Origin of the sequence: Nocardia sp. NPDC056064, from assembly GCF_042266925.1 — a bacterium.
Classification (GTDB): Bacteria; Actinomycetota; Actinomycetes; order Mycobacteriales; family Mycobacteriaceae; genus Nocardia.
The window spans coordinates 725,706-1,639,357 of record NZ_JBHJWO010000001.1 but is presented as its reverse complement, the minus strand read 5'-3'; the positions used below and the strand labels follow the sequence as shown (position 1 = coordinate 1,639,357).

Below are 913,652 nucleotides of genomic sequence, written 5' to 3'. Positions count from 1 at the left end.
CCACCGCCAAGCTCTACATCCGGCCGGTGCTGGCCGCCACCCAGCCGCAGGCGGGCGGTGCCGCGCCGCAGACCCCGGTCCCGGGCGACACCCCGCAGACCCCGGCCACCGAGACGCCCGGGCAGACGCCCGCCGAGACCACGGCGCCCGCGGACCCGAACGCCCCGGCCGCCGGTGAGCCGACCACCCCGGCCCCGCAGTCGCGCGTGTTCCCTGCCCAGGCGCCCACGCCGACCCCCGCGCCCGCACCCGGCAGCAGTGCCGCCCAGCAGCAGGCCAAGGAGATCGCCGACGCCAAGGCGCTGCGCCAGAGCACCGACCAGGCCGTGCAGCAGGTCGCCGTGGCGAGCATGGACTGCACCAAGCCCGACCCGCTGGCGGGCAACGACGACCCGGCCCTGCCGCTGGTCACCTGCTCGCAGGACGGCACCGAGGTGTTCCTGCTCGGCCCCAGCCGCATCGACGGCCAGGAGATCGCCGACGCCACCTCCGGCCTGAACTCCCAGCAGGCCCGCCACGAGGTGAACCTGGAGTTCAAGTCCGCCGGTTCCGACGCGTGGGCCGACCTCACCGGCGAGTACGTCTACAAGCGGGTCGCCTTCGTGCTCGACTCGAAGGTCGTCAGCGCGCCGCAGGTGCAGCAGGGCCCGCAGCTGGGTGGACGCACCTCGATCTCGGGCAGCTTCACCGCCGACAGCGCGGCCGAGCTGGCCAACACCCTCAAGTACGGCTCGCTGCCGCTGTCGTTCCAGACCTCCGAGGCCGAGACGGTCTCGGCGACGCTGGGCCTGTCCTCGCTCAAGGCCGGTCTGCTGGCCGGTGCGGTGGGCCTGATCGCGGTGCTGCTGTACTGCCTGCTGGTCTACCGGATGCTCGGCCTGCTCGCCGGGTTCTCGCTGATCGCCGCCGGTGTCGCCGTCTACGGCATCATCGTGCTGCTCGGGCGCTGGATCGGGTTCACCCTGGACCTGGCCGGTATCGCGGGTCTGATCATCGGTATCGGTCTGACCGCCGACTCGTTCGTGGTGTTCTTCGAACGCATCAAGGACGAGATGCGCGAGGGCCGCAGCTTCCGCTCGGCCGTGCCGCGCGGCTGGGCGCGCGCGCAGCGCACCAACCTCTCCGGTAAGACCGTCAGCCTGATCGCCTCGGTCGTGCTGTACCTGCTCGCCGCCGGTCAGGTGAAGGGCTTCGCCTTCACCCTCGGTGTCACCACCGTCCTCGACGTGATCGTGCTCTACCTGGTCACCGCCCCGCTGATGATGCTCGCCGCGCGCTCGCCGTTCTGGGCCAAGCCGTCGGTGAACGGTCTGGGTTCGGTGCAGCAGATCGCCAGGGAGCGCGGCGCCGGGCAGTCCCGGCCGAAGGAGATGTCTCGATGAGCAACGACAAGCCCACCGACGAGTCGGTGTTCCTGGACAAGGCAGAGCCCGTTCAGGGCCCGAAGCACGGCTTCTTCGAGCGTCTCTACACCGGCACCGGTGGTTTCCCCATCGTCAGCAGGCGCAAGTTCTTCTACGGCGTCGCGGCGGTGCTGCTGCTGATCTCGGTGCTCAGCATCGGGGTGCGCGGGTTCACCCTCGGTATCGACTTCGCCGGTGGTTCGCGCATCCAGGTGCCCGCCGCCGACGTGACCACCCAGCAGGTGGAGGACACCTACGCCACCACCCTGGGCCACGGACCGGTCTCGGTGCAGAAGGTCGGCTCCGGTGACTCGGCCACCATCCAGGTGCGCTCGGAGACCCTGGACAAGGACCAGAGCGCGCAGGTGCAGGAAGCGCTGCGCGCGATGCTGTCGCAGGAATCCGGCACCGAGGTGAGCATCGACGCGATCAGCATCGCCGAGATCAGCGAGACCTGGGGTGGCCAGATCACCCAGAAGGCGCTGATCGCGCTGGTGGTGTTCGTGCTGCTGACGATGATCTACATCGCCATCCGCTTCGAACGCGACATGTCGGTCGCGGCGATCGTGTCGCTGTTCTTCAACCTCATCGTCACCGCGGGTATCTACTCGCTGGTCGGCTTCGAGGTGACCCCGGCCGCGGTGATCGGTCTGCTCACGATCCTCGGTTACGTGCTCTACGACAACGTGGTGGTCTTCGACAAGGTCGAGGAGAACACCCGCGGCGTGCTGCACCTGAACAAACGCACCTACGCCGAACAGGCCAACCTGGCCGCCAACCAGACGCTCATGCGCTCGATCAGCACCACCGTGATCGGCATCCTGCCGATCATCGGCATGCTGGTGATCGCGGTGTGGCTGCTCGGTGTCGGCACGCTCAAGGACCTCGCGCTGGTGCAGCTGGTCGGCATGATCGTCGGCGCGTACTCGTCGATCTTCCTGGCCGTGCCCGTGCTGGTATCGATCAAGGAACGCTGGGGCCCGGTGGCCGCGCACACCAAGAAGGTGCTCGCCAAGCGGGCCGCCGGGGACACCCGGGTGCCCGTGAGCGCGGGTGCCGGTGCACCCGCGCCGCGTGGCGCGCGACCGGCGAACACGGGCGCGCCGCGGCCGGGTTCGCGGCCCAGCGGAAAGCGGCAGAGAAGGCACTGACGGCGACGGGCGGGAGTATCGGCATGCGAGGCAGCACGATTCGACTGATCGCCGGGCTGGCCGCGGCGGTGGTGACCACCGGGGTGGCGACCGGCTGCGCGTCCAAGAACCAGGTGCCCTCCATCGGGTACGCGGTGGACGCGGCGGTCGCCAGCTACAACGGTGGCAGCACGCTCGGCGCGACCGGCGGTGCGCAGGCGGTGTTCGGCAGGGTGCTGACCGGGTTCTTCTACACCGGACCCAACGGTCAGCAGGTCGCCGACACCGACGCGGGCACCGCCAAGGAGGTGCCCGGTGACACCCAGACCGTGCAGTACCGGCTCAATCCCGACGGGGTGTACTCCGACGGGGTGAAGACCTCCTGCGACGATCTCGTGCTGGCCTGGTCGGCGCGCTCGGGCCGGTTCACCCGGCCCGGCGACCGCGGCCCGGTGCCGCTGTTCGACGCGGCGTCCACGCTCGGCTACGAGGACATCGAGCGGGTCGACTGCCAGCCGGGTTCCAAGGACGCCACCGTGGTGTTCCGCCCCGGCAAGCACTACCTGCCGTGGCGCACCCTGTTCACCGCGGCCGAGCTCATGCCCGCGCACGTGGTGGCACAGGCCGCCGGGGTGCCAAATGTGGTCGACGCGCTGCAGGCCGGTGACGGTGCGGTGGTCGGCCGGATCGCCGACTTCTGGAACACCGGCTGGACGATGAAGCCCGGCACGCTCGATCTCACGAAGTTCCCGTCCTCGGGGCCCTACCGGGTCGAATCCTTCACCGCCGACGACGGTCTGGTGCTGGTCGCGAACGAGAAGTGGTGGGGTTCGGCGCCGGAGACCAGCCGGATCGTGGTGTGGCCGCGCGGCACCGACTACGCCGCCAAGGCGAAGGACAACGCGCTGGGCGTCGTCGACCTGGGGGCGGGCTCGGTGGACGGGCTCGCACTCGGCGGCTTCGACGAGCAGACGATCGCCGGTCGTGGCGCCGAACAGCTCGTGCTGGCCAGTGCCGGCGTCTTCGGCCGGGTCGAGGTGCGCCGGGCCTTCGCCCAGTGCGTGCCGCGCCAGGCCCTGTTCGACACGCTCGGCAAGGCGGGCGAGGTGCCCGAACACGGCCTGGGCGCCGGGCCCCTGAATTCCCGTGTCGTGCAGCAGGACTCGCTGTACTACCCGGCGGTGGCCGGGACCGCCGACCGGTACAAGGGCGCCGACATCCCGGCCGCCACCGCGACCCTGGCCTCGGCCGGAACCGCGCAGCCGACCGTGCGGATCGGCTACCTGGCGCCGGACGCGCGCCGCGCGAAGACGGTGGCGATGATCGCCGAGTCGTGCCGCGGCGCCGGCATCACCGTGGTCGACGCGGGCGCCCCGGACTTCACGCCGGCCAGGCTCGCCGAGGGCGCGGTCGACGCGGTGCTTGGCAGCACCGGGGCGGTACCGGGCCCGGCGGGCTCGACCGCGAACGTGGTCGCCTTCGCGGCGTTGCGGGCCGGTAGCGGGCTCGATGTCGGAGGTTTCGCGAACGGTCGCTACGATGCCATCACCGATCAGCTTGCGGGCGAGACCAACTCGGTCGTGACGCTGGATCTGCTCACCGAGGCCGAGAACCTGCTGTGGGCGCAGGTGCCCAGCATCCCGCTGTTCGCGACCCCGCGCACCATCGCCTTCGGCCACGGCATGCAGAACGGGATCGCCGGGCCGACGCAGGCCGGTACCGGGTGGAATATGGATCGCTGGGTGTTGCAGCGGTGAGTGGACGTGGAGAGGTGCCGATGAGCAAGCACGCGGTGGTCGAGTCCGACGACGTGGTGGTCGCCCGGAGCGAGAAGGCCGCCGACGCGGTGGCGCGACTGACCCGCTGGCACGACGACTTCCCCACGCCCGGAGTGCGTTTCGCCGATCTGACGCCGGTCTTCGCCGACGCCGAGGGTTTCCGCGCGGTGATCGACTGCTTCGCCGCCGTCGCCCCCGAGGCCGACCTCATCGCCGGTGTCGACGCGCGGGGCTTCCTGCTCGGCGCGGGTGTGGCCGCCACGCTGGGCACCGGTGTGCTCGCCATCCGCAAGGGCGGCAAGCTGCCGCCGCCGGTGGTCTCGCGCGAATACCAGCTCGAATACGGTTCCGCCGCACTGGAAATCCCCGCCGACGGTGTCGACCTCGCGGGCAAGCGGATTCTGCTGCTCGACGACGTGCTGGCCACCGGTGGCACCCTGGCCGCCGCGGCGGCGCTGTTCCACGAGGTGGGCGCCGAGGTGGTCGCGGCCGCCGTGGTGATGGAACTGGAGTTCCTGAAGGGCCGCGAGCACCAGGGCGACTACCCCGTCACCTCGATCGTCAAGCTGTAGCGGGCCGCCACATCGGCCACAGCGGCGGGCCACCCGGCACCCGCAGCTCGCCGGTGACGGCGAAACCGAAGCGCTCGTAGTAGCCGATGTTGTCGGGGTTGCTGGATTCGAGATAGGCGGCGGCGCCCTCGGCGTCGACCCGGTCGAGCCGCGAGCGCAGCAGCGCCTGCCCGAATCCGGCGCCCCGCGCCTCGGGCGTGGTGCCGATCATCGACAGGTACCAGTGCGGTTCTCGGGGATGATGCTCGGCGAGCAGGTCACCGAGCTGTTTACCGGCCATCGTGCGCCTGCCGAACGCGCGGAGGATGCCGGGCAGCGTCCGCAGATCGGCGGCCGGGGTGCCGTGCCACTGGCCCGGCGGGCCCCACAGGGTCGCGCCCGCACCCGCTGACTCGGGGTCGGTGGCCAGCTCGCAGGCGCCGAACGGGGTGTACACGTGGCGGGCCATGGCGGTGAAGAAGTGGGGCAGGCCCGCCGCCCGGCGCCGGGGATCGGGCACGATCCAGGACATCACCGGGTCGTCCTGGAAGGCCGCCGCCAAGGTGGTACCCAGCTCGCGCGCATCGGCGCGTCCGGCCTGGCGCACAGTGATCATTCGTCCCGCTCCTGTCGTCGTCGCTGCCCGGTCAACGTGGCCGGTGGCGTCGGGAGTTGCCGTGAGCGCGCTCACGCCGCCGGGGAAAAGGGGTTGGCGTGCGCGGGTGGCGCGTGTTATCAATGAGTGGTCCTGTTCCCGGCGATCGGAGCTGCGTTGATTTCTTGAGGTTGCGCTATCGGGCGGTCCGCATTCTGCGCACCGCGTTTTCCGCCGCACCTCGAGGGGATCCGCATGGGCACTCTTTCTTTTTCCGATCTCACTTTTCACTGGCCGGACGGCACCGTCGTGTTCGACGGGCTCGACGCCACCCTCGGCCCCGGCCAGATCGGTCTCGTCGGCGCCAACGGTGTCGGGAAGTCCACGCTGCTGCGGCTGATCAGCGGTGAACTGAAGCCCCTTCGCGGGTCGGTCACCGTCCCTGGTGACCTCGGCTATCTGCGGCAGGACCTGGGCATGCAGACCGGGCACCGGGTGGACGCGGTACTCGGCATCGCCGAGGTGCGGGCCGCGCTGCACCGCATCGAGAGCGGCGAGGGCACCCCCGAGGACTTCGACACCGTCGGCACCGGCTGGCAGGTCGAGGACGAGGCCGTGGCGCTGCTCGGCAAGCTCGGCTTGGACTATGTCGCGGGGTCGGTCGCCGACCTGGACCGCACCGTCGAGACACTCTCGGGTGGCGAGACCGTGCTGCTCGGGCTGGTCGCCGAACTGCTGCGCGAACCCGATGTGCTGCTGCTCGACGAACCCACCAACAATCTCGACACCGCCGCGCGCGGCAGGCTCTACGAGGTGATCCGCCAGTTCGCCGGCACGGTGATCGTGGTCAGCCACGACCGCGAACTCCTGGACCGGATGGACGGCATCGCCGAACTCCGCGCCGGGGAGATCCGTTCCTTCGGAGGCAATTTCAGCGAATACGAACGAATCGTCGAGCAGGAGCAGGAGGCCGCCAGGGCCGCGGTGCGCGACGCCCGCAGCGATGTGCGCAAACAGGCGCGCGAACTGGTCGAGGCGCGCACCAAGCTGGATCGCCGTGCCCGGTTCGCGCAGAAACAGCAGGACAACAAGCGGGTGCCGAAGATCGTCGCGGGGCTGCGCAAGAACGCCGCCGAGGTCTCGGCGGGCAAACTGCGCACCTCGCACATCGAGAAGCTGGACTCCGCGCGTGAAACCCTCGATCACGCCGAGGAATTGGTGCGGGCGGATCGCGAGATCCGGGTGCGGTTGCCCGGGACCCGGCTGTATCCGGGGCAGGAGGTGATCACGCTGGAGCAGGCCGAGCTGGCCAATGGACCGGTGGTGGACCTGCGGGTGAGTGGGCCGGAGCGGATCGCGCTGACCGGCCGCAACGGGGCGGGCAAGACCACCCTGCTGCGCCGGATCGTCGAGGAGGAGCCGAAGGTGGCGTGGCGGCTGCTGCCGCAGCGTCTGGACGTGTTCGACGAGGACCGCACGGTCTTCGACAATGTCGCCGCGGCGGCCCCGCACGCCGGTGCCGAACAGATCCGGGCTCAGCTGGCGCGCTTCCTGTTCCGTGGCGCCGATGCCGACCGGGCCGCGTCGGCCCTGTCCGGTGGTGAGCGGTTGCGGGCCGCGCTGGCGACCCTGCTGCTGGCCGAACCCGCGCCGAAGCTGCTCATGCTCGACGAGCCGACCAACAATCTCGACCTGCCCAGCCTGGCCCACCTGACCCAGGCGCTGGCCGGATTCGAGGGCGCGCTGATCGTGGTCAGCCACGACGCGCGGTTCCTCGACGACATCGGGGTGACCCGCACCCTCGAACTGACACCCGACGGACTGGTCGAATAGCGGGCGGGCCCGGCATCGGCAACGATGCCGGGCTCACCGCTACCTCTTGACGCCCGAAGTTATGGTCGATTAGACTAAAACAAGCGAACGAGAGGGAGAGTGGTTCACATGGGGTACGGACACTGGGACGACACGGCGTACCGGGCGGGGAAGACCTATCGCGCACGGCGGGGCATGGACGACTTCGGCTACACCGCCGAGATGCGGGCCAAGTCCTACGAGACCTGGTGCGCGCACCCGCTTCTCGACCCGTTCGGGGTGGACGTGCGCGAATGCCGGGACTCGGCCGAGCACGGGAACTCGCTGCCGGTGGCGGTGCTGTTCGACGTCACCGGCTCGATGGGCACGGTGCCGCGGATCATGCAGGACAAACTCGGCAAGCTGCACGGGCTGCTGAAGAATAGGGGCTATGCCGAGGACCCGCAGATCCTGTTCGGCGCGATCGGCGACGCCGACACCGATCGGGTGCCGCTGCAGGTGGGGCAGTTCGAATCCGACAACCGGATGGACGAACAGCTGCGCGCCATCCTGCTCGAAGGCGGAGGCGGCGGGCAGAAGTCCGAAAGCTACGAACTGGCCGCCTATTTCCTCGCCCAGCACGTGGCCACCGACGCCTGGGACAAGCGCGGCAAGCGCGGGTACCTGTTCCTGATCGGCGACGAGCTGAACAAGCCGCGGCTGGCCGCCCGGCACATCCGCGCGGTGGTCGGCGATCACGTGCGTCGCGATGTGTCGGTGGAGTCGATCTATCGCGAGCTGGCCGAGCGCTGGAATGTGTACTACATCCTGCCGAATCAGTCCTCGTACTACCGGGATCCGGAGATCGCCGAGCACTGGCGCGCACTGCTCGGGCAGAACTTCCTGAAGCTCGACGATCCGGCCGCGGTGTGCGAACTGATCGCGCTGACCATCGGGCTGGGAGAGGACCGGATCGACCTCGATACGGGGCTGGCCGATCTGCGCGATGTCGGGTCGGCGGGAGAGGCCGACGCGGTGGGTCGCGCGCTCGGTACCCGGCCGGGCCGGGGGCTGCGGGCGCTGCCGCCCGGAGGCCGCGATGAGCGGTGAACCGCACCTGGTCGTCGTCGATCTGGGCTTCGGTGACGCGGGCAAGGGCGCGACCGTCGACTGGCTCTGCTCGCCCGCCGCCGCGCTGGGGGTGGCGGCGGTCGTGCGGTTCAACGGCGGTGCGCAGGCCGCGCACAATGTGGTCGCCGAGGGACGCCATCACACCTTCGCCCAGTTCGGCTCGGGCACCTTCGCCGGGGTGCCGACGGTGCTGTCCGAGCACGTGCTGGTCGAACCGATCGCGCTGGCCGCCGAATCCGAGCAGCTGGCCGCGCTGGGCGTGCGCGACCCGCTGGGCCTGCTCGCCATCGACGGCCGGGCGTTGCTCACCACACCGATCCACATCGCCGCCAACCGTGCCCGCGAGGACGCGAGGGGTTCCTCGCGGCACGGTTCCTGCGGTCGTGGGATCGGCGAAACGGCTTGGTACGCCCTGGAACACGACGCGCCGACCGTGGCCGACTGCCGCACTCCGGCAGTGCTGCGGGCCAAGCTGGACCGGCTCGCGGCCCACTACGAGCAACTGATCGGGCCCAGCGCGCACGGGCACGAGCCGATCGACGCGCTGGTGGCGATGTACCGCGATTTCGCGGCGGCGGTGCGGATCTCGGGTCCCGATGAGCTCGCCCGGGCCGCGCGCCGGGGCCGGCTGGTCTTCGAGGGTGCGCAAGGGGTGCTGCTGGACGAGTGGCGCGGATTCCATCCGCACACCACCTGGTCGACGGTGGAACCCCGCAATGCCCGCGCGATGATCGCCGGACTCGGTGGGAGCGCGCGGATCCTGGGCGTCACCCGCACCTATATGACACGTCACGGCGCCGGTCCGTTGCCGACGGAGGCCGCGCTGGGGTACCCGGAACCGCACAACGGGACCGGGCCGTACCAGGGCGCGTTCCGGCAGGGGCACCTCGACCCGATCCTGCTGCGCTACGCCGTCGCGGTGTGCGGGGGGATCGACGGGTTGGTGGTCAATCACCTCGACATGCCCGGAACACTCCGTGTGGCAACGGGTTACGAGACCCTCGTGGGGCTGATCACCGAGGTCGCGCCCGGTCGGTGGCGTGACCTGGACCATCAACAGCGGCTCACCGACCAGCTCGGGACCGCGCGGCCGATTCTCACCCCGATCGACGGCGATCCGGCCACCTGGCTCGGCGAGCGGTTGGGGGTGCCGGTGGTGCTGACCGGCCACGGACCCGATCGCCGCGACCGGATCGCCCACCGCGGTGTCGCGGGCGTGTTCCCGGACGCGTCGTCCTCGGCTGTGCCCGGCGGGCGTGATCCCGCGACCGGGCCACGGAGCACCGAATCGCGGCCTGCCGCCGTGCGGTGAGGACGCGGGTTCGGGAGCCACGTGAGCGAAGTGGTTGGGGGGAGGTAAGAATCGAGCGGGGATCGCCGACCGCGCGGTTCCGGCCGCCGACCCGAGAAGGAGCGACGTGGAGCAATCCGTGGTGTCGATCGATGTGGTGACGCTGCGCTGCTGGGAGGCCGACAGCACCGTGCGCATCGGCGTCGCCCCCCGCGAGTTCGAGCCGTTCACCGGCGAACTCGCGCTGCCCGGCGTGCTGCTCGGCCGCGGTGAACGCCTCGCCGACGCCGCCCGCCGGGCCGTGCACACCAAACTGGGCGTCCCGGAATCCGCGATCGGCGCGGTCGGCCAGCTCGTCACCTTCGACGAACCGCACCGCGACCCGCGCGGCCCGACCCTGTCGATCGCCATGTGGGCCGTCGTCGCCGAGCACGCGGGCCCGGCCGAATGGGTCGGTTTCGACGAGGTGCCCCCGCTGGCCTTCGACCACAACCGCATCGTCGAGACCAGCCGCGACCTGCTGGCGGGCATGCTGTGGAAGGACCAGCGCCTCACCCGCGCCCTCACCGGTGCCGAATTCCCGGCCACCCGCGCGGTCGAATTGGCCACCGCGCTGCACGGCGCCCGCCCCGATCCGGCCAACCTCAACCGCACCCTCGCGGCCATCCCCGGCCTCGAACGCACGGGGGAGCGGCGACGGGTGAAGGCGACGGGGCGTCCGGCCGTTGTCTGGGCGTTCGCCCAGGACTGAGCGCGGTTCGCTCGATGTCCGGCATCATCGCAGGTGGAAAGCTGTTTCCGCGCCGATGCCGGGAGGCGGTGCGGGGTGAAGGTGTGCGGCATCGTCGCCGACGCACTACCGTCGCAGGCCTGTGACCCCGGGGATTCGAACACCAGGTCGGTCCGGGGACTAAAGTTGGTGGTCCGGGCGGTTGCAGCACTCGGCCGACAGGTCCGAATGCAGCGTGAGAGGCGGTGGCATGACTCGACAACTCGGCGAGGCGAAGGTTGGGCAGGAGTCCACCGGCGCCCCGCGGAACGACGGCGCCCCGGCGACCCCCGCCAAGCAATCCCCGACCGCCGCGGTCCCCAGCTCGGCCTCGCGCCGGGTCCGCGCCCGGCTGGCCCGCCGGATGACCGGTCAGCGCGGCATCGCCGCGGTCAAGCCGGTGCTCGAGCCGCTGGCGACGGTGCACCGCGAGCTGTACCCGAAGGCCAACCTGGCCCTGCTGCAGCGCGCCTTCGACGTGGCCGACGAGCGCCACGCCAAACAGTTCCGCAAGTCCGGCGACCCGTACATCACCCACCCCCTGGCGGTGGCCAACATCCTCGCCGAACTCGGCATGGACACCACCACGCTGGTCGCGGCGCTGCTGCACGACACCGTCGAGGACACCGGCTACTCCCTGGACCAGCTCAAGGAGGAGTTCGGCCAGGAGGTCGCCCACCTCGTCGACGGCGTCACCAAGCTGGACAAGGTCAACCTGGGCGCGGCCGCCGAGGCCGAGACCATCCGCAAGATGATCATCGCCATGGCCCGCGACCCGCGCGTGCTGGTGATCAAGGTCGCCGACCGGTTGCACAACATGCGCACCATGCGCTTCCTGCCGCCGGAGAAGCAGGCCAAGAAGGCCAAGGAGACCCTCGAGGTGATCGCGCCGCTGGCGCACCGCCTGGGTATGGCCACGGTCAAATGGGAGCTCGAGGACCTCGCCTTCGCGATCCTGCACCCCAAGAAGTACGACGAGATCGTGCGCCTGGTCGCCGACCGCGCGCCCTCGCGCGACACCTACCTGGCCAAGGTGCGCGCCGAGATCGTCAACACGCTGGCGGCCTCGCGGATCAACGCCATCGTCGAGGGCCGTCCCAAGCACTACTGGTCGATCTATCAGAAGATGATCGTCAAGGGCAAGGACTTCGACGACATCCACGACCTGGTCGGCATGCGCATCCTGTGCGACGAGGTCCGCGACTGCTACGCGGCGGTCGGCGTGGTGCACTCGCTGTGGCAGCCGATGGCCGGGCGGTTCAAGGACTACATCGCCCAGCCGCGCTACGGCGTCTACCAGTCGCTGCACACGACCGTCGTCGGTCCCGACGGTAAGCCACTCGAGGTGCAGATCCGCACCCAGGACATGCACCGCACCGCCGAGTTCGGCATCGCCGCGCACTGGCGCTACAAGGAGACCAAGGGCAAGCACTCCGGTGACGCCGCCGAGGTCGACGACATGGCCTGGATGCGTCAGCTGCTCGACTGGCAGCGGGAAGCCGCCGACCCGGCGGAGTTCCTGGAGTCGCTGCGCTTCGACCTGAAGTCGCCGGAGATCTTCGTGTTCACGCCCAAGGGTGATGTGATCACGCTGCCGCAGAAGTCCACCCCGGTCGACTTCGCCTACGCGGTGCACACCGAGGTCGGGCACAAGTGCATCGGCGCCAGGGTCAACGGCAGGCTGGTCGCGCTGGAACGGCAGCTGGAGAACGGCGAGGTCGTCGAGGTGTTCACCTCGAAGGCGCAGAACGCCGGGCCCAGCCGTGACTGGCAGAACTTCGTCGTCTCGCCGCGGGCCAAGGCCAAGATTCGCCAGTGGTTTGCCAAGGAGCGGCGCGAGGAAGCCCTCGAGAGCGGCAAGGAGCAGATCTCCAAGGAGGTCCGCCGGGTCGGCCTGCCGTTGCAGCGGCTGATGAGCGTCGACGCGATGACCGCCGTCGCCCACGAACTGCACTACACCGACATCTCCACCCTCTACACCGCCGTCGGCGAGCACCAGGTCTCGGCGCATCACGTCGTGCAGCGGCTGATGGCCCAGCTCGGCGGCATCGGTGACGTGGAGAACGAGCTCGCCGAACGGTCGACACCGTCGACGACGCCCGCGCGTCAGCGGGTCACCGGCGACGCGGGCGTGCTCATTCCCGGGGCGCCCGGCACGGTCGCCAAGCTGGCCAAGTGCTGCACGCCGGTGCCCGGCGACGAGATCATGGGTTTCGTCACCCGGGGCGGTGCGGTGAGCGTGCACCGCACCGACTGCACCAATGCCGGATCGTTGCAGGAGCAGTCCGAGCGGATCATCGACGTGGAATGGGCGCCCTCGCCGTCGTCGGTGTTCCTGGTGGCCATCCAGATCGAGGCCCTCGATCGCACCCGCCTGCTCTCCGACGTCACCAAGGTGCTCGCCGACGAGAAGGTCAACATCCTGTCCGCGTCGGTGGCCACCCACGGCGACCGGGTCGCGATCAGCAAGTTCACCTTCGAGATGGGCGATCCCAAGCACCTCGGGCACCTGCTCAACGTGGTGCGCAATGTCGAAGGCGTGTACGACGTCTACCGCGTGACCTCCGCGGCCTGACCCCCGATCCCGGCCCGGGCATTCGCGAGAATGCCCCGGCCGCCTCGTGTCCGGGGCACGACGGTGTTTCGCCAGAGATTTGCTGGCGTCGAAGGGGTTTGCCGAGGCAGTGAAAGGGCCCGTTTGGGCAGCAGTTGGGTTGACCGGAATCTGTTACGGTTTACTGCGTTTCAACGTTCCACTGGTCAGCCGAAACGGACTGTGATGCGGATCGATATGGCTCGGTGCACGACACGACTCACGGTGGCGATGATCGCGTTCACCGTCGCTTCGGTGACGGTGTCGACAGCTACCGCGCACGCGCAGGACATTACTCCCGCCGCGCCGTCGACGCAGGTCTCGATCTCCGCGTGTCCGGCACTGTACGCCTTGGGAATCCAGGGCACCGGCGAATCGTCACCGGATGCGGCCCCCAGTACCGACACCGGAATGCTGTCCACGGTCTTCCGCCCGCTGCTGGCCGAGGCGGGTGAGGCCGGCCTCGTCGACCGGGCCTACGTCCCCTACGAGGCGGGTTTCGGCGGTGCCGTCCCCGGCGGTGCGGTGCCGTACACAGAATCCGTGGACGGCGGTCTGCAGCGACTGCGCGCGATGGCCACCCAGGTCGTGCAGCGCTGCCCGGACACCCGCCTCGCGGTGGTCGGGTATTCCCAAGGCGCCCATGTGGCCTCGCTGTTCGCCCAGGAGATCGGCTCCGGCACCGGCGTGCTGCCCGCCGGGAAACTCGCCGCCGTCGCGCTGTTCGCCGACCCCACCCGCGCCGCGAACGCCCCGCTGTTCCCCGGCGCCCCGGGGCGCAAGGTGCCCGCCGCGGCGCCGGACACCTCGGGCGCGGCACTGGCCACGCTCGGCGAGGTCCGCCAGGCCGCGGCACCCGGTGGCGGCCTCGGCCCGAGCAGTGATCAGGCTTCCGATTTCGGTCAGCTCACCGGGCGTGTCGCGAGCTTCTGCGCCACCGGCGATCTCGCCTGCGACGCGCCCCAGGGCACGCCGCTGGTGCGCGCGGTCACCAACCTGATCAGCCAGGTGAAACTCTCCGGCGGCGACCCGATCGGCTCGCTGGTCTCCATCGCCGACGCGCTGGCCTACACCTCGATCAAAACCGCGACGACCGTGGTGAACTCCGACATCACCGGCAGCAGCCTCGCCGATGTGTCGCTGTCGCCGGGCACCTCGATCGCGCAGCGCATCGCCGACGCCGCCGACCCGCGCAGCACCCTCGACGTCGACGCGTCGTATCAGGCGCTGCTGAAACTCGGGACGCTCGGCATCCAGGCGGTGGCCACCGCGGTGAAATCGGTGCTGACCCCGGCGAATATCGCCGAGCTGGCGACCGCCACCCTGTCGAACCCGCTGGCCGGGCTCACCCTGCTCGGCACGAAACTGGCGGGCGCGGTGCCGGAACTGGTGGCGCCGACCACCGGCGCGCGGCTGGTGAGCGAGGCGTTCGGCGAGGTGCAGCGCACCATCACCGATCATCGGGAACTGCTCGACGTCACCACGCTGGTGCGGTACTGGAATACGTTGCAGCGCCACGACGGATACTCGCGGATGGCCGTCGGCGCCGACGGTGCGCCACCCACCCGGTACGTGGCAAGCTGGTTCGCGGCGGTGGCCCGCGACGCGGCGGACACCTCGGGTGCCGGTGCGGTGCCGGTCGGCGGCTCCGATCGCGGCGCGCCGGGAATATTCACCAGTCCGACCGGCGCGTCTACGAGACCCGCGGCGCCGGGTGGGGGACAATTTCCGTTCGGGACAGGAGCCGATGGCGCCTCATCCGGCGGCGCGTCGACTCCGCCTGCCGCGACACCCACTGCACCCACGACTACCCGTCCGTTCTCTGTGAACTGATCACCGAGAGGTTCTTCGATGCGAATCCATGTGCCCGGCGACGCGGAAAGGGGGGAATGTTGAAGTCGTACAACGAACTGTCGCGCTGGTATTCGGCGCTGGAGCCGGAATCCGACCCGGCCGGCCCCGCGCGTGGGGGCACCGCCGAACCGGCGGCCGACGCCGACGAAGGCCCCGCGCGATATTCGCAGCGCCCCGCGCGCGTCCCGTCCGATGATCCCTCCGCCGAGCTCGACGAGCCCACGGCCGACGCTGATTCCGGCCGCGACGCCCCCCGGAAACCCACGCTCGACACCGTGCGGGCCGCGGACCACGACCCGGCAGACGACGGAACCGACGCTGCCGCGTCGGACCACCACACCGTGGAACCCGCTGCCACAGGGCACGCCGTCGCGGCGGAACCGGCGCCGACCGAGCGCGCCGAAAACGTTCCGGCACGGGATCGACCCGCGGGCTTCCCGGAGAACGCCGACGATCTGGCCCGCCGCGCCGTCGGCTACCCGGAGCGCGACTTCCGCGACCAGGACGTGCCGCCGTACCGCCCCGCGCCGGAACCCGCGCCGCAACCGCCCACCGAACTGGGCGCGCGCCGCAGCGAATTCACCGGCGGCTGGTCGGACTGGGTCGCTCCCGGTCCCGAGGACGACTACGACGCCGAACTCGTCCAGTTCCCGTGGCCAGAGGCCGCGGCCGACGACTACGACGAGGCCCATGTCCTGGCCCCGTCGGGGTCGCTGCGCGCCACCCGTGCCCGCAACCGGACCTGGCTGGTGCTGGCGCTGTCGGTGCTGATCCTCGTGCTCGCCGCCACCGGCGTGCTGTTCCTGCTGTTCGGGCGCGGCGACGGCGACGCGGCCCAGCACGCCGCGCCGCTGCACTTCACCGCGGGCAGCCTCACCGCCGACGATCCGCTCGGTGCGTGCCCGACCGAACGCACCGGCAGCGTGGTGCGCAGCGCCGAGGCCGGTGGCACCGACTCGGGCCCCGATGTCGTGCTCGCCTTCCAGTACGCCTACTACGTGACCCGATCGGGCACCGAGGCCAGGGCCGTGGTCACCCCCGACGCCGAGGTCGCGCCCGCCGCCGTCATCCAGCGCGGGATCGACACCATCCCGGTCGGGACCACGCACTGCGTGCGGATCACCACGGTCGCCGACGACCGGTTCACCGTGGAGGTCACCGAGTTCCGTCCGGCGGGCGCCCCGGCCACCTACACCAAGCAATCGGTGCGGACCGCGCTGGTCGGCGAGCGCACGCTCATCACGGGCATCGCGGCAGGGTAAGGAGAAGCGATGACAGACGACTGGAGCCGTTGGCTCGACGAGGCCCCCGAGGGGGAACCGTCGGGCGACGCGGCGCGTGATCCGGCTCCGGTGGTGCGGTTGCGGCGCAGGACCGGAGATCGTTCCGAGGGTGCCCGCAGGCCGATCCTGGTGGTCGGCGGCTGCGGCGGCGCGGGCACGACCACGACGACGCTGGGCCTGGCAGGCGAACTGGCCGGCACCGGCGCGGCGACGGTGGCCGTCGACGCCACCGCGGCGGGCAGCGATCTGGCGCTGCGCGGGGCCGACAAGCACCTGCATCCGGTGAACCTGCAGTCCTGGGTCTACGGCCGTGGCGGTGACGAACCGGCCCCGCTCGAGGACTGCCTGTCGCGCTCGACCTCCGGCTTCGGGCTGCTCTGGCGCGATGCCACCCCGCTGCGCCGGCGCGCGACATATCTCACTGTCGCGCGTGCGCTCGACACCGGCGGGTACACGGCGGTGTACGACGGCGGCAATCCGATTGCCGGTCGGCAACTGCGTCCGCTGCTCGACGACGCCGATATCGCGCTCGTGCTGGCGATTCCGGCCCGCGTGGACGCGGCCAACCGGCTGCGGGTCACCCTGGAATGGCTCGACGACCACTACGGCGACGACGGCGCCGGTGTCGTGGCCGACACCACCATCGTTGTCTCGCACCAGTATTCACACGACGACTCGCGCGTTGCCGAGCATTTGCGCGAACATCTGTCCGGTTGGGTGCGCGAGGTCGTCGAGATTCCCTACGACCCGCATCTGGCGCGCGGCGAGCTGGTCCGGCACGGCGAACTCGCCGAGGCGACCCGCGCAGCGTATGGGAGCTTGCTCGCCGGGATGGCATCATGACGGCCGCTATGAATCTTCGTCGTCGTCGTGAACCGGCTGCCCCCGGAATCGGTGTCGTCGCGCCGCCCGAATCGCTGCGCGCGCCGATCTGGGAGCGACCGGTGCCCGGGGTGGGCCGGGCGCCGCTGGTGTGGCTGCTGGGGGTGCACGGCGGCGCCGGTGCCACCACCCTCGCCCACGTGCTGGCCCCCGCCGCCGACGCCAAGGGGCGGTGGCCCGGCGTGTTCGACCGCGAGTCGCCCTACGTCGTCCTCGTTGCGCGCGAGACGATCTCGGGCCTGACCCGCGCTCACGACCTGCTGCGCCAGCACCACGCGAACCTGGCCGGGCCCTCACTGATGCTCGGCCTGATCACGGTGGCCGCGCGGCCGGGACGGGTGCCGCCGGAGATCCGGCGTTACCGCGACGTGGTCGGTTCGCTGGCCGGGCGCGTGTGGCAGGTGCCGTGGTTCGAGGAATGGACCCTGGTCGAGTCCGAGGCGCTGCCGGTCTGGTCACCGGGCGACAGCGTGTCGGTCAAGAAACGGCGGGTGGACCCGCTCGACGAAGTACCGCTCGAGATCGGTGAACTCGGTGTCGATCTGGTGGCCGCGATCCGCGCCAGCATCGGCACTCCCGAGCCGGGGGAGGAGCGATCGTGAACGCCGGGCGATCGGGCCGCCGGTGGTGTACAAACGTGTGTCGGCGTCGAAGTGTTTGTGGCACAACACCTTTACAGTGGGAGAAAGGCACCCGATGAGCATGATCCTCCTCGCCGTGCAGGACACGTACGGCACCGTCCTGGCCCAGGTGGGTAATCCGACGCCGGAAGCTCCTCCCGGGTCGGAGAAGATCCTGCAGCTGGTCCGGTACCTGACCTGGTTCGTGCTGCTGTCGGGCATCTGCGGGATCACCTACGCGGGCGGCAAGTTCGCCTGGGAGCGCTGGACCGGCGGCGGCCTCGAGTCGCCGAAGATGGTGGCGGGCGCCATGATCGGCGGTGTCGTCGCGACCAGCGCGGGCACCATCATGAACGCGGTCATCGGTACGTGATCACTGTGCTCGCCTACAAGCAACTCCCGGCCGAGGTGCTGGCGCCGATGACGCAGCTGCTCAACTGGCTGCTCTGGTTCGTCCTGCTGTCCTGCCTGGCCTGGATGATCCTGTCGGCGGGTCGGTTGTGGATCGCGTTCCGCAGCGACCTGGCCGTCAACGACGCCTCCCACGGCGTGCTGATGAGTCTGATCGGAGCCGCGGTCGCCAGTACCGCCTCCGCGATCGCGCTGGCGTTCCTGCCGGCGTGAGGGGGAGAGTTATGACACGGCCGGTCGCGGTCGGTATCGCGCTGCTCGCCGCGACCGTGGGTTGCGGCGGTGGCGAGGCGGGCAGCGAGCTGTCCGCGGCGCCGACCGGTGTGCGCTGGGAGGGATACCAGGGTGTGTCCCTGCCGCACACCGACCAGGGCCCCGCATCGGTGAGCGACGGCGCCGCCACGGGTTTCGAGCACTCCCCACGCGGGGCGGGCCTGGCCGCACTGACCCACACACTGCGGCTGGGCCTCGCGCCGGACACCCAGTGGGCCACCGTGGTGAACCGCGAACTGATGCCGGGACCGGCGCGCGACGAGTGGGCGATCAACCGGGTCCGGCTCTCGATCACCGGGCCCGCCGCGCCCGGATACGCACCGAGATTGTTGGGTTACAAAATCACCGAATACCGCGACGAGCAGTCCAGCGTCGAGGTCTACACCGAGTACGCCGACCGCTCCCGCGTCGTCAGCCACACCACGGTCGGCTGGTACGGGGGAGACTGGCGGTTGCGGTTACCCGACCCGCAGGCAGGCGAACGACCGGTCGATGTGATCGACGAATTACCCCCCGACATCGTGAGATTGGAGGCACCACAGTGAGCGTGAAGGAGCCGGGCACGCGCGACCGCGCGTCCTTCGGCATGATCGCTTCCGGTGCCCTGCTCGCGTTGATCCTCGTCGTCGGTGCGCTGGTGTACTTCACCAGCGGCGGTGACGACGAGACCAGCAGCGCCCCGCCGCCCGCCCAGGCCGCCGGTGGCACCGGTTTCGCCGATCCGGATGTCGACGTGCTGGGCAGGCGTGTGGATGTCCCGAACAACCCGGCGGGCCAGCCGCTGGCCCAGGTGCCGGGAACGCAACGTACACCGGCGGACCCGGATTGGCTGACCGCCGCGCCGGAAGGCACCAAGAAGCCGCACGGCTGGCAGCGTGTCTACGGCGCGTCGGTGCCGTTCTCCACCTCCGACGGGCCGACCCGGATCGAGAACGGGCTCGCCGTCGGCTACGCGCGCACCCCGCAGGGCGCCGCGCTGGCCGCCGCGCAGATCACCTACCGGCTCAACGCCCGGCCCGCGGACCGGGATCTGTATGTGAAGCAGGTGCGGGTGAGCACGGCGCAGCTGGCGGCCTACGACAGCGCGCTGGCCGCCGACCGGCTGCCCGAACAGCAGCCCGAGACGGTGACCCGCTACTTCGTGGCCACGGACGCGTTCAAGATCGACGACTACGCCGACGACATGGCGATCGTGCGGCTGGCCTCGCGCGGTCCGGTCCTCGACGGGAAACAGTTCTACGCGGCCATGCGGATGATCGTGGTGTGGGACCAGGGGGACTGGCGGCTCAAGCCGTCGGCCACGACCAACACCCAGACCGAATATGTGGAATCGCTGGCGGGGTGGACGACATGGTGAGCATCGATGTGCAGCACAGCCCGGATCGATTCCCTGCGGACCATCGAGGGGTGCCAACAATGCTGAAGCCAATGCTGAGGCGGATCTTCACGATTCTCGCGGTGGTCTTCACCGTGATGATCGCGACGCCGACGGTCGCTATGGGCGAGGACTACGGATTCGACCAGGCGTGCAACGAATTGCACGACACCCTCGACAGCGTCGCCATCCCGGGGATCTCCCTCGGTGACGCGGCCTCGGCGGTCTGCAAGGCGGGCAACGCCGCCTCGCATCCGGGTGAGGCCGCCAACGCGGTCAAGGACAAGGCGTGGGACTCCACCTTCGGCAAGGTGGTCGATTCGCTGATGAAGGGCCTCGGTGAGGCACTGATCCTGGCGCTGACCTTCTGGATGAAGGTGCCCAACGAGGCGGTGAGTGATTCCGGCGCCCTGTTCACCAAGATCAACGACTACACCTATCAGATCCAGATATTGCTCTTGATCGCCTCGGTGATCATCACCGGTGGCCGCCTGGCCGAGGCCAGACGCGGGGCGGCGGTCAGCGAGGCCGCCGAATCCTTCCGGCTCTTCGCCAGGGTGGTGTTCAGTTCGTGGATGCTGGGCGCGGTGATCGTGGCGGGCACCAGGGCCTCGGACAAGTTCTCCGAGTGGATCATCCAGGACGCCACCGGCGGCAACGCCAAGAACATGGCCGAGCTGATGGTGAAAACCAGCAAGCTGCAGGCGTTCTCGCCCGGTCTGGTGCTGATCATCGCGATCGTCGGCCTGCTGGGCGCGCTCGCGCAGATCGTGCTGGCCATCGTGCGGCAGGGTCTGCTGGTGGTGGCCGCGGGCGTGCTGCCGCTGGCGGCGGCGGCGTCGGCGACCGGGACCGGTAAGCAGTCGTATCAGAAACTGGTCGGCTGGATCATCGCGTTCATGCTGTTCAAGCCGGTCGCGGCGATCGTCTACATGATCGCGTTCACCACCGCGGGTCACACCGACGAGACCACCTCCTCCGGTGGGCTGCCCAGCGGTGAGGACGCCCAGCGGATGCTGGTGGCCCTGGTGCTGCTGTGCAGCGTGGCCTTCGTGCTGCCCGCGCTGATGCGGTTGGTGGCCCCCGCGGTCGCCACGGTCGGCACGGGCGGTTCCGGTCTGATGGTGGCCGGTGGTACCGCGGTGGGCGCCATGGCGCTCGGCGCGATCGGCACCAAGGCGGTCGCCTCCCGGCCCGCCGCGGCGCCGGGCTCGGCCGGGTACTTCGCCGGTTCCGGCGGTGGACCGCGCCCGGGTGGCGCCGGCGGCACCGGCGGTGGCGCGCCACGGCCGACACCACCACCGCGCGGTGGCGGCGGCGGGACGGCGGCCGCGTCACCGAGTTCGGGGTCGGTGCCCTCGGGGGCGGCCCGCAACATGGCCGCCGCGCGCGCGGCGGCGGGCGGTACCACCCGGGCCGATCAGGCGATGGGCGACGTCGCCGGTGACCGCTGGGCCAACCGCGCACCCGACCTCGGCAGGAGCACGATTCCGCGATGACGACCTCGGTGACCGACACCTACGAGCGCCGCTCGTACGGGTTGTGGCAGAAACCGCGCAGCGCGGGCCTTTTCGGCCTGCGCTGGGAAGAGACCGTGATCGGTTTCGTCGTGGTGATCACGGCGCTGATCTGCGCGATGGTCGGCGGATTCAAATGGGGTTTCATCGTCGGCGGCCTCGGCGCGCTGGTGATGGTGCCGCTGGTGTGGCGGACGGGGGGCCGCTCGGGCTACGAGACGGGACTGATGATGTTCAACTGGATGCGCTCGCGCAAGAACGGCGAGCACGTGTACCGCGGCGGCCGGTTCTCCCGGATCCCCGGCGGTGTCACGAAACTGCCAGGGCTGCTCGCTCCGTCGAAGCTCTACGAAGGCATCGACGCCGGCGGCTACCACTTCGGGATGATCCACCTGCCCGCCTTCGCCCAGTACACGGTGGTGCTGCGCGCCTGGCCGCAGGGCCACGAGGCGGTCGACCAGCCGGTGATCGATCGCTGGGTCGCGGCCTGGGGCACCTTCCTCGCCTCGGTCGGGCAGACCAGCGACATCGTCGCGGTGGTGCCGGTGATCGATACCGTGCCCGAGACCGGTAACCGGCTGCTCAACGAGGTCTCCACGATCACCCGCCCGGAGGCACCGGATCTGGCCCAGCAGGTGATGTACGAGCTGGCCACCGAACTGCCGCAGGAGCGGGTGCAGTTGCTGCCGCGGGTGGCGATCACGTTCAAGGCCACCACCGCCGAGCGCCGCAAGAACCCGGCCGAGGAGGCCGTGGAGATCGGGCGCAGGCTGCCCGGCATCTGCGCGGCGCTGGCCGAGGCAGGCGTGCGCGCCCAGCCGATGTCGGCCGAGGAGGTCATCTCCTTCATCCGGCGCAGCTACGACCCGGCCGCCCAGGCCGATCTCGAGGTCGCCGCGGCGGACCCGGGCGGGCACGGGCTGGGCTGGGACGACGCGGGCCCGGTCTCGCACGACGAGAAGTGGGATCACCTGATCCACGACGGTGGCCGCTCGGTGACCTGGGAGATGGATGCGGCGCCCGAGGGCGCGGTCGACGAGCGGGTGCTGCAGCGGCTGCTCGCGCCCAATCCCGAAGTGCCGCGCAAGCGCATCGCAATCGTCTACCGGCCGCACTCGGCCGCCGACGCCGCCGAGATCGTCGACGACGACTTCAAGAACGCGCTCGTGGCGCAGCAGAGTGAGCGCGGCGTCGTCTCGGCGGCCGCGACACTGCGGGTCGGCGCGACCCAGCAGGCTCGTGAGGAACAGGCCCGCGGGCACGGTGTGACCCGCTTCGGCGCGCTGGTGACGATCACCGAGCCGCTGCGGGGCGATCTGCCGCGCATCGAGGCCATCACCCGCGACCTCTCCACGCAGGCCCGGCTCAAGATCCGGCGCTGCTACCGATACCAGGCCGCGGCATTCGCGGCCTCCCTGGGATGCGGCGTGATCCTGCCCGAGCACGCGACCATTCCGAAGGCATTGGCGGGGTGAGGCGGACATGGGACGCGACTACGAACCCCCGGTGCGCGACCGCGACGACATCGCGTTGCGCCCGGTGCACCGGCCGCCGCGCATCCGCGGCGAACGCGAGCCGCGGCCCGCGGGCAGCCCGTCGCGCGTGAGCGAGGACGTGCTCGGTCTCGACGAGCGCACCGACCGTGCCGAGGGCGAGCCCGCGGCCCGGGGCTCGCGCACCGACGCGGAGCGCAGGCAGGGCGAACGCCGTGCGCGCGAGGAGGATCGGTCGCGTACCGCCCGCCCTCGCGGTGAGGACGCGCGCCCGTCCCGGCCACATCCCGAGGAACCCCGCGGCACACGCGAGGGTGAGTCCCGGCGCGCTCGCGAACACGAGTCCCGCCGTGCCCGCGAGGCCGAGGGCCGTGATTCGCGTGGCGAGGGCCGTGATTCGCGTGGCGAGGGCCGTGAGTCGAGCGATCGCCGTGACCCGAGTGGCGAGGCAGGTCGTTCCCGTGGCGACCGTGCTCGCGGACCGCGACCGGCGGGTGGTCAGGGTGAGCGGCGCACCCGGGGCCCGCGCCCCGAGCAGGCCCGCCGTGGACTGCGTGAACAGGACCACGGCCCCCGGCTCGAACACGATCGCGGCCAGGACGATCCGCGCCGTCAGCCGCGCCCGGCCAAGCCCCGGCTGAGCAAGCCGACGCGCCCGGTCAAGGCCGCGCGACCCGACCGCCCGGATGACGCCGCCGATCGCGCGATGGGCACCGGCCGGGCGGCCAAGTCCAAGGCGCGGCCGGACCGCAGGCAGGGTCCCTCGCTGCTCGACGACGCCACCCGCGCCCGCTACGAGATGATCCAGCGCGAGCAGTCCGGACTGCGCGCGGCCTGGGCCACCTTCCGCCTGCACACCGACGACCTGCGCCGCAACAACGCCCAGGCCCGCTCGGAGGCCGTGGTCGGCGACGGATTCGACCGCACCACCGCCGAACTCACCGACCGCGGCTACTCCGGTCCCGGCGGCGGCAAGATGAACGTGGTCGGCCGCCCGGTCGAATACCGGGCCACCACCGCCCAGGTCGCGGGCCTGTGGCCGTGGTCGGTCGGCGCGGGCGCGCCACTGATCGGCACCCCGCTCGGCTCGCATCTGCACACCGGCGCGCCGGTCTGCTTCGACCCGATGAACTGGTTCATGCGCGGCAGCTTCATCACCGCGCCGAGCCTGTTCGTGCTGGGCCTCAACGGCTTCGGCAAGTCCTCGCTGGTGCGCCGGATCGTGCTGGGCGGCATCGCCCAGGGCATCACCCCGCTGATCCTGGCCGACGTCAAGCCCGACTACCGCAAGATGGTGGAACTCGTCGGCGGGCAGGTCATCGACCTCGGTTACGGCCACGGCAAACTCAACCCGCTGGCCGCCGGTGTGCTGGGCGCGGTGGTGCCGCGGCTCACCGATTTCCCCGCGCTGCAACAGCAGGTGCTGCAGGATCTGCGCGCCCGGCAGGTGACGTTGATCGCGGGCCTGGTGGAACTCGTGCGTGGCGCGCGGGTGGCCGATTTCGAGGAAACCCTCATCGCCACCGCGCTGCGCATTCTCTACCAGCCGGGCCGCGGCTTCACCCCGGACAAACCGCCGATCATGGAGAACCTGCTCGAGGTGATCATCGGCGGCGGCCCGGAACTGATGCTGGACGCGGGCGCCGACGACGACGACGAATACCAGCACGCCATCAAGAACCTGCGCCGCTCGCTGCGCGCGCTCACCCAGGGCCCGTTCGGCGCGATCTTCAACGGCCAGACCTCCGTGCCGATCGACACCGGCGCCGTGGCGGTGTGCATCGACGTCTCGCACATCCCCACCGGCGACAAGAAGCTCAAGGCCGCGGTCATGCTGGCCTGCTGGGCCGACGGCTTCGCCTCCGTCGAGGCCGCGCACGTGCTGGCCGACGCGAAACTCGGCCCGCAGCGCTACTTCCAGGTCGTCATGGACGAGCTGTGGCAGGTGCTCGGCCTGGGCGACTTCATGGTCGACCGCGTCGACGAGTTGACGCGTCTGCAGCGCGGCCTGGCCACCGCGCTGATCATGATCAGCCACACCATCAAGGACCTGCAGGCCCTGGGTTCCGACGCCGCCATAGCCAAGGCGATCGGCTTCCTGGAACGCGCGCGCGCCAAGATCTTCGGCGCGCTGCCCGCCGAGGAACTGTCCCGGCTCGATTCGACGGTGCCGTTCACCTCCGCCGAACAGGAGATGGTCACCGGCTGGTCGGCGCCGCAGGCGCTCACCGGTGAGGCGTTGCGGCCGGGCCAGCAGCGGCCCTCCCCGCCGGGTACCGGCAAATTCCTGCTCAAGATCGGTGAGGATCGCCGGCCGGGCATCCCCTTCCATATGGAGTTCACGGTGTCGGAGAAGGAAAGCGGAATCCACGACACGAATCAGCGGTTCAGCGAGTTCGGGGACAACCCGCGTGGTGCACCGGACCCGTCGGCGAACGGGGGACAGCCATGATGCCGCATCGGTCCTACCGGCGGGTCTCGCCGGAGGTGCGCAAGGCCGCCGTCGAGCAGGTCGTCGCGTTGACCGACAAGCTGCGCAGCGAGTCCGAGGCGTGCCGGGTGGTGGCCGAACAGATCGGCGTGCACGCCAATTCGGTGCGCAACTGGGTGCGCGCGGCCGAGGGCCCGAGCCTGGACCGGATGGACGCGACCGCCCTGCGGCGCAAGGTGGTGCTGCTCCAGCAGCAACTGGCCGCCGCCGCGGAGATGAACCGCACCCTCGCCGACACGCTCAACGAAACCCGGCGCCGGACGTGAACACCGCCGCGGCGGACCCGGATCCCGGCGCCCGGCGCGGCACGGCAGGGGGCGCCCGATGAGCCCGCGCACGATCGTGATGTCGGCCCTCGGCGCGGTTCTCGGACTGGTCACCCTGGTGCTGGTGATCGTGCTGCCCTCCTCCGACGAGACCTGCGAGACCGGCGACATCCTGGTGGGGTCCTCGGCCGCGACCCTGCCCCAGCTCGGCGGTGACTACCCCGGCGACCCCCGAGCCGCCGCGACGAGCACCGTGCCACCGAGCTCGAATCCGGCGGTGACCGGCACGCCCTCACTGGCCGCCGGAGTCGGCCCGCTGCGCCGGACCCTGCCGCTCGAGGTGGGCACCTTCACCATCTCCGACGTGTTCGGTTCGCGCGGCGGCGATCACAAGGGCATCGACATGGCCGCCGCCGACGGCACCACGATCTACTCGGTCTCCGACGGCAAGGTCGTCGCCGCCGGTCCCGCGTCGGGATTCGGCAACTGGATCGTGGTGGACTCCGTGGACACCAACGGCCGCGCCTACTCCGCGGTCTACGGCCACATGTGGGATCGCGGCGTGCGGGTGCGCACCGGCGACACCGTCACCGCGGGCCAGCCGATCGGGATGGTCGGCTCGGCAGGCGAATCCAGTGGCCCGCACCTGCATTTCGAGATCGTGCCCGGTGGCCGCTTCACCGGTGGCCGCCAGATCGACCCGATGCCGTGGCTCGACGGCGCGCCCACCCCGGATGTCGGTGGCGCGCGGGCCTTCTCCAGCGACCCGAACTGTGTGCGCGGCTTCGGCAGCGCCGGTGGCCTGCTGGCCGACGGCAAGGTGCCCGCCGACCTGGAGATCTGGTACCGCCGCGCGGGCACCGTCTGCCCGGAGATCTCCTCCTCGCTGCTGGCCGCGCAGGCCAAGCAGGAGTCCGGATTCCGGCGCGGGCTCACCTCGCCGGCCGGCGCGCAGGGCCTGGCCCAGTTCCTGCCCGGGACGGCGGTGAGCATCAATCCCGACGACGGCAAACCGTATGTCATCGACGCCGACGGCAACGGCCGCGCCAGCGTGTGGGACGACGGCGACGCGATCATCGGCCAGGCCCGCTACATGTGCGCCATCGCGCACAAGATCGCGGGCTGGATGGCCGCCGGCAAGGTCTCCGGTGACCTCGCCGCGCTCACCCTGGCCGGCTACAACGCCGGTGAGGGCGCGGTGCTGGCCTCCGGCGGCATGCCCAATCAGGTGGCGGCGCACTATGCGGAGACCCGGCCGTATGTCACCAACATCCTGTCGATGGAACCGCAGTACCGCGCGCCCGGCGCGCAGGGCCGGTTCACCCCGGAGCAGGGCGGTGGCGGCGCGCAGATCGTCGAGGCCGCCCACGACTGGCTCGGCACGCCGTATGTGTGGGGTGGTGGCGGCGCGCAGGGTCCCAGCGGCGGCGGGTTCGACGGGCCCGGCCTGACGGCGGCGGCGGTGTTCGCGGCGTCCTCGGGCGCGGTCACCTTGCCGCGCACCGCCGAACAGCAGTGGGAGGCCGGCTACGAGGTGCCGATCGCCAAGATCGCCGCGGGCGATCTCGTGTTCAGCGACTTCGGGCGGCAGGGTCCAGCGCAGGTGGGAATCTACGCGGGTAACGGCCGGATGATCCAGGCGCGGCCCGCGGCGAGCACCCGGGGCGGCGGTGGCGTCGTCGAGGTGGCGGTGCCGGGCGACGCGCGGGCGAGGAGGGTGTTGTGACCACATCGTGTCGGACACCGGGGATAACCTGGTGGGAGAGAACACGAATCCGCACGATCCCGGCGGTGATGCTCGTGGCGGTCCTCACGACGGTCGCCGCCTGCGGCGGTGACTCCGGCTCCGCGCGCCCGGACCAGGTCACCCCGACCACCCGGTTGCTGGAGGCGGGCGCGGCGACCGATCCGACCACCGCCGACGGGGTCGCGGTGGTGGCGTTGCGCGAGATCTACACCTGGTACCCGACCACCGAACAGCCGGGTTCCTCGGTGCAGCGCGCGCGAAAATGGCTGGGGCCCAGCATGATCCGTATGCTGGACAGTTCGACCGGAGTGGCCGACACGCCGAAACCGTCGCTGCAGTGGGCGGAGTGGGCGAAGGCGAAAGCGCACGTGGAGGCGTTCACCTTCGCCTCGGGGGAGAAACCACCGGCGAGCGCGGATCCGGCGGTGGCGCAGTACAAGATCGGCGTCGAGCAGACGGTCGTCTACCCGGACGGGCGCACCGAGGCACTGCCGCCGAGCACGGTCATCGCGACCGTCGTGCAGACGCCGCAGGGCTGGCGCCTGGACGCGTTCCGCTAGCCGGCACAACCGAGCATCCGACAAGGTCCACAAGGAGGCACACGTGGCGAAGAAGAAGGTGACGGATCCGGCCGCGGTCGGACCCGATACGACGCTGATCCTGATCGTGGTCGGCTTTGCGACACTGATCACCCTCGCTGTCGCGCTGCACCTGGGCAACGCGATGGCGGTGGTGCCGCAGAACATCCCGATCAACCCGATCGCCGTGGTGGCCGATCTGGCCCGCGGCAAACTGCACTGGCCACGCGCCTCGACGGTGATCGTGCTACTGGTGATCGCCACGATCGTGGCGTACTACGTGATCCGCAACCGGCTCAGGAAGCGGGCCGTCGTCGGCAGGCTGGCGATCGACGACAAGGCCGACTACATGGGCACCGGCAGCGCGATCGCCTCGATCACCGAGGCGGGCGTGCGGGAGAAGGCGGCCCAGCTCGGTGTGCGGTTGCGTCCCGGTGACGCGCCCGGCGTGCCGATCGGGGTGGCGGTGGCCGACGGCTCGCCGCTCTATGGCTCCTACGAAGACCTGCACCTCGACATCTGGGGTCCACGTCAGGGCAAGTCCACCTCGCGGGTGATCCCGGCGATCCTGTCCGCGATCGGCCCGGTGATCACCACCTCGAACAAGCGCGACGTTGTCGACGCCACCCGCAATGTGCGCGAGGACCGCGACAGCCGCACCTTCGTCTTCGATCCGCAGGGCGTCGCGGGCGAACGCGCCAAGTGGTACTGGGACCCGCTGGCCTGGGTCGACCACCGGCAGGAGGGCTGCGAGATGCGCGCGGCCCGGCTGGCGGGGCACTTCGCCGACGCCGAACGCGGCGAGGGCGACAAGTCCGACAGCTTCTTCGACCCGGAGGCCGAGGACCTGCTGGCCGGGCTGTTCCTGGCCGCCGCCATCGCGGGCAAGCCGATCACCCAGGTCTGGGAGTGGGTCACCGACTCGCAGAACTCCGAACCGATCGAGCTGCTGCGCGGCGCCGGGCACGACTTCACCGCCGCGGGCCTGGCCATGCAGTACAACGCCGAACAGCGCACCAAGAGCGGCATCTTCGGCACCGCCAAGAAGATGATCCGCTGCCTGCAGCTGTCGAACGTGCATCCCTGGATCAGCCGGGGCAACAGCGACCGCTACCAGTTCGACGAGCTCGAGTTCATCGAGCGCAACGGGACCCTGTACTGCCTGTCGCTCGAGGGGCGTGGATCGGCGGCGCCGCTGGTCAGCGCGCTGACCGAGGCGGTCATCGACGTGGCCATGCGCAAGGCCTCGCGTTCCTCCGGCGGCCGGTTGCCGGTGCCGCTGCTCGCGGTGCTCGACGAGGCCGCCAACGTGGTGCGCTGGAAGGATCTGCCCAAGCAGTACAGCCACTTCGGGTCGCGCGGCATCGTGGTGATGACGGTGCTGCAGTCGTGGGCCCAGGGCGCGCGCTGCTGGGGTGAGGCGGGCATGAGCGCGCTGTGGTCGGCCGCCAACATCAAGGTCCTCGGCAGCGGCATCGACGACATGGCGTTCCTGCGTGACCGTTCCGAGGCGATCGGCGAATACGACTCGATCTCGCAGTCGATGTCGCAGTCGGGCAACAGCAAGAGCTACTCGCGCTCGCTGAGTTCCTCGGTGACCTTCACCGCCCAGGGCCTGGCGACCCTGCCCCGCGGCCGCGCGGTGGTGTTCACCTCGGGTCAGCCCGCGGTGCTGGTGCGCACGGTGCCGTGGTGGGAATCGGAGTACGACGCCGCGGTCCGCCGCTCGATCGAGGACAACGATCCCACCCGCAAGACCCGCATCGAGGACGTGATCGGCCAGCCGTCGGGGATGCTGGCGAAACCCATTCCGCCGGACGAGATCGGTGACATCGAGGAGGTCAAACCGCTGTGAGCAACGAGATTACGGGTGCGGCGAAGAAGCGGGTCTACGCCGACGTGTCCGAGTTCGTGGAGCAGTACCTCAGCGAGCTCTACCAGCGGCAGGTGACCGACATCAGCGACACCGTGTGGTGCCCGGAGTGGTGGCGTCATCCCGAGGCCGCGGTGCGGCTCGACGCGCTGTGGCAGGCGTGGGAGCACTACCGGATGCAGGGCGGTCCGGGGATCAGTGTGTGGTTCCTCGACCACGCCGACCCGCACATGACCAAGCTGTTCGACCCGCGCGGGCCGTTCAAGTACTGCAGTGTGCGCAACGGGCACAAGGAGATGCTCAAGCGGCTGCCGCTGGAGAACCCCGACGCGGCCCTGTGGACGGCGCCGGAGAACGGCCTGTGGGACAAGAGCCATCCGCACGGTGCCTGAGCGGTCGTGAACGCTCCCCGGTGGTGAATCGGGGAGCGGAGGGATCAGCGCTCGCGTTCGATGCCGCGGGCTTCGATGCCGCGTGCTCGCATGGGGGTGTGGCGGGTGGCCGCGTCGTGCAGGCGGATCGCGTCGTCGGGGGAGATGCCCTGGCCCATCTCGACCAGCATGCGCACCTGGCTCAGCTCCGGGGCCACGCCCGCGCGCTCCAGGTGCGCGGCGATCGCGGCGCGGCGCTCGACGGTGTCGTAACCGAGCTGCGGCGGGTTGGCCGCGACGACACTGGTGGCGGCGAACGGTGAGGACGGGTCCTTCTCCAGGCTGAGCCCGCGCTGCTGGGTCGCCTTGTTGCCCACCGACATCATGTGCTCGAGTTCCATGTTGCGCGGGTCCTTGGCCTTGAGATCGCGCGCCTCGCGCAGCTGGAGTTCCTTGGCTTCCTTGATCTTGGCCTCGACCGCCTTGGCGCGGGACTCGGCCTCTTTCTGGCCGTGTTCGCGCGACTTCAGGGCGACCAGGGTGGCCATCTGCAGCATCGTGCGCATCATGGACGCTGTTTCGCTGCCGATGTCGTCGAGTTCCGCCATGACTGCTCCCCGATGCTGCTGTGGAAGTGGACATCTGAGACTACCCCGGTGAGGACACGAGCGGAGGTGTGGCGTCCGTGTCGAGGTCGGCGAATCGGCAACGGGCCGGTCACCGCGAGGGTGACCGGCCCGTTGCCGGACTCCGGTGGGTCTCAGCCGACCTTCACGGAGTTGAACGAGATCGGGATGGCGGGCGCGCCGTCCTCGGCGCCACCTTCCACGCCACCCCCGGCGACCTTGTCCAGCGTCGCCAGACCGGGCTCGTCGATGGTGCCGAAGATGGTGTAGTTCGGCGGTAGCTGGGTGTCGCCGAAGACCAGGAAGAACTGGCTGCCGTTGGTGCCCTTGCCCTCCGGCGAGGTGCCCGCGTTGGCCATGGCGACCAGGCCGCGCTGGTAGTTCACCGGCTGGCTCAGCGCCGGGTCGGTGGGCCCGAACAGGTCGGTCGGGTACTCGTTGTCGAAGCTGTAGCCGGGCCCGCCGCGGCCGGTGGCCGTCGGGTCACCGCACTGCAGGATGCCGAAGCCGGGGGTGGCCACGATGCGGTGGCAGCTGGTCTTGTCGAAATAGCCCTGCTGGGCCAGGCTCACCAGGGAGTTGACCGTGCACGGGGCCTGCGCGCTGTTGAGCGACAGGCCGATCGGACCCTGGGTGGAGTCGATCGAGACCTTCACCTCGGGACCGTCGGTGGCCACCGAGGTGACCGCGGGCGCGGTGACCGGCTTGGCGGGCGGCTCGGTGTCGGCCGGGTAGGAGCAGTCCACCGTGGCGGGCTTGGCCGCGGCGGGCGGCGGGCCGGGGATGTCGAGCGGGGTGTTGACGAACTGCGTGGTCGGCACCGCCGACGACGACTCGGCGGCCGTGGCGTCCTCGTCGCCGCCCTTGGTGAGGAAGTACACGCCCACCGCCGCGGCGGCGACCACGACGACACCCAGGGCCGAGCCCGCGATCATCAGGCGCTTGCGCTTCTTCTCCTGCTCGGCCCGCCGGGCCAGCTGGCGCTCCAGCTTGCGCTTGGCCGCCGCCCGTCGCTGTTCGTTACTCGGCACTACCGCGTTCCTCCCGTGTCGTCGATTTCGTCTAGAGGGTAACCGGTTGGACGCGAGGGGCGCCCGTGGGGAAAACTGGATGATCGTGACCAAGACCAGCAGCTTCACCGCCCCGAAGGGGGTCCCGGACTACCTGCCGCCCACCTCGGCCGAGTTCGTCGCCGTGCGCGACGGCTTGATCCACGCCGCCCGGCTCGCCGGGTACGGCCACATCGAGCTGCCGGTTTTCGAACAGACCGCCCTGTTCGCGCGGGGTGTCGGTGAGTCGACCGACGTGGTCAGCAAGGAGATGTGGACCTTCGCCGACCGCAACGGTGAGAGCTTCACGCTGCGTCCCGAGGGCACCGCGGGTGTCATGCGCGCGGTCATCCAGCACGGCCTGGACAAGAGCGGCCAGCTGCCACTGAAACTGTGTTACGCCGGTCCGTTCTTCCGCTACGAGAATCCGCAGGCCGGTCGCTATCGCCAGCTCCAGCAGGTCGGCATCGAGGCCATCGGCGTGGACGACCCCGCCCTGGACGCCGAGGTCATCGCGATCGCCGACGCCGGGTTCCGCGGCCTCGGCCTGGACGGGTTCCGGCTGGAGATCACCTCCCTCGGTGACGAGACCTGCCGCCCGCAGTACCGCGAGCTGCTCCAGGAGTTCCTGCTCGGCCTGCCGCTGGACGAGGAGACCCAGCGGCGCGCGCGGATCAACCCGCTGCGCGTGCTCGACGACAAGCGCCCCGAGGTGCGGGAACTGACCGCGAACGCGCCGCTGATGATCGACAACCTCTCGGAATCGGCCAAGACGCACTTCGAGCAGGTCCTCGCCCACCTCGACGCGCTCGGCGTGCCGTACGTGGTGAACCCGCGCATGGTGCGCGGCCTGGACTACTACACCAAGACCACCTTCGAGTTCGTCCACGACCAGCTGGGCGCGCAGTCCGGCATCGGCGGCGGCGGCCGCTACGACGGGCTGATGGCCGAGCTCGGCGGGCAGCCGCTCTCGGGCATCGGCTTCGGGATCGGCGTGGACCGGACGGTGCTGGCGCTGGCGGCCGAGGGCAAGTCGGCGGCCGACCCGGCCCGCTGCCAGGTCTACGGCGTGGCCCTCGGGGACGCCGCCAAGGCCCGGATGGTGGCCCTGGCCGGCGAGCTGCGCGGCGCGGGCGTGAGCGTGGATCTCGCCTACGGCGGGCGCGGGATGAAGGGCGCGATGAAGGGCGCCGACCGCTCCGGCGCGAAATACACACTGGTCCTGGGTGATCGGGACCTCGCCGAGGGCACGGTGGGCGTCAAGGAGATGGCCACCGGTGAGCAGCGGCCGGTGCCGCTGGACGAGGTCGTCGCGGTGCTGCGCGCCGCGCTCGGGGACTGATCCGGCGCGGGACGGCGCGGTAGGCTGACCGCGCCGTCACCGGACCCGCCGCTGACCGGTGGAGAGGGATACAGGGTGAACGGGGATTCCGGCCGCGCGGAACCGGTCGGCATCGACCTGGTGGCGCCCGAGGTGTTCGCGCCGATGCTGCGCAGGCTCGCACTGGGCGCGCTCGGGTTCGGTGCCGTGGTGGCGCTGGTCTCGGCGATCTGGCTGGACTGGCCGTACGCGATCGTGCTGGGACTGGTCGTCTCGGTGCCTACCCTCGGCTACGTGGTGGCCTTCGGCCGCAGGCGGATGTGGTTGAGTGGCACCGAGATCCGGGCGCGCCGCCTGCTAGGCGAGCACCGTATCGATGTGGCCGACGCGACCGGCGTGCACCTGCTGGTGTTCCCCGGGCGGCTGAGCCGCATCGTGCTGAAGGTGACCGTCGGCGCCGAGACGCAGCTGGTTCCGCTGGCGATGTACACCGACGCGGGCAGCGGACGCGAACTGCACCTGCTGGGCCTGCGCAAGCTCGCCGACGCGCTGTCGGCCAGCGAGCTGGCCGCCGCGGTCGCGGTATCGGCGGTGCTGGTGGAGCAGTTGCGCGCGGAGGCCAGGGACGCGGGGCTCGGCGAACGGCCGCTGTATCGCGGCGTGCAGCTGGTGCGGGCCAAGGACGCGGTCTCGCCGGTGGTGCTCACCGACACCGAGGTCGCCCAGCTGTCCTGAGCGCGGCCGGTGTTCTCGCTCAGCCGAACAGCGCGAGCTGATCGGCCGGTGCGGGCACTGGCTGGACCAGGGGAGTGGTCGGCCCCTGCAGCCGGTGCAGTCCGTACTCGGTGAGCAGCGGATCGACGCGTTCGCGCAGCCAGGTGCGGTAGGTGGGCGCGACGGTGCCGCCGCGCGCGTAGAGCTGCCGGTAGCGGCGCATGAGGGCCGGATGCTCGGTGCCCAGCCAGCTCAGGAACCAGTCGCGGGTGGGACCGCGCAGATGCATCGGGAAGGCGGTCGCGCTGGTGGCGCCCGCCTCGGCGATGGCGGCGACGAGGGCGTGCAGATGGGCGCGGCTGTCGGTGAGGCACGGGATGATCGGCGCCGCCATGACGTGCACGGTGAAGCCCGCTTCGGCCAGCGCGCGCACCAGTTCCAGGCGGGCGCGCGGTTCGGGGGTGCCGGGTTCGAGACTGTGGTGCAGGTCCGGATCGAGAATGGCGATCGAGACCGCCACGCTGACCTCCACCTGCCGGGCCGCCTCGACCAGCAGAGGCAGATCGCGGCGCAGCAGCGGGCCCTTGGTGAGGATCGAGAACGGGGTGCCGGCCTCGGTGAGCGCGCGAATGATGCCGGGCATCAGCCGATACCGGCCCTCGGCGCGCTGATACGGATCGGTGTTGGTCCCCAGCGCCACCGCCTCGCGCTGCCAGGACCGGCGGCCCAGCTCGCGCCGCAACACCGCGGCGACATTGGTCTTCACCACGATCTCGGAATCGAAATCGCGCCCGGCGTCCAGGCCGAGATATTCGTGGCTGCCGCGCGCGAAGCAGTACCGGCAGGCGTGGGAGCACCCGCGCATCGGATTGATCGTCCAGCGGAACGGCAGCGCCGAGCTCTCCGGCATCTTGTTCAGCGCGCTCTTGCAGAGCACCTCGTGGAAGGTGATGCCGTCGAACTCGGGGGTGCGGACGGTGCGGACCAGCCCGGCCCGGGTGAGCCCGGGCAGGGCGCCGTCCTCGGCGTCGAGGGTCTGACTCTGCCACCGCACCCCATGAGTCGAACATGCGTTCGAACTGCTGTCAAGCGGCGCGCGGGGCCCGCAGGAAATCGACCAGGTCGGCCACGGTCTCGCGGACCGGGCGCGGCTGGTAGCCGAGCTCGCGTTCGGCCTTGCCGTGGTCCACGCGCGGTGCGGCGATCACCGCGCCCAGGGCCGCCTTGGACAGGATGTCGGAACCCAGCCGCTTGCTGATCGGCTCCACCACCGGCAGGATCGCGCCCAGCGCCCTGGCCGGGATGGCGAAGCGCGGGCCCTTGGCGCCGGTGTGCGCCGCGGCCATCCGGCACAGGTCGATGAGCATGGTGAGCTCGCCGCCGAGCAGGTAGTTCTCGCCGGTGCGGCCCTTCTCGCCCGCCAGGATCAGGCCCTTGGCGACATCGCGCACGTCGACCAGGTCGAAACCGCCGCCGATCATCACCGGCATCCGTCCGCGCACGGCCTCGAGCACGGTGCGGTTGAGCCGGGAGAGGCGCTCGGGGTGGTCGACCGGGCCGTAGACGCCGGTCGGGTTGACGATCACCGCGTCCAGGCCGCGCTCGATCACCGGGCGCAGCGCCTGCTCGCCCGCCCACTTGGAGCGGTCGTAGACCGGCAGGTCCGGATCGGCCGAACGCACGGTGGTCTCGTCGATGTGCCCGCCCGCGCGGTACTGGTCGAAGGCGTGGATGGAGCTGGTGTGCACAAACCGGCGGGCACCGACCTCGAGCGCGGCCTCGGCGGTCACGCGCACGCCCTCGGTGTTGACCCGCCAGGCCAGGTCGTTCTTCTCGGCGAGGGTGATCAACGCGACCAGGTGGTACACCACCTCGGCGTCGGCCAGCGCCGTGCGCATCGACGCCGGGTCGAGTACATCGCCCTCGACCCAGGTGACGGCCGGATCGGTGGTGGTCGGTGCGGCGCGGTCGATGGCCACGACGTCGTGGCCGCGCTCGACGAGCTGCGGGATCAAGTTGGTACCGAGGTAGCCGGCTGCGCCGGTCACTGCGACCTTCATGCGCCCGAGGATATAGAACAGGTTCTAGTTTTACGAGGGAATCGGGCAGATCGGCGGTGGGACGGGTCGAAACGCGTCGGGGTGTTCGGCTATATTCGGTGCACTGCGCTGTCGGGGTGTCGCGTCGGGAGTTCCGTGGCCACCGACCGCGCTACCCGGAGAAGAACTTTCACGACGAGTTGGGGGGATTTCGCATGACCGATCTCTCGGTCGAAACCGATGCTGTCACGGCCTTCGCCGCGACCAATTCCGTGGTGGCCGCGAATGTCGCCTCGGCGGGCATCACCGACGCGGCGGGCAACGTCGCCGCGATGACGCCGGTGTTCGGCCTGATCGGGGCCGACTACCTGGCGATGTTCGCGGTCGCGCAGACGCTGCAGGCCAAGGACATCAACGATCTGTCCGCCAAGTTCAGCTCGCTCTCGGACGCCGCCTTCAAGACCTCGGTGACCTTCGAGACCGAGGACCTCTCGCGCGCGGCCGACCTCGCGCGCCAGACCGCCGGGATCGGCGGCGGCGCATGAAGCCGCTGAGCGCCGACGCGGGCGTCATCACTCCCGATGCCGCCCTGGCCGCCGCCGACGCGGCCACCGAGACCGCGCTGGCCGCGGCCCCGGTCGACTACGCGAGCCAGGCCATCCTCGACGTGCCGCTGATGCAGCTGCCCGAAGACGTCGACGAGCCGATCTTCACCCTGGCCCAGAAGATCACCGACGACGCCCAGACCTCGGGCACCCTGCCCACCGCGGGCCTGCCCGGCCTGTCCGGGCTCACCGACGGTTCGGTGGACGCCCAGGACATCCTCTCCGGCGTGGCCGACGACGCCGCCACCGCCTTCGGTGACGCGCAGACCTCGATCGACGCGCTCGTCGCACCGGTCCTGGCCAACGCGCAGACCGTGTTCGACCAGGCCAAGAGCGCGCTGGGCGGTACCACCGCGGGCGGCACCACCAGCGCGGGCAACACCTCGGCCGCCACCACCACGCAGAGCGACGACCCGGTCGCCGCGCTGCTGAGCGGTCTGTCGTTGCCCGAGCTGCCCGGTGTCGAGTCGCTGTTCGAGCCGTTGCTGTCGCTGCTGAGCAGCTTCGGCTCGGGGGTTTTCGGCTCGATCGACCCCACCTCGATCCTGAGTAGCTCCTCGGCGATCATCGAGCAGGCCATGAGCGTGGCGCAGGGCGGGGTGAAGACCGTCCAGCAGCTGTGGGAGGGCCAGTCCTCCGATGCCGCGACCACGGCCAGCCAGCAGGCGCAGACCGAGGGCGAGGAGACCAGCCAGCGCGGCATCGACATCGCCGCGATCACCCAGCAGGCCGCCGCGGTCGTGCAGTCGGGCAACACGCAGCTGACCTCCATCGCCACCACCTTCGCCGCGCAGGCCGCCGCGCTCGCGCCGACGATCATGCTGCCGCCCACCCAGGCCACGCTCATCGGCCTGGCCACCGAGCACCTGGGTGAAGCGGTCACCGTGGTGAACGTGACCCGCGGTCAATTGGCCGGGCACACCGCCGAACTCAGCGGTGCGGTGCAGCAGCTCGCCGCGCAGAGCGGGCTGCCCTCGCCGGAGGAAGCGCTCTCGGCGGTGTCGGAGAACATCGGCGAACCGCTGCTCACGCAGGCGCAGGAAGCCCTCACCGGCGCCGACGACTCCACCACCGCGGCGACCACCACCACGCCGGGCACCACCACGACGCCGGGCACCACCCCGTCGGGTCTCGGCACCGGTGGTTCCACCGGCAGCCCCGGCTCGTCGCTGGGCGCGCTGGGCGTGGCCCGGGGTGGCGGCGGTGGCGCGGGTGGCAGCACCGGTGGCACACCGAGCTCGGGGACGCCGAAGTCGGCCGGTGTGCCGGGTGCCGCGGTACCGGGCACGACGGGCCGGATGATGAACACCGGCCTGGGTACCGGTCTGGGCAACACCACCGCGGCGAGCACCGGCGGCTCCAACTTCATGGGCGGCGGTAGCGGTGCGGGCGCGGGTGGCCAGCGCGGCGGCAACGACGACGAGCACGGGCGCACCGTGCAGGCCTACCAGAGCCGCACCGGCAACGACGATCTCACCGGCCCGCTCGGGGAATCCACGCCCGATGTCATCGGCGCGGTGCACGAGGACGAGCGCGACGCCGACGAAGACCGGTTCTGAGCGGCGGGTGCGCCGGTGGTCCACGACCACCGGCGCACCGCGCACTCAGCTCTTGAAGGCGTCTACCAGCTTCTTGTAGAGATCGGTGAAGCGCTTGCGCGCGGCCTGCTGCTCGCCGGTGAGCCCGTCGCCGGAGGTGGGGGAGTAGACCACCAGGTGGACCTCGCCGGCCGGGTCGTCGGGCATCAGGTCGATGATCTGGCTGCCCTTGCCGTCACCGGCGGGCACCCCGAAATCGATCTCGGCCAGCGCGGCGATCTCGTCCTGCGCCGCCGCGAGCACCTCGGCGTCGACCGTGCCGGTCACCATCTTCGCCGCCGTCTCGGGCTTGCGGTCCTTGCTCACCGCGTCCGGGCTGTGCACGGCCTTGCCGTCGGCGAACACCTGCAGCACCGGGCGCAGGTCGGTGCGCTGCGACCAGCCGTCGGGAATCGTGGTCAGGCTGACCAGCGGTAGCGGCGTCGGCTCCGCGTGGGCCGCGGCACCGAGGCCGGGCAGTGCGAGTGCGCAGACGAGCAGTCCGGTCATGGTCAGGCGCATGGGTTCCCCTCGAAAGACGATGTGTCGGTGTCGCGTTCGGGGGTCAGCGTAGCCCGGGCGGGTTGTTCAGGTCACCCGCGGAATAGGTGTCGCACGAGGACACCGCCCCGGTGCGGTAACCGGCCAGGAACCACTTCTGGCGCTGCTCGGAGGAACCGTGCGTCCAGGACTCTGGATTGACCCCGCGCCCGGCCGCGCGCTGGATCCGGTCGTCACCGACGGCATTGGCGGCCGAGAGCGCGTCGCGGATGTCGTTGTCGGTCAACGGGTTCAGGAACGGCTGACTGGCGCCCGGCGCGGGCTGCTTGTCGGCGAAGTGCGCCCAGATGCCCGCGTAGCAGTCGGCCTGCAGCTCGGTGCGGACCGCACCCGACTGCGCGCCCTTCGGGTCGCGCTGGGCCCGCCCGATGTCGCCGAGCTGGTTCTGGATGTGGTGGCCCACCTCGTGCGCCACCACGTACTCCTGGGCCAGGGGGCCGCCGCTGGCACCGAAGCGATCGGTGAGCTCCTGGAAGAAGCTGGTGTCGAAGTAGGCGGTCTGGTCGGCGGGGCAGTAGAACGGGCCGACATCGCTGGTGGCGTTCCCGCACCCGGTGCTGACGGAGCCGGAGAACAGGCGCAGCTTCGGCTCCACGTAGCGGGTACCGGTCTGCTTCGGCAGTTCCTGAGTCCAGACGCTGTCGAGGCTCTGGGTGGTGGCGACGATCCGGCAGTCGACGTACCTGTTGGCGTCGGCGCCGGTCTTGCAGTGCGCGGGCGTGCCCGCGGTGGCACCCTGGCCCGCCTGCTGTTCGGTCTGCGCGCCGGTGAAGTTGCCCAGCACCGAACCGGGGTCCCCGCCGAGCAGCAGGGTGATCACCAGCAGGATCAGGCCGCCCGCGCCGCCGCCGATGGCGAGTTTGCCGCCCATTCCGGGTCCACCGCCCGAGGATGCCCGTCCCGGATCGATCTGCATACCTTCGTTGAAGGTCATCGACGTACTCGCCTTCGCTCGGTTGTCCAGCTGTCCAACAGCATGATTCACCGTCGGCGGGCGTGGCGGACGGCGGGCATGTGTCACAAGCTTGACACGGTGACCCGGATATCGGTTTTCACTCCACGAACGTGTCTCACTACGATGGCAGTGCACCTGGTCTCCTCCGCCGGTGCGACCAGTCGTCGAAAGGAATACCGTGCTGCGCACCCACTTGGCTGGTTCGCTGCGAAGCGAGCACGCCGGTCAGACCGTCACCCTCACCGGCTGGGTGGCCCGGCGTCGTGACCACGGTGGCGTGATCTTCATCGATCTGCGCGACGCCTCCGGGGTGGCGCAGGCCGTGTTCCGCGAGGGTGCGGCGGCCGAACAGGCCCACAAGCTGCGCGCGGAGTACGTCGTGCAGATCACCGGTGTGGTGGAGCAGCGTCCCGACGGCAACGAGAACCCGGAGCTGCCGACCGGCGCGATCGAGATCGACGTCAAGGAACTGGTGGTGCTCAACGAGAGCGCGCCGCTGCCGTTCCAGCTCGACGAGACCCCCGGCGACGAGGCCCGCCTCAAGTACCGCTACCTCGACCTGCGCCGCGAGGGCCCCGCGCACGCCATCCGGCTGCGCTCAAAGGTCAACGCCGCCGCCCGCGAGGTGCTCGCCCGCCACGAGTTCGTCGAGGTGGAGACCCCCACCCTCACCCGCTCCACCCCCGAGGGCGCCCGCGACTTCCTGGTCCCCGCGCGCCTGCAGCCGGGCAGCTTCTACGCGTTGCCGCAGAGCCCGCAGCTGTTCAAGCAGCTGCTCATGGTCGGTGGCATCGAGCGCTACTTCCAGATCGCGCGCTGCTACCGCGACGAGGACTTCCGCGCCGACCGTCAGCCCGAGTTCACCCAGCTCGACATCGAGATGAGCTTCGTGCGCCAGGAGGACGTGATCCTGCTGGCCGAGGACGTGCTCACCGCGCTGTGGAGCCTGGTCGGCTACGAGATCCAGACCCCGATCCCGCACATGACCTACGCCGAGGCCATGCGCCGCTTCGGCTCGGACAAGCCCGACCTGCGCTTCGGCGTCGAGATCACCGAGTGCACCGAGTTCTTCGCCCAGACCCCGTTCCGGGTGTTCCAGGCGGAGTACGTGGGCGCGGTTGTGATGCCCGGTGGCGCGAGCCAGCCGCGTCGTCAGCTCGACGCCTGGCAGGAATGGGCCAAGCAGCGCGGCGCCAAGGGCCTGGCCTACATCCTGATCAACGAGGACGGCACTCTGGGCGGCCCGGTCGCCAAGAACCTGTCCGACGCCGAGCGCGAGGGCCTGGCCAAGCACGTCGGCGCCGAGCCCGGTGACTGCGTGTTCTTCGCCGCGGGCCCGACCAAGGCCCAGCGCGCGCTGCTGGGTGCCGCGCGCGGCGAGATCGCGCGCAAGTGCGACCTCATCGACCCGAACGCCTGGGCCTTCGTCTGGATCGTCGACGCCCCCATGTTCGAGCCGACCGCCGACGCCACCGCCAGCGGTGACGTGGCCCTGGGCTACTCGGCCTGGACCGCGGTGCACCACGCCTTCACCTCGCCCAAGCCGGAGTCGATGGACACCTTCGACACCGATCCGGGCTCGGCGCTGGCCTACGCCTACGACATCGTCTGCAACGGCAACGAGATCGGTGGCGGTTCCATCCGTATCCACCGCCGCGACGTGCAGGAACGCGTGTTCAAGGTGATGGGCATCGGCCACGACGAGGCGCAGGAGAAGTTCGGCTTCCTGCTCGACGCCTTCTCCTACGGCGCCCCGCCGCACGGCGGCATCGCCTTCGGCTGGGACCGCATCACCGCGCTGCTGGCCGGTGAGGACTCGATCCGCGAGGTCATCGCCTTCCCGAAGACCGGCGGCGGCGTCGACCCGCTCACCGACGCGCCCGCGCCGATCACCGCGCAGCAGCGCAAGGAGGCCGGGATCGACGCCAAGCCCGAACCCAAGGGCGAGGCCAAGGCCGCCGACGCGCCGAAGGCCGCCGACGCGAAGTAGCGCCACCGCCGCGGTGAGCCGGTACCTTCTGGTCAGTCCGTCCGACCAGGAGGCCCGGTGCTGCACCTGCGCGTCATCAGTCCGCCCGAGTACACCGACGCGCTGGTGCGCATGCTCGAAGCCGATCCCGGCGTCACCCATCTGACGGTGGCGCCCGGGATCGCCCTCGAACCGGCCGGTGATCTGGTCCAGGCCGATGTCGCGCGCGAGGGCGCGAACAAGGTGATCGCCGACGTCAAGAGCCTGGGCATCGTCGAACACGGCGGCATCACCCTCGGACCGGTCACCACCGTGCTCTCCGACGCCGCCGACCGCGCCGAACGTGCCACGCCGGGCGACCCGACCGACACCGTGGTCTGGGAGCAGTTGCTGAAGGAGACCCACGAGGAGTCCACCCTCAACGTCACCTTCCTCGCTTTCCTGACCATCGCGTGCCTGCTGGCCGCCATCGGGGTCTCGACCAACTCCCCGGTGACCGTGGTCGGCGCCATGGTGGTCGGCCCGGAATTCGGGCCGCTGGCGGCACTGTCGGTGGCGCTGGTGCGCCGCAACTGGCGGCTGGCGCGACGTTCGGTGATCGCGCTGGCGATCGCCTTCCCCCTGGCCATGACGATCACTCTGGCCGCGACGCTGGTGTGGGAGCGGTTCGGCTGGATCACCACCGAGCGCGTCATCGACGCGCACAATGTCGACTTCATCTACCAGGTGGGACCGTTCTCCCTGGTCGTCGCGCTGCTGGCCGGAGCGGCGGGGATGCTCTCCCTGGTGACGGCGAAATCGGCGGCGCTGATCGGGGTGTTCATCTCGGTCACCACCGTGCCCGCCGCGGGGTACGCGGTGGTGGCCGCCGCCATCGGGCAGTGGCACCGGGCGTTCGAGTCGGCCGGTCAGCTCGCGGTGAACCTGCTCGGCATCGTGGTGGCCGGGGTGGTCGTGCTCGAACTGCGCCCGCGCGCGGGCGAGGAGAGCGGCCCGGTGGGCCGGTTCCAGCGCGCGATCGGGATGCGCACGCCGCTCGACCGCTGAGCCTCAGATACGGGCCACCGGGCCCGCGGTGAGCATCCGGTAGGCGTAGGTCACCGCCATGGCGCACACCGGCCCCGCGACGAAGAGCCCGAGCCCGCACAGCGCCAGGCCGACCATGGTCACCAGCGCGATCGTCAGCGCCAGCAGCAGCGCGGCCCACAGGTTGGCGATCACCAGCTGCGCGCTCGCCTTGATCGCCTCCACCGGACCGTAGTCCTGGTCGATGACGAAGTGCATCGAGAACATGCACAGGAACCCGACGACCAGGCCGGGCAGCAGGCACAGCGACGAGGCGATGAGCGTCGCCGCGAAGGCCAGCAGCGAGGTCAGCAGGACATTGCCCGCGTTGACGAATCGGAAGAACGAGCCGAATGCCGGTGGATAACCGTCGATTTCGTAGAGCGCGCCGCGCACCATCACCGCCTGCAGCAGCCACAGCCCCACCAGCACGACCAGGAACAGCAGCAGCAGGGTGAACAGCGAGGTCGGCTCGAAGATCTGGACGACGGCGAGGAACGCGAGGTAGATCAGCACCCCGACCCCGGTCACCCCCAGCCACGGGCCGGGATTGACGCGGAAGCGTTCCCATCCGTAGCTCAGCGAGCGGCCGACATCGAGGGCTTGTGCTCCCGAATGGTAGTAACCGGGCGGCTGCCCGCCCGGCACCCCCGACACGCCGGACGCGGGGGCGGTGGCGAAGGTGGCGCTGTCCGGTTTCGGCTGCGGTGCGGGGTAACCGGGACCGGTGCCCGCGGGGCCGTACTGCGGTGCGGGCGCGCCCGTGCCGGCAATCGGGGGAGCGGGCTCGACCGGTTCGTTGCCGTACTGCGCGGCGCCGGGGCCCTCGAATTGCGGATAGCCTGCGCCACCGGCCATTCCGTGCCTGCTGTGGCCCGCGCCGGTGCCGGGCGAACCGCCCGGGCCGGACGGGGAATTCGGTGGGCCGGCGAACTGTCCGCCACCGCCGGGACCGGGCGACCCACCGGGGGAATCGCTCGATGCGGCGTACGGTGTGTCGGTCACTGTGATAGACCTTTCGACTCAACCGGTTTGCGGTGTGGCGCACAGCAGTTGACGATGAGAAAACCCGACAACCGTCGAGTGTGTCAAGCGAACAGGCACACTCGCGCAACCTCGGCGCCAACACGCCGGGTGACGCGGAAAGGTTGTGCAACCGCTCGCTAGAAGTGACCAGGTACGAGTAGCTTGAGAGGCGATGACCGCACTATTGGCCGAACGCGCCGCCGACGTCGTGTCCGCAGCACAACAGTTGCTCACAAAGCGAATGGGTGCTCCGGTGAAGCTGAGCGATCCGATGGAGCTCAGTGGCAGTGGTAGGACGACAGTCCTACGCGTGCGTGTCGCGGAGAACGCATTCTCGTTGCCGCGCACGCTGATCGTGAAACAGGTGCGCGGTACCGCGACGCAGCGGCGCACCGGGGGCATGGCTCCCGGCGTCGCCAGCATCGACGCGGCCTTCCTCCGGGAGGCGGTGTCCTACCAGTTCACCACTGCCTTGAGCCGCGAGCAGCGGCCCGGCGCCTTCCTGATCGCGCACAGCGTGCCCGACCGGTTGCTGGTGCTGTCCGACCTCGGCGACAACGCGCTGCTCACCTCGGTGCTGCGGGCCAGGGTCGAGCCCGGCACCCGCAACGCGCTGATGGCCTTCGCGCAGGCGCTGGGCCGGATGCACGCCGCGACCGTCGGCCGCGAACCCGATTTCGTCGCGCTGATGCGCCGGGTCGATTCGGTGCACCGGGTCGACGGGATCGCCCAGCAGGCCCAGGCCGCCATCGCCGATGTCCCCGGGCTGCTGCGCGCCGAGCTCGGCATCGAGGTGCCCGGGGAGATCGCCGAGCGCATCGTGCACGGCAACCGCCTGTTCACCGGTGGCCGGCACCGCGCGTTCAGCCCGTCGGACCTGTGCCCGGACAACGTGATCATGAACGACGAGGGCGCGCGGTTCCTCGACTACGAGTGGGGCGGTTTCCGCGACGCCACCCTCGACATCGCCTACGCGCTGGTCTCCTTCCCCGGGTGCCTGTGCGATTTCGAGCTCTCGCGCAGCCGCGCCAAGGAGATGGTCGAGGCGTGGCGGTCGGCCGTGGTCGGAGTGTGGCCCTCGCTGGCCGACGACGCGGTGCTCGCCGAGCGGATCCTCGAGGCCCGGCTGATCTGGGTGTGGCTGTCGACCTACTGGTTCCTGCCCGCCGACCACACCCGCATCGCGACCGCCCGCGAGCACGGCCTGTCGGTGCCGCGCTCGGAAGCGCTGATCAACCGCTGGTCGGCGCTGGCCGAGGACGCGCGCGTCACCGGTGACGACGCCGTCGGCGACTTCGCCGAGCAGGTCTCGGCCATGCTCGAGGAGCGCTGGGCGGAATAGGAGCACCCCACTTTCCGGTGCGACGGGAGTAGCGTCGGAGGTCGGATCATCCGAGGAATGGGGAGCAGCCGTGCCGAAACCGGTCAGTGTCACCGTCGTCCGTAAGCAGTCGTTGACCCCGCACCTGGTCCGGGTGGTCGGCGTGGTGGAAGACGGGTTCACGCCCAACGAATTCACCGACGCCTACGTGAAATTGATCTTCCCGGTGCCGGGCGTGGTGTACCCGGAGCCGTTCGATCTGGACACCGTGCGGGCCACGCTGGGCCCGGAGAGTCAGCCGATCCTGCGCACCTACACGGTCCGGTCCTTCGACGCGGCGACCCGCGAGATCGCCATCGACTTCGTGGTGCACGGCGACGAGGGCGTCGCGGGGCCGTGGGCACGCGATGTCGAACCAGGAGAGCGGTTCCGGCTGTTCGGTCCGGGTGGGGCGTTCGCGCCCGATCCGGCGGCCGACTGGTACCTGTTCGCCGGTGACGAGTCCGCGCTGCCCGCCATCGCCGCCGGTGTCGCGGCCCTGCCCGCCGGCGCGCCCGCGGTGGTGTTCGTCGAGGTGGGCGGGCCCGAGGACGAGATCGCCCTGGACTCGCCCGCCGAGCTGCGCGTGCGGTGGGTGCACCGCGGGGTGTCCTCGGATGCGGTGCCGAACGACCTCGCGGGGGCCAACGCGCCCCTGGTCGCCGCAGTGCGCGCGGCCGAGTGGCTGCCGGGACAGGTGCACGCCTTCGTGCACGGCGAGGCCGAGGCCGTGATGCGCAATCTGCGTCCGTACCTGCGCAAGGAACGCGAGGTCGCGCCGAAGTGGCTGTCGATCTCGGGGTACTGGCGGCGCGGGCGCACCGAGGAGGGCTTCCGGGAGTGGAAGCGGGAACTGGCCGCCGAGGGCGCGTGAGGCCGGTCCTCAGCGTGTGAGCCCGGCCAGCTTGTCGGCCAGGTGCGCGCGTTCGACGGCGTTGTCGGTGAGCAGCAGCGCCGACTCGTAGGCGGCGATCGCCTCGTCGGTGCGGCCGAGTTCGGCGAGGAAGGCGGCGCGGGCGACGTCGAGGTAGCCGTAGGTCGCCAGCGCGGGTTCGGCACCGAGCGGCTCGAGCAGCGCCAGCGCCTGCCCGGGATTTCCGGACAGGCCCACCGCGACGGCGTGGTTCAGACGGGCGACCGGCGAGGGTGCCACGCGCAGCAGCAGCCGGTACAGCCCGATGATCTCGGGCCAGTCCGTCTGCGCCCAGGTGGGCGCCTCGTCGTGCACGGCGGCGATGGCCGCCTGCACGGTGTACCGATCCGTATGTGGCAGGGCCTGTTTCACCAGTGCGATGCCCTCGGTGATCGCGGCGCGATCCCAGCGGGTGCGGTCCTGGTGTTCGAGGGTGCACAGGGTGCCCGCGGCGTCCACGCGCGCGGCGCGGCGGGCGTCGGTGAGCAGGATCAGCGCCAGCAGGCCGGTGACCGACGGGTCGTCGGGGACCAGGGCACGCATCATCCTGGCCAGTTGCAGCGCCCGGTCGACCAGGTCGGCGCGGACCAGGACCTCACCGGCGGGGGCGGTGTGCCCCGTGGTGAACAGCAGGTGGATCACCGCGCAGATGGCGTCGAGCCGCTGCGGTAGCTCCCGCACCGACGGCACCCGGTACGGGATGCCCGCCACCGCGATCTTCTTCTTGGCGCGGGTGATCCGCGCGGCCATGGTCGCCTCGCTCACCAGGAACGCGCGGGCCACCTCGGCGGTGGTGACGCCGCAGACCAGCCGCAGCGTCAGCGCCACCTGCGCCTGCGGGGCCAGCGCCGGGTGACAGCAGGTGCTGATCAGGCGCAGCCGGTCGTCGGGGATCGCCGGGCCGTCCAGCTCGGCCAGGGCGAGGTCGGCGGTGTCGTCGGCGGGCTCGTCGACGACGAGTTTCGGCAGCGCGCGCCGGAAGGTGCCCTCGCGGCGCAGCAGGTCCAGGGCGCGGCGCCGGGCCACCGTGGTCAGCCAGGCGCCCGGGCGGGCGGGCACGCCGTCGGCGGCCCAAGCGGTGAGCGCGGTGGCGTAGGCGTCCTGCACGCACTCCTCGGCCAGATCCAGATCGCGGGTCAGGCGCACCGTCGCGGCGAGCACGAAGGCCCACTCGCGCCGGTGCGCCCGCTCGACGGCGGCGGCCGTATCGGTGACCATGCTCAGCGCGGGAAGACCTTGATCGGGCGCACTTCCACCCCACCGGTCGCGGGCACCTGCGCCGCCAGCGCGATGGCCGCGTCCAGATCGGGCGCCTCGAGCAGGTAGTAGCCGCCAAGGGCCTCCTTGGCCTCGGCGAACGGGCCGTCGGTGATGACGGCGGTACCGTCGGCGTCGTGGCGGATCGTGGTGGCCGTCGCGGTCGGCTGCAAGGCGTTGCCGCCCAGGTTCGCGGCGCCCGCGATCTCCTGGAAGGCCCGGTGTTCGGCGAGCATGCCGCCGAGCTCGTCCGGCGACATGGCCGCGTGCACTGCTTCGTCGCCGTAGATCAGGACCAGGTACTGGCTCATGATGACGCTCCTTCGTGGACTCGGCGGCCCGCCGATCGGGCCGCTCTACTCCACCGACGAGCAGCCACCACCGAGATCGACAGCCGGTGCCGAGAATTCTCCTCCGCGCGGGCGCGTCAGGCGATCGGCGCACCGCGCTGTTCGAGACGTCCGCCGGCCGCGACGGCGAAGGACATGCCGTGGCGCACCCCGCTGCCCGGGTCGGTGACATCGAGGACGTAGAACCAGTCCATCTGCGTCTGCCCGGCCGTCACCTCGAGCACGCCGAAACCGTGCGAGTCCAGTTCGACGTAGCGCAGGTGGTGATTGGCCGCCCGGATGGCCTGCTCGGCGGGCACCGAGGCCGTGCGCGGCGGCATCTTCAGCAGATCGCCGACGCTGGACGAGGTCACCGACGGGACGACGAACTCCGTGCCCGCGGTCGGTCCGCCCGGATAGTTCGCGGCGTCCACCGGCAGGTCGGCGGCCCAGGAGGTGTGGATGTCGCCGGTGAGGAACACGACGTCGCTCACCTGGTTGCCGGTGATCGCCGAGAACAGGGTGTTGCGGTCGGCGGTGTAGCCGTCCCACTGGTCGCCGTTGACGGTGAGTCCGCCCTGCGGCAGCCCGAGCAGGGCGGTGACGGCCGCGGTGGTGGCCGGTTCCAGCGGCGGGAAGACCAGCGGCGCGATCATCACCGAGTTGCCCACCAGCTTCCAGCGGGTCGGCGAGGACACCAGGCCCGCGGTGAGCCACTGCATCTGGGTGCGGCCGGTGAGGGTGCGCGCCGGATCGTCGGCGACGCGCCAGCCCGCGCCCGGCCCGGCCTCCTCGTCGCGGTAGGTGCGCAGATCCAGCATGGACAGCTCGGCCAGGGTGCCGAAACGCAGCCGCCGGTAGATCTGCACCTGCCCGTCGGCGCGGGTCTCGCGCACCGGCATCCACTCCAGGTAGGCGCGGGTGGAGGCGGCCTTGCGGTCGGCCCAGGGTCCGGCGACGGCGGGGTCGTGGTTGTTCGAGCCCTCGCGCCAGGAGTTGTCGGCCGACTCGTGGTCGTCCCAGGTGCAGATGAACGGCAGCCGCGCGTGCAGGGCGGTCAGGTCGGGATCGGTCTTGTACTGGCCGTGCCGGATGCGGTAGTCGGCCAGGGTGAGGATCTCGTGGACCGGGTCGTGGCCGCGCACCGCGCCGTTGCGGCCGGTGTACTCGCCGCGCGCGTACTCGTAGATGTAGTCGCCCAGGTGCACGATCGCGTCGAGGTCGGTGCGCGCGGCCAGGTGCCGGTAGGCGCCGAACCAGCCCGCCTCCCAGTTGGCGCAGGAGACCAGGCCCAGCCGCAACCGGTCGACCTCGCTGTCGGTGGCGGGCGCGGTGCGGGTGCGCCCGACCGGCGAGGTCCGGCCGAGGGCGGTGAAACGGTAGAAGTAGTCGGTGCCCGCGCTCAGGCCGGTGGCGTCGACCTTGACGGTGTGGTCGGACCCGGCCGACGCGGTGACGGTGCCCGCGGCGGCGATGCTGCCGAACTCGGCGTCGGTGGCGATCTCCCAGCGCACCCCGGTCGCCGCGCCGAGGCCGGAGCCGGGGGTCGCGTCCTCGGCGACGGTCACCCGGGTCCAGAGGACGACCGCGCCGGGCAGCGGGTCACCGGAGGCGACACCGTGGCGGAACACCGTGTCCGCCGCGTGCGCCGGGGCGGTGCCCAGGACCGCGACCGCCGCGACGGCGGTACCGCCGGTGAACAGGGTGCGCCGGGCGAAGTGCCCGTGCGGCGCGGAATCGGCGGGGAGTGTGTTGTCGGCCACGATCAGCGATCACAGCCGACCCGGCGCCCCGGCGCAAGTCGGCGGACCGAATATTGGTCAACTGTCCACTTTCGCGTCGTCCGCGCGTCGCGGCCGGGTCGGTCCGGCGGAGCTGTCCGACCCCGTCGGTACCCTGCTCGGTGTGAGCGAGAGTCTTTTCGACGTGCCCGGCGCGCACGCCGAGCCCGAGCCCGGCGCCGACGCGATGATCCGTCGCGATCCGGGCGCGCCGCTCGCCGTCCGCATGCGCCCACGCGCCCTCGACGAAGTCATCGGCCAGCAGCATCTGCTCGGCCCCGGCTCGCCGTTGCGCCGCCTGGTGGAGGGTTCGGGTGCGGCCTCGGTGCTGCTCTACGGACCGCCCGGCACCGGCAAGACCACCCTGGCCTCGCTGCTGTCGCAGGCCACCGGCCGCCGGTTCGAGGCGCTCTCGGCCCTCTCGGCGGGGGTCAAGGAGGTGCGCGGGGTGATCGACCTGGCGCGCAGGCGGCTCACCGCGGGCGAGCAGACCGTGCTGTTCATCGACGAGATCCACCGCTTCTCCAAGACCCAGCAGGACGCGCTGCTGGCCGCGGTGGAGAACCGGATCGTGCTGCTCGTCGGCGCGACCACCGAGAATCCGTCGTTCTCGGTGGTGGCCCCGCTGCTGTCGCGCTCACTGATCCTGCAGCTGCAATCGCTGACCCCCGACGACATCCGGGCCGTGCTGGAACGTGCCGTGGCCGACGAGCGGGGACTGGCGGGGTCGGTCACCGTCACCGACGAGGCCTTCGACCACCTCGTGCGGATCGCGGGCGGTGACGCCCGCCGCGCGCTGACCGCGCTGGAGGCCTCCGCCGAATCGGCCGCCGACGGCACGGTCGACCTGGAACTCGTCGAGGCCGCCGTCGACAAGGCCGCCGTGCGCTACGACCGCGCGGGCGACCAGCACTACGACGTGATCAGCGCGTTCATCAAATCCATCCGCGGCTCCGATGTCGACGCCGCCGTGCACTACCTGGCCCGCATGCTGGCGGCGGGGGAGGACCCGCGATTCATCGCGCGCCGCCTGATGATCCACGCCAGCGAGGACATCGGCATGGCCGACCCCACGGCCCTGCAGACCGCGACGGCCGCCGCCCAGGTGGTCCAGCAGGTCGGGCTGCCCGAGTGCAGGCTCGCGCTCGCCCAGGCGACCATCCATCTGGCCACCGCACCGAAGTCCGGGGCGGTGACCTCGGCGATCGGCAAGGCGATGGCCGACGTGTCGGCCGGGAAGGCGGGCGCGGTACCGCCGTATCTGCGCGACGGGCACTACTCCGGGGCCGCCCGGCTCGGCAACGCCCAGGGCTACCGGTTCCCGCACGACGCGCGCGACGGTGTCGTCACCCAGCAGTACCCACCCGACGAACTCGTCGGCACCGACTACTACGAGCCCACCGACCACGGCTACGAACGCGAGGTCGGTCCGCGGGTGGCCCGGCTGCGCCGTATCGTGCGGGGTCGCTGAGGCGGCACGCCCAGTGGGACAGACCACCCCGGGCGATGAAAAACCACGTGCGCCGCACCGGTAGGCTGGGTATTTGTGCAGACCCACGAGATTCGCCGACGCTTCCTGGACCATTTCGTCCGCGCCGGACACACCGAGGTGCCCAGCGCCTCGCTGATCCTGGCCGACCCGAACCTGCTGTTCGTCAACGCGGGCATGGTCCAGTTCAAGCCGTATTTCCTGGGACAGGAAGCGCCGCCGTACGCGCGCGCGACCAGCGTGCAGAAGTGCGTGCGCACCGGCGACATCGACGAGGTCGGCGTGACCACCCGCCACAACACCTTCTTCCAGATGGCGGGCAATTTCTCCTTCGGCGACTACTTCAAGGAAGGCGCCATCACCCTGGCCTGGGAGCTGATCTCCAAGTCCCAGGAGGAGGGCGGCTTCGGTTTCGATCCCGAGCGCATCTGGGTCACCGCCTACGAGTCCGACCCGGAGGCCGCCGAGATCTGGCATCGCGTCGCTGGGATCCCGAAGGAGCGCATCCAGTTCCGCGACGGCAAGGACAACTACTGGGACATGGGCGTCCCCGGTCCCGGTGGTCCCTGTTCGGAGATCTACTACGACCGCGGCCCGGCCTACGGCAAGGAAGGCGGCCCCGTCGCCGACGAGGACCGCTACCTCGAGATCTGGAATCTCGTGTTCATGCAGGACATCCGCGGTGATCTGAGCCCCAAGCAGGGCCATCCGCCGATCGGCTCGCTGCCGCGCAAGAACATCGACACCGGCATGGGCGTCGAACGTGTCGCCATGCTGCTGCAGGGCGTGGAGAACGTCTACGAGACCGACCTGCTGCGCCCGATCATCGACAAGGCCGAGCAGCTCACCGGCCGCTCCTACGGCGTCGAGCACGCCGACGACGTGCGCTTCCGCGTGATCGCCGACCACGTCCGCAGTTCGGCCATGCTCATCGCCGACGGCGTGAACCCCGGCAACGACGGCCGCGGCTACGTGCTGCGCCGCCTGCTGCGCCGCATCGTGCGCTCGGCCCGCCTGCTCGGTGCCGAGCAGCCGGTGATGGCCGAGCTGATGAAGGTCGTCTCCGACCTGATGTCGCCGTCCTACCCCGAGCTGGCCACCGACTTCGCCCGCATCGAGACCGTCGCGGTCGGCGAGGAAACCGCCTTCCGCAAGACCCTCAACACCGGCGAGACCCTCTTCGACAACGCCGCCACCGCGGTGAAGTCCCACGGCGGCAAGCAGATCGCGGGCTCGGACGCCTTCGCGCTGCACGACACCTACGGCTTCCCGATCGACCTCACCCTCGAAATGGCCGCCGAGGCGGGCCTTTCGGTGGACGAGGAGGGCTTCCGCTCGCTCATGGCCGAGCAGCGCAAGCGCGCCAAGGACGACGCCCAGGCCCGCAAGCACGCCCACGCCGACCTGACCGTCTACAAGGAACTGGTCGACCGCGGCGCCACCGAGTTCACCGGCTTCGACGAGCTCACCTCCGAGGCGCACGTGCTGGCCCTGATCGCCGACGGCGTGCGGGTCCCGGTCGCGCAGGCGGGTTCCGATGTCGAGGTCATCCTCGACCGCAGCCCGATGTACGCCGAGTCCGGCGGCCAGATCGCCGACCGCGGCACCATCACCGCCAACGGCCTGAAGCTGCGCGTCAACGACGTGCAGAAGATCGCCAAGAAGCTGTGGGTGCACAAGGCCACCGTCGAGCAGGGCCAGCTCACCGAGGGCGATGTCGTGCTCGCCCAGGCCGATCCGGCCTGGCGCCGCGGCGCCACCCAGGGCCACTCCGGCACGCACATGGTGCACGCCGCGCTGCGTCAGGTGCTCGGCCCCAACGCCGTGCAGGCCGGTTCGCTGAACAAGCCCGGCTACCTGCGCTTCGACTTCAACTGGCAGGGCGCGCTGAGCGAGCAGCAGAAGGCCGACATCGAGGCCGTCTCCAACGACGCCGTCGGTGCCGACTTCCCGGTGAACACCTTCGTCACCGATCTGCCCAAGGCCAAGGAAATGGGCGCCATGGCGCTGTTCGGCGAGAACTACGGCGACGAGGTGCGCGTCGTGGAGATCGGCGGCCCGTTCTCGATGGAGCTGTGCGGTGGCACCCACGTCGAGCACTCCTCGCAGATCGGCCCGATCACCGTGCTCGGTGAGTCCTCGGTCGGCTCGGGCGTGCGCCGCGTGGAGGCCTTCGTCGGCCTGGACTCCTACAAGTACCTGGCCAAGGAGCGCGCGCTGCTGGCCGGTGTCGCGTCCTCGCTGAAGGTGCCCTCCGAGGAGGTGCCCGGCCGGGTCGAGCAGCTCGTGGAGCGGCTCAAGGTGGCCGAGAAGGAACTCGAGCGCACCAAGATCGCCGCGGTGCTGTCCTCGGCGGGGACCTTCGCCGAGCAGGCCGAGCGGGTCGGCGCGGTCCGCCTGGTCGCCGCCGCCGCGCCCACCGGTGTCGCGGCGGGCGACCTGCGCACGCTGGCCACCGATATCCGCGGCCGCCTCGGCAGCGATCCGGCGGTGATCGTGCTGCTCGGTGACGTCGACGGCAAGGCGCCGTTCGTGGTGACCGTCAACAAGGCCGCCCAGGACCTGGGTTTCAAGGCGGGCGATCTGGTCGGCGCCTTCGGCCCGAGCATCGCCGGTCGCGGCGGCGGCAAGCCGGAGATGGCGCAGGGCTCCGGCTCCGATCCCGCCGGCATCCCCGCGGGTCTGACCGCGGTCCGCGCACGGGTGGCCGAACTCGCCGGCTGATGACCACCCCCGGTTCAGCCGACGACACCGCCGCTGATCGACCGGATCCGGCGACCGACCCCGGCCGCGGGCGCCGCATCGCCATCGATGTCGGCAGCGTCCGCATCGGGGTCGCCTCCAGCGATCCCGACGGCATCCTCGCCACGCCGGTGGAGACCGTCCCGCGCGCCAAGTCCGGGCGCGCGGGCGGTCCACCCGCCGACATCACGAGAATTGCCGAGATTGTGCGGGAGTACGAAGCGGTCGAGGTGATCATCGGCCTGCCACGCACGTTGCGCGGGGAGAACGGCACGGCGGCGGGGATCGCGCGCAAGTTTGCCAAGCAGTTGCGCCGGGTGATCGACCCGATTCCGATACGCCTTTCCGACGAACGTTTGACTACGGTGTCTGCTGCACGTGCGCTGCGCGACAGTGGAGTTCGCGCACGTGGCCAGCGGCAGATGATCGACCAGGCGGCAGCCGTGTCGATCCTGCAAGGATGGTTGGACGAGCGGAGTTCGGTGTTGAAGGACGCAGAGACGACGAATGCGGTCGGAGATGATGCATGACCGACCGATGGGCCAGGGCCGAGGAACGCTACCGGGCAAGGGAAGCTGATCGGCGCTACCCCCGGCGCGACGACTGGGGCCTGGACGCCCGCACCGCGCGCACGGAGGAGGAGCCGCCGTCGGGCCCGCCCGGCTGGGACGACGAGGACGGCACCGACGTCATCCCGCGCTACGAGGACGAGCCCTACGACGAGCCCGAGCCCGAGCCCGAACCGGTGGCCCCACCGCGCCGGGTGCGCGAGCGCGCCGCTCCCGCCCGCACGCCGCGCGCGGGTGGGCGCGACGGTGCGCGGCCGAAGCCGCGTGACGGTGCCCGCGACGGCGCTCGGGCGAAGTCCCGCGAGGGCGAACGCGAGGGCAAGCGCGCCCGGCCCGCCGCGGGCCGCAAGCGGTCGCGGATCGCCTCGCGCAAGGCGGCCGAACGCAAGCGCCGCCGCCGCAACATGTGGTTGATCACGGGCGTGTTCATGGTGCTCGTGGTGGCCGGGGCCGGTTTCGCCGGCTACAAGCTGATCGGCAGCCTCACGCCGGCCGCCGATTTCGCGGGCCCGCCCGGCGCGCAGGTCATCGTCCAGGTCCATCAGGGCGATACCGCGACACAGATCGCCGCGGCCATGCACGACAAGGGCGTGGTCGCCAGCCGCGAGGCCTTCTATCAAGCGGCCGTGCGCAACTCGGGCATGAACAGTGTGCAGCCCGGCTTCTATGCGATCGGGGTGAACAGCCCGGCCGCCGACGCGGTGGCCACGCTGGTGGGTGGAAAGGCCCGCGTCGGCAATGTGATCGTCTCCGAGGGCCGGTTGCTGCACGACAAGCACGATGTGAGTACCGGGGGCCGTTACGACGGCATCTATCGCAAGATCGCGCAGGCCAGCTGCTACGGCGCCGACCAGAAGTGCGTCACCTACGAGCAGCTCGACGCCGCGGGCGCGAGCCTGGACCTGGCCAAGCTCGGCGTGCCGGAATGGGCGATGCAGGGCGTGCGCGACTGCCCGGACCGGGCGCGTCAGCTGGAAGGGCTGATCGCGGCGGGCACCTGGGACTTCGACCCGAGCGGCACCCCCGAGCAGATCCTGCGTCAGCTGGTGTCCTCGAGCGTGCAGCGCTACGAGGCCACCGGGCTGCTGCAGTCGGGAGCCACCACGGGCCTGAAGCCGTACGAGACCCTGGTGGCCGCGTCGCTGGTGGAGCGGGAGGCCAAGCCGCAGGACATGAGCAAGGTCGCCCGGGTGATCGTGAACCGGTTGAAGGTCGACCAGATGCTGCAGTTCGACTCGACGGTGAACTACACCCTCGACACCACCGAGGTCGCGACCACCAATGCCGACCGCGCCACCGAGACCGCGTGGAACACCTACGCGATGCACGGCCTGCCCATGACCCCGATCGCGGCCCCCTCGCTGGGCGCGCTCGAGGCGATGGAGAACCCCGAACCGGGGAACTGGCTGTACTTCGTCACCGTCGACAAGGAGGGCACGACGCTGTTCACCGACGACTACTCCGAGCACCTGCGCCTGGTCACCCAGGCCCAGCGCAGCGGCATCCTCGACAGCTCCCGGCCCTACGGTGGCTGAGCCGCGCAAGGCGGCGGTGCTCGGTAAGCCCATCGCGCACTCGCGCTCGCCCCAGCTGCACCTGGCCGCCTACCGCGCCCTCGGGCTGGACTGGAGCTACGAGCGCGTCGAGTGCACGGCCGAGCAGCTGCCAGGACTGGTCGACGGGCTCGGCCCGGAATGGGTCGGGCTCTCGGTGACCATGCCGGGCAAGGAAGCCGCCCTGGCCCACGCCGACGTGCGCACCGACCGCGCCGTGCTGGTCGGTTCGGCCAATACCCTGGTGCGCACCGAGGCGGGCTGGCTGGCCGACTGCACCGATGTGGACGGGGTGCTCGGCGCGCTGCGCGGCGGCGGGGTCGGCACGCTGGAGGAAGCCGTGGTGCTGGGTGCCGGTGGCACCGCACGGCCCGCCCTGCTGGCGCTGTCGGAACTGGGTTCCCGGTCGGTGACCGTGATCGCCCGCGACGCCGGGCGGGCGCGTAGCGCGGTGGAACTCGCCGAGCGTCTCGGTATGACGGTGTCGACGATCGGTTTCGACGACGCCGGGCTCGCCGCGGTCTGCGCGCGGGCGGGCGCGGTCGTCAGCACGATCCCGTCGAGCGCGGCGGCCGCGGTCGCGGAGTCGGTGGCCGGGGCGCCGGTGGTTCTCGACGCGATCTACAACCCCTGGCCGACCCCCCTGGCCGAGGCCGTGGCCGCCGCCGGGCACACCGTCGTCAGTGGTTTGCAGATGCTGCTGAACCAGGCGTACGGGCAGGTCGAGCTGTTCACCGGGCAGCCCGCGCCACGCGCGGCCATGGCGGCGGCCCTCGACGAGCTCGCCGATACCCAGAATTGATACCGGTTCTAGTTTTGGCCCGCTAAGGTGTTGCCCATGAGCGCTTGGGTGTTACGAGCCGTCGGTCTCGGCGCGTTGGTCGTCGCCTTGCGGGTCCTGCTGGGATTCGCGATGGCGACGCTGCCGACCTACGGCCTGCTGTGGCGGGTGGCCTGCCTGGTCGTGCTCGTCGGCACGGCCGTGGTGTGGGGCCTGCGCGACAGGCGCTCCGGCGGGACCGACCTCACGGTGCGCTGGCTGGCCGCCGGATTCGGTGCCGGGCTGAGCAGCAGCGCGGTGTGCTGGGCGCTGGATCAGCTCCCGCGCGTGGAACTCGGCGACAGCGGTGCGCTGTTCGAGCTCACCTCGGCCGCCTCGTTCATCATGCTGCTGATCTTCCTGCCCGCGATGGTGGGCGTCGCCGTCGCGGGCGTGCGCGCGCGACGCGCCCGCGACGCCGCCGAAACCGCCGAGATCACCGGCGAACCGGAACTCGCCACCGCCTGATCGCTGCGCCACTCGCTCGCGGTGCGGCACCGCTTCCAGTCGCGGCACGGCACGGTTCGCCGTCTCGGAAGAGGCTCGGTCGTGGTCGGCGAATCCGGTGCCCACCGCCGGGTGTGGCGGTGGGCGTTCCCGGCTCAGAGCAGGATCGCGCCGCCCGGCTTGTCCTCGCGGGCGATCGCCGAGTAGGCGGCCGCCAGCAGGCTCGGGTCCGGGCCCTCGAGGCGGCCGGGCTTGGCCAGGCCGTCGAGCACCACGAACCGCAGCACACCGGAGCGGGTCTTCTTGTCGGTCTGCATCGCGTCCATCAGCTGCGGCAGCGCGTCGGCGTCGTAGCTCACCGGCAGGCCGACACTCTCCAGGATGGTGCGGTGCCGGTCGGCGGTGGCGTCGTCGAGACGTCCCGCGAGCCTGCCCAGCTCGGCCGCGAACATCAGCCCGACCGACACAGCGGCACCGTGGCGCCAGCGGTAGCGCTCGCGGCGCTCCACGGCGTGGCCCAGGGTGTGGCCGTAGTTCAGGATCTCGCGCAGGCTCGATTCCTTGAGATCGGCGGCGACCACATCGGCCTTGACCTGGATGGCGCGCCGGATCAGTTCGGGCAGCACCGTACCGGTGGGGTCGAGGGCGGCCTCCGGATCGGCTTCGATCAGGTCCAGGATCACCGGGTCGGCGATGAAACCGGCCTTGATGATCTCGGCCATGCCCGCGACGATCTCGTTGCGCGGCACCGTCTCCAGCGTCACCAGGTCGACCAGCACGGCGCCGGGCTCGTGGAAACTGCCGACGAGGTTCTTGCCCGCCTCGGTGTTGATGCCGGTCTTGCCGCCGACCGCCGCGTCGACCATCGCCAGCAGCGTGGTCGGCACGTGCACGATGCGCACGCCGCGCATCCAGGTGGCGGCCACGAAGCCGGCCAGGTCGGTGGCCGCGCCGCCGCCCAGGCTCACGATGGCGTCGTTGCGGGTCAGCCCGATCCGGCCGAGCACCTCCCAGCAGAACCCGGCCACGGCCAGGTCCTTACCGTCCTCGGCGTCGGGGATCTCGATGCGGTGCGCGTCGACACCGGTCTCGGCCAGTGCGGTGCGCACCGCCTCGGCGGTCTCGGCCAGCGGCGGCTGATGGAAGATCGCCACGGTCCGCACGGCATTGCCCGCGGTGACGGCCTCGACGAGGTCGCCGAGCAGTCCGCGACCGATGATCACCGGGTACGGGTCGGCGGTGCGGACCTGGATGGTGGTCGGCTCTGTCACGTGCGCTGCTCCGATTCTTTCTGGTCGTTGGTGGTGCGTCTGCCGCGGCGCCGCGGCGTGCCGCGCCGGGCGCGATCGGCGCGCTCGGCCGTGCCGGGCTGTCCCGACCCGGCCCGCGTGCCCGCGGATTCCGATGTGCCGGTGCGGGTTCCGGTGTCGGCCTGGGTGCCGCGTTCGCCCGCCGCGGTACGCGCGGCGGCTTCGCGGTTGGCCGCGGCCGTCCGGATGCGCGCGCCGCCGCGGCGTGATCTGGTCCGCCGGGACCGGCGGGTGCCTGCGGTGCGCTCGCCCGCGCCGGACCGGCCCGCAGTGCCGGTGTCGGATTCGGATCGTGGTGCGGCCGAACGGTTCCGGCCGGTGTCGGCGGAACCGATCGGATCGGCGGTGCCCGGCTGCTCCGCGCGCCGCGCTGCCGCGGCCCGTGCCCTGGCCCGCCGCCGCGCCCTGGACCGGTTGCTGCCGATCCCCGGCCTGCTCGTCGAACTCGCCGGGGCAGTGGTGTTGGCGGCCTTGCGCTCGGCATCGAGGTCGGTGCGCACCGATTCCAGGCCGAGCTTGGCCAGGATCATCCGCACCACCCGGCCCGGGCTGCGTCCGTCGGTGCGTACGCGCACCGTGGCCACCTCGCGGTAGATCGGCCGCCGGATGTTCATCAGCTCACGGTATTTCGCGGCCGGGTCGGCGCCGTTGAGCAGCGGCCGGGCATTGCTCGACCCGGTCCGCCGCAGCCCCTCGCCGATGCTGATCTCGAGGTACACCACGGTGGCCCCGCGCAGCACCGCGCGGGTGCGCTCGGAGAGCACCGAGCCGCCACCGAGCGAGACCACGCCCTCGTGTTCGAGCACGGCGCGGCGCACGACCTGTTCCTCGATCCGCCGGAACTCCGGTTCGCCGTCGGTGGCGAAGATCTCCGGAATGCTGCGGCCGGTGTCGGCCTCGATCCCGGCATCGGTGTCGTAGAGCTCGACACCCAGTTCCCTGGCCAGCTTGCGCCCGATCGTGGACTTCCCCGATCCGGGCGGACCGACCAGCACGACCCGCGCGCGCGGCGTACCCCCCGCCTCGGCGGGGGGAGCCGGCTCGGGCTCGACAGACGTGGGGCCCGCGTCGTTCTCCGCGGCCCCCTGCTGCCCCGGCCCGGTCACGACGTACGGCTGTCCGCGGGCACGTGCGGGCGGTTGCCGATCCGCTTGACGTAACTGGTGATGTTGTCGACGGTCTCGGCCAGCGAATCGCCACCGAACTTCTCCAGCGCGGCCTGTGCCACGACCAGCGCCACCATCGACTCCGCGACCACACCGGCCGCGGGCACCGCGCACACATCCGAGCGCTGGTGGATGGCGACGGCTTCCTCGCCGCTGGACATGTCCACGGTCGACAGCGCGCGCGGCACCGTCGAGATCGGCTTCATCGCGGCGCGCACGCGCAGCGCCTCACCGTTGGTCATGCCGCCTTCCAGACCGCCCGCGCGGTTGGTCGAGCGCAGCACGCCGTCGGGGCCGGGACGCATCTCGTCGTGGGCCTGGCTGCCGCGGCGGCGTGCGGTCTCGAAACCGTCGCCCACCTCGACACCCTTGATCGCCTGGATGCCCATGAGGGCGGCCGCCAGGCGCGAGTCCAGCCGCTGTTCGCCGCTGATGAACGAACCGAGCCCGATGGGCAGGCCGGAAACGATGACCTCCACGACGCCACCGAGGGTGTCGCCGTCCTTCTTCGCGGCCTCGATCTCGGCGATCATGGCCGCCTCGGCCTCGGCGTCGAACGCGCGCACCGGGCTGGCGTCGATGGCGTCGAGATCGCCCGCACCCGGGATGACACCGGTGGTGTCGGCGGCGGTGCCGATCGACACCACGTGCGAGATGACCTCCACACCGAAGGCCTGGCGCAGGAAGTTGCGGGCCACGGTGCCCGCGGCCACGCGCGCCGCGGTCTCGCGCGCACTGGCGCGCTCGAGCACCGGACGGGCGTCGTCGAAGCCGTACTTGAGCATGCCGGAGTAGTCGGCGTGCCCGGGACGCGGCCGGGTCAACGGCGCGTTGCGCGCCATCCCGGCGAGTTCGGCTTCGTCGACCGGGTCGGGCGACATCACCTCGGTCCACTTGGGCCACTCGGAGTTGGCGACCTCGATGGCGACCGGGCCACCCATGGTGCGGCCATGGCGCACACCACCGATCAGGGTGACCTTGTCGGCCTCGAACTTCATGCGGGCGCCGCGCCCGTAGCCGAGCCTGCGGCGCGCGAGCTGAGCGGAGACATCCTCCGATGTCACCTCGACTCCGGCGACCATCCCTTCCAGGAGGGCGACGAGAGCGGGACCATGGGATTCTCCGGCAGTTATCCAGCGCAACACGCCGACCATCTTCCCACGTCGACACGCGTAGGTGGTGACGTGGTCCGACGTGACGAGCGGCACGTCCGCGCCGGGCCGGGCCGCGCGATGCCGCCCGGTGCCACGGCTGTGCTGCGGCGGACCGGTCCCGGGCATCCTCGCAGCGACCCGATCCGCCCCCCGATCGGCGCCGTACGCCGTGGCGGCGATCACGTCAGCGCCATCGCCGACACGGTGGCCAGGCACATGGCGGGCCCGTGGGGCACCAGCTCCCGGTGGCCCACCGAGCGCGTGCGGTCGACGGCGTGTCGCACCCGCGCCCCGACCCATCGACTGCCCAGCAGCGCGGCCGCGGCGAGGCCGGTGAGCACCGGTGCGGCGACCGCGGCCCAGGTCCAGGCGGGTGGTCCGGCCAGCGCCGCGGCGCCACCCAGCGCCACCGCCAGCTTCACATCGCCCGCGCCGAGTGTGGCGGGGGAGACCAGATGGACGACCAGGTACGGCATGGTCAGCAGTGCGGCGCCGATCACCGCCGTGGTGAGCTGACCGGTGGATCCGGCATAGAGGAAGACGGCGGCGGCGCCGAGGCCGGTCAGCGCGTTGGGCAACCGGCGGGCGTGGACATCGATGACACCCAGCAGCAAGCACCAGGCGACGAGCAGGCAATACGCGGCAGTGGTCATGGATCGATCGTGCGGGCCCGACCGCGGCCGATCGAGCCCCTCTCCGGCGATTGTGGACAAAGTCGCCGGTTGTGAACAGGCAGATCTCCAGTTGTGCGGCCGCCCGCGTTGCGCCGCGACGAGTCCCGCGTTCGGTGCCGACGTGTCGGGGGCGGGGCGGTAGCGTTGTCCCATGTGTGCTGACAACCCGGGTCCCGACCACGCGGCACGGCGTGGCGCCCTGCGGAGCCTGCTGGTGGAGAACGGCGTCGACGCGCTGCTGGTGACCGATCTGGTCAACATCCGCTATCTCACCGGCTTCACCGGATCCAACGCCGTCCTGCTGGTGCACTCGTGGGACATGCGCGGCGCCGAGGACCACACCGTGATCGGCACCGACGGCCGTTATTCCGCGCAGGTGGCCGCCCAGGTGCCCGATCTGCGCGCCGAGATCGCCCGCGCGACGGCCCGGCGCATCCTCGAACTGGCCGGGGAGTGGCAGCTGGGCCGGATGGGATTCGAGAGTCACATCGTCACCGTCGACGAGCACAAGTCCTTCCAGGAACAGCGCACCGGGCTGCAACTCGTGCCGACCTCGGGCCTGGTCGAACAGCTGCGCATGGTCAAGGACGACTACGAGATCACCCAGCTGCGCGCGGCCTGCGCGGCCGCCGACGCGGCGCTGGCCACCCTGCTCGACCGGGGCCTGATCCGGCCCGGCCGCACCGAACGCCAGGTCGCCCGCGACCTCGAGTGGGCCATGTTCGACCACGGAGCCGAGGCGATCTCGTTCGAGACGATCGTCGCCGCGGGTGCCAACTCCGCTATTCCGCACCACCGGCCCACCGGTGCCGTGCTGGCCGCGGGCGATTTCGTGAAGTTCGACTTCGGCGCGGTGGTCGACGGCTACCACTCCGACATGACCAGGACCCTGGTGCTCGGCGAGCCCGCGGACTGGCAGCGTGAGATCTACGACCTGGTCGCCCGGTCCCAGCGGGCCGGTCGCGAGGCGCTGAAACCGGGGGCCGAGACCCGTGAGGTGGACGCCGCGGCCCGGGTCGTCATCCACGACGCCGGGTACGGCCCCCAGTTCGTGCACGGTCTCGGGCACGGGGTCGGGTTGCAGATCCACGAAGCGCCGGGAGTGGCCAAAACCAGTACCGGTACACTTCTTGCTGGCGTGGCGGTGACCGTCGAACCTGGTGTGTACCTTCCCGGCCGCGGCGGGGTCCGGATCGAGGACACGCTCGTGGTGCGTGAAGGGGGCCCGGAACTGCTCACCCTCACCACCAAGGACCTGACCGTCGTCGACTGACGCCGGTCGCACCCAGACCGCAGTAAACGAACGAGGAGATCCGAGGACAGTGGCGGACACCAGCGACTTCAAGAACGGCCTTGTGCTGAAGATCGACGGTCAGCTCCAGCAGATCGTCGAATTCCAGCACGTGAAGCCGGGCAAAGGCCCCGCCTTCGTGCGGACCAAGCTGAAGAACGTCGTGTCCGGCAAGGTCGTCGACAAGACCTTCAACGCCGGCGTCAAGGTCGAGACCGCGACCGTCGACCGTCGCGACATGACCTACCTGTACCACGACGGCACCGACTACATCTTCATGGACGGTGACACCTTCGACCAGATCTCCATCGCGGAGGCCACCATCGGCGACGGTGCCCGCTTCCTGCTGGAGAACATGGGCGTGCAGGTCGCCGTGCACGAGGACGCGCCGCTGTTCGTGGAGCTCCCGGTCACCATCGAGCTGGTCGTGCAGCACACCGACATCGGCCTGCAGGGTGACCGCTCCACCGGTGGCACCAAGCCCGCCACCCTGGAGACCGGCGCCGAGGTCCAGGTCCCGCTGTTCATCAACACCGGTGACAAGCTGAAGATCGACTCGCGCGACGGCAGCTACCTCGGCCGCGTCAACGCCTGATCGTGGCGGACTCCCCGGCAGACAAGAAGGGCTCGTACAAGAAGCTCGGCGCGCGCCACAAGGCACGCCGCCGGGCCGTCGACCTGCTGTTCGAGGCGGAGGCGCGTGACGTCGACGTCTCCGATCTGCTCGCCGAACGCGCCGAGCTCGCGACCAGCGATCAGAGTGTCGCCCCGGTCCACGCCTACACCGGCACCCTGGTGGAGGGCGTCGCCGACGATCTCGATCGCGTCGACGGCACCATCGAGTCGTACCTGCAGGACTGGACCCTGTCGCGGCTGCCCGCCGTCGACCGGGCGATCCTGCGCATCGCGGTCTGGGAGCTGTTCCACGCCACCGATGTGCCGCCGGTCGTGGCGGTCGACGAGGCCGTGGAGCTGGCCAAGGAACTGTCCACCGACGACTCGCCGTCGTTCGTGAACGGTGTGCTCGGTCAGGTCGTGCAGGTCGCGCCGCAGGTGCGGGCCGCCGCGGCCGCCACCCGGGCTCCGCGTCCGGAACCCGAGGACTGACCGTGGCGAACAAGTACCTGGTGATGGTCATGCGCACGCCGCGCTTCGACGCGTCCGTGATCGAACCGCACCGCGTGTTCCTGCAGGAGCTGATCACCAAGGGGCAGCTCCAGGAGAGTGGCAAGTTCACCGACGGCAGCGGCGGCGCCTACGTCATCCTGGCCGAAAGCCTCGATGCCGCAACGGCGATCGCGCACACCGATCCGGTGCACACCACCGGTGCCTCGGAGCTGACGATCTACGAATGGGAGATCACCGCCTCAGCGTGATCCTCGTTCTCCGACAGCCGCGGATCTTCCGGGATCTGCGGCTGTCGCCGTCTCGGCCTCAGATCTGGTGCAGGCAGTACGAGACCGGGGGCCGCACGTGGACGACCGCCTCGGTCACCGCGAACTTCTTCGACGATGCCGCACAGACCTGCCGATCCTCGGCCGCGACCCGGGTGTCGACCATGAACGTTCCCGCTGTGCAGGGCACTTTGCGCAGGCGATTCAGCCAGGCGTTCTTGTTCTTCGGATCGTTGACGCATTCCCCGACGGCGACATTGAGTTGCAGGCACCAGCTCTTGCGCCGACCGGACTTACCGAAGGCGGCGTCGCCGACCGCGCACTCCTGCTTGCTCGCCGCCTGCGTCACGATCAGGACTGCCTCGGGATGGTCACAGGGTCGACGTTCGAAAGTGTCGCGGTGGCCGGGCGCCCGGGTGAAGTACCCGCAGTCCCCGGTGGCGATCTTGCGGAAGTCCGATTGCGCGAAACCGACGACGGCGAACGTGCTCACGGCGACGGCAACGGTGGCGAGCACCCCGATCCACACCCATTTCCGCCGTCCGCCGAAGAAGCGAGCATTGCGGGCCTGCTGCTCGCGGTGGCCGGGTCGTTTGCGTCGACCGGCGGGTGGTCGCCATGGCTCGGCGGTCGGACTACTCCCGTGCCCCGGTGAATTCGGTGGTTCCACCCGGCCAGCTTGCCAGAGCCGCAAGGCAACTCGGCCGGGTGGGCGTGTTCCCGACGGCCTCCGCCGGTGGGTGTACGTGGCCCGGCGGAGGCGCGACCGGCGCCGGGTGGCGCGGTGTCGGGATGTGCGCGAGGCACACGGTGATCCTGCAACCTCGAGTGGGCTCGAGGTCAAGGCGGATCAGCGGTCGGGGTGGACGACCGGGGTGAGGAAACCGGTGACCTGGGCGGCCGAGGGTTGGCCGAGGCGCCGTCCGAGGAAGTCGGGGGCGTCGGCGGCGGCGCGGCAGCGGTCCGGGTCGGTGTTCGCCGGATCGGCGGAGTAGCGGTCGCCGAACATGATGGCCCTGGCCACCTCCCGGCCCGTCCGCAGCTCGTAGACCACCACCTCGTAGCTGGCCCGGAACAGGTTGACGGTGCGGCCGATCGGCTCGCCCGGCTCCGGCGCGTACTGGCAGGTCTGCACGAGTTCGCGCAGCTCGAGCTGCTTCATGCAGGCGATGAGCTGCGCCGTGCCCGGATCGGTCGGCCGCCAGGCGCGTGCGTCGTCACGGGTGACCATGCTGCCGAGATCGCCGGAGAGATAGATCGGGCTCGGCCCGTCCCGGTCGTACTCCGCCGCGTTCGGGAACGGCGTGCGGTTCTCGCCGCACATCCGGTCGTAGTCCGACATCACGAACCGGCTCGCCTGCACGGCCGTGATCGCGAAGAATCCCGCCCCGAACAGCGCGATGAACAACACCAGCGCGACCCCTGGCCCGATCCGTACCCGGCGCAGCGCCGACTGCCGCCGCTCCCGAACCGGGCGGTTACGCCACCGCTCGAGCCACGAACCACCCACCGGGCGGCGCGCCTGCGAGGCCGACTGCCGGGCCGAGTGGTCCCGCTCGACCCAGTCGCTCCAGTGCTCGGTGTTCCCTTGCGGCGCAGAGTATTCCGAGGACTCCCGCCGCCGCGCGGTACCCGCGGCCGCCGCCCCCGCCCCGGCCGCGGCGAATCCGGCCGCCGCCCCGATCCCCGCGCTCCGCGAACTCGCCGCAGCGTCGCCGGACCGTGGCGCATCGTCGCCCTGGTGCCATGAGTCGGACTGCGGCGCATCGCCGTCCGGGTGCCATGAGTCGGACCGTGGCGCATCGTGGTCCGGGTGCCATGAGCCAGATCGTGGCGCCTCATCGTCCCCGCGCCACGAGCCGGACCGCGGCCCATCATCGTCCTCGTACCCGTCCCAGTCATCACCGTCGTCCCAGCGGTCTCCGCCACGGGACTCGGAGAACTGCCCGCCCGGCCTCAACGACCTGTCCGCGAACCGGCCGTCCGCCTCGTCCTCACCGGGCGACGAGCCATCGGCATCGGAGACCTGCTCGCCGACACCCGCCGACCGGTTCTCGAACCGGTCGTCCGCCGAGTCGTCCCACCCCTCCGCGTCATCGGTATCCGGCAATTGCTCGCCGGCAGCTGCCGACACGTTCGCGGCCCGCTCGTCTCCCAGACTCGCGGATTTGACCAGCGAAACCACACCCGCCGGCGCGGCCACCGGCGAACCCACGGCCGGACGAGCGGACGAGGAACCCTCACCGCTGTCCGCCCCCAGTGTCCTCGGTGACCCCTCCGCTCCGGATGACGCGAGAGGCGTCGTCGCCGCTGACGTGGGTGGTGCCTCGGCCTCGGATGCCGTGGTTGGCTCGTCGGTCTCCGAGCGCGCGGGTGGTACCTCGGCCCCGGTTGACGTGGATGACCCCTCGGCCCCGATTGGCACCGGTACCACCTCGCCCCTGGACGGCGCGGGCAGCGCCTCGGCCCCAGCTGACGCGGGTGGTGCCTCCGCCCTCGATGACGTGGATGACTCGTCGGTCTCGGAGGGCGCGGGTGGTGCCTCGGCCTTGGATGGCGCCGGTGGTGCCTCGGCCCCAGCTGACGCGGGTGGTATCTCGGCGCCCGACGACGCGGACGCGCTGCGAATCGGAGTCGTATCGCCGGCATCGCCGGAACCCGCCACAGCAGAACTGGATTCGCCCCGCGGTCCACTGCTGCTGCCCATCGCGTTCCCGGCGGTGGACTTCTCGGCGCCCGGAGTGTGGTCCTCGACGGTCGCCTCCTCACGCGTCACGCTCACGGCGGCGTTCTCCGGGACGGCCGCCGCGGCAGCGGATTCCTCACGCCCCGGAGTTCGGTCGCGCGGATTCGCCTCGCGCGCAGGCGGCTGCCCGCCCTCCGCATGAACGTCCACATCCGCACGCTGCGGCCGGTGGGCGAGACGGTCGATCGCGGCGAGGAAGGCCGGAGTCGCCGACTGGCCGATCCGCGAGGTCATGGGTGGTGGACCGCTCGGCTCGCGAACGGGCTCGGCCGGGGGTTCGGGGAGTTCGACCGGGGGCGGGGTCACCGGGCGGCTGGTGGTCGCGGCGTCGAGATCGGCGGGGAAACCCTGGCCTGCCAGGGCGTCGGGTGCGGGCAGCAGATGGTGCAGGTTCAGCGCGGTGAACACGCGGGCGACATCGTGGACGCTGAGCCGGACCGTGCGGCCGGTCTCGGCGTGGAAGTAGTCGTGCAGGGGAGTGGGATCGTCGCGGTCGACCAGGACGGCGCGGTAGCCGTCGGCGATGCGGGTCTCCTCGAGGGTGATGGCCGAGCCGGGCTGCGGGACCAGTGCGATCACCGCGTTCACCCAGCCGAAGATGCCCGCCTGCTGCAGCAGGTTCTTGACCGCGAAGACCTGGCGGCGCACCTGGACGAACGGATTCGGGACGCGCGTGGCGTGATACAGCGCGGCCGGTTCGTCGTCGATGGTCCACGGCCCGTTCGGCGGGGTCGCCAGAATGCCCGCCTGGCGTTCGGTGAATCCCTTCACCTCCACGACGGTGACACCCTGCGGCGTGCACACCAGCGCGTCGACCTCGACGGACCCGCCCCGGCTCTCGGCCACATGGCAGCGGAAGACAGCGACCCCACCGGCCTCGGACACCCAGTCGCGGATCGCCGTGCCGACGATCTGCTCTGCGCCTTCGAGTTCGGTTTCGTCCGCGACGACGACGATCACCACGACCCCCTGTGCAACCTTGTGCGGACTCCTACCAGGATACGACCTCCGCTAGCCGTGTCGAAACCGAATCCTGTTGCTGAACAACGTGATCGACAAGAACAATTATCGGACTCACCCCATCACATCCGGCATTCGGCCGGGAGCGCCGATTCCGGCCGGGCTCGTCCACTCCCGCGGCGGCCGCGTGACCTGGCCCGCGACCAGCACGAGCCCGCTCGGCCGGTCCACCGCCAGGAATCCGAACGGGCGATCGATCTCCACCGAGGTGATGGTCGACATCTCCTGCCGCGGAACGCCGCCCGGCGCCACCGCCACCGCGCTGACGGCCGCCGCCTCGAAGCCGTCGGCGTCGAACCGCGCGACCACCTCCTGGGCGGCCGCGTCGAGTGCGACCGGCTGCACCGCGAGACCCGGGAAATGGCCCTGGGACGCGTCCTGCGCGGCCGTGAGGCCGAACAGTGCCGCCTGCTCGAACAAGTTGTGCTTCGCCCGTACCTCGAAAGGCGGGAGCGTGAGACAGACGGCGTCGCCGCCGAAGGATTCGCGTCGCTGCACGGTGAGACAGGGCGCGACGATACCCGGGACGAGTTCGGTGCGCACCGCGACCTCGCCGTCCAGCGCCGCGAGACCGGCCGCGATCGCGCGGTCCGGGCTCTCGTCGCCGATCAGCAGGTGCACATCCAGCTCGCCGCGCCCGCGGATCACCACGCGCGTGACCGTGTCGTCGAGGACCGACACCGATCCGTCCGGGCGGCTCCCGCGGAACAGCCCGGGGCCGCGATGTCCTTGCCACGGACCGGTTTCCGGCGTGAACGGCACGTCGAGAAACGGAACGACCCACCGGGTACGCGCCAGCAACGCGGTGGCCAGGGCGAACACGGTGTCTTCGGTGATGGGCACCGGGAACTTCGTGATCAACCCGTCGGTGTGCTCCCGCGCCCACGCGTCCAGCCGTGCCGGGTCACCCAGCGCGCCCACGGTGCCCGCGGGCATGCTGCGCACCCACTCCTCGCGCAGGGTCAGCCGCGGCCGCACCCACGCGCCGATCGCGGTGGTGACCTCCTGCGACGCGTCGAGCGTCTTCAGTAACTCCAGCCCGGCCGCGTGTGCGTATTCGGCCGGAACATCAGCTGCCTCAGCCAGTTCCGTGCGTGCCCGCCCCTGCGCGCACCCGGCCAGGATGGCGAGCAACGGCCAGACCCCCGCCGCCGACACCACCGTGTCGTCGCCCCCGAACCTCGCGCACCACCGCGCCGTCAACCGATTGGCCGACCGGACGTGCGGCATCAATGGACTCCCCATGCCCCGGATCCTACGGCCAGCCACCGACATCCGGCCTGTCGTGGCCCGCCCGGCCCGGCCCGCGCGGGGCCGGATCGGGTGCGGTCGTCAGGGCCGCAACAGCACCGCCCCCAGTGCGCGGCGATCTTCCAGCCTGCGGTGGGCTTCGGCGGCCTCGGCCAGCGGGAATACGGTGTCCACGACCGGAACCAGGCGGCCGTCGGCGACAGCGGCCAGCGCGGCAGGCCGCTGGGCGGCGACCTCGGCGAGCCATGCGGTCCCCGCGCAGCCGGTGAGGGTCAGGCCGCGCAGGATCAGGTCGGTCGCGGTGAGCTGGGCGGGTGCGCCGGTGAGCCAGCCGTAGCTGAGGATGCGCCCGCGCAGCGGAGTGATCACGTCGAGCAGCGGGGTCAGCGAATCGCCACCGAGGGAATCGAAGACGACATCGATCGTGGCGCCCGCGAGCGACGCGGTGAGCTGGTCGGTCCAGTCGGGAGCCGTGTGGTCGATCACCGCGTGGGCGCCGTGTTCGCGTGCGAGACGGGCCTTCTCCGGGCCGCCCGCCGTGCCGATCACCCGCGCGCCCGCGGCAGCGCAGAGCCGGGTGAGGTAGCTGCCGATGCCGGTCGCGGCCGCCTCGACGAGGACGGTCTCGCCGGGGCCCACCCGGGCCGCGTCCAGCAGCGCCAGCGTCACCGAGCCCGGCATGAGGGCGGCGGCCGCCTGCTCGGTGCTCAGGCCGTCCGGGATGACGGTGACCGAATCGGCCTCGGCGGCAACATATTCGGCGTAGGCGCCGAAACTGCTGGTCGAGGCCACCACGCGGGCCCCGCGCAGGGACGGATCGACACCGTCGCCGAGTTCGGCCACGATGCCCGCCGCCTGGAATCCGAAGACCGCGGGCAGCGGCGCGGGGAAGGGGAACTCGCCCGAACGCACCTTGGTCTCGGGGAACAGCACCGGAATCGCCTCGGCGCGCACGAGTACCTGTCCCGCGCCGGGGCGCGGCCGGTCGGCCTCCCGGGCGACCAGGACCTCGGGTCCGCCGGTCTCGGTCATTACGATTGCCTGCATCGAGAACTCCATAAGTTGACTGCCGGTCCAGATATTGTCACGACGACGATATGGACCGGCGGTCAACTTGTCAACGGATCGGCGGCTGCCGGGAAAGCGGGTGCGATGACCGGGCGACCCACCGAACGTGCCGATGCCGCGCGCAACCGGCGCGCGATCCTCGACGCCACCGCGGCACTGCTGGCCGAACACGGTGCCGCCGGGGTGACGATGGATCGCGTCGCGGCCGCCGCGGGCGTCGGCAAGGGCACGATCTTCCACCGGTTCGGCAGTCGCTCCGGCCTGCTCTACGAACTCGTCGCGGAAGGCGCCATCGCCCTGATGAGCGCGGTCACCGAGGGTCCGCCGCCGCTGGGACCCGGTGCGCCCGCGGACGAGCGGCTGCTCGCGTTCTTCGACGCGATCACCCGCTTGTTCACCGACGACGTGGAGTTGATCGCCGCCTATCAGGCCATGCCGCCCCACCCGCGCAGCGCCGAGTTCCACGCCTTCTGGGCCGAGCACATCGCCACGCTGCTGCGTGCGGTGCGCCCGGATGTCGACGCGGAGGTCGTCGGCGCGCTGCTGCTGTCGGCCGTGGGCGGGGAGGCCGGTCAGCGGCTGGCCAGGGCGGGGGAGGCCGACCGCCTGCGCGCGGGCGTGCGCGACCTGGTCGCCTCGGTACTGCGGACCGGCTGAGCTCAGCGCACGTCGCGCGGCCGGAACTGGATGCTGATGCGTGGACCCACCGGGCGCGTGGTCTTGGGGACCGCGTGCTCCCAGGTGCGCTGACACGCGCCGCCCATCACCAGCAGATCGCCGTGTCCGGCGGTGAAACGCACGCTGGCACCGCCGCCGCGCGGACGCAGCAGGAGCGAGCGCGCGGCGCCGACCGACACGATCGCCACCATGGTGTCGGTGGTGGCGCCGCGCCCGATGGTGTCGCCGTGCCAGGCCACGCTGTCGCGGCCGTCGCGGTAGAAGCACAGGCCCGCGGTGCGGAACGGCTCGCCGAGCTCCGCGGCGTAGTACGTGCTCAGCGCGCTGCGCGCGGCCACCAGGATGCGGTCGGGCAGCGGATCGTGCTCGCCGTAGAACGAGACGAGCCGGGGGACGTCGACGACCCGGTCGTACATCGGCCTGCGCTCGGCATGCCACGGCACCCGCTCGGCCAGCCGCTCGAACAGCGTGCTCGCGCCGCCGAGCCAGCCGGGCAGCACGTCGACCCAGGCGGTGGCATCGAGCGGGGTGCGCCGGATCGCCTCGATCGGACCCAGCGCCACCGCGTCACCGTCGAACAGTGAACCTTGCAGGGGCAGCGACATGGGGACAGTCTAGCGCGTGTTCGAACATATGTTCGGATGCTCAGCGGGCGACGGTGACGGCGTCGTCGAGATGGGCGAGTTTGTCCGGATTGCGCACGAGGTAGAGGCCGGTGATCGCACCGTCGTCCAGGCGCAGCGCGGCGACGATGTCGAGCACGCCGTCGACGCGGACCAGGACGGCAGGCCCGCCGTTGACCTGCACGAACTCGGTGGTGACGGTCCCCGGGATCCGCGGGATGCCCCGCGACAGCAGCCGCGCCACCCGATCCGCGCCCACCACCGGCCGCACCACCGCCTTGACCACCCCGCCGCCGTCGGCGAGCAACACGACATCCGGCGCGAGCAGATCGAGCAGCCCCTGCAGGTCACCGGTCCGCACCGCGCGTCCGAACGCCTCGACGGCCTCGCGGCTCTCGGTGGTGCTCACCGGGCCGCGCGGTCTGCGGGCGGCGACGTGTGCCCGCGCGCGATGCGCGATCTGGCGGACCGCGTCCTGGGATTTGCCGACGGCCTCGGCGATCTCGTCGTAGCCCAGATCGAACACCTCGCGCAGCACGAACACGGCGCGCTCGACCGGCGCGAGGGTCTCCAGAACCAGCAGCATGGCCATCGAGACGCTGTCGGCCAGTGCCACGTCCTCGGCGATATCGGGCGTGGTCAACAGCGGTTCCGGCAGCCACGGCCCGACGTAGGTCTCCTTGCGCCGGCCCAGGGTACGCAGCCGGGTCAGCGACTGGCGGGTGGTGATGCGGACCAGGTAGGCGCGCGCGTCCCGCACGGTCGCGTGGTCGACGTCTACCCAGCGCAGCCAGGTCTCCTGCAGCACGTCCTCGGCGTCGGCGGCGGAGCCGAGCATCTCGTAGGCGACGGTGAAGAGCAGGTTGCGGTGGGCGACGAACGCCTCGGTGGCCGGGTCCGTGCTCATGAGGTCTTCCTGTCTGTCGCGCGAGTGGTCGTCCACCAGACGCCGCCACCCGGGGTTCTGTGACAGCTGATTCCGGTGATACACGTCACGCCCACGATCTGTCACGGGCCCACCGCCGCGGGCGTCTTGTGGTCATCCCTTCCGGCACCACGAAACGAGGACATCATGACCGCCCGATTCGACATGTTCGGCAATGCCGTCGCCACCCGCTTCGCGAAGCGTTTCGCCGCGGCCGCGCAGATCCTGGACCAGTCGCCGCTGCCCGTGACCACGAAGGAACTGGTCAACCTGCGGGCCAGCCAGATCAACGGCTGTGGCTTCTGCACCGACATGCACACCAAGGACGCCACGGCGGCCGGGGAGTCGGCGCAGCGGCTGCATCTGGTCGCGGCCTGGCGCGAGACCACCGTGTTCACCGACGCCGAGCGGGCCGCCCTGGCGCTCACCGAGGAGGCGACCCGCCTCGCCGATCATCACCGCGGAGTCTCCGACGAGACCTGGGCGGCGGTGCGCGCGCACTTCACCGACGACGAGATCGCCGCGCTGATCGCGCTGATCGGCCTGATCAACGCCGCCAACCGGATGAACGTCATCGTCCGGATGCCCGCGGGCTCCTATCAGCCCGGCATGTTCGAGGCCTTCGCCGGCTGACTCCCGGCATGCGCCGTCGCCGTGACCGTGCGGCGACGGCGGCCTCGACCCGCACGCGACGTCAGGGTCGACGATGGCGGCCATGACGACACCCTCCCCGCTTTCGACAGCCGTCGGAAGTCGACCGGCCCCGGAGCCGATCGTGAATGTGGTCACCCACCGCCGCTCCCCGGAACCGGCGCCAGGCCCGTCGACGGCCGGAAATTCCAGCGCTCGCAGGGATTTCGGTCCCGGATGTGATCGCAGCCGCAGGCCGGAGCCCCGAACCGCCCCGCGTGGTGGCGCTCACAGGTGGCGCCACCTGGTCAAAGCGTCGTCGGGGCGCTGATAAGCTGACGGGCGAGTTAGGCATCCTTTAACGGACCGTCCGGTGAGGCGGGGAAGGAGGTCGGCATGGCTGTGCCCGAACGGGCGGCCAGATCCGGCGCGGGCGAAACATCGCAGCGGCACACCCCCGAGTGGGTGGCAGGCGGCCGCGAACTGCTGTCGCCGTCGGATGTTCATCGCACCATCGCGCGGATCGCGCACCAGATCATCGAGAAGACCGCCCTGGATTCCGGCGACGCCGACGCGCCACGGGTGGTTCTCATGGGGATCCCGACCCGCGGCACCACCCTGGCCAACCGGCTGGCGGACCGGATCGAGGAATTCTCCGGCGTGCGGCCCGCGCTGGGCTCGCTCGACATCACCCTCTACCGCGACGACCTGCGCAGCCGTCCGCACCGCCCGCTCGAGCGCACCTCCGTGCCCGACGGTGGCATCGAGAACGCGCTGGTCGTGCTCGTCGACGACGTGCTGTTCTCCGGCCGCACCGTCCGCTCGGCCCTCGACGGCCTGCGCGACCTCGGCCGCCCCCGCGCCGTGCAGCTGGCCGTGCTCATCGACCGCGGACACCGCGAACTACCGATCCGCGCCGACTACGTGGGCAAGAACGTGCCCACCTCGCGCGCCGAGGACATCTCGGTGCTGCTGAGCGAGCACGACGGCCACGACGGTGTGTACCTGCATCAGGAGGCTCAGGCGTGAAGCATCTGTTGACGGTCGCCGATCTCGATCGCGGCGCCGCCACCGAACTCCTCGACGAGGCCGAGCGCTTCGAACAGGCCCTGCTGGGCCGCGAGGTGAAGAAGCTGCCGACCCTGCGCGGCCGCACCGTGATGACGGTGTTCTACGAGAACTCCACCCGCACCCGCGTGTCCTTCGAGGTCGCGGGCAAGTGGATGAGCGCCGACGTGATCAATGTGAGCGCGTCGAGTTCCTCGGTCTCCAAGGGCGAATCGCTGCGCGACACCGCGCTCACCCTGCACGCCGCCGGTGCCGACGCGCTGATCGTGCGGCACCCGGCCTCCGGCGCCGCGCATCAGATCGCGCGCTGGATGGATCAGTGGGCGCGCGAGGAGAACCGCGTCGCCCCCTCGATCATCAACGCCGGTGACGGCACCCACCAGCACCCCACCCAGGCGCTGCTCGACGCGCTGACCCTGCGTCAGCGGCTCGGTGACATCGAGGGCAAGCGGATCGTGCTGGTCGGTGACATCCTGCACAGCCGGGTCGCCCGCTCGAACGTGGTGCTGCTCGACACTCTCGGCGCCGAGGTGGTGCTGGTCGCCCCGCGCACCCTGCTGCCGGTGGGCGTGGAGTCCTGGCCGTGCCGGATCGCCACCTCGCTGGACGCGGAACTGCCCGGCGCCGACGCGGTGATGATGCTGCGCGTGCAGGCCGAGCGGATGAACGGCGGCTTCTTCCCGTCGGCGCGCGAATACTCGATCAACTACGGACTGTCCGAGCGCAGGCTGGCCCTGCTCGGTGACGACGCCGTGGTGCTGCACCCCGGTCCGATGCTGCGCGGCATGGAGATCGCCTCGGCGGTCGCCGATTCGCCGAAGGCGGCGGTGCTGCAGCAGGTCTCGAACGGAGTGCACATGCGGATGGCCGTGTTGTTCCGGCTGCTCGTGGGCCAGGAGGAAACGGTATGAGTGAGCTGCTGATCAAGAACGTCCGCCCCTACGGCGAGGGCGAGCCGGTCGACGTGCTGGTGCGCGACGGCGTGATCGCCGAGATCGGCCCCGGCCTCGACGCCGCGGACGCCGAGATCGTCGAGGGTGCGGGCCAGATCCTGCTGCCCGGCTTCGTCGACCTGCACACCCACCTGCGCGAGCCCGGCCGCGAAGACACCGAGACCATCGAAACCGGTTCCGCCGCCGCGGCACTGGGCGGCTACACCGCGGTGTTCGCCATGGCCAACACCAGCCCGGTCGCCGACTCGCACGTCATCACCGATCACGTGTGGCGCCGCGGCCAGGAGGTCGGCCTGGTCGACGTGTTCCCGGTCGGCGCGGTCACCGTGGGGCTCGAGGGCAAGCAGCTCGCCGAGATGGGCACCATGGCCGCCGGTGTCGGCCAGGTGCGGATGTTCTCCGACGACGGCCACTGCGTCTACGACCCGCTGATCATGCGCCGTGCCCTCGAATACGCGAACTCCCTGGGCGTGCTCATCGCCCAGCACGCGGAGGAGCCGCGCCTGACCGAGGGCGCCGTCGCGCACGAGGGCCCCAATGCCGCCCGCCTCGGCCTGGCCGGGTGGCCGCGCGCCGCCGAGGAGTCCATCGTGGCCCGCGACGCGCTGCTGGCCCGCGACGCCGGTGCCCGCGTGCACATCTGCCACGCCTCCACCGCGGGCACCGTCGAACTGGTGAAATGGGCCAAGTCCCAGGGCATCTCGATCACCGCCGAGGTCACCCCGCACCACCTGCTGCTCGACGACTCGCGCCTGGAGACCTACGACGCGGTCAACAAGGTCAACCCGCCGCTGCGCGAGTCCGCCGACGTGGCCGCGCTGCGGCAGGCACTGGCCGAGGGCGTCATCGACTGTGTCGCCACCGACCACGCCCCGCACGCCGAACAGGACAAGTGCTGCGAGTTCGCCGCCGCCCGCCCCGGGATGCTCGGCCTGGAGACCGCGCTGTCGATCATCGTGCAGACGATGGTGACGCCGGGCCTGCTGGACTGGCGCGGGGTCGCCCGGGTGATGAGCGAGAAGCCCGCCGCCATCGTCGGTCTCGACGACCACGGCCGCCCGATCGCCGTCGGCGAACCGGCCAACCTCACGCTGATCGACCCCGACGCCGAGTGGACGGTGCGCGGCGCCGAACTCGCGAGCATCTCGAACAACACCCCGTTCGAGGACATGACGTTCCCGGCCCAGGTGTCAGCCACCGTGCTGCGCGGCCGGGTGACTGCCCGCGAGGGCAAGGCGGTCGGGATCCGAGGAGGCCAGGAACGTGGATAGAACTCTGTGGGTGGTGGGCTGCCTTGCCCTGTTCCTGCTGTGCCTGTGGCTGATGTACCGGGCCTGGAACAAGAAGGCCGCCCGGCAGCGCGACCGCATCGGCGAACTGCCCGCGGTGCCCGCCGAACTGGGCGCGCAGCTGCTCGAGCCGACCACCGGCCTCTACCTGGGCAGCACCATCGCGCCCAGCTGGCAGGACCGGATCGCGGTCGGTGACCTGGGCTTCCGGGCGACCGCCGAACTGACGCGGTTCGAGCGCGGCATCCTGCTCGAGCGCGACGGGGCCACGCCGATCTGGATTCCGCAGGAATCGGTGACGGTCGTGCGCACCGAGCGCGGCCACGCGGGCAAGGTGATGACGAACAACGGTGTGCTGGTGATTCGCTGGACACTGCCGAGCGGAACCGAGATCGATACCGGTTTCCGCGGCGACGACAAGACGGTGTACCCGGCATGGACCGCGGATGCGACCAGGGTGACGACGGGAGACGATGAATGAGCAAGACCAAAGCGGCTCTGGTGCTGGAGGACGGCCGCGTGTTCCGCGGTACCGCCTTCGGCGCCGAGGGACAGACGCTCGGTGAGGCCGTGTTCTGCACGGCGATGACCGGCTACCAGGAAACCCTGACCGACCCCAGCTACGACCGCCAGATCGTGGTGGCCACGGCCCCGCAGATCGGCAACACGGGCTGGAACGACGAGGACGACGAGTCCGCCAAGATCTGGGTCGCCGGCTACGCCGTGCGCGACCCCTCACGCGTGTCCTCCAACTGGCGTGCCAACGGCACCCTGCAGGACGAGCTCGACCGCCAGAACGTGGTCGGCATCGCCGGCATCGACACCCGCGCGGTGGTGCGTCACCTGCGCACCCGCGGTTCGATGAAGGCGGGCATCTTCTCCGGTGCCGCCCTGGCCGGTGACGAGGAACTGCTGGCCCGGGTCAACGGCCAGGCCTCGATGCTCGGCGCCGACCTGGCCGAAGAGGTCAGCACCGACGGCATGTACACGATCGAACCGGTGGGCGAGCACCGCTTCACCGTCGTCGCGGTCGACCTGGGCATCAAGACCAACACCCCGCGCATGTTCGCCGAGCGCGGCGTGCGCACCCACGTGGTGCCGTCGAACACCTCCCTCGACGACATCCTGGCGCTGAACCCCAACGGCGTGTTCCTCTCCAACGGCCCCGGTGACCCGGCCACCCAGACCGGCGCCATCGCGCTGACCCAGGGTGTCCTGGAACGCGGCATCCCCCTGTTCGGCATCTGCTTCGGCAACCAGATCCTGGGCCGCGCGCTGGGCCGTAACACCTACAAGATGAAGTTCGGCCACCGCGGCATCAACATCCCGGTGGTCGAAGAGGGCACCGGCCGCATCTCCATCACCGCCCAGAACCACGGCTTCGCCCTCGAGGGCGAGAAGGGCGAGGTGTTCGACACCCCCTTCGGCAAGGCCGAGGTCTCCCACATCTGCGCCAACGATGGCACCGTCGAGGGTGTGCGACTGATCGACGGTCGCGCCTTCTCGGTGCAGTACCACCCCGAGGCCGCCGCAGGCCCGCACGACGCCGCATACCTGTTCGACCGTTTCGCCGGTCTCATGGAAGGAGCCTGATGCCTCGCCGCGAGGATCTGAAGCACATCCTGGTGATCGGCTCTGGCCCGATCGTCATCGGCCAGGCGTGCGAATTCGACTACTCCGGCACCCAGGCGTGCCGGGTGCTGCGGTCCGAGGGACTGCGCGTATCGCTGGTGAACTCCAACCCGGCGACCATCATGACCGACCCCGAGTTCGCCGACTCCACCTACGTGGAGCCGATCACCCCGGAGTTCGTCGAGAAGGTCATCGACAAGGAGCGTCCCGACGCCATCCTGGCCACCCTCGGCGGGCAGACCGCGCTCAACACCGCGGTCGCGCTGCACGAGCGCGGGGTGCTGGAGAAGTACAACGTCGAGCTGATCGGCGCCGACTTCGACGCCATCCAGCGCGGTGAGGACCGGCAGAAGTTCAAGGACATCGTCGCCAAGGTCGGCGGCGAGTCCGCGCGCTCCAAGGTCTGTTACACCATGGCCGAGGTCCGCGAGACCGTCGCCGAGCTCGGTTTCCCCGTGGTCGTGCGCCCGTCGTTCACCATGGGTGGCCTCGGCTCCGGCATGGCCTACAACGACGAGGACCTCGACCGCATCGCCGGTGGCGGCCTGGCCGCCTCGCCGACCGCGAACGTCCTGATCGAGGAGTCCATCCTCGGCTGGAAGGAATACGAGCTCGAGCTCATGCGCGACGGCCGCGACAACGTGGTCATCGTCTGCTCCATCGAGAACGTCGACCCGATGGGCGTGCACACCGGCGACTCGATGACCGTGGCCCCGGCCATGACCCTCACCGACCGCGAATACCAGAAGATGCGCGATCTGGGCATCGCCATCCTGCGCGAGGTCGGCGTCGACACCGGCGGCTGCAACATCCAGTTCGCGGTGGACCCCGCCGACGGCCGCCTGATCGTCATCGAGATGAACCCCCGCGTCTCGCGTTCCTCGGCGCTGGCCTCCAAAGCCACCGGCTTCCCGATCGCCAAGATCGCCGCCAAGCTGGCCATCGGCTACACCCTCGACGAGATCGTCAACGACATCACCGGCGAGACCCCGGCCTGCTTCGAGCCGACCCTGGACTACGTCGTGGTCAAGGCCCCGCGCTTCGCCTTCGAGAAGTTCCCCGGCGCCGACGACACCCTCACCACCACCATGAAGTCGGTGGGCGAGGCCATGTCGATGGGCCGCAACTTCACCGAGGCCCTGGGCAAGGTGCTGCGCTCGCTCGAGACCAAGGCCACCAGCTTCTGGACCCTCGACGACGGGCAGTGGGCGCCGAAGGATCCCAGCGACCCGGCGTCGGTGCGCGAGGCCATCGAGGCCATCCTCGCCGACCTGCGCGTGCCCACCGAAGGCCGCATCTACCAGGTCGAGCGCGCGCTGCGCTACGGCGCGAGCATCGAGGAGACCGCGCTGGCCTCCGGTGTCGACCCGTGGTTCGTCGCCGAGGTCGCCGGCCTGGTCGAGCTGCGCCAGGAGATCCTGGACGCCCCGGTCCTCGACGAGGACCTGCTGCGCCGCGCCAAGCACTACGGCCTGTCCGACCGTCAGCTCGCCGCCCTGCGGCCCGAGCTGGCCGGTGAGTCCGGCGTGCGCGCCCTGCGGCACCGGCTCGGTGTGCGTCCGGTCTACAAGACCGTCGACACCTGCGCCGCCGAGTTCGAGGCCAAGACGCCGTACCACTACAGCGCCTACGAGCTCGATCCCGGCGCCGAGTCCGAGGTCGCGCCGCAGCGTGAGCGCGACAAGGTGATCATCCTGGGCTCGGGCCCCAACCGCATCGGTCAGGGCATCGAGTTCGACTACTCGTGTGTGCACGCCGCGCAGACGCTGTCGGCCGCGGGCTACGAGACCGTCATGGTCAACTGCAACCCCGAGACCGTCTCCACCGACTACGACACCGCCGATCGCCTCTACTTCGAGCCGCTCACCTTCGAGGACGTCCTCGAGGTGTACCACGCCGAAGCCGAGTCGGGCACCGTCGCCGGTGTCATCGTGCAGCTCGGCGGCCAGACCCCGCTGAGCCTGGCGCAGCGGCTCACCGACGCGGGCGTGCCCGTCGTCGGCACCTCCGCGGCCGCCATCGACCTGGCCGAGGACCGCGGCGAATTCGGTGACGTGCTCGTCGCGGCCGGACTGCCCGCGCCCAAGTACGGCACCGCCACCACGGTCGAGCAGGCCAAGAAGATCGCCGCCGAGATCGGCTACCCGGTGCTGGTGCGCCCGTCCTACGTGCTGGGCGGTCGCGGCATGGAGATCGTCTACGACGAGAAGTCCCTCGAGGGCTACATCTCCCGCGCCACCGAGCTCAACCCCGAGCACCCGGTGCTGGTCGACCGCTTCCTGGAAGACGCCATCGAGATCGACGTCGACGCCCTGTGCGACGGCGAAGAGGTCTACCTCGGCGGCGTGATGGAGCACATCGAGGAAGCCGGCATCCACTCCGGTGACTCCGCCTGCGCGCTGCCCCCGATCACCCTGGGCCGCAGCGACATCGAGGCCGTGCGCCGCTCCACCATCGCGCTGGCCAAGGGCATCGGCGTCAAGGGCCTGCTCAACGTGCAGTACGCCCTCAAGGACGACGTGCTCTACGTGCTCGAGGCCAATCCCCGGGCGAGCCGGACGGTTCCGTTCGTCTCCAAGGCCACCGCGGTGCCGCTGGCCAAGGCCTGCGCGCGCGTCATGCTCGGCGCCACCATCGCCGACCTGCGCAAGGAAGGCATGCTGCCGCCCGAGGGCGACGGCGGCCACGTGCCGCTCGACGCGCCGGTCGCGGTGAAGGAAGCCGTGCTGCCCTTCCACCGGTTCCGTCGCGCCGACGGCTCCGGCGTGGACTCGCTGCTGTCGCCGGAGATGAAGTCCACCGGTGAGGTCATGGGCATCGACGCCGATTTCGGCACCGCCTTCGCCAAGAGCCAGGCCGCCGCCTACGGTTCGCTGCCCACCGAGGGCACCGTGTTCGTCTCGATCGCCAACCGCGACAAGCGCGCCATGGTGTTCCCGATCAAGCGCCTGCACGACCTGGGCTTCCGCATCCTCGCCACCGAGGGCACCGCGGAAACCCTGCGCCGCAACGGCATTCCGTGCGAGCAGGTGCGCAAGCACTCCGACCCGGACACCGTCGACCCCGAGACCGGCACCCCGCTGGCCTCGATCGTCGAGCAGATCCGCGACGGCGAGATCGACATCGTGTTCAACACCCCCTACGGCAACTCGGGCCCCCGCGTGGACGGCTACGAGATCCGCACCGCCGCGGTGGGCGCGAACATCCCGTGCATCACCACCGTGCAGGGCGCGGCCGCGGCGGTGCAGGGCATCGAGGCGAGCATCAACGGCGGTATCGGCGTGCGCTCGCTGCAGGAACTGCACTCGGTGCTGCGTGGCTGATCAGGACAACGAAGGAGCGGGATCGATGACGACATTCGGCAGCCGATTGCAGCAGGCCATGCGGCAGTTCGGTCCGGTGTGTGTCGGCATCGATCCCCATCCCGGCCTGCTGCGGGCCTGGGGCCTGACCGAGGACGTCGACGGACTGGAGACCTTCGCCGAGATCTGCGTCGAAGCCTTCGACGGGCGCGTCGCCCTGGTCAAGCCGCAGGTCGCCTTCTTCGAGCCCTACGGTTCCGGCGGCATCGCGGTCCTGGAACGCACCATCTCGGTGCTGCGTGCCTCGGGCACCCTGGTGCTGGCCGACGCCAAGCGTGGCGACATCGGGTCCACCATGGACGCCTACGCGCAGGCCTGGCTCGGCAACGGGCCGTTGGGTTCGGACGCGGTGACGGTCTCGCCCTACCTCGGGTTCGGATCGCTGGACCCGGCGCTGAGCCTGGCCCAGGCCAACCACCGTGGCGTGTTCGTCCTCTCGGCGACCTCGAATCCCGAAGGGGCGCAACTGCAACGGATCACCGCGCCGGACGGTCGCACCATCGCGCAGACGATGGTCGACGAGGCCGCGGCCCGCAATGCCGGACCCGGCTTCGGCTCGGTCGGCGTCGTCATCGGCGCCACCCTCACCGAGGCGCCGGACCTGTCGACCCTCAACGGCCCGATCCTGATGCCGGGCGTCGGCGCGCAGGGCGGGGGAGCGGATTCCATTCGCGCCCTGGTCACCGAGGCCAACTACGCGGCCGCCATTCCCGCGGTGTCGCGCGAGCTCCTCGGCGTCGGCCCGTCGGTGACGGCGCTGTGCGACAAGATGGCTCAGCTGCAGGAGCAGTTCGCCTTCCTGCAGAACTGACACCGAGACGAGGCCGGGGGAGCGAGACGCTTCCCCGGCCTCGTTGTTCGCCGCGCCGGTGCTCGGCGAGCCAGGGCTGTCGGCACCTTTCAGGCGAGACAAAAGGTCGCGGTCGCTGTGGCGAACAGGGTGAGTGCATCCGACGAGGCCGCCGAGCCGACGACCATCGTCAGTGCACGACCGTCGGTGGACCGGAACGCGGAGGTCACGTAGCCGAGCAGCTCACCGCCGTGCCCCCACAGTTCGGCGCCGCACGGCGGGTCGAAGCGTTGCAGGCCGAGGCCGTAGTGGAATCCCATCCCCATCGGCACCGTCTGCCGCATCTGTTCCAGGGACGACGGGCTGGTCAGCCGCCCACCCAGGAGCGCGGCGAAGAAGGCGTCGAGGTCGGTGATCGTGGAGATCATCTCGCCCGCCGCCCAGTCCAGCGAGGGATTCATCTCGGTCACCTCCACCCGGCCCATGCCGTCGATGTCGCGGTGCGCGGTGAGTGCGGGCGCCGGGACCTGCGGATCGTCGCCGGGAACCGACGTCGCGGTCAGCCGGAGTGGGGTGAGGATTCTCTCGCGGATCTCGTCGCCGTATCGCTGCCCGGTCACGTGCTCGATCAGCAGGCCGAGCACGAGGTAGTTGGTGTTCGAGTAGCGGAAGCGCTCGCCCGGTGCGAAGTACGGTGCGTGACTCACCGCGGCGGCGAGCAGATCGCGGGGCTCGTGGTGGGCGAATCGGGCGGCGCCGCGCCACCGGTTCGTCGAGCGGCCGGGTTCCTTCATGTAGTCGTAGAGCCCGCTGGTGTGATTCATCAGCTGCCGCACCGTCATTCGGTCTCCGCCGGGGATCGCGTCGGGTAATTGCGCCGCGATGGGGGCGTCGAGGGTGATCTTGCCCTCGTCCACCAACTGCAGCACCACCGTGGCGACGAAGGTCTTGGTGACACTGCCGATCCGGAACCGGCTCAGCGGGCCCGGCGCGGACTGCTCGGCCGCGCCGGCGCCGTGGTACCAGTCGCGATGCCGCTCCCCGTCCGAGACCCGCAGCACGACGTCGGCGTCCGCCCATCGCGCGGAGGCCTCGACCACACCACCCACCACCCGCCATCGTGCCGTCACGAGGACGGTGGCGGCCACCAGGACGGCAACCAGCACGGTCCCCGTGACCACCACGGCGAACCGAAACATCTTCTGTCGCATACATTTCGACGCTAGGCACCCCTCCCGCCGCCCGCGAGGGTGCATGCCCCGTGACCGGGGTGCGGAAAACCCCACCCCGACACTGCGGTGACCCGGCACCGCCCGGGTGGCTGACGCTACCGATCCTCGGCGCCCGGATTCCTAGCGTCGAAACCATGGATACGACAGCGAATTCGACCGAGCTCACCGGCATCGCGGGCTGGGCGGTCGAGCTGATGGAACGACTCGGCGGCCTCGGCGCCGGCATCGCCATCGCACTGGAGAACCTCTTTCCACCACTGCCCAGCGAGGTGATCCTCCCGCTGGCCGGATTCACCGCCGGCCGCGGCCGGTTCAGCCTGGCCGAGGTCCTGCTGTGGACCACCCTGGGCTCGGTCGTCGGCGCGCTGGCGCTCTACGGCTTCGGCGTCGCGCTCGGCCGGGACCGGCTGCGCCGCATCGTCGACCGGCTGCCGCTGGTTCGCCTGTCCGACCTGGACCGCACCGAGGCCTGGTTCGCCCGTCACGGTGACAAAGCCGTGTTCTTCGGCCGGATGATCCCGATCTTCCGCAGCCTCATCTCCATTCCGGCCGGTGTCGAACGCATGCCACTGGGCCGATTCACGCTGCTCACCACTGCGGGCAGCCTGCTCTGGAACACAGTGTTCGTACTCGCCGGCTACTTCCTCGGCGAGAACTGGCACCGCGTCGAGGACTACGCGGGCGTACTGCAGAAACTCGTGATCGTCGGCGTGCTGGCCGGCGTCTCGGTGTGGCTCGTGCTGCGGCTGCGTCAGCTGCGCGGTGAGCGTCGGGCGAGAATCGGATGATGAGCCCCGGACCGTCGCTGCACCGAACCGCGCCGCGGGCCGTCGGCGGCTACCTGCTCGGGGTGCTCGCCGTGCCGCTGGACTTGCTCGGTGTCCTGCTCGCCCCGTTCGCGATCGGACTGACCGACCGGATCGCCGATCTCGAACGGCGGCGGCTCACCGGGCTGCTCGGCGTGCGCGACACCGGCGCGCCGCACGGTCCGCGCGCGGCGGGCTATCTGGCGGCCCGCGCGCTCGTCGGGGTGCTCGCGGCGCTGGTCCTGGCCCTGTCCGGGCTCGGTGTCGTGGTGGCGGTGGCCCTGGTCTACGGCGCGACGACCGGCGCGGCGGTGCCGATCGTCGACGCGACCGAACCGGGGCAGGTCAGCTGGGGGACCGTCGTGGCCCTGGCGCTGCCGGGCGCGGTGCTGTGCTTCCTGGCCGTCCACGGCTTGCTCGGGGTGGTGCGCGCCGACGCCTGGTGCCTCCGGCGGAGCACGCGACCGGGACCGGCGGAACTGGCGCAGCGGGTCGCCCAGCTCACCACCACGCGCGCGGAGGTGGTCGAGGTGATCGACGACGAACGCCGCCGCATCGAACGCGACCTGCACGACGGCGTCCAGCAGCGGGTGGTCGCCCTGTCGATCCTGCTCGGCCGGGTCGAGCGCGAAGCCGACCCGGACCGCCGCGCCGACCTGCATCGCCGCGCGATCACCGAGACCGGGCACATCCTCGACGAACTGCGCGAGGTGTCCTGGCGCATCTATCCGGCCATGCTCGCCCGCGACGGCCTGCACGCCGCGCTCGAAGCACTCGCTGACAGAACCCCGGTACCCACCCGCCTCGACTGCGCCCTCGACGGCCGCGCACCCCGTCCGGTCGAATCGGCCTGCTACTTCACCGCCAGCGAGGCGATCACCAACGCCATCAAGCACTCCGGCGCCACCGCGATCGCGGTCGACGTCGCTCGCGATGGACCACTGGTGCGCCTGCGCGTCACCGACGACGGCCGTGGCGGCGCCGACCCGGCCGGACACGGGCTGACCGGCATCGCCACCCGCGTCACCGCGCTGGACGGCACGATGGCGGTGGACAGTCCGCCGGGCGGTCCGACGATCATCACCGTGGAGGTTCCGTGCGGATAACCCTGGCCGAGGACTCGGCGCTGCTGCGCGAGAGCCTGGCCCAGCTGCTCACCGCCGAGGGGCACGAGATCGCCGACTCGGTCGGCACCGCGACCGAACTGCTCGCCGCGGTCCGGGTGCGGCCGCCCGACCTCGTCATCGCCGATGTCCGGATGCCGCCCGACCATGTCGACGAGGGGATCAGGGCCGCGCTCGAGATCCGCCGCGAACAGCCCGGCATCGCCGTGCTGGTGCTGTCGCAGTACGTCGAGCGCAGGCACGCGGCGGAGTTCCTGACCGGCACCGGCGGGATCGGCTACCTGCTCAAGGACCGTGTCGCCGCGATCGGTGCCTTTCTCGACGCGGTCGAGCGCGTCGGCACCGGCGGCACGGCCTTCGACCCGGAGGTGGTGCGCCAACTCCTGCTGCGCAATCGCGCCGATTCTCCACTGCACCGGCTGACCGAGCGTGAACGTCAAGTGCTCGAACTCATGGCGCAGGGACTGAGCAACGCCGCCATCTGCGCCCAGCTGTTCGTCACCCGCAGTGCCGTCGAGAAGCACATCAACGCCATCTTCACCAAGCTGGACCTGCCGGTCGGCGAGGCACACAACCGCCGTGTGCTCGCGATCCTGCAGCACCTGCAGGCGGGTGTGTGAGGCCGCTCAGGCCGCCGTCGCCTGCCGATTCCGCGCTCGCCACCAACCGAGCGCGCCGAAGCCCAGCGGAACCAGCAGCGTGACGAAACCGGACACCGGATCGAAGACGAGACCGAAGCCGACGGTCACGGCGAGCACGACCAGGACCGGCCCCGGCACGAACCCGCGGGCGCGTTCCAGTTCGATCATGGCCAGCCCCAGACCGATCCCGACCACTCCGAACGCGGTGAACCAGAACGACAGCTCGGTGTCCTGATCACTGGCCGCGAGCAGGACCACGCCCATGATCGTGTGCACGGTGGCGATGAACACCAGAGCGCTGCCTGCGACGGGGAATCTAGTTCTTGAATTCATATTCATAAACCCTGCCACTAGGCTGAGCCGGTGGCAAGACCCCGCCTCTTCACCGACGACCAGGTGCTCGACGCGGCCCGCGATCTGCTCGTCGATCCGACGATCACCCGCCCGTCCATCGCGGCGATCAGCGCGGCCGCCGGGGCGCACTCCGGGTCGATCTATGTGCGCTTCGCCTCCCGTGACGAACTGCTCGCCCGGCTGTGGCTGCGCTCGATCCGACGTTTCCACGAGGGCTTCGTCACCGCGCTCACCGGGCCCGCGCCGCTGCTCGCCGCCGCGGTGTTCCTGCCGCGCTACTGCCGCGAGCATCCGACCGAGGCCAGGGCGATGAAGATGTTCCATCACGACGAACTGCTCGAGGTCGGCCCCGACGAGCTGCGCGCCGCGATCGCGACGGTGAACGACGGCATGCGGGCCGCCCTGTTCACCGCGGTAGGCGTCGAATTCGGGACCGCCGACGCGCGGTCGATCGCCGTGGCCGAGGCCGCGGTGAAGGCCATTCCGTACGGCCTGGTGCGCGACTACATCGCCAGGGCCGCCCCGATTCCGGCCTGGATCGACGAGGTCACCGTCACCGCCTCGGGCGCGGTTCTGGACCGCTTTCGTTCCCGATCGTGACGACACGCGGTACGAAATCGCGCGACACGCGGGGATTTTCGGGAAACCCCCTGGTCGCGCGGTGCCGAGTTTGCCAGGGGGCCGACACCCTGGATCGCTACCCGGTGGCTAACATCGCCCAATTCGGTATCACCGCAGGTAGATGCTTGTTTTACCGATCGGTCGGTAGGATCGGGGCAGTGGAATCCGGTGTCACCGCATCTGGTCCGCGCGTCCCATACGGCATCCGTATTCCTGCCCTGACCTGGGGGTCGGGTTCGCAATCGGCGCGCACCGTGGGTACGGTCGCACAGACCGTTCGGGTAACCGGCGGTAGATCTAGCAATGAACGATGAGACGGAGGAACCCGTGGCCCTTCCCCAGCTGACTGACGAGCAGCGCGCCGCTGCTCTGGAGAAGGCGGCTGCCGCTCGCCGCGCTCGGGCAGAGCTCAAGGAGCGCCTGAAGCGTGGTGGCACCAACCTGAAGCAGGTCCTCACCGATGCCGAGTCCGATGAGATTCTCGGCAAGATGAAGGTGTCGGCGCTGCTCGAGGCTCTGCCGAAGGTGGGCAAGGTCAAGGCTGCCGAGATCATGACCGAGCTGGAGATCGCCCCCACCCGGCGTCTCCGTGGCCTGGGCGACCGTCAGCGCAAGGCGCTGCTGGCTCGCTTCGACTTCGACTCCTGATCCAGGTGGTCGAACACACGCGGAAGGGTCGACTGGTCGTACTGGTCGGCCCCTCGGCCGTGGGTAAGTCCACGGTCGTGCGGTGCGTGCGGGAACGCCTGCCCGAACTGGTCTTCAGTGTGTCGGCGACGACCCGGGCCCCCCGGCCCGGGGAAGTCGACGGCCGCGACTACCGCTTCGTGTCCCGGGCCGAGTTCGACGCCATGATCGAGGCGGACGAACTGCTCGAATGGGCAGACATCCACGGGGGGTTGCAGCGTTCGGGCACCCCCGCGGCCCCGGTGCGGGAAGCACTGGCGGCCGGACATCACGTCCTGCTCGAAGTCGATCTGGAGGGCGCCCGGTCGGTGCGTCGGGCGATGCCCGAGGCTCTGCTGGTGTTCCTCGCCCCGCCGAGCTGGGACGAACTGGTCGCGCGGCTGCGCTCGCGCGGCACCGAGACCCCCGAGGTGATCGAGCGCAGGCTCGAGACCGCCCGGGTCGAATTGGCGGCCTGTGACGAGTTCGACACGGTGATCGTGAACGCCGAGGTGACGACGGCCTGCGAGCAGTTGGTATCGTTATTCGTTAGCACAAATTCGAGTTCTTGACCCACTAACCACCCAGGAGCCTCCCCTAGTGAGCACGGACATCACCGCAGCGCCCGCGTACGACACTCCGATCGGCCTCACCAACCCGCCGATCGACGAACTGCTCGAGCGCACCTCGTCCAAGTACGCCCTGGTGATCTACGCGGCCAAGCGCGCGCGTCAGATCAACGACTACTACAACCAGCTCGGCGACGGCATCCTCGAGTACGTCGGCCCGCTGGTCGAGCCCGGCCTGCAGGAGAAGCCGCTGTCGGTCGCCATGCGCGAAATCCACTCCGACCTGCTCGAGCACACCGAGGGCGAGTGACAATCTCTTTTCCGGAGGCGTAGAGACCATGCGGATCGTCGTCGGGGTCGGCGGGGGCATCGCCGCGTACAAGGCGTGTGCCCTCGTTCGCCGGTTTACCGAGACCGGCCACCAGGTGCGGGTCATCCCCACCGAGTCGGCCCTGCAGTTCGTCGGTAAGGCGACCTTCGAGGCACTGTCCGGTCAGCCGGTGCACACCGGCGTGTTCGCCGACGTGCCCGAGGTGCCGCATGTCCGCATCGGCCAGGAGGCCGACCTCGTCGTCATCGCTCCCGCCACCGCGGATCTGATGGCCCGCGCGGCCCAGGGCCGCGCCGACGACCTACTCACCGCCACGTTGCTGACGGCCCGATGTCCGGTGTTGTTCGCGCCCGCGATGCACACCGAGATGTGGGAGCATCCGGCGACGGTGGCCAATGTCGCGACCCTGCGCGCGCACGGCGCCAATGTCATGGAACCCGCATCGGGCCGGCTCACCGGCACCGATACGGGTCCGGGACGGCTGCCGGAGCCGGAGGAGATCTTCGGCCTCGCCTCGCTGCTGCTCGAACGCGCCGACGCGCTGCCCCGCGACCTGACCGGCCGCCGGGTGGTGATCACCGCCGGAGGTACGAGGGAACCCCTCGACCCGGTGCGCTTCCTCGGCAACCGCAGCTCCGGTAAGCAGGGCTACGCCCTGGCCAGGGTGGCCGCCCAGCGCGGCGCCCAGGTGACGCTGATCGCGGGCAACACCATCGAGCTCGCGCCGCCCGCCGCGGTCGATCTGGTCCACATCACCACCGCCGACCAGCTCAAGATCGCGGTCGACAAGCACGCGCTCGGCGCCGACGCGGTCATCATGGCCGCCGCCGTCGCCGATTTCCGGCCCACCCACGTCGCCGCCGCCAAGATCAAGAAGGGCGCCGACGAACCCGACGTGATCCCGCTGACCAAGAACGAGGACATCCTCGCCGGACTGGTCGACGCGCGCACCGAGGGCAAGCTGGCCGGGACCGCGATCGTCGGTTTCGCCGCCGAGACCGGCGACGACAACGGTGACGTGCTCACCCACGCGCGCGCCAAGCTGGCCCGCAAGGGCTGCGATCTGCTCGTGGTCAACGCGGTCGGTGAGGGCAAGGCGTTCGAGGTCGACACCAACGACGGCTGGCTGCTCGGCGCCGACGGCACCGAACAGGCCCTCGATCACGGATCGAAGGCGCTGCTGGCCAGCCGGGTGCTCGACGCGCTCGTCCCGCTGCTGCGCTGACCGGGCGTATCCACCGATTTCACACGAAAACCGTTGCGCGCCAACGAGGGTCGCGCAGTGTACCGCCGGGACAGGTGATCGCGGCGTGGCTTGGTATGAACTGGCCACCGCGTCGGCGGTTTGGAATAGTCTTGAAGAGAACGAAGTAACCCGTTGAGGGAGAGGGAATAACTGTGCGTACGACAGGTAGTCGGCTATTCACCAGTGAGTCCGTGACCGAGGGGCATCCGGACAAGATCTGTGACGCGATCAGCGATTCCATCCTCGATGCGTTGCTCACCGAGGATCCGGGCAGCCGCGTGGCCGTGGAAACCCTGGTCACGACCGGTCAGGTCCATGTCGCGGGCGAGGTCACCACCTCCGCCTACGCCGACATCCCGCGGATCGTGCGCGAGAAGGTCCTCGAGATCGGATACGACTCCTCCGCAAAGGGTTTCGACGGCAACTCCTGCGGTGTCAACATCGCGATCGGTGCCCAGTCGCCCGATATCGCGCAGGGCGTCGACACCTCGCACGAGGCGCGCGTCGGCGGTTCCGACGACGCCATCGAGCGTCAGGGTGCCGGTGACCAGGGCCTGATGTTCGGCTACGCCACCACCGACACCCCCGAGCTGATGCCGCTGCCGATCGCGCTGGCGCACCGGCTCTCGCGCAAGCTCACCGAGGTCCGCAAGTCCGGCGTGCTGCCCTACCTGCGTCCCGACGGCAAGACCCAGGTCACCATCGAATACGACGGTGACCGCCCGGTCCGCCTCGACACGGTCGTCATCTCCACCCAGCACGCGGCCGATATCGACCTGGACAACCTGCTGGCCCCCGATATCCGCGAGAAGGTCGTCGACGCCGTCATCGGCGATCTGGACCTGCCCACCCTGGACACCTCCGACATCCGCCTGCTGGTGAACCCCACCGGCAAGTTCGTCCTCGGTGGCCCGATGGGTGACGCGGGCCTGACCGGCCGCAAGATCATCGTCGACACCTACGGCGGCATGGCCCGCCACGGTGGTGGCGCGTTCTCCGGCAAGGACCCGTCGAAGGTGGACCGCTCGGCCGCCTACGCCATGCGCTGGGTCGCCAAGAACGTCGTGGCCGCCGGGCTGGCGGAGCGCGTCGAGGTGCAGGTCGCCTATGCCATCGGCAAGGCGGCCCCGGTCGGCCTGTTCGTCGAGACCTTCGGCACCGAGAAGATCGACCCGAGGCGCATCTCCACCGCGATCTCGGAGGTCTTCGACCTGCGTCCGGGCGCGATCATCCGCGACCTGGACCTGCTGCGCCCGATCTACGCGCCGACCGCCGCCTACGGTCACTTCGGCCGCACCGATGTCGACCTGCCCTGGGAGCACACGGACCGCGCCGACAAGCTGCGCGCGGCCGTCGGCCTGTAGTACCCACCGCCCGCGTGGCAGCGGACGATCCATCGACAGCAGCGGGACACCCGATCGCTCGGGTGCTCCCGCTGCTGTCGCCTGCGCACCTGGATCGCGATTTCGACTACCTGGTGCCGCCGGAACTCGACGAGATCGCCCAGCCCGGCGTCCGGGTGCGCGTGCGTTTCGCGGGCCGCCTGGTCGACGGCTACCTCCTGGCCCGCCTCCCGCGCACCGACCACACCGGCAAGATGATGCCCCTCGAACGCGTCGTCTCCGCCGAACGCGTCCTCACCCCGGAAATCCTCCGCCTGGCCACCACGGTCGCCGCCCGCTACGCGGGCACCCGCGCCGATGTCCTCCGCCTGGCGATCCCACCCCGGCACGCGAGTACCGAAAACGGTGGTGCGAAGAAGAAGTCGCCCGCGAAGAAGTCCGCCGAACATCACGTGACACCACCGCCGGGTACCGAATCCCTCACCGCCTCCCGACCCGACGCCGATCCCGCCGCGTCACCGGAACCCACGCAGCGTGCCTCCTCTCCGTCGGTCGACGTGGATTCCCCTGTGTCCGGGCCACCTGTTTCGGGCTCGGGCACGGTTCCGGGCAGCGACGAGCAGGCGACGGTCGACGCCACCGCCTGGGAGCGGTACCTGCACGGTGGTGCCTTCATCGCCGCATTGGCGGACGGTCGCGGACCGCGCGCGGCGTGGCAGGCGCTGCCGGGGGAGGACTGGGCGGCGCGGCTGGCCGAGCTCGCGGCGACTGTGGTGGCGAGTGGGCGCAGTGCGGTGCTGATGGTGCCGGATCAGCGGGATCTGGATCGGCTGCTGGCGGAATGTGTTCGGCTGGTGGGGGATTCGGCGGTCGGCTTGTCGGCGGGGCTGGGTCCGGCGGCCCGGTACCGGCGGTGGCTGGCGGTGCTGCGCGGGCAGGCGCGGATCGTGGTCGGGACGCGGGCGGCGGTGTTCGCCCCGGCGCACGACCTCGGTCTGATCGCGCTGTGGGACGACGGCGACGACACCTACGCCGAACCGCGCTCGCCGTATCCGCACGCGCGCGAGGTCGCCATGCTGCGCGCCCACGAGACCGGCGCCGCCTTCGTCGCGGCCGGATTCGCCCGCACGGCCGAGATCCAGGCCGTGGTCGAATCCGGATGGGCCCACGATCTGCTCGCCGAACGACAGGTCCTGCGGGACGTGATGCCCCGGATCAGCGCCCCGGGGGACACCGACTTCGCGCTGGAACGCGACGCGCTGGCCCGCGCGGTGCGCATGCCCGGCGTGGCCTTCGCGGCCGCCCGCTCCGCGCTCAAGGAGAACGCCGCGGTGCTGGTCCAGGTCCCGCGACGCGGCTATGTCCCGTCGCTGGCCTGCGCCAAGTGCCGTACCCCGGCCCGCTGCAGGCACTGCAACGGGCCGCTGTCGCTGCCGCAGTCGGGTGACGGCGAGGCGGCCAGCCCACAGTGCCGATGGTGCGGCATCACCGAGGCCGCCTACCGCTGCCAGGCGTGCGGGGCCAGGGCACTGCGGGCGATGGTCATCGGCGCGGCCCGCACCGCCGAGGAACTCGGTCGCGCCTTCCCCGGCGTCCCGATCCGCGGTTCCGGCGGTGGGGAAGTGCTCGACACCGTCGAACCGGGGGCCCAGGTGGTCGTCGCCACGGTCGGTGCCGAACCGCTCGTACCGGGCGGCTACGGTGTGGCACTGCTGCTCGACGGCTGGGCCCTGCTCGGGCGCGCCGACCTGCGTGCCACCGAGGACACCCTGCGCCGCTGGATGGGCGCCGCCGCCCTGGTCCGTCCGCGCGGCCAGGTCATCGTGATGGCCGATCCCGGCCTGCCCACAGTGCAGGCCCTGGTCCGGTGGGACCCGGTCAACCACGCCGCCGCCGAACTCGAGGCCCGCGCCGAAGTCGGCTTCCCGCCCGCCGTCCGCCTGGCCGCCGTCGACGGCACCACCGCCTCGATCGCCGAATTGCTCGATGCCGCAGAACTTCCCGACGGCACCGAAGTCCTCGGCCCGGTGCCACTGCCGCCGACGGCACGCAAGCCGTTCTCGGGCGCCGACAGCCCCGCCGAGGTCGAACGCATGCTGTTGCGTGTCAGCCGCACCGCGGGCGCCCCCTTGGCCCGCGCCCTGACCGCTGCCCAGGCGGTGCGCAGCTCCCACCGCTCCGACGCGCCGCTGCGCGTACAGATCGACCCGGTCGACATCGGCTGAGCGCCAGCCCACCACATCGTTACGGCCGAGCAGCGTCCACCGGTCCCGTCGAGGTCCCGTGCCCTGTCGTTCCGACGCGGTCGGCCCGAGCGGCGGTGCCCGCCGATGAATCGGGCCGGCCTGCGCCGTCACCAGTACAGGCAGGGCGTGTCCGGCATGCCCTGGAACACCCTTCGGAGGCCCCATGACGAACACCCGCGCCGAACTCTGGGCACTGGCCCACACCGAGCGGGCGGCGCTGGCCGCCGATCTCGCCGGTCTCGACGACGAGCAGTGGGCCCGGCCGTCGCTGTGCGGGAACTGGACGGTCGAGGAAGTCGTCGCCCATCTCACCGCGGCGGCGAGCCTGGGCCGCATGCGCTGGTTGCGCAGCGTCCTCGGTGCCCGCTTCGACTTCGACCTGCACAATGCCCGCCGCCTGGCCGAACACCTCGGCGCGACGCCCGCCGAGACCCTCACCCGGTTCCGCGCCGTCGTGACCAGCACGACCGGCGCCTCCGGCCACACCGCCGCCTGGCTCGGCGAAGTCGTCGTCCACGGGCAGGACATCCGCCGCCCCCTGGGTTTGGCCACCGTGCCGTCGATCGAGGCGGCCACCGCCGTCGCGGGCTTCTACGCGAGCCGCGATTTCGCCGTACCGAGCAAGACCCACGTCGACGGCCTGCGCCTGGCAGCCACCGACGGACCCTTCACCACCGGAAACGGCCCCCTCGTCAGCGGGACGACACTCGCCCTGACCATGGCCATGGCGGGCAGGCCCGCCTATCTCACCGACCTCACCGGCCCCGGCGTGGCCGTCCTGCGGGACCGGCTGACCCCCGCGCGCTGAACCCGGGCGCCCGCCGTCCCGGCAGGTGCCCGAAGCGGGCCAGCGCGCTTATAGTCAGTTGCATGACTGACTCGAAATCGCAGGTCGGGGCCAAGATCGGCAAGCGAGAACGCCTGATCGACGCGGCGATGCGGGTGTTCTACGAACAGGGCATCGAGAAGACCACCATCGCCGATATCGCGGCGGCGGCCGACGTACCGGTCGGCAATGTCTACTACTACTTCAAGACCAAGGACCAATTCATCGAGGCGGTCGTCGCCGGGCACGCCGAGGTCCTGGCCCGGACCGTCGCGGAGCTGGAGCCGCTGCCCGGCCCGGCCGAGCGGCTGCGGGCGATGATCCGCGGCTGGGTCGAGCAGCGGGAGACGGCCGCCCGCTTCGGGTGCCCGTTCGGCACGCTGGCCACCGAACTCGACAAACGCGCCGACGGCTTCCGGGGGGAACCCGCCCGGGTCATGGGGCTGCTCGTGGACTGGGCCCGTGGCCAGTTCGCGGAGCTGGGCCGTCCCGACGCCGCCGAGCTCGCCATCGCCTTCGTCGCCGCGTATCAGGGGATATCCGTGCTCACCAACACCTTCCGCGATCCCGGGCTGATGGTCACCGAGGGGGCGCGGCTCGAGCGGTGGATCGACGAGCTGGCGGGGAGCTGACGCCGCCGGTCCGGACCCGAATTCGGAAAGATCCTTGCCTTCGATGCATTGCCGATATATCGTTGATACTGTCAAGAACAACGGCAATGCCTGAGGAGGCAGTTATGCGTAACCAAGAACAGCGAGAATTCGGACACTTCGGTCGCGGTCGTGGACCCGGCCACCCGGAATTCGGTCCCGACCGGCGGGAGTTCCGCCGCGGTGGACGCCACGGCCACGGTCCCGAGTTCGGGCCGGGCTTCGGTCCCGGATTCGGCCCGGGTTTCGGGCCGGGCTTCGGTCGCGGCCGCGGTCGCGGCGGGCGGGGCAGGCGCGGTGACGTGCGCGCCGCGGTCCTGCTGCTGCTCGAGGACCGGCCCATGCACGGCTACGAGCTCATCCAGCAGATCCGCGACCGCAGCGACGACGTCTGGCGCCCGAGCCCCGGCTCGATCTACCCCGCGTTGGCCCAGCTCGAGGACGAGGGCCTGGTGCTCATCGAGAAGGTGTCCGGTCGCAAGACCGCCCAGCTCACCGAAGAGGGCAAGGCCTATGTCGAGGCGCAGCGCGCCGAGCTCGGCGACCCGTGGGCCGAGGTCGCACAGGATGTCGGCGCCCAGGCGCTGGATCTGCGCGGTCTGGTCGGACAGGTGATGGGCGCGGTCGGGCAGGTCGCCCAGGTCGGTACGGCCGAGCAGGCGGCCAAGGCCGCCGAGGTGCTCACCGAGACCCGCCGGGCCCTGTACCGCATCCTCGCCGAGGACGATGTGACCCCCGGTGACGCCACAACCCCCGAGAAGTGAGGGCGTGGTGAACCCCCTGGTCGACGTGCGCTTTCCGGTCCGGAGGAGTAAATCTTTGGGATATGGAACAGCCGCGAGGTGTGTGGGGTTGGGGAGCATCACAGGCGCGCAGGGCGGTGTCGGTCACGGCACTGGCCTGTACGGCGGCGATCGGTGTCGTTTTCGCGCCGATCGCCGCCGGTGAACCCGCGGGCTACCGGCCCGCGATCGTGCCGAGCGAGCCCGGTCCGCCGCAATCGGACCACCTGGCCGCCGCACGCTATCTCGACACCCATCCGAACGCGGTTCCGGTGGGCGTCAACGACTTCGGCTGCGTTCCCGGCGCCGAACACCCCCGGCCGATCGTGCTCGTCCACGGTACCGATTCCAGCGCGTACTCCGACTGGGCGGGCATCGGCCCGCAACTCGTGTCGGCCGGCTACTGCGTCTTCGCGCTGAACTACGGCGGGGCGCCCGGCGCCGACACCTACGGCACCGAGGACATGCGGGTCAGCTTCGCTCAGCTCGCCGGCTTCGTCGACGACGTGCTCGCCGCGACCGGCGCGGCGAAGGTGGACCTGGTCGGCTTCTCGCAGGGCGCGACCGTCAGCCGGTTCTACATCAACAAGCTCGGCGGTGCGCCGAAGGTCGGCACCTGGGTCGGGCTGGCCTCGCCCAGCTACGGCGGCGTCATGTACGGCCTGGTGCCGGTGGGGCAGGCGGTGCCGGGGCTGATGGACGTCTACGCGAAGGTGACCTCGACCGCGGCGGTCCAGCAGGCCCAGGGCGAACCGCTGATGGTGGAGCTGAACGCGGGCGGTGACACGGTGCCCGGGGTCCGCTACGTCACCGTCGGCAGCCGGGTCGACGAGATGATCCAACCGTTCGACAACATCGCCCTGCACGGGCCGGGCGCGGAGAACCTCGTCGTGCAGGACCTGTGCGCCGACGATCTGACCGGGCACTTCCACATGGTCTACGACCCGTTCGTACAGCAGTTGCTCCAGCGCGTGCTCGATCCCGTCGGCGCGCCGGCGCCGGTGTGCTCGGCGGTGCCGCTGGGTACCGGGATTCCGCAGGTCATCATCGCCGGGAACTCCTGAGGGCCGCACCGGACACGGCGGGCGGGAGCGCGCCGGGGCGCTCCGTAGAATGGGACGACCGCACATCGTCGATCCGGGAGCCGCCGTGACCATTCAGCCCGTTCGCCTGTTCGGCGATCCGATTCTGCGTTCGCGTGCCGACGCGGTCACCGAGTTCGGCGCGGAACTCGCGCAGTTGATCGCCGACCTCACCGAGACCATGCACGACGACGGCGGGGTCGGGATGGCCGCGCCGCAGATCGGGGTCGGGCTGCGGGTGTTCGTCTACGACACCGGCGACGCCGCGGGGCACGTGGTGAATCCGGAATGGTCCGCGGTGGGCACCGAGGAACAGGTCGGTCCCGAGGGCTGCCTGTCGATCCCCGGTGTGCGCTACGACGTGCGCCGCGCCGAGCGCGTGCGGGTCACCGGCGTCGACAGTGCCGGTGCGCCGGTCGAATTCGAGGCCGAGGGGCTGCTCGCGCGCTGCGTGCAGCACGAGACCGACCACCTCGACGGCGTGCTGTTCGTGAGCAAGCTCGAGCCCGGTGACCGCAAGGCCGCCATGCGGACCATCCGCGAATCCGACTGGTTCCGGGCCGGTGTCACCGTGCGCGAGTCCAGCGGTGTCGGCGGTGGCCGCTGATGCGCGTCGTCTTCGCCGGCACACCCGAACCGGCCGTGCCGTCCCTGCGCGCGCTCCTGGCGAGCCCGCGCCACGAAGTGGTCGCCGTGGTCACCCGGCCCGACGCGGTCGCGGGCCGGGGCCGCAAGGTCATGCGTTCGCCGGTGGGTCAGCTCGCCGACGAGCACGGCATCCCCGTGCTCACCCCCCGCAAGCCGAGCGAGCCCGAATTCGTCGCCGCGCTCACCGAATTGGCGCCGGACTGCTGTCCCGTGGTCGCCTACGGCGCGCTGCTGCCCCAGCAGGTGCTCGACATCCCCACCCACGGCTGGATCAACCTGCACTTCTCGCTGCTGCCCGTCTGGCGCGGTGCCGCGCCGGTGCAGGCGGCCATCACCGCCGGTGACGAGATCACCGGCGCGTCGACCTTTCTCATCGAGGCGGGCCTGGACACCGGCCCGGTGTACGGCGTGATGACCGAACAGGTCGGCCACACCGACACCGCCGGTGAACTGCTGGCCCGGCTCGCCGAGGCGGGCGCGGTGCTGCTGGAGAAAACCCTCGACGGCGTGGAAGACGGGACGCTGCAGGCGATCCCGCAGTCCACCGAGGGCGTATCGTACGCGCCGAAGGTCACCGTGGAGGCGGGGCGGATCGGGTTCGACGAACCCGCGTTGTCCCTGCACCGCCGCATCCGCGCCGTCACCCCGGCGCCCGGAGCCTGGACCGAGGTGAACGGGCTGCGCCTGAAACTCGGCCCGGTGGAACTCGTGGAGGAAACCTTGCCCGAACGCGTGATCGAGGTGCGCAAGTCCGGCGTCTTCGTCGGCACATCGACCACGGCGGTCCGCCTCGGCCAGGTCCAGCCGCCCGGCAAGAAGATGATGAACGCCCTCGACTGGGCCCGCGGCGCCCGCCTCGCCGAGGGCACGGTGCTCGGATGAGCGCCTCCGATCGCCGCCGTCGCCGCGAAGCCGACCAGCGCAGCGGCGCCACCCCCCGCGAGGACCGCAAGGTCACCGGCAAGAACATCGACGGCGGCTGGGCAGCCCGCGCCGCCAAGGGCCGCGACACCAGAAACTCCGCCACCCCCCGCGACGACGACCGCCGCCCCCAACGCGACGGCGCCACCCGCGCCAACCAATGGACCCGCCCACCCCGCGACGACGACTCCCCCCAGCGCCCGCGCTGGTCGGATGACCGCGGCGGCGACCGCCTGCCCGCCCGCCAGTGGCGCCGCGACGACGACAGACGCCAAGGCGACGACCGTCGCGGGACGGCAGGCTCCGGCCGCGACGGCGACAGGCGCCAGGGCGACGACCGTCGCGGGACAACAGGCTCCGGCCGCTCGGCCCGCAACGACAACAGGCGCCAAGACGATGACCATCGCGGGACCAGCGGCTCCGGCCGTCCCGCCGCGGGCCGTCCGGCGGACGATCGCGTGCCCGCACGGGGCCGCCGCGCCGACGACCGGCGTCGTGACGATTCCGGCGGCGGCCGCACGACCGGTGACCGGCTCGGCGGTGGGTCGCGGCGAAGCGACGAGTGGTCCAGTAGTGACCGTGGGGACGCGGATCATGCTTCGCGCCAAGGAGATTCACGTCGGCACGGCGACAGCACGCCGCGCGGGCGTGCCGAGAGCGAGGTCCGGCGCGCCGCCGGGTCCGGCGATGCGCGCGGTGACCGCGGCGTCGATCGGCGTGGCGGCGCCGGATCGGGCGATGCGCGCGGTGGCGCGGGAACTGGTGGTGGCCGGGCCGGAGAATCGCGCGGTGACGCGGGAGCCGGTGGTGCCCGGACCGGCGAATCGCGCGGTGGTGCGAGGTCCGGTGGGGGACGTCGTGGCGACGATGCGCGCGGGGGCAGGACCGGCGGGCAGCGCGGGCGCGGTGAGCGGGTCGATCCGAGTGTGCCCAGTCCGCGCAAGCGTCGCGAGAGCGGCGATCCGGCGCGTGAGGTCGCGCTGGATGTGTTGCGGGCGGTGCGGGAGCGGGACGCCTACGCGAACCTGGTGCTGCCGAAGTTGTTGCGGGAGCGCAAGATCAGTGGGCGCGATGCCGCGTTCGCGACCGAGCTCACCTACGGTGCGTGCCGGTCGCAGGGGCAGCTCGACGCCGTGATCGCGGCGTGCGCGGGCAGGCCGGTGGCCGAGATCGACGGGCCGATCCTGGACATCCTGCGGCTCGGTGTCTACCAGCTGCTGCGCACCCGCACCGGCGCGCACGCCGCCGTCGACACCTCTGTCGACCTCGCGAGGGCCGAATTCGGCCAGGGCCGTGCCGGTTTCGTGAACGCCGTCCTGCGCCGGGCGGGGGAGCGCACGGCCGAGGAATGGGTGGCCGAGCTGGCACCCGCCGACCCGGTCGGCAAGCTCGCCTTCGAGTACGCGCACCCGACCTGGATCGCCCAGTCCTTCGCCGACGCGCTCGGCGCGCAGGCGGGCGAACTCGGTGACCTGCTGGCCGCCGACGACGAGCGCCCGGTGGTGCACCTGGTCGCCCGGCCCGGCGAGATCACCGCCGAGGAACTGTCCCTGGTCACCGGCGGTGAGGAGGGGCGCTGGTCCCCGTACGCGGTGTACCTCGACGGCGGCGACCCCGGGCAGCTGGAACCGGTGCGCGAAGGCATCGCCGCCGTGCAGGACGAGGGCAGCCAGCTGGTCGCCCTCGCGCTCACTCGCGCCCCGCTGACCGGCCCCGACCAGGGCCGCTGGCTGGACCTGTGCGCCGGTCCGGGCGGCAAGGCCGCGCTGCTGGGGGCGCTCGCCGCCATCGACCTGTTCACCGTCGACGCCGTCGAACCGGCCGAACACCGTGCCGACCTGGTGCGCAACTCCACCCGGGGCCTGCCCGTCACGGTGCACGTCGCCGACGGCCGCGACACCGGCCTGACCCCCGGCTACGACCGCATCCTCGTCGACGCCCCGTGCACCGGCCTGGGCGCCCTGCGCCGCCGTCCCGAATCCCGCTGGCGCCGCACTCCGGCCGACGTGCCGGAACTGGTCACCCTGCAGCGCGAACTCCTCACCGCCGCCTGGGACCTGCTGCGCCCCGGCGGGGTCGTGGTCTACTCGACCTGTTCCCCGCACCTGGCCGAGACCGTCGGCGTCGTCGGCGATTTCGCCCGCCGCTGCGGTGCCGAACAGCTCGACACCCGCGAGTACCTGCCCGGCGTCACCGACCTCGGCGACGGCCCGTCGGCCCAGCTCTGGCCGCACCGCCACGGCACCGACGCCATGTTCCTCGCGGCCCTGCGCAAACCGGCGCACTAGCGCGCGGGCTCGTGCGTGGGGCAGGTGACATCCGTCCAAGCGCCGGCCCCACGCACGGGCGCAGAATCGAGACATGGCGATGACATGGGAAGAAGTGGTGGCGGCGGCGACCGCACTGCCGGAGGTCGAAGAAGGCACCTGGTGGCGCACTCCCGGACTGAAAGTCGCGGGGAAGGGGTTCGCCCGGCTACGGGTCGAGGCGGAAGGCGGCCTGGCACTGCTGTGCGAACCGGCCGAGAAGCAGGCCCTGCTGGCCTCCGGCGACCCGGCGTTCTACACCACCGCGCACTACGACGGGCATCCGTACATCCTGATCGACCTCACCACGGTCGACCCGGTGCAGCTCGGCGAGCTGCTCGACAGCGCCTGGTGGCTGCGCGCTCCGGCGCGGCTGCGGCGCGAGCGGACCCGCGCGTAGGGACACCGTTGTCCCGGCGGCATCAGTCCCGCTCGGAGAGTTCCCGCAGGCGGGCAAGGGTTTTCGCGAGGATCCGGGAGACGTGCATCTGGGAGATGCCCAGCTGCGCGGCGATCTGGGTCTGCGTCATCGACTCGAAGAAACGCATGGTCAGGATGCGGCGTTCGCGTTCGGGTAACCCCGCCAGCAGCGGCCGCACGGCGATGTACTCCTCGACCCGGTCGAACTGGGCCTCTTCCTCGCCGAGGGTGTCCAGCAGCGAGGCGTCGTTGTCGCGGCCGACCGAGGCCGCGTCGATCGAGGTGGGCTGGTAGGCGTTGCCCGCGATGACGGCCTGGGTGACCTCGTCGGGATCGACCTCGAGCTCGGCCGCGATCTCCTTGGCCGTCGGCGCGCGGCCCAGCCGCTGCGAGAGCTGATCCACCGCCGATCCGATCCGCAGATGCGTCTCCTTGACCCGGCGCGGGACCCGCATCGCCCAGGTGTTGTCGCGGAAGTACCGCCGGACCTCACCCATGATGGTCGGCACCGCGAACGACAGGAAGTTCGAGCCGCGGCTCAGATCGAACCGGTCCACCGCGTGCACCAGACCCACCCGCGCGACCTGCGACAGATCGTCGAACGGCTCCCCGCGCCCACTGAACTTGCGGGCGATGTGGTCGGCCAGCGGAATGCAGCGGTTGATCAGCGCGTCCCGCGCGATCGCCTGCTCGACGCTGCCCGGTTCGGTCGCCGCCAGCCGCTCGAACAGCCCGCTGACGTCGTCGTAGCCCGAGACCGGTTCCACCGGCTCCTCGGCCGGGGTCTCGGCGGCCTCGTCGGTGGGTTTCGTCTCGGCGGGGTTGTCAGGTGTTTGCTGGTCGGGCTGGTCTTCGGTGTCGTTCTCGCCGTGCACTACGCCTTCCCCCGCACCCGACGGATTCGGACAGACGTCGGGAACCCGGCCACGGTCGCGTCGAATCCCTGCTGCTCGGCGGTCACTTCGTCGCTGAGCGTGCGCAGCACGTGCCAGCCGAAGCTGCGCTGATCGGGCATGCCCTCGGTGGCGGCGATCCCGTCGACGCGCACCCGCAGTTCGCTGTCGCCCACCAGGAATTCGCAGGTCAGGTGCGAATCGGGGGCGGCGATCGCGATCAGGGTCGAGCACACCTCGTCGACGGCAAGGCGCACATCGGCGACCTCGTCGAGGGTGAAATCACTGAGTAGGACCAGGGTTTCGGCCAGCCCGCGCAGGATGGGCAGCTGAGTCAGCGATGCTGCCACGCGAATCTCCACCGGGGCGCTGTGCAGCCCTTGTTCCGCCGAAATATTGGTCACCCTATGCAGGCTACCCACATCCCCACAGGGCAATCACCATTTGGTCGCTACACTTGCCCGCTGTGTCCACACCGACGTTCTCCCGTCCCGCCCAGCCGATGATCGCCCCGTCCATCCTGTCTGCGGACTTCGCGAATCTGGCCGCCGAGGCCGCCGCCGTCGAGGGGTCCGACTGGCTCCATGTCGACGTCATGGACGGCCATTTCGTGCCGAACCTCACACTGGGCCTGCCCGTGGTGCAGAGCCTGCTGAAGGCCACCGACATCCCGTTCGACTGCCACCTGATGATCGACGATCCGGGCCGCTGGGCCCCCGGCTACGCCGAGGCGGGCGCCTACAACGTCACCTTCCACGCCGAGGCCACCGACGACCCGATCGCGGTGGCCCGCGACATCCGGGCCGCGGGCGCCAAGGCCGGGCTGTCGGTGAAGCCGAACACCCCGATCGAGCCGTACCTGGAGATCCTGCGCGATTTCGACACCCTGCTGGTGATGAGCGTGGAACCCGGTTTCGGCGGGCAGTCGTTCATCGCGAGCGTGCTGGAGAAGGCGCGCATCGTGCGCAACCTCGTCGACGCGGGCGAGCTGCGCCTGGTGGTGGAGATCGACGGTGGCATCAACACCGACACCATCGAACAGGCCGCCGCCGCAGGCATCGACTGTTTCGTCGCCGGGTCGGCGGTCTACAACACCGCCGATCCCGGTGCCGCCGTGCAGACCCTGCGGAACATGGCGACGGCGGCCTGGCTGCGCTGACGCGCGAATTCGCTCACGGGGTGCGGGTTCTGGGTGTGCCCAGGGCCCGCGCCGCCTCGATCACCGCGTCCAGCGGCGGGCGCCGGTCCTCGGCCGCGGGCGCCTGGACCCAGGTGCGGTAGCCGGTGCGCTCGTCGTCGGGCGAGGGCAGCACGATCCGGCTGCCGTGGCAGGCGACGGTGGCGTAGAGGCGGAACAGTTCGGCCGACTCGGTGGGGTCGAGGTCCTCCAGGTGGCACGGGCCGGTGAGGAAGGTCCAGCGGCGGGCCCGCGGGTGCGCGACGACCGGCCCGGCGACGCCCTCGGCCGTGAGCCGGGCGTGTACCCGCTCGCCCAGATCGCCGGGCATGGTGACCGCGCCGTGGTGCGCGCCGATCGGTAGCAGAATGCGCCGGGAATCGGGATCGATGGTCGCCGGAAGGTGGAATTCGCGCCGGTATCGGACGCACCGGATTTCCAGCGTGGAATCGACGATCGTGCTCACGCGGCACCCCCACATGTTTCGGAACTGGTGTGACCCACAGTGGTGACCGACTTCCTGGAGTGATGGACTTTCTCTGGGTCGATCAGGCCGCCGACCAGTGCCTCAGTGCAAGTTGAACAGCTGGAATCGGTGACATAACAATCTTGCTTCAATGCCTCGATGGGCGCAAGCATTCGAATCACCGTGTTTCGGGTCGATGACCGGCGGGTATTTCCAGGCTAAGGCCGCCGAAGAATTACCGGACCGGTTCGCCGAAAATTGGAAAGAATGCAGACCGCCGAATTTTCAAACGGCGGAATTTCTTCATGTCGTCATGTTTTCGATGCCTGTTCGATGCGCCCGCGTTCGCTTCCGGTGACCGTGGCGTGCCCGTGGTCCGATTCGGCCCGGTCCGCTGCCGGGCCTCACCCGCCCCGCTACTAGGCTGTGCGACGAACGGGCGCCGCCGGGAATAGCGGTCGTCCGGCTGCTGTTGGGCCCGATGGGTACGAACCACGCGACACAGGGAGTCAGGCATGTTCACAGGGATCGTCGAAGAGCTGGGCGAGATCGTGGCCACCGAGCAGCTGGCCGACGCCGCCCGCTTGACGATCCGCGGCAAGCTGGTGACTTCCGATGCCGGACACGGGGATTCGATCGCCGTCAACGGTGTGTGCCTGACCGTGGTCGACGTGATCGACGGCGACAGCTTCACCGTCGACGTCATGGCCGAGACCCTGAACCGGTCCAGCATCGGCGCCCTGACCACCGGCTCCCGGGTCAACCTCGAGCGGGCCGCCGCCCTGAACAGCCGCCTCGGCGGACACCTCGTGCAGGGCCACGTCGACGGCACCGGCACCGTGCTCGCGCGCACCCCCTCGGAGAACTGGGAGGTCGTGCGGATCTCGCTGCCCGACGCCATCGCCCGCTACGTGGTGGAGAAGGGCTCGATCACCGTCGACGGCGTCTCCCTCACCGTCTCCGGTCTCGGCCGCGACGACGAACCGGCCGCCGACGGCAACCGCGACTGGTTCGAGGTCTCGCTCATCCCGACCACCCTGGCCCTGACCGTGCTGGGCACCGCCCCGGTCGGCACCACCGTGAATCTCGAGGTCGACGTGATCGCCAAGTACGTCGAACGGCTGGCCCAGCGAGGGTGAGCGAACAGACGGCGGCCGGTCCTCGGAACCACGGACCGTGAGCCGTACTGTAGAAGTCGATACCATCCCCAAGGAGTTTCTCGGCCGCCTCGATCTGGACTGACCAGAGGGTGCGACGAAGGAGTACCCGGCGGGAGGGAAGATCGAGGCCCCCAGGGCCGAGAAACCCGCGGCCCCGGCCGCCAAGAATACGGAGCAAGCAGACGTGACCAGGTTGGACAGCATCGAGCGCGCGGTCGCCGATATCGCGGCCGGCAAGGCTGTTGTCGTCGTCGACGACGAGGACCGGGAAAACGAAGGCGATCTCATCTTCGCGGCCGAGAAGGCCACCCCGGAGCTGGTCGCGTTCATGATCCGCTACACCTCGGGCTACATCTGTGTGCCGCTCACCGGTGACGATTGCGACCGCCTGGGCCTGCCGCCCGCGTACGCGATGAACCAGGACAAGCACGGCACCGCCTACACCGTCTCCGTGGACGCCCGCGAGGGCATCACCACCGGTATCTCCGGCGCGGACCGTGCGGTCACCATGCGGCTGCTGGCCAGTGCCGAGGCCAAGGCCGACGAGTTCACCCGGCCCGGGCACGTGGTGCCGCTGCGCGCCAAGGACGGCGGCGTGCTGCGTCGTCCCGGCCATACCGAGGCCGCCGTGGACCTGGCCAGGATGGCCGGGCTGCGGCCCGCCGGCGTGATCTGCGAGATCGTCAGCCAGAAGGACGACGGGCACATGGCCCGCACCGACGAGCTGCGGGTCTTCGCCGACGAGCACGATCTGGCGATGATCTCGATCGCCGACATGATCGCCTGGCGCCGCAAGCACGAGAAGCACGTCACCCGGGTGGCCGAGGCGCGTATCCCCACCGCGCACGGCGACTTCAAGGCCGTCGGGTACCAGAGCGTCTTCGAGGAGGCCGAGCATGTCGCGCTGGTGCGCGGCGACATCGGCGACGGCGAGGACGTGCTGGTGCGCGTGCACTCGGAGTGCCTGACCGGTGACGTGTTCGGTTCGCTGCGCTGCGACTGCGGCCCGCAGCTCGATGCCGCGCTGGAGATGGTGGACCGCGAGGGCCGTGGTGTGGTGCTGTACATGCGCGGTCACGAGGGCCGTGGCATCGGTCTGATGCACAAGCTGCAGGCCTACCAGTTGCAGGACACCGGCCGCGACACCGTCGACGCCAACCTCGACCTCGGTCTGCCCGCCGACGCCCGCGACTACGGCACCGGCGCCCAGATCCTGGTGGACCTCGGCATCCGGTCCATGCGCCTGCTCACCAACAACCCGGCCAAGCGCGTCGGCCTCGACGGCTACGGGCTGCGGATCACCGAGCGGGTGCCGATGCCGTTGCGCGCCAATGCCGAGAACCTGCACTACCTGCGCACCAAGCGGGACCGGATGGGCCACGACCTGGTCGGCCTGGACGATCTCGATCTCGGCGAGACCGCGCAGTGATCTGTTCCGACTCCTCCGAAAGGCAGCAACGATGAGCGGCACCGGTGTCCCGTCCTTCGCGCTGGCACAGGCCAGAGACGTCAAGCTCGGCATCGTCGCCTCGCGCTGGCACACCGAGATCTGCGACACCCTGGTCGCCAACGCCGAACGGGTGGCGAAGGAAGCCGGTGTCGAGCAGGTGACCGTGGTGCGCTGCGCCGGGGCGATGGAGCTGCCGGTGGTGGCTCAGGAGCTGGCCCGCACGCACGACGCCGTCGTCGCGCTCGGTGTCGTGATCCGCGGTGGCACACCGCATTTCGAGTACGTGTGTGACGCGGTGACCGCCGGCCTGACCCGGGTGTCGCTCGATGCGGCCACTCCTGTCACCAATGGCGTGCTCACCACCAACGACGAGCAGCAGGCCCGTGACCGGGCCGGGCTGCCGGGGTCCTCGGAGGACAAGGGCGAGCAGGCCTGCGCCGCCGCTCTCGACGCCGCGCTCACCCTGCGCGCGCTGCGATCGGCGTGACCGTGCCGGTGGTGCGGACCTGGCGCCGGGGTGCGGATGCACCGGGACCCGGGCCGGACTGGGAGTTCGAGGTGCGGCCCCGCCGGGCCGTCCGGACCGCCGTGGTCGTCGCGATCGTCATCGTCGTCGCCTTCACCGCCGGTGGCCTGCTGCTGCGCACCGGCTCGACCGGGGTGAACTTCCGGGTCGCCGATCAGGTCGCGATGATCCTGATCGGCGTGCTCGGTGCCGGTGCGGTGCTGCTGCTCACCCGGCCGCGGGTGCGCGCGGGCGCGCGGGGCGTGTCGGTGCGCAATATCCTGGGCGACCACGAATACCCGTGGGCCTATGTGCGTGGCGCGTCGTTCCCCGACCGCAAGTCCTGGGCCCGGCTCGAACTGGCCGACGACGACTACGTGCCCATGCTGGCCATCCGGTCCAACGACAAGGCGCACGCCGCCGACGCCATCGAGCGCCTGCGCGAACTGGGCGCCCACTACACCGCCGGGGACTGACCGCTAGCGGGTGTCGCCGAGGACAGCGCCCTCCCGGCGCGGGTCCGCGCCGCCGACCCAGCCGTCGGTGCCGTCCCGCTGAATGGCACTGAGCCCGCTGGACTGCGGCGCCACCGACACCTCGTGTCCCATCGCCCGCAACTGCTGGACCAGCGCGTCGTGGTCGCCGTTGTCGGAGGCGTCGACCGCGGGATGTTCGCCGCCGACTCCGGTGACCGGGGTATTGCCCGCGCCGAAGGACACCCCCGAGACCGCCTGCTGCGGGTCGAGCTTCCAGTCGAGAATGTTGACCAGCGTCTTCACCACGAACTGGATGATCACCGCGCCACCGGGCGAGCCGGTCACCAGGGCGAGCCCGCCGCGATTGCCCTGCTCGTCGCGACCGAACACCAGGGTGGGCGCCATCGAACTGCGCGGGCGTTTGCCCGGCTGCAGCCGGTTGGCGACCGGGGTGCCGTCGGCGTCGACCGGGTCGGCCGCGAAGTCGGTGAGCTGGTTGTTGAGCAGGAACCCGTCGACGAAGTGGAACGAGCCGAACGCCGACTCGACGGTGGTGGTCATCGCCGCGGCATTGCCGTATTTGTCGACCACCGAGATGTGGCTGGTGCCGTGCTCGGGCGGCTGCGGACCGTTGCCCAGCGGCACCGGGCCCAGATCACCCGGCTTCGCCGTGCCCATACTGCGCTGCGGGTCGATGAGGGTCGACCGCTGCTTCAGGTACTGCGGGTGCACCAGCGACAGCGCCGAATTGCCCGGCAGCGGAACGAAATCCGGGTCGGCGACGTACTTGTTGCGGTCGGCGTAGGCCAGCCGTTCGGCCTCGGAGATCAAGTGCACCGCCCGCGCGTCGGGCACACCGCCGTCGGCGTCGATGTCGGTGGGGCGCAGTGCGGCCAGGTCGAAGTTGGCCAGGATGCCGAGGGTCGCCGCCACCGTGGTGCCGCCGGAGGACGGTGCGGGCATGCCGCACAGCTCGTAGGCGCGGTAGCCGGTGCACAGCGCGGTGCGCTTCTTCGCCTCGTAGTTCGCCAGATCGGTGGTGGTGAGCAGGCTCGGGGTACGCCCGCCTGCCGTGCTGCCCGCCGACTCGACGATGGCCTGGGCGATCGCGCCGGTGTAGAAGGCCCCGGCGCCGTCGGTGGCGACCGCGCCCAGCGTCTTGGCCAGTGCCGGATTGGTGAGTACGGTGCCCGCTTTCTTGGGGGCGCCGTCGGTTTCGAGGAAGTAGCCGCGCGCGCCCTCGTCGGCGGCGAGGTCGCGCGCCGATTCGGCGATCTGGCCCGCCAGCCGGGGGCTGATCTCGAAACCGTTGTCGGCCAGCTGGATCGCCGGATCGAACAGTTCCTTCCAGGCGGTCGAGCCGTGTTCGCGATGGGCGAGTTCGAGCATGCGCAGCACGCCGGGGACACCGATCGAGCGGCCGCTGGCACGGGTGTTCGGTGCCGGTTCGGTGCGGTCGGTGTCGCTGACCCAGCGCAGATAGTTCTCGGTCGCGGCGGCGGGTGCCGTCTCGCGGCCGTCGTAGGCCTCGACCGTGCGGGTGGCGGCGTCGTAGTGGACCAGGAACGCGCCGCCGCCCAGCCCGGAGGCCTGCGGTTCGACCAGTCCGAGCATCGCCTGGGCGGTGACCAGCGCGTCGGTGGCCGTGCCGCCCGCGCGCAGCACCCGGCAGGCGGCCTCGGTGGCCAGCGGATTGGCTGTGGACACGGCGTAGGTGCTGGTCCGCACGGCGGTCATGCCGGAGCGGTAGCCCGAGGCGATCTCGGGCTCGAGGCTGAGGTTCTGCGAGGTCGCCGGGCCCGAGGTCGCCGGGGCCGCCGTGACCGGGGTGCCGTTCGGGGTGCTCGCGCACTCGGCGGCGGCGGTGTCGCCGGACCCGCAGCCCGTGAGCAGGCCCATCGTGAGGACTCCGGCCGCCGCGGCCCCGATCCACGTCTGTCGCCTTGGCGTCATCCTGGCAGCGTAACGCTTTCCGGGCCGCGACCGGCCGGTTCTCGCTACCCTGACCAGATGGCGGTGGACGCGGTGCTGTTCGACTTCTCCGGCACGATCTTCCGGCTGGAGGAGGACCGGACCTGGGCCGACGAACTCGTCGACGACGACGGCATCCCCTTCGACGTGGCCGCCAAAGCCGAAGTGCTGCGCCGGATGACGGCCCCGGTCGAGCAGTTCATGACCTTCGACGCCGTGGGCCAGCATGCCTGGGACCATCGCGACCTGGACCCCGCGCTGCACCGCCACGCCTACCTCGAGGTGCTGCGCGGCTCCGGCGTCCCCGAGACCCAGGCGGCCCGCCTCTACGAACGGCTCATCGACCCGCTCGCCTGGACGCCGTACCCCGACACCGGCACGGTCCTGAAAGCCCTGTCGGCCCAGGGTATTCCGGTGGGCGTCGTCAGTAATATCGCCTTCGACATCCGCCCCGCCTTCACCCGGCACGGCTGGGACGACCTGATCGGCGCGATGACCCTGTCCTACGAGATCGGCGCCGTCAAACCCGACGCGCGCATCTTCCGCGACGCCATCGACCGGCTCGGGGCCGATCCCGCGCGGGTACTCATGGTCGGGGACAGCGCCGAGGCCGACGGCGGCGCCACCGCGCTCGGCGCGCGCTTCGCCCTCGTCGACCCGCTCCCCACCGCCGACCGGCCACGCGCCCTCGTCGAGGCGCTCGCCACCCACGGCATCGTCACCACCGGCTGAGCGCGCCCGGCGGCGGGACAGCGGGGGTTCAGCGCTGCCGGGTGAACCACGCGCGTGCCGAGGGCCGCAGCAGCAGCGCGGCGATCGCGCCATCGGCGACGATCCCGACCGCGCCCGGCGGCAGCCCGGTGAGAATGCCGGTGCACGACACCAGCGCGCCGAGCGCCGCCACACCCACCGCGGCCTGCCGGACCCGGTCGCCACCGCGCCCGAACAGCAGGATCAGCGGTACCAGCGCGAAGGTCGGCAGGTATCCCGCGAGCAACGGGACGAGCGAGTCACCGGTGCCCAGGGCCAGCGTGATCGCGATCAGCACGACCCCGACGGCGGCGGAGACCCCGGCGATGACCCGGGCGCCGCGCACCGTGCCGGGCGGCAGCCAGGGCGGAGGGGTGTCGTCGTCGAAGTCGGCGGCGGGCGGCGGTACTACCGGGGAGGTCATCGGACGTCCTTTCCGTGCGGGTCCGGAGCGCACCCCGGATCGGAATCCGGACATTTACGGTACACGGGCCCGTCCGCTCGGCTCGATGGGTTCTGTCGGACGGGGTCGATAGTCTTGACGAGTGGCAGATCCCGCGACGTACCGGCCGGCGCCGGGCACCATTCCCGTCGAACCCGGTGTCTACAAGTTCCGGGACGCGCACGGGCGGGTCATCTACGTCGGCAAGGCCAAGAGCCTGCGCAGCAGGCTGAACTCCTACTTCGCCGACGTGCTGTCCCTGCACCCGCGCACCAAGCAGATGGTGACCACCGCCGCCGCCGTCGAGTGGACCGTGGTCTCCACCGAGGTGGAGGCGCTGCAGCTCGAGTACAACTGGATCAAGGAATTCGATCCGCGCTTCAACGTCCGCTACCGCGACGACAAGACCTACCCCGTCCTGGCGGTGACGCTGAACGAGGAGTATCCGCGGCTGTTCGTCTACCGCGGCGCCCGGAAGAAGGGCGTGCGCTACTTCGGCCCCTACGCCCACGCCTGGGCCATCCGCGAGACCCTCGACCTGCTGCTGCGGGTGTTCCCCGCGCGCACCTGTTCCAACGGAGTCTTCAAGCGGCACAGCCAGATCGGGCGCCCCTGCCTGCTCGGCTACATCGACAAGTGCTCGGCCCCGTGCGTCGGCCGGGTCGACGCCGCCGAGCACCGGCAGATCGTCGACGACTTCTGCGACTTCCTCTCCGGCAGGACCGACAAGATGGTGCGCGCGCTGGAACGGCGCATGCACGAGGCCGCCGACGACCTGGACTTCGAGACCGCGGCCCGCCTGCGCGACGACGTCCAGGCCCTGCGCCGGGCACTGGAGAAGCAGGCCGTTGTACTCGGCACCGGTACCGACGCCGATGTCATCGCCTTCGCCACCGACGAGCTGGAAGCCGCGGTGCAGATCTTCCATGTCCGCGACGGCCGGGTGCGTGGCCAGCGCGGCTGGGTGGTCGACAAATCCGGTGACGCGCTCGACGTCGCCGAATCCGGCACCGAACTGGCCGCGCTGGTCGAACAGTTCCTCACCCAGTTCTACGGCGAGCAGGCCGCCCTGGCCGAGCAGAACACCGAGAGCGACGCCGTCGTGGTGGTCCCGCGCGAGGTGCTCGTCCCGGAACTGCCCGCCGACGCCGCCGAGATCCAGGATTGGCTCAGCGAGCTGCGCGGTGCCGCGGTCTCGCTGCGCGTGCCCCAGCGCGGTGACAAGAAAGCCCTGGCCGAGACCGTCCAGCGCAACGCGGGCGAGGCCCTGGCCCAGCACAAGCTCAAGCGCGCGGGCGACCTCACCTCCAGATCGCAAGCGCTGCAGGACATCCAGGACGCGCTCGAACTCGACAGCGCGCCACTGCGGATCGAATGCGTCGACATCAGCCACGTCCAGGGCACCGACGTGGTCGCCTCGCTGGTGGTCTTCGAGGACGGCCTGGCCCGCAAATCCGACTACCGCCACTACGCCATCAAGGAGGCCGCGGGGGACGGTCGCTCCGACGACGTCGCCAGCATCGCCGAGGTGACCCGCCGCCGTTTCGCCAGGCTCGCCCGCGACAGGCAGCAGCCCGTCGACGTCGAACCCGACGAGACCGACGAGCCCGCCTCACGCCCCGGCATCGACCCGACCACCGGCAGACCGCGCCGCTTCGCCTATCCGCCGAACCTCTACGTCGTCGACGGCGGCGCACCCCAGGTCGCCGCGGCCGCCGAGGTACTCGACGAGCTCGGCATCACCGATGTCGCCGTGATCGGCCTGGCCAAGCGCCTGGAGGAGGTGTGGGTTCCCGGCGAGGCCGATCCGGTGATCATGCCGCGCAACAGCGAGGCCCTCTACCTGCTGCAACGCGTGCGCGACGAGGCCCACCGCTTCGCCATCACCTTCCACCGCAGCAAGCGCTCCCGGCGGATGACGGCCTCGGCGCTGGACTCGGTGCGCGGGCTCGGCGAGGCCAGGCGCACCGCGCTGGTCACCCACTTCGGCTCGGTCGCGCGGATAAAGGACGCGACTGTCGACGAGATCACATCCGTGCCCGGCATCGGGGTCTCCACCGCGAAAGCGGTGCTCGAAGCGCTCAATTCCCCGTAGCCGGGCCGGGCGCACCACCGTCACGCAATATTGCGAGTGCCGTACGTTGTGTGTCTGCGCCCGATACCCGAACCGGTGCGGGATGATCGAAAGGCACCCAGAAACGGATCCGGTAGGACATGACACGCGTCGAATCGAACAACAGCTCGGGGGCGGCACCCGGACAGAGCGGGCCGGTCACCGACACACAGCAACCAGTAGAAGTGGTCATCGTGACCGGCTTGTCCGGCGCGGGCCGCGGCACCGCCGCGCGCGTATTGGAGGATCTCGGCTGGTACGTGACCGACAACCTACCGCCCGAACTGATCGGGCGGATGATCGAGCTCGGCGCCGCGGCAGACCCGCCGATCCGGCGGCTGGCCCTGGTCATGGACGTGCGCAGCCGGTTCTTCACCGGTGAGCTGTCCGGTGTCACCGAGCAGCTGCGCGCGGCGGGCATCCGCACACGTGTGCTGTTCCTCGAGGCCTCCGACGACGTGCTGATCCGGCGCTTCGGGTTCGCCAGGCGCAGGCATCCGCTGCAGAGCGACAGCCCCGACGGCACGCTCTCGGCCGGTATCACCGCCGAGCGGGTCCGGCTGTCGTCGGTCAAGGCCGCCGCCGACCTGGTCATCGACACCACCGAGCTCTCGATCCACCAGCTGCACCGCAAGCTGGAAGAGGCCTACGGGGCTGGCGCGCCAGCGGCACTGCAACTGACGGTGCAATCGTTCGGCTTCAAGTACGGTGTTCCCCTCGACGCCGACATGGTGCTGGACGTGCGATTTCTGCCCAATCCGCATTGGATTCCCGAACTGCGGGAACACACCGGACAGGAATCGGTGGTCAGCGACTACGTGTTGTCGAGGCCGGGTGCGCAGGACTACCTGCGAACCGGCGAGCACCTGGTCGACCTGACCACGACGGGATACCGCCAAGAGGGGAAGCGATACATGACGGTGGCAGTGGGCTGCACCGGCGGTAGGCATCGCAGCGTCGCGATCGCCGAGGCGCTCGGCGAGCGTATCGGCGACGACACCGCGCACACAGCGGTCGACGTCGTGCGCGTGGTACATCGGGATCTGGGGCGCGAATGAGTGGAGACGACACCGACCCAGCCGTCGTCGCGCTGGGCGGCGGACACGGGCTGTACGCGACACTGACCGCGGTGCGCAGGCTGACCAGGCAGATCACCGCCGTGGTCACCGTCGCCGACGACGGCGGGTCGTCGGGCAGGCTGCGCGGCGAACTCGGCATGCTCCCACCCGGTGACCTGCGGATGGCGCTGGCCGCGCTGTCCGAGGACACCGACGGGGTCTGGACCACCACCGTGCAGCACCGCTTCGGCGGCACCGGGGCGCTGGCCGGGCACTCGGTGGGCAATCTGATCCTGGCCGGGCTCACCGATGTCCTCGGTGACCCGGTCGCCGCGCTGGACGCGGTGGGTTCGCTGCTGCGGATCACCGGCCGGGTGCTGCCGATGTCGCCGATTCCGCTCGACATCGAGGCCGAAGTGTCCGGGCTGGAATCGGATCCACGGATCGGCCGGCGCGTGCGCGGTCAGGTTGCGGTGGCCACCACGCCGGGTAAGGTCCGGCGGGTGCGGCTGATTCCGTCCGATCCGCCTGCCGGTCCGGAGGCCACCGCGGCCATCGAGCACGCGGATGTCGTTGTGCTGGGCCCGGGTTCGTGGTTCACCAGCGTCATCCCGCATGTCCTGGTGCCGCAGCTGCGGGACGCCCTGGTGCGCACCGCGGCGCGCAAGGTACTCGTACTGAATCTGGCCGCGGAGCCGGGGGAGACCGCCGGCTTTTCCGCGGAGCGTCATCTGCATGTATTGTCCCAGCACGCACCGGATTTCGCGGTCGATGACGTGCTTGTCGACTCGGCGTCGGTGCCCGAGGGGCGGCAACGGGAACATGTGGCAAGAGCCGCCGAACAGTTGCGCGCACGGGTAACGTTCTGCGATGTCGCCGAGCCGGGAACGGATCGGCATCATCCCGGAAAACTTGCCGCCGCACTGGATCAGGTGATCCGGTCGCCGCGGCCGCAACTGGCAGGGCTTCGAGTCGAGGGACGGCACACGGGATCGGATGTGCGTTCCGGGTCGGTGGGAAAGGAGCGCGTCTCGTGGCGATGACAGCCGAGGTGAAGGACGAGCTGAGCAGGCTCGTGGTGTCGCAGGTCAGCTCGCGCAAAGCGGAGTTGTCGGCGTTGCTGCGGTTCGCCGGTGGCCTGCACATCGTGGGGGGCCGGGTGATCGTGGAAGCCGAAGTGGACATGGGGTCCATCGCGCGGCGACTGCGCCGGGAGATCTTCGAGCTCTACGGTTACGGCTCCGATGTGCACGTGCTGGGTGCGGGCGGGCTGCGCAAGACCTCCCGTTACGTGGTGCGGGTGTCGAAGGAGGGCGAGGCGCTGGCGCGCCAGACCGGCCTGCTCGACGTGCGCGGCAGGCCGGTGCGCGGACTACCCGCCCAGGTGGTCGGCGGCAGCATCGGTGACGCCGAAGCCGCCTGGCGTGGCGCGTTTCTGGCGCACGGGTCGCTCACCGAGCCGGGACGGTCCTCGGCCCTCGAGGTGAGTTGCCCCGGTCCGGAGGCGGCGCTGGCGCTGGTCGGCGCGGCGCGGCGGCTCGGGATCACCGCCAAGGCCCGCGAGGTGCGCGGCACCGACCGGGTGGTGGTGCGCGACGGCGAGGCCATCGGCGCCCTGCTCACCCGGATGGGCGCCCAGGACACGCGTCTGACCTGGGAGGAACGGCGGATGCGCCGCGAGGTGCGCGCCACCGCCAACCGGCTGGCCAACTTCGACGACGCCAACCTGCGCCGCTCGGCGCGCGCGGCCGTCGCCGCCGCGGCCAGGGTGGAGCGGGCGCTCGAGATCCTGGCCGACGACGTGCCCGACCATCTCGCCGCGGCGGGCAAGCTGCGCGTGCAGCACCGGCAGGCCTCGCTCGAGGAACTCGGGCAGCTCGCCGACCCGCCGATGACCAAGGACGCGGTCGCGGGCCGGATCCGTCGGCTGCTGTCGATGGCTGATCGCCGGGCCAAGGACCTCGGCATCCCCGACACCGAGTCGGCGGTGACCGCGGAACTTCTCGACGACGCGTAACAGCCGGATTCGCCACTGGCTGTGGCGAATCCGACGTTTGGGGCAGAGCGGTCATGCACGATCGCTCTGCCCTTTACTCTGGGTGGTCCATAGGCAGCTGGCGGTCCTCACGCAGCTCGGTTCTGCTGACGTGAACGGCCAGGTGGCTACTAGTCTGGGAACGGTCGGAACGAATCCGCTACAGGTGAGGAGCGACAAGTGACTGTCCGGGTAGGTATCAACGGCTTCGGCCGGATCGGCCGGAATTTCTTCCGCGCCGTGGAGGCCCTGAAAACTGTCGGCGAGACCGACATCGAAATCGTCGCGGTCAACGACCTCACCGACATCAACACCCTCGCCACGCTGCTGAAATACGACTCGATCCTGGGTCGGCTGCCCCAGCAGGTCTCCGTCGACGGGGACACCATCGTCGTGGGCGAGCAGCGCATCAAGGCCCTGGCCATCAAGGAGGGCCCGTCCGCGCTGCCCTGGGCGGACCTGAACGTGGACGTCGTCGTGGAGTCCACCGGCATCTTCACCGCCGCGGAGAAGGCCAAGGGTCACCTGTCCGCGGGCGCCAAGAAGGTCATCATCTCCGCGCCGGCCACCGGCGACGACATCACCATCGTCATGGGTGTCAACGACGACAAGTACGACGGCACCCAGAACATCATCTCCAACGCCTCCTGCACCACCAACTGTCTCGGCCCGATCGCCAAGGTTCTCAACGACGCCTTCGGCATCGAGCAGGGTCTGATGACCACCGTCCACGCCTACACCCAGGACCAGAACCTGCAGGACGCGCCGCACAAGGACCTGCGCCGCGCCCGCGCCGCCGCCCTGAACATCGTGCCCACCGGCACCGGCGCCGCCAAGGCGATCGGCCTGGTACTGCCCGAACTGCAGGGCAAACTCGACGGCTACGCGCTGCGCGTTCCGGTACCGACCGGTTCGGTCACCGACCTCACCGCTACGCTGTCCAGGCCGGTTACTGTCGAGGAGGTCAACGCCGCGATGAAGGCTGCCGCCGACGGGGCGATGCAGGGAATCCTCAAGTACAACGAGGACCCGATCGTCTCCAGTGACATCGTCACCGACCCGCACTCGTCCATCTACGACGCGCCGCTGACCAAGGTCATCGGCAACGAAGTCAAGGTGGTGTCGTGGTACGACAACGAGTGGGGATACTCCAACCGCCTGGCCAACCTTGTCGATCTCGTGGGTAAGTCTCTCTGAAAATATGACTGTCAAAACACTCCAAGACCTCCTGTCCGACGGCGTCGAAGGCCGTGGCGTCCTCGTGCGCTCCGACCTCAACGTGCCGCTCGACGAGCAGGGACAGATCACCGATCCGGGCCGCATCATCGCCTCGGTGCCCACCATCCAGGCGCTGGTCGAGGCCGGCGCCAAGGTGGTCGTGATGGCCCACCTCGGCCGTCCGAAGGGCGAGCCCGACCCGAAGTTCTCGCTGGCCCCCGTGGCCGCGAAACTCGCCGAACTGCTGGGCCGCAATGTCCAGCTCGCCGGTGACGTGGTGGGCTACGACGCGCTCTCGCGCTCGGAGGGCCTCACCGACGGTGACGTGCTGCTGCTCGAGAACGTGCGCTTCGATCCGCGCGAGACCAGCAAGGACGAGGGGGAGCGGGCCAAGCTGGCCGCCGCCTTCGTCGAGCTGGTCGGCGACGACGGCGCCTTCGTCTCCGACGGCTTCGGTGTGGTGCACCGCAAGCAGGCCTCGGTCTACGACGTGGCCCAGCAGCTCCCGCACTACGCGGGCACGCTGGTCGCCGCCGAGGTCGAGGTGCTGCGCAAGCTCACCGAGGACCCGGCCCGCCCGTACGCGGTGGTGCTCGGCGGCTCCAAGGTCTCCGACAAGCTCGCCGTGATCGAGGCGCTGGCCCCCAAGGTCGACACCCTGGTCATCGGTGGCGGCATGTGCTTCACCTTCCTTGCCGCCCAGGGCCTTTCGGTGGGCACCTCGCTGCTGCAGGAGGAGATGATCGACACCTGCAAGGGCCTGCTCGAGCGCTTCGGCGACGTGCTGCACCTGCCCGTCGACATCGTCGCGGCCGACAAGTTCGCGGCCGACGCCGAGTCGAAGACCGTCGCGTCCACCGAGATCCCCGACGGCTGGATGGGTCTGGACATCGGCCCCGAGTCGGTGGCCCGGTTCTCCGCGCTGCTCACCGAGGCGAAGACCGTGTTCTGGAACGGCCCGATGGGCGTGTTCGAGTTCGAGAAGTTCGCCGACGGCACCCGCGGCGTCGCCGAGGCCATCGTGACCGCCACCGGTAAGGGCGCGTTCACGGTCGTCGGTGGTGGTGACTCGGCCGCGGCCGTGCGCACCCTGGGCCTGCCCGAGGACGGCTTCTCGCACATCTCCACCGGTGGTGGCGCGTCCCTGGAATACCTGGAAGGCAAAGAGCTGCCCGGTATTTCGGTACTGGAGGCCTGAGCCATGGCCGCACGCAAGCCGCTCATCGCGGGCAACTGGAAGATGAACCTCAACCACCTCGAGGCCATCGCGCTGGTGCAGAAGGTGGCCTTCGCGCTGCCGGACAAGTACTTCGCGAAGGTCGATGTGGCGGTCATCCCGCCGTTCACCGACATCCGCAGCGTGCAGTCGCTGATCGAGGGCGACAAGCTCCTGCTCACCTACGGTGCGCAGGACGTGTCGACCCACGAGTCCGGTGCCTACACCGGCGAGGTCAGCGCGGCCATGCTGGCCAAGCTCGGCTGCACCTTCGTGGTCGTCGGGCACTCGGAGCGCAGGCAGTACCACAGCGAGGACGACGCCACCGTGCTGGCCAAGGCCAAGCAGGCGCTGAAGCACGGGATCACCCCGATCGTGTGCATCGGTGAGGGTCTCGGCGTCCGCGAGGCGGGCACGCACGTCGAGTACAACCTCGAGCAGCTGCGCGGTTCGCTGAAGGGGCTCTCGGCCGAGGAGATCGCGAAGGTCGTCATCGCCTACGAGCCGGTGTGGGCCATCGGCACCGGCAAGGTCGCCTCGGCGGCCGACGCGCAGGAAGTGTGCGGCGCGATCCGTGGCGAGCTGGAGAAGCTGGCCTCGCCGGAGGTCGCCGCGGGCGTGCGCGTGCTCTACGGCGGGTCGGTCAACGCCAAGAACGTCGGCGAGCTGGTCGGCCAGACCGACATCGACGGCGCGCTGGTGGGCGGTGCCTCGCTCAAGGGCGACGAGTTCGCCACCCTGTCGGCGATCGCCGCGGGCGGCCCGCTGCCCTGATCGGGTATCGAACGCCGAAGGGCCGGACTCCGCGAATCGGTGTCCGGCCCTTCGTTTTCCGCGACTACTGGGCGCGCAGCACCAGGCCGTAGCCGTTGTCGTTGCGTAGCGTGAGCTGATCGGCGTCGATGGTGGCGGTGGTGCGGCCGTCGAGTGCCCGCAGGACGTTCTGCTCGACCTCCATCACGTCGGGCGCGCACATCATCCGGGTGGTGGCCACGGCGAAGTTCACCGCGTCGCCCGGGCCGACACCCGCGGTCCCGGTGATGCGGTTGCAGCCCGCCATCCCGGCGACGGTGCCGCCCTCGCCGATGGTCAGATTCGGGCTCACCTCGTCGAGCACGGTCGAGCGGATCTGACCCTCCGGGGTGAGCATGGTGGTGACGATCCAGGTGGTGCCCAGCAGCGGCCGGTCCGGGTCGACCACCTTCTTGTCGGTGAGGTGCACGGTGACGGTCTCGCCGGTCAGCGTCAGCCGGTCACCGTCGAGGCGCCAGCGCGGGCCGGATTCCAGGAACGAGTTCTGCCAGGTGTCGGCGCGTTCGCGGCCGCCCGCGCAGGCCATCAGCGTGCCCGCCAGCGGGGAGGTGCGCAGGATGTGATCGCTCAGGTCGACGGTGCCGCTGCTGGTGTTGCAGCCGGAGTTCGCCGAGATGCGCCCGTCGGCGAAGGTGAGCGTCATCGGGCCGCCGCCGGGGATGGTGTCGCCGTCGACCTCGGTGGAGACATAGGTGTGGCCCATCGGGGTCGCGGTGTCGTCGGTGGTGTCCCCGGAATCGGAGGACGAACACGCGGTGGCCGCGGTGGCGGCCAGCACACACAGCGCGGCGAAGCGGAGCAGGGTTGCCGACATGTGCGCCATCGTACGTGCCGGGTCGTCGTGATCCGGGGAGCGACGAGAGCGCGAGCAGCCGCGGCGACGGCGGTTTTCGCGCGCTGTGCGCGGAATCCATCGCCCGATCTCCCGGCGACGCCGCCGTCGCCGCAGCGGTGACGGCGTGGTCGCCGGGGATATGCTCGGCGAGTGACCAGCGCGCCCGTGAAGCCGATTTCCACCTGGGCGCCGCTGCGTTCGCCGGTGTACCGGGCGTTGTGGATCGCCCAGCTCGTGTCGAATCTGGGCACGTGGATGCAGACCGTCGGCGCGCAGTGGATCCTGGTCGACCAGCCCAACGCGGCGGCGCTGGTGTCGTTCGTGCAGACCGCGCTCGCGTTGCCGGTGATGTTGCTGTCGATCCCGTCCGGCGTGCTCGCCGATCTCGTCGACCGGCGCAGACTACTGCTCGGCGCCCAGACCGGCATGGCCCTGGCCTCGCTCACCCTCACCGTCTTCACTGCCACCGGCCACACCACCCCGGCCGTGCTGCTCACGCTGCTGTTCCTGCTCGGCTGCGGCCAGGCGCTCACCGCCCCGGCCTGGCAGGCGATCCAGCCGGAGCTGGTCCCCCGCGAGCAGATCCCGTCGGCGGCCGCGCTGGGCAGCATGAGCGTGAATATCGGCCGCGCGGTCGGGCCCGCCGTGGCCGGGGTGATCGTCGCGGTCGCCGGGCCGACGGTGGTGTTCGCCTTCAACACGCTGTCGTTCGTCGGCATCGTCGCGGTGCTGCTGGTGTCGACCTGGCAGACCAGCCCGCACACCCTGCCCAGCGAGCGCCCGCTGGCCGCCCTCCAGGCAGGCACCCGCTTCATCCGCGCCGCGCCCGCGATCCGGCGGGTGCTGTTCCGCGCGATCCTGTTCATCGCCCCCGCCAGCGCGGTGTGGTCGCTGCTGCCGGTGATCGCGCACGACCGCCTCGGCCTGGCCTCCGACGGCTACGGCCTGCTGCTGGGTGCGCTCGGCCTCGGCGCGGTCTGCGGCGCGCTGGGCCTGTCGCGGCTGCGGGTGCTGTTCACCCCGACCCAGCGGCTCGCGCTGGCCGCCGTGCTGTTCGGGATGGGCGCGGTCGCCACCGCCCTGGTGCACAACGTGGTCATCGTGGTGATCCTGCTGGTCGGCGCGGGCCTGGCCTGGCTGCTGGCCATGGCGACACTGAACTCCACCATGCAGCTGCTGCTGCCGGCCTGGGTGCGCGCCCGCGGCCTGTCGGTCTACATGCTGGTGTTCATGGGCGGCCAGGCCATCGGCTCACTGCTGTGGGGCCTGGTCGCCGGCGCCTACGGTGCCGTCACCGCCCTGCTCGTCGCGGCCGGACTGCTGGCCTGCTGCGCGGTGAGCACGATGTGGTGGCCGATCCGGCACAACGTCGAGGACATCGACCTCTCACCCGCCGCCTTCTGGCCCGAACCGCAGCTGGTGGTCGAACCCGATGCCGCCGACGGGCCCGTCCTGGTCATGCGCGGCTACGACGTGCCGCCCGCCGAGGTGCCCGGCTTCACCGCCGCCATGGCCATGGTCGGGCGCTCCCGGCAGCGGACCGGCGCCATGGAATGGCGGCTCTACCGCGACGTCGGCGTGGTCGACCGCTATGTCGAGGCGTTCGTGGTGCGGTCCTGGGCCGAGCACATGCACCAGCACCAGGTGCGCCTGACCGCCCGCGACCGGGAGATCGAGGAGACCGTCGCCCACTATTCGGCGGGCCCCGACACCGTCTCCCACCTGGTCGCGGTCGAGCCTGGTTAGACCAGTCGGCCGCAGACCACCTAGGATGAACGCCATGTCGCTGTTCCTCGATATCCTCCTTGTGATCACCAGCGTGCTGTTGGTGCTGCTGGTGCTGCTGCACCGCGCCAAGGGCGGCGGCCTGTCCAGCCTCTTCGGTGGCGGCGTCCAGTCGAGCCTGTCGGGCTCCACGGTTGTCGAGAAGAACCTCGACCGCATCACCATCTTCGTCGGCCTGGTCTGGCTCATCGCGATCCTCGGCATCGGCCTGGAGATCAAGTTCGGCTGATCACGCCGCATTCCCCCTTTTTCGCGCCCTACCGGCTGTTTTCGTGCAGTCGGTAGGGTGTCGTCATGAGTGGTGGGGGATTGTTTCCGGATGCCGTCGACGAGGACACCCAGCGGCGCCCGACGTGGTGGACGGTTGTCTCGTGGGTGATCGTCGCGCTGGTAGCGGTGTGCTGTCTCGCCTTCCTGTGGGCCGTGCTCAGCCGGGGCGACTGGCTCGATCGGGGTCTCGTTCTGGCCCTGCTCGGTCTGGTGTGGGCGGTATGGACCGTCGCGGGGTGGGTCGCCGATCGGGCCGGACGAGTCAGCCTGCTCGCACCCCTGCTCGCGGTGCTCACGCTCGGCGCGGCCTGGAGCGGACTGCCGCAGCGCCTCGGCTGGATGCTGTCGGAATCGGCATTCGAACAGGCCGCCCGCACCTGCGCGGCCGACGACGGTGACCGCCGGATCGGCGTCATCGAGGTCAGCACGATTTCCGCGGCCGACGACGGCTGCCTCCTGTGGGTGCCGCACATGGGCCTCATCGGCCCGGCAGGCTTCGCCTACATGCCGAACGGGGAACCGCCCGTGCGCACCGGCGAGTACGAGGCGAAGTACACGCACCACGAAGGGCCGTGGTACCGCTTCCGGTACTGACCTCAGCCGAGTAGCCGACGCGCCGCATCCGCGATCGCGCCTTCGCTCAGCAAGACGGTCTCGGCGGCGGGCCCGAGCGGCACGAAGCTGTCCGCGCTGGTGACCCGGGCGAGCGCGCCGGAATATCCCGCGTCGATCAGCGCCGTGAACACCGACTCGGAAACCCCACCGCTGCGGCGTGTTTCGTCGGCCACCAGCACCCGGCCCGTGGCTCCGGCATGACGGATCAGATCATCGACCGGCAGCGGATTCAGCCAGCGTAGATCGAGCACCCGCACGTGAATCCCTTCCGCGACAAGCCGATCCGCGGTGCGCAGACTCATCGGCACCCCGTTGCCGAAGGTGACGATCGTCAGATCCATACCCTCTCCGTAGACACGAGCACTCCCGATCGGCAGATGCTCCGTATTCGGCGGGGCCACCCACGATTCGTCCCCCGGATGCAGATCCCGCGTGTGATACAGCGCGATCGGCTCGACGAACAGGCACACCCGCCCATCCACCCGCGCCGCAGACACACACGTCCGCAGCATCGCCGCCGCGTCGTCGGCCCGGGCAGGCACGGCCACCACCACCCCGGGGATATCACGCAGTGCCGCGAGGGAATCGTCATTGTGGAAGTGCCCGCCGAATCCCTTCTGATACGCCAGCCCCGCGATCCGCACCACCATGGGATTACGGAACTGCCCGTCCGAGAAGAACGGCAACGTCGCCGCCTCACCCCGAATCTGATCGGCCGCATTGTGCACATACGCGAGGTACTGGATCTCCGGGACCGGCACGAATCCGGCAAGCGCGGTGCCGAGCGCTGTCCCCAGGACGGCCTGCTCATCGAGCAAGGTATCGAAGACCCGCCGCGAACCGAACCGCTTACGCAGCCCCTTCGTGACCCCGTAGACCCCGCCTTTGCGGCCGACGTCCTCGCCGAAGACGAGCACATCGGGGTCACGCTCGAGGAGATCCGCGAGGGTGTGGTTGATCGCCTGGGCGAGGGTCATCGGGTCGGATCGGTTGTCGGCTGGTGCGGGGGTATTGCCAGGGTCCACCGTCGTCCCGGCTCCGGCTCCGGCTCCGGCTCCGGCTCCGGCTCCGGCTCCGGCTCCGGCTCCGGCTCCGGCTCCGGCTCCGGCTCCGGCTCCCGCCCCGCTCACTGTGTCGGCCTTGGCCCCGGTGACGGCCCCGGCGCTGGTCGTGCCGTCAGGCCGTGGCTGCCCGGCAGTCCCTGTTCGTGCGTTGCGGCGACCTTCGCGTCGCAGGACGTCCGCGCGGACCGCGTCCGGGTGTGCCGGTGCGAGCGGCGCGATCACCGCGGCAGCGGAGTCGAGTCGCGACTCGTGAACCACCTGATCGGCGACCTCCCGGACCCGAGCACCGACCCGGTCGTACCGCGAGAGAAGCCCATCCACATCGGCGATCCCCGCCGAGATCAGATACCGCGCGGTGCCGAGCAGCGGATCACGGGCGAGATCAGCGGCGATCTCGCCCGGACGACGATAGGAGGCTTCGACATCGGACCCCGCGTGCCCACCGAGCCGCACCATCCGCAGATGCAGAAACACCGGCCTCCGCCAGGTCCGCACCAACGCGACCGCGTCCTCGGCCGCACCGAGCACATCGGGCAGATCGGTCCCGTCAGCCGCCAGATAGGTGAGTCCGGGACGCGGACCGTAAGCGCGTTCGATCCACTCCGGCGGCGTCGGCACACTGATCCCCAGCCCGTTGTCCTCACAGACGAACAGCACCGGCATCGGCACCCCCTGCTGCGAGGCGTGCACAGCGGCATTGATCGCCCCCGTGGCGGTCGAGTGATTCGCCGAGGCGTCCCCGAAACTGCACACCACCACCGCATCCGCCGGCCACCGACACGAAACACCCAGCCGCGCAGCCCGATCCAGCGCGAACGCCAACCCGACCGCCCGCGGCAGATGCGAAGCGATGGTCGAGGTCTGCGGAATGATCGACGCGGCCCGACTCCCGAACACCTTGTGCCGCCCACCGGAAATCGGATCCGCCGCGGCCGCCACCACCCCCAACAACACATCACGGACCGGATCAACCCCCGCGATCTGCCCGCACCGCTGCACGAAGAACGCCCCCGACCGGTAGTGCAACAGCGCGGGATCATCCACCCGCAACGCCGCCGCCACCGCCGCATTCCCCTCGTGCCCCGACGACCCGATGCTGTAGAACCCCTGCCGCGCCATCCCCAACCGCCGCGCCGCCAGATCCAGATGCCTACTGGTGACCTGCGAATCGAACAGCTCCAGCCCGAACGCCGCATCGATCGCGTCCGCGGCGTCGACCCGGCTCGGCGCGGGTAGTCCGGCCAGCGCGGCCCGGAACACCGCATCGAGATCGAGCCCACCCCGCACCGCTTCGCCCATCGCTCACTCCTCGCCTGCCGCCGAGTCGTCGTGCCGAGAAACCGATGCTAATGCCGGATACGCGTCGCACCCCGCAGACTCAACCGCCACCCATGACATCGAGCACTTCCGGCGCCGCGAAGAACCGCTGCCGCCCCCGGGTCACCTCGACGAGAATGTCCGCGGCGACCAGCTTCTCGATATTCGCCGTCGCCGCACGATGGGTGACCCCCAGCGCCGCCTTCGCGATATTGATGCTGATCACCGGCGACCGGAACAACTCGTCCACCAGCACCGCCAACAGCCCGGACGGAGGCGCAGACTCGCGCTGTCAACGGGGATAGCCGACCGCTGTGCGGTGGTCTCCAGGCCGACCCCGTCGGCACTCGCCCGGGAGGGCGGGTAGGGTCCGATGGTCGGGGAAGTCCGGATGGAGGAGGGGACATGACGTCAGGCGGCCCAGGGGACCAGTTCGGATATCCGCAGCAGCCGGGTCCGTACGGAACACCCCAGCCCGGCCCCTACGGTGCCCCCCAGCCGTACCCGCAGCAACCGGGCCACTACGCGCCCTCCCCGCAACCTGCCCCCCATGGCGCACCGCAGCCCTACCAGCCCGCGCCCTACGGCGCACCGCAGCCGTACACCCAGCAACCCTACGGCCAACCGAACCCCGGCCACTACGGCGCCCCGCAGCCGAATCACGCTGCCCCACAGCCTCCTTCACCCGCCGGGCCCGAAGAAAGCCCCGCGGTCCAGGCCTACCGCGCCGCAGCAGCCCAGCACATGAGCATGGGCGGCCTCCAGGTGAGCCAGAACTGGCTGGGCCCCGTCTGGTCCACGATCGGCATCGGCGCCGTCATCAAAAGCTCCCTCAACCCCATCGAACTGGCCGTCTGCGTCGGCTACGCCGGCGAAATCTCCCCCGCCACCGTCGCCGGCTTCACCCGCCAGGTAGACGAATTCGCCCGCTCCATCCGCCGCCCCAGCGCCTTCGCCGTCAAAGGCGGCGCCTGCGCAGTAGCCGCCCTCATCTCCGAACGAGTCCACCCCGCAGCCATCCCCGCCGTCACCAACAAACCCATGAGCTTCGGCACGGTAGTAGTCCCCGCCCTCATCGACCTCACCGCCCGCCACCTCCTCATCGCCCAGAACACCCCGATGATCGGCATGGCTCTCTGGGGCTCCGTCAAAAACAACGCCCGCCACTACCTCCCCGACCCCCGAGCCGTCCTGGGCTGAGCCCCGGATAGTCGGCCTGGAGCACCGTCTGCTCGGAAAGAATCAGTGATCGTCCCGCCATCAAGAGCCTGCTTCGGGAGACCGCCGAAAGTAGTGTGAGGCGTGGTCCATCGCGATCCGTCATCGCGTTCGCCACAGCCGTGACGTGTGGCCAAGGCGTGAACCGGTGACGTTCCGTCGGGAAGGTAGCCCCGAACGAGGACGGCAGCAACCGTCACGACATGGAAATCCTCTTGAATTTCCATGTCTGCACCACATGAGGTCTGAGCGCGAACACCCGCCAGATTCGTGACACCGTGGACTGGCTCAACCCGCTCGAATCGGCCGTCGACCGGGTGGTCCAGTGCGTATCTCCCTGTGGTGGAGTCGATTCGAATCTCGCGCCGATCACTTTGTCGACCTGCTGGTTCGTGGTCACGCGAGGCTTCCCCGGCCTGGGCTCATCGGCGAGTTCCTCGATGCGGTCGTGGTCGAACCGAACTCGCCACTTGCGCACGGTCGCTCGCGATACACCCACACGCAGGCCGACTTCGGTATGGGAACCACCGACAGCGCACTCGAGCAGCCATCAGCCGGTGTCGTTCGGGGCAGTCTAGAGAATCAGATGATCTTCCAGCGACATCGAGCCATAGGTGAAGATCGGCATCAGGTATTCTCGAACACCTATTCTTGAAGGTCATCTCGCCTGACTGTCAGGCGCTCCGGAGTCCCTCACATCAGCTGTCCATCACGATTATCGATTCAGGACTTCCGGGAAGGGTGATGTACACGCGTTCGATCCTTTCTGATTCATCGCCATATTGCCGGCTGTACGATTCGAATACGTGTTCTTTGGACTCGATCGGAAGTGCGGACCGCGTAAAATCTGCGGCAATGCTGAGTCCCTGGTGCATCCGAAAGTTATCCGCCACTACCGTACTATTGAAGTTCCCGATCCAGAGTCGTGGCTGAAGAAGCCACTGGGACCCATCGTTTTCCATCAGGCCGGCGCCGAACGGCTCCCGCTCCCACCAGCCGGGTATGGAAACCATGTGTAGATAGCCATCAGGCCAGGCGGCATGCCGTTGGTGGGTCAACGCTTCCTTCAGAAGTGTGAATGTGGCATATATAAGCACGCGGTTTCTGGTGGGAGTATCGTATTTATCCAAGAAAGCTACTTCGCTGTCTCGGGAATATATGGGGAGTTCGTCGAGTTGTGAGATTTTGGAATTGTCTGCGAAGTTTACAAATTCCTGTGTGTGCGCGAGCCGCTCAAACTCTGGTCGATGATCCTCAAATATCTCGGTAGTATTCACCCGTTCCACCCGTACTCTTGTAGCCAACTCGGCACCTTGTTGCCCCATCTCGGGTTACCGTCGTGGAAAGTTCCATCCATATTGCTACCTGGAGACCCTCTACCCGGCCCCTGAGCGTGCCACTGCTTTCCAGGTACTGCAGTGTTGGGGTCGTCGACTCGACCGGTCTCGCTTGGATTGTCGTCGTCGCAAATGTGAACAGCGGAGTATGTGCTGTCCGAGTACCGAAATGGGAGTCCGTCAAGGTCATCCATTGCTTTCGTGCTTTCGCAACAGCCGTGACTTGTGGCCAAGGCGTGACCGGTGATGTCCCGTCGGAACGGTAACCCCGAACGAGGACGGCAGCAACCGTCCCGACATGGGACATCCTCTCAAAGTTCGGTCCCCGGTGCTGTCCATCCGACGAATCTATCCACTATGTCCATGACTATGTCTTCGTCGAGCTCGCGATCGAGCACACGAAGCTCCATCAGGTACTCCGTCAACTCCTCGAGGACGATCTCTCGACGATTCCCTTCCGCGATTAGATCTTCTACATAGCTCGACAGTCTCTGCCGGGGATTGTCCGATGATATTGCGCTCGAGAAAACCGTCTTTGATTTCTCGAGCGTATTTCGACTCGCTCATGCCCTACTCCATTAATCCGGCTGTGAAAGTCCTTCGACGTAACTCGCCGCAGCCAGCCCCGATCTGTCGAAGGAGACGCTGTCGAACCTCGGCCACACGATCATGAACGCCGAGTCCGACACCATGTGCGGCGCCGGTTACGGCGAACACGGAGACAATCGGGTCAACCGCCGAAACGGCTACCGCCATCGCGATTCCGACACCCGTGTCGGCACCATGGACGTCGCGATACCGAAACTGTGGTCGGTTAGTTACTTTCCGGACTGGCTGCTCGAATGCCGCAAACGCGCTGAGCGGGCACTGACCTCGGTGGTGGCGACATGCTACCTACTCGGTGTCTCGACATGGCGCCGAAGTCCCACCGAGTTTCGGGTATGCCGAGCACCTACAGAATGACCTACCTAACAAAATACGTCCTAGCGAGGCTTTGAAGCATCATCTTCGTTCCACAGCGAAATAGTGTGCCCCGCGCCGTACTCGGCAATAACTCGCGCCCACGCCTCATCGGCAGATGCGGCCGATATCCGCAATCGAACTCCCGGATTATCTCCAATCCAGATGATTCCGACGTATTCACGGTTTCGAGTACTTTCTCGATCGCTGTTCATGTGACTTTCTACTTCCTTGTGGGTAGGGCCCCAGGCATGCCGCGCTATTGCAGAATTCGCCAATAATAGTCTCCTGGACGTTGGAGAACTTCGCCTATCTCGTCAGGCGACATGGAGGCAGCACCGTGAACGGTGACCCCTGTCAAATCTCCGAATCTCCCGACATCGTCGGCATACATGCTAGAGTCCGGAACTATTGTGCCATCGGGGAATCCGTGAGTGCCAGTGAAAATGTGGATGTAATCGCCCCGCATCAGTCCGTTGTTCACCAACCCCGCGAAGAGTCGTCCTTGCTGATCCTCCCGTTCGAAGTGTAGATCCGACCTCCCGCTGCGTTTGTTCCAGACTGGGAGACGACTCTGCCGAGATCGCCGATGTCACGGTTAGTTGCTGCGGCGGAATGCCTTCCAGACTCGGTGCATGGCGTCAAACCCATTGGGTCAGTTCGGGCGTTGGGATTTCGGGGTAAGAGCTCCTAACGGTTCGGTTGCTGACTCGTCGCCAACAGATCAGGGCGGCACGGAAACTCAGGAAACCGTAATGGATGTCGGCGCGGCGTTCCCACCGCACCGCCAAGCGCCGGTACTCGTGGAACAGAGAGCGAAGGTCTGCTCCACGATCGAGCGGCCAGCAGTGACTCTCGCGGGTTCCTCGGCGAGGGGTGTAGCCGGCGATCCGGCGATGTCCCAGCTCGGCACACGGCTGGGGTAGTCGTAGCCCTTGTCACCGATGAGCGGCTTGATTTTGCGGCGCGGTGGCCCCGGCCGTCCATGCAAGGGACGAACCCGATCGAGCATGAGCGGCAGCACCAGGTGGTCGTCGACGTTGGCCGCGGAGAACTCGATGGCGAGCGGGAACCAATTCCCGCAGGTCAGCACGTGATGTTGGAACCGGTCTTGGCGCGGTCTGCCGGGCTCAGTCCTGTCGCGGAGCCCCCATTTTCGCCCGCGCGTGCGAGCCGTCGATCATAACGCGGTCGAATTCGATCAACCCGGCGGCGTTGCTGCGGTTCAGGACCGCTTGGTGCATCGTCTCGAACACCCCTGCTGCCTGCCAGTCCCGTAACCTGTGCCAACACGTCGTCCCGGACCTGAACCCGAGTTCCTGGGGCAGGCCTTCCCTCCGATCCCGGTGAGCGACGCGAACAAGCCGCCTTGGATCACCAGCCTCGGGTCATGTTGGGCCGGACCCGGTGTTCCTGCGGGTTTCATCGGTAGTAGCGGTTCGATAGCCGCCCGGAACTCATCATCCACGAGCCAGGTGCTGCCACGGCGAAACATCCTGCACCGCAGTATGTCTCACCGCTGCCCGACCGAACCCGTTAGAAGCACTTACCAGGGGCTTTGCCGGTTTGCGCGAGGGTGTAGCGTCAATCATGTTGCAGGGCAACATCGTTCACCGGCAGGTTGAGAATGGCTCACTACTCATGTCAACAAACAGCATCACAAGACACTAGCTCGTTCCCTCTTCCTTCAGGGCTCGCGCGTGTTCGGCTAATTCGCTTGCGTGATCGTCCCAGTCGGGGCCAAAACTATATAGGTCTATCGCTGCCTCATTCAACAGCTCCGCGTTTTCCGGATCCTGTAGGCAAGCGAGTCGATAACTCAAATTTCGTGCCCACACCGGCAGTGCCATCCAATCCAGGCCGATTTCTCTGCGAAGCATTGCGGAAATTTCGGTTGAACTGGAGAAGGTGACGGTTTCAATAAATTCCCTCGCCGCATCCGAAACTTGCTGTTGTGAGGAGTCATTACTTTCTCGGATCAGTTCACGGGCAATCTTCGCGAGGTCGGCCATCTGCTTCATCCCATCAGTTCAGCCAATAGGTTCCAAGTCGATACACTCCATCGGGTGATTGCATAATTCGATACCCGACATTGTGACCGTTGACTACAACATTTCGTTCGAGAGGGCCGCTAAACCCGGGAGTGCCACCTTGTGGGATGGTGCCTCCGCTGTCTATATGGTCATAGACATCCGACACGATACCCTGTTCGATTTCATCTGCCGTCATACCTGTAGTTCTCAGGTCGTTCTGAACGCCGCCAGGTCCAGTATGGGCTCGATCGTATCCGTGGCCTGTGTTGAACTGCCAGCGATCGGTGCCTACTTCACCAGTGCGTTTCAGGTCCTTTCCGGTTCCTTGGCTGCCCGTGTAGTGGACCTGTCGGCATTCGCTGGGTGCCAAGCCATGCGGGTCGACCCAAGCCATCGTGTTGTGAGGGTAGGTCATGGGGTTGGCGGCGGGGGACAGTCCAAGTGGGTCCTGCGTGAGGTATCGCCCGGTCTCGGGGTCGTAATATCGATGGTAGTTGTAATGGAGGCCGGTTTCGGGGTCGTATTGCTGTCCTTGGAAACGGTGAGGCGCATCGGTGCCGACCCAAGTCGTGCGACCCCAAAGGTCGGTGGTCGTTGTCGACTCGATATCGCCTGTAGCAGGCTCGGCCAGGTGGGTCGGAGCGCCCTGAAGATTAGTGACTATCGCCCAGAACTGGTCGTCAACGGACTGGGTGAGTGGGACGTGTGTGGTGGGATGGTTCGTCCATGTGCGAGTCTGTGTCGCTGACGCAGTAGCTGTCGATTGTTCTGAAAGATGAACACCATCCCATGTGAAGGAGGTGTAAGAGCCGATATCGTGGTTGAATTTTGTTGTTCGTCGGCCCAAAGGGTCGTACGTGTAATTCCAGATCGTGCCGTCGGGTGTGCCAACTTCGATAAGTTGATCGAAGGCATCGTAGCGGTAGTGCCAGACAGCGGGCTTTCGCGATATCCGGGTCTTTTCCTTGCGGATCAAGCGGCCGGCAGCGTCGTAGTGATAGCGGGTTCGACCGGCGCGGATAAGTAGATTGTTTCGGTACTCGAATTCGGAATGGCCAGTCAGCACAGAAGCATCGGAGTGCGAGGGGATCGGCTGGCTGGGAAGCCGAGTGGTGGTGAGGTTCGAGAGAGCGTCGTAGGTGTATTGCTCAGTGACGCCGACACCCGGTGCCGTTACGTTGCCGATGCGGCCGATCACATCGAGGGTGTAGTCGCGGCGGCGGTTCGTGGTCGGCGTCGTAGTGGTGTGGGTGGTGATATATCCGTCGGGGCGCCACCCGTAGTCATCCCGTTCTATCAGGTGGGTTGGAGTGCTCGTGCGGGGGTCGAGTTGGACGAGTTCACGGCTGAGAGTGTGTCCAGCTGGGCTGTAGGTGTTGTGTTGGCCGATTCCGGTGGTGTGCCAGCTGTTCTGGCGCCCCAGCAGGTCGTGGGTGAAGTCGAAGCGGTGGCCGTGGGTGGTGAGGGCGGATACCTGGCCGGTGACGGTGCGTTCGTAGGTGGTCGTCGCTCCGCTCGGAGTCGTGTAGCCGGTGCGGCGGCCGTAGGTGTCGTGGACGTAGGAGGTGGTGGTGTGTCCGTCGACGTGTTGGGCCTGGAGCCTGCCTGCTGGTGTGCGGTCGAAGGTGACGGTGTGGATTGTGGAGTCGTGTAGGCCGTTTCGAGCGGTGATGAGGTGGCCGGTCGGGGTGTAGGTGTTGGTGATCCATTCGCCGGTGTCGGTGCTGACTCCGGTGAAACGGCCGAGGACGTCGTAGGACTGACGACGCTGTACACCGGTCGGGGTGGTGATGACGGTCGGCCGGTTGAGTAGGTCGTGGTCGGTTCGGGTGATCGAGCCGTTGTAGTCGGTTTCGGTGCAGACGTTGCCGGCGATGTCGTATTCGTAGGTCCAGGTGTCGCCGAGGGGGTTGGTGACGGTGGTGAGGCGGCGCTCGGTGTCGTGGGTATAGGTGGTGACGGTGCCGTCGGGGGCTTCTTTGGTGGCGACGAGGTCGAAGCTGCCGTAGGTGTAGCGGGTCAGCGCGCCGATCTGGTTGGTGTGGGTGAGCAGGTTGGCTTCACCGTCGTAGGTCCACGACTGGGTCGCGCCCTCGGGGTCGGTGTGGGCGAGTAGCTTTCCCTCGACCGAGTAGTGGTGGGTGTTGATGTTGCCGAGGGCGTCGGTGATTCTGGCGGGGCGGCCGAAGACGTCGCGCTCGATGAGTGTGATCGCGGTGTTGGGTTCGGTGATGCGGATCGGGAGCCCGGCGCTGTCGATTTCGATGACGGTGGTCGCCCCGGTGGAGAGGGTGATCGATGCCGGTGCGCCGCAACTGTGGTGGGTGTAGGTGGTGGTGATGCCGTCGGCGTCGGTGACGCTGGTCAGGTTGCCGTGCTCGTCGTAGGTGCGGGCGATGGTCGAGCCGTCGACGTCGGTGACCAGGGACGGGCGGTGGGGTGCGGCGTAGCCGATGGTGATCGTTTGCTGGTCCGGGCGGCGGAGCAGGACCAGGTCGCCGTCGTCGTTGTAGAGGTAGATCGTGGTGTTGGCGTAGGCGTCTACGTGGCGGACCGGTTGGCGGTATTCGTTGTAGTCGGTCAGGGTGCTCGCGCCGCGCGGGTCGATGGTGTTGCGCAGGCACAGTTCTTCGTCGAATTCGAAGATGGTGGTGGCGCCGAGGGAATTCGTGTGATGGGTGCGGGTGCGGTTGAAGCCGGGGACGTCCTCGTAAGCGAGGGTGGCCGAGAGGATTCCGTCGGTGCCGACCTGTTCGACGACGCGGCCGGAGGGGTCGTAGGTGTTGACCATCTCGGTGCCGCGGGAATCGCGCCAGGACAGCATGCGCGCGTCACTGTCGTAGCGGTACTGGGTCATGGCCCCGACACCGTTGATGACGGAGGTGAGGTTGCCTGCGGTGTAACCGAATTCGCGAACGCGAGTCGCGACGGGGGTGCCGTCGGATGCTGTTCCGGTGACGGTGAGTGCGGTGATGCGCCCGTCGGCGGTATCGATCTCGACGCGGTAGCCGCCGGTGTGGGTGATGTGGGTGGGGGTGCCGTCACCGTTGTAGTGGAAACGGATCTGGTTGTGGTGGCGGTCGGTGATCTCGGTGATGGCGTAGTTGCCGAGTTGGGTGTCGAGGCCGGCCAGGACGGGATCGGGGTGGAAGCCCCAGGTGATTTCGCGTTCGGGGTCGTGGACGTGGTAGCCGCCGGCTTCGGTGCGGGTCATCGTCGCGCGGATGCCCTTGTGCACGGGGCGGACCGGGACGTCGGGGGCGGTGTGGGGGAACTGCCAGAGTTCGCCGTCGGGGCCGACGAATTTCACGCCGACCTGATCGACGACCACGCGCATGTCCAGCGTTGCCGCCCACGACGGGCCGAACCAGCGACCGAACCGGTAGGACGAGCGGTGGCGGCGGGTCAGGACCAGCGCCAGGACACCGGGCAGGCTCACGTCGGTTTCCGGGAGGAGGAACTCGCCGGTCGCGGCGTCGACGGGGTCGCCGCAATCGATGGTTTGTTTGGTGGTCTTGTTCGCCTCCGGTGACCCGGTTTCCTTCTGGTTGGGCAGTTGGTTGTCGGTGTTGGCGGTGACGGTCGGATTGTTGGCCGGTTTGGTTTCCGGTGTTGTTGCGCTCGGGGTATCGGGGGTGGTGCCGGGGTCTTTGACCGTCGACGGAGTTGTCGGGGAATCGGTTTGTTTGACGTTCGACGGGGTCGTCGGGGAGTCGCCGTTCTTGGTGTTGGCGGGTTTGGTGGTGGTGATGTCGTCGGTGGTCTTGCCGCCCTTGGACGGGGTCTTCTTGAAGGCTTTGGCGATGTCGCCGAAGGCGTTCTTCAGCTGCTTGAGCAGTGGCTTGAGTTTGGCCATGGTTTTGGCCAGGCGGGAGAACAGTTTCGAGATCATCGCGACGGTCTTGGCGATGTAGGCGGTGGCTTGGACCGCGATCACGGGGGTGGCCAAGCCGAGGGAGAAGATGGCTTCGGCGGCCCAGACGGCGAGGCGGCCGACGGTTTGGGCGACCAGGTCGCGCACGGTTTCGCGGACCGCGGCGACGACACCGCCGGCGAGGCGGATCGCCGAGGCGGCGGTGGTGGCCGCGGTGTTGGCGGCGGTGAGCAGGTTGGTGGTGTTGGCGGCGGCGTTCTTGTAGGCGGTGGCGGTTTGGCCGGTCCAGTCGGCGACGTCGGTGGTGACCGCGGAGTTCTGGGCGGTGGCGACCTCGCTGATGCGGGCCGCGACGTTGTCCCAGGTTTTGGCGTAGGCCTCGATCTGGGCGGGGTCGCCGGCGATCCAGTCCAGGGCGTCTTGCAGGGGTTGGCAGTGTTCGATCAGCCAGCCGACGCCGTAGGCGGCCAGGGTGCCCAGGGGGTCGACGACCAGGGATACCGCTTCGGCGGCCAGGCCGACCACGCCGAGGCCGACGTCGATCCAGGAGCCGCCGGAGATGGCGTCGGACAGGTCGGTGACCGAGGAGACCAGGCTGATCCCGGTGGACCAGTCGGTGGTGTCTTCCTTGGTGGCGATCAGGGGATTGGCGGCCATCAGAGCCCGGATTCCTGCGACTTCAGGGCGGCGGCGTTGGTGGTGTCGCGGGAGGTGAACGCGTCGGCGACCGCGGTCAGGTTCGAGCTGGTGTCACCGAAGGCGGTGATCGCGGCCTGGATGGCGTCTATCCCGTCGGTTTCGACCGAGTCGACGAACAGGGGGCCGAGGAAGGCGCACAGTTTGCCGAAAGCGTCGGAGGGGGCCGAGACGGCTTGGGCGGCTTCCAATGCTTCGGTCAGCCCGGAACCAGCCGATGTGACGTTGGTGGCGTGGGTTTTGATCTGGTCGGGGGAGATGTTGATTTCCCCGGCACCGCCTGCACTTGTCATCGTTGTCCCACCCCCGGTGAAGCCCTGTGCCACCGGGTCGGAGATGCTCGCGACCTGCGGTGCCGATTCTGATCGGACCGGTCGTCGGCGCGGTGCGAGCCGGTGCGGACGATCGGTGGCACTTGGTGCCAGTCGCTCAGCGTAGCGGAATCAGGGGCGGTTTCCGGTGTGGGGAATTCGACGGAACCTCGAGGCGGAACTGTGCGTCCAAGAGTGGTGCGCGTGGCGGGATGCGGGGGTCGTCAGCATCCCGGTCGATGAAGTTGAAGGGCGACGCTCCGTGGTCGTCCAAGCGTGCATGGGGTGCGCGTCTATCCGTGCACGTCGATATCGGCCAGGCGTGCGTGGAACCTTCGGCTAAGTGTGCATACAGCGCGCTGAACTGCAATGATAGCCTGATGACCTCAGAATCGATTATCGCTCGAAATGTGCGCACCAACGTCAGCGAATCGCTGGATGACACGCGAGTGGTGGCGATTGCGGGTGCTCGGCAGGCGGGGAAGAGCACCCTGGCGCGCATCGTCGCTGCGCAGCGGGAGCCCGTCCGTGCGTTGACACTCGATGATCCGGTCACCCTGCGGGCGGCGCTCGAGGACCCGACCGGGCTCATCGAGCACGAGGGGCTGCTGGTCATCGACGAGGTGCAGCGTGCTCCGGGGTTGTTCTTGCCGATCAAAGCCGACGTGGATACCGATAGCCGGCCCGGCCGATACCTCCTCACAGGGTCCGCGCAGATACTGGCGCTGAAGGATCTGCCCGACGCACTGCCCGGTCGGATGGAGACGATCGAGCTGTGGCCGTTCTCCCAAGGCGAGCTGGAGAACGGTCCCGATCGGTTCGTCGATGCTGCGTTCGAACTCGGGCCGCGGTTGGGTCGTGACTCTGCGCTGAAACGGCGCGACTACCTCGACCGGGCAGTGGTCGGTGGTTTTCCGGAAGCGGTGCGGCGCACTGAGCGCCGGCGCGCGGCGTTCTTCGAGAACTACCTCGACACGCTCATCAAGCGTGATGTCAGCGAACTCGTCGCCGTCGAACGCCCCACTCAGGTGCGCAAGCTGCTCCAGCTGCTCGCCGCACGTGCCGGTGGTCTGCTGGTTCCTGGAACCCTGGCGGGGGACCTCGAAGTTCATCGCACCACGGTTGCCCGGTACCTGGGTTTACTCGAGGCGGTGTTTCTGATCAAGTCGATTCCCGCGTGGTCCGGCGGGCCGGCCTATCGCGCCACGGGCACGCCCAAATTGGCGTTCGTCGACACCGGAATCCTCGGTCACCTACTGGGCCAGAGCCCGAGCCGCCTCGCGGACCCCGGCGGGGCGGCCGGCACGGTCCTGGAGAACTTCGTGCTGATGGAGTTGGCACGGCAACTCACCTGGAACAGCGAGCGAGTCACACTGTGGCACTACAGGAACAAGGACAAGGTGGAGGTCGACGCCGTTCTCGAAGCGGCCGATGGACGAGTCGTTGGTATCGAGGTGAAGGCCGCTTCGACGCTGCAACGTCGGGACTTCTCTGGTCTGCATCATCTCGCCGCCCGGCTCGGTGATCGCTTCGTCGCAGGCTACGTTCTCTACACCGGCCAGCACTCGCTGCCCTTCGGTGACCGGCTCAGGGCGCTTCCGATCGATGCGCTCTGGCACTGTGCTCCTTGATGTCTTCCGCCTCGGCCGGATTGTGGAGATTCGGGAGGTTCTGTGGGTGGGGGTCGCGGTGTATTCTTGGCGCCGAACTGCGGTGCGCCGGGGGCGTAGTGGCGGGGGTTCGGCCTGTGGTGGTGGATGCCGCGCAGGCGCGGATGGGGATCTGAGGAGATTCGTGCGGAACGGTCGAGTATTGGGTGCGGCGCTTGCCGGGGTCTGCCTGCTGGGTGTCGTGGGATGTGACGAGACGGTCGACGGGACCGCTACCGCACCGACTACGACCGTGCGCGACATCGACGAGATCGAGGTCTACAACCCGTGCACCGAGCTCAGTGCTGATGTCTTGCGGGCGACGGGGGTCGATCCGGCGTCGAAGCGGACGGTGACGGATCCGCCGTCGGGGCCGGCGAGTTGGCGGGTGTGTTCGTGGTATCCGGAGGGGGATGCCTACGTCCTGACTGTTCTGTCGTCGAGTCATACGCTCGACGAGACGCGTGCCAAGGACACCGTGACCGACCTTCGTGAGGCGACGGTCAATGGTCGAACCGGGCTCGTGTTCCGTGAGAAGTCCCTTCCTACCGGATGCTATGTGGCGTTCGAAGCGGAGCAGGGAATGTTCGAAGTGTTCGTGGACTGGTTGATGAGCGATCAGCAAGATTCGGACACGTGCGCTATGGCGAACAAGCATGCCACGGACCTTGAACCACATCTTCCGAACTAGGTTCTGCTCGGTGAAGGAATCAATAGGGGGTGGGCGATAGTGGCCACTGGTATCGAGTCGGATATTGCGCAATGGAAAACACTGAAGCAGCAGGCTGTCGCTGGCGAGTTCAGCATGGAGAACGGAATAGGTGAGGCGCTCCGTGCTGCGTGCAGTACATATGCGACGAAGCTCGCCAAACTAAAAGCGGACGCCGGTCAGCTAGGCCATCTTTCCGGATACGGCGGCATTCCTTCTGCCGATGTCTTGAAACAGAAGTTCCAGAACAAGGCGATCAATGGCGAAGCCGACAACACATCCGACTCCGCGTTGAAGCGCTTGGAGCAACACATAGAAATCGCAGAACTCATGCGTGACACCTACGCCGCCGCCATCGGCAAACTCAAGGACTCCGACCAGAAGAGCGGCACCCAGCTCGGCCAGAAGGAAGGGGAGATCTGATGGTCTTCCCGTTCGCGGTGGCCCTCCCCGCCATCATCACCATCGGTGGCGCCAAGGTCTACGACAACTACTCCCAGTCCTCCGAGAACGCCGATCAGCAGAAGTCGCGGAATCAGGACGCGAACAACGAGTTCGGCAACGACAAGCAGGTCATCAGTACCGAGCGATCGATGTTGCAGGGGCGCTTCGACGGGCAGTATGCGGGGCAGAAGGTCACCAACCACGAAGACTTCGATCAGTGGTCGCATCAGGACATCTGGGATGCGTTGCAGGGCAACAACGGTAAGCCTGCCGTGAAGGCCAGTGACATCAACTCCGGTGCCAACGGGTGGCGGCGGCTCGACGAGGGGGAGGGCGGTAACGGCGGGATGCGGGAGGCCGTCAGTACCTTCCGCAAAGAAGTCGACCGTGCCATTCAGGATCACTGGCAGGGCAAGTCGGCCACGGCGGCGATGGAGAGTACGCGTGCCTACGGGACCGAGGCCGAGAAGCTCGCGCTGACCTTCGAGATGGTGGCCAACAGTATCGATCTGCTCGAAACGGCTCTGGGACACGCGAAAACGGCTGTCGGTGAACCGGAGGACGTGTCCGCCTTCGACAAGGCGGTCGCGATGATTCCGGGCACGGGGCTGCTGAAGACGGCGAAGTACCGGGCCGACGAGTCGTCGAAGGCGGCGCAGGAGGTGATGAAGACTGTGTATCAGCCTGTCGCGAAGGATGTCGACGAGCACACGCCGGTCCTCGCCCCTGCCGTGAGCACCTTCAAGTCCGACACGACCGATCCGGGCGGCGACAAGCCGAACAGCAAAGGCATCGACGATCCGTCGGACACCGACAAGCCGAAGACCACGACCACCCCGGAGACACCGACAACCCCGTCCGGGACGGACCCGGAAGACACCGATCCCGACGACACGGACGACACCGACGATCCGGAAGACACCGAGACCGAGACCCCGGAGACCACCGACCCGGACACCACCACGCCCGCGGGCACGACGCCGGACACCACGACACCGGCGGGTGTCACGCCGAGCACGCCCGGTGGCGGATCGCCACTGGGCACCGGTGGTAATCCCGGCGGCGGGTCGCCGGGTGGAACGCCGAGCGGGACACCCGCGGGCACCCCGGTCGCCGGAGTGCCCGGACAACCGGCAGGCACGGGGGCAGCGGCGCGCGGTGGCGCAGGCACGAGCAGCGGTCGCAACGGCATGCCGGGCATGGGCGGTATGGGCGCCGGTGGCGCGCGCGGCAAAGGTGACGACGACAGCGAGCACAAGATTCCCGACTACCTCATCCAGGATCGCGAGACCGAACTGCTCGGCGTGCAGCCGCGCGTGCTGCCGCCGGGTGGGGTGATCGGCGAATGACCGGGTCGACCTGGCAGATGGAAGGTCTCACCTTCACCATCGCCCTCGAAGCGCTCGGCCGCGACCGGCTGCCCTACCCGCTGAGCTGGTTCCCGCGCGATCTGGAGTTCCCCGGCGACCTCGAACGCAGTCGCGCCACCGCCGCGCAACGCCTCGCCGGACGGTTCGACGAGACGCTCTACAGCGCGCTCGCGGTGCTGCTCGAACCGGAGATGCGGATCGAAGTCTACGGGTTCTACGGGCCGGACCAGTCACAGGTGGTCCGGATCCATGCCGGAATCACCGGGCACACCGCCACTTTGGCCGTGCAGCGACCCGGCCCCACCCGCGAGTACGGCACCGACATCACGGTGAGCACCCATCAGTCGCATCGGATCGCGGCCGAGGTGATCGCCAGGGTGCCCAGGCTCTCGGCGGGGACGCACCGGCCGTTCCACGGACGGCGCAGCGATATGGAGCAGCAGACCTACGGGCGTCATCCCACCCGGCTCTCGCCCGTCGAGGAGATGCAGCGGTTCTTCCGGCGCGAACGCATCGGGATGGGGGAGATCACGGTGCTGCCCGGTTTCGCCCTCGACTCCAAGCCCACCGACGACGGTCGCGCCTTCCTCTGGCTCGACTACCCGAACGACGGCCGCTACCTGCTGCACGAGCTCAGCGCCGACGACATCTCCATCACGCCCGGCCCGCCGGACGAATTGCTGCGGCAGCTCCAGGAGCGGATCGACGCCACGATGCGCGCGCTGCGTCCGGCGCCGCGCGACACCTACTACGACGACGAGGACGATCCGGAAGCGGAGTACTTCCAGCGCAAGAGCTGGCTGGTGTGAGGGTGTCCCGCTGACAGTTGCGGTCAGCGGGGGTCGGACGACGGGAGGTTCCACCAGTCGGTCGACAGGGTGAGGTGGTCGTCCGGGGGCCAGCCCTCGTCGGTGAGGGTGGTGTCCTCCGCGGGTTCTCCCCAGGGGGTGATGTCGAGGTCCGGAGCCGGTTCAGTGGATTCGGGGGTCCGGGGTGCGGGCTGTTCGTCGGTGTTCGGGTGGGAGATCGGTGCGGTGGGTCCCGGCGGGGTGAATGTGGGCGCGGCTTCGGCGGGTGAGATTGATCGGTCGGGGCGCGGGGGTTCGCCAGGGGGTGTGGATCGGCGCGGCCGGTCGGTGGTCACCGCGGGCGTCGACAAGGGGCGTGGCCGGGTGATCGGGGCGAAGGTGACCGGGTCGAATTCGGAGAGACGGGCCGGTGCGGCAGGGCGTCGCGGGGGTCGGGCCGGGCGCGCGGCCGGTGCCGGGCGTGGGGCGGGCATCGGGGGCGCGGCCGGTGCCGGGGGCGGTTCGTGGCCGACAGCCGGTGCCCTGTCTGGCGCCGACGTGGGGCTGCGGTCCGGGTGAGCGGGTGGATTCCGTTCTTCCGGAGGGGCGGTGGTTGTCGTGGGTTCGGTCGTGGAAGGTGCTGTGGTGCCGGTGTTCTCGCCGCTCGGGCGAGGGCGGGCGAGCTTGTCGACGACGTCCTGTCTGTCCTCCTGGAGTCGCGGGTCGCTTCCCAGCGCCGCGACCGCTTCGCGCATGACCGCCGCCGCGTCCGCCACGGCTTCTCTGTGCAGGTCGACGATCATCGAAACCAGCAGCCGGGGGTCGAGATCGGCTCCGCCCTCGCCCAGTTCGACACTGTGCAGGGTGCCGTTGGCGCCCACCTCCACCCGCAGCTTGCCGTCGGCGCTGGTGGCCTTTCCTCTGGCGTCGGTGAGCGCACGCTGAAGCCGTTCGATGTGCCCGGAGACCGGATCGATATCCCCCATACCGCGCTACCTTCTCTACCCCGAATACTCCGGTGAGCCTATCGGGCCCGTGAGCAGCCGTCGACGTGCGCGTTCGATCTTGTTGCGCCGGTGCGCGGAGGCTCGCTAGCGTAGCCGTCGAACGCATGGCGAGAAACGGGGGAAAGCATGGCCGGCGCAACAGATCTGGATCTGGATCCGACACGGACACAAGAGCTCGCGACAACGTTGGGCAAGGCGCAGTCGGAACTGGCGACAGTGTTCACCGGGGAATCCGGTGACGCGGGGGTGACACTGCCGGGGACGAAGGTGCCGGACGCGGCGACGACGGCGATCGGCAAGGTGGCCAAGGCCGCGCAGACGCTGGTCGCCGAGTACGAGGCCTTGTCGAAGGCGACCTCGACGGCGGTGACGGAATTCCAGAGCAAGGACACCCAGAACGCCGGTGACCTGGGCGCGGCGCAGGCGGCGCTGGCATGACGACGCTCGGTATCGAGGAACAGAAGTCGCTGGCCGAAGCCGGGACACTGACGGTGGCACATGTCCTGAACTGGGACACCGCGACGTTGACCGCACGCGGCGACGCCTGGTCGACACAGGCTTCGTCGCTGACTTCCTTCGACGACACGCGATACCGTGTGGTGGACGCGAGCCGGGACTTCTGGACCGGTAGCGCGGCCGAGGCGATGCGGAGCAAGCACGAAGCGGTCCGCACCAGCACGAAGGCGTTCATCACGGCATTGCAGAACGGTGCCAGCGCCGCGCAAGCCGGTGCGAGCAGCTTGGAGTCGGCCAAGGGCGCGGTCGTGAACGCGGTGCGGGCCGCGCAGGCGAACGGTTACGAGGTCGGCGACGACGGCACGACCACGATCTCGGCGAGCACCCACCAGACCTTGCTGTCGCAGTTGGACGCGTCGTCGTATTCGACGGCCGCGGGAGCGTTGCAGGTGGACGCGGACGCGTCGACGACGGCAGTCAAGCAGGCGCTGGAGAACGCGCGAACGGCGGCGAGCACGGTCCAGGCGGAGATCGAGAAGGCGTTCGCGACGCTGCCGGACGGGGACCCGGCAATCGTTCTCGGCGCGCCCCAGGTGAGCACCTCCCCGAGCTTGAACACTGTGTACGCCCAGACGACCGACAATCCCTATCCCGACGCGAATGCCGAGAACGGTGCGCGGATGCCGGTCGAGTCGCCGCGGACTGTCCAGCTCGATCCAAACAAGTACACGACCGACTGGACGCCATGGGACCAGACCTGGTCGGTGCCGAGCGGAAGCATCAACGAGGGGACGAGCTATCGGGTTCGGCTCGTCGAGATGACGGAAAAGGAAATCTACAACAACGACGGCAAATCCATGATCGTGTGGGAGCCGAAGTATGAGATCCAGGAGCAGAAGATGGTCGTGCCGATCACCGGCGGCCAGGGCTACCCGGTGGCGATGCCGCCCGGAGAGTGGCGCTCCGCGTCGATCGACGAGGTCATGACCGTGCAGCGGAACAGTCCGACGACGTTGAACATCCCCGATCCCACCAAGGACATCAAGTGAGGGGCGGTCTGTTGGCGGCTGTCCTGGCCGTCGCGGCGGTGGTGTCGGCGGCGTGTGGATCCGATGACGGTGGCGGTGTCGATCCGCTGGCGGCGTTGCCGTCGTTGACGGATTTTCCGGCCGGTTACTCCATGATCGGGAATCCGGAATCCTTCGCGTCGGCGTTGCCCGGGCCGGGGGAACGATTGGCGTTCACCGATGAGCGGTGCCGGAAGCTGATCGAGCCGCCTGCGGGCGCGGGCGCGGGGGAGTCGGTGTCCTCGGGAGTGGGGTCGGCGGTGTATCTCGTGTATGTCGTCGACGCGGAACAATCGGTCGGCGACTTCGCGGACGCGGCGCGGGACTGCCGTGAGATCGGCGCGAGTTCGGAGCGGCAGACATTGGCGCTGACACAGGGGACTGCGCCGGAGGCCGGGGCGGACGCCATCGGATATCGCTACGCCGGTAGCCAGGGTGTGCGCGGGGCCGGTCAGCCGCTGGTGGAGACGCCGATGGTGCAGGAACGACTGGTGGGACAGGTCGGAGACCGGATGGTCACCGCCTCGGTGACCATATTGTCGCGGACCGGTGAGGTCGTGACCGATGCGCGGATCCAGGCCGAATCCGAGGTTCTGCGAGCGGTTTTCGATCGCACGGTGGAGCGTCTTCGCGACTGATGGTGAGGTGGTCGCTGGATCGATGCTACGGAGGGGTAGAGGCATGGAACGTGATATGGCCGCGCTGACCGGACGAGAGCGTGATTTCTTGGATGCCGCTCTCGCGAGCTGGGTGGGGATCTCGACACGGGCGCCGATTCCGGTTCGGGCGCTCGGGTATGCGGATCGGGAAGAGTTCTATCGAGATATCGGCAGGTTGCGTGGAGCCGTTGCCGATGGGGAGCGGCTGCCGGAGATCGACACGGCCAAGGTGCTTTTTCTGAGTGAGCTGGCGTTCGGGAGTGAACTGTTCGGTGCCGGTACCGAGTTCCGGATGGTGAGTACGTTTTCCGATGCGGAGGGGCTCGTGGTGCTGCGTACTCTTCAGCGCAAATTGTTCACGAGGCACGGGGCGCAAGTCTTGTTCAATGCTGAGCTCTACGCACCGCGAGTCGAGTGAGGAGAACCGCCGGGTGATCCTCGTCCTGTCAGGATGACGGGTAGGGCCGTCTCGTGTACTCGTCTTCGGTGTAGAGGGCGAAGCCGGCGAGGCAGTAGTCGCGTTCCGGGAAGCCGAAGTTCAGGGTTCCCCACGGTTGCCAGGATGTCCACACATAGCGTTCCTCCAGGGAATGGCCGCGCGGCATGTTCGTCTTCTCGATGTCGGGGTAGTGCGTTTTCACCTCGTCGAGGCTGATGCACCGGGGTTCGTCGATTTCCAGGTGGGTGAAGGCCCAGGTGCCGTCGGGGCGGCTGACACTGGTTACTTCCTCGATGGGGATGCCGCCGATGGCGACGACCGGGCCGATATCGCGGCGTCCGGTGCCTTCCAGGCGGGTGTTGTACAGCGCGTTGATCTTCTCGTTCGTCAGCGGAGCTTGGGCGGTGGTGGCACTGATCAGGCTCCAGAGATCGGTCGGCTGGATGGTGGTCGTTGCTTCGGGAGTCGCGTCGTTCCCGGAGGCGCAGCCGCTGATGGGCAGGATGAGTGAAAGTGCAGCGCATAAGACGATCTTCCTCATCGGCGGATCGCACCGCATTGATCATGGTCGTGCATATTTCCCCGTTTCCCCCGTGGAACCTTCGTGCGTCACGCTAGCGGCGCCCATATGCTGGCGCAACAGGGGAGCGATTCGGGCTCCGGGCTGCGATGAATATCGGTGGGGGTGGTCGTCTGTATTCGTAGACGATGGACAACCGAGGAGAGTGTCATGGCTGCTACGTATACGTTCGATGTGTTTTCGAGTCTCGATGGGTTCGGTGGGGTGAGTGGGGGTGATTGGGGTGGTTACTGGGGGAAGCAGGGGCCGGAGTTGTTGGAGCATCGGCTTTCGTTGTATGGCGGGGAGCAGCGGATGGTGTTCGGGGCCAATACTTATCGGGCATTTCGGGAGATTCTGGCGTCCGGGGAGGAGTCGGTGCGGGATGCGTGGGTGACGAAGATGCGGAATCTGCCTGCGACGGTGGTGTCGACGACATTGCGTGGGCCGTTGGATTGGCCGGATGCGACGGTGGTGAGTGGGGATGCGGTGGATGTCGTCGCGCGGTTGAAGGACGAATCGGGGGTGCCGTTGCGGTCGCATGGGAGTTTGTCGATGAATCGGGCGTTGCTGGCGGCGGGGTTGGTGGATCGGGTGCAGGTGACGATTTTCCCGGTGATCACGGGGAAGACGGGCGACGCTGCGATCTTCCGTGGGGCGGCGGATTTCGATCTCGAGTTGCTGGAGAGCCGGACGCTCGACGGTGATATCCAGGAGCTCGTCTATCGGCCGACCCTGCATCGCTGATCGCCGGGTGGCAGGATGGCCAGGCGTGAGAACGGCGTCATCGCCCGACTGGCTCGGCCGGTATCGAGACGGGCAGCGGGAACAGGTCTGGCATGAACTGCGGCAGCTGGGCGGCACGATCCACGACACCGCATTCGCCGGGGAAGCGCAGCTGGTCTGTGACGAGATGGCGCTGCGGGCCCGGCGCAATATCGAGGTGATCGTCGAGCGGCTGACCGAGAGCGGCTACCGATTTCACACCAACGACGACGACCAGGTGCCCGTGGTGCCGTTCATCCCGGCGACCGAGAATGCCGCCGAGCACGCGCGCTGGCTCGGGGAGCGGTTCGGTGCCGTGCCCATGACGCTGCTGTCGTGGGTGCGGCTGGTCGGGGACGTGTGGCTGGTCGGTACGCATCCGGACTGGCCGGAGTCGTCGTCGGGGGATCCGCTGGTGATCCAGGTCGAAGGGGCGCACCATCCTGAATCGTCGATCCGCGAATTCTTCGCCGAGGAGTACGAGAGGTGGAGTGAGTGGGACTCGGGAACGCGGTTCGTGCTGCCGCTCGCGCCGGATCGGCTGCACAAGGAGAACGTCAGTGGGGGAGGGCCGTATGGGATCGGGTTGCCGGACGGGTGTGTGGACGGGCTGTTCGTCGGCGAATCGACCATGCCGTTCGTGGCGTATCTGAATCGGGTGTTCGACCAGGGTGGGTTCCCCTGGCCGACGGGGTCGCCCGAGCAGTGGCGGGTGCGTCACGCGCTCCGCGCGGACATGCTGCCCTTGTGATCGTGCGTCAGGCGCGCGGGGCGACCCAGAGGGCCTCGGCCACCGCGCAGAGGTCGCCGTCGCGGGTGGAGAGGGCGACGCCGACGGTGTGTTTGCGGCCTTCGTGGTGGATCGGCCAGGCGTGGGCGATGTAGTCGGCGCCCACGGGGGCGGGGCGGAGCTGGGTGGCGGTGAGGGCGGCGGTGACGGCGCCCTTGGCCATGCCCTGGTGGACCCAGGCGGCGATGCCGCCGGGGCAGTCCAGGGCGGACCAGATGATTTCCGGGGGGAGGTGGCCGGTCTCGTCGGCAAGGCGAGGGTCGGGGGTCCAGGCGGCGGCCATGAGCTGGCTGTCGGGGACGGCCCAGGGGAACAGGCGCAGGCCGTTGCCGGGGGCGCATTCGACGCCGCAGCCGAAGCAGTCGGTGACGGGGCGTTTCGGGCTGGTGAGGGCGGCCTCGGTGGCGGCGCCGGCGACGGACCAGGAGGGGACCGGTGGCGGGGTGAGGTCGAGGGTGGCGGGGGTGGCCTGGGCGAGCAGGGTGCCCTCGGTGTCGACCAGGGCGGTGTGGCCGGGGTCGCCCGCGGTCAGGGCGAGCGGGGTGTCGACGGGGACGGCGCGGCGGAAGTCGACGCGGACGGTCTCGGCGCCGGATCGGCGGGCCAGCAGGCCGGCGACGTAACCGCCGAAGGCGACCTGCGGGTAGCCGTGCACATGGTCGGGGAAGGTCACTGCTTCGGTCTGGATCATGCTGCTGGAGTCACCCTTCCGGCCGGTCGAACGTCATCGACCATACCGAGTGGGTCGGCGGCCACCGACCGGGCGGGTGCCGAGGTGCCGCGCAGACGGAGCGATGCCGGGCTGGTGGTGCCGGGCCGTGATGGGCCCGGCACCGGAATACCTGAGGGTCAGTCGTCCTCGTGGTCGAGCAGCAGGTCGGTGGCGGCGGCCTCGTCGATGACCCAGGTGGTGGAGTCGATGCCGACAGCACCGGCGGAGGGGACGTCGTCGGGGGAGGCGCCGTTGACGGCGGCGGCGACCGCGGCGGCCTTGCCGACACCGCTGACCACGAGCATGACGTGGCGGGAACGGTGGATCGCGGGCAGGGTCAGGCTGACCCGGGTCGGCGGCGGCTTCGGGCAGTCGTGCACGGCGACGACGTAGTCGGTCTGCTCGCGGATCGCGGGGGAGTGCGGGAACAGCGAGTCGATGTGGCCCTCGGGGCCCATGCCGAGGACGGTGAGGTCGAACTCGCCGCGCTCGTCGAGCTCGGTGTGGATGAGCTGGGCGTAGGCGGCGGCGGCCGCCTCGGGGGAGCCGTAGGTGCCGTCGGAGGCGGCGATCGGGAAGACGTGGGCCGGGTCGAGCGGGACGTGGTCGAGCAGGGCCTGGCGGGCCTGCAGTTCGTTGCGGTCGGCGTCGCCGTCGGGGACGAAACGCTCGTCGCCCCAGTAGACGTAGAGCTGGGACCAGTCGATGGCCCCGGGATCGCGGCGGACACATTCGAGCAGGCGGATGCCGTCGCTGCCGCCGGTCAGCGACACCGAGGCGGTGCCGCGTTCGGCCTGCGCGGCGACGATCACGTCGACGAAACGTTCGGCGGCGGCATCGGCGAGCTGGTCGGGGTCGTCGTGGACCTCGACGGTGTTGGCGGGGAACTCGGCGCCGAGCTCGTCGTGCACGTCGATGCGCTCACTCATAGGTCACCTTCTCGATTCCGGCGAGCGCCTCGGCGTAGATCTCGTCGGCGTCGAGACGCCGCAGTTCTTCGGCGAGGCAATCGCGAGTTTCCCGGCGCGCCAGCGCAATTCGCTGATCGGGTTCGCCGGTTCGGGTCAGCGTAGCGGTCCTTCCCAACTGCGGACGAGCGATGGCGATCGAATCGGAGCCGCGGTGCAACTCCACCCGCAGCTCACCCGTCTTGCGGATGACGGGACAACTCAGCCGCGCGGCCAGCCACCCGGCGAGGGTGTCGAGCGCGGGCTCCTCGGCCAGCCCCGACACCGTCACCGCGGTGACGGGGGCGAACGGCGGTTCGTCCAGCGCGGCGGCCAGCAGCGCGCGCCAGTAGGTGATGCGGCTCCACGCCAGATCGGTGTCGCCGGGCGCGTAGGAGTAGCGGCGCTTCTTGATGGCGGCCTGCGGATCGGGGGCGAAGGTGGCGTCGGTGATCCGGCGCTTGGCCAGCCTGCCCACCGAGTCCTGCGACGGGAATTCCGGGGCGCCGCGCGGCCACCACGCCACCACCGGGGTGTCGGGCAGCAGGAACGGGGTGACGACGCTGCTCTCGTGGTTCACCAGCGGGCCCTGCAGCCGCAGCACGATGACCTCGGCCGCGCCGGCGTCCCCGCCGACGCGGATCTGGGCGTCGAGCCGGGTCTCGGCGTCGCGGTCGCCGCGGGCCAGCACGATGACGCGGCAGGGGTGTTCGCGGCTGGCGTCGTTGGCGGCGTCGATCGCGTCCTCGGCCTCGGAGGAGTCCAGGGTGCAGACCACCAGGGTGAGCACGCGGCCCTGGGTGATCACACCGTTGGTCTCGCGCAGCTGCACCATGCGTTTGGCGACGGCGATGGTGTCGGTGTCGGGCATGTCGACGATCACGGGCGCCGCCATTCCCGCCCGCTGCGCGCGAGCATCTCATCGGCCGAGACGGGACCCCAGGTGCCCGCCTCGTAGGGTTCGGGTTTGCCCTCGGCGGCCCAGTGCGCGAGCACGGGATCGAGGATGCGCCAGGACAATTCGACCTCGGCGTTGACCGGGAACAGCGACGGCACCCCGAGCAGCACGTCGAGGATGAGCCGCTCGTAGGCCTCGGGGGAGGACTCGGTGAACGCCTCGCCGTAGCTGAAGTCCATGTTCACATCGCGCACTTCCATGCTCGACCCGGGGACCTTGGAGCCGAAGCGCAGGGTGATGCCCTCGTCCGGCTGGACCCGGATGACCAGGGCGTTCTGGCCGAGTTCCTCGGTCATGGTCTGGTCGAAGGGCAGATGCGGGGCGCGCTTGAACACCACGGCGATCTCGGTGACCCGGCGGCCCAGGCGTTTGCCGGTGCGCAGATAGAACGGCACACCCGCCCAGCGGCGGTTCTCCACGTGCAGGGTGATGGCGGCGTAGGTCTCGGTGCGCGACTGGGGGTCGAAACCCTCTTCCTCGTGCAGGCCGACGACGTGTTCGCTGCCCTGCCAGCCCTCGGTGTACTGGCCGCGCGCGGTGGTCTCGTCCAGGGGTTCGACGAGTTTGGTGGCGGAGAGCGCCTTGATCTTCTCGGCGGTGAGCTGCATCGGCTCGAAGGAGGTGGGCTCCTCCATGGCGGTGAGTGCGAGCAGTTGCAGCAGGTGGTTCTGGATGACGTCGCGGGCGGCGCCGATGCCGTCGTAATAGCCCGCGCGACCGCCCAGGCCGATGTCCTCGGCCATGGTGATCTGCACGCTGTCGACGTAGTTGGCGTTCCAGATCGGTTCGTAGAGCTCGTTGGCGAAGCGCAGCGCCAGGATGTTCTGCACCGTCTCCTTGCCGAGGTAGTGGTCGATGCGGAAGACCTGCTCCTCGGGGAACACCCGGTTGACCAGGGCGTTGAGTTCCTTGGCGCTGTCGAGATCGTGGCCGAAGGGCTTCTCGATCACCACGCGGCGCCACGGCAGGTAGCCGTCGGGGGCGGTGTCGGCGGGCTTGGCCAGGCCGTGTTCGGAGAGCTGGTCGAGCACCACCGGGAACATGTTCGGCGGGATCGACAGGTAGAAGGCGTAATTGCCGCCGGTGCCGCGTTCGGCGTCGAGCGTGCGCAGGGTCTCGGCGAGGGTGGCGAAGGCGACGTCGTCGTCGAAGCTGCCCTGGACGAACCGCAGCCCTTCCATCAGGCGGTCCCAGACCTCCTGGCGGAAGGGCGTGCGGGCGTGCTGTTTGACCGCGGCCAGCACGACCGCGGCGAAGTCTTCGTCGGCGTAGTTGCGCCGGGCGAAGCCGACCAGAGCGAAACCGGGAGGCAGCAGCCCCTGGTTCGCCAGGTCGTAGATGGCCGGCATCAGCTTCTTACGGGACAGATCTCCGGTGACACCGAAGATCACCAGGCAGCACGGGCCCGCGATGAAGGGGACCCGTTTGTCGCGTTCGTCGCGCAGCGGGTTCTGCCACAGCCCCGCCTGATCCGTCGATGCTGTGCCGGCCATCGGGTCAGTTGCCCCCCGCCGCCGCGGTCAGTTCGGCGGTGGTGGCCTCGATCAGCTCGCCCCACGCGGACTCGAACTTGTCGACGCCCTCGCGCTCGAGCAGGGCGAACACATCGTCCAGGTCGATGCCGACGGCGGCCAGGTCGGCGAAGACCTGGGCGGCCTCGACCGCGTGCCCGCTGAGCGTGTCGCCGCGGACCGCACCGTGGTCGGCGAAGGCCTCGAGGGTCTTCTCCGGCAGGGTGTTGACCGTGTTCGGGCCGACCAGCTCGGTGACGTAGAGGGTGTCGGAGTAGTCCGGGTTCTTCACCCCGGTCGACGCCCACAGCGGCCGCTGCCGGTTGGCGCCCTGGGCGGCGAGGTGGTTGTAGGTGGAGGTGTGCGCGCCACCGTCGAACACGTCCTGGTACTCGGCGTAGGCCAGCCGGGCGTTGGCCACGCCCGCCTTGCCGCGCAGCGCCAGCGCCTCGGGGGTGCCGATCGCGTCGAGACGCTTGTCGATCTCGGTGTCCACGCGGGAGACGAAGAACGAGGCGACCGAGTGGATCCGGGCCAGGTCGTGGCCGCCGATCTTGGCGTTGCGCAGGCCGTCGAGGTAGGCGCCCATCACCGCGCGGTAGCGCGGGACCGAGAAGATCAGCGTGACGTTGACGCTGATGCCCTCGCCGATCACCGAGGTGATGGCGGGCAGGCCCGCCTCGGTGGCCGGGATCTTGATGAACAGGTTCTTGCGGTCGACGATCTTCCACAGCTCGATCGCCTGGGCGACGGTCTTGTCGGCGTCGAAGGCGAAGCGCGGGTCGACCTCGATGGAGACCCGGCCGTCCACGCCGCCGGTCTGCTCGAAGACCGGGGCGAGCACGTCGCAGGCGGCGCGCACGTCGTCGGTGGTCATGGTGCGGATCGCGGCGTCGGCGTCGGCGCCCTGGGCCGCGAGTTCACGCAGCTGGGTGTCGTAGCCGTGGCCCTTGCTGAGGGCGGCCTGGAAGATGCTCGGGTTGGTGGTGACCCCGACGACGCCACGGGTCGCGATCAGCTCGGCGAGATTGCCGGAGTCGATCCGATCGCGGGACAGATCGTCGAGCCACACCGAGACCCCCGCGGCCGAGAGCGCGGCGAGATTCTCGTTCTGTGCCATGGTCTTTACCCCTTCACCTTGTCGAGCGAACGCTGCGCGGCGGCGACGACGGCATCGGCGGTGACACCGAACTCGCTGTAGAGCTTCTTGAAGTTCGCCGACGCGCCGAAGTGCTCGATCGAGACGATCTCGCCCGCGTCACCGACGAACCGGTACCACGGCATCGCGATCCCGGCCTCGACGACGACCCTGGCGCGCACCGCGGGCGGGAAGACCTCGTCGCGGTAGTCCTGGTCCTGCGCGTCGAACCACTCCACACACGGCATCGAGACCACGCGGGTCGGGATGCCCTGCTCCTCCAGCGTAGTGCGCGCGGCGACGGCGAGCTGCAGCTCCGAACCGGTGCCGACGAGGATCACCTGCGGGGTGCCGGTGGACGCCTCGGCCAGCACGTAGCCGCCCTTCTTGACGCCCTCGTAGCTGGTGCCCTCGAGGGTGGGCACGTCCTGGCGGGTCAGCGCCAGCGCGGACGGGCCGTCCTGGTGCGGGGTGTCGTAGGTGTGGAAGTGCGAGGTGTGCTCGTCGGAGTCACGCTCGAGGATGGTGCGCCAGGCGTAGGTGGTCTCGTTGGCGTCACCGGGGCGGACCACGTTCAGGCCCGGGATGGCGCGCAGCGCGGCCAGGTGCTCGATCGGCTGGTGGGTGGGGCCGTCCTCGCCCAGGCCGATGGAGTCGTGGGTCCACACATAGATCGAGGGCACCCGCATGAGCGCGGCCAGACGCACGGCCGGGCGCATGTAGTCGGAGAACACCAGGAAGGTGCCACCGTAGGGGCGGGTCGGGCCGTGCAGCGCGATGCCGTTGAGGATCGAGCCCATGGCGTGCTCGCGGATGCCGAAGTGCAGGGTGCGCCCGTAGGGCTGCGCCTTCCACATGCCGGTGGAGATCGACTCCGGGCCGAAGCTCGGCTGGTTGGGCATGGTGGTGTTGTTGGACTCGGCCAGGTCGGCCGAACCGCCCCACAGCTCGGGCAGCACATCGGCGACCGCGGCCAGGAACTTGCCGGAGGCCTTGCGGGTGGCCATACCCTTCGGGTCGGGCTCGAAGGTCGGCAGTTCCTCGGTCCAGCCCGCGGGCAGCGAGCGGGTCTGCAGGCGGTCGAACAGGGCCTTGTTCGACGGGTGCGCCGCGGCCCACGCGTCGAAGTCCTGCTGCCAGGCCGCCTTGGCCTCGGTGCCGCGGATCTGGGCCTTGCGGGTGTGCTCGATGACGGCCGGGTCGACGTCGAAGGACTTCTCCGGGTCGAAGCCCAGCGCCTTCTTCACCGCGGCCACCTCGTCGGCGCCCAGCGCGGCGCCGTGCACGCCACCGGTGTTCATCTTGTTCGGGGCCGGGAAGCCGATGATGGTGCGCAGGATGATGATCGACGGCTTGTCGGTCACCGCCTTGGCGGCCTCGATGGCGGCCTCGATCGCGACGACGTCCTCGCCGCCCTCGACGGTCTGCACGTGCCAGCCGTAGGCCTCGTAGCGCGCGGCCACGTCCTCGGTGAAGGCGATGTCGGTGTCGTCCTCGATGGAGATCTCGTTGTCGTCGTAGATCACCACGAGGTTGCCCAGCTGCTGGGTGCCCGCGATCGAGGAGGCCTCGGCGGTGACGCCCTCCTGCAGGTCGCCGTCGGAGGCGATGGTGTAGATGAAGTGGTCGAACGGGCTGGTGCCCGCCGGGGCGTCCGGATCGAACAGGCCGCGCTCACGCCGGGCCGCCATCGCCATGCCGACGGCGGAGGCCAGGCCCTGACCCAGCGGGCCGGTGGTGATCTCGACGCCGTCGGTGTGGCGGAACTCGGGGTGGCCGGGGGTCAGCGAGTCCCACTGGCGCAGCTGCTCGAGGTCGGTGAGCTCGAGGCCGAAACCGGCCAGGTAGAGCTGCACGTAGAGGGTGAGGCTGGAATGCCCACAGGACAGGACGAAGCGGTCGCGGCCGACCCAGCGCGGCTCGGTCGGGTCGTGACGCATCGTGCGCTGGAAGAGCGTGTAGGCGACCGGCGCGAGACTCATCGCGGTGCCCGGGTGGCCGTTGCCCGCCTTCTGCACCGCGTCGGCGGCGAGTACACGGGCCGTGTCGACGGCCTTGGTGTCCAGGTCCGTCCAGTCGCTGGGGTAGTTCCGCTGAGTGAGGGCGCGAATGTCGTCTGTGACTGACACGACCGTGGTTCTCCTGACCTAGGTTTCGTCGACGGCGATACATGGCAGCGGCGATGGTGTCTGGATCCGGATCGCACGCGGCCGGGGTGCGTACCGATGTACAGGAATACCCTAGAGGTGCTGCTATACCGAACCGGCGCGAACCCTGGGTGTGAGTGTAGGCCCGTTCCCGGCACGCGGGGGATGGTGACCACCCGCACGGTCGCGGGGCCCTGGCGCGGAGCGGCGTCGGCGTGGGTCTACCATCGTCTGTAGTAGTGGCCGCGCCGCAGCCGCGCGCTGCTCGTTCCATTGCCGGATGAGAAGCACAGCGTGCGAGGAGAAACAGTGCGGATCGGTCACCAGCCGGGTAGTAGCGGTGCGCACGGTAGCTCGTCGACGGCGCTGGCCGATCGCCTCGCCGGCGACAGCCTGGGCGCGCGGATCGTGCGCAAGCCGCTGGCCTACATCGCGCTCACCAAACCCCGCGTCATCGAGCTGCTGCTCGTGGCCACCATCCCGACGATGCTGCTGGCCGACCGCGGCAACGTCGACATCCGGCTGATCCTGGTCACCCTGTTCGGTGGCTGGATGGGCGCGGCCAGCGCCAACACCCTCAACTGTGTCGCCGACGCCGACATCGACAAGGTGATGAAGCGGACCGCGCGCCGCCCGCTGGCCCGCGACGCGGTGCCCACCCGCAACGCCTTCGTCTTCGGCGTGACGCTGGGCGCGCTGTCGTTCGCCTGGCTGTGGTGGCAGGCCAATCTGCTCAGCGGCGTGCTCGTCGTCGCGACGATCCTGTTCTACGTCTTCGTCTACACCAAGGGCCTCAAGCGCCGGACCTCGCAGAACGTGGTGTGGGGCGGCGCGGCCGGGTGCATGCCCGCCCTGGTCGGCTGGTCGGCGGTGACCGGCACCATCGGCTGGCCCTCGCTGGTGCTGTTCGCGGTGATCTTCTTCTGGACGCCGCCGCACACCTGGGCGCTGGCCATGCGCTACAAGGAGGACTACCGCGCGGCGGGCGTGCCGATGCTGCCGGTGGTGGCGACCGAGCAGGTGGTCACCAAGCAGATCGTCATCTACACCTGGCTGACCGTGCTGGCCACGCTGGCGCTGGTGCCCGCGACGGGTGTCATCTACGCGGCGGTCGCGCTGGTGGCCGGTGCCTGGTTCCTGCTGATGGCCCACCAGCTCTACGCCGGGGTGCGCCGCGGGGAGTCGGTCAAGCCGCTGCGGCTGTTCCTGCAGTCGAACAACTACCTGGCGGTGGTGTTCTGTGGTCTGGCCGTGGACTCGGTGCTCGGGTGGGACACCGTGGGCAGCTTCTTCGGGCTCTGATTCTTCGAGACGAACCGATGGCCGGGCCGGGTGCCCGGCCATCGGTCGTTTCCGGGGTCACCAGCGCCGGGCGAGGTGGCCGTCCGGGCGGATGAGGACGTGGGCCCCGGGGTGGGCCGCGTAGGCGGTGAAGGCGTGTCCGTCGGTGTCGACGAGGGCGCCGGGAACGTTGTTGCCGGTACCCGTCCGGTGGATCTCGACGGTGCGGATCTCGCCGAAGAGCGGGCCGCTGTCGGTGGGGGAGGCCGGTGGTTCGCCGGGGTTCGCCGGTGCGAAGCGGAGCAGGGTCGCGTGGGGGCCGCGGAAGACGTCGAACAGGCGGATCGGGCGGCCTTGCACGTCGTGCAAGGGTGCGTCGGGTGCGCGGTCACCGGCGACGAGCGGGCCGTGGTCGGTGGGGGAGCGGTAGCTGATGTCGAGCTGGCGGGTCTCGGGGCCGCGGGCCATCGCGTCCTCGGCGCCGTCGACCAGCTTGTCCAGGAGTTCGGTGCTCAGGCCGAGGATGCGGGCGGCCACCGCGCGGCGCTCCGGTTCGTAGGTGTCCAGTGGCGCCGGGTCGCCGTGCAGGGCGGCGGCGAGTTTCCAGCCGAGGTTGTAGGCGTCCTGGACGCCGGTATTGAGGCCCTGGCCGCCGGTGGGCGGGTGCACGTGCGCGGCGTCGCCCGCGAGCAGTACCCGGCCTGCGCGGAACCGTTCGGCCAGCCGGATGTTGGGGCGCCACACGGTGATCCAGCGCAGATCGCTGAGCTCGGCACCGGCGCCGGGCGCGTGCCGGTCCATCAACTCCTGGAGGGCGGCCAGGTCGGGCTCGCGATCCTCGGCCAGGGGCGCGGCGAACTGGAACAGGCGGCCGCCGGGCAGCGGTGACAGGGCGATGCCGTCGGTGGGCCGGTCGGCGGACGCGGCGAACCAGTAGCCGTACTCGTGATCGAGGGCGTCGGCGCGGACGTCACCGAGCAGCATGCGCAGGGACTCGTCGGTGCTGCCCGCGAAGGCGATGCCCAGGCGCTTGCGGACCGTGCTCGCGCCGCCGTCGGCCCCGACCAGGTAGGCGGCGCGGATCGTCTCACCGTGCTGGAGAGTGACCGTGACGCCGGTGTCGTCCTGGGTGAAATCGGTGACCGCCGTACCGAATTCGACGGTGACGCCGAGTTCGGCGAGCCGGGCCCGCAGGATGGCCTCGGTGTCGGATTGGCCGAGGACCCAGGCGTTCGGGTAGGGCACGTCCGGTGTCGGGGCGACGGGTTCGGCCATCCGGCGCTCGCCCACCGGGGTGCCGCCGAAGTAGGCGCGCATGATCGGCAGATCGCGCCCGGCGGCCAGGACTGCGTCGAGCACGCCGAGGTCGTCGAACACTTCCAGGGTGCGCGGCTGGATGCCGTCGCCGCGCGAACCGGCGAACGGCACGGCGGCCCGGTCGACGATGCGTACCGCGACGCCGCGCCGGGCCAGATCGAGGGCGAGGGTGAGCCCGGTCGGGCCCGCTCCGGTGACAACTACCTGGTCGGACATGGGAAAGCCTCCGAGACTCTTGAATGAATCACAATTCAGTGAATGTGAATTCAGTTTCACTCTTGGTACCGTCTGCTGTCAAGGAGGTGGCATCGGTGGCAGGCAGCAGGCGCGAGAAATCGGCGGAGACCGAGCAGGCGCTCAAGGACGCGGCGCGCGAACTGTTCGCCGAACGCGGCTATCTGAACACCAAGATCACCGACATCACCGCGGCCGCCGGACGTGCGGCGGGCTCGTTCTACAACCACTTCGCCGGCAAGGAAGAGCTGCTCCAGGCCCTGCTGGGCGACCTGGCCGCCGCCAGTGACGAGCGGGCGGCCGACCCCGCCCACCTCGCGGACTTCACCGATCCGGCGGCGGTGCGCTACCACGTGCGCGGGTACTGGACCTTCGCGCGGGCGAACGCCGCGGTCTTGCGGGCGATGGAGGAGGCCGCGCAGGTCAGCCCGGACTTCGCCCGCGTGATCGCGGGTTTCGGCGCCGAGCAGCGCGCCGACATCGCCGACCACGTGGCGGAATTCCCCGCGCGCGGACTCGCCCTCCCCGGCACCGTGGACGCCAGCCTGGCGATGATGTTCGCCGCCGTGGACGGCATGCTGCGCATGGTGCGCGAGGGCGCGGTGACCCTCACCGACGAGGAGGCGATCGAGTCGATCACCCGCTTCGTCTACCGCGGGCTCACCGGCCGCGACTACTGAGTCGCGCCCACCGGTTCGATAGCGCGGCGCTTGACCAGCAGGATGATCGCGAGCACCGGATAGAGCAGGATCGGCAGCAGGGTGCCGGGGTAGAAGGTCTGGTCCGGCAGGATCGCCACGCCGCTGAGCAGGGCGAAGTCGAACAGGCCGTGGATGACCGAGTTGAGGGCGTTACCCCGGCTGACCCGGCGGATCAGGTAGAAGAAATAGCCCGCCAGGCTGACGATGATCGCCTGTGGCAGCGCCGAGAGACCGTGCCCGATCGCATTGGTCAGGTGTACGGCGCCGAAGACGACGCTCGACCACAGCGCCACGCGGCCCTCGGTGAGTCCGTGCGCACGCAGCACCGTCACGCCGATGCCGCGGAAGATGCCCTCCTCGCCCCAGCCGACGAACTGGGTGGCCACCAGCAGCACGAGGACATAGACCCAGCCCTTCTCGGCCAGCGCGCCGTAGTCGATCCCGGCGGCGATGGCGACCACGAACACGATCGGCACCACCCACACCCAGGGCCGGGTGGGCCGGTCGTCGTGCAGGACCGGCCGCAACCAGCCGAGGTAGGTGATGACGCCGTAGGTGAAGGCGAGTGCGGCGCCGAGCGGGAGGATCATGCCGAAGACCACGCCGCGGGTGGTGAAGAAATCGTCCTCGCCGGACAGATGTTCCAGCGCGAGTCCGCCGAGCTGGATGATCGCCAGGTAGACCACGACGATCACGGCGAACATCGGATAGCTCAGGCGCCGGACCGTGCCCGGGGCCGCTGAGGTGGGCGTGCTCATGGACCGAATGTAGAGGCGCGGTGCCGGATCGCGGACGGGACGCGCCCGCGATCCGCCCCGGTCAGTGCCGTGCCGGCCGCGGGCGGCTCACGGCAGCAGGACGATCGAGCCGGTGGTGCGGCGGGCCGCGAGCTCGGTGTGCGCCCGCGCGGCGTCGGCGAGCGGGAAGGTGGCGCCGATCCGGAAATCGAGCGTGCCCGCGGCGATGCCGTCGAAGACATCGGTGGCGCGCCAGAGGAATTCGGCCCGGTCACGGGTGTAGGCGCCCAGGGACGGACGGGTCAGCCAGACGGAACCGGCGGCATTGAGACGCTGCGGGTCGAACGGCGGGACCGCGCCGCTGGCCCCGCCGAACAGGGCCAGGGTGCCGCGCACCCGCAGCGAGGCCAGGCTCGCGTCGAAGGTGCTCGCGCCGACGCCGTCGTAGACCGCGGCGACACCCGCGCCGCCGGTCAGCGCGCGGACGCGGTCGGCCAGGTCGTCGCCGTAGCGCAGCACCTCGGCGGCGCCCGCCGCGCGGGAGAGCTTCTCCTTGTCGTCGGTGGAGACGGTGGTGATCACCCGGGCGCCCTTGGCGGCGGCCATCTGGGTGAGCAGCAGGCCCACTCCGCCCGCGCCCGCGTGGATCAGCACCGGGTCACCCGGCTCGGGACGGAACACCGATTCGACCAGGTAGTGGGCGGTCATGCCCTGTAGGAGGGCGGCGGCGGCCACGGTCGGCTCGACGCCCTCGGGCACCCGCACCGCGACGTCGGCGTCGACGGCCACCTTCTCGGCGTAGCTGCCCGGAGCCGACGCCCACGCCACCCGGTCGCCCACGGCGAACCCGGTGACCTCCGCGCCGACCGCCGCCACGATGCCGGTGCCCTCGGAGCCCGGGATGTACGGCGTCGCCTGTGGATACAGGCCGGTGCGGAAATAGGTGTCGATGAAGTTCACGCCGATGGCCTGGGTGTCGACCAGCAGCTGACCGGGCCCGATCCGCGGGTCGGGCAGCTCCACCGATCGCAGGACCTCGGGACCACCGTGCTCGGAAACCTGAATGGCGCGCATGAGTCTCCTTTGTACACCCCCGTGTTCGACACCACTCGGGGGTGGACTCGCGACTACCGGCCGGTAAACTCTCGCCCATGAGTGCTACCACCGACGCCCCGGCCGCCGTGCGGGTGCCCGCCGAGGTCGAGAAGTCCGTCGCGAAGTTCGTCGCCGAGCACGGTGGTTCGGGCACGGCCGTGCTGCAGTACATCGGTGAGCAGGGCGTGCGCATCACCCTGGTCGGGTCCGACGGCATCCTCGGCGACCGCGTGGTGGCCGATATGGCGACCGCCAAGGCGCTGGTCGAGAAGGTCGACGGGCTGGCAGAGACCGACGAGTGGAGCCGTGAGCTGGGCTCGATCGTCACCCCGCTCAAGTCGCACTGGAAGAAGATGGCCGGCTGGGTGGCCCATCAGAAGCGCTTCCCGAAGGCGCGCAACGCCGACGTCTTCGCCGGCGCGTAGGCGTCCGAGACGAGAACAGCCCGCGATCTCGCCGGAGATCGCGGGCTGTCGTCGTTGTGGGTCAGGAAGCGGCCGGTACCGCCGCCGCGGGCACGTCGATCCGTTCGCGGGTGCGCAGCGAGGCCCACAGTGCGGCGGTCGCCGCCGTGCACGCCGCGGCGCCGCCGACATGGATCGCGACCAGCGCGGCGGGCACATCGGTGAAGTACTGGACGACGCCGACCAGCGCCTGCGCGACGACGAGGCCGAGCACGACCCACAGCCGTGTGCGGATCGCGGGGGTCATCCCGACGGCGTAGAGGCCGAAAGCCAGCCCGATCAGCAGCGCGAGGTAGCCGACCAGCAGCTGCGAGTGCAGGTGCACCAGGGGGACGATCTCAACCTGCAACCGTTCGACCTGGCGCTCGATGCTCTTGTCGCCCGCGTGCGGACCGGCGCCGGTGACCAGCGTGCCCGCGGCGAGCACGCCCGCCAGCGCGACGCCGCTGAGCGCCGTCAGCCAGCGCAGGGGAGCGGGGACCTGCACGGTCTCGACACCGTCGTCGGGCTCGCCGATCTTGGCGTAGAGCACCACCGCCAGCCACACCATGACCATCGAGGCCAGCAGGTGCACCGCGACGGTCCACCACAGCAGACCGGTGCGCACGGTGATGCCGCCGATGATCGCCTGCACGACGGTGCCGCCGGGCATCAGCCACGCGTAGGCGAGCACCTCCTTGCGCCGCCGCGCGCGCACGACCGCCAGCACGATCAGCGCCGCGCACAGCGTCACCGCGAAGGTGAGCATGCGGTTGCCGAACTCGACGGTCTGATGGATGATCGGCACCTCCGACACCCCGACCGGGGTGAAGCTGCCGGGGAAGCATTGCGGCCAGGTCGGGCAGCCCAGGCCGGAGGCGGTGACGCGCACGACGGCGCCGGTCACCGAGATCCCGGCCTGGCTGAGGATCACCGCGAAGGCGATGAGCCGCTGCACCCGCAGCGAGGGGAGCGGAAGCCGGTCGACGAGTCCCAGGAAGGCGCGATACAGCACGTCATGATGGTACTGGCCGCGGATTCCGGCCCACCGGCAGGGCTACTACAGGTCGTCGTTGATCTTGTCAGCTGAAGCGGAACAGGCGGGTGGCCAGCCAGCCGCAGACCAGGCCCCAGGCCGCGAGCACCGCGACGCCGAACCAGTCGACGGTGCCGGACAGGGCCGATTCCAGGGTGAAGGCCAGCGCGCCGGAGGGCACCAGCCGTACGAGCACGGTCACCGCGGTGTGCAGCGAGTCGCCGACGAGCACCAGGCTCGCCACGCCCAGCATGATGAACCAGAGGATATTGGCCAGGGCCAGCACGACCTCGGCCTTGAGCGTGCCGCCCAGCAGCAGGCCCATGGCGGCGAAGGTCGCCGTGCCCAGGGCGATCACCAGCGCGCCCAGCGCCAGCCCGCCGAAACCGGGCCGCCAGCCCAGCGCCATCCCGATCGCGCCCAGCAGGATCGCCTGCAGCACCACCACGATCAGCACGGCCGCGCACTTGCCCGCGATCACCCCCCAGCGGGGCAGCGGAGTGGCGCCGAGGCGTTTGAGCGCGCCGTAGCGGCGGTCGAAGCCGACGGCGATGGCCTGGCCGGTGAACGCGGTCGACATCACCGCGGTCATCATCACCATGGGCACGATCTTCTCGACCCGGTGCTCACCGAGATCGCCGAACGGCAGCAGGGTGAGCCCGACCAGCAGGGTGATCGGGATGAACATGGTGAGCAGCAGCTGTTCGCCGTTGCGCAGCAGCAGCTTCAGTTCCAGCGCGGTCTGCGCGGTGAGCATGGCCGCGCGCGAGGCGGGGCGCGGGGCGGGGGCGAAGGTGCCGGGGGCGAAGCGGCTCGTGGTGTCGGTCATCCGCGCAGGTCCCGTCCGGTCAGTTCGAGGAAGACGTCTTCGAGGCGGCGCTGGTCGATGCGGATGTCGGTGGCCAGCACGTCCATCCTGGCGCACCAGGCGGTGACGGTGGCCAGCACCTGCGGGTTGATCTCGCCCTCGACCAGATAGGTGCCCGGCGTGGTCTCGCGCGGCGAGAACCCTTCCGGCAGCGCCGATTTCAGCAGCGCGAGGTCGAGCTTGGGTGGGGCGCAGAAGCGCAGCTGGCCCGCGGCGCCGTGTGCGGTCACCTCGGCCGGGGTGCCCTCGGCGACGACCTGACCGTGATCGATGATCACCAGCCGGTCGGCGAGCTGCTCGGCCTCGTCCATCATGTGCGTGGTGAGCACGACGCTCACACCGTCACGGCGCAGGGCGTCGATGAGCTCCCAGACGATCAGGCGCGCCTGGGCGTCCAGGCCCGCGGTGGGCTCGTCGAGGAAGACGATCTCAGGCCTGCCCACCAGCGCGCACGCCAGCGCGAGGCGCTGCTGCTGGCCGCCGGAGAGCCTGCGGTAGGGGGTGCGGCGATTGTCCTGCAGGCCCAGGGTGGTCAGCAGCCAGTCGGGGTCGATCGGGTCGGCCGAGTAGGCGGCGACCAGGTCGAGCATCTCGCCGGCGCGCGCACCCGGGTAGGCGCCGCCGCCCTGCAGCATCACGCCGATGCGCGGGCGCAGCTGCTCGGAGTCGGCGATCGGGTCGAGACCGAGCACCCGCACGGTGCCCGCGTCGGGACGCACGAAGCCCTCGCACATCTCGACGGTGGTGGTCTTGCCCGCGCCGTTGGGGCCGAGCAGCGCGAACACCTGGGCGCGCTCGACGTCGAAGCGCAGGCCGTCGACCGCGGTGGTCTCGCCGTAGCGCTTGACCACGCCGTCGACGCGGACGGCCGGTCCGGAGCGTGTCGTCACGAGGTGACACCGTATTCCGTGGCCCGCTGTGACGGAGCCGACACCCCCGTCTGGGCCCGCCACGGGAGGGTGTGCCGGGTGAGCGCGAAGAACAGACCGAAGCAGACCGCGGCAGCCAGTGCGGCACCGATGATCTGGAAGACCTGGAACTCGGCACCGCGCGGCATCACCAGCAGGGAGACGACCGCCGAGAAGGCGACGGCGGGGACGCGGAAGACGGGTTGGGTGGCCCAGGCGGCCAGGGGGACGATGGCCCAGAGCAGGTACCAGGGCTGGACCACGGGGAACAACAGCACGACCGCGCCGAGCGCGACACCCAGCGCGCCCACCGGATGCAGCCTGCCGGTTCCCGTGGCGACGAGCATCCGGACCACCACATACGCCGCCACCAGCGCGGCGATCGGCCGGGTGATCGACAACAGCGCCGTGGTGTGGTCGCCCAGGCCGAGCAGCACGCCACCGAAACCGGTGATGATCCCGATGACGGTCGGCAACGACATCCAGCTGCGCACGGCGCTGGCGGTGTTGAGCGTGAAGACCCAGCCGAAACCGAGTCCGCTCAGCGAGCTCACCAGCAGGGTCGTCACGCCCGCGATCACGCCGAGCAGCAGGGCCGCCTTCAGGATGGCCTTGGGGGTGCCGCCCCAGCGTCTGGCCAGAGCCATGCCGACGAAGCCGAGGGCGATGATCGAGGTGAGTTTCACCGAGGAGGACAGCGTGATCACCACGGCACCGCCGATGAGCAGGGCGTAGGCGCGACCGTCGAAGGGTGGGAGATTCGTCGCGGTGAGCCGGTCGGGTGTGCCGCCGTCACCGTAGATCGCCCGCAGCATCAGCTCCACGCCCGCCAGCATCAGCCCGAGCATCAGCGCGTCGTTGTGCACCCCACCGACCAGATGGAACAGCACCAGCGGATTGGCCGCGCCCAGCCACAGCGCGCTCACCGGCGCCACCCCGCACCGCACCGACAGCCGCGGCAGCGCCCACACGATCAGCGCTACACCGGCCAGCGCCAGCAGCCGGTGCACCCAGACTCCGGCGATGATGTTGTCGCCGGTCAGCTCCGCGATGCCGCGCCCGATCCAGAGGAACAGCGGGCCGTACGGGGCGGGGGTGTCGCGCCAGATGGTCGGCACATTGTTGGTCAGGACGTTGTCGATGCCGAGCCCGGCCACCGGGCCCTCGACGTACGGGTCGATGCCGCGCGCGGCGATCTCGCTCTGCGCCAGATAGGAGTAGACGTCGTTGCTGAACATCGGCGGGGCGACGCTGAGCGGGATGATCCACAGCAGCAGCGTGCGATCCAGCTGTGAACGCGAGAGCCGGTGCAGCGGCGAGCCCGCCAGTCCGCCGACCGCGAAGCGGCCGAGCAGCAGCCACGCGCCGATCACCAGCACGGTGCCGAACATGCACATGGCCAGCGAGCCGGTGTGCGCGCGGGCGAAGATGCCGAGCACCCGGACGCCCGAGACCGGGTTCTGGTGCACGGGCTGCGCGCCGATGCCCAGCGCGGCGATCGCCATGAGGACGGTGCCGGTCGCGCCCATCAGGCGGATCCGGTCGAGCTGGGCCCGCTCGTTCTTGTCGAGCCCGGGCACCTCGCTCTCGTCGCGGTGCAGGACCGCCACGGTGTGATCGGGTGTCGGCACGTCGAGCCCGAGAGCCCGTCTCCCGAACGCCAGTGTCTTGCGCGCCGCGCCCTCCAGTACCGCCACGAACACGGAGCCTAGTGGGCGGGGGCGGGGCGGGTCCTGCGCCGGTCGGCTACGGCAGGTCGGCCGGTGCCGCCGTCGCCGGTCAGGACTGGCTCGTGCCGGGCGGTGCGCCGACGAGCACCACCGGCGGTTCGCCGCGCTGTGTCACGGCGGCACCGGCCACGACCGCCAGGCACAGCAGCGCCACGGCGCCCAGTGCCGCCCAGCCGATGCGCTGCGCCGCCTCCGGGGTCTTGGCCGACAGCCATTCCGGGACGAACAGGATGCCCAGGGCGCTGAGGGTGCCCGCCGCGAGGCCACCGAGGTGCCCCCACAGCGAGATGCCCGGGATCGAGAAGCTGATCACCACATTGACACCGATCACCACCAGCATCGGTGTCGGGCTCTGCCGCAGGCGCAGCAGGGTCACGGTGACCGCGCCGAACAGGCCGTACACCGCGCCGGACGCGCCCGCGGTCGCGCCGATGGACTCGGTCAGCGCCATCACGGCGGCCGAACCACCCAGTAGTGACACCAGATACACCGCGGCGAACCGCGCCCGCCCGAGCACCCGCTCGAGGTCGCGCCCCACGATGTAGAGGGCGAACATGTTGACCAGCAGATGGATCGCGCCGTAGTGCAGGAAGCCCGACCCGAGTACCCGGATCCATTCCCCGTCCGCGACCAGCCGCGGCACCAGCACCCACGCCCGGAACAGCGCCGACCCGCGATAGTTGTCCATCGCGCTACCGGCCTGCGCCGCGGTGATCACATAGACCAGCACATTCACCGCGATCAACCCGTAGGTCACAGACGGCACCGCCGCCCCACCGGCCCGCGCCCCACCCACGGTCCGCACCGGCCGCACCTCACGCTGCCCCTGCCGCACACAATCCACACAGTGCTGCCCCACCGCGGCGGGCCGCAGGCACTCCGGACAGGCAGGCCGCCCACACCGCGTACACGCGAGCCCGGTGGGCCGATCAGGATGACGCACACACGTCGTTACAGGCGGGTTCGACACCCTCCCATCGTGCCAGACCCCGACCCACCCAGCTGGACGGTTGATCACCGCGGACACACCCGGGACATCCGCTCCGGCGCTCGGTGACCGCGCGATCCGTACCGGCTCAGCGATAGTGGTCCAGGACGGCGTTCATGACCCGGTGAGAGGTAGGGGTGTCGCCGCCTACGGCGACGGTGGGGACCAGGGGCCGGTTGTCTTCGTCGACGGTGAACCCGGGACCGAGTCGGCCTTTCATGAGGGCGGGTCCGTCGGGGAGGTCGTAGCGTCCGCGTTCGTCGAGGGGGCCATCGAAACTGGATTCGGGGAGGTAGTCGAACAGGATCGCCGTGTGGACGCCGTCGAGCCGGAACGCGCAGGCGCCCAGCTGTTGTTCGTTCGCGGCGATGCTCGCGCCGAGGGCGACGGGGACCGCGCACGGATCGGCACCGGTGAGGACGCTACGCGGCAGCCCAGCGGTGGTGCCGTGCTGCGGCTGCTCGATCCATTTCCCCATCGCGGCCTCGGCCAGGCGCTCGGCGGCCGGACACGGATCGCTGCCCGCGGGCAGGTGCAGAAGCGCTGTGTACCCGACCGACGCCGGATACTTCACATCTACCCGGCACCACCGCTCGCCCTCCGGAATCGAGCGATCGCGCCTGCTGTCGCGGTCCTCGATCGTCGTGAGAGTGGCACCACCGATCGTCGTGGACTCGCTCGTATCGGGGACGACGCCCCACGCGCCGTCGAAGGTGCCCGCGACAACCGTCAGGTCGAAGCTGCCCGGACCGTCGGCGGTCGTCAGCGTCGTTGCGCAGCCCTCTGTGCGGCGTAGCCGATCGGGCCCCGGCATGCCGAGCTCGGCGAGTTCGGTCCGGGGAACCAGCGCGCATGCTTCGATCCCCCTGGCTTGCCGCAACATGTCGAAGATCTGATCGTCGGTCGTCGCTTCGACGGACCAGTACGGTGGCGCTTCTTCTCCGGCGCAGGCGACGACGGTGACGAGCATTGCGGCAGCGAGCAACAGTCGTTGCACGTGATTCCCCCTGAGAGCCGATCGGATGCCCGGCTATCGTGCCACGGCCGGGTGCGCCTCCGAGGCTCGTGGAGTCTTCGATAGAGGTGCGTTGTGGGGGCTGAAAGGGTGATGGACGGCTGTGCGATGAGTCACCTCGGGGTGGGGGTTGGGGTGGGGTGGAGGGGCCGCACCTGGGGTTTTGTCGGGGTGGGGTGGGGTGTGGGGGGCTTCTGTGCAGGTCAGGGCACCCTTTGTCAGGGGACCCTTATTAGATTTAGGGAAGTAATTCCGCCACACTGGTGTTGTGAAAACCGTGGGTTTGCGGGCAGGCGAGGACGGGACCGGTCGTAAGACGACCGGCGCCCGGTCGTCGGCGCTACCCGCGGCGACGGCGCACGAAGGGCAGACCAGGGCGGCCATCGTCCAGTTGCTGCTCGAAGAGGGGCCGATCACGGCGACGGCGATCGGCACCGCGCTCGGGCTCGCGCCCGCGGGCGTGCGCAGGCACCTCGACGCGCTCATCGACGCAGGCCAGGCACGGGCGAATCGCTCGGCGCCCTGGCAGCAGAAGGGGCGGGGCCGTCCCGCCAAGCAGTACCAGCTGACCGCGGCGGGCCGGGGCAACCTGGGCCACGCCTACGACGATCTGGCCGGGGCGGCGATCCGCCAGCTCGGTGAGATCGGCGGCGACGCGGCGATCACCGAATTCGCGCGCAAGCGGGTCCGCACGATCGTCGACGGCATCGAGCCGGTCGCCGAACACACCGCTCCCCAGATCGAGGCCAAGGTGTCCGAGATCGCGGAAGCCTTCGCCGACGCCGGTTTCGCCGCCACCACCCGCCAGGTCGGTGCCGGTGTGCAGATCTGTCAGCACCACTGCCCGGTGGCCCACGTGGCCGAGGAGTTCCCGCAGTTGTGCGACGCCGAACTGGACGCTTTCCGGGACCTGCTCGGCACCCATGTGCAGCGACTTGCGACGATCGCCAACGGCGATTGCGCGTGCACCACCCATGTGCCGTTGGTCGCGGTACAGAAAACAGCTTCCACCCCATCCGCCGCACAGCCCGCGGCGGGACGAACGAACGACTCCGGAAGGAGTGCCGAATGACGACTGCCGCCGATCAGGTGCAACCGCTCACCCAAGACGAAACCATCGCCTCGCTGGGCACGTACGGTTACGGCTGGGCCGACTCGGACGAGGCCGGCGCCAGCGCGCAACGCGGTCTGTCGGAAGCTGTCGTTCGCGACATCTCGGCCAAGAAGAGCGAGCCGGAGTGGATGCTCGACATCCGCCTCAAGGCGCTGCGCATCTTCGATCGCAAGCCCATGCCGAACTGGGGTTCCAACCTCGACGGCATCGACTTCGACAACATCAAGTACTTCGTGCGCTCCTCGGAGAAGCAGGCCGAGAGCTGGGAAGACCTGCCCGAGGACATCAAGAACACCTACGACAAGCTGGGCATCCCCGAGGCGGAGAAGCAGCGGCTGGTCTCCGGTGTCGCCGCGCAGTACGAGTCCGAGGTCGTCTACCACTCCATCCGCGAGGACCTGGAGAAGCAGGGCGTCATCTTCCTCGACACCGACACCGCGCTCAAGGAGCACCCGGAGATCTTCCAGGAGTACTTCGGCTCGGTGATCCCCGCCGGCGACAACAAGTTCTCCGCGCTCAACACCGCCGTGTGGTCGGGTGGCTCGTTCATCTACGTGCCGCCGGGCGTGCACGTCGACATCCCGCTGCAGGCCTACTTCCGGATCAACACCGAGAACATGGGCCAGTTCGAGCGCACCCTGATCATCGTCGACGAGAACGCCTACGTGCACTACGTCGAGGGTTGTACAGCCCCGATCTACAAGTCGGACTCGCTGCACTCCGCGGTCGTGGAGATCATCGTGAAGAAGGGCGGCCGCTGCCGCTACACGACCATCCAGAACTGGTCCAACAACGTCTACAACCTGGTCACCAAGCGGGCCAAGGCCGAGGCGGGCGCCACCATGGAGTGGGTCGACGGCAACATCGGCTCCAAGGTCACCATGAAGTACCCGGCGGTCTGGATGACCGGCGAGCACGCCCACGGCGAGGTCCTCTCGGTGGCGTTCGCCGGTGTCGGCCAGCACCAGGACACCGGCGCGAAGATGCTGCACCTGGCCCCGCACACCTCCTCGACCATCGTGTCGAAGTCGGTGGCGCGTGGTGGCGGGCGCGCGTCCTACCGCGGTCTGGTCCAGATCAACAAGGGTGCCCACGGCTCCAAGTCGACGGTGAAGTGCGACGCGCTGCTGGTCGACACGATCAGCCGCTCCGACACCTACCCCTACGTCGACATCCGCGAGGACGACGTGACCATGGGCCACGAGGCGACGGTCTCCAAGGTCTCCGAGGATCAGCTGTTCTATCTGATGAGCCGCGGCCTCACCGAGGACGAGGCGATGGCCATGGTGGTGCGCGGCTTCGTCGAGCCCATCGCCAAGGAACTGCCGATGGAATACGCCCTCGAGCTGAACCGCCTGATCGAACTGCAGATGGAAGGAGCCGTCGGCTGATGGCCGTGGACAACGTTGCCGAGGCCGCCGAGGCTCGCATTCCCGCGATCAACAAGGGCGAGGTCTTCACCTCGTTCGACGTGAACGCGTTCGAGGTGCCTTCGGGCCGCGACGAGGAGTGGCGGTTCACCCCGATCCGCCGTCTGCGCGGTCTGCACGACGGCACCGCCGTGCGTGACGGGCAGGCCACCGTCGAGGTCACGCCGGTCGAGGGTGTCACGGTGGAGACCGTGGACCGTACCGACGCCCGGCTCGGCCAGGCCGGTACCCCCGCCGATCGGGTCGCGGCCCAGGCGTATTCGGGCTTCGAGACCGCCACTGTCGTCTCGGTGGGCGCGGAGACCGAGGTCGCCGAACCCGTCACCGTGACGATCACCGGCCCGGGTGAGGGCAAGACCGCCTACGGTCACCTGCAGGTCCGCCTGGGCAACTTCGCCGTCGCCACCGTGGTCATCGACCAGCGCGGCAGCGGAACCTACGCCGAGAACGTCGAATTCGTGCTCGGGGACAGTGCCCAGCTCACCGTCGTCGCGGTCCAGGAGTGGAACGAAGACGCCGTGCACACCACCGCGCACCACCTGAAGCTGGGGCGCGACGCCACCGTGCGGCACTTCGCGGCCACCCTGGGTGGCGAGCTGGTCCGGCTCACCGGCACCGTGCGCTACGCCGGTCCCGGCGGCGAGGCGGAGCTGTTCGGCCTGTACTTCGCCGACGCGGGCCAGCACTTCGAGCAGCGGTTGCTGGTCGATCACTCCGAGCCCAACTGCAAGTCCAATGTGCTGTACAAGGGTGCGCTGCAGGGTGATCCGGCCTCGGCCAAGGGTGACGCGCGCACCGTGTGGGTCGGCGACGTGCTCATCCGCGCCGCCGCGGAGGGCACCGACACCTACGAGGCCAACCGCAACCTGGTGCTCACCGACGGCGCGCGCGCCGACTCGGTGCCGAACCTGGAGATCGAGACCGGCGAGATCGCCGGTGCCGGACACGCCAGTGCCACCGGCCGTTTCGACGACGAGCAGCTGTTCTACCTGCGCGCTCGCGGCATTCCCGAGGACGTCGCCCGCCGCCTGGTGGTGCGCGGCTTCTTCCACGAGATCATCCAGAAGATCGCGGTCCCCGAGGTCCGGGAGCGGCTCGAGGCGGCCATCGAGGCCGAGCTCGCCACTGTCGGTATCTGACACACACTTACTCCCCACGAAGGAATCCGAATTCGATGACCACCTTGGAAATCAAGGACCTGCACGCCGAGATCACCACGCCCGAGGGTGAGGCCAAGAAGATCCTCAACGGCGTGAACCTGACCGTGCGCTCCGGCGAGACCCACGCCATCATGGGCCCCAACGGCTCGGGCAAGTCGACGCTGTCCTACGTGATCGCCGGTCACCCCAAGTACACCGTCACCCAGGGCACCATCACCCTCGACGGTGAGGACGTGCTGGAGATGTCGGTCGACGAGCGTGCCCGCGCCGGGCTGTTCCTGGCCATGCAGTACCCGGTCGAGGTCCCCGGTGTCTCGATGTCGAACTTCCTGCGCACCGCCGCCACCGCCGTGCGCGGCGAGGCCCCCAAGCTGCGTACCTGGGTCAAGGAGGTGAAGGAGTCGATGAAGGAGCTCGACATCGATTCCGCCTTCGCCGACCGCTCGGTGAACGAGGGCTTCTCCGGTGGCGAGAAGAAGCGTCACGAGGTGCTGCAGCTGGGTCTGCTCAAGCCGAAGATCGCGATCCTGGACGAGACCGACTCGGGCCTGGACGTCGACGCGCTGCGCATCGTCTCCGAGGGCGTCAACCGCTACAAGGAGCGCGAGAACGGTGGTGTCCTGCTGATCACGCACTACACCCGCATCCTGCGCTACATCCAGCCCGACTTCGTGCACGTGTTCGTCGGCGGCAAGATCGTCGCCGAGGGCGGTTCCGAGCTGGCCGAGGAACTCGACGCCAACGGCTACGTGCGCTTCACCTCCGCGACCGCTGGAGCCTGACATGACCGCCACGGTGCCCGCCCTCGACGTCGCCCGGATCCGGGCCGACTTCCCGATCCTGAACCGCACGGTCCGGGACGGGAAACCGCTGGTGTACCTGGATTCCGGCGCGACCTCGCAGCGCCCGCTGCAGGTGCTCGACGCCGAACGCGATTTCCTGCTCACCCGCAATTCGGCGGTGCACCGTGGCGCCCACCAGCTCGCGGAGGAGGCCACCGACTCCTACGAGGACGCCCGCGTGGCCATCGCGCGCTTCGTCGGCGCCGACGCCGGGGAGATCGTGTTCACCAAGAACGCGACCGAGTCGCTGAACCTGGTGGCCAACGCCTTCGGCGACGACCGGTTCCCGCACAAGGTGGGCCCCGGCGACGAGATCGTCATCACCGAGCTCGAACACCACGCGAATCTCGTTCCGTGGCAGGAACTCGCGCGCCGCACCGGCGCCACGCTCAAGTGGTACGGCATCACCGACGACGGCCGCATCGACCTGGACTCGCTCGAACTCTCGCCCGCGACCAAGGTTCTCGCGTTCACCCACCAGTCGAATGTGACCGGCGCGGTGGCCCCGGTGGCCGAATTGGTCCGCCGGGCACAGGAAGTCGGCGCGCTGGTCGTGCTCGACGCCTGCCAGTCGGTGCCGCACATGGCGGTGAACTTCCGTGAACTCGGCGTGGACTTCGCCGCGTTCTCCGGGCACAAGATGCTCGGCCCGATGGGTGTGGGCGGTCTGTGGGGCCGTCGGGCGCTGCTCGAGCAGACCCCGCCCTACATCACCGGCGGGTCGATGATCGAGACCGTCACCATGGAGAAGACCACCTACGCGCCGCCGCCGCAGCGTTTCGAGGCGGGCACGCCGATGACCTCGCAGGTCGTCGGGCTGGCCGCCGCGGTCCGCTACCTGGAGGACCTCGGCATGGACGCGATCGCCGCGCACGAGCACGCGCTCACCGGCGCCGCGCTCGAAGGTCTGCGCGGCATCGAGGGCGTCCGGATCATCGGGCCCACCGAGAACGTGGACCGTGGTGGCGCGGTGGCCTTCGTGGTCGACGGCATCCACGCCCACGACGTGGGCCAGATCCTCGACGACCAGGGCGTGGCCATCCGCGTCGGGCACCACTGCGCCTGGCCGCTGCACCGCAAGTTCGGTGTCGCCGCCACCGCGCGGGCGTCCTTCGCCGTGTACAACACCCTCGACGAGGTCGACGCGCTGGTCCAGGCCGTGCGGAAGGCTCAGAGCTTCTTCGGAGTTGCATAGACCATGCGCATGGAGCAGATGTACCAGGAAGTGATCCTGGACCACTACAAACACCCGCACCACCGCGGGCTGCGGGAGCCGTTCGGTGCCGAAGTGCACCACGTGAACCCGACCTGCGGTGACGAGGTGACCCTGCGTGTGCACCTCGACGACGCCGGCGAGGTCGCCGACGTCTCCTACGACGGTCAGGGCTGCTCGATCAGCCAGGCCGCCACCTCGATCCTCACCGATCAGGTGATCGGGCTGCCGGTGCAGCAGGCGTTGAAGGTGGTCGACTCCTACAGCGAGATGATCTCCAGCCGCGGCACCGTCGAGGGCGACGAGGACGTGATCGGTGACGGCATCGCACTCGCGGGCGTCGCCAAATACCCGGCGCGCGTGAAGTGCGCACTGCTGGGGTGGATGGCGTTCAAGGACGCCGTCGTGCAGATCGCCTCGGCCGAAGAAGCCAAGCCTGCCATGGGAAATGGGGAAGCGTGATGACTGAGACACCGGCCGCCGAGCCCACCGAAGCCGCCGCTCCCGAGGTGGAGCTGACCCCCGAGCAGGTCCAGCACCTGGAGGACCTCGAGGAGGCCATGCGCGATGTCGTCGACCCCGAACTCGGCATCAATGTCGTGGACCTCGGCCTGGTCTACGGCATGTCCGTGGACGCGGAGAACATCGCCACCCTCGACATGACGCTCACCTCGGCGGCCTGTCCGCTGACCGACGTCATCGAGGACCAGTCCCGCAACGCGCTGGTGCGCAGCGGCCTGGTCGAGGACCTGAAGATCAACTGGGTCTGGATGCCCCCGTGGGGCCCGGACAAGATCACCGAGGACGGCCGCGAACAGCTGCGCGCCCTCGGCTTCACGGTCTAGCGCCGTCTTCTCGCAGGCCCGGATCCCACGGTGGATCCGGGCCTGCGGTGCGTTGTCACCGGGGCCGACCGGCCGGTGATGTCGGGACCGAACCCACTGTGATTCATGCCATTTACTTCTGCGCCCGGGCGAAGTCGGTGGTCAAATGAGCGGTTCCGGATTCCCGGAATTGTTTCATGAGGAGAGTTTACGAATGAGTTTCATGGGTAAGGCCGGTCTCGCGGTGGCGGCGCTCGGTCTTGCGGCCGGGTCGGTTCTCGGTGCCGGGTCGGCGAACGCGGTGCCGCTCGATCAGTGGGGCGCGCTGGCCTTGGACGCGGAATGGTCGAACGTCGGTCGCGCCGTCGACTACCCCACGCGCGCCGAGGCCGAGGCCGCGGCACTGGAGCAGTGCGCCGTGGACGGCTGCGCCATCGAGGTCACCTGGGCCAACGGTTGCCTGGCTCTGGTGGAGAACGCGGACTACATCGCCTGGGGCAAGGGCGCCGACCGTGCCGAGGCCGAGCGGGAGGCCTACCTCGCGCTGACCGAGGGCACCCCGCAGAACCTGCTGGTCAACGTCGGCTCGTCGCAGCTGGCCGGCGGCTCCCTGATCGACACGGTCTGCACCAGCAACGCCGGCTGAGCACCCCAGGAATCGGGTCTGGATCCGGTGCGGGTCCGGGCCTATCGTCTCGGTGCACCATCCATTTCCAGAGGAGATCTTTCGAATGAGTTTCACGGGTAAGGCCGGCCTCGCCCTGGCGGCGCTCGGTCTTGCGGCCGGGTCGGTGCTCGGTGCCGGTTCGGCGAACGCGGCGGGCGACCTGTGGGCGTCGGTCGCGCTCAGTGACAACGAGCCGATCTACGGCCTCAGTGTCAACCTCGACAGCGCCGAGGCCGCCGAGGCGGCCGCGGTCGCCGACTGCCACCTGGGCGACTGCAATGTCGTGATGACGTGGGCCAACGGCTGCGGTGTCCTGGTCGAGAGCAACGACGCCTTCGCCTGGGCGTCGGGCCCGACCCGCGCCGAGGCCGAGCGCAAGGCCTACGAGAACCTGTCGACCTGGACGCCCACCGCGGTCCTGGCCAACACGGGTTCGGGCGGCCTCAGCGGCGCCTACGTCGTGGACGCGATCTGCACCGCGAACGCGCGCTGATCGGTCACCGATGAGCGGGCCCGGATCCTCAGGGATCCGGGCCCTTTCGCGTCAGGGGGCCTGGTTGTCCACCACCGAGGCGATCCAGACGCCGATCATGTCCGCGGTGGAATCGATGACGACCTCGCGATCGAGTCCCTCGTCCTCCATGCCGACCGACCGCAGCGCGGTGGCGAAACCCGCGTTGAGCAGGATGAATGCCATGGTGTCGATATCGATGCCGCGGGTGGGTCCGAGCATCTGGATCAGATACAGCTTGATGATCATGCGCAGGCGCGGCTCGAATTCGGGGATGCCGCTGCCGTAGAACTGCAGGTCGGCGACCAGCGCGCGCACCAGCGGACCGTTGGCGACCAGGATCTCCACCGCGATCCGGATGACCTCGGCGACGGCGTCGCGGGGAGTCTTGTCCGCCGAGTTCACCAGCAGCCGCCCGTACCGCTCCTCGACCTGCAGGAACATGCTGTCGGTGAGCTCCTTGACGATCTCCTCGCGGTCGCTGAAATACCGGTACAGCGTGCCGATGCTCAGACCCGCCTCGGCGGCGATCTTGTTGGTCGACGTGTTGGCGATACCGCGCGTGCCGAAAAGCTGAGCGGATACCTCGAGAATGTGGCTTCGTGTCTCCTTCGCCCGATCCTGTTTCGGGCGTTTGCGCTGCTTATCGACTTGCGGTGGCATCTGTGGACCTCGGTGCAAAGAGGAGTAGAAGGTGAGTAGTCACTCATCCTAGAGTCATGATCACGAACAAACCGGAGTGTATGCCATCACATCGGCACGACTCCGGAGGAGAACCACCACCGGTGGCACCGGTCCGGTGTGGAAGGAGGAGTCGACGATGACGATCCCACTGAGCGGGGCGACGCTGTGGCAGCCCCTGCGCGATGTCCGGACGATGACCCCGCGGCTGGTCGGCCATTTCGTCGACACCGTGGCGACCTGCCGGACCCTGCCCGGGGACGCCATCGCCGGTGACGTCACGGCGATCACGCGGATGTGCCTCGAGCTCGTCAGCGGTCTGCTCGACGGGCGCGACGAGGTCGAGAAGCTCAACCGGCTGGCCGTGGCCGCCGGGGGCTGGGCGCGCGAGGGGGTGCCGATCGACACCATCCTGCACGCCTTCCACGAGGGATTCCAGCTGGCGTTCGACGCGGTGTTCCAGGACGCGGCCACCTCCGACCCGGCCGGCCTGATCGACGGATTCCGCCGGGCGACGGCCATTTCCGACCAGCTGTGCACGACGGTGACCCGCGCCTACATCCGCGAGCACCGCGACATCGCCGGCGAGCACCACACCGCGGTGCACACGCTCACCTCGGCGCTGCTGGCCGGGCAGCCGACGCTGACCATGGCGCGCGAGTGCGGGATCGCGGTGGCCGAGGCGTATTCGGTGCTGGCGCTGTCGATCCGGGAGCATCCCGACGAGCACGACCCGCGGCTCAACGGCGCGGTGGTGGCGCGGCGCAAACTGCGCCGGGTGCAGGCCGAGCTGGCGCATCGCTGTGGCGAGCAGGTGCTCTCGCTGCTGTCGGTCGACGGCGGCACCCTGCTGATCCCCGCCGAGCTGGTCGCCGAGGAGCGGCTCGACGCGCTGATCGAGGCGCTGTCGCGGGCGGCCAGGGTGGACGTGATGGCGGCGCTGGTGCCCGCGACCACGGCGGAGATCCCCTCGGCCGCGCAGCGCGCGCACGAACTGCTCGACATGGTCGAGCGGCTGGACTGCCCGCCCGCGCTCTACCGCTTCGGCGATCTCGCCCTGGAATACCAGCTCACCCGGCCGGGTCCGGGCCGCGCCCGGCTCGGGGAACTGCTGGCGCCGTTGGAAAGTCATCCGGAGCTCTACGAGACGCTGCGGGTGCACATCGCCAACAACATGAACCGTCAGCGCACCGCCCGGCTGCTGCACATCCACACCAACACCGTCGACTACCGGCTGCGGCGGGTCGCGCAGCTGACCGGGCTGGATCCGACGCACGCCTCGGGGCTGTGGCAGCTGCGCTCGGCGATGATCGCGCGCAGCTTCCACACCGGCCCGTCGGTTGTGGCCGATCCCAGCGGAACGCACCGGCCTCGGTCGGATGCCCAGAGGTGTCCCGCACCGGGACTCGGCGGCGCGCGCTCGGCCTAGATTCGGCGCCACCGGAGTGTGAGGAGGTGGCCGCCGATGCGGGGCATGCTGGTGTGCTGGATCGCGGCCGTGGTGCTGGCCCTGCCCGGAGTGGCGCTCGCACAGCCGGTCCCGGAGACGGTGGCGGCGCGGGCGCTCGCGGCGGCGCGGCCCGCACCGGACGGCTCGTACGCGGTCGCCGCCACGGCCGCGGGCCCCGGCCGGGTGATCGAGCTGACCGTGTTCTCCACCGCGATGGACCGCCCGATCACCGTGGCCGTGCTGCCCGCCGCCGATCCCGCGGCGCCCGCGGGCGCGCTGTATCTGCTCAACGGTGTCGACGGCGGCGCCGAGACCGCGGACTGGCGTTCGGGCGGCAACTGGTTCACCCGCACCGATGTCCTGGACTTCCTCGACGGCGCCCAGGCGACAGTGGTGATGCCGATCGGCGGGGGCGGCACCTTCTACGCCGACTGGCAGGCCGAGGACCCGGCCCTGGGCACTCAGCGCTGGCTCACCTTCCTCACCGCCGAACTGCCCCCGGTCATCGACTCCGCCTTCCACGGCACCGGCCGCGACGCGGTGGCCGGGGTGTCGATGGCCAGTTCGGCGGTGTTCCGGATGGCACAGGAACAGCCGCGACGGTTCCGGCTCGCCGGGTCCTTCAGCGGCTGCGTGCGCACCAGTGATCCCGCCGGTCAGGCCATGGTGTCGGCGATCGTGACCGCGCGCCAGGGCAATCCGGTGAACCTGTGGGGCGCCCCCGGTGACCCCGCCTGGGCCGCCAACGACCCCTACCTGCACGCCGAACGCCTGCGCGGCGTCGGCCTCTACGTGAGCACCGGCAACGGCCTGCCCGGCCCCCTCGACACCCTCGACGGCCCCCGCATCGGCGGCGACCCCATGAAACTGGCCGACCAGCTCCTCGTCGGCGGCGTCCTCGACAGCATCACCGCCCAGTGCACCCGCCAACTCCACACCCGCCTCACCACCCTCGCCATCCCCGCCACCTTCGACTTCCGCCCCGCGGGCACCCACTCCTGGGGCTACTGGCAACAAGACCTCCACACCTTCTGGACCGGAGCCGTCGAACAGGGCGTGTTCGCAGCTCCGTGACAGCGACTCCCGGCAGCGTCTCCGTAGGCTGGGTTTCACGGAGTGGTCCGGTGGCACAGTCGCGATCGCGGGCGTGATCAGCCGCGTGACCGGGTTCGCACGCACATTCGTGGTGGCGGCTGTACTCGGGACCGCCGCGGTCGGCGACGCCTACAACGGATCGTGCGCGGATGGCGAGCAGCGGCGTCTGGCGACGTGGCTGGCATATCTGTTGCCGCAGATCTTCTTCTACGGCATCACCGTGGTGGTGGGCGCGGCGGGCACGGCCGTTGCCCTATACCTTGCGTCCGGTTCGGGCCGGTCTCCCGATGCTGGGCTGGCTGCTGGTCTATGCGGTGATCAGCCAGATCGGGGTCGCGATCACGATGCGCATCGCGTTCGACCACGGTGGGGTCTCGGTCTATACCTACGCCGAGCTGCTGTTCCAGGTTCCCTATGGCTCTGCCGCGCTCATCGGGACCGCTGTCGCGTGCTCGGCGTTCGGCCTGGCGCCGTTCGCGCTGGTGATGCTGCAGATGCGGGTGTTCTACGCCCACAACGACACCCGCACGCCGGCGGTGCTCAACCTCCTCATGGTGACGGTCAAGGTCGGCACGCTCGTGCTGGCCGCCACTGTGCTCGGGGATCGCGCCGTGATCGTCATGCTGAGTGTCGCCGGCTCGGCGGCCTATGTGGTCGGCGCGGTGGCGGGTCATGTGATGTTGCGGCGCAGGCACGGGCTGCTCGGGTTCTCCACCGTCGCGGTCACTGTCGGCCGGGTCGTCACGGCGACTGTTCTGGCCGGGGTGGCCGGGGTGGGTGCCCTCGTGGCGGCGCGCCTCACGATCGCCGTACCCGCGACCGAGCGACTCGCCGCTCCTGCGGCCGGGGCTGTGGCCGCGATACTGGTGTTCGCGGTGGCGGCCTACGTCATCGGCATTCCCGAGTTCCGCGCGGTGCGTGCGATGCTGCGTCCGGCGTGAATTCATTGGCGGCACTCCCCGTCTCGGATGTATGGTCTGTTTGACCAAAACTTGGGAGGGGTCGTGATGATCGAGTCTGTCGGGGAATTGTGCCGGGCGATCGAGGGTGGGGCTCGGCCGAAGTATCTGGCGTTCTGGGGGCATCGGGCGCAGCGGGACGGGGGGATCGGGGCGGGGTGTTTGAGTCAGTGGTGGCCTGCGGCGTTCGTGGTGGAGGGGGTGGAGTTCGCTACGGCGGAGCATTACATGATGTGGCGCAAGGCGATGTTGTTCGGGGACTCGGTGACGGCGGATCGTGTTCTGGGAGTGGGGCATCCGGCGGAGGCGAAGAATTTGGGGCGGGAGGTTTCGGGGTTCGACGAGGGGGAGTGGGAGAAGTCGCGGTTCGGGATCGTGGTGGCGGGGAGTGTGGCGAAGTTCGGTGCGGACGAGCGGTTGCGGGAGTATCTGCTCGGGACGGGGGAGCGGGTGCTGGTGGAAGCCAGTCCGCGGGACCGGATCTGGGGGATCGGGATGACGGCCGGGGATCCGCGGGTGACGGACCCGGCGTCGTGGCGGGGGCTGAATCTGCTGGGTTTCGCGTTGATGCGGGCCAGGGAGGAGCTGGCGGAGCGGCGGTGAACGCCGGTGCGGGAGCACGGTTTCGGCGGCGCGAAACCTGTCGGTGCGGATTGCTAGTCTGTGGCGGACGCACAGTTCGGGAGGAATCGGGCGTCAAAAAGTACGAAATCCGCTGGTGTCCGGGACGAGTCCGGGCGGCACGGATTTCGCCGGACGGTCGCCGGGCGATGCGGGAAAGCTATTTCCCGAGGTAGCCGGTGGCAGTTCATGATGGGTCCGGCTTCGACCGCGAAGCCGACATTTCGATGGGGAGATTCTCTGATGTCAGTTGTGGGCAAATCCGCCCTTGGTGTGGCCGCGCTGTCGGCCGCCGCCGCGTTCACCGTGGTCACCGCCGGTCCGGCCGCCGCGGCCGAGAGCGGTGTGGCCATCGCCGAGGCGCCCGGCTACACCGCGGTCTCGCGCGACGGTGGCTTCCAGGCCGCCGCCGGTGACCTCTACGGCGCGCTGGCGCTGTCGCCGCAGGAAGCCGTGGTCGCCTCGGCGGTCAACTACGGCAGCTGGGAAGCCGCGCGCGGTGCCGCCCTGGCCGAATGCGGTGTGTGGGACTGCCAGATCGTCGTCGAGTTCCGCAATGCCTGTGGCGCTGTCGCCCAGGGCGCGGACTACCGCTTTGGCTGGGCCTGGGACTACACCCTGGGCGCCGCCGAGCGTGCCGCGGTGGACGTGCTGGGCTTCAGCGCCCCGCCGTTCCCGGACCCGGGTTCGGCCTCGCCGCGCGCGGCGGGCGTCATCCTGTCGGCCTGCACGGCCAACGTCTGATCGACGCGGGGCAAGGGGCACGCACCGTCGCGGTGCGTGCCCCTTCGTGTCAGCGGCGCAGGACCCGCCGCGCCAGCCAGTTGCCGAAGAACTGCACCGCCTGCACCCCGGCGATGATGATCAGCACCGCGACCAGCGTCACCTCCCACTGGAATCGCTGATACCCGTAGACGATCGCGAAATCGCCGAGCCCGCCACCGCCGATGGTGCCCGCCATCGCGGAGATGTCCACGATCGAGATCACCACGAAGGTGTAGCCGAGGATCAGCGGCCCGAGAGCTTCCGGGATCAGCAGGGTGAGGATGATCCGCAGCGGCCCGGCCCCCACGGCCCGCGCCGCCTCGATGACGCCCGGGTCCACCGTCACCAGGTTCTGCTCCACGATCCGGGCGATGCCGAACGAGGCGGCCACGATCATCACGAACAGCGCCGCCTCCGCGCCGATGGTCGTGCCGACCACCTCGAGCGTCACCGGGCCCAGCGCGGCGAGCAGGATGATGAACGGGATCGGGCGCACCACGTTCACCAGCACATTGAGCACCAGATGGATCGGCGTGTTGGCGAGCAACCCGCCCTTGCGGGTGGTGTAGAGCGCGGTGCCCAGCACCAGGCCGATCACGCCCGCGACCACGAAGGTCACCCCGACCAGATAGATGGTGGTGCCGATCGATTCGAACAGGATCGGCCGCAGTTTGGTCCAGTCGGTGTCCATCAGCCCGCCTTCCGCTCGAGGTCGGCCACGACGCGGTCCACCGCGTCGTCCGGCCCGTGCAGCGACAGGGTGATGCTGCCGAAGGTCCTGTCCTGCAGGGTGCTCACGCCGCCGTAGACGATCTCGAACCGCACCCCGGCCGAGCTCGCGGTGGCCAGCGCCGCGCCGACACCGGAATGGTCGTCGACATCGACGGTGACCAGGCGGCCGCCGTGCAGGGCGCGCAGCCGGTCCAGCTCGGCCGCGTCGGGCCGGTTGTGCAGGACCGTGGCCACGAACGAGCGGGTCGGCGCGGCCTGCGGGGCCGCGAACACGTCGAAGGTGGACGCCAGTTCGACGATGCGGCCCTCGGCGAGCACCGCCACCCGGTCGGCGACCGCGCGCAGCACATCCATCTCGTGGGTGATCACCACGATGGTCACCCCGAGTTCGGTGTTGATCTTGCGCAGCAGCCGCAGCACCTCGCCGGTGGTCTCCGGGTCCAGCGCCGAGGTGGCCTCGTCGGCGAGCAGCAGCGAGGGCGAGGTCGCCAGCGCGCGGGCGATCCCGACCCGCTGCTTCTGCCCGCCGGAGAGCTGATCGGGATAGGCGCGCGCCTTGTCGGTGAGTCCCACGAACTCGAGCAGTTCGGCCACGCGGGCCTTGCGCTCGGCCCGCTTCCAGCCCGCGACCTTCAGCGGGTACTCGATATTGCCCGCGGCAGTGCGCGAGCGGAACAGGTTGAACTGCTGGAACACCATGCCGATGTCGCGGCGCAGCCTGCGCACCGCCGACTCCGGCACCCCGGTGATGGGGGTGCCGGAGAGGGTGATGGTGCCCGAGGTCGGCTTCTCCAGCGCGTTGATCAGGCGCACCAGGGTGGATTTGCCCGCCCCGGAATAGCCGATCACCCCGAAGATCTCGCCCGGTTCGATCCGCAGGTCGATACCGTCGAGCGCGGTGTGCCGCTGGGCGCCCGTGCCGAAGACCTTGGTGACGGCGCGGAACTCGACGGCGGCCGCGCTCACTTGTTCGCGCGGATGCCCTGCTGCACCCGGTCGAGAATCGATTCCAGCTCCGCAGGCGGACGGGTCACGTCGACCGCGGTGTTCCCGGTGACCTCGGCGTGCGCGGCGGCCACGGCCGGGTCCTTCCAGATCTCGACGAGCTTGAGATACGTCGGGTTGGTCTTGTCCTCGGCGCGGGTGACGATCACATTGATGTAGGGCTCGGCGCCCGGGCTCTTCGGATCGTCCTGGTAGAGCGCCGAATGCGGGTCGATACCGGAGCGCTCGAGGAAGGTGTTGTTGATGATCGATCCGTCGACCGAGGCCAGCGACAGCGCGGTCTGGGCGGCGTCGACCGGGGTCACCCGCACCTTGGAGGCGCCCTTGTCGATATCGGCCGGGGTCGGCTGGGCCGAGGTGCCGGTGAGCTTCAGCAACCCGGCCGCCTGCAGTACGAACAGCGCGCGGGCCTGGTTGGTCGGATCGTTGGGGATCGCGATCTCACCGCCGGCGGGGATGTCGGCCAGGGCCTTGTGCTTCTTGGAGTACAGGCCCAGCGGCACGATGTAGGTCGAACCGATCGGGGTGAGGGTGTCGGAACTGGCCACGTTGTACTGGCCGAGGAACTGCAGATGCTGGAACAGGTTGACGTCGATCTGCTTCTGCGCCAGTGCCGCGTTGGGCTGCTGGTAGTCGGAGAAGTTGGTGATCTTCAGTGTGATGCCCTGTTCGGCGGCCTTCTGCTCGAACACGTCCCAGGCCTTGTCCCGGTCGGTGGTGCCGATGCGGACCACCGTGCCCGATTCGGCGTCGTCGGAGCCGCACGCGGTGAGGGTGAGGGCCGCGGTCGCTACCAGGACCGGGATCGCCAGTGCCCGCCGGAATTTCACTTGTACTCCCGAAAACTCGCCGAAGGTGAACCCGGCTATCGAAACCGGCCGGGCTCCCCGCGGCCAGGGTTTGATTCGGGACGAACGAAACACTCACCAAAAGCTGGACGGGCGTCTAGTTTGCGGTCAGCGGCGGGGATGCTCCACGGCCAGCCGACCGCGCCGGGCCAGATCGCGCCGGGTGGTGGCGGGCATGGGCGGCACGGTGGGGTCGGCGTCCTCGCCCGCGTTGCGCGGGTTGGGGCGCACCAGCAGCGTGACGGTCGCGGCGGGCACGAAACCGCTGCTGGTCATCAGGGCGGCCGAGGCGCTGTTGCGGTCCTCGACATCGGTGACGATGTGCTTGGCGCCGCGCGCGAACAACGCCGTCGAGCACACGTCCACCAGCCTGCGGGCGATGCCGTGACCCTGCATGTCCGGCGCGACCGCGATCCACTCCAGATAGCCCCAGTCGTTGCGGTGCTCGAATTCCATCGAGCCGAGCACGAAACCGACCACCCGATCGGAGTCCAGCGCGACCCAGCAGGCGTTGTCGGGGCTGTCCAGATGCTCGGCGACGGCCGTCAGCGACCACGACGTGTACGGCTTGGTGGTGGTGTCGAAGACCTGGTGGCCCAGATCGAGGACTTGACGCAGATGTCCCAATCCCATCGCAACGACAGCGATCGCGGTGTCCATGAGCGCCAGTGTGCCCTACCTAGGCGCCCTTGCGGGTCGCCGTCGACTTGCGCGGCGTGGCTTTCGCGGCCGTGCTCTTCTTGGCGGCGGCCTTTTTCGCGGTCTTCTTCGCGGGGGATTTCTTCGGGGCCGCCGATTCGCTGTCCCGGCGCCCCCCCGCCTCCAGACTGCGCTGCAGGGCCGCGACCAGATCGACGACCTCGGCGTCGGGTTGTTCGGCCGATTCGGTGGCGGCGGAAGTGTCGACCTTGCCCGAACCGCTGGCAATGGCGTCGTCGAGGAGTTTCTGCAACTCGATCTGGTATTCGTCGGTGTATTCGCCGGGATCGAAATCCCCCGACATGGATTCGACCAGAGTCTCGGCCATCTTCAATTCCTGCGGGCGGGGCGCGGGCGCCTCGTCGAGAGCCGGGAAATCGACCGCGCGCACCTCGTCGGGCCACAGCAGCGTCTGCAGGACGAGGATGCCGTCGCGCACGCGCAGCGCCGCGAGCCGGGTCTTCTGGCGCAGGGTGAAATGCACCAGCGCGGTCTTGTCGATGCGTTCCAGCGTCGCCGCCAGCAGTTGATAGGCCTTCGGTGTCGTGGAATCCGGCTCGAGGTAGTAGCTCTTGTCGAACAGGACCGGGTCGATCTGGTCGGAGGGCACGAATTCCAGGACCGGGATCTCGTGTTTCTCGGCGGCGGGCAGTGTCGCGAAATCGGCGTCGGTGAGCACGACCTGTTCGCCGTCGGGCGCGACATAGGCCTTGTCGATATCGGCGTACTGCACGGATTTGCCGCACACCTGGCAGACACGGTCGTATTTGATCCGTCCGCCGTCCTTGGCGTGGACCTGATGGAACCGGATGTCATGGTCCTCGGTCGCGGTGTAGACCTTGACCGGGACATTGACCAGCCCGAATGCGATCGAGCCCTTCCAGATCGATCTCATGCACCCCATCATTACCGAGTTACCGGCAACGGTCGAGCACACGGCACCGAAATGGTGCCCGGCCGTGATCCGACGGTGCTGGAATTCGTGTCGTCTGATCCAATCGTCGGGTGCACGCCGACCTGATCGTCTGCGGACTCGGCCCCGCGGGCCGGGCCGTCGCCCACCGCGCGCTGGCCGCGGGCCGGTCGGTGACGGTGATCGATCCGCATCCGGACCGGGTCTGGACACCCACCTACGCCGCCTGGGCCGACGAACTCCCCGGCTGGCTCGACTCCGGTGTGATCGCGGCGACGGTCGACGCGCCGACCGCCTGGGCAGTGCGCGAGCACCGGATCCAGCGCCGGTACCAGGTGCTCGACACCCCGGCCTTGCAGCGCTCGCTGACGCTGGACGGCGCACACGTGCTCGCCGAGCCCGCCGTCGAGGTGGGGGAGGAGACCGTCACCACCGCGTCCGGCCTGCGCTTGCGGGGGCGGGTGGTCGACGCGCGCGGTCTGGCCCGCGCGCCCGGCCGGGCCGAGCAGACCGCCTACGGCGTGGTCGTGGACCGGGCCGTGCTCGATCCCGGCCAGCCGGTGCTGTTCATGGACTGGCGCCGCGACAACGGCACCGGGCCGGACGAGCCCCCGTCGTTCCTCTACGCCGTGCCGCTCGGCCCGGACACGATGCTGCTCGAGGAGACCTGCCTGGCAGGCCGCCCGGCCCTCACCCCGGAGGTCCTGCGCGTCCGGCTCGAACACCGGTTGCGCGCCCGGGGAATCGTCCGCACCGGAACCGAACCCGTGGAGCGGGTGCGTTTCCCCGTGCAGGGCGGCAGGCCCGGCGGCGGTCGCTTCGGTGCGGCGGGCGCCCTCACCCATCCCGCCACCGGGTACAGCGTCGCCGCCGCGCTGTCCGGCGCCGACACCGTCGCCGCAGGGCACCCGCTGTGGACGGCCGAGGCCCGCGCGGTGCTCGCCCTGCGCCGGGCCGGTCTGCGGGCCCTGCTCGCGCTGCCCCCGGCCGAGGTCCCGGTGTTCTTCGAGGTGTTCTTCGGCCTGCCCGCCGACCGGCAGCACGCCTACCTGTCGGGCACCGATCTGCCGGGTCTCACGGCCGCCATGCGGGGCGTGTTCGCGGCGGTGCCGCCGCGCCTGCGCCGCACCGTCGTCACCTCGGTCCTCGGGCTAACTGGGCGGTAGCCCAGGAGAGGGTCGGGCGGCTGTCCTGAGCGGCCGCGGGAACGCCCGGGAGTTGCTACCATCCTCGAGCGAACACGCCGCCCCGGCAACGGGATCGGATGCGGGCGGGTGCGTGCCGCGACAGCGGGTGACGAGTGAGGGAGACGATCCGGTGTTCGAATTCACCGAGCGGCGCAGCCGCTGGGTGCTCGGCGTATTCGCGGTGCTCGCGCTGGTGCTCGGCGCACTCAGCGCCACCCTGTTCGACCGGGTGGACGGCGGCGGCTACACCGACCCCGGCAGCGAATCCAGCCGGGCGCTCACCGTCCTGCGCGAGGAATTCGGGCAGGGCTCGCCGAACCTGGTGCTGCTGGTGCAGACCGAATCCTCCGTCGACGATCCCGAAACCGTCTCCGCGGCAACGGCATTGGTCGCCAACCTGCACGAGCGCGGCGGGGTCATCGATGTGGTGTCCTACTGGACCACCCACCAGCCCGCGCTGCGCAGTGTCGACGGCAAACAGGGCCTGATCGTCGCCAGCGTGCTCGGCACCGAACGCGAGATCGACGACACCGTCACCGGCATCACCAATGATCTCAGCAGGCTGGACGGTCCGCTGCAGGTGCGGGTCGGCGGCTTCGCCATGCTCATGCACGAGACCGTGCTGCAGAGCAAGACCGATATCGCCCGCGGCGAGGCGATCGCCTTCCCGCTCACCATGATCGCGCTGCTGTTCGTGTTCGGCGGACTGGTCGCCGCGAGTCTGCCGCTGCTGGTCGCCGTCGTCACCGTGGTGCTGACCATGGGCACGCTGTGGTTGCTGACGCTGTTCATCCCGCTCTCGGTCACCGCCACCAATGTGGCGACCCTGCTCGGGCTCGGTCTGGCCATCGACTACAGCCTGCTGATCGTCAACCGGTTCCGCGACGAGCTGGCCGCCGGTCGCGGTCCGGCCGGTGCGGTGGCCACGACCATGCGCACCGCGGGCCGCACCGTCGCCTTCTCCGCGCTCACCGTCGCGGTCGCCCTGGCCGGGCTGCTGTTCTTCCCGCTGCTGGCGATCCGGTCGATGGGTTACGCCGGCATCGCCGTCGCCGCGCTGGCCGCGCTGGTGGCGCTGACCGTGCTGCCCGCCACCCTGCTGCTGCTGGGCAGCCGCGTCGACAAGGGCCAGCTCGGCTGGTGGTTCCTGCGGGCCCCGCGCCCGGCACCCGGTGAGGGCGCCTGGCACAAGCTGGCCACCGCCGTGATGCGCAGGCCGCTGCCGATCGGCCTGGCCGTGGCCGCGTTCCTGCTGCTGCTGGGCGCCCCGTTCCTCGGGGTGAAACTCGGCTTCCCGGACGAGCGGACGCTGCCGGAGTCGATGAACTCCCGGCAGGTCACCGAGATCATCCACCGCGATTTCAGCGAGAGCGACCAGAACACCCTGGTCGCGGTGCTGCCCGAGAGCGCCTACAGCGCCGACGGCCTGGACGCGATCGCGCGCGAACTCTCCGACCTCGACGACGTGCGCCGCGTCGACACCGCCACCGGCAGCTACGCCCAGGGCGGCCTGCTGGCCGAGCCGACCGCGGCCAACGCCCGCTTCCGCGCCGAGCGCGCCGCGTACCTGTCGATCGTGCCCGCCACCACCGATTCGCACGCCCTGGCCGCGCTGGTCGAGCAGGTGCGTGCGGTGCCGGTGCCGAGCGAGCTGCTGGTCGGCGGCGTGGCCGCGGCCAATGTCGACTCCATCGCCGCCATCGAGGACGCGCTGCCGTGGGCGCTGGGCTTCGTGATCGTGCTGATGCTGATCGTGCTGTTCCTGCTCACCGGCAGCGTGGTGCTGCCCGTGCTGGCGGTGATCCTGAGCGCGCTGAGCCTCACCGCGACCTTCGGCGCGCTGGTCTGGATCTTCCAGGACGGGCACCTGTCGGGGCTGCTGGGCTTCACCGTCACCGGTGACCTGTCGGCCACGGTGCCGGTGATGCTGTTCGCGGCGGCCTTCGGTCTGGCGATGGACTACCAGGTGTTCCTGCTCTCGCGCATCCGCGAGGAATACGACCGCACCGGCAAGAACGAGACCGCGGTGGCGCTGGGGCTGGAACGGATCGGCCGCATCGTCACCGCCGCCGCCATCCTGATCTCGCTGGTGTTCCTCGGCTTCCTGGCCTCCGACATCACCTTCATGAAGGCCTTCGGCATCGGCCTGCCGCTCGCGGTCATCGTCGACGCCACCCTGGTGCGTGGCTTCCTGCTGCCCGCCGCGATGAAGCTGCTCGGCGACGCCAACTGGTACGCGCCGGAATTCCTGCGCCGCCTGCACGACCGCGTCGGCCTGGACGAGGGCGGCCGGGCGTTGCGCCAGGACATCCCGGTCCGTGACCCGCTCGGGGTGACGGGCAGGGCCGAGGAGATCGTCGTGGTCGATCCGCTGGCCCGTGCCGAGGAGGCGCGCGCCGAAGCCGCCAGGGCCGAGGCCGAACTCACTCCCGCCGCCGGTTCCCGGGAGACCGCGGACTGACCGGTCACCGGAAGGCGAGGGGCGGCAGCGACTGTGGAGTCGGTGCCGCCCCTCGTCGATCGTGGGGTCAGATGCCGCCGGTGGCGAGCAGGCCGCCGTCGACGCGCACACAGTCGCCGGTGATCCAGGCCGCCTCGTCGGAGACCAGGAAGGCGATCAGCCGGGCCACGTCCTCGGGCGCGCCCAGGCGCTTGAGCGGGTAGGCGCTCGCGGCGCGCTCCTCGTCGGCGGAGAACAGCGCGTCGGCGAACTTGGTCTTGACCACGCCCGGCGCCACCGCGTTGACGCGGATGTTCGGGCCCAGCTGCCAGGCCAGCTCCTCGGTGAGCCGGATCAGCGCCGACTTGGACGCGCCGTAGGCCGAGATCACGCCCGAGGACCGGATGCCCGCCACGCTGGCCACGTTCACCACCGCGCCGCCGTGCTCGGCCATCCACGCGCGATAGGCCTGCTGCACATAGCCCAGCGCCGCGACGACGTTCACGTCGAAGATCTTGCTGACCGCGCCCAGGTCGGCGTCCATGAGCGAGCCGTAGACCGGGTTGATGCCGGTGTTGTTGACCAGGATGTCGAGCGAGCCGAACTCGGCGACGGCGCGGGCCACCGCCTCGGCGCGCGCGTCCGCGTCACCCGCGTTGCCCGCCAGCGTGCTCACCTGGCCCTTGTGACCGAGCGCGCGCAGCTCGACGGCCGCGTCCTCGAGCGGCTCGGGTTTGCGGGCGGTGATCAGCACGTTCGCGCCGCGGCGCAGCAGTTCGGCGGCGGTGGCCAGGCCGATGCCGCGGCTGGCGCCGGTGACGAGGGCAGTGCGGCCGAGAAGATCGGTAGTCATGGCACGAGAGTAACCACGCTCACACCCGGCGGCGCCGGGTTCGGTCCTGTCGCGCCGCGGCGGTAAAATAGGTGGTTCTTGCCGCGGCCGGCGGTGCACCATGGGCCTGCGCGGCGACCATCCTGTTCCGACACGAGGAGAAGCTCTGTGATCACGGCGACCGACCTGGAGGTCCGGGCCGGAGTCCGCACCCTGCTCTCGGCCCCAGGGCCGGCGCTGCGGGTGCAGTCCGGCGACCGGATCGGACTGGTCGGCCGCAACGGCGCGGGCAAGACCACCACGCTGCGCATCCTGGCCGGTGAGGGCGAGCCCTACGCGGGCAAGATCACCCGCTCCACCGACATCGGCTACCTGCCGCAGGACCCCAAAGAGGGCGATCTCGATGTGATCGCCCGCGACCGGGTGCTGTCCGCGCGCGGCCTGGACACGCTGATCCGCGACATGGAGAAGCAGCAGGCGCTCATGGCCGAGGTGGCCGACGAGAAGGAACGCGAGAAGGCGATCCGCAAGTACGGCCGCCTCGAGGACCAGTTCTCCTCCCTCGGCGGCTACGTCGCCGAGAGCGAGGCCGCCCGCATCTGCCACAGCCTCGGCCTGCCCGACCGCGTGCTCGGCCAGCAGCTGCGCACTCTCTCCGGTGGTCAGCGCCGCCGCATCGAGCTCGCGCGCATCCTGTTCTCCGCCTCCGACGGCAGCGGTGGCCGCTCCGATCGCATCCTGCTGCTCGACGAGCCCACCAACCACCTCGATGCCGACTCCATCACCTGGCTGCGCGGCTTCCTGCAGAACCACGACGGCGGCCTGATCGTGATCAGCCACGATGTGGAACTGCTCGAGGCCGTGGTCAACAAGGTGTGGTTCCTCGACGCCGTGCGCGGTGAGCCCGACGTCTACAACATGGGCTGGAAGAAATACCTCGACGCCCGCGCCACCGACGAGCAGCGCCGGGTGCGCGAGCGCGCCAACGCCGAGAAGAAAGCGAGCGCGCTGCGTCAGCAGGCCGCCAAGCTCGGGGCCAAGGCCACCAAAGCCGCTGCGGCCCATCAGATGGTGCGTCGCGCCGAACGGCTGATGTCGGAGCTCGACGATGTGCGCGTGGCCGACAAGGTGGCCCGCATCCGTTTCCCCGAGCCCGCGCCGTGCAGCAAGACCCCGCTCATGGTCAAGAACCTGACCAAGCTCTACGGGTCGCTCGAGATCTTCACCGGCGTGAACTTCGCCGTCGACAAGGGCAGCCGCGTGGTGGTGCTCGGCCTCAACGGCGCGGGTAAGACCACCATGCTCAAGCTGCTCGCGGGTGTCGAGACACCCACCTCGGGCGGCGTCGAGCAGGGCCGCGGCCTCAAGGTCGGCTATTTCGCCCAGGAGCACGACACCCTCGACGACGCCGCCACGGTGTGGGAGAACATCCGCCACGCCTCCCCGGATGCCGGCGAGCAGGAGCTGCGCAGTCTGCTGGGCGCGTTCATGTTCTCCGGCCCGCAGCTCGAGCAGCCCGCGGGCACCCTGTCCGGTGGTGAGAAGACCCGTCTGGCGCTGGCCGGTCTGGTCTCCTCGGCGGCCAATGTGCTGCTGCTCGACGAGCCCACCAACAACCTCGACCCGATCTCGCGCGAGCAGGTGCTCGAGGCGCTGCGCACCTACGCGGGCGCGGTCGTGCTGGTGACCCACGACCCGGGCGCCGCCGAGGCCCTCAACCCCGAGCGCGTGATCCTGCTGCCCGACGGCACCGAGGACCACTGGTCCAACGAGTACGCGGAGCTGATCGACCTGGCCTGATCCGTCAGGGCCCGCAGCGGGCGGCGTTTCTTGCGTGAAACGCTGTGTCGCGACGGAACTCGCGGGCGTCGGGTGAGTTTCATCACTGTTTTCGTTGATCACCGAGAGCGGAGTGTCTAGCCTGGAATGAGCTGCTCGGCGACTCGGAGGAAGCCATGAGCGACAGTGCGAGACAGGCCGCAAGGTCGGCCAAGGGAAAGACCATCGGCAAGGCCGCGCTGGGAAAGGGCACCCGGGTGACGGGCAAGTCCCGTGACCGGTTGCAGTCCCAGCTGAAGAAGCAGTACGAGGCGGGAGCGAGCATCCGTTCCCTGGCCAGGGCCACCGGGCGCTCGTACGGCTTCATTCACAATGTGCTGGTCGAGTCACACGTCGAACTGCGCGGGCGCGGCGGCGCCAATCGCCGCAAGAATCCGGCCGACTGAGCCGCCGTCACCACCCGGGCACGGCCCCGTCGCCGCGGACCAGCAGGTTCGCGAGGCTGGCGAACAGGGGCAGCCCGGTCTTGATCTCCAGGTAGGCGAATTGTCCCTGCGGGTTGACCTCGAGGAAGTAGTACTCGCCGTCGGTGCCCAGGCGCAGATCGACCACGCCGAAGCTCAGCCCGAGCGCGCCCATCAGCGTCGCGAGGGACTTGCTGATCGCGGCGGGCAGACGCTCGTGCGCGAAGGCGACCGAGGTGTCGAGCCGGGAGTCGACCCGGCCGACACCCGCCTGCGAGTCGATGCGTACCGCCCACTCGACACCGTCGACCCACACCACGCGCAGATCCGCCTCGGCCTCCACGTAATCCTGGAAGGTGGTCGGTGTCGACCGGATCGAGGTGAGCCGTTTCAGTTCGGGGCGGGTGATGATCCTGGTCTCGGAGAACTCCCCGCGCCCGGTCCCGGTGCGCTTGTACACCACGGGGCCGCACCGGGATTCGACGAAACTGCGGGCCTCGTCGGGGTCGTTGGTGATCAGCGTCTCCGGGATGGTGAATCCGGCGCGCTGGGCGGTCTCGAGCTGCACGATCTTGCGGGCCGCCGTGCGTTCGGCCGCCGGATCGTTGACCCAGTAGGCCGGGATGGACCACAGCATGCCCTGCAGGAATCCGTCGCATTCGGCCTGGCGGAACTCGTCGTCGGCCGCGCGCACGCCGCGCGGCACCCGGCACGGATGCGGCCTGCGCCACCACACCGCGCGCACGTCGTCGAGACCGTGCACGTGCGACATCGCGCGGTTGGTGCCCGCCTTGTCGAGCCGGAAACTGCCAGTCTCGGTGGGGAAGTCGCGCAGATCCAGGCGCAGGGGATCGAGCCGGTGCTGGTCGCGCAGGGTGGCCGCGAGCGCGTCGGCATGCAGGTCGTCGGTTTCGGAGACGATGAGCACGGCATCGGTCGCGCGTTCCATGGCCCGCGCCGCTTCAGTCGAGACTGTCGCAGTTGATGCCGTCCCGGAAGGTGAACGTGGCTCCCGCGGTACCGCCCCGTTCGGCGATCCGGAGCTTGCCCGCCCAGCGGCGGGTGGCCTGGGTCAGCAGCTCGTCACCGAGGGCCTCGGACGGGTCGGTGGCCAGGGTGATCGGCCGCTCGACGAGTTCCACGCGCATCCGGCGGGTGAAGTCGGCGGTGGCGCCGGGCCGGATGTCGACGCGCACCTCCCGGGCGCCCGCCTCGGCGCGATCCTCGATGAGCCGCAGGACATCCCGGCGATCGAAGGTCCAGGTACCTCCCTCGACCCGGACGGAGATGTCGCGCTCGGACTCGGCCACCAGCACTCCGCGCAGGGCGGGGCCCCGGTCCCGGGGCGACGCGGCAGCGGGCGGGTGGACGGCGTCGGTCATGGATGGTCACTCCGATCTTGTCGTCTGCTCACAATTTGCCAGAACCCCCGAAGGTGCTTCGGATCATAGCGCGAACGTGACCGCCACCGAGCCGGTTCGCCAGATTTGCGGGGCGCCGGGCAAACCGCCGAGCGGCGCGTGATCCCCTTGCGGGGAGAGAATTTCGGACAACCGGGGCGGTCGCCCGCCTGTCGATCCGGCAATTGACCAGCTAACGAAAACGGCGACGGCGCGACGGGAGTCGCCGGGCAATTGCCCGGGAGCGATTCCCGTCGCGCCGTCGGCGCAGTTCAGAGCCCGAGCAGCTCGGGGTGCTCGGCGAGGTCGCGGAAGTGCTGTCCCGGATTCGGGACCAGCTTGCGGGTGGTGAGATCCATCGCGCCTGCCACCACGGTGATCTCGGCGGCGACGGTGCCGTCGAGCTTGACGATGCGGTGGTGGAAGCGGAAGACCTTCTCGCCCTCGCGCCACTCGGCCGCGCAGCTCACGGTGACCTCGTCGCCACCACGCAGCTCACGCTTGTACTTGATGGTCGATTCGAGGACCACCGCGCCGATGCCGCTGGCCAGGAATTTGTCCTGGGGGATGCCCGCCGCGCGCAGCAGCTCCCAGCGGGCGTGTTCGCCGTACTGGTGGTAGACGGCGTGGTTGAGGTGGCCCTGGGTGTCGAGCTCGTAGCCGCGGACGAGGACCGGTACGGAGAACGTCATACGGTGTACAACCGACGGCTTCGCCGCCGATGTTCCCGATTCCGGTGCAATCTCGGACACATCGTGGCCGGTGGTCGCATGATCAGCGGCGCTGGGCGTTGCGCTCGGCCCACCAGGCGGGCGCGTCGACGAAGTGGTTGTCGAATTCCTCCTGGGCGGCGACGAATTCGTCGTGACCCGCCTCGCCGCGCAGCAGCCGGTCGAGCAGGCGGAAGTACTCGAAGCGCTGCACGCCCGGCATCAGCGCGATGAGGATGCGCGCGCCGCTGTCGGGGGTGGCGCCGAAGGCGTGCGGCATGTGCCGGGGAACGACCAGCGAACCGCCCGCCCCGACGGTGAGGATCTGGTCGCCCGCCATGACCTGCAGTTCCCCGTCGGCGACGTAGAACAGCTCGTCGGAGCGGGTGTGGAAGTGCGGTGCGGCGCCGTCGGCGCCCTGGGTCATGGTGACCTCCAGGGTGCTCACGGCGCCGTCGCTGGCGTTGGCGTCGGTGAGCAGGCGCATCCGGACGGACTCGGTGCCGAGGGTCTCGGCGTCCTCGGGCAGGCAGAGGGCGATCTCGCGGGTGTTCGTCATGACCATTCCGTTCGTCGGTTGATAATTCGCTACCGAACTATATCCCGTCGAATAGAATCTTGTCCATGGATGAACCGAACCCGGATGTGGTGGACGCGATCGTCGCGCAGTGGCGGCGCGAGCGGCCCGAACTCGACCTGGACGCGATGGCGGTGTTCGGCAGGCTGGGCCGGTTGCTCACGGTGGCGACCGCGCGCATCGAAGCCGTGTTCGCCGACCACGGCCTGCAGCGCGGCGAGTTCGATGTGCTCGCGGCACTGCGCCGTTCGGGCGCGCCGTTCGAGCTCAACCCCTCGGTGCTCGCCGACACGCTGATGCTCTCGCGCGCCGGGATGACCGGCCGGATCGACCGGCTCGAGACCGCCGGGCTGGTGCGCCGGATCGCCGACCGGGTCGATCGCCGGGCCGTGCGCGTGGCACTCACCGAGGCGGGCCGGGACCTGGTCGACACCGTCGTGGTGGCGCACACCGAGAACGAGACGGCCATGCTGTCGGTCCTGGCCCCCGCCGACCGCGCGGCCCTGGACCGCATCGCACGAGAACTCCTGCGGGAGTGGGAAACCTGATCGCGCCGGCGGCGGATCAGTCCCAGAGCAGCTCCCAGACGGTGACCGCGGTGGGTTCCCGGGTGATCGCGGTGCGGCCGTCGGCGGACAGCTGGATCTCGGCCAGGCCGGTGAGGGAACGGTAGGTGTCGTCGGACAGTTCGCCGGTGGACAGGTCGAACAGTGTCAGTCCGCTGCGGTACACGAGCGCGAAGGTGCCATCCGCCGCGAGCGCGGCCGCGGCGACCGGACCGGGTGGCAGGGCCGCACCGGTCCGCTCCTGGTCCGGATACCAGACGCGCTGGGAGCCGTCGCGTCCGGTGAGCAAGGCGGTGCGCCCGTCCGCGCTGACCTGCACCCGGTCCACGCCTTCCACGCCGGCCGGGTGTGATCGCCCGTCCACTGTCGTCCTGATCAGCTGACCGTTCGGGTCGACCTCGAGCCGGGACCCGTCGGGCAGCAGAGTCGCCGGGACGGCAGGCGGCCCGTCGGACGGGGTCGTCTCCCGGGTGATGGTGTCGATCCACCACCAGCCCGGGGTGGTGACCCCGTCGAAGTCCCGGGGAGCGAGCACCGCGACCCGGGTGCCGTCGGCGGCGAGGTGGATCCGTTCGCACGACCGGATGCCCAGCGGCCGGGGCCACAGCGTCCGGAATTCGCCGCGCCGGTGGCCGAGGACCTCGCGCCGCAACCGGATCAGCGCGGGGTGGCGCTGCGCGGTCGGCAGCTGGTCGGCCGCGCGCAGGCAGGCGCGTGCCTCGGGCAGTTTCCCGGCGGCGAAGAGCTGCCGGGTCAGGTCGACGGCGGCGCGCACGGCGCGTTGCCGGTGCCGCCACCCCGGCGGTGGCAGCAGCAGGGGTGCCTCGACGCGCCGGGAGACGTAAAAGGTTCGCACCGTGCCGTCCTGTGTCGCGACGACGACCTTCGTGTCCCGGTCGGCCAGGACGGCGTGGGTCACCGGCGGGCCCCCGGTGACCAGGGTGCGCAGAACCCGGCCGGTGGACACCTCCGCGAGGAACACCGCGCCCGTAGCCGTGCCGACCACGGCCAGCGCGCCGTCGGCACCGGTCGCGACGATCGGCGATACCGGATCGGTTCCGGCCGAACGCGGTGGTGTCGCGGGTGCGTCCGCGAGAAGGTGGACCCCTCCGTCGGCGTCGAGGCGCCCGATGGGTGCGCCGAGCCGTTCGGTGGACGCCGTGCCGTGGACCTGGCGGTGATGGGCCGTGGTCAGCAGGCGCTGGGCCATCGGATCGTGGGGCAGCTGCCAGGGGAGCAGGTCGAGGTGCCTGCGCGACCCGCCGCCGTCACACCGTTCCAGCGCGACCGCGCCGAGGAACAGCTCGTACACCGGGTCGAGCGGGTCCGAGCGCTGCGCGTCCAGCACACCCGCCCGCATCTCGAGGTCGGTGATCGCGCCGGTCCTCCAGTCCAGCCGGAGGCGATGGTAGACCGCGTAGGGGTGGGTGGGGTCCTGCTCGACCGCGGCCCTCAGCAGCGCGCGGGCGGTACCGAGCTCACCGAGCTCCAGCCACGACAGCGCCTCGTTGACCACGGCCTCGACCGGACGCCGTGCGGGCGCGGCCGGGCGCCCGCGCGGATAGTCCGCACCGAAGAGCTTGCGGTGGGCGGCGATCAGCCGGTCGGCGACGGCGTTCATGTCGTGCGGCCGATAGGCGTAGGGCCGCAGGCACTGTGCGAGCACCTCGGCGATCTCCGGCGGCAGCGGGGGGACATCCGGTGCGGGACGCGGTGCCGGGCCGGTGCCGTCGACGAGCTGGTCCAGCAGGCGCGGCGCCTCGGTCCCGAGCATCGAGGGGCGGTGCCCGTGGAACATCGCCAGGACCGTCGCGGCCCACGACCACACATCGGTGGCCCGGTCGAGCAGCTGCCGGGTACCGGTGGACCAGGCGTGCTGCTCGGGCGAGCAGAAGGCGGGGGTGTACCCGGCGTATCCGGCGGCTACCGTCCCGGCCAGATCCACCGCCCGGCGCAGGGCCTCGACCTGCCGGGGCGCGCCCACCGTCCACGCCCTGGCCAGGCCGATATCGGTGATCTTGGCGAGCGTGCGGCCGTCGGGCTCGGGCGCGAGCAGGATATTGCCCGGCTTGACGTCCTGGTGCACGAGACCGCACCGGTGCACGTGATCGAGCCCCCACGCGCTCTGGATCGCGATGTCGAGAATCCGGGCGAGCGCGGTCGCGCTGCCCTGCGCGTAGAGCGCGCGGTCCTCGATCGCGTCGGCGAGACTGCCGCCGGGCACCCACTCGGCCAGCACCCGCGGCAACCCGCGATAGCGCGAAACATAGCGGCAGGCCACGACATTCGGGTGCTCGCCGAGTTCGAGCCAGGCGCGCGCCTCGGCCTCGAACATCGGCAGCACCGACGGGTCGGCGAAATGCTCCGCGCGCGGTGCCTTCACCGCGAGATCGACGCCCCAATCGCGGTGGTGGACCCGGTAGACCACGCCCATGCCGCCCGCGGTGATGATCGCGGTGACCTCGTAGCGCTCGTCGACCACCTCGCCCAGCGCCCACTCGTCACCCGGCACCGCCGCCGCCTCCCTGGCGGCGACGACATCGGTGCCGAGCTCGCGCAGGAACGTGCCGACGGTGCCGTCGGGATGGTCGAGCAGGCCCAGGAACAGGTGGACGGCACGGGGATCGGGCGCGCCGTCGCCGGCCGTGGCGCGGGGATCGCCCGCGGCGCGCTCGTGCATCCGGCCCAGGACCAGGGTGGCCTGCGTGTGCGGGCGCAGGCGCGGTTCGTCCTCGTGGCACGGGGTGGAGTGGTCGGCCCGCCAGGTCGCCGCGGCCGTCTCGGCGGCCCGATCGGGATCGATCCCCGCGCGCCACACCATGGCACGGAGTTCGCCGAGTTCCTCGGCCAGTGCGCCGCGGCGCGCGTCGTGGCGGTCCGCGGCGGGCAGGCTCAGCGCGTCACGGCGGCACGCCTGCACCAGGGCCAGCAGCAGAATCCAGGAGGTCCAGTAGGTGCGCATGCCCAGATCACGGGCGGCTCGACGGGTGAGATCGAGGACGAATTCGCGGCTGACCGACACCCCTCACCCTAACCGGAAGGGTTGCGGCGGTGCGGTTCTCAGTCGCGGCGGCGGACCGAGGCCTCGACCAGGTCCAGCACGGCGGAGAGATTGTCGTCGGTGTGGCCGGAGGCGATGCGCGCGATCAGGCCGTCCAGGACCAGATCCAGGTAGCCGAGCAGCACATCGGTGGGCACGTCGTCGCGCAGCGCGCCCGCGGCCTTGCGGCGTTCCAGGCGGGCCAGGGTGGCGGCGGTCAGTTCGGCCGAGCGCTGGGTCCAGCCCGCCCGGAAATCGGGGTCGGTGCGCACGCGACGGGCGATCTCGAGCCGCGTGCCGAGCCAGTTGAATTCCTCGGGGCGGGCGAGCATGTCCCGCATGACCTGCACGATGCCCTGATTGGCCGCGACCTCGGCCATGCGTTCGGCGTCGTCCTTGGCCAGGGCGAAGAACAGCGCGTCCTTGTCGCGGAAGTGGTGGAAGATGGCGCCGCGCGAGAGGCCGATGGCCTCCTCCAGACGGCGCACTGTGGCGCCGTCGTAGCCGTATTCGGCGAAGCAGCGCCGTGCGCCGTCGAGGATCTGGCTGCGGCGGGCGGCGAGGTGGTCGTCGCTGACCTTGGGCATGAGTCCTCCAACGGGAAATACACGGACCCCCGCCCCGGATGTACCGAGACGGGGGCTCTCGCAAGAAGGGCACCCGGAACGGATGCCCGTGCGGTGCAGCATCATTCGATACTGCACCACCGGGATGCGCGGTGTCAGCCGCGGATCATGTTGCGCAGCACGTACTGCAGGATGCCGCCGTTGCGGTAGTAGTCGGCCTCACCGGGGGTGTCGATGCGCACGACCGCGTCGAACTCCACCTTCGAGCCGTCTTCCTTGGTGGCGGTGACCTTCAGCGTCTTCGGGGTGACACCCTCGTTGAGCTGGGTGATGCCCACGATGTCGAAGGTCTCGGTGCCGTCGAGGCCCAGCGAGGCCGCCGACTGACCGGCCGGGAACTGCAGCGGGACGACACCCATGCCGATGAGGTTGGAGCGGTGGATGCGCTCGAACGACTCGGTGATGACGGCCTTCACGCCCAGCAGGCTGGTGCCCTTGGCGGCCCAGTCACGCGAGGAGCCCGAACCGTATTCCTTGCCACCGAGCACGACCAGCGGGATGCCCGCGGCCTGGTAGTTCTGCGAGGCGTCGTAGATGAACGCCTGCGGGCCACCGTCCTGGGTGAAGTCGCGGGTGTAACCACCCGAGACGTCGTCGAGCAGCTGGTTGCGCAGCCGGATGTTGGCGAAGGTGCCACGGATCATGACCTCGTGGTTACCGCGCCGCGAGCCCAGCGAGTTGTAGTCCTTGCGGGCCACACCGTGCGAGTCGAGGTACTGCGCGGCCGGGGTGCCCGGCTTGATCGGACCGGCCGGGGAGATGTGGTCGGTGGTGACCGAGTCGCCCAGCAGCGCCAGCACGCGGGCACCGGTGATGTCGGCGACCGGCGAGGGCTCCATCTGCATGCCGTCGAAGTACGGCGCCTTGCGCACGTAGGTCGACTTCTCGTCCCACGCGAAGGTGTCACCCTCCGGGGTGGCCAGACCCTGCCAGCGCTCGTCACCGTCGAACACGGTGGCGTAGGACTTCTTGAACATCTCCTGGTTGATCGCCGACTTGATGGTGTCGTCGATCTCCTGCGGGGACGGCCAGATGTCCTTCAGGAACACGTCGTTGCCGTCGGTGTCCTTGCCCAGGGCGTCGGCCTCGAAGTCGAAGTCCATGGTGCCCGCGAGCGCGTAGGCGATGACCAGCGGCGGGGAAGCCAGGTAGTTCATCTTCACGTCGGGGGAGATACGGCCCTCGAAGTTGCGGTTACCCGACAGCACGGCGGTGACCGAGAGGTCGTTGTCGTTGATCGCGGCCGAGATCTCCTCGGGCAGCGGGCCGGTGTTACCGATGCAGGTGGTGCAGCCGTAGCCACCGACGTAGAAGCCCAGCTTCTCCAGGTACGGCCACAGGCCGGCCTTCTCGTAGTAGTCGGAGACGACCTGCGAGCCCGGCGCCATGTTGGTCTTGACCCACGGCTTGGTGGACAGGCCCTTCTCCACCGCGTTGCGCGCCAGCAGGGCCGCGCCCAGCATGACCGACGGGTTGGAGGTGTTGGTGCAGGAGGTGATGCCCGCGACCACGACGGCGCCGTGGTCGAGCACGAAGTCACCGCGCTCGGCCGAGCGCACCTCGACCGGCTTGGACGGACGACCGGTGGCACCGTTGGCGGCCGAGTGGGCCGGGGTGTAGGTGTCGTCGGCCGCGGCGGCGGACACGGCGATCGGGTCCGACGCGGGGAAGGACTCCTCGCCCGCCTCGTCCAGCGCGGTCAGTTCGCCCTCGCCGACGTAGTTGCGGATGTCGGAGCGGAACGCGGTCTTGGACTCGCTGAGCAGGATGCGGTCCTGCGGGCGCTTCGGGCCGGCGATGGACGGCACCACGGTGCCCAGGTCCAGCTCCAGGTACTCGGAGTACTCCGGCTCGTGGTCCGCGTCGTGCCACAGGCCCTGTTCCTTGGCGTAGGCCTCGACCAGCGCGAGCTGCTCGTCGGACCGGCCGGTCAGGCGCAGGTAGTTCACGGTCTCGGCGTCGATCGGGAAGATCGCGGCGGTGGAACCGAACTCGGGGCTCATGTTGCCCAGGGTGGCGCGGTTGGCCAGCGGAACCTCGGCCACACCCTTGCCGTAGAACTCGACGAACTTGCCGACCACGCCGTGCTTGCGCAGCATGTCGGTGACGGTGAGCACCACGTCGGTGGCGGTGACGCCCGGCTTGATCTCACCGGTCAGCTTGAAGCCGACCACGCGCGGGATCAGCATGGAGACCGGCTGGCCCAGCATCGCGGCCTCGGCCTCGATGCCGCCAACGCCCCAGCCCAGCACGCCCAGGCCGTTGACCATGGTGGTGTGCGAGTCGGTGCCGACGCAGGTGTCGGGGTAGGCCTGGCCGTTGCGGACCATGACGGTGGGGGCCAGGTACTCGATGTTGACCTGGTGGACGATGCCCATGCCCGGGGGGACGACCTTGAAGTCGTCGAAGGCGCCCTGGCCCCAGCGCAGGAACTGGTAGCGCTCGCCGTTGCGCTCGTACTCGAGCTCGACGTTGCGCTCCAGCGCGTCGGCGCGGCCGAAGACGTCCAGGATGACCGAGTGGTCGATGACCATGTCGGCGGGGGAGAGCGGGTTGACCTTGCTCGGGTCGCCGCCGAGGGCGGTGACGGCCTCACGCATGGTGGCGAGGTCGACCACACAGGGCACGCCGGTGAAGTCCTGCATGATCACGCGCGCGGGGGTGAACTGGATCTCCACGTTCGGCTGCGCCGACGGGTCCCAGTTCGCGATCTCGCGGATGTGGTCGGCGGTGATGTTGGCGCCGTCCTCGGTGCGCAGCAGGTTCTCCGCCAGCACCTTCAGGGCGTAGGGCAGCTTCTCGGTGCCGGGGACGGCCGAGAGACGGAAGATCTCGTAGGAGTTGCTTCCGACCTCGAGCGTGCCCTTGGCGCCGAAGGTATCAATCTTCGTCACGTCAGCTCCACTCATGTGTGAGGGTGTGCCGCCGGCGGGGCTGTGCCGGCGGCTCGCGTCTTCGGAGGGGATCCGGCGCCGTGAGCGCCGGTTTCCTCGCGGTACGAGCCTAACAGTACGCTTGTCCTATGAAATACGCGGGGGCGGTTGTGGGTGCCGTGGCGCCGTGTTCGACCGTGGAGTCGCGTACTGTGCCTGTCGAGCGAGTCGGGGACAGACAGCAGTGACGCTCACCCTGCCATGTTGGACGCCCGTCGCACGCCAGGCGACCGAGGCTCGACAGACCGGATGGAAGATGACCTTCTACACCTTTGCGCCGATGGCCGCGGAACTGCCGCCGAACATTGTGCCGAGCAGTGTCGAATCCGATCTCGCCGACAATCACGTCGCCGCTCCCAAGGGCAAGGACCAAGAGGAACTCGCGGCGATCGTCGCTGCGGCGCGATCCGAGGGGATCCCGCTCAGTGTCGTCGTCGTTCCCGGCAATCCCGGCCACGACTCGAGCCTACGTGACCTGGCCACCCAGCTCGGCGAGAGCACCCACGGAACCGTCGCGGTCTTCAGCGACGACTGGATCGGCACCTACAGCGACAGCATCAGCCGGGTCCGGCTGGAGTGGGCCGAGGACGCGGCCAAGTACCGGGGCAATCATCCCGAGGAGGCCGTGCAGGCCTTCGTCGACCGGCTCGAGCAGCCGGAGGGCACGTCCTGGGGCGTGATCACCGCGATCCTGCTGACCCTGACCGCCCTGGTGATCGCCGGGCTCTACGTCGTGAAGGTCCGGCGCGGCCCGGACACCGAGGACCGGACGCTGTCGGCACACGCCGATGCGGGATCTGCCGGTTAACTGGTTTCCCTTCAGTCACATACCCAGACCTTCGGTCTGTTTATCGCGGGAGAAACCTGTCCTTTGACAGGCTAACTTTGGGCTATCCGCGAATTACGCCCGTGTCGTTCTGGTGCGGATGTTTCCTTTGTGAACTATGTGTCGTACGGTTGCGGTGTTCGCGAGTGGGAATGCAGTGGTACAGGGGGCATTGGTCGACTTCTGTGGTCTGTGGGTGGACTGATGCGCCGGTGACGTGTGTCGAGTCGAGTTACTCGGAGGAGCCGTGCGCGCTGCGGGCAGGCAGGACGAACCCCGTCTCTTACGGATAGCGATCGGTTTGCTGATGGCGCTGGCTGTGCTCGCCGGCGCCGGACCGGTCGCGGCGGTGCCCCCGCCACCGGCCAATCCCTCCGACGGCGAGATCGCCGGAGCGGGCGCCGATGTCGACGCGCGGGTCGGCCGGATCGGCGATCTCATCAACCAGGTCGCCGCCGCCGATCAGCAGCTGCAAGCCCTCGACGACGTGCTCGCCGCCAAGCGCGAGGCCGTCAACCAGGCGCTGGTCGACCTGCAGAGCGCGCGCGACGCCGCCGACGCCGCCGCGGCCGCGGTCGCCGACTCGCAGACCCAGCTCACCGACGCGGGCGCCAAGGTCGACGTGGCCAGGGGCGAGTTCGACCAGGTCGCCACCCAGGCGTATGTGCGGCCGTCGAGCAGTTCGGTGGTCACCTACCTGTCCTCGGCCACCCCCGACGCCGCCATGGACCGCGCGCAGGTGCTGTCGCTGGTGTCGAAGAACCAGCGCCAGGTGCTCGACGACCTGCGCCGCGCCCAGATCGCCCAGGCCAACCAGAACTCCGCCGCGCGCCAGGCCAAGGCCGATGCCGACGCCGCCGCGGGTGCCGCCGAGACCAAGAAGAACGCCGCCCAAACGGCCATGACCGTCGCCAAGACCGAATACGACACCCAGGCCGTGGCCCGCGACAACCTCCAGCGCGACCGCGCCGCCGCCCAGACCGCGCTCGACACCGCCCGCGCCACGGTGGCCGGTCTGCAGAGCCAGCGCGAGGTGTTCCTGGCCTGGGACGACCAGCGCAAGGCCGAGATCACCGCCCTGCTGGCCGCCGCCAACGCCGCCGCGGCCCGCGCCGCCGCCGACCAGGCCGCCCGCGACCGTGCCGCCCAGCTCGGGGAGGGCCAGCGCCCGCACACCCAGCTCGAATCCACCCCCGCCTCGCCCCGCAAGACCAAACCCCGGCCCACCCAGCCCCAGATCGGTGGGTCGGCGGCCGTCGAAACGGTGATCGACCGGGCGATGTCGCAGCTGGGCGTGCAGTACGCCTGGGGCGGCGGCGACGAGGACGGCCCCACCCTGGGCATCCGCGACGGCGGCACCGCCGACGCGCACGGCGACTACAACAAGGTCGGCTTCGACTGCTCGGGCCTGATGCTCTACGCCTTCGCCGGCATCGGCGTCTCGCTGCCGCACTACAGCGGCTACCAGTACAACGCGGGCACCCGCGTCGACGTCGACGAACGCGAGCGCGGCGACATGCTGTTCTGGGGCCCCGGCGGCAGCGCCCACGTGGCCCTCTACCTGGGCAACGGCAAGATGATCGAGGCCCCCGAATCCGGTGACGTCGTGAAGATCTCGCCGGTCCGCGAGGCGGGCATCATGCCCTACGCGGTGCGCGTCGTCAGCTGACGAACCGTCAGTCGGTGGTCAGATCGCGCCGCGACAGCCGCAGCGTCCCGAGCACGAAGAACGCGATGGCGACCAGCGCGAAGAACAGCAGGGCGCCGTTGGGGCTGCCGAAGGCGGGCTTGATCGTCGGATACTGCCCGGCGCCCAGTTCGCCGTTCTTGAACGGCATCCACTGCTGGACCACATTGCCGATCTTCACCGGCAGCATGGCCGTGAACTGCTCGACCCCGAACTTCCACAGCAGCACCGCGCCCACCACGACACCGGGGCGCGGGATGAGCCCGGCCAGACCGATGCCGAGGGCGCTGACGAAGAACGCGAAGACCGGCAGCGCCCACAGCAGCCGCACCCCCGCGGGGGAGGTGAGCTCGACGCGGCCCCACACGTCGGAGAACACCACCGGGAACACCGCGAGCAGCACGAGCACGGTCACCAGCGTGGTCACCGCGGCGATCAGGCCGAACACGACCAGCTTGGCGACCGGTAGCAGCCAGCGCCGGGGTTGCGCGCCGTAGACCAGTTCCGCTGTGGCGTACTTGAATTCGTTGCTGAGCGAGGACACGCCCGCCGACATGAGCACGATCGTCGAGAAGATCATCACCCAGTACCCGGCGTTGTTGGTGTCCATGCCGCCCGCGCCGTTGACCTTGTTCATCCGGGTGGCGACGGCCAGGCTCGCGTTCAGCGCCACCGGCAGCAGCACCGCGATCGGCACGATGGCCGTCCACACCGGGCTGCGCCAGGACAGCTTCGCCGCTTCGCTGCCGATCGCGCGGCCCAGATCCCTTGTCACACTCACTGTTCCGCCTCGTCGTCGCGCGCGCCGGCGCCGCGGTACTCGACGCTGCCCCTGGTCACCGTCGTGTACGCCGATTCCAGCCTGCGCGGCCCGGAACCGAGCGCCAGGGTCTCGTCCCGGTTCGCGTCGGACAACACCCGGCCACGGCCCATGATCACGATCCGGTCGGCGGTGATCTCCACCTCGGTCAGATTGTGCGAGGCCACCAGCAGGGACCGGCCCTCGGCGGCCAGGCCGGTGAGCAGCTCGCGCAGCCACAGGATGCCGTCCACGTCGAGGCCGTTGTCCGGCTCGTCGAGCACGAGCGTCCGCGGGTCGCCCAGCAGCGCGGTCGCGATGCCGAGCCGCTGCAGCATGCCCAGCGAGAACCGCCCGACCGGTCGCCGGGCGACCTCGGCCAGGCCCACCCGCTCGAGCACCGCGTCGGCGTCGGCGGCGGGGACACCGCCGAGGCGGGCCTGCCAGAGGAGATGCTGTCGGGCCGTGTGCTTCGGGTTGCGGGCGAAGGTGTCGAGATTGAATCGGATCTCGCGCATGGGCTCGGCGAGCTCACGCAGCGACCGCCCGTTGATGCGCACCGTGCCCGCGTCGGGAGTCGTCAGACCGGCGATCATGCGCATGGTCGTGGACTTGCCCGCGCCGTTGGGCCCGAGCAGATAGGTGATCGATCCGCCCGGGGCCTCGAAACCGACCTCGCTGACGACGGCTTTGCCGCCGTAGCGTTTGGACAGGCCGGACACGGTGATCATCGGGGAGTGCGTCATCGGACAGGCGTGGTTCAGTAGCCGAAGTCGGGGTTACCGGTGCAGCCGCCCATGCCCTCGCAGGTGGCCTTCCAGTCGACCTTCCACAGGCCGTCCTCGCGGACGTAGGTGTAGGTGCCGCTCGAGGCCGGGAAGCCCGCCATCACACCGGACATCGACGCGGTCATGGTGTTGCCGCTGATGTTCTTGGAGGTCGCGCGCAGCTGGATGGACAGGAAGTCGTAGACCCCGCCCTGGGACAGGATGCCCTGCAGCGCCGGGCCGACGGTCGAGCCGTGGTAGCTGACCTCCTGCTTCGGGCCCATCGGCAGGTTCGGATTCCACAGCGCGGCGAACTGCCCGGCGATGGCGTCGAGCGAGGGGTCCGCGTCGCGCAGGTAGAGGTCGGCGACCTGGGCGTCGCGCACCGAGCGGTCGGCGAGCGCGGGCGCGGCCAGACCGGTCGTCAGCAGGGCGGTGAAACCCAGGGCGGCGAGCACCGCGGCGATCTTCTTCATGACACTTCCTCCGCGAATTCGGAACGGGTGCCGCCGAGAACCTGCGGCGACAATCCGGACGCTACATTTTCAGAATAAGGATAGTCAAACCTAACTACGGTCCGCAGCGGGTTCGACCAGTGCGAACTCGCGCCGTCGAACGGGCGGGCCGCCGCGCACATGCGTAGGGTGGCGGACGAATTCGTGTCCACTCCTGGCCGGTTGCGGCGCGCCGGGCTATTACCTGGAATAGTTGGGGCGGCACGCACAGGACCAAAGCGAAAGCGGGGATGTTGGTGACTTCGACGGAAGGTGTGAGCGGGCCGAAGCTGGCGAAAGACGCCGGTACGGCTGCGACGAGCACCCTGGAGCGTGACGTCCAGACTCTCGAGAAGGCGATCTACGAGGTCAAACGGGTCATCGTCGGTCAGGACCGGCTCGTCGAGCGACTGCTCGTCGGTGTGCTGGCACGAGGCCATGTGCTGCTCGAGGGTGTGCCCGGTGTCGCCAAGACCCTGGCCGTGGAAACCTTCGCCAAGGTCGTCGGCGGGTCGTTCTCCCGGGTGCAGTTCACCCCGGACCTGGTGCCCACCGACCTGATCGGTACCCGCATCTACCGGCAGGGCCGCGAGGAATTCGACACCGAGCTCGGCCCGGTCGTCGCGAACTTCGTGCTCGCCGACGAGATCAACCGCGCGCCCGCCAAGGTGCAGTCGGCCCTGCTCGAGGTGATGGCCGAGCGCAAGCTGTCCATCGGCGGCAAGACCTACCCGATGCCCGATCCGTTCCTGGTCATGGCGACCCAGAACCCGATCGAGAGCGAGGGCGTCTACCCGCTGCCCGAGGCCCAGCGCGACCGCTTCCTGTTCAAGGTCGTCGTCGACTACCCCTCGGTCGAGGAAGAACGCGAGATCATCTACCGGATGGGTGTCACCCCGCCGGAGCCCAAGCAGATCCTGGCTCCCGAGGACATCATCCGCCTGCAGAAGCTGGCCGCCAACGTCTTCGTGCACCACGCGCTGGTCGACTACGTCGTGCGGGTCATCACCGCGACCCGCACCCCGGCCGAGTTCGGCATGACCGATGTGGCCAGCTGGATCTCCTACGGCGCCTCCCCGCGCGCGAGCCTGGGCATCATCGCCGCGGCCCGCTCGGTGGCGCTGATCCGCGGCCGCGACTACGTGGTGCCCCAGGACGTCGTCGAGGTCATCCCGGACGTGCTGCGTCATCGCCTGGTGCTGTCCTACGACGCGCTGGCCGACGAGGTCACCCCGGAAGAGGTCATCAAGCGGGTGCTGCAGACCGTCGGGCTGCCGCAGGTCGCCCCGCAGGCCGTCGGCGGTCAGGCTGCCCCGCAGCAGCCGCCGGTGCCGCAGCCGCCCGCCCAGCAACAGCCTGTGCCGCAGCCGGTGAACGGGCAGCAGTCCCAGCCCGCCGGCCACGCCGGGCCCCAGTGAGTGCTCCGGAACCCGTTGTCCGCGTGACCATGGCGCCGCACGCGCCGCCGTCGTTCCGGGCCGGTGAGCTGACCGATCCGAAGCTGGCGGCCGCGCTCAAGACCCTCGAGCTGACGGTGCGCCGCCGCCTCGACGGCGTGCTGCACGGCGATCACCAGGGCCTGATCCCCGGTCCCGGCTCGGAGCCGGGGGAGGCCCGGCTCTACCAGCCGGGTGACGATGTGCGGCAGATGGATTGGTCGGTCACCGCCCGCACCACCCATCCGCACGTGCGGCAGATGATCGCCGACCGCGAGCTCGAGACCTGGCTCGTGGTCGACCTGTCGTCGAGCCTGGACTTCGGCACCGGCCGGGTGCAGAAGCGCGACCTGGCCATCGCGGCCGCCGCGGCCGTCACCCACCTCACCTCCGGCGGCGGCAACCGCATCGGCGCCGTCGTGGCCACCGGTCAGGACCTGGTCCGCATCCCCGCGCGCAGCGGGCGCCTGCACGCGCAGACCATGCTGCGCGGCATCGCCACCACCCCGCACGCCCGCGACGGCGTGCGCGGCGATCTCAAGGCGGGCATCGAATCGCTGCGCCGCCCGCAGCGCAAACGCGGACTGGCCGTGGTGATCAGCGACTTCCTCGGTGACGTCGACTGGCAGCGGTCGCTGCGCGCCATCTCCGCGCGCCACGACCTGCTCGCCGTCGAGGTGCTCGACCCGCTCGACGTGGCCCTGCCCGACGGCGGCGACGTGGTGCTGCACGACCCGGAATCCGGGCGCACCCGCGAATTCAGCGTCACCCCCACGCTGCGTGCCGATTTCGCGGCCGCGGCCAAGGCCCAGCGTGAGCAGGTGCAGCAGGCGCTGCGCAGCTGCGGCGCGCCGGTGCTGACCCTGCAGACCGATCGGGACTGGATCGCCGATGTGGTCCGGTTCGTGTCCACCCGGCGCCACAGCCTCGGCGCCCCGAGCGGGCGGGTGCCTCGCCAGTGAGTATTTCGCATTTCACGGCCGTCGTCTGGCTGGGTTTCCTGCTCGTCGTCGCGCTGCTGGTTCTCGGCTATGTGCTGGTCCAGCGCGCCCGGCACAAGCGGATGCTGCAGTTCGGCAACATGACCGTGCTCGAGAAGGTGGCGCCCGCGCGGCCCAGCCCGATGCGGCACGCGCCGATCGCGCTGATCCTGGTCGGCCTGATCCTGCTCACCATCGCCGCCGCCGGTCCCACCGCGGTGCAGAAGGTGCCGCGCAACCGCGCGACCGTGGTGCTGGTGATGGACGTGTCGCTGTCGATGGAGGCCACCGACGTGCCGCCCAACCGGCTGCAGGTCGCCCAGAAGGCCGGTAAGGAGTTCGTCGACGGGCTCACCCCCGGCATCAACCTGGGTTTCGTGACCTTCGCGGGCACCGCCTCGGTGATGGTCTCGCCGACCACCAACCGCGAGGCCGTCAAGCACTCCATCGACAACATCAAACTGGCCGAACGCACCGCCACCGGCGAGGGCATCCTGACCGCCCTGCAATCCATCGACACCCTGGCCGCGGTACTCGGCGGCGCCGAGACACCCCCGCCCGCGCGTGTGGTGCTCATGTCCGACGGCAAGCAGACCGTGCCCGACGACAAGGACGTCGACAACCCGCGCCACGGTTTCACCGCCGCCCGGCTGGCCAAGAACAAGGGCATCCCGGTCTCGACCATCTCCTTCGGCACCGAATGGGGCACCGTCGAGATCCCGGATTCCGACGGCAAGGGCTCGCAGCGGGTGAAGGTGCCGGTCGACAACGATTCGCTGCAGGAGATCGCCAAGCTCTCCGGCGGCGACTTCTACACCGCCTCCTCGCTGGCCGAACTCACCGCCGTCTACGACACCCTCGAAGAGCAGATCGGCTACGAGACCACCCGCGGCGACGCGAGCAGGCCCTGGCTGCTGGCGGGCATGCTGTTCGTCACCGCCGGTGTCGTGGTGAGTTTGCTCTATCGTCAACGCCTGCCCTAGCACGCACCGCCCCGCGTTGTGAGTCCTCGCAGTGCCGCGACCCTGACGCGGGGCCCACGAACTGGAACAGATAGGTTGGACCCTATGTCGAACGTCACATCCCGGTCGGTCCTGGTCACCGGCGGTAATCGCGGTATCGGTCTCGCGGTGGCCCAGCGCCTGCTCGCCGACGGCCACAAGGTCGCCGTCACGCATCGCGGATCGGGGGTGCCCGAGGGTCTGTTCGGCGTGAAGTGCGATGTCACCGACAGCGATTCGGTCGATCGTGCCTTCACCGAGGTCGAGGAGCACCAGGGTCCGGTCGAGGTGCTGGTCGCCAACGCGGGTATCACCGACGACACCCTGCTCATGCGGATGACCGAGGAGCAGTTCGAGAAGGTCATCGACGCCAACCTCACCGGTGCCTTCCGCGTCGCCAAGCGCGCCAACCGCGCCATGCTGCGGGCGAAGTGGGGCCGGATGATCTTCCTCGGCTCGGTCGTCGGCATGATGGGCCAGGCAGGCCAGATCAACTACGCCTCGTCCAAGGCCGGTGTCATCGGTCTGGCCCGCTCGGTGACGCGCGAACTCGGCTCGCGCAACATCACCGCCAATGTCGTCGCGCCCGGCTTCATCGAAACCGATATGACCGCCGATCTGCCCGCGGACATGAAGGACATGGTCGAGAAGTACATTCCGCTGCGGCGGGTCGGCCAGCCCGAGGAGATCGCGGCCGTGGTCAGTTTCCTCGCCTCCGAGGACGCCCGCTACGTCTCCGGTGCCGTCATCCCGGTCGACGGCGGCATGGGAATGGGCCACTGATCCGCTAAGGATCACCCCGCGCCACCGACAAGGTGGCGGCACACCACACAGATCTCAGGGAGAACCGAAAACTCATGGGCGGACTGCTCGAAGGCAAGACCATCCTCATCACCGGCATCATCACCGACTCGTCGATCGCGTTCAGCGCGGCCGCGGTCGCGCAGGAGCAGGGCGCGAAGGTGATCATCACCGGCATCCCGGAGCGGCTGCGGCTGATCGACCGGATCGCCAAGCGCCTCCCGCAGGAGGTGCCCCCCGCGATCCCGCTGGACATCACCAACGAGGAGAACCTGGGCGCGCTGGCCGACGCGCTGCGCGAGCTGGCCCCCGAGGGCATCGACGGTGTGCTGCACTCGATCGCGTTCGCGCCCAAGACCCTGATGGGTCCGGACGCGGTGCCGTTCCTGGAGGGGCCGGGCCCCGATGTGGCCAAGTCCTTCGAGATCTCCGCGTGGAGCTACGCCTCGCTGGCCCGCGCCGTGCTGCCCGTGATGAACGAGGGCGGTTCGATCGTCGGCATGGACTTCGATCCGCGCGTGGCGATGCCGTACTACAACTGGATGGGCGTGTCCAAGGCCGCGCTCGAGTCGGTGAACCGGTACGTGGCCCGGGAAGTGGGTTACGCCAAGAAGATCCGCTCCAACCTGATCGCCGCGGGTCCGGTGAAGACCCTGGCGGCCAAGGCCATCGCCGGCACCGCCACCGACGACGCCAAGCAGCTGCGTCAGCTCGACGAGTACTGGGACGGCGCCTCGCCGATCGGCTGGGACGGTGCCGACGCGCGTGTCGTGGGCAAGTCGATCGTGGCGCTGCTCTCGGACTGGCTGCCCGGTACCACCGGCTCGATCATCTACGTCGACGGCGGCGCCAGCCACAACATGTGGTTCCCCGAGGGCTTCACCGCCAACTGATGCCGGACGCGCTGCTGCTGCTGTCCTTCGGTGGCCCCGAGGGTCCCGAGGACGTGATCCCCTTCCTGGAGAACGTCACTCGGGGCCGCGGGGTACCCCCGGAACGGCTCGCCGAGGTCGCGCAGCACTACCTGCATTTCGGCGGGGTCTCGCCGATCAACGCACTCAACCGCGAAATCATCGCCGCGCTCGAGGCCGACCTGGCCGCGGCCGGGCTGGACCTGCCGGTGTATTTCGGCAACCGCAACTGGCATCCGATGGTCGAGGAGACCGTCGCCAGGATGACCGCCGACGGCGTGCGCTCGGCGCTGGTCTTCCCCACCTCGGCGTGGGGCGGCTACTCGGGCTGTCGCCAGTACGACGAGGACATCACCCGGGCGAGGGCCGCCGTCGGCGCGCAGGCCCCCGAGCTGGTGAAACTGCGCCAGTACTTCGACCACCCGCTGCTGATCGAGTCCTTCGCCGACGCGATCACCGCCGCCCTCGCGCGGCTGCCCGCCGACCGCCGCGACGGGGCGCGCCTGGTGTTCACCGCGCACTCCATCCCGGTCTCGGCCGACATCTCGGCGGGCCCGCCCGCCGACGGTGGCCGCCTCTACAGCAGGCAGGTCGCCGAGGCAGCCCGATTGTGTGCCGCGGCAACCGGTTTCACTGACTACGACGTGGTGTGGCAGTCGCGCTCGGGCCCGCCGCAGGTGCCCTGGCTCGACCCCGACATCGTCGACCATCTCGACGTGCTGCACGGCAAGGGCGTCGACGCGGTGGTCGTGTGCCCGGTCGGTTTCGTCTCCGATCACCTGGAGGTGATCTGGGACCTCGACAACGAGGCCGCCACCCGCGCCGCCGAGCTCGGCATGGCCTTCGCGCGCGCGGCCACCCCCGGCACCGACCCGCGGTTCTCCCGGATGATCGTCGAGCTGATCCAGGAGCGCACCGACGCCGGACCGGTCCGCGAACTGGGCACCGTGCCCGGCTACGGCTGCACCGCCGACGGCGCGCTGTGCGCCCCCGGCTGCTGCGAGCTGCCCGCGCGCCCGGCCCGGCGCTGAACACAACCGGATAAACATTCGCCGGGTACCCCCAGCCGGGGGAGTAGGCTTTCCGGAGTTGTGCTCGACAGATCGGAGGACTTCCGATGCGATCGACAGCGCCCCGATACGGCCTGGTGCTCGTGCTGGCCGCCGCGGCCCTGGGCCTGACCGGCTGCGGCAAGGAATCCGGCTACGAGACCGAGCCGCCCGCGCCCACCGAACCCACCATCTCGCAGGCCTCGGTCGACGAACTGTGCGGCATCCTCGGCGGCCAGCGCGGCACCTGGCGGGCGCTGGGCCCGGAGGTCGCCCGGGTGGCCTTCACCGGTGCCATGAAGCTGTGGACGGTCCAGGACACCGTCGCCAATGCCGCGCTGTCCTACAACCGTGATGTCGTCGACACCGTCACCGACCGGACCTGCCCGGTCATCCGCGCCGACACCCTCGCCGTGCTCGCGGTCCCGACCCTGCGCACCGCCCTCGGCGGATTCTGAACCGCGGCAAACCGATTCACGGCGTGCGCCCTCGGGTGGTCAGCCCAGCGGCCCCGTCGCGGCGTGCACCGCCACCAGGCGCGCCTGGCGGATGGTGTTCCACAGCGGCCGCAGCAGCGACTCGTGCGATTCCAGCGCGCTCGCCGAGGTGGGCGAGGAGGCGGGCTCGTGCTGGGCGACGGTGAGAATCGCCGCCACGTGATCGGCGGTGTCGAGAATGCGCTTGGCGCGCAACGGGATCGAGTCGGGGTAGGCGTGCCGGGAGTAGGCGGCCAGCTGGGCTTCGATCTGTTCGCGCGGATCGGCGTCGCCTGCGCCGAGCGCGGTGGTGTGCAGTCGCATGAGCGCGTCGGCGGCGTCGCGGACCGATTCGCGCATGGTGTACTCGGCCTCGCCGAGGGACATGTCCGGGCCGCCGACCTGCGGGATGTTCGCGCTGTACACGGTCCACTGCAGGGTTTCGTCGTCGTCCCACTGCGGGATCAGCCCGGTGCCCTCCTGGCCGGGCACGCCCAGCAGCAGACCTTCCTCGGCGTCGATCGCGTCGGCGGCGAAGGCGGTGCCGACCGGTAGTCCGCGCACGTCACCGGGGGCGGGCAGGACCAGTCGCAGGGTCGCGCCCGCGGGAGCCATCGCTTCGCGGATCACCTTGAGCAGCGGCATCGCGCCGGACCCGGAGCCCGCCTCGTGCGAGGTCCACGGCAGATCGGTGCGCCCGCCGGTGACCGGGTCGCCCGCGGCGATGGTGTGCCGGGAAGCCCAGGCGTGCAACGCTTCCAGCACGTCGTCGGGCGCGCTGGTCCCGGCCAGCCAGGAGCCGGCCCACAGCGTCAGCGTGGCACTGGGAGAGCACATAATCATCGAGCATAAAGGTTCGTCGCGTGCCCTGCGCCGGGACTACTCGGGTTCGGTCACGAAGTCGATGAGCCGCTCCACCGCGCCGATCAGCGGCGATTCCAGGTCGCGGAAGGAGTCCACCGCGTCGTAGACGCGCCGCCAGCCCTGCTGCGGGGTGCCCCAGCCCAGCCGCGCGCAGACACCGGTCTTCCAGTCCTCCCCGCGCGGCACCGTCGGCCAGGCCTCGATGCCCACCGCGGCCGGGCGCACGGCCTGCCACACGTCGATGAACGGATGCCCGGTGACCAGCACGTGCGGGCCCAGACCGGTGGTCAGCTGGGTCTCCTTGGACCCGGTCACCAAGTGGTCGACCAGCACGCCGACCCGCGCGCCCGGCCCCGGCCCGAACTCGGTGAGCCGGGTGCCCAGATTGTCCAGGCCCTCCAGATGCTCGACCACCACACCCTCCACCCGCAGGTCGTGGCCCCACACCCGCTCCACCAGCGCCGCGTCGTGCACGCCCTCGACCCAGATCCGGCTGGTGCGCGCGACCCGGGCCCGCAGGCCCTCCACGCGGGTGGACCCCGAGGCCGAGCGGGCCGGCTGCTTCGGCGTGGCGGTGGGTTTCACCAGCGTCACCGGCTTGCCGTCGATGAGGAATGCCGCCTCCCGCAGCGCGAAGAGCCGGACCGTGCCGCGCCCGTCCTCGAGTTTCACGAACTCACCGTCGTAGCTGCGGTCGAATCCCACTACGGCACCGCAGAATCCGCTCGCCGCGTCCTCCACCACCAGGTCGCGCTCGGCGACCACGGTCGGTGCCGGGGTCTTCCTGGTGCGCTGATGTCCGGAAAAGATGTCGCCGTACCCGCCGCGTGCACTCACCCCCCGAAGCTACCGCGAACTGTCCACCGGCCCAACGCAGCACCGGGGGCGTTTCCTCTTGTCCGGCCGCAACGGTGTCCGAGACGGTACGGTGGTGGGGTGGCCGCAATAGTCTGGCTGATCGCGGGCATCGTGCTCGCGGCGGCGGAAATGCTCACCGGGGATCTGACGCTGCTCATGCTCGGTGCGGCCGCGCTCGGCACCGCGGGCGTCAGCGCCGCCGCGGATCTGCCGCTGTGGGGTGACGCGCTGGTCTTCGCCGCGATCGCGGGGGTGCTGTTCCTCGGGGTCCGCCCGGTCCTGCGCCGCCGATTCGGCACGCCTCCACCGATTCCGACCAATGTCGATGCCCTGACCGGCAAGTCGGCCCTGGTGCTCGAGGAGGTGGCGGCGCATTCGGGGCAGGTGAAGCTCGGCGGTGAGGTGTGGACCGCGCGTCCGCTGGATCCGAGCGAAGTGTACGAACCCGGAGTGACCGTCTACGTGATGAAGATCGACGGCGCCACCGCTGTCGTCTGGAAGGGTCCTTAAGCAATGGTTGCCTTGATCGTGGCCGCCGTCCTCGTCCTGCTGGTCGTGGTGGTGGTCTTCAAATCGATCGCGCTCGTGCCGCAGGCCGAGGCGGCGGTGATCGAACGCCTCGGGCGCTACTCGCGCACGGTGTCCGGTCAGCTGACGTTTCTCGTGCCGTTCGCCGACCGGGTGCGCGCGAAAGTCGATCTGCGCGAACGTGTCGTGTCCTTCCCGCCGCAGCCGGTGATCACCCAGGACAACCTGACCCTGCAGATCGACTCGGTGGTCTACTTCCAGGTCACCAGCCCGCAGGCCGCGGTCTACGAGATCAGCAACTACATCGCCGCGGTCGAGCAGCTCACCGTCACCACGCTGCGCAATGTGGTCGGCGGGATGACGCTGGAGGAGACACTCACCTCGCGCGACCAGATCAACAACCAGCTGCGCGGCGTTCTCGACGAGGCCACCGGCCGCTGGGGCCTGCGGGTGGCCCGGGTGGAGCTCAAGTCCATCGATCCGCCGCCGTCGATCCAGGAATCGATGGAGAAGCAGATGAAGGCCGACCGCGAGAAGCGCGCGATGATCCTCACCGCCGAAGGCACCCGCGAGTCGCAGATCAAGACCGCCGAGGGCGCCAAGCAGGCGCAGATCCTCTCCGCCGAGGGCGCCAAGCAGTCGGCGATCCTCTCGGCCGAGGGTGAGCGCCAGAGCCGCATCCTGCGTGCCCAGGGTGAACGCGCCGCCTCCTACCTGCAGGCGCAGGGCCAGGCCAAGGCCATCGAGAAGGTGTTCGCCGCGATCAAGAACGGCAAGCCCACCCCCGAGCTGCTGGCCTACCAGTACATGCAGACACTGCCCATGGTGGCGCGCGGCGACGCCAACAAGGTGTGGCTGGTGCCCAGCGATTTCGGCAAGGCGCTCGAGGGCTTCGCGCAGAACTTCGCCACCAAGGGCGAGGACGGCGTCTTCCGCTACGAGCCGTCCACCGAAGAGGTGGCGCCGGTCAAGATCGAGGACGACTCCGACGTCGCCGACTGGTTCGAGACCGCCTCCGACCCGAAGATCGAACAGGCCGTGCGCGCCGCCGAGGCCACCGCCCGCACCCCGGTCGACAGCCTCGACGCCCCCCGCCCCAAGCCGACCGCCCCCGTCGAGCCCCCGCCGCCGCTCCCGGTACCACCCCCGATCGCCCCCCAGCAACACCCGGCCCCACCCCAGCAACACCAGCCACCCCCACCACCCCAGCCCCAGCCTCCCCACCGCCCGGAGGACCCCTACGGCCGCCCCTGGCAGCCACCCCAACACGGCTGACCCAACCTCGACCGGCCCCGATGCACCTCCGCATCGGGGCCGTTCGACGTTCTACGCCATTACCTCGCCGACTCGGCCGAAGCGTTTACCGGTTCGACATGGGCCCCGCCGTGCCCATCAGGTGTCGGCGCAGCGTGATGCGGTGGTCGCGCACAGGCAGGATCACCGGTTCGGAGCCCGGCTGGAAACGCTCCGCCGCTGCACGCGCGGCGGCGATGTCGTCACCGAAGTTGACCACCAGCTCGAAAATGATTGCCATGCAAGCCTCCCCGTTTCCGAGACGGTAGCGCGGGCGAGGGCAGGGGAGGGCTCCGGGGTCCGAGGGCGGCGAAGGGCCTTGTGGCGCAGGTATCTTCGTGGGATGGGACGTGGGCGCCGGGCGGCGTGGGGCGGGCGTGGGGTTCGGTGGGTGGTCGCGGTCGTGGTTGCCGTGGTGGTGTCGGTGGCGGTGGTGAGCGCGGTGCCCCGGTGGTGGTGTGGGCGGGATGCCGACGAGTGGTTTCTGGGGGAATCGGGGCGGGTGCGGGCGTTGGCCGAGGAGATGGTGGCGTTCGAGGCCGAGGACGATCGGTGGCGGGCCGGGGGTGGGCGTGACCGGGTGGTCGGGATGTGGGGGCTGCTCGCGCATCAGATGACGGCGCTGGGTCTGGCGCAGGTGTCGCTGGCGCGTCCGGAGTGGGCGGCGCGGTACGGGCCGGTGGTCACCCGCGCGGCGACGAAGAGTCTGCTGCCGCAGTTGCGGTTCGAGTTCACCGACGCCTGGCACGGCCGGGACGGGCTGGCGGAGCTGGACAGCATGGACGGGCACGCCTACCTGTCCTATCCGGCGCTGGCGCTGGGCATGGCCCGCCTGGTGGACCCGGCCTTCCCGCCCGACCTGGCCGCTCGCCACGACGCGCTGATCGCCGCCTTCGAACGCCGCCTGCTCGCCTCGCCGACCGGGCTGCTCGACACCTTCCCCGGCGAGGCGTACCCGACCGACGTGGCCGCGGTGGCGGCGGCGATCGCGGTGCACGGCCGGGTCACCGGCACCGATCACACCGCGGTCCTCACACACTGGGCCGAACGGGTCCGTGCGGTGCAGATCGACCGGCCGACCGGGCTGGTCATCCAGCGCATGGGCACCGACGGACGCGCCCACGACGCACCCCGCGCCTCCGGAACCGGATTGGCCGCCTATTTCGCGGGCTTCGCGGACCGGTCGCTGGCCGAGGAACTGGCGAAGGGCGTGTTCGGGCAGGAACGCACCGTGCTCGGTTTCGGCGCGATCGACGAATACGGCGACGGATACAGCGGTCCGGGGGACATGGACAGTGGCACCCTGATTCTCGGAATATCGGTGTCGGCCACCGGATTCGCGCTGGCCCCGGCGCGCGCTTTCGGCCACCGTGACCTGTTCACCCGCCTGTTCCGCACCACCGACCTGTTCGGCCTGCCGCTGCAGAGCGGGGACCGCGCGCGATTCGCCACCGGCGGCGCGATCGGCAACGCTCTGCTGCTGGCCTTCCTGACCTCAGGCCCGGAGCTGGCCCGATGAACGCCACCCTGCTGCGCACCGGGTGGCGCGCGATCCGCCTGCCCGTCGTCCTCGTCGCGGCCTATCTCGTGCTGCGCGTGGTCGTGTCGGCCCTGTCCGCCCGGCACGGCTTCGGCTCACCCGACGGTCTGAGCCCGGTGTTCGTCTTCGCCGCCGCGATGCTGGTGGTGTTGCGCGTCGTGCTGCTGGTCGTCGTCCCGACGGTGCTGATCTGCCGAGTGGTGATGTGGACGGTCGACCGCTTCGTGCGGCACCCGAAGGGGCGGACGGCAACCGCCGAAGCCACGGCAGTCGATGGTTGACAGCGCCGGAATCAGGTAACGGCTCACGCCGCCGAGTACCTCTGCCGCGCAGCCTGTTTCGTGGTCCGAGAATCAGTAGGGGAGCGGCAGGAGTTCGACGAGCGAACCCCGGCCGGTGCCGGGCGGCAGCACCGCCAGCGCCTGGCAGCCGATGAGCCCCGCGAGATGGGGCGTGTGCGCGGGCCCGGTGCTGCGCCAGACACCCCCGGGATGCTGCTGGACGGGGACGATCCGGGTGGCCTCACCCGCCATGACCCCCGCGTCGGCCAGCCGGCCCCACATGGTCGGTCCGGCGGTGCGCAGGGTGAGCGCGTCGGCGACCGCGGGACCGACCGCGAGCAGAGCGGCCACGGCGGCCAGCGGATTGCCCGGCAAACCGAGCAGCACCCGGCCGTCGGGAAGCTGCGCCACCACGGTGGAACCACCCGGCCGCAGGGCGACCCGGTCCACGATGACGCGAGCACCCAGGTCGGCGAGCAGCACACGCAGGTGGTCGGCGGCGCCGCGTCCGGTCGCCCCGACCATGACCACCAGGTCCGCGTGCGATTTCAGGCCGAGCCACGAGCGCAGCAGGTCCTGGCTGTCGGCCAGATGCCACAGCCCGGTGCTCTCGATATCGCAGCAGCGCAGGAACTCCGGCAGGACCGGGCCCAGCGAATCGCGGGTCTCCCCGGGCGCGAGCGGTCCGACGGCCCGGATCTCGTCGCCGGTCATGACCACGTCGGCGCGCAGCGGTCCCCGCACGGTGACGGTCTCGGCTTCGGCGCTGAGCGCGGCGGAGGCCAGCGCGGCCGAGACCCGCGTGCCCGCGTGCGCGAGCACGGTGCCGCTGTCCCAGTGCTCGCCCTGACGGCGGGTGTCGTCCCGCAGCGGCGCCTCGGGGGCACGCATGACGACCTGTTTGCCCGAGACGGTCGTGCGCACCACGTGCTCGTCACGCAGCGTGGCCGTGGTGCCCAGCGGCGTGGCGGCCCCGGTGGCGATGCGCACCGCCTCGCCGGGGGCGAGCACCACCGAGCAGTTGCGGCCCGCGTAACGCACCTGCTGATGCAGCTGCCACCACGGTCCGGGCCCGGCGACCGCGTAGCCGTCCATGGCCGCGCTGTCCACCCGCGGCAGCGGTGTGCCCGCGGTGAGCGCCACGGCCAGCGTCGCACCGACCGCCTCGGCCACCGGCAGCTGCCGCACCGCGATCGGCGTCAGTTCCGCCGCGATCCGCGCACGCGCCTCGGCCAGACCGGCCTTCGCCACCACGCCCGCTCGTGCGCTCACCACCACGTCAGCCTCCGCCCACAGTGCACCGATAATCCGACATATCGTCCATAGATCCCGTTGCCTGTGATTTTCTGAGCAGTTGCCCTACGGTGACGTTGTCCTCACCCGGGCGCCCGACCCCCGGTGCGCACTCGGACACATCCGCGCGCCCCGGCTCAGCTGGGCCCGAACCCGCCGCTGTCGAGACTGATCATCAGCAACGCGACCGGCAGCCCGGTCGCGACGAAGGCGATACCCATGGCGACGACGAACGCCCGCGTGGCGCGCAGGCGATAGGCCTGCCAGAGCAGCACCGGGACGACGGCGAAGGACAGAATCCAGACAGCCCAGTAGCCGGGGGTATCCGTGCCGTGCCCGACCGGCGCTTGCGGACCATTGAGGCCGATCGCGTCCAGGAGTGTGAACACGACCCTCGGATAGCAGAAGAACGCGACACCCACGCCTGCCGCCGCGCCCAGTGCCACCTGGACCACGCCCAGCAGCAGCGTGCCTACCTCCCGCGCAGTCAGTGGTGGTGGCGCCCCCGCATCCCCGCTCATGACCGCATCGTAGGCGGGTATCCGGCGCGGCGCCGGTCGGGCTCAGGGCCGCACACCCCGCGCATCGAGCAGCATCCCGAGATACCCGAGTTCCTGGCTCTGCGACTGCACCATCGCCCGCGCCGACTGCTTGACGGCCCCCGACATGAGCAGCGAGTCGGCGGTGCGGGCCATGGTGATGCCTCCCGCGTGGTGGCGGTACATCAGCTGCAGGAACAGGTTTTCGGCCTCGGCACCGCGGGCCGCGGACAGGGCGTCGAGATCCGCGGTGGAGGCCATTCCGGGCATGGTCGTCGACACCGAATCATGGTGGTGGCCTGCCGTTTCCGGCATCCAGCTCATCGGCTGCGCGGACGTCGGTGCCACCCCGGCGAGCTGCGTCCAGCCCAGCAGCGTACCGATCTCGACTCGCTGGGTGTCGGAGATCTGCTCGGCCAGGCGGCGCACGGTGGGGTCGGCGCCCGGGTCCAGCCGTTCGGTCAGGATGAGCGCCTGCTGGTGATGCGCGGTCATGTCCTGCACGAATCCCAGCTCGGTCGCGGTGAGAACCGGTGCGGGCGTGGTCTTCTCGGGGATGAGCAGCGGGCGCAGCGCCGCGCCGAGCACCAGCAGGAAGACCGCCGCCGCGACACCGGCCGCCAGGCGGAGCAGCCGCGCGCTCACGACCCCACCGTCGACTGCTGGTCCGCCGGCGGGGTGTAGACGCCGTTGTCGAGCTGCAACACCATGAACCCGTTGTCCGAACAGGTGACATACAGCTGGTCCCCGCGCCACTCCGGCGGCGACAGGCACCAATCGGTGGACAGGTCACCGAAGGCGATGTCACCGGCCCTGGCCGTGAGGATCTGGGCCGGATCGATCAGGCCCTCGGCCAGCGAGCGCAGCGCCGCGGGCGCGCTCATCACCGGAATGCCGATGATCGAGGCCAGCGCGTGCGGCGAATTCCAGATCTCGAGATTGCGCCCGGTCCTGGCAGGCGGATTGAAATAGGCGATCTCGCGGACCGCGTCGGGATCGCGCACATCGAACACCCGGATGCCCGAGGCGATCCAGCCGCAGGCCAGTGCCGTCGGATTCGCGGGACGGTCGGCGGTGCAGTAGTGCGATTCGTAGGAGAACGCCGAACCACCCATGGCCGAACCGATTCCGGAGTCGATGTTCTCCGGCAGATTGATCTCGAGCTTGACCTTCGTCCGGATCCGCGGTGCCGAGTCGTCGGACACGTCGATGAGCTTCACCCCGCCGGAGCCGCCCTCGTCGACGGTGAACAGATGCGGCACACCGTCGTAGGTGACCGGCACGCTGTGCTGGGTGGCCCAGCCGTCGGTCCAGAACGTGCGACCCAGATGCGGCACCTGCGGATTCGGGTCCCGCCGCTGCACCGCGCTCACATCGAGCACCGTGAAACCGCCGAGCGCGGAGATGTAGAGGCGGTTGCCGTCAGGACTCACCCCCATTCCGTGCGCTTCGATGCCGGTGAGCCCCTGCCAGATCACCCGCGGCTGCGCGGGATCGGTGAGATCGACGGCGCTGAGGAAACCGGGCACCAGACCCGAGGCCCAATAGGTGCGCCCGTCGGGGGAGAAGCCGCCCTCGTGCGTGGTGATCGGCAGCGGCATCAGCAGATTCGAGCCGGTGCCCGGATTCAGCAGCCGCGGATGCGCGCAGTCGGAGATGTCGTAGACCGACAGGTACCCCGCCCCGAGCCCGACCGGCACACCGGTGCCGACGAGCAGTTTGCGAGTGGTGTTGACCTTCAACGTCTCCCAGGTCCTGGCCAGCATGGCGGGCTCGGCCAGCGTCGCGGTCAGCACCGGATTCGCCGGGTCCGACACATCGAGCACCTGCACTCCGGGATGCTCGCCGAGCAGCGTGCCGGGGAAGAACGACCCGACATAGGCGCAGTGCTCGAAACTGGTCGAGGTGATACCCGCCCCGCGCCCGGTGTACCCGCCGACCATCGAGATGTTGCAGCGGTAGCCCAGCGTGCTGCGCCCACTGTCCCGGTCAGTCGCGGGGACGTCGCCCTGGAGCCCGGTCTCGGGCAGTGAGCCCGGTCCGCACTCGGCGCGCGGCACCGCGGTGCGCCCCACGTCGAGGAACTCCCGCACGGTCCCGGCGAGGTCGGCAACCGGATCGGCGGCGGCGCCGGACGGCAGCCCGACGGCGGTCAACACGGCCACCGCCGCCAGTGCCGTCCAGTGACGAAGTGTCCGTACGCGCATCGTGCCTCCCCGACCGACCTGTTTCGGCACCGACTGGCTCAGACAGTTGCCGTCTTCGGATGGTAAGGCGAGTGCGGCACCCGCGCGGCCGGTTTCGGCGAATCGGCCGCTCGCCCGGCGGGTCGAATCCGCCTTCCTGTCGGTGACACGCTGTACGGTTGCTCAGGTAGCGACTGGCGCGGCGCGATCCGCCGACACCGCGACCGGAAAGGACTCGGACTCCATGTCGAACGATGTCGTAGGCACCTCGGGTGGCACGGACGGGGACGAGGACGCGGTAGCCCGGCGATCGCCGGGAAAACCCCGGCTGGACCTGTTCGTCTTCTGCGCCACCGCGATCGGCACGGTGGCCTTCGTCATCTGGGGCATCCTCGACGACGAGAGCCTGGCCTCCTTCGCCGGTTCCGCGCAGAAATGGGTCATCACCAATACCGGCTGGTTGTTCGTGCTGGTCGCCACCGCGTTCGTCTTCTTCGTCATCTGGCTGGCGATCAGCCGGTACGGGCGCATCCCGCTCGGTGACGACGACGAGAAACCCGAATTCCGCACGGTGTCCTGGATCGCCATGATGTTCAGCGCCGGCATGGGCATCGGCCTGATGTTCTGGGGCGTGGCCGAACCGCTGTCGCACTTCGTGAATCCGCCCCCGCACACCGCCGAACCGGGCAGTCCCGCCGCGGCCGAGGTCGCGATGGCCACCACGCTGTTCCACTGGACGCTGCACCCGTGGGCGATCTACGCCGTCGCCGGCCTGGCCATCGCCTACGGCACCTTCCGCAAGGGCCGCTCGCAGCTGATCTCCTCGGTGTTCCGGCCGCTGCTGGGCCGCCGCGCCGAGGGCCTCGGTGGGCGGGCGATCGACATGATGGCGATCTTCGCGACGCTGTTCGGCTCCGCGGCGTCGCTGGGCCTGGGCGCCCTGCAGATCGGCGCAGGCATGGAGTTCAACGGCTGGATCGACGGGATCGGCAAGGTCGGTCTGGTCGCGATCATCTCGGCCCTGACCGTCGCGTTCGTGATCTCCGCGGTCTCCGGCGTCGAGCGTGGCATCCAGTGGCTGTCCAACATCAACATGGTTCTCGCGCTGGCCATCGCGGCGTTCGTCTTCATCGCCGGGCCCACCCTGTTCATGCTCAACATGCTGCCCATCTCGCTCGGCGACTACGTCGAGTTCCTGCCCACCATGGCCTCGCGCACCGGCGCCGGCGACGAGGCCATGAAGGCCTGGCTGTCGAGCTGGACGATCTTCTACTGGGCCTGGTGGATCTCGTGGACCCCGTTCGTGGGCATGTTCATCGCCCGGATCAGCCGGGGCCGCACCATCCGCCAGTTCGTCACCGGCGTGCTGCTGGTGCCGAGCGCGGTGAGCCTGCTGTGGTTCGCGATCTTCGGCGGCGCGGGCATCGCCGAGCAGACCGAGCACCACAACCTCACCGAACCCGACGGCACCGTCGACTCCGACAACGCGCTGTTCCACCTGCTCGACCAATACCCGATCGTCTCGGTGACCACGGTGGTGGTGATGATCCTGGTCGGCATCTTCTTCGTCTCCGGTGCCGACGCGGCCTCCATCGTCATGGGCACCCTGTCCGAACGCGGCAGCATCGAACCGTCCCGGCTGACCGTCATCTTCTGGGGCGCCGCCACCGGCGCGGTCGCCGCGATCATGCTGGTCATCGCCGATTCGGACAATCTCGGCGGAGCACTCACCGGTCTGCAGGCGCTGACGACGGTGGTCTCGCTGCCGTTCCTGGTGGTCATGGTGGGGATGTGCGTGTCGCTCTACAAGGACCTGCGCGAGGACCCGCTGATCCTGCGCGCCGACCGCGGGATCGAACTCGTGGAGGTCGCCGTCGACAAGGGCACCGAGCTGCACGAGGGCGATTTCTCGCTGGTCACCGAGCCGACCGAGGAGCTCGACGCGATCGCGAAGGACACCGCCGCGAAGGGCGAAAGCACCGTCGAGCGGGATTAGGCGTCGAGGGGCTGCGTCGCCGCCAGTGCGACGCAGTCCCGGCGCAGCCGTTCCCGCAGCGTCGCCGCCGACTCGGCGATCGCGGCCTGGGCACGCACGTACTCGGCCCGGCCCGCCGGCGTCTCGATCCGCACCGGCTCGTACCCGAACTCGCGCAGATCGTAAGGACTGGCCCGCATGTCGAGTTCGCGTGCGGCGCAGGCCAGTTCGAAACAGTCGAGCATCAGGTCCGAACCGATCAACGGCGCGAGCTTGAAACTCCACTTGTAGATGTCCATATTGGCGTGCAGACAGCCCGGCTGCTCGCGGCGCACCTGATCGTCACGGGTGAGCGGTTCGGCATTGCGGCCGACCGCGTCCGGGGTGAAGAACCGGAACGCGTCGAAGTGCGTGCACCGCAACGACATCGACTCCACCACCGCATCCGTCCCCGCCGACCCCAACCGCAACGGCACCTGCTGATGCCGCACCTCCTCGGTCCGATACACCATCGCCCACTCGTGCAACCCGAAACACGACAGCTGCGCCGCCCGCCCCGCCGTCGCCCCCAACAACCCCGCCACGAACTCGACGGTCCCCCGCCGCTTCTCCAGATACGCCGCATCAGCGGTATGCACATCCCCACCCACCCGCCGATACCCCCGAGCCCCCTCGTACTCACCGGCCCCCCGCAACCCCACCCCGAACCCCGGATGCCACCGCCGCAACTGCGAAGGCTTGTTCCCGTAGTAGGTGAACAGGAAATCGATCACCGGATGCGAGGTCCCCGCCGCCCGCCGCTCCAGATACGGCCCCACCAGCCCATCGAGCCGCTCCCGATGCACCCGCGCCCGCTCACGCCACTCGACCTGCGGGAGTACCCGCAGGTCGGAGGCTTGCTCGAGGGTTCGGTCCGTACTCACCGGACCATTCTCCCGCACTGGTTCGTGGTGCCGGAAAGGCCCCATGATCCGGGCGGCGGCGCCCTGGTCGGTGTAGAAGGTCGATATTGGCGTCTGACACGCTTTCGGCATGCGTTCACCAATTCCGGATCGTCGTCGGCGTCAGTGGTCTCATCGGCCTCGCTCGGAGTATCGACTAGACGGTTAGCTCGCGCCGCCTGCCGACTACGGAGGAAGCTGTTCGCCTGTCCTCAATGGAAACGAACTGCCGAATTCCTGCCTTTCGGCATCGAGTCCTCTGTCGAGAGAGCACGTAAGACGATGTCGCCGTGAGATAGTTATGTGAGGCGAAGGCGTTATGAATAGCCATCTTCCGGTCGGCTGCAATTCATCGCGGGCTGAGCCTTCTCAGCCCGTCCGCGTTTCGATCGTAAAGGGAGTCCGATGTCCAAATTGGCTGAACTGCTGGTCATCTGCGGCTTCGCCGCCGTTGTTCTCGGAGGGATCATCGCTGCCCGCGTTCTTACGGCTGACCGCAACAAACGTGGGCTGAGTGCGGCGATGCTCAAAATGTACGGCTTGCTCAGTGTCGGAACGCTGGGTCTCGTACTGACCGTGCTGGACATTGACTTGGAGGCCAAGACGCCCGCGTATACGCTGCTCGGGCTGATCGCCGGCTATCTGGCAGGTGTGAAGATCGAGGCTGAGCCGACCGGCAACTCTGGCACGAAACTGTAGCAGCATGCGAAACCCCGATGCAGTTACCGCACAGGGTGATTGATCGCTCGGTGGCTCGCTTGCTGCGGCTCTTCGGATGGAATTCTGTACTTTCCAGCCCAACTCGCCGTCGATGCGGGTTTGCCGCGCCGTCAGCGCATACTGCCGGGACGGCAAGCCGGGCCGGATACGTTCATCCCGTGGAGCTACGCCTGGATGACCTCGATGCCGACGAGGGCGTTGAAGGAGTCGCAGCTGGCCCAGGATTGGTTCTGGCCGTATTGGATCGGGCCGTACTTCCAGTAGGTGAAGGGCACGGGCCAGGCTACGCAGGTGAGTTTCACCTGGTGCCAGGTCGGGAGTTCGCAGTTGGCCATGCCGCCGGTGTTGAAGATGTTGTAGACGTGACAGTTGGCCTGCCAGACGGGGACGTCGGCCTGGGCGGTGCCGCCGCCGGCGATCAGGGCGGTGGCGGTGGCGGTTGCGGCGATGGTGCCGGCAGCGAGCTTTTTCGCAGAGAACATGTCCGAACCTCCGGAAATAGATGTTGTCTGAAAGATCGCTGAGAATTCGGGAATGTTACTCGGAGTTTGCTGCTCGGTGGGGTGGGGAGCTGCGGCGGAGGGCGCGGGGGGTGGTGTTCCACCAGCGGCGGGCGGCGCGGGAGAGGGCGGATTGTTCGGCGAAGCCGAGCATGCCCGCTACCTGGCCGAGGGGGAGGTCGGTGGTGGTGAGGAGGTGGTGGGCGGTGTCGCGGCGGACGTCGTCGACGAGGTCGGCGAAGCGGAGGTTCTCCTCGGCGAGACGGCGTTGCAGGGTGCGGGGGTGCAGGGCGAGCAGGTCGGCGACCGCGGCGACTTCGATGGGGCGGGTGCCCAGGGATTCGCGGATGACGGCGCGGACGCGGGCGGCGGTGTCGGGGCGGGCGGTGGCGGGGGAGGGGAGTTGTTCGGCGAGGAAGGCCAGGGCGAGGCGGCGCAGGTTCTCGTTGACGCCGCTGAGCCGGAATTCGCGCAGTGCCCGGGGGACGCGCAGCACCGCGGCGGGGAGTTCGGAGCGGCCGAAATGGACGGGGGCGCCGAAGAATTCGCGGTAGACGTGGTCGGGGGCCGCGGGGTGGTAGGGGAGTTCGACGCTGAGCAGTCCGTAGTCGCCGCGGTGCAGGTAGGTGATCGCGCGGTGGGTGAACGCGAGGCCGAGGTCGGTGCCCTGCACGGGGCCCGCCGCGGTGGCGGGGCCGTAGAACAGGCCGGCCACGCTGGGGCGGCCGAGGGGATCGTCGGCGACGGTCAGGGTGAGGGATCGGGCGTGGACGAGCAGGTAGCGGGAGGTGTAGTCGAGCGCGTCGCCGAGGGTGGGGGAGTGCTGCACGGCCATGGCGAGTGAGCCGAGCATGGTGAGATCCTGGCGGGCCGCCACGCGCAGACCGAGATCGGGACGGTTCAGGTCGGCGGCGGCCAGTTCCAGGAGTTCGGCCATGGCGGCGCTGGGGACCAGTACGTCGTCGCTGTCGAGGACGGTGGCGGGCAGGCCGGCCTGCCGGGTGTAGCGCTCGGCGTCGCCGCCGAGTTCGGCCACGACCGCGCGCAGGCCACGGATGCCCGCCGACCGGACGTAGTCCATGTGCCCTCCCGAGGGGTGTCGCGTGAAGGTAAATAGTTGTCGTCCGAGGGCAAGACTAGCGGCGGTCGCGGCGCGAGACTGGAACCATGCCGAACACACGGATCGATGAGCACCGCGAGCCCGAGCACCTCGACGTCGTGATCGTCGGCGCGGGACTGTCCGGGGTGGGCGCGGCCTACCGGTTGCAGACCTTGCGGCCCGGGTCCACCTACGCGATTCTCGAGGCCCGCGAACAGCTGGGCGGCACCTGGGATCTGTTCCGGTATCCCGGCGTGCGTTCGGATTCGGACATGTACACCCTGGGCTACGCCTTCAAGCCGTGGCTGGGCAAGAAGCCGCTCGCCGACGGCGCCTCGATCCTGGACTACATCCGCGAGACCGCCACCGAATTCGGCATCGACCGCCACATCCGGTATTCGAGCAAGGTCGTCGCGGCGGACTTCGATACCGCGGCCGCTCGCTGGCGGCTCGAGGTCGAGGACTCCCGTGACGGCAGCCGCCGCACGATGACCTGCGGTTTCCTCTACTCGTGCGCCGGATACTACGACTACGACACCCCGCACACCCCCGCGTTCCCGGACGTGGAAATCTTCGGGGGCACGCTGGTGCACCCGCAGTTCTGGCCCGCGGAGCTGGACTACCGCGGCAAGCGGGTGATCGTCATCGGCTCCGGTGCGACGGCGGTGACGCTGGTTCCGGCCATGCTGACGGGCGAGGGCGCCGCGGCCCAGGTGACCATGCTGCAGCGCAGCCCCACCTGGATCAGCGCGGTCCCGTCGCGTGACCGCGCGGCCGAGCGGCTGCACGAGTTGCTGCCCGCCACCGTGGCGCACCGGCTGACGCGCTGGCGCAAGATCGCCTTCAGCACCGCGTTCTACCAGTTCTGCCGCCGCAGCCCGCAGCGCGCCCGCGCCCTGTTGACCAGGATGAACGAGCGGATCCTCGGCGATCCGGCGTTGGTCGCCGAGCACTTCACCCCGTCCTACGATCCGTGGGACCAGCGGTTGTGCGCGGTGCCCAGCGGTGATCTGTTCCGGGCGGTGAAGTCGGGGTCGGCCACGGTGGTGACCGACCGGATCGAGCGGTTCACCGAGGACGGCATCCGGCTCGCCTCGGGCGAGGTCCTGCGCGCCGACATCGTGGTCACCGCGACCGGTCTGCGGCTGCTGCCCTTCGGTGGCATCACCCCGCGCGTCGACGGGCGCGACGTCCCGCTGGCGGAGCAGTTCGTGTGGAACGGTGCCATGGTGACGGGGCTGCCGAACTTCGCGACCTGCGTCGGCTACACCAACGCCTCGTGGACCCTGCGCGCCGATCTGACGCACCGGCTGGTCTGCAAGGTCCTGGAGTGGATGCAGCGCACCGGTCACACCATCGTGGAGCCTCGCCCGGAGCCCGGCCTGTCCGAACAGCCGTTGCTCGACTTGTCCTCGGGGTATGTCACCCGCTCGATCGGGGAGTTCCCGCGGCAGGGTGACCGGGCGCCGTGGCGGGTGCGGCAGAACTACGTGCTGGACTCGCTGACCACCCTGCGCACCGATCTGCACCGCTCGCTGGCGGGCTCGCGCGGCGCGACCACACCCGCCGAGCCGCTGCCCCGGTAGGGGCTATTGCGATCCCGCTGCGCGCAACCGGTGAGCCCGCGGGCGGACGGCGTCATGGTGGGGGAATGACATCCGTAGAGACGAAACGCGTGGCCGATTCCGAACTGGATGACGTCTTCGGCCCGATCTTCGCCCGCATCGCCGAAGGCGCCGTCGCCCGCGAGACCAGCCGTGAACTCGCCCACGCCGAGATCGACGCCCTGCGCGCGGCCCGCTTCGGCGCGCTGCGGGTCCCGGTGGAGTTCGGCGGGTACGGCGCGAGCGTGCGGCAGCTGTTCCGGCTGCTCATCGACCTCGCCGCCGCCGAATCGAACCTCCCGCAGGCGCTGCGGGTGCACTGGTCCTTCGTGGAGGACCAGTTGCTGGCCGCCCCGGGCGCCGCGCGCGAACAGTGGCTGCGCGCGGTCGCCGAGGGCACCCTGGTGGGCAACGCGATCACCGAACCCGGGGTCGGCGCGGTCGACCGGTACCGGACCCGGCTCACCCGCGACGGTGAGCACTGGCGCCTGGACGGCACCAAGTACTACAGCACCGGCTCGCTCTACGCCGACCACATCCTGGTGGCCGCCGACCGCGACGGTGAACGGGTGGGCGTGCTGGTCGACGCGCGCGCCGAGGGTGTGCGCCAGCACGACGACTGGGATGGCTTCGGACAGCGGCTCACCGCCAGCGGCACCACCGAATTCACCGGTGTGCTCGTCGGCGAGGACCAGATCCTCGGCCCCGGCTACGGTGTGCCCGGACCCACCTACGCGACCGGGTACCTGCAACTGGTCCAGCTGGCGGTGCTCGCCGGCATCGCCCAGCGTGCCGAAGCCGATGTGCGGGAATGGGTTTCGCAGCGCACCCGCGGCTACACCCACTCCGCGGCCGATCTGCCGCGCCACGATCCGCTGGTGCAGCAGGTGATCGGCAAGTTGTCGGCGGCCGCGTTCGCCGCCCGCGCGAGCGTGCTGGCGGTGGCCGATCTGCTCGACGAGGTGCTCGCCGCGGGCGCGACCGACACCGCCGCGCTGACTGCCGTGGAACTCGCGGCCGCGCAGGCCCAGCTGGCCGTGATCGACATCGTGCTGCCCGCGACGAGTCTGCTGTTCGAGGTGGGTGGGGCCTCGATCGTGTCCGAACAGCTGCGCCTGGACCGGCACTGGCGCAACGCGCGCACCATCTCCGTGCACAATCCCGCCATCCAGAAGGCCAGGACGGTGGGCGATCACCTGCTCAACGGCACCGACCTGCCGTTCGGCTGGAGTGCGGGCGAACGGGTTCCGGCCGCCGGGGAGGACTGAGATGACCCGGCGGATCCGGTTCAACGCCTTCGACATGAACTGTGTGGCCCACCAGTCACCCGGACTGTGGCGCCATCCCGACGACCGGTCGCACCGGTACAAGGAATTGAGCTACTGGACCGAGCTGGCGCGGCTGCTCGAACGCGGGCGGTTCGACGGCATCTTCATCGCCGACGTGCTCGGGGTCTACGACGCCTACGGCGGGGACGATGTCGCCGCGCTGCGCCAGGGCGCGCAGGTGCCGGTGGCCGATCCGCTGCTGCTGGTGACGGCGATGGCGGCGGCCACCGAGCATCTGGGTTTCGGCATCACCACCGGCACCGGCTTCGAGCATCCGTTCCCGTTCGCCCGGCGGCTGTCCACCCTCGACCATCTCACCGACGGCCGGATCGGCTGGAACGTGGTCACCGGTTACCTGCCCTCGGCCGCACGCAATATGGGCGCCGACGACCAGCTCGACCACGACGACCGCTACGACCAGGCCGACGAGTATCTCGAGGTGCTCTACAAGCTGTGGGAGGGCTCCTGGGAGGACGACGCCGTGGTGCGCGACGCCGAACGCGGCGTCTACGTCGACCCGGCGAAAGTGCACCACATCGGCCACCGTGGACGGCATTTCACCGTGCCGGGCATCCATCTGTCCGAGCCGTCACCGCAGCGCACCCCGGTCATCTACCAGGCGGGCGCCTCGCCGCGCGGGGTCCGCTTCGCTGCCGAGAACGCCGAGGCGATCTTCGTCGCCGGACCGTCGAAACGGGTGCTCGCCCAGACGGTTTCGCGGATCAGGGACGCGCTCGAACAGGCCGGTCGCGACCGCTACGCCGCCCGGATCTATGCGCTGGCCACCATCGTCACCGATGCCACCGACGAGGCCGCGCACGCCAAACACGCGGACTATCTGTCCTACGCGAGCGTGGAAGGCGGGCTGGTGTTCATGTCCGGCTGGATGGGCATCGATCTGTCGCGCTACGACCTCGACGACCCCATCGGCGAGGTGCACAGCAACGCCATCCAGTCCGCGGTCGCCGCCTTCCAGGAATTCGACGACGACGGCCGGGAGTGGACGGTGCGCGACATCGGCCGCTGGGCCGGGATCGGTGGGATGGGGCCGGTGTTCGTCGGCTCGGGGGAGACCGTCGCCGATCAGTTGCAGGACTGGGCCGTCGAGACCGACCTCGACGGTTTCAACCTGGCCTACGCGATCACCCCGGGCAGCTTCGAAGACGTGGTGCGCCATGTCGTCCCGGTGCTCACCGCGCGCGGGGTCTACGCCACCGAGTACGAACCGGGGACGCTGCGGCACGCGCTGTTCGGCGCCGGTGACCGGCTGCCGGACGAGCACCGGGGCGCGAGTTACCGGGTGGGCGGCCGCAATTCGACGGCCCTGCCCGAGTCGGAGGTGCGGCTCACAGCCATTGATTCCCGCTGATCGCAACCCTGCAGCTCGCGTACGGAAAGGCGCACCATTTCGCTATGACATCGCAGAATCCCGCTTCACGTTCCACGCGTTCGGCCGCGATCGTCGGCGCCGGACAGACCGGCGTCACCGCGGCGCTAGGACTGCTCGATGCCGGCTTCGAGGTCACGCTCTACAGTGACCGCGACCAGCCGGCCCTCCGCAACGACGTTCCCGCCACCGGCACCGCCCTGGAATTCGGGGTGGCGCAACAGGCCGAGCTGGCCCTCGGCCTGGACACCTACACCGCCCGGGCACCCCGGCACACCGGGCTCAGCGTCCGCATCGCCGACCCCGAGCGCAACGAACTCATCGCCTTCGACGGCGATTTCGACGGGTATGTCGGCGTCGCCGTCGACACCCGGCTCAAGGCCGACGAGCGGCTGACCGCCTTCCGCGAGCGCGGTGGCCGGTTCGTCGTCGAACAGGTGACCCCGGAAACCCTCGACGGCATCGCGGCCGCCCACGACCTGACCCTCGTCGCCACCGGGCGCGGCGGTCTGTCGGACCTGTTCGCCGTCGGCACCACGCGCACTGTCTACGACGCGCCCCAGCGGTCGCTGCTCACCGTCACGGTGACCGGTCTCGACCACGATCCGGGCGTGTTCGCCCACCGCAGTCCGGCCGGTGGCGGGCACAGCGGGTTCTCCATCTTCGCCGATCAGGGCGAGGGCTGGTGGGGTCCGTACCTGCACAAGGACGCCGGGCCGAGCTGGGCGTTCCTGGGCTGGGCCCGGCCGGGCAGCGACTGGGAGAAGCGGTTCGGCGCCGCGGATTCGGCCGCGTCGGCGCACCGCATCGTCACCGAGCTGTACCGCGACTACATCGACTGGGATCTGCCCGAGGTGCTGGCCACCCGGGTGATCGAGGACGATCCGCACTCGTGGCTCAAAGGCGCGGTGCGGCCGGTGGTCCGGGAGGGGGTGGGTCGCACCGCGGGTGGTCATCCGGTGGCCTCGCTGGGTGACACCTCCGTCGCCTACGACCCGATCGCCGGACAGGGCGCGCAGAGCGGGCTGATCCAGGCGCAACGGCTGGTCGCGGCCGCGGCGGTGCACGACGGCGCGTTCGACGAGAACTGGATCGCCGCCCGGTACGCCGAGTTCCTCGCCGCCCGGAGCGATGCGGCGGCGAAGGTGACCCGGTTGTTCCTCAGCGACCCGGAATTCGCCGATATCGGCGGGCAGTTCTTCGCCGCCGCCGCGGTGGAGCCGCGCTTCGCGAGCGCGCTGGTCGGGCTGCTGCACCATCCGCAGCCCTTCCTCGGGGTCGACTCGGTCGAGGCCGCGGGTGCCTACATCGAAAAGGTCACCGGGGTGTCCGCCGCCGATGTCCTCGGCCGGTTCCAGCCCGCGGGCCGCTTCGAGCGGTCGGCGTTCGCGCCCGCGCTCACGCGAGCCTGAGCCGGCGACGGCCGCGGCGCCGCAGTACTACGCGTCGCGGCCGTCGGTGGGTCGCTGTGTCCTGAGGCCGTCGGCGACGGCGGTGCAGAAGGTGGCGACGAGGAGATCGAGTTCGTCGCTGTCGGCCCGCAGGCTGTCGGTGCGCCACGACAGCGACAGGATGCCGTTGAACGCGGCCCACAGGGTGGTCGCGACACGATCGGGATCGAGGTCCGCGCGAGCCGTGCCGTTGCCGACGGCGTCGCGCAGGATGGCGGCGAGTTTGCCGTTCTGCTCCCGGGTCAGCTCGGCGATACGTTCGAGCGTTTCGGGCTCGTGCGGCGGATCGGACAGGATGCGGAACTCGTCGGGGCGCTCCCGGGCGAAACGCGCGTACTCCGCCGCCGCGCGCAGCAGGCGCTCCTCGACGGAGCCCGGCGTCGCGTAGGCGGCGTCCATATAGGTGCGGTTCTCCTCCATGGCGAGTTCCGCGACCGCGGTGAGCAGCGCCGCCCGGCCACCGACCCGGTTGTAGATCGTCTGCACCGCCACATCGGCGCGCTCGGCCACCGCCTCGAGAGTGAGCGCGCCGGTGCCCTGCGCGGCGATGATCTCCCTGGCCGCCTCGATGACGGCCCGGCGATTGGCGGCCGCTCGGCGCTGGGTGCGGGTTTCGGTACTGGACACCTCGTCAGTGTAAGCGGATTCCAACAGTAGAAACCTCAACCAAGAGGACGGGTGACCTTGTGGCGACACGATCATGAACGGCTCTATGTCGCAACCCGTTTTCGCAGGCCGGCGCGGATACACTTGTCGGCACCATCTCGCTCTGGAGTTGCAGATCACCGCCCTGGACCCGGGCTCGATCGCCCGGTCGCAGTCTCGGCGCCGATATCACCGGGGAGTCGACCATTGCCCGAGCCGGAGGATTCCGCGACGCTGTACGCAGAACTGCTCGACTCGGCCCGTCGGCTGTCGTTCGACCTGCGTGACTGCCAGACCGGTACCGACGACGCCGACCGGTACGGCATGACCCCGGAGTGGTCCCCGCTCTACGGCACCCCGACCTGGATCCGGATGAGCGAACCGGAACGCAGGCGGCTCACCCGGCGCGAAGTCACCCACTTCCTCGGGGTGGCCATCTGGCTCGAGATCGCCCTGCAGATCGTGCTGCTGCGCCGCAACCACAGCGCCGACCCGACCCGGCCCGACGTGAAATTCCTGTTCAACGAATGCGCCGACGAGAACCTGCACTCGCTGATGTTCGTCGGCGCGATCGAGCAACTCGGTGAACGCCACAGCCCCCTCGATCGCGTGATGATCCTGATGGGCTGGGTGTTCCGGACCTTCGCCTGGGAGGAGGTCGCCTACGGCATCGTGCTCGCGGGCGAAGAGGTCTTCGACGTGATGCAGCGCGACTGGTCCATCGACGACCGGGTCGCGCCCGCGGTGCGCCGCAGCTCGCACGTGCACGTGGTCGAGGAGTCGCGGCACATGAGCTTCGCGCGCCAGAAGATGCGCGACCGCCTGCGCGGGGTCTCGCGGGTGCGTCGCTACGTCAGCGCCGTGCTGATCGCCTTCGGCGCGCACATCATCGCCAAGGGCCTGATCAACAAGGGCGTTTACCGCGGGCTCGGGCTGGACTGGCAGGTGGCCAGGACCGAGATCGGCCGCAACGAGCACCACCGGATGATGTTCCGCCGGGCCACCGCGCCGCTGGTGGAATTCCTCGACCGCGAAGGGCTGCTCAACGGTCTCGCCCGGAGCATCTACCGCAAGTCGAACCTCCTGTGAAAGGGACCGCCGACAGTGAGTTTCGTGATTCTCGGACACTGCTGCAAGGACGGGTCCTGTCTGCGGGTCTGTCCGCAGAACTGCATCAGCCCCACGCCCGGTGACCCGGACTTCGCGGCCGCCGAGCAGTTGTCCATCGACCCGAGCGCCTGTATCGGCTGCTCGGCGTGCGTGGACGCCTGCCCGGTGGCGGCGATCAAACCCGAAGCGGCGCTGACCGACACCGAGCGGGTGTACGCCCGGCAGACCGGTGGCTCCCGCGACGAGCTGCCGGGCGCGCGACGCACGGGCAGGCCCGAGATCCCCATCGCTCTGGATGCCGGGCGGGGCCCGCTGCGCATCGCGGTCGTCGGGGCCGGGACGGCGGCCATGTACACCGTCCGCGAACTCCTGCAGCGATCCAGCGTGGTCCGGGTGACGGTGTTCGAGCGTGGTGCGCGGGCGGGTGGACTCCTGCGGACGGCGGTGGCACCGGATCATCGGGGGATCGGGCAGCTGACCCGGTTGTTCGATGTGCCCTTCGCGGAGTCGCGGGTGGAGAGCCGCTTCGGGACCCGTGTCGGCGTCGACGTGACGATCGAGGCCCTGCGCGACCGATTCGACGCGGTGATCCTGGCTTTCGGCGCCACCACCCCGCGCACGGTCGCGGGGGCGGCGATGCCGGATGTCCACCAGGCGATCGACCTGGTGGCCGCCGCCAACGCCGTCGCGCGGGACGGTGGCATCCCGGCCGTCACGGTGACGGGACCGGTGGTGGCGATCGCCGGTGGCGGCAATGTCGCGCTGGATGTGGTGGCGAACATCGCCCAGCGGCGCATCGTCGACCGCTCGGGTGCGCCGATCGCCCGGGTGGTCGTCCTCGCCCGCTCGCCGGTCTCCCGGCCGTCGTTCACCTTCTCGGCGCTGCACGAACTGCGGCAGCTCGACGTCGACATCACCGTCGACACCGGCGGTGCTCGCCTCGGTGCCACGTCGGCTCCCCTCGACCAGTTGCTGACCGAACTCGCGCGACCCGACCGGCGGTCACGGCGGTCGGGGCTGCCGGTGGAGGTGGTCTTCGGGCGCACCGTCACCGGGGTGCGCCCGGGCGCCGGGTGCCTGTGCGTCGAGACCGAGCGCACCGGCTCGGGTGATGCGGGGGCGGGCGCGATGGTCGCGGAAGTGGATGCGACGGCCGACTCGGTTGTTCTGGCGTCGGGATTCACCTGTGAGCCGGTGCCGGGAGTGCCGCTGGGTCCCGACGGCGCCGTGAGCAATCGGGAGGGCAGGGTCGTGGACATCGCGACCGGCGTGCCGATCGCGGGACTCTACGTGGTCGGCTGGGCGAAGCGGGGTGGACGAGGTGGACTCGGCGAGAACCGGCGGTGTGCCGCCCAGACCGTCGACATGATCGCGGCGGACCTCGCCGCAGTGCCGAGTAGCCGGTAGCGGCGATGCCGAGCAGCCGGTAGCGGGGGTGCCGAGTACCCGGTGGTTGCGGCGGTGTCGTGCGGATTCTCGTCATCCGGTGTCAGGACCGGGTGACGAGCAGCGTGGCGGGAAGGCATACCTCGGCGCGGACACCGCCGTATGGGGACTCGTGGAGGCGGACCGACAGGGCGTGCTCGGCGGACAGGTGGGCCACGACGAGTAGGCCGAGGCGGCTGTCTTCGGCGAGGATGTCGACGCCGAAGCGCGGGGGGTTCGCCAGTTCGGCATTGCATTCGGTCAGACGCTCGGGTGACATGCCGATGCCCTGATCGCTGACCTCGACGACCGCGCCCGTTCCGGTGACCCGGCTGGTGACGTCGACACGGGTGGTGGCCGGGGAGAAGGCGGTGGCGTTGTCGACGAGTTCGGCCAGCAGGTGCGCGAGATCGGCCACGACCGCGCCCGGCACCGCCACCTCGGCGGTGCGGCCGATGCGCACCCGCTGGTAGTCGGCGCTCTCCCCGATCGCACTGCGGACCACCTCGCCCAGGGCGACCGGTCTGCTCCACTGCCTGCCCGGACGGACCCCACCCAGGATCAGCAGGTTCTCGGCGTTGCGCCGCTCTCTGGTCGCGAGGTGATCGAGGGCGAACAGGGTGGCCAGCACGTCGGGGTCCTGCTGGTCGCGTTCGGCCTCGTCGAGGATCCGGAGCTGGCTGTGGACGGTGTCCTGGCTGCGCCGGGCCATGTCGACGAAGACGGCCCTGGTGCCCTCGCGCAACCGCAGCTGGGCCACCGCGGCGCCCAGTGCGGCGTCGGCCGCGTGCTCGAAAGCCTTCGCCACCTCGCCGATCTCGTCGCGGCCGACCTGCGGCGCCGACACCGCGTGTGCCGGGCCCGGGTCACCCGCCCCCGCGGCGGCGAGCAGCGCGGGCAGTTCGTGGTCGGCGATGCCGAGCGACCACTCGCGCAGCCGGCCCACCCGCCGGCCGAGCCGGGCCGCCAGCAGCAACGACACCCCCGCGGCGCCGAGGGCGAGCACGGTCGTGGACGCGCCGATCAGCACACCGCGGCGGGTTTCGCGCGCCACCGACTCGTCGATCTCCGCGGCGGTACTGCGGTGCAGCGCGGCGTACGCCCGCATCAGGCCGGTGAGCACCGCGGCCGAGTCGGTGCGCCACTCGTCCACCTCGGCCGGGGCCGACCGGCGGCCGGACGGGTCGGTGGCCAGCGACGTGAGCAGGGCCGATTCCCGCTCACCGAGGGTCCGCCAGGCGTCGCCGGTGAGCACCGTGGTCAGCGCCTCCCGTTCCGCGCCGCGCAGGTCGGCGGCCAGCGCGGAGAGCGTGACGCGGTAGTGCCCCTGGTGGGCGGTGAATTCGGCGGTGCCGAAAGCGGTCCCGCCGGAACCGGCCAGCCCCACCGCGACCGTCACCGACTTGCTCAGTGAGAGCACGCCGTCGATCAGCCTGCGCGACTGCGCCACCCGGGCCGCCGTGTCGGGATCGGGCGCGCGTCGCTGGGCGTCGCGGAAACCGGAGTCGAACAGCGTCAGCGGTGCGCGGAACACCGCGAACGCCTGGGCGGGTGGCAGCGCGCCGGTGTCGATGGCCCGGCGGGCCCGGGCCAGTTTCGGCGCGTAGTCCGCCCAGAACGCCGCGATCGCGGACGAAGGCCGGTGGCGCAGCCGATCCGCGCCGATCAGGGCGGTGAATCCGGCGTCGACGCGGCCACGCGCGGCGGACAGGCCCGCCGGGCCAGGACCGGTGCCCGTGAGTTCCTGCACCGACAGCAACTGCTCGGCCGTCACCGCGACCACCAGTTCGGAGGCGGCGGGCCGGATCAGTTCCAGGTCCTCGCTCCACTGCCGGATCTGCCCGGCGGTACGCAGCTGCCCTGCGCCGACGATCAGGCCGATGACCAGCAATGTCGCGCCGGGAACCAGCGCCAGCGCCGCCAGCTGCGTTCGGACTCTGTGCTTCACCGCGAACATCTGGCCAAGATAGGAGCTCCGATCGCGGGAATCGGCCACTCTGCGCGGTCGTTGTCGAACTCGGTGCGCGATCGGCCGGGACGCTGTGAACCGACCCGAACCGCCGGGGACGCCGTGCCCGGCGGCTGGGTAGTATCGCGGCACCCTGCCGGCAGAAGTGACAGATGGTGTTCAACGACCTCGACCCGGTGACGACGAGCTTCGTCGGACGCGACGCCGATCTCGACGCGGTGCGGCGTCTGGTCGATGACGTCCGGCTCGTGTCGATCACCGGGCCCGGCGGGATGGGCAAGACACGGCTGGCCCGCAGGATCGCGGTGGCCCTCGAACCGGGCTACGACGAGGTCTGCTTCGTCGAACTGGCCGGTCTGCGGCACGCGGCCGAGGTGCCCGCGGCACTCGCGACGGCGCTCGGGCTGCACATCGGTGCCGACGATTCCGCGCTGGACCGGGTGGTGGGACAACTGGCTCCGCGCGCCGTGCTGCTCGTCCTGGACAACGGCGAACACCTGAGCGCGGCCGTCGCCGAGGTCGCGGTCGAGCTGCTGGCCCGCTGTCCACGGGTGCATCTGTTGGTCACCAGCCGGGGATCGCTGCGGGTGCCGGGGGAACAGGTCTACCGGATTCCGCCGCTGACCGTCCCGGGGCCCGACATCGCCGACCCCGCGAGACTGCGCGACTGTCCCGCGGTGGCGTTGCTGGCCGATCGGGCGCGCGCGGTCCGGGCGGACTTCCGTGTCACCGACGACAACGCCGCCGATATCGCGCGGCTGTGCCGGCTGCTCGACGGGGTCCCGCTGGCGATCGAGCTGGCCGCCGCCCAGTTGCGTTCCCTGTCGGCCCGCCAGATCCTGGACCGCTGGAGCGGCTGGCTCGCGCTGCCCGGTGCCTGGTCCCACGGTGTCCCCGACCGGCAGCGCACCGTCCGCGCGACGGTGGAATGGAGCTACCGGCTGTGTACCGCCGACGAGCGGGCAGTGTGGACGCGGCTGTCGATCTTCCGGGACTGGTTCGAGCTCGAGGCCGCCGAATACCTCTGCGCCGGAGCCGATGTCGCGACACCGATGCACGAGGTCGTCGACTCGCTGGTGGACACCTGCGTGCTGGAGCGCCGTGGTGAGGACGTCGCGCACTTCCGGCTCCCGCGGTCGATGCGGGAACTGGGCCGTGAACACCTGCGCGCGGCCGGGCTGGAGGAACAGCTCGCCCGTCGTCATCGCGACTGGTTCCGCGAGCTGGTGCTGCTGGCGGATCGCGAATTCCTCGGCCACCGCCAGCACGAGCTGGTCATCCGGCTGCGCACCGCGCAGCCGGATCTGCGGCGCGCGCTGGAGTGGTCGGTGGACACCCCGGGCGAGGCGGACGCGGCCGTGCAGATGGTGGCCTGCGTCGACGAGTTCTGGACGATGACCGGCGCCAACCGCGAGGTCCGCACGTGGCTGCATCGCGCGCTGGCCGCCGCGCCGGACAGCCCCTACGCCTCGCGCGGCCGGGTGGTGGCGGCACTGCACTCGCTGGCGATCTCGGACCGCGCGGCCGCCGAGCGCGATCTCGAACTGGCCGCCGCGGCCGCCGATCCCGGCGATCCGGTCGCCGCGGCCCGGATCACGGCCGTCCACGCGCTCGCGGCCAAAGTCGACCTGGACAACCGGCGCGCGGCCGAACTCGCCGAGCGGGCGGTGGCGGTGTTGCGCGCGCACGGCCACGAGCGCGAAGCCCTGGGCGCGTGGAACATCGCGGTGCTGGCGACCGCGGCCGACGACCCGGACGGGCGGCTGGCCGAACTGCGGGCGGCGGTCGCGCGGTGCGCCGAGCGCGGGGACTTCCACTACGCGTGTGTGCTGCGGTTCTCGATCAGCCTCATCGAGGTCATGCGCGGCAACCCCGACGCGGCCGCCGACGCCGCCGGCGCGGCCCTGCGGCACTCCCACCGGTGGGAGAGCCGCTACGGCGACGCCTATCACATCGAATCGCTGGCCTGGGTGGCCGCGGCGCGGGCGCGCCACCACCGGGCGGCGACGCTGTTCGGGATCGCCGCGGCGGCCTGGGACAAGCTCGGCGCGCACGCCGCGGTCGTCCTGGTCCGGCCGCACACGCGGTACCGGACCGCGACCGAGGACGCGCTCGGCGCGCCCGCCTTCGCTCGCGCCCATCGCGCGGGCTACACGATGCCGCTGTCCGAGGCGATCGAGTTCGCGCTCGCCGAAGCCGAACCGCCCGAACCCGTGCCGCTGACTCCCCGCGAGCTCGAGGTGGCGGCACTGGTCGCCGCGGGTCTCACCAACCGCGAGATCGCCGCCGAGCTGGTGATCGCGACGCGCACCGCCGACACCCACCTGCGCAACATCCTGGCCAAGCTCGGCATCGCCAATCGCACCCGGCTCGCGACCTGGATGCTGGCCCGCACCCCCGACCGGGCTTCGGGCGAGGCGAATACGTAGTTCTGCCGATTGCCGGTACGCACGATCGCCGGGCACGCTCGATCCCACATCCGTCCGGACGAGGGGACAACCGATGGGGTACAGCAGAACCGGTGTCGCGCAGGCGGTACCCGGCCCGTGCGCCCCTGCCGCGGAACTGCGGCAGGCTCTGGTGGCGGAGCTCCGGGAGACCGGGGCGATCGGGCCGGGTGACCGGCACCTGGCGACGATCACGCGGGTGTGCCTGGCGGTGGTCGACGGGCTGAATGCCGGTGCGGCGGTCGCGCCGACGATCGGCGAGCTCGACCGGTACGCCGCGCAGTGGGCGCGCGACCAGGTTCCCGTCGACACCGTCCTGGCCCTCGTGCACCGGGGAGTGGGCGTCGCGTTGCGCCCGCTGCCCGGCCAGACGATCGACGCGGCCGCTCTCACAACCGCGCTCGGTGCGGTGTCGGCCGCGATCTCGGGAAGCTACGCACGCTGTCTCGTGGCGACCGGTGGCACGTTCGTCGCGGCCGAGGAGGCGCTCGCGCGCAAGCTGCTCGCCGGCGCCGACGCCGCGCAGACCGCCCGGGGATACGGTGTGGAGCCTGCCGAGCAGTACTGGGTGCTCGCCCTCGGTATCGACGCCGCGGACGCGCACGCGGCGTCGGGGATCGACCGCCGGGTGCGCGAGCACCGGATGGTGGCGCGCGTCCGGGCCGAACTCGCCGCGGTGGGCAGCGGCCGCGCGCTGTCGGTGTTGTCGGCGACCGGTGGCACCGCGCTGCTGCCGTGGCCGCAGACGAGATCCGGTGACCTGGAGGCGATCACGAACGCGCTGACCCGCGCCGCGCAGACACCGGTCCTCGGCGCGGTGACCCGCGCCGGGCCCACGGAAATCGCCGAGGCCGGACGGCAGGCCCACGAGCTGCTGGCCCTGCTGCGGCGGCGCGGAGTCGGCGGCGGGGTCCACCGGTTCGAGGATCACGCGCTCGAATGCCAGATCGCCCGGCCCGGTCCCGCCCGCGACCTGCTGGCCGCGGTGCTGCGGCCGCTGGCCGATCATCCCGAGCTGTTTCACACGCTGCGCTGCTATGTCGACTGCGAGATGAGCAGGCGGCGCACGGCCGACGCGCTGCGGCTGCACATCAACACCGTCGACTACCGGCTGCGCCGGATCGCGGCGCTGACCGGTTACGACCTCACCGACAGCCACGACGTCTGGTACGTGCGTTCGGCCCTCGTCGTCACCGAACCGCCCGCGGCCACCGCCTGATCAGCGGAAACCCGACGCGCGCACCGCGGCGACGACCACCTCGGCGACACCGCGCATGCCCTCGACGGTCGGGTGATACGGCACCAGGGTCTGATCCGCGACGACCGGCTCGAACCATCGGACACCCGGCGGCGCGCACATGTCGTGCCCGCGCGCGGCCGCCACGGTGTCGACGTAGGTGGCGCCCGCGGCGCGCGCCTGCGCCGCCACCACACCGTTGAGGCGATCGAACGCGGCCTGGATCCGGGCCGCGCCCGCGGTGTCGAGCCCGAGCATCGCCGCGCAGGTGCGTCCGTCGGTGTAGCTCGGCCAGCCGTCGACGAAGATCGCGGCCCCGGGTGCCAGGGCGGTGATCTGCCGCAGTGCGGCCGCGTAGTCGCCTGCGATGGCGTCGATCTCGGCGTCCCAAGCCGGGTCGGCGCAGTCCCGCCCTGCCACGGTGCCGAGGTGACAGGCGACCACGTGCCGGGTGAAGTTCGCGTCGTTGGCGCCGATGTGCAGGGTCACCAGGCGGGTGGCCGGACCCAGCGCCTCGAACTGCGGTGCGATCCCCGCGCCCTGGGCGCTGGTCAGGTGGGTGATCCTGGCCGAACTGCAGGTGCGGTCGTCGAGCCGCAGTCCCAGTTGCTCGGCGACCGTGGCCGGGGTGTTCACCGTCGAGCGCGCGCACAGCGGCGGCGCGGTGAGGTCGAGGTGCTGCACGCCGGTGGTGGCGGCCCCCGAATCGCCGAGCGCGACATACTCCGCACCCGGGGGCGCCGCGACGGCGACCGGGTGCGCCGTCAGCGCCGTCGCCACGAGTCCGCAGCCCATCCCGGCGGCCGCCCGTGCCCACCGGGAAACCCGGCCATGATCGCGCATCACTGTCCTCGTTTCCTGCTCTGTCGTGCGTCGTGATCGTGCCGCGTCCCGACCGGCCACGCTATCGCCGGGGCGGATTGTCCGGGCCGGAATCCCACGGTTCGGCGGTCCGGGCTGTGTGGGTTCACACCTGTCTCGCCGGCTGGTCGTAGAGCCATTCCCGGGCCAGCGCATGCCAGTTGGCGGTCGGCTCGATCTGGCCGAGCGCGGTCAGGGTGAACAGTTCGGCACGGCGGGAGAAGACGTGCTCCGACGGCAGGATCAGCCGCCGGACCTCGCGGTGCTCGCCGGCCCGGGGGTCGGTCGCCAGCACCACGGCGCTGGTGGCGATCTCGGGGGTGATGGTGAGCTCGTCGTCGAACAGGTGCCAGCCGCTGGCCGCCCAGACGTACTCCAGGCAGTCCTCGGCCGTGACGGGGGAGTCCGGGCCGAGGATCCCGCGCTCGGTCCAGATCCGGTGGATCTCCTCGGGCCGGTGCTGCGCCGCGGCGCGCAGCACCTGGCGTTCGGTCTCCAGCGCCGCGGGCTCGATCGTGCGGTAGAGCCCGAAGTCGACGAAACCGACCCGGCCGTCGTCGGCGAGCAGGATGTTGCCGGGGTGCGGATCGGCGCAGTACTCCCCGTCCCGGAACATGCCGGTGATGTAGAAGCGGTACACCAATTCGCCGATCCGGGCGCGGTCGGCCTCGGGCAGCTGCCGGATGTGCTGGAAGGACACGCCTTCGACGAACTCGGTGACCAGCACGTTGTCGGTGCACAGCGACGCGATCGTGTCCGGCACCACGATCGACGGATGACCGCGGTACCTGCTCGCCACGCGCCGCTGGTTGGCGGCCTCGCGCCGGTAGTCGAGCTCGGCGGTGATGGAATCGCAGACCTCCTGCAGGACATCGCTGTCACCGGCGGAGGGCAGGAAGGTCTTCCACAGGCGGCGCAGGAACTGCAGGTTGCCCAGGTCGGCCTGGATCGCGCGGTCCACGCCCGGGTACTTGACCTTCACCGCGACCACGCGGCCGTCGTGCAGTCGCGCGCGATACACCTGCCCGATCGAGGCCGCCGCGACCGGGACGTCGTCGAACTCGGCGAACACCTCGCGGATCGGACCCAGATCGCCCTCGACGACCGCGCGCATCTCGGCGAACGGGTGTCGCGGTGCGCGGTCGCACAATTCGGCGAGCTTGGTCCGGAACATCTCGCGATGCTCTTCGGGGATCAGATCCAGATCCAGCACCGAGGCCATCTGGCCCAGCTTCATCGCCGCGCCCTTCATACTGCCGAGCACGGTCACGATCTGCTGGGCGGCCTGCAGCGAGGACCGGCGCCGCAGGGTGGCGCGGGCCTGCTCGGTGCGTCCGACCATCGCCAGCCGCGTTCCGACCCCGCGGGCGACCTGGCCCGCGGCCAGGCGGCCGATCCGGGTCCCGCGGATGATCCTGCCGCCGGGCAGGTCCTTGTCGGCCATCCCATCCTCCGTGTCCTTAGTGACTCAGTGTGCAGACACCGAATTCTTCGGCCACGGATGGTCGCCGGTCACCACTACGCCCTCGACTTCGTGTGACATCACAAATCCTCCCCGCCGATCACAACCCCGCGGCCCGGTGACGGTGATACCGCGCAGAGTCGGCCGCCGTCGCCCTGGCCACGCCCGCGTTCGCGGTACCGTCTCGACCGCCGGGGACGTCGACGGGTGAGGACGGTATGACACAGGGACTGACGCTGATCGCGATCGCGGCCGCGGCACTGGCCGTGACGACGGGATGCTCGTCCGAGCAGGCACCCGCGCCGAGCGCGTTGTTCGATCCGTGCACGACGGTGACCGACGACGCGCTCACCCGGGCCGGAGCCGACCCGGCCACGCGCAAGCCGATCGGCGGCGCGGACGGGTGGCGGGCCTGCGAATGGCAGCTGGGCACCGCGCAGCTGCGGGTGTACTCGACCTCGCGCAGGCCCGCCGAATTCGATGCCGCCGGTGCGGTGCTCACCGAGCTGACGGTGGCGGGCCGGACCGGACGCAGGCTCGCCGACCCCGGCGCGCTGACCTCGGCGTGCGATGTGCTGTTCGACGCCGACCAGGGCGTCATCCGCATGATCGTGGTGAATCGCGCGGATGTGCCCGAGGCCGGCGACGCCTGCGTGACGCTGAGTCGCGCCGGTGCGGAGATCGTCCCGCTGTTCCCGGCCTGAGCCGGGAACAGCGGGCGTCGAACGCCGGTGCCGCGGTGACTCAGTCGGCGTTGCGGTGGGTGGTGTCGCGCACCGTGCCGACGAACTCCTCGACCAGGTCCTCGAGTGCGACCACACCGACCGTGTTGCCCCGGCTGTCGACCACCCGGCCGAGGTGACTGCTGGTGCGGCGCAACCGCGCCAGCGCCTCGTAGAGGGTGGTGCCCGCGCTCACCGTGGGCAGTGGCCGGATGTCGGTGCGCGGGATGACCGTCTCGGGTCCGGCGGTGTCGTCGGCGACCTTGTCGAGCACGTCCTTGACGTGCAGGTAGCCCACCAGCGAACCGTCCGCCGCGCGCACCGGGTACCGGGAGAACCCGGTCTCGGCCACGGCCGCCTCGATGTCACCGAGGGTGGTGCCGTTGCCGCGCAACGGCACCGAACGCGCCTGGGCCAGCGGCACCATCACATCGCCGACGATCCGGTCGGAGGTGCCCAGCGCCTGGGTGAGCCTGCGGTGCTCCTCCTCGTCGAGCAGTCCCTCGGAGCGGGACTCGCCGATCATCTCGGCCAGTTCCACCGTCGACACCGTGGCGTCGAGTTCGTCCTTGGGCTCGATGCGCAGCATCCGCAGCGTCAGGTTCGCCGCCAGGTTGTACAGGGCGATGAGCGGGCGCGCGATGCGCAGCCAGACCAGGTGGATCGGCACCAGCAGCAGCGCGGTGCGTTCCGGTCCGGCCAGGGCGATGTTCTTCGGGACCATCTCGCCCAGCAGGATGTGCAGGATCACCACGATGGTCAGCGCGATCGCGAAGGCCACCGGGTGCAGCAGCTGATCGGGCAGGCCGAGCAGCTCGAACGGGCGCTCGATGAGATGCGCGATCGCGGGTTCGCCGACCCGGCCGAGCAGGATCGAGCAGATGGTGATGCCCAGCTGGGCCGCGGCGAGCATGATCGAGAGGTTCTCGCCCGCCTCGATCACGGTCTGCGCCTTCTTCTTGCCCTGGGCGACCAGGGCCTCGAGCCGGTCGCGGCGCGCGGAGATGAGGGCGAACTCGGCGGCCACGAAGAAGGCGTTGCACGCCAGCAGCACCACCGTCAGGACGATTCCGAACAGATCACCCATGATTGTGCTCCCGTGCCGCCAGGTGTGCCGCGTCGACGGGGATCAACCGCACCCGGTCGATGCGCCGTCCGTCCATCCGTTCCACCCGCGCGACCCAGCCGCCGCCGGTGCCGCGCGAGGCGGGCAGCACCACATCGTCACCGGTGGCGGGGATCCGGCCGAGCTGGGTCAGGACCAGCCCGCCGAGGGTGTCGTATTCGCCTTCGGGGGCGTCGTAGCCGGTCGCGCGCGACACCTCGTCGATGCGCAGCAGACCCGAGCAGTCCCAGCCGTCGGAGACGCGACGCACGTCGCGTTCCTCCTCGTCGTGCTCGTCGCGCACGTCGCCGAGGATCTCCTCGATGACGTCCTCCATGGTCACCATGCCCGCGGTGCCGCCGTACTCGTCGACCACGAGGGCGACCTGCATGCCGTCGGCGCGGACCCGTTCCATCACCTCGTCGCCGTCGAGGCTGGCGGGCACGATCGGCACCGCGACGGCCAGCCTGCTCAGCGGGATCTGCTTGCGCAGGTGCGCCGGGTGCAGGAACGCCTGTTTGACGTGCACCACGCCCAGGGTGTTGTCCAGATCGCCGTCGATGACGGGGAACCGGGAGTACCCGGTGCGCGCGGAGGCGGCGATGAGATCGGCGACGGTGTCGTCGCGATCCAGCGACTCCACCTTCACGCGCGGGGTCATCAGGTCCTCGGCGCTGCGCTCGCCGAACTCGAGCGAGCGGTCCATCACCTGCGCGGTGCGCTGGTCCATGGCGCCGCGCTGGGCCGAGGTACGCACCAGCGAGCCGAGTTCCTGCGGGGAGCGCGCCGAGCGCAGTTCCTCGGCGGGCTCGATGCCGAGCCTGCGCACGATCCAGTTGGCGGCGCCGTTGAGGAAGCGGATCAGCCACTTGAACAGGGCGGAGAAGCCGATCATCGGACCCGAGGTGAGCCGGGCGGTCGCCATCGGCTTGGCGATGGCGATGTTCTTGGGCACCAGCTCGCCGTAGATCATCGACAGCGAGGTGGCCAGCACCAGGGCCAGCACCAGGGCGACACCGTGCGCGGCGTTCTCGCCGAGCCCGGTCAGGGCCAGCAGCGGATCGAGCAGCCGGGCCAGTACCGGTTCGGCGATGAAGCCGGTGATCAGGGTGGTGATGGTGATGCCGAGCTGCGCGCCGGAGAGCTGGAACGACAGCGAATTGTGCGCCTGCTTCACCAGCCGGGAGCGGGTGTCACCCTCGCGGGCAGCGGCCTCGACGGTGCTGCGTTCCAGCGCGGTGAGCGAGAATTCGGCCGCGACGAACAGCGCGGTACCTACGGTGAGGGCGACGAAACCGAGGAGGCTGAGCACGGTCAGCACGATGGTCATCGGCGGCACCACCCGGGTGCCGGGAGAACGGACGAGCGAACGGACGCTGCGGAAAGGAGGACGCCGGGTTTGTCACCCGGCTCCGTAGAGGAGCCCTCCTGTGTGGCGCCCTTGGACGCGGGTGACAACTGGATCCTTTCGGGGTGGGGAAAGAGCGGTGCCGAGATCGGCACTGCCAATAGTAGTGGGTCCCCACCGATGATGTGTCAGCGGCGCGGGGCGGCGGTCACCGCCCGGCCAGCAGGGCCCGCGTCCGCGCCGCGAGCAGCCGGGCCGCGGCGGGGTCGAAATCGGGGCCGTCGACCGCGAGGCGACGCCCTTCGACCAGGGCGGTGAGCGGCTCGCGCGGTGGTGCGTCGAGGACCTCGATGATCGGCCGCGCGGCGCAGGCCACCGGTTTCGCCGTGCGGGCCATCTCGGTGACCATCGCCCGGGTGGGCGCGTCGTAGGCGCCGGTGTGCGCGGTCGCGGTGACGCCCGGATGGACCAGGACATAGCGTGTGCGTCCGGCCCGGTACTCCTCGGCGAAGGCGACGCCGAGCAGGTCGTTGAGCTTGCCGTTGTGCCCGAGCGCCGTGCCACCGTGATAGTCGCGGGTCAGCTGGAGGTCGTCGAGCCGGGCCGCCGCCAGCGGTGCGCCGGGCCCCGCGACATTGACGATCACCGGGTCGGCGGTCCGCTCGAGCGCGTCGCGCAGTCCGTGGCCGAACAGGAACCGGCTCAGGTAGAAGTGCGCGAAGGTGGCCTCGAACCCGTCGGTGGTGAGGGTGCGGTGCGACCGGTAGAAGCGCGCGCACAGGACCAGCGCGTCGATGCGCGGGTGGCTCGCCAGGAGTTCGGCGAGGACGGCGCGATTGCGCGCGATCGAGTCCAGATCGGCGCGCAGGAACGTGCCGCGCTCGCCCGCGGCCGCGCGGAACGCCGCGCCCTTGGCCGGATCGCGGCCGACGACCACCACCCGGTCGCCGCGCGCGAGGTAGTGGTCGGCGAGATGGCGGCCGATGCCGTCGGTGCCGCCGGTGATGACCAGGGTGCGCATGTCAGAGCGGTCCACGGCCGGTGGCGACCAGACCGGCGACCGGGCGCACGTCGCGGTGGGAGATCAGCCACCGGCCCTCGTGTTCGGTGAACTCGTCACGGACCAGGCCGATGGTGGTCCAGTCGGCGGGACGGCCGACGTCGACGCTGGTCGACCAGTGCCAGACCGTCGCGTAGGCCGTGAGCAGCGGGCGGCCGTCGGTCCAGTCGATCCAGTGCTGCCCGATCACGTGGGCGACCAGGCTGCGCCGCGCGCGCGGCACCCGGCACATGTGCGCGGTGAAGGCCGCGCCGCCGTGGAAGCGCTGGACCGGGCCGGGCATGATCCGGTATTCGATGAGGGCGTCGGGGGTGAAGCATTCGGTGAAGCGCTCGTGCTCGCCGGTGTCGGCGATGCGGAAGAACTCGTGGAAGGTGCGCAGGATCGCGCGCTCGGCGTCGAGGGTGGCGAGCAGGTCGGTGGAGGTGGTCATCGTTCCTCGTCGGGGGTGCGGTAGGCGGCCAGGAAGGTGTCGACCGCGGCGGTGGTGACCGCGCGCAGGTCGGCCGGGGGGACCGGGCGGGTGCCCAGCCGGGAGCGGCCTTCCAGCGGGCCGGTGATCAGGACCAGGAAGTGTTCGGCGGCGCGGGCCGGGTCGGCGATGCGCACGCGGCCCGCCAGGGCCAGCCGGGCGAAGCGGTCGGCCAGGGCGTCGCCCAGGCGGTCGGCGGTGCGGCTGAGCACCTTGTCGATCAGGTCGGGGGACTGGGCGACCTGGCTGTAGGTGAGCCAGCGCAGCGCGCGGGAACGCTCGTCGCAACAGCCCTCGGCCAGGCGGTAGGCCAGGTCGGCCAGTGCCGTGGGGAGCGGGGGATGCGGGTCGCGCAGGCGGTCGACCAGAGCCAGGTTGGTGGCCAGCACGGCATCGGCGGCGGCCGTCAGCGCGTGCCGGAACAGGGTGTCCTTGTCGGTGAAGTGGTTGTAGACCGTCGGCTTGGCGACGCCGGCCACCTCGGCGATCTCCTGCACACACGCCCGCGCGTAGCCGCGACGGGCGAAGACGGTGAAGGCCGCGTCGAGAATCGCCTGCCGCTTGTCGACGCGTCCGCGCTCGGTGATCGTTGCCGCCATGCCTGAACAGTAGGCCCGTTCCGCCCCCGGATTGAACCCGCGAGTTCAGAATTCTGAACTACTCGGTTTCGATCACGGTGATCGGACGGCGACGGCGGAGAATTTCCGGAAACGACAGCGGCCGACCGGAACCCGGGTTCCGATCGGCCGCCGCGCAGAGACGATCACCAGCCGCTGGGCAGCGGCCTCCCCTCGGCGAAACCGGCGGCGGACTGCACGCCGAGCACCGCGCGCTCGTGGAATTCCGGCAGCGAGCGGGCACCGGCATAGGTGCAGGCGCTGCGGACACCGGAGGTGATGTGGTCGATGAGGTCCTCGACGCCGGGACGCTCGGGGTCCAGACGCATACGCGAGCTGGAGATTCCCTCCTCGAACAGCGCCTTGCGGGCCCGGTCGAAGCCGCTGTCGGCGGCGGTGCGCGCGGCCACGGCCCGCTTGGAGGCCATGCCGAAGCTCTCCTTGTAGGCATTGCCGTCGCGGTCGACACGCAGGTCACCGGGCGACTCGTAGGTGCCGGCGAACCAGGACCCGATCATCACGTTCGACGCGCCCGCCGCCAGCGCCAGGGCGACGTCACGCGGGTGCCGCACACCGCCGTCGGCCCACACGTGCACGCCGAGTTCCTGTGCCGCCGCGGCACATTCGGCCACCGCGGAGAACTGCGGGCGCCCCACACCGGTCATCATCCTGGTGGTGCACATGGCACCGGGGCCGACCCCGACCTTGACGATGGTCGCGCCCGCCGCGGCCAGATCGCGGGTGCCCTCGGCGGAGACCACATTGCCCGCCGCCAGCGGCAGTCCGAGGCCCAGATCGGCCACGGCGCGCAGGGATTCGAGCATCTTGGTCTGATGGCCGTGCGCGGTGTCGATGACCAGCACGTCGGCACCCGCCTCCGCGAGGGCCTGCGCCTTGGCGGCCACGTCACCGTTGATGCCGACGGCGGCGGCCACCCGCAGCTGACCGGCGGCATCGACCGCCGGGGTGTAGATCCCGGCGCGGATGGCACCGGTGCGGGTCATCACCCCGGCCAGCGTGCCGTCGGGGTGGGTGAGCACGGCCAGCTGGGCGTGCGCCTCGGCGAGCCGGTCGAAGATCTCGCGCGGTGACAGGTCGACCGGCGCGGAGACGAAATCGGTGGCCGCGACCTCGCGCAGCCGTGCGAAGCGGTCCACATCGGCGCAGGCGGCCTCGGTGACCACCCCGACGGGCTTGCCGTCCTCGACCACCACCACCGCGCCGTGCGCGCGCTTGTGCATCAGCGCCACCGCGTCGGACACCGCGCTGTCGGGGTCCAGGGTGACGGGGGTGTCGGCGGTGAGCGAGCGGCTCTTGACGAACGCGATGGTCTCGGCGGCCGCGGGGATGGGCAGGTCCTGCGGTAGCACCACGAGGCCACCGCGGCGGGCCACGGTCTCGGCCATCCGCTTGCCCGCGACCGCGGTCATGTTCGCGACCACGAGGGGGATGGTGGTGCCGGTGCCGTCGACGGTGGCCAGGTCCACGTCGAACCGGGACGCGATGTCGGTCCGGTTCGGGACCAGGAACAGGTCGTCGTAGGTGAGGTCGTACGGCGGCTGGGGTCCCGGAAGAAATCGCACTCGTTCGATGATAGCTGTGTGCGGCGAGGTGTGGGCGGTACCGCACCCGGCGGTGTCCGGCGGCCGGAGGGGTCCGTGCCGCGCGGAGGGCGGCCGGTCGGATCTCCACGGTCGGCGACGTGTGTCCGGTTCGGTGCGGCGTTCGGCGACCTCAGGATGTGGCCGGTGGCGCGGCTTGGGCCCGGCTGAGCACAACCGTCGCCACACACATCACGAGCACGCAGACCGCGATGGCGAGATGACCTGCCCCGTCGGTGCGCAGCTGCTCGTTCAGCGCGGTGAGGCCGAGGAAAGCGGCGGCGAGCGGTTCGGCGACGGCCGCGGCGGGCAGTGAGGCGGCCAGTGGTCCGGCCTGGTAGGCGCGCTGCTGCAGGTAGAAGCCGACCAGGCCGGCGGTGACCAGCGCCCAGGTCTGCCAGCCGGTGAGCACGCTGCCGGGACCGTCACCGAAGAGGGTGACCACGCGGTCGGTGAGCGCGGCGGCCAGCCCGAACAGCACGCCGCCCGCGAGCCCGAGCGACAGCGCCCGCACCGCCCGGTCGCGGACCAGCACGCCCGCCAGCGTGGCGACGGCGACGATGCCGAGCAGGATCGCCAGCGGCACCGACCAGGCCCGCAGCGCGGCGTCGTCCTCACCCGCGGTGGGGTCACCGATGATCAGGAACAGCACCAGCGCGACGACCAGCGCCAGCGCCGCCCCGGCGGCCCGGCCGGTGATCCGCTGCCGGTTCAGCCGCGCGGCCATCGGCAGCGCGAACACCAGTGAGCACACCAGGATCGGCTGCACCACCAGCACCGCGCCGAAGGCCAGGGCGAGCACCTGCATGCCGTACCCACCCGCGTCCCCGACGATCCCCGCCCACCACCGCGGGTTGCGCAGCAGCGAGCGCACCAGCCCGGCGTTCTGCGGCACCGCGGCGGCCGCCTGATGCTGCGCCACCGAGGACACTGCGAACAGGAGCGCGGCCAGCAGCGCGCACCCGATCGTGGCGATCTCACGGTTCGTCACCTGCCCAGTGTCGCCGATCGATCTCCCGCGCGGCCCGATCGCCGTGAGCGAGTCGGGCCCGGATCTCCGGACACGACCGTGGCCGAACCGTAATCGGTTCGGCCACGGGGTGATTCAGTTCGGAGTCAGTTTGCCGTGCGGTTGCGGCGGGGTGCCGCACCGGCCGGACGCGCTGCTCGACGACGCGAATTCGTCGGCGTGTCGCCGCTGCGGGCGTGTCCGCCGGTGCCCGCGGGCTTGCGGGTCCGCGACTCGCCCGCCGGACGCTCCCGGCGCGGGGCGCCGCCGCCACGGCTGTGGCCCTGGCCCGCCTCGGAAGCCGCTGCGCCACCGGACCTTCCGCGCCGGGGGCGCCCACCGGTCGACGACTTCGGCGCCGTCGCCTGCACAGGAGCGGCCGGGGCGGCCAGCGCGACGCCCGAGGGCTTGCGCGCGCCGGTGATCTCGACCAGCTTGCGGTCGCCCGAGCGCACCTCGACACCGTCGGTCCGCACGCCCGCCTTGCGGGTCATCGCGGCGACGTCCTTGCGCTCCTCGTCGGTGACCAGGGTGACCACCACACCGTCCTCACCGGCGCGGGCGGTGCGCCCGGCACGGTGCAGGTAGGCCTTGTGCTCGGCGGGCGGGTCGAAGTGCACGACCAGCGAGACGCCGTCGATGTGGATGCCGCGCGCGGCGACATCGGTGGTGACCAGCACCGGCACCGACCCGTCGGCGAAGGCCGCCAGCGTGCGGGTGCGGTTGTTCTGCGCCTTGCCGCCGTGCAGCGAGCCCGCCGCCACCCCGGCACCGCGCAGCTGCTTGGCCAGCCGGTCGGCACCGTGCTTGGTGCGCACGAACATGATGGTCAGGCCGTCGCGGGCGGCGATCTCGGTGGCGACCGCGCGCTTGACGTTCTTGTCGCGCACGTAGAGCAGGTGGTGCGACATGGTGGTCACCGACGCCTCCGGCGGCGCGGTGGAGTGGGTGACGGGCTGGTGCATGTAGCGCTTGACCAGCTTGTCCACGTCACCGTCGAGGGTGGCCGAGAACAGCAGCCGCTGCCCGTCCTTCGGTGTGCGGTCCAGCAGGCGGGTGACCTGGGGCAGGAAGCCCATGTCGGCCATGTGGTCGGCCTCGTCGAGCGCGGTGATCGTCACGTCGGACAGGTCGGCGGCGCGCTGCTTGATCAGGTCGTCGAGACGGCCGGGGGTGGCGATGAGCAGGTCGACGCCGCGCGCGAGCCGGTCGGCCTGGCGCTTGATCGGCGCCCCGCCGACCACGGAGGCGACGCGCAGGCCCAGCGACACCGCGGCCTCGTCGAGGGCGCGCTCGATCTGGGTGGCGAGCTCGCGGGTGGGGACCAGCACCAGGCCGCGCGGGCGGCCCGGCTTGGCCGAGGCGCCGGTGAGGCGGGTGAGCATCGGCAGGCCGAAGGCGAGGGTCTTGCCCGAGCCGGTCGGGCCGCGGCCGAGCACGTCACGCCCGGCGAGCGCGTCGCCGATGGTGGCGGCCTGGATGGGGAAGGGCTTCTCGATGCCCGCGTTGCGCAGGGCCTGCACCAGGGCTACGGGCAGACCGAGGTCGGCGAACGTGGGTTCGGGACGCGTGGAAGTAGACAAAATGGCCTTTCGTTGGGCTGCGAATCGCGCTGGAAGAGGTCCGGCGCCGATTGACCCGGATACGCGGACGGCGTGCACGGGGTGCGGCCCAGCAGGAAGGACCGAACTCCCACGATAGGCGTGTTCGGCCACGGTTGGGTAAACACGCTGGTCAGCCGACCGATTGTGGCAACGGTTGTGTCTTGCGGCGCGAGCGGGTGGCCTCACCCGTGCGCGCTCGGCTCGGTCCGGCCGAGGATCGCCCGGTCAGCCCCGGAACAGGCGGTTGAGTTCCTGCAGCCAGGGCAGGGCAACGGCCAGGGTCGGCACCACCAGAATCGCGATCGAACCGAGGTAGGCGGCCGTGGCGACTCTCACGTCCCCGTTGACGCCGGCCAGGCGCTGGATGCGGATGAGCGTGGTCGGGCCACCGGCCGCGAGCGCACCCTGCGGCGCCGTCGACTTCGCGCACGCCACCAGGGCGCGGGCCAGCGGCTTGGGCCCGGTGACCTTCACCGCCGAATCGTCGGCGAGCAGTTCGATCAGCAGCTTGACCTGGCCCAGCGCGGCCTTGCTGCGCACCACCCGCGGGAACGCCTCGTGCACCGCGGTGAACGCCTCGAGCACCAGGTCGTGCCGGGCGCGCAGGTGGGAGCGCTCGTGGCTGACGATGGCGGTGACCTCGGCGTCGTCGAGATTGGTGAGCGTGCCCTCGCTGAGCACCACGCGCTGGCGCAGGCCGGGCAGACAGTAGGCGATGGGTTCGGTGGCGGCGAGCACGCGGATGTCGGCGGCGCGGCGCACCGGTCCGCTCTGGTCGAGCAGATCGACCAGCATGCGATGCCGGGAGCGGCGGCGGCGGGTGTGCACACCCACGCGCACGATCGAGAACATCAGGCGCGCGCCGACCATCAGGGTCAGCGCGAAGACGAAGACGTACACCGTCCACAGCGGCAGACCGAGCGCGTCGATCTCGCGGGTGGGGGAGGTGGTCGGCCTACCGTCGGGGCCGGGGACGAGCAGCAGGCTGGCGATGGCCAGCCCGGAGCCGAAGGCGCTGAGCACCGCGGCCAGCGCGATGGCCTGCCACAACACCAGGGCCGCGCGGGGTGTGCGATGCACCCAGCTCGCGCGACTGAGCAGTGCCGGTACCGGCCCGGCGAGAAGCAAGGCGAGTACGGCGAAGACTGCCGCGGTTGCGTTCATCGACTCTGCTCACTGCTGTAGTGGGGCCAGGGGCGCTCACGTCGTTGTGAGAGCCGCCAGGGAGTCTAACTGCTCTTGTCGTCGGATTCGAGCTTGGCGAGGGCCTCGCGCAACGCATCGGCCTCGTCCTTGCCCACCTGCTCGACGAAGTGCACCAGGGCGGCGGCGCGGCTGCCCGCGGCGTCTGCCTGCTGCAATGCGTCCACCATCAGGCTCGCGACCAGTTCGTCGCGGCTGTGTACCGGTGCGTATCGATGCGCGCGATCGTCGCGTCGCTGCACCACCAGATCCTTTTTCGCCAGACGCTGCAGCACGGTCATCACTGTCGTGTACGCGAGCTCGCGCCGCGCGGCCAGTGCTTCGTGGACCTGCCGCACCGTCTGCGGTTCGTCGGCCGACCACAACTGGTCCATGACCGCTTTTTCGAGTTCGCCGAGTCCTGCCATCCCCTGATTTTACGGACTCAACGACAAAGATGCGTACTACAGATTGTCGTAACGGGGGATTTGCTGGTGTGTCATTCGTCATACCCGGCCGCGCCGTGCACGTGCCGGGTGCCGATCGGCACGATCATCGGCCTGCCCGAGACCGGGTCGGTGAGCACGGTCGCCTCGAGCCCGAACACCTCGGCGAGCAACTCGGCGGTGATGATCTCGGCGGGCTTGCCCCGGGCGACGATCCGGCCCGCCGCCATGACGACGAGCTCGTCGCTGTAGCGGATGGCCAGGTTGAGATCGTGCAGCACCATCACCACGGTGCGGCCCAGTTCGTCGTGCAGCCGGTCGACCAGGTCCAGCACCTCGAGCGAGTGCGCGAGGTCGAGGTAGGTGGTCGGCTCGTCGAGCAGCAGGATGTCGGTGCCCTGGGCCAGTGCCATCGAGATCCAGGCGCGCTGACGCTGTCCGCCGGAGAGTTCGTCGAGGGTGCGTTCGGCCAGATCGGCGATGCCGGTCTGGGCCAGCGCGGCCGAGACCTCGGTCTCGTCGTCGGCCGACCACTGCCGCAGCCAGGACTGGTGCGGATGCCTGCCGCGCGCGACCAGATCCGCGACGGTGAGCCCCTCCGGCGCGACCGGGGTCTGCGGCAGCATGCCGACCACCTGGGCCACGTCCTTGGTCTTCATGGTCGAGATGGCTTTGCCGTCGAGCACCACCTGACCGGTGCGCGGGCGCAGCAGCCTGCCCAGCGACTTGAGCAGGGTGGACTTGCCGCAGCCGTTGGGCCCGATGACGGTGGTGACCACGCCGGGCGCGATGTCGAGACTGAGCCCGTCGACGATCAGCCGGTCGCCGTAGCCGAGGGAGACGGCCTCGGCGGCGAGACGGTGGGCGGGGGTGGTCATGCGACGGTGGCCTTCCGGTTCATGCGGACGAGCAGGTAGAGCAGGAACGGTCCGCCGAGCGCGGCCGTGACGATGCCGACCGGCAGGTCGACGGGCAGCAGCGCTCGGGCGATGATATCGGCTCCGGTGACCAGCGCGGCGCCGGTCAGCGCGGAGGCGATGAGCGGCTCGCCGGGGGTGCGCAGCAGCATCCGGGCGATCTGCGGGGCGGCCAGGGCGACGAAACCGACCGGGCCGACCACCGCGGTCGCGACCGAGGCCGACACCACCGCCGTACCGATCAGCAGCGCCTGCTGCGACTGGATCCGCACGCCGAGCACCCGGGTCGAGTCCTCGCCGAGCCGCAGCGCGGCCAGGGTCCGGGCCGAGCCGATCGCCACCACGGCGACGACGCCCAGCGCCAGCGCGGCGGGCACGAGCCGGGCCATGTCGGTCGAGTTCAGCGAACCGTTGAGCCACAGCTGCACGCGCGCGGCGTCGGTGAGGGTGGCCCGGGCGAGCTGCCAGGTGATCACCGACATGAGCACGGTGTTGACGCCGATGCCGATGAGCACCAGCCGGAATCCGGTGATCCCGCGTTCGCCCGCGCCGCCGCGGCCCCACGCCAGGAGATAGATGAGCATCGCGGTGAGCAGGCCGCCCGCCAGCGCGGCCAGTGGCCCGCCGACGGTGGCCAGCAGACCGGTGGTCGCACCGCCGGTGCCGACCATCACCGCGACCGCGCCGACGCTGGCCCCGGCCGTGATTCCCAGCACATCGGGACCGGCCAGCGGGTTGTGCAGGATCGACTGCATGATCGCGCCGGACAGGCCCAGCGCCGCTCCGATCACCACGGCGGTGAGCGCGCGCGGCAGCCGCGAGTCGAGCACGATGAACCGCTGCGAGCGGCTGCCCCCGCCGCCGAGCACGTCGAGCACCTTGCCCAGCGGGATGTTCGTGTCGCCCACGGCGATATCGGTGCAGAACAGCACGAACACCAGCGCGGCCAGCGCCAGGACGGCGCCGAGCACGACCGGCCGCAGCACGAAGGAGAAGGGTCCGACCCGCACCGCAGGACGGACTTTGCGCAGGTCGACGGACTTGTCGGTGGTGGTCGTGCTCACAGGCTCACCAGTCTCTTGCGGCGCACCAGCGCGATGAAGAAGGGCGCGCCGATCACGGCGAGCATGACCCCGACCTGGAGTTCGCCCGGCCGGGCGACCACGCGTCCGGCGACGTCGGCCACCAGCAGCAACAGGCCGCCGATCAGGCCGGAATAGGGGATCAGCCAGCGGTTGTCCGGGCCGGTGATGGTGCGCGCGATGTGCGGCACCACCAGGCCCAGGAACGCGATCGGGCCGATCGCCGCCGTGGCCGCGCCGCTGAGCAGCACCACCGCGACCATCCCGAACGCGCGGGCCCGGCCCACGTCGACGCCGAGGCCGCGCGCGACGTCGTCACCGAGGCTGAGCAGGTTCAGCGAGGGCGCCGCCGCGACGGCCATACCCAGCCCGACCACGAGGAACGGCAGCACCTGCCAGAACACGTCGGCCTCGCGTCCGGCGACGGTGCCGACCACCCAGAAGCGGTAGGTGTCGAGGGCCACATTGTCGAGCACGACGATGGCATTGGTCATCGCCTGCAGGAACGCCGTCATCGCCGCACCGGCCAGGACCAGCGACAACGGGCTGGCCTTGCCGCCGCCGATGGACGAGGCCCCGAACACGATCAGCCCCGCCACCGCCGAGCCGGCGAAGGCGAACCAGATGTACTGGTTGGGCGCGGTGAAACCGAACAGGTAGACGCTCAGCGCCGCCAGGAACGCCGCACCGGCATTGAGTCCGAGCAAACCGGCATCAGCCAGCGGATTGCGGGTATACCCCTGGATGAGCGCGCCCGCGATGCCCAGCGCCATCCCGGCGAACAGGGCCAGCGCGGTGCGCGGCAGACGCAGCTCACGCACGATTTCCTCGGCGGTGGAGCGGGCCGGGCAGCTGAACGGGCCGCCGTCGCAGCCGAGCGCGTGCGCGAGCGCGTCGAACACCGTGGCGGGCGAGAGCGAGCGCGTGCCGATGGCGATGCTCGCCACGACCGCGACGGTGAGCAGCGCGACGAGCAGTAGAAGCCCGGTCAGACGACGGCGTCTGACGGTGCCTGGGTGGATCACGGCGACGAACTTCTCCTGCCTCGAGCCGGACACGACTTGTGAAGTCTGGTAAGCCTAACCTATGTTCCCTGACATCATCGTCACGGGAACCAACCGTTCGAGGAGGTTCGATGCCCGAGCCCGTCATCATCACTACGTCCCGCACCACCGCTGCGTCGTTCGACCGCGCCTGTGCCCGGTTGCAAGCGCTGCAACCGGAGCATCCGCGGGTCTATGCGGTGGCGGCGATGGTCGGCCAGGGCAAGCGGCGCTGGTGGCATGTGCCCACCGGCCTGTCCGAGGGTCGCGTCGAGCTGATGTACCGCCGCCACGCCGCGGAGATGATCAACGACGACATCGCCGCCGAGGTGGTGGCGACCGCGCTGATCCACGCCGTGGTCGGCCGCGTCACCGCGCTGTTCGTCATGTCGGCCCAGGCATGGGACCCGGGCCGCGACAATCTGTGGATCCACCACGACAACGACGGCGGCATCGACTGGGCGGGGCTGTCCGACACCACGATTCGCGTCGTCGCCGGTGATCCGGAGGCGGCCGAGCCGGGCACCGTCGCCCTGCCGTGCGAGGCGGCGATGGCGGTGTGGCTGGCCCAGCGCTGCGCCTCGGCGCTGATCCCGCTGCAGTCGGTGCTGAGCCGCTGCTCGGGCCTGTCCGCGCGCCGGTTCTGGTCGCTGGTCGGCGAATCCGTCGTCGGCGCGGCCACCTACGTGCCCGACCTGGCCCGCGCCGACGCGAGCGCGGGTGCCCGGCGCGGCCAGCTGCTGCTCGGCGCGTTCGAGGAGCGCGGTCTGCCGGTGCGCCGGACCGGGTGCCTGCAACGCTGAACCCGTCAGCTCCTCGCGGACGCGGTGAGCGCGGTCGCGAGGGTGTGGAACGAGCGCAGGAGCAGCTCGCCGTAGTGCTCGGGATCGGGCATCATCGCCGCGCTCGTGGTGAAGGTGAGCGCGATCTCCTCGCCCTGCGCGGTGATCAGGTGCCGCAGGCCGTCGCCGTCGAGCACCGGCAGCGCGCCGACCGCGCGCACCACCGGCAGACCGCAGAAGCTCAGCGTGTCGCTCACCGGCGCCACATTGCTGATCGTCGTGTTGCACATCGGCACGGTATCGGTGCCGTCGAAGTGCCGTTGCGCGCGGGCCCAGCCCGCGGCGCGCAACAGCAGCGCGGGCGCGGTCTCCACCAGCCGGTCCGCGCGCAGCACGGCCGGGTCGGCGGCGCGCTGTTTGGCCCGGTTCGCCGACTGCCGGATCGCTGCCAGCCGCGCGGCCGGATCGGCGATGTCGGTGTGCAGGTCGACGATCATCTGGGTCAGCCGGTTGCGCGAATCCCAGTCCGCCACACCGCGCATCGACCTCGGCACCATGGCCGCGAGCGAGCCGGCGGGTGTCTCGCCGTGCCCGGCGAGGTAGTCGGCCAGGGCGCCGGCGACCGTCGTCAGCATCAGATCGTTGATCGTGACCCGCTGGGGCGCGGCGGCTTTGGTGGCGCGCACCTCGGCCATCGGGATCGGCACCAGGTGGAAGGTCGTGGCCGAACGGATGTCGCGGTTGAAGCGGGTGGCCGGGCGCAGGGCGGCGGGTTCGTGGATGTCACCCGCCGCCACCGCGGTCGCCAGCTCCGTCGCGGCGCGGCGATGACGCCGCAGCCCGGTGACGAAGCGGACGGGCTGCGTGCCCAGCGCCGTGACGGTGCGCGCCACGGTTCGCAGGGTGGACGGCTCGTCGAGCCGCAGCGCGGGTGCGGGGCCGTTCCCGAACAGGAGCTGTTCGAGCGCGCGGGTCGCGACACCGTCGCCGACGCTGTGATGGAACTTCAGCACGATGATCGTGGTCGGGCCCGGCATCGCGGGCACGTCGTCCACCCGGTCGAGCACCTGGATCTCCCAGGGTGGCCGCGTGAGATCCATGCGCGCCGAAGTGATCTCGGCGATGCGCGCCCGCGCCTCGGCCCAGGTGCGGACATCGGTGCTGCGCCGCACGTGCTCGCGCACCGTCATCGTGGGATCGGGCACCCAGTACGGCAGGTCCAGGTCCAGCGGCACGCGCCGCAGCCGCCGGTGGAACAGTGCCGCGTGCCCGAGCCGCGCTCGTGCCCAGTCCAGCAGTTCGTCGCTGGTCGGCGCCCGGCTCTCGGAGGCGTCCGCGAAGTAGACCGCGACGATATGGGACAGGTGCCGGTCGGTCTCGTCGTAGACGAACACCGCGTCGCGGGGACGCAATTGCTCGGCGCCGACCCGCAGTTCGGCGTTCACAGGCCCAGCGCCGTCGCCATCACCGGCCAGGACGCGTGCAGGTCGTCCTCCCAGTAGCCCCACGAGTGGGTGCCGGTGGGCCGGATGTTCACGGTGACATTCGTGCGGCCCAGCTCCCTGGTCCGCTGGCCCATGGCCGCGGTGCACAACGCCGAGGCGGCCTCGATGCCGCCGCCGACGAGCATCTGGTTGGTCAGGATCGAGTTCGCGTTCTTGCCGGTGATGTGCACGCGCGGATTGGCCAGGGTGTCGTGCGGGCCGGGCAGGCCGGTGCCGCTGGAGATATAGATCGGGACGTCGGGCAGCCGGTGCGCCTGCACGTACGGATCGTGCTCACGCCAGGCGGCGTCGGTGACCGGGCCCCACATGTTCGTCACATCGCCGCCGCCCATCCGCACGACCAGCGAGACGAAGGCGCGTCCGATCGGATCGCTGGTCATCGCGCAGCCGCTGTAGGAGGCGACACTGCGATACAGCTGCGGCGCCTGGATGGCCAGATCCAGCACCGAGGTCCCCGCCATGGAGATCCCGGCCAGGGCATTGGCGCCCGTGGTGGCGAAGGCCGCGTCGATCACCGGCGGCAGTTCACGGGTCAGGAAGGTGGTCCACATGTTGTGGCCGTTGTTCTCCAGGTTCTTCGCCAGCCCGGCATCGGGCGCCAGCCAGTCGGTGTAGTACGAGAACGCGCCCTCCATCGGGATCACGACATTGACGTGCTTGTCGGCGAAGAAGCCCGCCGCGTCGGTCTGGCCGGGCCAGTTGGCCGAATCCTCGCCGCCGCCCGCTCCGTTGAGCAGATACAGCGTCGGGGCCGGGGCGGCGGTGTCGAGCGGGCGCAGCACCCGCAGCGCGATGGTGCGATCCATCGACGGGGACCAGACCGCGAGATCGACGGTCTGGCCGGTGCGCGTCTGGCTCACCAGGTACGCGCCGGGCGCGGCGACGGCCCGCGGCGCGTCGGTGACAACGGGTGCCGTGGCGACGGCCACCGCGCACGCGGCGGCGGCGAGACCACGGAGGAGGGGAGTGTGCATGGTGCCTGCTGACTTCTCTGAATGACGAACGGGGCCCGCGGCATCGGCCGCCGGGCCCCGATCGCCGGCTGGCGACGGTCGGCGCGTGGCTACGGGAAGAAGGCTTCCACCGAACCCAGGAAGACGGCCAGCAGGCCGTCGCCCTCGGCGGCGGAACCGAGTCCCGCGATGGCCGCGGTCAGCAACTCACTCAGCGAACCCATGATCGAACTCCTTGCCTTGGATTACTTGCCCGGGGTGGGGGTGCCGCCGCTGGCGGTGATCAGCGCCTGCACGAAGGGCAGCGCGGCATTGCTGAGGCTGCCCGCGCCGGTCTGCAGAAGTTCGTAGAGAGAACCCATTTTTTACTCCTGATTTATCGAAAGGTGAATCGGGTGCGAGTGCACCGGATCAGGGGAAGAACGCTTCCACCGAGCCGAGGAAGACGGCGAGCAGGCCATCGCCTTCCGCCGCGGAACCGAGTCCCGCGATCGCCGCGATCATGATTTCTTCCAGTGAACCCACAGTGGATCTCCTTGCCTCGGATACTGGCCACAATCAGCTCGGCTGCTGTGACGCCGGTAACGTATCGCCGTCGCCGTTGTGTGGCAACCGAATGTTTCACTCTCGGTGATTCGTTCATATTTTTCTTTCCCGATGGAAGCAGCTCGCCGGTTGCGGTGTAACGCTGCGGAACTAGGTGTGACCTGTGGTTGCATCGACTGTCTGGCACAGTTCGGGCGGCTTTCGCGGTGAACGGCGGTGTTCTCGAGTGGGTCTGTCAATGGGGATGGATTCGGTGGGTGATGGTGCTGATCTGCGGTGGATCGGGATGTGCTGCCGGGCGGTGGGGCTCGTTCCGGGGTGGTCGGTCCCGTGCTGGCGGTGTTGGGTCCGATTGGTGGTCGTCGGTGGGCGGGGTTGTCGAATGGCTTGCTGACCCTGATTTCAGGGGCATGAGAATCGGGGTGGGTGGGCACTTCTCATCGATTCGACGATCGCTGCTCGGTGATGTCGATAAGCTATCGCTGTGGCGCGAATGTGCTTCGGGTGCGGACTGGGTGAAGTCCGCCCCCGAACCGTTCTCCGGTGCTATTTTTCGGTTGGTCGGCGTATCACCACGCACCGCGATCGATACCTGGAGAAAGGCTGATATTTCGTAGTAGCGGGAAGAATCCGCGATTTCCGCGGCGCAGGGAAATTGTCAATCCGGCTGAATCCGGCTCCGCCAGATCCGGGGTGGGATTCCCGCCACGAGATCGCGGCCGCGCAGAACCTGGATGCGCCACGGCGTGAGCCGCAATACCTGAAATGTGAGGTCTTCCGGGCCCCGCCAGAATTGTGCCGGGTCGTAACCCGCGCCAGGCGGGCTGCCGTGGCGATACAGGTCCCACACGTGTGCCCGTTCGTCCGCGTCGTCGGTCCACGCGGCAACCGTGTCGAAGGCGACGGTGTTCTGCGCCGGGCTCCAATAGGAGAACGTCACATGGCGGCGAAGGTGCGGACCCGGGTGCGGCTGTTCACGGTGTCGGTCACGACGCCACGGTGCCGGGACCGGCTTCGGATCCCCTCAGGATCGGCTCGAGGTGCCCTCGGCCGCCTGAAACACGAACGGGGAGACCGGATGTCCCGGCCTCCCCGTCGTCACGAGCGTGCGCTCAGGGCACGACTTCGACGATGTCGCCCGGCTCCAGCCAGTCGTAGTGCGCCTTCGCGCCTTCGGGCGTCAACCGGATGCAGCCGTGGGACTGCTCCTCGGTGGGGCCGATGTGATAGGCGATGTCGCCGTTGAAGAACACCGCGTACTCCATCGGCGCGTTGTGCAGGGTGCTCCAGTGGAACGGCTTCTTGAACGCCACCTTGAACACCCCGGTCGGCGTCTCGTAGCCGGGACGGCCGTGCGACATCGGGCTCGGCCCGAAGGTGACCTTCCCGTTGTCCATGAGCCAGGCATTGTTGGTCGACAGCTGCAGGCACGCGCGGGCCTGCTCGCTGCACGGCGCCACCACCGGCTCCGGTTCGGGCTCGGGAATGATGGCGGGCACACCGGGAACATCGGGCCCGCCCGGCCACAGCGGTTCGGCCTGCACCGGCGCCGCGACCGCGGCCCCGACCGCCGCCGCGCAGATCGCCGCCCGCACGGCCCACCGGGGAATACGACTACTACTCACGAAATCTTGCCTCTCTCGCCGCGCCCACCCCCGGTCGTGATGCGACCCGGAAACGAGCTCTCAACATCGACACAAGCCTCGGAAACATAGAGGTACCGATGATCATGGAGTATTGCGATCGTGTTGAGCAAGCGAACCGGCGAAAGCTAGCCCTGCCGCCTGCGCACCATCTCCGCGATCCACACCGGCGCGAACGGCGACGTGCAGCCCGGCGAGGTCGGATAATCCGCCAGCACCCGCAACCGTTCGCCGATCTCGATCGCCCGCGCGCGATACTCCGCGTGCTCGATCCCGATCTGCGCGAGAGTCTGGTTCATCGCCCACTGCAACCGCTCCGGCGCGTCCTGCATCCCCGCCTCGATGAGATCCAGCAACCCGTCCAGATCCAGCCCCTCCGCCTGCTTCACCACTCGCTCGCTGGTCAGCGCCCACCCCGCACTCGCCACCACCGGATCGGCGTCCCCGAACCACGCCACCCGCAACTCCTCCGCGTGCGGACTCTTCTTCACCACGTAATTCACCAGCCAGTCATGCACTTTCGGCGTCCGCGCCGCCCGCAACATCCGGTCCAGCTCCTCCCGCGAGAACGCCTTCGGCCGACAGATCAGCAACGCCAGCAACCGCGCCGAACTGTCCCCGGTGCCCCACAACTCCACCGCCAGCTCCTGCTGCGTCTTCAACCGCTTCGCCACAGCCCGCAGCTGGGTGAGATTCACCCCGTGCTCGTCCCCGTGCTTCTCGTTGACCGCCCGGATCTTCGGATCCTCCAGCGCCGCCAATTCGGCCATCACCTCGGCCAGGTGTGTCTCGGTCACGGAATCCTCCTGGTCGTGGGGCTGGATGCGCTTCGACGGTAGTCCGCGACGGTCGTGCCGGAAACACGCCAACCCGCACACTTGACCACTTAGGTAAGCCTGACCTATGCTCATCTCGGCGTACGGATGAGCCGGTGGTCCCGAGGGCTGCGGTCGACCCCCTCATTCATGCCGCGGCGGGCTCCGTCTTCGTGACGGGGTCCGCCGCATCGTTTTGTGGTGACAGGCGGGCGCGGCTGATAGGTCATGGTGTAGACCGGAGGCCATGAGTGAACTGTCGCTGGCCGATCTCTCGCCCGAACTGATGAACGAGGCGAGCAAAGGCACCTTCACCGATCTGATCGGATTGCGCTACACCGAGATCTCCGCCGATCGGGTGCGCGGGGAGTGGGAGGTGCGTCCGCAGCTGTTCCAGCCCGCGGGCATCCAGAACGGTGGCGTGTACTGCACCGTCATCGAGACGCTGGCCAGCGTCGGTGGCGGGGTGTGGTTCGGGGACCGCGGGTCGGTGGTCGGGGTCAACAACAACACCGACTTCCTGCGCGCGGTCAGCAAGGGCGTGCTCACCGGGGAGGCCACGCCGATCCATCGCGGCCGCACCCAGCAGCTGTGGGTGGTGGTGATCACCGACGCCGACGGGCGCACGGTCGCGCGCGGTCAGGTCCGGTTGCAGAACCTGTCGGCCTGACCGGCCCGGCGCGTCACCCCTCGGTGGTGACGCGCCAGCCGCCGCGGTCGAGCACGTGGGTGATCAGGGCGCCGATGTTCCACGCGTCGTCCTCGCCGCGGTGGTGCCTGCCCTCGAGCGGCAGCTCGGCGATGCCCAGCGCGCCCGCCATGCCCTGGCGCCTGCGCAGGCCGTAGGACTCGGCGAAGACCTGCTTGGCATTGGTGTGCCACGGGCCGAACGGATAGGGCACCCCGGTCTCGGCGCACTGGACGAAGAACTGCTTGCGGTCGTAATCGCCCCAGCTCGCCCACGGCCGTGTCCCGGCCGCGAAGTCCGTCGTCAGGATGCGGCACGCCTCGGCGAACTCGACACCGGTGTCGACCTGCTGCTGGGTCAGGCCGGTGAGTTCGGTGCAGAACTCGCCGACGGTGGAACGGGTGGGGCGCACGAGGATGCCGTGCTTGCTCACCCTCGTGTGGGTCGCGAGGTCGACCACGGTGAGGCCGATCTCGATGATCTCGCTGGTCTGGCCGGGCGGGGGAGAACCCGTCCAGCAGGTGGCCTCGATGTCGACCACGTTCAACAGTCCGGAATCCGTCCGCATGTCCGTGACGGTACGGGTGGGTTCGCCTGGGCTCCACCGGTTTTCCCGGTCGGTGCGCGACGCGGCCGCGCGGTGGGGGTCCGCTGGGCGGCGGGTTCGGGACGGGCATGCCAGAATATCTGGTCACCCGCCTAGTCCATCGCCGAGGAGAGACCCGATGCGCCTGTCGCCGCACGAGCAGGAACGGCTGCTGCTGAGTTACGCGGCCGAACTGGCGCGCCGCCGACAGGCCAGGGGGCTCAAGCTCAACCATCCCGAAGCCGTCGCGCTGATCACCGATCACGTCCTCGAAGGCGCCCGCGACGGGCGGACCGTGGCCGAGCTGATGTCCTCGGGCCGTTCGGTGCTGACCCGCGACGACGTGATGGACGGCGTCCCGGAGATGATCCACGACGTGCAGGTCGAGGCCACCTTTCCCGACGGCACCAAGCTCGTCACCGTGCACCACCCGATCGGATAGGCGAGGGCCATGATTCCCGGTGAGTATCTCTGTGCCGAGGGCATGATCGAGCTGAACGCGGGCGCGGTGCGCGTGCGGCTCGAGGTCGTCAACACCGGCGACCGGCCGGTGCAGGTGGGCAGCCACGTGCACTTCCCGCAGGCCAACGCCGCCCTGGACTTCGACCGCGCCGCCGCGTACGGCCACCGCCTCGACATCCCGGCGGGCACCGCGGTGCGCTTCGAACCCGGTCTGCCGCAACGGGTCTCGCTGGTCCCGCTGGGCGGCACCCGCGAGGTGTACGGCATCAGCGCGGACGCGCCGGGCCGCCTGGACGCGACCAGTCAGGAAGAGAACCGATGAGCGAACTCAGCCGCGCCCGCTACGCCGAGCTCTTCGGGCCGACCACCGGCGACCGGGTCCGCCTGGCCGACACCGACCTGTTCGTCGAGATCACCGAGGACCGCAGCGGCGGACCCGGGCTGGCGGGCGAGGAAGCCGTCTTCGGCGGCGGCAAGGTGCTGCGCGAGTCGATGGGCCAGTCGCGGGCCACCCGCGCCGACGGCGCGCCCGACACCGTGATCACCGGGGTGATCGTCATCGACCACTGGGGCGTCATCAAGGCCGATGTCGGCATCCGCGACGGCCGCATCTGCGCCCTCGGTAAGGCGGGCAACCCCGACACCATGTCGGGGGTGCATCCGGATCTGGTCGTCGGTCCGTCCACCGAGATCATCGCGGGCAACGGGCGCATCCTCACCGCGGGCGCCATCGACTGCCACGTGCACTTCATCTGCCCCCAGCTGCTCGACGAGGCGCTCGGCGGCGGCATCACCACCCTCATCGGCGGCGGCACCGGCCCCGCCGAGGGCTCCAAGGCCACCACCGTCACCCCCGGGTCCTGGCACCTGGCGCGGATGATGGAAGCGCTCGACCACTGGCCGATGAACATCGTGCTGCTCGGCAAGGGCAACACCGTCAGCAGCGAATCCATGTGGGAGCAGTTGCGCGGTGGCGCTTCGGGATTCAAGCTGCACGAGGACTGGGGCTCCACCCCGGCCGCGATCGACGCCTGCCTGAAGGTCGCCGACGCCTCGGGCGTGCAGGTGGCGCTGCACTCCGACACCCTCAACGAGGCCGGATTCGTCGAGGACACCCTCGCGGCCATCGCCGGACGCGGCATCCACGCCTACCACACCGAGGGCGCCGGCGGCGGGCACGCGCCCGACATCATCACCGTCGCTTCGCATCTCAATGTGCTGCCCAGCTCCACCAACCCGACCCGGCCGCACACCGTCAACACCCTCGACGAGCATCTCGACATGCTCATGGTCTGCCACCACCTGAGCCCGTCGATCCCCGAGGACCTGGCCTTCGCCGAATCCCGCATCCGTCCCTCGACCATCGCCGCCGAGGACCTGCTGCACGACCTGGGCGCCATCTCGATGATCGGCTCGGACTCCCAGGCCATGGGCCGCATCGGCGAGGTGGTGATGCGCACCTGGCAGACCGCGCACGTGATGAAACGCCGTCGCGGAGCCCTGCCCGGCGACGGCGCCGCCGACAACGCGCGCGTGCAGCGCTACATCGCGAAATACACCATCTGCCCGGCGGTCGCGCACGGCCTCGACGACGAGATCGGATCGGTGGAGGTCGGCAAGCTGGCCGATCTGGTGCTGTGGGAGCCCGCGTTCTTCGGGGTGCGTCCCCACGCGGTGCTCAAGGGCGGGATGATCGCCTGGGCGGCCATGGGCGACGCCAACGCCTCGATCCCCACCCCGCAGCCGGTGCTGCCGCGCCCGATGTTCGGGGCCGCCGCCCCCGCCGCCGCGGCCACCTCGCTGCATTTCGTCTCCGAGCACGCGATCGACGACGGGCTGGCGAACCGCCTCGACGTGCGGCGGAAACTGGTGCCGGTCAAGAACGTCCGCCGGGTCACCAAGGCCGACATGCCGCGCAACGACGCCATGCCACGCATCGAGGTGGACCCCGACACCTTCACCGTCCGCGTCGACGGTGAAGTCTGGACCGAGGCGCCGGCCACCGAACTACCCATGGCCCAGCGCTACTTCCTGTTCTGAGACATGGCGGCTGGCGCCGCGGGGCTCTCGGCCTGTTCCCTCGGCCTTCCCTCCCTCCGGGTACTCCTTCGTCGCACCCTCCGGTCAGTCGAGGCCGAGACGGCCGAGAGCCTCCTCGTTCAGTCGAACGAGCAGCCGGTGACCGGCTTGTCCGCCAGCCGGTCGAGCAGGTAGGTCACCGCGTTGTCGGGGCCGAAACCGTCGATGATCTCCGGGCCGAAGTGGTTCGGGATGGTGAATCCCGGCAGGATCGGCGGCAGTTCGTTGGTGCGGAAGGTGACCGTGGCGCCCTGGCCGCACCAGTCCTCGGCGAGGCGGCGGGCCTGGCCGTAGGGGACGGTGTCGTCGTTGCGGCCGCTGGTGACGAACACCGGCGTGGTGGGCTTGCGGCTGCCCAGGCGCAGTTCGGCCAGGACCGGCCCGGCCTCGGGGATGCCCGCGAGGTGCTCGGTGAGCGAACGGCCGTCCACCGTCAGCGAATTCGTGCGCAGGAACGGGTGGTAGACGATCAGGTCGGCCACGCAGGAATCGCTCAGCGTCGCCAGCATGGCGCGGCCCTCGGGCGAGGTCACCCGGTCGACCGCGCGCTGGAGTTCCGGGTAGCGCGCGAGCATGCCGTTGACCGCGAAACCGATGGCGCCACCGATCAGTGCGCCGTCGATCTGCTTCAGGATCTCACCGAGATCGGCCACCGGGCCACCCGCCCAGGTGCCCTTCAGATTCAGCTCCGGCGCGTACTCCGGGGCCAGCTCCGCCGCGGCCGCCGTGGCGCCGCCGCCCTGGGAGTAGCCCCACAGCACCAGCGGGGTGTCCGGGCCGACACCGCCGAGCGCGTTGGCCGCCCTGGCACCGTCGAGAATCGCGTGCCCGCTCTCGAAACGGTTGGCGTAGGTGTGGATTCCGGGGGTGCCCAGGCCGATGTAGTCGGTGATCAGCACGCGGGCGCCGAGCGCGCTCCACACCGCCGAGGACGGCAGTTCCTGATTGGCCGACAGGCCCAGCGCCGGATCGGCGGTCACCGAGACACCGGTGGAGAACGCCACCGACATCGCGCAGCGGTCACCCTGTCCGGAGGTGCCGGGGCCGATCACCACGGTCGGGCGCGGGCCGGGGCCCTGCCAGGGATTGGTGGGCTCGATGTAGGTGCCCGACACCGCGACCGGCGACCCGTCCTGCAGCCGCGAGGTGTACATGACGTGCTGGGCCTGCGTCGGCCAGCCCGTCGCCGTCGGCGGCGTCGCCAGAATGGTCATCGGCTGCGTCTTCACGATCGCGCCGGGCGCCTCGGGCAGCTGCGCGGGCGGCACGTAGAACGCGCTGACCGGCTCGGCCACCGCCGGTCCCGCGCCGACCAGGTGCCCGGCCGCCGTCGCCAGGCACACCAGTGCCGTCATCGCCACACGACTCACCGCTGAGCGTGATTGCTGCATTCCACTCTCCATCACCGTTACCCCCGCCCTGTCACGGGTGTGTCCTGGGCCGCAGAACCGGTCGGGCATGATGTACGTCACCGGAATCTGAAACCGATGCGACAGTAACACGGTTACTGTTCGGTACGAAACGGTGCCGTGCGGCCCCGGTCAGGGCGGGTGGGAATCGCGCGGCTAGGCTCGGCGCGATCCGAACGGGGCGGGTGGACAGCGCGCCCTGCCGTGTAGCGCCGGGGAGCCCCGGCAGGAGGGGACCGCAGCCATGGACGACCTGAACAACGCCGCCGACGAACTCTCGCGCTGGGCCGAGGATCTGGAACGCAAAGCACAGCGATACCAGGAACTGCACGGCAAGATGACCGAGGTCAGCGTCACCGACACCTCGGCCGACGGCCGGATCAGCGTCACCGTCGACGCCAACGGCTCCACCACCGGCATCACCCTGGCCGCGGCCGTGCGCGGCATGGACCCCACCGCCGTGGCGGCCGAGCTCATGGCCTGCACGCACCGCGCCCAGGCGCGGCTGCGCGACCAGGTCACCGGGCTGGTGCACGACATGGTCGGCACCGACGAAGCGGGCGAGGCCATCGTCGGCCAGTACGCCGAGCGCTTCCCCGACGCGGACGCCGAGCCCACCGCACCCCCCACGCCGCCGGCCCCGCCCGCGCCGCCCGCCGCCCCGGCCGCGCCGTGGCCCGCCGCCTCCGCACCGGAGACCCCCGCCGGTCGCAAGCCCGACCGGGACCGGGTCGTCGCGCCGGAGGAGCCGTCCGAGGAGGACATGTTCTTCCAGCGCAGGTCCTGGTTGCAGTAGTCGCGCGCGAATTCCCGGGCGGCGAGGGAACCGATTCGTGGTCTGCCGCGTCCAACCTTTTCGACAAGTGTTCCGGTACGGGCGAGCTCATTGTGACCAGGAGGATTCAGCGTGACGTGTGCGGTGAATGTCAGTGTCGATGCGATCAGAACGCACGCCGCGACGGTGGACGGCGTCGCTTCCGGCGTGGCCGAGGCGGTGCAGGCCGCGAGCTATCTCGCGCGCGCCGACGACGGCTACGGCGTGTTGCCGAAGCCGCTCGTGTGGATGCTGCTCGACGACCTGCACGACCAAGTCCTCAGCGCGATGGAGCAACTCGGCACACTGACCGCCGAGATGCCGGGCAAGCTGCGTACCGCCGCCGACACCTTCGAATCCTGTGACACCACACGGGCCGGTGACATCACGACCAAGACCACCGAGATCGAGAGGAACGTGTAGCCATGGGCGAAGCCAACGCCGTGGGCGCCTTCCTCAACGAGGTGACCATCCCCGGAACGGTCAACAACTTCGACGACGGTGCCGCGCCGGACAACGATCTGCTCGCCAACGGGGTCGACTATCGGGACAGCTATTACCAGGAGGACAATCCTGTCCTGAAGAATGTCGGCCGCTGGAAGATCGACGAGAGCGACGAAGGCGACAAGTCGCTCGATCCTGGTGTCATGAAGGGCACCCTCGTCGGTGACGTCATGGAGAACGGTTACGGCCTCCAGCAAGCACTGACCACCGACGGCTCGCTGATGGACAAGGCCGAAGCCATCATGAAGGCGTCTTCGACCGGCGCCGATGTCGTCGACACGGTGAAGATGTTCACCAAAGCCATCAAGGGCGCCACGACGCTGGCGAAGTTCGATCCGTTCAACTTCCTGGGATCGCAGCTGATGAGCTGGATGCTCGAACACGTCGAGCCGATGCGGAAGACCCTGGAATCGCTCACCGGCAGCCCCGATATGGTTCAGGCGTACTCCGATTCCTGGAAGAATATCGGCGCGGCGCTGACCACGACCGCCCAGCAGTATGCCGCGGCGGTCGATTCGGGAATCGGCGCGTGGGCCGGCGCGGCGGCTGATGCCTATAAGGCGAGCGCCACGGAATTGACCGGCAAGATCGCGGAGAACGCCGCGCTCGCCGGGATCCTCCAGGATGCCAACGATGGAATGAAGCGCATCGTGGAGGCGGTGCGCGGTGTCGTCGTGGAAGTCCTCAGCAATCTGGCAGGCATGCTGGCCGAGATCACCGCCCTGCTGATCGCGTCGGCCGGCACCGCGAGCCCGGCGCTCATCGCGCGCGCCCTGTTCGACATCTCGGCCTCCGCGCTGACGATCAGCGCTCTGCTCAAAGAGCTTTCTTCGGCTGTGGTGTCGTTGAAGGGAGTCGTCCAGGCGGGTGTGCAGACGGTGCGGGGAATCGTGGAGATCCAGACCGCCAAGGCATAGCGATGGCACACTGGCGTCCATGACCGACAACGACTGGGCAGGCGTCGACCGGTATCTCGTGGACGCCCTCGTCGGAACGGAGGGCGCGCCCGCGCTGGCAGCCAATGCCGACGCGGGCCTGCCGCCGATCGACGTCTCGCCACCACAGGGCAAGTTCCTGCATCTGCTGGCCAGGACGGCGAACGCCCGCCGCGTGCTCGAGATCGGCACGCTCGGCGGGTACAGCACCGAGTGGCTGGCCAGGGCGGTCGGGCCGGAGGGCACCGTGGTGACGCTGGAGTTCGAACCGCGGCACGCGAAGGTGGCGCGGGAGAATCTGGACCGGGCGGGCATCGGGGACCGGGTGGAGATCGTCGTCGGTCCGGCGCTGGACACGTTGCCCGGTGTCGCCGAAGACCTGACCCAACCGTTCGACCTGGTGTTCATCGACGCCGACAAGGTGAACAACTCGAACTATGTGCAGTGGGCGCTGCGGCTGACCCGGCCGGGTTCGGTGATCATCGTCGACAATGTGGTGCGCGGTGGCGCGGTGGCCGACGAGCGGACCGAGGACCCCAACGCGCGCGCGAGCCGCGAGCTGATCGACCTGCTCGCCGCCGAACCCAGCCTCGACGCGACCGTGATCCAGACGGTCGGATCGAAGGGGTGGGACGGTTTCGCCTACGCGGTGGTCAACGGTCCGGCCGCCTGAATCGGCCCCGGTTCAGCGCAGGCGGACCGGTAGTTCGCGCAGGCCGCGGATGAGCGTGCTGGTCTGCCAGTGCGGATTCGACGCGGGGTCGGCGAGGCGTAGTCCGGGATAGCGGCGCTGCAGGGCGGTGAAGGCGATCTCGGCTTCCAGGCGGGCCAGCGGTGCGCCGACGCAGAAGTGGATGCCGTGGCCGAAGGCGAGGTGTCCGCTCGCCGGGCCGTCGACGGTGAGCGCGTCGGGATCGCTGAACCGGGCCGGGTCGCGATTGGCGGCCGAGAGCGCGACGTAGACGAGCTCGCCCTCGGGAATCTCGGTGTCGCCCACCGTGACCGGCTCCGCGGTGAACCGCACGGTCGCCATGTCGACGGGGCCGTCGAAACGCAGGAACTCCTCCACCGCCGCGGGCACGCCCGCCGGATCGGCCACCAGCGCCCGCCACTGATCGGGGTGGCGCAGCAGCGCGTAGACGCCGTTGCCGATCAGGTTGACGGTGGTCTCGTGCCCGGCGACCAGCAGCAGGAACGCCATGGCCACCAGTTCGTGGTCGGTGAGTCGGTCGCCCTCGTCGTCGGCGAGCACCAGGTGCGAGAGCAGGTCGTCGGCGGGGTGGGACTGTTTGGCACGCACCAGTTCCGACAGATAGCGGGTCATCGCCTTGGCCGCCGCCGAGCGCTCCTCGTCGGCCTCGCCCGGCACGCCGACCAGGGAACGGGTCCAGGACTGGAAGTCGGCGCGGTCGGCGAAGGGCACGCCGAGCAGTTCGCAGATCACGGTCACCGGAAGGGGATTGGCGAAGACGTCCATCAGGTCGACCTCGGCCGCGGTGGCCATCGCGTCCAGCAGGTCCTCGGTGATCTGCTCGATGCGTGGCCGCAGGCCCGCGACCCGGCGGGTGGTGAAAGCCTTGTTCACCAGTTTGCGCAGGCGGGTGTGGCCGGGCGGATCGGTGCTGAGCATGTGGGTGAGCAGTACCAGGGACTCGGGGTCGATCGGGTCGGCGTCGCGTTTGCCGTCGAGAATGGCGGCGGCGCGGGCCATGTCCTTGCGCAGGCGCGGGTCGGCCAGGGCGGCCCGCGCCTCCGGATAGCCGACGATCACCCAGCGCACCACCTCGTCGGGGAAGCGGACCCGGTGGACGGGGCCCGCCGCGCGCCAGCGGCGGTAGTGCGCGTGCGGATCGTCGAAGAATTCGGTGCCGAGGGACTCGATGCGGCTCGGAGCGGAGAGGTCGGCCATGTATCGACGCTACCGACCGGTACCGGGCATGTCGACGTCTATCGTGCGGCTCCGGCACGGAACACCGTGGTGCGGAAGGGTATTCGCGTGTTCAGCGAGCACCGGCGCGGAGCACGACCTTGCCGTCGCGGCCGGGGGTCTCCGACAGCGCCGCGGCCTCGGCGGCCCGATCCAGCCCGAACTCGGCCTGCACGTCCAGTCGCAGGGTGCCCTCGGCGGCCAGTCCGACCAGTTCGGTGATCAGGCGCAGATAGTCGGCCGGGTCGATCTCGGCGCTGCGCTGCTGACCCCAGAACCCCTTGATCACGGCCTGTTTGAAGATCACCGCGCCGGTGTCGACGATCAGCGGCTGCCCCGAGAGCGCGCCGAAGGAGACGAGTTCGCCGCGCGGGGCCAGCAGCGACAGCAACGCGCCCGCGGCGGGCCCGCTGACCTGGTCGACACCCCGGACGATCGGCTCACCACCGGTGAGCTCGGTGGCGCGTTCGGCCCAGTCCTCGGTGTCGGTGTCGACCACCGGGCCGAAGCCGAGCCGCCCGAGCGCCTCGACCGAGGCGGGGGCACGCACCAGGCTCAGCACGTGGACGCCGCGCTGCCGGGCGAACAGGTTCAGCTGCCGTCCGACCGCGCCGTTGGCGGCGTTCACCGCGATCCACTGGCCGGGCCGCACCCGCAGGTCGTCGAGCAGCATGAGCGCGCTCAACGGCATGGCCAGCAGCTGGCAGGCGGTCTCGTCAGGCACCGAGGCGGGCAGGGGGACGGCGCGGTCGGCACGGGCGAGGAAGAAATCCGCCCAGGCGTGCTGGATTCCGGCCAGGGCGACCCGCTGCCCGACGGCGAGCCCTTCGGCGCCGGGGCCGAGCGCGTCGACGACGCCGACCGCCTCGGTGCCCGGAACGGCGGGCAGCGGCGGCCGGTAACCGTAGACGCCGCGGATGATCGCGAGGTCGTGATTGTGGATCGGCGAGAGCGTCATGGCGACGCGGACCTCGCCCGGGCCCGGCTCCGGGGTAGGCACCGTCGTGGCGGTGAGGACGTCCTTCGGATCGCCGAACCGGTCGATGACCACTGCCTGCATGTCCGCCTCCGTGGTGGTAGCGAGTTCCGCACGAGCACGATCACCGTCCATTCTGGCACCGGCGGCGGGCGCCACGCCGGGTGCCGCCGCACCGGCGCGGCGCGGAATCGGCCGCGTCGGTCCCGCGTGCCGGGCGGTCGGGCTGCTTGACTGCTGGGCGTGACATCGCAGCACGCGCGCGGCGCCGGGCGCCGGACCGTTCTGGCAACGACGACCCTGGGCCTGCTGTGCGGGCTGGCCGCCTGGCTGCTGTTCGAGTGGTGGGCCAGCGACATCGACGGTTTCGTCGTCTACGACGCGAGCTACGAACCGCTACCGGAAGCCCCGCTCGACCACCCCGCCGAGAGCGGGAGCGCCGGGGTCGCCGACCTCCCGCTGCGGGTCGGTCTGGTGGCGGTGCCCGCCGTGATCGGACTCGTCGCCGGGTGCCTCGCCGCGGCCTGCGGGGTGCGGGTGCACAGGTCTGCCGTCGCCGGGTGAGGCGGCCGAGTGTCGCGAGGCTCTAGGCCGCGGCGCGGCGGAATTCGGCACGCCAGCGGCGCAGGCCGGGGATGTCGGGGCGGGAGAGCAGATCGACCCGGACGGGCGTGATGTCGCCGTCGGCGAAGGAATCGATCTCGGCGCGGGTCAGCGGCCAGGGCGGGCCCGCGGTCGGCGCGGTGGTGCTGACATCGGCGACGACCAGCAGCGTCGCACCCGGCGCCAGCGCCGCGCGGATTCCGTCGATCGCCGTCGCGTGGACCTCCGGGGGCAAGGACTGGACGGTGATCGACTCGACCACCAGGTCGAAGGCACCCCGCCAGGCAGCGGGCGGATTCAGCAGGTCGGCGACCGTATAGGTGACCGGCGATTGCGGGAAGCGCGCCCTGGCCTCGCGGATCGCGGTGGCGGCCACGTCGAAGGCGGTGGTGCGGAATCCTTGCGCGGCCACGTGTTCGGCGTCGGTGCCGTACCCGCAGCCGACCACCAGCGCGGTACCGCCGGTCGGGCCGGTGCGCTCGGCGAACCAGTCGGCCAGCAGCGGATTGGGTTCGTCGCGATCCCACGGCACCACCGAGGTTCCCGCCGCGGCTTCGACATACAACGGTTCGAACCACCCCGTCGGATCGTCGGCGGCGAGGGCTTCGGCGGCGAGACGGCGGTCGGCGGGCAGCGGCTCGGAAGTCATCGCTCCACTGTCCCGCATACCCGCCGACCACGTGCGCACCGGGCAGGTATCGGGCGACCCGGTCGCAGAACGACGATGGGGGAGAAGTCAATACGCCGCAGGGCGGACCCGGATCTCGCCGCTCTGCGACCGGAGATCGCTCGTGTGGGCGACGACCGGGACCGCGCGACTTCCTAGGCTCGATCCATGGCAGAGGCACTCGGGACCCGGACACCCACGGCATCGTCCGGGCGGCGCATCGCCGAGATCGACATCCTACGCGGCTTCGCGCTGTTCGGCATCCTGATCACCAATGTCATCGTGGCGACCACCCTGTGGACGGCGGTCGGTCCCCGCGACAAGCCGGTGTCGCTGTTCGACGGCACCGCCGACCAGCTGGTGCGCGCCACCGTCGACGCGCTGTTCACCGGCCGGTTCTATCTGCTGTTCGCCTTCCTGTTCGGCTACTCGTTCACCTTGCAGATCGCCGCGGCCGAACGCGCCGGTGCCGCCCCGGCCCGCCGGTTGCTGCGCCGGTGCGCCGCGCTGCTGGTCATCGGGCTGCTGCACGTGTACTTCCTGTGGGTCGGCGACATCCTCACCCTCTACGCCGTGCTGTGCCTGATCCTGATCTCGCTGCGCAAACTACGGCCGCGCACCGCGGTGATCACCGGCGTGGTGCTCTATCTGCTGTCGTCGGTGTTCAGCTTCCTGCCCGGGCAGGGCAGCATTCTCGGGCTGAGCGAGTTCATGAACCTGCCCGCCATCGCGGCCGACTACACCGGCACGATCGGCCAGACCTTCGCCGTGCAGACCGGTCTCGCCCCGGCGTTCCTGCTGCTGATCTGGATCGGGCAGGGCGTGCCGAGCCTCGCGATGTTCCTGCTCGGAACGGCCGCGGGCAAACGCACGCTCTTCGAGGACACCGAGACCCTGCGTCGCTGGTCGCCGCGCGTGCTGCTGCTCGGCTTCGGCCTCGGCCTGCCCATCTCGGCCGCGACCTTCGCCGACGCCATGCACTGGTGGGACGGTCCCGACCTGGTGCACGGCCTGCAGTACCTCGTCGCACCCGCCATGACCTTCGCCTACGTGGCCCTGGTGTTGCGGTTCGCTCGCTCGGCCCGCACCGGCCGCGTCGCCGCGCTGCTCGCGCCCGCGGGACGGATGGCGGCCACCAACTACATCGGGCAGTCGGTCGTGCTCATGCTCGTCTACACCGGCTACGGGCTCGCCCTGGCCGACGACATCGCGCCGCTCGGCGTCGTCGCCGTCGCCCTGGTGACCTTCGCGGCGCAGCTCGCGCTGAGTTCCTGGTGGTTGCGCGGGCACCCGTACGGCCCGGTGGAATGGGTGCTGCGGGCGGCGACCTATCTGCGGGTCCCGCCCTGGCGCAAGCCCGCGACGACCTAGCGTGCCTGCGTGGCGGCGGCCCTGGCGGCGAAACCGTCGCACAGGGCGTCGAGGCCGAGGAACAGCAGGTCCTCGGAGGTGAGATCGCTGACCCCCGCGCCGTGCAGGTCCATCAGGGCGGGCGGCACCGGGAAGGTGGGCTTGCCGTCGAGGAGGTCGCGCAGGCCGTTGGTGTCGTCGGTGGCGGTGCGCTTGCGGGCCAGCAGCGAACCGCCGACCACCGGCAGGCTCGCGCCGGAGATGTAGTTCCACACGGTGAACGCCATGGTCGTCGCCTCGCGGGTGGACACGTCGAGCGCGCGCAGCCCCTCGACCAGCCAGGCCAGACTGGCCAGACCCTGTGGGCCGAAGCTGTAGCGGGGCACCGCGAAGGTGAGCAGCACCCACGGATGCTGCTGGTAGAGCTGCCAGTCGATCTCGGCGGCGATGCGGACCCGGTCGCGCCAGGTCCAGTCCTTGCCCGCCGGATCGGGGTAGGGGTGACGGGCGGCGATCTCGTCGGTCATCTCCGCGATGAGCTCGTCCTTGCCCGCCACGTGCCGGTACAGCGACATGGTGCCCACATCGAGCCGGTCGGCGATGCGGCGCATCGACACCGCGTCCAGGCCGTCGGCGTCGGCCAGGGCGATCGCGGTGTCGACGATCGCGGTGCGGGTGAGCTTCGCGTCAGTCATCCCATGACTCACTTTCCGTTTTCCACTTCTGTGCGTACACTGTACCCGTTCCCCGCGTACGGTGTACGCAAACCCCTGGAAGGATGTCGGAATGACGAAGCTGGAACCGGCGCTGCCCACCGCGGCCGTCGGTGGACGCCGCGCATGGCTCGGTCTGGGCGTGCTGCTGCTGCCGGTGCTGCTGGTGTCGATGGACATCTCGGTGCTGTTCCTCGCCATGCCGACGCTGACCGTCGACCTGGATCCCAGTGCCTCCCAGCAACTCTGGATCCTCGACATCTACGGCTTCATGCTGGCGGGCCTGCTCATCACCATGGGCAATCTCGGCGACCGGATCGGCAGGCGCAACATCCTGCTCGCCGGTGCCGCCGTCTTCGGCCTGGCCTCGGTACTGGCCGCCTTCGCGCCCAGCGCCGCGGTCCTCATCGCCGCGCGGGTGCTGATGGGCATCGGCGGCGCGACGCTGCTGCCGTCGAGCCTGGCGCTGATCTCCAACCTGTTCCCCGACGCCCGGCGCCGCGCCACGGCCATCGGCATCTGGACCGCGTTCTTCGCCGGTGGTTCGGCCGTCGGGCCGATCATCGGCGGGCTGCTGCTGCACCACTTCTGGTGGGGCTCGGTGTTCCTGATCAACATCCCGGTGCTGGCCGTGCTGCTGGTGTTCGGCCCGTTCCTGCTGCCCGAACACCGCTCGGCCGCGCTGGGCCCGATCGACCTGCCCAGCGTCGCGCTGTCCATCGGCGGCATCCTGCCGCTGGTGTACGGGATCAAGCACATCGCCGCGGAGGGCCTGGACCTGGTCTCGGTGCTGATCGGGGCGATCGGCCTGGCGCTGCTGGTGCTGTTCGTGCGCAGGCAGCGCAGGCTGGCCGAACCGCTGCTGGACCTGTCGCTGTTCGGCAGGCCGCTGTTCCGGGTGGCGATCGGCGCGAGCACCGTGGGCATGATGTCGCTGGCGGCGATGAGCTACCTGACCAGCATCTACCTGCAGTCGGTCACCGGGCGTGACGCGCTGCAGGCGGCGCTGCTGGGCATCCCGATGGCGGTCGCGGTGTTCGTCTTCTCGATGAGCGGCGCCAAGGTGGGCCTGCGCTGGGGTGTGCGGGCGGCGTTCACCCTGGCCCTGACGCTCTCGGCCATCGGCAACCTGATGCTGCTCGGCGTCGGGGTCGACGGCGGACTGATGTGGTACGTCGCCGGCTCGGTGATCGCCGGTGTCGGCTACGGCATCTCGTTCACGCTCGTCTCCGACGTCGCGGTGTCGGCAGTGCCCGCCGAACGGGCGGGCTCGGCCGTCGGCATCTCCGAGACCAGCTTCGAACTCGGCAACTCGCTGGGCCTGGCGCTGCTCGGTTCGCTGGCCGCGCTGGTCTTCCGCTCCGGCGGCGACTTCGGGGAGACCCTGGGGGAGACCGTCGCGCACTCCGGCGACGACGCCGGGCTGATCGCGGCCGCGCGCGAATCCTTCGTCAGCGGCATGCACGTGGCCACCACCGGCGGCGCGCTGCTGCTGCTCGGCATGGCCGTGGTGGCCTGGCGCTCGGCGCGCACCGGCCGCTGAGGCGAGGACCGGGCGTGGTGGCCCTCGCGCCCGGTCGCCCTCGGCGGGCGGATGTCCGGTCCGGTTGCCTAGGATCGACGAATGCGAAACGAGGGTGCGGCGGGCCTGGCGACATTGCTCGCCCTGGCCGACTCGCGCCTGCCCATCGGCGGGCACGTGCACTCCGGCGGGGTCGAGGAGGCGGTGTCGGCGGGGTTGCTGCGTGACGCGGCGAGTGTCGAGGTGTACCTGCGGCGCCGGATCGCGACCTCCGGTCTGGTGAGCGCCTCGCTCGCCGCCGCGGTCTGCGCGGGCACGCTCGCCCCGGAACGCGCCGAACTCGAAGCCGACGCGCGGACCCCGTCACCCGCGGCCCGCGCGGCCTCCCGCGCGCAGGGGCGCGGTCTGCTGCGGCTGGCCAAACAGCTCTGGCCGCAGCATGATTGGCTGCCCGCAGGGGTGCGGCCGCATCTGTCGACGGTGTTCGGCATGGTCGGCGCCGCCTGCGGGGCCGACCCGCGCGAGCTGGCGGGCGTGGTCGTCTACACCACCCTCACCGGCGCCGCGACCGCCGCCCAGCGGCTGCTCGCCCTCGATCCGGCCGCCGTCGCGGCGGGCACGATGCGGCTGGCGCCGCTGTGCGACCGGATCGCCGCCGAGGCCGCCGCGGAACTCGCCGCACTGTCGGATCCACTGCAGGACGCGCTGGCCGAACGTCATCTGCTGCGCGACATGCCCCTGTTCGCCTCGTAACCACCCATCCAGAACGGAGAACCACCCATGCCGCCCCATCTGATCGACGGCGAACCGCACGACCACAGCCACGACCGGCCCAAGCGCGACCGCGCCACCGGTGAGGCGCTGCGCATCGGCATCGGCGGCCCGGTCGGCTCCGGCAAGACCGCGCTGGTCGCCGCGCTGTGCAGGCAGCTGCGCGACGAACTGTCCCTCGCGGTGCTGACCAACGACATCTACACCACCGAGGACGCCGACTTCCTGCGCCGCCACGCGGTGCTGCCCGACGAGCGCATCACCGCCGTGCAGACCGGCGGCTGCCCGCACACCGCCATCCGCGACGACATCACCGCCAACCTCGACGCCATCGACGACCTGGTCGCGGCCAACCCGCCGCTGGACCTGATCCTGGTCGAATCCGGTGGCGACAACCTCACCGCCACCTTCTCCTCCGGCCTGATCGACGTACAGATCTTCGTCGTCGACGTGGCGGGCGGGGACAAGGTGCCGCGCAAGGGCGGCCCCGGCGTCACCTTCTCGGACCTGCTGGTGGTCAACAAGACCGACCTCGCCCCGCTGGTCGGCGCGGACCTGGGTGTGATGGAACGCGACGCCGCCAAGGTGCGCGAAGGCCGCCCGACCGCGCTGATCTCGCTGACCGACGACCCGGCCGCCACCCCCGTGCTGGCCTGGGTGCGCGAGCAGCTGCGCGCCGCCGCCGAGCAGGACGCGGCCGCCGGCGTTGCGCACTGAACTGAGCATCGTCGCCGCACCGGGCAGACTGCCGCGCATCGACGCGGTCGGCGGTCTGGCCGGGCGGCACACCGGCACCGACACGGTGCACCTGATCGGCACCGCCGCCACCCCACTGGGCGGGGACGAACTCGACATCCGGATCGTGGTACTGCCCGGTGCGCGCCTGGTGGTCCGCTCGGTGGCTGCCACCATCGCCCTGCCCAGCACCCGCACCCCGGAATCGGTGGCGCACTGGTACTTCGAGGTCGGGGCCGGTGCCGAACTGGATTTCGATCCGGAACCGACCATCGTGGCCGGTGGCGCCCGGCATCACGCGGTGACCACCGTGCGGCTGGCACCGGAGGCGCGCCTGCGGTTGCGCGAGCGGGTCCAGCTCGGCCGCAGCGGCGAGGACGGCGGCGCCTGGCGCGGCGACCTGTGCGCCGATCTCGGCGACATCCCGCTGCTGCGGCACCGCCTGGAACTGGGCGCGGATACGGGCACCGACGACCGGCTCAGCGCGCCGCGCGCCCTGGACAGCGAACTGCTCTACCCCGACGACCGGCCCGCCTGGGCGGGCAGCCTCGACGCGGTGCGCCTCCCACTGGCCGCCGGCGGCTCGCTGGCCACCCGCACGAGTGCCCGCCTGCACGCGGACGCACCCGGCGGCGCGGTGTCCGTCGCACGTCCGGGTGTCACCTCGGCGTGAGAATGTCGACCGGCAGTCGGCACGCGATAAGGCCACCTCGGCGTGAGAACGGCAACGGCGGTGGGAACCGGGCTCGCACATCCCTGTTCCCACCGCCGTAGCTCGTTCTAGGCGCTGACGAGCTCCGCGTCGCTGTCCACCGCGTCGGGCGCGGCGGCCCGGGGCGGAGCGAGGAACCCGTTCGCCGCGCCCACCGCGGCACCGACACCGGCACCGACCACGGTGATCGGCACCGACACCGCCATGTAGGCGGCCATGCCACCCAGGATCGGGCCCGCGACCAGGCCGATCGGCAGGAACGGGATGCCGGCGACCAGCCCGGCCACCGCGCCGCCCGTGCTCGCCATCATCGCGAAGGGGATGGCCACCGTCGAGCCGACCGCCGCACCCCGGGCCGCGGAACCGAGGGTTTCCGAGGCGATCCGGTCCGAGCGGCTGCGCTCGAGCCCGACCGAGTCGAGGAACGTCGCCAGGTTGGCCTCGGTGGTGGCGGCGGCGTCGTTGATCTGGATCGAGGTGTCGACCGGCACGAAGTCCGGCACCGGGACCAGCTGGTCACCGAAGCGGAACTGGCCGGGCGGCGGCAGGATCGGCGGCACCGGCGCGACCGCGGTCGGCGCGTGCAGCGTGCCCACCGGGGACAGGTAATCGGTCTCCGGGCCGGACCGCGACCACTGCAGCGAGCTGCGCGTGTTCTCCGGCATCTGCTGTCCCACGAAGGGGGTGGCATTGGGTGCCACCGCGTCGAACTCCGGCGCGGCCGGATGCTCGGGCTGGGTCACCGCCGCCTGCGCGGGATCGGCGTTCGCGGTGCCCGTGCCGATCAGGGCCATGACCAGGGGGACCGCTCCGGCCGCGACAACCGAACCGACTCGCTGTCGCTGCGGGCTCGGCGCCCTGTGTTTCCCCGTCGCCATAGATCACCTTTCATCCTGGGGATTGGTCACACATATGACGTCCGGCATTCGGACCGGTGCCGGACCCGGATGGGTCCGAAACACCGGCGTGCCGCAATCCTGGTGTGCTGAAAGGTAACCGGAAGGGAGTGGGAGCTAGCCGACCTCGCGCCGGCCCGGCCCCTTGCCACCGACACCCGCGGTCGGTTCACCGAGGTCGGCGGCCAATTGTCTGGCCTCCGCCCGGTCGGCATTGACCTCTTCGATCGCCAGCCGCGCGAACACCCACTGCTCGGTGGCCGCCATCTGACCGCGGTTGCGGCCCAGGAACGAGACGAACCAGCCGATCACGGTGACGATGCGGCTGCGGTAGCCGACCAGGTAGTACAGGTGCAGCGCGAGCCAGGCCAGCCACGCGAGGAACCCGCTGAACTCGAGCTTGCCGATCTGGCAGACGGCGTCGAAGCGCGAGATCGTCGCCATCGAGCCCTTGTTGAAGTACTTGAACGGCTTGCGATCCGCGGGCGCCTCGCCCTTGAGCCCGGCCTTGATGGCCTTGGCCGCGTAGGTGGACCCCTGGATGGCGCCCTGCGCCTGCCCGGGGACGCCCGGCACCGACATGAGGTCACCGACCACGAAGACGTTCGGATGCCCCTTGACCGTGAGGTCGGGCTCCACGACGACCCGGCCCGCCCGGTCCACCTCGGTGCCCTCGGAGCGCTCGGCGATCATCTTGCCCAGCGGGCTGGCCTGCACACCGGCCGACCACACCTTGCAGGTGGCCTCGATCCGGCGGGTGCTGCCGTCGGCGTCCTTGACCACCACGCCGTGCGCGTCGACATCGGTGACCATGGCGTTGAGCTGGATCTCCACGCCCATCTTCTCCAGCCGCTTGGCGGCCTTGGCACCCAGCTTGGGCCCCATCGGGCCGAGCACCGCGCCCGCGCCCTCGAGCAGGATGACGCGCGCGTCGCGGGGATCGATGGTGCGGAAGGTGCCGTCGAGCGTGCGATCGGCGAGTTCGGCGATCTGCCCGGCCAGTTCGACACCGGTCGGGCCCGCGCCGACCACGATGAAGGTGAGCAGCCGGTCGCGTTCCTCCTGCGTGGTCGCCAGTTCGGCCTGCTCGAACGAGCCGAGGATGCGCGCGCGCAGCTCGAGCGCGTCGTCGATGGTCTTCATGCCCGGCGCGTAGGTGGCGAACTGGTCGTTGCCGAAGTACGACTGCTGGGCGCCGGTGGCGACGATCAGGCTGTCGTAGGGCGTGACGGTGTCGCGGTTGAGCAGCCGCGAGGTGACCTGCTTGTTCGCCAGGTCGACATCGATGACATCGCCCAGCAGCACCTGCGCGTTCTTCTGCTTGCGCAGCACCAGCCGGGTGGCCGGGGCGATCTCGCCGGTGGACAGGATGCCGGTGGCCACCTGGTAGAGCAGCGGCTGGAACAGGTGCGTGGAGGTCTTGGAAATGAGAGTGACGTCCACGTCGGCCCGGCGCAGGTGCCTGGTGCCGAACAGGCCGCCGAACCCGGACCCGATCACCACCACGTGGTGGCGGCGCTTCCCGACAGACTGAGTGCTCATCGTCCTGCTCCTCGACAGACTGGGGCGGCGTTCACTGCGTTCGCAAGATCGACAATACGGGACCGGCCCGATCAGCGACCGGCAAGCAGGAGTTCGGCCACCTTGGTGTCGGTCTCGGCGCCCTCGGTGTACCCTCCCTCGGAGCCGAGCGAGTTCATGATGGCCAGGGTGTAGCGTTCGCCGTCGCCGGCGACGCCCACGGAGTTGACCACCCAGCCGTCGGCCTCGGCCGACCAGCCGTTCTTCAGGCCCGGCCGCATCCGCGAACCCGCGCCCCACACGCCCCAGTGCTGGTTGGAGTCCACCGAGCGCATCCGGTCCAGCAGGTAGGCCAGGTCGTCGGGGTGCATGGTGTCGAGGATGGTGTTCATCAGCCGGTCCAGGTCGGCGGCGGTGCACTTCTGGAACGACCAGTCCGGGAACAGCGCCGAATTGGTGGGCTGCGGGATCAGCGAGACCATGCCATAGGAGCGGAAGGCGTTGTTGTAGGCCATCCGGTCGAAGCCGATGTACTTGTTCCAGAGGATGTCGGCGGCCTGGTCGTTGGAGGTGGCCAGCATCGATTCCAGGTTGGTGCGGTCCTCGGGGGACAGGCCGATGGCGCCGACCCGGGCCCGGTTGAGCAGGTCGGCGGCGATGGCCAGCTTGATGGTGGACGCGGTCCACACCTGGTTCTCGGCGTGCTCGTTGGCGTAGAGGCCGCCGGTGCGCCGGTCGCGCAGCACGTAGCCGACCACGCCGGGACGACCCGCCAGGTAGGCGTCGACGCGGGCGATGCGCGCGCTCATGTCGGCGTCGAAGCCCGACACCTGGGTCAGCGCGGGTGGCGCGGCCTGGGCCGGGGCGACCAGCACGGGCACGCCCGGGGTCAGGACCGCCGCGGCGGCGAGGAGACAGGCGGTTGCTGCGACCCGGGAGACGACGCGGGTGGCGGGGGAACGGTCACGCACGAGAGACCACCCTGGCACACCCGGCGCCCGAAAGCACTACCCGCGGCGAAATCCGATGTGTGACAGTCCCGTTGCGTCGCGCGCGGGTGGCTCAGTGATGCGCGGCGTGCGGGGTGGCGATGGTGCAGCCGTTGAGCCGGTGGCAGTGTTCGAAGGCCTCGCTGTGCCGGTTCAACGGCCAGGAATGCAGCACCTGATCGGCCCCGAAGCTGCGGGAGTTGATCAGTTCCCAGCGGTCGCCTGCCCGCCGGACGACGAACCCGGCGCGGGGTACCAAGGGGATTACCTGCGCGATCATGAACCGAACCAGCCTTTCGCCCGCGGCCGAACTGTCCCACCCGAACCGCCACGATCCCACGCCCGTCCGGCGCCGCCGCGCAGGCACGACGCGAACGCGTTGCGGTGTGGCGTATTTCACTGACCCCTTGCGGTGGTGGCCCGGGCCCGCACGATTGCGCGTCGGTCGCTGGGCGTATAAACAACGGATGCCGCTGCACCTCCATCGCGCCGAACGCGCCGACGCGCTGGCCGACGGACTGGGGCAGGTGCTGGCCCACGCGCCCGCCGACCCGTTCACTCCCGAGGTGGTCGCGGTCCCGGCCAAAGGCGTGGAGCGCTGGCTCGCGCAGCGGCTGTCCGGCGTGCTCGGTGTGGCCGGCACCGGTGACGGCATCGCCGCCAATATCGCCTTCCCCGCCCCGGCCGCGCTGGTGGCCGAAGTGCTCGCGGCGGCGAGCGGGGTGGCGTCGGAGGACGATCCGTGGGCAGGCCAGCGGCTGGTGTGGACGCTGCTCGGGGTCCTGGACGAGGTCGTCGAGCAGCCGTGGGCGGCGGTACTGGCCCGTCATCTCGGCCTGCCCGGTGCCGGCTACCGGATCGGCCGTCGCTATGCCACCGCCGCGCACCTGGCCACCCTGTTCGACTCCTATGCCGCGCAACGGCCGTCGCTGCTGCTGGACTGGGCGGCCGGTCGTGACACCGACGGCGCGGGCAACCCGGTCCCCGTCGACCTGTCCTGGCAGCCGCTGCTGTGGCGGGCCCTGCGCACCGCGGTCGGGGCGCCGGGTCCCGCCGAACGGCTCGCCGACGCCTGCGCCCGGCTGCGCGCCGAACCCGGCGCGGTCGACCTGCCCGACCGCCTGTCGGTCTTCGGCCTGACCCGCCTGCCCGCCGACCAGCTCGCGGTGTTGACCGCGCTGGCCGAACACCGCGAGGTCCACCTGTGGCTGGCCCATCCCAGCCCCGCCCTGTGGACGGCACTGTCCGCGTCCGCCCGTCCGGATGCCCCGTCCGAGCTGCCCTGCGCCGTGGCGCCGCCCCGCGCGCTGGACGATTCCGCCGACGCCGTCGCCCACCCCCTGCTCGCGGGACTGGCCAGGGACGTGCGGGAACTCCAGCGGCGCTTGCATCCGGTGCTGGACAGCGATGTTCACCTGCCGGGTGCCGACTCGGCCCCGGGCCTGCTCGGCGCCGTGCAGACCGCGCTCCGGCAGGACCGGGCACCGGTGCCCGGTGCCGGGGCCGACGGCAGTGTCGAGGTGCACGCCTGTCACGGACCGGCCCGGCAGGTGGAGGTGCTGCGCGACCTGCTGCTGGCGGCCTTCGCGGCCGATCCGGCGCTGGAGCCGCGCGATGTGCTGATCATGTGCCCGGATGTCGAGGCGTTCGCGCCGCTGGTGCGGGCCGCGTTCGGCCAGCGTGGCGCCGGGGCCGTGGACGTGCCGGGCGAAGGCGAGCATCCCGCGCACCAGTTGCGGGTGCGGCTGGCCGATCGCGGCCGCGCGGTGACGAACCCGATGCTGGCCGTGGTGCTCGAGCTGCTCGACCTCGCCGACGGCCGCGTCACTGTGACGCAGGTGCTGGACCTGGCGGCGAGCGAAACCGTGCGCCGCCGCTGCGGTTTCGACGACGACGACATCGAGCGCCTGCGCGAATGGGCCGCCGAGTCGGGCGCGCGCTGGGGCGTGGGCCAGCGTCAGCGCGAGGCGTTCGGCCTGGCCGACTTCGCGCAGAACACCCTCAACGCCGCGGTGGACCGCATCCTGCTCGGCGTCACCGCCGACGAATCCGGCGACGACTGGCTGGATCTGGCGCTGCCGCTCGACGATGTCGACTCCAACGACGTCGACCTGGCCGGGCGCTTCGCCGAATTCGTCGACCGGCTCGCGGTGTGCCTGCGCGATCTGCGCGGACCCCGGCCCGCCACCGAGTGGACCGCGGTGCTGCTGCGCGCGGTCGAACTGCTCACCGATGTGCCCGACGCGCAGTCCTGGATCCGCACCGAGGCCCGCCGCGAGATCGTCGCCGCCACCGAACACGCGGGCGCCACACCGCTGCGGCTGGCCGACGTGGCGGTCCTGCTCACCGGTCGCCTGGCGGGCGGACCCGGGCGCGCCAACTTCCGCACCGGCGAACTCACCGTGTGCACGCTGGTCCCGATGCGCTCGGTCCCGCACCGCGTGGTGGTGCTGCTCGGCCTCGACGACGACGTCTTCCCGCGCCCCGGCACCGTCGACGGGGACGACCTGCTCGCCCGCGACCCGCTGCTCGGCGAACGCGACGCCCGCAGCGAGGACCGTCAGCTGCTGCTCGACGCCGTGCTGGCCGTCGGCGAGCGACTGCTGGTGCTGCACACCGGCGCCGACCCCGTCACCGGTGCGCCGCGCCCGCCCGCGGTCCCGGTCGCCGAACTCCTCGACGTGCTCGCCGCCCATGTGGGCCCGGACGCCATGTCCGCCGTCCATATCCGGCACCCGCTGCAATCCTTCGACCGGCGCAACTTCGCACCGGAGCATCCGCGCAGCTTCGACACCGTCGCCCTGGCCGGTGCCCGCGCCGCCGCCCGGCCCCCGCGGCCGCGACCCCCGCTGCTCACCGAACCCCTGCCGCCGCTGCCGCCCGCCGACGTGGCGCTCACCGAACTGATCGCCTTCGCCGAGCACCCGATCCGCGCGTTCCTGTGGCAGCGGCTGGGCCTGCGCGTCCCGGAGGAATCCGAGGACATCGCCGACCAGCTGCCGATCGAACTCGACGGCCTGGCCAAGTGGGATCTGGGCGAACGCATGCTCACCGCCCGCCTCACCGGCGCCGACCCGGCGGCCCTGCGCGCGGCCGAATGGCGCCGCGGCACCCTGCCGCCCTTCGCTTTCGGCGCGAAGGTGCTCGACGAGGTGGAGGGCACGGTCGACACTCTGGTCCGCACCGCGCTGCCCGACTACGAGGCCGCCCCGCGCGCGGTCGACATCGCCGTGGACCTCGGCAACGGCCGCACCCTGTCCGGCACCGTCCCCGAGGTGCGCGGCGAGACCCTGGTGCGCACCACCTTCTCCCGGCTCGCCCCGAAACACCGGCTGGCCGCCTGGGTCTCGCTGCTGGCCCTGGCCGCCACCGAGGACCGGTCCTGGCGGGCGATCAGCACCGGGCGCGGGCAGTTCCGCAGCAGGCCGGTCACCCGGTCGGTGCTCGTCGCTCCGGAACCGCTTGCGGCGCTGGCGATCCTGCGCGATCTGGTGCGGTTGCGCGAGGAGGGACTGTGCGAACCGCTGCCGGTGTCCCCGGCCGCCACCGCCGCCTACGCCGAACGGCGGGTGCGCGGTGACAGCATCGCCGACGCCCTGCTCGCCGCCGAACACGCCTTCGACGGCGGCCCCAACGGCCCCGACAAATTCGGCGACCACACCGACCGCTACCTGCGCTACGTCTGGGGCCGCGCACCCCGCTTCGACCGCTTCGCCGCCGACGCCGCGCGGCCCGGCGAGCCGGAGAGCACCCGGTTCGGCGCGCTGGCCCGCCGCTGGTGGGCGCCGCTGCTGACCGCCGAGACCCTGGGGCAGCCATGACCGGAACCCTGTCCGCCCCGGCCGCTTTCGACGCCACCGGCCCGCTGCCCGAGGGCACCACCGTGCTCGAGGCCAGCGCGGGCACCGGCAAGACACACGCCATCGTCGGGCTGGCCGTGCGCTACGTCGCCGAGACCGGGATCGCGATCACCGAACTGCTGCTGGTGACCTTCAGCCGCGCCGCCACCCAGGAGCTGCGCGAACGCACCAGGGAGCGGTTCGTCACCGTGGCCGCCGCGCTGGCCGACCCGGACAGCGCCCGTGCCCACCCCGACGACCTCGTCCGCGCCCTGGCCGCCACCGACCCGGCCACCCTGCGCCTGCGCAGGCACCGATTGCTCACCGCCCTGGCCGATTTCGACGCGGGCACCATCGCCACCACACACTCGTTCTGTCAGCGGATGCTCGACGAACTCGGCCTGGCGGGCGAACACGATCCCGGCGCGCGCCTGGTGGAATCGGTCGACGAACTCGTCGCCACCGTCGCCGACGACCTGTACCTGGCCCGCTACGCCCGCGACCGCGCACCCTTCACGCTGCGCGAGGCCCGCACCCTGGCGCTGGCCGCGGTGCACGACCGGCACGCCGAGCTGGCTCCGCGCACCGACGGCGCGGCGGGGGAGCGGGTCGCCTTCGCCACGGCCGTGCGCGCGGAGACCGAACGCCGCAAACGCCGGGCGGGCCTGCGCGATTTCGACGATCTGCTGGTGCTGCTGCACGAGGTGCTCGCCGATCCCGAGCACGGGCCACGGGCCAGGGCCCGCATCCGGCAGCGGTACCGGGTCGCTCTCGTCGACGAGTTCCAGGACACCGATCCGCTGCAATGGGACATCCTGCGGCTGGCCTTCCACGAACACGCCACGCTGGTCCTGGTCGGCGACCCGAAACAGGCCATCTACGCCTTCCGCGGCGCGGAGGTGCTCAGCTACCTCGATGCCGTCGCCCTGGCCGGGCATCGCAGCGAACTCACCCGCAACTGGCGCAGCGACGCGGGCCTGCTGCGCGCGCTCGACCACCTGTGCGGCGGCGCCGAACTCGGCCACCCGGAGATCAGCGTCTACCCGGTGACCCCCACCCGGCCCGCCACCCGCCTGCACGGCGAGGCCGAGGTCATCACCCCGCTGCGCCTGCGGGTGCTGCCGCGCACCGGCGCGGGCCCGCGCAACCGGTCGGGGTTCCCCTCGGTCGGCAGGCAGCGGGCGAAGGTGGCCGACGATCTGGCCGCCGACCTGGTTTCATTGCTCGAATCGGGCGCCATGATCGAGGCCAAACCCGAACGCGGCGTGGATCATCCGCTCACCGAGGTCGGCGACGGCCGGGTGCGCAGGCCGATCGGTCCCGGTGACATCGCCGTGCTGGTGCGCACCCGGACCCAGATCGACGTGGTGCGCGCCGCGCTCGACCGCGTCGGCGTGGCCTCGGTGCTCGCCGGTGGCACCAGCGTGTTCGCCACCGCGGCCGCCACCGACTGGCTGTGGGTGCTGCGCGCGCTGGAACAGCCGCATCGCGGCGACCGGGTCCGGCTGGCCGCGTGCACACCGATCCTCGGATGTACCGCCGCCGAGATCGATGCCGGGGGCGCGGATCTGGTCGGTCGGGTGTCCACCCAGCTGCGCGAGGCCGCCCGGCTGTTCGCGCGTGCCGGATTCGCGGCCGTGTTCGACAAACTGGCCACCGACACCGATCTCGCGCCCCGGCTGCTGGCCGTGCTCAACGGCGAGCGCGAGCTCACCGACCTGCGCCACCTCGCCCAACTGCTCGACGAGGTGGCCGTCGCCGAAGGGCTCGGGCTCACCGCGCTCACCCGCTGGCTGGCCGACCGCGTCCGCGACCCGGAGGCGGGCAGTGTCAGCGGACGCAGCCGCAGGCTCGATCGCGATGCCGCGGCGGTCCAGATCGCCACCGTGCACGCCAGCAAGGGACTCGAGTTCCCGATCGTCTACCTGCCGTTCGCGTGGGACAGCGCCAAGAACCCGTATCCGGCGACGCTGCTGTTCCACGACGACAACGGCACCCGCGTCCTCGACATCGGCGGCAAGGAGGCACCCGGCTACGGTGAGCGTCAATTGCGCTGCGAGGCCGAGGAATCCGGGGAGGAACTGCGGCTGCTGTATGTCGCGCTGACCCGGGCCATGTGCCAGGTCGTGGCCTGGTGGGCACCGGCGGTCACCACCGCGGCCGCCCCGCTGCACCGGATGATCCTGGGCAGGCGCCCCGGATCGGCGCAGGTACCGCGCCGCGCCGACATCCCCGCCGACACCGCCGCGATCGAGCGCCTCACCGAGTGGGCGGCCCCGGCGGGCGAGGTCATCTCGGTCACCGCCGTCGACCGGCCCGAGGATGTGGCACCGCGCCGGGTCCGCACCGAACTGCCGACCGGGGAACTGGCCGCCGCCACCTTCACCCGCACCCTCGACCAGCAGTGGCGCCGCACCTCCTACTCCGCGCTCACCGCGGGCGCGCACGACCTGGCCGGCGTGGGCGCGAGTGAACCGGAGGACGGTCCCGGCCCCGACGACGAACCCACCGACGCGCCCCTGGACACGCTCACCGACAGCACCGCCGCGCCGTCGCTGATGAACGCGCTGCCCTACGGCGCCGAATTCGGCACCCTGGTGCACGGCGTGCTCGAACTGGTCGACACCTCCGCCCCGGACCTCGCCGCCGAGGTCCACGCGCAGTGTGTGGCGGCCGTCGAGCACACGATGGCCGAACTCGATGTCGATGTGCTGGCCGCCGCCCTGCTCGAAGTCCTGCGCACCCCGGCCGATTTCGGCTCGCTGGCCGCCGTCGCCACCCGTGACCGCCTGTGCGAACTGGAATTCGAGCTCCCGCTCGGCGGCGGCGACACCCCCGGCGCGGGCGCGGCCACGATGCACGCGATCGCGGCCCTGCTGCGCGCCCACCTGCCCGAAGGCGACGACCTGCACGGCTACGCCGAGCACCTCGCCGCCCTGCCCGACACGGTGCTGCGCGGCTATCTCACCGGCAGCATCGACGCCGTCCTGCGCGTGCCCGACGACGCGGGCGAACACCGCTACCTGATCGTCGACTACAAGACCAACCGCCTCGGCACCGGCGATCTCACCGTCGAGCACTACCGCCGCGAGCACATGCTGGCCGAGATGATCCGCTCCCAGTACCCGCTGCAGGCGCTGCTCTACGCCGTGGCGCTGCACCGCTACCTGCGCTGGCGGCTGCCCGGCTACGACCCGGCCCGCCACCTCGGCGGGGCACGCTACCTGTTCGTGCGCGGCATGATCGGCGCGGCGACCCCGCCGGGACACGGTGTCTTCGACTGGTATCCGCCCGCGTCCCTGGTGGTGGCGCTGTCGGATCTGCTGGCGGGCGGGGAGGGCCGATGACCTCGATCCAGGTGGCGCAGCGCGGAACCGGGCTGCTGCGGGTGTTCAACGAGGCCGGCATCCTGTCCGCGGCGGATGTCCACGTCGCCGTGCGGCTGGGGCGGATGGGCCGCGAGGACAGCGAGGACGTGCTGTTCGCGGCGGCGCTGGCGGTGCGCGCGGTGCGGTCCGGGTCGGTGTGTCTGGAGCTGGCGCGGATGCGGGAGATCGGCGTCGACGCCGACGAAACCCGCGACACCGCACCGGGAATCGACCTGGCCACGCTGCCCTGGCCCGACGAGGACCGGGTGTTGACCGCCCTGCGCGGGAGTCCGCTGCTGACCGGCGGACAGGCCGGGCCGCTGCGTCCGCTGCGGCTGGTGGAAGCCGACGCCGAGGGTGGCGCGCTGCTCTATCTCGACCGGTACTACCAGCAGGAACAGACCCTGCGGCGGGTGCTGGTCGAACGCGGCGCCGACCATCCGGTGATCGACACCGCCCTCGTCCGCGCCGAACTCGACCGGCTCTTCGCCGACCCGCTCGGTGTTGGTCCCGACCGGCAGCGGTTGGCCGCGGCCCTGGCCGCCACCCACTGGACCACCGTGGTCGCCGGAGGGCCGGGCACCGGCAAGACCCACACCATCGCGCGCATTCTCGCCCTGCTCACCGCGCACCGGCGCGCCACGCCGAAACTGCCCGCGCTGCGCGTCGCGCTGGCCGCGCCCACCGGCAAGGCGGCGGCACGCTTGCAGGAGGCGGTCCGTGAACAGGCCGCGGAGCTGGGCCTGCCCGAGCTCACCGCGTCGACCCTGCACCGGCTGCTCGGCTGGCAGCGCGGCCGCACCACGAGATTCCGCCACCACGAACACAATCGGCTGCCCTACGACGTGGTGGTGGTCGACGAGACCTCGATGGTGTCGCTGACCATGATGAGTCACCTGTTCTCCGCGCTGCGCCCCGACACCCGGCTGGTCCTGGTCGGCGACCCCGACCAGCTCGCCTCCGTCGACGCGGGCGCGGTGCTGGCCGACCTGGTCGCCGGGCCGGTCGGCAGCACGCCGAATCCGGCGCTGGCCGAACTGCTCGGGCCGGGGGTGACCGGGTCCGGCGACGGGCGATCGTCCGCGGGCGGCTCCGCGTCCGGTGACAGGCCGGTCGATGCCGTGGAGCGAGGTGGTGCGGTGGTGGATACCGCTGGGCCACACGGTGATCCGGAGTCGCTGAGCGCGCTCGAACAGCGCCGGTTGCGGGGCGGGATCGTGCGGCTGACCAGGGGACGGCGCTTCGGTGGAGCGATCGCCGACCTGGCGGTCGCGGTGCGCGCGGGTGACGCGGACGCGGCGCTGGCCATTCTGCGCGCGGGCGGCGACGACGTGTCGTTCTGTGCCCCCGACGACACCGCGGCGGTGCGCGTCGACGTCACCGGGGCGGCCCTCGCTGTCACCGCGGCGGCGGAAGCGGGCGACGCGGTGGGCGCGCTCACCGCACTGGAATCGCACCGGCTGCTCTGCGCGCACCGGCAGGGCCCGTTCGGCGTGGAACGCTGGGACCGGCTGGCCGCCGACTGGGCCGCCGCCGGGGGCGCGGGACCCGAAGGGGCGCAGGCGGTCTGGTATCCAGGACAGCCGCTGCTGGTCACCGCCAACGATCACGAGGCCCGCATCTACAACGGTGACACCGGCGTGATCATCCGTCGTCCCGACGGTTCGCTGCGCGCCGCCCTCCAGCGCGGCAGCGAACCGTACCTGGTGCACCCCACCCAGTTCCCGGCGGTGGTCACCGTCTTCGCGATGACCATCCACCGCAGCCAGGGCAGCCAGTACGACACCGTCTCGGTGGTGCTGCCCGAATCCGAATCCACCCTGCTCACCAGGGAACTGCTCTACACCGCCATCACCAGGGCGCGCGGCCACGTGCGCATCATCGGCACCGAGGAATCCATTCGCGCCGCGATCGGGCGCCGGGTGCTCCGGGCCAGTGGCCTGTCCCGGAGCACCGGCGGCTGATCAGCGCGCCGTACTGCGCGAGAAGTTCCACGCCCACCACGGCTCGCTGTCCAGATCGGCCAGGATCGGGGTCTCGATGTCGGTGCGCAGCGGGTCGGGAAGCTCACGCAGCGCGGGCAGCACATCGGGGGAGAGCTGACGCAGGTAGACCGTGTCGAGCCGTTCGCCGTCCTGCCAGCGGGCGATATTGCGGTCGGCGACGAACCCTTCCGGGTTCACCACGGCCAGCGCGATGAGCGTGCCGAGCGCGGTCCCCACCGCCGCGCGCGAGACCCAGCTCCAGCGCAGCCGCGCGATCGCCACCAGCACGAGCACATAGACCAGACCCACCCACAGCTCGCACAACTGCACCAGCAGCCGCAGCACGGTGAACCCGTAGGCCTGCTGATAGGTCCACATCCGGCCCAGCGCCGACCCCACGATGACCAGGGTCAGCACGCTCAACGCGCTCAGCAGCACGCGCAGCCAGCGCCGATCGGCCGCGGACTCCTGGGCCGACCAGTGCAGCACGGCGAAGATCACGCCCAGGGTCAGGATGCTCACCGCCGACAGCTGCCAGAAACCGCTGCGCGCGTACTGGGCATAGGTGAGCCCGGCGGTCCGCTGCACATAGTCGTCACCGCCGAACAGCGCCACGAACTGCGCGCCGACGAACGCACCGAACAACACCGTCAGCGCACCCACCGGCAGCACCCACTCCCCGCGCGACCACAACCGCCGCGGCCGCGCCGCCGCCGTGGCCGCCTCGGGCGGACCCGCCAGCAGATACAGCGCACCCAGCGCCCCCGCGCCGACCGCCCCGAACAGCAGGATCCACTGCCACGCCGACGCGCCGTCCACCTCGGGCACCAGCCCGCTCAACAGCCCCGCGAAGGTCGCGTCGGCCCCACCGAGCAGCGGCACGAACACCACGAGCAACGCCGCCGTCGCCGCCACCGACACCCCGTAGCGCTGCCAGCCGGCCTTCGCCGGCCTGGCCTGCGCCGCACGGACCCCGGAGAACGCCCACGGCACGGCCCCGAACACGGCCAACGGCACCGCGAGCATGTCGTACACCGTTCCCCGCGCACTCCGCCGCCCCAACACGGCCAGCGACCCGGCCACCGCCGCCCCCAACACGCACAACACGAACAACCACCCGGCGGCCCGCACCGCCCCGACCCCCAGCAACACCAACGCCGCCGCGGCCCACCACACCCGATCCCGCCACCCGGGCCGAACCGCCCCACCCACCGGCCCGCCCGTCAGCGACCCGGGCGTGCCGGGCGCCGCCGCCGTCAGGGGGAGTGCCGGATCGGTCGCCGGTCGCTTCTCGTCGGGGCCGGTGCCACCGGCGGGATCGCCGTCGACGGCCGAATCCTTGTCCGGGACCGGACCAGCGGAGGCGTCGACGGCTTTCGCCGGGGGCGAGGTGTCCGTGGTGTCGGCGGCCGCGCGGTCGGGCTTCGTCGCGGCTGATGTGCCGGTCGGGGTGACCGACACGCCGGTCGGCTGGGGTGCGGTGGGTTTCGGGTCCGGCGGGGTGGGCGTCGCCGGCGCGCTGTCGGTCGCGGGGCGGCTCCTGGCCCGGTAGTCGACCGCGCACAGGGCCGCGGTGACGGCGGCGCCGGTGACGAGCCAGCCGATGCCGGGGCGGTCCATCGGGAGGACGGAGGCGCCGACGATCCCGGCGACGGCGGCGGCGGGGAGGACACCCGCGGGCCGCGCCACCCGCTGCCACCGTGCCGGAACCCGCGGTATCGGCGGCGGTGGAGGCGGCATCGGCGGCATGGACGTGCTCGATTGCCATTGTGCCGCCCGCAATTGGGCCACCCCACTGGTCCGCACCGCCGCCGCCGTCGACCAGCCCGCGGTGGAGGAGTCCGGGTCGTCGAGCACCGCGGTGGCCGTCCCCACCGAACCCGCGCCCGCAGCCTGCGCCGAGCCGCCCTCCGGCGCTGTCGGGCCGCCTGAAGTCGCAGTGCCGCTGGGCGATGTCGGGCCGCCTGGAGTCGCGGTGCCGCTGGGCGCTGTCGGGCTGCCTGGAGTCGCAGTGCCGCTGGGCGATGTCGGCACGGCTGGAGTCGCGGTGCCGGATGGCGGCGTCGGTCCGCCCGGTGTCGTGGCGCCGTCCGTCCGCGTCGGATCGGCCGCAGCCGCACTGGCCTCCGGTGGTGTCGGGCCGGCGGGAGCCGCACTGGCCTCCGGTGGTGTCGGGCCGGCGGGAGCCGCACTGTCCTCCGGCGGTGTCGGGCCAGCGGGAGTCGCACTATCGCCCAGTGGTGTCGGGTCGGCCGGAGGTGCGCTGTCGCCCAGCGGTGTCGGGTCGGCCGGAGGTGCGCTGTCGCCCAGTGGTGTCGGGTCGGCCGCAGGTGCGCTGTCGCCCGGATGTGTCGGGTCGGCCGTGGACGCGGTATTGCCCGAAGTCGCCGATACGGCAGAGGTGGCCGCGTCAGCCGATGTCGGCGCGGCGGCAGGGGGTACGGGATCGGACGGTTGTCGGTCGGTGTGGTCGGGTGTGGTGCTCATGGTCCCCTCCGGTGGATGTGCTGGATCGTCCCTGGACCGGGTGGTCAGGGAGCGTGATCGGGAAAAGGTCAGGTGGTGGGCAGGACGACGCGGATGCGGGAGCCGGGGTCGGCGACGGCGATGGTGCCGCCGTGCAGGTCGACCACCCAGCGGGCGATGGCCAGGCCGAGGCCGGTGCCGCCGCCGTCGGTGCGGCCACCGCGGGTGAAACGGTCGAAGACGGTGGCGCGGTCGGATTCCGGGATGCCGGGCCCGTCGTCCTGGATCTCGAGCACGGTCGCCCCGGCCTGTGCGGTGGCCGACACGCGCACCTCGCCGCCGGACGGGCCGTGCCGGGCCGCGTTGTCGAGCAGGTTGAACAGCACCTGGTGCAGCCGGGCCCGGTCGGCGTACACGGTGGTCGCCGCGGGCCGGATCGAGGTGGTGAAGCGCACCCCGCGACCCAGCGCCGCCGTCATCACCTCGGCCTCGGCGATCACCTCGGCCAGCAGCGGTGCCAGCGGCAGGGTTTCGCGGTCGAGGGTGAACGCGCCCGCCTCGATACTGGACAGGTCGAGCAGTTCCGAGACCAGCAGTCCGAGCCGTTCGGTCTGGGCCAGCGCGGTCCGCAGAGTCGCCGGATCGGGCTCGCTCACCCCGTCGACCAGGTTCTCCAGCACGGCGTGCAACGCGGTCACCGGCGTGCGCAGCTCGTGCGACACATTGGCGATGAGGTCGCGGCGCTGCCGGTCGGCGGCGGCCAGGTCGGCGGCCATCTGGTTGAACGCGGTCGCCAGCTGACCCACCTCGTCGCGCGAGGTCGCGCGCACCCGGAAGCTGTAGTCGCCGTGGGCCATCCGCCGCGCGGCCGCGGTCATCTCGCGCAGCGGGCGGGTGATGCCGTGGGCCAGGAACTGCGAGGTGACCAGCGCGATGATCACGGCGGTGAGCGTGGTGAAGGTGGGCAGCCAGCCGATCCGGACCCAGAAGTAGGCGAAGGCGAGCGCCCCCGAACTCACCATCAGCACCGCGAGTTTGAGCTTGATCGACCGCAACCGGTCCAGCGGGCGCGGCAGCCGCTCGGCGACCAGGTCCAGCAGCGCGGTCATCGCGCGTCCAGCGCGTAGCCGACACCGTGCACGGTGCGGATGAGATCGGCGCCGAGCTTGCGGCGCAACGCCTTCACGTGACTGTCGACCGCGCGGGTGCCCGCCGCGTCGGACCAGTCCCAGATGTCCTCGAGCAGCCGCTCGCGCGCCAGTACCGCCCGCGGCCGCTGGGCCAACCGGGCCAGCAGATCGAACTCCAGCGGCGTGAGCCGCGCCTCGGCCTCACCCCGCCAGACCCGGCGCTGATCCAGGTCGATGCGCAGGTCACCGACGACGATGCTGGTGTCGCCGCGCTCGGCGGCCCGCTCCACCCGGCGCAGCAGCGCGTGCACCCGGGCGGCCAGCACCCGCATCGAGAACGGTTTGGTCAGGTAGTCGTCGGCGCCGACGCCGAGGCCGACGAGCTGATCGGTCTCGTCGGTGCGCGCGGTGAGCATGAGCACCGGCACCGGCCGTTCGGCCTGGATCCGGCGGCACACCTCGAGCCCGTCGAAACCGGGCAGCATCACATCCAGCACGACCAGATCGGGTTCTCCCGCGGCGGCCGCGGCCACCGCACCCGGTCCGTCGTGCGCCAGATCGACGGCGAAGCCCTCGGCGCGTAGCCGCGCCGCCACCGACTCGGCGATCGTCACCTCGTCGTCCACGACCAGGACCCGGCGCACCGCCTGTCCTGTCGTGCCCCCACTGAGTTCCATGGCTGAGACCCTAGCGAGCGGGTGTGGAGAGGGCTGTCCGCAGTTGTGGAGATTCTGTGTGGACCGAGCCGCTGTCAGAGGTTCGGGAACAGCCCGGGCAGTTCCATCGCGTAGGCGAGGTCGTCGCGGGTGCCCAGGGTGACCAGCAGCAGCCGGATCATGGTGACCCTGGCCTCCGAGGCCAGCGCGGGATCGGGATCGCTGCCGGGTTCGGTGCCCACGGTGAGCCGGTAGACGATGTACTCGCACACGTGCAGGGCCGCGTCCAGGTCCAGGGGGCTGGGCGCGGGGCGGCCGAGCTCGCCGAAGGTCTTGCGCACCAGATCGCGGATGTCGTCGAGGGCGCGTTCGCGATAGGCCGAGACCGGCGAGCCCGGATCGTGCAGCTCGGCGAACAGCGGCCGCAGCATCGGCCCGTGCCCGCGCGCCCAGTCGACGTAGGCGTCGATGAGCCGGATACCCAGCTGCACCGGTTCGTCGGTGCCGGTCAGCGCCGCCCTGATCCCGCCGACCAGGCCGTCGTTGGAGGCGTCGAGCACCGCGCGCAGCGGCTCGGAGGCATTGCCGAAATAGCGGTAGAAGGTCGGCCGGGCCAGGCCCGCCTGCTCGATGATCTGGGCGACGCTGAGTCCGCGCGAACCGTTGCGGGTGAACACATCAGCGGTCGCCGAGATGATCCGGGCGCGGACCTCCTCGGCCTGCTCCTCGGTCTGCGGTGGCCGCCCACGACGCGCAGCGGTCGGATCTGCGGTCATCGCACCTCCCTCACAGCCGTCGAACCTCGACGGAAAGCTTGACACGGGACCGACCCCGGCTATTAATCTAACACTAGTGTTCAGCAAATAGCCGAACGAGCGCGACTGCTCCGCGCGACCCATCTGTTGAGGAGAAGGGCCGACAATGACGACAGCCCCCGAGCTGACCGCCGAACCCACCGCCTTGCCGACCAGTCTGGTCAAGCCCCTGTTCGATCGCGGTGTCGCCGGTGGCGCGCCCTCGGTGGCGGTCTTCGCGCCGGCCACCGGACACAAGATCGGCGACCTGCCGCAGTCCTCGATCGCCGACATCGACCGCGCCTTCGCCGTGGCCAGGCACGCGCAGCGCGACTGGGCCAAGGTGCCGGTCAAGGAGCGCGTGGAGATCGTGCGCCGCTTCCACGACATCGTGCTCGCCGAGCAGGACACCATCCTCGACATCGTGCAGACCGAGACCGGCAAGTCCCGCCCGCACGCCTTCGACGAGGTCGGCGACGTCGCGCTGAACTCGCGCTACTACGCCGCCGTCGCGCCCAAGCTGCTGGCCGACCGCAAGCCGCGCGGCGTGCTGCCGGTGCTCACCTCGGTCGAGGTGCACCACCGGCCCAAGGGTGTCGTCGCGGTCATCTCGCCGTGGAACTACCCGCTGGCGCTGTCGGCCTCCGACGCCCTGCCCGCCCTCATCGCGGGCAACGCCGTCGTGGCCCGCCCGGACAACCAGACCGCGCTCTCGGCGCTGTGGGCCATCGACGCCGCCGAGCGGGCGGGCCTGCCGCGCGGGCTGTGGCAGGCGGTCCTCGGCCGCGGCCGTGAGATCGGCGGCGAGGTGATCGCCCGCGCCGACTACGTCGACTACACCGGCTCCTCGGCCACCGGCCGCACCATCGCCCAGCAGGCGGGCGAGCGCCTGATCGGCTACTCGCTCGAGCTCGGCGGCAAGAACCCGCTGCTGGTGCTCTCCGACGCCGACGTGTCCAAGGCGGCCAAGCTGGCCGTGCGCGCCAGCTTCGCCTCGGCCGGTCAGCTGTGCGAGTCGATGGAGCGCATCTACGTCGACGCCTCGGTCTACGACCAGTTCGTCGCCGAATTCGTCGGCAACGTCAAGAACATGTCGCTGGGCGGCGAGCTCGACTACAGCCGCGACATGGGCTCGCTGACCTTCCAGCGTCAGCTCGACACCGTCTCCGCCCACGTCGACGACGCCGTCGCCAAGGGCGCCAAGGTGCTCGCCGGCGGCCGCGCCCGCCCCGACCTGGGCCCGTACTTCTACGAGCCGACCGTCCTGACCGGCGTCGAGCCCGGGATGACCGTGTACCGCGAGGAGACCTTCGGTCCGGTCGTCTCGATCTACAAGGTCGACTCCGACGAGGCCGCCGTCGAGGCCGCCAACGACACCGCCTACGGCCTCAACGCCAGCGTGTGGAGCAAGGACATCGAGCGCGGCAAGCGCGTCGCCGCGCAGATCAACGCGGGCTCGGTCAATGTCAACGAGGGCTTCATCGCCGCGTGGGGCAGCGTCGACGCACCGTCCGGTGGTCTCGGCATCTCGGGTCAGGGCCGTCGCCACGGTCCCGAGGGCCTGCTCAAGTACATCGACACCCAGACCGTCGCGGTGCAGCGGGTGCTGCCGATCGCGCCGCTGCCCGGCATGTCCGAGCAGATGTGGGCCAAGACGATGACGCTGGTCTTCGGCGTCATGAAGACGCTGCGCCAGAAGTAGCAGCGAGAACAGAAGCAGGGGTAGGTAGCCAGATGAAGTTGGAAACGGTCGCGGGCAAGCGGGTGCTGGTCACCGGTGCCGCCATGGGCCTGGGCAAGCTGTTCGCCGAGCACGCGGTGCGCGAAGGCGCCGACGCGGTGGTGCTGTGGGACGTCAACGAGATCGCCCTGCGCGAGACCGCCGCCCAGCTCACCGCCCAGGGCGGCAAGGTGCACCCGTTCGTGGTGGACGTGTCCTCGCAGGACTCCATCCGCGAGACCGCCGAAGAGGTCCGCAAGGCCGTCGGCGGCATCGACATCCTGGTGAACAACGCGGGCATCGTGCGCGGCAACACCTACTTCTGGGAAACCGAGAACCGCACCGACATCGACAAGACCATGGCGATCAACTCGCTGGCGCCGATGTACATCGCCCTGGAGTTCCTGCCCGGCATGGTCGCCGGTGCCGGTGAGGCGCGCATCCTCAACATCGCGTCCTCGGCCGGTCTGGTGGCCAACCCGCGCATGGCCGTCTACGCGGCCTCGAAATGGGCGGCGCTGGGCTGGTCGGACTCGGTGCGCCTGGAGCTCGAGCAGGCGGGCCACGCGCACGTCAAGGTGACCACGGTCTGTCCGACCTACATCAACACCGGCATGTTCGACGGCGCCAAGGGCATCCTGTTCACCCCGATGCTCGAGCAGAACGAGGTGGTCGACACCTCGTGGTCGGAGATGAAGAAGGGTGGCGCCCTGGTGGTGCTGCCGTGGACCTCGCGGATGAACCGCGCGCTGACCGGCCTGCTGCCGATCAAGATCCGCGACCTCTACCTCAATGCGGTGGGCGTGTACCACTCGATGGACCAGTTCACCGGCCGCAAGTAGACATCCGGTGCCGCTGCCCCCGCCGACCCGTGAATCGGCGGGGGCAGCGCCGTTTCCGGCATCGGGCGCCGGGTTGCATCGACTGCCCCTGCTACCGATCACGCGCGATGCGGCGAGGTGGCGCGATCACATCGGCCGGGTGCCGATCGCGACCGTCGCGTAGTACCGCTCGGACTGTTCGATCCGGGGCACCAGCCCGTGCGCGACCAGCGCGGCGTCGGCGGCATCGATCTGCCCGTTCCCGATCTCGATCAGGACCGACCCGCCCGGTCCCAGCCAGCGGGCGGCTCCCGCGACCACGCGGCGGAACACGTCGAGCCCGTCGGCCCCGCCGTCGAGGGCGACCAGCGGCTCGTGCTCGCGGGCCTCGGGCGGCAGATCCGCGACCCGGGAACTGGGGACATACGGCGTATTCGCCAGCAGCACATCGACGCGCCCGCGCAGATCGGCGGGCAGCGCGTCGAACAGGTCACCGGTGAACACCGGGGCGCTCACCGGCGCGAGATTCGCGCGGGCGCACGCGACGGCGACCGGATCGATATCGGCGGCAACGAGTTCCACACTGTGCCCGCGCGCGGCCAGCTCGCCGGTGGCACTGAGCCCGAGCGCGCCGCACCCGCAGCACAGGTCGACGACACAGACCTGCTCGGACCCGTCCGCGACCCCCTGCACGGCCTGCTCCACCAGGAACGCCGTGCGCTGCCGCGGCACGAACACCCCCGGCCGCACCCCGACCCGCAACCCGCGGAACTCGACCCAGCCCAGCAGGTACTCGAGTGGCGTCCCCGCGACCCGCTGCCCGACGAGGTCGTCCAGCCGGGCCGGGTCACCGGCGGCGGCCTCGATCAGCAAGGCCGCCTCGTCCTCGGCGAACACACAGCCCGCACCCCGCAGCGCCGCGATCACCGGACCGGTCGTGGAATCACCCATGCGGAGATTGTCCCGTGCCGGGCAAGCGAATTACCGGTGGCTCAGCGGGAGCTGTCGAGTTCGAAGGTGCGGGTGGCGTCGAGATAGATCCCGCGCTGGGCACTGCGCGCCGGCGGCGGCAGCTGCGAGACCAGCTGCTCGAGCGAGGTCATCGCGCCCACGACATTCGTGCCAGCCACGATGAAATCGGCGACCGCGCGGCGGATGTGGTTGGGCGAGGTCACCACCACGGCGCTGGTCGCGCCCAGATCGCGCAGCAGCCGGGTGCTGAACAGCGCGTTCTGCACCGTCGACCCGGCCCGGTCCTCCACGTGGATGCGATCGGCGGGCAGGCCGCGCCCGATCAGCCAGCGCCGCATCGCCTCGGCCTCGGAGATCCCGTTCTGCGGGTTGCCGCCGGTGACGACGACCGGCGAGAACGGCGCGGCGACCGCCTGGATCCAGGCCGCGGTGAGCCGGTTCTCCAGTTCGGGGCGCAGCGCGCCGTCGGGCAGCAGGCCGTAGCCCAGCACCACGATGCCGGTCTGCGGACCCACCAGCGCGGGCAGCGGATTGGGCAGCGTGGAGACCGCGGCGGTCACCGCGCGCAGCACCCGGTCGGTGCCGGCGGCCATGCCCGCGTCGACGGCGCCCAGGCGGCCCAGCGCCTCGCCCACCGCGGCCGGATCACCCGCGTAGTGCGACCAGATCGCCTGCAGTGCCAGCGCTTCGGCGTCGTGCGGGTCGGCGGCGATCAGGGCGCGCAGATCGGCGCGGCCCGCGGCGTCGTCGCCGTCGAGGAAATGCTGCTGGGCCGAGTTGTAGAGCGCGGTCGCCTCGCCCTCGGCGCCGGCCGGGCCGACCCCGGCGGTGGTGAGCGCGGCCACCACGGCGGCGGCCGCGGCCACCTGCTTCCAATGCCTGGAGATCTTCACAACAGTCGACACCCTTCCCGCGAACGGATCGGTACGTGCTGGCAGAGCTGACGGCAGAGCTGCCGACACAGTACGGGCGGTCCCGCGCGGCGCCGGGGAGGCTCGGCCGTTCCGCGCGTCGCGGCCCGGCGGTCCGGTGCCCGCCCGGCGGCGGATAAGCTGACCCACCGTGGATACCGCTTCGCTGACCGGCAAGGAACTCGCCGCCGCCATCAACGCCGACACGAAGGAGCGCGCCGCCGCGCTCACGACCGCGGGCACCGCCCCGACGCTGGCGCTGATCGTCGCCAACGACGACCCGGCCAGCGCCTGGTACGTGAACTCGCTGCGCAAGGCCGCCGAACGCCTCGGCATCGCCTGCGAGCGCATCGATCTCGGCGCCGACGCGAGCGCCGAGACGATCCGCGCCGAGCTGAGCGCGCGCAGCGCCGACCCGGCCACCGACGCGATCATGTTGCAGACCCCGCTGCCCGCCGGTGTCGCCCTCGACGACGTGAGCTCGGCCATCGCCGCGAGCAAGGACGTCGACGGCGTGAGCCCGCTGTCGCTGGGCCTGCTGGCCTCGGGCCTCGACGGCTTCGTGCCCGCCACCTCCGAGGCGGTGGTGGAGCTGCTGAAGCATCACGGCATCGCGTTGCGGGGCAGGCTGGTCACCGTGGTCGGGCGTTCCAACATCGTCGGCAAGCCGCTCGCGCAGCTGCTGCTGGCCGAGCACACGACGGTCACCGTGGCGCATTCGCGCACCGCGGATCTGGCCGCCGTCACCGCGCCCGCCGAGATCGTGGTCGCCGCGGCGGGCCGGATCGGGCTGGTCACCGGCGAGCACATCGCCGAGGGCGCCGTCGTGATCGACGTGGGCACCAACGAGGCCGCCGACGGCGGCATCGTCGGTGACGTGGACGCCGCCTCGGTCCTGGGCAAGGCCGCCGCGCTGAGCCCGGTCCCCGGTGGCGTCGGCCCGGTGACCACCGCGCTGCTCATGCGTCACGTGGTCGTCGCGGCCGAGAAGGCCCGCGCCTGAACGGCTTTCGCCCGGTCTAGCGCGCGGGCCCGATCGAGGTGATCAGGGTCTTGCCGCCGATCTCGGCGGTGCCGACCAGCTGCGGGTTGTAGCGGATCGGCACCTCGTCGGGCCGGTATTCGGTGATCGTCACCTGGTAGCGGCCGTCGGAGCCCGCGGGCGAGATCGCCAGGCAGTGCGTGGTGCCGACCGGAATGGTGTCGATGCCGGCCTGGATCTCGGAGCCGGTGGGCAGCGCGGCATTCGCGGCCACCAGGGTGCGTGCCTGGTCACCGGAGCGCGCCACGTAGTAGGCGTGCTGGAAGGCGAGGATGGCCGCGATCCCGTTCTCGGTCCCGCCGGGCCCGTTGCCCTGCACCTGGCTGCCGATCTGCTGGGGTGGGCAGGCACCCGCCGCGGGAGCGGGCACACCCTCGTCGATGGGCGTGCTCGACGCGGTGGATTCCGGTGCGGGACCGCTGAACTGGAACCAGCCCCCGCCGATCAGCACCGCGCCGGCGATCGAGGCCGCCAGCGGGGCGGCCCAGCGCGGCATGCGGCGACGGCGCGAGCGGTCGATCATCCGGGCGAAGACCTCGTCGTCGCCGAGGTAATCCGGTGCGGGACGGTCGTTTTCGGGTTCCGGCTCGTCCTGCGGCTCCCACGGTGCGCGCGCGGGCAGCGGCTCGGGAGCACCGACGGGCTCGGGGGCGCGGGTGTCGGGGGTGATGATCGGCAGTTCGTCGGTGTCGGGGCCGTTGTCGGGCTCCTCGATGGCGAACGCGGTGTCGGCGAGCGCGTGGCGCGCGACGGGATCGAAGCGTCCACCGACCACCGGGAGCCGATCGGTGGGGAAGCTGTCCTCGGTGAGCACGGCCGAGACCGGGATCACCGGAATCCCGGCGGGGGTGGTCGGCCCGCCTTCGACCCGGTGACGGGGCCGCCGAGCCCCGGTCGGTCTGTGTGCATCCGGTCGATCCATCGCCCCACCTTCATCAGGCTGTCGCCGTCAGGTCTGTCTCGCAACGATTTCGTTACGAGGCACGATACTGCGCTGACGGTGGGATCGCCGAATGCCACGAGCGATTCGCGTCACCAGTGGATGTAGACCTGATCGCCGATGCCGACGTTCTCGTAGTACCAGGCGGCGTCGTCGGGGGCGAGATTGATGCAGCCGTGGCTGACATTGGCATTGCCCTGCGAGTCCACCGACCACGGCGCCGAGTGCACGAACACCCCGCCCCAGGTGAGCCGCACGGCCCATTCGCCGTCGATGATGTAGCCCTCGGGCGAGTCCAGCGGGATGCCGATGGTGCGCGAGTCGAAGACCAGCGAGCGGAACTTCTCCAGCACCGGGAAGGTGCCGGTCGGCGTCTCGAAACCGGGCTTGCCCATCGAGGCGGGCATCGTCCGCACCACCTGGCCGCCGATGCTCACGGTGAAGGTGTGCGCCGACATGTTCGCCTCGGCGTAGACCCCGCCGTTGGTCTGGAATTCGGTGCGCTGGGTACCGAATCCGACCGAGATCGGTGAGCTCGCGGGCAGCGTGCCCGCGGCGGTCCACTGCAGGTGGGTGTCGTCGAGCCAGGCGAAGGTGCCCGGCAGTGCCTCGCCCGCGCGGACCGAGGCGGCGCGCTCGGCGCCCGCCCGATCGGTGACGGGGGCGGCGAAGGAGAACGTCACCGGGGCGGCGATGCCGACGACCTGCCCGGCGGCGGGGGATATCCCGGTGAGCCGGGCGTCCGGTGTGTCGGCGACGACGGCCGCGGACGCGGCTCCGGACCAGAACACGGCCAGTAGTGCCGCCATGATCGGGACGAACAGGAAACGAAGTGCGCTCCTCATAAACGCCACCCCTTCACTCACTCGTAGGCGGACACCAAGTCTAGGCCGCCATGATCAACTCGACCTATCGAAGTGATAACGGCCGCCCGGCCCGCCGGAGTGTCGTCTTGTGTTCGTGCTGGTGAGGCACTCGAAAAATCGTTCCCGGTTCGAGACCGGAGCTCAGTGCGCGCGACCCGGCCGGGGCAGCGGCGTGGGCTCGACGGCCAGCGCGGCGTCGAATTCGGCTCTGGCGGCGGCGATCTCGTCGTGGTGGCGCACCACCCAGGCGCCCATCTGCGCGCTGATCCCGCCCAGATCCGCGCCCAGCGGGGTGATCGAGTACTCGACCCGGGGCGGCACGGTGGGATACACCGCGCGGCGCACCAGCCCGTCGCGTTCGAGATCGCGCAGCGTCTTGGTGAGCATCTTCTGGGTGATCCCGTCCAGGCGCCTGCGCAGCTCGTTGAACCGCACCGGACCCTCGGCCGCGCGCAGGGTGCCCAGTACCAGCAGCACCCATTTGTCGGCGAGCACGCCGAGCAGTTGCCGGGCGGGGCAGTCGCGCAGGAACGCCTCGACGGAACTCGCCCGCTCGGTGGTATCCATGAGGTACCACGGTATCCGAAAGGTGCCTACTTCCCGAAGGAGACCGCACCCCGCAGACTCGATCACATGTGGCAGATGGTGCAGACGGTGTTCGGCGGTCCCGAGGTGTTCGAGCGGGAGGAGGCGCCGCGACCGGAGCCGGGTCCGGGGGAGGTGCTGCTGCGGGTGGTGGCCACGAGTGTGAACGCGGCCGACCGCAAGGTGCGCAGCGGCCGCAACGACAAGCTCGGCGCGCCACCGCTGGTCCTCGGGCTCGATGTGTCCGGGGTGGTCGTCGCACGCGGCGCGGGCGCGGCCCGGTTCGCGGTCGGGGAGACGGTGTTCGGCATGGTCTTCGGTGGCGCCAATGCCGAATACGTGGTGGCACACCAGGATCGGCTGGCCGCGGTCCCCGCCGGGCTCGACCCGGTGACGGCCGCGGCGCTGCCGGTGGCCGGGCTGACCGCGTGGCAGGCGCTGGCCGCGGTGCAGCCCGGTACGCGGGTGCTGGTGCACGCCGCCGCCGGGGGAGTGGGCCACCTGGCCGTGCAGATCGCCGTACGCCGGGGCGCGCGGGTCGTCGGTACCGCGCGACCCGAACACCACGGGTACCTGCGCGATCTCGGTGCCGAGGATGTGATCGATTACCGCGCCGTGGATTTCACCACGGCGGTGGGTGAGGTCGACCTGGTGCTGGAGACCATCGGTGACGACCACACCGAGCGGTCACTGCGGGTACTCGGCCCGGACGGCCGCGTGATCGCCCTGGAAGGGCCGGTGGCACACCGGGATTCCCGCGTCGAACGGTTCTTCGTCGAGCCGTCGACCGCCGCGCTGGACGACCTCGCCGCCGCTGTGGGCGGGGGTGAGCTGACGGTGCACCTCGCCGCGATCCTGCCGATCACCGAGCTCGCCGCGGCGCATCGGCGCGGCGAACTCGGTGGGGTTCGCGGCAAGATCGTGCTCACCGCGGAGTGAACTCAGCCGCGCACGGCACGCAGCACGTCGCCGTGCAGGGCGTCGGCGCGCGCGGCGATGGTGTCCACGCGCAGCAGAGCGGCGGCGAAGGAATCGCCGAGGGCGGCGGGCAGCGAGGCGACATTGATCTCGATATTGAGCTGCGAGCTCAGCGCGGCGGAGCGGGCGGCGTCGGCGGCGGCACCGATGTCGGTGACCACGTTCGGGTTGCCGATCGGGAGCAGTTCGGCGGCCAGCGACAGGATCTCGTCGGCCTCGTCGACGACCGCGGCGGGCACCCGGGCGGCCTCCACCAGCGCGGCCTCGATCGCGGCGGTGCGCGCGGCCTGCTCGGCCTCGGAGTCCTTGGGCAGCTTGTAGGAGGCACCGACCGCGGTGAACGCGGCGGCGTCGGCGTCGGCCAGGGCCAGCGCGCGGGCGCGGGCGGCGTCGGCGGCCTCGATGATCCGCTCCACGACCGGCTTGTGCTCGGCGTCCTTGGCCCGAGTGGTGTAGCGCGCCACCATCGCCACCAGCGCCGCGGCCTGGGCGGCGTGCAGCGCGGCCACCGCGCCACCGCCGGGGGCGGGCACCTTCGCGGCCAGATCCGACAGATACTGCTCGATGTTCACCGCACCGAAGGAGGGGGCGAGCTGCTGCGGCGAGACGGTGGGCTGCGACACGACGGGGTGGCCTTTCGATGCGGCGAGAACTGCGACGGTGATCGTTGTCAACGCTACCGGGTGCCCGCCCGGGAACCCCGCCCGACCAGCACCTGTGCCGACAGACCGACCGGTCGGGGTCCGTCGGGTGCCCGGGGCTATGTTGGGTGTCATGCGCATCGGATTGAGCATCAACTACTCGGGCGGTTTCAAGGAGGTGGCGGCCGAGGTCGCGGACCTGGAACGCGCCGGTCTCGACATCGTCTTCGTGCCCGAGGCGTACTCGTTCGACGCGGTGAGCGCCCTGGGTTACCTGGCCGCTCGCACCGAACGCGTGCAGCTGGCCTCGGGCATCCTGCAGCTCTACACCCGCACCCCGAGCCTGACCGCGATGACCGCCGCGGGCCTGGACTTCGTCTCCGACGGCCGTTTCATCCTGGGCATCGGCGCCTCCGGCCCGCAGGTGATCGAGGGCTTCCACGGTGTGCCCTACGACGCCCCGATCGGGCGCACCCGCGAGCTGGTGGAGATCTGCCGCAAGGTCTGGCGGCGCGAGAAGCTCAACTACCAGGGCAAGTACTACCAGATCCCGCTGCCCGCCGAGCGTGGCACCGGCCTGGGCAAAGAGCTCAAGCTGATCAATCGCCCGGTGCGCGAGGACATCCCGGTGCTGCTGGCCGCCCTCGGCCCGAAGAACGTGGAACTGGCCGCCGAGGTCGCCAACGGGTGGCAGCCCATCTTCTTCCTGCCGGAGAAGGCGAACGACGTCTGGGGCGACGCGCTGGCCGCGGGCAAGGCCAAGCGTGACCCGGCGCTCGGCGCGCTGGACATCTTCGCGGGCCCGCCGCTGGCGATCGGCGAGAACGTCACGCCGCTGCTGGAATTCGTCAAGCCGCACCTGGCCCTCTACATCGGCGGCATGGGCGCCAAGGGCAAGAACTTCTACCACACCCTGGCCACCAAGTACGGCTACGGCGCCGCCGCCGACCGCATCCAGGAGCTGTACCTGGCCGGCGACAAGCAGGCCGCCGCGCAGGCCGTGCCCGACGACCTGGTCCGCGACGTGTCGCTGATCGGTACCGAGAGCTTCGTCAAGGAGCGCGTCGCGGCCATGGCCGAGGCGGGCGTCACCACGCTCAACGTCGTGCCGCTGGCCGAGGACGCCCCGGGCCGGGTCAAGCTGATCGAGCAGCTGCGCGGCCTCTGCTGACCCACCGCGCGCACGACGACGCGCCGCCGTCCGGAACTCCGGACGGCGGCGCGTCGTCGTTGTTCAGGACGTGAACGAGGCCAGCGCGGCGGCCAGGGTGGTGTGCATGGCGAAGACCTGGTCCAGGCTGGTCATCTTCAGCTGACGGCTGGTGGCCGGCCCGTCGGCGACCACCGCGATCGAGGTGGTCTCACCCGCCCGCTGATGCGCGGCGACCAGGGTCGCCATCCCGGCCGAGGCCAGGAACCCGACCGCGGTCAGGTCGATCACCAGCGTCGCCGGTTTGTCCGCGAGGATGGCCTCGATGGTGGCGTCCAGCGCGGGCGCGGTGGCCAGATCGACCTCGCCGGTCACGGTGAGGACCGTGACGCCGTCGTGTACCGCCGTGGTGGTGGTCATCGTGTCCGTGAGGGGATACGCGTCTCCGGATGAGTTGGTCACAACTCCAACAACACACAAGTTCGCCCGAATACGCAAGCCCGCGCCCGCGCCGCCGCCGCGATCACGGCCGCGCGCCGACCGGATCGGGCGGGCGCGCGGGCTCGTCACGGCGGCGGGGGCGCAGGCGATCGGCGGCTGTCGCGAACAGCACCCCGGCCACCATGCCGTAGGCGAGATTGTGGGTCGAGACCGTGACGGCCACCGTCACCAGCATCGCCGCGGTCTCGGTCACCGGTACCCGCCGCACGGTCTTCGGGGCCAGCGATCCCCAGTCGACGGTGCCCGCCGCGACCACCACCATCACTGCCGCCAGTGCCGCCATCGGGATGCGGGCCACCAGCCCGCCGAGCCCGACCACCAGCGCGAGCAGGAACACCCCGGCCAGCAGCGTGGAGATCCGGGTGCGTGCCCCGGAGATCTTCACATTGACCATGGTCTGGCCGATCATGGCGCAGCCGCCCATGCCGCCGAAGAACCCGGTCACGAGATTGGCCAGGCCCTGGCCCCAGCCCTCGCGGGTCTTGTCGGAGCGGGTGCCGGTCACCTCGTCGACGAGCGTGGCCGTCATCAGCGATTCGAGCAGCCCCACCAGCGCCATGGCCAGCGCGAACGGCGCGATGATCCACAGCGTCTCGAGATTCCACGGCACCGCGGGCAGCCCGAGCGCCGGCAGGCCGGTCGGCAGCGCGCCCTCGTCGCCCACATCGGGCACCCGCAGCGAGAACACCATGGTCACCGCGGTCAGCACGATGATCACCACCAGCGGCGCGGGTACCGCGGTCGTGAGCTTGGGCAGTCCCACCAGCGCCACCAGCGCGACCGCGACCATCGGATACACCAGCCACGGCACCCCGATCAGATGCGGCAGCTGCCCCAGGAAGATGAGGATGGCCAGCGCGTTCACGAACCCGGCCATCACGCTGGGCCGGATGAAGCGCAGCAGCCGCGCCACCCCGGCCACGCTCAGCACCACCTGGATCAGCCCGGCCAGCAGCACCGTGGCGACCAGGTAGTCGATGCCGTGCTCGCGGGCCACCGGCGCGATCACCAGCGCCACCGCGCCGGTCGCCGCGGAGATCATGGCGGGCCTGCCACCGGTGAACGCGATCGTCACCGCCATGGTGAACGAGGCGAACAGACCCACCCGCGGATCCACCCCGGCGATGATCGAGAACGAGATCGCCTCGGGGATCAGGGCCAGCGCGACGACGAGCCCACCGAGCACTTCGGTGCGCAGCTGCCGTGGCGTGCGCAGCGCGGTGAGGACCGGCCCGTCCCACCGGGAAGGGGAGGCGCCCATGTCGTGCTCCGTTTCTGGTGTTGCGGCCGGCCGGTCCGGCAGCCGATAACCTTAACCATGGCTGAGGTCGCCCTTCCGACCGGTCGGAACGGGTATGCGGGGTGGGCCCCCGGCCGTCTCGGACTAGTCGTACTGTGTGGGCGTGAACATCGATGTGACGCCTTTACCGGGGATCGGCGTATGCAAGGACTTTCCGCTGGCGGAGGCTCGTCGCCGGATCGGCGTGATCGAGCACCGCGACGGGTCGGTGGACCTGGTCGTCTCGCGGCCCGGCGACTACGACACCACCACCTCGATTCCGTTGTCGGTCACCGAGATCGGGGTACTGGCCGGACTGCTCGGCGCGCCCCAGGTGGTGCAGAAGACGCCGACGCTGCCCGTGGTCGGTGAACTGTCCACCCGCCAGTTCGCCATCGACCGGGGCAGCCCGTTCGACGGTCGCCCGTTGCGCGACACCGAGATGCGCACGCGCACCAAGGCCTCGGTCGTCGCGGTGGTCCGCGCCGGTGAGGTGACCCCTTCGCCGGGAACCGATTTCACCTTCATCGCCGGTGATCTGGTGGTCGTCGTGGGCACCGAAGCGGGCCTGGAAGCGGCCGCCCGGCTGCTCGACCAGGGCTGACTGTCGGCGACGATAGTAAAGAGAAGGTAAGGTATCGCCTAGCTGAGGTTAGGTGATCGAATGAATGTAGATGTGACTTCCCTGCCGGGAATCGGTGTGCGGAAAGAATTTTCGCTGACGAAGGTGGACCGCCGCATCGGGGTGGTCGACCACCGCGACGGCGGAACCGACCTGATCTTCACCAAGGTCGGAGACGCGGACACGACAGTGCAGATCCCGCTGTCGGATACCGAAGCCCGGACGCTGGCGAGCCTGCTGGGCGCGCCGCAGCTCGTCGCGCAGCTGCGCGAGGAGCACCGTGAACTCGACGGCGTGAGCACCCGCTCGCTGCCGGTCCCGCCGAACTCGCCGTTCGCGGGCAAGCGCCTGGGTGACACCGAGATGCGGACACGGACCCGCGCCTCGATCGTCGCGGTCCTGCGCGCGGGGCAGGTCATCGCCTCGCCGGGACCGGAATTCGGGTTCGCCGGGGGCGACGTGGTCGTCGTCGTGGGAACCAATGCCGGGCTGGACGCCGCCGCTTCGATCCTCTCCGGCGGCTGAGCCCGTGCAGATGAGTGGAACAACGCTGGCATTGATCCAGCTGGGGGCAGTGTTCTTCGGATTGGGTGTGCTGGGCCGGATCGCGGCGCGTATCGGCCTCTCACCCATTCCGCTCTATCTGATCGGTGGCCTGGTCTTCGGCACCGGCGGACTCATCGAGCTGCACGAGGTGGAGGACTTCATCCACCTGGCCAGCGAGATCGGTGTGGTCCTGCTGCTGTTGCTGCTCGGCCTGGAATACACCGCCGGTGAACTCGTCACCGGGATGCGCAAATCCTGGCCCGCGGGCCTGCTCGACCTGGTGCTCAACGCGACACCCGGCGTGATCGTGGCGCTCATGCTCGGCCTCGGGCCGACCGGCGCGATCGCCATGGCCGGTGTCACCTACATCTCCTCCTCCGGCATCGTCGCCAAGGTGCTCAACGACCTGGGCCGCCTGGGCAACCGCGAGACGCCGACCATCCTGTCGATCCTGGTGTTCGAGGATCTGGCGATGGCGGTGTACCTGCCGGTGCTCACCGCCGTGCTCGCCGGTGTCGGCTTCGTGGCCGGGCTCACCACCGTGGGGATCGCGCTGGTCGCGGTGACCGTGGTGCTCGTGGTGGCGCTGCGCTACGGCAAGTACGTCTCGGCGATCGTGGCCAGCGAGGACCGCGAGATCTTCCTGCTCAAACTGCTCGGTTCGGCGCTGCTGGTGGCGGGCATCGCCTCGGCGGTGCAGGTCTCCGCGGCGGTCGGTGCCTTCCTGCTCGGTATCGCGATCTCGGATTCGACCGCGCACGACGCGACCAAGATCCTCGAACCGCTGCGCGACCTGTTCGCGGCGATGTTCTTCGTGCTGTTCGGCCTGAGCACCGATCCGGCGAGCATCCCGCCGGTGCTGGGCTGGGCGATCCTGCTGGCCGTGGTCACCACCGCGACCAAGATCGCCACCGGCTGGTGGGCGGCCAAACGCGCCGGTGCCTCGCAGCTGGGCCGGGCCAGGGCCGGTACCGCCCTGGTGGCGCGCGGTGAGTTCTCGATCGTCATCGCCGGTCTGGCGGTGGCCGCGGGCGCGGTGCCCGACGAATTCGCCGCGCTGGCCACCACCTACGTGCTGCTGATGGCGGTCATCGGCCCGATCGGCGCGCGCGTGGTGGAACCGGTCATGCGCCTGATCGTCGGCCGCAAGCAGGCCGTGCAGGTGGACCCCGTCTCCGAGTGAGACCCGTTCGTGGCCCCCGCAGCGCGTCGCTGCGGGGGCTTTCGGCGTTCTCACGGCTCGATCAATCCGGCGCGGATGGCGTAGCGGGTCAGGTCGAGCCGGTCGCGCAGGCCCAGTTTCTGCAGGATGTTGGCCCGGTGCCGGTCCACGGTCTTGACGCTGATCACCAGTTCCCCGGCGATCTCGCGCGCGGAGTAGCCCTCGGCGATCAGCTTGAGCACCTCCTCCTCGCGCGGGGTCAGGATGGTCTCGGGCAGCGTGGAGCCCTGGCGGGCCAGGTGCAGATAGTCGCGCACCAGCGCGGTGACGGCGCCGGGATAGAGGAACGACTCACCGCGCATCGTCGCCCGGCAGGCCTCGATGAGGTCGCGGTCGGCCACCGACTTGAGCACGTAGCCGGAGGCGCCCGCCTTCAGCGATTCGAAGAAGTACTGCTCGTTGTCGTACATCGACAGCATCAGGATGCGCACCGACTGGTGGGTCCTGGTGATCTCACGCGCGGCCTGGATGCCGGTCATCCTCGGCATGGCGATATCGAGGATGACCAGGTCGATCTCGTCGTCGGCCAGGGCGGTGACCGCGTCGAACCCGTTGGCGGCCTCGGCGACGACGAGCAGGTCCGGCTCGTTGTCCAGGATCATCCGCAGGCCGCTGCGCACCAGCGCGTGGTCGTCGGCCAGCAGGATGCGGGTGGGGGTGTTCACGCGGGCACCCCCTCGCGGCGCGCGGCCACCGGGATGACCAGTTCCACCGCGGTGCCGCCGGTGGCCGGGGAGGTGATGGTCAGGGTGGCGTCGATGAGCATGGCGCGCTCGCGCATGCCGCGGATGCCCGCGCCGTCCTCGACGGCGCCGCCGCGTCCGTTGTCGGTCACCTGCAGGATCACGCAGTCCTCTCGGGGTTCGATCACCAGGGTCACTTCGTCGGCGCCCGCGTGGCGCAGCACATTGGTCAGGCTCTCCTGCGCCACCCGGTAGCAGACCAGTTCGATGTCGGGGTCGAGCCTGCTCAGCGCCGGGTCCACCTCGCGGCGCACGGAAATGCCCGCCGACCGGGTGAATTCGTGGCACAGCGCGGTGATCGCGCTGGGCAGGCCGAGGTCCTCGAGCACGTCGGGGCGCAGCCGTGAGGCGATGCCGCGCACCTCGTCGAGGCAGCCGCGCACGGTCTCCTGGGCCGCCTCGACCTCCTCGCGCAGACCTGTCGGCGCCCGGTCGACGACGCGTTTGAGCCGCAGCAGCGCCACCGTCAGGCTCTGGCCGATCTCGTCGTGTAGTTCCCGGGCGATACGCCTGCGCTCGCCCTCCTGCGCGGCCAGCGCGGTGCCACCGGCCACCGAGCGCTCCGATTCGAGCCGGTCGAGCATGGCGTTGAAGGTCTCGATGAGCTGATGGAAATCGCCGCTGGCGGGCCGGTCGACGCGGGCCGCGCGGCGCGGCGGATCGACCCGGCGCATGGAGGCGACCAGCTCGTTGAGCGGGGCCAGGCTGGTGCGCAACGCGACGGCGTTGGCGGTGAGGATCACCGCCAGCCCGATGACGAGCACCGGGACCTCGGTCAGCCGCAGCCGGGCCGAGACGGTGGCGGGCGAGAACGCCAGGACCAGCGTGCCGAGAGTGAAGATGACGCCGTTGAGCAGGCAGATGCGCCAGAACAACGCCGTCACCGGCGTGCTGATTCGCTGCTCACGTCCTGCTCGCAGCGCTGCGAGACGGTTCATGCCACCAGCATGCTGGCGCCACTCCTTTCTGTCCATGGGGCGCCACACCCATCACCACCGCCGATCCGGGCTCGCGCCCCGCGCACAAATGGGTGTCAGGGCCGATGGTGGGTCCGCGCGCGCCGATCGAGACTCGATGCAGACGCAATCGACCGTGCCAGGAAGGACCGCTGGGGATGGACATCGACCGGACGACGATCCCAGGGGCTGGCGTGCTGCACAGCTTCCGCACCCGTGGTGGCGCCCGATTCGCCCTGCTCACCGAGTCGGCCGGCGCGCGTCGGCTGCTCGGCTACACGGCGGGCAGTGACGAACCCACGGTCGACATCGCCTTGGAGCCCGACGAGGCCGACCAGGTCGCCGAGCTCATGCACTCGAGCCCGCTCGGCGACCGGCTCGCCCGCCTCGAGCAGCGGCTGGACCTGCTGACCGGGAAGCGAGCCCACCCTTGAGCACTGTCGAATCCCCACGGAGCCACGCCATGCGCGCACGCGATATCGCGATGAACCTGCCGACCGTCCGCACCTCCGACCCGGTCGCGCGGGCGGTGCGGTTGATGGTGGTCAACCGGTTGCCGGGCCTGATCGTCGTCGACGAGGCGGACCGCCCGGTCGCGGTGCTGCCGGGAACCCAGGTGCTGCGCCTGGCGATCCCGGCCTCCTATCACGACGACCCGACCCTGGTACGCACTATCGACGAGGTGCACGCCGACCTGTTCTGGCAGGAACCCGGCAGCCTGACCGTCGGTGACTGCCTGCCCGACGGCGCGGTCAAACCGGCCACCGTCACCCCCGACGCGACCCTGCTCGAGATCGCGATCCTGATGGCGCGCAAGCACAGTCCGCTCATCGCCGTGGTCGACCGTTCGCGCACCCTGCGCGGCGCGATCACCCTGGAACGGCTGCTGACGAGCCTGGCCGTCGTCGGCCCCGGCGACTGAGGGGTCCGGGCCGATGGCCGCAGCCCTCGCCGTGCTGATCTTCGTGGTGGCCTTCTTCTTCATCGCCACGGAGAAAGCCGACAAGGTCAAGACCGTCCTGATCGCCGCGGGCCTGATGGCCGTGCTGGGTCTGATCCCCGGCGAAGAAGTGTTCTTCTCACCGCACGAGGGCATCGACTGGAACGTCATCTTCCTGCTGCTCGGGATGATGATCATCGTCGGCGTCATCAAACAGACCGGCCTGTTCGACTATCTGGCCATCTGGTCGGCCAAACGCTCCAGGGGCAATCCGTACCGGCTGATGGTGATGCTCATGCTCATCACCGCGATCGCCTCGCCCTTCCTCGACAATGTCACCATCATCATGCTGGTGGCCCCGGTGACGCTGGTGGTGTGCCGCAGGCTCGGCATCGCCGCGCAGCCGTTCATCATCGCCGAGGTGCTGGCCGCCAATATCGGCGGCGCCGCCACCCTGATCGGCGACCCGCCCAACATCATCATCGCCAGCCGCGCCGGCCTGACCTTCAACGACTTCCTGGTGCACATGACACCGATCGTGGTGATCACCTTCGTGCTGTTCGTCGCGCTGACCCGGGTGCTGTTCCGCTCGGCGCTGAGCACCGATCCCGGCTCGGTCGAGGCGGTGATGGCCCTGCAGGAGCGGCGCGCCATCCGCGACCCGAAGCTGCTGGTGCGCTCGCTGATCGTGCTGACCGGCGTGGTGATCGGCTTCTGCCTGCACAGCGTCGTCCATGTGGCGCCGTCGGTGATCGCGCTGGTCGGCGCGGGCGTGATGGTGCTGGTCTCGCGCCTGGATCTCGGTGACATCCTGCAGGAGGTGGAGTGGCCGACGCTGGTCTTCTTCATGGGTCTGTTCGTGATGGTCGCCGGTCTCGTGCACACCGGGGTGATCGCCGCGATCGGCAATGCCGCGACCGACCTGGTGGGCGACAACTTCTTCGCCGCCGCGACCGCGCTGGTCTTCGGCTCGGCCCTGCTGGGCGCCTTCGTCGACAACATCCCCTACACCGCGACCATGGCGCCGGTGGTGGAGGACCTGGTCGCGGGGGCTCCGGACCCGGAGACCGGGCAGTCGCTGTGGTGGGCCTTCGCCCTCGGCGCCGACTTCGGCGGCAACGGCACCGCGGTGGCGGCCAGCGCCAATGTGGTGGCCCTCGGGATCGCGGCGCGGGCGGGTCAGAAGATCACCTTCTGGCAGTTCACCAAGTACGGCGCCCTGGTCACCCTGCTCAGCAGCACGATCGCGTGGATCTACGTGTGGGTCCGCTATTTCTGAGGTACGTGCCGGGTGACCAGGCGGTGCGCCAGGCGGGCGGCGGTGCGGGCGGTGCGGGCGTCGATATCGAGGCCGGGGTTGAGCTCGGCGATGTCGGCCACCGCCAGCAGGCCGCTCGCGCTCACCTGATCGCACACCGCCTCGATGGTGGACAGCGCGACACCGAACGCGGCCGGGGCGCTCACACCCGGCGCGACGGCGGCGGGCAGGACATCGAGATCGACGGTGAGATACAGCAGGTCGATCCCGGCCAGGAACTCCGCGACGAACGAGGCGACCCGGGCGGGGTCGGTGCAGTCGTCGTCGAGGAGGTAGCGCGCGCCGAAGCGGTCGGCGGTGGTGAACAGGGCGGCGGTATTGCTCGGCTGGCTGATGCCGAGCACGGCGTAGCGCACGTCGGCATCGGTCTCGAGGATCTGCCGGAACGGGGTGCCGGAACTGGCGACCGGGTCCGGGCGCAGGTCGAAATGCGCGTCCAGGTTGAGGATTCCGGCGATCGCGCCGGGGGTGCGCCGGGCGGAACCGGCGAGGCCGAGGTAGGTACCCACGGCGACCTCGTGTCCGCCGCCCAGCACCACCGGGAACTCCCGGGCGTCCAGCAGCGCCGACACCGTGGCTCCCAGCCGTTGCTGCGCGTCCTCCAGCCCGTCGGTCACCGCGATCGTGCCCGCGTCGGCGGCGCGCAGGGGAGTGGGTAGCGCCATCGGCGCCAGGGCCCTGCGCAACGCGTCCGGTCCGTGGACCGCGCCGGGCCGGCCCTTGTTGCGGCGTACCCCTTCGTCACTGGCGAAGCCGACGAAGACACAGGCGCCGGGCTCGCCACCGGGCGTGTACGGGGTGACCACCTGGTGCCAGCGCAACTGGTCGGGGTCGGTGCCGTCGATACGGCCGGTCCAGGCGTCGTCGGGAATCACGGGACCTCAGTTCGTCACGACGAGTGCGCCGCCACGCCACACCCGGCTGATCAACGGGACACCGGGACGGTAGGCCAGGTGCAGATGTGCGGGCGCGTCCAGGGCGATCGCGTCGGCCCTGGCACCGGGGGACAGCACGCCGATATCGGTGCGCCGCAGGGCTCGCGCGCCGCCCGCGGTCGCCGACCAGACGGCCTCGTCGGGCGTCATGCCCAGCTCGCGCACCGCCAGCGCGAGACAGAACGGCAGGTTCGTCGTGTAGCTGGTGCCCGGATTGCAGTCCGCGCCCAGGGCGACGGTGACGCCCGCGTCGAGCAGGGCGCGCGCGTCGGGATAGCGGTTGCGCGTGCAGAAATCGGCGCCGGGCAGCAGGGTGGCGACGGTGCCGCTGCCGGACAGGGCGTCGATATCGGCGGCCTCGACATGCACCACGTGATCCACCGACGCCGCACCGAGCTCCACGGCCAGTCGCACTCCCGGACCGTGGTGCAGCTGATTGCCGTGCACGCGGGGTACCAGCCCGTGCGCGATCCCGGCCGTGAGGACGGCGCGGGCGTGGTCCTCGTCGAAGGCGCCCTGCTCGCAGAAGACATCGATCCAGCGGGCATACGGCGCGCACTCCGGGATCATCCGGTCGACCACCAGGGCGACGTAGTCGTCGGCGCGTCCGGCGTACTCCGGGGGTGGGACGTGCGCGGCGAGCAGCGTCACCTCGTCGGTCGCCGCGCCCGCGATCCGGACAGCGCGCAGTTCGTCGGCGACGGTCTGCCCGTAGCCGCTCTTGCATTCCACGGTGGTGCTGCCCGCGCGCAGCGACTCCGCCAGCAGTCGCCGCAGGTTCGCGGCGAGTTCATCGTCGCTCGCGGCCCGGGTCGCGGCGATGGTGGTGCGGATGCCCCCGGCGGCGTAGGGCCGCCCGGCCATGCGCGCGGCGAACTCCGCGGCCCGGTCCCCGGCGAATACCAGGTGCGCGTGCGATTCGACGAAACCCGGCAGCACCGCGCGCCCGCCCAGCGCGATCCCGGTGTCGGCGGCCGGGGCGGCGGCGCTGTCACCGACCCACACCACCCGGTCGCCGTCGAACACGATCGCGGCGTCGCGGCGCAGGCCCAGCGGCCCGTCGCCGAGCGCGGGATCATTGGTTACCAGGCTGCCGATCTCGCTCAGCACGGTGGTGGACACGGGTCCTCCTCGCTGCGGGATACGCGCCGGACGGGTTCGCCGAGCGCTACTGTGCGGCTGCACACTCAGGTTTAGCCGAAGACCGCGGGCAGCACCCTCGCGCCGCACCGGATCAGGTCCGGGCACGGTGCCCCGTGCCCGATCATGGGCTCACTCCGCAGCGGCGAGCGGAGACGTCCGAATGGTCCGGGCACGGTGCGCCGCGCCCGATCGTGGGCCCGCTGCGCAGCGGCGAGCGGAGACGTCCGAGTCGAGGGGAGAAGCGTTGTGAGCATCGATCCGAGCATCACGCCGGTCGTCGTGGGGACCGGTCCGGTGACGCCCGCCGAGGTCGTGTGGGTGGCCCGGGAGGGCGCCGGAGCGCGTTTGTCGGCCGAGGCGCTGAGCGCGATCGCGGCCAGCCGCGCCCGCATCGAGGAACTCGCCGCCGACCCGCGACCGATCTACGGCGTCTCGACCGGCTTCGGCGCCCTCGCCGTGCGCCACATCCCGCCCGAGCTGCGCAGCCGGTTACAGCGCAGCCTGGTGCGCTCGCACGCCGCGGGCTCCGGCGCCGAAGTGGAGCGGGAGGTGGTGCGCGCGATGATGCTGCTGCGCCTGTCGACCCTGGCCACCGGGCACACGGGGGTGCAGCCCGTGGTCGCCGAGACCTACGCGGCGCTGCTGTCGGCCGGGATCACCCCGGTCGTCCACGAGTACGGCAGCCTCGGCTGCTCCGGTGACCTCGCGCCGCTGGCGCACGTGGCCCTGGCGGTCATGGGGGAGGGCACCGTGCGCGACGCCGAGGGCACCGCGCGGCCCGCCGCGCACGCGCTGGCCGCCGCGGGGATCGCGCCGGTCGAGCTCGCCGAGAAGGAGGGCCTGGCGCTGATCAACGGCACCGACGGCATGCTCGGCATGCTCGTGCTCGCCTGCCACGACCTGCGCGAGCTGCTGCGGCTGGCCGATGTCACCGCGGCCATGAGCGTGGAGGGACTGCTCGGCACCGACAAGGTCTTCGCCGCCGACCTGCAGGCCCTGCGCCCACACCCCGGCCAGGCCGTCGCCGCGGCCAATATGACCCGCCTGCTGGCGGATTCGCCGATCGTCGCCAGCCACGCGACCCCGGACTGCACCGTCGTGCAGGATGCCTACTCGCTGCGCTGCGCACCCCAGGTGGCCGGCGGCGCCCGCGACACCCTCGCCCACGCCGAACGCGTCGCCGCCGCCGAACTGGCCGCCGCCGTGGACAATCCGGTGGTCACCCGCGACGGGCGGGTCGAGTCCAACGGCAACTTCCACGGCGCCCCGGTGGCCTATGTGCTCGACTTCCTCGCCATCGTCACCGCCGACCTGGCGAGCATCAGCGAGCGCCGCACCGACCGCTTCCTGGACAAGGCCCGCAATCACGGCCTGCCCCCGTTCCTGGCCGACGACCCCGGCGTCGACAGCGGCCACATGATCGCCCAGTACACCCAGGCCGCCCTCGTCGCCGAACTCAAGCGCCTGGCCGCCCCCGCCTCGGTCGACTCCATCCCGTCCTCGGCCATGCAGGAGGACCACGTCTCGCTGGGCTGGTCGGCCGCCCGCAAACTCCGCCGCGCCCTCGACGGCCTCACCCGCGTCCTCGCGATCGAGGCCCTCACCGCCGCCCGCGGCCTGGACCTGCGCACGCCGCTCACCCCTGCCCCCGCCACCGCCGCCGTCATCGCGGCCCTGCGCACCCGCGTCCCCGGCCCCGGCCCGGACCGCCACCTCGCCCCCGACATCGAAGCCGCCGTCGACCTCGCCGCCTCCGGAGCCCTGGTCGCCGCGGCCGAATCGGTGACGGGCCCGCTCGGCTGACCACCGTCTCTCTGGTCGCCGCGGCCGAGTCGGTGACGGGCCTGCTCGGCTGACCACCGTCGCTCTGGTCTCCGCGGCCGAGTCGGTGACGGGCCTGCTCGGCTGACCACCGTCGCTCTGGTCGCCGCGGCCGAGTCGGTGACAGGTCCGCTCGGCTGACCACCGGCTCGCCCTGGCCGTCGCGGCCGGGTCGGTGGCCACGGCTGACCATCGATCGGGCTGGCACACCGGGGCCGGTAGGCGCGGTCCGATGCGCGGCAGGACCGACGCCGGTTACGTGCCGACTCCGGCCGTCGACCCGATCTCGGTCAGTCCGTGCAACACCTCCGGCAACGGCCCTTCGTGCAGCACGCCGAGCCGCTGCGTGGCCCGGGTCAGCGCGACATACAGTTCTGCCGCGCCACGCGGACCGTCGAGGATGATCCGCTCCGGGTCGACCACGAGCACCGCGTCGTATTCGAGCCCCTTGGTCTCCGACGCCGGAATCGTCCCCGGCATCCCCGGCGGCCCGATCACCACGCTGGTGCCCTCGCGCTCCGCTTCGGCTCGCTCGAATTCCGCGATGGCCTCGGGCAATTCGCCGGCGGTCACCGCCCGCGACCACGGCGCCACACCGCAGGCGCGCACCGACTCCGGCGGCCGCACCTCGGGCGCGAACTCGGCCAGCACGGCGGCCGCCACCGCCATGATCTCGGCGGGTGTCCGGTAGTTCACCGACAGCGGGCGATACACCCACCGGCCCGGCACATACGGCGCGAGCGTCTCGTCCCACGAGGTCGAGCCCGCCGCGGACCGGCGCTGCGCGAGATCGCCCACGATGGTGAACGACTTGCCGGGGCAGCGGCGCATGAGCACCCGCCAGTCCATCGCCGAGAGTTCCTGGGCCTCGTCGACCACGATGTGGCGGTAGGTCCAGTCCCGGTCGGCCGCGGCCCGTTCGGCCAACTCCCTGGTGTCGCGTTCGACGAACCGTTCGGCCAGGTCCTCGCCGAAGAGCATGTCCTGGGCGAAGAGGTGGTCCTCGTCGTCCATCATGTCCTCGCGCGAGACCATGTTCTCCAGCACCGCCGCCGCGTAGGCCGCCTGCTCCTTCGCTTCCTTCTCCGCGGTCCGGTCGACCGGCTCGTGCGGGCCGAGCAGGTCGATCAGCTCGTCGAGCAGCGGCACATCCGCGACCGTCCACGCCGTGCCGTCGGCCCGCGCCAGCACCGGGTCCGCCCCGGCCGCGGCCAGCCGCTCCGCGGAGGTGTACAGCTCGGCCAGCAGGGTCTGCGGGGTCAGCACCGGCCAGAGCTCGTCGACGACGGCGGTGAACGCCGGGGTGTCGGCGAGTTCGGTCAGCAGATCGGTCCGGACCTGCTCCCACGCGTCGCGATCCGAGCGGCTCAGCCAGCCCTTGCCGATGCGCCCGATCGCCCGCTCGGTGAGCGCCCAGGTGAGCACCTCCAGGAAGACGGCGCGGGCCTGATTGTGCGGGCGCCCGCTCGCGCGCGCCTCGTCGCGGGCCCACTCGGTGATCCCGGCGTCGATGCGCAGGCGCACATCGGCCAGCTCGACCGAGATCGGCTCGGCGGGCAGCCGCTGGCGATCGGCCACCGCCGCCGCGAGCACCGGCAGGATCGCCGCCGAGCCCTTGATCCGCGTCGCCTCGGGGGAGTCCTCGGCGGTGACCTCGAGCCCCGGCAGCAGCCCACCGGTGGTCGTGAACACCACATTCGTCTCGCCCAGCGACGGCAGCACCCGCGAGATGTGCTGCAGAAACGCCGGATTCGGCCCGACCACCAGCACACCCTGGCGTTCCATCCGCTCGCGCTGGGTGTAGAGCAGATAGGCCACCCGGTGCAGTGCCACCACGGTCTTACCGGTGCCCGGCCCGCCCTCGATCACCAGCACGCCGGGATGGTCGAGCCGGATGATCTCGTCCTGCTCGGCCTGGATGGTGGCGACGATGTCGCGCATGCCCTCCCCACGCGGGGCGTTCACCGCGGCCAGCAGCGCGGCGTCACCGTGCTCCCCGGCGGCGGGCCTGCCCAGCACCTCGTCGGTGAAGCCGGCCACCCGCCTGCCCCGGGAGTGGAACTGGCGCCGCCTGCGCATGTTCTCCGGGTTCGCCGCGGTGGCCACATAGAACGGCCGCGCGGCCGGTGCCCGCCAGTCCAGCAGCAGCGGCTCGAAATCGTTCGCCTCGTCGAACAGGCCGATCCGCCCGATGTAGGAGCGCTCACCGCCCACCGCGTCCAGCCGCCCGAAGCACAACCCGTTGTCGGCGATATCGAGCCGCTTGGCCTCCTTGGCCAGCGCGCGCACCTCGAACTCGCGTTCCATCGGCGACCCCCCGTCCCCGCGCAGCGCCGTGACATACCGGCCCCGCACCCGCGCCCGCTCGCTGTCGAGCCGCGCGTAGAGCCCGTCGACATACTGCCGCTCGGACCGTAGTTCCTCGTCGTACCCGTCCCCGGACATGTGCTCCTCACCGTGCTCGTTGCGCCTGAGCCGACGATTGTGCAGCATCACCGGGGCCTTGCCGCAAGCCCCGGTATCCGCTATATATTGAAAGTGGAAAGGAGCGTGTTCCTCCTATTCCGCTCCTTCCGCTCCCGCTCCGTCCCGGGAAAAACCCGCATCCACCGCCGTCGCGTCGGCCGTGACCACCCGTTCGACCGGCTATGGTGCGCTGGCACAGGCACCCCGCGTACGAGTCGGAAGGATGCACCCGTGGAGACCACGACAGCCGCGAAACTCGAACTGCTGCACCGGAACCTGGCCGCCGCTCGCGAGCCCTCGGGGGCCGCGGGGGTGGCGAAACGGGCGGCCAAGGGGATTCCGGGGCCCCGCGAGCGGATCGACATGCTGCTCGACCCGGGCAGTTTCGTCGAAATCGGCGCGCTGGTACGGCAACCCGCCACCGCGAACGCCCTCTACGGCGACGGCGTGGTCACCGGACGCGGCACCGTCGAGGGCCGACCCGTGGTGGTGATCGCCCACGACCAAACGGTTTTCGGCGGCTCGGTCGGAGAGATGTTCGGGCGCAAGGTCTCCGCGGCCATGGACGCCGCCGCCGACATCGGCTGCCCCTTCGTGGCGATCAACGACTCCGGCGGCGCGCGCGTGCAGGACGCGGTCACCTCGCTGGCCTGGTACGCGGCGATGAGCCGCAAACAGCTGCGGCTGTCCGGCGTGGTGCCGCAGGTCTCGATCATGCTGGGCAAGTGCGCGGCGGGAGCGGTGTACTCACCGATCAACACCGACGTACTCATCGCCACCGAGTCGGCGTACATGTTCGTCACCGGGCCGGAGATCATCCGCGAGACCACCGGCGAGGAGGTCACCCTCGACGAACTCGGCGGCGCCTACCACCAGGCCGAGCGCGGCAACATCCACCACGTCGCCCCGGACGAGGCGAGCGCCTTCGCCTGGGCCAGAACCTATCTGGGCTACATGCCGACGAGCTGCTTCGAACAGCCGCCGGTGATCAACCCCGGCCTCGAACCCGGACTCACCGCCGCCGACCGCGAACTCGACACGCTCATCCCGGATTCCGACCGCGCCGGCTACGACATGTACGACGTGCTGCTGCGCGTCTTCGACGACGGCGAGTTCCACGAGATGGGCGAGAACGCCGCCCGCAACCTGATCACCGGCTTCGCCCGGGTCGACGGGCGCAGCGTCGGCGTGGTCGCCAATCAGCCGCTGGTCGCCAGCGGCGCCATCGACGCGCGCGCCTCGGACAAGGCCGCCCACTTCATCCGCCTCTGCGACGCCTTCGGCCTGCCGCTGGTCTTCGTCGTCGACACCCCCGGCGTGCTGCCCGGCGTGGAGGAGGAGAAGATCGGCGTGATCAAACGGGGCGGCCGGTTCTTCTACGCCGTCGTCGAGGCCACCGTGCCCATCGTCACCGTGGTCGTGCGCAAGGCCTACGGCGGCGGGTACGCGGTGATGGGCTGCAAACAGCTCGGCGGCGACGTGAACCTGGCCTGGCCGACCGCGCGGATCGCGGTGATGGGTGCCGAGGCGGCCGTCGGCCTGACCCAGCGCCGCACCCTCGACGCCATCCCCGAGGCCGACCGGCCCGCGCTCCGCGCGCAGATGGTGGACTTCTACAACGCCACCATCGCCACCCCGTGGACCGCCGCCGAACGCGGCTACATCGACGCCGTCATCGAGCCCTCGGCCACCCGCCGCGAGATCCGCAAGGCCCTGCACCTGCTGCGCGACAAGACCGTGCGCCACGGTCCGCGCAAACACCGCCTCATGCCGCTGTAGCGGATTCAGCTCTCCCACATCGGGATACGCACGCCGCGCGTACGGGCGACCTCGGCGGCGTGCTCGTACCCCGCGTCGACGTGCCGGATCACCCCCGAGCCCGGATCGTTGGTGAGGACCCGCTCGAGCTTGCGCGCCGCCAGTTCGGTGCCGTCGGCGATGCAGACCTGCCCGGCGTGCAGGGACCGGCCCATGCCCACCCCGCCGCCGTGGTGGATCGACACCCACGAGGCGCCGGAGGCGGTGTTGAGCAGGGCGTTGAGCAGCGGCCAGTCGGCGACCGCGTCGGACCCGTCGGCCATCGCCTCGGTCTCGCGGTAGGGCGAGGCGACCGACCCGGCGTCGAGGTGGTCGCGACCGATGGCCAGTGGCGCCGACAGTTCCCCGGCGGCGACCATCTCGTTGAAGCGCAGCCCGGCCCGGTGCCGTTCGCCGTAGCCGAGCCAGCAGATCCGGGCGGGCAGGCCCTCGAACCGCACCTTCTCCCCGGCCAGGGTGAGCCAGCGGCGCAGATGCTCGTCGCCGGGGAACAGCTCCAGGATCGCGCGGTCGGTGGCGGCGATATCGGCCGGATCGCCCGAGAGCGCCACCCACCGGAACGGGCCGCGCCCCTCCTCGAACAGCGGCCGGATATAGGCGGGCACGAACCCGGGGAAGGCGAAGGCCCGCTCGCACCCGCCCTTGCGGGCCTCGTCGCGGATCGAGTTGCCGTAGTCGAACACCTCCGCGCCCCGGTCCAGGAAGCCGGCCATCGCCGCGACCTGCGCGGCCATCGACGCCTGCGCCTCGTCGGTGAACCAGGCCGGGTCCTTCTCGGCGAGGCGGTGCCAGTCCTCGAGGGCGACGCCGAGCGGCAGATACGACAGCGGGTCGTGCGCGGAGGTCTGGTCGGTGACGATGTCGATCGGCGCGTCCATGGCCAGCAGCCGGGGGAACACCGCGGCGGCATTGCCCACCACGCCGATCGAGAGCGCACGCCGTTCGTCACGGGCCGTGATCGCCAGGGCCAGCGCCTGTTCGAGTGATTCGGCCGCCGTGTCGAGGTAGCCGTGCGCGATCCGGCGGTCGATCCGTGCGGGATCGCACTCCACACACAGCGCCACGCCCTCGTTCATGGTGATCGCCAGCGGTTGCGCGCCGCCCATGCCGCCCAGCCCCGCGGTCAGGGTGATGGTGCCGGCCAGAGTGCCGCCGAAGCGTTTGCGCGCCACCGCGCCGAAGGTCTCGTAGGTGCCCTGCAGGATGCCCTGGCTGCCGATGTAGATCCAGGAACCGGCGGTCATCTGGCCGTACATCATCAGGCCCAGCTGCTCGAGCCTGCGGAATTCCGCCCAGTTCGCCCAGTCGCCGACCAGATTCGAGTTGGCCAGCAGCACCCGCGGCGCCCATTCGCTGGTGCGGAACACCCCGACCGGCTTGCCCGACTGCACCAGCAGGGTCTCGTCGGAACCGAGGGTCTCGAGGGTGCGCACGATGGCGTCGAAGGCCGCCCAGTCGCGGGCCGCGCGGCCGGTGCCGCCGTAGACGACCAGGTCGTCGGGGCGTTCGGCGACCTCGGGATCGAGATTGTTCATCAGCATCCGCAGCGCCCCCTCCTGCTGCCAGCCGCGGGTGTGCAGCCGCGGCCCCCGGGGCGCGGCGACCGGGCGGGGACCGTGGGTCGGCGGGACGGCGTCGGTCATGAGCGTCCTCCTGGGCAGTGAGTGTGTCCGGGGTCACAATCTGCCGGATGGGGGCATGGTCCTGCGTCGGCGGTGGGCTGTCAAGCGTGCCGGGGGGCGCGCCGAAATGAGGCGCGCCGGGAGCTCTTTACAAGTGGTGTCGAAATGTCTACTGCCACAGGGGATCTCGAAAAATGTGACGCTGCCCACTGTAACGCGGGCGAATCGCCGGGCTGTTCTGGGAAATGTGCCAAACGGTCCGGCGGGCGCTTTCGGGAGATCTCCCAATGGTGTCTTCTCGGTTCGCGTCGGCGCGCACGGAGTGCTATTTGTTTGGTTACCGGCGAGTAGAGCCGTGTCGGCCACAATGTCGTGGCGCCCACACCCTTCGGTATCCACCGACCCCTGACCCAGCGAACGCGTTGTGCGCGTTCATCGTCCGTTCATCACCGGCACGACATCGCGTGTCACCCTTGCGCTGCCGCATGCGAAAAACGTTGCGCCGCAAGGTATCTCGAGGTAATCGAGTTGACATACGCACATTTGCGACTACGGTCTGTCACAACAAATACGCGAAACTCGTTGTAATACTTGACGATTGGATGCCTCGCTACGATACTTTCGGCACCTCCAGGCGACCGAGATCCTCCGGCCCGGCAGCAACGAGATGTCGATACCCGGTGACGACTCCGCCCCCTCCCTCCCTCTGCTCCGGTTCAGCGCCGGGGTGCAGCCGACTGCCGTCGTGACCACACCAAAGGAGTTCAGCGCTATGGACAATCACGCGCTACCGTCCGAACCCCGGGAGCACTCGGGCGAGCAGGTGGCGGTCATCGCGAGACCGTCACCGCAGGACCAGCTACCGCTGGTCACCGCCCGGTTGCGCGAAATCCTGCTCACCGGTGCGGATTTCGACGCCATCTACCGGCACATCCTGGCCGCGCCGGGCAAGCGCGTGCGCGCCCGCCTGGTACTGGCGTCGGCGGGACTGCTGCCCGAGGCGGGCCAGGCCGCGACCTCACCCGCCGACGCGGTCGACCTGGCCTGCGCGATGGAGATGTTCCACGAGTCCTCGCTGGTCCACGACGACATCTGTGACGGATCCCTGCTGCGGCGCGGTGCCCCGTCGGTACCCGCCGCCTTCGGGGTGCGGATCTCGGCCAGGGCCGGATTCCACCTGGCCGGCGCCGGCCTGCAGGTCGTCGCGCGGGTACTGGCCGACAACCCGGTGGTCTTCGCCGGGGTCGGGCAGGCACCCGGCATCACCTACGCCGACCGGCTCTCGGACCTGTCCTACGGCCAGCTCATCGAGACCCTGCCGCCCGCGGTCGACCAGGCCGCGCTGCGCCGCCACTACGAGACGGTGGCCGCCGCCAAGACCGGCACGCTGTTCCGCCTGTCCTGTTCCTACGGCGGCACCGCCGGTGGCGTGGAGATCGAACGGCTGCACGCGCTGATGGAGTACGCCGACCAGCTCGCGATGGCCTTCCAGATCATGGACGACGTCCGCGACATCGAAGGCGGCCCGGCCCTGGGCAAGGACGCGGGCGGCGATCTGGAACGCCGCGTGCCGACCTGGCCGGTGATCGAATGGCTCGGCCTGCGCCCGGGCGCCGAGCAGCTGTGGCTCGACCCGGCGACGCCGAGCACCACCCTGCAGGACGACCTGGTCGACAGCGGCGCCACCCAGGCCGCCCGCTCGGTGGCGATCTCCGCTGTCGAGACCGCGAGCAAGGCGCTCGAGGTGTTCCCCCCGTCCCCCGCGCGCGAGGACCTGCGCGAACTCCTGCAGGAGGTGATCTCGCGATGAGCGGGACCCGAGTGGGCACGCTGATCCGCGGGCTGCGGACACTGCGCCGTGCCCCCGACATCGCCGCGTTGCGCGCGGCCGCGACCCCCGCCGAGCTGGCCCGGCTGGCCCTGATCCCGGCCGGGCGCAACCTCGGCATCTCGGTCGGCTTCCTGCCCGCCCACCAGCGCGACGAGGCCACCGCGGCCCTGCTGGCCTGCCGCGTGCTCGACGCCTACGAAGACCTCGCCGAGCGCGACACCGCCGCCGAGGCGGTCCGCGCGGCCGCCGACTACCTGGCCGGACGCAGCGCCACCGCCCCGGCGGCACTGCCCACCGTCGCCACCGAAGCCCGCGACAGCGAGGCCGTCGACCGGGTGCTGGCCACCCGTATCGCCGACATCAAGGCGCTGATCACCGCGCTCTCGGCCGACGGGCGCGCCCGGGTGGCCAGCGTGCTGGTGGACATCGCCGACGTGATGGCCCGCAATATCGAGTCCGCGATCCCGCGCCAGGCCTACGGCGAGGGCGTGCTCGGCCGGGTGACCCACTACGCGTGCACGCTGGTCGCCGACGGGGTGCTGCCCGAGGACGACCTGCGCGAGCTCACCGGCTGCGTGGCCGTGATCGCCCAGTCGGCCAACGACCTGCGCGACAACGAGTTCGAGATCTACGGCGTGACCGACCGCGAGGAACTCACCCGCACGGTGATGCTGCAGTTGCTGACCCCCGCGCTGGGCGGCTTCGCGCTGCTCGCCCGCCTCGGTCCCGGCACGCCGAGCCGCGGTGCCCGGGCGGCCATGGCCTACATGACCATCACCACCAACGCGTTCCTGTGCAAGGTCGTCGGGGCGCCCTCGCCCTACCGGCGCCCGGTCGCCGCCGCCGCGGCCGCGGCCTGCTCGCCGGTCTACTGGACGAAGATGCTCGAGCGGCTGCGCCGCACCGCCGACGGAGCTATCCACCAGATGCTCGACGCCGCACCGGAATTCGCCGCCGGTGCCGGCCGCGGCACCGATGTGCTCGCCGCCGCCGACCCGGTGGGCGGGCAGACCTCGCTGGTGCCGCTGATCGTGGACACCACCTTCGCGCTCGTGCAGACCCTGCCGGAGGAGCCGCTCACCGGCGAACTGCCCGACGCGCAGATCCGCACCATGATGATCGCCGATCATCTGGCCTTCGGCGCGATGGAACGGGTCCCCTCCCATCAGCCCGAGGCGATGCTCGCGCTCGCCTCGCGACTCCAGCTCGCCGCCCTCGCTCCCAGTCCCACTGTCACCACTAACCAAGGAGCTCTGCTGTGAGCACCGGAACAAATGTCACCTCGTCCGAACAGATCCCGTTCTCCCGGCGGGTGTTCAAGCTCGAGTACGCCTCGAACATCGGGCCGCTGCTGCACATCGCGCTGTGGATGGGCATGACCGCGGCGGGCCTGTTCGTGCCGATCGCCGGGAACTGGTACATCGCGATCCCGCTGATCATCGTGCTCTCGCTGCTGAACCTCTCGCTGACCATCGGCGTGATGCACATGCACACCCACCGGCCGCTGTTCGTGGCGAAGTTCCCGAACCGGGTCGTCGACATCCTGTGCTGTCTGCCCGGCAACCTCACCGCCGCGGAGATGCGCGAGGTGCACGTGCTCAACCATCACCGGTTCAACGACGGCCCCGGTGACGTCACCGCGACCACCGGTATGGAGAAGGGCCTGCCCGCGATCTGGTACTGGGTCCGCTACGGCACCATCGTCAAGCTCCACACCGTCAAGACGGTGTTCGCCGCCAACCCGGCCCCGCGCCGGCGCCGCACCCGCCACCAGTTCATCTTCGACCTGATCGTCTACACCGCCGTGATCGCCGGTGTCTGGTACGTCGCGGGTACCGAGCGCTTCGTGCTGTTCTACTGGGTGCCGTTCTTCATCACCCAGGTCAACGCCGGCTACTTCGCCTGGCTCAGCCACGCCCCCGCCCGCGGCTTCTCCGACGAGCCGAGCAGCTCGCTCAACAACGCGGGCAACATCCTGAACTTCCTGATCTTCAACCAGGGCTACCACAGCGTGCACCACCGCTACCCGGGCGTGCACTGGAGCCAGATCCCGGACAAGATGGCCTACATGCGTGATGTCGATCCCGGCGTCATCGTGCCGTACTGGATGGTCGCGCAGTCCGGCTGGCGGCTGTTCTGGCCCGGCGGCTTCCTCAACGAGAAGTTCGGCACCCAGTGGAAGGCCAAGCTGGAGAAGCGGCTGGAAGAGGGCACCGTCCGGTCCAAATACCTGCCGTGGTTCGCATGGATCTGATCACTCCCGAGCAGGCGCGGGGCGTGCTGAGCACCCCCGCGCGGCTGGTCCCCTTCCTGATCTCGTTCACCGTCTACGGCATCGCGGGCATCACCGTGCCGCTGATGCTGCTCTTCGCCGGCGGCTGGTGGCTGCCCAAGACCGTCGACCGCGGGCCGCACCTGTCCACGGTGCCCGCCCTGGTCATCGACGTGGTGCTGCTGGCGCTGTTCGGTCTGCAGCACTCGGGCATGGCCCGGCCCTCGTTCAAGGCCTTCGTCACCCGCTGGGTGCCCGAGGCGCTCGAGCGCACGGTCTACATCTTCATGGTGTGCCTGGTCATGTGGACGATCATGCTGGCCTGGCAGCCGATCCCGCAGGTGCTGTGGTCGGCCGAGGGGACCCTCGGGCTCGCCCTCGACGCCGGGTTCTGGATCGGTTTCGTGCTGGTGTACGCGGCGACGCTGCTGCTGAACCATTTCCACCTGCTCGGCATCAGCCAGGCCTACCGGCAGTACGTCATCCGTGTGCCGGACGCCACTGTCGATCGCCTGCAGGTCAACGGGGTCTATAAACTGGTGCGGCACCCGCTGATGACCGGATTGCTCGTCTCTTTCTGGTTCGCCAGTGAGTTCACCGTCGGGCACCTGGTGTGGGCGCTCGGCCTGACCGGATACATCGTGCTCGGCACCTATCTCGAGGAGCGTGATCTGATCGCCCGCTTCGGCGCTTCCTACCGCGCCTACGCGGCGCATGTTCCCGCTTTCTTCCCCTCGGTGCGTAGTCTGCTGAACCGTACGCCGCGCGAGCCATAGCCACCCTGCCCGCCGGAGTTCGGAGAGGAAACGACGTGAGACACAACTCCCCAGCGACCGCCCTGGCGCAGGGCACCGGGCAGGCCGTCGCCAAGGCGATCCTGCTCGGCGAACACACCGTCGTGCACGGTACGCCGGCGATCGCTCTCCCGCTGCCCGCCCTGCCGGTGCGGGCGGTGGCCCGGCCCACCACCGGGTCCGGGATCGCCGCGTCGGGATCGTTCGGATTCCTCGCCGGAGCCGCCGCGCCCGCCACGCCGACCCCGTCCGGGCCGCGCGTCGCGGTCGAGGAGGCGTTGCGGCGCTGGGGGATCGAGGCCGAGACCGTGGAAGTCGTGGTCTACTGCGACATTCCACTGGCCCGCGGCCTCGGTTCCAGCGCGGCCTGCGCGGGGGCCGCGGTGCGCGCGGTCGCCGATCTGTACGGCCGCGAGCTGGACCCGGCGGCGCTCTACGACCTGGTGCAGTGCGGCGAGCAGGTGGCCCACGGCCGGGCCAGCGGCATCGACGCCAGCGCGGTGCTGGCCGACGGGCCGATCCGGTTCCACGCGGGCACCGCCCGGCCGATCGACGTCGGCATGGACGCGGCCCTGGTGATCGCCGACACCGGCGTCTCCGGGTCCACCCAGCAGGCGGTCGCCGATGTGCGCCGCAGGCTGGCCGCCGACCCGCGCGCCGCGCGGCGGCTGCTGGACCGCGCCGCCGAACTCATCGACGCCGGTGCCGGTGCGCTCTCGGCCGGGCAGACCCGCACCCTGGGCGCCACGATGCTCGAATTCCAGGACCTGCTGGGCGAACTCGGCGTGAGCACCCCGCACATCGACACCCTGGTCGCCGCCGCGCTGGCCGCGGGCGCCCACGGCGCCAAGCTCACCGGCGCGGGCCTGGGTGGCTGTGTGCTCGCGCTCACCGACACCGACGCCGCCCCCTCGGTGAGCACCGCGCTGCGCCGCGCCGGTGCGGTGCAGACCTGGACGGTCCGCACCGCCGGGCTGCGCGCGGGCGCCCTGTCCCTGTCCGCCTCGACCCCGGAACGCGGTATCCCCTCATGACCTCTCCCGCCACCGACGGTGCCGCCACCGCCGTCGCGTATCCCAACATCGCCCTGGTGAAGTACTGGGGCAAGCGTGACGAAGCGCTGTTCCTGCCGGTCACCGGCAGCCTGTCGATGACGCTGGACATCTTCCCCACCACCACCTCGGTGCGCCTGATCGACGGCCCCACCGACGCCGTCGAGTTCAACGGCGCCGCGGCCACCGGCACCGCGCACACCCGCATCGAGAAGTTCCTCGACCTGGTGCGCGCCAAGGCCGGGCGCGCCGAGCGCGCCGAGGTGATCACCGCCAACGCCGGACCCACCGGTGCCGGCCTGGCCTCCTCGGCGAGCGGCTTCGCGGCCCTGGCCACCGCCGCCGCGGCCGCCTACGGCCTCGACAACGACGGCCGCGCGCTGTCGCGGCTGGCCCGGCGCGGCTCCGGCTCGGCCTCGCGCTCGATCTTCGGCGGCTTCGTGGTGTGGCACGAGGGCGAGGGCGACGGCGAGGCCGGCGACCTGAGCTCCTTCGCCGAGCCGATCGGTGGCGACGACCTCGATCCCGCGCTGGTGGTGGCCGTCGTCGAGGCGGGCGCCAAGGCGGTCTCCAGCCGCGACGCCATGCGCAGCACCACCGCCACCTCGCCGCTGTACCGGCCGTGGGCGGAGTCCTCGCGCGCCGACCTGGCCGAGATGCGCGCCGCGGTGCAGCGCCGCGACCTGCCCGCCATCGGCGAGATCGCCGAGCGCAACGCCCTGGGCATGCACGCGACCATGCTCGCCGCGCGCCCCGGCATCCGCTACCTGTCCCCGCACTCGCTCACCGTGCTGGACGCGGTGCTGGCACTGCGCGCCGACGGGATCGCCGCCTACGCCACCATGGACGCGGGCCCCAACGTGAAGGTGCTGTGCAGCCGCGCGGATGCCCCGCACGTGGCCGCCACCCTGGATTTCCTCGGTGACTTCGTCACCACCCGGATCGCGCACATCGGTCCCGGCGCCACGCTCAGCGCGGGCGGCGACCGGTGATCAGCTGTCGCGCGCCGGGCAAGCTGTTCATCGCCGGGGAGTACGCCGTGGTCGAACCGGGCCACCGTGCGGTGCTCACCGCCGTGGACCGCTACGCCACCGCCACGGTGACCCCGGCCGCCGCGGCGACCCTGCGCTCGGATCTCGACGGCGGCGTCAGCCTGACCTGCCGACGTCACGGTGACGGATTGACCCCCGGCACCGACGACGGCACGGTCCCGCCCGCCTTCGCCTACGTCTTCGCCGCCGCCCGCATCCTCGACCGCCTGTGCGCCGAACGCGGCCTAGAGACCGGCCACTACGACCTCGAGGTCCGCGCCGAACTCGGTGACAGCGACGGCCGCAAGTTCGGCCTCGGCTCCAGCGCCGCGGTGACCGTGGCGACCGTCGACGCGCTGGGCCGCTTCCACGGCCTCGGCCTCAACACCATGGACCGCTACCGGCTGGCCATGCTCGCCACCCTGGCGGTCAACCCGCGGGCCTCCGGCGGCGACGTCGCGGTGAGCACGTGGGGCGGCTGGCTGGCCTACGCCTCACCCGACCGCGCCCACGTCGCCGAGCTGGCCGTCGGCGGGGTCGACACCGCCCTGCGCTCGCCCTGGCCCGGCCTGTCGGTGCGTCCGCTGCGCACCCCGACCGAGCTGGCCCTGCAGGTCGGCTGGACCGGCAGCCCGGCCTCCACCCCGGCCCTGGTCGCCGGGCTGGGCGAGCGGCAGCAGCGGCCGGGGGAGCGGGCGCACTTCCTGCTGCGCAGCAACGACTGCGTCGAGCGGCTGGTGACCGCGATCGAATCCGCCGACGCCGCCGCCGTCTGCGCGGAGATCGACTGCGCCCGCGAACTGCTGCTCGACCTGGACGCGGGCACCGGCCTGGGCATCATGACCGACCGCCTGCGTGCGCTGTGCGCGGCGGGTGCCGCCGTGGGCGCCGCGGCCAAGCCCTCCGGCGCCGGCGGCGGTGACTGCGGGATCGCGCTCATCGACCGCACCCGCGACACCGCGATCACCGCACTGACCGAGCGCTGGATCGGCGCGGGCATCCGGCCGCTGCCGCTGCGCACCCATCCGTTCGAGGGAGACAGCCAGTGATCGGTGACCGCAAAGACGACCACGTGCGCCACGCGGTGGCCCACCGCCGCGGCGTCACCGGCGGCAACGACTTCGACTCGGTGGCCTTCGTGCACCACGCGCTGGCCGGGATCGACAGCCGGGACGTGTCGCTGGGTGTCGAGTTCGCCGGAAAGCGCTGGGACACCCCGCTCTACGTCAACGCGATGACCGGCGGCAGCGCCCACACCGGCGAGATCAACCGCCAGCTGGCCATCGCCGCCCGCGAGACCGGTATCCCGATCGCCTCGGGCTCGATGAGCGCCTACTTCCGCGACGACGCGATCGCGCCGACCTACCGGGTGCTGCGCGCGGAGAACCCCGACGGGTTCGTGCTGGCCAATGTCAACGCCAACGCCACCGTCGACCAGGTGCACCGGGCGATCGAGCTGCTCGAGGCCGACGCGCTGCAGATCCACCTCAACGCCGTGCAGGAGGTGGTCATGCCCGAGGGCGACCGCGCCTTCGACGCCTGGCCCGCGCGGATCGAGGAGATCGTCGCCGCGGTGGACGTGCCGGTGGTCGTCAAGGAGGTCGGCTTCGGGCTGAGCAGGCAGACCGTGAGCTGGCTGCGCGCCGCGGGCGTGGCGGTCGCCGATGTCGGTGGACGCGGCGGCACCAACTTCGCCCGCATCGAGAACGACCGGCGCGCCGCGGCGGACTTCGCGTTCATCGAGAACTGGGGCCAGTCCACCCCGGCCTGCCTGCTGGACTGCGCCGGCCTCGACGGGATCGACATCGCCGCCTCGGGCGGCATCCGCACCCCGCTCGACGTCGCACGCGCCCTGGCGCTGGGCGCCACCGCCACCGGCGTGGCCGGGGTGTTCCTGGAGACCCTGGTCAGCAACGACACCGAGGCGCTGATCGGCACCATCGGCACCTGGCTGACCCAGCTGCGCAGCATCATGACCGTGCTCGGCGCGCACACCCCGGCCGACCTGGCCGGGTGCGACGTGCTGATCAGCGGCGAGCTGGCGGCGTTCTGCGCACTGCGCGGGATCGACGCGGCCGCCCTTGCCCACCGGAGCCCCTGGTGGCGTGAATCGAAGGATCGAGAAGGAGTCACCCATGAATGACATGTCGTATGCAGCCGTCCCGCTGCAATGGGTGGGGCCGCTGCGCATTACCGGCAACGTCGTCGACGACGCCGTGGAGGTCCCGCTGGCGACCTACGAGACGCCCCTGTGGCCCTCGGTCGGGCGCGGCGCCAAGATCTCCACGCTGGCCGAGCGCGGCATCGTGGCCACCCTGATCGACGAGCGGATGACCCGCTCGATCCTGCTCGAGGCCGACGACGCGCTCACCGCCTACACCACCGTGCAGCAGCTGCAGTCGCGCCTGCCGGAGTTACAGGAGGTGGTCTCGGGCAGCAGCCGCTTCGCCCGGCTGATCGACCTGCACCACCAGATCGCGGGCAACCTGCTGTTCCTGCGCTTCGAGTTCACCACCGGCGACGCCTCGGGCCACAACATGGCGACCCTGGCCAGCGACCACCTGATGGACCACATCCTGTCGAGCTACCCGGGCGTGCGCTACGGCTCGATCTCGGGCAACTTCTGTACCGACAAGAAGGCCACCGCCGTCAACGGCATCCTCGGGCGCGGCAAGAACGTCATCACCGAGCTGCTGATCCCGCGCGAGGTGGTGCAGAAGCGGCTGCACACCACCGCCGCGCAGGTCGTGGAGCTCAATATCCGCAAGAACCTGATCGGCACCCTGCTGGCGGGCGGAATCCGTTCCGCCAACGCGCATTACGCCAACATGCTGCTGGCCTACTACCTGGCCACCGGGCAGGACGCGGCCAATATCGTCGAGGGCTCCCAGGGCATCACCCATGCCGAGGACCGCGACGGCGACCTGTACTTCTCGTGCACCCTGCCCAACCTCATCGTCGGCACGGTCGGCAACGGCAAGCACGCCTCCTTCGTCGACGAGAACCTCGAGCGCCTCGGCTGCCGCGCCGATCGCGAGCCCGGCGCCAACGCCCGCAGGCTGGCGGTCATCGGCGCGGCGGCGGTGCTGTGCGGCGAGCTGTCGCTGATGGCGGCCCAGACCAATCGTGGCGAGCTGATGCGCGCCCACACCCAATTCGAGCGGTCCACCACGAGCAACGGAACGAAACGATGACCACACCCTCGGTCGGCATCCACGACCTCTCCTTCGCCACCACCCACTACTTCCTCGACCACGCGGTCCTCGCCGAACGGCTGGGGGTGGACCGCGACAAGTTCTACCTGGGCATCGGCCAGGAGAAGATGAGCGTCGCCGCCGCCGACGAGGACATCGTCACCCTCGCCGCGGCCGCGGCCGCGCCCATCCTGGAGCGCCACGGCACCGACAACATCCGCACCGTGCTGCTGGCCACCGAGACCGGCGTCGACCAGTCCAAGGCTGCGGCGCTGTACCTGCACTCGCTGATCGGGCTGCCCAACACCGCCCGCGTGGTCGAGCTCAAGCAGGCCTGCTACGGCGGCACGGCGGGTATCGCCTTCGCCGCGGGCCTGATCGCCCGCGACCCGTCGCAGCGGGTGCTGGTGATCGCCGCCGACATCGCCAAGTACGAGCTGGACACCCCCGGCGAGCCCACCCAGGGCGCGGCCGCGGTGGCCATGCTGATCAGCGCCGACCCGGCCATCGTGGCACTGGACCCGCAGTCGGGCCTCTACAGCGCCGACATCATGGACTTCTGGCGGCCCAACTACCGCTCCGAGGCCATCGTCGACGGCAAGACCTCGGTCAACGCCTACCAGAAGGCCGCCCAGGAAGCCTGGACCGACTACCGCCGCCAGGGCGGGCGCGAGCTCACCGAGTTCGCCGCGTTCTGCTACCACCAGCCCTTCACCAAGATGGCCTACAAGGCGCACAAGCACCTGCTCGAGAGCCAGGGCTTCACCGCCGACGGCGCCGACATCGCCGCCGCCATCGAGCTCACCACCCGCTACAACCGCACCGTCGGCAACAGCTACACCGCCTCGCTGTACCTGGGCCTGGCCGCGCTGCTCGACCACGCCGACGACCTGACCGGCAAGCCGCTGGCCTTCCTGAGCTACGGGTCCGGCGCGGTCGCCGAATTCTTCAGCGGCACGGTCGTTCCCGGCTACCGCGAGCACCTGCGCACCGCCGCCAACACCGAGGCCATCGACTCCCGCGAGCCGATCGGCTACGAGGACTACCGCGCCCTGCACGAGGCCGTGGCACCCACCGACGGCGCCTACCACGCCACGCCGGCCCAGACCGGTCGCCCGTACCGGCTGGCGGCGATCTCGGGACACAAGCGCATCTACGAAGCCAGGTAACCCATGAGCGAGCACACAGCCCCGGCGGACGCCGTCGGGGCAGTTCGGCACACCCGGATACTGATCGTCGGCAGTGGTCTGTCCGGTGTCGGCACCGCCATCCGGCTCACCCAAGAGGGCATCACCGACTTCGTCGTGCTCGAGCGCGGCGAGGACGTCGGCGGCACCTGGCGTGACAACACCTATCCCGGGGCGGGCTGCGATGTCCCGTCCCACCTGTACTCGTACTCGTTCGCGCTGAACCCGAACTGGTCGCGCTCGTTCTCCCCGCAGGCCGAGATCCACGAGTACATCCGCTCGGTCGCCGACCGCTACGGCGTGCGCGACAAGCACGTGTTCGGCTGCGAGATGACCGGCGCGCGCTGGAACGACACCGAGGGCCACTGGGAGATCACCTCGACCCGCGGTTCCTACACCGCCGAGGTCGTGGTCTCGGCCGCGGGCGTGCTCTGCGAGCCGAATCTGCCCGACATCAAGGGCATCTCGGGTTTCGAGGGGGAGATCTTCCACTCCGCGCGCTGGAACCACGACTCGGATCTGACCGGCAAGCGGGTCGCGGTGATCGGCACCGGCTCGTCCTCGGTGCAGATCGTGCCCTCGATCGCGCCCGTGGTGGAGCGCCTCGACGTCTACCAGCGCACCGCCACCTGGGTGCTGCCGCACGCCACCCGGCCCTACCTTTCGGCCGAGCGCTGGGCGTTCCGGCGGGTGCCCGGCCTGCAGCGGCTGCTGCGCGGGATGATCTACGCCAACCGGGAACTGTTCGTGCTGTTCCAGGCCAAGTACCCGAAGGCGGCGGTGCTGCTCGAGATCGTGGCCAGGGTGAAGATGTTCCTGGAGGTGCGCGATCGGGAACTGCGCCGCAAGGTCACCCCGAAGCACCGGCTGGGCTGCAAGCGCATGCTGGTGTCGAACAAGTACCTGCCCGCCCTGGGCCGCGACAATGTCGAGCTCGTCACCGACGGAATCGCCGAGGTGCGCGCGCATTCGATCGTGACCGAGGACGGCACCGAGCGCGAGATCGACGCCATCGTGCTGGCCACCGGCTTCCACGTGACCGACTCGCCCACCTACAACCTCTACGTCGGCCGCGAGGGCCGCACCCTGTCCGAGGTGGCCGACGCCGAGGGCTACCAGACCTACAAGGGCACCGCCGTCGCCGAGTTCCCCAACCTGTTCCTCATGCTCGGCGCCAACTCCGGGCTGAACTACACCTCGCTGATCTACATCATCGAATCCCAGATCGCCTACCTGGTCGACGCACTGGCGACGATGCGGGCGCGCGACCTGCGCTCGGTGGAGGTCCGCAAGGACGTGCAGGCCGACTACAACCGCGACCTCGACACCAAGATGGCGCGCAGCGTGTGGGTCTCGGGCGGCTGCGACAGCTGGTTCCTCGACTCGCGCGGCCAGAACGCCACGCTGTGGCCGGATTTCAGCTTCAAGTACCGGCGGTTGCTGCGCACCTTCGACGTGGACGCCTACGAGACCACCCCGAGGACGCGATGACCGACACCAGCACCACCAAGCGGCACTACCGGGTCGCGATCATGGGAGCCGGTTTCGCGGGCCTGGGCCTGGCGATCCAGTTGCAGCGGCAGGGACACACCGATTTCGTCGTCGCCGAGCGCGGTGACGAGATCGGCGGCACCTGGCGCGACAACACCTACCCCGGCGCGGGCTGCGATGTGCCCTCCCAGCTCTACTCGTACTCCTTCGCGCTCAACCCGGACTGGACCCGGTCGTTCTCGAACCAACCGGAGATCCACCGGTACATGTGCGAGGTCGCCGACCGCTTCGGTGTGCGCGACCGGATCATGCTCGGGTGCGCGGTGACCAGCGCGCGCTGGAACGAGCAGACCGCCCGCTGGGACGTCACCACCACCCAGGGCGAGTTCACCGCCGACTTCGCCGTGTCGGCGGCGGGCCCGCTCAGCTCGCCCAAGCTGCCGGACATCAAGGGCATCAACGACTTCCAGGGCGCGATCTTCCACTCCGCGGCCTGGGACCACGAGGCCGAGCTGGCGGGCAAGCGGGTCGCGGTGATCGGCACCGGCGCCTCCGCCATCCAGATCGTGCCCGCCATCGCCCCCGAGGTCGGCCGCCTCGACCTCTACCAGCGGTCCGCGCCCTGGGTGCTGCCGCGCGTCGGGCACCGCTACACCGCACTGGAACGCTTCGCCTACCGCCGGATTCCCGGCGCGCAGCGCGCGGTGCGCACGGCCGTCTACTGGCTGCGCGAGTCGTTCGTACTGTGGCAGGCGAAGTTCGCCTGGGCGGCCGCGATCGTCCAGCTGGCGGCCCGCGCCAAGATCCGCTGGGAGATCAGCGATCCCGTGCTGCGCGCCAAGGTCACCCCGGGATACCGGCTCGGCTGCAAGCGGATGCTGATCTCCAACGACTACTATCCGGCGCTCGCGCGCGACAATGTCGACGTGATCACCGACGGAATCGCCGAAATCCGTGCGCATTCCATCGTCACCGCCGACGGCACCGAACGCGAAGTCGACGCGATCGTGCTGGCGACCGGATTCCGGATCACCGATTCGCCGACCTACGACATGATCACCGGTCGCGACGGACGCACATTGTCGGAAACCTTCGATGCCGAACCCATTACCGCGTACAAAGGTTCGGCAGTCGCGAATTTCCCCAATGTGTTCGTCATGATGGGCCCGAATTCCGCATTGAGTTACACCTCGGCGATTTTCACCATCGAATCGCAGATCAACTACATCGTCGACGCGCTGACGACCATCGAGCAGCGGGGACTGCGCACGGTCGAGGTCCGCGCCGAGGCCCAGGCGGCCTACAACCACGACCTGCAGCGCAAGTTCGACGGCACGGTCTGGAAGGAGGGTGGCTGCACGAGCTGGTTCGTCGACGAGAACGGGCACAACGCCACCCTGTGGCCGGACTTCAGCTTCAAGTTCCACCGGATGCTGCGCCGCTTCGACATCGAGGCCTACGACACCACCACCCGCTGAGGGTGCGCGGGGCTGGTAATCGTTATCAGATCTGAATGCTTTTCAGATCTGGCAAATGCCTCGCAAATGAGAAATGTTCACCTGACCGGCGGTCCTGCGTGGTGTTACGCAGAACCGCCGTTTCGGGTTATCACCTTTTCGTGACGAACTCCGCTCGCCCCCCGATCCGGGATGTACGTTGAGGGCCGCACTAGTTCGCTGGATCCCATTCGGGTAACGGAGAGGGCGGAAATGGCTACAGTGACTCGGCAGTACTCCGCGGCGAAATCTTCGATGGCGCCCTCGACTCTGGTGACGCTCGGCTTGATCCTGCTCATTCCGGTCCTGGCCACCGCGGGCCCGATCGCGGCCTCCGCGCTGATCGCGCGCTACGCCGGCCTCGGCTGGTCGGGCTGGTCGGTGTACGCGGTGATCGCCCTGGTGGTCTGCGGTTCGGTCGCGGCCTCGATGTGGGCCTTCCGGCTGGCGTGGCGTCGCGCCGCCGCCCTCGAGTCCACCGATTCCCGCTCGCGCTAGGAGCTCCGCATGCAAACACATCGTCACGCGGCGCTACCCGCCGCGCCCCTGATCGACCCGATCGCTCCCGGCGACGGCGAATGCCTGCGCCTGCGCATCGTCGCCCGGATCGACGACGACGGCCGCTGGGCGAGCACCGCCACCCGCCTGCTCGGCAGCGGCCTGCGCCGCTGGCGCGACCGGCCCGACATCGCCGAGCATCCGGCGCTGTGCCGGTGGTCGCGGATCCAGGATGCCCAGCAGATGCTCGAACCGCCCTGTCTGCGAACGGTTTTCGCGGCGCTGGCGATCGGGGAGGAGCTGGCCTCCGGGGACGCGTGCGCCGATTTCGCCACCGCGATCATGCTGCTGTCGAGCTGCCCCGCCGAGGCCATCGTGCAGTCCGACCCGCTCGGTGCCGCGCGCACCATCCGGTTCTCGGTCTACGCCTTCCGCGACGACGACCTGCCGCTGGCCGAGGATCTGATCACCACGAGCCTGCGGACCTGTGGCGTCGTGCTGGCCCGCCGCTGCGCGGTGCTCCCGGCGGCCGCCACGCCCCGGCCCGCGCCGCCCGTGTCGGCCGCGCCGCTGCCCGAGGCGATGGTCATCGGGACCGGCACCGCCGCGAGGTGAGCGCTCAGGCGTCGCGCAGGGCGCGGTAGACCGCGGCGCCGACGAAGGCGCCCAGCGTCTCGGGGGTCCAGGTGTCCTCGTCGGCGAGCAGGCTGCGCACCGCGCTCTCACCCGCCGAGATCCACAGTTCCACCAGCACCGGCAGTTTGGTATCGGCCTCGGCGGTGCCCCAGGCGCGCAGAGTCGGTCGCAGCAGGGCGGTGCAGCGCGAGAGCACCAGGTCGCGGCCGTGGCCGAAGGAGGTGGCGACATCGGGATCGGGATTGCCGTAGGCCAGGCGCCAGGAGTCGGGATTGGCGGCGACCACCCGCAGCAGCGCCTGGAAACCGTCGACGAAGACCGCTTCGCCCGCGTCCACCGCGCGGCGCGGGGTGGCCTCGAGGACACCGTCGATGATGCGGCGCTCCTCGCGCGCGATGAGCTCGTGCAGCAGCTCGACCCGGTCGGCGAAGCAGGAGTAGACCACCGGGCGGGTGACCTTCATCCGGTCGGCCACGGCGGCCATGGTCACCGCGCCGATGCCCTGCTCGACGGCGATGGCCAGGGCGGCGTCGAGCACCTGCGGCCGTCGGCGTTCCGGCCCGAGATGGGCGGCGCGGCGGCGCGGCTGCACGGTCGGGTCGGTGGTCATCGGGTCCAACTCTAGCAGTGCCGCGCGCCGTCACCGGAACGTTTCCTACACGACTGTAGGATAATGATACGGTGGCGTAGGAATTGCTCCGGTGGCCGAGCGGCGCCGGAATCCCGCGATCAGGAGTCACCGATGACCCAAGGGCTGTTCAATCCGAAGACCTGCGACTTCGCCGAGTTCGACGCCGAGACCCGCCGGTTGCTGCGGGCGACCGTCGACTGGTTCGAGAACCGCGGCAAGGCCGCGCTCAAGCGCGACGACCGCGACCGCGTCTGGTACTCGGAATTCCTCGACTTCGTCAAGCGGGAGCGCGTGTTCGCCACCTTCCTCACCCCGGCCGCCGAGGCCGCGGGCGATCCGAACAAGCGCTGGGACACCGCGCGCATCGCCATGATGAGCAAGATCCTCGGCTTCTACGGCATGTCCTACTGGTACGTCTGGCAGGTCACCATCCTGGGTCTGGGCCCGATCTGGCAGAGCGACAACGCCACCGCGCGCCGCAGGGCCGCCGCTGGGCTGGACTCCGGGGAGATCTTCGCCTTCGGCCTGTCGGAGAAGGAGCACGGCGCCGACGTGTACTCCACCGACATGGTGCTCGACCCCGATCCCGCCGGTGGTTTCCGCGCGCACGGCGGCAAGCACTACATCGGCAACGGCAATCTGGCCAGGATGGTCTCGGTGTTCGGCCGCCGCGCCGACAAGCCGATCATCGACAGCGCGCAGGCGCTGCGCGCGGCGCCCACGGAGGACGATTACGAGGGGTATCTGTTCTTCGTCGCCGATTCCCAGCACGAGAACTACCGGCTGCGCCGCAATGTGGTCGACAGCCAGATGTATGTGGCCGCCTTCGATCTCGAGGACTACCCGGTCGCCGAGGAAGACATCCTGCACCGCGGTTCGGCCGCCTTCCACGCCGCGATGAACACCGTCAACGTCGGCAAGTTCAATCTGGGCTTCGGCGCGATCGGCGCCTGCGAGCACGCCTTCCACGAGGCGATCGACCACGCCGAGAACCGGGTGCTGTTCGGGCACCGGGTCACCGAGTTCCCGCAGGTCCGCACGCTGGTCACCGAGTCCTACGCGCGGCTGGCGGGCATGCGCCTCTACAGCGAGCGCGCCATCGACTACCTGCGCTCGGCCTCGCCCGAGGACCGGCGCTACCTGCTGTTCAACGCCATCGAGAAGATGACGGTGACCCGGCAGGGCCAGCGTGTGATCGAGGACCTCGCCGATGTGATCGCCGCGCGCGGCTTCGAGAACGACATGTACTTCCCGATGGCGATGCTCGGGCTGTTCGGCCTGCCGCGCCTCGAGGGCACGGTGCACGTGAACATGGCGCTGTCACTGAAGTTCATGGCCAACTACATGTTCCATCCCGCCGACGCCGGCCTGGCCGCGCTCGCGCTGCTGCCCGGCGCGGGCACGGTGTCGAGCGGGACCGTCCGCACGGTGGCCGGGGCGCTGAGCTGGTCGAGCAGGCGCCTGACCCCGCAGGTGGGCAAGGTGGTGCCCAAGTTGCGCGCCGAACTCGGCGGCGCCGACTACCCGGCGATCGGCACCCGCCGCGACGCCACCGACGACGAGTTCCTGTTCCGGCAGGGCCCCAGCAGCGGGCTGGGCCGGATCCGCTTCGCCGACTGGCGCCCGGTGTTCGAGCGGTTCGCGCACGTGCCGAACGTGGCGGTGTTCCTCGAGCAGGTACTGGCCCTGCAGGCCCTGCTGGCCGCCGCCACCCCGACCGCCGAACAGCAGCGCGACGTCGACTTCCTGTTCGCCCTCGGCGAGCTGTTCACCGCGGTGCCCTATGCCCAGCTCATCCTGGAACAGGCCGCGATCGAGGGCACCGACACCGATCTGCTCGACCAGCTCTTCGACGGGTTCGTCCGCGAGTTCTCCCGCAACGCGCTCACCCTGCACAGCAAGCCCAACGCCACCCGCGCCCAGCAGGTCCGCGCGATCGACCTGGTCCGCCGCCCGGTCGCCGACGCGGCCAGGGTGGAGCGGGTGCTGGCCGCGGCGCGCGCGGTGGCGGGGACCTACCGGATGAACCCGTGAGCTCAGCGCGCCGGTAGCTGATCGAGGTGGTCGCGGCGGGTGCCGCGCAGGGGATTGGCGGTGGGGAAGGTGATCGAGGGCAGCGTCACCCACATGCGTACGCGGGTGCCGGTGTCGTCCTGGTGGAACTCCAGATCCTCGGTGAGCACCCGCATCATCTCCACGCCGCGACCACGGAAACCGGGATCGGTGGGGGTCGGGATCCAGCGGCCCGAGTCGGTGATCTCGAGGACCACCCGGTCGCCCTCACAGGTGGCGGTGAGGGTCACCCGGCCGGGTTCGCTGTCGCGGTAGGCGTGTTCGACGCTGTTGCTGCACGCCTCGTTGGCCGCGGCGACCAGGTCGGCGGCCAGATCGTGCGGCACGGCGGCGGTGGCGAACCAGCGGTAGAGGGCGCGTCGCAGACCGGTGAGTTCGGCGGCGGCGGCGGGGATGTCGATGCGCAGGGGTTCCGGCGGCTGGCGGTAGACGACCATCGCGACGTCGTCGTCGTAGCCCGCGGCCGGGGCCAGGCGCGAGAGCACCGCGTCGGCGACATCGCGGGGCAGGGCCGCGCCGGTCTCGCTGAGCACGTCGGCGATCTTGACGAAGCCCTCTTCGATGTCGTACCCACGCTGCTCGACCAGGCCGTCGGTGAACAGCACCAGGGTGGCCCCCGGCGGCAGCGCGGTGGTGGCCTCCGGCCTGCGCGGGGTGTCGAAGGTGGCCAGCGGCACCGCCCGTCCACCCTCCAGGACCCGGCCGGGTCCGCCGGGCGGGGCCAGCACCGGCGGCATGTGCCCGGCATTGGAGTAGCGCACCATCCCACGGGCGGGATCGAGCACCGCCGCGCACACGGTGGTACACATCGCGCCGGGGATCCGCGCGGCCACGGTGTCGAGTTCGGCCAGCAGCTGGGCCGGGCCCGCCCCGCGCAGCAGCAGCGCCCGCGCGGCGGTGCGCAACTGGCCCATCACCACCGCGGCCGAGAGCCCACGGCCGACGCAGTCGCCGACCACGACACCGATGGTGCCGTCGCGCAGCGGCACCACGTCGTACCAGTCGCCGCCGATCTCGAGCGGCGGCAGCGCGGGTTCGTAGTGCACCGAGAACCGCGGCGGCAGCTCGATCGGGCCGAGCATGGCGCGCTGCAGGGTCAGCGAGGTAGCGCGCGCCTGATCGAAGTTGCGGGCACGCTGCAGGGCCACGCTGAGATGCCCGACCAGCAGCGAGTACAGCGCCCAGTCCGCCGCGCTCACCGCGCGCGGGGTACCGAAACGCACCCACAACGCGGCGTCGCCGGTCTCGCCCAGCGGTGCGACGACGGCCTCGACGCCCTCGTCCTCGGTGGTGACGGCCGACAGGCCGCGCGCGGTCTGCCTGCGGGCCCGGTCCAGCAGCCCGCGAACCTGCTCGTCGAGCGGCACCTCGGCGCCCATGCCCTCGCGCACCGGTGTCGCGGTGGACGACGCCGACGCGGCGGTGAGCTCCGGTCCGGCCCCGCTCGGCGGGGCGCCGCAGGAGTACACGTCGGGCCGTCCGGTCCGGCTCGGCCACACCGCGACCAGCGCGGTCTGCGCGCCCATGGTGCGGCGCAGTTCGTCGAGCCCGACGGCGAGCACCTCCACCATGCTGGTGGCGGCGCCCACGGCGGTGGCCAGCCGCGAGGCGGCCTGATCACGGGCCTGCGCGTCGTGCTCGGCGGTGACATCGCGCACGGTGCCCACGAAGATGCGCTCGTCGTTCTCCTGGTGCACCAGCGAGCTGGCGCTCACCGCCAGCCACCGCTCACGCCCGTCACGGTGGCGCACCGGCGTCACGAAACGTGAAGCCTCCGTACCGATCTGGGGATATCCGGCGCGATCCGACAGTGCCCACGGATGCGGCAGCGTGAACGGCACCTCCTCGGCGCCGTAGCCGGTGAGCCCCCCGAAGGCCGAGTTCACCTCGATGATGGTGCCGTGCTCGTCGGCGACGAAGAACCCGTCCTGGAGCGATTCCACCAGCGCGGTGCGGAACGCGTCGCGCCCGGCCAGGTCCTCGGCGCGGGAACGCTGCTGCTCGTAGCGGCGGGTGCCGTCGAGATAGCCACGGGTGGCGATGTCCAGGGCCGCCATCGTCTGCAACAGGAACTCCAGCGCCACCTCGGCACGGCGCGAATCCGCCTGCGCCTGCGTGAACTCGGCGACCGCGCGGAAGTGGTGCTCGGTGAGGTCGAGCAGGCTGATGCCCTCGACCAGGGCGCGCCTGCCCAGGTCGTAGCCCTCGGAGAGCCCTTCCTGGCCGGGCGCGGCGACATGGCGGCGTAAGGCAGCCGAATAGTCGTCGAGAAATGCGGCCAGGCCTGCGCTCATCGCCAACCTCTCATGGGCAGGCGCCGCGGAATCGGGCCGCGAGCACCAGTGCGTCGTCGGTGTCCTTGGCATCGCGGGCGAGCAGGTCGTTCGCGATGGCCGCGGCCGGGCGGGCCAGATCGATCGATTCCGGGCCGACCGCCACGATCCCGTCGGTGGCCATCAGCAACAGGTCGCCGGGGCGGATCGGCAGGGTCTGCGGTTGCAGGTGCGAGGGCAGCCGGTAGCCGACGATGCCGCCGGTGAGCAGCATGGTCGCGCGCAGTTCCGGACCCGCCGGACCCAGCGTGAGCAGCCGCGACTCGACATTGCCGACGCCGAGCCACTGCAGCGTCTCACCCGGCCCGATCAGGGCCAGCGAGACCGCGGCGCCGCGGGTCTCGACCATCGCGCGATGGCACAGCACCATCAGCACGTCCAGCGGTTCGCCGCGATTGTCGGAGAGGATGACCGCGGCCCGCTCGGCGGCGTCGGCGGCCGCGCCACCGTGCCCGAGGCCGTCCAGGACGCCGAACAGCACCCCGCCGTCACCGGTGTCCAGGACGAGTGCCCGGTCCCCGGAGACGTCCTGACCGGGCAGTGCCCGACCGGCCGTCGACCATTCCGTGCGGCCGATGATCCCGTCTTCATGCACCGTCGGGTACCCACTTCCACATCTCGATCAACGTCCCGCGTCCCGGGGCGGAATCGATGGTGAGCCGGTCCATCAGACGGCGTGCCCCCGGCAGGCCGAGACCGAGTCCACGGCCGGTGGAGAAGCCGTCCTCCAGGGCACGGGGGATGTCTCTGATGCCGGGTCCCTGGTCCTCGGCCTGGACGATCAGCGCACGACGGCCGTCGCGCTGATCGACGAGCAGCCGGATCTCGCCGCTGCCCGCGTAGCTGGTGATGTTGCGCGCGATCTCGGAGATGGCGGTGGAGATCATGGTGCGATCGGTGAGGGTGAAGCCGAGTCGGGCCGCCAGCTCGTGTCCGGCCTGGCGTGCTGTCACGATGTCCTCGGACACCTTGACTGCGATCGCAACCTGCTCAGCGGCCACTGTCACGACCGTCTCGTCGGCTGCGGGGATGCCGGTTCAGCCAGGCCAGGCCCTCCTCGAGGTCCAGTGCGGTGTGCATGTCCTCGAAGGTCAGGCCCAGCTGGACCATCGCGAAGGCGACCTCGGGCTGGAGCCCGACGATGACCGTCTCCGCGCCGCGCAGCTGGGTCATGTGCGCGATGGTGCGCAGCGAGCGCGCGGCGAAGGAGTCCATCACGTCGATCGCGGTGACGTCGACGATGATCCCGGTCGCGCGGTAGCGGCTGACCTGCTTCATCAGGTCGTCCTGCAGGCGCTCGGTGTCGGAGTCGGTCAGGGCCGACTGCACCGAGGCGATCAGGTACGTGCCCTGTTTGAGAATGGGAACCGGCATGGCGGAGGTATCAGCGCCCGTCGCGCTCGCCGAGGCGCTCGGTCACGCGCGAGACCTCGTAGCCGAGCAGCCGCTCCGCTTCCTCGATGCCGCCCTGCAGGTCGCCGACGGCGTTCATCTTGGACAGGTCCAGGCCGATGGTCACCAGGGTGAGCGCGATCTCCGAGGACAGGCCGGTGATGATGACGTTGGCGCCCATCAGGCCGGACGCGTCGACGGTCTGCACGAGGTGGTTGGCCACCACGGAGTCGATCGCGGGCACACCGGTGATGTCGATGACGACCACCTTGGCGCGATTGGCGCGGATGGCACGCAGCAGCTGCTCGGTGAGCTGACGCGCGCGCTGGGAGTCGAGCACACCGATGATCGGCAGGATGAGCAGCTGCTCGCGCACCTGCAGCACCGGGGTGGACAGCTCGCGGATGGCCTCCTGCTGGCGGCTGATCACGCGCTCGCGCTCCTGCACGAACGAGACACCCACGGTGTTGGCGATGCGGTTGGCGGCGGGCTCGTAGGCGTCGAGCACCTGGTTGAGCATCTCGAAGTTGGACATGTACTTCGAGAACAGCGAGCGGGCCAGCACGTCGCGCAGCAGCAGCACGATGCCGAGGATCTCGTCGGTCTCCACGCCTCGGGGCACGATGCGTTCGGACAGATCGCGGGCGTAGGCCTGCAGGGCTTCGACGCTACCGGTCTCGAGCACCTCGACGTAGTTGTCGAAGATCGAGGTGGCCTCGGAGAAGATCTCCTCCGGGGTCATCGCGGTGAGCAGCTGGGCCTCGGTGATGCGCCGGGCCCATTCCTCGCGCAGGGCGGTGCGATTCTGCCGGAGGTGTTCGACCAGCTGGGGGAGCAGGTTGTCGACAGGGCGCGCAGGCAGCGAATCCGCCGAAAGACTCGTGGACACCTCGGACATGGAAACTCCTGCCCCTTTCGACGACATTCTCCGTGCGCACGGCGCGCATCGACTCGAGCCTACTCATACCCCACCGGTGGTGCTGCCCAAACGTGCGGGTTGCGCGGCGGCGTCCGGCACATCGGGAGCAAACCCGCGTTCCAGGGCCCGCAGCGCGCGATCCAGGTACACGGTGAGGTCCGCGTCACCCCGCTCCACCCACGTGTCGTAGGCGGCGCGGGCGGCGGCCAGGGTGGTGCGCCCGACCGCCAGCGGCACCAGATCGTTCGCGGTGGTGCCCAGGCGGCGGGCGGCGAACTCGCCGACCGCGCGTTCCCAGGCGTCGTAGTGCGCGCCCGCGCCCGCCGAGAGCGCGGGCACCGCCGAGACCAGGCGCATGCGGGTGCGCAGCTCGGGGATGTCCTCGGCGCGGTAGCGGTTGGCGGCCACCACGATCCGGCGCACGGCCGCCATCATCGGCTCGTCGTCGGGCACGCCGGCGAAGGCTTCGCGCAGGTCCTGGACCTCGTCGTCGAACTGGTGCCACAGCACTTCGGCCTTGCTGGGGAAGTAGCGGAAGAAGGTGCGTTCGCTGACACCGGCCTCGGCCGCGATGCGTTCGACGGTGATGTCGTCGAAGCCGTGCTCGGCGAACAGGCGCATGGCGATGACTTCGAGTTCGCGGCGCGTGGTGCGCGGTGGGCGGCCGCGGTGGGCACGCGGCGTCGGGGCGGACATGGATACAGCGTAGGGACGAAACCTCGCCCCCTTGATTATGTCAGTGGCTGACGTTAATCTTCGGTCATGTTCGTGGCCCACCTCACATGGCCCGAGGCGGGTGCATGCGCCGCCGCGGGAGTGATTCTGCTCATCCCGCTCGGCGCGACCGAGCAACACGGCCCGCACCTGCCGCTGTCCACCGACAGCGACATCGCGTCCGCGCTGTGCGCCCGCGTCGCCGCCGAGCGCGCCGACGTGCTCGTCGCCCCGGCCGTGCCCTACGGCGCCAGCGGCGAACACGCCGGTTTCCCCGGCACGCTGTCGATCGGGCAGGCGGCCCTGGAACTGCTGGTGGTGGAACTGTGCCGCTCCGCCACCGACACTTTTGCCCGCATCGCCCTGGTCAACGGGCACGGCGGCAATGTCGAGGCGCTGCGCCGCGCGGTCACCCTGCTGCGCGCCGAATCCCGCGATGTGCGGCTGTCCTCGCCCGGCTACCGCGGCGACCCGCACGCCGGGCGCACCGAGACCTCGATCCAGCTCGCACTGGACCCCGAGCGGGTGCGCGCCGACCTGGCCGCGCCGGGGGACACCCGCGCGCTAGCCGAGCTGCTGCCCGAACTGCGCGCCGGTGGTGTCCGTGCCGTGAGCCCCAACGGGGTCCTCGGCGACCCCACCGGGGCCGGGCCCGAAGAGGGCGAAGCCCTGCTGAAGCTCGCCACCACCGCACTACTGGACGACCTGGGCCGCTGGTGGCCGCAGGACCACGAGGAAGGACCCCGTCGATGAATCCCTGGTTCGAGACCGTCGCCGAAGCGCAGCGCCGCGCCCGCAAGCGGCTGCCGAAATCGGTGTACGGCGCGCTGATCGCCGGCTCGGAACGCGGCCAGACCATCGAGGACAACCAGACCGCCTTCACCGAACTCGGCTTCGCCCCGCACTGCGCGGGCCCGATCGGCGAACGCGACCAGTCCACCACCGTGCTCGGGCAGCCGATCTCCATGCCGGTGCTCATCTCGCCGACCGGCGTGCAGGCCGTGCACCCCGACGGCGAGGTGGCCGTGGCCCGCGCAGCCGCCGCGCGTGGCATCGCGATGGGCCTGAGCTCGTTCGCGAGCAAGCCGGTGGAGGAGGTCGTCGCGGCCAATCCGTCGACCTTCTTCCAGCTGTACTGGTGTGGCGACAAGGACCAGATCCTCGAGCGGATGACCCGGGCGAAGACGGCGGGCGCGGTCGGGCTCATCCTCACCCTGGACTGGTCGTTCTCGCACGGCCGCGACTGGGGCAGCCCGGTGATCCCGGAGACGCTGAACCTGCGCGCCATGATGAAGTTCGCCCCGCAGACCCTCACGCGCCCGCGCTGGCTGGCCACCTACCTGCGCTCGGGCAGCATCCCCGACCTGACCGCCCCCAACATGGCCGTCGGCGGCGGCGCGGCGCCCGGCTTCTTCGGCGCCTACGGCGAGTGGATGCAGACCCCCGCCCCGGACTGGGACGACGTGGCCTGGATCTGCGACCAGTGGGACGGTCCGGTGCTGCTCAAGGGCGTCATGCGGGTCGACGACGCGCTGCGCGCGGTCGACGCGGGCGTGGCGGGCATCTCGGTGTCCAATCACGGCGGCAACAACCTCGACGGCACCCCCGCCGCCATCCGCGCGCTGCCGGTCCTCGCCGACGCGGTGGGCGACCAGATCGAGGTGCTGCTCGACGGCGGCATCCGTCGCGGCAGCGACGTGGTCAAGGCCGTGGCGCTGGGGGCGCGCGCCGTGCTGATCGGCCGCGCCTACCTGTGGGGTCTGGCGGCCAACGGCCAGGCCGGGGTGGAGAACGTCCTCGACATCCTGCGCGGCGGCATCGACTCCGCGCTGCTGGGCCTGCGCAAGACCTCGATCACCGACCTGACCCGCGACGACATCGTGGTCCCGGCCGGTTTCGCACGCGCGTTGGGGGTGCCTACGGGGGAAAAGCATTCCGGCAAGCGGGATTTCACGAACAGCACGCAGGATGTCACCGCCGCCTCCGCTGGCTAGGATCGCGTTCGGCCGCCGCGGTGGCGGCCGCGACGGGAGGGGGAAGTCGTGGACGTGGCAGCGAGCGAGCGGCGCGGCCGGATCATGAAGTCGCGCAGGGTGTCCTACACCCTGCCCGCGGTGGTGGCGATGGCGCTGGTGTCGGCCGGGTGCGCCACCACCCAGCATCCGGCCCAGCGCGCCGCGACCACCACGGTCACCACCACGACGAAACCGCCGGTGACCACGACGACACCGCGGCCCACCACGACCACCCGCACGCCGTCCTCGACGACGACCACCGCGCAGCCCACCGCCGTCGGGATCTGCCTGGACACCACCACCAACACCCGCGTGGCCGACTCCCAGTGCGACACCTCCGACATCAGGTACTCGCGGTTCTGGTACCAGCACACCGACACGTTCCTCTATCCCGCGGTCGGCGCCGCGGTGGTACTGGCCGCCGGGAGCTTCCTGCGCCCGACCGGCGGGACCGTGTACGAGCGGGGCGCGCCGGTGGACGGTGGCTCGATCACCCGCGGCGGGTTGGGTTCCAGCAGGCCGGACACCGGCGGGTCCGGCGGCTCCTGACCGGTTCAGGCCCCGGCGGGGTCCGGATTCGGCTGACGTAGCTCGGGTGCGGCCGCGCCGTTGCCGCGATGGTGGTCGACCAGGACGTCGTAGATCTCGGCCAGCGCGGTGAGCTGGCCGCGGTCCAGGACATCGATCATGTGCCTGCGCACGCTGCGCACGTGAGCGGGCGCGGCGGTGGTGAGCAGCTGCCCGCCCGCGGTGGTGAGCCGGGCGACGGTGCGGCGCGCGTCGTGCGGCATGGTCTCGCGCGAGACCAGGCCGCGCTTCTGCATCCGGGTGATCTGATGCGAGAGCCTGCTCTGCGACCACTCCAGCGCCCCCGCCAGATCGGCGAAGGTCAGCCGCTGACCCGGCGCGTCGGCCAGATAGACCAGCACCGAGTATTCGACATAGCTCAGATTGGCCGCCCGGCCCGCGTCGCGTCCGATCGCCGCGGCGATCAGGTCGCGGGTTCGCACGTAGCCGAGCCAGGCGCGCATTTCGACATCATCGAGCCACTGTGGATCCGTCACGATCGAGCTCCAGATTCTCCGGTGCAGGCTTCGGGGTGGAACGGTGCACGCCCGCCACCGCCCGGAGAATGGGTAGCACCGTTTGGGTTGAACGTGCAACCTCGACCTTGGTTCGGCTCGACCGGCGCGGGTCACAAAGGGTCGCCTTACCTGCGGCGCTGTGCCGGCGGGTGGATAGGCTGCGGACTGCTTTTGTGACCAGCCCCGGCTGGTGCTCCGCCGAAACGCGGTGCCCGCCCTGCCCGAAGGAGTGCGATCCGTGACCGCGCCGGAGTTCCGCTATTCCGATCTGCTGCCGATCGGCGCCGACGAGACGCCCTACCGTCTGCTCACCACCGAGGGGGTCAGCACCGTCGAGCACAACGGGCGCACCTTCCTGCAGGTCGAGCCCGAGGCGCTGCGCCTGCTCACCGAGACGGCGATCCACGACATCAGCCACTACCTGCGCCCCGCGCACCTGGCGCAGCTGCGCAAGATCATCGACGACCCGGAGTCCTCGGGCAACGACCGTTTCGTCGCGCTGGATCTGCTCAAGAACCTCAACATCTCCGCGGGCGGCGTGCTGCCCATGTGCCAGGACACCGGCACCGCGATCGTGATGGGCAAGAAGAGCGAGGGCGTGCTCACCGGCGTCGACGACGCCGAGTGGATCAGCCGCGGCGTGTACGACGCCTACAACCGGCTGAATCTGCGCTACTCCCAGCTGGCCCCGATCACCATGTGGGACGAGAAGAACACCGGCTCCAACCTGCCCGCGCAGATCGAGCTGTACTCGACCGAGGGCACCCCCGACAACCCGGTCTACAAGTTCCTGTTCATGGCCAAGGGCGGCGGCTCGGCCAACAAGTCGTTCCTGTACCAGGAGACCAAGGCCGTCCTGAACCCCGAGCGCATGCTCGAGTTCCTCGACGAGAAGATCCGCTCGCTGGGCACCGCGGCCTGCCCGCCGTACCACCTCGCCGTGGTCATCGGCGGCACCAGCGCCGAATTCGCCTTGAAGACCGCGAAATACGCCTCCGCGCACTACCTGGACAACCTGCCCACCGAGGGCTCGATCACCGGTCACGCCTTCCGCGATCTCGAGCTCGAGGAAGAGGTCTTCCAGCTCACCCGCGAATTCGGCATCGGCGCCCAGTTCGGCGGCAAGTACTTCTGCCACGACGTGCGCGTGGTGCGGTTGCCCCGCCACGGCGCCTCCTGCCCGGTCGCCATCGCGGTGTCCTGCTCGGCCGACCGTCAGGCCCTGGCCAAGATCACCAAGGACGGCATCTTCCTCGAGCAGCTCGAGACCGAACCGGCCCAGTACCTGCCGGAGCAGACCGAGGACATCCTCGGCGGCGACGTGGTGAAGATCGACCTCAACCGCCCGATGGACGAGATCCGCACCGAACTGTCGAAGTACCCGGTGAAGACCCGCCTGTCGCTCACCGGCCCGCTGGTGGTGGCCCGCGACATCGCGCACGCCAAGATCAAGGAACGCCTCGACGCGGGCGAACCCATGCCGCAGTACCTGCGCGACATGGCGGTCTACTACGCGGGCCCGGCCAAGACCCCCGAGGGCTACGCCTCCGGCTCCTTCGGCCCCACCACCGCCGGGCGCATGGACTCCTACGTCGACCAGTTCCAGGCCGCGGGCGGCTCGATGATCATGCTCGCCAAGGGCAACCGCTCGGCCCAGGTCACCAAGGCCTGCCACGAGCACGGCGGCTTCTACCTGGGCTCCATCGGTGGCCCCGCCGCGCGCCTGGCGCTGGACTGCATCAAGAACGTCGAGGTCCTGGAGTACCCCGAGCTCGGCATGGAAGCGGTCTGGAAGATCGACGTCGAGGATTTCCCGGCCTTCATCGTCGTCGACGACAAGGGCAACGACTTCTTCGCCGAGACCTCCAAGCCCCTCGCGCTGCGCGTGCGCACCCGCTCCAAGGAACGCGTCTAGCCGACGGCGTGTCGCGTGTAGTGTGACGCGCGACAACGCAGCCCAGGGTGACGGGGGTTCGGATGACAGCCACCGGGGTTCCTGGCGGACGGATGGCGCGCGGCGCGAAGCTGGGGCAGCTCGCCGCGGGCCAGGCGGTGCGCGGGGTCGGCAGGCGGCTGTCGATGATCGGGCGCACCGAGGAAGCCAGGCAGGTGCTGGCCGAACGCTCGGCCATGACCGCCGCCCAGCAGATCGTCGCGGTGCTCGGGAGCATGAAGGGCTCGGCGATGAAACTGGGGCAGATGGCCTCGGTGCTCGACCTGGACTTCGTCCCCGAGGCGCATCGCGACCAGTTCCGCAAGCAGCTGGCCGCGTTGCAGGATCAGGCCCCCGCGGTGCCGTTCCCCAAGATCCGCCGGGTGATCGAGGACGATCTGGGGCCGCTGGGGCGCGTGTTCGCCGAGTTCGACGAGACCGCGATCGCGGCGGCCTCCATCGGCCAGGTGCACCGCGCGCGGTTGCGTGACGGGCGCGAGGTGGCGGTCAAGGTCAAGTACCCCGGTGTCGAACGGGCCGTGCACGCCGACATCGGCAACCTGGAGTTCCTCGGCAAGATGGGCCGCTCCGTGCTGCCCAGTGTGGCCGACACCGGCGTGCTCGAGGAGATCGCCGACAACCTGCGCAGCGAACTGGACTACCTGCGCGAGGCGCGCACCCAGCACCGCGTGGCCCAGCGCTACCGCGGCCACCCGCTGGTCCAGATCCCCGACGCCATCGCCGAGTACTGCACGCACAATGTGCTGGTCACCGAGTTCGTCCACGCGCGCCCCTTCGCGCACATGCAGACCCTGCCCGACGCCGACCGCGACCGGATCGGCGAGCTGATCTACCGCTTCTACATCGGCACCCTCTTCGCCGAATACGAGTTCTGCGGCGACCCGCACCCGGGCAATGTGCTGCTCGCCGAGGACGGCAGGCTCGCCTTCGTCGACTTCGGGCTCTACAACGAGATGGACCCCGTGCACGTCGATTTCGAGCGGTCGTGCCTGCGCGCGGCCGCCGAGGGACGCCCCGAGGACCTCTACGCGGCCTGGGTCGAGCGCGGCATCATCGACCCGGAGGCGGGGGTCACCGTCGAGGAGTGCCAGTCGTATGTGTGGGCGGTGACCGGCTGGCATCTGCTCGACGAGGAGGTCACCATCACCCCCGAACTGGCCACCGGCGCGGTCCTGCTCGCCGTGGACCCGCGCTCCTCGGAGTTCCAGGGCATGCACCGCCAGTTCCTGCCGCCCGAACACATCTTCTCCCGCCGCGCCGACCTGTTCACCTTCGCCACCCTCGGCCAGTTGCGGGTCACCGCGAACTGGCACCTGCTGGCCCGGGAATGGCTCTACGGCGACGAGGCGCACACCGAGATCGGCCGCGAATTCGAGCGGTGGCGGCGTCGCGCCCGCTGACTTCCGGCCACCCGCCCGGTCGATAGACTTCCCGCTATGACGACTGTCCTCGGCCGGGTGGCCGACCGGATCCTGGTGACGACGATGGCCGCCGCCGTGGTGACCGCCCTCGGCGCGGGCCTGGCCGACGCGCAGCCGGGCGCCCGCGAGCAGTCCCAGTCCGCCGCGGGCACCGAGGGCCTCGACCCCGCCCTGGCGGCCGCCTACACCCTCGCCGAGCAGCAGGCCCACGCCGAGGGCGTCCCGCTGTCCATCACCTCCGGCTACCGCACCCCCGAACAGCAGGAACAGCTGTGGCAGGACGGCCTGGCGACCTACGGCGACCCCGCCGAGGCCCGCCGCTGGGTCCTCCCGCCGGCCGAATCCACCCACGTCTCCGGCCACGCCATCGACGTCGGCCCCCAGACCGGCGCCCACTGGCTCGAGACCAACGGCAACCGCTGGGGCCTGTGCCGGACCTTCGACAACGAGTGGTGGCACTTCGAGTTGGTCACCGTGCCGGGCACCGCGTGCCCGCCCACGGTGCCCGACGCGAGTCAGCGCTGAGGCAGGCCGGCGAAGAAGGTTCTGATGTCGGCGACGTGGGCGGTGGGTTCCTCCATGGCCACGAAGTGGTTGCCGGGGTTGCCCTCGGGCCAGTGCGTGATCTTGTTGTCGCGCTCGGCGAGCGTGCGCATCAAGGGGGAGCCGCCGCCGTAGACGCCGGTCGGGACGAGGTTCTGGCCGATCGGCCAGCCGAAGCCGCCCTCGCGCAGGCCCTCGTACATCGGCCACGACGAGCTGCCGGTGGTCTGGGTGAACCAGTACAGCGCCGCGTTGGTGAGGATGTGGTCGCGGTCGATCACGTCCTCGGCCAGCTCCGCCATCGGCGTGAACTCCTGGAACTTCTGCATCATCCAGGCCAGCAGCGCCACCGGTGAATCGTTCCAGCCCAGCGCGAAGGTCTGCGGTGCCGCCTTCAGCAGTGCGTGATGGTCGACGCCACCGGTCATCCACTGCTGCATCTCGGCCCACTGCGCCTGGTCCGCGGGCGACATCGACGGCACGTCGGCCTCGGTCGGCATGCCGATCCCGCCGTCGAGGTGCACGCCGATCACGTGCTCGGGCGCGGCCAGGGCCAGCTCCGGCGCGATGTAGGCGCCGAGGTCGCCGCCCTGGGCGCCGTAGCGGTCGTAGCCGAGGCGGTCCATGAGGGTGGCCCACATGCGGGCCACCCTCGCCGTCGTCATTCCGGTCTCCGTCGGTGCGGCGGAGAAGGTGAAGCCGGGCACCGAGGGGATCACCACGTGGAAGGCGAGTTCGGGGTCCAGGCCGTGGGCGCGGGGATCGGTGAGTGGGCCGATGACACGGGTGAACTCGACGAACGAGTTCGGCCAGCCGTGGGTGAGCACCAGCGGCATCGCGTCGGGTTCGGGCGAGCGGACGTGCAGGAAGTGCACGTCGAGTCCGTCGATCTCGGTCAGGAACTGCGGGAACGCGTTGAGCGTGGCTTCCTGTGCGCGCCAATCGAATTCGCCGGCCCAGTACCGCGCCAGCTCGCGCAGGTATGCCGCGGGTACGCCGCGCTCCCATCCGTCGCCCGGCAGTTGCGCGGCCCAGCGGGTCCGGGTGAGCCGGTCGGTCAGATCGTCGATGTCGGCCTGCGGGATGTCGATGCGGAACGGGCGAATGGTGCTCATGGGGTGGGTGCTCCTCGATCTCGTCGGTGTGATTCCGACTCTAGAAGTCATATAGGACAGTTCCGGTCCTAGTTGTGCGGAAGAATCCACACCATGACCGACACCGCCGCTCGCCTGCTCCGACTGCTGTCCCTGCTGCAGATGCCCCGCGAGTGGCCGGGCAGCGAACTGGCCGAGCGCCTGGGCGTCACCGATCGCACGGTGCGCCGCGATGTCGACCGGCTGCGCGAACTCGGGTATCCGGTGGTCGCGGCGATGGGCGCGACCGGGGGATACCGCCTCACCGCGGGCTCGGCACTACCGCCGTTGGTGCTCGACGAGGAGGAGGCCGTCGCGGTGGCCGTCGGCCTGCGGGTGGCGACCGGCCAGGCCGTCGCCGGCATCGAGGACGCGTCGGTGCGCGCGCTGACCAAACTCGAACAGGTGCTGCCCGCCCCGCTGCGCCGCCGGGTGCGCACCGTCGGCTCGGCGGTCGCGGTGCGGGTGGGCGACGGACCCACCGTCGACCCGGAGGTCCTCACCGTTCTCGCCGCGGCGGTGACCAACCGCGAACGCCTGCGCTTCGGCTACCGGGACGCGGCGGGCACCGTCTCCCGCAGGCACGCGGAGCCGCGCGGCGTCGTCGCCTCGGGCCGACGCTGGTATCTCGTGGCCTACGACCTGGACCGCGACGCGTGGCGCAGCTACCGCGCCGACCGCGTCGAGGACCCGCGGGCCACCGGCGCCCGCATCGCCACCAGGGAACTACCCGCCGCCGATCCGGCCGATTACGTCGCCGGTCGCCGCACCGATTGGGGCACCCCGGAGTATCGGGCCGAGGTGTCCATCGACGCGCCGCTCGCGCGCGTCGCGGGCCGCCTCGGTGAGGAACCGGGCACGCTCGTCGCCGACAGTGCCACCACCTGCCGCCTCACCGGCACCCGCGACGACGACCCCGCCTGGCTCGCGGCCCGCCTGGCCACCCTCGGCGTCGCCTTCCGCCTCCACGACACTCCCGAGCTCGCCGCCCACCTCCGGGACATCGCGGCTCGCCTCACCGATGCCCTCACCCCGCCGCATCGGTGATCACCGGGCTCGCCCGCCCGGGTCGCCGACGCGAGGCCCGGACCGGTGAGTACCGGACTCCCTCCGCCGGGGTACCGACCCGAGGCCCGGTCGGGACCGGTGCGGCGGTCGCGTTCGGCAGGCTCCGGCCGACAGGTGTCAGCCGACCCGCGCGGGTTCGCCCGGCATGCCCTCCAGGGTGAGCCCGCCCTCGATGGTGTTGGGGACACGGCGGCGGTTGGGCGAGCCCAAGGCCGTGGTCAGGTCGCCGCCGTCGTGTTCGGCGAGCAGTTCGCCGCTGTCCCAGACGAGCAGGGTCGCGCTGACGGTGTTCTCGGCGGTCGAGTGCGCGAGATCGTAGTGCGCGCAGCCCGGCACGTGCCCGTAGGTGATCCACAGGTCGTAGCCGGTCATGAACAGGTCGAGATCGAATTGCACGCTCAGGCCGAGCAATTCGCTGCGGCCGTTGTCGTCGACACCGGCGAACGCCTCGTCCAGCGCGAGCAGCCGGGGGGCCTGTGGGTCGGCGGAATCGAGCATGACGTGCGCGGCGGCGAACAGCGGCAGGTGCAGCGACACCGACTGCTCGCCACCGGACAGGGCGCTGTGACGGGCGACGGTGAGCTTGTCCTCGGTGCCGTCCCCGGAGATGAGCGTGAACGAGAACACCCGCCACGTGCGGTAATCGAGGGTGGCGGCGAGGATCTCGGGATAGGAACGCTCCGGATGGGCGCTGCGGGCCGCGCGGATCTCGGCGGCGAAATGCGCGCGCACCGCGCCGAGATCGTCCTGGCTCAGCGCGGCGGTGTCGCGGTCGAGCAGCTTGCACATGGCCCGCGCCGCCTCCGACAGCCCGTCGGCGAGTACCCAGTGCACGCCGATGGTGTTGCCCGAGGACATCCGCCGCTGCTTCATCTCCGCGCCCATCCGGGAGATGAGTTCGCGTGCGTCGGTGGTGCGTTCGTGGATCTGCTGGGCCAGGCCGGTCAGTAGCGCGTCCTCCAGGATGCGGCGTTCGGCGTCGGTGAGCAGCAGTTCCTGGTCACGGCGGGCAGCGTCGATGCGGGCGGCGAAATCGGCGAGGGCGGCCTGGCCGTTCTCGTCGTGCACGGCGACCACGGTGAGCCCGTCGGCGGCGTCCCAGTGCAGGCGGTAGTCGCGGCCCGAGGCGGTCAGCGCCGCGTCGAACTCCTGGAGCGCGGCGGTGACCGCGGAGCGGGTGGACTTGCGGCCCGCCTCGGTCGCGCGCACCGCGGTGGTGGCGGTGTCGAGATCGGTGAAGAGCGCGGCCACCTCCTCGGGCAGGACGACCGGATCGGTCTGCGGGCCCGCGGCGACGATGCGGTACTGCAACTGCTCCGGGGTCAGCCAGGCGGCGTCACCGGCGGGCCAGCGGTGTTCGGTTCCCGCGCCGAGCAGCCCGAGCAGGTCGGGCCGGGCGTAGGGGGCCAGCGAGCGGACCTCGGCCAGCACCTCGGTGAGCGCGGTGGTGAGGGCCTCGTTGGCGGTGCGGTAGGCGGCTTCGGCGTCGCCGACCGCCTCGATCGCGGCATTGGCGGCCTTGCGCGCGGCCCGCTGCTCGGCCTTGGCCGCCTCGATGGCGGCGCGGGCGGCCTCGAGGTCGCGGTCGATATCGGCGGCGCTCGCGCCCAACGCATCACGCAGGGTCTCGAGTTTGCGCTGCTGCTCGGTGAATCCGAGCCGGGCGGCCTCGGCCTCCTCGGCGAACGCCTCCGCCAGCGCGCGGGCCTCGTCGTGGCGGTCGGCGCCCTCGCGTTCGCGTTCGCGCTCCCGCTCGTGTTCGGCGCGCAACCGCAGCAGCCCGGTCCCGGTGTTCTCGAAATGCCGGATGGCGGCGGCCAATGCGTCCAGTTCGCGGGCCTCGCGCGGGGTGCGATGGGCCTGCGCGGCGGCACGCACCTTCTTGTCCAGGGCGGTGACCTCGGCGACGGCCTGATCGAGCTCCCGCTCGGCCTGCGCGGCCGCCTCCACCCGCGAGCGCATCAGACCGGCGGTCTCGGCGACGGCGCGCAGGGCGGCGGTCACCGCGGCCGGGCGGGGGAGTGCCTTGACGGCCGTGGACAGCGCCGTCGATTCCGCTGTGGCGGCCGCTTCTTCGGACTTCGCCGCCTCGAACTCGGCGGCCGCGGCCTCGATGGCCACCTCGATCTCGGCCAGCCGCAGCTCCCGCCTGCGCGCCCGCGCGGTGGCGCCGAGGAACTCGGCCTCGGCCTTGTGATGGCGGCCGACGAGGACCCCGGACCGGAACTCACCGGCCGTACCCAGCACCACGCCCGCCGTGCTCAGCGCGGTCAGCGCGTCCCCGCTGATCGCCGTGGCGCCAGGGGTGCAGGCAACCGCGTGATGCGATGCCTCGTCCCCGGTGCCCCTCGGTGAATCGATCCCGCCCGCGCTCGCCGGAGTGTGTGCGGCGAACACCTCGTCCGGAACCTGGGTAGCGGCCGCAGCGCCGGTCGGACCAAGGCCAGTGGCAGACGCCCCGGTGGGCGCGACGGATGCGCTCGGGGCTGGGGCGTGCAGGGCGACGGATGCGAGTACCGCCGCGACAGTTTCGGTGGGGACAGTCAGCTCGGGCGAATCCTCTTCGACCACCAGGACATCGGCGAGAGTGCGGCCGGTGGGCCGTTGCTCGACGGGCAGCGGGAGCAGGAAGTGGTCGGATTCGACGTGGCCGGGCAGGTCGGGGCCGCAGATCCAGGCGTCGAGCAGGCCGCTGGATTGCAGTGCTGCTTCGATCGCTGCGGCGTCCGTGGCGGAGACCGTGTCGGCGAAACGGACGAGCCGCCACAGGGGAGCGCCCGGAAGGTCTTCACGGACGCCGGTTCTGGCGGGGTGCGGTGGGGGCGCGTCATCGTGCTGGGCGGCGATCTGGGTGCGCTCGGCACGCAGGGCGTCGCGACGGGCCGCCGCGGCGCTCGCGCGGGCGCGGGCCTCCTGGCGCCGCGTGCGGATCTGTTCCTGGAGCGGCTCGCAGTACTCGGCCAGAATCTCCGGCGCGGAAGGGCTTTCGTCACTTCCCGCGGCGGCGACGGCAGCGGTGAGCTGGGCGAACAGCGCCGTGGGCTCCGCGGGGGCACCCTCGGCGCCCCGCCGGATATCAGGGGTAAACACCTGCGCGTTGGCCTTCCACCAGGATCGCAGCGAGGTGGCGGATTCGGTGCGGGCCAGGGCGACCGCGGCTTCGGCGTGTGCCACTTCGGCGGCCGCGGCCTCGCGTAATTCCACCGCGCGTTCGGCGAGGCGTTCGGCGCGGGTGCGTTCGGCGGCGGCGGTTTCCCACTTGCCCACGGCCTTGCGGACCGCGCGGACATCGGCGTCGCGTTCCTCGGCGTGGCCGCGGACCGCGGCGGTGAAGTGGTCGCTCCGGTCGTCGGCCGGGGGAGTCCACTCGATACCCGCTTCCTCGGCGGCGGCGCGCACGGCGTCCTCCCCGCGGGCCAGGGCGGCCGCGGCGGTGCGGACGGCCTCGGCCGCGCGCTCGGCTTCCTCGGCGCGGCGTTGCAGGGTCTGTCCGGCCTCGGCGGCCTTGTCGCGGTGCGCGGCGGCGGAGGTCTCCAGGCGGCGGACGGCGTCGGCGAGGTCGTCGAGTTGCTGTTTGCCCTCGTAGGCGCTGGAGCGCTGCAGGTTCTCCCGGTCGGCGATGGCCTGCTCGTAGGCGCGGTCGGCTTCCTCCGCGCGGGTCTCGGCCTCGGCGCGGTCACCGTCGCGGCGGGTGCGCAGGGCGGTGGCCGCGAAGACGGCGGTGGCGGCATTGGTGACCGCGTCGAGCCGGGTCCGCACCTGGTCCACATCGGTCTTGGCCTGCACCGCGAGGTACTTGCGGTAGACATCGACGAACGTGCGGGTGGCGGTGTCGGCCTGGACGAGCCCGTCGAGGGTGCGCCCGACCTCCTCCATATCGCTGAACGAGCGGGCCGCGTCGAGGATCAGCTGCTCGTCGAGCGGGCGCAGACCGTCGGTGAGCGCCTGCGAGAGGCCGCGCGGGTCGAGGTTCTTGGCCAGCTGTGGGCGGCGCAGCGTGAGGATCAGATTGATCAGCTGGTCGTAGCGCTGCACGCCGAGCCCGAACATGCGCGCGTCGATCGCGGCGCGATACTCCACCGGCCGGTCGACGATGGCGTCGCCGCCGATCTGTTCGGCGAGCTGCTTGCGGGTCAGCGGCCGATCGTCGGGACCGATCAGCGAGAAGTCCACTCCCGCACGGCCGTCGGCCACGAAGTACCAGCGGGTCACCTTGTCCGAGGAGCGGGTGGCGCGCATGCCGATGCCGACGGTGACCACCTCGGGGTCGTCCCAGCCGCCGCGCGCGAACTCCATCCACACATAGGAGTAGGCCGATTCCTGCTTGCGGTAGAGCAGATTCGACTTCATGGTGCGCTCTTCACCGGCGAACGGGTTGAGCCTGCGCGGTTCGATCCGGCCGTCCAGGACGAACGGGAACAGCACCTCGAGCGCCTTGGTCTTGCCCGAACCGTTCGGGCCGCGCAGCACCAGGCGGCCGTCGGCGAAACAGAACTCCTGGTCACGGTAGTCCCAGAGATTGACGATGCCCGCGCGGGTCGGGACGAAACGTACTCCGCCGTGGATGAGCGACATGGCTCAGTTCCCTCCCACTCCGGTGCCGCCGGTGTCGGCGGCCGTGACGAACAATTCCTCGGTCTTGCGCACCCGCACGGTGACCACCGCACCCCGGTACCGGGCCAGCGCGGGCAGCACCAGCACTCCGTCCGGCACCGGCCGCACCAGGCGCAACCGGGCGAGCAGGGCCAGCACCTCATCGGTCAGCGCGCCGGGGTCGGCCTGCCATTGCGCGGCGAAGGTGGCCCCGTAGCGGTCGGTCAGCGCGGTGACCGTGGACCGCACCCAGGTGTGCTCCAGGAACGGCAGGACGGCCGGTTCGCTGTCGTCGAGGTCTTCGTCGGTGTCGGAGTCGGGCTCTTCGGCCAGCGGGGCGAAGACGCCCGAGGCCGGGATGGCCGCGTCGAGCTGGGCGATCAGCGCGTCCTCGGCCGGATCGGGGGCGGGCAGGCGCGGCAGGGGATTGTCGAGATCCAGGACGGCGTCGGCGATCTCGCCGATCAGCAGCAATGCCACCTGGGCGAGGGTGCCGGTGCCGGGGAAACGGGTGTCGGAGAGCCTGCCGGAGGTATCGATGAGCGCGACACCCTCGGCCCGGCGCTCGGCCCGCAGACCCGTGCAGTACTCCACCTCGCCGACCACCCGGTCCTGGCCCAGCAGCGCGCGTTCGGCGGGGGAGAGGTCCTCGAGATAGACCACCGGCCGTTCCACCAGCGCGCGCCGCACCCGGCGGGCCTGGTCGGCGGCGGTCTGCTCGGCCTCGTCGGCGAGCAGACCGCGCACACTGTGCAGGTGCTGCAGCGCGCGCGGTGGCCGGAACAGCGCGAAGACGACGGGCCGGTCGATGTCGTAGAGCGCCTCACCCGCCTCCGGATCCGACGCCCAGCCGCCCGCGTCACCGTCGGCCAGGGTCAGCGCGCCGCGCGCACCGAGCCAGCCGACCGCGTCGACGAAGGCGTCCCGGTCGGCTGCCCGCTCGGTGGACAGCTCCAGCCCGTCGATCCGGCCCGCGTAGTCGGCCACCTGTTCGGCCAGTTCCGACAGCGTGATCTGGTCACCCGCGCGACCCAGCGCGGCCAGCGCCAGCGCGAGATAGGCGTACCGGCGACGGTCGAACACCCGGTCGTTGACGCTGCGCGCCGGACGCGCGTCGTCGAGCCGGTCGTGCACGGGAAAGAGCCGGGCCGTGGTCTCGGTGACCTCGAGCCGGTACCCGAACAGGTCGGCCAGGTCCTCGCGCAGCTCGGTGGCCCAGCGCCGCACCAGCGGCAAGGCGATCCGGTCCGGGTACACCCGGGTGATCAGGTGATTGGCCAGCACCACCCGCGCGGCCCGCTGATAGCTGTCCAGGGCGAGCGCGTCGATCCGTCGTGGCTGCTTCATCGGACCCCACCTCGCCGCTGGGTGGCGCCGATCCCGCGCGGGTGGCTCGTCGAACCGTTCATCGGGACCCACCGCGCTTCACCGTCGCCCGCACGTCGAGCCGGCGGTTGTTCAGGTGCAGCAGCCCGGCGGCGGTGCGGATCACCGTCGATCCATCGCACGGACGCACCGTCAACGTGACGCCGTTGTCGGAGCCGGTGGTGCCCTCGACCCGGCCGCTCACCGGCACCCACGCCGTCGACGCCGCGTCCAGCAGCCGCAACAGCACCTCGGTCTCGCGCTGATCGAGGACCCGTTCGTGCACGTTGCCCCCGGCCAGCGACGCCGCGGCCGCCGCCCGCTCCCGCTGCGCGGACAGCTGGGCCTCGCGCAGCCGCCGGATGCCCGCGTCGTTGCGCGCGATCCGGGCCGGTGCGCCCGCGGCCGGGGCCCGGCCGGTCTCGGCGAGGGTGCGCGAGATCTCCAGCGGCGGTGCGTCCCACCAGGATCGGTGTGCCGGGATCAGCTCGGCATCGGGATGCTCGAGTGCGAAGTGCCGGGGCCTGCCCAGCCCGAACACCGCGTCGTAGAGCGCGTGGGCGCCCGCGGTGGTGGGGGTGTCGACGAACCAGGCGGCCAGATGCCGCAGCGCCGACTCCCGGCTGACACCCCCGCGCCGGGTCTCGGTGACCCGCCGCAACAGCGACAGCACCGCCGCGATCGCGCTCATGGTGGCCTCGCGCAACCGGTCGGCCTCACAGGTCTCGCCCGGCTCGCCCGCGGTGACGAACCAGGTGCGCAGCCCGTCCCAGCGTGCCCGCCAGTCCGCCTCGCGCTCGGCCGCGCTCACCAGCACCCGCTCGTCACAGCCGGCCGCCCGCCGGATCAGCTCCTCGACGCCGGTCTGTTCGACCTCGCCGATCGCCGCCGCCAGCCGCGGCGCGAACCGGGCCAGATCCATGCTGAACTCGCGCATGTGCGCCAGCAGCGCGTCCTTGTGCGCCAGGAACGACTCCGAGGTGATCTCGGTGGTGCGCACCAGATCGCCCAGCGACAGATAGAAATGCGCGGCCCGCGCCGCCATGTCGGTGAGAGCGGCGTCGAGCCTGCGCAGGGTGGTGTAGACGCGTTCGGCGTCGCCGTCGCGGTTGGCGGCGGCCAGGGTGCGCAGGTCGGCGAGCAGTTCGGGCAGCACCAGCCGCGACAGCGAGGCGTCGTCCATCCGGGCCGCCAGCACCCCGGCCACCGCCCGGTAGGCCTGGAAACCGGCCTGGGCGAACTGGTAGACGTAGTGCCGGTTGCGGTACTCGGCCAGGGTGGCCGCCCTGGTGCCGTCGTAGCTGCGTTCGAGCACACCCCAGCGGTGCAGCTGCTCGAGCAGCGGGCCGATCTCGGCCGAGGGCAGCGGCACCCCCGCCGGGGCGTCGCCGCGGCCGCCCGCCTCGGTGCGGGCGATCCAGTCGGCGACGTCGTCGGCGTGCAGCAACACCACGTAGGCGGCGCGGGCGCTGTCGAAGGCGCGCAGCACCCGCAGGTAGTCGGCGCGCTTCTCGGCGGTCGCGAACGAGAACAACCGCAGACGCTCGTCCCACAGGGCGGGGACGGCGCTGGGCAGGCCGTCGGCGGAGTCGGTCACCGTAGAGAGGGTAGTGGGGTCCGATCCGTGCTCCGTCCGACCGGTCCCGGATCGGCGCGCCCCCGCCGGCGCGCTCACCCGACGTTGAGTGAACGCAGCTGTTCGAGGAACGTCTGGGTGCGCGGGTCGCCAGGGAACCGCTCGATGATCTCGCGCGCGGCTTCCCCGGCGATCCAGGCCAGCGACGGCAGCGACTTGCGCCCCGGGCTGAAGGCCGCCACGCCCTCCTCGACGGCACGCTCGAGATCGCGGTCGCGCACCGCGACCACCGCCAGGGTCAGCCGCGCCTCCGAGACCCGCATCGGGTTGCGCACACTGCCGTCGGGCCGGGTCGAATCGCGGATCACCTGGTGCGCATAGCGTTCGGCGAGCCGGTCCTGGCCGGCCACCCGGCAGCAATCCATGGCGTAGAAGTCGAATTTCGTTGCGTCGATGACGAAATGATTGTCCAGGTCGGCCGGGTGACCCATCCGCGACAGGATCGCCCTGCCCTCGTCGAGCGCGGTCTGCACCGCTCGCCGGTCGCCCAGCCGGGCCCAGCCCTTGGCGCGCTGCGCGGCCAGCTGCACGCCGACACTCATCGCGGTGGTGCCGGGCATCGCCTTCTCCGAGACCTCGATGGCGCCGCGAAAGTTGCCCTGGGTCAGCGCGAACCACGCCGACATCTCCGCCGCCCAGCCCACGATCTCGGGATTGCCCGCCTCCCGGCCCAGCGACTCCGCGGCCCGGCGGGTGGCCTCGGCACCGCCGCGGCGGCCCAGGTCGTAGTCGACGCAACCGACCAGCAACGCCACCCACCCTGCCAGAACGAGGATTTCGCGATGCTGGCCCAGGGTGAGCCTGCCGTCGAGCAGCGAGGTGATCCGGCGCAGCCAGGCGGTGCCCTCGGCGTGCAGCGCGTACGGTTCGGCGTAGGCGTATTCACAGCAGAGCCGTTCGGCGGTGATCCGCACCGCGTCCAGGGTCGCGCTGTTGACATCGGACATCCGGAGCCTGCCGATGAACTCCAGAGTGTCCATACCCGTTGCCGATAACAGCTCGTCATCACGGTTGGGCCGGGCCTTGGGGAAGAACGCCGCCGTGACGGTGTCGAACGCGGCCGCGATGATCGGCGCGTAGAACTCGTCGGGTCGTGATTCCCCGGATTCCCAGCGGCGCCAGTTGCGCAGCAGAGTACTGTCCGTTGGCAGGTTGTGGGAGGACTTGGCACGCATCGCGCGGACGGCATCGGCTTGCGACCACCCCCTCGCGTCACGTTCCGAGCGCATCCGGACAGCCCAGACGGGTCGATCATCAGTTGCGGTCACGGCGGTAGTATCCCACCAGTTAACCTTCGGCGTCCCGAATAGGGCATGTAGATGTCATCGGTTTGACATCTGCTGCCGCGGGCCACGATTGCGCATGCTGGTAGCAGGTGCTCGGCCCGAGACCGGACGCCCGCTCCGCAGGAGAGCTTGCGGGGCAACGCAGTACCCCCGCGCGGCGCACGGCGCGGCGCGGGGGGATCCGACAACAGAACAGCGATCCCTATCCAACGGAGGTTCGGGTGGAAGCGTTGATCTATGGATACTTGCGTGACGATCTGGCCGAGGGCCAGGGCGATCAATTGGAGGATGCGCTACGTAGCCTCGCGCGTACCGCGGGAATGTGTTTCGCCGCCACGTTCCACGAATCGACCGCGGGTGACGGCGCCGCGTTCGCCGAACTCACCCAGGAACTCAAGCGCGCCGACGCGCACCACGTGGTGGTGCCGTCCCTGGATCACCTTGCCGGCCAGACGATTCCCCGTGACCTGCTGATCGCCAAGCTGGCACACGAGGCGGCCGCCCAAGTGCTCACCCTGGAGGTGTGACCATGTCCGGTTCCGCAGGTTCCGAACCACCACATCGGTGAGTGGGCCGTTCCCGCCGCACGGCCGGGCGCCTCGCGCGCCCGGCGGCGGCCCGGGGACTCACAACCCGAAACTGCCCGGTCCGCGTCTGCGCAGGTACTTCTCGAACTCCGCGGCGATGGCGTCACCGTCGATCTTGGACATCGTCTCGTTGAGATCGAGCGCCGCGTCGCCGCGCTCCTCGAGCGAGCGCACGTACTCGTTGATCTCCTCGTCGCCGACGGTCATCTCGTTGACCGCGGCCTCCCACTCCTCGGCCTGGGTGGGCAGCTCACCGAGCGGCACCTCGATGTCGAGCACCTCCTCGACGCGGTGCAGCAGCGCGATCGTGGCCTTCGGGTTCGGCGGCTGCGACACGTAGTGCGGGACCGCCGCCCAGAACGACACCGCGGGCACCCCGGCCTTCACGCACTGATCCTGCAGCACCCCGGTGATGCCGGTCGGGCCCTCGTAGCGGGTCTGCTCGAGGCTGAAGCGCTCGGCGGCCTCGGGACTGTAGGCCGACCCGGTCACCGGCACGGGACGGGTGTGCGGGGTGTCGGCCAGCAGGGCGCCCAGGATGACCACCGTCTCCACACCGAGCTGCTCGATGAACTCCAGCAGGTCGTTGCAGAAACTGCGCCACCGCATATTGGGCTCGATTCCGCGCAGCAGCACGACGTCGCGCTCGCTGCCGGGCGGTGAGCACACCGACAGCATGGTCGAGGGCCACTGGATCTCCCTGGTCACCCCGTCCACCTGACGTACCGTCGGCCGGTTCACCTGGTAGTCGTAGTAGTCCTCGGAATCGAGTTCGGCCAGCGGCTCCGCGTCCCAGAGCAACTCGAGATGCTCGACCGCGCCACTGGCGGCGTCACCGGCGTCGTTCCAGCCCTCGAAGGCCGCAACCAGCACGGGATTGCGCAACGTCGGCAGTTCCGTCTCGGGGGTTTCACTGGCATCCACCCGGTCAGCCTAGTGTCTCGGGCGAATTGTTTTGCGGTGACCGGCGCTGTTGCGTGTTTCGGCGCGCGGCTGTGGCCGGGGCCACTCGATTCACCCGCAGTGGTCTCGGGCGTCGGTGCCGACCATTAGTCTTGGATACATGTCTGCGTCCTTGCCCACCGGGTTCGATACCACGCTCCTCGACACGCTGCGGCGGCGTGTCGTCATCGGCGACGGTGCGATGGGCACGATGTTGCAGGCCGCGGATCTCACGCTCGACGATTTCCGCGGCCTCGAGGGATGCAACGAGATCCTCAACGACACCCGTCCCGACGTGCTCGCCGACATCCACCGCGCCTACTTCGCGGCCGGTGCCGACGCCGTGGAGACCAACACCTTCGGCTGCAACCTACCCAACCTCGCCGACTACGACATCGCCGACCGCATCCGCGACCTGTCCGAGCGCGGCACCCGCATCGCCCGCGACGTGGCCGACGAGATGGGCCCCAGCGCCGACGGCACCCCGCGCTACGTCCTTGGCTCGATGGGCCCCGGCACCAAGCTGCCGACGTTGGGCCACGCGCCCTACGTCGCGCTGCGCGACGCCTACACCGAGGCCGCCCTCGGCATGCTCGACGGCGGCGCCGACGCGATCCTGGTGGAGACCTGCCAGGACCTGCTGCAGGTCAAGGCCGCGATCACCGGCAGCCGCCGGGCCATGATCGCGGCGGGCCGCCGCATCCCGATCATCACCCACGTCACCGTGGAGACCACCGGCACCATGCTGGTCGGCTCGGAGATCGGCGCGGCGCTGACCGCGCTCGAGCCGCTGGGTATCGACATGATCGGCCTGAACTGCGCCACCGGTCCCGACGAGATGAGCGAGCACCTGCGGCATCTGTCGCGGCACGCGCAGATCCCGGTGTCGGTGATGCCCAACGCCGGTCTGCCGGTGCTCGGCGCCAACGGCGCGGAATACCCCTTGACGCCCGAGGAGCTCGCGGTCGCCCTGAGCGGTTTCGTCTCCGAGTTCGGCCTCGGCCTCGTCGGCGGTTGCTGCGGCACCACCCCCGAGCACATCCGCCAGGTCGCCGAGGCGGTGCGCGAGGTCGAGACCACGCTGCCCGCGATCGACCAGCGCCGCGCGCCCGAGCACGAACCGGCCGTGTCCAGCATGTACACGGCGGTGCCGTTCGAGCAGGACGCCTCGATCCTGATGATCGGCGAGCGCACGAACGCCAACGGCTCCAAGGCTTTCCGCGACGCCATGCTGGCCGAGGACTGGCAGCGCTGCCTCGAGATCGCCAAGGACCAGACCCGCGACGGCGCGCACATGCTCGACCTGTGCGTGGACTACGTCGGCCGCGACGGCACCCGGGACATGAACGAGCTCGCCTCGCGCCTGGCCACCGCCTCGACCCTGCCGATCATGCTCGACTCCACCGAACCGCCCGTGCTGCTGGCAGGGCTGCAGCACCTGGGCGGCCGCTGCGCGGTGAACTCGGTGAACTACGAGGACGGCGCAGGCCCGGATTCGCGGTTCCAGCAGATCATGCGCCTGGTCTCCGAGCACGGGGCCGCGGTGGTCGCGCTCACCATCGACGAGGAGGGCCAGGCCCGCACCGCCGAGACCAAGGTGGCCATCGCCGAACGGCTCATCGAGGACATCACCGGCAACTGGGGCCTGCGCGAATCCGACATCATCGTCGACACGCTGACCTTCACCCTCGGCACCGGCCAGGAGGAGTCGCGCAAGGACGGCGAGGAGACCATCAACGCCATCCGCGAGCTCAAGCGCCGTCATCCGCAGGTGCAGACCACGCTGGGTCTGTCCAATATCTCCTTCGGCCTGAACCCGGCCGCGCGCCAGGTGCTGAACTCGGTGTTCATGCACGAATGCGTCGAGGCCGGACTGGATTCGGCGATCGTGCACGCCTCGAAGATCCTGCCGATGAGCCGGATCCCCGACGAGCAGCGCGAGACCGCGCTGGATCTGATCTACGACCGCCGCACCGAGGACTACGACCCGCTGCAGAAGCTGATGGCCCTGTTCGAGGGTGTCTCGGCGGCCTCGTCGAAGGCCTCGCGGGCCGAGGAACTGGCGGCGCTGCCGCTGTTCGAGCGGTTGGAGCGGCGCATCGTCGACGGTGAGCGCAACGGGCTGGACGTCGATCTGGACGAGGCGATGCAGTCGGTGCCGCCGTTGCAGATCATCAACGAGACGCTGCTGTCGGGCATGAAGACCGTCGGTGAGCTGTTCGGCTCGGGCCAGATGCAGTTGCCGTTCGTGCTGCAGTCGGCCGAGGTGATGAAAACCGCTGTCGCGCATCTGGAACCGCACATGGAGGCCACCGACGACTCGGGCAAGGGCCGGATCGTGCTGGCCACGGTCAAGGGCGACGTGCACGACATCGGCAAGAACCTGGTCGACATCATCCTGTCCAACAACGGCTACGAGGTGGTCAACCTCGGCATCAAGCAGCCGATCGCGACCATCCTCGACGCCGCCCAGGACAAGAAGGCCGACGTGATCGGCATGTCCGGGCTGCTGGTGAAGTCGACGGTGGTGATGAAGGAGAACCTCGAGGAGCTCAACACCAAGGGCGTGGCCGAACAGTTCCCGGTGCTGCTCGGCGGCGCCGCGCTGACCCGCTCCTATGTGGAGAACGACCTGACCGCGGTCTACGACGGCGAGGTGCACTACGCCCGCGACGCCTTCGAGGGCCTGCGGCTGATGGACGAGATCATGACCGTCAAGCGCGGCGGTGGCCTCGATCCCGACAGCCCGGAGGCCATCGAGGCCAAGCAGAAGGCCGCCGAGCGCAAGGCCCGCCACGAACGGTCCAAGCGGATCGCCGCCGAGCGCAAGGCCGCCGAGGTGCCGATCGAGGTGCCCGAGCGCTCGGATGTGGCCGCGGATCTGCCCGTGCCCACCCCGCCGTTCTGGGGCACGCGCGTGGTGAAGGGCCTTCCGCTGCAGGAGTATTCGGGCCTGCTCGACGAGCGCGCGCTGTTCCTGGGCCAGTGGGGGCTGCGCGGGCAGCGCAAGGGCGACGGGCCGACCTACGAGGAGCTGGTGGAGTCCGAGGGTCGTCCGCGGCTGCGCGCGTGGCTGGACCGTTTGGCCACCGAGGGCGTGCTCCAGCACGCGGCGGTCGTCTACGGCTACTTCCCGGCGGTCTCCGAGGGCGACGACGTGATCGTGCTCACCGAGCCGGAACCCGATGCGCCGCAACGGTATCGGTTCACCTTCCCGCGTCAGCAGCGCGACCGGTTCCTGTGCATCGCCGACTTCATCCGCTCCCGCGAGAAGGCGCGTGAGACCGGGCAGGTCGACGTGCTGCCGTTCCAGCTGGTCACCATGGGTCAGCCGATCGCCGACTTCGCCAACGCGCTGTTCGCCGGGGACAACTACCGCGACTACCTCGAGGTGCACGGCATCGGCGTGCAGCTCACCGAGGCGCTGGCCGAGTACTGGCACCGCCGGGTGCGTGAGGAACTGACCCTGGACGGGCAGTCGGTCGCCGACGACGATCCGGCCGACATCCAGGACTACTTCAAGCTGGGTTACCGCGGCGCGCGCTACTCCTTCGGCTACGGCGCCTGCCCGGAGCTCGAGGACCGCGCCAAGCTGGTCGACCTGCTCGAAGCGGGCCGGGTCGGGGTCACGCTGTCGGAGGAACTGCAGCTGCATCCGGAGCAGTCCACCGACGCGTTCGTGCTGCTGCACCCGGAGGCCAAGTACTTCAACGCCTGAGTCACCGCGCAGGCAAAGCACTTCAGCACGTAGGATTTTCACAAAGTTTCATCCCGCTGTGGCGCGGAGGGCTGGACGACTCGGCGAAATCGCATGGAGGGGCGCACATGACATCGGATCGGTTGATCGCGGGACGCTATCGACTCACCGACCCGATCGGCACCGGTGCGATGGGTGTGGTGTGGCGTGCCACCGATGTCCGGCTGCGCCGCACCGTCGCGGTGAAACAGCTCCTGCTGGCCCCGGGCCTGACCGGCTCGCAGGCGCTGGAGGCCAAGCTGCGCGCCATGCGCGAGGGCCGTATCGCCGCGCGCCTGCACCACCCCAACGCCATCACCGTCTTCGACGTCGCCGAAGAGGACGGCCAGCCGTGGCTGGTGATGGAGTACATGAACGCGCCCAGCCTCGCGGTGAAGCTGGCCGGGGGCGCGACCCTGCCGCCCATCGAGGTCGCAGGCATCGGTGCCCAGGCCGCCGCGGCGCTCTCGGCCGCCCACGACGCCGGGATCATGCACCGTGACGTGAAACCGGCCAACCTGCTCGTCGGGGACAACGGCACCGTCAAGATCACCGACTTCGGCATCTCGCACGCCACCGGTGACGTCACCGTCACCGCCACCGGCTTCCTCGCCGGCACCCCCGCCTACCTGGCCCCCGAGATCGCCCGCGGCGACAATCCCAAGGCCGCCGCCGACGTGTTCGCCCTGGGCTCCACGCTCTACGCCGCCGTCGAGGGCGCGCCGCCGTTCGGCGAGGGCGACAACCCCCTGGCCGTGCTGCACGCGGTCGCGCGCGGGGTGGTCCCGGAACCGAAGCAGGCCGGTCCGCTGGGCCCGGTGCTGATGTGGCTGCTCACCGCGTCCGCCGAGGACCGTCCGAGCATGGCGCAGGCCCGCACCGCGCTCGAAGACGTGGCGGCGGGCCGGGTTCCGGTGCTGCCCGGTGCCCCGGCGACGAAGGTGCTCCCGGTCGGCGAGGCGGCCACCACCCTGCTGCCGCGCCCCGGCGCGAGCGCCGGGGCGGCCAGGGCCGGACTGCTCGGCAGCGGCCTGGCCCTGGCCAAGTCGGCCCGCTCGGCCATCAGCGGCCGGGTCGCCGCGGTGCAGAGCCCGATCGGGCAGGCCGCCGCGGGCGATCCCGGACTGCTGCGCCCACAGGACGCCGCCCCCGGCGCCGCCGCACCCGCCTCTCCGCTCGCCACCGGGTCCGGCCGCCCACCCGCCTTCCCGGCACCGCCCGCCCGCACCGACTCGGCGAACAACAATCGCGCGGTCCTGCTGCTGGCCGCGGCGGTCGCCGCCTTCACCGTCATGCTCGTTGTCCTGGTGGTCACCCGCGACCGCGGCGGTGACCAGGGCACGCAGGCCCAGAACCCGCCCTCGCCGATCACCGTGACGACCATGGTCGACGGCCGGGTCGACACCGTGGTCATCGTCCCCGAACAGGAGACGATCACGGTCCCGGCCACCACCGCCCCGGGCGCGTCGAGCACACCGGGAGCCTCGAGCAGCGCGCCGTCCACCTCGGGCGCGCCCGGCTCCACCTCCTCGCGCCCGTCGAGCACCACCATCACCACGACTCCGTTCGGCCCGCCGACCCCGGAGCGGATCGGCCAGTTCATCGCCGGCTACTACGGCATGCTGCCGGGCAATATCGGCGGCGCCTGGGCCCAGCTGGCACCGGCCTACCAGGCCCAGACCGGCGGCTACGGCGACTACTCCTCGTTCTGGTCGACGGTGCGCTCGGTCAGTGTCGGTTCGATCACTCCCAGCGGCCAGAACAAGGCGGTCGTCTCGCTGACCTACCACCTCGCCAACGGCACGGTGACCTCGGAGAACCGGTGGATCCAGGTCACCGGCGACGCGGGTCACCTGCAGATCACCGGGTCCGGCGTCTGATCCGCACCGGCTACCCTGGACCCGGCCCGGCGATCGCCGACGGCCACCGGCGACGAGAACGAGGCGGGACCACCGAAGTGAGCGCGCGACCGGCCGCGGTGCTGTGGGACATGGACGGCACGCTGCTCGACTCGGAGAAGCTGTGGGACATCGCGGTGCGCGAACTCGCCCGCGAGCACGGCACCGAGCTGACCGACACCGTGCGCCACGCGCTGATCGGCGCCTCCGGCCCGAACGCGCTGCGCATCCTGTTCGACGGCATCGGCGTCGCGATCACCCCCGCGGTACTCGCCGCGGCGGGGGACTTCCTGGAACGACGGGTCACCGAACTGATGCTCGGCCCCATCCCGTGGCGGCCCGGCGCCAAGGACGCGCTGGCGATGGTGCGCGCGGCGGGCCTGCGCTGCGCCCTGGTGACCAACACCAAACGCTCGCTCACCGAGTACGGCCTCGACACCCTCGGCCGCGATTTCTTCGACCTGTCGGTCTGCGGTGACGAGGTCGAACACGGCAAGCCCGACCCGGCGATCTACCGCCGTGCCGCCGAACTGCTCGGTGTCGACCCGGCCGACTGCGTCGCGATCGAGGACTCGCCGACCGGTGCGCTGGCGGCCCAGGGCGCCGGCTGTGGCCTGATCGTGATTCCCTGCGAAATCGCTGTTCCCGAGCTTCCCGGGCGGGTGTTCCGGGAAACTCTGGTGGGTTTGTCGGTCGCCGATCTGGGTGCCGCACTCGCCGCGCGGGTATGAAGATCACGTTCTAAAAATGTTGTCGCACAGCACAATTCGCAATATTGTGAGCTGCCCGGAATAGGCCGGATTTGGCGAAACCGGCGGCGCGAGCCGGGAAGTTACCGCACACTGAATGCATGACAGGCACGCGGGGGCTTGACGAAATCGTCGATATCGCACGGTATCCGCTCACCGATCTCGGTGGTCCGGGCAGGCAGGCGGCCGTCGCCGCCGCGCGTGCCGAACTGGCCGAGGACGGCTGCACGGTGCTGCGCGAATTCCTCCGGCCGGAGCTGCTGGCGACGCTCCAGGCCGAGGGCGAGCGGATCGCACCGCACGCCCACTTCAAGGTCGAACGGGTCAACGCCTACAACATCCCGCTCGACGCCGACCTGCCCGCCGATCATCCGGCGCGCATCGTGCTCGACCGCGGCAACGCCTTCGTCGCCCGCGACCACATCCCCGCCGACGCGCTGATCCAGCGCCTCTACACCGACCCGGTCTTCCAGCGTTTCGTCGCCGACTGCTTCGAACTCGACGACCTGCACGAATTCGCCGATCCGCTGGCGGGTCTGTGCCTGAACGTGGTCGAGCCCGGAATGTCGCACCCCTGGCATTTCGACACCAACGAATTCACCGTCAGCATGCTCACCCGGCGCCCCGAATCCGGTGGCGTCTTCGAATACTGCCCCAACATCCGCGACCCGCACGCGGAGAATCTCGACGATGTGCGGGCCGTGCTCACCGGCACCGGCGAGCGGTTCATCCGCGCGCTCGAACTGCGCCCCGGCGACCTGCAGCTGTTCAAGGGCCGCTTCTCCCTGCACCGCGTCACCGAGGTGGCCGGTACGGGACAACGACATTCGGCGATCTTCGCCTACACGGACCGGCCCGGGGTGATCGGCACTGTCGAACGCACCAGGCAGCTGTTCGGCCGTGTTCTGCCCGACCACGTGGCCGCCGCGGCCGACGCCGTCCGAGGTGACCGACTGCTCGACTGAGAGGAACCGCCCATGTCCGTCCCGTTGGACACCAATGGCAAAGCATCCTTCGACGACATCTACGAAAGTCCTGATCCGCGGGCGTACTTCGCGCGGATGAACGAGCTCGACTACCGGATTCCGGAACTGGCCAAGCCGCACTTCCAGGACCAGTTGCGGCAGTTGCGGGCGGCCCGGCCCGACCGGATTCCGACCGTGCTCGATCTCGGGTGCTCCTACGGGGTGAACGCGGCCCTGCTGCGGACCGATACGACGGTCGACGAACTGGCCGGCCACTATCGCGACCACGCCGACACCGACCGGATCGGCCTGATCGCCGCGGACCGGGAGCGGTTGCGCACCGACCTGATGCCCGACGTACGCTTCGTCGGGATGGACGCCGCACGCCCGGCGCTGACCTACGCCCACGCCGCCGGATTCCTGCACGACTACGTGCACGCCGACCTCGAGGCCACCGAGCCCACCGAGGCACAGCGACGTGTGCTCGCCTCCGCCGATCTGGTGATCTCCACCGGATGCGTCGGCTACATCACCGAGAAGACCCTGTCCAGGGTCGTCCAAGCCGATCCGCGCAAGCGACCGTGGATGGCGCACTTCGTGTTACGGATGTTCGATTTCGGTCCCATCGCCGAGGAACTGGCCGCGCTCGGCTATCGCAGCGAGCAGCGTCCGGGTATGTTCCAGCAGCGTCGGTTCGCCTCGGCACAGGAACGCGAACAGGTGCTGGATGCGTTGGCGGCCAAGGGAATCGACACCACCGATCACGAAGCCGAGGGCTGGCTCTACGCCAACCTGTTCCTGTCCCGCCCGCATCCCATCGAGACCTGAGGACCTGGATTGAACCAACCCACGTTCGCCGCCGAAGACACCCTGCCCCGGGTTCCGCTGCCCACACTGGAAGACAGTGGCGCGCGGTTCCTGCAGTGGTGTCGGCCGCTGCTGAGCGCCGAGGAGTACGCCACCACCGAGGGCGCGGTAGCCGAGCTGCTGCGCCCCGGCGGGGCCGGGCGCACCCTGCACGCCGCACTGGCCGACTACGACGCCACCCCCGGGGTGGGCAGCTGGCTCGACGAGTTCTGGCCCTCGCGGTACCTGGGCCGTCGCGACCGGATCGCGCTCAACGCCAACTTCGTGTTCCTGTTCCGCGACGACACCCCGCTGGCCGCCTCGACGGTCGCGAGCCAGGCCGAGCAGGCCGCCGCGCTCATCGGCGCGGCCGTGGACTACAAGCTGGCCCTGGACGCCGAGCGGGTGCCGCCGGTGACCCAGCGCGGGCAGCAGCTGTCGATGTGGCAGAACGAGTACCTGTTCTCCGAGACCCGGATCCCGGGCGAGCAACAGGACACCGTACGCAAGCCCTACAGCGACGAACAGCCCGGCCCCTCCGACGCCCGGCACATCGCGGTCTTCTACCGCGGCAACATCTTCCGGATGGACGTGGTCGGGCCCGACGGCGCGCCGTACGCGTTCGCCGATCTCGTCGACGGACTGCGCGCGGTGATCAAGGGCGGCACCAAGCCCGCCGCCACCGACACCGCCGTCGGCCATCTCACCACCAAGGCCCGCGCCGAGTGGGCGCGCAGCCGCGCCGCCCTGCGCACCGAGCCCGCCAATGTCGCCGCCTTCGACACCATCGAGACCGCCCTGTTCGCGGTGTGCCTCGAGGACTTCGCCCCGCGCGACGAACTGCACGCCTGCGATCAGCTGCTGCACGGTGACAGCGCCAACCGCTACTTCGACAAGTCGGTGTCGTTCATCGTCTTCGCCGACGGGCAGGCCGGCATCAATATCGAGCACTGCGGCCTCGACGGCACCACCGTGCTGTCCTTCGTCGACGCGCTGCTCGAGCGCACCGCCCAGGACCATGCCGACACCAGCGGCGCGCGGGCCCAGGGACTGCCGCCGGTGGAGCCGGTCGAGTTCGTCCTCGACTCCGCCGCGCGCGCCGATATCGCCGCCGCCGGGGCCGACTTCGCCCGTTTCGCCGCCGACACCGCCACCTCGCTGGTGTCCTTCGACGACTTCGGCACCGCCGACGCCAAGAAGCTGGGCATCTCACCCGATGCCTTCGCCCAGCTGGCCTATCAGCTCGCCCACCGGCGCAGCAAGGGCCTGACCGGCGCCACCTACGAGTCCATCGCCACCCGCCAGTTCCGCAACGGCCGCACCGAGGCCATGCGCGTGGTGACCCCGGAGATGGTGGCCTTCGTCGACGCCATGTCCGACGACTCGGTGGACCGCGAGACCAAGCTCGCCGCCGCCCGCACCGCCGCGGGCGCGCACGTCGGCCGAGCCAAGGAATGCCAGGCCGGACAGGCTCCCGAGCAGCACCTGTGGGAGCTGCAGTGGATCCAGCGCCGCCGCGGCGCCGAACTCGGCGTCGCCGACGAGCACATCGCCCTGTTCGACAGCCCCGGCTGGACGATCATGCGCGACGACTACCTGAGCACCAGCTCGGCGCCCTCGCAGTACATCCGCTACTTCGGTTTCGGCTCAACCAGCCCCAAGTGCATCGGCATCGCCTACGTGCTGCTGCCCGACCGCTGGAACATCTACCTGGCCACCCCCAAGTCGGTGTCCGGCGAGATGTACGCCTTCGCCGACCACCTGCGCGCATCGGTGGCAGACCTGCGCGAACTGCTGGCGAGCGAGTCCTGACCGGTTCCCGCGCACCGTCACCCCCGCGGTGACGGTGCGCGGGAAAACCGCTGTGCACGGTGTGAAACAATCGACCACCGTGAAGAACTTCGAATCCCTGTTCGCCGAGCTGACCGAGCGTGCCCAGACCCGTCCCGAAGGGTCGGGCACCGTGGCCGCGCTGGACGCCGGGGTTCATTTCCAGGGTAAGAAGGTGCTCGAGGAAGCCGGGGAGATCTGGCTGGCCGCCGAGCACGAGAGCGACGAAGCCCTCGCCGAGGAGATCTCCCAGTTGCTGTACTGGCTCCAGGTGATGATGGTGGGTCGCGGGCTGAAGCTCGAGGACGTGTACCGACATCTGTGACGGCTGATCCGTCCGGTCGACACCTCCTCCACTTCTCCCCGAAAGGACCACCCCCATGTTGCGCGTCGCCGTTCCCAACAAGGGCTCGCTGTCGGAATCCGCCACCTCCATCCTCACCGAGGCCGGCTACCGCAAGCGGACCGATTCCCGCGATCTGACCGTGCTGGACCCGGCCAACCAGGTCGAATTCTTCTTCCTGCGGCCCAAGGACATCGCCATCTACGTCGGCTCCGGTGAGCTCGACCTCGGCATCACCGGTCGTGACCTGGCGCTGGATTCCGGCTCGCCGGTCAGCGAACGTCTCTCCCTCGGCTTCGGCCGCTCCACCTTCCGCTACGCCGCTCCCGCCGGCGAGCAGTGGAAGGTCGAGGACCTCGCGGGCAAGCGCATCGCCACCTCCTACCCGAACCTGGTGCGCGCCGACCTGGCCCGCTTCGGCATCGAGGCCGAGGTGATCCGCCTCGACGGCGCGGTCGAGATCTCCATCCAGCTCGGTGTGGCCGACGCCATCGCCGACGTGGTGGGTTCCGGCCGGACCCTGCGTCAGCACAACCTGGTCGCCTTCGGCGAGTCGCTGTGCGATTCCGAGGGTGTGCTGATCGAGCGCACCGGTTCCCCGCAGGACGACCGCGCCCGCAATCAGCTCATCGCCCGCATCCAGGGTGTGGTGTTCGCCCAGCAGTACCTGATGCTGGACTACGACTGCCCCAAGTCGCTGCTCGACGAGGCCGTCGCCATCACCCCGGGCCTGGAGTCGCCCACCATCTCCCCGCTGGCCGACCCCGAGTGGATCGCCGTGCGCGCCCTGGTCCCGCGCAAGCAGGGCAACGAGCTCATGGACCGCCTCGCCGACCTGGGCGCCAAGGCGATCCTGGCCACCGACATCCGCTCCTGCCGCGCCTTCTGAGCACGCCGTCGTCCGGACCTCCCCGAGTACGCTGAACGGAGAGGTCCGGACAATCGGTGATTGGAGCGGATATGTCGAACAAGAACGAACACGAAGAGAAGATCGAGAAGGAACAGGTCGAGCGCGAGGAAGAACGCCGCCGCCTGGAAGAGGAAGAAGAACGCCGCCTGCAGTAGCGGCCCACCCCTGACCCCCACTCCCGGACAGCTACGGGGAGTGGGGGTTTCGTTTGCCCCGAATCGGTGCTACGTTGGCCGGAGAAGCTAAGTTACTCACCGGTAACAAGCTGTGATGCTGTAGTGGGGAGCGGGGGAGGCATGAGTACTGCGACGATCGTGTTGGGGGTCATCGGGGCCGTCATCACGGTGTTCTGCTGGGCGACGCTGGCGGTCGGGCTGGGCCGGATGCTGCGGGTGTTGCGGGCCGGTCAGCCGGACGGGACGCGCTGGCGGCCGATCGTGCCGCGGGTGCGGACCGTGGTGGTCGAGGTCGCCGCGCACACGCGGATGAACAAGTTCCGGAGTGTGGGCTGGGCGCACTGGCTGGTGATGGTCGGATTCCTGCTCGGGATGGTGTTCTACTTCGAGTCCTACGGGCAGACCTTCGATCCGTCGTTCGGGTGGCCGGTGATCGGGCACACCGCCGGATATCACCTGCTCGAGGAACTGCTCAGCATCGGCACGATCGTGGGTATCGTGACGCTGATCGTCATCCGGCAGCGCAATCACCCGCGCAGGCCCGAGCGGCTGTCCCGGTTCGGCGGGTCGAACTTCCTGGCCGCCTATCTCATCGAAACCATCGTGCTCGTCCACGGTTTCGGCGATGTGCTGGTGAAAGCGGGCAAGATCGCGACCTACGGCGGCGGGCATCTCGCGACCGACTTCCTCACCCTGCAGGTGGCCCGGTTGCTGCCCGCGAGTCCACTGCTGGTCTCGGTCTTCGCCTTCGTCAAGATGCTGGCCGGAGCCGCGTTCCTCTATTTCATCGGCCGCCACCTGACGTGGGGTGTTGCCTGGCACCGGCTTTCGGCGTTCTTCAACATCTACTTCAAGCGTGAGGCCGACGGGGGAGTCGCGCTCGGCGCGGCCAAGCCGATGATCTCCGGCGGCAAGGTTCTCGACATGGAGACCGCCGATCCCGACGCGGACATCTTCGGCGTCGGCAGGGTGGAGGACTTCACCTGGAAGGGCCTGCTGGATTTCACCACCTGCACCGAGTGCGGGCGGTGCCAGTCGCAGTGCCCCGCCTGGAACACCGGAAAACCGTTGTCGCCCAAGCTGTTGATCATGTCGCTGCGGGACCACACCTACGCGAAGGCGCCGTATCTGCTCGCCGGTGGTGACGCGGCCAAGATCTCCGAGGCGGCGCGGGCCGAGGCGGAGCGTCCGTTGATCGGTGGCGAGGACGTCAACGGTGTCATCGACCCCGAGGTCTTGTGGTCGTGCACGAGTTGTGGTGCGTGTGTGGAGCAGTGCCCGGTCGATATCGAGCATGTCGATCACATCATCGATATGCGCCGCTATCAGGTGTTGATCGAGTCGGAGTTCCCCTCCGAGCTGGCCGGGTTGTTCAAGAACCTGGAGAACAAGGGCAACCCGTGGGGTCAGAACTCCAAGGACCGCCTGAACTGGATCAAGGAAGTCGATTTCGACATCCCGGTCTTCGGTAAGGACGCCGACAGTTTCGACGGTTACGAGTACCTGTTCTGGGTCGGTTGCGCCGGCGCCTACGAAGACCGGGCGAAGAAGACCACCAAGGCCGTGGCGGAGTTGCTGGCGACGGCGGGCACGAAGTTCATGGTGTTGGGTGCGGAGGAGACCTGCACCGGTGACTCGGCGCGTCGTGCGGGTAACGAGTTCTTGTTCCAGCAGTTGGCGATGCAGAACATCGAGGTCATCAACTCGGTGTTCGAGGGTGTCGAGCAGTCCAAGAAGAAGATCGTTGTCACGTGTGCGCATTGCTTCAACGCGTTGAACAACGAGTATCCGCAGGTCGGTGGCACCTATGAGGTGGTGCATCACACGCAGTTGCTCAACCGGTTGGTGCGGCAGAAGAAACTGGTGCCGGTGGCGTCGGTGTCGCAGAACATCACCTATCACGATCCGTGCTATCTGGGTCGGCACAACAAGATCTACAACGCCCCGCGTGAGTTGATGGAGGCGTCGGGCTCGACGTTGGTGGAGATGCCGCGTCATGGTGAGCGGTCGATGTGTTGTGGTGCCGGTGGCGCGCGGATGTGGATGGAAGAACAGCTCGGTAAGCGGATCAATGTCGATCGTGTCGATGAAGCGTTGTCGACGAATCCGACGAAGATCGCGACGGGTTGCCCGTTCTGCCGGGTGATGTTGACCGATGGTGTGACCGCGCGTCAGGAGCAGGGCCAAGGCGAGGGTGTCGAGGTCGTCGATGTCGCGCAGTTGATGCTGGACTCGATCACGCGGGTGGATGCGGCGGAGTTGTCGGCGAATCTGGTGGTCATCCAGGAGCCGAAGGCCGAACCCGAACCCGAACCGGAGCCCGAACCCGAGCCGGTCGCCGAGGTGGCGGAGGCTGCGCCGAAGGCCGCTCCGACCGGTGGTGGTTTGGGTATGAAGGGTGCCGCCAAGGCTCCCGGTGGTGGCCTCGGCATGAAGGGCGCCGCGAAGGCGCCTGGTGGTGGTCTGGGTATGAAGGGTGCTGCCAAGGCGCCGGGTGCGAGGGCGCCTGCTGCCGAAGCCGCTCCGGCCGAGGCTGCTCCGGCCAAGGGCCTGGGCATGAAGGGTGGCGCGAAGGCTCCGGGTGCGAAGGCCCCCGCGGCTGCCGCCGAGGATGCTGCTCCGGCCGCCGAGACCACGGCTTCCCCGGTCAAGGGTCTGGGCATGAAGGTCAAGGGTCTGGGCATGAAGGGTGGGGCGAAGGCCCCCGGTGCCAAGGCCCCGGCTGCGGGTGCCGCTGCGGCCGACGAAGCCCCGGCTACGGACGCCCCGGCCTCGGATGCTGCGGCTTCGGCCCCGTCGGAAACCAAGCCGACGGTCGCGGCCAAGGGCCTGGCCATGAAGTCCGGATTCAAGCGGCCTGGGGTGCGGGTGCCGGGTGGGGTGGAGGCTACTTCCGGTAACGGCTGACGTGGATACGGGCTCGGCTATCGGGGAGGGTGGTGGCCGGGCTCGGGGTCGGTGGTGGTGGGGGAGATCCGTTCAGGGTGAACGCAATCCGTGTGCTGGGAGAAACCCGTTGCTACCTTGCGTTTCTCGATGAGGAACAGCAAGGAGTCACCGTGTCCCAGACACAACCCGAGCCGCGGCCGGGCAGCACATTCACCTGGAACGAGGACTGGCTGGCGACCGTCGTCGGGCTGGCCCTGCTCGCGCTCGTCCTGACAGGGGCGATCCCGGACTGGCTGGTGCCGTGATGAGCGAGCCGAAGACCACTTCCGAAACCGCCGCGCTGCAGGCGAACCCGCGACCGACCACCGCCGATGTCGTGACCGGCCTGCTGGTCGTGCTCGCGCTCGGCGCGCTGACCAGGCTGTTCGACACCCAGGTCCCGCAGTGGGCGGTGGACACCCCCTTCCAGCGGGTCGCCAAGACGGTCGAATACCCGGTGTACGCGATCGCGATCGGCCTGGCCGGCAATGTGATCCTCACCAAACTGGGCCTGCGCGAACGTCTCTCGGCGGGCTTCCGCACCGAGTTCTTCATCAAGACCGGTGTGGTGCTGCTCGGTGCGTCGATCAACCTGAAGATCCTGGTCACCGCGGCCGCCCCGGCGATCGTCCAGGCACTGGCCCTGATCACCCTGGTGTTCGGTTTCACCTGGTGGTTCGGCGGCCTGCTCGGCCTCGACGACAAACTGCGGGCGCTGCTGTCCTCGGCGGTGTCGATCTGCGGCGTGAGCGCGGCCATCGCGGCCGCGGGCGCGGTGCAGGCCCGGCGTGAGCAGATCGCCTACGCGGCCTCGCTGGTGATCATCTTCGCCCTGCCCTCGATCTTCCTGCTGCCCTGGCTGGCCGACGTGCTGGGGCTCTCCGACGCGGTCGCGGGCGCCTGGATCGGCGGCAATATCGACACCACCGCGGCCGTCGCGGCGGCGGGCGCGCTGACCGGTGAGGACTCGCTCAAGATCGCGACCATCGTCAAGACCACCCAGAACGCGCTCATCGGCGTCGTCGCCATCGCGCTGACCGCCTGGTTCGCCTTCCGGGTGGAACGCACCCCGGGTGCGGCGCGCCCGCGCCTCGGCGAATTCTGGGCCCGGTTCCCGAAATTCGTGCTCGGCTTCCTGGCCGCCTCGGTCATCGGCACGCTCTACCTGCAATCGGTCGACAAGGCCACCGGCGCGGCGCACATCGCCGTGGTCAACGACCTGCGCACCTGGTTCCTGATCCTGGCCTTCGTCTCCATCGGCCTGGAGTTCTCGGTGCGCGGCCTGCGCGAGGCGGGCTGGCGGCCGATCGTGGTGTTCGGCTCGGCGGCGGTGGTGAATCTGGTGGTGGGCCTGGGCCTTTCGGTGCTGCTGTTCCACGACTTCACCGTCTGACCGGGTCGGCTCAGGTGTCCTCGGCGGGCCGGACCTCCGGCACGCCGAGGGCGACGGGTTCCGGATTGTGCCGGGGCCAGCCGGGATACGGCGGCGGCGTCCCGCCGTACTCCGGGCACAGCGGCTTGAAATCGCAGAACTTGCACAGCGCGTTGCGCTGGGCCGGGAAGTCGCCGGTGCGGCCCGCCTCGAGGATCGCCTGCCACAGCGCGGTGAGAATGCGCTCGAAACGGTCGAGTTCCTCGCGGTCGGGCGCGTAGGTGAGCAGGATCTTGTCGGCCAGGTAGATCAGGCGCAGCTGGGCGGGCACGATGCCCCGGGTCCGCAGGATCACCAGGGCGTAGAACTTGAGCTGGAACAGCGCGCGGGCCTCGTGCAGCGGACCGGGGGAGCGGCCGGTCTTGTAGTCGACCACCCGCAGCAGACCCGACGGCGCCACATCGATGCGGTCGACGAAACCGCGCAGCGGCACATCACCGTCGAGATCCACCTCGACCCGCTCCTCGAGCGACTCCGGCTCGAACCGCCGCGGATCCTCGAGCTCGTAATAGCCTTCGACGAGCCGCCGCACCTCCGCGAACAGCGCCTCCGGCCCGCCCTCGGCGACCAGGTCGTCGAGACCCTCACGCCCGGCCCGCACCCGCTCCCACGCGGCCGGGACCAGCGCGGCCGCCTGCTCCGGATGCCGCTGCTCGGCCGGTAATCCGAACAGATCCTCGAGCACCGCGTGCACGACCGTGCCGCGCACCGCGGCCCGTGACGGCGGCTCCGGGATCCGGTCGATCGCCCGCAGCCGGTACTTCAACGGGCACTGCTTGAAATCGCTTGCCCGCGAAGGCGACAGCGCCGGGCGCGACCGCCGCGCCGGGGCATCGGCGGGGTCGTCGGCGAGGGAAACAGGCACCGGTGCTGACATACCCCGCAGGGTATCGGCACCCACCGACACCGAGCGTGCGATCACGACCCACCCGGTCGCGGTCACCCCGTGCGGTGCGGTGATGACGCAGCCTGGCAGGCTGAAGGTTTCCTTCCGAGAGAAATGGAGATCCATGACGGCCAGACGAACCGGTCCGTTCACCATCGGGGACCGCGTGCAGCTGACCGATGCCAAGGGGCGCCTCTACACGGTGCTGCTGGAGGAGGGTAAGGAATTCCATACCCACCGGGGTGGCATCAAGCACGACGACCTCATCGGCACCGACGAGGGCACCGTCGTGAAGTCCACCAACGGCACCCCCTATCTGGCCCTGCGCCCGCTGCTCGTCGACTACGTGCTGTCGATGCCGCGCGGCGCGGCCGTGATCTACCCCAAGGACGCCGCCCAGATCGTGCACGAGGGCGATGTGTTCCCCGGTGCCCGGGTGCTCGAGGCCGGCGCCGGGTCGGGCGCGCTGACCTGCTCGCTGCTGCGCGCGGTCGGTCCCGAGGGCGAGGTGATCTCCTACGAGATCCGCGACGACCACGCCGAGCACGCCGTGCGCAATGTGGAGACCTTCTTCGGCGGGCGCCCGGACAACTGGTCGCTGACCGTCGCCGACGTCGCCCAGTACGAAGGCCCGCAGGTCGACCGGGTGGTGCTGGACATGCTGGCGCCGTGGGACGCGCTGCCCGCGGTGTCCAAGGCGCTGGTGCCCGGTGGTGTGCTGATCGTCTACGTGGCCACCGTCACCCAGCTGTCCAAGGTCGTCGAGGCGCTGCGCGAGCAGGAGTGCTGGACCGAGCCGCGCTCGTGGGAGTCGATGGTGCGCGGCTGGCATGTGGTGGGTCTGGCCGTGCGTCCGGAACACCGCATGCAGGGGCACACGGCGTTCCTGGTGAGTGCGCGCAGGCTGGCCGAGGGCACGGTCACGCCGAAGCCGCAGCGGCGTCCGTCGAAGGGCTGAGTCCGGCCGGTCGCGCGCGGGTGAGCACGCGCGCGACCAGTAGGCCCAGCGCCGCGCAGGCCAGCCAGCGCGCGCCCTCGGCGGTGATCCCGAAACGGGTGGCCTGCAGCAGCGCGCAGCCCGCCGCGATCACCGCGAGTACCGTCGCCGCCGACCAGCCGCCGCGCACCGGTCGTACCGCGTCGTCCCACCAGCGCAGCGGGGTGTTCTCCAGACCGCGCAGGGCGAGGAACAGCACGGCGGTGCCCAGGGCGGTCAGCGCGAGCTGGGCCGCGGAGAGCAGCCAGAAGCCCGGCTGATCGGGGTGGGTGCGGTGCCACCCGGCGAGATGGCCGAGCACCAGGACGGTGAGCAGCACCGGCATGTGCCACAGGTACAGCGTCATGGCGCCGGTATTGCCGATCACCGTCACCCACCACACCCGCGGGCGCGCGGCCAGGCCCCGCAGCCACGGCGCCGCGGCGACCGCCGCACAGCACAGCACCACCGCGTGCCCGGCCAACAGCAGTGACGGCGGCGCCAGATTCGACAGCCGCTGCCCCGGCACGGTGACCAGGCTCAGTTCGTACGGCCCCAGCGCCACCAGCAGCACATCGGCGACGAACACAGCCCCCGCGAGCGCCGCGGCGGTGCGCCGGGCGAGCACTCCGCGCAGATACCCGATGCCGAGCACCGCGGGGATCAGCCAGACGAGGAAGTTCACATAACCGAGCTCGGCCGGGCCGCCGGTGAACCGCACCACATCGATCACCGCGGCCGGCAGCGCCAGCGTGCCGACGGTGGCAAACATCCGGCGACCGGTCGTGACGAGCGCCGCCAGCGCCGGAGTGCAGGCCAGCACCACCAGATAGACGCCGAGAAACCAGAGCAGCTGGACGCTGGTCACCGCCAGTGGACGCTGCCAGCCGGCCGGCAGCAGCCGCTGCGCCACCGTCACCAGCACGGCCGAGGCCACCAGGAAATACCCCAGCGGACGCACCAGCCGCTGCGTGCGCCGGAACAGCCACCCGCCCCACGAGGTTCCCGCCGCGATGCCGCGCGCACCCGCGGCCACGCCCGCGAAGAAGAACAGCGGCAGCACCTGCAACACCCAGGTCAGCGCCTGCAGAGCGGGCAGATCGGCGAGCACGTTGCCGAACTCCACCCGATCGCCCGACAGCACCACCGTCAGCATCAGGCAGTGCCCGGCGACGACCACCAGCAGCGAGGACAACCGCACCAGATCCAGGAACCGGTCCCGATCGGCCGGCGTGTGCGCCGCGACAATCGCGACACCGGGAAACACGTTCATGGCCGGAACGATCGCAGAACGCGTGTCACCGGTACAGCGCAGAACTACTCAGACGGCCGTTCGGGCGTGAAAAACCCCGGGTCCGTCACAGCGGGCCCGGGGTGCGTCACACGGGCTCAGGCGGGCGCGCAGGGGGCCTGGGCGAAGCCGAGCAGCAGGCAGCCGCTGTTGTCGGAGATCTTCCAGGTGCCGTCGACCTGCTCCCAGGTGACCGGGAAGGCCGGGGCGGTACCGTGCGGGGACGTGATGGTGACATCGGCGGTCGCGGTGTTTCCGCTGGTCACGACGTTGGCGACATCGAAGGTGAGGGTGTAGCCGGCGAGCATGCCGTTCATCTGATCGATGTTGGACTTGCGCGCCTCACCGTTGACGATGAGCTTCGACTTGTCCTCGGTGGACACCGCCGGGTCGCCGAACTTCACCAGCGTCTCCTTCAGCGTTTCGGCGCTGGGGGTGCCCGCGTTCTGGCCGGACGGAGCCGGAGTTGCCGAATTGCTGGACGGAGCGGCCGCGATACTGGTACTGCTGCTGGTGGCCTTCGTCGAGGAATCATCGGAGTCGCCGCAACCGGTCAGCCCGACGGTCACGGCGAGTGCCGCGGCAGCGGCAGCGACGGTGACACGGACTGTGCGGGTAGGAAGGAGCATGCTCAGCAACCTTTCGGCTCGTTGGCGAGTGCGTTCGCCGGGTGCCCCCTCGGTGGGGTGTTAGGGGAGCCTAACACGCGGGCGGACGGGGGCGGATAGGGTCGTCACCGTACAAGATGTGATCACGACGAAACCATGTCGGAAAGCGAGAACGGACCGCGCCCGGTAGCGTTGAAAGACCGGGACTGGGAGGAGCAGCATCATGAGCCCCAACGAGAATTCGGATTCGGCGGCCTGGCGAGAGCTCGAGGCGGTACGCGCCGAGGCGGCTGCTCTTCGCAGACAACTCGCCGACTCGCCGGATCGCGCACGCGAATTGGAAGCACGGATCGATTCGCTGACCATCCGCAACGGCAAGTTGATGGACACGCTCAAGGAAGCGCGTCAGCAGCTGATCGCCCTGCGTGAGGAAGTCGATCGCCTCGGACAGCCGCCCAGCGGCTACGGCATCGTCATCCACACCTACGAGGATCAGACCGTCGACGTCTTCACCTCCGGTCGCAAGATGCGCCTGACCTGCTCGCCCAACATCGACGTCGCCACGCTCGAATACGGCCAGACGGTCCGCCTGAACGAGGCGCTCACCGTGGTCGAGGCGGGCAACTTCGACGCCATCGGTGAAATCGGCACGCTGCGTGAGATTCTCGACGACGGCCGCCGCGCGCTGGTGGTCGGTCACGCCGACGAGGAACGCGTGGTGTGGCTGTCGGGCCCGCTGTCCAAGATCGCCGAGTACGACGACATGGACGACCCCGATTCCCCCATTCGCAAACTGCGCCCGGGTGATTCGCTGCTGGTCGACACCAAGGCCGGCTTCGCCTTCGAGCGCGTGCCCAAGGCCGAGGTGGAAGACCTTGTGCTGGAAGAGGTTCCCGACGTCGACTACACCGACATCGGTGGCCTGGGCCGTCAGATCGAGCAGATCCGCGACGCGGTGGAACTGCCGTTCCTGCACAAGGATCTGTTCCGCGAGTACGCGCTGCGCCCGCCCAAGGGCGTGCTGCTCTACGGTCCGCCCGGCTGCGGTAAGACGCTGATCGCCAAGGCCGTCGCGAACTCGCTGGCCAAGAAGATCGCCGAAGCCCGTGGTGAGGACGCCAAGGAAGCCAAGTCCTTCTTCCTCAACATCAAGGGTCCCGAGCTGCTCAACAAGTTCGTCGGTGAGACCGAGCGCCACATCCGGATCATCTTCCAGCGGGCGCGCGAGAAGGCCTCCGAGGGCACCCCGGTGATCGTGTTCTTCGACGAGATGGACTCGATCTTCCGCACCCGCGGTTCGGGTGTCTCCTCCGATGTGGAGACCACCGTTGTGCCGCAGCTGCTTTCGGAGATCGACGGTGTCGAGGGCCTGGAGAACGTCATCGTCATCGGCGCCTCCAACCGCGAGGACATGATCGACCCCGCGATCCTGCGGCCCGGCCGCCTGGACGTGAAGATCAAGATCGAGCGGCCGGACGCGGAGTCGGCGCAGGACATCTTCTCGAAGTACCTCACCGAGACGCTGCCCCTGCACGTCGACGACGTGCGCGAGTTCGACGGCGACAAGGCCGCCTGCGTGGACGCGATGATCGAGAAGGTCGTCGACCGGATGTACGCCGAGAGCGACGACAACCGGTTCCTGGAAGTCACCTACGCCAACGGGGACAAGGAGGTCCTGTACTTCAAGGACTTCAACTCCGGCGCCATGATCCAGAACATCGTGGACCGAGCCAAGAAGTACGCGATCAAGTCGGTGCTCGACACGGGGAACCCGGGTCTGCGCATCCAGCACCTGTTCGACTCGATCGTCGACGAGTTCGCCGAGAACGAGGACCTGCCCAACACCACCAACCCCGACGACTGGGCGCGGATCTCGGGCAAGAAGGGCGAGCGGATCGTCTACATCCGCACGCTGGTGACCGGCAAGAACGCCTCGGCGAGCCGGGCGATCGACACGGAGTCGAATACGGGTCAGTACCTGTAACCATCACCGATCCGACCGGCCGCGTTCCGTACGGGAACGCGGCCGTTCGTCGTTTCGTTCGTTTATTTTCCGGAAAACGCTGCGCTCCCAAGTGTGGATAGGACATGCTTCACATGTTCGTCCCACCTGATGAGGACTCGTACCCGAGGAGTGTTGCCATGACCGGTTCGGCCGCCGATTTCCTGACCGAAGTGATCCTGCTGACGATCCAGAACCTGTTCAGCTCGATCAGCGCGGGCTGATCACCCGACCCACGACGAGGGCCGCGACTCCCAGCCGGGAGTCGCGGCCCTCGTCGTTTCCTCAGCCCTGGGTGGTGGTCACCGCGTCGAAGACGACATCGGCGACCGGGGTGCCGTCCGGGCCGCCGCCGACCACACCGGCGTCGGCGATGGTGGTCAGGGCGTCCAGGCCGCCGGTGACCCGGCCGAACGGCGTGTAGTTCGGCGGCAGCTGGGTGTCGCGGTAGACCAGGAAGAACTGGCTGCCGTTGGTGCCGGGGCCCGCGTTGGCCATGGCGACGGTGCCCGCGGGGTAGACCGCGCCCGCGAGGTTCTCGTCGCCGAACTGGTAGCCCGGCCCGCCCCGGCCGGTCGCGGTGGGGTCGCCGCACTGCAGCACGTAGATGCCCTCGGTGGTGAGGCGATGGCAGCGGGTGTGGTCGAAGTAGTCTTCGCCGGCGAGGAAGACGAACGAGTTCACCGTGCGCGGGGCGGCCGCGGCGTCGAGGTCGACGGTCACGGGGCCGCAGGTGGTGTTCAGGGTGGCGGTGTACGAGGACGCGGGGTCGATGGTGAGCGGGGGCTCGACCGGCCACTGCTTGCCGTTGGGCTGGCCCGCGGCGGCGGGGACGCAGCCCGGGATCACCGCCTGCCGGACGGGCGCGGTGTGGGCGGCCGGTGCCACGGCCGCCAGGGTCGCCACGGCGGCGGCGAGGCCGACGACGGCACGGCGGAAGGATCGGTCCTGCGATGGGGTGCTCACCTGGACGGTGTCTCCTCGGGCTTGGGGTGGAACCGGACGATGTACCGCGCATCCTGCCAGTAGCCGTCGTCACACGCGCGGGGACCGCCGGATCGTCACGAGGACGCAGTACAGCGGGCTACTACGCTGGGTCCCATGACGTCTGGGCACACCGAGATCTGGCACAACCCGCGCTGCTCCAAGAGCCGCAACGCCACCGCGCACCTCGACGCGACGGGTGTCGACTACACCGTGCGGCGCTACCTCGACGATCCGCCGACCGTCGCGGAACTGCGCGCCGTGCTGGCGCGGCTGGGCGCCGAACCCTGGGACATCACCCGCACCGGCGAGGACGTCGCCAAGGAACTCGGACTCGGCGGCTGGGGCCGTACCGACGCCGATCGGGAACGGTGGCTGGCCGCACTGGCCGAGCATCCGAAGCTGATCCAGCGGCCGATCGTGCTCACCGCCGACGGCGGCGCGGTGGTCGCCAGGGACGAGGAGACCCTGCGCCGCCTGGACTGACCGTCGTTCGCCCGAAGGTAGCCATCGGTCCCGCGGTGGGCGGGTGCTCACCCGAGGTCTGTGCCTCGCCCGTCTTCCTCGGCCAGCAGGCCCGGGAGCAGGAGGCGGGTGTCGGGGACGAACGGCCGGGCCGGATCCCGCAGCAGCGCGCGGAATTCGGCGATCCCGCACCACCAGCCCGCGGCGATCTCGGTGGGCTGGTGGTGGATCGGCCCGTCGTAGCGCACCTCGTAGCCGAACAGGTGGCACCGCAGCAGGCGACCCTCCCAGCTGCCGTCCCAGGAAGCCTTCGCGCGCAACGGCAGCCGGGTGCCCGCGGGCAGGGCGATGCCGAGTTCCTCGCGCAGTTCGCGGACCGCGGTGTCGGCCGGGTCCTCGCCGGCGTCCACCACACCACCCGCCAGGCAGTCGTGCAGACCCGCGAAGACGAGTTTGCTGTCGGTACGCCGGTGCACGTACACGCGGGCGCCGTCGCCGGAGCGGACGAGGACACCGGCGCTGGCGTGCCACAGTCCGTCGCGGTAGACGGTGCCGCGCTCGGCGGCACCGATCACCTGTCCGGCGGCGTCGTAGACGGCGAGCAGTTCCGATTCCGGGTGCGCTGACACCGCCCGAGGGTAGCGCCGTTCACCGGCGGCGCGGTTTCGCTCCCGGCCGAGGTGCCCTGGCGCGGGCCGCGGTGGTGGCAGCCGCTGCCGCGGTGGCGGCCTCCGCGGCGAGCACCCGCCGGATGACGTACTGCTGCGCACACGTCCACACCGCGTTCGTGGCGAAATACACCAGCACCACCACCGGCATGATCGCCCCGCCGACCAGCGCGCCCGCCGGGAACACCCACAGCGACAGCACCCGCAGCACGGCCGCCGTGCCGTCGGTGCCCACCGGGGCGAGCCGGGCGGTGAGATGGCTCGCCACCGCGGCGAGCAGCGCCAGCGGGACGGCCAGCGCCGCCACCGCGACGATCAGTTCGCCCCCGCCGAAGACGGTCGCCGAGAGGGGAGCGCCGAAGAGATGGGCGTCGAGGAAGGCGCCGACCTCGGGGGCGCCGAACAGATAGTTGGCCGTCGCGCGATTGACCTCCTCGGTCAGCGGGGTGCTCGTCGAGGCGAACGGGCCGATCGCGGACGCGCCGGTGCGGTCGAAGGAGCGCAGCACATGGAACAGCCCGAGGAACACCAGGGCCTGGCCCAGCAGCGGGACGAAGCCCGCGAACAGGCGCACACCGTGCGCACGGTGCAGATCGCGGATCGCGGCGGCCTGCGCGCGGGGGTCGTCGCGATGGGTGCGGCGCAGGCGGTCGATGCGTGGTTGCAGCGTGCGCAGGGTGGCCTGTGACCGGGCTTGGCGCAGGGCCGGGATCACCAGCAGCGCGCGCACGGTGACCACGAGTGCCGCCACGGCCAGCAGCCAGGCGAGGCCGTCGGCCGCGCCGAGGGGGAGGGCGAAGAGCCGGTGCCAGCACCACAGAAGGGCGGACACCGGGACATAGACGATATCGAGCATGACGGAACGACCTGTCCGGACGGCGTGCGGGAACGCACGACAAGGGGAGTGGGATCACGAATCCGACAGGGACGCCGACGGCGGCCTGTCAGTGGTGATCGGCTCCCGGTGCCCGCGGCCGGGGACGGCCCGGGGTGTCCGGATTGCTCTGGGGGAGGAAGGAACCGCGCAATCTGCGCTGGGCGGAGCGGGGTGGACCCGCGGTGGCGACCCGGACCGGCAGGTGCCTGCGGGTGGTGATCGCGGCGAGCGCGCAGACCATCGCCGCGGCGACGGCACCGAAGGCCAGTGCCCGGGTGGCCTCGCCGCCCGGTACGGTGAGCAGCACGATGGCGGGCAGCAGGCACGCGAGAACCGCGTACGCCATCACCATCGCCCGTGCCTGCATGGTGGCGAGCATACCCGGCCGGTCGCGGCGGCCCGGATTGCTGGAACGCGATGTCACGGGCAACGGCCGTCCGCGTATCGTGGGGGCTGTGACTGCACCTTCCGCCCATGCCGAGCAGCCCGTCGGTGACGGGCGCGCGACCCGCTGGCACGGGCACAAGGCCCGCCGCCGGGCGGAGATGATCGACGCCGCCGTCGAGGTGATCGAACAGCACGGCGTGGAGATCTCGGTGCAGCTGATCGCCGAACACCTCGCCCTGCCCCGGCCGGTCGTGTACCGGCACATCGGTGGCCGCGCCGAGCTCGACGCGCTCGCCCGCAGGCGCATCCTGGAACTGCTGCTCGCCGAACTGCTGCCCGCCCTGCAACCCAACGGCACCCTCAAGGACGCGGTACGCGGGGCCATCGGCACCTACCTGGACTGGATCGAACTGCACCCGAATCTGCACCGGTTCCTCGGCGACGCGCCCCAGGAGGGCGGTGCGAGCCTGTCCGGCGCGGGCCGGGAGGTCGGCGGTCAGCTGGCCGACATGTTCGCCGCGACGCTCGCCCGCTTCGGCATCGACCCGGCCCGGGCCCGGCCGATGGCCTTCGGCATGGTCGGGCTCGTCGACGGTGTCGTGGCCAGCTGGCGGGCCGAGCCGGAACCGGTGCTGGGCGCCGAGCAGATCCAGGGCATCCTCACCGAGTCGGTGCTGTCGCTGTTCGAGGGCAACGCGCGCAGTCTCGGCGTACCGCTGCAACGGGATTCGCTGGTCGCCGACCTGCTGGTGGCCCCGGACGCGGCGCCGCCGCCCGAGGCCCGCCTGCGCTGATCAGTTCGTCCGCGCCAGCAGGCGATAGCCGCGGTGCCACAGCCACTCCACCGGTCCACGTTCGAAGCGGCGCAGCCACAGGTGGGCGAAGGCGGTGATCGCCAGGATGACCACCAGGTAGATCGCGATCGTGAAAGGCACCCGCGCGTCGGGGGAGACGCGCGCGGCGAGCCCGAGACCCCAGCCGTAGCACAGCATTCCGGCGATCAGGTTCTGCAGGATGTAGCAGCTCAGCGCGGTGCGGCCGACCTCGCTCAGCCGGGTGCCGGTGAAGCCGAGGCGCGGCCTGCGCAGGTAGAAGGCCGCGACCGCGGCGAGGATGCCCAGCGAGACCAGCGGCGCGGTGCCGTAGCGGGTGAACAGCACCAGATCGCCGCCGAGGAAGCCGCCGGCCACGAAGTCGACCGGGGCCGCGACACCGAAGCCGACGATCATGAGCCACTTGCGGATTCGCGCGCCCTCGGGCCGGAAGACCCCGGCGCGGTAGAGCCGCGCGCCGAGCAGGAACAGGGCCACCGACATCGGGAAGATGATGATCGCCTCCACCCGGAAGGCGAGCGCGTGGTCGAGGCGGAACAGCACCAGATCCCAGAACGAACCGTCGGCGTAGGGATTCGGGTCCAGTGTGGACGGTTCGCGGTCGTCGCCCTCGGGTTCGAAGGCCAGGGCCACGGCCACGAGGGTGAGCAGGGTGAGGTGGATCGAGGTCGCGACGATCACCCAGCGGCGTTGGGCCCGTTCGCTCGTCGCCAGCAGGTAGGCCACCACCAGGCCGGTGACCGCGTACCCCATGAGCACGTCGAATTCCGCGACGAGCAGGAAGTTCAGCAGGCCGTCGAGGAACAGCAGCGCCGCGCGCCACGGGTAGCTGCCCGGCCAGCGCCTGCCCGCGCGCTGGGCCGAACTCTGCTGGATGGCCAGCCCGATGCCGAACATCACCGTGAGCAGGCCGAGGAACTTGCCCTGCACGAGCTGCTGCAACAGCCGCTGCGACCACATCCAGCCGTCCTCCGCGGCCGTACCCAGCCCGTCGATGTAACCGATGAGACCGGCCGGGTCGGTGAAGATCCAGATATTGGTGCCCAGGGTGCCCAGAATCGCGATGCCGCGCAGGACATCCAGGGCGAGCAGCCGCCCCGGCCGCGGCCGATCGGTGGGGGCGAGCTGCTGCAGGGTTTCGCTCATGGACCGAGTATCGCGACGTCGGCCGCGCCGCGGATCGCTCACGAGGACCACCCCGGGTCCTCCGACCGGCGGACCCGGGGTGCTGGCCGCCGACGGGCTGAGCTGGGCGGGGAGGGCGCTCGCGGCGAGATGCGGGTGCGGGCCGGGCGCGTCGCCTAGGCTCGACAGCATGCAGCGCATCATCGGAATCGAGGTCGAGTACGGCATCTCGACCCCCACGGAGCCGACGGCCAACCCGATCCTCACCTCCACCCAGGCCGTGCTCGCCTACGCGGCCGCCGAAGGGGTGCCGCGAGCCAAGCGGACCCGCTGGGACTACGAGGTGGAATCCCCGCTGCGTGACGCGCGTGGTTTCGACCTGAGCCGGATGAGCGGACCCGCTCCCGTGATCGACGCCGACGAGGTCGGCGCGGCCAACATGATCCTCACCAACGGCGCCCGGCTCTACGTCGACCACGCGCACCCGGAGTACTCCGCGCCCGAGGTCGTCGACCCGCTCGACGCGGTCATCTGGGACAAGGCCGGCGAGCGGGTGATGGAGGCCGCCGCCCGGCACGCCTCCAGCGTCCCCGGCGCCCCGCGCCTGCAGCTGTACAAGAACAACGTCGACGGCAAGGGCGCCTCCTACGGCACCCACGAGAACTACCTGATGAGCCGCGACACCCCGTTCAGCCACATCATCGCGGGCCTGACCCCGTTCTTCGTCTCCCGGCAGGTCATCTGCGGGTCCGGCCGGGTCGGCATCGGCCAGTCCGGCGACCACGCGGGCTTCCAGCTGTCCCAGCGCGCCGACTACATCGAGGTCGAGGTCGGCCTGGAGACCACCCTCAAGCGCGGCATCATCAACACCCGCGACGAGCCGCACGCCGACGCCGACAAGTACCGGCGCCTGCACGTGATCATCGGCGACGCCAACCTGGCCGAGATGTCGACCTACCTCAAGGTCGGCACCACCGCCCTGGTGCTGGACCTGATCGAGGCGGGCGAGGACCTCTCGGAGTTCCAGCTGGCCCGCCCGGTCACCGCGGTGCACCAGATCAGCCACGATCCGAGCCTGCGCGCCACCGTGGCGCTGGCCGACGGCCGCGAGCTGACCGGCCTTGCGCTGCAACGGCTCTACCACGAGCGGGTGGCCAAGTTCGTCGACCGCGAAGGCAACGACGACCCGCGCGTGCGCGACATCGTCGACAACTGGGCGATGGTCCTGGACCTGCTCGAGCGCGACCCGATGGAATGCGCCAACCTGCTCGACTGGCCGGCCAAGCTGCGCCTGCTCGAGGGCATGCGCAGCCGTGAGGGCCTGGGCTGGGCCGCGCCGAAACTGCACCTGATGGACCTGCAGTACTCCGATGTGCGCCTGGACAAGGGTCTCTACAACCGTCTGGTCGCCCGCGGCTCGATGAAGCGCCTGGTCAGCGAGCAGCAGGTGCTCGACGCCATGACCAAGCCGCCGACCGACACCCGCGCCTACTTCCGCGGCGAGTGTCTGCGCCGTTTCGGTGCCGATATCGCCGCCGCCAGTTGGGATTCGGTGATCTTCGATCTCGGCGGCGATTCGCTGGTGCGAATCCCCACCCTGGAGCCGCGCCGGGGCACGAAAGCCCACGTCGGCAAGCTGCTCGACGCCGCGGAATCGGCCGCCGAGCTCGTCGAACAACTCACCCACTGAGGCGATTCCCGGCACGGTAGGGCGACAATCCGATCGCTAATAGACCACCTTGTCGGATCCGCTCGGTAGGGTTGAGGGACTGGCACGAACATCGTGATGAGGAAGAGGAGGTCGGCGGCCATGGCACAAGAGCAGACCAAGCGCGCCGGGGGTGGCGACGAGGACGAGGGCCCCGAGGGCGTCGACGCGGCCGGGCAGGAACGCCGCGAGAAGCTGGCGGAGGAGACCGACGACCTGCTCGACGAGATCGATGACGTGCTCGAGGAGAACGCCGAGGACTTCGTGCGGGCATATGTGCAGAAGGGCGGCCAGTGACCTCAGGTGATCCGTTGCGCCTCCACGCGGGGCAGGCTCTCTCCTCGTTCACCGAACACCTGCGGATGCATGCACCGGACCTGTTGCCCGGCAACAGGTTCGGTGCCTCCGACCTGAGCGCCGGGGCGGACTTCGCGCCGCACGGCACCACGATCGTCGCGGTCAGCTACCGCGGCGGCGTGCTGATCGCCGGCGACCGGCGGGCCACCCAGGGCAACCTGGTGGCCTCGCGCGACATGGAGAAGGTCTACATCACCGACACCTTCTCCGCGGCGGGCATCGCCGGCACGGCCGGGCTCGCCGTGGAGATGGTGCGGTTGTTCGCGGTGGAGCTCGAGTACTACGAGAAGATCGAAGGCGTGTCACTGACCTTCGACGGCAAGGCCAACAAGCTGTCGAAGATGGTGCGCGACAATCTCCCGGCCGCCATGCAGGGGCTGGCCGTGGTGCCGCTGCTGGTCGGGTTCGACGACCAGGTCACCGACCCGGACAAGGCGGGGCGGATCGTGTCGTTCGACGTGGTGGGTTCGCGCAGTGAGGAACGGTTCGGCTACACCGCGGTCGGTTCCGGCTCGATGTTCGCCAAGTCCTCGCTGAAGAAGACCTACCGCGCCGGTCTCGACCACGAGCAGGCGCTGCGGATCGCGGTCGAGTCGCTGGTCGACGCCGCCGACGACGACACCGCCACCGGTGGGCCCGACCCGCTGCGCGGGATCTACCCGACGGTGGTGCTGATCGACGCCGACGGCGCGGTGGAGGTCTCCGAGGACGAGCTCGCCGCGGTCGCCACGGCGATCGCGGTCGACCGGGCGGCCGCACAGAACGGGGGTGCCAGCGCATGACGCTGCCTTACTACGCGTCCGCCGAGCAGATCATGCGCGACAAGACCGAGCTCGCCCGCAAGGGCATCGGCCGGGGTCGCAGCGTGGTGGTGCTGGTGTACGACAAGGGTGTGCTGTTCGTCGCGGAGAATCCGTCGGCGACGCTGCACAAGATCAGTGAGCTCTACGACCGCATCGGGTTCGCGGCCGTGGGCAAGTACAACGAGTTCGAGGCGCTGCGCCGGGGCGGCATCCTGCAGGCCGACCTCAAGGGCTACCAGTACGACCGGCGCGATGTCACCGGCCGGAGCCTGGCCAACCTGTACGCGCAGAGCCTGGGCTCGATCTTCACCGATCAGCTCAAGCCCTACGAGGTGGAGCTGTGCGTCGCCGAGGTGGGCTATCCGGAGCAGTCGCCGACCTCGGTGCTGTACCGGATCACCTTCGACGGCTCGATCGTCGACGAGCGCGAGTACGTCGTGATGGGCGGCACCACCGAGCCCATCGTGACCGCGCTCAAGGCGGCCTACAAGCCGGGATTGTCCCTGGACGCGGCGCTGAAGGTGGCGATCGGCGCCCTGCAGGCGGGCCAGCCCGAAGCCGACAAGGACAAGCGCTCGCTCGGTGGCGCCTCGCTCGAGGTGGCCACGCTCGAGCAGGCGCGGCCGCGGCGGGCCTTCCGCAGGCTGCAGGGCCCGGCCCTGGAGAAGGCACTGGGCAGTGCGCCGAAGGCGAAAGCCGTGAAAGAGGCGAAGCTGCCCGAACCCGAGGACGACGCGGGGGAATAGCCCGCCGTCATGATCACGCCGGGCCCGCGGACCACCACGGTTCGCGGGCCCGTTCGCATGCGCCCGAGGCGGCGGGTGACACTGTCCGAATCGTTGTGAACACGTATGCAGATGGGTTGTCCGGAGCGCCGCGCGGGCACTGCTCATGGCTGTAGTGTCGATGGTGTGCAGCGACGAATCATGGGGATCGAGACCGAGTTCGGTGTGACATGCACCTTCCACGGTCACCGTCGGCTGTCCCCCGACGAGGTAGCCCGGTACCTGTTCCGCCGGGTGGTGTCCTGGGGCCGTAGCTCTAATGTCTTCCTTCGCAACGGTGCCAGGTTGTACCTCGACGTCGGATCACACCCGGAGTACGCGACCGCGGAATGCGACAGCCTGGTGCAGCTGGTCACCCACGACCGGGCCGGTGAGCGGGTCCTGGAGGACCTGCTCATAGACGCCGAACAGCGTCTCGCCGAAGAAGGCATCGGCGGCGACATCTACCTGTTCAAGAACAACACCGACTCCGCGGGCAACTCCTACGGCTGCCACGAGAACTTCCTCGTGGTGCGCGCCGGCGAGTTCTCCCGGATCTCGGACGTGTTGCTCCCGTTCCTGGTCACCCGCCAGCTCATCTGCGGTGCGGGCAAGGTGTTGCAGACGCCCAAGGCGGCCACCTTCTGCCTCTCGCAGCGGGCCGAGCACATCTGGGAGGGCGTCTCCTCGGCGACCACCCGGTCGCGCCCGATCATCAACACCCGCGACGAGCCGCACGCCGACGCCGAGAAGTACCGGCGCCTGCACGTGATCGTGGGCGACTCCAACATGGCCGAGCCGACGACGATGCTCAAGGTGGGCACCGCCTCGCTGGTGCTGGAGATGATCGAGGCGGGCGTCTCGTTCCGCGACTTCGCCCTCGACAATCCGATCCGGGCGATCCGCGAGGTGAGCCACGATCTGACCGGCCGTCGTCCGGTCCGGCTGGCCGGTGGCCGGCAGGCCAGCGCGCTCGAGATCCAGCGCGAGTACTACGCCCGCGCCGTCGAGCACCTGCGCAATCGCGACCGCGATCCGCAGGTCGACGCGGTGGTGGACCTGTGGGGCCGCACCCTCGACGCGGTCGAGGCGCAGGACTTCGCCAAGGTCGACACCGAGATCGACTGGGTGATCAAGCGCAAGCTGTTCCAGCGCTACCAGGACCGCTACAGCATGGAGCTGTCCGATCCCAAGATCGCCCAGCTGGACCTGGCCTACCACGACATCAAGCGTGGTCGTGGCGTGTTCGACCTGCTGCAGCGCAAGGGCCTGGCCAAGCGGATCACCGAGGACGAGGCCGTCGACGCCGCGGTGGAGACCCCGCCGCAGACCACCCGGGCCAAGCTGCGCGGTGATTTCATCACCGCCGCCCAGGAAGCGGGCCGGGACTTCACGGTCGACTGGGTGCATCTGAAGTTGAACGATCAAGCGCAACGCACGGTGTTGTGCAAGGATCCGTTCCGGTCGGTCGACGAGCGGGTCGACCGGCTGATCGCCTCGATGTAGGCGAACCCCCGAGACGGGGGGATGTCGACGGGACCGGTGGCGCAAGGGAGCGATGCGTAGGCGCCACCGGTCCCGTCGTGTGTCCGGACCCGCCCGTCAGCCGGTGACGGCCACGCTCGCGTAGGTGCCGCGCAGTCCGGCGACGAACGAGGTGAGCGCCAGCTCGAAGCTGTCGTCGTCGATCTCGTCGGCGATCGCGCGCAGCAGGTGCGCCTGATTGAGGTGCGGGTAGCGGTCCCGGTAGACCTGCACGTCGTCGGCGAATCCGCCCGCGAACGAGCCGACCGTCGAGCCCATCACCAGGTAGCGGGTGGCCGCGCCGATCATGGTCGCGTAGCGCGGCGGCCAGCCCGCGCCGACCAGGCCGCCGTGTACCGCGTCGGCCGCGCGCAGGTTCTCCGCGCGCCTGCCGGGGCCCGCGGCGAGGTACGGCACGAAATTCGGGTGCGCGACCAGCGCCGAGCGGTAGCTGCGCGCCCAGGCGGCCAGGGCGTCGTGCCAGGGCAGGGTGTCGAAGGCCGAGGTGTCGACGTGGCTCATGATGCCCGTCGCGATGTCGTCGAACAGGTCGTCCTTGTTCGGGTAGTGGCCGTAGAGCGAGGCGGCCTGCACGCCCAGTTCGGCGGCGAGCTTGCGCATGGAGACCTCGGCGAGGCCGTCGCGGTCGATCAGGGTCAGGGCGGTGTCGCGGATGCGTTCACGGCTCAACAGCGGTACGCGCGGCCTCGCCATGCGCCACTCCTTGTCTGCTCCGGGGTCGGGTCGGAACGCTATCACCGATCGCCGACCGGGCTCTTGCATAACCGAACGGCGTTAGGTTACGGTGCCACCGTTAAAACTAACACTGTTCGGTTCAGGAGTCGTCCCCGATGGATCTCGCACTCAGCCCCGCCCACCACGATCTGCGCGAACTCGCCCGCACCTGGGTGGACAAGGAGGTCGTCCCGTACGCCACCGAGTGGGACCGGGCCGAATCGGTCGATCCGGCGATCGTCGGCAAGCTCGGCGCGCTGGGCTTCCTCGGGATCGGGATCGACGAGGAGTACGGCGGCTCCGGCGGTGACGCGCTGGCCTACTGCGTGCTGCTCGAGGAACTCGGGCGGGGTGACAGCGCGGTGCGCGGGATCGTGTCGGTGTCGCTGGGGCTGGTCGGCAAGTCGATCGCCGCCTACGGGACCGAGGAACAGAAGCGCCACTACCTGCCGCCGCTGTGCGCGGGCGAGCAGCTGGGTTGCTTCGCGCTCACCGAGCCGGGCACCGGCTCCGACGCCGCGAACCTGATCACCCGCGCCACCCGCGACGGCGACGACTGGGTCATCGACGGCACCAAGATCTTCATCACCAACGGCACCTGGGCCGATGTCGCGCTGGTGTTCGCGCGCACCGGCGGGCCGGGGCCCAAGGGCGTGACCGCCTTCCTCGTCCCGACCGACGCGCCCGGCTTCGGCCGCACCGAGATCAAGGGCAAGCTCGGCCTGCGCGGCCAGGCGACCGCCGAACTCGTCCTCGACAAGGTGCGGGTGCCGGACGCGCTGCGACTCGGTGCGCAGGGCGAGGGGTTCCGGATCGCCATGGCCGCCCTGGACAAGGGCCGGATGGGCGTCGCGGCCGGGTGTGTCGGGGTGGCGCGGGCGTGTCTCGAGGCCGCGGTGCGCTACGCGGGGGAGCGCGAGCAGTTCGGCAAGCCCATCGCCGGCTATCAGCTGGTGCAGGAGCTGCTCGCCGACATCGCGGTGGAGACCGAGGCGGCGCGGCTGCTGGCCTGGCGCGCCGCCGATCTGGTCGACCGGGGCGAGCCGTTCGGCACCGCGGCCTCGATGGCCAAGCTGTTCGCCTCCGAGACGGCGGTCAAGGCTGCCAACAACGCGATCCAGGTGTTCGGTGGCTACGGCTACATCGACGAGTACCCCGTCGCCAAGTACCTGCGCGACGCGCGCGTGCTGACCCTCTACGAGGGCACCACCCAGATCCAGAAACTGCTCATCGGCCGCGCCCTGACCGGCGTGAACGCCATCGTCTGACCCCAGGAGTACGAACAATGACCCGTAGAACCGCCTTCGTCACCGGCGCCGCCCGCGGCATCGGCGCCGCGACCGCGGCCCGGCTGGCCGCCGACGGCTGTGCCGTCGCCGTCGTCGACCTCGACGCCGACGCGGCCGTGCTCACCGCCGGGAAGATCAATGCCGCGGGCGGCACCGCGATCGGCGTCGGCTGCGATGTCGCCGACGAGACCTCGGTCGCCGACGCGGTGGCCCGCACGGTCGCCGATCTCGGCACGCTGGACGTGCTGGTGAACAACGCCGGCGTGCTGCGCGACAACCTGCTGTTCAAGATGTCGGTCGAGGACTGGGACACCGTCATGGCCGTGCACCTGCGCGGAGCGTTCCTGTGCAGCAAGGCCGCCCAGCAGCACATGGTCGAGCACGGCGGCGGCGCCATCGTCAACACCTCGAGTGTGTCGGCGCTGGGCAATCGCGGACAGGCCAACTACGCCGCCGCCAAGGCGGGCATCCAGGGCATGACCCGCACGCTGGCCATGGAACTGGGCCCGTTCGGCATCCGCGTGAACGCGGTCGCGCCCGGGTTCATCGCCACCGAGATGACCGCGGCCACCGCCGCCCGGATCGGCGTGAGTGCCGAGGAACTCCAGTCCAAGACCGCCGCGATCACCCCGCTGCGGCGGGTCGGTACGCCCGAGGACATCGCGAACGTGGTCGCGTTCCTGGCCTCGGACGACGCGGGGTTCGTCACCGGCCAGACCGTGTACGTCGACGGCGGACGCCGTCTCTAGATCGCAGGAGATCAGCATGCAGCGCACAGTTTTCACCGATGAGCACGAGGCGTTCCGCAAGACCGTGCGGGCCTTCGTCGAATCGCAGGTCGTGCCGGTGTACGACCAGTGGTACGAGGCGGGCATCGTCCCGCGCACCTTCTACCGCTCGCTGGCCGAGCTGGGGGTGTTCGGTATCGAGGTGCCCGAGGAGTACGGCGGCGCCGGGGTCGACTCGTTCAAGTTCCAGGCGATCCTCATCGAGGAGACCGCCAGGGCCGGAGTGTCTTTCGGTGGGTCGAGCGTGCACGTGGGGCTGTGCCTGCCCTACCTGAAGAACCTCGCGAGCGAGGAACAGAAGCAGCGCTGGCTGCCGGGCTTCGTCACCGGCGAGATCATGTTCGCCATCGCCATGACCGAACCGGGCACCGGCTCGGATCTGGCCGGGATGCGCACCACCGCGCAGCTGTCCGAGGACGGTACTCACTACGTGCTCAACGGCGCCAAGACGTTCATCACCGGCGGCGTGCACGCCGACCGGGTGATCGTCTGCGCGCGCACCGCCCCGCCGACCGAGACCGACCGCCGCCACGGGATCTCCCTGTTCGTGGTCGACACCAGCTCCCCGGGCTACACCGTCGGCCGCAAGCTCGACAAGCTGGGCCTGAAGGTCTCCGACACCGCCGAACTCTCGTTCACCGAGGTGCGGGTGCCGGTGGCCGATCTGCTCGGCGAGGCCGACCAGGGCTTCCGCTACCTGGGCCAGAACCTGCCGCAGGAACGGCTCTCCATCGCCGTCGGCGCCTACGCCCAGGCGAGGGCCGCGATCCGGTTCGCCCTCGAATACACCCGGGGCCGCACCGTTTTCGGTCAGCCGGTGGCGCAGTTCCAGAACACCAAGTTCGAACTGGCCGCCTGCCGGGCCGAGGTCGACGCCGCCGAGGCCGTGGTCGACCGCGCGCTCGAGGCCCTCGACCGCGGCGAACTCACCCCCGCCGACGCCGCGTCGGCGAAACTGTTCTGCACCGAGGTGGCCTCGCGCGTGATCGACCGCTGCCTGCAACTGCACGGCGGCTACGGCTACATCACCGAGTACCCGGTCGCCCGGCTCTACGCCGACAACCGCGTCAACCGCATCTACGGCGGCACCAGCGAGGTGATGAAGATGATCATCGCCAAGGACATGGGCCTGTGACCGGCGTGGCGTACCTGGTCGACGGCCTCCGCACGCCGTTCGGCCGCTACGGCGGCGCGCTGGCCGAGGTGCGCCCCGACGACCTGGCCGCGCACACGATCCGCGCGCTCGTCGAGCGGCTGCCCGCGGTGGACTTCGGCGCCGTGGACGATGTGGTGCTGGGCTGTGCCAATCAGGCCGGGGAGGACAACCGCAATGTCGCCCGGATGGCGGCGCTGCTGGCCGGGCTGCCGGTGACGGTGCCGGGGGTGACCGTCAACCGGCTGTGCGCGTCGGGCCTGGACGCCGTGGCCTCCGCGGCGCGTGCGATCCGGGCCGGGGACGCCGATCTGGTGATCGCCGGTGGCGTCGAGTCGATGACGCGAGCGCCGTATGTCATGGCGAAAACCGGTGCGCCGTGGGACCGTTCGGCCCAGCTGGCCGACACCACCATCGGGTGGCGGCTGGTGAACCCGCGGATGCGGGAGCGCTACGGCACGGACTCGATGCCCGAGACGGCTCAGCACGTCGCCGACGACCACGGCATCGCGCGCGCCGACCAGGACGCGTTCGCGCTGCGCTCCCAGCAGCGCGCGGCGGCGGCGGTGGCCCGTGGCCGCCTGGCCGGGGAGATCACGCCGGTGCCGGTGCCGCGGCGCCGGGCCGAACCGGTGCTGGTCGACCGGGACGAACATCCCCGCGAGACCAGCCTCGACGCGCTCGCCGCCCTGCGCCCGGTGGTGGCGGGCGGGTCGATCACCGCGGGGAACTCCTCGGGCGTCAACGACGGCGCCGCCGCACTGCTGCTGGCTTCCGAGGACGCGGTGCGCCGCTACGGGCTGACCCCCTTGGCGCGGGTCGGCGCGGTGGCCGCCGCGGGTGTGCCGCCGCGGACCATGGGGATCGGCCCGGTGCCCGCCGTCGAAAAACTGCTCGCGCGAACCGGTCTGGCGATCGGTGACATCGACGTCATCGAACTCAACGAGGCCTTCGCCGCCCAGTCCCTGGCCGTGCTGCGCGGGCTGGGACTGCCCGACGACGCCGAGCACGTCAACCCCAACGGCGGCGCGATCGCCCTGGGCCACCCCCTCGGGGCCAGCGGTGCACGCCTGGCCCTCACCGCCGCCCGCGAACTCGCCGAGCGCGACGCGCGGCACGCCGTGGTCACCCTGTGCGTGGGCGTCGGCCAGGGCTCGGCCGTGCACCTCGAGCGCCCCTGACACAAGGAATGCCTGTGAACGCCACCCTCTCCCTGGCGAGCATCCTCGCCGAACCCGCCCGCCGTCGCCCCGACCACCTCGCGCTGATCGAAGGCGAGCAGCGGATCACCTTCGCCGACCTGTGGCGGCAGGCGCGCGAACAGGCCGGTGCCCTCATCGCGCGCGGGGTCCGCCCCGGTGACCGGGTGGCGCTGCTGTGCCCGAACACCGCCGACTTCCCCCGCGCCTACTTCGCCGTCCTCGCCGCGGGCGCGACCGTGGTCCCGGTGCACCTGCTGCTCACCGCGCCCGAGATGGAGTACGTGCTGCGCGACAGCGGGGCGACGCTGCTGATCTGTCATCCGATGGTGGCCGAGACCGGCGCCGCCGCGGCCGAGGCGGCGGGCATCGACCTCGTGGCTCCCACGGAGCTCACCGGCGAGGCCATCGCGGCGTTCGTCTCGCGCAGCCCGCTCGACACCGCGGTCGTGTTCTACACCAGCGGGACCACCGGCACCCCCAAGGGCGCCGAACTCAGCCACCTCAACATGGTGATGTGCGCGACGGTGAACACCTTCGACGCCAACGAGATCCACCGCGACGACATCGCCCTCGGCGCGCTGCCGCTGTTCCACGTCTTCGGGCAGACCGTCTCGATGAACTCGCACTGGCGCATCGGCGCCACCCTCGTCTTGCAGCCGAGATTCGACGCCGCCGCGGCCATCACGCTGATGGCCGCTGAGCGGGTCACCCTGTTCCACGGCGTGCCGACCATGTACTCGGCGCTGCTGGGCGCGGCGGGAGACATGCCGGAGCTGCCACCGCTGCGGTTGTGTATCAGCGGTGGCGCCGCCCTGCCCGTCAGCGTGCTGACCGACTTCGAGCGGGTCTTCGGCGCGCAGGTGCTCGAGGGCTACGGCCTGTCGGAGACCTCGCCGACCGCGGCGGTCAACCAGCCGATCCACGGCACCGAACCCGGCACCGTCGGGCACCCGGTGTGGGGCGTCGACGTGGAGATCGCCGATCCCGCGATCGCCGACCGGATCGTGCTGCTGCCGGTGGGGGAGACCGGTGAGGTGGTGGTGCGCGGGCACAACGTGTTCAGCGGCTACACCGGCAGGCCGGAGGCGACCGCCGCGGCCGTCGTGGACGGCTGGTTCCGCACCGGCGACCTGGGCACCCGCGACGCGACCGGCCGCATCCGGATCGTCGACCGGATCAAGGAGATGATCCTGCGCGGCGGCTTCAACGTCTATCCGACCGAGGTGGAGGCCGCGCTGCTGCGGCATCCCCGGATCGCGCAGGTCGCGGTGATCGGGGTGCCCGACGAACACTACGGTGAGGAGATCGTGGCGGTCGTCGTGCCCGACGGTGACCTCACCGGGCAGGAGGTGATCGAGTTCGGCAGGCGGCAGGTCGCCCGGTACAAGTACCCGCGCCGCGTCGAATTCGTCACCGAGCTGCCGCTCGGCCCCACCCACAAAGTTCTCAAGCGCGCTCTGCGCCGACGTTTCGGAGGAACGGAATGACCACGGACTTCGCCGATTTCGACGCCCTGCGCGCCGCCGCGGGCACCGAACTCGGGCCCAGCGACTGGATCACGATCGACCAGGACCGGATCGACCGCTTCGCCGAGGCCACCGGCGACCACCAGTGGATCCACGTCGACCCCGAGCGGGCCGCCGCGGGCCCGTACGGCACCACCATCGCGCACGGATTCCTCACGCTGTCGCTGATCGTGCCGATCACCCAGCAGATCATGACCGTCAGCGCGGCGAGCGCGGCGATCAACTACGGCCTGGACCGGGTGCGGTTCCTCACCCCGGTCCCGGTCGGCTCGCGGATCCGCGGGCGGCTCACCCTGACCGAGGTCACCGACGTGCCCGGCGGCGTCCAGGCGCACCGGCGGGTGACCGTCGAACTCGACGGCGCCGAGCGCCCGGCCTGCGTGGCCGACGCGATCGCGCGCTTTCTGCGCTGAGCCGCGGCGGCGCCGGTGCACAACTGTGCGCCGACGCGCCGCCGCGCGGGCCCGACCATTACCCTCTATCGCGTGGCGATATCCAAGGTCGAGCGGCTGATGAATCTGGTCATCGCGCTGCTGTCGACCCGGCAGTTCCTGAGCGCGGAGCGCATCCGCGCCAGCGTGGCCGGTTACGAGGACTCCGCGACCGACGAGGCGTTCAGCCGGATGTTCGAGCGCGACAAGAACGAACTGCGCGACCTGGGCATTCCGCTGGAAGTCGGTCCGGTCGGGCGGTTCTCGACGCTCGAGGGGTACCGGATCAACCGGGACGCCTACGAGCTGCCCGACATCGACCTGTCCAGCGAGGAGGCCGCCGCGGTCGCCGTCGCCGTGCAGATGTGGGCCTCGCCCGAGCTGGCAGGCGCGGCCGAGGGCGCGCTGCTCAAGCTGCGCGCGGCCGGGGTCACCGTGGAGACCGACAATGTCGGCGTCTCGGTGCCCGCGGTGCCCGCGCGCACCCGCGGCTCGGAACCGGTGCTGCGCGCACTGCTCGCCGCGATCGACGCCGGGCGGGCCGTGCGCTTCGGGCACCACAGCGCCGTCACCGATCCGTTCGTCACCCGCGATGTCGAGCCGTGGGGCGTGGTGACCCGGCACGGGCGCTGGTACCTGGTCGGCCACGACCGCGAACGCGACGCGGTGCGCACCTTCCGGCTCTCCCGCATCGGCGGCGAGGTGACGCCCTACGGTCCGGACAATGTCGTGCGCAAACCCGAACACACCGATCTGCGCGCGATCGTCGACCGGGTCACCGGGGACGCGCCCGTCACCGGGACCGCGACCGTGTGGGTCGCCAAGGGGCGCGGCCGCGAACTGCGCCGCATCGGCACCGAACGCGAGACCCGCGACCTGGGCGGCCGCCCAGGCACGGTGCTCGAGGTTCCGGTGCGCTCGCGCGACTGGGTCGCCCGGCTGATCACCGGCCTCGGCCCCGACGTTCTGGTACTGGAACCGCCGGAACTGCGCGCCGACGTGATGAACCGGCTACGGTCGGTACTCGACCACACGGAGGTGACGTCGTGAGTTCGCGCCTGTCCCTACGCCTTTCACGCCTGCTGAACATGGTGCCCTACCTGCTGGCGCACCCGGGGATCAGCGCGGCCGAGGCCGCCGCCGAACTCGGCGTGACCACCAAACAGCTGATGAGCGACCTCAACCAGCTGTGGATGTGCGGGCTGCCCGGCTACGGGCCCGGCGACCTGATCGACCTGTCGTTCTCCGAGGAGAGCATCGAGGTCACCTTCTCCGCGGGCATCGAACGCCCGCTGCGGCTCACCTCCACCGAGGCCACCGCGCTGCTGGTCGCGCTGCGCTCGATCGTGGAGATGCCGGGCATGGTCGACCCGACCGCCGCGCACGCCGCCATCGCCAAGATCGAATCGGCCATCGCCAGCAGCGACGCCGCGGTGGCGGGCAAACCGGCCGCCGCCCCGATCGAAGAGCCGGTGGTGGCGACCGTGCGCTCCGCCCTCGCCGACGGACACGCACTGCGGCTGGTCTACTACTCGGCCAGCCGCGACGAGGTCTCCGAACGCCTCGTCGACCCGATCCGGGTGGTGCTCGTCGACAACAACAGCTATCTGCAGGCCTGGTGCAGGCAGGCCGAGGGCGTGCGGCTGTTCCGCTTCGACCGCATCGAGGACGCCACCGAACTCGACGAACCCGCCCGCCCGCCCAGCCACGCCGCCGCCGACGCGGCCGCCCTTGACCTGTTCCAGGACGACCCCGACGTGCCGCTGGCCCGCCTGCGCATCCGCGCCGACTACGCCTGGGTCCTCGACCAGTACCCGATGCACCGCATCGAGTCGCGCCCCGACGGCAGCATCGAGGCGGGCATGCGCTTCGCCTCGGCCGACTGGATGGCGCGATTACTCCTGGGCTTCGGGACCGGCGTGCGGGTACTCGGTCCACCGGAGCTGGTCGCGGCGGTGCGCGAGCGCGCCGACGCCGCCCTGGCCGCCTACGCGGCCGCGGGATTGTCCGGGGAGACCGAACCGGCGTGAACCAGCGAGTACTCGTCCTCGGCGCGGGCAGCGTCGGGGTCTACATCGGCGGTCACCTGGCCGCCGCGGGCATGGAAGTGATCTTCGTCGGCCGTCAGCGCGTGCTCGACGACATCGCCGAACACGGGCTGCGCCTGACCGACCTCGACGGCGGCAGCACCGAGGTCGCTCCGGACCGCTTCGGGCTGGCGCTGGCCCCCGACGAGCCGGAGAAGGCCGACCTGGTGCTGGTCACCGTGAAATCCGCGGCCACCGCCGCCGCGGTGCGCACGGTCGCCGGGCGGCTGCGCCCCGGCACCCCGGTGGTGAGCCTGCAGAACGGCATCGGCAACGACACCCTCATCCGCGAGATCCTGCCCACCAGCCTGGTGATGGCGGGCATGGTCATGTTCAACGTGGTCCACCGCGACCAGGGCCGGTTCCACCGCGCCAGCGACGGCATCGTCGCCATCCAGGACGACCCGGTGGTCGACCGGTTCGCCGACCAGTTCCGTGCCGCGGGCGTGCCGCTGCGCCGCTACCGCGACCTGCGCCCGGTGCAGTGGGCCAAGCTGCTGCTCAATCTCAACAACCCGATCAACGCGCTGTCGGGCAAGCCACTGCGCGAGGAACTCGGCGAGCGCGACTACCGGCGCTGCCTGGCGCTGGCCCAGTCCGAAGCGCTCGCGGTGATGAACACCGCGCGAATTCGGCCCGCCCGGCTGACCCCGGTGCCGCCAGAGGTGATGGTGCATCTGCTGCGCGTGCCCGACCCGATCTTCCGCCGGGTCTTCGGCCGTGTGCTGGCCATCGACCCCCTGGCCCGCTCGTCCATGGCCGACGACCTCGCCCTGGGCAGGCGTACCGAAATCGCATGGCTGTGTGGGGAAATCGTGCGGCTCGGCGAGATGGTCGGCAGGCCGACCCCGGTGAACCGGCGGCTCACCGAGCTGATCCGGGTGGCCGAATCCGGCGACGCCCGGCGCTTCGGTGGGACCCGTCTGCTGGCCGAGCTGACCGGGGCCGTCGCGGACGCCCGCGGTTGAACTCGTGGCGAACATCGCTGCGGCCAGGCGGCCGCCCCTCACGCGACGCGGGTAGCATCGGTACTCACCACAGTCTTTGGAGGTAACTGATAATGGGAACGTTCAGCTGGACGCACCTGCTGATCATCGCGTTGCTGTTCGTCCTGCTCTTCGGCGCGAAGCGGCTTCCGGACGCGGCGCGGGGCCTGGGCCGCTCGCTGCGCATCTTCAAGAGCGAGGTCGGGCAGATGCAGTCGGAGTCGACCACCCCGGCCCCGCAGGCCGCCACCCCGGCCGCGCCGCAGCAGCTGCCCGCGTCGGCGCCGCAGGCACAGGCACCGATCGTCGACCAGCAGCAGGGCCACAAGACGCTCTGACCTCGGCGTTCTCCCCGGGGTGGCACCGACCGCTCCGGGGTTGAGTGCTGTTTCGCGAGCATCCCGACGTCGAGGGTTAGAGGCCACCACCCACCATGCGCATTCCGTTCGATCCCCGGCGCAGCAAGCGCAGGACGAATCCCGACGGCACCATGTCGTTGGTCGAGCACCTGCAGGAACTGCGCACCCGGCTGTTGCTGGCCCTGGCCGCCATCGCGGTCACCACCCTGATCGGGTTCTTCTGGTACGCGCACTCCTTCCTCGGCATCGAGAGCCTGGGCGAGATCCTGCGCGGCCCGTACTGCGCGCTGCCGGAATCGGCGCGCGCGAGCCTGAGCCCCGACGGCGCCTGCCGCCTGCTGGCCACCGCGCCGTTCGAGCAGTTCATGCTGCGGTTGAAGGTGGGCTTCACCGCCGGTGTGGTGCTCGCGGCACCGTTCTGGCTGTATCAGCTGTGGGCGTTCATCACCCCGGGCCTGCACGCCAAGGAACGCAAGTACGCGGTGGGCTTCGTGCTCTCGGGCACGGTGCTGTTCGCCGCCGGCGCGGTGCTGGCCTACCTGGTCGTCTCGCACGCCCTGTCGTTCCTGCTGACCATCGGTGACAACGTCCAGATCACCGCCCTGAGCGGTAGCGAGTACTTCGGGCTGATCATCCAGCTGCTGATCATCTTCGGCGTCAGCTTCGAGACACCGCTGGTGGTCATCGGGCTCAACCTGGTCGGCGTGCTGCCCTACACCAAGCTCAAGGCGTGGCGGCGCGGCATCATCTTCGGCATGTTCGTCTTCGCGGCGATCGTCACCCCCCAGGACCCGTTCTCCATGCTGGCGCTGGCGATCGCGCTGACCGTGCTGTTCGAGTTCGCGGTGCAGTTCGCCCGGATCAACGACGCGCGCCGGGCCCGCCGGGCGGGCAGCGAGGAGTGGGGCACCCTCTCCGACGAGGAGGCCTCGCCGCTGGGCACCCCCGACCCCGTGGCGCCCGCGCAGTCGGTGGACGACCCGCAGAAAACCCCGCGCCCGGTGTCGGACTACTCCGATACGCTCTGACGGGTGACCGATTCTCCCGCGCGGGCCAACGAGTTGGCGCTGTTCGCCAGCGAAATCTCCTTCGAACTGGACCCGTTCCAGCGGACCGCGTGCGCGGCGCTGGAAGACGGGCACAGTGTGCTCGTCTGCGCCCCGACCGGTGCGGGCAAGACCATCGTCGGCGAGTTCGCGGTGCACATGGCGCTGGCCACCGGCGGCAAATGCTTCTACACCACCCCGATCAAGGCGCTGTCGAACCAGAAGTTCGCCGATCTGACCGCCCGCCACGGCCGCGACAGCGTCGGCCTGCTCACCGGCGACCAGTCGATCAACCCCGACGCCCCGGTGGTCGTGATGACCACCGAGGTGCTGCGCAACATGCTCTACGCGTCCTCCGACGCGCTGCACGGGCTGTCCTATGTCGTCATGGACGAGGTGCACTACCTGGCCGACCGGTTCCGCGGCGCGGTGTGGGAGGAAGTGATCCTGCACCTGCCGCCGGACGTGCGGCTGGTCAGCCTGTCGGCGACGGTGTCCAATGCCGAGGAGTTCGGCGCCTGGATGGAGACCGTGCGCGGTGACACCGCCGTGGTGGTCGACGAGACCCGGCCGGTGCCGCTGTGGCAGCACGTCATGGTCGGGCGGCGCATGTTCGACCTGTTCGACACCAAGTCCAGCGATCAGAAGGTCCTCGTCGACGAGGACCTGGTGCGCTTCATCAAGCAGCGCGAGGCCGCCGACCGGATGCAGGGCTACGGTGGGCCGCGCGGGCGTGGGGGCCGGGGTGGTTTCCGGCCGCTGCCGCGCCCGGAGGTGCTGGCCCGGCTCGACGAGGAAGGGCTGCTGCCCGCGATCACCTTCATCTTCAGCCGCGCGGGCTGCGACGGCGCGCTGGCCCAGTGCCTGCGCGCCCGGCTGGACCTGAGCAGGCCCGGCGACGCCGAGCGCGTCGACGCGATCATCGAGAAGCACACCGGCGACCTGCCCAAGGGCGACCTCGAGGTGCTCGGTTACTGGGAGTGGCGCGAGGCGCTGCACCGCGGACTGGCCGCCCACCACGCCGGCATGCTGCCCGCCTTCCGGCACACCGTCGAGGAACTGTTCGTGCAGGGTCTGGTGCGCGCGGTGTTCGCCACCGAGACGCTCGCGCTGGGCATCAACATGCCCGCGCGCACCGTGGTGCTCGAGCGGCTGGTGAAGTTCAACGGGGAATCGCACGCCGAGCTCACCCCGGGCGAGTACACCCAGCTCACCGGGCGCGCGGGCAGGCGCGGCATCGATGTCGAGGGGCACGCGGTGGTGCTGTGGCAGCCCGAGGTCGACACCAGCGCGGTCGCCGGTCTGGCCTCCACCCGCACCTATCCGCTGCGCAGCTCGTTCCGGCCCGGCTACAACATGTCGATCAACCTCATCGACCGGATGGGCGCCCAGGAGGCCCGCGCCCTGCTGGAGCGGTCCTTCGCCCAGTTCCAGGCCGACCGGTCCGTCGTCGGCCTGGTCCGCGGCATCGAGCGCAATCAGGGCGCGCTGCGCAAACTGGAGAGCCAGCTCGGCGGGGTCGACGGCGGGTTCATGGAGTACCTGTCGCTGCGCGAGCGGATCAAGCAGCGCGAACGCGAGATCCAGCAGCAGGGCCGGGCCGACCGGCGCGGCGCCGCGGTGAAGGCACTCATCGAGCTGCGCCGCGGTGACGTGGTGGCCATCCCCTCCGGCAAGCGGGCCGGGCTGGCGGTGATCCTGGAACCGGATCAGACCCCCGGCGACCCGCGGCCGCTGGTGCTCACCGAGGACCACTGGGCCGGGCGGGTGTCGGCCGCGGACTTCCCCGTCCCGGCCGAAGCGCTCGGGCACATGCGCCTGCCGCGCCGGGTCGACCACCGCACCGCGCGCATCCGCCGCGATCTGGCCTCGGCGCTGCGCAGCACCGGCATCTCCGCACCGGGCAGGCGCAGGCGCAACGACCACACCCGCGGCGGCGAGGACCGCGAACTGTCCACCCTGCGGCGCAGCCTGCGCTCGCATCCCGCGCACAGCAAGCCCGACCGCGAGCAGCTCAGCCGCATCGGCGAGCGCTACAGCAGGCTCGCCAGGGAGACCGAGACGATGCGCCAGAAGGTTGCCGCGACGACGAATTCGCTCGCGCGCACCTTCGACCGGATCGTCGGCCTGCTCGAGGAACGCGGATTCGTGGCGCACGGCGAGGTGACCACCGAGGGCAGGCGCCTGGCCCGGATCTACGCCGAGAGCGATCTCGTGGTCGCCGAGAGCCTGCGCCAGGGCCTGTGGCGGGGACTCGGCCCGGCCGAACTGGCCGCGGTGGTGTCGGCACTGGTCTACGAGTCCCGTTCGGAGAACGGCTACCTGACCGCCGCCGGACCCACCGAGCCGATCCGGCGGGCGGTCGGCGCCACCATCGCGGTGTGGACCCAGCTGCGCGCCGACGAGGCCCGCCACAAGCTCCCGCCGACGCGCGAGCCGGATCTGGGCTTCGTCACCGGCGTCTACAAGTGGGCGCACGGAGACGCATTGGCCGAGGCGTTGCTGGCCAGCGGCGACCAGGGCAATCCACTCTCGGCCGGCGATTTCGTGCGCTGGTGCAGGCAGGTGATCGACCTGCTCGACCAGATCCACAACACCGCCGACGACCCGGAGATCGCGGCCACCGCGGCCAAGGCGGTGCGCGCGGTCCGGCGGGGTGTCGTCGCGGTGGACGCCGCGTGATCCGGACGGCTGTGATTTGATTTCCTGACGTACCGACCGTGATGGCGGAGTCGTGCGAATGCGGCTGGCCTGGCGCGGGGGGCTACCGTATGTACAACGATGCGAGTGGAGGCGAGTGGATGAGCGGCCCGTACGGACCGAACGGCCCAGGGGAGGGAAGCAACGATCCCACCCAGCACTGGGGGGGTCAGCAGGGGGCCGGTGGCGCCGGTCCCACGCAGCATTGGGGTGGTGCGGCCCAGCCGCCGCAGCAGCCACAGCAGGCGCAGCCCACCCAGCACTGGGGTGACCCGAACGCCCAGCAGCCCCAGCAGCAGTGGGGCCAGCAGCCGCAGCAGCCCGCGCCGCAGCAGCAGTGGGGTCAGCCGCAGCAGCCGCAGCAGCCGACCGGCCCGCAGCAGCAGTGGGGGCAGACCCAGCCGCCGCCGCAGGACTGGAACGCCCAGGCCGCCAACGCCCAGCAGCAGTGGGGGCAGCAGCCCCAGCAGCAGTGGGGTCAGCAGGGCGCGCCGCAGCAGCAGTGGGGTCAGCAGCCGGCGCCGTCCGGTGGCAAGAGCAAGGGCCTGCTGATCGGCCTGATCGTGGCCGGTGTCCTCGTGGTCGCCGCCGTCATCGGTCTGCTGCTGGTGCTGCTGTCCTCCGACGAGCTCGACAACGCGGCCGTCGAGGACGGTGTCGCGCGCGTGCTCAAGGAGTCCTACGACATCGCCGACGTCACCGATGTGTCGTGCCCGTCGGGTCAGGCCGTCGAGGTCGACGCGACCTTCACCTGCGACCTGAAGGTCAGCGGGGAGGCCAAGCAGGTCACCGTGAAGATCACCAAGGACGACGGTACCTACGAGGTCGGCCGCCCGAACTAGGCTGTCGCACCGCGCTTTCCGGGCCGTCCACGCACGCGTGGGCGGCCCGGTCCCGTTCAGAGCTCGAGCGCGGTGATCAGCCGGGCCACCGGGCTCTCGGCGTTGTAGGCGCCGGCCAGGGCCAGCAGCGCGTCACGGTCGACGGGTCCGGCGGGCAGGGTGTCGGGGCGCGACAGGATCACCTCCGCGTCGCGCACCACCTGGACCACCGGGGCGGCGACCTTCAGATAGTCCTGGGCGGCGACCAGTTTCGCGCGCACGCCCTTGGCCAGGTCCGAGCCGGGGTCGTCGACGGCGGTGAGCAGCGCGTCGAGGGAACCGAACTTCGAGATCAGCTGCGCGGCGGACTTGTCGCCGATCCCGCTCACCCCGGGCAGGCCGTCGGAGGCGTCGCCGCGCAGGGTGGCCATGTCGGCGTAGGCCGGGCCCGCGTTCTGTTCGGGCACACCGTATTTCGCCGACACCTCCGCGGGCCCGAACAGTTCGGCCTTGGCCAGGCCGCGGCCCGCGTAGAGCACGCGCACCGGCGGGGCCGGGTCGTCGCGTACCAGCTGGAGCAGATCGCGGTCACCGCTGACCACGATCACCGGATCGGTGCGCTCGCGGCTGGCCAGCGTGCCCAGCACGTCGTCGGCCTCGAGACCTTCGGCGCCGCCGGTCGCGATGCCCGCGGCCGCGAGGACCTCCAGGATCATCTCGACCTGCGGGGTGAGCGTGTCGGGCACTTCCTCGGCGCCGGGCGCCGCGGCTGCGCTGGTGTCGAGGCGGTGCGCCTTGTAGGAGGGCACCAGTTCCACCCGGAACGGCGGGCGCCAGTCCAGGTCCAGCCCGACGACGAGTCTGCCGGGCCGGTGCTTGGTGATCAGCGAGGCGACCATGTCGGTGAAGCCGCGCAGCGCGTTCACCGAGCGGCCGTCGGCGGCACGCAGTTTGTCGGGGATCGCGTAGTAGGCGCGGAACCAGAGGCTGGCGCCGTCGAGGATCAGCAGGGGTCCGCGGGAGGTCTCGTCAACGGTCACACCGGTGATTGTGCCCCGTCGACGGGCGCGGGTGCGGTCGCGACCCGGACCGGACCGCGTGGCACGATCCGGTCACCGATTCTGCGAGCGGTGCCCTCGCGCGGGTAACGTCGCGTCCTATGAGCGCGCACACGGAGGCAAGGTTCGCGGCGGAGGTCTACGGCAGGCGGCTGGAGCAGGCGGTCGAATCGATGCGCGCGGCGCATCTGGACGCCCTGCTCATCACGCCGGGCCCCGACCTGCAGTATCTGATCGGTTCCCGGGCCCAGTCCTTCGAACGGCTGACCTGCCTGGTCATCACCTCCGACGGGGCCACGCCGTCGGTGGTCATCCCGAAACTCGAACTGGCCTCGCTGGAGGGCTCCGCCGCCGGGGAACTGGGCCTGCGGGTGCTGGACTGGGTCGACGGTGTCGATCCGTATCAGCTGGTGCACTCGACCCTGCACGCCGGATCGCGCATCGCCGTGGCCGACGCCATGCCCGCGCTGCACCTGATCCCGCTCGCCGAGTCCACCACCGGGCTGCCCGCCTCGGCCACCCCGGTGCTGCGCCGGTCGCGGATGATCAAGGACGAGGCCGAGATCGAGGCCCTGCGCCGGGCGGGCGCCGCCATCGACCGGGTGCACGCGCGGATGGGCGAATTCCTGCGGCCCGGCCGCACCGAGGCCGAGGTCGCCGCCGACATCACCGCCGCGATCATCGAGGAGGGGCACACCGAGGCCGCCTTCGTCATCGTGGGCAGCGGCCCGCACGGCGCCGACCCGCACCACGAGGTCTCCGATCGCACGATCGAGAAAGACGATGTGGTCGTCATCGATATCGGCGGCCCCGTCGAGCCCGGCTACTACTCCGACTCGACGCGCACCTACGTGCTCGGCACCCCGGGCAAGCAGGTCGCCGACCAGGTGGCGCTGCTCGAGCAGGCCCAGGCGGCCGCGGTGGCCGCGGTCCGGCCGGGCGTGACCGCGGAATCCATCGACGCCGCCGCCCGCACCGTGCTCGCCGAAGCGGGCCTGGGTGACGCCTTCGTGCACCGCACCGGCCACGGCATCGGCCTGTCGGTGCACGAGGAGCCCTACATCGTCGCGGGCAACGACCTGGTGCTCGAGCCGGGCATGGCCTTCAGCATCGAACCGGGCATCTACTTCCGGGGCCGCTGGGGCGCGCGCATCGAGGACATCGTGGTCGTCACCGAGGACGGCGTGGAGCCGATGAACCAGCGCCCGCACGGCCTCACCGCACTGTGAACCGTTCGGCCGCGGCCTATTTCAGCGTGCTCGACGAGAGTACCCGGCGCACCTGGATCGCCACGACCACGCGCGTCGGGTTCTCCCGCGGCACCCGGTAGCGCGCGGTGTAGCGGCGCACGGCCTCGGCGACGTCCTCCGGGGCGTCCAGCACCGTCGCGGGCCCTTCCAGCGTCAGCCATCGCGCGCCCTCGACCTGGCTGACCGCCGCGTACCCGCCGCGCGCGGCATTGCGTGCCTTCACCGAGGCGCCGTCGGTGATGACCCGCGCGATCCCGCTCTCGGGGTCCCAGGTGAAGCCCACCGCCACCACGTGCGGAGTGCCGTCGGCGCGCAGGGTGGTCAGGGTGGCCAGGTGACGCTCGGTGACGAAGTCGAGCGCGGCGGGGGAGAGCTGGGCGGTGGTCGTCGGCATGGAACGACGGTAGTACCGGGTGATCGTGCGGCGCCGCGCGGGAGCACGCAACGCGCGGCGGGGCGTAGCGCGCCGGGCGGTCTCGGGATGACAGGTAGCGGACCCCGGCGCACCGGGTGACAGACTGGGCGCATGGGAAAGCAGACGGACGGTCCGGTCCTGATTCTGGGCGGGCGCAGTGAGATCGGTGTCGAGATCGCGCGCAGGCTCGCGCCCGGGCGCGTGGTGATCCTCGCGGCCCGCCGCGCCGACGCGCTGACCGAGGAGATCGAGCAGGTGCGCGCCGCGGGCGCGAGCGCCGTACACACCGTCGAATTCGACGCCGACGACACCGCCGCCCACGCCCCGCTGCTGGAGAAGATCGCCGCCGAGCACGACGGCATCGCCACCGCGGTCCTGGCCTTCGGCGTGCTGGGCGATCAGGCCCGCGCCGAACAGGACCCGGCCCACGCCGTCGCGGTCGTGCACACGGACTACGTCGCCCAGGTCAGCGTGCTCACCACCCTGGCGAACCTGCTGCGCGCCCAGGGCAGCGGGCAGATCGTGGTGTTCGGGTCGATCGCCGGGGTGCGTGTGCGCCGGGCGAACTACGTCTACGGATCGGCCAAGGCGGGCCTGGACGGCTTCGCCAGTGGTCTCGGTGACGCCCTGCACGGTACCGGTGTGCAGCTGCTGCTCGCCCGGCCCGGTTTCGTCATCGGCCGGATGACCACCGGTATGGACCCCGCGCCCCTGGCGAGCACCCCGGGTCAGGTCGCCGACGCGGTGGTGCGCGCGCTGGGCAAGGGCGCCACCCAGGTGGCCGTTCCCGGCAGCCTGGCCGTGGTGTTCTTCGTGATCAAGTGGGTGCCGCGGTTCCTCTGGCGCCGGGCGCCGCGGTGACCGAGCCCTGGACCGGCCACCCGATCGTGGTGACCGGGATCGGCGCCGACGGCTGGACCGGGCTGGGCGAACCGGCCAGGGCCGCGATCACCGGCTGTGAGGTCGTTGTCGGCTCACCGCGTCAATTGGGGTTGCTCCCGCCGGGCCCGGCCGAACGGGTGCCGTGGCCCTCGCCGCTGCTGCCCGCGCTGCCGGACCTGTTCGCCCGCCACCGCGACCGCCGGATCGGCGTGCTGGCCAGCGGCGATCCCATGTTCTACGGCATCGGGGTGACCCTGGCCCGCCACTTCGGCGCGGCTGCCCTGCGGGTCTTCCCGCAGCCGTCCTCGGCGTCGCTGGCCTGCGCCCGGCTCGGCTGGCCGCTGGCCGAGATCCCGGTGGTGAGCGTGGTTGCCCGTCCGTTGCCCACGGTCGTGCCCGAACTGGCCGACGGCCGTCGCGTGCTGGTGCTCAGCGAGGACGCCGACACCCCCGCCCGGCTCGCCGAGTTGCTGCGCGACAACGGGTTCGGCGGCTCGACACTGACCGTGCTCGACCAGCTCGGCGGCCCGGGCGAGGCCCTGCGCGCCGGTACCGCCGCCACCTGGGCCCATCCGCCGGGCGACCCGCTCAATATCGTCGCGGTCGAAACCGTCCTCGATCCGGGCCACCGCCGTGACACCCGCCTGCCCGGCCTGGCCGACGCCGCCTACACCGGCGACGGTCAGCTCACCAAAGCCGAGGTCCGCGCCCTGACCGTCACCGCCCTGGCCCCCGTGCCGGGGGAACTGCTCTGGGATGTCGGCGGCGGTTCCGGCAGTATCGCCATCGAATGGTGCCGGACGAATCCGCGCTGTCGCGCGATCACCTTCGAACAGCTCCCCGCGCGCCGCGAACAGATCACGCGCAATGCGCACGCGCTCGGTGTGCCGGGCATCATGGTGCGCGGCGAAGTGCGCTCGGAGATAGCCGACACCGATTTCCCGGCGCCGGACGCGATCTTTCTCGGCGGCGGGCTCACCCAGGACGGCCTGTTCACCCGGTGCTGGCAGCACCTGCGCCCCGGCGGCCGGCTGGTCGCCAACGCGGTCACCGCGGAATCGGAAGCGCTGCTGCTGGACTGGGCCGGCGTCCACGGCGGCGCGCTGCGCAAATTCCAGGTCTACCGTGGTGAACCGCTCGGCGGGTTCACCGCCTGGCGCCCGCACCTGCCGGTCGCCCAGTGGATTGTCACAAAAACCGCTGGTTGATCGCGCGGCGACGATCACGGGCAGATCACACGCAGATCACGGCGGGTCCGTTCGCGCAGGGTCTCGCGGCCGTGAAAGTTACGAACCGAAGGTGTGAGTTGCGTGCCTCGGGGGTAGGGTCGTGGCCGTTCCGGGGAAATCCTCCCGGTTCGATTTCCGTGATGGGGAGAGACATGAAGTATTCGAAGCTCGCCGCCCCCGCGTTGCTGGCCGTCGCCGCGACCGGCATCGCCGCCGCTCCCGTGGCCGCCGAACCCGCCGCCCCGGCCCCCGCCGTACAGGAGCAGGCCGCCCCCGCCGTGCAGGGCACCGACCGCGGCATCGGCTACCGCGCCGAGATCGTCGACGCGGGCGCCTCGATCGTGACCACCGTCACCGGTGGCACCTTCGCGCTGGCCGCCGACGCCACCGCCGTCACCCTGACCGACGCCGCGGGCGCGGTCGTCGCGACGGTGCCGCTGTCGGGCACCGTCGAGGGCGCGGCCACCGAGATCGCCGCCACCGTCGACGCCGACGGCACCCGGCTGACGCTGACCCCGAAGACGGTCGCCGCCAAGGACATCAGCTCGCAGCAGTGGTTCATGGCCGAACTGCAGCGCGCGTCCACCGGCGCCCTGGTCGGCGCGATCATCGGTGCGCTGCTCGGCGCGATCGGCGTCGTCACCATCATCCCGGGCGCCATCATCGGCGGCGTGATCGGTCTGCTCGTCGCCGGTGGCCCGTCGCTGGTCGACGCGGGCTCGGCCTACTTCGGCGGGCAGCCCTGAGGGTCCTGATCCTCGGCGGCACGGGCGAAGCCCGGGAGCTGGCCCGGATCGCGTCCGGCGAGCAGGGACTCGACATCGTGTCCTCGCTCGCCGGGCGGGTCGCCAACCCTCGGTTGCCCGTCGGTCCGGTCCGTGTGGGTGGGTTCGGTGGTGTCGAGGGCCTCCGAACCTGGCTGCGCGAGAACGCGATCGATGCCGTCGTGGACGCGACCCATCCCTTCGCCGCCCGGGTGAGCGCGCACGCGGCCACCGCCGCGCGTGAACTCGGCATCCCGGCCCTGCACCTGCGCAGGCCCGAATGGACCCGGCGCCCCGGCGATCTGTGGACGCGGGTGCCCGATCTGGCCGCCGCGGCCGCCGCGCTCACCGCCTACGACGCCAACGTGCTGCTGACCATCGGCCGCCAGGGCGTCGGCGCGTTCGCCGCCTGCGCCGGGCACCGGTTCGTCATCCGCTCCATCGACGCGCCCGAGGCACCGTTGCCCGCGCACTACGAATTGCTGCTGGCGCGTGGACCGTTCACCTTCGACGAGGAGCTGGTGCTGATGTCGCGGCACCGCATCGACGTACTGGTCACCAAGAACAGCGGCGGCGAGCAGACCGCGGCCAAGATCGACGCGGCCCGCACGGCCGGGCTGCCGGTGATCATGATCGACCGGCCCGCCCTGCCCGCGGGAGCGGTCGTGGTGGACGAGGTCGCCGAGGCGGTCGACTGGCTGCGCGTCACCGCCTCGCACGCGGTGTCCTGAGGTCAGTGCGGTTTCGTGCCGGCGAAGATCGTGGGCAGCCCGTCGAACCATTCCAGCACCGCGCGCTCGTAGGCGATGCCGAAGGCGAGGGTGGCGCGCTGGTTCGGGGCCAGCCCGGCGGGGTCCTCGTCGAGGTAGCGGTCCAGGCGATCCTGGTGGATGTCCTTGTTGGCGGCGATGATCCGGTCCCGGTGCGCCGGATCGAGATGTTCGCCGAACGACAGTGTGAGCAGCAGCGGCACCCGGATGGTCTCGGCGCCGGGGTCGCGGGCGATCCACTCGGCGAAGGCCTCGCGACCCACCTCGGTGATCCGGTACGGCGTGCGTTCGCGCGCGCCGCGTTCGCCCTTCGTCACCAGGCCCGCGGTGTCCATGCTGGACAGCTCGCGATACACCTGGCTCTGGGTGATGGTCCAGAAGTCGCCGATGCGTTGCTGGGCCTGGGTCGCCAGGTCCCAGCCCGACATCGGACCCTCGTGCAGAAAGCCCAGTAGCGAGGCCGCGGTGGAGTTCAGCGGGCGGCGTCGAGTCGCGGTGCCGGTCAACGGTCGTCTCCCTTCGAACTACATTCCTAAGTGGAACGTTACGCCTGGTACCTCCGGGAAGTGAACACCCGGGTGCCCTCGGGGGTGTCGAACGCGGTGGTCGTGGACGCACCGATGATCAGCAGGGTACGCATGTCGACCTCGTCGGGGTCGAGTTCGCCCAGGGTGAGCACCCGCACCGACTCCGTCGGCCCGCCCACGTCGCGGCCCAGCACCACCGGGGTCTCCGGCGCCCGATGCGCGAGCAGGATGTCGCGCATGGCGCCGACCTGCCACCGTCGCTGCGAGGATGCCGGGTTGTAGATCGCGATCGCCATGTCCGCCGCGGCCACCGCCGCGAGGCGCTGCGTGACGACGTCCCACGGCTTGAGCCGGTCCGACAGCGAGATCATCGCGTAGTCGTGGCCCAGCGGCGCGCCGACCCGGCTGGCGACCGCATTGGCCGCGGTGAGTCCGGGCAGCACCCGCACCGGCACATCCTTGAACTGCGGCTCGGCCGAGACCTCCAGCACCGCCGCGGCCATGGCGAACACCCCGGGATCGCCCGAGGACACCACCGCGACCCTGGCACCGCGCTTGGCCAGATCCAATGCCATGGCGGCGCGCTCGGATTCGACCTTGTTGTCGCTGGCGTGCCTGCGCTGACCGGGTCGCTCGGGGACGCGATCGATGTAGGTGGTGTAGCCGACCAGATCGGTGGCGGCGGCGAGCGCTTCGGTGACCTGCGGTGTGGTCCACGCGGTGTCGCCGGGGCCGAGCCCCACGACGACGACCTCGCCGACCCCGGCCCGCGCAGGCGCGGTATCGGGACGAGCGGTGGTCGGATCAGCCTGCGCGGGAGCAGCATCGGTGTGGTCGGACGACGTAGGCGCGGCGTCGGTGTGGGTGGGTGCCGTGGCGGACGATGTCGTCACGGCGCCGATGGAGTGCGCGTGTGGGGCCGACCGGGTGGCGATGGGTAGCGTCGGGGCCGGGCCCGGCACCACCGTGATCGCGAAGTACGGCACCTCGGACTCGTCCACCTCGGCCGCGGCGAGCACGCGTTCGCGCGTGCTGCTGGCGCGTTCCACGTAGTAGGCGTCGGCGAGCCGCCCGGAGTCCGAGAGTGCCTGGCGCACACCGGGAAAGGTGCGCCCGAGTTTCATGATCGCGGCCGCGTCGGTGTGGCGCAGGCGCTCGGTGAGCTCGTCGACGGGCATCGTGCCGGGCAGCACGGTGAGCACCTGCTCACCCTCCACCAGCGGCGTGCCCAGGGCGGCCGAGGCGGCGCTGACCGAGGTGATGCCGGGGACGATCTCGGCCTCGAACCGGTCGGCCAGGCGGCGGTGCATATGCATGTAGGAGCTGTAGAACAGCGGGTCACCGGCGGCCAGCAGCGCGACGCTGCGGCCCGCGGCCAGGTGGACGGCCAGGCGGGCGGCGGCCTGCTCGTAGAACTCGTCGATGGCGCCCTGGTAGCCGCCGGGGTGGTCGGTGGTCTCGGTGGTCACCGGGTAGACCAGGTGTTCCTCGAGCTGACCGGGCCGCAGATACGGCGCGGCGATGGCGCGGGAGATGCTGCGGCCGTGGCGCGCGGAGTGGAAGGCGACCACGTCGGCTTCGCCGATGACGCGGGCGGCCTTGACCGTCACCAGTTCCGGGTCGCCGGGACCCAGGCCGATACCCCAGAGTTTGCCGGTGCTGATCTCGCTCATTCCTGTTCGCTCGCGATCGCGTTGAGTGCCGAGGCGGTGATGGCGCTGCCCCCGCGCCTGCCGCGCACGGTCAGGAACTCCACCCCGCCGAAGTCGATGAGCGCCTGCTTGGATTCGGCGGCGCCGATGAAACCGACCGGGATGCCGATGATCGCCGCCGGTTTCGGCGCGCCGTCGTCGAGCATGTCGAGCAGGTGGAACAGCGCGGTGGGGGCGTTGCCGATGGCCACGACGGCCCCGTCGAGCCGGTCGCGCAGCAGGTCGAGCGCGGCCACCGAGCGGGTGTTGCCCAGCTTCGCGGCGCGCTCGGGGACACGCGGGTCGGCGAGATTGCACAGCACCGGGTTGTCGGCGGGCAGCCGCTTGCGGGTGACGCCGGAGGCCACCATGTTCGCGTCGCACAGGATCGGCTTGCCCGCGCGCAAGGCGGCGCGGGCGGCGGCGACCACACCGGGGGAGTAGGCGATGTCGCAGGCCAGGTCGACCTGCCCGCAGCCGTGGATCATCCGGACCACCACGCGTTCGACGTCGGCGGGGAACCCGGCGAGATCGGCTTCGGCGCGGATCGTCGCGAACGAGCGCCGATAGATCTCGGCCCCGTCGGTGAGGTAGCTGGCACGCACGTCGGACATGCCGACAACCCTAGAACCTGGGTGGGACGCGCCGGATCTCAGGTGCGCGGCCGCTCCAGGATGCGCGACATCACCAGCGAACTGCGGGTGCGCCCGACCCGCGCGTTCTCCCTGATCCGTTCGACGGTCACCTCGATCTCGGCCATGTCGGTGGCCATCACGTGCACCAGCGCGTCGGCCTCGCCCGCGATGGTCCACACCCCGACGACCTGCGGGATCGGTTCCAGGGTGCGGCGCAGTTCGGCCGGGGAGATGTTGTCGCGGTAGTACACCTCGACGTAGGCCTCGGTGGTCCAGCCCAGCGCCGCCGGGTTGACCTGGGCGGTGAATCCGGTGATCTGCCCGCTGGCCACCATCTTGTCCACGCGCCGTTTCACCGCGGGCGCGGACAGCCCGACGACCGCGCCGATCTCCTGGAAGGAGGCCCTGGCATGGGTGAGCAGCCGGGCCAGGATGCGTCGATCGATGTCGTCCACGGCACTCCTCGCGGGTCGGGCGCAATATTTCCCCATTTTCGCATCGATATCCGCAACGAATCGGTGTTCCTGGCGCAACGAGACGACATTTATCGTCGAAGTCATCGATCCGCGCAGCCACCGGGAGCCCTGATGACCGCCGCAGCCCCTCTCCGCCGACCGGTAGCCGCGCGGGTGGCCACGCCCCGCCGCTACGTCATGTGCCGTCCCGACCACTTCGCTGTCACCTACGCGATCAATCCGTGGATGAACCCGGCCGAACCGGTGGACCGGCCGCGGGCGCTGGCGCAGTGGGAGATCCTGCGCGCGGTGCTCGAGGAACACGGGCACAGCGTGGAGACGGTGCCCGGCGAGCCGGGGCTGCCCGACATGGTGTTCGCCGCCAACAGCGGCATCGTCATCGGCGGGCACGCGCTCTCGGCCCGCTTCGCCCATCCCGAGCGCGCCGCGGAAGGGCCCGCGTTCCACCGCTGGTTCGCCGCCAGGGAACTGCGCGAGCTGGCCGCCGCGATCGAAACCAACGAGGGCGAGGGCGATTTCACGTTCGCGGGCACCCGCATCCTGGCCGGGTCCGGGTTCCGCTGCTCGGTGGCCGCGCACACCGAGGTCGAGCGGTTCTTCGGCGTACCGGTGGTCTCGCTGGAATTGGTCGATCCGCGCTTCTACCACCTCGACACCGCGCTGATGGTCCTCGACGACACCACCATCGCCTACTACCCGGCCGCGTTCTCCCCGGCGTCGCGTCAGGTGCTGGCCACGCTGTATCCGGACGCGATCCGCGCGGCGGAGGCCGACGCGTTGTCGTTCGGCCTCAACGGGGTCAGCGACGGGCACCACGTCTTCCTCGACCCCGGCGCGACCGGCCTCGCCGCCGCCCTGCGCGACCGCGGCTACGCCCCGGTCCCGGTGGACATGTCCGAATTGCGCAAGGGCGGCGGCGGGGTGAAGTGCTGCGTGCTCGAACTGCACAGCCGCCGCGACACGACCGCGAGCTAGCCGGGACCCGCCGCCGCCCGGCCACATACTGGGCGGGTGGCACACCCGGAGCCGACCACCGCCGAGCGGCGCGCGAGCTGGACCGAGCTGTTCTTCGACCTGGTCGCCGTCGCGGGCATCGGCCAGCTCACCCACCTGCTGCACCGCGGCCCGTCCTGGGGTGAGTTCGGGCTGTATGTGCTGCTCTACCTGGCGTTCTGGGTGGTGTGGGCGTGCGTCACCGTCTACAGCAATGTGGCCGGTGACCAGGCGCGCACCGCGCTGGTGTTCGGCTGCATGTTCGGCCTCGGCGTGATGATGGCCGCCGTCGCGGGCGTGCCCGACGAGCACGCGAACGCCTTCGCGGCGATGTATGTCGTGGTACGGATCGCGTCGTCGTCGGCGTGGGGGCGCGGGCAGCTCGTCGTCGACTGGCCGATCGCGCAGATGGGGCCGGGCATCCTGCCGTGGATCGTGTCGCTGTGGGTGCCCGCGCCGTGGAAATTCGTGCTGTGGGGTGTCGGCCTGGCGATCGATCTGTGGATCATGTTCGCCGTCGACGCCGAGTCCTACCTGACCGAGGCCCAGCGCCGGATGACCGCGCGGCTGCGTCGCGATCGGCGGGGCCGCGATCGGCGGGGCCGGGCGGCGCGCGGACCCGCGACGCGGCTCACGGCCCTGCGCGCCGATCCGGCGCACCTGGGCGAGCGGCTCGGGCAGTACCTGATCATCGTGCTCGGCGAGGGCGTCATCTCGGTGATCGCGGCGGTCTCGGCGGAGGAGTGGACCGTCGCGGTCGGCGTGATCGGGGCCGGTGCCTTCCTGAGCCTGATCGCGCTGTGGGCGCTGACCCTGAACTACGGATTCGTGCCGCGGATGATGTCGGCGGCGCCCTCGACGACCGACCTGTCCCGGCACCGGGTGATGGCCGACCACTGCGCGCTCAGCGGTGCGGTGGCCACCGTCGCGGCCGGGCTCGGGCTCGTCGCCGCGCACCCCTCCGGGCATCTGCCCGCCGGGGTGGGCTGGGTGCTCGGCGGCGGCGCGGCCGCGTTCTTCCTGGTGTGCGGGATGGGTGGGGTGCCCAGTGCCGGGGCGCGCTGGCTGTTGCGCTGGCCCCTGCCGTGCCTGGTGCTCGCCCTCGTCCTGGGCTGGGCGGCACCGCATCTGGGCGCGGTGTGGCTGGTGCTCGGGGTGATGGTGCTGCTCGGCGCGGCGGTGCTGTCGGAGGTCGTGCGTGTTCGGGGAACCGGGGAGCGCACGGCGGCCCCGTAGGCGTCCGCGTGCGCCGGTCGATGCCGGCGCACGCGGAGCGGCTCACTCGAACTCGGTGCCGCCGTCGCGCAGCAGGTACGCGTCGGAGACGATCTTGCCGATGGCGCGCCCACCCAGCTCCGGCGCGTGCCGCTCGGTGGCCGGGCGCACGACCAGACCCTCCCGGATATTGGCACCGTCACCGCTGACGGTCTCGGTGCCCTCCGCCAGTTTCAGCAGCAGTTCGGCGTCGTAGGGCCCCTCGTAGAGGACCGGAACGCGGGCGACCGCCAGGTCGAGATCGTCGAGCAGCGTGCCGATCTCGTGATGGTCGAGCCAGCGCACCGGCCCGCCGTCGCGGTCCACGGCGATATCGAACAGCCCGAAGCCCAGCGACTCGTCGTGCGCGGCCGAGGCACCGTAGTGCAGGTCCTGCACCCCGGCGCCGTACACCTCACCGAAGAACCCGACCCGGTCGGCACCGAGCGCGTCGGCGACCGCGCGGGCGGCGGCGTCGAGCCGGTGCGCGCGCACGGCCCGCCAGTACAGGTTGCCGTCGGTGGCGGTCAGCGACAGCGACCGGCCACCGACACCCTTGGACGACACCAGGATCCGGTCCCCGTCGCGGACATGGGTGAGCAGGCAGGCCGTGCCGTGGATCTTCTCGGTGGCCACCACCGGCTCCCCGGCGGCGAAGATGCCGGGAAAGCGTTTGATGTTCTCGACGTCCACCCAGCGCAGCAGATCGGGCGCGGACTCGACCTGTCCCGACATCGAGACCGGTACCGGCGGTACCCATTTCACGACGCCGAGCCGCTCCGCGAAATCGGTGCGCTCGGTCGCCGCCGCGGCCAGGTCCACCCCGGCCAGCGCGGCGGGCGTGCAGACGATGCCCTGCGAGACCTCCCCGCGCAGCCGCACCGCCTTGACCCGGTCCTTGCGCGAGCCCGCGAGCTTTCCGGTGAGCCCGAGTTCGGCGATCAGCGCCTCGGGCAGCACCGACTGTTCCGGGATGTAGACCGCGTGATCGCCGGTCGTGAACTGCCCCTTGGCGACCACGGCCCGGTACAGGCCGACCTGGGCGAGCTCGAGCCGGTCGGCGTTCGGATGCGGATGGACGGTGAGCCGTTCGGCGGTGACTTGCAGTGTGGACATGGGTACCCCCTCGTTGCGAGGAAGCCAGCATAGGAATCCACGGTGTTTCACGTCGACCGGATTTCGGTGCGGGTGTGCTTGTCGCGCAGTCGATATCGCGGGGTCGGTGTCGTGGAGGAGGGCTCCTGGGCCCGCGCCGCCGGTTTCCGGGCAGGTCAGGCGGTTGTCGGGTCCACCCGCTCCAGTCGGTAGTGGTCACCGTCGGTGGCGATCACATCGGTGACCGGCCCCGTCGGCCTGCCGCAGCGGCGCTCACAGCCGGACCAGTGCTGGCGGCCCGCCACGGTGACCTCCGTGGCCGGGACCAGCAGGTCCACCGGAGTGACCGCGTCGTCCGCGCGCACCCGGCCCGCGTCCACGGCCGCGGTCAGATCCGCGCGGACATCGGTGTGCGACTTGGCGCAGCCGGGCCTGCCCGCGCAGGCGCTGGCCTGCAACCACGGCGAACTCGCGTCGAAGATCAACCCCATCGGCGCCAGCACCCGCACCACGGTCTCGGCCGGTCCCTCCGCGAGATCGGTGAGGACCACGCTGCGCCACGGCGTGATGTACAGCGGATGTTCCACGGCGGCCAGGAATTCGGCGGTGCGCGCCGAGAGCGTGCCCAGCGGGACACCGGCGCCGAGGGTGACCAGGCCGTCGTCCTGGTCGAGCCAGCCGATCGGGATGGCGTGTGCCGCACCGAGTTCCAGGGGTTCACCGGCGGGGGAGAGGTCGAGCACCTCGGTGACCTTCTCGACGCCGCCGGGGATCTCGTGCAGGCGCCACTGCCCGGATTCGCCGCTGCCGCGCAGGTCGAGGAAGCCGCGGGCCGCGTCGAGCATCACCTCGACGGCCGCGTTCGCGTCCACCCGCACGCCGGTGTCGGTGCCCGCGAGCAGCAGCGCGAACCGGTCGGCGGCGACCGCCTGGACGCCGATGTCGCCACGCAGCGTGCTCACGTCGCCGCGGCCGTCGTCGAGGGTGAACAGCACCCGGCCCGGCAGCTCGGCCAGCCGCGGGTCACCCAGCAGGCCGGTGTCGAGGTCGGCGGCGAGCCCGTGCACCTCGGCGAACCCACCCACCCGGCCCGACAGCGGCGAGGCGACGATATTGCGCACCCGCTCGTGGGTGGCGCTGGGCAGCAGCCCGGCGGCGTCGAGCCGTGACGCGAGCTCGCCGGGGTCGCGGACCTGGCGCAGCTGGATGTTGCCGCGCGAGGTGAGTTCGAGATTGCCGTTCCCGAGATCGCGGGCGGCATCGGCCAGCGTCTGCACCTGCTCCGGCGTCAGCCGGCCGCCGGGCACCCGGATGCGCGCGAGCGGCCCGTCGGCGGCCTGATGCAGGCGCAGCACGCCGGGGCACGAGTCGGGAGTACTCCTGGTCATGATCCGTCCAGCCTACGACCCGGCCGATTGGGGGAGACGCGAGCGGGTAGGTCCCGGGTAGGCCGGTCCGCGTGGCCGGTTCACCTAAGGTGGACAGCGGTCCGTCGCCCGGGTTGATCACTCCAGGAGAGGTCGTCGCATGCTGCGTGAGTTCGTGGACAAGCGGGTCGTGCCCGCGCTCGACCGGGTCGCCCACGCGCAGGCACCGGTGGTGGGCCGGTATGTCGACTGGCTGGCGAAACGGCATCCCGACGACGCGCCGGTGGATCTGCTGCAGCGGCTCTCCCGGCAGTACCTGGTGGTGGTGACGGCCAGCGGTGTCACCGTGGGGCTCACCGCCGCCGTGCCGGGGGTCGGCACGCTGTTGAGCCTGGCCGCCACCGGCGTGGACACGGCCGTGTTCCTGGAGGCGTCGTCGGTGCTGTCGGTCGGCGCGGCCGCGGCCTATCAGCTCGACCCCGACGACCCGCGCCAGGCGCAGCTGGTCTCGAAGGTGGTCCTGGGCGAGGCGGGGACCAAGCTGCTCGACGAGACCGCGGGCCACAAGACCGGGCAGTGGCTCGGTGTGGTCACCGATCACATCCCCGGCCTGGCGAGCATGCCCGATTCGCCCGCCAAGCGGTTCATCGTGAACTACCTGGTCAAACGCACGCTGCTGCTGTTCGGCACGATCATCCCGGCCGGGATCGGCGCGGTCATCGGCGGCGTCGGCAACAACGCGCTCGGTCAGATGGTGGTGGCCAACGTCTACCGCAACCTCGGGACGGGCTCGCCGGAGATGGTCGGGCGCGGTACCACCACGGACTCCGGCGTTTGACCTTCGAGTCGCTCGAACCCCGATGATCAGCCGGTGCCCGAATCCGAGCTGATCACCATCGGCGCCTTCGCCCGCCTGTGCGGCCTGAGCGCCAGTGCCCTGCGCTTCTACGCCGATGCCGGGGTCCTCGTCCCCGCCGTCGTCGACGAGGCCACCGGCTACCGCTACTACGCTCCCGACCAGACCGGCACCGCGCGCCTGATCCGCCGCCTCCGTGCCCTGGACATGCCGCTACCCGCCGTCGCCGCCGTCGTCACCGAGCCCGACGCCGACCGCGCCACCGCTCTCGTCGCCGCCCACCTCACCGCCCTCGACGACCACCTGGCCTCCTTGCGCACCGCGGCCGACGCCGCCCGCGCGTCCCTGGACCGCAGTGCGTTCGTCACGCCGACGCCCCCCGCCGACGCCCCCGGCGCGGTGCGGTCGCCGGGTTCACAGATCGGGACGAGCCGGTCGGTCGAGGCCGCGAGTGGAACAGCACCCGGTCGTGCGAAACCCCGCGACACGGCGTCGGCCGAGCCGGATGCCGTCCGCGTGCGTGGGCCCGTGCTCGCCGCCGCGCTCGACCAGGTCGCCACCGCCACCGTCGTGGACCCACGGCACCCGGTGCTCGACAGCGTCCATATCGAAGCGGGCCCGGCGGAACTGGTCCTCACCGCCACCGACCGCTACCGTCTGGCGACCCGCGGCGTGCGCGTCGACAAGGCCCCCACCGCGCCCTGGGCGATCACCGTCGACGCCGCGGACCTGCGGGACACGGTGTCCTGGCTGCGCCGCCGGCCCACCGTCGTCCTGCGCCCCGACGCCGCCGGTCTGCTCTGCACCACGGGCGACGCACCTGTCACGGCCGACACCGGCGGACCGGAACACGGCGGCGCAGGGGATCGGAACATCGCGCGGGCGAACCGGATCGGTCCCGAATCCGAGCGCCGGTGCCGGTCCTCGGCCGAGGAATTCCCCGACTACCGGGCGATGCTGGCGGCGCTACCCCCGGTCCGGGTGCGCGTGGTGGTGCGGCGATCCGCGCTGCTGGGCGTGCTCGAATCGGTACAGGCCGCCACGGTGACGCTCGAAGCGATCCCGGGCAACCTCCGGCTCACCGACGGGGAGTTCGCCCACACCCTCACCGCCACCGTCACCGGCCCGACCATGACCATCCACTTCGCCGTGACCACCCTCTATCCGGCGGTGGCGGGCGCGGTCGGCCCCGACCTCATGCTCGACCTCATCGCCCCCGACCAGCCGGTCCGCGTCCGCTCCGCCGACGACGGCACCCTGCTCACCCTGGCGATGCCCCGCCGCCCCGAATCCGCCGACCCGGCAACCCACTAGCCGACGTCGCACAGTCCTGCCGAAAGGAACTCCATGACCACCCCCACCACCGACCCCGTGATGACCCGGATCACCGCCGCGGTGACCGAATCCCGTTCGGGCGACACCGATTCCGCCCGCGCCACCCTGGTCGCCCTGTGGTCCGAGATCGGCGCGGCGGGCGACCCCCTGCACCGCTGCACCCTCGCCCACTACCTCGCCGACCTCCACGACCATCCGGCCGAGGCCCTCGCCTGGGACATCCGCGCCCTCGACGCCGCCGACACCCTGACCGACGCCCGGCTCACCGAACACCACGCGGGTCTGCGGGTCGCGGGGTTCTACCCGTCGCTGCACCTCAACCTGGCCGACAACTTCCGCCGCCTCGGTGCCTTCCCCGCCGCCGGCCACCATCTCGACGCCGCGCGCGCCCACGTCGACGTCCTCGCCGACGACGACTACGCGACGATGATCCGCCGGGCCCTGGACGAGGTCGCCGCCGCCGTGGCCGCCGGGGACACCGCCGCACGCCCCACCCCCTGATCGGTCGTCCGGGGACCGGACGCGGGCTGGAAAGTTGTGGCGGCGGTGGGGCCGTTACCATCGTCATGCTCGGCGGGCGTCGAGGAAACCGGTGGAAATCCGGTGCGGTCGCGCCACTGTGAACAGCCAGACCCTCTCCGGCGAGCACACGACAACCACCCCGTTGGGCGCGTCACCCGAGGAAGGTCTCACCCTGTGATCCTGCTGCTGTCCACCTCCGACACCGACCTGCTGAGCGCGCGCGCGAGCGGCGCCGAGTACCGGTGGGGCAACCCCGCCCGGCTGCTCGTGGCGGACCTGCCGGAGCTGCTCGACGGCGCCGACCTGGTGATCGTGCGCATCCTCGGCGGCAAACGCGCCTGGGAGGAGGGTCTGGACGCGATCCGGGCCAGCGGGGTGCCGATGGTGGCCCTCGGCGGCGAGATCGCCCCCGACGCCGAACTGATGGAATGCTCCACCGTGCCGGTGGGCGTGGCCGCGGACGCGCACAACTACCTCGCCGCCGGTGGCGCGGAGAACCTGCGTCAGCTGCACCACTTCCTGTCCGACACGGTGCTGCTCACCGGCCACGGCTTCGAACCGCCGGTGCAGCTGCCCAGCTGGGGCGAGCTCGAGCGCTCGGCCCGCATCCTGGAACCGCACGCCCCGACCGTCGCGGTGGTCTACTACCGCGCCCAGCACCTGGCGGGCAACACCGGCTACATCGACGCGCTGTGCACGGCCATCGAGGCCAAGGGCGCCCGCGCGCTGCCGGTCTACTGCGCCTCGCTGCGCACCGCCGAACCGGAACTGCTCGAACTGCTCGGCCGCGCCGACGCGCTGGTGGTCACCGTGCTCGCCGCGGGCGGCAGCAAGCCCGCCACCGCCTCGGCCGGTGGCGACGACGAAGCCTGGGACGTGGCCGCGCTGGCCGCCCTGGACGTGCCGATCCTGCAGGGCCTGTGCCTGACCAGCGGCCGCGCCCAGTGGGAGGACAACGACGACGGCCTCTCGCCCCTCGACGTGGCCACCCAGGTGGCGGTGCCGGAGTTCGACGGCCGCATCATCACGGTCCCGTTCTCGTTCAAGGAATTCGACGCCGACGGCCTGTCCACCTACGTGCCCGACGCCGAACGCGCGGCCCGGGTGGCCGGTATCGCGGTGCGCCACGCGCGCCTGCGCCACATCCCGGCCGCCGACAAGCGGATCGCGATCATGCTCTCCGCGTACCCGACCAAGCACGCCCGCATCGGCAACGCCGTCGGCCTCGACACCCCCGCCTCGGCCATCCGCCTGCTCACCGAACTGCGCGCCGCGGGCTACGACCTCGGCGAACCCGGCGAGATCCCCGGCCTGGAGCAGGCCGACGGTGACGCGCTCATCCACGCCCTGATCGCCGCGGGCGGCCAGGACCCCGACTGGCTCTCGGCCGAACAGCTCGAGGGCAACCCGATCCGCATCGGCGCCGCCACCTACACCCGCTGGTTCGACTCGCTGCCCGAGGATCTGCGTGAGGCCGTGGTCGAAGCCTGGGGCCCGCCGCCCGGCGAACTCTACGTCGACCGCTCGGCCGACAAGGACGGCGAGATCGTCATCGCCGCCCTGCGTTTCGGCAATGTGGTGCTCATGGTGCAGCCGCCCCGCGGCTTCGGCGAGAACCCGGTCGCCATCTACCACGACCCCGACCTGCCGCCCAGCCACCACTACCTGGCCGCCTACCGCTGGCTGTCCGCGCCCGACGGTTTCGCCGCCGACGCGATGGTCCACCTCGGCAAGCACGGCAACCTGGAATGGCTGCCCGGCAAGACCCTGGGCATGTCCGCCTCCTGCGGCACCGACGCCGCCCTGGGCGACCTGCCGCTGATCTACCCGTTCCTGGTCAACGACCCGGGCGAGGGCACCCAGGCCAAGCGCCGCGCCCACGCCACCCTGGTCGACCACCTGATCCCGCCGATGGCGCGCGCCGAGAGCTACGGCGACATCTCCCGCCTCGAGCAACTGCTCGACGAGCACGCCAACATCTCCGCCCTGGACCCGGCCAAACTGCCCGCCATCCGCCAGCAGATCTGGACGCTCATGCGCGCGGCCAAGATGGACCACGACCTCGGCCTGGCCGAACGCCCCGAAGAGGACGTCTTCGACGACATGCTGCTGCACGTCGACGGCTGGCTCTGCGAGATCAAGGACGTGCAGATCCGCGACGGCCTGCACATCCTGGGCCAGGCCCCCGAGGCCGAGATGGAACTCGACCTGGTGCTGGCCATGCTGCGCGCCCGTCAGCTGTGGGGCGGCGAGCAGAACGTGCCCGGTCTGCGGGAAGCTCTCGGCCTCAGCGAAGCCGGTGACGAGGCCCGCGAGCGGGTCGACGTGGTGGAGGCCCGCGCCCGCGAACTCCTCGCCGCCCTCCAGGCCACCGACTGGTCGGCCGACGCCGTCGACACCCTCGTCGGCGACTACGCCACCGCGATCCTGGCCGGAGCCGACGCCACGGCGGCCGACGACACCACCCGCCTCGACGCGGTGAAGACGGTCCTGCGTTTCGCCGCCACCGAAGTCGTGCCCCGCCTGCGCGAGACCAGCGTCGAGATCGCCCGCGTCCTGCACGCCCTCGACGGCGGCTTCATTCCCGCGGGTCCCAGCGGTTCGCCCCTGCGCGGCCTGATCAATGTGCTGCCGACCGGCCGCAACTTCTACTCCGTCGACCCCAAGGCCGTCCCCTCGCGGCTGGCCTGGGAGACCGGTCAGGCCATGGCCGAATCGCTGCTGGCCCGCTATCGCAGCGACCACGGCGAGTACCCGAAGTCGGTCGGGCTGTCGGTGTGGGGCACCTCGGCCATGCGCACCTCCGGCGACGACATCGCCGAAGTGCTCGCCCTGCTGGGTGTGCGCCCGATCTGGGACGAGGCCAGCCGCCGCGTCACCTCCCTCGAGATCATCTCCCTCGAGGAACTCGGTCGTCCCCGCATCGACGTCACCGTGCGCATCTCCGGCTTCTTCCGCGACGCCTTCCCGCACGTGCTGGCCCTGCTCGACGACGCCGTCCGCCTCGTCGCCGACCTCGACGAGCCCGCCGAGTCGAATTACGTGCGCGCGCACTCCCAGTCGGATCTGGCCGAGCACGGCGACACCCGCCGCGCCACCACCCGCATCTTCGGCTCCAAGCCGGGCACCTACGGCGCGGGCCTGCTCCAGCTCATCGACTCCAAGAGCTGGCGCACCGACGACGACCTCGCGCAGGTCTACACCACCTGGGGCGGCTACGCCTACGGTCGCGACCTCGACGGTGCCCCCGCCGCCGACGACATGCGCACCGCCTACCGGCGGATCGCGGTGGCCGCCAAGAACACCGACACCCGCGAACACGACATCGCCGACTCCGACGACTACTTCCAGTACCACGGCGGCATGGTCGCCACCGTGCGCGCGCTCACCGGCAAGAACCCCGAGGCCTACATCGGCGACTCCACCCGCCCGGATGCCGTGCGCACCCGCACACTCTCGGAGGAGACCGCCCGCGTCTTCCGCGCCCGCGTGGTGAACCCGCGCTGGCTCGAGGCCATGCGCCGTCACGGCTACAAGGGCGCCTTCGAGATGGCCGCCACCGTCGATTACCTGTTCGGCTACGACGCCACCACCAATGTGGTCGCCGACTGGATGTACGAGAAGCTCACCGAGAGCTACGTCTTCGACGAGGTCAACCGCAAGTTCATGGAGCAGTCGAATCCGTGGGCGCTGCACGGCATCGCCGAGCGGCTGCTCGAGGCCGCCGAGCGCAAGCTCTGGGAACACCCCGAACAGGAGACCCTGGACCGGCTGCGCCAGATCTACCTGGAGACCGAGGGCGAACTCGAGTAGTTGCCGCCGGACTGTAATGCGTTCTAGTCTGAGGCGTATTACGGCGTAAGAAAGGGTGGCGATGAGTAGCTCTCCGGCGTACTTCACGCACACGGACGGAGTCTTCCGGCCGACTCCGTTCTCGATGAGCCTGTGGGCACCGAGCACCCTGTCCGGTCCGCCGGTCTGTGGGCTGATGGCGCGCGAGGTCGAAGGGCGGTACTGCACCGACGGCTTCGTCCCCGCGCGCCTGACCGTCGACCTGCACCGGCCGGTGCCCGCGGTGCCGCTCACCGTCGCCAGCGAGGTCATCCGCGACGGGAAGCGGGTGCGCGCGGTCTCGCTCGAGCTGCGCGCCGAGGACGCGGTGGTGGCGCGGGGCAGCGCGCTGCTGCTCAAGCGCTCCACCCAGCCGCCGGGGGAGGTGTGGCGGCCCGAACGTGATCGTCCGCTGCCCCCGCCCAGCGCACTCGCGATGATCGACGAGGCCATGCACCTGTTCGGCAGCGACGGGCACGCCGAGGGCTGGTCACCGAAGATGACCGAGCATCAGAACGACACCCGCAAACGCAAATGGGTGCGCAACATCCCGGTGGTCGACGGCGAGCCGGCCTCGCCGTTCTGCTTCGCCGCCATGACCGGCGAGCAGACCAGCCTGGTCACCAACTGGGGCACCGAGGGCATCGGCTTCATCAACACCGATGTCTCGATCACGTTCTCGCGCATGCCGATCGGGGTCGACATGGGGATCGAGGCGGAGAGCCACCTCAGCGACGAGGGGATCGCCGCGGGCGCGGCGGTGCTCTACGACGAGCAGGGTGCCTTCGGTATCTGCACCACCACCGCGCTGGCCAACGAGCGCCGCCAGATCCGCGGCGCGGTGATCGACGAACTGGCCGACACGATCCTGGCCGCCGGGCAGCCGGTCACACCGGATCGAGGCCGCTGAAAGCCAGCCCCACCGTGGTCGCGCACAGCACGGTGCCGACCGCGGTGGTGGCGAGCAGGTAGCCCAGCGCCAGCAGCCGGGCAGGCGGTAGCAGTGCCAGCACCACCGCCGGGATCAGCAGCACCGCCAGGGTGGCCGCCCAGCTGAGCCAGAACGCGGTCGCGATCGGCTCGAGCTCGGCGAAGGCGACCGGGCGCGGCACCGGGACCTGCCAGGCGTCCTGCACCGCGAATGTCGCCGGGACCAGCACGAACACCGCCACGAACACACCGAGCCCGACACCCCAGCCCGCCCGCCACCGCACCTGCTCCACCCGCGTCACCTTCCCGTCCCACACCGGCCCTGCCGCTGCCATGCTGCCTCGAGTGGGCCCACCGCGCGCAGATCCACCCGTCCGGTGGCGATTCCCGGCGCTGCTCAGGCGACGGTGACCAGGAGTTCGTCGGCGAGCGTCTCCACCTTCACCACGCCCTCGTCCAGATACAGCGTCGCCGCCCGGGGCCTGCCGTCGGCGAGCGCGACCACCGACACCGCCTCCACCCGGGCACCGGCGAGCCCGGCATAGGGTTGCTCGCCGGTGACATCGAAGGCGGTGTACTTGCCCGAGGCGGCCACGTACTCGATATTGACCGGATCGACCAGCGGCTCGAACGGATCGCGCCACCGCGCCGCCCGGATCCGCAGCTCCTCGCCGTCGTGTCCGGCGTCGAGCAGCAGCGTCGACCCGTCGTGGAAGGTGAACTCGATCGGCCCCTCGGTGCGGTCGACGTCCGTGCCGAGGACATAGAACATCCGGCGCACGGCGACGATCGTCGCGTCGACGGCGGCCGTGAGCGCGTCGCGGCCGTGTTCGTCGTTGTCGGACATGGGTTTTCCCCTGACAGTCGATCACCGGGCGGATGAGTCATCATGTCGCCGCAGCTCACCGGCACGCAACTCCGCCCCGGCGTGTTCGCCGTCGGCACCGCGCGCTCGTAGAGTGGATCCATGGCGGACTCCCCTCCGGACGGCACCGCGGTGCGTCGCGCGGCCGGGTTGCTGGCCGGGCGCGGGGTCGTGGTGGTCACCGGCGCCGGGCTGTCCACCGACAGCGGCATCCCCGACTATCGCGGCCCGCAGTCCCCGCCGCGCACCCCGATGACCTATCAGCAGTTCGTCGGCGACGCCGCCTTCCGGCAGCGGTACTGGGCCCGCAACCACCTGGGCTGGCGCCGGATGGACGCCGCCCGCCCCAATCCCGGGCACCGCGCGCTGGCCCGCCTCGAACGCGCCGGGATCGTCGCGGGCGTCATCACCCAGAACGTCGACCTGCTGCACACCAAGGCGGGCACCCGGCGGGTGATCGACCTGCACGGCACCTACGCCGGAGTGTGCTGCCTGCGCTGCGGAGCCAGGATCTCCCGGCTCGGCCTCGCCGACCGCCTGGAAGCGGCCAATCCCGGCTTCGCCGAGGACGTCTCGGCGACCGGCATCGAGGTCGCGCCCGACGCCGACGCGGTGGTCGCCGACACCGGCCGCTTCCGCATGCTCGACTGCGCGGCCTGCGGCGGCATGCTCAAACCCGACATCGTGTACTTCGGCGAGAACGTGCCCGCCGCCAGGGCCGCCGCCGCGCTCGCGCTCGTCGACAGCGCGCGGGCGCTGCTGGTGGCGGGCTCGTCGCTGACGGTGCTGTCGGGCCTGCGGTTCGTGCGCCGCGCGGCGAACAACGGTGTGCCGGTGGTGATCGTGAACCGCGGCGACACCCGCGGCGACGACCTGGCCACCCTGCGGATCGAGGCGGGTTGCTCGGAGACCCTGTGCGCGTTGGCCGACCACCTGACCGCGCCGGGGCAGCCCGAACGCGGCGTCGGTGAAGGGTGCGGTCCGCTCGGCGGAATCGGGCGATCCGGGGTGAAATCGGCGGTCACTTGATCCCTCCCTGTCGCGGCCGGACGCGGCGTGGGTAAGCTCGGCGCACCAGTGCATGAAGAGTTCCACCCGCGGCGCGATGCTTTCCTCGCAGCGGGGTTGTCGGCCCTCGTGTGGGCCGAATGATCGACCCCCACTTGCCAGCCGATCAGAACCAGGGCTTTTCCATGACCGATACCGTCGTTGCCGAACCACGCCTCACGCACCGCCAGACACTCACCATCCTGTCGGGCCTGCTATTGGGGGTGTTCCTCGCCGCGCTCGACCAGAACATCGTCAGTGTCGCGATCGTGCGGATCGCGAACAGTCTCGACGGGTTCGACGAACAGGCGTGGGCGACAACGGCGTACCTGATCACCGCCACCGTCACCACCCCGCTCTACGGCAAGCTCGCCGACATCTACGGCCGCAAACCGTTCTACCTGATCGCCATCGCGGTGTTCGTGATCGGTTCGGCGGCCTGCTGCTTCGCCACCACCATGTACCAGCTGGCCGGGTGCCGGGCGCTGCAGGGAATCGGCGCCGGCGGGCTGATGTCGCTGGCGTTCACCATCGTCGGCGATATCGTGCCCGCGCGCGAAAGAGTCCGCTACCAGGGCTATTTCCTCATGGTGTTCGGGATCGCGACGGTGCTCGGGCCGGTGGTGGGTGGATTCCTGTCCGGCTACGAGAGTCTCGGCGGGATCGAGGGCTGGCGCTGGGTGTTCCTGGTGAACGTGCCGGTGGGCGTGATCGCGTTCCTCGTGGTCGCGAAGGTGCTGAATGTCGCGCATGTGCGCAGGCCGAGCCGGATCGACTGGTTCGGCGCCATGACCCTGGTGATCGGTGTGGTGCCGCTGCTCATCGTGGCCGAACAGGGCCGGATGTGGGGCTGGACCTCGCAGAAATCGCTGCTCTGCTACGGGATCTGCGTGGCCGGTCTGCTGCTGTTCCTGGTGGTGGAGTACCTGATGAAGGACGCGGCGCTGATCCCGCTGCGCCTGTTCCGCAGCTCGACGTTCAGCATCGCCATCCTGGGTGGGTTCCTGGTGGGTGTGGCGATGTTCGGCGCGATCACCATGGTGCCGCAGTATCTCCAGGTCGTGCGCGGGTTCTCACCGACCGAGGCCGGTCTGCTCATGCTGCCGCTGGTGCTGGGCATCATGGTGGGCTCGCAGTTGTCGGGCCTGATCACCAAGGCGAGCGGGCGCTACAAGGTGCTGCCGGTGCTGGGCGCGCTCATCCTGGCGATCGGGTGCGCGCTGTTCGCCCGGGTGGACTTCGACGGCCCGCTGTGGCAGCCGCTGGCCTACAGCGCGATCATGGGTTTCGGGCTCGGCGGCTGCATGCAGACGCTGGTGATCGCCGCGCAGAACGCGGTGGGGCGCACCGAGATGGGCGTGTCGACCGCGGCGGCCACCTTCTTCCGTCAGCTCGGCGGCACCCTCGGCGTCGCGGTGTTCCTGACCGTCCTGTTCGACCGGCTGCCCGGCTCGATCCTGAGCGCCTTCGGCGGGCAGCTGCCCGCCGGTTTCGACGCCGAGCAGCTCGCGGCCCTGCAGAGCAACACCAGTGGCATCGCGGCCCTGCCCGACGAGCTGCGCATCCCGATTCTCACCGGCTTCACCGATTCGATGCACAGCGTGTTCTTCCTGGCCGCCGACCTGGCTGTGGTGGCGTGCCTGGTGCTGGTGTTCATGAAAGAGATTCCGCTGCGCGAGGATCCGGTGCCCGGCGAGGCCGCCGAGGCCACCCTGCTGCGCGATGTGAGCCTGCACGACGCCCAGGAGATGGCGGGCCAGCTGCGGCCCGCCGCCACCGGGCGGGTGATCGCGGGGCTGCTGCGGCGCGACGACGCGCGCCCGGTGTCGGCGGCGATCCTCACCCTCATCGACCAGCACGGACGCCAGGTGGCGCGCGGCAGCGGCGACGCCGACGGCGCCTATGTCATCGAGGCGCCGGAGCCCGGCAACTATGTGCTCATCGCGGCGGCGCCGGGACATCAGCCCGAGGCGGTGAGCGTGTCGATGGGCGAGCGCGCCCAGCACGTGGACCTCATGCTCATCGGGGCAGGCGAGCTCACCGGTGTGGTGCGGTCCGCGCGCCGGGGCGAGCCCCTGTTCGGGGCGACCATCACGCTCACCGACGCCGAGGGCGATGTCGTCGGGGCGGCCATCACCGGCGAGGACGGGGTGTACGTGTGCCGCGATGTCGTCAGCGGGACCTACACGCTGGTCGCGGTGGCCGACCACATGCGCCCGGCCGCGGTCGCGCTGACCGTGCCCGACACCGGCTCCCTGCACCACGACATCGATCTGGAGCCGATGGCCATCCTGGTCGGCTCGGCCTGGGTCGACGGTGACCGTCCCGTCGCCGACGTGCAGATCACCGTGCTCGACGCCGGGGGTGACCCGGCAGCCACCACCCGCACCGACGAGAAGGGCCGCTACCTGGTGCCGGACCTGCCCGAAGGGGAGTACACGGTCGTGGCCCGCGGCTACCCGCCGACCGCCAGCCAGGTCTCGGTCACCCGCGGTGAGATCACCCACGACGTCACCCTCGGCTACGACAGCGAGGAGTCGCTCCACCGTCGCTGACCGCTCACACGGCCGCGGGCTCGAGGCCGCGCAGCAGACGGGCACGATAGGTGCGCACCGCCGCGACGACGGCGAACACCGCCGTGAGCGCGCCGAGCACGATGCGGACCGAGTGCGCGACCTCGATCTCCCGCACGGTCCGGCGCAACTCCTCGACGGTGTGCTGGTCGCGCTCGTCGAACAGGATCGTCCAGCGTTCCCACAGGTACAGCGCCGACAGCAGGAACAGGCCCGACACCAGCGTCACCAGTGAGGCCACCGTCCAGGCCCGCGCGGTGCGCGACCACAGGCTGGCCGCTGTCGCCACGATCGCGGTCAGCGTCAGCACAGCACCCAGCGGGCGCATGACGCTGCCGACGGAGACCGCCGCGGTGAACTCCTCGCCCACGACCAATGAGTGCGGAATGTCGTGGAAGTAGTTGGGATACAGGAACACCGTCTCGGCGAGCATGGTGCAGAACACCAGTGTCGCCAGCACGGCGTAGAGGGTGAGGACGGTCAACGAGACGGTGAGGTTACGCATCCCTCCAGCCAAGCCCGAATCCGTCCACGACACATCCGGTCCCACCCCTGATCCCACCTCAGGGTGTCCCTAGGGTGCCGGATGCGAGGCCGGCCGCCACGGGATGCGCCCGTTCCCGTCCCCGGTACTCGTGCGCTGCTCGGACCAGTCCCACAGCGGCTGCAGCGCCTCGGCCAGCAGCGCCCCCTCGGTGGTGAGTTCGTAGGCACCGCGCGGCCCGTCCTTGCGGGTGAGTCCGGCGGACTGGAGTTGCTGCAACCGGTCCGACAGCATGCTCGACGAACAGTTGCCCATCCGCCTGCGCAGGTCGAGGAAACCGAGCGGCCCGGGCTCCAGTTCCCAGACGACACGCAGCATCCAGCGCTGCCCGAGCAGATCGATGGCGGCCAGGATCTTCGCCGACGGCTCGGCCGGGGCACCGTCGTCCGCTGTTGCGCTTCTCATTCAGAAGCACGATAGTTGCTTCTGAATCAGAAGCATGCGACGCCGTGCGGGTCGGCGGGAGGAGACGATCGATGGAACGGGTGCAGCGGCGGGTCGTGTTGGTGACCGGGGCCTCGCGCGGAATCGGCGCGGAAGCCGCGGCGCAGTTCGGGGCGACCGGAGCGCATGTCGTGGTCAACTACCGTGAGAAGCGCAAGCGGGCCCAGGCCGTGGTGGACGGGATCGTCGCGGCAGGCGGCAGTGCGTCGGTGCTCGGTGCGGACGTGTCGGACCCGGCGGCGGTCGAGGGCATGGCCGCCGAGCTGGGGGAGAGGTTCGGGCGCCTGGATACCCTGGTGCTCAACGCTTCCGGGGGACTCGAACGCGACACCGATCCCGGGTACGCGCTGCGCTTGAACCGGGATGCCCAGGTGCGCTTGGCGGTGTCGGTGTTGCCGCTCATGCCCGAGGGTGGACGGATCGTGTTCGTCACCAGCCATCAGGCGCATTTCGTGCACGAGCAGGGTGAGGTGCCCGTCGGGTACGCCCCGATCGCGCTGAGCAAGCGGGCGGGCGAGGACGCGCTGCGGTCCCGGATCCCCGAATTCCGGGATCGCGGAGTGGGGTTCACGGTGGTGTCCGGCGACATGATCGACGGCACGATCATCGTCCGCCTGCTGGAACGCCGCGACCCCGGCAGCGTCGCCGCGCGCCGCGCCGCGGGCCCGCTCCCGACCGTCGAGGAATTCGCCCGCGTCATCGTGCGCGCCGGCACAGCACCCGCCATCCACGGCCAGACCTTCTACGTCGGCGGTGACGACTTCCTCACCGCCACGGCCCGGTGACCTCATCGGGCAGTTGATCACCAGGCCCTGGTGACGGTCTCGCCCGGGAGCGGACCGCCACCAGAGCGTGGTGATCGCATGTCCAGGCTCAGGCGGGGGTGGTGGCTTCGCGCTGGAGTTCGAGGGCGATGTCGATGAGCTGGTCTTCCTGGCCGCCGATGAGTTTGCGGCGGCCCGCTCGGACGAGCATCTCGGCGGCGGAGACGTCGTAGCGCTCGGCCTGGCGTTCGGCGTGGCGCAGGAAGCTCGAGTAGACACCCGCGTAGCCCATCATCAGGGCCTGGCGGTCCAGCAGGCATTCGGCGGGCATGGCGGGCCGGACGACATCCTCGGCGGCGTCGGTGACGGCGAAGAAGTCGACGCCGGTGGTGATGCCGAGTTTGTCGCAGACACCGATGAACGCTTCGACGGGCAGATTGCCGGCGCCCGCGCCGAAGCGGCGGGCGGACCCGTCGATCTGGGTCGCGCCCGCGCGCACCGCGTACACCGAATTCGCCACGGCCAGACCGAGGTTCTCGTGGCCGTGGAAGCCGACCTGGGCGTCGGTGCCGAGTTCGGCGACGAGCGCGCCGACACGATCCGAGACCTGGTCCAGCACCAGCGCTCCGGCGGAATCGACGACATACACGCACTGGCAGCCCGCGTCGGCCATGAGGCGGGCCTGCTTCGCCAGCGCCTCCGGCGGCTGGGTGTGGGACATCATCAGGAAGCCGACGGTCTCCAGGCCGAGTTCGCGGGCGTACCCGAAGTGCTGGAGGGAGACATCGGCCTCGGTGCAGTGGGTGGCGACCCGGCAGATCGTGGCGCCGTTGTCCCGCGCGAGGGCGATATCTTCCTTGATGCCGACACCGGGCAGCGTGAGGAAGGCGATGGCGGCGTTGTTCGCGGCCTCGGCGGCGGTCCGGATGAGTTCCTGTTCCGGGGTCTTGGAGAACCCGTAGTTGAACGAGGACCCACCCAGCCCGTCACCGTGGGTCACCTCGATGACCGGCACTCCGGCCCCGTCGAGCGCGGTGACGATGTCGCGCACCTCGTCCACGGTGAACTGATGACGCTTGTGGTGCGACCCGTCGCGCAGGGACGTGTCGGTGACCCGGATGTCGAGATCGGCGGAAAATACCATGGTTTCGCTCCTTACACCCGGGCCGAGAGGATCTGTCCGGCGACGACTTCACCGACGCGGGTCGCGGCGGCGGTCATGATGTCGAGATTGCCCGCGTACGGCGGCAGGAAGTCACCCGCGCCCTCGACCTCGACGAAGACCGAGACCTTCGCCAGCCCACCGGACACCACCGAGGGTTCGTCGAACTGGGGTTCGTTGAGCAGTCGGTAGCCGGGCACATAGGTCTGGATATCGGCGACCATCCGGTGGATCGAGGCGCGGATCGCGTCCTGGTCGGCGTCCTCGGGGATGGCGCAGAAGATGGTGTCGCGCATGATCATCGGCGGCTCGGCCGGGTTCAGGATGATGATCGCCTTGCCCCGCTGCGCGCCGCCGATGGTCTCGACGCCCTGGGAAGTGGTCTTGGTGAACTCGTCGATGTTCGCGCGGGTGCCCGGCCCGGCCGACACCGACGACACCGAGGCCACGATCTCGGCATACGCCACCGGCACCACCCGCGAGACGGCGGCCACGATCGGGATGGTGGCCTGCCCGCCGCAGGTGATCATATTGACGTTCGGGGCGTCCAGCAGCGAGGCCAGATTCACCGGCGGCACCACCGCCGGGCCGACGGCGGCGGGCGTGAGATCGACCGCGCGGATACCGAGTTCGGCGTAGCGGGGCGCGGCGGCCCGGTGGACGTAGGCCGAGGTGGCCTCGAAGATCAGCTCGGGTTTCTCGTCTCGGGCGAGCAACCAGTCCACGCCCTCGGCCGAGGTCTCCAGCCCCAGCCCGCCGGCCCGCTTCAGCCCCTCGCTCTCGGGGTCGATCCCGATCATCCAGCGCGGCGTGATGGATGCCGACCGGAGCAGTTTGTAGAGCAGGTCGGTGCTGATATTGCCGGATCCCACGATCGCGGCATCGACGGTCCCGTGGGACACGGTCGCCTCCTGAAGAGTTGGGAGCGCACGGCGCTCGGGATGAATCAGACGAAGCGCAGGTCCACGGCACCGAGCCCGGTGAACTCCGCGCGGAAGGCGTCACCGGCCCGGACATCGATGGCCCTGGTACAGGAGCCGGGCAGCACCACATCGCCCGCCTTCAGCCGCACCCCGAAGGTCGCGACCTTGCGGGCGAGCCAGGCCACCGCGATGAGCGGATCACCGAGCACGGCGTCGGAGCGCCCCTCGGCGATGACCTCGCCGTTGCGGGTGAGCACGGCGTCGACGGCGGTGACGTCGATGTCACCGGGTGCCACGCGGCCCCGGCCGAGCACGAACCCGGCCGAGGACGCGTTGTCGGAGATGGTGTCGCACAACCCGATCCGCCAGTCGGTGATGCGGGAATCGATCAGTTCGATGGCGGGGGCGTAGGCGACGGTGGCCGCGCGGACATCGTCCTCGGTGCAGTCCGCCCCGGGCAGGTCGGCGCCGAGCACGAAGCCCACCTCGACCTCGACGCGGGGCGCCAGGAAGGTCGCGGTGTCGACGGGGACGTCCTCGAACAGTTCCATCTCCGCCAGCAGATGCCCGTAATCGGGTTCGTCGACGCCCATCATCTGCTGCATGGCCGCAGACGACAGGCCGACCTTGTGCCCGACGATCCGGCCACCGTCGTCCAGCTTGCGCCGGATATTGAGCAGCTGGATCTCGTAGGCGTCGACCACGTCGATCCCCGGGTACCGGTCGGCCAGGGGCGCCACCGCCACCCGGTCCCGTTCGGCGCGCGCCAGTTCGGCGGCGAGCTCGCCCCGCACGCTCGTTGTCAGCATCCTGGCTCCCTCTTGTCGTCCGGTGATGCGCACTCATCCTCGGGGCCGCGCAGCCCGTCGGCGCCGGGCGTTCCCGCTGGATGGGCGGGAATCGCGGTGAGTCCGCCGGGAACCAGCGCGCACGCTGCCACCAGCACGACGGTCATGGCCGTGATGGTGGCGAACACCAGGTGGATCGCCGCCGAGAGGGCCTGCGGCGTGGCCGCTTCCGTGTCGCCGAGCCGCGCGTTGACGATCGCGCCGAACACCGCCACCCCCACCGCGCTGCCCAGCGACCGCGCGAACATGGTCGCCGAGGTGACCACCCCACGCTCGGACCAGCGCGCACTGGTCTGCGCCGCGATCAGCGTGGGCGTGGCGACCAGTCCCATGCCCGCGCCGACCACGAAGCACGAGACGGCCACCTGCCACAGCGGCGAATGCGCGCCGAGCAGCAGCGTCGACGCCGCGCCGAGCGCCGCGACGGCACTGCCCAGCACCGCGCACGCCCGGAAACCGAAGCGCAGATACACCTTTCCGGCCTGCGCGGCCGACAGCGGCCAGCCCAGCGTGAGCGCGCCGGTGACCAGTCCCGCCACCAGCGCACTCGACCCGAGCACGCCCTGATTGAACAGCGGCACATAGGTCGTGAACCCGAACAGCAGCGCACTGCCCAGCACCGCCGCCACGCCACCGGCGACCACGACCCGCCGGGTGAACACCCACAGCGGCAGAACCGGCTGTGCTGCCCGCGATTCCACGATCACGAACAGCAGCAGCGCCAGCGCGGCACCGCCGAAGACGGCCGCCGAGGTGGGCGACCGCCAGGCCCAGGCGTGGCCGCCTTCGAGCAGGCCGAGCACGAGCGCGCCGGCACCGGCGGTCAGCAGGGCCGCGCCGGGGTAGTCGATGCGGCGCGGCTGCCGGGGGACCGATTCGTGCAGGTGCCGCATCAGCATCCAGCCCGCCGTCGCGGCCAGCGGCAGGTTGACCAGGAAGATCCAGCGCCAGCCCAGATAGTCGGCGCAGATCCCGCCCAGCAGTGGGCCGGTCACCGAGGCCACCGCCCACACCCCGGCCAGATAACCCTGCACGGTGGCGCGTTCGGCGAGGGAGTAGAGATCGCTCGCGATGACCATGGTGGTCGGCTGGATCGCGCCCGCGCCGATGCCCTGGACCGCGCGGAACACGATGAGCGCGAGCATGCTGCCCGCCAGCCCGCACAGCAGCGAGCCCAGCGCGAACACCACGACACCGCCGAGCATCACCGGTTTGCGGCCGTACGCGTCGGCCAGCGCACCGTAGATCGGCACGGTGACCGCCTGGGCGAGCAGGTAACTGGTGAACAGCCACGGGAACAGCGCGAAATCGCCGAGGTCGTCGGTGATCGCCAGGACGGCGGTCGCGAGGATGGTGGAGTCCAGCGCGACCAGGCCGGTGGCGAGCATGAGCGCTACGAGCACGGGGCCGCGGTCCGAGCCGAAACCGACCTCGGAGCGCAGGGTATCGGTGGCCAACGGGCACCTCTCAGAAGCGGATGCGGACCTGATCGGTGCTCGGCCGGGCCTGACACGCGAGGGTGTAGCCGGCGTCGATGTCGTCCTGGTCGAGAACCGCCGACGGGGGCGTGTCCACCGCGCCGTCGAGGACGGTGCACGCGCACGAACCGCATTCCCCTTCCCGGCAGGAGTAGGGCACGTCCAGGCCGTCGGCGAGCATGACGTCGACCAGGGTGCGCGAGCGCGGCCAGCGCAGGGCGTGCACGGTGCCGTCGAGTTCCACCTCGACATGGGCGGCGTCGGCCTCGTCGGCGGGGTCGAGTGGTGCGGGCGCGGCGAACGGGTCGCCCGAGAGCGAGACGAACACCTCGGTGGTGATCCGTTCGCGGGGCCAGCCCGCACCCGACAGCGCCTCGGTGACCGCCGCCATGAACGGCCCCGGCCCGCACACGAACGACTCGTAGCCCGGGTACGGTGCCGCGAAACGCGCCAGCTGGGCCGCGCTGGGCAGTCCCTGCAGCGATTCGAGCCAGTGCACGACGGTGCAGCGGTCCGGATGACGGCCTGCCAGCTCGCGCAGGGTCTCGGCGAAGATCACCGATTCCGGGCCACGGTTGGCGTAGAACAGCACCACCCGGCCGGTGCCCTCGACCAGGGCCGAGCGCAGGATCGACAGCACCGGGGTGATGCCGCTGCCCGCCGCCCACAGCAGCAGATCGGTGTCCAGGGAGGCCGGGGTGAAGCTGCCCTGCGGTGGCAGCACATCGAGGGTGTCGCCCACGGAGACGTTGTCGCACAACCAGTTCGAGCCGTAGCCGTCGGCGGTGCGCTTGACCGTCACCTGCGGCGGGTCTCCGGTGAAGGGGGAACTGGCCAGCGAATAGCAGCGGGCCACCGGTTCGGGGCGCTCGCTGGGGATGCGCAGGGTGAGGAACTGGCCGGGGCGGTAGGCGAACCGGCCGGCCGCCTCGGCGGGCACGTCGAAGACGAGTGAGCGCGCGTCGGCGGTCTCCTCGATCACCGCGGCCACCCGCAGCGTCACCACCCGTGGAACCTCGGCCGTCGTCACTGGTGCCCTCCTCGATCACAGAACCGGTGTGCGCACCCACCGTCGCAGCGCGGCACCCGGGTGGAACGGGCTGTTCCCGGTGGCCGGGAGATCGCCGCGCGGGTGCCCGCTGACCGGGAAGACCAGGGCGGACGCGAGGCCCGGCGACCCTAGCGTCGCGGTCGTGGACACTCGATCTTCCGGGGGCGCCCGATGAACCGCATGCAGCACACCGTCGCGCTGGTGACCGGCGCGGCAGGGGGAATGGGCCGCGCCCATTGCCGTCGGCTGGCCGAAGAGGGCGCCGACATCATCGCCGTCGACATCGACTCCGCCGCCGACGGATTGGCGGCGACGGCGGCCGACGTGGCGGCGGCAGGCCGGGTCTGCGTGACCGCGGGCGCCGACGTGCGCGACCAGGCCGCCCTGGATGTGGCCGTCGCCGACGGCGTGGCCTCGCTGGGCAGGCTCGACGTCATCGTCGCCAATGCCGGGATCTACGCCGATCTGGCCCCGTCCTGGGAACTGACCGACCAGGCCTGGCAGCGCACGCTCGACATCAACCTCACCGGCGTCTGGCACACCGTGCGCGCCGCGGTGCCCGCGCTGACCGACGGCGGCTCGATCGTGGTGGTCAGCTCCACCAACGGCCTGGTCGGGGCCGCCGGTGCCGCGCACTACGCGGCGAGCAAACACGCCGTGGTCGGCCTGGCCCGCACCCTGGCCAACGAGCTGGGCCCGCGCAATATCCGGGTCAACACCGTGCATCCCGGGTCGGTGGCCACGCCGATGATCCTCAACGACACGGTCTACGCCAAACTCTGCCCCGACCTGCCGCACCCCACGCGGGCCGACGCGGCCGCGGTGCTGGCGCGCCGCACCCTGCTGCCGGTGCCCTGGGTCGACCCGGTCGACGTCAGCAATGCCGTGCTCTTCCTCGCCTCCGCCGAGTCCCGTTACGTGACGGGAACCCAGCTCGTGGTGGACGCCGGACTGACTCAGAAGGTGTGACATGGGACGAGTTCCGAACAAGATCGCGCTGGTCACCGGCGCCGCCCGCGGCATCGGCCGCGCCCAGGCCATCCGGCTCGCCGAGGAGGGCGCCGACATCGTCGCCGTGGACCTCTGCGGCCCGGTCGACTCGGTCCTGACCCCGCCGGCGAGCGCCGCGGACCTCGCCGAGACCGCCGCCGCCGTCACCGCCACGGGCAGACGCGTCGTCACCGCCACCGTCGACGTGCGCGACGGCACCGCGTTGCGCGACGCGGTGGACGCGGCCGTGGCGGAGCTGGGTGGGCTCGACATCGTCTGCGCCACCGCCGGAATCAGTTCCAGCGGCAGCGCGCTCGAGCTGACCGAACAGCAGTGGCAGACCATGATCGATGTCAACCTGACCGGGGTGTGGCAGACCTGCAAGGCGGCCACCCCGCACCTGATCGCCCGCGGCGGCGGCGCGATGATCCTGACCAGTTCGATCGCCGGACTGCGCGGCCTGGTCGGGGTCGCCCACTACACCGCGGCCAAGCACGGTGTGGTCGGGCTGATGCGGTCGCTGGCCAAAGAGCTGGCCCCGCACCATGTCCGGGTGACCTCGGTGCATCCCACCAATGTCGACACGCTCATGATCCAGAACGACTCGGTGCGCCGCGCGTTCCGCCCCGACCTCACCGCCCCCACCCGGGAGGAGTTCGCCGAGGCCGCGGTGACCATGAACATGCTGCCGATCCCGTGGGTCGACCCGGTCGACATCGCGAACGCCACCCTGTTCCTGGCCTCCGACGAGGCCCGCTACATCACCGCCGTGACCCTGCCGGTCGACGCGGGCAGCACCCAGCGCTGAAACACACGACAGCGGGGGCCTGGTCACCAGGCCCCCGCTGTCGTGTGTGTTCAGACGCCGCTGTCCTTGCGGGTGAGGAAGGCCAGCACCGCCGACTCGAATTCGTTCTTGCGCTCGATCATCGCCCAGTGCCCACAGTTCGGGAACACGTGCAGTTCGGCGCGCGGGATGGTCCGCATCGGGATGAGCGCCATGTCCAGGGGGCTCACCCGGTCGTCACGGCCCCAGGTGATCAGCGTCGGAGCCTGCACCTTGTGCAGCATCGCCCACGGCGGGGGCGCGTCGGAGGCCTCCATGGCGCGCACCATCATGGCGAAGGCGGCCTTGCTGTACATGCGGCGGGCACTGTCGAGGGTGGCCGGATCGGTGGCCTGGGTCCAGCGTTCCTCGACGAGTTCCTCGGTGACCATGGCCGGATCGTGGACCATCGAGTGCAGCCACTGGATCAGCCGTTCCCGGGTGGGTTCCTCGGTGAACTCCTGGAGCAGCTTGATGCCCTCGCCCGGGCCGGGGCTGAACAGGTTGCGGCCGATCCCGCCGATGGTCACCAGCTTGCCGACCCGGTCCGGGTGCGCGATGGCGTAGTTCAGCGCCACGCCGCCACCCATCGAATTGCCGATGATGTCGACACTGTCCAGGCCCAGCGCGTCGACGAAGCGGACCACCGCGTCCAGCGCGGTGACCATCGGGTGCCCGCCGAAGTCGTCGCTCACCCCGAAGCCGGGGAATTCCAGGATCAGGCAGCGGAACTTCTCGGCGAAGGCCGCGAGATTGCCGCGGAAATTGCGCCAGCCGGTCACGCCGGGGCCCGAGCCGTGCAGCAGCAGCAGCGGGGGACCGTCGCCGATCTCGTGATAGCGCAGGACACCCGCGTCGGTGCGGAGTTCCTTCAGGGTGTCGGTGTAGCTCGGGTCCGTCATCGCGGGTCCTCCGGGGAGTGGTTCGGGTGCGGGCTCACGCGTGGGTGCCGCCGTCGATGCGGATCTCGGTGCCGGTGATGAAGGCGCCGTCCTCGGAGACCAGCATGGCGATCACCCCGGCCACCGCGGTCGGGTCGCCCATGCCCGCACCGCCGGACTCCCGGTCGGTCGGCAACACCGGCGACAGCTTCGAGAACAGCGCCCAATCCGCGTCGGCGGGAACGTATCCCGGGGTCGCGTCGGTGATCCCGGACTTGATGCTGCCCGGCGCGACACACACCGCGCGCAGGCCCTTGCCGCCGAATTCCAGCGCCAGGGCGTGGGTGAAGGACTGGATACCGCCCTTGCTCGCCGCGTAGGCGGCCATGTACGGATGCGCGAAGGCGGCCGAGGTGGAGCTGAAATTCACCACGCTCGCCCGGGAGTTCGCGAGCAGGGCGGGCAGTGCCTCGCGGACCACCAGGAAGGTGCCGGTGAGATTGACCCGGATGATCAGGTCCCACAGGTCCAGGGAGGTCTGTTCGGTGTGCGAGGCGCGCAGGATGCCCGCGGCGTTGACCAGGGAATCCAGGCCGCCGAGGGTGTCGACCGCGCTGCGCACGCCCGCGATCACCGACTGTTCGTCGCCGATGTCGAGGGTCAGGGTGGCGAGCCGGTCGGCGGTGCCGCGCTCGGTGGCCTGGGCGTGGGTGGCGGCCAGGCCGTCGGCGGAGACGTCGGCGCCGACCACGCGGGCGCCTTCGTCGAGCAGCCGCAGCACGGTGGCCTGGCCGATACCGGAAGCGGCGCCGGTGACGAGGGTGCGATGGTCGTCGAGTCTGTGCATGAGAGGGCCTTTCGGGTCGGTGGCTCAGCCGAGCCGGCCGGGCACGGGTTCGTGCCGCAGCTGGTCGGTGGCCAGAGTGCCTGCGCGAACGGCGTTCTCGATCGAGTCGCGCAGGGCGGGGCAGGTGGGGATCGAGCCGCTCGGTTCACCGAGGGCGGCCCGGCGGGCGAACTCCGGGCACGCGGACTCGGCGTCGTCGAGCCATTGGACGCTGGTGTGGCTGGGACTGAACTTCTCGGCCAGCACCTTGTTGCCGCAGGTGGCGCACTGCACGGGTTGCATGATCGCCCCCTCAGCGTTGTCCGGCGGCGCGACGCGCGGCGATGTAGCCGAACACCATCGCCGGGCCGATGGTGGCGCCCGCACCGGCGTAGTCGTTGCCCATGACCGCGGCCGAGGTGTTGCCCGCGGCGTAGAGGCCCGGGATGGCGGTGCCGTCGGCGCGCAGCACCCGGGCGTCGGCGTCGTAGACCAGGCCGCCCTTGGTACCCAGGTCGCCGATGCGCACCCGCAGCGCGTAATACGGCCCCTTGTCCAGGACGTCCAGGGCGGGGGTCGGCAGGGTGGGGTCGCCGTAGTAGTTGTCGTAGGCGCTCACGCCGCGGCCGAAGTCGGCGTCGTGACCGGCGCGGGCGAATCCGTTGAAACGCTCGACGGTCTCGTCCAGGGTCGCGGTGGGAACACCGATCGCGGCGGCGAGCCCGGCCAGATCGGGCGCGCTGTGGACCAGCCCGGTCGAGGTCCACGAAGCGGGGAACTTCTGGCCGGGCACGATCCCACCGATCGGATAGCGGCTCTTGGCCTTCGCGTCGAAGATCAGCCAGGCCGGATCGTGGCGCCCGGCCAGTTGCGCGTGCACGAAGGTGACATACGGGGCGGCCTCGTTGGTGAAGCGCGCGCCGGTGCTGTCGACGATGATCGAGCGCGGAATCGACCGCTCCGACACCAGCACCTGATTGATGCCCTCCGGCCGCTGGAACGACGGCATCCACCAGGCGTCGTCCATCAGGTCCACGGCCGCGCCGACCTGCTCCCCGGCGACGATCCCGTCCCCGGTGTTGTCGGTGGAGGCCGCGCTGAAATTGTCGCGTCCGCCTTCGGGCAGGTAGCGCTTGCGCAGCGCCTGGTTGTGCTCGAAACCGCCGGTGGCCAGCAGCACACCGTCGCGGGCCCGGATGCGGATCTCGCGCCCGTCGCGTTCGGCCAGAACGCCCAGGACCGCGCCGGTGTCGTCGGTGATCAGCGAGCGCAACGGGGTGTCGAGCCACAGCGGGACCCCGGCGTCACGCAGGGCCAGCCGCAGCCGGGCGATCAGTGCCCGGCCGAGGGTGTCCATGTGCCTGCGCAGCACGATCGCCTTGATCGCGCGCAGCCCGGTGAGCAGCGCGGTCCAGCGGGCCTTCCAGGTGCGGGTCACCATATTGAGCTGGACGAAGTCCTTGGAGGTGATGAACAGGCCCGGCGGGGTGGCCAGGGCGGCCGCGCGAAGCAGGTCCTCGTCGGCGCCGAGCTGCTTCAGGTCCACCGGCAACGGCTCGATCGAGCGGCCCGCCGGACGACCACCGGGCGCCTCGGGGTGATAGTCGGAATATCCGGTGCACCACTGGAACCGCAGGTGCGGGCTGGTCTCCAGGAATTCCAGCATGCGCGGGCCCTCGTCGATGAAGGCGTCGAGATTGGCCGAGGGCACCCGGTCACCGACGACCGCGTCGAGATAGGCGCGCACGTCGGCGCGGGCGTCACCCAGGCCCTCCCGCCGCAGCACCGGGTTGTTGGGCACCCAGATGCCACCGCCGGAGAGCGCGGTACTGCCGCCGTACACCCCGGCCTTCTCGATGACCAGGGTGTCCAGGCCGCGGTCGGCGGCGGCGAGCGCGCCGGTGAGCCCACCCGCGCCACTGCCGACGACGAGGAAATCGACTTCGTGATCCCACTGCTGTTCGGTCATGGCGGCCTCAGCTCGCGACCATGTCGTCCTGCGACCAGAACGCGCGCATACTCGCGATGCGCGCGTCCTCGTCGAAGGTCATGACATCGATCGGCTCGAGGGTGAAGCTCTGGTCGCCGAAGCGGGTGACCACCCGGAAGCTGAACGCGGCGCTGTCGCCCGCGACCCGCACGGCGAACAGTTCGCTGGATCGTTCCAGCTGCTCGAAGGATTCGTAGAACGTGCGGATCGCCGCGTGGCCGACGTGCGGTTCGCTGCCGACCGGGTCCTCCACCGTCGCGTCCGCGCGGTAGAGGGCGACGATGTCGGCAGCGGATCCGCTGCCGACGGCCTCCACGTAGGCGCGCACGGTCGCGCGGATGTCGTCGGCTGAAGCCATCGTCTCGCTCCTGAGATATCGAAAGGGGTTGGTGGTGTGAACGGAACCACACCCGGTGGCCGGTCGGCGGTGGTCCGTCCCGGCCAGCGGGAAGGGATCAGTCGCCGAGGATGTGCCGGACGGCGAGGTGGCTGAACAGCATGGACGCGCCGATCGGATTGCCGCCGCCGGGATAGACCTCCCCGCTCACGGCGGCCATGGTGTTGCCCGCGGCGTAGAGACCCGGAATCGGCGCGCCGGTGCGGTCGAGCACCCTGGCCGCGGAGTCGGTGCGCAGGCCGCCCTTGGTGCCCAGATCGGACAGACCGAACGCGGCCGCGTGAAACGGGCCCTTGTCGATGCTCACCAGTGGCGGTTCGCCGTTCGAGAACGCCCGGTCGTAGGCCTCGTCGCCGCGCCCGAAATCGGGGTCGACGCCGGAGGCGACCATGTCGTTGAACCGGGCGACAGTGGCCTCGAGATCCGCCGCGGGCACGCCGATCTTTTCGGCCAGGCCGGCGAGGGTGTCGGCGGTGTGCCACAGCCCGGCCGCGACGTACTCCGCGGTCTCGACCATGGACACATTGGTGGCCTTGATCGGCGGGACCTCGCCTTCCTTGTCGTCGTAGATCATCCAGAACGGCAGCCTCAGGCCGCGTTCGCTCATCTGCCGGATCACCTCGCGTCCGAGCCGGTCGTAGGGCGCCGACTCGTTGACGAACCGGTGCCCGTCCTGGTCGACGAAGATGCCGCCGGTGAACCACAGCGCGAAGGCCGACCGCCCGTCCGGATGGGTCAGCCCCGGCGACCACCACGCCTGATCCATCAGATCGGTGTCGGCGCCCGCCGCGATGCCCGCCTGATGGGCCAGCCCCTGATTTCCCCAGGGCCCCATCGTGTCCCGCGCCTCGCCGGGCACGCCGTACTGCGCGCGCAGGGCCTGGTTCTGCTCGAAGCCGCCCGCGGCGAGCACCACCCCGCGCCGGGCCCGGATGGCGTGCCGGGCGCCGTCGCGTTCCACGATCGCGCCGGTGACCGCACCGTCCTCGACGACGAGCTCCACCAGCGGTGATCGCAGGTGCAGGTGGGCATGGGGGTAGGCCGACAGGGCGCGCAGGAAACGCCCGATCAGCGCCTGCCCGCCGATCAGCAGCTCCGGTAGCGGGGCGCCGAGCCGGTCGGTGTCGAGCGGGCCGCGCAGCGATTCCCGCAGCAGGCCGAGCTCGGCGGCGGGCAGCGGGGTCGGCATGATGTGGCGCTGCCCGTCGAGGCGGGCCTTCGGGGCCTTGCCGAAGTAGTCGGGCCACGGCAGCATCTGGAAGGCGAAATGGTCGTCGGCTTCCAGATATTCGATGAGGTCACGGCCGCGGCGGACGTAGGTCTGCTGGAGTTCGTCGGGGGTGCGATCGCCGACGACGGCACGGTAGTAGGTGAGCGCGTCGTCGAGGGTGTCGTCGGTGCCCGCCCGCTCGAGCACCGGATTGCACGGGAACCACACCCCGCCGCCACCCGAATAGGCGGTCGTGCCGCCGAACTTGTCGGTCGCCTCGACCACCGCCACGCTCAGTCCCTCGCGGGCGGCGGTGTACGCACCGGCCAAGCCACCGCCCGAGCCCGCGACCAGCACATCCACCTCGTCGTTCCAGTCCACCACTGTCTCCTCCTGGTACCACCTCGAATTGCCGACGACGGTAGGGCCGGTGCCGGGGTGGGCGGAGCGGATCGTCCCGATGACCGGGAGGCGATCGATCCGGCCAGGTGTGCCGGTCAGCGGGAAGACCACCTGCTCGGGGCGGGCGCGCGGACCTAGCGTCGCCGCGGAGAACCGGTCTCCATCGAAAGGTAGGCACTGTGAACCCCGAGACCCCATCGGCCTCCGCTCCCGGCCCCGCCGACGTCGACGTGGTCGTCGTCGGCGCGGGCATCGCCGGTCTGTACGCCCTGCACCGATTCCGCGGCAGCGGGCTGTCGGTGCGGGTGTTCGAGGCGGGCGAGGGCGTGGGCGGCGTCTGGTACTGGAACCGCTACCCGGGCGCGCGCTGCGATGTGGAGAGCGTCGACTACTCGTACTCCTTCGACGAGGCGCTGCAACAGGACTGGGAGTGGAGCGAGAAATACGCCACCCAGCCCGAGATCCTGGCCTACCTCGAGCACGTCGCCGACCGGTTCGACCTGCGTCGCGACATCGAATTCGCCACGCGCGTCACCGATATCGTGCTCGACGAGCAGACCCTGCGCTGGCAGGTCGCCACCGACACCGGGCGCCCGGTCACGGCGCGGTTCGTGGTGCTGGCCACCGGCCCGCTGTCCAATGCCAACACCCCCGCCATCGACGGCCTGGACACCTTCGCCGGGCAGGTGCTGCACACCTCGCACTGGCCGCACGAGGGGGTCGATCTCACCGGGCAGCGTGTCGGTGTCATCGGTACCGGGTCCTCGGGCATCCAGACGATTCCGTGCCTGGCCGAGCAGGCCGCGCGCTTGCACGTCTTCCAGCGCACCGCGAATTACAGTGTGCCCGCGGGCAATACGCCGCTCAGTGCGGCCGATCGCGCGGCGCAGCAGGCGGACTACCCCGAACGCAGGCGGTTGTCGAGGGCCAGCGGCGGCGGGTCACCGCATCAGGCGCACCCGCGGTCCGCGCTGGCGGTGAGCGAACGGGAACTGCGCGACGCCTACGAGAAGCGGTGGGCGCTGGGTGGTGTGCTGTTCAGCAAGACCTTCCCCGACCAGCTGGTGGACCTCGCCGCCAACGACACCGCCCGGCTGTTCTGGGAGCAGAAGGTGCGCGCCGTCATCGACGACCCCCGGGTCGCCGAGCTGCTCATCCCGCGTGATCACCCGATCGGCACCAAACGCATCTGCACCGACACGAACTACTACCAGACCTACAACCGCGACAATGTGGAGCTGGTCGATCTGAAGTCGACGCCCATCACCCGCATCGACGCCGACGGTGTGCACACCACCGACGCCCACTACCCCCTGGACACCCTGGTGCTGGCCACCGGATTCGACGCCATGACCGGATCGGTCGCGCGGATGAACATCGTCGGACGCGGCGGCGAATCGCTCAACGCGGCCTGGCGCGAGGGGCCGAAAACCTATCTGGGACTGGGGATGACGGGCTTCCCCAACCTGTTCAACCTGACCGGACCCGGCAGTCCCTCGGTATTGGCCAATATGGTGCTGCACTCGGAACTCCACGTCGACTGGGTGGCCGAGGCCATCGCCTTCCTCGACCGCAGGGGAGCGGTGGCGCTGGAGGCCCGGCCCGACGCGGTGGCCGACTGGGTGCGCGAATGCGCGGCGCGGGCGGCGGGAACGCTGATGACCCAGGCGAATTCGTGGTATCTGGGCGCGAACATCCCGGGCAGGCCACGGGTGTTCATGCCGTTCGTCGGCGGGTTCGGCGTCTACGGCGAGATCATCGCCGAGGTCGCGGCCGCCGGCTACAAGGGCTTCGACGTCATCGAGGGGTGAGACACAGCGACGGGGTGGTCCGATCAGAGCGGACCACCCCGTCACCGTTCAGGCCGCGAAGCCGCCGAACCCGCCGCGATAGAACAGCAGCGGCTTTCGGTCCTCGGCCGCGCGCAGGGCACCGATCCGGGCCAGCACCACCGTGTGATCACCGGCGTCGTGCTCGAGCTCCACACTCACCTCGATGTGCGCCAGCGCCCCGGCCAGCGCGGGCGCGCCGTTGCCCGCCCGCTCCCACTCGACCCCGGCGAACTTGTCCGCGCCGCTCACCGCGAACCGACGGCACAGCGCGCTCTGCTCCTCGGCCAGCACATTGACGCACAGGGCGCCCTGCGCGCGCAGCAGCGGCCAGTTGGTGGAGGTCTTGGCGGGGCAGAACGACACATACGGCGGATCCAGCGACACCGACACCACCGACTGACAGGTGAACCCGAGCGGGCGGGTCCCGTCGTGGGCGGCGATCACCGCGACGCCGGTGGCGAAATGGCCGAGCACCCGGCGCAGCTCGGCGGCCGGGATCCCGGCCTCGACGATGACGTTGTCTGCATTCATACCCCCACCCTCGATGCCGCGGGGTGGCCTGCTCAAGAGGTTCTCCCGGTCAGCGGTTGTCGACGGGCCGAGCGTGTCAAGCATGGTTGCTACCATGCACCGATGGCGACTCCCGACCCCGATCCCGGCGTGCCCAACCTGCCGCCGACCAGCTGGGCGGTGCTCGCCATGCTCTCCTACGAAGAGGAGATCTCCGGCTACGACCTGAAGAAATGGGCCGACTGGAGCCTGCGCTACGTCTACTGGACGCCCTCCTACAGCCAGATCTACGCCGAGCTGAAGAAGCTCGAACAGCACGGCTTCGCCAGCTCCCGCCTCGACCACGACAACGCCATGCGCGGCAGGCGCCTCTACCGCATCACCGACGCGGGCCGCGCCGCCGTCACCACCTGGTGGAACAAGGCCCCCGTCGACCCGTCGGTCCTCAAACACCATGTGCTGCTGCGGGTCATGTTCGGCCATCTCGGCTCCCCGGAACGCCTCAAACAGATCCTGCGCGATCACATCGCCGACGTCGACCAGCTCGAACAGCGCGCCGCCATCGACGCCGAGGCCGCCAAATCCGAACCCGGCTGGGCCTATTCGCAGATCGTGCTGCAATGGGCCCAACGCCACTACGCCGCCGAACGCGAACTCGCCGAACAACTCATCGCCGACATCGACGCCGCCGCCACGGTCCTGGCCGGCGCCGAACACGACGACCGCACCGACTACCCCCACCCCACCCCCGGCCGCTGGCGCGAAATCGAACAGCGCGTCCGCGAGGAACACCAGGACGCCGACCCCGCCGACCAGTGACTGCCGGCTACGCGCGCGATCGCTGCGAACAGCCCTGTTTCCCGCCGATGACATCGCGCACCATCGCCCACACCGTCCGGCGTGCGGTGACGGTGGCGCTCAGGGAGGGGATGGTGAGGAAGCCGTGGAACAGGCCGTCGAAGCGGCGGTGGCGGACCGGCACGCCGTCGCTCGCGAGGCGTCGAGCGTAGGCGTCGCCCGCCGAGCAGGGTGGGTCGAGTTCGGCGGTGACCACGACCGCGGGCGGCAGTCCGGCGAGGGAGGACGCCCGGGTGGGGACCAAGCGGATGTCGTCGGTGCCGTGGGGGGCGTACTGCTGCCAGTACCAGCGCATGGCGCGGGTGGTGTTGTAGTGGCCGGTGCCGAAACGGCGGTAGGAGTCGGTGTCGAAGTCGTCGTCGATGACGGGGTAGAGCAGGATCTGGGCGGTCAGTGGGGGGCCGCCGTGGTCGCGCACGGCGAGGGCGACGGTGGCGGCGAGATTGCCGCCCGCGCTGTCCCCGGCCAGTGCGATCCGGGCCGGATCGCCGCCGTATTCGCCCGCGTGCTCGGCGGCCCAGCGCAGGGCGGCGAGGAGGTCGTCGTGGGCGGCGGGGCCGGGATGTTCGGGGGCGAGGCGGTAGTCGACCGCGATCACCAGCGCTCCGACACCGGCGGCCATGGCGCGGCAGAACTCGTCGTGACTGTCGAGATCGCAGAAGACGAAACCGCCACCGTGCGCGAAGACGATCACCGGCAGGGCGGTGTCCGCGGTCGGCCGATAGACCCGGAGCGGCAAGAGTTCGCCGGGGCCGTCGATGGTGATGTCGCGGGCGGTGTGCATGTCGGGAAGGCGTTGCAGCGCAGGGCGTCTGGCCCGGATCGCGGCGCGGACCTCGGCGGCGTCCATGGCGGCCACATCGGGGAACCCGGCATCGAGCGCGGCCAGCACGGCGGCCACCTCGGGATCGGGGACCGCCCCCGGTCCGGTGGTCGGGAATTCGCGGACGGTCACGGGTCCTCCTGGAGATCGGCGACGGGATCGGTGCTGGTCCACCGGGGTCCCGGTCACCGTAGGGGCGGTGACGACCGGCGCGAACCTCGTTCTCCCACTGGGCGGAAACCCGCGCCGCCGCGGCATCGAGCCCTGTCTACCGTCGGCGGATGAGCACCGTCTATGTGATCGACACCGTGGTGACGAAACCGGGCCGCGCCAGGGAATTCGTCGACGCCTACCTGCGCGACTACGCCCCCGGCGCACGGGATCGCGGGATGCGCCTGGAACGGATCGTGGTGAGCCCGCCGGTCTGGTTTCCCGACGCGTCGAACACCGTCATCGCGACCTGGACACTCGACGGCGCGCACGGCTGGTGGGAGATGACCTGGCGTGGCCGTCCCGACGAATCCGTGCGCCGATGGTGGACACGGGCTCAGGAGTGGATCCTGGAACGCTCCCGCGCCACCGCCGCGGCCGCGGACGATGTGGACGGGCTGAACCATGTATGAGGTGATCCGGCTGGTGCACCTGGCTCCCGATGCCGATCGGGACGCGCTGATCGCCGACCTGCGTGCCGGTGTCGGCACCGCCCGGCACGCCCTCGTCCAGCCGACCCTCCCCGGTGTCCGCAACGGCGGTGACGTCCTCGTGCACGTGCGTTTCGACGACGCCGCGGGCTGGTCGGCGTGCGCCACAGAGCTCGATGACGTCCTGAGCCGCGGCACCGTGACCCATGTCGACGGCGCCGAATACATCGGCGGCACAGCGGGTTCCGCCGCACCCGGTACCCCTGCCACGGTCCACCGGGTCCTGCTGTTGCGCGTCGCGCCGAACACCCCGCCCGCGACCGTGCGCGCCTTCGAAGCCGACCTGCTCCGCATGCCCGGCTACCTCACCACCATCCGTTCCTGGCAGCTCAGCACCGTGCGCCGTGCCGTCGGATCGGTGCCGTGGACCCATGTCTGGGAACAGGAATTCACCGATCTCGACGGCCTGCGCGGCCCCTACCTGATGCACCCGATCCACTGGGCCCACGTCGACCGCTGGTTCGATCCGGAATGCCCGGAGGCGATCGTGCGCGACCGCGTCTGCCACAGCTTCTGTGCGAACGAACCGCGCTGACCGCTGCGGACTCAGGCCGTGCGCGTCACCTGCGGATAGGCGTGCGGCCGGGGTGCGGGACCGCCGGTGAGCGGGCGCGGATGCTGTTGCAGCGTCGGGCGCACCCGCACCCGGCCGTCGTCGACATGCCGCCAGATATTGAGCGCCGTGGTCCGCACCGGTGCGGCGAGACGGTGGTCGAGCAGCAGCCGGTCGACCGGCCCGCACACCGACACCGCCGCGACGGCCGGCTCGCCGAGCTCGCCGATGGGTGCCGCGAGACAGCCGAACCCGGGCAGCGATTCCTCGCGCTCGACAGCGACACCGTGCGCGCGCACCTTCGTCAGCTCCGCGTCGAGATGCGCCCTGCTGACGACCGGACCGCGCGTGCGGGCACCGGACTGCCCGGCCAGCGCCTCGGCCACCCGCCGTTCGTCGGAGTGCGCCAGGATCGCCCGGCCCACCGCCGTGCCCGCCGCGGGCCGCCTGCCGCCGACCCGGGTGGGCACGGCCGCCGCCAGATCGCCACCGACCTTGTCCAGGTACACCACATCCGGGCCGTCGAGCACGGCCAGATGCACGACGAACCCGGTGACCCGGTGCAGTTCGTGCAGGAACGGCATGGCCGCGCGGTGCAGCCGGTCCTGGTGCACGGCCAGCGAACCCAGCTCCATCAGCCGCAGGCCCAGCTCGTAGTCACGCCCCTCGCGGCGCAGCCAGCGTAGTTGCACGAGCCGTTCCAGCATGCGGTGCGCCGAGGACCTGGGTAGGCCGGTCCGGCGCACGATCTGGGCGAGGGTGAGCCTGCCCGGCCCGTCGAAGGCGTCGAGCAGCAGGGACGCGCGATCGAGGATCGCACTGGGGGTGGTGGCCTCGGCCTGGATGACCATGGAGCGCTCCATTCGGATCTACGAGCGGATGCCGAGTCGCATATTTCGATTAGGCATATACCTATTGATACCATCTGTTGTGTGCGTTGTCACACGAATCGGCGAGGTGAATCGACGACGAAGGCCCCCGATCCGGCGCGGGTGCGCGGATCGGGGGCCTTCGGGGCTGGGCGGGTTACATGGCCGCCAGCGGTTCGCTGCCGGACCAGTCGTGGCCCCAGTAGCTGTCGGCGGTGATCTCCTCGGCGGTGTAATACCGTTCGTCGACGCGCATGCCCTCGGTGCCGAACTCGATGTCCCAGCCGCCGGGGGCGCGCACGTAGAACGACACCATCTTGTCGTTGGTGTGCCTGCCCAGCGTCGAGGACACCGAGAAACCGTCCTTGGTCACCCGGTCCAGGGCCTGCCCGACGGCGTCGAGACTGTCGACTTCGACCATGATGTGCACCAGGCCGGGCGCGCCACCGTGCGGTGCCGGGCACAGCGCCAGGCTGTGATGCCGCTCGTTGACGCCCAGGAACCGCACCCGCATCGGCCCGAACTCCGGCGGCGCCGGAATCCGGAACGCGCCGCGCGGCAGGAAACCGAGCACCTCGGTGTAGAAGCCGAACGCCCCGTTCGGGTCCATGGTCGGCAGCACCACGTGACCCAGGCCCTGCGCCCCGGTGACGAACTTCGCGCCGAACGGAGTCACGACCGGGCTGTGGTCGAGCACCGCGCCGTGGAACACCTCGAGGGTGGCGCCGGTCGGGTCCTCGAAGGTGATGACCTCCTCGACCCGGCGCGCGTCGGCCTCCTCCACCGAGAGCGGTTTCACCGCGATCCCCGCGGCCGTCACCGCCTCCTGCACCCGGACCAGCGCCGCGTGATCGCGGACCTCCCAGCCGATGGTCACCACGGCGTCGGTCTCGCCCGGCACCACGGTGAGCCGGGCCGATCGCTCGTCCATCCGCAGATACAGCGCGTCCTCGTCCGGTCCGCTGCCCTGCGCGAAGCCGAGCACGTCGAAGGCGAAACTGCGCCAGCGGTCCATGTCGGCGGTCTGGATCTTGACGTAGCCGAGGCCCTTGATGTCTGTCATGTCGTGTGTCCTTCGTGGTGGTTCGGTCAGATCATCGAGCGCAGGTGATCGGCGGGCTCGAGGCCGAGGGAGCTCAGTGCCGAGGCGTGGTAGACCGTGCTCGGCACGTGGATGGCGTGGGCCAGGCCGACGTGCGCGTCGCGCCAGTAGCGCTGCAACGGTTTGTCGGTGCGCATGGCGTTGCCGCCGGAACGGGCGAAGATCTGGTCCACCGCCGTCACCGCGCGCCAGGCCGCGCGCACCTGGGTGCGCCGCACCGCCGCGCGTTCGGCGAAGCCGATCTCCTGGCCCGCGTCGACCAGGTCGAAGATCCGGTCGGCGTTGGCGAGCAGTTCCTGACGGGCGGCGTTGATGTCGGCGGCGGCCTCGCCGATGGCGAACAGCACGTACGGGTCGTCCTTGACGGCGGTGCCCTGGGCGCCGACCCGGTCGCGCTGATAGTCCAGGTGCGCGGCCAGCGCGCCCTCGGCGATACCGACCACCGCCGAGCTGATGCCCAGCGGGAACATCGTCGACCACGGCATCTTGTAGAGCGTCTCGGTGACGCCGTACTCCTTCTGCGCGGTGCCGTCGATGACGTGATCGCCGTTCATCACCCGGTAGTCGGGCACGAACGCGTCCTTGACGATGATGTCCTTGGACCCGGTGCCGCTGAGCCCCACCACATTCCAGGAATCCTCGACGATGGTGTAGTCCTGGCGCGGCAGGATCATGTGCAGCATGGTCGGCGGCAACGCCATCGACCCGTCGGGGTTGCCGAGCATGGCGCCCAGGAAGATCCAGTCGCAGTGGTCGGTGCCGGAGCTGAACTGCCAGCGGCCGTTGAAGACATAGCCGCCGTCGACCGGGCGGGCGATGCCGGTGGGCGCGTAGGGCGAGGCCATCCAGGTGTCGTGGTCGTCGGACCACACCTCGTCCTGGACCTTCGGGTCGGCGAAGGCCAGCTGCCAGGGATGCACGCCGACGATGCCGGTGATCCAGCCGCTGGCCGGGTCCAGTGCGGCGGTGGCCATCACCGTCTCGGCGAACTCGCGCGGGTGCGCCTCGAATCCGCTGTACTTCTTCGGTTGCAGCAGCCGGATCGGGCCCGCCTGCTTGAGCAGCTGGGCGGTGGCGTCGGGCAGTTGCCCGAGCCGCTCGGCCTCGGGTGCCTGTGCGCGCAGCTGATCGGCGATCGCGGCGATGTTGTCGAGAACCTTGGTCATCGGAGGTGGTGCTTTCTGTCGGTGGGGTGGCGGGTCAGGACAGGGTGTTGATGACGGCGCCGCGGGCGATGTTGTCGGCGACCTCGGCCTCCCAGCTGGTCACCGCGCGCTCGGTGTCGATCTCGAACTCGAAGCGCTTGGTCATGTCGTCGGTGACGTCCTCGACGTCGACATAGAACTGCTTGTACCAGCGGCGCAGCTGGTAGACCGGCCCGTCCTCCTCCGACAGCAGCGGATTGTCGATGGGGGCCTTGTTCTTCCAGATCGCCACGTCCTGCTCGAAGCCGTACTCGACGCCCTGGGCGAACTGGGCGGCCATCGCATTCGCGTCCGCGTCGGACATGCCCTGCGGCTTCTTGACCATCGCGCCGTACTGGAGCACGAAGGAGTTCTCGCTGACCGGGTAGTGGCAGTTGATGAGCACCGTCTCGATGGTCATGCCGTTGGCCTCGCTCCAGAGCCAGTCGATCATGTAGGACGGGCCGAAATACGAAGCGTCCGAACGCAGTGTCGAGTTCGGATCGTCGTAGCTGGTGCCGACCTCGATGTCGTGACGCGGGGTCGAGCGCATGTACTGGGTGGCGACCGGACCCTCGAAGACGTTCTTGAAATAGCGCGGGAACGCGTAGTGCACGTAGAAGAAATGCGCCATGTCGACGACGTTGTCGACGATCTCGCGACAGTGCGAGCCTTCGATGAGCATCGAGTTCCAGGTCCAGTCGGTCCACTCCGGGGTGCCGTAGCCCTCGATCTCGGGGATGGTCACCGCGTCGGTGGGCGAGCTGGCCTGCGGGTCGTGCCAGATGTAGAGCTGGCCGTTGCGTTCGAGTGTCGGCCACGAGCGGGTCTTGGCCAGCGGCGGCACCCGGCGCGCGTAGGGAATCGCGGTGCACTTGCCGTTGCCGCCCCAGCGCCAGTCGTGGAACGGGCAGGCGATCGAGTCGCCCTTGACGGTGCCGTGCGCGAGATTGCCGCCCATGTGACGGCAGAAGCCGTCGAGCACGTGCAGCGCGCCGTCGGTCTCGGACCGGAACACCACCAGCGTGGTGCCGAAAGCCTTGACCTCGTGCGGCTTTCCGTCGCGGAATGTCGAGAGCAGGCCGAGGCAGTGCCAGCCGCGGGCGAAGCGGGTGGGCGCCGCGGCGGCCTCGATCCGGCGGTATTCGGCGGTGGCGTCCAGCGGGCGGCCGTTCGGCGGGTTCTCCGGCATCGAAACCTCCATGGTCTGACGGAGCGGGATGAGCTGCGCCGATGGTCGCGCCGCGAGCGGGTACCCGTGCCGCCGTGTTCCCGGTCAGCGGACATGTTTTCGGCGCGGCCGAGCGGTGTCCCGATCAGCGGGAGAGGAACGGGTCACAGCCCGCCCGTGGTTCTAGCGTGACGGCACCTGCCGAAGAGAGGACTGCTCATGGGTGACGTCGCGATGGTGCTCGAGACCGAGGCGATCCGGGTGTTCGCCGCGGCGGCGCGCTCGGACAATCCGGCCTACCGGCTCGCCGACCGGCCGGTGGTCCCACCGACCTTCCTGCCCGCCGACGGCGCCGCCGGCGACCGCACCGAGACCGACCACCGGTTCTTCGGCCCACCCCCGCGCGCGGGGGACCGGCTCACGGCCATCCTGGCGGCGGCACCGACCGAATCGCTGACCCGCTACTTCGACCGCACCGGCGGACTCGTCGCCGAATCCTGGGCGGCCGCCGAAGCGCTGGTGGGCGACCCGGCGACCGCCAGGGCCGGCGCGCAACTGGCCACCTACGCCACCGACTGGCTCGGCGCGGAGAACATCCGCCGCTTCCGCACCAGGGCCACCCGGGCCCTGTCCTCGGGCGAAGTGCTGACCTGCGCCGGGCACATCACGCAGAGTTACCTGCAGGACGGCGAACCCCGCGTCGACGTCACCCTGTCCGGGGCCGACGCGGCGGGCACCGTCGTCGTCCGCGCGTGGGCCAGCTTCGCCCACGCCCGACCCTGAGCAGGAGCGTCATGCCCGACACCACCCCCGACCTCGCCGCCCGCATCGCCCGGCTCGAGGCCGTCGCCGCCGTCACCGCGCTCAAGCACCGCTACTTCCGCGCGTGTGACGCCAAGGACCCGGACGGCTTCCTCGGCTGTTTCGTGCCCGGCGCCGAACTCGACTACGGCTCCCTGGGCAAGCACGACGCCGAGGGCATGGCCGCGCTGTTCGCCTCGATCGCCCTGCGTCAGGTCGACGGCGGACCCGCGGTGCTCGACATGCACCACGGCGTGCACCCCGACATCACCGTGCACGACGACACCACCGCCGAGGGTCGCTGGACCTTGAAGTTCCGGCAGGTCAACCTGCTCACCGGCACCGAATCGGTGGCCACCGGCGAGTACGCCGACGAGTACCGGCTCGTCGAGGGCCAGTGGAAGATCGCGCGCAGCACCTTCACCCAGCTGTGGTCGATCACCCGCCCGCTCGGCCCGGACGTTCGCGTGAAAAACGGCTGAATCGCCTCCGGACAGGCGTCTGGAATGGTGGAGTGTTCATAATGCACATCAACGTTCGGAGGTAGTTCGACATGACGCGACGCTACGAAGGCAAAGTCGCCTTCATCACCGGCGCGGCCCGCGGCCAGGGCCGCGCCGAGGCGGTCCGCTTCGCGCAGGAGGGCGCGAACATCATCGCGATCGACGCGTGCGCGGAATTCGCGAGCACCCCGTATCCGGGCGCCACCGAGGCCGACCTGGCCGAGACCGCGCGCCTGGTCGAGGCCGCCGGTGGCAAGATCGTCGCGACCAAGGCCGACGTCCGGGATTTCGACGCGCTCTCCGCGGCCCTGGCCGAGGGCATCGAGCAGCTCGGCCGCCTCGATGTCGTCGTCGCCAATGCCGGGATCTGTTCGGCGGCGCTGTCCTGGGAGATCACCGCCGAGCAGTGGCAGGAGACGGTCGACGTCAATCTGACCGGCGTCTTCCACACCGCCAAAGCCGCGGTGCCGCACCTGATCGCGCAGGGCGAGGGCGGCGCGATGGTGTTCATCAGCTCGGTGTCGGGCCTCAAGGGCACGCCGTTCACCGGGCACTACGTGGCCACCAAGCACGCCATCACCGGCCTGGCCAAGACCATGGCCAACGAGCTCGGCGAGCACCGCATCCGGGTCAACACCGTGCACCCGGCCGGGGTGGCGACCGGCATGCAGCTCCTCGACATGGGCCCGCTGCTGGAGAAGTACGCGCACACGCTGGCGCCCATCTTCATGAACGCGCTGCCCACCTACATCACCGAACCGTCCGATATCGCCGCGGCCGTGGCCTGGCTGTGCTCGGACGAGGCCGCCCAGGTCACCGGCGCGCAGATCCCCGTCGACATGGGCAACCTGAACCGCTGACCGCACCGGATTGGTATTTTTATACCGCTCGCTCTAGGGTGGTATAAAAATACCGACTGGAGGCGTGATGGTGGAGTTGAAGTCGCCCGCGGAGATCGAGCGGATGCGGGTGACCGGCCGGTTCGTCGCCGACGTGCTGGCCGGGGTGCGCGCCGCGGCGGCTGTCGGGGTGAATCTCCTGGAGCTGGAAGCGTATGTGCGGGAACGCATTCGCGAGCGCGGCGCGGTGTCGTGCTACTGGGACTACGCGCCCTCGTTCGGGCGCGGGCCCTTCCGCAACACCGTGTGCCTGTCGGTCAACGACGCGGTGCTGCACGGGCTTCCGCACGACTACGCGCTGCGCGACGGGGACGTGCTCACCGCCGACCTGGCCGTCTCGATCGACGGCTGGGTCGCCGACGCCGCGGTGACCACCATCGTCGGCACGCCCTCGCCCGCCGACCAGCGCCTGATCCGCGCGACCGAGGACGCCCTGGCCGCCGGAATCGCGGCGGCGCGACCCGGCGGACGCCTCGGTGACGTCTCCGCGGCCATCGCCGGGGTCGCGCGCGACTACGGCTTCCCGGTGAACACCGAGTTCGGCGGCCACGGCCTGGGCCGCACCATGCACGAGGACCCGCACGTCGCCAACAGCGGCCGGGCGGGCCGGGGCTTCCCGTTGCGGCCCGGCCTCACCATCGCCATCGAACCGTGGTTCGCCGCGGGCACGGCGAAGGTCGTCACCGACCCCGACGGCTGGACCATTCGCTCGGCCGACGGTTCCCGCTGCGCGCACAGCGAGCACACGATCGCCATCACCGGCGACGGCCCGCGCATCCTGACCATGCTCGACTGAGATGCCCGGCGCGTTCGGCCGGGGATGCGGTCAGGCGGATTCGGCGACCGGCTCGGCGCGGTAGATCCCGGCCAGCTCGGTCAGTGGGATGTCGAGGGCCTCGGCCAGTCCGACGACCGTGCCGAAGGCGGGGGAGGGCAGGCGACCGGACTCGATCTTGCGCAGCGTCTCGGGGGAGATACCCGCCGCGAGGGCCACCTCGGCGAGCTCGCGGTCACCTCGCGCGGACCGCAGACGACGGCCGAGGCGACGGCCCGCTTCGACCTGGGCGGGGCTGAGGGGGAGACGCACCATGGGTTCGAGGGTAGGGGCGGTATTTAAATACCGCAAGCTGTCGCTGGTCCTACCGGCGGGTGGCGTCGACGAAGGCGCCGTCGGTGAGCAGCGGGACGGTGTGATCGGCGTCGAGGTCGACGGCCAGGGCGACATCCTCGGCGAAGCCGATCGCGGCGAGTTCGCGTCCGGAGGCGCTGTCGCTGATCAGCGCGTCCACGGCCGGTGTGCCGCGGAAGGTGCTCGCGGCGGCGTCGGCTTCGGGGGACAGGGTGAGTCCGTGCTCGCGCAGGGCCGTCACCAGTGCGCCCGCACCGAGCCAGTCCTCGATCGCGGGTCGCACCACGTCGGTCCCCGGCCACTGTTCGCCCGCCGGGACGACGGCGATCGGCCGGTCCGGGTGTCCCCACCCGTCCTGGTTCGCCAGCCACCGCGCCACCGCGCTCGCGTTGCGCAGACTCGCGGCCACGACCGGGGTGTCGCGCACGGTGGTGGCGATCGCGGAACCGTTGGGGGAGGGCAGGACCAGGCGCTCGGTGAACGGTGCCCGGCGGATCGCGGCGGGCGAGAGCGACCACGGTGTCGTGGGACCGGCCTCGCGACGGCCGACGGCCAGCGCCGCGCGGTGCTCCTCGGCGAACGTCCGAGCGGACTCGTCACGCCATCGATAGGGGTACACCGCGGTCCCGGCCGCCGTCGCGAGCGACACCGAGGTGGTGAACGAGAGTACGTCGATCACCACCACGCACGCGGCACCCGTCCCGATCGCCGCGGCTCCCGCGCGACCCCATTCGACCCGGACACCGAATCCCTGCTGCTGCGCCCACTGTGGCGACACGAAACCCTCCCGCTCTCCGGACGAAACTCCCAGTCCATCACAGAGTTCCGGCGTGCGCGAGGTACGCCTGCGGATCGGGCGTACGGGCGTGGGCACCTCGGGGCGGCGGCTGTCCTCGGCGGACCGGGGATCAGCGCACGTGGGACGGGGTGAGGTCCAGCGGTGCCGGTGGGCGCAGGCGGCGCAGGGTGCCGTCGATGCTGGTGACGTAGACCGACCAGCCCGCGCCGTCGCGGGCGAGGCGGGCCGAGGTGGGGCCGATCGGCGGGGGATCGGGGACGAGATCCTGCGGGGTGGTCCAGCCGGTGGCGAGGGTGCACCAGGTGCCGCTGGTGGTGTCGAGCTGGTAGACGCTGCCCGCGTAGTCGCCGGTGACGAAGGCCAGTCCGGACGCGGTGAGGTCGAGATCGTCGAGGCCGGGCAGCAGGCCGTCGGCGAGGGTGGCGATCACGGTGGGACGGTCGGGGGCGTCGAGGGGGACGCGCACGATCTGGGAGGTGGCGATGTCCTCGGTGAGTACCGCCTGGTGATCGGCGGTCAGGGCGAGGCCGTTGGGGCGCGGCACCGGCGACCAGGCGAGGGTGAATTCGCCGGTGGCGGGGCGGTAGCGGCTGATGCCGACCGGCGGCCAGGGCACCGAGAGCTGGGAGATGAGCAGGTCGCCGTCGGGCAGCAGCAGCAAACCGTTGGGCTGCACCAGGTCCGGTACCAGGACGGTCACCGCGCCGGTCGGCAGGTCCAGCGCGCTGAGCGTGCCGCCGCCGGAGGGGGTGCTGCCGTCTCCGGTGAGGAAATAGAGGGTGTCACCGTCGAGCCGCAGCCCGGCCGGATGGTCGAGACCGGTGAGCAGCGTGGTGACGGTGCCGTTCCCGTCGATGTGCAGCAGCTCGCCGCGCACGATACCGCTGAGATAGAACCCGCCCCGGCCGTCGGATTCGAGGTTCTCCAGCCCACCCAGGTCGGCGGCGAGCGTGTCGACCTGCCAGCCCGCGGCGCAGGCGGGCGGACCTGCCTGCGCCGGTGCGGCGGTTCCCCACCCGAGCAGAGCGGTCAGAGCGAGTGCCGATGCCGCACAGGGGATTCCCCGAGATCCACGCATGCCCCGCAGCCTACGGGGTGACGTCGGTCCTCGCCGGATCGTCGCCGAGCCAGGCGGCGAGGAGCCCGGGCGCTGCCGCGTCCGCGGCCAGGGCTTCCCGCTCGCCTGCCGTGAGCGCGAGCGCGGCGAACTCGGCCCGACAGTGGTCGCGCCGGTCGGTGTCCTCCGCGGCGACCGCGAGTTCGGCCAGCGCCGCGTAGGCCCTGGCCCGGTCGGTGGCGGCGGCCGTGGCGGTGAAGCGGCGCAGGCCGGTTTCCAGGGCCCGGGTGGCGGCGCGATCGTCGTTCTTGAAATCCCGCAGGATGCGGGCGTTGTCGAGCACCTTGGCCAGCCCGGTGAGAGCCTTCGAGCCGCCGTATTCGAGCTCGGCGGGTTCGTCGCGCTGGATGACGATGATCGTGTTGCCGACCGGATCGACCAGGCTGAACCGTGACTGTCCGGGCCGGAACCGGGTGATCCGGGGACAGCCCTTGGCGGGCACCTTCCCGTAGTGCGCGCGCAGTGCCGCGGAGTACTCGGCGTGCCGGGCGGCGACATCGTCGACCATCAGCAGGGCGCCGACCTGCTCGACGGGCAACTCCACTCCGGCGGGCGGGGAACTGAAATGCAGGCCGCAGCCGTGCTTTTCGACGGCGCCGTAGACGTAGGGGCGGGACTGTTCGTAGGTGACGGTGTAGCCGAGTGCGCGATAGAAGACGAGGGTGCCGGGCAGATCGTCGCTCCAGAGCATGGGCACCGCAGTATCAGTGGTCACCGAGTCGACCCTACGAACAGTTCCGCGATGGCGCCCGTACCGATTCCGCCCGGATCGCCGGGCCCGCCCGCGGCCGCGCCGCTAGGCTACGGATATGACGAACCGCCTGGGTGAGGCCGCTACCGCGGACTACGTGCAGCTCACGACATTCCGCAAGGACGGCACGCCGGTGGCGACGCCGGTGTGGGCGGTGGAGCGCGACGGGAAGCTGTATGTCTGGACCGTCACCGACAGCTGGAAGGTCAAACGGATCCGCCGCAATCCCGAGGTCACCGTGCAGGCGTGCAACGCCCGTGGCAGTGCCACGCACGGCGCGGTCGTCACCGGCACCGCCCGGGTGCTCGACGGCGCCGAAACCGAGCAGGTGCGCTCGTGGCTGCGCCGCAAGTACTGGCTGACCGGGCCGCTCGTGCTGCTGGCCAGCAACCTGCGCCGCGGCAAGGACGGCACCATCGGCATCGAGATCACGCCCGCCTGATTTCCCCGAACCCGTATCCGGTACCGCCGGTATCGGATACTGTGGGGCGCATGGCCGAGAAACGCAACCGCGCTGTCATCGTCGCCGGCGCGCGCACCCCGTTCGTGCGCGCGTTCACCGACTTCACCCGCCTCGACAGCATCGCCCTCGCCGGCGCGGCCGTGCGCGGCCTGCTCGACCGCAGCGGGATCGCGCCGGGGGAGATCCAGTCGATCGTCTGGGGCGGGGTGGTGCTGCCCAGTCACGCGCCGAACATCGCGCGCGAGGTGGCCCTCGATCTGAACCTCGACTTCGGCTGCGAGGGCTACACGGTGACCCGTGCCTGCGCCTCCGGCCTGCAGGCCGTCACCTCGGCCGCAGCCGCGATCGAACGCGGCGAATACGACATCATGATCGCCGGCGGCAGCGATTCCACCAGCAATGCCGAGATCAAGCTGCCGCAGAAGGTCGTGCACGCGGTCGCGCCGGTCGCGCTCGGAAAACCCAAGGCCAAGGACTATCTCGACGTGGTCCGCCAGCTCGCGCCGTTCACCGACGTGCTGCCGCGTCAGCCGAAGATCGCCGAGCGCACCACCGGGGAGGTGATGGGCGAGTCGGCGGAGAAGATGGCCCGCATCAACGGCATCAGCCGCGCCGACCAGGACGCCTTCGCCGCGCGCTCGCACCACCGCGCCGCCGCCGCGATCGCCTCCGGCCGCTTCGACGACGAAGTGGTGCCGCTGACCACCCCGTCGGGCACCCGGATCGAGACCGACGGGCTGGTCCGGGCCGGGACCAGCATCGAGAAGCTGGCCACCCTGCGTCCGGTGTTCGCCACCGACGGCACGGTCACCGCGGGCAATGCCAGCCCGCTCACCGACGGCGCCTCGGCGGTGCTGCTGATGAGCGAGGAGAAGGCCCGCGCCCTGGGCTTCACGCCGCTGGCCGCGTTCCGGTCCTGGAGTTTCGTCAGCGTCGACCCCGCCGATCAGGTGCTGCTCGGCCCGGCCATCTCGATGCCGCGCGCCCTGGACAAGGCCGGGCTGTCGCTGGCCGACATCGACCTGGTCGACATCCACGAAGCCTTCGCCGCCCAGACACTGTCGGTGCTGAGCATGCTGGAGAGCTCGCGCTGGGCCAAGGAACGCCTGGACCGCGACGAGCCGGTCGGTTCGGTCGACATCGACAAGCTCAATGTGCACGGCGGCTCGATCTCGCTGGGCCACCCCTTCGGCGCGACCGGCGCGCGCATGGTGACGACCATGGCCAACGAGCTGGCGCGGACCGGGAAAGAGACCGCGCTGCTGGGGATCTGCGCGGCCGGCGGGATCGGCGCTTCGGCGGTGCTCGAACGGGTCTGAGCACGCCCGAAGCCGGGAGTCCCACCGCCACAGCGGGACTCGCGCTGCTATCGGTGCGCGAGCGCGCGGTAGCGGCTGAGTTCGGCCGCCGCGTCCAGCATGTCGACGCCCTGGTTCGTGAGCTTGTGCTGCCAGCGGTCCAGGGCGGCGGCGAGCGCTTCGGTGCTGCCCGCCGAGCGGATCTGCCGGACGACGTCGGCGATGTGGCCGAGCAGGTAGCCGCCGCGGCGGAGCAGGTGGGCCAGTTCGGCGTCGCGCAGGTCGGTGGGGCCGTAGCGGCGGTAGCCGGTGGCGGGATCGCGCTCGGGGGTGAGGATGCCCGCGTCCTCCCAGGCGCGCAGGGTCGCCGGAGTCACCTGCAGGCGGTGGGCGAGTTCGCCGATGGTGCGGGTGCCGGTCGGGAGCGTGTGCTCGGCGCCGGGTCCGGTGGTGAGGTGGCCGACGGCGCGGCGGACGGCGGTGAGCGTCTCGCGGTCGCGCAGCAGCCGGGCGTGGCCGCGATCGATGATCGTCAGCGCCTTGTCGATGTCGTCGCCGTGCAGGGCCAGCATGATGGCCCCGGCCGTCGCGTGGCCGAAGGCCGCGATCAGCGCGAGGTAGGCGCGCAGTGCGGCCGCGTGTGCCTCGGTGTAGATCCGGTAGCCGGACGGCGTGCGGTCGGCCGCGGGCAGGAAGCCCGATTCCTCGTAGTTGCGGACCGCCTGGGTCGAGAGGCCGTGCTCGCGGGCCAGGTCGGCCGGTCGTAGGTTTCTCACTGGTTGGAGACTTTACGGCACCCGAACAGGTGGTATCCGGTCGAAGTTTCCACCGATCTTTCAACGATACGATCGAGACACATGAGCCAGGAAATCACCACTTTCGTCCCGTCCTCGTGCGCCGTGCTGGCGCTGGGAGAGCCCGCCCACCGCGAACCCGGTTTCGCCCTGCTCCGCAACGAATTGTTCGCCCGCCTGGTCGCGCACGGCTTCCGGTCGATCGCCCTCGAATCCGATCGCGTCGCCGCCCTCGCGGTGAACGACTACGTGTGCGGTGGGCCCGGCACCCTCGACGAGGTGCTGTCGGCGGGCTTCTCCCACGGCTTCGGCGAGACGGCGGCCAACCGCGAGCTGGTCACGTGGCTGCGTGCGCACAACGCGGGGCGGCCCGCCGCCGAACAGGTCACCGTCCACGGCTTCGACGCGCCGATGGAAACCATGAGCGCCCCCAGTCCGCGCCGCTACCTCGAATTCGTCCGCGACTACCTGGATCTCGACCTCGATGTCACCGACCTCGCCGGCGCGGACGAACGGTGGAGCCGCACCGAAGCGGTCCTGGACCCTGCCCGCTCCCCGGGTGCGACCCCCGAGGCCGACCGCCTGCGCGTGCTGGCCGACGACCTGCTCGTCACCCTGCACACCCGGGCACCCGAACGGATCGCCACCACCTCCTACACCGAATGGCGCAGGGCGGCAACTCATCTCACCGCCGCGCTGGCGCTGCTGCGCTATCACCGGGTGGCCGCCCAGCCCCTGGAAGCCTCGGCGCGCTGGTCCCGCCTCTCGGCCACCCGCGACGCCCTCATGGCCCAGAACATCCTCGACCTCCGCACCGACGAAACCCGCCGCGGCCCGACCCTGGTCTACGCGCACAACCTGCACCTGCGCCGCACCCCGAGCACCATGCGCATGGGACCCATGGACCTCACCTGGGCCGGTGCGGGCGAGATCCTCGGCGCGCTCCTGGGCGAGCAGTACACGGTGCTACTCGGCAGCCTCGGCCGCAGCGCCACCCTCGGCCTCCCCGATCCCGCACCGGGCACCTACGAGGCAGCGCTCCAGGACGACACCGGAACCTGGAGTCTCAGCGCGACATCCACCCTCCGCCCGGCGCAGACCCGCACCGACACCACTCCCGACCAGGGCTACTTCCCGCTCGACCCGGACACCATCGCCGGAGCCGACGCCCTCCTGCACCTGAGCGCGGGTCGGCCGACACCCGACGCCGGCTATGAGCACTACATCGATCGCGCGCGCCGCGGGGCACTCGGGTAACCGGGGGACGATCCGGCGACGTTCAGGACGCGGCCAGCTCCTCGAGGTACTCGGCGACCCCGTCCTCGTCGTTGCTCGCCAGCACCCGATCGGCCAGGGCGAGCACTTCGGGGCGGGCGTTGGCGGGGGCCAGTGCGGTGCCCGCCCAGGTGAGCATGGCGATGTCGTTGGTGGCGTCCCCGGCGGCCGCCACCTCGGCCAGGTCGATGCCGTCGACGGCGCACAACCGTGCCAGCGCACTGGCCTTCGACACGCCCGCCGCGGCCATCTCCATGTACGGCGCCCCGGAATGGGTGAGCTCCACCCCGCCGACGCCCGCGGCGGCCGTGGCCCGGTACAGTTCCGCGCCGGTCACCTCCGGATGCCGGGCCACGATCTTCACCATGGGCTCCGATCGCGCGGGCAGCACGTCGGCCACCGTCATCTCCCGCGGGTCGCGGTGGTGATCGGTGAAGGCGCACAGCGCGGCGTAGGCGGGTTCGGCGACGAACTGGCTCACGGTCGCGCCCACCGTCGCGAACACGACACCGGGAATCAAGGCGCGGATGCGGGTCATCGCGGCCACGGCGGACTCGGCGTCGATGGCGACGGTGTCGACGATCTCGGGCTCACCGGTGGCCAGGTCCAGCAGCACGGCGCCGTTGGCGCACACCACCTTCCCGCGGAAACCGCACGATTGCGCGAACTCGTGCACCGAGTGCCGGGCCCGCGCGGTCGCCCACACCACCTCGATCCCCGCCCGCTGGGCCGCGGCCATGGCAGCGGCCGTGCGCGGCGAGATGCTGCGGTCCGAACGCAGCAGGGTGCCGTCGAGGTCGGTGGCGAACAGCCGGATGCGAGTCACCCGACCATGCTGTCACGACCGGCTGGAGCCCCGGTCGAGCGGTGGATCAGGTGGCCTGACTCACCGAGGACATGTGGAAATCGGGGATCCGCAGCGGCGGCATGGCCGCCCGGCTGAACCAGTCCTTCCACTCGCGCGGCAGGGTGACCTGGGTAGCGCCCGCCTCCGAGACCCGGCGCAGCAGATCCAGGGGACTCTCGTTGAAGCGGAAGTTGTTCACCGCCCCGGTCACCTCCCCGTTCTCGACCAGATACACACCGTCGCGGGTCAGGCCGGTCAGTAGCAGCGAGGCCGGATCGACCTCGCGGATGTACCACAGGCAGGTGAGCAGCAGCCCGCGTTCGGTGCGGGCGATCATGTCGTCCAGCGACGCGTCGCTGCCGCCGGTCAGCAGCAGGTTCTCGCCGGGAACCGTGGCGGGCGCGTCGAATTCCGCGGCGGTGGCCCGCGGATAGACCAGCGACTCGATCACCCCCGACCCGATCCAGTCCACCCGCCGCGCCGGCAGGCCGTTGTCGAACACCGACAGCGCCTCCGAAGACGACGGGGTCGCCACGAACGGCCGGTACTCCAGACCGTTCGCGCCCGGATCGGAGTACAGCGTGAGCGGAATGTCGGTGAGCCGTTCACCGATCCGGGTGCCGCCCGCGCGGGCGAAGGCGGTGTGGCCCTCGTGCGCGCCCCGGCCCTCCATGCTCCAGGACAGGTAGATCATCAGATCGGCCACCGCCGAGGGCGGCAGCAGCGTCTCGTAGCGGCCCGCGGGCAGCTCCACCCGGCGCCGCGCCCAGTCGAGCCTGCGCGAGAGCTCGGCGAGCAGCCCGGGAGTGTCGACATCGGTGAAATCGGTGGTGCCGACCCCGACCCACGCACTCGCCAGATCGGTGCCCTCGCCGCGTTTTCCGTTGATCTCCACCGAGCCGGTGGGCTGGCGGAACCGGCGCCGGATACCGGTGGAGGTGCCCAGCCAGGTGGTGTGCACCTGGTGGTGGGCGAAGCCGTAGAGGCGGTCGGTGCCGTCGAAACCGGTCGACAGGTCGCGGGCCAGGCCGGTGAACACGTCGATCGCGGTGGTGCCGGGCGCGTCGTCCCAGGTGGCGGTGTCGTCGTCGGCCGGTTCCAGCAGCGGCACAGCGTCGCGGGCCGGGGTCGCCGCGCGGGCGGCCTCCTCGCTCGCGCGCACCACGGCCTCGATGTCGTCCGGATCGACACTCGTGGAGCTGATACTGCCGACCCGCGCGGAGTTCGGACCGTCACGCAGGATCGAGATCACCGCCCAGTCCCGCGAGACCGAGGAACCGTTGGTGGTCATCGAATTGCCCGCCCAGCGCAGCGATGCCTCGTGCGCGTCGGTGACGATCACGATCGCCTCGTCGGCCTTGGACGCCGCCAGCGCCCGCTCGACCACCGCGCCCGCCGGGAACACACCCGCTCCGGTCACTGTCCGCCCTCCGTCCGGGTGTTGAGAATATTGACCCCGCGCACCAGCACCGAGGGGCAGCCGTGACTGACCGCCGCCACCTGACCCGGCTGGGCCTTCCCGCAGTTGAACGCCCCACCGAGCTGCCAGGTACTCGGCCCGCCGACGGCCTCCATCGACCCCCAGAAATCGGTGGTCGTGGCCTGATAGGCGACATCGCGCACCTGACCGGCCAGCTCCCCGTTGCGGATCCGGAAGAACCGCTGCCCGGTGAACTGGAAGTTGTAGCGCTGCATGTCGATCGACCAGGATTTGTCGCCGACGATATAGAGCCCGTCCTCGACCCGGGAGATGAGTTCGGCCGTGCTGGTGTCGCGCACCGGATCCGGTTGCAGCGACACGTTCGCCATCCGCTGGATCGGCACGTGGTGCGGGGAATCGGCGTAGGAGCAGCCGTTGGAACGGTCCAGACCCAGGCGCGGGGCGAAGACCCGGTCGAGCTGATAGCCGACCAGCACACCGTCGCGCACCAGATCCCAGCGCTGCCCGGCCACCCCCTCGTCGTCGTAACCGACGGTCGCCAGCCCGTTGACCTGGGTGCGATCCCCGGTGACGTGCATGATCGGCGTGCCGTAACGCAGCGTGCCCAGCTGGTCGGGAGTGGCGAAAGAAGTGCCCGCGTAGGCGGATTCGTAGCCGATGGCGCGATCGTATTCGGTGGCGTGGCCGATGGATTCGTGGATGATGAGCCACAGATTGGTCGGGTCGATCACCAGATCGGTGGGCCCGGCGACGACGCTGGGCGCCTTGACCTTCTCGGCCAGCCAGCCGGGGATCCGCGCGAGTTCGCCGGTCCAGTCCCAGGTTCCGTCGGCGCCGGTGACGTACTCCCAGCCGCGGCCCGCGGGCGCGGCGAGAGTGCGCATGGTCTCGAACACCCCGGCCGCCGAATCGACGGTCACCGCTTCGAGTTGCGGATGCAGACGCACCCGCTGCTGGGTGATCGCCGAGCCCGCGGTGTCGGCGTAGAAACTCTGCTCCTTGACCTGCAGCACCGAGGCCGTCACGTGGTCGACACCGTCGGCGCTCGACAGCCGCTCCGAATAGTCCTGCAGCAGCGCCACTTTCTCCGCCGTCGGCACCGCGAACGGGTCCAGGTCGTAGGCCGACACCCAGGACACGTCGTCGTAGCGTGGCTCGTCGGCGAGCTCGACACGCTCCCGGTTGAGCGCGCGCAGGGTGCGCGCGACGGTGACCGCGCGGCGCGCCACCTCCGCGGCGGTCTCGGGGGTGAGCGCGGCATGGGAGGCGAAACCCCAGGTGCCGTCGACGATCACGCGCACCGCCAGCCCCACCTCGGTCGCGTCGGTGACCGCCTCGACCCGGCCGTCGCGCAGCCGGATCGATTGCGTCACCAGGCGTTGCACCCGCAGGTCGGCGTGCTCGGCACCGGCCGCGCGCGCCGCCGAGAGCGCCGCCTCGGCGAGGGCGCCGAGACCGAGCGCGCGGAACTCCTCGTCCACATCCCTGGAAGTCGTGGTATCGCTCACCGGACCTACGCTAGCCGGTGGCACCGACACACGGGCGCCGTGCGCGCGAACGTGTCCGCTGCCAGTGCGGATTTCGCGCCACCGCGCGCGAAAACCCGGTCCCGGCAAGCGCCGACGCGGACGCGCGGGACCGCGCTCCTCCCGCCGGGAACAGCGCGGATGCCGTAGGGTGCCCGCCGTGCCGCCTTCCGCCCTGCGTGATCGAAAAAGGGAACGAACCCGCCGTGCGATTCTGCTGGCCGCGGTCGACTTGTTCGAGGCCGGCGGCTATGAGGAGACGACGGTGGCCGACATCGCGGCCGAGGCCGAGGTCGGCACCCGGACCTTCTTCAACTACTTCGCCAGCAAGGAAGAACTGCTCTTCCCCGAACCCGACGACCGGGTCCGCGCGGCGGTGGCCGCCATCGCCACCCGGCGCCCCGGCGAACGCCCGGTGGAGGTGCTGCTGCGGGCATTGCGCGCCGCGGGCGACAACCTCGGCGAGCACCGCGCGGGCGACCTGAGCTCGCGCATCGCCGCCTTGCGCGCGCAGGTCTCGCGGACGGTGCCCGCGGTGAGCGGGCGCGCCGCGCACGCCCAGTTGATCGCCCAGCGCGAGATCGCCCGTCAGCTGCACGCCGCCTTCCCCCACGAACTCGACGAGATCGGTGCCGCGGCCCTGGTCGGCGCGGTGGTCGGTGCCGTCTCGGGCGCTCTGACGGTGCTGTTCCAGCAACCACAGCACAGCATCGAGGACGGCGAACACCTGCACCGCAAGATCCACGAGACCACCTCGCGGGTCCTGCAGCCGTGGCTGACCGCCGCGGCGCCGGTCGAACCGGTCCGCTAACCGAACTGCTGCCAGCCCAGCCGGATCACCATCACCACCACCACGACCAGCAGCACGATCCGCACGAAGCCGGCGCCGCGGGCCAGCGCCATGCGCGAACCCACCAGCGCACCGGCCACGTTCGCCACCGCCATGCCCGCCCCGAGACCCCACAGGATGTGCCCGGTCGTGCCGAGGAACAGCAGCGCGCCCACATTCGACCCGCAGTTGATCACCTTCGCCATCGCCGCCGCCCGCACGAACTCGGTGCCGAGCAGAGTCGCGAAGGTGATGATCAGGAAGGTGCCGGTGCCGGGCCCGAGCAGGCCGTCGTAGAGGCCGATCAAGCCCGCGGCCAGCCCGACCACCAGGATCACCTTGCGCCGCGTCGGCGGATGGGTGGCCATCGTCATGCCCACCGAGGGACGCAGTGTGACGAACACCGCCACCCCGACCAGCACCACCATGACCAGCGGGATGAACAGGTCGCGGTCGATCAGCGAGACCGCCGCGGCACCGCAGGCCGCGGTGATGGCCGCGATCACCGCACCGGGTATCAGCACCGCCCACTGCATCGGGACCCGGCGCGCGAAGGTCACCACCGCGGTCGCGGTGCCCGAGAGCGCGGCCAGCTTGTTGGTGCCCAGCGCGGTCTGCGGGGCGATCCCGGGCACGACCAGGAACAGCGTCGGCAGGATGATCAGCCCGCCGCCACCGACCACCGCGTCCACCCAGCCCGCCGCGGCCGCCGCCACCAGCAGGACCGTCCAGTCTCCGAGTTGCACCCCACCAGGCAATCAAGATCACGCGGGGAAAGCCAGCCCACGCCTAGGCTGGGCCGGTGCGCCGCTTCAGCCTGTGGCTCCGCGACCGACCCGTGGTCGCCGATCTGCACTTCGCGATCATCCTCATGGTGCTCGACGCCTTCGGGGTGGGCGGCGAGCAGCATCCGATCGTCTACCTGGCGTTCTCGGTGGTGCTGCCGCTGCCGTTGATCCTGCGCCGGGTCTATCCGCGCGCGATGGCGGCGGCGATGTTCGTGCTGTCGCTGCTGTGCACGCTGGTCACCGCCGCGCAGGGCGGCACCACCACGACCGGGCACATCGGGCTGCTCGGGCTCGGCGTGATGCTCTACACACTGGTGGCCTACGTCGGGCGCCGTGACGGGCTGATCTTCCTGCTCTGCCTCGGGATCGACCTCGGGCTCTCGCTGCTGTTGCTGCGCGAACCGGAGGGCGGCGACATCGTGCTGGTCGGCGCGATCTACGCGCTGTGCTGGACGCTCGCGGAATTCAACGGTGCCCGCCACGCCTACGACGCCGAGGTCGCGGCCAGGCTGGCCGTGGCCGACTACGACAAGGAACGCCGCGCCCACGACGCCGTCGCCGCCGAACGCACCCGTATCGCCCGCGAACTGCACGACGTGGTCGCCCACGCGGTGAGCGTGATCATCGTGCAGGCCGACGGCGCCAAGTACGCCCTGCGCAACGACCCCGACAGCGCCGAACGCGCCCTGGCCACCATCGCGGGCACCGGCCGCGACGCCCTGCGCGAACTGCGCCGCACCGTCGCCCTGCTGCGCACCGAGCACGCCCCGGAACTGCTCCCGCAGCACGGCAGCGCGGGCATCGCCAAGCTGGTCGAGATGATGCGCGAGACCGGGCTGGCCGTCGACCTGGAACTGGCGGGCGAACTCGACGACATCGCGCCCGAGGTGAGTCTGGGCGTCCACCGGATCGTGCAGGAATCGCTCACCAACACCCTGCGCCACGCCGGAGCCAGTCCGAAGGCCGTGGTGCGGGTGCACCGCCGCGACGACGAGGTGGTGGTCGAGGTCACCGACAGCGGCGGCGTTCCGGTGCAGCCGAGCGCGGCGCCCGGGGGCGGAATGGGCCTGGTCGGGATGCGGGAGCGGGTCGCGGTACTGGGCGGCACGCTCTCGGCGGGCAGGCTCGACGACGGGCGCTGGCAGGTCCGCGCGGGTCTGCCACTACGGACCGACCAGGACTGAATCGGCCGTTAGGGTAGGGAAATGCCGATCAGCGTGCTCGTGGTGGACGATCAGGAACTCATGCGGATGGGCCTGAAGATGGTGCTCGGGGCCCACCCCGACATCGAGGTGGTCGGCGAGGCGGGCAACGGCGACGAAGCGGTGCGCCGGGCGGGGGAGCTGCGCCCCGATGTGGTGCTCATGGATGTGCGCATGCCGGTCGTCGACGGCGTCACCGCCACCGGCCGCATCGTCGCCGCCGGTGACGGCGTCCGCGTGCTCGTCATGACCACCTTCGACCTGGACGAACACGCCCTGGGCGCCCTGCGCGCGGGCGCCAGCGGCTTCCTGCTCAAGGACACCCCGCCCGAGGACCTGATCTCGGCCATCCGCAGTGTGGCCGCCGGGGACGCGGTCGTCTCGCCCAAGGTCACCAAGCGCCTGCTCGACCGCCTGGTCGCCGACGACCCGGCCGGCCTGCGCGACCCGGGCGTGCTCGACGTGCTCACCGCCCGCGAACGCGAGGTGCTCGAGCAGATCGCGGCGGGCCAGTCCAATGCCGAGATCGCCGCCGCGCTGTTCCTGTCCGAGGCCACGGTGAAGACCCATGTCGGCCGCGTGCTGACCAAGCTGGGGCTGCGCGACCGGGTGCAGGCGGTGGTGCTGGCCTACGAGACGGGCCTGGTCCGGCCGGGCGGTTGAGCGGGCCGGGAGAAAAATCGGGCGCTCGTGCGTTGTAGAGGCAGATCGTCCGAAAGGATCGCCCATGACCGCCGTGCTGTTCGTGCTCTACCTCGTCGTCGAGATCGCCGCCCTGATCGGTCTCGCCCAGCTGATCGGTGTCGGCTGGGCGCTGCTGGTGCTGGTCGCGGTGTCCGGCGTGGGTCTGCTGCTGCTGGGCGCGCAGGGCAAACGGGTGTTCGACCGGTTCCGGCGGGCCGCGCGCGGGGAGGTCACCGCGGAGAGCGCGGTCGCCGACGGACTGCTCGTCGCCACCGGCTCGGTGCTGCTGTTCGTGCCCGGCCTGGTCACCGGACTCGTCGGCCTGCTCGCGCTGTTCCCGCCCACCCGCGCGCTGCTGCGCCCCGTGCTCGAGAAGCTCGGCACCCGCCGCTTCGGCCCGCTGCCCTCCTTCGCACCCTCGCAGTATCGCGGGATGGTCGTCGACGCCGACAGCGGCGATGTGGTCGACGGGGTGGTCGTCGGACAGTGGTACGACGACGGACACACCAGCGGCCCAAGGGCACTGGGCTCCGCCTGAATCCCGGCGATGCCGCCCGGCGGCGCGCGAGGGTCTACAGTGTCCGGATGGCCACCGAGCAGATCACCATCACGGTGAGCGAGCAACTGGCCGACGCGGTGCGTAGAGCGAGCACTGCTGCCGGACAGTCCCTGTCGGATTTCACCGTCGCCGCCTGGCGACTCGAACTGATCGCCGCCGAGGCGGGTGGGCACACGCCTGCCGGTCTGCGCCACGGCGACGTACACGCCCTGCTGTCCCTGCCGACCTGACGATTCGCCGATACGGCAGACTGGGTCACCGTGAGTACCCAGTTGCTGATCGGCGGTCGTTTCTACAGTTCCAGCTCCCCGGACGCGACCGCCATGGCGGTCACCGACGGCACCGTGGTGTGGCTCGGCGCCGAGGCGCCGGGCCGTGCCCTGCACCCCGACGCGGAGATCGTCGACCTCGACGGTGCCTTCGTGGCGCCCGCGTTCGTCGACCCGCACGTGCACCTGACCGCGCTCGGCCTGCAACTGACCGGACTCGACGTCAGCGCGACGGCCTCGCTGGCCGACCTGCTCGCCGCGGTCCGCGCGCACGCCGCACGACAGCCCGACGGGGTGATCATCGGCGAGGGCTGGGACGACACCACCTGGCCGGAGGGCAGGCCGCCGACCGTCACCGAACTCGACGACGCGGCGGGCCCCGGCAGACTGGTCTACCTGGCCCGCGTCGACGCCCACTCGGCGGTCGCCTCCTCGGCGCTGCTCGACGCCGCCGGGCCGCTCGGTGAGGGGTTCACCCGCGGTGAGCCGGTCCGCGCCGACGCACACCACCGCGTGCGCGCCGTCGCACTCGCCGAACTCGGTCGCGCCCAGCGTGATTCGGCCCGCGCGGCCGCCCTGGACGCGGCCGCGGCCGCGGGCATCGTCGCGGTGCACGAATGCGCCGGACCCGACATCTCCGGCCGTGACGACGTGCGCGAACTGCTCGCCTTCGACCACGGCGTGCAGGTGCGCGCCTACTGGGGCGAGGCCGTGCGCACCGCCGAACAAGCCCGCGCGCTCGTCGCCGAACTCGGCGTGCACGCCCTCGGTGGTGACCTGTTCGTCGACGGCTCGCTCGGCTCGCACACCGCGCTGCTGCGCGAGAACTACGCCGACGCGGCCGGCTGCGGCAAGAGCTTCCTCGATGCCGACGCCGTCACCGCACACCTGCGCGCCTGCACCGAGGCGGGCATCCAGGCGGGATTCCACGCCATCGGCGACGCCGCCGTGGACACCGTGGCCGCCGGATTCGCCCGCGTCGCCGCCGAACTGGGCGGACCGGCGGTCGCCGCGCGCGGGCACCGGGTCGAGCACGCCGAGATGATCGACGCCGCCGCCATCGCCCAGCTCGCCGCCGTCGGCGCGATCGCGTCGGTACAGCCGGTCTTCGACGCCACCTGGGGTGGGCCGGACGGCATGTACGCCACGCGGCTCGGCGCCGAGCGCGCCGCGGGCCTGAACCCCTTCGCCGCCATGGCCGCCGCGGGCATCTCCCTCGCGATCGGTTCGGACGCTCCCGTCACAGTGATGAATCCCTGGGAGCAGATCCGTGCGGCCGCCCACCACCGCACACCCGGCCACGGGCTCTCGCCGCGCGCCGCGTTCGCCGCCGCCACCCGGGGCGCCTGGCGTGCCGGTGGAGTCCGGGACGGTGTGGCGGGCACGCTCACGCCCGGCGCACCCGCGTCCTATGCGGTGTGGGACGCCGGTGACCTCGTCGTCGCCGCGGCCGCCGACACCGTCCAGCGCTGGTCCACCGACCCCCGCTCCCGCGTGCCCGGCCTGCCCTCGCTCGAGCCCGGCGCCACCCTGCCCACCTGCCTGCGCACCGTGCACAACGGCACCACGATCTACACCGCCTGACCGGCCGACCTCGCGAATCACGGAGCCGCACACCATGATCGACCCCGCCACCGGCCACCGCTCCGACGCCGCGGCCGGCACACCGGGCGAGCCCGAAACCCCGCACCCGGGCCCCCGGCAGACCTCCGCCCCGGGCGAGTCGGTGGGTCAGCGCGTCTCGTCCACGGCCCACGGTGCTGCCGAGGAGTCCGGTGGGCGCACTGCCGAGTCTCTCGGCCCGATCGCGACGGGGCCGCGTGACTCCTCGTCGGCGAGCGGAGCCGCGGAGGCGACGCGCTCGGACGCAGTGCGTACCGAGTCCGCCGACGATCCGGCGGTCGGGGACCGGCGATCGGGCCCGGGCGGTCGGTGGAATCGGGCGCTGTCGCTGCGCGTACTCACCGCCGTGGTGGGCGGGCTGCTGCTGTACGGCAGCTTCCCACCGCGCCCGTGGTGGTTCCTGGCGCCGGTCGCCATTGCCCTGCTCACCCTCGCGGTGCGCGGCCCCGGCACGCTGCGTGGCGGTTTCGGGTACGGATTCCTCGGCGGACTGGCCTTCTTCCTCCCGCTGCTGCCGTGGACCGGCATCTACGTGGGGCCGGTGCCGTGGCTGGCGCTGTCGACGGCCTGCGCCGTCTTCTTCGGGCTGTGGGGTGTGCTGGCCCGGTGGCTGAGTGCGCTGCCCGGCTGGCCGGTCTGGCTGGCGCTGGCCTGGACCACCGCCGAATGGGCCAGGTCGAACGTCCCGTTCGGCGGATTCCCGTGGGGGCGGGTCGCTTTCGGCCAGGCCGATGGCTGGTACCTGCCACTGGCCGCCTACGGTGGCGCACCCCTGATCGGGTTCGCCGTCGCCCTGACCGGCACCGGCCTGGCCGCGCTGGCGCTGCGCGTGCGGGCGTGGCTGCGCACCCCGGCGCCCCGCACCGCCGACCGGGCGGTTCGCCGCGGATTCGCCACGGCACTGATCGCCGTGGCGGTCATGCCACTGGCCGGCGTGCTCCTGCGGCCGACGCTGCCCGCTCCGGACGCGGGCCATCGGTCGGTCACGGTGGCCGCCATCCAGGGCAGCGTCCCGCGCCTCGGCCTGGACTTCAACGCCCAGCGCCGCGCCGTCCTCGACAATCACGTGCGCCGCACCGAGGAACTCGCCGACGAGGTCGCCCGGGGCAGCGCCCCACGCCCCGACGTCGTCATCTGGCCGGAGAACTCCTCCGACATCGACCCGCTGCGCAATGCCGACGCCGCCGCCCTCATCACCCGTGCCTCCCTCCGGATCGGCGCCCCGATCCTGGTGGGCGCGGTCCTGGTGAACGGTGATCGCACCACCACCAACTCGGTGATCGTCTGGAACGGCGCCCAGGGCCCGGGGGAGCGGCACGACAAGAAGATCATCCAGCCCTTCGGCGAATACCTGCCGATGCGAGGTTTCTTCCGTTTGTTCTCTTCCTATGCCGATCGCGCCGGATATTTCGTTCCGGGAACAGGTGACGGAACGGTCACGGCCGCCGGGATTCCGATCGGCGTGGCCACCTGCTACGAAGTCGCCTTCGATCGGGCATTCCGGGAATCTCTGGCATCGGGTGCGCAACTGCTGACCGTGCCGACCAACAACGCCACCTTCGGCGAGAGCGAAATGACCTACCAGCAATTGGCGATGTCGCGGGTGCGGGCGGTCGAACACGGCCGGGCCCTGGTGGTCGCGGCGACCACCGGCGTCAGCGGGATCATCACCGCCGACGGCGCGCTCGCCCAGCAGAGCGCGCAGGTGGTCCCGGCCGCTCTGGTGGCGAGCCTACCGTTGCGCGACACGTCGACAATCGCTTCGCGAATCGGCCCAGCCCCGGAACTGGCTTCCGTTATCCTGTGCGCGATCGGCGTCGGACTGGTGTTTTTCCGTCGCCGCCGAGCGAATCCGACGCGAGATGCTCGGAGTTCGGACAATTCTGAATAAGCGGTTTGTTTCAACCCGGGGGAAGCGGGCGAAAGTCGCCGCTGTAGGGGTGTAATCCGTTGAGCTCGAAATAAATCCACATCGGTAGCCATCCGGCTGCCGGAGTACTCCGAATCATGGGCGTGGAAAAGCCACGCCCTGGGCCCTCTTGTGCCCGGGCGCTGCTCGGGGAGTCGTGACACAAGGCAGAACGGAGTGCTTGATGAGTTCAGTGGCCACCGACCGCGTCAGCTCATGCGTCACCGACGGGGATGTCGGCCAACCGTTCGCCCTCTCACCCGGCCAGACGGCGCTCTGGTACGCGCAACGGATCAGGCCCGACATCCCGCTCACCATCGCCCACTACGTCGAACTGCACGGCGCTCTCGACGTCGGCAGGCTGCTCTACGCCGTGGAGCGCTACGGTGCCGAATCCCAGGTCGGACACGTCCGCCTACTCGAGGTCGACGGGGTACCCCATCAGCGGGTCGACCCCTCCTGGCGGCCCGGCTGGGCTCGGATCGACCTTCGCGGCGAACCCGACCCCCGGGCCGCCGCACTGCGCTGGATGAACGATCACGCCAGCACGCCCATCGACATGGAGCGCGAACCGCTCACCATCAATGTCGTGTTGCGGGTCGGTGACGAGGACTGGTTCTGGTACGAACGCGGTCACCACATCGTGATCGACGGTTACGGTGCGATGAACGCGCTCACCCGCACCGCCGAGATCTACACCGCCGTCGGCGAACAGCGGGAACCGTCCGTGTCCCGGGCCGCCGCGCTGGTGGATCTCTACGCCGACGAGTCCCGCTACCGCGAGTCGAGCCGGTTCCGCGCGGATCGGGAATACTGGATGGAGCAGCTCGCCGGGGTCGGCGAGCCGATGACGCTGTCCTCGGTCACCGCCGCGGGCGACACCCACGATCCGGGCAGGCACCGGGCCACCGCGGTGCTCGCGCCCGAGGTCGACACCCTGCTCACCGACGCGATCGCCACGCACAGCTCGGCCAATTCCGCGCTCATCGTCGCCGCGCTGGCCGCCTACGTCCGCTCGGTCACCGGCGATCCCGACGTGGTGCTGAGCCTGCCGGTCTCCGCGCGCACGACGGTCGCGCTGCGCCGCTCGGCGGGCGTGGTGTCGAACGTGGTGCCGCTGCGGGTGCGTTTCGACGAGCACACCACCGTCGCCGACGTGGTGCGCCAGACCGAACTGCAGATCACCGGCGCGCTGCGCCACCAGCGCTATCGCTCCGACGACATCCGCCGCGACTGCGGCTACTCGCGGGACGCCCGCGGATTCTTCGGCCCGATGGTCAACATCATGCTCTTCCACGACGAGCTGAAGTTCGACGACATCGCCGGTCAGTTGCACGTGCTCGCCACCGGTCCGGTCGAGGACCTGTCGATCAACATCTACAACGGCGACGGCGGCCGCATCCAGCTCGACTTCGAAGCCAACCCCCGGCTCTACGGCGAAGCCGAGGTCGCCGCCCATCACGGCCGGTACCTGGACTTCCTGGCCCGCTTCCTGGCTGCCGACCCGGGCACCCCGGCACAGGCGCTGACCGCGATCACCGCCGCCGAGCAGACCACGGTGCTGCGCACCTGGAACGCCACCGAGATGCCGGTGCCGCCCGCCACCCTCGTCTCGCTGTTCGAGGACCAGGTCCGTCGCAGCCCGCACGCCGTCGCGCTCGAATTCGGTGACCGCGCCATCGGATACACCGAATTCGGCGACCGGGTGAACCAGCTCGCCCGCGAGCTCGTCGCCCGCGGCGCCGGACCGGAGACCACGGTCGGGCTGTGCCTGCACCGCAGTATCGAGATGGTGATCGGCATGTACGCGGTGCTGGCGACCGGCGCCGCCTACCTGCCACTGGACCCCGAACACCCGGTCGACCGCATCGACGCCGTCCTCACCCAGGCCCGTCCGGTGTTCGTGCTGACCGCCGCCCGCGACGGGGTGTCGCTGCCCACCGGGACGGTGCGCCTGGATCTGGACACCCTCGACGTCACCGGCCACAGCATCGCCCCGATCACCGACGCCGACCGCCGCGCGCCGCTGCGGGCCGACCAGCTCGCCTACGTCATCTTCACCTCCGGCTCCACCGGCAGGCCCAAGGGCGTCGGCATCACCCACGCCGCGATCGTGAACCGGCTGCGCTGGATGCAGGCCGAGTACACCCTCGACCACACCGACGCGGTGCTGCAGAAGACCCCGGCCACCTTCGACGTGTCGGTGTGGGAGTTCTTCTGGCCGTTGCAGGTGGGTGCCCGGCTCGTCGTCGCCGCGCCCGACGGGCACCGCGACCCGGCCTACCTGGCCCGCATCATCACCGAGAAGTCCGTCACCACAGCGCATTTCGTGCCGTCGATGCTGTCGCTGTTCGTCACCGATCCGCGCGTGCGCGGCGGGGCCGGACTGCGGCGGGTGTTCTGCAGTGGCGAGGCGCTGCCCGGCGCCACCGTCGCCGATTTCCACGCCGCCCTGCACGGCCCCCTCGGTGGTCCGGAGCTGCACAACCTCTACGGGCCCACCGAGGCCGCGGTGGACGTCACCTACTGGCCGTGCCCGGCCGAGGCGAGCACGGTGCCGATCGGCTCGCCGGTCTGGAACACCCAGACCTACGTGCTCGACGCGCACCTGCGGCCGGTGCCGCCCGGGGTGGTCGGTGAGCTGTACCTGGCCGGCGTCCAGCTGGCCCGCGGCTACCTCGGCCGCCCCGACCTCACCGCCGACCGGTTCGTCGCCAACCCGTTCACCCCCGGCACCCGGATGTACCGCACCGGTGACCTGGCTCGATGGCAGGTCGAGACCGGCGTGCTGGAGTACCTGGGGCGCACCGACTTCCAGGTCAAGATCCGCGGCCTGCGCATCGAGCTCGGCGAGATCGAATCCGCGCTGCTCGCCCGGGACGGAATCGCTCGCGCGGTCTGCGTGGCCAGGGCGAGCCGCACCGGCGAGGACGAGCTGGTGGCCTACGTCGTCGCGGCCGCGGGTGCCCCGGCGCCCGATGTCACCGCGCTGCTGTCGGGACTGCGGCGTGGGCTGCCGTCCTACATGGTGCCCTCCGCGCTGGTCGTCCTCGACGAACTGCCGCTGAGCGCCAACGGCAAGGTCGACCGCAAGGCGCTGCCCGCGCCGGCCTCCGGAGTGCGGCTCACCACCGGTGCCGCCGCGCCGCAGACCGAACTGGAATGCGCGCTGGCCGAGATCTTCACCGAGGTCCTCGCCCTGGACGGCACCGAGATCGGGGTGGAGGACAGCTTCTTCGACCTCGGCGGCAACTCGCTGGTCGCCGCGCGCGCGGTGGCCCGGATCAACACCACCCTCGACGCCGACCTGACCATCCGTCACCTGTTCGAGGCGTCCACCATCGCCACCCTGGCCGCCTACATCAGCACCCACCGGCCCGAAACCTCCACGCCCAAGCTGGTTCCGGTGCACCGGCCCGAGCGCGTGCCGCTCTCGCTGGCCCAGCAGCGGCTGTGGATCCTCAACCGCTTCGCCGAACACGCCGCCGCCTACAACATGCCGCTGGCCCTGCGGCTGACCGGACCGCTGGATCTGGGTGCCCTGCGCGCCGGGTTGCGCGACGTGCTCGACCGGCATGAGAGCCTGCGCACCAGCTTCCCCGAAGGGCCGGAGGGCCCCTATCAGCTGATCCAGCCCGCCGTGGCCATCGACCTCGAGCCCGTCGACGCGATCGCCGCCGACGTGCCCACCCTCGCGGCCGAGGTCGCCGGTCGCGGCTTCGACCTGCGCACCGAGACCCCGCTGCGGGTGGCGCTGTACCGGGTGGGCACCGACGATCACCTGCTGCTGGTGGTGCTGCACCACATCAGCGGTGACGGCTGGTCGGTCGCCCCGCTCGCGCGCGATCTGATGGTGGCGGTCGGCGCCAGGGCGGGCGGCACCGCACCGCAGTGGACGCCGCTGCCCGTGCAGTACGCCGACTTCGCACTGTGGCAGCGCGAACTGCTCGGCGCGGAAACCGATCCCGAGGCGCCGCTGGGCAAACAGCTCGGGCACTGGCGCCAGGCGCTGGCCGGCCTGCCCGATCAGCTCGATCTGCCCCTGGACCGCCCGCGGCCGCTGCAACGCGACACCGGGGGCGACACCGTCGCCTTCACCCTCGACGCCGAGATCCGGCGCGCGGCAGCCGATCTCGCCACCGCGCACGGGGTCAGCATGTTCATGGTGCTGCACGCCGCGCTGGCCACCCTGCTGTCGCGGCTGTGCGCGAGCACCGACGTCACCGTCGGCACGCCGATCGCGGGCCGGTCCGATCCGGCGCTCGACGAGCTGGTCGGCATGTTCGTCAACACCCTGGTCCTGCGCACCGAACTCGATCCGGCCGCGGGCTTCGACCGCGTGCTGGCCCAGGTCCGCGACACCGATCTGGACGCTTTCGCCAACCCCGACGTGCCGTTCGAGCGGCTGGTCGAACTGGTGAACCCGGAGCGCTCCACCGCCCGGCACCCGCTGTTCCAGGTGATGCTGTCCTACGACCGCACCCCCGAACTGCGCATCGAGCTGCCCGGCGTGGCCGCCGAACTCGTCCCGCTCGAGACCGGCGTCGCCAAATTCGACCTGCAACTCGAGGTGCGCGACAACCACGACGACGGACCGCTGGAGGCCGAATTCGGCTTCGCCACCGATGTTTTCGACCGTGGCACGGTGGAGTCGATCGCCCGGCGGTTCACCGCCCTGCTGGCCGCGGTGATCGCCGACCCGACCACCCCGATCGGTGATCTCGACCTGCTCGACCGCCGCGAGATCGCGCGGCTGGTTCCCATCGCCGGCGCCCCCGCGGAGCCGGCGGGCACCCTGGCGCGGCTGTTCGGCGACACCGCCCAGCGCCTCGCCGACGCCGTCGCCGTGCGCTACCTCGGCTTCGACACCACCTACCGGGAACTCGACGAACGCTCGAACCGGCTGGCGCGCAGCCTGATCGCGCACGGTGCGGGCCCCGAGGCCGTGATCGCGGTGGCCCTGCCGCGCAGCCTCGAATCGATCGTCGCCATCTGGGCGGTCGCCAAGACCGGCGCCGCCTACGTGCCCGTGGACCCGGCCTACCCGGCCGAACGCATCGCGCACATGATCGGCGATTCCGGCGCGGTGCTCGGGCTCACCCTGCCCGAGCACCTCGCCGCCCTGCCCACCACCACCGGCAAGCACCGCCGCGCCCCGGAATGGCTGGTCTTCGGCACCGCCGACTTCGAGGCCGACTGCGCGAGCCGCGCGGCGGGCCCGGTGACCGATGCCGACCGCAGGCATCCGATGCGGCCGGGCCAGCCCGCCTACCTCATCTACACCTCGGGCTCGACCGGCACGCCCAAGGCCGTCGTGGTGACCCACGCGGGCATCGCGTCGCTGGCCAGCGAGCAGACCCAGCTGTTCAAGGTGAGCGACGCCTCGCGCACCATGCACTTCTCCTCGCCCAGTTTCGACGCCTCGGTCCTGGAACTGCTGCTCGGTTTCGCCGCGGGCGCCACCCTGGTGGTCGCCCCCGCCGACCTCTACGGCGGGGCGGAGCTGGCCGCGTTCCTGCGCTCGGAGCACATCACCCACGCCTTCATCACCCCGGCCGCGCTGGCCACCGTGCCCGCCGGGGACTTCCCCGAGCTGGGCACGGTGATCGTCGGTGGTGAGGCGTGCTCCGACGAGCTCGTCGCCACCTGGGCGGGCCGCTACCGGATGCACAACATGTACGGCCCGTCGGAGGCGACCGTCGCCGTCACCGCCAGCACGGCCATGGTGCCGGGGGAGCCGGTGCCGCTCGGCGGTCCGGTGCGCGGGATGCGGCTGTTCGTGCTCGACGCGCGGCTGCACCCGGTGCCGCCGGGCACGCCGGGCGAGCTGTACGTCTCCGGGCCCGGCCTGGCGCGCGGCTACCTGGGCAAGCTCGCGCTCACCGCGCAGCGCTTCGTCGCCAATCCGCACGGGCGGGTGGGGGAGCGGATGTACCGCACCGGTGACCTGGTGGTCGCCGACGGCACCGGGCGGCTGCGTTTCCTCGGCCGCGCCGACGACCAGATCAAGATCCGCGGCTTCCGCGTCGAACTGCGCGAGATCGACCACGTCCTGCGCGAGCACCCGGGGGTGCGTTCGGCGCTGACGCTGGTGCACGTCGACGAGCAGGGCCAGCAGCGGCTGGCCTCCTATGTCACCGTCGACGGCCCGGTCGACCCCGCCGCGGTGCTCGACACCGCCCGGGGCAGTCTGCCCGGGTACATGGTGCCCGCCGCGCTGACGGTGCTCGACCGGATGCCGGTGACCCCCGCGGGCAAACTGGACCGCAAGGCCCTGCCCGCACCGGAATTCGCCGCCGCCGGTGGCTCGCGCGCCCCGCGCACCCACCTGGAGATGCGGGTCGCGGCGGTGTTCACCGAGGTCCTCGGACGCCCCGTCCCCGGCGCCGAGGACAGCTTCTTCGACATCGGCGGCAACTCGCTGCTGGCCACCCGGCTCGCCGCGGCGCTGCACGCGGATTTCGAGGTGGACCTGCCGGTGCGCCAGATCTTCGACGCGCCCACCGTGGCCGGTATCGCCGGGCTGATCGCGGAAGCGCCCCGGACGCAGCGGGTGGCGCTGGCGGTACACACCCCGCGCCCGGGACGCATACCACTGTCGCTGCCGCAGCAGCGGCTGTGGTTCCTCAACCGATTGTCCCCCGAATCCAGCGCCTACAACATCGCATTCGTCTTGCGAATCGGCGGAGATCTGGACATCGGCGCCCTGCGCGCTGCGCTCACCGACCTGGTGGCCCGGCACGAGGTGCTGCGCACGGTGTTCCCCGAGGACCTGTCCGGCGCCCAGCAGGTGGTCCTGCCGCTGGCCCAGGCGGTGCCCGTCGTGGAGGTCGTCGACACCGACGCCGAGGGCGCGCGGGCGGCGCTGACCACCCTGGCGCGCACCGGGTTCGACCTCACCCGCCAGACCCCGCTGCGGATCTCGTTGCAGCGCACCGCCCCCGACGAACACCTGCTCGGCGTCGTCGTGCACCACATCGCCGCCGACGGCTGGTCGCTCGGCCCGCTCACCCGCGATCTGGCGGTGTCCTATGTCGCCAGGGCCGCGGGCTCGGCCCCGCTGCGCGAGCCGCTGCCGGTGCAGTACGCGGACTTCAGCCTGTGGCAGCGGGCCGTGCTCGGTGCCGAGGACGACCCGGAGAGCATCGCCGCCACCCAGGCCGCGTACTGGCGCGAGGCGCTGGCCGAACTGCCCGACGAGCTGCCGCTGCCCTTCGACCGGCCGCGTCCGGCCGAGCCGGTCGGCGAGGCGGGCACCGTCACCTGCGCGGTGTCGGCACCCCTGCAGGACGCCATGGCGGAACTGGCCTCCCGGACGGGCGTGAGCCTGTTCATGGTGGTGCGCTCGGCGCTGGCGGTGCTGCTGCGCGGGGTCACCGGCGGGCGCGACATCCCGATCGGAACCCCGGTGGCCGGGCGCACCGACGTCCAGCTCGACGAGCTGGTCGGCATGTTCGTCAACACCCTGGTGCTGCGTTCCGACGTCGACCCCGACCGCAGCTTCGCCGACCTGCTGCACACCGACCGCGACACCGAACTGGCCGCGCTGGCCAACGCCGATCTGCCGTTCGAGCGGGTCGTCGACGCGCTCGGCCGCGACAGCAGGGCCAGCAACCGGCATCCGCTGTTCCAGGTCGCGCTGAGCATGCAGGACGACCCGACACCGGAACTGGAGCTGCCCGGCCTGCGCCTGAGCGCCGAGGAACTCGACATCGCCCGCGCCAAGTTCGACCTGGAACTGCGCGTCGCGCCCGGCACCGACGAGCGTCGCTACGAATTCGTCTACGCCGCCGAGCTTTTCGACGAGGCGACGATCCAGACGCTGGCCGAACGGTTCGTACAGATCCTCACCCAGGTGACCGCCGACCCGCGGCAGCTGGTGCGCGAACTCGATCCGCTCACCGTCACCGAGCACCGCACCCTGGTGCCCGCGCAGGGACCCGCCATGGTGACCCCGATGGTGTTGTCCGACATCGTCGAACGCGCCGCCACGCTCTTCCCGGACCGGCCCGCGCTGCGCTGGTTCGCCGGGGGCAGCGTCGCCGGGGAGATCGGCGAACTCGACTACGCCGACGTCGCCCACCGGGCACACCGGCTCGGCCGGGCGCTGATCGCGCGGGGCATCGGCACCGGCGACCGCGTGGCGGTCGGGCTCACCCGTTCGCTGGACTGCGCGCTGGCGATCTTCGGGGTGGCCTCCAGCGGTGCCGCGTTCGTGCCGGTCGACCCGCGCTACCCGGCCGACCGGGTGCGCCACATGCTCACCGACTCCGGTGCCCGGGCGGTGCTCACCAGCAGCGCCGACGCCGAGGCGCTGCGCGAGGCCGCCGGGCCGCTGGACACGCAGTGGCTGCTCATGGACGACGAGACCCTGCACACCGAGCTGGCCGGATACCCGGGCGCGCCGATCACCGACGCCGAGCGGGTCCGCCCGGTGCGACCGGCCGATCTGGCGTATCAGATCTACACCTCCGGTTCCACCGGTCTGCCCAAGGGCGTCACCGTCACCCACGGTGGTCTGGTGAGCCTGGCGGTGGACCTGCGCGAACGCATGGGCCTCGACCGTTTCTCCAAGACGTTCTTCTTCTCCACCCCGAGCTTCGACGTCTCGGTGCTGGACATGCTGCTCGCGGTCTACTCCGGCGCCGAGATGGTGATCGGCCCGATCGACATCTACGGCGGCGACGAACTCGGCGCGCTGCTCGAGCGCGAGCACGTGACCCACACCTTCCTCACCCCCGCGGTGCTGGCCTCGATCGACGCCCAGCGCTGGCCGCTGCCGCACCTGCGCGGGCTGATGGCCGGTGGCGAGGCGGTGCCGCCGGACCTGGTGGAGAACTGGGCGCCGGGACGGCGGTTCGTCAACGCCTACGGGCCCACCGAGTTCACGGTCATCGCCGCCATGTCCGAACTGCGCGTGGGTGTTCCGGTGACCATCGGCACGCCGGTGCGCGGCTCGCGCGCGCTGGTCCTCGACGAGCGGCTGCGACCGGTCGTCGTCGGGGTGCCCGGCGAGCTCTACATCGGCGGTGCGGGTATCGCCCAGGGGTATCACCGGCGTCTCGGCCTCACCGCGGGACGGTTCGTCGCCGATCCGTTCGGCCCGGCGGGCAGCCGCATGTACCGCACCGGCGATGTCGTGCGCTGGACGCCCGCGGGCGAGCTGGACTACCTCGGCCGCAGCGACCACCAGGTGAAGGTACGTGGATTCCGGATCGAGCTCGGCGAGATCAGCGCCGTGCTCGGCAGCCACCCGGACGTCCGCTTCGCCCACACCGAGGTGCGCACGATCGCCGGCGACGACCGGATCGTGGCGTGGGTGCAGCTCGCCGAGGGCACCGATCCGGCCGAGCTGGCCGCCGTGCGCGGCCACGCGGCGGCGCGGCTGGCCGGGCACATGGTGCCCGCCGCGCTGACCCTGCTGGACCGGGTGCCGCTGACACCGGTCGGCAAACTGGACCGCGGCGCGCTGCCCGAGCCGGAGTTCACCACCGCCGCGGGCCGGGCCCCGCGCACGGAATCGGAGCGGCTGGTCGCCCGGGTGATCGGTGAGCTGGTTGGTGTCACCGAGGTCTCGGCCACCGACAGCTTCTTCGACGTCGGCGGCAACTCGCTGCTGGCCACTCAGCTGGTGGCCCGGCTGGCCGCGGCCAGCAATGTGCGGCTCGAGGTGCGCACGGTGTTCGCCGCGCCCACCGTCGCCGAACTGGCCGCGCTGATCGAGTCCGGTCCCTCCGGCGACGACGGCCGTCCCGAGCTGGTGCGGCGGTCGCGTCCGGAACGGATTCCGCTGTCGGCCGCCCAGCACCGGCTGTGGTTCCTCAACCGGTTCAACGCCGGTGCGGGGGGCGAGAGCCAGTCGGTGGGTGCCTACAACATCCCGGTCGTGCTGCGCCTGCACGGCACCGTCGATCTCGACGCGCTCATCGCCGCTTTGCACACGGTGCAACGACGGCACGAGACGCTGCGCACGGTGTTCCCGGAGAACGCCGGCGAGCCGGAGCAGCTGGTGCTCGATCCGGAGATCGCCGCGGTGACCCTGTTCCACGCCACGGCGGCACCGCACGAAGTCGACAGTGCCGTCACCCGGTTCGCCACCCCCGGTTTCGATCTGGCGTCGGCGGTCCCGATGCGCGCGGCGCTGATCACCGTCGACCACACCGGGCTGCCGGTGCCCGCCCAGGCCAAGCTGGCCGTGGCCGGGTCCAAGGAGCACGTGCTGGTGCTGGTCGTGCACCACATCGCGATGGACGGCTGGTCGCTGGAACCGCTGGCGGCCGAGGTGGCCGCGGCCTACCGCGGCATCCGGGCGGGCGAACCGTTCGGCGCGGAGATCCCGGAGATCCAGTACGCCGACTACACGCTGTGGCAGAACGAGCTGCTCGGCACCGAGGACGACCCGGACGCGCTGATCAGCAAGCAGCTCGCGCACTGGCGCGGCGTGCTCGACGGCCTGCCCGAACTGCTCTCCGTGCCCGCCGACCGATCCCGCCCGCCGGTGCCCTCCTACCGGGGCGGCACCGTGGACTGCGCGGTCGACGCGGCCACCCACCGCGCGCTGCGCAGCATCGCCACCGCCAACAACGTCAGCATGTTCATGGTGCTGCACGCCGCGCTCGCGGTGCTGCTGCACCGGGTCACCGGCACCGACGACATCGCGGTGGGCACCGCGAGCGCGGGCCGCGGCCATCCCGCGCTCGACGCGATGATCGGCATGTTCGTCAACACGCTGGTCCTGCGCACCGAAGTCGCCGACGACCAGGCCTTCGTCGAGCTGCTGCGCACCGTGCGCGACGGTGATCTCGACGCGTTCGCGCACGCCGATCTGCCCTTCGAACGGCTCGTCGAGGTGCTCAATCCGGCCCGGTCGCAGGCGCATCACCCGCTGTTCCAGGTGATGCTCTCGGTTCGCAACACCCCGGTGCGGATGCTGGAGCTGCCCGGCCTGCGGATCGAGGCGGTAGACACCGACGCCGGCATCGCCAAGTTCGACCTGCAGTTCACCTTCCAGGAGACCCAGACCGCCGACCGCGTCGGTGACGGCATCGCCCTGTCGGTGAACTACGCCGCCGACCTGTTCGACGAGGTCACCGCCCGCAGGCTCGGTGACCGGCTGGTGCGGCTGCTCACCGCGGTGGCCGCCGACCCGAACACCGCCGTCGGCGACCTGGCCCTGCTCGACGCCGTCGAGTGGACCGCGCTGGCACCGGTCCACGGCGCCAGGGCCGACCGCCCGGTCACCCTGCCCGTGGTGTTCGGTGCCGCGGTCGCCCGTTCGCGGGACGGCGTCGCGCTCAGCGCCGGCGACACCGTGGTCACCTACGACGCCCTCGACCGCTGGACCAACCGGCTGGCCCGGGTGCTCATCGGCCACGGTATCGGCCCGGAAAGCCTGGTGGCCCTCGGTATTCCGCGTTCGGTCGAATCGGTGGCGACCATGCTCGCGGTCGCCAAGGCGGGCGCGGCGTTCGTGCCGGTCGACCCGAACTACCCGCCGCAGCGGATCAGCCACATGCTCACCGACTCCGGCGCGGCCCTCGGGCTCACCCTGCTCGCGCACCGCGACCGGCTGCCCGGTGACACCCGCTGGCTGGTGCTCGACGACCCGCACACCCGGGCCACCGTCCTGGGCACCGACGACTCACCGATCACCGACGCCGACCGGATCAGGCCGCTGCGCCTGGCCAACCCGGCCTACGTCGTCTACACCTCCGGCTCGACCGGCACGCCCAAGGGCGTGGTCGTCACCCACGGCGGCCTGTCGAACTTCGCCGCCGAGACCGCCGACCGGTACGACGTGCGCCCGGGCAGCCGGATCCTGCACTTCGCCACCCCGAGTTTCGACGGCGCGCAGCTCGACATCCTCTTCGCGCTGGGCGGCGCCGCGACCCTGGTGATCGCCCCAGCCGGGGTGATCGGTGGCGAGGACCTGCGGCAGTTGTTCATCCGGGAGCGGATCACCCACGCGTTCATCACCACCGCCGCGCTGGGCACCGTCGACCCGGCGGGCGTGCACTCGCTCGCGCACGTGCTGGTCGGCGGCGAGGCACTACCGCCGGACCTGCTCGCCCGCTGGGCGCCGGGACGCAACTTCTACAACGTCTACGGTCCCACCGAGACGACCATCGTCACGCTGATGCCGCAGCCGATGAGCCCGCAGGGGCCGATCACCATCGGCGGCCCGATCCGCGGGGTCGCGGCCACCGTGCTCGACCGGCGTCTGCACCCGACGCCGATCGGGGTCACCGGGGAGCTGCAGCTGGCCGGTTCGGCGCTGGCCCGCGGCTACCACAACCGGCCCGGCCTGACCGCGCAGCGCTTCGTCGCCGATCCGTACGGCGCTCCCGGCGAGCGCATGTACCGCACCGGTGACCTGGTGCGCTGGCGGGCGGGCGCGAGCTCGGCGCTGGAGGTGGAATACGTCGGGCGCACCGACCACCAGGTGAAGGTGCGCGGTTTCCGGATCGAACTCGGCGAGATCGATGTCGCGTTCGGCAGGCACCCCGAGGTCGAGTTCGCCCTCACCATCGGGCACACGACCGCGGCCGGTGTCACCGCGCTGGTGTCCTATGTGAAGGCGCGGGCCGGTGCGGCGCCGACCGTGGCCGAGCTGACCGAGCACGTGGGCGCGCACGTGCCCAACTACATGGTCCCGCAGGTGATCATGCTGCTCGACGAGGTGCCGCTCAACCCGGTCGGCAAGCTCGACCGGGCCCGGCTGCCCGAGCCGGTGTTCAGCACCACCGAGGGCTACCGCGCGCCGGTCACCCCCGCCGAGGTGGCGCTGTGCGCGGTGTTCGCCGAGGTGCTCGGGCTCGAGCGGGTGGGTGCCGAGGACGGGTTCTTCGAACTCGGCGGCAACTCGCTGCTGGCCACCAAGGTCGTTGCCGCGCTGCGGGACCGGGGCTACGACATGCCGGTGCAGATGATGTTCGGCGACGCCAGCCCGGCGGGCATCGCACAGCGGCTCGACTCCGGCGACGCGGCCGCGGTGATGGCCGCGGCCACCGGGCCGGTGCTGCCGTTGCGCCCGTCGACCGGCCCGCACGACACCCCGCTGTTCTGCGTGCACCCCGCGATCGGCCTGTCCTGGTGCTACGCGGGCCTGCTCGCGCACCTGGCCCCGCAGCGCCCGCTCTACGGCCTGCAGGCCCCGCACGTCTCCGGCGACGACAGCTTCACCTCGATCCCCGAGGCCGCGGGACACTATGTCGCCCACATCAAGTCGATCCAGCCGCACGGTCCCTACCACCTGCTCGGCTGGTCGCTCGGTGGCCTGATCGCGCAGGAGGTGGCGGTCCAGCTGCAGGAGATGGGCGAGGACGTCGCGCTGCTGGCCATGCTCGACAGCTACCAGCTCGGCGACCGCTGGCTCGACACCGCGCTGCCCAGCGTGGCCGACATCCTCGGCGAGTTCGGTGCCGATCTGCTCGACGGGGCACCCCTGCCCGCCGATCTGGATCTGCACGAAGCGGCGGATCTGCTGCGGTCCCAGCCGGGCCCGTTCGCCGCGCTCTCGGTGGACAACCTGCAGCGGCTCTACACCGGTTACGCCGACGGCACGGTGATGGCCAACAAGTTCCGGCCGCGCCTGTTCGACGGCGACCTGCTGTTCTTCACCGCCGCGGCGGACGAGATCAACGCCGCCGACCCCGGCCGCTGCGCCGAGGCCTGGCAGCCGTTCGTCACCGGCAACATCCACAACCACGACCTGCCCTGCAGGCACGCGGCGATGACCACTCCGGAATCGCTGGCGGCGATCGGCCCCGTGCTGCATCGCCACCTCGACGCGGTCCCCGAGATCACCGTGTGCGGCGGCGGCCAGAAGGAGATGCGTCCGTGAGTCTGGCGGTAGAAGTGCGTGGCCTGGCCAAGAGTTACGGCAAGGTGCGCGTACTGAAGGAGATCGACCTGGAGATCCCGGCGGGGACCGTCCTGGGCCTGTTGGGACCCAACGGCGCGGGCAAGACGACGACCGTGCGGATCGTCACCACCCTGCTGCGACCCGACGCCGGTTCCATCCGCGTCGCCGGGGTCGACGTGCTGGCCGACCCGGCCACCGCACGCACCCGCATCGGGCTCTCGGGCCAGTACGCGGCGGTCGACGCGAACCTCACCGGCTACGAGAACCTGCGCATGGTGGCGCGCCTGTACGGCATGTCGCAGAAGCAGGCGGTGGCCAGGGTGGAGGAACTGCTCACCGCGTTCGGGCTGGACTACGCCGCGGGCAGGCGCGCGGGCACCTACTCCGGCGGCATGGCCCGGCGCCTGGACCTCGCGGGCGCGCTGGTGGCCCGGCCGCCGGTGGTGGTGCTCGACGAACCGACCACCGGCCTGGACCCGCGCGGCCGGCTGGACATGTGGAAGGTGATCGGCGACCTCGTCGACGACGGCACCACGGTGCTGCTCACCACCCAGTACCTCGAGGAGGCCGACCTGCTCGCCGACCGGATCACCGTGATCGACAAGGGCGGGGTGATCGCGCGCGGCTCGGCCGACGAGCTGAAGACCTCCATCGGCGGCGACCGGCTCACCGTCACCCTCGCCGCCGGGCAGAGCCCGTGGCCCGCGGTGTCGGTGCTGCAACAGGTGGGCGTCGGCGAGCCGATCCACGAACCCGGCACCGACGAGGTCTCGGTGGTGGTCGGCAACGGCTCGCGCACCATGGTCGAAGCGCTGCGCCGCCTCGACGACGCCGGCGTCTGCGTGCTCGACGCCAACGTCGTGCGGCCCACCCTCGACGACGTGTTCCTGTCCCTCACCGGAACCCCGGCCGCGCCCGCCCCGGAACCCGAAACCGACGATGTGCAAGAGGAGATCCTGTCGTGAGTGCCCCGGACCTCGCGGTCGACGACTACGAAACGCGCGACCTGCCCATCCAGCAGCCCACCCCGCGCCCGGCGGTGCCCGTCGACGCGCAGCCGCGCGCCCGCTTCCTGCGCGACAGCGGCATCGTGGCCTACCGCAACCTGCTCACCATCCTGCGCGTGCCGACCCTGCTGGTCACCGCCACCGTGCAGCCGCTGATGTTCGTGTTCCTGTTCGCCTACATCTTCGGTGCCTCGCTCGGCGGCGACCAGTACCGCGAGTTCCTGCTGGCGGGCATCTTCACCCAGACGGTCGCCTTCAACGCCGCCTTCACCACCGTCGGCCTGGCCGGTGACCTGCAGAAGGGCATCATCGACCGGATGCGCACGCTGCCGATGTCGCGGCTGGCGGTGCTCATGGGCCGCACGCTCTCGGACCTGGTGGTCAACATCCTCAGCCTGGGCGTGATGGTGATCTGCGGCTACATCGTGGGCTGGCGGATCAACGGCGGCATCGCCGACGCGGCCCTGGCCTTCGGCATCATCCTGCTGTTCGCCTTCGCCATGTCCTGGGTCGGCGCGCTCACCGGCCTCATCTCGCCGACGGTGGAGGTCGCCCAGAGCGCGGGCCTGATCTGGATGTTCCCGCTGTCGTTCATCTCCTCGGCGTTCATCTCCGCCCAGACCCTGCCCGGGCCGCTGCGCACCATCGCCGAATGGAACCCGATCACCGCCGTCTCGGCGGCGGGCCGCAAGCTGTTCGACAACGACGCCCCACCCAGCTTCGGCACCCCCACCGGCTGGCCCGCCGACAACTGCGTGCTCTACGCGGTGATCTGCTCGCTGGTCATCCTGGCCGTCGCCATGCCCGCGGCGCTGCTGCAATACCGCAAGGTCGCCAGCCACTAGCCGGAGACGCCGAGGGCCGCCTCCCCGATCGGGAGGCGGCCCTCGGCGTATCGATTCTCTGCGCTACCCGCGGCGGCGGGTCTTGAGCAGGTCGAGGCGCTCCTTGAGCAGCTCCTCGAGCTCTTCCTTGCTGCGACGCTCCAGCAGCATGTCCCAGTGGGTCCGCGGCGGCTTGACCTTCTTGGTCTCCACCGAGGTGCCCTCCATCAGCTGACCCTCCTGGCCGTTACGGCACAGCCAGGTCGGCGGGATCTCCGCGTCGTCGGCGAACGGGACGTCGAACTCCTCACCGTTGTCGGTGCGGTAGCGGGCGATCCGGCGCGGGGCCAGGTCGTGGTCGCGATCGGTCTCGTAGCTCACCGCTCCGAGCCGACTGCCTCGGAGTACGCGATCTGCCATGTGTGCTCCCTGTCTTTGGCGGCTGGCGCCGCGGGTTCTCGGCCCCCGGGGCCTCGATTCTTCCCTCCCTGCGGGTACTCCTTCGTCGCACCCTTCGGTCAGTCCAGAATCGAGGCGGGCCGAGAACCGGCTTGTTCTACGTCAACGCGCTAGAAGTCTGAACTGTTCCATTGTAGTCGCTGCCCGCTGAGCGAGACCTGCGCGGCGGAACCCGGGCCGGGCGGCTAGGGTTTCGCAGCATGTCGCGCAGTCGCCTGCTGTCCTGCCAGTGGTGTGGGCGGGAGATCGTGGATTCCGAATCGGGTCGTCGTCGCCGGTATTGCCGCCAGTCGTGCAGGCAGCGGGCCTACGAGCACCGGAGCAGTCTGAAGGGGACCGGGATTCCGGAGGACGCGGTGGTGCTGTCCGCCCAGGAGGTCACCGACCTGGCGGATCGGTGGTTCGCTGCCCGCTGCGCCGCCGAGGACGTGGCCACCGCGGTCGGTGAGGGCGCCGACGCGGCCGAACTCGCCCAGCTCAGCGCCACCCTGGTGGAGCTGGCCCGCGAGGCCGAGCGGTTGCGCTGACCGCTACCGCGGGGCCGTGACCCGGGCGCGCCGGTACACCGCGGTGACACCGCCGCCGACGAACAGGGCCACCGCCGCGGCCGCGGCGAGGGTGCCCGCGTCGGGTGCGGTGAGCGGCTGGCCGCGCAGGGCCTGCCAGAGCACCAGCGTCAGCAGCCCGAAGTAGCCGATCACCGCGACCCCGAGCAGCGCGGCGCGGGTGGACTCCGCGCGCAGCCAGCGGTGGCGCGGGGCCAGCGCGGTCAGGACGACGGCCAGCACCAGCAGCACCTGGATGCCGTGCAGCCCGACGAAATGCGGGACGCGCAGATCACCGCCGGTGGTACTCCAGTGGGTGATCGGCATCGCGCCGAGCCCGTCGCGAGCGGCGTCGGCCGCGGCATCGGGCTTCACGGTGTGGCCCGCCATCAGGCCGACCACGGTGCCGTCGGACTGCCGGACCAGTTGCGGGCCGGTGAAACCCATCAGGTAGCCCAGCATCATGCCGGTCACCGCCAGCCACAGCCCGGCCTTGAGCGCGATCCGGGTCGGCCGGTCGGCGAGCTTCTGCCACGAGATGATCAGTGCCAGTACCAGAGTCGCCAGGAACAGGCCGGGCACCCCGGAGGCGAACACCTGCTGACCGATCCGGTTCACCGGATCGGTGGCGGTGTTGAAATGACTGAATGTGCCCCGTGCGGCCTGCAACGCGATGAACCCGACATCGGCGATCCCGGTGACCGCGATGATCGTGCCCAGCCACCACGTCACCCGCCTGCCGCGATGCGGCAACCGCAGGATCCAGGCCAGCGTCAGCCCGTACACCGCGAACGCGAGACCGAACTTGGCCGGTTTGAGCCAGACCGACTCGCCGAGCAGTTCCCGGTCGTCGACGAGCATGCCGATCGTCGACACGAGGACGAGCGTGGTCATCACCGCGGCGTTCACCAGCAGCGGCAGGTGCCAGGGCGCGGCGTCGCGGGGCCGCGCGGCCGTGAACGGGAAGCGGGGCAGGGAGCGGGGGAAATCCATCGTCGCCATGGTTCGACGGTAGGAATCCGGTGTGCCCCAACACCTCCCGCTGCGGAGCGGGATCCCCGCCCGTACCCGGGTAGGGGGTCGGCCTTACCCGGGTTCTAGGGGTCAGATCCCCATCCGCCAGATGGCGGCGTCGACCGCGCGCGGCGAGATCGTGGCCAGGGTCTGCAGGACCCGGGTGTAGCGCGGGTAGAGCTCGATCGGGCGGGTGCGGATCGCGGTGAGGATCCACGCGGCCGCGTCCTCGGCCGACAGTGCCGCCGCGTCGTCGTATTTGCCGGTGGGCGCGATCATCTCGGTGCGCACCAGCGGGAACCCCAGCGTGGTGACGTGCACCCCGCGCGCCCTGGTCTCCGCGCCGAGACTGCGCCCGAACGCGCCGAGTGCCGCCTTGGACGCGTGGTAGGCGGTGAACAGCGGCATCGACCCGGCCGCGACACCCCAGGTCGCCACATTGACGATGTGCCCGTCGCCCACTTCGAGCATGGACGGCAGCAGGCCCATGGTGAGCCGGGCGGCGCCGAAGTAGTTCAGCGCCATGGTCCGCTCGTAGTCGTGGAAGCGGTCGGTGGCCTCGGCCGCGCCGCGGCGGATCGACCGGCCCGCGTTGTTGACCAGCACGTCGATCCGGCCGTACCGCTCGAGCAGGGTCTTCACCAGTTCGTCGGTCTGCTCGGCGTCGGCGAGATCGCAGGGGATCATCTCGGCGTCGCCGCCCTCGGCGCGCACCGCGTCGCGGACCGCCGCCAGCGGCTCGGGGGTGCGGGCCACCAGGATCACCCGGGCGCCCGCCCGGGCGAGGGCATGCGCGGCGGCCTTACCCACACCGGAGGACGCGCCGGTCAGTACCACGGTCCGGCCCGCGATCTCGTGGCGTTCACCGAGGACCAGCTGGGCCAGCGCGCGGGGGAGCGCGGGCGGATTGAGCAAGACCGATCGGGCGAGTTCGGTGAACACAGGATCTCCTGTCGGATGATGACACCGGCTAATTTACTAATAAGTAAATTACAAAGGGGTCAGGCTGGAGTCAATCGCGGGCCCCGGCCGATGGTTGGATGGACCGGTGAGCACAGCCGGAACCAAGGGCGTCCCGCGTCCCGAACGCGAACAGCAGATTCTCGACGCGGCCGCGGCCGAGATCGGCCGCGTGGGCTACGCGGGCCTGTCGCTGGCCGATGTCGCCGCGCGAGCCGGGGTGTCCAAGCCGCTGGTCTACACCTATTTCCACTCCAAGGAGGGCCTCTACATCGCGTGTGTCGAGCGCGCGGCCACGGTCCTCTACGACGCCATCGAGGGCGCGATCACCGGCCCCGGCGGCCTGTCCAAGGCCGAGCGCACCCTCGACGCGATCTTCGCGGCGCTGCAACCGCGCCCGCACGACTGGACCGTGCTGTTCGACCGCTCCCACCCCGACGACGGCCCGGTCGCCGAGGCCTCCCGCGCGGCGCGCAGGCGCATCGCCGCGCAGGCGGCCCGTGGCGTCGCCGACGCCATCGCCGCGGTGGACATCACCGATCCGGTCGACCTGTCCGCGCTCACCGACGTCTGGATGGGCGCGGTGACCTCGCTGGTGCTGTGGTGGCTGCGGCACCCCGAGCAGACCGCGGCCGAGATGACCGCTCGCTGTCACCGCCTGCTCGGGGCCCTGCGCGCGGACCGCTGACCACCGGTCACACCTCGACGGCGTCCTCGGGCAGCAGTTCGGCGAGCAGGGGCGCCCACTCGTAGCGCCGGTGCGGAAAGCACCGGTCGAGCAGATCCCGCATGATCGCGGGCGCGATCGAGGCACCGGGGGAGGCCCCGAGCAGCCCCGCGATCGTGCCGTCGGCGCCGGTGACCAGTTCGGTGCCGAACTCGAGCACGCCACCACGGCGGGGGTCCGGCTTCACCAGTTGCGCCCGCTGGCCGGCCTGGACCAGTTCCCAGTCGGCGGGGTCGGCGGTGGGATAGAACCGCTGGAGCTGGGCGAACTTGCGGCGCGGCGAGGCCAGGAGCTGACCGATCAGGTAGCGGACCAGGCCGAGGTTCTGCAGTCCGGCCGCGACCAGCGGCACGATGTTGTGCGGGCGGATCGTGGTGAACAGATCGGTGAGCTTGCCGTAGCGCAGCAGCCGGGTGCTGAAGGTGGCGTAGGGCCCGAACAGCAGGGCGCCCGTGCCGTCGACCTCGCGCCGGTCCAGGTGCGGCACCGACATCGGCGGCGCACCGAGATCGGCCTGGCTGTAGACCTTGGCCCGGTGCTCGGCCACCACTGCCGGATCGTCGGTGCGCAGGAACTGCGCGCCCAGCGGGAACACCCCGTACCCGCGCACCTCGGGCAGCTTCGCGCGCTGGAGCAGCCGCAGCGCGTAGCCACCCGCCCCGACGAACACGAACCGGGTCCGCACGGTGAAGCGCCGCCCGCTGCCGAGATCGCGCCCGCGCACCGTCCACAGGCCGTCGGCGTCGCGCCGGAGCCCCGTGATCTCGCGGTGCAGCCGCACGGCATGACCCGCGTCGGTCATGGTCGACAGCAGCGACCAGGTCAGCGCGCCGAAGTCGACATCGGTACCCGCGGTGTGCCGGGTGGCGGCCATCGGCTCGTCGACGGCGCGTCCGCGCACCAGCAGCGGGGCCCAGTCGGCGATCACCGCGCGGTCCTCGGTGTAGTCGAGTCCAGCGAACTCCGGGAGCGCGCTGAGCGTGGCGTGGCGTTGCCGTAGGTAGGCGATGTCGCGTTCGCCGAACACCACGGTGACGTGCGGGGTCGCGGTGAGGAAGCAGCCCGGATCGAGTTCGCCGCGATGCGCCAGGGCCGACCAGAACCGGCGCGACAGCGCGAACTGGCCGGCGATCCCCGCGGCGCGGGTGCCGTCGGCCGGGTCGGGCATGTAGTTGAGTTCGCACAACCCGGAATGGCCGGTGCCCGCGTTGTTCCACGGATGACTGCTCTCCGCGGCGGGCTCACCGAGCCGTTCGAACAGCGCGATCGACCAGTCCGGCGCCAGCGTGCTCAACAGCGCGCCGAGGGTGGCCGACATGACGCCGCCACCGATCAGGACGGCGTCGAGGACCTCGGCGGATTCGCGCGGTGTGGATGTCGTAGCGGCCATGATCGGAAACCTCCCGTATGCGATGTCCGACCATCGTCACGCCGCCTACAGTGATCCGTCCAACACGGAATCACCGGGGATATGATCCGGATATGGATGATTCGGCCGAGCCCGGCGCGCAGGCACTGGCACCGCTGCTGGCCGCCTTCGACGCCGCGGCCACCGACGGCCACTTCACCCGTGCGGCCGAGCGCCTCGGGATGCCGCAGTCCTCGCTGAGCCGCCGGATCCGCGCGCTCGAACAGGCCCTCGGGGTGGCGCTGTTCCAGCCGGTCGGGCGCGGCGTCACACTGACACCGCAGGGCCGCGACCTGCACGAACAGACGCGGGGCGTGGTCCGCGCCCTCGATGACGCGGTGCACCGGGTGCGCGCCGACGCCGACCCCGACAGCGGCCTGGTCCGCTTCGGTTTCCCGCTCACCCTGGGCCCGGTGAGCATCCCGTCACTGCTCGCCCAGTTCCACACCCGCGCGCCGCGGGTCCGCCTGCATCTCGTGCAGGCCCACGGCGAGGAGCTGGCCGAACAGGTGCGCGAGGGCAGGCTCGACCTGGCGGTGATGATCCCGCCGCCGCCCGACCTGCCCTCGGTCGACCTGGGTCGTCAGCGCATCGAGCTGCACGTGGCCCGCACGCATCCGCTGGCCGCCCGCACCAGGATCGACCTGGCCGAGCTCGCCGACGCGGCCTTCATCGCCAACCCGCCCAGCTATCACCTGCGCGCACTGCTCGACACCTGGTGCGCCGCAGCGGGATTCACCCCGCGCGTGCTGTTCGAGATCACCGAATTCGAGACCGTGCGCGCGCTGGTCGCCCTCGGGCTCGGGGTGGCGCTGCTGCCCGTGGCGGAGCTGCCGCAGCCGGATCTGGCGGTCGTGCGCATCGATGGCGAACGCGACCGCGAGATCGGCCTGGTCTCGGGAGACCATCGGCCGACACTCGCGGTCGCGCGGCTACGGGAGTTCCTGATCGAGCACGGGGACGCGATCAGCGGGGTGTGAGGCTCAGTCCTGGGCGACACCGGCGTCGACGCCACGCGCGGCGAGCCACGGGTGCGGGTCGATCGGGGCGCCGTAGAGCGAGCCGTCCGGCACGTGCACCTCGTAGTGCAGGTGGGGACCGGTGGAATTGCCACGGTTGCCGACGGTGGCGATCACATCGCCCGCCTTCACCTGCTGGCCGGTCTGGACGAGGATCTCGTTGACGTGACCGAACACGCCGATGGTGCCGTCGTCCTGCTGGACGCGGACCCACAGGCCGAAGCCGGTGGCGGGACCGGTCTCGATGACGGTACCGTCGGTGACGGCGAAGATCGGCGCGCCGATCGGATCGCCGAAGTCGATGCCGTTGTGCGCGGTGCCCCAGCGGGCGCCGTAGTACGAGGTCAGCCGGCCGTTGACCGGGCGGACCGTGTGCGGCCGCGGCGCGATGAACGGGATCTCGGGCAGGGGCAGGGCGACCGCTTCGCGGTGCTCTTCCCACGCGATCGGGGCGGAGGCGGGTGCCTCGCTCTGCGGGCCCTGGGCCTCGGCGGGAGTGTACGAGGTGAAACGGTAGGGCGACTGGCCCTGGGCGACGGCCTCGGTGCTGCTGGCCGCGATGGTGGTGGGAGCCGGGGTCTCGTGGTCGCCGAAGGTGGCGACGGAGGTGCCGACGAGCGCGGACAGGGCCACCGCACCCGCGACAACGCCTCCCCAGCGACCGGCGAAGGCGTCGGAGACGCGAGCAGATAACGGGTTGGTCACGAACATGTCTCGAACGTATCGAAGCCGTGACCTCGGCGGCGAATCCTGTGGCTGCGATCACGAACCGCTATAACCCCAGTTGATCTATAACGGCGACATAACGAACTGTCTACATTCCGATGACGACCGGGGGAAATGCGTCGAGTCCAAGATCATTGCCGGACCTGCGGAAACGGCGCACACTGATTCAGTGGACGCTAACGGAGTTCGGGCCATCACCGCCCTGTCGGACCCCACCCGGCGCGCGATCTTCGAGTCGCTGCCCCCGGGCGCGCGGTCGGTGGCCGAGCTCGCCGCCGCCACCGGGATCACCAGCTCGGCCGCCTCCCAGCACCTGAAGGTGCTGCGCGAAGCGCACCTGGTGGCCATGCGCCGCGACGGCAACCGCCACCTCTACTCCCTGGACCCGCGCGGGCTCAGCGACGCCCGCGACTATCTCGAGCGGTTCTGGCCCAGTGCGCTGGCCGCCCATGCCGCCGCGTTGCGCGATGCCACCGGCGGCTTCCCCGCTCAGCCGACCCGGCGATAACGGGAGGACTTGGTCGACTCGGCCCAGTCCTGCTTGTCCAGCTGCGCGTCCACCGCGGCGAGCACCTCGGGCACGCCGATGCGCAGCAGGCCGCTGTCGGGCGTGCGGGCGTCGGGATCGCCGACCTGTCCGGCCCAGAGCACCGCGTGCCTGCCCAGCAGATGCGCCGGTGGTCCACCCCGGCGCGGCGGTGTGGGGCCGAACAGCAGTACGGTCCGGGTGCCGAAGGCCGTGGCCAGGTGCGCGACGCCGGTGTCGCCGCTGATCACCAGCGCGGCCTCGGCCACGGTCGCGGCCAGATCGGTGAGGTTCTGCCTGCCTGCCAGCACACGGTCGTCGGGCAGGCCCGCCTGGGCGGCCACCTCCCGCGCGATCTCGCGTTCGAACGGGTCGCCGGTGAGGACCACGCCCCGGCCGAGGACCAGCAGATGGCGGACCACCGCGGCGAAGCGCTCCGGCGGCCAGCGGCGGGCGGGGGCGCCCGCGCCGATGTGGACGACCACGCTGTCGCGGCGGCTGATGGAGGCCACCGGCGGGACCAGCCCGAGATTGCGGCGATCCGCGGCGATCCCCTCGAACTCGAGCAGCTTGCACCAGCGGTCCACCACGTGCACGTCCGGATCCCAGCGCGGGCCCGCCAGTTTCGGCAGTTCGGGGGTGCGGTGCCCGATGATCCGCGCGGCGCCGGTGTCGGCCAGGGCCCGCGCGCTCGCGCCGTCGGGGCCGTGCAGGTTGACGGCCAGCTCGGGGGCGGGGCCGTCCCAGATGAGGGCGGCCGGATCGGCGGTGGGCACGAGTTCGTCGACCGAGGAGATCAGGTCGACGACGCGCTCCAATCGATGCGGAGCAGCCAGGATGATCCGGCTGCGTGGTTCGGCCCGGCGCAGGGCACGCAGAGCCGGGACCGCGGCGAGCAGATCACCGAGGCCCCGAGCTTGCAGCACGAGTACAACCGACACTTCTTTGTGCTACCCGACGGCTGTGCGCACCAAACGTTCGTGCAGGTGTGGCCGTCGTCGCCGTCGGCGCGGTCGCGACACGATCACAGCTCCAGCTAATGCCGGGAAAACCAGAGCAACCGGGCATAACATCTCGTCATGACGACAAATACCGTGTTGGAGAGTCCAATCGCGGCTCTTGCCAAGAAGACCTGGCAAACAATTCTGGTCACCGGCCTCCTCGCGGTGGTGCTGGGCATCATCGTCCTGGTCTGGCCCGGTCCGTCGCTGCTCGTGGCGGGCGTGCTGTTCGGCATCTACATGGTGGTCAGCGGCATCTTCCAGCTGATCGCCGCCTTCACCCACCTGCCCAGCACCAGCTTCCGGGTGCTCTCCTTCATCAGCGGTGTGCTGTCGCTGATCATCGGTGTGTTCTGCTTCCGCGACGACCTCACCTCGATCGTGCTGCTGGGGCTGTTCATCGGCATCAGCTGGTTGTTCCGCGGGGTGGCGATGCTGTTCGCCGCGATCGCCGAGAAGGGCGTCCCCGGCCGCGGCTGGCAGATCTTCTACGGTCTGCTCAGTGCCATCGCCGGTGTGGTGCTGATCGTGTGGCCGATCAGCTCCGTGGCGACCCTGGTCCTGGTGGTCGGCATCTTCCTGATCATCATCGGCATCATGGAGATCATCACCGCCTTCGGCGTCCGCAAGGACGCGCATCTGCTCGACGCGCAGGTGTAGGACAGCCGCGCGAGTCCGCCGCGACCGGCCGGTGCCTTCGGGTACCGGCCGCTGTCGTCTCTACTACGCTCGGCGTTCATGGATTTCGTTTACAACCTGGTGGTTGTCACGCATCTGCTCGGGATGGCCGCCGTGGTGGGTGGCTATGTCGCCGGGCGGCCCGCGGTCTCGGAACTGATGGTGTGGGGAGCGCGCGCTCAGCTGATCACCGGCATCGTGCTGGCCGGGCTGGCCTCCGGCCTCGACTCGCTGGACAAGGACCCGAACACCACCAAGCTGGCGGTGAAACTCGCGATCGCGGTGGTGGTCTGCGCGTTCGCCGAGATCGCGCGGGCCGACGCCAAGCGCGGCGAGCGAGCCGACTGGATGACCGACGCCGCGGGTGGGCTGGCCATCCTCAATGTGCTCGTCGCCGCGCTCTGGGTCTGAGCCGGCGGGCCCGCGTCAGCTCGCGGCGCGGGCCAGCTTGGCCAATTCGACCGTCGCCGAACGGAGTTCACCGATCTCGGTGAGCGGCTGGGCGTAGCCGACGCGGGTCCGGGCCACGCCGCGGGGTGTCTCGACGCGCAATTGCAGGCCGTAGCGGTCGGCGCGTTCGCAGCTCGCGGCGGTGGCGTCGGGGAACCCGCCGAGATGGCGCGCCATCGCCAGCAGCGCCTCGGCGTGATCGGCGTTGAGGTGCGCGATCCCTGGTGCGGCGCGGGGCACGATCGGATCCGGTTCCGCGGCGAGGTATTCCGCGGCCGAGGCCGAATCCATCCGGCCGTAGCCACCGACCCAGCGCACCCGCTGGACCCGCAGCACCCACAGGGTGAAGTCGCTGTAGTCGATGTAGTACTTCGCCGCGGGGATCGCCGCGAGATGCGCGGCGCGCGCGGCCTCGGCCTCGGCGCCCACGGGCCGCTCCACCACGCCGGCGAGAGTGATCCTGGTGCCCGCCAGCGGATCCGCGGGAATGTCGGGGGTTACGATCGCGATGCTGGCGCGCGGGTCGGCGGCCAGATTGCGGCCGTGCTCGGCCAGCCGCGAGACGCTCAGCACGGGGGCGCCGTCGAGCAGGCCGTAGGTGATGAACGAGGCCCACGGTGCCCCGTCGGCGGTGAGGCTGGCCAGGGTACCGATATTGGTCGCGGCCGCGATGGTTCGTGCCTCCTCGGCGGCGGAGGGCTGTGCCTCGTTGGCCAGGGGAGTGGTCGGCAGCGGGATGGCGGGTGCGTCGCCGGGGTCGCCGTGGTCGAGAGTCATGGCCACAGCGTATCCACCCGGGCCGCTCTGCGGGGGGCGCTCGACAGCCACCCGCGCAGCGCGCGGTAGACCGCCTCGTGGTTGAGCAGGCTGAAATGATTGGCCGAGGGGACGTGCAGACCGTTCACGCCGTCGAGCGCGATGCGGCGGGTGCGGCCGCGCCCGGAGCCGCTGCCGCCGAGCACCAGGCCATCACCGACGATGCGGCCCACCGGATGCCGCGGACTGCGGGTGATCGTCGCGGTGACGAAGTAGTGGTCGGCGTGCGCGAGCAGCGGCACCTCCTGCACCGCGCGGGCGCGCAGGGCGTCGGCGTCGAGGTCGCGCCAGTCCTCGTCGACCAGCGAGCCCTGGCGCAGATCGCGGATACCCGCGCTGCGCCTGCGCAGCAGCGCGCCCAGCGGGCGGGTCTCGGGCAGCAGGTCGAACGCGGCGGCGGCGTAGTGCGCGATCTGTTCCAGCGGCGCGCCCAGGTGCGGCGAACCCAGGCAGACCACCTGCCGGACCGCGCGCACCCACTGCGCGTCCTGCCGGTCGGCCAGATGGCAGGCGCCGCGGGCGACGAGCCCACCCATCGAATGACCGATCAGGCAGATCTCGTGCACCGGCAGCGGCCAGTGCGCGACGAGCCGGTCGAGCAGCGCGGCCAGCTGGGCGGCGTTCTCGGAGATGTGCAGGCCGGTGTTGTAGCGGACGTAGACCGGTGTGTAGCCGAGGTCCTCTTCGAGCAGTTCGCCGTAGGCGGGCCTGCCGCCGAGCCCCCAGGCGTGCTCGGTCTCCACCAGCCCGTGCACCAGCACCACCAGCCGGGAGGTCGGCACGGTGACGTGCGCGGGCAGCTGCTCGGGCGGCACCGGCACGCCGTCGACGCGAATGGTCATGGGGGAGGCCAGGATCGGTGCCTGGTCCTCGAGCGCGTCGCCGATGAGCCCCTGGAGCGCGGCGAGCACACCCGCACCCCACACCGTGCGCGACGGCGCGGGGACACCGGGCACCTGCACCGCGCTCGCCACCTCGCCCACCACGAACCCCGTGCCGCCGACCACCGCGTAGACGCTGTCGGTGATCGCGTCGTGCACGACCTTGACGGGGTCGGCGGCCACGCCCACTCCGGTGCGTACCGCCGCGAAGACGCGGTCGGAGATGGCCCGGTGGATGGCCGCGATCCCGTCGACCGCGCCGACGAACTCGTCGCCTGCCAGCCGCGTGAGTGCCTGTACCTCGGCCTGGGGTTGGGGGAGCTGCTCCGTCACGGGTTTGAGAGTACAACTGTGCACTGAAAAGCGGGGAGTTCGGTGCGGATTCGGGAGCGATGAGCGACCGGCGCGGGGTCGGGTGGGACCGGTCACAAACTGCATGCCGATACGAAGATATGCGCATCAAAACATGTATGCGGCTACATCGAACCGTGGGAAAAAGAACGGCAAGGACGGGGGAGGGACCGTCCTTGCCGTGCAGGCGATCACACGTGGTGGACGATGGCGTACCACAGCGCACCGCACGCTCCGGCCACGAACAGCGGCGAGAGCACCCAGGTCTCGACGCGATTGCCGGTCCGCTCGATGACGGGGATGCGGGTGCGGAAGGGGAAGGGCCACAGCAGGCGGCAGCCGCGATCGGTGAGACAGTCGCCGAGCAGGTGGGCCAGACAGCCCAGGCCGACGCAGATGGGCAGCCAGGCGGGCCGGTCGACGATCCAGTGGTCCACGGCGAAGGTGCCCGCCGAGGCCAGCACGATGACCGTGCCGTAGGTGCGCAGGCTCTTGCCGGGTGGGCACAGGTGCAGCGAGCGCACCGCCAGGGCGAGCAGGAAGAACACCAGCCCCAGGGTGAACGGTCTGCCGAGCCAGTGCTCGCCGGCCCAGGTGGCCCCGACCGCGGCGACCACGAACAGCAGCGAATGGGTGCCGTGCCGGTGCCCGCCGGAGATCCAGGAGATGAAACGGCACAGGTGATGGGTCACCGGACCGAGCACGTGCGAGATCGTTCCGCTCGGATGATCGGCGTCGGGCAGCAGGGCCGCACCCGCGGTGAGCAGGGTGCCCATGATCAGTTCGGCGATCCCGAATCGGGTTGTCTCGCTGTCGAACAGGGGGAAAGCGGCGACGGTGAGCGGCAGGGCCGCGGCGGTCCCCGCCCAGGCCAGCGCGCCACTCGTCGCGTGTGAATGTCCAAGCACCCCTGAACGTTAGAGGACCTCACTACCTCGGCGCATATGCCGAGGACGGCGGGGAATGCACGGCGTGGGCGGTGCGTTGGGGACCGGTATGAGCGCATTCAACGACCAGGTGATCGCCGAGTTCCGCGCCAACGGCGGCCGGGTGGGCGGCATGTTCGAGGGCCGCGACAACATGGTGATCATCACCACCACCGCCGCGAGATCGGGCCGCCCGATCACCAACCCGCTGGTCTTCCTGCCCGACGGCGACCGGATCGTGCTGATCGCCTCCAACGGCGGCGCCGACAAGCATCCGGCCTGGTACCACAACCTCCTCGCCGACCCGGTGCTCACCGTGGAGGTGCCCGGCGAGACCTACACCGGCAAGGCCGAACTCGTCGACGATCCCGAGCGCACGCGACTGTTCGACCGCATGGTCGAGCTGCTGCCCGGTTTCGCCGAGTACCGGGAGAAGACCGACCGGGTCATTCCGGTCTTCGCCGTCCACCGCACGAGTTAGGCGCGCGCTCGAGCCGAAAGGTTGCGGGGTCGCGAAGCCGCTGGTTGCATCGCCCGGGTGACCGAAACCATCGACGTACCCCGCATCGTGCACGCCTCCCGAGAGGTCGCGGCCGGTGCCGCCGTGATCTTCGAACTGATCGCCGACCCCGCCCAGCAGCCGCGCTGGGACGGCAACGACAACCTCGCGGAGGCGGTGACCGGCCAGCGGGTCCACGCCGCCGGTGACGTGTTCACCACCACCCTCACCAACGGCGCCGACCGGGACAACCACATCGTCGAGTTCGTCGAGGGCCGCCGCATCGCCTGGAACCCGTCCGAGCGCGGCAAGATCCCGCCCGGGCACCTGTGGCGCTGGGAGCTCGAGCCGATCGACGACACCCACACCCGGGTCACCCACACCTACGACTGGACCGAGCTGCACGACGAACTGCGCCAGGTGCGGGCCAAGGCCACCACCGCCGACAAGCTGCAGGCCTCGGTGGACCGCCTCGCCGCGCTGGCCGAGTCCGGCGCCTGAGACGATCGCGACAGCGAAACACCCTGTGACTCCCGAAGAGTCACAGGGTGTTTCGCTGTCAGCGGGCTAGCGGGCCAGGTCGAACCGGTCCAGCTCGCTCACCTTGGTCCACGCCGCGACGAAGTCGCGCACGAACTTCTCCTTCGCGTCGTCGGTGGCGTAGGCCTCGGCCACGGCCCGCAGCTGCGAGTTCGAGCCGAACACCAGGTCGACCCGGCTGCCGGTCCAGGTGACCGCGCCGGTGGTGCGGTCCTTGCCCTCGTAGACGTTCTCGTCGCCGGCCGAAGGGGCCCACTCGGTGCCCATGTCGAGCAGGTTGACGAAGTAGTCGTTGGTCAGCGTGCCCGGCCGGTCGGTGAACACGCCGACCGAGGACTGCTGGTAGTTGGCGCCCAGCACGCGCAGGCCACCGACCAGCACGGTCATCTCCGGGGCGCTCAGGGTGAGCAGGTTGGCCTTGTCGACGAGCAGGTACTCCGCCGGGATCTGGGCGTCCTTGGCGAGGTAGTTGCGGAAACCGTCGGCCGCGGTCTCGAGCGCCGAGAACGACTCGATGTCGGTCTGCTCCTGGGTGGCGTCGGTGCGGCCGGGCGTGAACGGCACCGTCACCGGGAATCCGGCGGCCTGGGCGGCCTGTTCGACGCCGACCGCGCCGCCGAGCACGACCAGGTCGGCGAAGGACACCTGCGCCCCGCCTGCCCCGTTGAACGTGTCCTGGATACCCTCGAGCACCCGGATCACCTGCGCGAGCTCGTCGGGCTGGTTGACCTCCCAGCCCGCCTGCGGCTGCAACCGGATCCGGCCGCCGTTGGCGCCGCCGCGCTTGTCGCTGCCCCGGAACGAGGAGGCCGCGGCCCAGGCGGTGGTGACCAGCTGGGCGACGCTGAGCCCCGAGGCCTGGATCAGGCTCTTGAGTCCCGCGATGTCGCTGTCGCCGATGAGCTCACCGGTGTGCGCGGGGATCGGGTCCTGCCACAGCAGTTCCTCCGAGGGCACCAGCGGGCCGAGGTAGCGGCTGACCGGGCCCATGTCGCGGTGGGTGAGCTTGTACCAGGCGCGGGCGAAGGCGTCGGCGAACTCGGCCGGGTTCTCCAGCCAGCGCCGGGTGATCGGCCCGTAGATCGGGTCCACGCGCAGCGACAGGTCGGTGGTGAGCATGACCGGGGTCTGCTTCTTGTCCGGATCGAACGGATCGGGCACGGTGCCCGCCCCGGCGCCGTCCTTCGGGATCCACTGGTGCGCCCCGGCCGGGCTCTTGCTCAGCTCCCACTCGTAGCCGTAGAGCGTCTCGAGGAAGCTGTTGTCCCAGCTGATCGGGGTGGGCGTCCAGATGCCCTCCAGGCCGGAGGTGATGGCGTCGGCGCCGACGCCGGTGCCGAAGCCGCTCTTCCAGCCCAGACCCTGCTCCTCGAGCGGGGCGCCCTCGGGCTCGGGGCCGACGTGATCGGCCGGGCCCGCGCCGTGGGTCTTGCCGAAGGTGTGGCCGCCGGCGATGAGCGCGGCGGTCTCCTCGTCGTTCATGGCCATCCGGGCGAAGGTCTCGCGGATGTCGATCGCGGCGGCGAGCGGGTCCGGATTGCCGTTGGGCCCTTCGGGATTGACGTAGATCAGGCCCATCTGGACGGCCGCGAGGGGGCGTTCCAGGCTGCGCTCACCGGTGTAGCGCTCGTCGCCGAGCCAGGTGCGCTCGGGACCCCAGTAGACGTCCTCCTCCGGTTCCCAGGCGTCCACGCGGCCGCCGGCGAAGCCGAAGGTCTCGAAGCCCATCGACTCCAGCGCCACATTGCCCGCGTAGACGATGAGGTCGGCCCAGGACAGCTTGCGGCCGTACTTCTGCTTCACCGGCCACAGCAGCCTGCGGGCCTTGTCCAGGCTGGCGTTGTCGGGCCAGCTGTTGAGCGGGGCGAAACGCTGCAGGCCCGCGCCCGCGCCGCCGCGACCGTCACCCACGCGGTAGGTGCCCGCCGAGTGCCAGGCCATCCGGATGAACAGCGGGCCGTAGTGGCCGAAGTCGGCGGGCCACCAGGGCTGCGAGGTGGTCAGGATCTGTTCGATGTCGGCCTTGACCGCGGCCAGGTCGAGGGTGGCGAATTCGGCGGCGTAGTCGAAGTCCGCGCCGAACGGGTTGGCCACCGGCGGGTTCTTCTGCAGGATCGAGAGATTGAGCTGATGGGGCCACCAGTCGGCATTGCTGCCGCGCGCGTCGGCGGCGGCGAAGGGGCGATGCGACGCTACGGGGCAACCACTTTCACCCGGTTCCGTGTTGGCTTCCGCGATGGGTGGGTGTTCCTCGGGCACGGTGATTCCTTTCAGGGAAGTGATCGTGAAGACGAGCAATCGGGGCACAGGCCCCAATAGATGACCTCGGCCTCGTCGATGACGAAGCCCTGGTCATCGGGCACGGTCAGACACGGCGCATCGCCGACTGCACAGTCGATATCGACGATCACGCCACAGGATCGGCACACCAGGTGATGATGGTTGTCACCGACACGGGTCTCGTACCGGGCGACGGTGCCCATGGGCTGGATCCGCCGGAGCAGGCCCGCGTCGGTGAGAACCCGCAGCACGTCGTAGACGGCCTGCTGGCTCACCGTGCCGAGGGATTCCCTGACCCGGCCGATGATGACGTCGGTTTCGGCATGGGGCTGGTGATGCACCGCGGACAGGACCGCCAGGCGCGGCGCGGTGACGCGCAGCGATGCCGCGCGGAGCATCTGCTCGAATTCCGACTTACTGGACACATTCCAGATTATGACTGATTCCAGATCAGAAGGGAAGGTTTTCGGGCGACGAGTTGTGCCGGCAATCTGGGCCCCGCCCGCGCGGGGCCGCTATCCTGCCGGAGTCCGTTCCTCGAACAAAGGTTGGTTTCACGGTGAATGCGGTGGTCGATGCACCCGATATCACGTCGAAGGTAGGGCACTACTACCGGATGGACGGCACGTACGAAGTGGGCCGGGAGAAGGTCCGCGAGTACGCCAGGGCGGTGCAGGACTACCACCCGGCGCACTGGGACGAGGACGCCGCCGCCGCGCTCGGCTACCGGGGCCTGGTCGCGCCGCTGACCTTCGTCTCCATCCCCGCGATGGCGGCCAACCGGAAGCTGTTCGAGACCGTCGTCGTCGGTTACGACACCTTCGTGCAGACCGAGCAGGTCTTCGAGCAGCACAAGCCGATCGTCGCCGGGGACCGGCTGATCACCGACGTGGAACTGTCCTCGGTGCGCCGCATCGCGGGCAAGGACCTGATCACGGTCACCAACACCTTCACCGACGAACTCGGCGAGACCGTGCACGTCATGCACACCACGGTCGTCGGCGTCACCGGTGAGGAGGTGGACCCGGCGATCACCACCGCGGTGGAGAACATCATGGTGCACGGGGTGAGCATGTTCGGCCGCGCCGCCGAGCCCGTCGACGACGGTGGGGAGGTGCCGCGCCGTCCCGAGGGCGAGCTGCGGCTGTCCACCGCCGGGTCGACCCGCACCCCCGGCACCACGCTGTCGTTCGACGACCTCACCGTCGGCGCCGAGGTGACACTGCGCGACGCCAAGCTCACCCGCGGCGACCTGGTGAACTACGCCGGTGTCTCCGGCGACAACAACCCGATCCACTGGGACGAGCGGGTGGCCGGGCTGGCCGGGCTGCCCGACATCATCGCCCACGGCATGCTCACCATGGGCCTGGGCGCCGGGTTCCTCTCGTCCTGGTCGGGCGACCCGGGCGCGGTCACCCGCTACGGCGTGCGGCTGTCGAACTACACCGTCGTCGACCGCGAGCTGGGCGGTGACGTCGAGTTCACCGGCAAGGTGAAGTCCCTCGATCCCGAGAACCGCAGCGCGGTCATCCTGATCGTGGCCAAGTCCGGCGGGCGCAAGATCTTCGGTCTGGCCACCGCCGACATCCGCTTCCGCTGAGCGGCCCGGCGCCCGGATTCAGCCCGCGGCGGCGGTGGACACCGTTGCCGCGGCGCCGGATTCGGGCGTCACCGGGTGCACGCGCACCCGGGTGCTGTTGACCGCGGCCGCGCCGCTGAGCACGTCGGTGCGCGCCGGGTCGTGCAGCAGATTGACATTCGCGCCGCCGTGCGCGGCCGCGACATTCCAGCCGACGCCGGGTTCGCGATGCCCCCAGCCGTGCGGGATCGCCACCACGCCGGGCCGGATGTCGGCGCTGATCTCCACCGGCACCACGATCGCGCCCGCCGCCGACTCGACGGTCGCGGGCGCGCCGTCGACGAGACCGCGGGCGGCGGCGTCGTCGGGATGCATCAGGACCGTGCAGCGGTCGCGGCCCTTCACCATGGATTCGATGTTGTGCAGCCAGGAGTTGTTGCTGCGCAGGTGGCGGCGGCCGATGAGTTGCAGGTCGTAGCCGTCGGTGGGGGCGTCGACGGTGTCGATGGCCTGGCGGGCGGCGGTGAGGAAGTCCTCCGGCGCGAGCTGGACCAAACGGTCGCGGGTGCCGATCAGCGTGCGCAGCCGCGGCTGCAACGGGCCCAGATCGATGCCGCCGGGCGCGCGGCGGATGCGGTCGATGGTCAAGCCCGCGCGTCCGCGCCGCAGGATGCCGTACGGACCGGCCGCCACCGCGGCCGCGGTCAGCCGCAGCGGGCTGAGCTGGTCGAGCACGCCGGTGAGCGCGCGGCCGGTGAACCGGCGGGCGGGCAGCGGCACCAGTTCGGTGATCAGCCGCGCGAGGATCTGCCAGTCCTCGAGGCCGTCGGCGGGCGGCTCGAAGACCCTGGCGTCGAAGCGGGCGTTGTTGCGGACGCTGAACACCGGGAACACCACGTCGAGTTCCTCGCGTTCGAGCGCGGACACCGGGGGCAGGATGATGTCGGCGTGCCGGGTCGTCTCGGTGACGTACATGTCGACGGCGACGTAGAACTCCAGCGAGGCCAGTGCCTCGTCGAGCCGCCCGCCCTGCGGTGTCGACAGCACCGGGTTGCCCGCGTAGGTGATCATCGCCTTGATCTGTCCGGGGCCCTCGGTGCGGATCTCGTCGGCCAGGACCGTGGCGGGCAGTTCGGTGCGGAAGGACTTGTGGGTGCCGGACCGGTCGGTCCAGGCGCCGTACCCCATCGGCAGGTACTTGCCGAACCGGAGGGCGTCGACGAGCGGGGTGGCGAACATCTGCCCGCCCGGGCGGTCGAGATTGCCGGTGACGGCGTTGATCGTGTTCACCAGCCAGTGCGTGAGCGTGCCGGTGACCTGCAGGCACACCCCGAGGCGGGCGTAGAGCACCGCCGACGGGGCCGCGGCGTGGTCGCGGGCCAGGCGGCGGATGGTCTCGGCGTCGACGCCCGCGTGCGGGGCCATCCGTTCCGGTGTCGTGTCGGCGACCAGGGCGGTGATGTCGTCCCAGCCCGCGCACTGGGCCCGCACGGCCCGCTCGTCGCACAGCCCCTCGGCGACGAGGACGTGCAGCATCCCCAGCAGCAGGTACAGGTCGCCGCCGGGCCGCACGGCCACGTGCTCGTCGGCCAGCCGGGCGGTCTCGGTGCGCCGCGGATCGATCACGACGACCGTGCCGCCGCGCTTGCGGACATCCTTGATGCGCTGCTTGGCGCCCGGCATGGTGGTGATCGACCCGTTGGACACCGCCGGGTTGGCGCCGAGCACCACCAGGCGCTGGGTGCGGTCGATATCGGTCACCGGCATGAGCACATTGGCGCCGAACATCCGCCACGCCACGAACTCCTGCGGGAACTGGTCGATCGAGGAGGCCGAGAAGAAGTTCCTGGTCAGCAGTGCGACCCGCAGCGCCGCCCCGTACAGCACCGAGGAACTGTGCGCGGCCGGGTTGCCCATGTACATGCCGATGGCGCTGGGCCCGTGTGCCGCGCGCACGGCCCGCAGCCGCTGCCCGATCTCGCGGAACGCCTCGTCCCAGCCGATCGGTTCGAAGGTGTCACCGACCCGGCGCACGGGGGTGCGCAGCCGGTCGGGGTCGTGGTGCAGCGCGCCCAGCGCGGTGGCCTTGGGACAGAGGTAGCCGCGCGAGAGGACGTCGTCGGGGTTGCCCTCGATACGGGTGACCCGCGTGTCCTCGACCGTGACCAGAATCCCGCAGTGCGCCTCGCACAGGCTGCACTGCCGCGCGATCGTCTTGCTCTCCACCGTTTTTCCCCCTCGTCGCCGGAACCGCCGCGTCTCACGCTAGCCCGGTGGCGCGCGCCACAGATCCGACCACGGTCGGATCTTTCCGGCTCTCGTGGTGCCGCGGCGGTACGGTGAGCCCGGGTAACGATCTCCGGCCCGGTCCCGACACACCAGCGAACCGTTTTCCGCCCAGTGAGGAGCAGAAATGTCGCGTTCCCCCGTCCGCGCCGGCCTCGTCGCCGCCGCGATCTCCGCTGCCGCCGTCACCGGCCTGGCGCCCCTGGCCGCCGCCCAACCCAGCTACTACGACCCGGTCATCACGCCGTGCGGTCACCTGTTCCGCACCCCACTGGAGGCCCCGCGCCCCGGTACCGACGTCTACTGGAGCCCCTTCGGTACCGGCGGCATCGTCTGCTACGACGACGGGACCGGCATGGAGAACTACTACCAGCGCGACCCGTGGGGCCGCTGGCACGACATGAACGAGCTCACGCCGGGCCACTTCTTCTATGTCGTCTTCGATTCCAGCGTCCCCGACCAGGCCACCTGGGGCTGATCAGCCCTCCCGCAGGACCGCGGCGATCCGCGCCAGCGCGGCCGGGTCCGTCATCCGCCAGTGTGTGGTGGGGACGGCGTGGTTGTGCACGGTGCCGGTGACGGCGGTGCGCCAGGACCCGGCGGCGATGGTGCCGGTGGGATCGTCGCCGGTGGCGGTGAAGAAGGTGATGTCTCCCTCGAAGGGGCGGGGGCGGTAGGCGGCGTCGAGGGGGATCGCGTCGAGCGCGGCGGTGAGGACACGTTCGACGCGTTCCTGGCCGAGACCCGCGAGCGGGGTGGTGCTCTCGGACAGGGCCCGCGCCAGCTCGCTGACATCGCCCGCCGCGTCGAGATCACCGATGTCCCCGGCGAATCCGCCGAGCAGATCGGCGGTGCTCGCGGCGCCGGTGCGCGCGGGTGCGGCGCAGGTGAGCGTGCTGTCGAGCATGGCAAGCAGGGCGACCTGTTCGCCTTCGGCCTGCAACTGCACCGCCATGGCGTGCGCGAGCACCCCGCCCAGCGACCAGCCCAGCAGGTGATACGGCCCCTCGGCCTGTACCGCGCGCAGGTGCTTGACGTAGAGCCGCGCCCACTCCTCGATCGAATCCGGCAGCGGCTCGGCCGAACTCAGCGCCGGGGACTGCAATCCGTAGAGCGGGCGGTCGGGGTCGAGGTGGGCGGCCAGGCCGCCGAAGGACCAGGCGACACCGCTGATCGGATGCACGCAGAACAGCGGTTCCCGGCTGCCGGTCGTGCGCAGCGGGAGCAGCACGTCGAAGGCCGCGTCGGTGCCCGCGCTGTCGGCGCCCGCCGCGCGCAGGGCGGCGAGCAGACCCGCGGGCGTCGGCGCGCTGAAGATCCAGGTGACCGGGATGGTGGCGGCCATCTCCGTGCCGAGCTGGGCGGCGAGCCGGGTGGCGCTGAGCGAGGTGCCGCCGAGCTCGAAGAAGTGGTCGTCCAGGCCGACCCGGTCCACGCGCAGGACCTCGGCGAAGACCTCGCACACCGTCCGCTCGACGGCCGAGCCGGGCGCGCGATAGGCGCGGGCGGCGAGGTCGGGGGCGGGCAGGGCGGCGCGGTCGAGTTTGCCGTGCGGGGTCAGCGGGAGGCTGTCGAGCACCACGACGGTGGCGGGCACCATGTGCGCGGGCAGGGCACGGCCCGCGGCCGCGACGACCTCGTCCGCCGCGACCCGATATCCCTGTGCGGCAACGACATACGACACCAGCGCGGTCGCGCCCGACCGGTTCTCCCGTCCGACGGTCACCGCGGCGGCGATCTCGGGCCGTCCGGTCAGCACCGCGTCGATCTCGCCGGTCTCGATCCGGAAGCCCCGGATCTTGAGCTGGAAGTCGGTGCGGCCCCGGTATTCCAGCTCGCCCGTGGCGGTCCAGACCGCCAGGTCGCCGGTGCGGTACAGACGGCCGCCGGGGGTGAACGGGTCGGCGACGAACCGTTCGGCGGTGAGGTCGGGGCGGCCCAGATAGCCGGTGGCCAGCTGGCTTCCGGCCAGATACAGCTCGCCGGGGACACCGACGGGAACCGGGCGCAACCACCGGTCCAGGACGTAGACGCGGCTGTTCCAGACCGGCGTGCCGATGGGCACGCTCACGGTGTCGGCGGCGGTGACCCGGTGACTGGTGATCGAGACCGCGGCCTCGGTCGGCCCGTAGAGATTGAACAGCGCCACCTGCGGCGCGGCCGCCGCGACCCGACGGGCCAGGTCCGCGGGCAGGGCCTCACCGATGGCGAGAATCCGGCGCAGGGTGCCGGGTATCCGCACGGTGAGCAGGGCGTCGAGCATCGAGGGCACCGCGTGCAGGGTGGTGACGCCGGTGCGTTCGGTGAGGTCGGCCAGATAGGCGGGGTCGCGGTGCCCGCCGGGCGCGGCCAGCACCAGGCGCCCGCCGCAGACCGCCGCCGACCAGAACTCCCAGACCGACAGGTCGAAGGTCGCCGCCGTCTTCAGCAGGACCGCGTCACGGCGGGTGAGCCCGAATTCCGCGGTCTTCCAGCGCAATTGATCGACGATGGCGGCGTGCGACACCGCCACACCCTTCGGGCGCCCGGTCGATCCGGAGGTGAAGATGACATAGGCGGTGTTGCCCGGGCGCAGCGGGGCGTTGCGGTCGTGGTCGTCGAGCGGGGTGTCGCGGTAGGCCGAGAGATCGAGCCGGTCGACGACCACGATCCGCGCCGTGGGTGCCGTGAATCCGGTGGCGGCGTCGGTGAGGACGAGCGCGGGCTCGGCGGTGTCGAGGATGTAGCGGGTGCGCACGGCGGGCTGGTCGGGGTCGATCGGCACATAGGCCGCGCCGGCGGCCGCGACCGCGTACATGGCCACCACCAGCTCGGGTGAGCGCCGCATGGCCAGAGCCACCCGGGTCTCCGGGCCTACGTCCGCGGCCACCAGGTACCGGGCCAGCCGGTTGACTCGCGCGTCCAGCTCGGCGTAACTCCAGGTCGCCGAGTCGGTGACCAGCGCCTTCGCGCCGGGAGCCGCCGCGACCGTGGCGGCCAGCAGCGACGGCAGGGTGGCCGCCGTATCCCGCCGGCGCGCCGTGCGATTCCAGCTGTCCAGGATCGTCGACCGTTCGGCCGGGGCGAGCAGGTCGATGGTGTGCAGCGGTGCGCCGGGATCGGTGAGGACCGCGGTGACGAAGCGGGTGAGCCGGTCCAGGAACCCGCGCACGGTCGCCGGGTCGAACAGGTCGGTGGCGTAGGTGCAGTAGCCGGTGATCCCGGCCGGTGCGCCGTCGGCGGTGTAGCGGTCGGCGAGGATCAGATGCAGGTCGAACTGCGACAGCGCGCGGTCCGGTTCCACCGATTCCACGGTGACACCGGGCAGTTCCATGCGCACCTCGGCGAGGTTCTGGAACGACAGGCCCACCTGGAACAGCGGATGCCGTGCGGTGGAGCGGGCCGGGTCCAGAACCTCCACGAGCCGCTCGAACGGCACGTCGGCGTGGGCGAAGGCCCGCAGGTCCTCGTCGCGCTGGCGGACGAGCTGTTCGGCGAAACTCGCCGTGCCGTCGACCCGGGTGCGGAAGACCACGGTATTGACGAACATGCCGATGAGATCGTCGAGCACCGCGTCGCCGCGGCCCGCGACCGGGGTGCCCAGGGCGATGTCGATGGTGCCCGACAGCCCGGCGAGCACGACCGCGAGCGCGGTGTGCACGGTCATGAACAGGGTCGCGCCGTGCGCGCGCGACAGTTCGGCCAGGGCGGCGTGGGTGGCGGTGTCGAGGGTGAACGGTTCGCGGCCGCCCGCGTACGACTGCACCGCCGGGCGGGGCCGGTCGCGGGGGAGTTCGAGCTGATCGGGCAGCCCGGCCAGTGCCTCGCGCCAGTACGCGATCTGGGTGGCGCCGAGCGAGTCCGGATCGGAGTCGGCGCCCAGCAGCGCCTGCTGCCAGAGGGCGTAGTCGGCGTACTGCAGTGCCAACGGTGCCCAGGTAGGCGGATTGCCGCGGACCCGCGAGGTGTAGGCGGCCACCAGGTCGCGGGTGAGCGGTCCACCGGAGAACCCGTCGGCGGCGATGTGGTGCACCGTCAGGGCGAGCACGAACTCGGTGGGTGCCGCGGTGAAGAGGGTGGCCCGCAGCGGCACCTCGGCCGTGACATCGAAGGTGGTCGAGATCAGCTGGGCGACAGCACCGTTCACGTCGGCGGTGGTGTCGTCGACGGTGAGTCCGGGCACCTCGGGATGGCCGACGGGCAGCACGACCTGGGTCGGCGTGTGCTCGACGGCCGGATACACCGTGCGCAGGATCTCGTGCCGGGCCACCACATCGGCGAAGGCCAGCCGCATGGCCGCGGTGTCGAGCGCGCCGGACAGCCGTAGCACCACCGGGATGTTGTAGGCGGCGGTGCCGGTGTCGAAGCGGTTGAGGAACCACATGCGCTGCTGCGCGGGCGAGAGCGGCAGCCGGTCGGGCCGCGCCTCGGCCCGCAGTGCGGGGCGGCGGTCCTGCCTGGTCAACCGGGTGATCTCGCGGGCGCAGGCGGCCACGGTCGGCGCGCCGAAGAGCACCCGCACCGGGACCCGCAGGCCCACGGCGGCACCGAGCCGCGCGGTCACCCGGGTGGCCAGCAGGGAGTTGCCGCCGCGTTCGAAGAAGTCGTCGTCGGCACCGACCCGGTCGACGCCGAGCAGCTCGGCGAAGACGTCGGCCACGAGCCGTTCGGTGCCCGCCGCGGGCTCCCGGTAGGGCCGGGTGGTGAACACCGGCGCGGGCAGCGCGCTCCGGTCGACCTTGCCCGCCGCCGAGAGCGGCACCCGGTCCAGCACGACCACCGCCGCCGGGACCAGATGGGAGGGCAGCAATGCCGCCGACCACCGGATCACCGCGGCGGAGTCGAGCTCCCGGCCGGTCACATACGAGACGAGCACGGTCTGCCCGGCCGGGTTCGTGGCGCCGACGGTCAGCGCGAACCCGATGCGCGGATGCCGCAGCAGCACCGCGTCGACCTCGCCGGGCTCGATCCGGAAACCACGGATCTTGATCTGGAAATCGCCGCGCCCCAGGTATTCCAGGTCGTGGCCGCCGCTGCCGGGCACCCAGCGGACCAGGTCACCGGTGCGGTACATCCGCTCGCCGGGCGCCCAGGGATCGGCGACGAAACGCTCGGCCGTGGCACCGGGGCGCCCCCGATAGCCGCGGGCCAGGGCGGACCCGGCCAGATACAGCTCACCTGTCACACCCACCGGCACCGGACGCAGCCGCCCGTCCAGCACGATCGCGCGCACCCCGGGTACCGGCCTGCCGATGGTGACGCGCGCGCCGGCGTCCAGTGGTGCGTAGCTCGCGCCGATCGTCGCCTCGGTGGGCCCGTAGCCGTTGAGGAAGCGGCGGCCGGGCTGCCAGGCGGCCAGCAGCTCGCCGGTGGTCGCCTCGCCGCCCGCGGAGACACAGACGAGATCCGGGAGATTCGCGGGGTTCAGTGTGCTCAGCAGGGCGGGGGTGATGATCGTGTGGGTCACCAGTTCCGCGCGCAGCAGGTCGGCGAGTTCGTCGCCGCCGACGGTGTCGGCCGGGGCGACGACCAGGGTGGCGCCGCGATGGAAGGCGGTGGTGATCTCCTCGATCGACTGGTCGAAGCTCGGCGAGCAGACGTGCAGCATCCGGTGGTCGTGGCGCAGGTCCATCAGGGCGGCGGAGTGCGCGACCAGGGCGCCGAGCCCGGCGTGGGTGACGGTGACGCCCTTGGGTTTTCCGGTGGAGCCGGAGGTGTAGATGACATAGGCGGCATGGCCGAGGCGCAGCGGTGCCCGCCGGTCCCGGTCGCGCACGCGGGTCGCCGACTCGGCCGCGACGCGCGCCCGCACGGCCGGGTCGTCGAGCACGAGGGTGCGTGCCGTCGCCGGTAGGGCGCTCGCCCTGGCGCCCACGGTGAGGACCAGGGTGGCGCCGGAGTCGTCGAGCATGTGCCGGACCCGGTCGGCGGGATAGTTCGGATCGACCGGGACGTACACCCCGCCCGCCTTGGCCACCGCCCAGAACGCCAGCAGCGAATCGTAGGAGCGCGGGATCGCCACGGCGACCACGGTTTCCGGTCCGACACCCTCGGCGACGAGGACCCGGGCGAGCCGGGCGGAGTCCGCGTCGAGGGTGCCGTAGGTGTGGGTGCGGCCGTTGTCGCGCACCGCGATCCGGTGCTGGCCGTAGCCGGTGCCGCGCACGAGGAGTTCGGGCAGGGTACCGGTGGGGCGGGGAGCCGCGACATCGCCGAGGGCGAGCAGGGTCGTGTGTTCGGCACGCGTGGTCAGCGGCAGATCGCCGACGGGCGTGTGCGGGTCGCGCGCGAGCGCGGTGAGCACGGTGAGCAGGCGCCTGCCGAACGCGGCGGCGGCGGTGTCGTCGAAAAGCTCTGCGGAGCAGGACAGTTCGAGAGACGGGCTCGCCTCGGGTGCCACCAGGGCGAGCTCGCCCGCCACGGCGGGCTCCTCGATGTCCAGGCTCACCTGGTTCGTGACGGCGCCGGGACCGGCCGGCGCGGTCAGGTCGCCGAGCGGCAGGCCCGCGTGCGCGAGCGCGGCGGACTCGGCGCGGTGAGCCCGGGCCAGCAGGTCGGTGAAGGGCTCGGCGAGGTCGATCGCCGTGCGGACGACCACCGGGTGCGGGGTGGAGGTGGTGACGAGGATGTCGTCGGAGCCGGTCAGGCGGGCCAGCACGACCGCCAGCGCCGAGCGGGTCAGCGCCGAGCGGGTGACGCCGGTGGACTCGGTGAGCAGGCTCAGATCCCGGCGCACGGCAGGCGGGAGGGTGACCCGGGTCCGGACGCGATCCGTGCCAACGGGCGGTGCAGCCGCGGCGACCGCCGGAGCCAGCGCGAGACGGGCGGGCGGGTCGGCCAGGGTCTGCTGCCAGAACCGGGCGCGGGTCAGCGGATCGGCCGGGTCCGACGCGAGCCGTTCGACGATCCGGGACGCGACGTGGTCCGGGGTGGTGACCAGTGCGTCCAGCGCGGTGCGCAGACGGTCGGTCACCGCCTGGGCGGCGGCCTCGGTGACGAGATCGCGGCGGTACTTGAGCTGCACCCGGGTCCGCGCGCCGAGGAACACCAGCACGGTGATCGGGTAGTGGGTGTGGTCGGCGCCGCGCAGGTCGTCGATGCGCAGCTCACCGAGTGCGCCCCCGGCCCGCTGGAGTCCCTCGACATCCACGGGGAAGGACTCGAAGGCGAGCATGGTGTCGAAGAGCTCACCGAGCCCGGCCACCCGCTGGATCGCGCCGAGCCCGAGATGGTGGTGATCCAGCAGCGCGGCCTGTTCGGCCTGGACCGCGCGCAGCAGTTCGCCCGCGGTGCCCTCGACGCGGACCCGCACCGGGACCGCGTCCACGAACAGGCCGATCATCTCGCCGACCCCGTCGAGGTGGGGCGGGCGGCCCGACACGGTCGCGCCGAAGACGATGTCGGTGTCGCCGCCGGTCGCGGCCACGACCAGCCCCCACGCGGTCTGGAACACGGTGTTCGCGGTGACCTCGGTGGTGGTGGCGAGGGCGGTGAGCGCGGCGGTGTGTTCGGTGTCGAGAGCGAACTCGCACAGGCCGAAACCGCTGTCGGTGGCCCGCGGCCGGGGGAGCGCGGGCGCGAGTACGGTCGGGCGCACCCCGGCGAGGACCTCGGCCCAGGCCCGCTCGGCCAGCGCCCGGTCCTGGCGGGTGAGCCAGGCCAGGTAGTCGCGATAGGGCCGCACGGCGGGCAGCGCCGCCGGGTCGCCGTCGGTCGCGTAGAGGACCAGCAGTTCCTTCATCAGCAGGGGCATCGACCAGCCGTCGAGCAGGATGTGATGCCCGGTCAGCACCAGGTGGTGCCTGCCGGAACCGGTGCTGTACACCGTGAACCGCAGCAGCGGCGCGCATTCCGGATCGAACCCGGCCCGTTGGTCGTCGGCGAGCAGCGCGGGCAGCTCGGCCGCGGCGATGCCGTCGACGACGCGCAGCGGCGCGGGCACCTGCCCTGCCACCAGTTGCACCGGTGTCGCGTCGGCCGCGGTGACGAAGGCCGACCGCAGATTCGCGTGCCGCGCCAGGACGGTGTCGGCGGCGCGGCGCAACCGGGCGAGGTCGAGCGGGCCGGTGAGATCGGCGACCAGCTGGATGACATAGGCGTGCACCGACTCGTCGAGCAGTTCCCCCAGCGCCAGCAGCGACTGCTGCAACGGCGAGAGCGGTAGGACCTCCACCAGATCCGGTGTGCGGGTGCGCCAGCCGTCGAGGTCGGTCTGCGCGACCCGCACCAGCGGGGCGTCCGACGGGGTGAGACCACCGGCCGCCGGATGCCGGGTGTGCTCGGCGAGGGCGGCGAGCGTGCGGGTCCACGTGTCGGCCAGCTCGCGCACCGATGCGGCGTCGAGAATGCCGGTGGCATAACGGAATTCGGCTTGCAGGCGCGGTCCGGCGTCGGTGCCGACGGTGATCGCGGTGATGTCGACGACGGCGTGCGCGGGCAGGGTGGGGTCGTAGGTGACCGTGAGATCGCCGAGATCGGCGGTCGGCAGCCAGGATTCGTCGCCGGTGGGGTGGGCGGCGGTGCTCGCGCGGCCGAGGTAGTTGAAGCCGATCTGGCCGAGGTCACCGGCGCGCAGGTCGGTGGCCGCCGGGTCGAGACGGCGCAGCAGGCCGAAGCCGATGCCGTTGCCGGGCACCGCGCGCAGTTGCTCCTTGACGGCGCGCAGCGTGGTCGCGAGGGCGTCGCCGGTGTTCGTGGTGAGCGCGGTCAGGTCGAGCAGTTGCGGGTGGACGCTGGTGAACCAGCCGACGGTGCGGGTCAGATCGGCGCCGGGCAGCAGGTCTTCCTCGCGGCCGTGGCCCTCGACCCGCAGGCGCACGGTGTCGGCGTCGACACCGCGGCGCGACCGCCACTCGCGCACGGACAGGGCCAGGGCGGCGAGCAGGGCGTGGTCGGCACCGGCGCGGTACTGCGCCGGCAACGTGGTGAGTACCGCTTCGGTCACCTCGACCGGGACCCGCACCGTGACCGAACCCAGGCTCGATTCGGTGTCCAGTGCCGGGTCGAGGGCGCGGTCGCCCAGCAGCGGGTCGGGTGCGGCGAGCACCTCGCGCCAGTAGCCGAGTTCGGCGCGCCGGTCGACGCCAGCCAGCCCGTGCGCCCACCGGCGGAACGAGGTGCCCACCGGCGCGAGCGCGATCGGCTGTCCGGCGCTGTGCTGGGCCCAGGCCAGGACGAGGTCGGGCAGCAGGATGCGCCAGGACACTCCGTCGATGGCGTAGTGGTGCGCGGCGACGGCGAGCACGTCGCGGGCCGCGTCGCGGCGGACCCACGTGCAGGCGAACATCCGGCCCGCCGCCGGGTCGAGCGCGGCCAGTGCCGCATCGAGCGCGGCGGTGCCGAGGCGGGCCAGCTCCGCGCCGGTGGCGGCGCCCGCGTCGAGTTCGGTGACCAGGCTGTCCGCGGTGACGGTGTCCGGGCCGAGTGTCTCGAAACGCCAGTCCCGGCCGTCGTGACGCAGGCGGGAACGCAACATGTCGTGGTGGCGCAGGACGGCGTCGAGCGTGGCGAGCAGGCCGGGCCGGTCGATCCCGAGGGGCAGGGCGAGGGTCATCGTCTGGGCGAACCGGTCGCTGGTTCCGCTGTCGAGGAACTCGGCCAGGATCGGTGTCAGCGTGAGGTCGCCGACGCCGCCGCCGGGCAGTTCGGCGAGCGCGGTGACCGCCGGGCCGTCGACGGTGGCGATCGCGGCCAGTGCCGCGACGGTGCGGTGCTCGAACACCGCGCGCGTGCTGAAGACCAGGCCCGCCGCGCGGGCGAGCGAGACCAGCTGGATCGACAGGATGCTGTCGCCGCCGAGCGCGAAGAACGAATCGTCCACCCCGACCGTGTCCACGCCGAGGACCTGGGCGAACAGGGCCGCCAGTAGCGTCTCCCGCTCGCCGCGCGGCGCACGGCTGGGCGCGGTCGCGACGGCGGGCTCCGGGAGCGCGGCCCGGTCGAGTTTGCCGTTGGTGGTCAGTGGCAGCGCGTCGAGCGCGACGATCGCCGAGGGCACCAGGTGCGCGGGCAGGTGCCGGGCCGCGTAGTCGGCGAGCTCGGCCGGGTCGGGTGAACGATCCGGGGCCGCGACGACATAGGTCACCAGGGTGGTGGCACCGGTCGCGGTCGAACGGCCGACGGTCACCGCCGTGGCGACTTCGGGATGCGCGGTGAGCACGGCGTCGACCTCGCCCGGTTCGATGCGGAACCCGCGGACCTTGAGCTGGGTGTCGGCGCGGCCGAGATAGTCGAGTTCGCCGTCGCGGCGCGACCGCACCAGATCGCCGGTGCGGTACAGCCGGGTGCCGGGCGGGCCGAAGGGATCGGCGACGAAACGCGCCGCGGTCGTGCCCGGCTGCCCGTGGTAGCCGCGGGCCAGTCCGGGACCGGCCAGGTACAGCTCGCCGGTGACCCCGGGCGGCACCGGGTGCAGCCGTGCGTCGAGGATCAGTGCGTGGGTGTCGCGCACCGGTGTGCCGATCGTGATGGGCTGTCCGGCGGTGAGTTCGGCGTAGGCGGAGATGATGGTCGTCTCGGTCGGCCCGTAGCCGTTGAGATAGCGGCGGCCCGGCTGCCAGGCCGCGAGCAGTTCGGGAGTGGTCACGTCACCGCCGACCGAGACCACGGCCAGGGCAGCCGGGCCCGCCGGGTCGAGGGTGCCGAGAACGGCGGGGGTGATGATCGCGTGGGTGACGGCCTCGGCGGCCATGATCTCGGTGAGTTCGACGCCACCGGCGATCTCGGCGGGCACGATCACCAGCGTCGCACCGGTGCCGAAGGCGCACAGCCATTCCAGGACCGACGGGTCGAAGCTGGGCGAGCAGATGTGCAGGAAACGGTGCTCGGCGGTGAGATCGTAGCGCCGGATCGCCTCGGCGAGCAGGCTGCTCAGCCCCGTGTGGGTGACGGTGACGCCCTTGGGCAGACCGGTGGACCCGGAGGTGTAGATGACGTAGGCCGGGTGCTGTGCGCGCAGCGGTGCGCGCCGGTCGGCATCGGTGACCGGGGTGGCCGGGTGGGCGGCACAGGCCCGCGTGACGGCGGGATCGTCGAGGGCCAGCCAGGTGATCTCGCCCGCCGGACGGTACGTGGTGGTGGTGATGCCGAGGGCCGCACCGGAATCGGTGATCAGGTGCTGGAGCCGCTGGGCCGGATAGTTCGGGTCGACCGGTACGTAGACCCCACCGGCCTTGGCGATCGCCAGCGCGGCGGTCACCAGGTCGGCGGAGCGGGGCAGGGCGACCGCGACCGGAACTTCGGGACCGACCCCGTGCGCGATGAGTTCGCGGGCCAATCGTGTACTGCGCGTGTCGAGTTCGCCGTAGGTGATCGAGGTGCCCTGGTGACGGATGGCGATCCGGTCCGCGCCGAGGGACACACCCTGGGTCAGCAGGTCGGGGAGTAGTGCCGGGGTGGTGCCGGAGTCCGGGGTGCGGGCGGTGAGTGCCGCCGCTTCGGGCGCGTCGAGGATCTGGAGGTCGCCGACCGCTGCTCGCGGGTGGTCGGTCATCGCCGCGAGAAGGCGTAGGAGGCGTTGGGCGAATGTCGTCGCCGTGGAACTGTCGAACAGGGCAGCGGCGTAGGAGAGGTCGGCGGTCATGTCGCCGGTCGAGGTCGTCCGTACGGTCAGGGCCAGTGCGCAGTGTGCCGCGTCGACCAGCGGTGCCGGGGGCTCGGCCTGGAGGGAAGGTGCCGGGCGCTCGGCTAGGAGGGAAGGTTCCGGGCGCTCGGCCTGGAGGGAACTGGTCGGTGCCGCGGTGGGCCTGCCCGCGGTGGTCGTGTCCGCGGTGGTCGTATCCGCCGGAACGAGGCGGCTGCTGGCGTGTGGGGCTGCGCTTGCGGCGCAGGGAGGATCGGTCAGCAGCAGTGCGTGGATGACCGGCGTCGGCGAATCCGGGCCACGCAGGGCCGCCGATTCCATGGCGGAGAGATGCTGGTGGGTGCGGGCCTGGTGGGTGACATCGGCGGCATCGCCGAGCAGGTCCTCGACGCGGCGCGCACCGGGGACACCGAGTCGCAGGACCATGGGCTGCCCGGTCTCGGGGGACGGTGTGGCGATCGCGATGTCCCCGGAACCCGAGAGGCGCGCCAGCAGCGCGGCGAAGGCGACGTGGGCGACCGTGGGCACGGTGGTGCCGGTGTCCTCGGCGAGCCGCCGGATGTGGTGCTGGAGATCGACGGGGATGTCGACGGCGACGTGCTCGTCCGTGGTCACCGGGGTACGTGGACGCGGGCGATCGGTGGGCAGATCGAGGTCGGTGGGCAGCTCGGTGAGGACCTTGCGCCAGTGGGTGATTCGGGCCAGAGGATCGTCACCGCGCGACAGGGTGTCGAGCAGCGCGGCGGTGGTGTGCTCGGGGGTCCGGGTGAGGGCGTCGAGGACGGTGCGCAGTCGCTGCGTCAGCGCGTCGGCGATCGCGGAATCGACGGTGTCGCGGCGGTATTGGAGACCGATACGGATACCGTCGCCCACTTCGACGCCGACGGCTACCGGATAGTGGGTGGCATTGGCCGCGGTGACACCGGCGATCTCGAGACCGTCGAGCGCGCCGTGCGCGGCCCGCAGGCCCTCGGTGTCGACGGGGTAGGACTCGTAGGCCAGCAGCGTGTCGAACAGTTCGCCCGCACCGGCGGCGCGCTGGATGTCGTTGAGCCCCAGGTGATGTCCGTCGAGGACGGCGACCTGCGCGGCCTGCACCCGGGTCAGCAGCGCCCGCAGCGACAGGGCCGGGTGCGCGGTGACCCGCACCGGAACGGTGTCGGCGAACAGGCCGACCATGGCGTCGACACCGTCGAGCTGGGGCGGACGGCCCGAGACGACCGCGCCGAACACCACGTCCGCGCGGCCTACCGCACTCGCCAGCACCAGACCCCACGCCGTCTGGAACAGCGTGTTGACCGTGACCTCGTGGGCGGCAGCGCACGCGGCGAGCACCTCGGCCTCGGCGGCCGACAGTTCGACCGTGCTGGTGCCGTACCCGGCCGACCGATCCGCGGGCGCGGCGAGGACGGGGGCCAGCAGCGTCGGGATGTGCCCGGCCAGCGCATCCGCCCAGGCCCGCAGGGCGGCCTCGCGGTCCTGGCGCGCGAGCCAGACGAGGTAGTCGCGGTACGGCCGGACCGGCTGGAGCAGGGCCGGGGTGCCGTCGGCGGCGTAGCAGACGAGCAGTTCGCGCATGAGCAACGGCATCGACCAGCCGTCGAGGAGCAGGTGGTGCGCGGTCAGCAGCAGATGCGTGGCACCGGCGGGCGTGCGGTAGACGGTGAAGCGCAGCAGGGGCGCGGTCGACAGATCGAAGCCGATCCGCGCCTCGGCGGCCAGCAGGTCGACGGGCTCGGCCGCGGTGGTCTCGGTGACCCGCCACGGCACGCTCACCCCGTCGATCACGAAACCGACCGGGGTGCCCGCCGCGCTGGTGCCGAAGGCGGTGCGCAGGATCGCATGCCGGTCGAGGACCGTCTGCGCGGCGCGGCGGAGCCGTTCGGTGTCCACCGCACCGGCCAGTTCCACGGCCAGCTGGACGAGATACGGGTCCGCCGTGGACATCTGGGCCAGGAACAGCAGACCGAGCTGCAACGGGGCAGGCGGCACGACGTCGACCAGGCCGGGCCGGTCGGCGTGCCAGGCGTCGAGTTCGGCCTGGCCGACAGACACGAGCGGCACGTCGGCGGGGGTCAGCCCGCCCGCCGCGGGATGGTGGAGGTGATCGGCGAGAACCGTCAGCGCGGCCGTCCAGCACTCCGCCAGCTCCCGCACCGCCGCCTCGTCGAGGATTCCGCTCGCGTAGGAGAACGAGGCGCGCAGCCGCAGGTCGGTCGCGGTGCCGGTGGCCAGGGCGTTGATGTCGATCACGGCGGCGGCGGGCAGCGCGGGGTCCTGGTCGGCGGGCGGTTCGCCCCAGCCGGTCGTCGGCAGCCAGCTGTGATCGGTGTGCGCGTCCGGTACGTCACCGGCGGAGATCCGGCCGAGATAGTTGAAGCCGATCTGGCCCAGCGCGCCGTCGAGCTCCCCGGCGCGGCCGGTGTCGAGGTGCCGGAGCATGCCGAAGCCGATGCCCTTGTGCGGCACCGCCAGCAGTTGTTCCTTGACCGCCTTGACCACCGCCGCCGTGGCCGCCGCGCCGTGCCAGGCGGCGTCGGTGTCGATCCCGGCCAGGTCGAGCGCGACCGGGTACATGCTGGTGAACCAGCCGATCGTGCGCGTGAGATCGGCACCGGGAACCGCGGATTCCTCGCGCCCGTGGCCTTCCAGCCGCACCCGGGTGGCGGCGGCGTCGATGCCGCGGCGGGCCCGCCAGGTGCGGGTGGCCAGGGCCAGCGCGGCGAGCAGACCGTCCTCGGCACCGGCCCGGTAGCGGGCGGGCAGGTCGGTCAGCAGGGCGTGGGTGATGTCGGCGGGTACCTCGACGTGGAAGGTCCGCACCGACGCGGCCGTGTCGACGGCGGGGTCGAGCGGCCGGGCACCCAGCAGCGGGTCCGGGACCGCCAGAGTGCGGCGCCAGTGGTCGAGTTCGGGCCGGCGCCCCGCCGCCGCGTCGGCCAGCCCGTGGGCCCACCGGCGGAACGAGGTACCCACCGGCGGCAGCACGATCGGCCCGCCCGCGCGGTACTGCGCCCACGCCGCCACCAGATCCGGCAGCAGGATGCGCCAGGACACGCCGTCGATCACCGCGTGATGCGCCGCCACGACCAGCGCGCCCGGCCCGTCGGGCCGCGAGAGCCACCCGAAGGCGATCATCCGCGACGAGCGCGGATCCAGCTGCGCGAGCGCCGAATCCATGGCCTCACCGGCGAACATCGCCAGCCCGGCCGCGTCCGTTCCCGCGGGGACCTCGTGGTGGACGAGCAGCTCGCCGACCGCCACGGTGCCCGGCGCGGGGACGTGCAGCCGCCACCGCCCGTCGACCCGGCGCAGGCGCGCGCGCAGCAGATCGTGGTGATCGATCAGCGCGGTGAGGACGGCTTCCAGTCCGGCGCAATCGATGCCGGCGGGCAGGGCGAGCACCATCTGCTGGCTGAACCGGCCCGGGAGCCGATCGTGGGCGAGGGCACCGGCCAGTACCGGGGTCAGCGGGATCTCGCCGACGCCACCGCCGGGCAGCTCCGTGAGCGTCGGTGCCGATTCGGTGCCGAGCTCGGCCACCCGCGCCAGCCCGGCGACGGTGCGATGCTCGAAGACCTGCTGCGGGGTGAAGGCGATCCCGGCGGCTCGCGCGCGGGTCACCAGCTGGATGGACAGGATGCTGTCGCCGCCCGCGGTGAAGAACGAGTCCTCGGCGCCGATCTCGCGCACACCCAGGATCTGCGTGAACAGCTCGGCGATGCGCGTCTCCACCGGCCCGTGCGGGGCGCGCGATCCGGCGGTGCCGAACACCGGTGCGGGCAGCGCGGCGCGGTCGAGTTTGCCGTTGGGCGTCAACGGGAGCTCGTCGAGCACCACGACCAGCGTGGGCACCATGTGCCCGGGCAGCGCCGCGCCGGCGAAACGGATCACCGCCGCGGTATCGACCGGGACACCGTCGCGGGCCAGCACATACGACACCAGCACCGTCGCGCCGGAATCGGCGGTCACCCCCAGGGTGACGGCGTAGTCGAGATCCGGGTGGGCGGTCAGGGCGGCGTCGATCTCGCCGAGCTCGACCCGGAACCCGCGGATCTTCACCTGGAAATCCGAGCGGCCCAGGTACTCCAGCTCGCCGTCGCCGGTGCGGCGCACCAGATCACCGGTCCGGTACATGCGCGCCCCGGGGGCCAACGGCGCGGCGACGAACCGCTCGGCCGTCAGCCCCGGCCTGCCCAGGTAGCTCTGCGCCAGCGCGGGACCCGACAGATACAACTCGCCGACGACCCCCGGCGGCACCGGCCGCAACCGCGCGTCCAGCACCATCGCGCCGATGCCGGGGAAGGCGGCGCCGATGGTGACCGGTTCGCCCGGCCGCAGCGGCGCGCTGCCGGTGGCCAGCACGGTCGCCTCGGTCGGGCCGTACCCGTTGCAGAAGGCGCGCTCGCCGACCGCCCACCGCTCGACCAGCGTCGGCCCGAACGCGTCACCGGCGACGACGACGGTCCGCAGCGTGTCCAGCCCCCGCGGGTCCACCGACTCGAGCGCCGCGGGCGTGATGAGCATGTGGGTGACCCGCTCGCGCTGTATCAGCGCCGCGAGCTCGGGCCCGCCGAACACCGACGGCGGGGAGACCACCAGCGTCGCACCGGCCTGGAAGGCCACCAGCAGTTCGAGCACCGAGACGTCGAAGTTCGGCGAGCACACGTGCAGCACCCGATCGCCCGGGCCCACGTCGTAGCGTTCCCGCGCGGCGGTGACCAGCGCGCCCAGACCGGTGTGGGTGACCACCACGCCCTTGGGCCTGCCGGTCGACCCGGAGGTGTAGATGACATAGGCCGGATGCTGATCGGTGAGCACCCGCACCCGATCCAGATACGACACCGGGTGCGCGGGCCGGGCCGCGACGAGGTCGCGATCGGGCGCGGTATCGATCGTCAGCCACGTCACCGCATCGCCGAGCATCGTCCGGTGCGCCGCGCGGGTGAGCCCGACTCGCGCCCCGGAGTCGGCCAGCAGGTAGGCGATCCGCTCCGCGGGCAGGCCCGGATCGACGGGCACATAGGCCGCACCGGTCTTGGCGACGGCCCAGATCGCGGCCACCGATTCGATCGAGCGCGTGAACCCCAGCGCCACGACGTCACCGGGACCGAGCCCGCGCGCGATCAGCTCCCTGGCCAGCCGCGAGGAGTACTCGTCGAGCTCGGTGTAGGTGAGGGTGCGCCGTTCGCCGTGGGCGGGGGAGTAGCACAGGGCCACCGAGTCCCCGGCGGTGTCGACCGCCGCGGTCAGCAGCTGCGCGAAGAGCGGTGCGCTCGTCTTGCGGTTTCCACGACCTCGCGGCGCACGGCGAACTTCACTCATCCGGGGTACTACATCCTTCTGCACAGCGGGCCCGCGGCAGCGCCGCCATCGGCGAACCCGGGCCGGATTCGGCGACCATGACACCACAGGTCAGGGTGTCACGACCACACGACCGGTCTGTTATGCGGCACCGAGTGCCAACCAGGCCGGAAATTTGTGCGGATGGCACGATAACGGGGACGGTTTTTGTTCAACGGACGGGAGCGGGCGCGATGGCGTCGTACGGATCGCTGGTGTGGGTCGGCCAGGCGCTCGGCCCGCTGACCGCCGGCCTCACCGAGGACCTGATCCGGGCCACCGAGGAGTTGATCTCGGTCCGTGACCTGGCCTTCGACCTGGCCGAGATGCGTGCGGCCAGCATCGCGGAGAACGTGAGCCTGGTCCAGTACGTCCTGGCCAACAACATCGACCCCGCCACCGTCGCCCCGCCTGCCGCCGCGGCCGCCTACGCCCAGCGACTGGCCCGCCGCGGAGTGCCACTGACCGCCCTGCTGCGCGCCTACGGGATCGGTCAGTACCGGCTGCTCGACGCCGCCATCGGGGTGATCCTCGCCGTGCCCGGCCGCGAACAGGCCACCCGGGTCGCCGAGCTGCTCGCCTTCGCGGGCACCTATCTGGACCGGCTCAACTCCTCGATGGGCCGGATCTACGAGACCGAACGCGATCGCTGGCTCAGCAGCCGCCAGGCCGCCCGTCAGCAGTGGATCGCCCGGCTGCTCGACGGCGACGGCGAGATCGACGCCACCACGGCCGAGACCGCGCTGGGCTACCGCCTGGACCAGCGGCACCTGGCCGCCGAGCTCTGGGCGGCTCCCGCCACGCCGGGGCCCGACGCCGTGCGGGCGCTCGAGCAGGCGCGCGAGATGCTCTCGACCCGGCTGGGTGCGGGCGGCACCGAACTCGCCTCGGCGACCGGCGCGCGCGATCTGCGTCTGTGGCTGCCGGTCGGCGGACCGGTCGACATCTCCGCGATCGCCGCGACGATCGCCGAGGCCGAGTTGCCGGTGCGGGTGGCCCTCGGACCACCCGGCGACGGCGTTCCCGGCTTCCGCTACTCGGCGCGCGGAGCGGCCAGGGCCAAGGCGCTGGCCGTGTCCGCCGGGCCGGGTGCCCCGCCGGTCGTGGACTTCGACGCCGTCGCGCCCTTCGCCCTGCTCGTCGACGACACCGGCGAGCTCACCGGCGTCGTCGAGCGCATCCTGGGCCCGCTGGCCCGCGACACCACGAAGATGGCCCTGCTGCGCCACACGCTCGATGTGTTCCTCGCCGAGTCCAGGAGTTACTCGCGCACCGCGCGGGTGCTCGACGTCCACCGCAATACCGTCCAGTACCGCATCCAGCAGGTCACCGGGCGGTACGGCATCGCCGTCGACACCGACACCTTCGACATCCGCTTCGCCCTCGGCGTGTGCCGCTGGCATCCGCAGGTGCTGACCCGGACATTCTGACTCCGGCCGGTTTGTGCGTGACGCACAGTCACGTCTTCCTGTTCCGGAGGCCCGAATTCCGGATATTCCGGACACCGAACCAAGCGCTTGCTACGCTCGCGCGATGATCCCCACGATCGTCTGGGGCACCGGCAATGTGGGCCGTGCGGCCATCAGAGCCGTGGCTGCCCATCCTGTGCTGGAGCTGACGGGTGTGCTGGTCCACAACCCGGACAAGATCGGCCGCGACGCGGGCACGCTGGCCGGCCTCGACACCGAGCTGGGGGTGCGGGCCACCGGGGACATCGACGCGCTGCTGGCCACCGCGCCCCGCGCGGTCGTCTACGCCGCCTCCGGGGACATCCGCCCCGACGACGCGCTCGCCGACATCGTCCGGGCCATCCGCGCCGGCGCCGTCGTCGTCACCCCGGCGCTCTACGCCCTCTACGACCCGCGCAACGCCCCCGCCGAGATCCGCGATCCGGTGCTGGCCGCGATCGCCGAGGGCGGCGGCTCGCTGTTCGTCTCCGGCGTCGATCCCGGGTGGGGCAACGACATCCTGCCGCTGTTGATCAGCGGCGTCGGCGGCAGCATCGACGTGGTGCGCTGTCAGGAGATCTTCGACTACTGCACCTACGACCAGCCCGACTCGGTGCGGTATCTGGTCGGCATGGGCCAGCCGATGGACTACCAGCCGCCGATGCTGCTGCCCTCGGTGCCGACCATGGTGTGGGGTGGCCAGATCCGGCTCATGGCCCGGGCCCTCGGCGTCGAACTCGACGAGATCCGCGAGACCCTGGACCGGCGTGCACTCGATGCGACGGTGCAGACGGTGCAGATGGGGGAGTTCGCGGCGGGCACACAGGGGGCGGTGCGGTTCGAGGTGCAGGGCATCGTCGACGGTGAGCCGCGCATCGTGATCGAGCACGTCACGCGCATCCACGCCGATTGCGCGCCGGACTGGCCGACACCACCCGACGGCGACGGCGCGCACCGCGTGATCATCGAGGGACGGCCGCGCATCGAGGTCAGCATCGAGGCCTCCGACGAGGGCGGCAATCGCGCGGCGGGCGGAAACGCCACGGCGGTGGGCCGATTGGTCAACGCGATCGACTGGCTGGTGGCGGCCGAACCCGGCCTCTACGACGCACTCGATGTGCCGCTGCGCGCCGCGGTCGGCAAACTCGGAAGGAAGACACCATGATCATCGACGTCCCCCAGGGCAAGGACCCGATCGGTTACGTCTGGGGCGAGATGGTGCCAGGCATCGGGGTCGCCGCCGCCGCGTTCTCGCTGTCGGTCTACGAACACTCCACCCTCGGCCTGCGCGAATTCGAGGCCGCCCGCCTGCGGATCGCGCAGATCAACGGCTGCCTGTTCTGTCAGGACTGGCGCACCGAACGCGACGGCGCGAAGGTCGAAGCGGAGTTCGCCGACGCGGTCACCCACTGGCGTGACACCGACCGCTTCGACGAGCGCACCCGCCTCGCGGCCGAATACGCCGAACGCTACGCCACCGACCACCACGCCCTCGACGACGAATTCTGGACCAGAATGCTCGCCCACTACACCCAACCCGAAGTAGTGGAACTCAGCATGAGCATCGGCTCCTGGCTCGCCTTCGGCCGCCTCAACCGAGTCCTCGGCCTCGACACCGCCTGCGTCCTCCCCGGCCACTGAACCCCACTAGGCTGCGGGTGTGGCTTCTTCCTCGGTGGTGTTGATCGATACGGTGGCCTGGGTCCTGATCGAGGACGGGCGGATTCTGTGTGGGCGGCCGCGGGGGAAGGATGTGTTCTTCATTCCGGGTGGGAAGCGGGAAGGGGCCGAGACCGACCTGGAGACGCTGGTGCGGGAGGTGGCCGAGGAACTGGCCGTCGAGCTGGCGCCTGACAGCGCTGTGCACGTGGGGACCTACGAGGCGGCGGTACCCGGGCACGACGGCACCGTGGTCCGGATGGCCTGTTACACCGCGGACTATCGCGGCGTGCTCACCGCGAGCAGCGAGATCGAGGCCCTGGCCTGGTTCGGCGCGGCCGATCGCGATCTGGTGCCGCCGGTCGATCAGCTGCTCTTCGACGACCTCGCCGCGGCGGGGCTGCTGCGGTGATCTCCCCGGCCTGACCGGCCGGAAATAAAACGAGACGTTGCGTCTTGACAGTCGCGGCGACGCGGTGCACACTATGAGTCATGAACGAGACGGACCGTCTCGTCTAGACAAGGAGTCGCCATGCGCACCGCTGCCCCCCGTACCTGGTTCATCACCGGCGCCAGCCGCGGCCTCGGTCGCGCCTTCGCCGAGGCCGCTCTGGCCGCGGGCGACCGGGTCGCCGCGGCCGCGCGCACCGGCTCGGCCCTCGACGAACTCGCCGCCGCGCACCCCGGCCGGGTGCTGCCGCTGGTCCTCGACGTCACCGACCGCGCCGCCGTCGTCACCGCCGTCGACGCCGCGGTCGCCCACTTCGGTACCCTCGACATCGTCGTGAACAACGCGGGCACCCTGTCGATGGGCATGATCGAGGAGTTCACCGAAGCCGAGGCCCGCGAACAGATGGAGGTGAACTTCTTCGGCGCGCTCTGGGTGAGCCAGGCCGTGCTACCGCACCTGCGCAGGCAGGGGTCCGGGCACATCGTGCAGGTCTCGAGCATCGGCGGCCTGGCCGGGTTCCCGCTCTCGGGCATGTACGCGGCCAGCAAGTTCGCGCTCGAGGGCATGAGCGAGGCGCTGGCCAGGGAGGCCGCCGATTTCGGTGTGCGCGTGAGCATCCTGCAGCCCGGCGGCTACTGGACCGAGCTGTACTCGGCCATGCGCAACACCACCCCGATCGCGGCCTACGCCCCGCTGCGCGCCCAGCTCGAAGCCCAGTGGGCGGAGGGTTCCGTCGACAGCGCGCCGAGCCTGGCCGCCGAGGCCCTGCTCACACTGGTCGGCAGCGACAACCCGCCGCTGCGCCTGCTGCTCGGCGACATGGTCTACGACCTGGCCTTCGACCTCGCCCGCGCCAAGATGGACGACTGGTCGGCCTGGGAGAAGACCAGCCGCGCCGCCGAACACGCCGTGGCCGCGCCCGATCCGGCCTGACCCCGGACACACGTCGACCCTCCTGTCCCGCATCGTCGCGGAGCAGGAGGGTTTTCGGGTATGGCCCGCCGGGTACTAGGTGGTGACCGGAGTCCGGGTGGCGCGGTCGATGAGGTACTCCACGAGGTGGGTGAGTACCGCCTTGGCGGACGGCCGGTCGCGCGCGTCGCACAGGATCACCGGGGTGTTGGGATCCAGGTCGAGCGCGTCGCGCACTTCGTCGACGGTGTAGCGCGGGGCGCCGTCGAAGCAGTTCACCGCGATCAGGAACGGCAGCCCCCGCCGTTCGAAGAAGTCCACGGCCGCGAAGGAATTGCTCAGCCGCCGGGTGTCGGCCAGCACGATCGCGCCGAGCGCGCCGCGGCACAGCTCGTCCCACAGGAACCAGAACCGGTCCTGGCCGGGGGTACCGAACAGGTACAGCACCAGATCCCGGTCGATGGTGATACGGCCGAAGTCCAGCGCGACGGTGGTCGTGTGCTTCTGCTCCACCCCCGACAGGTCGTCGACACCGGAGCTGACCTCGGTGATCAGCTCCTCGGTGCGCAACGGGGCGATCTCGCTGATCGAGGAGACCATGGTGGTCTTGCCGACGCCGAAGCCGCCGGCGATGAGGATCTTGACCGAGGCGGCCAGGTGCTGGCCCCCCGCGGACGTCGGGTCAAAGTTTTCGGATGCCATCCAGAACCGCTCGCAATACGTTGAGGTCACCGGCACCGGCCTCGGCCTGTACCGGAGCCCGGAAGATGAGGTGCCCCTCGCCGATGAGATCACCGACGAGGATCTTGGTCACCGCCAGAGGAAGTTTCAGCACGGCCGAGACCTCGGCCACCGACTGCGGACGCTTGCACAGCTGTGCGATCGTCGCGTACTCGGGTTCCGGGCGTCGCAGAGTGGGGGCGGGATGCACCGCCACCACCACCGTGAGCATGTCCAGATCGTGCGCCGCACCCATGGTCCGGCCGCGGGTCACCGCGTACGGCCGGACGAGAGGTCCGGCCGCGTCGTCGAACCACGGATCGCCGAGTCGAGTCATGGTGCCGCGTCCTAGAGTTCGGCCAGACCGTGCCGCGGTTCGGTCGACAGGTAGTTGCCGACCCGCTGCACGGTGAGGTTCATTTCGTAGGCGACCATGCCGAGATTCGCCGACTCGGTGGCCTGCAGGGCCAGGCAGGCGTTGTCACCGGCGGAGGTGACGAACAGGACGGCGCGATCGAGTTCGATCACCGCTTGCCGCACACCGCCGCCGTCGAACCGGCTGCCCGCGCTGCGCGCCAACCCGTACAGGGTCGACGACATGGCGGCGAAATGTTCGGCGTCCTCGCGCTTCATCTGCGAGGAGCGACCGAGCAGCAGCCCGTCGGTGGACAGCACGACCGCGTAGCGGACCCCCGCCAGCCGGTCGACGAGATCGTCGAGCAACCAGTTGAGATCACCTGGGTGGGAAGAGTTCACCTCAGCCTTCCTGTTCGTCCTGATTCGATTCCGTCAGGGGTTTACGGCCCTGACGGGTGCCGTTCTCGATCGCCGACATGATGTCGCGCGCCTGTTCGGCCGATCGCGGCCGCTCCGGCGCCCGGGGCGCCTCGGCGGCGGGCTCGGTGAGTTCGGGGGCGATATTGGCCTGCCGGTTGCGGCGCGGCAGCGCGGGCCGCTCGTCGCCGGGATGCTGCTGCGCGGCAGGCGCTTCCGGGGCGGGTGCCATCGGTCGCGGCGGGGTGGGCGGCTCGGCGACCAGCGTCGCCACCGGCGCGGGCGCCGGTTCGATGGCGGCCACCACCGGTGCCGGTTCCGGGGCGGGCGGCAGGCCACGGCGCAGCGGGCCGGTCATCGCGGGCGGCAGGGTCGAGGGGTCGGCCTCCCCGGCCAGCAGCTGCTGCGGGATGAGCACGATGGCGCGGATGCCGCCGTAGTCGGATTCGCTCAGGCGCACCGAGACCCCGTGCGCGGTGGACAGGCGCGCGACCACGAACAGGCCCAGGCGCGAGTCCGAGGACAGCGTGCCGACACCGAAGTCCGGCGGATCGGCCAGCATGTCGTTGTAGCGGGCCAGGTCCTCGGCGCTCATGCCCATGCCCTGGTCGGTGATCTCGATGACCACGCCCTTGCCGACGATGTTGCCGCCCGCCTCCACCCGCGACTGCGGCGGCGAGAACGCGGTCGCGTTGTCGACCAGCTCGGCGAGCAGGTGCACGAGGTCGGCCACCACGGTGCCCACCACGTTCACCTCGGGCAGCTTGGTGACGCGCACCCGCGCGTAGTCGAGGGTCTCGCCGATGGCCGAGCGCACCACGTCCATCACCGGAATCGGGTTGCGCCACTGACGCCCCGGACGGCCACCGCCCAGGATGATCAAGTTCTCGGCGTTGCGGCGTTCGCGGGTGGCCAGGTGGTCGAGGCGGAACAGCGTCTCGAGCAGCGCCGGGTCCTCCTGGCGCCGTTCGGCTTCGTCGAGGATCTCGAGCTGGCGGTGCACCACGATCTGGCTGCGGTGGGCGATGTTGAGGAACACCGCGCGCACACCCTCGCGGGTGCGGGCCTCGTCGACGGCGGCGCGCAACGCGGCCGAGGCGGCGTGCTCGAAAGCCTTGGCCACCTGGCCGATCTCGTCGTGGCCGAAGTCCAGCGTCGGGGTGGTCTCGGCGGCGTCGATGTCGCCGCCCTCGCGCAGGGTGCGCATGGTGGCGGGCAGCTGTTCGTCGGCCAGTGCCAGGGTCTCGGTGCGCAGCCTGCGCAGACGGCGGATGATCCGGTTGGCCAGGATCACCGCGATGAGCAGCACCAGCACGGTCAGCGCGAGCACACCACCACCGGCGAGCGCGGCGTTGACCTCGGCGCGGCGCGCGGTGTCCTGGGCCAGGCGCTGCACCTCGCGGTTGTGGCCGGTGTAGGCGTCGAGCAGGCCGCGGTTCACTTCGGCCGCGGCGGTCTGCCATTCGGCGGTGGTGAACGGCAGCGGGGCGAGCGTGGGCTGCCTGGCACCGGCGGCGGAGGCGGCCGACAGGGCCGCGTACCGCTGGGCGATCGCGTTCTCCATCTCGCCGAGCTGCTGCCAGGCCGCCGAGGAGGTCAGCGCGGCCAGCGCGGTGCGCTGCGCCTCGGTGAGCTCGGCGGTGATGTTGGCGACTTCGTTGTGGTAGAAGCCGCTCTGGCGGGTGAACTCCTCGAGCGGGATACCCGACGCGCCCTCGGTGGCCACCAGCGACAGGCCCAGCGCGTTGCTGCGCGACATCGACTCCGCGGTGTTGAGCACGCGCAGGCCCTCGGCCACACCGGAAGCCACCACGGCGTCGGGGGCCGCGCGCTCGGCGACCTTGGTGCCCTGGGTGAACACGTCGAGCAGCCGGTTGTAGAAGGTGTAGGCGTCGGCCGGGGGGAGCATCCGGGCGTCGGCGCCACCGCGGACACCGCTCAGATGCGTGCCGAGGGTCGCGAAACCGCCCTTGTCGTCACCGATCTCGGAATCGTCGACCTCGCGGATGCCCTCGGAGATGTCGATGAGCGCCTTGAAGGCGGCGTCGAGGCGCGCGCGGGCGGGCGGGAGCGCGGTTGCCGCGGTCTCGTCCCCGGCGAGATGGGCCAGGGTGAGCTGGCGTTCGGACTGCACCGATTCGATCAGCTCGCGGGTGAAGGGTCCCGCGGCTTCCATCTCCGAGGCCCAGGTCTTGGCCTTGTTGCTCTCTTCGACGAGATAGCCCGCCGTACCGACGCCGACCACCACCAGGGTCAGACTGGGTACAAGAGCGATCGCCAGAATCCGGGTGCGAACACCGAGTCTCGCTAAGAACATCGCCATAACGTAACGGAATCGTTGCAGATCTGTCGTGCGTGTCTCGCTGAGCGGGATGTGATTTGGATTGCGGCGGAACGATTTTGCTATGTGCGGGTACGGCGAGCGCGCCCCGCCGGCTGAGCCTCGATGGCCCAGTCGGCGGGGGCTCGCCGTGGCCTGGCGGTACCGGGAAGATCCCGCCAGGTCAGGTCGAGGGGGCGCCGCTACAGCGTGCGGTCGGCGCCCGTGCGTGGGGGCGGTCCGGCGGCCAGCGCCGCGTTCTCCGCGTCGGTGAGCCTGCGTGCGCGCAGCACGAACCGCATGCCCGCGCCGGCTTCGAGCGAGTCGGTGCCCGCCTGGCCGCGCACCGCGTCCACGGTGAGGTGGGTGCCCTTCCAGCATTCGAATTGCTCGGGGCTGATCCAGAACTCGGTGTGCCAGCTCAACCGGCCCAGCAGCACGTCGTCCTTCTCGATCGGGAACTGTTTGGCCGATAGGCACACCGGGGTGAGATTGTCGTCGCGGCATTCGCCCGCCTGGCGGAACAGCACGGGACCGTTGTCCTCGATGAGCCGCCGGAGCAGGGTCTGGGCGCGTTCGGTGATCTCCACACGGTGTATCCGGTTCTGCATCAGAACATCCCGAGTTTCGTCGTCGAGTAGCTCACCAGCAGGTTCTTGGTCTGCTGGTAGTGGCCGAGGGTCGTGGTGTGGTGTTCGCCGGCGGCGTGCGCCGGGTGGGTGTGCGAGGAGTTCGTCCAGATCTGGCGCGCGTCCAGCCCGCGGGCGAGCCGATGGGCGGTGGTCAGGTCGCGGGTCCAGATCCCCGCACCGAGGCTGTGGCGGGTGTCGTTGGCGAGACGGATCGCGTCGTCGGCCGTGTCGAAGCGGGTGACCGCGACGACCGGTCCGACGATCTCCTCCTGGAAGATCCGCATCGTGTTCACACCCTCGAAGATCGTGGGTTCGATGTAGTACCCACCGGGCAGTCCGTCGACCTTGCGTGCTTCCCCTCCAGTCAGCACGCGGGCGCCTTCGGCTCTGCCGATGTCCAGGTAGGACAGGATCCTCTCGTATTGATCGTTGCCGGTCTGCGCGCCGATCATCGTCTCGGTGTCGAGCGGATGACCGGACACGACGGCCTCGGTGCGGGCGATGCAGCGGGCGAGGAACTCGTCGTAGATCGACGAATGGATCAGCGCGCGTGACGGGCACGTGCACACCTCGCCCTGGTTCAGGGCGAACATCACGAACCCTTCGACGGCCTTGTCGAGATAGTCGTCGTCGGCGGCCATGACATCCGGCAGGAAGATGTTGGGGCTCTTGCCCCCGAGCTCGAGCGACACCGGGACGAGATTGTCCCCGGTGTCACGCAGGATCAGTCGCGCGGTGGCGGACTCGCCGGTGAACGCGATCTTGCCCACCCGCGGGTCGCGCGCCAGCGGTCTGCCCGCCTCGAGCCCGAAACCGTTGATCACGTTGAGCACTCCCGGCGGCAGCAGGTCCGCGATCAGCTCCACGATCAGCAGCAGCGAGGCCGGGGTCTGCTCGGCGGGCTTGACGACCACGCAGTTGCCCGCGGCCAGCGCGGGCGCGATCTTGGCCGCGGCCAGCAGGATCGGGGAGGTCCAGGGCAGGATCAGGCCGACCACGCCGAGCGGCTCGGGGAAGTGGTAGGCGACGGTGTCGTCGTCGATCGGGGAGATCCCGCCCGCCTGGGCGCGCAGCGCGCCGGCGAAGGCGCGGAACCGGTCCACGGCCAGCGGCAGGTCCACGGCGAGGGTCTCGCGGACGGGTTTGCCGTTGTCCCAGGTCTCGGCCACGGCGAGCGGTTCGGCGCTGTTCTCGAGCCGGTCGGCGATCGTGAGCAGGATGTCGGCGCGTGCGGTGACCGAGGTCGCGGCCCAGCCCGCGCGGGCGTGGTGGGCGGCCTCGACCGCGCGGTCGATGTCGGCGGCGGTGGAACGGGCGACGGCGCAGAAGGTCTCGCCGTCCACCGGGGAGGTGTTGTCGAAGTACCGGCCTTCGACGGGGGCGAGCCAGTCGCCTCCGATGAAGTTGTCGTATCGGGCGGCATAGCTGACTATGCCGGTATCCGATCCGGGCTTGCCGTAGATCATGCGCCTCGCTCCTCGCGACCTGTGCGTGGTGGCTCACACTATGGTCGGCGAAGGTTGGTACGAGGTTGGTGACGCTGTCGTCGCAGGTCAGGACTGGCGCGCGGTGTAGAGCCGGGCGGTGACGACGGCCCGGCGGACGTCGTCGCGGGGCAGCAGCCGCAGGGCGTGTTCGTGGATGGCGATGTCGCCGGGGCAGCGCTGGCCGAAGGCCACCGCGTGCTCGGGCCGGTCGCTGGTGAGCACCGCGTTGCGGATGCCGACATCGAGGTGCGCGCGCCACTGCTCCACGCCGGGCAGATCCGAGCCGGGCAGCAGCGGCCCGCGGTACAGCCACAGCGCCGAGGTGAGGTCGCCGCCCTCGATGGCGGCGAGCAGGTCGACCGCGTCGCAGGAGATGGCGCCGGTGAGCATGTAGCGGCGGTTGGCGATCTCGCCGCGGGTGGCCCGGCGCAGGTGCGAGACATCGGCTTTGAGGGTGTTGAGCGAGACGCCGCGGTCGCCGTAGACCGCGGCGTGCAGCTGTTCGGGTGTGTAGCCCTCCGGTTCCAGCGCCAGCAGGGCCAGGATCTCGAGCTGGCGGGGCGGCAGCGGGACGGGTCTGCCGTCGCGCAACAGCCGTGCGGCGCCGAGACATTCGAGCCGCACCCCCGGCGCGGGCGCGGGCGCCTCGGCGCGCAGCATGGTCTCCACCGCGGTGACCAGGGCGCGCACCGAGGTCATCACCATCGGGTGCGAGCGCTCCCAGGTGGAGGACAGGTCCAGCACCCCCACCTGCCTGCCGTCGGGGCCGTGGATGGGGGCGGAATAGCAGACCCAGCCGTGCAGGGCCGCGACGAGGTGTTCGGCGGAGAACACGGTGACGGCCTTGTCGTCGTGCAGCGCCAGCGACAATCCGTTGGTGCCCATGTGGCTCTCGTCCCACACCCCGCCGGGCGCGAAGTTCACCTTCTCGCCCTGGCGGCGCAGCATGCGGTCACCCGCGGTCCACAGGATGGTGCCCGATTCGTCGCTGACCACCGCCAGATAACCGGATTCCTCGGCCATGCCACGCAATTGGCCCGCGAGCTCGGTGACCGGCCTGCGCAGCGGAGACTCCGACCAGCGGTCGCTGATGTCGTTGAAGCCGGGGGCGACGGTCTGGCCGGGGTCGACGGTGTGCAGGGAACGCTGCCAGGATTCGGCGACCTCGGTGCGCACCGGGCCGGTGTCGCGGGGCAGCCGCATCGGCCGCGAGGGCGCCGCGAGCCGGTTCCACTGCTTCTCCAGGGCGCCACGGTAGTCCGAGAGCCGTTCGGGCCTGGACGGTCCGGCGATCGGGTCGTCGTGTGCGCCCACGTTCACTCCCTGCTCGTCGGTGACGCACCGGTCCGCGACGAGAACCGGTGTGGCGCTTCCTGTTTATCAGGTGCGCCACCGCGGCGCACACCGTTTGCGGCAGGACGTCCGGTCCCCGCGAGCGGTGGCGCTATTTGTTGAGGAACAGCCCGGCGATGTCGGCGTTCTTGATCGGGGTGTCGACATTGCGCTGGCCCGCGCACAGCAGATCGACCTGCACGATCATCGAGTCGACGAGGGTGCCCGCGGGCTCGTTGTCGGTGCCGTTGCGCTGTTTGATCGCCTTGGTGATGGTGATCCGCTTGGTGTCGGCGTCCTGGTTGACGTAGTCGCGGCAACTGGTCTCGCCGCCCTGGTTGAGGACGCGCTCCACCTCGGCGCACCCGCCGGTGAGGGCAGCCAGCACGGCCACGCCCACCGCGACGGCGCCGGTTCGGGTGCTGGCGTGCATGGTTCCTCCTGGAGGGTCCGCTGTGCGCCCGTGCGCACCGAGTCGGCTACAGCGTAAGCGGTGGGTCTCAGCTGCGGTGGATCCGCAGCGGAACCAGCACTTCCTCGGGAGTCAGCGAGCCGTGGTGGCCGATCATCAGCGTCTGCATCGGCTCGGTGGTACTGCGGATCACGCCCGCGTCCCCGGTGGCCAGCACGACCAGATCGCCGATCCGGGCGGCCGCGTCGGCGGTGACCCGCGGCCCGAACCAGCCCGCCTCGATCGCCTCGGCGCGCGTGCGAACGACGAACCGGTCACCGAGCACACCGCGCCAGGTGTCGGCGACCCGGTCGAGCGCGCCCGCCTCGGTGTAGACGTGGCGGGCCCGCGGTTCGCCCGCCAGCGCCACGACATCGTCGGACAGGTACGGATGGGTGCCGAAGTCGACGCGATCCACCAGCTCGACCATCCCGTGGTCGGCGGTGACGATCAGCGCCGAGCGCGGGGGCAGTACGGCCGCGAGCTCGGCGGCGATCCGGTCGACATTGGCCAGTTCGTAGCGCCAGGCCCGCGAGGCCGGGCCGCGGGCGTGGCCGGTGGAGTCGAGATCGGCGTGGTAGGTGTACACCAGCGTCTTCGGTGCGGAGGTGAGCGCCTGGGCGACACCGTCGACGAGATCACCCACCGAGAACGCGGCCCGGAAACCGCCACCGCGCCAGCCCGCCTTGGTCAGGCCCGACCCGTCCTGGTAGCCCGGTGCCACCTGGACCGCGGCGATGCCCGCGGCGCTCGCGCGCTCGAAGACGGTGGTACACGGCTGGATTCGCTCCGACGGGAACGCGGTCATGGCGTCGACCTTCGGGCCGTCGCCCACGAGCTGCCAGCGCAGCATGTTGAACAGCCGTTCCTCGCCGGGCAGCCGCACCTGGTAGCCGACCACGCCGTGCTCGCCGGGCGGGACACCGGCGCCGAGGGTGGTCAGGCTGGTGGCGGTGGTGCTCGGGAAACCGGTGGTCAGGGTGGCGGGCGGCAGTCCGGACAGGAACGGCGCGGTGGCGGCTTCGGCGGCCAGCGCCGTCGCGCCGAGGCCGTCGACCAGCAGCACACACACGTGGTCGACATCGAGGGCGAGCCCGAGCCGGTCGGTTTCGCCGGGAGCGCCGAGGCAGGCCAGGACGGAGGGGAGGAGATCGGCGAGCGAGCCGTCGCCGTACCGCGGAATCAGAAGGTTGTGGTCGGTCACGCCTGCCCGGTTTCGAATCGGCTGATCAGTCCGTCTCGGAGAACGAACCGCCAGGTGGTACGCATCGATCCCCAGCGACTGTTGGTGTAGTCGGCGGTGAGTGCCAGGCCGTCGTCGTCGACCGATTCGACGACGAGATGCCCGTTGGCACTGAAGATCTCGGCTTCGGTCCACTGTGCCAGATTGCGTTCGACCCCGTCGTCGGACATGGTCGCGTCCTCGGTGAGCACACCGTAGAACCGGTCGGTGTCCTGCAGGTTGAGCGCGTCGACGAACGCCTCGACCACCGGGTCGAGTTTCGCGGTGCCAGTCATCCGGCCTCCTGGTCGAGTCGAAAACGCATCGGCAGAGCGGGTGCTACCCACTCTAGGGGAGTGACCAGGCCGGATCACGGGAATAACGGCGGCGCGTCAGGACTCGGTGGGCGCGGTCGCGACGAGTGCGGTGAACCCCCGCATGATCGCCTCGACCAGCTCGGGTGTGCTGGCGCCGAGCTGGGCGCTGCGATTGTCGAGATGGCCGTCGAGCCACAGCGAGGCCAGGCCGTGCGCGAGGCCCCACCAGGTGATGGCGAGGGTGGCGGCCCGGTCGGCGGGCAGCACGCCCGCGGCGACGCCCTCGGTGACGGTGTCGGCCAGGATCTCGAAGGCCGCGTCCCCGGCCGCGTGCGCGTCGGGGTGCTTGTCCGGCTGGGAGAGTTCGGGCCGGAACATCAGCCGGAACTGGGCGGGATGTTCGCGGGAGAAGCGGACATACCCCTCGGCCAGCGCCGTGAGCGCGTCGAGCGGGGCGGACGCCTGCGCTCGCGCGGCGGCGAGGTCGGCGGCCAGCTGCTGGAACCCGTCGACCGACAGCGCCGAGAGCAGCGCGGCGCGGTCGGCGAAGTGGTGGTAGGGCGCGCCGCTGCTGACCCCGGCCTCCCTGGCCACCCGGCGCAGGCTCACCGCAGCCAGCCCCTCGGTCTCGATCAGGCGCAGGCAGGCGTCCATCAGCGTGGCCCGCAGGTCGCCGTGGTGGTACTTGGTGCGCTTCACGCTGCGAGCGTAGGCCAGACCGGGGCCGCGATCGGCACTGGACAGGAAATCTATGCGGTGTTTAGATTATTTGAGCACCGCTCAGATCGAGCGGTTTCCACGAAGGGTGAACACCATGACCACACGGGTACTCGTCACCGGCGCGACGGGATTCGTCGCCGGGCACGTCATCGCCGAACTGCTCGAGCACGGGTACGCGGTGCGGGGGACCGTGCGCGACCTCGGCGCGCACGCCAAGCGCGCCCACCTCGCCGAACTGTCCCGGCGCACCGGCGGCGAGCTGGAGTTCGCCGCGGCCTCGCTCGACACCGACGCGGGCTGGGCCGAGGCGGTGACCGGGTGCGACACCGTGTTCCATGTGGCCTCGCCGTTCCCCTCGGCGCCGCCCGCGCACGAGGACGACCTGATCGTCCCGGCGGTCGAGGGCACCCTGCGGGTGCTGCGGGCCGCCGCGGACGCGGGCGTGCGCCGGGTGGTGCTCACCTCGTCGGTGGCCGCCGTCGCCTACGGCCACGAGGTCGACGCCGTGCGCACCGAACAGGACTGGACCGTCCTCGAGCGGGCCGCCGCCTATCAGAAGAGCAAGACCCTGGCCGAACGCGCCGCCTGGGACTTCGCCGAATCACACCCCGGCGCACCGGAACTGGTCGTACTCAACCCCGGCATGATCCTGGGACCGCTGCTCGAGGCCAGGACCAGCACCTCGCACGTCCCGGTGCAGCGGCTGCTGGGCCGGGAGGTGCCGGGGTCGGCGCGCACCGGCTGGACCCCGGTCGACGTGCGCGACCTCGCGGTGGCACACCGTCTGGCCATGGAAGTGCCCGCCGCCGTGGGCAACCGCTACATCTGCGCGGGGGAGCCGCTGTGGATGCGGGACCTGGCGCTGCTGCTGGCGCGTGACTACGCCGCGCAGGGATTCCGGGTGCCGACCCGATTGCTGCCGGACCTGCTGATCCGGGTGGTCGCGCTGTTCGACAAGAGCGTCCGGCTCACTCTGCCGACCCTGGGCCGCACGGAATGGGTCAGCGCGGACAAGGCCCGTCGCGAACTCGGCTGGACGATGCGCCCGATCGAGCAGACCGTCCGCGACACCGCCGACAGCCTGATCGCCTTCGGGATCGTCACCGCTGCGGGCGGGCGCACCGCACGGCAGGCCCAGACCGCCGCGCGCGGTTAACGCCACTCCTGGCGTTGCAGGTCCAGGATCACCGGGCGCATGAGTGTGGAGACCTCGGGGTCGACCGCGCGCCGATCGGGAGCGAAGGCGGTGGCGGCGGCGAGAGTGGGCCCGTCGAGCGAACGCAGTGGGCCGGGGGTCCGCAGGGTGGGCACCGGGGTGTCGGCGGCGGCCAGGACGAATCCCCAGTCGCCGAAGCTCGGGACATCGACGTGATAGGGCGCGGTGCGCAGCCCGGCGGCGCGCACCGTGGCGTCGATGGTCCAGAACGAGCGCGGCGCGAAGAACGGGGAACCGGACTGCACCACCATGCGCGCGCCGGGTGCCATCGCGTGCGCGGTCATCGCGTAGAACTCCTCGGAATACAACTTGGCCACCGAGGTCTGGTCCGGGTCGGGCAGGTCGACGATCACCGCGTCGAAATCCCGTGGCGCGCCGCGCAACCAGGAGAACGCGTCGGTGGTGACCACCCGCACCCGCGGATCATCGAAGGAGTGTTCGTTGAGCGCGGTGAGGCGGGCGTCGGTGCGGGCGAGCTCGATCATCGCCGGGTCGAGCTCCACCAGCGTCACCTGTTCGACATCGGGGTAGCGCAGGATCTCGCGCAGGGCCAGCCCGTCGCCACCGCCGAGCACCAGCACCGACCGGCGGGTCCCCGCGAGCACCGGATGCACCAGCGCCTCGTGATAGCGGTACTCGTCGACGGAGGAGAACTGCAATCCACCGTTGAGGAACAGCCGGGTGTCGGTGGTGCCGAACGGGGAGAACGATTCGGTGAGCACGATCTGCTGATACGGCGTGCGGGTCTGCCAGACGATCGGATGCGCGAACAGCGCCTGCTGCGCGGTCGCCTCGAACCGGTCGGCGTAGAGATAGGCGCCGGTGAGTCCGGTGGCCACCACCAGGGTGGCGGCCACCAGGCTGTGCCGGGCGGGCCGGGTCATCCGGTCGCGGAAGAAGAAGAACGCCAGCGCCAGCCCCGCGACGGCGTTCACGACGCCCACGACCAGGCTGCCACGGATCTGGCCGAACACCGGCAGCAGCAGGAACGGGAACGCCAGCCCGCCCAGCAGGGCGCCGACGTAGTCCGCGGCGAACAGATCGGCGACAGCGCTGCTGGCCTCCTGCTTGCGGACCTGCTGCAACAACTCCATCAGCAGCGGGATCTCCGCGCCGACCAGCATGCCGATCACGGCCGCCGCCACGATCAGGGTGCCGGTGTAGATATTGAGCCAGGCGAAGCTGGCGTAGAGCGCGGCGACCGAGAGCCCGCCGACCACCGCCAGGGCCAGCTCCACCGCGACGAACGCGGCGGCGGCGCGGCGGCGCAACGGTTTCGCGGCCAGCGCCCCGACCCCCATCGCGCACACCATCACGCTCAGCGTGATCGAGGCCTGCGCCGCGGTGTCACCGATCAGGTAGCTGCCGAGCGTCACCAGCGACAGCTCGTACACCAGACCGCAGGCGGCGCAGACGAACACCGTCGCCAGCAGCGCCGCCCTGGCCAGGCGGTGCCGCGGCATCAGGTCAGACCCGCGGCCACCACCAGCGCGACCGCCACGTGCGCCGACGCCGTCACCCACACCGCCGGATGCGGTTCCGGGTCGGCGACCACGGCCCGGAAGTCACCCGGGGTGAGCGCGTCGAGCAGCACGAACGCCACCGCCATCGCGGCCAGACCGATCACGCCGTAGATCGCGCTGGCCAGCAGCGCCTGCGCGATACGGCCCTCGGAGGTCCAGATGGCGGCCGCGACGATGATGCCGACACCGAACAGGTTGGAGGCCAGCAGGATCGCGGCATTGCGATTGCGTTCGATCCAGATCTGGGCGCGCAGGTCGCCGGGGGTGAGCAGGTCGACGAGGCCGAAACCGACGGCCATCAGCACGATTCCCACCGCGGAATAGGCGAGCGCGGCGCCCGCGTCCGCCGCAAGGTCGGCGAGCATGAGTGTTCTCCTTCTACTTGCCGCCGGAATCGCTACCGCCGCCGCGGTAGTCGCCCGCGGCCGAACCGCTGGTCCAGCTGTAGCTGTTGACGTGCGAGTGGTGCCTGCGGATGCCGTTGGCGAGACTGTCGACCAGGATCAGCGAACCGCCCGCGTGTGGGGACACCGCGATCAGGTCGTGGGCGAAGCGCAGGTAGTGGTGCTCGCCGGTATTGCGCTGGTCGCGCGGATCGGTCGCCTTCGCGATGGCGGCGGCCACGACCGCGGGCGCCCCGCCGGTGGTGAACGCGATCCCGTCGTTGGCCTGGTCGAGCGTGCGCGCCCGCTGGTACTTCTCGGCCACGAACTCGCGCGGATCCTCGTCCCCGGTCACCACGACCACCACGATCACCGCCACGATGGCGACGACCACGGCGCAGATCCCCGCCACGATCCATCTGGTGCGATTCATCGTCACGCTGTGCGAAACCCTCCCCCGTACACGAACTGCGCGGACTGTATCACCCGGCCCGGGAGCGTCGAAAACCGTTGCGCCGGTCGCGCACTGGTCAGCCGGCGGCGGGCAGCCAGTCGCGGGCCGGATCGTATTCCAGCCAGCGGCGTTCGCCCGCCGTGCGCACCAGGACGGCGAGCAGGGCGTCCACCTGCGGCGACGTGGGGCGGGACCGCCAGATCAGCGACCACGCGTACAGCGGTGTCGGATCGACCAGCGGGATCGCGCGGACACCGCGGACTTCCGGTGTCTCGACGTCGGCGGGGAGCAGCACGAAACCGCGGGGGTCGGCGGCGAGCGCCGAGAGCATCGGGGCCAGGCCGAGATTCGGGGTGGTGCGGTGTTCGGCGATCCCGAAACGCTCGGCGAAGCGGGCCAGGAAATCGAGGCGGACCAGGGCCGCGGGCGTATGCAGGACGCTGTCGCGCAGCTGGTCGGGGCGCAGTTCGGGCGCGGCGGCCAGCGGATGGTCCGCGCCGAGCAGGACATCGACCGGTTCGAGGCGGATCAGGCGATGGGTCAGGCCGGGCGGCAGCGGGGGATGGACCCGGCCGAAACCCGCGTCGATGTCACCGTGCGCGAGTGCCGCGGCGACGGCGGGCAGGTCACGACCGTGCCCGGGTTCCAGCGGCGGCGCACCCGGGGCGGTCGCGAGACCGGCGAGGCTGCGCAGCGGTGCGTAGAGGTGGCCCCACACGTCCACGCGCACGGGACGCTGCTCGTCGAGCAGGGCGGCGACGGCCCGATCGTTGGCTTCGAGGGTGTCCTGTGCGCCGGGCAGGAAGCGGGCGCCGTCCTCGGTGAGCCGCACGCCCTGATGGTCGCGGTCCAGCAGCCGCACGCCGAGGGTCGATTCCAGCCGCGCCACCCGTTTGGACAGCGCCTGCTGACTCAGCCCGAGCGCCGCCGCGGCATGGCCGAAATGCCGTTCCTCGGCGACGAACACGAACGCGCGCACCGTCGCGAGATCCAGATCCACAGTCGTCCACCCTAGCCGGACAGCCGTGCTGCCAGCGGCGACAACCGATCGTTGTCGGGTGTGCCGCCCGGTTGTTGGCCGGTGGACACGGTGCGCCGGTTGCCTGGGGTCATGCAGCGTTTGATTCCGACAGGCGACCCCCGGCGGCCGGTCGCGTTCACCGAGGCGGCCGAACCCGTGCCGCGACCCGACGAGGCGCTGGTGCGCGTGGGGGCCTTCGCCCCGAACCGGGGTGAGACGTTCCTGCTGGAGAATCCGCGCCCGGACCTGTTGCCGGGCAAGGACATCGCGGGACTGGTCGTGCAGGCCGCGGCCGACGGCTCGGGTCCGTCGATGGGAACCCGGGTGATCGGTCATCCGGCGCTGGGCGGCTGGGCCGACTACGTGGCGGTGCCGACCGACTCGCTCGCCGTGCTGCCCGACGCCCTCGACGTGGTGACGGCGGCCGCCCTGCCGCTGGCCGGGATCACGGCCCTGCGGTTGCTGCGCGCGGCGGGCCCGGTGCCGGGCGCGCGCCTCCTGCTGACCGGGGCCTCCGGCGGTGTGGGTCACTACGTCACCGAACTGGCCGCCGCGGCGGGCGCCGAGGTCACCGTCCTCACCGCGACACCCGAACGCGGCGAACGCCTGTCCGCGCTCGGCGCAACCCGGGTGGTGCACGAGATCGCGGCCGCGACAGGCCCGTTCGACATCGTGCTCGAGTCGATCGGCGGTGCAGCGACGGCCGCGAGTCTGGCACTGCTGCGACCCGGTGGCACCCTGGTCTGGTTCGGTCAGGCGAGCCGCACCCCGGCGACCCTGAACTTCTTCGATTTCTTCGCCGGTCCGGAGAACGCGACGATCCGCCACTTCCACTACGCGGGCGGACCCTACGGGCGCGATCTGGCCACCCTCGTGCGGCTGGTCGCCGAGGGACGACTGCATCCCGAGATCGGTGAAGTCGCCGACTGGTCCGAGGCCGCGCGCGTGCTCGTGGACCTGCGGGAGCGCCGGATACGCGGCAAGGCCGTCCTGACCACGAGCGCGGGCCGATGATCGCCGAACTGGTCGACGCCCTGTTCAGCCGGGCCACCGCGGCGGGCATCGATCCCCATGACTACCGGCGGATCTGCGCCGATATCGGCACCCCCGCCGAGTGGGCGCCCACCTGCGTCGCGGCCGCCGACCACCACCGGAACACTCCCGGATCGGCGATCACGCGGGGTCACAACCTGCTCCTGGCGGCCCGCTGGTCGCACCTGGCCACACTGGTACCCGACGACGATCGCGCAGTCGCCGCGGCCGCCGCGGACGCGGCCGCCGAACAGGGCTACTCCCTGCTGGACCCATCCACTCGCCGGTGCGCTGGCCCCGGCTTCACCGGAATCCTGCGCGGTCCCGCAGCCGCCGCCGGCACGGTGATCGTGGTGCCCGGCCTCGATTCGAGCAAAGACGAATTCCATCTCCTGGCAGACGCACTCGTGGCCCGCGGCCTGCGCGTCCTCGCGATGGACGGTCCCGCCCAAGGCGTCAATGCCGCCACTTCGACGCTGGATCGGGACTATCCGGCCGTCGTCGCCGCGGCGATCGACACTCTGGGCGTCACCCGGGTCGGCATCGTCGGTCTCAGCCTCGGCGGCTTCTATGTCGCGGCGGCCGCGGCGCGCGACCCACGCATCGTCGTGGCCGCCACCGTGAGCGGCCCCTACCGGCTGGACTGGCCGCACCTGCCCGACCCGGTCCGCGACCTGATGACCCGCCGCGCCGGATCACGCGCCGCCGCCGCGGACTTCGCCGCCACCGTCGACCTCACCGACCTGGCCCCGCGCGTGCGCTGCCCACTGCTGGTGGTCGACGGCGACGACGACGTGATCCCCGGCGTCACCGACGGCGCCGCCCTGGCCCACGCCGCACCGCGAGGCCGCTACCTGCGCATTCCCGGCGGTGACCACCTCGTCGGCAACCACCGCTCGGCCTGGCTGCACACCCTCGCCGACCATCTCACCGAAGGACTCGCATGAACCGCTACACCGACCGCGTCGCCCTCGTCACCGGCGGCACCAGCGGCATGGGCCTGGCCACCGCGCGCAGGCTGATCGCCGAAGGTGCCCAGGTGATCGTCACCGGCCGCACCGCGGACAGGGTGCGCGCCGCGGCCGCCGAGCTGGGCCCGCAGGCGACCGGAATCGCCGCCGACACCGCCGATCTCGGCGCACTCGACGCGCTGACCGACACCGTCGCCACCCGCTTCGGTCGCCTCGATCTGGTCTTCGCCAACGCCGGTGCCGGCACGTTCGCGCCGTTTCCCGAGATCACCGAGGAACTCTTCGACCGCGCGGTCGCGGTGAACTTCAAAGGCGTCTTCTTCACCGTCCAGAAGACGGTGCCGCTGCTGGCCGCGGGCGGATCGGTGGTGCTCAACGCGTCGTGGACCCTGCACCGCGCCGACAGCGCGCTCACCCTCTACGCCGCCACCAAGGCCGCCGTGCACAACCTGGCTCGCACCCTGGCCACCGAACTCGGGCCGCGCGGGATCCGGGTGAACTCGATCAGCCCCGGCTACATCGACACCCCCATGTCCGCGGGCGCGATGACGGAGGACTTCGCGGCCATGGCGGCGGGCCGGGTGGTGACCGGCCGGTTCGGCACGGCCGAGGAGGTCGCCGCCCTGGTCGCCTTCCTCGGGTCGGCCGAGGCGTCCTATGTGACCGGGCAGGACATCATCGTCGACGGCGGCCTGGTGGCGGCCTATCCGGGCTGACCCGGGCTGCGCCAGACCAGCGTGTAGCGCCACAGCAGGCGGCGGCGGAGCTGGGCGCCGGGGAGGTGCGTGGCAGCGGCCGCGCGGATGGCGGACAGGGTGTCCTCGGGGTCCCGGATGGTGACCTCGGGGCCGCCCGCCGCGGCACGGTGGCGGCGGTCGGTGATCCAGACCGCGGGCAGCAGGGGGAGATAGGCGATATCGGTGAGGGGGTGCATCTTCCAGAGGCCGACGACGGCCAGGACGCCGCCGGGGGCGACCAGAGCGCGCAGGGCGGCCATGCCCTCGGCCAGGGGGACGTGGTGCAGGGTGGCCACCGCGGTGACGACATCGAAAGTGTCGTCCACATCGCGGAAGTCGGCCTTCTCGTAGTGCACGTTCGCGGCGGGCGGGGCGGCGGCGATGGCCTGGCCGTCGAGGTCGACGCCGAGGACCGCGTCACAGCGGGTCGCCAGCTTGCGCGCGAGAAGGCCGTCACCACAGCCGATGTCGAGTGCCGTGCGGGCGTGGCCGGGTACCTGATCGAGGATCCAGGGATGGTAGTGGGTGTTGTGGTTCCAGTAGGGGTCCGTCGGCATGACCGGTCAACGGGCAACGCCCGCGCGGGGTTCCGGACCGGCCCGGAAAAGCGTTGTGCGCGCGGCGGGCTCAGCCGGCGGACGCCGCGTGCTCCGAGAGCCACCCGGCGAAACCGGTGAGGTCGTCGAGAACGATGTCGGCGCCCGCGGCGCGCAGCCCGTCGGCGTCGTACGGACCGGTCGTGACCCCGACCGCCAGCACCCCGGCGGCCTTGGCCCCCCGCATGTCGCCCGCGTGGTCGCCGACGAAGACCTGTGCGGACTGGGCGGTGAGGACATCGGCCTTGCCGGTGGACCACAGGTCACCGGCGAGGTGGTCGACCTGCCAGCCGAGATGCTCGACATGCAGCCGCGCGTGTGGCTCGAACTTGCCGGTGACCACGAGCGCCCGGCCTCCGCGCGCCCGCACGGCGGCGAGCGCGTCGGCCGCGCCGGGCAGTGCGGGGATGCGGTCGATCACGCCGGGGTAGAGCTCGCGGTAGCGGGTGACCAGGTGCGGGATCAGATCGTCGGGGGCGCCTGCGTCACCGAGCAGGGTCGCCAGCGGCGGGCCCAGGTGCTCGGCGAAGTGCGCGCCGATCATGGGCAGGTCGAACTCGGCGGCCAGGGTGTCGATCGCCACGGCCACCCCGGGACGCGAGTCGATGAGCGTCATGTCCAGATCGAAGCCGACGGTGAGGGTCACGGGCCGAGCCTAACCAGCGTCACCGCGATGCTTCCGTGCCGGTCCCGGGCGGCCACTCGGTGTCGACCGGACCGCGGATCGCCCGCGTCACTGATTCACGTGGAACCCCCGATGCACTGGCTGCCGAAAACCGATGGGGGAGAACCACTGCGGCCAGGCATCGCAGGCGAAGCGGGATCGTGCCAGGTCAGAGCGATTTCGATGGGCGCCGAAAACTGTTGCGCGCAACCACGGTCCGCCCGTTTGCGTCGAATGCAATCCGGCACCGTCTGCCGATTCGCCCGGCGCACACCGGAACAGGACGCCATCCCCTCGGGAACCACGTCCTGTTCCGGACGGATCAACTGCTGGCGGCGGCGGTGAACGGCGCGATCGACGGCGGCGCGACCGGCCGCGACGGATGCCGCCACACCCCCTTGCGCTCCAGGATCGGCAGCACGCCCTCCCCGAACCAGTACGCCTCCTCCAGGTGCGGGTACCCCGACAGCACGAAATGGTCGATGCCGATCGCGGCGTACTCGAGCAGCCGGTCGGCGACCTCGGCGTGTGAGCCGACCAGCGCCGTTCCCGCGCCGCCGCGCACCAGCCCGACCCCCGCCCACAGGTTCGGCGAGATCTCCAGGCTGTCGGTGCGGCCGTTGTGCAGCCGCGCCATCCGGCGCTGCCCCTCCGAGTCGCTCTTGGCGAGGTTGGCCTGGACCCGCTCGATCTCGCCGGGCGCGATCCCGGACAGCAGCTTGTCGGCCTCGGCCCACGCCTCGGCGGCGGTGTCGCGGCTGATCACGTGGATGCGCAGCCCGAAGTCGACGGTGCGGCCCTCGATCGCGGCCAGCCCGCGGATCCAGTCCAGCTTCTTCGCCACCGCGTCGACCGGCTCGCCCCAGGTCAGGTACGTGTCGGCGTAGCGGGCGGCGATCGGCCCGGCCGGGCCGGAGGACCCACCGAAGAACACCGGCGGCACCGGATCGGGGCGCGCGCCCAGCACGGCATCCTTGACCTGCAGGTATTCGCCGTCGAAGCTGAACGGCTCGGTCGACTCCCACAGCGAGCGCACGATGTGCAGGAACTCCCCGGTGCGCGCATACCGCTGGGTCTTGTCCAGGAAGTCGCCGTAGGCCTCCTGTTCGCGCTGCTCGCCGCCGGTGACGACATTGAGCAGCAGCCGCCCGCCGGAATGACGCTGGAAGGTCGCGGCCATCTGGGCGGCCAGCGTCGGGCTGACCAGGCCGGGGCGCAGCGCGACCAGGAACTTCAGCGTCTCGCTGGTCTGGACCAGCATCGCGGTGGTCAGCCAGGCGTCCTCACACCAGGCGCCGGTGGGGGTCAGCACGCCCTCGAAGCCGTTGTCCTCGGCGGCGGCGGTGAGCTGGTTGAGATAGCGCAGGGTCGCGGGCCGGTCGCCGGACATGAAGCTGCCGTGTCCGCCCGCCATCAGCCCGCGCGAGTCGCCGTAGGTGGGCAGGAACCAGTGGAACGTCAGCTGCTGTTCGGTCATGCCACCGATGCTGACCGGCCCGGCCGGTCCCGTCACCGATTGCGCTCACGCTGCGCCGAAGTGCCGGTCCGGACCCGAACCGGCCACGGAACTAGACGTAACTATGCGAAACACGTAACCTCGAAGCAGGCTCGGGCGACGGTGCCCGGGCGGCGACGACCCTTACGAAACGAGTTTCCTCAATGACGCGGCATGTCGACGTACTGATCATCGGCGCTGGCCTGTCCGGAATCGGCACGGCCTGTCACCTCACCCGCGAGCAGACCGGACGCAGCTACGCGATCCTCGAGCGCCGCGCGAACATCGGTGGCACCTGGGACCTGTTCAAGTACCCCGGCATCCGCTCCGACTCGGACATGCTCACCTTCGGCTTCGGTTTCCGCCCCTGGATCGGCACCAAGGTGCTCGCCGACGGCGCCAGCATCCGCCAGTACGTCGAGGACACCGCCAAGGAATACGGCGTCACCGACCACATCAACTTCGGCCGCAAGGTCGTCACCGCCGACTTCGACCGCAGTGCGGCCCAGTGGACCGTCACCGCCGTGATCGAGGAGACCGGCGAGACCGAGACCTGGACCGCCAACGTGCTCGTCGGCGCCAGCGGCTACTACAACTACGACGAGGGCTACCAGCCCACCTTCCCCGGTCAGGACGACTTCCAGGGCCAGATCGTGCACCCGCAGCACTGGCCCGAGGACCTGGACTACACCGGCAAGAAGGTCGTCGTCATCGGCTCCGGTGCCACCGCCATCACGCTGATCCCGTCGATGGCCGACAAGGCCGCCCACGTCACCATGCTGCAGCGCTCGCCCACCTGGATCCAGGCGCTGCCGTCGGACGACCCGGTCGCCATCGGCCTGAAGAAGTCGCGCGTGCCCGACGCGATCGCCTACAAGATCGGCCGCGCCCGCAATATCGCGCTGCAGCGCGCCAGCTTCCAGCTCTCGCGCACCAACCCGGAGCTGGCCAAGAAGCTCATGCTGGCCCAGGTGCGCCTGCAGGTCGGCAAGAACGTGGACCTGCGCCACTTCACGCCCTCCTACAACCCGTGGGACCAGCGCCTGTGCGTGGTGCCCAACGGTGACCTGTTCAAGGTGCTCAAGAGCGGCAAGGCCGACATCGTCACCGACCGCATCGCCACCTTCACCGAGAAGGGCATCCGCACCGAGTCGGGTCAGGAGCTCGAGGCCGACATCATCGTCACCGCGACCGGCCTGAACGTGCAGATGCTCGGCGGCATCACCCTGAGCATCGACGAGCAGCCGGTGAAGTTCAACGAGACGGTCGCCTACAAGAGCGTGCTGTACTCCGACATCCCGAACTTCCTGATGATCATCGGCTACACCAACGCCTCCTGGACCCTCAAGGCCGACCTGGCCGCCGCGTACCTGTGCCGGGTGCTCAACATCATGCGCGACCGCGGCTACACCACCTTCGAGGTGCACGCCGACCCCGAGGACATCGCCGACGAATCGCTCATGGGTGGCGCGCTGACCTCCGGCTACATCCAGCGCGGCAACGACGCCATGCCCCGCCAGGGCGCGCGCGGCGCGTGGAAGCTGGTCAACAACTACTACCGGGACCGCACGCTGATGCACAAGGCGCCCGTCGACGACGGCGTGCTGCAGTTCAGCAAGGTCGGCACCACCGTCGCACCCGGCGAGAAGGTCGCCAACGCCTGACCCGGGCAAACCCCCGACGGGGCCCGGCACACCACCGTGTGCCGGGCCCCGTCGTCTGTGTCGCGGTGGGTTCTGTTCCCGTGGGCGAACTTTCAGCGTCTCCCGTACTATCGCGGGCGAGGGACACCGCCCGGGGAGAACGAAGGAGGACGGTGTGGGAGTCTGGGAGTGGATACGGCGCTTCGCCGCGACGACACCGGGTGTCGTCGGCGCGGTGCTCGTGATCACCACGATCACCTGTCTGCTGGCCGGATCGACCGTCGGCGGGCAGCTCGACGCGAAGATCGAGCGCACCGATCAGGTCCTCGACCGCACCGAGCCCCTGGCCTTCGCCGCGCAGAGCCTCTACGTCTCGCTGTCGGCGGCCGACGCGGGTGCGGCCACCGCGTTCCTGTCCGGCGGCATCGAATCCCCGCAGGTGCGCGACACCTACGAGCAGGCCCTGGCCGACGCCGCCGCGGCACTGGCCGAGGCGACCGCCGGGGCCACCGACGCACAGAGCCGGGCGATCGTGGCGCGCATCGCCGCCGACCTGCCGACCTACACCGGCCTGGTGGAGACCGCCCGCGCCAACAACCGGCAGGGCTTCCCGGTCGGCTCGGCCTATCTGCGGCAGGCCTCCGACCTCATGCAGACCTCCCTGCTGCCGCAGGCCGAACAGCTCACCGAGGCCCGCTTCGCGGCTGTCCGTGCCGACCAGGACCGCGTCGGCGCGCTGCCCTGGACCGGGGTGCTGCTGTTGCTGCTGGTCCTGCTCGCCTGCGCGGTGGGCTCGGTGCTGTTGCTGCGCCGCACCAACCGGCTCGTCAACGCCGGGGTGGCGCTGGCCGCGGCGGCCACGCTGCTGGCCCTGCTGTGGACCGCCGGTGCCACCCTCGCCGCCGCCCGGGTGCTCGACACCGGTGACGACGGCGCGGGCGCGCGGGTCGAACACCTGGCGGGCGCGCGCATCCTCGCCCAGCAGGCCCGCACCGACGAAACCCTCGCCCTCATCACCCGCGGCGACATCACCGCCCCGGAGAAGGCGTTCCAGACCCACACCACCGAGCTCGCCCAGCGCCTCACCGAGGCGGGTGCGGGCGACTCCGCCGCCGATCGCGCCCTGACGAAGTGGACCGCGGGCCACAACGCCCAGCGCACCGCCTACGAGAAGGCCGACTACGCGGGCGCGGTCGCCCAGGCGATCGGCACCGCCCCCGACAGCTCGGCCACCAGCTTCGCCCACCTCGACGAGGAACTGCGCGGCGCGCTGGCCCAGGCCCGCACCGATCTGCGCGACGGCGTCGACGACGCGGCAACCCTGTTGACGCTGAGCCCCTTCGGCACGCTGGCCCTGCTGCTGGCGGCGGCGGGCGCGGTGATCACCGGCCTGTGGCCCCGGATCAAGGAGTTCCTGTGAACATCCGACGTCCCCTGCTGGCGGCCGCCCTCGCCGTCGTCGCCGTGCTGGCCACCGGGTGTGGTGACGCGCCCGCCCCGTCCGTCATCGCCGCCACCGCGGTCGCGCCCCCGCTGCCCGGCGCCGAGGAGATCACCTCCGCGCCGGTGGAACAGGGCGGTGGCATCTGCGATACCGAGGGCACCCTCGCCCCCGGCGCGCAACCCCGTCCGGGGGCGATGCCCGCGGGCTCGACCATGGCCGCGATCGTGGCCAACGGACGGCTGCGGGTCGGCGTCGACCAGAACACCTACATGTTCGGTTTCCGCAATCCGGCCACCGGCAGGCTCGAGGGTTTCGACATCGACCTGGCCAGGGAGATCGCCCGCGACCTGTTCGGCGACCCCGACCGGATCGAATTCCGTTCCGTGACAGCCGCCGAGCGCATCCCGCTGCTGCAGGACCAGAAGCTCGACATGATCGTGCGCACCTTCTCGGCCACCTGCGAGCGGCGTCGCGAGGTCGGCTTCTCCAGCGCCTATTACGTGGCCGCGCAACGGATCGTCGCCCCGCGCGGCTCCGGGATCGACTCCGCGGCTGCGCTGGCGGGCAAGCGGGTGTGCGTGGCCAAGGGCACCACCGCGGCCGCCCCGCTGTTCGCGCTGGCGAAACCGCCGTCGGTACTCGGGGTGACCAACTGGACCGACTGCCTGGTCGCCTTGCAGCAGGGCACGGTCGACGCGATCAGCGGTGACGAACCGATCGTCGCGGGACTGGTGGCCCAGGACCACAATCTGGCGATCGTGGGGGAGTCGATCGGCACCGGCGCCTACGCGGTCGGCGTGCCCAAGGGCGACGACGACCTGGTGCGCTTCGTCAACGGCGTGCTCGACCGGGCCCGCGCCGACGGCACCTGGCAGCGCATCTACCAGCAGCATCTGGCCGCGCTCGGCCCCTCGCCCGGGCCGCCCGCACCCCGGTACGTCGGATGACCTCGCCGATACTCGGTACCGCCGAGATCGATCGTGAACTGTCCGCCCGCACCGCCGAACTGGCCACGGTGACGAGCACCCTGCTGGAACTGGACCGGCATCCCGGACTGGTGCTGGTGCGCCGCTACCCGCCCGCCGGGGAGACCGCGCGCCGCTGGGCGCCGGTGGAACGGGCGCTGGCGGCGCTGTGGGAGGACCTGGGCCGGGTGCGCGCCATCCTCACCGAGGCCGAGACCGTCCGCGCGGGGCGGGCCCGGCTCGACGAGCGCGCCAGGGCACGGCTGACCCTGCTGCTGCGCGGGCGCCCCCACGAGATCGACCGGGTCCCGATTCCGCTGGCTCAGCGCGGGCTCACCGGCCCGAGCGAAACCGTGGTCACCGTCGGCATCGCGGACTGCCTGGACCGCATGCGCGCCGCGTTCGCCTTCGTCGTCCCGTTCGCCGAAGCGGTCGAGGCCGTGGACCGGCAGGTCATCGGCGTGGTGGCCCCGCTGCAACAGCGCGTCGAACAGGCGCACGGCGCCCTCGACGCCGCCGCCGAACCGCTCGCGGCGCTGCTGCGCCGGGCGGGCACCGATCCGCTCGGTTTCGGCCCGGGCGAGGTCACTGCCGAACTGGCCGCGCTCACTGCCCTGGTCGACACCGAAACCGTGCGGCACGCCGACCATCTCGCCGTCGCGGCCGACCTGCCCGCCGCGCTCGCCGCGCTGCGCGAAGACCTGTCCGCCCTCGACGCCCTCCAGCGCCGCGCCGCCGACGCCGCGCGCCGCGCCGAGCACCGGATCGCCACCGCCGAGATCCCGGCGGGCGGCGAACCGGTGGAGCGCCTGTCCGGCGAACTGGACACCCTCGGCACCGCGCCCACCCGGCCGACCGTCGAACACCTGCTCGCGCTGCGCGCCCGCGTTCGGCACGCGCGTGAAATCGCCACGCGGCGAGCGGAATTGGCCGACGGACTGCTCGACCGCCGGGCCGAACTGCGCGGTAGGCTCACCGCCTACCGCGCCAAGGCGGACCGGCTGGGTCTGAGCGAGGATCGCGATGTGCTCGCCGCCGACCGGATCGCGGACGGGCTGCTCGGGCGGCGTCCGTGCGATCTCGCTGCGGTCACCCGCGCGGTCGCCGACTATCGTTCGATCATCGGGGAGAAAGCGGGGCGGAGAGCATGACATGTAGTGAACCCGGGTGCGGGGGCGCCGTGGAGGACGGCTACTGCGCCGTCTGCGGCACCGCACCCGTGGCGAGCGCGGCCCCGGCCGCCGAGGTACCCCCGCGCTCACGCACCACCGCCCAGCCCCGCGCCGGTGCTCCCGTCACCCCGGCCCGCGCGCCGGGCACCTGCGCCGAACCCGGCTGTGCCGGAACGATCGCCGACGGCTACTGCGAGATCTGCGGCACCGCCCCGACCGCCGCCGGGCCCCTGCCGACCGGCACCGGCACTGCGTCGGGCGGCACCGCCGCCGCGCCCACCGGCACCGTGTACAGCCCCTCGGCACCCACCATCAGCGAACGCGGCCGCACCTCGAGCCGCTCGGTGCGCACCCGCAGCGGCTCGGCCCGCTCGGCCGCGCGCGGCAGACTCGGCGCCGGACTCGTCGAAGTGCCCCCGGTGCCGCGCGTGGACCCCGCCACCGCCGTGCTCACCGACCCGCAGGTCCCCGAATCGGACCGCTACTGCGGCAAGTGCGACAAGCCGGTCGGGCGCGGCCACGACGGCGTCGCCGGGCGCACCGCCGGATTCTGCCCGCACTGCGGCACCCGCTACTCGTTCGTCCCGCGGTTGCGCGCAGGCGATCTGGTCGGCGGCCAGTACGAGGTGGCCGGTGCCCTCGCCCACGGCGGGCTCGGCTGGATCTACCTGGCCACCGACCATCGCGTCAACCGGCGGTGGGTGGTGCTCAAGGGCCTCATCGACACCGGTGACCCCGACGCGCTGGCCGCGGCGCTGGCCGAACGCCGCTTCCTCGCCGAGGTCGACCATCCCAATATCGTCAAGATCCACAACTTCACCGAGCACATCGACGCCGCGGGCGACCCGGTCGGCTACATCGTCATGGCCTACGTCGGCGGCACCTCGCTCAAACAGATCCTGCGCGCCCACCGCGCCGCGACCCAGACCTTCCTGCCGCCCGCCCAGGCCATCGCCTACGTGCTGGAGATGCTGCCCGCCCTGGGCTATCTGCACGCGCGCGGCTGGGCCTACTGTGATTTCAAGCCCGACAACGTGATGCAGACCGAGGAACGCCTCGAGCTGATCGACCTCGGCGCCGTCATCGCCATGGACGACACCACCAGCCCCATCTACGGCACCCTCGGCTACCAGGCCCCCGAGATCGCCGAGACCGGCCCCACGGTGGCGACCGAGATCTACACCGCGGGCCGCACCCTGGCCGTACTCATGATGCGGGTGCCGTCGGTCGACGGCCGCCTCGGACCCCTGCCGACCCCCGAGACCGAACCGCTGCTGGCCGAACACGATTCGCTGCACCGGTTCCTGCTGCGCGCCACCGACCCGGACCCGCTGCACCGCTTCGCCTCCATGAGCGAGATGGCCGATCAGCTCACCGGCGTGCTGCGCGAAGTCCTCGCCACCGGCGACGGCATCCCGCGGCCCGGCATGTCGAGCGCGTTCGGCCCGGCCCGCGCCGTCTTCGGGATCGACAGCGCCACACCCGAACCCGCCGCGCTGGTGGCCGGTCTGCCCGCCCCGCTGGTCGACCCGGGTGACAGCGGCGCCGCGCTGCTGGCCACCACCGACGACGCCACCCCCGCCGAACTCGAGCAGGCGCTCACGGCCGGACTGCGCGCGGTGGTCACCGGCACCGGGGAGTCGACCGACATCCCGCTGCGCCTGGTCCGCGCCGAGCTGGAGGCAGGCGACACCGCCGCCGCGCTGGCCCGCCTCGACGCCCTCGGCCCCGACCTGGAATTCGACTGGCGGCCGGTCTGGTACCGGGCCCAAGCCGCCCTGCTGACCGGCGACCACACCACCGCCGCCCAGGACTTCGCCTCCGTCTACGCGGCGCTGCCCGGCGAAGCGGCCCCCAAACTGGCACTGGCCGCCGCCCTCGAACTCGAGGCGCGCGCCGGCGAGCCGGACACGATCGACGAAGCGGGCCTGCGCCGCGCGCTGGCGCTCTACGATCTGGTCTGGCGCACCGACCACACCTACCTCGCGGCGGCGTTCGGCGCGGCCCGGCTGCGCCGCGCACTGGGCGAGCGCCCCGGCGCGGTGACAGTGCTCGACCAGGTCGAGCGGTCCTCGGCGATGTTCACCGAGGCGCGGGTGGCGGCCGTGGAAAACTTGCTGGCCGACCGCGATCCGGGGGAGCTGGACGAGACGCTGCTGCGCGAGGCGGGGCAGCGGGTCGAGGATCTGCGGCTGGACTCGCGCAAGCGGGCCGCGCAGGTACGGATGGCTGTGCTGGACGCGGCGCTGACCTGGCTCCGGTCTGGGCAACGGCCGCAGGCACCAGGCAAGCTGTTGGACGTGGAATTCACCGAGCAGGGAGTGCGGACGGGGTTGGAACGATGCTTGCGGACACTGGCGCGCGACGCCGAGGACATGTGGACCCGGTTCCATCTGGTGGACCGGGCGAACGCGGTGCGGCCCAGGACCACGCTGTGAACGCGCCGGGCTGTCCGGACTGTGGGGGGTCGGCCAGGGCGGGACACCGCTTCTGTGAGGGCTGCGGCCGGGAGCTCGGGGTGCGCAAAGTCGCCATCCCCGTGCACGATCCGGTCGCGGTGCCCCAGTGCTCGACCTGTGGGGAACGGCGCTACGAGAGCGGGCTGTGCGTGCAGTGCGGCAGCCCCAAACCGATGCCCGACCGATTCGAGGACGACCTGGGCGCGGTCTACCTGCTCACCGATCGCGGGATCAGCCACTCCCGCAACGAGGACGCGGTCGCCGCGGCCGTGCGCGAGGGCGACGGCATCCGGGTGATCGTGGTCAGCGACGGCGTCTCCACCTCGCAGGACCCGCAGGCCGCCTCCGGCACCGCGGCCCGCACCGGTGTGGACGCGGCCCTGGCCGCGCTGGCCGACGGCCGCTCCGACACCGACAGCGTGATGGCCGGGCTGGCCACGGCCACCGCCGCCGTGCGCGGCATGTCCCGCACCGCCGAGTACGCGCCGTCGTGCACCTACGTCTCGGCGATCGTGCGCGACACCCCGACGGGCACCGAGATCACCGTCGCCAATGTCGGTGACAGCCGGGCCTTCTGGCTGGCCGCGGGCGATCCGACCGCCTCGCGCAGGCTCAGCGTCGACGACTCGTGGGCCCAAGCCCTCGTCGACGCGGGCGCGATGGACGAAGAGGCCGCGATGCACGACCCGCGCGCCCACACACTGCTGCGCTGGCTCGGCGCCGACGGCAGTGAGACACCGTGGTCGGGCAACTGCCTGCAGCGCATGACCGTCACCGAACCCGGCACCCTGCTGCTGTGCAGCGACGGCCTGTGGAACTACCTGCCCGACGCGGTCGCGCTGGCCGGGTTCACCGTGGAGACCTCACCGCAGGCCGCGGCCCGCGCGCTGGCCGACTTCGCGCTGAACAGCGGTGGCAGCGACAACATCACCGTCGCGCTCGCCCCGGTACCGGTCCCGGGCGTGGCGGCACCGGCTCCGGGAGCGCTATGAGTTCGGCAGAGACCGCGGGGATCTCGATCGCCGTCGACCAGAACGAGTTCCTCGCCGAGGGCGCGAACGTGGTCGACGCGGTGCTGACGGTGACCACGGGTCCCGAGCTGGCCGCCGTCGCCACCCCGCCGCCGCGGCTGGAGATCCTGATCATCGACTGCTCGGGCTCGATGGGCAACAAGCAGAAGTTCGAGCACGCGCGCGCCGCCACCCGCACCGCGATCGACGAGATCCCGGACGGCACCGCCTTCGCGATCATCGAGGGCACCGAGGCCGCCCGGCTGATCTATCCGGCCGACGGCCGCCTGTCCGCGCCCGCCGATCGCGCCCATCGCGGCGCGGCGCGCACGGCGCTGGGCACGCTGCGTCCCGACGGCGGCACCGCCATGGGTTCCTGGCTGGCCCTGGCCCGCCAGGTCGCCGCCGCACACCCCGGTGCCCAGGCGCACGCGATCCTGCTCACCGACGGCAAGAACGAGCACGAGACGCCCCAGCAGCTGGCGACCGAACTCGACCGCGCCGAAGGGCTTTTCGTCTGTGACTGCCGCGGTGTGGGCGCCGACTGGGCCGCGGCCGATCTGCACACCATCTCCTCGAAGTTGTCCGGCGACGCCGACATGGTCGCCGACCCGAAGGATCTGGCCCGCGATTTCGCGGCCATGATGCGCTCCTCGACGGCCCGGGTGATCCCCGAGCTCACCCTGCGGGTGTGGACACCGGCGGGCGCACGGGTGCGGATGGTCAAGCAGGTCGCCCCGGTGCTCGAGGACCTCACCGCCCGGCGCACCGACACCGGCGCGCAGGTGGGGGAGTACCCGCTGTCGTCGTGGGCGGCCGAGGAACGCGAATACCACCTGCGGATCGAGCTGGAACCGGCCGCGCCGGGTCGCGAGAAGCTGGCCGCGCGCCTGACCGTGCTGGCCGGTGCCGAGGTGCTCGGCCAGGGCCTGGTACGCGCGGTGTGGACCACCGACACCACGCTCTCGACCCGGATAAGCACACGGGTCGCGCACTACACCGGTCAGGTCGAGCTGGCCCAGGCCGTGCGGGAAGGTCTGGCCGCGCGGCGCAGCGGTGATCTGTCCACCGCCACGGCCAAGCTGCGCCGGGCGGTGGAGCTGGCCGCGGCCTCCGGGCACGAGTCCACCGCCAAGCTGCTGCGCGGAGTGGTGGAGGTCGACGACCGCGACGGCACGGTGAAACTGCGCGGTCAGGTCGCCGCGGCCGACGAACTCGCGCTCGACATCCGCTCGACCAAGACGGCACGGGTGCGCCCGGAGGGAGGCTGACATGCCGGTGTGCGCGGACGGGCACCAGTCGCGGGCCATCGACTACTGCGATGTCTGCGGTTCGGCGCTGACCGGCGGCCCGACCCCCGATCCCGCCGCCGCGTTGCGGCTGTGCCCCTCGTGCGCGACGCCGACCAGCGGCCGGTTCTGCGAGGTGTGCGGACACGATTCGGCCCTGCCCGCCGCCCCGGCCGCGGGCAGGCCCGGCGACGCCACCGGCCCCGGCGAGCGAGCGCCCGCGGGGACCCGCTGGGTCGCCCGCGTCTTCGCCGACCGCGAGTTCTACACCAGGGTGCAGGCGCGCAAGGGCCCCGACGCCGAACGCGTCGCCTTCCCCGAGACCTACCCGGAGCGCCGGATCGAGTTGCGCGGCAGCCAGATCCTGATCGGCAAGCGCTCGACCTCGCAGGGCATCGTCCCCGAGATCGACCTCGGCATCGCCCCGGCCGACCTCGGGGTCTCGCGCGCGCATGCGATGATCCGGGTGGACGAGACCGGCGCGCTCACCGTCACCGATCTGGGATCGACCAACGGCACCAGCCTCGACGGCGCCGAGACGCCGATCGTGGCGCAGGTGGCGGTCGCCGTGCGCGACGGCAGCCGGATCCATGTCGGCGGCTGGACGACCATCGCGATCAGCGCCGAACCATAGACGTATCTGTTCACCGAACCGTAGGGTCTGGAGATCATGACGAAGTTCGACGGGAAGACCTGCCTGATCACCGGCGCGGCCAGCGGCCTCGGGCGCGCCACCGCGTTCGCGGCCGCCGCCAAGGGCGCTGACCTCGTGCTCACCGACATCACCGAGGACACCCTCGCCGCGACCGCCGCCGAGCTGCGCGCCCAGGGCGCCACCGTGCACCTGGCCCACGCCGCCGATGTCAGCGACCACGCCGCCGTCGTCGGCCTGGCCGCGCACACCTTCGAGGCCGTCGGCCGGGTCGACATCGTGATGAACGTGGCCGGCATCGCCACCTGGGGCACCGTCGACAAGCTCAGCCACCAGCAGTGGCGCCGCACGGTCGACATCAACCTGATGGGCCCCATCCACGTCATCGAGGAGTTCGTGCCGCCGATGATCGAGGCGGGCCGCGGCGGGCACATCGTGAACGTGTCCTCGGCGGCCGGGCTGTTCGGCCTGCCCTGGCACGCGCCCTACAGCGCGACCAAGTTCGGGCTGCGCGGCGTCTCGGAGGTGCTGCGCTTCGATCTGCGCCGCCACAAGATCGGGGTCAGCCTGGTGTGCCCCGGCGCCATGGCCACCCCCATGGTCGACAGCCTCGACATCGCCGGGGTCGACCGCGACTCCGAGGCCCTGCACAAGGCCATGAAGCTGTTCCTGCGCCACGCCGTCACGCCCGACCAGGCCGCCACCGCGGTGGTCAAGGGCGTCGAACGCAACCGCTACTTCGTCTACACCTCCCGCGACATCCAGTTCGCGCACTGGGGCCAGCGCTACTTCCCCTACGGCTACACCCTGGCGATGCGCGGTCTCAACAATGTGATGACCAACTACGCGACCAAGAACGCCCTGGTGCGCTGACCTGCGCGCCTACCCGGCCAGGTCGGCGGGATCGGTGTTGGCGCCGCACAGGATGACGCACACCCGTTCCCCCGGCTCCGGCCGGTAGACCGGGCCCGAGCCGGTGTCGAGCAGGGCGGCCAGCGCGGTGGCCGCGCCGTGCTCGACCGCGATCCGGTGCTCGGCCCACAGCTGCCCGCGCGCGGCGCGGATCGTGTCGTCGTCGACGAGGACCGAGCGCACATCGCCCTGCTGCGCGGCGGCCAGCGCCATGGCCGACACGTTCGGCGCGCCCAGGGAATCGGCGGCGATCGAGTCCACGCTGACCTGGACCGGCCGTCCCGCGGCGAGCGCGGCGTGCAGCGACGAGCACCCGGCCGGTTCCACCGCGATCGTGCGCACCCCGGCGTGCCGGGCCGCGACCGCGGTCCCGGTGAACAATCCGCCGCCCCCGACCGCGACCAGGACCGTGTCCAGATCGGGAATCCGGGCGGTGATCTCGCGCAGCAAGGTGCCCGCCCCGGCGGCGATGAGCGGATGGTCGTAGGCGTGCGCGGCCAGCGCGCCGGTACTCGCGGCGAACTCCTGGCACGCCGCCAGGGCCTGCTTGTATTCCGGACCGATCAGTCGTACCTCGGCGCCGTAGTCACGAAGTCGACCGATTTTCACCGGCGGCGCAGTCTCGGGCAGGAACACCGTCGCCGGCACCCCGGCCGCGCGGGCCGCCCAGGCACACGCCAGCCCCGCGTTGCCGCCGGAGGCGATCGTCACACCGGCGTCGGGCAGCGTGCCCGCCGCCGCGTGCGCGCGTACGAAGTTCTGCGCGCCGCGTGCCTTGAAACTGCCGGTGAACTGCAGGAATTCCAGCGCGAACCACAGCGGATCCGGCCCGGGACCGGCCGGTGCGACGGTGACCGGACGGACCAGTCCGTCGATCCGGGCCGCGGCCGCGGTGATGTCGTCGTAGGTGGGTGTCACTCCTCGACTATGCCACCGGCGCCCTGCGTGTCGCGGCGTGTCGAACCGCCTGGTGAGCGGCGTGATTGTTACGAGGGGTTTACGCCGTGCCCGGTCTGGGTAAATCACAGATTGGTAACAAGCTCGAAGGCGGGATGTCGTGTCGGATCGGGGACGCGAATTCCCTACCGAACCGGCGCACACCCCGGCGTGTCAGCAAAGGATGTGCACATGAGCGAGCGAACTGAGCGATCGATGGTCGCGCCGCGCGAGAGCGGGGTGCGGGCATGAGCGCGAACCTGATGATCGTGGACGACGACGTCCAGATGCGCGGGAGCCTACGCCGCGCGATGGAAGACGAGGGCTATGCCGTCGCCGAGGCCGGCATCCCGGCCGACGCCCTCGACCGGCTCCGCAACGACGGGCCGCCGGACCTGATGATCGTGGACCTGATGCGCGGCGAGACCGACGGCTTCGACTGCATCCGGGAGATCCGGCGCGACCACGACGTGCCGATCATCGTGATCAGCACCCGCTACGACACCCACGACGTCGTGGCGGCCCTGGAAGCGGGTGCCGACGACTTCGTCAGCAAGCCGTTCGAGATCAAGGAGATCACCGCCCGGATGCGCGCGTTGCGGCGCCGGGCCAGGATCACCGCCGATCGCGACGCGACGCCCGAGGCCGTGCTCGACGCCGACCCGGCCGCCCCGCTGGTGCTCGCCACCGACGCGGGCGCGGTCCGCCGCGGCGACGAGGAGATCCACCTCACGGTCACCGAATTCCGGTTGCTGTGCGAATTGGCCGAGACCCCGGGGCGTGTGCTCAGCCGATCCGTACTGCTCGAAAGAGTCTGGGATCAAGGATTCTTCGGCGACGAACGCATCGTCGATGTCCACGTGCGCCGACTGCGCACCAAAATCGAACGCGATCCCTCGGATCCGCGCATCGTCGTCACCGTGCGTGGCCTGGGCTATCGCCTCGACGTGCAGTCGCAGTAAACGATTCGTCATACAACCGCAAAGAGCTCGACACAAAGACCGCAAAGTCGAATGGACATGTTAGATATATGCCAACGTCCACCATGTCCCTCGAGCCCACGGCCAACCCGGCGGAGCGCGGTTCGGAAACGATATTGCGCACGCCGCGGCTGGGTGACGGAGCCCAGTTGTGGCGGATCGCCCGCGATTCACAGGTGCTCGACGTCAATTCCAGCTACGCCTATCTCCTGTGGTGTCGCGATTTCTCGGCCAGCTCCCTGATCGCCGAAATCGACGGTCACGCCGCCGGATTCGTCATCGGCTACGTGCGGCCCGAATCCCCGGACACCCTGTTCGTCTGGCAGATCGCGGTCGACGCGGAATTCCGTGGACGCGGCCTGGCCGCGAGAATCCTGCACGCATTGCTCGATTCGGTGGCCGATGCCGGAATCACCACGCTGGAAACCACGATCTCACCCGGAAACACCGCCTCACAGGCGTTGTTCTCCGCGGTGGCCCGGGAGCGCGGCGCGCAATTGCGCGTCGACTCCCTGTTCGAAGAGAACGATTTTCCCGATTCACACGAGGCCGAACAGCTGTATGTCATCTCACCTGTTCAGCGCCAGGAGGAACGACGATGATCACGACCACCGACACCAGCATTTTCGAGGCCATGGAATCGAATGTGCGCGGATACTGCCGTGACTGGCCGTCCGTCTTCACCTCCGCCCAGGGCGCCTGGCTGCGCGACGAGCAGGGGCGCGAATACCTCGATTTCTTCGCCGGCGCGGGCGCGCTGAACTACGGGCACAACAACCCGATTCTCAAGCGCGCGTTGATCGACTACATCGCCAAAGACGGCATCACCCACGGCCTGGACATGTCGACCGTGGCCAAACGGGAGCTGCTCGAGACCATCCGCGACACCCTGCTCTCGCCGCGCGGTCTCGACTACAAGGTGCAGTTCCCCGGCCCGACCGGCGCGAACGCCGTGGAGGCCGCGCTCAAGCTGGCCCGCAAGGTCACCGGCCGCAAGACCGTGCTCAGCTTCACCAATGCCTTCCACGGCATGACCCTGGGCGCGCTGTCGGTCACCGGTAACGCCGCCAAGCGTGCCGGGGCCGGGGTGCCGCTCGAGCACGCCACCCCGATGCCCTACGACGGCTACTTCGACAACACCATCGAGGACTTCGGCTGGATGCAGCGCGTCCTCGACGACAGCTCCTCGGGTTTCGACCGCCCCGCCGCGGTGATCGTGGAGACCGTGCAGGGTGAGGGTGGCGTCAACCTGGCCCGTGCCGAATGGCTGCGTCACCTGGCCGGGCTGTGCGCCGCGCGCGACATCCTGCTCATCGTCGACGACGTGCAGATGGGCTGCGGCCGCACCGGTCCGTTCTTCTCCTTCGAGATCGCCGGCATCACCCCCGACATCGTGACGCTGTCCAAGTCGATCGGCGGCTACGGCCTGCCGATGGCGCTGGTGCTGCTCAAGCCCGAGCACGACCAGTGGGCCCCGGGCGAGCACAACGGCACCTTCCGCGGCAACAACCCGGCCTTCGTCACCGCCACCGCCGCGCTGCGCGAGTACTGGTCCGACGACAAGCTGGCCCAGCAGACCGCCGCCAACGGCGACTACGTGGCGCGCACCTTGTCGGCGGTCGCCGACCGGCACGAGGGCGTGTCCACCCGTGGCCGCGGCATGGTGCACGGCATCGTCTTCGACGACCCGTCGCAGGCGGCCAAGGTGTGCCGCACCGCCTTCGAGCAGGGCCTGCTGGTGGAGACCTCGGGTTCGATGGACGAGGTGGTGAAGCTGCTGCCCCCGCTGACGCTGCGCAGCGACGAACTCGACAAGGGGTTGTCCGTGCTGACCTCCTCGATCGACACCGTGTGTGGGGGTGCCGCATGATCGTGCGCACCACTGCCGATATCACCGGCACCGAACGCGATGTGGCAGGTCCCGGCTGGCGCAGCAAGCGCATCGTGCTGGCCGGTGACCGGGTCGGTTTCTCCTTCCACGAGACCACCATCGAGGAAGGCACCGTCCACGAGTTCCACTACCAGAACCATGTGGAGGCCGTCTGGCTGGTCGAGGGCGAGGGAAGTCTGCTCGATCTCGACAACCAGCAGGTCTACCAGCTGGGCCCCGGCTCGATGTACCTGCTCGACGGCAACGAACGTCATCAGGTCACCGCCCGCACCCGCCTGCGGATGCTGTGTGTGTTCAATCCGCCGGTCACCGGCCGCGAGGTACACGATGAGAACGGGGTGTATCCGCTGATCGTCGAGGAGGATGCCCGTGTCTGACCGGCTCGACCGTTACCCCACCCGGTTGGCCGAGCCCGCCCCCCATGTCGAGCGCACCGATCTGACGGTGTGGGGGCGGGTCACCTCGCCGGAGCTGGCCGGCTTCGACGCGAACGGTTTCGCGACGATCCCCGCGCTGCTCAGTCCGGAAGAGGTGGCCGCCTTCGGCGCCGAGATCGGCCATCTCGCGGCCGATCCGCTGCTCTACGGCGACGAGCGGGTGATCACCGAATCCGGCAGCGGACAGGTGCGTTCGGTGTTCCAGGTGCATCAGCTCAGCAAGCCCATCGCCGGGCTGCTGGCCGAATCACGGGTCGTCGGCCTGGCCGAGGAGATCCTGGGTTCGGCGGTGTACCTGCACCAGAGCCGGGTGAACTACATGCCCGGCTTCGGGGGCAACGGTTTCGGCTGGCATTCCGATTTCGAGACCTGGCACGCCGAGGACGGGATGCCCGCGCCGCGGGCGGTGAGTCTGTCGATCGCGTTGACCGACAACTACCCGTTCAACGGCAGCCTGATGGTCATGCCCGGTTCGCACCGCACCTTCGTGCCGTGCCTGGGTGAGACACCCGACGGGCACTACCGGGAGTCGTTGAAGCAGCAGCGGATCGGCGTGCCGACCACCGACGACATCACCTTCCTGGCCGCCCGCTACGGCATCACGCAGTTCACCGGCAAGGCCGGGTCGGCGCTGCTGTTCGATTCGAATGTGATGCACGGGTCGTCGAACAACATCACGCCCTATCCGCGGTCGAACATCTTCCTGGTGTTCAACAGTGTCGAGAACGCGCTGGAGGAGCCGTTCGCGGCGCCGCAGCCGCGTCCCCGGCACATCGCGGCCCGGGATTTCACGCCGGTGCGTGAGTACGCGCCGGGGCTGGCGGGGCAGGTGCGCTAGAGGATCCGGGGTAGCCCGGACAGCTCGGACAGGGAGGCCGTGGCCCGCGGATCGTCGGGGGCCGCGGCCTTCCACCATCGTTCGGCGGCGGCGCGGTCGCCCGCGCGCAGGGCCAGCACGCCGAGATCGTAGGCGGCGGCGCTGTGCCCGGCCCTGGCGGCCTGGGTCCACAGCAGGCGGGCCGAGTCGTGTTCGCCGCGGTCGTGCATGGCGGTGCCGAGATCGTGCAGCGCCCGCCCGAAACCGGGCTGATCCGGCGGGGGCGGGGGAGCGGTCGAGATCGGCGGCGGCTGCTCGAGCGTGGGCGGGTCGGCCGCGGCGACCGTGGTGAGTTCCACGACGAGTTCGTTGAAATCCGGCGTGCCCGGCCCGGTGCTGCACCACAGCGTGGACCCGCCGTCGGGCAGCAGGTCGACGACCATGCCGTAGTTGCCGGTCCAGGACTGCTGCCCGCCCTCGCCCGCCACCCATACCGGGGTGAGGGTGAACAGCGCGTCGGGGGCGTCGGCGGTCACCTCGATGTCCACGCCCTCGGTGAGCGCGTCGGCCCAGATGTCCACGCCCGCCAGGGATTTCCCGTTGTGCCGCACATGCCCGTCCTGCACGCTCAGGCCCAGCCCGAGCCCGGAGACCTCCGCGGGCGGCATCACCGACAGCGCCCGCAGCCGCACCGCCGTGGTTCCGGACGGCAGCGCCTCGGCGTACATCGGATACACCGCCGCGCCACACCAGTCGATCGGGTCGGCGCCGGTGTAGCGCTGTTCGAGTGGCAGTGGATCGAGCGGATGTCGCGCGCCGGGATCATTCATCGGTGCAGCCCACCCTTTCCGCCTGACGAACCCCCTCGCGGCACCGGTCCGGTCCGCGGTTGCGCGCTATACCGTACCCGGGTCCGCGCGGCACCGCGAGTGATTCGCGACAACGTCGTGGCGGCCCGCTGACCTGCTGTGGGTGCCGGATCCGGCGCGTGGCAGCGGGATTCGCCAGGACGTAGCCGGACCGATCGGGCCGGGGTCAGACCGCGACCGACTCGCCGATCTCCTCCTCGACCGCGGCGGGCGCGACCGGCCTCGGCGCCACCCGCGCCTCGTGCCGCCCCGCGATCAGCACCAGCGCCACGCCGACGGCCAGCCAGCCGAACAGCCCGAGCAGCCGCGCGCCGTAGCCCGCGCCGCCGTCGAAGTAGAGCAGATTGCGCAGCCCCTCCACGAAACCGGCGCCGTTCCAGAACGAGTGCAGCGCACCGAAGAAGCCGTTCTGCAGTTGCGGCCCGTACACCCCGCCGGAGGTGGTGAAGTTCAGCATCACGAACAGCGTGATGAGCGCGAGTGTGGTCCAGCGCTTCAGGAAGGTGTGCAGCCCGATGCCGATCAGGATGATCCCGCTGGTGTAGAGCCAGGCGAAGCCGAACACCGCCGCGTACCCGTGGTCGATCACGTCGAAGACCCCCGCGGCCACCACGACCCCGATCAGGCTGACCACCAGCGCCGTCACCACGCCCACCGCGGCGCGCACCCGCATCCGCAGCGTCGCGCCCGCCGCGCCGATCACCGCGACACTGCCGTAGGCGCCCACACTCAACGCGACCAGCAGGAAGAACAGCCCCTGCCCCGACGGGTCGCCGTCGGCCTTGGCCGTCACGTCGGTGACCACCAGCGGCACGCCCTGATGATCGGAGACCTGCCGGAAGGCGAGCTCGGCGGCCATCGCGGTGGTGTCCGAGCCCGCCGTGGCAACCAGCAGCTCCGGCCGGGTCGCGTCGGGGATATAGGCGCCGATGAGTTCGCGCTCGTGCAGCTTGTCGATCGCCGCCGCCTTGTCGGGCACCGTGACGACATCGAGCCCGGCCCCGCCCCTGTCCTTCATCGTCTGCGCCAGCACCATCGCCTGCGGCGAGTCACCGACGACGGCCAGTTCCAGATGGTTCGGCGTGGGCTGGTGGAAGGCGCCGAGATAGGCGAAGGCCATCCCGAGGCACATCAGCAGCGGCGTCAGCAGGTGCCCGGCCAGATGCCGGAACTGGGTGCGAGTCATCGACGAGGTTCTCCAAACAGTTGGTAAATGCAACTATAGATTGTTGTAGGATACAACTATGAGTGCGCGAGACACAAGGGCCGCCGATGTGGACACCATCCAGCGAGAGCTCACCGCCTTCGCCCGCCGCGCCCGCGGCCGTGCCGCCGAACTGCACCCCGAGCTGAGCCTGGTGGCCTACAGCATCCTCGACCTCGTCCTCGAGCGCGGCGGCTGCCAGGCCACCGACCTCGCCGAACAGTTCCTGCTCGACAAGTCGACCGTCAGCAGGCAGGTGAGCGCCCTGGAGAAGCAGGGCTACCTCGCGCGCGAGGTCGACCCCGGCAACCGGCGCAACCATCTGCTGCGCGCCACCGAGGCGGGTCGCGCGGTGGCCGTCGCCGCCGAACGCCGTCGCCGCGAGGCCTTCACCGACCGATTCGCCGAGTGGACCGACGCCGATGTCGCCGCGCTGGCCGCCGCGCTGGTCCGCTACAACCGCGGCGACTGAGCGGCATCGCGCGAATCCGGCGGTCGACCCGGTGATCCCCGCCGTGACGAGGTGATTCGGCATCCGCGTGGCTATCGCGCCCGTCACCGTCGGCCCCGGTCGGTTCCGCGACCAGGCACGCGAGTCGGTATAGTCGCCGCGGATGAGTAGTGACACCACCCACCCCGCGCAGCAGCGAACCCCACGCCCGATCAACCGAGCATGGTGGCTGGTGCCGGTGCTGCTCACGATCGCCTCGGTGATCTACATCGAGCTCCCCGGCTGGCCGTTCAAGGGCTATTCGGGCGGCTTCATCGATCTCCAGGTCTACCGCCTCGGCATCGAGGCGATGCGCGACGGTGCCGACATGTACGGCCAGCTGCCCAAGACCACCGCGGGCATCGGACTGCCGTTCATCTACCCCCCGTTCGCGGCCATCGCCCTGGCCCCGTTCGCGCTGCTGCCATGGGGCGCGGCCAAGATCCTCTACGTGCTGGCCTCGATCGCCGCCGTGGCCTGGACGCTCTACCTGGTCGCGCGCCGCTACCAGCCCGCCAGCTTGCAGGCCGCGCTGTTCGTCACCGCGTGCGCGCTGCCGGTAGCGATGGTGCTGGAACCGGTGCGCTCGACCATCGACTTCGGCCAGGTGAACCTGCTGCTGATGGTCCTGGTCGCCACCGACTGCCTGCTCCCGAAGACCCGCTACCCGCGCGGCATGCTGATCGGCCTCGCCGCCGCCATCAAGCTCACCCCGGCCGCGTTCGTCCTCTACTTCCTCGTCCGCAAGGACTACAAGGCCGCCGCCACCGCCGCGGCCACCGGCGCGATCGCCACCATCGCCGCGTTCGCGCTGCTGCCCACCGAGTCCACCCGCTACTGGTTCGGCGGCCTGGGCAATGTCTCCGGGCTCAGCGGCTCGGCCTTCCACACCAACCAGTCCATCCAGGCCGTGCTGGCCCGCCTGCAGATCACCGGCCTGCCCTTCGACGCCCTGTGGCTGTTCTTCGGCGCCCTGCTGCTGGCCCTGGTCGTGCTGGCCATGCGCAAGGCCGCCGACGCTCCCGCCATCGCCCTGTCGCTCAACGCGGTGTTCACGCTGCTGCTCTCGCCGATCTCCTGGTCGCACCACTGGGTCTGGATCGCCCCCGCGCTGCTGGCCATGGTCTGCCAGGCCCGCACCCTGCCCGCCGCGGCCGCCCGTGGCTGGTACGCCACCTCGGCCGTGGTCGCCTTCGTCTTCGTCGTCGGCCCGCACAGCCTGCTGCCCGACGGCGAACACCGCGAGACCGCCTGGGACTGGTGGCAGCACCTCGTCGGCGACACCTACGTCTGGCTAGCCGTCGCCCTGGTCGTGCTGTTCCTCGTCACCGGCCGCCGCCCGGCCGGCACCCCGGACACACCCACCCCCGTAGAGGAACCCGCCCGCGCGCGCTGACCCCCGAGCGCACCCGGGAACTCGCGCGCCGGGAGGACTTCCAGCCCGGTCATTCTCGCCACCACCTGAACCGCGCCGTCGAATGCCGCTCGCCCGGCGGGTGATTCGGCCGGGTGCCTACGTGTGGCGACACCGTGGTGGTGGCAGTCGCGGGCGGCGGGACGGGCGCGGTGACGGCCCGTGTGATCGGATACCATGCTCACACCCTCTCGGTCCAGCAACCGGCCGGCAGAGTCAGTGTCGCGCTGTGGCGCTAGTGATCGGAGACTGTCGTGCACACCGTGGGATTCGTGCTGTCCGAATCAGGTGGGAGGCGGTGAAAGCGGATCTCTTCCCCGACGAGACCGCCCCCGGATCACGCCGCAGGCTCCACATCCTGCTGGTCGAGGACGACCCCGGCGACGCCGTCCTGGTCGAGGAGATGGTCGCCGACCTGACCCCGCGCCTGCGGCTGGACTGCGTGCGCACGCTGGCCGAGGCCGGTGAACGGTTGCGCACCGAGGTTCCCGACTGCGTGCTGCTCGATCTGCACCTGCCCGACGCCAGCGGCCTCGAGGCGCTGGCCCGGATCCGCGCGGACAACGACCAGGTCGCCGTCGTGGTGATGACCGGCCTGGACCAGGAGCACACCGGCCTGGCCGCGCTGGCCTCCGGCGCGCAGGACTACCTGGTCAAGGGCCGGGTGGAAGCGGAACTGTTCGGGCGCGCGGTGCGCTACGCCATCCAGCGCAAGCAGGCCGAACGCACCAGCGCCGCCCTGCAGGCCAGCCAGATGCGCGCCCAGGAGAACGCCCGCCTCGAACGCGGACTGCTGCCGACACCCCTGCTGGGTGCCGACCACGCGGTCGAGGTCGTCTCCCGCTATCGCCCCGGCCGCGACCACTCCCTGCTCGGCGGCGACTTCTACGACGTGGTGCAGGCCCCGGACGGCCTGGTCCACGCGATCATCGGTGACGTCTCCGGCCACGGCCCCGACGCCGCGGCGACCGGGGTCGCGCTGCGACTGGCCTGGCGCACACTGGTGCTCAGCGGCGTCACCGGAGCCAGACAGCTGGACCTGCTGGAGGAGGTCCTGGTCGCCGAACGCGCCGACGAACAGACCTTCGCCACCGCCACCAGCCTGCTGCTGGACCCGGCCGCCGCCAAGGTCCTGGTCCGCCGTGCGGGCCACCCGGGCATGATGCGCCACAGTGCGCGGGAGGTGGGCTGGATCGAGGTCCCCGGCGGGCCCGCCCTCGGTTTCGTGCCCGGTCACGCGCAGTGGCCCGCGCACGAGGTGAGCCTCGACGCCGACGCCGGGCTGATGCTGTTCACCGACGGCCTGTTCGAGGGCCGCATCGGTGACGGCAGCGAACGGCTCGGCGAAGCCGGACTGCTCGACGCGGCCCGCACGCTGCGGGCCGGGCAACCGGAGAGCTTCGTCGACGCGGTGATCGCGCGGGTGGCGGAATTGTCCGCCGCGGCAGGCGGTCTGGACGACGACGTGGCCGTGCTCTACATGCGATGGCGCCAGACGGGAAGACAGTGATGACACGCACGAAGAAAGACGGTTCCTCCCGGCTGGTCGGCCGGATGACGGCGCAGGGCTGGTTCCAGCTGGTGTTCGCGCTGATGATCTTCGCCGTGATCGTGGGTGCCGCGGCGGGCGCGCAGGTCATCGCGCACACCAGCCGGGTCACCGATCGGCTGCTCGCGCAGACCATGCCTGCCGCCACCGAGGCGTCCCGGCTGGAGAACGCGCTGGTGAACCAGGAGACCGGTATCCGCGGCTACGCCAGCACCGGTGACCCGCAGTTCCTCGAGCCCTACACCACGGGCAGACAGGACCAGGCCCGTGCCGCCGTTCGCCTGCGCGAACTGCTCGCCGACTACCCCGAGCTGCTCGCCGACCTCACCGCCGTGGAACTCGCCGCCCAGCAGTGGCGCGGCGAATACGCCGAACCGGTCGCCACCACCGCACTCGCCGACACGGCCGTGCGCACCGACCCCGCGGTCGCGGTGCGCGGCAAGACCCTCTTCGACACCCTGCGCGACCGTCTCGCCGCGCAGGACACCGATCTCACCGCCGCTGTCGACCGGGCCAACGCCCAGCTGGAATCGGCGCGCACCACACGCAATCTCGTGCTGTCGGGCATCGTGGCCGCCTTCCTGCTGACCGGGGTGCTGCTCACCGTCCTGGTACGGCGGCTGGTCGTCGCGCCGTTGCGCTACCTCACCGACTCCTCCCAGCGGGTGGCCGCCGGCGAATTCGACGCCCACATCACCGCGGTCGGGCCGTCCGACATCGCCCAGGTGTGCGAGGCGGTGGAGTACATGCGCCACCAGATCGTCGCCGAGCTCGCGTCCACCCGGGTCCAGGAGGCGGCGTTGCAGCAGCAGGCCGAGGAACTGCGCCGCTCCAACGCCGAGCTCGAGCAGTTCGCCTACGTCGCCTCCCACGACCTGCAGGAGCCGCTGCGCAAGGTCGCCTCGTTCTGTCAGCTGCTCGACAAACGCTACGGCGACAAGCTCGACGAGCGCGGCAAGCAGTACATCGATTTCGCGGTCGACGGCGCCAAACGCATGCAGATCCTCATCAACGACCTGCTCACCTTCTCCCGGGTGGGCCGCATGTCCGACGGCACCGAACCGGTCGAGCTCGACCGGACCCTCGACGACGCGCTCTCGGCGCTGTCGGCGAGCATCGAGGAATCCGGGGCGAAGATCGACCGGCCCGAATCGCTGCCCCGGCTCGTCGGCGAACCGACCCTGCTGACCATGCTGTGGCAGAACCTCATCGGCAACGCGATCAAGTTCCGCAGCCCCGACCTGGCACCGGTGATCACTGTCTCCGCGGCGCCCGCTGCCGAGGACGACCAGCAGTGGGAGTTCTCGGTGTCGGACAACGGCATCGGTATCGCCCCCGAGTTCGCGGAGAAGGTCTTCGTGATCTTCCAGCGCCTGCATTCCCGGGATGCCTACGGGGGCACCGGAATCGGCCTGGCCGTCTGCAAGAAGATCATCGAATTCCACGGCGGCCGGATCTGGATCGACACCGACCACCGCGACGGCACCCGCCTGTGCTTCACTCTCCGGGCCGACGCGCCCGCCCTGCCCACCCGCACCGCCCAGAAAGAGGCCATCGCATGACCGACCCCGGCCAGCCGATCGACATCCTGCTCGTCGAGGACGATCCCGGCGACGAACTGATGACCCGGGAAGCCTTCGAGGACAACAAGATCGGCAACACCCTGCACGTGGTGCGCGACGGGGAGGAGGCGCTGGAGTTCCTCTACCGCACCGGCGCCCACGCCGACGCGCCGCGGCCGGACCTGATCCTGCTGGACCTGAACCTGCCGAAATACGACGGCAGGCAGGTGCTGGAGAAGATCAAGGCCGACCCGGAGCTGACCCACATCCCCGTGGTGGTGCTCACCACCTCGGCGGCCGAGGAGGACATCCTGCGCAGCTACAAGCTGCACGCCAACGCCTACGTCACCAAGCCGGTGGATCTCGACCAGTTCATCGCCGCGATCCGCCAGATCGACGAGTTCTTCGTCCAGGTCGTGCGCCTGCCCCGGGTGCAGGCGCCGCGACCCAGGAACTAGCTCGCGGAGGTGCGCGCCTCGGCGGCGATCGCGTCGTCGAGGGTGTCGTAGACGGCGAGCAGCTTGTCCAGCCCGGTCAGCTCGATCGGCCGGGCGACCTCGCGCGAGGCCACCACGCGCAGCTGCTGGGGCGCGCCCTTGGACACGATCAGCAGGGCGCTGAGCCCGGCCGAGCCGAGGAAACCGACCTGGGTCATGTCGACCACGAGCGTCTTGCCGCCCTCACGTGCCTTCTCCAGTGCGGCCTGCAGCTGCGGCGCCGAGGCCATGTCCACTTCACCGCGCACGGTGAGGATCTCGAATCCGTCCTGTGCGCGTACCTGGACGTCGAGGTCACTGAACCTGTCTTCAACGGTCACCGGAGGTCTCCCTGATCAGCTTCGCCGGTTCGGCGGACTCTGCGAGCGATTCTCGCCTAGGGAACCTACCCTATCCGGTTGGCCCGCAATCCCGGCCGTGACCGGCACGGTACCCTCGGCCTGCGGAGGGAGCGAGCGGCCCGTCGGGACCGGCCCTGCGTGGAAAACGGTGGTGCGGGTACCGCCGGAACGTGAGAGTGGTTCGGGTTGCGCCCCGGACCAGGTCGATGGGAAGGGAGGCTGCGATGGCGACGGCCACGTGTCGACCGGAGAGCACCCCGGAATCGTTCCAGGTGGATTTTCCCGCCGAGGCCGCGCGACTCGCGCAGGTGCGGCACGCGTTGCAGCAGTGGCTGGCGCAGGCGCCGATCAGCCCCGTGCTGGCCTACGACGTCGTGCTGGCGGCGGGGGAGGCCTGCACCAACGCGATCGAGCACGGCCACCACGGCGACGGCGAGACCGTGCGGCTGTCCGCCGTGCTGACCGGGTCGCACGTGCGCGTGGTGGTGGCCGACCGGGGCCGGTGGATGACACCGAACCCGGCCGCCGATTCCTCGCGCGGCCGGGGCCTGGCCATGATGCGTGCCCTGAGCAGTAAGTTCGTGGTGCAGCCGTCGGCCACCGGCACCGTGGTGGACATGCTGATCCCCCGGGAGGGGAATCAGGCCACCCGCTGATCGCCGGTCTCGGCGGCGCCGTCCTGCAGGCGGCGCAGCACCCGGGTGAGCTTGCGCGAGATGCTCATCTGCGAGACGCCCAGACGCTCGGCGATGTCGGACTGGGTGAGCGAGTCGTAGTACCGCCACACCAGCAGCTGGCGGTCGTCCTCGGACAGGGTCTTGAGCAGCGGGGCGACGCTGAGCGAGCGTTCGGCCAGCTCGAAGGACGGGTCCACCGCGCCGAAGGTGTCGGCGATGCTCATGCCCTGGCCGCTCTCGGAGTCCTGCACGCGCACGTCGAGGCTGCGGGTGTGGTGGGCCTCGGCGGCGGCCATCGCGCGCGTGATGTCGGTGACGTCCACACCCAGCTCGTCGGCCAGCTCGTAGGCGGTGGGGGAGCGGTCGAGTTCGCGGGTGAGTTTCTCGGTGGTCGGCCGGATCTGGGCGTGCAGCTCCTTGTCGCGGCGCGGCACGTGCAGCGCCCAGGTGCGGTCACGGAAGTGCCTGCGCACCTCACCCATCACCGTCGGCACCGCGTAGCCGAGGAACGGCGAGCCCTGCGTGACGTCGTAGCGATCGATCGCCACCACCAGGCCGACGCGCGCGGTCTGCAGCAGATCCTCGAAGGTCTCGCCGCGGCCGGTGAACCGGCGGGCGATGTTCTCGGCCAGGGGCAGGCAGGTCTCGATGATCCGGTCCCGCAGCTCGGCGTGCTCGGCCGAGCCGGGGTCGGTCGCCGACCACTGCACGAACAGCGGTTCCGGGCGGTCGTAGGTCACGGTGGGGTTCATCTGATCAGCTCCTGGCCTTCGACTGGTCTGTCGGGTGACTGCAGGATTGCCCTTTGCGCGCCGATCAAACGCACGGATTCGACGAACAGTGCCCGCCGCGGCGACTCCGGAAGCGAAATGTGCTCGAACTCATCGGATGTCGCCGGCGACGGGCACGCCGGTTCGCGGGTCTCAGATCCCGGCCAGTCCCGAGGCCAGATCGGGGATGCCGAGGGCGTGTGTGACCTGGTCACGCACGTCGGGGCAGTGCTCGGCGGCCGCCGCGTCGACGACCTGGCGATGCCGGGCGACCGAGATGTTGACCGCCCCGTTGCGCAGCGCCCAGTTATGCACCACCCCGTTGTATGTCGCCTTGGCCACCGTGGTGTTCTGCTGGTCCCAGTCGCCCACATCGGCACGCAGCATGTCGCACAGCTCCGTCGCCGCGGCCGCGCCGATCATCGGCTCCTCGGCGGGTCCCGGATCCTGGCCCGGCCCTTGCGGTTCGGTGCTGGTCGCGCACGAGAGCAGGCCCACCGCCGCGAGGGCGGCGAGTGTCACGAGACGGGCGGCGGTGGAGCGGGAACGGCGCTGGCGTGTCATGGATTTCCTCCGATCGACACTGGACGACTGGTCTGCTGGGCGTATTCCCGGGATGTGGGTGAGCAATCAACGCGCCCCGGCGCCCGGTACCGTTGCCGGACGGTTCGGAGACCCGTCGGTCGGGTATCCGGGCAGCGGTAGCGTCGAGAACACGAGGGGAAATCCACCATGGCGAATCCGTCCGACAGATCCATGGCGGCCCGGCAGATCCGCAACACCGCACTCGGGTTGACGGTGCGGGCCGAGATCAGCCAGCTGCTGATGTTGCGCACGGTCGCGGAGGCGGCCGCCATGGTCGCCGGGTTCGTGATGGACGAGGTCACCGATCTGCGGGTGGCGCTGGACGAGATCGCCACCCGCCTGATGGTGCACGCGGTCCCCGAGACCGAGATCCGCTGCGAGTTCACCGCCGACACCGCGGGCATGCGCGTGCGCGTCGAGGGGATGTCCACCGTGCCCGACCCGATCGACCAGTCCGACATCGGCTGGCAGGTCCTGGTGGCGAGCACCGACCACATCGAAATCGGCTGCGGCGATTTCGACCCCGAATTCGAGGGCTACCCCATCACCGTCTTCTTCACCCGCGCCCGTCTCCCGACGAAACCTCCCCGCGCCTGAGCCTCACCCGGCCGGGCAGTCGATGTCCTCGGTGGGCAGCGTGCCCCGCACGAGACAGTCCCCGATCCGACTCCGGTACCTCCGGCACACGACCTCGGGAACAGACGCGAAGATGAGCGCATGCGTCACACCTCTCGAACCGCCGTCTCCCCGGAAGGCCCGCGCCCGTGCTGCGTCTCGTGATCGCGGCAGCGATCCTCGCCCTGCTCCACCTGCTGTTGCACCGCAGACTCGTGCGCGCCCCCGGGCTGACCGGCCGCTGGGCCCAGGCGGCCACGGGCACGCTCGTGGCCGGGTGGGTGCTCGCCGTCGCCGGAACCCTTGTCGGCGCGGAGATCTCGCCACATCCCTGGCGGCCGCTGGGCTTCCTCGGATTGACCTGGCTCGCCGCGGTGTTCTACCTGCTCCTCGGTCTCGCTGTTCTCGGCATCGCGCTCCTGGCCCTCCGTCTGATCGCCCGATTCCGGGGCGCGCCGAGCGACCACGCCCGCCGCCGGTTCCTCCGGGCGGCCACGGCCGTGGTGGTGGCCGGGTCGGTCGGCCTCACCGCCTACGGACTCGTCGAGGCCGCGTCACCGCGCGTCGTGCACGAGACAGTCGCCCTGCCCCGCCTGCCCGAACAGTTCCGTGGCCTGCGGGTCGCGGTGGTCAGCGACCTGCACCTGGGCCCCGCTCGCGGCGCCGGGTTCACCCGCCGGATCGTCGACCTGGTCAACCGTGAACAGCCCGACCTGATCGCCGTCGTCGGCGACCTCGCCGACGGCACCGTCTCCCGCGTCGGCGACGACCTGGCACCCCTGGCCGACCTGCGCGCACCGCTGGGCGTCTACGCCGTCTCCGGCAACCACGAACAGATCTCCGACGATGTCGGCGACTGGATGCGGCACTGGACATCGCTGGGCCTCACCGTGGTCAACAACGCCCGCGTCGAGGTCGAACGGCAGGGCGCGCTCATCGACCTGGCAGGCGTCTACGACTACAGCAACAAGGCGCCCTACCGCCCCGATCTCGACGCGGCACTCGCCGGACGCGCACCGGACCGCTTCGTCCTGCTGCTGGCCCATCAGCCCAACCACATCGCCACCGCCGCCGCGGCCGGCGTCGACCTGCAGGTGTCCGGCCACACCCACGGCGGCCAGCTGTGGCCGCTGCGCACCATCGTCGAATGGGTCCACGACACCGAGGTCACCGGCCTGGACACCGTCGACGACACCACCCTGTTCACCACCTACGGCGCCGGTGCGTGGGGCCCGCCGGTCCGGGTGGGCGCCCCACCGGAGGTCCCCATCCTGACCTTGGTTCCCGCTCCGGCCACACCCTGAGCGGGCCCCGACGGCGTGTCGCCCTGATTACCGCCGCCGACAGCGGTTATGTCCCTTGTGTCGGGCCCTCGCGGCACACGATCGACAACAGGGACGAGAACCAGCATGTATGTGCGAAAAGCAGTCGTGACGACGGGAATGATCCTGGCTGTACTCGGGGCCTCCACGGGCTGTGGCGAGGTCGAGAAGGCGGTCAACAAAGGCGGCGACACCCCGTGCAGTGAGTACACCGCCCAGGACGGGGACAAGAAGAACACGACGGTCACGAAGTTCCTCGAGGAGAAGCGCGACGACAACGCGGCGCCGGACCAGAACACCGTCGACCTGGCCGTCGCCGCGATCGACCTCATGTGCGGTGCCCAGGCCAACCCGGACACCCCCATCCGGGAAGCCGACCTGAGCGGCGTACTGGTCCCCAAGTAGGCAGGCCCCACCCATCGGGATTTCTCTACGATCGACCGGTGACCGATCACTCCGCTGATACCCAGTTCGACCTCACCCGGTTACGGACCTTCCTGGCGGTCTACCGGGCGGGTTCGATCACCGCGGGCGCGCGCCGGGTCGGGTACTCCCAACCGGCGGTCACCCAGCAATTGCAGGCACTCGAGCGGCACCTGGGCAGGCCGCTGTTCGAGCGCCTGCCCCGCGGTGTCGCTCCCACCGCCGCGGCCCACGACCTGGCCGCGCGGGTATCCGGCGCCCTCGACACCCTGACGGCCGTGTTCACCGCCGAGCACCCGGACGCCCCACCCGTCCCGGAACCACCGGTCCTGCTGGGCGGCCCCGCGGACTTCCTCGCGATCGTCGGCATGCCCGCCCTGGCGCCTCTGATCGCCGAAGGTATCCGGCTGCACGTGCGCACCGGCCTGACCGACGACCTGCTGGCCGACCTGCGCGCGGGCACCCTCGACCTGGTCGTCGCGACCCAGCGCCCCCGCGGCCGGACCCTCATCGCCGACGCCCTCTGCGACGAGACCTTCGCCCTGGTCGCGGCGCCCCAGCTCGCGGCGCGCATCGACCCCGACCAGCTCGCCCGCCACGACCCCACCGCACTCGCGGGCCTGCCACTGCTCAGCTACGCCGCCGACCTGCCGATCCTGCGCCGCTACTGGCGCCACGTCTTCGGCACCCGCCTCGACGCCGAAGCCGCCCTCGTCGTCGACGATCTGCGCGCGGTCCTCACGGCGGTATGCGCCGGCGCGGGGATCAGCGTCCTGCCCCGCTACCTGTACGGAGCCGAACACGCTGCGGGCCGCGTCGTCGAACTGCTCGACCCGGCGGATCCGCCGATCAACACTGCCTTCCTGGCCCGCCGTCACGGCGCCACCACCCGGCGAAATGTCGACAAGGTGGCCCGGCACCTGCTCGCCGAGGCCCGGCGCCGGTGAACCGGACCCATCGAAATTCTGATAGCAGACATCGGAAATGCTATTGGTGAACGCCGGCACGGCAGGTCTAGGTTCGACATCGAAAGCCAACCCGAAAGGCGGACCATGTCCAAGATCCTGTTCGTGATGACCGGCGTCGACTACTGGACCCTGGCGGACGGAACCCGCCATCCCACCGGATACTGGGCCGAGGAATTCGTCGTCCCCTTCGAGATCTTCGAGCAGCACGGCCACGACATCGTCGTCGCCACCCCCGGCGGCGTCGTCCCCACCGTGGACCGCTCCAGCCTGGCGCCCGAAGCCGACGGCGGCCGGGAAACCGCCGACCACCGAGCCGAAATCATCTCCACCAGCACGGAATTGAACAACCCCGTCGAACTGGAAGGCGCCCAGCTCGCCGACTACGACGCCGTCTTCTACCCCGGCGGCCACGGCCCGATGCAAGACCTCGCGACCGACCCCACCTCCGGCGCACTCCTCATCGCGACCCTGGACGCCGGCAAGCCCCTCGGCGTCGTCTGCCACGCCCCCGCAGCCCTCCTGGCCGCGACCCGCCCCGACGGCGCCAACGCCTTCACCGGCTACCGCCTCACCGGATTCACCAACGCGGAAGAAACCCAGGCCGGCTTCGCCGACCGAGCCCCCTGGCTCCTCCAGGACCGCCTCACCGCCGCCGGCGCCGACTTCACCGAAGCCGCCCCCTGGACCCCACACGTGGTCACCGACCGCACCCTCGTCACCGGCCAGAACCCCGCCTCATCCGCAGGCGTCGCCGAAAAACTCCTCACCCTGCTGCCCTGACGTATCCACACGAGGCCCTGCTGGACCGGCTTCCGGTCAGCCGAACGCCACTACGAGAACGGGATGCTGTTCCCGGGTCGGTTCATCCACCGGCAACGCGCGCGGCGGCTCGTATTCATCACCGGTTATCCGATCTCGCTAGCGTGGTGGTATTCGGAAGGAGCCCGGCGTCATGGAATTCCGACATCTCGTTTCGTTCATCACCATCGCCGAAGAATTGCATTTCGGTCGTGCGGCGCAGCGTCTTCATCTGACCCAACCGAGTCTCAGCGCCCAGCTGCAGAAGCTGGAGAAGTCACTCGGTGTCCGACTGGTCGCCCGTAACTCCCACGAGGTGCGGCTGACCCCGGCGGGCCGGGAGTTCGAACTCCAGGCCCGCCGGATCATCGCCCAGCTGGACCGTGCGGCCCAGGCCGCCAAGGCGACCGCCGAGGGGCGTGCCGGCAATCTCAACATCGGCTACAACCTGCCCGCCAGCAGGCACGTGCTCCCCGAGGCGCTCACCCGGATGACCGAACGGCATCCCGACATCGCGGTGTCGCTCTGGGAGAAGCGCACCGGACCCCAGCTGGCCGCGCTGGCCGACGGCTCGCTCGACCTGGCCCTGGTCTACGGCCACCCGAGCACCGCCGATTTCCGGTATCGCAGGCTGCTGCATCGGGTGCCACTGGTCGCCGTCGTGGGCCGTCGGCATCGCTGGGCCGACCGCCCCGGTGTCCCGTTCGCGGAGTTACACAGCCAGGACTGTGTGCTGTTCGCGCGCGAACAATGTCCGGCGATGTACGACACGATCCTGCGGGCGGCGGCCGAGACCGGGATCTCGCTCAATGTCACGCATTCGGCCGACGATCCCGGCGCCACGGCGCACATGGTGTCTGTCCGGCCGCTGGTCGGCTTCGCGTCGCTGCCGCGTGCGATGTCGATGGGAATGGGTGTGCCGGGCAGTGGTTCGGTGGCGGTGAAGTTGGTCGACCCGGTGCCGACCCTGGATGTGTACGCCGTGTGGCGGGCCGATCAACAGAATCCGGCCGTGTCGCTGTTCCTGGAATGCCTCGACTCGGCACAGGTCGATGATGTCCGCGCCTTGTCGGCCTGAACCCGTCGATCCCGGCTGATCGCGCCCTGCCACCTCACTTCAGTCCCGAGCGGACGAAGGCGTCGACGATGTGGCGCTGCAACACCAGATACAGCAGCAGCACCGGCAGGCAGGCCAGACTGGCCAGCGCCATCATCGGACCCCACTGATCGCCCTCGGTGCCCATGAAGCTGCGCAGACCGAGCTGGAGGACGTCGTTGGACTGACGCAGTACCACGGCGGGCCAGAAGTATTCGTTCCAGGCGTTGATGAACAGCAGGATGCCCAGCGCCGCGAGGGCGGGCCGCAGATTGGGCACCACCACCGTCCACAGGATCGCCCACGACGAGCGGCCGTCGATCTCGGCGGCCGCCACGAGCTCCTTGGGGAAGGCGTTCATGTGCTGGCGCAGCAGCAGCACGCCCAGCGCCGAGCACAAGGTGGGAAGCACACAGCCGATCAATGTGTTGATCAGCCCCATCCGGTTGAGCAGGATGTAGTTGGGCAGCATGGTGACCTGGAACGGCACCAGCCAGACCCCGACGAACGCCAGGTACATCAGCCGCTGCAACGGGAAGGTGTACATGGCGAACGCGTAGGAGGCCAGCAGCGCGATCAGCAGCTGCCCGGCCGCCGACAGGATCGCCACCACGAAGGTGTTGACGATCAGCCCGGCCACGTCGACCTTCTGCGCCGCGTCCACATAGTTGGCCACCGACAGCGGCCACGGCAGCGGCGAGAGCGAGGTGACGTCCTCGGGCCGCCGCAGTGCGGTCGCGAACAGCCAGTAGATCGGGAATACGCACACCAGCGCCGTCCCGGCGAGCAGCAGATGGCTGCCCGCCAGGCGGAGTCGGTCAATCATCATGAACAGCAACCTTTTCCGAGATCCAGACCAGGACGGCGGCCAGCAGGCCGAAGCCGGCGAACAACAGCACACCCGCCGCGGCGCTCAGGCCGGCGTCGAAGCTGTGGAACGCGTAGTCCCAGAGCAGGTAGTAGATGTTGGTGGTGGCCTGCGACGGCCCGCCCTGGGTCATCGAGTCGATGAGCGGGAAGGACAGGGTGGGGCTGAGCAGCACGGTGGTGAGCACCAGGAACAGCAGCGTGGGCGAGAGCAGCGGCAGGGTGATCCAGCGCCGGATCTGCCCCGGTGTCGCGCCGTCGACCCGCGCGGCCTCGCTGTAATCGCCGCTGATCCCGGCCGATCCGGCCCACACCACCAGCACCGCGAACCCGAGCAGTTGCCAGCCGGTGATCACGATGATCACCGGCTGCGCCGTGTCCGCGTCGTAGACCCAGTTGCGGCCCGAACCGAGCAGCTGGTCGGCGAAGCCGGAACCGGGATGCAGCAGCCAGCGCCACACCGCCGCCGCCGCGACCGGCGCGACGAGGAACGGCGCGAACACCAGCGCCTGATAGAACGTGCGGGCCCGGCCCCGCACCCGCCTGCTCGCCAGCGCGATCAGCACCGGCAGTACCACCGTGAACGGCAGCAGGCCCAGGATCAGCGTGGCGGTCCGCCACAGCGAACCCCAGAACGCCGGAAGGTTCAGCAGCCGTTCGTAATTGGCCGTGCCGACCGGTTTCATCGGCGCGGTCGGCAGCAGGTTCCACGAATAGGTGGACAGTTGCACCGCCTGCACCAGCGGTTGGTAGGTCCACACCACCAGCAGGATCAGTGCGGGCGCCAGATACAGGTAGGGCGCGATCAGGCGGGTCGCGCGGCGCCGGGTGACCCGGCGCGGACCCGGCGCGGGGGCGACGTCCGCCGCCCGCGCCGGGTCCTGCCTGTCGTCGACGACGAACATCTCACCGCGTCCGCGCGGCGATCGCCGCGAGCTGATCGAGCACCTCGGACTCCGGCCGGTCGTAGACCGGAGTCGCCGGGGTCGCCTCGATGGCGGTGGCCAGCATGGTCGAGCCGACCAGATCGATCCGGCTGTACCCGAATCCGGTGAAACCGCGGTGCCTTCCAGCCGGGGCGAGGGGATCGATCCGGTACGACAGCGCGGGCCCGATCCACACCGGGATACCGGCGACCGCCGCCGCGGCAGTCAGATGGTTGTGCCCGCAGAGGATCATCCGCACGTCACTGCCCGTGAGCACCGCGGCCAGCCGGTCGGCGTCGGTGAGCTTGAGGAAGTCGACCGTGGCGATCGGCGACGGCACCGGCGGATGGTGCAGCACCAGCACCGTGCCGCGCGGGGCAGGCGTGCGCAACCGCGCCGACAGCCAGGCCAGCTGGTCGACCTCGAGCCTGCCTTCGTGCCGCAGCGGCGTGGTGCTGTCCAGCGCGATGATCCGCACACCAGCCACCTCGACGACGCGGTCGTGCGGCAGCGCGGTGTCCACCGAGCCGGGTTCCAGCCCGAGCAACTCCTCGCCGAACGCGGCGCGCTCGTCGTGATTGCCCATCACGTAGACGATCTCGGCGCCGATCTCGGCCGCGACCGCCTCGACGGCCGCCCGTAGCCGCCGGTACGCCTCCGGTGACCCGTTGTCGGACAGGTCACCCGAGAGCACCAGGGCATCCACGTGCTGCCCGGCCTCGCGCAGGTGGGTGAGCACCTGCGTGAGGTTCGCGTCGGTGTCGACGACACCGTGGACGAGCTCACCGGTGGGCCGCAGGTGTGTGTCGGTGAGCTGGACGAGGGTGAACTCGCTCATGAGACCGGCAGGAGTTTGGTGCCCTCTGCCTGCGCAGCGGTCAGCGTGGACTGGGGATCCTTGCCCTGGAACACCACGGCTTCGACGGCGTCCATCATGCCGTCGCGCATCTGGAGGTAGTTGTTGCCGGGCATGGAGACCCAGGGCTCCATGTCGGCGAGCTGGGCGACGTTCGGCTTCAGCAGCGGGTTCTTCGCGGCCCAGTCCTTCAGGCCGTCGGCCTGGTCGAGCAGGCCGGTGCGCAGCGGCAGGTAGCCGATGTTCTGCGCGATCTTCACATAGGACTCCTCGCTGGTGAGGAACTTGATCAGCTCCCAGGAGGCGCGCTGCTCGGCCGGATCGTTGGACAGGATGTGCAGGCCCGCACCGGAGTTGGTGGGCACGGTCGGCTTGCCCGCGAAGGCGGGCATCGGCGCCGACTGCAGGTTCCACTTGTCCTTGGCGCCGGTGACGAAGGTGCCCTGGATGGCGCTGGTCTCGAGGATCATGCCGATCTCGCCGCGCGCGAACGCCTCGTAGCCCTGCTTCTGATTGAGCTTGGGCATGCTGCCGGAGTTCACCAGATCCTGCGCCATCGCGGTCACCTCGACGGCGGGGGCCTCGGCGTAGGTGAGGGTGCGCCGGTCCTGGGAGATGACCCGGCCGCCGTTGGAACGCACCAGCGACTGAAAGCACCAGTCCTTGGCGGTCTTGGTCAGGCAGTCGATGTACACCCCGCCCTTGCCGGTGCGGTCGGTGATCTGCTTCGCCGCGGTCGCGACCTCGTCCCAGGTGGCGGGCGGGTCGGCGGGATCGAGCCCGGCCTCGGTGAACAGCGACGCGTTCAGGTACAGCACTGGGGTCGAGAACACGAACGGCACACCGTAGGTGTGGCCGTCCCAGTCGTCGAGGACCCGGGCGCGTGGGGCGTAGGCGTGCTTGCCGTCGAAGTTGCGGGTCACCTCCTGCTCGCCGAACAGGATGTCGAGTGGCTTCGCCTGCAGCTGGTGCACGGTGAAGTCCAGATCGGAGAAGCCGAGCTGGGCGACGTCGGGCGGGGTGCCCGCGACCATCTGGTTCTGGATGCTCGAGATGGTGTCGGTGGCCGGGTTCGGGCTGTTGCCCTGCGGCTTCTGCGCGGTGACCTCGATATTGGGGTACTTCTCGCCGAAGTCGGCGATCAGCGCGTCGAACGTGTCGGTCCAGGCGCCCGCCATGCCGTAGTTGTAGGACTCGAACACGATCGAGACCTGCTGATCGGGTGACAGCTCGGGAATCTGCGCGGTGGTCGTGGTGTCCTCGGACACGGTGCCGCTCAACCCGCAGCCGCTGAGCGCGACGGCGGTAGTGAACACCAAGCCCAGCACGGGCAGGGTGCGCTTCATGGTGGTTCTCCTCATCGACGGGTCGTGCGGAAATCAGGGGACGGGCACGGCGGCCGCGTCCTGGCTGGGTACCGAATCCCGGTGCGGCGCACGCCAGGTCAGCCGCAGGCCGGTGCCGGGATCGAACAGGTGGATGTCGGCGGGGTCGACCCGCACGGCGATGTCCGCGCCGACCCGGACCCCCGACGGGCGCGCGGCGCGCACGCACAGGCTGGTCGTGCCGGTGTCGAGGTGCACGAGTTCCTCGCTGCCGAGGTTCTCGACCATGCGGACCGTGCCGCGCACATCGCCGGCAGTGGCGTCGACGCGCAGGCGTTCGGGACGGATGCCCGCGATCACCGCGGTGGTGGTGTCGAGATCGCCGGTGATGTCGAGCGCGGCGTCCACACCATCGGCGGTCACCCGCAGGCCGCCGGAACCCGCCTGCACGACCGCGGGGAAGAGGTTCATCGGTGGCGAGCCGAGGAACCCGGCGACGAAGGTGGAGCGCGGCTCGTCGTAGAGCTCGGCGGGGGTGCCGCACTGCTCGACCCGGCCCTCGTCGAGCAGCGCGATCCGGGTGGCCATCGTCATCGCCTCGACCTGGTCGTGGGTGACGTAGAGGAACGTCGCGCCCAGGCGCCGGTGCAGCGCGATGAGTTCCGCGCGGGTCGCGCTGCGCAGCTTGGCGTCCAGATTCGACAGCGGTTCGTCCATCAGGAAGGCTCCGGGGTCGCGCACCATGGCGCGGGCGAGCGCCACGCGCTGGCGCTGCCCGCCCGACAGCGCGACCGGCTTGCGGTCCAGCAGCGCCGACAGTTCCAGCGTGCCCGCCACTTCGCCCACCCGGCGGGCGATCTCGGCGCGCGGGGTGCGCCGCGCGCGCAGCGGGAAGCCGATGTTCCCGGCCACCGACAAGTGCGGGTACAGCGCGTAGCTCTGGAACACCATGGCCAGGTCACGCCGCTGCGGGGCCGCGTCGGTGACATCGGTGCCGCCCACCAGGATCCGGCCCGCGCTGGGCTCCTCCAACCCGGCGATCATCCGCAACAGGGTGGACTTGCCGCAACCGCTGGGGCCGAGCAGGACCATGAATTCACCGTCGGCGATGTCGAGGCTCACCTCGCGCACCGCGTAGTCGGTGTCGAACTGCTTCGACACCGACTCGATCTGCAGTCGTGCCACGTCTCTCCTTCAGGCCGGTCCGGTACCGGTGGTGATCCACCGCACGAACTGCCTGGTCCTGTCGACCAGTTCCGGCACGGGAGTCATGCCGCCAAGTCTCGGCCGGCGAGCGTGCCGGAGCCGGGGCGATAGTGAACGTCGATCGGTCCAGTCGTCTCGCCATGCGCCGGCGGCACCACGGGCGCCGCACCGAGGTACCGGCCGCAGTAGTTTCGACAGATGACCGCGACCTCCACCGCGCTGTACCGCGGGACGCACTGGGACGAGCAGGGCCGCTGGTTCTACGAGTTGCTGTGTGCCGACGGCAGCACCGACCTGCTGCCCGGTATCGGCACCCGGCTGGCCTTCCGCGTCACCGGCGGCGAACGATTCTGCCTCGGGTACGACGGCTTCGGAGCGGGGAAGCGGGGCAGACAGGCGTGTCCGCGCCGCGCGGTCGCGGAGTCCGGCAAGCAGTGCGCGCAGTGCCGGATCACCGAGGGCTGGTCGGTGGTGCACGGCCATCGCGGGCCGCTCACCGCCCTGCCCGCGCAGATCCAGGGGTATGTCGCGCAGCCACACCACCTCTACATCGCCTACTTCGGCGATGGCATGGCCAAGGTGGGGACCGCCTCGGCGATCCGGCGGCACCGGCGCCTGTTCGAACAGGGTGCGCTGGTGGCCCGGTTCATCACCGATTCCCCGGACGGGCTGCACGTGCGCGAGCTCGAACGAGTCGTCTCGGAGCGCGCCGGTCTGCGCCAGGCAGTCGCCGGGGTGACCAAGACACGCATCCTCACCAAACCGCTCCCGCCCTGGCCGACCCTGGAGGCCGCGGTCACCGAGGCGGCCGCACACGCGGCGAGCACCCTGCCTGCCGACATCGTGCGCACCGACACCGCCTGGTCGGGTGGCCGCGACTTCTACGCCACGATCCGGGCGCGCGGCCGATTCCCCGATGCCGTCGAATTCACCGAGAACACCGGCGAGTACGTACTGAACGCGGTGACCGCGCACGGCCACACCATCGCCTGCGCGGACGAGGCGGGCGCCACGGAACTGGTGCTGGTCAACGACTCCCGGCTCATCGGCAGACGGATCGAACTCGACGCCGCCATCACCTCGGTGGCCGCCCCCGCCCAGACCAGCCTGTTCTGACCACACCGATCACCGCGGTCTTCCACATCTCGACTGCCACACCGACGAGCGAGTCCTCGACACCGACTTCAGCTCCCGTCCACGATCCGTGGGCCCGTGCGAAGTGGGCCAACTCCTCGTCGCAGCGGCGCGCCGAGGTGCCCTGACGGCGCTGACCGCCGAGCACAGCAGGTCGCGGAAGATCCTCGCCGAGTTACGCTGTGTCCACAGCCTTCGGGGTCGCGTGCCCGGAGCTGCCCGAGCGGGTGACGGGGGACTCCGGCACAGTATCGCCATGGGTTCCTCGGTCGCTGATTCGCTCACTGTCGCCACGTTCAACGTGAACGGAATCCGCGCGGCACGGCGTCGTGGATTCGACCAGTGGTTGCAGGCGCGGGCGGTCGATGTGGTCGCGTTGCAGGAGTTGCGTTGTCCCGCATCCGAAGTGGGCACCTTCCCGGGCTATTCGGCGGCGGTGGACGTGGGTTCCGTGGCCGGTCGAAACGGTGTGGCAGTACTGACGAGGGTTCCCGCCGCTGCCGTGCGGACGTGGGTGACCCACCCACCCAGGGCCCGCGGACTCGGCGAGTTCGCCGCACAGGGACGCTATATCGAGGTCGACCTGGCCGACCGGCCGGTGACGGTGGCCTGTCTGTATCTCCCCAAGGGTGGTCTGCCCTCGCATCTGCAGCGCCCGGGATCGATGCGCGAGCAGCCCGACGGTGGGGTCAAGTACGAACGGAAGCAGAGGTTCCTCGCGGCCTTCGCCCGCGAAGTGCACCGGAACCGGCTCGCGGCGCTGAGCGCGGGACGCGAGTTCGTCCTCACCGGAGATCTGAACATGGCGCACACCCACCACGATGTGACCAACTGGCGTGCCGCTCGCACGATGGACGGATTCCTGCCTGCCGACCGCGAGTGGTTCAGTTCGATTCTCGGCACACGCCGGCTCGTCGACGTGGTGCGCCAGGTACACGGCGATCACCCGGGCCCACTCACCTGGTGGAGCTGGGCGGGCCGATCGTTCGCCAAGGACGTGGGCTGGCGAGTGGACCACCAACTCGCGACCCCCGGTCTCGCCCGCCTCGCCACGTCTGTCGTCGTCGACAAGGAACCCTCACCCGCCGAGCGGCTCTCCGACCACGCCCCACTCGTGGTGACCTACTCGGCAACGCCTGACCGATAAGTGCTGGTGCCCTGCCCGCATAGCAACCGAGCTCCGTGGACTCGCAGCTGTCGCGAGCAGGCATCGTCGAACCACCGAGGTCGGTGCGCTGCGTGCGCTGATCCTCACGACCACCTCGAACGAGACCACCTCCCTCTGGCCTCGATCGACAATGAATCCTGGCGGTACATGTCGACGAACCGTAGTGTCGCAGCGAGTCCTGTGTCGGTGAAATTTTGACGTCACCAGTGCACATGGGGTGTGTGATGGCGCGGGATCGAGCGCCCTTCGGAAGGGGTCAACGACCATCCGGCGGTGGGTTGCCCTCGAAGTATGCGTAGCCAGTTGGATCTATTGGGCGTGCCGGCACTCCACGTAACTCCGCAAGGATCTTCCGCCACCTGCCACGCTCGGCGATCAGCGCCATCAGGGCGCCTTGGCGGATCGCGATCACAGTCTCGGTCTCGCCAGGGTCAGGGTCGCGATCCTTGAACTTGGCGATTTGCGCTTCGAGCTGCGCGATCTCACCTTCGATTGCTGTGTGCACAGCCTCGGCGGCGGTGATCAGTTCCGTGGTTGACGAGAGTGCCGATGCGAACCTCTCGTTCGCAGCCGACAAGTCCTTGCCCTGTCCGAACATCAGCTCATTGTTGCCATCGGCGGCCCGCCGTAGTGCTTCGACACGCGATTCCGTGGCGGCGATCGGTGGAATGCTGACGGTTCTTCGTCCTGCTGGCCTCGAGCACAAGAACGCGGTCCACCGTCATCTGGGGTGGAACTCGCCTGAAACAAAAATGCACGGATGGTTGTCGCCGAAGCGAAACCATCCGTGCATCTACTGACTGTGTCCGGAGGGGGACTTGAACCCCCACGCCCTAATACGGGCACTAGCACCTCAAGCTAGCGCGTCTGCCATTCCGCCACCCGGACTTGCTGGTGTGCCAAAAGATTATCCGACGCGGTGCAGGAATCCAAATCGCCTAGGTGACCTGCTGTTTTGCCCACTGGGCCCACTCCTGGTTCATGCGGTGGAAGCGTTCGCCCCATTCGATCGCGAGGCGACCGTTGGTGGCGAGGGGGGCGGCGGTCCAGTCTGTGGTGGATCTCACGGTCTCCAGGGTCGCGAGGGCGGCGGTGGAGCGGGATTCGAGGGCGGTGAGGTAGGTGGCGGCTTCGGTGGGGGTGAGGGCGTCGAGGAAGAAGACGCGCAGGAGGGTTTCGTTGCGGGCGGGGGGTGGCGGTGTGGGGTCGGTGAGCCAGGCGTGGAGGTCGGCTCGGCCCTGGGCGGTGATGGTGTATTCCTTGCGGCCGCGGGGGCCCTCGGCGGAGACGGTGATGCGGTCGGTGGCGGCCAGTTTGGTGAGTTCGGTGTAGATCTGACTCTGGGTGGCGGGCCAGACGTTGGCGAGGGATTCCTTGAAGCGGCCGAGGAGGTCGTAGCCGCTGGCGGGGCGGTCGGCGAGCAGGCCGAGGAGGGCGTGACGGAGGCTCATGGCTGTCAGCTTACCTTCCAATCTCGACATGTTACTGTGGGAACGTCCTAGTTCGACATGTCCGAATAGGAATGTCGATGTCGAGAGTGGAGAACCTATGTCCTACCTGCGCGCTTTCGCACCGTGGATCGTGTACGCGGCGGTTCCCGGCGCGTACTGGCAGTGGGCGGCGCTGGCTGCCGCGATCATGGCCTGTGCCGACGTGGTGGTGCGGCGGCGCCGGGGTGCCGGGTTCGACGCACTGGTGATCGAGCTCGGGACGGCCGCGTTCTTCGCCGCGCTCACCGTCCTCGCGATCGTCGCCCCGGAGACCCCGCTGCACGTCTACTCGCCCGCCCTGTCGAACGCGGCGCTGGCGCTCATCGCGGGCGGGTCGCTGGTCGCCCGGGTGCCGTTCACGATGGGTATCGCGAAACAGACGACGCCACAGGAGGTCTGGACCCAGCCGCTGTTCGTGCGGACGGCCTACGTACTCACCGGGGTGTGGACGGCGTCCTTCGCGGTCGGTGCCGTCGTCCTGACGGTGCTCGCGCACGCCGAGACGGTGGTGCGGCTGCTCGCGCAGGTACTCGTCTTCGCGGTGCCGATGATTTTCACGAAGCGATACGTGGCGAACGTGCGCGCGAAAGCGGCGCGGCTACGTGAGGGGTGAATCGGTCGCGGCGGCACCCCGACGAGCTAGACCTCGATCCGTGACCCCACGATCACCACGCGATCACGGGGGAGCCCGAAGTACTCGGCGGCGTCGGCGGTCAGCAGTGAGGTCGCGATGAACAGGCGTTTGCGCCAGGCGGCCATCGTGGGCTCCGGACCCGCGACGAGTTCGATCTTCGACAGGAAGAACGAGGCGTCGTCGAGGTCGATCGGGCCTTCGGTCTGGTCGGGGTCGAGCAGGCGCAGCGCCGGAAGGACGCTGGGCTTCTCCATGTACCCGTAGCGGATTCCGACGTGGACCATGCCGTCGACGAAGCCGAGATGATCGAGGTCGATGCGCTCGCCATCGGGCACCCGCGGCACCGGGCAGGTGATCACCGAGACGATGACGACATGCTCGTGCAGCACCTGGTTGTGCTCGACATTGGCGCGCAGAGCCAGTGGCGCGGTGTCCTTGCCGCGGTTGAGGAACACCGCGGTGCCGGGTACCCGGTGCAGGGGTGGCCGCGCCGACTGGATCTCCTCGACGAACGGGCGCAGCGGCCCCTCGGCCGCGGTCCGCGCCCGGGTGACGACCGCGCGCCCACGCTGCCAGGTGATCATGACGGTGAAGGCGAGCACGCCGATGAGCAGCGGCAACCACGCCCCGTGCACGATCTTGGTGAGGTTGGCGGACAGGAACAGCAGGTCGACCAGCAACAGGGTGCCGCCACCGAGAACGAGGAGCCAGGTCGGTGCGCCCCACCGGATCCGCGCCACGCACAGATACAGCAGTGTCGTGATCGTGATCGTGCCGATGACCGCCATGCCGAACGCGAAGGCCAGCGCCGCCGAGCTGCGGAAACTGAACACCAGGACCAGCACGGCCACCATCAGCACCCAGTTGATCCACGGCACATAGACCTGCCCGATCTGCGAGGCCGAGGTATGGGTGATCCGCAGCCGCGGCAGATAGCCGACCCGAACCGCTTGCGAGACCACCGAATAGGCGCCGGTGATCACCGCCTGGGAGGCGATCACGGTCGCCGCGGTCGCCAGGACCACCATGGGCAGCCGGGCCCACTCCGGCGGCAGCAGGAAGAACGGGCTGCTGATCGCGGTCGCGTCGCCCAGGATCAGCGCGCCCTGCCCGAAGTAGCTCAGCGTGCACGCGGGCAGGACGAGTCCGAGCCAGCCCCAGGTGATCACGCGGCGGCCGAAGTGGCCCATGTCGGCGTAGAGCGCTTCGGCGCCGGTGACGGCGAGCACGATGGCGGCCAGGGCGAAGAAGGCGACACCGAAGTTGCCCGCGAGGAACGACAGCGCGTAGGTGGGCGAGAGGGCCTTGACGATCTCTGGGTGTTCGGTGATCCCGAGCAGTCCGAACCCGCCGATGGCGACGAACCAGGTGATCATCACCGGACCGAAGAACCGTCCGACGATCGCGGTCCCGAAACGCTGAATACAGAACAGCGCCACGATGATCACCGCGGTGATCGGCACCACCCACTCCTCGAGTCCCGGCTCGACGACCTTCATGCCCTCGACCGCCGACAGCACCGAGATCGCCGGGGCGATCATGCTGTCGCCGAAGAACAGCGCGGCACCGAATATCCCGAGCGCCGCGAGGGTGAACGCCGAGCGCCTGCCCTGGGCGCGACCCCACCGGCGCAGCATGGTGATCAGCGCCATGATGCCCCCCTCGCCGTCGTTGTCGGCGCGCATCACCAGGGTGACGTAGGTCAGCGTCACGATGATCATCACCGACCAGAAGATCGTCGAGACCACGCCGTAGACGTTGTCGGTGGTCAGTGGCACCGGGTGCGGATCGGCCGGGTTGAACACGGTCTGGATCGTGTAGATCGGGCTGGTCCCGATATCGCCGAACACCACACCCAGGGCGCTCACGATCAGCGCCAACCGGACGACTTCCCTGCCTCCGGGACGGTGCGTCGGCACCGGCGCCGCGGACACTGCGCGCACGAATTCCTCCAGATCATCGGTTGTCGCGCCATCATGCCGCCGCCACCAGCGGTTTCCCGAGGATCTTTGCGATATCTATACGCCCTGTCCGTCACACCCGGCCGAATACCGCACGGCGAGACACTGAACCAGTAGGCGCGAACCTGCGTGCGAAGACGGTGATCATCGCGGCGACGACGATCATCGCGGTGCTGGTGGCGGCGGTGGCGAGCCAGCCGAACCACTCGACCGACGCGGCACCGAAGGCGGTCCCGAGGCTGCCGCCTACGAAATAGACCAGCATGTACGCGCTGTTGAAGCGTGCCGGTGCGGCGGGATCGATCGCCAGGACCGTGCTCTGGTTGGCCACCTGGGCAGCGAACAGTCCTGCGTCGAAGACGGCCAGGCAGGCCAGTGTCACCGGGGTGTTAGCGAGGCTGAATCCCGCGATGGCCGTGGCCGTGCCGGCCAGGACCAGACCGACGAGGATCACCCGGCGAGCGCCGTCCCGGTCGGTCCGCACGCCCGCGATCGGTGTGGCCAGCACGCCCGACAGACCCGCCAGCGCGTACAACCCGATCCGTTCGGCCGAGTACGAGTACGGCGGCTCCGAGAGCGCCACCGCGATTCCGGCCCAGACCGCGCAGAACGCGAAGAACCACAGGAAACCGCGCACAGCGGCGACACGCAGCGTCGCGTGCCGGGCGAACAAACCGGGCAGGGAACGCAGGGTCGCGAGGTAGCCGCGCTCTGTGCGGCCGGGCGTCGCGGGAAGCACCACCAGGCAGCACACGGCCAGCAGAGCGCAGACAGCGGCGAAAACGAGCAGCATCGCGCGCCAGCCCAACTCGTCGCTGAGCCACCCGCCGACGATCCGGCCCGCGAGGATGCCGACCGAGATCCCCGCGGTCACCGTTCCCAAAACCGTTGCCCGGCGATGCGGTTGCGCCGACCGGCCCGCCACCGAGCTCAGCCCCGCCCCGACCGCCGAACACGCTCCCACCGTGCCGATCACCGGACCGAGCACGGTGACAGTGCCCGCGGCGGCACAGGCCACGAGCGCACCCGCGAGGACCGCGAACTGCGCGGCGAGGACGCGTCCCGGGGCGAACCGGTCGACCAGCGGCACGAGCAGAGCGAGGCCGACCATGTACCCGACGGGCCCGCAAGCGAGCGCGATTCCGACCGCGGCGATCTGCGTACCCATCGAGTCCGCCACATCCGCGATCGCCGGTTGCAGTGGATAGATGGTCGACGTGCCGACGGCCGCCGCGACCGCCATGAACAGAATGACAGGCCCGCGAAGACCGGTCGTTGTGAAAGTCCCAGCGCTGGTATCGGTATGCACCCGATCGACGCTAGGTTCGCGCGATCCGCCCTACCGGCGGGAATGCGCCCTGATAGTCGGCGCCGGATCGGCGCGGGATGTGGTGGAGGGTGGGGTCCAGGTGGGGTCGCGGCCGAGTAGGGCGGCGATGTTGTCGAGGGTGGGGCGGGTGGCGTTCTCGGGGTGGCGGGGGGCGTAGGCGCCGTTGGGGCCGGTGAGGGGGCTGTCGGGGGTGGTGATCGCGCGGGCGATCGGGAGGGCGGCGGTGGCGAGGTGGTCGGGGACGTGGCAGGGGCGGTCGAGCGCGCGGGCGAGGTCCCAGCGGTGGGTGAGCATGTCGACGAAGTGGATCGACAGAACGCGGGTGGTCGCCACGGTGCCCGAGGACGGCAGCTGGATGTTCTGGCCCGCTTGTTCCATCGCGACCACCCAGCGGGCGGCGCTGTGTGCGAAGGCGGCGCGGGGGTCGTCGGGCCGTTCGGTTCCCGCGCCGAACTCCAGGCCGCCGCGCTGGAGCGGGCGGGTGCGGTCTTTCGCGCCGCCGTGCTCGACACGGTGCCCGAACGCGCGCCCGGTCCGGCGCGACTGGCCGCCCTGCTCGACGCGTGGATCGGCTACCTGGCCGAATGTCCCTTTCCCGGCGGCTGTTTCGTCACCGCGGCATCGAGCGAACTCGACGGCAGGCCGGGGCCGCTCCGCGACCGACTGGGCACGGTCGTCCGTGACTGGCGGGCGTACCTGAGCGAGGAGATCGCGGTGGCGGGCACCGCGGACCGCCCCGCCGACGAACTGGCGACCGTGCTCATCGGCATCTCGATGGCGGTCAACCAGGAGATCCAGCTGCTCGACGATCCCACCGCCGCCCGGCGTGGACGTATCGCCATGCGGGCCGCGGTCGGCCTGCCCGCGGAGTGATCCGAAGGGCATCGAGCTGTCCGGACTACCCTGTCCGAAATGACCTCCGTTCTCCTGCAACGTGCTCTGACCGACCCCGGGTACGCGGGGCTCAGGTCGCTGCCGGAGCGAGTCGAAGTTCTCCTCGGAAACCTCGAGGCACCGCCTCGACTGGGTGCTCACCTGCGGGCGGTTCACGAAGTGGCGTGGCGATTGGCCGACTGGGTCGGCCGATCTCACCCTGAAATGGAGTTCGACCGGGAGACAATGCTGTTCGGCACCGCAACGCATGACATCGGCAAGATTTTGCACCCCGATGAGCTGTCGGGACCAGGCACGGCTCATGAACAGGCTGGTTACGAGCTTCTCCTCGCGCGAGGTTTCGACGAGGAGGCGGCTCGCTTCGCCCGAACTCACGGATCGTGGACCCGGCCCGAGGTCAGAGTGGAAGACCTGCTTGTCAGCCTGGCCGACAAGGTGTGGAAGGCCAAGCGTGTTCCCGAGCTCGAGCAGTTGGTGGTCCAGCACCTTGGTGCCGTCGACGGTCGACCGCCGTGGCAGGTCTTCATGACCCTCGATGATGGGCTCGACCGGATCGCCGCGGACGCCGACGGGCGACTCGCCTTTCAGGCGAGCTATCCGGTCAGTGCTTGATCCTATTCGGTGATCCGGCTTCGGATCTGGCCTCTCGACTGCCGAGAACGCGGATTGTCGCCCCATCGGGGGCGTCGAATCTGTCCATTGCCGTAGCCCATATGCTGCCCGTGCACTGGCACTGATAGCACTCTCCCCGCTTACGGCGGCTAACATCCGCGTAGCCCCCTGTACCCGAACGAAAAGGAATCCCATGGCACGCAAAGTCGTAGTCAGCCTTGTCGACGACTTCGACGGCACTTCCGAAGCCGACGAGACAGTCACTTTCGCGCTCGATGGTGTCGACTACGAAATCGACCTGTCCGATACCAACGCCACCAAGTTGCGCGAAACGTTCGATCAGTGGCTCCCTTACGCGCGGCGGACCGGGCGCGCGAAGAGCGCAGGTCGACCGAGCAAGAAGGCGTCCGCCGGTACGCCGTCCGGGCGCACCGACCTCTCCGAAATCCGCGCGTGGGCGGGGAAGAACGGGCACAGTGTGTCCACTCGTGGACGGATCTCGGCCGACGTCATCGCCGCCTACGAAGCGGCGTCCGCCTAGACGCGTCGTTTACCGGGCCGGTCGTGGAATTCCGGCGCCGGTGCGGACCTGGTGAACGAGTAGCGGCTCAGTTGTCGCGGACTCGTTCATGCAGGGTCAGCAAACGGTGATCGAATCGATTGCGGAACTGGGGAATCTCTTTGCTGATCGGACGCAGCTCGGCGACCAATTGGGTGGCCAGAGCGCGCAATCGAACGTTGGATTCCTGTGAACGCCACCGCAACAGCCGGAAGGCCTGATCCGATGTCAGCCCGTAGATGAGCATGAGCGCGCCTTTGGCCTGCTCGATCGTTTGGCGGCCCTCGTAGGATTCCGCGATTTCCTGGTCGGTGACATCGTCGATGAGGTCGGTGATCTCGATGTAGTAGACGAGGATGCCGATGATCGCGTCCTGATCGTCGTGGATCAGATCGGTGACCGCGATGACCTCGTGCTCGAAACCGGAGGTGTCGATGATGCGGTGCCTGATCGAGAACAGTTCACTGTTCTCGATCATGGTGGTGATCGCGCCCGCGACGCGCTCGCGGTCGTCGGGATGCTGGTGCGACAGCAGGAGCTCGGTGGTCGGCTCGACCTGGCCGGGGGAGTAGCCGTGCATGGCGGCAACCTCGTCGGACCATTCCCAGCGTTGCTCGCCGAACCAGAACCGGAAACTGCCGATGGGCTGCTGGGTTCCCGCGCCGATCACCGCCTCGACCTCGGCGACGCCGCCGGATGACAGGTTCGGCTCGACGGCGGCCTCGCTGAGGAGCTCTTGATCCATGGGGGTCACCGTTTCAGTGAGTGCGGGGAGTTCACGGGGTGGCACGCATGCGCTCGATTCGGTCGAGCAAGGCTTCGAGGCAGTCCTCGAACTCGGCGGTGCCGTGGTCCTGGGACAGCTTCGGTTGCAGGCGATACAGATTCGGGAACTCGGCGAGGGTGCCGGCGGAGGGCGTGTGTTCGGCGCCGGGTATCGGCAGGTGGCCCGCGGCCTCGAGCAGCAACTGCCCGAGCAGGAAGGTCGTGAAGGAGCGGTAGGCCGCGACCGCCTCGTCGTCGTCGAAACCGTAGGACAGCATCGCGTCGAGGAACGCCTCCATCCACCGCAGGTGGCCCAGCGGCGGCCGCGCCCAGGGCGCCTCCGGTGCGAGCGCGGCGGGCGGGGAGAACGAGTCCGCCTCACGCAGCACGATTCGCCGGACCCCGTGGGCGAGGCGCACCAGAAAATCCTGCCAGCCGCTCGACGACGACGCCTCCAGCAGGCACTGGCCGATCGCGTCGTCGGCCCCGGTGTCACGTTCGCCGACGGAACCCTCACCGCACATTCGTCACAATCTAGCGTCCGGCGTTTACCTTGTAAACTCCGCAGCTCAGGCGCGGTTTCTCGGAGGAATCGGGGCGGTGTCGGGCGCGGCGGGCGGCGCCGGCCGCCGACCCGCGCCCGTCGGGTGTTTAGGGACTGGGTGGGCGGTGAAATAGTCTGACCGTTGGTCTTGCTTCGACGCGAGTAGTGAGGGGATGTTTCGGTGGACGAACATCACGACGATCGCGTAGAGGGTTCGGCGGAGTCGCCGGACCCTCGCGGTTCCGAATCGGGCGACAACGAGCGGGCGACCCTGAGCCGCCGCCGGATCCTCGAGGTCGCCATCGATCTCGTCGATCAGGAAGGTCTGCGCAAGCTGACCATGCGCCGGCTCGGGTCGGCCTGCGGGGTCGAGGCGATGGCGCTCTACCGCTATGTGCACAGCCGCGAGGATCTGCTCAGCGGCATCGTCGCGCTGCTGGTCGACGATCTGCACGAGCACCAGCTCGCGGCGCGCCGCCAGGAAGACGGCTGGCAGGACTTCCTGGTGCGGCTCGCGCACGGCGTGCGACAGATCGCCCTGGACCATCCGGAACTGTTCCCGCTCGTGGCGACCAGGGCACCGGAAGCGCCGTGGGTGCGCCCACCCTTGCGCAGCCTGCGCTGGATGGAGACCTTCCTGGACACCTTGCTGTCCTACGGCTTCGACGACGACGCCGCGGTCTCGGCCTACCGCTCCTACACGACCTTCCTGCTCGGCCAGCTGCTGCTGGAAGTCGCCGGACGCGCGCCGGGCGCACCGTCGGAGCCGGATCGCTCGGTCGCCGATCACCTCTCGGGTTTCCCGAACCTGTCGCGCCTGGAATCGAAACTGGCCGAGGACCACAGCGCCCTCGAGTTCGACGAGTCACTGGAATCGCTGCTCGATCGCCTGGAGCGAACACTCCCGGTCGAGTGACCGGCCCGCCGATGGGCTACTTCAGATGCTCGTCGAACCGGTCGATCGGGATCTCGGGCGTCCTCGGGTCAGGGCAGTAGGCCGAGGGCGGTGCGGCCGATGACGTCGAGGATCGCGTCGGTGTTGGGGGGATGGAGTTGGCCGGTGCGGACGTCCCGGTAGAGGCGTTCGAGTTCGTTGCGGCGGCTGATCGAGGAGGCGCCGACCACCTGGACAGCGATGTCGACGACGTTCTTGGCCGTCCTGGTGGCGAATTCTTTCGCCGAGAAGAGGCGGGGTACCGCCCACACGCCGTGGTCGAGGCCGGCGTCGGCGTCCCTGGTGGCTGTTTCGAGCAGGGCGTAGGCGGCGTCGAGCTGGATTTCGGCTTCGGCGATCTGGCGTTGGACCGCCGGTTTGGCGGCGTGGGTGTCGACACCGGGGACCAGTGAGGGCCGGGTGGTGGCTTGCAGGATCGCGACATCGAGTGCGCGGCGGGCGATCCCGAAGTAGACATTGGCCACCAGCGGCAGGTACCAGCCCAGGATGCCGTTGATCAGCGGCGGGTAGGCGCCGCCGGGCGCGTGTGTGCCCGCGACGGTCACGGCTTCGGCGCGCGCGTCGTCGAAGACGGTGTCGTCGCTGCGGGTCGCTCGCACGCCGAGGGTGTCCCAGGTCTGCTCGGTGCGGACTCCCGGCTGGTCACGGGCGACGAACAGGTGCACGATGCGCGGGTCGGCCGGGTCGGAGTCGTCGCGGGCGTGGATGCCCACCGAGGTCCAGGCCGGACCGAGCGAGGTGAAGGTCTTGCGGCCGTCGATGCGGTAGGACCCGTCGGGCTGGGGGCGGGCGGTCACGAGCGAATCGTCGAGTCCCACGTCGTTGCCGCGTTCGCCGTGCCCGGCGGCGAAGACTTCACCGTCGCGGACCGCGGCGAGCAACCAGCCGAAATCCTCGGTGCCGGAGACGGTCAGTGCGGTCGCTGGTCCCGTCCAGTACAGGTGCATGTTCACCGCGAGCGCGGTGGCGGGCGCCCAGTACGCCAATTGCCGCTGTTCTCTGGACAATTCGCTGAGCGACAAGCCGCGCCCGCCGTATTCGGGAGGCAGTGCGGCGCGGAGGTAGCCCGCGGCGCGCAGTTCCTCGAAATCCTCGGTGAAGAAAGCGTTCTCCGCGTCGTAGGTGGCCGCGCGGGCATGGAACCGTTGGTAGTCCCCGATGCCGAAGAAGGCGCTCGGCGCGGCGGTCGCGGACAGCGGGGAGGTGGTGCTGGCAACGACGGTGGGGGTGACGGTGCTGGTCATCGCTGGTCTCCCGGGTTTCGCCACGTCGGCGAGGTCGATGGATTACGCGAATCGGGTGTGGCTCCGAATACGGATAATTGTCTCGGGCGGAGCCGGCCGGGTGAAGCAATAGAATCGGCCGGATCACATCCCGCTCCGGTGCACGACCCGGGAATGGGCGACCGGTCCGCCAGAAGTACTGCCGCGCGCCCACGGTGGGTATCCGGCGGCGGTGTTCGGTCACCGCACGATGCTGATCCGTGCCCGGGGGACGGTCACTGTGTTTGCCGGGACGGTGCGATACGCCAGCGCCGGGCGCGCTCGTACTGGGTCGACAGGCGGGCGAACGCGCCACCGGTGAGCAGCAATTCGTCCGGTGTGCCGAACTCGGCGAGCCCGCCGTCCTCGAGCGAGATCACGCGATCCGCGGAGGCCAGTGTGGCCGGGCGGTGGGCGATCACGATGACGGTGCGGTCCGGGTCGTCGCCGAGATTGGCGATGGCCTGGGTGACCGCGGCCTCGTTCTCGGGATCCAGGGCCGAACTGGCTTCGTCGACGAGGACGATCCGCGCCCTTTTGAGGACCGCTCGGGCGATGGCGACCCGTTGACGTTCACCGCCGGACAACTGGGCCCCCGCCTCACCCACCCGCGTGCGCCACCCCTCGGGCAGGCGCTCGATCACCTCGTCGAGCCGCGCGGCGCGGGCGGCGTCGTCGAGTTCGTCGAGCGTCGCGTCGGGTCGTGCCAGGCGCAGATTGTTCTCGATGGTGTCGTCGAAGAGGTAGACGTCCTGGAAGACGATCGCGATCTCGTCGAGCAGGACCTCCGGGTCGAGCTCGCGCACGTCGACCCCGCCCACACGGACACTGCCGGAATCGACGTCGAAGAAGCGGGCGACCAGACGGGTCACGGTCGTCTTGCCCGACCCGGACGGTCCGACGAGCGCGGTGGTGGTGCCGGGCAGGCACCGCACCGAGACATCGCGCAGGGCAGGGCTGTCGCTTCCGGGGTAGGTGAAGGTGACATCGGACAGCTCGACCTCGGCGGATTCGATGCGCCGGACCGGGCGGACGGGCACCGGCAGGGCCGGGGTGGCGAGCAGGGCTTCCAGGCGGGCGATCTTGTTCGTCATCGCCCGCAGCGCCCCGATCAGGTCGATGAGATTGCCCAGCGGTTCCAGGAAACGCGCGGCCAGGACGAGCAGGGCGATCGCCGCGGCGATTCCGATGCGGTCGGTGAGTACCAGCGCGGCGGTCAGCGCGAGGACAGCGACGAATCCGGCCATGATCACGCCGGTGTAGACGAAGAACGGCTGGCGCGCGCGCCGCATGCCGGCGCGGTAGGTCTCGCGATGGTCGACGAGTGCCTCGTGCATGCGCGGTGTGCCCTGCGCGTAGCCCGCGGCGCGCAGCACGGGCTGTGCCTGACCGAGTTCGATCGCGCGGCCCGCCACACCGGCCGAGGCCCGCTCCAATTCGATCTCGGCGACCTCGGCGATGCGGCCGGCGCGTCGCAGCGCCCAGTACGCGCACAGCGCGATCACACACAGCAGCAGCGCCATTCGCCAGTCGACGACGAACACCACCGCCACCACCGTCGCGGGCAGCAGGGTCGCGGTGATGGCGGGTCCGGCGACCGTCACGGCCAGGTGCGCGGCGTCGCCCACGTCGGCGGTCACCCCGCGCGCCAGGCGCGTCTTGTGCTCGGCGGTGAACCAGCCCAGCGGCAGCGTGCTGACGTGCCGCATCAGGCGCTGGCGCAGCTGGACTCCCAGCGTTCCCGCCGCCGCGAAGCCGAGCGGTGTGGTGATGACGCTGAGCACCGCGTAGACGATCGCGCCGATCGCGCCGAGGACGAGCCACGGTGTCGCGGCGGACAGGTCGGGCTCGGGGCGCACGAGCACGGCCAGGATCGGGACGAGCAGCCCGAGCAGCAGCCCCTGGATGACGGCCTGTGTGGCGGTGAGCAGCCACAACCCGGCCAGCAGCCGCGGCTGCGGAAACAGTCGGTACAGTCGGCGGATCATGCGGGAATTCCCTCCTGGGCGGCCCACATCCGGGCGTAGAGCCCGCCGCGAGCGAGCAGTTCGTCGTGCGTGCCGATCTCGACCGACCGGCCGCGATCGAGAACGAGGATCTGATCGGCACCGGCGATCGTGTGCAGCCGGTGGGCGATCACGATCAGTGTCTTGCCGATCGCCAAGGTAGCCAGCGCGTCCTGGACCGCCGCTTCGCTGTCGGGGTCGAGGGCGGCGGTGGCTTCGTCGAGCACGACGATCGGCGCGCCGGACAGGATCGCCCGCGCGATCGTCAGCCGTTGACGCTCGCCACCGGACAATCCGCCGCCGCCACCGTCGAGCAGGGTGTCGTAACCGTCGGGCAGCCGCTCGACGACGTCGTGGATGTGCGCGGCCCGCGCGGCCCGGCGGACCTCCTCGTCGGTGGCGCCGGGCCTGCCGATGCGGATGTTCTCGACGACGCTGTCGCGCAACAGCGCGACGTCCTGGAACACCAGCGACATCGACGCCAGCAACTCCGCCGAGGGAATCGAGCGCACGTCGACCCCGCCGATCCGGATCGCCCCGCCGGACACGTCGTAGAAGCGGGGCAGCAGACTGGCCAGGGTGGTCTTGCCCGCGCCGGAAGGCCCGACGATCGCGGTCACGCTGCCCGGTGCGCAGACGGCGTCGACGTTCGTGATCGCCTGGTGCACACCGTCGTAGGAGAAGCTGACCCGGTCGAACTCGACGCCGAACTCGCGGGGAATCCGCGGTCGCGCGGGTTCGGGCAGCGGCTGCCGCGCGAGCAGGCGTTCGATGTTGGCCGCCCCCATACGGCCCTTGCGCACCCCTTGAGCCGCGGAGACGGCGGGCAGGATCGAATTCGGCAGACCGACCGCGATCACCAGGAACGCCACCAGATCGGCGACACCGAGCGAACCACGGTCGACCAGGATCAACCCGGCGGTCGCGACCGCGGTGAGGACGGCCATCTCCGAGCCGAACAGCCGTGAGACCGCCGAGCTGTAGCGGACCTCGCCGACCCATACCGCGAACGCGTCGGCGTACTCCTGGACCGCGTCGTCGAATCGGCGCAGCACCCGCCCGCCGGTGCCGAACGCCTTGACCACCTGGATACCGTCGGCGTATTCCACACTCGCCGTGCTGATCCGGCCTTCGGCGGCGATCAGCCGGTTCATGTGGGTGGTCATCGATCGCATCGAGATCCGGTAGCTGATCCCCATCGTCGCGAGCACGCCGAACGCGACGAGCGCCATACGCGCATCGACGAAGAAGAGGTACCCGGCGCCGACCGCCATGACGGTGACCGCGCCCGTCAACTGTCCCAGGGCGTGCGCGATGACCTCGTGCATCTCCTCGAGATCGCCGGTCATCGCCCGCTTCACCGCACCGGACCCCGATGCGCGGAACCAGCCCAGCGGCAGCGCGCCGAGATGGCGCACGATCCGCGCGCGCACCGAGTGCAGGATCGCCGCGTCCGCGAAATGGCCGATGCGGGAGGACTGGACGAACAGCAGCAGCCACACACTCGCCCCGGCGGCGCCGATGCCGACCCAGGTCCACAGGGCCGTGCCGTCGATGCCGGCGGGGTCGTCGAGCATGATCCGCGCGATCTCGGCGACGGCGATGTAGGGCACGAGGCCCGCCGCCGCGCTCACACCGGACAGCATCGCGCAGAGGATCAAGGAGCGGCGGATCGGAGCGAGCAGGCGCATCAACGCGCCCGGTCCCGCCAGTCCTGGCGTGTGCGGGGAGGTCATGAGGTAATCCTAACCTCATGAGTGAATCTCATTCAATGGATTGCCTGTCAACAACCCGCAAAGGTCGCCGACGCGGGCGCTAAGGAGTCGTAAGGACGCCACGCCGGGCCCGATGACGGGAGTTGACTGCCTCCGGGCGCTCCATCGGGGAGCGCGAGGAGGTCGGAATGTCTGTCGTGGTGTTCACGGTGCTCACCGTGGCGATCTTCGCCCTGCTGGGCCTGATCCAGCGCGGGGTGGAGAAGCTGTGATCGCGAACCTCGTCGGCCTCGTGCTGGCGCTTCTCGTCGCCGTGTTCCTGATCGCGGCGCTGCTGTTCCCCGAGAGGTTCTAGGTGAACACGACAACAGCGGGGATCGTCTTCGTGGCGGCACTGGCCGGCACGCTGGCCCTGGTCCATGTGCCGCTCGGCGACTACATGTACCGCGTCTACAGCAGTGACCGGCACTCGCGCGCCGAACGGCTGATCTACCGCGCCATCGGCGCCGAACCCGAGGTCGAGCAGAGCTGGCCGGTCTACGCGCGCAGCGTGCTGGCGTTCTCGGCGGTCGGCATCGTGTTCCTGTTCTTCTTCCAGCTGGTCCAGGGCGCGTTGCCGCTGCACCTGAACGACCCGGGCACCGAGATGACCCCGGCACTGGCCTGGAACACCGCGGTCAGTTTCGTCACCAATACCAACTGGCAGAACTATTCCGGCGAATCCACCCAGGGTCACCTGGTGCAGATGGCCGGGCTCGCGGTGCAGAACTTCGTCTCCGCGGCGGTCGGCATGGCGGTGGCGGTGGCGCTGGTGCGCGGCTTCGCCCGCCGCCACACCGGTGAGCTCGGCAACTTCTGGGTCGACCTGGTGCGCGGCACCCTGCGGATCCTGCTGCCGATCGCGTTCGTCTTCGCGATCGTGCTGGTCGCGGGCGGGGTCATCCAGAACTTCCACCTGCACGATCAGCTCGCGCAGACCGTCGGCGGCGCCCAGCAGAGGCTCACCGGCGGGCCGGTCGCCAGCCAGGAGGTGATCAAGGAACTCGGCACCAACGGCGGCGGCTTCTACAACGCCAACTCCGCGCATCCGTTCGAGAACGCGAGCACCTGGACGAACTTCCTGGAGATCTTCCTGCTGATGGTGATCGCCTTCTCGCTGCCGCGCACCTTCGGCCGGATGGTGGGCAGCGCCAAGCAGGGCTACGCGATCGTGGCCGTGATGGGCACCATCGCGCTGGCGAGCATCGCGCTGACCAACCTGTTCCAGCTCCAGCACCACGGCACGGTGCCGACCGCGATCGGCGCGTCCATGGAAGGCGTGGAAACCCGTTTCGGCGTGGCGAACTCGGCCACCTTCGCCGGGGCGACCACGCTGACCTCGACCGGCGCGGTGAACTCGTTCCACGATTCCTACACCAGCCTCGGCGGCCTGATGACGATGTTCAACATGCAGCTGGGCGAGGTGGCGCCCGGCGGTGTCGGCTCCGGTCTGTACGGCATGCTGATCCTCGCCGTCATCACGGTGTTCGTGGCGGGCCTGATGGTCGGGCGCACACCGGAATACCTGGGCAAGAAGATCACCCCGCGCGAGATCAAGCTGGCCGCCGCGTATTTCCTGGTGAGCCCGCTGATCGTGCTGATCGGCACCGCCGTCGCCATGGCGATGCCGGGCCAGCGGGCGAGCATGCTCAACGGTGGCCCGCACGGACTCTCGGAAGTGCTCTACGCCTTCACCTCCGCGGCCAACAACAACGGTTCGGCCTTCGCCGGACTCACCGGCAACACCGAGTGGTTCAACACCGCGCTCGGCCTGGCCATGGTGTTCGGCCGGTTCCTGCCGATCATCTTCGTGCTGGCCCTGGCCGGTTCGCTGGCCCAGCAGGGCCCCACTCCCGCGTCGATCGGCACGCTGCCGACGCACCGTCCGCAATTCGTCGGCATGGTCGTCGGAGTCACCGTGATCCTGGTCGCGCTCACCTTCCTGCCCGCCCTCGCGCTCGGGCCGCTCGCCGAAGGAATCCACTGAGATGACAAGTCCCACCCTCGAAACACCGGCCGCACCGCGACCGGAGCGCCGCACCGAGAGCGTTCGCCAGGGCGTCCTCGATCCGCGACTGCTGCTCACCTCGCTACCCGGCGCACTGCGCAAACTCGATCCGCGCACGCTGTGGAAGAACCCGGTCATGCTGATCGTCGAGATCGGCGCGGTGTGGTCGACCGTTCTCGCCGTCGCCGATCCCAGCTTCTTCGCCTGGGCGATCGTGATCTGGCTGTGGCTGACCGTCGTGTTCGCCAACCTGGCCGAGGCCGTCGCCGAAGGACGCGGCAAGGCCCAGGCCGACACCCTGCGAAAGGCCAAGACCGACACCGTCGCTCGCCGCCTGGCGAACTGGACTCCCGGTGGCCGTGTCATCGAGGAGAGGGTCGCCGCGCCCGAACTACGCCGTGGTGACCACGTCGTCGTGGAGGCGGGCCAGATCGTTCCCGGTGACGGCGATGTCGTCGAAGGCATCGCCGCGGTGGACGAATCGGCCATCACCGGCGAATCCGCCCCGGTCATCCGGGAATCCGGCGGTGACCGCTCGGCCGTCACCGGCGGCACCACGGTGCTCTCGGACCGGATCGTCGTCGAGATCACCCAGGAGCCCGGCGCCAGCTTCATCGATAAGATGATCGCGCTCGTCGAGGGCGCGAGCCGCCAGAAGACACCCAACGAGATCGCCCTGAACATCCTGCTCGCCGCGCTCACGATCATCTTCGTGTTCGCCGTGGCCACCCTGCAACCGCTGGCGATCTTCGCGAAGGCGAACAACCCGGGGGTGCCGGACGGCCCGGCGCTGGACGCGCACGGCATCACCGGCATCGTGCTGGTCTCGCTGCTGGTGTGCCTCATCCCGACCACCATCGGCGCGCTGCTCTCGGCCATCGGCATCGCGGGCATGGACCGGCTCGTGCAGCGCAATGTGCTGGCCATGTCCGGGCGCGCGGTCGAAGCGGCGGGCGATGTGAACACCCTGCTGCTTGACAAGACCGGCACCATCACCCTCGGCAACCGGCAGGCCGCCGAATTCGTCCCGATGCCAGGGATTCCCGACGACGAACTCGCCGACGCGGCGCAGCTGTCCAGCCTGGCCGACGAGACACCCGAGGGTCGCTCGATCGTGGTGTTCGCCAAACAGGTGTTCAACAAGCGTGAACGCACCACCGGGGAACTGCCCGGTGCCACCTGGGTGGAGTTCACCGCGCAGACCCGCATGTCGGGTGTCGACCTCGCCGACGGGCACCGGCTGCGCAAGGGGGCGGCCGGTGCGGTGATCGAATGGGTGCGTGGCCAGGGCGGTTCGGTCCCGGAGCAGGCCGCGCGGATCGTCGACGGCATCTCGGCCGCGGGCGGAACGCCGCTCGTGGTGGGCGAGGTCAGGGACGGCACCCCGCGGCTGCTGGGCGTCATCCATCTCAAGGACGTCGTCAAACAGGGCATGCGGGAACGGTTCGACGAGATGCGCCGCATGGGCATCCGCACCGTCATGATCACCGGCGACAACCCGTTGACCGCCGAGGCGATCGCCGACGAGGCCGGCGTGGACGACTTCCTCGCCGAGGCCACCCCGGAGGACAAACTCGCCCTGATCAAAGCCGAGCAGGACGGCGGCCGCCTGGTCGCGATGACCGGCGACGGCACCAACGACGCCCCCGCGCTGGCCCAGGCCGATGTGGGGGTGGCGATGAACACCGGCACCTCGGCCGCCAAAGAGGCGGGCAACATGGTCGACCTGGACTCCGATCCGACCAAACTGATCGAGATCGTGGAGATCGGCAAACAGCTGCTGATCACCCGTGGGGCGCTCACCACGTTCTCCATCGCCAACGACATCGCCAAGTACTTCGCCATCATCCCGGCGTTGTTCGTGGGGTTGTTCCCCGGCCTGGACGCGCTGAATGTCATGCGCCTGGCCAGCCCGCAGTCGGCGATCCTGTCCGCGGTCGTCTTCAACGCGATCGTCATCGTCGCGCTGATCCCGCTGGCCCTGCGCGGTGTGCGCTACCGGCCCAGCGACGCCTCGGCACTGCTGAGCCGCAATCTCACGATCTACGGCCTGGGCGGCATCATCGCGCCGTTCCTCGGCATCAAGATCATCGACCTGTTCGTCCAACTCCTCCCCGGGATGTCCTGAAATGCGCATGTCGACCTGGATCCGTCAGCACCTGGCCGCGCTGCGCGCCCTGCTGGTACTGACCGTGATCACCGGAATCGTGTACCCCGTCGCGGTGTTCGCGGTGGCCCAGCTACCCGGCCTCGACGACAAGGCCGACGGCTCGCTGCTCGAACGCGACGGAAAGCTGGTGGGCTCCAGCCTGATCGGGCAGTCGTTCACCGGCGCCGACGGCACCGCGCTGGTCCAGTACTTCCAGAGCCGGCCGTCCGCCGCCGGGGACGGCTACGACCCGCTGTCCACCGGCGCGAGCAATCTCGGCCCGGAGGACATCGTCGACACGGCCGAGCGTCCCAGCCTGCTGACCACCGTGTGCACGCGGTCGAAGGAGGTCGGCGACCGTGAGGGGGTCGACGGCGCCCGGCCGTACTGCACGGAAAGCGGTGTGGGCGCGGTGCTCTCGGTGATCGGCCCGCGCGACGGCGACGGTGACGTGTCGCGGCCGGTCCAGGTGGTCAGCGTCAACGAACAGTGCCCGGCGAGTCCGTTCCTGACCACGTACCGCGGGGTCGCGGTGGAGTGCGCGCAGGTGGGGCAGGACTACTCGGTGGGCCGGATCGTCCCGATCGCCGGTGCCGCGCCCGCCGATCCGGCCGTGCCCGCCGACGCGGTGACCGCCAGTGGCAGCGGGCTCGATCCCCACATCTCCCCGGAGTACGCGGCCATCCAGGTCGACCGGGTGGCGCGGGCACGCGGCATCAGCCCCGCGCAGGTCGTCGAGCTGGTCGACGCGCACACCGAGGGCCGCACGCTCGGTTTCCTCGGTGCGCCGCGTGTGAACGTGGTCGAACTGAATCTCGATCTCGACCGGCGCCACCCCGCCGGCGCCTGAGCGCGGTGCCGCGCTCAGGCGGACTGCCCGCTGTACACCGCGAGATTGATCAGCAGCGCCATCAGCAGCGCGAGCGCACCGAGCACCCCACCCACGATCGCGTCGGTCCGGTTCGTCGCGAGCCCGCGTTCCACCCGATCGCAGCCTACGTAGCAGGCGATCAGGGCGGCGATGGAACACGGGATCGCGAGGAACTCGCTCAGCAACGGCACGAACGACAACCCCAGCCCGAGCACACCCAGCACGAGCGCGGCGAGCCCGACCCCGTTACGCGGAGACGACGGGTGGACTCCGGAATCGGGCGGCACCGCCCGAGCATAACGGTGCCGCCGGGTCCGGACTCAGAGCGCGGCTTCGTCCAGCCGCATGATGTCGGTGTCGAGGGCACCGAGCACGACCCGGTCGGCGGACAGCCGCGGCAGGACCTGCTGGGCGAAGAACGCGGCCACCGCGATCTTGCCCTCGTAGAACGCCTGCTCCGCCGGGGGCTGCGCGGTCGCCAGGGCGGCCGCGGCGATGTCGGCATTGACCAGCAGACGCCAGCCGATCACCAGGTCGCCCACGGCCATCAGGAAGCGGACCGAGCCCAGGCCGACCTTGTACAGCTCGGTCGGCTGCTCCTGGGCGCCCATGAGGTGGCCGGTCAGGGTGGCGGCCATGGTCTGGACGTCATCGAGGGCGGTGGCGAGCAGCTTGCGCTCGCCCTTGATGCGCTCGTTGGCCGAGTCGGCGTCGATGAACTTCTGGATCTGGCCGGCCACGTGGGCCAGGGCCACACCGCGGTCGCGGGCGATCTTGCGGAAGAAGAAGTCCTGGGCCTGGATGGCGGTGGTGCCCTCGTAGAGCGAGTCGATCTTGGCGTCGCGGATGTACTGCTCGATCGGGTAGTCCTGCAGGAAGCCGGAGCCGCCGAAGGTCTGCAGCGAGTCGGTCAGGTACTGGTAGGCGCGCTCGGAGCCGACACCCTTGACGATCGGCAGCAGCAGATCGTTGACGCGGGCCGCCAGCTCGGCATCGGCACCCGAGACGTGCTGTGCCGCTTCAGGGTCCTGGTGCGCGGCGGTGTAGAGGTACACCGAACGCAGGCCCTCCGCGTACGCCTTCTGCGACAGCAGCGAGCGGCGGACATCGGGGTGGTGGATGATCGTGACGCGCGGGGCGGCCTTGTCGGTCGACCGGGTGAGGTCGGCGCCCTGCACGCGGGTCTTGGCGTACTCGAGCGCGTTCAGATAACCGGTCGAGAGGGTGCCGATGGCCTTGGTGCCCACCATCATCCGCGCGTTCTCGATGACCTGGAACATCTGAGCGATGCCGTTGTGGACGTCGCCGACGAGCCAGCCCTTGGCGGGCACGCCGTGACCGCCGAAGGTGAGTTCGCACGTCGCGGAGGCCTTGAGGCCCATCTTGTGTTCGACATTGGTGACGAACACGCCGTTGCGGTCGCCGAGTTCGCCGGTGGCGGAGTCGAAGTGGAACTTCGGCACGAAGAACAGCGACAGCCCCTTGGTGCCGGGCGCCGCGCCGTCGGGCCGGGCCAGCACGAGGTGAGCGATGTTCTCGAACAGGTCGTCGGAATCGGCCGAGGTGATGAAGCGCTTGACGCCCTCGATGTGCCAGGAACCGTCCTCCTGCTGGACCGCCTTGGTGCGGCCCGCGCCGACGTCGGAGCCCGCGTCGGGCTCGGTCAGCACCATCGTGGCACCCCAGCCGCGCTCCACGATGAGCTTCGCCCAGTGGCGCTGCTCGTCGTTGCCGATGCCGTCGAGGACATCGGCCATCACCGGCCCCATGCTGTACATGTGCGCGGCGGGCTGGGCGCCGAGCACGAACTCGGTGACCGCCCATTCCAGCATCGCGGGCGCCGCGACGCCGCCGATCGCCTCGCTCTTGCCCAGCCGCCACCACTCGGCGTCGTACCAGGCGCGGACCGCGCGCTTGAACGGCTCGGGCAGCGTCACGGTGTGGGTGGCCGGGTCGAAGGTGGGCGGGTTCCGGTCGGTGTCGGCGTAGGGCGCGGCCACCGGGCCCGCGGCCAGCTTGGCGGCCTCGGCCAGCACCGAGCGCACGGTGTCGGCATCGAGATCGCCGAAAGCGCCTGTGGCGAGAATGGTTTCGATGCCGTAGACCTCGAAGAGGTTGAACTCGAGATCGCGCACATTGCTCTTGTAATGACTCACAGATGGTGCCTTCTTGGTTGACGGACATGCGAGATGTCCGCGAGGTGACCGGGCGGATCGACGCGCCCGGGGACACTGTGCGCGATGCCCGACAGTCCGGGCAACGAAAAGTCAACGGTGGTTAAGTGACCGGTGCCGTCACGCGGTGGCGCGTCGCGGGCGTCCGCTGGATGCTCAGCCCCACCGCGACGAGAAACTCCACGAGATCGCCGCGACGGGTGAGGCGGGGGTTGCGCACGGCTTCGATGACCACCGTGGTGAGCGCGCGGACCAGCATCCGGGCCACCGGCGGCGCGAGCTCTGGCCTGGCCGCGATGAGTGTGCGCGCCCAGCGGGCGATGGCGTGCTGGCGGATGGTGCGGTAGCGGCGTTCGGCGGCGCCGGGCAGGTGCCGGGATTCGCTGACGGTGATGGCCAGCAGGTCGGGGTCCTCGGCGCCGAACCGGACGAATTCGCGGGTGAGCGCGTCCAACGCGACCTCGGGCGGCCGGTCGCCGCCGGTCGATCCGTCGACGAGCCGCACGATCGACTCGTCGTGGCTGCGCACGATGATGTCGAGGAGTTCGGCCTTGCTGTCGAAGTAGTGGTAGACGGCGGGTCCGGTCACGCCCGCGGCTGCCCCGATGTCGTGGATGCTGACCTCGGGGAATCCGTGCCGGGTGAACAGTCGCGTCGCTTCGGCGAGAATGCGCTCGCGGCGTGGTCCGGCCTGCTCCGCGCCGCCGGAGTGGGGTGTCCGGGCGGCGCCGCCGGAAGGTTCCGGCAGGTCGGTGGCGACGACCGCCCACAGCGCCGCGCGCAGGACCCGGGCCGCCACAGGGGATGGCAGTTCGACTCGGTGGTAGGCGGGACTCACGGCCACCGACAGTGCGCACCAGCTCAGGCACTCCACCTGCGCCCCGGACAGCTCGGGCCGTCGCGCCCGGATCGCGCGCCGCAGATGCCCGGTGATCCGGGTCGCCCGCAGCAGGACCGCGGCTCGGTCGCGCCGGCCCAGGTGCCGGGATTCGAGCTGCCACAAGCGCGGCAGGCCCCGCCGGGTCAGGGCGATCTCGACGAGCGCGGTGATGACGGCGTCGTCGGCGTGCGGGGAGCGGGCCGCGGCGTCCAGGCGGATCAGTGCCTCGTCGAGCCCGGCGAGCACACATTGGCCCAGCAGATGCTGCTTGTTGCGGAAGTGCCGGTAGAGGGCGGCGGGGGTGATGTGCACGGCGCGGGCGATATCGGCCATCGAGGTGTCGTGGTAGCCGTGATGGGCGAAGGCGTCGAAGGCCGCGGCCAGGACCGCCGCCCGGCGATTGCGCGGGCGGCGGCGGTGGTCCGGCTGGGCTGTCCGCACGGGGTCAGCCGGTCGGGGCCTCGGTGCGAGAGCTACGGTCAGGCCCTTCTTGTCGTGGTGCCAGGTGGATCGCGGTGTCGCGTCGACCGGGATCGTGCCGCCCGCCGAGGGCGCGCCCAGGATGGCGAACAAGATCAGATTAACAAGGATGCCGATCGCACGGCCGTGACGATGATGCGCGGGTGGACTGGTGTGATCATCGGCGCGGAATATTGACGTGGTCCGCCGCGAGAGTAATGTTAGCGCTGTGTACATAACTCTCGTCCGGAAGGAGAAGGCATGTTCGCGGTGACGCTCGACGGCTACGGGGGACCGGAGGTCATGCGGTGGGCGGAGGTCGACGACCTGCCCGCGCCCGGTCCCGGTGAGGTGACCGTGGAGGTGGTCGCGGCGGGGGTCAACCGGGCCGACATCATGCAGCGACAGGGGTTCTACCCGCCGCCGCCCGGTGCGAGCGACATCCTCGGCCTCGAGGTGTCCGGGGTGATCGCCGCCGTCGGCGCCGAGGTCGACGGGTGGCGGGTCGGCGACGCGGTCTGCGCGCTGCTGGCGGGTGGGGGGTACGCCGAACGGGTCAATGTCGCGGCGACGCAAGTACTTCCCGTGCCCGCAGGGGTGAGCCTCACCGCCGCCGCGGCACTGCCCGAGGCCGCCGCGACGGTCTGGTCCAATATCGTCATGGCCGGTGGCCTGAGTGAAGGGCAGACGCTGCTCGTGCACGGCGGCGGCAGCGGTATCGGCACCCACGCCATCCAGGTCGGCCGCGCGCTCGGCGCCCGGGTGGCGGTGACGGCGGGTTCGGCGTTCAAACTCGACCGCTGCCGCGAACTCGGCGCGAACACACTGATCAACTACCGCGACGAGGACTTCGTGAAGGTGGTCACCGCCGAATACGGCGGCGCCGACGTCATTCTCGACATCATGGGCGCGGGCTATCTGCGGCGCAATGTCGAGGCCCTGGCCGAGGACGGCGACCTGACGATCATCGGCTTGCAGGACGGCTCCACCGCCGAGCTGGACCTGGGTCTGATGCTGTTCAAGCGAGCCTCGGTGCACGTGACGAATCTGCGCCGCCGGGCAGAAGCGGGTCCGGGGTCCAAGGCCGAGATCATCGGCCAGTTGCGCGAGAAGCTGTGGCCGCGGGTGGCCGACGGTTCGGTCGTGCCCGTCGTCTCGGCCGAGATCCCGATCGCCGAGGTGGCCGCGGCGCATCCGCTGCTGGACTCCGCGGAATCCGTCGGGAAGGTCCTCCTGACCGTTCGCGAACCTCGAGACCCGGTCATCGGCGACTCCTGCGGTGTCGCCTGAGGCGGGTCCGCAGGAGCAGACTGATATGACGCCCGGCACCGACTACGCAGGAGAAGAGCACGCATGAGCAAGCGCATCTTGAACGTCGTCACCAATGTCGGCGACTTCGGCGACCCGTCGCATCCGACCGGCCTGTGGTTGTCCGAACTCACCCACGCCTGGCACGTCTTCGAGCAGAACGGATTCGAGCAGACGCTGGTCAGCCCGGCGGGTGGGCCGGTGCCGCTCGAGCCCCGGTCGCTGAAATTCCCCAACTACGACAAGACCGCCAAGGCCTGGCGCGCCGATCCCGCCCGGATGGCCCTGCTCGACAACACCGCCGCCCCCGACGAGATCGACTCCGCCGACTACGACGCCATCTACTTCACCGGCGGGCACGCGGTGATGTACGACTTCCCCGACAGCGCGGGCCTGCAGCGCATAACCCGCGAGATCTACGAGCGCGGCGACATCGTCTCCTCGGTGTGCCACGGCTACTGCGGCCTGCTCAACACCCAACTCTCCGACGGCACCCATCTCGTCACCGGCCGCAAACTCACCGGCTTCGCCTGGCAGGAAGAGGTGCTGGCCCGGGTGGACAAGCTGGTCCCGTACAACGCCGAGGAGGAGATGAAGAAGCGCGGCGCCCGCTACGAGAAGGGCAAACTGCCGTTCCTGTCCTATGCCGTGGTCGACGGCAATCTCGTCACCGGCCAGAATCCCGGATCGGCGAAGGAGACGGCCCAGAAGGTCTCCGCGCTCTTGTGATCGGGGTCCGCGGGGTGATGTCACACCACGCGCTCCGGGGGAGTGGGGGATCAGTGATCGGCGCGTAGATAGCGGTGGGCGAGGGCGATGATCTCGGTGATGAGGTCGTCGGCGAGTGCTGTGATGTTCTCGGCGTCGTGGTGCAGCAGTGCGTGGGTGGCGCCGTACCAGGCGCCGTAGATCAGGTTGGCGGCCATGGCCGGATCCGGGGCATCGGCCGGCGGGTCGGGGCGCTCGGCGATGAGCCGGCGGAACGCCTCGGTGTGGGCGTTCTCGGGGGAGACCTGCACCGTCGTCTTGGCATTGACCGGGGTGTGGTCGTAGAGCACGTCGTGCAGTTCGGCGTGTTCGACATAGGCGCGGACCGCGTCGGTGAGCCAGGCGTCCACGCGGCCGATCCAGTCGTCGGCGGGCAGCTTCTGCGCCGCCGCCTGCTGACGCGCGACCAGCCGGTCGATGAACCGCGCGCGCAGCGCCACCATGAGGTCGTTCTTGGAATTGAAGTGCACGTAGAGGGTGCCGATGGCGACATCGGCCCGCTCGGTGATCTCGTCGAGGCGCGCGGCGGCGATGCCGCGTTCGATGAAGACCTGCTCGGCGGCGTCCAGCAGGTCCGCGCGGCGCTCCTCGGCGGGTTTGGTTCGCGGCCTGCCCGGTGTGGAACGGCGCTGGCTCATTGCGGGGACTCTACACGGGCCCTGCGGCGTGGACCGAGGTGAGTGAGGCTCCTTCGGTATCTTCGTGGAGCGGGTGCCGGGGCGCTACGGTGAGGTCTTCGGTGGCAGCGAGAGGGGTCGAGTGATGCGGTTCGGGTTCATCTCGCATGCCGTGGGCGAGGGTGATTCGGCATCGATTCTGAACGAGGCCGTCGCGGCCGCGGTGTGTGCCGAGGAGTGCGGGTTCGATTCGTTCTGGGTGGCGCAGCACCATTTCGGGGCGCAGCGGGCGCACTGCCCGTCGCCGCTGGTGTTGCTGGCGGCGGTGGCCGGGCGGACGAGCCGGATCAGGTTGGGCACGGCGGTGATGATCGGGTCGCTCGAGGATCCGATCCGGCTGGCCGAGGACGCGGCGATGGTGGACGCGCTCAGTGGCGGCCGGCTCGAGCTGGGGCTCGGCGCCGGGGCCGACGCGGCGACCGCGCACCGGTTCGGCCGCAGTCACGACGACCGGCACGAGCGGTTTCGTGAGACGCTGCACGCGCTCATCGAATTGTTCGGTCCGGCAAGCGATCTGGTGCCCGCCGCGCCGGGCCTGCGGGATCGGCTGTGGCTCGGGACCGCCTCGGACGGCGGGTTCGACCTCGCCGCCGAACTGGACCTCGGTGTGCTCACCGGCCGCAGTTCGTCGCCGCAGGGTCCCCGTGACGAGATCGCCGCCGAGCGGGTGGCGAAATACCGTGCCGCGCAACAGGTGGCCGGACGAGTGGCGCGGGTCGGGGTCTCCCGGTCGGTACTGTGCGCCGAGTCCGCGGCTACCGCGTTCGAGCACATGCGGCCCGGCATCGAGCGATGGGTGACGACCTCGATCGCGGCGGGCCGGTTCCCGCCGGAGTTCACCGCCCGCGACTACATCGACACCGGGCACGGCTACCTCGGCACCGCCGCCGAGGTAGCCGCCGCGATCCGGCGCGATGCGGTGGTCCCGGACGCGACCGAGTTCCTGTGCAACGTGCAGCCCGCCGCCCCCTCGCCGGAGGCGGTACGGGTCAGCATGCGGCTGTTCGCCGACACCGTCATCGCGCGGTGGACAGATCCGGTAGCGCCTCGATCCTGACGACCGTGTCGGCGAGCTCGTCCAGGACGCGCTCGGAGTGCGAGACCAGCACCAGAGCCATGCCGTCGTCGGCGATGTCACGCAGGATCGTCATGATCGTGGCCGCCGAGTCGTCGTCGAGGGCCGCGGTGGGTTCGTCGGCCAGCAGCAGCCGGATGTCGCCGACGAGCGCCCGGGCGATCGCCACACGCTGTGCCTGCCCGCCGGACAGTTCCCCGGGCAGCCGCCGCGGATCGATGTCGGCCAAGCCGACACGGGCCAGCGCGGTGCGGGTGATCGCCAGTGACTCGGCGGTGGCGATCCGCGTGCGCAGGCGCGGGCGCAGCGGTTCGGTGACTCCGCGATGGATCGGCCTGCGCGGATCGAGACTGCCCACGGCGTTCTGGAACACCATCCCGACCTGGCCCGCCGGTGGCGGCCCGTCCTCGCCGTCCCAGACGAGCCGGCCCGAACCGGGTGCCTCGATGCCGGCGAGCAATCGCAGCAGGGTGCTCTTGCCCGCGCCGGACGGCCCGGCCAGGCCGACGATCTCGCCGGGGCGCACCGTGAGATCGACCGGGGCCACCCCGCCGCCGCCCGGATAGCGTTTCGTCAGCGCGCTCGCCCGGAGGACAGGGGCCTTGTCCGGCACAGGTTTTCGGGACGGAACACGCGGGGTCTCGACGGGAAGCTCGACCGACGTTTCGGTGACGGTGCCGTTGTCGACCACGTACACCCGGTCGGCGTATTTCCGCACCAGGCGCAGGTCGTGGCTGACGATCAGCAGCGCGGCGTTTCCGGCGGTCAGCGCCGTCATGACCCGGTGGGCGTTGGTGTCGTCCAGGGCGGAGGTGGGTTCGTCGGCCAGGACCAGCGCGGGATCGAGGGCGCGCGCGGTCGTCACCGAGCCGCGTTGCAGCATCCCACCCGACCAGGTGAACGGTCGGCGGCGCACCCGCTGTGCCGGCTCGGGGATGTCGACGGCGGCGAGATCCTCGACGATCCTGCCCTCGGGCACGCGGCGGCGGGCGATGCGCCAGGGCTGGGCGATATTGGTGCCCACCGACATGATCGGATCCATGGCACCGAAGGGGTCCTGGCCGACGAAGCCCAGGACCGTCCCGCGCAGGCGCCGGAAATCGTCGCCCGACACCGGGGCACCGTCGATGAGCACGGTGCCCTCGACGCGGGCACTGCCTGCGAGGGTGCCCAGCAGGGCGCGCAGGATGGTGGTCTTACCGCAGCCGCTCGGCCCCACCACCGCCACGGTCTCCCCGCGTCGCACCGTGAGCGAGACATCGCGCAGCACCGGATCGGCCGTGCCGTAGGCGACGGTCAGCCCGCGCAGTTCGGCGATCACACTCATGGAGTTCCCCTGTCGTCGCGCAGGCCCTCGGCGATCAGGTTCGCCGCGGCGGCCATGGCCAGAATCGCCACCGCGGGCGCGATGAGCAGCCACGGTGCCGCACCGAGGAATCGGCGCGCGTCGCCGAGCATCGCGCCCAGTTCGGCCTCGGGCATCTGCACCCCGAGACCGAGGAACGACAATCCGGCCAGTGCGACCACGATGCCGCCGAGCCGCAGGGTCGCCACGATCAGGAACGGGCCGAGGACGGCGGGCAACAGATGCCGGACCCCGATCGCGGGCCTGCTCACCCCGGCCACGCGCGCCGCGACCACATACGGCCGGGCGCGGGCTTCCAAGGTGAGCGCCCGCGCGACGCGGGCGTCGGCGGCCCAGCTCGCGATCACGAGCGCGAGCAGCAGTTCGAGATAGCCGGGACCGAGCAGGCCGACCACGGCCAGCGCGAGCACCAGACTCGGGATCGCCAGCACGACATCGACCACCCGCGACACCGCCCGGTCGATCCGACCGCCGTAGAGCCCGGCGCCGAGCCCGACCAGCAGACTGATCGTCGCCGACCCGGCAAGCACGACAAACGCCGACAGCAGCGACAACCGCAGCCCGTGCATCACGCGAGCGAACTGATCCCGCCCGTAATGGTCGGTGCCCAGCCAGAATTCGGCGTTCGGCGCGACCAGTTTCGCGCCGTAGTGCGGTTCGTTCGGCGGGTACTTCGCCAGCAGCGGGCCCACGGCCGCCAGCAGCAGCAACAGTCCCAGCAGCACGGTGCCCGCGAGCACCGACGGCGGCAGACGACGACGGGTCACGCGGCGACCTCGATCCGGCGATCGATCACCGCGGACAGCAGGTCGGCGACCAGGCTGCTCACCACGTAGCTCGCGGTGGCGAACACGGTGAAGGCCTGGATGACCGGCAGATCGCGGGTCTTCACCGACTCCACCACATACGCGCCGAGCCCCGGCCAGGTGAACACCGTCTCCACCACGGTCGCGCCGCCCAGCAGCACGGCGGTGCCGACCGCCAGCGCGTGCAGCGACGGCACGGCACTGTTGGGCAGCCCGTGCCGCCACAGCAGCCGCCACCGCGACGCGCCCCTGGCGCGCAGCACGTCCGCGGTCGGTGACTCGAGGAAGGCCAGCAGATTCGCCCGCAGCAACCGCGACCAGGAATCCGACAGGCCCACCGCCAGGCAGACCGCGGGCAGCCACACCTGTGCCCAGGTGCCGTCGAGCGCGGCCTTGCCGAAGCCCAGCCCGACCACGAACACCTGGATCAGCAGCAGCGCCACCACGAAACTCGGCACCGAGGTGAACACCAGTGCCAGCCAGCGGGTGCCGTGATCGGGCCACCGCCGTGGCGACCGGGCCGCGATCACGCCCAGTGCCACCGACAGCACCACGGCCACGGCCAGCGCCGACGACGCCAGGATCAGGGTGGCGGGCAGCCGTTCGGCGAACTCACCGGCCACCGGCCGTCCCGAGACGAACGACAACCCGAGATCGCCGCGCAGCACACCCCACAACCAGTGCGCGTACTGCTCCGGCGCGGAGCGGTCCAGATGCAGGGTCTGCTCGAGGTCGCCGATCTGCTCCGGTGTGGGTTCGGGAACACCCTGCGCGACCAGGATCATCCGGGCCGGGTCGCCCGGCGCCAGCGGTAACAGTGCCCAGATGAGCACGCTGGCGCCGAGCAGGGTCAGCACGGCCTCGACGACCCGGCGGCGGGCCCGGGCGAGTGGACGCACCCTCGCCCGTTATTCGCCGGTCCGGCTGGTGAGGTGCCTGCGGACGTTCGACACCCGGTAGTCGGCCCATTCGGGGCCGGTGACCACGGTGAAGTACTTGAACGTCCCGGCCACCACGTAGGCCTGGTCGCGCACCAGGATCTCCTGGGCGCGCGCCAGCAGCGCGTCACGTCGCGCGGTGTCGAACTCGCCGCGCAGTTGCGCGCCGATCGCGTCGATCTCCGGGTTGCTCACGCCCTGGGCGTTCGACGATCCACCGGTGGTCCAGCGCACCAGGTAGGGCTGGATCGGGTCGGCGGTGCCGGAGAGCGAACCGCTCAGCGCCACCGAGGATTCCCACGCGCCGGGGTCCTTCTTGACCGCGGCGGAGTCCTCGGCATTGTTGATCTGCAGATCGAAACCGGCCCGCGCGACCTGGTCCTTCATCGCGATCGCGACATCGTTGGTCTCCGGGCCCTGGGCCTGGGTCACGAACCGCACCACCAGCTTGCGGCCGTCCTTGGCGCGGATGCCGTCGGCGCCGGGCACCCAGCCCGCCGCGTCCAGCAGGCGCTTCGCCTCGTCCAGGTCGTGGACCTGGTTGTCCTGGGCGAACGACATCGACGGCGGGTACAGGCCGGTGGCGGCCGCGAACTGGCCGTTGCCGACGTCTTCGGCGATCCCCGCGTAGTCGATGGCCGCGGTGAACGCCTTGCGGACGGCGGTGTCGGTGAAGATGCCCGCCTTCAGGTTCATCTCCACCAGCAGCGACTGCAGAGCCTGCTCGGAGGACAACACGTGCATATCGCTGTCGCCGCGCAGTTCCAGCTTCGCCGAGGTGGACGGGTAGAACGCCATATCGGCCTCACCGCTGCGCACCCCGGCCAGCCGGGCCTGCTCGTCGGGCACGACACGGACGGTGACGCCCTTCAGCGGCGGCGTTCCCTCCCAATGCTTCTGGTAGGGGGCGAGCACGAGATTGTCGGGGCTCCACGCGGTGATCGCGTAGGGTCCCGAGTACGCGCCCGCGCCGACGATCTTCGCCGAGTCACCGCCCGCGGCCTGCACGGCGGCGACATCGTAGATCTGCAGCGAGTTGTCGCGCGCGGCGAGGGCGGCGGGCACCATGGCGTTCGGCGCGGGGGTGGTAATGACCACCTTGGTGCCGTCCACGGTCACCGTCGTCGCCTTGTCCAGGTACACCCTGGCCGCCGACGATTCGGCGATCTGCCGGGTCAGGGCAGCGGCCACGGCGGCGGCGTCGACCGGCTTGCCGTTCTGGAAGGTGACACCGTCGCGCAGCGTCACGATCCAGCGGGTGTCGCCCTCGCGCACCACCGATTCGGCCAGCCAGGGCGCGATCTCACCGGACTCGGTGACCTGCAGCAGGTTCTCCGCGACACCCCAGTCGAACAGCCAGTTCGTGCCGGTGCCCGCCGGGTCGAGACCGGCGATCTTGTAGGAGTTGTAGATGGTCAGGGTGCCGTCACCGGCTTCGCGCAGCGCCCGTGCCGCGGCGGCACCACCGTCGGTGGCCTCGCCCGCGCATCCGGTGACCATCAGGGTGGCCGCGAGCAGCGCGGCCAGCACGCCTGCGGCGCGGGAACGGCGCCGCCGCCCGGTCCGGGCATGGTCGGACAGCCGCAGGGCATCGTGCCTGCGGCGAGTGAGCACTCGCATTTCTCATCCTCGTGAAGCTAGATCCTGAAGCGGTGCAGGTATCCTGGCTCCCGGATCAACGCTCGCCTTCGGCCTTCCAACCCAGGAAGGTCGTGGCCATGGATGAAGGTCTGCTCCTCGGTCACAGTTGCGGGACAGCCCCGGATTCGCACCGGTGTTCCCTGCGGAAGTGAACCTAGCGGACGGGGCGCGCCGGTGGGGGAACGGGCGGGGTCAGGTCGCTGTCGCTGACGGTGTATGTCAGCGGGGGATAGGTGAAATCCGTCTCGGTGTTCTCGCGTCGTCGCAGGGCATAGAACTCGCGTCGCTGTTCGTCGTCGGCCGTGGTGAGGGGCGCACCCCGGTGCAGGTAGGGGTGTCCGTCGCGGAAGTGGAGAACAGTCTTCGATGTCCGGAAGGTGACGCCCAGCCACTCGTTCTCCGTGGTCCGGGCGGCCGTGTCCAGCACGATCTTGTGCCGGAGGAGCCGATTCGTGGCGACCGAGAACACCACGACGCCGTGGTGTGTCAGGGGGATGTCGAATCTCTCGCCGGAGTTCTTCGGTTCGACGATCAGCGTCCGCGGCGGGAGCTCGGGATGCCGGTAGCAGGAGAAGACGGCGATGAACGACTCGTCGGCCAGATCGAGGGCCTGATCGGAATGGCTGCCCATGGTCGCGTAGGCATTGGTGTAGCGCTCGGCGAGCGCGTTGTCGAAGGCTGCCGGGAGTTCGGCGCGGGCCTGGATCCGCCGGGCCAGACGCTCGTGCACGGACGCGAAGTGCTGGGCGGGACGGCCGTAGCGCGCGGTGGTACGGACGAGCGGGATGCCGCCGGTGGCATCGACTCTGGTCAGCACGGCGCCGCGGCGGCCCTTGCCGAGGTCTTCCCAGTCGACGGAGGCGGCGAGTGCGGTGAACAGGTCGTCCTCGACCGGCAGCGGGTAGGTGACGATCCCGTCCGGGAGGCTAGATCCGGGGAGCAAGGTAGTCCCCGGTGTTCATGCTGAAGCGGAACCGGTCGCCGTAGTCGATGAAGGACACGGACCGGTTCTCCTCGGCGTAGAGCTCGCGCAGCGCGTCCATGCCGTCCTCGGTGGGCGGCTCCAGCGGGATCAGGCCGGTACCCGGGTCGAGGAAGGTGCGGCCGTCGCGGTGCACGGCCTCGGTGGTCGAACAGCGCACCACATAGCCCAGGCGGGTCGGCAGCAGCGCGGCGTCCAGCGTCGACGGCCGGATCTCGTGGGTGTAGAGGCGATTGGTGGACAGCGGTATGAACAAGACCGAGCCGGGGTAGAGGGTGACGCTGAATCGTGCCGGGAGGCCGGTCTTCTCGGCCGGATTCTTGAGGCGGAAACGCAGGCTGGTGAGCCCGCTGACACCTCGCACGCCGTAGTCGAACGGGTCCTCGGGCAGGGGCTCGAGCTCGTCGAGGCCGTCGTAGAAGGTGCAGAAGGCCATGATCCCGTCGACGGGCATGTCCTTGGTCTTGTCGGCGTGGGCCGAGATCTTGGCCTTGGACTGTTTGCGCTCGGCCGTGGCGTGCGTGTTGTGATAGATCTGCGCCAGCACGTGATTGAGCGGGGCATGCCCACGGAAGATGGTGTCGGCCTCCTGGTTCAGGGACTCGACGATGCTGGTATCGGTCGCGCGGAAGGTCTCGGTCGGGCCCGAGAGATTCGTGGAGCAGCGCAGCAGGCGGAAACGCAGATCGTCACCCTCGCGCGTGACGGGCGTCAGATAGATCCCGGTGCGATGTGCTGTGCCCGTCTTGGTGGATTCGGTCAGCGACTGGAACGTGTGTTCCGCGCTGATCCGGCCGAAATGGTCGTCGTCGAGGTCGAAGAACCGGCGATAGTGCACGCCAACACCGTGCACCCGAACCGGCACCCGGCCCGCGTCGACGCGCGACCACGAATCCTCCGCGGCGACACCGTGCGACAGCTCGCGGATCACCGACACCCGCGCGGCGGACCGCAGCGAACGGCCGCTGATCGCCGACAGGTCACCACAGAGGTACACGGCCTTTCCCGCGAGATCGACGGAACCGGTGGCGAGATCCACCGGCCCCATCACCACTCCGGGGAAATCCCGGACCACCGCACTGTCGCGCATCTGCGCGGGCGCCACCAGCACACTGCCCGCCGCATCGATCCGAGCCTCTGCCATGGACATCGAGCAGTCCCCCCGTCGTTCCCCGACCTCACCGTGCGCCGACAGCCCGCCCCTGCACTGTGTTTCGACACGCGAGAACCAGTCTGCCGTTCGCAGATTAGCGGATCTACTCGTCGCGGTGTTCGGCTGCGCCGACGGCACCCTGCGGGTCTCCCTCGGCATGGACTGTGGGAACTGGACTGGGAGCACACCTTCGGGTGAACCGGCCTGCCGTCATCAGTGCACGGCGGGTACCCGGTCCACGGAATCGTCTGCCGCCCGGTCGGTTCGGGTGATCAGGAAACCGAAGGCGGCCGCGAGGACGTACATCAGCACCGAATAGACGGCGGCGGGGATCGCGGCCTCGGAGCTTTCCAGGACACTGAGCGCGATGGTCATGGCCACGGCCGTGTTGTGGATGCCGACCTCCATCGACGTCGCGATCGCCTGGGGGCGGGCCAGCCGGAGCAGGCGGGCGCCGGTGTAGCCCAGGGCGAGGCTCGACAGGCAGAACAGGGCGGTGACCAGGCCGACCTGCCGCGCGTAGTCGGCGACATCGTCGCGTTCGGCCACCAGCGCGCCGACCGAGACCAGGGCGAGCACGCCGACGGAGAAGATACGGACCGGCCGATCCGCGGCGGTCGCGAAGGCGGGGGAGAAGCGGCGCACGATCATGCCGATCGCCACCGGCGCCAGCACGATCGCGATCACCTGCACCACCTTGCCGAACTGCAGGCCGACTTCACCGTCGGCACCGAAATAGCCGATGGCGAAATTGGTGATGATCGGGACGGTGATGGCGGCCAGCACGGCGTTGATCGCGGTGAGCGTGATGTTCAGGGCCACGTCACCGCGGAACAGGTGGCTGTAGAGATTGGCGGTGGTGCCACCGGGCGACGCGGCCAGCAGCATCATGCCGATGGCCAGCAGCGGCGCCAGGTCGAACAGTTCGATCAGGCCGAACGCGAGCGCGGGCAGGGCGAACAGTTGCAGGGCCAGCGCGACCAGCACGGCCCTCGGTGAGCGCCCGATCCGGCGGAAGTCACCGATGGTGAGGGTGAGGCCCAGCCCGAACATGATGATGGCGAGCGCGCTCGGCAACCCGATGGTGATCAGGGCGGAGGATTCCATTGGTCAACTCTCGATTCTCGGAGGAGAGCGCAGACGCGCGGCGGGGAGGTGGTCGCCCACGCCGCAATGTAATCGCCGCTTACATGACTGTCAAGCGACCGTGGCGACGGCCTTCCACCACGTCACGACGCGCTCGACGACAGGCTCCGGAGTGCGGACCCATTCGATGTGCCCATTGCTCGCGCCGGGCGGAACGTCTGTGGCGCGGTAGTCCCAGCGGGTCGCCGCACCGGGCTCGAACAGCGTGCGGGCGAAGTCGTCGATGCCGGATTCGGGTGCCAGGGAATCGTTTTCCAGCGCGATCACCAGGGCGGGGATGTCGATGGGGCGCTGCGCCGGGAACGGCGGCCGGCCGGTGAGCACCATGCGGGCCCACTCACGCATCATGGTGCGCGCACCGGGGGCGCCGAACGCGGGCGGCGGAAGGTAGCCGAACGCCGCGGTCAGCGCCGGGATCATGGCGGCCATGGCGGCGACGTGCAGGCCGTATCCGGCGAAGTGCCGGTGGTGCGGGAGGCAGCCGCCGATCGTCACGAGCCCGTCCACGCCGGGGTGGTTGATCACGTGCCCGGCGGCGAGCTGGGCGCCGAGGCTGTGGCCCAGCACGATCACCGGTCGGGTGGGATGGTGGCGGCGGAGCTGGGTCACCGCGTCGGTGATGGTATCGATCTCGTCCGCGTAGGACCAGTCGTGTGCGCGCGCCGCGCGGGGCCCGCCGCGCTCGAACCCGCGGCGCGGCAAGGCGTGTGCGTCCCAGCCGTGCTCGCCGAACGCGCGGACCACCGGGGTGTAGAAGCGGGAGCCGATGGCCATCGCCGGTGCGATCAGGACGATGGGAGCCTCGCTGTGCGGGTCCATCGATGCGCCGATGTCGGTGCTGGTCACTCTGTGCTCCTCGGGGTGTTCACGCTGTCGACCGCGCGCTGTGGAACCCCTAATGTAAGCGCTGAGTACATCGACGGGGGCGGGCGGGTCCTCCGGGAAGCCGGATCGCCCTGGCTCCTGCGGGTCCGGATCTCGGTGCAGGTCGCGCTGTGATGCCGACGTGCAGCTGGTGGCTACTCGTCGACGGCCGCGGCGGGGCGTAGGTCGAGGATCGAGTTGATCGTCGCGCGGACCCGGTCGGTGAGTTCGCCGGGCGCGCCGACATCGAACTTCCCGTGCAGGTACAGGAAAGCCAGGCCGTGCACCAGCGCCCACATCGCGGTCGCCAGCGCTTCCTCGTCGGACTCCGGAAAGGCTTGCCGCACAATCGATCGCACGTATTCGTGGATGGCGGTGGTGGCCGCGACCCGCTCGGGGCTGGTGGGGTCGCAGGGCTCGGAGAACATGGCGCGGAAGAGCCCGGGACGTTTCAGGGCGAACTGGATGTAGGCGACAGCGATCGCGGTGAAGTCGTCGGCGTTTCTGGGCGCGGGGTTGGCGGCGACGAGATCGGCCGCGAGTTCCCGGTATCCGACCGCCGCCACCGCGGCCAGCAGGGCGTCGCGGTCGGCGAAATGCCGGTAGGGCGCCGCCGTCGAGACGCCCGCGCGGCGCGCGGCGGCGCGCAGGGAGAGCTCGCCACCGTCCTCTTCGAGCAGCTCTACTGCTGCGCGAACGAGCGCGGCCGGGAGGTCGCCGTGGTGATACGGCGCGTTCTGCGGTGCCATGGAGTCAATTTAACAACCGCGTGCCGACAGCGATCCGCCTGTCGAGCGGTTCGGGCACCGCAGAACGCCGAATCGAGACCGGGATCAGTTCAGCGCCGTCTTCAGCGCGTCGATGGCGAGGGCACGGGCGACATTGGCCGCGCGGGTGTCGCGCAGGCTGTCCAGCAGCAGGAAATCGTGGACCATGCCGGCGACGCGGACGGAAGTGACGTCGACGCCGGCCTCGCGCAGTTTGTTGGCGTATTGCTCGCCTTCGTCGCGCAGGACGTCGGCTTCGTCGGTGATCACCAGCGTGGGAGGCAGCCCTTTCAGGTCCTCCAGTGAGGCTTGCAGCGGGGAGGCGTACTTTTCCGCGCGTTGGGTGGGGTCGGTGGTGTAGGCGTCCCAGAACCATTTCATGCCGTCGCGGGTGAGGTAGTAGCCCTCGGCGAACTGCAGGTAGGAGGGGGTGTCGAAGTCGGCGTTGGTCACCGGGTAGAGCAGGACCTGGGCTTTGAGGTCGATGCCGCCGCGGTCTTTGTTCATGAGGGCGAAGACCGCGGACATGCAGCCGCCGACGGATTCGCCGGTGACGGCGATGCGGCTGGTGTCGAGTCCGTGTTCTGCGCCGTGTTGGAGGACCCATCGGCCTACGGCGTAGTTCTGTTCGACCTGGGTGGGATATCCCTTTTCGGGCGCCCGGTCGTAGACGGGGAAGACGCCGGCCGCCCCCGCGCCGACGGCGAGTTCGCGGAAGAGGCGGTCGTGGGTTTTGTCGTCGCCGAAGACCCAGCCGGCGCCGTGGATGTAGAACACGACGGGCAGGGAGCCGGTGGCGCCTTTGGGGCGGATGAGGCGGGTGCGGACGGTGCCCCATTCGCCGGCGTCGACGTCGACCCATTCCTCGTCGACGTCCGGGCGTGCCACGCCTTCGCCGCTCTGCAGGTCGACCAGGATCTGGCGGCCCTGTTCGGGTGGGACTTCGTAGATGCGGGGGTGCGGATCGGTCGCCTCGGCGAGCTCTTTGGCGGCCGGTTCGAGGTAGGGGGTGATCGGGGGCGGAAGCGCGGTCATTCGTCTCTCCCTTGATGAAGGTCAAGCCGCGGACCGCCCGCCACTGCGGGCGAAAAGTCGACTACGGCAGCTTCTTTCGGCAGGTGGAACACCGGGAACCAACTTCTGGCAGTTGGTGATTTGCTCGACTGTTGCCACTATTCCCCCTCGGCGACGGGGGTGTCAAGGACCATTGTGATCACCGTCCACATTGCTCGGAATCACGGCTCGATGGGCCGGAGTGTGCGGTGCGAGAGGGGTTGTCGACAACAGATGTTATTGTTGTTTACATAAATCGAGACCAGCTGATGTATACGATGCTTACAGGTGCTGGCGAATCCCTTCGGCATGCCGGTCGTCGAACTGCGCACCGTGGGACGCAAGTCGGGTCAGCCCCGGTCGTGCTACCTGACCAGCCCGGTGCACGACGAGCAGCGGGTGGTGCTCGTGGCCTCCAAGGGCGGCGACGACCGCGACCCGGACTGGTACCGGAATCTGCGCGCCACGCCCGAGGCGGAACTGGTGATCGTCGGTCGGCGCCGGAAAGTGCGTGCCCGAACCGCGACTTCCGCGGAGAAAGCGGTGCTGTGGCCGCAGATCACGGCCGCCTACAAGGGTTATGCGAACTATCAGAAGCGCACGAGCCGAGACATCCCGGTGGTGATCTGCGAGCTGCTCGGGGAATAGCCGTGCCGACGGCGACGGGCGGCGGGGGCTTCGTGCAGAATGTGATGGTGGATGTTGGACCGAGGACGGAGTTCGGGGTGCTGGTCGCAGTGAGATCGATGGGTGTCGCGACCCCTGTCCGCGGTTAGTTCGATGTCGGATCACGATGCGGGCCGCTACGACGCCGTCGAACGGCTGCGCCGGAAGTGGGAAGAGGCCAAGGCCGAGGACAACGGGTCCAATGTGGTCCGGTTGCCGCGGCGGCCACGGCGCGGCAGGCACGATATCGGCGACGCCCGGCAGCGGCCCTGGGGGTCAGGGGCCGTCGACGATCCGGCGCCCACCCGGCCGGTGACCCGCGCGGAGCTGGAACGCGAATCCGGATCATGGCTGGCCGCCGCGGCGCCGCCGGAGGACGGCGAGCGGGAGAACACCGTGGTCGACTTCGAGGAATCGCGGCGTCGACGCGCCGATTCCGGGGCCAGGGCCGTGCGGCCGAGGGTGATGCCGCGCAGAATCGACAACGGCGAGAAGCGTCAGGGTGGCGAGAGCGATCCGGCGCCCGGCGGACCCGGCCGATAGTCCGCGTCGCCTCCTGATCGGACACCGATGAGTTTCGGACGCGGAGGAGGTCTACACGGGTATGAGGAAACTGATCTACGGGATCGGCGTGTCCCTGGACGGCTACATCAACGACCGCGACGGCAAGATCGACTGGACCGACCCGGACGACGAACTGCACCAGTTCCACAACGACCGCTACCGCGAGCTCGAGATCGCGCTGCACGGCAGGCGCCTCTACGAGCTGATGGCGGAGTACTGGCCGCACGTGCCCGCGGACGCGCCGCCCATCCAGCGCGAATTCGGGGAGCTGTGGACCGCGAAACCGAAGGTCGTGTTCTCGCGCACGTTGCCGGAGGTCGAGTGGAACAGCACCCTGGTCACGGACAATGCGGTCGAGCGGGTGCGCGAGCTCAAGGCAGGCGGCGACGGGATCATGGAGGTCGGCGGCGCGAGCCTGGCCGCCGCGCTCATGCCGCACGGGCTCATCGACGAGTACCAGGTCTACGTCTCGCCGATGATCCTCGGTGGCGGCACACCCATGTTCCCGCCGCTGGATCAGCGTATCCCGTTGCGTCTGGTGCAGACGCGGCATTTCGCGACCGCGGAGCTGCTGCGCTACGTCGTGGCCTAGCGGAAGTAGGGGTAGTCCTGGATCCAGTGGAAGCCGCGGCTGCGCAGGGTGAAGCTGTCCGGGTCGACGCGCGCGAGGGTGATCTCCACCGGACGGTCGTGCAGGGTTCCGCGCAGGGAGAGCTGGTCGGTGCCCGGCCGGTCGGTGGTGAGTGTCGCGAAGGGCCGGGTCGCCGCCTCGGCGGAGAGTTCCAGGTGTCCATCGGGTAGGAAGCCGGATCGGACGGTGATCAGTTCGCCGTTCATGCGCTGGTAGGTCGCCGTGCCGGGGCGATCGAAAACCAGGCGCTGCCACCGGGTTTCGTCGGTGGTGAGCGGCGCGACCGCCGCGCCGTCGAGGACGAACGCGCGGACCTCCCAGATTCCGTACAGCTCGGAGCGGGGGCTGGCGGCACCGTATTGCTCCTGCCAGACGACCCAGCGGTCGTAGCCGCTGCCCAGGGCGACCCAGAGGCCGAGTGCCGCCACGAGCCAGGCCGCGCGGCGATTCCGGCGCGCGTCGGCGAACAGGGCCGGTGCGCGCAGGGGGCCACACGCGCGTTGCCGCAGGAACAGGTCGGTCAGTTGACGCACATACGGGGCGAGCAGGATCAGGCTCATGACCAGCAGGTGTCCGGAGAGCAGTTTCTCGGGGATGTCGAAGGTCAGGTTCAGCAGCAGGATCTGCGCGGTACTCGCCAGAGCCAGCGTGGCGCCGAGCACCGCGGTCCGGGAGACGAACAGCAGCAGCCCCGCGACGACCTCGACCGCGCCGAGGGTCATCTGATAGGCGGGGGAGCCGCCGACCTGCAACCACAGCACCGAGGCGGGGCTCAGCTCGCCGTAGGGCTGGAGCAGTTTCGCCAGACTCGGCGCGGGCATCTGGGTGGGGATGAGCTTGGCGAACCCGAACCCGATCATCTGCCCGCCCAGACACAACCGCAGAAACAAGGTGAACCAGGCCGACAGCCGCGGGGCGCGGGTGCGCGCGTCCACGGCCGCGACTACGGCAACAGCTTCGAACAGGCCGCCGCCAACGAACGCAGCATCGACGGCCGTCCAGACGGCGGTGGCGACCGTGGCGACGAGCAGCAGGCACAGCACCAGGACCCAGACCGCGGTCTGGTCACCGGCACCCGAATCCGTGCGCAGGGTCGCGTCGACGCCGAAGAACGCGCGCCCCACCCAGCCGGTGAGCGGGTCGGTGAACGGGATGTTCCACGGCCCCGGGTATTCGCGGATCCAGCGGCCCGCGATACCGAGCAGCGCGAACGGGATATAGGTGGTGAGCAGGCAGTACAGGCCGAAGTAGACGACGGCGAACCGGTACGCGACCATCGACGGGCGGCGCCGGTTCGGTTGCGCGACCGGGGTTTCCGTCTCGATCACCACTGCATCCTCGGGTCTTCGGTGGGGTCGGCGTACGGGTCGGGGCAGCCCTGGTCGACGGCCGACGGGCGCAGTTCGTAGTACCAGGGTTCGTTGGCGTAGGTCTGGCACAGGCCGTAGGCGGCGCCGTGGCGCGAGAGCCACGTCGTGGCGGCGGTGGGGCCGAGGTCGACCGCGTCGCCGGAGACGTGCGCCGAGCGGTCGGGGGTGGCGACCCACCGGGCCGCCTCGGTCTCGGAGCCGTACTTCGCGACCGCCTCCCGCAGGAGCCGGCGCTGGTCCGCGGCGGTGCGCCAGCCGCTGGTGACGACGACCTCGACGCCGTCGGCACGGGCATCGGTGGCCGCCTGCCGCAGCGCGGCGAGCAGAGTCGGGTCGAGGTTGGTGACGGTCGGGATGTCGTCGGTGAAGACCGTGGCGCCGGGGGTGTCGTGGGGTGCGTCCAGATGGAGATCGACGAACGGTGTCTTCTCGAGGGCGAGGGAATCCGGCAGCCGGTCCGCGACGATCACGGCCGTCGCCGCGACGGACGCCACGACCGCGGTGCCGATGATCCAGCGGGCCCGGCGGCCGGTCTGTGCTGGTCGGTGAGTTCTCATGCCCCGAGTCAAGAACGGCGAGTGTTGCCGGGCCGTATGCGGTTTTCGATACGCGGACCATATGTACCGGTGCCTAGCATCGGGGTATGCGTGTGCTCATCGTCGAGGACGAGCCCTACCTGGCCGAGGCCATCCGGGACGGTCTGCGCCTGGAGGCGATCGCCGCCGATATCGCCGGTGACGGGAACACCGCGCTGGAGCTGCTCGCCGTCAACAGCTATGACATCGCCGTGCTCGACCGCGACATCCCCGGCCCGACCGGCGACGAGGTCGCCGCGCGGATCGTCGCCTCCGGTCGTGGGACGCCCATCCTCATGCTCACCGCCGCCGACCGGCTCGACGACAAGGCCAGCGGTTTCGAGCTCGGCGCCGACGACTACCTGACCAAACCGTTCGCGCTGCGCGAGCTGGTGCTGCGATTGCGCGCACTCGACCGCCGCCGCGCCCACCACCGGCCACCGGTGCGGGAGATCGCGGGTCTGCGGGTGGACCCGTTCCGGCGCGAGGTCTATCGCGACGGCCGCTACATCGCGTTGACCCGCAAGCAGTTCGCGGTGCTCGAGGTGCTGGTCGCGGCCGAAGGCGGCGTGGTGAGCGCCGAGGAACTGCTGGAACGGGCCTGGGACGAGAACGCCGACCCGTTCACCAACGCCGTGCGGATCACCGTCTCGGCCTTGCGTAAACGCCTGGGCGAGCCGTGGATCATCGCCACCGTCGCCGGAGTCGGCTACCACATCAGTGCGGACGCGGGGCATGGCTAGGGCCCCGGGTCTGAGCGTGCGGCTCAAGCTCACCCTGAGCTACGCGGGATTCATCATGGTCGCGGGCGCCCTGGTGCTGGCGGCCGTGCTCGTGTTCTACCTGTACTTCCTGCCCAACGGCTGGATCTATGCCCCGACCGGGGAATTCCTGATCGACCGTTCGCTGCTGCTGCGCTCCTTCGCGCCGTTCATGGCGGTGGCGCTGCTGTGCCTGCTGGTGTTCGGGCTGCTGGGTGGCTGGCTGCTCGCCGGCTGGATGCTCGCGCCGCTGGCACGCATCACCGCCGCGGTCGGGGCGGCCGCGAACGGCTCACTGGCGCACCGGATCCGGCTGCCGGGCCGCCGCGACGAACTGCGCGATCTCGCCGACACCTTCGACACCATGCTGGCCCGGCTCGAAGCACACGTCGGCGAGGCACAGCGCTTCGCCGCCAACGCCTCCCACGAACTGCGCACCCCGCTGGCGATCACGAGAACGCTGCTGGAAGTGGCCGCCGCGGATCCCGGCCACGACAGCGCCGAACTCGTCGAACGGCTGTCGGCGGTCAATGCCAGAGCCATCGACCTGACCGAAGCGCTGCTGCTGCTCAGCCGGGCGGGCGGGCAGTCCGCCACCGAACTCGTCGACCTGTCGCTCGTCGCCGAGGAAGCCGCCGAAACGCTGCTCCCGCTCGCCGAAGGGCACGGCGTCACACTCGATACCACCGGCGAGCGCGCCCTCACCCTCGGTTCACACGCCCTGCTGCTACAGCTGACGACCAATCTCGTGCACAACGCCATCGTCCACAATGTGCCCGAGCGGGGCACGGTGTGGGTCGCCACCGGCACCTACCCCGGCGGTGTCGCGCTCACGGTCGAGAACACCGGGCCACCGCTGCGCCCGGAGCTCGTCGCGATCCTGGTGGAACCGTTCCAGCGGGGCTCCGATCGTGCCCGTGCCCACCACACCGGCGTCGGTCTCGGCCTGGCCATCGTCGACAGCATCACCCGCGCGCACTCCGGGACGCTGACGCTCACACCGCGCGCGGCGGGCGGACTCCGGGTCACCGTGTGCCTGCCCGCGCCCGGCCGGGCTCAGTTCGGGAGCGTGCCCGCGCCGATGGCCAGGTAGGCCGTCATCGAGACGAGCAGGAACCAGCCCGCGCCCTGCCACGGCCGCCAGCTCCGGTCCGCGCGGAACCGCAGGAAGGTCTGCACGAGTGCGCCCAGACCACCGGCCAGCAGGACGAGGGCGGGGCCGAAGAGCACGGCCGTCTTGGCCGCGTCGTCGCACAGGCGCGACTCCGCGGCCGCGCAGGCGTCCCGGTTCGCCGCCCACACGGTGGCGAGTACGCAGACCACCGCGGCCACCGCGATCACCGACAGGCCGTAGATCACCGCCTGCCGGAAGGTCCGGTCGCCGGGTTCACGCAGGTCGTCGGCCAAAACGGGCACCTCCCGGGCACTGGGCTGCGGGTCTTCCTTCCATCAGAGCACAGGACACGCGAACGCGCGACGATCACCGGACGTGGGGTCCGGTGATCGTCAGCGCGCGGGTCGGGTGGTCACCGCGTGCGCGCGGGGAGGGTGCCGCGGCGCTCGTAGGCGATCCAGGCGAAGATCGCGGCGAGCACCAGCGGGAAGATCGCCATCTCGGGATGGCCCGCGATGAACGCCTGGGTGGCGGCGGCCAGCACGGTGAGCACCGACAGCCCGGCGGCGGCCAGGGCGCTCAGGCGCGGCACCATCAGGCCGATGCCGCCGGCGACCTCCACGACGCCGATGAAGACCAGCAGCCCGAGCGGGATGGTGAGATTCTCGGGCGGGTTCTCCATCAGGGTGCGCGGGATGACGAGCTTCGGGCCGCCCGAGGCGATCACGAAGAACAGGCCGAGCACGATCTGCAGGGTCCACAGGACGCGGTTGCGGATCTTCCCGGGGCGGTAGGTGGTGGTGTCGGTGAGGGCGGAGGCGGTGGCGGTGGCGGTGGTCATGTCGTGTCCTTCGGATCGGTGCGCCGGGTGGGTGGCGCGGTTATCGGTTAGGACGGGGCGTCATCGCGGAATTCATCGGCGGGGGCGAGGAATTTCCGGCGGGCGGGTATCACCGCAGTTGCGGAGGCGCATCGAAGCGGCGACGGCCCCGTTTCCCGGCGCCCTGCGGGCCTAGGCTCGGCCTGGCCCCGATCGACTCAGCCGAGGAGGTTCGTCATGCCGAAGTACCTGTGGCGCGTCAGCTATCTCCAGGACGGGGCCGAAGGGCTCCTCGCGCAGGGCGGCAGTGCACGCCGTGCCGCGATCACCGAGATGGTAGAGAGCGTCGGCGGCGAAGTGGAGGCCTGTTACTTCGCCTTCGGCGAGGACGACCTGTTCGTCATCGGTGACGTCCCCGACGATGTCGCCGCCGCCGCGCTCGCCATCCGCACCGCGGCCGCGGGCGCCGCCGTCTCACACACGATCGGCTTGCTGACACCGGAACAGGTCGACGAAGCCGTCGCCAGGGAAGTCACCTACCGGCCACCCGCGTAACCGATCCGGAATTCCGCGATATCCGGCGCTGAATTTTCCGGAGTGGCACAGCCCATACCGGACGAGCAATGGTGTCCGGGAATACGTGCTGATGCTGTTCGCCCTGGCCGGGGCGGTGCCGGTGTTCGGCGCCGGTGCTGTTTCGGTGGACGGAATTCGGTGAGTGTGCTCACAGGAAATAGTCCTTTCGCGGTGCCGATCCGGTGTTCTACCGGTGCTACCGCGAATTCGGCACGGCGAAGTTGAGAATTGTCTGTGTATTCCGGTCCGGGCTCTCCGGAAGCATTCAGTAAGGTCGTTCATGGTGACGGCCTGACGATGCGGCCGCGTAGGGGAGTCGGAAGGAGTGCGGAGAATGAGTCGTTCGGGGCCTGGATACGACGCGTGCCGGGACGCGATCGAACTCGCCGTGCGTGCGCCGTCGGTGCACAACACCCAGCCCTGGCGCTGGCGGGTGGGCACGGACCGGGTGGACCTGTTCGCGGACTTCGGGGCGCGGCTGGCGGCCACCGACCCGCTGAATCGCGCGCTCATGGTCAGCTGTGGCGCGGCGCTGCATCATCTCGATGTCGCCTTCGCCATGCTCGGCTGGCGCGCCGAGATCCAACGCCTGCCCGATCCCGATAGGCCCGACCATCTGGCCACCGTCCGCCTCACACCCCAGGCCCCGACACCCGCCGACATCCGGCGGGCCGCGGCCATCCTCGAGCGCCGATCCGACCGGCGCCGATTCCCCGGGCCGCCGGTCGCCCCCGCCGACCTGCGTGCGGTCTCGCGCTGCGCCAGCCGGTACGGGTCGGCGGCCCGCCACGTCCCGGACCGGCTGCTGCCCGACCTGGCCGCGCCCATGCGCCGTGCCGCCGTGCGGCACGCGGCCGACCCGGAGTACCTGGCCGAGCTCGCCCAGTGGAGCGGCTGCCACGGCGCCTCCATCGGGGTGCCCGCCCGCAACGCGCCCGCCGCCCGGCCGTCCGACGACATGCCGGTGCGCACCTTCGCCGGCACCGAACTGCGCGAATTCACCGACGCGCCCGATTCGGCGCGCTGGCTCGTGGTCTGCACGCCCAGCGACCACCGGCTCGCGCAGTTGCGCGCCGGCGAGGCGACCAGCGCCATGCTGCTCGAGGCGACCGCCCGTGGGCTGGCGACCAGCCTGCAGTCCGAGCCGCTGGGCATGCTGGACCTGCGCGACGAGATCCGCTCCACCGTGCTGCAGCGCTGCGCCTACCCCCACGTCATGATCCGGGTGGGCGCCATGCCCTACGCGGCGGCGCCGCTCGAGTCGACGCCGCGACGCCCGGTCGACGAGGTCCTCGACGCCGCCTGAGGCCGCCTAGCTGTCGAGGTGCAGGGCCGGGACGCGGATGACCGCCCACACCGCGAGCGCGGTGGCGGCCAGCACGTGCAGCAGATAGGCCGTGCACACCGGCACGATCCCGTACTCGGCCATCCACTGTCCCAGCGGAATCAGCGCGACGAGGTCGGCGGCGAGCATGAGCAGCGCCAGCAGCAGCGCCGGTGGCGCCCACGCGGGCACCGGTTCCGCTGTCCCGGGCGGTGTTTCGGCTGCGGGGGTGGTCGCTGGAATCGAGCCGGGGCGAGCGGGCATGTCGGTGACCATGGCGTCCTCGGGATTCGGTGCGGGTGCCGCGGATTTGCTGACCTGTCACATGTTCGAGACGACGCCCGATCCGGATCGGTCCCACCGGGAAAGACCTCCGGCCCAGCCGCCCGGGATCACGGCAGCGGTCGGTCCGGCGGCCGGACGACCCGCGCGACGGGCTTGTGGCCGTGCGGACCGAACAGGTGCAGGATCTCGACGGCGTCGCCCTCGGGTCCGAACCAGTGCGGGATCAGGGGATCGAACTCGGCGGTCTCGCCCGGGCCGAGCAGGTGTTCGTCGTCGCCGAGCAGCAGCCGCAGCGTGCCCGCGAGCACGAACAACCAGGCATGGCCCGCGTGGGACACCAGGCGCGGTTCGCGGGGGCCGAGTACGTGTTTGAAGACCTGGACACGTCCCGGGTAGCCGGTCAGCGGCACCACGACCCCGCCGCTGGCGTGGTGGTGCGGGCGCAGGTGCATGCGTGGATCGCCGGTGTCGGGTGCGGCCACGAGCTGATCCAGCGCCACCCGGTAGAGCTTGGCCAGCGGGAGCAGCAGGTCGAGAGTGGGCTGGCGGTGGCCGGTCTCCAGCCGGGACAGCGCGCTCACCGACAGGCCGGTCCGCGCGGCGACGGTCGCCAGGGCGAGTCCCCGTTCGCGGCGCAGTGCCCGCAGCCGAGGGCCGATGGCCGCCACGATCTGCGCCGTCTCCGCATCCATGACGCCATGTTTGCAGATTCCGCAAAACTGCTGGGACTGCCGGTTGTCCACTCGGCACCATCGACGCGACCCGGCGAGCGGCCGGACGTGGTGGAGAGGTGGTCCGGTGACGGAGACGATGACGGCGGGGAGGCCCGCGCCGAGCGCGCGCAGACGGTGGACGGTGCTGGCGACCTGCGCGCTGGCCCTGTTCCTGGTGGGGCTGGACACGACGATCGTGACGGTGGGCCTGGCCGAGATCGGCCACGGTCTCGGCGTGGAGCCCGACCGGCTGGCGTGGGTGGTCGACGCCTACACCGTGACCTTCGCGAGCCTGCTGATCACCGCGGGTGCCCTGGCGGACCGCTTCGGCAGGCGGCGGGTCTTCCGGATCGGGCTGGTCGTGTTCGCGACCGCCTCGCTCGCGTGCGCGCTGGCGCCGTCGCTGGGATTCCTGGTCGCCGCCCGGGTGGTCCAGGGCATCGGCGCGTCGATGCTCACGCCGGTGGCGCTGGCGATCGTGGTGAACGCGATGCCCGATCCCCGGGAGCGGGCCAGGGCGATCGGTGTGTGGGGAGCGATGTTCGGGCTGAGCATGGCGGTGGGCCCGGTCACCGGCGGTGCGCTGATCGCGGTGCTCGATTGGCGGGCGGTGTTCTGGATCAACGTCCCGGTGGTCGTGGTGGCGCTGCTGCTGGTGCGCGCGGTGGTGCCCGAATCGCGGGCGCGACGGGCGCGGCCGGTCGACCTGCCCGGGCAGGTGCTGCTGGTCGCATTGCTCTGGATCGCGGTGGCGCTGCTGATCGAGGGCCCGCGTCTCGGGTGGACCGCGCCGGTGGCGATCGCCGGGTACGCGCTGCTGATCGCGCTGACGGTCACGTTCGTGCGGGTGGAGTCGCGCAGCCGGGCGCCGCTGATCGAACCGGGCCTGTTCCTGGTCCCGCGCTTCGCCGGGGCCATCGTGGGCGCGGTCGCGGTCTTCGTCGCCTTCAGCATGACCCTGCTGCTGACCACCCTGTTCCTGCAGGGCGCACAGGGCTGGAGTCCCGCCGCGGCCGGTGCCGCCACCCTGCCGATGGCGGTCGCCGCCACGGTCTGCGCGCCGCTGTCGGGATATCTGGTCGGACGGCTCGGCCCCCGGCTGCCGCTGCTGCTGGCGGGCGGCTGCCTCGGACTGGGCGGAATGCTGCTGCTCGGGCTCGGCGCCGGGATGAACCTGCCGCTGCTACTGGTCGCCTACCTGCTGATCGGAGCCGGGGTGGGTTTCGCCAACGCGCCCATCACCGACACCGCCGTCGGCGGACTTCCCCCGGAACGGGCCGGAGTCGCCGGGGGGACGGCCTCCACCGCCCGCCAGCTCGGCATCGCCCTGGGGGTCGCGCTGGCGGGCAGCCTGGTCGCCGATGTCGACCCCGGCCGGTTCGCGGCCGCCGCGGTGCCCGGCTGGGTGATCGTCGCCGTCTGCGGCGTGGTGCTGCTGGTGGTCGCCGGGTCCTACCGGCGCGCGTCCTGACGCAGCGCGGGCCGCGCCATCCAGTCGGGGCTGTCGATCGTGGCGACACGGACCTCGCCGGCGATCTTCTTCAGCACCCCCGGCTCGAAGAGCTCCCGTGAACTGCTGGTGATCGTGCCGGTGGTGTCGAGCACGGCGCCCCAGCGATCGGCCAGGTGCGCGTTCACCGCGTCGACCACCTGACTGCGCACCCGATCCCAGCTCAGCGCAGGGGGAATGTCGTGCACGGTTCCGGTGCACAGCCAGTCGTCCAGCGTCATCCCGAACAGTTCCGGCCAGTCGTCGGTGTAGGTGGTCATCGCGCTCCTCGTCGTCGGTTGCCCGACGATCGTAGGCCCGTCATCCGAAATCGACAGCAGGGCAGGGGTATTCGCGCGACTCGCGTGAGGTGGGTGTACGTGGGGGATACGGGTGGTACGACTGTCTGGACCGGGTTCAGCCATCCAGAGGGAAGGAACGCTCATGTCGCTCGGCGGGAAGAAGCTTCGATCGGTGGTCGTCACGGCGGTGCTCGCGGGGTCGGGACTGGCGGTGGCGCCGGTCGCCGCGGCCGAATCCGGACTGCTCGGGGACGCGATCACGCTGACCAGTGCGGGGGTGTGCGTGGGGCACATCCACTTCGAGACCGTCTTCGGGACGGAGACCCCGTACTTCGGCCTGGTCAGCGCACTGCACGGGCTCGGGCCCTGTTCGGTCGAGGCCGCGGTGCACTGGCGCAATCTCGACACCGGTGCCGGCGGCACCGTGCGGCACCGGATCTACGGAACCGGCGGCACCCAGATCGAATTCGATCCGGGGGCGGGACACATCACGGGCACGATCACCACCGACGCGCCGCACAAGCCGGGATCGTTCGAGTTCCAGCGGCAGACGCCGTAGGGAATCCCTTGCGGCCGAGGGCGCGCTAAGGTAAGCCTAGGCTTATCCGTCGCGTGAAAGGAATCTCCTTGTCCCTCGTGATTCTGTTCGGGTCCGAACTCGGTACCTCCGAGGCCGTGGCCGAGCACCTCGCCGATCAGGTCGCCTTCGACGGCGCGGTGTCGGTGTACGACATGGCCGACTTCGACCCGCGCGATCTGGACGGCGTGGAGTTCTTGATCGTCGTCTGCTCGACCTACGGCGACGGCGAACTGCCCACGGCCGGTGAGGCATTCTTCGACCGCGTCGAGATCGTGCGGCCGGATCTCACCGGCCTGCGCTTCGCGGTCTTCGGCCTCGGCGATTCGGTCTACGGCGACACCTTCAACCGCGGTGGCGAGCTCGCGGCCGAGAAGCTCGCGGCCCGCGGTGCGGTGCAGGTGGGCGAGCACGCCCGCCACGACGCCTCCACCGAGATCAAGCCGCGCGAGCTGGCGAGCCGCTGGGTGCGGACCCTGCCGATCCGCACCCTGATCGCCTCCTAGGCGCCGGTCAGGCCGTGACGGCTCCGTGCGCGGCCGAGCTGACGAGCTTGCGGTACTTGGCCAGCACTCCCGAGGTGTACTTCGGCGGGAGCGGCTCGAAACCCACCGCGCGGGCGGCGAGTTCGCGCTCGTCGACCTCGACGTCGAGACGACGGCCCGCCACATCGAGGACGATCGGGTCGCCGTCGCGGACGAAGGCGATGGGCCCGCCGTCGACGGCCTCGGGCGCCACGTGTCCCACGCACAGGCCGGTGGTGCCCCCGGAGAAGCGGCCGTCGGTGAGCAACAGGACGTCCTTGCCCAGGCCCGCGCCCTTGATCGCACCGGTGATGGCGAGCATCTCGCGCATGCCGGGTCCGCCCTTGGGGCCCTCGTAGCGGATGACCACCACATCGCCCGCGACGATCGTGCCGTCCTCGAGCGCGTCCATCGCGGCACGTTCGCCGTCGAACACGCGGGCGGTGCCCCGGAAGACGTCGGAGTCGAAGCCCGCGCTCTTCACCACGGCGCCCTCGGGGGCCAGCGAGCCGTGCAGGATGGTGAGGCCGCCGGTGCGGTGGATCGGGTGGTCGAGCGGCCGGATGACCTCACCGTCGAGGCCCAGCTCGATGCCTGCCAGGTTCTCGGCCATGGTCCGGCCGGTGACCGTCATGACGTCACCGTGCAGCAGCCCCGCGTCCAGCAGTGCCTTGAGCACCACGGGGATTCCGCCGACCTTGTCGACATCGTTCATGACGAAGCGCCCGAACGGCTTGAGATCACCCAGGTGCGGCACGCGTTCACCGACCCGGTTGAAGTCGGCGAGGGTCAGGTCCACCCCGGCTTCGCGGGCGATGGCCAGCAGATGCAGCACCGCGTTGGTGGACCCGCCGAGCGCCATGACGATGGTGATGGCGTTCTCGAACGCCTCCATGGTCATGATGTCGCGCGCGGTGATGCCGCGGCGCAGCAGCCCGACGACCGCCTCACCGGACTTGCGCGCGTACTCGTCGCGGCGCCGGTCCGGGGCGGGCGGGGCGGCCGAGCCGGGCAGGCTCATGCCGAGGGCCTCGGCCGCCGAGGCCATGGTGTTGGCGGTGTACATGCCGCCGCACGCGCCTTCGCCCGGGCAGATCGCGCGCTCGATCTTGTCGACCTCCTCGCGGCTGATCAGCCCCTTGAGACAGGCGCCGACGGCCTCGAACGCGTCGATGATGGTGACGTCGCGGCCGTCGACATTGCCCGGCATGATCGACCCGGCGTAGAGGAACACACTCGACAGGTCCAGGCGCGCGGCCGCCATCAGCATGCCCGGCAGGCTCTTGTCGCAGCCGGCCAGCAGCACCGAGCCGTCCAGGCGCTCGGCCATCATCACCGTTTCCACCGAGTCGGCGATGATCTCGCGGCTGACCAGCGAGAAGTGCATGCCCTCGTGGCCCATCGAGATGCCGTCGGACACCGAGATGGTCCCGAATTCCAGCGGATAACCGCCCGCGGCGTGCACGCCTTCCTTGACGGCCTTGGCCAGCCGGTCCAGCGACAGATTGCAGGGGGTGATCTCGTTCCAGCTGGACGCGACGCCGATCTGCGGCTTCGCCCAGTCCTCGTCACCCATGCCGACGGCGCGCAACATGCCGCGGGCGGCCGTTTTCTCGAGTCCGTCGGTGACATCACGCGAGCGGGGCTTGATATCGACCGGCTTGTCGGTGTCGTGTGCCATCTGGTCAGCCTACGGGCCGGGCGATCACGGCAGCGTCCAGAACACACGCGTCACCGCGTAGAAGAACGCGGCAGCGAGGGTCAGGAAACCGAGCGAACAGATCAGGCCGGTCACTTCGGTGCGGGGATCGTGGCGGCCGGAGGTCATCCAGAATCCCAGCGCGCGGTTGACGATCGGCATCACCACCCAGGTGAGCAGGGCGACCGAGAGGATATTGCCGACCAGCAGACTGATCCACAATGGCGCGTCCGGCCACATCTCGTCGATGGCCAGCGTCAGGATCACCACCGTCGGATACAGGCCGACCAGGACCGACAGGGCGGTTTTCCAGGCCGCGGGGCCGTTGTCCTCGGCGGCCGGACCGGGCGGAAACCACGAGCCGTAGGGATTGGTGATGCGGTGGACCTCGAAATCGCGGAAGTCCGGCGCGTCGGCCAGTAGTTCCCGGCGTTGCGGTGAATCGAGCCAGCGCTGGAGATTCTCGGCGGAGGTGAACGAATAGATGGCGGTCCATTCGTTCTGCACGCCCGGAATCGGCCGGTGCAGCGCGGACCCGCGAAAGCCGGGAAAGGTGCGTTCGGCCTCGGTCATCCGGTCCTGCCAGGCCAGGAATTCCGTTTCCCTGGCGGGCGCGACCGGATGCGAGACCACGACGGTCGCCACCGCGTCGTCGGGTTCGTCGACCAGCACGTGCTGGGTGGACGGCTGTGCGAACAACCCGCTGCCACGGGCCAGGAGTTCGTCGCGGGTGTCGGAGCCGAGCCAGTGTTTCAGGTGGTCCAGGTCGTCGAAGCGGTACACGACCGACCAGGCCGATCGCGCGTCGCCGGGTGGGGTCACCTCGGCGCCGAGGAAGCCCGGACACTGCGCGGCGGCGTCGTTGACCTGTGCCTGCCAGCGCTGGAACTCGGCCTCCCGGTCGGGTCGCAGGTGCTGGGTGATGACCACAGTCGCCGGGGCGGACATCTCAGTACGGGTGCTTGTCCGGTTTCTCGGCCCAGCTCTTGTACGCCTCGGCGCCCAGGTCCCGGCGGAACTGCTCGATCCGCACCCGCCGCTCGGCGAAGGGTTTCGTGAAGTCCTCGTACTGGTAGGCGTCGTCGAAGCCGATAGCGCTGGTGTCCTCGAGGTCGCTGGCGAAATGCACGGCGTCCAGGCGCGCCCAGTAGATCGCGCTCATACACATGGGACAGGGCGCGCCACTGACGTAGATCTCCATTCCCATCAGCATGCGCGCGCGTTCGGGGACGCTGTCGGCCGAACCCGGCGGCCGCGGGACCAATTCCAGGGTCGACTCGTTCTGGTGTTCTCTGGCGATGGAGGGCGACCATTCGTTGAGCACGCGCGCCGCCGATCGGATGGTCTCTATCTCGGCGTGCGCGGTGATGTCCCCGGTGAGCAGCACGCGATTCTGGCCGCGGGCGACGATCTCGCCGTCTTTCGCGATCACCGCGCCGAACGGGCCGCCCCAATCGTTCTCGACGGATTCCCTGGCCAGCCGGCAGGCTTCTTCCATCAATTCGTCCGGTGTCATCGGCTGCACCTCACCAAGTGATCGTCACCGAAATGCAAGGGGGCTGAACATCGAGCGTATCCCGGTGATCCGAGCCCACGCAACGCTCGCCGTCAGACCTCCCGGTCAGCCCCGGGGGTGTGGACATCGAGCCAGCGCAGCATGCGGTCGACCGCGTCGGCGGCATCACCGGACGCGCCCGATTCTGCCCATTCGGTGAGCGCGGCGAAGGTGGCCGCCTGATAGGCGGTGGCCAGGGCACGGCAGATGGCGGCGGGGGCGCCGGGCAGGCGGCGTGCGAGATACGCGGTGAGCGTGTCGATCCAGGGTTGATAGATCGCGGGGGCGGTGGCGGCGAGGGCGGGTTCGGCCGAGATCAGGCGCAGCCAGTCCGGAGCCAGTTCGTGGATCTGGGGATCGCGCGAGACCGACTCGACGATCGCGGCACGGACGACGACGGCCACGGGGTCGTCGTCGCCGGCGCGGGTGAGGACCTCGCGCAGCCGGTCGGTCGCGGGGGCCACGCCGAGCCAGGCGATCTCGGCGCGGGAAGGGAAGTGGCGCAACAGCGTCCGGGTGCTGATGCCGGTCGCCTCGGCCAGGTCGTTCCAGTTCGTGGCGGCGAAGCCGCGCGCGGTCCACAGACGCAGCGCGTCGGCGGCCACCGCGCGGGTGTTCAGCACGGAGGGGCGGCCGGGGCGGCGGCGATCGGGCCGGGTCACGCCGAAAGCCAAACAGTTTTGGCGAAGTGTGTCAATATTGCGGCGGAGCAGACCCTCAGAGGAGATAGAGCATGGAATTCGTCAACGCGTCCGCCGTGGTCACCGGTGGTGCGTCGGGCCTCGGCCTGGCCACCGTGCGGGAACTGCACGCCCAGGGCGCGAAGGTCGTCATCGTCGACCTCGCCTCGTCCAACGGCGCGGCCATCGCGAAGGAACTCGGCGACGGCGTGGTCTTCGCGCCCGCGGACGTGACCGACGAGACGGCGGTGTCGGCGGCACTGGACGCGGCCGAAGCGCTGGCACCGCTGCGGATCACGGTGAACTGCGCCGGGATCGGCAATGCGATCAAGACGGTCGGCAAGAAGGGGGCGTTCCCGCTGGCCGACTTCACCAAGGTCGTCAACGTCAACCTGTTCGGCACGTTCAATGTGATCCGGCTGGCCGCCGAGCGGATGGCGGCCACCGAGCCGGTGGGCGAGGAGCGCGGCGTCATCGTCAACACCGCCTCCGTCGCCGCCTTCGACGGGCAGATCGGCCAGGCGGCCTACTCCGCGTCCAAGGGTGGCATCGTCGGCATGACCCTGCCGATCGCCCGCGACCTGGCAAGCTTCAAGATCCGGGTGGTCACCATCGCGCCCGGCCTGTTCCGCACGCCGCTGTTCGAGACCCTGCCCGAGGAGGCGCTGCAGTCGCTCGGCGCGCAGGTGCCGCATCCGTCGCGGCTGGGTCAGCCGACCGAATTCGCCGCGCTGGCCCGCCACATCGTGGAGAACCCGATGCTCAACGGCGAGACCATCCGCCTCGACGGCGCCATCCGCATGGCGCCCCGCTGAGCCTGCCGAAACGCCGAGACCGGCCCGAAGCGAGTGCTTCGGGCCGGTCTCGTGCCGTCGGGGCCGGTGTCAGCGCACGGGCAGGGCGGCGGGCTGGTCGAGAACCGCGGCGAGGTCGCGGCGGGCCAGGTCGTACTGCTCGGTCAGGGTGGCGACGAGTTCGGCGGTGCCGAGGCCCGCGGTGATCGCGCCGATGCCCTGGCCGGCGCCCCAGACATCCTTCCAGGCCTTGGCGTCGGTGCTGGAACCGAAATTCATCTGGGAGGGATCGGATTCCGGCAGGTTGTCGGGGTCCAGGCCCGCGGCGACGATGCTGCCGCGCAGGTAGTTGCCGTGCACGCCGGTGAACAGGTTGCTGTAGACGATGTCGGCGGCGGCGGAGTCCACGATCATCTGCCGGTACCCGTCGACGACATTGGCCTCGGTGGTCGACAGGAAGGCCGAGCCGACGTAGGCGAGGTCTGCGCCCGCGGCCTGGGCGGCCAGGATCGAGCGGCCGTGCGCGATCGCGCCCGAGAGCAGCAGCGGGCCGTCGAACCAGGCGCGGATCTCCTGGACGAGCGCGAAGGGGGACTGGGTGCCCGCGTGCCCGCCCGCGCCCGCGGCGACCGCGATCAGACCGTCGGCGCCCTTCTCGATCGCCTTGCGCGCGAAGCGGTCGTTGATCACGTCGTGCAGGACGATGCCGCCGTAGGAGTGCACCGCCTCGTTGATCTCCTCGCGCGCGCCCAGGGAGGTGATCACGATCGGCACCTTGTGCTCCACGATGACCGCCATGTCGGCTTCGAGGCGGTCGTTGGAGCGGTGCACGATCTGGTTCACCGCGAACGGCGCCACGATCGCCTCCGGATGGGCCGCCTGGTAGGCGGCGTTCTCCTCGGTGATGCGGCTGAGCCAGTCGGTGAGCAGGGCGGCCGGGCGCGCGTTGAGCGCCGGGAACGAGCCGACGATGCCGGCCTGGCACTGGGCGATGACGAGCTCGGGACCCGAGGCGATGAACATCGGCGACGCGACGACGGGCAGGGCCAGGCGGCTGGACAGCCAGGTCGGCAGGGCCATGGGGTACCTCCGGGAGGGTCGAGCGGCGCGTGGCCGCGGCAAGGCGATGCTGCCGACCGTATTGCGCCCCGCCGCCCTATGCAACGAGTTGCATAAAAAGGTGTCGACGATCACGGGGCCGGTGACCATCGGCCCGCGATCAGGGGCCCAAGTGCCGTTCGCACCGGGCCCGCCGGGGGAGAAGACTCGGATCATGACCGACAGCAAAGCCACCAGGGCGATCCTGGCACCGGATCTGTCGACGATCAGGGCGGCGCTGGAGCGAGCCAGCCGCGCGCCCTCGATCCACAATTCCCAGCCGTGGCGCTGGGAATTCGACGGAACCCACCTCTACCTCTACCGCGACGACCACCGGCAGCTGACCGCCGCCGACCCGACCGGACGGCAGCTGGTGATCAGCTGCGGTGCCGTGCTGCACCACCTGCGCACCGTGCTGGCCGCCGACGGCTGGCGCACCGACCTCGACCGGCTCCCCGACCCCGGCCGACCCGACCTGCTGGCCCGCTTGGACTTCCGGCCCTGGGCCGATCCGCCCGAGGGCGTGCGCGCCCGCGCGGCGGCGATCGAGCGCAGGCGCACCGATCGTCTCCCGCTGCTGGCCCCCACCGGCTTCGGCGAGGTGTGCCGCGCGGCGCGGATGCTGGCGAGCCCGCACCGGATCGAGCTGGACGTGCTGTCCGGGCAGGCGCGGCCGGTGCTGGCCGAATCCTCGCGCGAAGCCGACGCCAAACGACGCTACGACATGGGCTATCAGGCCGAACTGCGCTGGTGGACCGGACATTCGGCCGACACCGAGGGCGTTCCCGGCACCGCGCTGCTCGCCGCGGACGAGACCGCGCAGGTCCCGATCGCCCGCGCCTTTCCCACCGCGCCGGTGTCCGCGCGCCGCGGCGGTCTCGAGGATCGGGCCGAGCTGGTGGTCTTGAGCTCCGCGGGGGACGGCCCGGCCGACTGGCTGCACGTCGGCGAGGCGCTGTCGGCGGTGCTGCTGGAGTTCACCCGTGCAGGCGCGGCCACCTGCGCCCTCACCCACATCACCGAACTGCCCGGCGCGCGTACCGCACTGGAGACGATGGTCGACGGCCACGGGGTGCCGCAGGTGCTGATCCGGGTCGGTGCCGCCCCGGCCGGTGACGTGCCCGGCCCGCCGACCGCGCGCAGGCCCGTCGACGAGATCCTGACCGTCCGCCCGGACACGGCCGCGGCCGTGGGCTGACGGTCAGGCCAGCGGGGCCGACCAGCGCAGGGTCGTGCCGCCCTGCTCCCGCGGCCCGACATGGAATGTGCCACCCACCTCGGCGGCACGGGCCGCGAGATTGGCCAGCCCCCGGCGGTGCGTGGTCTCGGCGGGGATGCCGATCCCGTCGTCGGAGACCTCGATCGTGACGTCGTCGCGCACCGTCAGTTCCACCGCGACGGTGCTCGCCCGCGCGTGATGCACCGCGTTGCTCAGCGCCTCGCGCAGCACGGCCTCCACGTGGTCGGTCAGCGGTGGCTCGAGCACGGTGACCGGGCCCGCCAGGCGCACCGTGGTGCGCACGCCGCTGTCGGCGGTCATCCCGGTGATGATGTCGTGCAGGCGCTTACGGTAGGTCGCCGAGTCGGTGGTGGTGTTGGACTGCAGGTCGAAGATCGAGTGGCGGATGTCGCCGACGATGGCCTGGATGTCGTCGATGGTGTCCTCGAGCCGGTTGCGCACCTCGCCGCTCCTGGCGCGCTGCATGGTCGCGTGCAGGGACAGGCCGACGGCGAACAGGCGCTGGATCACGTGATCGTGCAGCCCGCGCGCGATCCGGTCGCGGTCGGCGAAGACGTCGAGTTCGCGCATCCGGCGCTGGGTGTCGGCCAGTTGCAGGGCCACCGCCGCCTGATCGGCGTAGGTGGTCAGCAGGGCCTGATCGGACTCACCGGGCAGCACGGCACCGGCGGGAAAGACCGAGGTCAGTACGCCGGTGACGATGCCGTGCGCGCGCAGCGGCAGGGTCAGCACCGGTCCGAAGCGGTCGGTCGAGACCAGGATCGGGATGTCGGCCGGGGAATGCGTGGTGACCGCGCGCCCGGAATGGAAGGCCTCGCCGGTGTGCCGGTCGGCCAGGGGGAGCGGGGTGCCGATCAGGCGCTCGGCGTCGGCACCGGCCGCGGCGACCACCACCAGTTCACCGATCTCCTCGGGCGGCACATCCGGGTCCTCGGGCAGCGCGAGAAAAGTACAGGCCGAGCCGGTGAGCGCCTGGCCGCGTTCGGCGACCAGGCGCAGCACCTCGGCGGACGGGCTGCCCGCCAGCAGTTCGGTCGCGACATCGCGGATGGCCTCCAGCCACTGCTGGCGCACCCGCGACTGCTCGTAGAGGCGGGCGTTCTCGATCGCGATCCCCGCCGCCGCGGCCAGCGCCTGCACCACCACCTCGTCGTCCTCGGTGAACTCCTGCCCGCCTGCCTTCTCGGTGAGATACAGGTTGCCGAAGATCTCCTCGCGCACCTGCACCGGCACTCCGAGGAAGGTCCGCATGGGCGGGTGATGGTCGGGAAACCCCACCGACGACGGGTGCCGGGACAGGTCGGTCAGCCGCAGCGGGCGCGGGTCGGCGAAGAACAGCCCGAGCACGCCGTGCCCGCGCGGCAGGTCCCCGATCAGCACCCGGGTGCGGTCGTCGATGCCCTCGTAGACGAATTCGGAGAGCTGGTCGCTGGTCTTGTCGGCGCTGCGCACACCGAGCGCGCCGTAGCGCGCGTCGACGAGTTCGATGGCGGTGTGCACGATGGTGCGCAGGGTGTTGTCCAGGTCCAGGCCCGCGGTCACCACCAGCATGGCCTCCATCAACCGGTCCATCCGGTCACGGACGTCGACGATCTGGGCGATCCGGTCCTGCACCTCGCCGAGCAGCTCGCGCAATCGCAACTGGGACAGGGTGCGGGCGACCGGTGGCAGGCCGCCGACCCCCGGCGCTTCGTCCATACCGGGATTCTCGCACGTCCGGGTGGTGGGCATCGTGAGGTCAGCGCCGCCGCGACGGGTCGAGATCGGCGGCCATCACCGCGGCCTGGGTGCGCCGCTGCACGCCGAGCTTGGTCAGCAGCCGGGACACGTAGTTCTTGACGGTCTTCTCGGCGAGGAACATGCGCGCGGCGATCTGGCGATTGGTCAGGCCCTCGCCGAGCAGGGCCAGCAGGGTGCGTTCCTGATCGGTCAGGGTGGACAGCGGGCCGGTCTTCTCCTCGGCCTCGGCGCGCAGTTTGGCCATCAGCGCGGCCGCGGCGCGATTGTCCAGCAGCGACTTGCCCGCGCCGACCTCGCGCACGGCGTCGATGAGCTCGAGGCTCCGGATGTCCTTGACCACATAGCCGCTCGCCCCGGCGAGGATGGCGTCGAGCATGGCCTGCTCGTCGGTGAACGAGGTGAGGATCAGGCAGCGCAGCGTGGGTTCGGCCGAGAGCAGTTCACGGCACAGTTCGATCCCGCTGCCGTCGGGTAGCCGCACGTCGAGCACCGCCACCTCGGGACGCAGGGCGGGGATGCGGGCCAGGGCCTGCGCGCAGGTGCCCGCCTCGCCGATCACCTCGAGGTCGGGCTCGAGCGCGATCAGATCGGCGACGCCGCGCCGGACGATCTCGTGGTCGTCGACCAGGAATACCGTGGTCATCGCGAGTCCTCCTCGGAGTTCGGCGCCGGTGTCTCCATTGTCCGCCGCGGGCGGCCGGTGGGCGTCCTCGGTACGAGTCTGGTCGCCGGTACCCGTGACGGGGAGGGGCGAAGGTCACCCGGAGACGGGACCAGTGGCCCCCGACGGGCGTTCGCGCAGGACATCGGTGAGCGGGCGGCGCGGGGTGGGAGCCGGCCTGGCCGGATCGGGGGCGGAGCCGACCCGCACCACGACCTGCGGGACGCCGGGGTGCCCGATCATGCTGCCGAGCAGGCGGCGCGCGGCGACCAGTTCGGTGACGTGGGTCAGCGGACAGGTGGCCAGCCCGTCCGCGGTGCAGGCGAGCAGCATCGCGGACAGGGCCTCCCCGGTGCGTAACCAGCTCATCGGGGATTCGTCGGTCGCGGTGAGCACCGTGAGCCGGGCGCGGTCGTGCAGCTCGCCGCGCCGCGCCGAGGGGCCTGCGGCGGGGAAGTCCCTGGCCACCCCGACACGGGCGCGTTCGGAGTCGGAGACCACCGCGGTGGGCGGGATGCCTTCCCTGGCCCCGGGATGGCCGGTCCACCAGCCGATCTCGGCCTGGTACTGCGGATCGTAGGCGCGCAGCGAGGCGGTCTGCTCGGAGGCGAGGGCCAGGCGCGGGCGGGCGTCCTCGGGCAGGACGTCGAGAGTCAGCCCATGCGGGGTGACGACCTCGTCGAGCGCGCGGCGGACCGAGGCCCAGCCGGCGGGTTCGGTCATCGGGAGCCGGTCGGTGTAGCGGTGGGCGATCGCCTCGGCGCGGCGGAACAGTTCCACCGGTGGATCCGGCCACGGCCGGAAGGTGAGGGTGGCCAGCAGATCCGGCCGGGCGGGGTCGGGCAGGCGGTCGGCCTCGGCGTGCACGCAGTGCGCCGCGAAGGCCGTGCGCACGTGGTCGAGCACCGCGCCGCAGCTGATCACCGCCTGGCGTCCGTGCGGATCGGCCGCCCCCAGCAGCCGGTCGGGGTCGCGCAGCAGCTGCAACCGGTCACCGTCGAGGACCCACCGCCACGGCTGGGTGTTGTGTACCGACGGTGCCCGGCAGCCGAGCTCGACGGCCGCGCGGATCGTGGACAGCCCGGGAACCGGATCCTCGCTCATACCAGTCAGTGTGCTCCTCCGATCGGGTGTGCCGAGACGGTCTTCGCGCCCTTGTTCCGGGGACCGAGTGCCCTGGCGGCGAGGTCAGCCGGGATGCACGACCATGACCGGGCAGTCGGCGTGCTGGACGAGCCAGTTGCTGGTGGACCCGAGCAGCAGCCCGCGGAATCCGCCGCGGCCGCGACTGCCGACGACGAGCAGCTGCGCCGTGCGCGACCAGTGCGCCAGCCGTTCCCTGGGCCCGAACACCTCGACCTCGCGTCGCACCGGCACGTCCGGGAACTGCTCGGTCCACCCGGCGAGCCGTTCGGCCAGCAGTGCCTCCTCGGCGACGGCCAGGTCCGCGATCGGCAGTTCGAGATAGCCGGTTCCGGCGAACTGCCCGCGCGACAGATCGCTCCACGCGTGCACGGCCACCAGCTCGGCCCCGCGCTGGGCGGCCTCGGCGAACGCGGCGCCGATGGCGGGCTCGCCGACATCGCTGCCGTCGACACCCACCACCACGGGCCCGTCGCGTCCGGGATCGGGCCCGCGCACGATGACCACGGTGCCGTGCGCGTGCGCGGTCACCGCGAGCAGCGTCGAACCGAGGTGGGCGAGTGTGCCCGCCGAGTCGCGCACGCCGAGGACCACCAGGTGCGCGTGCGCGGAGGCGGTGACGAGGGTGCGGGCGGGGTGCCCGGCGGCGAGTTCGGTGGTGACCGTCAGGCCCGGTGCGGCGGCGAGCGCGTCGTCGCGGGCGGTGGCCAGGATGCGCTCGGCGGCCAGGTGGATGTCCTGCATGGTGGCGTAGATGAAGGCGTCGTAGGCGCTGCGCGGGGTCCGGTCGGCGATCGGATCGGTGCAGTGCACGAGGTGCAGGGCGCGGTCGCGGTCCGCGGCGACACGGGCGGCCCACCGCACGGCCGTGGTCGATCCGTCCGAGCCGTCGATCCCGACGACGATCGCGTCCGCACCGTGCGGACTGTCACTGTGCTGTGTCATGTCCGTTCCCCTCGGTCGGTGACGGTGTGCCTCCACCGTGCCACGCGGCACCGGCCGGGCGCGACGGTCACGGTTCGCCGCGGTCTCGTCGGCCTCCGGAATTCGCACTCTACGACCGGTGGCCCGGCGATTCCGGCACCCGGACGCCGGTCGCGTGTCCCCGGGGAATCCGGAATTCCCTGTCGGACGGCCGGGTCCGTGGTCTAGTACCGGTATGTGCGGTGCGGCGCGGCGGCTGGTGAGCAGGCGGGGGATGCTGGGCGGAATGCTCGGCGGCGGCGCCCTGGTGGCGCTGGGCGCGGCCACGGCGTCGGGAGCCCCCGCCGACGCTCGCACGATCGCCGCCCGGCAGCGTTTCTTCGGCACCGACACCGTGGACGCGGGCACCGGCGAGGTGCGCCCGGACCGGGTGGTGCTGTCGTGGGTGGGGTGCGCGACCTACGCGGTGGCGTTCGCGGGCACGGTGCTGCTGCTCGACGCGTGGGTGCCCCGATTGAGCAGTGCGGGGTATGTGCCCGCTACCGCGCAGGATCTGGCGGATCTGCGGCCCGCCGCGATCCTGATCGGGCACGGGCACTTCGACCACGCCGGTGACGCGGGCCGGATCGCGCAGGCGAGCGGCGCGGTGGTGCACGGGACGGCCGAGCACTGCGCGACCATCCGCGCCCAGGTCCCGGACCCGGGGTTCGGCACGGTGGCGCTCGGTGACGCGGCCACCGCGCCGGGCAGCGTCCACGAGTTCCGCGTCGGCGACATCGCGGTGACCGCGGTCCGGCACCTGCATTCGGGCCCGACCGCGCCCGACCCCGTGCAGGGCTCGGCACCGTTCTTCCCGGTGCCGGACCTGTGCGCCATCGCCCAGCACCCACCCACCCTCGACGATCTGCGCGTCGGGCTGCCACGACTGCGCGACGAGGAAGGCGGCTGCCTGCTGTACCAGCTGCGCACCCCCGGATTCTCGCTGGTCTGGCACGATTCGGCCGGACCGCTCCTCGAGAAGGCACCCCAGGTGTTCGACGTCTTCGCCGGCCTCGCGCCCACCGATCTCCAGATCGGCGCCATCCAGGGTTTCAACCAGCTCACCAACGGCCTGCGCGACCCCCGCACCTACATCGAGGCCCTGCGCCCCCGGCTGTTCGTCCCGGCCCACCACGACAACTGGCTCCCCGGCTTCACCGCCCCCGCCGCCACCTACACCGCCACCCTCCACGCCGAACTCGACCGCATCCCCGCCGAGCACCGCCCGGAACTACGTTCCCTGCTCGACCCGACGGACTACATCGCTCCCGCCCGACTGACTTTCCAGATCTGAGCACCCCGACGACGGGGCTTCGACACTGCCGGTCGACGGCGCTCGCCTACGTCGCCGCCGACCGGTGAGTATCAGCCGCGTTTGGGTCGCAGAAGATCGGTGCCGTTGCGGAGGGTCGCCGACACGGCCGTGCGCCACCACGGGCGGCCGATGTCGGGGTCCTTCCCGGCGCCCATCCGGTGCAGTTGATCGGTGTACCACTGCAGGTCGAGCAAGCTCTGGATCGGGCGCAGGCGTGCGAACCGGTCGGCCAGGGGGAGGGTGACGGTGTGGCTGGGGAGGCGGTCGATGGTGTCGTCGAGGACGGCGCGACCCGCGGCGGGGAGCAGGCAGACAGGCCGGCCGATGCCGACGACGTCACAGTCCCCGGCGGCGACCGCCGAGGTCATCGCGCTCGGTGTGCGGAAACCGCCGGTCACCGCGACCGGCACCGTGGCGGCGATCCCGGCGACGGTGCGCGCGTACTCCAGGAAGTACGCCTCGCGCGCGATCGTGGACGCCGCCGCACCCATCATCGCGGGGGATTCGTAGGACCCACCGCTGATCTCGATGAGATCGACCCGCTCGGCGGTGAGCGCGCGCACCACCTCGCGCGACTCGTCCTCGGAGAACCCGCCGCGCTGGAAATCGGCGGAGTTGAGTTTCACAGCGACGGCGAAACCGGGGGAGACGCGCGCGCGGATCGCCCGGACGATCTCGAGCAGGAACCGCCTGCGGCGCACGGGATCTCCGCCCCACTCGTCGGTGCGCCGGTTCGCCGACGGCGACAGGAACTGGGTGATCAGATAGCCGTGCGCGGCATGGATCTGCACACCGTCGAACCCGGCCTCCTCGGCCACCGCGGCAGCCGTGTCGAAACGGGTGATGATGTCGTGGATCTCGGCTCCGGTGAGCTCGCGTGGCGTGCTCGCGCCCGGTACCCCGGCGGCGATCGCGCTGGGCGCCACCGGGCGCACCCGGCCCAGCGGATTCGATTGACGCCCGGGATGATTGAGCTGCATCCAGATCGCGGTACCGGTGCCCGCGCAGGTCCGCGCCCATGCGCGCAGCAGGGCCAGGTCGCGGTCGTCCTCGATCACGACATTGCCGGGCTCGCCGAGATGACGGCGGTCCACCATGACATTGCCGGTGACGACCAGGCCGTATCCGCCTGCCGCCCACTGCCGGTACAGCCGGACCAGGGCCTCGGTGGGCCGGTGGTCGGCGTCGCCGAGGGCTTCGCTCATCGCCGATTTCATCAGCCGGTTGTTCAGGGCGGCGCCGCACGGGAGGTCGACCCGGTCGGCGAGGGTGAGCTGGGTGGTCTCGGTCATCGGGCGCGCACCGCCGCAGTGCCGGGGCGAGCGTGCGCGCCGAGCAGCCGGGTCGCCACCGTGGCGAAGACCCGCTGATACGCGGGGCCGAGCAGCCGGACCAGCCCGTCGAGTGCGACGGCGTCGTAGCCGATGAGCACCCGGGTCCTGCGGGCGCGCACGCCGCGCAGGATGGTGCGAGCGGCGGCCTCGGGGCTGGTCGGGGTGAGTTTCTCGGTGAACAGGGTGCGCAGGGCGCTCATATCGGTGCCGGTGCTCGAGGTGGCGCTCGCGACGATGCCGGTCTTCACACCGCCCGGATGCACGCAGGTGACGGCGACCGGGTGACCGGCGATGCGCATCTCCTGGCTCAAGGCCTCGGTGTAGCCGCGGACCGCGAATTTGGCGGCATTGTAGGAACTCTGGCTCGGCACCCCGAACAGGCCGAAGATGCTGGAGATATTGACCAGGTGCCCGTCACCGGAGGCGATCAGGTGCGGCAGGAACGCTTTCGTGCCGTGCACGACACCCCAGAAGTCGACGTCCATCACCGCCTCGAGATCCGGATAGGGCGTCTCGTCCACGGTGCCGAACTTGGTGATGCCCGCATTGTTGACCACCAGGTTCACCGTCCCGAAGTGGGCCGCCACCTCGTCGGCGTAGGCGTGCACCGCCGCGCGATCGGCGACATCGAGGACCCGCTGGTGCGGGCGGCCGCCACAGAGTTCGGCGGTGCGCGCCAATCCGGTGGCGTCCACATCACTGAGGGCCAGCAAGGCACCGTGCGAGGCGAGTTCGACGGCCAACGCCCGGCCGATGCCAGAGGCGGCGCCGGTGATCACGGCGACTTTGCCGGTGAAGTTCTTCATGCCGAGCCACGGTAGTTACCAGTCGACCGCATTACAAGTCATATGACTGATAAATGTGGATTGCCGGTAGCATCGCGGGGTGTCCAAACAGTCGCGTACCCAGCCCGAACGCCGTGCGGCCACCGTCGAAGCCCTGCTGCGGGCGACCATCCAGGTGCTCACCGAGGGCGGGTACGCCGCACTGTCCACCCGCCGGGTCGCCGAGCGGGCGGGGGTGAGTCAGGGCGCGCAGCAGCACTATTTCCCGACGAAGAACGCCCTGGTCTTCGCCGCGCTCCAGCGGATGGTCGAGGAACTCGCGGCCGACGCGCGGGCCACTCCGCTGCGCGCCGCGGACGAACGCGACCGGGCCGAGGAACTGCTCGACCGGCTCTGGGACCTGCACACGCTGCCCGTCTGCCCCGCGGTCCTGGAACTGCTCAATGCCGCTCGCACCGACCCGGACCTGGCCGAACTGGTGGTCCCGGTGACCCGAGCGGGCCTGCTGGCCATCCACGAGGTCGCCGCGGCCGCGCTGCCGACCTACGCGCGCTCGCCCGGTTTCCCCGATTTCGTCTCGGTCGCCGTCTCGACCGCACGCGGATCCTCCACCCTGGCCGCCATTCCCGGCTTCGACGATCTGCACCCGGCCTGGCCGCGTGTGCGCGCGCTGCTGATGGGTGTTCTCGACACGCTGGAGCCCGCGCCGGTGCGATGACTCAGCGGCGCGGGGCCGCGGGGTGCTGCTGGGCGAGTGCGCGCCGGGATTCCTCGTGCAGGATCTCGAGGAGTTGTTCCTCGAGCGCGACGAATTCCGGGGTGGTGATCAGCGACAGGTCGCGGGGGCGGGGGAGGTCGACGCGCAGTTCGTGGCGGACGGTCGCGGGGCGCGCGGACAGGACGACGACGCGGTCGGACAGGTAGACGGCCTCGCGGATGTCGTGGGTGATCATCAGGACCGTCCAGCGGTAGCGCTGCCACACGTCCTGCAGCCAGGACTGCATCTCGGTGCGGGTCAGCGAGTCCAGGGCGCCGAACGGTTCGTCGAGCAGCAGCGGTTCGCGCTCCTGGACGACGGTGCGCAGCATGGCCGCTCGCTGCCGCATCCCGCCGGAGAGCTGTTCGGGCCGGGCGTCCTCGAATCCGGCCAGGCCGAAGGCGGGGAACAACTCGCGGGCGCGGCGGCGGGCCTCGGCCTTCGGCACGCCCTGCACCCGCAGGCCGAGGACGGTGTTGTCCAGGACCGAACGCCAGGGGAACAGCAGGTCCTTCTGCGGCATGTAGGCGCAGTGCGCGCCGGTGCCGGGACCGTGGAACCGGATGCTGCCGGAATCCGGCGACTCGAGACCGGCCAGCATGTTGAACACCGTGCTCTTGCCGCTGCCACTGGGCCCGATCACCGTGACGAACTCGCCCGCGCGCACGCTGAACGACACCCCGGCCAGCACGTCGAGCCGCTCGCCACGCCTGCCCTCCTGCGGGAACGACTTGGTCAGACGGTCGACGACGATGCGGTCGTCTCCGGCGTCAGTCATGCCTGCTCCTGTTCTGCGCCCGCGACCACGGCGCGACGAGGCGCTCGATCGCGAAGGTCGCCAGGTAGAGCGCGATACTGAGCAACGCCGTCACCAGGACCGCGGCCAGCACCAGGTCGGTGCGGAAGGAATTCTTCTGCAGGCTCATGTAGATGCCGAGACCGACGCTGGCGCCGACGTATTCGGCGAACACCGCGCCCACCACCGCATAGGTGATCCCGATGCGCAACGCGGTGAAGAACCGCGGGATCGCCGAGGGCAGCCGCACATACCGGAACACCTGCACCCGCGAGGCGCCCATGCTCCGCAGCAGCGCGCCCGCCTCGCGATCGGCCGCGGCGAACCCCTCGATCAGCCCGATGGCCATGGGGAAGAAGGTGACCAGCGAGACCACCAGGATCTTCGGCAGCAGCCCGAAACCGAACCAGATGATCATCAGCGGCGCGATCGCGATGATCGGCACCGTCTGCGAGGCCACGAACAACGGCACCAGCGCCCGCCGCAGCCACGGCGAGAAGTCCACGACGATCGCCAGCACCCAGGCCAGCGTCAGCGAGACCGCGAACCCGAGCAGGGTGACCTGCAGGGTGGCGGCCGCGTGCGTGGCGATGTCGTCGCGATGGGCCCAGCCCTGCTCGGCCACGCGCATCGGCGAGGGCAGCACCTGCGGACGGATCCCGCTGCTGGTGACGTAGACCTGCCAGAGCACGACCAGCGCCGCCACCGTGAGCAGCGACGGCAGCGCCCACCGCAGACCCGCCCACGCGGACCGGGGCCGCGGCTTCGCGTGCGGGTCAGGCGGTGCCGAGGTACTCATCGGTGAAGTACGTCGACCAGTCCGGCTCGGTGGTCAGCGGCCTGCCGTCGGGACCGGTGAGCAGCCCGCTGCGGTAGAGGAACCCGGAATTGGCCGCCCACTGCTGCACGGTCTGCGTGCCGACCTTGCCGTCGGCGTCCTTCATGAACTGCTCGGCCAGCATGCGCTGGCTCTCGAAGACCAGTTTCTCGTCGGTGAACGCGCCGGGGTTGGCGTCCAGGAGATCCTGGGCGGCCTGGTCCGGGTTGTCGGCGGCGAACTGGTAGCCGCGCTGCAGTGCCTGCACGAACTTCGCGGCGCGCTCGGGATTCTCAGCCAGCCAGCCCTCGTTGGCGTCGATCACGATGGCGTAGGAATCCGGGAAACCGAAGTCGGTGTAGCGGAAGTACCGCATCGGGGTGCCGTGGTGTTCGGCCTCGATGCCCTCCCACGCCAGGTAGGAGACGGTGAAGTCGGCCTTGCCGGAGTAGACGGCCTCATACGCCGACGATCCCAGCGTCACCGAGGTGAAATCGCCGGTGCCACCGGCATTGCGGATGACCTGCTGCAGCGCCTCCCGCTCGCCCGGGTCACCGAACCCGGCGTAGGTCTTGCCGTCGAGATCCTTCGGGCTCGTCAGGTCGGCGCGGTCGGCGCGCACGCCGATTCCGGTGGCCCAGTGCTGCAGCGGCGCGAGCACCGAACGGACCTGCGCGCCCGAGGCGCGCGCGAAGGTCGACGAATTGTGGGTGCTGATGCCGAACTCCGCGTTCCCGGCGTCGATCACGGTGTCGACGGCGGTGTTGTTGTACGGCAGTACCTCCACGTCCAGGCCCGCGTCGGCGAAATAGCCGCGCTGCAAGGCCACATAGAGGCCGGTGTGGTTGGTGTTCGGTGTCCAGTCCAACGCGAAGCGGATGGTGTCGCCGGACCCGCCGCCCGATCCGCAGGCGGTGAGCACCGAGACGACGGCGACGGAGGCGAGCACGGCCGCGAGCGCGCGGCGCAGACGGGCGCTCATCCGGCGGGCCAGGGCTGCGGGTGCAGGGCGGTGTCCCAGAACAGCAGTTCGTAGCGCACCGCGAGGGTGAAGGCCGTGGCCATCGCCGCCCGCTCGCGCGGACCGGCCGACTCGGCCGCCGCGTCCACCAGCGCGCGGGCGGTGGCCGCGGACTGCTGGAACTCCTCGGCGCCGTAGGTGGTGACCCACTGCGCGTACGGATGCGCGGGATCGGCGGCGATCACCTGCGCGGCGCTCGCGGCCAGCTCCCGGCCCACCTCGGCGTAGATCCAGAAGCAGGGCAGGGCCGCCGCGGCGGCGACGGCGTAGGAGTCGGTCGCGGCGGTGGCGATCAGGAAGGAGACATAGGCCAGGCAGGTCGGCGTGTGCTCCGGTTCGCCCTCGCGCGGCGGCAGCACGCCGCCGGTGAGCAGCTGGTCGTGCATGGCCGATTCGACGGTGGCCGCGGTCGCCGAGGAGTTCGCCCAGAAGGCCGCGGTCTGCGGATCGGGCGACTTGGCCGCCAGCAGGGCCAGCGCCTTGGCGTAGCCGGTGAGGTACAGCGAATCCTGCTCGATGTAGACGCGGAAGGCGTCGAGCGGCAGGGTGCCGTCACCGAGACGGCGCAGGAATTCCAGATCGTCGATCGCGGTGCGCAGCGCTGTCGTCTGCTCCCAGAGCTCGTCGGTGAATCTCTGTGTGGTGGTGGTGTGGGCGCGCAACACCGTGACATCCCTTCGTCAGCATTACCTGAACAGGTTCCCGGGTCTGTTCTCAGCCTTGCGGTCGCAAAGCACCCCGTGTCAGAACTCGACCGACCCTAGCAGCGACCGCCGACAAGCGGGGAATGCCGTTCGGCGGCCGGTCACCGCGGCCGGGCCCGCGGGAATGGCAGTGCGTGCCAGATCACATTCGGTGCCAGGAGGAATGGCCCGGGCCGGCGCGGCGTGATAGGAGATTCGTCATGGCCAGACCCCCGGAGATCGAATCGGTACCCCGCCCGGCGCGGACGCACAGTCCGTCGGCGGACGGCGCCGAGCGCTCGGCGTACCGATTCGATCTGGACGGTCTGCGGGGTCTGGCGATCGCGTTGGTCGTGGTCTTCCACGTGTGGTTCGGGCGCGTGTCCGGCGGGGTCGACGTCTTCCTCGTGCTGTCGGGCTTCTTCTTCACCGGCATGGTGTTGCGCCGGGCGCAGTCCCCGGAACCGGGTTGGGCGACCGGGGTGCTGCGGCGCACGCTGCGCAGGCTCGTCCCGGCCATGGCGGTCGTGCTGGCCGCGGTCGTCGTCGCCACCGTGCTGGTGCTGCCGTACACGCAGTGGTCCACGGTGGCGGCGCAGGTGCTGGCCTCGCTGTTCTACTACCAGAACTGGCAGCTCGCGCTGACCTGGTCGGACTACCTGGCCGCCGATCCGTCGGTGAGCCCGCTGCAACACCTGTGGTCGATGGCGGTGCAGGGGCAGTTCTATCTGGCGATACTGCTCGTGATCGGGGCCGTCGGCTGGGTGTGCGCGCGGCTGTCGCGGCCGCATCGGGTCCGGCTCGTCGTCGGCGCGGTGGTGGTCGCGGGCGCGCTGTGCTCGTTCGTGTTCGCGGCCCACGGCATGACGACCAGGCAGGGCTGGAACTACTACGACACCGCCGCCCGCGGCTGGGAACTGCTGGCGGGGGCCGCGCTCGCGGTGCTGGCGCCGTCGCTGCCGCGGTCGCGGTTCGTGCGGTCGCTCGCGGCGTTCCTCGGTGTCGCCGGTGTGGTGCTGTGCGGGTGGATCGTGCTCGACGCCGCGAACCGGTTCCCCGGTCCGGCCGCGTTGCTGCCGGTGGGCGCGGCGGTGGCGGTCATCCTGTCCGCGTCGGGACTGCCGGTGCGGGACTGGCCCGCGGTCAATCAGCTGCTGGCCCACCCCGCCATGCGATGGCTCGGCGACATCGCCTACCCGCTGTACCTGTGGCACTGGCCGATCCTGATCTTCTTCCTCGCCGAGCGGGGACATCCGCGCGCCGGTCTCGTCGGCGGGGCCGCGGTGATCGGGGTGTCGGTGCTACTGGCCTGGCTCACCCACCGCTGGGTCGAGGAACCGCTGCGACAGCGTGGCGCGGTGCGCCCGGTCGGGGGCGCGCGACCACGCAGGCTGGTCACGGCCGGGGTGGGTGTGCTGCTGGTGGCCACGATCACGGCGGCGGCCGGGTGGCAGTACGCCGTGGTCCGGGTCAACCCGTCGGCCGCGGTCGGCGTGCTCGATCCGCAGCGGTACCCGGGCGCCGAGGCACTGGCCGCGGGCGCGCCCGTCCCCGACGCGCCGATGCGGCCCACGGTCTTCGAGGCACCCGCCGAGCTGCCTCCGCCCACCGTCGACGGGTGCATCGCCGACTGGGACACCCGCGACCTGGTCACCTGCACCTACGGCGACCCCGACGCCGAGCGCACCCTGGCCCTGGTCGGCAGTTCGCACGCCGAGCACTGGCTGCCCGCCCTGCAGGTCCTGGCGACCGAACACAGCTTCCGCATCCAGGTGTATCTGAAGATGGGCTGCCCGCTCACGCTGGCCGAGGACGCCATGTACAAGGGCGAGGCGAACCCGGACTGCCGGGACTGGTCGGCCGAGGTGATCGACCGGCTCGACGCCGACCGCCCCGACTGGGTCTTCACCACCGGCACCCGCCCCCGCGACACCGGCGGTGACGAGACCCCGGGCGATTACCTCGACGTGTGGACGGCCCTGTCGGAGCGCGGCCTCAATGTCATCGCCGTGCGCGATACCCCCTGGTTGCGTCGCGGCACCGTGCGCTACAAGGCGGTCGACTGCCTGGCCGGTGGCGGTGACCGCAGCAGCTGCGGCATGGCCCGCGAGGACGCGCTCGATCCGGTGAACCCCGGACTCGAGCCCGCCTCGGCGTTTCCCAGCGTCTTCCCGATCGACCTGAGCGACGCGGTGTGCGAGCAGACGCGCTGCCTGGTCGAAGAGGGCAACATTCTCATCTACCACGACGAGCACCACCTCACCGCCAGCTATTCGCGCTCGCTGGCGGGACCGCTCGGGCGCGAACTGCAACCGTTGCTCGGCTGGTGGTGAGCCGCGCCACGGTGGGCCGCCGCCTCACCGTCTGAGCGTCACCGGCGCGGTACCGTGCTGCTCAGGGGTGTAAAAGGAGGTTCCCGGTGGCAGCTGGCCGACGACGGTTCCTCGTGGCTGTGAGCGTGGTGGCGGCGGTGCTGGGAGCCCGGGCCGCCGAGCTGTCGGCGCCCGCCGAGCCGGTCGTCAGCGAGGTCGTGGCACACCCGCAGAGCGTCCAGCGCATCGCCTACGGCAACGAACCGGACACCTTCGGCGACCTCTATCTCCCGCCGACCGCCAGCACCCGGTTGCCGGTGGTGGTGCTCGTCCACGGCGGCGGCTGGACCCAGGGCCGCACGCTGGCCCAGTTCGACGCGCACGCCCGGGCCCTGGCCCGCGAGGGGGTCGCGGTGTGGAACGTCGAATACCGGCGCGTGGGTGGGGGCGGTGGCTGGCCGGTGACCCTCACCGATGTCGACGACGCCGTCACCGCGCTGGCCGACACGGTGGCACCGCGCGTGGGCAATCTGCTCGACCTGGGGCGGGTGCACCTGGCCGGGCACTCCGCCGGGGGCCAGCTCGCGGCCTGGGTCGCCGGGCGCTGGTCGGCGCATCCGCCGCGGCATCCGGAGATCCGGATCCGCAGCCTCACCCTGATGGCCGCCGTCCTGGACCTCGACTCCGCGGTCACCGACAACCGCGACGCCTTCGTCCCGAAGTTGCTCGGTGGGACGCCCGGTGAGGTCCCCGACCGTTACCGCGACGCCTCGCCCATCCACCAGCTGCCCGCCGCCGCCATCCGCGTCACCGCCCTGCACGGCGCGAACGACCGCGTCGTCGTCCCCGCACAGAGCATCCGTTTCGTCGAGGCCCTGGCCCGCGCGGGCATCGTCGCCGATCTCCAGATCCTGCGCGGCACCGGTCACGGCGAATTCGCCGACGCCACCTCCGCGGCCTGGAACACCGCCCACCGCAGCATCCTCGCCTACACCGCCGCCGACTGACCCCGGCCCTCGGGCAGCAACTGCAGGATGCCCGCGGCGGCCCGCCGGAACGGCTCCTCGGACTGGGCCCCACGCGCGAGCACATAGGCGCCCTGCCGCACCGCGAGCACGGTCGTGGCCAAGGCGTCGACATCGAGTGCGCTGTCGAGTTCCCCGCGCGCCACCCCCTCGGCGAGAACCTCCCGGATGCTCTCCTGGATCCAGGCGAACATCGTCGAAATCGGCTCCAGCAGAGCGGGATCGGCCACCACCGCGGAATCCTGCACGAGCCGCCCCAACAGGCCCGCGATTCAGGCCGAGACCGGCGGCACCATGGCGGCGCTGCAATGGTTGATCGGTATCTACACGATTCCGCTGGCCGCGTTGCTGCTCAGTGCGGGGGTGCTCGCCGATCGGATCGGTGCGGGCAGGCTGTTCCTGTGGGCACTCGGTGGTTTCACTGTCGCGTCGCTGGCGTGTGCGCTGAGTCCGACGCTGCCGGTTCTGCTGGGGTTCCGGTGCCTGCAAGGTGTTTTCGGTGCGGGGATCCTGCCGACGACCTTGGCGCTGATCACGCGTCTGCATCCCGAACCGGCGCGGCGGGCGCGGGCGATCACGGTGTGGGGTGCGACCGGAGGGATCGCGCTGATCGTGGGGCCGGTGGGTGGAGGTGTGCTGACCGAGGTGCTCGGGTGGCGGTCGATCTTCCTGGTGAACGTGCCGATCGGGTTGGTGGCGTGCGTGGCGGTCGACGGGCCGGACAGGCATGCCGGTGCTGCTCGTGGGCACCGCCATCGTCGGATTCGGTTGCGGGCTCTTCGGTCCCAGTGCGAACGGCGCGGCCATGGCGTCGGCCGATCCGGACTTCGCGGGCTTGGCCTCCGGGGTGCTGAACACCGCGCGTCAGGTGGGGATGGCGGTGGGTGTGGCGGCACGGCTTTTCGGCGCCGGCGATCGGGGATAATCGGCACATGATCGGACCGGACGGCGCGGCGGCGCGGGTGCAGGTGGAGCGGGTGCTCGGTGGGGGAGAATCGCTGGCTGTCGGGCGATTCCGGTATTGGTTCGTCGAGCATCGGTGGGAGTGGTCGGACGAGGTCGCCCAGATGCACGGGTACCCACCCGGGACGGTTCCTACACTCGACATGCTGCTGGCGCACAAACATCCCGACGACCGGGACCGGGTCGCGGCGATGCTCACCTCCATCGACCGCGTCGGCACCTTCTCCAGCCACCATCGCATCATCGACACCCGGGGACAGCAGCGCGATGTGCTGGTGGTGTCCGAACCGATGGTCGACGATTCCGGCGCGGTCGTCGGAACCGCCGGCTACTACATCGACGTCTCCGGCTCCGCCGCCGAATACCGGCGCGAGGCCATCGACACCGCGCTGCCGGATCTCCTGGCGGCCCGCGCCGAGATCGAGCAGGCCAAGGGCGCGTTGATGCTGGTCTACGCGATCACCTCCGACCAGGCCTTCCAGGTGCTGCGCTGGCGCTCCCAGGAGACCAACGTCAAACTGCGCACCATCGCCGAACGGGTGGCCGCGCGGCTGCCGCAGATGGCCGGCGGTGACGCCGCGCTGCGCACCCGCCTCGACCACCTCCTGCTCACCGCCCACGAAGCCTGATCGGCGATGTCCATCAGCACCTGCAGCGGGCCTGATACCGCGGCGAGCAGCGGGGCGGTGCCGTGGTCCATGGCGATCGGCGGCCTCGCCGCTGCCTACTCGTGGGCCGAAGGGTCGGGCAGTCGCGGGTCTGGCCCGGGAACCGGCGGAAACGGTTCGGGCTCCGGGGACGGGGGCGGGACGGGTGGCGGTGACGGGGTGGGCCGCGGCGGGGGAGTGGGTGACGGCGTGGGTGACGGTGACGGATCGGGTGGTGACGGCGGCACCGGGTCACCCGGGGTGGGCGGCACCGGGTCCGGGCCGGGGCCGGGTGGGAACGGGGGCGGTGGAGTGGGTTCGGTGAGGCGGAGTGGAGTCATGCTGTCCTCCTGAGTGGTGGTCGGCGCGGGAATTCCCGCGCATCCGGCCTGCCGGGTCGACACTGTCGTCATGCCCTCTGCCGATGTCGCGAAACAGCTCCGCCGCCGGTGACGGCGAGGTGTGCGCCCGGGATGTCGCCGCCGACGCTGCCGACCGCGATTGAGGGATCGAGTGTGGGGTACGCGCCGGTCATGGAAATCGTGGTGATCGTCGCGCTGGTCGTTGTCGTCGCGGTGGTTCTGCTGGCCCGCAAGCGCACTCCGCGCGGGCCGGACGAACCGGAATCGACCGGCAACGACCCGAAATGAGCCGTCCGCCGCCGAGGCGGTGACAGCGGCAGTGACCCGTGCCAGAATTGGATCAGGTTGAGACCCCAGCCGATCCCGGTCGCTGTGCTGCCACGACCGACCGGAACTTCCTTCTGACGGAGGTTCGATGGCTGTCGTGACCCGTCGTCGGCATGCGAGCCGACTGCGCTGGTATCGAGGATCCACCCAGGCGAGCATGGTGCAGCGGTTGCGCCGGCGGGGCGAACCGGGCTGCTGGGTGATGGTCGCCGGAGCCGAACTCGACGCCGCGCACACCCCCGAGCTGCGCGCCCTGCTCGAACGGTCCCGGCGCTCGGGTGCGCGGATGATGGTGCTCGACCTGCGCGGCACCGATTTCCTCAGCATCCGGGTCGCCGCCTCGCTCGCCGAGGCCAAGCGTGTGGCCGCGCGCCACGACATCGATCTGCGCCTGGTCACCGGCAGGCCGGAGGTGGAGCGGGCGCTGGACCTGGTCGGCGTGCGTCCGCTGTTCCGCTACTACACCTCGATCGAGGCGGCCTCCGCGCCGGCGCGCTGAGCGAGCGGCGCGCGCAGCGAGGTCTCGCCCCGCCTCCAGCGGCCCAGCACGTGCTCGGTGAAACGGTCCTCGAGCAGGTTGGTCACCTGGATCCCGAAGACGATCTCGCGGGCCGCCGCGGGCTCGGCCGCCAGCAGCGCACCGATCACCTCCCGGCGCATCACCTGCTCGTGCACGGCATCGGCCTCGACGTGCTCGGTGTAGAAGCGCGCGCACGCCGGGTGGGGCAGCAGGTCGCGGGCCAGGTCGGCCAGCCGGCGCGACGCCGGGGACGAGGTGATCTCGACCGACGCGAAATGCCCGACCGAGGCGGCCCGCAGCCCCCGGTGCAGCCCCAGCAGCGACATCATGTCGACCAGGGCCAGCATCGGCGCGGGCACGATGTCGAGGTAGTGCAGGTAGCCGGGGTCGAGGTCGGCCCCGGCCAGCAGGTCGGCGAACAGTTGCGCGTGCACCCGCTCGCCGCGGCCGCCGCCGAACTCGTCGAACTCGACCGCGACCAGCGCCGCCTTCGCCTGGCCCCGCAATCGCGGGATCACCCAGGCGTACGGGTCGGCCTCGATGTGGTGATAGATCGAGCGGTGCACGAAGTACTCGCGCAGCAAATCGGCGGTGCCGCGCTCGGCGAGGAATCCGGCGATCCCCGTGCCCTCGGCCGCCGGTTCCAGCAGCGGGGCGAGCTCACCGTCGACATCGTCGCCGCCGTCGACCCCCGCCCGCAGCGCCGCGAGGAACTGCCGTTCCAGCGCGGCGCGCACACCCAGCAGCCCGGGGTCCCACTCCCAGCCGTCGTCGACCGCGGCGAATCCCTGATAGTGCAGTTCGTAGCAGGTGTGCAGGGCGAGCAGCAGATCCTCGCCGAAGGGATCGAGCTCACCGACCGCCGGGACCGGCGAACCCGGTGCGCGGGTGAGCGATTCGACCAGCCGGGCCGAGAGCTCGCCGCGCGGGGCAGGCAGTGCGCGCTGCGGCGCCGCGGCGGTCATCGTGCCTCGTCGGTGCGGGCGCCACGCTGTCTGCGCCGGTGGCTGGTGTCGCACAGCGGGTAGATCGAGGAGCGGCGGCACAGGCACAGGGCGACCCGGAACCGGTCGCAGTGCAGGACCTCGCCGTCGGCGGTCACCAGGTCGACGGGCCCGTCGATCAGGGCGGGACCACCGTCGACGAGCACCACCCGCCGTGGCTCACTGCCGGTCCCCGACGACGGACGACTCTGTGCGGTCAATGCGGATCACCACCAATTCCTCCTCGTCCTGCCCCGGCCGGATATGGCCGCGCTCGGCCAGCCACCGCTCCCGCGACCGCAGGACCGGCCCGAACGGCACCGTGCCCCCGGCGACCACCTGGGCGGCGACACCGCGCCCCCGCAACTGGCACAGACTGCGGTCCGGATCGCTGATCGCCGAGTGCACGATCAGCCCGCACCCGCGGTCGGTGAGCAGATCGGGCAGCGTGTGGCACAGCCGGTCGAGCACGCTGCGACCGTCCGGACCGGCGTCCCAGGCCAGCGCGGGCCCGCGCGCCCGGGATGCGGCGGCGGGCACATAGGGCGGGTTGGCCACCACGAGGTCGAAGCGCGGCAGCCGCAGCGCGGCGCTGAAGTCACCGTGCAGCAGCTCGACGGCGATGCCACGCACCCGGCAGTTCAGCCAGGTCGACAGGAGCGCCGGCCACGACAGGTCGATGGCGGTGAGACTGCCCGCACCGGCCGCCGCGGCGGCGAGCGTGGCCACCCCGGTACCGGCGCAGGCGTCGAGCACCCGGGCGCCGGGAATCCGGGGCAGATCGCGCAGGGCGCGACACAACAGCCAGCTGTCGGCCTGCGGGCGGTACACACCGGGGGCTCGGATCAGACGCATGGCGGTTGTCCTGTCGTCCGGTCGATCGATGGGGTGGTGCTCAGAGCGAATGCCCCGGCTCCGCCGAGGTAATCAGCGCACCCGGTTTCGGTGCGCACGCCGGGGTATTACCCGGGCACAGCGTCGGACCTCGGGTGAAGGAGCGCATCGGTGGGCGAACACGCACTCACGGTCGGTGTCGAGGAGGAGTTCCTGCTGACCGACCCCGCCACCGGGGCACCGGCCCCGAAGAACACCGAGGTCGCCGCGGCGGCCCGCGAGGCCGGGATCGACCTGCAACTGGAACTCACCAGCTGCCAGGTCGAGACCAGCAGCGACGTGCACACCGACATCGGTGACCTGCTGGCGCAACTGCGGCTGTCGCGTCGCCGGGTGGCCCAGTGCGCGGTCGACCACGGCGTGCACCTGCTCGCGGTCGCCGTGCCGCCGACGGTGCCCGAGGGCTACCCGGTGACCGACACCGACCGCTACCAGCGGATCGCGCACACCTTCGGCATGATCGCGCACGAACAGGGCCTGTGCGGGTGCCACGTGCACGTGGGAGTCCCGGATCGCGAGACCGCGGTACTGGTGGGCAATCATGTGCGGCCCTGGCTGCCGGTCCTGCTGGCCGTCACCGCGAATTCGGCGATCTACCGGGGCAGCGAGACCGGTTACGCCAGCTGGCGCAGCATTCTGTGGCGCCGCTGGCCCAGCGCGGGACCGCCGCCGTATTTCACCTCGCTGGCCGAATTCGAATCGATCGTGGCGATGATGCGGGCCGGCGGCAGCATCCTCGACAACAAGATGGTCTATTGGGACATCCGGCCCTCGGAGTCGTTTCCCACCGTCGAGATCCGGGTGAGCGACGTCCCGGCCACCGTCGGGGAGTCGGCGCTGCTGGCGGCCCTGATCAGAGGGCTGGTCGGCACCGGATTGCGGGCGATCACCCGCGGCGACATCGGTCCGGCCGTTCCGGGAGAGCTGCTGCGCGCCGCGTATTGGAACGCCGCCCGCTTCGGGCTCGACGGCAACGGGCTCGATCTGGTCGACGGCCGGGTCGTTCCGCAGCAGCAGCTGCTGGCCCGGCTCGTCGCCCACATCGAGCCCGTCTTGCACGACTGTGGCGATCATGCCTTCGTCACCGAGGCGATCGCCGCGCTCACCGCCCGGGGTAACGGTGCCCGTCGACAGGTGCGCGCGCTGCGTGAGCGGGACGCCGTCGCCGACGTGGTCACCGAACTGGTCCGGGCGACATTGGAGGGCTGAGCGGGCTCAGTGCCCGCGCTCATCGGTGAGGTCGAGCCCCTCGGCGGCCTTGACCCGGCGATGCTCGGCGACCACGATGACGATCCCGGCGACGAGGCAGATCGCGCACACGATGCCGGCGATCGCGGCCCAACCGGCGAAGCCGTAGCCCGCCGCGGTGAGCGTGAGGCCGACCAGCACCAGTCCGAGGCCGATGAGGATGAGACCCGGCCAGTTACGGGTGTCCTCGATGGATTCTCCCGCGTGCGAACGGGTGGTGCGCTCGTCGTCGGGGAAATTGTGCGGCTGCGGAGAGTTCATCGCAGGGTCCTTCCGGATCGGAGGGGGTCAGCGGTCGGGGGTTCGCCCGCGTTCGAGCAGTGGCCACACCAGCCAGGTACCGAGGAACAGCGCGCTGAACACGACCCCGGCCGCCACGGCGGCGACGGTGCCCGCCACGATGCCGAACAGCAGCACCGCGACGCCGACCAGCGCGATTCCCAGCAGGATCACCCCGCCGATCGCGACGCGATGGGTGGAGGCGACCAGCCAGGCGATGCGGTGGCGCCGGAACAACAGCCGGTGCGCCGCCACCGGGGCGACCAGCAGCACGGTCGCGCCGATCGAGGCCGCCACCACCACCAGATACAGCACCTTGATCGGTGTGCCGGTGGTGACGAACTGCGGCTGGAACGGCAGCACCATCAGAAAACCGGTGAGCAGCTGGACTCCGGTCTGGACGACGCGCAGCTCCTGCAACAGCGACGCCCAGTTGCGGTCGAGCCGTTGCGTCTCGGTCTCGCCGCGGGCGTCGAGGTTCCAGGAATAGTCGTCCATCAGGTGACCTCCTGCCCACTGCCCGACGGCCGGGAAACCGGGCCGTCTCACCGGGCAATACCCGCTCGGTGCGGCGGCAATCGGGGCGGGGACCGCCGGGGGCCGCCCGAACGGACGGCCCCCGGCGGTGTGCGCTCAGTCGCGGAAGGCGTCCTTGACCTTCTCGCCGGCGTTCTTCAGATCGGATTTCGTCTGATCCACGCGACCCTCGCGCTCCAGATCCCGGTCGTCGGTGGCCTTACCCGTGGCTTCCTTGGCTTTGCCTGCCAGTTCCTCGGCCTTGTTCTTCGCCTTGTCAGCAAAGCTCATCGTGGCAATTCCTTTCAGACAGTTGCTCGGCCATCTCGTGACCGTGGGCCGTCCTGGGGACCCATTCAGGGCGATACCCGGGTCCTCACATCGCAAACAGCCGCGGCTGTCGGCGCTGCGCCGCGCACGGTGTCGCGCATGATGGGGGGATGGCCGAGCAGGTGAGCGCATGCGCGCGGTGCTGATACTGATCGTCGTGCTGGCGGTGGCGCTGGTCGTCGGGGACCGGGTGGCGGTGGTGGTGGCGCAGAACGAGATCGGCAGGCGGGTCGCCGCGGCCTACGACCTGCCGCAGCCGCCGCGGGTGGTGATCGGCGGGTTCCCGTTCCTGACCCAGGCCGTCGACGGGCACTATCCCGAGATCGACATCCGCGTCGGGGACTGGACCGGCGAGGACATCACCGTGCGCGACCTCGATGTCCGGCTGACCGAGGTGACCGCACCGCTGACGGACCTGCTGAACCGCCGCACCGAGAACCTGGTCGCCGCCACCGCGACGGCCACGGCCGTGGTGCCCTACGACAGTGTGCGCGGTTTCGCACCGGACGGGGTGGAGTCGGTCGCACCCGGCCCGGACGGGCTGCGGGTCACCGGGACGTTCCCGGTGCAGGGCCTGTCGATTCCCGCGATCGTCGTGGTCACGGTCGCCCCGGCCGACGACGGGATCGAGGTCACCCCGGTCTCGGCCCAGTCCACCGCCGGTGGCCCGGCCATCCCGCTGAGCCTGCTGCGCAGCGTGCTGACCTTCACCGTGCCGCTGCGTCAGCTCCCGCTGGGCGCCCGCCTCACCGCCATCGAGCCGGGCGCCGACGGCCTGCACGTCACCGCGGTCGCCCACGACGTCCCCTTCGCCGACGCGCCCTGAGCCCGATCACCCGGAACCGGCCGGGCTCAGCGCGGGGCGATCCGGAACAGCCCGCTCATGGTGCCCTGGTAGAGCGTCCGGTCGGGGGCGATGGTGCCCACCATCTGCAGGGTGTTGTGGATCGCGGTCGCGCCGATCGGCTGCTCGGTCTCGACGCGGCCGGTGGCGGCGTCGATAACGGCGTAGTGGAAGGTGTCGGTCAGTCCGGCGCTGCCGGTCGGGATCACGGTGTGCCGGGTGACGGTGTAGATCTTGCCGTCGGCCACCGACAACCGCGGAACGGCCGCGGAAAGCGCCGAATTGGTCCACACCACCCGGCATCCGGCGCCCTCGACATCCACCCGCACCATCCCGCCGGTGAACGGCGCGCTCGCCGGTTCACTCGGCCCGGCGCCCTCCGGCACGGCCGGATACGGGTAGCCGTAGGTGCTCGCCACGAACAGGCTGGTGCCCGACCCGATGGGGGAGTTCTCGGTACCGTCGACCGTCGGCACCGAGCACACCGGCGCGCCGGTGGCGGTGTCGAAGACGAGCAGGTTCTCCCGAGGCACCGCGTTGTCGGTGATCGCCAGGTACTCGGTGCCGCTGCCGGGGCCGAAGAAGGTCGGCGTGGCGCCGGTGCCCCAGGACAACTGTCCCGGCTTGCGCGCGGGGCCGCGATCGTAGGGCCGGCGCCACACCACTCGCGGTGCGCCCGCGGCGTCCACGTCGACCAGATACAGCGCGTGCGTGGTGGCGATCGCGACACCCTGCGGCGCGGAGGAGATGCTGTTGGCGACCTGCTCGCCGGGACCGAGCACGATCGAGTGCACGGCGCCGGTCGCCGGGTCGGCGAACCCGGCCGCGGCGTTGTCGGTGGCGAACCAGACCCGGCCGTCGAAGTCGGGCATCACCGAGCTCACCGCGTCGCAGTCCCCGCCACCGCAGTGTCCGGTGACGGCGGCGGAGATCTCGGTGGCCGAGTCGACGAAGACGGTCCAGCCGTCGCCGTCGTGGCGGTGCCCGATGCGCAGCAGTTTTCCGCTGCCGTCGACGGTGACCATCCGGTCACCGTCGTCGAGGTAGGCGTACACGCCGCCGAGCAGGCTGCCCTTGGCCAGGTCGAGCGAGGCCAGCGGCTGCCCACTGGCCGGATCGAGCAGGAAGACCGTCGGGGCCCGGTCGACGATCTTGGTGCACAGTGCCTGCGGCAGGCCGTCGGCGCCTTGCAGGATCGTCGGGCACGCCGCGGCGAGCTCACGGAACTCGCCGACGATGTTCCCGGTGCCGGGCCCGGCGAACGGTGTGGCGTCGGAGGATTCGGCGTCGCCGTGCATGGTCGCGGTGCCGAGCGGGCCGAGGTGGGGATTGGCCGGGGGGAGGGTGCCGAAACCCGCGGTCGCGGTGCCGGTGGAAACGGTCAGCACTGCGGCCGCGGCGAGCGCGGCGATGGCGGCCGCGCGGCCCAGTCGATCGAACACGGGCGACTCCCTGACATCTCGGTGCCGAATATTCGAACTACAGCGAACGAATATTCGCATGGCAGTCGAGAGTAGAAGCGCCCGTCGCCGATGGCAAGACGTGGGGGCGACTACCGCGCCGGGAGGGCGGGCACCTGTTCGGTGGTGTGCGGCGGGGGCGGCGGGGTGCCGTCACCGAAGGGCCTGCCGCCGAGTTCCTCGCGGTGGTGCGGGGTCAGCCAGTTGGCCAGATCCGGTCCCGCCGGGACGATTCCGGTGGGATTGATGTCGCGGTGCACCACGTAGTAGTGCTCTTTGATCTGCCCGAAGTCCACGGTGTCACCGAAACCGGGCGTCTGGAACAGGTCTCTGGCATAGGCCCACAGCACCGGCATCTCGGTGAGCTTGGTCCGGTTGCACTTGAAGTGGCCGTGGTAGACCGGGTCGAAGCGGACCAGCGTGGTGAACAGCCGCACGTCGGCTTCGGTGATGGTGTCACCGACCAGATAGCGCTGGGTGCGCAGCCGTTCCGAGAGCCGGTCGAGCGCGGCGAACAGGCGCGCGTAGGCGATGTCGTAGGCGTCCTGCGCTCCGGCGAATCCGCAGCGGTACACACCGTTGTTGACATCGCGGAACACCTCGCGGTTGATCTCGTCGATCTGCTCGCGCAGGGCCTCCGGATACAGCTGGGGCGCGCCCGGCCGGTGGTGCGCGGTCCACTCGGTGGAGAAGTCGAGGGTGATCTGGGCGTAGTCGTTGGTGACCACCTGCCCGGTCGGGATATCGACCACGGCGGGCACGGTGATCCCGCGCGGATAGTCGGGGAACCGGGCGAGGTAGGCGTCGCGCAGGTGGTGGATGCCCAGCACCGGATCCACTTCGCCGGGGTCCAGGTCGAAGGTCCAGCTGAGTTTGTCGTGGGTGGGTCCGCACAGGCCCAGCGACAGCACGGGTTCGAGCCCCAGCAGCCGGCGCACGATGAGCGTGCGGTTGGCCCACGGGCAGGCCCGCGCGGCGACGAGCCGATAGCGCCCGGACTCGACCGGATAGCCGTCCCGGCCGTCGGCGGTGATGCGCGTGGTGATGTAGTTGGTGTCGCGGCGGAACTCACCGGCTTCGACGTAGGTCCCCGCATCCGTTTCGCTCACCGCTCCAGTCTCGCAGACGCCGCGGTCCACGGCCTCGCCCGTGGAAACGCGGTGTGCCGTTCCCGCGATTCGCCGCGCGGGTGCGACACAATGTCGCGATGCGGACATTTGCCCGGATGTTGCACGCTGTTGTCGCCGGTGTCGTGGTGGGGGTCGCGGCCGGTCACGGTGTCGCGACCGCCGGTCCCACCGGAAGCTCGGATCTGCTGCCCTGGTCGGCCACCGGACCCGACGGCGTCCAGGCCGCGGGCGCGGCCCTGGCCGACGGCATCACCGGCACGGTGCTGTGGTCGCGCGAGGCGCACACCCCGGTACCCATCGCCAGTATCGCGAAGGTGATGACGGCCGTCGTCGTGATCGCCGCCAACGACCTGGAACGTCCCGTGACCGTCCCGGCCGAGGCATTCTCCTACTGCGGCAGACACGGCGGCAGTACCGCCGGGCTCAGTGCCGGTGAGGTGCTCACCGCCCGACAGTTGCTCTACGGCCTGCTGCTGCCCTCGGGCTGCGACGCCGCCTACGCCCTGGCCGAGTCCTTCGGTCCCGGCCAGGGCGGATTCATCGGCCGGATGAACGACACCGCGCGCGTGATGGGCCTGGGCGGAACGCAATTCAGCGATCCGAGCGGGCTGCCCGAACCGCACGACTACTCGACGCTGTCCACACCCGCGAACCTGGTGACCCTGGCCGTGCGTGCCATGACCATGCCGGTCTTCCGCGAGATCGTCGCCGCCAGGGACTTCTTCGTCCCCGCGGGGCCGGGCAACCGGGAACATTCCTGGGAGACGACCAACCGGCTGCTGCGCGAGTACCCGGGCACCATCGGCATCAAGACCGGCAACACCGACGCCGCGGGCCACTGCCTGCTGTTCGAGACGGTCCGCGCGGGCATCCCGCTCGTCGGCGTCGTCCTGCACAGCTCCGATCACAGCAGCATCGTGGCCAAGCAGGACGCCGAACGCATCCTGAACTGGGCCTACGACCCGATCCTGCGCGTACTGCCCGCCGCGGGCTGATCATCGCCCGTCACCGGGGGCGGCGGAGGAGCGGCGCCACGGCGTACTCGCCAGTACCGTGTGCCGGGTGAGTTCGATGATCAAATCGCCCGGCACGCAGGGACGGCCGGGCGTGGCACTGGCCGCCGTGGTGGCGGTGGTGTTCGTGACCTTCCTCGACACGACCGTGGTGAGTGTGGCGCTCGGCGCCATCCGCACCGATCTGCTGGCCGACGTCACCGGCCTGCAATGGGTCGTCAACGCCTACACGGTGGTGTTCGCCGGATTGATGCTGGCCGGCGGCTCGCTCGGTGACCGCTGGGGCCGCAAGCGCGTGATGATCGCCGGTCTGGTGATCTTCTGCGCCGGGTCGGTGGTCTCGGCGCTGGCGAGCAGCGTCGCGGTGCTCATCGCCGGGCGCGCGATCATGGGTCTCGGTGCGGCGGCGTCGGAGCCGGGCACCCTGTCGGTGCTGCGCCACATCTTCCCCGAGAGCCGCACTCGCGCGAAGGCCGTCGGTGTGTGGGCGGCGGTGTCGGGTCTGGCGCTGGCGGCGGGCCCGGTGCTGGGCGGGGTGCTGGTGCACGCCTACGGCTGGCGCTCGATCTTCTGGTTCAACCTGGTGATCGGCGCGGTCGCGCTGGTCGCGGCCCTGTGGTCGGTGCCCGAGAGCGCCGATCCCCGGCAGGAGCCGGTCGACTGGGCGGGTGCGGTACTCGGCGCCACCGCCTTCGCGACGGTGATCTACGCCGCCACGGTCGGTGCGGACTGGGGCTACACCGCGCCCTCGGTGCTGGCGTTGTTCGCGGTCGGCGGGCTGGCGCTGATCGGGTTCGTCCTGGTCGAGAAGCGAGTCCGCGCACCGATGCTCGATCTGCGCTATCTGCGGCTACCGGTGGTGCGCAGTGCGCTCGTGGTGGCCTTCGCCGTCTACTTCGGGATCTTCTCGATCTTCTTCTTCACCGCGCTGTATCTGCAGGTGATGAAGTCCTATTCGGGGGCGCGCACGGCCGGGATCTTCGCGCCCATGGCCGTCACCATCGTGCTCGGCGCCCTGGTCGCGGGCTTCTGGGTGGCTCGCCGGGGCGCGCGTCTCCCGATGATCCTCGGCTGTGTGGTGGGCGCCGGGGGCATCCTGCTGACCCGCTGGGAGCTGGCGGGCACGCTGCACGATCCGTGGCTGGCCGCGGCGATGGGTGTGGCCGGGCTCGGTTTCGGGATCGCGGTCGTGCCGCTGACCTCGGCGGTGCTCTCGGGGGTCCCGCCCGAGCATTCGGGCATGGCCGCCGCGGCGACCAATACGATGCGCCAGATCGGTTCGGCCTTCGGCGTGGCGGTACTGGGCGCCCTGGTGAGCGGGTTCCTGTCCGCGGATCTGAAGGCCAGGATGACCGAACTGGGCCTGCCGACCACCCTGCAGTACGACGCCATCCAGGCCGTCGAGCGGGGCGGAATGCCGGAGGGCACCAACATCACCCAGTATCTGCCGTACTGGTCGAAGGTCTCCGAGGCGTTCGAACTGGGCAAGGTGGCCTTCCACCACGGGCTCGAGGTCGCCCTGCTGGTGTCGGCGATGATGATCCTGCTGGCGGCGGCGTTCGCCACGGTCGACGGGGTGCGCCACCGCGCCGACATCACCTGAATCCCGCTCGGCGGGATTCTATTCCGGGACGCGGGCGATCCGCCCAGCTCAGGGCCGCTGCGCGGGGTTCGTCCGCGCGCCGCGCGCCCGTGGCGGTGTCCGCGGCGGGTCGATACTCGGCGGGCCGGGTTCATCGCCCGGCACGACGCCGTCGACCGTCGCGCACCGAACGGAAACCCGCATGAGTCTCGAATTCCTCTGGTACATCCCCAATCAGGTCACCCCGGGACACCGCGGCGAACCCGTCGCCGCCGACCACAACAGCCTGGACACGCTCACCGCGCACGCCAGGGCCCTGGAGGCCAACGGCTGGAAGGGCGCCCTGCTCGGCACCGGCTGGGGCCGTCCCGACACCCTCACCGTCGCCGCGTCGCTGGCCGCGCGCACCGAGACCTTCGAACCGCTCATCGCCATCCGACCCGGGTACTGGCGGCCGGCGAACTTCGCCTCCGCCGCCGCCACCCTCGATCATCTGACCGGCGGCCGCGTGCGGGTGAACATCGTCTCGGGCAAGGACGATCTGGGTGCCTACGGTGACAGCGAAGGCGACCAGGCCGACCGGTACGCCCGCACCAGGGAATTCCTGCAGCTGGTGCGCAAGCTCTGGACCGAGGAGAACGTCACCTACCGCGGCGAACACTTCCAGGTCACCGATTCCACCGTGCAGCCGCGCATCGTCGTCCGTGGCGAGCGCCGTCACCCGACCCTGTACTTCGGTGGCGCCTCCGCGGCCGCCGAACGCGTCGCCGCGACCGAGGCCGATGTCCAGTTGTTCTGGGGCGAGCCGCTCGACGGCGTCCGCGAACGGATCGAACGCCTGCGCGCGCTGAGCGCCGAACTGGGCCGCGAGCACGCGCCACTCGAATTCGGCCTGCGCATCACCACTTTCGTGCGCGACACCACCGAGCAGGCGTGGGCCGACGCCGAGGCCAAGGTGGCCGAGATGGCGAAGAGCGCCGGCGGCGAACAGCCGCGCCGCCGGGCCGCGGTCGGTCAGCAGCGGCTGCTCGACCTGGCCGCGCGCGGCGACGTCCTCGACGACAACCTCTACACCGCGCCCGGCCGCTACGGCGGCGGGGGAGCGGGCACGACCTGGCTGGTCGGCTCCGCCGAAGACGTCGCCAAGTCGCTGCGCCGATACCGCGACCTCGGCATCACCCACTTCGTCCTGTCCGACACCCCCTACCTGCGCGAGATCGAACGCCAGGGCTCCCAGCTGCTGCCCCTGCTGCGGGACCGACCCGGCGAGGACTCAGTCGCCGTCGGCGAAGGGTAGCCGGTCGGCCGTGCAGGTCGTCGTCGCCGGAACCTCGAGGTCGACGAGGTAGCGCTCGCGCAGCTCGCTCACGCAATCGCCGGTCGGCTCGTGCCCGTAGCCGTCGGTGACGACCACCAATCGGGCGGCGCCGAGCGCCTGCGCGGCGCGTTGGGCGCCCGACAGCGGTGTCGCCGGATCGAATCGGTTGTTCACCAGCAGCGCGGGCACGGAGGAGCGCAGGGTCCACGGGCCCCGATAGCGTTGCGGGAAGCCGTCCGCGGGGCTCGGCCAGGTCGCGCACGGCTGCCGGAGGTAGAGCCAGAACGGCCCGAAGAACGGGGACCGCGCGGCGCTGTCCGCGGCGAACTCGGGCCAGCGGTGGGCCAGGCCGCCGACGGAATTGTCGGCGCAGGAGATCGCGACGAAGGGGTCGAGGAAGTCGCCGGTGAGGGCGACCGCGTCGAGGACCTGACGGACCGTCGCCGGATCTCCGTCCGGTCCCGCCGCGAGTTCGCGCAGCAAGGCCGCCAGCGCGGGCCAACCCTGGTGCGGGCGGTAGAGCAGCATGGCGTGTGCCTGGACCAGGTGGCCGTGGGTCACCGAGACCGACTGCCCGCCGGTGCCGACCCGGATCGGTGCCGCGGCGGACTGTTCGAGTAGCGCGGTGTCGCGGGCCAGGACCTGTTCGGCGGGTCCACCGCCGAACGGGCAGCGCGCCTCACCGGCCGCGGCACACAGCCGGGCGAATTCGGTACGCACCTCCTCGGTGCCCTGGGCCGTCCGCGCGATATCGGCGCGGCTGTCGAGGGTGTAGCCCTCGGGATCGACGATCGAGGACAGGTGCAGGGCACGGACCCGATCGGGGAACAGCGCGCCGTAGGTCATGCCCAGGTAGCTCGCGTAGGAGCCGCCCTCGTAGGTGAGCGCGGGGTCGCCGACGGCGCGCCGCAGCAGCTCGAGGTCGCGTGCGGCATCGGCGGTCGTCAGATGGGCGACGAGCTCGCCACCGAACTCCGCACAGCCCGCGGCGAATCGGGCACTGTCGTCCTCGACGGCCCGCTGTTGGCGCGCATCGGTCGGCGGAACCGGCAGACCGAGCCAGAAGTCCCGCTGCGCCGCCGGGTCCGCGAAGCAGCGCAGCGCGGCGCTGCGCCCGATGCCGCGCTGATCGAAGGTGACCACGTCGAATCGCTCGCTCACCGTGCCCGGGAACATCGCGCCCCCGGCGGCCCAGTCGATCCCGGAACTGCCCGGCCCGCCCGCCGCGGTGAACAGGGTGCCGATCCGGTGCGCGGGATCGAGGGCCCGCTGCCGCACCACCGCGAGTTCCAGGACCGGGCCGTCCGGGCGCGCGTAGTCGAGCGGGACCGGTACCCGCGTGCAGTCGTATGCCGCCAGTGCGGGTTCGGCGCAGGTGGTCCAGGTGATCTCGGGGGTGGGGACGGCGTCGGCCTGGGCGGCCAGGCTCGCGGCCGTGGCCGCCGGTGTGGTGGTCGCCGGGCCGCAGCCCGCGGCCAGCAGGGATGTCACCGCGAGGGTGGCGAGAACTCGGGTAGCGGACATGGATTCATGATCGAGCGGCGCGCGACCGGTGTCGTCCCCCGTTCGGCGGACCCGGACCCTGAGATCAGGCGGAGTGGGCCGCGCCGAAGGTGTCGTACCCCGCTGCCAGACTCGGACCGTGCGATGGGCGATAGCGGAGTCGGGTGACGGTGGCGCGCGCCTGTGCCCGCTCGACCAGGAGGGCGCCCCCGCCGGGCCGGTGCTCACCGAAGCGTCCCTCGCCGAGGCCGTGCGGTCGCGTCCGGAGGTCGAGCGGTGGGTGTGGCGGTCGACCGCCGAGATCTACCGGCCCTTGCTGGCGGCCGGGGTGCGGGTCGAGCGCTGTTACGACGTGCAGGCCGCCGAAGCGTTGCTGATCGGGCACGAGGAAGGCCAGTCCGGGCAGGCCAGGTCGCTGGCGGCGGCGTGGGCGCGTCTGCACCGCCTGCCGGTTCCGCCGGACGCGCCCGCGCGGGCCGCCGAGACGGAGCCCTCGCTGTTCGACTCCGCGCCGGTACCGCTGCCGCCGGGCGTCGACGAATTCGACGCGCTGCTGGCGGTGTACGCGGGGCAGGTCGCCCGGACCGCGCGCACCGAACATCCGGACCGGATGCGGTTGCTGCTGGCGGCGGAGTCGGCGGGCATGCTGGTCGCCGCGGAGATGGCGCGGGCGGGGATCCCGTGGCGCGCCGACATCCACCGCGAACTGCTCGACACCCTGCTGGGCGAACGCTTCGCGGGCGGTTTCGAACCGCGCCGGATGGCCGAACTGGCCGACGAGGTCTCGCGGGCGTTCGGGATGCGGGTGCGGCCCGATCTGCCCGCCGAGATCGTGCGCGCCTTCGCCCGCGCGGGGATCGAGGTGTCCTCCACCCGCAAATGGGAGTTGCAGCGTGTCGACCATCCCGCGGTCGCCCCGCTGCTGGCCTACAAGTCGCTCTATCGCGTGCACACCGCGCACGGCCGGTCCTGGCTCGACCAGTGGGTGCACGGCGGCCGGTTCCGTCCCGAATACCTCCCCGGCGGTACGGTCTCGGGCCGCTGGACCACCAACGGCGGTGGCGCCCTGCAGATTCCGAAGATCATCCGCCAGGCCATCCGCGCCGACCCCGGCTGGACACTGGTGGTCGCCGACGCCGCCCAGATGGAACCACGCGTCCTGGCCGCCGTGTCCCGCGATCCCGCGCTGATGGCCGCCGCGGGCCGCCGCGAAGACCTCTACGCCGACCTGGCCGCCCGCGGCTTCGGCGGCGACCGCGCCCGCGCCAAACTCGCCCTGCTGGGCGCCATCTACGGCCAGACCTCCGGTGACGCCCTCACCCACCTCGCCGCCCTGCGCCGCCGCTACCCCGCGGCCGTGGCCTACGTCGACGACGCCGCCCACGCCGGCGAGGAGGGGCGGCTGGTACGCACCTGGCTGGGCCGCACCTGCCCGCCGGTCCTCGCCGAGGACACCCTCGCCGGCTTCACCGGCACCCCGGCCGCCCGCGCCCGCGGCCGCTTCACCCGCAATTTCGTGGTCCAGGGCAGCGCCGCCGACTGGGCCCTGCTGGTCCTGGCGGGCCTGCGGCACGCGCTCACCCACGCCGGATTGCGGGCCGAACTGGTGTTCTTCCAGCACGACGAGGTGATCGTGCACTGCCCGGCCGAGGAGGCTCCGGCCGTCGTCGCGGCGATCGATACGGCATCCGACACCGCGGGCCGGATCGCCTTCGGACCGACCCCGGTGCGCTTCCCCTTCACCACGGCGGTCGTCGACTGCTACGGAGACGCCAAGTGAGGTCACATCGCCGCCGGGCAACCGCGTCGCGGGAGACACCCTGGCGGTTCCCGTGTGGTGGTACCCGGGTGACGGGCTGCGCGGTCGAGAGCCTTGGGCCGGTTAGCATCCGGTATGCCCGTGACCGTGATGCCCGAGTCGCCGCGATGAGCGTGGCGGGCTGGCGCGGCGCGGGCGCTCTGATCCGGCCGGGGGTGCTCGCGTTCGCCGGGACCATCGGCGCGACCGACCGGCACGCCCACCACGCCGTCCAGATCATCGACGCCCACATCCCGGTGACCGTGCGGGACGGCGAGAACACGCCGCACACCGGTACCCGGGTGATCATTCCCGCCGACACCGAGCACCGCATCGAAACCGGCGGCGCGACAGGCGTCGTCGTGTTCCTCGACCCGGATTCCGCGGCCGGTCGCAGCGCCGGGCAGCGCGCGTCCACCGGGTGGACGGGGACTTCGACGGTCTCCGGGTCGCGAGGAGCCGAGATGCCGATGGCCGGGATCGTCGACGAACTGCTTGCGGAACTGGGAGAGGCAACCGGCGGCGAGATCACGGCGGAGCGGCACCCTGCCGTCCGCGCGGCCGTGGCCGCCCTGCCCGCGCTGGTGGCCGCGGGTCCGGTGCGTCCCGGCGAGGTCGCCGCACTGGTCGGACTCTCGCCCAGCCGGCTCACGCACCTGTTCAGCGCCCAGGTCGGGCTGCCGCTGCGCCGCTACATCCTGTGGCTGCGCCTCATGAACGCCGTCCGCTCGGCCGAGCCGGGCCGCGATCTCACCACCATCGCGCACGCGGCGGGCTTCGCCGACAGCGCCCACCTCACCCGCACCTGCCGCGAGATCTTCGGGCTGCCCCCGTCGGCGCTGTCGCGCACCGTCGAGTGGGACCTGGGCGCGGCGGACAGCCGAATCGTTCAAGCGGACAACGGGGTACACCGCCGAGGCTGAGAGCCATGCACACCGCTCTCCGCCGACTCGCCCGCTACGGGTACGTCCCGTTCATGCTGCTGGGCCTCAACGGCATCGGCATCACCCTGGCCGCCACCCACGCGCCGAAACCGTGGCTGTTGCTCGTCCTCGCGACGGCGATCGCCACCTCCTTCGCGGCCGAACGCCTCATCCCCTACGACGACACCTGGAACGGCGCCCAGCCCGACAGCACCCGCGACCGCGTCCACGCCGTCGTCAACGAAACCCTGATCCTGGTGAGCACGGCACTGATCCCGCTGCTCGCCGCCCTCGTCCCCGCCCCCGGATTCTGGCCGGACACACTGCCTTTCGCGATCCAGGTCCTCTTCGCGATCCTCGTCGCCGACTCGGGCATCACCCTGGTCCACCTGGCCAGCCACCGGATCGGCGTGCTGTGGCGCTTCCACGCCGTGCACCACAGCGTCACCCGCTTCTACGGACTCAACGGCCTGATGAAGCACCCCCTGCACCAGAGCGCCGAGATGGCCGCCGGTGTCGCGCCGCTGATCCTGATCGGCCTGCCGGTCGACGTCGCCACCGCCCTCGCGCTGGCCGTGGCGATCCAGCTGCTGCTGCAGCACTCCAATGCCGACTACCGGGTCGGGCCGCTGACATACGTGCTCGCGCTCAACGAAGGCCACCGTTTCCACCACCTGAAATGGCCCGGCATCGGTGACGTCAACTTCGGCCTGTTCACCCTGATCTGGGACCACCTGCTGCGCACCTACAGCTACGACCCGCGCCGCCGCTTCAGCTCCGATCAGCTCGGGATGGCCGCGCACCCGGACTATCCGGTCGGCTACCTCGACCAGCTGGCCGAGCCCTTCCGCCGCCGCTAGCTCGTGCTCAGCGCGCGGGCGCCGGTGGCGATCGCGGTGGCCTCGGCCAGGTCGAGGCGCAGTTCCCGGTCCGGTGCCCGCGCCGGTCCCTCGTGGTGGGTGACGCCCTCGGCGGTGATCACGTAGTGCAGCACGGTCTCGCCGATGTGCACCGTGACGGTGCCCGCGGGCACCAGTTCGGCGACCGCGCGGCCCAGCGGCAGGGCCAGCCAGTGCGCGCGCACCGCGTCGGTCGGCTTGCGCTCACCGAGCAGGGGCGCACCCCAGGCCGAGAGCGCGTCGAGCACCGGCCGCAGGGCCTGACCGGATTCGGTCAGCTCGTAGCTCGAGCGCATGCCGTTGCGGTGGTGGGTGAGCAGGCCCTCGCGCTCGAGATCCTTGAGCCGGGTGGCCAGCATGTCGGTGCTGATCCCCGGCAGGTCGGCGAACAGATCGCTGTAGCGGCGCGGCCCGGAACACAGTTCGCGGACGACGAGCAGGGTCCACCGGTCACCGACGAGGTCGAGGGCACGGCTGACCGCGCAGTAGTGGTCGTAGCTTCGGCGTGGCACGTGTACTACTTTAACCAGTGGCTTGGAAAAACCAAGTGAAATCTTGGAAATACCAAGTAATGTGTGCGGCAACCACGGTCCGGAGGGATGTTCATGCAGGTCAAGCAGTCCAGCAAGCTGTCGGGAGTGTCGTACGAGATCCGCGGCCCGGTCGCGGAGGAGGCCGCGCGGCTCGAGGCCGAGGGGCATCACGTCGTCAAGCTCAACACCGGCAACCCGTTGATCTTCGGCTTCGACGCGCCCCCGGACCTGCTGCAGGACATGGTGCGCACGCTGCCGTCCTCCACCGGCTACACCTCCTCGAAGGGCCTGCTCTCGGCCCGCCGCGCGGTGGTGCAGTACTACCAGACCCTGGGCGTCCACGATGTCGACGTCGAGGAGGTCTTCCTGGGCAACGGTGTCTCCGAACTGATCATGATGGCGATGACCGCCCTGCTCGAGAACGGCGACGAGGTCCTCGTGCCCGCCCCGGACTTCCCGCTGTGGACCGCCGCGACCGCCCTCAACGGCGGCACCCCGGTGCACTACCTGTGCGACGAGGGCGCCGACTGGTACCCCGACCTGGCCGACATCACCGCCAAGATCACCGACCGCACCCGCGCCATCGTCCTGATCAACCCCAACAACCCGACCGGCGCGGTCTACCCGCCGCAGGTGCTGCGCGAGATCCTCGAGATCGCCCGCAGGCACAACCTCGTGGTCTTCGCCGACGAGATCTACGACAAGATCTACTACGACGACCTCGAGCACACCGCCGTCGCCTCGCTCGCCCCCGACCTGCTGTGCCTGACCTTCTCCGGCCTGTCCAAGAACTACCGCGCCGCCGGTCTGCGCTCGGGCTGGCTGGTGGTCTCCGGCCCCACCCGCCACGCCGCGAGCTACCTCGAGGGCCTGACCATGCTGGCCGGTCTGCGCCTGTGCGCGAACGTGCCCGCCCAGCAGGCGATCCAGGCCGCCCTCGGCGGACATCAGAGCATCTACGACCTCACCCTGCCCGGCGGCCGCCTGCGCGAACAGCGCGACCGCGCCTGGGAAGCGCTCAACAGCATCCCCGGCATCTCCTGCGTGAAACCCCAGGGCGCGCTCTACGCCTTCCCCCGCATCGACCTGGACATGTACCCCATCCACGACGACGAGAAATTCGTCCTCGACCTGCTCCTGCAGGAGAAACTCCACATCGTCCAGGGCACCGGCTTCAACTGGCCCCGCCCCGACCACTTCCGCATCGTCACCCTGCCCCACGCCGACGAACTCGAAGCCATCATCGAACGCATCGGCCGCTTCCTGGCCACCTACCGCCAGTAGCGGCCGGGGGTTCGGCTCACCCTGAATCCAATGATGGCCGGGGGTCGCCGCGGATGGTTTTCTGTGACCAGAAAGTCCTGGTTCGAGCGAAAGGCCTCCGTATGTCTGTCGATGACACCGCTGTTCCCGGGACCGCCGTGCGGGTGGTCCGGCGGGGTGCGCACATCGGTGCGCAGATCGACGGCGTGCGGCTCGGCGGCGACCTCGACGCCGCGACCGTGGCCACCGTGCGGGCCGCGTTGCACGAGCACAAGGTGCTGTTCTTCCGCGGTCAGCACCACCTCACCGAGGACGGGCAGTACGAGTTCGCCCAGCTGCTCGGCACGCCGACCACCCCGCACCCCACCGTCACCTCCGCGGGCGCCAAGAGCCTGGCCATCGACTCGCATCAGACCCGCTCCAATGTCTGGCACACCGATGTCACCTTCGTGGACCGGGTGCCCAGCGCCTCGATCCTGCGCGCTGTCGCCCTGCCCAGCTACGGCGGTTCGACCACCTGGGCCTCGACCGTGGCCGCCTACGAGGCGCTGCCCGCGCCGCTCAAGCTGCTGGCCGAGAACCTGCGCGCCCGCCACACCAACCGCTACGACTACGCCGCCGACATCGAGGACCGTCCCGACGACAAGGACCGCGCCTACCGGCACGAGTTCGAGTCCACCTACTTCGAGACCGAGCACCCGGTGGTGGAGGTGCATCCGGAGACCGGTGAGCGCGCCCTGCTGCTGGGCTGCTTCGTCAAGGAGATCGCCGGTCTGTCCGGCAACGAGTCGCGCGCGCTGTTCCGGCTGTTCCAGGACCGGGTGACCCGCCTCGAACACACCACCCGCTGGGACTGGTCCCTCGGTGACGTCGCCATCTGGGACAACCGCGCCACCCAGCACTACGCCGTGGACGACTACGACGGCAGCGAGCACCGCAGGCTCACCCGCATCACACTGGCCGGGCCGGTCCCGGTCGGGGTCGACGGCACACCGAGCACGGTGATCGCCGGCGACGCACAGTCCTATGTGCGCACCCCACTGCCCCGCGCGGCCTAGGAATCGACCGCTACCGCAACACTTCCGGCGCCGTGGTTCCCCGGCCGAGCGCACCGTATGGATTACCCTTCGACGACACGACCGTCCGGTGATCACGCGCGAACAGGTCTCCACCGGCCCGGCCCGACGAGGGGATTCCCGTGAATTTGTGGAACTATGTCCGGGGGCGCGGGGAGGTGCTGACGTTCCTCACCTACCAGCACGCGTCCCTGGCCTTCCAGACGGTGCTGGTGGGCACGGTGGTCGCGCTGCTCATCGCGTTCGCCGTGTATCGCCTGCCGCTGGGCTCGGCGCTCACGCTCACCTCGAGCCGTGTCGCGCTGACCATCCCGTCGCTGGCCCTGCTGGCCCTGCTGCTGGTGCCGTTCGGTCTCGGCGTCGTCCCGTCGTTCATCATGCTGGCGTTCTTCGCGACGCTGCCGGTGATCGGCAACGCGATCGTCGGGCTGCGGTCGGTGCCCGCCACGGTGATCGAGTCCGCGCGCGGAATCGGGTTGCCGCGCTGGCGGATCCTGCTCACCGTCGAGTTCCCGATCGCCTGGCCGGTGATCCTCACCGGCATCCGGGTCTCCACCCAGATGATCGTCGGTGTGGCGGCCATCGTCGCCTATGTGCTCGGCCCCGGGCTCGGTTCGCTCATCTTCAACGGACTCTCCCGCCTCGGTGGCGCCAACGCTCTCGAGATGGCGCTGACCGGCACCATTCTCATCGTCGTGATCGCGTTGGTGTTCGACGCGCTCCTCGTCCTGCTCGGACGCCTCACGATCGCCAAAGGACTGTCATGACCGATGTGACCAGCCAGCCCGCCCCGGCGGCACCGCAGCGCAATGTCACCGGCGCCTCGATCACCCTCGACGGTGTCGTCAAGCGCTACAAGGGCCAGGACAAGCCCGCGGTGCAGCGCCTGGACCTGGAGATCGACGCCGGGCACATCGTCGCCTTCGTCGGCCCCTCGGGCTGCGGCAAGACGACCACGCTCAAGATGATCAACCGATTGATCGAGCCGACCGAGGGCCGGATCCTCATCGACGGCCGCGATGTCACCCGGGAGGACCCGGACAAACTGCGCCAGTCGATCGGCTATGTCATCCAGTCCGGCGGCCTGTTCCCGCACTGGACGGTCGCCAAGAACATCGGCGCCATCCCGCGCGTGCTGGGCTGGGACAAGAAACGCATCGCCGAACGCACCGAGTACCTGCTGGACCTGGTGGGCCTGGACCCGGCGACCTTCGCCGACCGGCTGCCCAAGGACATGTCCGGCGGCCAGCAGCAGCGCGTCGGCGTGGCCCGCGCCCTGGCCGCCGACCCGCCGGTGCTGCTGATGGACGAACCGTTCGGCGCGGTCGACCCGATCACCCGGGTTCGCCTGCAGGACAGCCTGATCGCCATCCAGCACGAACTCGGCAAGACCATCGTCATCGTCACCCACGATTTCGAGGAGGCCACCAAGCTCGGCGACAAGGTACTCATCCTGTCCGAGGGCGGGCACGTCGAGCAGTACGCGCGCCCGGAGGAGATCCTCACCGATCCGGCGACGCCGTTCGTGGAGGAGTTCGTCGGCTCCGGCGCGAAACTGGCCTACCTCACCGTCTCCCGGGTGCGCGATGTCGACTACGACCCGGTCACCACCGCCCGCATCGGCGAATCGGCGCCCGCGGTGATCGAGCGCGCGAAGGCCGCCGGGCACACCTGGGTGGTGGTGGTCGACGCGGCCGGGCGGCCCCGCTCGTGGCCCTCGCTGACCGAGGTCGCCAGCAAGCCGGAGGTCTCGGACTACCTGGACCGCAGGCTGCCGGTGGTCGCCGAGTCCTCCACGCTCAACGACGCGCTCGACGCCATGCTGGCGGCCAGCCAGGGCGCCACCCTGGTCACCGACGGGCGCGGTGCGGTGGTGGGGTCGCTGAGCATCGGCTCGGTGACCGACGTGATCCAGACGAAACTGGCCGAAGGACACGCCGCCGAGCAGGAACCCTCCTACGAGACCTACGTGGACGGGTCCGATCCGACACCGACCCCCGTCGTCGCGGCCGACGACGCACCCGGAACGGCCGAACCGTCGTGAACCGGCTGCGCCGCCTGCCGATCGACGTGTGGTTCGAGCCGATCATCATCGTGGTGATCGGCCTGGGCTACCTGTTCTGGTACCGGTCCACGACCTTCACCGCCACCGAACAGGCCTCCCTCGGCTGGGCCAACCTGCAGACCACCATCGTCGAGCACATCCGGCTGACCGTGGTCGCCACGCTCATCGTGGTCGTGGTGGCGATCCCGCTCGGCATCGCGCTGACCCGCCCGGCGCTGAAGCGGCTGGAACCGATCGCGGTGAACGTCGCCAATATCGGGCAGGCCGCGCCCGCGGTGGGTCTGCTGGTGCTGTTCACCTTCTGGCTCGGCACCGGATTCCGCACGGCGATCGTGGGTCTGGTGGTCTACGCCATCCTGCCGATCCTGCAGAACACCATCGTCGGCCTGCGCCAGGTCGACCAGCGCACCATCGAGGCCGCGCGCGGCATCGGCTTCTCGGCGACGCGCACGCTGGTGCAGGTGGAACTGCCGCTGGCGGTGCCGGTGATCCTCAACGGCGTGCGGACCGCGCTGGTCATCCTGGTCGGCACGGCCACGCTGAGCACCTTCATCGGCGCCACCAGCCTGGGCACCCTGATCACCACCGGGGTCACCCTGTTCCTGCCCAAGTTGCTCATCTCCGGCGCGGTGCTCGTGGGGCTGCTGGCGTTGATCATCGATTGGCTCGGCCGGCTCGTGGAGCTGGCCGCGACCCCGCGAGGTATCGCATGAGGCGGGCACGGTTCGGCGCGGCGCTGGCCGCCACGATGACATTGCTGCTCACCGGCTGTGGCCTGGTGAGTTCCTCGGGCACCTTCCACGACGCGAGCCTGCCCGGCGGGGAACGGCCGCTCGAGGGCGCCTCGCTGGTCGTCACCTCCAAGAGCTTCACCGAGGGTGTGCTGCTGGGCAAGATCACCGCGACCTATCTGGCCGCGGCGGGCGCCTCGGTCACCGACCTGACCGGTGCGCCGGGTTCGGCCTCCTCGCGGCAGGCCCAGCTCAACGGCGACGCCGACGTGCTCTGGGAGTACACGGGCACCGGCTGGGTCAACTACCACAACCAGACCGAGACCATCGCCGACCCGCAGGAACTGTGGCAGCGCGTGCACGACGTCGAGAAGGCCGACTACGACCTGGAGTGGCTGCCCCCGGCCAACTTCAACGACACCTACGCCTTCGCGGCCTCGACCCCGACCGCCGAACGGCTGGGCGTGCGGACGCTGTCGGAGGCCGCCGCTCTGCCGGTGGCCGAGCGCACGTTCTGTGTCGACGACGAATTCTTCAGCCGCTCCGACGGTTTCATCCCGATGCTGGAGAAGTACGGCATCCCCTACAACACCCCGAACGGCGTGCCCACCGGCAATGTCACCCGGATGGACGCGGGCGTGGTCTACACCGCGACGGCCAAGAGTGAACCCTGCAACTTCGGCATGGTCTACACCACCGACGGCCGGGTGAAGAACCTGAATCTGACCGTGCTCGAGGACGATCGCAAGTTCTTCCTGCCCTACAGCGGCACCGCCGTGGTGCGCGGGGAGGTCATCGAAGCCCATCCGGAGCTGCGTACCCTGCTCGGCACCATCTCCGAACGCCTCACCGACGACCTCATGCAGGAACTCAACGGCCGTGTCGACATCGACGGCGAGGACCCCGCCGATGTCGCCTACGACTGGCTGCGCAGCGAGAACCTGATCGAATAGCCGTTCACGCCGTCCCCAGCACGGCCTCGGGGACCGGCGCGAAGATCGCCCCGAAGTAGGCGGTGAGCCCGGCCGTGTCGGCGGGGCAGGCCGTGTGGCCGAGGTAGCCGTCGGGCCGCACGAGGAACACCGCGCCCGGTCGGGCCCGGTACTGCCGGGCGAACTCGCCGTCGGTGTCCCGGATGATCGGCAGTGCGGTCGGCCCGATCGTGGTGTCCGGTGCGGCGACGAGATAGGTGTCGACCCGTCCTTCGGTCAGGGTCCGCAGGAACCGTGTGTGCCGCTCGATCGTGTCGAGTGCTGTTCCCTCGCAGGCGCCCTCGACATACCAGAGCGCGGTGTGGCCGGGGCCCGCGAGCAGGGGGAGCAGGCGCAGCGGCGAACTCACCGCGTCGCGGGTGAGGCCGGTCGCGTCCGGGGCGCGGGTGCCCGGTGCGGGTTGCCCGGGCGCGGCGGTCACGATCGGGCTGTCGGCGTAGTCGATCAGCAGCTGGGCCTCGCGCAGCAGTACCCGGGTCGCGTCCGTCTCACCGGCGCCGATGCCCTCGCGCGCGTCGCGCACCGTGCGCCCGACGACGTCGGTGCCGACCGGTCTGCGTTCGGCGTCGTAGCTGGCCAGCAGGGTGGGACTCGCCGCCTCGGCGACCGCGAGCGCGAGTTTCCAGGCGAGATTGTGCGCGTCCTGGATGCCGGTGTTCATGCCCTGCGCCCCGGTCGGTGGGTGGATGTGGGCCGCGTCGCCGGCGACGAACACCCGTCCGCGGGAGTAGGTGTCGACGATGCGATGACTGATCCGGAACACCGAGGACCAGCGCAGGTGCGAGGCGGTCGTCGGTTCCGGTGCCAGCCGGTCCAGGACCGCCTGGATGGCGGCCAGATCGGGGGCGGTCCCGGCGCCGAAACCGTGCTCGACCCGGTCACCGCCCACGGCCGCCGAGATCTCGAGTTCCGGGGGCACCCGCATCGACACCCGGTAGCGGTGCTTGCCCGGTAGCGGGATGCATACCAGCACGTCGTCGGTGGCGCCGTCGGTGCGGTGCGTGGCCCGCACGGCGTATCCGCGCGGCTGCGTCCAGTCCAGTTCGACATCGCCGAGCATGTACTGCTCCTCGAACGCCGCGCCCTCGAAGCTCAGGCCGAGCGTCTTGCGGACGGTGCTGTGCGCGCCGTCGCAGCCCACCAGGTACCTGGCCCGGATCGTGTGCTCGCCGTCTGGTCCGGTGAGCACGGCGTGCACGCTGTCCTCGTCCTGGGTGAACCCGGTCAGCGCGACACCCCGTTCGACGTGTGTTCCCCGGGCGGCCAGGTGCTCCCAGAGGATGCGTTCGGTCTCGTACTGGGGCAGCCCGACGAAACCGAACGGGATCTGCGGTGGCAACGCCAGTTCCATCCGGCCCGCTTCGGCCCCGTCGACGTACACGAGCTGCCCGCGCAACTGGATCGAGGCGTCGAGAACCTCCCGGAGTATCCCCATGGCCTCGAACAGTTCGAGGGTCCTGGGCTGGATGCCGACGGCCTTGGCGTAGCGCGGGGGATCGGCCTGCGCGTCGACGATCCGGCAGCGCACACCCCGGCGCACCAGTTCGGCGGCGGCCGCCGATCCCACCGGACCGGCCCCGACGATCAGCACATCGGTATCGAACATGCGACATCACCTCACGATGGAAGCCCCCGCCTCATGCTGTCCGCTGATCGTACGCCCACCCCCTTCTCCGGCGACTTTCCATACTATTAGGTATGGGGGAATGTACTTCATAGTATGGTCGGGCGATCTGCCGCGATGTGCGCCAGACGCCGCGAATCTCCCGTCAGGAGGCCGACATTGGCCGATTCCGTCCGAGACCGAGCCCACGAGATCCCGGCCGCGGGGCCGTGTCCGTCGGCCTTCCGCTTCTGGCAGGCGCGGCGCGGTCCCGCGGTCCGTCGCGTCGAGCGGATCGTCACGGCGGTGACGCGCCGCCCGCTGTTCCCCGATGACGAATGGGCGGCAGCGCTGTGCGCGGACCTGTTCACCGGCGACCCCGTCGCGGAACGCTTCGTCGCCGAGGTGCTGCACGGCGAGATCGGGCCGACGGCCGGTCGCCGGATGCTGGAGACCGCCCTGGCCGACGGCATCGCGGCGGTGCCGGATGCCCCCGACGCGCTGCGCGCGCTGTTCGCCGAGTTCGAGACGGTCCCCGAGTGGGTCGTGCCCGAACTGGTGGAACAGGGCGCCGCGATCTGGCGGCGCTGGGGCACGATGCTGTTCAGCTTCGCCGGTGCCGAGACCCTCGAGATGTACACCGAGGCCGCGGTCGCCACCCCGCTGTCGCTGGCGGGCGGCTATGCCGGAGACAGCGCACTGCGCCGCTTCCTGGAGACCACCCGCTTCTGGATGGACGTCTCCGCCAGCGACGCCCTGCTCACCCCCGGCTCGACCGGCCGGGCGACCGCGCTGAAGGTGCGGGTCATGCACGTCGCGGTACGGGCCAAGGTCGCCGCGCATCCCGAATGGGACATCGACCGGTGGGGCCTGCCGATCAGCCAGACCTACCAGACGCTGACCCTCCTGGCCGGGAGCGTGACACCCGGCCTCGGCCTGTGGGCACTGGGCTACCAGACCACACCGTCGGAAATCCGTGCGCTGCTGCACTTCCAGAAATACCTGGGTCACCTGCTCGGCGTGCGCGTGCGCTGGTACCCGGAGACGGTCACCGACGCCCTGCGCATCCTCGCCATGACCATGGCGGCACGGTCCTACGACGCGGGACAGCACGGCACCGAACTCATCGAGTCCTACCCGGCGGCCTTCGCGCCCCGCGACGGCCACCGCGGCCTCACCCGCCTGCGCGAGCACTACAACTACCGCATCAACTCCGTCTACGCCGCCCTGTACATGACCCCCGGCACCCGCCGCCGCTACACCATGCCCCCCGCGTTCCCGTGGATCCTGATCCCCGTCCTGCGCTTCCCGCTGATCACCACCATGGAACTCACCCGCCGCCTCTGCCCACCCTTCGCCCGCGCCCACGAACGCCTCATGCTCGCCCACCGCGAGAACTGGTACCGCACCCAGATGCACGGCCGCGAAGCCACTTTCGCCGCCACCGGAGCCCTCCGCCGATGATCCGAGCGTCAGGCCGGTGGTTGTGGGGTGGTGATGAAGCGGAAGAACTCGCGGCGTTGGGTGGGGGTGGGGGTGGGGAGGTTCTGGTTGCCGTGGACGAATCCGATGCCGGCGAAACACATCAGGGCCGCGCGCATCCGGGCCTGGTCGGGGGACAGACCCAGCTCGGTCAGGGTGTCGGCGAGGGTGTGGAAGATCCGCTGGTCCAGGGCGCGGACCGCGTCGGCCACCTCGGGGCGGGTGCGCGCCCAGTCGCGGACGGCGAGTTCGATCTGCCAGACGCGCTCGCCGGTGAGCAGCTCGCCCATGCGGGCCAGGCGCTGCTGCGGCGGGAGTTCGTCGAGCCCGCCGAAGCCGCGGGCCGCGTCGTTGCGATCGGCGCACCAGTTCCGGGCGGTGGTCTCGAGCAGCTGATCGATACCGTCGAAATGCCAGTAGAAGCTGCCCTTGGTGACGCCGAGTTCGTCGCAGAGTTTGGCGATGGTGATCGCGGCGGCACCGTCGCGCAGCAGCACACGCAGGGCCGCGTCGGTCCAGTCGGTCACTCCGAGCCTGCGCGCCGCGCCGCGGGCCGACGCCGCTTTGCGGGTGGACACCGGCGGGGCCGGTCGCGAGGTCTCGGTCATGCTCGTCTTTCCGTCGGCAGCACCGCCAGCCTAGCCGCCGGTGCGGGTCATTCCGGGGCGGGCGTCTTCGGTGGCCGGGTGCGCCGTGCCGTCGTCTGATCGATCCGCGGATCCTCGGTCACGGGATAGTGTTTGACGTACTCCGACAGGAACGCCTGCACGGTCGCGGTGGCCGGAATCGCCAGCAGCGCGCCGACCGGACCGAGCAGCGCGCCACCGGCCAGCACCGCCAGCAGGGCGATGGCCGCGTTCACGTCGACCGTGCGGGCGGTGATGCGCGGCTGCAGCAGATAGTCCTGGACCCACTGGTAGACCACCGCGAACACGATGACCCACACCGCGTCCAGCGGATCCACCGTCAAGGCCACGAGCACCGGCAGGATCGCCGCGATATAGGTGCCGAAGGTCGGGATGAACGCGGAGACCACACCGAACCAGACACCCAGCGCGATGGGGTTGGGCAGGTGCAGGATCGCCAGGAACGCCCCGTGCGCGATCGAGGAGATGATGGCCAGCAGCACCCGCGAGAACAGATAGCCGCCGGTCTTGTCGATGGCCAGGTCCCAGGCGTGCAGGAAGGTCTCCTGACGCGCGGGCGGCAGCAGCGAGCACATCGTGCGCCGCACCCGCGGCCCGCCCGCGGTGAGGTAGACGCTGAACAACGCGATGGTCAACAGCTGGACCAGCCCGCCCAGCACGGTCGTCGACACACCCCAGGCATTGTCGGCGGCGGTGCGCGCGTACCCCTCGATGAGGTCGGATTCGCGCAGCAGCCGCTGGCTCAGGTCGTGCATGGTGAACTGCTGGCCGAAGGTGCGGTTCACCCAGCGGATGCCGTCGTCGAGCAGGTGCGGTGTCTCGTGCGCCAGGTTCGTCGTGGTCTCCACCAGCAGCGTCACCAGCGCGGCGAGGAAGCCGAGCACGCAGAGGAAGGTGGCGACGAAGACCAGGCCGGTGGCGAGCCCGCGCGGCATCCCGCGCCGCGCCAGCAGCGCGACGGCCGGTTCCATCGCCAACGAGACGAACAACGCCACCAGCAGGATGATCAGGATGCCGATCAGCCGGTGGAAGGCCCAGTCGGCCAGCAGGAACAGCCCGAAGAAGACCAGGCCGAGGATCATGGCCCGCGGCAGCCACGGCGGCATCCTGGGTGGGGTGCGTGCCGGTGGGGTGTCCGGGGAGTCGGTGTCCACGGCTCCCAGTGTCACCCCGGACCGGCTCGTGACCCGGTATCGACGCGGCCGCGCGCCCGGCTGGGTAGATTCACGGGCATGGAACCCGGCGCGCCCAGCCGCACCGCACTGGCCACGGCCTATGCGCGGGCCTACCACCAGGTCGTCGACGAGCCACGCGTGTTCACCGACCCGCTGGCCGAGCGCATTCTCGGTGTCACCGACGCCGAGCTGGCCACCCTGGGCACGGCGAGCCCGGACCATCCCGGCCACGCGGGCGCGAGTCATCGCCCGCGCAGGCTGTTCATCGCCGCGCGTGCGCGTTTCGCCGAGGACGCGATCCGTGACGCGGTCGCGGCCGGCACCCGGCAGGCGGTGATCCTGGGCGCGGGCCTGGACACCTTCGCCTGCCGCAACCCGTATCCGCGGCTGCGGGTGTTCGAAGTCGACCATCCCGGCACCCAGGCATGGAAGCGCGACCGCCTGGCCGCGGCGGCCATCACCCCGCCCGAGACCCTCACCTTCGCCCCCGTCGACTTCGAAACCGAAACCCTGGCAACGGGATTGGCGGCCGCGGGTTTCGACCGCTCGGCACCGGCGATCTTCGTCTGGCTCGGCGTGGTCGTCTACCTGACCAGCGCCGCCATCGACGCCACCCTCGACTACCTCGCCGGCCAGGCCACCCCCACCGACCTGGTCCTCGACTACGGCACCCCACCGGCCACCCCCGCCGACCACACCGCCCTGCGCGTGCGCGCCGCCCGCGTGGCCGCCCTCGGCGAGCCCTGGCTCAGCTACTTCACCCCCGCCGACATCACCGCCCGGCTCCGCCGCTACGGCTTCACCCACATCGAGGACCACCCCGCCCAGAACCTCATCACCACCTACACCTCCCTGCTCGACGTCACCTTCCCCGGCCCGCACCTCATCCGCGCTACCCGCTGACCGGCCCGAGCATCTCCACGCCGTGTTCCTCGGCGAGGGCGAGGACCTCCTCGATCGGGAAATCGCCCGCCGCGGCCCGCGCGGCCGCTGCCCGGGAGAACCCCTCCATGGTGGCGCCGGGGGAGTGGACGACGAAAGCGACGGCCTCGCTGGAGGATTCGTTGCGGATGGTGTGGGGCGTGCCGCCGGGGAGCGGGACGACATCGTGCGGGCCTGCGGTGAAGCGGCGCGTGTGGCCGGGTTCGCCGAGATAGAAGGTGAATTCGCCGTCGAGGACGTAGTAGATCTCGCTGGGCGCGTGGCGGTGCAGGACCGGCGGGCCGCCGCCGGGCGGCATCCGGATCTCGACGGCGAAGATCTGGTCGCAGGTCTGCGCGCAGGTGGCGAGCACGGTGAGTTCGTCGGTACCGAGACGCCAGTGCTCGGCGGCATCGCGATCGACAGGTAGCATGTCCATATATCCGAAGATAGACAGGAGCCATGTCGATGTCAATGGATCGGCCGCTGACCGGGGGCAGGCCGCGGGCCGTGAACACCGCCGTCCTGCTGCGCGAGGCATTCCAGACCCTCAACGACCGGGTGCTCACCCGGCTCGCGGACTCCGGCCACGCCGCGGTGCGCCCGGCCCACGGTGTCGTGTTCCAGCATCTCGACGACACCGGGACGACGGTCAGCACGCTCGCCGAACGCGCGCAGATGACCAAGCAGGCGATGGCCGAGCTGGTGCTGCACCTGGAACGGCACGGCTATGTGGTGCGTGAACCGGACCCGGCCGACCGCCGCGCCAAACTGGTGCTGCCGACCGGTCGTGGCCGCGAGGTGGTGGCGATCGCGCAGGAACTCGTCCCGGCGATCGAGGCCGACGTGGCGGGGTTGATCGGCGCGGAGGGGCTCGATCGGCTGCGCGCCGACCTGCGCGCGATCATCGACGGGTGACGCTCAGTCCGGGCGGGAGAACACCGCGACCAGGAAGTCGGCGTCGTCGGTGAACGGGCGCAGATCCCACGTCGACAGCAGCACGTCGGCGCGCAGACCCGCCGCGGCGGCGTCGGCGAGGAATTCCGGGAAGGCGTAGCCGCGGTCGGCGCCGAAGCCGGTGACGACGCGGCCCGCCGGGGCGAGGTGACGGGCGAAACCGGCAAGCACCGCGGCGCGGGTCGAGGGGGCGACGAAGGTGAGCACATTGCCCGCGCACACGATGGCGTCGAAACCCGCACCGGGCAGGTCCAACTCGGCCAGGTCGCCGACCAGCCAGGTGGGGCCGGGATGATCCGCGCGCGCCGCCTCGATCAGCACCGGGTCCACGTCGACGCCGACCACCTCGTGCCCGGCCCCGTGCAGATGGCCACCGATGCGGCCCGGCCCGCAGCCCGCGTCGAGCACCCGGCTGCCGCGCGCCAGCATGGCGTCGACCAGCCGCGCCTCGCCGACGATGTCCTGGCCCTGGGCGGCCAGCGCCCGGAATCGTTCCACGTACCAGGTGGAATGGTTCGGGTCGGCGGCGGTGAGTTCCTCCCAGCCGCTCGGTGTGCGCTCGCCCATCTCGTGTCCTCCTTCGCCGGTTCTCCGGGCCCACCCTAGAGGCGTGCCGCACAGGTTGCCGCGTTCCGGCGCGATCGGTTACGGTGGCGGCAATCCGAAGGCGCTCTCCAGGAAACATCGTCGCAGAGTGGGAGCCCCGCCTCAGCAGAGCAGGCGTGGAGTGGGCGGCACGACAACGCACGCCCCTGTCCTCTGGAGGATTCCATGTCTTTGCCTGTCGGTCTCGGCCTGCCCATCGCCGATCCCCGCACCCTGCCCGAGTGGGCCCGGCGCGCCGACGCGGCCGGGTTCTCGACGCTCGGTCTGCTCGACCGCGTCGTCTACGACAATCCCGAACCGCTGGTCACCCTGGCTGCGCTCGCGGGCGTGACCACCCGCATCCGCCTGCAGACCGAGGTGCTCATCGCCCCGCTGCGTGATCCGGCCCTGCTCGCCAAACAGGCCGCCACCCTGGACCTGCTCTCCGGCGGGCGATTCGCCCTCGGCCTCGGTGTCGGCGGTCGCGAGGACGACCACGAGGCCACCGGTACCGAGCTGCGCACCCGCGGCAGGCGCCTCGACGAGCAGCTCGGTGTCCTGCGGCGGCTGTGGGCGGGCGAGCCGTTCAGCCCGACGTGCGGTCCCATCGGCCCGGCACCGACCGTGCCCGGCGGCCCTGAACTGCTCTTCGGCGGCTTCCAGCCGGCCGCCATCGACCGCGTCGGACGCTGGGGTGGCGGCTTCCTCGCGGCCGCCGCGCCGTCCTGGGCGGGCGGTCTGTTCGAGCTGGCCCGGCGCTCCTGGACCGACCACGGCCGACCCGGCGCCCCGCGGATCGTCGCCCAGATGAACGCCGTGCTGGGCCCGCAGCCTCTGATCGACCAGGCGCGCACCGCGATCCTCGACTACTACGAGTTCAGCGGCCGCGCCGCCTACATGGCCGAGGGCCTGCTCACGACCCCCGAGCAGATCCGTTCCGGCATACAGCAGTTCGAGGACCTCGGCGCCGACGAGATCATCCTGTACTGCTACGGCACCGACCCCGATCAGGTCGACCGCTTCGCCGAATTCCGCTGACCGGCGTCACCCTCTGAGACGCAGCACCGCGAGCACGCGGCGGTGATGGGTCTCGGAGGGTGGCAGGTCGAGCTTGGCGAAGATATTGCCGATGTGCTTCTCCACCGCCCGCTCGGTGACCGAGAGCGCGGCGGCGAGCGCGCTGTTGGTGAGCCCCTGGGCCATGAGCTCCAGCACTTCGCGCTCGCGCGGGGTGAGCCGCGCGAGCGAATCCTGTTGCCGGGACGCGCCCATGAGCTGACTCACCACCTCCGGATCGAGCGCGGTGCCGCCGGTGGCGACGCGCTGGAGCGCGTCGACGAAATCGCGCACGTCGGCGACCCGGTCCTTGAGCAGGTACCCGACCCCGGCCGCGCCGCCGGCGAGAAGTTCGGTCGCGTACCGGGTTTCGATCCACTGCGAGAACACGAGCACACCGGTGAGCGGATACTTGCGGCGCAGTTCGATGGCGGCCAGCAGGCCCTCGTCGGTGAAGGTCGGCGGCATCCGCACGTCCACCACCGCGACATCGGGCGCGTGCGTGCCGACCACCTCGCTCAGGGTCGTCGCGTCGCCGACCATGGCCACCACCTCGTGGCCGCGTTCGGTGAGCAGCCCGGCCAGCCCGTCGCGCAGGATGGCGCTGTCCTCGGCGATCACCACCCGCAGCGGGTGGTCGGCGGCGGTCACTGCGGGCCCGCCGTCGGCAGCAGCAGGGTGACCACGGTGGGTCCGCCCGCCGGGCTGCGCACGGTCAGCGAGCCGTCGACGGCTGTGGCCCTGGCGGCGAGACCGGCGAGCCCACTGCCGTCCGAGGTCGTCGTGCCGGGGTCGGGAGCACCGCCGATGCCGTCGTCGCGCACGGTGACCGCGAGGGTGCGGATGCTGTCGGGCAGCACCGAGACCTCCGCGCGGCTCGCGTGCGCGTGCTTCACCACATTGGTGAGCAGTTCGGCGACCGAGAAGTAGGCGATGGCCTCGATGGCCGGGCTCGGGCGTTTCGGCAGCTGCACCCGCAGCGTCACCGGGACCGCGCAGCGGGCGGTGAGGGTTTCCAGCGCCGGGCCGAGTCCCAGTTCCAGGGCGGGCGGGTGGATGCCGCGGACCAGTTCGCGCAGCTCGGTCAGCGCCTCCTTGGACGAGGCGTGCGCGTCGGCGATCAGATCGCGCGCGTCACCGCCCGCGGCCATCCGCTCCTCGGCCCGGCCCAGGGCCATGGCGATGGTGACCAGCCGGGCCTGGGTGCCGTCGTGCAGGTCGCGTTCCACCCGGCGCAGAGTGGCGGTCGCGTCGTCGACGGCGGCACGGCGGCTGGCGCGCAGTTCGGCGAGCTGGTGGTCGCGGGCGGTCGCGGCCAGCAGGTGCACGGTCAGCAGACGGTGCAGCCAGCACACGCTGCGGATCAGCCACGGCAGCGCGAAGCACAGCACGATGCCCGCCGCGGAGAAGGCCAGCGCGCGCGGCCAGGTGTCGACGTAGAACGATCCGAGCTGGAAGAGACTGTGGTGCTCGACGCCGTTCTCGTCGACCTGCACCGGGTCCACCAGCGCCCACGGGATCACCGAGATCGCCGTGAAGCCCACCATGGCGATCACCGTGAGCACCACATACCCGACACCGACGCCGAGCACGGCCTGCGCGAGCAGGAACAGCGTGGCCCGCCAGCTCGCCCGGTCGGTGAACGCGCTCTGCAGGAAGCCGAACAGCCCCGGCTTGCGCGCGAAGTCCGGCGGCGCCTCGACCGGGGTGCCGAGCAGTTCCCGGCCGAGCACCCGGTAGAGGCGTCCCCAGATCCGGCCGCCGAGCAGGATCAGCGCGAGCAGCGGGATGCCGATCAGGAAGATCGACGCGTAGAGCCCGCCGCCGAAGCCGAAGAACAGGTAGCACACGGCCGCGCAGCCGAGCACGAACGCCAGGATCAGGTAGGCGAATTCCTTCCAGGTCCTGGCCCGGAACGGGGCGCGCAGCACGGCGACGACCGCGTCGCGCACCCCGTTGCGACGCTGTGGCGGTGGGGCGGGGATCACGACGGTCGGTGCGTCGGCGGTGTCGAGGACCAGGGTCGGCTCGGCGGGTGTGTCGGTCATGAGATCCATGGTTGTCGGCGCGCGGCGCGGATTCGAGGGAGCTGTCCGCCGAATCGGTGGTGTGGCTGGCCACACCCGCACCGCTCAGCCCGGCATATCGCGCGGCCTGCGACGGCCGGACTGGTCGGCGAGCAGGTCCTGGTAGAGGATGCTCAGGTCGACCGAGTCGGCGGTGTCCTTGCGGGCGTGCGCGCCGCGGTCGACCTGACGGTGCAGGGCCTCCATGGTCTCGTCGAGCTGGGTGGCGACCTCGGCGGCCTGGGCCAGATCGCTGCGCAGGTTCGGGGGCACCTCGCCGCGGTACTTGTAGTAGATCTTGTGCTCGAGGCTGGCCCAGAAGTCCATCGCGATGGTGCGGATCTGGATCTCGACCGGGATCTGCTCGGTGCGGTCGGAACGGAACACCGGGATCGAGACGATCAGGTGCAGACTCTGATAGCCGTTGGGCTTGCGATGGGTGATGTAATCGCGTTCCTCGAGCACGGTGATGTCCTGCTGACCGGCCAGCATGTCCCGGATGACACCGATATCGGAGATGAAACTGCACACCACCCGCACCCCGGCGATGTCGAGCACGTTCTCCCGGATGGCGGCCAGGTTCATCGCGTAGTTCTTGCGCCGGATCTTCTCCAGCACGCTCTCGGGCGATTTGAGCCGCGAGCCCACGTGCTCGATCGGGTTGTACTCGTGGGTGTTGTTGAAGTCCTCGCGCAGGATGTTGATCTTGGTCGTCACCTCGTCGATGGCGAACTTGTAGCCGAGCATGAAATCGACGAACTGCGCGCGCAGCTCCCGGAGATCGTCGACGGCGACCTGCTCACCGTGACCGAGCAGATCGTCGTCGGGCGTGTGGTCCAGCTGCCAGGGCTTCATCGAGTTCCATTGTGCCCGGTCCGTGGCAGTGCCCTCCTTTCCGGGCCGTCGGGCCCTGATCAGCCGGGCTGCCCGAGGTCGATGACGGTCGCGGGCGGGGTGTCGGCGTAGAGCTCGTCGATCCGCGCGGCGTATTTCTCGGCGATCACCCGGCGCTTGAGTTTGAGGGTGAGGGTCACCTCGTCGCCGCCGGCTTCCCAGAACTCCGGCAGGACGCGGACGCGCTTGATCTGCTCGACCCGCGACAGCGTGGCATTGCCGGCGAGGACGCCGGACCGGATGGCGGCGCGCACACCCGGATCGACGGCCAGCGCCGCCGCCGAAGCGTCGGCCAGGCCGTGCGCGCGGGCGTAGGGTTCGGCGGATTCGGCGTCGAGGACGACGAGCGCGGTGTTGTAGGCGCGGCCGTCGCCGATCACGGCCATCGTGCCGATCAGCGGGGTGGCGGCCTTGACGGCGTTCTCGATGGTGGTCGGCGACATGTTCTTGCCCGCCGCGTTGATGATCATCTCCTTCTTGCGATCCACCACCCGCAGGTACCCGGCCTCGTCGACGCGGACGATGTCGCCGGTGTGCAGCCAGCCCTCGGGGTCGATCGTCTCGGCGGTCTGCTCGGGCCTGCCGCGATAGCCCTTCATCACCAGCGGTCCGCGCACGAGCAGCTCACCGTCGGCGGCCACCCGGGACTCCATGCCGGGCAGCAGTTTCCCGACGGTGCCGAGCACGGCGTCGCGCGGATGGCTGACGCTGCAGATGCACGCCAGCTCCGACATGCCCCAGATCTCGGCGATCGGCAGACCGAGCCCGGCGAAGAACCCCAGCGTGCGCGGCGGGATCGGGGCCGCGCCCGACAGCGCCCAGCGCACCCGGTCCAGGCCGAGCGCGGCCCGCAGCTCGCCGAGGACGAGTTCGTCGGCGGTGGCCCATTCGGCGGCGAGTTCGGCGGGCACCGGCTCGCCCGCCAGCTGGTGTTCGCTGCGTCGCGCGGCCACCGACAGGGCCCAGCGCAGGGCCTGGCGGCGGGTCTCGTCGGGCTCGGCCGCGACCTTGAATTCGATAGCCGCCATGAGCTTCTCCCACACGCGCGGCACCGCGCCCCACACCGTCGGGCGCAGGTCCACCAGCGCGGCCGCGATCCGCGTGGGATCGGCGACGCTGGTCACCTGGGTGCCGAGGACCTCCTGCACGTAGAGGGCGGTGAGCCGGTCGGCGATGTGGGCGGTGGGCATGAACGAGGTGATGGTGTCACCGAATTCGATGCCGAGCACCTCGGCGATGCCGTGGACCTGGAACAGCAGGGCGGCGTGGGTGGTCTCCACACCCTTGGGCGCGCCGGTGGTGCCGGAGGTGTAGATGAGGGTGGCCACGTCGCCGGGGCGGACGGCCTGCCAGGCGGCGTCGAAATCGAAGCCGGCGGGGGCGGCTGCGAGCAGTTCGGCCACCGACAGCGTGCCCTCGGGCGCGTCGTCGACACAGACGATGTGCTCGACCCCCGCGCCCACGGCGGCGACGGCTTTCGCGTACCGCGGTTCGCAGATCACCACGCGCGCACCGGCATCGGTGAGCACGTGGGCGAGCTGGTCGGGGGACAGCGTGTTGTACACCGAGAACGAGGTGGCGCCGAGGTGCTGGGCCCCGACCTCCAGGGGATAGAACTCCACCCGGTTGCTCATCATCAGCGCCACGGTGTCGCCGTGGCGCACACCGAGCCCGGCCAGACCGGCGGCCACGGCACGGACCTGTTCGGCGTAGCCGGCCCAGGTCAGGGTCTGGGTGTCGCCCGGGGTGCGCAGGGCGACGGCGGCGGGGTCGATGGTGGCCGTGTGCTGGAAGGCTGCGGGCAGGGTGGCGAAACGGGAAATGCTCACGAGGCGAAAGCTTTCTGGTTCAGGCCCGCGGTGACGGGGCCGAGATGATCGAGGACGAGAAGGGCCGCCGCGGTGCGTGATCCGCCGCGGGTTTCCGTCATGTGCGGCTCTCGATGGCCCGCACGAGCTCGTGGACGCGCGGATCGGCGGCCAGCCTGCTGTCAAGGACCACATTGATCGCCCCGCGCAGCAGCGCGTACGGCTCCCAGCCGCGCGGCGCGATCGTGCGGGGCGCCCGCCGGGCGATGCCGTCGGCGATGGTGCGCGCCGCGTGCGCGGCGCTGATCCGCACATCCAGGGGCCAGGGCAGCAGGCTGTCGAGTTCGCGGCCGAGGTCGTCGGCGTCGAGCATGTCGTGGGTCATGGCGGTGTCGACGATGCCGAAATAGGCCACGCCCGCGCTGGCCCCGCTCGCGGCCAGTTCCACGCGCAGCGCGCGGCCCAGCTGCTCGACGGCGGCCTTGGTGAGCATGTACGGCGAACCGCCCATCCCCGGCGCGAAGGCCGCGCACGAGGACACCACCACGACATGCCCGCGGCGGCGCACGATGTGGTCGAGGGCGGGGTGCACGGTATTGAACACCCCGGTCAGATTGATGGCCACGACCCGGTCGAAGTCGGCGGGGTCCATGGTGCGCAGAGTCGCGGGCACCGGGGTCACCCCCGCATTGGCCACCACCACGTCGAGGCGGCCGAAGCGCTCGATCACCTCCGCCACAGCGGCGCTCATCCCGGCCCGGTCGGCCACATCGGCGCCGATCCCGAGCGCGGTGGTGCCGAGTTCGTAGGCGGTGCGCTCGGCGGCCACCGCGTCGATATCGACCAGGGCGAGCAGGGCTCCCCGGGCGGACAGGACCCGGGCGAGTTCCCGGCCGATGCCCTGGCCCGCGCCGGTCACCAGCACGACCTTGCCGCGCACGGGGTAGGAATCGCCCGGCCCGCGGCCGGGCAGCGACAGCCCCATCATGCGGACACCTCGTAGTTCGCGGCGTCGAATCGCCGGGTGCGGCGGCGGTATTCGAAGCTCCAGTTCGGGTACAGCCCGGCATTGCCACCCTCGGCCGTGGTGTAGTAGCTGCGGCAGCCGCCGGTGAGCCAGACCGTGTCGGCGCTGCGGGTGCGCATCTCGGCGACGAACTCGTCCTGCACCCGCTCTCGCACCTCCACCCGGTGCTGCCCGGTGGAGCGCAGGGTGCTCAGCGCGTCGACGATGTAGGCGATCTGGGATTCGATCATGTAGATCGCCGACTGGTTCCCCGCGGCGCCGAACGGTCCGAGCGTGCAGAAGAAATTGGGGAAACCGGCGACGGCGGCGCCCAGATAGGTCTGCGGGCGTTCGGCGTACAGCTCGGCGATGGAGCGGCCGTCGCGGCCGGTGATGCGTTCGAACGCGGTGGGCAGCGAGGTGAATCCGGTGCCGTAGATGATGGTGTCGACCGGGATCTCCGCGCCCGCCGTGGTGCGGATCGAATGCGGGCGCACCTCGGCGATGCCGTCGGTCACCACCTCGACATTGTCCTGGTCGAGGGCGGGCAGATACGCGTCGGAGAAGATCGCGCGTTTGCAGCCGATCATGTAGTCGGGGGTCACGGTGGCGCGCAGGCCCGGATCGGTGACCTGACGACGCAGCTGCATCCGCCCCAGCAACTCGTAGGGGTGCCGGAAGCGGTTGTCCACGAACCCGACCAGCCCGAAGCCCTCGATCAGGGTGTACCAGGTGCCCCGAATCGCCTTCTGCGCCAGTGGCAGACGCCGTAGCAGCAGCCGTTCGAGTCCGAGGGTGGGCCGGTCCATGCGCGGCACGATCCACGGTGCCGAGCGCTGGAACACCGTGAGCGAGTCGACCTTCGGCTGGATCTCCGGGATGAACTGCACCGCCGAGGCGCCGGTGCCGATCACCGCGACACGTTCACCGGTCAGCTCGTGGCCGTGGTCCCAGTGCAGGGAGTGGAAGGTCTTGCCCGCGAAGGTCTCCAGGCCGGGCAGTGACGGGTATTTGGCCTCGGCGAAGATGCCCGCGGCGGAGAGGAAATAGTCGGCGGTGAGGGTGCCGCGCGAGGTCTCGATGCGCCAGCGGGTGTGCTCGTCGTCCCAGCGGGCGTCGAGGAGTTCGGTGCCCAGGCGCAGGTGCCGCACGATGTCGTGGCGTTCGGCGACGGTGCGCAGATAGTCCAGGATCTCGGGCTGTCTGCCGTAGGTGCGTGACCAGTCGGGGTTGGGGGCGAAGGAGTAGCTGTAGAGCTGGGAGGGGACGTCGCAGGCGCAACCCGGGTAGGTGTTGGCCTGCCAGGTGCCGCCGAGTTCGTCGGCGCGGTCGAGGACGACGATGTCGTCGAAGCCCGCCTCGCGGAGCTTGATCGTCAGGCCGAGGCCGCCGAAACCGGCGCCGAGCACGACGATGTGCCTGTGTTCTGTGGTCATGGGGGACCGGGCCTTTCGCGGTCAGAGGTCCAGCGTGAGCGCGTCGCCCGCGGCGCGGGAGACGCAGGTGAGCAGGTGGTCGGCCCGCTCGGTGGGCAGCAGCAGCCGGTCGCGATGGTCGACGGCGCCGTCGAGGACGCGGGTTCGGCAGGTGCCGCAGAAGCCCTGGCGGCACGAGTAGACGACATCGGGCCGCACCCGCCGGATCGCGTCGAGCGCGGTCTCGGTGCCGCTCACCCGCACGGTGTCACCGCTGCGGGCCAGGGTGATGTCGAAGGCGCGGCCGTCGGTCACCGGGCGCGCCGAGAACAGTTCGGTGTGCAGCGAGGCAGCCGGATTCGTGGTGAACAGTGTGCGCTGGGCGAGCTCCAGGACCGGGGGAGGACCGCAGAGGTACACCGCGGCACCCGGTGCGGCGGTGGCGAGCAGGGCGGGGATATCGGGTGTGCCGGACTCGTCGTCCGGCCGGATGTCCGTGCCTGCCGGGACCTCACCGAGGAACGGCATGCTCTGCCGGGAACGGCCCAGATACACCAGGTGGCCCCGGCTGCCGGCCGCGCGGGCCATGGGCAGGATCGGTGTGATGCCGATGCCGGCGGCCACGAACAGGTACGACGGTGCCGAACCGACGAAGGTGAACGCGTTGCGCGGGCCGCGCAGCCGCAGCGGGTCTCCGGCGCGGAGGGCGTGCATCTCCACGGAGCCACCGTCACCGTCGGCGATGCGGCGCACCGCGATGCGGTAGCGGTACCGGTCGCCCGGATCGCCGCACAGCGAGTACTGACGCTGACGCCCCGACGGCAGGAACACATCGAGATGCGACCCCGGCCGCCACGCGGGCAGCGGCCCACCTCCGGCGCGGCGCAGGCGCACGCTCACCACGTCCTCGGCCTCGGCCCGCACCGACTCGACCACGGCGTCGATGTCGAACCCGGTGCGCCGCACCGGATGTGGTGGCGACAGCGCCGGCCGGGTGAACACCTTCTTGTAGGCGTCGACGGCGACGCCGAGCGCACGCACGCTACGGGGCGCGGTCACGACGGGCCCGCTCACCCGCGCGCCGCCGGCGAATGCGCCAGATAGCGCAGCGCGTTGTCCATCGAACCCAGCTGGGAGGGATGGAAACCCGGCCGCAGATACCGCGGCATCTCGGTGACGAAGGTCGTGAAACTCGGGATGACCCCGCGCACGGTGGCGCTCACGAACTGCCGGGCCCAGGACCGTCCCTTGTCCGGGCTCGGATCCTTGCGATAGAGATAGGCCGTCGAGATCACGAACAGCGGCAGCAATGTGCCACTGGCGAGCAGCCCGGTGCGCACCCGGCGGGCGTAACCGCCGTCGACGTGCATGTACGCGTCGAACACCACACTGCGATGCTCGACCTCTTCCGCGCCGTGCCAGCGCACCAGATCCAGCATCGCCGGATCCATCCCCAGCTCGGCGAGCACCTCCGATTCCAGCAGCCACTCGCCGATCACGGCGGTGAAATGCTCCATCCCCGCGAACAAGCCGAGCCGCTCTTTGAGCCACTGCTCCTTCGCGCGCCCGGTCAGCCCCTGATCGCCCAGCACCCGGTCCACCAGCCAGGCCACCGCCGAGACATAGGACTCCACATCGAGCCCGATCGACTGCAGGTGCCTGCGCGCGCCCTCGTGACTGCTGGCGTGCATGGACTCCTGCCCGATGAAACCGGTGACCTCCTCCCGCAGCCGCTCGTCGTCGATATAGGGCAGAGCCTCGGCCAGGCAGGCGGCCATCGCTCGTTCGCCTTCGGGCAGGACCAGATGCATCACATTGGTGACGTGCGTGGCCAGCACTTCCCCGGGGATGTAGTGCAGGGGCACCGACGAGAAGTCGAAATGCACATCCCGCGCCTGAATCGCGTGCGCTTCTTCCTGATAGGAGCGCGCCGTTGCACTGTTATCAGCCATGCACCGACCGTACAGTGCAACAAAAAGTATCGCAATGTTGCATCGGGTCGGCCTGCTACGGTCGTGGGGTGCTGTCCACCGCCGCCACCTCGGGTGATTCGCCCACCGCCGACTCCGTCGAAGAACGCATTCTCGACGCCGCGCTCGTGCAGTTCGAGCGGGTCGGCGTGCGCAAGACGACGATCGAGGACATCGCCAGGGCCGCCGACGTCGACCGCGCCACCGTCTACCGCCGGATCGGTTCCCGCGACGACGTGGTCCGCGCGGCCTTCGGGCGCGAGGTACGCAGGCTGCTGGCCGACCTCGAGGAGATCCCGGCCCGCCACGACACCTTCGACGACATCGTCGTGGACGTGTTCACCACCGTCATCACCCGCTGGCGCTCGCACGCCCTGGTCGAGCGCCTGCTCACCCTGGAAGCCGACCGCATCCTGCCCCAGCTCACCGTCGACGGCGCCACCTTCTTCCTCCTGTCGGTCTCGGCGTCCACCGAGATCCTCGCGAAAGTCCTGGAAGACAACAGATTCCCCGACATCCCCGACCTCACCGCCCGCGTCGAGGTGGTGTGCCGGGTGGTCCACTCGCTGATCCTGCAACCGGTCGGCACCCTCGACACCGGATCCCCCGAGGCGCTCGCGACCTACGCCCGCGCCCACATCGTGCCCATCCTCACCCGCTGACCGCCGCCGTCACGGTTGGGCCACGACGCGATTCCGACCTTCCCCGGCGCGCTACGACACCAATGCCCAGCCTGACGGCTTCGTCACGACCGCGACGGCCGGTCACCGGGGATCAGCTGCGGACACCGCAGGAACTGGTCGTGAACGGTTGCGCCGGTGGCGGCGGTGGCTCCGGCGACTGGGGTTCGGTCGACTTCGGATCGGTCATCCCCGGTAGCTGAGGGTTGACCACCCCGGGTTTGCCCACCCTTGTGCAAGCGTGCGATGGTGGGAGGTGAAAGGAAAACTGTGACTGCGACTACACCTCCCCTCACCGCGGCCCTCGGCCCGCGCGCCCTGGCCAACCGGCAGCGCATCGTCGCCGTCGCCGGGGACGAGCTGCGGCGCAATCCCTCCGCCAGCATGGAGGACATCGCCGCGGCCGCGGGCATGGTCCGCCGGACGCTCTACGGGCACTTCCCGACGCGTGAGGCGCTCATCGACGGCATGCTCGACGAAGCCTTCGAGCAGGTCGGGCGGGCGTTGGACCGCGTCGACACCGGGCAGCCGCCCGCGGTGGTGGTGGCCGATCTGGCCGTCACGCTGTGGGCGGTCGGCGACGAATTCTGCCTGCTCCTGCGCTTGGACGAGGCGTCGTCACGGGCCCGCGCGGCCGACCGGCTCGCCCCGGTGCGCGGACTGGTGGTCACCCTCGTCGAGGACGGTCAAGCCGACGGCACCTTCGCCGATCACCTGCCGCCCGCCGCGGTGGCCCGCGTGCTCACGGCGCTGGTGCTCGAGCTGCTGAACGCGCGCGGCAACGGGGAATGGGACAGCGTCGACCCGGCCAGGGACGCGGCCAGGGCCTGCCTGATCGCCGCCGGTGTCGACCGGGTCACCGCGGCCGGAATCGCCCTCACCGTGGCGGAGAAGCACCGCCGCTGACGCTCGTCGGGCGCGGATGTGAGTCCCGGCACGATACCCCTCCGATCACTTGCACGCCTTTGTGCAAGAGGCGTACTTTCACACATGGGTGCAATTGCACGCAGGTGTGAAAGAAGCCGAAGGAGTTCGAGATGACCAGTCAGGTGGCAGATGTTCGGATGACCTACGCGACCCGGCCTTCCGTCGGCCGGGCGCCCGTCGAGATGCCCGCTGCGGCGCTGCGCGGCATCGGTGCGGTGCGCGTGCTGTTCGGTCTCGTCGCGTTCGGCGCGCTGATCGCGGGATTCGACGGGGGTACCGGCATGGCCGTGCCTGTCCTGGCGGTGGTCGGCGCCGTCTCGGTACTGCAGGGGCTGGCCACGGTGATGGCCACGCCGCGGCTGCTGCGCGATGACCGCGCCGTGCTCTCCTCGGTCGCCGCCGACGCGGTGCTGGTGGTCCTCGGCGTGGCCGCGCTGATGGTCGGCTGGGACCAGTTCACGGTCGCGGGCGCGGCGGTCGTGCTCGGCGGCGCCGTGATCGCGGCACTGTCGGCCGTGGCGGTGGCCGTGGTCACCGCGCTGGCCGAGGGTCGCTCGGCGGCCTGAGCGAAGACGCCGACGGCGCCACCGGGATTCCGGTGGCGCCGTTCGTCTTTGCGGTCAGAGGAAGCGGGCGATGAGGTCCTTCATGACCTCGTTGGCGCCCGCGTAGATGCGCGAGATGCGCCCGTCGGCCCACATCCGGGCGATCGGGTACTCCTCCATGTAGCCGTACCCGCCGTGCAGCTGGACGCAGCGGTCGATCACCTGGGTCTGCTGTTCGGTGGTCCAGTACTTGACCATGGCGGCGGTCTTCACATCGAGCACGCCGCGCAGGTGCTTGTCGACGGCGGCGTCGACGAAGGTGCGGACCACCTCGGCGACGGTGGCGCACTCGGCCAGCTCGAAACGGGTGTTCTGCATGGCGAACAGCGGCTTGCCGAAGGCATTGCGCTGCTTGACGTAGTCGAGGGTCTCGGCCACCGCGGTCTCGATGGCGGCCGCCGCGGCCACGCCGCAGATCAGCCGCTCCTGCGGCAACTGCTGCATGAGCTGGACGAAACCCTGGCCCTCGGCGGTGCCGAGCAGATTGGCCTTGGGTACGCGCAGCCCGTCGAAGAACAGTTCGGTGGTGTCCTGGCCCTTCTGGCCGATCTTCTTCAGCAGCCTGCCGCGCTCGAAGCCCGGGGTGTCGTCGGCGACCTCGGCGACCACCAGTGACACGCCCTTGGCGCCCTGTGTGGGGTCGGTCTTGACCGCGATGATGAGCAGATCGCAGTTGCGGCCGTTGGAGATGAACGTCTTCGCGCCGGTGATCAGGTAGTCGTCGCCGTCCTCGATCGCCTTGGTGGCGATGTTCTGCAGGTCCGAGCCGGTGCCGGGCTCGGTCATCGCGATGGCGCCGATCCATTCGCCCGAGGCCAGTTTCGGCAGCCAGCGCCGCTTGTTGTCCTCCGAGGCGTAGGCCAGCAGGTAGTGCGGGACGATGCCGGTGTGCACGCCGAGCTGCATCGAGGAATCGCCGCCGCGCACCTGCTCGGTGAACAGCACCGCCTCGTGCGCGAAGGTGCCGCCCCCGCCGCCGTACTCCTCGGGCACCGACATGCACAGCAGGCCCAGCGCACCGGCCTGTCGATAGACCTCACGGCTGGGGTAGCCCTGCGCGGCGAACTCCTCGCGATGCGGCGCGACGGTCTCGGCGAAGAAGGTGCGGGCCAGTGCGGCCAGGTCCTGCAGCTCCGAGCCGGCGGCGCTGCCGGGCTCGGTGTCGACGGTGCTCATCGGGATCTCCTCATTGTGGATGGACGTGGCACCAGAATGGCGATGCTGTTGGCGAGATGTCAATAGATGGATCGAGTGATTGACAAGAAGCCGGTGGTGCGCGATCGTATCCGTTGGTTGGACATCCAACTATCGGACCACCTCCGACCCTTGTGCGCCGCGCGCACACCCGACGAACAGGACTTTGATGGTTCGCGAACTGACGCATTTCCTCGGCGGAACCCACGTCCAGGGCACCTCGGGTGCCTTCGGTGACGTGTTCGACCCCAACCTCGGCCGGGTGCAGGCCCGGGTGCCGCTGGCGAACGCGGCCGAGGTCGAGGCGGCCATCGCCGACGCGGCCGCGGCGCAGCCGGTGTGGGCGGCGTTCAACCCGCAGAAGCGCGCCAGGGTGCTGATGAAGTTCCTGACCCTGGTCAACGACGAGATCGACAGCCTGGCCGCGCTGCTGTCGTCCGAACACGGCAAGACCCTCGCCGACGCCAAGGGCGACATCCAGCGCGGCCTCGAGGTGATCGAGTTCGCGGTGGGCATCCCGCACCTGCTCAAGGGCGAGTACACCGAGAGCGCGGGCACCGGCATCGACGTGTACTCGATGCGCCAGCCGCTCGGTGTCGTCGCGGGCATCACCCCGTTCAACTTCCCGGCCATGATCCCGCTGTGGAAGGCGGGCCCGGCGCTGGCCTGCGGCAACGCGTTCGTGCTCAAGCCCTCCGAACGCGATCCCTCGGTGCCGCTGCGCCTGGCCGAGCTGTTCGTCGAGGCGGGTCTGCCGCCGGGGGTGTTCAACGTGGTCAACGGCGGCAAGGAGGCCGTGGACACGATCCTGCGCGACCCGCGGATCAAGGCCGTCGGCTTCGTCGGCTCGACCCCGATCGCGCAGTACATCTACGAGACCGCGACCGCCAACGGCAAGCGCGCCCAGTGTTTCGGCGGCGCCAAGAACCACGCGATCGTGATGCCCGACGCCGACCTCGACGATGTCGCCGAGCAACTCGTCGGCGCGGCCTACGGCTCGGCCGGTGAGCGGTGCATGGCGCTGTCGGTGGCCGTACCCGTGGGCGAGGAGACCGCGGACCGGCTCGTCGAGAAGCTGACCGAGAAGGTCCGCAAGCTGAATGTGGGCCGCTCCGACGACTCCGGTGCCGATTTCGGCCCGCTGGTCGGCGCCGACGGCGTGGACCGGGTCAACGGCTACGTGCAGATCGGCATCGACGAGGGCGCCGAGCTGGTGGTGGACGGCCGCGGGCTGACCGTCGACGGCGCCGAGGACGGCTTCTTCGTCGGCGCGAGCCTGTTCGACAAGGTCACCGCCGACATGCGGATCTACCAGGAGGAGATCTTCGGCCCCGTCCTCACCGTGGTCAGGGCCGGCGACTACGAGCAGGCGCTGCGCCTGGTCGACGAGCACCAGTACGGCAACGGCGTCGCGATCTTCACCCGCGACGGCGACACCGCCCGCGATTTCGCCTCCCGCGTGCAGGTCGGCATGGTCGGGGTGAACGTGCCGATCCCGGTGCCGATCGCCTACTTCACCTTCGGCGGCTGGAAGGGCTCGGGCTTCGGCGACCTCAACCAGCACGGCCCGGACTCGATCCGCTTCTACACCAAGACCAAGACGGTGACCCAGCGCTGGCCCGCCGGGCTCAAGGAGTCCAACGCCTTCGTCATCCCGACGATGGACTGAGGCGGCCATGTTCACTCTCGATGCCGACGAACGCGCGATCGGGGACACCGCCCGCCAGTTCGCCGACGAATTCCTCGCGCCGAACGCGCTGGAATGGGATGAGCACAAGCACTTTCCGGTCGACGTGCTGCGCAAGGCGGGCCCGGTCGGCTTCGGCGGGATCTGCGTGCGCGAGGAGGTGGGCGGCTCCGCGCTGCGCCGCCTGGACGCCGTGCGGATCTTCGAACAGCTCTCGACCGGATGCCCCGCCGTGGCGGCCTACATCTCGATCCACAACATGGCCGCCTGGATGATCGACGCCTACGGCACCGACCAGCAGCGGCACCGCTGGCTGCCGGGCATGTCGTCGATGGAACTGCTGGGCAGCTACGCGCTCACCGAGCCCGGCGTCGGCTCCGACGCGGCGGCCCTGAGCACCAGGGCCGTGCGTGACGGCGACGACTACGTACTCACCGGCGCCAAGCAGTTCATCTCCGGCGCGGGCGCCAACGACGTGTACGTCATGATGGTCCGCACCGGCCAGGACGGGCCACGGGGCATCTCGGCGCTGATCGTGCCCGCCGACACCCCCGGCCTGACCGTCGGCCCGAACGAACGCAAGATGGGCTGGAACGCACAGCCCACCCGGCAGGTCGTACTCGACGGGGCCCGCGTGCCCGTCGCGAACCTGCTCGGCGAGGAGGGCGCGGGTTTCTCCATCGCGATGCACGGGCTCAACGGCGGCAGGCTCAATATCGCGGCCTGCTCGGTCGGTGGCGCGCAGGCCGCGCTGGACAAGACCGTCGGCTATCTCGCGCAACGGCACGCCTTCGGCAAGGCGCTGGCCCGCAACGAGGCCCTGCAGTTCGAGCTGGCCGACATGCGAACCGAGCTGGAGGCGGCGCGTACGCTGCTGTGGCGCGCCGCCGCGGCCCTGGACGCGGACGCCGCCGACAAGGTGGAACTGTGCGCGATGGCCAAGCGGTTCGCCACCGATGTCGGCTTCGAGGTGGCGAACAAAGCCTTGCAGCTGCACGGTGGCTACGGCTATCTGCACGAATACGGCCTGGAGAAGATCGTGCGTGACCTGCGGGTCCACCAGATCCTCGAGGGCACCAACGAAATCATGCGAGTGGTCGTGGCCCGCTCGCTGACAGGAGCGGCATGACCGACGAACCCGAAGTGCTGATCACCGTCTCCGACGGTCTCGGCCGCATCACCCTCAACCGGCCCCGCGCCATCAACGCCCTGAATCATCCGATGGCACTGGCGATCCTGGACGCGCTGCGGGCCTGGGCCGACGACGACGCGGTGCGCGCGGTGGTGGTCACCGGTGCCGGGGAGCGTGGGCTGTGCGCGGGCGGCGACATCGTCGCCATCCACGCCGACGCGAAGACGGGCACGGCCGGTGCCTCGTCGCCGACCGGGAAGTTCTGGCGCGACGAGTACATCCTCAACGCGCTCATCGGCCGCTTCCCGAAGCCGTACGTGGTGATCATGGACGGGCTGGTCATGGGCGGCGGCGTCGGCCTGTCGGCGCACGGCAGCCATCGCATCGTCACCGAACGCTCGCGCATCGGCATGCCCGAGGTCGGCATCGGGTTCGTCCCCGATGTGGGCGGCACCTACCTGCTTGCACGCACACCGGGCGAGATCGGCACCCACGTCGCCCTGACCACCGCCCGGATGAGCGCCGGTGACGCCATCGCCGCCGGTTTCGCCGACCACTTCGTGCCCGCCGAGTCGGTGCCCGAGCTGCTGGACACCCTGCGCACCGAGACCGTCGAGGCCGCCATCGCGAAGTTCGCCCAGCAGGCCCCGGCCTCGGAACTGGACGCGCAGCGCGGCTGGATCGACACCTGCTACCGCGCGGACACGGTCGAGGAGATCGTGGCCGCCCTGCAGGCCGAGGGCTCACCCGAAGCGGCGGCCGCCGCACAGGACATCCTCGCCAAATCACCGGTGGCGCTGAAGGTCACGCTGCGGGCCCTGCGTGCGGCGCGCGAGCTCGACAGCCTCGAGGACACCTTGCGCCAGGAGTACCGGGTCTCGATCGCCTCGCTGAGCTCGCACGACCTGGTCGAAGGCATCCGCGCCCAGGTCATCGACAAGGACCGCGAGCCGAAGTGGCGGCCCGCCACCCTCGCCGAGGTCTCCGATCAGCGGGTCGCGGCCTACTTCGCCGCGCTCGGACCGGCGGAACTGGATGTCACCACCCCGGAGGCACAGGGATGACGAAAAAGACGATCGGTTTCCTCGGGCTCGGCCACATGGGCGCGCCCATGGCGGCCAATCTGGTCGCGGCGGGCCACGACGTGCTCGCCTTCGACCCGGTTCCCGCCGCCCGGGACCAGGCCCGTGCCGACGGTGCCACCGTGGTCGCCACCGCCGCCGAGGCGGCGCGGGACCGCGATGTGGTGATCACCATGCTGCCCAACGGCAAGCTGGTGCTCGACGTCTACACCGAGCTGCTCCCGGCCGCCCGGCCCGGCACGCTGTTCATCGACTGTTCCACCATCGATGTCGCCGACGCCAGAGCCGCGGCGCGACAGGCGGTCTCGGCCGGTCATCGTCCCCTCGACGCCCCGGTCTCCGGCGGAGTCGCCGGGGCCAGCGCGGGCACGTTGACCTTCATGGTCGGTGGCGCGGCCGCCGATTTCGCCGACGGGCTCGCGGTGCTCGAGGTGATGGGCGGCAAGGTGGTGCACTGCGGGGAGGCCGGCGTGGGCCAGGCCGCCAAGATCTGCAACAACATGCTGCTCGGCATCTCCATGATCGGTCTGTCCGAGGCGCTGGTGCTGGGGGAGCGGCTGGGCCTGAGCCATCAGTCGTTCTTCGATGTGGTGTCCACCGCCTCCGGGCAGAGCTGGGCGCTGACCAGCTACTGCCCGGTGCCCGGACCGGTGCCCGCCAGCCCGGCCAACAACGACTATCAGCCCGGTTTCGCGACCGCGCTGATGTCGAAGGATCTCACCCTGGCCGCGAACGCGTTGCGCGCCAACGGCATCGACGGGCAGCTCGGTGAGCTGGCGGCGGCGATCTACGAACGGTTCAACCAGACCGACGCGGGCCGGGACTTCTCGGCCATCGTCACCGATATCCGGGACCGCTCCGGCGAGTAGTTCCCGGCTGGGCCGCGCCGCTCAGGCTCCCATGAGCCCGATATTGCTGTCGAGCAGCGCGGCCTGTTCGGCCAGGGCCCGGTCGTCGGGCGGATCGCCGACCTGGCCGAGGAGATCGGCGCGGGTGACGACCACCAGTCCGCCGTCGCCGACATCGGGACCGGTCCTGACCTCGACATGGCCTTCGGTGAGGACCAGGCGCGCGTCGGCGGAGGTCGTGTTGATCAGGCGATGCAGCAGGGCGCTGGTGATGGTCTGCCCTGCGGGATTCTCGGTCATGATCGGGTCACTTTCGTCGTGGCGATCGTTCGAGCCGGGGGTCGGCCGGTGTCATCGCGTTCAGCATACGCGCGGCTACCGGCCCGCCTCCCGCTCGCGCACCCGCAGCGCGCGGCCCAGGTGGTCGCGCTGTTCGATCACCAAGCGGCGCAGCGCGCCCGGTGCGTCGGTGTTCGCCGCGAGCCAGCCGTCCACGTCGTCGAGCGTGTCGGCGGCGGGGAACAGGCCCAGGACGATACGGCGGGCGATCTCGATACTGCGCTGATCCCAGACCTCGCGCAGCGCGGCGAAGTAGCCGCTGTCGTAGCGGGCGATCAGGTCGCGGCGGTCGGCGGCCCGGAAACCGGCGATCTCGGCGTCGAGGTGGTCGTTGGTGAGGGTCGTGTCGCGCAGCACCGCGTCCCAGGAGGCCGCTTTGACCGGCGGTTCGGGACGGGAGGCGAGGGCGCGGCGGTGGGCGGTGCGGCCCGAGGCGGTGTCGTCGTGACTCAGCTCGGCGTCCAGGTCGGCCGCGCTCGCGTGGCCGGTGGCGGCCAGGGCCGTCCACAGTGACCAGCGCAGGTCCGGGTCCAGCGCCAGTCCGTCGGGGGCGGGCTGCTCGCCGAGGAGCAGAGCGCGGATCTCGAGGGCGCGCGCGGCGTCGGCGGTGGCGGCGCTCGCGGTCGCCCGGGCCAGCGCGAGCTGCGCCCCGGAGCCCGGAGCCGCGGAAGACAGGGCGTTCCAGCAGGATTCGAGCCATTCGGCCTGCCACCGGCGCTGGGCCTCGGCGGGCAGATAGTGCGCGATGGCGAAGGACGCGTTAGCCAGTACGGCCGACAGCAGCGCGGTGTTCGGTTCGGCCGGGGCGAAGTCGCGGGCCATGCGCAGATAGCGGTCGACCGGGAGTTCGGCGTCGCGGGTGGCGTTCCACAGCGCCGACCAGATGAGGCCGCGGGCCAGCGGGTCGGTGACCCGGTCGAGCGATTGCTGGACGGTGTCCAGCGAGGCGGGGTCGAGGCGGACCTTGGCGTAGGTGAGGTCACCGTCGTTGAGCAGCCGCAGGGGCGCGGGGGCGAGGTCGATCGGGGTGCGTTCGTCGACGAGGTCGAGTTCCACCCGTTCGCGGCGCACCAGATCGCCCGCGTCGTCGAAGTCGTAGAGGCCCACGGCCAGGCGGTGCGGGCGCGGGTCGGTCTGCACGATGGCGTCGCCGTCGACGGTGAGGGTGGACATGCCGGTGGTCTGCAGCCAGGCGGCGGCCCAGCCGGTCAGATCGCGCCCGGATTCCGCCGACAGCTCGGTGAGCAGGTCGGCGAGGGTGGTGTTGCCGAAGGCGTTGGTACGGAAATAGCGGCGGGCTCCGGCGAAGAACTCCGCACGGCCCACGTAGGCGACCAGCTGCTTGAGCACGCCGGCGCCCTTGGCGTAGGTGATGCCGTCGAAATTGAGCTTGGCCGCTTCCAGATCGGTGATGTCGGCGACGATCGGGTGCGTGGTGGGCAGCTGGTCCTGCGAATACGCCCACGCCTTGCGGCGATCGGCGAACGCGACCCAGGCGTCGGTCCACTCGGTGGCCTCGGCGGCGGCCAGCGCGCCCATGTAGTCGGCGAAGGATTCCTTGAGCCACAGGTCGTCCCACCACACCATGGTGACCAGGTCGCCGAACCACATGTGCGCCATCTCGTGCAGGATCGTGTTCGCCCTGGCCTCGTACTGGGCGGCGGTGGCCGCGCCACGGAACACGTACGCCTCGGTGAAGGTGACCAGGCCGGGGTTCTCCATCGCTCCGAGGTTGTACTCGGGAACGAAGATCTGGTCGTACTTGCCCCACGGGTACGGGTAGTCGAAGGCGTCGGCGAAGAAGTCCAGGCCCTGTTTCGTCACCGTGAGGACGGTGTCGGCATCGAGGTGACGGGCCAGCGAGGCGCGGCAGAGCACACCGAGCTCGACGGTGAGATCGTCACGCGTCCACGAGGATTCGACGCGGTGGTACGGCCCCGCCGCGATGGCGGTGAGGTAGGTGGAGATCGGCAGGGTGGGGGAGAACTCGACGCGCTGATCCGCACCGAGGGCTTCCACCGTGGCGGCGGGCCGGTTCGACAGCACCTCCCAGCCTGCGGGCGCGGTGACGACGAAGGTGAACGGCGCCTTCATGTCCGGCTGCTCGAAGCAGGCGAAGACGCGGCGCGCGTCGGCGGGCTCGTACTGGGTGTAGAGGTAGGTGGCGCCGTCGACCGGGTCGAGGAAGCGGTGCAGGCCCTCGCCGGAACGGCTGTAGGCGGCGGTGGCGCGCACGGTGACCTCGTTGGTGTCGGCCAGGCCGTCGAGCGTCAGGCGCGCCCCGTCGTAGTCGACGGCGAGGTCGCGGCCGTTGAGGGTCACCGAGTCGACGGCGAGGCCGAGGAAATCGAGCCAGGTGCGGGTCGTGGTGGCGTCGAATCGCACCGTGGTGACGGTGGTGAAGCCGGGACGGTCCTGGTCGGGCGCGCCCGAGAGGTCCAGTTCCACCCGGTAGTCGCCGACGGTGACCGCGGCTGATCGCGCGGCGGTCTCGGAGCGGGTCAGGTTCGCGGTATCCACGCCTCGATCCTGCCAGCCGTGGCGGTTTCGCGGTCGGTGGCCGGTGCGAGTCCGGCCAGGATCGGGGCCACCGGCGGTGACCGCACTTCGTCCGGGGTCCCGATCTCGGTGACGCGCCCGCCGTCCACGACGGCGATCCGGTCGGCGCGGGCGAACAGTCCGGGCAGATCGTGGGTGATGAGCAGGATCGCGGCGCCGGTGCGCTGCCGGTAGTCGTCGAGGTGGTCCAGAATCGTCTGCGCCAGCGCCAGATCCAGCGCGGTGGTGATCTCGTCGCACACGAGCACGCGCGGGTGCGCGGTGAGTGCTCTGGCCAGGGCGGCGCGCTGGAGCTGGCCGCCGGAGAGCCCGGCCGGGTGACGGTGTGCCTGGGCGGCGTCGAGATCGAGGGCGCGCAGCAGCTCGAGCGCTTCGTCGCGTGCGTCGGCGCGGCGGAGTCCCCGGAGCCGGACCGCGGTGGCGGCGACCTGGTCGAGGACCGGGCGGCGCGGGTCGAACGAGGCCGCCGATTCCTGCCAGACGTACTGCACGGCGGCGATCTGGGCCCGCGCCCGGCGGCGCAGCGGCGGCAGTGATTGGTCATCGAGCCGGATCTCGCCGCGATCGGGCGGCACGAGCCCGGCGATACAGCGACCGATCGTGGACTTGCCCGCACCCGAGCGCCCGATCACGCCGAGCAGCTCGCCGTGGCGCAGGTCGAGGTCGATCGCGGTGAGCGTCGGCGAATTCCGGTGTGACACCGACACTTCGCGCAGCCGCAGCGCGGGCCCGGTCGGCGCGGTCGAGGGGCCGGGATCGGAACGGGTGACCGCGTCGACGCGCGAGCCGTGCCGCGTCGAGCCGCCACTTCCGCGACCGCCCGCCGTGGTTCTCGCGGTCCGCGGTGGTTCCGAATCGATCGCCGAGGGTGGACCGCTCCGTTCGGTCGGCGCCGGGTCGCGGGGGAGGCCGCCGACGGCGGACACCCGCCCGTTCCGTACGAAGAGCACACGGTCGCTGAGGGTTTCGGCGGCGCGGGCGTCGTGGGTGACGAGCACGATCGCGGTGCCCGCCCGTCGCAGTCCGTCCAGGCCCGACAGCAGGGTGGCGCGGGCGATCGGGTCGAGCCCGACGGTCGGTTCGTCCACCACGAGGATGCCGGGGTCGAAGGTCAGCACCTGGGCCAGGGCCAGCCGGGCGCGTTCGCCGCCGGAGAACTCGAACGGGTACTTGCGCAGGAGCGCGTCGAGCCGGACCGGGTCGACGGTGAAGGCGGCGGCCGCCAGGATCGCGGCGAGCCGGTCGCGGCGGTCCGCGCGGCCGGGCCGGGGGAGGCCGTGGCGGCGTGCGCGCAACCGGTCGAGCTCGGTCAGGGCGGTGCCGATGCGCCGGGCCGGATTCAGGGTCGCGGCGGCGTCCTGCGGGAGGTAGCCGACCCGCAGCCCGTCGCGGCGGTCGATCCTGCCGGAGACAATGAGCCCGGCGGCGGTGCTGTCCGCGAGGGCGGTGGCGAGGGTGGTCTTGCCCGCGCCCGACGGGCCGAACAGGGTCACTATCTCCCCGGCGCGGATGTCGAGGTCCACCGCGTCGACGAGCGCGGTCTTGCCCGCGGCGATCCGCAGATCACGCACGCGGAGCAGCGGTTCAGACATCACGGCCGGTCCCGGCCATCCGGCGCGCGGACAGGGTGCGCGGGTCGGCGAGCAGATCGTCACAGAGCAGATTGATCCCCACGATGAGCAGCACGATCAGCCCGGCGGGCAGCGCGACCGACCACGGCGCGATGGTCAGCGCGTCCTTGTTGGCCGCGACGGACACGGCCCAGTCGGTGGAGGTGGTGTCGAAACCGAGACCGAGGAAATTGGCCGAGGCCAGGAAGTACACGGCGGCGGTGAAGCGCAGCGCCAGGTCGGCGGCGATCGGGCGGGCGAGCGTGCCGACGGCGTAGTTGCCGTAGCGGAACGCCCGCGACTCGCCCTGCATCCGCAGCGCGTCCATCACCGGACCGCGCACGGTGTCGCGCGCCGCCATCCGGACGAACCGGGTGATCGGCGCGAGCAGCGCGAACCCGATCGCGCACGCGATGGCGACCGCCGAACCGCGCGTACGCAGCGCGGCCACCATGATGATCAGCAGCGACGGCAGGCACAGCAGCACATCCATCGGCCGCATGAGCAGTTCGTCGACCCAGGCGCGCGGAGTCGCCGCCGCGGCCAGACCGATCATCGAACCCACCAGGTACGCGACGAGCACGGTGACGGCGGCGACCAGCAGGAAGGTCCGCCCGCCGGTGAGCGCGGCGGCCAGGACATCGCGACCGAGCCGGTCGGTCCCGAACGGCGACCACTGCGACGGGCCGAACGGGGCCTGCCGGTGTCGCGGCGCCCACCGGGCGAACACCGGCCCCACGAAGGCGACGAGCAGCGGCACCACCACACAGCTCAGGTAGATCGCGCGGCGCGGCGTCATCGGCTCGCTCCCTCGGCCGATCGCGGGACCATGCGCTGCCCGGCGATATCGATGACGGTGTTGATCGCGATGGCGACCACCCCGGTGATCGCCACGATGGCCAGGATCACCGGGTCGTCGCGATTGCCGATGGCGCCGATGAGCGCCGAGGCGATCCCGGGCACCACGAACACCGCCTCCACGATGAGCACACCCGAGAGCAGGCCGTCGCCGGTGCGGCCCAGTTCCTGCATGGCGGGCGCGAGTGCGTTGGGTGCCACATGGCGGGCCAGCAGCGACAGCCTGCCGACCCCGAGGCGGCGCGCCTGGGCGATATAGGGCTGGTCGAACACGTCGACGACCCCGGCGCGCACGAGACGGGCCAGCGGCGCCGCGACCCGGGCGACCATCACGACCAGCGGCAGCACCAGGTATTCCGGCCGGTCCAGCAGGTCGTCGAGGTCGGTGCCGAGGAAGGTGGCGGGCAGCAGATCCAGCTCGAGCGCGACATAGCTGACCAGCAGCACCGCCAGCACGAAATCGGGGATCGAGTCGAGGGCGATCCCGACGGTGGTGACGATCCGGTCGCACCAGGACCCCGGCCGCAACCCGGCGGCGAACCCCGCCGTGACGGCCACCGGGATCAGCAGCACCACCGCCAGCACGGCCAGCAGCGCGGTGGTGCGCAACGGATCGGCGATCACGCTGGTGACGCTGTGCCCGTTGGCGTACGAGACCCCGAAATCGCCGGTGAGCGCCCCGCCGAGCCAGTGCGCGAACCGCTCGACCGGTGCCACGTCGAGTCCCATCAGCTCGCGCGCGGCCGCCCGCTGCTCCGCGCCGAGCACATCGTTGCTCTGCACGTCCGCCGCGTCGCCGGGCAGCAGCAGCGACAGCACGAATACCAGCACCACCAGCACGAACAGCTGCCCGGCCCCGATGACGGTACGGCGCAGCAGAAACCGGGCGAACGGGGTGGACACACGCACCGGTGCTACCGGATACCGACCACGACGCGGTCGTCGCCGTACTGCCACACCGTGCCGGCCTCCGCGAACCCCGCTGCCTTGGCGAAGCTCACGTAGTCGTGCACTGTCGGCCGGTCGTGCACGGTGTGCTCGAAACCGCCGTCGCGCAGGCGCACCAGCTCGGCCAGTTCGGGTGCTCGCGCCACCGCGTCCCACCACTGAGCCCAGTCCTCGGCCGCGGCGGTGCCCTGCCGGTCGCCGCGCCGGGCAGTCATGGCCTTGCCCAGTGCGTCCAGGCGTGGTCCGGCCGGCCCCTCGTAGAGGTGGTCGCCGTCGATGAACAGCCCGCCCGGTTTCAAGGCCGCCGCGCAGGTGCCGATGAGCTGCCGCAACGGTTCCCGGTTCATCCAGTGCAGCGCCGTGGTGCTGACGAACGCGTCGGGCTCCCGGTCCAGTTCGAGCGCTTCGAGCCAGCCCTCCGCGCGAAGATCGGCGAACACGGTACGGAACCGGTCCGAGCCCAGCGCCAGGTCGGCCAGGCCGAGCAGCAGCGGATCGGCGTCGACCCCGACCACCCGCGCGGCCGGGAATCGGCCGAGCAGGCGCTGGGCCAGGGTGCCCGGGCCCACGCCCAGATCGACGATCAGCAGGTCGTCGCGGTCACGCAGTTCGTCGAGCACATCGCCGATCGCCTCGAAACGCTGTTCGCGATCGGGCATGTAGTGCTCCTGCTGACGATCCCAGCGCTCGATCCAGTACCGCGCCCGCGCCGCGTCGAGCACGGTCATCGGGGGCTCACCGCGTCGAAGCGGGCCCAGCCGTGCGAGTTCGGCACGGCGGCGGGCACGTGCTGGAAACGGTCGCGGGCCGCGCTGTTCCACGGCGTGGTGCCGAAGAACACGAATCCGCCCCGGTCGTGCAGGATCTCGTGCATGGTGCGGTAGAGCGCGGTCCGGGCCTCCACACCGGCGGTGGCCTGCGCCTTGGCGTAGAGGGCGTCGAACTCGCGGTCCGACCATTTGGTGCGGTTCTGCGGCGAATCGGTGAGCAGGCGCGAGGCGAAATGGTTCGGGATGGCGAGCGGCCCGGACTGGCCCATGGTGAGATGGCCGGTCGACAGCGCATCGGTGTAATAGGTGTCCTTGGACCCGAGCACGACGTTCACCCGCACCCCGCAGCGTCCCGCGTGCTCGGCGAAAAGCCGTGCGGCTTCGACGAATCCGTGCGCGACGGGCGCGGTGAACAGGTCGAACGACAGATCGCGCACCCCGGCGCGCCGCAGCAGCCTGCCGACCTCGTCGGGATCGTAGGTGTGCTGCGGCAGGTCGGCGTAGTGCTGGAAGCCCTTGCCGAACACATCGTTGGACACCTCGCCCTGACCCTCCAGGGCCACCTTGACCAGTTCGTCGCGGTCGAGCATCCGCCTGACGGCCCGGCGCACGTCCGGATTGTCGAACGGTGCCCGGTCGGTCTTCATGGCGAAGAAGTAGATGCCGCTGTTCGGGGTCGCCGACAGCGAGATTCCGCGCCTGCCCTGCAGGGTCCGTGCCGCGGCGGGGGTGAGGTTGTCGGCGTAGTCGATCTCGCCGCTCTGTACCGCCGAGAGCCGCGCGTCGGACTCCGCGCTCACGATCCGCAGCCGCCGGACGGCCGGGGCGCCGTCCCAGTACTGCTCGTTCGCGGTGGCGACGAATTCCCTTCCGGCCTCGAAGGATTCGAAGACGAACGGTCCGGTGCCGACGGGCCGGTCGAAGTCGGTGGCGCCGTTCTGCACGATCTTGGTGCCGTAGGCCGACAGGGCGATCAGGAACTCGAACGACGGCTCGGTCAACGCGAGTTCGACGGTGTGGGCGTCCACGGCCCGGCTCTGGGACAGGTCCAGTTTCGCCAGTGACGAGGCGGCGATGAACGGGCGGCGCTGCGGCGGGCCGAGCACGCGCGCGAAGGTGTAGAGCACGTCGTCGGCGGTGAACGCCTTCCCGTCGTGCCAGCGCGCGTCGCGCAGCGCGATCCGCCACCGGGTGCCCTCGGCATTCGGGTCGGCGGACACGGCCAGGCGGGGGATCGGCGTCATCGTCTCGTCGATCTCGAAGAGCCCGTCGTAGACCGACTTCATCCTGGCCTCGTCGATGAACAGGGTGTTCACCCCCGGGTCGATGCCCTCGCCCGCGCCGGAACCCTGGAAGGCCGCGGTGAAGGTGTCGACCGCACCCTCGCCGTCGGCGGACCGGGCGCACCCGGTCAGGGCGGCGCCCGCGGCGAGCGCGCCACCGAGCAGGAAGGTCCTGCGGCGCAGCGTCGAGGACGGCATGTGGCTCCTATCGCGTTGTGCTCTCACGCGACGAGGACATGCGGAAACGAGCCCCCGGAAGCCGGTGGCGCGGTTCGGCGCGTCGATCAATACCCACGTGATCACGACCGTTTGTCAGTACTGCGCCCGCGGGTATCTGGCTTCGGCTCGCACGAGCCTCACAGTTGCGGGACAGCCCCGGAATCGCACCGGTCTTCCCCGCGGACAGGCGTCATCCTACGCACACCCCGCCCCCACGCGAGGATCGCCGACGGCGGCTGAGGCAGAATCCAGCGCGGTAGACGTGGGAACGACCGGCCGGGGGGCGTGCGATGGAACGCGCATTTCAGGTGGATCTGCGGGGCATCGTGGATCTGCTCAGTCATCACCTGTATTCGAGTCCGCAGGTGTATCTGCGCGAGGTGCTGCAGAACGGGGTGGACGCGATCGCGGCCCGCGGGCAGCTCGCCACCGGATTCACCGGCCGGATCGAGATCGAACCGGCCCATAGCGGTGCGCCGCTGCGGATCCACGACAACGGGATCGGCCTCACCGAGGACGAGGTCCACACCTTCCTGGCCACCATCGGCAACAGTTCCAAACGCGACGAGATCGGGTTCGCGCGCCGGGAGTTCCTCGGCCAGTTCGGCATCGGGCTGCTGTCGTGCTTCCTGGTCTCCGACGAGGTGCGGGTGCTGACCCGCTCGGCGCGCGGCGGGCCCACCCTGGAATGGGTGGGCTCGTCGAACGGGCAGTACCGCGTCACCCGGGCCGGTGCCGAACGGCCAGAGCCGGGGACGACGGTGATCCTCACCCCGCCGCGACCACGAACGCTGGTGCGACGCGGCCATGGTCACCGAGCTGGCCCGGAAATTCGGTGGGCTGCTGCCGATTCCGGTGACGGTGGCCGGTGTGCCCGTGGGGACGGCGACCGTGCCGTGGCAGGCTCCGCATCCGAGCGCGGCGGCCCGCACCGCGGCGCTGCGTGACTACGCCGAACAGACCTTCGGCTTCACCCCACTCGATTGCCTGGATCTCACGGTCGCCGAGGCCGGGCTCTCCGGTGTCGCGTTCATCCTCCCGATGGCCGCCGATCCCGGTGTGCGGCAAGGACACCGGGTGTATCTGCGGCGCATGCTGCTGGGCGAATCGGTGCCCGACCTGCTGCCGGAGTGGGCCTTCTTCGCCCGGTGCGTCGTCGACACCACCGAACTGCGGCCCACCGCGAGCCGCGAATCGCTCTACGCCGACGACCTGCTCGCCGCCACCCGCACCGCGCTGGGCAGCCGCATCCGGGACTGGCTGGTGTCGCTGTCGGTCACCGATCCGCCGAAGCTGCACACCTTCCTGGCCGTGCACCACCTCGGCGTGAAATCGCTGGCCCTGCACGACGACGCGATGCTGCGCCTGGTCTCCGACTGGTGGCCGATGGAGACCTGCTGGGGCCCGATGACCCTGGCCGAATTCGCTCGCCGCAGCCCGGTGCTGCGCTACACCGCGACCGCCGACGAGTTCCGTGAGCTCGCCGCCGTGGCCGCCGCCCAGGGCATCGGCCTGGTCAACGGCGGCTACGCCTACGACGTGCAGATCATGTCGCGCCTGCACCGGGTGCACCCGGCCCTGACCGTGCGCGCACTCGACCCCGCCGAACTCGCCACCCGCTTCGACCAGCCCACCGAGCCACACGCCGGGCTCACCCGCCTGCTCGAGCACGGACGCGCCGCACTCGCCGCGCGCCGATGCGTTCCGGTGGCGAAAGCCTTCGACCCCGCCCAGCTGCCCGCCCTGTTCCTGGCGAACCGCGAACTGCACCGGTCGGCGGAGAAACAGCAGGCGCGCGAGCGGGCCGACGAGCTGTGGGCGGGCGTGCTCGACGCCGTCGACACCGGCCCGGAGCCGGAACCCGGACAGCATCAGCTCGTCCTGAACCTGCGCAACCCGCTCGTCGCCACCATGCTGGAACTGACCGACCCCGACCTCATCGCCCTCGCCGTGGAAGCCCTCTACGGCCAGGCGCTGTTGCAGGGCCGCCATCCCATCGGCGTCGACGAGAGCGCCCTGCTGAACCGCTCGTTCAGTGGGCTGCTGCGCTGGGCTATGCGGGCGGAGGAGGCGCGATGAGCTACACCGAAACCGAACTCACCGCCCGCTACCGCGCCCTCGGTTCCGGCTGGCATGCCGCGGTCCGCGGCGAGCTGGAGGAGATCGTCGCCCACGCCGGCGCGGGCGGCCACCACCGCCTCGCGTTCCGCGCCCGTCGTGACCTCGCCAACCGGCACTGCGTCTCGGGCCAGTGGGACCGCGGCTTCCCGCTGTTCGCGCGCTGCCTCAGCGACTACGACAGCCGCCCCGACGACTACGGCCCGCAGGAGGAATGGTCGCTGCGGTCCTGGTACGTGCGCACGGTCCGGACCATGATCGGCTTCCCCGAGGTGGACCTGGACCGGATCACCGCGCTGCTCGCCGACATCCGGCGCCGCTTCGCCGCGGGCGGACACGGCCTCGCCGGTGTCCACGAGGTGGAACGGCTGCTGGCCCTGCAACGTGGCGACTGGGACGCCGAGGAACACGCCTACCGGCAGTGGGTGCTCGCGGGCGGCCCGACCCCGCACGATCCGTGGGATCTCGAGAACGAGATCGAACGACATCTGCACCGTGGCGACCCCGCCTCCGTCGCCCACGCGCTCCGGCTGGCCCAGCCCCTCCGCGACGGCGAACTCTCCCTGGAGTCCGCGCCCTATATCGCCGCGACCGTGCTCCCGTTCTGGGCCGAGCACGCCGACGACGAGGAACTGGCCGCGCTGTACCAGCGGATGGCCGACGGTTTCGCGAAGGTCGACGTGTACCCGTACGAGTACTCCGGCATGGCCATCGAATTCCTGGCCCGCACCGGCAACGAACAGGACGGGCTCACCCGGTTCCGCCGGCTGATGTGCCACTTCACCACCCTGAACCGCCCCCACGGCCGTCTCGAATTCGCCACCAGCAGCGCGGTACTGCTGGCCCGGCTGGTGGCCCTCGGCCGCGGCCCGGAACCCCTGCCCTGTCACGGCTGCTCGGCCGGGCACCCCGCGACGACCGTCGCCGAACTGCACACGCGCATGCGCGCCGAAGCGCTCGACCTCGCCGCGCGGTTCGACGCCCGCAACGGCACCGCGTGGCAGAGCACCCGCGTCGAACGCAGGCTCGCCGCCGGTCCGCTGCGCGCATTCCTGCCGCTGCTCCCCGGCGCCCGGCCCACCCTGCACGTGGTGTGGCCGATCGGTGCCCCGGCCGATGTCGCCGTGCACTGCGCCCGCTGGCATTTCGACCGTGGCCTCTGGAGCGATGCCCGCCGCTACCTGGACCTGATCGACGATGCCGCGCCGCCTGCGGTCGCCGCCGCGGTCCTGGAACTGCGGGCCCGCTACGACGAGGACGCCTCGACCGTGCCGCGCCTGCGCGAGGCGGCCACCGCCTACGCCGCGGCGGGGGAGTACCTGCGCCACGACCTGTGCCTGGTGGCGCTGGCCGACCGCCTGAAGGACGAGAAGCATTACGCCGAAGCGCTCGCGGAGATCACCGAACCCGTGGAACGCCTGCGCGCCCACGCCGATCCGGGATCGGTGGTCGGGGCCGAGGTGATCCTGGCCGAGATCCTGTTCCTGCTCGATCGCGACGACGAGGCCCGCGATCTCGCCGAACGGACACTGAGGCTGGCCCGCACCGTCACCGACCCGATGGCCCGCGCCCTGGCCGGTCACCGGCTGGGCCGCATGCGGGTCTGGTGGAAGGAACCCACCGACGTCGTCGCCGCCGACCTGGTGCCCGCCCTCACCGCGAGCATCGAAGCCGGAGCCCAGTTCCTGGCGCGCCGCTGCGTCGAACAGCTGGTCGAACGGTTCACCGCCGTCGAGGACCAGGCCGGACTCGCCGAGCTGCTGGCCCGCTGCCTGCGCGACGCGCCGCCGACGACCGGGCGGCTGGTCACCGCCGAACTGCGCTTCCGCTACGGCTGGGCACTGCATCTGCTCGGTCGCGACGCCGAAGCGGTCGACGAATTGTCTTTCGCCGCCCACGAATACGACGCCCTCGACATCTGGAACGTGTCACGGCGGCTGCACTGGATCCGGCTGGCCGAAGTGTGTGCCGCGCTGGGGCGGTGGGACCAGGCCCACCGGCACGCCGAGCACGCCTGCACCTGGGCCGACAACGCCAGGGCGAACGGCACGGTCCTCACCGACGCCGCCGACGTGGTCACCGCGCGCTACGTCCTGGCCGACGCCCTGCGCGAACTGGACCGCCGCGATGCCGCCGTCACCGCCTACCACGCCCTCGCCGAGGACGCCCGCGCCGCGGACCGGCGCGACTTCGCCCGCTACGCCCACTTCCGGGCCGGGGAACTCCTGCTCGCCGCCGATCGCCCCGCCCCCGCCGCACAGGACTACCGCACGGCCGCCGACCTCGCGACCGAACTGGACAGAACCCCGCGCGAGCAACGCCGGTACCGCGTGCTGGAAGTCATCGCCCACGTGCGGGCGGGCGACCTCCCCGCCGCCGACGCCGCGCTAGAGCAGGCCCGGCTGGTGCAGGCCCGCGACACCGACGACCACGCCCGCCTCGACCTCGCGACCGCGCACACCCTGTTCGCGCACGGCCGCAGACCCGAGGCCCACGCCCATGCCGTCCGCGCCGTGGACGCCCTGCACGCCACCGGATATCACGGCGAGGCCGTCACGGCGGCGCTGTTCTGCGCGAGAATTCCACTGGCCGACCAGCGACCGGATCTGGCTGTGTCCGTACTGCGTTCCTCGCTGGCACGGTGTCCCGGCGACCTTCCCCAGGCCCGGGAATTGTCCGCGATGCTGAACGAGGTCGAGTAGCGGATGATTAGCTGAATCGTTATCGAAATACCGTCTGCCGGGCGTGGCCGATTAAATCGGCGGTAAACCTTCCTCGACGAGTTGATCGTGGATGATCGCGGCCATCTGCTCGGCCAGCGGGTCCAGCGGCGACACCGGAATGGGCATCCCGTCCTCGGACTGCACCTGGATCAGCGCGCACGCCAGTTCGGTGAAATCGCAGGAGCGCACGATGCCCCAGGTGCGCATCACGACCATCTCGGTGGCGGGCGCGATGGTCACCGAACGGCTGCGCCAGCGCTGCGGCGCGGGTGCGGAGCGGCGGCGCCTGCGGGTGGCCTCGGCGGCGGTGGCGGCGTGCCGCTCGGCGATCATGGCGGGCGGGATGTGCGCGTAGAGGTTGTCGCACAGCACCGCCGACCGGGCATCGGCCCTGGCCAGCGCGGTGAGCTTGCCCAGCGGCATCGCGTCGCCGGGGATCGCCCAGCCGTAGGCCGCCTTCCAGCGGTCGACCAGATCGTCGAGGACGACGGATTCGAACATGGTGATGCGGGCGGTCAGGTCGACGGACTCCTCGTCGATGCTCGCGTGCCGTTGCGCCGGGGTGAGCCGGTGATCGACGAGCCATTCGGTGCGGACTCTGGTCACCTCCCGCCAGACGTGCAGGTCGATCGCGCGCGTGCGGGATCGTTCGTCGTGCTCGTCGCGATGTGATCGGGTCATTGCGCGCATCCCTTTCATCGTGCTGCACAGCCGCGGGATCCCGCCGGTGGGGAATTCGGCCGTCAACCGGTGATTTGTTGTGCGGAGCCGGTTTCGCCTTTCCGTCAATTGCGCCAATGGTGATTTCGATCCGACTCTATCGGCACGATTGCGCGTTCGGCTATGACCACGCATGGATAGTCGCCAAATATTTGCCACGGGAATTCGCGGCGGAATGTCCGTGCGGCGTTCAGTGCGGGGGTCGCGACAGCGGCAGTCCGGTCGGCGCCGGAATGTGGTCGACGGTGAGCCGCTTGCGGAACACCCAGTAGGTCCAGCCCTGGTACACCAGCACCACCGGGGTGGCCAGCACGGCCGCCCAGCTCATCACCCGCAGGGTGTAGGGACTCGACGAGGCGTTGTCGATGGTCAGGTCGTAGAGCGGGCTGATGGTGGAGGGCATGACATTCGGGTACAGCGAGCCCACCAGCAGGACGGTGGCCGCCATCACGGTGAGCGTGGTGCCGACGAAGGCCCAGCCGTCGCGCACCGTCGCGGTCGCGGCACCGGCCAGGACCAGGCCGAGCACGGCCACCCCGAGTGCTGCCCAGGTCCAGCCGGAGCCGTAGGCCAGCTGGGTCCACAGCCCGAACGCGCCGACGATCAGCACCGTCGGCACGAACAGCACCCGGACGGTCTTGCGCGCGTCCGCGCGCACTTCGCCGCCGGTCTTGAGGGCCAGGAAGATCGCACCGTGCAGGGCGAACAGGATCGCCGTCGTCGCGCCGCCCAGCAGCGCGTAGGGGCTGAACAGATCCCACACCGAACCGACGATCTGCTTGCGCTCGTCCAGCGGCACCCCGCGCACCAGATTCGCGAACACCCAGCCCCAGGCCAGGGCCGGAATCCAGGAGCCGATCCCGATCCCGATGTCGCACCAGGCCCGCCAGGTGGGATCGTTGATCTTGGCCCGGTACTCGATCGCGCACACCCGCAGGATCAGCGCCACCAGCAACAGCAACAGTGCGAGATAGAACCCGGAGAACATGCTCGCGTACCACTCCGGGAAGGCCGCGAACAGCGCGCCACCGGCGGTGATCAGCCAGACCTCGTTGCCGTCCCAGACCGGGCCGATGGTGTTGAGCACCACCCGGCGCCGCACATCGGAGCCCTTTCCGAGGATCGGCATGAGCATGCCCACGCCGAAGTCGAAACCCTCGAGCACGAAGTAGCCGGTGAACAGGACTCCGACCAGCACGAACCAGAATTGCTGCAGGCTCATCGCTCGACTCCTAGTACGCGAACGACAGGGGCTCGACCGGTTCGGCGCGGTGCCGGCCACCGCCCCCGTCGTCATCGGATTCGTCGTGCTCGGTGGGTGCCGGGTCCGGTCCGGCGACGATGTAGCGGTGCATGAGGTAGTACCAGACGATCGCGAGCGCGCCGTAGAGCAGCGTGAACACGATCAGGGAGAACACCACGGTGCCCGGCGCGTGGTCGGACACGCCCTGGGCCACCGTCATCCGGATGGTGGTGTCACCGGTGAGATTCGGGACCACCACCCAGGGCTGGCGGCCCATCTCGGTGAAGACCCAGCCCGCGCTGTTGGCCAGGAACGGGGTCGGGATGGCGAGCAGACTCAGCCAGGCGAACCAGCGTTTGTCCGGGACCCGGCCGCGCCGGGTCATCCAGAAGCCGGCCAGCAACAGCAGCACCGGACCGGCCAGCAGGCCGACCATGGCGCGGAAGGACCAGTAGGTGACGAACAGATTGGGCCGGTAGTCACCCGGACCGTACTGCTCGACATAGGACCGTTGCAGGTCCTCCACGCCCTGGAGGGTGACCCCGGTGAACTGGCCCTCGGCCAGGTAGGACAGCACATAGGGCACCTTCAGCACGTGGGTGACGCTGTCGCAGTTGTTGTGCGTGCCCACGGTGAGGATCGAGAAATCGGGGTCGGTCTCGGTGTGGCACAGCGATTCCGCCGAGGCCATCTTCATCGGTTGCTGATCGAACATGATCTTGCCCTGGATGTCGCCGGTCAGCGCGACCACCACGACCGAGGCGGCGATGACGAGCAGGGAGCTGCGGGCCGCGGGCCGCCAGAGGGTACGCGCCTCCTCGCGTTTCACCGCGTCACCGCTGCGGGCATTGCGGACCATGTACCAGCCCGCGATACCGGCCACGAAGGTGCCCGCGGTGAGAAAGGCGCCCGCGACCACATGCGGAAAGGCCGCCACGGTCGTGTTGTTGGTGAGCAACGAGAAGATGCTGTCGAGTTCGGCGCGACCGGTGTCCGGGTTGTAGCGCGCCCCGACCGGATGCTGCATGAACGAATTCGCCGCGATGATGAAATAGGCCGACGCGTTGACGCCGATCGCCACGATCCAGATCGTGGCCAGGTGAACGAGTTTCGGCAATCGCGTCCAGCCGAAGATCCACAGCCCGATGAAGGTGGACTCCATGAAGAAGGCGATGAGTGCTTCCAAAGCCAGTGGGGCGCCGAAGATGTCGCCGATGAAGCGCGAATATTCGCTCCAGTTCATGCCGAACTGGAATTCCTGCACGATGCCGGTGGCCACGCCGAGGGCGAAGTTGATCAGGAAGAGTTTGCCGAAGAATTTCGTCAGCCGGTACCAGCGTTCGTTACCGGTGACCACCCAGGCCGTCTGCATACCGGCGACGATCGGGGCCAGGCCGATGGTGAGCGGGACGAAGATGAAATGGTAGACGGTGGTGATACCGAATTGCCATCGCGAGATGTCGACCGTGCTCATCGCCAGCGTGCTCATCGGTTCTCCTGCCATCGCAGTGATCGTCTCGCCGAGCAACTACTCCAGGTGATTCTGGTGTGCGTGCGGGCCGGGAGCGGCCGTCGATATCACATGTTCATCAATCCGATGAAACATGGTTGTCGAGAATCGCGGCCAGGACCGTCGCCTCGCTGATATCGGCGCGTCGCGCGGCGGTGAGCAGGGTGAGCGGTCCGTGCTCGGCCATCGTCCGCAATTGCGTGAGGGCGTCGGCGTGGTCGGGCTGTTGGAGTTCGCTGCGGTAGCGGTCGGCGAATTCGTCGAATTTCTCGGGATCGTGGTGATACCACTTGCGCAGCTCGGTGGACGGGGCGACGTCTTTACACCAGGTCGTGAGATCGGCGCGTTCTTTGCTGACCCCGCGTGGCCAGAGCCGGTCGACCAGAACCCGCTGCCCGTCGTCCGGTTCAGGGTCTTCGTAGATCCGGCGGACCCGCACGTCGGGTTGCTGTGTCATGGCGCCCTCGTTTCGTCGTCGGGAAGGCCGGAACCGGCCAGGGATTTCGCGGTCCGCAGGATGTCTTCGAGCATGGCGGGGGTCAGGCGGCCGGTGAAGGTGTTGTGCTGGCTGACGTGATAGCAGCCGAGCACGGTGACCGTGCGGCCGTCGGGGTGGGCGAGGGTGACCTCGGCACCGTGGGCGAAGCGCGGGCGCGGGCGCGGGACCTGCCAGCCGCCCTCGGCCAGGACCGAGAACAGGGCCTGCCAGCCGAACCCGCCGAGCACCATGATCACCGCGAGGGTGTCGGCCAGCAGTTCGAGTTCACGGCTCAGGTACGGCGCACACGTGTGCCGTTCGCCGGGAGTGGGCTTGTTCTCGGGGGGTGCGCAGTGCACCGGAGCGGTGAGGCGGGTGCCGCGCAGGGTGATGCCGTCGTCGGCGGAGACCGGGTGCGCGCCGCTGGACAGACCCACCGCGTGCATCGCCGCGAAGAGCACATCGCCGCTCTGGTCGCCGGTGAACATCCGCCCGGTGCGGTTGCCGCCGTTGGCCGCGGGCGCGAGCCCGACGACCAGGATCGACGCGTCGTCGGGACCGAAGCCCGGCACCGGCCTGCCCCAGTACTCCTGATCGCGGAACGCGGCCCGCTTCACCCGCGCGACCTCCTCGCGCCAGGCGACCAGCCGGGGACAGGCGAAACAGGAGGAGACCAGGCAGTCGAGCTCGGCGATGGTGGTGGCGGCACCGGCGGCCAGCGCCGCCCGCTCGGGGCCGTGGGGGTTGATCTCGGTGGGTTCGCAACTCACGTCGCCGACCATGGGCGTCAGTCTAGTGGGCGCGCCCGCCCCGGCCGGGCCGCGCGAGAGCGTTAGCGAGGCGAACATCCTGCGCGGTACCGGCGGTACCACGTACGGTGTACGAATGGTGTCCACCGAGATCGTGACCGCCGACGGAGTCGTGCGCGGTCGAGCGGGCCGACGTGTCGTCAGCTGGCGTTCTGTTCCCTATGCGGCCGCGCCGGTCGGCGACCTGCGCCTGCGTGCCCCCCAACCCGTCCGGCCGTGGACGGGGGTGCGCCAGGCGACGGAGTTCGGGTGCGCGGCCGTCCAGCATCCCAACGGCGCGCGGACCGGGCCGCGGGCCTGGCAGGCCGTCGGCGAGGACTGCCTGACGCTGAACGTGACCGCGCCCGTCACCACCGCCGCGCAGCCGCGGCCGGTGCTGGTGTTCCTGCACGGCGGCGGCTACATCTTCGGTACCTCGAGCATGTACTCCGGGGCCCGGCTGGCGGTGCGCGGGGACGTGATCGTGGTGTCGGTCAACTACCGCCTCGGCGCGCTCGGCTACGTCGACTTCACCGAGTTCTCCACCCCGGATCAACCGATCGAGTCGAATCTCGGCCTGCGCGACCAGGTCGCGGCGCTGCAATGGGTACGGCGCAATATCGCCGCCTTCGGGGGCGACCCGGACCGGGTCACGATCTTCGGGGAATCGGCGGGCGCGCACGCGGTGGTCTCGCTGCTGGCCACCCCGTCGGCGGGCGGGCTGTTCCACGGGGCGATCGCGCAGAGCGCGCCCGCGGACTGGATCGCCGAGCCCGCGCAAGCCCGGAGGTTCGCGCGCCGTGTCCTCGAACGCGCCGGGATCGACCCCGCCGACGCGGGCCGCGCGCTGCGCACCGTGCGCGCCGGGGACCTGAGCCGGGCCGCCGACCGGGCGCTGGGCCGGGCCCTGCGCGAGGAACCGGGCAGCTTTCCCTACGCGCCGGTGGTCGACGGGGACTTCCTGCCCGAGGCGCCGCTGACCGCGATCGCCGCCGGGCGCGCGCATCCCGTGCCGCTGATCATCGGCACGAACCTCGACGAGGCGACCCTGTTCCAGCGCTTCGGCAAGTCGGTGCCGCATACGCAGGCCCAGCTGACCACGGTGTTCGCGCGCTGCGCGCCCGGCACCGAACAGCGCGTCCTACGCGCCTATCCCGGCTATCCGGCCCCGCGTACCGCCGTCCGGATGGGCGGTGACTTCATGTTCCTGCGCCCGACCCTGGCGGTGCTGGAAGGCCACAGCCGCCACGCACCGACCTATGCCTATCGCTTCGACTACGCGCCACGGGCCCTGCGCGCGGCGGGTTTCGGGGCCACCCACGCCCTGGACCTGGTCCCGGTGTTCGGCTGGGTGGACGGGCCGGTCGGCCGGATGATGACCGCCGCGGGCGGGCGCCGGGCCTTCCGCGCGGTCCAGGACTTCATGCAGGACAACTGGGCGCACTTCGCGCGCACCGGCAACCCGCTGCCCGCCTGGGCGCCGTACACCGCCGAACGGCGGGCCACCTGCGTCATCGATCAGCCGCCCCGCGTGCTGATCGACCCCGAGCCGGCCAAACGGCAAGCCTGGCACGAGGTGTCGATCGATGTGGCCGTGGATCGGAACGAGGCATGACGGTCGAGCTGGCGGACCGGATCAGGACGCTCTACGCCGAGGACCCGCAGATCCGGGCCGCCAAGCCCGACCCGGCGGTGCACGCCGAGGTCGTCGCGGCCGCGACCCCGCTGGCCCGCATCGTCGAGATCGCCATGACCGGGTACGCCGACCGCCCCGCCGTCGGCACCCGGCGCACCGAACCGGTCGTCGATCCGGTGACCGGCCGCACGACCCGGCGGCTCCTGCCGGAGTTCGAGCTGCTCACCTACCGCGTGCTCTGGGAACGAGCCCGCGGCCTGGCCGCCGCCTGGCACGCCGACGGTGTCGCCGCGGGGGAATTCGTCGCGATGCTGGGATTCACCAGCGTCGACTACACCGTGCTCGATCTGGCCGGGATCCACCTCGGCGCGGTGGCGGTGCCGTTGCAGGGCGGTGCCGGTCTCGACCAGCTGCGCTCGATCCTGGCCGAGACCGAACCCCGCGTATTCGCGGTCGACACCGCGCACCTGTCCGTCGCCGTCGACGCGCTGCTGGCCGGGGCCACTCCGCGCACCCTGCTCGTCTTCGACCATCACCCGGACGACGACGACCATCGCGACGCCCTCGCCGCCGCGCGGGCCCGTCTCACCGCGGCCGGATCACCGGTCAGCCTCGACACTCTCACCGAGACCGTCGACCGCGGCCGGGTCCTGCCCGCCGCGCCGCTGTCGGTCCCCGAGCCCGGCGACGATCCCCTCGCCCTGCTGATCTACACCTCGGGCAGTACGGGAACGCCCAAGGGCGCCATGTACACCCAGCGGCTGGTGTCGGTGAGCTGGCAACCGCCGCGCCCGCTGGCGGCGATCACCCTGAACTTCCTGCCGCTGAGCCACATCGCCGCCCGCCTGACCCTGACCAGCGTGCTGGCCCGCGGCGGCACCGCGTACTTCGCCGCCACACCGGACATGTCGACCCTGTTCGAGGACATCGCGCTGGTGCGCCCCACCGAGATCTTCCTGGTGCCCCGGGTCTGCGACATGCTGTGGCAGCGCTACCGGCACGAACTCGACCGGCGCGGCGGACCCGACCCGGACGCGCACGCCGAGGAGGTGAAAACCGTCCTGCGCGAACAGTTCCTGGGCGGACGGCTGATGTCGGTGCTGTGCGGCAGCGCGCCGATCGCGCCCGAACTGCGCGCCTTCGTCGAATCGGTGCTGCGGATGCGGCTGCACGACGGCTACGGCTCCACCGAGACCGGCGGCGGCGTCATCTTCGACACGAAGGTCATGCGGCCGCCGGTGCTGGACTACAAGCTCGTCGACGTGCCCGAACTGGGCTACTTCACCACCGACAAGCCCCACCCGCGCGGTGAGCTGCTGCTCAAGACCACCACCATGATCGCCGGGTATTACCGGCGGCCCGAGGTCACCGCCGAGGTGTTCGACGCCGACGGCTTCTGCCGCACCGGCGATGTGGTGGCCGAGCTCGCGCCCGACCGCCTGGCCTATGTGGACCGGCGCAACAATGTGCTCAAGCTGTCGCAGGGTGAGTTTGTCACCGTGTCGAAGCTCGAGGCCGTGTTCGCCGGTGCCGATCTCGTGCGCCAGATCTACGTCTACGGCAGCAGCGAACGCGCCTACCTGCTGGCCGTGGTGGTGCCGACCGAGGCCGCGCTGTCCGGACCGGCGGGAGAGTTGCGTGGCGCCCTCGCCGCCGCGATCCAGCGCGCCGCGATCGACGCGGGCCTGGAATCCTACGAGATCCCGCGCGACTTCCTGATCGAGCCCGAACCGTTCTCCGTCGCCAACGGCCTGCTCTCCGGCGTGGCGAAACTGTTGCGGCCCAAGCTGAAACAGCACTACGGCGACCGGCTCGAAGCGCTCTACGACGAGGTGGCGCGCGAGCAGGAAGACCAGCTCGCCCAGCTGCGCCGCGACGCGCCCGGGCTGCCGGTGGCGGAGACCGTCACGCGGGCGGCGGCCGCGGTGCTCGGCTGCCCGGTCACCGACCTGCGGCCCGGCGCCCGGTTCGCCGACCTGGGCGGGGATTCGCTGGCGGCGCTGTCGTATTCGACGCTGCTGCGGGAACTGCTCGGTGTCGAGGTGCCGGTGAACGTCGTGCTCGCGCCCGACAGCGACCTCGCCACACTCACCCGCTACATCGAACGGGGGACCCGCGGTCTCGACGCCGACGCGGTGCACGGTCCCGGTGCCACCGCGATCCGCGCGACCGATCTCGCCCTGGCGAAGTTCCTCGACGCCCCGACCCTGGAACGGGCCGCCGATCTGCCCGCTGCCGAGGGCATCCACACCGTCCTGATCACCGGCGCCAACGGCTACCTCGGCCGGTTCCTGTTGCTGACCTGGCTGGAACGGCTCGCGCCGCGCGGTGGCCGGGCGGTGTGTGTGGTGCGCGGCGCGGACGCCGAGTCGGCCCGCGCCCGCCTCGACGCTGTCTTCGACACCGGCGACGCCGCGCTGCGCGCACACTTCCACGCCCTCGCCCGGGACGCGCTCGAGGTGATCGCCGGTGATCTAGGCGAGCCGGATCTCGGTGTGCCGCAACCGGTGTGGCAGCGGCTGACCGAACAGGTCGACCTGATCGTGCACTCGGCCGCGCTGGTGAATCACGTGCTGCCCTACGGTCAGCTCTTCGGCCCGAACGTCGTCGGGACCGCCGAGGTGATCCGGCTCGCCCTCACCACCAAGCGCAAACCGGTGAGCTACCTGTCGACCGTGGCGGTCGCGGCCCAGGGCGAGTTCTTCGCCGAAGACGGTGACGTGCGCGCGATGAGCCCGGTCCGGCGGCTCGACACCGGCTACGCGAACGGCTACGGCAACAGCAAATGGGCGGGGGAGGTGCTGCTGCGGGAGGCGTCGGAACGGTTCGGGCTGCCGGTGGCGGTGTTCCGCTCCGACATGATCCTGGCCCACCGCGACTACGTCGGACAGCTCAATGTGCCGGACGTGTTCACCCGGCTGCTGCTCAGCGTGCTCGTCACCGGGATCGCGCCGGAATCGTTCTACCGCACCGATTCCGGCGGTGAACGCCGCCGCGCCCACTACGACGGGCTGCCCGCCGATTTCGTCGCCGCGGCCGTCACCGCGCTGGGCGCGGCCGCCACCAGCGGCTACCGCACCTACGACGTACTCAACCCACACGACGACGACATCTCCCTGGACACCTTCGTCGACTGGCTCATCGCCGCGGGCCACCCCATCGCCCGCATCCGCGACTACGACGAGTGGTTCACCCGCTTCGAGACCGCCCTGCGCGCCCTGCCCGAATCCCAGCGCAGACACACTCTGCTGCCGCTGCTGCACGCCCATCGCCGCCCCGGAGTGCCGCTGGCCGGGTCGGCGCTGCCCGCCGACGGATTCCGCGCGGCCGTGCGCGGGGCCGGAGTCGAGACCATGCCCGACATCCCGCACCTGGATGCGGCACTGATCGGCAAATACGTCCGTGACCTGGAGGGTCTCGGGCTGCTGGCGCCACCCACCGGCACGGCGTCGTAGCCTGGGCCGAGCGAGAAGGGACACCGCATGGGCCGATCCTCGATGGGCGCGAACCTGGGTGCCAAGGCGCTGCGCACCCGGTGGCTGGTCCGTGCGCCGATCCTGCTCTACCGGGCGGGATTCGGGTTCCTGTTCGGCCGTCGCCTGCTGATGCTCGAACACCTCGGGCGCAGCAGCGGCCGACGGCGCTATGTCGTGCTCGAGGTGGTCGACCACCCGGCCGCCACGGAGTACGTGATCGTGTCCGGATTCGGGGTCGGGGCGCAGTGGTACCGCAATATCGTCACCCACCCGGCCGTCCGGGTCTCGACCGGCTTCCGGCGCCGCCTGCCCGCCACCGCCACCCCGATGACCGAGACGGACTCGGCGCACGCGCTCGAGCGGTACGCCCGGCAGCATCCGCGCGCGTGGAAACAACTGCGCGCCACCATCGAACAGGCCACCGGCGCCCCGGTCGACACCCTGCCGATGGTGCGGCTGCGAGTGCGCTGATCCAGCTCAGAGATCGAGCAGGTGCGGGAGCCCGGCCCGGAACCGGTCGGCGTCGAGTGCCTTGGCCGCAGCGAAGGCGGGCAGGTCGACCAGCGGGAAACAGGTGGCGCGCGGCGCGGGATCGTCCGCGGCGTCGAGTATCGCGTTGGCGGCCGCGCGGCCGGATTCGTTGGCGCCCTCCATGGTCGCCAGGTCGATGTGGCTGCGCACGTGGTCGCCGCCGAAGTAGAGATTCGGGATGGCGCAGCGCGCGTCGGGGCGGTGATCGTAGGAGCCGACGGTGTTGACCAGCAGCGGTGTCGCGTTGTGGATGCCGCCACCGGACCAGGTGATACCGGGATCGAGATGCCAGGAGTGGATGTCCTCGTCGCGCAGCCACCCGGTGCCGGTGTTGAGCCAGCCCTTCAACTGCGCCCACACCTCGGTGGCGATCTCCGCGACGCCGCAGTCCTTGGCGGTGCGCCCGTAGAGGATGCCGGGGGTGTCCCAGTCGGAGATGTCGACGGACAGGCACTCGACCACCGACCCGTCGCCGTAGGTGGCGGCGAAATCGCCCACCCACATCGGAGCCTGGCGCAGCGCGGTGATCGCCCACGGCGACCCGAGCGCGGCGATGTGACCTTCGGGGATGTCGCTGGGACGGCGCAGGAAGTACTGGATGCCGACCATCCAGTCGGTGACCAGTTCCCGCATGCCCGCCAGGCGCGGATCGGCGTCGAGGATCGCGGGACTGAGCAGGTCGACGACCCGGTCCACCGGCATGGCGCACACATAGTGGTCGGCGGTGACCGTCGTCGTCGCGGCCGCACCGCTCACCGTCACCGACGCGATCCGGCCACCGGCCAGATGCAGGGCCCGCGCGCCCTGGCCGAGCACGAATCGCACGCCGAGACCACGCAGATGGGTGACCCACGGATCGATCCACGCGGCATTGGTGGGCCGGTTGAGAATCCGGTCGACGCCACCGGAGAACTCCGGGACGAGCCCGCTCCCGGCCAGCACCAGCGCCTCGCCGATGGTGCCGATGGTGCGCGCGGAACTGGTCTGCGGTTTGGCCGCCACGGTGATGCGGGTCAGCGCGTTCACCAGATACCGGCGATAGGCGGCGGACTTGCCCTCGGCCCGCATGATCTGTTCCCACGTCACGTATTCCCACTGCCCGAAGCGGCGTTCGGTGCTCGAGGTGAACCACATGGTCATCTGCTTGGCGAAGAAGGCCAGCTCGTGCGCGGGCAGTTCCGGGACGAACCCGAACGCGCCGACCAGCGTGCTCTGCAACACCTGCGGGGTGAGCTGGGTGAGGCCGCCGAGCTCGACCGGCAGGAAGATCGGCGCGGAGTTCTCGAAACCGGCGACCGTGCCCTCGACCCGCACCAGATTGTCGAGCACGCCGTTCGGGTTGCCGGGGAACGGGATCCGGCTCATCGTGTCGGGGACATTGCGGTAGCAGCCGGGGAAGAACCGGAAGCCGTGCTCACCGGGCAGATCCTGTCGCCCTGGCCCACCGGTGCCGGGTACACCCAGGCTGCGGGCCTTGCCGCCGAGATAGGCCGGTTCGTAGACGGTCACCTGGTAGCCGCGCTCGGCCAGCTCGTGGGCGGCGCTGAGCCCGGCCATCCCGCCACCGAAGATCGCGACCGTCCTGCCGCCGGACCGGAGTAGTGGTGAGCGGGGACCGGGAGTGGCGGCGGTCGCCGGTGCGGTGACGGCCAGGGCGGCCCCGGCGGCCAGACCGGCGCGCAGGGCGGTGCGGCGGGTGACGGTGAGCGGCTTATCGGACATGCTGTGCTCCAGGTGCCACGGTGGTGTGCAGGGTGTGCGTCGGCGGCACGACCCGGATCGGGGTGCCGCGCAAGGTGGTTCGGGTGAGCTTCCGTTCGGTGAGGGCGCCGCGCACTTCGCGGCCCAGATCGGTGAAGACGGCGGGCAGGCGGTCACGCTGGTGCCGCAACGCGCCCCAGCCCAGCCGGGCCGCCCGTGCGGGACTGGCGAGTTCGGCGGGCCTGCGGGTGCGGGAGAAGATGCCGGTGGTGATCTCGGCGAGTTCGGGATCGGTGGCGGCGCGCCGGTAGAGCTCGATCTCCAAGGGGCGCATGGCTTCGCCGCGGGCCAGCCGGTTGGTCCAGTGGAAGATCTCCCGGCACTCGAGGATGCGGCGGCGCTCCCACTGCGCGAGTGCCGCGTCGAGGGCGTCGGGATCGTCGAGCACGCCGGCGACGGATTCGGCCAGCAGGCGGCCGTAGTGCAGGGCGTCGCGGATGCCCTGGGCGGTCACCGGGTCCTTGAAGTGGCCCGCGTCGCCGGGCAACGCCCAGCCGCGGCCCGACGAATGCCGGAAGTAGGAGGCGATCCCGGTCGCCGACCGCACCCGGCCGACCCGCTCGCACCCGCGCAGCCGCTCGGTCAGCGCCGGAATACGCGCCACCGCTTCGGCATAGCGGCGGTCGGCCTCGCCCGGTCCCAGCCGTTCCGAGGTGCGCGGTGGCTGCACCAGACTCAGCACCAGGCCGTCGTCGCAGGGGAAGGCGGTGCCGAGGTCGGCGCCGACCCGCCACTGCGCGGCGATGTGACGAGACGCATCGGCGGTGTCGCGCCAGTAGGCGAAATAGCAGTCCCGGCCACTGGGCACCGAGACGAACGGCTCCTGCGCGCCGACCGCGCGCGCCACGGTGCTGCGCCGCCCGTCCGCGCCGACCACCAGCGACGCGCGGATCTCGGTGACCGCCCCGGACTGGTCGGTGTACCGCACACCGGCGCAACGGTTTCCGTCGAACACCACCGACTCCACCCGGCACCGCGTGCGCAGCTCGGCACCCGCGGCGACGGCGGCCCGCACCAGGACATCGTCGAGCCCGGTGCGCCGGACACACAGCGCGTAATCGATCCCGTCGACGGCGGGAAACGCTGTCCCGATGCCGAATCCGGCGCCCTCGGCATAGGCGCGGGTCAGCGGCGGGGCACCCAGGGCGGTGACCTCGGGGAGGACGCCGAGCTGCTGGAGTTCGGCGACCCCGGCGGGCCAGAGCAGATGGGTCGACAGCGTTTCCGACGGCAGGGCCGCGGAATCCAGCACGATGACCCGTCGTCCCGCCCGCGCCAGTGTCAGCGCGGTCGAGGAGCCCGCGCACCGGGCGCCGACCACGACCACCTCGGCCGACTCGATGGTGCTGGGGACGGGGGAATCAGTCATGCGAACCGCCTCGGTCATCGAGTCTCGGACACGGTGTCCGATTCGATGATGAGCCGACCCGGGGCCGGAGTCAATACCACACCGGGACAACGGGTTTGCCGCCCGGTGCACACGGCCGGATCGGGGAGTGCCCGCCCGGCGGGCACAATGGGGACATGTCCTCAGCACCCGACCGCGCCACCGAGCAGGCGCCGGTTCGCCGATGCCCTCGCTGACGCGCGTCCCGCGATCGGCGCGCAAACCCTCCGACGACCGGCGCGTCGAATTCGAGCGCCGCGTGCTGCGCGCGGTCGAAGACCTGCTCGCCGACGGCACGCCGTTCACCGAGCTCGCCGTGCAGAAGATCGCCGCCGCCTCCGGTGCCGCCCGCTCCACCTTCTACCGCTATTTCCCGGACAAGAGCAGCCTGCTCATCCGGATGGCCGAACTGGCCACCGCCGACCTGTTCGCCGCGGCCGAATCGTGGTGGCGCGCGGAACACACCGACCGGCAGGCAGGGGTCACCGCCGCGATGCGGGCGATGATCGGCGGCTTCCGCACCCACCGCTATCTGCTGCTCGCCCTGAGCGAGGTGTCCGGCTACGACCGGGCCGTCGGCGCGTACTGGCGGACCAGGGTGGCGACCTTCGCCGAACTCGTGCGCATCCGGCTCGACGCCGAACGCGCGGCGGGCCGGGTGGCCGCCTCACTGGACTCGGCGGCCACCGCCCTGGTCCTCACCTCCATGGTCGAACGCACCATCGCCGTGGCCTTTTCGGCCGACACCGGCCTCGGCGACGAGGAACTGGCCGCCGCGCTCGGTCGCGCGATCTGGCTCGTCGTCTACGGTGACGCCGGGTCCGCGCGGTGAGTGCGCGGTCTCATCGCGCCGTCACCTGGAAATCCGGTTCCGGCGCGAACGAGGTCAGCCCGACCCGGCGGTAGTTGCCGACCAGCCGCTGGTACCGGCGCCGGTTGCGGGCCATCGGCGAATCGGTGACCGCGGCGGGCAGCCGCCGGTAGGCCACCCGGAGCACGGTGGTGAGTGCCCGGAACTCGCGGTCCTGACGGCGGCCCCAGTCGATGGGCATCTTCGCGCGGACCTCGGGATGCATGATGCCGCAACCCAGGATCATGGCGACATGCCCGAAGGCCGGCGCGCCGAGGCGCCACAGTGGGTCGGTGATCGCGGGCAGGAAGTACGGGCGTGGCGCGCGGCGCACCGTGCTGGTGGCCGCGTCCAGGGCCGGGGTCACCCGGAGTTCGGCGATCATCGCGTCGTAGTGGGCGACCAGGGCGGGGTAGTCGGCGATCGGCCGGGAACCGCCGGACAGGTGCAGGCCGCGGGTCTTGTGCAGGTAGTGCTCCCAGATCGCCTGCTCGTCGGCCGCCGTCGGCCGGTCGCCGGTCAGCGCGAGGTAGGCGCCGCGCTGGACGAAGAAGGTGGAGTACAGGATCCAGTTCCAGGATCGCGGGTTGAGCGCGGAGTAGCGCTCGCCGTCGGGGCCGACGCCCTTGACCTCCCGGTGCAGCAGCATGAGCCGCTCGGACTCGGCGGCGCGATCGGCATCTTCACCGTGGTAGATCAGCTGGTCGGCGGCCGCGGTGCGGACCGCGCGCGCCCACGGGGTGTCGCGGGAGCGGCCGGTCGCCTCGAGCGCGGCCGAGACCGGCGGCAGCATCGGCTGATCGAACAGGGCCACGCCGAACAGCCCGAACAGGACCGAACCGCCGACCTGCTCGAAACGCTCGACGGCGGGGGAGGATCGGTGCGGCGCGTCGGCGGCGTGACGTTCCTGGTGCGGCACGGGACAGGTCATCGTTGAACTCCTTTGTTCACTCCACCATTTCTGGTGCCGTGCGACACCAGAAATGCGTGTGATGTCAGGGTGCACCAGAATGGGGGGATGGTCAAGACGACTCCGCGCGCCTACGGCGGTGTCGCGGCGGACGAGCGCCGCGCCCGGCGCCGCGCCGCGCTGCTCGAGGCGGCCCTGGACCTGCTGGCCGAGGAGGGCGCGCAGGCGGTCACCAAACGCGCGGTCTGTCATCGCGCCCAGCTCAACGACCGGTATTTCTACGAGCAGTTCACCGACCGCGACGCGCTGCTGACGGCACTGTCGGAGGAGCTCACCAGTCAGGGCATCGCCGTCGTCGTCGCCGCGACCCACGCGGCAGCGCCCGACCTGCCGAGCCAGGTCCATGCCGCCGCCGACGCCGCCCTGGGCTTCCTGCTGACCGACCCGCGCCGCCAGGCGCTGCTGCTCAACGCCCACAGCACCGAATCGCTCTACACCGCGCGGGTGGCCACCCAGCACGCCATCGCCGCCGCGGCCACCGCGGTGAACCAGGAACTGCGCCCCGAACAGGCCGGTGACCCGGCCGACGCGGCGCTGGCGGCCTACACCCTGGTCAGCGGCACCCTGGAACTGGTGGCCGCCTGGCTGCGCGGCGAATTCGCGACCACCCGCGAACAGCTGACCGACCACATCGCCCGGCAGCTGCTGCTGGCCCCGGTCGCCGATCCGGCCGGATGACGCCGCGCCGGTTCAGGACCCACTGATCCAGTCCTGCCAGCCGCCGTCGAGGACCAGCTCGGCGAGCCGGTCGTAGCCGGCGCCGCCGGGGTGGGCGCCGTCGCCGTCGCGGACCTCGGCGACCCACACCGGGTCCGCCGCGAGAGCTGCGGTGACCTCGACGAACGGCACCGACCGCGCGTGGCACAACGCCGACATCTCCGCGGCCAGTCGCGTGGTGCGCCGCAGGTGGGATTCGCCCGCGTCGATCACCGGTGGTGGGCCCACGACCAGCGCGGACATGCCCCGGCGGGTGCTCTCGGTGAGCAGGGCGGTCAGATTGGCGAGGGTCCGGGTGGGATCGACGCGCGGCCTGCCGTCCTCCTCGACCATGTCGTTGCTGCCGAAGGACAGCACGATCCGGTTGTCCGCCTCGGGCACCGTGCGCGCGGTGACCTCGGGCCAGCAGCGCGCGACGACATCGTCGGAGGTGTTGCGGCGGATGCCGAGGTTGAAGGCGGTGATGTCGGTGGCCGTGGCGGTGAGTACGCGCCCGACCCAGCCGCGGTAGGCGGGATCGCCGATGCCCTGCACGAAGGAATCGCCGAGGAAACAGATACGCAGGGGACCACTCACCCGGACAGTGTACGAACACGCGTGCGACCGGCCGCGTGAGTGTCTGTCCCGGAGGGTCTTCCGGTGTCAGGTGGCCCAGCCGAAACCGGTCAGCAACCGGTCGCTGCGCGAGCGCCCGGCCCGGCGGCGCGCGCGATGGACGGCGGCGAGCCACGCGCCCAGGCCCGCGCCCGCGGCGTTCATCAGCACGTCGTCGATCGAGGACACCCGCCCGAGATCGAGGACGTACTGCGCGATCTCGAGCACGGACGAGGCGGCGGCACCCACGAGGGTCATCCGCGCGACCGACGACCAGCGCGGAAACCGCAGCGGCAGCAGGAAACCCAGCGGTACGAACACCGCGACATTCGCGCCGACCTGGACGAGGATCGTCGACGGCGCGGCACCGAGGGTGTCCACCAGATCGCGCAGCGGCACCAGGCTCACCGCCCGCTCACCGCCGGTCGGCGTGAGGATCATCCACACCCACGGCAGGGTGCCGACCAGCACACCCACCTCGGCGATCGAACGCCGCAGCGCCTCCCGGCGTGGCATCGCGTGCCCGATCCGCCGACGCACCAGACCGGCGGTGACGGCCAGTGCCACCGGCACCAGCACGGCCCACACGATCACGACCGGACCCCAGGACTCCCACACTCTCCCCACGGCGCCACGATAGCCCGTCGCCGGGAACCGCTACGGCGCGGCGATGCGCTGGGCCGCCAGGACGGTGGCCGCGCGGCGGGTGGCGATGTGCCGGTCGTCGGTGTGGCTGGTGTCCTGGCGCGCGTGGGTCGCGGCGGTCCGCGCGAGGTCGGTGAGCATGCGCAGCAGCAGCGCCGCCGGGATCTCGGCGGTGACCAGTCCTTCGCGCTGACCGCGGCGCATCTCGGCGATCTTGATGTCGACGGTGCGGCGCAGGATCTCGGTGATGTCGGGGCCGGAGGGCTCGAGTTCGGCCCACGCCTGGAGTTGCGCGTCCTCGGGGTGGGCGATGAAGTGGTCGAACAGGCGGCCGATGTAGGCGGGGATGTCGTCGGCGGAGAACTCGGTGTCGTCGGCGGTCTGCTCGGCCCACAGTTCGGTGACCGCGGTGTAGAGCTCGACCTTGCCGGGGAAGTACGCGTAGAGCCGGTCCTTGCTGGCATGGGCGGCCGTGGCGATCCGGTTGATCCGGGCCCCGGCGACCCCGAAGCGCGCGAATTCGCTCTTCGCCGCGGCCAGAATCCGCTCCCTGGTCGCCTCACCCGCTGCCCGCATGTCGGCATCCTACCTCTTGCCGAACCATCTGGTTCGGAACTATGGTCGCTTTTCAGAACCGGATGGTTCTGGAATCGCGAGACGAGGACATTCATGAGCGCGGACACACCACGCTGGCAACAGCTCCGGGAGCAGGCCGAGGGCGTCGCGACCGGCGAATTGGACCAGCTCTGGACACGGCTGCGGCCCGCGCGCGCCGAGGACATCCTGGGCGAATGGCGCGGTGCCGCTTTCCAGACCGGCCACCCGCTGTGCCGGGCCCTGCCCGCCAGCCGCTGGTACGGCAAGAACTTCCTCGCGCTCGACGACGCCAAGCCGCTGATCTGCCGCGCCGAGGACGGCTCGCTGTTCTCGAATGTCGAACTGGGACAGGGCGAGGCGACGCTGTGGAACATCGAGTTCCGCGGCGAGGTCACCGCGACCATGGTCTACGACGGCCGCGCGGTGTTCGACCACTTCAAGTGGCTCGACGACCACACCCTGATGGGCATCATGAACGGCAGGCCCGAGCTGGTCCTCGCGCGCGGCGAGCACTTCTACTTCCTGCTCGAACGGGTCGCCTGATGCGTACCACGGCGGTGCTCTCGCGCGATCCGGCGGCCGGGTTCACGGTCGAACCGGTCGAGATCGACGACCCGCGGGCCGGGGAGATCCTGGTGCGGGTGGTCGCGGCCGGGATCTGCCACACCGACCTGGTGAGCAGGCGCGCCGGCGCCGCCGACCGGCCGATCCTGCTGGGGCACGAGGGCGCCGGGGTGGTCGAGGCGGTCGGCCCGGACGTGCGATCGGTGCGGCCCGGTGACCACGTGGTGCTGACCTTCCGCCACTGCGGGACCTGCGCCAACTGCGCGGCCGGGCGGCCCGCCTACTGCGTCCGCGCGACCGCGCTCAACCAGTTCGGCCGCCGCGCCCACGACGGCCCGCGGGTACACCTCGACGGTGTCCCGGTGCTGGACGGCTTCTTCGGACAGTCGAGTTTCGCCGGGTACGCGCTCACCACCGAGGACAACACCGTCGTCGTCGATCCCGCGATCGACCTCGCGCTGGCCGCGCCGTTCGGCTGCGGTTTCCAGACCGGCGCGGGCGCGGTGCTCAATGTGCTGCGTCCCGGGGCGGGGGACCGGCTGGTCGTCTACGGGGCGGGCGCGGTCGGCATGGCCGCCCTGCTGGCGGCCCGGACGGTCGACGGGGTGCGCGTGGTCGTGGTCGAAACCTCCGCCGAACGGCGCACGCTCGCACAGGAACTCGGCGCCGAGGCCGCGATCGACCCGGCCGGTGACTCCACCGTCGAGCGGGTCCGCGCGGCCACCGACGGCGGTGCCACCCACGCGCTCGACACCACCGGCCGCGCCGACGTGCTAGGGGACGCGGTGGCGGCGCTGACCATCGGCGGCGCCGCCGTCGCGGTCGGCCTCGGCCGCGGCACCCCGCCGATCGACCTCGGCGACCTGGTGCTGCACGGCAAGACCGTGCGCGGCTGCCTCGAAGGCGACAGCGTGCCCGCCACCTTCCTACCGTATCTGCTCGATCTCCTGGCGAGCGGCCGATTCCCGGCCGAACGACTCGTCGCCCGCTATCCGCACACCGACATCGACACCGCGCTGGCCGATCAACGCGCCGGGCGCGTGGTCAAGCCGGTCCTGACCTGGTGATCACATGACGATTCTGGACACCGGCTTCCTCGGCACGGAGACCCCGGCCGACGCGGTCGACACACGGCCCGACCTGGGCACCGCCCGCACCCAGCGGCGGCTCACCGCCCTGCACGCCGCCCGCGACGTCTTCGTCGCGCACGGCTACCACGGCGCGAGCATGGACGAGATCAGTACCCGCGCCGGGATGAGCAAACCGGTGCTGTACACGCACTACGCCAGCAAACTCGACCTGTATCTGGCTGTGCTGCAGGGGTATCTGGACCGGATGGTCGACGGCATCCGCGACGCGCTCGCGGTCTCCACCGGCCACGAACAGAAGGTGCGCCGCGCGGTCCTGGCCTACTTCGACTTCGTCGACGAGGACGCGGGCGGGCACACACTGGTCTTCGAATCGGCGGTGCCCAGTGAACCGTGCGTGCGCTGGCGGGTGCGCCACGCGATGGGCGAGTGCGCGGTGCTGGTGAGCGCCGAACTGCGCGCGGCGGGCATGGACCCGACTCGCGCCTACGCCTGCGCGTTCGGGCTGGTCGGCGCCAGCCACTCCGCCGCCCGGCACTGGCTCGACGCGGGCCGCCCGATTCCCAAGAGCGAGGCCGTGGACGTGGCCGTCGCGCTGTGCTGGAACGGCCTGTCGGGCACCACCCGGCGCTGACGGATCAGCGGACGGGCAGCGGGCTCCCGTCGAGCAGGTGCTCGGCGGGCAGCTGACCCGTCAGGACGGCCAGCGCGCGCTTCCAGCGGCGCAGGATCGCCTCGCGCTCACCGAGCGTGCCGGTGAGCATGGCCGTCATCGACAGGCCGGTGAGCAGGTCGATGGTGAACTCGATCAGGACTTCCGCGCGCGGGTCCCCGGCATAGGCCTCCCCGAGCACCTCGGCGTAGAGCGTGCGCATCTCGGTGAACACCCGCCGCTCCTCGTGCACCAGCCGGTCGCGCAGCTCGGTGTCGGTGCGCGCGGCGACCCACAGATCCAGCGCGGTGAAGAAGGCCGGGCTGTTGAGATCACGCCAGGCCAGATCGACCACCGATTGCAGCCGGTCGCGCCCGGGTGCGAGCAGTTCGGCCTCCTGCCGGAACTTCTCCAGCCGCAGATCGACGACCCGGGTGGTGGCGGCGATGAGCAGTTCGGCGCGGGTGGGGAAGTGGTGCTGCACGGTGCCGCGGGCCAGCCCGGCGCGCTCCTGCACCGCGCTGACGGTGGTTGCCGCGTAACCGCTTTCGAGCAGGCACTCGGCCGTGCAGGCGAGAATGCGCGCGCGCGTCGACTCGCGGCGCTGCGCCTGGGTGCGGCGGGCTGGTTGCACGGTCATCCAAGAAATCGTACGCGTCGACGACAAGTTTCGGGAACTTCGCCAATATTGGCGTGCTGCCAGCTATTGACGGGGAACAATGGAGCTGGTGCAATCAACAAACCGTACGCAGTAACTGTTTTCCTGGATGAAGGGCTGCGATGACGCAGATCTCCCACACCCGCCGCGGCAACGGCCCGCCGATCGTCCTGGTCCACGGGCTGGGCAGCCGCTGGCAGGTCTTCGCCCCGGTACTCGACCGGCTCGCCGCGGACCACGAGGTGATCGCCCTGGACCTGCCCGGCTTCGGTGATTCTCCGGTGGAGCCCGGTGTCCGCCCCGGACCGCGCGGCTACGCCGAATGGCTGACCGGCTGGCTGGCCGACCTCGACATCCGCGACCCGCACGTGGTCGGCAGCTCGATGGGCGGCGGGATCGCCCTCGAACTGGGCCGCTCGGGGGTGGCCCGCGCGGTGACGGCGTTCTCGCCGGTGGGCTGCTACGGCACGGCGGGCCTGCGCTGGGTGCAGGGTCTGCTCACCGCCATGCGCGGCGCCGCACAGGTCGCGGGGCCCGTGCTGGATCGGGCGGTGGAGTATCCGGCGGGCCGGGTCGCGCTGCTGTCGTCGATGTTCGGGCGACCGGCGCGGGTCGATCCCGCCGCCGCCAGGACCGACCTGGCCGGATTGGCGGGCGCGGTGTCTTTCGCCGCCGCGCGCGACGATTTCGGCGACTACTTCCTGCGTCCCGGCGACGACCCGGGCGCGCTGACGCGGATTCCGGTGACGATCGCGTGGGGCACGCGCGATGTCGTCCTCACTCATCGCACCCAGAGCGTGCGCGCCCGGCAGGCGCTGCCCTTCGCCCGCCACATCGACCTACCCGGCTGCGGGCACCTGCCGTTCGCCGACGACCCGGACGCGTGCCTCCGGGTGATCACCGAGGGAGCCGTATGAAACCGTCCATCGCCGTCATCGGGACCGGTTTCGGTGGCCTGGCCGCCGTGATCGAGCTGAAGAAGCAGGGTTTCGACGACATCGTCGTGTTCGAGAAGGCCGACGAGGTCGGCGGGGTGTGGCGCGAGAACACCTATCCCGGCGCCGCCTGCGATGTGCCCTCGCCGTTCTACTCCTACTCCTTCGAGCCGAATCCGCGCTGGCCGCACCGGTTCTCGCGGCAACCGGTGATCCTCGACTACATCCGCGACATCGCCGACAAGTACGACATCCGCCGTCACATCCGGTTCGGTACCGAGGTTACCGGCGCCACCTACGACGACGACTCCGGCCGCTGGACCGTGGAACTCGGCGGCGGCGAGACCGTGGTGGTCGACGTGCTCGTCTCCGCCGTCGGCCAGCTCTCCCGGCCCGCCCTGCCCGATATCGCGGGCCGCGACACCTTCACCGGCACCAGTTTCCATTCCGCCCAGTGGAATCACGACGTCGACCTGACCGGCAAGCGGGTGGCTGTGATCGGCACCGGCGCCAGCGCCATCCAGTTCGTCCCCGAGATCCAGCCGCTGGCGAGCCGGTTGACGGTGTTCCAGCGCAGCGCGCCCTACATCATCCCGCGCCCCGACCGTGAGTTCGGCCCGTGGCATCACCGGGTCTTCGAGAAGCTGCCCGTCACCGAGCTGGCCGAACGCGCCACCTGGTACGGCGTGGTCGAGGGCCTGAGCCTGGCCTGGGTCTACGCCAAGCCGCTGGCCGCCGCGATCCGGCGGATCTCGCGATGGCACATGCGCAGGCAGACCGCCGCGGTGCCCGGGCTGTTCGAGAAGGTGTGGCCGGACTATCCGATCGGCTGCAAGCGGATCCTGTTCTCCGACAACTATCTGCCCGCGCTGGCCCAGCCCAATGCCGAGGTGGTCACCGATCGGATCGAGCGGATCACCCCGACCGGCGTGCGCACCGCCGACGGCGTGGACCACGAGATCGACGTGATCATCTGGGGCACCGGCTTCACGCCCACCGAGTTCCTGGCCCCGATGACGATCACCGGCGCCCAGGGGCACGCGCTGGAGAAGGAATGGCGCGACGGCGCGCACGCCTACTTCGGCATGACCGTGCCCCGCTTCCCGAACCTGTTCATCATGTACGGCCCCAACACCAATACCGGCGGCGGCTCGATCATCTACTTCCTCGAGGCGCAGGCGGCCTACCTGGGCCGCTACGTCGCCCATCTGGCGGCGACCGGCAAACCCCTGGCCGTACGGCCCGAGGTGGAACGGGCCTACGACGAGCGCATCCAGGCCGAGCTCGGCGGCAGCGTGTGGAGCCAGTGCTCCTCGTGGTACCGCCAGGCCGACGGCCGGATCACCACCAACTGGCCGCTGCTGGGCATCCAGTACAAGCAGCAGGCTACCTTCGATCCCGCGGACTACGAGGTGATGGCGTGATGACCGATTACGACTACGACGTGATCGTCGTCGGCTCCGGCTTCGGCGGCAGCGTCTCGGCGCTGCGGCTGACCGAGAAGGGCTACCGGGTCGGCGTGCTCGAATCCGGCCGCCGCTGGAACGCCGAGGACTACCCGAAGACCAACTGGAACATCCCCAAGGCCATCTGGGCACCGCGCCTGGGCCTGACCGGCCCGCAGCGCATCAGCGCGCTCGGCAAGTGCCTGGTCTTCAGCGGGGCCGGTGTCGGTGGTGGGTCGCTGATCTACGGCAACACCCTCTACGAACCGCTGCCGGAGTTCTACGGTGACCGCGCCTGGGCCCACATCACCGACTGGAAGAGCGAACTCGCCCCCTACTACGACCAGGCCAAACGCATGCTCGGCGTGGTGGAGAACCCGCGGATCGGTCCCAAGGACGACGTGCTGCTCCAGGTGGCGCGCGACCTGAAGGTCGCCGACACCTTCCACCGCACCCACGTGGGCGTGTTCTTCAACGAAGGCGACGAGGGCGTCGAGGTCGACGACCCGTACTTCGGCGGTGCCGGTCCGCGCCGCGCCGGCTGTATCCACTGCTCGGAGTGCTTCACCGGCTGCAAACACAACGCCAAGAACACCACCACCCTGAACTACCTGCACCTGGCCGAGAGCAAGGGCGCGCAGGTGCATCCGCTCACCACGGTGACCTCGGTCGCGCCCGACGGACAGGGCGGCTACCGGGTGCAGACCGTGCAGTCCGACGGCTGGATCCGCAAGCGGCGCCGTACCTTCACCGCCGGACAGGTGGTGTTCGCCGCGGCCGCGCTGGGCACCCAGAAACTGCTGCACAAGCTGCGCAAGGACGGGACGCTGCCGCAGTTGTCCCCGCGGGTGGGGGAGCTGACCCGCAGCAATTCCGAGGCGATCATCGGCGTCACCAGCAAGTCGCGCCGCGATTTCTCCCAGGGCGTGGCCATCACCTCCTCGATCCATCCCGAACCGCAGACGCACGTGGAGGTGTGCACCTACGGCAAGGGCCAGAACGCGCTGTTCCTGCAGACGGTGCCGATGGTCGACGGCGGTGCCTTCCGGTTCCTGCGGCTGCTGCTGACCATGTTCTTGCATCCGCTGCAATTCCTGCGCTCGCAGAACGCGCGCGGCGCCTCGGAACGTTCGGTGATCCTGCTGGTCATGCAGTCGCTGGACAACTCGCTGACCTCCTATCTCAAGGGCGGGCGTCTGGTGACCAAACAGGGTGGTGGTGAACCGAACCCGGCCTGGATTCCGCTGGCCCACGACATCGCCCGCCGCTACGCCGCCGAATCCGACGCCATCACCGGCAATATCGCCACCGACATCTTCAACATCCCCGCCACCGCCCACTACATCGGTGGCTGCACGATCGGCGACTCGCGCGAGACCGGCGTGATCGATCCGTACCAGCGCGTCTACGGGCACCCCGGCCTGCACATCGCCGACGGCAGCGCGATCACCGCGAACCTGGGCGTGAATCCTTCGCTCACCATCACCGCGCAGGCCGAACGGGCGATGGCGTTCTGGCCGAACAAGGGCGAGGTGGACCCGCGTCCCGCGCTCGGTTCGGCCTACGAGCGCATCAGTCCCGTCGTCCCGGCACAGCCCGCCGTCCCCGCCTCCGCGCCCGGCGCGCTGCGGCTGCCTGCCTGACCCGGAGGAAGTCATGAGTATCGACAGTCTGACCGCGCTCGAACCCGAGTGCACGCGCGAGGAGGCGCTGCGCCTGTTCGACAGCTTGCCGCCGGTGCGGGCCGGTGAGCTGACCGGACGCTGGCACGGCCGCGAGCTCGGCACCGGTCACCGCATGGACGGGGCGCTGGCGGCCTCGGGCTGGTACGGCAAGCAGTTCGACGGCACCGAGCAGGTGCATCCGCTGCTGTTCGGCGACGCCACCGGCGAGATCTTCGCCGTCGACCCGCGCCGGGTACCGCTCGGGCTGGTCGGCACCGTGCCCCCGTCGCTGGTGGCGCGGGGCCGCGGCCTCCTACGCGTGCTCAAACCCGCCCTGCGCACCCGGCGCCACCGGGCCCGGCTGCGCGAAGTGGAGCATCGCGGGGTGGTGACCACCGCGATGGTCTACGACCACCTGCCGATCATCGATGTCTTCCGCCGCGTCGACGAGGACACCGTGCTGGGCCTGATGGACTACCGGGACAAGCCCGAGCCGTACTTCTTCGTCCTGGTCCGCGACTGAATCAGTCCGCGATTCTCGCGCAGTGGGCCCGGGTCGCGCGGATGTTGCTGGATCGATCCTGACGTTCACCGCCGAATGGGGGTACACCTGAGATAGGGACCCACCGACCCACCGGAAAGGGGGTTCGGGCCATGGACGCCACGAGCCTTCCCCATGAACACAAATTTCCCGATACCGAACGCACCACCCGCTCGCACGCCGGTGAATCCATCCAGGACTCGCTCAACTGGCCCGGACTGCTGTTCATCGGCTTCGGGATCGTGCTGCTCGCGGCGACGCTGACCGCCGCCGGGTACGGATTCGTCGGCTGGACGATCCTGGCCGGGGTGCTGTGCGGCGTCTTCACGCTGGCCGGGATCGCGATCGTGCTCGCCGAGCACCGTCGCATCAAGGTCCACGAAGGGCTGCACCTCACCGACCCGTGCGGGCACTGATCGGCGAACGTCCGGACCCACGCCGGATGGCGATGACGCGTGTCCGGAGCACCTTCCGCATCTGACTATTCTCGGTTAAAGTCTGCCTGGTCGAAAGTCGACAGTGGAAGGTGGCAGACGATGACGGCGACAGCGGTCAAGCAGCAGGTGCTCGAGCTCGGCGGAGCGTTCATGATGTCGCGGGAGGCGCGGGCATTCGGCGAGTCGACCGGTGTGCCGGGATTCCATCCCGGCTACGCGCGCGGGCGCGGCGGGGTGCTCGGCGCGGTGGACGCCGATGTCGTCACCGCGGCCTTCGGCTTCTTCGCGCCGGACTGCATCCGGGCGGCCTGGGAGTCGGTGCCCATGCCCGCCGAGCAGGCCGCGGCGGGCTATCTCAGCGCGTGTCACGATTTCGGCAGGCGCAAACTGGCCGCGTTCGAGCAGGCCGACCGGCTCGCGGAGCTGCTGCGGCCGGTGATCGAGGCGGCACCGTCGCCGGGGCTGTCGCTGTTCGCCGGATGGCGGGCGATGCCGGTGCCCACCGACGGCCGCGCCGCGGTCCAGCAGGCGACCCACGTGCTGCGCGAACTGCGCGGCGGCCTGCACCTGGTCGCGGTCCTGGCCCAGGGGCTCACCCCGTTGCAGGCGGTCCTGATCGCGGGCTCGCCGGTCTCCGACGGGCCCACCCAGGCGAAGCTGCTGGGCTGGCCGGAACCGTTCGAGCCGATCACCGAAGACCACCGGACCCGCTGGGCCGCCGCCGAGAAGCTCACCGACGAACTCGTCGAGCCCTGCTTCGAGGTCCTCGACGAGACCGAACGCGCCGAACTGGTCACCTTGCTGACCGAGGCGCACCGGGTCGCGCTGACCCGCTGACCGGGCTCAGGAACCCAGGACGTCGCGCCCCCGGCCCACGATCAGCGGGTCGGCGGCGCCGACGATCCGGTGATCCTTGTTCGCGTAGTCGAAACCGCCGAGCACATGGCGCATCGCGTTGAGCCGGGCACGCTTCTTGTCGTTGCTCTTCACCACGATCCACGGCGCGTGATCGGTGTCGGTGTGCTCGAAGTTCTCCTCCTTGGCCGCGGTGTAGTCGTCCCACTTGTCCAGCGAGGCCAGATCCATCGGGGACAGCTTCCAATGCCGCACCGGGTCGACCTGGCGGATGGCGAAGCGGGTGCGCTGCTCGAGCGGGGAGACCGAGAACCAGAACTTCACCAGATCGATGCCGTCCTCGACGAGCATCCGCTCGAACAGCGGCACCTGCGCCAGGAACCGCCGATGCTGTTGCGGCGTACAGAATCCCATCACCCGTTCCACGCCGGCCCGGTTGTACCAGGACCGGTCGAAGAGCACGAGTTCGCCCGCGGCGGGCAGATGCTCGACATAGCGCTGGAAATACCACTGCGTGGCCTCGCGCGCCGAGGGCTTCTCCAGCGCCACCACCCGCGCCCCACGCGGATTCAGGTGCTCCATGAACCGTTTGATCGTGCCGCCCTTGCCCGCCGCGTCGCGTCCCTCGAACACGATGACCACGCGCCTGCCGGTCGCCTTCACCCAGTTCTGCAGCTTGAGCAGCTCGATCTGCAGGAGCCGCTTGTCGAACTCGTACTCGGCCCGCGAGAGCCGCTCGCCGTACGGGTAGCCCTCGCGCCAGGTGTCGACCACGCGGCCGCCCGGGCGGGTCAGCAGGAGCGGATCGTCGTCGTCGGTGTCGTCGACGGTGAACGCGGTGGTGTCGGCCAGATCCACGGCCGTGGCGAGATCGGCGATCTCGCTGAGGTCGCGTGGGATCGGGCCCAGCTGGACATCGGTCATCGGCCGGACGCTAACGGGCGGGCATGACCGGCGGGTGAACGCACGGTGTGGCGCTGGGCGACGACCGGGCTCGCGTGCCGCACACTGTGTTCTGGTTCACGAGGCAACCCGCGCGGCGGCGCCGTGCGGCGGTGGAGAGGACGACGCCATGCACGATGGGGACACCGTGGAGGAAGGCGCCTCGAACAACCGCGTCGTCCGGATCGCCTCGGTCGCGGCGCTGGGTGGCCTGCTGTTCGGCTACGACAGCGCGGTGATCAACGGCGCGGTCGCCGCGATCCAGGACGAATTCGGTGTCGCCGACGCGGTACTCGGCTTCGCGGTCGCCTCGGCCCTGCTCGGCGCGGCGGCCGGTGCCATGACCGCGGGCCGTATCGCCGACCGGATCGGGCGGCTCAAGGTGATGCGCATCGCCGCGGCGCTGTTCTTCGTGAGCGCGGTGGTGACCGGGTTCGCCCCGGATGTGTGGATCCTGGTGCTGGGCCGGGTCATCGGCGGACTCGGTGTCGGCGTGGCCTCGGTGATCGCGCCCGCCTACATCGCCGAGACCGCGCCCGCGCGCATCCGCGGCAGGCTCGGCTCGCTGCAGCAACTCGCCATCGTGCTCGGCATCTTCCTGGCGCTGCTGGTCGACTTCCTGCTCGCCCACATCGCCGGCGGCGCGTCCGAGACGCTGTGGTTCGGGCTGGAGGCGTGGCGCTGGATGTTCCTGTCGATGGCGATACCCGCCGTGTTCTACGGCGTGCTCGCCACCACGATCCCCGAGTCGCCGCGCTTCCTGGTGGCCACGCAGCGGATTCCCGAAGCGCGCCGGGTGCTGACGCTGCTGTTCGGGGAGAAGAACCTCGAGCTCACCATCGGCCGCATCCAGCACAGCCTCGAGAGCGACACCAAACCGTCGTGGCGCGACCTGCGCAAGCCCGGCGGCGGGATCTATCCGGTGGTCTGGATCGGGTTGATGCTGTCGGTGTTCCAGCAGGCGGTGGGCATCAACGTGATCTTCTACTACTCGAACATCCTGTGGGAGGCCGTCGGTTTCGAGGAATCGCAGTCGTTCCTGATCAGCGTGTTCACCTCGGTGGTCAATATCGCCACCACCGTCGTGGCGATCATGCTCATCGACAAGGTCGGCCGCCGCCCGCTGCTGCTGGTCGGCTCGATCGGCATGACGGTCACCCTGGCGACCATGGCGGTCTGCTTCGGCGCCGCCGACCAGGTGCCCGACGCGGACGGGGTGCTCGAGCCGCAGCTCACCGGGGCGCTCGGGCCGATCGCGCTGGTCGCGGCCAATCTGTTCGTCATCTTCTTCGGCATGAGCTGGGGCCCGGTGGTCTGGGTGCTGCTGGGCGAGATGTTCCCGAACCGGATCAGGGGCGCGGCGCTGTCGCTGGCCGCGGCCGGGCAGTGGGCGGCGAACTGGGCCATCACGGTCAGCTTCCCCAGCCTGAAGACCTTCTCGCTCGGCTTCGCCTACGGCATGTACGCGGCGTTCGCGCTGCTCTCGCTGCTGTTCGTCACGCGGTTCGTGCCGGAGACCAAGGGGATGTCGCTCGAGGACATGGACGCCGCGGCGGGCTTCGAGCACCCCACCGCACGCGGCTGAGGCGGCGGATCTACCAGTCGCGCTGCGCCGCCGGGGACTGTGTGCTTGTATCAGGTCGGTTGTCCAACTGGCCCACGATCCAGAAGGTGAGCATGCACGAGCAGTCCCCGATCGGCGTCGGCCGTCGCGAGGTCCTGGCGGGCGCGGCCGGTGCCGTCGCCGGCCTGGGCCTGTTCGGCCTGACCCCCGCGGCCGCCGTCCCCGCCGAGGTTCCCAAGTTCGCCGCGCCCACCGGAGGCCGGGTCCGGGTCCTGGTCACCGGAGACGCGGGCACCGGCACCCGCACCCAGTGGGCGGTGGCCGACGCCGCCCGCGCCTTCCACGCCCGCGAACCGTTCTCGCTGGCCGTCGGCCTCGGCGACAACATCTACGAATCGGGTCCGGACGGCCCCGACGACATCCAGTTCGCCACCAAATTCGAAGACCCCAACACCGGCCTGGACTTCCCGTGGGCGATGGTGCTCGGCAACCACGACACCAGCGCCGTGTTCCCCGGCGACGGCGGCTGGCTGGCCCGCGGCAACCACGAGGTCGCCTATCACGCACGATCACCGCGCTGGTGGATGCCGAGCCGCTACTACTCGGTGCGGGTTCCCGAGCAGAACCCGGTGGTGGAGTTCTTCGTCCTCGACATCAACCCCCTGGCCGCCTACATCCCGCCACTGCTCGACCCGTACTGGTCGGTCGACGGCCCGTACATGAACGCCCAGCGCGCCTGGCTCGACGGCGCCCTGGCCGACTCCCCGGCGACGTGGAAGATCGCCTGCACCCACCAGCCCTATCTCAGCAACGGCCCGCACGGCGACGCGGGCAACTACGAGGGCCTGCCGATCGAACCCCTCAACGGCGTGCACGCCAAACGCTTCTTCGAAGACCATGTGCTGGGCAAGGTCTCGTTCCTGCTCTCCGGCCACGACCACACCCTCCAGGTCCTGGAACCGACCCCGGCCTCCAAGGGCACCCGCCAGATCGTCTCCGGCGCCGCGGCCAAGACCTCCGGCGGCCACGGCTCCGCGTCCGGACCCGCCCACCCCGCCCTGTTCGACACCCAGAGCGAGCTGGGCTTCATGGTCATGGACCTGACCCCGGACACCGTGGATCTCCGCGTGATCACCGTCGACCCGGCCACGGGCGCGGGCACCCAGGTGTTCGACCGACGCCTGGCCTGACCGCCAACCCCCGTCTCGGATGCTGTGCGATGGTCGTCGCGGGCGTTCGGGTCACGGCGAGCACAAGGGTGTCGGGGCCGGATCGGCGCCGATAGCGTCCGGGCATGACGAGTCAGCTGGAGAATCTGAACGCGATTTCCGAGGCGACCGCGCAGGCGGTCGCGACCGATCCGGCCAAGGCGCAGGTGGTGTTCCGGGCGTCGGGGACACCGGCGGGCACGGTGGGCACGGTGGTCACCGCGCGGTCGCACACCGTCCGGGTCGACGAGCCGCCGACCCTGGGCGGTGCCGACGCCGACGCCAATCCGGTGGAGGTGTACCTGGCGGCGCTGATCTCCTGCCAGGTGGTGACCTACCGCTTCTGGGCCCAGCGCCTGGGCGTGACGGTCGAGGATCTCGCGATCACCGCCGAGGGTGATCTGGATGTGCGCGGGTTCTTCGGCATCGACGACTCGGTGCGACCGGGTTTCCAGGCGGTGCGGGTGAGCGTGCGGATCACCGGCCCGGAGACCGCCGAACGCTACGCCGAACTGCAGCACGCGGTCGACGCGCACTGCCCGGTGCTGGACCTGTCGACCGGCGTCACGCCGGTGACCACGACACTCGAACTCGCTTGACCCTGGTGTCCGGGCGCCGCCCGCACCGGAATCCGTTCCAGCACACCACCGGCGAACACGTCGTAGAGCGGCAGGGTCTCGAGGTGGACGTAGCCGATGTGGCAGTCGCACACCGTCAGCGGGCAGGCGCGCGGTGTGAGGGCGGCACGGTAGGAGCCGTCGTAGAGATTGCCCAGCGGTGCCGGGACGAAGTGGCAGCGGCGGACGGTGCCCTCGCCGTCGACCGAGATCACCGAACTGCCGGTGCGGCACGGCAGCCCGGCCGAGCGATGCGGGTGGCGGCTGAACGGGAACAGTTCGTCGACGGCGGTCCAGTCGGCGGCCTGGTCGTCGGTGTAGGTGTGGCCCTCGGCCGCGTTCACCCAGAGGTAGACGTGCTCGGGCAGGTCGGCGCGCAGGCGGCGGGCGTGGTCGAGATGCTCGGGCAGCCCGACGATGCCGACGCTGAACCGGGTTCCGGCCGCCGCCAGGCGTTCGGCCTTGTCGAGAAACCGGCGGTACGGGGTCTGGCCGGGGTGGTAGGTGCACCACAGGGCCAGGGTGGCGGGGTCGGCCTCGGCGATCCAGTCGACGCGGCCGCTGAGATTGGTCTGGATGGCGACCCGGTCGATGTGCGGCTGATGGGAGAGTTCGACCAGCGCCCGCCGGTACCACGACCGCACCAGCCCTTCGCCCCACGGCGTGAACAGCACCGACAGCCGGTCGCCGGTCTGGGCGCGGGCCCACTCGGTGAAGCGGTGCAGGGCCGCGCGGTCGGCCCGGAGCTGTTCGGTGCTGTCGCGCCGTTTGGCGAACGGGCAGTAGGGGCAGTCGTAGTCGCAGGAGGCCAGCGGGCCGCGGTAGAGGATCGTCAGGTCCATCAGCGCAACTCGTAGGCGGCCATCGCGGCGCGCACGTCGGGGGAGAAGAAATCGGGGCCGATGGCATCGGAATAGGCCAGGCCCTCGGCCGACAGGCGCAGCAGGTCGGTGCCGGTGCCGGTCAACCAGCCGCGGTCGGCCAGGGTGTGCAGTTGGGGACCGAAGTCGTCCCACGGGTCGGTGCCGAAGCGGCGCTGGTAGTCGGCCACCGGCAGGCCCTCGGCCTGCAGGAGCGACTGGAGCAGATGACGGCGCGCGGCTTCGTCGGCGTCGATGGCCCGCCCATGCACGGCCGACCCGAAATCCGTGGTGGCGACGTAACTGTCGATGATGCCGCGGACCTCGCGCAGGTCGACGGCGTAGTCGAAGGAGTAGTGCAGCCGCGAGGTGTAGGAGCGGGCCCCACAGCCCAGGCCGATCATGCCGTCGGTCTGGCAGGCGTAGTCGTCGGGGCCCTGTGGAGGTGCGTCGCGGCGGCGGAACATCCGCATCGACACCTGCTCGTAGCCCGCGGCGAGCAGGTGGTCGCGGCCCTGCGCGTAGCGCGCGAGCCGCTCGCGGTCCCATTCCTGTTCGGCGACATCGGGATCGGCGTGCCGGGCCAGCCCGGTCAGCGGGCGGACGTAGAGCGGATAGAGGTAGATCTCCTCGGGCCGCCACGCCAGCGCCGCGTCCAGGGAGTACTGCCAGCTGGCCGCGGTCTGGCCGTCGATGCCGTAGATCAGGTCGATATTGAGCACCGGAATGCCCGCGTCGCGGATACGGCCCAGTGCCGCTTCGACCTCGGCGCGGCGCTGCGGCCGCACCGCCGCCCGCGCCTCCTCGTCGATGAAGCTCTGCACCCCGAGACTCAGCCGCGTCGCCCCGCGTTCGGCGAGCACGGAGAGCCGGTCGGCGGTGGAGGTCGACGGGGACGCCTCCACCGAGAGCGGGATCGCGCGCAGGTCGGCGCCCATGATCCCTTCGGCGATATCGCACAGCCGGGTCAGCTCGGCGGCGTCGAGAAAGGTCGGGGTGCCGCCGCCGAAGGCGGCATTGGCGAACCGTGGCCGCTCGGCGTCGCCCAGTGCCGCGCGCACGGCGCCGGCCTGCCGGGTCAGCGCGTCGAGATAGCGTCCGGTCAGGCCGTCGGGCGCGCCGACCCGGGTGAACAGATTGCAGAAGCCGCAGCGCACCTCGCAGAACGGGATGTGCAGATACAGCGACAGCGCCGACCGGGATTCACCCGCCCACACCTGCGACAGGGCGGGCCGGTCCGGCAGCGGCCGGTAGGCGGTCTTGTGCGGATAGGCGTAGACGTAGTTCTGGTACGGCCGGGGCAGGGTGTCGATCATGTGGTCGGCTCCAGGAAGAAGTGGCTGTAGGGCACCGTCCACACGCTCTCGTGGCCGAGCCGATGCCCGGTGTAGCCGTCCTCGCCATAGGTGGTGCCGTGGTCGGAACACACGATCGCGAAGCACCGGCGCCGCGAGCGCATCGCCGCGAACAGCCGCCCGATGTGGGCGTCGATGTATTCCAGTGCGGCGGCATGGGTTTCGCGGCTGTCCCCGGCATCGCGGGTGGCACCGGGCAGGTGGAACCAGTTCGGCTGATGCAGGGCCGAGGCATTGACGAACAGGAACACCCGCTGCTCGCCGGGCACCACGGCGAGCGCCTGTTCGGCCCGCGCCACCTGGGATTCGAACGAGGTGGGTGAGGCCACGGAGAACTCCGGTTCCCAATGACTCTCGGCGAACAGGCCCGGCAGCACACTGCCCAGCGCGCCCTGCTTGTTGAAGAAGCCGACCCCGCCGATGCACACCGTGTGATAGCCGCGGGCGGCCAGCGCCGTCACCAGATCGGGTTCGTCGAAGACGAAGGTGCCCTCCGCGGTCGTCTCACTACCGGCGAAGCGCGCGGCGAACAGGCGCGGATGCGGGCCGGGCGCCGCGGGCGTGGGCAGGAATCCGGCGAAGATGGCCTGATGCGAGGCGTAGGTGAAACTGCCGGGCGCGTGCCTGCGCTGCCAGCGTCCCCCGGGGAGATGGGCGGCCAGGTGGGGGAGGCGGCCCGTCGCCGCCAGTTCGACTGCCACGTCGTAGCGCAGGGTGTCGAGGGTGAGCAAGAGCAGGTCGTCGCGGCCGACGACCTCGGACATGTCCGGGTGGGGTAGGAGGGGTTCGGTCATGAGAGCAGTCCGATCGTGGCCGGTCGCGAGGTCGCGGTGCGGAAGTGGGGTGCGGCGGCCAGCTGTGCCGCGTAGGTGTCGAGGCCCTCGGCGGGTGTCGCGGGGAGACCGGTGAGACCGGGCAGCAGGTCGCCGAAGGCGTTGACCTCACCCACGGTGAACCGCCGCCAGCCGAGGCCGGGCAGCAGGTCGACACCGACGCACAGCGTGCCGGGGAAACAGGCGGCGGCGCGCTCACAGACGGCCAGCGCCGCCGCCCAGCGCTCACCCGCGGCGGCCCGCGCCGCGGCCAGTTCCCCGCGGGTGCCACCGAGATGCAGATTGGTCAGCGGGGCCCGGCTGGTGCGCACCACGACATGGGTGGCCCGGCCACCGATCACCACCACCCGCAGGTCGGCGGTGCGCCCGTCGAGCGCCGCCTTGGGAATCCAGCGCTCGATGTGCAGGCCGTCGGGTGCGAGCCGGTCCACGATCCCCGCGATCACGCGCTCGTCGCGATAGCGCCGGACCCGCAGCGAATTGTGCAGGGCGCCGTCCGCGCCGATCTCCACCGAAGTGGTCGCCTGCCAGCGACCGGAGGCCGTGGACTCGACGGCCAGCACCCCCGAGGCCGAGGAGCCATGGGCGAGCTTGACGAACACCCGCCGCATCCCGGCCTCGCGCAGTGCCGCTTTCACGTCGGACCAGCCCCGCACCGGACCGGTCGCCGGTGCGGGCGGGACCGGGACCCCGGCGGCCGCCAGCCGGGAGTGGCAGAGCCGCTTGTCGAACAGCACGGCCAGCTCGTCCGGGTCGTCGAGACGCACACCGCCGCGCAGCGAGCCGACGGCGGCGAGGAAGTTCGTGTACCAGCGTGCCGAACCCTCCACGCGGGTCGGCTCGTGCACACCACGCAGCCGCGCGTCCACCGCCGGGTTCTCACCCGGCGACTCGAGCCGGACGATCTCGTCGTCGGCGAACGTGTGGCCGCCCTCGGTGAGCACCCGCTGCCAGGTGACGATCCGGGGTGCGGGCTGCCCGGCGGCACGAGCCGCCGCGGCGAACAGCTCGACCCGCCGATTCTCGGCATTGCCGACCACCACCCAACGCACCGGAACTCACTCGGCGACGGAGACGTAACGCCAGACGTTGTCGCCGTCCTCGTAGCTGTAGGCGTCGGCGGCGTCGAGATCCACGCTGACACCGGCGAGGGTGGCGGTGAGCCGGGCGCCGATCTCGGCGCTCACATAGTTGTGGCGCAGGTCCAGCGACTTCAGGTGATCGAGTGGCTGCCCGCCGAGCAGGGCGACGATGCCGTCGTCGGTGAGCACACCCATCGACAGGTCCAGCTCGTCGAGCCGGGCCACCACCGGAGCCGAGGCCACCGCAGTGCAGATCGCGTCCTGGATCTCGCTGTTGCGCAAAGCCAGCCGGGTGAGCCGCGGCAGCCGGTCACCCGCCAGGATCGGGGCCAGATCGTCGAGATCGCTGTCGCCGCCGTAATCGGAGGTACCCAGCCACAATTCGAGATCGACCAGGGCGGGCAGCTCACAGCCCGCCACCCCGCGCACGGCCTCGGCGGGCAGCCCGCCGGCCTGGACGACGAGCCGGCGCAGATTCTCGTGGCGCACGGCGGAGAAATCGAGATTCTGCCCGCCGCGCACACCGAACTCCTCCAGTGCCGGAAACGCTTCCAGCAGCGTGCTCACCCGGCCCTGGTTGATCCAGGAGATCTCGCATTCCTCGGAGTGTATGTCACCGACGAACACCGCTCGCAAGCTGGTGAACCGGGCCTTCGCGGCCACGATCGCCGCGAAGATCTCGTCGGGACCGCTGTCGTAGGCCTCCGGCCAGCAGCCGATGACCAGCGCCCGGACCCGGCCGGGATCGACGGTCTCGAGGAACCGGTCGAACGCCTCGGTCCAGGTCTCCTCGGGCTCGTCGCAGCTCACCGTGATGCGCCACGCCACCTCGTCGGCCGCGGGCAGCTCGCGCATCGCCGCGGCGCGGTCGGCCTCGTCGGTTTCCTCGTCCAGCACGGGGAAAGGATGGGTGGGCAGGCCGCCCCATGCGTCGAGATGTATTCCTGTGTTCATGAATTCCCGCCCCTTGTCGACGTGCCGCCCCGGTGGTGACAGCAGCGTTTCTATCAAGGGGCACCGACAGCTTCCGCGCCCGGGCCGGGTTGTCGGTGGCCGTCGCTACGGTCGAGCGCACGACAGGCCCACGAGGGCCGCGACGGGGAGGACGACATGTACTGACAGGGTGATGTGCTGATCGTGCCGCTGGCCGAGGACGCGGTGCCCGCCGCCGCGCACACGGCGCGCGGCGAATCACGCGACAGCAGAGGACGACTGGTGCTGGCACTGGGTGAGGTGACCGGGCACGCGCACGCGATTCCCGGCCCGGGCACCCTGATCCGGGAGGCGAGCGTGTTCGGCCCGCTGCTGCTGCATCTGCCGACGGGCGGGCGGGTCGTCCACGAGGAACACGCGCCGATCGCCTTGCCGAAGGGGTGGTTCCGGGTGATCCGGCAACGCGAGTACGTGCCCGGTTCGGTGCGGGTGGTGGCGGACTGATGAGCACGACGACGAACTCACGCGACTGGCGCGCGGTGGCCGCCGCGACCGGTGCCGGTGACCGGGCCGCCGCGGAGGCGGGTGTGCGGCTGGCCTACACCCGCGCCGGACTGGCCGAACCGGACCGGATCCTGTGGGCCGCTTCGCCGCCCGCGGCGGTGCGCCTGCTGTCGGAGGGGCAGGCGACCGGCCCGTCCGTCCGCGACGCGATACGCAACGGTCCCTGGTCGGCCGAGCGGGCGCGGCTGCACGCCGAGCTGGGCGCCGAGGGCTACGGCGCGCACTGGCGTGCGACCGGCGCGGACCTGTGGGAGTCCACCAACGCCGTGGTCGAACGTCTACGGACCGGGGTGATCGAAGCGGTCGCCGACGGAGATCCCCGCCGGGAGCAGCAGGTCCGGCTCCTGCTGCTCGACGCCGTGCTCGGTCAACACGACGCCGCCTGGCTCAGCGCCTACGACACCCGGCCCGGCAACCCGCTCGACGGCCTGGCCGCCGTGGCGACACAGGCGGGCTGGTGGTGGCCCTACGAGAAGGTCGCCGTGCTCACCGAGCGTCCACTCGAACTGCACCGCGACGAAGCCGGCCGCCTCGACAACGGCGACGGTCCGGCCCTCGCCTACGCCGACGGCTTCGCCCTGCACGCCTGGCGCGGCATGCCGGTCACCGCCGCGTTCCTCGACAGCCTGCGCACCCTGACCCCGCAGCGCATCCGGGACGAGGAGAACGCCGAACTGCGCCGGGTGATGCTCGAGTACTACGGCTACGACCGGTATCTCACCGAATCGGACGCGCGTCCGGTGCATCGCGACGAGACCGGTGTCCTGTGGCGGATCGCGCTCGTGGGTGACGAGGACGTGGTGATGGTCGAAGTCGTCAACTCCACCCCGGAACCGGACGGCACCCACCGCACCTATTGGCTGCGCGTCCCGCCGGCCACCCGCACCGCCCGCGAGGGCGTCGCCTGGACTTTCGGGCTCGGGGCGGAGGTCTACGAACCACTCCAGCAGACCTGATCTGCGGTGAGACCGCGTGTACGGCAACGCTATCGGCGCGCGCCGGTGGTGGTGAGGAATTCGGTGACGGCCGCGGCGACGGCTCGCGGCCGGTCCAGCATGGACAGGACGTAGGCGTCGTCGATCTCGACCAGCCGGGCGTGGGGGAGCAGGGCCGCCAGCCGGCGGCCGTGCTCGCGGGGCATGACCTTGCCCGCGCTGGACCAGAGGACGAGCGCCTCGCCGGAGAAGTTCCGGAGGGCTTCGGTGTCGGCGACGAGGTCGGCCTTGTGACGGCTCGAGCGCATGTAGGCGAGCACATCGGCGCGGATGGCCGGCTGACGCAGGCCGGGCTCGGTCCAGCCGTGGACGAGGTCGTCGGGGATCGGGTACTTGGCCATCCAGCCGAACAGCGGGGGCGTCCGGCGCAGCCACGGCACCCGCAGCTGGCGCAGGGCCAGGCTCACACCGCCGGGCAGGTACGCGGCCAGGGTCGCCGACTTGCCCGGCAGGCCGGGCGGGAAGTTGCCGAACGCCTCGCACGGGAACACGACGATCCGGCCGACGCGCTCGTCGAGGCCGTACGCGGTGAGGAACAGCGCCCCACCCCAGTCGGAATGCACGAGGGTGACCTCGCGCAGGTCCAGGGCGGCGAGGAAATCGGCGATCAGGTGGTTGAGGCCGCGCAGGCTCAGATCGGTGCCGGGCCTCATCGGTTCGGGATGCGCGCCGAGAGGCAGATCGGGCAGCACGTATCGGAACCCGGCGGGCAGCAGGTCGATCACCGCGTCCCACACCGTGTGGTTCATCAGCAGTCCGTGCAGCAGGACCACCGGCGGGCCCTCGCCCTGTTCGCGGTAGTGGATCCGGCCTGCGGGGATGTCGACGGTCGGCACGGTGCCCTCCTCGGAGTAGAGCGTTCGCTCTAGTGCGGATGCTCTAGTCTGGAACGGTGAGCGAGCGGATGTCAACGACCACGCGGGAACGGCTGGTCGTCGCGGTGAGCGAACTGCTGCGTGTGCACGGCTACAGCGCGATCACCGTCAAACAGATCACCGCGGCGGCACAGGCTCCGATGGGTTCGCTGTATCACCACTTCCCGCACGGCAAGGTGCAGATCGCCGCCGAAGCGCTGCGCACCTCGGGCGCCGCCTACATCCAGCTGCTGCCCCTGCTGATGGACCCGCACGAGGATCTGCGCGTCGCGGTGCCCGCCGCCTTCACCGAGGCCGCGCGCACGCTCGAGGAATCCGGCTGGATGAACATGTGCCCGGTCGGCACGGTGGCCGGGGAGATCGCCGACAGCGAACCGCTCCTGCGCGAGGCGGCCGCCGAGGTGATGCGGGACTGGATCGAGAAGGGCACGGCCTATTTCCACGCCCGCGGACTGCCGGGCCCGGCGGCCCGCGACCTGATCGTGGCGATCCTGACCACACTGGAAGGGGCGTTCATCCTCGGCCGCACGCTGCGATCCACCGAACCCCTCCACGCGGCGGGCCGGGCGATGGCCGCCCGCATCGAGGCGGTGGTGAGCGAAGCGTCCACCCGAGGTGCGACGGTGACGACACGTGTCGACAGCGTGCCACCTGTTTCGTAACGACATCCGAGTACCCGGATCGCTCACGACGTCGCGTGTCAGCGGACGGACGTGCGCCGGTTACTACGGTTCTCGATGCAGCACGATGCGCGCGACCAGCGCCCGGTGATCGGCCCCCGGCAGATCCACCGTCTCGACCCCGGTCGCGTGCGCCCCGTCGAGAAGCACGTGATCGATACCGACCACCGGTGGAAAGCGCTTGTCGGTCGGATAGGTGACCAGCCTGCCCGCACCCGCCTGCGCCCCGGCATCGGCATACCGCCCGGCCGTCATCGCCCGGAACCGGGTGTGATCGTGGGTGGCGTTGAAATCACCGCCGACCACCACCGGACGCCGGGTCGGCGCGTGTTCGATGATCGCCGTCAGCCGCGTCAGCTCGTCGGCCCAGACACCGGTGTCGTAGATCGGCGGCACCGGATGGATCGCGTAGACCGAGACCGGCCCCACCTCGGGCACCGCCGCGGTCGCCGAGATCTGGTTCAGCACGAACCCGTCGTATTCGACCGTCTCCGACAGTGGATAGCGGCTCCAGATCCCGGTCCCACTCGCGGTCTGCCCCGGCGCGAGATAGCGGTGCGGCAGCAGTTCGTCGAGCCCGGCCCGGCCGAGCGCGTCCACCGCCGGGCGGGTCAGTTCGTTGACGGTGAGCAGCGCGACGTCCCGCGCCCGTACCTGCTCGACCAGCGCGGACGGGTCGGCGCCGTCGAAGAGCAGATTGGCCTGCATCGCCGTGATCGCGACCCCGGCACCGTCCGCGCCGTCGGCGATGTACAGGGGCGCCTGCGTCGCGAAACCGATCACCGCCACCAGCGCGGCCGCGCCGGTCGCGACCCACTGCCGCGTCACCGCGAATCCGGCCGTTCCGAGCACCGCGCCGCACATCAGATACGGCGCGGCGGACGCGGCCAGCACCAGCGGCTCCACCGCCCAGCCGACGAAATGCAGCGCGACCCCGGCCGCGCCGGCCAGCGTCGCGGCTCCCGCCAGCAGAGTGGCTCCGATCCGGACACCGCGCGATCTCACCGTGTCAGCCAACCACGCACGCCGCACGCGCGGCGAATTCGGTGGCCCGACCGGGGAATTGCGCTCACCGCGAGTCGTAGTCGCGCGGTGCGGCGAGCAGCGGCGAATCGGTGCGAGTCCGGGGAGGTGGCGCGGGGTGGGGCCGGACAGTGGTAGGAAAGGGACGTGTCGGCATCTGGCGAGAATTCTGGTTCGAACGGTCGGTCCCGCGCGGTGGACGAGGTGGTGGAGCTGGTCAGCACGCTGATCCGGTTCGACACCTCCAACACCGGCGAGCTCGCCACCACCAAGGGCGAGCGCGAATGCGCCGAATGGGTGGCCCAGCAGCTACAGGACGTCGGCTACGAGACCGAATACGTCGAATCGGGCGCACCGGGGCGCGGCAATGTGTTCGCGCGGCTGAAGGGCGCGGATTCGAGCCGTGGCGCGCTGATGATCCACGGGCACCTGGACGTGGTGCCCGCCGAGGCCGCGGACTGGAGTGTGCACCCGTTCTCGGGCGCGGTCCGCGACGGATACGTGTGGGGCCGCGGCGCGATCGACATGAAGGACATGGTCGGGATGACCCTGGCCCTGGCCCGCCAGTTCAAGGCCGAGGGCACCGTGCCCCCGCGCGACCTGGTGTTCGCGTTCCTGGCCGACGAGGAGAACGGCGGCCGGTGGGGCTCGCAGTGGCTGGTCGACAACCGGCCCGACCTGTTCGACGGCATCACCGAGGCGGTCGGTGAGGTCGGCGGGTTCTCGCTGACCGTGCCCCGCCCCGACGGCACCGAACGCAGGCTCTACCTGGTGGAGACCGCGGAGAAGGGCCTGGGCTGGATGCGGTTGCGCGCCAAGGCCCGCGCCGGTCACGGCTCGTTCCTGCACGAGGACAACGCGGTCACCATCCTGGCCGAAGCGGTCGCCCGGCTGGGCAAACACACCTTCCCGCTGGTGCTCTCGGACTCGGTGGCCGAATTCCTCGCCGCGGTGAGCGAGGAGTCCGGGCTCGAATTCGACCCGCACAGCCCCGACATCGAGGGCCAGCTCGCCAAGCTCGGCACCATCTCGCGCATCATCGGCGCCACCCTGCGCGACACCGCCAACCCGACCATGCTGTCGGCGGGCTACAAGGCCAATGTGATCCCGCAGACCGCCGAGGCTGTGGTGGACTGCCGGGTGGTGCCCGGCAGGCAGGCCGCCTTCGAACGCGAGGTCGACGAACTGATCGGCCCCGACGTGGAGCGCGAGTGGATCACCAAACTCGACTCCTACGAGACCACCTTCGACGGTCACCTCGTCGACGCCATGAACGACGCCGTCCTCGCCAACGACCCGCAGGGCCGCACCGTGCCCTACATGCTCTCCGGCGGCACCGACGCGAAAGCCTTCGCGCGACTGGGCATCCGCTGCTTCGGTTTCGCGCCGTTGCAGCTGCCGCCGGACCTGGACTTCACCGCCCTGTTCCACGGGGTGGACGAGCGGGTGCCGGTGCACTCACTGGAATTCGGCACCCGGGTACTGGAACATTTCCTTCTGCACAGCTGATCGACCACCACTCCGAGAGGTCTCCATGAGCTACAACCCCTATGACGCACTGCCGCAGGTGCCCTCCTTCACCGTCACCTCCGCCGACATCACCGACGGGCAGCCACTGGCCAACGACCAGGTGTCGGGCGTGTTCGGATCGGGCGGCAAGGACATCTCGCCGCAGCTGAGCTGGTCCGGATTCCCCGAGGGCACGCAGAGTTTCGCGGTGACCGTCTTCGATCCCGACGCGCCCACCGCCTCCGGCTTCTGGCACTGGGCCGTGGCGAACATCCCGGCCTCGGTGACCTCGCTGGACAGCGGCGCGGGCAGCGAGGGCGGCACGCTGCCCGCCGGCACGGTGACCCTGCGCAACGACGGCGGGTTCCCCGGATTCGTCGGCGCCTCGCCGCCCAAGGGCCACGGACCGCACCGCTACTACGTGGTGGTGCACGCGGTCGACGTGCCCGAACTCGAGGTCGGGCCGGACGCCGCGCCCGCGTTCCTCGGCTTCAACCTGTTCTTCCACACCCTCGGCAGGGCCACCCTGATCGGCACCTACGAAGAGCGCTGAACCACAACGACAGTGGCCCCGGACGGTACTTCGTCCGGGGCCACTGTCGACGGTCGGTTACTTCACGTTGACGACGTGCTCCGGCGGCGTCGCCGCGTAGAGCGCCTCGATCGTCTCGGCGTACTTGTTCGCGATCGGCGTGCGCTTGAGCGACATCTTCGGGGTGAGCTCGTCGCCACCGGGCTCCCACAGCGTCTCCACCACGACGAAGCGCTTGATCTGCTCCACCCGCGACAGCTTGCGGTTACCCGCGAGCACGGCCTCGCGCACCTCGTCGACGATCTCCTTGCGCCGGGCCAGCTCGGCGTGGGTGGCGTCGGTGGCGCCGAACTCCTTGGCGCGCAACGCGGCGACATCGGGGTCGAGCATGATCAGCGCGGTGATGTAGGGCTTGGCCTCACCGATGGCGACGGCCTGACCGATCATCGACGAGGCCGCCTTCATTGCGTTCTCGATATTGGACGGGGCGATGTTCTTGCCCGCCTCGCTGATGATGAGCTCCTTCTTGCGGTCCACGATGCGCAGGTAGCCGTCGGCGTCGAGGGTGCCGATGTCACCGGTGTGCAGCCAGCCCGCGTCGTCGATGGCCTCGGCGGTCTTGTCGGGCATGTTGCGGTAGCCCGGGGTGACGATTGGACCGCGCAGCAGCACCTCACCGTCGGAGTCCAGCCGCAGCTCGCAGCCCTCCATCACCCGGCCGACCGAACCGGGCCGCGGCTTGTCGATCTCGGTGTAGGTGCCCACACCGGTGGTCTCCGACATGCCCCACACCTCGCTGACGGCGAACCCGAGGCCGAGGAAGTACTCCAGGGTCTCCGGCGGCACCGGCGCCGCACCCGAGGCGGCCACCTTCAGTTCGGCGAAGCCCAGCGCCTCGCGCAGCTTCGACAGCACCAGCGTGTCGGCGATCTTGTGCTGCACACCCAGCAGCACCGAGCCGCCCTCGCCGGACAGCTTGGCCTTGGCCTGCGCGACACCCACGCCGATCGACCAGTTGGCCAGCGCCTTCTTCACCGGGCTCGGCTCCACGGCGAGCTTGTTCTCGATACCGGCCTTGATCTTCTGCCACACCCGGGGCACACCGAAGAACACCGTGGGACGGGCGTCGGGCAGCGCGGCGGCGATCTCGCGCGGGTCGGGCACCGTGGTGATCTGGATGCCGGTGAGCAGGCTCATCGCGTGCGCGGAGATGCGGTCGGCGACGTGCGCGGCGGGCAGGTAGGACACCGCGCGGTCGTCGAAACCGACCGGCAGCGGGCCCGAGACCAGGCCGACGACCTGGGCGATCACATTGGTCTGGGTGAGCTCGACACCCTTGGACGGGCCGGTGGTGCCGGAGGTGTAGATCAGCGTCGCCAGGTCACCCGGCTGCACGGCCTGCCAGGCGGCGTCGAAGTCGAAATCGGCGGCCGGGTCGGCCTCGAGCTCGGCGAGGGTGATGGTGCCCGCGGCGGTGCCGTCGACGAGCACGGTGTGCTCGATCTCGCCGCCGGCCTCCCGGATGACGTCCAGGAACGCCTGCTCGGTGACGACCACCTTGTTGCCCGCGTTGGCGAACACGTGCGCGATCTGCTCGGCGGAGCTGGTGTTGTACACCGAGAACGGGGTGGCGCCCAGGTGCAGGGCGGCGGTGTCGATGAGGTTGAACTCGGGGCGATTGGTGAGCATGATCCCGACCGCGTCCCCGTGTCCCACACCGAGTTTCGCCAGGCCCGCCGCGAGCGCGCGCACGCGGGTGGCGTACTCCGCCCAGGTGATCTCCTGGGTGCCCCCGACCGTGCGCAGTGCGATCTGGTCGGGCCGCAACGCGGCGGTCTGCTGGAAGGCGGCGGGCACGGTGTGCACCGTGACGCCGGAAGCGTGCGCGAAACCGATGTCTGTCATATCCCTGTTCCCGAATAGGCCGTGCCGGATACCGAGCCAATGCGAGTGGAACTGTCTCATCGTCTCGAGCGATGGGCGTCAGCAGTGGCGCGGCTCACTCATCGTAACCGGACATACGGGATTGTGGCGTGGGTTACCCACGACCGCCGGGACGGAAACCTCGCAGCCACCGCGCCCACCACGGGCGCCCGGGCACCGCCGCGACCTCGGCCGACGCCGAATACTGCGGCGCCCACGGCGCGAAATCGCGGGGGATCATGTGCTTGCGGTGCCGGATCTTGGCGTCCAGATACCGGCGGCCGCGGTCGGTGCGCAACTGGATGGCCAGGGGGATCACCTCGACGGCGATCCCCGCCTCGGCCAGCGCGCGCAGCTTCTCCGGATTGTTGGTGAGCAGCCGCACCTGATGGATGCCCAGATCGAGCAGCGCCTTGGCCACGTGCTCGTAGCGGCGGGCATCGGGGTCCAGGCCGAGCCGCTCGTAGCTGGCGAAGGTGTCGATGCCGTACTGCTCGCTGGCGCGATAGCCGATCGCCTTCCACAGCAGGCCCGCGCCGCGGCCCTCCTGCTCGAGGTAGACCAGCACACCGCCGCCCTCGGCCTGGATGCGGTCCATCGACAGCGCCAGCTCCGGGCCGCAGTCGCAGTCGTCGGAGCCGAGCGCGTCACCGTAGAGGCAACGCGAGTGCACCCGCACCAGCGGCCGCTCGCCGAGCTCACCGAACACGAGCAGATGGCCGCCGTCGGTGTCGCTGTCGAGCGCGTGTACCCGCACCCGCAGCTGGGTGCCGTTGCGGCTGAACAGGTGATCCGGCCGCAGATCCTCAACGCCGCGTCCCGGCACCGCATCCGGTGTGTGCGGGACGGACTCGATGATCGTCAAGCGCTCCTCCGAGGGCTGTTCCGGCACCGGGCGGCGCGTGGACAGTAGGGGCAAGGCAACGGCGCGACTCTACTCCCGGAGTGTCGCCGGACAGGTCAACCGGGTGTCACGTCCGGGTGAACGGCGCCCGCGTACACGTGCACGACCCGATCCACCTCGGCGACGTCGGGAAACACCGTCGAGACCACCCCGAGCTTCTGTGTCGGCAACATGGCCGCGGTACACCACACGTAGTCCGGAATCGTCAGCGCGCCACCGGAGCCCACCACCCGCGCGGCCAGTGCGGCGGCGAAGGCGGCGGCCGCGCCGACGGCGGCCTTGAGCACCTGGGGGAAGTGGTCGACGACGATGTCGTCGTCCTCGGAATAGACCGTGCAGGCGAAACCGTCCACCGCGCAGACCACCGACACGCCGAGACCGCGCAGCCTGCGGGCGGTGTCGGCGGGGGAGGCGGTGTGCACCTCGGGCAGCAGCGCGTCGAGCTCGGTGCTCGATCCGACGAGATGATCCACCACGTCGAGATACATGTAGAGGCTCTGCGGTGCGGCCAGACTCGGTGTCGCGCAGACGATCACGTGGGGACGCTCGGGCAGCGCGCGCAGCTGTGCGAGCAGGTGCTCGAGGATCGGGGCGGGCTGTTCGAAGGTGAGCACGACCACCGACGACGCGGCCAGTGTCGCGCGCACCGACTCGGTGTCGAGGTCCTCGGTGCTCAGCTGCACGTGCGGGTCCCGGCAGCCGATCAGCCTGACCTCGCCGCTCGGGGTCATGATCACGGCGGTGACCAGCGTCGCGGCGTTCGGCACCACCTTGACCAGCGCCTCGCCGATGCGGTGCCGGGCGAGCAGGTCGCGGATCTGCTGACCGTTGTCGTCGGCGCCGATGGCGGCCAGCAGCCGCACATCGAGCCCGAGCCGCGCCGCGGCCACCGCCCGGTTGAGGCCCTTGCCGCCGGGCGCCCCGGCGAAGGTGCCGCCGACGGGGGAGTTCTCGCCGGGGAAGGTGTCCACGCGATAGAGATGGTCGATCACCGCGTCACCGACGACGGTGACCACCTCGGCCGACAGCGGCGGCGGCGCGGCGGATCCGGTGGCGGGTTCGGGTGCCGTTCCCGTGGTGAGCAGCGCGGCCAGCGCGGTGAGTGCCTCGCGTTCGGCGCTGGATCGCAGGCGTTTGACGGTGGGCGCGTCGGGAATCGTCGTCGCGCCGAGCGCGGTGTGCAGCTGGTTCCACTGCTGTGCCAGGTGGATTCGGCGGGCGCCGAGATTGACCGCGTAGAGCGCGGCCGGGTCGACGCCCGCGATCGCCGGGTCCCGGAGCAGTCCGAGGACCAGCGTCGCGTCGGCGATGAGCAGCTGGCTCGGCGGCAATTGCCGGGCGGCTTCCCGCAGCACCGGCAGCACGGCGTCCTCCGGGGCGATCCCGGCGTGCTGCGCGTAGCGCGTGACCACCGGCAGCTCGAGAATCGGCGCGGCCCCGATCTCGGTGTGCCGCAACCGATCCGCGCTGACACCGGAGAATTTGCCCAGGCGCGCGAGAATGGCGCGCACCACGTCCGTGCGGGGGTCCTGCGGAACCATCGGCACGCGACCGGCCTCCCAGAGTCGACACGAAAGTTGTTTAGCGACCCGCTGTTCGGGCAATTACCAACTTACAACGGCAATTGACCGCAGTGAAGGGCAAATGCCACACTGGAAGTGGGCATTCACCCGGGAGCCACCGCTCCCCTCAGGGAAAATCGGAGGTGTCCGATGACCATCCACCTCACCCCGAACGACATGCGCAGCACCCGCAGCCCCGAATACGCCGAACGCGTGGGCGCCGGACCGGAGGTCTGGGTCCTCAGCTGGCTGCCCGAGCGCGCGCTCACCCGCGAACAGGCTTTCGCGGGAATGCAGCTCGACGAACTGCTCAGCGACGTGGACGCCACCCACGACCGCATGGCGCACGCGCAGATCAACGCCTACGCCGACACGCTCGGCATCGTGTGGGAACAGGCCATCATCCGGCTCTACAAGCGGATGCTCGAACGCTTCGACGGCGACCCGGCGGCACTGGCCGCGCAGACGGCACCGGCGGGCCCGCGCACCGCGCCCGAGCTGTTCGGGCACGGTAACGCGACCCGCCGGGTCTACTTCGGATAACTCAGGCCGAGTGCGCGCGGTGCTCCGCGCCGACCGCCTCGGCCAGCGACCGGAATCCGCCCGCCCGCAGGTTCGCCGCGATGCCACGGTGGATGCGGGTGGTCCAGAACAGGCCGCCGTAGATGAAGCCCGTGTAGCCCTGCAGCAGCGTGGCACCGGCGAGAATGCGCTCCCACGCCTGCTCGGCGGTCTCGATGCCACCGACGGAGATCAGCACCACCTTGTCACCGACGCGCGCGTACAGGCGGCGCAGCACCTCGAGCGAGCGATCGGCCACCGGCGCGCCGGACAGCCCACCGGCGCCCATGGCCTCGACCTCGGCGGCCGGGGTGCGCAGACCGTCGCGGCGGATCGTGGTGTTGGTGGCGACGATGCCGGCCAGACCGAGCTCGACGGCCAGATCGGCGACGGCGTCGACATCCTCGTCGGACAGGTCGGGGGCGATCTTCACCAGCACCGGCACCGACACACAATCGAGCACCGCCTGCAGGATCGGGCGCAGCGATTCGACCGCCTGCAGATCACGCAGACCCGGCGTGTTGGGGGAGGACACATTGACCACGACGAAGTCGGCCAGCGGGCCGAGCAGCCGCGCGCTGGTGGCGTAGTCGGCCGCGGCGGCCTCGGGCTCGACCACCTTGGTCTTGCCGATATTGGCCCCGATCGGGACCGTCGGACGCGCGCCGTGCAGCCGGGCGGCGGCCGCGGCGGCACCGTGGTTGTTGAAGCCCATGCGGTTGATCAGGCCGTGGTCGGCGGGGAGCCGGAACAGGCGCGGGGCCGGGTTACCCGGCTGCGCGTGCGCGGTGACGGTGCCGATCTCGGCGAAACCGAAGCCCAGCGAACCCCAGGTGTTCGCGCCGTCGGCGTTCTTGTCGAACCCGGCGGCCAGGCCCAGCGGGGCGGCGAAGTCGACGCCGAAGGCGGTGGTCGCCAGGATCGGATCCTCGACGACAGTCAGCTTGCGGACCAGCCACCGGGTGGGCGGGAACCAGGTCGCGAACCGCAGGGTCGCGAACACCAGGTGGTGCACCCGCTCCGGCGGGATCAGGAACATCAGGCGTAACAACAGGGCGTACATGGGTCGGCTCACAATCCGGGTTCGGGCACAGGGAGGACGGCGTTCTTGCGGCGGCGCAACAACACCCGGCGGCTGCCGTCGGTGTAGGCGCGGACCCGAGACAGTTCCCACCCGCCGAATTCGGCCTGGATGGCCAGCCGCATGGAGGCGGTGACCCGGGTGACGTCGGGCGGCAGCCGCAGTGGCACGTACTCGTAGTCGTCGTTGCTGGTTTCCCAGCTCGGCGGGATCGCCGAGCGCGAACCGCGAGGCTTGGTGGCCATCACTGCCCTCTCTTCCGCTCGTCCGCGCCGATCCGCTGCAGACCGTCGCCCGCGGCCGAGGCCACGTACAGGTCGCCGGTGCGTTCGTCGACGGTCACCGCGTCGGGCTGGCGCAGCGTCGGGAAGCGTCCGACCTCGACACCGATGCCCGTCGACAGGTCGTAGCCGACGACCTCGTTGCTCTGCGTGCGGGTCACCCACACCGTGTCGGAACGCGGATCGTAGGCGAGCGCGTAAGGCGATGATGGTACCGGGAAACGCTGCCGCAGCACGAGCGGACCGGCCGAGTAGACCAGCAGTTCACCGCCCGCGGTGTCGGTGACGACGATGCGTCCGTGCGGGTCGGTGACCAGGTTGGTGGCGCCGTCACCGGCGCGCAGCATCAGGCCCAGCGCGTCGTCGCGCACGCTGACCACGGCGGTCTGCTTCCGGTCGAGGACGGTGATGTCGTCACCGGTGACCGCGATGGCGTCGGCCGAGACCAGGCCGGTGACCGTGCGCGTCACGGTGCCGTCGGCGGCCAGCACACGCACCGTGCCGGCGGCCGTACCGACGACGAGCGTGCCGTCGCTGCGTGTTTGCACACTGCGCACATCGCCGTCGACGGCGGTCTCGGTGACCGCGCCCGTCGCCGCGTCGACACGCAGGACACGGCCCTGGGCGGCCACCAGGATCTCGCCCGGAGCGCCCTGGGCCAGCGTGACGCCCGCGGCGGGCAGCGTGACCGTGCGCGGGGCGGTGGGCGCCGCGGGGTCGATCAGTGTGAGTGTGGTGCCCGCGGTGTCGAGGGCGGCGACGCGACCGGTCGAGCGTTCGGCGAGCAGCGCCGCGGTGGCGGGGGCGGGCAGCACCTGACCCGCGGGGGAGCCGGTGGTGGCGGGGGAGACCGCCGCGGTGGCGGGTTCCCTGGTCGGTACGTCGGGACCGCCGTCGTCACCGGCACATCCCGTCAGCACCACCAGTGCCGCCGCGCCGAGAAACGCTGAGGCGAGCGAGCCGCGAGGGCGCATGCACCGAACTCCTTCATTCCGCACGAGGTGACCGCTGATCACCATCTGACCATGATGACTCACCAGTAGCTCCGACCGGGTGGGGCCGTCGGCGGTGTCGGTGACGCGGGTTACTGTTGACGCGTCGACAATTGATGGCCGAGCAACGGCAGGAGATCGCCACGATGACACCAGCGGGTTTCGGCATCGATGACATCTCCGTCGGACCGTTCGCCCACGGCTTCGGGACCACCGAAGACGGGCGCCCTTTCGTCTTCCGCACCCGCGGCGCCACGTTGACCATCGAGATCTATCGCGCCGACCTGGGCGAAGCCGTGCCCCAACCCGAGGACGTGGTGGCCACCGCACACGCCCAGGTGACCGACATCGACCTCGGCGACGAACGCAGCGTCAGCGCCTTCGTCCGCGATCTGCTGCACCACGCCACACCGGTCGCCGGGGCCGCGAGCCGGGACACCACGATGATGCGTGGCCTGCTGGGCCGGATCAGCGCGGCGATTGATGGTATGTAGATGGTGATGTCTTCCACACTTTTCGCCAGGGCCGCCACGGCCACCGCCTGCCTCACGGCCCTCGTCGCGCTCACCGCGTGCTCGGGGACCACCGACGAGGCTTCGGTCGACGCGGCACGTTCCTCGGCCAACGCCTCCCTCGCGTCCTCGATCGCGATCTCCTCCAGCAAGGCGAATGCCCCGCTGCCGAGCGCCGCCGAGCTCGACGCGCAGATCAAACGCGCGCTGGACCCGAACCTGCCCGATGTCGAGCGCACCGACCTGATCGAGGACGGTGCCGCGTTCAAGGACGCCATCCCCGACATGTACAAGGCGCTGCGCGACAACCCGCACGCCGTGTACGGCGTGGTCGATCCGGTCTTCGACAACCGCGACGGCACCCTCACCGCCACCATGCGTCTGGACAAGGACGGTTCGGGCACCAATGTCCGCACCACCATCGTGCATTTCGTGCTGCTCGACGGTAAGTGGAAGATCTCGCGCACCGACCTGTGCGGCATCCTGCGCTCGGCCGACTACCGCACCGCCGCCTGCGGCTGACCATGCGGGAATCGCGTTCGATGCGGTGGGGCCGGTTCGTCCACCGCCACCGCTACCTCGTGCTCGGGCTGTTCGTCCTGACGGTGCTGATCTCCGGCTGGTTCGGCCGGGATCTGGCGGGCCGCTACACCCAGGAGGGCTGGTTCGACGAGTCGAGCCAGTCGGTGGCGGCCTCGAAACTGGCCGACGACACCTTCGGCCGCGACACCGACGGCGATCTGATCGTCATCTACACCGCGCCGCCGGGCACCACGGTCGACGACGCGTCGGTGCGCGGTCCGGTGACAGCCGCGCTGGCGGATCTGCGCGCGCGGTACGGCGAACGCATCCACAAGATCGACAGCTACTGGGACAGCCCCTTCTCGGCCAACGCCTCCGACCCCACCAAACAGCACGCGTTCGCCAGCATCGGCCTGGCCGGTGGCGGCGGAACGGCCACGGTCAACAACTATCTCGCGCTGAAACCGCACCTGAACGCGGACGTGCCGGGTGGGGGACCGGGCGGCACCACGGTGCAGCTGGCGGGCCTGCAACCGGTGGTCGAGGGCATCAATATCGGGATGCAGCACGACATCAAGCGCGCCGAGATCATCGCGCTGCCGATCGTGGCGATCCTGCTGTACTTCGTGTTCGGTGGCGTGATCGGCGCTCTGCTGCCGGTGATGATCGGCGGGCTCACCATCCTGGGCACCTCCGGAATCCTGCGTCTGCTCACCGCGCACATCGAGGTCAATGTGTTCGCCAGCGCGGTGATGACGCTGGTCAGCCTCGGCCTCGCGATCGACTACGGCCTGTTCACCGTGACCAGATTCCGGGAGGAACTCGCCGCGGGACGCGATGTGGAAGAAGCGACAGCCCGTACCGTCGCCACCGCGGGCCGCACCGTGCTGTTCTCGGCCGCGATCATCGCGGTGAGTCTGGGCGCGCTGTTCATCTTCCCCAACGGGGTGCTGCGTTCGGTGCCCTACGGCGGTATCTCCGCGGTCATGCTGGCGGCGCTGCTGTCGGTCACCGCGCTGCCCGCCGCGCTGAGCATCGTCGGTACCCGCATCGACTGGCTGGGCTGGAAGCGGTTCACCCGCAGCAAGACCGAGGCCGAGATCGACGCCGGATTCTTCTCCCGGCTGGCCCAGTGGGCGATGCGCAGGCCGTGGGCGGTGGTCGTGCCGATCGTGCTGGCACTGCTGGCCCTGAGTATCCCGATGCGCCACATCGAGTTCGGTGGCATCAGCGAGAAGTACCTGGCCGCCGACAATCCGGCGCGCGTGGCCCAGCAGGACTTCGACCGGCTGTTCCCGGGTTTCCGTACCGAGCCGCTCAAACTGGTCGTCGTCGGGGCGTCACCGCAGCAGCTGAGCGACATCCGGTTCGAGGCCAATCAGATCCCGGGCCTGACCGGCAGATTCGAACCGGCCGCACCGACCAAGGACGATGTGAACGTCCTGTCGGCGGGCCTGAGCGACAAACGCGACGCCGACCGGGTGATCGACGCGCTGCGCGCCCTGCCCGCACCGCCGGGTGTGGCGGTGATGGTCGCCGGCATCCCCGCGCTGGAACGCGACAGCATCAACGGCCTGATCGACGGACTCCCGCTGCTGCTGGCCATCCTGATGGCCGCGGCCCTGGCCCTGATGATGATCGCCTTCCGCTCGGTGATCCTGGCGATGAAGGCCGTCGCGATGAGCGTGCTCAGCCTGATGTCCACCCTGGGCGTGCTGACGTGGATCTTCGTCGAAGGCCACGGCTCGGACACCTTCGCCTTCACGCCGGGACCGCTGATGTTCGCGGTGGTGGCGCTTATCGTCACGGTGATCTTCGGGTTGTCCACCGACTACGAGGTGTTCCTGCTGTCCAGAATCGCCGAGAAACGCGCGTCGGGCGCCGATGCGACCGAGTCCATCCGCTACGGCGTCGCGCACACCGGCGGCGTGATCACCTCGGCCGCGGCCATCCTGATCGTCGTCACGGGTGCGTTCGGCTTCTCCGATCTGGTCCTCATGAAGTACATCGCCTACGGCATGATCGTCGCGCTCATCATCGACGCCACGATCATCCGCATGGTGCTGACACCTGCCTTGCTGAAGATCATCTGGCGTTGATCGCCGCGGTGGTGGGGGAGTGACGGCCAGGGTTCCCCACCACCCGGTCGGCGGGGTAGGGGAGAGCGGCCCTACGGATCGAGTCGGTGAAAAGCGGGCGGATCGCGTGGACTGACGAGCAGCTCAGTCGTCTCATCGGGTTCCTTTTCAGCTTGTCATTGAACTACATGTTGATACGTGGATATGCGCATCTAAATATGTATTTCACCTTCCGTCGTGCCTGAAGATCAGATCGATACCAACCTTCCAAAGACATCAAGGACGGCGGGGGGCCGCAGCCGAAATGCGGTCCCCACTCTCACCGCCGTCTAATCGCTCATCGCGTCCGAGTGTTCGTCGAAGCTCAGACGCATGTCGTGGCCGGTTTCGCTGCCGGAGATGGTGACCCGGCTCGTGGCCGGGGGATAGCTGCGGGCGATCAGGGTGTAGTCGCCGTCGGGCAGGTTGTGGACCGCGTATCGGCCGTCCTCGTCGGTGCGCGCGGTGCCGACGGCCGCACCCGAACTGTCGAGCACCGTCACCTGCACCCCGGACATGCCGCGTCCTTCGGCACGGACGGTGCCCGACAGCATCGCCATCGGCGCCAGCTCGACATCGAAACGCAGTCGACCGCTGTCGGGCACGGTGAGCGTGGTGGCGGTGGGCCGCATCTGCGCGGCGACCGCGACGAGGGTGTACGTGCCCGGCGCGATGCCGTGGCAGGCGTAGCCGCCGTCGGATGCCGTCACGGCCGCCCCGACGACCCGGCCGTGCAGGTCGGTCACGGTGATGGTGGTGTCGGCCACGGGTTTCCGTGTGATCGTGTGGACCAGGCCGGACAGTTCGCCGGACGCGTGCAGGGTGAGGTCGACGCGCTGAGCGACGCCGTCGGCGGTGGTCACGTGCACGGCGTCGGGTTGCAGGCCGTGCGCCGAGACGATCAGGACATAGCGTCCCGGCACGGGCGGATCGATGACGTAACCGCCGTTGTGGTCGCTGTTGGTCCGGGAGATCTGGTGGCCGTGTGCGTCGACGAGCGTCAGCACCGCGTCGGGCACCGGTTGCCCGCCGTCGCGGGTGACGCGACCGCCGATCGCCCGGGCGCCGGCCGTGATGAGGTGCCCGGTATCCAGCCCGCGCACCGTGCCGCCGTCGGTGAGCCGCGGCGAATCGTCGGGCTGCTCGGTGTGCTCGCCTGGCAGGCGCCGCAGTTTCGTGCCTTCCACGTCGATGTCGGGCAGGAGACGGTCGAGCCATGCCGGGATCCACCACGACCATCTGCCCATGATCACCAGCAGGGCGGGGACCAGCACCATCCGTACCAGCAGCGCGTCGATGGCGACACCGGCGGCGAGGGCGAAGCCCATGGACTTCGCGGTGACGTCGGATTCGAGCAGGAAGGAACCGAATACCGAGATCATGATGACGGCCGCCGAGGTGACCACCCGGGCGCCGTGGTGGTAGCCGGAGATCATGGCGGCTTTCGGTGACTTGCCGTCGACGTATTCCTCGCGGATGCGGGTCACCAGGAACACCTGGTAGTCCATCGCGAGCCCGAATACCAACCCGATCAGCATGATCGGCAGGAAGCTGACGATCGGTTGCGGATCGGCGATCAGGCCGAAGGCGCCCTCCTGGAAGACCAGGACCGTGGCGCCGAAGGTCGCCGCCATGGACAGCAGGAACCCGAGTGCGGCGGTGAACGGCACCAGAATGGACCGGAAGACCAGGATCAGCAGGATGAAGGCGGCGCCTGCGACGATCGCCAGATAGGGGACGATCTTGCCGAGCAGGACGTGGTCCATGTCGGCGTAGATGGCAGTGGTGCCGGTGATCCCGTATTCGATGCCGTATCGCTGGGTCAGTGCGCTTTCGGCGGCGCGGGCCTCGCGGACGAGGTCTTTGGTGTCCTGGTTGTTCGGCCCGGATTTCGGTACGCCGTTGAGCAGTGCGCCCAGGCCGTTGTCGCTGAATGTCGGGGTGCTGAGATGGTCCATCTGCGGGAAGGCGGCGAGCCGGTCGCGGAGTGCGTCGACGGCGGCGGCGCGGTCGCCTTCCGGGACGTGCTCGAGGTCGGCGACGACGGTGAGGACGCCGTTGCTGCCTTCACCGAATCCTTCGGTGCGGATGTCGTAGGCCTGCCGGGCGGTGGAGCCGGTGGGGAAGCTGTCTTCGCCCGGCAGCCCGAGTTGCAGGTCCAGTGCGGGCAGCGCCAGTGCGGCCAGGGCGGCTACCGACAGCAGCAGTGCGGCCCAGGGTGCGGTGCCGATCAGCCGGGCCACGCGCGTGCCGAAGGTGGTGGAGGTGTGGTCTTGCGGGTCGTGCCGGGCGACGAGCGGGAGCCGGGGAGTGAACAGGATTCGGCCGAAAGCGCCGAGCAGGGCGGGCATGAGCGTGATGGCGGTGAGGACCGCGAAGAACGCGGCGATGGCGCCACCGAGCCCCATGAAGGTCAAGAAGTCGTCCCCGACGATGCTCAGCGCGCCGAGCGCGATGATCACGGTGAGGCCGGCGAACACCACCGCCGATCCGGCGGTGCCGACCGAAATGCCCGCGGCCTCTTCGGGATCGGCCGTCACCCGAAGTTCGTGCCGGTACCGGGAGACGATGAACAGCGCGTAGTCGATCGACAGTGCGATGCCGATCATCGATGCCAGGAAGGTGGTGAAGCTGGGGACCTCGATGATCGAGGTGCCCAGCAGGATGACCGACATCGCGGCGCCGAGGCCGACGATGGCGGTGACGATCGGGACGACGGCGGCGACGATGGCACCGAAGGCGATCATCATCACGACCAGTGCCACGCCCATGCCGATCATCTCGGCTTGTCCGCCGGGTTGCTGCTGTTCGTGTGCGATGGCGCCGCCGATCTCGACGGTTAGCCCGTGCGCGCGGGCGGAGTCGGCGACGTGGTAGGCGGCGGCGCGCTGCTGGGTGCTGACGTCGACGGCGGAGGCGATGTCGAACGGGACGGTGAGGACGGCGACGGTGGCCGGGGCGTGCGCATCGAGGACATTGAGCGGTGCGGCCGAACAGAGGGCGGGGTCGGGGTCGGTGAGGCAGCGCATCGCCTGGGTGACGTCGACCGGATTCCGCAGTGCCGCACCGTCTTCGGCGGTGACGAGCGACTTGCCGTCGACCGTGAGTGTCCGCACGTCGGTGATCACCGCGTCGAGGGCCGCGCGATTGTCCTTGTCGGTGAGTTTCGTTCCCGGGGGTGCGGCGAAGACGTAGTCACCGCTGACCGCGTCGATCCCGAATTGTTCGGACATGCCGGGGAACTGTTTGTCGAGGATTTCTGTCGCGCGTTCGGACGGCAGCGACGGCATGCTGAACTCGTCGCTCATCGACGTGCTGAGCACGGCGCCGGCCGTCGCGAGTACGGCGAGGAACAGGAGCCAGGCGGGAAGGACGATCCACTTGCGCCGGAAAGCGAATTTTCCCCACCGATACAGGTATACGGACACGCAGGTTCTCCTAGAGGTAACCGGGTTGTGCCGAGATCAACTCGTAGACAGCCCCTGCGCGGCCCGCTGGTGCAGCGGAGCCGCCGCCTCCCGGCGCTGTCTACCTACCGTTCGGCCGCCACACTACCGAGCCGCGAACGTGGGACCGTCCTCGATGTGGCTTCAGCTGTGGGCATCCGAGTTCCGGTCGCGGTCGGGCAGGACCAGTTGTGCGCCGGTGGTGGGGTGGTCGAAGACGTCGACGGGGTGGCGATAGACCTCGGTGAGGAGTTCGCGGGTGAGGACCGTGCGGGGTGGCCCGTCGGCGGCCACGCGTCCGGCGTCCAGGACGGTGACCCGGTCGGCGTAGGCGGCGGCGACGCCGAGGTCGTGGACCACGACGACGACGGCCGAGCCCGCGGCGGCGCGGTCGGCGGCCAGGCGCAGGACGGCTTCCTGGTGGCCGATGTCGAGGGCGGCGGTGGGTTCGTCGAGCAGGAGGGTGGCGGTGTCCTGGGCGAGGACGCGGGCCAGGGCGACGCGGGCGCGTTCACCGCCGGACAGGGAGGGGAAGGGGCGTCCGGCGAGGTGGGTGACATCGGTAGCGGCGAGCGCGGCGGCGATGACGGTGTCGTCGTGTTCGGCGGCGGCGGTGTGCAGCCAGGGGGAGCGGCCCATGGCGACGACTTCCCTGGCCGTGAACGGGAAGCCGACGGCATGGGACTGGGGGAGGACCGCGCGGCGGCGGGCCATGTCGGTGTGGTTCCAGTGGGTGAGCGCGTGGCCTTCGAGTTTCACGGTGCCCGCGCTGGGTTCCAGTTCGCCGGCGAGGGCCGCGAGAAGGCTCGATTTGCCGGCGCCGTTGGGGCCGACGAGGGCGACGATCTCGCCCGCGGCGACCTGGAAGTCGACATCGTCGAGGACGGTGCGCTGCCCTCGCCGCACGGTGAGTCCGGTGGCGCGCAGGGTGACGGTGCCGGGTTCGGGGCGAGGGGGCACGTCGGGGGTGCGGGCGAACAGGGATCGCCAGGAGGTGGTGCGGCGGGCGGTGTCGGTCATCCCCAGCCTCCTGCCCTGGCCCTGGTGCGGCGCAGCAGCCAGAAGAAGAACGGTCCGCCGATGAGCGAGGTCAGCATGCCCAGCGGCAGGTCGGCGTTGTGGACCAGGGTGCGGGCGAGCACGTCGGCGCCGAGCAGTACGACGGCACCGAGGATGGCGCTGAGCGGGACGAGTACGCGGTGACCGGGACCGACCATCATCCGGACCAGGTGCGGCACGATCAGTCCGACGAACAGGATGATGCCGCTGAAGGCGACGCCGGCGGCGGTGAGCACGGCGACGACCACGATGACCTGCCTGCGCAGCCGTTCCACGTCGACGCCGAGGTGGCGCGCGGCGGAGTCGCCGAGGGCGAGCAGGTCCAGTTTCGGTGAGATGAGGATGGCGGCGAGGATGCCGGTGCCGGCGAGGGTGGCCACGATGGCCACCGAGGGCCAGGTGGCGCCGTTGAGGCTGCCGAGCTGCCAGAAGACGATCTGGTCGCGGGCGGCGGGGGAGGCGACGAACAGCAGCAGGGCGATGAGTCCACCGGCGAAGGCGTTGATGGCGACGCCGGTGAGGATCAGGGTGACGACTTCGGTGCGTCCGCCGGATCTCGACAGCAGGTACACCAGGGCGGTGGTGATGAGTCCGGCGACGAAGGCCGCGGCGGCGACCGACCAGGCGGCGACGAACGCGCCGCCGATCACGATCACCGTGCCCGCCCCGACGGCCGCGCCCGCGGAGACCCCGATGACACCGGGTTCGGCGAGCGGGTTGGCGAAGACGCCTTGCAGCAGCGCCCCGGCGGTGGCCAGGGAGGCGCCGACGAGGATGGCCAGGGCGACGCGGGGGAATCGCACTTCCCAGAGGGTGACCTCGCCCGCCGGGTGCGCCGGGAGGGGGCCCAGATCGAGGCCGATGCGGTGGGCGATGCTGCCGAGGACTTCGGCGGCGGTGGTGGGCACCTGGCCCAGGACTGCCGAGACCAGGGCCAGGATCACCAGCGCGAGGAGCGCGAGGGCGAAGACGACGGTGACGCGGGTGGCCCGGTGCGGGGTGGGTGGGAGCGGGTCGGGGGTGGCGTCGGTGATGCGGGGTGCGTCCGGCGGTTTGGTCAGGTCGGTGTCGTTCATGCTGGTTTGCCGTAGACCGCGTCGGACAGTGCGGTGATGACGCGGCCGGTGTTGGGGCCGAAGCTGAGGATGACGGCGTCGGCCATGTCGACGACGCGCCGGTTGCGGCCCGCGGGGGTCTGCGCGATGCCGGGGACCTTCTCGAGTCCGTCGACGCCGCCGACGGATTTCAGGCCGTCGGACATGACCAGCAGCACGTCGGGGGCGGCGGCGATCATGGCCTCGCTGGTGATGGTGACGAACGGTTCGTTCACTCCGGCGGCGGTGCCCGCGTCGATGCCGTTGATGGCGGTGATGAGCGAGTCGGCGCCGGAGCCGCGTCCGGCCATCATGGTGATGGCGGTGCTGCGCAGGTACAGGAAGGCGATCTTGGGTCGCGGGTCCTGGAGGGGGACGCCCGCGGTGGCGGTGGCCATCTCGTCGCGGGTGCGCAGGCCCAGCCTGTCGCCCGCCTCGGGGACGCCGAGGGCGTCGGCGACGGCTTCGATCTGCGGGACGACGCCGTCGATGCTGCGTTCGGGGTCGAAGTAGACGACGGTGACGCCGGCGGCGCGCAGTTGTTCGCGGACGGCGGGGGCGGCGCTGGTGGTGTCGGTGAGGAAGACCGAGGGGCGCAGGGCGAGGACGGCTTCGACGCTGAGGCTGCCGTTGCCGCCCGCCACGTTGGTGACGTGGGCGACCGCGGGGAAGGACGCGGAGGTGCTGCGTCCGACGAGGTTGGCGCCGAGGCCGAGGGCCCAGACGGTCTGGGCGAGGGTGCCGTAGCGGTCGACGGCGATGATGCGGGAGGTGTCGGTGACGGTGACGTCGCTGCCGTCGTAGGACTTGACCGTCACGGGGAGTTTCGGGGTGGGTGTGGCGCCGTCGAGGGGGACGGGGTCGAGGTCGGCGAGCTGGGCGGTCGCCGGTCCACCGGAAATGGCAGTCGATGCAGAATTGCTTCCGGTGCAAGCGACGGTGCCGGTGAGCACCGTCGCCGCGAGCATCGCCGTCAACACACCACGCAGTTTCATGCAGGTAAGGCTAGCCATCATTCGGAACGGGCGCTCACGTCGTCCAGGGCGGCGGCGATCGCGCGCGGCAGTTCCAGGGTCTCGGCGGCCAGCACACCGGTCAGCTGGCCGATATCGCGGGCGCCGACGATCATGCTCGTGATGCCGGGCCGGTCGCGGATCCAGGCCAGGGCCACCGCCAGCGGTGAGGTGCCGAGGCCGTCGGCGGCGGTGACCAGGGCATCCACCACCCGCACGGCGCGTTCGTCGTCGAGCCTGCGCCGGATCTCGGCGGCGGTGGACTCGTCGGCGCCCCGCGAGTCGGCCGGTACGCCGTCGCGGTATTTCCCGGTGAGGATGCCCCCCGCCAGCGGCGCCGCGGCGATGGTGCCGACCCCGTGGTGGCGGGCGGCGGGAATCACATCGTGCTCGGTGCCGCGAGCCAGCAGCGAGTACGTGGTCTGGGCCGCGGTGATCGGGGCGATGGCGGCCAGGCTGGCCAGCTGCCAGGCCGCGAAGCCGCGCACGCCCGCGTAACGGGTCCGGCCGGTGCGCACGGCGGTCTCGATGGTGGCCGCCACCTCGTCGAGCGGGGTGTAGGGGTCCCAGGCGGCGATGCTCCAGATGTCGAGATGGTCGGTGCCCAGTTCGAGCAGGGTGCGGTCGAGTTGTTTGAGCAGGGTGCGGCGGGAGGCGTCGATGACGGGGCCGACCGCGGCGGGGGCGGGGACGTTGTCGCCGACTCCGCTGCCGGGGGCGTGCAGGACCACGCCCGCGCAGCCGCTGAGGACGAGGTCGTCGCGGGAGACCAGGTCACCGAGCAGATCGGCGAGGATCTGCTGGGCGGCGCCGTCGCCGTACATCGGGGAGGTGTCGACGAGCGTGCCACCGGCCTCGGTGAACGCCGCCAATTGCACCGCTGCCTCGTCGGCGTCGGTATGGGTGCCCCAGGTATGTGTCGCCAGGCCGATCCGCGACACCCGAAGTCCGCTGCGTCCCACCGTTCGCTGTTCCATCACCGCGCCCGCGCTTTCGTCACGGCGACAAGACTAAGCGCACAGCGCGGTCGCACCCGCCGACGACCCGCACTCTCAGCAGATCCCTAGGTGGGCGGGCGGCGACGGGCGACGGTGACGGGTAGGGTCGCTGCGAGGTCGCGGCCGCCGGTGCCGCACGCGCAAGCAAAAGCCCAGGAGGACGCGGTCTTTCGGGCGTGAGGCAGCAGGAGGACGTGGTGGGCGAGTCGATGACCTGGATACAGGCATTGGTACTCGGGCTGGTGCAGGGGCTCACGGAGTTCCTGCCGGTGTCCTCGTCGGGGCATCTGCGCATCGTCTCGGCTGTGTTCTTCGGTTCCGACGCGGGTGCCTCGTTCACCGCGGTGACCCAGCTCGGGACCGAGCTGGCGGTGCTGGTGTATTTCGCCAAGGACATCAAGCGGATCGTGATCGCCTGGTTCACCACGTTGGGGATGCGGCTGCGGGAGCGTTCGCAGGAGGCGGTGCCGGTGGGTGACCGGGTCACCACCAAGCTGCCGGTGATGGACCGCAGCGCGCGCGAGGCGCACGAGCGTGACGCGCAGCGCGAGCTGGACTACCGGATCGGCTGGTACGTGATCATCGCCACCATCCCGATCGGTGTGCTGGGTTTCCTGTTCAAGGACGAGATCCGGACCGGTGCGCGGAATCTGTGGCTGGTGTCGTTCATGCTGATCGCGTTCGCGCTGGTGATCGCGGCCGGTGAGCATTTCGGCAGCAAGGAGCGCCCGATCGAGAAGCTGACCACCCGTGACGGTCTGGTGATGGGTCTGGCGCAGTGCCTGGCGTTGATTCCGGGTGTGTCGCGTTCGGGCGCGACGTCCACGGCGGGTCTGTTCCTGGGTCTGCAGCGGGAGGCGGCGGTGCGGTTCTCGTTCCTGCTGGCGATCCCGGCGGTGACCGCGTCGGGCCTGTTCAGCCTGCCGGATGCCTTCGAACCGGCCGGTGAGGGGCTCAACGCGAGTGGTCCGCAGTTGCTGGTGGCCACGATCCTGGCGTTCGTGGTGGGTTATGCCTCGGTGGCGTGGCTGCTGAAGTTCGTGGGCAAGCATTCGTTCTACTGGTTCGTCGGCTACCGGATCATCCTGGGCCTGGTGGTGATGGGCCTGCTCGCCGCGGGCGTCGTCTCGGCGACCTGAGCGGCGGCGCGGTGATGGTTAGGCTGTTGTCATGACGGTGATCCTGCTCCGGCACGGAGTGTCCACGTCGAATGTCGGGCGGACCCTGGCGGGCCGGAGTCCCGGTGTCGAGCTCACCGAGCGCGGGACCGAGCAGGCCGTCGCGGTGGCCGACCGGCTGGCGACGTTGCCGATCGAACACATCGCCAGTTCGCCGCTGTTGCGCTGTCAGCGCACGGTGGCGCCGCTGGCGGAGAAGCTGGGCCTGGAGCCGGACTGTGACGAGCGGTTGATCGAGGTCGATTACGGCGAGTGGACCGGTCGACCGATCGCGGAGTTGCTGACCGAGCCGCTGTGGAAGGTCGTGCAGGCGCACGCCTCGGGGGCGGTGTTCCCGGGCGGGGAGGGTCTGGCGCAGGTGCAGCAGCGGGCGGTGGCCGCGATCCGTGACATCGAGGGCAGGCTCGCCGAGAGTGCCGGGCGGGATGTGCTGTGGGTGGCGTGCGCGCATGGCGATGTCATCAAGGCGATCCTGGCCGACGCGCTGGGTCTGCATCTGGACGGTTTCCAGCGGATCGCGGTGGAGCCTGCCTCGATCAGTGTGGTGCGCTACGGGCCGCTGGGTCCGTCGGTGTGGAAGTTCAACGACACCGGCGCGGATCTGTCGGCGTTGTCGGGGGTGGCGCCCGCGCCGTTGGCGCCCGGTGGCGAGGTGGCGGTGGCCGCCGGCGCGGATAATGGGAATGCGGGGCACCGCGATTCTCCTTAGAGGGAGGGTGTTCGTGAGTGTCGAACAGGGTCACGTATCAGGAGGTGCATGTGTCACGCGCAATCCATGTATTCCGCACCCCCGATCGTTTCGTCGCCGGGACTGTCGGTGAACCGGGCGATCGTTCGTTCTACCTGCAGGCCGTGCAGGAACCGCGCGTGGTCAGCGTGCTGCTGGAGAAGCAGCAGGTGAAGGTGCTCGCCGACCGGATGGGGTTGCTGCTGGACGAGGTGGCGCGCCGCTTCGGTGCCGAAGTGCCGCCCGAAGGCGAGGATGTGCGCGATGTGGCGCCGCTGGTGACGCCGATCGATACCGAATTCCGGGTCGGGACCATGGGTCTGGGCTGGGATGCCGACGCGAACGCGGTGGTGGTGGAGTTGCTGGCGATCACCGAGACCGAGGTGGACGAGTCGGTGGTGCTCGACGACACCGAGGAGGGCCCCGACGCGGTGCGGGTGTTCTTGACGCCGATCCAGGCGCGGGAGTTCGCGTTGCGGTCGGCGCGGGTGATCGCGGCGGGGCGTCCGCCGTGCCCGCTGTGCGGTGAGCCGCTGTCGTCGCGGGGGCACATGTGTGTGCGCACCAACGGGTACAAGCGGGGCGAGATCTTCGGCGCGGCCGAGCTCGACGAGGAGTGATCGTGGTGCCGGCGCTGTCGGAGGGTGAGCTCGAGATCGTCGGGCGGGTCGGTGTGGCCAGCAATCTGACGCTGGTGTGTGAGATCGCGGCGCCCGAGCCCGATGGTGCGCCGTTGCGGGTGGTGTACAAGCCGGTGCGTGGGGAGCGTCCGCTGTGGGATTTCCCGGACGGCACGCTGGCGGGCCGGGAGGTGGCGTCGTATCTGATCTCCGAGCAGCTGGGCTGGGGGGTGATTCCGGAGACGGTGTTGCGGGACGGGCCGTTCGGGCCGGGGATGGTGCAGCGCTGGGTGACCTCCGTGGACAATCGCACCGATGCCCGGCAGCGCCTGGATCTGGTGGATCTGTGCACGCCGGGCACGGTGCCCGCGGGGTTCTGTGAGGTGTTGCGCGCGCTCGACGGTGAGGGCAACGAGGTGTCGCTGATCCATGCCGACGATCCGCGGTTGCAGCGGATGGCGGTGCTGGATCTGTTGCTCAACAACGCCGATCGCAAGGGCGGGCACGCGCTGGAGGGGGTGGACGGGCAGGTGTACGGGGTGGATCACGGGATCTGCCTGCACAGTGAGCCGAAGTTGCGCACGGTGTTGTGGGGGTGGGCGGGTACGCCGGTGCACGAGTCGCTGATCACCGATATCACCGGGTTCGCGGCGAATCTGCCCGGTGCGGTGGCGGATTCGCTGGCGCCGCACATCACCGACGTGGAGATCAGCGCGTTGACCGAGCGGACCAAGGCGTTGCTCGAGAATCCGGTGATGCCGTTGCCGAATTCGGCGCGGCCGATTCCCTGGCCCGCGTTCTGAGGTGGGCGTGATCGGGTCCTGAATGGCCTGTTGGCTGGTCAGGGCCGGTGCTAGTGTGCTCCAAGCACTTTCGTCACCAACGCAAGATCAGAGGAATTACATGTCGACTCGTTCGATTGTCACCACGTCCGCGGCGGCGCTGCTGCTCACCGGAGCGGTCGCCGCGGTCGCCGCGCCCGCGCAGGCGTTCCCGGCCGGCTGGTGGTCGGAGAAGACCTTCGTGTGCACCGCGACCGATCGCAACGGTGCGCCGCTGCCGGATGTCACGGTGGAGGCCGCCGACCAGGTCGGTGCGTCGTTCTACGCGCTGCCGCAGTTCGGCCCGGATGTCGACGGCGCCAACGTGCAGTGCTACGAGCAGGCCTGATCGGTCTGTACTGACGCGAGGTGTCGCCGCTCCCGACGCGCGGCGACACCTCGCGTTATTTTTTGCGCAGGAAGCTCCGGATGGTGGTGGTCTGTCCGAGGACGGCGTGCCCGACGCCGGGAAGGACGTGTATTTCCGCCTGCGGGAAGTTCGCGCGGGCCAGGTCGGCGGTGCGCGCCGAGTCGAAGAGGGCGTCCTTCTCGCCGACGATTACCAGGACCGGGATATCCACCGTGCAGAGTTGCTCCGGATGAAATCGGGGGAGTCTGCCCGAGCGCGCGGAGAAATTGCTGAAGACCAGTTCCACGTCGTCGAGGATTTCCTCGACCGCCGGGCCGTCACCGAGGCCCAGGCCGGTGCGGGCGGCGTCGCGGACGCTGTAGCGGCCGAGCAGGCGCAGCGGGATCGCCTTCACCAGCCATCCGTAGCGGTGTGCGCCGAGCCCGCCGGGGCACAGCAGCGCCAGGCGCCGGACCCGGCCGGGTCTGCGCACGACGAAGTCCAGGGCTGTCCAGCCGCCCAGGGACATGCCGACCAGGTCCACGGTGTCGAGGCCGAGACCGTCGAGGACTTCGCCGAGCCAGCGCGCGGAGGCGTCGCTGTCCAGTGGCAGCCGGGTGGGGGCGCTGAATCCGGGTTCGCCGGGGAGATCGATGGCGTAGACGCGGAAGTGGGCGGCCCAGTCGGTGATGTCGCCGCGCCAGGTGCCGGCGTTGGCGCCGGAGCCGTGCAGCAGGACCAGGGGTGGGGCGTCGACGGGTCCGCAGGTCAGGACGAAGGTCTCGCCCGCGCCGGTGGGCAGGCGGAGTTCGTCGTGGGGGACGGGCCAGGCATCGAGGTGGGCGCGGTAGCGCTGTTCGACGGCGTGGCGGCCTGCCTGGGTGCGGTAGGGGGCGGTCACGAGCTGAGGATTCCTTCGATGTAGTCGAGCAGGCGGGCGGTGTCGGCGAGGCCGCCGAGCACGATGACCTTCATGCGTGCCCGGTCGGGGTCGTAGCCGGTGTCCACGCGCAGGGTGCGGCCGCCGGGGCCGCGGGTGGTCGCGGTGGCGGTGAGCAGGGTGCTGACGCGGTCGGCGGTGGCGCGGTCGATGTCGTCGATCTCCACGACGCAGGTGGTCTCGGCGTGGCTGCCGGTGGCGGCCGGCGGGGGTGCGCTGATCGGGAGTCCGGTGAAGGTCTCGAGGTCGTCGTGGGTGATGCGGTACTGCTTGCCGATGCGGGCCGCGGGGAGTTTGCCGTCGCGGACGTAGCCGCGCACGGTGCGCACGTGGAGGCCGAGCAGGTCGGCGACCTGGTCCACCGAATACAGACGATCAGTCATGAAACAACCCTAAACGAACGTATGAATCAGTATCAATAGGGAAGTTTGAGGAAATAGCGCCCGGTGTGCCCGTGACGAGCGGTTCTGCCTGAACGCAACCCTTGACGGGCCGGGCCGAACACGTTTGTGTGCAGGTAGCGGGCCGCGCCACGAGCCCGCGAGTTACCGCATGACCCGGCCCGCACGGCGGTCGCCACACCCGGGGCTCTACCCTCGAATCATGCAGTCCTGGTCCGATATCGCCCTACCCACAGTCCCCGGAACAGGGCCGCCGTTGCGGTTGTACGACACCGCCGATCGCCAGGTCCGCCCGGTCACCCCAGGCGCGACCGCGAAAATGTATGTCTGTGGCATCACCCCCTACGACGCCACCCACCTCGGTCACGCCGCGACCTATCTGACCTTCGACCTGGTCAACCGCCTGTGGCGCGACGCCGGGCACGACGTGCACTACGTGCAGAACGTCACCGATGTCGACGACCCGCTCTTCGAGCGCGCCGCCCGCGACGGTGTCGACTGGCGCGATCTGGGCAACTCCGAGATCGACCTGTTCCGCGAGGACATGACCGCCCTGCAGGTGCTGCCGCCGCGGCACTACATCGGCGCGATCGAGTCCGTGGACGAAGTGGTCGAGCTGGTGCAGAAACTGCTCACCGCCGGCGCGGCCTACACCGTCGAGGACGCCGAGTACCCCGACATCTACTTCCGCACCGACGCCACCGAACAGTTCGGCTACGAGTCCGGTTACGACCGCGCCACCATGGACACCCTGTTCGCCGAGCGCGGCGGCGACCCCGACCGCCCCGGCAAGCGCGACACCATCGACGCGCTGCTGTGGCGGGCCGCGCGCCCGGGCGAACCGTCGTGGCCCGCCCCGTTCGGCGAGGGACGCCCCGGCTGGCACATCGAGTGTGCGGCGATCGCGCTCAACCGCATCGGCACCGAGTTCGACATCCAGGGCGGCGGCTCGGACCTGATCTACCCGCACCACGAGTACTCCGCCGCGCACGCCGAGGCGATCACCGGTGCGCGTCGCTTCGCCCGCCACTACGTGCACGCCGGGCTGATCGGGCTCGACGGCGAGAAGATGTCGAAGTCCAAGGGCAATCTGGTGCTGGTGTCCAAGCTGCGCCGTTCCGGGGTCGACCCGGCTGCGATCCGGGCCGGGCTGTTCGCCGGGCACTACCGGCAGGACCGGATGTGGACCGACGAGGTGCTGGCCACCGCGCAGACCCGCCTGGCCCGCTGGCGTGAGGCCGTCTCGCTGACCGCGGGTCCGTCGGCGGCCGACACCGTGGCCCGGCTGCGTCAGCACCTGGCCGACGACCTGGACACCCCGAAGGCCCTCGACGCGGTCGACAACTGGGCCGAACAGGCCCTCGCCTACGGCGGCACCGACACCGAGGCGCCGGCGTTGGTGCGCACCGCGGTCGACGCGCTGCTCGGCATCGCGCTGTGACCCGGTCTTCGCGCATCACCGCGATATAGCCCGGGCTGACCCCGGCGACACGGTCGCTCCCCGCCCGGCACGCCCGTGACCAGCCTCGATCCGAGATCATCGCCCGGTACCCTCGCGGTGAGGCGCCCGGCGCTGTCGCGCGCCCGACCGGCGATGGGAGCGGCGCATGGGCGAACGGGACGCACCGGCCACCGCGGTGCTGCATGTCGGTGGCCAGCTGCGGCCCAGTTCCCGGCGGGTGCTGACCGCCGGGCTGCGGCATCGTCCCGGTGTTCTCGGGGTCGAAGCCAATCCGGTCGCCCAGACCGCCACGGTCACCTACGATCCCGCCCGGACCTCGGTCACCGAGTTGCGTACCTGGATCCGTGACTGTGGCTACCACTGTGCAGGCCGCTCGGTTCCGGCCCACCTCTGCGACCCGGTGAGCGAGCCGTCGCCAGGTCCCACCGCGGCGGTCGAGCAACCGCACCCCCAGCACCGTGGCACCGCCACCAGCACCGATCCGGCCGTGCCGCGGCGCGAACCCTCCGCACCCTCGCAGCAGTCGCCGGACGGCTCGCCGGCACACGCCGCACCCGCGAGCCACACCGGGACCGGGCACGACGCGATGTCGCACGGCGACGCGTCGATGTCGATGGACTCCATGGCCCGCGATATGCGCAACCGTTTCCTGGTCGCGCTCGTGTTCTCCACGCTGGTGATGCTGTGGTCGCCGATGGCCACCCACATGCTCGGGCTGCATCTGCCGGTCCCGTTCGGGCTGCGTGCCGATGTGTGGATGCTGCTGCTGAGCCTGCCGGTGATCGGCTATTCCTCGACGGTGTTCTTCACCGGCGCGATCCGGGCGTTGCGGGCGCACACCCTGGACATGATGGTGCTGGTCTCGGTCGGTATCGGTACCGGCTGGCTGTATTCGCTGGTGGTGACGCTGACCGGCGGTGGGGAGGTGTTCTACGAGGCCGCCACCATGCTGGCGACCTTCGTGCTGTTGGGGCACTGGTTCGAGATGCGGGCGCGTAGCGGCGCCGGGGACGCGGTGACGAGCCTGCTGGATCTGTCACCGCCCAGGGCGGTGGTGGTGCGGGACGGGTCCGAGGTGGAGATCCCGACCGCCGAGGTCGCCGTCGGCGATGTGCTGGTGGTGCGGCCGGGGGCCAAGATCGCGGTCGACGGGACGGTGCTGGAGGGCTCCGGTGACGTCGACGAGTCGATGGTCACCGGGGAGAGCCTGCCGGTGCACAAGCAGCCCGGTTCGGCGGTGATCGGCGCGACCATCAACACCACCGGCAGTCTGCGGGTGCGGGCGACGAAGGTCGGGTCCGATACCGCGCTGGCCCAGATCGTGGAACTGGTGCAGCAGGCCCAGAATTCGAAGGCGCCGGGGCAGCGGCTGGCCGACCGGGCCGCGTTCTGGCTGACCCTGGTGGCGCTGCTCGGCAGCGTGGCCACGCTGGTGGTGTGGCTGCTGGTGGGGGCGTCGCTGAGCGAGGCGGTGCTGTTCGCGATCACGGTCGTGGTGGTGACCTGCCCGGACGCGTTGGGGCTGGCGACACCGACGGCGATCATGGTCGGCACCGGGTTGGGTGCGAAACGCGGCGTGCTGTTCAAGAACGCGACCGCGCTGGAATCCGCGGCCCGCATCGATGTGGTGGTGCTGGACAAGACCGGCACCCTCACCCAGGGCGCCCCGGAGGTGACGGCGGTGCTCACCGCGCCCGGCACCGATACCGGCCGGGTGCTGGCGCTGGCGGCGGCGGTGGAACGCGAATCCGAACATCCACTGGCCGAGGCGGTCGTCGCGTACGCGAAAGAGCAGGGCGCGCCGGAGTTGTCGGCGCGGGATTTCCGGAATGTGCCGGGGCGGGGTGCGATGGCCACCGTGGACGGGCAGCGGGTGCTGATCGGCAATCGTGGCCTGCTCGACGACGAGCACGTCGAACTGGGTGAACTGGCACGGCGGCGCGAGGAACTGGCCGCGGCCGGGCACACCGCGGTGCTGGTGGCCGTCGACGGTGCCGCGGCGGCGGTGATCGCGTTGGCCGACGCGCCGCGTCCCAGTTCCGCCGCCGCCGTGGCCGCCCTGCACGAGCTGGGGGTCGGTGTCGTCATGCTGACCGGCGACAACCGGGCCACCGCCGAGCGCATCGCCGCCGATCTGGGCATCGACACCGTGATCGCCGAGGTGCTGCCCGGTGACAAGGCCGACCGGGTCGCCGAGCTGCAACGCTCCGGCAAGAAGGTGGCGATGGTCGGCGACGGGGTCAACGACGCGCCCGCGCTGGCGAGCGCCGATCTGGGGATCGCGATCGGGGCGGGCACCGATGTGGCCATCCAGACCGCCGATGTGGTGCTGATGCGCTCGGACCCGTTCACGGTGTCGACCGCGTTGCGGATCGGGCGCGGCACGGTGGGCAAGGAACGCCAGAACCTGGCCTGGGCGGTGGGTTACAACGGGATCGCCCTGCCGATCGCGGCCGGGGTGTTCGCGCCGTGGGGGCTGACGATGCGCCCGGAGATCGCGGCCATGGCCATGTCGGGATCGAGCCTGATCGTGGCCTTGAACGCCCTGCATCTGAAACGGCTCTCGCTGCCCGAACCGCCGCCGCGCGAGCGGTGAGAGTTCTACATTCGGGAGATGGACACGATCGAGATCGAGACGCCGGCGGGCACGAGGCTCGAAGCACTGGTGGCCCGGCCGCGGGGGGACGGGCCGTGGCCCGGGGTGGTGGTGTTGCACGACGCGCTGGGGGTGACCGACGATCTGCGCCGCCAGGTCGAGATCGTCACCGCGGCCGGGTATGTGGTGATCGCCCCGAACCTGTACAGCCGTGGCCGGGCGCGCTGTATCCAGCAGGCGTTCCGGGCGATCATCTTCACCGGCACCGGTCCCGCGGTGGCCGAGATCCTGGCCGCGCGTGACCATCTGGCCGCCGACCCGGACTGCACCGGCCGGATCGGGGTGCTCGGGTTCTGCATGGGCGGCGGGTTCGCGTTGCTGACCGCGCCGCAGGGTTTCCATGCCGCGGCCCCGTTCTACGGCAGCCTCTACGGTGACTACAAGGCCCTGCTCGACGGCGCGTGCCCGGTGGTTGCCAGCTACGGCGGCCGGGACCCGGCGTTGATCGGGGCACCGGCGAAACTGGAGGCGGCGCTCACGGCGGGCGGGGTCGAACACGACATCAAGACCTACCCGAAGGTCACGCACGGTTTCGCCAACGTCTTCCCCGGTAATCCGGTGCTGGAACGGGTCGGGATCGGCTACGACGCCGAGGCCACCGGCGACGCGTGGCAGCGGGTGTTCGCCTTCTTCGACCGGCATCTGCGCGACCCCGGCTGACCACGCGCAGCCGATTGCCGGGGGTGTGCCGGATCTATACTGTGGGCCAACAGCGCGACTGACCTGCCGTCGATCGGAGAGCGACACATGGGGTGCTATCGGCGCATCGTGGTGGGAACCGACGGTTCGGAGACCGGGCAGACGGCCGTGACGGTGGCCGGGGAGCTGGCCACCCGGCTGGTGGTCGGGGTGTGCGTGGTGGCGGTGTGGAAGGAGGCCACGCTCAAGGCAGGCACCGATCTCGGCTGGGCCGAGCAGGTCACCGCCGAGGCCGCCGAGGCGCTGACGGCGGCGGGGGTGGTCGAGGTGGAGCGGGTCGAACGCGACGGGACGGCCGGGCCGGTGTTGCTCGAGGAGGCCGCGCGCGAGCCCGGCACGCTGCTGGTGGTCGGGGGCGGCGGGCTGGGCAGTTCCAAGGCGCGGTTGCGGGGGTCGACGTCGAATCACGTGTCCCACCACAGCGACACCGATGTGGTGTTCACCCACAAGATCCCCAAGCGCTGGACGACCGTCGGGTTGACCACCGACGGGTCGGAGAGCTCGCTGACGGCGGTGCGCCGCGGCTACGAGGTGGCGCTGGCGCTGGGGGCGCGCCCGTTCCTGGTGACCTCGGCCAAAACCGACGAGGACGGCGCGAACACGCTGATCGAGGTGGAGGGGCAGCTCGCGGTCGGTGATCCGGAACTGTTCGGGCGTGATGTGCTCACCGGGGTGCCCGCGGCCGAGGCGATCTGCAACGCGGCCTGGAAATACGATCTGGTGGTGATCGGCAACCGGGGGATGAGCGGTCCGGCGCGGCTGCTGGGGTCGGTGGCCAACAAGGTCACCCACGACATCGACACCAATCTGCTGCTGATCAACACCACCCACGGGTAGCGAGTTAGCTCCGGTTTAGCGGGTAACCGGACAACTTGCCCGATCCGGCCTGATCGGTCACCTATGATGGCCTGCACGCGCGTTGTTCGGAACACGACGGAGTGGACGCCGGATGAATGCTGGGATCGAAGCGGCGGGGTTCTTCGGCCGGCTGGACTGGGAGCAGACGACCGGGCTGTCGAAGTTCTGGGTCGACATGATCAGCATCCCGATCTTCAGCGCGATGGCAGGTCTGATCACCAACTGGACCGGCGTGATCATGTTGTTCGCGCCCGTGCGGTTCACCGGCTTCTATGTGCCCGGACTCAAGACGCTGTTCCCGTTGCTGCCGCGCAAGGTGCAGATCCTGCCCACCTTCGCCCCGGGCGGCATTCTCGGGTTCCAGGGGTTCATTCCGGCGCGCGCGGAGAAGATGGCCAGCCTCATGGTCGACAATGCCGTGGCCAAGATCGGCACCGCCAAGGATTTCTTCGATCAGATGGATCCGCGCAAGATCTCCGCGCAGGTCGCGCGGGTGGCGTTGCCGAATGTGCGGTCGATGGTCGATCAGATCATGGTCGCCGAGCATCCGAAACTGTGGGCCGACATGCCGCCGCGCGCCCGGGAGGCGGTGTACACGCGGGTGGAATCGGAGCTGCCTGCGATCACCGATCGCGCGTTCGACTTCATCGGCGCCAATATCGATCAGCTGCTGGATGTGAAGCTGATGGTCGTCGGGTATCTGCGGCGGCGCCCGGAGCTGCTCAAGGACGTCATCTACGGGCTGGGTGCCCCGGAGCTGCGGTTCATGACCCGCAGTGGCGTGCTGGGCTTCCCGTTCGGGGTGGTGGTGGCGCTGTGGCTGTCGCTGCTGCACTACAGCACCCCGCACGGCGACACTCCGGCGCTGATCTCGCTGCCGGGCTGGCTCTACGACATCCTGCATTTCCTGCCCGCCTGGCTGTGGGTGCTCCTCGGGGCGTCGGTGGTGGGGGTGCTGGTCAATGTCATCGCCATCAAGGTGGTGTTCGAGCCTGCGGTGCCGCAGCCGCGGTACAAATATCCGTGGCGGGTGGCGAAATTCGCGAAACGTCAGCATCAGGCCGCCGCCGATCTCGGGCACGCCATCGGCTATCAGATCGTCACCCTCGACGTGGTCACCGAGCAGCTGCTCGAAGGGCCCAGTGGCGACAAGACACGGGCGGTGATCGCGCACTTCCTCAAGGCCGAGATCGACCGGGTGCTGGGCCCGTTGCGGTCGGTGACGCGACTGGCGGTGGGGCCCAAGCAGTTCGACGCCATCCAGGCCACCGCGGGGGCGAATCTGGCGACCGAGATGAAGCCGTGGCTGGTCGAGGACGTCGAGTTCTCGCAGACCACCGCGGCCAGTGTGGACCGGCTGGCCACCGAGAAGCTGCGCGAGCTGCCGCCCGAGGAGTTCGTCGAAATGCTCTACACCGCCATCGAACAGGACGCCTGGCTGCTCTACGCGCACGGCGGCGCGCTCGGGGTGCTCGTCGGCGCCCTGCATCTGCTGGTCTTCGGAGTGTGATCATGGACGACAACCTGCCCGACAAGCCCGAACAGCCGGCGATCCCGACCGATCTGGTCGGGTTGGCGCGGCTGGCCGGGTTGTCGGTGCGTCATATCGTCGGCGCGGTCACCTCCGGTGCCCTGCACTCGGCGCTGGATCTGGCCGAGGACATCCGCGCCGGGGAACCGATGTCGCAGATCCTCGACGAGCGGGTCGAGTCCTTGCGCCGGATCGCGTTGAGCGCGTTGGGCCTGACCGGCACCGCGACCGGTCTCTACGGCCCGCCCGAACCGGTCGCCGAGGATCTGCGCGCGATGGGCGACGCGATGATCACCGAGGGCTGGGATTCCGCGCAGCAGCCCCGCGATCTGCATCCCTCGTTCGTGCCGATCCTGCACGACCTGACCCCCGACGAGGCCCGCATTCTGCGGTTCCTGGCGGTGGCGGGCCCGCAACCGGCCATCGACATCCGCACCAAGACACCGTTCGGGATCGGGTCGCAGCGCCTGGCCGACGGCATCACCATGATCGCCTACATGGCCGGGTGTGCCATTCCCGAACGCGACCACCACTATCTGGGCAACCTGAGCAGGCTCGGGCTGGTGCGGTTCTCCACCGAACCGGTCGCCGACTTCCGCCGCTACGCCTTCCTGGAGGCGCAACCGGCGGCGCAGGCCGCCTACAAGTCGGTGAAGATGCGCGCGATCAGTTCCTATCGCAGCATCTATCTGTCGGTGTTCGGCAAACAGTTCTGCGAGGCGTGTTTCGTGCTCGACGACTACACCGGGGGCGGCTGGGCAGGCGATGATCGCGGCGACATCTACCTGGGCAAGGGCCCCCGGCTGCCGTGATCAGTCCTTGCCGCGCAACGCGTCCAGCACGTCGGCGAACATCACCGATTTGATCGCGGTCATCGTCGGCTGGTCCTTGGCGCCGATCGGGGCGAGCAGGGCCAGGGCGGTGTCGAGGACTTCGGCCTCGGGGGCGGTGGCGTCGACCAGGTCGACCGACAGCGCGGTGCCCGCGTCGTAGCGGCGGCCGGTGGTCATGGCCGCGACCGCGGTCTTGGGCGGCACCTTGGCCTGGATGAGCGCGGCCATGCCGTTGGTGAACGGGATGCGGATGTCGGCTTCGGGGAAGCAGAAGTAGCCGCGGTCGGTGCGCATCACGCGGTAGTCGTGGGCGATGGCCAGCATCGCGCCGGCGCCGAAGGCGTGGCCGTTGAGCGCGGCGGCGGTCGGCATCGGCAGGGTCAGCACGCGCCCGAACAGGGTGTGCACGGCTTCGACGTATTCGGTGGCGCGGTCACCGTTGGCGGTGAGCCAGTCCAGGTCCAGGCCGTTGGAGTAGAACTTGCCGGTGGCGGTGGTGACCAGGGCGGCCGCGCCGTCGGCGACGACGGTGTCGAGGTGGGCGTGGATCTCGGTGAAGAAGTCCGGGGAGAAGCGGTTCTCGCCGTCGCCGAGGTCGAGCACGGCGATCGAATCGTGGTGGCGCAGGGTGGGCATGGGGTTCCTTTCAGCGGGGACCGTGTTCGAGCACGGCACGGACGGCGGCCCGCAGATGGGCGCGGGCCAGGGGATCGGTGAGCCGGTCACGGCGCAGCAGCAGCGCGGTGGGCAGGTCGACCAGGCAGGCGGTGACGGTGGCGACCCCGCGTTTGTCGGCGCGGCCCCACAGGGCGCGGGCCAGGCGGGTGAGCACCGAGAGCAGGGCGGTGTCGGTGGCGGCGATCTGTGCGGCCAGTTCGGCGGGTAGCTCCTCGTCGAGCAGTTCGGCGCGGTCGACCACCAGCAGCAGGCGTGCGGAGTCGGGGTGGAGTTCGGCGAGCCGGGCCGGGGTCTCGGCGGCCTCGACGACCGCGGCGATGCGGGTCTCGGGGTCGGTGGCGGCCAGGGCGGCGGTCACGGGCGCCGATTGCAGGTCCAGGAAGCGGTGCGCGGCGCGTAACCAGGTGCGTGCCAGTACGTCCCGGCGCGAGCCGAAGCTGTGGTAGAGCGCGCCGTTGGACATGCCGGTGGCGGCGGCGACCGCGCGCACGGTCACCGCGGCGGGCCCGGAACGGGCGGCGAGGGTCTCGGCGGCGTCCAGGACGGTTTCCGGGTCGTGGGTGCGCGGTCTCGGCATGAACAAAAGTTTACAGAGCGTCTGCTCTGTTATTCCATCCGGATCCACTTCGCACCCCCCTGTGCACGGATTATGTTCGCGCGCTTGCTATTTCAGAACGTCTCGCGGTACGGGCGCCACAGCGTAGATTTCGTTACGCTCGCGCGGGGCAACGTTACGATGGGGTACTGTTCGCATTCTTCAGCCCTGCCCGCACGAACAGAACGGCATCGCGATGTCCCGAGTGGTCACCAAGGAGCAGTACTTCGACACCGCTGTGGCGGTGCTCGCCGAGTTCGGCTTCAAAGGACTCAACATCGGTGTGCTGTGCCGTCGCCTCGGGGTCACCAGCGGCTCGTTCTACCACCACTTCGGTTCCTGGCAGGGCTTCGTCGACACCCTGCTCGAACACTGGGAGAACCGGCAGATGATCGAGCTACGCACCCTCGACGTCGGGCAGGGCGACCCGGACGCCGACGTGCGCGCCATGTCGGCACTGGCGGGCGGGCTCGAACACGGCGCCGAGGCCGCGCTGCGCGCCTGGGCGGCCAACGACGAATCGGTGCACGTCACCGTCAAACGCGTCGACGAATCCCGGCGCCGCGCCGTGTTCCGGGTCATCGACGGCGTGGTCGGCGACGAGGCCACCTCCACGGTGGTCACCGAGGTGGGCATGGCGATGCTCATCGGGTACCAGCAGCTCGCCGCCACCGGCGAACCCACCGCCCTCGACGATCTGCTCGCCGAGTACGCCCGCCTGATCTACTCGCACCGCACAGCCTGATTCAGCCCAGCAGTTCGTCGACGTAGCACCAGCGCCACACCTCACCGGGTTCGACGCTGCGCATCACCGGATGCCCGGTCGAACGATGGTGCGCGGCGGCGTGATTGCCCGGCGAGGACTCGCAGCAGCCGATGGTGCCGCACGCCGTGCACAACCGCAGATGCACCCAGCTCAGCCCCGCGGCGACACAGTCCGCGCACACCAGCTCGCCCTCGGGTTCGCGCAGCAGCGGTGCCTGTTCCAGGTGCGCGCAGCCGGCCGGTCCGGCACTGCCCAGCGGTTCGGGGCGTTGTTCGTCGTCGGCCTCGTCGAACCGGTCGATCATGGATTCCTCGAGGTCGAGCCGGGCCAGCACGTGCTGGAGGATGTCGTAGTCGACGCTGCCCGCGTCACGCACCCGCAGCACCGTGTCGCGTTCGGCGGCGAGCATGGCCAGGCGCAGCCGCCGGTATTCGGCCGTGGGCGTGGCCATTTCGGCCTCGGGACGGCCCAGCCGTTCCCAGGCGGCGTTGGTGCGCCAGATCAGGCGCTGACGCAGCGATTCGACGACCTGGACCGGGGTGTCGGGACCGATCCGGCGGTCGAGTTCGGCCAGCCCCGCGGTGGCGGCCTGTTGCAGCAGTTCGGCTTTCACCAGCGCGTCCTCGGCGCGGGTCGGACCACGCAGCTTCAGCAGCCGCACCAGCCACGGCAGCGAGGTGCCCTGCACCAGCAGGGTGCCGCCGACCACCACCAGCGCCAGCAGTTTCAGCACCGGCAGCTGCGGGGTGGAGGCGGGCAGCAACAGCACCGCCGCCAAGGTCACCACACCGCGCATGCCCGCCCACGAGACGACCGCGGCGTGGCTCAACGGCTCGGTGGCGCGTCCGAACAGCCGCGCCACCAGCACCGGCGTGCACACCCACACCGGGCGCGCCAGCATCACCGCGGCCAGCACCGCCAGCGCGGTGAGCACCAGCAGCTGCCGGTCCAGGCCGCTGTGCCAGGCGTCCTCGACGATCCAGCGCACCTGCAAACCGATGACCAGGAACACCGCGCTCTCCAGAATGAACTGCACGGTGCGCCAATTGGTGGTCTCGGCGACCCGGGAGGCCGCGCCCTGCCAGCGTTGCGCGCCGTGGCCCAGGATCATCCCGCACACCACCACCGCGATCACGCCGGAGGCGTGGAAGTGCTCGGCGGGCAGGTAGGCCACGAACGGGGCCAGCAGCGAGACCGAGGTGTCGAGCACCGGATCGCTGATGCGCCGGCGCACCACCACCAGCAGTGCCGCGACCGCCGCGCCGACCACGGCGCCACCGACCGCGGCCAGCAGGAAGTCCCCGCCGATCTGCCACACCGTCACCACTCCGGCCATCGCGGCGATGGCGCTGCGCAGCGACACCAGCGCGGTCGCGTCGTTGAACAGCGACTCGTCCTCGAGCACCGTGACGATGCTGCGCGGCATACCCGTACGGCGCGCGATCGCGGTGGCCGCCACCGCGTCCGGCGGCGCCACCACCGCGCCCAGGGCAACGGCCGCGGCGAAGGGCACCGGCAGCAGCAGCCACACCACCAACGCCACCGCGAAGGTGCTGAACAGCACCAGCCCCACCGACAGGGAGGCGATGGTGCGCAGGTTGTCCTTGAAGTCGACCAGGGAAGTGCGCAGCGCGGCGGTGTAGAGCAGCGGCGGCAACAGCCCCAGCAGCACCACCTCCGGTTCCAGATGCACCTGCGGCACCATCGGCACATAGGACGCGGCGACCCCGGCCAGGGTGAGCACCAGCGGTTCGGAGACCCCGAAGCGGCGGGCCAGCGCCGCCAGCGCGGTCGCCGAACCGATCAGAACCACCAACCCGATCGCGATATCCACCCGCGCATTCTCGCACCCGACGACCATTCGGTCCGGGCACGTCACCTACCGCCGTGGGGTCAGCCGGTTTGTGCGGTGTCGGTGAGGTGGTCGACCGAGCCCCAGACCCGCAGGGCGAGGCGGGGGCCTTCGCGGCGCCATTGCGAGACCGAGGCGTTGGGGACTGGTTCCAGCGAGTCCGGGACGGGGGCGCCCAGGCCGTCGAGGATGTAGCGCAGGGAGAGCACGACCGCGTCGTGGGACACCACGAGCACCTGGTCTCCGGCGGCGACGGTGTCGAGTTCGTCGAGGAAGCTGCGGACCCGTAGTGCCACGTCGGCCAGTGATTCCCCGCCCGGCGGCCGGTAGACCCAGTTGCCGACCAGTTCGCGCCGCGCCGCCTCCTCGGGGGAGCGGCGCCGGATGGCCCGGTAGGGGTGTAGTTCGAAGATGCCCATCTCGCGGTCGCGCAGCCGTTCGTCGACCAGGGTGCGGACCGGGCGCAGGTGCCGGTTACGGGTGACGGCGGCCTCGGCCATGAGTGCCCAGGTGAGCCGGGTGCGCAGGTAGGGGGAGCAGGCCACCAGGGTCGGGCGCTGGGCCGAGGACAGTCCGGCCAGCCAGTCGCCGAGGCGGCGGGCTTGCCATTCGCCGTAGCCGGTCAGTTCGACGGCGGCGTCGGTGCCGCGCATGGGCCGGGATTCGGTGGCCGGGTCGGCGAACCAGGCGTTGGCCTGGCTCTGGGCGTGGCGCACCGCCCACAGTCCGGCCAGTGCGCGCGGCGCGGTCAGGCCCTCGGGCAGTGGTGTCCACCCGCGGCGGTGTTCGACGGTCATCGGTGGTCCTCGCTGGGAATACCGGCGTCGTCGCCGATGTTGCACCCACTATTTGAACGTATGTCCAGTTATGTTGCGGCGGACCCCGCCGACCGACATGCCGTCAGGAGGCTCGCTTGACCACCAGAGTAGAGATCTGGACCGACATCAACTGCCCGTTCTGTTACCTGGGCAAAGCCCGCTTCGACCAGGCGCTGGCCGCCTTCGAACACCGTGACGACGTCGAGGTCGTACACCGCTCCTTCGAACTCGACCCCACCCTGCCCGCCGACGAGTCCGGCCCGGTCATCCCACACATCGCCGCCAAATACGGCATCAGCGTCGAACAGGCCGCCGCCAACGAACGCGGCATCGGCGCCCAGGCCGCCGAACTCAGCCTGCCCTACCGCACCAGCGGCCGCGACTACGGCAACAGCTTCGACATGCACCGCCTGCTGCACTACGCCCTCGACCAGGACCGCCAGGGCGCACTGGTCGACGCCCTCTACGCCGCCAACTTCGCCGAGCAGGCACCGGTCTTCGCCGACACCGAACGCCTCGTCGCCGTCGCCGTGGGGGCCGGGCTCGACGAGACCGCCGTACGCGCGGTGCTCGCCGACCCCGACGCCTACGCCGAGGCGGTCCGCCGCGACGAACGCCAGGCCGCCCAGCTCGGCGCCACCGGCGTCCCGTTCTTCGTGCTGGACAACAAGTACGCCGTCTCCGGCGCCCAGCCCACCGAGGTGTTCACCCAGGCACTGACCACCGCCTGGAACGACCGCCCGGCGCCGGTCGTCGCGGCCGCCGACGACGCCACCTGCGGACCCGACGGCTGCGCGATCTGACCGGTCCCGCACGTTGACGCGCCCACACCCCGCTGCCAGGATCGATGGGGTTCGGTCTGTCCCGAGAGTCACCGTCGACGTGAGGGCCCACCATGAAGGCAGTCCAGTATCGAACCCCCGGCAGCGCACCGGAAGTCGTCACCGTTCCCGACCCGGAACCCGGCCCCGGTGAGATCCTGATCCAGGTCGCCGCCGCAGGCGTCTGCCACTCCGATATCGCCGTGATGAGCATGCCCGGCGACCAGCTGCCCTTCCCGCTGCCGTTGACCCTGGGCCACGAAGGCGCGGGCCGGGTCGCGGCACTGGGTGCCGGGGTCACCGGGGTCGAGGTGGGGGAGATGATGGCTGTCTACGGGCCGTGGGGATGCGGGCTGTGCCGCCAGTGCGCGCACGGTCAGGAGAACTACTGCCTGCGCGCCGCCGAACTCGGCATCTTCCCACCCGGACTCGGCGCGCCCGGCGCGATGGCCGAGTACATGATCGTCGACGACATCCGCCATCTCGTGCCGTTGCGCGGGCTGGACCCGGTGCAGAACGTCTCACTAACCGACGCGGGCCTGACCCCCTATCACGCGATCAGCCTGTCGCTGCCCAAACTGGTGCCCGGTTCGACCACGGTCGTCATCGGCGCGGGCGGTCTCGGTCACGTCGCCATCCAGCTGCTGCGCGCGCTCACCGCCACCCGGATCATCGCGCTGGACCTCTCCGAGGAACGCCTGGAGCTGGCCCGCCGCGTCGGCGCCCACGAGACCGTGCTCTCCGACGAGCAGGCCCCCGACCGCATCAAATCCCTCACCGGCGGGGAAGGCGCCCAGGTGATCCTCGATTTCGTCGGCGCCCCACCCACGACCGCCATCGCGGCCGCGGCGGCCGGGGTCGACTCCGACATCACCGTCGTCGGGCTCGGTGGCGGCACCGTCGCCGTCGGATTCGGCTCGCTGCCCTACCAGACCACCGTCACCTCGCCCTACTGGGGCAGCCGCCGCGAACTGATCGAAGTGCTCGAACTGGCCCATCACGGCGCGGTCGACGTGCACGTGGAAACCTTCGGCATCGACGAAGCGCCGCTGGCCTACGAACGCCTGCACGCCGGGACGATCACCGGGCGCGCGGTCATCGTGCCCACCAGCTGATCGCGCGTCCGATACGGTGGAGCACGCTCGCACCGATCGACCGCTGCCTGCTGGAGGCGTCTTGCGCATCATCGTCCGGATCCTGGCCGTGCTGGCCGTCCTGCTCGGCGCCGCCGCACCGGCTTTCGCCGCGCCCACGGTCGACGACACCACCGGCCGCAAGATCGACGAACTGCTCGCCGTACGCGCCGAAGCGGGCACCCTGTCCCGCCCGGACCTGCTGGCCAGGCTCTCCGAGCGGCTGCTGGGCACCCCCTACGGCGCGAACATGCTGATCGGATCGGCCACCGAGCCCGAACAACTCGTCATCGACCTGCGCCGCGTGGACTGCTTCACCTTCCTCGACTATGTCGAGGCCGCGTCCCGCTCGGCCGACCGCGACCAGTTCGCCACCAACCTGGTGGCCACCCGCTACGTCGACAGCCGCGTCGAATTCGCCCAGCGCAAACACTTCTTCACCGACTGGGCCACCACCCGCCCCCTGGCCACCGACATCACCGCGAGCCTGAGCCCCGCCGCGGTCACGGTCACCAAACACCTCAACGCCAAAGCCGACGGCACCACCTACCTGCCCGGCCTGCCCGTCACCGACCGCGCCGTCACCCACATCCCCGCCGGCGCCGTCGACCCGGACGTGGTGACGGGCCTGCGCACCGGCGACTTCCTCGGCGCCTACACCCCCGAGGCCGGCCTCGATGTCACCCACGTCGGCCTCGTCGTGCACACCGCGAACGGCCCCGTGTTCCGCAACGCCTCGTCCCTGGCGGAATACCAGGTCGTCGACACCCCGCTCATCGACTACGTCCGCAGCGTCCCGGGCATCGTGGTCCTGCGCCCCGTGTGAACATCCACCGCACTCCCCGTGCCGGGCGAACCGGGCCGGGCGTGAGACGATCGTGCAGGTGACCAGCATGCCCGAGCGTGCCCCGCACCTGCGCGAACTCGCTCTGCTGCGTCGTGTGCGTGACCGGATCGACCGCGAATACGCCCGGCCGCTCGACGTGGAGGCGCTCGCTCGCGGCGTGCACATGTCCGCCGGGCATCTGAGCCGCCGTTTCCGTGCCGCCTACGGTGAATCGCCGTACTCGTATCTGATGACCCGCCGTATCGAGCGCGCGATGGCGCTGCTGCGGCGCGGCGATCTGAGTGTCACCGAGGTGTGTTTCGAGGTCGGTTCGTCGTCGCTGGGCACCTTCAGCACCCGGTTCACCGAACTCGTCGGCGTGCCGCCCAGTGTCTACAAACAGCAGGCCGCCGCCACCGAGGGCATGCCATCGTGCGTGGTCAAGAAGGTGACCAGACCGATCAGGAATCGAGAAGCACCCGCATCGACCGATCACTAGCGTGGTCGACATGACCATCACCATCCACCAGAGCTACCTGCCCCACGACGACGCCGACGCCGCCCTGGCCTTCTATCGCGACAAGCTCGGCTTCGAGGTCCGCAACGATGTCGGCTACAACGGCCTGCGCTGGATCACCGTCGGCCCCGCAGGCCAGCCCGACACCTCGATCGTGCTGACCCCACCCGCCGCCGACCCCGGCATCACCGACGACGAACGCCGCGTCATCGCCGAGATGATGGCCAAAGGCACCTACGCCGGGGTCAACCTCGCCACCGACGACCTCGACGGCCTGTTCGAGAAACTGCAGGCAGGCGACATCGACGTCGTGCAGGAACCCACCGACCAGCCCTACGGCATCCGCGACTGCGCCTTCCGCGATCCCGCGGGCAACCTGATCCGTATTCAGCAGCTCGGATAGGTCAGACCCTGTCGATACGATCGAGCGGCGACGCCGACCATCCCGAGGGAGACCCATGAGCACGGCCAGGAAATCCGGCACCACCGCCACCGTGGAGCCCGCCGACAGCCACGACCTGATCCGGGTGCACGGCGCCCGCGTGAACAATCTGCGCGACATCAGCGTCGAGATCCCCAAGCGCAGGCTCACCGTGTTCACCGGCGTGTCCGGGTCGGGCAAGAGCTCGCTGGTCTTCGGCACCATCGCCGCGGAATCGCAGCGGCTGATCAACGAGACCTACAGCGCGTTCGTGCAGGGTTTCATGCCGAGTCAGGCCCGCCCCGATGTCGATGTCCTCGACGGGCTCACCACCGCCATCCTCGTCGACCAGTCCCGCCTGGGTGCCGACCCGCGCTCCACGGTCGGCACCGTCACCGACGCCAACGCCATGCTGCGCATCCTGTTCAGCCGCCTCGGTGACCCGCACATCGGCTCGTCGCAGGCGTTCTCGTTCAATGTGGCCTCCATCAGCGGCTCCGGCGCGGTCGCGGTGGAGAAACACGGCGTCACCGTGAAGGAGCGGCGCAGCTTCTCGGTCACCGGTGGCATGTGTCCCACCTGTGAGGGCAAGGGCACCGTCAACGACATCGACCTCACCCAGCTCTACGACGAGAACAAGTCCCTCGACGAGGGCCCGTTCACCATCCCCGGCTACAGCATGGACGGCTGGATGGGCCGGATCTACAAGGGCAGCGGCTTCTTCGACCCGGCGAAACCGATCAAGAAGTACACCAAAAAACAGCTCGCCGACCTGCTCTACAAGGAACCGACCAAGATCAAGGTCGACGGCATCAACCTCACCTACGAGGGCCTGATCCCCAAGATCCGCAAATCCATGCTGTCCAAGGACGTCGAAGCCCTGCAGCCGCATGTGCGGGCCTTCGTCGAACGCGCGGTCACCTTCGGCACCTGCCCCGACTGCGACGGCACCCGGCTCAGCGCCGAGGCCCGCTCGTCCAAGATCGACGGGATCAGCATCGCCGACGCGTGCGCCATGCAGATCACCGACCTGGCCGAATGGGTCAAGGGCGTCGAGGACCCGTCGGTGGCGCCGCTGCTGGAATCGTTGCGCCAGACCCTGGACTCGTTCGTCGAGATCGGCCTGGGCTACCTGTCGCTGTCGCGGCCCTCGGGCACCCTGTCCGGCGGTGAAGCCCAGCGCGTCAAGATGATCCGGCACCTGGGGTCCTCACTCACCGATGTCACCTACGTCTTCGACGAACCCACCGCGGGCCTGCACCCGCACGACATCCAGCGCATGAACGAGCTGCTGCTGCGGCTGCGCGACAAGGGCAACACGGTGCTGGTGGTCGAGCACAAACCCGAGACCATCGCCATCGCCGACCACATCGTCGACATCGGTCCCGCCGCGGGCTCCAAGGGCGGCACCATCTGCTTCGAGGGCACCGTCGACGGGCTGCGCGCCAGCGGCACCGTCACCGGCCGCCACTTCGACGACCGGGCCGCGGTCAAGGACAGTGTGCGCACACCCGACGGCGCGTTGAAGATCCGTGGCGCCGTCGCCAACAACCTGCGCGAGGTCGACGTCGACATCCCGCTCGGGGTGCTCGTCGCGGTCACCGGTGTCGCCGGTTCGGGCAAGAGCTCGCTGGTGCACGGTTCCATCCCGCTCGACGAGGGTGTCATCTCCATCGACCAGGCCCCCATCAAGGGATCGCGGCGCAGCAACCCGGCCACCTACACCGGCCTGCTCGACCACATCCGCAAGGCCTTCGCCAAGGCCACCGGCGCCAAACCGGCCCTGTTCAGCGCCAATTCCGAAGGCGCGTGCCCGAACTGCAACGGCGCGGGCGTCGTCTACACCGACCTGGCCATGATGGCCGGAGTCTCCACGGTGTGTGAAGTGTGTGAGGGCAAGCGGTTCCAGGCCGAGGTACTCGAACTGAGATTCGCGGGCAAGAACATCAGCGAAGTCCTCGCCATGCCCGTCGACGAGGCCCGCGAATACTTCGGCGAGGGCGAGGCCCGCACCCCGGCCGCGCACAAGATCCTCACCCACCTCACCGAGGTCGGGCTGGGCTATCTGACGATCGGCCAGCCGCTGACCACCCTGTCCGGCGGTGAACGTCAGCGCCTGAAGCTGGCCACCCACATGTCCGACAAGGGCGGCACCTACATCCTCGACGAACCCACCACCGGCCTGCACCTGGCCGATGTCGAACAACTGCTGGGCCTGCTGGACCGGCTCGTCGACGCGGGCAAGTCCGTGATCGTCGTCGAACACCACCAGGCCGTGATGGCCCACGCCGACTGGATCATCGACCTGGGTCCCGGCGCGGGCCACGACGGCGGCAGCATCGTCTTCGAGGGCACCCCCGCCGAGCTGGTCGCCGCCCGCTCCACCCTCACCGGCCAGCACCTGGCCGACTACGTCGGCGCCTGAACACGCTGGTGTCCTCCGCCTGCCGGGGGAGGACACCAGCCTCGCTCACCCGCGCACGTGCAGCCCGAAACCGGTGCGGCCCACCGGCTCGAGGCCCGCTTTGAGCCGCAGTGACGGGATCTCGTAGTCGCCGAAGTTCTGCCGCCGGAACGCGATCGGCTCGGTGGAGTCCACGGTGCGCAGCCGCTCGCGCCACGCCGCGAGAACCTCGGCGTGACGGGAGTCGGTCATCCGGTCGGCGCCGTAGGTGACGAACGGCGGCAGCGACTCGATACCCGGGTAGTAGAGGATGCCGTGCTGGATCGGGAACAGCAGATCCTCGATCGGGCCGTTGATCCCGCGCGGCCCGTAATGCTCTGCCGGGCCGCCGACCGTCACCGACAGCAGCGCCTTGCGGCCCGCCAGCGTGCCCTCCCCGTAGCGTTCGCCGTAGCGGGTGTCGCTGTGTTCGCCGACGCCGTAGGCGAAATGCGCGGTGAACACCCGGTCCACCCAGCCCTTGAGGATCGCGGGCATCGTGTACCACCACAGCGGGAACTGGAACACGACCAGCTCGGCCCACCGCAGCTTGTCCTGCTCGGCCCGCACATCCTCGGTCAGGGTGCCCGCGTCGAACGCCCGGCCCGAATCCGACACCACCCGCAGCGGATTCGACGCGTCCGGCCCGAAGTCACCGGCGTCGACCACCGCTTTCCAGTTCATCGCGTACAGGTCGCTGACGCGCACCTCGTGCCCGGCCGCGGTCAGGGCTGAGACCGCCGTGGCGGTGAGCGAACCGTTCAGCGAGGCCGGTTCGGGGTGGGCGTGCACGATCAACGTCTTCATCACAACTCCTTCGGATCAGGTGCCCTCGATCCTCGACGCCGCGCCACCGGTTGTTCAGGGACCACACTTCCTGGGAACAGCAGGACCACCCTCCCCGGCGCGTTCGTGGCCATACTGGACGACATGGACGATCTCGCCGGCTTTCTGCGCACCCGGCGCTCCCGCGTCGACCCGGCCACCACCGGCATCCCCGTCGATGCCCGCCGCCGCGTCAGCGGGTTGCGCCGCGAAGAAGTGGCCCACCTGTCGGGGGTCAGTGTCGACTACTACGTGCGCCTCGAGCAGGGCCGCGCCACCCAGCCCTCCGACCAGGTCCTCGACGCGCTGGCCCGGGTCCTCGAACTCGACGACACCGAACGCGACCACCTGCACCGACTGGCCCGCCAACCCCGCCGACCCACGAAGACCCCCACCGCGCGACTGCGTCCCGAACTGCTGCGCGTACTCGACCTGGTCGTCGACGCGCCCGCCCTGATCATGAACCACCGCCTCGACGTGCTCGCCGCCAACCGTCCCGCCCGCCTGCTCTACGGCAGGCCCATTCCCGGCCTCAACACCGCGCGTCACCTGTTCCTCGAGGAATCCGACCGCGGCCTCTACGCCGACTGGGAGACCTGCACCCTCGACGCCGTCGGACACCTGCGCCTGGCGGCGGGCAAATACCCCGACGACCCACGCCTGGCCTCGCTCATCGGCGAACTCGCCATGGGCAGCGACCGATTCCGCCGACTGTGGGCCCGCGCCGACGTCAGCGCCCGCACCCATGGCCGCAAGAACTACCGTCACCCGCTGGTCGGGCTGCTCGAACTCCACCAGGAGAACTTCGCCTTCCCCGACGACTCGGGCCTGGAACTGATCGTGCTCTCGGCGGCCCCGGACACCGCGGCCGCCGACGGACTGCGCCTGCTGACCGGCCTGGACACCGGCGACGAGGCACCCGTCAGGAGCGACGTTCGGCCATGACCACCACGCCCGGCCCGACGTGTTCGTCGGCGGGCAACCGCAGCTCGGCCACCGGGTGCAAACCCGCCTGCTCGATCAGCTCCACGAGCTGCTCGGGCTGCCAACGGTGGGTCGTCCATCGCACGGGCACACCACCATAGGCTTCGATGCGCGCCACATCGCCGTCGCCGACATGCGTGGCGGTGATGAACTGGCCACCCGGGCGCAACGCCCGGGTGAAGGAGGCGAGCACCTGGGGCAGTACCTCCCGGGGCAGGTTGAACAGCGACCACCAGCCGAGCACCCCGCCCAGCGATTGCGCCTCCAGCTCCAGCTCGGTGGCCGAGGCGACGTCGAAACGGCACTGCGGATACAGGCGGCGTGCGTGGGCGATCATGCCGGGGGACAGGTCGACCCCGGAGACATCGAGTCCGCGTTCGGCGAGATAGCCGGTCACCGTGCCCGGCCCGCACCCCACATCGAGCACCGGCCCGCGCGTGCCGACCGTGTCGGCGAAAGCGTCGATGGACGCCTTGAGCCACGGATGACAGCGGATATCGCCGATCCCGGTCGAGATCACCATCTCCACATAGTTGTCGGAAACCCGGTCGTAGGACTCACGGACCAGGTCGAGATCGGCAGGGCGGTCGATCGGTTGCGCGCGCATCAGAACACGATAGAGCCGGGGCCGTGCGCTATGCTCGGATGCGGCGATGGATCTCCGCCGAGACATCCCCAGATGTCTGAACCGCCTCACCCGAGGCTGATGGCTCCTTTTTCCATGATGGAAGGAGTCTGTCCGTGGCCCGTCCCGCCGCCCCCCTGCACACCCGCCTCTCGGCCATCGCGGCCGTGGCCCTCGGCGGGCTCGTCGGCACCCCGATCCGCTACCAGCTCGGTGTCTGGTTCCCGCACACCGCCGGAACCTGGCCGATGACCACCTTCGTCATCAACGTCACCGGGGCATTCGCGCTCGGACTACTGCTCGAGGCTTTGACCCGGCTGGGCCCCGACACCGGAATCCGGCAGCGCTTGCGGTTGTGCCTGGGCACCGGGGTGCTCGGTTCCTTCACCACCTACAGCACCCTCGCCGTCGAGACGACGCTGCTCGTGCGCGACGACCGGCCCACGATCGCCCTCGGCTACGGCCTGGCCAGTGTGTTCGCCGGGATACTCGCCACCATCGTCGGGATCGCCGCCGCCGCGATCGTGCGCCCGGAGGTCGATGCCCGATGACGCTGCTGTGGGTCACCCTCGCGGGCAGCGCGGGCGCGGTGTGCCGGTTCGTCCTCGACGGCGCCATCCGGGCGCGGCGCGCCACCGAATTCCCGTGGGCGACAGTGATCGTCAACGTCTCCGGGTCGCTGCTGCTCGGGTTCCTGACCGGGCTGGTCCTGTTCCAGCAGGCACCCGCCAGCCTCACCCTCATCGCCGGAACCGGATTCTGTGGCGGCTACACCACATTCAGCACCGCCAGCGTCGAAACCGTCCGGCTGCTGCAACGCGGCCGCTACCGGGCGGCCACCGCCAACGCCCTGGGCACCCTGGTCACGACCGTCTGCGCCGCCGTGCTCGGGCTGCTGCTGGCGCGACTGTAGAGGAGGACACGTGCACACCGACCCGATCCGCGTCGACGGCCCCCGCACCGCGACACCGCCGGCCACCCACCTGCTCGTCGGCGTCGACCGGCACCCGGCCGGTCAGGCCGCACTCGCCTACGCCATCGACCTGGGCCGCCGCCTCGACGCGCACGTCCACGTCGTCCACGCGATCGACATCGACGACCTGCCGATAGACCCCGACGGTCCCGATTTCGAGGACCGCGTGCAGGCCACCGTCACGGCCGAACGCGACCGGGCCTGCGCCCGGCTGGCCGCCCTGCCCGGCAACTGGACCTTTCACAGCGCGCCGGGCGATCCCACCCAGCTGCTGCTCTCGATCGCCGACACCGCCGAGGTGGAGATGATCGTCCTGGGCGCGCCCCGCCACGGCGTGATGTCGCTGCTGGAACGCCTGATGGGCGAGTCGGTCGCGGCGCGCGTGATCCATCACGCCCACCGGCCCGTCACTCTCGTCCCGGCCCCGTGACCGTCACGGGCGGGGCAGCAGGCCCGAGGTGAGGTGGGTGACGAGATCGTCGAGGAGCTGGGCGGAGTCGTAGTCGGTGGTGTAGCCCGAACCGATGAAGGTGGCCAGGCCCTGCAGGGCGGCCAGCGCGGTGATGCCGAGACGGTTCGGGTCGCCCGCGACGATCTCCCCGGCGGCCTGGCCTTCGGCGATGAGGGTGACGGGGATGGCGAAGGCGCGGTCGGCGGCCTGCTGGATCTCGGGGGAGGTGTGTCTGCGCGCGAACATCAGGGGCAGCAGTTCGGGATTGTCGACGGCGAAACGCAGATATGCGTGGGCGAGGGTGCGCAGGCGGGTCGTGATCGGGCCGTCGGTGGCGGCCTGCTCGAAACAGGCGGCCAGACGGTGCAATCCGGTGACGGCGAGCGCGTCGAGCAGGGCCTGCTTGTCGCGGAAGTGACGGCTCGGCGCCGCATGGCTGACGCCGGTGTCGCGGGCGAGCTGCCGTAGCGACAGGCCGTCCACGCCGGCCTCGCGCAGGGTCGACTCGGCGCGCTCGAGCAGCGCGGCGCGGAGGTCTCCGTGGTGGTACGGGGTGTGCAGGGCCATGGTGAGAGCAGGATATCCGACCACCCCATATGTAGTCATTGACTACTTTGTAGTCGATGACTACATTGTCCGATGCCATGACGAACGCCCCCGCACACCCGCAGCCACCCCGCCGACAGCGCACCATGCCGCTGCGCGAATGGCTGGCCCCGATCACCCTGGTCACCGTGCTCGCGGCTCTGCTGGGCACCATGTACCTCGGCTACACCACCGACCCCGAAAAACACCTGCACGACTTCCCGATCGCCCTGGTCAACCAGGACGTCGGCGACACCGTCGCGGGCGAACCCACCCACCTCGGCGACCAGATCACCACCGCCCTCACCGACGCCGTCCCCGCCGACAAGATCGACCTGCACACCCTCGGCATCAACGAAGCCCAGCGGCAACTGCAGAACGGCGAGGTCTACGGCGCCATCGTCATCCCCGGCGACTTCACCAAACGCGTCGCCATCCTCGCCGCCGCCTCCATTGTCCCCGGCGACATCGAACAACCGATCATCTCCGTGCTGACCAACCCCCGCGCCGGCACCCTCGCCGCCCAGATCATGCAGACCGTCGCCGACCAGGCCATGACCCAGGTCAACGCCACCGTCGGCACCCAGCTCGCCGGCCAGGTCCGCGCCGCCCTCGGCGACACCCCGCTCAGCGGCGCCGCGCAACGCCAGCTCGCCACCCCGATCGACATCGTCGTCACCGCCTACCACCCCCTGCCCGAAGGCACCGGACAGGGCCTGGCCGCCTTCTTCTACACCCTGGTCCTGCTCATCGTCGGCTTCAGCGGCGCCATGATGATCAACTCCCTCGTCGACGCCTCCCTCGGCTTCGTCCCCGCCGAATACGGCCCCTGGCACAAACCCACCACCCGCGCCCCCATCAGCCGCTGGCACACCCTGCTCGTCAAATGGGGCATCGCCGCCCTCAGCGCCCCCATCGCCTCCGCGGTCTTCCTCGGAATCGGTGCCGCACTGGACATGTCACTCGAACGGCCGCTGCTGCTGTTCCTCTACGGCACCCTGGCCATCACCGCCATCGCCGTCACCGGACTGTCGGTGATGGCCGCCTTCGGCACCGCGGGCCTGATGATCAACCTCATCGTGTTCGTCGTCCTGGGCATCCCGTCCTCCTCGGGCACCATCCCGCTCGAAGCCACCCCACGCTGGATCGCCGACATGGCCGCCTTCGAACCCATGCACCAGATCTACCTGGCCGTGCGCGCCATCCTGTTCTTCGACGGACACCTCGAAGCGGGCCTGGGCCGCGGCCTCGGCATGACCCTGGCCGGACTCGCCATCGGCCTGATCCTCGGCGCCGCCGCCACCCACACCTACGACCTGCGCGGCCTGCACCGCCTCGGCACCGGACCGCAACCGACCCGACCCGCGGAAGGCCACTGATGCCCGAGTTCCAAACCCCCGCCACCTACACCATCCCCGAACACGCCAACAACTCCGACAGCGTGTTCCGCCACGCCGAGAACACCCCGGACACCGTGCTGTTCCACCTCACCGACGACCACGGCAGCCTGCGCGAGGTCACCGCCGCCGAATTCGCCGCGACCGTCACCGCCGTCGCCAAGGGCCTGCTCGCCACCGGCATCGACCCCGGCGACCGCATCGCCATCATGGCGCCCACTCGCTACGAATGGGTCGTCCTCGACCACGCCATCTGGGCCTGCGGCGCCTGCACCGTCGCCATCTACGACAGCTCCGCCGCCGAACAAGCCCACTGGATCCTGCGCGACTCCGCCACCCGCCTGCTCATCGTCGACAGCGACCGGCACCGCCGCGTCATCGAGCAGATCGACCCCGCCACGCTGCCCGCCCTGCGCGAAACCCTCCAGATCGACCACGACCTGCTCGCCACCCTCACCGCGCGCGGCGCCCACCTCGACGACCACACCGTGCACACCCGCCGCGCCCAGGTCCGCGCCGACGACCCCGCCACCCTCATCTACACCTCCGGCACCACCGGCCGCCCCAAAGGCGTCCTGCTGTCGCACGCGAACCTCTACGGTGAATCCGCCTCCGACCGGATCGCCCTGGGAGACTTCGTCACCGAGGGCAACAAGACCCTGATGTTCCTGCCGCTGGCCCACGTCTTCGCCCGCGCGGTCACCCTCGCCGCCCTCGACGCGAAGGTCATCGTCGCCTTCAGCTCCGACTGGTCCACCCTCGTCGACCAATTCGGCGCCCACCGGCCACATTTCATCCTCGCCGTGCCCCGCGTCTTCGAGAAGGTGTTCCACGGCGCGAAACAGAAAGCCCACGCCGGCGGCAAGGGCCGGATCTTCGACCTTGCCGCCGACACCGCCATCGCCTGGAGCACCGCACTCGACACCGGCGGCCCCGGCCTGCTGCTGCGCGCCCGCCACGCCCTGTTCGACCGGCTCGTCTACCGCACGCTACGCACCGCCCTCGGCGGCCGATGCACCGCCGCGGTCTCCGGCGGCGGGCCCCTCGGCACCGACCTGGCCCACTTCTTCCGCGGCATCGGCATCACCATCCAGGAGGGCTACGGACTCACCGAAACCACCGCCGCCGTCACCGTCAACACACCCGGCCACACCCGCATCGGCACCGTCGGCCGCCCCACCGACGGCCACGCCGTCGCCATCGCCGACGACGGCGAACTGCTGCTGCGCGGCCCCGCCGTCTTCACCGGCTACTGGAACAACCCCGACGCCACCGCCGACGCCTTCACCGACGGCTGGTTCAGAACCGGCGACCTCGCCCGCATCGACGCCGACGGCTACCTCACCATCACCGGCCGCAAGAAGGAGATCATCGTGACCGCCGGCGGCAAGAACGTCGCCCCCGGCCTGCTCGAGGACTCCCTGCGCGCACACCCGCTGATCGCCCAGGCGATGGTCGTCGGTGACGGCGAACCGTTCGTCGCCGCCCTGCTCACCCTCGACCCCGACGCGCTGAGGCACTGGGCCGAAGACCACGACCTGCCCGCCGACACCCCGACCACCACCCTCCTCGACAACCCCGCCCTCACCGCCGAGATCGACGCCGCCCTCGCCCACACCAACACGAAGGTCTCCCACGCCGAAGCGATCAAGAAGACCCGCCTGCTACCCGACGAATGGACCGAAGCCACCGGCGAACTCACCCCGAAACAGTCCCTGCGGCGCACCGAGGTCATGAAGAAATACGCCGCCGAGATCGACGCGCTCTACCGCTGACGCTCGCCGCACCCGCGTGGTCATCGCGCACCCACCGCCTTCAACGTCTTCAACGCGCCGGTGAGAATCCGCGACCACTGCTGATGATCGATGCCCTTCGGCGGCGTGAAACCCTGTAGCCGCTGGTGTGCGACAGTCTGCGCCTCGGTGTATTTGAGCAGCCCGTCCGCGCCGTGCCGGCGACCCAGACCCGAATCGCCCATCCCGCCCATCGGTGCGTCCACGCTGCCCCACGCGGCCGCGAACGCCTCGTTCACATTGACCGTCCCCGCGTGCAACCGCGCCGCGACCGCCCGCCCGTGCGACCCACTGCGCGACCACACACTGGCATTGAGCCCATAGGAGGTGGCATTGGCCAGCGCGATCGCCTCCGACTCCGTCCGGAACGAATAGACCGACACCACCGGACCGAACGTCTCCTGCGCGAACAACGTCATCTCCGGCGTGACATCGGCCAGAATCGTCGGCTCGTGGAACAACGGCCCCACATCCGGGCGCGCCTTACCACCCGCGAGCACCGTCGCACCCTTGTCCACCGCGTCGGCGATGTGCGTGGTCACCGTCTCGAGCTGCGCCGCCGTCGTCAACGACCCCACATCGGCGGAGAAATCGAACGCCGCACCCAATTTCAGCTGCTGCGTACGTGCCACGAACGCCGCGACGAACTCCTCCCGGATCTCCTCGGCGACATACAACCGCTCGATCGACACACACAACTGGCCCGCCGACGGGAAGCACGCGGCCACCGCCCCCTCGGCAGCCTTCGCCACATCGGCGTCGGCGAGCACCACCATCGCGTTCTTGCCACCGAGTTCGAGGCTCGCCCCGATCAACCGCTCCCCGGCACCCCGGGCGATCAGACGACCACTGGCCGTGGACCCGGTGAACATCACATAGTCCGCACCCGCCAGCAGCGCGTCACCGATCGAACTGCCGCGACCGACCACCATCTGCCACACGTCCGCGGGCAGCCCGGCCTCACGCATCAGATCCAGCGCCCACAGCGCGGTCAGCGCCGTCTGGGTGTCGGGCTTCTGCACCACCGCATTACCCGCCAGCAACGCCGGAATCGCATCACCGGCAGCCATGCTCAACGGATAGTTCCACGGCGAGATCACCGTCACGACACCTTTCGGATGCCGCAACTCGGTCGTGTGCGTCAGCACCGGAATCGCACCCCGGCGCCGCTTCGGCGCGAGCAGCCCCGCGGCACTGCGTGCGTAATAGCGTGCGGTGATCGCGATATCGGTGACCTCGAGAAACGCGTCGCGGCGGGTCTTGCCGTTCTCGGCCTGCATCAGATCCAGCGCCTGGTCCTGCCGTTCGAGCACGAGATCGTGGAAACGCAACAGGATCCGGGCCCGCTCACGCACCGGCACCGCCGCCCAGCGAGCCTGCGCCTGACGGGCCCGCACGAAAGCGTCCTGCACGTCCGCGGGCGTCGAGACCGGCAGCGCGGCGAGCGGCTCACCGGTGTACGGGGCGTTCGTGATCGTGCGCTCCGCGTCCGGCGCCGCCGCGACCAGCGCCGACAGATGATCGACGAGCGGGGAGATGAACGTCGCGGGCAGGGGATTGGCGATGCGGGTCATGCGCGTGCCCCGTTCGGCACCGCGATCGGGACCGGCATGTGCAGGGCGTTCTGCCCCTCGGTCATCACATCGAACTGGATCGTCCTGAACGGCTTCAGCGATCGGATGTCATCGGAGACCTGTCCCGTGCCGAGCTGCAGGTCGACGCCACGGGGCAGCCGCGCGGTGCCCGACGAGAGGACATTGGTCTGGCTCAGCGTGGAATGCCAGGCGCCACCGATTTCGGTGTAGGAGGTGAGGCTCGAGACCTCCGCGCCCGTGGGGTGCGCGCTCTGGCGGGGCGTGCGCGCCGACAGCGCCACATCGGTCCCGCCGTCGGCATTCGCCACGCGCGCCGAGACCCGGTCGGTGTCGATGTCGACATCGATCTCGGTCACCCACTTCGGGAAGCCGTATCCGTCGTGCCCACGCACCTGCGCGATGTCACTGCTGACCGGCAGCGACAGCACATACGAATGCAGGTGATCGTTGCCCAGCCCGGAGAGCAGATCGACGAACCCGGGCGCCCCGTGACGGGCGGGCCGGACCCCGACGCCGACGGCGGCCTCGGTGTAGAAGTCGATGTCGCACACGTCGTAGCGGAAGAACATCACCGACACCAGCCCCACCCCGCGCACCAGCTCGAGCGGGGCCAGGTCCTCGGGCAGCCGGGTGCGGATGGCGCGTGTGGGCGCGAGCATCGTCAGCCGGGTGGTCGAGATCCGGTAGTAGAAGTTCGGGGTGAGGGTCGGGCCGATGGGGGAGTCGACCCGCACCTTCGGCAGCCGACGGAAGAAGTCGACGCTGCTGACGGAGGGGTCGCGCGCGATCTCGTCGAGATCGGGGTCCATCCGGTACCGGTCGTACAAGCCGCCCTTCGGGACTTCGACCGAGCGGCCACCCAGATCGACGGTGACCGATGGTGTGGACGTCGACGTCATGAAACATCTCCTGCCGTGTTTACGGTGCTTACATGAGACAGGCTAGGCCTACATGTGAGCGCTGTCAACACTGGGCTTCGGCGGCCCTGCTAGCCGTCTACCGACATGATCGCGGCGAACGCGGCCCGGACATGATCGGCCACGTCGTCGCCGGATTCCGCTACGAGCTTCCCGTCGAGATGCAACGACGCGAGCCCGTGCGCCAGCCCCCACTCCGCCGAAGCCAGGGCCTCGACATCCGACCCGGGAAAGACGCGATCCATGCCGACGCGCAGCAGATCGTGGATCTCCGCGGCCGCCCGAACCCGCTCCTCGCTGCCCTCGTCGCAGGAGTTCTCGAACATCAACCGGAACAGCGCGGGCCGACGGAGGGCGAATTCGACATAGGCGACCGCGAAATCGCCGAGATCCGCCGGAACCGACGGCAGCTGACGCCCCTCGGGCAGATCCGCTTTCAGATCACGCAGACCTTGGGCGGCCAGGGCCGACTCCAGTGCGTCACGATCGGCGAAGTGCCGGTACGGGGCAGTGGGGGAGACGCCCGCCTCGCGCGCGACGGCGCGCAGCGAGAACGGCTCCCCGGCTTCGAGCATGCGCATCGCCGTCGTCAGGAGCGAGGCTCGCAGGTCGCCGTGATGGTAACCACTCCGCAGTGAAGTTGACACCGTATACACCCCTTCCTAGGCTTATGTGAGCAACGTAAACATACCGCAGACAGGAGCCGCGATGCCATCCGCCGTCCCCGCCACGATCTCGCCGATCTTCGACCCGTTCACCCTCCCGAACGGATCGGTCCTGCCGAACAGGCTGGCCAAGGCGGCCATGGAGGAGAACATGGCCGTGCGCGGACAACTGCCCGGCGCGGCCCTGTTCCGGCTCTACGAGGCATGGAGCCGCGGCGGCGCCGGTCTGATCGTCACCGGCAACGTCATGGTCCACGCCGAAGCGCTCACCGGCCCCGGCGGCGTCGTCCTCGACGCGCAGTCACCGATGGAACCCTTCCGGCAGTGGGCAGCGGCCGCCAAGAGCGGTGGCGCGAAGGTGTGGATGCAGATCAACCACCCCGGCAGGCAGATCCGCGCCGACATGCCCGGCGTCGCCTGGGGCCCCTCTGCCGTCAAGGTCGATATCGGCAAGAACAGCAAACGCTTCGCCGACCCGGTCGCGATGACCGCCGAACAGATCGACCAGACCGTCCAGCGCTTCGCCGAAACCGCCCGCCGCGCCGAGGAAGCCGGCTTCGACGGCGTCGAGATCCACGCCGCCCACGGCTACCTGCTCTCCCAGTTCCTCTCGCCACTGACCAACCAGCGCACCGACCGCTGGGGCGGCAGCCTCGACAACCGCGCCCGGCTACTGCTCGACATCACCCGCGCCGTCCGCGCAACGGTCGCCCCCACCTTCACCGTCGCCGTCAAACTCAACTCCGCCGACTTCCAGCGCGGCGGTTTCGACGCCGACGACGCCGCCCACGTCATCGACCTGCTCGCCCCGCTCGGCGTCGATGTCGTCGAACTCTCCGGCGGCAGCTACGAGGCGCCTGCCATGACCGGCCAAGCCGGCGACGAGCGCAGCCGAGCCCGCGAGGCCTACTTCCTCACCCTCGCCGAGGAACTCGCCGCGAAGAGCCCGCTGCCCCTGATGCTCACCGGCGGCATCGTCCGCCGCCCCGTCGCCGAGGAAGTCCTCGCCGGCGGAATCGAACTCGTCGGCATGGGCAGCGCCCTCGCCGTCGACCCCGACCTCCCGAACCGCTGGCACCAGGACGCCACCGCCAAGGTGGAACTGACCCCCGTCACCATCAAGGACAAAGCCGTGGCCTCCGCCGCGGGCATGGCCCGCATCCGCCAGCAACTCCGCCGCCTCGGCACCAACCGCCGCCCGCGCCCCGGCATCAGCCCAAAGCTCGCCCTCGTCAAGGAAACCGTCCTCCAGCAGTTCGCCCTGCGCCGCTACCGAACCTGGCTGAACAGCCGAACCGCATGAATCCCTGCACTCAGCCACCCTCCGTCAATACGTCACAGTGACGTATTGACGGAGGGTGGGGAAGTGGAGGGGAGTGGGCCCCAAGGGTTTTCGGCAACCGCTCGAACCCGGAGTCCCACGCAATACCCAGCTCTACACGCGGTATCCCGATCCATCGCGAACAATCATGAATGAACCGAAGACTCGAAATCCAGCCGAACCGGGCCCGCAAGACCTGAAAGTTGGATGCACGAATCGGACACCAATGCATCTGACGCCGAACGTGCGAGCCTCGGAGCGGCCAGCCGAACGGCTCGGGCTCGGGCGAGTGCAGGTCGCCGAATGACTATGGACGCCGACGAAACGCACCGAAAAGCCCCACCTGACCGGTCCGGTTCAAACGCCGATAATGCACATTATGTCAAGTAATGCTGATCTTGTCGGCATCCAGCACTGCCCCGAGTCGTTCCTGGTCGACGACATCGACCAGGTCGGCCAGCGGGACGCCCTGGTCCCAGCGTCGCGGGCCGGGTGCGGCGGGGTGGACGGTCCCCGCTTCCGGCAGCCGTGCCGCGGCTAATCGCGCCTGCAGATCGTCGAGGTCCGCTTCCGTCGCGCGCGCCCGGAACGGTTGCACGGAGGCCGCGGCGAGGTCGTCGTCGGTGTGTAGCTGTTCCATACCTTTCGGGTTCCCGATTTCCGTCACGCCATCGGCGTCGGCGACCGGACAACTCCCCTGCCCATTTTCTAGAACACGTTATAGTTGTGTTCGCGGTGGCAACGGGGCTACCGCGCGGAAGGTGGTACGTGTGCGGGCCTGGGACGATGAAGCCGATATCGTGGTGGTCGGGTACGGCGGAGCGGGAGTGTGCGCGGCGCTGGCGGCGCGTGAGGGTGGGGCGGATGTCCTCGCGGTGGACCGGTATCTGGGCGGCGGGGCGACCGTGTTGTCCGGCGGGATCGTCTACGCGGGTGGCGGAACGTGGGTGCAGCGCGAGGCCGGGATCGACGACGATGTCGACAATATGATCGCCTACCTGGAGGCCGAGGTCGGTGACGCGGTGAGCGCGGCGACACTGCGCCGGTTCTGTGAGCAGTCCCCCGCGATGATCGACTGGCTGACCGAGCACGGCGTGCCGTTCGAGGCGTCGGTGTGCCCGTACAAGACCTCCTACCCCACCGACGACTACTACCTCTACTACTCCGGCAGCGAGAACTCCGGCGGATACCGGGAGATCGCGAAGCCGCGTCAGCGAGGTCATCGCGCGCACGGTCGCGGTGTCTCGGGCAAGGCGCTGTTCGGCCCGCTGGCGTCATCGGCGGCGGCGCACGGTGTCCGGGTGCGCACCGGTACCAGGACGACACGGCTCGTGCTCGAGGGCGGCCGGGTGACGGGGATCGAAGCGGTCACCCTCGACAACGCGCCCGCCTCGGTGCGGCGCCGTTTCGCCGCGCTGGCCCGGATCTCGTCGAAACCCGGTGTGTACCACCAGGGTCTGCGTGCCGCGGTGCAGAAGCTGCTGGACCGGATCGAACGCGTGCACGGTGTGCCGGTGCGCATCAAGGCCCGTTCGGGAGTCGTCCTCACCACCGGAGGGTTCATCGCCAACGGCGCGATGGTCGCCCGGCACTCCCCTGCCTATCCGTGGTCGCAGGGTCTGCCCCTCGGCACGGCCGCCGACGACGGCAGCGGTATCACCATGGCACTGGATGCCGGGGCGGCGAGCGGCAAGATGGACGCGCTGTCGACCTGGCGTTTCATCGCCCCGCCGAGCGCCTTCTTCGGCGCCGTCGCGGTGGACGCCGACGGCAGGCGCATGATCGACGAATCCCGCTACGGTGCGGCCCTGGGTGCGGCGATCGCCGCGGCGCCGGGCCATCGCGCGTGGCTGCTCGTCGACGCCGAGCTCGCCGCGCAGGCTCGCGCGCAGCTGGGTGGTCAGTCGGTGTGGTTCCAGCGCATGCAGACCGAGCGTTTGCTGCGGATCGGCAGTGTCTCGGGCGGAACGGTCGAGGAGGTCGCCCGGCGCGCGGGTGTCGACGCGGCCGGCCTTCGTGCGACGGTCGACGCGCACAATCACGCGATCGAGCGCGACTCCCCCGACCCGCTCGGCAAGCCGGACGATCTGCGCACGCCGATCCGCACCGGCCCGTTCACGCTGCTGGACATCTCGTTCACCGCCCGGCTCACCTATCCCATGCCGATGCTCACCCTGGGCGGTGTGCTCGTCGACGAGGACACCGGTGCGGTGCGTGCCGAGTCCGGCGGGACCATCCCGGGTCTGTACGCGGCTGGGCGCGCGGCGGTCGGGATCTGCTCGAACGGCTATGTCAGTGGGTTGTCGCTGGCGGATTGCGTGTTCTCGGGCCGGCGTGCGGGCGCGCACAGCGTCGAGGAGTTCCAGCGCGGCTGATCAGGCGAGACGGGCGGTGAGGCCGGGGGTCCCGCTCGCTGCGGCCAGTCGATCCACGGCGGCGGCGAGCGCGCGTTTCGGCAGCGTCTGTGAGTCGAAGGTCGACACGACGATCTCGCCGTCGGCTTGTTCCCAGGTTCCGGCGATCCGGCCGTCGACGAGGACCAGGGGCGAGATCCACCCGGCGGCGCGGCTGACCTCGGCGCGGTGTTCGGCGGGCAGCATGGTGGTGTCGCCGGTGCCGGGGCCCAACACGTACTGGTCGAACGGTCCGAGCAGGTGGATGGCGCCGTCGAGGGTGGCGGTGGCGAGTTCGTCGGCGTGTTCGGTGAGGATCCAGCCGGTGGTGCCGTCGATGTCGACTTCGGTGAGTGTGTCGCCGAGGTCGGCGAACCAGCGGCGCACGACGGTCTTGCGGAGGTTGTTGCGGCTGAGCCAGGCGTCGAAGGTTTCCGGTTTCGCCGGGCCGTAGGCGCCGAGGTAGGCGGTGATGAGGGTGGGTGCGGCGGTGTCGGGGTCGGGTACGCCGGTCCAGCCGGGGATCTGGTGGGCGGGGGCGGTGAAGGTGATCTTGGTGCCGCGGGCGGGGCCGTGGCACAGGGCGCCCTGCCAGGCGAGGGGTTTGAGGACCGCGCCCCAGCCGGAGCGCAGTTGCTCACCGAGGTGGGCGAATCCGGGTTCGGCGAGGACGGCGTCGACGAGTTCGTCGCGGGTGAGCACCTGGTCGGCCAGGATGTCGGTGACGACCTGCACGAGGGCGGTGACCTGTTCGGGGGTGGCGCCGAAGGTCTTCTGCCAGGACGGCTTCTCCCAGGTGCGTGCCGACCCGATCAGCGCCAGTGCGGCGGCGGCGTGCTCGGGGGTCATGGCGTGCAGGGTGCCGCGCATGGCCCAGGTCTTGACGAGGTCGCCCGTGGCGAGCGCGGTGGCGACGGCCTCGGGTGTGGGCTCGCTACTGCGCACGGCGGCAGCGGTTTCCGCGGCGGAGGCGACCTGCGCCTGGAGTCCGGCGAGTCGTTCGGCGATCGCGACCGGTCCCGCGTCGGTGGGAGTGGTGAGGAACTGCCTGTTCATCCGCCAGGCGAACACCTGATCCCAGCCGACCTCGAGCACGACCCACTCCCCTGTTTCCCGGCGGACTGCCACCGCGACAGCCGGTTTCACCCTACCGGCTGTCGCGGTGTACTCACATCGAGTAGAGGCTGTGTTTGCGCGGGTTGAACTCCTGGGAGACGGGGTGTTTGTCGCGCAGCAGGCGCAGGGCGTGGCGGATCTCGAGGCGGGTTCGGGAGGGTTCGATGACGGCGTCGATGTAGCCGCGTTCGGCGGCGACCCAGGGGGTGGCGACGGTTTCGTTGTACTGGTTGATCATGAAGTCGCGGGCGGCGGCGCGGTGTTCCTCGGGCACAGCCATGAGCTGGCGCCTGCCGATGAGGTCGACGGCGCTCTCGGCGCCGATGACGGCGATGCGGGCGGTGGGCCAGGCGAAGCTGATGTCGGCGCCGAGCTGTTTGCAGGCCATCATGCCGTAGGCGCCGCCATAGGATTTGCGGACGACGAGGTTGATGATCGGCACGGTGGCTTCGATGATCGCGCGGGGTACGCGGCCGCCGCGGATGATGACGCCGTTGTTCTCCTCCTCGACGCCGGGCAGCACGCCGGGGGTGTCGGCGACGAAGACGAGCGGGATGTTGAAGGCGTCGCAGAGCCGGATGAAGTAGGTGGATTTGTCGGAGCAGGCGGCGTCGATGGAGCCGCCGAGCACGAGTGGCTGGTTGGCGACGACGCCGACGGTGCGGCCGTCGACGCGGGCGAATCCGGTGATGAGGTTGGGGGCGAAGGCGGCGCGGATCTCGTGGAATTCGCCGTCGTCGAAGATGCGCAGCAGGATTTCGTGCATGTCGTAGCCGCTGCGGTCGGAATCGGGGATGATGCGGTCGAGTTCGCGGTCGCTGGCGGTGATCTCGGGTTCGAGGCCGGGGTTGACCAGTGGGGGTTGTTCCAGGCAGCTCGATGGCATGTAGCCGAGGTAGGTGCGAGCCCAGTCGAAGGCTTGCTGTTCGGTGTCGGTGACGTGGTGGATGACGCCGCGGCGGGCCTGCACTTCGGCGCCGCCGAGGTCTTCGGCGCTGACGTCTTCGCCGGTGACGGCTTTGATGACTTCGGGTCCGGTGACGAACATGTAGGCGTTCTGGGTGCCGACGAGCACGTCGGTGTTGATGGGTCCGTAGACCGCGCCCGCGGCGCATTTGCCGAGCATGATCGAGACCTGCGGGACGTAGCCGGAGAGTTTGGCCTGCACGCGGCTCATGTGCCCGAACCAGGCGATGGAGGCGACGGCGTCCTGGATGCGGGCGCCGCCGGAGTCGTTGATGGTGACGACGGGGCAGGCTTTTTCGAAGGCGAACTGGAGTGCTTTGGTGAGTTTGCGGCCGAACATCTCGCCGACGGAGCCGCCGTAGACGGTCTGGTCGTGGGCGATGACGACGACGGGGCGGCCTTCGATGAGCCCGTGGCCGGTGACGACGCCGTCGCCGTACATGGCGTCGTTCTTGCCGGGTTGTCTGGCGAGGGCGCCGATTTCGAAGAAGGTGCCGGGGTCGAGCAGGGTGGTGACGCGGGAGCGGACGCTGGGGATGTTCTTCTTGGCGCGTTTGGCGACCGCGGATTCTCCGGCGGGTTCCGCGGCGATCTCCAGGATCTTGGTGAGTTCGTCGAGCTTTTCCTGGGTACTACCGACCACGCCGCCAACCTTTCGAACCGTGCTGTGTGCGGTGGTGACGTTAGAGCGTGTGGCGCGTCGGTGCGGCGTGGCGGGTGAGTTCGGGGAAAGGTCACAGTGGATGACCGTGTAGTGCCGGGTTTACGACATGTCGGTTGCCCGGAGTTGTCGGACATCGATGCGAACATATGTTCGTGTCCGACCCTGTTGCTCCTCGTCCGCGTATCCGGTCCCGTGCCGAGGCGTCGATCCTGCATGCCGATCTGGATTCCTTCTACGCCTCGGTGGAGCAGCGGGATCAGCCGTGGTTGCGGGGCAAGCCGGTGCTGGTGGGTGGCGGGGTGGTGTTGGCGGCGAGCTATGAGGCCAAGGCGTTCGGTGTCCGCACGCCGATGAATGCCGGGCAGGCGGTGCGGTTGTGTCCGCAGGCGGTGATCGTGCCGCCCCGGATGTCGGCCTATGCCGAGGCGAGCAAGGCCGTGTTCGCGGTGTTCGCAGACACCACCCCGGTGGTGGAGGGCATCTCGATCGACGAGGCGTTCCTGGATGTGGGTGGTTTGCGGCGGATCAGCGGCGAGCCGGCCGAGATCGCGCAGCGCCTGCGCGCCCGGGTCCGGACAGAGGTGGGGTTGCCGATCTCGGTCGGGATCGCGCGCACCAAGTTCCTGGCGAAGGTGGCCTCCGCGGTCGCCAAGCCCGACGGGTTGCGGGTGGTGGAGCCCGATCGCGAGCTCGAGTTCCTGCATCCGCTGCCGGTGCAGCGATTGTGGGGTGTCGGTGTGGTGACGGCGGCGAAGCTGCATGCCGCGGGGATCACCCGGGTCGGGCAGCTCGCGCACGCGGGCGAGGCGGAGTTGCGGATGCTGCTGGGCCCCGCGGCGGCGCGGCACCTGTTCGCGCTGGCGTGGGCGCGGGACCCGCGCCGGGTGGAGACCGGCAAGCGGCGCCGTTCGATCGGCGCGCAGCGGGCACTGGGTCGCCGCGCCCGGGAGCCGGAGGAGATCGCGGCGTTCCTGGACGGGCTCACCGATCGTCTGGGCCGGCGATTACGTGCCGCGGATCGCGTGTGCCGCACGGTGGTCCTGCGGCTGCGTTTCGACGACTTCTCCCGGGCCACCCGCTCCCACACCCTGGTCGAGGCCACCGATTCCTCGGCGGCGATCCGTCACGCCGCCCGGCTGCTGCTGGACGCGGCGCACCCGTTGATCGCCGAACGCGGTATCACCCTGATCGGGTTGTCGCTGACCAATCTCGACGACGCCGACACCATGCAGCTCACCTTGCCGCTGGCTCCGCGCGCGGAGAACACCCTCGATGCCACTCTGGACGATCTGCGGCGCCGGTTCGGTTCGGCGGCGATCACCCGTGCGGCGCTGCTGAACTCGGGTGAGGGGTTGTCGGTGCCGTTGCTGCCGGACTGAACCCGCGGCGGGGCGGCATGCGATGATGCTGCGATGCACTATGCCGTCATCGGCTTTCTGACCCTTGCCCTGTGGGTGTACTGCCTGGTCGACATCGTCACCAGTCCCGACGCGGGGATCCGTCATCTCCCGAAGCTGGGGTGGCTGCTCGTGGTGGTGTTGATCCCCACCGTGGGTGCGCTGCTGTGGCTGTTCGCGGGCCGTCCGGTGGGCGAGTCCCGGCCGGTGTCGAACACCCGCTACAGCGAGTACGACCGGCCCGGTCGCGCGGTGGCGTCCAATCCCGATGACGACGAGGCGTTCCTGCGCGGGTTGCGTGAGCGGGCCGAGGCGCAGCGGCGTGAGGCGCGCCGTCAGCAGGCCGAGCGCGAGCAGGACGAGGCCTGATCAGAGCAGTCGCTGGGGGCGTTTGTCCATCAGGCGCAGGATCAGCGGGGTGAAGATGAGCTGCATGGCCAGTTCCATCTTCCCGCCGGGCACGACGATGCAGTTGGTGCGTGACATGAACGAGTCGTGCAGCATCGACAGCAGATACGGGAAGTCGATCACTTTGGGGTCGGCGAAGCGGATCACCACGAAGCTCTCGTCGGCGGTGGGGATGCTGCGGGCGATGAACGGGTTGGAGGTGTCGACCGTGGGCACCCGCTGGAAGTTGACGTAGGTGCGCGAGAACTGCGGGCAGATGTATTTCACGTAGTCGGGCATGCGTCGCAGGATGGTGTCGATGACGGCTTCGCTGGAGTAGCCGCGGTGGGTCTTGTCCCGGTAGACCTTCTGGATCCATTCGAGGTTGATGATCGGCACGACACCGACGAGCAGGTCGGTGTAGCGGGCGACGTCGACGGTGTCGGTGGCCGCGGCACCGTGCAGGCCTTCGTAGAACAGCAGGTCGCTGCCGGGGGTGAGGTCTTCCCACGGGGTGAAGGTGCCCGCGGGCTGGCCGTAGGGTTTGGCTTCCTCGTCGTCGTGCAGGTATCGGCGGACCTGGCCGACGCCGGTCTCGCCGTATTCGCGGAACAGGGTTTCCAGTTCGGGCAGCAGGTTGGCGTCTTCGCCGAAGTGCGAGAACGTGGTGTTGCGTTGCTGTTCGGCTTCGGCCATCGCCAGTTTCATCTCGGCGCGGTCGTAGCGGTGGAACGAATCGCCTTCCACGACGGCGGCGTTGATCCCTTCGCGCCGGAAGATCTCCTCGAAGGTGCGGGTCACGCTGGAGGTGCCCGCCCCGGAGGACCCGGTGATCGCGACGACGGGATGTTTGATCGACATGGCTGCCTCCTAGGTGCGCTGGTCGTGGCGGGCGGGCCGGAACAGCGACCGGCTGCCGAACAGTGAGCTGTCGAAGCTGGGGCCTTCGTCGGGTTCGCTGTGGTAGCGCTCGATGCGCAGCACTTCGTTGCGGGAGCCGAAGATGAACGGCACCCGCTGATGGACGTCGGTGGGTGGCACGAGCATCATGCGGTCGTGGCCGGTGGTGGCCGCCCCGCCGGCCTGTTCGACGATGAACGCGATCGGGTTGGCCCCGTACAGCAGCGAAACCCGCCCGGGGCGGGCGGGGTTTCGGGTGTCGCGGGGGTAGAGGTAGACGCCGCCGCGGGTCAGGATGTGGAAGGTGTCGGCGACCAGGGAGGCCACCCAGCGCATGTTGAAGTCGCGTCCGCGTGGCCCGTCGAGGCCCTGCAGACACTCCTGGACGTAGCGGCGCACGGGTCGTTCCCAGAAGCGTTCGTTGGCGGCGTTGATGGCGAATCCGGCGGTGTCGGGCGGGATGCGCATGTGCGGGTGGGTCAGGACGAACGCGCCGATCTCGCGGTCGAGGGTGAACCCGTCGACGCCGCTGCCGGTGGTGATCACCAGCATGGTCGCGGGCCCGTAGAGGGTGAACCCGGCGCACACCTGCTGTAGGCCGGGTTGCAGGAAGTCGTGGTCGCCCGCGCCGTCGGGCAGGTCGCGGGGGGCGCGCAGGATGCTGAAGATAGAGCCGACGGGCAGGTTGACGTCGATATTGCTCGATCCGTCCAGCGCGTCGTAGGCCAGCAGGTACTTGCCGCGGTGTGCGGTGGCCGGGATGGGCAACGCGCTGGGTCGCCGTTCCGACAGCAGCCCCGACAGGTGCCCGGTCCATTGGGTCTGCCCGACCATGATGTCGTCGGTCAGCACATCGAGGCGCCCGCTGACCGACTCCGCCTCCCCGCCGCGCCCAGAGGCGATGATCGCGCCGCGGGTCACCTGGTTGGCGATGATCTTCGTCGCGGTCGCCACCACATTGACCAGTGCGGAGAACTCCCCGGAGGAGCCGGGATGGCGGTGTTCCTCCTCGATCGTGTAGCGGGTGAGGGTTTTCAGTCCGTCCGGCATGGCGTGGGGATCACCTCCTCGCCGAGGTCGGTGAACACGCTGCTGCCGTAGACGTCGCGATCGCACAGGGTGATCAGGTCGGTTCTCGACAGCGGCCGGGCCGCTTCGACGAGCCGTTTGGCCTGCCGCAACCGGCAGCGGTCGATGGCGTTGCGCACGCTGCGGGCGTTGGAGAAGCGCGGCTTGGTCATGCGCACGGTCAGGTATTCGGCGAAGGCGGCGTGCGCGTCGGCGTCGAAGCGGAAGTTCTCCCCCGCGACCATGAGTTCGGCGATGCCGAGGAGTTCGCCGTGGGTGTAGTCGCTGAATTCGAGGTGGTGGGCCACCCGGGAGGACAGGCCGGGGTTGGCGGAGAAGAACCGGTCCATCCGGTCGGGGTAGCCGGCGAAGATGACGACCAGGTTGGCGCGTTCGTTCTCCATCTCCTGCAGCAGGATCTCGATGACCTCCTGCCCGTAGTCGCGTTCGTTCTCGGGCCGGAACAGGTAGTAGGCCTCGTCGATGAACAGCACCCCGCCCGCGGCCTTGGCGATGGCCTCCTTGGTCTTGGGTGCGGTGTGGCCGATGAACTGGCCGACCAGGTCGTCGCGGGTGACGGTGTGCACCTTGGGTTTGCGGATGTAGCCCAGGGCGTGCAGCATCTGCGCCATCCGCATGGCCACGGTGGTCTTGCCGGTGCCGGGGCCGCCGGTGAAGCTCATGTGCATGGTCGGGCGCGAGGATTCCAGGCCGAAGCGGCGCCGGGCCCGGTCGATCATGAGCAGCGCGGCGATCTCGCGGACGCGTTCCTTCACATTCGCCAGCCCGATGAGTTCGGCGTCGAGCGCGGCCAGTGTTTCGGCGACGTCGTGGCCGGCCAGGTCGAGGGACAGGTCCAACAGCGCGTCCTCGCTCAGCGGTTCCTCGGTCGCGATCGCTTCGGGGGCCGGGGGCCGGGACGGCCGGGCGTCACCGACGCCCGGCCGCACCAACCGGAATCCGCCCGCGGATTCCTCAGCCGCCATACCGGTGTCCCTGCGGACGATCGGTGGCGTAGGACCGCACGCTGTAGTTCTGGCGGCGGTCGGCGGCCTCGGTGCGCACCAGTTCGAAACCGGGTTCCTCGGCGGGGCGTTGCACCAGGAAACTCAGGGCCGTGGTCTGTTTGGTGTAGGTGGCGTCGTAGGCGTTGACCCGCACGTAGTGGCGGGGGAAGGTCGCGCGGCAGGCGTTGACCTCGGCCATCACTCCGTCGGGTTCGTCGAGGTCGAACAGCGGCAGCCCCCACATCTCCCAGTAGGTGTTGCGCGGGTGCGGATCGTCGGTGTATTCGATCGAGACCGGCCAGCCGTTGAGCAGCGCGTAGCGCACCTGTGCGGCGATCTCGGTGTCGGTGAGTTCGGGCAGATACGAGAACGTCCCGTGGCGCAGATACATCGGGTCTCCCCTACAGGCTCGGTGTGGGCACCGCGTCGGGTGCGTCGGTGGAGGTGTAATCGAAGGTGACATCCCCCCAGGTGGCCAGCGCGACCTCGAGCGGGCGGCAACTCGAGGCGGCGGTGCGCAGCACGTCGGGGCCTTCTTTGAGCAGGTCGCGGCCTTCGTTGCGGGCCTTGACGACCGCTTCCAGGGCGACCCGGTTGGCTTCGGCGCCCGCGGCGATGCCCAGCGGATGCCCGATGGTGCCGCCGCCGAACTGCAGGATGACGTCGTCACCGAACAGGTCGAGCAGCTGGTGCATCTGCCCGGCGTGGATGCCGCCGGAGGCCACCGGCATCACGCCGGGCAGGCTGGCCCAGTCCTGGTCGAAGAAGATGCCGTTGGCCGGGTTGAGCGGCACGCTGTTCTCGCGCAGGGTGTCGTAGAAGCCGCGGGTGGTCGCCGGATCGCCTTCCAATTTGCCCACCACGGTGCCGGCGTGGACATGGTCGACGCCGATGAGCCTGCACCATTTGGCCAGCACCCGGAAGCTGACGCCGTGGGTCTTCTGCCGGGTGAAGGTGGAGTGCCCGGCCCGGTGCAGGTGCAGCAGGACACCGTTGCGGCGTGCCCACTTCGACATCGACTGCATGGCCGTGTAGCCGACGGTGAGGTCCATCATGATCACCACGCTGCCGAGTTCCTTGGCGAACTCGGCCCGCTCGTACATGTCCTCCATGGAGGCGGCGGTGATGTTGAGGTAGTGGCCCTTGATCTCGCCGGTCTCGGCCATCGCCCGGTTCACCCCCTCCATGGCGAACAGGTAGCGATCGCGCCAGCGCATGAACGGCTGGGAGTTGATGTTCTCGTCGTCCTTGGTGAAATCCAGGCCGCCTTTGCAGGCTTCGTAGATCACCCGGCCGTAATTGCGGGCCGACAATCCGAGTTTCGGTTTCACGGTCGCGCCCAGCAGGGGCCTGCCGTATTTGTTGAGGTATTCGCGTTCCATCACCGTGCCGTGCGGCGGGCCCTGGAAGGTCTTGACATAGGCGACCGGAATGCGCATGTCTTCCAGCCGCAACGCGAGCAGCGGTTTGAATCCGAACACATTTCCGATGATCGAGGAGGTGAGGTTGGTGATCGACCCCTCTTCGAACAGGTCCAGATCGTAGGCGATATAGGCGAAGTACTCGCCCTGTCTGCCCGGAACCTCGACCACCTTGTAACACTTGGCCTGATACTTCGAGTGCGCGGTGAGCCGGTCGGTCCACACGACAGTCCAAGTGGCAGTGGAGGATTCGCCCGCGACCGCGGCGGCGGCTTCGATCGGGTCGACACCGGGCTGCGGGGTCACCCGGAACACCGCGAGCACGTCGGTGTCGGCGGGGATGTAGTCGGGTGCGTAATAGCCCATCGAGGCGTAGGACTGTACACCCGGATCCCAACGATCCCGTTCGGTTTCTTCCGCCATGGTTCCTCCTGTGGAATCCGGTGTGTCCGTTGCGAATTCCAGGATGAGGGGCCGATGCTCCGCAAACAATCTGAATCTTTCCGGGAAAGCTCAACCGAAACGTTGGGTTTGCTACCGTCGGGTATGGGCAGGGTCAGTGCGGGGCGGATGGAAACCTTTCTGGCCGTGGCCCGGCTGGGATCGATCCGGCGCGCGGCCACCCAGTTGCATGTCACCGAGGCGGCGGTCTCGGCCGCGGTCGCCCATGTCGAAAAGCAGCTCGGCGCCAAACTCATCGCCCGCTCCGGGCGTGGGATCGCGCTCACCGAGGCCGGCCGCGTCTACGCCGAATACTGTCGCGGCATCCTGGGGCTGATGAAGGAAGCCCACGCCGCGGTCCGTCAGGCCGACGCGGGCCGGCTGCGCATCGGCGTGGTGGCCACCGCCGGGGAATCGGTGGTGCTGCGGCCGCTGGCGTCGTTTCGCCGGCGCTACCCCGATGTGGAGCTGAGTCTGTCGATCCAGCCGCGCGACGTGCTGTTCCTCGAACTCCAGCACCACGAAACCGATCTCGTCATCGCCGGGCGCCCACCCCACACGGCCAACCTGGTGATCCAGGCCCGCCGCCCCAGCACCCTGGTCGTCGTCGGCACCGACACCCCCGACCCGCGCCACAGCACCTGGCTGCTGCGCGGCACCGGCTCGGGGACCCGCGAAGCCACCCTCGCCCTGCTCGACCGCCTCCAGATCGACCCACCCACCCTGACGCTGGGCTCCCACGGCGCCGTCATCGCCGCCGCCCGCGAGGGTTTGGGTGTCACCCTCATCCACTCCGACGCCGTCGGCGAACACCTCGAATCCGGTGCCCTGCACACCCTCGACGTCCCCGGCACCCCCCTGGACCGCGCCTGGCACGCCGTCACCACCCCCACCCCGACCCCCGCGACCCGCCTGTTCCTGGCCCACCTCATCGACCCCCTCGAAACCGGCACCGACGCCTTCCACGCCGCGATCGGGCCGTGAAGCATTCGCTACCGTCTCCACCGCCACCGGACCCTCCCCGAACGAAAGGTTGTCGTGGAACACCCACTGTGGGATCGAATCCCCGCCGACATCCGTCAGCGCGTCGACGAACTCCTCGCCCGGCAGCGAAAACTGCAGGCGATCACGGCGATCCGGGACAACGTGGAGGACCCTCGCCCACATCTGCACGAATGCATGGACCTGCTCGTCGCCCGTTGCGCCGAACTCGGTGAGCCCTGGATACGGCCCAGCGAACCCTTGGATCTCGACCGGCTGGCCGCCACGGTGGCAGCGCTACCTCACCCGCCGCACGCCATCGAGGCGTACTGGGACGGCGACACCAGCGGCTGGTTCGTCTGCCTGGCAGCGGTGTCGGCCCCGCCGCCGACCGAGCACACCCTGGCCTTGATCAGATTCGGCGGCGACATCCGCCTGTTCAACGGCGAGGTCCCCCCGTGGCCCGAAGCGCAGGAAGCGACCGCCGTCGGCACCGCCCTCGCGGGCCGTCTCGGCATACCGTTCTGGTTCGCGAGCCCGGACGAGGCCCTCGACGACGCCCCACGGTGGTGGGACGAGAGGGCCTGACTATCGGGCTGGGGCGAACCGCGACTCGAAGGCTTCGCGGTTGGGTGAGGCCGGGTCGCGGTCGTAGACGGCGAACACCACGTGGTCGAAGGCCGCGCCCCAGCGACGCAGTGCGGTATCGAACGCCGCCGCGACGACGGCGGGGTCATTGGCGAACACGCCGCAGCCCCAGGCACCCAGCACCAGGGCGCGGATGTCGTGACGGGCAGCGGTCGCGATGACCCGTTCGGCGCGCTGGGCGAGGACGGTGCCGAGATCGGCGGTGTCGGCCCGGCGGGCGAGCTGGCCGGCGTTCGGGGCGGGTGCGGTCAGGAAGGTGACCGGGAACGGGGGTGCCAGCTCACCCCGGTCGTCGCGGATGACCGGTACGTCCGGGGAGACGATCACGCGGTGGCTGTAGCGCAGGTCGTCCGACTGCCGGTGGGCGGCATAGTAATCCGGTGCCTGCGTCAGGCACGTGTACAGCAGGGCGCTGCGGCACAGGTCCTCCTCCTGGGCGCGGGCGCCACGCAGGTATCCGCCGCCGGGGTTGCGGGCGGAGGCGAAGGTGAGTACGCCCACCCGCGAGTGCGTGGTGTGGAGGCGGCGGGCCGCCTCGATGCTGCCCTCGGCGGTGACTTCGGTCCGCGGGTCCCCGGGACCCGGTGCCGGGCGGTCCACCAGCTCGTCGAGCCGGTCCGGCGTGTAGGAGACGGTCCCGGCGCGGGCGCCCCGCAGCTGGTCACGGATGCTCACCTCGCTCCCACCCGCGGTGCGGTAGACGCCGTCTGCGGCGATCTGTTCGTTCACCACGGCCACGTGGCGCAATCTGCTGCTCATGCTGCCGACCGTAGCCAGCCGACGGTCCCTCGCGCCACATGTTTTTGTAGAAGTAACAAAAACTCTCGTGAATGTGTCGGTGGGTTCTGTCAGGATGTACTCGACGACCGAACCGTGCTACGCGGTGGACGCCTCCATCGGGGCTGAGTACGGTCGGTGACGGGGTTCATTCGAACGAAGGGGTGGGAGATGACTATGCAGGTGAAGCTGTCGGGGGACGCACTGGAACTGCCCGGCGGGGTGCGGGTGACTTTTCTGCGCACCCTGCGGCTGCCCGAGACCGGGACCTATCCGTTGCCACCGGGCTTCGGGGCGTTCCCGCTGCGCCGTGTCGCCGACTATCCCGACACCGTCCCCGCCGAATGGCGTGAGCGTGGCGGCGTGATGCTGCCGGTGTATCAGCGTGAGGCGATGTGGCTGAGCTTCTCCGCGACGACCCCGGCCGCGTTGAAGATCGGCGTCGGCAAGGTCTGCGCGGTCTCGGGAAAACCGTGGAGCGACACCCTCGGACAGAACCCGCAGAACTATGTCGCGCTGCCGCGCCAGCCGTGGCTGGACGGCATCAACTCCGGTGACGGCACAGTCCGCCAGTTCGTCGCGGTCCCGCTGGGCCTCGGCGCGACCGTGGAGGGCCAGGTCACCGGTGTCGAGGAATGGGGCGGGGTGCAGATGGCCGTCCACGGCCTGACCGAGACCGCCCTGGCGAGCTGGCAGCGCACCCAGGCCGCTGAACGACCCCGGGGCGGCTACGGTGGCCCGGTACCGGTCGCCTGCGCGGCACCGTCGGCGATGGCCGGATCGCCGCCGGCACCCGGCGCCGCGCCCCGGGCGATGGGCCTGGGCGCGGGCGGCACGATGCGCCAGGAGATCTACGCCGATCCCCGCCCACTCGACGACTACCACAGCGAGGCCGACGGCCGCGTCTTCGTCCACCTCGCCTCAGCCGCCCAGTGGCAGCAGATCACCGGCGAGCCCGCCCCGTCGACTCCGATCACCGCCCAGTCCTACGCGCAGCGCGGCCTGCCCTGGTTCGAGTACTACGCCGCCGATGCCGACGACCTGCCCGCCGCGCCAGAGCTCGCCGAGGTGAAACCGACCGGTGACTGGCTGGCCGACGAGCAACCGTATCCGCCTGTCGAGCAACCACTTCCGGTGATCCCACTGGGCGACAAGACAGTCCAGGACGGCACCTGGTAACGGCCTTGCGCCACAGGGCGACCGGCTGATCCGGTCAACCTGCCACGGGGTGGAGCCACACGGACGTACGATCCGGAGGTGGCCGAATCGACTGGTTCCACCCCGCTGCGTGTGCTGGTCTACAGCAACGATGCCGATACCCGTCAACAGGTGATCCTGGCGCTGGGCCGTCGCCCCCGCGCCGACCTGCCCGAACTCGATTTCTTCGAGGTGGCCACCGCGCCGGTGGTCATCGAGCAGATGGACGCCGGGGGGATCGATCTGGCGATCCTCGACGGTGAATCCGCGCCCGCGGGTGGTCTCGGCATCGCCAAGCAGCTCAAGGACGAGATCGAGCAGTGCCCGCCGGTGGTCGTGCTCACCGGCCGTCCCGACGACGCCTGGCTGGCCAACTGGTCGCGCGCCGAGGCCGCGGTCTCGCATCCGATCGACCCGATGCAACTGACCAACGCCGTCGCCGGGGTGTTGCTCGCGCGCTGATCGGCATCGTCCCGATCCGTCGGATAGTCCCCATCGCACCTTTCCGCCCATCACCACTGGTAACACCCGTGGTTCCCGTCGGCGTGCCCATGGGCGATTACCCGCGTATCGCTCATGAATCGCGGTACCGAAATCGATCAAAACCGGGCCCGGAAACGGTCGGCGGACCCTCGCGACGGCGGTACGCTGTGCTCTAGCTCACACGAGCGCGGGCTCAGGTATAACGCTCCGCCATCGCTGCACAGCCTTGCGCGAGCCCCGGTTCGGCGGACAACGTTGTCGGCCCCGTCTCGCCAAGCTGCCGTCCGCGGCCGGGCCACACGGCTCGGCCTGCTCCAGCGAGGAGGGGAAGTGCAGTCGTGAATATCGAGGTGCCCGCACTCGTACTCGGCGCCATCGCCGCGGCGTTCGCCGTGTTCTCCGTCGTCATGGCGGCGCTGGTCGGCCCCAAACGCACCAACCGGGCCAAACTCGAACCCTACGAATGCGGCATCGAGCCGACACCGCACGCCATCGCGGGTGGACCGGGAAACGCCACCGGGCAGCGCTTTCCGGTCAAGTACTACCTGACGGCGATGCTGTTCATCATCTTCGACATCGAGATCGTCTTCCTCTACCCGTGGGCCGTGCATTTCGACGCGCTCGGGCTGTTCGGTCTCGCCGCGATGGCGCTGTTCATCGTCAATGTGTCCGTCGCCTACGCCTACGAGTGGCGCCGCGGCGGCCTCAGCTGGGAATGAGTGGGAAATTATGGGTCTCGAAGAGAAACTGCCCAGCGGGTTCCTGCTGAGCACCGTCGAAGATTTCGCCGGCTACCTGCGCAAAGGCTCGGTCTGGCCCGCCACCTTCGGGCTGGCGTGCTGCGCGATCGAGATGATGGCCACCGGCGCCGGACGATTCGACATCGCCCGCTTCGGCATGGAAGCCTTCCGCGCCTCTCCCCGCCAGGCCGATCTGATGATCGTCGCCGGGCGGGTCAGCCAGAAGATGGCGCCGGTGCTGCGGCAGGTCTACGACCAGATGACCGAACCGAAATGGGTGCTCGCCATGGGCGTGTGCGCGTCCTCGGGCGGCATGTTCAACAACTACGCGATCGTGCAGGGCGTCGACCACGTCGTCCCCGTCGACATCTACCTGCCCGGCTGCCCGCCGCGCCCGGAGATGCTGCTCAACGCGATCCTCGCACTGCACGCCAAGATCGCCGAGATGCCACTGGGTGTGAACCGGGAGGAAGCGGTGCGTGCCGCCGAACAGGCCGCGCTGGCCAGCACGCCCACCATCCGGATGGAGGGCCTGCTGCGATGACCTTCGACGCACCCGACGGCGCCGACACCCCTGCGGGACAGGACGTTCCGCAGGAATCGACCCCGCCCACACCGTCGCAGCCCACACCCGCCGAGGACGAGGTGATCGGTACCCGCCACGGCATGTTCGGTGTCAGCGGCACCGGCGACACCTCCGGTTACGGCGGACTCGTCACCCCGGTCACCCTGCCCGCGGGCACCCCACCGCCCTACGGCGGCTGGTTCGACGCCTTCGTCGGCACCGTGCGCGCCGCGCTCACCCAGCGCGTGATCGCCTTCGACAGTGTCGTGGAGAAGATCGTCGTCTTCCGCGACGAGATCACCCTGCACGTCTACCGCGAACACCTCGTCGCGGTCGCGAGCGCCCTGCGCGACGACTCCGCGCTGCGGTTCGAACTGTGCCTGGGCGTCAACGGCGTGCACTACCCCGACGACGAAGGCCGCGAACTGCACGCGGTCTATCACCTGATGTCGATCACCCACAACCGCCGGGTGCGGCTGGAAGTGTCGGCGCCCGACGCCGATCCGCACATCCCGTCGCTGTTCGCGGTGTATCCGACCACCGACTGGCACGAACGCGAAACCTACGACTTCTTCGGCATCCTCTTCGACGGGCACCCCTCCCTGACCCGCATCACGATGCCCGACGACTGGCGCGGTCACCCCCAGCGCAAGGACTACCCGCTCGGCGGGATCCCGGTGGAGTACAAGGGCGCGCGGATACCGCCGCCCGACGAGCGGAGGACCTACAGCTGATGACCGACACCGATTTCCGCCGCGACGAACCGCAGGTCGTCACCGTCGCAGGCCAGGACTGGGACCAGGTCAGCGAGGTGATCGAGGGTGTGGGCGAAGAACGCATCGTGGTCAACATGGGCCCGCAACATCCCTCCACGCACGGGGTGCTGCGGCTGATCCTCGAGATCGAAGGCGAAACCGTCACCGAGGCCCGCTGCGGCATCGGCTACCTGCACACCGGCATCGAGAAGAACCTGGAATTCCGCACCTGGACCCAGGGCGTCACCTTCGTCACCCGGATGGACTACCTGTCCCCGTTCTTCAACGAGACCGCCTACTGCCTGGGCGTGGAGAAACTGCTCGGCATCACCGACGACATCCCCGAACGCGCCACCGTGGTACGGGTGCTGCTGATGGAACTCAACCGCATCTCCTCGCACCTGGTGGCGCTGGCCACCGGCGGCATGGAACTGGGCGCGCTCACCCCGATGCTGTTCGGGTTCCGGGAACGTGAACTGATCCTCGACGTCTTCGAAGCCATCACCGGACTGCGGATGAACCACGCGTTCATCCGCCCCGGCGGCCTCGCCCAGGACCTGCCCGACGACGGTGTCACCAAGGTCCGCGAGCTGCTCGACCTGCTGCCGGGCCGGTTGCGCGATATGGAACACCTGCTCACCGCCAACCCGATCTGGAAGAAACGCACCCGCGACATCGGCTACCTCGACCTCACCGGCTGCATGGCACTCGGCATCACCGGCCCGGTGCTGCGTGCCACCGGCCTGCCGCACGACCTGCGCAAGTCCGCCCCCTATTGCGGGTACGAGAACTACGAATTCGACATCCCCACCCACACCGGCTGCGACTGCTACGGCCGCTACCTCATCCGCATCGCCGAGATGGGCGAGTCGATCAAGATCGTCGAGCAGTGCCTGGACAAGCTGCGGCCCGGTCCGGTGATGATCGACGACAAGAAGATCGCCTGGCCCGCCGATCTGGAGCTGGGCCCCGACGGCCTCGGCAACTCGCCCCGCCACATCGGCAAGATCATGGGCACCTCGATGGAGTCGCTGATCCACCATTTCAAGATCGTCACCGAAGGCATCAGAGTGCCTGCGGGACAGGTGTATTCGGCGGTCGAGTCCCCGCGCGGCGAGCTGGGTGTGCACATGGTCAGCGACGGCACGACCCGCCCCTACCGGGTGCACTACCGCGACCCGTCGTTCACCAACCTGCAGGCCGTGGCCGCGATGTGCGAGGGCGGCATGGTCGCCGATGTCATCGCGGCCGTCGCCAGCATCGACCCCGTCATGGGAGGGGTAGACCGATGACGAGCACACCCATCCTCCTGAACCTCACCACCCGGCCCGAACCGTATCCGCCGCACGTGCGGCAGCGTCTCGAGCTGGACGCGAAAGAGGTCATCGCCCGCTACCCGCACCCGCGGTCGGCTCTGCTGCCGCTGCTGCACCTGGTGCAGGCCGAAGAAGGCTGTGTCACCGGTACCGGCATCGATTTCTGCGCCGACCATCTCGGGCTCACCGGCGCCGAGGTCACCGCGGTGGCCACCTTCTACTCGATGTACCGGCGCACCCCGACCGGCGACTACCACGTCGGTGTCTGTACCAACACGCTGTGCGCGGTGCTCGGCGGCGACGCCATCTACGCCACGCTGCAACAGCATCTGGGTATCGGGCACGGGCAGACCACCGAGGACGGCGCGATCACCCTCGAGCACATCGAGTGCAATGCCGCCTGCGACTACGCGCCGGTCATGATGGTGAACTGGGAGTTCTTCGACAACCAGACCCCCGAATCCGCCGTCGCGATCACCGACGCCCTGCGCGCCGGGCACCAGGTGCGGCCGACTCGCGGCGCGCCCCTGTGCACGTTCCGCGAGACCGCCCGCATCCTCGCCGGCTTCCCCGACGACCGCCCCGACGCTCTCGAGGGCGCCCCGGGGGCAGCGACCCTGGCCGGTCTGCACGCCGCCGAAGCCGACGACGCCACCGGGCAGGGGGACCCGAGATGACCCTGACCCCGGTACTCAGCGCCCACTGGGCCGAACCCCGGTCGTGGACGCTCGACCGCTACACCGCCACCGGCGGCTACGAGGGCCTGCGCGCCGCCCTGCGCATGGCCCCCGACGAGGTGATCCAGACCGTCAAGGACGCCGGGCTGCGCGGCCGCGGCGGCGCCGGTTTCCCCACCGGGATGAAATGGTCGTTCATCCCGCAGGGTCCCGGCCCCGACGGCACCACGAAACCGCACTACCTCGTCGTCAACGCCGACGAATCCGAACCCGGCACCTGCAAAGACATCCCGCTCATGCTGGCCACCCCGCACACCCTTGTCGAGGGCGTGATCATCGCCGCCTACGCAATTCGCGCGCAGACCGCGTTCATCTACGTGCGCGGGGAAGTCGTGCCGGTGCTGCGCAGACTGCAAGCCGCGGTCGCCGAGGCGTATGCGGCGGGGTTCCTCGGTCGCGACATCCTCGGGTCGGGCGTGGATCTGGAGCTGATCGTGCACGCCGGAGCGGGCGCCTACATCTGCGGGGAGGAGACCGCGCTGCTCGATTCGCTCGAGGGCAGACGCGGCCAGCCCCGGTTGCGGCCGCCGTTTCCCGCGGTGGCGGGCCTGTACGCGTGCCCGACGGTGGTCAACAATGTCGAATCCATCGCCAGTGTGCCCTCGATCCTGCGTCACGGCACCGAATGGTTCCGGTCGATGGGTTCGGACAAGTCGCCCGGGTTCACGCTGTACTCGCTGTCGGGGCATGTCGCCCGGCCCGGCCAATACGAGGCGCCACTGGGCATCACGCTGCGGGAACTGCTCGGCTACGCCGGCGGCGTACGGGCCGGGCACACCCTGAAATTCTGGACCCCCGGCGGGTCCTCGACGCCGCTGTTCACCGCCGAACACCTCGACGTGCCACTGGACTACGAAGGTGTCGCCGCCGCCGGGTCCATGCTCGGTACCAAGGCGCTGCAGATCTTCGACGACACCACCTGTGTCGTGCGGGCGGTGCTGCGCTGGACCGAGTTCTACGCCCACGAATCGTGCGGTAAATGCACCCCGTGCCGGGAAGGCACCTACTGGCTGGTGCAGTTGCTGCGCGATCTGGAGGCGGGCCGGGGCAGCGAGGCCGATCTGGCCAAGCTCGCCGATATCGCCGACAACATCAACGGCAAGTCGTTCTGCGCGCTCGGCGACGGCGCGGCCAGCCCGATCTTCTCCTCGCTGAAGTACTTCCGCGAGGAATACCTCGAACATCAGCGCCGCGGCGGGTGCCCGTTCGATCCGGCCCGCGCCACGGTGTGGGCCCCGGCAGAGGGAGGCATCCGATGACGGCCATCGCCCCGGGCAACAGCAGCGGCGTGGTCCCCGCCGACCTGGTGAGTGTCACCATCGACGACACCACCATCCAGGTCCCCGCGGGCACCCTGCTGATCCGCGCCGCCGAACTCATCGGCGTGCAGATCCCCCGCTTCTGCGACCACCCGCTGCTCGAACCGGTCGGCGCGTGCCGCCAGTGCCTGGTCGAGGTCGAAGGGCAGCGCAAACCGGTGGCCTCCTGCACGATCCCGGTCACCGACGGCATGGTCGCCCACACCCAGCTCAGCTCGCCGGTCGCGGAGAAGGCGCAGCGCGGGGTGATGGAGCTGCTGCTGATCAACCACCCCCTGGACTGCCCGGTGTGCGACAAGGGCGGTGAATGCCCGCTGCAGAACCAGGCGATGTCCACCGGCAGCGCCGAATCCCGGTTCGAGGGCGAGAAACGTACCTATCCCAAGCCGATCCCGTTGTCCTCGGCGGTGCTGCTGGACCGGGAACGGTGTGTGCTGTGCGCGCGCTGTACCCGCTTCTCCCAGCAGGTGGCCGGTGACCCGTTCATCGAGTTGATGGATCGTGGTGCGCTGCAACAGGTCGGCATCGCCCAGGCCGAACCGCTCGACTCGTACTTCTCCGGCAACACCGTCCAGATCTGCCCGGTCGGTGCCCTCACCGGCACCTCCTACCGGTTCCGGGCCCGCCCGTTCGACCTGGTCTCCACACCGAGCGTCTGCGAACACTGTGCCTCGGGCTGCGCGCAACGCACCGACCACCGGCGCGGAAAGGTGCTGCGCCGCCTGGCCGGTGACGACCCGCAGGTCAACGAGGAATGGAACTGCGACAAGGGCCGGTGGGCTTTCGCCTACGCCACCGAACGCGACCGGCTGACCACTCCGCTGGTTCGTGGCTGGGACGGCGTGCTCGCTCCCGCGTCCTGGCCAGAGGCGCTCGCCGCCGCCGCGACCGGGCTGCGCGCCGCCATCGGCAATGCCGGGGTGCTGGTGGGTGGACGGGTCACCGAGGAGGAGGCCTACGCCTACGGCAAGTTCGCGCGAATGGTGCTGGCCACCAACGACATCGACTTCCGCAGCCGCGTCCACTCCGAGGAGGAGGAACGGTTCCTGGCCGCGCGGATCGCCGGACGCGGGATTCGGGTCGACTATCAGGCACTGAGTCAGGCGCCGGTGGTGCTGCTCGTCGGATTCGAACCCGAGGAAGAATCACCGATCGTCTATCTGCGGTTGCGCAAGGCCGCCAGGAAGAACCGGCTGCGGGTGGTGTCGCTGGCCCCGTTCGCCTCCCGCGGGCTCGAACGTCTCGCCGGGGCACTCATCCAGACCCCACCCTGCGGTGAGGCCGACGTCCTCGCCGCGATCGGCGCCGAAACCTCCCCCGACGCCACCGAACTCATGGACCTGCTGCGCACGCCCGGTGCGGTGATCATGGCCGGTGAACGGCTCGCGGGTAGCCCCGGCGCGCTCTCGGCGGTCATCCGGTTGGCCGACGCCACCGGCGCCGGGCTCGCCTGGGTGCCGCGGCGGGCCGGGGAACGCGGCGCGCTGGAAGCCGGCGCCCTGCCGAGTCTGCTGCCCGGCGGGCGTCCCGTCATCGATCCGGCGGCCCGCCAGCAGGTTCGGCACCGCTGGCAGTCCGACGAGCTGCCGGTCAGCCTGGGCCGCGACACCGCGGGCATCCTCGCCAACGCCCCGCAGGCCGGGGCATTGGTCATCGGTGGTGTCGATCCGGCCGATCTGCCCGATCCGGCGGCCGCGCTGGCCGCCATCGACGCCGCGCGGTTCGTCGTCAGCCTGGAGATCCGCCACAGCGCCGTCACCGAACGCGCCGATGTCGTGTTCCCGGTCGCGACCGCCATGGAGAAGTCGGGCACCTTCCGCACCTGGGAGGGCAGGCCGCGCCCGTTCGCGGCGGCCCCGCTCGACACCACCCGCCGCGTCGCCGCCCCGCTCTCGGACCTGCGGGTGCTGCATTCGCTGGCCGCCGAGATGGGCGTCGGGATCGGCCTGCCCGACGCCGCCGCCGCACGGACCGAACTGGACGCGTTGGGCGCCTGGAACGGTGACCCGGTCAGCGTTCCCGAACACACCAGCCAGACCCGCCCCGCGCCCGGCCCCGGCACCGCGGTGCTCGCCGGCTGGCGGATGCTGCTCGACGCGGGCCGGATGCAGGACGGTGAACCGAATCTCGCCGGTGTCGCGCGGCCACCGGTGGCACGGCTCTCGGCCGCCACGGCCGCCGAGATCGAAGCCGCCGACGCCGATCACGTCATCGTCTACACCGACCGCGGCGAGATCACCGTCCCGCTGATGATCACCGACCTGCCCGACCGGGTCGTGTGGCTGCCGCTGCACTCGCCCGGTTCCACGGTCGCCGCCGAACTCGGGGTGACGCCCGGCGCCGTCGTGCGTCTGCGCCGTGCCGACGACAGGATGAAGGAACACCGTCATGAGTGATTCCGTGCGCTACCTCGCGGCCGACGCGGTCTTCGGCACCGACCCGCTGTGGCTGGTGATCGTCAAAGCGCTGGGCGTGTTCGTGTACCTGATGCTCGTGCCGCTCATCGCCGTGTTCGCCGAACGCCGTGTGGTGGCACGCATGCAGATGCGGTTGGGCCCCAACCGGCTCGGCCCCGGCGGGATGCTGCAGTCCATCGCCGACGGCGTGAAGATGGCGCTCAAGGAAGACATCGTCCCGGCCCTGGTGGACAAGCCGATCTTCGTGCTGGCCCCGATCATCTCGGTGATCCCGGCGTTCATGGCGTTCGCGGTGATCCCCTTCGGTCCCGAGGTGTCGATCTTCGGCACCCGCACCCCGTTGCAGCTCACCGACATGCCCGTCGGCGTGCTCTACATCCTGGCCATCACCTCGATCGGTGTCTACGGCATCGTGCTGGCCGGCTGGTCGTCGAACTCCACCTATCCGCTGCTGGGTGGCCTGCGTTCGACCGCGCAGGTGATCTCCTACGAGATCGCCATGGCACTGACCTTCGCCACGGTGTTCCTGCTCTCGGGCACCATGGCCACCTCGGGCATCGTGTCCGCGCAGGAAGGCACCTGGTACGCCTTCCTGCTGCTGCCCTCGTTCCTCATCTACTGCGTGGCCATGGTCGGCGAGACCAACCGCGCCCCCTTCGATCTGCCCGAAGCCGAAGGCGAACTCGTCGGCGGCTTCCACACCGAGTACTCGTCGCTGAAGTTCGCCATGTTCATGCTGGCCGAATACGTCAACATGGCCACGGTGTCGGCGCTGGCGACCACCCTGTTCCTCGGGGGCTGGCGGGCGCCGTTCCCGATCAGCCTGTGGGAGGGCGCCAATTCCGGATGGTGGCCGCTGCTGTGGTTCACGATCAAGGTGTGGACGTTCCTGTTCGTGTTCGTCTGGCTGCGCGGCACCCTGCCCCGCCTGCGCTACGACCAGTTCATGAATCTGGGCTGGAAACTGCTCATCCCGACCTCGCTGGTGTGGGTGATGATCGTCGCCGCCGCCCGGGTCCTCGACATCGAGGGCATCCCCGGCCAGAACGCGATCCTCGTCGGTGTCGGCGTGGTGATCACCGCGGCGCTCATCGCGACATTCCTGCGGGCGGGACGAGATCGAGGACTACCGCCGCTGCCGCAGCCCGAACCCGCGAAAACGGCGGTCTTCCTCGGGTTCCCGGTGCCGCCGATGCCGCCACGTCAGGTATCCGCGGAACCCGAGGTCGGGCTGCTGGAACCGCTGGCGGGCTTCGCGGTCACCGCGGCCACCATGTTCAAGAAGCCCAACACCGAGTCCTATCCCGAACAGAAGGTGCCGACCGCGCCGCGCTATCACGGCCGCCACCAGCTCAACCGGTACGCCGACGGGCTCGAGAAATGCATCGGCTGCGAACTGTGCGCGTGGGCGTGCCCCGCCGACGCGATCTATGTCGAAGGCGCCGACAACACCGAGGACGAACGGTTCTCGCCCGGTGAACGGTACGGGCGCGTCTACCAGATCAACTATCTGCGTTGCATCGGCTGCGGCCTGTGCATCGAGGCCTGCCCGACCCGTGCGCTCACCATGACCAACGAATACGAGCTCACCGACGACAACCGCGCCGACCTCATCTACGAGAAGGACCGGTTGCTGGCCCCGATGGAGCCGGGCATGGCCGCCCCGCCGCACGCGATGGCGCCCGGTACCGACGCCGGTGACTACTACCTGGGCCGCGTACAGCCCCCGACATCGGAGGAGGTGCTGCGATGACCAGCGCACACGTACTGGCCGCCGAGATCGCGAACACCTCCACCGGCGAAGCGGTGCTGTTCTGGGTGCTGGCCCCGATCGCGGTGCTCGGCGCGCTCGGCATGGTGACCGCCGCCAAGGCCGTGCATTCGGCGCTGTGCCTGGCCGCCACCATGATCGCCCTGGCCGTGTTCTACATCGCGCAGGGAGCGCTGTTCCTCGGCGTCGTGCAGATCGTGGTCTACACCGGCGCGGTGATGATGCTGTTCCTGTTCGTGCTGATGCTGGTGGGCGTCGACTCCGCGGAATCGCTGCGGGAAACATTGCGCGGGCAGCGGATCGCCGCCGCTGTCGTGGGGCTCGGGTTCGGTCTGCTGCTCATCGGCGGGATCGGTTCGGCGTTGAGCGGCAGCGGAACCCGCTATCCCGGACGCGGCTTCGGGGGTCGTGACGTGATCGCCGAACTGGCCGAACTGATCTTCCTGCGCTACGTGTGGGCATTCGAGCTCACCGGCGCGCTGCTGATCACCGCGACCATCGGTGCCATGGTCCTGGCCCATCGCGAGCACTTCACCCCGCGCCGCGGCCAGCGCGAGATGTCGCGCGACCGGTTCCGCACCGCCGGACAGCGCGCGACGCCGCTGCCCACACCCGGCGTGTACGCCCGGCACAACGCGGTCGACAGCCCGGCCCAGCTGCCCGACGGGTCCTTCGAGGAGCTGTCGGTGAGCACGATCCTGCGTCACCGCCGCACCCGCGCCCACACCGAGGCCGCCGCGCTCTCGGTGGGCGCGGGCCGCGACGTCACCCCGACGGCCGACGAGGAAGGCACCCGGTGAACCCCCAGAACTACCTGTTCCTGTCTGCGCTGCTGTTCACCATCGGCGCCGCCGGAGTGCTGTTGCGCCGCAACGCGATCGTGGTGTTCATGTGCATCGAGCTGATGCTCAACGCGGTGAACCTGGCCTTCGTCACCTTCGCCCGGCTGCACAGCAACCTCGACGGACAGGTGATCGCGTTCTTCACCATGGTCGTGGCCGCCGCCGAGGTCGTGGTCGGTCTGGCGATCATCATGACGATCTTCCGTGCCCGCCGGTCGACCTCGGTCGACACCGCCAACCTGCTGAAGTTCTGACATGGGTACCGCAACGTTGTGGCTGCTGCCCGCCCTGCCGCTGGCCGGCGCGATCGTGCTGTTGCTGCTCGGGCGCCGCGCCGACCGCTGGGGCGTGTACCTGGGGACCGCCGCCGCGCTGGCCGCGTTCGCGATCGCGGTGGTCGCGTTCGCCGAGATGCTCGGCCGCGCCGACGCCGACCGCGCGATCCACCTGCAACTGTTCGAATGGGTGCCCGCCGGTGCCCTGCGGGTCGGTTTCGGGCTGCAACTGGACCAGTTGTCGATCTGCTTCGCGCTGCTCATCACCGGCGTCGGCTCGCTGATCCATCTCTACTCGATCGGCTACATGAGCCACGACGAGGACAAGCGCCGCTTCTTCGGCTACCTCAACCTGTTCCTGGCCGCCATGCTGGTGCTGGTCCTGGCCGACAACTTCCTGGTGCTCTACCTCGGCTGGGAAGGCGTCGGTCTCGCCTCCTACCTGCTGATCGGGTTCTGGTATCACAAGCCGTCGGCGGCCACCGCGGCCAAGAAGGCGTTCGTGGTCAACCGGGTCGGTGACATGGGCCTGGCCATCGCCATGATGACCATGTTCGCGACGTTCGGTTCCTTCGACTTCCGCACCGTGTTCGCCGCGACCCCGGGCGCGAGCGAAGGCACCCTCACCGCGATCGGGCTGCTGCTGTTGCTGGCCGCCTGCGGCAAATCCGCGCAGGTGCCGCTGCAGTCCTGGCTCGGTGACGCCATGGAGGGCCCCACCCCCGTCTCGGCGCTCATCCACGCCGCGACCATGGTCACCGCCGGTGTCTACCTGATCGCCCGTTCCAACCCGATCTACGATCTCGCGCCGAACGCCCGTCTCGCGGTGCTCGCGGTCGGCGCGGTGACGTTGCTGTTCGGCGCGATCATCGGCTGCGCCAAGGACGACATCAAGAAGGCACTGGCCGCCTCCACCATGAGCCAGATCGGGTACATGATCCTGGCCGTCGGCCTCGGACCGGCCGGATACGCGTTCGCGATCATGCACCTGCTCACCCACGGCTTCTTCAAGGCCGGCCTGTTCCTCGGTGCCGGTTCGGTGATGCACGCGATGGACGACGAGACCGACATGCGCCGCTACGGCGGCCTGCGCACGCTCATGCCGATCACCTTCGTCACCTTCGGCCTGGGCTATCTGGCCATCATCGGGGTGCCGCCGCTGTCCGGGTTCTTCTCCAAGGACAAGATCATCGAGGCCGCCTTCGATCACGGGGGCGGTGTCGGAATCCTGCTGGGCACGGTCACTCTCGTCGGTGCGGGCCTGACCGCGTTCTACATGACCCGCGTCATGCTGATGACGTTCTTCGGGCAACGCCGCTGGCGGCCCGACACCCACCCGCACGAGGCGCCCGCGGTGATGACCGGCCCGATGATCCTGCTGGCGTTCGGTTCGGTGTTCGCCGGTGGCCTGTTCGTGTGGGGCTCCTCGCTGGTGAACTGGCTGGCGCCGGTGGTCGGCACCCACCATGCCGAGCCGGTGATCCCGGCCGCCGTGGTCACCGGGCTGGCGTTGACCGTGGTGGTGATCGGTGTCGCCGTCGCCTACCGCGCCTACGCCGAGAACCCCGTCCCCGAGACCGCCCCCGAGAAGGTGAGCGTGCTGACCACGGCCGCGCGCAAGGACCTCTACGGTGACGCGGTCAACGAGGCGGCGTTCGAGCGTCCCGGCAAGTATCTGACGCGGGCGCTGGTGTTCCTCGACGCGCGCGGTGTCGACGGGATCGTCAACGGCACCGCCGCCGCGATCGGTGGACTGTCCGCGCGAATCCGCACGGTGCAAACCGGTTTCGTGCGGTCCTATGCCCTGTCCATGTTCACCGGCGCGGCCCTGGTGGCCGCTGCCCTGCTGGCGGTGAGGTTCTGGTGAACTCGTTTCCCTGGCTGACGACGCTCTGGCTGGCCCCCGCCGTCGGCGCGGCCGCGGTCCTGCTGGTCCCCGCCGGACGGCGCACCGTGGCCCGCGCGCTGGCGCTGGTGGTGTCGATCGGTGTGCTCGCGCTGGCGGTCACCCTCGCGGTGCGGTTCCAGCCCGGCGGTGAGCAGTACCAGTTCGTCGAAGCCCACGAATGGATTCCGGCGTTCGGCGTCGGTTACACGCTGGGGCTCGACGGCATCGCCACCGCCCTGGTCCTGCTCACCGCGGTACTGCTGCCGCTGCTGATCCTGGCCGGCTGGCACGACGACCGCGCCGCCGGGGACGGCCGCAAGACCGTGCACCTGTACATGGCGTTGATGCTGCTGGTCGAGTCGATGGTGCTGATCTCGTTCCTGGCGCTGGACGTGCTGCTGTTCTACATCTTCTTCGAGGCCATGCTCATCCCGATGTACTTCCTCATCGGCGGTTTCGGGCCCCGCACCGACGACGCCGCGGTGCGCGCCCAGCGCTCGCGCGCGGCGGTGAAGTTCCTGCTGTACAACCTGTTCGGCGGACTGATCATGCTCGCCGCGGTGATCGGGCTCTACGTGCTCACCGCCCGCGCCGGGCTGGGCAGCGACTCCGCGGGCACCTTCGACCTGCGCCTGATCGTCGCCGCCGTGCAGGACGGCAGCCTCGGTGGCAGCGCGGCGGTCCTCGATCTGCTGTTCCTCGGCTTCCTGTTCGCCTTCGCGGTCAAGGCGCCGCTGTGGCCGCTGCACACCTGGCTGCCCGACGCGGCGGTCTCGGCGACCCCGTCGAGCGCGGTGCTGATGATGGCGGTGGTCGACAAGGTCGGCACCTTCGGCATGCTGCGCTACTGCCTGCTGCTGTTCCCGCTCGCGTCGAGCACGTTCGCGCCCATGGTGATCACCCTGGCCGTCATCGGCATCATCTACGGTGCGCTGCTGGCGATCGGCCAGACCGATGTCATGCGCCTGATCGCCTACACCTCGATCTCGCACTTCGGGTTCATCATCCTCGGCATCTTCGCCATGACCAGCCAGGCCCAATCCGGTGCCACGCTCTACATGGTCAACCACGGACTGTCCACGGCGGCACTGTTCCTCATCGCCGGGTTCCTGGTCTCGCGGCGCGGCACCCGGATGATCGCGGAGTTCGGCGGCGTGCAGAAGGTCGCGCCGGTGCTGGCGGGAACGTTCTTCATCGCCGGTCTGGCCACCCTCTCGCTGCCGGGACTCGCGCCGTTCATCAGCGAATTCCTGGTCCTCGTCGGCACCTTCAGCAAATACAAGGTGGCCGCCGTGGTGGCGACCGGCGCGCTGGTACTGGCCGCGATCTACGTGCTGTGGCTGTACCAGCGGATGATGACCGGCCCGCTGAAACAGGGCAACGAGCATCTGCGTGACCTGGTACCCCGCGAGCTGGCCGTCGTCGTGCCGCTGCTCGTGGCGCTGCTGGTGCTCGGCTTCTACCCGAAACCGATTCTCGACCTGGTGGATCCCGCGGTGGGACACACACTCTCGACGATCGGTCAGCATGATCCCGCGCCGACGGTTCCCGCTCCCGAGGCGGGCGCGGCCACTCAGCCCGCGGGCGGACACCGATGAGGACGGACTTCGTGACCAGCAACGAGCTCGCCGCCACCCTGCCCGCACCGAGCATCGAATACCACCTGCTCGCGCCGATGCTGATCGTGTTCGCGGTCGGTGTGGTCGGCGTGCTCGTCGAAGCGTTCGTGCCGCGCCCGGCGCGGTATCCCACCCAGCTGCTCCTCGGCCTCGGTGGCGTGATCGGCGCCCTGGTCGCCGTGGTGCTGCTGTCGGGGTCACGTGCCACCGCGGTGGTCGGCGCGGTCGCCGTCGACGGGGTGACGCTGTTCCTGCAGGGCACGATTCTGCTGGTCGCGCTGCTGGGGCTGCTGTTGATCGCCGAACGCGGTGCCGTCCCGCGAGCCCGCAGCGGGCCGGGCACCTGGAGCCGGGCGGCGGCCACCCTCGACCGCGGAGTGGACGCGTTCACCCCGCAGGCGTCGGCGGTGCCGGGCAGCGCCGACGAACTGGCCGCCGTGCGTGCCGGGGTGTCGACGACCGAGGTGTTCCCGCTGACCATGCTCGCGCTGGGCGGTCTGCTGTTGTTCCCGGCGTCCAACGATCTGCTGACGATGTTCGTGGCGCTGGAAGTGCTGTCGCTGCCGCTGTATCTGCTGTGCGGGCTGGCCCGGCGCAGGCGGCTGCTCTCGCAGGAGGCGGCGCTCAAGTACTTCCTGCTCGGCGCGTTCTCCTCGGCGTTCTTCCTCTACGGTGTCGCGCTGCTGTACGGGCAGACCGGGACGGTGTCGCTGCCGGGAATCGGCGCGGCGCTGGATCAGCAGCCCGAGGACGCGACGCTGGCGCTGCTCGGCATCGGCATGCTCGCGGTCGGCTTGCTGTTCAAGATCGGTGTCGTGCCGTTCCAGGCGTGGGTGCCCGACGTCTACCAGGGCGCGCCGACACCGATCACCGCGTTCATGGCCGCGGCCACCAAGATCGCCGCGGTCGGCGCCACCCTGCGGGTGCTGATGGTCGCCGTCGACGCGCTGCGGGACGACTGGCGGCCGGTACTGGCCGCGATCGCGGTGGCGACCATGGTGGTCGGCGCGGTCATGGCGATCACCCAGACCGACGTGAAGCGGATGCTCGCCTACTCCTCGATCGCGCACGCCGGGTTCCTGCTGGTCGGCCTGGTCGCGGCCGACAGCGCCGGGGTGGCCGCGGTGCTGTTCTATCTGCTGGCCTACGGGCTCGGCACGGTCGCCGCGTTCGCGGTGGTCACCCTGGTGCGCGACGCCTCCGGCGACGAGGCGACCGCGCTGTCGCAGTGGGCCGGGCTGGGCCGCCGGTCCCCCTGGCTGGCATCGGCGTTCGCGTTGCTGCTGCTCTCGTTCGCGGGTCTGCCATTGACCAGCGGGTTCGTCGGCAAGTTCGCGGTCTTCGCCGCCGCGTCCGGAGCCGGGTACACCCCGCTGGTCGTCATCGGTGTGGTCTGCAGCGCGATCGCCGCGTTCTTCTACGTGCGGGTGATCGTGCTGATGTTCTTCACCGACCCGCCCACCGACGCACCGACCGTCACCGCGCCGTTCGCGACCACGCTGGTGATCGCCTTCGGGGCCGGTGCGACCGTCCTGCTCGGTGTCTTCCCGCAACCGGTGCTCGACCTGGCCGAACGCTGCGCGGTGTTCGTCCGCTGATGAGCGCCGGGGATCGTCCACCGACCAGCCACGAACGTGGCAGCGGGCAGCCGTGGGCGGCGTCCTACCTGCCCGGTCCCGCGCCGTGGGACATCGGCGCACCGCAACCGGCGGTGGTCGAATTGATCGCGGCGGGCGCGTTCCACGGTGACGTCCTCGACGCCGGCTGCGGCACCGGCGACAACATGGTGGCCATCGCCGCGCACGGCCTGCGCGTACTCGGCATCGATGTCGCCGAGCCCGCCCTGGCCATGGCCAGGGCGAAGGCCACCGGCCGAGGGCTCGATATCGAGTTCGCCCTGGCTGACGCGCTGCACCTGGAACGGCTGCGCCGACGCTTCGACACCGTCCTGGACTCCGCGCTGTTCCACACCTTCGACGCCACCGAACAGGCCACCTACGCAGCGGGTCTGGCCACGATCACCGCGCCCGGGGCCACACTCTCTCTGCTGTGCTTCAGCGATACCGGCCCGAACCCGGGGCCGCATCCGGTCAGCCGCGACGCCATCGCCGCGGCATTCGCGCCGCCCGACTGGCAGATCACCACCATCGCACCCGCCCTTCTCCGTACCCGATTCGACGAGGCGAGTCCCGCCTGGCTGGCCACCATCCGCCGCCACTGATCTGGGGCGGGCCGCCGGACGTGGCGGGGAGGACACCGGTTGTTGTCGGACCCGGCGGCTACGGTGTCGGTATGCAAACGGGGAGTGAGCTGGTGGGTGGGGTCGCGGGCATGTCGGTGCCGCAACGAATGCGGGCGCTGGCCGGTACCGCGCGGCGGTTGTCGGGAACGCCGGAACTGGAGCGGTTGCTGCACGAGCTGGCCGCCGCCGGGCCGTACGAACGGCGCACAGCCGGGTATCTCGCCTATGTCGGTGGTGCCCGCGAGTTCCTGCTGACGCAACTCGACTCGCCGGAACAGGCTGTCGCCGGTCACGCCATGACCGCCCTGATCCGGCTCGGGATCGCGCCGCGGATCGTGCTGGAGCGGCTGCGGAGGATGTCGCGGCGTGCCCGTTACGACGTCATCAGGTCGCTGGTCCGCGGCGGCCACGCCCCGCTCGCCGATGCGTTGGTTCCCCTGCTGCGGGAGCGGTTCGGTGATGCCGAGGCCGCCCGGCTGTTGCCGGGATGCTCCCCGACCGCCGTCGCCGAGTGGCTGCCCGCCCTCGCCTACGCGGTCCCGAACTGGAACAGGCTCGCGCGCGCCCACATCGCGGTGATCTTCGACCATGTGCGGGAACGGTCGGTGGCCGCGGACCGTGCCGAATGGCAGGAGCTGTGGTCGCGGCTGACAGCGAATCCGGTGGCCGCCGCCGGTCACGATCCGGACGGTCTGCTGGCCCTGGCCGCCGAAGCGGTCGTCTATGTGCCGCTCGCGGAGTTGAATCCGGTCGCCGGTGTGCTCGCCCGCCATGACGGTGCGGCCGTGTACCGGTTGATGCGGCATCCCAGCGGCAACGGCCGAGTGCTCGCGGGCCCGGCACTGTGGCGGGCATTGCACACGCTCCCCGACGACGACCTGCGCGAACTGTATCTGGCCTACCCGCTGGGAATCCGGCGCCGTTTCCTGCACACGATGCCGCCCTCGCGACGCGCTTCGATGGCGGGCGCCGACCTCGTGCGCCCCGGCAGTGCTCCGGCCGATGTCGACACCGCCCTACTCGACGAACTGCCCGCCCCAGCCCGCCACGCGGTGGTCGACGAGCTGCTGTCGCGCCCGGGCGCCACGGATGTTCCCGAGGTCAGCGACCAGCTGTCCGCACGTCTGCCCTGGGCGCGGGCGCGGCCCGTGCTGGTCGAAGCCGTGCGGCGGCCCACCGCCGAGGAACGGGCACGGGCTTACCCGCTGCTGGTCACCGCCGCCGCGGGCAGCCGCGATCCCGCCGCCGTCACCGATCTGCTCGGCCTGCTCACCCGGACCCGCAACGAACAGGACCCGGTGCGCTCGCGCGTCGTGCAGGCGCTGCTCACGGTCCCGATGCGGCTGTGGGCCCCGGCGCATCTGCCCGCGCTCGAGCAGATCGCCACGGATGCGCTGCAGGCCCGCGACCGGTCATGGGCGACGACCACCGCCGTGTCGACCCTGGCGCGCACTCTGCTGCTGCGCGGCAGCCAGGCGGATGACCGCGCCTTCACCGAGACCGCGCTGCGCGTGTTCACCCGGCTGGCCGCGGTGACCAGCACACCGAATCTGTCGGGCCTGCACCGTGATCTGCCACGCGGCGCCGAACACCGCCTCGTCGACGCGATGCGCGAGCGCCTGGCCGCCGACGCCGAACGTGACACCTGGGACCTGTGCCTGGCCCTGGCCGACGGGCTCGCCCACCGCGCCTACGACATCCCCGAGTTGCAGCAGCTGCTCGTGCGCGCGGCCCGCTCGACCTCCGACGCCACCGTGCGCCGCGCGGTGCGGCTGGCCCTGGCCGCACCCGCCACCCGCGACACCCACCTCGACACCCTCCTGGCCCACGACCGCTCGCTGATCACCCTGCCCGAGGTCCAGCACCAGATCGGGATGCGCCGCACCGATCTGCTCGACACCCTTCTCGACACCACCACCCCCGGCCGTTTCCTGCCCGCGAACGTGGTGTTCGTGCCCATGTTCCACAGCGGTTTCGGCCGCTGGTCCCAGCACCATCTCGACCGGTACGCGCGGCTGCTCGACGCCCACGCCCGCAATCACGCCACCCAGCCGTACCAGCAGGCGACGGCGGTGCGCGCGCTGGGCACGCTGCCGGGCAGCTTCGCCCGCGTGAGCTGGTTCGTCGACCACGGTGAGCTCGTCACCGCCGAAGCGGCGCTCACCGCGCTGGGTGGCAGCGACGAACCCGAGCGGGCGGTCGCACTGCTGGCCGGTCACGTCGACGGCGACCGGGCCCGGGTCGCGGTCAGCAGTATCGCGGCCTGCGCCCAGGCACTGCCGCCGGACCGGGTCTCGGCCGCGGTCGCGCCCTTGCTCGCGTCCCGCAAGATCACCGCGGTGAAGGAAGGGGTCCGTCTGCTCGCCTCGTTGCGCGCCCCGGACACGATCGCGGTGATCGCCGAACTGGCCCAGCGTCCGGACGCGCACCGGGATGTGCGGCGGGCGGCCGTATTCGGCACCCGGTTCCTGCTCGACCAGGAACAAGCGTGGACACTGCTGGGCCAGGCTGCCACCGAGCCGGAGGTGGCGAGTGCGATCCTCGATATCCGGCCGTCTCTGGTGCCGGTCCCGCAACGCAGGCGGTTCGCGGCCTTCGTCCGTGATCTGGCCGCACAGACCGATCCGCGGCTGGCCGGACCCGCGCTGGGCGCGGTGAGTGGCTGGCAGCGCTGGGCGGCACCGGGCACCGATGACGTGATCCTCGACCAGCTCACCGATCTCGACCGGGTCGGGGTGTGGCAGGCCGCGATGCACGCCCTGCTGGCGGGTGTGCGGCAATCCGGTGACTGCACCGCCCTGTCGGCCGCGGTCCTGCGGCTGCGGGCCGACGAGTTCACCGCGCCGGGCCGGGATCTGCCCGCCCACCAACGCCTGTCGGCATTGCTGAGCTCGTTCCTGCCGCTGGTGCGCACCATCGACGAACTGCGGCCGTCGGCCGCGACGGTGACCGCGCTGCTGTCCGACGACCCACTCTGGCACGACAAGCTGATCGCGCTCACCATGGCCGCGGTGCGCTGGACCGAGCCTGGCGAGATCGTCGCCCTCGTCGACACGCTCACCCTGTATGCCACCGGCGCCCTGGTGACCAGTCCGGCCGGTTACCTGCCCCGGCGTCTCCCGGCCGCTCTCACCGCCACCGACCTGGAGGTCCTGCGCGCGATCACCGCCGAGCTTGGCCACCCGTCCCGCACCCGCCGCGGCATTGGTGGCCCTCACGATCGTCGGCAAATGCGGCACACAGCGCGGTTGGTCGAGCGACTGGGTCGACGTCTTGTCCTCGCTGCGAAGACATTCCCACCCTGATGTCCGCCGCGCCGCACACGCCCTGTTCACCGAGCACGAGTAAGCACCGGGGCACTCGTCACCAAGGCACTGTTCCGGCGTCGTCGAAGAACCCGCCGGTCGGTCCGCCGTCGGGCAGGGTGGCGAGCCGGATCGCGATGGCCGCACCCTGCTGCGGGGTGCGGTCGCCGCGAAACCCGTTGAGGTCGGTGGCGGTGAAGCCGGGACAGACCGAGTTGATCAGGATGCCGGTGTCGCCCAGTTCCTCGGCGTAGCGGAGGGTGAGCGCGTTGAGGAAGGTCTTGGCAGGTCGTGGTGCTGCCCGCGGGTCATCCCCTCGCCGACCGGACGCAGGTGTCATCGGCCGAGGTCGGCACCCTGACGAACCTGCCCCTGCCGCGCTGGCCGCGACCGGACGGCAGCTACCGGGACGGACCCGGCCCGCAGGTGCGCGACCACACCCAGCTGTTCCAGCTGATCGCGCTCGGGCTGACCTGCGCGGTCGTGCCCGAGTCGCTGCGCGCCCAGCTCCGGGACGATCATGCCGTCGTCCCCGTGCCCGACGCGCCGCCCGTCACGACGGTCATCGCCTGGCCACCACACAGCAGATCTCGGGCCGTCGCCGATCTCGTTCACACCGCCACGCACCTCTGACCGGCGCCACGTCGCCGACCCGTACCCGACGAACACGCGTGGGCGAGAAAGCATTCGACGCCCCCGGCCCGGCCTGTCGACGCTGGTAGCGTTGCCGCGTGCGACGTCGTCACCGATTCCGGTCCACCCTGGCAGCGATTCTGACATTGGCCGCCGTCACCGCCTCCGGATGCGCCCGCGAAGGCCACGCGGTGCCCGTGCAGAGCGCGCTGCCCGGCTGCGACGCCGTCGTGATGATCGTGCTCGACGCCTCCTTGTCGATGGAGGCCACCGACGTGGCACCCAGCCGTCTCGCGGCCGCCACCGGCGCGCTCGGGTCCTACGCGCACCGGTCGGCTCCGCAGACCGCGCTCGGGCTCGTGACCTTCGCGGGCACCGCGTCGACCCTGGTGACACCGACCACCAACCGCGACGCCATCGACGCCGCCCTGCGCACCGTGCGCTTGGCCGAACGCACCGCCACCGGCGAGGGCATCTTCACCGCGCTCGCGACGATCGCCACCGTCGACAAGATCGTCGCGCCCCCGGGCGGGCGGCGGATCATCCTGGTCTCCGACGGCAAACAGACCCTCCCCGCCGACCTCAACGACCCCCGCGGCGCCTACACCGCCGCCCGACAAGCCGCGTCCGACGGTGTCACGGTCTCGACGATCTCGCTGGGCACCCCCACCGGCACGGTCGCGATACCCGGCCCCGACGCCACACACACCGTCCCCGTCCCCACCGACGACGAATCACTGCGCGAAATCGCCCGCCTCGGCAGCGGCACATTCCACACGGCCACCGCCGCCGAACACCTCACCACCGCCTTGTCGACCCCGGCCTGCTAGGGGTGGAGCTCGACCTGATCCGGTAGGTTCGCCGCCGTGAACGACACCGGTTTGCCGGTGGCGCGTGCATACGCGATCTCGCGGCGCGTGGACTCCCCGATGTATCCGTGCGGGTTGACGACCAGAACCCGATCGGCCAGGTCGATCTTGCGCAGGTGCAGCGCGTCTAGCAGGGCCTTCTGCTCGGCAGAGACCACCTCGTCTGCTTCACCCGGCGCGACGACGATGACGCCTGCGAACGTCAGGTCGCGGTTCGCCTTCCGCATCTCGTCGGCGAATCGCACTGAGCCGCAGATACAGACGATCTCAGGTCGATCAGGCACGATCCAGTCTCTCATCCTCGTGCCGAAGGCGCTGCGGGGAAATCAATTGTAGGAGGCGGCGACTCCGTCGAGGAGGTGTTCGAGGGTGTCGTAGGCGGGCACGTCGACGATGTCGATCAGGTTCGGCGGGACCGGCACCGTGCGCTCGGCGGCGACCGCGGTGAACTGGGCGTTGTCGCCGGTGCGGAAGCCGTGTTCGGCGGCGAGTCTGCGCAGGTCCGGGTTCTCGGTGAGCAGGGCGCCGATCTTGTCGCCGGTGGCGGTGAGCGGGACCAGCGTGTGGGTGGACAGGACGGTCGGGGTCGGATAGGTGAGCACCATGTCGGGGGTGACGCGTCCCTGGCCGGCGGCCTCGATGTACTGGGCCTCGTAGATGCACACCAGCGGCGTCGGCCCCATTCCGTTGGCCAGGTACTGGTTGAACGGGCCCTCGCTGCTGGTGTCGGTGTAGCCCTGGGCGAGGAACAGTTTCGACAGGGCGGGCAGTACGTGCGCCTCGGCGGTGGCGCCGCGCACGATGGTGTGGTCGTTGGCGACATAGCTGGCGATCGACAGGTACATGGCCGCGGAGTTGGAGCTGCGCGGGTCGGTGGTGGAGACCAGGATGTTCTTGGCGACCGGGTAGCTGGTGTTGCCGGGCAGATCGTCCCATTGCACGCCGGCGGCGGTCAGTTCCAGGTATTTGTTCATGTCGAAGGTGGCGACCGGGCCGGGCACGATCACTCCCGCCGCGGTGAGCAGGTCGGCGATCGGGCGGTAGGTGGCGATGGCGATCGGTGAGGAGAACGGCGTGTATTTCGTCGTGATGGCCTGCTGCCGCTGGATGCGTTCGGCGGCCGGGCTGCTCGACGGGAACGCGAAGTCGTAGCGATCCAGGTCCACGGTGGTGGCGATCTGGCGTGACCCGGCGGGTTCCACCTCCACCCGCACGCCGTGCTCGGCCAGTACGCGCACCACGTTCTCGTCCTGGAAGAACGCGACCTTCTCCGACCCGACGACACCACGCACCACCGTGAGCGCGGCCGGTGCCGCCGCGGGTGCGGGATCACCGCCGGGCCACAGCACCGCCCCGGCGACGACGGCGGCCACCACCCCGGCGGCGCCGATCGACAACGGCAGCACCGCGCGCCTGCTCACCGTCCGCCGATGCTCGCCGCCGGAGCTCTGCCGGGCCGGTTCCGGTTTCGTCAGCCGGACGGTGGCCGGTGCCGGGACGCGCACCGTCGGGTCGGGGTCGGCGAGTTCGCGGCGCACGATCCGCTCGACCAGGATCGGCACGAATTCCCGGATCGGGGTGCCGTCGAAGCGGGTGTGCGCGGCGCCCACGGCCGAGGTCACCTGCTCGACGGGCACGTTCTCGGACAGGTCCTCGACCAGACTCTCGGTCATGCGCCGCATCGCCTGCGCTTCTCGCTGGACGACATCGGCTGCTGCGCCGGAGGTTTCGCGCGACACCACATTCTCCTGGGCTCGGATCGGCTGCGGACACGGCGCGGCGGACGGAGGCACCCGTGCGCACGCCGCGGGCCACGCTACCGGCGCGCAGCACAGTTGCCCCAGCGGTGAACGGGTGGGCACGCAGAGTTCAACACGCGCTCGGCTGCCCGCAATGTCGCATTGTCCGGCTGTTCGTGATCGCGGTCGAAATGTGTTCCGCGAGAGCGTGATCGACCGGCTCCGGGGTGGTCAGCTCGCGGTGCCGGGGCGCTCGGCCAGGCCCAGTCGCAGGTGTTCGCTGTGATAGACGGCTTCGTCGAGCAATTGGGCGACGTGATTGTCGTAGAGGCTGTAGACGATGCTGCGCCCGGCGCGGGTTCCGGTGACCAGCCCCAGGTTGCGCAGCAGCCGCAGCTGGTGCGAGACGGCGGACTGTTCCATGCCAACCGCGTCGGCGAGCTCGGTGACCGGGCGCGGCCCCTGGCGCAGTTCGCTGAGGATGAGCAACCTGCTCGGGGTCGCCAGGGCCTGCAAGGTCGTGGCGACGTGCGCGGCCGCGTCCGCGTCCAGCCGTGCGATCGGCCGGTCGCGGCCGTCGACACCGTGTCCCATGGCCGCAGTCTAACCCGGCCACAACACATGAATATCTCTTCATTTGTTCTGTTATTGTCGCGGAGTCCGTCCCCCGACCACCGGAGGTGCCCCGTGGCCTCGTCCCTCGCCACGCCCGTCCACCCCGCCACCGCGCGAGCGGCGAGTCCCGCGCGACGCACGCGCTGGACGGCCCTGCCGGAAATGCGCTGGGCCGCCGCCGCGTCGGTCCTGTTCGCCCTCGGCGTGCTCGCCCAGCTGGGTGGGACACCGGCCTGGCTGTGGTGGTCGCTGTATCTGGCCTGCTACGTCACCGGCGGGTGGGAACCCGGCCTCGCGGGCCTGCGGGCACTGCGCGACAAGACACTCGATGTCGATCTGCTGATGGTGGTGGCGGCACTCGGCGCCGCCGCCATCGGACAGGTCTTCGACGGGGCGCTGCTCATCGTCATCTTCGCCACCTCCGGCGCACTCGAGGCGTTCGCCACCGCCCGCACCGAGGACTCCGTGCGCGGCCTGCTCGACCTGACCCCCGACACCGCCACCGTGCTCACCGCCGACGGCGCCGAACACACCGTCGCGGCCGCCGACCTCGAGATCGGCGCCACCGTGCTGGTCCGTCCCGGCGCGCGGATCGCCGCGGATGCGACGGTCGTCGCGGGCACCAGCGAGGTCGATCAGGCCACCGTCACCGGCGAGTCCCTGCCGGTCGACAAGCTTCCCGGCGACACCGTGTTCGCCGGAACCCTCAACGGCACCGGGGTGCTGCGGATACGGGTCGAGCGCCGCGCCGAGGACTCGGTGGTGGCGCGCATCGCCGGTCTGGTCGAGCACGCGAGCCGGACCGCCGCGCCACGGCAGCTGTTCATCGAGAAGATCGAGCAGCGCTACTCCCTGGGCATGGTCGTGGCCACGCTCGCGGTGTTCCTGGTGCCGCTGGGTTTCGGTGCGACGCTGCAGAGCGCGCTGCTGCGCGCGATGACGTTCATGATCGTCGCCTCCCCGTGCGCGGTGGTGCTGGCCACGATGCCGCCGTTGCTGGCGGCCATCGCCACCGCCGGTCGCCACGGCGTCCTGGTCAAGTCCGCGGTGGTGATGGAACACCTGGGCACCACCACCCGCGTCGTCTTCGACAAGACCGGCACCCTGACCCGCGGCGTGCCCGTCCTCGGCGCGATCACCGTGCTCGACGTGAGCCTGACCGAAGACCAGGTACTGCGCCTGGCCGCGGCCGCCGAACATCCCAGCGAACACCCGCTGGCCACCGCGATCGTGCGCGCCGCCCGCGACCGCGGCCTGCGCCTGCCGCCCACCGAGGACTTCGCCGCCCGACCCGGACGAGGCGTGACCGCCCTCGTCGAGGGCACCACGGTCCAGGTGAGCTCACCGGCGACGCTCACCGCCACCGACCCCGCCCACGGCGTGGTCGCGGAACTCGAGCGCAGCGGCCACACCGCGGTGGCGGTCTCCCGCGAGAACACCCCGATCGCGGTACTCGGCATCACCGACCAGCTCCGCCCCGAAGCCGCCGCCACCGTCGCCGCGGTGACCGCGACCACCGGCGCCACACCGGTTCTGCTCACCGGCGACAACCGGGTCACCGCCGACGCGCTGGCCCGCCGGGTCGGCATCACCGAGATCAGGGCCGAGCTGCTGCCCGAGGACAAGGTCGCCGCGATCCGGGCCCTGCGGGATGCGGGAGAACAGGTCGCGATGGTCGGTGACGGCATCAACGACGCTCCCGCCCTGGCCGCCGCGCCGGTCGGGATCGCGATGGGCGGCGCCGGATCCGACCTGGCGCTACAGACCGCCGACGTGGTGATCGTGCGCGACGACCTCACGACCATCCCCGCGCTCGTGCGCCTCTCACGCCGCGCCCACCGCGTCGTGGTCGCCAACCTCGTCATCGCCGGCGGGTTCATCGCCGCGCTGGTGGTCTGGGATCTGGTCGGGCACCTGCCGCTGCCGCTGGGCGTGGCCGGACACGAGGGCTCGACCGTGCTCGTCGGCCTCAACGGTCTGCGCCTGCTGCGCTCGTCCGCGTGGCGTGCGCACTGAGCTCAGTGTTCGGTGGCGGGCCCACGCAGCGCGGCCCGCAGCAGTCCCCCGGTCAGCAGCTCGAGCACCCCGATCACCAGCAGCCCGGCACCGGCCAGGGTGGCCAGCCCGGTGACGGTCTGGAACTTCACGGCGATCACCACGATCCCGACCACCGCGGTGCCCACCCCGCACACCTCGTGCAGCGGTCCACCGGCGAGCCCGTCGTCGAAGGCCGCCACCAGTGCCTGCACGGTGCCGCGCACCGCCCACCCGAGCCCGATCCACAACGCCAGCAGCTCGATCGTGCCACCGCTGAAGGCGAGCATCGACAGGGTCAGGGTGAGGATCGCGCTCACCACCACCAGCACCCGCAGCGCCACCGCGATCCGCGCGAGCAACGCCAGATACGCCTGCATGCCCGCACTGACCAGCAGCGAGGTGCCGAACACCAGCGCCAGCGTGGTCGTGCTGCGTCCCGGCCACAACAGCAGCGCCAGCCCGAGCGCGAACGAACAACCCCCGGCGATCAGCATCGCCTGCCGGGTGCCGTCGCGCGGGGCCGCGCTCACCTCAGATGGTCCCGCAGGAAGGGAGCGGTGCGGCTGTCCGGGTCGGCCGCGACCTGTTCGGGCGTCCCCTGCGCCACGATCCGCCCGCCCCGCGCCCCACCGCCGGGGCCCATGTCGATCACGTGGTCGGCCCGGGCCACGACCGTCATCTCGTGCTCGACCACGACCACGCTCGCGCCGGAGTCGACCAGCGAATCGAGCTGGGCGAGCAGCACATCGGTGTCGGCCGGATGCAATCCGGTGGTCGGTTCGTCCAGGAGATACACCGTGTCGCCGCGCCGCACCCGCTGCAGTTCGGTGGCCAGTTTCACCCGCTGTGCCTCCCCGCCGGACAGTTCCGTCGCCGGCTGACCCAGCCGCAGATATCCCAGACCGACATCGGCGAGGGTGCTCAGCGCGCGGGCCACAGCGGGGACATCGGCGAGGAACACCGCGGCCGCGTCCACCGTCAGGTCCAGTACCTCGGCGATGGTGGTGTCGCGGTAGGTGATCTCGAGGGTCTCGGGGTTGTAGCGGGCACCGTGACAGTCCGGGCAGGGACTGTAGGTGCTGGGCAGGAACAGCAGTTCGACGGTGATGTATCCCTCGCCCTGACAGGTCGGACAGCGACCCTCGGCGACATTGAACGAGAACCGGCCCACCCCGTAGCCGCGCGCCCGCGCCTGCGGGGTGTCGGCGAAGAGTTTGCGGACGGTGTCGAACAGGCCGGTGTAGGTGGCCAGATTCGAGCGCGGGGTGCGCCCGATCGGCGCCTGGTCGACCTCCACCACCCGGCTGATCGCGTCGTCCGCTTCGGCGCCGCGCGAGACCGCGTGCAGCAGCGTGGATTTGCCCGACCCGGACACACCGGTGATCGCGGTGAACACGCCCAGCGGCAGGTCGACATCCACATCGACCAGATTGTGGCTGGTGATCGCACGCAGCGCGAGCACACCGGCCGCGGCCCGTTTCGCGCGCACCGGCCGCACGATCTCCTCGAACAGGTACGGGCGGGTCACCGACTCGGTCACCGCGCGCAGACCCTCGACCTCCCCGCTGTAGAGCACCCGTCCCCCGTGCACGCCGGCACCGGGCCCGATGTCGATCAGCCAGTCGGCGTGACGCACCACATCCAGGTCGTGCTCGACGAGGAACACGCTGTTGCCGGAGTTCTTGAGCCGCCCGAGCACCGTGGTCAGCGCGGCCGTGTCGGCGGGATGCAGTCCGGCCGAGGGCTCGTCGAGGATGTAGACCACACCGAACAGCCCCGAACGCAACTGCCCGGCCAGGCGCAGCCGCTGCAACTCCCCACCGGACAGGGTCGGGCTCTCCCGGTCGACGCTGAGATAGCCGAGCCCGAGCTCGATGAGCACATCCAGCCGGGAGGTGAGGTCCTGGGTGAGCACCGCCACCGCCGCGGTCCCCGCCGTGTAGGGGCGCAGGACTTCGGCGAGTTCGCTGATGGGCAGTTCCGCCAGCTCGGCGATGTTGTGACCGGCGAAAGTCACCGCCAGCGCTTCGGGTTTCAGCCGCCGCCCACCACACAGCGGGCAGACAGCGGTGTGCAGGAACTCCGCCGCGCGCGCACGGGTCGTCTCGCTCTTGGACTCCGCGTGCGCGCGCAACAGCAGCCGTTCGGCGCTGGTGTAGGTGCCCTGATAGGGGCGGTGGATGCGATGCGGTTCGCGTTCGGGTTCCACGGTGACGACGGGCTTGTCGGCGGTGAACAGGATCCATTCCCGGGCGGCGGGGGCGAGTTCGCGCCACGGCCGGTCGATGTCGTAGCCGAGGGCGGCGAGCACATCACGCAGATTCTTGCCCTGCCACGCACCCGGCCACGACGCGATCGCGCCCTCGCGAATGCTCAGCGACGGGTCGGGCACCATCGACGCCTCGGTCGCCTCGTGCACCACCCCCTGCCCGTGACAGCGCGGGCAGGCACCCTCGACGGTGTTCGGCGAGAACGCGTCCGAATACAGCCGGTTGGTGCCCTGCGGATAATGACCCGGCCCGGTTCTGGCCGGGCCGGGCGGGTAGTCGCCCTCGCGGGACATGAGCATGCGCAAGGTGTTCGAGATCGCGGTCACCGTCCCGACGGTCGAGCGGGAGGACGGCGCCGAACGTCGTTGCGCGAGCGCCACCGTCGGCGGCAACCCGGTCACCTCGTCCACATCGGGCGCCTCGACCTGATGCAGCAACCGCCGGGCATACGGTGCCACCGACTCCAGATAGCGGCGCTGCGATTCCGCGTACAGGGTGCCGAAAGCCAGCGACGACTTCCCCGACCCCGAGACCCTCGTGAACGCGACCAGCGCGTTGCGGGGCATCGCGGCGCTCACATCACGCAGATTGTGGACCCGGGCGCCGCGCACCCGAACCGAAGGATCGACCTCGTGCGAATCCACAGCTACCGAGATTACGCGGTCACCCCCGGCCCGCGACGCCACACACGCTGGGCTTTCCCGGCCGCACTAGAAGAACCAGCCCAGTTCGGGTGCTCGCGCCGTGGCGAACGCCGCGTCGAAGGCCCGCAGCGCCGCCGGGTCCACGACATCGATCCGGTGCGCCGCGGCCAGCGCGCGAGCCCGGTGCCCGCCGAAGTAGAGCGCGCCGAGCACGGCGATGTCGAAGCTCAGGTCCGCGGGCCGGGTGGTGGGCGAGCAGTCGGCGACACCGTCACGAACGCGCAGCGCGAACCGGCCGCCCGCGGCGCGGAACGGATCGTGCACGTCCACGACGGTATCCAGCTCGCCCTCGTAGCCGCGTGCGACGAGCGCCGCGGGGACATCCATCACCCGCGCCCACAGCGCATCACCACGCTGGGTGACCCGGACGGTGCGCGGGTCGGTGAACAGATACGGCAGCGGATCGTCCTCGGCGAGTGTGGCTTCCACCCGGTCGACGAGGTCCAGGCCGAGCAGCACCCGCCACAGTGCCGCGTGTGCCGACGGTGTCACCGCCCGTATCTCCGAGACCGTCACCACCGACTCGTGCGCGTCACGACGCCGCTGATACAGCGCGTACCCGTCGGGATGGGTCAGCACGAACACCGACGACACCCCCGACCGGCGGCCCTCCGGATCGTCGAACACCAACGCCCACTTCGCCTCCGGCCGCTCCTGCGCGGCCGAGGTCCGCTGCTGCCAGCGCTCGTAGACCGCGCGGATGTGCCCGGCGGCGGACTCGAGGGTGGCCATGACCACCCCGCCGGGATCGGGTGTGGTGGGACGGAACTCGACGCGGCGCCGATCGATGGAGACCGTGGTGTCGGTGACGGCGGGGTCGTAACCGAACCGGCCGTAGATCGTGCCCTCGCTGGCGGTGAAGATCGTCAACGGCAGCCCGTCGGCCTCGGTCCGGGCGTGCTGCGCCGTGTACAGGGCCCGCAGCAGGCCGCGACGCCGATGGGTCGGGGCCACGGCCACCGCCGACACACCACACGCGCGTACCGTGCGGTCCCCGGGCACGGTGACCGTCATCGTGATGTCGACGGTGTGCCCCACCACCTGCCCGGCGTCGGCGACCACCAGCGACCGCTCCACCGGGAACAGGCGCTGCCGGTACTCGCGTTCCTCGGCGCCGAGCCTGCCGCCGAAGGCCGTGGCCAGCAGTTCGGCGATCCCGTCGCGGTCGCCGGTGTCCGCCGCCCGCACACTGATGCTGTTGCCCGATGACATGCCCGTACCCTCCCACGCGCGCCCGGCGAACACACCTGATTTACGGGCGGGTTGTGTCCCCGGAGGTCAGCTCGTGCTGCCGCGTTCCACCATCGCCCGCAGGTCCGGCAGGGCGCCGATCCGCTGGGTCCGGGGTCGGCCGGGGGCGTCGGTCTGCGCGGAGCCGGTCGCGCGCAGCAACGCCCGGATCTGTTCCGGCGTCGCGCGGCCCCCGCTGTGCGCCCGGATCCCCTGATAGGCGGCGACCGCCCCGACCACGATCGGTGACGCGCTGGACGTGCCGCTGAACTCGTCGGTGTACCAGAGGTCTTCGTCGGGTCCGCCCTGCAGGTCGCCGTAACCGGTGGTGGTGACCTCACGGCCCCACCCCTGCACGTCCAGTCGCGCACCGTAATTGGAGAACGCCAGCCGCGAGCGGGCAGGGCCGTGGTCGCGACCGTGCAGGCCGGGCGGCGGCGCGCCCGCGCCGACCATGACCGCACCGGAATCGACGCCACCGCCCCGCAGCGGATTGCGCCAATCGGCGGGAAACTCCGCAGGCCGGGCGTCATAGACCGGGTCGTCGAAGTTCTCGCCGCCGTTGCCCGCGGCTTCCACCACGACGATGCCGCGCCCAACCGCGTAACGCACGGCCGCGAAGTCGTCGGGCCACCATTCCACCGCGATGTAGCCGCGCTGGTCACCGGTGGTCCGATAGCCGAATCGCGGCCCCGGACGGTGCAGTTCGATCAGCAGCACATCACCGGGATCCAGGGCATCGGCGGCGGAGCGGATCGCGGTCGCCGAACCGGTCCCGAAGATCGACACCGCCCTGATGTGGGCCTCCGGCGCGATCCCGGTGATCCCGAACGCGTTGAGGTCACCGCTGATCTCGCCCGCCACGGCGGTACCGTGATTGCGCCAGCCGAGGTCGTCGGCGGCGTTCCCGCCGATCATCCCGCCCTGGTTCTGCCGCAGGTCCTCGTGGGTGAACCGCCACGCGCCCTCGACATCGATCACCCGCACGCCGGTGCCGAGACCGCCGGGCCGGGTATGCGCCCAGTGTGCGTCGATACCGGTGGGCCCCGCGTCCAGATAGCCCTGGCGAGCACGGAAATCCGGGGTCACCGGCGGGGCCTCCGCGGCGACGACGTTCCCGGCCGACGGAGCGAGCGGTGGTTCGGCGGGCGGTTTGACGTAGGCGGCGGCGACGGTGTCGTCCTCGCGGAGCCGGTCGGCGAGCTCGCCGAGATCACCCACCGCGCCGCGCACGGTGAAATACCGCAGGTACTCACCGGCCGAGGGCGCCTGCGGCGTGTCCGCGAGCCGGTCGGAGAGCCGGTTGTCGGGCCCGAAGATCGGCTCGAGATGCGCTGTCCCGGGCAGGATCTCGTCGACGTGTCCGCGCACCGACCGGTTCTCCCGCAGCGCGCGGGCGGTGATGGTGGGCCCGGGCGGCACGGTGAGGACGACCAGTTCGCCGGGGGCGCCCGCGGCGGCCCGCGCGCCGGGTCGCTGCTGCTTGCGAGGTCGAGCGGTGGAGGCCATGGGTATCAGTGAACCGTGCCCCACACGCCTTGCGCTACCGTTCATCCGCACACGCGGGCCGCGACACGCCGTATCGGGCCGCGTGTGCGGGTGTATCCGTCGCGGGTTGCCGGGTACGCCGGTGTTCGTGAGTGAATCATGATGCGCGCCTATGGCTTTCACCTAGAATTGCCGCAGGGTGAGATCCTCGGTCACCCGGCGTGAACCAGACCATCGGAAAATGCCGTCTCGCAGGGGGTCAACCATGTCTACCGCTGTCGATTTCGCCGCCCGCCTCATCGATCCCGCGGCCATCGCCGCCGCAGGGCACTCGGCAGTCCTCGCCTACGTCTCGCCGTCGCGGCCCGGCGCGAACTTCGGCGCCAAACCCATCACCGCCGACTACGCGCGCGCCCTGGCCGGCGCGGGCCTGGATGTCGTGTCCATCTGGCAGTACGGCAAGCCCGGCGACGCCACCCCCTCGGACTGGACCACCGGCTTCGACGGCGGCAGGCGCATGGCCGAGCAGGCCCGCGCCACCCACCTGAGCCTGGGCGCGCCCGCGCACGCGCCGATCTTCTTCGCCGTCGACGAGGACATCTCGCTGTCGCAGTGGAACACCACCGCCGTCGAGTTCTTCCGTGGCGTCAATGCCGTGCTCGGCACCGCCAACACCGGCATCTACGGGCATTCGCGGGTGTGCGCGTGGGCGATCGAGGACGGCGTGGTCGGTGGGCGCGGCGGATACAGCTGGGTGTGGCAGACCCGCGCCTGGTCGGGTACCGAACGCGAACCACGCGCGGTGCTGTATCAGCGCGTGATCGACACCCCGACCAACCCGGGCCCGAAGATCGACGGAACCTCTGTCGACGTCAACGACATCCTGGCCCCCGATTTCGGGCAGTGGGCGCTGGACCGCACGGTCACGATCCCGCAGTTCACCGAGATCGACCGGCTCGGCCCCTCGCACTCTCCGCGCAACGGCGTCCGCATCACCAATTTCATCCTGCACACCCAGGAGGGCAACGGCACCGCCGAATCCCTGGCCGCCTACCTCAACAACCCCGCCAACGGCGTCTCCTACCACTACACGCTGCGTGACGGTGTGCTGGCGCGGGTGGTCCCCGAGGAACTCGCCTCTTGGTCGGTGCTGTCGGCCAACCCGTTCACGGTGAACCTGTGCTTCGCGGGCAGCCGGGTGGCGTGGTCGCGCCAGCAGTGGCTCACCATCGACGCCGACCTGCGCGTCGCCGCCTACATCGCCGTACGCAGCGCCTTGCGCCACGGCTATTCGACCGCGGTCATCGCCCCCGAATACCGGGTGGCCGACGGCATCACCGACCACAACTATGTGACCGAAGCACTCGGCATCGGCAGTCACACCGACGTCGGCCCGAACTTCCCCTGGGATGTGTTCGCCGCCCACGTCGCCGATTTCGCGGGCGCCAGCCCCACCGCCATCGATACCAGGGCTGCCGCGTCACCCTGGCTCGGGCAGCGCCGCACCGACGGCGAGATCGCCACCCCCGACGGCATCGGACGCTTCGCCGAGTTCGACAACGGCTACGTCTACTGGCATCCCGCCACCGACGCGCACGCGATCCCGACCGCGATCATGACCAAATACGCCGAACTCGGCTGGGAAGCAGGCCCCCTGGGCTACCCGATCGCCGAACACACCGAACTCCCCGATCCGCGCGGCACCGGCCCCGGCCTCGCCCAGGCATTCCAGGGCGGCATCGTCTACCGGCGTGCCGGACGTCCCGCCTACCGGGTGCACGGCGCGATCGGCGCACGCTGGGCCGCCTCCGGCTACGAGAACGGGCCACTGGGCTGGCCGATCTCGGAGGAGATCGGCCACGACGACGGCAAATACCAGGAATTCGAATTCGGGCGGATCTACTGGGTGCCCGAGCAAGTGGTCGCCCTGCGCACCTCCGGCGACCCCGACACCCCGCTCGCCCGCCCGGCGTGACCTCTAGCCCAGCAGGAGGGCGAGGGTGGTGGCCGCGACACCGAGAACCAGCGCCGCGACCACGACGAGCGCGATGAGTCGCGTCCGCGGCGACGGACCCTGGTAGGTCGTGTCCTCGTTCAACATGTCGGCGAGGTCGACGGCGGCGAATTCACGGGTCGTTTCCAGGGGTCCGGGCTGCTCGGTCATGAGCGCACACGGTAGTCCAGGGCACCGCCGTGGGTGACCGATACCCCGATCATGGGGCGTACGAAGGCATGTCCAACGCCCGCGCCATTGCCGCCGCGACCAGCCCTGCCTGATCGGGCACGTATCGGCCCGCCCATTCGGCCACGAGGCCGAGGAACTCGACGAGATCACGTCCGGCGCGGTCGATCAGCTACCGGAGCTCGCCGGCGGGCACCTCGATCACCGGGCTGTTCGACTGCTCGGCGTCGAGAGTGAGCCGAACGGTGTTCCGGGCGTTACGTGCTCATGCCTTGTGGCGCAGGGGTTCTGGTGGCGGCGAGCAGGTCGTCGAGACGGCGTTCGGCTCGTTCGGCCCGCGCGAGGGTTTCCTTGCGGACCTCGTCGAGGGCGGACAGGCGCTCCGCGGCTTCCGTGCGTGCGCGCTCGAGTGCGGCGGCCGATTCGGTACGTCGTTGTTCGGTTTCCGCGCTCGTGGTGCGGCGCAGGTCGGCCAGCTCGAGGCGTGTCTGGTCGAGTTCTGTGCGGGTGGCGTCGAGTTCGGCGCGGGCGCGGCGCCATTCCTCCCGGGCTTCCGCGGCGGCTTCCACCCGTTCGGCGGTCGCCTGTTCGGCGCGTTCGGTGGCACGGTCGGCGTCGGCGGCACGCTGGATCGCCAGGTCGCGTTCAGCGGCGGCGGCCGCGATTCGGGCGTCGGCGTCGCGGCGGGCGTGGGCGATCTCGGTGTCGGCGCGCTGTTCGGCACGGCTCACCGCCTCGGCGGCGTCACGCTGGGCCGCGGCGATGTCGTCGGCGGCGTTCTGTTGCGCGGCACGGACTTCGGCGTCGGCCTCGCTGCGGGCGGTGAAGACGTCCTCGGCGGCCTGCTTGGTGACCTGATCCACCGAGGCGAGCACCTCGTCGCGGGCGGCGACCGCTTCGGCGACCGCCTGTTCTGCCTCCTCCGCGGCGGCGACCGCGTCCTGGGCCACCGACTCGGCCAGTTCGCGCGCCGCCTCGGCGTCGCGCCGCGCCTGTTCGGCCGCCACCGCGGTCATCTCGGCCTCGGCGATGCGGCGGGCGGCGTCGGCCTGCACGGCCTGCACCTGCGCCTCGGCCACCGAGGGATCGCCCAGGGTCTGTAGTTCGGCCACCGCCGCGTTGAGCGTGGTGCCCAATTGTTCGGCCAGTCCACGGAACTGACCGAGCAGCTCATCGGCCCGCAACCGTGCCACGGTGACCGGCCCTTGTTGCGTCACAGTGACGGCAGCGGGCCCAACCTCCGACTCCTGCTGCAGCCGTTGCCGTTCCCGCCACGCTCGCCATCGGGTGTGGTCCGGGTGGTCACAGTATTCGGAGGGGCGACCCGGACCACCGCCGCGGGTGATGGGGCGGGCACAGCCCGGATAGTTGCAGACGCTCGACACGAGAGAATCGTAACGTTGGTTTCGTCAATCGCTTACGTTTCCGACGAAACGAAACCTGTGTCGCCCGTTCAGGTCTCGAATTCACCCTCCGCCCACCTGACCGCCGATAAGTGAACATTATCGGGGGTCAGGATCTGCCATAGGCCCAGTCGACCTCTGTTCATTTTCGTTATCGTTTGGTTGGTGCCAACGCAACGTATCTACGACGAAACTGATTGAAAACTGGGGTCGGTGGTACAGCCGTTCCAGAACAGCCGCATTGCTGAACTATGGGCCCGACGGAGGGCCGGTCCAAGCGATGGACCTCGGGTCGGCGGAGCGGAGCATTTCGAGGATCTCGCCCGCGACGGATTCCGCAGCACGGGCGCCGACATCGACTACCAGGTTGACAACCGGATGTGCCGGGTAGTGGAGCCCCACCCGGACGGTGTCGTAGTCGTATAACCACGCATCACACCAGTCGAGCCGACAGCCCCAACGGCCGAGAATTATCGGATCGTCGCGCAATCCGTCGCGCACCAGCCGGGCCACCGTGCGTGCCGGCCATTCCCAGCGCCGGTCCTGTTCGGCTCGCGCCACTTCCCGGTCGTACGCGTCAGCATCGAAACGCATCTCCGAAGGGAGAGCCCGCTTCTTCGAGCTTCGCCACCCGGTCCACACCACCTCGAGTCCCTCGCGCAGGACCGTGACATGCAGTCCGCCGCAGCACTCTTCGGCGCAGTGGGCCTCCGCCAGGCGGATCTGGTTCGGATCGGCGGTCGCCCTCAGTCCCCCGCTGTCCAACAGCGACTCCGGCGCAGCCCTCCCCTTGCCGAACGCAGTCACCACGATCGGCATCCCATCGATGACAATCCGGGCTTCGACCTGCGGGTACCCGACCGAATCCGGATCCTCGACCACCACCCGGACCGCGAACCGGTCGGTCAGCCCCTCGCGCGGAGCCGGTCGTCCGGCAATCCACCGGGCCCGGCGTGCCACGACTCGGTCACCGGAAGTCCTGCTGGATTCCAGCATCTCGACCCAGGGCTGCGCGGACAGCACCTCCTCGATCCGATCGAGCAGTTCCCCGCGTCGTTCGTCGACCACAGGGGCCACGGCACCGGTCCGTAGGTCTTCGGCGACCGATGCCAGTACCGCGGCACGGTCGAGGGTCGGCGGCCGCTGTCCGGCGAGTGCCACCCACCGGCAACAGACCTCGGCCGCGTCGGCGTAGTTGCCGATCTCCGCATCGTCGTCTCGGGCGCTCATCATCGCGAGCAGCAGATTCCCGGTCTGATCCCAGCGTGCGTCCGAGACCGTCGGACCACTCAGTATCACGGCGAGCCGGTGCGTTTCCGCGATCTGTCGCGCCAGCTGGCCGCGCAGCAGGTGACGGGGCGTCGAACGCACCCAGTGCTGAACGAGGGGATCCGGCCGATTTACCAGGAATTGGGCCGCTTGGGACCGTATCGCCTCCCGCGACCGCGCGGCCAACCAGATGATGCCGGATTCGGCCCCCGGGATCGTCGCCAGCACTGCCAGGGCTAGTTGATCGGCGCCGGACAACAACCCGACCACCACGAGCTCTGCGATGTCGCACTGCTCGGCATTGCCGCGGAACAATCCCAATCCGACTCGCACCGCATGCAGATCTGTCCCGTACCGCACCAGCCAGCGTGCCGTCTCACGGAGCCGGGGCGAGGGTTCGAGCGAAAGTTCCTCGAGGATTCCCTCGACATACGGATAACCCGGGCTGAGCCGTCCGAGTCGGTCGTGCAGGTCGCTCGGGAGCGAGGACGGATCAGCGAGATGGTCCTGGAGCACCGATACCGCGGCGGACTTCAGTTCTGTGTAGTCCGGTCTGGGTGGATCGACCGCCGGCACGGCGCCGGGCGGATATGGCTCACCACCACGGGGAAGCGGCTGTCCGGGATTGAGCTGATGCAGCCGTAGAGCATGGTCATACAACGAAACCGGCGGATCGAGCGCCTGCGCTCGTCGAGCATGCTCACCGGGTGAAGGTGTGCTCGATTCTCTTCGACATGCGCGGGAACGTACCTGTCGGCCTAGGCCGTCGCAACCTGTCGCACTTCCTAAGTGTTATGCAATACTGCATAGCAGTCTGGTCCCCCCTACCGAGGAGTCCTCCATGCCGATGATCGATGTCACCGCCGTCCGCGGTTCCATCCCCGACACCGTCCGCCCCCAGCTGCTCGACGAGCTCGCCACGATCCTGCTGCGCTGGGAAGGCGCCCCCGACACCGAGTTCTTCCGCGAGATCACCTGGGTGTACTTCCACGAGATCGACGCCGAACAGCTCGCGGTCGGCGGACGTGGCGGCGGCAGCCCTCGCTTCCGCATCGAGATCACCGTCCCCGAAGGCACCCTGTCCGCTCGCCGCAAGGAAGGACTCATCGCCGACGTCCACACCGCCGTGGTCACCGCCGCCGGACTCGACCCGAACAGCGCACAGGCACTGCACGTGTGGACACTGATCCGGGAGATCCCCGAAGGCAGCTGGGGCGCGGCCGGCGCGGTCGTCCGCTTCGAGGCTCTCAAGGCCACGTCGGCCGCCGAGCGCGAAAAGTCGCCCACCACAGCCTGATCCGGGCAACGATAAGCCGGGCTGCTACATCGCGACCGCGGGACCCGGAGCAAGATGACTCTCATGCACCTGACTCAGCTGAGCGCGGCCATCGAGGCGGCAGTCGCCACCCACCTCAACGAACTCGGCCGAACCTCAGGCTTGCTCCCGCTGACCTGGTACGTCGCCCCGTCGGTGACCGACGACACCGACATGGAAGCAGTCCTGTCCATCGAAGGCCAAGCCGGAACCCACCTTCCGCACCACCCCGGCTGGGTCGTCGATCAATGGGGCCGTGCCCTCGGCCTGCACCCGGTGCGCACCCCCGCACCCGGAATCCACGCGGTCGAGGGCCTGCTCGAACCGCTCCCCGGCGAATACCGCTTCGAGGTCCGCGTCTGGGGCGTCATCGACCAGGCCGGACTGTATGCCCACCGATCACACTGACCCGGGCTCGCGGGGGTCGCGGAGGTAGAATGCGGCGGCGTTGTCCCAGAAGACCGCCGATACCTGATCGGGTTCTAGTGCGCTTTCGATGATCGCGAAATCGGTGTTCTCGAAGGGTCTGCGGGCCCGGGTGGACGGTAGGTCGGTGCCGACCATGAGCGCGGTGGGGTCGACTCGCATGATGGCGGTGATCGCCGCGGCCGGGTCCAGATCGATACGGCCGAAACCGGTCGCTTTGACCTTCACACCGCGTTCGACCAGCCGCAGGAGGTCGTCGAGGCCGTCGGCGTGGAGTCCGAGGTGGTCGATGCTGACGGCGGGCAGGGCGGTGAGGCGGTCGGCGAGGTCGGCGGTCGCGCGGGCGTCGATGTAGAGCTCGGTGTGCCAACCGGCCAGGTCGTGGACGCGGCGGGCGAGGCGGTCGAGGTCGTCCAGACCGGCCGAGCCACCGCGGCGCACATTGAACCGCACCGCTCGCACGCCCGCCTCGTGCAGGGCGAGGATCCGCGCGTCGCTGGTCTCGACCGGGATCTGGGTGACCCCGACATACGAGGGGCCCAGTACCCGCAGCGCATCGATCAGATAGTCCTGGTCGAAGGCCTGGAACGACCCCGACACCACCGCGCCGCCGGCGATGCCCAGCCCGGCGATCCGCGCCTGATAGTCGCTGACGGTGAACGGTTCGGGCAGGTATCCGTCGTTCTCCACCAGCGGGTGGGCGGGGTCGATGATGTGGAGGTGGGCGTCGAACACCGGCCGGGTCACGTAGAGGTCCTTCGCGCGGAGGGGACAGGCGATATCCGCTCAACCTACCGGTCCGTCCACCGGGACCAGGGACTATGCGAGGTAGCATAGTGACGTCCGGACCCGTTCGTCTGTCAGGAGTGCCGCCGCCGTGGGAGCCCGCACCAACACCCGTCAGCGAATGCTGCACAGCGCCGTCGAGTTGCTGCGCGAGCGGGGCGCCGCCGGGGTGACCATCGACGCCGTGCTGGCGCGCAGCGACGCACCCCGGGGGTCGGTGTATCACCATTTCCCCGGTGGCCGCGCGCAGATCATGACCGAATCGCTGACGCTGGCCGGTGACACCATCGGCGCCATCATCGAGCAGGCCGCGGCGCAGAACTCGGTCGTGACCCTGCGGCAGTTCGGGCAGTTCTGGAACACCCTGCTGGAGCAGTCCGATTTCGCGGCCGGATGCCCGGTGGTGTCGGTGGCGGTGGGCAGTTCGCCCGACGACGAGCATCTGCAACCATCGGTCGCGGCGATCATCCAGCGCTGGCATACCGGGCTCGTCACCGCGATCGAAACCGACGGGGTGGAACCGGAGCGCGCCCGACGCCTGGCGACGATGGCGATCGCGGCGGTCGAGGGTGCGGTGATCCTGTGCCGGGTGAACCGGTCGACGGCGGCGCTCGACGATGTCATCGACGAACTCGAGGTGGTGTTCACCGCGGCGTTGCCCGCCTGATCCTTGACGATCGCCGCGGCGCTCCCTAGCCTGCGTGGCGGGTGCCGACGGCACAGCGGAGGGAGGGCGTCGATGCGCGCGGACAGCGTGGTCTGGCCGAAGGATCCCTCGGCCGTCGCGGCGATGGTCGTCGACGACGCGACCGTCACGGATCTGCGGCTCGACCAGGTGATCGCCGCGATCGCGGGTGCGCCCGACGAGTTCGGGCTCACCGCGCTGCTGCGCCACCCGGTCTGCGATCCCGACACCGTGCGATTCCGTCAGGAAGTGTTCGCCGATCTGGCCGACATCGAGATCCGCACCGTTCTCGACGATTTCGCGGCCGGAATGCGGCGGGTGCGCCGACGCACGGCCGGTGCGGCCCGGCTCCAGCATCCGCGACAGCGCCAGCGTTGGCATCTCGACGCCGCCGCCGACTACCTCGTCGCCCTCACCACGATGGCCGAAGCGCTGCCCGCGCTCACACTCTCGTCGAGGGCATTGCGTCGATGGCGCGACACGGTCACCGAGGCCGTCGGAGGTCCGGTGATCCGCACCCTCGCCGAGGATGTGCACACGACACAGCAAGCCCTCGCCGCCGTCCGCTACAGCATCCGCGTTCTCGATACCGACACGATCGACGTCGGGCCCGACGACAGCGACACCGACTACAGCGCCACCGTGTCGGGGCTGCTCGCCCGTTTCGGTGCCGGTCCCCCGCCGCCGCTGCGTCCGCAACCCGAGTGGCCGGACATGAACCAGATGGAAGAACAGATCCTCGACCGTGTCGCGGGCCTGTTCCCCGAACCGTTCGCACGCCTGGCCGGCTTCGCCGACCGGCACGCACAGTTCCTCGACCCCGCTGTCGTCACCTTCGACCGCGAGATCCATTTCTATCTGCGCTATCTCGACTACGCCGCCACCGTCAGCGCGCCCCTGTCACTGCCGACCGTGGTCACCGACGGCGCGGACCTCGGCGCCGAAGACGCCTTCGACCTCGCGCTGGCCGGTAAGCCGGGCGGGTCTGCGCAACCGTTGGTGTGCAACGACTTCACGCTGTCGGGGCCGGAACGGGTCCTGGTGGTCACCGGCCCCAATCAGGGCGGGAAGACCACCTTCGCCCGCATGATCGGCCAGCTCGCCTACCTGGCCGCGCTCGGCTGCCCGGTCCCGGCGCGCTCGGCCCGCCTGACCCTGCCCGACCGGTTGACCACCCATTTCGAGCGGGCCGAACAGGCCACCGACGCCGACGGACGCCTGCTGGCCGAACTCGACCGTGTCCGCGACACTCTCGACCACGCCACCGCCGACAGCCTGCTCATCCTCAACGAGAGCTTCAGTTCGACCAGCACCGCCGACGCCGTCCGGATCGGCCGCCGGGTCCTCGACAAGATCATCGCCGCCGGTTCGATGGCGGTGTGGGTGACGTTCTTCGACGAACTCGCCGCCACCCGTCCGGAAACGGTCAGCATGGTCGCGGCCACCGACCCCGACGACCCGGCCCGGCGGACATTCCGGATCGAACGCCGCGACGCCGACGGCAACGCGCACGCGGTGGTCCTCGCCGAACGCTACGGACTCACCTACGACCTCGTCACCGCGAGGATGACCGCATGCGAGTGAACCTGCTGCACCCGCCCGGCCAGGTGCCCGACACCGCCGTCAACGGTGACCACCTCGTCACCGACCTGGGCCTGGAATCGCTGTTCACCGCCATGGCCGACGGCGACCCACTCATCCTCGACACCGTCCGCGCGACGGTACCGGCCACACTCACCGACACCGAGACCATCGCCTACCGGCACGACGTGCTGGCCGACTGCTGGGCGCAGCCCGACGCGGTCCGCGAGCTCTACCGGATCGCGGTCGCCCCGACCCGTATCCGGCGCTGGCCCGCCGGTGGCGGTCGGCGCGCGGGCGGAAAACTGGTCCTGTCGCTGCCGCCGTTAACCGAACTGCTCACCTGCCTGCGCCGGCTGCGCGCCCACTGCCGCGCACACACCTTCACCTCGGCGGGCCTGCGCGGCCTCACCGCCACCGTGACCGAGCACTTCGACGACGACTACCTCGACACCGTCGAAAAACACCTGACCGCTTTACATTTCGACCACGGCATCCATCTCGGGGCGAGCCTGGGCCTGGGTAACAAGATCGCCGACATCGTCGTGCACGACCCGCTGCCCGCGCGCAAGCCCCGTTTCGGTCTGCGCTCGGGACGTGCCGCGTTCCACCCGATCGAGGACCCCGAAGCCCACGCCAACCCGACCCTCAATCCGATCGTGCAGTTGCGCGACCGGGCGCTGGCCGATCTGGCCGAAACAGTCAGCTACGCCGCCGACCACATCCACGACTTCTTCCAGCGGCTGCGCACCGAACTGGCCTTCTACCTCGGCTGCCTCAACCTGTCCGACCGGTTGCGCCGCGCCGGCATTGCCCTCTGCCTGCCGACCGTCCACCCGGCCGGGACACCTCGTCTGCGTGCTTCCGGACTGCGCGACCTCACCCTGTCGCTGTCGGCACGCGAGGTGATCGGCAACGATCTCGACGCGACCGGTCGCTGCCTGCTGGTGGTCACCGGCGCCAACAACGGTGGCAAGTCGACGTTCCTGCGCAGCCTGGGCACCGCCCAGATCATGATGCAGGCGGGCATGTTCGTCCTGGCCGAGATGTTCGAATCCGAGATCAGCACCGGCGTTTTCACCCATTTCGTCACCGACGAAGACCGCACCATGACCTACGGCAAACTCGTCGACGAACTCGTGCGCATGCGCGCCGTCGTCGACCACATCACCCCGGGCGCGCTGCTGCTGTCCAACGAATCCTTCGCCTCCACCAGCGAACGCGACGCCACCCACATCCTCACCCCACTGGTCGAAGCCCTCGTCGACACCGGCGTCAAACCGGTCCTCGTCACCCACCTCTACGACTTCGCCCACCATCGCCACGACGCCGCCCACCCCACCGACCTGTTCCTGCGCGCCGGACGCACCCCCGACGGCCACCGCACCTACCAGCTCACCCCCGGCGCCCCGGAACCCACCAGCCACGCCGACGAGATCTACCACCAGGTCTTCCCGCCGAACCCGACCGCGCCATGAGAATCCGTCTGCCGCTGCGGTTCCGTACGCTGGGGCCGTGCACGCCGAGATCGACCGGATAGTCCGGGAACTTCCCTGCCTCGGCGTCCAGGAACGCATCGACGAACGACTGGCCCTCGACGATGCCGGATTCGCAGTGGCACTCGCCCGCGCGGTCGCGACCGCCCACGGCGGCGACCACCATCTCGTCGCGCAGTGCCTGCGAGCGATTCTGGCGCGGCCGGTATCGGGGAAGGTCGCGGCAGCGCTGGAAGTCGTGGCGGTGATGCGCCCACCGAAAGCCCGAGCTCGCCACATCGCAACCTGGCTGGCCGGATCGCTGAAGCACGACGAGGCAGTGGACGCGTTCGGCGCAGCCGGTGTCGCGGGACCGATCGCCGACGAGTTGCGGGCGTGTCTGTTGCATGAGCTGGTCGTGCGCGGTGTCGTCATCGCCGAGCACGACCAGCTCATGCAGTGGGCGAGTTCTCCGCATTGGGCGTGGCATCCGCTGCGGGTACTTCCCTTGGAACGCATGCCTCTCGAGCACGTACGTCCTTCCCATACAGTTGGCAGCGGCGCTCTGCCGTCCACCACCAGCAGCGCTCCCCTTCGCATTCCGGCGGCCATCGAAACCACCACCTCCCTTCGCGCCGGTCAGCTGCGACAAGCTGTCGCCAACTGGCAGCGGGAGTCCAACGGCCGCAGCGAGGCGCGCGCGTTCACGCTCGATCATCTCCCCGCCCCGGACGCGGTCACCGCACTGCTCGGCACCCTCGCACTGGAGTGCCTACGAAGCGATCACGGCGCGACCGCGGATCTCACGGTGGATGAGTCGACTCCCGCCGACATCTGGTCGATTCTGTTCGCCGCGGCGGCCGCCGGTGGTGCCTACAATACCGGCGAGGGCGCCGCATATGGGCGCCTGTACGCATGGCGGTCACTCGGTGCGCTGTGTGGCGCGAGCGAATTCGACGCCGTCGACCACATCGCGCGGCTCGCGGCCGATGCCCGGTGGTTCGCCTTCGCCGCCACCACCGCATGGTTCGAGAGGGTTGCCTGGGATATCGGTATTGCCGCGTTGACGCCCGAACCCGGCGTGACGGTTCTGGCCGCCACCGACACCGACTAGACGTCGTCGGTGTTCGCCGTGCGCCGACGGTTCGGTCGGAGGCGGGCAGCCGCGGCCAGGAGCGGGGTGAGCGTGGCGGTGGCGACGGCGCCGGGGGTGGTGTCGGTGGCCAGGATGAGGCGAACGGTTCTCATCGCCGCGGTCAGGACCGCCGCACCGCGTTGCCGTGCCTGTGCTTCGTAGCGCCCTATCGCGGCGGGGAGGTCGGTGGTGTCGGCGGAGAGGGAGCGGAGCTGGGTGACCAGGTCGGCCGCGTCCTGGATCGCCGCGCCCGCACCCATTCCGGCGGTGGGTGGCGTGGCGTGCACGGCGTCGCCGAGGGCGGTGATGCGGCCCGCGGTCCACGGGGCGAGGTCGGTGGCGCGGGTGGAGGCGGCATTGAACCGGAAGGCCGCCACACCGGCCGGTTCGGCGCGGGCGATCACTTCCAGTGTGTGGCGGGCCCACTTGCGGTCGCGGAACCTCGCGATCAGCGCGGATTGTAAGGCGCTGCCGTGCAGTCGGCGCAGGGCGTCGGTGTCGGCGGATTCGGGGAACATCGCTCCCCAGATGTAGGTCGGGCCTGTCGTGATCGACATGTTCAGCTCGGGGGCGTCGAGGGCGGCGTTGCCGACCGGGTCGAGGAATCCGACATACAGCGCGGCGCCTCGGGGGCCGATGCCCATGGTCGAGCGGGTGCCGAGCCGTTGCCGTTCGGCGGGGTCGAGGTCGGCGAGGCGGGTGCGGCCGGAGAATCCGATGAGACCTGCCGGATGGTTGGTGGGGCCCGCCGCGAGGTGGCGGGCGACGATCGAATGGGTTCCGTCGGCGCCGACCACCAGATCCGCGGTGACCGACGCGCCGTCGACGAAGACAACTCTCGGTATACCGGTGTCGTCGGTGCCGACGCCGGTGACGGTCCTACCGAGACACAGATCTGCGCCGACCGCTTCGGCCAGCAACGTACGCAGCGTGATGCGGTCGACATCGATGCTCGCGCTGCCCGACAGGTCCGGGCCGTAACCGAGCAGGCGGCCGCGGTAGTCCCACAGCATGTCCCGATCCCGCAGGCGCAGCGCCGATCCCGAGGCGAGCAGCCGGCGCATGATCTCCGGTGCCACCAGTCGCGCCAGTGCGGACTGTGCTCGCTCGTCGAGGGTGATGTGGTAGCCGCCGGTCGCGGCGACCTCGCTGTCGCGGTCGAACACCGTCACCTCGTGGCCGATCCGGCGCAACCCCGCACCCAGTGCGAGCCCACCGATACCTCCGCCTACCACGACAACACGCATGTTCAGCTGCCTTTCCCTGGTCGAATGCTCTCCTCACAGACGGTGCCAGCGGTAGTGGACACGGGATGGCCGGTACCGCTGGCACGATGAACCGATGGCCAGTACGTCACACCGGGCACTGCGGCTGCTGTCGCTGCTCGGCTCACGCCGGATATGGCAGCTCCGCGATCTCGCCGCCCGGCTCGCCGTCAGCGAACGCACCGTGCGCCGCGACCTGGACACCTTGCGTGAACTCGGCTACCCGATCCTGACCGTCCGAGGCCCGGACGGCGGCTATCGACTCGGCACCGGACACACCCTGCCGCCCCTGCTGCTCGACCACGACCAAGCCCTCGCGATCGCCATCGCGCTGCAAACCGCACCCAGCTCCGTGTTCGGCCTGCAGGACGACACGGCCAGGGCCCTGGCCACCCTGCAGCAAGCCATCCCGGACACGCTGCGCGCCGCCATGGAATCCCTGCGCCTGACCACGCTGCAGAACTATTGGGAGTTCCCCGCGCCCCCGATCGACTCCGCTGCGCTCACCGTCGTCGGCACCGCCGTGCGGCTGCGCCACATCCTCGTCGCCGAACTGCTCCGCGCCGACGGCACCCGCCCAGACCCGGGCGAACCAGACTTCACGCCACCCCGCCGCCTCGAACCCCACCACCTCGTCGTGTGGGCGGGACGGTGGTATCTCATCGCCTACGACCCGGCCGATCACCGGTGGCGAGTCCACCGGGTGGACCGGCTGCACCCGCGGCCGACCACCCGAGGTTTCGCACCCCGCGAACTGCCCGACGGCGATCTCGCGCACTTCGTCATGAGCAGCCACGACCGCGGCGACACCCCCGCCGCCTGGCCGTGCACCGGCAGCGCGCGCCTGGCCCTTCCGGCTCACATCGTGGCCCGCTGGGCACCGGGCGGCTCCGTGGTCGAACACCTCGACACCGGGCACTGCCGCCTCATCCTCGGCGCCTGGTCGTGGGCCGGTATCGCCGGAATTCTCGCCACCTTCGACACCGACCTCACCGAACTACACCCGCCCGAACTCCTCGACGCCTGCCACCGTATCGCCGCCCGCTACGCGGGTATCCAGACCACAGATTCCGAGTGAGCAGTCAGTCGGTGTGACTCATCCCGGTTCGCTCACCTGGATACTCGCGAAGTTCTCCACCTCGACCGGGACGATTCCTTCGCCGGCGGGGAGGGGGAAGCCGAAGACCTGGGCGTAGAAGCTCAGTTCGGAGTCCAGGGCGGTGCGGATGTTCTCGGCGCGGCGGAAGCCGTGCTGTTCGCCGTCGAAGAGCAGGTAGGCGACGGGGATTCCGCGTTCGCGCAGTGCGTCGACGATCATTTCGGACTGGTTGGGTGGGACGACCGCGTCTTCGCTGCCCTGCAACACGATCAGCGGACTGCGGAACCGGTCGATGTGGTGGATGGGGGAACGTTCGCGGTAGCGCTCGCGCTGGGCGGGGTAGTCGCCGATGAGGCCGTCGAGGTAGCGGCTCTCGAATTTGTGGGTGTCGGCGGCGAGGGCTTCCAGGTCGGCGACACCGTAGTGGTCGGCGCCCGCGGAGAACGGGGTGTCGGGGCGGGCGAGGGCGGCCAGGGTGGTGTAGCCGCCCGCCGAGCCGCCGCGGATGGCGAGCCGGTGCGGGTCGACGCGACCGGTGTCGGCCAGCCATCGCGCGGCGGCGATGCAGTCGGCGACATCGACCACGCCCCAGGCCTGGTGCAGCAGGTCGCGGTAGGCGCGCCCGTAACCGGTGGAGCCGCCGTAGTTCACGTCCACGACCGCGAAACCGCGGCTGGTCCAGTACTGGGTCGAGGGCGCGAGCACCGGCAGCGCCTGCGCGGTCGGGCCACCGTGGATCATGACCAGCAACGGGGGACGTTCACCCTCGGGGCCACGGTGGCGGGTGCTGGTCGGCGGGTAGAACAGTGCGTGCCCGGTGCGGGGGACGCCGTCGAGATCGGTCGAGGGGAACGAGATCGGCTCGGGCACCGAGACGTCAGCGGCGTCGAGGCCGAGATCGCGGGGAGCGCGCAGGGTTTCGAGTTCCGGTGACGAGCCGCCGAAGGTGAGCCGGTAGACGCCGAGTTCCGTGGTCGGTGTGCCCGCCGTGAGCACCACCGAGTTCTCGTCGGCTCGCACGACCGCGAAGACGGCGGAGAAGGGCAGCTCCAGGTCGGTGATCGACCCGTCGGCGCGGCGCACGGCGAGCCCGTCGTAGCCGTCGCGCCACCGGGCGAACACGATGCCGTGGTCGGCGCCTAGCACCGCGTACCGCGCCGAACCCAATTGCCAGGCGGGCACGCCGATCTCGGCGTGGGTCTCGATCACCGCCTCGACCTCACCGCCGACGGTCCACCGGTAGAGGTTCCACCATCCGCTGCGATCGGACAGGAACAGCAACGACCCGTCGTCCTGCCAGCGCGGTTCCTGCACCGACTCACCGGGGCCACCCGCCACGACGGTTTCCGCACCGGTCGACAGATCACGTACGCGCAGGACGGTGTCGTCCCACGGCATCGACGGATGATCCCAGCTCACCACGGCGAGCCGTGCCCCGGACGCGTCGAGACGCGGGGACACGACGAAATCCGGGCCGCTGACCAGGACCTCCGGCTCCGACAACCGGTCGGCGGACAGCCGCACGATCTCGTTGCGCACATCCACCGCGCCACGCCCGTCGACCGGATGCCGCTCACGGATCGCCACGATGCTCGCCCCGTCGGGAGCGAACGCGCCGTCACCGTACCGGTCGCCGCGCGAGACAGCGGGCTCCGGAGTCACCGCGACCGGCTCACCGTCGAGTTCGAGCCGATACAGGCGCTGATCGGCCCAGTTCACGAAGAACAGCACGCCGTCGCGCACCCACCAGGCGGCGCCACCGTATTCGTGTACGGCGGTGCGCGCGTCCATGCCCGACGGCAGCAGGTCGGTCCGGGTCCTGTCGGCGGCGCGGCGCACGATCTGGGTTCGGCCGCCCTCGGCGGGCCGACCTTCCGACCAGTACACATCGGACCCGTCCACGCGCACCTCACCCAGGCGGACCGCCGCGGCGACAACGCTTTCGGAGGTGATGGAAGTCGGCCAGGACCCGAAGGGCAACTCGGTGCTCGTCACCCCGCTCAGGCTAGTCGGCTCCGGCGACACCGGCAGGCCCGCATCGACAGGCGTCTCGCGAACAGGGTGCAGGGTGCCGAATTCGATGTCGCGCCAGATCCGGCGGGAGATCTCCTCGGGGTAGGCGCGGACAGCCGGTTCGGCGGTGTAGACGCGGGTACTTCGTGCGGCGGGGTCGTAGGCAGACCACCCGGGGTCGCCGGTGGTCGCGAAGTTCACCCAGTCCGTACGCATCCGCAGTCCGAGTTCGTCGGCTTCCTCCGCCGCGTGCGGGTGGGCCGTGGGGTGGCGGCGGATCTCGTCGGCGGTGAGGGTCCCGAAGACCAGCAACACATCGAGGCTGTGGGAAGCGTCTTCGTCGCGGTTGTAGACCCAGCACAGCTCGTAGGTCCAGGTGGCGCCGCCGCCGGTGTGCTGGGCTTCGGCCAGTTGCAGGCTCGGCATGCGGAACAGCCAGTCGGCATGGACGAGTTCGAGCAATTCTGCGGAGGAGACGTCGGGGTGAGCGGCCCGGTACACGCCGGGATCCAGGGACGGAGCGAGAACCGCCAGGTCGGACTGCACATCCGCGTCGGTCACCGTGCGGCCGAGATCCGCGGTGAACAACCGGTACTCGTCCCGGGTGTGCCCGACGAGCAACTCGACATCCCGCCCGGCACCCGCGGCGAGTGCCCGCCAGGGATCCTGCGGAAGTACCTCACCGTCCACGACCGGCGAGAACGGTGTCGGAGTCGTCGCCATCGGACCCCAGACCTCGACGCGCCCGGGCATCGTCGCGATGATCGCCGCCGTCGCGTCGACCAGCACCTGCGGGGGCATCGAGGCCAGATCCGCCACCGATGCGCAGGCCCCTGCCTGCGCCGCGATCGCCGTCGAGACGGCACCGGCCAATTCCGGCGCGAAGAATGTGCCCGGCAGGCTCTGGACGATCGCGCGCTGGAACAAGCCCGCCGCCGACGGCATGGTGACCAGCGCTGCCAGACACCCCGCCCCGGCCGACTGACCGAACATGGTGACCGCGCCCGGATCGCCACCGAACGCCGCGATCTCGTCCCGGACCCAGCGCAATGCCGCTACCTGGTCGAGCAGACCGCGATTGTCCAGCGCACCGTCGACGTGGGCGAAACCTTCGAATCCGGTGCGGTAGTTCATGCTCACGACCACCACACCGCACGCCGACAGCGTCGCGGCATCGAAGTGCGGATTCGCCGAACGCCCTTCCAGGTAGGCGCCACCGTGGATCCACACCATCACCGGCAACCCACCGGCCCCGAGACCCGGTGACCAGACGTTCAACGACAGACAGTCATCCGATCCGTCCCCGACGACCCCGGCCACCGCGGTCATCACCGAACCGGGATGACCCGCCTGCGGCACGGCCGGGCCGAACGCGCCCGCATCACGCACACCCTCCCACGCCGGGACCGCGACCGGCGGCCGAAACCGCAAGGCGCCGAACGGTGGTCGCGCGTAGGGGATGCCGCGGAACACCGCGACCGAGTTCTCGACCCGCCCCCGCACCGTTCCCGCTGTCGTCCGAACACACGGTCTCGTCCCCACAACCCCACCCCCTGGATTCGCTTCGGTGCCCGGACCCTACCTCCGGGCACCGACACGTTCGGGATCAGCGGGTGGGGCGGGGTCCGGTGATGGAGGCGCGTTCGACGATGCGGCGTTGCGGCCAGTAGTCGCTGGCCGCGTAGTGCTGGACGGCGCGGTTGTCCCAGAACGCGACGGTGTCGGGGCGCCACTTCAGGCGGACCTGGTGTTCGGGGTAGTCGGCCTGGCGGGCCAGGCGGTCGATCAGGGCGCGGCTGCGTTCTTCGTCGTAGCCGACGATGCGGTCGGTGAAGATACGGTTCACATACAGGTGCCTGCGGCCCGTCGCGGCGTGGGTGGCGACCACCGGGTGCCGGACGGAGGGGTTCTGCTGGCGCATCGCGGCCTGCTGTTCCGGTGAGGCACGGAAGCCGAACGCGCGGGTGAAATCGTGGACGGCGTCGAGGGTGTCGATCTCGGCACGGGTGTCCTCGTCGAGCGAGTCGTAGGCCGCGTACATGTCCGCGAACAGGGTGTCGCCGCCGATCGGGGGGACCTCCACCGCGTGCAGGATCGCGCCCAGCGAGGGCCGTTCACGCCAGGTGACATCGTGATGCCACGCGTTCTCCACACCGACCATCTCCGAACCCTTCTCGAAGCGCACCAGCTCGGGCTGCTCGGCACTGGCCGCCAGCGCGGGATGGATCTCGAGGTCACCGAAACGCTGTGCGAAGCCGACGTGCTGGGCCGAGGTGAGCGGCTGGTCGCGGAAGAACAGCACCTTGTAGTCGTGCAGCGCCTGCCGCAACTCCTCGATGACCTCGCCCGGCTGGGTGACGGTCAGATCGATGCCGCTGATCTCCGCGCCGAGGGTGGCACCCACCTGCTGGGCGTCGAAATGCTGCCAGCGCAGCGCTGCCAGCCGCTCCCGCTCGGCGCGCAGATGCGAGAACGGGCCGACGGAGATGGAATACCCGGGCAGCGGAAACGGCCGCACGCTGGGGGCTTCCGGCGCTGCGACCGCGGTGGATTCGGACATTCGGCTCTCCTCGTCTCATGTAGTCGCATGACTACAAGTGCGTACGGACTACCGTAGTCACATGACTACACCCCCGACGACGAATCGAATCGACCCGATTCCAATTCCCACCGGCCGCGACGCCGTGCGCTCCGCACTGCTGCACCACGCCGCCGACCTGTTCGCCGAACGCGGACCCACCGCCACCTCGGTCCGCGACATCGCCGACCGCGCCCGCGTCAACCACGGCCTGGTCTTCCGCCACTTCGGCGCCAAGGAGAACCTCGTCGCCGCCGTCCTCGACCACCTCGGCGACCTGCACGGCCCCGACACCGACCTCACCGGAACCACCCCGACCGACCCCGACACCCGCAGGCACCTGACCGTCCTGGTCCGCTGCCTCCTCGACGGCTACCCCGTGGGCCGCCTGCAACAACGCTTCCCGATCATGACCGCACTCGTCGACCGTGCGGCCGCCACCGGCGCCGACGACCGCACCGCCGCCCTCGCCGCCGCCAATGCCGCCGCGCTGCTGGTCGGCTGGGAAATGCTCGGCCCCTTCCTGCGCGCCGCCACCGGCCTCGACGACCTGCCCGAAGACGAACTACGCCGTGACGTCACCGCCCGCGCCACCCGCATGCTCGACGAAAACCCCTAGCACCCGCCACCCCCGCATGACACCATCCCGGCATGCCCGCCGCCATGACCGCCGACCAGCTCGCCACCCGCACCGCACGCGCCGTCTCGGCCGCCGTCGCCGCGGGCCGCGAACACGGCCTGACCGTGCGCGACCCGGTCGTACTGCACGACATCTTCTCCGTCGTCGTACATCTGGCCCCGGCACCGGTCGTGGTGCGGGTGCCGACCGTGCTCGCACCGGGCAGCGACCTCGACGGACTCGCCCGCCGACAGCGCACCGAACTCGACGTGGTGCGCTGGCTCGACTCCCGCCACATCCCGGTGATCGCGCCGAGCCCGCTCGTCCCCGCCCAACCCGTCCGGCGCGACGGCTTCTCGATGACCTTCTGGCGCTACGTCGACCGCGATCCCGCCGCCGCACCGGACTACCTCCGCCACGCCGCCCTCGTCGCCGAGCTGCATCGCACCCTGCGCGACTACCCCGGCGAACTCCCGTTCCTGTCCGCCGCCGAACCCCACACGATCACCCCCTCCTACGACGCGCTCGCACAATCCCCCGACCTGCTGCCCGCCGAAGACCTCGCGCGCGCGCGACGCGAATGGCGACGACTCGAACCCCTCGTCACCTCCCGCGCCGCCTTCGACACCGAATTCCCCGGCACCGACCTGCAACCCCTCCACGGCGACGCCCCCGCCTACAACCTCGTCACCACCGTCGACGGCCCGCTCCACGCCGATTTCGAACTCGCCACCCTCGGCCCCGCCGAATGGGATCTCGCCGCCTTCGGACCCGAGGTGGCGGCGGCCTACGACACCGCCGCCGACCGCCTCGGCCTGCGCCGGCTCGACCCGCGCGTCCTGCGGTTCGTCGAGGCGGTCGGCACGGCCCGCACCATCGCCTGCCTGCCGCTGGTCGCCGAACAACCGATCCTCGGCGACGCACTGGCCCCCGCGATCGAGCACTGGCGCACCCAGCCCTTCGCCGGTGGACTGTTCGACTGATCAGCCCAGCGGGCCGTGCCCGAGCAGTACCCGGCCGCTGAAGCGGGTCTGCTTGGCCCGCGGCAGCGGATGGAACTGGCAGCCGTGCACATCGCGGTAGAGACGTTCCAGCTCGCAGGTCCGGGAATAGCCCGCCCCGCCGGTGGTTTCGATCGCCAGCCGGACCGTGGTGATCAACGCGTCCGCCGCGACGGTCTTGCGGCTCAACGTCCGCGACGCGTACTCCTCCGTGCTCGGGAACATCAGGTCGTCGGAATCACCGAACATCGCCGCGATCAGATCCGCGGCCGTGGTGTAGGCATTGAGCATCTCGCCAGCCGACTGCACGGTGTGCGGCTCCGAACGGCCCGCCAGCAGCCCCGCCGTCAACTCCACCGCGGCATCGGCCACACCGAGATAGGCCGCCAGCACCAGCGGCAACGCCGCCCCGATCACCACATTCAGCACCGGCGGCCACACCCCGGCCGGACGCACCATCGACACCGCCGCATCCGGGACGAACACCTCCTCCAGCACCACCGTGTGCGAACCGCTCGCACGCAAACCGAAAGCGTCCCAGGTCTTCTCGATCCGCACACCCGGCGCCGACATCGGAATCGCGCAGTGCAACACCTCGGCACCGCAGCGCACACTGGTCACCAGCACATCGCCGACCTCGCAGCCACTGGCCGGCGCCTTGCGCGCACCGACCCGATAGCCACCCTCGACCCGCACGGCCTCGCCGTTGGAATCGACCCAGTCCGAGGCGCCCGTACTCACCAGGATCGCCCCCGCGGCCACCTTCGCGAACACCGCCGAGGCATCGACACCGTGCTTGTGCCGCCACACCTGCGCGGCCACCAGATGCGAATGCATGGCGAAGGCCACCGCCGTCGACGGATCGTGTCGGCCCAGCTCGCGCAGGATCGCGCCCATCTCGGCATGGGAGGCACCACCGCCCCCGAACTCGACGGGCACCAGAGCCGCCGACAAACCGCTCGACCGCAACAGGTCGAACGCGGCGACCGAGATCTCGCCGGTGCGGTCCCGCTCGGGGACCTCGGGACGCAGGGATTCGCCGATCTCGCGGGCCAGGGCGACGCGGTCGACGACGGAGGTGGAGTCAGAAATTGTGGAAGTCATGTTTCGAACGTAGAAAGCGCCGCGATAACCAGATAGTCCAGAAAATGGACCCACCCGGTACAAGAAATAGACCCCGTCGACGAGGTGACCATGACAGACGCCACCGCAGCGTATGGCCAGTACTGCCCGATCTCCCGCGCGCTCGACGTGCTCGGCGAGCGCTGGTCACTGCTCATCCTGCGTGATCTGTTCGTCGGCACCACCCGCTTCAACGACCTGGCCCGCGGGCTACCGGGCCTGTCGCGCAGCCTGCTCGCCAAACGCCTGCGCCAATTCGAACGCGCGGGACTGCTCGAGAAGATCGGCACCGAGCACCTGCTCACCGAAGCGGGCAGCGCGCTCGAACCGATCCTGTTCGGCCTGGGCGAATGGGGCGCACGCTGGACCTTCGGCGCACCCCGCGAGGACGAACTCGACGCCACCCTGCTGGTGTGGTGGATGCACCAGCGCCTCGACACCACCGTCCTGCCCGGCCGCCGCCAGGTACTGCAGATCCGGTTCACCGACGACGTGCGCCGGTTCTGGATCGTCATCGAAGCGGGCATCCCGTCGGTCTGCGAAACCGACCCCGGCTACCCGGTCGACGTCACCGTGGTCGCCGATGTCGCCGGACTCTACGAGGTGTGGCTGGGCCGCATGCCACTCGTCCACGCCCAGCGCACCGGCCGCGTCCGGTTCCACGGCCTGCCCGCACTCACCCGCCGGATGCCCGCCGTCCTGCAGCTCAGCCCCGTCGCGGACTACGTGCGCGAGGCCGCCTCACCCGAACCGGCCGCCCGCGCGTCCTGACCCTCACCGGAGGTCATCGGCCTGCCCCTCGGCGATCCGCATCGCCCACCCGTACAGCCGCACCGGGTCACCCAGCGACGCGGCGGCCTCGGGCCGGGCCAGCACTCCGGCCGCGGCCGAGAGCAGGTCGAACAGGCCCAGATTCACCCAATCCCACAGCATGCTGTCGAAGTTGTAGGACAGCATCGCCCGCTCGACGTGCTGCCGGATCGCCACGATCTGCGCCGCCGACAGGCCCGCGCGCCGCAACCGCTGCTCGGTCGCCCGCTGGTGTTCCGGGTCGAAGGTCGTATCCAGGAAGGGTTCCAGCAGGTCGGACCACACATCGGGACGCCGGCGCACCGCGATCGCGTTGACGGTGCAGAACTCCACCAACTCCGCCTCGTCCACCCGCGGCAGGAACAGGGTCTCGCCGTGCACGGTCCGGACTTCCGGGGGCCAGCCGCGCGGATCGGCATCGCGGATCTCGGCGGCGGTCACCACGCCCTCGGGATACACGGACGCACCGGCGAAAGGGTAGTTCGCGTAGCGGATCTCACCATCGGCGAGGACGAACAGCATCGATCCATGATCGGTCAGAACCGCGCGGGGCAAAACGTGGCGGTCATCACTCCGGGGCCTATCATGTTGGCAACGGTCGCAATCAAAACGTTATGGTCTGGGCATGGTACGTACCGGAGCAGCAACCACCGACCCGGACGAACCGAATGTTCCTCTCCCCCAGCAGCATCCGGCACGTCTCGAACTAGTCGGCGATTCGCCCGACACCACCGAAGCCCCCACCGACACCGCCGACGACCATTTTCCGCGACTCGGCGACACCAGTTTCCTCACCACCGCCGCCCGGCACCGCCTCGCCGCCTACATCCACACCCAGCTCGCCGAACTCGCCGAAATGCCGTGACCACGGCGCCGACGACTACGATCGACACGTCATCGGCGGCACACTGATTCACCCAGGAGGGGCGTGGACGGCGACGCGGCGGTCGTAGTACCCGAACAGGTCCGCACCGAACTGCGCCGGGGAGTGCGCAGCGTCCTGGTCGACACCGCCGCCCTGCGCCTGGTCCGCGAACGATTCGACGACCAGCAGGCCGGCGCGCTGGGCCGCTACCTGGAAGCCTCGCAATCGGCCAACACCCTGCGCGCCTACCGCACCGACTGGATCGCCTGGGCGGGCTGGTGCCAGGCCGAACACCGGCAGGCCCTGCCCGCCGACCCACTCGACCTCGCCGTCTACCTGGCCGCCTGCGCCGACACCCGCCGCGACAACGGCAGCTGGGCCTTCAGCCCCGCGACCCTGGACCGCAAATCCGCCGCCGTGGCCGCCGTCCACGCCGCCAACGGCCTGCCCTCCCCGACGCGATCCGACGTCGTCCGGCTCACCCTGCGCGGCATCCGCCGCACCCGCCGCACGCCACCCACCCGCAAACGACCGGTCCTGCTGCACACCCTCGACCAGCTGCTCACCGCACTGCCCGCCCCCGGCTGGCCCACCGAACCCGCCCGCCGCCGCGACCGGCTCGCCCTGCTGATCGGCTTCGCGGGCGCGCTGCGCCGCAGTGAACTCGCCGGGCTGCGGATCAGCGACGTCCACGTGCGCACCGATCACACCACCGGCGAACCCCTGCTGATCGTGCACCTGCCCACCACCAAGACCGACCCCACCGGTGCCGCCGAACAGCGCGTCGCCCTGCCCCGCGGCACCCATCCCCGCACCTGCCCCGTCTGCGCCTACGCCGACTGGGTCCGGCTGCTCGAGATCCACGCCGCGGGCGGCGACCCCGCCACCCGCGCCTGGACCGGCGAGAACACCGCGACCGACCCCGCGATCCACCGCTGCCACGGCTTCACCGGCACGCCCCTGAGCGCCGAGCCGCACCGCCCGCTGCTCCCGACCGTCAACCGGCACGGCTCCATCGGCCCCACCGCCCTGTCCGGCCGCGCCGTCGCCGAACTCGTCAAACGCTATGCCGCCCGCGCGGGCCTGGACCCCGATCTCTTCTCCGGCCACTCCCTCCGTGCCGGCTTCGCCACCCAAGCTGCCCTCGGCGGCGCCAGCGACCGCGAAATCATGCGCCAGGGCCGCTGGGCCAACCCGCGCACCGTCCACGGCTACATCCGCACCGCCAACCCCCTCGACGACAACGCCGTCACCAAACTCGGCCTGTGAGCGGGTTCCGGTAGCAAGCGCCGAAGTAGGCCGTTCATCGGTTCGTGCCGATCGCGGTGTCGGTGCGCGCGGCGAAGGCGTCGAGCACCTCGATGTAGGCCGGCGGGACTTCGACTCCCAACACCAGCCCCTCGGCGGTGGTGGTGAGGTGGAAGATGAAGAACGAGCAGCAGCTACTCTCGCGGGCGGCCAGCTCCCGGGCCCGCTCTGCCGCGGCCGGGTCGAGGACGATCTCGAACCGGTCCGGGGCAGGGCGGCGGGTGGTGCGGGCACTGGTGGTGAACAACTCGTCGAACTCGGCAACCCGGAGAGGCTGCTCCACAGTGGGTAGCGTGCACGCGCCGGGCACCCAGTCGCCTTGAACCGGTGAAATCGTCATACTTCGAAGGTAATCCTGCACCCCGGCACAGGATGCAAGTCCTTGTCGCGGACTCAGGGTTCAGGACAGGGTGTCGCGCGCCGACGGCGACCGGCACCGGGCATTGAGCGATTCAGAGGATGCGGTCCAGGCGGAAGATGCGAAACTCGCGGCCGCCGGAGCGCTGGAACTCCATCTCGTAGCCGGGCCAGAACTCGACCACCAGGTCCCAGACGCGCTTGCGCTCCACACCGGTGATCTCGGTGACCGTCACCGGGAACGAGGCGCTGCCGTCGTAGCGGGCCGACGCGGTACGGGACGCGCGCAGGTTGGCCGACCAGGCCGGATGTTCGGGGCGGCCCCAGTTCGAGCCGACCAGGTAGAAGCCGTCGCCGTCGGGCACACACAGCAGCGAGGTCGTGCGCGGTTGACCCGACTTGCGCCCGACCACGGTGATCTCGATCGACGGCAGCCCGGCCAGATCGAGCACACCCCACCGGCCACCGCTGAGCCTGCGCAGCAACCGCTCGGTCGGCAAGACGACGCCGGCCCCACGCATCACCCACGGCTGTTCGGCGAACACCCGCGCGATGCCCGGCAAGGGATTCCACACCATCCTCGAATCCTGGCTCGAGCGAGCCCTCTACACCCACTCGCGGGGCGTTCCTGAGAGGCAACTCACCCCCTCTCCTCCTGAGCAAGGGCGTTGTGTAGGTGAGGACATGTCGAGAACTTGATGGCCTGGATGACAAATAGTGAAATACATAGGTAGATGCGCATATCTACGTAAGGCAATGTTATTCATGATCAATGACTCGATGACGCCGCGCCCGGGTTCCTCCCCCATTCCCCGCTGTCGATACCGCACACTGAAACGCACTCCCCCGCCCTTCGAACTGCCAGGAGTGTCATGCCCTCCCCCAGCGGTCGCCGCCTCCTCGCCACGGTCGCCCTGACCGCCGCGGCACTTCTCACCACCAGCACCTCCCCCGCTCTCGCCCGACCACCCGCGCCCGCGCAACTCGCCCCACTACCTCCCGAATTCCTCTGGGGTGTGGCCGCTTCCGGATTCCAGTCCGAAGGGGATGCGCCGGACAGCAATTGGCGCCGGTACGCGGAGTCCGGCGATACCGAGGATCCCTATCTGAACTCCGTGGACTTCCGCCACCGGTTCCGCTCCGACATCGCGCTCGCCGCCGACCTCGGGGTGCGGGTGTACCGCGTCGGCATCGAATGGGCCCGGGTACAGCCGCAACCGGGAGTCTGGGACGAGGACGGACTCGCCTTCTACGACGAGGTCGTCGCCGCGATCGTCGCCGCGGGCATGCGCCCGATGCTCACCCTCGACCACTGGGTCTATCCCGGCTGGGCCGCCGATCGGGGCGGCTGGCGCGACCCGGAGATGGTGGCGAACTGGCTGAGCAACGCCCGCCGCGTGGTCGACCGCTTCGCCGGCACCGACCCGCTGTGGGTGAGCTTCAACGAGCCGAGCATGTATCTGGTCAACGAACTGCGCCACGGCGGCATCGGCCCGGCCGACCTGCCGGTGATGGCCGAGCGGATCGCCCAGGCGCACAACAGCATCTACGACCACATCCACGCGGTGCAGCCGGGTGCGCTGGTCACCAGCAATGTCGCCTACATCCCGGCGGTCGACGACGCGATCAGCGGCGCGCTGCTGGATCGGATGGCATCGCGGCTGGACTACATCGGCATCGACTACTACTACGGCTTCTCCCCCACCGACCTGCGGGTGCCCGATCTCGACCGGCTCTGGACCCTGCCGTTGCAGGCCGAAGGCATCTACTACGCCCTCGACCACTACGCGCGCCGGTTCCCCGGCAAGCCGCTCTACATCGTCGAGAACGGCATCCCCACCGAGAACGGCCTGCCCCGCGCCGACGGCTACACCAGGGCGGACTCGCTGCGCGACACGGTGTACTGGCTGCAGCGGGCGGTGGCCGACGGCATCCCGCTGATCGGCT

General features: G+C 70.5%; 847 protein-coding genes, 1 tRNA gene, 5 pseudogenes and 5 riboswitches (2 of these 858 cut by a window edge). Of the genes and pseudogenes, 469 read left to right on the top strand and 384 right to left on the bottom strand.

What is annotated here, in order from left to right; all coding sequences use genetic code 11:
• The 4 genes in view from secD to ACFC06_RS07515 are tightly spaced (at most 23 nt apart) and all read left to right on the top strand, a layout consistent with a single transcriptional unit that may run on beyond the window.
• On the top strand, positions 1-1,382 hold the 3' portion of the coding sequence (secD, locus tag ACFC06_RS07530) for a protein translocase subunit SecD (protein WP_375928869.1). Its footprint begins 334 nt before the window's first position; 1,382 of the gene's 1,716 nt are visible here — the last part of the coding sequence; its start codon lies beyond the left edge, outside the window; it ends in the stop codon at positions 1,380-1,382.
• Entirely contained in the window at positions 1,379-2,554 is a 1,176-nt protein-coding gene (gene secF, locus ACFC06_RS07525) for a protein translocase subunit SecF (protein ID WP_375928867.1), read from the top strand. Before secD ends, secF begins: the two co-directional genes overlap by 4 nt.
• A gap of 23 nt (positions 2,555-2,577) precedes the next feature.
• Complete coding sequence (locus ACFC06_RS07520) at positions 2,578-4,290, top strand: ABC transporter substrate-binding protein (RefSeq protein WP_375928865.1); 1,713 nt, start codon at positions 2,578-2,580, stop codon at positions 4,288-4,290.
• A 20-nt stretch (positions 4,291-4,310) separates the two neighbouring features.
• Positions 4,311-4,883 carry an adenine phosphoribosyltransferase gene (locus ACFC06_RS07515; protein WP_375928863.1) on the top strand — a complete coding sequence of 191 codons (573 nt, stop codon included), beginning with the start codon at positions 4,311-4,313 and terminating at the stop codon, positions 4,881-4,883.
• On the opposite strand, the gene ACFC06_RS07510 is transcribed toward ACFC06_RS07515, so the two are convergent.
• Positions 4,873-5,478 (bottom strand): GNAT family N-acetyltransferase, encoded by a 606-nt coding sequence (locus ACFC06_RS07510; protein ID WP_375928861.1) that lies wholly within the window; start codon positions 5,476-5,478, stop codon positions 4,873-4,875. The two genes, ACFC06_RS07515 and ACFC06_RS07510, sit on opposite strands and share 11 nt — an antisense overlap.
• A 234-nt stretch (positions 5,479-5,712) precedes the next feature.
• Between ACFC06_RS07510 and ACFC06_RS07505 the strand changes: the two genes are divergently transcribed.
• The 21 genes from ACFC06_RS07505 to ACFC06_RS07405 all read left to right on the top strand — a co-directional run bounded on the left by ACFC06_RS07505 (position 5,713) and on the right by ACFC06_RS07405 (position 30,087).
• Positions 5,713-7,290, top strand: coding sequence for an ABC-F family ATP-binding cassette domain-containing protein (locus tag ACFC06_RS07505; protein WP_375928859.1), 1,578 nt, complete (start codon positions 5,713-5,715; stop codon positions 7,288-7,290).
• A gap of 108 nt (positions 7,291-7,398) precedes the next feature.
• Positions 7,399-8,358, top strand: a complete 960-nt coding sequence (locus ACFC06_RS07500; RefSeq protein WP_375928857.1) for a hypothetical protein — start codon at positions 7,399-7,401, stop codon at positions 8,356-8,358.
• The gene (locus ACFC06_RS07495; protein WP_375928855.1) at positions 8,348-9,691 is read left to right on the top strand and encodes an adenylosuccinate synthetase; all 1,344 of its coding nucleotides are present in this window, start codon (positions 8,348-8,350) and stop codon (positions 9,689-9,691) included. Before ACFC06_RS07500 ends, ACFC06_RS07495 begins: the two co-directional genes overlap by 11 nt.
• Positions 9,692-9,797: 106 nt before the next feature.
• The gene (locus ACFC06_RS07490) at positions 9,798-10,421 is read left to right on the top strand and encodes an NUDIX hydrolase (RefSeq protein WP_375928853.1); all 624 of its coding nucleotides are present in this window, start codon (positions 9,798-9,800) and stop codon (positions 10,419-10,421) included.
• 229 nt (positions 10,422-10,650) lie between these two features.
• Entirely contained in the window at positions 10,651-13,014 is a 2,364-nt protein-coding gene (locus tag ACFC06_RS07485; RefSeq protein ID WP_375928851.1) for a RelA/SpoT family protein, read from the top strand.
• Between the two features lie 249 nt (positions 13,015-13,263).
• Positions 13,264-14,865 (top strand): cutinase family protein, encoded by a 1,602-nt coding sequence (locus ACFC06_RS07480; RefSeq protein ID WP_375928849.1) that lies wholly within the window; start codon positions 13,264-13,266, stop codon positions 14,863-14,865.
• Between the two features lie 56 nt (positions 14,866-14,921).
• Entirely contained in the window at positions 14,922-16,148 is a 1,227-nt protein-coding gene (locus tag ACFC06_RS07475; protein ID WP_375928847.1) for a hypothetical protein, read from the top strand.
• 9 nt (positions 16,149-16,157) lie between these two features.
• The gene (locus ACFC06_RS07470) at positions 16,158-17,012 is read left to right on the top strand and encodes a MinD/ParA family protein (protein ID WP_375928845.1); all 855 of its coding nucleotides are present in this window, start codon (positions 16,158-16,160) and stop codon (positions 17,010-17,012) included.
• 8 nt (positions 17,013-17,020) lie between these two features.
• Complete coding sequence (locus ACFC06_RS07465) at positions 17,021-17,653, top strand: hypothetical protein (protein WP_375928843.1); 633 nt, start codon at positions 17,021-17,023, stop codon at positions 17,651-17,653.
• Between the two features lie 94 nt (positions 17,654-17,747).
• Positions 17,748-18,044, top strand: coding sequence for a hypothetical protein (locus ACFC06_RS07460; protein ID WP_022566424.1), 297 nt, complete (start codon positions 17,748-17,750; stop codon positions 18,042-18,044).
• On the top strand, positions 18,041-18,295 hold the full coding sequence (locus ACFC06_RS07455) for a hypothetical protein (protein WP_336084088.1): 255 nt from the start codon (positions 18,041-18,043) through the stop codon (positions 18,293-18,295). The genes ACFC06_RS07460 and ACFC06_RS07455 overlap by 4 nt, the downstream gene beginning before the upstream one ends.
• A gap of 11 nt (positions 18,296-18,306) precedes the next feature.
• Positions 18,307-18,900 (top strand): hypothetical protein, encoded by a 594-nt coding sequence (locus tag ACFC06_RS07450; RefSeq protein WP_375928840.1) that lies wholly within the window; start codon positions 18,307-18,309, stop codon positions 18,898-18,900.
• Positions 18,897-19,712: a hypothetical protein gene (locus ACFC06_RS07445; protein ID WP_375928838.1), complete on the top strand. Its 816-nt coding sequence runs from the start codon at positions 18,897-18,899 to the stop codon at positions 19,710-19,712. The genes ACFC06_RS07450 and ACFC06_RS07445 overlap by 4 nt, the downstream gene beginning before the upstream one ends.
• Positions 19,713-19,783: 71 nt before the next feature.
• The gene (locus ACFC06_RS07440; protein ID WP_375928836.1) at positions 19,784-21,229 is read left to right on the top strand and encodes a hypothetical protein; all 1,446 of its coding nucleotides are present in this window, start codon (positions 19,784-19,786) and stop codon (positions 21,227-21,229) included.
• Positions 21,226-22,722, top strand: a complete 1,497-nt coding sequence (locus ACFC06_RS07435) for an SCO6880 family protein (RefSeq protein WP_375928834.1) — start codon at positions 21,226-21,228, stop codon at positions 22,720-22,722. Before ACFC06_RS07440 ends, ACFC06_RS07435 begins: the two co-directional genes overlap by 4 nt.
• Positions 22,723-22,729: 7 nt before the next feature.
• The gene (locus ACFC06_RS07430; protein WP_375928832.1) at positions 22,730-25,192 is read left to right on the top strand and encodes a hypothetical protein; all 2,463 of its coding nucleotides are present in this window, start codon (positions 22,730-22,732) and stop codon (positions 25,190-25,192) included.
• Positions 25,189-25,497, top strand: coding sequence for a transposase (locus ACFC06_RS07425; RefSeq protein ID WP_375928830.1), 309 nt, complete (start codon positions 25,189-25,191; stop codon positions 25,495-25,497). Before ACFC06_RS07430 ends, ACFC06_RS07425 begins: the two co-directional genes overlap by 4 nt.
• Positions 25,498-25,555: 58 nt before the next feature.
• Positions 25,556-27,223: a peptidoglycan DD-metalloendopeptidase family protein gene (locus ACFC06_RS07420; RefSeq protein ID WP_375928828.1), complete on the top strand. Its 1,668-nt coding sequence runs from the start codon at positions 25,556-25,558 to the stop codon at positions 27,221-27,223.
• Positions 27,224-27,291: 68 nt separating this feature from the next.
• The gene (locus ACFC06_RS07415) at positions 27,292-27,804 is read left to right on the top strand and encodes a hypothetical protein (protein WP_375935264.1); all 513 of its coding nucleotides are present in this window, start codon (positions 27,292-27,294) and stop codon (positions 27,802-27,804) included.
• Between the two features lie 43 nt (positions 27,805-27,847).
• Positions 27,848-29,677: a type IV secretory system conjugative DNA transfer family protein gene (locus tag ACFC06_RS07410; RefSeq protein WP_375928826.1), complete on the top strand. Its 1,830-nt coding sequence runs from the start codon at positions 27,848-27,850 to the stop codon at positions 29,675-29,677.
• A complete protein-coding gene (locus ACFC06_RS07405) occupies positions 29,674-30,087 on the top strand; it encodes a DUF4913 domain-containing protein (protein ID WP_375928824.1) in 414 nt (137 codons plus the stop codon). The genes ACFC06_RS07410 and ACFC06_RS07405 overlap by 4 nt, the downstream gene beginning before the upstream one ends.
• A 44-nt stretch (positions 30,088-30,131) precedes the next feature.
• Here ACFC06_RS07405 and ACFC06_RS07400 read toward each other — a convergent pair whose 3' ends face one another.
• Both ACFC06_RS07400 and ACFC06_RS07395 read right to left on the bottom strand, forming a co-directional pair.
• Entirely contained in the window at positions 30,132-30,674 is a 543-nt protein-coding gene (locus ACFC06_RS07400; protein WP_375928822.1) for a hypothetical protein, read from the bottom strand.
• 152 nt (positions 30,675-30,826) lie between these two features.
• Positions 30,827-31,723: a peptidylprolyl isomerase gene (locus ACFC06_RS07395; RefSeq protein ID WP_375928820.1), complete on the bottom strand. Its 897-nt coding sequence runs from the start codon at positions 31,721-31,723 to the stop codon at positions 30,827-30,829.
• 85 nt (positions 31,724-31,808) lie between these two features.
• Between ACFC06_RS07395 and hisS the strand changes: the two genes are divergently transcribed.
• Together hisS and ACFC06_RS07385 are read left to right on the top strand one after the other, a co-directional pair.
• Entirely contained in the window at positions 31,809-33,083 is a 1,275-nt protein-coding gene (gene hisS, locus ACFC06_RS07390; RefSeq protein ID WP_375935261.1) for a histidine--tRNA ligase, read from the top strand.
• 75 nt (positions 33,084-33,158) lie between these two features.
• Positions 33,159-33,797 carry a hypothetical protein gene (locus tag ACFC06_RS07385; RefSeq protein ID WP_375928818.1) on the top strand — a complete coding sequence of 213 codons (639 nt, stop codon included), beginning with the start codon at positions 33,159-33,161 and terminating at the stop codon, positions 33,795-33,797.
• A 19-nt stretch (positions 33,798-33,816) separates the two neighbouring features.
• Here ACFC06_RS07385 and ACFC06_RS07380 read toward each other — a convergent pair whose 3' ends face one another.
• Together ACFC06_RS07380 and ACFC06_RS07375 are read right to left on the bottom strand one after the other, a co-directional pair.
• Complete coding sequence (locus tag ACFC06_RS07380) at positions 33,817-34,830, bottom strand: Rv2578c family radical SAM protein (protein WP_375928816.1); 1,014 nt, start codon at positions 34,828-34,830, stop codon at positions 33,817-33,819.
• Between the two features lie 31 nt (positions 34,831-34,861).
• On the bottom strand, positions 34,862-35,836 hold the full coding sequence (locus ACFC06_RS07375) for an NAD-dependent epimerase/dehydratase family protein (RefSeq protein ID WP_375928814.1): 975 nt from the start codon (positions 35,834-35,836) through the stop codon (positions 34,862-34,864).
• A gap of 194 nt (positions 35,837-36,030) precedes the next feature.
• Here ACFC06_RS07375 and ACFC06_RS07370 point away from each other — a divergent pair, with 194 nt between their 5' ends.
• Positions 36,031-36,360, top strand: a complete 330-nt coding sequence (locus ACFC06_RS07370) for a type VII secretion target (protein ID WP_278264208.1) — start codon at positions 36,031-36,033, stop codon at positions 36,358-36,360.
• Positions 36,357-37,979: a hypothetical protein gene (locus ACFC06_RS07365; RefSeq protein WP_375928811.1), complete on the top strand. Its 1,623-nt coding sequence runs from the start codon at positions 36,357-36,359 to the stop codon at positions 37,977-37,979. The genes ACFC06_RS07370 and ACFC06_RS07365 overlap by 4 nt, the downstream gene beginning before the upstream one ends.
• Positions 37,980-38,024: 45 nt before the next feature.
• Here the strand turns inward: ACFC06_RS07365 and ACFC06_RS07360 are convergent, their stop codons facing one another.
• On the bottom strand, positions 38,025-38,519 hold the full coding sequence (locus ACFC06_RS07360; protein ID WP_375928809.1) for a hypothetical protein: 495 nt from the start codon (positions 38,517-38,519) through the stop codon (positions 38,025-38,027).
• Positions 38,520-38,562: 43 nt separating this feature from the next.
• Positions 38,563-39,492, bottom strand: coding sequence for a neutral zinc metallopeptidase (locus ACFC06_RS07355; RefSeq protein WP_375928807.1), 930 nt, complete (start codon positions 39,490-39,492; stop codon positions 38,563-38,565).
• A 199-nt stretch (positions 39,493-39,691) separates the two neighbouring features.
• On the opposite strand from ACFC06_RS07355, the gene aspS reads away from it, so the two are divergent.
• Both aspS and ACFC06_RS07345 read left to right on the top strand, forming a co-directional pair.
• Positions 39,692-41,503, top strand: a complete 1,812-nt coding sequence (gene aspS / locus ACFC06_RS07350) for an aspartate--tRNA ligase (protein WP_375928805.1) — start codon at positions 39,692-39,694, stop codon at positions 41,501-41,503.
• A gap of 57 nt (positions 41,504-41,560) precedes the next feature.
• Complete coding sequence (locus ACFC06_RS07345; RefSeq protein ID WP_375928803.1) at positions 41,561-42,529, top strand: DUF389 domain-containing protein; 969 nt, start codon at positions 41,561-41,563, stop codon at positions 42,527-42,529.
• A 3-nt stretch (positions 42,530-42,532) separates the two neighbouring features.
• Here the strand turns inward: ACFC06_RS07345 and ACFC06_RS07340 are convergent, their stop codons facing one another.
• Positions 42,533-43,552 (bottom strand): hypothetical protein, encoded by a 1,020-nt coding sequence (locus ACFC06_RS07340; RefSeq protein ID WP_375928801.1) that lies wholly within the window; start codon positions 43,550-43,552, stop codon positions 42,533-42,535.
• A 193-nt stretch (positions 43,553-43,745) separates the two neighbouring features.
• On the opposite strand from ACFC06_RS07340, the gene ACFC06_RS07335 reads away from it, so the two are divergent.
• Together ACFC06_RS07335 and ACFC06_RS07330 are read left to right on the top strand one after the other, a co-directional pair.
• Complete coding sequence (locus tag ACFC06_RS07335; RefSeq protein ID WP_375928799.1) at positions 43,746-44,915, top strand: phosphotransferase family protein; 1,170 nt, start codon at positions 43,746-43,748, stop codon at positions 44,913-44,915.
• Between the two features lie 70 nt (positions 44,916-44,985).
• Complete coding sequence (locus tag ACFC06_RS07330; RefSeq protein ID WP_375928797.1) at positions 44,986-45,807, top strand: siderophore-interacting protein; 822 nt, start codon at positions 44,986-44,988, stop codon at positions 45,805-45,807.
• A 9-nt stretch (positions 45,808-45,816) separates the two neighbouring features.
• Here ACFC06_RS07330 and ACFC06_RS07325 read toward each other — a convergent pair whose 3' ends face one another.
• From ACFC06_RS07325 to ACFC06_RS07315, 3 genes are all read right to left on the bottom strand, one after another.
• The gene (locus tag ACFC06_RS07325) at positions 45,817-47,064 is read right to left on the bottom strand and encodes an RNA polymerase sigma factor (RefSeq protein ID WP_375928795.1); all 1,248 of its coding nucleotides are present in this window, start codon (positions 47,062-47,064) and stop codon (positions 45,817-45,819) included.
• Between the two features lie 2 nt (positions 47,065-47,066).
• Positions 47,067-47,414: a YciI family protein gene (locus tag ACFC06_RS07320; protein ID WP_375928793.1), complete on the bottom strand. Its 348-nt coding sequence runs from the start codon at positions 47,412-47,414 to the stop codon at positions 47,067-47,069.
• Between the two features lie 116 nt (positions 47,415-47,530).
• A complete protein-coding gene (locus ACFC06_RS07315) occupies positions 47,531-49,195 on the bottom strand; it encodes an alkaline phosphatase D family protein (protein ID WP_375928791.1) in 1,665 nt (554 codons plus the stop codon).
• A 112-nt stretch (positions 49,196-49,307) separates the two neighbouring features.
• On the opposite strand from ACFC06_RS07315, the gene ACFC06_RS07310 reads away from it, so the two are divergent.
• The 6 genes from ACFC06_RS07310 to ACFC06_RS07285 all read left to right on the top strand — a co-directional run bounded on the left by ACFC06_RS07310 (position 49,308) and on the right by ACFC06_RS07285 (position 56,854).
• Complete coding sequence (locus tag ACFC06_RS07310; RefSeq protein ID WP_375935258.1) at positions 49,308-50,684, top strand: replication-associated recombination protein A; 1,377 nt, start codon at positions 49,308-49,310, stop codon at positions 50,682-50,684.
• Between the two features lie 75 nt (positions 50,685-50,759).
• Complete coding sequence (gene alaS / locus ACFC06_RS07305; protein ID WP_375928789.1) at positions 50,760-53,426, top strand: alanine--tRNA ligase; 2,667 nt, start codon at positions 50,760-50,762, stop codon at positions 53,424-53,426.
• Complete coding sequence (ruvX, locus tag ACFC06_RS07300) at positions 53,426-53,974, top strand: Holliday junction resolvase RuvX (protein WP_375928787.1); 549 nt, start codon at positions 53,426-53,428, stop codon at positions 53,972-53,974. The genes alaS and ruvX overlap by 1 nt, the downstream gene beginning before the upstream one ends.
• Complete coding sequence (gene mltG, locus ACFC06_RS07295) at positions 53,971-55,548, top strand: endolytic transglycosylase MltG (RefSeq protein ID WP_375928785.1); 1,578 nt, start codon at positions 53,971-53,973, stop codon at positions 55,546-55,548. Before ruvX ends, mltG begins: the two co-directional genes overlap by 4 nt.
• Complete coding sequence (locus tag ACFC06_RS07290; protein ID WP_375928783.1) at positions 55,541-56,368, top strand: shikimate dehydrogenase; 828 nt, start codon at positions 55,541-55,543, stop codon at positions 56,366-56,368. Before mltG ends, ACFC06_RS07290 begins: the two co-directional genes overlap by 8 nt.
• Positions 56,369-56,404: 36 nt before the next feature.
• Complete coding sequence (locus ACFC06_RS07285) at positions 56,405-56,854, top strand: B-4DMT family transporter (protein ID WP_375928781.1); 450 nt, start codon at positions 56,405-56,407, stop codon at positions 56,852-56,854.
• 134 nt (positions 56,855-56,988) lie between these two features.
• Here ACFC06_RS07285 and aroB read toward each other — a convergent pair whose 3' ends face one another.
• From aroB to ACFC06_RS07265, 4 genes and pseudogenes are all read right to left on the bottom strand, one after another.
• Positions 56,989-58,104 (bottom strand): 3-dehydroquinate synthase, encoded by a 1,116-nt coding sequence (gene aroB, locus ACFC06_RS07280; RefSeq protein ID WP_375928779.1) that lies wholly within the window; start codon positions 58,102-58,104, stop codon positions 56,989-56,991.
• 551 nt (positions 58,105-58,655) lie between these two features.
• Positions 58,656-59,138, bottom strand: a pseudogene (locus ACFC06_RS07275) (shikimate kinase); the annotation flags it as partial.
• 107 nt (positions 59,139-59,245) lie between these two features.
• Positions 59,246-60,454 carry a chorismate synthase gene (gene aroC, locus ACFC06_RS07270; protein WP_375935255.1) on the bottom strand — a complete coding sequence of 403 codons (1,209 nt, stop codon included), beginning with the start codon at positions 60,452-60,454 and terminating at the stop codon, positions 59,246-59,248.
• A gap of 188 nt (positions 60,455-60,642) precedes the next feature.
• Complete coding sequence (locus ACFC06_RS07265; RefSeq protein WP_375928777.1) at positions 60,643-61,116, bottom strand: prepilin peptidase; 474 nt, start codon at positions 61,114-61,116, stop codon at positions 60,643-60,645.
• Positions 61,117-61,288: 172 nt separating this feature from the next.
• Here ACFC06_RS07265 and ACFC06_RS07260 point away from each other — a divergent pair, with 172 nt between their 5' ends.
• Genes ACFC06_RS07260 through ACFC06_RS07245 form a run of 4 tightly spaced genes read left to right on the top strand, consistent with a single transcriptional unit; the run spans position 61,289 to position 63,804 of the window.
• Complete coding sequence (locus ACFC06_RS07260; RefSeq protein WP_375928776.1) at positions 61,289-62,410, top strand: aminopeptidase P family protein; 1,122 nt, start codon at positions 61,289-61,291, stop codon at positions 62,408-62,410.
• A gap of 49 nt (positions 62,411-62,459) precedes the next feature.
• Positions 62,460-63,023 carry an elongation factor P gene (efp, locus tag ACFC06_RS07255; RefSeq protein ID WP_375928774.1) on the top strand — a complete coding sequence of 188 codons (564 nt, stop codon included), beginning with the start codon at positions 62,460-62,462 and terminating at the stop codon, positions 63,021-63,023.
• Positions 63,024-63,025: 2 nt separating this feature from the next.
• Positions 63,026-63,535, top strand: coding sequence for a transcription antitermination factor NusB (gene nusB, locus ACFC06_RS07250; protein WP_375928772.1), 510 nt, complete (start codon positions 63,026-63,028; stop codon positions 63,533-63,535).
• 2 nt (positions 63,536-63,537) lie between these two features.
• Positions 63,538-63,804, top strand: coding sequence for a YciI family protein (locus ACFC06_RS07245; RefSeq protein ID WP_375928770.1), 267 nt, complete (start codon positions 63,538-63,540; stop codon positions 63,802-63,804).
• A gap of 58 nt (positions 63,805-63,862) precedes the next feature.
• On the opposite strand, the gene ACFC06_RS07240 is transcribed toward ACFC06_RS07245, so the two are convergent.
• The 4 genes from ACFC06_RS07240 to ACFC06_RS07225 all read right to left on the bottom strand — a co-directional run bounded on the left by ACFC06_RS07240 (position 63,863) and on the right by ACFC06_RS07225 (position 69,886).
• The gene (locus ACFC06_RS07240) at positions 63,863-64,339 is read right to left on the bottom strand and encodes a hypothetical protein (RefSeq protein WP_375928768.1); all 477 of its coding nucleotides are present in this window, start codon (positions 64,337-64,339) and stop codon (positions 63,863-63,865) included.
• Positions 64,340-64,672: 333 nt separating this feature from the next.
• Positions 64,673-67,531 (bottom strand): NERD domain-containing protein, encoded by a 2,859-nt coding sequence (locus ACFC06_RS07235; protein WP_375928766.1) that lies wholly within the window; start codon positions 67,529-67,531, stop codon positions 64,673-64,675.
• Positions 67,532-67,642: 111 nt separating this feature from the next.
• Positions 67,643-68,833: a serpin family protein gene (locus ACFC06_RS07230; RefSeq protein WP_375928763.1), complete on the bottom strand. Its 1,191-nt coding sequence runs from the start codon at positions 68,831-68,833 to the stop codon at positions 67,643-67,645.
• 87 nt (positions 68,834-68,920) lie between these two features.
• Complete coding sequence (locus ACFC06_RS07225; RefSeq protein ID WP_375928761.1) at positions 68,921-69,886, bottom strand: zinc-binding alcohol dehydrogenase family protein; 966 nt, start codon at positions 69,884-69,886, stop codon at positions 68,921-68,923.
• A 105-nt stretch (positions 69,887-69,991) separates the two neighbouring features.
• Here ACFC06_RS07225 and ACFC06_RS07220 point away from each other — a divergent pair, with 105 nt between their 5' ends.
• A complete protein-coding gene (locus ACFC06_RS07220) occupies positions 69,992-70,564 on the top strand; it encodes a TetR/AcrR family transcriptional regulator (protein WP_375928759.1) in 573 nt (190 codons plus the stop codon).
• 2 nt (positions 70,565-70,566) lie between these two features.
• Here the strand turns inward: ACFC06_RS07220 and ACFC06_RS07215 are convergent, their stop codons facing one another.
• Both ACFC06_RS07215 and ACFC06_RS07210 read right to left on the bottom strand, forming a co-directional pair.
• Complete coding sequence (locus ACFC06_RS07215) at positions 70,567-71,190, bottom strand: alpha-ketoglutarate-dependent dioxygenase AlkB (RefSeq protein ID WP_375928757.1); 624 nt, start codon at positions 71,188-71,190, stop codon at positions 70,567-70,569.
• A gap of 40 nt (positions 71,191-71,230) precedes the next feature.
• Positions 71,231-72,115, bottom strand: a complete 885-nt coding sequence (locus ACFC06_RS07210; RefSeq protein WP_375928755.1) for an RNA polymerase sigma-70 factor — start codon at positions 72,113-72,115, stop codon at positions 71,231-71,233.
• A gap of 165 nt (positions 72,116-72,280) precedes the next feature.
• Here ACFC06_RS07210 and ACFC06_RS07205 point away from each other — a divergent pair, with 165 nt between their 5' ends.
• The 8 genes from ACFC06_RS07205 (at position 72,281) to pyrF (ending at position 81,878) form a co-directional block, all read left to right on the top strand.
• Positions 72,281-72,766, top strand: a complete 486-nt coding sequence (locus ACFC06_RS07205) for a carboxymuconolactone decarboxylase family protein (RefSeq protein WP_375928753.1) — start codon at positions 72,281-72,283, stop codon at positions 72,764-72,766.
• A gap of 393 nt (positions 72,767-73,159) precedes the next feature.
• Positions 73,160-73,792: a bifunctional pyr operon transcriptional regulator/uracil phosphoribosyltransferase PyrR gene (pyrR, locus tag ACFC06_RS07200; protein ID WP_375928751.1), complete on the top strand. Its 633-nt coding sequence runs from the start codon at positions 73,160-73,162 to the stop codon at positions 73,790-73,792.
• A complete protein-coding gene (locus ACFC06_RS07195) occupies positions 73,789-74,742 on the top strand; it encodes an aspartate carbamoyltransferase catalytic subunit (protein ID WP_375928749.1) in 954 nt (317 codons plus the stop codon). The genes pyrR and ACFC06_RS07195 overlap by 4 nt, the downstream gene beginning before the upstream one ends.
• Positions 74,739-76,055 (top strand): dihydroorotase, encoded by a 1,317-nt coding sequence (locus ACFC06_RS07190; RefSeq protein ID WP_375928747.1) that lies wholly within the window; start codon positions 74,739-74,741, stop codon positions 76,053-76,055. Before ACFC06_RS07195 ends, ACFC06_RS07190 begins: the two co-directional genes overlap by 4 nt.
• Positions 76,048-76,554, top strand: a complete 507-nt coding sequence (locus ACFC06_RS07185) for a transporter (RefSeq protein ID WP_375928745.1) — start codon at positions 76,048-76,050, stop codon at positions 76,552-76,554. Before ACFC06_RS07190 ends, ACFC06_RS07185 begins: the two co-directional genes overlap by 8 nt.
• Positions 76,551-77,666 (top strand): glutamine-hydrolyzing carbamoyl-phosphate synthase small subunit, encoded by a 1,116-nt coding sequence (gene carA, locus ACFC06_RS07180; RefSeq protein ID WP_375928743.1) that lies wholly within the window; start codon positions 76,551-76,553, stop codon positions 77,664-77,666. The genes ACFC06_RS07185 and carA overlap by 4 nt, the downstream gene beginning before the upstream one ends.
• The gene (gene carB / locus ACFC06_RS07175; protein WP_375928741.1) at positions 77,666-81,028 is read left to right on the top strand and encodes a carbamoyl-phosphate synthase large subunit; all 3,363 of its coding nucleotides are present in this window, start codon (positions 77,666-77,668) and stop codon (positions 81,026-81,028) included. The genes carA and carB overlap by 1 nt, the downstream gene beginning before the upstream one ends.
• A gap of 25 nt (positions 81,029-81,053) precedes the next feature.
• Positions 81,054-81,878, top strand: a complete 825-nt coding sequence (gene pyrF / locus ACFC06_RS07170; protein WP_375928739.1) for an orotidine-5'-phosphate decarboxylase — start codon at positions 81,054-81,056, stop codon at positions 81,876-81,878.
• A gap of 89 nt (positions 81,879-81,967) precedes the next feature.
• Here the strand turns inward: pyrF and ACFC06_RS07165 are convergent, their stop codons facing one another.
• Entirely contained in the window at positions 81,968-83,068 is a 1,101-nt protein-coding gene (locus ACFC06_RS07165) for a serine hydrolase domain-containing protein (RefSeq protein WP_375928737.1), read from the bottom strand.
• A 155-nt stretch (positions 83,069-83,223) separates the two neighbouring features.
• On the opposite strand from ACFC06_RS07165, the gene ACFC06_RS07160 reads away from it, so the two are divergent.
• Genes ACFC06_RS07160 through ACFC06_RS07150 form a run of 3 tightly spaced genes read left to right on the top strand, consistent with a single transcriptional unit; the run spans position 83,224 to position 85,639 of the window.
• Positions 83,224-83,877, top strand: a complete 654-nt coding sequence (locus ACFC06_RS07160; protein ID WP_375928735.1) for a DedA family protein — start codon at positions 83,224-83,226, stop codon at positions 83,875-83,877.
• The gene (locus ACFC06_RS07155; RefSeq protein ID WP_375928733.1) at positions 83,877-85,001 is read left to right on the top strand and encodes a histidine kinase; all 1,125 of its coding nucleotides are present in this window, start codon (positions 83,877-83,879) and stop codon (positions 84,999-85,001) included. Before ACFC06_RS07160 ends, ACFC06_RS07155 begins: the two co-directional genes overlap by 1 nt.
• Complete coding sequence (locus ACFC06_RS07150) at positions 84,992-85,639, top strand: response regulator (RefSeq protein ID WP_375928731.1); 648 nt, start codon at positions 84,992-84,994, stop codon at positions 85,637-85,639. Before ACFC06_RS07155 ends, ACFC06_RS07150 begins: the two co-directional genes overlap by 10 nt.
• A 6-nt stretch (positions 85,640-85,645) precedes the next feature.
• Here ACFC06_RS07150 and ACFC06_RS07145 read toward each other — a convergent pair whose 3' ends face one another.
• A complete protein-coding gene (locus ACFC06_RS07145) occupies positions 85,646-85,993 on the bottom strand; it encodes a DUF6463 family protein (RefSeq protein WP_375928729.1) in 348 nt (115 codons plus the stop codon).
• 30 nt (positions 85,994-86,023) lie between these two features.
• Between ACFC06_RS07145 and ACFC06_RS07140 the strand changes: the two genes are divergently transcribed.
• The 15 genes from ACFC06_RS07140 to ACFC06_RS07070 all read left to right on the top strand — a co-directional run bounded on the left by ACFC06_RS07140 (position 86,024) and on the right by ACFC06_RS07070 (position 100,651).
• Positions 86,024-86,614, top strand: coding sequence for a TetR family transcriptional regulator (locus ACFC06_RS07140; protein ID WP_375928727.1), 591 nt, complete (start codon positions 86,024-86,026; stop codon positions 86,612-86,614).
• A 348-nt stretch (positions 86,615-86,962) separates the two neighbouring features.
• Positions 86,963-87,283, top strand: coding sequence for an integration host factor, actinobacterial type (gene mihF, locus ACFC06_RS07135; protein ID WP_030203531.1), 321 nt, complete (start codon positions 86,963-86,965; stop codon positions 87,281-87,283).
• 5 nt (positions 87,284-87,288) lie between these two features.
• Positions 87,289-87,873, top strand: a complete 585-nt coding sequence (gene gmk, locus ACFC06_RS07130) for a guanylate kinase (RefSeq protein ID WP_278264252.1) — start codon at positions 87,289-87,291, stop codon at positions 87,871-87,873.
• 28 nt (positions 87,874-87,901) lie between these two features.
• A complete protein-coding gene (gene rpoZ / locus ACFC06_RS07125; RefSeq protein ID WP_067493623.1) occupies positions 87,902-88,180 on the top strand; it encodes a DNA-directed RNA polymerase subunit omega in 279 nt (92 codons plus the stop codon).
• Positions 88,181-88,208: 28 nt separating this feature from the next.
• Positions 88,209-89,426 carry a bifunctional phosphopantothenoylcysteine decarboxylase/phosphopantothenate--cysteine ligase CoaBC gene (gene coaBC, locus ACFC06_RS07120; protein ID WP_278264253.1) on the top strand — a complete coding sequence of 406 codons (1,218 nt, stop codon included), beginning with the start codon at positions 88,209-88,211 and terminating at the stop codon, positions 89,424-89,426.
• Between the two features lie 173 nt (positions 89,427-89,599).
• A complete protein-coding gene (gene metK, locus ACFC06_RS07115; RefSeq protein WP_375928724.1) occupies positions 89,600-90,811 on the top strand; it encodes a methionine adenosyltransferase in 1,212 nt (403 codons plus the stop codon).
• A gap of 62 nt (positions 90,812-90,873) precedes the next feature.
• The gene (locus tag ACFC06_RS07110) at positions 90,874-93,015 is read left to right on the top strand and encodes a primosomal protein N' (RefSeq protein ID WP_375928722.1); all 2,142 of its coding nucleotides are present in this window, start codon (positions 90,874-90,876) and stop codon (positions 93,013-93,015) included.
• Positions 93,016-93,199: 184 nt separating this feature from the next.
• Positions 93,200-93,844, top strand: coding sequence for a maleylpyruvate isomerase family mycothiol-dependent enzyme (locus tag ACFC06_RS07105; protein WP_375928720.1), 645 nt, complete (start codon positions 93,200-93,202; stop codon positions 93,842-93,844).
• Between the two features lie 62 nt (positions 93,845-93,906).
• The gene (locus ACFC06_RS07100) at positions 93,907-94,494 is read left to right on the top strand and encodes a TetR/AcrR family transcriptional regulator (protein ID WP_375928718.1); all 588 of its coding nucleotides are present in this window, start codon (positions 93,907-93,909) and stop codon (positions 94,492-94,494) included.
• A 104-nt stretch (positions 94,495-94,598) separates the two neighbouring features.
• Positions 94,599-95,276, top strand: coding sequence for a PadR family transcriptional regulator (locus ACFC06_RS07095; RefSeq protein WP_375928716.1), 678 nt, complete (start codon positions 94,599-94,601; stop codon positions 95,274-95,276).
• Positions 95,277-95,392: 116 nt separating this feature from the next.
• Positions 95,393-96,358: an esterase/lipase family protein gene (locus ACFC06_RS07090; RefSeq protein WP_375928714.1), complete on the top strand. Its 966-nt coding sequence runs from the start codon at positions 95,393-95,395 to the stop codon at positions 96,356-96,358.
• A gap of 85 nt (positions 96,359-96,443) precedes the next feature.
• Positions 96,444-96,983, top strand: a complete 540-nt coding sequence (gene def / locus ACFC06_RS07085; RefSeq protein ID WP_375928712.1) for a peptide deformylase — start codon at positions 96,444-96,446, stop codon at positions 96,981-96,983.
• Positions 96,983-97,906 (top strand): methionyl-tRNA formyltransferase, encoded by a 924-nt coding sequence (gene fmt / locus ACFC06_RS07080; RefSeq protein WP_375928710.1) that lies wholly within the window; start codon positions 96,983-96,985, stop codon positions 97,904-97,906. The genes def and fmt overlap by 1 nt, the downstream gene beginning before the upstream one ends.
• 965 nt (positions 97,907-98,871) lie before the next feature.
• A complete protein-coding gene (locus ACFC06_RS07075) occupies positions 98,872-100,233 on the top strand; it encodes an RsmB/NOP family class I SAM-dependent RNA methyltransferase (protein WP_375935251.1) in 1,362 nt (453 codons plus the stop codon).
• Between the two features lie 73 nt (positions 100,234-100,306).
• Positions 100,307-100,651: an MmcQ/YjbR family DNA-binding protein gene (locus ACFC06_RS07070; RefSeq protein WP_375928708.1), complete on the top strand. Its 345-nt coding sequence runs from the start codon at positions 100,307-100,309 to the stop codon at positions 100,649-100,651.
• A 22-nt stretch (positions 100,652-100,673) separates the two neighbouring features.
• Here ACFC06_RS07070 and ACFC06_RS07065 read toward each other — a convergent pair whose 3' ends face one another.
• The gene (locus ACFC06_RS07065; protein WP_375928706.1) at positions 100,674-101,546 is read right to left on the bottom strand and encodes a SigB/SigF/SigG family RNA polymerase sigma factor; all 873 of its coding nucleotides are present in this window, start codon (positions 101,544-101,546) and stop codon (positions 100,674-100,676) included.
• Entirely contained in the window at positions 101,546-101,968 is a 423-nt protein-coding gene (locus ACFC06_RS07060) for an anti-sigma factor (RefSeq protein WP_375928704.1), read from the bottom strand. The genes ACFC06_RS07065 and ACFC06_RS07060 overlap by 1 nt, the downstream gene beginning before the upstream one ends.
• 98 nt (positions 101,969-102,066) lie before the next feature.
• Here ACFC06_RS07060 and rpe point away from each other — a divergent pair, with 98 nt between their 5' ends.
• A complete protein-coding gene (gene rpe / locus ACFC06_RS07055; protein WP_375935248.1) occupies positions 102,067-102,723 on the top strand; it encodes a ribulose-phosphate 3-epimerase in 657 nt (218 codons plus the stop codon).
• 13 nt (positions 102,724-102,736) lie between these two features.
• Here rpe and ACFC06_RS07050 read toward each other — a convergent pair whose 3' ends face one another.
• Positions 102,737-103,207, bottom strand: coding sequence for a hypothetical protein (locus ACFC06_RS07050; protein WP_375928702.1), 471 nt, complete (start codon positions 103,205-103,207; stop codon positions 102,737-102,739).
• Between the two features lie 515 nt (positions 103,208-103,722).
• On the opposite strand from ACFC06_RS07050, the gene ACFC06_RS07045 reads away from it, so the two are divergent.
• From ACFC06_RS07045 to ACFC06_RS07030, 4 genes are all read left to right on the top strand, one after another.
• Positions 103,723-104,346: a riboflavin synthase gene (locus ACFC06_RS07045; RefSeq protein ID WP_375928700.1), complete on the top strand. Its 624-nt coding sequence runs from the start codon at positions 103,723-103,725 to the stop codon at positions 104,344-104,346.
• A gap of 205 nt (positions 104,347-104,551) precedes the next feature.
• A complete protein-coding gene (locus ACFC06_RS07040; RefSeq protein ID WP_336083983.1) occupies positions 104,552-105,796 on the top strand; it encodes a bifunctional 3,4-dihydroxy-2-butanone-4-phosphate synthase/GTP cyclohydrolase II in 1,245 nt (414 codons plus the stop codon).
• A gap of 31 nt (positions 105,797-105,827) precedes the next feature.
• Positions 105,828-106,304, top strand: coding sequence for a 6,7-dimethyl-8-ribityllumazine synthase (gene ribH / locus ACFC06_RS07035; protein ID WP_375928697.1), 477 nt, complete (start codon positions 105,828-105,830; stop codon positions 106,302-106,304).
• A 2-nt stretch (positions 106,305-106,306) separates the two neighbouring features.
• Positions 106,307-106,798 carry a PH domain-containing protein gene (locus ACFC06_RS07030; RefSeq protein WP_375935245.1) on the top strand — a complete coding sequence of 164 codons (492 nt, stop codon included), beginning with the start codon at positions 106,307-106,309 and terminating at the stop codon, positions 106,796-106,798.
• A 3-nt stretch (positions 106,799-106,801) separates the two neighbouring features.
• On the opposite strand, the gene ggt is transcribed toward ACFC06_RS07030, so the two are convergent.
• A complete protein-coding gene (gene ggt, locus ACFC06_RS07025; protein WP_375928695.1) occupies positions 106,802-108,751 on the bottom strand; it encodes a gamma-glutamyltransferase in 1,950 nt (649 codons plus the stop codon).
• A 57-nt stretch (positions 108,752-108,808) separates the two neighbouring features.
• Between ggt and ACFC06_RS07020 the strand changes: the two genes are divergently transcribed.
• Positions 108,809-109,501, top strand: coding sequence for an HAD family hydrolase (locus ACFC06_RS07020; protein WP_375928693.1), 693 nt, complete (start codon positions 108,809-108,811; stop codon positions 109,499-109,501).
• 28 nt (positions 109,502-109,529) lie between these two features.
• Here ACFC06_RS07020 and ACFC06_RS07015 read toward each other — a convergent pair whose 3' ends face one another.
• Positions 109,530-109,943: a hypothetical protein gene (locus ACFC06_RS07015; protein WP_375928691.1), complete on the bottom strand. Its 414-nt coding sequence runs from the start codon at positions 109,941-109,943 to the stop codon at positions 109,530-109,532.
• Between the two features lie 121 nt (positions 109,944-110,064).
• Between ACFC06_RS07015 and uvrC the strand changes: the two genes are divergently transcribed.
• The 7 genes from uvrC (at position 110,065) to tpiA (ending at position 118,375) form a co-directional block, all read left to right on the top strand.
• On the top strand, positions 110,065-112,056 hold the full coding sequence (gene uvrC, locus ACFC06_RS07010) for an excinuclease ABC subunit UvrC (protein ID WP_375928689.1): 1,992 nt from the start codon (positions 110,065-110,067) through the stop codon (positions 112,054-112,056).
• A gap of 119 nt (positions 112,057-112,175) precedes the next feature.
• A complete protein-coding gene (rapZ, locus tag ACFC06_RS07005; protein ID WP_375928687.1) occupies positions 112,176-113,132 on the top strand; it encodes an RNase adapter RapZ in 957 nt (318 codons plus the stop codon).
• Positions 113,129-114,175: a uridine diphosphate-N-acetylglucosamine-binding protein YvcK gene (yvcK, locus tag ACFC06_RS07000; protein WP_375928685.1), complete on the top strand. Its 1,047-nt coding sequence runs from the start codon at positions 113,129-113,131 to the stop codon at positions 114,173-114,175. The genes rapZ and yvcK overlap by 4 nt, the downstream gene beginning before the upstream one ends.
• The gene (whiA, locus tag ACFC06_RS06995; protein ID WP_278264272.1) at positions 114,166-115,149 is read left to right on the top strand and encodes a DNA-binding protein WhiA; all 984 of its coding nucleotides are present in this window, start codon (positions 114,166-114,168) and stop codon (positions 115,147-115,149) included. The genes yvcK and whiA overlap by 10 nt, the downstream gene beginning before the upstream one ends.
• A 198-nt stretch (positions 115,150-115,347) precedes the next feature.
• The gene (gap, locus tag ACFC06_RS06990; protein WP_375928682.1) at positions 115,348-116,364 is read left to right on the top strand and encodes a type I glyceraldehyde-3-phosphate dehydrogenase; all 1,017 of its coding nucleotides are present in this window, start codon (positions 115,348-115,350) and stop codon (positions 116,362-116,364) included.
• 4 nt (positions 116,365-116,368) lie between these two features.
• A complete protein-coding gene (locus ACFC06_RS06985) occupies positions 116,369-117,583 on the top strand; it encodes a phosphoglycerate kinase (protein WP_375928680.1) in 1,215 nt (404 codons plus the stop codon).
• Between the two features lie 3 nt (positions 117,584-117,586).
• A complete protein-coding gene (gene tpiA / locus ACFC06_RS06980; protein WP_375928678.1) occupies positions 117,587-118,375 on the top strand; it encodes a triose-phosphate isomerase in 789 nt (262 codons plus the stop codon).
• 64 nt (positions 118,376-118,439) lie between these two features.
• Here the strand turns inward: tpiA and ACFC06_RS06975 are convergent, their stop codons facing one another.
• Positions 118,440-119,228, bottom strand: a complete 789-nt coding sequence (locus tag ACFC06_RS06975) for an META domain-containing protein (protein WP_375928676.1) — start codon at positions 119,226-119,228, stop codon at positions 118,440-118,442.
• 171 nt (positions 119,229-119,399) lie between these two features.
• Between ACFC06_RS06975 and ACFC06_RS06970 the strand changes: the two genes are divergently transcribed.
• The 3 genes from ACFC06_RS06970 (at position 119,400) to ACFC06_RS06960 (ending at position 121,898) form a co-directional block, all read left to right on the top strand.
• Positions 119,400-120,995 carry an MFS transporter gene (locus tag ACFC06_RS06970; protein ID WP_375928674.1) on the top strand — a complete coding sequence of 532 codons (1,596 nt, stop codon included), beginning with the start codon at positions 119,400-119,402 and terminating at the stop codon, positions 120,993-120,995.
• Between the two features lie 34 nt (positions 120,996-121,029).
• On the top strand, positions 121,030-121,263 hold the full coding sequence (gene secG / locus ACFC06_RS06965) for a preprotein translocase subunit SecG (RefSeq protein WP_278264278.1): 234 nt from the start codon (positions 121,030-121,032) through the stop codon (positions 121,261-121,263).
• 65 nt (positions 121,264-121,328) lie between these two features.
• Positions 121,329-121,898 carry a hypothetical protein gene (locus ACFC06_RS06960; RefSeq protein WP_375928672.1) on the top strand — a complete coding sequence of 190 codons (570 nt, stop codon included), beginning with the start codon at positions 121,329-121,331 and terminating at the stop codon, positions 121,896-121,898.
• Between the two features lie 2 nt (positions 121,899-121,900).
• On the opposite strand, the gene ACFC06_RS06955 is transcribed toward ACFC06_RS06960, so the two are convergent.
• Positions 121,901-124,282 carry a thiamine pyrophosphate-dependent enzyme gene (locus ACFC06_RS06955; RefSeq protein WP_375928670.1) on the bottom strand — a complete coding sequence of 794 codons (2,382 nt, stop codon included), beginning with the start codon at positions 124,280-124,282 and terminating at the stop codon, positions 121,901-121,903.
• A gap of 79 nt (positions 124,283-124,361) precedes the next feature.
• Positions 124,362-124,550, bottom strand: coding sequence for a hypothetical protein (locus tag ACFC06_RS06950; RefSeq protein WP_375928668.1), 189 nt, complete (start codon positions 124,548-124,550; stop codon positions 124,362-124,364).
• Between the two features lie 494 nt (positions 124,551-125,044).
• Here ACFC06_RS06950 and ACFC06_RS06945 point away from each other — a divergent pair, with 494 nt between their 5' ends.
• The gene (locus ACFC06_RS06945; protein WP_375928666.1) at positions 125,045-125,500 is read left to right on the top strand and encodes a hypothetical protein; all 456 of its coding nucleotides are present in this window, start codon (positions 125,045-125,047) and stop codon (positions 125,498-125,500) included.
• Between the two features lie 214 nt (positions 125,501-125,714).
• Here ACFC06_RS06945 and ACFC06_RS06940 read toward each other — a convergent pair whose 3' ends face one another.
• Both ACFC06_RS06940 and ACFC06_RS06935 read right to left on the bottom strand, forming a co-directional pair.
• Positions 125,715-126,017, bottom strand: a complete 303-nt coding sequence (locus tag ACFC06_RS06940; protein WP_375928664.1) for a helix-turn-helix domain-containing protein — start codon at positions 126,015-126,017, stop codon at positions 125,715-125,717.
• A 199-nt stretch (positions 126,018-126,216) separates the two neighbouring features.
• Positions 126,217-126,804 (bottom strand): hypothetical protein, encoded by a 588-nt coding sequence (locus ACFC06_RS06935; RefSeq protein ID WP_375928662.1) that lies wholly within the window; start codon positions 126,802-126,804, stop codon positions 126,217-126,219.
• 660 nt (positions 126,805-127,464) lie between these two features.
• On the opposite strand from ACFC06_RS06935, the pseudogene ACFC06_RS06930 reads away from it, so the two are divergent.
• Positions 127,465-127,773: pseudogene (locus tag ACFC06_RS06930) on the top strand (transposase); the annotation flags it as partial.
• A 1,709-nt stretch (positions 127,774-129,482) separates the two neighbouring features.
• On the opposite strand, the gene ACFC06_RS06925 reads toward ACFC06_RS06930, so the two are convergent.
• Genes ACFC06_RS06925 through ACFC06_RS06915 form a run of 3 tightly spaced genes read right to left on the bottom strand, consistent with a single transcriptional unit; the run spans position 129,483 to position 134,711 of the window.
• Positions 129,483-129,836 (bottom strand): hypothetical protein, encoded by a 354-nt coding sequence (locus tag ACFC06_RS06925; RefSeq protein ID WP_375928660.1) that lies wholly within the window; start codon positions 129,834-129,836, stop codon positions 129,483-129,485.
• A 4-nt stretch (positions 129,837-129,840) separates the two neighbouring features.
• A complete protein-coding gene (locus ACFC06_RS06920) occupies positions 129,841-134,379 on the bottom strand; it encodes a DUF6531 domain-containing protein (RefSeq protein WP_375928658.1) in 4,539 nt (1,512 codons plus the stop codon).
• Positions 134,379-134,711, bottom strand: coding sequence for a type VII secretion target (locus ACFC06_RS06915; protein WP_375928656.1), 333 nt, complete (start codon positions 134,709-134,711; stop codon positions 134,379-134,381). The genes ACFC06_RS06920 and ACFC06_RS06915 overlap by 1 nt, the downstream gene beginning before the upstream one ends.
• A 398-nt stretch (positions 134,712-135,109) precedes the next feature.
• On the opposite strand from ACFC06_RS06915, the gene ACFC06_RS06910 reads away from it, so the two are divergent.
• From ACFC06_RS06910 to ACFC06_RS06890, 5 genes are all read left to right on the top strand, one after another.
• Complete coding sequence (locus ACFC06_RS06910; RefSeq protein WP_375928654.1) at positions 135,110-136,360, top strand: ATP-binding protein; 1,251 nt, start codon at positions 135,110-135,112, stop codon at positions 136,358-136,360.
• 163 nt (positions 136,361-136,523) lie between these two features.
• The gene (locus ACFC06_RS06905) at positions 136,524-137,069 is read left to right on the top strand and encodes a DUF3558 domain-containing protein (RefSeq protein WP_375928652.1); all 546 of its coding nucleotides are present in this window, start codon (positions 136,524-136,526) and stop codon (positions 137,067-137,069) included.
• 39 nt (positions 137,070-137,108) lie between these two features.
• The gene (locus tag ACFC06_RS06900; RefSeq protein ID WP_375928650.1) at positions 137,109-137,510 is read left to right on the top strand and encodes a hypothetical protein; all 402 of its coding nucleotides are present in this window, start codon (positions 137,109-137,111) and stop codon (positions 137,508-137,510) included.
• Positions 137,510-138,880, top strand: a complete 1,371-nt coding sequence (locus ACFC06_RS06895) for a hypothetical protein (protein WP_375928648.1) — start codon at positions 137,510-137,512, stop codon at positions 138,878-138,880. Before ACFC06_RS06900 ends, ACFC06_RS06895 begins: the two co-directional genes overlap by 1 nt.
• Positions 138,877-139,710, top strand: a complete 834-nt coding sequence (locus ACFC06_RS06890) for an ESX secretion-associated protein EspG (RefSeq protein WP_375928646.1) — start codon at positions 138,877-138,879, stop codon at positions 139,708-139,710. Before ACFC06_RS06895 ends, ACFC06_RS06890 begins: the two co-directional genes overlap by 4 nt.
• Positions 139,711-139,733: 23 nt before the next feature.
• On the opposite strand, the gene ACFC06_RS06885 is transcribed toward ACFC06_RS06890, so the two are convergent.
• A complete protein-coding gene (locus ACFC06_RS06885; protein ID WP_375928644.1) occupies positions 139,734-140,675 on the bottom strand; it encodes a YbaB/EbfC family nucleoid-associated protein in 942 nt (313 codons plus the stop codon).
• Between the two features lie 147 nt (positions 140,676-140,822).
• On the opposite strand from ACFC06_RS06885, the gene ACFC06_RS06880 reads away from it, so the two are divergent.
• From ACFC06_RS06880 to ACFC06_RS06865, 4 genes are read left to right on the top strand one after another with little or no spacing between them, the layout of a single operon-like run.
• Positions 140,823-141,134: a hypothetical protein gene (locus ACFC06_RS06880; RefSeq protein WP_375928643.1), complete on the top strand. Its 312-nt coding sequence runs from the start codon at positions 140,823-140,825 to the stop codon at positions 141,132-141,134.
• Positions 141,131-142,201, top strand: coding sequence for a hypothetical protein (locus ACFC06_RS06875; RefSeq protein ID WP_375928642.1), 1,071 nt, complete (start codon positions 141,131-141,133; stop codon positions 142,199-142,201). Before ACFC06_RS06880 ends, ACFC06_RS06875 begins: the two co-directional genes overlap by 4 nt.
• 38 nt (positions 142,202-142,239) lie before the next feature.
• Positions 142,240-142,857 carry a hypothetical protein gene (locus ACFC06_RS06870; RefSeq protein ID WP_375928641.1) on the top strand — a complete coding sequence of 206 codons (618 nt, stop codon included), beginning with the start codon at positions 142,240-142,242 and terminating at the stop codon, positions 142,855-142,857.
• 55 nt (positions 142,858-142,912) lie between these two features.
• Positions 142,913-143,296, top strand: coding sequence for a hypothetical protein (locus ACFC06_RS06865; RefSeq protein WP_375928639.1), 384 nt, complete (start codon positions 142,913-142,915; stop codon positions 143,294-143,296).
• Between the two features lie 28 nt (positions 143,297-143,324).
• On the opposite strand, the gene ACFC06_RS06860 is transcribed toward ACFC06_RS06865, so the two are convergent.
• Positions 143,325-143,858, bottom strand: a complete 534-nt coding sequence (locus ACFC06_RS06860) for a hypothetical protein (RefSeq protein WP_375928637.1) — start codon at positions 143,856-143,858, stop codon at positions 143,325-143,327.
• A gap of 189 nt (positions 143,859-144,047) precedes the next feature.
• On the opposite strand from ACFC06_RS06860, the gene ACFC06_RS06855 reads away from it, so the two are divergent.
• Together ACFC06_RS06855 and ACFC06_RS06850 are read left to right on the top strand one after the other, a co-directional pair.
• Positions 144,048-144,623 (top strand): dihydrofolate reductase family protein, encoded by a 576-nt coding sequence (locus ACFC06_RS06855; RefSeq protein WP_375928636.1) that lies wholly within the window; start codon positions 144,048-144,050, stop codon positions 144,621-144,623.
• Positions 144,624-144,648: 25 nt separating this feature from the next.
• Positions 144,649-145,392: a hypothetical protein gene (locus tag ACFC06_RS06850; protein ID WP_375928634.1), complete on the top strand. Its 744-nt coding sequence runs from the start codon at positions 144,649-144,651 to the stop codon at positions 145,390-145,392.
• A gap of 7 nt (positions 145,393-145,399) precedes the next feature.
• Here the strand turns inward: ACFC06_RS06850 and ACFC06_RS06845 are convergent, their stop codons facing one another.
• From ACFC06_RS06845 to tkt, 6 genes are all read right to left on the bottom strand, one after another.
• Positions 145,400-146,122, bottom strand: coding sequence for a PaaI family thioesterase (locus tag ACFC06_RS06845; RefSeq protein WP_375928632.1), 723 nt, complete (start codon positions 146,120-146,122; stop codon positions 145,400-145,402).
• Positions 146,123-146,280: 158 nt separating this feature from the next.
• A complete protein-coding gene (gene pgl, locus ACFC06_RS06840) occupies positions 146,281-147,072 on the bottom strand; it encodes a 6-phosphogluconolactonase (RefSeq protein WP_375928630.1) in 792 nt (263 codons plus the stop codon).
• A complete protein-coding gene (gene opcA, locus ACFC06_RS06835) occupies positions 147,065-147,973 on the bottom strand; it encodes a glucose-6-phosphate dehydrogenase assembly protein OpcA (protein WP_375928628.1) in 909 nt (302 codons plus the stop codon). The genes pgl and opcA overlap by 8 nt, the downstream gene beginning before the upstream one ends.
• Positions 147,970-149,541 (bottom strand): glucose-6-phosphate dehydrogenase, encoded by a 1,572-nt coding sequence (gene zwf, locus ACFC06_RS06830; RefSeq protein WP_375928626.1) that lies wholly within the window; start codon positions 149,539-149,541, stop codon positions 147,970-147,972. The genes opcA and zwf overlap by 4 nt, the downstream gene beginning before the upstream one ends.
• Before the next feature lie 4 nt (positions 149,542-149,545).
• Complete coding sequence (gene tal, locus ACFC06_RS06825; protein ID WP_375928624.1) at positions 149,546-150,679, bottom strand: transaldolase; 1,134 nt, start codon at positions 150,677-150,679, stop codon at positions 149,546-149,548.
• A gap of 5 nt (positions 150,680-150,684) precedes the next feature.
• Positions 150,685-152,826, bottom strand: coding sequence for a transketolase (tkt, locus tag ACFC06_RS06820; RefSeq protein WP_375928622.1), 2,142 nt, complete (start codon positions 152,824-152,826; stop codon positions 150,685-150,687).
• Between the two features lie 327 nt (positions 152,827-153,153).
• On the opposite strand from tkt, the gene ACFC06_RS06815 reads away from it, so the two are divergent.
• Complete coding sequence (locus ACFC06_RS06815; RefSeq protein WP_375928620.1) at positions 153,154-154,146, top strand: heme o synthase; 993 nt, start codon at positions 153,154-153,156, stop codon at positions 154,144-154,146.
• 57 nt (positions 154,147-154,203) lie between these two features.
• Here ACFC06_RS06815 and ACFC06_RS06810 read toward each other — a convergent pair whose 3' ends face one another.
• Positions 154,204-155,658 (bottom strand): FAD-dependent monooxygenase, encoded by a 1,455-nt coding sequence (locus ACFC06_RS06810; RefSeq protein WP_375928618.1) that lies wholly within the window; start codon positions 155,656-155,658, stop codon positions 154,204-154,206.
• A 95-nt stretch (positions 155,659-155,753) separates the two neighbouring features.
• Here ACFC06_RS06810 and ACFC06_RS06805 point away from each other — a divergent pair, with 95 nt between their 5' ends.
• Positions 155,754-156,356, top strand: a complete 603-nt coding sequence (locus ACFC06_RS06805; protein WP_375928616.1) for a TetR/AcrR family transcriptional regulator — start codon at positions 155,754-155,756, stop codon at positions 156,354-156,356.
• Here the strand turns inward: ACFC06_RS06805 and ACFC06_RS06800 are convergent.
• Entirely contained in the window at positions 156,350-157,135 is a 786-nt protein-coding gene (locus ACFC06_RS06800) for a CPBP family intramembrane glutamic endopeptidase (RefSeq protein WP_375928614.1), read from the bottom strand. The two genes, ACFC06_RS06805 and ACFC06_RS06800, sit on opposite strands and share 7 nt — an antisense overlap.
• 87 nt (positions 157,136-157,222) lie before the next feature.
• Positions 157,223-158,188, bottom strand: coding sequence for a quinone oxidoreductase (locus tag ACFC06_RS06795; RefSeq protein WP_375928612.1), 966 nt, complete (start codon positions 158,186-158,188; stop codon positions 157,223-157,225).
• 77 nt (positions 158,189-158,265) lie between these two features.
• On the opposite strand from ACFC06_RS06795, the gene ACFC06_RS06790 reads away from it, so the two are divergent.
• Positions 158,266-158,634 carry a hypothetical protein gene (locus tag ACFC06_RS06790; RefSeq protein ID WP_375928610.1) on the top strand — a complete coding sequence of 123 codons (369 nt, stop codon included), beginning with the start codon at positions 158,266-158,268 and terminating at the stop codon, positions 158,632-158,634.
• 61 nt (positions 158,635-158,695) lie between these two features.
• Here ACFC06_RS06790 and ACFC06_RS06785 read toward each other — a convergent pair whose 3' ends face one another.
• From ACFC06_RS06785 to ACFC06_RS06760, 6 genes are all read right to left on the bottom strand, one after another.
• On the bottom strand, positions 158,696-159,667 hold the full coding sequence (locus tag ACFC06_RS06785) for a heme A synthase (RefSeq protein ID WP_375928608.1): 972 nt from the start codon (positions 159,665-159,667) through the stop codon (positions 158,696-158,698).
• A 67-nt stretch (positions 159,668-159,734) separates the two neighbouring features.
• The gene (locus tag ACFC06_RS06780) at positions 159,735-160,517 is read right to left on the bottom strand and encodes an ABC transporter permease (protein ID WP_375928606.1); all 783 of its coding nucleotides are present in this window, start codon (positions 160,515-160,517) and stop codon (positions 159,735-159,737) included.
• Complete coding sequence (locus ACFC06_RS06775; protein ID WP_375928604.1) at positions 160,514-161,446, bottom strand: ABC transporter ATP-binding protein; 933 nt, start codon at positions 161,444-161,446, stop codon at positions 160,514-160,516. The genes ACFC06_RS06780 and ACFC06_RS06775 overlap by 4 nt, the downstream gene beginning before the upstream one ends.
• Positions 161,443-163,161 (bottom strand): polyprenol phosphomannose-dependent alpha 1,6 mannosyltransferase MptB, encoded by a 1,719-nt coding sequence (gene mptB / locus ACFC06_RS06770; protein ID WP_375928602.1) that lies wholly within the window; start codon positions 163,159-163,161, stop codon positions 161,443-161,445. Before mptB ends, ACFC06_RS06775 begins: the two co-directional genes overlap by 4 nt.
• Positions 163,162-163,243: 82 nt before the next feature.
• Entirely contained in the window at positions 163,244-164,209 is a 966-nt protein-coding gene (locus tag ACFC06_RS06765) for a rhomboid family intramembrane serine protease (RefSeq protein WP_375935242.1), read from the bottom strand.
• Positions 164,210-164,270: 61 nt separating this feature from the next.
• Positions 164,271-165,179 (bottom strand): hypothetical protein, encoded by a 909-nt coding sequence (locus ACFC06_RS06760; RefSeq protein WP_375928600.1) that lies wholly within the window; start codon positions 165,177-165,179, stop codon positions 164,271-164,273.
• 286 nt (positions 165,180-165,465) lie between these two features.
• Between ACFC06_RS06760 and ACFC06_RS06755 the strand changes: the two genes are divergently transcribed.
• The 9 genes from ACFC06_RS06755 (at position 165,466) to ACFC06_RS06715 (ending at position 172,940) form a co-directional block, all read left to right on the top strand.
• Complete coding sequence (locus tag ACFC06_RS06755) at positions 165,466-166,269, top strand: metalloregulator ArsR/SmtB family transcription factor (RefSeq protein WP_336083923.1); 804 nt, start codon at positions 165,466-165,468, stop codon at positions 166,267-166,269.
• On the top strand, positions 166,266-167,702 hold the full coding sequence (sufB, locus tag ACFC06_RS06750) for a Fe-S cluster assembly protein SufB (protein WP_375928598.1): 1,437 nt from the start codon (positions 166,266-166,268) through the stop codon (positions 167,700-167,702). The genes ACFC06_RS06755 and sufB overlap by 4 nt, the downstream gene beginning before the upstream one ends.
• Positions 167,702-168,880: a Fe-S cluster assembly protein SufD gene (gene sufD, locus ACFC06_RS06745; RefSeq protein ID WP_375928596.1), complete on the top strand. Its 1,179-nt coding sequence runs from the start codon at positions 167,702-167,704 to the stop codon at positions 168,878-168,880. The genes sufB and sufD overlap by 1 nt, the downstream gene beginning before the upstream one ends.
• A gap of 35 nt (positions 168,881-168,915) precedes the next feature.
• Positions 168,916-169,683: a Fe-S cluster assembly ATPase SufC gene (gene sufC, locus ACFC06_RS06740; RefSeq protein WP_375928594.1), complete on the top strand. Its 768-nt coding sequence runs from the start codon at positions 168,916-168,918 to the stop codon at positions 169,681-169,683.
• A 1-nt stretch (position 169,684) separates the two neighbouring features.
• Positions 169,685-170,938, top strand: coding sequence for a cysteine desulfurase (locus ACFC06_RS06735; RefSeq protein ID WP_375928592.1), 1,254 nt, complete (start codon positions 169,685-169,687; stop codon positions 170,936-170,938).
• A gap of 3 nt (positions 170,939-170,941) precedes the next feature.
• Positions 170,942-171,418, top strand: coding sequence for a Fe-S cluster assembly sulfur transfer protein SufU (gene sufU / locus ACFC06_RS06730; RefSeq protein ID WP_278264315.1), 477 nt, complete (start codon positions 170,942-170,944; stop codon positions 171,416-171,418).
• Complete coding sequence (locus tag ACFC06_RS06725) at positions 171,418-171,801, top strand: metal-sulfur cluster assembly factor (RefSeq protein WP_375928590.1); 384 nt, start codon at positions 171,418-171,420, stop codon at positions 171,799-171,801. The genes sufU and ACFC06_RS06725 overlap by 1 nt, the downstream gene beginning before the upstream one ends.
• 193 nt (positions 171,802-171,994) lie before the next feature.
• Positions 171,995-172,426 (top strand): DUF4189 domain-containing protein, encoded by a 432-nt coding sequence (locus ACFC06_RS06720; RefSeq protein WP_375928588.1) that lies wholly within the window; start codon positions 171,995-171,997, stop codon positions 172,424-172,426.
• Positions 172,427-172,511: 85 nt separating this feature from the next.
• Positions 172,512-172,940 carry a DUF4189 domain-containing protein gene (locus tag ACFC06_RS06715; protein WP_375928586.1) on the top strand — a complete coding sequence of 143 codons (429 nt, stop codon included), beginning with the start codon at positions 172,512-172,514 and terminating at the stop codon, positions 172,938-172,940.
• 51 nt (positions 172,941-172,991) lie between these two features.
• Here ACFC06_RS06715 and ACFC06_RS06710 read toward each other — a convergent pair whose 3' ends face one another.
• Positions 172,992-173,621: a TetR/AcrR family transcriptional regulator gene (locus ACFC06_RS06710; RefSeq protein WP_375928584.1), complete on the bottom strand. Its 630-nt coding sequence runs from the start codon at positions 173,619-173,621 to the stop codon at positions 172,992-172,994.
• A 157-nt stretch (positions 173,622-173,778) separates the two neighbouring features.
• On the opposite strand from ACFC06_RS06710, the gene ACFC06_RS06705 reads away from it, so the two are divergent.
• From ACFC06_RS06705 to ACFC06_RS06685, 5 genes are all read left to right on the top strand, one after another.
• Positions 173,779-175,068 carry a PucR family transcriptional regulator gene (locus tag ACFC06_RS06705; RefSeq protein ID WP_375928582.1) on the top strand — a complete coding sequence of 430 codons (1,290 nt, stop codon included), beginning with the start codon at positions 173,779-173,781 and terminating at the stop codon, positions 175,066-175,068.
• Positions 175,069-175,104: 36 nt separating this feature from the next.
• The gene (locus ACFC06_RS06700) at positions 175,105-176,163 is read left to right on the top strand and encodes an alpha/beta hydrolase (protein ID WP_375928580.1); all 1,059 of its coding nucleotides are present in this window, start codon (positions 175,105-175,107) and stop codon (positions 176,161-176,163) included.
• 308 nt (positions 176,164-176,471) lie between these two features.
• Positions 176,472-177,125, top strand: a complete 654-nt coding sequence (locus ACFC06_RS06695) for a lipid II flippase MurJ (RefSeq protein ID WP_375928578.1) — start codon at positions 176,472-176,474, stop codon at positions 177,123-177,125.
• A 66-nt stretch (positions 177,126-177,191) separates the two neighbouring features.
• On the top strand, positions 177,192-177,746 hold the full coding sequence (locus ACFC06_RS06690) for an NADAR family protein (RefSeq protein ID WP_375928576.1): 555 nt from the start codon (positions 177,192-177,194) through the stop codon (positions 177,744-177,746).
• A gap of 261 nt (positions 177,747-178,007) precedes the next feature.
• The gene (locus ACFC06_RS06685) at positions 178,008-178,508 is read left to right on the top strand and encodes a DUF4189 domain-containing protein (RefSeq protein ID WP_375928574.1); all 501 of its coding nucleotides are present in this window, start codon (positions 178,008-178,010) and stop codon (positions 178,506-178,508) included.
• Positions 178,509-178,557: 49 nt separating this feature from the next.
• On the opposite strand, the gene ACFC06_RS06680 is transcribed toward ACFC06_RS06685, so the two are convergent.
• The 5 genes from ACFC06_RS06680 to ACFC06_RS06660 form a co-directional block, all read right to left on the bottom strand.
• Complete coding sequence (locus ACFC06_RS06680; protein WP_375928572.1) at positions 178,558-179,220, bottom strand: methionine ABC transporter permease; 663 nt, start codon at positions 179,218-179,220, stop codon at positions 178,558-178,560.
• Entirely contained in the window at positions 179,220-180,227 is a 1,008-nt protein-coding gene (locus ACFC06_RS06675) for a methionine ABC transporter ATP-binding protein (RefSeq protein WP_375928570.1), read from the bottom strand. Before ACFC06_RS06675 ends, ACFC06_RS06680 begins: the two co-directional genes overlap by 1 nt.
• The gene (locus ACFC06_RS06670; protein ID WP_375928568.1) at positions 180,224-181,096 is read right to left on the bottom strand and encodes a MetQ/NlpA family ABC transporter substrate-binding protein; all 873 of its coding nucleotides are present in this window, start codon (positions 181,094-181,096) and stop codon (positions 180,224-180,226) included. The genes ACFC06_RS06675 and ACFC06_RS06670 overlap by 4 nt, the downstream gene beginning before the upstream one ends.
• Positions 181,097-181,222: 126 nt before the next feature.
• The gene (locus ACFC06_RS06665; RefSeq protein ID WP_375928566.1) at positions 181,223-181,774 is read right to left on the bottom strand and encodes a GNAT family N-acetyltransferase; all 552 of its coding nucleotides are present in this window, start codon (positions 181,772-181,774) and stop codon (positions 181,223-181,225) included.
• 19 nt (positions 181,775-181,793) lie between these two features.
• Entirely contained in the window at positions 181,794-182,708 is a 915-nt protein-coding gene (locus ACFC06_RS06660) for a Ku protein (protein WP_375928564.1), read from the bottom strand.
• 110 nt (positions 182,709-182,818) lie between these two features.
• On the opposite strand from ACFC06_RS06660, the gene ACFC06_RS06655 reads away from it, so the two are divergent.
• Together ACFC06_RS06655 and ACFC06_RS06650 are read left to right on the top strand one after the other, a co-directional pair.
• Positions 182,819-183,892, top strand: a complete 1,074-nt coding sequence (locus tag ACFC06_RS06655; RefSeq protein ID WP_375928562.1) for a lycopene cyclase family protein — start codon at positions 182,819-182,821, stop codon at positions 183,890-183,892.
• A gap of 151 nt (positions 183,893-184,043) precedes the next feature.
• Positions 184,044-186,374, top strand: a complete 2,331-nt coding sequence (locus ACFC06_RS06650; protein WP_375928560.1) for an MMPL family transporter — start codon at positions 184,044-184,046, stop codon at positions 186,372-186,374.
• Between the two features lie 67 nt (positions 186,375-186,441).
• On the opposite strand, the gene ACFC06_RS06645 is transcribed toward ACFC06_RS06650, so the two are convergent.
• Positions 186,442-187,206 carry an SDR family oxidoreductase gene (locus ACFC06_RS06645; RefSeq protein ID WP_375928558.1) on the bottom strand — a complete coding sequence of 255 codons (765 nt, stop codon included), beginning with the start codon at positions 187,204-187,206 and terminating at the stop codon, positions 186,442-186,444.
• A gap of 147 nt (positions 187,207-187,353) precedes the next feature.
• Between ACFC06_RS06645 and ACFC06_RS06640 the strand changes: the two genes are divergently transcribed.
• Positions 187,354-188,985 carry an ABC-F family ATP-binding cassette domain-containing protein gene (locus ACFC06_RS06640; protein ID WP_375928556.1) on the top strand — a complete coding sequence of 544 codons (1,632 nt, stop codon included), beginning with the start codon at positions 187,354-187,356 and terminating at the stop codon, positions 188,983-188,985.
• A gap of 155 nt (positions 188,986-189,140) precedes the next feature.
• Complete coding sequence (locus ACFC06_RS06635; RefSeq protein ID WP_375928554.1) at positions 189,141-189,410, top strand: helix-turn-helix domain-containing protein; 270 nt, start codon at positions 189,141-189,143, stop codon at positions 189,408-189,410.
• A gap of 7 nt (positions 189,411-189,417) precedes the next feature.
• On the opposite strand, the gene ACFC06_RS06630 is transcribed toward ACFC06_RS06635, so the two are convergent.
• The 4 genes from ACFC06_RS06630 to ACFC06_RS06615 form a co-directional block, all read right to left on the bottom strand.
• Entirely contained in the window at positions 189,418-190,377 is a 960-nt protein-coding gene (locus tag ACFC06_RS06630) for a hypothetical protein (protein ID WP_375928552.1), read from the bottom strand.
• Between the two features lie 13 nt (positions 190,378-190,390).
• Positions 190,391-190,810: a hypothetical protein gene (locus ACFC06_RS06625; protein WP_375928550.1), complete on the bottom strand. Its 420-nt coding sequence runs from the start codon at positions 190,808-190,810 to the stop codon at positions 190,391-190,393.
• A gap of 290 nt (positions 190,811-191,100) precedes the next feature.
• Complete coding sequence (locus ACFC06_RS06620) at positions 191,101-191,520, bottom strand: acyl-CoA thioesterase (protein ID WP_375928548.1); 420 nt, start codon at positions 191,518-191,520, stop codon at positions 191,101-191,103.
• 82 nt (positions 191,521-191,602) lie between these two features.
• On the bottom strand, positions 191,603-192,097 hold the full coding sequence (locus ACFC06_RS06615) for a cupin domain-containing protein (RefSeq protein ID WP_375928546.1): 495 nt from the start codon (positions 192,095-192,097) through the stop codon (positions 191,603-191,605).
• 65 nt (positions 192,098-192,162) lie between these two features.
• Between ACFC06_RS06615 and ACFC06_RS06610 the strand changes: the two genes are divergently transcribed.
• Positions 192,163-192,663: a MarR family winged helix-turn-helix transcriptional regulator gene (locus tag ACFC06_RS06610; protein WP_375928544.1), complete on the top strand. Its 501-nt coding sequence runs from the start codon at positions 192,163-192,165 to the stop codon at positions 192,661-192,663.
• 16 nt (positions 192,664-192,679) lie between these two features.
• Here the strand turns inward: ACFC06_RS06610 and ACFC06_RS06605 are convergent, their stop codons facing one another.
• The 3 genes from ACFC06_RS06605 to ACFC06_RS06595 all read right to left on the bottom strand — a co-directional run bounded on the left by ACFC06_RS06605 (position 192,680) and on the right by ACFC06_RS06595 (position 199,256).
• A complete protein-coding gene (locus ACFC06_RS06605; protein ID WP_375928542.1) occupies positions 192,680-195,703 on the bottom strand; it encodes a protein kinase in 3,024 nt (1,007 codons plus the stop codon).
• A gap of 38 nt (positions 195,704-195,741) precedes the next feature.
• A complete protein-coding gene (locus ACFC06_RS06600) occupies positions 195,742-196,308 on the bottom strand; it encodes a TetR/AcrR family transcriptional regulator (RefSeq protein WP_278264340.1) in 567 nt (188 codons plus the stop codon).
• 134 nt (positions 196,309-196,442) lie between these two features.
• A complete protein-coding gene (locus tag ACFC06_RS06595; RefSeq protein WP_375928540.1) occupies positions 196,443-199,256 on the bottom strand; it encodes an aconitate hydratase in 2,814 nt (937 codons plus the stop codon).
• A gap of 280 nt (positions 199,257-199,536) precedes the next feature.
• Here ACFC06_RS06595 and ACFC06_RS06590 point away from each other — a divergent pair, with 280 nt between their 5' ends.
• Positions 199,537-200,088, top strand: a complete 552-nt coding sequence (locus ACFC06_RS06590) for a DUF6676 family protein (protein ID WP_375928539.1) — start codon at positions 199,537-199,539, stop codon at positions 200,086-200,088.
• A 325-nt stretch (positions 200,089-200,413) separates the two neighbouring features.
• Entirely contained in the window at positions 200,414-201,775 is a 1,362-nt protein-coding gene (locus ACFC06_RS06585; protein ID WP_375928538.1) for an NlpC/P60 family protein, read from the top strand.
• 7 nt (positions 201,776-201,782) lie between these two features.
• On the opposite strand, the gene ACFC06_RS06580 is transcribed toward ACFC06_RS06585, so the two are convergent.
• From ACFC06_RS06580 to ACFC06_RS06570, 3 genes are read right to left on the bottom strand one after another with little or no spacing between them, the layout of a single operon-like run.
• Positions 201,783-202,574: an ABC transporter permease gene (locus ACFC06_RS06580; RefSeq protein WP_375928537.1), complete on the bottom strand. Its 792-nt coding sequence runs from the start codon at positions 202,572-202,574 to the stop codon at positions 201,783-201,785.
• Entirely contained in the window at positions 202,571-203,338 is a 768-nt protein-coding gene (locus ACFC06_RS06575; RefSeq protein ID WP_375928536.1) for an ABC transporter ATP-binding protein, read from the bottom strand. Before ACFC06_RS06575 ends, ACFC06_RS06580 begins: the two co-directional genes overlap by 4 nt.
• A 14-nt stretch (positions 203,339-203,352) precedes the next feature.
• Complete coding sequence (locus ACFC06_RS06570) at positions 203,353-203,835, bottom strand: hypothetical protein (protein WP_375928534.1); 483 nt, start codon at positions 203,833-203,835, stop codon at positions 203,353-203,355.
• Between the two features lie 269 nt (positions 203,836-204,104).
• On the opposite strand from ACFC06_RS06570, the gene ACFC06_RS06565 reads away from it, so the two are divergent.
• The 7 genes from ACFC06_RS06565 to ACFC06_RS06535 all read left to right on the top strand — a co-directional run bounded on the left by ACFC06_RS06565 (position 204,105) and on the right by ACFC06_RS06535 (position 210,489).
• Entirely contained in the window at positions 204,105-205,271 is a 1,167-nt protein-coding gene (locus ACFC06_RS06565) for an AAA family ATPase (protein ID WP_375928532.1), read from the top strand.
• A gap of 29 nt (positions 205,272-205,300) precedes the next feature.
• On the top strand, positions 205,301-206,251 hold the full coding sequence (locus ACFC06_RS06560) for a DUF58 domain-containing protein (RefSeq protein ID WP_375935239.1): 951 nt from the start codon (positions 205,301-205,303) through the stop codon (positions 206,249-206,251).
• The gene (locus ACFC06_RS06555) at positions 206,248-207,252 is read left to right on the top strand and encodes a VWA domain-containing protein (protein ID WP_375928530.1); all 1,005 of its coding nucleotides are present in this window, start codon (positions 206,248-206,250) and stop codon (positions 207,250-207,252) included. The genes ACFC06_RS06560 and ACFC06_RS06555 overlap by 4 nt, the downstream gene beginning before the upstream one ends.
• A gap of 84 nt (positions 207,253-207,336) precedes the next feature.
• On the top strand, positions 207,337-208,053 hold the full coding sequence (fabG1, locus tag ACFC06_RS06550) for a 3-oxoacyl-ACP reductase FabG1 (RefSeq protein WP_375928528.1): 717 nt from the start codon (positions 207,337-207,339) through the stop codon (positions 208,051-208,053).
• A 74-nt stretch (positions 208,054-208,127) separates the two neighbouring features.
• Positions 208,128-208,964: an NADH-dependent enoyl-ACP reductase InhA gene (inhA, locus tag ACFC06_RS06545; RefSeq protein ID WP_375928526.1), complete on the top strand. Its 837-nt coding sequence runs from the start codon at positions 208,128-208,130 to the stop codon at positions 208,962-208,964.
• The gene (locus ACFC06_RS06540) at positions 208,964-210,013 is read left to right on the top strand and encodes a ferrochelatase (protein ID WP_375928524.1); all 1,050 of its coding nucleotides are present in this window, start codon (positions 208,964-208,966) and stop codon (positions 210,011-210,013) included. Before inhA ends, ACFC06_RS06540 begins: the two co-directional genes overlap by 1 nt.
• An 86-nt stretch (positions 210,014-210,099) precedes the next feature.
• Positions 210,100-210,489, top strand: a complete 390-nt coding sequence (locus ACFC06_RS06535) for a hypothetical protein (RefSeq protein WP_375928522.1) — start codon at positions 210,100-210,102, stop codon at positions 210,487-210,489.
• A 39-nt stretch (positions 210,490-210,528) separates the two neighbouring features.
• Here the strand turns inward: ACFC06_RS06535 and ACFC06_RS06530 are convergent, their stop codons facing one another.
• Together ACFC06_RS06530 and ACFC06_RS06525 are read right to left on the bottom strand one after the other, a co-directional pair.
• On the bottom strand, positions 210,529-211,344 hold the full coding sequence (locus tag ACFC06_RS06530) for a hypothetical protein (RefSeq protein WP_375928520.1): 816 nt from the start codon (positions 211,342-211,344) through the stop codon (positions 210,529-210,531).
• A gap of 42 nt (positions 211,345-211,386) precedes the next feature.
• Positions 211,387-212,208, bottom strand: coding sequence for a DUF3097 domain-containing protein (locus tag ACFC06_RS06525; protein WP_375928518.1), 822 nt, complete (start codon positions 212,206-212,208; stop codon positions 211,387-211,389).
• Positions 212,209-212,307: 99 nt separating this feature from the next.
• Between ACFC06_RS06525 and ACFC06_RS06520 the strand changes: the two genes are divergently transcribed.
• Together ACFC06_RS06520 and ACFC06_RS06515 are read left to right on the top strand one after the other, a co-directional pair.
• The gene (locus ACFC06_RS06520; protein WP_375928516.1) at positions 212,308-212,739 is read left to right on the top strand and encodes an NfeD family protein; all 432 of its coding nucleotides are present in this window, start codon (positions 212,308-212,310) and stop codon (positions 212,737-212,739) included.
• Between the two features lie 3 nt (positions 212,740-212,742).
• Complete coding sequence (locus ACFC06_RS06515; RefSeq protein WP_375928515.1) at positions 212,743-214,032, top strand: SPFH domain-containing protein; 1,290 nt, start codon at positions 212,743-212,745, stop codon at positions 214,030-214,032.
• 85 nt (positions 214,033-214,117) lie between these two features.
• Here the strand turns inward: ACFC06_RS06515 and ACFC06_RS06510 are convergent, their stop codons facing one another.
• The gene (locus ACFC06_RS06510) at positions 214,118-214,291 is read right to left on the bottom strand and encodes a hypothetical protein (RefSeq protein ID WP_375928513.1); all 174 of its coding nucleotides are present in this window, start codon (positions 214,289-214,291) and stop codon (positions 214,118-214,120) included.
• 102 nt (positions 214,292-214,393) lie between these two features.
• Here ACFC06_RS06510 and ACFC06_RS06505 point away from each other — a divergent pair, with 102 nt between their 5' ends.
• Positions 214,394-215,569: a hypothetical protein gene (locus ACFC06_RS06505; protein ID WP_375928511.1), complete on the top strand. Its 1,176-nt coding sequence runs from the start codon at positions 214,394-214,396 to the stop codon at positions 215,567-215,569.
• The gene (locus ACFC06_RS06500; protein WP_375928509.1) at positions 215,566-215,871 is read left to right on the top strand and encodes a hypothetical protein; all 306 of its coding nucleotides are present in this window, start codon (positions 215,566-215,568) and stop codon (positions 215,869-215,871) included. Before ACFC06_RS06505 ends, ACFC06_RS06500 begins: the two co-directional genes overlap by 4 nt.
• Before the next feature lie 72 nt (positions 215,872-215,943).
• Here the strand turns inward: ACFC06_RS06500 and ACFC06_RS06495 are convergent, their stop codons facing one another.
• The 4 genes from ACFC06_RS06495 to ACFC06_RS06480 all read right to left on the bottom strand — a co-directional run bounded on the left by ACFC06_RS06495 (position 215,944) and on the right by ACFC06_RS06480 (position 219,910).
• Entirely contained in the window at positions 215,944-217,143 is a 1,200-nt protein-coding gene (locus ACFC06_RS06495; protein WP_375928507.1) for a molybdopterin-binding protein, read from the bottom strand.
• 158 nt (positions 217,144-217,301) lie between these two features.
• On the bottom strand, positions 217,302-217,685 hold the full coding sequence (locus ACFC06_RS06490) for a hypothetical protein (protein WP_375928505.1): 384 nt from the start codon (positions 217,683-217,685) through the stop codon (positions 217,302-217,304).
• Between the two features lie 42 nt (positions 217,686-217,727).
• Positions 217,728-218,348, bottom strand: coding sequence for a DUF305 domain-containing protein (locus ACFC06_RS06485; protein WP_375928504.1), 621 nt, complete (start codon positions 218,346-218,348; stop codon positions 217,728-217,730).
• Positions 218,345-219,910 carry an LVIVD repeat-containing protein gene (locus ACFC06_RS06480; protein WP_375928502.1) on the bottom strand — a complete coding sequence of 522 codons (1,566 nt, stop codon included), beginning with the start codon at positions 219,908-219,910 and terminating at the stop codon, positions 218,345-218,347. Before ACFC06_RS06480 ends, ACFC06_RS06485 begins: the two co-directional genes overlap by 4 nt.
• 223 nt (positions 219,911-220,133) lie before the next feature.
• Between ACFC06_RS06480 and ACFC06_RS06475 the strand changes: the two genes are divergently transcribed.
• The gene (locus ACFC06_RS06475) at positions 220,134-221,885 is read left to right on the top strand and encodes a BCCT family transporter (protein WP_375928501.1); all 1,752 of its coding nucleotides are present in this window, start codon (positions 220,134-220,136) and stop codon (positions 221,883-221,885) included.
• On the opposite strand, the gene ACFC06_RS06470 is transcribed toward ACFC06_RS06475, so the two are convergent.
• The gene (locus ACFC06_RS06470) at positions 221,882-222,751 is read right to left on the bottom strand and encodes a 3-methyladenine DNA glycosylase (RefSeq protein ID WP_375935237.1); all 870 of its coding nucleotides are present in this window, start codon (positions 222,749-222,751) and stop codon (positions 221,882-221,884) included. The genes ACFC06_RS06475 and ACFC06_RS06470 overlap by 4 nt on opposite strands.
• Positions 222,752-223,210: 459 nt before the next feature.
• On the opposite strand from ACFC06_RS06470, the gene ACFC06_RS06465 reads away from it, so the two are divergent.
• The gene (locus ACFC06_RS06465) at positions 223,211-223,504 is read left to right on the top strand and encodes a hypothetical protein (RefSeq protein WP_375928500.1); all 294 of its coding nucleotides are present in this window, start codon (positions 223,211-223,213) and stop codon (positions 223,502-223,504) included.
• 185 nt (positions 223,505-223,689) lie between these two features.
• On the opposite strand, the gene ACFC06_RS06460 is transcribed toward ACFC06_RS06465, so the two are convergent.
• Together ACFC06_RS06460 and ACFC06_RS06455 are read right to left on the bottom strand one after the other, a co-directional pair.
• Positions 223,690-224,007 (bottom strand): hypothetical protein, encoded by a 318-nt coding sequence (locus tag ACFC06_RS06460; RefSeq protein ID WP_375928498.1) that lies wholly within the window; start codon positions 224,005-224,007, stop codon positions 223,690-223,692.
• Between the two features lie 55 nt (positions 224,008-224,062).
• Positions 224,063-225,106 (bottom strand): AraC family transcriptional regulator, encoded by a 1,044-nt coding sequence (locus tag ACFC06_RS06455; protein ID WP_375928496.1) that lies wholly within the window; start codon positions 225,104-225,106, stop codon positions 224,063-224,065.
• An 86-nt stretch (positions 225,107-225,192) separates the two neighbouring features.
• Here ACFC06_RS06455 and ACFC06_RS06450 point away from each other — a divergent pair, with 86 nt between their 5' ends.
• The 4 genes from ACFC06_RS06450 (at position 225,193) to ACFC06_RS06435 (ending at position 230,855) form a co-directional block, all read left to right on the top strand.
• Positions 225,193-226,710 (top strand): flavin-containing monooxygenase, encoded by a 1,518-nt coding sequence (locus tag ACFC06_RS06450; RefSeq protein ID WP_375928494.1) that lies wholly within the window; start codon positions 225,193-225,195, stop codon positions 226,708-226,710.
• A gap of 65 nt (positions 226,711-226,775) precedes the next feature.
• Positions 226,776-227,996 (top strand): acyl-CoA dehydrogenase family protein, encoded by a 1,221-nt coding sequence (locus ACFC06_RS06445; RefSeq protein WP_375928492.1) that lies wholly within the window; start codon positions 226,776-226,778, stop codon positions 227,994-227,996.
• Position 227,997: 1 nt separating this feature from the next.
• The gene (locus tag ACFC06_RS06440) at positions 227,998-229,425 is read left to right on the top strand and encodes an LLM class flavin-dependent oxidoreductase (protein ID WP_375928490.1); all 1,428 of its coding nucleotides are present in this window, start codon (positions 227,998-228,000) and stop codon (positions 229,423-229,425) included.
• A 44-nt stretch (positions 229,426-229,469) separates the two neighbouring features.
• Positions 229,470-230,855: a styrene monooxygenase/indole monooxygenase family protein gene (locus tag ACFC06_RS06435; RefSeq protein ID WP_375928488.1), complete on the top strand. Its 1,386-nt coding sequence runs from the start codon at positions 229,470-229,472 to the stop codon at positions 230,853-230,855.
• A gap of 27 nt (positions 230,856-230,882) precedes the next feature.
• On the opposite strand, the gene ACFC06_RS06430 is transcribed toward ACFC06_RS06435, so the two are convergent.
• Positions 230,883-231,521 carry a TetR/AcrR family transcriptional regulator gene (locus ACFC06_RS06430; RefSeq protein ID WP_375928486.1) on the bottom strand — a complete coding sequence of 213 codons (639 nt, stop codon included), beginning with the start codon at positions 231,519-231,521 and terminating at the stop codon, positions 230,883-230,885.
• 225 nt (positions 231,522-231,746) lie between these two features.
• On the opposite strand from ACFC06_RS06430, the gene ACFC06_RS06425 reads away from it, so the two are divergent.
• Both ACFC06_RS06425 and ACFC06_RS06420 read left to right on the top strand, forming a co-directional pair.
• The gene (locus ACFC06_RS06425; RefSeq protein WP_375928484.1) at positions 231,747-232,628 is read left to right on the top strand and encodes a diiron oxygenase; all 882 of its coding nucleotides are present in this window, start codon (positions 231,747-231,749) and stop codon (positions 232,626-232,628) included.
• A gap of 24 nt (positions 232,629-232,652) precedes the next feature.
• Positions 232,653-234,056, top strand: a complete 1,404-nt coding sequence (locus ACFC06_RS06420; protein WP_375928483.1) for a 4Fe-4S binding protein — start codon at positions 232,653-232,655, stop codon at positions 234,054-234,056.
• Positions 234,057-234,138: 82 nt separating this feature from the next.
• On the opposite strand, the gene ACFC06_RS06415 is transcribed toward ACFC06_RS06420, so the two are convergent.
• Complete coding sequence (locus tag ACFC06_RS06415) at positions 234,139-236,031, bottom strand: ATP-binding protein (protein WP_375928481.1); 1,893 nt, start codon at positions 236,029-236,031, stop codon at positions 234,139-234,141.
• A 164-nt stretch (positions 236,032-236,195) separates the two neighbouring features.
• Between ACFC06_RS06415 and ACFC06_RS06410 the strand changes: the two genes are divergently transcribed.
• Together ACFC06_RS06410 and ACFC06_RS06405 are read left to right on the top strand one after the other, a co-directional pair.
• Positions 236,196-238,472, top strand: a complete 2,277-nt coding sequence (locus ACFC06_RS06410) for a LuxR C-terminal-related transcriptional regulator (RefSeq protein WP_375928479.1) — start codon at positions 236,196-236,198, stop codon at positions 238,470-238,472.
• 73 nt (positions 238,473-238,545) lie between these two features.
• Positions 238,546-239,709: a PucR family transcriptional regulator gene (locus ACFC06_RS06405; protein WP_375928477.1), complete on the top strand. Its 1,164-nt coding sequence runs from the start codon at positions 238,546-238,548 to the stop codon at positions 239,707-239,709.
• Here the strand turns inward: ACFC06_RS06405 and ACFC06_RS06400 are convergent, their stop codons facing one another.
• Both ACFC06_RS06400 and ACFC06_RS06395 read right to left on the bottom strand, forming a co-directional pair.
• Positions 239,710-240,570, bottom strand: a complete 861-nt coding sequence (locus ACFC06_RS06400) for an SGNH/GDSL hydrolase family protein (protein WP_375928475.1) — start codon at positions 240,568-240,570, stop codon at positions 239,710-239,712.
• A 124-nt stretch (positions 240,571-240,694) separates the two neighbouring features.
• Positions 240,695-242,032 (bottom strand): ABC1 kinase family protein, encoded by a 1,338-nt coding sequence (locus tag ACFC06_RS06395; protein ID WP_375928473.1) that lies wholly within the window; start codon positions 242,030-242,032, stop codon positions 240,695-240,697.
• 236 nt (positions 242,033-242,268) lie between these two features.
• On the opposite strand from ACFC06_RS06395, the gene ACFC06_RS06390 reads away from it, so the two are divergent.
• The gene (locus ACFC06_RS06390) at positions 242,269-242,754 is read left to right on the top strand and encodes a DUF3558 family protein (RefSeq protein WP_375928471.1); all 486 of its coding nucleotides are present in this window, start codon (positions 242,269-242,271) and stop codon (positions 242,752-242,754) included.
• Between the two features lie 40 nt (positions 242,755-242,794).
• Here ACFC06_RS06390 and ACFC06_RS06385 read toward each other — a convergent pair whose 3' ends face one another.
• The 13 genes from ACFC06_RS06385 to ACFC06_RS06325 all read right to left on the bottom strand — a co-directional run bounded on the left by ACFC06_RS06385 (position 242,795) and on the right by ACFC06_RS06325 (position 256,273).
• On the bottom strand, positions 242,795-243,859 hold the full coding sequence (locus ACFC06_RS06385; RefSeq protein WP_375928469.1) for a hemolysin family protein: 1,065 nt from the start codon (positions 243,857-243,859) through the stop codon (positions 242,795-242,797).
• Positions 243,852-245,207 carry a hemolysin family protein gene (locus tag ACFC06_RS06380; protein ID WP_375928467.1) on the bottom strand — a complete coding sequence of 452 codons (1,356 nt, stop codon included), beginning with the start codon at positions 245,205-245,207 and terminating at the stop codon, positions 243,852-243,854. The genes ACFC06_RS06385 and ACFC06_RS06380 overlap by 8 nt, the downstream gene beginning before the upstream one ends.
• Positions 245,208-245,433: 226 nt before the next feature.
• Complete coding sequence (locus ACFC06_RS06375; RefSeq protein ID WP_375928465.1) at positions 245,434-246,246, bottom strand: SDR family NAD(P)-dependent oxidoreductase; 813 nt, start codon at positions 246,244-246,246, stop codon at positions 245,434-245,436.
• A gap of 1 nt (position 246,247) precedes the next feature.
• Complete coding sequence (locus ACFC06_RS06370; protein WP_375928463.1) at positions 246,248-246,718, bottom strand: nuclear transport factor 2 family protein; 471 nt, start codon at positions 246,716-246,718, stop codon at positions 246,248-246,250.
• Positions 246,715-247,356 (bottom strand): TetR/AcrR family transcriptional regulator, encoded by a 642-nt coding sequence (locus ACFC06_RS06365; protein WP_375928461.1) that lies wholly within the window; start codon positions 247,354-247,356, stop codon positions 246,715-246,717. The genes ACFC06_RS06370 and ACFC06_RS06365 overlap by 4 nt, the downstream gene beginning before the upstream one ends.
• A gap of 164 nt (positions 247,357-247,520) precedes the next feature.
• Positions 247,521-248,957 carry a GuaB1 family IMP dehydrogenase-related protein gene (locus ACFC06_RS06360; protein ID WP_375928459.1) on the bottom strand — a complete coding sequence of 479 codons (1,437 nt, stop codon included), beginning with the start codon at positions 248,955-248,957 and terminating at the stop codon, positions 247,521-247,523.
• Between the two features lie 151 nt (positions 248,958-249,108).
• On the bottom strand, positions 249,109-249,966 hold the full coding sequence (locus tag ACFC06_RS06355) for a DMT family transporter (RefSeq protein ID WP_375928457.1): 858 nt from the start codon (positions 249,964-249,966) through the stop codon (positions 249,109-249,111).
• 125 nt (positions 249,967-250,091) lie between these two features.
• Positions 250,092-251,567, bottom strand: a complete 1,476-nt coding sequence (locus tag ACFC06_RS06350; RefSeq protein ID WP_375928455.1) for a DEAD/DEAH box helicase — start codon at positions 251,565-251,567, stop codon at positions 250,092-250,094.
• 246 nt (positions 251,568-251,813) lie between these two features.
• Positions 251,814-252,752: a M56 family metallopeptidase gene (locus ACFC06_RS06345; protein ID WP_375928453.1), complete on the bottom strand. Its 939-nt coding sequence runs from the start codon at positions 252,750-252,752 to the stop codon at positions 251,814-251,816.
• A 65-nt stretch (positions 252,753-252,817) separates the two neighbouring features.
• The gene (locus ACFC06_RS06340) at positions 252,818-253,198 is read right to left on the bottom strand and encodes a BlaI/MecI/CopY family transcriptional regulator (RefSeq protein WP_278264410.1); all 381 of its coding nucleotides are present in this window, start codon (positions 253,196-253,198) and stop codon (positions 252,818-252,820) included.
• Between the two features lie 71 nt (positions 253,199-253,269).
• Positions 253,270-254,094 carry an ABC transporter ATP-binding protein gene (locus tag ACFC06_RS06335; protein WP_375928450.1) on the bottom strand — a complete coding sequence of 275 codons (825 nt, stop codon included), beginning with the start codon at positions 254,092-254,094 and terminating at the stop codon, positions 253,270-253,272.
• Positions 254,091-255,197 (bottom strand): FecCD family ABC transporter permease, encoded by a 1,107-nt coding sequence (locus ACFC06_RS06330; RefSeq protein ID WP_375928448.1) that lies wholly within the window; start codon positions 255,195-255,197, stop codon positions 254,091-254,093. The genes ACFC06_RS06335 and ACFC06_RS06330 overlap by 4 nt, the downstream gene beginning before the upstream one ends.
• Positions 255,194-256,273: a FecCD family ABC transporter permease gene (locus ACFC06_RS06325; RefSeq protein ID WP_375928446.1), complete on the bottom strand. Its 1,080-nt coding sequence runs from the start codon at positions 256,271-256,273 to the stop codon at positions 255,194-255,196. The genes ACFC06_RS06330 and ACFC06_RS06325 overlap by 4 nt, the downstream gene beginning before the upstream one ends.
• A gap of 77 nt (positions 256,274-256,350) precedes the next feature.
• Here ACFC06_RS06325 and ACFC06_RS06320 point away from each other — a divergent pair, with 77 nt between their 5' ends.
• A complete protein-coding gene (locus ACFC06_RS06320) occupies positions 256,351-257,061 on the top strand; it encodes a hypothetical protein (RefSeq protein WP_375928444.1) in 711 nt (236 codons plus the stop codon).
• A gap of 5 nt (positions 257,062-257,066) precedes the next feature.
• Here ACFC06_RS06320 and ACFC06_RS06315 read toward each other — a convergent pair whose 3' ends face one another.
• The 5 genes from ACFC06_RS06315 to ACFC06_RS06295 form a co-directional block, all read right to left on the bottom strand.
• Positions 257,067-258,485, bottom strand: coding sequence for a wax ester/triacylglycerol synthase domain-containing protein (locus tag ACFC06_RS06315; RefSeq protein WP_375928442.1), 1,419 nt, complete (start codon positions 258,483-258,485; stop codon positions 257,067-257,069).
• Complete coding sequence (locus tag ACFC06_RS06310; protein ID WP_375928440.1) at positions 258,482-259,519, bottom strand: alpha/beta hydrolase; 1,038 nt, start codon at positions 259,517-259,519, stop codon at positions 258,482-258,484. The genes ACFC06_RS06315 and ACFC06_RS06310 overlap by 4 nt, the downstream gene beginning before the upstream one ends.
• A gap of 1,183 nt (positions 259,520-260,702) precedes the next feature.
• Positions 260,703-260,984, bottom strand: a complete 282-nt coding sequence (locus ACFC06_RS06305; RefSeq protein WP_375928438.1) for a hypothetical protein — start codon at positions 260,982-260,984, stop codon at positions 260,703-260,705.
• A 172-nt stretch (positions 260,985-261,156) separates the two neighbouring features.
• Positions 261,157-261,669: a L,D-transpeptidase gene (locus tag ACFC06_RS06300; RefSeq protein ID WP_278264418.1), complete on the bottom strand. Its 513-nt coding sequence runs from the start codon at positions 261,667-261,669 to the stop codon at positions 261,157-261,159.
• Between the two features lie 146 nt (positions 261,670-261,815).
• Complete coding sequence (locus ACFC06_RS06295) at positions 261,816-262,457, bottom strand: DNA alkylation repair protein (RefSeq protein ID WP_375935234.1); 642 nt, start codon at positions 262,455-262,457, stop codon at positions 261,816-261,818.
• Between the two features lie 331 nt (positions 262,458-262,788).
• On the opposite strand from ACFC06_RS06295, the gene ACFC06_RS06290 reads away from it, so the two are divergent.
• Positions 262,789-263,172 carry a PaaI family thioesterase gene (locus ACFC06_RS06290; RefSeq protein ID WP_375935231.1) on the top strand — a complete coding sequence of 128 codons (384 nt, stop codon included), beginning with the start codon at positions 262,789-262,791 and terminating at the stop codon, positions 263,170-263,172.
• Positions 263,173-263,185: 13 nt separating this feature from the next.
• On the opposite strand, the gene ACFC06_RS06285 is transcribed toward ACFC06_RS06290, so the two are convergent.
• Positions 263,186-263,758, bottom strand: a complete 573-nt coding sequence (locus tag ACFC06_RS06285; RefSeq protein ID WP_375928436.1) for an exonuclease domain-containing protein — start codon at positions 263,756-263,758, stop codon at positions 263,186-263,188.
• Positions 263,759-263,915: 157 nt separating this feature from the next.
• Here ACFC06_RS06285 and ACFC06_RS06280 point away from each other — a divergent pair, with 157 nt between their 5' ends.
• From ACFC06_RS06280 to ACFC06_RS06270, 3 genes are read left to right on the top strand one after another with little or no spacing between them, the layout of a single operon-like run.
• Complete coding sequence (locus ACFC06_RS06280) at positions 263,916-264,218, top strand: urease subunit gamma (RefSeq protein ID WP_218716289.1); 303 nt, start codon at positions 263,916-263,918, stop codon at positions 264,216-264,218.
• A gap of 9 nt (positions 264,219-264,227) precedes the next feature.
• The gene (locus tag ACFC06_RS06275; RefSeq protein ID WP_375928433.1) at positions 264,228-264,560 is read left to right on the top strand and encodes an urease subunit beta; all 333 of its coding nucleotides are present in this window, start codon (positions 264,228-264,230) and stop codon (positions 264,558-264,560) included.
• Entirely contained in the window at positions 264,557-266,278 is a 1,722-nt protein-coding gene (locus ACFC06_RS06270; protein ID WP_375928431.1) for an urease subunit alpha, read from the top strand. The genes ACFC06_RS06275 and ACFC06_RS06270 overlap by 4 nt, the downstream gene beginning before the upstream one ends.
• A gap of 119 nt (positions 266,279-266,397) precedes the next feature.
• Here ACFC06_RS06270 and ACFC06_RS06265 read toward each other — a convergent pair whose 3' ends face one another.
• Positions 266,398-267,708, bottom strand: coding sequence for a lipase family protein (locus ACFC06_RS06265; RefSeq protein WP_375928429.1), 1,311 nt, complete (start codon positions 267,706-267,708; stop codon positions 266,398-266,400).
• 262 nt (positions 267,709-267,970) lie between these two features.
• Between ACFC06_RS06265 and ACFC06_RS06260 the strand changes: the two genes are divergently transcribed.
• The 4 genes from ACFC06_RS06260 (at position 267,971) to ACFC06_RS06245 (ending at position 270,652) form a co-directional block, all read left to right on the top strand.
• Entirely contained in the window at positions 267,971-268,522 is a 552-nt protein-coding gene (locus tag ACFC06_RS06260; protein WP_375928427.1) for a YbaB/EbfC family nucleoid-associated protein, read from the top strand.
• Positions 268,523-268,633: 111 nt separating this feature from the next.
• Complete coding sequence (locus ACFC06_RS06255) at positions 268,634-268,963, top strand: type VII secretion target (RefSeq protein WP_278264427.1); 330 nt, start codon at positions 268,634-268,636, stop codon at positions 268,961-268,963.
• A 2-nt stretch (positions 268,964-268,965) separates the two neighbouring features.
• Positions 268,966-269,961: a hypothetical protein gene (locus ACFC06_RS06250; protein WP_375928425.1), complete on the top strand. Its 996-nt coding sequence runs from the start codon at positions 268,966-268,968 to the stop codon at positions 269,959-269,961.
• Positions 269,962-269,980: 19 nt separating this feature from the next.
• Positions 269,981-270,652: an O-methyltransferase gene (locus ACFC06_RS06245; RefSeq protein WP_375928423.1), complete on the top strand. Its 672-nt coding sequence runs from the start codon at positions 269,981-269,983 to the stop codon at positions 270,650-270,652.
• Between the two features lie 12 nt (positions 270,653-270,664).
• Here ACFC06_RS06245 and ACFC06_RS06240 read toward each other — a convergent pair whose 3' ends face one another.
• Positions 270,665-271,888 (bottom strand): cytochrome P450, encoded by a 1,224-nt coding sequence (locus ACFC06_RS06240; RefSeq protein ID WP_375928421.1) that lies wholly within the window; start codon positions 271,886-271,888, stop codon positions 270,665-270,667.
• A 91-nt stretch (positions 271,889-271,979) separates the two neighbouring features.
• Positions 271,980-272,966, bottom strand: a complete 987-nt coding sequence (locus ACFC06_RS06235; RefSeq protein ID WP_375928419.1) for a zinc-binding dehydrogenase — start codon at positions 272,964-272,966, stop codon at positions 271,980-271,982.
• Between the two features lie 159 nt (positions 272,967-273,125).
• Between ACFC06_RS06235 and ACFC06_RS06230 the strand changes: the two genes are divergently transcribed.
• Positions 273,126-273,446, top strand: coding sequence for a hypothetical protein (locus tag ACFC06_RS06230; protein WP_375928417.1), 321 nt, complete (start codon positions 273,126-273,128; stop codon positions 273,444-273,446).
• Positions 273,447-273,468: 22 nt separating this feature from the next.
• Here the strand turns inward: ACFC06_RS06230 and ACFC06_RS06225 are convergent, their stop codons facing one another.
• Positions 273,469-274,134: a class I SAM-dependent methyltransferase gene (locus ACFC06_RS06225; RefSeq protein WP_375928415.1), complete on the bottom strand. Its 666-nt coding sequence runs from the start codon at positions 274,132-274,134 to the stop codon at positions 273,469-273,471.
• 186 nt (positions 274,135-274,320) lie between these two features.
• Between ACFC06_RS06225 and ACFC06_RS06220 the strand changes: the two genes are divergently transcribed.
• On the top strand, positions 274,321-275,523 hold the full coding sequence (locus ACFC06_RS06220; protein ID WP_375928413.1) for a DUF418 domain-containing protein: 1,203 nt from the start codon (positions 274,321-274,323) through the stop codon (positions 275,521-275,523).
• Here the strand turns inward: ACFC06_RS06220 and ACFC06_RS06215 are convergent.
• Positions 275,520-276,197, bottom strand: a complete 678-nt coding sequence (locus ACFC06_RS06215) for a TetR/AcrR family transcriptional regulator (RefSeq protein ID WP_375928411.1) — start codon at positions 276,195-276,197, stop codon at positions 275,520-275,522. The genes ACFC06_RS06220 and ACFC06_RS06215 overlap by 4 nt on opposite strands.
• Before the next feature lie 91 nt (positions 276,198-276,288).
• Between ACFC06_RS06215 and ACFC06_RS06210 the strand changes: the two genes are divergently transcribed.
• The 4 genes from ACFC06_RS06210 to ACFC06_RS06195 all read left to right on the top strand — a co-directional run bounded on the left by ACFC06_RS06210 (position 276,289) and on the right by ACFC06_RS06195 (position 279,916).
• Positions 276,289-277,758, top strand: a complete 1,470-nt coding sequence (locus ACFC06_RS06210; RefSeq protein WP_375928409.1) for an MFS transporter — start codon at positions 276,289-276,291, stop codon at positions 277,756-277,758.
• Positions 277,759-277,839: 81 nt separating this feature from the next.
• Positions 277,840-278,490, top strand: a complete 651-nt coding sequence (locus ACFC06_RS06205; protein WP_375928407.1) for an urease accessory protein UreF — start codon at positions 277,840-277,842, stop codon at positions 278,488-278,490.
• Between the two features lie 27 nt (positions 278,491-278,517).
• On the top strand, positions 278,518-279,225 hold the full coding sequence (gene ureG, locus ACFC06_RS06200; protein ID WP_375928405.1) for an urease accessory protein UreG: 708 nt from the start codon (positions 278,518-278,520) through the stop codon (positions 279,223-279,225).
• Positions 279,215-279,916 (top strand): urease accessory protein UreD, encoded by a 702-nt coding sequence (locus ACFC06_RS06195; protein WP_375928404.1) that lies wholly within the window; start codon positions 279,215-279,217, stop codon positions 279,914-279,916. The genes ureG and ACFC06_RS06195 overlap by 11 nt, the downstream gene beginning before the upstream one ends.
• Positions 279,917-280,023: 107 nt before the next feature.
• On the opposite strand, the gene ACFC06_RS06190 is transcribed toward ACFC06_RS06195, so the two are convergent.
• The 4 genes from ACFC06_RS06190 to ACFC06_RS06175 form a co-directional block, all read right to left on the bottom strand.
• Positions 280,024-280,749, bottom strand: a complete 726-nt coding sequence (locus ACFC06_RS06190; RefSeq protein WP_375928402.1) for a hypothetical protein — start codon at positions 280,747-280,749, stop codon at positions 280,024-280,026.
• 219 nt (positions 280,750-280,968) lie between these two features.
• The gene (locus ACFC06_RS06185) at positions 280,969-282,393 is read right to left on the bottom strand and encodes an NAD(P)/FAD-dependent oxidoreductase (RefSeq protein ID WP_375928400.1); all 1,425 of its coding nucleotides are present in this window, start codon (positions 282,391-282,393) and stop codon (positions 280,969-280,971) included.
• A gap of 71 nt (positions 282,394-282,464) precedes the next feature.
• On the bottom strand, positions 282,465-283,181 hold the full coding sequence (locus ACFC06_RS06180) for a tat pathway signal sequence (protein ID WP_375935228.1): 717 nt from the start codon (positions 283,179-283,181) through the stop codon (positions 282,465-282,467).
• Between the two features lie 253 nt (positions 283,182-283,434).
• Entirely contained in the window at positions 283,435-283,641 is a 207-nt protein-coding gene (locus tag ACFC06_RS06175; protein ID WP_375928398.1) for a hypothetical protein, read from the bottom strand.
• Between the two features lie 187 nt (positions 283,642-283,828).
• On the opposite strand from ACFC06_RS06175, the gene recC reads away from it, so the two are divergent.
• From recC to ACFC06_RS06160, 3 genes are read left to right on the top strand one after another with little or no spacing between them, the layout of a single operon-like run.
• Positions 283,829-287,182 (top strand): exodeoxyribonuclease V subunit gamma, encoded by a 3,354-nt coding sequence (recC, locus tag ACFC06_RS06170; protein ID WP_375928396.1) that lies wholly within the window; start codon positions 283,829-283,831, stop codon positions 287,180-287,182.
• Positions 287,179-290,547, top strand: coding sequence for a UvrD-helicase domain-containing protein (locus tag ACFC06_RS06165; RefSeq protein WP_375928394.1), 3,369 nt, complete (start codon positions 287,179-287,181; stop codon positions 290,545-290,547). Before recC ends, ACFC06_RS06165 begins: the two co-directional genes overlap by 4 nt.
• Complete coding sequence (locus tag ACFC06_RS06160; RefSeq protein ID WP_375928392.1) at positions 290,544-292,532, top strand: AAA family ATPase; 1,989 nt, start codon at positions 290,544-290,546, stop codon at positions 292,530-292,532. The genes ACFC06_RS06165 and ACFC06_RS06160 overlap by 4 nt, the downstream gene beginning before the upstream one ends.
• Here the strand turns inward: ACFC06_RS06160 and ACFC06_RS06155 are convergent, their stop codons facing one another.
• The 4 genes from ACFC06_RS06155 to ACFC06_RS06140 all read right to left on the bottom strand — a co-directional run bounded on the left by ACFC06_RS06155 (position 292,533) and on the right by ACFC06_RS06140 (position 297,581).
• Positions 292,533-294,428: a DUF4153 domain-containing protein gene (locus ACFC06_RS06155; RefSeq protein ID WP_375928390.1), complete on the bottom strand. Its 1,896-nt coding sequence runs from the start codon at positions 294,426-294,428 to the stop codon at positions 292,533-292,535. It lies immediately after the preceding gene.
• Between the two features lie 680 nt (positions 294,429-295,108).
• Positions 295,109-296,128: an ATP-binding protein gene (locus ACFC06_RS06150; protein ID WP_375928388.1), complete on the bottom strand. Its 1,020-nt coding sequence runs from the start codon at positions 296,126-296,128 to the stop codon at positions 295,109-295,111.
• The gene (locus ACFC06_RS06145; RefSeq protein ID WP_375928387.1) at positions 296,125-296,826 is read right to left on the bottom strand and encodes a response regulator; all 702 of its coding nucleotides are present in this window, start codon (positions 296,824-296,826) and stop codon (positions 296,125-296,127) included. The genes ACFC06_RS06150 and ACFC06_RS06145 overlap by 4 nt, the downstream gene beginning before the upstream one ends.
• A 74-nt stretch (positions 296,827-296,900) precedes the next feature.
• Positions 296,901-297,581 (bottom strand): TetR/AcrR family transcriptional regulator, encoded by a 681-nt coding sequence (locus ACFC06_RS06140; RefSeq protein ID WP_375928385.1) that lies wholly within the window; start codon positions 297,579-297,581, stop codon positions 296,901-296,903.
• Between the two features lie 145 nt (positions 297,582-297,726).
• Here ACFC06_RS06140 and ACFC06_RS06135 point away from each other — a divergent pair, with 145 nt between their 5' ends.
• A complete protein-coding gene (locus ACFC06_RS06135; protein ID WP_375928383.1) occupies positions 297,727-299,301 on the top strand; it encodes a succinic semialdehyde dehydrogenase in 1,575 nt (524 codons plus the stop codon).
• 32 nt (positions 299,302-299,333) lie between these two features.
• Positions 299,334-300,161 (top strand): SDR family NAD(P)-dependent oxidoreductase, encoded by an 828-nt coding sequence (locus tag ACFC06_RS06130; RefSeq protein ID WP_375928381.1) that lies wholly within the window; start codon positions 299,334-299,336, stop codon positions 300,159-300,161.
• Between the two features lie 126 nt (positions 300,162-300,287).
• Here ACFC06_RS06130 and ACFC06_RS06125 read toward each other — a convergent pair whose 3' ends face one another.
• Positions 300,288-301,091, bottom strand: coding sequence for a putative protein N(5)-glutamine methyltransferase (locus ACFC06_RS06125; RefSeq protein ID WP_375928379.1), 804 nt, complete (start codon positions 301,089-301,091; stop codon positions 300,288-300,290).
• Positions 301,092-301,132: 41 nt separating this feature from the next.
• Complete coding sequence (locus tag ACFC06_RS06120) at positions 301,133-302,005, bottom strand: YdcF family protein (protein ID WP_375928377.1); 873 nt, start codon at positions 302,003-302,005, stop codon at positions 301,133-301,135.
• A gap of 169 nt (positions 302,006-302,174) precedes the next feature.
• Between ACFC06_RS06120 and ACFC06_RS06115 the strand changes: the two genes are divergently transcribed.
• On the top strand, positions 302,175-303,026 hold the full coding sequence (locus ACFC06_RS06115) for a bifunctional 5,10-methylenetetrahydrofolate dehydrogenase/5,10-methenyltetrahydrofolate cyclohydrolase (protein ID WP_375928375.1): 852 nt from the start codon (positions 302,175-302,177) through the stop codon (positions 303,024-303,026).
• Positions 303,027-303,042: 16 nt separating this feature from the next.
• On the opposite strand, the gene ACFC06_RS06110 is transcribed toward ACFC06_RS06115, so the two are convergent.
• The 3 genes from ACFC06_RS06110 to ACFC06_RS06100 all read right to left on the bottom strand — a co-directional run bounded on the left by ACFC06_RS06110 (position 303,043) and on the right by ACFC06_RS06100 (position 305,438).
• The gene (locus ACFC06_RS06110) at positions 303,043-303,987 is read right to left on the bottom strand and encodes a hypothetical protein (protein ID WP_375928373.1); all 945 of its coding nucleotides are present in this window, start codon (positions 303,985-303,987) and stop codon (positions 303,043-303,045) included.
• 110 nt (positions 303,988-304,097) lie between these two features.
• Positions 304,098-304,850, bottom strand: coding sequence for a L,D-transpeptidase family protein (locus ACFC06_RS06105; RefSeq protein ID WP_375928372.1), 753 nt, complete (start codon positions 304,848-304,850; stop codon positions 304,098-304,100).
• A gap of 162 nt (positions 304,851-305,012) precedes the next feature.
• Positions 305,013-305,438 (bottom strand): winged helix-turn-helix transcriptional regulator, encoded by a 426-nt coding sequence (locus ACFC06_RS06100; protein ID WP_375928370.1) that lies wholly within the window; start codon positions 305,436-305,438, stop codon positions 305,013-305,015.
• A 66-nt stretch (positions 305,439-305,504) separates the two neighbouring features.
• Between ACFC06_RS06100 and ACFC06_RS06095 the strand changes: the two genes are divergently transcribed.
• Positions 305,505-306,395: an NADP-dependent oxidoreductase gene (locus ACFC06_RS06095; protein ID WP_375928368.1), complete on the top strand. Its 891-nt coding sequence runs from the start codon at positions 305,505-305,507 to the stop codon at positions 306,393-306,395.
• A gap of 2 nt (positions 306,396-306,397) precedes the next feature.
• Here the strand turns inward: ACFC06_RS06095 and ACFC06_RS06090 are convergent, their stop codons facing one another.
• Entirely contained in the window at positions 306,398-307,057 is a 660-nt protein-coding gene (locus ACFC06_RS06090) for a cyclodeaminase/cyclohydrolase family protein (protein WP_375928366.1), read from the bottom strand.
• A gap of 151 nt (positions 307,058-307,208) precedes the next feature.
• Here ACFC06_RS06090 and ACFC06_RS06085 point away from each other — a divergent pair, with 151 nt between their 5' ends.
• Entirely contained in the window at positions 307,209-308,246 is a 1,038-nt protein-coding gene (locus tag ACFC06_RS06085) for an LLM class F420-dependent oxidoreductase (protein ID WP_375928365.1), read from the top strand.
• A gap of 63 nt (positions 308,247-308,309) precedes the next feature.
• Here ACFC06_RS06085 and ACFC06_RS06080 read toward each other — a convergent pair whose 3' ends face one another.
• The gene (locus ACFC06_RS06080) at positions 308,310-308,645 is read right to left on the bottom strand and encodes an STAS domain-containing protein (protein WP_375928363.1); all 336 of its coding nucleotides are present in this window, start codon (positions 308,643-308,645) and stop codon (positions 308,310-308,312) included.
• 103 nt (positions 308,646-308,748) lie between these two features.
• Positions 308,749-309,987, bottom strand: a complete 1,239-nt coding sequence (locus ACFC06_RS06075; RefSeq protein ID WP_375928361.1) for a SulP family inorganic anion transporter — start codon at positions 309,985-309,987, stop codon at positions 308,749-308,751.
• A gap of 142 nt (positions 309,988-310,129) precedes the next feature.
• Between ACFC06_RS06075 and ACFC06_RS06070 the strand changes: the two genes are divergently transcribed.
• Genes ACFC06_RS06070 through ACFC06_RS06060 form a run of 3 tightly spaced genes read left to right on the top strand, consistent with a single transcriptional unit; the run spans position 310,130 to position 312,356 of the window.
• Positions 310,130-310,609 carry a cation:proton antiporter regulatory subunit gene (locus ACFC06_RS06070; RefSeq protein WP_375928359.1) on the top strand — a complete coding sequence of 160 codons (480 nt, stop codon included), beginning with the start codon at positions 310,130-310,132 and terminating at the stop codon, positions 310,607-310,609.
• 60 nt (positions 310,610-310,669) lie between these two features.
• Positions 310,670-311,152 carry a cation:proton antiporter regulatory subunit gene (locus ACFC06_RS06065; protein WP_278264464.1) on the top strand — a complete coding sequence of 161 codons (483 nt, stop codon included), beginning with the start codon at positions 310,670-310,672 and terminating at the stop codon, positions 311,150-311,152.
• A gap of 10 nt (positions 311,153-311,162) precedes the next feature.
• A complete protein-coding gene (locus ACFC06_RS06060) occupies positions 311,163-312,356 on the top strand; it encodes a cation:proton antiporter (protein WP_375928357.1) in 1,194 nt (397 codons plus the stop codon).
• Between the two features lie 50 nt (positions 312,357-312,406).
• Here the strand turns inward: ACFC06_RS06060 and ACFC06_RS06055 are convergent, their stop codons facing one another.
• Positions 312,407-313,060: a response regulator gene (locus ACFC06_RS06055; RefSeq protein WP_375928355.1), complete on the bottom strand. Its 654-nt coding sequence runs from the start codon at positions 313,058-313,060 to the stop codon at positions 312,407-312,409.
• Positions 313,057-314,076: a histidine kinase gene (locus tag ACFC06_RS06050; RefSeq protein ID WP_375928353.1), complete on the bottom strand. Its 1,020-nt coding sequence runs from the start codon at positions 314,074-314,076 to the stop codon at positions 313,057-313,059. The genes ACFC06_RS06055 and ACFC06_RS06050 overlap by 4 nt, the downstream gene beginning before the upstream one ends.
• A 176-nt stretch (positions 314,077-314,252) precedes the next feature.
• Between ACFC06_RS06050 and ACFC06_RS06045 the strand changes: the two genes are divergently transcribed.
• From ACFC06_RS06045 to ACFC06_RS06035, 3 genes are read left to right on the top strand one after another with little or no spacing between them, the layout of a single operon-like run.
• On the top strand, positions 314,253-314,528 hold the full coding sequence (locus ACFC06_RS06045) for a hypothetical protein (protein ID WP_375928351.1): 276 nt from the start codon (positions 314,253-314,255) through the stop codon (positions 314,526-314,528).
• Between the two features lie 29 nt (positions 314,529-314,557).
• Positions 314,558-315,016 carry a CBS domain-containing protein gene (locus ACFC06_RS06040; protein ID WP_375928349.1) on the top strand — a complete coding sequence of 153 codons (459 nt, stop codon included), beginning with the start codon at positions 314,558-314,560 and terminating at the stop codon, positions 315,014-315,016.
• Between the two features lie 13 nt (positions 315,017-315,029).
• On the top strand, positions 315,030-316,313 hold the full coding sequence (locus ACFC06_RS06035; RefSeq protein WP_375928348.1) for an SLC13 family permease: 1,284 nt from the start codon (positions 315,030-315,032) through the stop codon (positions 316,311-316,313).
• On the opposite strand, the gene hutG is transcribed toward ACFC06_RS06035, so the two are convergent.
• Entirely contained in the window at positions 316,304-317,227 is a 924-nt protein-coding gene (gene hutG, locus ACFC06_RS06030) for a formimidoylglutamase (RefSeq protein WP_375928346.1), read from the bottom strand. The two genes, ACFC06_RS06035 and hutG, sit on opposite strands and share 10 nt — an antisense overlap.
• Positions 317,228-317,233: 6 nt before the next feature.
• Positions 317,234-318,409 (bottom strand): imidazolonepropionase, encoded by a 1,176-nt coding sequence (hutI, locus tag ACFC06_RS06025; RefSeq protein WP_375928344.1) that lies wholly within the window; start codon positions 318,407-318,409, stop codon positions 317,234-317,236.
• Between the two features lie 267 nt (positions 318,410-318,676).
• On the opposite strand from hutI, the gene hutH reads away from it, so the two are divergent.
• Positions 318,677-320,233, top strand: a complete 1,557-nt coding sequence (hutH, locus tag ACFC06_RS06020) for a histidine ammonia-lyase (protein ID WP_375928342.1) — start codon at positions 318,677-318,679, stop codon at positions 320,231-320,233.
• 273 nt (positions 320,234-320,506) lie between these two features.
• Here hutH and helR read toward each other — a convergent pair whose 3' ends face one another.
• Positions 320,507-322,696: an RNA polymerase recycling motor ATPase HelR gene (gene helR, locus ACFC06_RS06015; RefSeq protein WP_375928340.1), complete on the bottom strand. Its 2,190-nt coding sequence runs from the start codon at positions 322,694-322,696 to the stop codon at positions 320,507-320,509.
• A 252-nt stretch (positions 322,697-322,948) separates the two neighbouring features.
• On the opposite strand from helR, the gene ACFC06_RS06010 reads away from it, so the two are divergent.
• Positions 322,949-324,496: an acyl-CoA carboxylase subunit beta gene (locus ACFC06_RS06010; RefSeq protein WP_375928338.1), complete on the top strand. Its 1,548-nt coding sequence runs from the start codon at positions 322,949-322,951 to the stop codon at positions 324,494-324,496.
• Between the two features lie 5 nt (positions 324,497-324,501).
• Here ACFC06_RS06010 and hutU read toward each other — a convergent pair whose 3' ends face one another.
• A complete protein-coding gene (hutU, locus tag ACFC06_RS06005; RefSeq protein ID WP_375928336.1) occupies positions 324,502-326,178 on the bottom strand; it encodes a urocanate hydratase in 1,677 nt (558 codons plus the stop codon).
• Between the two features lie 751 nt (positions 326,179-326,929).
• Between hutU and ACFC06_RS06000 the strand changes: the two genes are divergently transcribed.
• The 14 genes from ACFC06_RS06000 (at position 326,930) to ACFC06_RS05935 (ending at position 341,618) form a co-directional block, all read left to right on the top strand.
• Positions 326,930-327,967 carry a polyprenyl synthetase family protein gene (locus ACFC06_RS06000; RefSeq protein WP_375928334.1) on the top strand — a complete coding sequence of 346 codons (1,038 nt, stop codon included), beginning with the start codon at positions 326,930-326,932 and terminating at the stop codon, positions 327,965-327,967.
• A complete protein-coding gene (locus tag ACFC06_RS05995; protein WP_375928332.1) occupies positions 327,964-329,250 on the top strand; it encodes a hypothetical protein in 1,287 nt (428 codons plus the stop codon). Before ACFC06_RS06000 ends, ACFC06_RS05995 begins: the two co-directional genes overlap by 4 nt.
• Positions 329,247-330,242: a fatty acid desaturase gene (locus ACFC06_RS05990; RefSeq protein WP_375928330.1), complete on the top strand. Its 996-nt coding sequence runs from the start codon at positions 329,247-329,249 to the stop codon at positions 330,240-330,242. Before ACFC06_RS05995 ends, ACFC06_RS05990 begins: the two co-directional genes overlap by 4 nt.
• Positions 330,233-331,036, top strand: a complete 804-nt coding sequence (locus ACFC06_RS05985) for a methyltransferase family protein (protein ID WP_375928328.1) — start codon at positions 330,233-330,235, stop codon at positions 331,034-331,036. The genes ACFC06_RS05990 and ACFC06_RS05985 overlap by 10 nt, the downstream gene beginning before the upstream one ends.
• A gap of 35 nt (positions 331,037-331,071) precedes the next feature.
• Complete coding sequence (mvk, locus tag ACFC06_RS05980; RefSeq protein WP_375928326.1) at positions 331,072-332,088, top strand: mevalonate kinase; 1,017 nt, start codon at positions 331,072-331,074, stop codon at positions 332,086-332,088.
• Positions 332,085-333,098, top strand: coding sequence for a diphosphomevalonate decarboxylase (gene mvaD, locus ACFC06_RS05975; protein WP_375928324.1), 1,014 nt, complete (start codon positions 332,085-332,087; stop codon positions 333,096-333,098). The genes mvk and mvaD overlap by 4 nt, the downstream gene beginning before the upstream one ends.
• A complete protein-coding gene (locus tag ACFC06_RS05970) occupies positions 333,095-334,186 on the top strand; it encodes a phosphomevalonate kinase (RefSeq protein ID WP_375928323.1) in 1,092 nt (363 codons plus the stop codon). Before mvaD ends, ACFC06_RS05970 begins: the two co-directional genes overlap by 4 nt.
• The gene (fni, locus tag ACFC06_RS05965) at positions 334,183-335,280 is read left to right on the top strand and encodes a type 2 isopentenyl-diphosphate Delta-isomerase (RefSeq protein ID WP_375928321.1); all 1,098 of its coding nucleotides are present in this window, start codon (positions 334,183-334,185) and stop codon (positions 335,278-335,280) included. Before ACFC06_RS05970 ends, fni begins: the two co-directional genes overlap by 4 nt.
• Positions 335,273-336,331 (top strand): hydroxymethylglutaryl-CoA reductase, encoded by a 1,059-nt coding sequence (locus tag ACFC06_RS05960; protein WP_375928319.1) that lies wholly within the window; start codon positions 335,273-335,275, stop codon positions 336,329-336,331. The genes fni and ACFC06_RS05960 overlap by 8 nt, the downstream gene beginning before the upstream one ends.
• The gene (locus tag ACFC06_RS05955) at positions 336,328-337,500 is read left to right on the top strand and encodes a hydroxymethylglutaryl-CoA synthase (protein ID WP_375928317.1); all 1,173 of its coding nucleotides are present in this window, start codon (positions 336,328-336,330) and stop codon (positions 337,498-337,500) included. The genes ACFC06_RS05960 and ACFC06_RS05955 overlap by 4 nt, the downstream gene beginning before the upstream one ends.
• Before the next feature lie 3 nt (positions 337,501-337,503).
• Positions 337,504-339,009, top strand: coding sequence for a flavin-containing monooxygenase (locus ACFC06_RS05950; RefSeq protein WP_375928315.1), 1,506 nt, complete (start codon positions 337,504-337,506; stop codon positions 339,007-339,009).
• Positions 339,006-340,487, top strand: a complete 1,482-nt coding sequence (locus tag ACFC06_RS05945; protein ID WP_375928313.1) for a flavin-containing monooxygenase — start codon at positions 339,006-339,008, stop codon at positions 340,485-340,487. The genes ACFC06_RS05950 and ACFC06_RS05945 overlap by 4 nt, the downstream gene beginning before the upstream one ends.
• 231 nt (positions 340,488-340,718) lie before the next feature.
• Entirely contained in the window at positions 340,719-341,003 is a 285-nt protein-coding gene (locus ACFC06_RS05940) for a hypothetical protein (protein ID WP_375928311.1), read from the top strand.
• Positions 341,004-341,012: 9 nt separating this feature from the next.
• On the top strand, positions 341,013-341,618 hold the full coding sequence (locus ACFC06_RS05935; RefSeq protein ID WP_375928310.1) for a hypothetical protein: 606 nt from the start codon (positions 341,013-341,015) through the stop codon (positions 341,616-341,618).
• A 4-nt stretch (positions 341,619-341,622) separates the two neighbouring features.
• Here the strand turns inward: ACFC06_RS05935 and ACFC06_RS05930 are convergent, their stop codons facing one another.
• A complete protein-coding gene (locus ACFC06_RS05930; RefSeq protein WP_375928308.1) occupies positions 341,623-342,249 on the bottom strand; it encodes a TetR/AcrR family transcriptional regulator in 627 nt (208 codons plus the stop codon).
• A 132-nt stretch (positions 342,250-342,381) separates the two neighbouring features.
• Between ACFC06_RS05930 and ACFC06_RS05925 the strand changes: the two genes are divergently transcribed.
• Positions 342,382-344,304, top strand: a complete 1,923-nt coding sequence (locus ACFC06_RS05925; RefSeq protein WP_375928306.1) for an acyl-CoA dehydrogenase family protein — start codon at positions 342,382-342,384, stop codon at positions 344,302-344,304.
• Between the two features lie 2 nt (positions 344,305-344,306).
• Here the strand turns inward: ACFC06_RS05925 and ACFC06_RS05920 are convergent, their stop codons facing one another.
• The 6 genes from ACFC06_RS05920 to mftR form a co-directional block, all read right to left on the bottom strand.
• Positions 344,307-346,637 carry a SpoIIE family protein phosphatase gene (locus ACFC06_RS05920; RefSeq protein ID WP_375928305.1) on the bottom strand — a complete coding sequence of 777 codons (2,331 nt, stop codon included), beginning with the start codon at positions 346,635-346,637 and terminating at the stop codon, positions 344,307-344,309.
• Between the two features lie 10 nt (positions 346,638-346,647).
• The gene (locus ACFC06_RS05915; protein ID WP_375928303.1) at positions 346,648-347,271 is read right to left on the bottom strand and encodes a stage II sporulation protein M; all 624 of its coding nucleotides are present in this window, start codon (positions 347,269-347,271) and stop codon (positions 346,648-346,650) included.
• Positions 347,264-347,677, bottom strand: coding sequence for an ATP-binding protein (locus ACFC06_RS05910; protein ID WP_375935225.1), 414 nt, complete (start codon positions 347,675-347,677; stop codon positions 347,264-347,266). Before ACFC06_RS05910 ends, ACFC06_RS05915 begins: the two co-directional genes overlap by 8 nt.
• Positions 347,667-348,050: an STAS domain-containing protein gene (locus ACFC06_RS05905; RefSeq protein ID WP_278264496.1), complete on the bottom strand. Its 384-nt coding sequence runs from the start codon at positions 348,048-348,050 to the stop codon at positions 347,667-347,669. The genes ACFC06_RS05910 and ACFC06_RS05905 overlap by 11 nt, the downstream gene beginning before the upstream one ends.
• A gap of 10 nt (positions 348,051-348,060) precedes the next feature.
• On the bottom strand, positions 348,061-348,966 hold the full coding sequence (locus ACFC06_RS05900; RefSeq protein ID WP_375928301.1) for an STAS domain-containing protein: 906 nt from the start codon (positions 348,964-348,966) through the stop codon (positions 348,061-348,063).
• A gap of 63 nt (positions 348,967-349,029) precedes the next feature.
• Entirely contained in the window at positions 349,030-349,683 is a 654-nt protein-coding gene (gene mftR / locus ACFC06_RS05895; protein WP_375928299.1) for a mycofactocin system transcriptional regulator, read from the bottom strand.
• Positions 349,684-349,749: 66 nt separating this feature from the next.
• Here mftR and mftE point away from each other — a divergent pair, with 66 nt between their 5' ends.
• The 3 genes from mftE to ACFC06_RS05880 are packed head-to-tail and all read left to right on the top strand — an operon-like array spanning position 349,750 to position 352,265.
• Positions 349,750-350,454: a mycofactocin biosynthesis peptidyl-dipeptidase MftE gene (gene mftE, locus ACFC06_RS05890; protein WP_375928297.1), complete on the top strand. Its 705-nt coding sequence runs from the start codon at positions 349,750-349,752 to the stop codon at positions 350,452-350,454.
• Positions 350,451-351,695, top strand: coding sequence for a pre-mycofactocin synthase MftD (gene mftD, locus ACFC06_RS05885; protein ID WP_375928295.1), 1,245 nt, complete (start codon positions 350,451-350,453; stop codon positions 351,693-351,695). Before mftE ends, mftD begins: the two co-directional genes overlap by 4 nt.
• Before the next feature lie 48 nt (positions 351,696-351,743).
• Positions 351,744-352,265, top strand: coding sequence for a hypothetical protein (locus ACFC06_RS05880; protein WP_375928293.1), 522 nt, complete (start codon positions 351,744-351,746; stop codon positions 352,263-352,265).
• 5 nt (positions 352,266-352,270) lie between these two features.
• Here ACFC06_RS05880 and ACFC06_RS05875 read toward each other — a convergent pair whose 3' ends face one another.
• Entirely contained in the window at positions 352,271-352,780 is a 510-nt protein-coding gene (locus ACFC06_RS05875; RefSeq protein WP_375928291.1) for a MarR family winged helix-turn-helix transcriptional regulator, read from the bottom strand.
• Positions 352,781-353,039: 259 nt separating this feature from the next.
• Between ACFC06_RS05875 and ACFC06_RS05870 the strand changes: the two genes are divergently transcribed.
• The 3 genes from ACFC06_RS05870 (at position 353,040) to ACFC06_RS05860 (ending at position 356,701) form a co-directional block, all read left to right on the top strand.
• On the top strand, positions 353,040-354,716 hold the full coding sequence (locus ACFC06_RS05870) for a fumarate hydratase (RefSeq protein WP_375928290.1): 1,677 nt from the start codon (positions 353,040-353,042) through the stop codon (positions 354,714-354,716).
• Positions 354,717-354,778: 62 nt separating this feature from the next.
• Positions 354,779-356,155: an AarF/UbiB family protein gene (locus tag ACFC06_RS05865; protein ID WP_375928288.1), complete on the top strand. Its 1,377-nt coding sequence runs from the start codon at positions 354,779-354,781 to the stop codon at positions 356,153-356,155.
• A gap of 36 nt (positions 356,156-356,191) precedes the next feature.
• The gene (locus ACFC06_RS05860; RefSeq protein ID WP_375928286.1) at positions 356,192-356,701 is read left to right on the top strand and encodes a M15 family metallopeptidase; all 510 of its coding nucleotides are present in this window, start codon (positions 356,192-356,194) and stop codon (positions 356,699-356,701) included.
• On the opposite strand, the gene ACFC06_RS05855 is transcribed toward ACFC06_RS05860, so the two are convergent.
• On the bottom strand, positions 356,692-357,834 hold the full coding sequence (locus tag ACFC06_RS05855) for an epoxide hydrolase family protein (protein ID WP_375928284.1): 1,143 nt from the start codon (positions 357,832-357,834) through the stop codon (positions 356,692-356,694). The two genes, ACFC06_RS05860 and ACFC06_RS05855, sit on opposite strands and share 10 nt — an antisense overlap.
• Positions 357,835-357,927: 93 nt before the next feature.
• Here ACFC06_RS05855 and ACFC06_RS05850 point away from each other — a divergent pair, with 93 nt between their 5' ends.
• Entirely contained in the window at positions 357,928-358,899 is a 972-nt protein-coding gene (locus ACFC06_RS05850; protein ID WP_375928282.1) for a helix-turn-helix transcriptional regulator, read from the top strand.
• Between the two features lie 138 nt (positions 358,900-359,037).
• Here the strand turns inward: ACFC06_RS05850 and ACFC06_RS05845 are convergent, their stop codons facing one another.
• From ACFC06_RS05845 to ACFC06_RS05830, 4 genes are all read right to left on the bottom strand, one after another.
• Positions 359,038-363,495 (bottom strand): SbcC/MukB-like Walker B domain-containing protein, encoded by a 4,458-nt coding sequence (locus ACFC06_RS05845; RefSeq protein ID WP_375928280.1) that lies wholly within the window; start codon positions 363,493-363,495, stop codon positions 359,038-359,040.
• A gap of 3 nt (positions 363,496-363,498) precedes the next feature.
• A complete protein-coding gene (locus ACFC06_RS05840) occupies positions 363,499-364,860 on the bottom strand; it encodes a TIGR02678 family protein (RefSeq protein ID WP_375928278.1) in 1,362 nt (453 codons plus the stop codon).
• 58 nt (positions 364,861-364,918) lie between these two features.
• The gene (locus tag ACFC06_RS05835; RefSeq protein ID WP_375928276.1) at positions 364,919-366,475 is read right to left on the bottom strand and encodes a TIGR02677 family protein; all 1,557 of its coding nucleotides are present in this window, start codon (positions 366,473-366,475) and stop codon (positions 364,919-364,921) included.
• A 74-nt stretch (positions 366,476-366,549) separates the two neighbouring features.
• On the bottom strand, positions 366,550-367,689 hold the full coding sequence (locus tag ACFC06_RS05830; protein WP_375928274.1) for an XRE family transcriptional regulator: 1,140 nt from the start codon (positions 367,687-367,689) through the stop codon (positions 366,550-366,552).
• A 332-nt stretch (positions 367,690-368,021) separates the two neighbouring features.
• Here ACFC06_RS05830 and ACFC06_RS05825 point away from each other — a divergent pair, with 332 nt between their 5' ends.
• A complete protein-coding gene (locus ACFC06_RS05825; RefSeq protein WP_278264512.1) occupies positions 368,022-368,327 on the top strand; it encodes a hypothetical protein in 306 nt (101 codons plus the stop codon).
• 99 nt (positions 368,328-368,426) lie between these two features.
• On the opposite strand, the gene ACFC06_RS05820 is transcribed toward ACFC06_RS05825, so the two are convergent.
• Positions 368,427-369,311, bottom strand: coding sequence for a PAC2 family protein (locus ACFC06_RS05820; protein WP_375928272.1), 885 nt, complete (start codon positions 369,309-369,311; stop codon positions 368,427-368,429).
• A gap of 139 nt (positions 369,312-369,450) precedes the next feature.
• On the opposite strand from ACFC06_RS05820, the gene metH reads away from it, so the two are divergent.
• The 11 genes from metH (at position 369,451) to ACFC06_RS05765 (ending at position 385,103) form a co-directional block, all read left to right on the top strand.
• On the top strand, positions 369,451-373,047 hold the full coding sequence (metH, locus tag ACFC06_RS05815; RefSeq protein ID WP_375928270.1) for a methionine synthase: 3,597 nt from the start codon (positions 369,451-369,453) through the stop codon (positions 373,045-373,047).
• Positions 373,048-373,154: 107 nt separating this feature from the next.
• A complete protein-coding gene (locus tag ACFC06_RS05810) occupies positions 373,155-374,945 on the top strand; it encodes a serine/threonine-protein kinase (protein WP_375928268.1) in 1,791 nt (596 codons plus the stop codon).
• A gap of 77 nt (positions 374,946-375,022) precedes the next feature.
• Positions 375,023-375,694, top strand: coding sequence for an HAD family hydrolase (locus ACFC06_RS05805; protein WP_375928266.1), 672 nt, complete (start codon positions 375,023-375,025; stop codon positions 375,692-375,694).
• 119 nt (positions 375,695-375,813) lie between these two features.
• Complete coding sequence (locus ACFC06_RS05800; RefSeq protein WP_375928265.1) at positions 375,814-376,677, top strand: arpA protein; 864 nt, start codon at positions 375,814-375,816, stop codon at positions 376,675-376,677.
• Between the two features lie 12 nt (positions 376,678-376,689).
• A complete protein-coding gene (locus ACFC06_RS05795) occupies positions 376,690-377,505 on the top strand; it encodes a class I SAM-dependent methyltransferase (protein ID WP_375928263.1) in 816 nt (271 codons plus the stop codon).
• A gap of 9 nt (positions 377,506-377,514) precedes the next feature.
• A complete protein-coding gene (locus ACFC06_RS05790) occupies positions 377,515-379,335 on the top strand; it encodes a choline/carnitine O-acyltransferase (protein WP_375928261.1) in 1,821 nt (606 codons plus the stop codon).
• 61 nt (positions 379,336-379,396) lie between these two features.
• Positions 379,397-379,678 carry a phosphoribosyl-ATP diphosphatase gene (locus tag ACFC06_RS05785; RefSeq protein WP_336088298.1) on the top strand — a complete coding sequence of 94 codons (282 nt, stop codon included), beginning with the start codon at positions 379,397-379,399 and terminating at the stop codon, positions 379,676-379,678.
• A gap of 55 nt (positions 379,679-379,733) precedes the next feature.
• Positions 379,734-380,585 carry an ATP phosphoribosyltransferase gene (gene hisG, locus ACFC06_RS05780; protein WP_375928258.1) on the top strand — a complete coding sequence of 284 codons (852 nt, stop codon included), beginning with the start codon at positions 379,734-379,736 and terminating at the stop codon, positions 380,583-380,585.
• A gap of 317 nt (positions 380,586-380,902) precedes the next feature.
• A complete protein-coding gene (locus ACFC06_RS05775; RefSeq protein ID WP_375928256.1) occupies positions 380,903-383,689 on the top strand; it encodes a (Fe-S)-binding protein in 2,787 nt (928 codons plus the stop codon).
• Between the two features lie 152 nt (positions 383,690-383,841).
• Positions 383,842-383,976: a hypothetical protein gene (locus ACFC06_RS05770; RefSeq protein ID WP_278266074.1), complete on the top strand. Its 135-nt coding sequence runs from the start codon at positions 383,842-383,844 to the stop codon at positions 383,974-383,976.
• On the top strand, positions 383,976-385,103 hold the full coding sequence (locus ACFC06_RS05765) for a YeiH family protein (protein ID WP_375928255.1): 1,128 nt from the start codon (positions 383,976-383,978) through the stop codon (positions 385,101-385,103). The genes ACFC06_RS05770 and ACFC06_RS05765 overlap by 1 nt, the downstream gene beginning before the upstream one ends.
• A gap of 10 nt (positions 385,104-385,113) precedes the next feature.
• On the opposite strand, the gene ACFC06_RS05760 is transcribed toward ACFC06_RS05765, so the two are convergent.
• The gene (locus ACFC06_RS05760; protein ID WP_375928253.1) at positions 385,114-386,019 is read right to left on the bottom strand and encodes a RecB family exonuclease; all 906 of its coding nucleotides are present in this window, start codon (positions 386,017-386,019) and stop codon (positions 385,114-385,116) included.
• Positions 386,020-386,152: 133 nt separating this feature from the next.
• On the opposite strand from ACFC06_RS05760, the gene ACFC06_RS05755 reads away from it, so the two are divergent.
• Positions 386,153-386,986, top strand: coding sequence for a tRNA (adenine-N1)-methyltransferase (locus ACFC06_RS05755; RefSeq protein ID WP_278266070.1), 834 nt, complete (start codon positions 386,153-386,155; stop codon positions 386,984-386,986).
• Here the strand turns inward: ACFC06_RS05755 and ACFC06_RS05750 are convergent.
• Together ACFC06_RS05750 and ACFC06_RS05745 are read right to left on the bottom strand one after the other, a co-directional pair.
• Positions 386,949-388,277: an acyltransferase family protein gene (locus ACFC06_RS05750; RefSeq protein ID WP_375928251.1), complete on the bottom strand. Its 1,329-nt coding sequence runs from the start codon at positions 388,275-388,277 to the stop codon at positions 386,949-386,951. The two genes, ACFC06_RS05755 and ACFC06_RS05750, sit on opposite strands and share 38 nt — an antisense overlap.
• A 116-nt stretch (positions 388,278-388,393) precedes the next feature.
• The gene (locus ACFC06_RS05745; protein WP_375928249.1) at positions 388,394-388,924 is read right to left on the bottom strand and encodes a hypothetical protein; all 531 of its coding nucleotides are present in this window, start codon (positions 388,922-388,924) and stop codon (positions 388,394-388,396) included.
• A 202-nt stretch (positions 388,925-389,126) separates the two neighbouring features.
• On the opposite strand from ACFC06_RS05745, the gene arc reads away from it, so the two are divergent.
• Both arc and ACFC06_RS05735 read left to right on the top strand, forming a co-directional pair.
• On the top strand, positions 389,127-390,887 hold the full coding sequence (gene arc, locus ACFC06_RS05740; RefSeq protein WP_278266067.1) for a proteasome ATPase: 1,761 nt from the start codon (positions 389,127-389,129) through the stop codon (positions 390,885-390,887).
• Between the two features lie 104 nt (positions 390,888-390,991).
• Complete coding sequence (locus tag ACFC06_RS05735; RefSeq protein ID WP_278266066.1) at positions 390,992-391,129, top strand: hypothetical protein; 138 nt, start codon at positions 390,992-390,994, stop codon at positions 391,127-391,129.
• A gap of 61 nt (positions 391,130-391,190) precedes the next feature.
• On the opposite strand, the gene ACFC06_RS05730 is transcribed toward ACFC06_RS05735, so the two are convergent.
• Entirely contained in the window at positions 391,191-391,871 is a 681-nt protein-coding gene (locus tag ACFC06_RS05730) for a peptidylprolyl isomerase (RefSeq protein ID WP_375928246.1), read from the bottom strand.
• Between the two features lie 135 nt (positions 391,872-392,006).
• On the opposite strand from ACFC06_RS05730, the gene ACFC06_RS05725 reads away from it, so the two are divergent.
• The gene (locus ACFC06_RS05725; protein ID WP_375928245.1) at positions 392,007-392,375 is read left to right on the top strand and encodes an arsenate reductase family protein; all 369 of its coding nucleotides are present in this window, start codon (positions 392,007-392,009) and stop codon (positions 392,373-392,375) included.
• A 47-nt stretch (positions 392,376-392,422) separates the two neighbouring features.
• Here ACFC06_RS05725 and ACFC06_RS05720 read toward each other — a convergent pair whose 3' ends face one another.
• The 3 genes from ACFC06_RS05720 to ACFC06_RS05710 form a co-directional block, all read right to left on the bottom strand.
• Positions 392,423-392,983: an NUDIX domain-containing protein gene (locus tag ACFC06_RS05720; RefSeq protein WP_375928243.1), complete on the bottom strand. Its 561-nt coding sequence runs from the start codon at positions 392,981-392,983 to the stop codon at positions 392,423-392,425.
• Between the two features lie 19 nt (positions 392,984-393,002).
• Entirely contained in the window at positions 393,003-393,854 is an 852-nt protein-coding gene (gene yidC, locus ACFC06_RS05715; protein WP_375928241.1) for a membrane protein insertase YidC, read from the bottom strand.
• Positions 393,855-393,966: 112 nt separating this feature from the next.
• On the bottom strand, positions 393,967-394,266 hold the full coding sequence (locus ACFC06_RS05710) for a DUF6412 domain-containing protein (protein WP_375928239.1): 300 nt from the start codon (positions 394,264-394,266) through the stop codon (positions 393,967-393,969).
• Positions 394,267-394,354: 88 nt separating this feature from the next.
• Between ACFC06_RS05710 and ACFC06_RS05705 the strand changes: the two genes are divergently transcribed.
• Complete coding sequence (locus ACFC06_RS05705) at positions 394,355-395,080, top strand: TetR/AcrR family transcriptional regulator (protein WP_278266060.1); 726 nt, start codon at positions 394,355-394,357, stop codon at positions 395,078-395,080.
• Here the strand turns inward: ACFC06_RS05705 and ACFC06_RS05700 are convergent, their stop codons facing one another.
• On the bottom strand, positions 395,081-396,265 hold the full coding sequence (locus tag ACFC06_RS05700; RefSeq protein WP_375928237.1) for a DUF418 domain-containing protein: 1,185 nt from the start codon (positions 396,263-396,265) through the stop codon (positions 395,081-395,083).
• Between the two features lie 169 nt (positions 396,266-396,434).
• Here ACFC06_RS05700 and dop point away from each other — a divergent pair, with 169 nt between their 5' ends.
• The 5 genes from dop to pafA all read left to right on the top strand — a co-directional run bounded on the left by dop (position 396,435) and on the right by pafA (position 401,382).
• Positions 396,435-397,934, top strand: coding sequence for a depupylase/deamidase Dop (gene dop, locus ACFC06_RS05695; RefSeq protein ID WP_278266058.1), 1,500 nt, complete (start codon positions 396,435-396,437; stop codon positions 397,932-397,934).
• 120 nt (positions 397,935-398,054) lie between these two features.
• Positions 398,055-398,249, top strand: coding sequence for a ubiquitin-like protein Pup (locus ACFC06_RS05690; protein WP_019047503.1), 195 nt, complete (start codon positions 398,055-398,057; stop codon positions 398,247-398,249).
• A complete protein-coding gene (gene prcB, locus ACFC06_RS05685; protein WP_375928234.1) occupies positions 398,246-399,091 on the top strand; it encodes a proteasome subunit beta in 846 nt (281 codons plus the stop codon). The genes ACFC06_RS05690 and prcB overlap by 4 nt, the downstream gene beginning before the upstream one ends.
• Positions 399,088-399,858 carry a proteasome subunit alpha gene (gene prcA, locus ACFC06_RS05680; RefSeq protein ID WP_375928232.1) on the top strand — a complete coding sequence of 257 codons (771 nt, stop codon included), beginning with the start codon at positions 399,088-399,090 and terminating at the stop codon, positions 399,856-399,858. Before prcB ends, prcA begins: the two co-directional genes overlap by 4 nt.
• Before the next feature lie 165 nt (positions 399,859-400,023).
• Complete coding sequence (pafA, locus tag ACFC06_RS05675; RefSeq protein WP_186817494.1) at positions 400,024-401,382, top strand: Pup--protein ligase; 1,359 nt, start codon at positions 400,024-400,026, stop codon at positions 401,380-401,382.
• A 96-nt stretch (positions 401,383-401,478) separates the two neighbouring features.
• On the opposite strand, the gene ACFC06_RS05670 is transcribed toward pafA, so the two are convergent.
• A complete protein-coding gene (locus ACFC06_RS05670; protein ID WP_375928230.1) occupies positions 401,479-402,114 on the bottom strand; it encodes a TetR/AcrR family transcriptional regulator in 636 nt (211 codons plus the stop codon).
• 137 nt (positions 402,115-402,251) lie between these two features.
• Here ACFC06_RS05670 and ACFC06_RS05665 point away from each other — a divergent pair, with 137 nt between their 5' ends.
• From ACFC06_RS05665 to ACFC06_RS05605, 13 genes are all read left to right on the top strand, one after another.
• Entirely contained in the window at positions 402,252-403,403 is a 1,152-nt protein-coding gene (locus ACFC06_RS05665) for an acyl-CoA dehydrogenase family protein (RefSeq protein WP_375928228.1), read from the top strand.
• Between the two features lie 17 nt (positions 403,404-403,420).
• Positions 403,421-404,173, top strand: a complete 753-nt coding sequence (gene fabG / locus ACFC06_RS05660; RefSeq protein ID WP_375928226.1) for a 3-oxoacyl-ACP reductase FabG — start codon at positions 403,421-403,423, stop codon at positions 404,171-404,173.
• A 16-nt stretch (positions 404,174-404,189) separates the two neighbouring features.
• Complete coding sequence (locus ACFC06_RS05655) at positions 404,190-405,347, top strand: acyl-CoA dehydrogenase family protein (RefSeq protein WP_375928224.1); 1,158 nt, start codon at positions 404,190-404,192, stop codon at positions 405,345-405,347.
• Entirely contained in the window at positions 405,344-406,546 is a 1,203-nt protein-coding gene (pcaF, locus tag ACFC06_RS05650; RefSeq protein WP_375928222.1) for a 3-oxoadipyl-CoA thiolase, read from the top strand. Before ACFC06_RS05655 ends, pcaF begins: the two co-directional genes overlap by 4 nt.
• 14 nt (positions 406,547-406,560) lie before the next feature.
• A complete protein-coding gene (locus ACFC06_RS05645) occupies positions 406,561-408,054 on the top strand; it encodes a long-chain fatty acid--CoA ligase (protein WP_375928221.1) in 1,494 nt (497 codons plus the stop codon).
• Positions 408,051-408,506 carry a MaoC family dehydratase gene (locus tag ACFC06_RS05640; RefSeq protein ID WP_375928219.1) on the top strand — a complete coding sequence of 152 codons (456 nt, stop codon included), beginning with the start codon at positions 408,051-408,053 and terminating at the stop codon, positions 408,504-408,506. The genes ACFC06_RS05645 and ACFC06_RS05640 overlap by 4 nt, the downstream gene beginning before the upstream one ends.
• A 72-nt stretch (positions 408,507-408,578) precedes the next feature.
• Complete coding sequence (locus tag ACFC06_RS05635; protein ID WP_375928218.1) at positions 408,579-409,574, top strand: helix-turn-helix transcriptional regulator; 996 nt, start codon at positions 408,579-408,581, stop codon at positions 409,572-409,574.
• Positions 409,571-410,554: a helix-turn-helix transcriptional regulator gene (locus ACFC06_RS05630; RefSeq protein ID WP_375928216.1), complete on the top strand. Its 984-nt coding sequence runs from the start codon at positions 409,571-409,573 to the stop codon at positions 410,552-410,554. The genes ACFC06_RS05635 and ACFC06_RS05630 overlap by 4 nt, the downstream gene beginning before the upstream one ends.
• On the top strand, positions 410,551-411,579 hold the full coding sequence (locus tag ACFC06_RS05625) for a 2-dehydropantoate 2-reductase (protein WP_375928214.1): 1,029 nt from the start codon (positions 410,551-410,553) through the stop codon (positions 411,577-411,579). Before ACFC06_RS05630 ends, ACFC06_RS05625 begins: the two co-directional genes overlap by 4 nt.
• Before the next feature lie 92 nt (positions 411,580-411,671).
• On the top strand, positions 411,672-411,935 hold the full coding sequence (gene tatA, locus ACFC06_RS05620; protein WP_375928212.1) for a Sec-independent protein translocase subunit TatA: 264 nt from the start codon (positions 411,672-411,674) through the stop codon (positions 411,933-411,935).
• 95 nt (positions 411,936-412,030) lie between these two features.
• Positions 412,031-412,984 carry a twin-arginine translocase subunit TatC gene (tatC, locus tag ACFC06_RS05615; protein ID WP_375928210.1) on the top strand — a complete coding sequence of 318 codons (954 nt, stop codon included), beginning with the start codon at positions 412,031-412,033 and terminating at the stop codon, positions 412,982-412,984.
• A 3-nt stretch (positions 412,985-412,987) separates the two neighbouring features.
• Complete coding sequence (locus tag ACFC06_RS05610) at positions 412,988-415,684, top strand: DEAD/DEAH box helicase (protein WP_375928208.1); 2,697 nt, start codon at positions 412,988-412,990, stop codon at positions 415,682-415,684.
• Between the two features lie 119 nt (positions 415,685-415,803).
• Positions 415,804-416,544: a DUF4333 domain-containing protein gene (locus ACFC06_RS05605; RefSeq protein ID WP_375928206.1), complete on the top strand. Its 741-nt coding sequence runs from the start codon at positions 415,804-415,806 to the stop codon at positions 416,542-416,544.
• 56 nt (positions 416,545-416,600) lie between these two features.
• Here the strand turns inward: ACFC06_RS05605 and ACFC06_RS05600 are convergent, their stop codons facing one another.
• A complete protein-coding gene (locus ACFC06_RS05600; RefSeq protein WP_375928204.1) occupies positions 416,601-417,563 on the bottom strand; it encodes a 5'-3' exonuclease H3TH domain-containing protein in 963 nt (320 codons plus the stop codon).
• A gap of 119 nt (positions 417,564-417,682) precedes the next feature.
• Between ACFC06_RS05600 and ACFC06_RS05595 the strand changes: the two genes are divergently transcribed.
• Positions 417,683-418,810: a M24 family metallopeptidase gene (locus ACFC06_RS05595; RefSeq protein ID WP_375928202.1), complete on the top strand. Its 1,128-nt coding sequence runs from the start codon at positions 417,683-417,685 to the stop codon at positions 418,808-418,810.
• A gap of 16 nt (positions 418,811-418,826) precedes the next feature.
• Here ACFC06_RS05595 and ACFC06_RS05590 read toward each other — a convergent pair whose 3' ends face one another.
• Positions 418,827-419,225: a PPOX class F420-dependent oxidoreductase gene (locus tag ACFC06_RS05590; RefSeq protein WP_375928201.1), complete on the bottom strand. Its 399-nt coding sequence runs from the start codon at positions 419,223-419,225 to the stop codon at positions 418,827-418,829.
• A gap of 132 nt (positions 419,226-419,357) precedes the next feature.
• Here ACFC06_RS05590 and ACFC06_RS05585 point away from each other — a divergent pair, with 132 nt between their 5' ends.
• From ACFC06_RS05585 to ACFC06_RS05570, 4 genes are all read left to right on the top strand, one after another.
• A complete protein-coding gene (locus ACFC06_RS05585; protein ID WP_375928199.1) occupies positions 419,358-420,107 on the top strand; it encodes an SDR family NAD(P)-dependent oxidoreductase in 750 nt (249 codons plus the stop codon).
• Positions 420,086-421,336 (top strand): precorrin-6y C5,15-methyltransferase (decarboxylating) subunit CbiE, encoded by a 1,251-nt coding sequence (gene cbiE, locus ACFC06_RS05580; RefSeq protein WP_375935222.1) that lies wholly within the window; start codon positions 420,086-420,088, stop codon positions 421,334-421,336. The genes ACFC06_RS05585 and cbiE overlap by 22 nt, the downstream gene beginning before the upstream one ends.
• Positions 421,337-421,509: 173 nt before the next feature.
• A complete protein-coding gene (locus ACFC06_RS05575; RefSeq protein ID WP_375928197.1) occupies positions 421,510-422,103 on the top strand; it encodes a hypothetical protein in 594 nt (197 codons plus the stop codon).
• Positions 422,100-422,852: a cobalt-precorrin-6A reductase gene (locus ACFC06_RS05570; RefSeq protein ID WP_375935219.1), complete on the top strand. Its 753-nt coding sequence runs from the start codon at positions 422,100-422,102 to the stop codon at positions 422,850-422,852. The genes ACFC06_RS05575 and ACFC06_RS05570 overlap by 4 nt, the downstream gene beginning before the upstream one ends.
• 2 nt (positions 422,853-422,854) lie before the next feature.
• On the opposite strand, the gene ACFC06_RS05565 is transcribed toward ACFC06_RS05570, so the two are convergent.
• Genes ACFC06_RS05565 through ACFC06_RS05550 form a run of 4 tightly spaced genes read right to left on the bottom strand, consistent with a single transcriptional unit; the run spans position 422,855 to position 426,199 of the window.
• Positions 422,855-423,397 (bottom strand): PadR family transcriptional regulator, encoded by a 543-nt coding sequence (locus tag ACFC06_RS05565; RefSeq protein WP_375928195.1) that lies wholly within the window; start codon positions 423,395-423,397, stop codon positions 422,855-422,857.
• Between the two features lie 38 nt (positions 423,398-423,435).
• Positions 423,436-425,091: a precorrin-3B C(17)-methyltransferase gene (gene cobJ, locus ACFC06_RS05560; RefSeq protein ID WP_375928193.1), complete on the bottom strand. Its 1,656-nt coding sequence runs from the start codon at positions 425,089-425,091 to the stop codon at positions 423,436-423,438.
• Complete coding sequence (locus tag ACFC06_RS05555; RefSeq protein ID WP_375928191.1) at positions 425,088-425,723, bottom strand: precorrin-8X methylmutase; 636 nt, start codon at positions 425,721-425,723, stop codon at positions 425,088-425,090. Before ACFC06_RS05555 ends, cobJ begins: the two co-directional genes overlap by 4 nt.
• Positions 425,724-425,761: 38 nt before the next feature.
• Entirely contained in the window at positions 425,762-426,199 is a 438-nt protein-coding gene (locus ACFC06_RS05550; RefSeq protein WP_375928189.1) for an Lrp/AsnC family transcriptional regulator, read from the bottom strand.
• A gap of 132 nt (positions 426,200-426,331) precedes the next feature.
• Here ACFC06_RS05550 and ddaH point away from each other — a divergent pair, with 132 nt between their 5' ends.
• The gene (gene ddaH, locus ACFC06_RS05545; RefSeq protein WP_375928187.1) at positions 426,332-427,195 is read left to right on the top strand and encodes a dimethylargininase; all 864 of its coding nucleotides are present in this window, start codon (positions 426,332-426,334) and stop codon (positions 427,193-427,195) included.
• A 36-nt stretch (positions 427,196-427,231) separates the two neighbouring features.
• The gene (locus ACFC06_RS05540; protein WP_375928185.1) at positions 427,232-428,449 is read left to right on the top strand and encodes a low temperature requirement protein A; all 1,218 of its coding nucleotides are present in this window, start codon (positions 427,232-427,234) and stop codon (positions 428,447-428,449) included.
• Between the two features lie 42 nt (positions 428,450-428,491).
• On the opposite strand, the gene ACFC06_RS05535 is transcribed toward ACFC06_RS05540, so the two are convergent.
• Positions 428,492-429,583 carry an RNA ligase (ATP) gene (locus tag ACFC06_RS05535; protein WP_375928183.1) on the bottom strand — a complete coding sequence of 364 codons (1,092 nt, stop codon included), beginning with the start codon at positions 429,581-429,583 and terminating at the stop codon, positions 428,492-428,494.
• Between the two features lie 155 nt (positions 429,584-429,738).
• Entirely contained in the window at positions 429,739-430,950 is a 1,212-nt protein-coding gene (gene cobG, locus ACFC06_RS05530; protein WP_375928181.1) for a precorrin-3B synthase, read from the bottom strand.
• Positions 430,951-431,089: 139 nt separating this feature from the next.
• Between cobG and ACFC06_RS05525 the strand changes: the two genes are divergently transcribed.
• From ACFC06_RS05525 to ACFC06_RS05505, 5 genes are all read left to right on the top strand, one after another.
• Positions 431,090-431,767, top strand: coding sequence for a hypothetical protein (locus tag ACFC06_RS05525; protein WP_375928179.1), 678 nt, complete (start codon positions 431,090-431,092; stop codon positions 431,765-431,767).
• Between the two features lie 33 nt (positions 431,768-431,800).
• Positions 431,801-433,099 carry a MerR family transcriptional regulator gene (locus ACFC06_RS05520; RefSeq protein WP_375928177.1) on the top strand — a complete coding sequence of 433 codons (1,299 nt, stop codon included), beginning with the start codon at positions 431,801-431,803 and terminating at the stop codon, positions 433,097-433,099.
• 33 nt (positions 433,100-433,132) lie between these two features.
• Complete coding sequence (locus tag ACFC06_RS05515) at positions 433,133-433,621, top strand: hypothetical protein (protein ID WP_375928175.1); 489 nt, start codon at positions 433,133-433,135, stop codon at positions 433,619-433,621.
• A gap of 29 nt (positions 433,622-433,650) precedes the next feature.
• Positions 433,651-433,778: riboswitch (cobalamin riboswitch) on the top strand.
• Between the two features lie 38 nt (positions 433,779-433,816).
• Positions 433,817-437,455 (top strand): cobaltochelatase subunit CobN, encoded by a 3,639-nt coding sequence (gene cobN / locus ACFC06_RS05510; RefSeq protein ID WP_375928173.1) that lies wholly within the window; start codon positions 433,817-433,819, stop codon positions 437,453-437,455.
• A gap of 61 nt (positions 437,456-437,516) precedes the next feature.
• The gene (locus ACFC06_RS05505) at positions 437,517-438,383 is read left to right on the top strand and encodes an acyl-CoA thioesterase domain-containing protein (protein ID WP_375928171.1); all 867 of its coding nucleotides are present in this window, start codon (positions 437,517-437,519) and stop codon (positions 438,381-438,383) included.
• On the opposite strand, the gene ACFC06_RS05500 is transcribed toward ACFC06_RS05505, so the two are convergent.
• Positions 438,361-438,738, bottom strand: a complete 378-nt coding sequence (locus tag ACFC06_RS05500; RefSeq protein ID WP_375928169.1) for a hypothetical protein — start codon at positions 438,736-438,738, stop codon at positions 438,361-438,363. The genes ACFC06_RS05505 and ACFC06_RS05500 overlap by 23 nt on opposite strands.
• A 62-nt stretch (positions 438,739-438,800) precedes the next feature.
• Positions 438,801-439,250, bottom strand: a complete 450-nt coding sequence (locus ACFC06_RS05495) for a hypothetical protein (protein WP_375928168.1) — start codon at positions 439,248-439,250, stop codon at positions 438,801-438,803.
• Between the two features lie 120 nt (positions 439,251-439,370).
• Here ACFC06_RS05495 and ACFC06_RS05490 point away from each other — a divergent pair, with 120 nt between their 5' ends.
• Together ACFC06_RS05490 and ACFC06_RS05485 are read left to right on the top strand one after the other, a co-directional pair.
• Positions 439,371-440,297, top strand: coding sequence for a Sir2 family NAD-dependent protein deacetylase (locus tag ACFC06_RS05490; protein ID WP_375928166.1), 927 nt, complete (start codon positions 439,371-439,373; stop codon positions 440,295-440,297).
• Between the two features lie 164 nt (positions 440,298-440,461).
• Positions 440,462-442,870, top strand: a complete 2,409-nt coding sequence (locus ACFC06_RS05485; protein ID WP_375928164.1) for an MFS transporter — start codon at positions 440,462-440,464, stop codon at positions 442,868-442,870.
• 4 nt (positions 442,871-442,874) lie between these two features.
• Here the strand turns inward: ACFC06_RS05485 and ACFC06_RS05480 are convergent, their stop codons facing one another.
• Together ACFC06_RS05480 and ACFC06_RS05475 are read right to left on the bottom strand one after the other, a co-directional pair.
• Positions 442,875-443,393 carry a hypothetical protein gene (locus ACFC06_RS05480; protein ID WP_375928162.1) on the bottom strand — a complete coding sequence of 173 codons (519 nt, stop codon included), beginning with the start codon at positions 443,391-443,393 and terminating at the stop codon, positions 442,875-442,877.
• A gap of 69 nt (positions 443,394-443,462) precedes the next feature.
• On the bottom strand, positions 443,463-443,837 hold the full coding sequence (locus tag ACFC06_RS05475) for a winged helix-turn-helix transcriptional regulator (RefSeq protein WP_375928160.1): 375 nt from the start codon (positions 443,835-443,837) through the stop codon (positions 443,463-443,465).
• 71 nt (positions 443,838-443,908) lie between these two features.
• On the opposite strand from ACFC06_RS05475, the gene ACFC06_RS05470 reads away from it, so the two are divergent.
• Complete coding sequence (locus ACFC06_RS05470; protein WP_375928158.1) at positions 443,909-444,661, top strand: SDR family oxidoreductase; 753 nt, start codon at positions 443,909-443,911, stop codon at positions 444,659-444,661.
• 88 nt (positions 444,662-444,749) lie between these two features.
• Here the strand turns inward: ACFC06_RS05470 and dmpG are convergent, their stop codons facing one another.
• Genes dmpG through ACFC06_RS05445 form a run of 5 tightly spaced genes read right to left on the bottom strand, consistent with a single transcriptional unit; the run spans position 444,750 to position 450,081 of the window.
• Positions 444,750-445,784 (bottom strand): 4-hydroxy-2-oxovalerate aldolase, encoded by a 1,035-nt coding sequence (gene dmpG / locus ACFC06_RS05465; RefSeq protein WP_375928156.1) that lies wholly within the window; start codon positions 445,782-445,784, stop codon positions 444,750-444,752.
• A gap of 11 nt (positions 445,785-445,795) precedes the next feature.
• Entirely contained in the window at positions 445,796-446,704 is a 909-nt protein-coding gene (locus ACFC06_RS05460) for an acetaldehyde dehydrogenase (acetylating) (RefSeq protein ID WP_375928154.1), read from the bottom strand.
• 44 nt (positions 446,705-446,748) lie between these two features.
• Positions 446,749-447,534, bottom strand: coding sequence for a 2-keto-4-pentenoate hydratase (locus ACFC06_RS05455; RefSeq protein ID WP_375928152.1), 786 nt, complete (start codon positions 447,532-447,534; stop codon positions 446,749-446,751).
• Positions 447,528-449,030 carry an MDR family MFS transporter gene (locus ACFC06_RS05450; RefSeq protein WP_375928150.1) on the bottom strand — a complete coding sequence of 501 codons (1,503 nt, stop codon included), beginning with the start codon at positions 449,028-449,030 and terminating at the stop codon, positions 447,528-447,530. Before ACFC06_RS05450 ends, ACFC06_RS05455 begins: the two co-directional genes overlap by 7 nt.
• A gap of 10 nt (positions 449,031-449,040) precedes the next feature.
• Entirely contained in the window at positions 449,041-450,081 is a 1,041-nt protein-coding gene (locus ACFC06_RS05445; protein WP_375928148.1) for a 2Fe-2S iron-sulfur cluster-binding protein, read from the bottom strand.
• Between the two features lie 192 nt (positions 450,082-450,273).
• On the opposite strand from ACFC06_RS05445, the gene ACFC06_RS05440 reads away from it, so the two are divergent.
• Positions 450,274-451,071, top strand: a complete 798-nt coding sequence (locus ACFC06_RS05440) for a mycofactocin-coupled SDR family oxidoreductase (protein ID WP_375928146.1) — start codon at positions 450,274-450,276, stop codon at positions 451,069-451,071.
• Between the two features lies 1 nt (position 451,072).
• Positions 451,073-451,900, top strand: coding sequence for a mycofactocin-coupled SDR family oxidoreductase (locus ACFC06_RS05435; RefSeq protein ID WP_375928144.1), 828 nt, complete (start codon positions 451,073-451,075; stop codon positions 451,898-451,900).
• Between the two features lie 50 nt (positions 451,901-451,950).
• On the opposite strand, the gene ACFC06_RS05430 is transcribed toward ACFC06_RS05435, so the two are convergent.
• The 6 genes from ACFC06_RS05430 to ACFC06_RS05405 all read right to left on the bottom strand — a co-directional run bounded on the left by ACFC06_RS05430 (position 451,951) and on the right by ACFC06_RS05405 (position 457,606).
• Positions 451,951-452,820 (bottom strand): alpha/beta fold hydrolase, encoded by an 870-nt coding sequence (locus tag ACFC06_RS05430; protein ID WP_375928142.1) that lies wholly within the window; start codon positions 452,818-452,820, stop codon positions 451,951-451,953.
• A 34-nt stretch (positions 452,821-452,854) separates the two neighbouring features.
• A complete protein-coding gene (locus ACFC06_RS05425; protein WP_375928140.1) occupies positions 452,855-453,646 on the bottom strand; it encodes an SDR family NAD(P)-dependent oxidoreductase in 792 nt (263 codons plus the stop codon).
• 24 nt (positions 453,647-453,670) lie between these two features.
• The gene (locus tag ACFC06_RS05420) at positions 453,671-453,928 is read right to left on the bottom strand and encodes a hypothetical protein (protein ID WP_336085552.1); all 258 of its coding nucleotides are present in this window, start codon (positions 453,926-453,928) and stop codon (positions 453,671-453,673) included.
• A 10-nt stretch (positions 453,929-453,938) separates the two neighbouring features.
• Positions 453,939-455,594, bottom strand: coding sequence for an FAD-binding protein (locus tag ACFC06_RS05415; protein ID WP_375928138.1), 1,656 nt, complete (start codon positions 455,592-455,594; stop codon positions 453,939-453,941).
• A 7-nt stretch (positions 455,595-455,601) separates the two neighbouring features.
• Positions 455,602-455,973: a nuclear transport factor 2 family protein gene (locus ACFC06_RS05410; RefSeq protein ID WP_375928137.1), complete on the bottom strand. Its 372-nt coding sequence runs from the start codon at positions 455,971-455,973 to the stop codon at positions 455,602-455,604.
• Positions 455,974-456,070: 97 nt separating this feature from the next.
• A complete protein-coding gene (locus tag ACFC06_RS05405; RefSeq protein ID WP_375928135.1) occupies positions 456,071-457,606 on the bottom strand; it encodes an FAD-binding protein in 1,536 nt (511 codons plus the stop codon).
• A gap of 197 nt (positions 457,607-457,803) precedes the next feature.
• Here ACFC06_RS05405 and ACFC06_RS05400 point away from each other — a divergent pair, with 197 nt between their 5' ends.
• Positions 457,804-459,435 carry a flavin-containing monooxygenase gene (locus tag ACFC06_RS05400; RefSeq protein WP_375928133.1) on the top strand — a complete coding sequence of 544 codons (1,632 nt, stop codon included), beginning with the start codon at positions 457,804-457,806 and terminating at the stop codon, positions 459,433-459,435.
• 48 nt (positions 459,436-459,483) lie between these two features.
• Here ACFC06_RS05400 and ACFC06_RS05395 read toward each other — a convergent pair whose 3' ends face one another.
• Positions 459,484-459,987, bottom strand: coding sequence for a flavin reductase family protein (locus ACFC06_RS05395; protein WP_375928131.1), 504 nt, complete (start codon positions 459,985-459,987; stop codon positions 459,484-459,486).
• A gap of 102 nt (positions 459,988-460,089) precedes the next feature.
• On the opposite strand from ACFC06_RS05395, the gene ACFC06_RS05390 reads away from it, so the two are divergent.
• Positions 460,090-460,785, top strand: coding sequence for a PadR family transcriptional regulator (locus ACFC06_RS05390; protein WP_375928129.1), 696 nt, complete (start codon positions 460,090-460,092; stop codon positions 460,783-460,785).
• A gap of 7 nt (positions 460,786-460,792) precedes the next feature.
• Here ACFC06_RS05390 and ACFC06_RS05385 read toward each other — a convergent pair whose 3' ends face one another.
• Positions 460,793-461,779 carry an alpha/beta hydrolase gene (locus tag ACFC06_RS05385; protein ID WP_375928128.1) on the bottom strand — a complete coding sequence of 329 codons (987 nt, stop codon included), beginning with the start codon at positions 461,777-461,779 and terminating at the stop codon, positions 460,793-460,795.
• Positions 461,780-461,928: 149 nt separating this feature from the next.
• Here ACFC06_RS05385 and ACFC06_RS05380 point away from each other — a divergent pair, with 149 nt between their 5' ends.
• The gene (locus ACFC06_RS05380) at positions 461,929-462,270 is read left to right on the top strand and encodes a hypothetical protein (RefSeq protein WP_375928126.1); all 342 of its coding nucleotides are present in this window, start codon (positions 461,929-461,931) and stop codon (positions 462,268-462,270) included.
• Entirely contained in the window at positions 462,263-462,883 is a 621-nt protein-coding gene (locus ACFC06_RS05375) for a Dabb family protein (protein ID WP_375928124.1), read from the top strand. The genes ACFC06_RS05380 and ACFC06_RS05375 overlap by 8 nt, the downstream gene beginning before the upstream one ends.
• 11 nt (positions 462,884-462,894) lie before the next feature.
• On the opposite strand, the gene ACFC06_RS05370 is transcribed toward ACFC06_RS05375, so the two are convergent.
• The 4 genes from ACFC06_RS05370 to ACFC06_RS05355 all read right to left on the bottom strand — a co-directional run bounded on the left by ACFC06_RS05370 (position 462,895) and on the right by ACFC06_RS05355 (position 467,260).
• Positions 462,895-463,752: an IclR family transcriptional regulator gene (locus tag ACFC06_RS05370; protein WP_375928122.1), complete on the bottom strand. Its 858-nt coding sequence runs from the start codon at positions 463,750-463,752 to the stop codon at positions 462,895-462,897.
• Positions 463,753-463,927: 175 nt separating this feature from the next.
• Positions 463,928-464,833 carry a biphenyl-2,3-diol 1,2-dioxygenase gene (bphC, locus tag ACFC06_RS05365; protein WP_375928121.1) on the bottom strand — a complete coding sequence of 302 codons (906 nt, stop codon included), beginning with the start codon at positions 464,831-464,833 and terminating at the stop codon, positions 463,928-463,930.
• 26 nt (positions 464,834-464,859) lie between these two features.
• Complete coding sequence (locus ACFC06_RS05360) at positions 464,860-466,038, bottom strand: acyl-CoA dehydrogenase family protein (protein WP_375928119.1); 1,179 nt, start codon at positions 466,036-466,038, stop codon at positions 464,860-464,862.
• A 34-nt stretch (positions 466,039-466,072) separates the two neighbouring features.
• Positions 466,073-467,260 carry a Rieske 2Fe-2S domain-containing protein gene (locus tag ACFC06_RS05355; protein WP_375928117.1) on the bottom strand — a complete coding sequence of 396 codons (1,188 nt, stop codon included), beginning with the start codon at positions 467,258-467,260 and terminating at the stop codon, positions 466,073-466,075.
• Positions 467,261-467,446: 186 nt separating this feature from the next.
• Between ACFC06_RS05355 and ACFC06_RS05350 the strand changes: the two genes are divergently transcribed.
• From ACFC06_RS05350 to map, 4 genes are all read left to right on the top strand, one after another.
• Positions 467,447-468,010: a hypothetical protein gene (locus ACFC06_RS05350; RefSeq protein ID WP_375928116.1), complete on the top strand. Its 564-nt coding sequence runs from the start codon at positions 467,447-467,449 to the stop codon at positions 468,008-468,010.
• 11 nt (positions 468,011-468,021) lie between these two features.
• A complete protein-coding gene (locus ACFC06_RS05345) occupies positions 468,022-468,510 on the top strand; it encodes a nuclear transport factor 2 family protein (protein WP_375928114.1) in 489 nt (162 codons plus the stop codon).
• A 71-nt stretch (positions 468,511-468,581) separates the two neighbouring features.
• Complete coding sequence (locus tag ACFC06_RS05340; protein WP_375928113.1) at positions 468,582-469,391, top strand: mycofactocin-coupled SDR family oxidoreductase; 810 nt, start codon at positions 468,582-468,584, stop codon at positions 469,389-469,391.
• A gap of 67 nt (positions 469,392-469,458) precedes the next feature.
• On the top strand, positions 469,459-470,226 hold the full coding sequence (map, locus tag ACFC06_RS05335) for a type I methionyl aminopeptidase (protein ID WP_375928111.1): 768 nt from the start codon (positions 469,459-469,461) through the stop codon (positions 470,224-470,226).
• 30 nt (positions 470,227-470,256) lie between these two features.
• On the opposite strand, the gene ACFC06_RS05330 is transcribed toward map, so the two are convergent.
• From ACFC06_RS05330 to ACFC06_RS05315, 4 genes are all read right to left on the bottom strand, one after another.
• The gene (locus ACFC06_RS05330; protein ID WP_375928110.1) at positions 470,257-470,520 is read right to left on the bottom strand and encodes a helix-turn-helix domain-containing protein; all 264 of its coding nucleotides are present in this window, start codon (positions 470,518-470,520) and stop codon (positions 470,257-470,259) included.
• A 49-nt stretch (positions 470,521-470,569) separates the two neighbouring features.
• Positions 470,570-471,337 (bottom strand): 2-phosphosulfolactate phosphatase, encoded by a 768-nt coding sequence (locus ACFC06_RS05325; protein ID WP_375928109.1) that lies wholly within the window; start codon positions 471,335-471,337, stop codon positions 470,570-470,572.
• A 130-nt stretch (positions 471,338-471,467) separates the two neighbouring features.
• Positions 471,468-472,436 carry a hypothetical protein gene (locus tag ACFC06_RS05320; protein ID WP_375928107.1) on the bottom strand — a complete coding sequence of 323 codons (969 nt, stop codon included), beginning with the start codon at positions 472,434-472,436 and terminating at the stop codon, positions 471,468-471,470.
• 10 nt (positions 472,437-472,446) lie between these two features.
• A complete protein-coding gene (locus tag ACFC06_RS05315) occupies positions 472,447-473,190 on the bottom strand; it encodes a glyoxalase (RefSeq protein WP_375928105.1) in 744 nt (247 codons plus the stop codon).
• A 94-nt stretch (positions 473,191-473,284) separates the two neighbouring features.
• Here ACFC06_RS05315 and ACFC06_RS05310 point away from each other — a divergent pair, with 94 nt between their 5' ends.
• Together ACFC06_RS05310 and ACFC06_RS05305 are read left to right on the top strand one after the other, a co-directional pair.
• Positions 473,285-473,668 (top strand): PPOX class F420-dependent oxidoreductase, encoded by a 384-nt coding sequence (locus ACFC06_RS05310; RefSeq protein ID WP_375928103.1) that lies wholly within the window; start codon positions 473,285-473,287, stop codon positions 473,666-473,668.
• A 50-nt stretch (positions 473,669-473,718) separates the two neighbouring features.
• On the top strand, positions 473,719-475,008 hold the full coding sequence (locus tag ACFC06_RS05305) for an acetyl-CoA C-acyltransferase (protein ID WP_375928101.1): 1,290 nt from the start codon (positions 473,719-473,721) through the stop codon (positions 475,006-475,008).
• 47 nt (positions 475,009-475,055) lie between these two features.
• On the opposite strand, the gene ACFC06_RS05300 is transcribed toward ACFC06_RS05305, so the two are convergent.
• Complete coding sequence (locus ACFC06_RS05300) at positions 475,056-475,763, bottom strand: TioE family transcriptional regulator (RefSeq protein WP_375928099.1); 708 nt, start codon at positions 475,761-475,763, stop codon at positions 475,056-475,058.
• 81 nt (positions 475,764-475,844) lie between these two features.
• Here ACFC06_RS05300 and ACFC06_RS05295 point away from each other — a divergent pair, with 81 nt between their 5' ends.
• Complete coding sequence (locus ACFC06_RS05295; protein WP_375928097.1) at positions 475,845-477,038, top strand: erythromycin esterase family protein; 1,194 nt, start codon at positions 475,845-475,847, stop codon at positions 477,036-477,038.
• Between the two features lie 22 nt (positions 477,039-477,060).
• Here ACFC06_RS05295 and ACFC06_RS05290 read toward each other — a convergent pair whose 3' ends face one another.
• From ACFC06_RS05290 to ACFC06_RS05280, 3 genes are read right to left on the bottom strand one after another with little or no spacing between them, the layout of a single operon-like run.
• Positions 477,061-477,882 (bottom strand): HAD family hydrolase, encoded by an 822-nt coding sequence (locus ACFC06_RS05290; RefSeq protein ID WP_375928095.1) that lies wholly within the window; start codon positions 477,880-477,882, stop codon positions 477,061-477,063.
• Positions 477,883-477,928: 46 nt separating this feature from the next.
• Positions 477,929-479,308, bottom strand: a complete 1,380-nt coding sequence (locus ACFC06_RS05285) for a metallopeptidase TldD-related protein (RefSeq protein WP_375935216.1) — start codon at positions 479,306-479,308, stop codon at positions 477,929-477,931.
• Between the two features lie 11 nt (positions 479,309-479,319).
• Entirely contained in the window at positions 479,320-480,852 is a 1,533-nt protein-coding gene (locus tag ACFC06_RS05280; RefSeq protein WP_375928093.1) for a TldD/PmbA family protein, read from the bottom strand.
• A 178-nt stretch (positions 480,853-481,030) separates the two neighbouring features.
• Here ACFC06_RS05280 and ACFC06_RS05275 point away from each other — a divergent pair, with 178 nt between their 5' ends.
• Entirely contained in the window at positions 481,031-481,681 is a 651-nt protein-coding gene (locus tag ACFC06_RS05275; protein WP_375928091.1) for a TetR/AcrR family transcriptional regulator, read from the top strand.
• On the opposite strand, the gene ACFC06_RS05270 is transcribed toward ACFC06_RS05275, so the two are convergent.
• Complete coding sequence (locus ACFC06_RS05270) at positions 481,678-482,445, bottom strand: TSUP family transporter (protein WP_375928089.1); 768 nt, start codon at positions 482,443-482,445, stop codon at positions 481,678-481,680. The genes ACFC06_RS05275 and ACFC06_RS05270 overlap by 4 nt on opposite strands.
• Before the next feature lie 56 nt (positions 482,446-482,501).
• On the opposite strand from ACFC06_RS05270, the gene ACFC06_RS05265 reads away from it, so the two are divergent.
• The 9 genes from ACFC06_RS05265 to ACFC06_RS05225 all read left to right on the top strand — a co-directional run bounded on the left by ACFC06_RS05265 (position 482,502) and on the right by ACFC06_RS05225 (position 504,449).
• A complete protein-coding gene (locus ACFC06_RS05265) occupies positions 482,502-483,671 on the top strand; it encodes a sensor histidine kinase (protein WP_375928087.1) in 1,170 nt (389 codons plus the stop codon).
• A gap of 21 nt (positions 483,672-483,692) precedes the next feature.
• On the top strand, positions 483,693-484,352 hold the full coding sequence (locus ACFC06_RS05260) for a response regulator (protein ID WP_375928085.1): 660 nt from the start codon (positions 483,693-483,695) through the stop codon (positions 484,350-484,352).
• 64 nt (positions 484,353-484,416) lie between these two features.
• A complete protein-coding gene (locus tag ACFC06_RS05255; RefSeq protein ID WP_375928083.1) occupies positions 484,417-484,911 on the top strand; it encodes an FxsA family protein in 495 nt (164 codons plus the stop codon).
• 47 nt (positions 484,912-484,958) lie between these two features.
• Complete coding sequence (locus ACFC06_RS05250) at positions 484,959-485,162, top strand: hypothetical protein (RefSeq protein ID WP_375928081.1); 204 nt, start codon at positions 484,959-484,961, stop codon at positions 485,160-485,162.
• Positions 485,163-485,192: 30 nt separating this feature from the next.
• The gene (locus ACFC06_RS05245; RefSeq protein WP_375928079.1) at positions 485,193-486,785 is read left to right on the top strand and encodes an amidohydrolase; all 1,593 of its coding nucleotides are present in this window, start codon (positions 485,193-485,195) and stop codon (positions 486,783-486,785) included.
• A gap of 34 nt (positions 486,786-486,819) precedes the next feature.
• Complete coding sequence (lnt, locus tag ACFC06_RS05240) at positions 486,820-488,715, top strand: apolipoprotein N-acyltransferase (RefSeq protein ID WP_375928077.1); 1,896 nt, start codon at positions 486,820-486,822, stop codon at positions 488,713-488,715.
• 202 nt (positions 488,716-488,917) lie between these two features.
• Positions 488,918-502,576 (top strand): amino acid adenylation domain-containing protein, encoded by a 13,659-nt coding sequence (locus ACFC06_RS05235; protein ID WP_375928075.1) that lies wholly within the window; start codon positions 488,918-488,920, stop codon positions 502,574-502,576.
• Entirely contained in the window at positions 502,573-503,562 is a 990-nt protein-coding gene (locus ACFC06_RS05230) for an ATP-binding cassette domain-containing protein (protein ID WP_375928073.1), read from the top strand. Before ACFC06_RS05235 ends, ACFC06_RS05230 begins: the two co-directional genes overlap by 4 nt.
• A gap of 107 nt (positions 503,563-503,669) precedes the next feature.
• Positions 503,670-504,449: an ABC transporter permease gene (locus ACFC06_RS05225; RefSeq protein ID WP_375935213.1), complete on the top strand. Its 780-nt coding sequence runs from the start codon at positions 503,670-503,672 to the stop codon at positions 504,447-504,449.
• A gap of 63 nt (positions 504,450-504,512) precedes the next feature.
• On the opposite strand, the gene ACFC06_RS05220 is transcribed toward ACFC06_RS05225, so the two are convergent.
• A complete protein-coding gene (locus tag ACFC06_RS05220) occupies positions 504,513-504,848 on the bottom strand; it encodes an RNA polymerase-binding protein RbpA (RefSeq protein WP_067453486.1) in 336 nt (111 codons plus the stop codon).
• Between the two features lie 239 nt (positions 504,849-505,087).
• Here ACFC06_RS05220 and ACFC06_RS05215 point away from each other — a divergent pair, with 239 nt between their 5' ends.
• Positions 505,088-505,414 (top strand): hypothetical protein, encoded by a 327-nt coding sequence (locus ACFC06_RS05215; RefSeq protein ID WP_375928071.1) that lies wholly within the window; start codon positions 505,088-505,090, stop codon positions 505,412-505,414.
• Positions 505,415-505,417: 3 nt separating this feature from the next.
• Here ACFC06_RS05215 and ACFC06_RS05210 read toward each other — a convergent pair whose 3' ends face one another.
• Together ACFC06_RS05210 and ACFC06_RS05205 are read right to left on the bottom strand one after the other, a co-directional pair.
• Positions 505,418-506,434 carry a hypothetical protein gene (locus tag ACFC06_RS05210; RefSeq protein ID WP_375928069.1) on the bottom strand — a complete coding sequence of 339 codons (1,017 nt, stop codon included), beginning with the start codon at positions 506,432-506,434 and terminating at the stop codon, positions 505,418-505,420.
• 102 nt (positions 506,435-506,536) lie between these two features.
• Positions 506,537-507,388 (bottom strand): SDR family oxidoreductase, encoded by an 852-nt coding sequence (locus ACFC06_RS05205; protein WP_375928067.1) that lies wholly within the window; start codon positions 507,386-507,388, stop codon positions 506,537-506,539.
• 106 nt (positions 507,389-507,494) lie between these two features.
• On the opposite strand from ACFC06_RS05205, the gene ACFC06_RS05200 reads away from it, so the two are divergent.
• Entirely contained in the window at positions 507,495-508,094 is a 600-nt protein-coding gene (locus ACFC06_RS05200) for a TetR/AcrR family transcriptional regulator (protein WP_375928065.1), read from the top strand.
• 7 nt (positions 508,095-508,101) lie between these two features.
• On the opposite strand, the gene mqo is transcribed toward ACFC06_RS05200, so the two are convergent.
• Entirely contained in the window at positions 508,102-509,523 is a 1,422-nt protein-coding gene (mqo, locus tag ACFC06_RS05195; protein ID WP_375928063.1) for a malate dehydrogenase (quinone), read from the bottom strand.
• Between the two features lie 92 nt (positions 509,524-509,615).
• On the opposite strand from mqo, the gene ACFC06_RS05190 reads away from it, so the two are divergent.
• The gene (locus tag ACFC06_RS05190) at positions 509,616-510,521 is read left to right on the top strand and encodes a LysR family transcriptional regulator (protein ID WP_375928061.1); all 906 of its coding nucleotides are present in this window, start codon (positions 509,616-509,618) and stop codon (positions 510,519-510,521) included.
• A gap of 3 nt (positions 510,522-510,524) precedes the next feature.
• On the opposite strand, the gene ACFC06_RS05185 is transcribed toward ACFC06_RS05190, so the two are convergent.
• Complete coding sequence (locus ACFC06_RS05185) at positions 510,525-511,271, bottom strand: M23 family metallopeptidase (protein ID WP_375928059.1); 747 nt, start codon at positions 511,269-511,271, stop codon at positions 510,525-510,527.
• A gap of 184 nt (positions 511,272-511,455) precedes the next feature.
• On the opposite strand from ACFC06_RS05185, the gene ACFC06_RS05180 reads away from it, so the two are divergent.
• On the top strand, positions 511,456-511,794 hold the full coding sequence (locus tag ACFC06_RS05180; protein WP_375928057.1) for an ArsR/SmtB family transcription factor: 339 nt from the start codon (positions 511,456-511,458) through the stop codon (positions 511,792-511,794).
• On the opposite strand, the gene ACFC06_RS05175 is transcribed toward ACFC06_RS05180, so the two are convergent.
• Positions 511,776-512,753, bottom strand: a complete 978-nt coding sequence (locus tag ACFC06_RS05175; RefSeq protein WP_375928055.1) for a glycosyltransferase family 9 protein — start codon at positions 512,751-512,753, stop codon at positions 511,776-511,778. The genes ACFC06_RS05180 and ACFC06_RS05175 overlap by 19 nt on opposite strands.
• A 138-nt stretch (positions 512,754-512,891) precedes the next feature.
• Here ACFC06_RS05175 and ACFC06_RS05170 point away from each other — a divergent pair, with 138 nt between their 5' ends.
• Both ACFC06_RS05170 and ACFC06_RS05165 read left to right on the top strand, forming a co-directional pair.
• A complete protein-coding gene (locus tag ACFC06_RS05170) occupies positions 512,892-513,473 on the top strand; it encodes an HdeD family acid-resistance protein (protein WP_375928053.1) in 582 nt (193 codons plus the stop codon).
• Positions 513,474-513,551: 78 nt separating this feature from the next.
• Positions 513,552-513,902 carry a hypothetical protein gene (locus ACFC06_RS05165; protein ID WP_375928051.1) on the top strand — a complete coding sequence of 117 codons (351 nt, stop codon included), beginning with the start codon at positions 513,552-513,554 and terminating at the stop codon, positions 513,900-513,902.
• A gap of 15 nt (positions 513,903-513,917) precedes the next feature.
• On the opposite strand, the gene ACFC06_RS05160 is transcribed toward ACFC06_RS05165, so the two are convergent.
• The 3 genes from ACFC06_RS05160 to ACFC06_RS05150 form a co-directional block, all read right to left on the bottom strand.
• A complete protein-coding gene (locus tag ACFC06_RS05160) occupies positions 513,918-514,718 on the bottom strand; it encodes a HugZ family protein (RefSeq protein WP_375928049.1) in 801 nt (266 codons plus the stop codon).
• On the bottom strand, positions 514,715-515,971 hold the full coding sequence (locus ACFC06_RS05155) for an esterase/lipase family protein (RefSeq protein WP_375928047.1): 1,257 nt from the start codon (positions 515,969-515,971) through the stop codon (positions 514,715-514,717). Before ACFC06_RS05155 ends, ACFC06_RS05160 begins: the two co-directional genes overlap by 4 nt.
• Before the next feature lie 209 nt (positions 515,972-516,180).
• Positions 516,181-516,897, bottom strand: coding sequence for a metal-dependent hydrolase (locus tag ACFC06_RS05150; protein WP_375928045.1), 717 nt, complete (start codon positions 516,895-516,897; stop codon positions 516,181-516,183).
• Between the two features lie 88 nt (positions 516,898-516,985).
• On the opposite strand from ACFC06_RS05150, the gene ACFC06_RS05145 reads away from it, so the two are divergent.
• Entirely contained in the window at positions 516,986-517,396 is a 411-nt protein-coding gene (locus tag ACFC06_RS05145) for a nitroreductase family deazaflavin-dependent oxidoreductase (RefSeq protein WP_375928043.1), read from the top strand.
• Between the two features lie 57 nt (positions 517,397-517,453).
• Entirely contained in the window at positions 517,454-517,915 is a 462-nt protein-coding gene (locus ACFC06_RS05140; RefSeq protein ID WP_375928041.1) for an SRPBCC family protein, read from the top strand.
• A gap of 66 nt (positions 517,916-517,981) precedes the next feature.
• Here the strand turns inward: ACFC06_RS05140 and katG are convergent, their stop codons facing one another.
• Positions 517,982-520,213, bottom strand: a complete 2,232-nt coding sequence (gene katG, locus ACFC06_RS05135; protein WP_375928039.1) for a catalase/peroxidase HPI — start codon at positions 520,211-520,213, stop codon at positions 517,982-517,984.
• An 11-nt stretch (positions 520,214-520,224) separates the two neighbouring features.
• Positions 520,225-520,632, bottom strand: coding sequence for a Fur family transcriptional regulator (locus tag ACFC06_RS05130; protein WP_375928037.1), 408 nt, complete (start codon positions 520,630-520,632; stop codon positions 520,225-520,227).
• Positions 520,633-520,850: 218 nt separating this feature from the next.
• Between ACFC06_RS05130 and ACFC06_RS05125 the strand changes: the two genes are divergently transcribed.
• Positions 520,851-521,834: a fused (3R)-hydroxyacyl-ACP dehydratase subunits HadA/HadB gene (locus tag ACFC06_RS05125; protein WP_375928035.1), complete on the top strand. Its 984-nt coding sequence runs from the start codon at positions 520,851-520,853 to the stop codon at positions 521,832-521,834.
• Positions 521,835-521,852: 18 nt separating this feature from the next.
• Here ACFC06_RS05125 and ACFC06_RS05120 read toward each other — a convergent pair whose 3' ends face one another.
• Positions 521,853-524,039, bottom strand: a complete 2,187-nt coding sequence (locus ACFC06_RS05120) for a molybdopterin-dependent oxidoreductase (RefSeq protein ID WP_375928033.1) — start codon at positions 524,037-524,039, stop codon at positions 521,853-521,855.
• A 187-nt stretch (positions 524,040-524,226) separates the two neighbouring features.
• On the opposite strand from ACFC06_RS05120, the gene ACFC06_RS05115 reads away from it, so the two are divergent.
• A complete protein-coding gene (locus ACFC06_RS05115) occupies positions 524,227-524,577 on the top strand; it encodes a hypothetical protein (RefSeq protein WP_375928031.1) in 351 nt (116 codons plus the stop codon).
• Here ACFC06_RS05115 and ACFC06_RS05110 read toward each other — a convergent pair whose 3' ends face one another.
• Positions 524,578-540,984, bottom strand: coding sequence for an amino acid adenylation domain-containing protein (locus ACFC06_RS05110; RefSeq protein WP_375928029.1), 16,407 nt, complete (start codon positions 540,982-540,984; stop codon positions 524,578-524,580).
• A gap of 212 nt (positions 540,985-541,196) precedes the next feature.
• On the opposite strand from ACFC06_RS05110, the gene ACFC06_RS05105 reads away from it, so the two are divergent.
• From ACFC06_RS05105 to ACFC06_RS05085, 5 genes are all read left to right on the top strand, one after another.
• A complete protein-coding gene (locus ACFC06_RS05105) occupies positions 541,197-542,432 on the top strand; it encodes a PucR family transcriptional regulator (protein ID WP_375928027.1) in 1,236 nt (411 codons plus the stop codon).
• 103 nt (positions 542,433-542,535) lie between these two features.
• Positions 542,536-543,615, top strand: coding sequence for a dihydrodipicolinate reductase (locus tag ACFC06_RS05100; RefSeq protein ID WP_375928025.1), 1,080 nt, complete (start codon positions 542,536-542,538; stop codon positions 543,613-543,615).
• Positions 543,612-544,091 carry a carboxymuconolactone decarboxylase family protein gene (locus ACFC06_RS05095; RefSeq protein WP_375928023.1) on the top strand — a complete coding sequence of 160 codons (480 nt, stop codon included), beginning with the start codon at positions 543,612-543,614 and terminating at the stop codon, positions 544,089-544,091. The genes ACFC06_RS05100 and ACFC06_RS05095 overlap by 4 nt, the downstream gene beginning before the upstream one ends.
• Before the next feature lie 19 nt (positions 544,092-544,110).
• Entirely contained in the window at positions 544,111-544,521 is a 411-nt protein-coding gene (locus tag ACFC06_RS05090) for an NUDIX domain-containing protein (RefSeq protein ID WP_375928021.1), read from the top strand.
• Positions 544,522-544,641: 120 nt separating this feature from the next.
• A complete protein-coding gene (locus tag ACFC06_RS05085; protein ID WP_375928019.1) occupies positions 544,642-545,493 on the top strand; it encodes an SDR family NAD(P)-dependent oxidoreductase in 852 nt (283 codons plus the stop codon).
• A 75-nt stretch (positions 545,494-545,568) separates the two neighbouring features.
• On the opposite strand, the gene ACFC06_RS05080 is transcribed toward ACFC06_RS05085, so the two are convergent.
• The 11 genes from ACFC06_RS05080 to ACFC06_RS05030 all read right to left on the bottom strand — a co-directional run bounded on the left by ACFC06_RS05080 (position 545,569) and on the right by ACFC06_RS05030 (position 555,426).
• Positions 545,569-546,174: an ATP/GTP-binding protein gene (locus ACFC06_RS05080; RefSeq protein WP_336085622.1), complete on the bottom strand. Its 606-nt coding sequence runs from the start codon at positions 546,172-546,174 to the stop codon at positions 545,569-545,571.
• Positions 546,155-546,529 carry a DUF742 domain-containing protein gene (locus tag ACFC06_RS05075; RefSeq protein ID WP_278265696.1) on the bottom strand — a complete coding sequence of 125 codons (375 nt, stop codon included), beginning with the start codon at positions 546,527-546,529 and terminating at the stop codon, positions 546,155-546,157. The genes ACFC06_RS05080 and ACFC06_RS05075 overlap by 20 nt, the downstream gene beginning before the upstream one ends.
• Before the next feature lie 11 nt (positions 546,530-546,540).
• Complete coding sequence (locus tag ACFC06_RS05070) at positions 546,541-546,948, bottom strand: roadblock/LC7 domain-containing protein (RefSeq protein ID WP_278265697.1); 408 nt, start codon at positions 546,946-546,948, stop codon at positions 546,541-546,543.
• Position 546,949: 1 nt separating this feature from the next.
• The gene (locus tag ACFC06_RS05065; RefSeq protein ID WP_375928016.1) at positions 546,950-549,283 is read right to left on the bottom strand and encodes a nitrate- and nitrite sensing domain-containing protein; all 2,334 of its coding nucleotides are present in this window, start codon (positions 549,281-549,283) and stop codon (positions 546,950-546,952) included.
• 206 nt (positions 549,284-549,489) lie between these two features.
• Entirely contained in the window at positions 549,490-549,897 is a 408-nt protein-coding gene (locus ACFC06_RS05060) for a DUF779 domain-containing protein (RefSeq protein ID WP_375928014.1), read from the bottom strand.
• The gene (locus ACFC06_RS05055; protein ID WP_375928012.1) at positions 549,897-551,384 is read right to left on the bottom strand and encodes an aldehyde dehydrogenase family protein; all 1,488 of its coding nucleotides are present in this window, start codon (positions 551,382-551,384) and stop codon (positions 549,897-549,899) included. Before ACFC06_RS05055 ends, ACFC06_RS05060 begins: the two co-directional genes overlap by 1 nt.
• 87 nt (positions 551,385-551,471) lie before the next feature.
• Positions 551,472-552,719, bottom strand: coding sequence for a transcriptional regulator (locus ACFC06_RS05050; RefSeq protein ID WP_375928010.1), 1,248 nt, complete (start codon positions 552,717-552,719; stop codon positions 551,472-551,474).
• A 130-nt stretch (positions 552,720-552,849) separates the two neighbouring features.
• Positions 552,850-553,170, bottom strand: a complete 321-nt coding sequence (locus ACFC06_RS05045) for a hypothetical protein (RefSeq protein ID WP_375928008.1) — start codon at positions 553,168-553,170, stop codon at positions 552,850-552,852.
• Positions 553,171-553,237: 67 nt separating this feature from the next.
• Positions 553,238-554,392 carry an alkaline phosphatase family protein gene (locus ACFC06_RS05040; RefSeq protein WP_375928006.1) on the bottom strand — a complete coding sequence of 385 codons (1,155 nt, stop codon included), beginning with the start codon at positions 554,390-554,392 and terminating at the stop codon, positions 553,238-553,240.
• A complete protein-coding gene (locus ACFC06_RS05035; protein ID WP_375928004.1) occupies positions 554,389-554,706 on the bottom strand; it encodes a nuclear transport factor 2 family protein in 318 nt (105 codons plus the stop codon). The genes ACFC06_RS05040 and ACFC06_RS05035 overlap by 4 nt, the downstream gene beginning before the upstream one ends.
• A gap of 96 nt (positions 554,707-554,802) precedes the next feature.
• Complete coding sequence (locus ACFC06_RS05030; RefSeq protein WP_375928002.1) at positions 554,803-555,426, bottom strand: TetR/AcrR family transcriptional regulator; 624 nt, start codon at positions 555,424-555,426, stop codon at positions 554,803-554,805.
• A gap of 115 nt (positions 555,427-555,541) precedes the next feature.
• Between ACFC06_RS05030 and ACFC06_RS05025 the strand changes: the two genes are divergently transcribed.
• A complete protein-coding gene (locus ACFC06_RS05025; RefSeq protein WP_375928000.1) occupies positions 555,542-556,603 on the top strand; it encodes an NAD-dependent epimerase/dehydratase family protein in 1,062 nt (353 codons plus the stop codon).
• Here ACFC06_RS05025 and ACFC06_RS05020 read toward each other — a convergent pair.
• From ACFC06_RS05020 to ACFC06_RS05005, 4 genes are all read right to left on the bottom strand, one after another.
• On the bottom strand, positions 556,600-558,126 hold the full coding sequence (locus tag ACFC06_RS05020) for a polyamine aminopropyltransferase (protein ID WP_375927998.1): 1,527 nt from the start codon (positions 558,124-558,126) through the stop codon (positions 556,600-556,602). The two genes, ACFC06_RS05025 and ACFC06_RS05020, sit on opposite strands and share 4 nt — an antisense overlap.
• Positions 558,126-558,551, bottom strand: coding sequence for a DUF350 domain-containing protein (locus ACFC06_RS05015; RefSeq protein ID WP_375927996.1), 426 nt, complete (start codon positions 558,549-558,551; stop codon positions 558,126-558,128). Before ACFC06_RS05015 ends, ACFC06_RS05020 begins: the two co-directional genes overlap by 1 nt.
• A 13-nt stretch (positions 558,552-558,564) precedes the next feature.
• Positions 558,565-559,002, bottom strand: coding sequence for a DUF4247 domain-containing protein (locus ACFC06_RS05010; RefSeq protein WP_375927994.1), 438 nt, complete (start codon positions 559,000-559,002; stop codon positions 558,565-558,567).
• A 97-nt stretch (positions 559,003-559,099) separates the two neighbouring features.
• Entirely contained in the window at positions 559,100-560,023 is a 924-nt protein-coding gene (locus ACFC06_RS05005; protein WP_375927993.1) for a LysR family transcriptional regulator, read from the bottom strand.
• A gap of 111 nt (positions 560,024-560,134) precedes the next feature.
• Between ACFC06_RS05005 and ACFC06_RS05000 the strand changes: the two genes are divergently transcribed.
• From ACFC06_RS05000 to ACFC06_RS04990, 3 genes are read left to right on the top strand one after another with little or no spacing between them, the layout of a single operon-like run.
• Positions 560,135-561,058 carry a zinc-binding dehydrogenase gene (locus ACFC06_RS05000; protein WP_375927991.1) on the top strand — a complete coding sequence of 308 codons (924 nt, stop codon included), beginning with the start codon at positions 560,135-560,137 and terminating at the stop codon, positions 561,056-561,058.
• Entirely contained in the window at positions 561,055-562,023 is a 969-nt protein-coding gene (locus tag ACFC06_RS04995; RefSeq protein WP_375927989.1) for an alpha/beta hydrolase family protein, read from the top strand. Before ACFC06_RS05000 ends, ACFC06_RS04995 begins: the two co-directional genes overlap by 4 nt.
• Positions 562,020-562,763 carry an SDR family oxidoreductase gene (locus tag ACFC06_RS04990; protein WP_375927988.1) on the top strand — a complete coding sequence of 248 codons (744 nt, stop codon included), beginning with the start codon at positions 562,020-562,022 and terminating at the stop codon, positions 562,761-562,763. Before ACFC06_RS04995 ends, ACFC06_RS04990 begins: the two co-directional genes overlap by 4 nt.
• Here ACFC06_RS04990 and ACFC06_RS04985 read toward each other — a convergent pair.
• The 3 genes from ACFC06_RS04985 to ACFC06_RS04975 form a co-directional block, all read right to left on the bottom strand.
• The gene (locus ACFC06_RS04985) at positions 562,751-563,341 is read right to left on the bottom strand and encodes a class I SAM-dependent methyltransferase (RefSeq protein ID WP_375927986.1); all 591 of its coding nucleotides are present in this window, start codon (positions 563,339-563,341) and stop codon (positions 562,751-562,753) included. The two genes, ACFC06_RS04990 and ACFC06_RS04985, sit on opposite strands and share 13 nt — an antisense overlap.
• A 70-nt stretch (positions 563,342-563,411) precedes the next feature.
• Entirely contained in the window at positions 563,412-564,026 is a 615-nt protein-coding gene (locus ACFC06_RS04980) for an HAD family hydrolase (RefSeq protein ID WP_375927984.1), read from the bottom strand.
• 340 nt (positions 564,027-564,366) lie between these two features.
• The gene (locus ACFC06_RS04975) at positions 564,367-565,521 is read right to left on the bottom strand and encodes an LLM class flavin-dependent oxidoreductase (protein ID WP_375927982.1); all 1,155 of its coding nucleotides are present in this window, start codon (positions 565,519-565,521) and stop codon (positions 564,367-564,369) included.
• A gap of 182 nt (positions 565,522-565,703) precedes the next feature.
• Here ACFC06_RS04975 and ACFC06_RS04970 point away from each other — a divergent pair, with 182 nt between their 5' ends.
• The 9 genes from ACFC06_RS04970 (at position 565,704) to ACFC06_RS04930 (ending at position 577,046) form a co-directional block, all read left to right on the top strand.
• Positions 565,704-567,203 (top strand): flavin-containing monooxygenase, encoded by a 1,500-nt coding sequence (locus tag ACFC06_RS04970; RefSeq protein ID WP_375927980.1) that lies wholly within the window; start codon positions 565,704-565,706, stop codon positions 567,201-567,203.
• A 154-nt stretch (positions 567,204-567,357) separates the two neighbouring features.
• Complete coding sequence (locus ACFC06_RS04965; protein WP_375927978.1) at positions 567,358-568,602, top strand: hypothetical protein; 1,245 nt, start codon at positions 567,358-567,360, stop codon at positions 568,600-568,602.
• On the top strand, positions 568,599-569,573 hold the full coding sequence (locus ACFC06_RS04960; protein ID WP_375927976.1) for a glutamate ABC transporter substrate-binding protein: 975 nt from the start codon (positions 568,599-568,601) through the stop codon (positions 569,571-569,573). Before ACFC06_RS04965 ends, ACFC06_RS04960 begins: the two co-directional genes overlap by 4 nt.
• A complete protein-coding gene (locus ACFC06_RS04955) occupies positions 569,570-570,742 on the top strand; it encodes a hypothetical protein (protein WP_375927974.1) in 1,173 nt (390 codons plus the stop codon). Before ACFC06_RS04960 ends, ACFC06_RS04955 begins: the two co-directional genes overlap by 4 nt.
• Entirely contained in the window at positions 570,739-573,201 is a 2,463-nt protein-coding gene (locus ACFC06_RS04950; RefSeq protein ID WP_375927973.1) for a tetratricopeptide repeat protein, read from the top strand. The genes ACFC06_RS04955 and ACFC06_RS04950 overlap by 4 nt, the downstream gene beginning before the upstream one ends.
• Positions 573,202-573,281: 80 nt before the next feature.
• Positions 573,282-574,214, top strand: a complete 933-nt coding sequence (locus ACFC06_RS04945) for a PP2C family protein-serine/threonine phosphatase (RefSeq protein WP_375927971.1) — start codon at positions 573,282-573,284, stop codon at positions 574,212-574,214.
• Positions 574,211-575,503, top strand: coding sequence for a VWA domain-containing protein (locus tag ACFC06_RS04940; RefSeq protein ID WP_375927969.1), 1,293 nt, complete (start codon positions 574,211-574,213; stop codon positions 575,501-575,503). The genes ACFC06_RS04945 and ACFC06_RS04940 overlap by 4 nt, the downstream gene beginning before the upstream one ends.
• A 1-nt stretch (position 575,504) precedes the next feature.
• On the top strand, positions 575,505-576,155 hold the full coding sequence (locus ACFC06_RS04935) for an FHA domain-containing protein (protein ID WP_375927967.1): 651 nt from the start codon (positions 575,505-575,507) through the stop codon (positions 576,153-576,155).
• A 36-nt stretch (positions 576,156-576,191) separates the two neighbouring features.
• Entirely contained in the window at positions 576,192-577,046 is an 855-nt protein-coding gene (locus ACFC06_RS04930; protein ID WP_375927965.1) for an SDR family oxidoreductase, read from the top strand.
• Positions 577,047-577,055: 9 nt separating this feature from the next.
• Here the strand turns inward: ACFC06_RS04930 and ACFC06_RS04925 are convergent, their stop codons facing one another.
• Positions 577,056-578,003, bottom strand: coding sequence for a threonine/serine dehydratase (locus ACFC06_RS04925; RefSeq protein ID WP_375927963.1), 948 nt, complete (start codon positions 578,001-578,003; stop codon positions 577,056-577,058).
• 266 nt (positions 578,004-578,269) lie between these two features.
• Between ACFC06_RS04925 and ACFC06_RS04920 the strand changes: the two genes are divergently transcribed.
• From ACFC06_RS04920 to thpD, 5 genes are all read left to right on the top strand, one after another.
• The gene (locus ACFC06_RS04920; RefSeq protein ID WP_375927961.1) at positions 578,270-578,983 is read left to right on the top strand and encodes a response regulator transcription factor; all 714 of its coding nucleotides are present in this window, start codon (positions 578,270-578,272) and stop codon (positions 578,981-578,983) included.
• 68 nt (positions 578,984-579,051) lie between these two features.
• The gene (ectA, locus tag ACFC06_RS04915; RefSeq protein ID WP_375927959.1) at positions 579,052-579,603 is read left to right on the top strand and encodes a diaminobutyrate acetyltransferase; all 552 of its coding nucleotides are present in this window, start codon (positions 579,052-579,054) and stop codon (positions 579,601-579,603) included.
• Positions 579,600-580,871, top strand: a complete 1,272-nt coding sequence (gene ectB, locus ACFC06_RS04910) for a diaminobutyrate--2-oxoglutarate transaminase (RefSeq protein WP_375927957.1) — start codon at positions 579,600-579,602, stop codon at positions 580,869-580,871. Before ectA ends, ectB begins: the two co-directional genes overlap by 4 nt.
• A complete protein-coding gene (locus ACFC06_RS04905) occupies positions 580,868-581,269 on the top strand; it encodes an ectoine synthase (protein WP_375927955.1) in 402 nt (133 codons plus the stop codon). Before ectB ends, ACFC06_RS04905 begins: the two co-directional genes overlap by 4 nt.
• Complete coding sequence (thpD, locus tag ACFC06_RS04900) at positions 581,256-582,167, top strand: ectoine hydroxylase (RefSeq protein ID WP_375927953.1); 912 nt, start codon at positions 581,256-581,258, stop codon at positions 582,165-582,167. Before ACFC06_RS04905 ends, thpD begins: the two co-directional genes overlap by 14 nt.
• Here the strand turns inward: thpD and ACFC06_RS04895 are convergent.
• Together ACFC06_RS04895 and ACFC06_RS04890 are read right to left on the bottom strand one after the other, a co-directional pair.
• Positions 582,164-582,976 carry a type IV pilus biogenesis/stability protein PilW gene (locus tag ACFC06_RS04895; RefSeq protein ID WP_375927951.1) on the bottom strand — a complete coding sequence of 271 codons (813 nt, stop codon included), beginning with the start codon at positions 582,974-582,976 and terminating at the stop codon, positions 582,164-582,166. The genes thpD and ACFC06_RS04895 overlap by 4 nt on opposite strands.
• 205 nt (positions 582,977-583,181) lie before the next feature.
• Positions 583,182-584,201: a hypothetical protein gene (locus ACFC06_RS04890; protein WP_375927949.1), complete on the bottom strand. Its 1,020-nt coding sequence runs from the start codon at positions 584,199-584,201 to the stop codon at positions 583,182-583,184.
• Positions 584,202-584,259: 58 nt separating this feature from the next.
• Between ACFC06_RS04890 and ACFC06_RS04885 the strand changes: the two genes are divergently transcribed.
• From ACFC06_RS04885 to ACFC06_RS04865, 5 genes are all read left to right on the top strand, one after another.
• On the top strand, positions 584,260-584,691 hold the full coding sequence (locus ACFC06_RS04885; RefSeq protein ID WP_375927948.1) for a MarR family winged helix-turn-helix transcriptional regulator: 432 nt from the start codon (positions 584,260-584,262) through the stop codon (positions 584,689-584,691).
• 142 nt (positions 584,692-584,833) lie between these two features.
• Entirely contained in the window at positions 584,834-586,105 is a 1,272-nt protein-coding gene (locus ACFC06_RS04880) for a glycosyltransferase 87 family protein (RefSeq protein WP_375927946.1), read from the top strand.
• A 316-nt stretch (positions 586,106-586,421) separates the two neighbouring features.
• Positions 586,422-587,633, top strand: coding sequence for a PP2C family protein-serine/threonine phosphatase (locus ACFC06_RS04875; protein WP_375927944.1), 1,212 nt, complete (start codon positions 586,422-586,424; stop codon positions 587,631-587,633).
• Positions 587,633-589,234, top strand: coding sequence for a CHASE3 domain-containing protein (locus ACFC06_RS04870; RefSeq protein WP_375927942.1), 1,602 nt, complete (start codon positions 587,633-587,635; stop codon positions 589,232-589,234). Before ACFC06_RS04875 ends, ACFC06_RS04870 begins: the two co-directional genes overlap by 1 nt.
• Positions 589,231-589,692 carry a response regulator gene (locus tag ACFC06_RS04865; protein WP_375927940.1) on the top strand — a complete coding sequence of 154 codons (462 nt, stop codon included), beginning with the start codon at positions 589,231-589,233 and terminating at the stop codon, positions 589,690-589,692. Before ACFC06_RS04870 ends, ACFC06_RS04865 begins: the two co-directional genes overlap by 4 nt.
• Here the strand turns inward: ACFC06_RS04865 and ACFC06_RS04860 are convergent.
• Complete coding sequence (locus ACFC06_RS04860; protein ID WP_375927938.1) at positions 589,689-590,051, bottom strand: STAS domain-containing protein; 363 nt, start codon at positions 590,049-590,051, stop codon at positions 589,689-589,691. The genes ACFC06_RS04865 and ACFC06_RS04860 overlap by 4 nt on opposite strands.
• Positions 590,052-590,296: 245 nt before the next feature.
• Between ACFC06_RS04860 and ACFC06_RS04855 the strand changes: the two genes are divergently transcribed.
• Entirely contained in the window at positions 590,297-590,728 is a 432-nt protein-coding gene (locus tag ACFC06_RS04855; protein ID WP_375927936.1) for an ATP-binding protein, read from the top strand.
• Here ACFC06_RS04855 and ACFC06_RS04850 read toward each other — a convergent pair.
• Together ACFC06_RS04850 and ACFC06_RS04845 are read right to left on the bottom strand one after the other, a co-directional pair.
• Complete coding sequence (locus tag ACFC06_RS04850; RefSeq protein WP_375927934.1) at positions 590,713-591,501, bottom strand: SigB/SigF/SigG family RNA polymerase sigma factor; 789 nt, start codon at positions 591,499-591,501, stop codon at positions 590,713-590,715. The two genes, ACFC06_RS04855 and ACFC06_RS04850, sit on opposite strands and share 16 nt — an antisense overlap.
• Before the next feature lie 171 nt (positions 591,502-591,672).
• A complete protein-coding gene (locus tag ACFC06_RS04845) occupies positions 591,673-592,083 on the bottom strand; it encodes a hypothetical protein (RefSeq protein ID WP_375927932.1) in 411 nt (136 codons plus the stop codon).
• A 168-nt stretch (positions 592,084-592,251) separates the two neighbouring features.
• Between ACFC06_RS04845 and ACFC06_RS04840 the strand changes: the two genes are divergently transcribed.
• The 6 genes from ACFC06_RS04840 to ACFC06_RS04815 all read left to right on the top strand — a co-directional run bounded on the left by ACFC06_RS04840 (position 592,252) and on the right by ACFC06_RS04815 (position 597,308).
• The gene (locus ACFC06_RS04840) at positions 592,252-592,701 is read left to right on the top strand and encodes an ATP-binding protein (protein WP_375927930.1); all 450 of its coding nucleotides are present in this window, start codon (positions 592,252-592,254) and stop codon (positions 592,699-592,701) included.
• 167 nt (positions 592,702-592,868) lie between these two features.
• Positions 592,869-594,023 carry a metallophosphoesterase gene (locus ACFC06_RS04835; RefSeq protein ID WP_375927928.1) on the top strand — a complete coding sequence of 385 codons (1,155 nt, stop codon included), beginning with the start codon at positions 592,869-592,871 and terminating at the stop codon, positions 594,021-594,023.
• Between the two features lie 126 nt (positions 594,024-594,149).
• The gene (locus ACFC06_RS04830; RefSeq protein ID WP_375927926.1) at positions 594,150-594,446 is read left to right on the top strand and encodes a hypothetical protein; all 297 of its coding nucleotides are present in this window, start codon (positions 594,150-594,152) and stop codon (positions 594,444-594,446) included.
• Positions 594,447-594,484: 38 nt separating this feature from the next.
• Positions 594,485-595,411 (top strand): LysR family transcriptional regulator, encoded by a 927-nt coding sequence (locus ACFC06_RS04825; protein ID WP_375927924.1) that lies wholly within the window; start codon positions 594,485-594,487, stop codon positions 595,409-595,411.
• 105 nt (positions 595,412-595,516) lie between these two features.
• A complete protein-coding gene (locus tag ACFC06_RS04820) occupies positions 595,517-596,212 on the top strand; it encodes a type 1 glutamine amidotransferase domain-containing protein (RefSeq protein WP_375927922.1) in 696 nt (231 codons plus the stop codon).
• A gap of 172 nt (positions 596,213-596,384) precedes the next feature.
• Positions 596,385-597,308 (top strand): LysR family transcriptional regulator, encoded by a 924-nt coding sequence (locus ACFC06_RS04815; protein ID WP_375927920.1) that lies wholly within the window; start codon positions 596,385-596,387, stop codon positions 597,306-597,308.
• Positions 597,309-597,342: 34 nt separating this feature from the next.
• On the opposite strand, the gene ACFC06_RS04810 is transcribed toward ACFC06_RS04815, so the two are convergent.
• The 5 genes from ACFC06_RS04810 to ACFC06_RS04790 are packed head-to-tail and all read right to left on the bottom strand — an operon-like array spanning position 597,343 to position 602,485.
• Positions 597,343-598,155, bottom strand: coding sequence for a carbohydrate ABC transporter permease (locus ACFC06_RS04810; protein WP_375927918.1), 813 nt, complete (start codon positions 598,153-598,155; stop codon positions 597,343-597,345).
• A complete protein-coding gene (locus tag ACFC06_RS04805; protein WP_375927916.1) occupies positions 598,145-599,098 on the bottom strand; it encodes a carbohydrate ABC transporter permease in 954 nt (317 codons plus the stop codon). The genes ACFC06_RS04810 and ACFC06_RS04805 overlap by 11 nt, the downstream gene beginning before the upstream one ends.
• A gap of 1 nt (position 599,099) precedes the next feature.
• Positions 599,100-599,957, bottom strand: a complete 858-nt coding sequence (locus ACFC06_RS04800; protein WP_375927914.1) for a metallophosphoesterase — start codon at positions 599,955-599,957, stop codon at positions 599,100-599,102.
• A complete protein-coding gene (locus ACFC06_RS04795) occupies positions 599,954-601,321 on the bottom strand; it encodes an ABC transporter substrate-binding protein (RefSeq protein ID WP_375927912.1) in 1,368 nt (455 codons plus the stop codon). The genes ACFC06_RS04800 and ACFC06_RS04795 overlap by 4 nt, the downstream gene beginning before the upstream one ends.
• A gap of 33 nt (positions 601,322-601,354) precedes the next feature.
• Positions 601,355-602,485, bottom strand: coding sequence for an ABC transporter ATP-binding protein (locus tag ACFC06_RS04790; RefSeq protein ID WP_375927910.1), 1,131 nt, complete (start codon positions 602,483-602,485; stop codon positions 601,355-601,357).
• Positions 602,486-602,704: 219 nt separating this feature from the next.
• Here ACFC06_RS04790 and ACFC06_RS04785 point away from each other — a divergent pair, with 219 nt between their 5' ends.
• Positions 602,705-603,622, top strand: coding sequence for a hypothetical protein (locus ACFC06_RS04785; RefSeq protein WP_375927908.1), 918 nt, complete (start codon positions 602,705-602,707; stop codon positions 603,620-603,622).
• A 274-nt stretch (positions 603,623-603,896) separates the two neighbouring features.
• Positions 603,897-604,787: an exodeoxyribonuclease III gene (locus ACFC06_RS04780; protein WP_375927906.1), complete on the top strand. Its 891-nt coding sequence runs from the start codon at positions 603,897-603,899 to the stop codon at positions 604,785-604,787.
• 277 nt (positions 604,788-605,064) lie between these two features.
• Here ACFC06_RS04780 and ACFC06_RS04775 read toward each other — a convergent pair whose 3' ends face one another.
• From ACFC06_RS04775 to ACFC06_RS04765, 3 genes are all read right to left on the bottom strand, one after another.
• Positions 605,065-605,406 carry a hypothetical protein gene (locus ACFC06_RS04775; protein ID WP_375927904.1) on the bottom strand — a complete coding sequence of 114 codons (342 nt, stop codon included), beginning with the start codon at positions 605,404-605,406 and terminating at the stop codon, positions 605,065-605,067.
• A 205-nt stretch (positions 605,407-605,611) separates the two neighbouring features.
• Positions 605,612-605,696 (bottom strand) — tRNA-Leu (locus ACFC06_RS04770).
• Between the two features lie 50 nt (positions 605,697-605,746).
• Positions 605,747-606,259 carry a PadR family transcriptional regulator gene (locus ACFC06_RS04765; protein ID WP_375927903.1) on the bottom strand — a complete coding sequence of 171 codons (513 nt, stop codon included), beginning with the start codon at positions 606,257-606,259 and terminating at the stop codon, positions 605,747-605,749.
• Positions 606,260-606,356: 97 nt separating this feature from the next.
• Between ACFC06_RS04765 and ACFC06_RS04760 the strand changes: the two genes are divergently transcribed.
• The gene (locus ACFC06_RS04760) at positions 606,357-606,911 is read left to right on the top strand and encodes a hypothetical protein (protein ID WP_375927901.1); all 555 of its coding nucleotides are present in this window, start codon (positions 606,357-606,359) and stop codon (positions 606,909-606,911) included.
• Between the two features lie 26 nt (positions 606,912-606,937).
• On the opposite strand, the gene ACFC06_RS04755 is transcribed toward ACFC06_RS04760, so the two are convergent.
• The 3 genes from ACFC06_RS04755 to ACFC06_RS04745 form a co-directional block, all read right to left on the bottom strand.
• Entirely contained in the window at positions 606,938-608,875 is a 1,938-nt protein-coding gene (locus ACFC06_RS04755; RefSeq protein ID WP_375927899.1) for a potassium transporter Kup, read from the bottom strand.
• A gap of 91 nt (positions 608,876-608,966) precedes the next feature.
• Entirely contained in the window at positions 608,967-610,136 is a 1,170-nt protein-coding gene (locus ACFC06_RS04750) for an MFS transporter (protein ID WP_375927897.1), read from the bottom strand.
• A 96-nt stretch (positions 610,137-610,232) separates the two neighbouring features.
• Positions 610,233-610,601 carry a hypothetical protein gene (locus ACFC06_RS04745; RefSeq protein WP_375927895.1) on the bottom strand — a complete coding sequence of 123 codons (369 nt, stop codon included), beginning with the start codon at positions 610,599-610,601 and terminating at the stop codon, positions 610,233-610,235.
• A gap of 24 nt (positions 610,602-610,625) precedes the next feature.
• Here ACFC06_RS04745 and ACFC06_RS04740 point away from each other — a divergent pair, with 24 nt between their 5' ends.
• From ACFC06_RS04740 to ACFC06_RS04730, 3 genes are all read left to right on the top strand, one after another.
• Positions 610,626-611,096: a TetR family transcriptional regulator C-terminal domain-containing protein gene (locus tag ACFC06_RS04740; protein ID WP_375927893.1), complete on the top strand. Its 471-nt coding sequence runs from the start codon at positions 610,626-610,628 to the stop codon at positions 611,094-611,096.
• Between the two features lie 39 nt (positions 611,097-611,135).
• Complete coding sequence (locus tag ACFC06_RS04735; protein WP_375927891.1) at positions 611,136-611,729, top strand: HD domain-containing protein; 594 nt, start codon at positions 611,136-611,138, stop codon at positions 611,727-611,729.
• Positions 611,730-611,922: 193 nt separating this feature from the next.
• Positions 611,923-612,270: an Lsr2 family protein gene (locus ACFC06_RS04730; RefSeq protein WP_375927889.1), complete on the top strand. Its 348-nt coding sequence runs from the start codon at positions 611,923-611,925 to the stop codon at positions 612,268-612,270.
• A gap of 67 nt (positions 612,271-612,337) precedes the next feature.
• Here the strand turns inward: ACFC06_RS04730 and ACFC06_RS04725 are convergent, their stop codons facing one another.
• Both ACFC06_RS04725 and ACFC06_RS04720 read right to left on the bottom strand, forming a co-directional pair.
• On the bottom strand, positions 612,338-613,033 hold the full coding sequence (locus ACFC06_RS04725; RefSeq protein ID WP_375927887.1) for a PAS and ANTAR domain-containing protein: 696 nt from the start codon (positions 613,031-613,033) through the stop codon (positions 612,338-612,340).
• Positions 613,034-613,064: 31 nt separating this feature from the next.
• Positions 613,065-613,577 (bottom strand): TetR/AcrR family transcriptional regulator C-terminal domain-containing protein, encoded by a 513-nt coding sequence (locus tag ACFC06_RS04720; protein WP_375927885.1) that lies wholly within the window; start codon positions 613,575-613,577, stop codon positions 613,065-613,067.
• A gap of 201 nt (positions 613,578-613,778) precedes the next feature.
• On the opposite strand from ACFC06_RS04720, the gene ACFC06_RS04715 reads away from it, so the two are divergent.
• Positions 613,779-614,513 carry a TetR/AcrR family transcriptional regulator gene (locus ACFC06_RS04715; protein ID WP_375927883.1) on the top strand — a complete coding sequence of 245 codons (735 nt, stop codon included), beginning with the start codon at positions 613,779-613,781 and terminating at the stop codon, positions 614,511-614,513.
• A gap of 68 nt (positions 614,514-614,581) precedes the next feature.
• On the opposite strand, the gene ACFC06_RS04710 is transcribed toward ACFC06_RS04715, so the two are convergent.
• The 3 genes from ACFC06_RS04710 to ACFC06_RS04700 form a co-directional block, all read right to left on the bottom strand.
• Positions 614,582-615,796: an acyl-CoA dehydrogenase family protein gene (locus tag ACFC06_RS04710; RefSeq protein ID WP_375927881.1), complete on the bottom strand. Its 1,215-nt coding sequence runs from the start codon at positions 615,794-615,796 to the stop codon at positions 614,582-614,584.
• A 254-nt stretch (positions 615,797-616,050) separates the two neighbouring features.
• Entirely contained in the window at positions 616,051-617,802 is a 1,752-nt protein-coding gene (locus tag ACFC06_RS04705; RefSeq protein WP_375927879.1) for an ABC transporter ATP-binding protein, read from the bottom strand.
• Positions 617,799-619,556: an ABC transporter ATP-binding protein gene (locus ACFC06_RS04700; RefSeq protein WP_375927877.1), complete on the bottom strand. Its 1,758-nt coding sequence runs from the start codon at positions 619,554-619,556 to the stop codon at positions 617,799-617,801. Before ACFC06_RS04700 ends, ACFC06_RS04705 begins: the two co-directional genes overlap by 4 nt.
• 122 nt (positions 619,557-619,678) lie before the next feature.
• On the opposite strand from ACFC06_RS04700, the gene ACFC06_RS04695 reads away from it, so the two are divergent.
• The 5 genes from ACFC06_RS04695 to ACFC06_RS04675 are packed head-to-tail and all read left to right on the top strand — an operon-like array spanning position 619,679 to position 624,581.
• Positions 619,679-619,807: a hypothetical protein gene (locus tag ACFC06_RS04695; RefSeq protein WP_375935736.1), complete on the top strand. Its 129-nt coding sequence runs from the start codon at positions 619,679-619,681 to the stop codon at positions 619,805-619,807.
• A complete protein-coding gene (locus tag ACFC06_RS04690; RefSeq protein ID WP_375935210.1) occupies positions 619,804-619,890 on the top strand; it encodes a potassium-transporting ATPase subunit F in 87 nt (28 codons plus the stop codon). Before ACFC06_RS04695 ends, ACFC06_RS04690 begins: the two co-directional genes overlap by 4 nt.
• Positions 619,891-621,561, top strand: a complete 1,671-nt coding sequence (gene kdpA / locus ACFC06_RS04685) for a potassium-transporting ATPase subunit KdpA (protein ID WP_375927875.1) — start codon at positions 619,891-619,893, stop codon at positions 621,559-621,561. It abuts the gene before it with no gap.
• Between the two features lies 1 nt (position 621,562).
• Positions 621,563-623,710, top strand: coding sequence for a potassium-transporting ATPase subunit KdpB (gene kdpB / locus ACFC06_RS04680; protein ID WP_375927873.1), 2,148 nt, complete (start codon positions 621,563-621,565; stop codon positions 623,708-623,710).
• A 1-nt stretch (position 623,711) separates the two neighbouring features.
• Complete coding sequence (locus ACFC06_RS04675; RefSeq protein ID WP_375927871.1) at positions 623,712-624,581, top strand: potassium-transporting ATPase subunit C; 870 nt, start codon at positions 623,712-623,714, stop codon at positions 624,579-624,581.
• A 14-nt stretch (positions 624,582-624,595) separates the two neighbouring features.
• Here the strand turns inward: ACFC06_RS04675 and ACFC06_RS04670 are convergent, their stop codons facing one another.
• From ACFC06_RS04670 to ACFC06_RS04660, 3 genes are all read right to left on the bottom strand, one after another.
• Positions 624,596-624,889 (bottom strand): hypothetical protein, encoded by a 294-nt coding sequence (locus ACFC06_RS04670; RefSeq protein WP_375927869.1) that lies wholly within the window; start codon positions 624,887-624,889, stop codon positions 624,596-624,598.
• A 33-nt stretch (positions 624,890-624,922) separates the two neighbouring features.
• Positions 624,923-626,758 carry an acyl-CoA dehydrogenase gene (locus ACFC06_RS04665; RefSeq protein WP_375927867.1) on the bottom strand — a complete coding sequence of 612 codons (1,836 nt, stop codon included), beginning with the start codon at positions 626,756-626,758 and terminating at the stop codon, positions 624,923-624,925.
• Positions 626,759-626,879: 121 nt separating this feature from the next.
• Complete coding sequence (locus ACFC06_RS04660) at positions 626,880-628,229, bottom strand: TetR/AcrR family transcriptional regulator (protein ID WP_375927865.1); 1,350 nt, start codon at positions 628,227-628,229, stop codon at positions 626,880-626,882.
• Between the two features lie 147 nt (positions 628,230-628,376).
• Here ACFC06_RS04660 and ACFC06_RS04655 point away from each other — a divergent pair, with 147 nt between their 5' ends.
• Both ACFC06_RS04655 and ACFC06_RS04650 read left to right on the top strand, forming a co-directional pair.
• Complete coding sequence (locus ACFC06_RS04655) at positions 628,377-629,405, top strand: NAD(P)H-quinone oxidoreductase (protein ID WP_375927863.1); 1,029 nt, start codon at positions 628,377-628,379, stop codon at positions 629,403-629,405.
• Between the two features lie 63 nt (positions 629,406-629,468).
• The gene (locus ACFC06_RS04650; RefSeq protein ID WP_375927861.1) at positions 629,469-630,152 is read left to right on the top strand and encodes a type 1 glutamine amidotransferase domain-containing protein; all 684 of its coding nucleotides are present in this window, start codon (positions 629,469-629,471) and stop codon (positions 630,150-630,152) included.
• Between the two features lie 50 nt (positions 630,153-630,202).
• Here the strand turns inward: ACFC06_RS04650 and ACFC06_RS04645 are convergent, their stop codons facing one another.
• Complete coding sequence (locus ACFC06_RS04645) at positions 630,203-630,829, bottom strand: TetR/AcrR family transcriptional regulator (RefSeq protein ID WP_375927859.1); 627 nt, start codon at positions 630,827-630,829, stop codon at positions 630,203-630,205.
• A gap of 124 nt (positions 630,830-630,953) precedes the next feature.
• Between ACFC06_RS04645 and ACFC06_RS04640 the strand changes: the two genes are divergently transcribed.
• A complete protein-coding gene (locus tag ACFC06_RS04640; protein WP_375927857.1) occupies positions 630,954-631,925 on the top strand; it encodes an LLM class flavin-dependent oxidoreductase in 972 nt (323 codons plus the stop codon).
• On the opposite strand, the gene ACFC06_RS04635 is transcribed toward ACFC06_RS04640, so the two are convergent.
• The 10 genes from ACFC06_RS04635 to ACFC06_RS04590 form a co-directional block, all read right to left on the bottom strand.
• Entirely contained in the window at positions 631,885-633,270 is a 1,386-nt protein-coding gene (locus ACFC06_RS04635) for an ABC transporter ATP-binding protein (protein ID WP_375927855.1), read from the bottom strand. The two genes, ACFC06_RS04640 and ACFC06_RS04635, sit on opposite strands and share 41 nt — an antisense overlap.
• Positions 633,267-634,076: an ABC transporter permease gene (locus ACFC06_RS04630; protein ID WP_375927853.1), complete on the bottom strand. Its 810-nt coding sequence runs from the start codon at positions 634,074-634,076 to the stop codon at positions 633,267-633,269. The genes ACFC06_RS04635 and ACFC06_RS04630 overlap by 4 nt, the downstream gene beginning before the upstream one ends.
• A complete protein-coding gene (locus ACFC06_RS04625) occupies positions 634,073-635,014 on the bottom strand; it encodes an ABC transporter permease (RefSeq protein WP_375927851.1) in 942 nt (313 codons plus the stop codon). Before ACFC06_RS04625 ends, ACFC06_RS04630 begins: the two co-directional genes overlap by 4 nt.
• A gap of 9 nt (positions 635,015-635,023) precedes the next feature.
• Positions 635,024-636,673: an ABC transporter substrate-binding protein gene (locus ACFC06_RS04620; RefSeq protein ID WP_375927850.1), complete on the bottom strand. Its 1,650-nt coding sequence runs from the start codon at positions 636,671-636,673 to the stop codon at positions 635,024-635,026.
• A 36-nt stretch (positions 636,674-636,709) separates the two neighbouring features.
• Positions 636,710-636,836: riboswitch (cobalamin riboswitch) on the bottom strand.
• A 12-nt stretch (positions 636,837-636,848) separates the two neighbouring features.
• Entirely contained in the window at positions 636,849-637,637 is a 789-nt protein-coding gene (locus tag ACFC06_RS04615; RefSeq protein ID WP_375927848.1) for a hypothetical protein, read from the bottom strand.
• Positions 637,621-638,826: a hypothetical protein gene (locus tag ACFC06_RS04610; protein ID WP_375927846.1), complete on the bottom strand. Its 1,206-nt coding sequence runs from the start codon at positions 638,824-638,826 to the stop codon at positions 637,621-637,623. The genes ACFC06_RS04615 and ACFC06_RS04610 overlap by 17 nt, the downstream gene beginning before the upstream one ends.
• Positions 638,827-639,042: 216 nt before the next feature.
• Positions 639,043-639,936, bottom strand: a complete 894-nt coding sequence (locus ACFC06_RS04605; RefSeq protein ID WP_375927844.1) for a bile acid:sodium symporter family protein — start codon at positions 639,934-639,936, stop codon at positions 639,043-639,045.
• Positions 639,937-640,026: 90 nt separating this feature from the next.
• Positions 640,027-640,821 carry an alpha/beta fold hydrolase gene (locus ACFC06_RS04600; protein WP_375927842.1) on the bottom strand — a complete coding sequence of 265 codons (795 nt, stop codon included), beginning with the start codon at positions 640,819-640,821 and terminating at the stop codon, positions 640,027-640,029.
• A gap of 173 nt (positions 640,822-640,994) precedes the next feature.
• Positions 640,995-641,588: a TetR/AcrR family transcriptional regulator gene (locus tag ACFC06_RS04595; RefSeq protein WP_375927840.1), complete on the bottom strand. Its 594-nt coding sequence runs from the start codon at positions 641,586-641,588 to the stop codon at positions 640,995-640,997.
• 84 nt (positions 641,589-641,672) lie between these two features.
• Entirely contained in the window at positions 641,673-642,641 is a 969-nt protein-coding gene (locus ACFC06_RS04590) for an alpha/beta hydrolase (RefSeq protein WP_375927838.1), read from the bottom strand.
• Positions 642,642-642,947: 306 nt separating this feature from the next.
• Between ACFC06_RS04590 and ACFC06_RS04585 the strand changes: the two genes are divergently transcribed.
• The 3 genes from ACFC06_RS04585 to ACFC06_RS04575 all read left to right on the top strand — a co-directional run bounded on the left by ACFC06_RS04585 (position 642,948) and on the right by ACFC06_RS04575 (position 644,481).
• A complete protein-coding gene (locus ACFC06_RS04585) occupies positions 642,948-643,307 on the top strand; it encodes a nitroreductase/quinone reductase family protein (protein ID WP_375927836.1) in 360 nt (119 codons plus the stop codon).
• Positions 643,308-643,439: 132 nt separating this feature from the next.
• Positions 643,440-643,868: a hypothetical protein gene (locus ACFC06_RS04580; protein ID WP_375927834.1), complete on the top strand. Its 429-nt coding sequence runs from the start codon at positions 643,440-643,442 to the stop codon at positions 643,866-643,868.
• 61 nt (positions 643,869-643,929) lie between these two features.
• Complete coding sequence (locus ACFC06_RS04575; protein ID WP_375927832.1) at positions 643,930-644,481, top strand: dihydrofolate reductase family protein; 552 nt, start codon at positions 643,930-643,932, stop codon at positions 644,479-644,481.
• Here the strand turns inward: ACFC06_RS04575 and ACFC06_RS04570 are convergent.
• Complete coding sequence (locus ACFC06_RS04570; protein WP_375935207.1) at positions 644,478-645,797, bottom strand: DoxX family protein; 1,320 nt, start codon at positions 645,795-645,797, stop codon at positions 644,478-644,480. The genes ACFC06_RS04575 and ACFC06_RS04570 overlap by 4 nt on opposite strands.
• A 47-nt stretch (positions 645,798-645,844) precedes the next feature.
• Positions 645,845-646,447 carry a M15 family metallopeptidase gene (locus ACFC06_RS04565; protein WP_375927830.1) on the bottom strand — a complete coding sequence of 201 codons (603 nt, stop codon included), beginning with the start codon at positions 646,445-646,447 and terminating at the stop codon, positions 645,845-645,847.
• 86 nt (positions 646,448-646,533) lie between these two features.
• Here ACFC06_RS04565 and ACFC06_RS04560 point away from each other — a divergent pair, with 86 nt between their 5' ends.
• Together ACFC06_RS04560 and ACFC06_RS04555 are read left to right on the top strand one after the other, a co-directional pair.
• Positions 646,534-647,208, top strand: a complete 675-nt coding sequence (locus ACFC06_RS04560) for a response regulator transcription factor (RefSeq protein WP_375927828.1) — start codon at positions 646,534-646,536, stop codon at positions 647,206-647,208.
• On the top strand, positions 647,201-648,319 hold the full coding sequence (locus ACFC06_RS04555) for a sensor histidine kinase (RefSeq protein WP_375927826.1): 1,119 nt from the start codon (positions 647,201-647,203) through the stop codon (positions 648,317-648,319). The genes ACFC06_RS04560 and ACFC06_RS04555 overlap by 8 nt, the downstream gene beginning before the upstream one ends.
• Here ACFC06_RS04555 and ACFC06_RS04550 read toward each other — a convergent pair.
• Positions 648,283-648,633 (bottom strand): hypothetical protein, encoded by a 351-nt coding sequence (locus ACFC06_RS04550; protein WP_375927824.1) that lies wholly within the window; start codon positions 648,631-648,633, stop codon positions 648,283-648,285. The two genes, ACFC06_RS04555 and ACFC06_RS04550, sit on opposite strands and share 37 nt — an antisense overlap.
• A gap of 119 nt (positions 648,634-648,752) precedes the next feature.
• Positions 648,753-649,181 (bottom strand): DoxX family protein, encoded by a 429-nt coding sequence (locus tag ACFC06_RS04545; protein ID WP_375927822.1) that lies wholly within the window; start codon positions 649,179-649,181, stop codon positions 648,753-648,755.
• 216 nt (positions 649,182-649,397) lie between these two features.
• On the opposite strand from ACFC06_RS04545, the gene ACFC06_RS04540 reads away from it, so the two are divergent.
• Together ACFC06_RS04540 and ACFC06_RS04535 are read left to right on the top strand one after the other, a co-directional pair.
• Positions 649,398-649,715, top strand: a complete 318-nt coding sequence (locus ACFC06_RS04540; RefSeq protein ID WP_375927820.1) for a GYD domain-containing protein — start codon at positions 649,398-649,400, stop codon at positions 649,713-649,715.
• A 355-nt stretch (positions 649,716-650,070) separates the two neighbouring features.
• The gene (locus ACFC06_RS04535) at positions 650,071-651,042 is read left to right on the top strand and encodes an Acg family FMN-binding oxidoreductase (protein ID WP_375927818.1); all 972 of its coding nucleotides are present in this window, start codon (positions 650,071-650,073) and stop codon (positions 651,040-651,042) included.
• 6 nt (positions 651,043-651,048) lie between these two features.
• Here ACFC06_RS04535 and ACFC06_RS04530 read toward each other — a convergent pair whose 3' ends face one another.
• Positions 651,049-651,324 (bottom strand): hypothetical protein, encoded by a 276-nt coding sequence (locus ACFC06_RS04530; protein WP_375927816.1) that lies wholly within the window; start codon positions 651,322-651,324, stop codon positions 651,049-651,051.
• Between the two features lie 128 nt (positions 651,325-651,452).
• Positions 651,453-652,037, bottom strand: a complete 585-nt coding sequence (locus ACFC06_RS04525; protein WP_375927814.1) for a helix-turn-helix domain-containing protein — start codon at positions 652,035-652,037, stop codon at positions 651,453-651,455.
• Between the two features lie 106 nt (positions 652,038-652,143).
• Here ACFC06_RS04525 and ACFC06_RS04520 point away from each other — a divergent pair, with 106 nt between their 5' ends.
• Positions 652,144-653,529, top strand: coding sequence for an MFS transporter (locus tag ACFC06_RS04520; protein ID WP_375927812.1), 1,386 nt, complete (start codon positions 652,144-652,146; stop codon positions 653,527-653,529).
• Here ACFC06_RS04520 and ACFC06_RS04515 read toward each other — a convergent pair.
• The gene (locus ACFC06_RS04515; RefSeq protein ID WP_375927810.1) at positions 653,511-653,828 is read right to left on the bottom strand and encodes a hypothetical protein; all 318 of its coding nucleotides are present in this window, start codon (positions 653,826-653,828) and stop codon (positions 653,511-653,513) included. The two genes, ACFC06_RS04520 and ACFC06_RS04515, sit on opposite strands and share 19 nt — an antisense overlap.
• 163 nt (positions 653,829-653,991) lie before the next feature.
• On the opposite strand from ACFC06_RS04515, the gene ACFC06_RS04510 reads away from it, so the two are divergent.
• A complete protein-coding gene (locus ACFC06_RS04510) occupies positions 653,992-654,408 on the top strand; it encodes a hypothetical protein (protein ID WP_375927808.1) in 417 nt (138 codons plus the stop codon).
• A gap of 68 nt (positions 654,409-654,476) precedes the next feature.
• Positions 654,477-654,932, top strand: a complete 456-nt coding sequence (locus ACFC06_RS04505; protein ID WP_278262502.1) for a flavodoxin domain-containing protein — start codon at positions 654,477-654,479, stop codon at positions 654,930-654,932.
• A gap of 7 nt (positions 654,933-654,939) precedes the next feature.
• Here the strand turns inward: ACFC06_RS04505 and ilvD are convergent, their stop codons facing one another.
• From ilvD to ACFC06_RS04485, 4 genes are all read right to left on the bottom strand, one after another.
• Positions 654,940-656,631, bottom strand: coding sequence for a dihydroxy-acid dehydratase (gene ilvD / locus ACFC06_RS04500; RefSeq protein ID WP_375927806.1), 1,692 nt, complete (start codon positions 656,629-656,631; stop codon positions 654,940-654,942).
• Positions 656,632-656,655: 24 nt separating this feature from the next.
• Entirely contained in the window at positions 656,656-657,597 is a 942-nt protein-coding gene (locus ACFC06_RS04495; RefSeq protein ID WP_375927804.1) for an antibiotic biosynthesis monooxygenase, read from the bottom strand.
• A 1-nt stretch (position 657,598) separates the two neighbouring features.
• A complete protein-coding gene (locus ACFC06_RS04490) occupies positions 657,599-658,165 on the bottom strand; it encodes a nucleoside deaminase (protein ID WP_375927802.1) in 567 nt (188 codons plus the stop codon).
• Between the two features lie 92 nt (positions 658,166-658,257).
• Positions 658,258-658,866: a TetR/AcrR family transcriptional regulator gene (locus tag ACFC06_RS04485; protein ID WP_375927800.1), complete on the bottom strand. Its 609-nt coding sequence runs from the start codon at positions 658,864-658,866 to the stop codon at positions 658,258-658,260.
• A 71-nt stretch (positions 658,867-658,937) separates the two neighbouring features.
• Here ACFC06_RS04485 and ACFC06_RS04480 point away from each other — a divergent pair, with 71 nt between their 5' ends.
• Complete coding sequence (locus ACFC06_RS04480; protein ID WP_375927798.1) at positions 658,938-659,699, top strand: 3-hydroxyacyl-CoA dehydrogenase; 762 nt, start codon at positions 658,938-658,940, stop codon at positions 659,697-659,699.
• A gap of 69 nt (positions 659,700-659,768) precedes the next feature.
• Here the strand turns inward: ACFC06_RS04480 and ACFC06_RS04475 are convergent, their stop codons facing one another.
• Positions 659,769-660,758 (bottom strand): NAD(P)H-dependent flavin oxidoreductase, encoded by a 990-nt coding sequence (locus tag ACFC06_RS04475; RefSeq protein ID WP_375927796.1) that lies wholly within the window; start codon positions 660,756-660,758, stop codon positions 659,769-659,771.
• A gap of 193 nt (positions 660,759-660,951) precedes the next feature.
• On the opposite strand from ACFC06_RS04475, the gene ACFC06_RS04470 reads away from it, so the two are divergent.
• Positions 660,952-661,974: an Acg family FMN-binding oxidoreductase gene (locus tag ACFC06_RS04470; protein ID WP_375927794.1), complete on the top strand. Its 1,023-nt coding sequence runs from the start codon at positions 660,952-660,954 to the stop codon at positions 661,972-661,974.
• 3 nt (positions 661,975-661,977) lie between these two features.
• Here ACFC06_RS04470 and ACFC06_RS04465 read toward each other — a convergent pair whose 3' ends face one another.
• The 4 genes from ACFC06_RS04465 to ACFC06_RS04450 all read right to left on the bottom strand — a co-directional run bounded on the left by ACFC06_RS04465 (position 661,978) and on the right by ACFC06_RS04450 (position 666,505).
• Positions 661,978-663,714 (bottom strand): GAF domain-containing protein, encoded by a 1,737-nt coding sequence (locus tag ACFC06_RS04465; RefSeq protein WP_375927792.1) that lies wholly within the window; start codon positions 663,712-663,714, stop codon positions 661,978-661,980.
• Positions 663,715-663,754: 40 nt separating this feature from the next.
• Positions 663,755-664,399 carry a response regulator gene (locus ACFC06_RS04460; RefSeq protein ID WP_375927790.1) on the bottom strand — a complete coding sequence of 215 codons (645 nt, stop codon included), beginning with the start codon at positions 664,397-664,399 and terminating at the stop codon, positions 663,755-663,757.
• Between the two features lie 114 nt (positions 664,400-664,513).
• Positions 664,514-665,521 (bottom strand): Acg family FMN-binding oxidoreductase, encoded by a 1,008-nt coding sequence (locus tag ACFC06_RS04455; protein ID WP_375927788.1) that lies wholly within the window; start codon positions 665,519-665,521, stop codon positions 664,514-664,516.
• Positions 665,522-665,605: 84 nt separating this feature from the next.
• Entirely contained in the window at positions 665,606-666,505 is a 900-nt protein-coding gene (locus ACFC06_RS04450; protein ID WP_375927786.1) for a universal stress protein, read from the bottom strand.
• Between the two features lie 214 nt (positions 666,506-666,719).
• Between ACFC06_RS04450 and ACFC06_RS04445 the strand changes: the two genes are divergently transcribed.
• Positions 666,720-667,817 carry an MBL fold metallo-hydrolase gene (locus ACFC06_RS04445; protein WP_375927784.1) on the top strand — a complete coding sequence of 366 codons (1,098 nt, stop codon included), beginning with the start codon at positions 666,720-666,722 and terminating at the stop codon, positions 667,815-667,817.
• Between the two features lie 71 nt (positions 667,818-667,888).
• On the opposite strand, the gene ACFC06_RS04440 is transcribed toward ACFC06_RS04445, so the two are convergent.
• Positions 667,889-669,130, bottom strand: coding sequence for an NADH:flavin oxidoreductase/NADH oxidase family protein (locus tag ACFC06_RS04440; protein WP_375927782.1), 1,242 nt, complete (start codon positions 669,128-669,130; stop codon positions 667,889-667,891).
• Positions 669,127-669,978 carry an SDR family NAD(P)-dependent oxidoreductase gene (locus ACFC06_RS04435; RefSeq protein ID WP_375927780.1) on the bottom strand — a complete coding sequence of 284 codons (852 nt, stop codon included), beginning with the start codon at positions 669,976-669,978 and terminating at the stop codon, positions 669,127-669,129. Before ACFC06_RS04435 ends, ACFC06_RS04440 begins: the two co-directional genes overlap by 4 nt.
• A 79-nt stretch (positions 669,979-670,057) precedes the next feature.
• Between ACFC06_RS04435 and ACFC06_RS04430 the strand changes: the two genes are divergently transcribed.
• The gene (locus tag ACFC06_RS04430; protein ID WP_375927778.1) at positions 670,058-670,675 is read left to right on the top strand and encodes a TetR/AcrR family transcriptional regulator; all 618 of its coding nucleotides are present in this window, start codon (positions 670,058-670,060) and stop codon (positions 670,673-670,675) included.
• A gap of 1 nt (position 670,676) precedes the next feature.
• On the opposite strand, the gene ACFC06_RS04425 is transcribed toward ACFC06_RS04430, so the two are convergent.
• The 4 genes from ACFC06_RS04425 to ACFC06_RS04410 form a co-directional block, all read right to left on the bottom strand.
• Complete coding sequence (locus tag ACFC06_RS04425; RefSeq protein ID WP_375927776.1) at positions 670,677-671,492, bottom strand: ABC transporter ATP-binding protein; 816 nt, start codon at positions 671,490-671,492, stop codon at positions 670,677-670,679.
• On the bottom strand, positions 671,485-672,309 hold the full coding sequence (locus tag ACFC06_RS04420; protein ID WP_375927774.1) for an ABC transporter permease: 825 nt from the start codon (positions 672,307-672,309) through the stop codon (positions 671,485-671,487). Before ACFC06_RS04420 ends, ACFC06_RS04425 begins: the two co-directional genes overlap by 8 nt.
• Positions 672,287-673,309, bottom strand: coding sequence for an ABC transporter substrate-binding protein (locus ACFC06_RS04415; protein ID WP_375927772.1), 1,023 nt, complete (start codon positions 673,307-673,309; stop codon positions 672,287-672,289). The genes ACFC06_RS04420 and ACFC06_RS04415 overlap by 23 nt, the downstream gene beginning before the upstream one ends.
• Positions 673,306-674,013, bottom strand: a complete 708-nt coding sequence (locus tag ACFC06_RS04410; RefSeq protein ID WP_375927770.1) for a TenA family protein — start codon at positions 674,011-674,013, stop codon at positions 673,306-673,308. Before ACFC06_RS04410 ends, ACFC06_RS04415 begins: the two co-directional genes overlap by 4 nt.
• Positions 674,004-674,099: riboswitch (TPP riboswitch) on the bottom strand. Its footprint overlaps the gene before it by 10 nt.
• Positions 674,100-674,252: 153 nt before the next feature.
• Between ACFC06_RS04410 and ACFC06_RS04405 the strand changes: the two genes are divergently transcribed.
• Positions 674,253-676,364 (top strand): SGNH hydrolase domain-containing protein, encoded by a 2,112-nt coding sequence (locus ACFC06_RS04405; protein ID WP_375927768.1) that lies wholly within the window; start codon positions 674,253-674,255, stop codon positions 676,362-676,364.
• Between the two features lie 86 nt (positions 676,365-676,450).
• A complete protein-coding gene (locus ACFC06_RS04400) occupies positions 676,451-677,350 on the top strand; it encodes an alpha/beta hydrolase family protein (protein WP_375927766.1) in 900 nt (299 codons plus the stop codon).
• Here ACFC06_RS04400 and ACFC06_RS04395 read toward each other — a convergent pair.
• On the bottom strand, positions 677,332-677,562 hold the full coding sequence (locus ACFC06_RS04395) for a TetR family transcriptional regulator C-terminal domain-containing protein (RefSeq protein WP_375927764.1): 231 nt from the start codon (positions 677,560-677,562) through the stop codon (positions 677,332-677,334). The two genes, ACFC06_RS04400 and ACFC06_RS04395, sit on opposite strands and share 19 nt — an antisense overlap.
• Between ACFC06_RS04395 and ACFC06_RS04390 the strand changes: the two genes are divergently transcribed.
• The 4 genes from ACFC06_RS04390 to ACFC06_RS04375 all read left to right on the top strand — a co-directional run bounded on the left by ACFC06_RS04390 (position 677,537) and on the right by ACFC06_RS04375 (position 680,166).
• Entirely contained in the window at positions 677,537-678,304 is a 768-nt protein-coding gene (locus tag ACFC06_RS04390; RefSeq protein ID WP_375927762.1) for an MFS transporter, read from the top strand. The two genes, ACFC06_RS04395 and ACFC06_RS04390, sit on opposite strands and share 26 nt — an antisense overlap.
• Positions 678,301-678,960, top strand: a complete 660-nt coding sequence (locus tag ACFC06_RS04385; RefSeq protein WP_375927760.1) for a PAS and ANTAR domain-containing protein — start codon at positions 678,301-678,303, stop codon at positions 678,958-678,960. Before ACFC06_RS04390 ends, ACFC06_RS04385 begins: the two co-directional genes overlap by 4 nt.
• A gap of 491 nt (positions 678,961-679,451) precedes the next feature.
• Positions 679,452-679,628 (top strand): hypothetical protein, encoded by a 177-nt coding sequence (locus ACFC06_RS04380; protein WP_375927758.1) that lies wholly within the window; start codon positions 679,452-679,454, stop codon positions 679,626-679,628.
• Between the two features lie 127 nt (positions 679,629-679,755).
• The gene (locus ACFC06_RS04375; protein ID WP_375927756.1) at positions 679,756-680,166 is read left to right on the top strand and encodes an STAS domain-containing protein; all 411 of its coding nucleotides are present in this window, start codon (positions 679,756-679,758) and stop codon (positions 680,164-680,166) included.
• Here the strand turns inward: ACFC06_RS04375 and ACFC06_RS04370 are convergent.
• Genes ACFC06_RS04370 through ACFC06_RS04360 form a run of 3 tightly spaced genes read right to left on the bottom strand, consistent with a single transcriptional unit; the run spans position 680,127 to position 682,025 of the window.
• On the bottom strand, positions 680,127-681,152 hold the full coding sequence (locus tag ACFC06_RS04370) for an iron-containing redox enzyme family protein (protein ID WP_375927754.1): 1,026 nt from the start codon (positions 681,150-681,152) through the stop codon (positions 680,127-680,129). The genes ACFC06_RS04375 and ACFC06_RS04370 overlap by 40 nt on opposite strands.
• Positions 681,149-681,340, bottom strand: a complete 192-nt coding sequence (locus ACFC06_RS04365) for a CDGSH iron-sulfur domain-containing protein (protein ID WP_375927752.1) — start codon at positions 681,338-681,340, stop codon at positions 681,149-681,151. The genes ACFC06_RS04370 and ACFC06_RS04365 overlap by 4 nt, the downstream gene beginning before the upstream one ends.
• Before the next feature lie 10 nt (positions 681,341-681,350).
• Complete coding sequence (locus ACFC06_RS04360; protein ID WP_375927750.1) at positions 681,351-682,025, bottom strand: HemK2/MTQ2 family protein methyltransferase; 675 nt, start codon at positions 682,023-682,025, stop codon at positions 681,351-681,353.
• Between the two features lie 150 nt (positions 682,026-682,175).
• Between ACFC06_RS04360 and ACFC06_RS04355 the strand changes: the two genes are divergently transcribed.
• Positions 682,176-683,273, top strand: a complete 1,098-nt coding sequence (locus ACFC06_RS04355) for a glutamate--cysteine ligase (protein WP_375927748.1) — start codon at positions 682,176-682,178, stop codon at positions 683,271-683,273.
• Between the two features lie 6 nt (positions 683,274-683,279).
• On the opposite strand, the gene ACFC06_RS04350 is transcribed toward ACFC06_RS04355, so the two are convergent.
• From ACFC06_RS04350 to ACFC06_RS04340, 3 genes are all read right to left on the bottom strand, one after another.
• Positions 683,280-683,573, bottom strand: a complete 294-nt coding sequence (locus ACFC06_RS04350; protein WP_375927746.1) for a hypothetical protein — start codon at positions 683,571-683,573, stop codon at positions 683,280-683,282.
• 27 nt (positions 683,574-683,600) lie between these two features.
• The gene (locus ACFC06_RS04345; protein WP_375927745.1) at positions 683,601-684,089 is read right to left on the bottom strand and encodes a DUF6328 family protein; all 489 of its coding nucleotides are present in this window, start codon (positions 684,087-684,089) and stop codon (positions 683,601-683,603) included.
• 135 nt (positions 684,090-684,224) lie between these two features.
• On the bottom strand, positions 684,225-684,398 hold the full coding sequence (locus tag ACFC06_RS04340) for a CsbD family protein (protein ID WP_375927743.1): 174 nt from the start codon (positions 684,396-684,398) through the stop codon (positions 684,225-684,227).
• Positions 684,399-684,567: 169 nt separating this feature from the next.
• Between ACFC06_RS04340 and ACFC06_RS04335 the strand changes: the two genes are divergently transcribed.
• Positions 684,568-685,263, top strand: a complete 696-nt coding sequence (locus ACFC06_RS04335) for a DUF2993 domain-containing protein (RefSeq protein ID WP_375927741.1) — start codon at positions 684,568-684,570, stop codon at positions 685,261-685,263.
• Positions 685,264-685,289: 26 nt separating this feature from the next.
• On the opposite strand, the gene ACFC06_RS04330 is transcribed toward ACFC06_RS04335, so the two are convergent.
• Both ACFC06_RS04330 and ACFC06_RS04325 read right to left on the bottom strand, forming a co-directional pair.
• Positions 685,290-686,723, bottom strand: coding sequence for a hypothetical protein (locus tag ACFC06_RS04330; RefSeq protein WP_375927739.1), 1,434 nt, complete (start codon positions 686,721-686,723; stop codon positions 685,290-685,292).
• 110 nt (positions 686,724-686,833) lie between these two features.
• Positions 686,834-687,850, bottom strand: a complete 1,017-nt coding sequence (locus ACFC06_RS04325; RefSeq protein WP_375927737.1) for a glutathione S-transferase family protein — start codon at positions 687,848-687,850, stop codon at positions 686,834-686,836.
• Between the two features lie 116 nt (positions 687,851-687,966).
• Here ACFC06_RS04325 and ACFC06_RS04320 point away from each other — a divergent pair, with 116 nt between their 5' ends.
• From ACFC06_RS04320 to ACFC06_RS04310, 3 genes are all read left to right on the top strand, one after another.
• Positions 687,967-688,866, top strand: a complete 900-nt coding sequence (locus tag ACFC06_RS04320) for a D-alanyl-D-alanine carboxypeptidase family protein (protein ID WP_375927735.1) — start codon at positions 687,967-687,969, stop codon at positions 688,864-688,866.
• A gap of 76 nt (positions 688,867-688,942) precedes the next feature.
• Positions 688,943-690,487: an MFS transporter gene (locus ACFC06_RS04315; RefSeq protein ID WP_375935204.1), complete on the top strand. Its 1,545-nt coding sequence runs from the start codon at positions 688,943-688,945 to the stop codon at positions 690,485-690,487.
• Between the two features lie 181 nt (positions 690,488-690,668).
• Positions 690,669-691,763: an LLM class flavin-dependent oxidoreductase gene (locus tag ACFC06_RS04310; RefSeq protein WP_375927733.1), complete on the top strand. Its 1,095-nt coding sequence runs from the start codon at positions 690,669-690,671 to the stop codon at positions 691,761-691,763.
• Here ACFC06_RS04310 and ACFC06_RS04305 read toward each other — a convergent pair.
• Entirely contained in the window at positions 691,740-693,308 is a 1,569-nt protein-coding gene (locus ACFC06_RS04305) for an alpha/beta hydrolase (protein WP_375927732.1), read from the bottom strand. The genes ACFC06_RS04310 and ACFC06_RS04305 overlap by 24 nt on opposite strands.
• Before the next feature lie 118 nt (positions 693,309-693,426).
• Between ACFC06_RS04305 and ACFC06_RS04300 the strand changes: the two genes are divergently transcribed.
• From ACFC06_RS04300 to ACFC06_RS04290, 3 genes are all read left to right on the top strand, one after another.
• Positions 693,427-695,067 carry a bifunctional 3'-5' exonuclease/DNA polymerase gene (locus ACFC06_RS04300; RefSeq protein WP_375927730.1) on the top strand — a complete coding sequence of 547 codons (1,641 nt, stop codon included), beginning with the start codon at positions 693,427-693,429 and terminating at the stop codon, positions 695,065-695,067.
• 146 nt (positions 695,068-695,213) lie between these two features.
• Positions 695,214-696,008, top strand: coding sequence for a helix-turn-helix transcriptional regulator (locus tag ACFC06_RS04295; protein ID WP_375927728.1), 795 nt, complete (start codon positions 695,214-695,216; stop codon positions 696,006-696,008).
• A gap of 5 nt (positions 696,009-696,013) precedes the next feature.
• Positions 696,014-696,868: a sterol desaturase family protein gene (locus ACFC06_RS04290; RefSeq protein ID WP_375927726.1), complete on the top strand. Its 855-nt coding sequence runs from the start codon at positions 696,014-696,016 to the stop codon at positions 696,866-696,868.
• On the opposite strand, the gene ACFC06_RS04285 is transcribed toward ACFC06_RS04290, so the two are convergent.
• A complete protein-coding gene (locus tag ACFC06_RS04285) occupies positions 696,865-697,419 on the bottom strand; it encodes a winged helix-turn-helix transcriptional regulator (RefSeq protein WP_375927724.1) in 555 nt (184 codons plus the stop codon). The genes ACFC06_RS04290 and ACFC06_RS04285 overlap by 4 nt on opposite strands.
• A gap of 87 nt (positions 697,420-697,506) precedes the next feature.
• Here ACFC06_RS04285 and ACFC06_RS04280 point away from each other — a divergent pair, with 87 nt between their 5' ends.
• From ACFC06_RS04280 to ACFC06_RS04255, 6 genes are all read left to right on the top strand, one after another.
• Positions 697,507-698,724 (top strand): pyridoxal phosphate-dependent aminotransferase, encoded by a 1,218-nt coding sequence (locus ACFC06_RS04280; RefSeq protein WP_375927722.1) that lies wholly within the window; start codon positions 697,507-697,509, stop codon positions 698,722-698,724.
• A 101-nt stretch (positions 698,725-698,825) separates the two neighbouring features.
• Positions 698,826-699,761: a TauD/TfdA dioxygenase family protein gene (locus ACFC06_RS04275; protein WP_375927720.1), complete on the top strand. Its 936-nt coding sequence runs from the start codon at positions 698,826-698,828 to the stop codon at positions 699,759-699,761.
• Between the two features lie 140 nt (positions 699,762-699,901).
• The gene (locus ACFC06_RS04270) at positions 699,902-700,546 is read left to right on the top strand and encodes an ABC transporter permease (protein ID WP_375927718.1); all 645 of its coding nucleotides are present in this window, start codon (positions 699,902-699,904) and stop codon (positions 700,544-700,546) included.
• Positions 700,543-701,823, top strand: coding sequence for an ATP-binding cassette domain-containing protein (locus ACFC06_RS04265; protein ID WP_375927716.1), 1,281 nt, complete (start codon positions 700,543-700,545; stop codon positions 701,821-701,823). The genes ACFC06_RS04270 and ACFC06_RS04265 overlap by 4 nt, the downstream gene beginning before the upstream one ends.
• Complete coding sequence (locus ACFC06_RS04260) at positions 701,820-702,557, top strand: ABC transporter permease (protein ID WP_375927714.1); 738 nt, start codon at positions 701,820-701,822, stop codon at positions 702,555-702,557. Before ACFC06_RS04265 ends, ACFC06_RS04260 begins: the two co-directional genes overlap by 4 nt.
• Positions 702,554-703,528, top strand: a complete 975-nt coding sequence (locus ACFC06_RS04255) for a glycine betaine ABC transporter substrate-binding protein (RefSeq protein WP_375927712.1) — start codon at positions 702,554-702,556, stop codon at positions 703,526-703,528. Before ACFC06_RS04260 ends, ACFC06_RS04255 begins: the two co-directional genes overlap by 4 nt.
• 4 nt (positions 703,529-703,532) lie before the next feature.
• On the opposite strand, the gene ACFC06_RS04250 is transcribed toward ACFC06_RS04255, so the two are convergent.
• Positions 703,533-705,173, bottom strand: coding sequence for an FAD-dependent monooxygenase (locus tag ACFC06_RS04250; protein WP_375927710.1), 1,641 nt, complete (start codon positions 705,171-705,173; stop codon positions 703,533-703,535).
• Between the two features lie 177 nt (positions 705,174-705,350).
• Between ACFC06_RS04250 and ACFC06_RS04245 the strand changes: the two genes are divergently transcribed.
• Positions 705,351-706,634: an oxygenase MpaB family protein gene (locus ACFC06_RS04245; RefSeq protein WP_375927708.1), complete on the top strand. Its 1,284-nt coding sequence runs from the start codon at positions 705,351-705,353 to the stop codon at positions 706,632-706,634.
• 8 nt (positions 706,635-706,642) lie between these two features.
• Here the strand turns inward: ACFC06_RS04245 and ACFC06_RS04240 are convergent, their stop codons facing one another.
• Together ACFC06_RS04240 and ACFC06_RS04235 are read right to left on the bottom strand one after the other, a co-directional pair.
• The gene (locus ACFC06_RS04240) at positions 706,643-707,260 is read right to left on the bottom strand and encodes a TetR/AcrR family transcriptional regulator (RefSeq protein WP_375927706.1); all 618 of its coding nucleotides are present in this window, start codon (positions 707,258-707,260) and stop codon (positions 706,643-706,645) included.
• 47 nt (positions 707,261-707,307) lie between these two features.
• The gene (locus tag ACFC06_RS04235) at positions 707,308-708,453 is read right to left on the bottom strand and encodes an AI-2E family transporter (RefSeq protein ID WP_375927704.1); all 1,146 of its coding nucleotides are present in this window, start codon (positions 708,451-708,453) and stop codon (positions 707,308-707,310) included.
• A 78-nt stretch (positions 708,454-708,531) separates the two neighbouring features.
• Here ACFC06_RS04235 and ACFC06_RS04230 point away from each other — a divergent pair, with 78 nt between their 5' ends.
• Entirely contained in the window at positions 708,532-709,377 is an 846-nt protein-coding gene (locus ACFC06_RS04230; RefSeq protein ID WP_375927702.1) for a class I SAM-dependent methyltransferase, read from the top strand.
• Here ACFC06_RS04230 and ACFC06_RS04225 read toward each other — a convergent pair.
• On the bottom strand, positions 709,367-709,834 hold the full coding sequence (locus ACFC06_RS04225; RefSeq protein WP_375927700.1) for a cupin domain-containing protein: 468 nt from the start codon (positions 709,832-709,834) through the stop codon (positions 709,367-709,369). The genes ACFC06_RS04230 and ACFC06_RS04225 overlap by 11 nt on opposite strands.
• A gap of 29 nt (positions 709,835-709,863) precedes the next feature.
• Here ACFC06_RS04225 and ACFC06_RS04220 point away from each other — a divergent pair, with 29 nt between their 5' ends.
• Entirely contained in the window at positions 709,864-710,313 is a 450-nt protein-coding gene (locus ACFC06_RS04220) for a MarR family winged helix-turn-helix transcriptional regulator (RefSeq protein ID WP_375927698.1), read from the top strand.
• Positions 710,314-710,316: 3 nt separating this feature from the next.
• Here ACFC06_RS04220 and ACFC06_RS04215 read toward each other — a convergent pair whose 3' ends face one another.
• Complete coding sequence (locus ACFC06_RS04215) at positions 710,317-710,919, bottom strand: class I SAM-dependent methyltransferase (RefSeq protein WP_375927696.1); 603 nt, start codon at positions 710,917-710,919, stop codon at positions 710,317-710,319.
• A gap of 204 nt (positions 710,920-711,123) precedes the next feature.
• On the opposite strand from ACFC06_RS04215, the gene ACFC06_RS04210 reads away from it, so the two are divergent.
• Positions 711,124-711,975, top strand: a complete 852-nt coding sequence (locus tag ACFC06_RS04210) for an LLM class flavin-dependent oxidoreductase (RefSeq protein ID WP_375927694.1) — start codon at positions 711,124-711,126, stop codon at positions 711,973-711,975.
• A gap of 6 nt (positions 711,976-711,981) precedes the next feature.
• Here the strand turns inward: ACFC06_RS04210 and ACFC06_RS04205 are convergent, their stop codons facing one another.
• The 8 genes from ACFC06_RS04205 to ACFC06_RS04170 all read right to left on the bottom strand — a co-directional run bounded on the left by ACFC06_RS04205 (position 711,982) and on the right by ACFC06_RS04170 (position 721,134).
• The gene (locus ACFC06_RS04205) at positions 711,982-712,623 is read right to left on the bottom strand and encodes a LuxR C-terminal-related transcriptional regulator (RefSeq protein WP_375935201.1); all 642 of its coding nucleotides are present in this window, start codon (positions 712,621-712,623) and stop codon (positions 711,982-711,984) included.
• 17 nt (positions 712,624-712,640) lie between these two features.
• Positions 712,641-714,041 (bottom strand): sensor histidine kinase, encoded by a 1,401-nt coding sequence (locus ACFC06_RS04200; protein ID WP_375927692.1) that lies wholly within the window; start codon positions 714,039-714,041, stop codon positions 712,641-712,643.
• An 84-nt stretch (positions 714,042-714,125) separates the two neighbouring features.
• On the bottom strand, positions 714,126-714,914 hold the full coding sequence (locus ACFC06_RS04195; protein ID WP_375927690.1) for a GTP pyrophosphokinase family protein: 789 nt from the start codon (positions 714,912-714,914) through the stop codon (positions 714,126-714,128).
• Positions 714,915-714,973: 59 nt separating this feature from the next.
• Positions 714,974-716,782 carry a fatty acid--CoA ligase FadD11 gene (gene fadD11, locus ACFC06_RS04190; protein ID WP_375927688.1) on the bottom strand — a complete coding sequence of 603 codons (1,809 nt, stop codon included), beginning with the start codon at positions 716,780-716,782 and terminating at the stop codon, positions 714,974-714,976.
• 97 nt (positions 716,783-716,879) lie between these two features.
• Positions 716,880-717,749 carry a short-chain dehydrogenase/reductase gene (locus ACFC06_RS04185; protein ID WP_375927686.1) on the bottom strand — a complete coding sequence of 290 codons (870 nt, stop codon included), beginning with the start codon at positions 717,747-717,749 and terminating at the stop codon, positions 716,880-716,882.
• On the bottom strand, positions 717,746-719,203 hold the full coding sequence (locus ACFC06_RS04180; RefSeq protein ID WP_375927684.1) for a flavin-containing monooxygenase: 1,458 nt from the start codon (positions 719,201-719,203) through the stop codon (positions 717,746-717,748). The genes ACFC06_RS04185 and ACFC06_RS04180 overlap by 4 nt, the downstream gene beginning before the upstream one ends.
• Positions 719,204-719,224: 21 nt before the next feature.
• A complete protein-coding gene (locus tag ACFC06_RS04175) occupies positions 719,225-720,241 on the bottom strand; it encodes a PDR/VanB family oxidoreductase (RefSeq protein ID WP_375927682.1) in 1,017 nt (338 codons plus the stop codon).
• Positions 720,242-720,252: 11 nt separating this feature from the next.
• Positions 720,253-721,134, bottom strand: coding sequence for a metal-dependent hydrolase (locus ACFC06_RS04170; protein ID WP_375927681.1), 882 nt, complete (start codon positions 721,132-721,134; stop codon positions 720,253-720,255).
• A 68-nt stretch (positions 721,135-721,202) separates the two neighbouring features.
• Here ACFC06_RS04170 and ACFC06_RS04165 point away from each other — a divergent pair, with 68 nt between their 5' ends.
• The 3 genes from ACFC06_RS04165 to ACFC06_RS04155 all read left to right on the top strand — a co-directional run bounded on the left by ACFC06_RS04165 (position 721,203) and on the right by ACFC06_RS04155 (position 723,325).
• On the top strand, positions 721,203-721,814 hold the full coding sequence (locus tag ACFC06_RS04165; RefSeq protein ID WP_375927679.1) for a TetR/AcrR family transcriptional regulator: 612 nt from the start codon (positions 721,203-721,205) through the stop codon (positions 721,812-721,814).
• 288 nt (positions 721,815-722,102) lie between these two features.
• Positions 722,103-722,738: a TetR/AcrR family transcriptional regulator gene (locus ACFC06_RS04160; protein WP_375927677.1), complete on the top strand. Its 636-nt coding sequence runs from the start codon at positions 722,103-722,105 to the stop codon at positions 722,736-722,738.
• A 131-nt stretch (positions 722,739-722,869) separates the two neighbouring features.
• Complete coding sequence (locus tag ACFC06_RS04155) at positions 722,870-723,325, top strand: hypothetical protein (protein ID WP_375927675.1); 456 nt, start codon at positions 722,870-722,872, stop codon at positions 723,323-723,325.
• A 54-nt stretch (positions 723,326-723,379) separates the two neighbouring features.
• On the opposite strand, the gene ACFC06_RS04150 is transcribed toward ACFC06_RS04155, so the two are convergent.
• The gene (locus tag ACFC06_RS04150) at positions 723,380-724,540 is read right to left on the bottom strand and encodes an acyl-CoA dehydrogenase family protein (protein WP_375927673.1); all 1,161 of its coding nucleotides are present in this window, start codon (positions 724,538-724,540) and stop codon (positions 723,380-723,382) included.
• Positions 724,541-724,727: 187 nt separating this feature from the next.
• On the opposite strand from ACFC06_RS04150, the gene ACFC06_RS04145 reads away from it, so the two are divergent.
• From ACFC06_RS04145 to mmsB, 4 genes are read left to right on the top strand one after another with little or no spacing between them, the layout of a single operon-like run.
• Entirely contained in the window at positions 724,728-726,227 is a 1,500-nt protein-coding gene (locus ACFC06_RS04145) for a CoA-acylating methylmalonate-semialdehyde dehydrogenase (RefSeq protein ID WP_375927671.1), read from the top strand.
• Between the two features lie 7 nt (positions 726,228-726,234).
• Positions 726,235-727,374 carry an acyl-CoA dehydrogenase family protein gene (locus ACFC06_RS04140; RefSeq protein ID WP_375927669.1) on the top strand — a complete coding sequence of 380 codons (1,140 nt, stop codon included), beginning with the start codon at positions 726,235-726,237 and terminating at the stop codon, positions 727,372-727,374.
• The gene (locus ACFC06_RS04135) at positions 727,371-728,441 is read left to right on the top strand and encodes an enoyl-CoA hydratase/isomerase family protein (RefSeq protein WP_375927667.1); all 1,071 of its coding nucleotides are present in this window, start codon (positions 727,371-727,373) and stop codon (positions 728,439-728,441) included. Before ACFC06_RS04140 ends, ACFC06_RS04135 begins: the two co-directional genes overlap by 4 nt.
• Entirely contained in the window at positions 728,438-729,328 is an 891-nt protein-coding gene (gene mmsB, locus ACFC06_RS04130) for a 3-hydroxyisobutyrate dehydrogenase (RefSeq protein WP_375927665.1), read from the top strand. The genes ACFC06_RS04135 and mmsB overlap by 4 nt, the downstream gene beginning before the upstream one ends.
• A gap of 21 nt (positions 729,329-729,349) precedes the next feature.
• On the opposite strand, the gene ACFC06_RS04125 is transcribed toward mmsB, so the two are convergent.
• From ACFC06_RS04125 to ACFC06_RS04095, 7 genes are all read right to left on the bottom strand, one after another.
• On the bottom strand, positions 729,350-729,607 hold the full coding sequence (locus ACFC06_RS04125; RefSeq protein WP_375927663.1) for a hypothetical protein: 258 nt from the start codon (positions 729,605-729,607) through the stop codon (positions 729,350-729,352).
• 75 nt (positions 729,608-729,682) lie between these two features.
• On the bottom strand, positions 729,683-732,166 hold the full coding sequence (pepN, locus tag ACFC06_RS04120) for an aminopeptidase N (RefSeq protein ID WP_375927661.1): 2,484 nt from the start codon (positions 732,164-732,166) through the stop codon (positions 729,683-729,685).
• Entirely contained in the window at positions 732,148-733,797 is a 1,650-nt protein-coding gene (locus ACFC06_RS04115; protein ID WP_375927659.1) for an ABC transporter ATP-binding protein, read from the bottom strand. The genes pepN and ACFC06_RS04115 overlap by 19 nt, the downstream gene beginning before the upstream one ends.
• Entirely contained in the window at positions 733,790-734,614 is an 825-nt protein-coding gene (locus ACFC06_RS04110; RefSeq protein WP_375927657.1) for an ABC transporter permease, read from the bottom strand. The genes ACFC06_RS04115 and ACFC06_RS04110 overlap by 8 nt, the downstream gene beginning before the upstream one ends.
• A complete protein-coding gene (locus ACFC06_RS04105) occupies positions 734,611-735,582 on the bottom strand; it encodes an ABC transporter permease (protein WP_375927655.1) in 972 nt (323 codons plus the stop codon). The genes ACFC06_RS04110 and ACFC06_RS04105 overlap by 4 nt, the downstream gene beginning before the upstream one ends.
• 5 nt (positions 735,583-735,587) lie before the next feature.
• On the bottom strand, positions 735,588-736,349 hold the full coding sequence (locus ACFC06_RS04100) for a class I SAM-dependent methyltransferase (RefSeq protein WP_375927653.1): 762 nt from the start codon (positions 736,347-736,349) through the stop codon (positions 735,588-735,590).
• The gene (locus ACFC06_RS04095; RefSeq protein ID WP_375927651.1) at positions 736,346-737,872 is read right to left on the bottom strand and encodes an ABC transporter substrate-binding protein; all 1,527 of its coding nucleotides are present in this window, start codon (positions 737,870-737,872) and stop codon (positions 736,346-736,348) included. Before ACFC06_RS04095 ends, ACFC06_RS04100 begins: the two co-directional genes overlap by 4 nt.
• Positions 737,873-737,981: 109 nt before the next feature.
• Positions 737,982-738,097, bottom strand: a riboswitch (cobalamin riboswitch).
• An 86-nt stretch (positions 738,098-738,183) separates the two neighbouring features.
• Here ACFC06_RS04095 and ACFC06_RS04090 point away from each other — a divergent pair.
• The 3 genes and pseudogenes from ACFC06_RS04090 to ACFC06_RS04080 form a co-directional block, all read left to right on the top strand.
• Positions 738,184-738,618, top strand: a pseudogene (locus ACFC06_RS04090) (ATP-binding protein); the annotation flags it as partial.
• 82 nt (positions 738,619-738,700) lie between these two features.
• A complete protein-coding gene (locus ACFC06_RS04085; RefSeq protein ID WP_375927649.1) occupies positions 738,701-739,972 on the top strand; it encodes an HSP90 family protein in 1,272 nt (423 codons plus the stop codon).
• Positions 739,969-742,713 carry a hypothetical protein gene (locus ACFC06_RS04080; RefSeq protein ID WP_375927647.1) on the top strand — a complete coding sequence of 915 codons (2,745 nt, stop codon included), beginning with the start codon at positions 739,969-739,971 and terminating at the stop codon, positions 742,711-742,713. Before ACFC06_RS04085 ends, ACFC06_RS04080 begins: the two co-directional genes overlap by 4 nt.
• A 51-nt stretch (positions 742,714-742,764) precedes the next feature.
• Here the strand turns inward: ACFC06_RS04080 and ACFC06_RS04075 are convergent, their stop codons facing one another.
• The 5 genes from ACFC06_RS04075 to ACFC06_RS04055 all read right to left on the bottom strand — a co-directional run bounded on the left by ACFC06_RS04075 (position 742,765) and on the right by ACFC06_RS04055 (position 747,467).
• Positions 742,765-743,415, bottom strand: a complete 651-nt coding sequence (locus ACFC06_RS04075) for a hypothetical protein (RefSeq protein ID WP_375927645.1) — start codon at positions 743,413-743,415, stop codon at positions 742,765-742,767.
• A 229-nt stretch (positions 743,416-743,644) separates the two neighbouring features.
• Complete coding sequence (gene cydB, locus ACFC06_RS04070) at positions 743,645-744,676, bottom strand: cytochrome d ubiquinol oxidase subunit II (protein ID WP_375927643.1); 1,032 nt, start codon at positions 744,674-744,676, stop codon at positions 743,645-743,647.
• Between the two features lie 10 nt (positions 744,677-744,686).
• Complete coding sequence (locus tag ACFC06_RS04065; RefSeq protein WP_375935198.1) at positions 744,687-746,171, bottom strand: cytochrome ubiquinol oxidase subunit I; 1,485 nt, start codon at positions 746,169-746,171, stop codon at positions 744,687-744,689.
• Positions 746,172-746,286: 115 nt separating this feature from the next.
• A complete protein-coding gene (locus ACFC06_RS04060) occupies positions 746,287-746,664 on the bottom strand; it encodes a DUF488 domain-containing protein (protein WP_375927641.1) in 378 nt (125 codons plus the stop codon).
• Entirely contained in the window at positions 746,661-747,467 is an 807-nt protein-coding gene (locus ACFC06_RS04055) for a uracil-DNA glycosylase (RefSeq protein WP_375927639.1), read from the bottom strand. Before ACFC06_RS04055 ends, ACFC06_RS04060 begins: the two co-directional genes overlap by 4 nt.
• A gap of 103 nt (positions 747,468-747,570) precedes the next feature.
• On the opposite strand from ACFC06_RS04055, the gene ACFC06_RS04050 reads away from it, so the two are divergent.
• Genes ACFC06_RS04050 through ACFC06_RS04040 form a run of 3 tightly spaced genes read left to right on the top strand, consistent with a single transcriptional unit; the run spans position 747,571 to position 753,056 of the window.
• Positions 747,571-749,088, top strand: coding sequence for a carboxylesterase/lipase family protein (locus tag ACFC06_RS04050; RefSeq protein WP_375927637.1), 1,518 nt, complete (start codon positions 747,571-747,573; stop codon positions 749,086-749,088).
• Positions 749,085-752,564: a carboxylic acid reductase gene (car, locus tag ACFC06_RS04045; protein ID WP_375927635.1), complete on the top strand. Its 3,480-nt coding sequence runs from the start codon at positions 749,085-749,087 to the stop codon at positions 752,562-752,564. The genes ACFC06_RS04050 and car overlap by 4 nt, the downstream gene beginning before the upstream one ends.
• Before the next feature lie 27 nt (positions 752,565-752,591).
• Positions 752,592-753,056: a nitroreductase family deazaflavin-dependent oxidoreductase gene (locus tag ACFC06_RS04040; RefSeq protein WP_375927633.1), complete on the top strand. Its 465-nt coding sequence runs from the start codon at positions 752,592-752,594 to the stop codon at positions 753,054-753,056.
• 6 nt (positions 753,057-753,062) lie between these two features.
• Here ACFC06_RS04040 and ACFC06_RS04035 read toward each other — a convergent pair whose 3' ends face one another.
• Together ACFC06_RS04035 and ACFC06_RS04030 are read right to left on the bottom strand one after the other, a co-directional pair.
• Positions 753,063-754,838: an FAD-dependent oxidoreductase gene (locus ACFC06_RS04035; RefSeq protein WP_375927631.1), complete on the bottom strand. Its 1,776-nt coding sequence runs from the start codon at positions 754,836-754,838 to the stop codon at positions 753,063-753,065.
• Positions 754,828-756,246, bottom strand: coding sequence for an NAD(P)/FAD-dependent oxidoreductase (locus tag ACFC06_RS04030; RefSeq protein WP_375927629.1), 1,419 nt, complete (start codon positions 756,244-756,246; stop codon positions 754,828-754,830). Before ACFC06_RS04030 ends, ACFC06_RS04035 begins: the two co-directional genes overlap by 11 nt.
• 202 nt (positions 756,247-756,448) lie before the next feature.
• On the opposite strand from ACFC06_RS04030, the gene ACFC06_RS04025 reads away from it, so the two are divergent.
• Positions 756,449-757,096 (top strand): TetR/AcrR family transcriptional regulator, encoded by a 648-nt coding sequence (locus tag ACFC06_RS04025; protein ID WP_375927627.1) that lies wholly within the window; start codon positions 756,449-756,451, stop codon positions 757,094-757,096.
• Between the two features lie 10 nt (positions 757,097-757,106).
• Here ACFC06_RS04025 and ACFC06_RS04020 read toward each other — a convergent pair whose 3' ends face one another.
• Complete coding sequence (locus tag ACFC06_RS04020; protein ID WP_375927625.1) at positions 757,107-758,045, bottom strand: oxygenase MpaB family protein; 939 nt, start codon at positions 758,043-758,045, stop codon at positions 757,107-757,109.
• Positions 758,046-758,132: 87 nt separating this feature from the next.
• Here ACFC06_RS04020 and ACFC06_RS04015 point away from each other — a divergent pair, with 87 nt between their 5' ends.
• The gene (locus tag ACFC06_RS04015) at positions 758,133-758,762 is read left to right on the top strand and encodes a TetR family transcriptional regulator (RefSeq protein ID WP_375927623.1); all 630 of its coding nucleotides are present in this window, start codon (positions 758,133-758,135) and stop codon (positions 758,760-758,762) included.
• Positions 758,763-758,774: 12 nt separating this feature from the next.
• On the opposite strand, the gene ACFC06_RS04010 is transcribed toward ACFC06_RS04015, so the two are convergent.
• The 3 genes from ACFC06_RS04010 to ACFC06_RS04000 form a co-directional block, all read right to left on the bottom strand.
• Positions 758,775-759,377, bottom strand: a complete 603-nt coding sequence (locus tag ACFC06_RS04010) for a GDSL-type esterase/lipase family protein (RefSeq protein WP_375927621.1) — start codon at positions 759,375-759,377, stop codon at positions 758,775-758,777.
• A gap of 66 nt (positions 759,378-759,443) precedes the next feature.
• A complete protein-coding gene (locus ACFC06_RS04005; protein WP_375927619.1) occupies positions 759,444-760,022 on the bottom strand; it encodes a VanZ family protein in 579 nt (192 codons plus the stop codon).
• 30 nt (positions 760,023-760,052) lie between these two features.
• The gene (locus tag ACFC06_RS04000) at positions 760,053-760,616 is read right to left on the bottom strand and encodes a TetR family transcriptional regulator (RefSeq protein ID WP_375927617.1); all 564 of its coding nucleotides are present in this window, start codon (positions 760,614-760,616) and stop codon (positions 760,053-760,055) included.
• A gap of 93 nt (positions 760,617-760,709) precedes the next feature.
• Here ACFC06_RS04000 and ACFC06_RS03995 point away from each other — a divergent pair, with 93 nt between their 5' ends.
• The 3 genes from ACFC06_RS03995 to ACFC06_RS03985 are packed head-to-tail and all read left to right on the top strand — an operon-like array spanning position 760,710 to position 762,923.
• The gene (locus tag ACFC06_RS03995) at positions 760,710-761,180 is read left to right on the top strand and encodes a DUF4334 domain-containing protein (protein ID WP_375927615.1); all 471 of its coding nucleotides are present in this window, start codon (positions 760,710-760,712) and stop codon (positions 761,178-761,180) included.
• Positions 761,180-762,268 carry an NAD(P)-dependent alcohol dehydrogenase gene (locus tag ACFC06_RS03990; protein ID WP_375927613.1) on the top strand — a complete coding sequence of 363 codons (1,089 nt, stop codon included), beginning with the start codon at positions 761,180-761,182 and terminating at the stop codon, positions 762,266-762,268. The genes ACFC06_RS03995 and ACFC06_RS03990 overlap by 1 nt, the downstream gene beginning before the upstream one ends.
• 4 nt (positions 762,269-762,272) lie before the next feature.
• Entirely contained in the window at positions 762,273-762,923 is a 651-nt protein-coding gene (locus ACFC06_RS03985; protein ID WP_375927611.1) for a TetR/AcrR family transcriptional regulator, read from the top strand.
• Positions 762,924-762,927: 4 nt separating this feature from the next.
• Here the strand turns inward: ACFC06_RS03985 and ACFC06_RS03980 are convergent, their stop codons facing one another.
• Entirely contained in the window at positions 762,928-763,581 is a 654-nt protein-coding gene (locus ACFC06_RS03980; RefSeq protein WP_375927609.1) for a TetR/AcrR family transcriptional regulator, read from the bottom strand.
• A 140-nt stretch (positions 763,582-763,721) separates the two neighbouring features.
• Between ACFC06_RS03980 and ACFC06_RS03975 the strand changes: the two genes are divergently transcribed.
• From ACFC06_RS03975 to ACFC06_RS03950, 6 genes are all read left to right on the top strand, one after another.
• Positions 763,722-764,516 (top strand): alpha/beta fold hydrolase, encoded by a 795-nt coding sequence (locus tag ACFC06_RS03975; protein WP_375927607.1) that lies wholly within the window; start codon positions 763,722-763,724, stop codon positions 764,514-764,516.
• Entirely contained in the window at positions 764,513-765,958 is a 1,446-nt protein-coding gene (locus ACFC06_RS03970) for a flavin-containing monooxygenase (RefSeq protein WP_375927605.1), read from the top strand. The genes ACFC06_RS03975 and ACFC06_RS03970 overlap by 4 nt, the downstream gene beginning before the upstream one ends.
• Entirely contained in the window at positions 765,958-767,622 is a 1,665-nt protein-coding gene (locus ACFC06_RS03965; protein WP_375927603.1) for a GMC oxidoreductase, read from the top strand. The genes ACFC06_RS03970 and ACFC06_RS03965 overlap by 1 nt, the downstream gene beginning before the upstream one ends.
• A gap of 13 nt (positions 767,623-767,635) precedes the next feature.
• A complete protein-coding gene (locus ACFC06_RS03960) occupies positions 767,636-768,166 on the top strand; it encodes a DUF4334 domain-containing protein (RefSeq protein WP_375927601.1) in 531 nt (176 codons plus the stop codon).
• Between the two features lie 131 nt (positions 768,167-768,297).
• Positions 768,298-768,600, top strand: a complete 303-nt coding sequence (locus ACFC06_RS03955) for a hypothetical protein (protein WP_375927599.1) — start codon at positions 768,298-768,300, stop codon at positions 768,598-768,600.
• Positions 768,601-768,720: 120 nt separating this feature from the next.
• Positions 768,721-769,458: a hypothetical protein gene (locus tag ACFC06_RS03950; protein WP_375927597.1), complete on the top strand. Its 738-nt coding sequence runs from the start codon at positions 768,721-768,723 to the stop codon at positions 769,456-769,458.
• Between the two features lie 6 nt (positions 769,459-769,464).
• Here ACFC06_RS03950 and ppk2 read toward each other — a convergent pair whose 3' ends face one another.
• Positions 769,465-770,400, bottom strand: coding sequence for a polyphosphate kinase 2 (gene ppk2 / locus ACFC06_RS03945; protein ID WP_375927595.1), 936 nt, complete (start codon positions 770,398-770,400; stop codon positions 769,465-769,467).
• A 148-nt stretch (positions 770,401-770,548) separates the two neighbouring features.
• Between ppk2 and ACFC06_RS03940 the strand changes: the two genes are divergently transcribed.
• The 3 genes from ACFC06_RS03940 (at position 770,549) to ACFC06_RS03930 (ending at position 773,789) form a co-directional block, all read left to right on the top strand.
• The gene (locus ACFC06_RS03940; RefSeq protein ID WP_375927593.1) at positions 770,549-772,003 is read left to right on the top strand and encodes a sugar porter family MFS transporter; all 1,455 of its coding nucleotides are present in this window, start codon (positions 770,549-770,551) and stop codon (positions 772,001-772,003) included.
• Between the two features lie 92 nt (positions 772,004-772,095).
• Positions 772,096-773,172 carry a metallophosphoesterase gene (locus ACFC06_RS03935; RefSeq protein ID WP_375935195.1) on the top strand — a complete coding sequence of 359 codons (1,077 nt, stop codon included), beginning with the start codon at positions 772,096-772,098 and terminating at the stop codon, positions 773,170-773,172.
• Positions 773,173-773,276: 104 nt separating this feature from the next.
• Positions 773,277-773,789 (top strand): OsmC family protein, encoded by a 513-nt coding sequence (locus ACFC06_RS03930; RefSeq protein ID WP_375927591.1) that lies wholly within the window; start codon positions 773,277-773,279, stop codon positions 773,787-773,789.
• Here the strand turns inward: ACFC06_RS03930 and ACFC06_RS03925 are convergent.
• The 5 genes from ACFC06_RS03925 to ACFC06_RS03905 are packed head-to-tail and all read right to left on the bottom strand — an operon-like array spanning position 773,693 to position 778,891.
• On the bottom strand, positions 773,693-774,649 hold the full coding sequence (locus tag ACFC06_RS03925; protein ID WP_375927589.1) for an STM4011 family radical SAM protein: 957 nt from the start codon (positions 774,647-774,649) through the stop codon (positions 773,693-773,695). The two genes, ACFC06_RS03930 and ACFC06_RS03925, sit on opposite strands and share 97 nt — an antisense overlap.
• Complete coding sequence (locus tag ACFC06_RS03920; RefSeq protein ID WP_375927587.1) at positions 774,649-775,983, bottom strand: STM4012 family radical SAM protein; 1,335 nt, start codon at positions 775,981-775,983, stop codon at positions 774,649-774,651. Before ACFC06_RS03920 ends, ACFC06_RS03925 begins: the two co-directional genes overlap by 1 nt.
• Entirely contained in the window at positions 775,980-776,816 is an 837-nt protein-coding gene (locus ACFC06_RS03915; RefSeq protein ID WP_375927585.1) for an STM4013/SEN3800 family hydrolase, read from the bottom strand. Before ACFC06_RS03915 ends, ACFC06_RS03920 begins: the two co-directional genes overlap by 4 nt.
• A complete protein-coding gene (locus tag ACFC06_RS03910; RefSeq protein WP_375927584.1) occupies positions 776,813-777,907 on the bottom strand; it encodes an STM4014 family protein in 1,095 nt (364 codons plus the stop codon). The genes ACFC06_RS03915 and ACFC06_RS03910 overlap by 4 nt, the downstream gene beginning before the upstream one ends.
• A gap of 6 nt (positions 777,908-777,913) precedes the next feature.
• Positions 777,914-778,891: an STM4015 family protein gene (locus ACFC06_RS03905; protein WP_375927582.1), complete on the bottom strand. Its 978-nt coding sequence runs from the start codon at positions 778,889-778,891 to the stop codon at positions 777,914-777,916.
• Positions 778,892-779,065: 174 nt separating this feature from the next.
• Here ACFC06_RS03905 and ACFC06_RS03900 point away from each other — a divergent pair, with 174 nt between their 5' ends.
• Positions 779,066-779,374, top strand: a complete 309-nt coding sequence (locus ACFC06_RS03900) for a hypothetical protein (RefSeq protein ID WP_375927580.1) — start codon at positions 779,066-779,068, stop codon at positions 779,372-779,374.
• Positions 779,374-780,390 (top strand): DUF6745 domain-containing protein, encoded by a 1,017-nt coding sequence (locus ACFC06_RS03895; RefSeq protein ID WP_375927578.1) that lies wholly within the window; start codon positions 779,374-779,376, stop codon positions 780,388-780,390. Before ACFC06_RS03900 ends, ACFC06_RS03895 begins: the two co-directional genes overlap by 1 nt.
• 29 nt (positions 780,391-780,419) lie before the next feature.
• Here the strand turns inward: ACFC06_RS03895 and ACFC06_RS03890 are convergent, their stop codons facing one another.
• On the bottom strand, positions 780,420-781,265 hold the full coding sequence (locus tag ACFC06_RS03890; RefSeq protein WP_375927576.1) for an alpha/beta fold hydrolase: 846 nt from the start codon (positions 781,263-781,265) through the stop codon (positions 780,420-780,422).
• Between the two features lie 56 nt (positions 781,266-781,321).
• Here ACFC06_RS03890 and ACFC06_RS03885 point away from each other — a divergent pair, with 56 nt between their 5' ends.
• Positions 781,322-781,966, top strand: a complete 645-nt coding sequence (locus ACFC06_RS03885) for a TetR/AcrR family transcriptional regulator (RefSeq protein ID WP_375927575.1) — start codon at positions 781,322-781,324, stop codon at positions 781,964-781,966.
• A gap of 63 nt (positions 781,967-782,029) precedes the next feature.
• Here ACFC06_RS03885 and ACFC06_RS03880 read toward each other — a convergent pair whose 3' ends face one another.
• Positions 782,030-782,989 carry an endonuclease/exonuclease/phosphatase family protein gene (locus ACFC06_RS03880; protein WP_375927574.1) on the bottom strand — a complete coding sequence of 320 codons (960 nt, stop codon included), beginning with the start codon at positions 782,987-782,989 and terminating at the stop codon, positions 782,030-782,032.
• Positions 782,990-783,154: 165 nt separating this feature from the next.
• Here ACFC06_RS03880 and ACFC06_RS03875 point away from each other — a divergent pair, with 165 nt between their 5' ends.
• A complete protein-coding gene (locus tag ACFC06_RS03875) occupies positions 783,155-784,516 on the top strand; it encodes a M20/M25/M40 family metallo-hydrolase (protein WP_375927572.1) in 1,362 nt (453 codons plus the stop codon).
• A gap of 25 nt (positions 784,517-784,541) precedes the next feature.
• Positions 784,542-785,069, top strand: a complete 528-nt coding sequence (locus ACFC06_RS03870) for a YbhB/YbcL family Raf kinase inhibitor-like protein (protein ID WP_375927570.1) — start codon at positions 784,542-784,544, stop codon at positions 785,067-785,069.
• A 57-nt stretch (positions 785,070-785,126) separates the two neighbouring features.
• Here the strand turns inward: ACFC06_RS03870 and ACFC06_RS03865 are convergent, their stop codons facing one another.
• The 3 genes from ACFC06_RS03865 to ACFC06_RS03855 all read right to left on the bottom strand — a co-directional run bounded on the left by ACFC06_RS03865 (position 785,127) and on the right by ACFC06_RS03855 (position 789,416).
• Positions 785,127-786,953 carry an AMP-dependent synthetase/ligase gene (locus ACFC06_RS03865; protein ID WP_375927568.1) on the bottom strand — a complete coding sequence of 609 codons (1,827 nt, stop codon included), beginning with the start codon at positions 786,951-786,953 and terminating at the stop codon, positions 785,127-785,129.
• A 133-nt stretch (positions 786,954-787,086) separates the two neighbouring features.
• Complete coding sequence (locus tag ACFC06_RS03860) at positions 787,087-787,836, bottom strand: GTP cyclohydrolase II (RefSeq protein ID WP_375927566.1); 750 nt, start codon at positions 787,834-787,836, stop codon at positions 787,087-787,089.
• Between the two features lie 95 nt (positions 787,837-787,931).
• The gene (locus ACFC06_RS03855) at positions 787,932-789,416 is read right to left on the bottom strand and encodes a PfkB family carbohydrate kinase (protein WP_375935193.1); all 1,485 of its coding nucleotides are present in this window, start codon (positions 789,414-789,416) and stop codon (positions 787,932-787,934) included.
• A gap of 171 nt (positions 789,417-789,587) precedes the next feature.
• Here ACFC06_RS03855 and ACFC06_RS03850 point away from each other — a divergent pair, with 171 nt between their 5' ends.
• The gene (locus ACFC06_RS03850) at positions 789,588-789,980 is read left to right on the top strand and encodes a hypothetical protein (protein WP_375927564.1); all 393 of its coding nucleotides are present in this window, start codon (positions 789,588-789,590) and stop codon (positions 789,978-789,980) included.
• Between the two features lies 1 nt (position 789,981).
• Here the strand turns inward: ACFC06_RS03850 and ACFC06_RS03845 are convergent, their stop codons facing one another.
• From ACFC06_RS03845 to ACFC06_RS03835, 3 genes are read right to left on the bottom strand one after another with little or no spacing between them, the layout of a single operon-like run.
• Complete coding sequence (locus ACFC06_RS03845; protein ID WP_375927562.1) at positions 789,982-791,061, bottom strand: quinone-dependent dihydroorotate dehydrogenase; 1,080 nt, start codon at positions 791,059-791,061, stop codon at positions 789,982-789,984.
• An 8-nt stretch (positions 791,062-791,069) separates the two neighbouring features.
• Positions 791,070-791,324 carry a DUF5703 family protein gene (locus tag ACFC06_RS03840; RefSeq protein ID WP_375927560.1) on the bottom strand — a complete coding sequence of 85 codons (255 nt, stop codon included), beginning with the start codon at positions 791,322-791,324 and terminating at the stop codon, positions 791,070-791,072.
• Positions 791,324-792,334, bottom strand: a complete 1,011-nt coding sequence (locus ACFC06_RS03835) for a hypothetical protein (RefSeq protein ID WP_375927558.1) — start codon at positions 792,332-792,334, stop codon at positions 791,324-791,326. Before ACFC06_RS03835 ends, ACFC06_RS03840 begins: the two co-directional genes overlap by 1 nt.
• Before the next feature lie 164 nt (positions 792,335-792,498).
• On the opposite strand from ACFC06_RS03835, the gene ACFC06_RS03830 reads away from it, so the two are divergent.
• Genes ACFC06_RS03830 through ACFC06_RS03820 form a run of 3 tightly spaced genes read left to right on the top strand, consistent with a single transcriptional unit; the run spans position 792,499 to position 795,485 of the window.
• Positions 792,499-792,846 (top strand): hypothetical protein, encoded by a 348-nt coding sequence (locus tag ACFC06_RS03830; RefSeq protein WP_375927556.1) that lies wholly within the window; start codon positions 792,499-792,501, stop codon positions 792,844-792,846.
• A 6-nt stretch (positions 792,847-792,852) separates the two neighbouring features.
• Positions 792,853-793,386: a hypothetical protein gene (locus ACFC06_RS03825; protein ID WP_375927554.1), complete on the top strand. Its 534-nt coding sequence runs from the start codon at positions 792,853-792,855 to the stop codon at positions 793,384-793,386.
• Positions 793,387-793,388: 2 nt separating this feature from the next.
• Positions 793,389-795,485, top strand: a complete 2,097-nt coding sequence (locus ACFC06_RS03820; protein WP_375927553.1) for an MMPL family transporter — start codon at positions 793,389-793,391, stop codon at positions 795,483-795,485.
• A 308-nt stretch (positions 795,486-795,793) separates the two neighbouring features.
• On the opposite strand, the gene ACFC06_RS03815 is transcribed toward ACFC06_RS03820, so the two are convergent.
• The 6 genes and pseudogenes from ACFC06_RS03815 to ACFC06_RS03790 all read right to left on the bottom strand — a co-directional run bounded on the left by ACFC06_RS03815 (position 795,794) and on the right by ACFC06_RS03790 (position 803,092).
• Positions 795,794-796,606 (bottom strand): collagen binding domain-containing protein, encoded by an 813-nt coding sequence (locus ACFC06_RS03815; RefSeq protein WP_375935190.1) that lies wholly within the window; start codon positions 796,604-796,606, stop codon positions 795,794-795,796.
• Between the two features lie 57 nt (positions 796,607-796,663).
• A pseudogene (locus ACFC06_RS03810) lies at positions 796,664-798,931 on the bottom strand (MMPL family transporter); the annotation flags it as partial.
• A 162-nt stretch (positions 798,932-799,093) separates the two neighbouring features.
• Positions 799,094-799,969: a heme ABC transporter ATP-binding protein gene (locus ACFC06_RS03805; protein ID WP_375927551.1), complete on the bottom strand. Its 876-nt coding sequence runs from the start codon at positions 799,967-799,969 to the stop codon at positions 799,094-799,096.
• Positions 799,966-801,084, bottom strand: coding sequence for a FecCD family ABC transporter permease (locus ACFC06_RS03800; protein WP_375927549.1), 1,119 nt, complete (start codon positions 801,082-801,084; stop codon positions 799,966-799,968). Before ACFC06_RS03800 ends, ACFC06_RS03805 begins: the two co-directional genes overlap by 4 nt.
• Positions 801,081-802,097 (bottom strand): hemin ABC transporter substrate-binding protein, encoded by a 1,017-nt coding sequence (locus tag ACFC06_RS03795; RefSeq protein ID WP_375927547.1) that lies wholly within the window; start codon positions 802,095-802,097, stop codon positions 801,081-801,083. The genes ACFC06_RS03800 and ACFC06_RS03795 overlap by 4 nt, the downstream gene beginning before the upstream one ends.
• 17 nt (positions 802,098-802,114) lie before the next feature.
• The gene (locus ACFC06_RS03790; protein WP_375927545.1) at positions 802,115-803,092 is read right to left on the bottom strand and encodes an aldo/keto reductase; all 978 of its coding nucleotides are present in this window, start codon (positions 803,090-803,092) and stop codon (positions 802,115-802,117) included.
• 230 nt (positions 803,093-803,322) lie between these two features.
• Here ACFC06_RS03790 and ACFC06_RS03785 point away from each other — a divergent pair, with 230 nt between their 5' ends.
• The 5 genes from ACFC06_RS03785 to ACFC06_RS03765 all read left to right on the top strand — a co-directional run bounded on the left by ACFC06_RS03785 (position 803,323) and on the right by ACFC06_RS03765 (position 806,808).
• The gene (locus tag ACFC06_RS03785) at positions 803,323-804,252 is read left to right on the top strand and encodes an undecaprenyl-diphosphate phosphatase (protein ID WP_375935187.1); all 930 of its coding nucleotides are present in this window, start codon (positions 803,323-803,325) and stop codon (positions 804,250-804,252) included.
• A gap of 31 nt (positions 804,253-804,283) precedes the next feature.
• Positions 804,284-805,000 (top strand): histidine phosphatase family protein, encoded by a 717-nt coding sequence (locus ACFC06_RS03780; protein ID WP_375927544.1) that lies wholly within the window; start codon positions 804,284-804,286, stop codon positions 804,998-805,000.
• Positions 805,001-805,050: 50 nt separating this feature from the next.
• Positions 805,051-805,638 (top strand): DUF3090 domain-containing protein, encoded by a 588-nt coding sequence (locus ACFC06_RS03775; protein WP_375927542.1) that lies wholly within the window; start codon positions 805,051-805,053, stop codon positions 805,636-805,638.
• A 5-nt stretch (positions 805,639-805,643) separates the two neighbouring features.
• The gene (locus ACFC06_RS03770) at positions 805,644-806,441 is read left to right on the top strand and encodes an SCO1664 family protein (protein WP_375935184.1); all 798 of its coding nucleotides are present in this window, start codon (positions 805,644-805,646) and stop codon (positions 806,439-806,441) included.
• A gap of 100 nt (positions 806,442-806,541) precedes the next feature.
• Positions 806,542-806,808 (top strand): hypothetical protein, encoded by a 267-nt coding sequence (locus ACFC06_RS03765; RefSeq protein WP_375927540.1) that lies wholly within the window; start codon positions 806,542-806,544, stop codon positions 806,806-806,808.
• 55 nt (positions 806,809-806,863) lie between these two features.
• Here the strand turns inward: ACFC06_RS03765 and ACFC06_RS03760 are convergent, their stop codons facing one another.
• Both ACFC06_RS03760 and ACFC06_RS03755 read right to left on the bottom strand, forming a co-directional pair.
• The gene (locus ACFC06_RS03760; RefSeq protein ID WP_375927538.1) at positions 806,864-807,709 is read right to left on the bottom strand and encodes an alpha/beta fold hydrolase; all 846 of its coding nucleotides are present in this window, start codon (positions 807,707-807,709) and stop codon (positions 806,864-806,866) included.
• Entirely contained in the window at positions 807,706-808,131 is a 426-nt protein-coding gene (locus tag ACFC06_RS03755; protein WP_375927536.1) for a helix-turn-helix domain-containing protein, read from the bottom strand. Before ACFC06_RS03755 ends, ACFC06_RS03760 begins: the two co-directional genes overlap by 4 nt.
• A 220-nt stretch (positions 808,132-808,351) precedes the next feature.
• On the opposite strand from ACFC06_RS03755, the gene mshC reads away from it, so the two are divergent.
• From mshC to ACFC06_RS03725, 6 genes are all read left to right on the top strand, one after another.
• Positions 808,352-809,590: a cysteine--1-D-myo-inosityl 2-amino-2-deoxy-alpha-D-glucopyranoside ligase gene (mshC, locus tag ACFC06_RS03750; RefSeq protein ID WP_375927534.1), complete on the top strand. Its 1,239-nt coding sequence runs from the start codon at positions 808,352-808,354 to the stop codon at positions 809,588-809,590.
• 166 nt (positions 809,591-809,756) lie between these two features.
• Positions 809,757-812,207, top strand: coding sequence for a heavy metal translocating P-type ATPase (locus ACFC06_RS03745; RefSeq protein WP_375927532.1), 2,451 nt, complete (start codon positions 809,757-809,759; stop codon positions 812,205-812,207).
• Between the two features lie 18 nt (positions 812,208-812,225).
• Positions 812,226-812,927: a dienelactone hydrolase family protein gene (locus ACFC06_RS03740; RefSeq protein ID WP_375927530.1), complete on the top strand. Its 702-nt coding sequence runs from the start codon at positions 812,226-812,228 to the stop codon at positions 812,925-812,927.
• Positions 812,928-813,014: 87 nt separating this feature from the next.
• On the top strand, positions 813,015-813,803 hold the full coding sequence (locus ACFC06_RS03735; protein WP_375927528.1) for a universal stress protein: 789 nt from the start codon (positions 813,015-813,017) through the stop codon (positions 813,801-813,803).
• Positions 813,804-813,915: 112 nt separating this feature from the next.
• A complete protein-coding gene (locus tag ACFC06_RS03730) occupies positions 813,916-815,334 on the top strand; it encodes a hypothetical protein (protein ID WP_375927526.1) in 1,419 nt (472 codons plus the stop codon).
• 2 nt (positions 815,335-815,336) lie between these two features.
• Entirely contained in the window at positions 815,337-816,167 is an 831-nt protein-coding gene (locus ACFC06_RS03725; RefSeq protein WP_375927524.1) for an Abi-alpha family protein, read from the top strand.
• On the opposite strand, the gene ACFC06_RS03720 is transcribed toward ACFC06_RS03725, so the two are convergent.
• Together ACFC06_RS03720 and ACFC06_RS03715 are read right to left on the bottom strand one after the other, a co-directional pair.
• Entirely contained in the window at positions 816,168-816,824 is a 657-nt protein-coding gene (locus tag ACFC06_RS03720) for an enoyl-CoA hydratase/isomerase family protein (RefSeq protein WP_375927523.1), read from the bottom strand.
• A gap of 10 nt (positions 816,825-816,834) precedes the next feature.
• On the bottom strand, positions 816,835-817,443 hold the full coding sequence (locus ACFC06_RS03715; RefSeq protein ID WP_375927521.1) for a TetR family transcriptional regulator: 609 nt from the start codon (positions 817,441-817,443) through the stop codon (positions 816,835-816,837).
• A gap of 214 nt (positions 817,444-817,657) precedes the next feature.
• Here ACFC06_RS03715 and ACFC06_RS03710 point away from each other — a divergent pair, with 214 nt between their 5' ends.
• Positions 817,658-818,206, top strand: a complete 549-nt coding sequence (locus ACFC06_RS03710; RefSeq protein WP_375927519.1) for a TetR/AcrR family transcriptional regulator — start codon at positions 817,658-817,660, stop codon at positions 818,204-818,206.
• A gap of 1 nt (position 818,207) precedes the next feature.
• Here ACFC06_RS03710 and ACFC06_RS03705 read toward each other — a convergent pair whose 3' ends face one another.
• On the bottom strand, positions 818,208-820,061 hold the full coding sequence (locus ACFC06_RS03705) for a Na+/H+ antiporter (RefSeq protein WP_375927517.1): 1,854 nt from the start codon (positions 820,059-820,061) through the stop codon (positions 818,208-818,210).
• A 59-nt stretch (positions 820,062-820,120) separates the two neighbouring features.
• Complete coding sequence (locus ACFC06_RS03700) at positions 820,121-820,876, bottom strand: histidine phosphatase family protein (protein ID WP_375927515.1); 756 nt, start codon at positions 820,874-820,876, stop codon at positions 820,121-820,123.
• 116 nt (positions 820,877-820,992) lie between these two features.
• On the opposite strand from ACFC06_RS03700, the gene ACFC06_RS03695 reads away from it, so the two are divergent.
• The 6 genes from ACFC06_RS03695 to ACFC06_RS03670 all read left to right on the top strand — a co-directional run bounded on the left by ACFC06_RS03695 (position 820,993) and on the right by ACFC06_RS03670 (position 827,040).
• Positions 820,993-821,700 (top strand): DsbA family oxidoreductase, encoded by a 708-nt coding sequence (locus tag ACFC06_RS03695; RefSeq protein ID WP_375927513.1) that lies wholly within the window; start codon positions 820,993-820,995, stop codon positions 821,698-821,700.
• Between the two features lie 92 nt (positions 821,701-821,792).
• Positions 821,793-822,833: an NAD(P)-dependent alcohol dehydrogenase gene (locus ACFC06_RS03690; RefSeq protein ID WP_375927511.1), complete on the top strand. Its 1,041-nt coding sequence runs from the start codon at positions 821,793-821,795 to the stop codon at positions 822,831-822,833.
• Positions 822,834-822,894: 61 nt separating this feature from the next.
• On the top strand, positions 822,895-823,677 hold the full coding sequence (locus ACFC06_RS03685) for a DUF1460 domain-containing protein (RefSeq protein ID WP_375927509.1): 783 nt from the start codon (positions 822,895-822,897) through the stop codon (positions 823,675-823,677).
• A 67-nt stretch (positions 823,678-823,744) separates the two neighbouring features.
• Positions 823,745-824,176 carry a helix-turn-helix transcriptional regulator gene (locus ACFC06_RS03680; RefSeq protein ID WP_375935181.1) on the top strand — a complete coding sequence of 144 codons (432 nt, stop codon included), beginning with the start codon at positions 823,745-823,747 and terminating at the stop codon, positions 824,174-824,176.
• A gap of 10 nt (positions 824,177-824,186) precedes the next feature.
• Complete coding sequence (locus tag ACFC06_RS03675; RefSeq protein ID WP_375927507.1) at positions 824,187-824,597, top strand: VOC family protein; 411 nt, start codon at positions 824,187-824,189, stop codon at positions 824,595-824,597.
• A 55-nt stretch (positions 824,598-824,652) separates the two neighbouring features.
• Positions 824,653-827,040, top strand: a complete 2,388-nt coding sequence (locus ACFC06_RS03670) for an ATP-binding cassette domain-containing protein (protein WP_375927506.1) — start codon at positions 824,653-824,655, stop codon at positions 827,038-827,040.
• Between the two features lie 45 nt (positions 827,041-827,085).
• On the opposite strand, the gene ACFC06_RS03665 is transcribed toward ACFC06_RS03670, so the two are convergent.
• Positions 827,086-827,865 carry an NAD(P)H-dependent oxidoreductase gene (locus tag ACFC06_RS03665; RefSeq protein WP_375927504.1) on the bottom strand — a complete coding sequence of 260 codons (780 nt, stop codon included), beginning with the start codon at positions 827,863-827,865 and terminating at the stop codon, positions 827,086-827,088.
• Positions 827,866-827,988: 123 nt separating this feature from the next.
• Here ACFC06_RS03665 and ACFC06_RS03660 point away from each other — a divergent pair, with 123 nt between their 5' ends.
• On the top strand, positions 827,989-828,828 hold the full coding sequence (locus tag ACFC06_RS03660) for a helix-turn-helix transcriptional regulator (RefSeq protein ID WP_375927502.1): 840 nt from the start codon (positions 827,989-827,991) through the stop codon (positions 828,826-828,828).
• On the opposite strand, the gene ACFC06_RS03655 is transcribed toward ACFC06_RS03660, so the two are convergent.
• The gene (locus ACFC06_RS03655) at positions 828,806-829,474 is read right to left on the bottom strand and encodes a class I SAM-dependent methyltransferase (RefSeq protein ID WP_375927500.1); all 669 of its coding nucleotides are present in this window, start codon (positions 829,472-829,474) and stop codon (positions 828,806-828,808) included. The two genes, ACFC06_RS03660 and ACFC06_RS03655, sit on opposite strands and share 23 nt — an antisense overlap.
• Before the next feature lie 33 nt (positions 829,475-829,507).
• Positions 829,508-829,590, top strand: a riboswitch (Fluoride riboswitch).
• 18 nt (positions 829,591-829,608) lie between these two features.
• Between ACFC06_RS03655 and ACFC06_RS03650 the strand changes: the two genes are divergently transcribed.
• The 3 genes from ACFC06_RS03650 to ACFC06_RS03640 are packed head-to-tail and all read left to right on the top strand — an operon-like array spanning position 829,609 to position 830,895.
• A complete protein-coding gene (locus tag ACFC06_RS03650) occupies positions 829,609-830,043 on the top strand; it encodes a fluoride efflux transporter FluC (RefSeq protein WP_375927499.1) in 435 nt (144 codons plus the stop codon).
• Positions 830,040-830,405: a fluoride efflux transporter CrcB gene (crcB, locus tag ACFC06_RS03645; RefSeq protein ID WP_375927497.1), complete on the top strand. Its 366-nt coding sequence runs from the start codon at positions 830,040-830,042 to the stop codon at positions 830,403-830,405. Before ACFC06_RS03650 ends, crcB begins: the two co-directional genes overlap by 4 nt.
• Before the next feature lie 10 nt (positions 830,406-830,415).
• On the top strand, positions 830,416-830,895 hold the full coding sequence (locus ACFC06_RS03640; protein ID WP_375927495.1) for a universal stress protein: 480 nt from the start codon (positions 830,416-830,418) through the stop codon (positions 830,893-830,895).
• Positions 830,896-830,898: 3 nt separating this feature from the next.
• Here ACFC06_RS03640 and ACFC06_RS03635 read toward each other — a convergent pair whose 3' ends face one another.
• Positions 830,899-831,522: a TetR/AcrR family transcriptional regulator gene (locus ACFC06_RS03635; RefSeq protein ID WP_375927493.1), complete on the bottom strand. Its 624-nt coding sequence runs from the start codon at positions 831,520-831,522 to the stop codon at positions 830,899-830,901.
• 17 nt (positions 831,523-831,539) lie between these two features.
• On the opposite strand from ACFC06_RS03635, the gene ACFC06_RS03630 reads away from it, so the two are divergent.
• Together ACFC06_RS03630 and ACFC06_RS03625 are read left to right on the top strand one after the other, a co-directional pair.
• Positions 831,540-832,880, top strand: coding sequence for a DUF3533 domain-containing protein (locus ACFC06_RS03630; protein WP_375927491.1), 1,341 nt, complete (start codon positions 831,540-831,542; stop codon positions 832,878-832,880).
• A complete protein-coding gene (locus tag ACFC06_RS03625) occupies positions 832,880-834,673 on the top strand; it encodes an AMP-dependent synthetase/ligase (protein ID WP_375927490.1) in 1,794 nt (597 codons plus the stop codon). The genes ACFC06_RS03630 and ACFC06_RS03625 overlap by 1 nt, the downstream gene beginning before the upstream one ends.
• A 20-nt stretch (positions 834,674-834,693) precedes the next feature.
• Here ACFC06_RS03625 and ACFC06_RS03620 read toward each other — a convergent pair whose 3' ends face one another.
• From ACFC06_RS03620 to ACFC06_RS03610, 3 genes are all read right to left on the bottom strand, one after another.
• Positions 834,694-836,265 carry a succinic semialdehyde dehydrogenase gene (locus tag ACFC06_RS03620; RefSeq protein ID WP_375927488.1) on the bottom strand — a complete coding sequence of 524 codons (1,572 nt, stop codon included), beginning with the start codon at positions 836,263-836,265 and terminating at the stop codon, positions 834,694-834,696.
• Positions 836,262-837,185: an acetoacetate decarboxylase family protein gene (locus ACFC06_RS03615; protein ID WP_375927486.1), complete on the bottom strand. Its 924-nt coding sequence runs from the start codon at positions 837,183-837,185 to the stop codon at positions 836,262-836,264. Before ACFC06_RS03615 ends, ACFC06_RS03620 begins: the two co-directional genes overlap by 4 nt.
• A gap of 89 nt (positions 837,186-837,274) precedes the next feature.
• Positions 837,275-837,850 (bottom strand): TetR/AcrR family transcriptional regulator, encoded by a 576-nt coding sequence (locus ACFC06_RS03610; protein WP_375927484.1) that lies wholly within the window; start codon positions 837,848-837,850, stop codon positions 837,275-837,277.
• A 61-nt stretch (positions 837,851-837,911) separates the two neighbouring features.
• On the opposite strand from ACFC06_RS03610, the gene ACFC06_RS03605 reads away from it, so the two are divergent.
• Positions 837,912-839,171 carry an NADH:flavin oxidoreductase/NADH oxidase family protein gene (locus tag ACFC06_RS03605; protein ID WP_375927482.1) on the top strand — a complete coding sequence of 420 codons (1,260 nt, stop codon included), beginning with the start codon at positions 837,912-837,914 and terminating at the stop codon, positions 839,169-839,171.
• A 436-nt stretch (positions 839,172-839,607) separates the two neighbouring features.
• On the opposite strand, the pseudogene ACFC06_RS03600 reads toward ACFC06_RS03605, so the two are convergent.
• A pseudogene (locus tag ACFC06_RS03600) lies at positions 839,608-839,829 on the bottom strand (epoxide hydrolase N-terminal domain-containing protein); the annotation flags it as partial.
• Positions 839,830-839,959: 130 nt separating this feature from the next.
• Between ACFC06_RS03600 and ACFC06_RS03595 the strand changes: the two are divergent.
• On the top strand, positions 839,960-841,564 hold the full coding sequence (locus ACFC06_RS03595) for an FAD-binding protein (RefSeq protein WP_375927481.1): 1,605 nt from the start codon (positions 839,960-839,962) through the stop codon (positions 841,562-841,564).
• On the opposite strand, the gene ACFC06_RS03590 is transcribed toward ACFC06_RS03595, so the two are convergent.
• Both ACFC06_RS03590 and ACFC06_RS03585 read right to left on the bottom strand, forming a co-directional pair.
• A complete protein-coding gene (locus ACFC06_RS03590; RefSeq protein ID WP_375927479.1) occupies positions 841,565-842,677 on the bottom strand; it encodes a winged helix DNA-binding domain-containing protein in 1,113 nt (370 codons plus the stop codon).
• Between the two features lie 73 nt (positions 842,678-842,750).
• A complete protein-coding gene (locus ACFC06_RS03585) occupies positions 842,751-844,307 on the bottom strand; it encodes an acyl-CoA carboxylase subunit beta (RefSeq protein ID WP_375927477.1) in 1,557 nt (518 codons plus the stop codon).
• A 167-nt stretch (positions 844,308-844,474) separates the two neighbouring features.
• Between ACFC06_RS03585 and dinB the strand changes: the two genes are divergently transcribed.
• Positions 844,475-845,707: a DNA polymerase IV gene (dinB, locus tag ACFC06_RS03580; RefSeq protein WP_375927475.1), complete on the top strand. Its 1,233-nt coding sequence runs from the start codon at positions 844,475-844,477 to the stop codon at positions 845,705-845,707.
• Between the two features lie 33 nt (positions 845,708-845,740).
• Positions 845,741-846,094, top strand: coding sequence for a PLD nuclease N-terminal domain-containing protein (locus tag ACFC06_RS03575; RefSeq protein ID WP_375927473.1), 354 nt, complete (start codon positions 845,741-845,743; stop codon positions 846,092-846,094).
• Here ACFC06_RS03575 and ACFC06_RS03570 read toward each other — a convergent pair whose 3' ends face one another.
• Genes ACFC06_RS03570 through ACFC06_RS03550 form a run of 5 tightly spaced genes read right to left on the bottom strand, consistent with a single transcriptional unit; the run spans position 846,095 to position 850,931 of the window.
• Positions 846,095-846,973: a phosphoribulokinase gene (locus ACFC06_RS03570; protein WP_375927471.1), complete on the bottom strand. Its 879-nt coding sequence runs from the start codon at positions 846,971-846,973 to the stop codon at positions 846,095-846,097. It lies immediately after the preceding gene.
• A gap of 9 nt (positions 846,974-846,982) precedes the next feature.
• Positions 846,983-848,062, bottom strand: a complete 1,080-nt coding sequence (locus ACFC06_RS03565; RefSeq protein ID WP_375927469.1) for a class 1 fructose-bisphosphatase — start codon at positions 848,060-848,062, stop codon at positions 846,983-846,985.
• The gene (locus ACFC06_RS03560) at positions 848,047-849,066 is read right to left on the bottom strand and encodes an AAA family ATPase (protein WP_375927467.1); all 1,020 of its coding nucleotides are present in this window, start codon (positions 849,064-849,066) and stop codon (positions 848,047-848,049) included. The genes ACFC06_RS03565 and ACFC06_RS03560 overlap by 16 nt, the downstream gene beginning before the upstream one ends.
• Positions 849,056-849,478, bottom strand: a complete 423-nt coding sequence (locus ACFC06_RS03555; RefSeq protein WP_375927465.1) for a ribulose bisphosphate carboxylase small subunit — start codon at positions 849,476-849,478, stop codon at positions 849,056-849,058. The genes ACFC06_RS03560 and ACFC06_RS03555 overlap by 11 nt, the downstream gene beginning before the upstream one ends.
• A gap of 10 nt (positions 849,479-849,488) precedes the next feature.
• Positions 849,489-850,931: a form I ribulose bisphosphate carboxylase large subunit gene (locus ACFC06_RS03550; protein ID WP_375927463.1), complete on the bottom strand. Its 1,443-nt coding sequence runs from the start codon at positions 850,929-850,931 to the stop codon at positions 849,489-849,491.
• 123 nt (positions 850,932-851,054) lie between these two features.
• Here ACFC06_RS03550 and ACFC06_RS03545 point away from each other — a divergent pair, with 123 nt between their 5' ends.
• Positions 851,055-851,933 (top strand): LysR family transcriptional regulator, encoded by an 879-nt coding sequence (locus ACFC06_RS03545; protein WP_375927461.1) that lies wholly within the window; start codon positions 851,055-851,057, stop codon positions 851,931-851,933.
• 54 nt (positions 851,934-851,987) lie between these two features.
• Positions 851,988-852,518: a hypothetical protein gene (locus tag ACFC06_RS03540; protein WP_375927459.1), complete on the top strand. Its 531-nt coding sequence runs from the start codon at positions 851,988-851,990 to the stop codon at positions 852,516-852,518.
• Here ACFC06_RS03540 and ACFC06_RS03535 read toward each other — a convergent pair whose 3' ends face one another.
• Complete coding sequence (locus tag ACFC06_RS03535; protein WP_375927457.1) at positions 852,519-853,337, bottom strand: TIGR02452 family protein; 819 nt, start codon at positions 853,335-853,337, stop codon at positions 852,519-852,521. It abuts the gene before it with no gap.
• A 189-nt stretch (positions 853,338-853,526) separates the two neighbouring features.
• Here ACFC06_RS03535 and ACFC06_RS03530 point away from each other — a divergent pair, with 189 nt between their 5' ends.
• From ACFC06_RS03530 to ACFC06_RS03450, 17 genes are all read left to right on the top strand, one after another.
• Positions 853,527-854,534, top strand: a complete 1,008-nt coding sequence (locus ACFC06_RS03530) for a hypothetical protein (RefSeq protein WP_375927455.1) — start codon at positions 853,527-853,529, stop codon at positions 854,532-854,534.
• A gap of 78 nt (positions 854,535-854,612) precedes the next feature.
• On the top strand, positions 854,613-855,014 hold the full coding sequence (locus ACFC06_RS03525; protein ID WP_336082493.1) for a hypothetical protein: 402 nt from the start codon (positions 854,613-854,615) through the stop codon (positions 855,012-855,014).
• A 359-nt stretch (positions 855,015-855,373) separates the two neighbouring features.
• A complete protein-coding gene (locus ACFC06_RS03520) occupies positions 855,374-855,754 on the top strand; it encodes an NADH-quinone oxidoreductase subunit A (protein WP_375927453.1) in 381 nt (126 codons plus the stop codon).
• 10 nt (positions 855,755-855,764) lie between these two features.
• Complete coding sequence (locus ACFC06_RS03515; protein ID WP_278262302.1) at positions 855,765-856,319, top strand: NADH-quinone oxidoreductase subunit B family protein; 555 nt, start codon at positions 855,765-855,767, stop codon at positions 856,317-856,319.
• Positions 856,316-857,074: an NADH-quinone oxidoreductase subunit C gene (locus ACFC06_RS03510; protein ID WP_375927450.1), complete on the top strand. Its 759-nt coding sequence runs from the start codon at positions 856,316-856,318 to the stop codon at positions 857,072-857,074. Before ACFC06_RS03515 ends, ACFC06_RS03510 begins: the two co-directional genes overlap by 4 nt.
• Positions 857,074-858,387 (top strand): NADH dehydrogenase (quinone) subunit D, encoded by a 1,314-nt coding sequence (gene nuoD, locus ACFC06_RS03505; protein WP_375927448.1) that lies wholly within the window; start codon positions 857,074-857,076, stop codon positions 858,385-858,387. The genes ACFC06_RS03510 and nuoD overlap by 1 nt, the downstream gene beginning before the upstream one ends.
• Entirely contained in the window at positions 858,384-859,088 is a 705-nt protein-coding gene (gene nuoE, locus ACFC06_RS03500) for an NADH-quinone oxidoreductase subunit NuoE (RefSeq protein WP_375927446.1), read from the top strand. The genes nuoD and nuoE overlap by 4 nt, the downstream gene beginning before the upstream one ends.
• Positions 859,085-860,407 (top strand): NADH-quinone oxidoreductase subunit NuoF, encoded by a 1,323-nt coding sequence (nuoF, locus tag ACFC06_RS03495; RefSeq protein ID WP_375927444.1) that lies wholly within the window; start codon positions 859,085-859,087, stop codon positions 860,405-860,407. The genes nuoE and nuoF overlap by 4 nt, the downstream gene beginning before the upstream one ends.
• Positions 860,404-862,863, top strand: a complete 2,460-nt coding sequence (locus ACFC06_RS03490; protein WP_375927442.1) for an NADH-quinone oxidoreductase subunit G — start codon at positions 860,404-860,406, stop codon at positions 862,861-862,863. Before nuoF ends, ACFC06_RS03490 begins: the two co-directional genes overlap by 4 nt.
• A complete protein-coding gene (nuoH, locus tag ACFC06_RS03485; RefSeq protein WP_375927440.1) occupies positions 862,856-864,637 on the top strand; it encodes an NADH-quinone oxidoreductase subunit NuoH in 1,782 nt (593 codons plus the stop codon). Before ACFC06_RS03490 ends, nuoH begins: the two co-directional genes overlap by 8 nt.
• The gene (locus tag ACFC06_RS03480) at positions 864,634-865,455 is read left to right on the top strand and encodes an NADH-quinone oxidoreductase subunit J (protein WP_375927438.1); all 822 of its coding nucleotides are present in this window, start codon (positions 864,634-864,636) and stop codon (positions 865,453-865,455) included. The genes nuoH and ACFC06_RS03480 overlap by 4 nt, the downstream gene beginning before the upstream one ends.
• Positions 865,452-865,751 carry an NADH-quinone oxidoreductase subunit NuoK gene (gene nuoK, locus ACFC06_RS03475; protein ID WP_336082477.1) on the top strand — a complete coding sequence of 100 codons (300 nt, stop codon included), beginning with the start codon at positions 865,452-865,454 and terminating at the stop codon, positions 865,749-865,751. Before ACFC06_RS03480 ends, nuoK begins: the two co-directional genes overlap by 4 nt.
• Before the next feature lies 1 nt (position 865,752).
• The gene (gene nuoL / locus ACFC06_RS03470; protein WP_375927435.1) at positions 865,753-867,639 is read left to right on the top strand and encodes an NADH-quinone oxidoreductase subunit L; all 1,887 of its coding nucleotides are present in this window, start codon (positions 865,753-865,755) and stop codon (positions 867,637-867,639) included.
• Entirely contained in the window at positions 867,636-869,258 is a 1,623-nt protein-coding gene (locus tag ACFC06_RS03465) for an NADH-quinone oxidoreductase subunit M (RefSeq protein WP_375927433.1), read from the top strand. Before nuoL ends, ACFC06_RS03465 begins: the two co-directional genes overlap by 4 nt.
• A complete protein-coding gene (gene nuoN / locus ACFC06_RS03460) occupies positions 869,255-870,877 on the top strand; it encodes an NADH-quinone oxidoreductase subunit NuoN (RefSeq protein WP_375927431.1) in 1,623 nt (540 codons plus the stop codon). Before ACFC06_RS03465 ends, nuoN begins: the two co-directional genes overlap by 4 nt.
• A complete protein-coding gene (locus ACFC06_RS03455) occupies positions 870,877-871,500 on the top strand; it encodes a class I SAM-dependent methyltransferase (RefSeq protein ID WP_375927429.1) in 624 nt (207 codons plus the stop codon). The genes nuoN and ACFC06_RS03455 overlap by 1 nt, the downstream gene beginning before the upstream one ends.
• Positions 871,501-871,571: 71 nt before the next feature.
• Positions 871,572-874,826, top strand: coding sequence for a hypothetical protein (locus ACFC06_RS03450; RefSeq protein ID WP_375927427.1), 3,255 nt, complete (start codon positions 871,572-871,574; stop codon positions 874,824-874,826).
• Between the two features lie 58 nt (positions 874,827-874,884).
• Here the strand turns inward: ACFC06_RS03450 and ACFC06_RS03445 are convergent, their stop codons facing one another.
• The gene (locus ACFC06_RS03445) at positions 874,885-875,166 is read right to left on the bottom strand and encodes a hypothetical protein (protein ID WP_375927425.1); all 282 of its coding nucleotides are present in this window, start codon (positions 875,164-875,166) and stop codon (positions 874,885-874,887) included.
• On the opposite strand from ACFC06_RS03445, the gene ACFC06_RS03440 reads away from it, so the two are divergent.
• Both ACFC06_RS03440 and ACFC06_RS03435 read left to right on the top strand, forming a co-directional pair.
• A complete protein-coding gene (locus tag ACFC06_RS03440) occupies positions 875,160-875,459 on the top strand; it encodes a LysR substrate-binding domain-containing protein (protein ID WP_375927423.1) in 300 nt (99 codons plus the stop codon). The two genes, ACFC06_RS03445 and ACFC06_RS03440, sit on opposite strands and share 7 nt — an antisense overlap.
• A gap of 98 nt (positions 875,460-875,557) precedes the next feature.
• Positions 875,558-876,289: a VWA domain-containing protein gene (locus tag ACFC06_RS03435; RefSeq protein ID WP_375927421.1), complete on the top strand. Its 732-nt coding sequence runs from the start codon at positions 875,558-875,560 to the stop codon at positions 876,287-876,289.
• Here the strand turns inward: ACFC06_RS03435 and ACFC06_RS03430 are convergent.
• The 3 genes from ACFC06_RS03430 to ACFC06_RS03420 all read right to left on the bottom strand — a co-directional run bounded on the left by ACFC06_RS03430 (position 876,286) and on the right by ACFC06_RS03420 (position 878,661).
• Positions 876,286-876,627: a hypothetical protein gene (locus tag ACFC06_RS03430; RefSeq protein WP_375927419.1), complete on the bottom strand. Its 342-nt coding sequence runs from the start codon at positions 876,625-876,627 to the stop codon at positions 876,286-876,288. The two genes, ACFC06_RS03435 and ACFC06_RS03430, sit on opposite strands and share 4 nt — an antisense overlap.
• Positions 876,628-876,654: 27 nt before the next feature.
• A complete protein-coding gene (locus ACFC06_RS03425) occupies positions 876,655-878,010 on the bottom strand; it encodes a three-helix bundle dimerization domain-containing protein (RefSeq protein WP_375935178.1) in 1,356 nt (451 codons plus the stop codon).
• A gap of 288 nt (positions 878,011-878,298) precedes the next feature.
• Positions 878,299-878,661: an ArsR/SmtB family transcription factor gene (locus ACFC06_RS03420; RefSeq protein ID WP_375927417.1), complete on the bottom strand. Its 363-nt coding sequence runs from the start codon at positions 878,659-878,661 to the stop codon at positions 878,299-878,301.
• A gap of 27 nt (positions 878,662-878,688) precedes the next feature.
• Here ACFC06_RS03420 and ACFC06_RS03415 point away from each other — a divergent pair, with 27 nt between their 5' ends.
• On the top strand, positions 878,689-880,698 hold the full coding sequence (locus ACFC06_RS03415) for a heavy metal translocating P-type ATPase (protein WP_375927415.1): 2,010 nt from the start codon (positions 878,689-878,691) through the stop codon (positions 880,696-880,698).
• A gap of 2 nt (positions 880,699-880,700) precedes the next feature.
• Here ACFC06_RS03415 and ACFC06_RS03410 read toward each other — a convergent pair whose 3' ends face one another.
• The 4 genes from ACFC06_RS03410 to ACFC06_RS03395 all read right to left on the bottom strand — a co-directional run bounded on the left by ACFC06_RS03410 (position 880,701) and on the right by ACFC06_RS03395 (position 886,432).
• Positions 880,701-881,249, bottom strand: coding sequence for a DUF308 domain-containing protein (locus ACFC06_RS03410; protein WP_375927413.1), 549 nt, complete (start codon positions 881,247-881,249; stop codon positions 880,701-880,703).
• Positions 881,246-883,555, bottom strand: coding sequence for an ATP-binding cassette domain-containing protein (locus ACFC06_RS03405; protein ID WP_375935175.1), 2,310 nt, complete (start codon positions 883,553-883,555; stop codon positions 881,246-881,248). The genes ACFC06_RS03410 and ACFC06_RS03405 overlap by 4 nt, the downstream gene beginning before the upstream one ends.
• Positions 883,556-883,699: 144 nt before the next feature.
• The gene (locus tag ACFC06_RS03400) at positions 883,700-884,905 is read right to left on the bottom strand and encodes a GNAT family N-acetyltransferase (RefSeq protein ID WP_375927411.1); all 1,206 of its coding nucleotides are present in this window, start codon (positions 884,903-884,905) and stop codon (positions 883,700-883,702) included.
• 66 nt (positions 884,906-884,971) lie between these two features.
• On the bottom strand, positions 884,972-886,432 hold the full coding sequence (locus ACFC06_RS03395; RefSeq protein WP_375927409.1) for a S8 family peptidase: 1,461 nt from the start codon (positions 886,430-886,432) through the stop codon (positions 884,972-884,974).
• Positions 886,433-886,676: 244 nt separating this feature from the next.
• On the opposite strand from ACFC06_RS03395, the gene ACFC06_RS03390 reads away from it, so the two are divergent.
• On the top strand, positions 886,677-888,386 hold the full coding sequence (locus ACFC06_RS03390; RefSeq protein WP_375927407.1) for a glycoside hydrolase domain-containing protein: 1,710 nt from the start codon (positions 886,677-886,679) through the stop codon (positions 888,384-888,386).
• Positions 888,387-888,389: 3 nt separating this feature from the next.
• Here the strand turns inward: ACFC06_RS03390 and ACFC06_RS03385 are convergent, their stop codons facing one another.
• The 3 genes from ACFC06_RS03385 to ACFC06_RS03375 all read right to left on the bottom strand — a co-directional run bounded on the left by ACFC06_RS03385 (position 888,390) and on the right by ACFC06_RS03375 (position 891,841).
• Positions 888,390-888,575, bottom strand: coding sequence for a hypothetical protein (locus ACFC06_RS03385; RefSeq protein ID WP_375927405.1), 186 nt, complete (start codon positions 888,573-888,575; stop codon positions 888,390-888,392).
• Positions 888,576-888,850: 275 nt separating this feature from the next.
• On the bottom strand, positions 888,851-889,786 hold the full coding sequence (locus tag ACFC06_RS03380) for a hypothetical protein (protein ID WP_375935172.1): 936 nt from the start codon (positions 889,784-889,786) through the stop codon (positions 888,851-888,853).
• Between the two features lie 459 nt (positions 889,787-890,245).
• Complete coding sequence (locus ACFC06_RS03375; protein ID WP_375927403.1) at positions 890,246-891,841, bottom strand: hypothetical protein; 1,596 nt, start codon at positions 891,839-891,841, stop codon at positions 890,246-890,248.
• Positions 891,842-892,106: 265 nt separating this feature from the next.
• Between ACFC06_RS03375 and ACFC06_RS03370 the strand changes: the two genes are divergently transcribed.
• Together ACFC06_RS03370 and ACFC06_RS03365 are read left to right on the top strand one after the other, a co-directional pair.
• Positions 892,107-892,562, top strand: coding sequence for a tautomerase family protein (locus tag ACFC06_RS03370; protein WP_375927401.1), 456 nt, complete (start codon positions 892,107-892,109; stop codon positions 892,560-892,562).
• A 54-nt stretch (positions 892,563-892,616) separates the two neighbouring features.
• On the top strand, positions 892,617-892,988 hold the full coding sequence (locus tag ACFC06_RS03365; protein ID WP_375927400.1) for a hypothetical protein: 372 nt from the start codon (positions 892,617-892,619) through the stop codon (positions 892,986-892,988).
• On the opposite strand, the gene ACFC06_RS03360 is transcribed toward ACFC06_RS03365, so the two are convergent.
• A complete protein-coding gene (locus ACFC06_RS03360) occupies positions 892,980-893,753 on the bottom strand; it encodes an amidohydrolase family protein (RefSeq protein ID WP_375927398.1) in 774 nt (257 codons plus the stop codon). The two genes, ACFC06_RS03365 and ACFC06_RS03360, sit on opposite strands and share 9 nt — an antisense overlap.
• A 130-nt stretch (positions 893,754-893,883) precedes the next feature.
• Between ACFC06_RS03360 and ACFC06_RS03355 the strand changes: the two genes are divergently transcribed.
• The 4 genes from ACFC06_RS03355 (at position 893,884) to ACFC06_RS03340 (ending at position 898,647) form a co-directional block, all read left to right on the top strand.
• Positions 893,884-894,459, top strand: a complete 576-nt coding sequence (locus ACFC06_RS03355) for a TetR/AcrR family transcriptional regulator (RefSeq protein ID WP_375927396.1) — start codon at positions 893,884-893,886, stop codon at positions 894,457-894,459.
• 72 nt (positions 894,460-894,531) lie between these two features.
• Positions 894,532-896,061 carry a DNA mismatch repair protein MutS gene (locus ACFC06_RS03350; RefSeq protein ID WP_375927394.1) on the top strand — a complete coding sequence of 510 codons (1,530 nt, stop codon included), beginning with the start codon at positions 894,532-894,534 and terminating at the stop codon, positions 896,059-896,061.
• The gene (locus ACFC06_RS03345; protein WP_375927392.1) at positions 896,052-897,536 is read left to right on the top strand and encodes a DNA mismatch repair protein; all 1,485 of its coding nucleotides are present in this window, start codon (positions 896,052-896,054) and stop codon (positions 897,534-897,536) included. The genes ACFC06_RS03350 and ACFC06_RS03345 overlap by 10 nt, the downstream gene beginning before the upstream one ends.
• A gap of 37 nt (positions 897,537-897,573) precedes the next feature.
• Positions 897,574-898,647, top strand: a complete 1,074-nt coding sequence (locus tag ACFC06_RS03340) for a DUF6183 family protein (protein WP_375927390.1) — start codon at positions 897,574-897,576, stop codon at positions 898,645-898,647.
• On the opposite strand, the gene ACFC06_RS03335 is transcribed toward ACFC06_RS03340, so the two are convergent.
• Positions 898,644-899,915: an FAD-dependent oxidoreductase gene (locus ACFC06_RS03335; RefSeq protein WP_375927388.1), complete on the bottom strand. Its 1,272-nt coding sequence runs from the start codon at positions 899,913-899,915 to the stop codon at positions 898,644-898,646. The two genes, ACFC06_RS03340 and ACFC06_RS03335, sit on opposite strands and share 4 nt — an antisense overlap.
• A gap of 94 nt (positions 899,916-900,009) precedes the next feature.
• Here ACFC06_RS03335 and ACFC06_RS03330 point away from each other — a divergent pair, with 94 nt between their 5' ends.
• Positions 900,010-901,011 carry a helix-turn-helix transcriptional regulator gene (locus tag ACFC06_RS03330; RefSeq protein ID WP_375927386.1) on the top strand — a complete coding sequence of 334 codons (1,002 nt, stop codon included), beginning with the start codon at positions 900,010-900,012 and terminating at the stop codon, positions 901,009-901,011.
• An 18-nt stretch (positions 901,012-901,029) separates the two neighbouring features.
• On the opposite strand, the gene ACFC06_RS03325 is transcribed toward ACFC06_RS03330, so the two are convergent.
• Together ACFC06_RS03325 and ACFC06_RS03320 are read right to left on the bottom strand one after the other, a co-directional pair.
• Positions 901,030-904,587, bottom strand: coding sequence for a carboxylesterase family protein (locus tag ACFC06_RS03325; protein ID WP_375927384.1), 3,558 nt, complete (start codon positions 904,585-904,587; stop codon positions 901,030-901,032).
• A 64-nt stretch (positions 904,588-904,651) separates the two neighbouring features.
• Positions 904,652-905,605 carry a TauD/TfdA dioxygenase family protein gene (locus tag ACFC06_RS03320; RefSeq protein WP_375927382.1) on the bottom strand — a complete coding sequence of 318 codons (954 nt, stop codon included), beginning with the start codon at positions 905,603-905,605 and terminating at the stop codon, positions 904,652-904,654.
• Between the two features lie 61 nt (positions 905,606-905,666).
• Between ACFC06_RS03320 and ACFC06_RS03315 the strand changes: the two genes are divergently transcribed.
• Entirely contained in the window at positions 905,667-906,242 is a 576-nt protein-coding gene (locus ACFC06_RS03315) for a helix-turn-helix domain-containing protein (RefSeq protein WP_375927380.1), read from the top strand.
• A gap of 32 nt (positions 906,243-906,274) precedes the next feature.
• Positions 906,275-907,225: a phosphotransferase family protein gene (locus ACFC06_RS03310; RefSeq protein WP_375927378.1), complete on the top strand. Its 951-nt coding sequence runs from the start codon at positions 906,275-906,277 to the stop codon at positions 907,223-907,225.
• Here ACFC06_RS03310 and ACFC06_RS03305 read toward each other — a convergent pair whose 3' ends face one another.
• On the bottom strand, positions 907,226-908,347 hold the full coding sequence (locus ACFC06_RS03305; protein ID WP_375927376.1) for an acyl-CoA dehydrogenase family protein: 1,122 nt from the start codon (positions 908,345-908,347) through the stop codon (positions 907,226-907,228).
• A 90-nt stretch (positions 908,348-908,437) separates the two neighbouring features.
• Here ACFC06_RS03305 and ACFC06_RS03300 point away from each other — a divergent pair, with 90 nt between their 5' ends.
• Positions 908,438-909,136, top strand: a complete 699-nt coding sequence (locus ACFC06_RS03300; RefSeq protein WP_375927374.1) for a winged helix-turn-helix transcriptional regulator — start codon at positions 908,438-908,440, stop codon at positions 909,134-909,136.
• Positions 909,137-909,139: 3 nt separating this feature from the next.
• Here ACFC06_RS03300 and ACFC06_RS03295 read toward each other — a convergent pair whose 3' ends face one another.
• Positions 909,140-909,697: a hypothetical protein gene (locus tag ACFC06_RS03295; protein ID WP_375927372.1), complete on the bottom strand. Its 558-nt coding sequence runs from the start codon at positions 909,695-909,697 to the stop codon at positions 909,140-909,142.
• A gap of 103 nt (positions 909,698-909,800) precedes the next feature.
• Between ACFC06_RS03295 and ACFC06_RS03290 the strand changes: the two genes are divergently transcribed.
• Positions 909,801-910,040 carry a hypothetical protein gene (locus ACFC06_RS03290; RefSeq protein WP_375927370.1) on the top strand — a complete coding sequence of 80 codons (240 nt, stop codon included), beginning with the start codon at positions 909,801-909,803 and terminating at the stop codon, positions 910,038-910,040.
• A 63-nt stretch (positions 910,041-910,103) separates the two neighbouring features.
• On the top strand, positions 910,104-911,309 hold the full coding sequence (locus ACFC06_RS03285) for a site-specific integrase (protein ID WP_375927368.1): 1,206 nt from the start codon (positions 910,104-910,106) through the stop codon (positions 911,307-911,309).
• Positions 911,310-911,343: 34 nt separating this feature from the next.
• Here ACFC06_RS03285 and ACFC06_RS03280 read toward each other — a convergent pair whose 3' ends face one another.
• Positions 911,344-911,631 (bottom strand): hypothetical protein, encoded by a 288-nt coding sequence (locus ACFC06_RS03280; protein WP_375927366.1) that lies wholly within the window; start codon positions 911,629-911,631, stop codon positions 911,344-911,346.
• Between the two features lie 169 nt (positions 911,632-911,800).
• Complete coding sequence (locus tag ACFC06_RS03275) at positions 911,801-912,283, bottom strand: nitroreductase family deazaflavin-dependent oxidoreductase (protein WP_375927364.1); 483 nt, start codon at positions 912,281-912,283, stop codon at positions 911,801-911,803.
• 294 nt (positions 912,284-912,577) lie between these two features.
• Between ACFC06_RS03275 and ACFC06_RS03270 the strand changes: the two genes are divergently transcribed.
• Positions 912,578-913,652, top strand: partial view of a family 1 glycosylhydrolase gene (locus tag ACFC06_RS03270; RefSeq protein WP_375927362.1) — the 5' portion only. Its footprint extends 248 nt past the window's final position; only the first 1,075 of its 1,323 coding nucleotides appear in the window; the start codon lies at positions 912,578-912,580; the stop codon falls past the right edge of the window.

Excerpts from the sequence above, each read along its gene's own strand:
- secF (WP_375928867.1), top strand. The coding sequence starts at position 1,379 with ATGAGCAACGACAAGCCCACCGACGAGTCGGTGTTCCTGGACAAGGCA.
- ACFC06_RS07520 (WP_375928865.1), top strand. The coding sequence starts at position 2,578 with ATGCGAGGCAGCACGATTCGACTGATCGCCGGGCTGGCCGCGGCGGTG.
- ACFC06_RS07515 (WP_375928863.1), top strand. The coding sequence starts at position 4,311 with ATGAGCAAGCACGCGGTGGTCGAGTCCGACGACGTGGTGGTCGCCCGG.
- ACFC06_RS07510 (WP_375928861.1), bottom strand. The coding sequence starts at position 5,478 with ATGATCACTGTGCGCCAGGCCGGACGCGCCGATGCGCGCGAGCTGGGT.
- ACFC06_RS07505 (WP_375928859.1), top strand. The coding sequence starts at position 5,713 with ATGGGCACTCTTTCTTTTTCCGATCTCACTTTTCACTGGCCGGACGGC.
- ACFC06_RS07500 (WP_375928857.1), top strand. The coding sequence starts at position 7,399 with ATGGGGTACGGACACTGGGACGACACGGCGTACCGGGCGGGGAAGACC.
- ACFC06_RS07495 (WP_375928855.1), top strand. The coding sequence starts at position 8,348 with ATGAGCGGTGAACCGCACCTGGTCGTCGTCGATCTGGGCTTCGGTGAC.
- ACFC06_RS07485 (WP_375928851.1), top strand. The coding sequence starts at position 10,651 with ATGACTCGACAACTCGGCGAGGCGAAGGTTGGGCAGGAGTCCACCGGC.
- ACFC06_RS07480 (WP_375928849.1), top strand. The coding sequence starts at position 13,264 with ATGATCGCGTTCACCGTCGCTTCGGTGACGGTGTCGACAGCTACCGCG.
- ACFC06_RS07475 (WP_375928847.1), top strand. The coding sequence starts at position 14,922 with ATGTTGAAGTCGTACAACGAACTGTCGCGCTGGTATTCGGCGCTGGAG.
- ACFC06_RS07470 (WP_375928845.1), top strand. The coding sequence starts at position 16,158 with ATGACAGACGACTGGAGCCGTTGGCTCGACGAGGCCCCCGAGGGGGAA.
- ACFC06_RS07465 (WP_375928843.1), top strand. The coding sequence starts at position 17,021 with ATGAATCTTCGTCGTCGTCGTGAACCGGCTGCCCCCGGAATCGGTGTC.
- ACFC06_RS07460 (WP_022566424.1), top strand. The coding sequence starts at position 17,748 with ATGAGCATGATCCTCCTCGCCGTGCAGGACACGTACGGCACCGTCCTG.
- ACFC06_RS07450 (WP_375928840.1), top strand. The coding sequence starts at position 18,307 with ATGACACGGCCGGTCGCGGTCGGTATCGCGCTGCTCGCCGCGACCGTG.
- ACFC06_RS07440 (WP_375928836.1), top strand. The coding sequence starts at position 19,784 with ATGCTGAGGCGGATCTTCACGATTCTCGCGGTGGTCTTCACCGTGATG.
- ACFC06_RS07435 (WP_375928834.1), top strand. The coding sequence starts at position 21,226 with ATGACGACCTCGGTGACCGACACCTACGAGCGCCGCTCGTACGGGTTG.
- ACFC06_RS07430 (WP_375928832.1), top strand. The coding sequence starts at position 22,730 with ATGGGACGCGACTACGAACCCCCGGTGCGCGACCGCGACGACATCGCG.
- ACFC06_RS07425 (WP_375928830.1), top strand. The coding sequence starts at position 25,189 with ATGATGCCGCATCGGTCCTACCGGCGGGTCTCGCCGGAGGTGCGCAAG.
- ACFC06_RS07420 (WP_375928828.1), top strand. The coding sequence starts at position 25,556 with ATGAGCCCGCGCACGATCGTGATGTCGGCCCTCGGCGCGGTTCTCGGA.
- ACFC06_RS07415 (WP_375935264.1), top strand. The coding sequence starts at position 27,292 with ATGCTCGTGGCGGTCCTCACGACGGTCGCCGCCTGCGGCGGTGACTCC.
- ACFC06_RS07400 (WP_375928822.1), bottom strand. The coding sequence starts at position 30,674 with ATGGCGGAACTCGACGACATCGGCAGCGAAACAGCGTCCATGATGCGC.
- ACFC06_RS07375 (WP_375928814.1), bottom strand. The coding sequence starts at position 35,836 with ATGAAGGTCGCAGTGACCGGCGCAGCCGGCTACCTCGGTACCAACTTG.
- ACFC06_RS07370 (WP_278264208.1), top strand. The coding sequence starts at position 36,031 with ATGACCGATCTCTCGGTCGAAACCGATGCTGTCACGGCCTTCGCCGCG.
- ACFC06_RS07365 (WP_375928811.1), top strand. The coding sequence starts at position 36,357 with ATGAAGCCGCTGAGCGCCGACGCGGGCGTCATCACTCCCGATGCCGCC.
- ACFC06_RS07360 (WP_375928809.1), bottom strand. The coding sequence starts at position 38,519 with ATGCGCCTGACCATGACCGGACTGCTCGTCTGCGCACTCGCACTGCCC.
- ACFC06_RS07355 (WP_375928807.1), bottom strand. The coding sequence starts at position 39,492 with ATGACCTTCAACGAAGGTATGCAGATCGATCCGGGACGGGCATCCTCG.
- ACFC06_RS07335 (WP_375928799.1), top strand. The coding sequence starts at position 43,746 with ATGACCGCACTATTGGCCGAACGCGCCGCCGACGTCGTGTCCGCAGCA.
- ACFC06_RS07325 (WP_375928795.1), bottom strand. The coding sequence starts at position 47,064 with ATGGTCACCGATACGGCCGCCGCCGTCGAGCGGGCGCACCGGCGCGAG.
- ACFC06_RS07320 (WP_375928793.1), bottom strand. The coding sequence starts at position 47,414 with ATGAGCCAGTACCTGGTCCTGATCTACGGCGACGAAGCAGTGCACGCG.
- ruvX (WP_375928787.1), top strand. The coding sequence starts at position 53,426 with ATGACCACCCCCGGTTCAGCCGACGACACCGCCGCTGATCGACCGGAT.
- mltG (WP_375928785.1), top strand. The coding sequence starts at position 53,971 with ATGACCGACCGATGGGCCAGGGCCGAGGAACGCTACCGGGCAAGGGAA.
- ACFC06_RS07285 (WP_375928781.1), top strand. The coding sequence starts at position 56,405 with ATGAGCGCTTGGGTGTTACGAGCCGTCGGTCTCGGCGCGTTGGTCGTC.
- ACFC06_RS07265 (WP_375928777.1), bottom strand. The coding sequence starts at position 61,116 with ATGACCACTGCCGCGTATTGCCTGCTCGTCGCCTGGTGCTTGCTGCTG.
- ACFC06_RS07260 (WP_375928776.1), top strand. The coding sequence starts at position 61,289 with ATGTGTGCTGACAACCCGGGTCCCGACCACGCGGCACGGCGTGGCGCC.
- ACFC06_RS07230 (WP_375928763.1), bottom strand. The coding sequence starts at position 68,833 with ATGGGGAGTCCATTGATGCCGCACGTCCGGTCGGCCAATCGGTTGACG.
- ACFC06_RS07225 (WP_375928761.1), bottom strand. The coding sequence starts at position 69,886 with ATGCAGGCAATCGTAATGACCGAGACCGGCGGACCCGAGGTCCTGGTC.
- ACFC06_RS07220 (WP_375928759.1), top strand. The coding sequence starts at position 69,992 with ATGACCGGGCGACCCACCGAACGTGCCGATGCCGCGCGCAACCGGCGC.
- ACFC06_RS07215 (WP_375928757.1), bottom strand. The coding sequence starts at position 71,190 with ATGTCGCTGCCCCTGCAAGGTTCACTGTTCGACGGTGACGCGGTGGCG.
- ACFC06_RS07210 (WP_375928755.1), bottom strand. The coding sequence starts at position 72,115 with ATGAGCACGGACCCGGCCACCGAGGCGTTCGTCGCCCACCGCAACCTG.
- ACFC06_RS07205 (WP_375928753.1), top strand. The coding sequence starts at position 72,281 with ATGACCGCCCGATTCGACATGTTCGGCAATGCCGTCGCCACCCGCTTC.
- pyrR (WP_375928751.1), top strand. The coding sequence starts at position 73,160 with ATGGCTGTGCCCGAACGGGCGGCCAGATCCGGCGCGGGCGAAACATCG.
- ACFC06_RS07190 (WP_375928747.1), top strand. The coding sequence starts at position 74,739 with ATGAGTGAGCTGCTGATCAAGAACGTCCGCCCCTACGGCGAGGGCGAG.
- carA (WP_375928743.1), top strand. The coding sequence starts at position 76,551 with ATGAGCAAGACCAAAGCGGCTCTGGTGCTGGAGGACGGCCGCGTGTTC.
- carB (WP_375928741.1), top strand. The coding sequence starts at position 77,666 with ATGCCTCGCCGCGAGGATCTGAAGCACATCCTGGTGATCGGCTCTGGC.
- pyrF (WP_375928739.1), top strand. The coding sequence starts at position 81,054 with ATGACGACATTCGGCAGCCGATTGCAGCAGGCCATGCGGCAGTTCGGT.
- ACFC06_RS07165 (WP_375928737.1), bottom strand. The coding sequence starts at position 83,068 with ATGCGACAGAAGATGTTTCGGTTCGCCGTGGTGGTCACGGGGACCGTG.
- ACFC06_RS07160 (WP_375928735.1), top strand. The coding sequence starts at position 83,224 with ATGGATACGACAGCGAATTCGACCGAGCTCACCGGCATCGCGGGCTGG.
- ACFC06_RS07155 (WP_375928733.1), top strand. The coding sequence starts at position 83,877 with ATGAGCCCCGGACCGTCGCTGCACCGAACCGCGCCGCGGGCCGTCGGC.
- ACFC06_RS07145 (WP_375928729.1), bottom strand. The coding sequence starts at position 85,993 with ATGAATTCAAGAACTAGATTCCCCGTCGCAGGCAGCGCTCTGGTGTTC.
- coaBC (WP_278264253.1), top strand. The coding sequence starts at position 88,209 with ATGCGGATCGTCGTCGGGGTCGGCGGGGGCATCGCCGCGTACAAGGCG.
- ACFC06_RS07105 (WP_375928720.1), top strand. The coding sequence starts at position 93,200 with ATGACGAACACCCGCGCCGAACTCTGGGCACTGGCCCACACCGAGCGG.
- ACFC06_RS07100 (WP_375928718.1), top strand. The coding sequence starts at position 93,907 with ATGACTGACTCGAAATCGCAGGTCGGGGCCAAGATCGGCAAGCGAGAA.
- ACFC06_RS07095 (WP_375928716.1), top strand. The coding sequence starts at position 94,599 with ATGCGTAACCAAGAACAGCGAGAATTCGGACACTTCGGTCGCGGTCGT.
- fmt (WP_375928710.1), top strand. The coding sequence starts at position 96,983 with ATGCGCGTCGTCTTCGCCGGCACACCCGAACCGGCCGTGCCGTCCCTG.
- ACFC06_RS07070 (WP_375928708.1), top strand. The coding sequence starts at position 100,307 with ATGGCGATGACATGGGAAGAAGTGGTGGCGGCGGCGACCGCACTGCCG.
- rpe (WP_375935248.1), top strand. The coding sequence starts at position 102,067 with ATGATCGCCCCGTCCATCCTGTCTGCGGACTTCGCGAATCTGGCCGCC.
- ACFC06_RS07045 (WP_375928700.1), top strand. The coding sequence starts at position 103,723 with ATGTTCACAGGGATCGTCGAAGAGCTGGGCGAGATCGTGGCCACCGAG.
- ribH (WP_375928697.1), top strand. The coding sequence starts at position 105,828 with ATGAGCGGCACCGGTGTCCCGTCCTTCGCGCTGGCACAGGCCAGAGAC.
- ggt (WP_375928695.1), bottom strand. The coding sequence starts at position 108,751 with ATGACGCCAAGGCGACAGACGTGGATCGGGGCCGCGGCGGCCGGAGTC.
- ACFC06_RS07020 (WP_375928693.1), top strand. The coding sequence starts at position 108,809 with ATGGCGGTGGACGCGGTGCTGTTCGACTTCTCCGGCACGATCTTCCGG.
- ACFC06_RS07015 (WP_375928691.1), bottom strand. The coding sequence starts at position 109,943 with ATGACCTCCCCGGTAGTACCGCCGCCCGCCGCCGACTTCGACGACGAC.
- rapZ (WP_375928687.1), top strand. The coding sequence starts at position 112,176 with ATGACACGCGTCGAATCGAACAACAGCTCGGGGGCGGCACCCGGACAG.
- yvcK (WP_375928685.1), top strand. The coding sequence starts at position 113,129 with ATGAGTGGAGACGACACCGACCCAGCCGTCGTCGCGCTGGGCGGCGGA.
- ACFC06_RS06985 (WP_375928680.1), top strand. The coding sequence starts at position 116,369 with ATGACTGTCAAAACACTCCAAGACCTCCTGTCCGACGGCGTCGAAGGC.
- tpiA (WP_375928678.1), top strand. The coding sequence starts at position 117,587 with ATGGCCGCACGCAAGCCGCTCATCGCGGGCAACTGGAAGATGAACCTC.
- ACFC06_RS06975 (WP_375928676.1), bottom strand. The coding sequence starts at position 119,228 with ATGTCGGCAACCCTGCTCCGCTTCGCCGCGCTGTGTGTGCTGGCCGCC.
- secG (WP_278264278.1), top strand. The coding sequence starts at position 121,030 with ATGTCGCTGTTCCTCGATATCCTCCTTGTGATCACCAGCGTGCTGTTG.
- ACFC06_RS06960 (WP_375928672.1), top strand. The coding sequence starts at position 121,329 with ATGAGTGGTGGGGGATTGTTTCCGGATGCCGTCGACGAGGACACCCAG.
- ACFC06_RS06955 (WP_375928670.1), bottom strand. The coding sequence starts at position 124,282 with ATGGGCGAAGCGGTGCGGGGTGGGCTCGATCTCGATGCGGTGTTCCGG.
- ACFC06_RS06945 (WP_375928666.1), top strand. The coding sequence starts at position 125,045 with ATGAGCATGGGCGGCCTCCAGGTGAGCCAGAACTGGCTGGGCCCCGTC.
- ACFC06_RS06925 (WP_375928660.1), bottom strand. The coding sequence starts at position 129,836 with ATGAAGCAGATGGCCGACCTCGCGAAGATTGCCCGTGAACTGATCCGA.
- ACFC06_RS06920 (WP_375928658.1), bottom strand. The coding sequence starts at position 134,379 with ATGGCCGCCAATCCCCTGATCGCCACCAAGGAAGACACCACCGACTGG.
- ACFC06_RS06915 (WP_375928656.1), bottom strand. The coding sequence starts at position 134,711 with ATGACAAGTGCAGGCGGTGCCGGGGAAATCAACATCTCCCCCGACCAG.
- ACFC06_RS06910 (WP_375928654.1), top strand. The coding sequence starts at position 135,110 with ATGACCTCAGAATCGATTATCGCTCGAAATGTGCGCACCAACGTCAGC.
- ACFC06_RS06895 (WP_375928648.1), top strand. The coding sequence starts at position 137,510 with ATGGTCTTCCCGTTCGCGGTGGCCCTCCCCGCCATCATCACCATCGGT.
- ACFC06_RS06890 (WP_375928646.1), top strand. The coding sequence starts at position 138,877 with ATGACCGGGTCGACCTGGCAGATGGAAGGTCTCACCTTCACCATCGCC.
- ACFC06_RS06885 (WP_375928644.1), bottom strand. The coding sequence starts at position 140,675 with ATGGGGGATATCGATCCGGTCTCCGGGCACATCGAACGGCTTCAGCGT.
- ACFC06_RS06880 (WP_375928643.1), top strand. The coding sequence starts at position 140,823 with ATGGCCGGCGCAACAGATCTGGATCTGGATCCGACACGGACACAAGAG.
- ACFC06_RS06875 (WP_375928642.1), top strand. The coding sequence starts at position 141,131 with ATGACGACGCTCGGTATCGAGGAACAGAAGTCGCTGGCCGAAGCCGGG.
- ACFC06_RS06865 (WP_375928639.1), top strand. The coding sequence starts at position 142,913 with ATGGCCGCGCTGACCGGACGAGAGCGTGATTTCTTGGATGCCGCTCTC.
- ACFC06_RS06860 (WP_375928637.1), bottom strand. The coding sequence starts at position 143,858 with ATGAGGAAGATCGTCTTATGCGCTGCACTTTCACTCATCCTGCCCATC.
- ACFC06_RS06855 (WP_375928636.1), top strand. The coding sequence starts at position 144,048 with ATGGCTGCTACGTATACGTTCGATGTGTTTTCGAGTCTCGATGGGTTC.
- ACFC06_RS06845 (WP_375928632.1), bottom strand. The coding sequence starts at position 146,122 with ATGATCCAGACCGAAGCAGTGACCTTCCCCGACCATGTGCACGGCTAC.
- pgl (WP_375928630.1), bottom strand. The coding sequence starts at position 147,072 with ATGAGTGAGCGCATCGACGTGCACGACGAGCTCGGCGCCGAGTTCCCC.
- zwf (WP_375928626.1), bottom strand. The coding sequence starts at position 149,541 with ATGGCCGGCACAGCATCGACGGATCAGGCGGGGCTGTGGCAGAACCCG.
- tal (WP_375928624.1), bottom strand. The coding sequence starts at position 150,679 with ATGGCACAGAACGAGAATCTCGCCGCGCTCTCGGCCGCGGGGGTCTCG.
- ACFC06_RS06810 (WP_375928618.1), bottom strand. The coding sequence starts at position 155,658 with ATGTCCGACCAGGTAGTTGTCACCGGAGCGGGCCCGACCGGGCTCACC.
- ACFC06_RS06800 (WP_375928614.1), bottom strand. The coding sequence starts at position 157,135 with ATGAGCACGCCCACCTCAGCGGCCCCGGGCACGGTCCGGCGCCTGAGC.
- ACFC06_RS06795 (WP_375928612.1), bottom strand. The coding sequence starts at position 158,188 with ATGCGCGCCATTCAGGTTTCCGAGCACGGTGGTCCCGAGGTCCTGCGA.
- ACFC06_RS06790 (WP_375928610.1), top strand. The coding sequence starts at position 158,266 with ATGAGTGCTACCACCGACGCCCCGGCCGCCGTGCGGGTGCCCGCCGAG.
- ACFC06_RS06780 (WP_375928606.1), bottom strand. The coding sequence starts at position 160,517 with ATGACCGACACCACGAGCCGCTTCGCCCCCGGCACCTTCGCCCCCGCC.
- sufB (WP_375928598.1), top strand. The coding sequence starts at position 166,266 with ATGACGACTGCCGCCGATCAGGTGCAACCGCTCACCCAAGACGAAACC.
- sufD (WP_375928596.1), top strand. The coding sequence starts at position 167,702 with ATGGCCGTGGACAACGTTGCCGAGGCCGCCGAGGCTCGCATTCCCGCG.
- sufC (WP_375928594.1), top strand. The coding sequence starts at position 168,916 with ATGACCACCTTGGAAATCAAGGACCTGCACGCCGAGATCACCACGCCC.
- ACFC06_RS06735 (WP_375928592.1), top strand. The coding sequence starts at position 169,685 with ATGACCGCCACGGTGCCCGCCCTCGACGTCGCCCGGATCCGGGCCGAC.
- sufU (WP_278264315.1), top strand. The coding sequence starts at position 170,942 with ATGCGCATGGAGCAGATGTACCAGGAAGTGATCCTGGACCACTACAAA.
- ACFC06_RS06725 (WP_375928590.1), top strand. The coding sequence starts at position 171,418 with ATGACTGAGACACCGGCCGCCGAGCCCACCGAAGCCGCCGCTCCCGAG.
- ACFC06_RS06720 (WP_375928588.1), top strand. The coding sequence starts at position 171,995 with ATGAGTTTCATGGGTAAGGCCGGTCTCGCGGTGGCGGCGCTCGGTCTT.
- ACFC06_RS06715 (WP_375928586.1), top strand. The coding sequence starts at position 172,512 with ATGAGTTTCACGGGTAAGGCCGGCCTCGCCCTGGCGGCGCTCGGTCTT.
- ACFC06_RS06710 (WP_375928584.1), bottom strand. The coding sequence starts at position 173,621 with ATGCCACCGCAAGTCGATAAGCAGCGCAAACGCCCGAAACAGGATCGG.
- ACFC06_RS06705 (WP_375928582.1), top strand. The coding sequence starts at position 173,779 with ATGACGATCCCACTGAGCGGGGCGACGCTGTGGCAGCCCCTGCGCGAT.
- ACFC06_RS06700 (WP_375928580.1), top strand. The coding sequence starts at position 175,105 with ATGCGGGGCATGCTGGTGTGCTGGATCGCGGCCGTGGTGCTGGCCCTG.
- ACFC06_RS06695 (WP_375928578.1), top strand. The coding sequence starts at position 176,472 with ATGCTGGGCTGGCTGCTGGTCTATGCGGTGATCAGCCAGATCGGGGTC.
- ACFC06_RS06690 (WP_375928576.1), top strand. The coding sequence starts at position 177,192 with ATGATCGAGTCTGTCGGGGAATTGTGCCGGGCGATCGAGGGTGGGGCT.
- ACFC06_RS06685 (WP_375928574.1), top strand. The coding sequence starts at position 178,008 with ATGTCAGTTGTGGGCAAATCCGCCCTTGGTGTGGCCGCGCTGTCGGCC.
- ACFC06_RS06680 (WP_375928572.1), bottom strand. The coding sequence starts at position 179,220 with ATGGACACCGACTGGACCAAACTGCGGCCGATCCTGTTCGAATCGATC.
- ACFC06_RS06665 (WP_375928566.1), bottom strand. The coding sequence starts at position 181,774 with ATGGACACCGCGATCGCTGTCGTTGCGATGGGATTGGGACATCTGCGT.
- ACFC06_RS06660 (WP_375928564.1), bottom strand. The coding sequence starts at position 182,708 with ATGAGATCGATCTGGAAGGGCTCGATCGCATTCGGGCTGGTCAATGTC.
- ACFC06_RS06645 (WP_375928558.1), bottom strand. The coding sequence starts at position 187,206 with ATGACTACCGATCTTCTCGGCCGCACTGCCCTCGTCACCGGCGCCAGC.
- ACFC06_RS06635 (WP_375928554.1), top strand. The coding sequence starts at position 189,141 with ATGAGCGACAGTGCGAGACAGGCCGCAAGGTCGGCCAAGGGAAAGACC.
- ACFC06_RS06630 (WP_375928552.1), bottom strand. The coding sequence starts at position 190,377 with ATGGAACGCGCGACCGATGCCGTGCTCATCGTCTCCGAAACCGACGAC.
- ACFC06_RS06625 (WP_375928550.1), bottom strand. The coding sequence starts at position 190,810 with ATGACCGACGCCGTCCACCCGCCCGCTGCCGCGTCGCCCCGGGACCGG.
- ACFC06_RS06620 (WP_375928548.1), bottom strand. The coding sequence starts at position 191,520 with ATGACGTTCTCCGTACCGGTCCTCGTCCGCGGCTACGAGCTCGACACC.
- ACFC06_RS06615 (WP_375928546.1), bottom strand. The coding sequence starts at position 192,097 with ATGACGAACACCCGCGAGATCGCCCTCTGCCTGCCCGAGGACGCCGAG.
- ACFC06_RS06610 (WP_375928544.1), top strand. The coding sequence starts at position 192,163 with ATGGATGAACCGAACCCGGATGTGGTGGACGCGATCGTCGCGCAGTGG.
- ACFC06_RS06600 (WP_278264340.1), bottom strand. The coding sequence starts at position 196,308 with ATGCCCAAGGTCAGCGACGACCACCTCGCCGCCCGCCGCAGCCAGATC.
- ACFC06_RS06595 (WP_375928540.1), bottom strand. The coding sequence starts at position 199,256 with ATGAGTGGAGCTGACGTGACGAAGATTGATACCTTCGGCGCCAAGGGC.
- ACFC06_RS06590 (WP_375928539.1), top strand. The coding sequence starts at position 199,537 with ATGACCTTCTACACCTTTGCGCCGATGGCCGCGGAACTGCCGCCGAAC.
- ACFC06_RS06585 (WP_375928538.1), top strand. The coding sequence starts at position 200,414 with ATGGCGCTGGCTGTGCTCGCCGGCGCCGGACCGGTCGCGGCGGTGCCC.
- ACFC06_RS06575 (WP_375928536.1), bottom strand. The coding sequence starts at position 203,338 with ATGACGCACTCCCCGATGATCACCGTGTCCGGCCTGTCCAAACGCTAC.
- ACFC06_RS06570 (WP_375928534.1), bottom strand. The coding sequence starts at position 203,835 with ATGAAGAAGATCGCCGCGGTGCTCGCCGCCCTGGGTTTCACCGCCCTG.
- ACFC06_RS06565 (WP_375928532.1), top strand. The coding sequence starts at position 204,105 with ATGTTGGTGACTTCGACGGAAGGTGTGAGCGGGCCGAAGCTGGCGAAA.
- ACFC06_RS06560 (WP_375935239.1), top strand. The coding sequence starts at position 205,301 with ATGGCGCCGCACGCGCCGCCGTCGTTCCGGGCCGGTGAGCTGACCGAT.
- fabG1 (WP_375928528.1), top strand. The coding sequence starts at position 207,337 with ATGTCGAACGTCACATCCCGGTCGGTCCTGGTCACCGGCGGTAATCGC.
- inhA (WP_375928526.1), top strand. The coding sequence starts at position 208,128 with ATGGGCGGACTGCTCGAAGGCAAGACCATCCTCATCACCGGCATCATC.
- ACFC06_RS06540 (WP_375928524.1), top strand. The coding sequence starts at position 208,964 with ATGCCGGACGCGCTGCTGCTGCTGTCCTTCGGTGGCCCCGAGGGTCCC.
- ACFC06_RS06535 (WP_375928522.1), top strand. The coding sequence starts at position 210,100 with ATGCGATCGACAGCGCCCCGATACGGCCTGGTGCTCGTGCTGGCCGCC.
- ACFC06_RS06530 (WP_375928520.1), bottom strand. The coding sequence starts at position 211,344 with ATGTGCTCTCCCAGTGCCACGCTGACGCTGTGGGCCGGCTCCTGGCTG.
- ACFC06_RS06515 (WP_375928515.1), top strand. The coding sequence starts at position 212,743 with ATGGTTGCCTTGATCGTGGCCGCCGTCCTCGTCCTGCTGGTCGTGGTG.
- ACFC06_RS06510 (WP_375928513.1), bottom strand. The coding sequence starts at position 214,291 with ATGGCAATCATTTTCGAGCTGGTGGTCAACTTCGGTGACGACATCGCC.
- ACFC06_RS06505 (WP_375928511.1), top strand. The coding sequence starts at position 214,394 with ATGGGACGTGGGCGCCGGGCGGCGTGGGGCGGGCGTGGGGTTCGGTGG.
- ACFC06_RS06500 (WP_375928509.1), top strand. The coding sequence starts at position 215,566 with ATGAACGCCACCCTGCTGCGCACCGGGTGGCGCGCGATCCGCCTGCCC.
- ACFC06_RS06490 (WP_375928505.1), bottom strand. The coding sequence starts at position 217,685 with ATGAGCGGGGATGCGGGGGCGCCACCACCACTGACTGCGCGGGAGGTA.
- ACFC06_RS06480 (WP_375928502.1), bottom strand. The coding sequence starts at position 219,910 with ATGCGCGTACGGACACTTCGTCACTGGACGGCACTGGCGGCGGTGGCC.
- ACFC06_RS06475 (WP_375928501.1), top strand. The coding sequence starts at position 220,134 with ATGTCGAACGATGTCGTAGGCACCTCGGGTGGCACGGACGGGGACGAG.
- ACFC06_RS06465 (WP_375928500.1), top strand. The coding sequence starts at position 223,211 with ATGTCCAAATTGGCTGAACTGCTGGTCATCTGCGGCTTCGCCGCCGTT.
- ACFC06_RS06460 (WP_375928498.1), bottom strand. The coding sequence starts at position 224,007 with ATGTTCTCTGCGAAAAAGCTCGCTGCCGGCACCATCGCCGCAACCGCC.
- ACFC06_RS06455 (WP_375928496.1), bottom strand. The coding sequence starts at position 225,106 with ATGGACTACGTCCGGTCGGCGGGCATCCGTGGCCTGCGCGCGGTCGTG.
- ACFC06_RS06450 (WP_375928494.1), top strand. The coding sequence starts at position 225,193 with ATGCCGAACACACGGATCGATGAGCACCGCGAGCCCGAGCACCTCGAC.
- ACFC06_RS06445 (WP_375928492.1), top strand. The coding sequence starts at position 226,776 with ATGACATCCGTAGAGACGAAACGCGTGGCCGATTCCGAACTGGATGAC.
- ACFC06_RS06440 (WP_375928490.1), top strand. The coding sequence starts at position 227,998 with ATGACCCGGCGGATCCGGTTCAACGCCTTCGACATGAACTGTGTGGCC.
- ACFC06_RS06435 (WP_375928488.1), top strand. The coding sequence starts at position 229,470 with ATGACATCGCAGAATCCCGCTTCACGTTCCACGCGTTCGGCCGCGATC.
- ACFC06_RS06415 (WP_375928481.1), bottom strand. The coding sequence starts at position 236,031 with ATGTTCGCGGTGAAGCACAGAGTCCGAACGCAGCTGGCGGCGCTGGCG.
- ACFC06_RS06410 (WP_375928479.1), top strand. The coding sequence starts at position 236,196 with ATGGTGTTCAACGACCTCGACCCGGTGACGACGAGCTTCGTCGGACGC.
- ACFC06_RS06405 (WP_375928477.1), top strand. The coding sequence starts at position 238,546 with ATGGGGTACAGCAGAACCGGTGTCGCGCAGGCGGTACCCGGCCCGTGC.
- ACFC06_RS06400 (WP_375928475.1), bottom strand. The coding sequence starts at position 240,570 with ATGCGCGATCATGGCCGGGTTTCCCGGTGGGCACGGGCGGCCGCCGGG.
- ACFC06_RS06395 (WP_375928473.1), bottom strand. The coding sequence starts at position 242,032 with ATGGCCGACAAGGACCTGCCCGGCGGCAGGATCATCCGCGGGACCCGG.
- ACFC06_RS06390 (WP_375928471.1), top strand. The coding sequence starts at position 242,269 with ATGACACAGGGACTGACGCTGATCGCGATCGCGGCCGCGGCACTGGCC.
- ACFC06_RS06385 (WP_375928469.1), bottom strand. The coding sequence starts at position 243,859 with ATGGGTGATCTGTTCGGAATCGTCCTGACGGTGGTGCTGCTGGCGTGC.
- ACFC06_RS06380 (WP_375928467.1), bottom strand. The coding sequence starts at position 245,207 with ATGACCATCGTGCTGACCGTGCTCAGCCTCCTCGGTTTCGTCGCCCTC.
- ACFC06_RS06375 (WP_375928465.1), bottom strand. The coding sequence starts at position 246,246 with ATGCGCACCCTGGTCATCACCGGCGGCACCGACGGCATCGGCCGCCAT.
- ACFC06_RS06370 (WP_375928463.1), bottom strand. The coding sequence starts at position 246,718 with ATGACCACCTCCACCGACCTGCTCGCCACCCTCGACGCCGAGCGCGCG.
- ACFC06_RS06365 (WP_375928461.1), bottom strand. The coding sequence starts at position 247,356 with ATGGCGGCAACGATCACCGAGCGCGGACGCGTCGACAAGCGGCAGGCG.
- ACFC06_RS06345 (WP_375928453.1), bottom strand. The coding sequence starts at position 252,752 with ATGAACGCAACCGCGGCAGTCTTCGCCGTACTCGCCTTGCTTCTCGCC.
- ACFC06_RS06340 (WP_278264410.1), bottom strand. The coding sequence starts at position 253,198 with ATGGCAGGACTCGGCGAACTCGAAAAAGCGGTCATGGACCAGTTGTGG.
- ACFC06_RS06335 (WP_375928450.1), bottom strand. The coding sequence starts at position 254,094 with ATGACCACCCCCGCCCACCGTCTCGCCGCCGAGGCCGTCTCCCTCGGC.
- ACFC06_RS06320 (WP_375928444.1), top strand. The coding sequence starts at position 256,351 with ATGCCCGAGCCCGTCATCATCACTACGTCCCGCACCACCGCTGCGTCG.
- ACFC06_RS06310 (WP_375928440.1), bottom strand. The coding sequence starts at position 259,519 with ATGCACACTCCCCTCCTCCGTGGTCTCGCCGCCGCCGCGTGCGCGGTG.
- ACFC06_RS06295 (WP_375935234.1), bottom strand. The coding sequence starts at position 262,457 with ATGGCCGAATTGGCGGCGCTGGAGGATCCGAAGATCCGGGCGGTCAAC.
- ACFC06_RS06290 (WP_375935231.1), top strand. The coding sequence starts at position 262,789 with ATGAACGAGGCGAGCAAAGGCACCTTCACCGATCTGATCGGATTGCGC.
- ACFC06_RS06285 (WP_375928436.1), bottom strand. The coding sequence starts at position 263,758 with ATGCGGACGGATTCCGGACTGTTGAACGTGGTCGACATCGAGGCCACC.
- ACFC06_RS06280 (WP_218716289.1), top strand. The coding sequence starts at position 263,916 with ATGCGCCTGTCGCCGCACGAGCAGGAACGGCTGCTGCTGAGTTACGCG.
- ACFC06_RS06275 (WP_375928433.1), top strand. The coding sequence starts at position 264,228 with ATGATTCCCGGTGAGTATCTCTGTGCCGAGGGCATGATCGAGCTGAAC.
- ACFC06_RS06270 (WP_375928431.1), top strand. The coding sequence starts at position 264,557 with ATGAGCGAACTCAGCCGCGCCCGCTACGCCGAGCTCTTCGGGCCGACC.
- ACFC06_RS06265 (WP_375928429.1), bottom strand. The coding sequence starts at position 267,708 with ATGCAGCAATCACGCTCAGCGGTGAGTCGTGTGGCGATGACGGCACTG.
- ACFC06_RS06260 (WP_375928427.1), top strand. The coding sequence starts at position 267,971 with ATGGACGACCTGAACAACGCCGCCGACGAACTCTCGCGCTGGGCCGAG.
- ACFC06_RS06250 (WP_375928425.1), top strand. The coding sequence starts at position 268,966 with ATGGGCGAAGCCAACGCCGTGGGCGCCTTCCTCAACGAGGTGACCATC.
- ACFC06_RS06245 (WP_375928423.1), top strand. The coding sequence starts at position 269,981 with ATGACCGACAACGACTGGGCAGGCGTCGACCGGTATCTCGTGGACGCC.
- ACFC06_RS06240 (WP_375928421.1), bottom strand. The coding sequence starts at position 271,888 with ATGGCCGACCTCTCCGCTCCGAGCCGCATCGAGTCCCTCGGCACCGAA.
- ACFC06_RS06235 (WP_375928419.1), bottom strand. The coding sequence starts at position 272,966 with ATGCAGGCAGTGGTCATCGACCGGTTCGGCGATCCGAAGGACGTCCTC.
- ACFC06_RS06225 (WP_375928415.1), bottom strand. The coding sequence starts at position 274,134 with ATGACTTCCGAGCCGCTGCCCGCCGACCGCCGTCTCGCCGCCGAAGCC.
- ACFC06_RS06220 (WP_375928413.1), top strand. The coding sequence starts at position 274,321 with ATGGCAGAGGCACTCGGGACCCGGACACCCACGGCATCGTCCGGGCGG.
- ACFC06_RS06215 (WP_375928411.1), bottom strand. The coding sequence starts at position 276,197 with ATGACTGACGCGAAGCTCACCCGCACCGCGATCGTCGACACCGCGATC.
- ACFC06_RS06210 (WP_375928409.1), top strand. The coding sequence starts at position 276,289 with ATGACGAAGCTGGAACCGGCGCTGCCCACCGCGGCCGTCGGTGGACGC.
- ACFC06_RS06205 (WP_375928407.1), top strand. The coding sequence starts at position 277,840 with ATGCGAAACGAGGGTGCGGCGGGCCTGGCGACATTGCTCGCCCTGGCC.
- ureG (WP_375928405.1), top strand. The coding sequence starts at position 278,518 with ATGCCGCCCCATCTGATCGACGGCGAACCGCACGACCACAGCCACGAC.
- ACFC06_RS06190 (WP_375928402.1), bottom strand. The coding sequence starts at position 280,749 with ATGGCCCTGATCGGCACGGGCACCGCGAACGCCGATCCCGCGCAGGCG.
- ACFC06_RS06185 (WP_375928400.1), bottom strand. The coding sequence starts at position 282,393 with ATGAGCACTCAGTCTGTCGGGAAGCGCCGCCACCACGTGGTGGTGATC.
- ACFC06_RS06180 (WP_375935228.1), bottom strand. The coding sequence starts at position 283,181 with ATGAGCGCGCGCATCGCCCGCGTCGACGCCTACCTGGCGGGTCGTCCC.
- ACFC06_RS06175 (WP_375928398.1), bottom strand. The coding sequence starts at position 283,641 with ATGATCGCGCAGGTAATCCCCTTGGTACCCCGCGCCGGGTTCGTCGTC.
- recC (WP_375928396.1), top strand. The coding sequence starts at position 283,829 with ATGCCGCTGCACCTCCATCGCGCCGAACGCGCCGACGCGCTGGCCGAC.
- ACFC06_RS06165 (WP_375928394.1), top strand. The coding sequence starts at position 287,179 with ATGACCGGAACCCTGTCCGCCCCGGCCGCTTTCGACGCCACCGGCCCG.
- ACFC06_RS06160 (WP_375928392.1), top strand. The coding sequence starts at position 290,544 with ATGACCTCGATCCAGGTGGCGCAGCGCGGAACCGGGCTGCTGCGGGTG.
- ACFC06_RS06150 (WP_375928388.1), bottom strand. The coding sequence starts at position 296,128 with ATGACCGCGCTGCTGGACCTGGTCGCCGAGCGGCTGCCGCGCCCGCTG.
- ACFC06_RS06145 (WP_375928387.1), bottom strand. The coding sequence starts at position 296,826 with ATGGAACTCAGTGGGGGCACGACAGGACAGGCGGTGCGCCGGGTCCTG.
- ACFC06_RS06140 (WP_375928385.1), bottom strand. The coding sequence starts at position 297,581 with ATGACCGCAGATCCGACCGCTGCGCGTCGTGGGCGGCCACCGCAGACC.
- ACFC06_RS06135 (WP_375928383.1), top strand. The coding sequence starts at position 297,727 with ATGACGACAGCCCCCGAGCTGACCGCCGAACCCACCGCCTTGCCGACC.
- ACFC06_RS06130 (WP_375928381.1), top strand. The coding sequence starts at position 299,334 with ATGAAGTTGGAAACGGTCGCGGGCAAGCGGGTGCTGGTCACCGGTGCC.
- ACFC06_RS06125 (WP_375928379.1), bottom strand. The coding sequence starts at position 301,091 with ATGGGTGATTCCACGACCGGTCCGGTGATCGCGGCGCTGCGGGGTGCG.
- ACFC06_RS06110 (WP_375928373.1), bottom strand. The coding sequence starts at position 303,987 with ATGGATCGACCGGATGCACACAGACCGACCGGGGCTCGGCGGCCCCGT.
- ACFC06_RS06105 (WP_375928372.1), bottom strand. The coding sequence starts at position 304,850 with ATGAGGAGCGCACTTCGTTTCCTGTTCGTCCCGATCATGGCGGCACTA.
- ACFC06_RS06100 (WP_375928370.1), bottom strand. The coding sequence starts at position 305,438 with ATGGATACCACCGAGCGGGCGAGTTCCGTCGAGGCGTTCCTGCGCGAC.
- ACFC06_RS06095 (WP_375928368.1), top strand. The coding sequence starts at position 305,505 with ATGTGGCAGATGGTGCAGACGGTGTTCGGCGGTCCCGAGGTGTTCGAG.
- ACFC06_RS06085 (WP_375928365.1), top strand. The coding sequence starts at position 307,209 with ATGCGCATCGGATTGAGCATCAACTACTCGGGCGGTTTCAAGGAGGTG.
- ACFC06_RS06080 (WP_375928363.1), bottom strand. The coding sequence starts at position 308,645 with ATGACCACCACCACGGCGGTACACGACGGCGTCACGGTCCTCACCGTG.
- ACFC06_RS06075 (WP_375928361.1), bottom strand. The coding sequence starts at position 309,987 with ATGGGCGCCTCCCCTTCCCGGTGGGACGGGCCGGTCCTCACCGCGCTG.
- ACFC06_RS06065 (WP_278264464.1), top strand. The coding sequence starts at position 310,670 with ATGAATGTAGATGTGACTTCCCTGCCGGGAATCGGTGTGCGGAAAGAA.
- ACFC06_RS06060 (WP_375928357.1), top strand. The coding sequence starts at position 311,163 with ATGAGTGGAACAACGCTGGCATTGATCCAGCTGGGGGCAGTGTTCTTC.
- ACFC06_RS06050 (WP_375928353.1), bottom strand. The coding sequence starts at position 314,076 with ATGAACCGTCTCGCAGCGCTGCGAGCAGGACGTGAGCAGCGAATCAGC.
- ACFC06_RS06045 (WP_375928351.1), top strand. The coding sequence starts at position 314,253 with ATGGACATCGACCGGACGACGATCCCAGGGGCTGGCGTGCTGCACAGC.
- ACFC06_RS06040 (WP_375928349.1), top strand. The coding sequence starts at position 314,558 with ATGCGCGCACGCGATATCGCGATGAACCTGCCGACCGTCCGCACCTCC.
- ACFC06_RS06035 (WP_375928348.1), top strand. The coding sequence starts at position 315,030 with ATGGCCGCAGCCCTCGCCGTGCTGATCTTCGTGGTGGCCTTCTTCTTC.
- helR (WP_375928340.1), bottom strand. The coding sequence starts at position 322,696 with ATGTCCGGGGACGGGTACGACGAGGAACTACGGTCCGAGCGGCAGTAT.
- hutU (WP_375928336.1), bottom strand. The coding sequence starts at position 326,178 with ATGACCGACGCCGTCCCGCCGACCCACGGTCCCCGCCCGGTCGCCGCG.
- ACFC06_RS06000 (WP_375928334.1), top strand. The coding sequence starts at position 326,930 with ATGGACAATCACGCGCTACCGTCCGAACCCCGGGAGCACTCGGGCGAG.
- ACFC06_RS05995 (WP_375928332.1), top strand. The coding sequence starts at position 327,964 with ATGAGCGGGACCCGAGTGGGCACGCTGATCCGCGGGCTGCGGACACTG.
- ACFC06_RS05985 (WP_375928328.1), top strand. The coding sequence starts at position 330,233 with ATGGATCTGATCACTCCCGAGCAGGCGCGGGGCGTGCTGAGCACCCCC.
- mvaD (WP_375928324.1), top strand. The coding sequence starts at position 332,085 with ATGACCTCTCCCGCCACCGACGGTGCCGCCACCGCCGTCGCGTATCCC.
- ACFC06_RS05960 (WP_375928319.1), top strand. The coding sequence starts at position 335,273 with ATGAATGACATGTCGTATGCAGCCGTCCCGCTGCAATGGGTGGGGCCG.
- ACFC06_RS05955 (WP_375928317.1), top strand. The coding sequence starts at position 336,328 with ATGACCACACCCTCGGTCGGCATCCACGACCTCTCCTTCGCCACCACC.
- ACFC06_RS05950 (WP_375928315.1), top strand. The coding sequence starts at position 337,504 with ATGAGCGAGCACACAGCCCCGGCGGACGCCGTCGGGGCAGTTCGGCAC.
- ACFC06_RS05945 (WP_375928313.1), top strand. The coding sequence starts at position 339,006 with ATGACCGACACCAGCACCACCAAGCGGCACTACCGGGTCGCGATCATG.
- ACFC06_RS05940 (WP_375928311.1), top strand. The coding sequence starts at position 340,719 with ATGGCTACAGTGACTCGGCAGTACTCCGCGGCGAAATCTTCGATGGCG.
- ACFC06_RS05935 (WP_375928310.1), top strand. The coding sequence starts at position 341,013 with ATGCAAACACATCGTCACGCGGCGCTACCCGCCGCGCCCCTGATCGAC.
- ACFC06_RS05930 (WP_375928308.1), bottom strand. The coding sequence starts at position 342,249 with ATGACCACCGACCCGACCGTGCAGCCGCGCCGCCGCGCCGCCCATCTC.
- ACFC06_RS05925 (WP_375928306.1), top strand. The coding sequence starts at position 342,382 with ATGACCCAAGGGCTGTTCAATCCGAAGACCTGCGACTTCGCCGAGTTC.
- ACFC06_RS05920 (WP_375928305.1), bottom strand. The coding sequence starts at position 346,637 with ATGAGCGCAGGCCTGGCCGCATTTCTCGACGACTATTCGGCTGCCTTA.
- ACFC06_RS05905 (WP_278264496.1), bottom strand. The coding sequence starts at position 348,050 with ATGCCGGTTCCCATTCTCAAACAGGGCACGTACCTGATCGCCTCGGTG.
- ACFC06_RS05900 (WP_375928301.1), bottom strand. The coding sequence starts at position 348,966 with ATGTCCGAGGTGTCCACGAGTCTTTCGGCGGATTCGCTGCCTGCGCGC.
- mftR (WP_375928299.1), bottom strand. The coding sequence starts at position 349,683 with ATGTCCGCCCCGACGCCGCGTGCCCACCGCGGCCGCCCACCGCGCACC.
- mftE (WP_375928297.1), top strand. The coding sequence starts at position 349,750 with ATGTTCGTGGCCCACCTCACATGGCCCGAGGCGGGTGCATGCGCCGCC.
- mftD (WP_375928295.1), top strand. The coding sequence starts at position 350,451 with ATGAATCCCTGGTTCGAGACCGTCGCCGAAGCGCAGCGCCGCGCCCGC.
- ACFC06_RS05865 (WP_375928288.1), top strand. The coding sequence starts at position 354,779 with ATGACAGCCACCGGGGTTCCTGGCGGACGGATGGCGCGCGGCGCGAAG.
- ACFC06_RS05860 (WP_375928286.1), top strand. The coding sequence starts at position 356,192 with ATGACGACTGTCCTCGGCCGGGTGGCCGACCGGATCCTGGTGACGACG.
- ACFC06_RS05855 (WP_375928284.1), bottom strand. The coding sequence starts at position 357,834 with ATGAGCACCATTCGCCCGTTCCGCATCGACATCCCGCAGGCCGACATC.
- ACFC06_RS05850 (WP_375928282.1), top strand. The coding sequence starts at position 357,928 with ATGACCGACACCGCCGCTCGCCTGCTCCGACTGCTGTCCCTGCTGCAG.
- ACFC06_RS05845 (WP_375928280.1), bottom strand. The coding sequence starts at position 363,495 with ATGTCGCTCATCCACGGCGGAGTACGTTTCGTCCCGACCCGCGCGGGC.
- ACFC06_RS05840 (WP_375928278.1), bottom strand. The coding sequence starts at position 364,860 with ATGAAGCAGCCACGACGGATCGACGCGCTCGCCCTGGACAGCTATCAG.
- ACFC06_RS05830 (WP_375928274.1), bottom strand. The coding sequence starts at position 367,689 with ATGCGTGCCAAGTCCTCCCACAACCTGCCAACGGACAGTACTCTGCTG.
- metH (WP_375928270.1), top strand. The coding sequence starts at position 369,451 with ATGTCTGCGTCCTTGCCCACCGGGTTCGATACCACGCTCCTCGACACG.
- ACFC06_RS05810 (WP_375928268.1), top strand. The coding sequence starts at position 373,155 with ATGACATCGGATCGGTTGATCGCGGGACGCTATCGACTCACCGACCCG.
- ACFC06_RS05800 (WP_375928265.1), top strand. The coding sequence starts at position 375,814 with ATGACAGGCACGCGGGGGCTTGACGAAATCGTCGATATCGCACGGTAT.
- ACFC06_RS05795 (WP_375928263.1), top strand. The coding sequence starts at position 376,690 with ATGTCCGTCCCGTTGGACACCAATGGCAAAGCATCCTTCGACGACATC.
- hisG (WP_375928258.1), top strand. The coding sequence starts at position 379,734 with ATGTTGCGCGTCGCCGTTCCCAACAAGGGCTCGCTGTCGGAATCCGCC.
- ACFC06_RS05775 (WP_375928256.1), top strand. The coding sequence starts at position 380,903 with ATGAGTACTGCGACGATCGTGTTGGGGGTCATCGGGGCCGTCATCACG.
- ACFC06_RS05765 (WP_375928255.1), top strand. The coding sequence starts at position 383,976 with ATGAGCGAGCCGAAGACCACTTCCGAAACCGCCGCGCTGCAGGCGAAC.
- ACFC06_RS05760 (WP_375928253.1), bottom strand. The coding sequence starts at position 386,019 with ATGTCAGCACCGGTGCCTGTTTCCCTCGCCGACGACCCCGCCGATGCC.
- ACFC06_RS05755 (WP_278266070.1), top strand. The coding sequence starts at position 386,153 with ATGACGGCCAGACGAACCGGTCCGTTCACCATCGGGGACCGCGTGCAG.
- ACFC06_RS05750 (WP_375928251.1), bottom strand. The coding sequence starts at position 388,277 with ATGAACGTGTTTCCCGGTGTCGCGATTGTCGCGGCGCACACGCCGGCC.
- ACFC06_RS05745 (WP_375928249.1), bottom strand. The coding sequence starts at position 388,924 with ATGCTCCTTCCTACCCGCACAGTCCGTGTCACCGTCGCTGCCGCTGCC.
- arc (WP_278266067.1), top strand. The coding sequence starts at position 389,127 with ATGAGCCCCAACGAGAATTCGGATTCGGCGGCCTGGCGAGAGCTCGAG.
- ACFC06_RS05735 (WP_278266066.1), top strand. The coding sequence starts at position 390,992 with ATGCTTCACATGTTCGTCCCACCTGATGAGGACTCGTACCCGAGGAGT.
- ACFC06_RS05725 (WP_375928245.1), top strand. The coding sequence starts at position 392,007 with ATGACGTCTGGGCACACCGAGATCTGGCACAACCCGCGCTGCTCCAAG.
- ACFC06_RS05710 (WP_375928239.1), bottom strand. The coding sequence starts at position 394,266 with ATGCAGGCACGGGCGATGGTGATGGCGTACGCGGTTCTCGCGTGCCTG.
- ACFC06_RS05700 (WP_375928237.1), bottom strand. The coding sequence starts at position 396,265 with ATGAGCGAAACCCTGCAGCAGCTCGCCCCCACCGATCGGCCGCGGCCG.
- dop (WP_278266058.1), top strand. The coding sequence starts at position 396,435 with ATGCAGCGCATCATCGGAATCGAGGTCGAGTACGGCATCTCGACCCCC.
- ACFC06_RS05690 (WP_019047503.1), top strand. The coding sequence starts at position 398,055 with ATGGCACAAGAGCAGACCAAGCGCGCCGGGGGTGGCGACGAGGACGAG.
- prcA (WP_375928232.1), top strand. The coding sequence starts at position 399,088 with ATGACGCTGCCTTACTACGCGTCCGCCGAGCAGATCATGCGCGACAAG.
- ACFC06_RS05670 (WP_375928230.1), bottom strand. The coding sequence starts at position 402,114 with ATGGCGAGGCCGCGCGTACCGCTGTTGAGCCGTGAACGCATCCGCGAC.
- ACFC06_RS05665 (WP_375928228.1), top strand. The coding sequence starts at position 402,252 with ATGGATCTCGCACTCAGCCCCGCCCACCACGATCTGCGCGAACTCGCC.
- fabG (WP_375928226.1), top strand. The coding sequence starts at position 403,421 with ATGACCCGTAGAACCGCCTTCGTCACCGGCGCCGCCCGCGGCATCGGC.
- ACFC06_RS05655 (WP_375928224.1), top strand. The coding sequence starts at position 404,190 with ATGCAGCGCACAGTTTTCACCGATGAGCACGAGGCGTTCCGCAAGACC.
- ACFC06_RS05640 (WP_375928219.1), top strand. The coding sequence starts at position 408,051 with ATGACCACGGACTTCGCCGATTTCGACGCCCTGCGCGCCGCCGCGGGC.
- tatA (WP_375928212.1), top strand. The coding sequence starts at position 411,672 with ATGGGAACGTTCAGCTGGACGCACCTGCTGATCATCGCGTTGCTGTTC.
- tatC (WP_375928210.1), top strand. The coding sequence starts at position 412,031 with ATGCGCATTCCGTTCGATCCCCGGCGCAGCAAGCGCAGGACGAATCCC.
- ACFC06_RS05605 (WP_375928206.1), top strand. The coding sequence starts at position 415,804 with ATGAGCGGCCCGTACGGACCGAACGGCCCAGGGGAGGGAAGCAACGAT.
- ACFC06_RS05595 (WP_375928202.1), top strand. The coding sequence starts at position 417,683 with ATGAGCGCGCACACGGAGGCAAGGTTCGCGGCGGAGGTCTACGGCAGG.
- ACFC06_RS05590 (WP_375928201.1), bottom strand. The coding sequence starts at position 419,225 with ATGCCGACGACCACCGCCCAGCTCTCCCCCGCCGCGCTCGACTTCGTC.
- ACFC06_RS05585 (WP_375928199.1), top strand. The coding sequence starts at position 419,358 with ATGGGAAAGCAGACGGACGGTCCGGTCCTGATTCTGGGCGGGCGCAGT.
- ACFC06_RS05575 (WP_375928197.1), top strand. The coding sequence starts at position 421,510 with ATGAAGTATTCGAAGCTCGCCGCCCCCGCGTTGCTGGCCGTCGCCGCG.
- cobJ (WP_375928193.1), bottom strand. The coding sequence starts at position 425,091 with ATGAGCGAGATCAGCACCGGCAAACTCTGGGGTATCGGCCTGGGTCCC.
- ACFC06_RS05555 (WP_375928191.1), bottom strand. The coding sequence starts at position 425,723 with ATGTCCGACGTGCGTGCCAGCTACCTCACCGACGGGGCCGAGATCTAT.
- ddaH (WP_375928187.1), top strand. The coding sequence starts at position 426,332 with ATGACCGCCGCAGCCCCTCTCCGCCGACCGGTAGCCGCGCGGGTGGCC.
- ACFC06_RS05535 (WP_375928183.1), bottom strand. The coding sequence starts at position 429,583 with ATGTCCACACTGCAAGTCACCGCCGAACGGCTCACCGTCCATCCGCAT.
- cobG (WP_375928181.1), bottom strand. The coding sequence starts at position 430,950 with ATGACCAGGAGTACTCCCGACTCGTGCCCCGGCGTGCTGCGCCTGCAT.
- ACFC06_RS05525 (WP_375928179.1), top strand. The coding sequence starts at position 431,090 with ATGCTGCGTGAGTTCGTGGACAAGCGGGTCGTGCCCGCGCTCGACCGG.
- ACFC06_RS05515 (WP_375928175.1), top strand. The coding sequence starts at position 433,133 with ATGACCACCCCCACCACCGACCCCGTGATGACCCGGATCACCGCCGCG.
- ACFC06_RS05505 (WP_375928171.1), top strand. The coding sequence starts at position 437,517 with ATGAGTAGCTCTCCGGCGTACTTCACGCACACGGACGGAGTCTTCCGG.
- ACFC06_RS05500 (WP_375928169.1), bottom strand. The coding sequence starts at position 438,738 with ATGGCAGCGGCAGGGCCGGTGTGGGACGGGAAGGTGACGCGGGTGGAG.
- ACFC06_RS05495 (WP_375928168.1), bottom strand. The coding sequence starts at position 439,250 with ATGTCCGACAACGACGAACACGGCCGCGACGCGCTCACGGCCGCCGTC.
- ACFC06_RS05490 (WP_375928166.1), top strand. The coding sequence starts at position 439,371 with ATGGCGGACTCCCCTCCGGACGGCACCGCGGTGCGTCGCGCGGCCGGG.
- ACFC06_RS05485 (WP_375928164.1), top strand. The coding sequence starts at position 440,462 with ATGACCGATACCGTCGTTGCCGAACCACGCCTCACGCACCGCCAGACA.
- ACFC06_RS05480 (WP_375928162.1), bottom strand. The coding sequence starts at position 443,393 with ATGCGTAACCTCACCGTCTCGTTGACCGTCCTCACCCTCTACGCCGTG.
- ACFC06_RS05475 (WP_375928160.1), bottom strand. The coding sequence starts at position 443,837 with ATGAGAAGCGCAACAGCGGACGACGGTGCCCCGGCCGAGCCGTCGGCG.
- ACFC06_RS05470 (WP_375928158.1), top strand. The coding sequence starts at position 443,909 with ATGGAACGGGTGCAGCGGCGGGTCGTGTTGGTGACCGGGGCCTCGCGC.
- dmpG (WP_375928156.1), bottom strand. The coding sequence starts at position 445,784 with ATGGTATTTTCCGCCGATCTCGACATCCGGGTCACCGACACGTCCCTG.
- ACFC06_RS05455 (WP_375928152.1), bottom strand. The coding sequence starts at position 447,534 with ATGCTGACAACGAGCGTGCGGGGCGAGCTCGCCGCCGAACTGGCGCGC.
- ACFC06_RS05440 (WP_375928146.1), top strand. The coding sequence starts at position 450,274 with ATGAACCGCATGCAGCACACCGTCGCGCTGGTGACCGGCGCGGCAGGG.
- ACFC06_RS05435 (WP_375928144.1), top strand. The coding sequence starts at position 451,073 with ATGGGACGAGTTCCGAACAAGATCGCGCTGGTCACCGGCGCCGCCCGC.
- ACFC06_RS05430 (WP_375928142.1), bottom strand. The coding sequence starts at position 452,820 with ATGACGGACCCGAGCTACACCGACACCCTGAAGGAACTCCGCACCGAC.
- ACFC06_RS05425 (WP_375928140.1), bottom strand. The coding sequence starts at position 453,646 with ATGCACAGACTCGACGACCATCGCACCCTCGTCACCGGCGCCGCTTCC.
- ACFC06_RS05420 (WP_336085552.1), bottom strand. The coding sequence starts at position 453,928 with ATGCAACCCGTGCAGTGCGCCACCTGCGGCAACAAGGTGCTGGCCGAG.
- ACFC06_RS05415 (WP_375928138.1), bottom strand. The coding sequence starts at position 455,594 with ATGACCGAACAGCAGTGGGATCACGAAGTCGATTTCCTCGTCGTCGGC.
- ACFC06_RS05410 (WP_375928137.1), bottom strand. The coding sequence starts at position 455,973 with ATGGCTTCAGCCGACGACATCCGCGCGACCGTGCGCGCCTACGTGGAG.
- ACFC06_RS05395 (WP_375928131.1), bottom strand. The coding sequence starts at position 459,987 with ATGAATGCAGACAACGTCATCGTCGAGGCCGGGATCCCGGCCGCCGAG.
- ACFC06_RS05390 (WP_375928129.1), top strand. The coding sequence starts at position 460,090 with ATGGCGACTCCCGACCCCGATCCCGGCGTGCCCAACCTGCCGCCGACC.
- ACFC06_RS05380 (WP_375928126.1), top strand. The coding sequence starts at position 461,929 with ATGAGCACCGTCTATGTGATCGACACCGTGGTGACGAAACCGGGCCGC.
- ACFC06_RS05375 (WP_375928124.1), top strand. The coding sequence starts at position 462,263 with ATGTATGAGGTGATCCGGCTGGTGCACCTGGCTCCCGATGCCGATCGG.
- ACFC06_RS05370 (WP_375928122.1), bottom strand. The coding sequence starts at position 463,752 with ATGGTCATCCAGGCCGAGGCCACCACCCCCAGTGCGATCCTCGATCGC.
- bphC (WP_375928121.1), bottom strand. The coding sequence starts at position 464,833 with ATGACAGACATCAAGGGCCTCGGCTACGTCAAGATCCAGACCGCCGAC.
- ACFC06_RS05360 (WP_375928119.1), bottom strand. The coding sequence starts at position 466,038 with ATGACCAAGGTTCTCGACAACATCGCCGCGATCGCCGATCAGCTGCGC.
- ACFC06_RS05355 (WP_375928117.1), bottom strand. The coding sequence starts at position 467,260 with ATGGAGGTTTCGATGCCGGAGAACCCGCCGAACGGCCGCCCGCTGGAC.
- ACFC06_RS05350 (WP_375928116.1), top strand. The coding sequence starts at position 467,447 with ATGGGTGACGTCGCGATGGTGCTCGAGACCGAGGCGATCCGGGTGTTC.
- ACFC06_RS05345 (WP_375928114.1), top strand. The coding sequence starts at position 468,022 with ATGCCCGACACCACCCCCGACCTCGCCGCCCGCATCGCCCGGCTCGAG.
- ACFC06_RS05340 (WP_375928113.1), top strand. The coding sequence starts at position 468,582 with ATGACGCGACGCTACGAAGGCAAAGTCGCCTTCATCACCGGCGCGGCC.
- map (WP_375928111.1), top strand. The coding sequence starts at position 469,459 with ATGGTGGAGTTGAAGTCGCCCGCGGAGATCGAGCGGATGCGGGTGACC.
- ACFC06_RS05330 (WP_375928110.1), bottom strand. The coding sequence starts at position 470,520 with ATGGTGCGTCTCCCCCTCAGCCCCGCCCAGGTCGAAGCGGGCCGTCGC.
- ACFC06_RS05320 (WP_375928107.1), bottom strand. The coding sequence starts at position 472,436 with ATGCGTGGATCTCGGGGAATCCCCTGTGCGGCATCGGCACTCGCTCTG.
- ACFC06_RS05310 (WP_375928103.1), top strand. The coding sequence starts at position 473,285 with ATGACGAACCGCCTGGGTGAGGCCGCTACCGCGGACTACGTGCAGCTC.
- ACFC06_RS05305 (WP_375928101.1), top strand. The coding sequence starts at position 473,719 with ATGGCCGAGAAACGCAACCGCGCTGTCATCGTCGCCGGCGCGCGCACC.
- ACFC06_RS05295 (WP_375928097.1), top strand. The coding sequence starts at position 475,845 with ATGAGCCAGGAAATCACCACTTTCGTCCCGTCCTCGTGCGCCGTGCTG.
- ACFC06_RS05260 (WP_375928085.1), top strand. The coding sequence starts at position 483,693 with ATGCCGATCAGCGTGCTCGTGGTGGACGATCAGGAACTCATGCGGATG.
- ACFC06_RS05255 (WP_375928083.1), top strand. The coding sequence starts at position 484,417 with ATGACCGCCGTGCTGTTCGTGCTCTACCTCGTCGTCGAGATCGCCGCC.
- ACFC06_RS05250 (WP_375928081.1), top strand. The coding sequence starts at position 484,959 with ATGGCCACCGAGCAGATCACCATCACGGTGAGCGAGCAACTGGCCGAC.
- lnt (WP_375928077.1), top strand. The coding sequence starts at position 486,820 with ATGATCGACCCCGCCACCGGCCACCGCTCCGACGCCGCGGCCGGCACA.
- ACFC06_RS05235 (WP_375928075.1), top strand. The coding sequence starts at position 488,918 with ATGAGTTCAGTGGCCACCGACCGCGTCAGCTCATGCGTCACCGACGGG.
- ACFC06_RS05220 (WP_067453486.1), bottom strand. The coding sequence starts at position 504,848 with ATGGCAGATCGCGTACTCCGAGGCAGTCGGCTCGGAGCGGTGAGCTAC.
- ACFC06_RS05215 (WP_375928071.1), top strand. The coding sequence starts at position 505,088 with ATGTCGCGCAGTCGCCTGCTGTCCTGCCAGTGGTGTGGGCGGGAGATC.
- ACFC06_RS05210 (WP_375928069.1), bottom strand. The coding sequence starts at position 506,434 with ATGGCGACGATGGATTTCCCCCGCTCCCTGCCCCGCTTCCCGTTCACG.
- mqo (WP_375928063.1), bottom strand. The coding sequence starts at position 509,523 with ATGGCCGCTACGACATCCACACCGCGCGAATCCGCCGAGGTCCTCGAC.
- ACFC06_RS05190 (WP_375928061.1), top strand. The coding sequence starts at position 509,616 with ATGGATGATTCGGCCGAGCCCGGCGCGCAGGCACTGGCACCGCTGCTG.
- ACFC06_RS05185 (WP_375928059.1), bottom strand. The coding sequence starts at position 511,271 with ATGTTCGTGACCAACCCGTTATCTGCTCGCGTCTCCGACGCCTTCGCC.
- ACFC06_RS05170 (WP_375928053.1), top strand. The coding sequence starts at position 512,892 with ATGACGACAAATACCGTGTTGGAGAGTCCAATCGCGGCTCTTGCCAAG.
- ACFC06_RS05165 (WP_375928051.1), top strand. The coding sequence starts at position 513,552 with ATGGATTTCGTTTACAACCTGGTGGTTGTCACGCATCTGCTCGGGATG.
- ACFC06_RS05160 (WP_375928049.1), bottom strand. The coding sequence starts at position 514,718 with ATGACTCTCGACCACGGCGACCCCGGCGACGCACCCGCCATCCCGCTG.
- ACFC06_RS05145 (WP_375928043.1), top strand. The coding sequence starts at position 516,986 with ATGAGCGCATTCAACGACCAGGTGATCGCCGAGTTCCGCGCCAACGGC.
- ACFC06_RS05130 (WP_375928037.1), bottom strand. The coding sequence starts at position 520,632 with ATGCTCCGCGCGGCATCGCTGCGCGTCACCGCGCCGCGCCTGGCGGTC.
- ACFC06_RS05125 (WP_375928035.1), top strand. The coding sequence starts at position 520,851 with ATGGACGGCACGTACGAAGTGGGCCGGGAGAAGGTCCGCGAGTACGCC.
- ACFC06_RS05115 (WP_375928031.1), top strand. The coding sequence starts at position 524,227 with ATGTCGCGTTCCCCCGTCCGCGCCGGCCTCGTCGCCGCCGCGATCTCC.
- ACFC06_RS05110 (WP_375928029.1), bottom strand. The coding sequence starts at position 540,984 with ATGAGTGAAGTTCGCCGTGCGCCGCGAGGTCGTGGAAACCGCAAGACG.
- ACFC06_RS05105 (WP_375928027.1), top strand. The coding sequence starts at position 541,197 with ATGGCGTCGTACGGATCGCTGGTGTGGGTCGGCCAGGCGCTCGGCCCG.
- ACFC06_RS05100 (WP_375928025.1), top strand. The coding sequence starts at position 542,536 with ATGATCCCCACGATCGTCTGGGGCACCGGCAATGTGGGCCGTGCGGCC.
- ACFC06_RS05095 (WP_375928023.1), top strand. The coding sequence starts at position 543,612 with ATGATCATCGACGTCCCCCAGGGCAAGGACCCGATCGGTTACGTCTGG.
- ACFC06_RS05085 (WP_375928019.1), top strand. The coding sequence starts at position 544,642 with ATGCGCACCGCTGCCCCCCGTACCTGGTTCATCACCGGCGCCAGCCGC.
- ACFC06_RS05080 (WP_336085622.1), bottom strand. The coding sequence starts at position 546,174 with ATGGCATCCGAAAACTTTGACCCGACGTCCGCGGGGGGCCAGCACCTG.
- ACFC06_RS05075 (WP_278265696.1), bottom strand. The coding sequence starts at position 546,529 with ATGACTCGACTCGGCGATCCGTGGTTCGACGACGCGGCCGGACCTCTC.
- ACFC06_RS05065 (WP_375928016.1), bottom strand. The coding sequence starts at position 549,283 with ATGTTCTTAGCGAGACTCGGTGTTCGCACCCGGATTCTGGCGATCGCT.
- ACFC06_RS05060 (WP_375928014.1), bottom strand. The coding sequence starts at position 549,897 with ATGCAGAACCGGATACACCGTGTGGAGATCACCGAACGCGCCCAGACC.
- ACFC06_RS05055 (WP_375928012.1), bottom strand. The coding sequence starts at position 551,384 with ATGATCTACGGCAAGCCCGGATCGGATACCGGCATAGTCAGCTATGCC.
- ACFC06_RS05045 (WP_375928008.1), bottom strand. The coding sequence starts at position 553,170 with ATGCACGCCAGCACCCGAACCGGCGCCGTCGCGGTGGGCGTGGCCGTG.
- ACFC06_RS05035 (WP_375928004.1), bottom strand. The coding sequence starts at position 554,706 with ATGACTGGCACCGCGAAACTCGACCCGGTGGTCGAGGCGTTCGTCGAC.
- ACFC06_RS05025 (WP_375928000.1), top strand. The coding sequence starts at position 555,542 with ATGACCACACGGGTACTCGTCACCGGCGCGACGGGATTCGTCGCCGGG.
- ACFC06_RS05020 (WP_375927998.1), bottom strand. The coding sequence starts at position 558,126 with ATGCCGCGGCACCGCCTGGCCAGGGCGGCGCTGCTGGCGACGGTGTTC.
- ACFC06_RS05015 (WP_375927996.1), bottom strand. The coding sequence starts at position 558,551 with ATGCTCGCCGACCTTGCGGCGGACGCGGGCGCCGCGCTCGCCTATTCC.
- ACFC06_RS05010 (WP_375927994.1), bottom strand. The coding sequence starts at position 559,002 with ATGAATCGCACCAGATGGATCGTGGCGGGGATCTGCGCCGTGGTCGTC.
- ACFC06_RS05000 (WP_375927991.1), top strand. The coding sequence starts at position 560,135 with ATGCAGCGTTTGATTCCGACAGGCGACCCCCGGCGGCCGGTCGCGTTC.
- ACFC06_RS04995 (WP_375927989.1), top strand. The coding sequence starts at position 561,055 with ATGATCGCCGAACTGGTCGACGCCCTGTTCAGCCGGGCCACCGCGGCG.
- ACFC06_RS04990 (WP_375927988.1), top strand. The coding sequence starts at position 562,020 with ATGAACCGCTACACCGACCGCGTCGCCCTCGTCACCGGCGGCACCAGC.
- ACFC06_RS04985 (WP_375927986.1), bottom strand. The coding sequence starts at position 563,341 with ATGCCGACGGACCCCTACTGGAACCACAACACCCACTACCATCCCTGG.
- ACFC06_RS04975 (WP_375927982.1), bottom strand. The coding sequence starts at position 565,521 with ATGACCGAACAGCAGCTGACGTTCCACTGGTTCCTGCCCACCTACGGC.
- ACFC06_RS04970 (WP_375927980.1), top strand. The coding sequence starts at position 565,704 with ATGACGCGGCATGTCGACGTACTGATCATCGGCGCTGGCCTGTCCGGA.
- ACFC06_RS04955 (WP_375927974.1), top strand. The coding sequence starts at position 569,570 with ATGACCTCGCCGATACTCGGTACCGCCGAGATCGATCGTGAACTGTCC.
- ACFC06_RS04950 (WP_375927973.1), top strand. The coding sequence starts at position 570,739 with ATGACATGTAGTGAACCCGGGTGCGGGGGCGCCGTGGAGGACGGCTAC.
- ACFC06_RS04940 (WP_375927969.1), top strand. The coding sequence starts at position 574,211 with ATGAGTTCGGCAGAGACCGCGGGGATCTCGATCGCCGTCGACCAGAAC.
- ACFC06_RS04935 (WP_375927967.1), top strand. The coding sequence starts at position 575,505 with ATGCCGGTGTGCGCGGACGGGCACCAGTCGCGGGCCATCGACTACTGC.
- ACFC06_RS04930 (WP_375927965.1), top strand. The coding sequence starts at position 576,192 with ATGACGAAGTTCGACGGGAAGACCTGCCTGATCACCGGCGCGGCCAGC.
- ACFC06_RS04920 (WP_375927961.1), top strand. The coding sequence starts at position 578,270 with ATGAGCGCGAACCTGATGATCGTGGACGACGACGTCCAGATGCGCGGG.
- ectA (WP_375927959.1), top strand. The coding sequence starts at position 579,052 with ATGCCAACGTCCACCATGTCCCTCGAGCCCACGGCCAACCCGGCGGAG.
- ectB (WP_375927957.1), top strand. The coding sequence starts at position 579,600 with ATGATCACGACCACCGACACCAGCATTTTCGAGGCCATGGAATCGAAT.
- ACFC06_RS04905 (WP_375927955.1), top strand. The coding sequence starts at position 580,868 with ATGATCGTGCGCACCACTGCCGATATCACCGGCACCGAACGCGATGTG.
- thpD (WP_375927953.1), top strand. The coding sequence starts at position 581,256 with ATGCCCGTGTCTGACCGGCTCGACCGTTACCCCACCCGGTTGGCCGAG.
- ACFC06_RS04895 (WP_375927951.1), bottom strand. The coding sequence starts at position 582,976 with ATGAATGATCCCGGCGCGCGACATCCGCTCGATCCACTGCCACTCGAA.
- ACFC06_RS04890 (WP_375927949.1), bottom strand. The coding sequence starts at position 584,201 with ATGACTCGCACCCAGTTCCGGCATCTGGCCGGGCACCTGCTGACGCCG.
- ACFC06_RS04885 (WP_375927948.1), top strand. The coding sequence starts at position 584,260 with ATGAGTGCGCGAGACACAAGGGCCGCCGATGTGGACACCATCCAGCGA.
- ACFC06_RS04880 (WP_375927946.1), top strand. The coding sequence starts at position 584,834 with ATGAGTAGTGACACCACCCACCCCGCGCAGCAGCGAACCCCACGCCCG.
- ACFC06_RS04870 (WP_375927942.1), top strand. The coding sequence starts at position 587,633 with ATGACACGCACGAAGAAAGACGGTTCCTCCCGGCTGGTCGGCCGGATG.
- ACFC06_RS04865 (WP_375927940.1), top strand. The coding sequence starts at position 589,231 with ATGACCGACCCCGGCCAGCCGATCGACATCCTGCTCGTCGAGGACGAT.
- ACFC06_RS04855 (WP_375927936.1), top strand. The coding sequence starts at position 590,297 with ATGGCGACGGCCACGTGTCGACCGGAGAGCACCCCGGAATCGTTCCAG.
- ACFC06_RS04850 (WP_375927934.1), bottom strand. The coding sequence starts at position 591,501 with ATGAACCCCACCGTGACCTACGACCGCCCGGAACCGCTGTTCGTGCAG.
- ACFC06_RS04845 (WP_375927932.1), bottom strand. The coding sequence starts at position 592,083 with ATGACACGCCAGCGCCGTTCCCGCTCCACCGCCGCCCGTCTCGTGACA.
- ACFC06_RS04840 (WP_375927930.1), top strand. The coding sequence starts at position 592,252 with ATGGCGAATCCGTCCGACAGATCCATGGCGGCCCGGCAGATCCGCAAC.
- ACFC06_RS04820 (WP_375927922.1), top strand. The coding sequence starts at position 595,517 with ATGTCCAAGATCCTGTTCGTGATGACCGGCGTCGACTACTGGACCCTG.
- ACFC06_RS04815 (WP_375927920.1), top strand. The coding sequence starts at position 596,385 with ATGGAATTCCGACATCTCGTTTCGTTCATCACCATCGCCGAAGAATTG.
- ACFC06_RS04810 (WP_375927918.1), bottom strand. The coding sequence starts at position 598,155 with ATGATGATTGACCGACTCCGCCTGGCGGGCAGCCATCTGCTGCTCGCC.
- ACFC06_RS04805 (WP_375927916.1), bottom strand. The coding sequence starts at position 599,098 with ATGTTCGTCGTCGACGACAGGCAGGACCCGGCGCGGGCGGCGGACGTC.
- ACFC06_RS04800 (WP_375927914.1), bottom strand. The coding sequence starts at position 599,957 with ATGAGCGAGTTCACCCTCGTCCAGCTCACCGACACACACCTGCGGCCC.
- ACFC06_RS04795 (WP_375927912.1), bottom strand. The coding sequence starts at position 601,321 with ATGAAGCGCACCCTGCCCGTGCTGGGCTTGGTGTTCACTACCGCCGTC.
- ACFC06_RS04785 (WP_375927908.1), top strand. The coding sequence starts at position 602,705 with ATGACCGCGACCTCCACCGCGCTGTACCGCGGGACGCACTGGGACGAG.
- ACFC06_RS04780 (WP_375927906.1), top strand. The coding sequence starts at position 603,897 with ATGGGTTCCTCGGTCGCTGATTCGCTCACTGTCGCCACGTTCAACGTG.
- ACFC06_RS04775 (WP_375927904.1), bottom strand. The coding sequence starts at position 605,406 with ATGTTCGGACAGGGCAAGGACTTGTCGGCTGCGAACGAGAGGTTCGCA.
- ACFC06_RS04765 (WP_375927903.1), bottom strand. The coding sequence starts at position 606,259 with ATGAGCCTCCGTCACGCCCTCCTCGGCCTGCTCGCCGACCGCCCCGCC.
- ACFC06_RS04760 (WP_375927901.1), top strand. The coding sequence starts at position 606,357 with ATGTCCTACCTGCGCGCTTTCGCACCGTGGATCGTGTACGCGGCGGTT.
- ACFC06_RS04750 (WP_375927897.1), bottom strand. The coding sequence starts at position 610,136 with ATGGCGGTCGCGGCGGCCGTCGGCACGTCGACCATCTATCCACTGCAA.
- ACFC06_RS04745 (WP_375927895.1), bottom strand. The coding sequence starts at position 610,601 with ATGGAACAAGCGGGCCAGAACATCCAGCTGCCGTCCTCGGGCACCGTG.
- ACFC06_RS04735 (WP_375927891.1), top strand. The coding sequence starts at position 611,136 with ATGACCTCCGTTCTCCTGCAACGTGCTCTGACCGACCCCGGGTACGCG.
- ACFC06_RS04730 (WP_375927889.1), top strand. The coding sequence starts at position 611,923 with ATGGCACGCAAAGTCGTAGTCAGCCTTGTCGACGACTTCGACGGCACT.
- ACFC06_RS04725 (WP_375927887.1), bottom strand. The coding sequence starts at position 613,033 with ATGGATCAAGAGCTCCTCAGCGAGGCCGCCGTCGAGCCGAACCTGTCA.
- ACFC06_RS04720 (WP_375927885.1), bottom strand. The coding sequence starts at position 613,577 with ATGTGCGGTGAGGGTTCCGTCGGCGAACGTGACACCGGGGCCGACGAC.
- ACFC06_RS04710 (WP_375927881.1), bottom strand. The coding sequence starts at position 615,796 with ATGACCAGCACCGTCACCCCCACCGTCGTTGCCAGCACCACCTCCCCG.
- ACFC06_RS04705 (WP_375927879.1), bottom strand. The coding sequence starts at position 617,802 with ATGATCCGCCGACTGTACCGACTGTTTCCGCAGCCGCGGCTGCTGGCC.
- ACFC06_RS04700 (WP_375927877.1), bottom strand. The coding sequence starts at position 619,556 with ATGACCTCCCCGCACACGCCAGGACTGGCGGGACCGGGCGCGTTGATG.
- kdpB (WP_375927873.1), top strand. The coding sequence starts at position 621,563 with ATGACAAGTCCCACCCTCGAAACACCGGCCGCACCGCGACCGGAGCGC.
- ACFC06_RS04675 (WP_375927871.1), top strand. The coding sequence starts at position 623,712 with ATGCGCATGTCGACCTGGATCCGTCAGCACCTGGCCGCGCTGCGCGCC.
- ACFC06_RS04655 (WP_375927863.1), top strand. The coding sequence starts at position 628,377 with ATGTTCGCGGTGACGCTCGACGGCTACGGGGGACCGGAGGTCATGCGG.
- ACFC06_RS04650 (WP_375927861.1), top strand. The coding sequence starts at position 629,469 with ATGAGCAAGCGCATCTTGAACGTCGTCACCAATGTCGGCGACTTCGGC.
- ACFC06_RS04645 (WP_375927859.1), bottom strand. The coding sequence starts at position 630,829 with ATGAGCCAGCGCCGTTCCACACCGGGCAGGCCGCGAACCAAACCCGCC.
- ACFC06_RS04640 (WP_375927857.1), top strand. The coding sequence starts at position 630,954 with ATGCGGTTCGGGTTCATCTCGCATGCCGTGGGCGAGGGTGATTCGGCA.
- ACFC06_RS04635 (WP_375927855.1), bottom strand. The coding sequence starts at position 633,270 with ATGAGTGTGATCGCCGAACTGCGCGGGCTGACCGTCGCCTACGGCACG.
- ACFC06_RS04620 (WP_375927850.1), bottom strand. The coding sequence starts at position 636,673 with ATGCGAGTGCTCACTCGCCGCAGGCACGATGCCCTGCGGCTGTCCGAC.
- ACFC06_RS04610 (WP_375927846.1), bottom strand. The coding sequence starts at position 638,826 with ATGTCCATGGCAGAGGCTCGGATCGATGCGGCGGGCAGTGTGCTGGTG.
- ACFC06_RS04605 (WP_375927844.1), bottom strand. The coding sequence starts at position 639,936 with ATGGAATCCTCCGCCCTGATCACCATCGGGTTGCCGAGCGCGCTCGCC.
- ACFC06_RS04595 (WP_375927840.1), bottom strand. The coding sequence starts at position 641,588 with ATGGCACCGCAGAACGCGCCGTATCACCACGGCGACCTCCCGGCCGCG.
- ACFC06_RS04590 (WP_375927838.1), bottom strand. The coding sequence starts at position 642,641 with ATGACCGCGCTTCCGCCCCCGATCACCCCCTACCTCGAACCGGCCGCC.
- ACFC06_RS04580 (WP_375927834.1), top strand. The coding sequence starts at position 643,440 with ATGTCGGATCACGATGCGGGCCGCTACGACGCCGTCGAACGGCTGCGC.
- ACFC06_RS04575 (WP_375927832.1), top strand. The coding sequence starts at position 643,930 with ATGAGGAAACTGATCTACGGGATCGGCGTGTCCCTGGACGGCTACATC.
- ACFC06_RS04570 (WP_375935207.1), bottom strand. The coding sequence starts at position 645,797 with ATGGTCGCGTACCGGTTCGCCGTCGTCTACTTCGGCCTGTACTGCCTG.
- ACFC06_RS04565 (WP_375927830.1), bottom strand. The coding sequence starts at position 646,447 with ATGAGAACTCACCGACCAGCACAGACCGGCCGCCGGGCCCGCTGGATC.
- ACFC06_RS04560 (WP_375927828.1), top strand. The coding sequence starts at position 646,534 with ATGCGTGTGCTCATCGTCGAGGACGAGCCCTACCTGGCCGAGGCCATC.
- ACFC06_RS04555 (WP_375927826.1), top strand. The coding sequence starts at position 647,201 with ATGGCTAGGGCCCCGGGTCTGAGCGTGCGGCTCAAGCTCACCCTGAGC.
- ACFC06_RS04545 (WP_375927822.1), bottom strand. The coding sequence starts at position 649,181 with ATGACCACCGCCACCGCCACCGCCTCCGCCCTCACCGACACCACCACC.
- ACFC06_RS04540 (WP_375927820.1), top strand. The coding sequence starts at position 649,398 with ATGCCGAAGTACCTGTGGCGCGTCAGCTATCTCCAGGACGGGGCCGAA.
- ACFC06_RS04535 (WP_375927818.1), top strand. The coding sequence starts at position 650,071 with ATGAGTCGTTCGGGGCCTGGATACGACGCGTGCCGGGACGCGATCGAA.
- ACFC06_RS04530 (WP_375927816.1), bottom strand. The coding sequence starts at position 651,324 with ATGCCCGCTCGCCCCGGCTCGATTCCAGCGACCACCCCCGCAGCCGAA.
- ACFC06_RS04525 (WP_375927814.1), bottom strand. The coding sequence starts at position 652,037 with ATGGATGCGGAGACGGCGCAGATCGTGGCGGCCATCGGCCCTCGGCTG.
- ACFC06_RS04515 (WP_375927810.1), bottom strand. The coding sequence starts at position 653,828 with ATGACCACCTACACCGACGACTGGCCGGAACTGTTCGGGATGACGCTG.
- ACFC06_RS04510 (WP_375927808.1), top strand. The coding sequence starts at position 653,992 with ATGTCGCTCGGCGGGAAGAAGCTTCGATCGGTGGTCGTCACGGCGGTG.
- ilvD (WP_375927806.1), bottom strand. The coding sequence starts at position 656,631 with ATGGCACACGACACCGACAAGCCGGTCGATATCAAGCCCCGCTCGCGT.
- ACFC06_RS04495 (WP_375927804.1), bottom strand. The coding sequence starts at position 657,597 with ATGTCCGCCCCGGCGACTGTGGTCATCACCCAGCACCTGCGACCCGAC.
- ACFC06_RS04490 (WP_375927802.1), bottom strand. The coding sequence starts at position 658,165 with ATGACACCGGACGAATTGATGGAAGAAGCCTGCCGGCTGGCCAGGGAA.
- ACFC06_RS04480 (WP_375927798.1), top strand. The coding sequence starts at position 658,938 with ATGGAATTCGTCAACGCGTCCGCCGTGGTCACCGGTGGTGCGTCGGGC.
- ACFC06_RS04475 (WP_375927796.1), bottom strand. The coding sequence starts at position 660,758 with ATGGCCCTGCCGACCTGGCTGTCCAGCCGCCTGGCCCTGCCCGTCGTC.
- ACFC06_RS04470 (WP_375927794.1), top strand. The coding sequence starts at position 660,952 with ATGACCGACAGCAAAGCCACCAGGGCGATCCTGGCACCGGATCTGTCG.
- ACFC06_RS04465 (WP_375927792.1), bottom strand. The coding sequence starts at position 663,714 with ATGGACGAAGCGCCGGGGGTCGGCGGCCTGCCACCGGTCGCCCGCACC.
- ACFC06_RS04460 (WP_375927790.1), bottom strand. The coding sequence starts at position 664,399 with ATGACCACGGTATTCCTGGTCGACGACCACGAGATCGTCCGGCGCGGC.
- ACFC06_RS04455 (WP_375927788.1), bottom strand. The coding sequence starts at position 665,521 with ATGAGCGAGGATCCGGTTCCCGGGCTGTCCACGATCCGCGCGGCCGTC.
- ACFC06_RS04450 (WP_375927786.1), bottom strand. The coding sequence starts at position 666,505 with ATGACACAGCACAGTGACAGTCCGCACGGTGCGGACGCGATCGTCGTC.
- ACFC06_RS04445 (WP_375927784.1), top strand. The coding sequence starts at position 666,720 with ATGTGCGGTGCGGCGCGGCGGCTGGTGAGCAGGCGGGGGATGCTGGGC.
- ACFC06_RS04440 (WP_375927782.1), bottom strand. The coding sequence starts at position 669,130 with ATGACCGAGACCACCCAGCTCACCCTCGCCGACCGGGTCGACCTCCCG.
- ACFC06_RS04435 (WP_375927780.1), bottom strand. The coding sequence starts at position 669,978 with ATGAAGAACTTCACCGGCAAAGTCGCCGTGATCACCGGCGCCGCCTCT.
- ACFC06_RS04425 (WP_375927776.1), bottom strand. The coding sequence starts at position 671,492 with ATGACTGACGCCGGAGACGACCGCATCGTCGTCGACCGTCTGACCAAG.
- ACFC06_RS04420 (WP_375927774.1), bottom strand. The coding sequence starts at position 672,309 with ATGAGTACCTCGGCACCGCCTGACCCGCACGCGAAGCCGCGGCCCCGG.
- ACFC06_RS04415 (WP_375927772.1), bottom strand. The coding sequence starts at position 673,309 with ATGAGCGCCCGTCTGCGCCGCGCGCTCGCGGCCGTGCTCGCCTCCGTC.
- ACFC06_RS04405 (WP_375927768.1), top strand. The coding sequence starts at position 674,253 with ATGGCCAGACCCCCGGAGATCGAATCGGTACCCCGCCCGGCGCGGACG.
- ACFC06_RS04390 (WP_375927762.1), top strand. The coding sequence starts at position 677,537 with ATGCTCTCCTGGATCCAGGCGAACATCGTCGAAATCGGCTCCAGCAGA.
- ACFC06_RS04395 (WP_375927764.1), bottom strand. The coding sequence starts at position 677,562 with ATGTTCGCCTGGATCCAGGAGAGCATCCGGGAGGTTCTCGCCGAGGGG.
- ACFC06_RS04385 (WP_375927760.1), top strand. The coding sequence starts at position 678,301 with ATGATCGGACCGGACGGCGCGGCGGCGCGGGTGCAGGTGGAGCGGGTG.
- ACFC06_RS04380 (WP_375927758.1), top strand. The coding sequence starts at position 679,452 with ATGTCGCCGCCGACGCTGCCGACCGCGATTGAGGGATCGAGTGTGGGG.
- ACFC06_RS04375 (WP_375927756.1), top strand. The coding sequence starts at position 679,756 with ATGGCTGTCGTGACCCGTCGTCGGCATGCGAGCCGACTGCGCTGGTAT.
- ACFC06_RS04370 (WP_375927754.1), bottom strand. The coding sequence starts at position 681,152 with ATGACCGCCGCGGCGCCGCAGCGCGCACTGCCTGCCCCGCGCGGCGAG.
- ACFC06_RS04360 (WP_375927750.1), bottom strand. The coding sequence starts at position 682,025 with ATGCGTCTGATCCGAGCCCCCGGTGTGTACCGCCCGCAGGCCGACAGC.
- ACFC06_RS04350 (WP_375927746.1), bottom strand. The coding sequence starts at position 683,573 with ATGAACTCTCCGCAGCCGCACAATTTCCCCGACGACGAGCGCACCACC.
- ACFC06_RS04345 (WP_375927745.1), bottom strand. The coding sequence starts at position 684,089 with ATGGACGACTATTCCTGGAACCTCGACGCCCGCGGCGAGACCGAGACG.
- ACFC06_RS04340 (WP_375927743.1), bottom strand. The coding sequence starts at position 684,398 with ATGAGCTTTGCTGACAAGGCGAAGAACAAGGCCGAGGAACTGGCAGGC.
- ACFC06_RS04335 (WP_375927741.1), top strand. The coding sequence starts at position 684,568 with ATGCGCGCGGTGCTGATACTGATCGTCGTGCTGGCGGTGGCGCTGGTC.
- ACFC06_RS04320 (WP_375927735.1), top strand. The coding sequence starts at position 687,967 with ATGTTGCACGCTGTTGTCGCCGGTGTCGTGGTGGGGGTCGCGGCCGGT.
- ACFC06_RS04315 (WP_375935204.1), top strand. The coding sequence starts at position 688,943 with ATGATCAAATCGCCCGGCACGCAGGGACGGCCGGGCGTGGCACTGGCC.
- ACFC06_RS04310 (WP_375927733.1), top strand. The coding sequence starts at position 690,669 with ATGAGTCTCGAATTCCTCTGGTACATCCCCAATCAGGTCACCCCGGGA.
- ACFC06_RS04305 (WP_375927732.1), bottom strand. The coding sequence starts at position 693,308 with ATGTCCGCTACCCGAGTTCTCGCCACCCTCGCGGTGACATCCCTGCTG.
- ACFC06_RS04295 (WP_375927728.1), top strand. The coding sequence starts at position 695,214 with ATGAGCGTGGCGGGCTGGCGCGGCGCGGGCGCTCTGATCCGGCCGGGG.
- ACFC06_RS04290 (WP_375927726.1), top strand. The coding sequence starts at position 696,014 with ATGCACACCGCTCTCCGCCGACTCGCCCGCTACGGGTACGTCCCGTTC.
- ACFC06_RS04280 (WP_375927722.1), top strand. The coding sequence starts at position 697,507 with ATGTTCATGCAGGTCAAGCAGTCCAGCAAGCTGTCGGGAGTGTCGTAC.
- ACFC06_RS04275 (WP_375927720.1), top strand. The coding sequence starts at position 698,826 with ATGTCTGTCGATGACACCGCTGTTCCCGGGACCGCCGTGCGGGTGGTC.
- ACFC06_RS04265 (WP_375927716.1), top strand. The coding sequence starts at position 700,543 with ATGACCGATGTGACCAGCCAGCCCGCCCCGGCGGCACCGCAGCGCAAT.
- ACFC06_RS04255 (WP_375927712.1), top strand. The coding sequence starts at position 702,554 with ATGAGGCGGGCACGGTTCGGCGCGGCGCTGGCCGCCACGATGACATTG.
- ACFC06_RS04250 (WP_375927710.1), bottom strand. The coding sequence starts at position 705,173 with ATGTTCGATACCGATGTGCTGATCGTCGGGGCCGGTCCGGTGGGATCG.
- ACFC06_RS04240 (WP_375927706.1), bottom strand. The coding sequence starts at position 707,260 with ATGACCGAGACCTCGCGACCGGCCCCGCCGGTGTCCACCCGCAAAGCG.
- ACFC06_RS04230 (WP_375927702.1), top strand. The coding sequence starts at position 708,532 with ATGGAACCCGGCGCGCCCAGCCGCACCGCACTGGCCACGGCCTATGCG.
- ACFC06_RS04225 (WP_375927700.1), bottom strand. The coding sequence starts at position 709,834 with ATGGACATGCTACCTGTCGATCGCGATGCCGCCGAGCACTGGCGTCTC.
- ACFC06_RS04220 (WP_375927698.1), top strand. The coding sequence starts at position 709,864 with ATGTCAATGGATCGGCCGCTGACCGGGGGCAGGCCGCGGGCCGTGAAC.
- ACFC06_RS04215 (WP_375927696.1), bottom strand. The coding sequence starts at position 710,919 with ATGGGCGAGCGCACACCGAGCGGCTGGGAGGAACTCACCGCCGCCGAC.
- ACFC06_RS04210 (WP_375927694.1), top strand. The coding sequence starts at position 711,124 with ATGTCTTTGCCTGTCGGTCTCGGCCTGCCCATCGCCGATCCCCGCACC.
- ACFC06_RS04200 (WP_375927692.1), bottom strand. The coding sequence starts at position 714,041 with ATGACCGACACACCCGCCGAGCCGACCCTGGTCCTCGACACCGCCGAC.
- ACFC06_RS04195 (WP_375927690.1), bottom strand. The coding sequence starts at position 714,914 with ATGAAGCCCTGGCAGCTGGACCACACGCCCGACGACGATCTGCTCGGT.
- ACFC06_RS04185 (WP_375927686.1), bottom strand. The coding sequence starts at position 717,749 with ATGATGGGGCTGTCGCTGCCCGGCCGCGGGCCGGGCGATTCCTACCCC.
- ACFC06_RS04180 (WP_375927684.1), bottom strand. The coding sequence starts at position 719,203 with ATGACCACAGAACACAGGCACATCGTCGTGCTCGGCGCCGGTTTCGGC.
- ACFC06_RS04170 (WP_375927681.1), bottom strand. The coding sequence starts at position 721,134 with ATGGCTGATAACAGTGCAACGGCGCGCTCCTATCAGGAAGAAGCGCAC.
- ACFC06_RS04155 (WP_375927675.1), top strand. The coding sequence starts at position 722,870 with ATGACCAGTCAGGTGGCAGATGTTCGGATGACCTACGCGACCCGGCCT.
- ACFC06_RS04150 (WP_375927673.1), bottom strand. The coding sequence starts at position 724,540 with ATGAGCACCGTCGACACCGAGCCCGGCAGCGCCGCCGGCTCGGAGCTG.
- ACFC06_RS04145 (WP_375927671.1), top strand. The coding sequence starts at position 724,728 with ATGGTTCGCGAACTGACGCATTTCCTCGGCGGAACCCACGTCCAGGGC.
- ACFC06_RS04140 (WP_375927669.1), top strand. The coding sequence starts at position 726,235 with ATGTTCACTCTCGATGCCGACGAACGCGCGATCGGGGACACCGCCCGC.
- ACFC06_RS04135 (WP_375927667.1), top strand. The coding sequence starts at position 727,371 with ATGACCGACGAACCCGAAGTGCTGATCACCGTCTCCGACGGTCTCGGC.
- mmsB (WP_375927665.1), top strand. The coding sequence starts at position 728,438 with ATGACGAAAAAGACGATCGGTTTCCTCGGGCTCGGCCACATGGGCGCG.
- ACFC06_RS04125 (WP_375927663.1), bottom strand. The coding sequence starts at position 729,607 with ATGACCGAGAATCCCGCAGGGCAGACCATCACCAGCGCCCTGCTGCAT.
- ACFC06_RS04115 (WP_375927659.1), bottom strand. The coding sequence starts at position 733,797 with ATGTCTGAACCGCTGCTCCGCGTGCGTGATCTGCGGATCGCCGCGGGC.
- ACFC06_RS04110 (WP_375927657.1), bottom strand. The coding sequence starts at position 734,614 with ATGACGCCGCGCCGCGCGATCTACCTGAGCTGTGTGGTGGTGCCGCTG.
- ACFC06_RS04100 (WP_375927653.1), bottom strand. The coding sequence starts at position 736,349 with ATGACCGTGCTCGACGCGGCGCGGGCGCGGTACTGGATCGAGCGCTGG.
- ACFC06_RS04095 (WP_375927651.1), bottom strand. The coding sequence starts at position 737,872 with ATGCCGTCCTCGACGCTGCGCCGCAGGACCTTCCTGCTCGGTGGCGCG.
- ACFC06_RS04085 (WP_375927649.1), top strand. The coding sequence starts at position 738,701 with ATGGTCACCGAGCTGGCCCGGAAATTCGGTGGGCTGCTGCCGATTCCG.
- ACFC06_RS04080 (WP_375927647.1), top strand. The coding sequence starts at position 739,969 with ATGAGCTACACCGAAACCGAACTCACCGCCCGCTACCGCGCCCTCGGT.
- ACFC06_RS04075 (WP_375927645.1), bottom strand. The coding sequence starts at position 743,415 with ATGACCCGATCACATCGCGACGAGCACGACGAACGATCCCGCACGCGC.
- cydB (WP_375927643.1), bottom strand. The coding sequence starts at position 744,676 with ATGAGCCTGCAGCAATTCTGGTTCGTGCTGGTCGGAGTCCTGTTCACC.
- ACFC06_RS04065 (WP_375935198.1), bottom strand. The coding sequence starts at position 746,171 with ATGAGCACGGTCGACATCTCGCGATGGCAATTCGGTATCACCACCGTC.
- ACFC06_RS04060 (WP_375927641.1), bottom strand. The coding sequence starts at position 746,664 with ATGACACAGCAACCCGACGTGCGGGTCCGCCGGATCTACGAAGACCCT.
- ACFC06_RS04055 (WP_375927639.1), bottom strand. The coding sequence starts at position 747,467 with ATGGTCGGCGACGTGAGTTGCGAACCCACCGAGATCAACCCCCACGGC.
- ACFC06_RS04050 (WP_375927637.1), top strand. The coding sequence starts at position 747,571 with ATGGTGTCCACCGAGATCGTGACCGCCGACGGAGTCGTGCGCGGTCGA.
- car (WP_375927635.1), top strand. The coding sequence starts at position 749,085 with ATGACGGTCGAGCTGGCGGACCGGATCAGGACGCTCTACGCCGAGGAC.
- ACFC06_RS04040 (WP_375927633.1), top strand. The coding sequence starts at position 752,592 with ATGGGCCGATCCTCGATGGGCGCGAACCTGGGTGCCAAGGCGCTGCGC.
- ACFC06_RS04035 (WP_375927631.1), bottom strand. The coding sequence starts at position 754,838 with ATGTCCGATAAGCCGCTCACCGTCACCCGCCGCACCGCCCTGCGCGCC.
- ACFC06_RS04030 (WP_375927629.1), bottom strand. The coding sequence starts at position 756,246 with ATGACTGATTCCCCCGTCCCCAGCACCATCGAGTCGGCCGAGGTGGTC.
- ACFC06_RS04025 (WP_375927627.1), top strand. The coding sequence starts at position 756,449 with ATGCCCTCGCTGACGCGCGTCCCGCGATCGGCGCGCAAACCCTCCGAC.
- ACFC06_RS04020 (WP_375927625.1), bottom strand. The coding sequence starts at position 758,045 with ATGACCTGTCCCGTGCCGCACCAGGAACGTCACGCCGCCGACGCGCCG.
- ACFC06_RS04015 (WP_375927623.1), top strand. The coding sequence starts at position 758,133 with ATGGTCAAGACGACTCCGCGCGCCTACGGCGGTGTCGCGGCGGACGAG.
- ACFC06_RS04000 (WP_375927617.1), bottom strand. The coding sequence starts at position 760,616 with ATGCGGGCAGCGGGTGAGGCGACCAGGGAGCGGATTCTGGCCGCGGCG.
- ACFC06_RS03995 (WP_375927615.1), top strand. The coding sequence starts at position 760,710 with ATGAGCGCGGACACACCACGCTGGCAACAGCTCCGGGAGCAGGCCGAG.
- ACFC06_RS03990 (WP_375927613.1), top strand. The coding sequence starts at position 761,180 with ATGCGTACCACGGCGGTGCTCTCGCGCGATCCGGCGGCCGGGTTCACG.
- ACFC06_RS03985 (WP_375927611.1), top strand. The coding sequence starts at position 762,273 with ATGACGATTCTGGACACCGGCTTCCTCGGCACGGAGACCCCGGCCGAC.
- ACFC06_RS03980 (WP_375927609.1), bottom strand. The coding sequence starts at position 763,581 with ATGACCGTGCAACCAGCCCGCCGCACCCAGGCGCAGCGCCGCGAGTCG.
- ACFC06_RS03975 (WP_375927607.1), top strand. The coding sequence starts at position 763,722 with ATGACGCAGATCTCCCACACCCGCCGCGGCAACGGCCCGCCGATCGTC.
- ACFC06_RS03970 (WP_375927605.1), top strand. The coding sequence starts at position 764,513 with ATGAAACCGTCCATCGCCGTCATCGGGACCGGTTTCGGTGGCCTGGCC.
- ACFC06_RS03965 (WP_375927603.1), top strand. The coding sequence starts at position 765,958 with ATGACCGATTACGACTACGACGTGATCGTCGTCGGCTCCGGCTTCGGC.
- ACFC06_RS03960 (WP_375927601.1), top strand. The coding sequence starts at position 767,636 with ATGAGTATCGACAGTCTGACCGCGCTCGAACCCGAGTGCACGCGCGAG.
- ACFC06_RS03955 (WP_375927599.1), top strand. The coding sequence starts at position 768,298 with ATGGACGCCACGAGCCTTCCCCATGAACACAAATTTCCCGATACCGAA.
- ACFC06_RS03950 (WP_375927597.1), top strand. The coding sequence starts at position 768,721 with ATGACGGCGACAGCGGTCAAGCAGCAGGTGCTCGAGCTCGGCGGAGCG.
- ppk2 (WP_375927595.1), bottom strand. The coding sequence starts at position 770,400 with ATGACCGATGTCCAGCTGGGCCCGATCCCACGCGACCTCAGCGAGATC.
- ACFC06_RS03940 (WP_375927593.1), top strand. The coding sequence starts at position 770,549 with ATGCACGATGGGGACACCGTGGAGGAAGGCGCCTCGAACAACCGCGTC.
- ACFC06_RS03935 (WP_375935195.1), top strand. The coding sequence starts at position 772,096 with ATGCACGAGCAGTCCCCGATCGGCGTCGGCCGTCGCGAGGTCCTGGCG.
- ACFC06_RS03930 (WP_375927591.1), top strand. The coding sequence starts at position 773,277 with ATGACGAGTCAGCTGGAGAATCTGAACGCGATTTCCGAGGCGACCGCG.
- ACFC06_RS03925 (WP_375927589.1), bottom strand. The coding sequence starts at position 774,649 with ATGGACCTGACGATCCTCTACCGCGGCCCGCTGGCCTCCTGCGACTAC.
- ACFC06_RS03920 (WP_375927587.1), bottom strand. The coding sequence starts at position 775,983 with ATGATCGACACCCTGCCCCGGCCGTACCAGAACTACGTCTACGCCTAT.
- ACFC06_RS03915 (WP_375927585.1), bottom strand. The coding sequence starts at position 776,816 with ATGACCGAACCCCTCCTACCCCACCCGGACATGTCCGAGGTCGTCGGC.
- ACFC06_RS03905 (WP_375927582.1), bottom strand. The coding sequence starts at position 778,891 with ATGAACACAGGAATACATCTCGACGCATGGGGCGGCCTGCCCACCCAT.
- ACFC06_RS03895 (WP_375927578.1), top strand. The coding sequence starts at position 779,374 with ATGAGCACGACGACGAACTCACGCGACTGGCGCGCGGTGGCCGCCGCG.
- ACFC06_RS03870 (WP_375927570.1), top strand. The coding sequence starts at position 784,542 with ATGAGCTACAACCCCTATGACGCACTGCCGCAGGTGCCCTCCTTCACC.
- ACFC06_RS03865 (WP_375927568.1), bottom strand. The coding sequence starts at position 786,953 with ATGACAGACATCGGTTTCGCGCACGCTTCCGGCGTCACGGTGCACACC.
- ACFC06_RS03855 (WP_375935193.1), bottom strand. The coding sequence starts at position 789,416 with ATGGTTCCGCAGGACCCCCGCACGGACGTGGTGCGCGCCATTCTCGCG.
- ACFC06_RS03850 (WP_375927564.1), top strand. The coding sequence starts at position 789,588 with ATGACCATCCACCTCACCCCGAACGACATGCGCAGCACCCGCAGCCCC.
- ACFC06_RS03845 (WP_375927562.1), bottom strand. The coding sequence starts at position 791,061 with ATGTACGCCCTGTTGTTACGCCTGATGTTCCTGATCCCGCCGGAGCGG.
- ACFC06_RS03840 (WP_375927560.1), bottom strand. The coding sequence starts at position 791,324 with ATGGCCACCAAGCCTCGCGGTTCGCGCTCGGCGATCCCGCCGAGCTGG.
- ACFC06_RS03835 (WP_375927558.1), bottom strand. The coding sequence starts at position 792,334 with ATGCGCCCTCGCGGCTCGCTCGCCTCAGCGTTTCTCGGCGCGGCGGCA.
- ACFC06_RS03830 (WP_375927556.1), top strand. The coding sequence starts at position 792,499 with ATGACACCAGCGGGTTTCGGCATCGATGACATCTCCGTCGGACCGTTC.
- ACFC06_RS03825 (WP_375927554.1), top strand. The coding sequence starts at position 792,853 with ATGTCTTCCACACTTTTCGCCAGGGCCGCCACGGCCACCGCCTGCCTC.
- ACFC06_RS03820 (WP_375927553.1), top strand. The coding sequence starts at position 793,389 with ATGCGGGAATCGCGTTCGATGCGGTGGGGCCGGTTCGTCCACCGCCAC.
- ACFC06_RS03805 (WP_375927551.1), bottom strand. The coding sequence starts at position 799,969 with ATGACCGACACCGCCCGCCGCACCACCTCCTGGCGATCCCTGTTCGCC.
- ACFC06_RS03800 (WP_375927549.1), bottom strand. The coding sequence starts at position 801,084 with ATGAACGACACCGACCTGACCAAACCGCCGGACGCACCCCGCATCACC.
- ACFC06_RS03795 (WP_375927547.1), bottom strand. The coding sequence starts at position 802,097 with ATGAAACTGCGTGGTGTGTTGACGGCGATGCTCGCGGCGACGGTGCTC.
- ACFC06_RS03790 (WP_375927545.1), bottom strand. The coding sequence starts at position 803,092 with ATGGAACAGCGAACGGTGGGACGCAGCGGACTTCGGGTGTCGCGGATC.
- ACFC06_RS03785 (WP_375935187.1), top strand. The coding sequence starts at position 803,323 with ATGACCTGGATACAGGCATTGGTACTCGGGCTGGTGCAGGGGCTCACG.
- ACFC06_RS03780 (WP_375927544.1), top strand. The coding sequence starts at position 804,284 with ATGACGGTGATCCTGCTCCGGCACGGAGTGTCCACGTCGAATGTCGGG.
- ACFC06_RS03765 (WP_375927540.1), top strand. The coding sequence starts at position 806,542 with ATGTCGACTCGTTCGATTGTCACCACGTCCGCGGCGGCGCTGCTGCTC.
- ACFC06_RS03755 (WP_375927536.1), bottom strand. The coding sequence starts at position 808,131 with ATGACTGATCGTCTGTATTCGGTGGACCAGGTCGCCGACCTGCTCGGC.
- mshC (WP_375927534.1), top strand. The coding sequence starts at position 808,352 with ATGCAGTCCTGGTCCGATATCGCCCTACCCACAGTCCCCGGAACAGGG.
- ACFC06_RS03745 (WP_375927532.1), top strand. The coding sequence starts at position 809,757 with ATGGGCGAACGGGACGCACCGGCCACCGCGGTGCTGCATGTCGGTGGC.
- ACFC06_RS03740 (WP_375927530.1), top strand. The coding sequence starts at position 812,226 with ATGGACACGATCGAGATCGAGACGCCGGCGGGCACGAGGCTCGAAGCA.
- ACFC06_RS03735 (WP_375927528.1), top strand. The coding sequence starts at position 813,015 with ATGGGGTGCTATCGGCGCATCGTGGTGGGAACCGACGGTTCGGAGACC.
- ACFC06_RS03730 (WP_375927526.1), top strand. The coding sequence starts at position 813,916 with ATGAATGCTGGGATCGAAGCGGCGGGGTTCTTCGGCCGGCTGGACTGG.
- ACFC06_RS03725 (WP_375927524.1), top strand. The coding sequence starts at position 815,337 with ATGGACGACAACCTGCCCGACAAGCCCGAACAGCCGGCGATCCCGACC.
- ACFC06_RS03720 (WP_375927523.1), bottom strand. The coding sequence starts at position 816,824 with ATGCCCACCCTGCGCCACCACGATTCGATCGCCGTGCTCGACCTCGGC.
- ACFC06_RS03715 (WP_375927521.1), bottom strand. The coding sequence starts at position 817,443 with ATGCCGAGACCGCGCACCCACGACCCGGAAACCGTCCTGGACGCCGCC.
- ACFC06_RS03710 (WP_375927519.1), top strand. The coding sequence starts at position 817,658 with ATGTCCCGAGTGGTCACCAAGGAGCAGTACTTCGACACCGCTGTGGCG.
- ACFC06_RS03700 (WP_375927515.1), bottom strand. The coding sequence starts at position 820,876 with ATGACCGTCGAACACCGCCGCGGGTGGACACCACTGCCCGAGGGCCTG.
- ACFC06_RS03690 (WP_375927511.1), top strand. The coding sequence starts at position 821,793 with ATGAAGGCAGTCCAGTATCGAACCCCCGGCAGCGCACCGGAAGTCGTC.
- ACFC06_RS03680 (WP_375935181.1), top strand. The coding sequence starts at position 823,745 with ATGCCCGAGCGTGCCCCGCACCTGCGCGAACTCGCTCTGCTGCGTCGT.
- ACFC06_RS03675 (WP_375927507.1), top strand. The coding sequence starts at position 824,187 with ATGACCATCACCATCCACCAGAGCTACCTGCCCCACGACGACGCCGAC.
- ACFC06_RS03670 (WP_375927506.1), top strand. The coding sequence starts at position 824,653 with ATGAGCACGGCCAGGAAATCCGGCACCACCGCCACCGTGGAGCCCGCC.
- ACFC06_RS03665 (WP_375927504.1), bottom strand. The coding sequence starts at position 827,865 with ATGAAGACGTTGATCGTGCACGCCCACCCCGAACCGGCCTCGCTGAAC.
- ACFC06_RS03660 (WP_375927502.1), top strand. The coding sequence starts at position 827,989 with ATGGACGATCTCGCCGGCTTTCTGCGCACCCGGCGCTCCCGCGTCGAC.
- ACFC06_RS03655 (WP_375927500.1), bottom strand. The coding sequence starts at position 829,474 with ATGCGCGCGCAACCGATCGACCGCCCTGCCGATCTCGACCTGGTCCGT.
- crcB (WP_375927497.1), top strand. The coding sequence starts at position 830,040 with ATGACGCTGCTGTGGGTCACCCTCGCGGGCAGCGCGGGCGCGGTGTGC.
- ACFC06_RS03635 (WP_375927493.1), bottom strand. The coding sequence starts at position 831,522 with ATGACTACATATGGGGTGGTCGGATATCCTGCTCTCACCATGGCCCTG.
- ACFC06_RS03630 (WP_375927491.1), top strand. The coding sequence starts at position 831,540 with ATGACTACATTGTCCGATGCCATGACGAACGCCCCCGCACACCCGCAG.
- ACFC06_RS03625 (WP_375927490.1), top strand. The coding sequence starts at position 832,880 with ATGCCCGAGTTCCAAACCCCCGCCACCTACACCATCCCCGAACACGCC.
- ACFC06_RS03620 (WP_375927488.1), bottom strand. The coding sequence starts at position 836,265 with ATGACCCGCATCGCCAATCCCCTGCCCGCGACGTTCATCTCCCCGCTC.
- ACFC06_RS03615 (WP_375927486.1), bottom strand. The coding sequence starts at position 837,185 with ATGACGTCGACGTCCACACCATCGGTCACCGTCGATCTGGGTGGCCGC.
- ACFC06_RS03605 (WP_375927482.1), top strand. The coding sequence starts at position 837,912 with ATGCCATCCGCCGTCCCCGCCACGATCTCGCCGATCTTCGACCCGTTC.
- dinB (WP_375927475.1), top strand. The coding sequence starts at position 844,475 with ATGTTCGTGTCCGACCCTGTTGCTCCTCGTCCGCGTATCCGGTCCCGT.
- ACFC06_RS03575 (WP_375927473.1), top strand. The coding sequence starts at position 845,741 with ATGCACTATGCCGTCATCGGCTTTCTGACCCTTGCCCTGTGGGTGTAC.
- ACFC06_RS03570 (WP_375927471.1), bottom strand. The coding sequence starts at position 846,973 with ATGTCGATCAAACATCCCGTCGTCGCGATCACCGGGTCCTCCGGGGCG.
- ACFC06_RS03565 (WP_375927469.1), bottom strand. The coding sequence starts at position 848,062 with ATGCCGGACGGACTGAAAACCCTCACCCGCTACACGATCGAGGAGGAA.
- ACFC06_RS03560 (WP_375927467.1), bottom strand. The coding sequence starts at position 849,066 with ATGGCGGCTGAGGAATCCGCGGGCGGATTCCGGTTGGTGCGGCCGGGC.
- ACFC06_RS03555 (WP_375927465.1), bottom strand. The coding sequence starts at position 849,478 with ATGTATCTGCGCCACGGGACGTTCTCGTATCTGCCCGAACTCACCGAC.
- ACFC06_RS03550 (WP_375927463.1), bottom strand. The coding sequence starts at position 850,931 with ATGGCGGAAGAAACCGAACGGGATCGTTGGGATCCGGGTGTACAGTCC.
- ACFC06_RS03545 (WP_375927461.1), top strand. The coding sequence starts at position 851,055 with ATGGGCAGGGTCAGTGCGGGGCGGATGGAAACCTTTCTGGCCGTGGCC.
- ACFC06_RS03535 (WP_375927457.1), bottom strand. The coding sequence starts at position 853,337 with ATGAGCAGCAGATTGCGCCACGTGGCCGTGGTGAACGAACAGATCGCC.
- ACFC06_RS03530 (WP_375927455.1), top strand. The coding sequence starts at position 853,527 with ATGACTATGCAGGTGAAGCTGTCGGGGGACGCACTGGAACTGCCCGGC.
- ACFC06_RS03515 (WP_278262302.1), top strand. The coding sequence starts at position 855,765 with ATGGGTCTCGAAGAGAAACTGCCCAGCGGGTTCCTGCTGAGCACCGTC.
- ACFC06_RS03510 (WP_375927450.1), top strand. The coding sequence starts at position 856,316 with ATGACCTTCGACGCACCCGACGGCGCCGACACCCCTGCGGGACAGGAC.
- nuoD (WP_375927448.1), top strand. The coding sequence starts at position 857,074 with ATGACCGACACCGATTTCCGCCGCGACGAACCGCAGGTCGTCACCGTC.
- nuoE (WP_375927446.1), top strand. The coding sequence starts at position 858,384 with ATGACGAGCACACCCATCCTCCTGAACCTCACCACCCGGCCCGAACCG.
- nuoF (WP_375927444.1), top strand. The coding sequence starts at position 859,085 with ATGACCCTGACCCCGGTACTCAGCGCCCACTGGGCCGAACCCCGGTCG.
- ACFC06_RS03490 (WP_375927442.1), top strand. The coding sequence starts at position 860,404 with ATGACGGCCATCGCCCCGGGCAACAGCAGCGGCGTGGTCCCCGCCGAC.
- nuoH (WP_375927440.1), top strand. The coding sequence starts at position 862,856 with ATGAGTGATTCCGTGCGCTACCTCGCGGCCGACGCGGTCTTCGGCACC.
- ACFC06_RS03480 (WP_375927438.1), top strand. The coding sequence starts at position 864,634 with ATGACCAGCGCACACGTACTGGCCGCCGAGATCGCGAACACCTCCACC.
- nuoL (WP_375927435.1), top strand. The coding sequence starts at position 865,753 with ATGGGTACCGCAACGTTGTGGCTGCTGCCCGCCCTGCCGCTGGCCGGC.
- nuoN (WP_375927431.1), top strand. The coding sequence starts at position 869,255 with ATGAGGACGGACTTCGTGACCAGCAACGAGCTCGCCGCCACCCTGCCC.
- ACFC06_RS03455 (WP_375927429.1), top strand. The coding sequence starts at position 870,877 with ATGAGCGCCGGGGATCGTCCACCGACCAGCCACGAACGTGGCAGCGGG.
- ACFC06_RS03450 (WP_375927427.1), top strand. The coding sequence starts at position 871,572 with ATGCAAACGGGGAGTGAGCTGGTGGGTGGGGTCGCGGGCATGTCGGTG.
- ACFC06_RS03445 (WP_375927425.1), bottom strand. The coding sequence starts at position 875,166 with ATGACACCTGCGTCCGGTCGGCGAGGGGATGACCCGCGGGCAGCACCA.
- ACFC06_RS03430 (WP_375927419.1), bottom strand. The coding sequence starts at position 876,627 with ATGAGAGACTGGATCGTGCCTGATCGACCTGAGATCGTCTGTATCTGC.
- ACFC06_RS03425 (WP_375935178.1), bottom strand. The coding sequence starts at position 878,010 with ATGCGGCGCATGACCGAGAGTCTGGTCGAGGACCTGTCCGAGAACGTG.
- ACFC06_RS03420 (WP_375927417.1), bottom strand. The coding sequence starts at position 878,661 with ATGGGACACGGTGTCGACGGCCGCGACCGGCCGATCGCACGGCTGGAC.
- ACFC06_RS03415 (WP_375927415.1), top strand. The coding sequence starts at position 878,689 with ATGAATATCTCTTCATTTGTTCTGTTATTGTCGCGGAGTCCGTCCCCC.
- ACFC06_RS03405 (WP_375935175.1), bottom strand. The coding sequence starts at position 883,555 with ATGCCCCGCAACGCGCTGGTCGCGTTCACGAGGGTCTCGGGGTCGGGG.
- ACFC06_RS03400 (WP_375927411.1), bottom strand. The coding sequence starts at position 884,905 with ATGTCATCGGGCAACAGCATCAGTGTGCGGGCGGCGGACACCGGCGAC.
- ACFC06_RS03395 (WP_375927409.1), bottom strand. The coding sequence starts at position 886,432 with ATGGCCTCCACCGCTCGACCTCGCAAGCAGCAGCGACCCGGCGCGCGG.
- ACFC06_RS03390 (WP_375927407.1), top strand. The coding sequence starts at position 886,677 with ATGTCTACCGCTGTCGATTTCGCCGCCCGCCTCATCGATCCCGCGGCC.
- ACFC06_RS03385 (WP_375927405.1), bottom strand. The coding sequence starts at position 888,575 with ATGACCGAGCAGCCCGGACCCCTGGAAACGACCCGTGAATTCGCCGCC.
- ACFC06_RS03370 (WP_375927401.1), top strand. The coding sequence starts at position 892,107 with ATGCCGATGATCGATGTCACCGCCGTCCGCGGTTCCATCCCCGACACC.
- ACFC06_RS03365 (WP_375927400.1), top strand. The coding sequence starts at position 892,617 with ATGACTCTCATGCACCTGACTCAGCTGAGCGCGGCCATCGAGGCGGCA.
- ACFC06_RS03350 (WP_375927394.1), top strand. The coding sequence starts at position 894,532 with ATGCGCGCGGACAGCGTGGTCTGGCCGAAGGATCCCTCGGCCGTCGCG.
- ACFC06_RS03345 (WP_375927392.1), top strand. The coding sequence starts at position 896,052 with ATGCGAGTGAACCTGCTGCACCCGCCCGGCCAGGTGCCCGACACCGCC.
- ACFC06_RS03335 (WP_375927388.1), bottom strand. The coding sequence starts at position 899,915 with ATGCGTGTTGTCGTGGTAGGCGGAGGTATCGGTGGGCTCGCACTGGGT.
- ACFC06_RS03330 (WP_375927386.1), top strand. The coding sequence starts at position 900,010 with ATGGCCAGTACGTCACACCGGGCACTGCGGCTGCTGTCGCTGCTCGGC.
- ACFC06_RS03320 (WP_375927382.1), bottom strand. The coding sequence starts at position 905,605 with ATGTCCGAATCCACCGCGGTCGCAGCGCCGGAAGCCCCCAGCGTGCGG.
- ACFC06_RS03315 (WP_375927380.1), top strand. The coding sequence starts at position 905,667 with ATGACTACACCCCCGACGACGAATCGAATCGACCCGATTCCAATTCCC.
- ACFC06_RS03310 (WP_375927378.1), top strand. The coding sequence starts at position 906,275 with ATGCCCGCCGCCATGACCGCCGACCAGCTCGCCACCCGCACCGCACGC.
- ACFC06_RS03305 (WP_375927376.1), bottom strand. The coding sequence starts at position 908,347 with ATGACTTCCACAATTTCTGACTCCACCTCCGTCGTCGACCGCGTCGCC.
- ACFC06_RS03300 (WP_375927374.1), top strand. The coding sequence starts at position 908,438 with ATGACAGACGCCACCGCAGCGTATGGCCAGTACTGCCCGATCTCCCGC.
- ACFC06_RS03295 (WP_375927372.1), bottom strand. The coding sequence starts at position 909,697 with ATGCTGTTCGTCCTCGCCGATGGTGAGATCCGCTACGCGAACTACCCT.
- ACFC06_RS03290 (WP_375927370.1), top strand. The coding sequence starts at position 909,801 with ATGGTACGTACCGGAGCAGCAACCACCGACCCGGACGAACCGAATGTT.
- ACFC06_RS03275 (WP_375927364.1), bottom strand. The coding sequence starts at position 912,283 with ATGGTGTGGAATCCCTTGCCGGGCATCGCGCGGGTGTTCGCCGAACAG.